Origin of the sequence: Mycobacterium paragordonae (assembly GCF_003614435.1) — a bacterium.
Classification (GTDB): domain Bacteria; phylum Actinomycetota; class Actinomycetes; order Mycobacteriales; family Mycobacteriaceae; genus Mycobacterium; species Mycobacterium paragordonae.
In genome coordinates this window covers 1028634-1939435 of the sequence record NZ_CP025546.1, presented here as the reverse complement: position 1 = coordinate 1939435, position 910802 = coordinate 1028634, and the positions used below count along the sequence as shown (strand labels likewise).

Genomic DNA, 910802 nt, shown 5'->3' with positions numbered 1-910802 from the left:
CGGACCGGCCATGCATTGAACGCCGGTCACCAAAGAACCTCTCCGCCAGACTATTCGACCGCAGCTACTCGAAAGAAGCACAGAACGGCAATGAGTGAGCCAACAAAGAAGATCACGGTCATCGGCGCCACCGGACTGATCGGGCGCCAACTCGTCCCCCTGCTCAGCAAGGCCGGCCACGAAGTCACCGAAGCGACCCGCGCCTCCGGCACCGACGTCCTCACCGGCGAAGGCCTCGACAATGCTCTCGTCGGCGCCGACGTCGTCATCGACGTGATCAACTCCGCCACCCCCGAAGACTCCTCCGAAGCGTTCTTCACGCAGACTTCGGCCAACCTGTCCGCCGCCGCCGCCAAGGCCGGCGTCGGACATTACGTCGTCCTGTCGATCGTCGGTGCGGACGTGTTGGCCGCCGACGCCGGGTACATGCGCGGCAAGATTGCCCAGGAGACGGCGGCCGCATCCTCGGGACTTCCCTGGACAGTCCTGCGGGCCACGCAGTTCCACGAACTAGCCGAACCCATCACCGACTCGCTCACGGTCGCCGACGAGGTTCGCGCCCCGGTGGCTCTGATACAGCCCATTGACTCCGCCGAGGTCACGGCGATCCTGGCACGCATCGCGACCGGCAAATCGCTCAACGCCATCCACAACATCGGCGGCCCGCAGAAGATGTCATTCGCCGACATGGTCCGCGCGGTCCTGTTCCATCAGAGCCGCACACTCGACGTCGTTGAAGACCCGTCGGCGACGTACTCCGGGCTGCACATAGACGAAACAACGCTCGTCACTGACGATGACGCCGAACTTGGCACTATGCGGCTGGCCGACTGGCTGGCGCGGCGCTGACCCGCTCGGCTTCTTCCGATGACTGTCAGCTGCGCAACAAACGGTCCATGTCCAAATGAGTGGAGCTAAGGGGACTCGAACCCCTGACCCCCACACTGCCAGTGTGGTGCGCTACCAGCTGCGCCATAGCCCCAAGATGTCGTGCTCATCGAAGCTACACCACCGGCCACACGCGTTCAAAGTCGCTGGTGAGCAAGGGGTGATATCACCCGCGATATCCAGTTCGCTGCGGACGCACCACTTCCCTGGAGGTACTGGTGTGACGCATGTGACGCTCGGCGCCTATCCGATGACGCCGTTGACCAGCTCCCGCGCCACCGCCTGCACCTTGGCCAGATGCTCCGCCCCCAGGAACGACTCGGCGTAGATCTTGTAGACGTCCTCGGTCCCCGACGGCCGGGCGGCGAACCAGGCGTTCGCTGTCACGACCTTCAGCCCGCCCAGCGGCGCGCCGTTGCCGGGCGCGGTCGTCAACTTCGCCACGATCGGCTCGCCCGCCAGTTCCGTGGCGGTCACCTCCGAGGCCGACAACCGCCCCAACCGGGTTTTCTGCTCCCGGTCGGCCGGCGCATCCACCCGGGCATACACCGGCGCTCCGTACTCGGAGGTCAACTGCGCATAGCGCTGCGACGGCGTCAGACCGGTCACCGCCAGGATCTCCGAGGCCAGCAGCGCCAGGATGATCCCGTCCTTATCCGTGGTCCACACCGAGCCGTCGCGCCGCAGGAACGACGCCCCCGCCGACTCCTCACCCCCGAACCCGATGGTCCCGCCGATCAGCCCGTCGACGAACCACTTGAATCCGACCGGCACCTCCACCAGCTCCCGGCCGATGCCGGCCACCACCCGGTCGATGATCGACGAACTGACCGCCGTCTTGCCGACGCCCACTCCGGCCGGCCACGACGGCCGGTGGGTGAACAGGTAGTCGATCGCCACGGCCAGGTAGTGGTTCGGGTTCAGCAGCCCTCCGTCGGGCGTGACGATGCCGTGGCGGTCGGAGTCGGCGTCGTTGCCCGTGGCGATCTGATAACGGTCCCGGTTCGCTATCAGCCCAGCCATCGCGTCCGGCGAGCTGCAATCCATCCGGATCTTGCCGTCGTGATCCAGCGTCATGAACCGCCACGTCGCATCGACCAGCGGGTTGACCACCGTCAGATTCAGGCGGTGCCGCGAGGCGATCTCAGCCCAGTAGTCGACGCTGGCCCCACCCAACGGATCGGCGCCGATGCTCACGCCGGCCGCGCGGATCGCGTCGATGTCCACCACATTGACCAGGTCGTCGACATAGGCACTCAGATAGTCATGGCGTTGCACCAGACTAAGAGCCCGCGCCAGCGGCACCCGGCGCACCGATGACAAGTCCCGCAGAATCTCGTTGGCGCGCTTGGCAATCAGGCCCGTCGCGGCGCTGTCGGCCGGACCACCGTTGGGCGGGTTGTACTTGAAGCCCCCGTCGGCCGGCGGGTTGTGCGACGGCGTCACCACAATCCCGTCGGCCAGCCCGTCGGTGCGACCCCGGTTATAGCTCAGGATGGCATGGCTCACAGCCGGTGTCGGTGTGTACCGGTCTCGCGAATCAACCACGGCGACAACATCATTGCCGGCCAGCACCTCCAGCGCCGACACCCAGGCCGGTTCCGAGAGGCCATGGGTGTCGCGGCCGATGAACAACGGCCCGGTGGTCCCCTGCGCCGCGCGGTACTCGACGATGGCCTGAGTGGTCGCGAGAATGTGCGCCTCGTTGAAGGCACCGTTCAAGGCCGAACCCCGATGGCCCGAGGTGCCGAACACCACCTGCTGTGCGACGTCGTCGGGATCGGGCGCAATCGTGTAGTACGCCGTCACCAGGTGCGGCAGGTCGACAAGGTCTGCGGGCTGGGCCGGCTGACCGGCTCGCGGGTTGGCCATGGTCAACAATTCTGCCCGCTAGCCGCTACACGCTTTAGGCTGCGTAGGCGCACAGTTGGCAGACCGGAAGGAAACAGCCCGTGGCACGGCCTGACTATCGCGAGTTGGCGGCCATCTTCGCCGGCGGTGCGCTCGGCTCGCTGGCCCGGGCCGCCCTGGCCACGCTCGCCGTCCCCGATCCGGGGCGATGGCCGTGGCCGACCTTCGTGGTCAATATCGTCGGCGCTTTCCTGGTCGGCTACTTGACCACCCGACTGCTGGAACGGCTGCCGTTGTCGAGCTACCGGCGCCCGCTGCTGGGAACCGGATTGTGCGGTGGCTTAACCACTTTCTCCACCATGCAGGTCGAAACCGTCAGGATGGTCGAACACGGTCACTGGGTGCTGGCCCTCACCTACACCGTCGTCAGCATCGCGCTGGGACTCGTGGCGGTATACCTGGCCACCGCCCTGGTACGCCGGGTGCGCATCCGATGACGACGGTCCTGGTCTGGCTCGGTGTCATGCTGATCGGCGGCATCGGATCGGTGACGCGGTTCCTGGTGGATCGCACGGTGGCCCGGCGGGTGGGCCGCCCGTTCCCGTACGGCACGCTGACCGTCAACATCACCGGCGCGGCCCTGCTGGGTTTCCTGACCAGCCTGGCCCTGCCTAAGGACGTGTCCCTGCTGATCGGCACCGCGTTCGTCGGCGCCTACACCACGTTCTCCACCTGGATGCTGGAAACTCAGCGCCTCAGCGAGGAGCGCCAGATGCTGGCCGCGTTCGCCAACATTGCCGTCAGCGTCCTGCTCGGACTGGGCGCGGTGCTGCTGGGACAACGGATCGCGGGGCTGGTATGAGCGAGAAGAGCCTGAAGCTGACCGCCTACTTCGGCGAGCGGCAGCGCGCCCTCGGCAACCCCCGACGATTCCTGGCCGACGAAATGCTGGACCTCTTCGGTGCCCGCAGCGTGGCGACCAGCGTGATGATGCGGGGAGTCGCGAGTTTCGGCCCCACCGGTGGTCTGCACAGCGACGTTTCGCTCAGCCTTTCCGAGGATCCGCCAGTGACGATCGTCGCCGTCGACGTCGAATCCAAGATTCGCGGTCTCGTGAACGACGTCACCGAAATCACCGGCCACGGGTTGGTGACGCTGGAACGTGCGCGCCTGATCACCCGCGACAGCGGCACCGATGCGCTCAGTGAAATCGACAGCCGCACCGGCGACGCCGCCAAGCTGACCATCTACGTGGGCCGGCAGGTGCGCGTCGCCGGCAAGGCGGCCCACCTGGCCGTCTGTGAGGTGCTGTACCGCCACGGATTCGCCGGAGCCACAGTACTTCTCGGCGTGGACGGCACCGCGTACGGTCAGCGCCAGCGGGCCAGGTTCTTCGGCCGCAACGTCAACGTGCCGCAGATGATCATCGGCATCGGCCTGCCCCCGCAGGTGTCGGCCGCGGCCGCCGAACTGGCCACCCTGTTGCCCAACCCACTGCTGACCATCGAGCGGGTCCGGCTGTGCAAACGCGACGGCGAATTGTTCGCCCGCCCGCAGGAGCTACCACCCACCGACAGCCAGGGACGCACACTGTGGCAGAAGCTGATGGTGCACACCGCCGACGGCGACCACGATGACGGCCAGCCGATCCACCGAGCGATCGTGCAACAACTGATGCGCGCCCGAACGGCAAGGGGTGCGACCGTGCTGCGTGGCACCTGGGGCTTTCACGGCGACCATAAACCACACGGGGACAGGCTGTTTCAGCTCGTTCGCAAGGTGCCGTTGATGACCATCGTGGTCGACACCCCCGACGCGATCGCCCGCAGCTTCACCATCATCGACGAGTTGACGGCCCGCCACGGGCTGGTCACCAGCGAGATGGTGCCGGCGGCCATGTCACTGGACGGCACGCCGCGAGTGCCCGAGACACCGCTGGCCGAATACGACTATTGAGACTCCCGCAGGCGCGGTATGTCATCCAGCGTGCGAGGCAGCACGTAGAGCGCACGGCGCTGATCCAGGCTGTCGTGTTCGCACAAAAAGACGCAACCGCCCTTCTCGCAGAACTCCCGCAGCGGCGCATTGCGATGTTCTGGGTCGAACATGATCCGGCGGCACTGCGGGTCGGCATTGAAGACACTGGCCACGAAGTGCGGCAGCAGCAACAGCACCACGCCCTGACTCAAGACTTTCAGATCGGCCATTGCCAGCCGAACTCCCAGATCCGAAGGGTCACACTCGTATTGGGTCGAGACCAGATCTTTTGCGGCCCGATATAACTCGACATAGCCGTGATCCACCCCGTCGATGCTGCCGATGAACGGCCGGCAATAGTCGCCGGCGAGTTGTGCGCGCAGACACTCGCGCCACTGGGACGCCGACCAGGGCTGGCCCCAGTTGCGCACCAATCGCGGATCGCTCATCCATTCGGCGATCAGTTCGGCATCGGTATCGGGATCAGCCAGCCGGCAGGCATAGGGTGACGGCACCTCGGGCGTCGGGGGCGCCGGCACGCGGCGAATCTCGTCCGGAAGATCGGCCAGTTCTCGCGGTAACAGCTTCATAGCGCGGATTTCCATTCGTCTGCCAAAGCCGAAATCCAGCCGGGCACAGCGTCGGCGCTGTCCGGCGGCGTCTCCACCAGTACCAGCTCGTCGACACCTAGCTCGGCCAAAGCACCGACATCATCTACCCGGGCTGCAGCCAAGGCTACCGCCAGCCGCAACCTCGCCCGGTCACGCCCCGCCTCTATACACAGCTTCTCGAGTCGCCCGACCCGGTCCCGAACCTCCTCGACACCGTCGAGGTTGAACCCGTACCACCCGTCGCCCCAGTCAGCGACCCGGCGCAGCGCAGCGTCGCTGTTGCCGCCGACCACGACGGGGATTCCCTGTCCAGCAACGGGTTTCGGGTTCACCCGAATCGAATCGAAGGCGACGAAGCGTCCGTCGAAAGACGCGACCTCCTCGCGCCACAGCGTGCGCATCGCGGCGACGTATTCCGCGGTGCGCGCGGCGCGTCCCTGGAACGGCACGCCGAGCGCCTCGAACTCCTCCCGGGACCACCCGACGCCGATGCCGAGTGTCAGCCGGCCACCGCTGAGGCGGTCCAGACTGGCCGCCTGCTTGGCCACGATCACCGGGTTGTGCTCGGGTAGCAGCAGCACACCGGTGGCCAGCCGGATCCGCGACGACGCGGCCGCGGCAAAGCTGAGCGCAATCACCGGGTCCAGCCAATCCGCCTCCGCGGGAACGGCAATCGCGCCGCTGTCGGAGTACGGGTAGCGGGACTCGGAGTCGTCCACCATCACGACGTGTTCGCCCGCCCACAACGTGGCGAACCCGTGGCCCTCCGCCGCCGCGGCGACGGCGTCGATCACCGATCGGTCAGCGCCGGACCCGATCCCCAGCGCATGCAATCCCAGCTGCATCCCACGATGGTCTCACGTGAGTCAGCGCCTCTCGAGGAGCTTCGCCAAGACGGCCACGTGACTGCCCTCCACCTCGCGGGTCGCGGTGACCAGTGTCACCACGCCCTGCCGGGCCAGCTCGCGAAGGTCCTCCAAGGCGGGACTGCCGGCCAGTTCGGCCTCGTAACGCGCCGCGAACTCGTCGAACCGCTCCGCCTGGTGGTGGTACCACTCCCGCAGTTCCCTGGACGGCGCAACATCTTTGCGCCAGATGCCCACTCGCGGGTCGTCCTTGCGGATGCCGCGCGGCCAGATGCCGTCGACCAGCACCCGCTGGCCATCGTCAGGATCGACGTCGTCATAGATCCGCGCCATCTTGATCTGACTCTTGGCCGGCATACGGTTAGCGTATCGGTCGCCGATCGTTTGTCACACAGCCGAATTCACTACGTATTGCTCAGCTGAGTGTAGTTGCGACAGTAGCTGTTGACCCCCGCCTGCCCAATCGTTCTCGCGTCGGTTTTGCTGAAGCTTCCTGGTCCGGCGGCGATCATGTCGACTGCAGCGTGCCACTGCTCAGTGGTAGGACTCTGGTCCAACATCGCACAGGCCGCGTGCGCCTCGCCGATCAGCACTTGCAGCGGAACATGGCTCTGATTGTTGATCCCGGCCTGTGCGAGATATTTCCCGAAGTTGGCGTCCTCGGGGCTCAGGTTCGGATCGGCTTGGGCCACCGGACAGATCAAGACCGCCAGCACGCTCACCGATGCTGCCAAGGTTGCTAGGTGCCTCATCGTCAACCTCCAAAAATGGCTAGAAGCAGACGTTACGCCGGTGCTGACGAGTTCGGAAGCGGTTAGCCGACCAGCTCGACCTGACGACCTCAGTAGTGGTAGGTGTCCGAGGGTGCCGGCGAGTGCACCTGTTCGTCCTCGAACTCCGATGCCACGATGCCGTACGAGCGGGCCAGGTCGAGGATCTTAGTGGCGCGGGCGATGCGGGGCAGGTCCGACCCGTTGCGGATCTCTCCCCCGTCACGTTCGAACTCGGCGAAAAACTCTTTCGCCCAGCCGATTTCGTCCTGGGACGGGGACAGGCCCTCATTGACGACGGCGCATTGGTCCGGTGACAGGCAGATTTTGCCGGTCATGCCGAACTCGACGGAAACGGCGGTCGCCTCGATCAGTTTCAGCGGGTTGGAGCCGATGGTGGGGCCGTCGATGGCGCTGGCCAGCCCCGCCGCCTTGGCGGCGATGGTGAACCGGGAGCGCGCGTAGGCCAGCGTCGCCGGTTCTTCACCGAAGCCGGTGTCGCGCCGGAAATCGCCGATGCCGAAGGCGAGCCGGAAGGTGCCCTTGGCTGCCGCGATCTCGGTGATGCGCTCCAGACCGCGGGCCGTTTCCACCAGCGCCACGATCGGCACGTTCGGCAGGCGCTTGGCGGTCTCGGTGACGTGGTCCACCGATTCGACCATCGCCAGCATCACCCCGCCGACCGGGGTGTCGGCCAATCGCGCGAGGTCGTCGGCCCACCAGGGAGTGCCGAAACCGTTCACCCGAACCCAGTCGTTGTTGTCGGCGCCCAGCCACCGCACCACATTGTCCCGGGCGCTGACCTTGTCCTTGGGTGCCACCGCGTCCTCGATGTCGAACACCACGATGTCCGCGCGAGAGTGCGACGCGGCCTGGAACCGATCGGCGTGCGTGCCGTTGACCAGCAGCCAACTCCGGGCCAGAACCGGATCGATACGTGAACCGACGTCGGCGGGATCCGTCGCGTCGTAATTGGCCTGGTCATACATTGCGTGCTGTGCCGCCTTCTCGTGCCGGTCGGTGTCGGACTAGTCGCCACATACCGTAGACCGCGCCGAAGCCCGGAGCTGCGGCACCTACGACGCAGCCTCCCCAAGCAGTGCCAGCCCGAGATCGAGCGGCTCGATCTCGACTCCGGCGAGGTCGGCGTTGAAGTCCGGTCCCATCAAGTCCCCATTCTCATGCATGTGCCGTAGTGGTCCGCTGAGAAATTCATCCAGGTCAAGGGCGGCGGGCGTCCTGTCCGCCCAGGGCCCGTTGGCGTGCAGCCGGGCATAGGCGGCGGCCGAGTAGACAAGATGGACGACGACGGGTTCGCCATCGGCGCCTTCGTAGTGGTTCGATTCGACCCACGCGCCCTGCATGTCCTGGTCTATGAGCAACCAGACCTTTCCTTCAGCGCGTACCCGCGCCAGGAACCGCTGGTAGCGAGCATCGAGTTCCGCATTCAGGTGCAAAGCCACGCCTTACCGTACTGATAAAACAATGTCCTATAGACATAGTGTGAGGTAGCTCGCATTGCTCGTCGCGCGGTTCCCGGTCAAGGTGTTCAGAACCACCGACAGGAGTAGCGGCATGGTGTTGGATGGCGGGGTGGGAGATATCAGCCGCAGTCGAACCATAGCGGCACAGCCTCAGGCGATTTGGGATGTCCTGGCCGACTTCGGCGCGCTGAGCTCCTGGGCCGACGGCATCGACCACTCCTGCATCCTCAACCACGGCCCCGACGGCGGGCCGTTGGGCACCACGCGCCGGGTACAGGTGGGGCCCAACACCCTGGTGGAGCGCATCACCGAGTTCGACCCGCCCGCGACGCTCGCCTACGACATCGAAGGACTGCCGGCCCGGCTACGGCGGGTGGCCAACCGCTGGACACTGCGCGCGGTGGGAGCCCAGACCGCAGTCGCACTGATCAGCACTGTCGAGGTCGGGACCGGGCGGCCCGCCCGGATGGCCGAATGGGTCGCGCTGCGGGTCCTGGCCAAGCAGTCCGATGCGCTACTAACCGGGCTGGCCCAACGAACGGAGAACGCGCATGTCTGACCGCCCCGACATCGTCATCGTGATGACCGACGAAGAGCGGGCGGTGCCGCCGTATGAGTCGGACGACATACTCGCCTGGCGGCAGCGGACGCTGGCCGGCCGCCGCTGGTTCGACGAGCACGGGGTGAACTTCACCCGGCACTACACCGGTTCGCTGGCCTGCGTGCCGAGCCGCCCGACCATCTTCACCGGCCAATACCCCGACCTGCACGGCGTCACCCAGACCGACGGCATCGGCAAGCGCTTCGACGACTCGCGGCTGCGCTGGCTGCGCGCGGGCGAGGTGCCCACCTTGGGCAACTGGTTCCGCGCGGCGGGCTACGACACCCACTACGACGGCAAGTGGCACATCTCGCACGCCGACCTCGAGGACCCGGAGACCGGCGGCTCCCTGGCCACCAACGACGACGACGGCGTCGTCGACCAGGCGGCCGTGCAGCGCTATCTCGACGCCGACCGGCTCGATGCGTACGGCTTCTCGGGCTGGGTGGGTCCCGAGCCGCACGGGGCGGGGAACGCCAACAGCGGCTACCGCCGCGACCCGCTGATCGCCGACCGGGTCGTCGCCTGGCTCGAGGACCGGTATGAGCGGCGCCGTGCCGGTGACCCGGAAGCGATGCGCCCGTTCCTGTTGGTGGCGAGCTTCGTCAACCCACACGACATCGTGCTCTTCCCGGCCTGGGTGCGGCGCAGCCCGATCCAGCCCTCCCCGCTGGACCCGCCGCCGGTGCCCGCGCCGCCCACCGCCGATGAAGATCTGTCCACCAAGCCGGCCGCGCAGATCGCGTTCCGCGAGGCCTACTACTCCGGGTACGGTCCGTCGCCCGCGATCAGCCGCTCCTACAAGCGCAACGCGCAGCGCTACCGCGACCTGTACTACCGGCTGCACGCAGAGGTCGACACGCCGATCGACCGGGTGCGCCGAGCGGTCACCGACGGCGGCTCGGAGAATGCGGTGCTGGTGCGCACCTCCGATCACGGTGATCTGCTCGGAGCGCACGGCGGGCTGCACCAGAAGTGGTTCAACCTCTACGACGAGGCCACCCGGGTGCCGTTCGTGATCGCCCGCATCGGCGCAAACGCGACCCAGGCGCGTAGCGTTGCCGCTCCGACGTCGCACGTCGACCTGGTGCCGACGCTGCTCGGCGCCGCCGGTGTCGACGTCGATGCGGTGGCTGCGCAGCTTGCCGAGTCGTTCTCCGAGGTGCACCCGCTGCCCGGCCGCGACCTGATGCCCGTGGTGGACGGTGCTGCGGTCGATGAGAGCCGCTCCGTCTATCTGATGACCCGCGACAATGTGCTCGAAGGCGACACCGGCGCTTCCGCGCTGTCCCGGCAATTAGGCCGCGACGTGAATCCGCCTGCGCCACTTCGCATCAAGCTGCCGGCGCACGTCGCCTCGAATTTCGAGGGCCTGGTCGTGCAAGTGGCGGCTGAGGATGGCGGCTCGGGACATTTGTGGAAACTGGTGCGCACCTTCGACGATCCGGCCACCTGGACCGAACCCGGCGTACGTCACTTGGCCGCCAACGGGATTGGCGGCGAGGCTTACCGCACCGACCCGATCGATGACCAGTGGGAGCTCTACGACCTGACCGCCGATCCCGTTGAGGCACAGAACCGTTGGGCCGACCCCGACCTGCACGACTTGCGCCAGCACCTACGGATGCAACTCAAGCAGGCCCGAGCGTCGTCGGTGCCGGAGCGCAACCAGCCGTGGCCTTACGTCACCCGGCAGCCTCCGACCGGCGAGTCGGAGGGTCTGGTGCGCCGGGTGTTGGGGCGGTTTCGCTAGTAGTCCGCCGCCGAGATTGCCCTCATGGTCGCGCTTTTGCGGCTGTGACGACCGTGGCGGCAATCTTGACGAAGCTGCGCCAGCCAGTGACCTCGAGATTGCGGTAGCGGTCGCGATTCAGCGTCGATCGCAACCACAGCGGCGATCTCGAGGCAGCACCGGCGGGCGCTGACGCAACGAGTTCGTTCGTGCGAAGGTTGCAAGATGCCGGACAGCGTGGCGGTGATCGGGGCCGGTCCCGGCGGACTGGTCGCGGCGCGCTGGCTGCTGGCGCAGGGCTCTGAAGTCGCGCTCTTCGAACAGGGGCCGACACTCGGTGGGCAGTGGGCAGGCCTGGACGGCAGCAGCGGCGTGTGGCCGCACATGCGCACCAACAGCAGCCGGATCCTGAACGCTTTCAGCGACCTCCCGCCCGGCGAAGGCGCCGCCTATCCTTCGAACCGCGACATCCTGGCCTACCTGCACCGCTACGCCGACATGTTCGGCATCACCTCGCGAATCCGATTGGGCACCCGCGTCGATCTGCTGCGGCGCACCGGCAACGCATGGTTGCTCGGCCACTCCGGCACCAGCGAACAGTTCGATCGCGTGGTTGTGGCCCCTGGCAGGTTTCATACCCCTGCTATCCCGAATGTCCCAGGGCTGGAACAGTTTTCCGGCCAGCTCGGTGCGACGTCGACGTATCACTATCGCGGGCCGGCGCGCTACCAGGGCAAGCGCGTACTGGTGGCCGGCAGCGCGATCAGCGCTCTCGACATCGCGACAGAGCTTGCTCACGGCGGCGCGGCGCGAGTGACGGTCACCCAGCGACGGCAACGCTACGTCCTGCCGAAGTTCGTGGCCGACGTCCCCTCGGATCACCGGATGTTCACCCGCTACCACGCACTGGCCGGTGAATTGCTACCGGCAGATCAATTCGACTGCCAGTTAAAGGAATTCGTGATCGAGGCCGGCGGAGACCCCGCCGACTACGGGGCGCCGGCACCTCATCCGTCGATGGCGATGGCGGGTGTCACGTTGAACGACGGATTTCTGCCAATGGTCGCCGCGGGCCGAATCACGGTGCGGCCGTGGATGGAATCGGTCACCGGATCACGCGTGACCTTCGCCGACGGACGTGCCGACGAATTCGACGCGGTGGTGCTGGGCACCGGGTACCGGCTGAGCCTGCCGTTCCTCGATGAGGGCATCCGGGCGGTGCTCAACGTCGGCAGCACCCACTTCGACGCGGACCGCTACACCTTCCACCCCGATCTGCCCGGGTTGGCATTCGTGGGTCTGTGGGATCAGTCGGGCGGATACTTCGTGCCGCTGGAGCTTCAGGCCCGATGGATCGCATACACCTGGAGCGGCGCTGTCCCTGCTCCCCACGTGCCCGACCCGCGAACATCAATAGAAGCCGGTGGCGGCAAGACCCGCATGGACCGCGTCGTGCTGACCTTCGCCCGCGCGGCCGGAGTGGAGCCGCGGCTGGACAACTGGCCGCAGCTGCGTCGCGCCCTGCTGTTCGGCCCCCTGGCACCGAGCTGCTTCCGCCTTGAAGGCCCGGATGCATGCCCGGACGCGCCACAACAGTTCGGCCGCGACGCCGGGGCGTTCGGGGCGATTACGTCGAACGAGCTGACCGACGACGAACGCAGCCGATGGTCGCTACTTGAGCCCGCGGTCCACCTGTAGTTCGGGGTGTGCGCGTTGCTGACGCGCCGCATAGAGGATCGAGCCCGCGGTCTGGAACGGCACCGTGTCGCGGTGGGCGGTGGCGATGGGCAGGTCGGCGGCCCGGCGCAGCATCATCAAGGCGAGCGTGCCGTTGGTGGAGTAGGGGACGATCAGCACGTTCGCCAGCGCGTCGGCACCCGTCACCGTCATCACGTGCTGCTGCTTGTGCTGCCAGCCCTGCCAGTTCAAGTCTGGCGGTCGTTGCAGCGGCGGCCAGTTGACCGCGATGCTGGTGATCTCGCCGAGTCGCGCGCGCAGCGCCAGGATGAGTTCGGGCAACTCAACGCCGATCCGGTCGGTGCGGGGCCACCACGCCCCGTCGATGTCTTTACCGAGCTCGGTCGCCAGAGTCAGGCGTATCGGGGTGGACTGGCGCCGCACCCCCAGCGCTTGGTTAACGGGGTTCACCGGGGCTGTTCCTTCGTGCTCGGCATCGTCGGCCCCGCGGGTGCGGGACGACGGAGGAATCGCATTGCCCTGAGGCACGGCCCGTAGCTGACTACTGGTCACCATCGCTGACAACGAAAAGGCTCGCGCTTGACGCTACGCCACCGCCAGAGCCCTCTCGCTGGGGGTCGCGAATGGGGATCGGCCACCATTACCTGCGGCATAAGGGAGGATGGAGGAATGGCCACAAACAATTGGTGCGACGCACCCGAGATTCATCCGTCGGAGATCCGGGTAGGTGACACCATCGGCACGGTGGCTCCCGACCACCTTCCGTACGAGGTCAGGATGATAAGCACCCCGCAAGCCGGATCGACCAGATGGACCTTTTTCGGCCGCGACAAGAACGGTCAGCAGCACTCGGACACGTTCCGCGACGGTCAACTGGTCCGCCGCTACGCCAAGGCGTCCTGACGAGCAAAAGGGGGCAACAGATGCCGAAGTTTTCGCTTCCCGAAGAAAAGCCCGACGGCCTGGCCTCACCCGCGACGGCCAAGATCATCAAGTACTCGTCGCGGGCGCACGTCGCGATCTTCAAGCTGACCAACGGCCGCATCGGAAACAAGTGGCGCATCGGTGCCGGCTTCGACAAACCGGTGCCGACACTGCTTCTCGAACACCGCGGTCGCAAATCGGGGAAACTGTTCACCACTCCCCTGCTCTACATGCGCGACGGAGAAGACTTCGTCATCGTCGCCTCGCAGGGCGGCCACCCGAAGAATCCGCAGTGGTACTTCAACCTCGTCGCCGACCCCGAAACCCGGATTCACGTGAAAGGCCAACGCAATCTTGCGGTTTCGGCGCGTGTCGCTTCGCCGCAGGAGCGCGCCGCGTTGTGGCCCCGATTGGTCGATCTCTACGCGGACTTCGAGAAGTATCAGCGGTGGACCGACCGGGAGATCCCGGTGATCATCCTTTCGCCGCGTTAGCGGTCAGCCGGAACAGCGCGCGGTCCAGCGTCGGCAGAATATCGGTGATCGGGATTTCCCCGGCAGCGAACCGTGCGACCAGACCGTAGGCGAGGTTGGACACGATCGGCGGCAACTCCTCGACCAGATCCGGTTGCGCGCCCGCGAGCACGGCCATCGCGGCGGGTATCACCGCGTCCAATCCGCGACTGACCAGCCGGTGCCCACCCGGCGCCGACCGCGCGCGGAAGTACGCGCGCAACATGTCCGGGTGACGTTCCCAGGGCTCGAAAATGGTTCGGAAAACCCGCATCAGCCCGTCGTAGACGGATTCGCCGGGTTCTGGCGTCTGCGATGCCAGACCGGCGTACCGGTTTTCGTCCATCCAGCGTTGCAGGGCGGCCATGATTAGGGTGTCCCTGGTCGGGAATCGCTTGTAGATGGTGGTCAGCGAGGTGCGCGCACGCTTGGCCACTTCGCGGAGTTGCACGGCGTCGTAACCCTCGGTTTCCAGGATCTCGACGACGACATCGAGGATGGGGTCGGACTCCTGGGCCATGACCTCAGCGCTAACCACATCCACCCTTGCCTTGAAGTCTTGCCTCAGCTCAGTAACACGGTTACTGTACCGGGTGTAACGAGGTTACTCAACGAGGAGGCTGCCGATGCCCGGCCGAGTAGCAGACAAGGTCGCATTCGTCACCGGAGCGGCCCGCGGCCAGGGCCGTAGCCATGCGGTGCGGCTGGCGCAGGAAGGTGCCGACATCATCGCCGTCGATATCTGCCGGCCGTTCGAGAACTCTCCGGCACCGGCGGCGACACCGGAAGATCTCGCTGAAACCGCCGATCTGATCAAGGGTCTTGACCGCCGGGTGGTCACCGCCGAGGTCGACGTCCGCGACTATGACGCGCTCAAGGCCGCCGTCGACAGCGGGGTCGAGCAACTCGGCCGCCTGGACATCGTCATCGCCAATGCCGGGATCGGCACCGGCGGTGTGCGGCTGGACCGGATGGGTGAAGACCTGTGGCAGGAGATGATCGACGTCAACCTCACGGGTGTCTGGAAGTCGGTGAAAGCCGCTGTGCCGCATCTGCTTTCCGGCGGTGGCGGTTCGATCGTGCTGACCAGCTCGGTGGCCGGCCTGAAATCCTATGCCCACACCGGTCACTACGTGGCGGCCAAGCACGGTGTGGTCGGGCTGATGCGGTCGTTCGCCGTCGAGCTCGGCCCGCGCAACATCCGGGTCAATTCGGTACACCCAACCCATGTGAATACGCCCCTGCTGATCAACGAGACCACATTCCGGCTGTTTCGGCCCGATCTGGAGAATCCGGGACCCGATGATCTGGCTCCGATCTGCCAGAGCTTCCACACCCTGCCGATCCCCTGGGTCAACGCCGAGGACATCAGCAACGCGGTGCTGTTTCTGGCCTCCGACGAGGCGCGCTACATCACCGGCGTCACTCTGCCCGTGGACGCGGGAAGTTGCCTGAAGTAGCGAAAGGACTTGGCATGACGATCACTTCGGACACCGACGTCTACTACGACCCGTATGACGTCAACATCACCGCCAACCCCTACCCCACCTTCGCCCGCCTGCGCGACGAGGCGCCGCTGTATTACAACGAGCGCTACAACTTCTGGGCGATCTCCCGGCACGCCGACGTCGAGAAGGCCCTGTCGGACTGGGAAACGTTCTCCAACAGCCGAAGTGACATCCTGGAGCTGATCCAGTCCAAGTTCCCGATGCCTCCCGGCGTGATGATGTTCGAAGACCCGCCGACACACACCATGTTGCGCGGGGTCATGTCCCGGGTGTTCACTCCGCGGCGGATGGCCGCGATCGAGGACCAGATCCGCGCCTACTGCGTCCGGTGCCTCGATCCCCTGGTCGGCTCCGACGGTTTCGACATCATCGCCGAACTCGCGTCCATGATGCCGATGCGCGTCATCGGCATGCTGCTCGGCATCCCCGAAGACGACCAGATCGGGGTGCGCGACGCCAACGATGCCAACCTGCGCACCAAACCCGGCACCCCGATGAAGGTGGCCGACCCGGACTCGATCGCCGACGGCCGGATCTACGCCGACTACGTCGACTGGCGCGCCAGGAACCCGTCCGACGACCTGATGACGGCGCTGCTCAACGTCGAGTTCGAGGACGAGAGCGGTGTGACGAGAAAGCTCACCCGAAAGGAAGTCCTGCACTACACGCAGGTGGTCGCCGGTGCCGGTAACGAGACGACGGGCCGGCTGATCGGGTGGCTGGCCAAGGTGCTCGCCGAACATCCCGACCAGCGTCGGGAAGTCGCCCAAGACCGCTCCCTGCTGACGCGCGCGGTCGACGAGACACTGCGCTTCGAGCCCACCGGCCCACACGTCGCGCGCTACACCATCCGCGACTTCGAGGCCTATGGCACGACGGTGCAGGCCGGTAGCGCGGTCCTGCTGCTCTTCGGATCCGCTAATCGGGATCCGTTGCGCTACAAAGACCCTGACACTTTCAACCTGCACCGGGACAACATCTCCCACCTCACCTTCGGCAAGGGCGTGCACTACTGCCTCGGCGCGAATCTGGCGCGTCTGGAAGGCAGGGTCGCGCTCGACGAACTGCTGAACCGATGGCCGGAATGGGACGTCGACTACGACAGCCTCAAGCTGGCGCCGACCTCTACGGTGCGCGGGTGGGAAAGGCTGCGCATCGTCTTTCCCTGAGCGTCACGTCAGTCGCGCGAGCTCGACCAACTCGTCCAATCGACGCAGCGACTCATCGCGTGGCGCCGTCTCCAGATCGAGCAAGACCCGCTCCACCCCCAGCGGCGCATAACCCTCGAGGGTCTGCGCCGTGGCTTCACCCCACTGGCATACGGTCACCGGGACATCGGGGCCGGCGAACGCACGCAACTCCTCCAGCGGACCCGCCAGCAGTTCCGGGGACGGGCTGAGCGCGATCCACCCGGCATTGAACCGGGCGATGCGCTTGAAGCTGGCCGGTCCCCCGCCACCCACATACAACGGCGGATGCGGTTTCGTCGCGGGCTTCGGCCAACAATAGATCGGGTCGAAATCAACGTATTTCCCGTGGAATTCGGCCTCCTCCTGCGTCCAGATCTCGATCATCGCGCTTAGCCGCTCATCGGACACCCGCCCACGCACCGCGGGATCGACGCCGTGATTGGCAACCTCTTGCCGCAACCATCCGACGCCGACCCCGAACATAAATCGGCCCTGCGAGACGAGATCCAGGGAAGCGACCTCCTTGGCCGTGACGATCGGATCCCGTTCCGGCAGCAGCGCAATTCCGGTGCCCAGCAACAGTGTTCGAGTGGTGGCGGCCACTGCGCTAAGTGCCACGAACGGGTCGAGAGGGCGGTAGTACTTCCGCGGAATCGGACCGCCGCTGGGATAGGGGCTGTCATGGGTGACCGGGATGTGCGTGTGCTCGGCGAGGAACAGCGAATCGAAGCCCCGCTGCTCGAGTGCCGGTCCCAATTCGATCGGGCCGATGCCCTCGTCGGTGATGAACGTCAGAATTCCGAAGCGCATGGTCGTCCCTTTCGTCGGGTCCACTCTGACAAGAAAAAGCTGACAAGAAAATGAACCGTTGGGAATTAATTGCTGACCGCAGCGGTAGAACAACGCATGAACCTCAACGACGCGGCACGTGAACTCATCGGCAAGGGCGCAGATGCCACGCTGATCACCCTCAATCCCGACGGCAGTCCTCAGGTGAGCCTGGTCTGGGTGGCGCTGCAGTCCACCCCGGACGGCGACGAAATCGTCACCGCACACCTAAGCGAACACAAGAAGGTGCGCAACGTCCGTAACGATCCCCGTGTCGCCCTCACCGTCGTCTCGACCGACGACCCGCACGGTGAGATGCGCCCGTACCTCGCCATCAACGGCACGGCACGCATCGTCGAAGGCGGTGCGCCGGAACTGTTGAAGGAACTCGCGCAGACGCTGTCGGACCCGGACGTGTTCCCGCCGGCCGATGCGCCACCGGGATTCCTGACCCGCATCCGCATCGACAAGGTCGGCGGCATCGGTCCCTGGAGCTAGTCGGCGGCGGGCACTTGCTCAACCCGCTTGGCCGGCCGGGCCGCACCCCAAAGCCCCACGCCCACACCGACAATCGCGCCGCCGAGGCCGATGATCTGTTGGGACCGCTTGAGCTGACCATGCACGGACAGCCCGCCCAACAGGTCAGCCGCGTCCGCGCCGCCGGAGGCCAGGAACCAGCCGCGAGTGTTCTTGCCGCGCAACGCCGATGTGGCGAGCAGCCCGCCGATCAACGCGTCGCGGTAGCCCATCGACCGCAACAGCAGTTGCGCCGTCGCGGTCTGATCGTCCGGGTCCCCCCACAGTTTGTTCGCCTTGATGGGGTCGACGAGGAACGAGATCCCCGAAGCGAGTCGGATACTGCCCGCGATGAGAGCGGCACGATCGATGGCCATGGCGGCAGCTTAGAGTCTTCCCACACCACAGGAGAAGGAGTCTGGGATGACGTGGCAGATCGTGATGTTCGTCTTGAGCCTGATCGCGGCCGGCGTTGCGGCCCTCGGCTGGCTGGTCAGCCGCGAAGACAAGGCCCGCAACCGGCGCCGGACGGCGGTCATCGGAGCGCTGGCGGCCGCGGTGCTGTTCTTCCTGCTGGGCTGTTTCACGATCGTCGGGACCCGCCAGATCGCGATCGTCACCACCTTCGGACGCCCCACCGGGGTGAGTCTGAACAACGGATTCCACGGCAAGTGGCCCTGGCAGATGACGCACCAGATGGACGGCGCGGTGCAGATCGACAAGTACGTCAAGGACGGCAACCACGATGAGCGCATCATGGTGCGACTGGGCAACCAGTCCACCGCCTGGGCCGACGTCAGCATCCGCTGGCAGCTCAAACAACCCGCGGCTCCCGAACTCTTCCAGCAGTACAAGACGTTCGACAACGTGCGCGTCAACCTGATCGAGCGCAATCTGTCGGTCGCTCTCAACGAGGTGTTCGCCGCATTCAACCCGCTGGACCCGCAAAACCTGGACGTCTCGCCGCTGCCCAACCTCGCCAAGCGCGCAGCGGACCTGATGCGCAAGGACGTGGGCGGGCAGGTCGACATCTTCGACATCAACGTGCCCACCATCCAGTACGACCAGGGCACCGAGGACAAGATCAACCAGCTCAACCAGCAGCGCGCCCAGACCTCGATCGCGGTGGAGTCGCAGCGCACGGCCGAGGCTCAGGCCAAGGCGAACGAGATCCTGTCGCGCTCCATCAGCAACGACCCCAACGTGGTTGTGCAGAACTGCATCACGGCGGCGATCAACAAGGGCATCAGCCCGCTGGGTTGCTGGCCGGGTACCACGGCGATGCCCACGGTGCCCGTCCCCGGACGGTAGTCACGACCGGGAGCCGCCCATGAGAGGGTGGTTCCTCATGGACATCCCGTTCGCCGACGTGCTGCTTGGCCGTTTCGGCCCTCGCAGGGGCCGCCACGTGCCCGAGTTCGATCTCACGCCGGCGCTGGAAGACCTCGAAGACCCTGAGACCAAAGCCACCGACGCCGCCCTGGACACCGTCGATCTGCCGTCGGCCGATCCGGCCCTGCTCCTGCAGAAAATGGAGAACCGGCTGGTTCGTAACCACCTGGCCAATCCCGATGTGCTCAGCGACGAGGAACTGCGCCGACTGCGTTACATCCTGAACTTCGCGCGGCTGGCCGACTTCGAACCAGGGGTCGCGGGGCCGGGCGGCAGTCGGGGCCGCGGGGACATCTCGGTGGGCGCCGAAATCGGGCCCTGGCGCTCCCGGGTCGTCGATGCGTTGTTCGCTCCGTTGCGCGAGGAACCCGACCAGATCAAGGCGCTGACGGCGGCACGCGAGCTGTTGGCGGGCCTGACCCAGGACCAGGACGACCAGCGACAGGTACTCATCGATCGCCACCGCAACGACTTCTCGGCCGCCGAACTCGACGCCGAAGTGGGCTACAAGAAGCTCGTCACCGTCCTCGGCGGCGGTGGCGGCGCGGGCTTCGTCTACATCGGCGGCATGGCGCGCCTGTTGGAGGCCGGCCAGTTACCCGACTACATGATCGGCTCGTCGTTCGGGTCGATCATCGGCAGCCTGGTGGCCCGCGAATTGCCGGTGCCGATCGAGGAGTACGTGGCCTGGGCCAAGACGGTTTCTTACCGCGCCATCCTGGGACCCGAGCGGGTCCGTCGCCGCCACGGCATGGCGGGCCTGTTCACGCTGCGCTTCGACCAGTTCGCGCACGCCCTGCTCAGCAGGGAAGACGGTGAGCGGCTGCGGATGTCGGACCTGGCGATTCCGTTCGACGTGGTGGTCGCCGGGGTTCGCCGGCAGCCCTACGCCGCACTGCCTTCGCGGTTTCGCCGCCCCGAGCTGGCGGCGCTGCAAGGGCGCTCGATTCCCTTCCGCCCCATCGGTATCGGCCCGGTGGTGGCGGCGCGCATGTGGCAGGTGTCGGCGTTCATCGACCTGCGGGTGGTCAAGCCGATCGTGATCTCCGGCGATGATCCGGCACTCGATTTCGACGTCCTCGACGCGGCTTCGTTCTCCTCGGCGATCCCCGGCGTGCTGCATCACGAGACGAGCGACGCCCGGATGCTGCCGCTGCTGGAGGACTTGTTCGCCGAGCGGGAGATCGCGGCACTCGTCGACGGCGGCGCGGCCAGCAACGTACCGGTCGAGCTGGCGTGGAAGCAGGTCCGCGACGGCAAGCTCGGGACCCGCAATGCCTGCTATCTCGCGTTCGATTGCTTTCACCCGCAATGGGATTCGCGACATCTGTGGCTGGCCCCGATCCTGCAGGCGATCCAGCTGCAGATGCTGCGCAACCTGCCCTATGCCGACCACCTGGTCCGCTACGAACCCACCCTGTCGCCGATCAACCTGGCCCCGTCGACCACCGCGATCGACCGCGCCTACCGATGGGGTCGAGCCAGCGTCGAGCGGGCGATCCCGGTGACGTCGGCGCTGTTGTCGCCAACCTGGTGGGTGGGTGACGCGCCGCCGGTTCCCGCGGCGCAACCGCAGGAACACGCCAAGTCGGTGGCATCGTCCATGAGCTCGGTGATGGCGGCGATTCAGTCGCCGAGCGGTCGGCTGTCCCGCTGGCGCAACCGCCACCTGACCTGAGACGGCCGCCGCGGACTACGATTACCCCCATGGTCGACCGGGTCGGAGGCGCCGACTACAACGCCGGCGAAACGGCAGCCTCGGAAAACCTGGCATGGTCGAGCGGGAACGAACTCGCGGACATTCAAGACAGCCCCGCCGCCCCTGGCAGCCGCGCCGTCCCCACCCCACCGCCCGACGACGTGGACCAGTCCTGGACCACCGCGTGGACCCGAGCCGCCGCCGTCCTGCTGATCTGTCTGGCGCTGGCCGTGGTGATCGTGGTCGCGGGCTGGTTGATGCACAAGAACAACTCCTCGGGCAATGCCGCAGAGCCGGCGCGCACCACGACCGCGCCCGTCACCACCACCGCGCCGGCCACCACCACCGTCTCCTCCACGGCGGACCAGGACAGCCGCTACATCGCCTCGCTCAACGACAAGGGCATCCAGTTCGCCAACCCGCAAGCCGCCGTCTTCAACGGCAAAACGGTGTGCCAGAACATCGGGCAGGGCATGACGGTGCAGGAGGTGGTCGCGCAGTTCCGCTCCAGCAGCCCGGACTTCGCGGCCCACGCCGAAGACTTCGTCGCCATCTCGGTCCGCGCCTACTGCCCGCAGTACAGCAAGCTGGTCGCCGCAATCTGATCAGTCGGTGATCTTCCGGAAGGCATCGACCAACTCCGCCAGCACGTCCTGTGCCTGGCCGGGGTCCGACGGCAGCGACCCCGAGAACCGGATGTCGGTGGCACCGTCTGCCACCATGCGCGGGACCCCCGCAACCGAGGCAGCAACATCGATCCGGCGATCGGCGCCCCGCAACAGACCAGCCGAACCCTGCACCTGGAGACCGTCCGGGTCCGCGCCGGTGTCCGCGATCGCGCGTTTCATCGCCGGGATCGCGCCGCCCAGGTCGGTGATCGCCGGGCCCCACGGGATCCAGCGCATGCCGAAACGACTCAAACGCCGCGCGACGGCCGGGTTCACGGTTCCACTGACCCAGATGGGAACGCCATTGGGCTGCAACGGCTTCGGCATCTGGTGGATGCCGTCGAAGGACAGCTCCGGTGAGCTGTAGCTGCCCCGCTGCTGCGTCCACAGCGTCTGGCAGACCTCCAATGTGTGGTCGAGCAGGCGGCCGCGGCGCTCAAAGGGCAACCCCGCGGCCTGGTACTCCTCGCGTTGCCAACCGATCCCCACGCCGAGGTCGATCCGTCCACCCGACAGCACATCCATGGTGGCCAACTGCTTGGCCAGCACGGCCGGCCGTCGCAGCGCCGCCAGCAGCACCGAGGTGCCCAGCCTGATCCGCGTGGTGGTTGCGGCGATTGCGGTCAGCAGGATGAGGGGTTCCAGCCACTGGCCGTCAGGGCCGGTCGGTTGTCTGCCACCGGTGGTTCCGCCCACCGCCGGATCGGCGTAGGCGTCCAGGTTCTCGCCGAACACCACATGGTCGGACACCACGACGCGATCGACTCCGACCGCATCCATGGCGCGGGCGGCGTCCAGCGTCCCCGACCAGTCCGCATCTGGGCCGTCGCTGAAGTTGCGTAGATAGAGCGTGAGTTTCGGATGATCCGTCATCCGCCGATTCCCGTCACCCACCGAGTATCTCGGACGCGCGCCGCACGGCACGCGCCGGTGGCGGCGCAACCGATATGGTGGCCCCGATGAGCGCCAAACCTTCCGTGTTGTTCGTCTGCATCCACAACGCCGGCCGCTCCCAGATGGCCGCGGGGTTCCTCGCGGCGGTGGCCGGTGACGCCATCGAGGTGCGTTCGGCGGGCAGTGCGCCGGCCGATGCGGTCAATCCCGCCGCGGTGCGGGCCATGGCTGAGGTCGGCATCGACATCTCCGCCGAAAACCCCAAGATCCTGACCGCCGACGCGGTGCAGGCCTCAGATGTGGTCATCACCATGGGGTGCGGTGACACCTGCCCGTTCTTTCCGGGAAAGAGCTACCGCGACTGGGTGCTCGAGGATCCGGCCGGCAAAGGCGTGGAAGCGGTACGGCCCATCCGCGATGAGATCCGGGCCCGCGTCAAAGATCTCATCGCCGAGCTGCTGCCCGCAGGAACCTGAAAGCTGTTCTAGGAACAGCAATTCGGGTCGAGCACACCGACCAGTGCGGCCACCGCGGCCCGATGCGGGCGGTGGTACACGCTCGTGCCGCGCCTGGTGGACTCGACCAGACCCGCATTGCGCAACTGGTTCAGATGATGGCTGACCGTGGACTCGCCCACCCCGATCGCAACCGCCAGCTCCCCGCTGTTGCATCCGTCCGCGGCGCCGCCGAACAGCAGCGACATGATCTTCACCCGCGCCGGGTCGGCCAGCGCCTTGAGTCGCAGCGCGATTTGCAGCGCGTCGTCGTCGCTCATCACTCCTGCCGCCACCGGTGCACAACACACCGGCGCGGAGATGTCGATCACCGGTAGCGCCTTGGGCATGACTCCATCATGCCAGAAGGTTTGACATATATCGAAAAAGTGGCATGCTGTGCTCTATCCGATTAGTTCGACATATGTCGCAAAGGTTGTCAGGAGGCATTCCATGTCCCGTGTTCAATTGGCCCTCAACGTCGATGACCTCGACGAGGCCATCGCGTTCTATTCCAAGCTGTTCAACACCTCCCCCGCCAAGGTCAAACCGGGCTACGCCAACTTCGCCATCGAAGAGCCGCCGCTGAAGCTCGTCCTGCTGGAGAACCCAGGCCAGGGCGGCACGCTCAACCACCTCGGGATGGAAGTGGATTCCAGTGACGAGGTGCACGCCGAGATCGCGCGCCTCAGCGCCGAGGGCTTGTTCACGCAGGAGGAGATGGGCACCACCTGTTGTTTCGCCACCCAGGACAAGGTGTGGGTGAACGGCCCCGGCGGACACCGCTGGGAGATCTACACCAAGCTGGCCGATTCAGAAACCTTCTTCGCACCCGAGCCGGTTGCCGAAGGAGCCCGTTGCTGTGGTGCCGAGGTGGGGGTGCAGTGAGGTCGGCGGTCGGCGTACACGCACCGTCGGTATGGACGCCCGGCGACTTCCCCGACGAGTCGCTCTGGTCGTTCGACCTCTCCCCGGCAGATCGGCGGGCATTGGCTAGCTACGGGCGCGGAGGTGAGTTCACAGATCTCACCCGCCATTTCGGCGAGGCCGCGCGGCGCTGGGAGGAACTGCTGACCCACGGTCCCGGTTTCGTGCGACTGCGCCAGTTTCCGATCGAGCTGCTCACCGAAGCCGAGACCGAGCTGGCCTACCTGGGTCTCGGCCGCTTGCTGGGTGAGCCGGTCGGCCAGGACCGCGACGCCAGCGTCCTCACCCATATCCGGGACGAACGCCAACCCGCCGCCCCGGGCGTGCGCAAGTACCGCACCAACCTGCGCCAGGACTTCCACAGCGACGGCTCCGACCTCGTCGGGCTGTTGTGCCTGCACCCGGCGCAGTCGGGTGGGGAGTCCAGGATCGTCAGCGCACACGCCGTGTACAACGAGATGTTGCGGCGCGCACCGCATCTGGTCGACGTGATGTACCAGTCGATGCCGTGGGACCGCAACGGGGAGCAGGGCGCCGGCGAACCGCCGTTCTTCGAGCTGCCACCCATCACGGACCTGAACGGGACGCCGCGACTGTTCTTCATCGCCTGGTACATCCGGGACTCGCAGCGTCATCCCGGCGCACCGAGACTCACCGAGAATCAATGCGCGGCTTTGGATCTCGTTGAGGCCATCGCCAACGATCCTGCCTTCCACATCGAGATGCGATTCGAGCCCGGCGATGTTCAGCTACTGAACAATGCCGTCGTGCTGCACTCGCGGGAGGCCTACACCGATGCCGAGGATCTCTCGCGCCGACGGCACCTGCTGCGGCTGTGGCTGAAGACCGCCACGGCCACCACCCATCAACTGTTGCGCGGCGGAATTCCGCGGCAGAACAACCGTTGAGCCAAGGCGGGGCTGGACTTGTCCTGAGATTCGATGCCTGTCAATATCGACCAGTGTCGAAATCACGTTCGCCGGCCACCGAAAGTCACTGCACGAACACGCCGCTGCTCGCTCAGCCGCTGTCGGCCGAGGCGGCGGCCGAAATCGCGGTGCAACTCAAGGCTCTCGCCGACCCGGTGCGGCTCCAGTTGTTCAGCGCCATCGCAAGCCGCGCCGGCGGCGAGTCCTGCGTCTGCGACATCTCCGCAGGTGTCACCGTCTCGCAGCCGACCATCTCGCACCACCTCAAGGTGCTGCGCGACGCCGGATTGCTGACATCGGAGCGCCGCGGATCCTGGGTGTATTACGCAGTGGTACCTGAGGCGGTTCGCGTCTTGTCGGCAGCCCTCGCTGTCCACGACAACACATATTCAGGAGCACCAGCGTGAGCGATGCGACCGCACCGTCCGAGTCCGACACGACAGTCGTCGCCAAACTATCCACCCTCGACCGATTCCTCCCGGTGTGGATCGGGATCGCCATGGCCGCCGGCCTATTGCTCGGCCGCTGGATTCCGCGGCTGAACACCACGCTGGAAAAGGTTCAGATCGACGGTATTTCGCTTCCGATAGCGCTTGGGCTGCTCGTCATGATGTACCCGGTGCTGGCCAAAGTGCGCTATGACCGCCTCGACACCGTCACCGCCGACCGCCGGATGCTGGTCAGCTCCCTGCTGCTCAACTGGGTCCTCGGTCCTGCGCTGATGTTCACCCTCGCCTGGTTGCTGCTGCCGGACCTGCCCGAATACCGCACCGGTCTGATCATCGTCGGACTGGCGCGCTGCATTGCCATGGTCATCATCTGGAATGATCTCGCCTGCGGCGACCGCGAGGCCGCCGCCGTGCTCGTCGCCCTGAACTCGATCTTTCAGGTTCTGATGTTCGCCGTCCTCGGCTGGTTCTACCTGTCGGTCCTGCCGGGCTGGCTGGGCCTGCCCCAGACATCGATCTCAACCTCACCGTGGCAGATCGCGAAGTCCGTAGTCATCTTTCTCGGCATTCCCTTGCTGGCCGGCTACCTCTCCCGCCGCTTCGGCGAACGCGCGAAGGGGCGCGACTGGTACGAGACCCGGTTCCTGCCGGCCATCGGCCCGTGGGCCCTGTACGGCCTGCTGTTCACCATCGTCATTCTCTTTGCGCTGCAAGGCGAACAGATAACCAACCGACCTCTGGACGTCGCACGCATCGCCCTGCCGCTGCTGGCCTACTTCGCCATCATGTGGGGCGGCGGCTACCTTCTCGGCGCGGCCCTGGCTTTGGGCTATGAACGCACCACCACACTCGCCTTCACCGCCGCCGGCAACAACTTCGAACTGGCCATCGCGGTCGCGATCGCCACCTACGGCGCCACCTCCGGGCAAGCCCTCGCCGGTGTCGTCGGACCTCTGATCGAAGTGCCCGTGCTGGTGGCCTTGGTCTTCGTGTCGCTGGCGCTGCGTCGGCGCTTCCCGCTGCGGGACCCCGACGCAGGTATCGTTGACTGACTGAAATCAGTGATAGTATCCCGCGACGGGAAGAGCGAACATGACAGCGGTCAAGGGCCTTTCAGCGCGCGAGTCCAAGCGCCTGCAGACCAGAGAGCGGCTGCTGGGTGCCGCCGTGGCCGAGTTCAAGCGGACGGGCATGGCCGACGCGGACGTCGGCGCCATCGTGGACGCCGCCGGCGTCGCACACGGCACGTTCTTCTTTCACTTCCCCACCAAAGAACATGTGCTGCTGGAACTCGAACAGCGTGAAGAGCAGCGCATCGCCGACAGGTTCGCCCGCTTCCTGGAATCGGAGCATGATCTTGCCGGCGCCCTACGCGAGTCCGTCCGCCTGATAGTCGGGCTCGAGCGTCGTCTGGGCGTCGCACTGTTCAAAAACTTTCTGGCACTGCATTTTTCACAGACCCGCCCGCCCGCCGAAGTCGGCCGGGACCACCCGATCATCGTTGCTGTCGCACACGAAATCGAAGCCGCTCAACAACGCGGCGAAGTCGATCCCGATGTCAACCCCATCAACAGTGCCGTGTTCTTCCTACTCGGACTGTATGCGTTACTGACCACCACGACCGGTTGGCCGGTGCGCGACGCCATGGTCGAGGACTACGTGAAAAGGACGATGTGGAGCTTGGTCGCTCCGGGACCCTCAGCCTGATTTCGACGTGGGGTCCGGCCACCGCGGCGTGCCCTCGGTTATTGACTCAAGTCAGTGAAGCGTGCCAAGCTCGACACGCCACGCGACCGTCGGAGCCGACGTTCCGGGCGCATCTCGGGAGGGACCTTTGAATCTGACCTCGAATCGGATTCCGAAGCTGCGCGCGCCTGGGCGCTCCGGCGCCGGCAGCGATCGCGCACTCAGCCTCGACGAGCATGCCGAGCGGTCCAGCGTCGCGCAGCGTCAGGCCGACCGGTGGCTCATTTGCGGCAGCCTGCTGATAGGCACTGCGGCACTGGGCGTTTTCGGCCTTCCGCTGTTCCTGCGCGGAGTCTGGTTGCAACGACGCGCCGCACGGCAGGGACTGTCGGTTAGACCCGTCATCATCACGTTGATCGGCTACCTCGTGATCATCGACGCTGCCATCAACACGGTGGGCTGGGCGCTGGATCTGGTCGGCAACCACACCCTGCTAGGTCGGGTACTGCTGGTCGGCTGGGGCAACATGTTCGACGCCGGCTACTTCTGGCACTACAACGAACTGTGGGTGGGCGGTGCAGCCGGCCCGGGCGAAAAGGGCTGGGAAGTCGGGCTGATCCTGACGGTGTTCACCATGCGTATCGCCGCCGGGATCGGGTTTCTCCAAATGAAGCGCTGGGGCCATCAGTGGCTGATCGTCACCTGCTGGATGGGTGTGGTGATCTGGATCGGCTACGTCTTCAACATGACCATGTACGCCGACGTGCGCTTCGCCGGTGTCGTACTCCCCGTCATCGGGTGGTGGCTCTACGACATCTTCTACATCACGCCGTTTCTGGCGATTCCTTATCTGCACACCGTGAATCGGGAGATTTTCTCCGACTAGGGAGGTCATTCATGTGGTGGGAACTTCTCCGGTATGTCGCCGCGTGGGGCGGCACCGGCCTGATCATCTGGTTCTGGTACTGGATGTTCTCCAACATCGGCACCTTCTGAAAAAGTGGAGACCACCGCAGGTTCGATCGAACGCAGCTGCGCACTGACCGCTGTCGCCTTGAGCGAACGGCGCCGAGCAGACGCGCGGTTGACCACCGGTGCCAAGCGCGGCTTCGGACTGGACGCCGGCCTGCGCGTTGTGCACGTGCCCTACCCCGCGGCCGACCCGCACTGGACCCGTCGAACGTTGACATGCGGAGTGGCACTGCAATGTTCGCCGTCGAAGGAACGCATCGCCGCGTACCGTCTGCATGAGTTGTCGCCGCGGGAACGACGCGCGCTGACCCTCGTCGAGGCGGGCGTCGCACTCGGATGGATCGCCTCTCGGTGGCCCGGACTGTTGTGTGACACAAGGCGTGCGATTCCCGATGTGGACATCATCGCGGCCGACACGGCCGCGGCCGTCATGCTCGACCGCGCCATCGAATTAGCGCGTGCCCGGACAGATCTGCCCGAGCACCCATTGCTCGGGAGTCTGCCGGCTGCCCGCCTCGAGCAGCGCGGGTGGACCTCCGCCATCCGCCGGCGTGGCCGAATGCCCTGGACCACAACGCAAAAGCGCCGTCCCCGTCCCTACTCGGTGCCGGTCGGTGGCGAGGGCGGCGTACGCAATCCCAATCTGCCGCCGCCCAGCAGACCCGACGACAACGATCTCGATGTCAGTCCCGAACGCAGACAGGGCATTCCCTACCCCGAGTGGAACTGTTGGACGAAGAGCTTTCTGTCCGACCATGTGGCGGTTGTCGAGCGCAGGCACGGGGTGCCCGTTCGCCGGCCCAACCCCGTCCCGGCCGACCTTCGCAAGTGGTTCGAGGAACAAACCCATCGCGCCATGGCCAACGGCCGTGAAGACGGATCCGACATCGACGTCGACGCGTACGTCCGCTATCACGTCGACACCAAGGCCGGAGAAGCATTCCCGCCCCGCATCTTTCGAGAGCTGGCACCCGCCGGTCGCGATGTTGCCACCGCGCTGCTCCTGGACGGGAGTATGTCCCTGGGCGTGCACGGCGGCCGCACATTCCGGCTGGAGCTGGACTGCGCCGACGCACTGTCGCGGGCGATGACCGACGCGCGCGAACGGCACGGGATCTTCGTGTTCACCGGAAACGGCCGTCATTACGTGGAAGTGCGCTGTCTGAAGGACTTTCCGGAGCGGCGGTTCATTGCACCGGGAGGCGCCGGCCTGACGACCGGCGGCTACACCAGGCTGGGCGCGCCCATACGTCACCTGACCAGTCGGCTGCTCGAGCAACCCGCTGAACGACGCCTGCTCATCGTGCTCGGTGACGGTCTGATGTCCGATGAGGGCTACGAGGGCAGCTACGCGTGGGCCGACGTCGCGCACGCGGTCGACGAGGCCGGCGACGCGGGCGTGTCCGTGTACTACGTGGGCGTCGGGCCGACCCGGGTCGACCCTCTGCCGGAGGTGTTCGGACCGCTTCGCTCGCAACGTATCCGGCGCGTCGAGGAACTTCCGCGCGTGCTGGCCCATGTTCATCGTGAGTTGGTTGCCGCATGACCGACGGCTACGTGCCCAGCGGCAACGAAGTGCGGCTGTTCGAGCAGGCGTACCGGCAGATGATCCCGCTCATGCTCACCGGACCTACCGGTTGCGGGAAAACGCGGTTGGTGGAGCACATGGCGGCACTCCTCGGCCGGCCGGTCGTCACCATCAGCTGCCACGACGATCTGACGAGTTCGGATCTGGTCGGCAGGTTCATGGTGACCGGAGGCGATGTGGTGTGGACGGACGGTCCACTGACCAGAGCCGTCAAAGACGGCGCCCTCTGCTATCTCGACGAGGTCGTGGAAGCCCGCCACGATTCACTGGCGATTCTGCACTCTCTGACCGATCACCGCCGCGCTCTCTATCTGGACCGCGCGGGTGAAGTCGTCCAAGCGCCGGATTCATTCATGCTCGTCTGCTCCTACAACCCCGCCTACCGCAGCTCGCTCAAAGATCTCAAACCGTCGTTTCGGCAACGCTTCGCCACGCTGCCCATGTCCTATCTGCCGGCCGACCGCGAAGCGGCCGTCATCGTCGCAGAATCGGGTGTCGACGCGGCTGTCGCACAACGACTTGTGCACTGTGCCATAGCTATCCGCCAAGCCGACGACATCTTCCATTTCGAGCCACCGTCCACCCGGGTTCTGGTCACCGCGGCGAAGTTGATCGCATCGGGAGCTTCCGAGACGGACGCGGCGCACGCCTGCATTCTCGCGCCGCTGAGCACCGACGGCGCCATCGCCGAGGGACTGCGTGAAATCGCGGCCGCCAGCCTGCACTGAGAGGAGCGAGACATGAACGAACAGGAGCGTAAACGCAAGAGGGCGCTGATCGTCTTTCAGCTGTTCATTTACGGCTACCTGCTGGTGATGTTCGCCATTCAGCTGTATATGTCCGTTGCGCGTGGCTGGTGGGAGTTGTGAATCAACCATCGCTGCAGAGCAATTCACCCGCCGCCGATCCCACCGACCACGAGGAGGCGTCCCGCGACGCGCAGCGGCGGGCTGACAAGTGGATGATTGCCGGAGCCGCGCTGATGGGAATGTGGGCGCCGGGCGTCATCGGCTTTCCTATCTTCATGCGTGGAGTCTGGTTGCAGCGCCAGGCATTACGCGCCGGCCTTGCGGTGCGGCCCATGATCGTCACCTTGATCGGTTACCTGGTCCTGATCGACGGCTGCCTCAACAGCCTCGGCTGGGCGCTGGACCTGGTCGCCAACCACACTCTGATCAACCGGGTGCTGATGGTCGGCTGGGGCAACATGTTCGACGCCGGCTACTTCTGGCACTACAACGAGCTGTGGGTCGGTGGTGCCGCCGGCCCTGGCGAAAAGGCTTATGTGGCAGGGCTTATCCTCACCGTCTTCTCGATGCGGGTGGCGGCGGCCATCGGCTTCCTGCAGATGAAGCGCTGGGGACACCAGTGGATGGTGGTCACCTGCTGGATGGGCGTGGTGATCTGGACGGCCTACGTCTTCAACATGACCATGTACGCCGATGTGCGGTACGCCGGTGTCGTGTTCCCGGTCATCGGCTGGTGGCTGTACGACATCTTCTACATCACACCCTTTCTGGCGATCCCCTACCTCCACACCGTCAACCGCGAAATCTTCACCGACTGACAGGACCGGACGATGACGACACCAGCTGAAGACCGAACCGAAGACCTGCCCCCGGGCACCACCGCCTATTACGCGCGCATGCACAAGTGGATCAAGCGTGCGGTGTTGGTGTGCCTGGTGGCGCTGGTCATCGAGGGCGCGTTCACATTGCCTTTCATGGCCGTCTACTACGGATACCCGACCCTGAGTCTCACCGAGATCTGCAGCGAACTGCTGAAAGTGCGCTACTCCGATGACACTTTGGAGTGCAAGTATCCCTACCCACCGCTCGGACCGCCGGAGGGCGTCGCCGGCAAGGACACCGCACGCGACGTGTGGGGAATCCAGCCGGTACCGAAATACCACCGGCTCGGGTTCCGGGAACTCGTCCGGATCCACGACGAACGGATTGCCCGGCAGGCTCAGCAGCACCGGTAGATTTCGAGCCGATGGTGAAGATCGGCGTTCAGATACATCCGCAGAACACGACCATGGCCGACCTGCGGGCGGCGTGGCAGGCGGTCGACGAACTCGGCGTGGACAGCCTGTGGACGTGGGATCACTTCTTCCCGCCGCTGTACGGAGCCGCGGACGAGGCGCATTTCGAGGGCTGGCAGATCCTGGCCGCGATGGCGGTCACCGCGTCGAACGTGTCCCAGATCGGGATGCTGGTCACCGGGTGCGGATACCGCAACCCCGACCTGCTGGCCGACATGGCCCGCACCCTCGACCACCTGTCCGGGGGCCGAGCGGTATTGGGCATCGGGTCGGGCTGGATGGACAAGGACGAAATCGAATACGGCTACCCGGTGCGCACGCCCGCGCAACGACTCGACCTGCTCGCCGAGGCGCTCCCTCGCATTCGCCGGCGCCTGGCCCTGTTGCAGCCGGGACCACTCGGCCCGTTGCCGATCCTGATCGGCGGCAACGGGGAACGGCGCACGCTGCGTCTGGTTGCGCAGCACGCCGACATGTGGAACGGCTACGGCGACGCCGCCACGATCCGGGCCAAGAACCTGGTCATCGACCGGTGGTGCGACGAGGTCGGGCGCGACCCGCGCGAGATCGAACGCACCGTGTGGATCGAGCGCCCCGACCCCGCCCTGATGGAGTCACTGGTCGGAGCCGGCGCCGAGCACCTGATCCTCGGCCTGCGCGCACCGTACGACCTGGACGACGTGAAACGCCTGGTTGAACTACGCCCGGTTGCACACCGCCCGGAGTTTTAGCACCCAGTTGCCCGGGTATGCGCCGAAAAGCGGTGCACAGCCCCCCGCCCGCCCTTTCCGAGCCCCCTCACCGGAGGTTTATTTGTTATGTCCGAAATGATTGTTGAAACGCCCGAAGAGGTCATCGCCTTCCTCAAAGCCCAGCACGACCTGATCGAGGACATGTTCGACCAGGTGCTGCTCGCGACGGATCCGCAAGCCCGCGAGAAGCCGTTCATCGAGTTGCGTCAACTGCTGGCAGTGCACGAGACCGCCGAGGAGATGTTTGTGCACCCGCGCGCGCGGCGCGAAGTCGACTCGGGCGACGCGATCGTCGACAGCCTGCTGGCCGAGGAGCACTCCGCTAAAGAGCAGCTGTCGAAGATCGAAGGGCTCGACATCACCTCGCAGGAGTTCATCGACGAGTTGACGAAGCTGCGGGAAGCCGTGCTGGCCCACGCTGAGCATGAGGAACTCGAAGAGTTCGAGCAGTTGCAGGCCGACATGGGCCCCGAAGAACTCAAGCGGATGGGAACCGCGGTGAAACTTGCCGAAGCCATCGCACCGACCCGGCCGCACGCCGGCGTGGAATCGGCCAAGTTGAACTTTGCCGTCGGCCCGTTCGCGTCGATGCTCGACCGCGCGCGTGACCTGATCAAGCAAGCCGTCAGCTAGGAGACCCATGAGCCACCCCGAGGAACCGAACGACCCGCAAACTCAGGACCAGGACAGCGAGAACGGCGACGACAGCATCGTGTCGCCGCCTGCCTACCCCGCGTACTCCACGCCTCCGCCGGAAGGTTTGGCCATCAACGAGGACGGGTGATTCTCCGTAGTGTGTGACAAGTGAGCGTTACCCCCGACATCACCATCACCCTGCAGAACCGCTTTGCCAGCGAACTACCCGAGATGGCGGTTCCGTGGCAGGCGGAAGTGCCGCCCGAGGCACGGCTGCTGGTGCTCAATGAGCCGTTGGCCGATGAGCTCGGTCTGGACTCGAGTTGGCTGGGCAGCCCTGACGGCCTGCGGTTCCTGGTGGGCAACCTGGTGCCGACCGGCGCCGCGCCGGTGGCCCAGGCCTACGCCGGGCATCAGTTCGGTGGCTACGTGCCGCGGTTGGGAGACGGGCGCGCCCTGCTGCTCGGCGAGCTCACCGATGCCGACGGGCGGTTGCGCGATCTGCACCTGAAGGGTTCCGGGCGCACACCGTTCGCCCGTGGCGGTGACGGCCTGGCGGCCATCGGGCCGATGTTGCGCGAGTACATCATCAGCGAGGCGATGCACGCGCTCGGGGTTCCGACGACCCGGTCGCTGGCCGTGGTGGCCACCGGGCGACCGGTGGCCCGCGAGACGATGCTGCCGGGCGCGTTGCTGGTCCGCGTCGCCAGCAGCCACCTTCGGGTGGGTAGCTTCCAATATGCCTCTGCCACAGGTGATCTCGACCTGCTGCGCCGACTGGCCGACCATGCCATCGCCCGCCACCATCCGGAGGCGGCGCACGCCGAGAACCCCTACCTCGCGCTGTTCGAAGCCGTCGTCGCGGCGCAGGCGTCGCTGGTGGCCCGCTGGATGCTGGTCGGGTTCATCCACGGGGTGATGAACACCGACAACATGACGATCTCCGGCGAGAGCATCGACTACGGGCCGTGCGCGTTCATGGAGGCCTACGACCCGGACACCGTCTTCAGCTCGATCGACGCCTGGGGCCGCTACGCCTACGGCAATCAGCCGACGATCGCCGCCTGGAATCTGGCCCGGTTCGCCGAGACGCTGCTGCCGTTGCTGGGCGACGACGTCAACGAGTCAATTGCGTTGATAGAGCACGCCTTCGACGGATTCCACGCTTACCACTCCGCGTGGCTTGCGGGTATGCACGCCAAGCTCGGCGTGGCCACCGACGTGGACGCCGTCCTGCCGTTGCTCGACGAATTGCTGCCCATGCTGCAGGAGAGCCACGTCGACTTCACCTCGTTCTTCCGGCATTTGGCCACGGCCGCCCGAGGCGACGACGAACCGGCCCGGGGACAGTTCGTCGATCCCGCCCGGTTCGACGACTGGGCGCGGCGCTGGCGGGCCCTGGGACCGGACGCCGACGCGATGGACCGCGTCAATCCGATCTACATCCCGCGTAACCATCTCGTCGAGGAGGCGCTGACCGCCGCGACCGATGGTGACCTCGGCCCGCTCGCTCAACTTCTGGAGGCGGTCAGCGCGCCGTACACCGAGCGGCCCGGGCTGCAGCGGTATGCATCGCCGGCGCCCACCGACTTCGGCGTCTACCGAACCTTCTGTGGCACCTGAGCGCGGGTGTTCTCCTCGGTGGATGCCGTGATCCCGATCGCGATCATGATGTCGATGTACGTGATGACAAGGCCCCACCAGTAGGCCCACTTCATCTGCGGATCCGTTGGGGCAGAGAAGAAGATGATCAGGAAGATCGGGCCGACGATGCCGCACACGAACACCATCGCCTGGATGACGAGGTAGCGCTTGAAGGTGGACACCGTCGGAAGCATATCGCGCACAATGGGCAGCATGGCCGACGTCTACCGCGCTCCGATGCGATCCCGCAGCGACGTCATCGACCCGGCAGCCACTCTTGAGCGCGCCCGCCGGATGGGCCTGTGCGGCTTCGGGGAGCCGACGGGCACCCCGGCCGAAGCGGAACGTCTGGCCCGCCGGGTCGACCGCTTCGCCGCCGCGGCCGACGGCTCCTTCGTCTGGACCCGCGACCAGGACGGATTGTTCTGGCTCGGCCGGCTCGACGGGCCGTACCTCCGGGACGATGACGACGAGGCGGTGGCCGCCGACCTGGTGCATGTGCGGCCCTGTACCTGGCTGGCCGAGCCGCTGCTGGAGCCGGAGGTGCCGGCCGCGGTGACAGCAACGTTCCGGCGCGGTGGCCGCAACTTCCAGCAGACTCATCACCCGTCGGTCAGCCAGGAGACACAACAGATCTGGGACGGGCGGCGGCCGGAGCGCTAAGCCTTGGAGCGTGCGCGCCGCACGCGTTGGAATACCGCCACGACAGCCAGGACGACCGCTCCGACCACGGATCCGACCACCGCGGACGCCGCCGTATTGACCAACCAACCCAGTACGCCGCCCAGCGCCGCCGCCGCATGGTGAGCCCATTGCTCGGCGTGGTGCACCAGCCCGTACGGCGTGTGCCAGCCCAGCTGATCTGCCCCCACCAACAGTATGTGACCGCCCACCCAGAGCATCGCCACCGTCCCGACCACCGACAGCACCGACAGCAGTTTCGGCATCCCGGCCACCAGGGCGCGGCCCACCGCCCTGCCGACCCGGGACGACGTCTGGGCGAGATGCAGGCCGACGTCGTCCATCTTCACGATGCCGCCGACCACGCCGTACACCGCGACGGTGATCACCAGCGCAACGATGAGCAGGATCACCAGCCGGGGCACGAACGCCAGATCGGCCACCTCGTTGAGCGCGATCACCATGATCTCGGCGGACAGGATGAAGTCGGTGCGGATCGCGCCGGCCACCACGTGGCGCTCGTTCTCCGGTTGCTCGTCGCCGTCGCCGTGACCGCGCAGACTGCTCCAAACCTTTTCGGCGCCTTCGTAACACAGGTAGGTGGCCCCCAGCATCAGGATCGGGCTGAGCAGCCACGGCGCGAACTGGCTGAGCAGCATCGCACCCGGCAGGATGAACAGGATCTTGTTGCGCAGCGATCCCAGCGCTATGCGCTTGATGATCGGCAACTCGCGCTCGGCCGAGATTCCGTCGACGAACTGCGGCGTCACCGCTGTGTCGTCGATGACGACGCCGGCGGCCTTCGCGGTTGCCCGGCCCGCGGCCGGCCCGACGCCGTTGAGCGAGCCGGCGGTCAGTCGCGCGAGCGTCGCCACATCGTCGAGAAGGCCGAACAGACCCGCGCTCATCGCGTCTGCCTCATGGCGTTGCAGCGTACCGGGCCGGCCGTGGTTCGGCTCATCACCGCGTCCATCAGGAAGGCCGGCTGCCGACCTCGAGGCCGGCCAATGTCGAAGTGCCCTCGAAGATCACGCGCCCCCATTCCCGCACCCGGCAGTGCAGCGTGCCGGCCAGATATTCGTAGTCGGTGTCGATGTTGCGGCGCTCGGCCGGCAGGGGTACGGGCAGCACGTGCGGTCCGTCCGGCGTGCCGCGCCCCTCGAGTTCGACGCGGTAACGCAGGGTGCGGGCGTCGATGTGCCACCGCTGCACGTCACAACTGGACGACACCAGCGCCGGTGGGGTGATGCGTATGACCCGATCACCCAGTCGCACAACGACTCCGGTGACATCGCGGTTGAGCGGTCCCAACTCGAGCAGGCCGCCGGAGAACGCCACCGACACGTCGGCGTCGCCGAAGTCGTGGGCCTGCCCCCACCACCATCGCAGCGGAAAGCCGGCTCCCCAGTTTCGTTCGCAGTACAACTTGGCGTCGGTGAATTCCCAGCGCTGGTCTTGATGGGTCACGGTGCCGGACGCCTTGCCGCCCAGCCGGTACGGGTGCCAGTACTGGTTGAGGAACGGCACCGAGGAGAAAACTCCGCCACCACCGAATGGCTTGGGCCACAGGAACGCATCGTGAAATTTCAGGTCGACCGCGGTGTCGCCGAGAACCATCCGGAGCCGCTCGCCGCCGGCGTCGATCAGATTCCCGCCCGATTCCGCTTGCACACTGAACCGCGCTTGACTGGCCGTGACGCCCTCGACCGCTGCCGAGCGCACCACCCCGCCGGGGTGCAGCGCGATCGCGGCCGTCGACCAGTCGCCGTCAGATTGCCGGTTGGCGCTGCACAGGGCGACCACGACCCGTCCCTCGTCCTGGTGGGAGAGCCGCCAGAACCAGCCTTCCATTTCGGTGCCGTGCGACGGGACCGGATCCCCGAACGGCACGTCGGCGCCCGTCCGCCGATAGAGCGACACGAGACCTGGGACCAGTCCGATCCCGGTGCGTGCTGCAGAACCCACGACATTCACACCAACTTTGGTACCCCACACCCTGCCTATTGAACCCGCGGAGGCCCCGGCCGGCTCCCCGAGTCACCGAGCGTGCTCCCACGGTCAAGAATCGGGTCCTAGGTTCAAGGGATCGATGCAACACATCTGATTAGGAGTGTTGCTGTGAACCTTCTGCCATTGCGGTCTTCTGTCCGCCAGTTCTGGGGTCATATCGGTGCTGGTTGTACGCCGGCGGAAGCTGGGGTGGCTGTTGGCATGTCGGAGCGCTGCGGGTTGACCTGGTTTGCTGATGCTGGTGGGGTGAAACCACGGCTGTGTGAACCGAAGACCTCTGGTCCGCGACCTCGAATGACGTTTGTGGAGCGGGTGGAGATCGAAATCGGTGTCAGAACGAACGAGTCGTTGCAGTCGATGGGCAAGCGGTTAGGGCGCCCAGCATCGACGATCAAGCGGGAGATCGATCTCAACGGCACGCGAAATCTCTATGACGGACGTAAATCGGGTTACCGGCGCAAAGAAGCCTTTGGAGCGCGGCAGAGCGGCAAGACCTCCCAGGTCCCGTATCGGGCGTTGGTGGCGCAGGCACGTGCCGATCAGCGTGTGCGTCGCCCCAAGCGCAGCAAGCTGGCCGCCAGTCAACGGTTACGCGATGAGGTGCAGACTCGGTTAGACGACTTTCATAGTCCTGGCCAGATCGCGACAATGCTGCGACGCGATTTTCCTGACGATCCGGAGATGCATGTGTCTCACGAAGCGATCTACCAGGCGATTTATATACAAGGACGCGGCCATCTGCGCCGCGACATCCACCGCTGCCTACGCACGGGACGCGCGGTGCGTAAACCCCGCAGCAGTCCCGGGCAGCGCCGTGGGCGCATCCCGAACATGATCAATATCAGCGAGCGCCCACCCGAGGTGGCTGACCGCGCAGTACCTGGCCACTGGGAAGGCGATTTGATCATCGGCAGCACCGAATCGGGCTCAGCGATCGGTACTTTGGTCGAACGCGCCACTCGCTACACCCTGCTGCTGCACCTTCCCGGCAACCACTCGGCGCTGGCCGTCCAAGAAGCCATCATCGCCAAGATGGCCCAACTGCCAGCCATCCTGCGCCGCACGCTGACTTGGGACCAGGGCAAGGAGATGGCCAACCATCTGGCGATCGCCGCGGCCACCGAGCTCGACATCTACTTCTGCGACCCCCATTCACCATGGCAGCGCGGAACCAACGAAAACACCAATGGACTGCTGCGCCAGTGGTTTGCCAAAGGCACCGACCTGTCTGTGTTTCCCGCCGACTACCTCGACTACGTCGCCGCCAAACTCAACAACCGACCACGACAAACCCTCGACTGGAAAACCCCCGCCGAAGCCCTCGACGAACTACTGTCCAACCCACCCACTGTTGCATCCACCGCTTGAGACCACCGCTGGATTCTCGCCCTGTCGACACGTTCGACGAACCGACCCGGCCGACTCGGCCAGGTAGGCGACGATGGCGTTGGTCAACCCCCGCCGCGCCTCGTCGAGATCGGCGTAACTGCCCAGCTGCCGCTCCGACACCAGGCCGCGCATCGCCCCGGGGATCAGCGTCGCGATCTCCCGGACCCGCTGCGGATCGACCTGCAGATCGGCGAACGCCTTCTGACACGTCGCATGCCAGCCCTGCCCCCACGACCGCAGCTCCGCGGCGGTGTGTGGGTAGAGCCGGTCCAGCTCGCTGGGCTCCCGCGGCAACGCGGCGCGCAGATTCTCGATCGCCCGCGAGTCCGGGGCGGTCAGCCCGTCGTACAGGGTGTCGATGATGTCGGCGACCCGCTCCTGCAATGACGCCCCGGTGTCGGGGTTGGCGAACACGTTGGCCCGCCGCTGCGCCGTATGGTGCAGCACCGCCGCCCAGAACCCGTCGGCGTCGCCGAACTGGTACTGCACGGTGCCCCAGGTAACGCCGATCTGCTTGGCGATCCGGTTCGCCGACACCGCTCCGGGATCACCGGACGCCAGGGCGGTCACCGCGGCCTGCAGCATCGCCTCCCGCGTAGCCAACCCACGCTTGTTGGCCCTGCGATTCGCGCTGTCCGCCACTGCCACATCCCGCATCGTAACGCGGCAAACACGGTTTCGTTGACTCATCTATGACTTTTTCATAGAGTGCTTGATGATCGGATCGAGAGGACCGTGTGTATGGCGAAGCCGCCGTTGTCGATGAAACCCACCGGCTGGTTCCAGGTGGCGTGGTCCGACGAGATCGGCATCGGCGACGTCCACACGATGAAGTACTTCGACCAGGAGATGGTCGCCTGGCGCGCCGACTCGGGACAGATCACCGTGATGAACGCGTACTGCGAGCATCTGGGCGCTCATCTGGGCTACGGCGGCAAGGTGGTCGGCGAGGTATTGCAGTGCCCGTTCCACGGCTGGCAGTGGAGCCGGGAGGGCCGCAACGTCTGCATCCCGTATCAGGACCGCCCCAACAAGGGCCGCCGCATTCGCACCTATCCGGTGGTTGAGCGCAATGAGTCGGTCTACATCTGGCACGACATCGAAGGCCGCGCACCGTTTTTCGACGCGCCCGACATCTTCGCCGACTTCACCGACGGTCGTGAGCCGGCCGACTACTACCCGCAGCAGCGGCTGTTCCGGCAGGGCCTGGAGTTGCACCCGCAGTACGTGCTGGAGAACGGAGTGGACTTCGCCCACTTCAAGTACGTCCACAACACGCCCATCGTGCCGATCTTCACCCGGCACGATTTCGACGACCCGGTGTCCTACGTCGACTTCACCATCACCTTCGAGGGCGACGACCAACAGAGCATCGAGGATGTCCGCAGCGGCGTCGAGGCGATCAACGGCGGACTCGGGGTGGCCGTCACCCGCAGTTGGGGCATGGTCGACAACCGCACCATCTCGGCGATCACGCCGGTCGACGAGCGCACGTCCGACGTCCGGTTCATGGTCTACATCGGCCGCGTCCCGGGCCGTGACGACGAAAGGGCTCAAGACAAGGCCCGCATGTTCGGTGAGGAAGTAATCCGGCAGTTCAGCCAGGACGTGCACATCTGGGCGCACCAGCGGTATTCCGACCCGCCGGCACTAGCGAACGCGGAGTACGCGGGCTTCACCGCCATCCGCAACTGGGCCAAGAAGTTCTACCCCGATGGAAAGGGCGGCACCGCCGCCGAACTCAGCCGCTCCGGAAAGGCACAGCCATGACGCCCCCGATCAAGGTCTTCCAGGTCGCCACCGGCAATGTCGGTTCCGAGATGATCAAGCGCATCGCCACCCACCCCGACCTGGAACTCGTTGGGGTGCACTGTTACTCACCGGAGAAGGTCGGCCGCGACGTCGGCGAGCTGGTCGGACTGGCGCCCAACGGCGTCACGGCGACCGGCAGCGTCGAGGAGATCATCGCCGCGAAGCCCGATGTGCTGACATTTCACGGCGTGTTCCCCGACGAGGACCTCTACGTCAAAGTGCTTGAGGCCGGGATCAATATCGTCACCACCGCGGACTGGATCACCGGCTGGCACCGCGACCGCAACCATCCGCACCACTCCGGCAAACCGGTCACCCAGCTACTGGCCGAGGCCTGCGCGAAGGGCGGCTCGACGTTCTACGGGACGGGCATGAACCCCGGCGTCAACCAGATCCTCGGCGTGGTGTGTTCGGCCGATGTGGCCGAGATCGAGAATGTCACCACCATCGAGTCGGTCGACGTGTCGTGCCATCACTCCAAGGACACCTGGATCGAGGTGGGTTACGGCTTGCCCGTGGATGATCCGTCCATTCCGGGCAAGCTGGAGAAGTACACGCGCGTGTTCGCCGACAGCGTGCTGATGATGGCCGACTGCTTCGACCTGCGCCTCGACGAGGTGAAGTTCGACTACGAACTCGGCGCCTGCACCAAGGATGTTGACCTGGGCTGGTACACGCTGCCGAAAGGTTCGCTCGGCGGTAACTACATCAAGTACCAGGGCATGGTGGACGGAGTGCCGCGGGTCGAGACGCATCTGGAGTGGCAGATGACCCCGCACACCGATCCCAACTGGGATATCAAGGGCTGCTACATCACTCAGATCAAGGGCGACCCGTGCATCTACAACAAACACATGATCTTTCCCAAGCCCGGCGTCGATCTGTCCAACCCTGACAACTTCGCGTCCATCGGTATGACGGTCACCGGGTTGCCGGCGCTGAATTCGATCAAGTCGGTGGTCGCCGCTCCCCCGGGACTGCTCACCAGCGCCGACCTGCCGCTGCGCGCATTCGCCGGCCGGTTCAACATCTAGATGCTCCGCGTCATCGCCTGGGGCACCGGCGCGGTGGGCCGCGAGATGCTCACCGCGATTCTCGACCACGGCCACGGCATGCGGATCGTCGGTGCCCGGGTCTACTCCGCGGACAAGAACGGCGTCGACGTCGGCACCCTGGCCGGACGCGATCCCATCGGTGTCCTGGCCACCACCGACGTCGACGAGGTGCTGGCTCTCGACGCCGACTGCGTGCTGTACACGCCGCGCATCGCCCGACTCGACGAGGTGTGTGCCCTACTGGCCGGCGGCAAAAACGTTGTCACGACCGCGTTTCTGTTTCATCCGCGGCGCATCCCGCCCGGCGACCGGGACCGGCTGGCAGCGGCCTGCCGGACCGGCAATGCCTCGATACACGGCAGCGGTCTCAATCCCGGCAACCTGTCGGGCGTCTTGCCCCTGGCCCTGTCGGGCATGAGCCGCACCATCGACAAGATCACCCTGCAGGAGCGCGCGGACTGGTCGGTGTACGAAAGCACGTCAATCACGTTCGACAACATGGCTTTTGGTCAGCCGGTCGATCAGATCAGTCCCACCGCAAGCGAATTCCTGGCCTTCAACAGCTCGATCTTTGAGGAGCAGGTCTGGTTTCTCGCCGATGAGTTGCGCGCCGGCATCGACGAAGTGGTCGCGGACGTGGAAGCTGTGCCGGCCCGGGAGGACCATCAGGTCTTCGAGCACCTACTGCGCGCCGGCACCACCGCCGGCCAGCGGTGGACATGGTCCGGCCGACGCGGCGGCAAGACCTTGATCGAGATTGAGACGTTGTGGACGGTCGGCGGCGAATATCCGCCGCACTGGCCCAAACCCGAGCACGGCTGGACGCTGACGATCGAAGGCGACCCGTCCATGCGCGCCCACTTCTTCGCGCTGGCCAGCTTCGCCCGCACCGCCTCGATGGCGGAGCACGTCCGCTCGGCCAGCGTCGCCACGGCCATGCAGGTGCTCAATGCGGTGCCGGCGGTCTGCGCCGCCCCGGCCGGGTTTGCGACTACGGCCCGGCTGCCACTTATCAGCTCTTACACCGGGTTTGGCTGTTCAGCTGTCGGTCTCGACAACTAGCACCTCGGTCTTCGCCTTGCGTTCGACTGCCTTCGAAACCGACCCGATGACCTTCCCGACGATCGAATTGGCGCCGACATTGCCCACCACCAACAGGTCGGCGTCGACATCTTCGGCCAGCTGCACCAGCGCGTCCACCGGCGCACCTGCCACCGCGCGCTCCTCGACGTCGGAGGCGCCGGCCTCCTTGGCGCGGTCGGCGGCGGCGCGCAGCATGTCGTAGACGGGCGCGTTGCCCTGGGTTCGGTATTCCACGGTGCGCAGTTGATCCGGATCGGTCCCGCCGCGGTCACCGTCCTCGTCGAGGAACGCCGAAGCCACGATCAGCTTCGCCCCTTCTTCCGCTGCGATCGCCGCGGCGCGATCGACAGCGCGAAACGACGTGTCCGACCCGTCAGTGCCGACTACCACGACCTGATATTTGCCCATACCAGGTATCTAGCCGTCATCGGCCCAAATCAAACCCCTCGGCTTCAGGAATCGAGCGCGAGAATCAGTTTGCCGGTGTTGTCGCCGCGGAACAGGGCGAGCAGCACCTCGGGAAAATCGCCGACGCTGCCTTCGATGACCTGCTCACGCGAACGCAGCTCACCGCTGCGCAGCCAATCCGCCAGTTGCACAACGCCTTCGCGGTACCGGTCGGCGTAGTCGAAGATGACGAAGCCGGTCATCGACGCGCGGGCGACCAACAGCTGCATGTAGTTCGCCGGTCCGCGCAGTTCGTCGTCGGCGTTGTACTGCGAGATGGCGCCGCAGATGACGACGCGGGCGCCGCGGGCCAGCCGGGACAGCGCGGCTTCCAGGGTCGCTCCCCCGACGTTGTCGAAGAAGACGTCGATGCCGTCCGGGGCGTGCGTTCTCAGCTGCTTGCGCAGGTCGCCCGCCTTGTAGTCGATCGCGGCGTCGAAGCCGAGTTCCTCGACCAGCCAGCGGCACTTGTCTGCGCCGCCCGCGATGCCGACCACGCGGCACCCCTTGATGCGGGCGATCTGGCCGGCGATGCTACCGACCGACCCGGCGGCACCCGAAACGACCACGGTCTGGCCGGGCTGCGGCCGGCCCACGTCGAGCAGCCCGAAATAGGCGGTCAACCCGCTGATACCCAGCGCGCCGAGATGCACCGGAGCGGGCGCCAGGGTGGTGTCGACCGGGGTCACGTCGCGCCCGTCGGAGACCGCGTAGCGCTGTACCCCGAAGGTGCCGAACACCTCGTCGCCGGTCGCGAAATCCGGGTGCCGCGACTCGACGACGCGCCCGATGCCGCCGGCCCGCATCACCTCGCCGATCTCCACCGCCGGCACGTAGGACCGTCCGGCGTTCATCCAGGTTCGCATCGCCGGATCGACGGACAGGTACTCGACCTGCACCAGAAATTCGCCATCCGCGGGCGCCGCGGCGGGTACCTCGTCGATCTGCCAATCGGAGAGTTTCGGCAGGCCGACCGGACGGGCGGCCAGCCGGCACACGGTGTTCGTCAGCGTCATGGCATCTCCTGACTCAATGCGGTGAGAACCCTACGGCCGCCGGGATCTTCGGCGGTGCCCGGCACCGCCGCGACACAGTCGGCCCCGGCCTCCCGGTACGCGCGCAGCCGCTGCGCGATCCGGCTCGCGGAACCCAGCGCGCACACCGTGTCGAGCAGCTCGACGGGAATGGCGGCGGCCAGTTCGCGGCGGGAGGCGCCGGCCCGGGCCCGTTGCACCAGATCGCCGAAACCCAACGCGCTGAACATCTCCCCGTATCCGGGCGGCGCCAGATAGACGCCGAGTTGACCGGCGAGTTGCGCGTGCGCGCCGGGGCCGGGGTCGAGCGCGACCGGCACCCACACCGTGAGGCGAGGGGCGGGCCGGCCGGCCGCGGCGTGGTCGATGGCTTGACGCACCTGGGCCACCCGCGCGGGCGAGGCCAGGTTGAGCACCACCTCATCGGCCTGCCGCGCCGCCAGCGCGATCATGCCGGGGCCGAACGCGCCCAACGCGATTCGCGCCTCCGGGACGGGATTGCGCAGCCGGAAACCGTGGCTGCTGACGTGCCGGCCGTCGTACTCGACGCGCTCGCCGGCAAGCATCGGCCGCAGGCATTCGATGGTTTCCCGCATCACCGGGACGTGGTCAGACCAGCTGCGGTTGTGCCAGCCGGTCACGATCGCCGGGCTGGAGGCTCCGAGGGCGAGGTCGACGCGGTTGCCGGTCAGCGAGGCGACGGTGCTCACGCCCAGCGCCAGGGTGACCGGGCCGCGGACGCCGACGGCCAGCGGTCCGATCTTCAGGGGCAGCTCCGATGCGCGCAGCCCGATCGCGGTCGCCAGCGCGAACGCGTCGTAGGTGGCCATCTCTCCGATCCAGAGGGCCTCGAAACCAGAGGAACCGGATTCCGCCACCGTCCGCGCGATCTCCAATGCTTCACGGTCCGGCCGGTCCAGCCAAAACGGCAGGACGACTTCGAGTTTCGTCACAGCATCGAGGTGTCGGCGTGCTGGTCGAGCAGCAGGCGGCCGGGCAGTTCGCGGGATGCTTCGTTGACCTGGAAGTGGGCGGTCGCGGTGAACGCGTCGCGGAACCGGCGTTGCAGGGGCGAAGTGTCGTAGATCGCGGTGCCGCCCGCCAGGTCGTACATGCTGCGCACCACGTCGGCGGAGGTGCGGGCGGCGTGGGTGGCCGCCAGCCGCAGGCGGTTGCGCAGGGCGACAGGTACGGGGTCGGGTTGCTGGCTGGCCTGCCAGGCGGTTTCGGTCGCCTCGTAGTACAGCGCGCGGGCCGCACCCAGTGCCGACTCTGCCGTCGCCACCGCGGCCTGGGTCGCCGATCGCTCCGCCAGGGTGCGCGTCGACCCCAGTCCCTTTTTGCCGCCGGCCAACTCGACGAGGTCGTCGATCGCGGCACGGGCATTGCCCAGCGCGGCCGCGGCGACCGACAACGCAAAGAACCCGAACACCGGGAAGCGATACAGGGGCCGGTCGACGGCCGGGCCGTCGAACACCGAGAACACTTTGTCGGCGGGCACGAAGACCTCCTCGGCGACGGTGTCGTGGCTGCCGGTGCCGCGCAGACCCAGGGTGTGCCAGTTGTCGAGGACCCGCAAGTCAGCTTTGGGCAGCGCGACGACCGACGGCACCCGGCTGTCGTCGACGAAACAGCCCGCAAAAAGCATGTCCGCGTGCGTGATTCCGCTACAGAACGGCCAGCGCCCCGACACGACCACGCCGCCGTCGACCGACTTCGCCTTGCCGCGCGGCGCCCACACCCCGGCGGCGACACCCCGTCCGCCGCCGAACATTTCGTCTCGGGCGCCGTCCGGAAGGTAGGCCACCAGCAACGCGCTGGTGATCGCGATCGACACACACCAACCCGTCGCCGCATCTCCGCGTGCGATCGCCTCGGCGCACCGCAGGGCCGTCGGCGGCGACAGTTCGAGCGCGTCGACCTCGCGCGGCATGGTGGCGCGCAGCATGCCGGCCTCGTTGAGACGGGCCACGAGTTCGGGCGGAAGCCTGCGCTCTCGGTCGATTTCGGGCGCCAAGTCGCGGGCCGACAGTGCGATCTTCTCCGCGAGGACCTCGGGGGTGTCTGCGTTCTTCATCGGCGGCTCCCGGGTGATGGTGACGGTGCAGTCAAGTTACCACGTGCGGTTCAGTTATTGAACCGGTACAGTGACTGAACTATGACGGCCGCCGATTTGTCCCACCGCTTCCAGGGCGAATCGGTCGGCCGCGCGCTGGAGTTGGTGGGCGAGCGCTGGACACTGCTGATCCTGCGTGAGGCGTTCTTCGGTGTGCAGCGCTTCGGTCAGCTCGCCCGCAACCTCAGCATTCCGCGGCCGACCTTGTCGTCGCGACTGCGGATGCTCGTCGATGCGGGACTGCTTGAGCGGGTGCGCTATTCGCAGGATCCGGAACGTTACGAGTATCGCCTCACCGAGGTGGGACACGATCTGTTCGGCGTGGTCGTCGTGTTGATGCGGTGGGGTGACGAGCACCTCCCGAATCCGGACGGACCGCCAATTGTGCTGCGGCACCATACTTGTGGCGAGGTGGCCGAACCGCGGCTGATCTGCGCGCACTGCGGCGAGGAGATCACCGCGCGCAACGTGACGCCCGAGGCGGGACCGGGATTCTCCGGTGATTCACATCCGTCACTTGAGCACCCGGAAGGCCGGGCATGATGCCGTCCAAAACGTGATAGCGCCTGCGATAGCAGAGTAGGGTCGGCGCCGAGGAGGCGACATGGTCCGCGTGGCAGCAATTCTGGGGGCCTTCACGTTGCTCGTCGGGATCGCGCCGTCGGCATCCGCCGATCCTGGTGCCGGCCGCCAGTACGTGCGAACGCAGTCCGGCGCGGTGCGCTGCATCGTCATCTCCGCCGAACTGAACGATGGCGACTCGATGGTCACCTGCGAACACGGACCGGGCTTCGCGCAGGCACCGGTCGGTCCGTACGGCGAGCACTTCGACGAGGCCGTAATCCGCGCGTCAGGCGCTTTCAGCTGGAACAACGCCAACCTCGGCGGTGGTGGGACGCCGCAGAACGACATGGTGCTGAACTATGGCCAGACCTACCACGTCCTGGGCTGGACGATCGTTCCCACCAGCGACGGCACCCGCTTCACCAATGACGGCACCGGCCACGGCATGTTCGTCAGCATCGACAACGTGAAATCGTTCTAGTGACACGCTTCGGCGAGTTCCAGCGACGCCGGCCATAGCAACGCCGTCGCTCCGAACGCCGCGAGGTCGGCGCCCACCGGCATCACCTTCGCGATACGCATCTCGATCTGCTCGACCTGCCCGGGATGCACAAACGCCCACCCGAAGCCGACGACCAGGTAAGGGATCGCCATCCAGATCGCGAGCTCGATGAGTGCCCCGACGCTGACCTGATGGCCGAGCACCCGCCGGAGTCGCTCCATGTCAGCCCCTCGCTCAGATCAGCGGACGTTGCCGCCGCACCCTGCGGCGCACGTCGGCGAGCAGCAGGTGGCTACCGCCTTGTCGGATGAACGGCGGCAGAAAACGGTTGACGAAGGACACCAGGAGAAAGAGCCGCTCGAACCGGCGCTGCTGGGCGTCTCTCCAGGAGACACCGAGCGCGTCGCGAAAGACCGGCGCGAGAAAGCCGGTGGTCAGAAACTTCAGCAGTCGGTGAAACGGCAACCGCAGCAACGGGTTGATCATCCGCAGGTCAATCAGGTCGTGCAGATAGTCGCCGACGACATCATCGATCCGGACGCGCCGGCATGCGTCAATCCAGTACGCGTCGAACGCTTTTCGGGTCGCCGGCCACTGATCGTCGCGAACCTGCAAGGTGGTGCCCAGCGTCGCGGCCGAGCGGTAGAACTGCTCGGCCTGTTCCTCGGTCATCGGTCCGCGCAGCAGTTGGTAGGTGTCTTCCAGCCCGACGAACAGGCAGGCCGCCACCCACATCTGCAGGTTGCGGTCAAAGGCGTTGTAGCGCACCGGACTTTCTGGCGCGGACCGGACGTGCCGATGCGCGCCGTCGACGGCCTCGCGAAACGCGTCGCGGTCGCGCTGTGACCCGAAGACCGCGACGGCCAGGTATTGAAACGTGGTGCGTGCCCGCTTCCACGGGTGCTTGAGCAGGTTGCCGGAGTCGACCTTCGATTCCACCACGCCGTGGCCCACCTCGGGCCAGGACAGTTGCATGATCACGTTCGCCGCCCCCGCGGCAAAGGCCCAGAAGTCCATCGCTTCGCCGATGTCCACCGAGCCGCCGCTCCACCGGGCGGCTTGCCGAGTCGCATGGATCCGCGTGTCGGCCAGCGAAAGCACGGGCGGTTCAGTCTCGTGATGCGAAGCACGCATTTCAGTCACCCCCGACCAGGAATCAGCATTAACATATCACCGAGCCGTAACCGTCAGGGCGCATTGCGCAGAGGGGGCACCGATGCTGACCAGACTTCGCAACCTGCTCGACTACAAGTTGACCGTCGCCGAACTGCTGGGGCTGGCGGTCATGCTCGGCGTGCCGTATCTGGTTGTGGGAGTGGTGTGGTCGTCGACGCACACGGCGCACCTGCAGCACATGCAGGGCGCCGACCTGGTCGTGTCCTACCTCGGATCGATCGTGTCCTGGCCGGTCCTGCTGTTCTCCAACGTGTGCATGACCTGAGCCGAGCGGCTCATCCGGTCAGTTGCGCGATCTGGATCAGGTTTCCGCAGGTGTCGTCGAGCACCGCGGTGATAACCGGGCCCATGGCAACGGGTTCCTGGGTGAAGCGCACGCCGAGACCGGTCAATCGCTCGTATTCGGCCTGGGTGTCGTCGACGGCGAAGGACGTGAAGGGGATGCCGTCGGCGACCAGCGCCTCCTTGAACGGTTTGACCGCCGGATGGCTGTCGGGCTCCAGGACGAGTTCGGTGCCGTCCGGGTCTTGCGGTGACACCACGGTGATCCAGCGGGCCCCGCCCATCGGGATGTCGGCCTTCGTCGTGAAACCGAGGATTTCGGTGTAGAACCGCAGCGCCTTGTCCTGGTCGTCGACGAGGATGCTGGTCAGATTGATCCTCACTGCGGGTGACCGGCCAGGTAGTCGCCGACGGGAATCCGCTCGGATGCCAGGTACCCGACGGGCAGCAGCACGTCACCGGAGGTGGTCAGGTAGTAGACGTCCCAGCGGTGGTAGCCGGGCAGGACCGCCGGGTCGGCGCCGATCGCGGCCGCGTAGTCCTTGACGGCACCGACGTAGTTGCTGGAGTGGTTGTAGCTGTAGACGGCGCCGTCGTGATTGCCGGCGAAGCCGTTGGCCGCGAGCATCCGGCCCGCCGCCATGATGCTGTCGCGCGGAGAGTGAATGTCGCCGCCCTCGGCGTACGCGGCAAAGGTCGACGGCAGGAACTGCATGGGGCCTTGGGCTCCGGCGGTGCTGACACCGTTGATGCGGCCGAAGTCGGTTTCGACCATGTTGATCGCGGCGAGGTAGGTCCAGTCGACTCCGGTGGCTGCCGCCGCGGCCTGGTAGTCGCCGACCAGTTCGCCCAGCGGTGCCGGGGCGTCAATGCGCCATGCGGGCAGGGTGGGTTTGGCTTCTCCGGCGTTCAGGGCCATCAGGTGATGCCGCGCGTCGACGTTGAGGTCGTAGATCCCGACCAGCGATGCGGGAATGACGGGCCGCACGATCGGCTCCCACTCGGGGTGGCGCCCGATGGCGCGGTAGGCGGCTTGCTGACGAAGCGCGGCCGCCTGCAACACGGCGTCCGACGACGACGGGTCGCGCAGGGCCTGCTCGTCTGCTACGAGGTCGCGGGCCAGCAGCGCCGGTTCGGCGGCCAGTGCCGGCTGCGTGGGCAGCGGGGCCGCCGCCGCGTGCCCGGGTGATACGAACACGGCCAGCGTAACCAAAAGGGCTGCGCTACAGCGCATTACATAACTGTGCGAGTACCGGCGGCGAACGTCCATGATGTCGACCTCAACGCAGATGTGCGGGTCGGCGTCAGCGGCCCGCGCGAGTGTTCCGCTCTACATCTTTACGTTCGAGAGTCCGCGCACCCGAACCGGGGTCACCACGCGGGCGCCGGGTCCAGCATCGCGACGTGATCGTTCTGCCACTGGTAGCGCACCGTGGTGGTCGGTCCCGGGCACGCCGTGCACACCTCCCTGCCGTCCTTGTAGTCCAGGGCAACGGTGTCATCCGTTGTCTTGGCCGCATTCAGAGAGGTGAACGCGTACGCCTTCAACGTGGCCACGCCGGCGTAGCTGCCTTTGTGGAACAACAACGCCAGGTCGGGCGAGCTGCCGGTGGCCCCGACGACGGTGATGATGACCGTCGACAGCGTCGCGCACGGGTTGTAGTTGCTGCTCGGATCGAAACTCTTCACGTTGTGATCCCAAGCCGAGCCTTGCGGCAGCGCCGGCAACGAGCCGAGCGCCGATTCGATCTGGGGCGCGTTCAGGTTCACCCCGCACGTCGTGGTCGGGTCGGCTCGGGCGGTCGATGCCAGCGGGTTCAACACGCAGAGCACGGCGATAAGCGCGCTCAGGACAACTGCTCGCATCGAAACACTGCCTCCTCGTCGGATGCATTCAATCGTCGCGCTGATTGCATCCCAGCTGGTAGGACCGCGATGAGATTGTGTCGAAGAAGTGACCAACGCGGCGGGTTAGGGCGCGGGCTGGTTGGGCACGCCCGGGTACAGCTGCCCGGTCGGGCCCGACGTCACCCACCCGCCCAGTTTGGTCGCGAGATGAGGTGCGAAGACGGCGCCGTACATCACGTTTCCGACGATCACGACCGCGGCGATGGACAGCAGCGCAGAGTGCAGCGAACCCCTCGTCTTTCTGTCGGCCCACGCCTCGATGACATTGCGGCCTTCCGAATCGGTGCGCCCGAGCAGGTAGGTGAAGACCATCATCTGCACGCCCATCGCCAGCGAGTCGTAGATCGGATACTGGTGCGTGGTCCCCTCGAAGACGGCGAGTCCGGGGATCACATAGCCGTAATGGAAGACTCCGAGCCGGGCGCCGATGAACGCGTTGAAGACGAACGCCCAGCAGAAGCCGACGACGAGGCCGACCGTGAGAAGGGTGGTCGGTCTGCGCGTTCCGAACCGCGCGCTCAACCGTTGCCCGAGCGCGGCCCCGATGGTGGCCGGCAATACGAAATAGCCGATGTAGCCGACCGGCACCGACGACGGCAGCCCACCCCAGGTCATGTTCAGCGGCCACCACGACGGCATCCGCGGCAGCGCGGGCGGGAACTGTGCGTACATAGCCCAGTCGTACGGCGCTTCGATCCAGGAGAACGAGATCGCCGAGATGCAGAGCAACAGCAGTGGATGCAGGCGGCGGCGACGGATGCTCAGATACACGCCGACCGCGGTGAAAACGATGCCGCTGCCCCAGCCGAAGATGACCGCGCCCGTCAGCAACGGGGACAGCCCGGCGCTCATCGCCGGGCTTCGGGATCGAGGTAGATGACCACGCCGTAGATCAGAAAGATCAGCCCGAACAGCGAGCCGAGCATGATGACTGCGCCCACAATTAATAGTGGACACTATCTTAAGAGCGTGGTCAAGCGCGACTATCGTCGATGATCGTGCCCCAGCGCCCCACCGAGCCGAAGCCGGCCGCGGTCCGCCGAGCCCGCGGCGAGCCGCGCCGGCTCCTGCTCGACGCCGCCCGGGAGCTGTTCGCGCGCAAGGACTATCGCAGCACCACCACGCGCGAGATCGCCGCGGCCGCCGGGGTCACCGAGTACCTGCTGTTCCGCAACTTCGGCTCCAAGGCCGGCCTTTTCCGCGAAGCCCTGGTCGCTCCCTTCACGAGTTTCGTCGACGAATTCGGCCGGACCTGGCAGCAGGTGGTGCCCGAGGAAACCGACGAAGACGAACTGGCGCGTCATTTCGTCGGACAGCTCTACGACGTGATCGTCGAACATCGGGGCTTGCTGCTGACCCTGGCCGCATCGGAGGCCTTCAGCGAGGAAGAGATCGCCGAAGCCGGCATCGGCGACATCCGGGCGGCCATCGCGGTGCTCGGTCGAATCAGCAGCGAAGGCATGCAGTTACGCGGTCTGCGTTCTGCCCGCCCGGAGCTGCCGGCGCACTCCACGGTGGCGATGATCGTCGGCATGGTGGCGCTGCGTTCGGCGTTCTTCGGCGACCAGCAACCCTCGCGCGACGCGATCGTCGACGAACTGGTGCAGGCGAGCCTGCACGGATTCCTGCACCGGCGCAATTGAACCGCGGCCTTACCGCGTGAGCAGCTGCTGCGTCTCCGCGGAGGCAGGCGCGGCAAGGAATCCGGAAAGGCCGTCCACTACCCCGGCGACGAAAAGCGCGAAGGGTACGACGGCGTCGTTGCGCCGAACGGCGCGTTCCCGTTCGGCGGCGAGGTGGACCGCGAGATCCTGGGCCTGCTGAATGCGCAGCGAGCGCGCCGGTTCCGGGATGTGCGGCAGCAGCCGCTGCATCCCGGAAACGAATTCGTCCTGGGACTTCATCGCGTCGGCCTGCCGGAGGAACACCTCGACCTGGCCGGTGCGCTGCAGTTGGTCGATGAACGACACGTAGGAACTGTCCGGCGATTCCGCCAATTCGATCAGCGGCACGACGTGCGCTTCCAACTGCGCCCGCAGATCATCGGGCCGCGCCCGGGCCCGCAGCAACGCGCGGCGTTGCATCAGATCCCCGAGGCGGTAGGTGAAGATCGCGCGCAGCAGGTCTTCTTTCGAGCCGAAGTGATAGCGGATGGCCGAGTTGTTCGACGATCCGGCTTCGACCGAGATCTGCCGCAACGAGACCCCGGCCAGGCCGTGTTCGGCGAACAGCCGCTCGGCCGCCAACAACAATTGCAGGGCGGTCGCCGGAAGCGGGCTGGGCATCACCGGGCGCCGAGATCCATGGCGTCGATGGTATTGGCCGCCACCCGGACCACCTCAGCGGAATCACGGCCGACCAGGTCGGCGAGCAGGTCGACGTCCTTGGCCAGCAGGGAGCCCGCCAGTTGCGCCATCACCGCAAGGCTGTGCCCGGAATTGCCGATCACTTCCGCTGCGTAGCTGCGGCCGCTGCCCTTCGACAGCACCGTGTTCAGGGCGTCTTTGTCCACCCCGAGTCGGTCGGCGACGGCGAAGACGCTGGCGGCCAGTCCCAGCTGGGCACTGAACAGAGCGTTGTTCAACAGCTTCGCCGCCTGCCCGGCGCCCAGACCACCAAGGTGGACAAGGGGATTCGCGAACGTCTCCAGCACGGGCCGGCAACGGTCGACCGCGCCGTCGTCGCCGCCGACCATCACCAGCAGAGCCTTCGCCGCGGCCAGATGCCCCCCGCCCGACACCGGGGCGTCGACGACGTGCAGGTGCGGGAAGTCGGCCTGCAGCCGCCGGCACGTGTCGGGATGGACGGTGCTGTGAATCACCACGATCCCCTCGGCCGCCATCCCGGCCAGCGCACCGTCGTCGCCGCGTAACACCTCGTCGACGTCCGAGTCACCAATTACGCAGAGGCACAAAACGTCCGATGCGGCTCCGAGCGCACGACGATCGGCGGCCACGGCGGCGCCGGTGTCGGCGAACGGTTCGAGGGACTCGGGGCGGCGCGCCCACAAAGTCGTTGGGAACCCGTCCTCGACGATCCGGCGCGCCATCGGACCGCCCTGTGACCCCAGACCGACGAATCCGACCCGCAGGCCGGTCATCCCTGTGCCTCGATGCTTGCCTGGATGTAGGCCTCGATGTCGGTGGCGCGACGCATGAGTGCATCGTGCACCTCCGGGGCCGTCACCACCAGGAAGCGCCCCGTCTCCACCGCGTCGGCGGTGAGGTTCCCGACATCCTCTGCGGCTACGATCTGGTGCGCCGGCGCCAGCGGGGTCGGAGCCGCGTCGCCGTACACCGTGATGCCTTCCAGGATGTTCGTGATCACTCCGGACGGGCAAAGGCAGGTCACCCCAACGCCTTTGGGGCCCAGGTAGGCGGCCAGCGCCTCGGACAGCCCGACGATCGCGTGCTTGGACGCCACGTAGGGCAGCCGGTCGAAACCGTACGCCAGCAACCCGGAGGCCGACGCGGTGTTGATCACATGGCCGCTGCCCTGCGCGATCAGACCGGGAAGGAACACCCGGTTGCTGCGCGCGATGCTGAACAGGTTGACGTCGATGGTGCGGGTCCACGCCTCGTCGGGCAACGTTTCTGGCGCGCCGACGGCCAGCACGCCGACATTGTTCATCACCACGTCGATCCGGCTGAACCTTTGCAGGGCGGCGTCACGCAAATTCTCGAGATCGCGTTCGACGGTCACGTCCACGGGCAGCCCGATCGCCGGCCTGCCCAAGGCGGTGATCTCCTCGACGACCTCGGTGACGCGGTCCGCTGACAGATCGCTCACCACCACCCGGGCGCCGCGCTGCGCGAATTCGACCGCAGTGGCCCGACCGATGCCGCTGCCCGCCCCGGTCAGCACCGCGACCGCTCCGTTCAACTTCAGGGGCTTGCTCATGCGATCCCCACCGCCTTGGTGCGCAGGAACTCGAACAATCCCTCCTCGCCACCTTCGCGGCCGTAGCCGGAGATGCCGACGCCGCCGAAGGCAAGCTCGCAACCGGTGACGGGGCTGGCTCCATTGACGTAAACACCGCCCGCGTCGAGCGCGGACACCAGCCGCTGCACCCGGTCGATGTCTTTGGTGTAAACGTAAGCGGCCAAGCCGTATTCGGTCGAGTTCGCGATCGCGATCGCCTGCTCCTCCGTCTCGAACCGCATCAGGGACAGCACCGGCCCGAACACCTCGATCTGGCCGAGTTCGGAATCGGGCTCCACGTCGCCGAAGACGGTCGGCTCCACGAAGAAGCCGTCGGAGCACTCCCGGGACAGGTAATCGGGGACTCGGCCACCGGCCAGCAGCTTCGCTCCGTCGGTCTGCGCCCGGTCGATCATGGCCAGGATCCGTTGCCGCGCTTCACGAGTCACCACCGGACTGATGAGTGTCGCGGGGTCGAACGGGTCACCGCATCGCATGCCGGACACGATCGCCAGCACGCGATCAGCGACGTCGTCGTAGATGTCGTTGTGCACGATCATGCGCGACGGGATTGCGCATCCCTGTCCGGCCAGGGTGCCCAATACGCTGAATGCGTTGACGGCGACCGCCGTATCCAGGTCGGCATCGGGGAAGAGCACGTTGGCGGACTTGCCGCCGAGTTCCAGCACGGCCGGTTTGAGGGACTCGGCGCAGCGCGTCAGGATCTTGCGCGCGGTGGCCGGACCGCCGGTGAAGCTGACCTTGTTGACCAGCGGGTGACGCACCAGGGCGTCCCCCGTCTCGGGTCCGCCCAGCACGAGATTCACGATCCCGTCCGGGATTCCGGCTTCTTTGACGAGACCCATCAGGTGTTCCGTCGCATACGGGGTCAGCTCGGAAGGTTTCATGACGACGGTGTTTCCGGCCGCCAGCGCCGGGATCAGTTTCATGCCGACGGAAACGACCGGCCCGTTCCAGGTGAGGATGATTCCCACGACGCCATAGGGTTCCGGCATCGAGTAGCCGAGCTCGCGCTGGTTCGCCGGGAACGACGTAACCCGTCCTTCCACCTTGTCGGCCCAACCGGCGTAGTACGACGTCCAATTGGCCATGATGGCGACCAAAGGCTGGCTCATGCCGGCCGACATTCCGTTGTCCAGCACCGAAAGCCGGGCGATCTCGGCGGCGTCGCGCTCCATCAGCTCTCCCAGCCGGCGCAGCACCCGGGCCCGCTCCGACGGCCGCCAGGCCCGCCACTGGGCATACGCTTGGTGCGCCGCTCCGACGGCGGCGTCCACGTCGTCCGGGCCGGCCAACGGCACCGGACCCTGCACCTCACCGGTCGCGGGATAGACGTGCTGGTGCACCCCGCCCGAGCCGCCGGTGCGCGCCTCTCCCCCGATGTGCAGATGCACGACGGGAACGCTCAGGTCGACGGTCATCGCAATCCTCCAGCTCCGCGATTAAGACGTATTACTTAGTTTTAAGGCACTTGACTTCATTAAGCAAGTGGTGCCTAATGCTCGAATGGACTTGAAGCAACTCTTCGACCTCACCGGCAAGGTCGCCGTGGTCACCGGTGGGGCCGGCGGCATCGGTGAGGTGTACGCCGAGGCACTGTGCGGCGTCGGCGCCGCGGTCGTCATCGCCGACATCAACCTCGATGCGGCGCGACTCACCGCCAAGGCGTTGACAGACAAGGGTTTTCAGGCTCTGGCGGTCCGTCTGGACGTCACCTCTGCGGAGTCGGCCGCCGAGATGGCGTCGGCGACGGTCGCCGCGTTCGGCGGCATCGACATCCTGATCAACAACGCGGCCGTAATGACCGACCTGCCGCCTTACGGGTTGTCGAATATGCCCGTGCCGGACTGGGATCGGGTGCTCAACGTGAACCTGCGCGGTCCGTTGTTGTGTACCCAGGCGGTGGTTGAGTCGATGTCGTCGCGCGGTGGCGGGCGTGTCGTCAACGGCCTGTCCGCCGGTGCGTTCATGGCCGGCGGGATCTACGGGGTCTCGAAATACGCTCTGCACGGACTGACCTGCAACCTGGCCAGCGAGCTCGGATCACGCGGCATCAACGTCAACGGGATCGCGCCCGGGCTGGTCGACAACGACAGCGCGTACGTGAGCCTGCCGAAAGATTCGCCGATCCGCGAGATCCTCGGCGCGCAGATTCCGGGCAAGACCTCGGGGCCGCCGGCCGATCTGGTCGGCACGATGCTGCTGCTGTGCTCACCCGCCGGGGAGTGGATCAACGGCCAGACCATCTCGGTCGACGGCGGCTGGATCATGCGATTCTGATGAGCGAGTGGACATCTCGCGAAGAGCGGCGGGCCGCTGCGCGCGCCGAGTACGAGCGCGTCATGACCACCGCAAGCCCGGACCCGGCCGGGGCCTACCTCGAGGCGGGCGTGATCGGCTATGTCTTCGGGGAGATGTGGCGCCGCGGCGTGCTCACCCCGCGCGACCGCCGCTGGATCACGCTGACGTGCGTGGGCGCGGCCGGCGCGATCACCCCGATCGAGACCCACGTCTACGCGGCCCTGAAAAGCGGGGACATCAGCTACCCGGAGTTCGACGAGTTCGTGCTGCACTTCGGCACGCAGGCCGGTTGGCCCAAGGCGTCGGTCATGCAGGTGTACGGCATGATGAGCGCCTACAAGATCGCGCAGGAGTCCGGCGCGCAACCCGAGGCGCCGGATTTCGAGTTGTGGTCGGAACCGGTGGACGACAGTGTCCGCCGCGAGCGCGGCCTGTCGGCATACCAGCAGATCCACGGTGTGGCGCCGCCGCCCGCCATGACCGCGTTTCAGGGGCGTGCCCGCCTGGACTACCTGTATGGCGAGATATGGAGTCGCACAAAGTATCTCACCCGTCGCGATCGGCGCATCATCAGCATTTGCGGCGCCGCGTCGACCGCGATCGACGAAGAGGTGGCCGAACACCTCCGTGCCGCCCTGACCCTGGGTGACATGACCCGGACCGAACTCGAAGAACTCGTCGTGCATTTCGCCGTGTACCTGGGCTGGAATCTGGCGCGGCGCCTCGACGATCTATTGGTGGCGGTTGCAGGCGGTGTCGACGACGCCTGAAACGCTTCGCACCGCCATGGGAAGATCTATCGCTATGGCAGAGAACAGGGTCGGCAGAGTCGCCGGCAAGGTCGCATTGATCACCGGCGCGGCACGCGGCCAAGGGCGCGAACACGCGATCCGATTGGCCGAAGAGGGCGCCGACATCGTCGCGGTCGACGTCTGTGCGGACATCGACGGCGTCGCTTACCCGGGAGCGACCGACAGCGACCTCGCCGACACCGCGGACCTGGTGGAGAAGTCGGGCCGCCGCATCGTCACCGCGAAAGCCGACGTGCGGGACGTGGAGGCGTTGCGGGCCGCGGTCGCGCAGGGAGTGGACGCGTTGGGTCCACTCGACATCGTGGTGGCGAACGCCGGCATCAGCGGGGTTCCCGCACCCGCGGCGATGATCGAAGAATCCGCGTGGCAGACGATGATGGACATCAACCTGACCGGCGTGTGGCACACCGTCAAAGTGGCGCTGCCGCATATGACCAACGGCGGCGGTTCGATCATCCTGGTCAGCTCGATGTTGGGCATTCGCGGCGGTGGTTACATGGCCCACTACGCCTCGGCCAAGCACGCCGTCGTCGGCCTGATGAACTCGCTGGCCAATGAGCTTGCGCCGCAATGGATCCGGGTGAACTCGATTCATCCGGGCAACATTTTGACGCCGATGCTGGACAACGACTGGTTCGTCCGGACGCTGCGGCCGGACCTGCCCAACCCCACCGTGCAGGATGCCGGCGAGATCATCGGACAGTTTCACCTGTTGCCCAAGCCGCTGATCGAGGCACGCGCCGTCAGCAACGCCGTGCTCTTCCTTGCCTCCGACGAGTCGCAGTACATCACCGGGGCGGCGCTGCCGGTCGATGCGGGCGCCGTCGCGAAGTTCTGACGAACCTATCCGCGTGGCAGCCGGCGCAGCCGGTCGGGATCTCCCTCCACACACAGGTAAGGGTGTCCGTCGGCTGCCGTGGCGACGCTGATGGGTAGTTCGTTGGCCCCGTCGGTGTCGGGCTCGACGAGGAGTTCCAGCTCCTCGGAAGCGACGTAGAGCAGGGCGTCGTCGTTGGACAGTCTCCACGGTCGGCCGTCGGTGGGCCACTCGCCGCCGACGGTCCGAATATCAAGGTGCTCAAGGTCTTCGGATTCCTCCGCCTGCAGGCAGCTGACCCACAACTTGCCGGGCAGCGGGCGGAAGTACACCGCAAGTCGCTGGCGGTTGAGGTTCACGTCGACCGGAATGCCGATGGGCGGCAGGGAGGTGCCCTCGGGTTGGTCGTTCAGCGACTTCTTGACCTGACGCGACCCGATCCCGGTGCCGAACCAGTCGATCGTCAGCACCGTGGTGAGGTACTGCGCGATCGCGAGTGTCAACAGGCCACCCGCCCCGGCCACGCCGACTCCCGCGGCCCCCGCCGCGGCGGTCACCGGGAGCGCGACCAGGCCGGCGACGGCCACGGCGCCGGCCGCCGTGGCCACCTTTCCGGCAGCGGTGAGGCTGAAGTCCGGGTTCACCTCGGGCTCCGGCGGATTCTGCGCCGGCCGGACCCCGACGGTGCGTGGCAGCTCGTCGAAGAGCTCACTGACCCGCTTGACTTCCGCCTCGTAGTCCTCGCCGCTGAGCTCGCCCGCGCGTTTCTTCTCGCCCGCTTCCTGCAGCGCCTGTTCCAGGCTTTCCACGGTCTTCAGATTGGCGCGCCGGGTCTCCTCCACCTTCGGGTCGCGCGGTATTTCGTCGAGGCCCATCTCGTAGGTGACTTTGAAGTTGGCCTTGAAGTCGTACAGCTTGGTTTCGGCGCTGACGGTCCCGTCGATCACCAACCGGCCGTCTCCGGTGCGCGGCAGGATGTCGGCGTCGAGCGCGTCGAGGCTGCGGTCGTCGCCACCGATGCTGACAGTCTTGGGCCCGCGCAACAGGCACGGCACGTCGGGGTCGAAGTCGGTCTCGTCCAGGTCGAAACTGTTCATCACGGTGTCGCGCACCTGGCGCAGAATGCCCCACCCGGTGGCAGCCAATCCAGTTTTCTCATGCGGGTTTTCGGCCAGAATCGATGGTGGCAGCTGCTCACCGGCGGGCAGTTCGCGCAGCGTCTGCAGTTGAACCACCATCGATTCCTGGGTGGTGTCGCCGACTTCGAAGCGGTGCACGATGGCATCGAGAGCCTTGACCGTGCTGTCGTCGGCCGCGTCCGGATCCACGTCCAGGGGCGTCGGCAACAGACTCTGAATCCCGTTGTCGCCCATGTCGGCCAGCTGAGGGCGGATCGCATCGGCGATCTGCGTGGCGAGCGAGTCGAGCACCCTGGTTGTGGCCTCGTCGTCCGAGAGGCCGGGATGCTGCAGCTTTTCCATGTTCACCAGCAGTTGGCCCGCGATGCTGTGGGTGATCCAGTGCGCTTCGGCGTAGTCGAGTTCCCAGCTGATCCGCGGGTCTTGTCCGGTGAGCGCGGTGGTGCCGTCGGCGCGGCGTTCGACGTTCGGCCCGAACAGTCGGGGCGCGTACCGGTCGGACAGCGCGCCGGCCAGCAGCACCGGAGCGTCCTGGGCGGTGAAGTTCAGCGCGATGGTCTGCTGACCGGGCTCGATCTCGTGCCGCTCGAGCTGGTCGTGAATGATCAGTCGCCCGAACAGTGGGATCTCGTTGTAGGGGATCTCCCGTGACTCCCCCGACCGCGGGCCGTCCGGGATGGTGATTGTCGCCGGGGGAAGCTCGACCAGGGGGATGCAGGTCACCGAATCGATGACGATCCTCGAATCGAAGACCACCAGGTCGATCGCGAAATGCCTTAGCGGATCGCGTGTTTCATCGCCGTGCTGTTCCTGCCACGCTCGTTGGTGCGAGTCGACGATGAACCAGACCCGGTCGAGCGTGAGGTCCAGGGTGGCAGTCGCCGAGTAGCCGGTGCCATCCACCGACTCGCTGCGCTTGTCGCCACTGAACATTTCGGCCGTCTGGTCCTGCACGCGTTCACGATGGATTTCGATGATCGTGTCAGGGCGGTCCATGCGGATGCTGTACCCACAAAGAGTCCGGAGTCAATCACGGGAGTGTGCTCAGTTCTGGCGCGGCAGCAGCTCTGCGACGAAGCGGTCGATGAAGCCGTCCACGGCCGCCGCGCCGACCGGCCTGATGACGAACTTCGTCAACCCCGCCTCCAGATAGCCGTCGAGTTGCCGATGCAGCTGGTCCCAGCCCGCGGCGACCAGCTCCTCGGGATCAAGATCGGCACGGCGCCGGCGCACGGCCGCGGCCAGTTCCGCAGGTAGTTCGCCGTCGGCGACCGCGAGCGAGATGCCGAAGTGGTCGGCTTCGATGCGCCGTCCTGCCTGCGCCGCCGCATGTTCGATGGCCTCGCGGCCCTGCCGCGCTTCGGCCGGGGTGAGAAAACTGCCGAGCCACCCGTCGGCCAACGCCCCGATGCGGCGGAACCCCGCTTGCGACGAGCCGCCCAGCCAGATGTCCAACGGCGGAGACGGCCGGGGCGCGACAGCCGCGTCGGTGAACGTGAAGAACCGGCCCCGGTAACTGGCGGCGTCCTCGACCAGCGCGGCGCGCAGGATCCGCAGCGACTCGTCGAACACCGCCGCCCGCTCCCCGTCGGGGACCACGAACACTTCGCGCTCGGCCGCGATCGCCGAGCGCAGACCGAACACTGGAAGGACCCGCTTGGGCGCCAGCGCCGCCAGCGAGGCCAGTTGCTTGGCCACCAGCACCGGGTGCCGCCCGGGCAGCACCGCCACCGACGTGCCTACCTTCAACCGCCGGGTGCGCGCCAACGCGTAGGCCATGCCGACCATGGGATCGACCGCCGGCGAGTACACCAGCTCGGAGAACCACAGCGAGTCCACCCCACTGGACTCCAGCCGATCGATAATCCCGGCAAGCTGATCAGGCGAGGTGTCCGAGCCCAGTCCAACCCCGAATCGAATCTTCACAAGATGAGCAACGCGGCGCGTCCGCTATTTGAATCCCGAATCCCGCAGCAGATCGGCGAACGCCTGCACGGCGGTGCTGACGCCCGCGTCGTCGTCGGTTGCCACCAGGTCCAGCAGCAGTCCGCGGGTGACGGCAAGGCCCAGCCGCACCAGGGCCGGGTCGTACGCGGAGCCGGCGACCTTCGCCGCCTCGGCCAGCCAGTCGTCGACAGCACCGGGCACCATCCGGGCGAACGGCTGCTCGCCCTGCGCGCCGCGGGCGTAGCACTCGAAGAACAGGCGCTCGAAGGGACGCAATTCAGGACTGCACAGGGTGGCCCACATCGCGGCGAAACTCTCGGCCGGGTCAGTGGGCAACTCGGCGAGCACCGTCATCTGCCGGCGCTCAACCTCCTCGACGATCGCCAGCAGCATCTCGTCGCGGGATACGAAGTGATGCAACAGCATTCGGTGACTGGTACCGACCGCTGCCGCCACGTCACGCAGTGACCGGTCCCCGATGCCGCCGGAAGCGAATTCGTCGATCAGGGCGTCGAGCAGTGCCCGACGCCGCGCGGCGTCAGGAGTGCGGGCCAAGTGAATGCCGCAGTTGCTCGCTGCGGGCCTTGAGGCCCTGAGCCTCCATCTCCAGATAACGGCGGGTAGTGCGGATCATGAACCTGGCAATGAGCGCGCCTACCGGCCCCCGTTGATCGAGTACCTGACGCACCAGCGTCCGGTCCCCGACGATCGGGGTCAGCGAATGCAGAGCGGACGTGGCGCCGCCCGGCGAGCGTTGCACCCAGGTCCACGACACGCCGGGTGCGACATCCGTCACTTCCCACACGAGCTTGGGCAACTTGGGTTGCTTGATCTGGAAGCGCTTTCCCACGGCAAGACCGGACCCGTCCAGGGCGACCAGTTCGGTGACCGATGCGGTCCATTCCGGCCAGCGCTCGACGTCGCTGAACACGTCCCACACCAGGGACGTGGGTGCGTCGATCTCGACGCCGCTCTCAGTAATCATGTACCAAATGGTACATGCATCTGTGCCGGCCGAACAGACCTCGCGGACAATCGTTAACCTTCGGTTTGACGAACCGTCATCGCCCGGGCAATCCTTTTCACCATGCCGCCGCGCGCAGGGATCAGTGAGCAGACCCGGATCGCTGAGATCGAGCGCCGCCTGATGGAGCAGTTCCCCGGAATCAGCATCGAGGTGCTCGACGCCGCCGTCCGCGAACACCATTCCCGATTCCAGGCCAGCCCCATTCGGGACTTCATCCCACTGCTGGTCGAGAAGCGCGTGCGGCAGGAACTCGCCGAGGCGTCCCTGAGCCACCCGGTGGCCTGACGCGGCACCGCGCGGTGCCGTGGCGTTGACGTCGGCCACCGCTTCTTGACGTCGGCGACCGTGTCTTGACGTCGGCCATAGTGTCTTGACGTCGGCCATAGTGTCTTGGCATGGACTTCGAAATTCTCCGCAAGGATCTGCATCAGACCCGGTTCGCATCCTCCGATGCTCCGACGCCGGCAGACGGTGAAGCCCTGTTGCGGGTCGAGTCCTTCGGGCTGACGTCGAACAACATCACCTACGCCGTCTTCGGCGAGGCGATGCGCTACTGGGATTTCTTCCCGGCCTCGGACCAGGACTGGGGGAAGCTCAATGTCTGGGGATACGCACACGTCGAGCAATCGCGGCACCCCGACCTGGCGCCGGGCATGCGCGTCTACGGATACCTGCCGTGCGCGAGCCACCTGCTGATCGTCCCGGACCGCATCAACGAGAAGGGGTTCATCGACGCCGCGCCGCATCGGCTGCCGCTGCCCTCGGCCTACCAGGGCTACCGCGACGTCACGACCGACCCCGTCTATGCGGCCGACCGGGAGGCCGAGCACATCCTGTTCTTTCCGCTGTTCTTCACGTCGTTCCTGATTGACGACTTCATAGCCGACGAAGGCTTTTTCGGCGCGGACACCATCGTGATCTCCAGCGCCTCGTCGAAGACCGCGATCATCGCCGCGTACCTGCTCGCCAAACGTGACGGCGCCCAGGTGATCGGCCTGACCTCGGCGGGCAACCAGGCGTTTGTCGAAGGACTCCGGGTCTACGATTCAGTTCACCTGTACGACAACATCTCTGAGTTGCCCGGCGATCGTGCCGTATACGTGGACATCTCCGGTGACGGCGCCGTCCGCGCCGACGTCCACGCCCGCTACGGCGATCGCCTCGCCCACAGTTCCGCTGTCGGCATGACCCACTGGACCCAGATGGCCCAGGGCAGCGGCGATCTCGCCGGCCCGAAACCCGTCTTTTTCTTCGCGCCGGACCGCATCAAGAAGCGCGGCGCTGACTGGGGCACCGCGAAACTCGACCAGCATGTCGCCGAGTCGTGGGCGCCGTTCGCCGACTGGGCTTCGAATTGGCTTCGCGTCGAACGAATCTCGAGCGAGGACGAGATTCAGCGGGCCTATCTCGAGCTGCTCGACGGCAAGGTCGACCCTGCGGCCGGCACCATCGTCGACCTGTGATCAGTCGACCTGTGATCGCCAGCCCGGGTGTCAGGAGATGCCAGTGACAGCGGCCATGATCGCGCTGGCCGCGGTGTTCTTCCTCGGTATGGGCGTCTACGCGCTGGCCGCTCCAGCCAAAATGATCCAGGTGTTCGGCATCCAGTTGCCAGAACGCGAATCCCGCTCGGAGGTGCGAGCCGTCTACGGCGGATTCGGTCTGGCGATCGCGGGCGCGCTGGCGTTTGCGGCGATCAGCACAGGCCCGATGCGAACCGGAATCGTGGTCACCGTCGGACTGGCGCTGGCCGGCATGGCCTTTGGTCGCCTCGTCTCGGCGGTCATCGAGGGCCGGACGCCGTTCTATCCCAACTGGTTCTACTTCGTCGTGGAGGCGGTCATCGCCGGGGCATTGCTGGTGACCGCCCAGGGCTAGCCGACCGCCGGCGGCGTTCCCCAGCATTCGACGACCTCGGCGATATTCCGCAGCAGCACATAGCGATAATCCTGCACGGCGGCTTTCGACGTCGACTCCGCATACGCGTCCCGGGCACCCGCCTCGTCGCCTTCGTACACGGTGGTCGGCACCGGCGGCACGCCGGGATTGTCCGGTGCTGCCGCTTCACCGACCTCCACGCTCCAGGACCGCTCAGTCATGGCCCTCATTCCTGGCGCATTCAGCCTTGGAGCGATTCCGGCCCGCGGCCCGCCGATGCTCGTTCGCGGCGTCGCTGTGCAGGTCACCGGTGCTGTTGGGCCTGGCTTTCGTGGCCCATTCGTGGCCCTCGGCTATCTGCTCATCCAGTTGCGCCGCGCGATCACCCTCGGCCGCGCGTTCTCGTGCTGTGTCCGGCATGCCGTCAGGGATAGCCAGGCAACCGCCACCCAAACAGATCCGCGCAACCCGGTCAGGCATGCTGGTTTCGTGTTCGACGCGCTCGACCACGTCATTGTCGCCGTCCGCGACCTCAGCGACGCCACGCGCCGCTACGCCACGCTGCTGTCGAGGAGCCCTTCGTGGCGCGGCGAACATCCCGGCTGGGGCACGGCCAACGCCCTGTTCAGACTCGACAACACCTACCTCGAACTGATCTCGCCGCACGGCGACGGGCCGCTCGGGCGCACTGTCGCGGCGCAATTGGACCAACGGGGCGACGGCCCGATCGGGCTCGCGTTCGCCAGCACTGATCTCGACACCGATCTCGACGACGTGCACGCCCGGCTCGTCGCCAACGGCCTTGAGCCGCCACCTGTCTCACCGGGCCGCGGGATCGACACCGGCACCGGAATGGTCCGAAACTGGCGCAGCACGCTCCTGCCGCTGACCCGCACGCGTGGCGTGCTGATCATCGCGATCGAGCACGAAGCACCGGATCGCCTGCCCGAGGCGGCACCAGTCGGCTCCGCGGACAGCGTCATCACCGGAATCGACCACGCGGTCGTGCAGACCTCGGACGCGGACGCCGCCATCGCGCTGTACCGCGACGGGCTGGGCCTGCGCCTCGCGCTGGACCGCAGTTTCCCGGACTGGGGCATGCGACTGGTCTTCCTACGGGTCGGCGGAGTCACCGTCGAGATCGCGCAGCCGCTGCGTGACGCGCCGCTGCCGCCGCACACCGATCAGCTCTGGGGTCTGTCCTGGCGCGTTCCGGACGCCGACGCGGCGCGGGCGCGGCTCGCGGCAGCGGGCGTCGATGTTTCCGAGGTTCGGCCCGGTCGCAAGCCCGGCACGCGTGTCGTCAGCGTGAAGGACGGCACCTGCGGGGTACCGACGCTGTTGATCGAGCCCGGTTGAGGCCCGTGCTGGCGGCGGCCACCCTGCTCACACTGCTTCCCGTACTGCTTCAGTGCTCCCGGCCGGCGCCGCCGCACCCGGTCCCACCGGCGACATCTCCCCCGGCGTCGTCGGCCAGTGCGCCACCTGTCACTGCGGCCACAGAGCCGGTCACCGAGCCGGTCACAGTCGCCGATCTCGGGGCGAGCTGGCGACCGGGCTGCCCCGTCGAGCCCGCGCAGCTACGACGAATCCGGCTCCGCTACATGGGTTTTGACGGCCAGACGCACCAGGGTGAGCTGATCGTGCACCAAGACCTGGTCGCGGACGTCACCGAAGTCTTCGAGCAGCTCTACCGACTGGGCTACCCCATCGAGCGGATGCAGACTGTCGACTATTACCCGAGTGCCGACGACGAACTGTCGATGGAGGACAACAACACTTCCGGATTCAACTGCCGGGCCATCCCCGGCACCGGCCGGTGGGCTCAACACGCCTACGGCCGGGCCATCGACCTCAACCCGCGCCTCAACCCGTGCCGCTATGCCGACGGCACCTTCGAACCACACAACGCGGCAACATATTTGGCTCGCGACCGCACCGACGCCGGGATCCTGCACCACGGCGACCCGACGGTCCGGACCTTTACCGACCGCGGCTGGCACTGGGGTGGCGACTGGAGCACACCGGTTGACTACCAGCACTTCGAGCGGCCCTGAATTCAGAGGCCCAGGTCCCGGGCCGCCGTCGTCGCCACCTCGCCCCGCAGATTCGACATCGGTGGACTGCCCCGGGTATGGATCGAGTTGGAGAGCAGCACGATGTACGTGTCGGAGCCCGGGTCCATCCACAGCGAGGTTCCGGTGAATCCGGTGTGGCCGAAGCTGCCGACCGGAAAGACCGCGCCCCGCGGCGCCGACTGGCCCGTGTCGATGTCCCAGCCGAAACCACGCAGGTTCTGGCCCGGAATCGCCGGATAGCGCGCGGCGAGCAGCGAACGGTTGCCATTCGGCCGCTGCGCGAGGGCCTTTCGGGCCGCCTGATTGGCCGCATCGACCTGCTGGGGCGTGTGGCCCGGCTGCTGCGGAGAGGTCATCATCGCCAAAGTTGCCTGCTGCAGCGGGAATTGGCTCGGACGGCCGGCGAGCCGGTCGAGCAGGGCCTGGGCGAAGATGCTGACGTCGTGTGCCGTGGAGAACACGCCGGCATGGCCGGCCACCCCGCCCATCCGCCGCGCCGTCGTGTCGTGCACCGTGCCCCGAAGCAGGTGATCGAGGTCGGGGTTCTTGCCCGGATCGGCTCGGCCCTCTTCGTCGCGTGCGGTCGGTGCGATGCGCGGTAGCAGGCCGGTGTTCCAGGTGCCGGCGGGGCAGGTGGTCGGCGGCTGGCCGGGCGCCCAGGCAATCGCCGACCCGTACGTCGCGTGCGGTCCACAGGCTTTGGCCAGGGGAAGGAAACGGGTGTCGTCCATTCCCAGTGGGTCGAAGATGTGTTGCTGCGCATACGCATCGAGAGCCTCGCCGGAGACCGATTCCAGCAGCGCGCCCAGCACGATGAAGTTGATGTCGGAGTAGCGGAAGCCTTCGCCGGGACCCGACTGCAGCGGCGTGCTCAGCGCACGATGAAGGCCTTCTGCTCGGTCGGGCCCGTTGAGTCCCCAGGGATCTTTGAGTTCGACGTCGCCCGGTTCGCCCGAGGTGTGCGTGAGCAACATCCGCAGCGTCACCTTGGCCCGGCGCGGATCGTTCGCCGGGTTGAAGTCCGGCAGATACTGCTGGGCGGGATCGTCGAACCGCACCTTGCCCTGTTCATACAGCTGCATGACGCCGGTGGCGGTGACCAGGTTCTTCGTCAGTGACGCCAGATCGAAGACGGTGTCCTCGGTCATCGGCTCGGCGGGCGCCGGCTGGCCGTCCAGGCCGGGTTCGCCGGCGTGCTTGCGCGAGCCATAGGCCCGGTGGAATGCGATCGCGCCCCCGTGCCCGATCTCGAGCACGGCGCCGGGCAACTTGTCAGCGGCGATCGCGTCGTTGATCAACGTCGAGACCGTGGCGAAGGCTGGTGCGCCGGCCATTTCGGGCAGTTGCGGCGGCGCTGCGTGGAAGCGGCCCGGGGCCTGGGTTTGCGGGCCGTTGCTCACCGCATTCTGCGCCGCCGGTCCGTGCGAGCACCCCGCGACAAACGCAACCAAAGACGCTGCGAGTGCGATGGCCTTTCGCTTCAAGTGATTCCCCGCGTTCACGGACATGGATCGAGCAGTTTCAGCTTAGTGTGGTCAGAAGCACTAGCCGAAGGACACGGACCAGATGAACACAGATGAAGAGTCCGTCACCACGCTGGAGGACCTCCGGGGTGATCTGGCGCAGCGATACAAGTGGACGCCCAGCGGCGGAAGCGTGGTGGACAGCGCGGTCGTCGACGCCGATATGACGGCCCTGGCCCGCGACGGCTATGTCGTCTGGGAGAACCTGCTCGACGCCGAGCAGTGCCGGGAGATCCGTGAGGTGGTGCGCCCGTGGCTGGGGCATACCGGCCGCAATTCCTTCGAGGGCCGGCGCACCCAGCGCGTCTACAGCGTGCTGAGCCGGACGCGGGTGTGCGACCGCCTCGTCGACAATCCGCGGGTGCTGGCGGTGCTGGACCGGTTGCTGATGCCCAACTATCTGCTTTCGGCGTTGCAGGCCATCAACATTCAGCCCGGCGAGTCCGCCCAGATGGCGCACCACGACGATGGTTTCTACCCGATTCCGCGCCCGCGCGAGCCTCTTGCGGCTGCGACGATCTGGGCGATCGACGACTTCACCGCCGACAATGGCGCGACCGTGGTGGTTCCGGGCAGCCACCGGTGGGGGAAGAGCCGTCCGGGCCCCGGCGATCGTGCACTGCCGGTCGTGATGCCCGCCGGCTCCTGCGTCTTCTTCGTCGGCACGCTGTGGCACGGCGGGGGCGCGAACACGTCCGCCCACGACCGGCTGGCCGTCACCGCCCAGTACTGCCAGCCGTGGCTGCGACCGATGGAGGCCTTCACCCTGTCGGTGTCGCGCGACATCGCCCGAAACGTCTCCGAAGACATCCAACGGATGCTCGGCTACAGCATTCACCCGCCGTTCGTCGGCGCGGTCGACGGACTGCACCCGTTGCGGCTGCTGGGAGCCGAACAGGACGCCGAACAGGACTAGCCGCGATGCCGAGTTCCCGTTCATCTGCTGCCAGTACCGCGGGCCGTCGAGGGTGAGGCACTTCGCCCGAATCTATTGTTTAGCGCATGGACGCTGAGGAGGATCGCGTCAGCCGCCGCCGGCTGCTGTCCCTGGCCGGTGGACTGGGCTTGACGGCCACGGTCGGCGCCTGCGCCGGCCGGACCGCTGCGGATCCTGGGCGGGTCACTTCGGTGCCCGTGATCTGCCGCGACGCCTGGGGCGCCCGTCCCGCCCGTCCCGGTGGCACGCCCCAGACGATCACCCGCATGACCCTGCACCACGCCGCGGTGCTCCTGGGCGACAACCGCAACGCTCCGGCGCGGTTCCGCGCGGATCAGCGTTACCACCAGGACACGCTGGGCTGGATCGACATCGCCTATCACTTCGGCGTCGACGGCAATGGCAACATCTACCAACTGCGCAAGCCCGAGATTGCGGGCGACACCGCTACCGACTACAACACCACCGGCCACTTCCTGGTCATCTGTGAAGGCGACTTCGATCGGGAAGCCGTGCCGGACGCCCAAGTCGACGGGGCTGCACGCATATTCGCCTGGGCCGCAAGCACTTACAAGCTCTCCACCGACACCCTGGCGGGCCACCGAGATTTCGCACAGACGTCGTGCCCGGGCAAGAACCTTTATGCCTATCTTTCTTCGGGTGAACTCAGGCGCCGCATCGACGGTTTCCGGGCTGTCGGCGGAGTCGAGCTCCAGCCGTTGTGCGGAGCCGACGGCGCCGCGAAGGTCGCGGCCATCGAAGCCGGCAACTGACGCCGGCGGGACTTGGTCACGCCGCCGTTCCCGGCCCCGCCGACAACCCTTCGGCCGGTCAAGTGGTACCGAGCCCCAGGGGGTCTCGCCTAGAGTGACCTGATGACTGCTGGAGCGAATCCCAGCGGGCAGGCGCTGCCCGACTGCGCCAGCGAGCAGCTGCACCTCTCCGGTCGTATCCAGGCCCACGGGGCGCTCATCGCCGCCGACCTACAAGACCGGCGCATCACCTATGCGAGCGCGAATACCGCTGACCGGATCGGCGCGGCGCCGGATCAGCTTTTCGATGCACCGGTGACGAGCATCTTCTCCCCCGATGAGCACCCACGGCTCGAGCAGGCGATCGAGCAGAGCGGCTACCAGCCGTCGTCCCCTGATCTGTACGGCGTTCGTCTGGCGGCCGACGTGCACGGCAAGGTCGATGTGATTCTGCATCAGGTGGCCGGCCAGATCGTCATCGAGATCGAGCGGTCGCACGGCGACGATCAAGCCAATCTTGTTCCGGTGCTTTATTCCTCGCAGGAGATCGGTGAAGCGACCAGCGTGCCCGAGATCGAGACGGCCGTCGCGCGCGCCGTACGGTCCCTGACCGGCTTCGACCGGGTGATGGTCTACCGGTTCCATGACGACGAGCACGGAGAGATCGTCGCCGAGGATCGTCTCCCCGGCCTGGTCCGCTATCTCGGACATCACTTCCCGGCGAGCGACATCCCGCTCCAAGCCCGCCACATCTATACCCGCAAAGCGTCGCGCTACATCCCCGACGTCGACGAGGGCGACGTCGCCGTGGTCGCGTCACCCCGGCTGGCCGGCACCGGTCTCGACCTGAGTCACGCTGCGCTGCGCAGTGTTTCGCCGTTCCACCTCGAATTCATGCGCAACATGGACACCGCGGCCAGCGTGTCGTTCTCGATGGCCGACGCAGGACGGCTGACCAGGCTGGTCTCGTGCACATCCGAGAAACCGCAATGGCTTTCGCGTTCCACGCGCCGTGCGTGCGAACTGTTGGTCCTGCAGGCAAAGCTTCAGGTCTCTGCGGCTGAACAGATCTCGAGGTTGAACGACGCGGCCCGGCGTGAATCAATCCGCAACCGCCTCCGCTCAGCGATGCAGACGGCCCCTGACATCGCCGAAGGCCTCACATCGGCGTCCGGAGACCTGCTGGAACTCTGCCAGGCGGAAAGCGCGGCCACATGTGTTGACGGGCAGTACCGTTCGATCGGCACAGCACCGTCAGAGGATGCCGTGCGACGAATCGCGAGCGAGATCCGCGCGTCCAGATCGCCCGGCTCGCCCTGGGCCACCGACCGCTTGGAAAAACAGACGGCGCACGATCTCGGTGCGGCCGGCTGTCTGTTCGTCGCGCTCAGCGCACCCGACGACTTCGTGATCTGGTTCCGGCGCGACCGTTTGCGGCAACTCCGCTGGCTCGGGGATCCGCGCGCGCACTCCGTTGGATTGCTGAATCCGCGAAAGTCATTCGACACCTGGCTGGAACAGGTCACCGGCTCCAGCGTGCCCTGGACCGACGCCGACCTGCGGGCGGCGCGACTGCTCGCATACGACGTCGAGTCGGCTCAGCTCAGCCGGGCCCAGGCCCAACTCGCACACCTCGGCATGCACGACCCGCTGACCGGGTTACCGAACCGCCACCACCTGAGCAGCGTGATGGCCGCCATGCTCGCGGGAGCGTCGTCCTCGGCTCCGGTGGCCGCCATCTTCATCGACCTCGACCGCTTCAAGGCGGTCAACGACAAGTACGGCCACGAGGCGGGCGACTGCGTGCTGCGCGAGGCGGCACGGCGCATCGCCGATGTCACCCGCGCCGGGGCCGACGTCGTGATTCGGGCCGGTGCGGACAGCCCGCCCGCGGTCAGGCTGGGTGGCGACGAGTTCCTCGTGCTGCTGCCCGGGGCCGACGCCGCGGGCGCCGCTCTGGTGGCTGAGCGCATCCGTCAGTCGCTGCGCGAGCCGATTGCGATAACCCCGGACCTCCGGCTGACCATCGGCGCTTCCATCGGGGTGGCGCTGGCCGCAGCGCCCGAAGAACTACATCATCTGTTGAGCCGGGCCGACGCCGCCATGTACCGGGACAAGCGACGTCCCAAGCCTGTGGAAGCGTCCTGATTCATCGTCCTGAATGGTCACTGAAAATCGATGAGGCCGCGGATGTTTCGCCCTTCCCGCATATCGTCGACCGCCTCGTTGATCTGCTCGAGCCGGTAGCGGCGGGTGACCAGTTCGTCGAGCTTCAACCTGCCCTCGCGATACATCGACAACAGCATCGGCAAGCACGCGCGCGGATTCATTCCGCCGCCCAGCACACCCTTGAGCTGCTTGGCCGACAACACCATGTCGTTGAGCACGAGCGGCACCGGCAACTCGTCGTAGCGGCTGAGACCGGTGAGCACGCAGGTGCCGCCCTTGCGCGTCAACATCATTGCCGGCGAAAGCAATTCGGTCGGCATCACGCCCGGAGTCAGCACCACCCGGTCGGCCATCACAGCGCGCGTCAGATGCCGGACCAGCGGCGCCGCCTCGTCCACGGACGCCGCGACATGGGTAGCCCCGAAGTCCAGCGCCGAATCACGTTTGAACGCAACGGGATCCACCGCCACCACATACTTGGCACCGACCGCTCGCGCGCCCTGCACCGCGTTCATGCCGACGCCGCCGACGCCGATCACCACGACGGTGTCGCCGGGCTCGGTGCCGGCGCCGACGGTCGCCGAACCCCAGCCGGTCATGACTCCGCAAGACACCAATGATCCTGCGTGGAAAGGGATGTCGTCGTCGATCTTGATCACCGACGACTCCGCGGCCACCACGTACTCGGCGAAGGTGCCCAACTGCGTCATCGCCGTCAGGGGCTCCCGGCCCAGGTGCCGGCGCGGGGTGCCGTCGGTCGTCATCTCCTTCGCCACCGTGCCCGCTCCGAGATCGCAGAGATAACTCAGCCCGGAGGAGCACCACCGGCATACCCCGCAGGCCGGGATGAACGACGTCGCCACCCGGTCATCGGGCCGGACTGATTGCACACCCGCGCCGACCTCGACCACGACGCCGGCACCCTCGTGCCCGCCCAGCATCGGGTACAAGTCGGGCAGTGGAATTCCGTGTGTCTGCATGATCGCCGCCAGGCGCTCGCCCGCCACACCGTCGCCGGTCGCGTAGTGGTCATCGGAGTGGCAGATACCGGCGACCGCGATTTCCACCAGCACCTCACCGGCCCGTGGCGGGTCCAGTTCGATCTCGCGGATCTCCCAACTGCGGCCCGCGCCCAGCAGCACCGCGCCCCGACACTTCATCCGACAACCGTGCCCATTGCTGCATCCCGTCCATGCCGACACCAATCGCTGCGGCCGAGCATCCCATTGCGGCCGATGAGCCCTACGGACAGGGACCATTGGCCCTACAGGAGGGTTCGGTCGGAAGCGCACTCTGGTGTCTGCACAAATTCGGGAGGAGCGCCACCATGGCTGACACAGACACCGACAAGAAGACCGTTGCGGAACTCGCCGCAGACCTGACCGACCGAGCGGCCGGCCTGTCTGACGAAGTCCTCAAATCGGTCGAATCCGGACAACGGGCGGCGATCGACGCCGTACGCAAGTTCGTCGGCACCGTCGAAGACTCGATACCCGGGCACGGCGATGACCACCCCTCACGTCGCAACACGATCGTGGACGCCGCCCTGGACATGGCGGACAAGCTGGTCAAGACCCAGTACGAGTTCATTCGCAGCGTCGTGAGCAGCGCAAACGAGACCCTGCACAAGCAGGCCGACGCCAAGCCGCCCACTGAGTGATCGCCGCTGATCGGCTCGGCCACCCAGGGGCGAAATTGGCTCCCCCGCCGTGCCGGTTTGTAGGCTTTCGGGCATGCCGTTCAAAAACGGCGAGGTCTTCGCTGGCTATGTGATCGAGCGTCTGCTCGGCACTGGCGGAATGGGCGAGGTCTACCTCGCACAGCACCCCCGTCTGCCCCGTCACGACGCGCTCAAGGTCTTGTCCCTGGCGGCGACCGCCGACCAGGAGTTCCAGGCCAGGTTCAAGCGTGAGGCCGAACTGGCGGCGACGCTGTGGCACCCGCACATCGTCGGTGTCCTGGACCGCGGTGAGTTCAACGGCCGGCTCTGGATCTCGATGGAGTACGTGGACGGCATGGATGCGGGCGAGTTGGTGCGCGACCGCTACCCGGACGGCATGCCCGAGGACGATGTCGCAGAAATCGTGACCGCGGTGGCCGAGGCGCTGGATTTCGGTCACGATCGCCGGCTGCTCCATCGTGACGTCAAGCCGGAGAACATCCTGGTGGCTGCTGCCGATGGTCACCGCCGCAGGGTGTTACTGACCGACTTCGGCATCGCACGGAAGATCGACGACGTCAGCAACCTCACCGAGGCCAATGTCGCCGTCGGGACCATCAGTTACGTCGCCCCCGAGCAACTCCTGGGCAAGGCGCTGGACGGCCGGGCGGACCAGTATGCGCTGGCTGCCACCACGTTCTTCCTGCTGACCGGCGCCCCGCCATTTCAGGACACCAATCGCGCTGTGGTGCTCAGTCACCACCTCAACTCGCCGCCGCCGCGGATATCGCAGCGTCGGCCCGAGCTCGCGCACCTGGACGCCGTGCTGGCCAAGGCGCTGGCCAAGGACCCGAACAAGCGATACCCGACGTGCGCGGACTTCGCCCGGGCCCTTGCGCAGGCCGGTCACACCGAGCGCCCGGGCTCGGCCGAACGTCCGACGACCCAGCGTCTCGAACGTCTCATCGTCAGCGGCACCGCCCGCGCCGTGCAATCAAGCCCGGCCGGGGTGGACGACATCGGAACCCTGTCGCTGCACGTGGTGCCACACGAGCCGCTCGAGGACCTGCCGGCGCTTCTTGCGGTCGAGATACAAACCGATCTCGTTCCGGGTCAGCTGTCCGATGGGGACGACGTCGAGGTCACCGGCATGTGGGACGGCGAGATCCTCGACGCCGACAAGATCGTCAACCTGTCCGCCGGCGCGCGCCCGAAGCGTGCCCGTCCGGAGGTCCCTGCGCCCACGCCGACAGCTCCTACCGCTCCTACCACGCCGACCGTGCCGAGCGACAAGTCGCCGAAGGGCAGGAAAGTCTGGGTCCTGGCCGCCCTTGCCGTCGTCGCCGTCCTCGTGCTGACCGCCGGCGGTGTGCTGTATTTCACCCACGCGTTCAGTCCGGAGACGCGCCCGGGACCCGTCGTCAAGCCGGTGAGCGCGACGGTGTTCTCGCCCGACGGCACTCCGGACAACCCGCAGGACGCCAAACTGGCGATCGACGGCAACCCCAACACGGGTTGGTCCACCGTGACTTACACCGACGCCGTGCCGTTCCCGAAGTTCATCCAGGGGATGGGTCTGATGCTGCACCTGTCCGAACCGACCGCGCTGAGCGTTGTGACGCTCGACGTGCCCAGTACCGGAACCCAGGTGCAGATCCGCTCGTCCCCCAGTGAGAAGCCCGCGAAGCTGGCCGACACCACCGAAATCGCGCCGACCACGTCGCTGGAACCGGGACGCAACCGCATCACGGTGACGAACAAGACCAAGACCTCGAATGTGCTGGTGTGGATCTCCAGGCTCGGCACCACCAACGGCCAGAGCCGGACGGAACTCTCCGACATCACCCTGCAGGCGGCCGGCTAAGGCGGCTGGTTAAGGCGGCTCACGAGGAGCTTTCGTCCGAAAGACCTGCCGGCCGGTGACCTTCTCCTCTGGCCGCGCGTGGCGCCGGTCACAGATTCTGAAACCATGACCGAGACCACGTCAGCCATCCCGTTCTCCGTCTGGCGCAAGATCGCCATGGCGACGTGGCGTCCGAGGACAGATCCCACGATTTCGGCCACGATCGACGTCGAGGCCGGGCAATTTCTCGATTACATCGAGCAGGTTCGGCAAGCGACTGGCCAGCACATCACGCCGGTCGATCTCGTCGGCCGGGCTGCGGGCAAGGTCGTCGAAGCCCTGCCGGGGCTCAATGGGCGGGTGGTGTTCGGGAGCTTCCTGCCGTCACCCACGGTCGACTGCTTCTTCGTCGTATCGCTTCGGACCGATCCGGTGTCCGGTGTTGAGGCCGCCAGGACAGATCTATCGGGGACCGTGGTGCGTCGCATCAATGAGAAGCCGCCCTGGGCGATCGCCCAGGAGCTGGCCGATCGTGCCGGTCGCATCCGCCACGACAACGATCCGCAGTTCAAGAAGATGAAGGCGATGGTCAAAGGGTTGCCGCCGCTGCTGCTCCGCCCTTTGATGGCCGGCGTCGGATTCGTCACCGAGAGCCTGCAGCTGCCCCTCCCCTTCACCGGCCTCGAGGCCCGCCCGTACGGGTCCATACTCGTCAGCAACGTGGGGACCTACGGCCTCGATTCGGCCGCCGCTCCGGTGCCGAACTTCTGCCACGTCCCCATCACGATCCTGCTGGGCGCCGTGACCGACAAGGTGCTGGCTCGCGATGGCCAACCCGTCGTTCGTCCGGTGTTGCCTCTGACGATCAATCTGGACCACCGGTTCGTCGACGGCTACCAGGCGGCGACGATGGCCCGCATCTTCCGGGAGTATCTCGCTGATCCCGCCGCGTTCGACCCGGTACCCGATCAAATCCCATCGGGCGAGCCGGAGTCGGCCCGGTCCGACGCGAAGAGCCCCGCGACCGCCTAGACAGCCGAGGGTCAGGCGACGATGCCGAGTTGCTGGTTGATTCCCGGCCAGTACGGCCAACCGCTCGGGGTGAGCAGGATGAAGTCGTGAATGCCGGTCTGATTCAGGATGAAGCTGATCGGCGCGTGTTGAGCGATGGCTGCTTGTTGCAGTACGGCCGCCTGTTGGGAAAGTCCATCCAACGCGCCGGAGTAAACATATGTCGGCGGCAGCCCGGCCAGCGATCCGTACAGCGGGCTCACCATCGGGTTGGTCGTGGAGAGGCCGCCTGCCCACACCGCGCCGAGGCCGCCGGCCCCCACGTCCAGCCACGGCGACAACAGCACCATGGAGGACGGAACGGGCTGACCCTGGCCGACCAGGTACTGAACGGACGACAGCGCGAGGTTGCCGCCCGCGGAGTCACCGACCACGCTGACGTTCTGCGCCCCGTGCTGGGTGATCATTGAAGAGATCAGGCCTGCCGTTCGGGGCACAACCCAGCCGGCGGTACCGCCCTCCTGCAACAGCGGGTAGATCGGCACCTCGAAGGTCGCGCCGGTCTGGTAGGCGGTCACCGAGTAGTTGATCCAGTGGAAGAACGATGCCGGGAAGATGAACGCACCGCCGTGCAGGGCGACGACGTATTCGCCGGTGGGGTGGGCCGGCGTGATCTGTACGACCTTCATCCCGTCATATGACGTGAACTGGACCGTCTGCCCCAGCAGGGCGTTCAGCAACGGTGGCGGAGAGTTGCCCAGGAACCACGACAGGGGCGGAGCGTCGCTGGCGAGCAGCGCCAGCAGCGGAGAACCCTGCACAGAGGTCAGCGATGCGAACCCGGCAGCCAGAGTGCTAGGGATCCGCTGAATGCCAAGCGCCACCTGCTCGAACGCCGCCAGCGGCGCGGCGCCAGCCGCCTCAGCGGAGGCATACGCTCCGGCCGCGCCGGCCAGGGCCTGCGTGAACCGCTGCTGAAACACGGCCACCTGGGCGCTCAGTACTTGATAGCCCTCGCCGTGGGCGGAAAATAGCGCGGCGACCGCCGCCGACACCTCGTCCTCGGCCGCGGCCAGTACCGCAGTGGTGGCGCCTGCGACGCTCTCGTTTGCGGTAGCGACCACCGAACCGATCGAAGACACGTCGGTGGCCGCGGCAGACATCAGTTCGGGAAACGCAACAACATACGACACAGCGCCGCTCCACCCTTCGATCGCCCGATTGCCGGGAGCTTATGCCGCCGTCGAGAGTTCAGGGAGCGGTTTGCCGGAAACCGATGTCGGCCTGCGGCGTCGTGGATATGCTGCCGAAGATGCAGGTTGCGCCGGAAAGTCTCATCGCCGCGTCACGCCATTTGGCAGCCATCGGATCGGAATTGGATTGCGCCCATCTGAGGGCTGCGGTGCCAACAACCAACATCGCCAGCGCCGCCGGCGATGAGGTGTCGACGGCGATCGCCGGCCTGTTCGGCTTGCACGCCGAGGATTTTCAGAAAGCCTCGGCGCAGGCGGCGAACTTCCATGACCAATTCACCCAGGCGCTGACCAACGGCGCGAATGTCTACGCGAGTGCGGAGGCTGCGAATGCCTCGGTGTTGTCGTCGGTCGCGCCCGCGGCGGACGACAATCCGTGGACTTTCCTCGTGCAGCTGGGAGCCCTGGTTTTGACGCCGCCCATTTTCGTTGCTTTGCTGGGCTTCGCGTCGACTCTGCTGGCCACCTATTGGGCGGCGATGCTGTTCAGCAAGATCGTCCTGGGCAACGCGTAGCGCCCGGGCCTGCACTATGGCCCATGATCCTTGTGCTGCAACGGAATTGGGTAGCTAGTCGAGCACTTTCCAGGCGGTGGGGCCGCCCTCCGCGGCCGAGCTGGTGCCGGACTCTTCCCCCGAACAACTACCGCTGCGAGTTGTCCGCCATTGCCCCGGACCGGAATGGTCGACGACGGTTCCGTCCAGGCTGAACTGAAAGGTCGTCGGCACCGACGTGTCCGTCTGCCACAGGCAGCGCGGGTCGTTCGCGTCATGACCGGTCTGATGAGTCGTCCACGTCCCCGTCATCGTGAACCCCGACAGGGTGCCGGTGAAGCTTCCGCTGTAGGTATCCGCTTGATATGGCCGGTCCCAACTCGCTGTGCAGGTGACCGCGGTGTCGGCGACGTGGCAGTCCTGCACCGGCCCGTAGCTGTCACCACCGATCCGGAAGTGCTTCATCGGCGGCAGGCCTGCGCCCGTCTGGTCCCGCGTGGTGGTGGTGGTGGTGGTGGTGCTTGATGGTCCAGTGATGATGGTGAACGGCGCGACCGTAGGCTTACTCGGCGTCGAGCCGCAGCCCGCGAGCGCGAGTGTCGCCAACGTGGCCCCAACGGCCCGGAAGAAGTTTGCCCACATCAGGTTCGCCAGTATCGGCGCCCGCGCACAATGCGATTAGAGACTAAGGACCCTGGTCTTCGGGTCCTAAGTCCGCCACACATCCCGGCCGGACCGAATAGGGTCAGCGGATGCAGCTATGGCGATTCTGGGTGCTGGCCACGCTGGGTGCGATGACGATCTCCGTCGCACCGGCAGTCGCCGCACCCGGTGATCCTCCGGTGGATGACCTCGACGGCTACCCGCTTGCCTCGGGCACCTACACGACCTCGTACCGGTCCTGGGTCTACTTCACCACGCCCGATGGGCGGTCATGCGGCCTCGCGCCCAACGGCGGTCCGGTCGGGTGTGACGCGGTGCCCGCGGACGCACCACCCGGCACCAACCAAACCTTCGCCGACGCCACGCATCCCGCTCAGTACCGCCATTCGGACGCGAAGATGTTCACCAACAACTTGGGCGTGCTGCCCGCCGGGTACCGGGTGCAGACCCTCGGCGGGGTATGCGCGGTCGACAACCAGGGGGCCGTGCACTGCCACACCGAGGGCAATCACGGGTTCATTCTGTCGACCGATCATGGGGTGCTTTGGTAGCGCACGACTTTCACGCCCGTCTTTTAATGCCCGCGTTTGCATGCCCGTCCGAACTGCGGGTCCTAATCGCCGGTGCGGGTGAACGTTATGTCGAAAGCCTGGCTAGGGCATTTCCCCTGTAGCACGTCGTTGTAACCGTGTCCGGTCAGCGAAGCCATGGGGTCCTGGGCCGGTTGGGGAAGAGGCAACGTCGCATTCCACTTGATGTGATCGGTGCCGCCCTTCGAGCAGGCTCCGTCATACTCCCTCTCCAAAACCCAAGTCTGGCTGGCGTAAACGTACGTTTGGCTGCCGTCCGACGCCAGGAACGGGCTGATACACCGGTCGCCCGCGCGCAGACAGTCGGTGTGCACGCCAAAATGCTGAAGCTTGGTTTTGTAGCCGTTGGCGTAGGTCGTGACGCTGTCGTACCGCCCCCAAAGGGCCTCGGCCGGCGACCCGACGCGCGCCGGCAACGCGCCCGGATCAGTAAGCACCGAAACATCGGTGTCCGCGGTTCGGTTGAGCGTCAGAGTCCGTTTGTTGAAACATCCGGTGACCCAGATGACGGTGGCTTCGCCCGACATCGATCCGTTGGCCTGCGGTTGCAGCGAAATGACATGCCACGCATCGGTTTCGACGCCGTGACACTTCAGCCGCACGATGCCTACGGCGACCCAGCGACCGCCGATGTTGTCGAACACGAGTTCCTTCGGGGCGGAATGACCGTTGGTCTTGGTGGTGGCGACACAGCCGTTGCTGCCACAAGCCGAACGCACTGGCCAGGTCACCGAGAAAGCCGGATCGGCGCTTTCACCCGTCGTGACGGTGCCGTCCCACATGAGTTTGGGGCCGAAGGCTGCGGTGAAAGTCCCGGTGAAGGGACCGGTGTTCGGCAGCGCCTTGTTGGTTGGTGCGGGCTTCGGCCGGTCGCTGCCCGTGTTCAGCAGTGCTATGCCCGCGACCACCGCGATGATCACGGCGACCGCACCGGCTCCGGCGAGAGCGATCCGCCGAGTCTTGTTCCGCGCGGCCGGAGGCTGCGGAGGCTGCGGAGGCGGCGAGAGCAGGGGAGCCGGTCCGTGAGCATCGGAAGCTAGCTGCTGCCGGGTCGGGTCTGTGGTGTAAAACCCCTGTGCAGCAGCCGGATTGGGGGGCTCGCCGGGCGGCGCCGATGGCGACCAGAGAGTCTGCGCGTCGTGCGGTGCCGCTGTCGGAGGTGGCGTCGACGCGGGGTAGGTCGTCGCGGCGGCACGCGCAGCAGTTGCGAGGTCCGTCACCGTCTGGAACCGGTCATCGGGGCTCTTCGCCATGCCTTTGGCAATCACGGCGTCCATCGACGAAGGCACCGTCGGCTGCAGCGTCGAGGGTCGTGGCGGTGGTTCGGCGATATGTGCAGCGATCTGTCGCTCGAGACTCGTTGCGGGAAATGGCTGACTGCCCGTCAAACACTCATGGAGCAAGCAGGCCAGGGCGTACACATCGGCTCGCGCGTCGGACTTGTCGGTGGACAGTCTCTCCGGGGCCATGTAGGCCCAGGTGCCGATCACGTTGCCTGTGGCGGTCATACTGGTCTGCCCGGCAGCGCGAGCAATGCCGAAATCAATGAGGTACGCAAAATCCTCTTCGTCGACAAGGACATTCGACGGTTTGACGTCGCGATGAACCAACCCGATACGGTGCGCGGCCTGCAGAGCCGAGGCGACCTGGGCAACAATGGAAACGGCGCGAGGCAATGGAAGCGGACCCTCAGTGATGATGTGGTGCAGATCGCGGCCCTCGATCAGCCGCATATCGACATACAGTCGCCCATTGATCTCGCCGAAATTGTGAATCGGCACCACGTGTGGATTGGTCAGCCCGGCAGCGGCAAACGCTTCTCGACGGAATCGCTGCTCGAACGTCGGGTCGTCGGCCAGGTGCGGCGGCAGCACTTTCACCGCAACGACACGTTGGGTTTCATTGTCGAACGCGCGCCAGACCTCGCCCATGCCGCCGCGGCCGAGCAATTCGATCAGGCGATAACGCCCGAATTCCAACCCGTCCATCGACGGACTCCCCCAATCCCCGACAAGCACAGGATGCGAGAATGCTACCCGGGTTCACAACCCGACGCTGACGATTCAGCAAACACTCCGCGCACAAGGTAAGCGCCTCTTCGCTGCCTAGAACGGCCGCAGAGAGCGCCGTTACGCACCCGAATCGCCGGGCATCAAACGGTGTCTTTGGTCCTTCGGCTTGCATCACTTCGGCCCTGATACTCGCGGGCCCCGCTGAGTGATGCTGCGGTGGGTATGTAGCCGATCAGAAAAGAACTGAAATGTGGCAACCACCACGCGGCGCAATCTTGGTATGCGTTGATGGCTCAGCCGCGGCACTGGGTGCCGTCAGGTGGGCGGCCCGTAATGCAGTGCTGCGGCGGGCACCCCTGACTCTGGTTCACATCTCCGACGCCCCCCTACCGGAGTGGTTGGAGATCGCCGCACCGCCCGGCTTCAGACAGTGGCAGGGGCAGCGCGCTCACTACTTCGTCGAGACGGCGACGAAGGTCGCCGAGGAGTGCACCGCAGATTCGGGTCCCGTACAGATAGACAGCAAGGTGTTCAATTCGGCCACCGTCCCGACGCTGGTGGACCTTTCCGCAGTGGTGGAGCTGGTCGTGGTCGGCCACCGCGGACATAGCGGCGTGTTGGCCGGCGGCGGCTTGGGCTCAGTGAGTGCGGCTCTGGTCTACCACGCGCATTGCCCGGTCGCCGTGACCCACGATGCCCAGACCACGAACGGCCATGTCGCACGGGCGCCGGTCCTGGTGGGCATCGACGGCTCGCCGGCATCGGAAGCGGCGACTGCCATTGCATTTGCGGAAGCCGCCCGTCGAGGCGTCGCCCTCGTGGCGTTGCACGTCTGGACTGAACCCTGGGTTTCCGGCAACCGGGGCTCGTTCCAAGACGCAACCTGGGACGCTCAGCTATCCGAGGAGGAGGAGAGCCTCGCTGAACGGCTGGCGGGTTGGCACGAACGCTATCCCGACGTGGTGATCCGCCGCACCATCGAAATCGGCGACCCGGCACGGTGCCTGATCGAGGCGTCCCAACAGGCGCAGCTGCTGGTGGTCGGCAGCCACGGCTGCAGTTCGTTCCGCGGCAAGTTGCTGGGATCGGTCGGGGCGGCGGCAGTCAACCGGGCCAAGGTCCCGGTGATAGTCGCGCGTCAGTCCTGAATGTCTCACTAGTAACTATTACTGTTGTATACTACAGTATTGGATAACGTCGGCTCGGGATGCGGTTGAACCGGCTTGCCATCGTTCGGCAGGACACGCAATCGATTGGGAGGCAACAGCTGTGACTCCACTTCGTGGCAGTGCGGCCACCAAGTGCCGCGTGGTTCATGTCGGCACCGGCCTGACCGGAAGGGTGGCCCTGCGGGCGATCATCGATGACCCCGCACTGGATTTGATCGGGGTCAATGTGTCCTCACCCACCAAGATCGGCGCGGACGCCGGTCGGTTGTGTGGACGCCCCGATGTCGGCATCGCCGCGACCGCCGACGTCGCCGCGGTCCTGAACACCCAGCCGGACTGCATCGCCTACTGCGCGACAGCCGTCGGACGCGAAGAGGAGGTAATCGCGGACATCGTCGGTTACCTGGAAGCCGGCATCAACGTCGTCACCATCTCCGCAATCCCGATGGTCTATCCGAAAGCGGCCCCGGCACATTGGCGTAAGCCGATCGAGCACGCCGCGCGCAAGGGTGGCGCGACCTTCTATGCGACCGGATGCGAACCCGGCTTCGTAAGCCTGAACCTGCCTACCGCCTTGCTGTCGGGTGCCGGCGTGGTCGATTCGTATCGGATGGACGAGTACGCACTCGACCTCGACTTGGCCTACCCGATATGGGAAGTCCTGCACGAGTCAATGGGTTTCGGAAAGCCGGACGGCCATGTTCCCATTCGCATCGCGGTGGGCAAGGTCAACAACGACTGGGAACCGGTGGTGCGCTACATCGCTGACACTCTCTGCGTAGAGGTCCACAGAGTCGCGCTGGCCTGGGAGACGATCCTCGCGCCGCACGACCTCGACACCGCACTCGGTGTGATTCCGAAGGACACGATCTGCGCTCACCGCTGGCAGCTCTCCGCGATCAGCGACGATCGACCCGTCGTGTCGGTTCAATACTTCGCGACGGTGACCTCCACACCGTGGCCCGAAACCTGGCCGCGTCCAGCGCAACCCGGCCGCGGCGGCATGGTGTTCCGCATCGAAGGCTCGCCCAACATGACCCTTGACCTCCACCTCGACCCGTCTGTGGGCGACACCACGAACCCTGGTGTCGCCGCGACGGCCATGGCAGCGGTCAATGCGATCCCCGCGGTGATCGACGCCCCACCTGGGCTGCTACCGGCGCCCCTGGCGGGACCGTCGATCGTGACGCGTCAAGTTCGTTGCTGAGATGACCAATCCGCACGAGGAGTCGCCGCCACTACAAACACGCCGACGTGCGCGTGGCTCACTGACCGCCGACGCGATCGTGGAGACCGCATTCGAGATAGCGGCCGGCTCGTCAGTCGACGAGCTGAGCATCCCCCTGGTCGCCAGATCGCTGGGCGTGGGAGTGACCAGCATCTACTGGCATGTCCGGAACAAGTCGGAGCTTCTCGACGCCATGACCGATCGCGCGTTGCGCCGCAGCGGGTTTCCGGCCTTCGTCGAGTCGGATGACTGGCGCGAGTCGTTGGTGAAGCATGTGAGAGGAGTACGACAGACGTTCCTCGACGATCCGGTGCTGACGGATCTGATCCTCATTCGCGGTGCGCTCAGCCCACTGGCCCGGCGGCTCGGCGCCCAGGAAACGCAGAAGGCGATAGCCAACATGATCGGAGCCGGTCTCGATGAGCAGACGGCTCAGGAGACTTACTCGGCGGTCTCGGAGCTAGTCCAGGGTTCGGTACTTCTCGGGCGGTTGGCGCAGAAGCACGACGATCGAGCGTTCGAGCTCCTGTTGGCATCGCTGGTCGACAACGTCGGGCGTCGCACCCACGATTAGAGCCTTGTGATCAACTGGGCTCGCTCACCTCGGCCTGCCATCGAGCGCGGCGTTGCTCCTCACTCACCTCCCACCACGGCGGTGAGCCACGTTCCCCGAGAGCGACTTTCGCGGCCTGCACCCCTGCGCGGGCGGTCGACTCCTCCGGCGTTCCCTTGGTGCGACGCACCTCTCGGCGCCACGCCATCAATATCCGGACCAGATCCAGCCGACGACCCTCGGGAATCAGCGGATCGGTGGCGCGCCACCTGCGACCGTCGACGACGATGTAGCGTCCGTCATCGCTGGGTTCGGCTACCCGACTGGACATGAGCACTCGCCCCTCGTCGGGACTGTCCTGCGGCAGTCCCCCACCACCACCGTCCGCTGCCGACTTGCGATCTCGATGCGCAAGTTAGGTGCGGAAGTCGATCCGATCAGGCCGCGATACCGAGTTCCTGGTTTATCTGGTGCCAATACGTCGGCCCGTCCAGGGTGAGAATGAGCCAGTCGTGAATCTGGCCGTTGGCCAGTACGAAGCCGAACGGCGCGTTGGCCAACGCGGCATTTGCCTTCAACACCAGTGCATCAGGGGACAGTATGTCCAGATTGCCGGTGTAGACCGTCGTCGGCGGGAGACCGAGCAGCGAACCGTTTATCGGGCTTACCCACGGATTATTGATCGGCAGGCCGCCGGCCCACTGTCTGCCGAATTGCTGGGCCAGGCCCACGGGCAGCAACGGATCCTGGACAAACGCAATATTCGGGTTGGTCATGGACAGGTCGAGCCATGGCGACAGCAGAACCATCGACGACGGCATCTGCGCGCCATCGACCACCATCTGCTGCACGGCTGCCAGCGCGAGATTGCCGCCGGCGGAGTCTCCGATAACGCTGACGTTCGGTGTGCCGAAGTGCGCGGTTTGCGAGGCGATGAAGTTCGACATCATCGGCACAACGAGTCCGGCCGTACCCCCCTGCTGAAGCAACGGATAAATCGGCACTTGAATCGTCGCGCCGGTTTGGTAGGCCATCACCGAGTAGTGGATCCAGTGCAAGAAGGACGGCGGGAAGATGAAGGCGCCACCGTGAATGGCAACAACCTGCTCACCGGTGGGATTGGTCGGCGTGATGTGCACAACGCTCATCGACCCGCCGGTCGGGCTGTCATATGTGCTGTAAGAAACCGTCTCCCCGAGAAGCAGATTCAGCAACGGCGGTGGGGAATTGCCGATGAACCAGGACAGCGGCGGAATGTCGCTGGCCAGCAGTTGCAATACCGGGTTGCCCGGTGTCGCGATGTAGGTGTCCAGTCCCGACAAACTCAACAACGGTTTAACCGGGTAGAGCAAAGCCTCTTCGAACCGGGTGATCAACGACGGCGAGCCGGTGTAGGTGCCCAGCGCGTTCGCGGGAATGGGCGGAGCGGCGGGCGCGCCGAAGATGGTCGTGACGATTTCGCCCGTTATCCGGTTGAAGCCGGCGGCGACGCCGGCGGGGAACTGGGCGATCTCCTGCTCGAGGGAAGTCACTGCCTGCTCGAACGTCTGGAGCGGCGCGGCACTGGCGGCCTCGGCGGCGGCATAGGCGCCGCTCGCGTTCGTCAGGGCTTGCACGAATCCGCTGTGGAACTGTGCGACCCGGGCGCTCAACGCCTGATAACCCTCGCCGTGCACGGAGAACAGTTCCGCGATTGCCGCTGATACCTCGTCTTCGGCGGCCGCAAGCAGGCCGGTCGTCGGCGCCAATGCGGCCGCATTGGCAGCACCAACTGCTGACGCGACATCCGCAGCATCGGCTGCCACCACCGTCACCCACTCCGGCACAACCATCAACGACATGACAACTCCCCCTCAATCCCATTCTGGCCCAAGCCTTTTAGGCACAAAACCAGAATGGATCCGCCTGCTGCGCCCATCGAACCGACTCGGACGAGTCGCGCACCCTAATAAAACCTATCGTCGGCGCGGCCGCACCGATAGCAAAATGCGGAGAAAACAGGTCATTAACAGGTCGTTGCAGGGATCCGAGACAGCCGCCGCACCTCTCGACGCACGCCTCAACCGGTCAGAGGCCCATCTTGCCGTTCGCGCCGGTAGCGCCGGTGGCCCCAACCTGTCCGTTGCCGACGCTTCCGGCGGCACCAATGCCACCGGCACCACCCGCGCCACCCGCGCCGCCGAAGCCACCGGCTCCGCCGGAACCGGTGATGACAGCTCCGGACTTGCCACCGTTGCCGCCGTCACCGCCAGTACCGCCGTCACCGCCAGTACCGCCGGCGCCGCCCATGCCGCCGGACCCAGTGCTACCGGCATCGCCCCACAACAATCCGCCCGCGCCGCCCGCGCCGCCGGCGGCGCCCGCCCCTCCGGCGCCACCGGGGGCACCCTTGCCGCCACTGCCCCCGTCACCACCGTCACCGCCCGGGTGCGGAGCGGCGGTACTACCGCCGTATCCGCCGACGCCGCCCGACGCACCGTCTGCGCCCGTCCCGCCGATGCCGCCGGCACCGCCGAGACCACCGGCGCCGCCATTACCGACCAGTGACCCGCCGTGGCCTCCAGCGCCCCCGATCCCGCCGGCTCCGCCGGTACCGGCACTGCCACCGGCGTTTCCGCCTTGACCGCCGTTGCCGCCACCACCGCCGGCGAACGCGGAGGAGTCGCCGCCGGCGCCGCCCGACCCGCCGACCGCACCCAAGCCACCCTTGCCGCCGTTACCGCCGTCACCTGCGGAACCGCTCATGCCGGTCGCGGATCCGCCGTTACCGCCCGCGCCACCCGCGCCACCCGCGCCGCCCGCGCCGCCGGCACCGCCGTCACCGCCGGTGGCCGGGCCGCCGAACGAAAAGACACCGCCGCCGGCGCCGCCGTTACCACCGGCCGCGCCGCTGCCGCCGCCGCCACCGGCGCCGCCGCCGCCCGCGACCCCGTTGGCATTCGGGCCACCGCCATCACCGCCGGCGCCGCCGGCCTGCCCAGTTGCGTTTCCCGGGCTGCCGGACCCCCCGGCCACGCCGGCGGTTCCGCTGTCCAAGCCGTTGGCCGCCGGGGTCACCTGCGGAGCCAAGCCGGGATTGACACCGTCAGCACCGGTGCCACCGACGCCGCCGAGTCCACCAGCCCCACCGTCGCCCCACAACCCCACCGCGTTCCCGCCGGCTCCGCCGCTGCCGCCCTTCCCACCGAAGGTCGCTCCGGTGCCACCAGGCCCGCCCGGACCACCGTCGCCACCCAACAACCCACCGTCACCGCCGTGCCCGCCGGCCGCGCCGGTTCCCCCGGCGCCGCCGGCACCGCCGGCACCGAGCAGCCCCGCGGTACCGCCTTGGCCGCCGACACCGCCGCTACCGCCCGCAGCAGCGACTCCGCCGGGCCCGCCGGCGCCGCCGAGACCGTAGAGCATTCCGCCGGCCCCACCTGAACCGCCCGCCAGCCCGGGGCCCCCCGCACCTCCGACTCCGCCGTTACCGAACAGCCCGGCGGCCCCTCCGGGCCCGCCCGCAACGCCGGTACGGCCGGACCCGCCTCTGCCGCCGTCGCCGAACAACAACCCCCCAGCGCCTCCCGCGGCACCGCTGCCCGGTGCTGCGTCTGCGCCGTTACCGATCAACGGGCGCCCCAACAGCGTCTGCGTCGGCGCATTGATCACGCTCAGCAAGCCCTGCTCGACGACCCCCAGGGGCGAAGCGCCGGCGCTCGCCGCAGATGCCGCATTGACGGCCTCAGCACCGGCATAAGAGGCCGCACCCGCGTTGAGGACGTGCACAAACTGGCTATGAATCGCCGCCGCCTCCGCACTGAGCGCTTGATAGACCCGGGCGCGTCCGCTGAACAAGGCCGCAACCGCCGTCGACACCTCATCGGCACCCGCCATGGCCACCTCGGTCGTCGTAGCCGCCGCCGCCCCATTGGCGGCGCCGATCGCCGACCCGATAGCGCTCAAGTCCCCCGCTGCTGCGGTCAAGAATTCCGGTGCTGCAATCAGATAACCCATTAGCTTCCCTCTGCCGCGGCTAAGCCACATCGAATGCTGTTGCGGGAGTTGCGAAACAGCACCGCGAAGTGTCGCGCTTAATAGTTATTCAAGCCCGGCTTGCGAACGAGGGGTACAAATACCCATTCGGCGATGGGAGGTTTGACTTACCGAGGCCATCCAATTGGGTCCTGCCCAAACGAGTCTCGTTCAACACTTAATTGGGGTCGGCGAAAACTGGCCGCTCCCCGGACATTCCGGCGACAACGGCAGCAATCTGGTTGGGCGAGCCGATCAGTCCGGTCTGCAGCTCTGATTCGAGCGCGAGAGCGGCCGCGGTGTCATTGCTGACCCAGGTCTCGTCATACAAGCGCTTCGCGGCACGGACGGCATGCGGCGACTTCAGCGCGATCTCGTCCGCGAGCGCCATTGCCGCCGACAACGGGTCCGCGGCCGTCCGGGTGACCAAGCCGAGCTCGGAAGCCTCGTCGCCGGAAACGATGCGGCCGGTGAACGTCAACTCTTTCGCGACGTCGATCGGCACGAGTCGCGGCAGGGTCTGCGTGATTCCCATGTCGGGAACGAGTCCCCACTTGATTTCCATGACGCTCAACTTCGCGTCCGGCGCGGCGATCCGGATATCTGCGCCGAGCGCGATCTGCAGGCCGCCACCGAAGCAGTTGCCATGGATCGCGGCGATGACTGGCGCCGGTACCAGCGACCAGTCGTAGCTCACGCGCTGGGCGAGGTTCGCCGGGCGGTCATCGTCCCGGGTCAGCAGGACGCCGGTGCCGCGTTCGCCGCCCATGAAACTTGCCACGTCCAAACCTGAGCAGAAGCTCTTGCCCTCACCGTGCAGGACAACCACGCGCACCGATGCATCAGTCCGCAGTTGCCCGGCCGCATCCACCAGGCTCTCGAACATGGCCTGATCGAGCGCATTGTGCTTGTCGGCGCGCACCATCGTCGCCCTTGCCACTCCGTTGTCGGCGATCTGCACCCGGACTCTGTCTTCGCTCACGAAGAGCAATCTATCGCGCCGTGGCCAGATCGGATGCTGCGACAGCGGTAGGTAGGTACCCGGCGGCCGACGCAAGAGTTCACCGAGTTCATGCGCACGCAGTGGTCGCCCGTTCTGCTGCAATCCTTTTCACCCGGCCCACACGTCCTCGACGTAGTGATCGGATTCGATGAGACCGTTCAGCCAGTCGAGGGCCTGACCATCATCAGCGCCCGTCCGTGCCCGATAGATGTCGAGGAAGGACCCGCGCACCGCCGGCGCCATCCGCGCGCCGTCACCGCACACATAGACGTGGGCGTCCTTGCCCGGGTCACCCAACAGGTTCCAGACGTCATCCGCGTCCGCGGCGATGCGGTCCTGCACGTAGCGAACCCCGTCCTGCGGAGCCCGGGAAAAGGCCGGGCGCATCTGGACGATTCCGATGCCCTCGGCCTCCTCGAACTTGTCCCGGAAGATGTAATCGACCTCCGGGTCACGCACACCGAAGAAGCACAACGCGGGCTCCACCGGCGCTCCGGCGTTCTTTGCGGCCAGCCGATCACCGAGGAAACCGCAGAATGGCGCGACGCCGGTACCGGCGCTGACCAGGATCACGTTCCTGGCCGGATCGGCACCGGCCCGGAATGCCTGCCGAGCCGGGTCCACGCGGGCCCGGATCAACTGTCCGGGCTGGACGGTCGCGAGGTAGTTGGACGCGACACCTTTGAACAGGCCGTGCCCGGAACGAGCCGGTGCGTCCAGGACGCTGACGATTAGTCCTACCGTGCGTGGTGACAACAGTGACGACGACGCGATCGAATAGTGCCTCGGCACCATGGGGTCGAGCAGTTCGAGAAGTTCGGCCCCGGTGAGAGCGCAGGCGGGGTATTCGTCGAGGCATTCCATCACGCTGAGCGGGCAGCCGGCTGGATCGTCGGCGAGTTCGCTGAGCCGCTGACTTTCGGCAGGACTGTTGTTGGCTGCCGCAAGTTTGCGTAATTGACTGCTGGTCACCGGTTTCTGCAATTCGACGAAGTGCGTGAGCAGTTCGCGGACGCTGACCTCTCGGTCCAGCGCGATGAGCCGTCGCGAGCTACGTCGAGGGTTGATCGCCAGCCGCAGTCCGGGGTCGAGGTCGAGTTGGGTCAGCACCCTGTCGACGACCTCGGGCGGATTGTCGGCCATCACCGTGAGATGGTCGCCCGTCTGGTAGTCGACGCCGTCCGGAAGTTCCACGCGGATATTGGTTTTGGCCTGTCCCAGCCCGGGGCTGACAAGTTCGGTTCTTTCAACGACGGTCATCGGAATCACCGCCGACCGTGCGTCCATCGCCGCCGTCACAGGGCCGATGATCTGGCGCAACTCGTACAGCGGTTCGGCCGCGTCCGTGAGCGGCGCGGCGTCGGGGTCACCGAAGCGTTCGGCCAACGACGACCACAGGGCGGCGGCGAACTCCTCGATCGTGCCGACAATGTCCCCCGAAGTGTCGGCCGCCGCCCGCGGAACCAATCGGTTGGCGTGCAGTTCGCCGAGGCGCTCGTCGATGCGTTGCGGGACTACCTGATAGGTGTCGGCCCAGTTATGGTCGCCCACACCGAGAACCGCGACGTTGGGTGTCGGATTCAACATGGTGGCCGGGTCGAGCAGCCAGGTCAGAAAGGCGCGTGCATCGTCCGTTGGTTGTCCGTTGTATGAGGAGGCGATGATCAGGACGGCCTCCACTTCGGGGAACCCGCCGACGGCGTCGTCGAGCGGCGCCACAGTCGCTACGCATCCCAAAGACGTTGCATCGTCTGCGAATTGACGGGCCAGGGCGCGGCACGTGCCGAGGTTGGAGCCGTGCAAGACGGCGAGCCTGGTGCCGGCCGTGATCACCGTCGGGTGCTGCGCCGCGCTCTGCGTGGTAGCGGCTTCGAGGCCAGGTACATCGGCCTTGCGGTCCTGCGGTGTGCGCCGCAGGACATCGAGCCGGAACCCCACCGGTCGGCGGCTGTTCGGCGTTTCCCACTGGGGCACATAGTGGTAGGCGTCGATGAGGCGGTAGCGATGGATAATCCGGGCCAGTGCCATGGCAGCCTCGTGCAGGGCGAACTGCCGGCCGATGCAGGACCGTGCCCCGGTTCCGAAGGGTTTGAACAGGGCGGTCGGCCTGGACGCCGAGCGTTCGGGAGCGAAGCGGTCGGGATCGAAGAGTTCGACGTTGTCGCCCCATCCCGGCTGACGGTGCAATGCGCCGGTGAGCACCGTCACCGCCTCACCGCGCTTGATCGGATACTTGCCGCCGATCACGGTGTCTTCCAGTGCCATTCGGTCGAAATGCAGCACCGGCGGGGATAACCGCAGGGTTTCCTCGATGACCTGGCGCAGATACGTGAGCTTGCCGATGTCGTCGTAGCGGGGCAGGTAGTCGTCGTCGGTTCCGAATGCGGTGTCCACTTCGGCCTGGACGCGGTGCAGCACCGCCGGATCGCTGACGATGTTGTACAGCGTGTTGGGCATCAACTCCGACGTGGTGAGCTGGCCGGCGATCAGGAATGTCATGATCTGATTGCGAATGTTCTCAGTGTCCAGCACCGGTTTGCCGGTCGAATCCTGTTGCAACATCAGCGCCAACAGATCCTCAAACTCACTGTCACCGGCTTGGTGCTCCGCTATCAGTCCATCCATGAACTTGTGCAAAGTGCCCAGTTCTTCATCGAAGACTGGTGTAGTCGCTCCAGATCCCAACTCCCCCAGGGCCTTCGTGAAGCTCTGCGGGATCGGAGCCAGCCCCGGACAGTCGAAAGAATCGAATCGCGAACCGAATCCGGCGAGCGCCACGGTGTCCATGGCCAGCTTCTGCAAGTCGTTCGACACGTCCACCGGCCCCACCCCGACACTGGCGTCCCACCGGTCGATGAGTTTGCAGTTGATGTCGAGCATCGCGTCGTGATAACTCCGCAAGCCCGCGTAACTGAAACCCGGTAGCAGGACATCATGGGCCCGCTGCCAGTTCGGTTCGCCGTGGTAGGCAGTGAACAGGCCGTCACCGGCCAACGGCCTGACTCGGGCGAGGGTGGCGGTGAGGTTCTTGGCAAAGCGGCTCTCGTCGCAAAGCTCGGTGACCAGCTCCAGGGAGCACGCGTAGAGCTTCCTGATGCCGCCGTTGAAGTCCGAGTAGAAGAGCGGACCGTGCAATTCACCGAGTAAATCCACCCCCAACGCGCGGGGGCGGCCGATCAGTTGATCGGGGCCGGGCAGGGGTCCTTCGACCGACGGGACGCCCGGTAGATCCGGCGGTGCCGACGCGCGAAACTCGTTCATTCGCGCAGCATAGGTTTCGGCGCGGAGGCTTGTCTGCAGTCCGCAAAAGTCTTCCCGGGATGACAGCCACGCGGCATGCGAAGGACCGCGTGCGAAGGTTCAGCTCCGGTCCGGCGCGATCATCCGGGTGTCTGCGGCGCGCGCGATCTGCAGCCGCCGGCCGGGGCCACGCTAGGTGGCGGGGCGGTAGCGCGCCTCGGCGAACGAGAACAAACCGTAGGCGAACAGGCCGACGGCGATCAGCCACAGGACCAACTGTCCCCAGCTCTGGCCGGCGAGTTCGGCCAGCAGCCCGGACAATCCCTTGGCGTTCGTCGGGTCGAAGGTCAGGCCGGCGATGACGAAGAAGAACCCGACTCCGATGGCCACCAGGCCGCTGCCCACGTAGCCCGCCCGGCCCAGCGCTTCGATGACCTTTCGCTTGTCCTGGCTCAGCGTTCCGGTGCGCTTCAGGAAGTCGCGGTTGATGGCGTGCTTGTAGATTTCGTAGCCACCGAAGCCGATGGCGGCGAGGCCGACGATCAGCACGATCCACCGTCCGCCGGGCAGGCCCATGACCACCCCGGCGGCGTGCTCCTGACCTTCACCACCGCCACCACTGGGGACTGCGCCGGCATCGCCGCCCCAATGCGCGATGAGAATCGAGAGCGACGCCAGCGCTGCGCCGCTGTAGAGAACGCCCTTGCCCGCGTACTTGGCCCGATGGCTGCCGTCCGATCCTTCGATCGGATCACCGGAGACGGCCTGGCTGAATTTCCACACCACCAGCGCAATCAGAGCCACCGTCAGGGCGATCAGCAGGAACTTCCCGAACGGCGCTTGCGCGACAGTCTGGATGGCCCCGGTCTTGCTGGCACTGGCAGCGGAGCTATCACCTATAGCGACTTTGATCGCCAGGAAACCCAAGAGCACATACAGCGCTCCCTTGCCGATCAGGCCGACCCGCGCGACCTTGGACCTGACGTCTCCCGCATGGCTTTGTGCACTGACAGTAGCTCTGCTCATCGCGTACTCGCCTTCGCCTAGTGGACCGCTGTGTAATAAGCAGTTACCCACCGCAGGGCCCGGCGATACGCATATGCGTCAATTCATGTTTTTCAGTGGTACGCGATGGGGCGCGACGAGCGCGGGCCGTCCATGCGATGTGGCACCGCCCCGGTGCCGCAGGGCGCCGCTATGACTCGGCGTGGTCTTCGGATAGGCCACCGTCACCTGGATCTCGCCCGGCAGCCCGCTTGTTCTGACGGTTCTCATTGAGTTGCTCAATGACGGTATCCGCGTCGCCGTCCTGCAGGCCGAAGTCCTTACAGGCCGAGCGGATCTCGGCCTCGGTGAACATCGCCACCGGCTCCTTCTCCCCCCAGCCCCAGTTGGGTCGGTCTCCGTTCAACGGAACTTCACAGCCACCGATGGCTCCTTCGGGTGTTGTCCGACGTTAAGACCACGATATGCGCCTGACTTATCCGAGCTGTTTTTGGGAGGCCAGGCCATCCGATCTCGGCCTAGCCGGGTCAATCGAGAACACAGTCCCTTACCCGTCCTGCCGATCGCGTACTGATAGAAGTTGTACTGCGGCAGGCGTTGTCGCTCAACAGGCTCGACGATGTCAGCTCTCGAAGGGAGCTTGATGAACTGGTACACCGGCAACACCACTTACGACACCGTGGTGACGATAGGTCTGGTCATCGCGGCATTGGTGATCATCGGCGGCTTGTTCCGGCAGAGTCCTTACGGCCGATTCGGCGCGACGGCGCGCGGGGTGAACCTCAATCCGAAGCTCGGCTGGTGGCTGATGGAGATCCCCGCGACCGTGTTTTTCGCAATTTTCTACCTCACCGGGCCGCGCCGATTCGACGCTGTGCCGCTCGTGCTCGCGGCCATCTGGCTGATGCATTACGGCAACCGGGGTTGGTTATTCCCGCTGTCGATCCGGCAGGTGCCCGGCAAGCGCGGCAGCTTCAATATCGTCGTGCTCGCCTTCGGCATGGTGATTACAACGATGCACGGCTACCTCAACGGCGCCTTCTTCAGCCACGACTACAAGCACCTGTACAGCGCCGATTGGTTGACCGATCCGCGGTTTTTCGTCGGGTTGGTCGTGTACCTCAGCGGATTCATCCTGCTGGTCCGGTCGGAGTCGATCGTTCGGAACCTCCGCGACAAGGCGAACCCGGGCGCAACCGAGTACAAGATCCCGTACGGCGGAGGCTTTCGGTTCGTCACCAGCCCGGCCTATCTGGGCGAGCTGATCGCGTGGGCCGGGTTCGCCCTGCTGACCTGGTCGCTGGCCGGGGTGATCATCTTTCTGATCACGGCAGGCAACCTGGTCCCGCGGGCGTTCGCCACGCACAAGTGGTACCAGGAGAAATTTCCTGATTACCCGCCTGAGCGAAAAGCGTTGATACCCGGACTGATCTGATCATTCTGATCAGGCCAACGCGTTTGTGGTGGAGCTGATGGAAATCGAACTCAATCTTGCGCATCCAATCCGAGGAACGGTCGGTCCCGGCGGCGCTCCGGGAAGCCTAGGCGCCGCGCCGAGGTGATGGACACCGGCGCCGGCATTGCTCCCTACAACCATGCCGAGGCGCCTTTGCCGTTGCGCGCTTAGCGCCTTTGGGGAACGCAGGTTGGTGAACTGAATATCAACCCCCGAGCCGACCCAAGACTGAGGCAAGGCGCCATCACCTGAAGTTCGCCGCAAGAGGCGAAGTCAACAACAGATCGGTCACGTGGTCGACGAAAGCGCAGCGATCATCGCCCAGATTCCCCTCTGTCCACTCAATGAACAGCGAGATGATGGCCCCGAACATGGTTGCGTACTGCATCTTCACCGCCGGCAGGTCGGCCGCCGCCGAATCGGTGAGACCCGAGAGAGCGGTCCGGACCAACCGACGAAGACGCAGATCCGCGATGGGCTCGATGAGCAATATTCGGCACAGGCGTGTGTCGTTGCGCGAGAGCTGGGCAACGGCGTCGACTCCTGCGCGCACCCGGAGTCGGCTATCCAACGTGTCTGGACTCGATGCCCGTATCTCCTCCTTCACGATGTCCAGGGCGTGCAGATAAACCGCCTGCAGTAGTTGCTCGGTGTCGTCGAAACTTTCGTAGAAGAATCGTTGACTCAGCGCGGCCTCACGGCAGACGGCTCGCATCGTCATTGCCGCCACACCGTGCCGGCCCGCCAACTCGGTGCCGGCACGCACCAGACGCTCGCGCCGCTCGGCGGTGCGCGCCTCCGCGACGCGTCCTCTGTATTGCCTGGGCATGGCCTGAACATATCTGCTGGCGGTTTCGAAGATCGGACTTGATTCCGGGCCGTTTGCGCAACCTTGACAGCCACCGCCGAATACGGAACCATCCGATTCCGGAAGCACCTGGTTCCGCAATTCCCCCTCGGCCGCCACGGGCGGCACAGTGAAGGCAAGGCAGGAGTGGCCACGGACCACAATGGCGTATCAGATCGGCCGGAAGTTGCGGCCTGGAACGGGTTCGTCGACTCACTGCACAAAGCCGGACAGCAGCTAGCCGCAAATACTGCGGAACTGTCCCGCACGGAGCAGGCTGATGCGTTCCGGGCCCTGCTGCGGTCGGTGAACAATCAACTCGGCCGACTCGAGGTCGACCGGGAGCGGCCTGAACTGCTGCCCTTCAACCGCTGGCGGCAGAAATTTCTCATGGACAACCCCGACTTCCTTTACTGGGTCGCAGACATCAACGCTGCCGTCCAGTACCGGATCCGGGGAAATCGGGGCGGCGCCGCTTACGTCTCGATCACGGTGTACACGGCAGCAGGCAACGGCCTGGAGTCAAGCGCCATCGCCCGGCTCGACAGCGACGAAATCGCTTTCAATGAACTCGGTGACTACGACGTGACACTCGGTGGAAATCGGCCGGCCGACGGCGACTGGATCGAGCTCCCGGACGGCGCAATCACGTTGTGGGTAAGGCACTTTCACAACGACATGCACCACGACCGCGCCGGGTGGTGCGACATCGAGCCCGTCCACGCACCGCAAATCCCCGCACCTATCGACCCGGAGCGGTTCTGCCGCCAGCTGACCAGAGCAGCCAAGGCCGCGGCTTTGATGCCTCATATCTGGAAAGCAGCGACAGCCGAGGATCTCGAACAGGTCAATCAGCTACGGCACTGGCACGAGATGAGCGGCGGTGCTACTTACACAGAGCCGGGAATCCACTACCTGCGTGGCGGCTGGCAACTCTCGCCTGGCGAAGCGCTACTCATCGAAGGCGAGTTAGTCGACTGCCGTTACTGGAACATTCTGGCTTACAGTCGGTTTCTGAATTCACTCGATCACCGCTACCGTCATGTGTCTTACACCGGGGCTACTGCCACCGTGACCGGCCAGCGCTACCGCTTCATCGTCGCCGGAACCGACCCGGGACTTGCCGACGCCGACTGGATCGACACCGAGCAACGCCCGTTCGGCATTCTGGTCATGCGCTTCCTCCAGCCCGTTCAAACCCCCCGCCTGCCCTCCGTTCGGCGAATCCTCTTGACCGATCTCGGACGCAACCCGTGACTGCGTGGAAGCCCCCGCAACGTACACGCGCGGCGGAAGAGCTGTATCGACTCGCCGAGACCGATCGGGCCGCACGTCCAGCCAGGTATCAGCTGGGCATTGGCGCAGTGGAGCTCGTGATTGGTCGAGCGTCGCGGCAGCACAGTCCGGATGAGTTTGGCGACCAGCAGGAGTGGCTGCCGGCACTGAACGAGTATCTGTGCTCCGCAGAGGAAGATGGCCAATTGAACGCGCTGGGAGCCAGATCAGTTCAGAACACGGCCGTGGGCAGGCTAAGGGCCCGAGCCGCCATCGCCCACTATGTCAACGAGCATTCGGCCGTCGCTGAAAGCACGCTGCAGCCGCCTATCTTCATAATCGGCGGCTGGCGCACCGGTACGACCTACCTCTTCCGCGCGCTCAGCCGCGATCCCCGCCTGCGGGCGCCGCTGCCAGCCGAACTGGGTATGCCATGGCAGTTCCCAGGCGATCTCTCACCGGAAGACCGCAACAAACTGCTACAGGCAAGTGCTGAAGGGCACCAGATCCTCCACATCCTCAATCCGATCATGGCCGCCGTACACGATTCCGGCCCGAGCCTGGCGGAGGAATGTGTATTGGGCATGGGCACCACGATGCGCAACTGGGGATTCCTGGCCACCACGCGACTCAACAATTACGCGAAATGGCTTCGCACACAATCATTCGCTGTGGAGTATGCGCAACACAGAAGAATGCTCCAGATACTGGATGGCAGAGACGGACGCCGATGGCTGCTCAAGGCGCCGGCCCACACTGCAGAACTGGATCATCTGATCGCGACATACCCCGGCGCTTGTGTGGTGCACCTTCACCGCGACATCGTTGAAACCGTCGCCTCAGGCGCCAGTCTGTTCGCCACCTACCGGTCCACCTACAGCGATCACGTCAATGGACTCGACATAGGTCAATTCCAAACCGAACAGACCGAACTGTGGTTCAGGCGGGCGCTCGCGGTGCGTAATTCAGCTGCAGCACAGTCAGTTACGTGGCTGGACCTCCAGTACACCGAGCTGCTTGCCGATCCGCACGGCGCGCTGGCTCAGGTCTACCGGGCCGCCGGTATGAACCTCCCCGATATCGCAAGGATGCTCAGGGAGCACCACCGACATCAACCGCGCGAGGGGAAGGGCAAGCACACCTACAACGCTGCGCAGTTCGGCATCGATGCCGGCGAGCTACGGGAACGAATGCGGTTCTATGTCGATGCCTTTTCCGTTTCCTCGTGATGAGCCGCCGTTCAATCGGGCCAGGGCATCTTTTTCCCGACGACCCCCGCCGGCAACTCCACCGGCGACCATCTGCCAGTGTGGTGAGCATGACTGCAAAGAAGCCCGAGATCGATTTCCCCGGCGGGGAGCCACCCACCGACCTGATCATCACCGACGTCGTCGAGGGCGACGGCGCGGAGGCTACCGCCGGTAACACGGTCGTCGTGCACTACGTCGGCGTGGCCCACTCCACCGGCGAGGAGTTCGACGCTTCTTACAACCGCGGTGACCCGTTGACGTTCCAGCTTGGCGTCGGCCAGGTCATCCAGGGCTGGGACCGGGGCGTGCAGGGCATGAAGGTCGGTGGTCGCCGACAGCTGCTTATCCCCGCCCACCTCGCCTACGGCGACCGTGGCGCCGGTGGCGTCATCAAGCCCGGCGAGGCGCTGATCTTCGTGGTCGACCTGCTCGATGTCAGGTAGCCGCGACCCGGGCTAGCCAGCGTCGAACCGCGCCGGGTCGCCTACCAACGAGAGGCGCTTGGCCGGACGACGCTGCCGACGCAGGCAGGACTCAATTCCCAATCTGGCGAATCTATCGCTCGATCGCCGGTTTCCGGTAAAGCTGCCGTCAATCGAACCCGCATCTAAGCCAGGGCTTTTGGGCTCTGAACTGCCGGTTCGTTCCAGTTTGGCCCGTTCAGTACGTCGCGTTACCTGCGGTTGTGTTTCCGGGTTTTGACGGCGTCAATGCTCACGATCTACCGCCCGGGCTCGTAGGACTCGTAGGACTGGTCGGGTTCGTCGGGCTGGTCGGACTTATCGGACTCGTAGGACTGGTCGTGCTCGTAGGAGCCTTCGGGCTCGTAGAACTGGTCGGACTCGTAGGACTGGTCGTGCTCGTAGGAGCCTTCGGGCTGGTAGGACTTACCGGACTCGTAGGACTCGTCGGGTTCGTAGGACTGGTGGGCGTGGGACTCGCAAGGCCCGGGCCTTCGCCACACCATTCCTGCACATCTTTCGGGTACTGCTCGAGCGGTAGAGGACAACGCTGCCCAGGCGGGAAATTCACGCCGGCGTTGAGTAGATCGCAGGGCACGTAGACCTGCTTGCCTTTGGGCGTGTTGCTCAGACATTTGGTCGGCGGATCCGCATGACCCTGGGCAGGGACAACGAGCACCACCGCCAAAGAGGCGAGTAACCCGATAGCAAGGCGACAATTCACGAGCACTACTTTATCCACAGCCGCGATCACGATGGACTGTGCTGGGAGTGGTCAGCCACAGCTGATGAAAAGAAATCTGGCCAGAGTCTCTGACTCTGACCAGCAATTTTCTCGGTGGAGCTGCCGGGAATCGAAGCCGCATATAACGCGGTTGAGCTGCGCAAACGCGCGATGGTTGCGCATGACTCGACATGGGAAAATACGGCCGAACAGGGACATGTGCTGACCGCCGTCAGCACGCCAGCCCAGTCCGGAGCGTCGTGCCCCGAAACCCGGTCTACGGGTGGAATGATCAAGCCGTGGGCTTTCACCCGAGTATGGGAATACGCACGTGTGGGCACTGCGGCCTACGGCGCGCCCAGATGGTTCAAGTGGTCACCGATAGAGTCTTTAAATCCATATCGGGAGGGCCGATCACTCAATCGGTGCTGCAATGCCCCGACTGCGGCCGCCTGACGATTGTCGAGCACACCATCCCCGGCACCACCCCGCGTGAGATCGGTGCGTATCCCGCCGACGCCGACCTCAAGCACCACATACGCCACTTACCGGAAGACGTCGACAGATATTTCAACGATGCACGTCGAGTGCTTGACGCCGGAGTGCCCGACGCCGCAGCCGTGCAGCTAAGGCGCACGCTCGAAGCTGCGGCCGCTCATTTTGAAGTGCAAGGCCGCAACCTAGTGGGCAGAATCCGCAGCCTCATTGAGCAAGGATTCGTTACAAGGCAGTTCGGCGAGGCCCTCCACGATATTCGCATGGTGGGCAACCTGGGCGCTCACGCCACAGATCAACGCGTCGATGAAGCTGCGGCGCAGCGCGTTATGAACTTCACAACTTTATTGCTGCGCAACCTGTTTGAAGTGCCGGGAGAATTGTTGGCCGCCGCCCCCGAGGCGGAAAATGACGACGAAGGCGAGGGTGAGGGCGCTGATTGAAGCCCATGTGGGCAGATCAGCCGTACACGGCGTGTACGACTTTGGTTGACTTGCAACACTTTTCGGCGCGAAAGGCTTACGATCCGTGCCAGTGCCCGCGAACCTCTCTAGTCGGGCCGACCCGACAGGAGACCACGTTGTTCCGAATCGACGTACCCGCCGACGGGCGCTCATGGGCAGGCGACATGCATGTCCGCCTTTACGAAGACGGCACCATCGCTGTGGGGCCGGTTCACCCCTGACGGGCCGCTGAGCATCGCAGAAGCGACCCGCCTCCGGGACGCCCTCGGCGCCGCGATAGCCGCAGCGACGGCGGCGACCAACTAAAGAGAACGGCCCCCTGCGTGTTCCTTGCACGCCGGGGGCCGTCTCCCAGAAAGGTAGAGAGCAAGCCGGGCTGCGCTGACGAAACGCGGGTAACTACTTCGACCTGAAAAAGGGTTGATGGCGACGGCTTCGTCGGTGGCAGTGACGGCGGGTGCTCGGTGCTGGCGGGAGTTTGTTGTCATGAGGCCAGGGCGCTGATCTTGACGAGGTTGTGGGCGAACACCCCGTGTCCGCACCAGGTCCTGGCTCCGGTGAGGGTGGTCAATTCCGTGCGGTTCCAGCTGTAGCTGCGTTTGAGGTGGTTGATGCGTCCTTCGCATCCGGTTCGCCATTTGATTTTGGCGCGGAACGCTTTTCGGTGTTCGAACTCGCGGCGAGCGGCACTCGGTTTACTGGCACGCGGAATCGCGACATGGCGGACTCCTTGCTCGTGCAGATCGTTTTCGACCGAGGCGTATCCGTAGCCGCGATCGGCGGTAACTGCCCTGGGGGCGTGGCCGGCGCGGCGAGTGATCCGGGCGATCGCTGGAGCCAACTGCGGGGCATCGGCGGGGTTTCCGATCTCGACGCTGTGGTCGAGGATGACTCCATCGGCGTTATCGACGACCTGGGCTTTGTAGCCGAACTCCACGGGCTTGCCCAGTCGTCCTTTGCGGATCGGGCGGGCATCGGGGTCGTGGAAACTGACCAGCCGGCTCGCCGAGTCCGGCATCACCCCGGTCAGGCGGCTACGGGCTTGGGTGACCACGCGTTGGGCCTTATCCATGATCGCGGCCAAGTCGTTGATCGCTCGAGATAGCCGAGCCCGGCGGACCCCGGTCGCGTTGCGCACAGCCCGGCGGGCATTGCGCCGCACCGCGGCCGCTTCCCGCATCGCCGATTCGGCGATGCCGGCCAACTCCCCGGTGATCCGCGCGACCACGGCTTGAGCTTCCTCACGGGCCACCGCACCGCGAAGCCGCAGTTTGGAGGCGATCGAGCGGGCCCGCTGGCCCGCTGAGCGGCTGCGGTCACGGGCATGGGTACGCACCGCCCCGCCAGCGTTGTGGATGCGGGTGATGGTGCGGGCGATCGTGGTCACCGCCTTGGCCAGGAGCCCCGAGTCGGTCGGATAGGCCACTGCGGCCTCAACCACGGTGGTGTCAGCACGCACCTTGTCAGTGCGCAACAGTTTGGCGTCGGCGGCCTTGGCCAACAAGGCCTCATTGAGGCCGGCCACTGCAGCGTCCCCACACCGAGTGGTCAGTTTCATCAGCGTGGTGGGGTGCGGCACACGCGTCCCGAACGGAATCCGGCAAAACCGTTGCCAGGAAATCGAATCGCCGACCTCACGGCACAACGCCTCAAAGCCCAGCCGGTAGCGGAACTTCAAGAACATCATCCGCAGATAGGTCTCCATCGGAATCGACGGACGACCGATACGGGTGTCGAAGTACGGCGTGAACGGCGCGAAGAACACCGGATCATCTAGCAGCGCGTCTACCCGCCCCAACTCCCTCGGTAACACCAACAGCTCCGGCGGCAGGATTGCATCCCACAACGACAACTGGTCATTTACAGTTCTAAGCACGATGGCCTCGATCCCTTCTAGCCCAAGGGTTCGAGGCCATCATCTCGTCAAACAAAGCCCAATTCAGCCACCGCCACGCCCTGACTTTTTCAGGTCGAAGTAACTAGTAAAACCCCGCACGCAAACCCGACCCGTTGTCTTGACACACTTTTGTGTCAGCCGCAAACGCTTCGTCGGTTCGCCAGTTGGCGACAGTGACGTTTTGTTTACGACCGCCGAGGCCGATTGCCCCGGCGGCTGCGATAGGTACACCCCGCCGCGGGGTGCCCTAATCGCCTTACCGCACTTCCTTCGCGCGGCAAGTCTCTTGCGCTCCTACAGAGCGCGTACGCGATACCTGTTGAGCACCGCCAGCTCTGCCACCGACCAGCCATCAAATCCGGCCCGGTACGACACGCTGAACGGGCCAACTGCTTCCTCAGAAACGATCTGAGACGTGTCCGCGAGCAACCGTGCCGACGCCGACAGGATGACCGCGCGCACGTCAGCGTTGGGTTCGCCATCGGAATAGCCTTGACCGCGCGTATAACTGGCCGCCATCGCGGAGACGATGCCGAGCACGGCCGTAGCTTGCCCGCCATCAAGCTCACGGCCGACAAACGCGCCAAGCTCAGATGCCGTCGGCGCCGCCACGACTAAGCCTCAGTCAGCAGCGTCACAGCCTTCGGCTGCAACAGGCCAACGTCATAGCGGGTCACTACCCGGATGCCAACGCTGTCGTAGTCGCCCCACGTTTGGTCCAAAATCTTGACCTCAGCGTCAACGTCACGCGCCACGGCGACCTTCGAAAAGTCGACCAGAGCAACCCGGTTCTTAGTCAACGCGGCCGGGATGTTGTCAGTGATGATGACCGGCAACCCGAACAGTTGAAAAGCGGTGCCGTTCTGAATCGTGGACGGATCAATGACGTAGCGGTTGTCATCCGTGCCGACCTTCAACTTGCGAATCTTCGCGAAGCTTGCGGCTGTCATGACCCAATGCGTGGGGCTGACCTTGTTGCCCTGCGCCGTCGCCAGGCCGTCAATCAGGCTGTCGGCGTCGGTCAAATCCAGCGTGCCGGTAGCAACGCCGGTGGCCCGCAGGATGCCCTTGATGGTGTTCGACGCACCGGCGCCGTCCCACAGCGCGGCGTCCAGCGCTTCGGCGACGTTGGTCACCAGCGTCTGCCTAAGCGTCGCATCCAAGGCCACCACCGACTGTCGCGCCATTTCATTCGAGAAACGGACCAACACCTTGAGTGACTTAAGCGTGGACGGAAGCAGCGTCACTTCGTCAAAGCTCACGTCTCCGTCGCTGATCTGTACGCCCTCGCCTACGAATCCCGCCGACACACCTGACGCCAGGCGCGGAATGCGGAGCTGGTCGTTGGTGTCGAAAATCTGCGGGCCAGCGGCCAGAAACGTTGATTCTTGCGCAAGCGGCTGAACCAAAAGGTCCGCAACCTGCGACTGTAGAAGCGTGCCATTATTGGCAGTAACTTCAATTGCCATTATTTACCCCTATTAAATTGTTATTCAGTTGTGTTTGTAAATTAAGTATTGACGGTGCCCTTGATGGCGCCAAGCAGGCTAAACGGTGCCTGCCCGCCGCCGCGCGGACCCTGGCCGGCATCTCCGGCTACCTTGCGCTTACGGAAATAAGGCCGGTCGCTTAGCAGCGCGTCGAGTGCTGACTTGAGCATTTCTGGGTCGTCCAGATGCTCAGCGTCATAAGGCAAATCGGCGGGATTCTCAAGCCTGTTGGTTGCCCGCACAAGCTCGCTGTGAAGCCGTCGAGCGAGCGCGTCGGCGCGTTCCTCGGCTTGCCTGGCCCGCTCGCGGTGCTTGGCTGATTCCTTGCGCAGTTCCTCCACGTATGTGCGCGGAAAGGTGTTGCCTGCGGAGTCATCCGCATTGCCGTCTGATTGCGCTTCTGGCGCATTTTCAACCGCATCAGCGGTATCTGTGTTCGCCGCGCCGATTTCGTCGGCCTCGGCGTTGATTTGGGTGTCGTCTGCGGCATCTGGCCGCGTGTCCTCACTCATTGAATGTTTCCCTCGGTTTTGTCTTTGGTGAGCAGCATTTGCGCATAGTTGCGGTAAGCAGCGGAAACCTCAGGATTCGCGCCCGCTTGCGCGTCCAGCTCCGTATCTTGGCGCTCTTGCTCAATGTCGCTTTCGGAATAGCCGAGCTTCCGTAGGGCGCCCGACTTCGACAGGATGCCCGCCTGGACAAGCTTTGTTACCGCGTCGGCGTCGGCGGCTGCTGAGCGTGACGACGGATCGCACCACTGCACCTTCACGTCAACCGAGTCCGCGTCACTGCCGTCACGAATGGCGGCCATGAGTCGCGCCACGCGCTCCCAGGACCGGCCGAAAACTGCTTGCCGCGCCTCGGCGCGGGCGGTTAGCGACGCTTCGCTGGCCCGTAGCGCGTCGGCGCTTGATGGGTTCTCGGTGGTGATCCCCACAAAGTGCGCCGGAAGCGCCGACACCGCCATGATTTGACCCAGCCAGATATTCACGGCGTTCTGGTAACCCGCCAGGTTCGCCCCTTCGAGCTGGCCGAACTTTGACTCCGGCCTCTCGGAGAACATGGTCCGCCAATCCTCGGGAATCGGATTAACAACCTTCATTACGGGTTCGCCGTCCTCAACCACCGGGTTACCGTCGTCGTCAAGCACCGGCTCCTCCATGAGGTCAATGCCCGTCGCCCACCGACGCGGACGCGCCGTGTACTCCTGCGCCACCGCCAAATCAGCAAGAGTCTTATTCAGCCCATCCACCAGCGGAATAAGGTCGTCAATCTCCGAATGCCCGCACCCAAGAATCCGATCCGCGTTACAAAAGCTCACGACAGGAACTGTTTCTAGCGGGTTGTCCAGCGTGTCAACCAACGAGAAGGCCGGAGCTGCGGCACCCGTCGTATTAGCGCGCCAATGTTCAATCCGGTCGGGCAGATATACCCGCGCCTCGGTCGTCGTCTTGGTTGTCCAACGCTTCACCGCCGATGTGATTTCGCGCGTAGCCGGGTCTTTGATCACCGCGACTTGGCGCGGGGACTCCACCGTGACCAGCGGCGAACCATCTGGCCGTGACCAACAGATCACGTAAGCGTCGCCGAACAGCAGCGCCTCCCGGTGCAGAATCGTCGCCGTCTGGTCAAGGTCGTTCGCCAACCAATCGGCCCAAACGTCAGCGCCCTTAAAGCCGGTAATCCGCAGCCGCTCGGCAAGGGAAGTGACCGCAAGTCGCGGGATGTTCGACACGATCCGGCTTAGCTTCGGCAAAGCTAGCTTGGCGCCGGGGCTTAAATACGCCAACGGTTGCTTACCGCTGGCGTAAGCGTCTAACTGCGTATAGCGATGCTGGGGCGCGTCGAGCGAGCGACATAGCTCCACTAGTAGGTCAGAACTCATATTCAGTTGTTTGTCTTTCTACGCGCCGCCGTAGCGATAGCGTTTCTTTTGGGAAGCGAGCCACGTCGCCCGGCTATGCGCCATCATCAGCGCAGTACATAAGTCGATTTTCGGGGCGTGCCTGCTTCGGCCGGCCTTAGCAATCCTTAAGCCTTTATCGGTTTCTAGCACGGTGGCGGCAAGTACGTGGCGCCGTAGATCATCTTCACCCGAATGCGTCAACTGCCCGTTGATAAGCGCATTGCGCAGGTCATTAGTTGCTGCCGTTTGCCTGGCCGGGGACTGGCGAAATTCCACCATTGGTAGACCCTCGGCCGCGAGTATTTGCGCGGATCGCGTGAACAAGTACGGGTCGTATGCGACTTCGCGCACTTTCCACCGCTTGCACGCCTGCCGAATCGCGTCCTCGACAGCGAGCACGTCAACTCGCCACGATTCATCACCGGGGTTGATGAACACGGCCGCCTTGTCGAAGTGCGGCACCTTCGCCACCGTTCCCACCGTGATAGCCGTGGTGTCGTCGCGGAGGCTCGCGTCAACCGCAAGCACCACGTCCGCGCCGTCCGGTATAGCCATGCCGGTGCCGAGGTTGTCCCACGCGTCAGCAGTGATCAGCGCGTTTTCCATCGGCCCGACGAACTGACACAACCGCGCCCGCCGAAAGTGCGCCTCGGTCGACTTCGGTGGCAACAATGCCCGCAGCGCGTCCCGGTGCAGGTAGTCGTCTAAAGCCGGATTAGCCAGCTCCCAGCAGTGTTCGCAATCGGCCGGGTGGTCCTCGAATCCTGCGGCGCTGTGCTCCCGGTAAACCTGAGATGCGTCCTCGGGATGCTCAAGCGAATAAGCCCGTAACCGGGCTAGAACGCTTTCGTCGGACGGGCCTGGCGTGCCTATCCCAATCAGGGTCGAACGTGCTCGCTTGCCCTGCGCGAGAGCAATTACCTCCCACGTTTCAAGCAACACGCGGCCGATTTCGTCAACGATTGCAAGGGTGTAGTCCAGACCCTCTAGCGCGGCCGGTGACGCCGGTAGACAGGTGAAGGACGCGCCGCGCGATGGCACCACAAGCCGGTCTTTGAAGACCTGCACGCGGCTCGCCAAATCCGGGTTCAGTTCGACCATTCGAGCCGCGACGCCGAACACGATGCCCGCCTGGCGCTCGTCTACTGCGGCCACGATCACTGTCGCGCCCTCGCCGCCAGTCATCAGCTCGTACAAGCCGAGCGCAGCGACAAGCGTGCTTTTGCCCTGGCCGCGGGGTAAGCACCAACCGGCGACGCGCGGTTGTACATCGGCGTCGAGAACCGACCCGACCAGCTCGCGCTGCCACGGTCGCAACCTCAGCGGGCCACCGCTGCCCGTGCCCTTTGGCACCGTCACGTACTTCGTACAGAACGCGGCGAACCGTGCCGAACCGCTCGACCGTGGCCGAAACGGTAGAACACTCTCATTGACCGCCCGTTTTGGGCCTGCTCTCACCTAGACTCCTAATTGTGACTGAAAAAGTACCGCCGGAGGCAATTGATGCGCGCCGACGAGCACTCGCAATGATTGGTGCAATCGACAGCGGCCAGCCGGTTTGGAAATACATGGTCGACGACCTTAAGGACTACAAAACCGGAGGTAACGCTTCGAGTGTGCCGATTACATTCGAGGCGTATCGCCAGGAGGGCCTCAAGGCGCAGTCGGCAGCGCTGATCGCTTATTGGGCGATGCAGAAGGTTGAACTAGCGACAGGTCAATCCATCGCAGCGCAAATCGCTGAGTACGGCGAATGGCTGAACGATCAGGACAAGCAATGAAGCAATCGGAAATCGAAGGAATGCGGCGAGCCTTAGCCATTGTCGACGCCATAAATCGTGGCGAAAGCCGGAGAAAATTCTTGCAACTAGATCTGGCCCAGGCCGCCGAAGGAGAAGAAAAATTAGTCTTTTCGCCTGGCGCGGCTAGAGCTTACGAGCAGCTACAGTTAACCGCCGAGGGTGGTGCCCTTCTCGTTCACTACGTGATTGAAATCGCGTTAGGTATGGCGAAATCGCAAAATCTTGTGCTCACGCAAGAATTTATGATGGACACGCTGGGCAAGCTGGTTGACACCATGTCCAAGGACGCCGATCCGGGAGAGTAACTGCCCCTGCGCTGGCTGTCCGAGTCTCAGTAGGGCGGGCGCGGGGTCCCGCCCCACAAGCAGCGCCTCGGTTGGCCGAGTTAACGCAGCAAATCGCAGTTTAATCGCCGGATTGCGCGTCGCCACGGTGCCCGCTTTGATCTTGATCCCGGTTGTCATGGCTGCGAATATTACCGACGGCCTCTTGACGTTTTTTGTGGCCGCCGAACTTGTCGGCGCTGATGGATGCTTCTAACTCTAGGATGGTTGTCTCAATCTGGTCCTGCAACCCATCGTATTGTTCTGTTTGACGCCACAATCTGCGAGCGGCCAAGCCAGCACGAACGGTAAAGACGAGGACGACAACGAAGAAAACATTGGTGCCGAAGTCGATGGCAGAACCCCACTTGGCATAGACTGCTGCTTGCTTCGCTTGCTGCAACATTTCGGCTGGCGATGTCAGTACCTTGGGCTCTTGGGTAAACGTTAGCCAACCCGATCTCCCGCTAAAGAATAGTCCAACCAGAGCATCGACCGCGACGCCGAACGCCCAGAGGGTGATGACGACAAGGACACGACTGAGCAAGTAGCTATTCAGAGCTGCGCGATCTTTGTGATACCTTTGAATAGTTTTTAATTCATCTAATCGACGTGTAGCTCGGCGAGCTTTGGTTAAGGCGGCACGATCTTTCAAGGGCGAAGCATCGTAGAAATAGGTAGCAATAGTCGTGAATATGACGCCAATAAGGGCGCCGAATACGGCCATTAACACTTGATTGCGCCTCCCCCAAGCCTGAGCTGTCCGGTCGACCTCAGTCTATCCGCTTTGAGTTTAATGCCTTCTACGGGCCCTCTCCTGTTCAAGCGCCGCTAATACTTGAGTGCGCTCCTGCTGCGTTGCTTTCCCGCCGCGCGCACGATTGCACCGCCGGCACAAAACCCGAGTATTTAACGGCTCTAGAGCCAGCGCAGGTGCTTCGTTGATCGGGATTATATGGTCGCACTCAAGTCGTTCGAGGCTTCCGCATCGTTCACAAAATGGAGAAGCCTTGCGTTGTTTCTCAGACAACCTTCGCCATCTTGACGTGTAGCCGCGTTGGTGTGCAGTGCGTTTCGGGCTAGGTTGGCATCCCGCACAGCGTGACCCGCTGGCGATCAGGCACCCGCAGCCTAAGCACGGGCGCTGCACGTCAGTTCCAAGTGCGCACAGGCCGCCGCTCTACGTAATCGCTGTGGGCGATAAGCATCGCACCCACCGACAGCGCGTCATCGCTCGTCAAGGGGATCACGACGGCGCCGTGCGGGGTGTTTACCCGAAGGCCGATAAGGGTCTTGCCGTTGTCGCCGTCGCAAAGCGCGAAGTCGTAGCTTTCGGGCTTGATTACGGTGGTATTCAATTTGTTGTTTCCTGTTCTTGTTCGAGGAGGTCAACCAGTGCGTTCGCGACGGTGATCACGTCGGCGCGTGTGAACGCGATGCTCGCTGCGCGTCCCTTGCTGCTGGTGCGGCTCAGCACAATGTGTTGGCCGTGTTGATCAATGACGTAGTGGTTCTCGCCGGGTATGGCCGGGTTGATTCTCAGGGCCGCCATTACCCGATCCGGTACCGGATTAAGCGGGCCTTAGCAGGGCTTACGGTCTCCGGTTTATTTGGTTCGGTTAGTTGTTGGATAAGCTTTGCGGTTTCGGCGTCGCTTAGCCGAATGCTGACCGTGGTCGTACCATCCGTGTTCTTCTGTATGTCTATGTCAATCATGTTCCACTCTTATGGCTCTTATTTATGCCATTCGGTAGCGCTTACGCGGTCTTGCCCGTTGTTCGGCGCCGCTTAGCTTGGCGATAAGTTCTGTTACCTCTGCGTGTGACAAGATCACATGCCCCGGTCCCTGATAGAGCGTCACCCCGTTCGGGCGGTAGATGATCCGTATTGCCGCACCCTCGCCGCTGTCGATGACATCAATTGAGTTCTGCATCCTGTGCTCTCCTACTTGCCTAGAACGGTGGGCATTCGCCACAGACATGGCGGCCGTCTGACCGCTCTAGAGGATCGCCTGTAATTGCCCGTGAGCAGTCGGCGCACTCATGCAGCGCCTTTGGTTCGAACGCGCCCTGTTCCCTGATCTGTTCTTTGATCTGGTAATGATCTGATAGGGGCTTGTTTCCGCTGGTCGCGTCGCGTGTCGGTTTGCTAAATTGAGCGGTACTTTGCTCAGAATTGAGCGGTACTTTGCTCAGAATTGAGCGGTACTCCGACTCGGATTGAGCGCCACCCTGCCCAGAGTTGCGCTCAGTTTTGAGCGGCACTTCCGGCAGTGTCAGCACATACTCCGACTTAGCCCCCTTCGCGCCACGGCCGCGCGCCTTCTCTCGCACATACCCCCGCGCCTGCAACGACTTCACATGCCGCCTAGCTGTGCTTTCGCCGATATCAGCCGCCGCCGCCAGCGCCGGCATACCTGGATAGCAGTTCTCGCCACGTTCATCCGCGAAGTCGAGCAACGTGATCAAGACCCTGTACTCGTCCCCGGCGAACTTCACGCCATGCAACGCCTTCTGATATGCGAACTTAAACCCTCTACTCACTTAATTTTCTCCCATGCCTTGCGGCATTCCCTATAGCGCCGTCTAGCGCTGCTTACGCATCCACGGCGGCGCCTTCATCAACCACCGATAGAACGCCTCGCTACCCTCACCGGGACAGCTCGACCACGCCAGATTCTCGCGCCGGTTGTTGAGCTTATTGCCGTCCTTATGCACCACTAGGGAGTGCATGAACTTGCGCAGCTCAAAGTCCGATAGGTGATCCGGCGCCGAGAGCCACGCTGCGGCGACAAGTAGATGCACCGGCATAAGGACATCGTTGGGTACCCGTTCGTCCGCCACGGGGACATACAGCCCGTAACGCGGGTGGTAACGGATGCCTGGCCCGAATGACGGATTAAGTATTCCGTCAGCGGATGCAACGATTGTGGGCGATAAGCCCGGAACGGGTTTCCAATTGTCACCCGGTATATTCAGCATACCAGATTGGCTGAGCTGCGGCTTTGTATATTCGATTGTCACGACAAGCCCGTCTAAGCGTTAAGCAATCGCTTGCCTAACGGGGAAAACCTGCGCTCGGCCACAGCCTCAGTGGGCCGCTCGAATTGATCATTTATCCAGTCGATTACATCCGACTTGCGGAATCGCACGCGGCCGGCAATAACTGCCGACTTCTGTCCAAGCCCTCGGCGTTTGCCGTGGTGGTCTTTCAGTGTATTTACCGGTATGCCGGTCAGTGCGGAAACTTCCGCGTATCCAATCAGGATTGATTCGGTCATGCTGTGATTTGCATTCTGACGCTACAGGTGACGCCTCATTTTCTCGCGCCTACCGGCCCGACCCCGCCGTGTCGTGCTAATTCATTATCGCTCGTTAAGGTGACAACAAGCAGAGATCGCATTCGGAAGGTGACGCAGATCACATAAGCATCTTGGCTATCGCGTCGGCCGCAGCGGCGTGGCTACTCCGATCTAAATGTCCGTATACGCCCATTGTGGTCTGGATAGACTCGTGACCTAGATGTTCCTGAACAACTCGCGGGTGAATGCCCTGTTGGATCAGCCACGATGCACACGTGTGGCGCAGGTCGTGGATTCGGGGTGACTTCTTGAGTCCGTTCTTTTGCGCTTTCGCTAGAGATTTGTACCAAACGTTGGCGCGCCACGAATACAACCGCACTGGTCGCCCGTTTGTGCCCTCAAACAACCACTCGCCGCCGTAGTCGAGCTGGTCAAGCACTGATTTGCTCACGTTAATCGTCCGAACCGACTTTTTCGTTTTCGGCGGCCCAAGCTCGTAGCCTGATCCGGCGCGCTTCCAGGCGCGAACGATCCGGACAGTCGACTTCTCGCGGTCAACATCGGACGGCTTCAACGCCAGCGCCTCACTGGCCCGGCAGCCGGACACCACCAGGAACTCCACCAACGGCTGATAGTGCCCACTAAACGCCGCCTTGAGGATCTGGAACTCTTCGCGCGTCAGGAACACCATTTCGCGCTCCTCGGTGCGTGGCAACCGGAGGCCCTGGCACGGGTTCGCGGCTAAGTGTCCCGCGGTGACGGCACGGTTGAGCGCCCCCGATAGAAACCCGTGCTTGTTCTCAATCGTGCCGCCAGCAGCGCCAGCGTCTCGCATCGCGTTGACCCATCCGGCAACGTCCTCGCGGGACAGCTTCGCTAGGGGGATCGCGCCAAGCGCCGGGCCAATGTCGCTGGCCGCGTACCGCTTGTATTCGGTGACTGTTTTCTTCTCCACGCCCGTCAAGCTGCCGATATGTAGGTCGAGCCATTCAGCAACAGTCAGCGACGAGACCGCGCGCTGTGTGTCTGCGATCCCAGCCAGCTCTAGGGCGCGTTCGGCGCCGAACTCGGCCACTAGCGCACAGAACCGCTTTGCTTCCTTCTCGTCGGGGAAAGTCACCGAAGACTGGCGACTACCACGGCCGCCGAGGCGGTAGGTAACGCCGTAAACCGTGGTGCCGTCCTTGCGCAGGCGGCTACGAATGAAAGCCATGCCGGGCATCCTAGCGCCATCTGTGCTGACGTGGTGCTGACTGACTTTGTATCTAGCATTGTTTATGCTGGTAAAACAGTGGAGCTGCCGGGAATCGAACCCGGGTCCTACGGCATTCCCTCAAGGCTTCTCCGTGCGCAGTCCGCTATGTCTCTGCTCGGATCTCCTGGTCACACGGACTAGCCAGGATGACGATCCCAGTCGCTGTTGGTGTCCCGATGAGTCCCGCGACCGAACTCATCGGTTGATCCCTCTAGCTGATGCCGGGGTCCGGGGCGAGGGCGTTCCCGGTCCGACAGACTAGCCGTCGCTTAGGCAGCGAGAGCGTAGTCGCGCTGATGTGAATCGGCGCTTATATGGTTGCAACGACGCTTACGGTGGTCTCTTGCCTGCACCGGCACGCTTCCCTTGATTCGATGCGCGAAGTCGAAACCGTTCAGCCCCTTGTCTTATTTCTTCGAGCATCCCTGCCGGTTTCCCGGCAGAACGTCCAATGGTACGCCAGTATCAACCGGCGGCAACGCAATTATCTTCCCGGCCACCGACAACCGAGTCCCCCCGGTTAGCGGCCCGGGGGGACTCGATCGAAACATCGTGCTAGCTGATGCCGACGGCCTCTTTGGCGATGGCGGCGACGCGGGTCTGCGCAGCGGAGACGATGCGCTGGCGGTCCTTGTGCGCCTCTTCGTAAGCGATCATCACGCGGACGTCCCGAGGAGTCGTGAGGTCCTTGATCGCGGCGACGGCGTCACTGATGTTCAGCTCGTCGTAGTTCTTGATCGGCAGTTCGCTGGCGTCCAGGACACCAACCGACTCGCGACCCTCGTGCAGAGCGTCGGCCGCGTTGTCCGCACCTTCGCTGCGGGTGACGCGCTCGGCAGCCCGCAGCGCGGCGTTCTGCGAGGCCGAGAGGGCCTTTGCCGCGATTTCGCTGGCGTTTCCGCCGCGCTCCACCAGTTCCCGGAACGCCGGACCGGCGGTGCGCAGGCTCTCGACCGCGCGGTCGATGCCGCGTGCCGACCAGGTGACCGGCAGGTTGACCAGCTTCACCGCGGTGCCGGCGGCCATCTGCACGGGCGTGCGACGCAGCGCCGCCGGCCCGCCGAGGGCGTCCTCGGCAAGCACCGTGGTCAGCCATTCCACCGTCGCGGTGTGGGCGGTGATCAGGCGGTCGGCCAGGTTCTCGACATCCTTGTTCTTGGCGGCGATCGCCAGCGCCTTGGTGTAGCGGGCGCGGTCCAGCAGCTGGTCCTCGAGCGCCAGGTCACCCAGCAGTGCTTCGTCGAACGGCTCAGCCTGCTCGGTCAGCGCCTTGACGGCCGCGGCAGCGCGACCCAGGAACGGGCCGATCACGTCCGGGTAGCCGCCCAGGTCCCGGATTGACGCCTGAATGGCTTCGGCTCGCTCGCGGCCATTGTCAGCGTTCTGGCTCAGCTCGCGGCGTACCGCCTCCGTGCGAGCCTGGATCACCCGGGTTTCGGCGATCTGAATCTCGGTATTGGTCAGATCGAGCAGAGTGCGAAGCTGCGCGAGCAGTCTGGTCGTATCTGGTGCAGTCATTATCTGTAGACCTCCCTGAGTCTTACGGATTTGGGTGGCGCGACAGCGCCCGTATCTTTCGGCTACCCATATCGGCCGATCAGTCAACATCCGTATTTCAGGTGTGATCCATGTCGCTCCACGCGACGAAAGACGCTGTCAGATAACGAAGTTAATGCACTCGACGATGCGACCTGCCACGTCGCGGTCACCGTCCAGTTCGACGTTCTGGCTGCGTGCGGGGCATAACGGGCGGCCGCCGGCCAGCCGGGTGAACTGCAGCGCGTCGACGCGGATCGTGGCCGTCGGCTCTGCGCCACCGAAGTCGGCGACCAACTGGGCCCGGCCGTCGACGCTGACCCGAATCTCCCGCGCCGCCGGGCCGGTCAGGTCGAACAGGACCCGCGAACCCTCGGGCGCTTTAGCTAGTTTCCCGACGACGAATCCCATCGAGGTCTCGACCTCGTCCAGCGACAATCGCAACGCCGGTCCGAGCAGTCCCTCGTCCGACGACGGTCGCTGCAGACCGATACGAATGTCCTGCTCGTGCATCCAGCAGTCGAACACCCGGATCCGCATGAACCGTCCGTAGCTGTCCGGCCCGGCCGGGGTGAACGAGACCGCGTTCCACTCGTCGTCGGACATGGCCTCCAAGACTTTGCGGCGCGTACCGGTGACCTCACGGAACTTCGCCAGCACCTGCGCACCCGGCTCACCGCTGAGGTGGCGGACCCAGCACTCGTTCATCACCCCGATGTCGTTGCGCACGTGGTCGAGCGCTTTGACGTCGATGTCGGGTTCGGGCGGGCTGACGCCTTGCAGGAACGACTCGGTGCCGATGATGTGCGACACCACCGCTTTGACGTCCCAGCCGGCCAGCGCGCTCGGCTTCTGCCAATCGGCCTCCGACAGCCCGTCCAGCAACGCATCGAGGTCGTCCCAGACGGCGAACAGACCCGTCAGCACGTCGGACTTGTCGAGGAGGGTGACTGGGCGGTCGGCCATGGATCGGATCCTAACCCCGCTTATTAGACGAGCAGGCCGAACCGCACGATGAACAGTCCGCTGATGGCCACGAACACTCCCGCCGGGATTGCCCACGGTCCGCCGAAGGCCACCGCGCACGCCCCCACGGCCGCCGCCAGCACCGCATGAATGATGCGAACCACGACGCCCACCCTCCCCCGCGCAGCCGAAACCAAAGTGCGGCGCGGCACCGCGCGCAACAGCCAGACGAAGTTGCCGATCAGCACCACGACGCCCATCACGATTAGCACCTGCATCATCACGGCGCGGAAATCCATTTCGCGCGACGAGCCGACGAACGCGGACAGTATTCCCACGACCACCGCCAGCACGGTGACGCGGCGCAGGATCGTCGCGAGGACCGCACCGATGTTGCGGCGGACCAGGTTTCCGAGCGTCGGGTCGCTGCCCGCGGCGCCGAGGAAACCGCGCAACGCGTGGCCGAACTTTCCGCCGCGAAGCCGGTTGACGGCCAAGTTGTTCTGCGCCTCGGCATTTGCGGGATCCAGCGCTAACACCCGCTCGTAGGTCGCCGAGGACTCTGCGATGTGCCCGAGATCGTGCAGGATGGTGCCGCGCAGCACCAGGGTGTCGACATCGGCGGGCGACAGCCGCAACGCCTCGTCGACCTCAATCAGCGCATCGTGGTACCGGTGCGCTTTCTGCAGTACCCGGGCGTAAAGCCGATGGGACAGCACCTCATTCGGGTGCGCCGTCACCGTCCGCCAGGCCATCCACAGTGCCTCGGGACCGCGGCCCTGCCCGTCCAGCGCCAGGGCATAGATGCGCATCGCGAGTTCGTCGTGCGGGGCGGCGGACAACGCTGCGTAGGCGCTCGACGCGGCTTGCGCATGATCGCCGAGCAGATATTCGGCGCGGGCATTGTGCGCCAACAGCCCTGGATCGTTGGGATGTTCGGCCAGCACCTGACGCAGCACATCCCGCGCGCGCTGGTAGTTCTTCGACTCGATGTACGCGTCGGCGACCACGATGGCCTCGGCCACCGGGTCGGGGCCGGGCTGGGTCATTACCGAATTTTCCTGCGCCGCAGATACTTTGCCAGCTCGTCGTAATTTCCGTCGTTGTTGGCGAATTCGACGACGTTGCGCGCGGTCTCGAACCACGGTCCGGTGCTGGGACGGATCTGCGCAAGCGAGGCGGTGACGTCGGCCATGGACACGGGTCGCACCTGCCCGCTGCGCATCGAGTCGGCCATCGCCAATTGTGTTGCGCTGTCGCAGACATGGGCCAAGTCGGCACCCGAGAATCCCTCGGTGCGTCCCGCGACCGCCTTGAGGTCGATTCCTGCCGCGGGCCGGTCCCGCAAGTGGTAGCGGACGATTCCGGCCCTGGCTTCGGCGTCGGGTAGCCCGACGAAAATGGTCCGGTCGAAACGTCCGGGACGTCGCAGGGCCGGGTCAACATCCCACGGCGCATTGGTGGCGCCGAGCACGTACACGCCGTCGTTCGCCGAACCGGCCGAGTCGAGTTCCTCCAGCAGCGCATTGACCACGGTGCGTATGCCGGAGTTGCCACCGAGCGCGGAACGCCGGTGCCCCAACGCGTCAACCTCGTCGAAGAACAGCACACACGGCACATTGCGGCGGGCGTTGTCGAAGACCGAGCGGATGCTGCGTTCGCTCTCCCCCAGCCACCGGTGCAGAACGTCGGCGATTCCCACGTGGTAGAAATTGGCGCCCAACTCACCCGAAATCGCTTTGGCGATATGGGTTTTGCCACACCCCGGCGGACCATACAGCAGCAGCCCACCTCGGGCGGTTATCTTGAACGCCTTCATCAGGTCTGGGTTTCGGATGGGGCCCAGCAGCGAGAGTTCAAGCTGCTGTTTGACTTCGGCCATGCCGGCGACGTCGGCCAGGCCCACGGTGCTGCGTTGCAGTACGTCGTAGTCGCCTTCGTGCACGACGTCGGCGCTGTCCTCGCCGCCCTCTTTGACGAACGCCGGTTCGATGATGTCGGCCACCTGTTCCTCGGCACTGGTCCAATCGAATTGGGGCTCCGCCGATCCCGCTCCCGGTCCCGATAAAGCCGCGCTACAGCGCTGCAGCAGGCCCAACGCGTCGGTGTTACCGGCGTCGTGGGTGAGCGCGGCGCTGCAGTGTCCGACGGCTTCGGCGTAGCGCCCCTTGTCTGCCAGCAACCGGGCCAGGTGCACCCGCAACTCGACCACGTCAGGGCTGCGCTCGACCGCCGCCGAGAGCTCCCGGATGACGGGGTCTTCCGTCATCCGCCCATGCCTTTGGCCCGGCGGCCGAGTTCTCTGACAACTTCGCGCTGGGCATCGCGCTTGGCCAGGTCTTGTCTCTTGTCGTGCGCGTGTTTGCCGCGTCCCAGCGCCAACTCGACCTTGACCTTGCCCTCGAAGAAGTACATCGACAACGGCACCAACGCGTAGTTGCCCTCGCGGATCTTGCCGATCAGCGTGTCGATCTGACGGCGGTGCAACAGCAGCTTGCGATTGCGCCGCGGCTCGTGGTTGGTCCAGCTACCGTGCCGGTACTCCGGGATGTGCACGTTGCGCAGCCAGATTTCGCCGTCGTCGACAGTGGCGAACGCGTCGACCAGCGACGCGTGACCCTCGCGCAGACTTTTCACCTCGGTGCCCTGCAACGCGATACCCGCCTCGAACACCTCGAGGATCGCGTAGTTGTGCCGGGCCTTGCGGTTGCTGGCGATGATTAGGCGGCCGTCGCTTCGGCGGGGTTTGGCGGCCACCGCTACCGCCGTATGTAGAGGCGCAGCGTCCCGTATGCCGTCAACCCCGACATCGCGACGCCGAGCAGCAGCAGGATCGGAGAGATGTAGACGATGTCGGCGTAGTCGACCTTGGCGATCAGGTGCGCTTGATAGAACTGGCTCAGCGCGCCCTCCAGGAACAACGCCCGCACCAGCACCAGGCCCAGGATCGCGATCGCCACACCGATGGTCGCGGCCAGCACCGCCTCCACCAGGAACGGCAGCTGGGTGTACCAGCGACTGGCCCCGACCAGGCGCATGATGCCGATCTCGGTGCGACGGGTATAGGCCGCCACCTGCACCATGTTGGCGATCAGCAGAATCGCGCCGATGGCCTGCACCAGCGCGACCGCGAACGCCGCGTTACTCAACCCGTCCAAGACCGCGAACAGCCGGTCGATCAGTTGTTTCTCGTTGAGGATGCCGCGCACCCCGGGCTGGCCCTCCATCGCCGCGGCGAACTCGGCGTGCTGGTCGGGATTGCTCAGCTTGACGATGAACGACGCCGGGAACGAGTCCTTGCCGGCGACATCCTTGAACTCCGGGAACTTCTTGATCGCGTCGGCATAGGCGTCCTGCTGGTTGATGAACCGCACGGACTTGACGTCCTGACGACCCTCGATCTTGTTGCGCAGCGCCTTGCACACGTCGCCGCCGCAGGTCGGGTCGTTGGCCGATACGTCTTCGGTGAGATACACCTGCGTCTCGACCCGGTCGAGGTAGATGGCCCGCGAGTTGTCCGCCAGACGCACCACCAGCAGACCGCCGCCGAACAGGCCGATGGAGATCGCGGTCGTCAGGATCATCGCGATCGTCATGGTGACGTTGCGACGCAGGCCGGTGACGACCTCGTTGAGTAGGAATCCGACGCGCACTTAGCGATCCATCCCGTAGACGCCGCGCTGTTCGTCGCGAACCAGCCTGCCCAGTGACAACTCGACCACCCGCTGGCGCATCGCGTCCACAATGTGGTGGTCGTGGGTGGCCATCAACACCGTCGTCCCACTGCGGTTGATCCGCTCCAACAAATCCATGATGTCCTTACTGGTGTCTGGGTCGAGGTTGCCGGTGGGCTCGTCGGCCAGCAGAACCAGCGGACGGTTGACGTACGCGCGGGCAATGGCGACCCGCTGCTGCTCGCCGCCGGAGAGCTCGTGCGGCAACCGGTTGGCCTTGCCCGACAGACCGACCGTCTCGAGCACCTCGGGCACCACCCGGTTGATCGCGTCGGCGCGCCGGCCGATCACCTCCAGCGCGAAGGCGACGTTGTCATAGACCGTCTTCTGCTGCAGCAAGCGGAAGTCCTGGAAGACGCAACCCATCACCTGCCGCAGCTTGGGCACGTTGCGCCCGCGCAGCTTGTTGACGTGGAACTTCGACACCCGGATGTCGCCGCTGGTGGGGTTCTCCGCAGCCAGCAGCAGCCGCATGAATGTCGACTTACCCGACCCCGACGGACCGATGAGGAAAACGAACTCACCCTTGTCGATTTTGACGTTGATGTCGTCCAAGGCCGGACGCGCCGACGATTTGTACTGCTTGGTGACATGTTCCAGGGTGATCATCACGGCACGCCAGTGTAGCTGGGTGGTTCGCCGGGGCGCGAAACTCAGCGCGCCGGAGGCGTTGAGCTGGGCGCCGGGCCGGGCCCCGGTTGCTGGTTGGCGGGTGGTGTGGTCGGGGTCGTCGATGCGGGACAGAAGGGCGGCGGCAGCAGGCACGGCAGCCCCGGTGTCGTCGTCGTGGTCGTGGTCGGCGGTGGCGGCGGGGGTGTCGTCGTCGGCGTGGGCGTGGGCGTGGTGGCGACGGGCTGCTGTTGCACCCGGGTGCGTGGCACCCACGTGTATCCGGGGTCGGGCACGAAGCCGGGCGGCACCACCTGGCCGGGCGGCGGGGTGTCGCTGCGCGCGGGCTCGGGGTGCGGACGGTAGGTGGCGTAGGTCCACCACAGCGCGAAGAACGCCACGATCAGCACGACGGTCGAGGTGCGGACCCGGCCGCCGAACAGGTGGCTGGGCGTGCGCTGCCGGTCGCGGACCTTTTGCAGCAGATCGGTTCCGAGTTTCCTCATCGTTGCGTCACCGAACCTTTGTCGGCGTCAGTCACCTCGTCGTCCGCGGGGATCCCCGCGTCGTCGACCACCCCGACCGTGGCGTCGGCCGCGGTCACGATGCCGGCGCGGGCCAGCGCACGGATGACCAGCACCCGCAGCAACCGGCCGGCCTCGAACTGCTTACCGGGCAGGGTGCGCGCCACCAGGCGCAGGGTGACCGTGTCGACCGCGATGCTCTCCACGCCCATCACCGTGGGCGAGTCCAGCAGCAGCTCTCCCAGCAGCGGGTTGTTCTGGGCGTTCTCGCATTCCTGGTGCAACACCTCGTTGACCCGGTTGAGGTCGGCGTTGGTCGACACCGGGATGTCGACGACGGCGCGCGCCCAGTCCTTGGAGAGGTTGACCGATTTGACGATCTGGCCGTTGGGGACGGTGAACACCTCGCCGTCCGCCGATCGGAGCCTGGTCACCCGCAACGTCACGTTCTCGACGGTGCCGACGGCGTCGGTGGTGGAACCCTGAATGGTCAGCTTCACCAGGTCACCGAAGCCGTACTGCCGCTCGACGATGATGAAGAACCCGGACAGCAGGTCTTTGACCAGCTGCTGGGCGCCGAAACCCAGGGCGGCCCCGACCACGGTGGCGGGGGCGACCAGGCCGCCCACCGAGAACTGCAGAACGTCTGCGATCTGCATCATCACCATGATCGCGATGAACACGATCGACACCCACCGGATCACCGAAGCCACAGCCTGACGGTGTTTGGTCGCCTCCGAGCGCACCAGCGCGTCGCTCTCGGCGAAACCCACGTCGAGCTGGCGGGTGATCCGCTGGGCTACCCAGCTGACGAAGCGGGCCGCCAGCACCGCGGCGATGACCAGCATGGCGACGCGCAGTCCCCTGGTGATGATCCATTCACCGAAAGGGCCGCGCCAAAAGTCGTGCCAACGCTGCGCCGCGGAGGCGATGTCTTTTACGTGGAAAGCGAGGTTATTAGTCGTCATCTTTTCTGTTGCGCCACCGGATTCCCGCTTCCAGGAACCCGTCGATGTCTCCGTCCAGGACGGCCGCGGGGTTGCCCACCTCAAACTCGGTACGCAGATCCTTGACCATCTGGTAGGGGTGCAGCACGTATGACCGCATCTGATTTCCCCAGGAGCTGCCGCCGTCGCCTTTCAAGGCGTCCAGCTCCGCGCGTTCTTCGGAACGCTTGCGCTCCAACAACTTTGCCTGAAGCACTCGTAACGCTGAAACTTTGTTCTGCAGTTGCGACTTCTCGTTCTGGCAAGTCACGACGATACCGGTTGGGATGTGTGTGAGTCGAACCGCCGAGTCGGTCGTGTTGACCGACTGGCCCCCGGGACCGCTGGACCGGTAGACGTCGACGCGGAGGTCGCCTTCCGGAATTTCGATGTGGTCGGTGGTCTCCACCACGGGCAGCACTTCGACCTCCGCGAAAGACGTCTGACGTCGACTTTGGTTGTCGAACGGGCTGATTCGCACCAGCCGGTGGGTGCCCTGTTCCACCGACAGGGTGCCGTAGGCGAACGGCGCGTGCACGGCGAACGTCGCGCTCTTGATGCCGGCCTCTTCGGCGTAGGACGTGTCGAACACCTCAACGGGGTACTTGTGCTGCTCTGCCCAGCGGATATACATCCGCATCAGCATCTCGGCCCAGTCCGCGGCGTCGACCCCGCCGGCGCCGGAGCGGATTGTGACCAACGCCTCACGTTCGTCGTACTCACCGGACAGCAAAGTGCGTACCTCGGTGGCCTCAATGTCGGCGCGCAGCGCCTTCAGCTCGGCGTCGGCTTCGACGAGTGCGGCGTCGGCGGCCGGGCCCTCTTCTTCGGCGGCCAGTTCGTACAGCACCGGCAGGTCGTCGAGGCGCTGACGCAGCTCCTCTACCCGGCGCAATTCGCCCTGGGTGTGCGACAGTTCGCTGGTCACCTTCTGAGCGCGGGCCTGGTCGTCCCAGAGGTTCGGGTCGGACGCTTCCTGCTCGAGTTTTTCGATGCGGCTTCTCAGACCCTCGACGTCAAGCACCCTCTCCACCGTGGTGAGGGTGGAGTCAAGTGCGGCGATGTCTGCTTGACGGTCAGGTTCCACAGGCGACAACGTTACCGGCACCACCGTCTAGCATCCTTCTACATGCGTCCCTATCACGTCGCCATCGTCGGCTCCGGGCCGTCGGGCTTCTTCGCCGCCGCGTCCCTACTGAAGGCGGCTGACTCGACCGACGAGATCGAGGTGGCCGTCGACATGCTCGAGATGCTGCCGACACCGTGGGGGCTGGTGCGCTCCGGCGTCGCCCCCGACCACCCCAAGATCAAGTCGATCAGCAAACAGTTCGAGAAGACCGCAACCGACCCCCGCTTCCGGTTCTTCGGCAACGTGGCCGTGGGCGAACACGTCCACGCGCAGGAACTCGCCGAGCACTATGACGCGGTGATCTATGCCGTGGGCGCCCAGTCGGACAAACCGTTGAACATCCCCGGCGAGAACCTGGCGGGGAGCATCTCCGCGGTGGACTTCGTCGGCTGGTACAACGCGCACCCGCACTTCGAGGAGAAGACACCGAACCTGTCGGGCGCCCGGGCCCTGGTGGTCGGCAACGGCAACGTCGCGATCGACGTCGCCCGCATTCTGGTCACCGACCCCGACGTGCTGGCGCTCACCGACATCGCCGACCATGCGCTGGAGTCGCTGCGGCCCCGCGGGGTCGAAGAGGTGGTGATCATCGGCCGGCGCGGTCCGCTGCAGACGGCATTCACCACCCTGGAGTTGCGCGAACTGGGCGAGCTCGAGGGGGTCGACGTGATCGTCGACCCGGCCCAGTTCGAGGGCATCACCGACGAGGACGCCGAGGCGGCGGGCAAGACCACCAAACAGAACATCAAGGTGCTGCGGGGCTACGCGGAGCGCGAGCCGCGCCCGGGCCATCGCCGGATCGTGTTCCGGTTCCTGACCTCTCCGATCGAGATCAAGGGCGAGGAGCGTGTCGAGCACATCGTGCTGGGCCGCAACGAGTTGGTCACCGACGAGAGCGGCTGGGTGTCGGCCAAGGACACCGGTGAGCGCGAAGAACTGCCGGTGCAGTTGGTCGTCCGTTCGGTCGGGTACCGCGGTGTCCCGACGCCGGGCCTGCCGTTCGACGAGAAGCGCGGCACGATCCCCAACACCGGCGGCCGCGTCGAAGGCAGTCGTAATGAGTATGTCGTCGGCTGGATCAAGCGCGGGCCCACCGGCGTGATCGGCACCAACAAGAGCGACTCTCAGGAGACCGTCGACACGTTGATCGCCGATCTGGCAGGTGCTGAAGTGGCCGACTTCCCCGACGACCACGCCGACCAGCTCTCCGCCTGGCTTAGTGAGCGGCAGCCCAAGGTGATCACCTCCGAGCACTGGGACGTCATCGACCAGTTCGAGCGGACGGCCGGTGAGCCGCACGGACGACCCCGGGTCAAGCTGCCGAACCTCGCGCGGCTGCTGCACATCGGGCACGGCTGATCACGGGCGGCTCTATCCGACGTGGCGCCACTATCCCAGTAGCACTCCGGGATTGAGGATTCCGGCCGGGTCCAGCGCGTTTTTGGTGGCGCGCAACGCCTTTGCGAACGGGTCGGGGCGCTGCCGGTCGTACCACGGGCGATGGTCGCGACCGACCGCGTGGTGATGGGTGATGGTGCCGCCGGTGGCGCTGATCGCTTCGGAGACAGCGGCTTTCATCTCGTCCCACTGCGCGTCCAGCGAGCCCCAGCGCCCGGCGGCGTAGATGCCGTAATAGGGCGCCGGGCCGTCGGGATAGACATGGGTGAACCGGCAGGTCACCACCCCCGTACCGCAGACCTTCTGGATCGCGTCCCGGGCGGCGGCGGTCACGGCGTTATGCAGGTCCTCGAATCCGGTCCAGGTGCAAGCGGTTTCGAATGTCTCGGCAATAACGCCGCGGCGCGCCAGGGCATCTCGTTGGTAAGGCATCCGCAGGAACGACGAGCGCCAGTTGGTCGACGCGTCATCTGGCCTGTCCTCAGTTGCGTCACTGCCGGATTCGCGGTTGCGTCGGGAGATGACCGTGCCGCCGTGTTCGGCGGTGATCTCCAGGGCCCGGTTCAGCCAGGGGTCGATCGGATGGTCAGCCGATTCGAAGGCCAGCACCAGCAGCCCACCGCTGACCGGCGCGCCGGCGTTGAGGAAAGCCTCGGCGGGGTCGAGCAGCCGGCAGTTCGCCGGAAAGAGACCCGCTTGAGCGACGGTGCGGGTGGCGGCGACCGCGGCCGGCCAGCTGTCGAACGCCACCGATGCGGTGACGTGCCAGCGCGGGCGGTACTGCAGCCGCATCCAGGCCTCGGTGATGACTCCGAGAGTGCCCTCGGAGCCGACGAATAGCCGGTCCGGGGATGGTCCCGCGCCCGAACCAGGCAGCCGGCGCGACTCGCTGACGCCCGCCGGGGTGACGACGCGCACCGATTCGGTCAGGTCGTCGATGTGGGTGTAGAGGGTGGCGAAATGTCCGCCGGCGCGGGTGGCCAACCAGCCGCCGAGACTGGAGAACGCGAAGGACTGCGGAAAGTGCCGCAACGTCAGGTTGTGCTTGCGCAACTGGTCCTCGATCCACGGACCGAGCGCGCCGGCCTGGATCCGGGCGGCGCGGCTGACCTGATCCACCTCGACCACCGCGCTCATTGCGCTGACATCCAACGTGACCGCGGGCCCCTCGAAGCGAGGCTCCACACCCCCGACGACGGAGCTGCCGCCGCCGTAGGGAATCGCCGGAATCCCTTCGCGCGTACACCAATCCAGCACATCGATGACGTCCTGTTCGCGCCGCGGCCGCACGATCAGGTCGGGTAGATGATCAAGCCGGCCCTGCAGGTTGCGCGCGACATCGCGGAACGCCTTTCCCCGCGCATGCCCGGCCCGGTCCACCACCTGGGCTGAACACAATGCCGCCAGGGACTGCGGCGGGGTGATCCGCGGGCTGGGCAACCCGAGCGCATTCGGGTCGGGCGGAGCGTGATCGGTGAGGTCGTGACCGGGCAGCATGGCGGCTACCCGGGCCACCAGATCCTTGGTCTCCTGCTCAGTGAGTGCCTGTTCGAGCGTGCCCCAGCCCCACCACGAACGCATGCCGGTGGTGTCAGCGCTTGCGGAGCACGAGGGCGCCGCCGGCGACCAGCAGCACCAGGGCCAGGACGATTCCCCATCCGGCGCCGGCGAAGTACCAGGTGACTGCCACCAGCGCGATCAGCGGCGATACCGCGAAGAGCACGATTCCGGGGTTCTGCTTGATCACTGCCAGAGCGCTTCTAGCCCGGATGGGGTCCAGCTCATTGCCTGCCATCCGTTCAGAATGCCAGGTGAATGCCGCATTGCAAGCGGGATCAAGCGGGTTCGTCATCCTCGGGGGCGAAGAGTTTTTCGGGGTGGTGGAATGTATTTATTCGTGGTTGGCCGTGGTCCAGGTGCGCCGGCGGTATCCATTCGGTGTCGCTTTTGGCGTTTTTGCGGGTGGTCCAGCCTTTTTCGGCGAGGCGATTATCCGGCCCGCAGGCGAGGGTGAGGTCGTGGATGTCGGTGACATGGGTGTTCATCCAGCCGGAGGTGTGATGTACCTGGGTGTGGTAGCCGGGGGTGTCGCAGCCCGGGCGGGTGCAGCCACCGTCTTTGGCCAGCAACATCATTCGCTGAGCCAGGTTCGCCAAGCGTTTGGTGTGGAACAAGGCCAGGGGCTTGGCCCGGTCGAAGACCGCGAGGTAGTGGTGGGAGTTGGCGGCCCAGCGAATCAGGACGGGCAGCGGGATGCGGGTGCCCCCGGCGGTGCGGGCTCGCCCGGCCCCGGATTCGAGGTCCTGCAGGGTGGTGGTGACGATGATGCTGACGGGTAGGCCGTTGTGGGTGCCCAACTCGCCAGAGGCGAACAACTCGCGGATGGCGGTGACCATGGCGTCGTGGTTGCGTTGGGGTTGGCTGCGGGTGTCGCGGCGGGCGGCGTCGTCATCGGGTGCGCCGTCGAGGACGGGCGTGTCGTCCTCGGGATTGGCGGCGCCGGGGGCGGCCAGTTTGGCCCACAGCGCTTCGATCAAGGCCCGTAGTTCGGGGGTGATCAGGCCGCTGATGCGCGACATCCCGTCGTATTGCTGGGGGCCTAGGATCAGGCCGCGGGCGCGGGCACGTTCCTCGTCGGTGTAGTCGCCGTCGGGGTGTAGCAGTGCCATGAGTTCGTGGGCGTATTTGGCGACCTGGTCGGGGCGGAAGTCGCACGCCTTGCCGGCCAGGTCTTGTTCGGCGGCTTCGCGGGTGTCCACGTCGATGGTGGTGGGCAGGTGGGCGATAAAGCTGCGGATGACCTTGACCGCGGCATCACCGACTAGACCGGCGCATTGGGCGGCCGCGGTCGCGGTCAACAGCGGTGCCAGTGCTTCGCCGGTCAGGGCGCGGCGCTGCCCGAGGTCTTCGGCTTCGGCGATGCGGCGGTGGGCGTCGGCTTTGGTGATGCGTAGCCGATCGGCCAGTGCTGCGGGGAGTTTGCCGCCGAGTTCTTCTTCGGTGGCTTGGGTTTTGAGTTGGTTGATCAGCGCGTGCCGTACTGAGCGTGAGCGGCGTTCCCGGCGTTCCTCGCGCTCGAGGGCCCGCAGCAGCTCCGGGGTGGTCAGCGCGTCAAAGCTCAACGCGCACAGCTGGTCCTGCACTTCGTCGGCCGCGTCGAAGACCTCGATGATCTCCTCACGCGTACTCGCTGACATACCCACGATTTTACGAAGGGGCACCGACAACTTCGGGCTGGTGTGGGGCGCCAAACCCGCTCAGCAGCTGAATATTTCGCTGACGGCAACAGCGCGACGGCGAGCGTGCACACAATGCCATCACGCCCGGCGTGTCGGCGGCATTCTCTGCACGCTCGCGCACCCGAAATCCGTTAACGACAGCAACGCGATGCCGAGCGTGCACACAATGCCATCAGGCCCGGCGTGTCGCTGGCATTCTCTGCACGCTCGCGCCCGAAATCCGTTGACATCGAGAGCGATATCCCCTCTACCCACAGCACAACTCGATGACACTGGGCATGCCCCCGAATGACCAAGGTCCCTACCCATCGGCAACGCACAACCGTAACGTCCCTGCCGTGGACATCGAGACCGTCAAGAGCGCAGTCTTGCTGGCCTGCCGGGCGCCGTCCATCCACAACAGTCAACCGTGGCGCTGGGTCGTCGACCACGACGCCGTCCACCTCTTCGCCGATCGCAACCGGACCGTCCGTGCCACAGACCATTCCGGGCGTGGCGCGCTGATCAGCTGCGGCGCGACCCTTCACCACCTCGAGGTCGCGATGGCGGCCGCCGGCTGGCGAGCCACCATCAACCGATTACCCGACCCGAACGACCCCGGTCATCTGGCCACCCTGCGATTCCGCCCGATCGATCTCGTCACCTCGGCGCATCGCAACCGGGCCGAAGCGATCCTGCAGCGCCACACCGACCGGCTGCCGTTCGACCGGCCCATGTACTGGGAACACTTCGAACCGGTGCTGCGCGAAGCGCTCGACGACGAGGTCGCCACCCTGCACGTGCTCGCCGACGAGCAGCGCCTCAGGCTCGTCGAGGCGTCGCAGCTGAGCGAGGAACTGCGTCGTGACGACGCGTCGTATCACGCCGAACTCGATTGGTGGACTTCGCCATTCGCTTTGTCTGAGGGTATGCCGCCGTCCGCGCTGGCGTCCGACACCGAGCGGCTGCGGGTGGACGTGGCCCGGGAGTTCCCGGTCCGCGGCCACCAGGAGCGCCGGCCCGGGATCGCGACTGACTGGTCGAAGATCCTGGTGTTGTCGACACCCACCGACACCAAAGCCGATGTTCTGCGGTGCGGCGAAGTACTCTCTACCGTGCTACTCGAATGCACCATGGCCGGAATGGCGACCTGCACCTTGACCCACCTGATCGAATCGAGCGAGAGCCGCGACATCGTGCGGGACCTGATCGGCCGGCACGGGGAACCCCAGGTCTTGATCCGTGTCGGGATCACCCCGGCGATGGAACCTCTTCCGGCACCGACACCCCGCCGGCCTCTGGACGCCGTCCTCGAAATCCGCCCCACATCAGACACTCCGCCCGACCAGACACTCCGCCCGAAGGGATGAGCCAATGAGCAATGAGCCGATCACCGTCCTGTCCGAAAGCGAGAGCTGGGATCTGCTGGGCACCGCCTCACTCGGCCGGTTGGTGACCAACTTCGGCGGAGAACCCGAGATATTCCCGGTCAATTTCGTTGTCCAGAACCGGACCGTGTTGTTCCGCACGGCCGAGGGCACCAAACTCTTCTCGGCCGTCGCCAATCGGACGGTGATCTTCGAGGCTGACGACCACAATGTCGCCGAAGGCTGGAGTGTGATCGTGCGCGGTCGTGCCCGGCTGTTGAAGGCCGACGCCGACATACAGCAGGCAGATAAGGCCGGGCTGTATCCGTGGGTGGCGACGGCCAAGCCCAACTTCGTACGCATCACCCCGAACGACATCACCGGCCGCCGCTTCGTGTTCGGCCCGGAGCCCGACCACACCGAGACCGTCGCGTAAGCCCTCAGCGGGCAAGCAGCGCGTCAAGCTCGCGCGCGTCGACCCCGTTCAACCGACGGTGCATCGACCAGGCGATCCTGGCCGCCTGCAGCTTGGCGTGCTCCGCCACCGGCCCGCAGTAGAGCTCGTCGACGGCCTCGTTCCACAGGCCGAGCCAGCGCACAAAGTGACTCGCGGCCAACGGAGTTCGGCTGTGCAGGTCCCGGTGCACCCGCAGTGCGCTGCCGCGGTAGCGTCCGGCACGAAACAGTGTGGTCTCCCAGAAGTCGCACATCGTCGGAATGTGCCCGTCCAATCCCGCGGCGCGCAACTCCGTGAACGCCTCGTAGAGCACCTCGTCGTGCAATGCCGTCCCATAGAAGCGGTGCAGCAGCGCCTCGACATCGGCGCGGTCGACCAGATCCGGCCTCGGCGCGCCCACCGTCAGACCACCAGGGACAGCGGCCCGCGGGTCGGAGGGTTCCTGCGCCGCTTGCTGATTGCCACCAACCGCCTGATCGCGGCCTCGATGCCCCGCGCCAGTTGATCGACGTCTCCGACCGCGTCGTAATCGGTGAGGATCCCGAAGAACAGGTCGCCGGCGTAACTGAGCATCGCGACACCGGTGCGCAGATCCATCGCCAACGGCGGAACCGGATACAACCCGGTGACCTGCCTGCCCATGACCCGCAGCGGACGGCGCGGTCCGGGCACATTGGTCGCCACCGTCACCACGCCGCGTTGCGGCAGCCGCATCAACAACCCGACGGTCCACGCGCTGACCGCGAACGGAATGCGATTCGTCAAGGACAAGAACGCATTTCCGGCCTGCCGCTGGCCGCTGGACTTGGCCCGGCCCAGCCGGTCGTGCACGGTGCGCAGCCTCTCCACCGGGTTCTCCTCGTCCACCGGCAGATTCGGCAGCATCAGCGACACCCGGTTGTCCGTCACACCGGCCGCGCCCGCGGACCGCACCGACACCGGGACCAGCGTCCGCAACGAGCCGCGCAGCGGCTTGAGCCCGCGCTCCATCATGACGTTGCGGTAGCTCTCGGTGATGGCTGTCAGCGCAACGTCATTGACCGTCACATCGAAGGTGGAGGCGATGAGTTCGATGTCGGCCATGGCCACCCGCGCCCCGCCGTACCGGCGCTGATCGCTGAGCGGACCGTTCAGTGACGACGCGGACGGGATCAACAGTCCGGCGGCGATCTCACCGGCACCCTGAAGGGCACGGGCGATACCGGCAGTCAGGGCGGCCGATGCTTGCGCCAGACCGCCCAGCAGCGGGGTCCGTTGCGCGGGAGGCTCTTTCACGAGCTTCCTGGGTGCGGGCACCCGGCGGTGGGACACGCTGTCCACGCCGTCGTCGCACAACCCGGCGAGGATGTGCGTGGCGGCGATACCGTCTGCCATGCAGTGGTGCAGTTTGGTCAGCATCGCCCAGCGATCGTCGGCAAGGCCCTCGATGACCCACACTTCCCACAGCGGCCGGTCGCGGTCCAAACGCCGCGCCATCACGTCGGCAATCAACCGGAACAGCTCGCGGTCGTCACCGGGATGCGGCAGCGCGGCCCGGCGCACGTGGCGCTGGATGTCGAAGTCGGGATCGGCTACCCACTCGGGTGCACCCAGGTCCAGGGTGTGCAGTCGCAACCGCTGCCCGAATCGCGGGCAACCGCGAATCCGTTGGGCGAAAACCGAGATCAACTGATCCTGCTCGGGCGCCGGCCCTTCGATCACCGCAAGGCCACCGATGGCCAGGCTGACCCGCGGATCGGCATCCTCGGCCTTGAGGAACCCGGCGTCCAGTGTCGTCAGGTGGTCCATGGAATCAGCACCCTTTCAGTTATCTGCAACTCTCAGTTTCACTATCCGCTCCGAACCAGGTCCGGAGCAGGGCCAAAGGTCCCACGCTGCCGGGGCTTCGTCCTCTGCCGCAGGTCGCGCACTAACGACAATCCTGGAGAGCGTGACGACCGTCATGGATAGGAAGGGCTCCGCCCCCATCATGAACGCCCAATTCCCCGATGCCGACACGTTGCGGACAGTCCTCACCCTGGCCACCCGTGCCCCGTCAATACACAACACCCAGCCCTGGCACTGGCGGGTGAGCGCGGCGAGCCTGGACTTGTTCTCCGAACCGGAAATGCAGTTGCAGAGCACGGATCCCGACGGCCGGGACCTGCTCATCAGCTGCGGTGTCGCGCTGCATCACTGTGTTGTCGCCCTGGCGTCAATGGGCTGGCACGCCAAGGTCAGTCGCTTCCCGGATCCGGAGGACCCCCGGCACCTGGCCACCATCGAGGTGGTTCCGCAGGTTCCCGATCAAGCGGACATCGCGCTGGCAGCGGCCATCCCCCGGCGTCGGACCGACCGGCGTGCCTACAGTTCCTGGCCGGTGCCGGGCGGCGACATCGCGCAAATGGCCGCGCGCGCAGCCCGCAGCGGCGTGATGCTTCGCCAGGTCGATTCGCTTTCCAAAATGCGGGACATCGTGGCGCGCGCGGTTTCCGACCATGCCAGCGACGACGCCTACATGCGCGAATTGACCACGTGGAGTGGACGATACGGCGCGGTAGCCGGAGTGCCGGCGCGCAACGCACCGCCGTCGGATCCGCAGTCCCCCATCCCGGCGCGGTTGTTCGCCGGACCCGGTCTGGCGCAGCCGTCGGGCATCTCGCCCGCCGACGACTGCGGCGTCATCCTGGCGCTGGGCACCGAGAAAGACGATCGGTTGTCGCAACTTCGGGCCGGCGAGACCACCAGCATCGTGCTGTTGACCGCCACGGCACTGGGTTTGGCATGCTGCCCGATCACCGAACCGCTGGAGATTGCCGAGACCCGCGCCGCGGTCCGCACCGATGTTTTCGGCGCCAGCGGATATCCCCAGATGTTGTTGCGGGTCGGCTGGGCCCCGATCAACGCCGATCCGTTACCGGCGACTCCGCGGCGCCGACTGGTCCGCGTCGTCGACTGGCCCGAGGATCTATTGGACGAGCGGCGCTGACCACCGCAGCAGTGTTCCACCCGAAGGCAGTGTCTCGACGGCGAATTGGCCGCCGGCGTCTTCCGCGCGCCGCTTGAGGTTGGTCAGTCCACTGCCGGTGACCTCCCCGGGCATACCGCAACCGTCGTCGCCGACCTCGATGCACAGGTCGTCGTCAACCCTGACCCGCACCGTCAGTGTGGTGGCCTGTGCATGCCGGACGGCATTGCTGACCGCTTCCCGTACCACCGCCTCGGCGTGATCGGCCAGTCCACTGTCGACGACCGACAAGGGTCCGATGTACTGGACGCTGGTGCGCAACCCGGAGTCGGCGAACTGGCCGGCTGCCGCGTCGATGCGCTGACGCAACCGGGTGATGCCCTGCGAGGCGCCGTGCAAGTCGAAAATCGTCGTCCGGATCTCCTGGATCACCGCTTGCAGATCGTCTATCGCCCCTGAAAGACGCTGCTGCACTTGCGGTTCAGTGGCCCTGGGCACCGCTGCCTGCAAAGACAGCCCCACCGCGAACAGACGTTGGATCACATGGTCGTGCAGATCGCGCGCGATCCGGTCGCGATCGGTCAGCACATCCAGTTCGCGCATCTGCCGCTGCGACGTCGCCAACTGCAGGGCCAACGCGGCCTGGTCGGCGAACGCGGCCATCATCTCGAGTTGATCGTTGGTGAAGAATCCCCCACCGTCCTGGCCCAGGACGACGACCACGCCCGCGACGGTGCCGGTGGCCCGCAGCGGTAGCAGCAGTGCGGGGCCGACATCGTCCACGCCGTCCAGGCCGTCGGTGTCCAACCGTTCGATCTGGCGTGGCATGCCGTTGACGAACACCTCGCCCACCGTGGTCCCGGCGACTGGAATTGTCTGTCCCGCAGCGTTCTCCACCCCAGGGCCGAGCGTCTCTATCACCATGAGCTCACCGACGTCAGCGGGCGAGGCGGTCTCATCGAGAGGGACGGCAACCAAGGCCGCCTCCGCGGCGGTCAGCTTGAGCGCCTCTTCGGCCAACAGGCGGTAGACCGTAGCGGGTTCGGTGCCGGACAGGAGTTCGGTGGCGATATCCCGGGTGGACTCGATCCACGCCTGGCGCTCTTTTGCCTGCTGATACAGAGCGGCGTTGGCGATGGCGATACCCGCCGCCGCCGCCAGAGCCTGCACCAGCACTTCGTCGTCATCGGTGAACGGTTGACCGTTGGTCTTGTCGGTCAGGTACAGCGTGCCGAAGGATTCCCCGCGCACCAGCACGGGCACCCCGAGAAACGTCCGCATCGGCGGATGGTGCGGCGGAAATCCGACCGACGCCGGGTGCTTCGAAAGATCGTCCAGGCGTAGCGCTTTCGGTTCATCGATGAAAAGGCCGATGATGCCCTTGCCCTGCGGAAGGTTGCCGATGCGGCGCACCGTCTCTTCGTCGATGCCCTCATGGACGAAGTTCATCACGCGCTGTTCACCGTCGTGCACTTCCAGAGCGCCGTAGCGCGCGTCGACCAGTTCCGTCGCCGAGTGCACGATGGCGCGCAGTGTGGCGTTGAGCTCCAGCCCCGAGGTGACCACCAACATGGCCTCGAGCAGACCGTCGAGGCGGTCGCGGCCCTCGACGATCTGCTCGACCCGGTCCTGCACCTCGACCAGTAATTCGCGCAGCCGCAACTGAGACAGGGTCTGGCGAAACGGTTGCAGACCGACCTCTTCGGGGCCGGTCTGGACCGGCTCGCCGACGGTCATCGGGTACTTCCCTGCGTCCGCTTCAATTCCGCCGCGAATACCGCGGCCTGGGTCCGGCGCTCCATGCCGAGTTTGGCCAGCAGTCGCGACACGTAATTCTTCACCGTCTTCTCGGCAAGAAACATGCGATCGGCGATCTGCTTGTTCGTCAGGCCTTCGCTGAGCAGGCCCAGCAGCGCACGCTCCTGCTCGGTCAGGCCCGACAACGGATCCTGCTTCTCGGTGGCGTTGCGCAACTTCGACATCAGCGCCGCGGCCGCCCGATTGTCCAGCAACGACCGGCCGGCACCCACATCCTTGACCGCGCGCGCCAATTCCATTCCTTTGATGTCCTTGACGACGTAGCCGCTGGCGCCGGCCAGGATGGCGTCGAGCATCGCTTCGTCGGAGGTGTAGGAGGTCAGGATCAGGCACCGCAGTTCGGGCGTGCGCGATAACAGGTCCCGGCACAGTTCGATGCCGTTGCCGTCGGGTAGCCGGACATCGAGGACCGCGACGTCGGGATCCGCCGCCGGAATCCGTGACATCGCTTCGGCGACGGTGCCGGCTTCGCCGACCACGTCGAGTTCGGGGTCGGCACCAAGGAGGTCGATGAGGCCGCGTCGCACCACTTCATGGTCGTCGACGAGGAAGACTTTTACCAAGGCATCACTCCCGATTCGCTGCTACAGGTTGCCGCTGCGCACGGTCAACACCGAAGACCCCGCGTTGTACACGCTGCGCACCTGGGCAGCGTGCGCGTCGGTGACAAAGAGCTGCCCCGGCGCTTCATTGTCAGCCATGTAGCGGCCGCCGTGCCCCCGGACAATGGCCGACTCCACCCGCACATCGGGGTAAAGCCGCGTCCAGCGGGTCAGCCTGCGGTGTAACTGCGCTTGCGCCAGGCGGTTTCCATCGCCGGCTGAGTCCGCGGTTTGAGTCCCCTGTACGGAGACCGCGCGCAACGGCACGCCGCGAAGGCGAGCCTCCTGGAACGCATGACGCAACACGGCTCCGTTGTCCGCCTCAGCGACGACCCGCCTGATCGCGGGCGCCGTGGTGCCGTCCGCTGACCGGTGGATCACCGCTACCGGACACAGCGAGGACCCGGCCAGCGCACCGGCCACCGATCCCTCCCCACTGTGCGCATGATTGCGCCCGATCGAGCCGACACAGATCATCGACGCCGACCGCGACTCCTGCATCAGTTTGGTCAGGGGCCTGCCCCACAGAATCTCGGTGTCGATCACCACCTCTTTGCCCGTCGCCCTGATCGCTTGCTGGGCGTCGAACAGCGCCGCGCGTGCCGCCGCCTGTTGGCCCGCGATGCCGCCCGGCACCGGAGGCGAGTCGATGACATAGACCAGGCGCAGGGGAACGTCCCGGGCGACCGCCTCGTCAATCGCCCACAGGGCAGCATGCAGAGCCGTTCTCGAACCGTCGACACCCACCACGACTGCCGGACCTGACTGGCGGCTGCTCATCGCGGCCTCTCCTTAACTCGATCACTTCGGCCACCCCGAACGTTATTGACGGTCGGGCGGGAAACCCAGGGGCATAGGTCCCCTGATCGGGGCCTTAGGTCCCTAGAGCGAAGCGATTTCAAATCGGCTCTTGCCAGCGCCACCCAACCCGATTTTGATAGGTGTGGGCGCCGACCCGCGTCTTGCAGCGCCCGGGCTGAAGTTTCGTCGCCTCTCGGGGGGTTTCGTGCCATGGCTGTTCAAGAGACATCGCCTCAGTCCACGCCGCCCCCGTCGCAACCTCTAGTGGGTAAAGGCTGGCTCCAGGGCGTCGCGCTGGTGCTGATCTTCGGCTTCCTGGTGATGGGCATCCTCGCGTACCGGACCTACACCGCGGCGATGCCGATGCCGGACAAGGTGGTCACCGAATCCGGTCAGACGCTGTTCACCGGTGCCGACATCACCAAAGGCCAGGAGCTCTACCAGGCTCGCGGCTTGATGGAATACGGGTCGGTGTTGGGCCACGGCGCCTACCTGGGACCCGACTACACCGCCGACTACCTGAGGATGGCCACCGACGAAGTCGCGAACCAGTTCCGTGCCGAGGGCGTGGCCGAGCCGCGCCAGCGGGTGGTCACCGAGTTCCGCACCAACCGCTACGACTCCGCCACCAAGACGCTGGTGTTCACCAACAAGCAGGCCGTGGCGTTCGACCGCATCCAGAGTCATTACGCGGAGATTCTCGGCGAGAACTCCACCAAGTACGGCCTGCTGCCCCGGCTGATCACCGACAAGACGCAGATCCGGCAGTTGACCGCCTTCTTCGCCTGGACCGCGTGGGCCGCCGCGGCCGAACGGCCCGGGCACAAGTACAGCTACACCAACAACTGGCCGGCCGAACAACGCGTGGACAACGGTCCGACCGCGGCGGTGATCGTGTGGTCGGCGTTGTCGCTGATCGCCCTGCTGGGCGGCATCGGAGTCATGTTCGCGATCTACGGGCGCTGGAGCCAGAAGGTGGGCTGGCACGGCGCCGAATCACCCACGCTGTCGTTCCGGCAACCCGGCGAGGTGAGCCTCACACCGGCGCAGCGGGCGTGCATCTGGTTCTTCGCCGTCGTCTCGGTGTTGTTCCTGGCGCAAACGCTGCTGGGCGCGGCCGCCGAACACTATCGTGCTGACCTGTCGACCTTCTTCGGAATCGACCTGGCCCGCGTGCTGCCGTACAACCTGGCCCGCACCTGGCATCTGCAACTCGCGTTGTTCTGGACCGCCGCGGCGTTCCTGGCCGGCGGAATCTTCCTGGTGCCTTTCATCGCCCGCCGCGAACCGAAACGGCAGGCGCTGCTTGCCTACGTGTTGCTGGGTGCGGTCGCGGTGGTGGTGTTCGGCTCGCTGATCAGCGAAGCGCTGTCCATCTACGGGGTCATTCCCGAAGGCGGGCTGCTGTCTCAGCAATGGGAGTATCTCGACCTGCCGAGGCTCTGGCAGGTGCTGCTGATCGTCGGAATGTTCATCTGGATCGCGATCATCTGGCGGGGCATGCGCGCCCGGCTCAAGGGCGAGTCGAAGATGAACATGCCCTGGCTGTTCTTCTTCTCCGGACTGGCGATTCCGGTCTTCTACACCGTGGGCCTGCTTGCCGGCAGCGACACCCACTACACCGTCGCCGACTTCTGGCGGTTCTGGGTGGTGCACCTGTGGGTCGAGGACTTCCTCGAACTGTTCACCACCGTGATGGTCGCGTACATGTTCGTCCTGTTGGGCGTGGTGCGGGAGCGAATTGCGCTGGGCGTCATATTCCTTGACGTCATCCTGTATTCCGCGGGTGGCGTCATCGGCACCATGCACCACCTGTACTTCTCCGGAACTCCGGTCGAGCACATGGCACTCGGCGCGTTCTTCTCAGCCGCAGAGGTGATCCCGCTGACCTTCCTCACCGTGGAAGCGTGGGCCTTCCTGCAGCTCGGCGCGCGCCAACAGTCCGGGGACGCCAATCCCTTCCCCCACCGCTGGGCAGTGATGTTCCTGGTGGCAGTGGGATTCTGGAACTTCCTGGGAGCGGGGATCTTCGGGTTCCTGATCAACCTTCCGGTGGTGTCCTACTATCAGATCGGCACCGCACTGACGGCCAATCACGGGCATGCGGCGATGATGGGCGTATACGGCATGCTCGCCGTGGGGCTGGCGATGTTCGCGTTCCGTTACGTGATCCCGGCCGACAAGTGGCCGGAGCGGTTGGCGCGAACCTCGTTCTGGTGCATGAACATCGGCTTGGCATGGATGGTGTTCGTGACCCTGCTGCCACTGGGTGTCATGCAGCTGTTCCATTCGGTCAACGACGGCTACTACGAGGCCCGGTCGCTCGGTTACATCACCAAGCCGGGCAACGCGGTGCTCGAATGGCTGCGGATGCCCGGCGATGTCATCCTGATCGTCGGCGGGGTATTGCCGTTCGTCTGGATAGCCATCACGGCGTTGCGGCACTTCCGCACCGGCAGCACGGTTGAGGAACTGCCGGAGAATCCGCTCTACACCGAGACACCGGCCGCGGCACAGACACCGGCGACGGACTGAGCTGTGTCCATGCCTGCCACCTCGGTGTGGCTGATCGCCGGATACTCGTTGATGCTGCTGGCCGTCGGATGGTGTTTCGACGCGATGGCACGACACGCCTCGGCCCGCGCCGCGGCTTGGCGCACCGGACAATTCAGTTACCGGCCCGACCATGACGCCTGGGTGTGCCCACAGGATCAATGGCTGTGGCCGACGTCATTCGATCCCAAACACCGGGTGATGCGGTACCGCGCGTTGCCGGTGGTGTGCAACAGTTGCCCGGCCAAAGCCGGCTGCACCACCTCGGATCACGGCCGGGAGATCAGCCGCGAAGTCGACCCGTGGCCGCATTCGGAAGCAGGCCGCTTTCATCGCGGAATCGCCTGCAGCGTAGCGGGATTCGGTATTGTGCTGCCACTTGCGACGATGATCGCCAACCACTCGCTGTCCGAGCTCCTGGTCTTGACCGGCACCATCACGGTCGTGCTGCTGCTCGGTCTGCCCCTGGCCCGGCACCTGTGGAACACCCCGGCCAACGCGCCTGACCACCTGCCGCACCGCACCGCGATCGAGGATCAGGTGGCCGCCGCGATCGATCGCTATTCCACCCGCTGGGGCGGCTGGGCAGGCAAGGAGGACCGGACATGACCGGGCTGGCATTGGGCGTGATTGGCGTCGTGATCGTGGTGCTGGCCGTGGTTGCCGTGCCGTCACTGGCGGTGCTGCGCGAGTACGAACGGGGGGTGGTGTTCCGGATGGGCCACGTGCGCCCCCTGTACGAACCCGGTTTGCGATTCCTCATTCCGCTGGTGGACAAGATGATTCGCGTCGATCAACGTCTGGTGACACTGACCATTCCGCCTCAGGAGGTGATCACCCGCGACAACGTGCCGGCCCGGGTGAACGCGGTGGTGATGTTCGCGGTCACCGAGCCGCTGAAAGCGATTCTGGCGGTGGAGAACTACGCGGTGGCCACCTCACAGATCGCCCAGACCACGCTGCGCTCGCTGCTGGGCCGCGCCGACCTGGACACCCTGCTCGCACACCGCGAGGACCTCAACAGCGACCTGCGCACCATCATCGAGCAGATGACCGAGCCGTGGGGGGTGCAGGTGCGGGTCGTCGAGATCAAGGATGTCGAGATCCCCGAGTCGATGCAGCGGGCGATGGCCCGCGAGGCCGAGGCCGAACGCGAGCGCCGCGCCAAGGTGATCAACGCGCGCGGGGAACTGCAGGCGTCCGAGGAGTTGCGCCAAGCCGCCGAGACCCTGTCCAAGAGTCCGGCATCTCTGCAATTGCGCTATCTACAAACTCTTTTGGAGCTCGGTGCGGACCAGAATTCAACCGTGGTCTTTCCGTTGCCGGTCGACATCATCACGCCGTTCCTGCGCAACCCGGAAACGTTGCGTGGCGTGCTGGACAACGTCAACAACCGCGGGTGACCACCCGGCACATCTGGTGCCGATTGAATCCATCTGACCGGAATTCACGCTGACGGCATCAGAAATTTGCCGAATTCGCCTTACTTTGGTCGCCGGTCTTGGCAGGTTTGGTTCACGCCGCCGGAAAACACCTGACTGAATCAAATGCTGTTCCGCCAGGGGGCTCGCCTGGTAGTTGATGCGTACACCACGAAGGAGAAGAGACACAATGGATTACGCCTTTCTTCCGCCGGAGGTCAACTCGGCGAGGATGTACACCGGCCCCGGCCCGACTTCGTTCCTGACCGCCGCCGGCAGCTGGGATGCGCTGGCCGCCGAACTCGCCACCACGGCAGCGGGGTACGGAGCGGTGCTCACCGCCCTTGCCACCTGGCAGTGGAGCGGACCCGCGTCGCAGGCTATGACGGCCGCCGCCGTCCACTATGCGGGTTGGCTGCAAGCCACCGCCGAACAGACCAAACAGACGGCCGCACAGGCCAGGGCCGCCGCCGCGACCTTCGAGCAGGCCTACGCGATGACGGTGCCGCCGCCGGCAGTGGCGGTCAACCGTACTCAGCTCACCTCCCTGATCGCGACGAACCTGTTGGGCCAGAACACCGCAGCCATCGCTGCCACCGAAGCGCAGTACGCCGACTACTGGGCCCAGGACGCCGCCGCCATGTACGGCTATGCCGCGTCGTCGCAGGCGCTGACCCAGCTGTTGCCGCAGTTCTCCTCCCCCGCGCAGACGGCCAACCAGACCGGGGTAGCCGCTCAACAGGCGGCGGTCAGCCAGGCCAACGCGAGCGCCGCCGCGTCAGACCCGGTGTCGCAGTTGATCGATGCGGCGACCCAGGGACTGCAGTCACTGACCGGATCGATCATCCCCGACGATCTGACCGCGCTGGATGTCATCGCGGCCGTCGGCACGTCGATCAACTCCACGTACTACCTGGAGGCGTTCGCGGCCGGGGTCATCGGCGTCGAGAACAACCTGGGCGTGCTCCCCAAGGCGGGCGCGGCGCTGGCGTCCGAGGTCGCCCCCGTAGCCGCCGCGGTGCCGCCGCCACCGGTCGTCGGCGCGGGTCTGGGTAATGTCACCGCGACCCTAAGCCGGGCCGGCACGATCGGGCAGATGTCGGTGCCGGCCAGCTGGGCCGCACCATCGACGAGCCGGTTCTCGGCGCTGGAACCGGCCGGGTTCACCGTGATTCCGGGGACCGAGGACGCGGTGGTGTCCGGGTACCCCGGCTATCCCGGATTGCCGGCCGGGACGTCGGCGCGAGGTGCCGGAGCCCCGCCGCGGTACGGTGCCCGGCTGACCGTGATGGCGCGCCCGCCGGCCGCTGGATGACCGATTTCGCTTTCCTGCCGCCGGAGGTGAACTCCGGGCGGATGTACAGCGGCCCCGGATCCGGGTCGTTGCTCGCGGCCGCCGCAAGCTGGGACTCGCTGGCCGCGGAGCTGGAAACCACGGCCCTGAGTTGTCAATCGGTGCTTTCGACTTTGACCGCGTTGCACTGGCAAGGGCCGGCGTCGGCGGCGATGGCGGCGGCCGCCGTCCCTTACCTGGCCTGGCTGCAGGCCACCGGCGGGCAGACGCGGCAGACCGCCATGCAGGTCCGGGCGGCGGCGGCCGCCTACGAGTTGGCGCACGCTATGACGGTGCCACCGCCGGTGGTCGCGACCAACCGTGTCCAGCTGGCGGCGCTGATCGCCACGAATTTCTTCGGCCAGAACACCGCGGCGATCGCCGCCACCGAGGCGCAATACGCCGAGTACTGGGCGCAGGACGCCGCCGCGATGTACGGGTACGCGGCCGGCTCCGCCGCGGCATCGGAGCTGACGCCGTTCACCTCACCACGTTCTGTTGGCACCGCCGCCGCGCAAGGCTCGTCCACCGCCGACCGGTCGCTGCAGGCGCTGTACACGGCGCTCGACCCGTCGTCGTTGTTCTATCTCGATGTCACCGTGTTCGACGAGATCCGCGTCGTGGGCACCGCGATCGGCTGCACCGCCAAACTCGATCTGACCGCATGCGGAGTCATCGGAGCCGAGGACAAGCTGGGCATGTTGCCCGCGCTGACCGCGGAGACAGCCGTCGTTGCCCCCGCGCCCCAGGCGAGCGCGTCCGTGGTCCGCGCCGGGACCGCCCTGGGTCAGGTGACCGCGACACTGTCGCGAGCCAGCACGGTCGGCTCGATGTCGGTACCGGCAAGCTGGGCCGGGCCGTCCAGCGCGCCGTTGCGGGGTGCGCTGCCGAGTTTCGCCGGGACCGCCGAGCCGGCCGGCTCCGGGCTGGGCGTGCCGGGAGTGCCTGGGCTGAGAGCATCCCGGGCGTCGATCGTGGTGCCCCGGTACGGACGCCGGCTGCGGGTGATGTGGCCGTCGCCCGCGGTCGGCTGACGCATCAGTCGTCCAGCGGCTCGGGCGGCGCGGGCCCGGGCGGCTCGGGGGGCGCGAAGTTCCAGTTGTCCGGGTTATTCGGCGAATACACGACGGGGAACTGCTGGCCGGTGACCGGCCACTGGTCTGCGGTGACGACCATGCGCCGATATACCGCATGCTCGTTGACGGTGGGTCCGTTGATGACGCCGGAGATGGTGACGAACTGCTCGCCCGCATCAGCGTCGGGGTCATCGGCGGCCCGCGAGCTGACTCCGGTGACCAGCAGCGTGCCGCTGGCCAGGGCACCGCGCGGGCCGGGACGGATGAACCGCGGCGCCAGAAACACCACCAGCACCGCCACCAGCAGGAGCAGCACCATGAATTCCCACATCTGGCCATGGTAGGACTGCTGGCGTGAACCAGACCGATCTGCAGTTCGCGCTGGAGCTGGCCGACCGGGCGGACGAGCTGACCCGCGCCCGCTTCGGCGCACTCGACCTGCGCGTCGACACCAAACCCGACCTGACCCCGGTGACCGACGCCGATGAAGCCGTGGAGACCGAACTGCGGGACGCGATCGCCGGCGGGCGGCCCGGCGACAGCGTCCTGGGCGAGGAGTTCGGCGGAACCACGACTTGGCACGGCCGGCAGTGGATCATCGATCCGATCGACGGCACCAAGAACTTCGTGCGCGGAGTTCCGGTGTGGGCCAGCCTCATCGCACTACTCGAGGACGGCATCCCGGTCGTCGGAGTGGTGAGCGCCCCCGCCCTGCAGCGACGGTGGTGGGCGGCGCGCGGGCAGGGCGCGTTCGCGTCGGTAGCCGGCGCTCAGTCCAGACGATTGTCGGTTTCGGCTGTGGCAGAACTGGATTCGGCGAGCCTGTCGTTCTCCAGCTTGACCGGCTGGGCCGCGCTCGGGCTGCGCGGGCAATTCATCGATCTCACCGATTCCGTCTGGCGGGTGCGGGCCTACGGCGACTTTCTGTCCTACTGCCTGCTTGCCGAAGGCGCGGTGGACATCGCCGCCGAACCCGAGGTGTCGGTCTGGGATCTGGCCGCCCTCGACGTTCTGGTGCACGAAGCGGGTGGGCGGTTCACCAGCCTCGACGGCACCGCGGGCCCGCACGGCGGCAGCGCGGTCGCGACCAACGGACTGCTGCACGAGCGCGTGCTGGATCGGCTGCGACCGGCTGTGAACTAGCTAACACGTGCCATCTATCTTACTCCGGAGTAAGATACGGTTATTCGCATCGCCCCAACGACAGAGGCTGCTGATATGACCGACACACTTCCTGCTTCCGGCAGCCGCTCCAAGAAGCGGCGTGACCCCCAGACGACCATCGGCATGAAACCGCACAAGCGCACCGGCGTCGACATCGCCATCGCGTTGCTGACGCCGCTGGTCGGCCAGGATTTCCTGGACAAGTACAACCTGCGCGAGCCGCTCAACCGGACGCTGCGCTATGGCACCAAACAGGTGTTCTCCACCACCGCCGCCGCCGGTCGGCAGTTCAAGCGGGTGCAGAGCCTGCGCGGCACGCCGACCCGGCTGAAGTCGAGCGGCAAGAACTACTTCGACCTCACCCCTGACGACGATCAGAGACTGATCGTGGAAACCGTCGAGGAATTCGCCGCGGAGATCCTGCGCCCGGCGGCCCACGACGCCGACGAGGCCGCGACCTACCCCGCCGGCCTGATCGCCAAGGCCGCCGAACTGGGCATTACCGCGATCAACATCCCCGAGGACTTCGACGGCATCGCCGAGCACCGCTCCGCGGTGACCAACGTGCTGGTGGCCGAGGCGCTGGCCTACGGCGACATGGGTCAGGCGCTGCCCATCCTGGCGCCCGGCGGCGTCGCGGCGGCGCTGACCCATTGGGGCAGCGCCGATCAGCAGGCGACGTACCTGCGGGAGTTCGCCGGCGAAAGCGTCCCGCAGGCCTGCGTGGCCATCGCCGAGCCGCACCCGCTCTTCGACCCGACGCGGCTGCGGACCACCGCGGTGCGCACCCCGTCCGGCTACCGCCTCGACGGCGTTAAGTCGCTGGTGCCGGCCGCGGCCGACGCCGAGTTGTTCATCGTCGCCGCCCAGCTCAACGGCAAGCCGGCGTTGTTCATCGTCGAATCCTCCGCCCAGGGCCTGTCCGTCAAGGCGGACCCGAGCATGGGAATCCGCGCCGCGGCGCTCGGACAGGTTGAGCTGAACGGCGTTTCGGTGCCGCTGCACGCCCGGCTGGGTGAAGACGCGGCCAGTGACGAGGACTACTCCGAGGCGATCGCACTGGCCCGGCTGGGCTGGGCGGCACTGGCTGTCGGCACCTCGCACGCGGTGCTCGACTACGTCGTCCCCTATGTGAAGGAACGCGAAGCCTTCGGCGAGCCGATCGCGCGTCGCCAGGCGGTGGCTTTCATGTGCGCCAACATCGCCATCGAGCTGGACGGACTGCGGCTGATCACCTGGCGCGGCGCGTCCCGGGCCGAGCAAGGCCTGGCGTTCGCCCGGGAAGCGGCGCTGGCCAAGCGATTTGCGTCCGACAAGGGCATGCAGATCGGCCTGGACGGCGTGCAGCTGCTCGGCGGCCACGGCTTCACCAAGGAACACCCGGTCGAGCGCTGGTACCGCGATCTGCGGGCCATCGGCGTGGCCGAGGGTGTAGTCGTCATCTAACTCGTATACGTCAACAGCGAAAGAGCAATCATGGCAATCAATCTCGAGCTGCCGGGCAAGCTGCAGGCGGTAGTCACCAAGACCCATCAGGGCGTCGCCGAGCTGGTACGGCCCATCGCCCGCAAGTACGACCTTCGGGAGCACGCCTACCCGGTCGAACTCGACACGCTGATCAACCTTTTCGAGGGCGCGTCCGAGTCGTTCAGCTTCGCCGGCGCCGGTGAGCTGCGCGGCAGCGACAAGAAGGACGACAACCACAACGGCGCGAACATGGCTGCTCTCGTGCAGACTCTCGAGGCCAGCTGGGGCGACGTGGCGATGATGCTGTCCATCCCCTATCAGGGGTTGGGCAACGCCGCGATCTCAGCGGTGGCCACCGAGGAGCAACTCGAGCGCCTGGGCAAGGTGTGGGCGGCCATGGCGATCACCGAACCGGGCTTCGGTTCCGACTCGGCCGCGGTGACCACCACCGCTAAGCTCGATGGCGACGAGTATGTGATCAACGGCGAAAAGATCTATGTCACAGCCGGTTCGCGTGCCACCCACATCGTGGTGTGGGCGACACTGGACAAGTCGAAGGGCCGCGCGGCGATCAAGTCCTTCATCGTGCCGCGCGAGCACCCCGGTGTCACCGTCGAACGGCTCGAACACAAGCTCGGCATCAAGGGGTCGGATACCGCTGCTATCCGGTTCGATAACGCGCGCATCCCCAAGGAGAATCTGCTCGGCAACCCGGAAATCGAAGTCGGCAAAGGCTTCTCGGGTGTGATGGAGACCTTCGACAACACCCGGCCGATCGTCGCCGCCATGGCCGTCGGTATCGGGCGCGCGGCGCTGGAGGAAATCCGTAAGATCCTCACCGACGCTGGAGTCGAGATCGACTACGACCGCCCCGCACACGTTCAGAGCGCCGCGGCCGCAGAGTTCCTCCGGATGGAATCGGACTGGGAGGCCGCCTATCTGCTGTCGCTGCGCGCGGCATGGCAGGCCGACAACAGCATTCCCAACTCCAAAGAAGCGTCCATGAGCAAGGCCAAGGCCGGCCGGATGGCCAGCGACGTCACCCTCAAGACGGTCGAATTGGCCGGAACCACCGGATATTCCGAGCAGATGCTGCTGGAGAAGTGGGGCCGCGACTCCAAGATCCTGGACATCTTCGAAGGGACGCAACAGATTCAGCAGCTGGTGGTGGCCCGCCGGCTCCTCGGCCTGTCGTCCGCCGAACTCAAGTGAGTTGCCGGGCGAGCTCGTAGATAGCCCGCCCGTGCAACTCGAACAACGCGATCAGGTCGACCGCGTCACCGCCGAGTTCTTTAGCGATGAACAGACCGTCGGCGCCGGCCAGCGCATAGGCGGCGAGTTGGTGCACGTGGGGCTCGGTCAACTGCGGCATAACCGCTCGGAACGTCTCCTTGAGTTGGTCGAACGCGCGCGCCCGAACCTGGGTGAACATGGTCTTCGCCCGCGGTTCGGTGGGGCGGCGCTCCAGGGCCAGCATCAGCCCCAGCCGCAGGAAGTCCGGTGCCTCGAGCAGCACCTTGGCGGTCCTGTCCGTCAGCCCCAGGATCTGCTCCTGCGGGTCGGTATCCGACGTCGGCGGCACGAGGTTCCACGCGGTCAGCCAGGTGCCGAAGCTGCGCTCGATGACCGCGGCGATCAGGTCGTCTTTGTCCTTGAAATGCCAATAGATCGAGCTGGCCGGCAACCCGCACTTCGCGCTGACCAGCCCGATGCTGGTGCCCTCATAGCCACGTTCGGCCGCGATCTCGGTGGCTGCGTCCAGGATCCGGGTGCGCGACAGTTCGCCGTCGGCCCTGCGCTTGCGCTCGGTCTTCTTGGCGGCCATGCAACTCCCCTTGACTCCGGAACTCACTCAAGATTACCGTAGCGATCACTACGGGACAAATATCCGGGGGAAAGTACATGGGCCGAATCGACACCCACCACCACATGATTCCCGACTTCTACCGTAAGGCGTTGCGGACGGCGGGAATCGACGGTGCCGGCGGGCGCGACGTGCCGGACTGGAGTCCGCAGGAATCGCTGCAGACGATGGCCGAACTCGGCGTTGACACCGCCATCCTCTCGGTGTCCGCTCCCGGCACCACCTTTCTTCCCGCCGCGGCATCGGCGGCGGCCCTGGCTCGTGACGTCAATGACTATGGCGCCGAACTGGTGTCGACTCATCCCGGCCAGTTCGGCTTGTTCGCCACGGTTCCGCTGCCCCACCTGGACGCGGCCGTGACAGAGGCGTCCCGCGCGCTGGATGACCTGCGGGCAGACGGGGTGGTGCTGCTGGCCAACAACAGCGGCGTGTACCTCGGTGAGGACGGGCAGGACCCGTTGTTCGCCGCCCTGAACGAGCGCGCGGCGGTGGTGTTCGTCCACCCGGCCGAGCTACCGGGTCCGACGGTTCCCGGTGTTACGCCATGGGCCACGGATTTCCTGCTGGACACCACGCGCGCGGCTTTTCTTCTGGTGCGCAACGGGATACGTCAGCGTTATCCCGACATCACGTTCATCCTCAGCCACGCGGGCGGGTTCGTCCCCTACGCCAGTTACCGGATGGCCATGGCGATTACCGCCGATACCGGCCGCGACCCGTTCGCTGTACTCGGGGAACTGTCGGACTTCTATTTCGACACCGCGCTGTCGTCGAGTCCGGCGGCGCTGCCGTCGCTGCTGGCGTTCGCCAAGCCCGGTCACATCGCGTTCGGCTCGGACTTCCCGTTCGCGCCGTCATTCGTGGGGAAGATGTTCAGCGACAACCTGGAGAGCTTTCCGGGCATCGACGTCGGCGCGCTGGCGACGGACTTTCTTCGCCGAACGTGAACTGACGGTGAGATTTTCGCGATTTTGCCGCCGTCAGTGCACGCTCGGCGAAAGGCCGCTAAGCCACCGCGTCCAGTTGCGCGCGTAACTCGTCGTCGAGTGCGATGTCCCTGACAGCCAGGTTCTCTTCCAGGTGCGCGACCGACGACGTGCCGGGAATCAGCAGCACATTGGGCGCCACACCCAACGTCCAGGCGAGCGCGACCTGAGCCGGTGTGTACCCCAGTCGCTCCGCGGCACTGCGCACCAGTTCGTGGCCCAGCACCGGGTTCGACGGCGAGAAGGCCGAGCCGAGCGGGAAGAACGGCACGAACGCGATGCCGCGGGCCGTGCATTCCTCCAGCACCGGAGCCGACGACCGGTCGACGAGGTTGAAAGCGTTTTGAACGCAAGCGATCTCGGTGCGATCCAGCGCGTGCAGCAGATGCCGGTGGGTGATCTCGCTGAGCCCGATACCACCGATCAGTCCCTCGTCGCGGGCCGTGATCATCACCGAGAGCTGTTCATCGAACAGCTCATCGGGCTCGTTGCTGTCCATCAGCCGCAGGTTCACCACCGCCAGCTGATCGACACCCAGCGTGCGCAGGTTGGCCTCCAGATCGGCGCGCAGGTCAGCGGGATCGGCGAGCGGCAACCAGGCACCGGCCTCGTCGCGCCGTCCGCCGACCTTGCTCACCAGGGCCAGGTTCTCCGGGTAGGGATGCAAAGCCTCCCGGATCAGTTCGTTGGCGACGTCCGGCCCGTAGAACTGGGCGGTGTCGATGTGGTCGACGCCGAGTTCGACGGCGCGGCGCAGCACGGCGAGCGCCGCGTCGCGGTCACGGGGCGGGCCGAACACGCCGGGTCCGGGCAGTTGCATCGCTCCGAAGCCGACCCGGGCAACCGAAAAGCGACCAAGTGGGAAGGAATCCATAACTGGGGCTAGCGTCGAATCCCATGGAGAAATTCCCCGCGCTGGTGGCGCATCAAGACGGCGAGCAGATTTCCGCGCGGGTGGAGACACTTTCCGAAGCCGACCTGCCACCGGGCGAAGTGACGATTCGGGTGCTCTATTCCAGTGTGAACTTCAAGGACGCGCTCGCGCTGACGCCCGGCGGCGGGGTGGTGCGCAAATATCCGGTCGTGCCCGGCATCGACCTGACCGGCGAGGTGGTCGACTCACAGTCACCGGACTTCGCCGTCGGTGACGCCGTGGTCGCGCACGGCTACCAGATCGGCACCGGTCATCACGGCGGTTACGCCGAGTACGCGCGCCTGCCCGCCGACCAGGTCGTGTCGCTCGGTGCGCTGAACCCGCGCGACGGCGCGGCGATCGGCACCGCGGGCTTCACGGCGGCGATGAGCGTGCAGGCCCTCACCGACTGGGGTGTCGCGCCCGGGGACGGGCCCGTCGTGGTCACCGGCGCATCGGGCGGAGTCGGCACCGTCAGCGTGGACCTGCTGGCCGCTGCCGGTTATCAGGTGGTGGCGTCCACCGGCAAGCCCCAAGCCGAGAGACTGCTCAAAGAGCTTGGCGCTGCCGAGGTTATCGGCCGGTTGCCGGCGGACCCGGACGCCAAGCCGCGGCCGCTGGCCAAGACGCGCTGGGCGGCCGGCGTGGATTGCGTCGGCGGGGCGACGCTGGCCGATGTGCTCAGCGCTGTGGACTACCGCGGCGCGGTGGCCGCCAGCGGACTCACCGGAGGCGTGGCGCTGCACACCACGGTGATGCCATTCATCCTGCGCGGCATCGCGCTGCTCGGCATCGACTCGGTGCAACTGCCGATCGGTCCGCGCCGCGAGCTGTGGGCGCGGCTTGGTGATTCGCTGCGGCCGCGTCACCTGGATGCCGTGACCACCGAGGTCGACGTCAAGGACGTGGTCGGTGTGCTCGACCAGTTGCGCGCCGGGGCGTTCACGGGGCGTGCCGTCGTACGGGTTGCGGGCGGGTTCTGATCCGGAAGTAGGGTGATCGGCATGCGCGCAGCACGGGTGACTCGGCTCGATGGTCCGGATGCGATTGAGGTGACAGAGATCGACGAACCCACCGGTGACGGTGTGGTGGTCGACGTGCACGCCGCCGGGGTGGCGTTCCCGGATGCGCTGCTCACCCGCGGCCTGTACCAGTACCGGCCGGATCCGCCGTTCACGCTGGGCGCGGAGATCGCCGGCGTGGTGCGCTCGGCACCGGAGGGCGCGCACGTCCAGGCCGGCGATCGGGTGCTCGGCCTGACGATGCTGACCGGCGGCATGGCCGAGGTCGCGCTGCTGGCGCCCGACCGGCTGTTCAAGCTGCCCGACAACCTCAGCTTCGAGGCCGGCGCCGGGGTGCTGTTCAACGACTTGACGGTGTACTTCTCGCTGGCCGTCCGCGGTCGGTTGCAAGCGGGCGAGACGGTGCTGGTGCACGGTGCCGCCGGCGGTATCGGCACGTCGGCACTGCGACTGGCCCCGGCACTGGGCGCATCGCGGGTGATCGCGGTGGTCAGCTCCGAGGAGAAGGGCCAGATCGCCACGGCCGCCGGCGCCACCGACGTGGTGCTGGCCGACGGCTTCAAGGACGCGGTCAAGGAATTGACCGGTGGCCGCGGCGTCGACATCGTGGTGGATCCCGTCGGCGGCGACCGCTTCACCGATTCGCTGCGCTCGCTGGCTCCGGCCGGACGGTTGCTGGTGATCGGCTTCACCGGTGGGGAGATTCCCACGGTGAAAGTAAACCGGTTGCTGCTGAACAACATTGACGTGGTTGGCGTCGGCTGGGGCGCCTGGGCCGGCCGGCACCCCGGGGCGCTTGAAGAGCAGTGGGCGGCCCTCGAGGACCTGTTCACCTCGGGCAAGCTCGCCGCGCCGGAGCCGGAGGTCTTCCCGTTGGAAGAGGCGGCGGCAGCGGTGGCATCGCTGGAAAACCGAAGCGCCAAGGGCAAAGTGGTGCTGCGCGTCCGGCCGTGACGCCCGGCCACCGTGCTCAGCGCCCGTACTGCCGCTCCAGCATGTCCGCCTGACGGTCGGCAAGAGCCATCGCCGTGAGCATCGGGTTGGCCGATGGGCTCGACGGGAAAAGCCCTGTGTCACAGACGTATACGTTCTCAAGGCCGTATACCGCCCCCCAGGAGTCCGTGACGTGACGCTGCGGGTCCGCTCCCATCGCCGTCGACCCGAAGACATGGTTCGCGACGACGCGAAAGTCCTGCGCCGCCAGGTGCGCTGCACGGATCGCATCCGCTGCCTCGGCAGCGTCGTAACGCGGGGCCAAGCCGTGCATCCCTGGCACAACACTGCGGGCACCTGCGGCCGCGAACATCTCAGCCAACCGTGCAGCGCCCTCCTGCATGCGGCGGACGTCACCGGCCCCGACGTCGTAACGCAGGCTCGCCGCTCCGCGCGGCCTCGCCCGCACGTGTCCGACCGAATCCTGCCCGTTCACCCACACGGTCCAAGTCGCCACATGTGCGTAATCGGCCAGCGATCGCACAAAGCCTTCGCCGATGCCCGGGTGCATCATGCCCAGAATCGACGGGGTCGCCCAGATCGACTCGAGCTTGATGCCTTCCTCGAGGAATCCGGTGACGTGAAAACCCTGCGTCGCGCCGTTCCATGGGGAGATGTCCTCGTCGAAGATCCCCATGACCATCAGGCCCGGATGCATCCGAACGTTGCGGCCCAGGGCATCCGCACTGTGTCCGCTGCGCTGCAAGATTTGCGGTGAGGCGAAAGCGCCGGCGGCCAGCACCGTGCATCTCGCGTTGACCCGCACCCGACGTGTGCGCCGCCCGGTGGTCGGATCGATCGCGGCGCCGCCCACCCCGCGCACCCGATTACCCTGTCGCAGTAGACGATCGACGTGTACTGAGGTGTATACGCGGCCACCGGCTTGCAGTAGTTCGGGAATTCCGCGACGGTCCATCGACTGCTTCGCCCCGGTCGGGCATCCCACGATGCACTGGCCCGAACCGCGGCAGTCATGCTCGTTTCGACGCAGCGGTTCCACCTGGTAGCCAAGCGCTTCGGCCCCGTCACGGAACAGCTCATTGCGTCGACCTTGCACGTCTGCCTGGACTGGGCGAACACCCAGGAACTTCTCGACCGCGTCGTAGTGGCGGGCCATATCTGCAGACGTGACCCCGTCGACGCCGTGCTCGGTTGCCCACTTCTGGAACACAAAATCGGGCGCCCGCATGCAGATGCCGGAATTCACGACCGAACCGCCGCCGAGACATCGCGCCTGCAGGGTGGGTATGACGACATTGCCACGCGTGGTGCGCATTCCGCCGTCCCAGAACCACCGGGTGAACATCTCGCCGGCCTCAGCGCCCCGGTCGCGCTGGCGCATCGCCGCTCCTGCTTCGAGTACCACGACGTCGAGTCCCGCGATCGCCAACCGACGCGCGAGCATCGTGCCGGCCGGTCCCGAGCCGACCACACAAACATCGCAGTCCAGGGCCAGCGCGCCCTGGTAGTCCGAATGCTCCTGTACGCGTGCGGTTTTCTTCTGGTCTTTCTTAAGATCGCCGTCGGGCGCGGGCCGACGCGCCTGCAGCTTGGTCCGCGCTTCGTTCAGTACGTGCCGTGTGACGCCGCCTGCCATGGCGACGACCGGACCAGAAGTGGGCCGCCGATACGCGGCGAGCACCTCTTCGAACTCGCGCAGAAACAACCGCACATCATCGTCTGTGAGGGTCACCGGCGGCAGCAGCTTGATCATGTTGAGGTTGAATCCCGGTATCTGCACCAGGATTCCGCGGCGATGCAGATCAATGTGCACCGCGGCCGCAAACGCCCCCGGATCCCCGATACCCATCAGCGTCTGCTGCACCCTCAGCGCCAGGTTCGCCGACTTCTTGAACACCACGCCGATGATCAGGCCCTGCCCCGTGATTCGGTCGATGACGTCATAGCGATCAGCCAAATCCTTTAAGCCACTGCGGAACTTGTCGGACAGATCGCGGGCACGATTGGGCGCGTCTAGATCTTCGAGCACATCGAGGGTCGCCAGCCCGGCGGCCATGGCTAGGTTGTTTTCGGCGAACGTCGAAATGTAGATGGGCCCGGACTTGAAAGCGGCGTACACGCGGTCGTAGATATCCTGGGTCAGCAACACCGCGCTCACCGGCGCCTGGCCACCGGACAGGGCCTTGCTGACGGTGAGCATGTCCGGCTGTACGCCGGCTCCGTGGCACCCGAACCAGTGACCGAGCCGTCCGAGACCCGTCTGCACCTCGTCCATGACCAGCGCCGTGCCGTACTGCGCGCAGAGCTGTTGCGCTTCGCGCAGGTATTCGGCCGACACGACTTCACAGGTCATGCCTTGCACCGCTTCGACGACGAAGGCGGCAACGTCGCCGTAGCTCAGCTCGCGGCGTAAGGCATCAATATCGTTGCGCGGCAGGGGCGTACATGTCGGCATCAGCGGATCCGCGGTGATCTTCATCTCGTCGAAGCCGCAGAGCGAAATCGCGGCATAGGTGCGCCCGTGAAATGCCCCGTCCAGATACAGGTAACGACGCCGACCGGTGGCCTGGCGGGTGAACCGGACGCAGATCTCCGTTGCCTCGGTGCCGGAGTTGGCGAACACCACCTTCTTGAATTGCGGCCCGGCCAGGGAGATCAATCGCTCGGCCAGCAGGCCGCCCAACACCGATGCGTTGGCGACGGACAGATTGGGCAGCTCCATATCGAGGACGTCGCGCAGGGCGGCGCGGACCTGCGGGTGATTGCGCCCGATGAAGTGCACTCCCCCGCCACTCAGCAGATCCAGGAATTTGCGCCCGTCCTCGGTCCACAGGTGCGCACCGCTGGCTCGGGTGAAAACGGCGTCCATGCCGGCGAGTTCGAACATGTACAGCAGCTTGGGATGCACATGACGCCTGGACAGGTGTGTGCTGGAGTGCAGGTGCTCCTCGACGAACTCGTGAAACGTCATGATCGGTGATCAATCGAGTAGCCGTACTCGTCGAACACGAATTTCCAGTGATCGCGCACCAAGTCGGCGAGTTCGTCGTCGATGCTCAACTTGTTGGTCCGGTATCCGCGCAGACCGTCCAGGTAACCATCGATGGTGGCGTCGTAGTGCTCACCGCGTGGAATGTCGAGGTGTCGATAGATGCCGTCGAGCACTTCGCGCGGACGCGCGCACAGGTCAGGGTAGGCAACCTCGATGTAGTTCTCCGGCGCAATGAGTGCGCGGTCCTCGAAGAAGCGCTCGAACAGCCGTTGCCCGACGACGGCCACCTGCGTCGGCAGATTCTCGACGAAGGCCACCTCGGGCACCTGCAGAAAGTTCTCCCAGTCGGTCTGCTCGCGCATGTGGATCGTGGACGCCGCGACCGTGAACGGATTGCGATGGATGTGAACGAATTTGGCGTCGGGGAAGACATCGAGCAGCATCCGGATCCTGGCCATGTGAGCGCAGCTTTTGATGACCGGACGTCGTCCCCCGGAATGCAGACGGACCTTGCCGACGAACCAGCGCAACGCCGCCTTCCACTCGTCGCGCTCGTCCTCACGTGCCTGCATGAAATCGAAGTACCGTTCGTAGCGGGGCAGCAGGTCGGGCAGCATGAACGCAAGATACGGCGACAGCCCAGTCAGCTTGGCCAGCGCGATTTCGTCTTCGGCCGCCTCGCCCCAACCCTGCGCGACGTTGTCGTAGCCACGGGTCTCGGGCAGCAATCCGGCGGTCAGACGGGGAATGGAACTGCCGGTGAGGATGAACGCGGTAGGGAAAACCACTTGGTAGACAGTGGGATACGTGTTGTCCGGGTCGCGGCCGAGCAGGTTGTGCAGGTGAGTTGTACCGCTGCGCCAGTGTCCGAGGATGAAGATCGGGGGCGGATCGATAGGGGTCGATGCGATGCGCCGGTCGTAGCGGCGACGCTCGATGGTGCCGACGGTGGTGGCGACGGTGCTCCAGCCGGTGATCCAGGCAATGCGGTGCAGATAGCGGGCGCTTACCCGGAAACGCGCGCCGTCGAGCAGACGGAGCCACTGGGGGATCTCGATCCCGGTGACGAGTTGATCGGTGTTGAAGCGTCGCTCAAGTCGCTTCACCCGTGGGCCGCGACGAAGACGCCGCGGCGCCCCGGGACGTCGCACCGGCGCCGGCGGATGCGCGTCGGACTCTGGCAGACCGATTCGTCGCTGGACCTCGGGGTCGGCCAGATAAGCGAGGGTGAAGATCCAGCGCAACGCCGAATACAGGGCGCGCTGGGTGTAGTGGTCGGCACGTTCCCACGCCTGCAGCCGCGCGACGCGTTCGTCTAGTGGAACCGCCGAGAACAGCGCTCCCCGACTGGTAAGGGCAGTGCCCACTTCGAAGGCGAGCAGCAGGCACCGTAGCTGGATGCTCAGTGGCAGTGCTAATCCAGACAGCATCGTGTCGACATAGCTGACCGCACCCGCAGCGTTGCCGTCGATCCCGATCGGCTCACGCGCGGGGAAGAACGCCTCGGCGATAGCAGCGACGACAGCGCGTTCCCTCGTTGTCAGCACGTGCAGAAAGTCCCCCTTCTACTGGCGCATAGGCAACAGTATCGCTGATCAGGCGGCATAGGGGCTCGAATACGACGGCTATCTTCTTGCGAGAAACGCCGCTCAGACAGTCGTGCCGGAGTCCGCCTTCGTTCGCCGGTGGACTACCGCTACAGCGCCGCGATCCGGCGCGAAGATCACACCGTGATCGCGCGGTTTCTCACCCGGGGCATTTGTGGGCACCAGCCGAAATTCTTGCAGTAGCGTGCGCAGCGTGGTGTCCATTGCCATGTGCGCGAACGCTGCCCCGATACAACGTTGGAATCCGCCGCCGTAGGGAATCCAACCGATGGGCTTCTGACCCGTGTCGATGAAGCGGTCCGGATTGAACGAGTCGGCGTCGGCGAAGCATTCTTCCGACGAGTGGGCCAGCGCGACATTGATCATCAGGGTGATCCCTTCTGGTATCACCCACTCCCCCAATCTGATTCGCGTTGCCGTGCGTCGTTGTGCGACGTCGGAGACCGGCCGGCTGCGTTGCACTTCCCAGATCGTGGCCTGGAGTAATTGCGATTCACCAGCGTCGACTTCAGCGGTGAGCCGGGCCAACAACTGCGGATGCCGCCTCAGTCTTTCGATCGCCCACGCCAGGGTCGCGGCGGTTGTCTCATAGCCGGCGGTCAGCAGGCTGAGCAATTCGTCGGCGATATGCCTATCCGACATCGGCTCGCCGTTGTCGTAGCGAGCCTGCAACAGGATCGCCAGCACGTCGCCGCGCTGTTCGAACCGGGGGTCCGCGCGCGTCTGCGCGATGATCGAGCAGACGGCGTCGTCGAACTTGCCGCGGTTGCGCAGCAGACGGGCGCCCGGGCTCCACGGGCCGTAGTCCTTGCGGACGATCGGTGGCAACAGTCCGATACGCGCGCCGAGCGCCACCGCGGGCGGCAGGAGCGCGCACAGTTGGTCGAGCGCGGCGCCTTCGGCCCCGACTACGACGCGCAAGAGCGAGCGAAGGACGATGCGCGTCATCGCCGGCAGCGTTTCGAACTCCTGCCCTTCCGGCCAGTTCGCGGATTCGCTACGGACCTCTTCGGTGATGATGTGCCGATATTCGGCGACATGCATGGAATGGAACGGCGGTGAGAGTAAGCGTCGCCGCTTGAGGTGTTCGTCGCCGGAGAGGTTGAACATCGATCCGGGGCCGAAGACCTTGCCGAGGTTGACCTCCGAGCGGCACAACAGTTCCCGGCTCGTGCCGAACAGATCCTTGATGTGATCCGGATCGCCGACCACGACTGTCTGGCCGAACAGGGGCAGATCGAGCGTGAACATGTTGCCGTGGCGACGGCCTAGCGCAGCGACCACCTTGCGCCGGGCCAATAGAAATGCGATGCCTTGCAGAGCTTTTGGCGCACGTAACAGCGGCGGTAGGCGTGTCGCCTCGGTTGACGCTGTCGCCATGGTTGCCCCACCTCGACATTGGCTCTCAGGGACAACCATAGCCTCGATCCGAGGGCATCAATCGGCTGAAGAGTTCGTGGGTGGCCCCTGAGTACTTCGGGTGCGCTGATAGCCAGAGGGTCCGGCGTTACTGGCCGTGCGCGGACCACCGCTGATAAAGCTCGTTGCGGCTAGCGCGGTCGCCAGCCTTGCCTCGCGCAGTAAAGAAAAGTAATGTCACTTTTACTTTCTGCCGCCGACAGCCCGGGAGTCGACCATGGAATCATTCGTCCACCTGCGTAAAGGCAGGACACCGCGGCGTGTGCACGCCGACCTCGACGGCCTCAAAGACGACGAGCTGGGTCGCGGCGGCTTCGCCGGACGCACCGCCAACATCTACCGCCGGAACGACCCCACGGCATACCGCGCGGTCGGTCCGCTGCGCCCCCTCGATGTGCTGGCCGACCAACTCAAGCCCAGCGATGCCACCGACGCCAACGGCGGACCGCTGTTGATGTTCAGCAACGCCGACTGCCGGGTGCTGCTGAGCCGGCGCCACGAGGCGATGCCGTTCTACACCCGGCACGTCGACGGCGACCTGCTGTGTTTCGTGCACAACGGCGCCGGTCTGCTGGAGACCGAGTTCGGGCCGCTGCGCTACCGGGAAGGTGACTGGGTCTACATCCCGAAAGCGACCACCTGGCGCCAGATCCCGGACACCGAGAGTACGGTGCTGATGATCGAAGCCACCGACGAGTTCCGGGTGCCGCCGCCCGGCCCGTTGGGACGGCACTTCCCCTTCGACCCGTCACAGGCCGTCATCCCCGATCCGGCACCGATCGACGATGACGACCGGGACGAGTACGAAGTCCGGCTCATTCATCGGGAATCGGGAGATGCTGGGTCGACCACTATTCTTTATTACCAACACAATCCGATCGATGTCGAAGGCTGGCGCGGCGACAACTTCGCGTTCACCTTCAATATCGCCGACTACAACGTCGTCACCTCCGACAGCATGCACCTGCCGCCGACCGTCCATCTCTTCATGCAGGCCACCGGTGTCTACGTGATGAACTTCCTGCCCAAACCGGCCGAAGGCGTGCCGGGTACCGAACGCACGCCCTGGTATCACCGCAACGTCGACTACGACGAGATCGCGTTCTTCCATGGCGGCTCGCTCTACGGCATCCCGATGCCGCCGGGCCTGATATCCCATGCGCCCCAGGGGGTTCACCACGGCGCACCGGAGAAGGCACGCGAACGCGCGCGGCGCAAGTTCGACGAGTACTCCCGCGTCGACTGGCAGGTGATCGCGATCGACACCCGCCGCCGGCTGACACCGTCCGCCGAAGTGCTGGCTCACGACCTGGGGCAGCACTCATGAAACACGACTACGAGCGCATTCCCTATCTCGTTGCCTTCCAGAACAATTCCGGGGTTCGCGACGTCTACGGCGGTCTCGCGGAGATCACCGTGCTGGAGAGTTATCTGCTCAGGCCGAAGGACAAGCCGTCGGACACCGTGTTGGTCTTCATGCATCCGATCGGTGGCGGCGCGTACCTGCCGATGATCAACGCGCTGGCCCGGGCCGGCCACCACGTCATCTACTGCAACAGCCGATTCCGCGGCACCGATTCGTCGTTGCTGATGGAGAAGGTTGTCGAGGATCTCGGCGAATGCCTCAAGGACGCCAAGAACAGGTTGGGTTATCGCAAGGTGGTACTGGCCGGCTGGAGCGGCGGGGGCTCGCTGTCGGTGTTTTATCAGCAGCAGGCCCAGCACGCGACCATCACCTCCAGTCCGTCCGGCGATGGCCCGGATCTGACCCGGCTCGAACTGCCACCCGCCGACGGGATCATGCTGCTGGCCGCGCACATCAGCCGGCACGGCACGCTGACCGAGTGGCTGGACGCGTCCATTCTCGACGAGGCCGACCCGACCAAGCGCGACCCCGAGCTGGATCTCTACAACCCGGACAACCCCAACCAGCCGCCCTACACCGAGGAGTTCCTGTCCCGCTACCGGCAGGCGCAGATCGACCGCAACCGCCGGATCACGGCGTGGGTCCGCGACAAGCTGGCCGAGTTGAAAGCGGCCGGTAGACCGGATGACGAGTTCTGCTTCGTCGTGCACGGCACCATGGCCGACCCCCGCTGGCTGGATCCCACCGTCGACCCGAACGAGCGCACCCCGGGTACCTGTTACCTGGGTGACCCGCAGGTGGTGAACATGAGCCCGGTCGGCCTGGCCCGGTTCTCGACGCTGCGGGGCTGGCTTTCGCAGTGGAGCTATGACGAGGCCCGGGGCGACGGCGTAGCGTGCGGGAAGGATCTCGCGATCCCGGCCCTGGTGATCGGTAACCTGGGCGACGATGCATGCACACCCAGCCACACCCGTCGGCTCTACGAGGCGATCGGGCACCCGGACAAGGAGATGCACGAAATCCCCGGCGCCACACACTATTACGCGGGACCCGACCAGCGCGACAAGCTGCGGCAGGCGGTCGAGATCGTCACCGACTGGCTGAGCCGGCACGACTTCGCGGGGGTTTGATGGCCGGCGCTCTGGAGGGCATCCGGGTGCTTGAACTCGGCACCCTGATCGCCGGGCCGTTCGTCGGCCGCCTACTCGGCGACATGGGCGCCGACGTCATCAAGGTGGAACCCCCCGGCGCTCCCGACCCGCTGCGGACCTGGGGCCAGGCCGAAGTGGATGGCCACCGCGTGTTCTGGACCGTACACGCCCGCAACAAACGGGCCATCACCCTCGACTTGCGCAAGCCGCACGGTCGCGCCCTGTTCCTGGAACTGGTCGAGAAGTCCGACATCGTGGTGGAGAACTTCCGGCCCGGAACACTAGAGAAGTGGAACCTGGGTTACGACGTGCTCAGCGAACGCAATCCGGGCATCATCCTGGTCCGGGTCTCCGGCTACGGACAGACCGGCCCCGACGCACGCAAGGCCGGTTATGCGTCGGTCGCCGAGGCGGCCAGCGGGCTGCGCCACCTCAACGGTTTCCCCGGTGGACCACCACCCCGGCTCGCGTTGTCGCTGGGCGACACGCTGGCCGGCATGTTCGGCGCCCAGGGCGCCCTCGCGGCTCTCTACCGCCGCAGCGTCACCGGCCACGGTCAGGTGGTCGATGTCGCCCTGACCGAATCCTGTTTAGCCGTGCAGGAATCCACCATCCCCGACTATGACGTCGGCGGCGTGGTGCGCGGGCCGTCGGGAACCCGGCTGGAAGGCATCGCGCCGTCGAACATCTATCAGAGCGCCGACGGCTCGTGGGTGGTGATCGCCGCCAACCAGGATACCGTGTTCGCCCGGTTGTGCAAGGCGATGGAGCGTCCGGAGCTGGTCACCGATGACCGGTTCGCCACGCACGGCGCGCGCGGGCGCAACCAGGACGAACTGGACGAGATCATCGGCGCCTGGGCCGCCCGGCGCCAGCCCGGCGAGATCATCGAAACTCTCTCTGCCGCAGGCGTGATCGCCGGGCCGATCAACACCGTGGCCGAGGTGGTCAACGACCCGCAGCTGCGTGCCCGCGACATGCTGGTGCCCCATCACGACGATCGTCTGGGCCGGGACGTTCTCGGTCCGGGCATCGTGCCGGTGCTTTCCGAATCTCCGGGCCGCGTGCGCAGTGCCGGTCCCGCCCGCCCGGGGCAGCACAACGAAGACGTGTACACGGGGCTGCTGGGCAAGACGGCTGACGAGATCGCCGAGCTGGTGGCCGAGGAGGTGGTATGAGCCACATTGAGATCCGTGAGGTGGCGCTGCGGGACGGGCTACAGATCGAGAAGCCAATCCCGTTGTCGGCCAAGCTGGAACTGTTGGCCGCGGTGGCGGCCACCGGCGTACGCGAGATAGAAGCCACCGCGTTCGTGTCGCCGTCGAAGGTGCCGTCGATGGCCGATGCCGCCGAGTTGGCCGCCGAATTGCACAACTTCCCCGACATCGACTTCTCCGCCCTGGTGGCCAGCCCGAACGGCGCCAGGCGCGCGGTCGCCGCGGGCTTGCGGTCCATCGAATACGTGGTCGCGGCGTCGGACGCCTTCAGCCAGGCCAATGTCGGGCGGTCCAGCACCCAGGCCACCGAGCAGATCAGCGAGATCGTCGCCATCGCCCACCACGCCCGCGCGTCCGTCGAGGTCATCGTCGCCACCGCGTGGGACTGCCCGTTCGACGGACCCACTCCCCCGCAACGGGTGCTGGAGATCGCCGCCGCGGCGCGCGAACGGGGTGCTGACCGGTTCTGCATCGCCGACACCATCGGCACCGCCACTCCGGGACGAGTGACTTCGCTTGTATCGCAACTACATCCGGTGATCGGCGAGCTGCCGCTGGGCGGCCACTTCCACAACACCCGGGGCGCCGGTCTGGCCAGCGCTTATGCGGCGGTCACCGCCGGTGTCACCCGACTGGACGCATCGGCGGGTGGGTTGGGCGGCTGTCCCTTCGCGCCGGGGGCGACCGGCAACATCGCCACCGAGGACCTGGTGTACCTACTCACCGACAGCGGGTTCGAGGTCGACGTGGATCTGCCGGCCGCGATCGCCGCCGCGCAGGTCGCGAAATCGGCCGTCGGCCATGACCTGCCGAGCGCCTTGCTGCGCGCGGGAGACCGGATACGCCCCTGATGCCGGCAGAAGTGCTCAGCGCCAAGGGCCAGCAGACGCGTCAGGCCATCGAACTGGCGGCCCGGAAGTTGTTCGCCGAGCGCGGATTTCACGGGACCACCCTGGCCGATATCACCTCAGCGGCGGGCAAGTCGTCGGCGGTGTTCTACCGCTACTTCACCGACAAGGAAGACCTGCTGGCCGCCCTGGCGGAGTCGTTCCTGCATGACGTGGTCGAGCCGTCCGGGCTGCGGGTTCAGCTGCCCGAATCGCCGGATGACGACGCTTTCTTCACCTCCGTGGTCACCGGTTACTGGGGCATGTTCAAGCAGAACATCGGCATCATGATCGCGGTGGCGCAGCTGGCCGCCACTCAGCAACGCTTCGCCGATGTGCAGAACGAGTTCCGGCGTTTCGGGATGGACATCGTGGCCGCCTCGGTGCGCCGGGCGCAAGAACAGGGCTACGGCACCGAGCTCAACCCGGAACACACGGCGGCGGCCATCGCGCTGCTGTTCGAGAACTTCACCACCGTGTTCGTCGGCAAGCCCGACCTGGGCGTGACGATCACCGACGAGGACGCCATCGCCCTGCTGTCGCGGATTTGGAAGAAGACCTTGTACGGCGCCTGACAAACAAAGGAGAGATCAGCGTGGATTTCAGCCTGCCCGAACACCTTCCGGGCCTGCTCGCGGAGATGGACGAGTTCATCGAGACCGAGATCAAGCCGCTGGAACGCGAGAACATCCAGTATTTCGACCACCGCCGCGAGAATGCCCGCACCGACTGGGACAACGGTGGCATCCCGCGCCGGGAATGGGAGGACCTGCTCGGTGAGATGCGCCGGCGCGCCGACCGGGCGGGCTGGCTGCGATACGGTCTGCCGTCGCAATTCGGCGGGCGCGACGGCACCAACATCGACATGGCCGTCATTCGGGAGCACCTGGCGCACAAGGGACTCGGCCTGCACAACGACCTGCAGGACGAGTCGTCGATCGTCGGCAATTTCCCGCAGGTGATCATGATGGACCGGTTCGGCACCGACGCGCAGAAGAAAGAATGGACCGAGGCGCTGATCACCGGCGAGCGGTCGATGGCGTTCGGGCTGACCGAGCCCAAGCACGGATCCGACGCCACCTGGCTGGAAACCACCGCCGTCCGTGACGGCGACAGCTGGGTCATCAACGGCGCCAAGCGATTCAACACCGGCGTACATCGCGCGACCCACGACCTGGTGTTCGCCCGCACCTCGGGTGAGCCCGGCCAGGCGCGCGGCATCACGGCGTTTCTGGTGCCGTGCGACTCCCCCGGCTTCACCATCCCGTACTACTGGTGGACGTTCAACATGCCCACCGACCACGCCGAGGTGGAACTCAAGGACGTCCGGGTGCCCGATGACGCAATCCTGGGCGAGGTGGACCGCGGGCTGGAGGTCGGCCAGACCTTCCTGCACGAGAACAGAATTCGTCAGGCCGCCAGCAGCCTGGGCGCCGCCCAGTACTGCATCGACCGCGCCGTGACCTACGCCGGGGAACGTCAGGTCTTCGGCAAACCGCTGGCGGTGAACCAGGCGGTGCAGTGGCCACTGGTGGAACTGCAGACCGAGGCGCAGATGGTGCGGCTGCTGGTGTATTACGCTGCAACACAATTGGATCGCAATCACCACATGGAGGTCTCTGACAAGGTGTCGATGGCCAACTACCGGGCCAACCGGCTGGTGTGCGATGCGGCCGACCGCGCCATGCAGGTGCTCGGTGGCATCGGCTACAGCCGGCACGAGCAACTCGAGCACATCTACCGCCACCACCGGCGCTACCGGATCACCGAGGGGGCGGAGGAGATTCAGATCCGCCGGGTTGCCCAGCGGCTGTTCAAGTTCGGCAAGAAGTGATCGAGAAGTGACCCTGTCCGACAGCTTGACCGCGCTGCTCGAGCCGGTACTGGGCGACGAGGTCGCGATCGACAACCTCCGGGTGCTCACCGGGGGTGCCAGCCGCACCACCTGGGCGTTCGACGCGGTCACCGGCACCGAGCGGCGCCCGCTGATTCTGCGTACCGGGCCTCCCGACGACATCCATGCCGGCATGGAACTGGAAGCACGGGTGCAGGCAGCCGCGGCGGCCGTCGGCGCACCGGTGCCGCACGTGCTGGTTGCCGACAATTCCGTTGCGGCGCTGGGCAATCCATTCCTGATCTGCGAGGAGATCAAGGGCGAGACCATCGTCCGGCGCATCTTCCGCCAGCTGGACGACCCGGAGCGGTTGCTGCGGCAGTGCGCGCACGCCCTGGCCGCGATTCATCGCGCCGACGCCGCCGACCCGGACCTGGCCCACGAGGACCCGATCCAGCATTCCCGCCAGCAGCTCGATGACATGGGCGACACCACAGCCACTTTCGAATGGGCGATTCGCTGGCTGAGCGCCCACCGGCCGGCGCCGTCGCCCGCGGTGCTGGTGCACGGTGATTTCCGGATGGGCAATCTGATCGTCGACGGCTCCGACCTGGCCGCCGTGCTGGACTGGGAGTTGGTGCACGTCGGCGAGCGCTACGAGGACCTCGCCTGGTTCTGCGTGCGCGCGTGGCGGTTCGGCGCCCCGGCGAGCCGCGCGGCCGGCGGGCTGGGCAGCATCGAGAGCTTTCTGCGGTATTACGAGGAGGCCGGCGCGACGGCGGTCGACCGGGCCGCGTTTCACTGGTGGCTGGTGCTGGCCACGTTGCGCTGGGGTGTCATCTGCCGGTATCAGGCGGAACGCCATCTGAGCGGGCAGACCCGCTCGGTGGAGCTGGCCACGATCGGTCGCCGGGTGTGTGAGAACGAGTGGGATCTGCTTGACCTGTTGGAGGATTCGTGAACCTACACGGCCGGCCGACCGCGGCCGAACTGGTGGCCGCCGTCGCTGAATTCCTGGAACACGACGTCCGGGAGGCCACCACCGGGCAGGTCAACTTTCACGCCCGGGTGGCCGCCAACGCCCTGCGCATGGTCGAGCGCGAACTGCGGAACACGGGTGAAGCCGAAGCCCGGGCCGCACTGACCGGCCTCGGCTTCACCGACGAGACCGCCCTGGCCGCCGCGATCCGCGCCGGCGACCTGGACGGCCGCGACCACGACGTCACGGCCTGCCTGCGCACGCTGGTCGGGCACCGGCTCGCGGCCGCCCACCCCGGATACGACGCCCAACCCGGATTCGACGCCCAACCCGGATACGACGTCCAACCCGGATTCAAAAAGGAGCCGCTGTCATGACCGTCAACCAACTGGCCGACCGGCTGTTCAGCGCAATCGCGAACGGCGATCGGGCCACCGTCGCCTCGATGTGGAGCGACGACATCGCCGTCTGGCGCACCGACGGCCGCCGCGACCCCACCACGTGTGATGACAAGACGCGGGCGTTGCGCGTCATCGATTGGTTCCTGTCGACCACCGCCACCCGCGGCTACCAGATCCTGGACCGACAGGTGTTCGAGAACGGATTCGTCCAGCAGCACGTGTTGCATGCCACCGGTCACGGCGGCCAGTCGATCGCGATGCGGGTTTGCATCGTGATCAAGGTGGACACAGAAGGTCTTATCAACCAGATAGACGAGTACTTCGACCCCGCCGAGCTCGCGCCCCTACTCCGTCAATGAGGCATGCACCATGACCACGCTGGAAACTCTGCTCAGCGACCCGGAATCCGTCGGGACTTGGGCGTTGGCGCCCGACCGCTCAGCCGTCACCTTCAAGATCCGCAACATGTGGGGCCTGATGCCCGTCAAGGGCTCGTTCACCGAGTTCAGCGGCGAGGGCCGGCTCGCCGGAAAAGGCGCGGTCTCGGGGCGGATCGACATCCAGGTCGCCTCGCTGGACACCGGGATCGCCCGCCGCGACAAGCACCTTCGCTCGCCCGACTTCTTCGATGTCGAACGCTTCAGCCAGATCACCGTCGTCGTCAACGCCCTGCATCCGGCCAACGGAAAGTCTGCCGACCTGCACACCAACTTCACCATCAAGGGCATCACCGAACCGGTGCCGCTACCGGTGACGATCACCGAACTCGACGACGGTTCGGTGCGAATTTCGGGTCAGACGCAGATCGACCGATCCCGGTTCGACCTGGGCTGGAACAAACTCGGCGTGATGTCCAACGCGGTCGTGGTGTCCGCTGATGCCGTCTTCGTGCACTCGGCTCAGACCGCGTGAATTAACATCTGCACCGTGCCCGACTCCAGCCCGCTGCGCATCCTCGTCTACAGCGACAACGTCCAAACCCGCGAACAGGTGAAGCAGGCCTTGGGTAAACGGCTGCACCCGGACCTGCCCGAGTTGAGCTATGTCGAGGTCGCTACCGGCCCGATGGTGATCCGCACGATGGACGAGGGCGGTATCGACCTGGCGATCCTCGACGGAGAGGCGGCGCCGACCGGAGGCATGGGGATCGCCAAGCAGCTCAAGGACGAGTTGTCGTCGTGCCCGCCGATTCTGGTGCTGACCGGACGTCCGGACGACGCCTGGCTGGCCAGCTGGTCACGCGCCGAGGCGGCGGTTCCGCATCCGCTTGATCCAATCCTGCTGGGCCGCACGGCCCTTAGCCTGCTGCGCGCCCCCGCCCACTAAGCGCAGTTCAGGCGCCGGGGATCTGGATCTTCGCTTCTTCTTCCGCTTCCTCGGCCCGGGGGTGGAACTCGCCCGGGGCGATCTTCGGACGTAGCGTGGCGACCGATTCTTCGGCTTCCTCTGCGGCGTCCGACGCGCGGAATCCCGACGCCGGAATCCTCGACGCACCGGCTGTCCGCGCGGCCTGCTTGGCTTCGCCCGGGGCGGCCGCCGCCGCGGCGTCGGGAACCGCGGTGGGCAGCACGGTCATGGCCGGCACTTCTGCCTCCGCCGTTTCGGCGGTGACTTCGGTTTCTTCGGCGGCGTCCTGGGCTGCTTCCTCGGCGGCTTCCTTGGCTGCGAGGGCTTCTTCTTCCTCCTCGGCCTTGGCCGGCACCGGCATCGACGGGCCGTCGCCGAGCAGACCGGCGCTCCGAGTCATTCCGCCCATGGGCATCGGCATCGGCATCATCCCGAAGCCGCCGACACCCGAGGTGGCCACACCGGGATTAGCGCTGGTGGCGGCCGCCGCGCCGCCGACGTCGGTCCCAGCGGCGGTGCCGCCGGCGTAGGCGCCCGCGTCACCGCCGGTATAGCTGGCCGGCGCAAGTCCGCCGTCGGCGCTGCCGACTCCGCCGCCGCCACCACCGGCGGCTGCAGCGCCCTCAGTGCCGGTGGTCCCAGGCGGGGCCCCTCCGCCGCCGCTGGCGCCGCCGCCCCCACCCGCGGCACCGGCGGTGCCGCCGCCGCCACCACCACCACCGGCCGCACCGCTCAAACCGCTGGCGATGCCACCGGCCAGGGCCGGGAAGCTCTGCAACACCGACTGCCACGGCACGACCTGCGCTGCCGCGGCTGCCGCCCCGGAGTAGTAGCTCGCCATCGCGCTGACGTCCTGGGCCCACATCTCCTCGTAGATGCTCTCGGCCAGGGCGATCGCGGGCGCGTTCTGTCCGAACAGATTCGTCATGATCAGGTTCACGAAGGCGTTGCGGTTGGCGTCCACCGCACCCGGATGAATGGTGGCCGCCTGGGCCGCCTCAAAAGCACTGACCACCGCCAGCGCCTGCCCGGCCGCACCCTGAGATTGTGTCGCGGCCGCGGCCAGCCAGCCTGCATAGGGCGCGGCCGCGGCAGCCATGGCCGCCGACGCCGCACCCTGCCACGCCTGTCCGGCCAAGTTGGAGATCACCGATCCGAAAGACTGGGCGGCGGTGCCCAATTCGGCCGCGAGCCCGTCCCAGGCCGCCGCCGCCTGCAACATCGGCGCACTTCCGGCCCCAAGGAACATCCGCAACGAGTTGATTTCCGGCGGCAGTGTAAAGAAACTCACAGACCCCGTCCTCCCAGATTGAGCCTCGGCATCATCGCGCTGACCTCGCAAAAGTGAGCAGCGCCCCAGTCCAACAGTAACAACAAGCGCTCCGCAAATCCGCCCGTCGCGTAGATCAATCGTATTTGCCCGGCTGGTTCCGCGGCCAGCACTCAACGGAGCGGGCTCAGGACCATTGGACGGACGCGGAGGGACTTTCGGCCCTAAAGATCCGTTAAGCGAAGCCGTTGTATCGGAGAACGTCGTTCTCCGCATACCCCATGGGGTGTGTCCAGAGTGACAAAAGGGCAGAAATGAAACTCGGGCGCAGGGAGTCTGGCGATGTCTTTTGTAGTTGTTTCGCCGGAGGTGGTCTCCCAGGCCGCGTCTGATGTGGCGCGGATCGGTTCCGATGTCAGTGCGGGGAGCGCGGCGGCGGTGATGCCGACGACGCAGGTGGCGGCGGCGGCCGGTGATGAGGTCTCGGCGGCGATTGCGGCGTTGTTCGGCACCCATGCTCGGGAGTATCAGGCGGTGGCCGCGCAGGCGGCGGGCTTCCAGGACCAGATCGTGGCGGCGTTGCGGTCGGCGGCCGCGGAGTATGCCGGCGCTGAGGTCAGTGCGGCGGCGTGGTTGCAGGGGTCGGCGACGGCGGCGGCGGCGGCGGCGTCGCCGGTGGCTGGGGTGTTTCAGCTGTTGGTGTACGGGCCCACCCACACGGTCAGTCAGTGGTGGATCAACAGTGTGTTCGGGCAGGTGTTGGACCCGATCTTGAACTTCCCCACCCAGTTGTTGTTGGGCCGGGATCTGATCGGCAACGGCGCCACCGGTACCGCGGTGAGCCCGACCGGGGGTGCGGGCGGGTTGTGGTTCGGCGACGGCGGGGCGGGTTACAGCCCGACCGGGAGCACTCCGTTGGCGGGTGGGGCCGGGGGTGCGGCGGGGTTGATCGGCACCGGGGGGGCCGGGGGTGCCGGGGTGGCGGGCGGGGCCGGCGGCACCGGCGGGGCCGGGGGCTGGTTGATGGGCAACGGCGGCACCGGCGGTGCCGGCGGTGCGGCGGTGACCCTGGGCGGGGTCGGGGGCATCGGCGGCGCCGGCGGGCAGGCGTTCGTGTTCGGCGACGGTGGCCTGGGCGGGGTCGGTGGGGCGGGCTGGCACGGCACCCCTGGTGGCAACGGGGTCAACCCGGGTGATTCCGGTACCGGCGGCGGCAACGCCGGCACTGGCGGGATGGGCGGGGCGGGTGGCCGCGGCGGGGTGATCGTCGGCGACGGCGGCTCCGGCGGACTCGGCGGGGCCGGCGGGGGCGGCGGGGCCGGGGGTAATGGGCTGACCGGCACCGCAGGTGTGGCCGGGGTCAATAACGGGGCCGGCGGTCTGGGCGGCTCGGGTGCCGACGGCGGGGCCGGCGGTGACGGCGGCGCTGGTGGGGCTGGCGGGGCCGGGGGGTTGTTGGGTCAGGTCGGCGCGGCCGGTAACGGCGGGGCCGGCGGGGCCGGTGGGGCGGCCGGGTTGCCCGGCGACGGTGGTGCTGGTGCGGCCGGTACCGGCACCTTCATCAACGGCGGGGCCGGCGGCACGGGCGGCAACCCCGGCGCCGCGGGTGGTGGCGGGCATGGTGGGGCGGCCGGCGGTGCGGGCGCGGTGGCCGGGGCTGAGGGCGGGCCGGGGCTGGCGGTGCTCAGCGGCGGTAATGGCGGTGCGGGTGGCGCCGGGTTCAGTCCGGTGACCGCGGGTGCTAATGGCGGTGCGGGTGGGGCCGGGGGTCACGGGGGTTCGGTCGGCAATGGCGGTGCTGGGGGTGTCGGCGGCAACGGCGCCGCCGGCACCTCCGGTCCCAGCGGGGTCAATCCGGGTGAGTCGGGCTCCCCCGGTATCGCCGGGGGCGCCGGCGGCCACGGCGGAGCCGGCGGGTCCGGCGGCACGGTGTCCGGTAACGGCGGGGCCGGCGGTAAAGGCGGGGCCGGAGCGACCGGCGGCAACGGCGGCGATGGCATCACGGGTCTGGCCGGGACGGCCGGGGTTAACGCCGGCGCCGGCCAAGCCGGCGGGTCCGGCGGTAATGGTGGCGCCGGCGGGGCCGGCGGCATCGGAGGCGACGGCGGCAGCGCCGCCCACGGCAACGCCGGGGTCAACGGTGACGGCGGCCAAGGCGGCCACGGCGGCAACGCCGGCACCCCCGGCGACGGCGGGGCCGGCGCGGCCGGTACTGATCTGTTCGTCAACGGCGGAGCCGGCGGCAACGGCGGCAATCCGGGAGCGGTGGGGGCCGGCGGTGCCGGCGGCGCGGCCGGTGTCGGCGGCACCGGCGGCGCCAAAGGCCTCGACGGCACCGGCGGGGCCGCGATCACCTCCGGCGGCAATGGCGGTAACGGGGGGGCCGGATTCAGCGCGGTCACCGCGGGCGCCAATGGCGGGGCCGGCGGAGCTGGCGGTAACGGCGGCTCGGTTGGTAACGGGGGGTCCGGCGGTGCCGGCGGCAACGGCGCCGCCGGCACCAATGGTCCCGACGGGGTGTTGTCCGGGGACTCGGGCAGCCCGGGCATCGCCGGTGGATCCGGCGGAAAAGGCGGCGCCGGCGGCTCCGGCGGCGCCGTGGCCGGTAACGGCGGGGCCGGTGGCAAAGGCGGCGCCGGCGCCGATGGCGGCAACGGCGGGGCCGGCATCACCGGCAAAGCCGGAACCGCCGGGGTCAACGCGGGCGCTGGCCAGGCCGGCGGCTCGGGGGGCAACGGCGGGGCCGGCGGTGCTGGCGGCACCGGCGGCGACGGCGGCGCTTCAGCCCACGGCACCCTCGGCGCCAACGGTGACGGCGGCCAAGGCGGCAAGGGCGGCAACGCCGGAGCCCCCGCTGACGGCGGAGCCGGCGCGGCCGGTGACGCCGCCTTCGTCAACGGCGGGGCCGGTGGCAACGGCGGCAACCCCGGCACCATCGGCGCGGCCGGCACCGGCGGGGCGGCCGGCATCGGCGGCAGCGGTGGCACCAAAGGCCTCGACGGCAGCCCGGGCGCGGCGGTCACCAGCGGGGGCAACGGCGGCGCGGGCGGGGCCGGGTTCACCGCCATCACCCCGGGCGCCAACGGGGGCAACGGCGGGGCAGGCGGTAATGGCGGCTCGGTCGGCAACGGCGCGGCCGGCGGGGCCGGCGGCAACGGCGCCGCCGGCACCAATGGTCCCGACGGGGTGTTGGCCGGGGACTCCGGCAGCCCGGGCATCGCGGGCGGATCCGGCGGAAAAGGCGGCGCCGGCGGCTCCGGCGGCGCCGTGGCCGGTAATGGCGGGGCCGGCGGTAAAGGCGGCGCCGGCGCCGATGGCGGCAACGGCGGGGCCGGCATCACCGGCAAAGCCGGAACCGCGGGGGTCAACGCGGGCGTCGGCCAGACCGGCGGCTCGGGGGGCAACGGCGGGGCCGGCGGTGCTGGCGGCACCGGCGGTGACGGCGGTGCTTCAGCGCACGGCACCCTCGGGGTCAACGGTGACGGCGGCCAAGGCGGCAAGGGCGGCAACGCCGGAGCCCCCGGTGATGGCGGAGCAGGCGCCGCCGGTACCGACGTGTTCATTAACGGTGGCGCCGGCGGCAACGGCGGCAACCCTGGCACCATCGGCGCCGCCGGCAGCGGCGGGGCGGCCGGCATCGGCGGCAGCGGCGGCACCAAAGGCCTCGACGGCAGCCCGGGCGCGGCGGTCACCAGCGGCGGCAACGGCGGAACCGGCGGAGCCGGCTTCAACGCGACCGCTCCCGGTGCTAAGGGCGGCAACGGCGGCGCCGGCGGCAACGGCGGCCAATACGGCAACGGCGGGGCGGGCGGTGCCGGCGGCAACGGCGCCACCGGCACCAACGGCCCCGACGGCCTGGCGGCCGGTGACCCGGGCAGCCCGGGCATCGCCGGCGGGGCCGGCGGCAACGGCGGAGCCGGCGGCTCCGGCGGTGCGGTGGCCGGAAACGGCGGAGCCGGTGGCAAAGGCGGCGCCGGCGCTGATGGCGGCAACGGCGGCGCCGGCATCACCGGCAAGGCCGGAACCGGCGGCCTCGACGCCGGCGCCGGACAAGCCGGCGGGTCGGGCGGCAACGGCGGAGCCGGTGGAGCCGGCGGGCGTGGTGGTGATGGCGGCTCCTCAGCGCACGGCACCGTGGGTGTCAATGGTGACGGCGGCCAAGGCGGCAAAGGCGGCAACGCCGGCGCCCCCGCCGACGGCGGAGCCGGCGCAGCCGGTGACGCCACCTTCTTCAACGGCGGGGCAGGCGGCAACGGCGGCAACCCCGGCACCATCGGCGCCGCCGGCAGCGGCGGCGCGGCCGGTATCGGCGGCAGCGGCGGCACCAAGGGCGCCGACGGCACCCCCGGAGCCGCAGTCACCACCGGCGGCAACGGCGGCGCTGGCGGGGCAGGATTCAACGCCACCATCCCCGGCGCCAATGGCGGCAACGGCGGGGCCGGCGGCAACGGCGGGTCGTTCGGCAACGGCGGTCAGGGTGGGGCCGGCGGCAACGGCGCCGCCGGCGGCCCAGGCATCAACGGCGGCAACGGCGGCGCCGGCGGCAAAGGCGGCAACGCGGGCGGTGGCGGCATCGCCGGTCATGGCGGCAACGGCGGCAACGGCGGAGGCGGCGGCCTTGACCTGGGGACCGGTGCGTCCGTCGCCCCTAGCGGCGGCAATGGAGGCGACGGCGGCGCCGCCGGTCTCATCGGCAGCGGCGGCATCGGCGGAAACGGCGGCAGCGGCGGCGTCGGCAGCAACGGCAACAACGGCAATGCCGGCCTCGCCGGTGACACCGGCGGCGCCGGTGGCCGAGGGGGCAGCGGCGGCAGTGCCACCGGCAACCTCGGGGTCGGCGGTAACGCCGGCAGTGGTGGCCGCGGCGGCGCGGGTGGCAATGGCGGTTCCGACATCGGGTCCGGCGCCCCCTCCGGTGGCAACGGCGGAAAAGGCGGCGACGCCGGCACGGCAGGCTTCGGTTTCACTTCCGGCAACGGCGGCACCGGCGGGGCCGGCGGTGACGGCGGTACCGGTGGCGCCGGCCTGACCGGCGGTTTCTCGGGCTCTAGCAACGGCACTGACGGGGGCACCGGCGGCACCGGTGGCAGTGGCGGTAACGCCACCGGCGCCGGCAGCGTCGGCGGAAAGGCGGGCAACGGCGGCGTTGGTGGCAACGGCGGCAACGGCGGTATCGACAAGTTGCCCGGCGGCGGCATGGCCCCGAGCGGCGGTAACGGCGGTAACGGCGGCGACGCTGGCGCGTTTGGCACCGGCGCCGTCGTGGGCGGCGGCGGCGTCGGCGGTAACGGTGGCACCGGCGGCACCGGCACCATCGGCAATAACGGCAACCCCGGGCTCGCCGGCGACGCTGGCGGGGCCGGCGGGGTCGGGGGCAACGGCGGCAACGCCACCGGCTTAGGCAGCGTCGGCGGCAACGCCGGCAACGGTGGCGCCGGCGGCAACGGCGGTGCCGGCGGTGCCGACACCGGAACCGGCGGAACCATCGCCCCGCCCGGCGGACAAGGCGGCAATGGCGGCAACGCCGGCTCGGTCGGCAACGGCGCCACCAAGGGCAGCGGCGGCACCGGTGGCGCCGGCGGCGAAGGCGGCGCCGGCAGCAATGGCAACAACGGCACGTTCGGCGCCGTCGGCACTGGTGACCATGGCGACAGCGGCGGCGCCGGCGGTGCGGGCGGCAGCGGCGGCAGCGGCGGTATTGCCGGCACCGGCGGCAACGCCGGCAGCGGTGGCCGGGGCGGCAACGGCGGCAACGGCGCTGCTGACGCTGGGAACAGCAGCCCGGACGGCGGTAACGGAGGCAACGGCGGCGACGCCGGCACCGTCGGCGCCGGTGTCACCGCAGGCGGCGGCGGCATCGGAGGCGCCGGCGGAAACGGCGGCACCGGCGGTGCCGGCAAGACTGGCGGCTTGTCCGGCACCACTAACGGCACCAACGGCGGCGCCGGCGGTGCGGGCGGCAACGGGGGCAACGCCACCGGCGCCGGCAGCATCGGCGGCAACGCCGGCGGCGGCGGCGCCGGCGGCAACGGCGGCAACGGTGGGGCTGACAAGTTGCTCGGCGGGGGCATGGCCCCAAGCGGCGGCAACGGCGGCAACGGCGGCAACGCCGGCTTACCCGGCAGCGGCTCCGCCGTGGGCAGCGGCGGCATCGGTGGTAATGGCGGCGCCGGCGGTAACGGCACGCCTGGCAACAACGGCAACCCCGGCCTGGCCGGCGATGCCGGCGGCGCCGGCGGCACCGGTGGCAACGGCGGCGACACCACTGGCAGCGGCGGTGTCAGCGGCAACGCCGGCAGTGGCGGGGCCGGCGGCAATGGCGGCAAAGGCGGCATCGACACGGGCACCGGAGGAACCGTTGCCCCGGCCGGCGGCGCCGGCGGCAAGGGCGGCGACGCCGGCTTGGTCGGCGGCGCCTTCGGTGGCGCGACCTCGCAAGGCAACGGCGGCACTGGTGGCGCCGGAGGCAACGGCGGCGCCGGCAGCAATGGCAACAATGGCAACGCCGGCCTGGCCGGCGACGCCGGCGGAGCCGGCGGTGGCGGCGGCAACGGGGGCAACGCCACCGGAACTGGCGGCGTCGCCGGCAACGCCGGCAGCGGCGGCAACGGCGGCAAGGGCGGTGCCGGCGGCACCGACACGGGGAGCGGCTTCGTGACCGCCCCGGCCGGCGGCAACGGCGGCAAGGGCGGCGACGCCGGCTCCGCTGGCGTCGGGTTCGGCGCCGCGGCCTCGGGCGGCGGTAGCAACGGCGGCAAGGGCGGCACTGGTGGCCCCGGCAGCACCGGCAACGACGGTGTTGGCCTCAGCTGGGGCGACAACGGCGGCGCCGGCGGTTTCGGCGGCAACGGTGGTAGCGCCACCGGCACCGGCAGTGTCGGCGGCGACGCCGGTAGCGGCGGCAACGGCGGCGCGGGCGGCGCAGGCACTCCCGGCACCATCAGCGGCACCCCACTCGGCGGCAACGGCGGCAACGGCGGAGACGCCGGCACGGCCGGCAGCGGCGCTACCGCGGGAAATGGCGGGACCGGCGGCAACGGCGGTAAAGGCGGTACCGGCGGCCTCGGCGCGGCGGGCCTCTCCGGATCCACCGCTAACCAGGGTGGTCCTGGCGGTACGGGCGGCAACGGTGGCAACGCCACCGGCGCCGGGAGTGTCGGCGGCAACGGCGGCATGGGCGGCACAGGCGGCATGGGCGGCACCGGTGGTGCTGACGTCGGGTCCGGCGCCGGCACCGGCGGCGTCGGCGGCCCCGGTGGCACTGGCGGCAACTTCGGCACCGGCGCCACCGTGGGCATCGGCGGCACCGGCGGTACCGGCGGCACCGGCGGCAACGGCAGCCCCGGCAACACCGGCCTCGCCGGCCAGGCCGGCCACACCGGCAGCAACGGCGGGGCCGGCGGCGATGGAGGCAACGCCGGCAGCGGGCCCGGCGGCATCGGCGGCAAAGCCGGTAACGGCGGCAATGGCGGCAACGGCGGCGACGGCGGTGGCGACACCGGATTCGGCGGAGCCGTCGCCCCGGCCGGCGGCCAAGGCGGCAACGGAGGCAACGCCGGTACGCCCGGTGTCGGCGTCATTGCGGGCAGCGGCGGCACGGGCGGCAACGGAGGCAAGGGCGGTGCCGGCAGCATCGGCTTCTCCGGGGGCCCAGGCCTCGTCGGCGACGTCGGCGGAGCCGGCGGCGCCGGCGGCAACGGCGGCAACGCCACCGGCACTGGCGGTGTCGGCGGCAACGCCGGCAACGGCGGCGCGGGCGGCAACGGCGGGCCCGGCGGCCTTGACAACGGAGTCGGCGGAACTACCGCCCCGGCCGGCGGCAAAGGGGGCAACGGCGGCAACGCCGGCTCGGTCGGAACCGGCGCCACAGCGGGCAGCGGCGGCATCGGCGGCAACGGCGGCAACGGCGGCAACGGCCACTTCGGCAACACCGGCAATAACGGCCTCATCGGTGACGCCGGGGGTGCCGGCGGTGCGGGCGGCAACGGCGGCACCGCTACCGGCGCCGGCAGCATCGGCGGCAATGCCGGCAGCGGCGGTGCCGGCGGCGTCGGCGGCCTCGGCGGCCCTGACACCGGAACCGGCGGAACCGCCGCCCCGGCCGGCGGTAAAGGTGGCGATGGCGGTAACGCCGGCACGCCCGGCAGCGGCGTGCTGTCCGCCGGCATCGGCGGCACCGGCGGCATCGGCGGCTTAGGCGGCACCGGCCGCACCGGCAACGCCGGCCTGTCCGGCCTCGCCGGCGACACCGGAGGCGCCGGCGGTGCCGGCGGTGCCGGGGGTACTGCTATCGGCGCCGGCAGCGTCGGTGGATCCGGCGGTGCCGGCGGCACCGGCGGCAGCGGCGGCAAGGGTGGGCCCGACGCCGGAACCGGCGGGAACTTCGGCGGCACCGGCGGCAAAGGCGGCAACGGCGGCGCCGGCGGCTCAGCCACCACCTGGGGCAACGGCGGCGCCGGCGGCACCGGCGGTACCGGCGGCGACGGCAGCAACGGCATCACCTTCGGCTTCACCGGCGACAACGGCGGCTTTGGCGGCACCGGTGGGGCCGGCGGCACCGGCGGCGCCTCCGGCACTGGCGGCACCAACGGCGCCAGCGGCGCCGGCGGCATGGGAGGCAACGGCGGAAACGGGGCCAACTCCTTGAGCACCACCGGCGGCACCGGCGGCCGCGGAGGCGGCGGCGGTAACGCCGGTACGGCCGGCACCGGCGGCAGCACAAGCCCCGTCGGCGGTGCCGGCGGCACCGGCGGTAACGGCGGCAACGGCGGCAACGCGGCTCCCAACTCGGCCGCCTTCGGCGGCACTGGCGGCGACGGCGGCGCCGGCGGCACCGCCGGCTTCGGCGACCTCGCCGAGACCGGGGGCACCGGCGGTAACGGCGGCTCCGGCGGCGTCGGCGGCACCCCCGCCGCAGGGACGGGCCTCCAAGGCGGCTTCGGCGGCCGCAGCGGTAACGGAGGCGACGGCGGCGTCGCCGTCGGCGGCCTCGCCAGCAACCTGGGCGGAACCGGCGGCGTCGGCGGCAACGGCGGGGTTGGCGGCAACGGCGCCGCCGGCAGTCTCACCGCCTCGCCCGGCGACGGTGGTCCCGGCTTTGGCGGCGGCAACGGTGGTCGGGGCGGTCTGGCCCAGGGCCCCGGGGCCGTCGGCGGCCACGGCGGCGTGGGCGGAACGGGCGGCATGGGAGGATCCGGCGGCAACGCCGTTCTCGGCTCGCCCTTCTCCGGCGGTCACGGCGGCTTCGCCGGCAGCGGCGGCAGTGGCGGTCGCGGCGGCGACGTCGCCGGCGGCGCGGGCACCGGCGGCATCGGCGGCGACGGCAGCACCGGCGGCACCGGCGGCACCGGAGGCACCGGAGGCACCGGCGCTACTGGCTCAACCGGCGTCACCGGCGGCACTGGCAAAGCTGGTAGCGGTCCCACCGGCACCACTGGCGGCAACGGCGGCGGCGGCGGCGCTCCCGGCGCGGGCGGCAACGGCGGCCCCGGCTCCATCTCGGTTGGCGGCCAGCAGTTCATGGTGGCGATCAGCCCCACCGGCCCCGAGGCCGGCTACGTCTACGTCACCGACGCGGTCCACAACACGGTGTCGGTGATCAACCCAGCGACCAACACCGTCGTCGCCAGCATCCCGGTGGCCAACCCGGTCGGGGTGGCGGTCAGCCCCACCGGCCCCGAGGCGGGCTATGTCTACGTCACCAGCCAGGGCCCCGGCCAGGTGTGGGTGATCAACCCCGCCACCCACGCCGTCACCGCCATCATCAACGTCGGTACCACGCCGAACGCGGTGGCGGTCAGCCCCACCGGCCCCGAGGCCGGCTACGTCTACGTCACCAACAATGGCAGCAACACGGTGTCGGTGATCAACCCCGCCACCAACTTGGTCACCGCCACCATCCCCGTCGGCTCCAGCCCTCGCGGGGTGGCGATCAGCCCCACCGGCCCCGAGGCCGGCTACGTCTACGTCACCAACAATGGCAGCAACACGGTGTCGGTGATCGACCCCGCTACCGACACCGTCATCAACACCATCCCCGTCGGCAACCAGCCGTGGGGGGTGGCGGTCAGCCCCACCGGCACTGCGGCCGGCGACATCTACATCACCAACTCGGGCGACAACACGGTGGCTGTGATCGACTCCGCCACCGATACCGTCATCGCCACCATCCCCGTCGGCAACCAGCCGCTCGGGGTGGCGGTCAGCCCCACCTTCCCCACGACTACCGGCGTCTACGTCACCAACGAGGGCAACAACACGGTGTCGGTAATCAACTCCGCCACCAACACCGTCACCGACACCATCCCCGTCGGCAACTTGCCGTATGCGGTGGCGGTCAGCCCCACCGGCGCCGCGTCCGGCGACGTCTACATAGCCAACGTGGGCGGCACCACGGCGTCGGTGATCAGCTGAGGTTTCGTTCTCCACCGGCGCAGTTGACGTGCGTTTCGACACATCAGCCAGGGTGCCCGCGACCACCAAGTCGTTCCTGGCTAGGCTGTGCTCAAGGTCATGTCGGGGTACCCCAGTCCGGTTTCGTCACACCTGGTCGCCGCTTGACCGCTGTCGACAGCCCAAACGACGGAAACGTGGAGCAAGTGAACGTCTACATACCCATATTGGTGATGGCGGGCATTGCCGCGGCCTTCGCCATCGGCTCGGTATTTCTGGCCAGCATCACCGGCCCCTCCCGGTACAACCGCTCGAAGCTCGAGGCCTACGAATGTGGGATCGAGCCCACCGAAACCGGGTTCAGCGGACCGCACGCCGCGAGCGGGCAGCGCTTCCCGATCAAGTATTACCTGACCGCAATGTTGTTCATCGTCTTCGATATTGAAATTGTGTTCCTCTATCCGTGGGCGGTTAGCTTCGATTCGCTGGGGACTTTCGCGCTCGTCGAGATGGTCATATTCATGCTCACGGTTTTCGTGGCCTACGCGTATGTGTGGCGCCGCGGCGGCCTGACGTGGGATTGAGGTAGGTAGGACGTGGGACTGGAAGAACAGTTACCCGGCGGGATCCTGCTGTCCACAGTCGAGAAGGTGGCGGGCTACGTCCGCAAGAACTCACTGTGGCCGGCGACGTTCGGGTTGGCCTGCTGTGCGATCGAGATGATGGCGACAGCCGGGCCTAGGTTCGACATCGCCCGGTTCGGCATGGAGCGGTTCTCCGCGACGCCGCGACAGGCGGATCTGATGATCGTCGCGGGCCGGGTCAGCCAGAAGATGGCGCCGGTGCTGCGGCAGATCTACGACCAGATGGCCGAGCCGAAATGGGTTCTGGCGATGGGCGTCTGCGCCTCATCCGGGGGCATGTTCAACAACTACGCGGTGGTCCAGGGCGTCGACCACGTGGTGCCGGTGGACATCTATCTGCCCGGCTGCCCACCCCGGCCCGAGATGCTGTTGTACGCAATCCTCAAGCTGCACGAGAAGATTCAGGAAATGCCGCTGGGCGTCAACCGGGAGAAGGCCATCGCCGAGGCCGAAGAGGCGGCCATGGCCGCCCGGCCGACGATCGAGATGCGCGGACTGCTGCGATGAGCTCACCCGACAAGGACCCCCAGGGCGCGACGGTGACTCCGGGGGCCGACATACCGCCGGAAGGCCAGGAGGTCATCAACGTCCGTCGCGGCATGTTCGGCGTGCGCGGCACCGGCGACACCTCCGGCTACGGACGGCTGGTGCGCGAGATCGCGCTGCCCGGCGAAAGTCCCCGGCCCTACGGCAGTTACTTCGACGACATCGCCGACCGGCTGGCCGAGGCGCTGGATCGCGAGGGCCTCGACTTCAACGAAGCGATCGAAAAGGTTGTGGTCTACCGCGACGAGCTGACGTTATACGTGCGCCGGGATCTGCTGCCGCAGGTCGCCCAACGCCTGCGTGACGAGCCGGAATTGCGCTTCGAGCTGTGCCTTGGCGTCAGCGGGGTGCACTACCCGGACGAGACCGGCCGCGAACTGCACGCGGTGTACCCACTGCAGTCGATCACGCACAATCGCCGGTTGCGGCTGGAAGCCGTTGCGCCCGATAGTGATCCGCACATTCCGTCGCTGTTCGGGGTGTATCCCACCAACGACTGGCACGAGCGCGAGACCTACGACTTCTTCGGGATCATCTTCGACGGCCACCCGTCGCTGACCCGGATCGAAATGCCCGACGACTGGCACGGACACCCGCAACGCAAGGACTACCCGCTGGGCGGCATCCCGGTGGAATACAAGGGCGCACAGATACCTCCGCCCGACGAACGCAGGGGCTATAACTGATGAGCACAACCGAAACCCTGGTGGTCGCCGGCGGCCAGGACTGGGACAAGGTCGTCGACGCCGCTCGCAAAGCCGATCCTGGCGAGCGCATCGTCGTCAACATGGGACCCCAGCACCCGTCCACCCACGGCGTGCTGCGGCTGATCCTCGAGATCGAGGGCGAGACGGTCACCGAGGCCCGATGCGGAATCGGCTACCTGCACACCGGAATCGAGAAGAACCTCGAATACCGGTACTGGACGCAGGGCGTCACCTTCGTCACCCGAATGGACTACCTGGCACCGTTTTTCAACGAGACCGCCTACTGCCTCGGGGTGGAGAAGCTGCTCGGCATCACCGACGAGATCCCCGAGCGGGTCAACGTCATCCGGGTGATGATGATGGAGCTCAACCGCATCTCGTCGCACCTGGTCGCATTGGCCACCGGCGGAATGGAATTGGGCGCGATGACGCCGATGTTCGTCGGCTTCCGGGGCCGCGAGATCGTGCTCACACTCTTCGAGAAGATCACCGGCCTGCGGATGAACAGCGCCTACATCCGCCCCGGTGGCCTGGCACAGGACCTGCCGCCCAACGGAGTCGACGACATCGCCGCCGCCATGAAGGAGCTACGGATTCCGTTGCGCCAGATGGGCGAACTGCTCAACGAGAACGCGATCTGGAAAGCCCGCACCGAGGACGTCGGGTACCTGGACCTGACCGGGTGCATGGCGCTGGGGATCACCGGTCCGATCCTGCGCGCCACCGGCTTGCCGCACGACCTGCGCAAGAGCGAACCGTACTGCGGCTACGAGAACTACGACTTCGACGTGATCACCGAGGACACATGTGACGCCTACGGGCGCTACATGATTCGCGTCAACGAGATGTGGGAGTCGATCAAGATCGTCGAGCAGTGCCTGGACAAGCTCAAGCCCGGCCCGACGATGGTCGAAGACCGCAAGATCGCCTGGCCCGCAGACCTTTCGGTCGGGCCCGACGGCATGGGCAACTCGCCGGAACACATTGCCAAGATCATGGGCAGCTCCATGGAAGCCCTGATCCACCACTTCAAGTTGGTCACCGAGGGCATCCGCGTTCCGGCCGGCCAGGTGTACGTGTCGGTGGAGTCACCCCGCGGCGAGCTGGGCGTGCACATGGTCAGCGACGGCGGTACCCGCCCCTACCGGGTGCACTACCGGGACCCCTCGTTCACCAACCTGCAGTCGGTGGCCGCAATGTGCGAAGGAGGCATGGTCGCCGACCTGATCACCGCGGTCGCCAGCATCGACCCGGTGATGGGCGGAGTGGACCGATGACAGCGCCCGAAGGTAAGCCAAAAGAGTCAGGCAGCGGCGAGCGGGTTTTCCTGCGGCTCGGTCCGCCGCCGGAGGAACCCAGCCAGTTCGTGGTCGAGGGTGCGCCAGAGTCGTATCCCACCGAGGTGCGGGCGCGGCTGGAGGTGGAAGCCAAGGAGATCATCGCCAAATACCCGAACAAGCGGTCGGCTCTGCTGCCGTTGCTGCACCTGGTACAAGGCGAGGACTCCTACATCACCCCGGCCGGCATGGAGTTCTGCGCCGATCAACTGGACCTCACCGGCGCCGAGGTGTCGGCGGTGGCCAGCTTCTACACCATGTACCGCCGCGGTCCCACCGGCGAGTATCTGGTCGGCGTCTGCACCAACACGCTGTGCGCGGTGATGGGCGGCGACGCGATATTCGAAGACCTCAAAGGACATCTCGGCGTCGGCAATGACGAGACCACCGACGACGGCTCCGTCACGCTGCAGCACATAGAGTGCAACGCGGCCTGCGACTACGCACCGGTGGTGATGGTCAACTGGGAGTTTTACGACAACCAGACCATCGAGTCCGCACGCGAACTCGTCGACTCGCTGCGCGCCGGGAAGCCCGCAAAGCCGACCCGCGGTGCGCCGCTGTGCAAGTTCCGCGAGACGTCACGCATCCTGGCCGGTCTGCGCGATGAGCGTCCCGACGAAGGGCAGGGCGGGGCCGGCGCGGCCACCCTGGCCGGGCTGCGGGTGGCCAAGGAGAACGACATGCAGGCTCCCCCCGGTCCGGAAGGTCAAGCATGACAACACCTTTGACCCCGGTCATCAGTCGTTACTGGGACGACCCCGAGTCGTGGTCGCTGGCGACTTACGAACGCTACGACGGTTACCAGGCCATGAAGAAGGCCCTGGCCATGAACCCCGACGACGTGATCGGGACCGTCAAGGACTCCGGGCTGCGCGGCCGTGGCGGCGCGGGCTTCTCCACCGGGACCAAGTGGTCGTTCATTCCGCAGGGCGACAAGGGACCCGCCGCCAAGCCGCACTACCTGGTGGTCAACGCCGACGAGTCCGAACCCGGTACCTGCAAAGACATTCCGTTGATGCTGGCCACCCCGCACGTGCTGGTCGAGGGCGTCATCATCGCCGCCTACGCGATCCGGGCCAGCCACGCCTTCATCTACGTGCGCGGCGAAGTGGTGCCCGTGCTGCGCCGGTTGCAGAACGCGGTGGCCGAGGCATATGCCGCAGGCTATTTGGGCCGCGACATTGGCGGCTCGGGATACGACCTGGAGCTGGTGGTGCATGCCGGCGCGGGCGCCTACATCTGCGGCGAGGAAACCGCGCTGCTCGACTCGCTGGAAGGCCGCCGCGGCCAACCCCGGTTGCGGCCGCCGTTCCCCGCCGTCGCCGGCCTGTACGGCTGCCCCACCGTCATCAACAACGTGGAGACGATCGCCAGCGTCCCGTCGATCATCCTCAACGGAGTCGACTGGTTCCGCTCCATGGGCAGCGAGAAATCGCCTGGCTTCACGCTGTATTCGTTGTCCGGGCACGTCACCCGCCCGGGTCAGTACGAGGCGCCGCTGGGCATCACGCTGCGCGAGTTGCTCGACTACGCCGGCGGCGTCCGGGCCGGGCACCGGCTCAAGTTCTGGACTCCCGGTGGTTCGTCCACTCCCCTGCTCACCGACGAACACCTCGACGTGCCGTTGGATTACGAGGGTGTTGGCGCGGTGGGATCCATGCTGGGCACCAAAGCGTTGGAGATCTTCGACGAAACCACCTGCGTGGTAAGGGCTGTTCGCCGCTGGACCGAGTTCTACAAGCACGAGTCCTGCGGCAAGTGCACCCCGTGCCGCGAGGGCACCTTCTGGCTGGACAAGATCTACGCCCGCCTGGAGAACGGCCAGGGCACCCGCGAAGACCTCGACAAACTGCTCGACATCTCCGATGCGATCCTCGGAAAGTCGTTCTGCGCGTTGGGAGATGGCGCCGCCAGCCCGGTGATGTCGTCGATCCAGCACTTCCGCGAGGAATACATCGCCCACGTCGAGACCGGCGGGTGCCCCTTCGATCCCAAAGACTCAATGCTGAAGACGTTGAACGGAAAGGCCTGACGCTGCAATGACAAGTGCGGCCAAGACGGATACCGGCGACGAGGTCAAGCCGCCGGACATGGTGACGCTGACCATCGACGGTGCCGAAATCAGCGTTCCGAAGGGAACTCTGGTCATTCGCGCGGCCGAGCTGATGGGCATCCAGATCCCACGGTTCTGTGACCACCCGCTGCTCGACCCGGTCGGCGCTTGCCGGCAGTGCATGGTCGAGGTTGAGGGCCAGCGCAAACCGATGGCGTCGTGCACCATCGTCTGCACCGACGACATGGTGGTGCGCACCCAACTCACGTCACCGGCGGCCGACAAGGCGCAGCACGGCGTGATGGAACTGCTGTTGATCAACCACCCGCTGGACTGCCCGATGTGCGACAAGGGCGGTGAGTGCCCGCTGCAGAACCAGGCAATGTCCAACGGCCGCGCGGAATCTCGCTTCACCGACGTCAAGCGCACCTTCGCGAAACCGATCAACATCTCCGCGCAGGTGCTGCTGGACCGCGAGCGCTGCATCCTGTGCGCCCGCTGCACCCGTTTCTCCAACCAGATCGCCGGCGACCCGTTCATCGACATGCAGGAGCGCGGGGCGCTGCAGCAGGTCGGCATCTACGCCAACGAGCCGTTCGATTCGTACTTCTCCGGCAACACTGTGCAGGTCTGCCCGGTCGGCGCGCTGACCGGCATGTCCTACCGGTTCCGGGCCCGTCCGTTCGACCTGGTGTCCAGCCCGAGTGTGTGCGAGCACTGCTCGTCCGGATGCGCGCAGCGCACCGACCACCGCCGGGGCAAGGTGACGCGCCGCCTGGCCGGCGACGACCCGGAAGTCAACGAGGAGTGGAACTGCGACAAGGGCCGGTGGGCGTTCACCTACGCCACCCAGCCCGACGTGCTCACCACCCCGCTGATCCGGGATTCCAACGGTGAACTCACACCGGCGTCCTGGGCACACGCGATCGTGGCGGCCACCCAGGGCCTCGAGGCGGCCCGCGGACGCACCGGCGTGCTGGTCGGCGGCCGGGCCACCTGGGAAGACGCCTACGCCTACGCCAAGTTCACGCGAATCGTGCTGAACACCAACGACATCGACTTCCGCGCCCGCCCGCAGTCGGCGGAGGAGGCCGAGTTCCTGGCCGCGCGCATCGCCGGCCGGCCGGTGAGCGTCAGCTACGCCGACCTGGAATCGGCGCCGGTGGTGCTGCTGGTCGGCTTCGAGCCGGAGGAAGAATCGCCGATCGTGTTCCTGCGGCTGCGCAAGGCGGCGCGCAAGAACAACGTGCCGGTGTATGCGATCGCCCCGTTCGCCACCCGCGCGCTGGACAAGATGTCGGGCCAATTGCTGCAGACCGCTCCCGGCGGTGAACCCGCCGCGCTGGACGGCCTGGCTACCGGCGAAGTGGGCGACCTGCTGAGCACGGCCGGCGCGGTGATCATGGTCGGCGAACGGCTGGCCACGGTGCCCGGCGGGTTGTCCGCGGTGGCCCGGTTGGCGGATTCGACCGGAGCCCGGGTCGCGTGGGTGCCGCGGCGGGCCGGAGAACGCGGCGCGCTGGAAGCGGGCGCCCTGCCCGGATTGTTGCCCGGTGGCCGTCCGGTCGCCGACGATGCCGCCCGGTCACAGGTCGCCGCGGCCTGGCACGTCGACGAATTGCCTTCTGGCGCAGGACGTGACGTCGACGGGATCCTGGCCGCCGCCACCGATGGAACGCTGGGTGCGCTGCTGGTCGGCGGCATCGAACCCGGCGACTTCGCCGACCCGGACGCGGTACTGGCCGCCCTGGACGCGGCCCCGTTCGTGGTCAGCCTGGAGTTGCGGCACAGCGCGGTAACCGAGCGCGCCGACGTCGTGTTCCCGGTCGCCCCGACCACCCAGAAGGCCGGCGCCTTCGTCAACTGGGAGGGCCGCTACCGCGCCTTCGAACCGGCGTTCAAGGGCAGCATGCTGCAGGCCAGCCAGTCCGATCACCGGGTGCTCGACACGCTGGCCGACGAGTTGGGCATCCAGCTCAACTGCGCGAGCGTCGAGTCGGCGCGCGAGGAGCTCGCCGGTCTGGGCACCTGGGACGGTAAGCACGCCGCCAGTCCGGCCATCGAGCCCGCCGAGGCCGCGCAGCCCGGGGAAGGCCAGGCCGTACTGACCGGCTGGCGGTTGCTGCTGGACGCCGGTCGCGGGCAGGACGGCGAACCGCATCTGGCGGGCACCGCACGCACACCCGTGGTGCGGTTGTCGGCCGGCACCGCCGCCGAGATCGGCGCCGCCGACGGCGAGTCGGTGACGGTCAGCACCGATCGCGGCTCAATCACTCTGCCGCTCAACGTAACTGACATGCCGGACCGGGTGGTGTGGCTGCCGCTGAACTCCCCGGGCTCGGCCGTGCACCAGGAACTCGGCGTCACGAGCGGCGCTTTAGTGAAGATCGGGGTCGGAAAATGACCGGCGGCGACGATGCAGAGCGAAGCGATGAGGAGGAGCGCCGCACATGAATAGTTTGGCCGCCTTCGGACACGACCCCTGGTGGCTGGTGCTGGGCAAGGCCCTGGCCATCTTCGTGTTCCTGATGCTCAACGTGCTGGTCGCGATCCTGCTGGAGCGCAAGATCCTCGGCTGGATGCAGCTGCGGCCCGGTCCCAACCGGGCCGGACCATGGGGCACCCTGCAGAGCCTCGCCGACGGCATCAAGCTGGCCCTCAAGGAGAGCATCACCCCCAAGGGCATCGACTGGTTCGTCTACTTCGCGGCGCCGGCCATCTCGGCGATCCCCGCGTTCACCGCCTTCTCCTTCATCCCGTTCGGCCCCGAGGTGTCGGTGTTCGGTCACTGGACGCCGCTGCAGCTGACCGATCTTCCGGTCGCCGTGCTGTTCATCCTCGGAATGTCAGCCATCGGCGTGTACGGCATCGTGCTGGGCGGCTGGGCGTCGGGTTCGACGTACCCGCTGCTGGGCGGGGTGCGTTCCACCGCGCAGGTGATCTCCTACGAAGTGGCCATGGGGTTGTCCTTCGCGGCGGTGTTCCTGTTCGCGGGTTCGATGTCGACGTCGCAGATCGTCGCCGCCCAGGACCGGGTCTGGTTCGTGTTCCTGCTGCTGCCCTCGTTCGTGATCTACCTGATCTCGATGGTCGGCGAAACCAACCGGGCGCCGTTCGACCTTCCGGAAGCCGAGGGCGAGTTGGTCGCCGGTTTCCACACCGAATACTCGTCGCTGAAGTTCGCGATCTTCATGCTGGCTGAGTACGTCAACATGTTCACGGTGTCCTCGCTGGCCGCGGCCTTGTTCTTCGGTGGCTGGCACGCGCCGTGGCCGCTGAACATGTGGGAGGGCGCCAATCACGGCTGGTGGCCGGTGCTCTGGTTCACCCTCAAGATGTGGACGTTCCTGTTCATCTACTTCTGGCTGCGCGCCAGCCTGCCCCGGTTCCGCTACGACCAGTTCATGTCGCTGGGCTGGAAGCTGCTGATCCCGGTGTCGCTGGTGTGGATCATGATCGCCGCGGTGATCCGCACGCTGCGCAACCAGGGCTACGCGCACTGGACCACCCTGCTGGTGGTGTGCAGCCTCGTCTTCGCCGTGGTACTGATCGGAACGCTGCGAAAACCGTTCAGCGCGCCCAGCGCGCGCAAGCGCCGCAGGCAGGCCGTGAGCCTCAACCCGAGCGGCTCGGCCGACGAACCGGCATTCCCGACACCACCGCTGCCGCTCAAGACCCTCGAACGGCCAGTAGGTGCAGGCAAGGAGAACGCACGTGGCTAACATCTTCAAACGCCTCTGGGATCCGGTCGCCGGATTCGGCGTCACCTTCGGGTCGATGTTCAAGAAGAACATCACCGAGGAGTATCCGGAGAAGCCCGGGCCGGTGGCACCGCGCTACCACGGCCGCCATCAGCTCAACAGGTACCCCGACGGCCTGGAGAAGTGCATCGGCTGCGAATTGTGTGCCTGGTCCTGCCCGGCCGACGCGATCTACGTCGAGGGCGCGGACAACACCGAAGAGGCGCGGTTCTCCCCCGGTGAGCGCTACGGCCGGGTGTACCAGATCAACTATCTGCGCTGCATCGGGTGCGGGTTGTGCATCGAGGCCTGCCCCACCCGCGCGCTGACCATGACCAACGACTACGAGTTGGCCGACGACAATCGCGCGGACCTGATCTACGAGAAGGACCGGTTGCTGGCCCCGTTGCTGCAGGACATGTTGGCGCCACCGCATCCGCGGGCCGAGGGCGCCACCGACAAGGACTACTACCTGGGCAATGTGACGGCGCAGGGGCTGCGGGAGAGTCAGGACGCCCGATGATCGTCACGTTCGCAGCGGAGACTCTGACCCACACCTCCACCGGTGAAGCCGTGATGTTCTGGGTGCTGGGCACGGCAGCGGTCATCGGCGCGCTGGGTGTGGTGCTGGCGGTCAACGCCGTCTACTCGGCCATGTACCTGGCGATGACGATGCTCATCCTGGCGGTCTTCTACATAGCCCAGGACGCCCTGTTCCTGGGCGTCGTGCAGGTGGTGGTCTACACCGGCGCGGTGATGATGCTGTTCCTGTTCGTGCTGATGCTCATCGGCGTGGACTCCGCGGAATCGCTGAAAGAGACCCTGCGCGGACAGCGGGTGGCCGCGGTGGTCACCGGTGTCGGGTTCGGCGTGCTGCTGATCGCCGGGATCGGCAACGTGGCGACCGGCGGCTTCTCCGGCCTGGCCGGCGCCAACGCCAACGGCAACGTGGAAGGGCTGGCGGCCCTTATCTTCTCGCGCTACCTGTGGGCCTTCGAGTTGACCAGCGCGCTGCTGATCACCGCCGCGGTCGGCGCGATGATCCTGGCGCACCGGGAGCGCTTCGAGCGCCGCAAGACCCAGCGCGAGCTCTCCGAGGAGCGCTTCCGCCCCGGCGGTCACGCCACCCCGATGCCCAACCCGGGCGTCTACGCCCGGCACAACGCCGTCGACGTGGCCGCGCTGCTGCCGGACGGCTCCTACTCGGACCTGTCGGTCTCCAAGATCCTGCGGACGCGCGGAGCCGACGGCCTCGAGACGCCCTCACCGGAGGCGGTTAAGGGCGGTGCTTCGTGAATCCGGCTAATTACCTTTACCTTTCGGCATTGCTGTTCACCATCGGGGCTTCCGGCGTGCTGCTGCGGCGCAACGCGATCGTCATGTTCATGTGCGTCGAGCTGATGCTCAACGCCGTCAACCTGGCGTTCGTCACGTTCGCGAGGATGCACGGCAAGCTCGACGGACAGATGATCGCGTTCTTCACCATGGTGGTCGCCGCGTGCGAGGTCGTCATCGGGCTGGCCATCATCATGACGATTTTTCGTGCCCGCAAATCGGCGTCGGTCGACGACGCGAATCTACTCAAAGGCTGAGAACGCCAAGATGATTCACTACACCTGGTTGCTGGTGGCGCTGCCGCTCGCTGGTGCCGCGATCCTGCTGTTCGGCGGTCGACGCACCGACGGGTGGGGCCACTGGCTGGGCACCCTGGCCGCCCTCTCCGCGTTCGGCGTGGGCGTCTCGCTGCTGACCGACCTGCTGAGCCGGTCCGCGGAGGACCGCACCATCCACCAGACGGTGTTCACCTGGATGCCGGTGGCCCAGCTGCAGGTCGACTTCGGTCTGCAGATCGACCAGCTGTCGATGTGCTTCATCCTGCTGATCTCCGGCGTCGGGTCGCTGATCCACATCTACTCGATCGCCTACATGGCCGAGGACGAAGACCGCAGAAGGTTTTTCGGCTACCTCAACCTGTTCCTGGCCTCGATGCTGCTGCTGGTGGTGGCCGACAATTACGTGCTGCTCTACGTCGGCTGGGAAGGCGTCGGTTTGGCGTCCTACCTGCTGATCGGTTTCTGGTACCACAAGCCGTCGGCGGCCACGGCGGCCAAGAAGGCGTTCGTGATGAACCGCGTCGGGGACGCCGGCCTAGCGTTGGCCATGTTCCTGATGTTCGCCACCTTCGGCACCGTGTCCTACGCCGGCGTGTTCGCCGGTGCGCCCGCCGCCAGCTCCGGCGTGCTGAACGCGATGGGGTTGTTGCTGCTGATGGGCGCCTGCGCCAAGTCAGCCCAGGTTCCACTGCAGGCCTGGTTGGGCGACGCGATGGAGGGTCCCACCCCGGTGTCGGCGCTGATCCACGCCGCCACCATGGTGACCGCCGGCGTCTACCTGATCGTGCGGTCCAACCCGGTGTTCAACCTCGCTCCCAACGCACGACTGGCCGTCGTCATCGTCGGGGCCGTCACCCTGATGCTGGGGGCGTTCATCGGCTGCGCCAAGGACGACATCAAGCGGGCCCTGGCCGCGTCCACGATGAGCCAGATCGGCTACATGGTGCTGGCCGCCGGCCTCGGCCCGGCCGGCTACGCGTTCGCGATCATGCACCTGCTCACTCACGGCTTCTTCAAGGCCGGCCTGTTCCTCGGATCCGGGTCGATCATTCACGCGATGCACGAAGAGCAGGACATGCGCCGCTACGGCGGTCTGCGCAAGGCCCTGCCGGTCACCTTCGTGACGTTCGGCCTGGGCTATCTGGCCATCATCGGCGTACCTCCGTTCGCCGGCTTCTTCTCCAAGGACGCGATCATCGAAGCCGCGCTGGGCGCCGGCGGCGCCCAGGGTTACGTGCTGGGCGGAGCCGCGCTGCTGGGCGCGGGCATCACCGCCTTCTACATGACCCGGGTGATGCTGATGACCTTCTTCGGCCAAAAGCGCTGGGCGCCAAGCTCGCATCCCCATGAGGCCCCTGCCCTGATGCTGTGGCCGATGATCATCCTGGCCTTCGGCTCGGTGTTCGCCGGCGGTCTCTTCGCGATGGGCGACTCCCTGCAGCACTGGCTCGAACCCGTCGTCGGTGTACACAAAGAGGCGACGCACGCGTTGCCCGAATGGGCCGTCAGCGTCGTCGCGGTGGCGGTGGTCGTGGTCGGCGCCCTGGTGGCCTACCGGATGTACGGCGGCAAGGCTGAGATTCCGCGGGTCGCCCCGGCTCAGGTTTCGGTACTGACGACGGCCGCACGCGCCGACGCTTACGGCGATGCCTTCAACGAGGAGGTCTTCATGCGCCCGGGTGCGCACCTGACGGACAGGCTGGTCGCCGTCGACAACGCCGGCGTGGACGGCTCGGTCAACGGGTTGGCCGCGCTGGTGGGACAGACATCGAACCGGTTGCGCGGCTTGCAGACCGGCTTCGCCCGCAACTACGCGCTGTCGATGCTGGCGGGGGCGGCCCTGGTGGCCGGTGCGCTGTTGGCGGTGAACCTGTGGTGAACGTGCCTTGGCTGAGTGTTCTCTGGCTGGTGCCACTGGCGGGTGCGGTGCTGGTGATCCTGTTGCCCCCGAGCCTGCGTCAGGTCGCCAAGTGGACCGGCCTGGTCGTCAGCATCGCCACGTTGGCGGTGTCTCTGGTGGTGGCCGTCGGGTTCAAGCCCGGCGGTGACACCTATCAGTTCGTCGAAAAACGCACCTGGATACCGGCTTTCGGAGCCGGCTACTCCCTGGGTGTGGACGGCATCGCGCTGATTCTGGTGGTGCTGACCACGGTGCTGATTCCGTTGCTGCTGGTCGCCGGCTGGAATGACTCGGGGGGTAACAAAAACCCCCGCGGCGTGCACGCCTACGTCGCGCTGACGCTGGCTATCGAGTCCATGGTGCTGATCTCGGTGGTCGCCCTGGACGTGCTGCTGTTCTACGTCTTCTTCGAAGCCATGCTGATCCCGATGTACTTCCTCATCGGCGGGTTCGGGCAGGGCAAGGACCGTTCGCGGGCCGCGGTGAAGTTCTTGCTGTACAACCTGTTCGGCGGGCTGATCATGCTGGCCGCGGTGATCGGGCTGTACGTGGTCACCAGCCAGCACGGCGGCGGCACCTTCGACTTCGTCCGGATCGTCGACGACGTCCGGGCCGGCCGTCTCGCAGGTGTCGACCCGGCTGCGTTCAAGGCGATATTCCTGGGCTTCATGTTCGCGTTCGCGATCAAGGCGCCGCTGTGGCCGCTGCACCGGTGGCTGCCCGACGCCGCGGTCGAGTCCACCCCCGCCACGGCGGTGCTGATCACCGCGGTGATGGACAAGGTCGGCACGTTCGGCATGCTGCGCTACTGCCTGCAGCTGTTCCCGGACGCCTCAACCTATTTCCGCCCCGCCATCGTCACGCTGGCCATCATCGGAGTGATCTACGGCGCCATCGTGGCGATCGGCCAGACCGACATGATGCGGCTGATCGCCTACACCTCGATCTCGCACTTCGGCTTCATCATCGCCGGCATCTTCGTGATGACCACCCAGGGTCAGAGCGGCTCGACGCTGTACATGCTCAACCACGGCATTTCCACGGCCGCGGTCTTCCTGATCGCCGGGTTCCTGGTCTCCCGCGGCGGCAGCCGCAAAATCGCCGACTACGGCGGCGTGCAGAAGGTGGCCCCGATTCTGGCCGGCACCTTCCTGGTGTCCTGCATGGCCACGCTGTCGCTACCCGGCCTGGCTCCGTTCATCAGCGAATTCCTAGTATTGCTGGGCACTTTCAACCGCTACTGGGTGGCTGCGGCCTTCGGCGTGACGGCCCTGGTGCTGGCCGCCATCTACATGCTGTGGCTCTACCAGCGCGTCATGACGGGCCCGGTCGCCAAGGGCAACGAGAAGATTCGTGACCTGGTGGGACGCGAGATGGTCGTCGTCGCACCGTTGCTCGCGCTGTTGTTCGTGCTGGGCGTTTACCCCAAGCCGGTGCTGGACATCATCAACCCGGCAGTCGAGAGCACCATGACCACCATCGGCCAGCATGATCCCGCTCCTACTGTTCCGATGAACGGCGTACCCCGGAAAGCCGAAGGACCGCACCAATGACGCTGCCCAGCCCCAGCATCGAGTACTTCCTGCTGTCCCCGATGTTCATCGTGTTCGGCATCGCGGTGCTCGGCGTGCTGGTCGAGGCATTCCTGCCGCGCCCGCTGCGATACGGCGCGCAACTGGTGCTGGCCCTCGGCGGGTTGGCCGCGGCGTTCGCCGCCGTTGTAGCGGTGGCGAAGTCGGTTCCGGCCGAGGGACGCCGGGCCGTGCTCGGCGCCGTGGCCGTGGACCGGCCGACCCTGTTCTTGCAGGGCACCATCGTTCTGGTGTCGGTGCTGGCGGTCATCTTCGTCGCCGAACGCAGCCAGCGCACCGTTCCGGACAAGGCGGCCGAAAAGCGCAAGGTGTTCGCGGGCCTGGATTCCTTCACCCCCCAGGCGTCCGCGGTGCCCGGTAGCGACACCGAGCACGAGGCCGAACGCGCCGGTGTGGCCCAGACCGAACTGTTCCCGCTGCTGACCCTGTCGGTCGGCGGCATGATGGTGTTCCCCGCGTCCAATGACCTGCTGACGATGTTCGTTGCGCTGGAAGTGCTTTCGCTCCCCCTGTACCTGATGTGCGGGCTGGCCCGGCACCGCCGGTTGGTGTCGCAGGAAGCGGCGCTGAAGTACTTCCTGCTGGGCGCGTTCTCGTCGGCCTTCTTTCTTTACGGTGTCGCCCTGCTCTACGGCGCGACCGGCACGCTCACCCTCGGCGGCATCCGCGATTCCCTTGCGGGCGAAAGCGATACGTCCATGGCGCTGGTCGGGGTCGCGCTGCTGTCGGTCGGTCTGCTGTTCAAAGTCGGCGCCGTCCCGTTCCATTCATGGATCCCCGACGTGTATCAGGGTGCGCCCACCCCGATCACCGGCTTCATGGCGGCGGCCACCAAGGTCGCGGCGTTCGGCGCCTTGCTGCGCGTGGTTTACGTCGCGCTGCCTCCGCTGCACCACGACTGGCGTCCGGTGCTGTGGGGGATCGCGATCCTGACGATGACCGTGGGCACCATCACCGCGGTCAACCAGACCAATGTCAAACGGATGCTGGCTTATTCGTCGGTCGCACACGTCGGCTTCATCCTCACCGGAGTGATCGCCGACAACTCGGCGGGGCTGTCGGGCACCTTGTTCTATCTGGTCGCGTACAGCTTCAGCACGGTGGGCGCCTTTGCGATCGTGGGCCTGGTCCGCAATTCGGATGACGTCGAGGACGCCGAACTGTCGCACTGGGCAGGCCTGGGCCAGCGCTCCCCCATTGTGGGCGTGATGCTTTCGATGTTCCTGCTGGCGTTTGCGGGCATCCCGCTGACCAGTGGCTTCATCAGCAAGTTCGCGGTGTTCAAGGCCGCCGCCCAGGGAGGCGCGGTGCCGCTGGTGGTGATCGGTGTGATCTCCAGCGGGGTGGCCGCCTACTTCTATGTGCGGGTGATCGTGTCGATGTTCTTCACCGAACCCACCGACGACACACCGCATGTCATGGCGCCCGGCGTGCTCAGCAAGGCAGCCATCGCGGTGTGCGCGTTGGTCACGGTGCTGCTGGGCATCTTCCCGCAGCCGGTGCTGGATCTGGCCGAGCGCGCGGCGACGTTCCTGAACTAGGGCGTCGCTCAGCCGGATTTTGACTGATTTGGTGGCGCGAGATTCGTTCGCCTAATTCAGAAACGGACGGGTGGCCAGGATATAGATCGCCAGCACCGCCAGCGGCGCTATCAGGGGTAACCAGGGCACCTGCACGGGGAACGACGTCGCGACCAGTCCGGCGAAGGTGAAACCGACCGCAGCGACGATCGTCGGCCAACTTCCCGTGACGACGTCACCGGACGCGTGCCGGCACACCAGGTACGCCGCCGCACAGAGTCCCGACAGGGCGGCCAGCACGTGCGAGCCGTCCGAGACCGCGATAACTATCACCGCCAACATCACGGCAATCGTTGCGGCAGAACGAAGTACCGTTCCGAACCCGACGGCGAGCACCGCTGCGGCCCCGATCGCAAGCGCAAATCCATGGGATCCCATGGCGGCCGCCGCCACCATCAGCAGACCGAATGCCACCGAGAAGACGCGGTTACCTGACTGTGTAACCATGTCAGCGTCTCGCTCCCCGCACTCGCATCCGGCGGTCTGGGAGTAGGCCCATCGACTGCTCGAGCGAGCGATCCGACGGCCAGGACAGCACGTCGACGCCGACGGTAGCCATGTCGCGGTACATCGCCGAACGCTGCAGCGCCCACATCTTGACCACCAGCGGGTCGTGCTCCCCTTCGAACGGGGAGCTGTCCAGCACGTCCACCGCCACCACCACGTGGCCGCGCTTGCGCAAATCGATGAGCGCTAAGGCGAATTCGGTGTCCAGCAGCGTCGAGAACGCGATGACGATGGCACCCGTGGGCACCGCCGCGCGGGGAGCCAACGTGCCGGTGGTGGTTTCGAACCGCTCGCCGGCATCCAGCACGGTGTCGAGCACCCGGTAGAACTGGCGCTGGCCGATTTCGGCACCGAGCCAACGCGGCCGGTTTCCACCGAGGGCGACAATGCCGGCCCGGTCGCCGTTGCGCAGCGCGGTCTGCACCACCTGGGCCGCGCCGCGCACGACGCGTTCGGTGGCCGCCGTCGCGGGCCCGGCCGGCTGGCGATAGGTGTCGATCAGCACCACCACGTCGGCGGCGCGGTCGGTCAAACGCTGCGTCACGTGCAGCCGCCCCCGCCGTGCGCTCACCGCCCAATTCACAGCGCGCAGTTGGTCACCCGGGACATAGAGACGGATGTCGGCGTATTCCACGCCGGGCCCGATGTGCCGGGTGAGGTGGGCGCCCAACCGGTCGAGTAACTCGATCTGCGGGATCGAAGTCGATTGCGGCGGCGTCAGCGGAAACACGATGATGTCGGCGACGTCGACCGTGCCGGTCCCCTTGAGCAGCCCGCCCCGCGCCACGACGTCGACCTGGGCCCGGAGGTGGTAGCGGCCCCACCTTTTTGCCACCGCGGCAACGGTTTTCGCTTGCCTCTCGGTTTCGGTGTCCTTTCCCAGGTCTTCCAGTTCCAGCCCGTCGACGGCCGACACCGTGAGGTCGACGTCGGCCGGGCCGGATTCCGTGGTGGCCCATACCCGCACGCGCGATTCTTCGTCTTCGAAACAGCGTTGCGAATCCGGTTCCGCATGCACCTGGACCGTAGGGACAGGAGACTGCCAACTGAGCGAGCACAGCACTCCGAGTAGTGGCGCCGCGAACGCGACGAGCTGCCAGCGTCCGCCCATGACCGCAGCCGCCAGTGCCACCCCGGCGCAGGTGGCGATCGCCAACGTCAGCGGGGATGCACGCCAGCGGATCTCGACGTCGCGATGCGCGATCACGTCGGCGGACGGTCCGCGCGGGGCACGGGCAGGCGCCGCAACAACTCCCCGACCACATCGGCGCCCTGGATCTTGCGCACCCACATCTCCGGACGCAGCGTGATCCGGTGTGCGACCGCAGGTACGGCGAGCGCCTTGACGTCTTCCGGGATCACGTAGTCGCGGCCCAACAGCAATGCCCGGGCGCGGGCGAGTTGAACAAGGTCGAGTTCGGCGCGCGGACTGGCACCCACGGCGACCTGAGGATGGTGCCGCGTCGCAGTGGCCAGCGACACCACATACTGCAGCACGTCCTCATGCACGGTGACCTGCTCGACCGCCTCGCGCATCGCCAGCAGATCGGTCGCGTCGACGACCTGGTTCACCACCGGTTCCGCCGAACCGCGGTCCAGGCGCCGGCGCAACATCGCCGCCTCGTCCTGTTCGGACAGGTAGCGCAGTTCCAGCCGGATGGCGAACCGGTCCAACTGGGCCTCCGGCAGCGGATATGTGCCTTCGTACTCGATCGGGTTGTCGGTGGCCAGCACGATGAAAGGCGTTGGCAGCTTGTGGGTTTGGCCGTCGATGCTGACCTGCCCCTCGGCCATCGCCTCGAGGAGTGCCGCCTGCGTCTTGGGAGGCGTGCGGTTGATTTCGTCACCGAGCAGCAGATTGGTGAAGATCGGGCCCCGGCGAAATTCGAAACGCCCCGACTGCATGTCGTAAATCGTGGAACCGAGCAGGTCGGCCGGCAGCAGGTCGGGCGTGAACTGCACCCGGGTGAACTCGAGACCCAGCGCAGACGCGAAGGATCGCGCGATCAACGTCTTGCCAAGTCCGGGCAGGTCTTCGATCAGAACGTGCCCGCGGGCCAGCAGTGCGGTCAGGATGAGCGTGAGGGCCGAGCGCTTACCAACGACGATGCGTTCGATCTCGTCGAGGACCGCCTCACACTGGGCAGTCGTCGTACCAACTGGCATAGCCGCCGGGGTCGTCATCTGTGCTCCATCGTCATACCTTCTCCAACTTTCGCAGAATCTCCTCGAGCGCCGCGCGACCCGGTCCCGGTTGGTCGCCATCGGAATGCCCGACGTTGTTCGGGTTAACCCATTCCCAGAGTTCTGGGCCGAAAAGCATCTCGCCGGTCGCCCGGAACGCCGCCGGGTCCTTGGCCTGTCGCTGGCCGGTGGTGATCTCGAAGCGGCGGGCCAACATTGGGCGCAGGTGACGATCCCAGTCCTTGCGGCTGGAATCCGACCACCGGATCATCGTCTCGGTATTCGACAACCACCGGCGCAGCGAATCACCCAGATCGTCGTGCTCCGCCTCGGCTTCCGGTTCACCGGGATGGCCCAGCACTCGGCGGACATTGAGCAACACCAGCGCCAGGGCCACGCCGGCGCCGACCAGCACGAACCGGCGGTCCTGCAGTATCAGGGCCAGCAACTCGATTCCGACAATGAGGCAAATGCCTAGTGCTATCAGTCTTTTCATACAGCTCTGCCGGAGCGCGGAGCGATTTCGTCCAGGACGAGTTCGAGCACGCGGACCGCTGTCTCGCGGTGCCCTTCGTCCATCACGTGCGGGCTGAACCGCGCCTCTTCGAACAGGTTCACCAATTGGACGGCATTTTCGGCTCGCAGAGCGCGCTGTTGCACCGCGCGGGCGAGCACCTCGGTCGGGGTATCGAATTCCTGCGGCACCGCGCCCGGGACGTTGGCCAGTTCACGCTCCATCGCCGCGTAGCAGGCGATGATCGCTTCACGGGGTTCGCGGCTGAGGTCTGCCATTTCGGCCAAACCCACTTCGGCGGCACGCACCAATGACTCCGCAGCGACCTCCGGCGGAGGCAATTCGGTGAGATCGTCAGTTTTGAATGCTGTTGTCGCCGTATGCCGGCGCCGTCGTGACACGATGAAGCCGCCGACGAACAGCATCAGCAGGACGGGCACGAATGCCAGCAGCGACCCCAGCATGTCCGGGCTGTCCTTTTGCCGCGCAGGCTGTCTGGGTTGCGGGGCGCCACCGGTGCCCGGCGGGGTCGCGGTCGAATCCGGTTGCGGCGCATCGACACTGATCTGGGGCGGGGTGAACAACTGCGATATCAGGATCGCGACCAGGAGCCAGGCGACGATCACTCCCAGCGCGATCAGCACCACCCGCCAGCTCGGCCGGGCGCTGCCGCCCCCCAGCATGTCGGGCAGCGCGCCGGCGCTGGGCGCTACGGCGCGCGGGTCGCGCAGCCGGGCGATGATCGAGAATGCCAGTAACCCCAGGGTGGCTGCGATGGCCGCCACCAGGAACATCAGCGCCGTCTTGCTGGGGCCCTCCTCGGCAAGGCGGCGACCGTGATGTTCGGGGAGATATCCCCGAAGTGCGGCGGCGACCAGCATCAGTAGAGCGACCAAAGCCACCACCCGGGTGGTGGGCTTGTCGAACATCAGCGGAGGTTTCCTGGTGGCTTGCGCCCCATAGCCGAAGGCTAGCGGCGCGGGGCTGCCCGGGTCCAGTCGCGGGCGCTTGTCATCAAGTTGCCTCATGTCAAGATGCGCGCGAAGGGTTGTTGGTTGCCTCACGTGAACGTGCGCGCTTGGTGAGTGGAGTCGGGACGCCGGCTGGGGCTTTGCTGGTGGTCAGGGTGAAGAGTTGGTTGGTCAACGCCTGGATCTGGCGTTGGGTGGCGGCTGGGTTGATCAGTGAGTAGGTCCGCTTGAGCGCCACGATGCGGTCCAGGGTCATACTCGGGTGGTCGGTCGCCCGGTGAAACGGGGTGGTGGCCGTGTCGTGTTTTCTGGATACCTTGGCGCCTTTGCGGACTTTGGATACCAATTTCTGCTGGGGGTGGAAGTAGTTGGTCAGCTGTGACTGCAGTCGCCAGATCTCGTTGAGTAGCAAGAGTTCTGACGCTGTGTCGTAGCGGTAGTAGCCGACCACGGTGCGGACCACCACCCAGTTCTTCTGCTCGACGTGGCAGCCGTCGTTCTTGTTGCCCGGCCGTGACCGGGTGAAGGTGATTCGCCGGTCTTGGCACCATGCCAAGAGGTCGTCGTTGATGAATTCCGATCCGTTATCGCAGTCCACGCCGAGGATCGGGAACGGCATCGCGGCGGCGATCTGATTGAGGGCGGCCAGGATGTGTTTGGCCGTCCTGTCCGGTAGCGAGCGGCTTTCGGTCCAGCCGGTGGCGATATCGGTGACCGTCAACGTGAACGCATGGCCTCCACCCCGATTGCCGCCGTCATGGAAGACCGTGTCGATCTCGACGAAGCCGGGCACAGCGTCATCCCATTGGGCCCAGGTGCGCACCGGGATCTGACTTCGGATCAGCGACCCCGGCTTGGTGCCCACGCGTCCTTTGATCTTGCATCTGGCCCGTTCATCGGCCAGGCGGCGATCGATGGTGGCCGCCGACATCGATACCAGCAGTGCCGCCGTCTCGTCACTGATGACCAGCTCCCGGAAGTGGCGCAGCACGGCTACCAGCTCGGTGAGCATGGGTGCGAGCCGTTTGCCGGCGGGCATGCCCAGCACCGTCCAGCAGATCGTCAGCGCAGCAATCACATCCTCGCCGTATTTCACGGGCCGCGGACTTCGTGCAGACATGATCCTGGGGGCCAGCGCGGCTTTCAGTGCCTTGCGGGCATGGCTGCGATGCCAGCCCGTGTTGGCGCACAACTCGTCAAGAATCCGGGTCTTACCGCGCTTACCGGCCTGCTGATAACGAGTCGCCGCTGATTGGGTCACCGCCCTGCGCTCTGCCAATGTCAACCCCATCAACCGGGCCTACCGAACTCATTGCTGACCCGACCAGGCAGGCGCGCCGTCCACGCGCGCATTCTCGATGAGGCAACGAATCACCCTTTCGCGCGCATTTCTGACGAGTCAACGCGGTCACCAAGTTGCCTCATGTCAAGATGCGCGCGAAGGGTTGTTGGTTGCCTCACGTGAACGTGCGCGCTTGGTGAGTGGAGTCGGGACGCCGGCTGGGGCTTTGCTGGTGGTCAGGGTGAAGAGTTGGTTGGTCAACGCCTGGATCTGGCGTTGGGTGGCGGCTGGGTTGATCAGTGAGTAGGTCCGCTTGAGCGCCACGATGCGGTCCAGGGTCATACTCGGGTGGTCGGTCGCCCGGTGAAACGGGGTGGTGGCCGTGTCGTGTTTTCTGGATACCTTGGCGCCTTTGCGGACTTTGGATACCAATTTCTGCTGGGGGTGGAAGTAGTTGGTCAGCTGTGACTGCAGTCGCCAGATCTCGTTGAGTAGCAAGAGTTCTGACGCTGTGTCGTAGCGGTAGTAGCCGACCACGGTGCGGACCACCACCCAGTTCTTCTGCTCGACGTGGCAGCCGTCGTTCTTGTTGCCCGGCCGTGACCGGGTGAAGGTGATTCGCCGGTCTTGGCACCATGCCAAGAGGTCGTCGTTGATGAATTCCGATCCGTTATCGCAGTCCACGCCGAGGATCGGGAACGGCATCGCGGCGGCGATCTGATTGAGGGCGGCCAGGATGTGTTTGGCCGTCCTGTCCGGTAGCGAGCGGCTTTCGGTCCAGCCGGTGGCGATATCGGTGACCGTCAACGTGAACGCATGGCCTCCACCCCGATTGCCGCCGTCATGGAAGACCGTGTCGATCTCGACGAAGCCGGGCACAGCGTCATCCCATTGGGCCCAGGTGCGCACCGGGATCTGACTTCGGATCAGCGACCCCGGCTTGGTGCCCACGCGTCCTTTGATCTTGTATCTGGCCCGTTCATCGGCCAGGCGGCGATCGATGGTGGCCGCCGACATCGATACCAGCAGTGCCGCCGTCTCGTCACTGATGACCAGCTCCCGGAAGTGGCGCAGCACGGCTACCAGCTCGGTGAGCATGGGTGCGAGCCGTTTGCCGGCGGGCATGCCCAGCACCGTCCAGCAGATCGTCAGCGCAGCAATGACATCCTCGCCGTATTTCACGGGCCGCGGACTTCGTGCAGACATGATCCTGGGGGCCAGCGCGGCTTTCAGTGCCTTGCGGGCATGGCTGCGATGCCAGCCCGTGTTGGCGCACAACTCGTCAAGAATCCGGGTCTTACCGCGCTTACCGGCCTGCTGATAACGAGTCGCCGCTGATTGGGTCACCGCCCTGCGCTCTGCCAATGTCAACCCCATCAACCGGGCCTACCGAACTCATTGCTGACCCGACCAGGCAGGCGCGCCGTCCACGCGCGCATTCTCGATGAGGCAACGAATCACCCTTTCGCGCGCATTTCTGACGAGTCAACGCGGTCACCGGGTGGGGGTATATTCGCACATATGTTCGATATGGCGATGTTCTCGCAGGTGGATCCGGGTGCCACCGAAGCCGAGCTGATCGCGCGCATCGAGGAGTTGGAGCGGCTCAAGTCGGCCGCAGCAGCCGGGCAGGCCCGCGCCGCCGCCGCATTGGACGCCGCCCGGCGCGCCGCGGAGTCAGCCGCCGCAGTGCCCGCGGCCAAGCGGGGCCGCGGGGTGGCCAGCGAGGTCGCGCTGGCGCGCCGCGATTCCCCGGCCCGCGGCGGCCGCCACCTCGGATTCGCCAAAGCCCTCGTGCACGAGATGCCCCACACCCTGGCCGCGTTGGAACACGGAGTCCTCTCGGAATGGCGCGCGACGTTGATCGTGCGCGAATCGGCCTGCCTGGACCTCGAAGACCGCCGCGCCCTGGACCGCGAACTGTGCGCTGACCTCAGCGGGCTGCAGGGACTCGGGGACAAGTGGATCATCGCCGCGGCCAAACAGATCGCCTACCGCCGCGACGCCCGCGCCGTGGTCGATCGCGCCGCCAAAGCAGCACAGGACCGCACCGTCACCATCCGCCCCGCCCCCGACACCATGACCTGGGTCAGCATCCTGCTGCCCGTCGCTCAAGGAGTCGGGGTCTACGCCGCACTGCGCCGCGCCGCCGACACCACCGTCGACGGCCGCTCCCGCGGCCAGGTCATGGCCGACACCGCCTTTGAACGCATCACCGCCACCCCCGCCACCACCCCCGCCCCGATCGCGCTGAACGTGGTGATCTCCGACCGGGCGCTACTCGGTGACACCGAGGACGCCGCCCTGCTGCAGGGCTACGGCCCCATCCCGGCCGAGGTCGCCCGCACCTGGCTCACCGCCGCAATCGCCGACCAGAAGTCGCTGGCCACCCTGCGCCGCCTCTACGCCAGCCCCACCACCGGCGCGCTGGTGGCCATGGAATCCCGGTCGCGGGCCTTCCCCCGCGGGCTGGCCGAGTTCATCAACCTGCGCGACCAAACCTGCCGCACCCCCTACTGCGACGCCCCCATCCGCCACCGCGACCACATCCAACCCGTCAAACACGGCGGACCCACCACCGCCCACAACGGCGAAGGCCTCTGCGAACGCTGCAACTACATCAAAGAAACACCCGGCTGGACCGTCACCGCCCACACCCACAACGGCACCCACACCACCGACTACGAAACACCCACCCACACCCGCTACCGATCAGCGGCACCACCGATCTACTCGATCATCAATATCAGCCACGTCGAAGACGCCATCGGCGTCGAACTCATCGACTTCCATGCCGCCTGACGGTTCACACCATGAACGGCGCGAAGCTGCCGTCGAGCACCTGCAGGTGCCCGATCGTGCGACCGGTCACCACGCTGGGGCCTACCCGCGCGAGTTGCACAGTGGCCTGCGCGAATTCCTCGGCGGTGCTCTCGTCGTCGAAGCCGTGGGCGTAGTAGGACAGGCCCGGCGTCATGATCGGCTTGGATGGAGCGAGTGCGTTGATCGCGATGTTGTGGTCGGCGAGATCCAGTGCCGCGCAGCCGGTGAGGTGTTCCAGCGCCGCCTTGGAGCCCCCGTATCCGGGCAATCCCCCGCCCAGCCGCGACGCGATGGAGGTGATGTTGACGATCGAACCGCCACCGGCGTTGATCATGTCCGGGCTGACCAGTTGCATCAGTTCGTAGGCGGCGAACACCGCGATCTCGAAATGCCGGCGGTACGCGGTCAGCGGGATGCTGACGAATCCTGGATACCGCGCCTTGTCCGTCACCGCTTTCTTGGCGCGCGGCGTGGCGCCGGGCCGCCCCGGCGCGGTGAACGCGGCGTTGTTGATCAGAATGTTGATGGGGCCCAACGCATCCCGGGCTTCGTCGACCAGCCGGACGATGTCGTCGTGCTCAGTCAGGTCTGCCCGGATCGCCACGGCCCGTCCGCCGGCGGCCTCGATGTCGGCGACCGTCTCGCCGATGGTTCCTGGCAGCCGTTCGTCCCAGACGGCTTCGGTGCGCCCGACGACGGCCACCGCCTCGCCGTCGGCTGCCAGGGCCAGCGCGATCGCCCGTCCCAGACCGCGACTGGCGCCGGTGACGATGGCGGTCATCGGGTCACCCCGTGCACGACGATGGCGGCGGTCTGCTCCACCCAGGCGTCGTCCAGCTTCTGGTCGGGGTACAGCATCATCCGCAACATGGTGGCGCCTCCGATCAGTTCGATCAGCCGGTCCGGGTCGACGTCGGGGTGCGCCTCGCCGCGGTCGATCGCCTCGCGCAGCCGAATCCGCACCGCCGCGAACAGACCGGCGAAGCGCGACATCACCCGCGCGTTCAACTCGGCATCGGCGGTCATGTCGGCCACCAGACCGGGCAGCGCGGCCCGCACCACCGGAGTGGTGAATACGTCACGGGTGGCCTCGATCATCATCCGGATGTCGGCGGCGAAATCACCCGCCGGCGCCACCAACGCCGTCGGCGCCACCGGGAACGCCGCCTCGTGCACCAATTCCGCCTTACTGGACCATCTGCGGTACAGCGCCGACTTGGTGGTGCCGGCCCGCTCGGCCACCGCGGCCAGACTGAGATTCGAATAGCCGATGTTGACAAGCAGTTCCGCGGTCGCTGCGAGAATGGCAGAGTCAATGCGCGGATCCCGCGGCCGCCCGGCGCCGGGGATCTTGTCAAGGGTGGACGGGTCTGCTTTCATAACGCTACCTACCGTATCGTAATTACCCCGCAAAGGAAGCACTGTGGCCAACGAACCGGCTCTCGAAGATGTGGGCCGCATGCAACGCTCGAGCCGGGATACCGCCACCGTCCCGGCCCTGATGTCTCAATGGTTGTCGACGAAGCTGCCGGTAGCGCCCGAAGTCACCGTGGAAAGCGGCGTGGACTCGACGGGCATGTCGTCGGAAACCATCATTCTGACCGCCCGGTGGGACGGGAACGAGCAGAAGCTGGTCGCCCGGGTCGCGCCTACCGCGCAGGACGTTCCGGTCTTCCCGACGTACCGCCTGGACCACCAGTTCGAGGTGATCCGGCAGGTCGGTGAGCTGACCGACGTACCGGTACCGCGGGTGCGCTGGATCGAGAACACCGGCGACGTCCTGGGTGCGCCGTTCTTCCTGATGGATTACGTCGAGGGCGTGGTGCCGCCCGACGTCATGCCGTACACCTTCGGCGGCAACTGGTTCGCCGACGCCCCGCTCGAACACCAACGCAAGCTCCAGGACGCCTCGGTCAGCGTGCTGGCGGCCCTGCATTCGATTCCCAACGCCGAGAACACGTTCGGATTCCTGACCCAGGACCTGACCGGTGACACCGCGCTGCGCAAGCACTTCAACTGGGTCAGATCATGGTATGACTTCGCGGTCCCCGACATCGGCCGATCACCGTTGGTCGAGCGCACCTTCCAATGGCTGCAGGACAATTGGCCGGCCGACGCCGATGCGCGCGAGCCGGTGCTCAACTGGGGCGACGCCCGGGTGGGCAACGTGCTGTACCAGGATTTCGAACCGGTGGCGGTGCTGGACTGGGAGATGGTGACACTCGGCCCGCGCGAACTCGATGTGGCCTGGATGATATTCGCGCACAAGGTCTTTCAGGAGCTGGCCGGGCTGGCGACGTTGCCGGGCCTGCCGGACGTGATGCGTGAGGAGGACGTGCGGGCCACCTACCGCAAACTCACCGGCGTGGAACTCAGCGACCTCAACTGGTTCTACGTGTACTCCGGGGTCATGTGGGCGTGCGTGTTCATGCGCACCGGCGCGCGGCGTGTGCATTTCGGAGAGGTCGAGAAACCCGAGGACGTGGAGACGCTGTTCTACCACGCCGGGTTGATGAAACGTCTTATCGGAGAGGAACAATAATGCTTGGCCCGCTCGACGAATACCCGGTACACCAGATTCCCCAACCGATCGCCTGGCCCGGCTCATCCGACCGCAACTTCTACGACCGCTCCTACTACAACGCCCACGACCGGACCGGAGACATCTTCGTCATCACCGGCATCGGCTACTACCCCAACCTCGGGGTCAAGGACGCCTTCCTGCTCGTCCGGCGCGGCGAAACGCAGACGGCCGTGCACCTTTCGGATGCCATCGATCAGGACCGGTTGAACCAGCACGTCAACGGCTACCGCGTCGAGGTCATCGAGCCGCTGCGCAAATTGCGCATCGTGCTGGACGAAACCGAAGGCATCGCAGCCGATCTCACCTGGGAGGGCCTATTCGACGTGGTCCAGGAGCAGCCGCACATCCTGCGGTCCGGCAACCGGGTCACGCTCAACGCCCAGCGGTTCGCCCAACTCGGCAGCTGGAGCGGCCGGCTGAGTGTCGACGGCGAAGAGATCACCCTCGACCCGTCCGTCTGGATCGGCAGCCGCGACCGATCCTGGGGCATCCGCCCGATCGGCGAGCCGGAACCCGCCGGCCGGCCCGCGGACCCGCCGTTCGAAGGGATGTGGTGGCTGTACGTGCCGATCGCATTCGACGACTTCGCGATCGTGCTGATCATCCAGGAGGAGCCCAACGGGTTCCGCTCGCTCAACGACTGCACGCGGGTATGGCGCGACGGCCGGGTCGAACAGCTGGGCTGGCCGCGGGTCAAGATCCACTACCGCTCCGGCACCCGGATCCCGACCGGCGCGACCATCGACGCGACCACGCCCGACGGCACCCCCGTGCACTTCGACGTAGAGTCCAAGCTGCCGGTGCCGATCCACGTCGGCGGCGGCTACGGCGGCGACTCGGACTGGACGCACGGCCTGTGGAAGGGCGAGAAGTTCGCCGAGCGGCTGACCTATGACATGACCGACCCCGGCATCGTCGCCCGCTCGGGCTTCGGCGTCATCGACCACGTCGGGCGCGCGGTCTGCCGGGACGGCGACGGCGAGCCGGTGGAGGGCTGGGGCCTCTACGAGCACGGCGCGCTGGGCCGGCACGACCCATCGGGATTCGCCGACTGGCTAACCGTCGCGCCCTAACTCGTCGATGATCTCGGCCAGCGTGGACAGGCCGATCGGCGCCGCCTGATACAGGAACACCGTGTCGGAGACGCCGTCGAGACGGTCGCGGATGTGCGCGGCGATCTGCGCCGGGGTGCCGCACGCCGCGATGGTGTGCATCATCTCGTCGGTGATCAGGGAGCCCATCTCCTGCCAACGGCCCTGCTTGGACATCGCGTTGAGTTCGGGCTGCAGATCCTCCCAGCCGTGCGCGGCCAGCACCGGCCGGTACGCCGGCGTCGACCCGTAGAACGACAGCAACCGCCTGGTGCCCGCCACCGCCTCTTCCGAGTCGCCCGAGACGATGACTTCCGGAATGATGCGGAAATCCTGCGTGCGCCGACCACTGGCCTCCAGGCCGGCCCGCACCGCCGGCATGGTGCTGCCGTGCAGGAAACGCTTTGAACCGAACGGCATCACCAGCAGACCGTCGGCGTGCTCGGCGGTCGCCCGGGTCAGCCGCGGCCCGAGCGCGCCCACGTAGATGGGCGGCGGGCCGTACGGGTTGGGGCCAGGATTGAACGTCGGCGTCATCAGCGTGTGCCGGTAGAACTCGCCGCGAAAGTCCAAGCGCGTACCGGAGTTCCAGGTCTCGAAGATCGCGCGCAGCGCCGCGATCAGCTCCGTCATCCGCTGCACCGGACGGTCGAACTGCGCGCCGAACCGCTTCTCGATCTGCGGACGAATCTGCGTGCCCAGGCCCAGGTGGAACCGCCCGCCACTGAGCAGCTGGTGGTCGTTGGCCTGGTGTGCCAGGTGAATCGGGTTGCGCGGAAACGCAATTGCGACGTTGGTCATCAGGTCCAGGCCACCCACCGTCGCGGCCAGGGTCAGCGGCGCGAACACGTCGTGGGGACCTTCGAAGGTCGCCACCCCGGCGGCCCCGGCGTCGCGCAACTCGCGCGCCCGGTCGGCCGCGTCCCCCAGACCGTATAAAGCGGTGAATACCTTCAAAGCACGCCCACCTGGAGATCCGGCACGCAAGTCACCCTACGGAACCGGCAGCCGATGCTGTTCACTGGAGCACGTGCCGAACCCCCCCTGGAATGTCGACGTCGTCGTGGTGGGCGCCGGTCTCGCCGGACTCGCCGCAGCTCGGGAGCTCACGCAACAGGGCCATGACGTGCTGGTACTGGAAGGCCGCGACCGGGTCGGCGGCCGCTCGTTCAGCGGCAGCGTCGCCGGCCTGCCGATCGACCGGGGCGGCTCCTTCGTCGGACCCACTCAGGACGCCGTGCTCAAGCTGATCAGCGAGCTCGGGTTGCCCACCGTTCCGACCTACCACGACGGCAAGAACGTGATCCACTGGCGCGGCACGGCCCGCGCCTACAGCGGCACCATCCCGCGGCTCTCGCTGGTCGGGCTGCTCGACATCGGCCGGCTGCAGTGGCAGTTCGAGCGGATCTCGCGCACCGTCCCGATCGCCGCGCCCTGGCACGCCAAGCGGGCCCGTCAACTCGACGGCGTCTCGCTCGGACAGTGGCTGGGCATGGTGCGCGCCACCGCGTCGTCGCGGGATCTGATGGCGATCATGACCCGGGTGACATGGGGCTGCGAACCCGACGACGTGTCGATGCTGCACGCCGCCCGCTACGTGCGCGCAGCCGGCGGACTCAACCGGCTCCTCGACACCGAGAACGGCGCCCAGCAGGACCTGATACCCGGCGGCACCCAGCAGATCGCCGACCGGGCGGCGGCCGAACTCGGCGACCGCGTGGTGCTGGACGCCCGCGTCCGGCGCATCGAACGGCACGGGTCGGGAGTCACGGTCACCTGCGACCAGGGCCAGGCCGAGGCCGGTTTCGTCATCGTCGCCATTCCACCCGCGCACCGGGCTGGCATCGAGTTCAATCCCCCGCTGCCGCCCGAGTACACCGAACTCGCCCGGCACTGGCCGCAGGGCCGGCTGACCAAGGCCTACGCGGCCTACGAGACGCCGTTCTGGCGGGCCCAGGGCTTCTCCGGCCAGGCCCTGCTGGACAACGGCCCGGTATTCATCACTTTCGACGTCAGCCCGCACGCGGACGGTCCCGGAGTCCTGCTGGGCTTCGTCGACCCGCGCGCCTTCGACTCGCTGCCCGCCGACCAGCGCCGCCGGGACGCGCTGCGCTGCTTCGCCTCGCTGTACGGCGAGGAGGCCCTCAACCCGCTCGACTACACCGACTTCCGTTGGGGGACAGAAGAATTTGCCCCCGGCGGACCAACCGCGGCGGTGCCGCCGGGGTCGTGGACCAAGTATGGCAAAGTGCTGCGCCAAGCGGTCGGGCCGATTCACTGGGCAGGCACCGAGACCGCCGACGAATGGACCGGATACTTCGACGGAGCGGTCAGATCCGGCCAGCGGGCCGCCGCTGAGGTCTCCGCCCTGTTATGAGCTGATCAGCGAGACCCGGGCCTGGCGCTCGATGGACGCCTCGGCCAGCGCACGCAGCTGCCGGTTGACCTCGTCGGGCTGTTCCAGCATGGAGCAGTGCCCGCCGGGCAGCTCGACCAGGTCGACGACGTTCGGCGCGGTGCGCGCGAGGTTACGTGCCTGGCTGATCGGAGTGAGCCGGTCGTGTTCGCTGCCGATCACCAGCGTCGGCACCGTCAGGCCTTCCAGGTTGAGGTGCCGCGAGCCGATCTCCTCGATGAGCATCCGCGCGCAGCCGCCGCGGCCCATCGGTGAGGTCTGCGCGAACAGCTCGTAGACGAGCTGGACGACCGCCGGGTCCGCGCCGGCGCCGACGGCCATCATCGCCACCAGATACCGGCTCGGAATCCGGACCGCCCCCGGCAGCGGCAGACCGCCGACCGCGCTGATCAGGGTCCGCCCGGCCACCACCCGGGCCGGCGAAAACCCGCGCGGCACGGACAACAGCTTGATCTTGTCCAGCAGGTCACCGCTGGCCGTGTTGATCAGCGCGACGGCGTCGGCGCGGCGACGGACCTTGTGGCGATAGCGTTCCGACCAGGCCTGAATGGTCATGCCGCCCATCGAATGCCCGGCGATCAGCGCGCGCTCGTGCGGCGCCAGCGTCGCATCAAGCACGCAGTCCAGGTCGGAGGCCAGGTGCTTGAGGCTGTAACCGCCGCGGCGGGGTACCGCGCTGCGGCCGTGGCCGCGGTGGTCGAAGGCGATCACGCGATAGTCGGTGGCCAGATCGGCGATCTGGTGCGACCACGCCCGGATGGCACAGACGAAACCGTGCGTCAGAACGATGGGGTAACCCTCGGGCGGGCCGAACACCTCTGCGTGCAGAACGGTGCCGTCAGCTGCGCGAACCTTGACGGTACGACTCTCCGGCAACTCGGCAGGCAGCTGCCGAACCGGTCTTTCACGGGTAGTAATCCGAGCACTCTTGTCAGCAATCATGCCGCTCCCGCCTTGGTCACGGCTCCGTTGCCGCCATCCAGTTGCCCGCGACTTTACCTGACCGTAATGTGCGGTCCGTCACAAACCAGAACACGATCAGATAACGGCGAAACCGTGCCGGAGTTATCCCGCCGAGGGTTTTTAGCGGCCACCACCCTGCTGGCCGGCGGCTGCGCGACACCCGACCAGCCGGCGCAGCGCCCCAAAGCGCCGGCCACCACCGCGCCCCCGGACACCAGATCGGTCCTGGTCATCGGCGCCGGAATGGCCGGTCTAGGCGCGGCGCGCAGCCTCGCCGACGCGGGCTGGCCGGTGCGGGTCCTCGAAGCCCGCGACCGGATCGGCGGGCGGGTGCACACCACCCGCGACTGGGGGGTGCCGCTGGAGATGGGCGCGTCCTGGATCCACGGGACCACCAACAACCCGCTGGTGGAGTTGGCGCGGCGGGTGCACGCCGACGTCGTGCCGACGGACTACGACGACTCGACCAAACTGGTGATCGATCCCCAGCTGAAGCCGATGACGTTCGACCCCAAAACCTGGCGCCGGCTGGTGTCCGACGCGCGCGACGAGGTGACCGGCGGATCGCTCGGCGCCGCCATCACCGCCCAGGCCGGCGACCTCACCGACCGCGAGCGCGCCGAACTGAATTTCTACGTCACCACCGAAATCGAGGACGAGTACGCCGCCGACGCCGGCCAGCTCTCGGCCACGACCTTCGATCTGGGCAAGTTCACCGACGGGCCGCAGTCGGTGATCACCAGCGGCTACGACGCCATCCCGCGGCTGCTGGCCGACGGCCTTCCGATCGTGCTCAACACCACCGTCACTTCCGTTTCCCGCCAACAGAATTCAGTACAAGTGCGGGCGGGCGAGCACACCTTCGAAGGGCCCGCGGCGATCGTCACGGTGCCGCTCGGTGTGCTGAAAGCCGCGAGCATCACCTTCGATCCGCCGCTGCCCGAAGGACACACGCATGCGGTGAACGCGCTGGGCTTCGGCGTGCTGTCCAAGAGCTACTTCCGTTTCCAGCAGCGGACCTGGGACACCGAGAACAGCTTCTACGAGTACCTGAGTTCCGGCCCCGACAAAGGCCCGGACAAAGGCTTGTGGGCACAGTGGTTCACCCTGCCCGCCGCGGCCGGGCCGATCGTCCTGGCGTTCAATCCCGGGTCCCGGGGCCGCAGCGTGGAATCCACTCCCCCAGCCGATCTGCTGACAGGGGCCCTGCCGGTCGCCCGGCAACTCTTCGGCACCGACGTCGTCGAGGTGCGGTCGTCGAGCTGGACCACCGACCCCTTCGCGTTGGGTTCGTATTCCTTCCACGCGCCAGGTTCGGGTCTCGACGACCGGCGCCGGTTGCAGGAGCCCATCGGCGACCGGCTCTACCTGGCCGGCGAGGCCGTGGGCGCGGACAACCCCGCAACGGTCCACGGCGCCCTGCTCAGCGGACGCCATGCCGCCGCGGAACTGATGCAGCGCCTACCCAAACCGTGAAACAGGCTGCGCCTCAATAATTTTCCAGCGCATCCACGTTGCGCCAGCTCGGCCAGGTGGTCTCCCAAACGCGGTGAATCCGCCCGTCGCGGTACGCGGCGATCAGCACCACCTCTATCCGGGTCGGCTCTTCGCCGGGACGTGACGTGGTGATCCACACCCGGCCGGCGACCCGGTCGGCCGCTTGCACCCAGGCCTCCTCGTCGTACTCGACCGAGTAGGCGATGGATGTGGCATAGAGCTTGCGGTGACTGTCACGGAAATCGGCTAAACCTTGCGTCAGGCCGTCGGAGCACATCACGAAATCCGGGTGGAAATAGTGCTCGATCAGGTCGCCGTTCTTGGCCACCACCATCCGATCGAACATCTCGCGAAGTAAGTCAATCGACATCTGCGTCAGGCCGGCATTTGCGCCGGGGCGCCGCGCCCGAGGTTGCGGAACCCGACCGCAGGCTTCTTCAGACCCACCAGGAACGGCAACGTCTTCATCTCCAGGTTGAACCGCGCCGACAGCTTGCCCAACCCAGCCCGCTGCGGCTCTGCGGCCGGCACCTCGGCGGTCGAGAGGTCGAGGTAGAACGTCGACGTCTCGCCGATGCCCTCGAAGTCGTGGGTCAGCGGCATCGACGCGCGGCGCATCGCTTCATCCAGGCACTCGGCCACGGCGTCGGTCATCAGCAGATACTCCGGTATCGGCACCGAGTTCTTCAGCATGCGGTGCACCAGGATGACGTCGACACCCGCCAACTCGACGTAGCGCTTCACCTTCTGTTCGGCGACCTCACCTACGTGGGCCACGAATTTCAGCGACAGGGTGCCCAGTTGCTCGCAGCTGCGGCAGTCGCACAGCGCCTCTTTCTTGAAGCGCTCACGACGGGCCAGGAACGACTGCCGCATCTTCGGCAGCCGTTCGCACACCACCCGCGCGTCGCCGTCGGGAACCCAGAAGAACGCGGCGTCGCCCTCCAGCTTGGCGAGCTTCAGACCCTTGCCACCGGCATCGATCACCGCCTCCAACAGCGCGCCCACTGCCTGCTGCGCGTGCGCCAGGTGCAGTCGGTTCCAACTCATGTAGTTGGTGTATCCGCCGATATCCGCAATGAGCAGAACAGCGCGCCGAATCGCCATGATGACGAAAGTTTAGTACCGGTCTCAGGATCGCGGAACGTACGGGAGCCTGACCCGGTTGATCGCGGCCCATAGCGCGCGCTCGCGCGCGTTGTCGGCGACGAAAAGCAGTTGGTCACTTGCTTCGAGCACATCTTCGGGCCCTGGAACTATCACGTTCTCACCGCGGACCACGGTGACCAGGGCGGTGTTCGTCGGCAATTTCAACTCGCCCACCGACTGCCCGACCAACGGATTGTCTTCGGGCAGCGTCAGTTTCGTCAGCGCGGTACGGCCTTCCTGCAGCCCCATCAGACGCACCAGGTGCCCGATGTCGATGGCGCCCTCGATCCCGGCGACCATCGCGCCCGGCGTCGAGACCGCGACGTCGATGCCCCACGACTGGCCGAACAACCACTCGTTGCGGACGTCGTTGATCCGGGCCACCACCCTGGGCACCCCGAACTCCGACTTGGCCAGCAGCCCCACCACCAGGTTGGCCTTGTCGTCTCCGGTCGCGGCGATCACCACGTCGCACGTCTGGGCGCCGGCTTCCTGAAGCGCCGACATTTCACAGGCGTCGGCGTTCAGCCAGTCCGCCTCCGGCACCTTGTGCGGCTCGAAGTTACGTCGCTGCCGCTCGATCAACAGGACCTTGTGCCCGGCGTCGAGCAATTCCTGGGCGACCGAGCGGCCGACATTGCCGGCGCCGGCAATCCCGATCCGCAACTTCCGCTTGGCCACAGGACCATCTTTGCGTATGCCATGACACCCGGCACTTCCCGCTGTGCAACGCGCGGCCGCCGGGCGCGGGCTGATTTACTGGCAGCACGCCGATATCGGCGGCGTCGTCCCGCACCAGATCGCCTCGTTTGGACTGGAACCACATGACCTTGGAACAGCTGTACCTGACCGTGTCGGTCGGCGGCCTCGTGCTGCTGGCCAGCATCGTCGGTACCCGCGTGGCCACGGTCGTGGGTTTCCCGAGCCTGTTGTTGTTCCTGCTCGTCGGCGTCGCGATCGGCGAGGACGGATTGGGTCTGCAATTCGACGACGTGATCCTGGCCCGAAATGTCGGCACCGCAGCCTTGGCCGTCATCCTCGTCGAAGGCGGTTTGACCACCCGCTTCAGCGACATCCGCAAGGTACTGGCCCCCGCCGTCACCCTGGGCACCGCCGGCGTGGTGATCAGTACGGTCATCACCGCGGTCGGCGCGCACCTGCTGCTGGGCTTCGAATGGCAGCTGGCATTACTGCTCGGGGCCATCATCGCCTCCACCGACGCCGCGGCGGTGTTCTCGGTGTTGCGGGTGCTGCCGTTGCCGCGCCGACTCGCCGGACTGCTGGAGGCCGAATCCGGCTTCAACGATGCGCCCGGCGTGATCCTCGTCCTGATGTTCAGCGTGGTGCCCTTCGTGTTCAAACCCGAGGGCGCCGTCACCGACCTGGTGTACGAACTTGTCGGCGGTTCCGCGATCGGGCTGGTGATCGGTTACCTCGGGGCGTTCGGGCTGCGGCGCATCGCCCTGCCGGCCTCCGGGCTGTACCCGATCGCCACGTTCGGGCTCGGCCTGGTCGCGTTCGCCGCCGCCGGGGATGCCCACACCAGCGGGTTCATCGCCGCATACCTGGCGGCCGTGGTGTTGGCGAACTCCGGTCTGCCACACCGATCGGCGACCCGTTCCTTCGCCGAGGGGGTGGGCTGGCTGGCCCAGATCGGCCTGTTCGTGTTGCTCGGACTCCTGGTCGACCCGAGCGAACTGGCGGTCGACGTGATCCCGGCGATCGTCATCGGCCTGGTGCTGCTGCTGGTCGCGCGACCACTTTCGGTGGTGGGAACGCTGATCTGGTTCCGGGTGCCCTGGCGCGATCAGGCCTTTCTGTCGTGGGCGGGGCTGCGCGGCGCGGTGCCCATCGTGTTGGCGACCTTTCCGATCGTGGAGGGCGTGCCGGACAGCTCCCGCCTCCTCAACATCGTGTTCGTGCTGGTCGTGGTCTTCACCCTCATCCAGGGCCCCAGCCTGCGGCCGATCGCGCGCATGCTGGGGCTGATCTCTCGCGAAGCGACTCGCGAGATTCAGGTGGAAGCGGCCCCGCTGGACATGCTCGACGCCGAATTGCTGACCATGACGGTGCAGCGGCCGTCGCGGCTGCACAACGTCACCATCCTGGAACTGCGGCTGCCCGACCCGGCCGTCATCACGCTGATCATCCGCGACGGCCACACCTTCGTCCCGGAGCCCGACACCCGCATCGAGAGCGGTGACGAGCTACTGATCATCACCACCAGCAAGACCCGTCCCGCGGCCGAGGCCAGGCTCCGCGCCGTCAGCCGCCGCGGCAAGCTCGCGCACTGGTTCGACGAGTACGGCGAGCTGGACTAGAACCCCTAAAACCGCGGCTCCCCCAGCGTGAACGTCGCCTCTTCGACGAACGCGCCCAGGTGCAGTCCGGGACGCAACCACGTCGGCAGCGGGCCGGACGATGACACGCCGACGGTCACCAGCGCGGGGCGGATCCGGCCGTTGAACGTCAGCAGCGAGTCGCCGATGCGCCCGTCCGAGAATTGCTGCCGCGCGCTGCCCTTGACCTTCAGCGGCAGCGCCGGCCCCTTGATCCGTGGCGTCGCGCTGACCGTCCACGACGGCTCGGCGGTGCTGCTGCCGGTGATGAGGTTGCCGTCGGCCAACTCCCCGTCGAAGCGGGCCAGTGTCTTGGGCATCGCCCAGTTGGTGCGGCCGCCGACCAGGCTGGACTCCGAATCCACCGACATGAAGGCCACGTTGCCCCACGGGCGCAGGCCGGTGCGCGAACCCACGATGCCCAGCACCTCGTCGTAGGCGCCGACGGGGGTGTCGGTGTAGCGGACGAAGGCGCCGAGGGTGACCAGCGCCGGGCTGCCGGCCAGCGCCGGCGGCAACACCGAGGCGGCGGCGCGACCGCCGCGTCCCAGCCACAGCAGCGCCGAGCAGCGGCACTCCCACGGTGCGGGCGCCTGGTTGCGCGGCAGCGTCGCGACCAAGGCCTGGCTCAGCGCGCTTTCCGGCACCCCCCGCAGCCCGGTCAGTTCGATGCGAGTGTCGTTGTCCCCCATGCCTACTCCTGATTCTCGATACGGGCCTGATAGGCGGCCCGCTGCTCGCGGTCCAGTTCCGCGGTGACCTTGTTGCCCCCCGACAACCGGAATGCCGCATCGACCAGCGCATCCGGCAGGGTGACCGTCCCGCGGGACACCAGACCCACCAACTTGGGCACGAACACGGTTCGGGAGGCACCCTTGACCAGTTCGGCGACCACGGCGGTGGCGACGTCCTCGGGGTCGACGACGAGGAATCGCTCCAGCAGTCCCGGCGCCGACATCCCGGCGATCAACTCGGTGCGGACGAAGCCGGGGCAGATCGCCGACACCTTGACGCTGTTGCCCCGCCACTCCTGACGCAACGCCTCGCTGAAGCCGACGACGGCGTACTTGGACGCGCAGTAGGTGGCCGCGTTCGGGGAGGCCAGGGTGCCCATCACCGATGCGATGTTGACGATGTGGCCCGATCCCTGCTCGGCGAAGCGGGCGCCGGCCAACCGGGTGCCGGTCAGCACGCCCAGCACGTCGATCTCGATGGTCCGCCGGGTGACGTTGGGGCTCTCCTGCAGAAACGGCCCGATCGGCATGATGCCCGCGTTGTTGACCAGAACGTCGAGCCCACCGAGATCCGCGGTTGCCTGGTCCAGGAAGGCCTCGAAGCTCGCCGGGTCGGTCACGTCGAGGTGATGGCCCTTGGACCCGATCTCGGTGCCGGTCTGCCGGACCGCGGCTTCCTGCACGTCACCGAGGGCCACTGCGGCGCCCGCCGCGATCAGCGCCTCACCGATCGCCCGGCCGATGCCTTGGGCCCCACCGGTGATGGCCACCCGTCGACCCCGCAGCTTCGTCATGCGGCCCAGAATCTCATACCGCCGGCGCCCGGCTGCGATCAACTCCCGGACCGCAGCGCCTCGTGCACGAGATCGACTGCGTACGAGGCACTTTGGGCGGCACCCTCCATGGTGGTGGGCCAGTCGTTGTGAGTCCAGTCACCGGCCAGCACCAGGTTCGGCAACGATGTGCGGTTGCCGGGGCGAATGGTGGACATGCCGACCCGGGACGAGAACGTGGCCTTCGGCCAGGGCACTACGGTGACGTCGAGGACCCGGGCCTCCCGGGCGGCCGGGTAGCTGGCGCGCAGCGCGCCCACCAGACGATCCGCCACCTCCGGGTTCTTCAAGGTCATCAGGTCATAGGCAGCGCAGGTGGTCAGCGCGTAGAGATGGTTGCCGTCTTGGCGCGGCCCATGCATCCGGTCCCGATCGAACACCCACCCGATATCGCTGTCCAGCAACGATTCCCACGGTGCCACGGTGCCCAGCGGCCGGTCGAGCAACACGTAGGCGTTCATGATCGGGATCGGCTCGAGTTGTTTGGCGGCCAACCGGACGTCCTCGGACCCGGGCACCTCATCCAGCAGCGACCGGACATTCCACGACGGCACGGCCAGCACCACCGCGTCGGCATCGATCACCGAACCGTCCGCCAGCCGCACTCCGCGCGCGCGACCGTCGTCCACCGCGACCGCCACCGCCCGGGTCCGCAACCGCACCTGCACCCCGCGTTCGGCCATCACGCGCCGAGCTCCGTTGAGGTACAAGGTTTCCAGGTCGACGGTGGGATAGCCGATGCGCATGGCCGCCCCGCCGCCGCGACGCACCCGATCGGCGCCGGTACGCAACAGCGCGGCGAACGCGTGGGCCGACGCGTACTGCGGAAGCTCATTCAATAGCCCAATCACCATGGAGTTGAGCATGATTCGGCGAACCGCCGCGGGAAAGCCGAGACGATCGAACCATTCGTCCACGGTGATGTCGTCCAGCGCGTCGTCGAAGCGCACCAAGTCCCGCATCAGCCGGGCCCACGCCGGCGCGGCCCGCAGCAACGCCGTCATCCCCAGGCCCCGTACCTGACCGAGGAATATGCGCCGGGCGTTGCGCGGCCGAAGGCCGAATGTCTCGATGTGCCCGCCGGGATAGCGCACGCCGAACTCGTCGGGAAACTTCAGAAGATGGCGCGTGCCAACCGAATCCAGGTAGCGGAAGATGCAGTCGTAGGAGCCGGCCAATACGTGCTGACCGTTCTCGATCGCATCGCCGTGCCCGGATGTCAGACCGATGGTGCGCCCGCCCAGTTTGCCGTTGCTCTCCAGCAGCGTGACCGCATAGCCGAGTTCGGCGAGCCACACCGTGGCGGCCAGCCCCGCCAGGCCGCCACCCACCACCACGACGCGCCGCATCAGGACCACTGCTCGTCGCCGGTCAGCCCCAGCGCCCGCATGGTGCCCGCCAGATGCGCCCGGACCGCCCGGCGCGCCGCCTCGCCGTCCCCGTCCCGGAGCGCCTCCGCGATGCGTTCGTGCTCGTCGATGATGGTGGCCAGCCGTTGGGCATTGCGCGCCGATTCGCCGATCATCCGCATCTGCCGGTCGCGCAGGGTGGAATAGAAGCCGGCCAGGATGGCGTTACCGGCCGCTTCCAGCGTGGCGTTGTGAAAGGCACGGTCGGACTCCAGGAACGCATGCAGGTCGGCGGCAGCGGCGGTCTCGCGCTGGCGCTGCACCTGGGCCGAAAGCCGTTCGTAGACAGCCGCACACGCGTCGGGACCGCGCTGGATCACCGCCCGCACGGCGAACTCCTCGAGCACCACCCTGGCCTCGAGGACCGCGCGCACCTCATCCGGAGAGACCGGCACCACCAGCGCTCCGCGCTTGGGATACAGCCGCAACAGTCCGGCCGCCTCCAATTGCAGGAACGCCTCGCGGACCGGGGTGCGCGACATCCCCAGTGCGGTGGCCACCTCACCCTCGCTGATCAATTCCCCGCCGGGAAACTCCCCGGTCAGCACCTTGGCCTTGACGTAGTCGAGTGCCCGGTCCTTGGCCGCGCCCGGACCGCTGGTGACCTCCAACGTCATGGCCCTCCTCTGCGGCTCAGTGGTACCGCAGACTCTATCGGCTTGCATGATAGATACAAGATAGATACGATATAGACATGACTACCGCACTGCACCGCCAAGCTCCGATCGTCGAGGACTGGGCTGACGAGGCCCGCTATTTCGAATACACGCAGGCCGCCGACCCGATCGGATCCGGCCACACGCCCCGGGTGCCGATCGCCCAGTTCGGCCCGGAGATCTATCTGGATCAGCCGACCGGTGTGGTGCCGTTGGACCTGTCGGCAGATCTCGGCCTGCACACCGGCGCGGCCACCAGTCCGGCGCTGTTGGCGAACTTCGTGCGGATTCGCGCGGGCGAGCAGATCGACACCTGCCCGAACGCCACGTCGCAGATGTACTACGTGCTGTCCGGGCGTGGCAGCGCAACGGTCGACGGCCGCCTAGTCCATTGGGAGAAGGGCGATTTCCTGACTTTGCCGGCCGGTGCGCGGGCGGTGTTCCACGCCGCCGACGGCGCGGCGATGTACTGGGTGCACGACGAGCCCCTGCTCCGTTACCTCGGCGTGCGGGCCGGCGAACCGCGGTTCCGCCCGACCAAGTTCCGCGGAGCGGACGTGCTCGCCGAACTCGAGCACATCGCGGCGCAACCGGGCGCCAACGAGAAGAACCGGGTCAGCGTGCTGCTGGCCAACGCCGAGCAGGAGCAGACCCTGACACTGACGCACGTGCTCTGGGCGATGTTCGGGGTGCTGCCGCCCGGTCAGGAGCAGCGCCCGCACCGCCACCAGTCGGTCGCGCTGGACCTGATCCTGGACGCCCAGCCGGGGTGCTACACGCTGCTGGGCACCCGGCTCGACGACCGCGGCCGCATCGCCGACCCGATTCGGGTGGACTGGCAGGCCGGCGGAGCGTTCACCACGCCACCCGGGATGTGGCACGCGCACTACAACGAGTCCGGCGCGCCGGCGCATCTGATTCCCGTCCAGGATGCGGGGTTGCAGACCTACCTGCGCAGCCTCGACATGCAGTTCAGTCGGCCGTAGCCGCGGCCTCAATGCTCGCGATCTTGCTGAACCCGCTCACCGTGAGCACCCGAACGAGCAACGGATGGACGATCACGTGCAATTCATCGACCGCGTCGGCCTGATCGAACAGGGCGTTGATTCCGGCGCTGTCGACATACTTGACCGCGCTGAGATCGATGGTGATGGGCTCGCGGGTGCCCGCGTTGGCCTCGGAAAGGGCCCGCTTGAACACCTCGATGTTGCTCAGGTCGATCTCGCCGACCGCGGTCAAGCGGTGCGCCCCGTCGGGGTCGCGCTCGGTGTTCAAGGTGAGCGGTGTAGCCATCACGAGATCCTTGCATGCATTAACACGGTCGTGCCGGCTTCGCTGGATTCAATGCTGCAGTCCTCCATCAGGACTCGCATCAGCGAAATACCGCGTCCGCGGCTGAAGTCGGCGGTGTGGGCCGGCGCCTTCCAGGCGCCGGTGTCGGTGACGGTCACCTGCAGCCGGTCTACGATCGCGGTCGCGCGCAGCGAAACGGTGCCCACCCGCCGGTCGCGGTGACCGTGCTCGATCGCGTTGGCGACTGCTTCACCCGTCGCGATGAGCACATCCTGAATCTGATTCGGCTCGACTCCCGCCCGGGTCAGCCAGCCGCGCAACGCATTCCGGCTGTCGGCAAGATTGCTGGCGTCGGCGACGAACTCCAGTGAGAACGGCGCGGGCTGCCGGTAGAGCAGCATGGCCACGTCGTCGGGATACCCGTCACCGGGCTCCAATTGGGACATGAGCCGATCGGCCACCTCTTCGAGCGCCTGCGATCGGCCAGTCTGCACCACGTCTGCCGCCCGCGTCATGCCGTCATCCAGCGAATGCCCGCGCCGCTCCACCAGACCGTCGGTGTAGAGCAGCAGGGTCGCTCGCGGCGGCATGGTGATGCGGCTCTCGGGTCGCTGCCAATTCGGGCGCAACGCCAAGGGAAGTCCGTGTTCTTCGCCCAGCAGCACCATGGTGCCGTCCGCGTAGACCATGATCGGCGGGGGGTGTCCGGCACTCGAGTACACCAGTTCGCCCGTCTCCTGGGTGAGCACCGCACAGAATGCGGTCGTGCAGCGGGCGCCGGGCAGCCGGGCGGCGAATCGGTCCAGGGCGGTGAGCACCGCACCGGGGCTGGGCTGCTCGAGCAGCAGCGCGCGGCAGGCGCTGCGTAGCTGGCCCATGACGGTGGCCGCCGCCAGACCGTGACCCACGCAGTCGCCGACCATCAACGCGACGCGATCCTCGTCGAGATCGACGACGTCGTACCAGTCGCCGCCCACCTGCAGCGGGTGACTGGCGGGCAGATACCGCACCGCGAAACCTTCGGGCAGCGACGCCGGCCCCAACATCGCATGCTGCAGCGCCACCGCGGTTTCGCGTTGCTCGTCGAGTCGATAGACGCGCTGCAATCCCTGCCCGAGCCGGCCGGCCAGCACCGCGAGCAGCGTCTGATCTTCCCGGGTGAAACGGCGATGCTCGGACAATTCGACCCAGATGACCAGGAGCCCGCGGGGATGCTGCGAGGCGATACCGGCCGCACCCGCATCGACGGTGACGGTGCTCAGCAGATCCGTTTCGCGCAGCGATCCGATCTGCTGCTGCAGTTGCGGCGTGAGGTCTTCCCACTCGGCCGGCTCACCGGCGCAGACCACGTGCGGCGCGCTTCCATTGGACGAGCCGCTGGTGAAGGTCACCGCCAACACGCGCCGCGCCTGCCACACCCGGCGCAGCACCTCGGCGGCGCCCTGCAACGCGTCGGTGAGCGTATCGGCTTGCACCAGTTGCTGATTCAGCTCCGCCAGCGCGCTCTGACTCTGCACGGCGTAGTGCTCCGCCGTGATGTCGCGGAAGGTGCCGACCATGACCCGGCGCCCGGAATCAGGATCGTGGGCGTGACTGAAGTTGACCGCGATCCACAGCCGGTGCCCGTCGCGGTGGGTGACCGGGATGGACAAGCTGCCCTCGGATTCGCCGAGCGACTTCGCGAACTCGTCCTCGACCAGCCGACGGGCGGTGATATCGGTCTCGGGGTCCGGCCACCAGGCGTGCGGAGGTTCGTACGGCAGTCCCTCTGTGCCGTAGCCGAGGATTTCGGCGAAAGCCGCGTTGATCTCGATCACGGTGCCGTGTTCGTCGATCACGAAGAAGGCTTCCTGCAGCGAATCCACCAGCGCGGTTCGCCACCGGACGTGATAGTTGCGGATTCGCGCCAACTCGACGTTGGCGCGCACCCTGGCCAGCAGTTCCGCGGCGGCGAACGGCTTGACCAGGTAGTCGTCCGCGCCGGCCAGCAGGCCTTCGATGGAGGCTTCCTGGCCTGCCCGCGCCGACAGCAGCAGCACCGGCAGCGCCGCCGTGCGCTGGTCGGCCCGCAGCGCGGCCAGCAATTGCAGCCCGTCCAGCTTGGGCATCATCACGTCGCTGATCACCAGGTCGGGCAGCTGGGCGCGGATGGCCTCCAGCGCCTGCTCACCGTCGCCCACGCCGCTGACCTGGTACCCGGACGCGCCCAGCAGGTTCGCCAGATATTCGCGCATGTCCACGTTGTCATCGGCGACCAACACCCGCGGCGCCGGGCCAGTGCCCCCGCCCTGGGCCGGCAGGGCCTCCAAAACCGGTGTCGCCGTCTCGGATTCACCGGGCAGCCAACGCAGCGCCTCTTGCACGTACGGCTCGGCAACCGTGCCCGGCGCCACCCGGGTGTCGCTTGGTTCGGCCAGTTCGTCGGGTGGCAGATGCGCGGTGCCGAACGGCAACCGGATGGTGAAGGTGGTCCCCTCGCCCTCCCGGCTGTCAGCAGTGATGGTCCCTCCGTGCAACCCGACCAGTTCCCGCACCAGGGCCAACCCGATGCCGCTGCCCTCGGTGGATCGGGCACGGGTGGTCTCGATGCGGTGGAAACGTTCGAACAGCCGCGGCATTTCGGCCGCCGACACACCCACCCCGGTGTCGGCGAAGGTGACTACCGCCTGCCGGTCGTCACGGGCGACCCGTACCGAGATTTCGCCGTCGAAGGTGAACTTCAACGCGTTCGAGAGCAGGTTGAGTACCACCTTCTCCCACATCTGGCGATCCACGAACACCGGCTCGTCCAGCGGCGGGCAGTCCACTGTGAGCGTGAGGCCGACCTGGTTGATCGCTGAACGGAACACGCTGGCCAGTTCGGCGGTGACCGACGCCAGGTCCACCGGCTCGAACCGGGCCTGCATCCGTCCCGCCTCGATGCGCGAGAAGTCCAGCAGCGTGTTGACCAATTTGGCGAGCCGTAATCCGTTGCGGTGCACCAGCTCCAGCTCCTGGCGTGCGGTCTCGTCTAAATCGCTTGCGCGACCGCGCAATTCGTCGACCGGACCCAGGATCAGGGTGAGCGGGGTGCGGAATTCGTGGCTGATGTTGGAGAAGAAGGTGGTCTTGGCGCGGTCCAGTTCGGCGAGCTCCTCGGCGCGCTGCTGCTGAGCCTGGTAGCTGCGGGCGCTGCTCACCCCCGTCGCGAGGTAGCCGGCCACCAGTTCGACGAACCCGCGGTAGCCGTCGTCGAGTTCGCGATACCGGTTCAGTCCCGCCACCAGGAATCCGACCGGCGGGCCACCCTGCTGCAGCAACGGCACCATGAAGGCCTGCTTCGGCGGCTCGGGCCACGCGCCGGTGGGCAGATTCGCTGCCAGACCGTCGAGTTCGATTACCTCGCAGTCGCCCTGCGCCGCCTTGCCGGCCGGCCACACCGAGTCGCCGCCGATCGCCAACGTTTCCGGGGCCGCCGGGTGCCCGAGCGCGATGCCACTGACTCCGGCAAGCCTTGCGTTGCCCCGGTCGTCGAAGAGGTAGGTCAGGGTGAACGGGAGATCGTAGGGGTTCTTGTCGAGTTGGCCGGCGGCGAAATCGAGCATCTGCCGCTCGGTGCGAATGACACTCGGGTCCGAGCCCAGGTCGCGCAGGGTGGCGATGCGGCGCTGCGCGATCACCCGCTCGGTGTCCTCGCTGACCACGCAGAGCAGTCCGACGACGCGCGCGTCGTCATCGCGCAACGGGCTGTAGGAGAAGGTGTGATAGGTCTCCTCCGGATAACCGGACCGCCCCAGGATGAGCATCAACGCCTCGTCCCAGGTCGCCTCACCCTCGGTCAGGACCCGATCGGCGCGCGGGGCGATATCGGCCCAGATTTCGGCCCAGACTTCACTGGCGGGCCGGCCCAGCGCCCAGGGATATTTGCGGCCCAGGGTGTCCCGACGGTAGGCGGCGTTGCAGAAGAAGGTGAGTTCCGGGCCCCACCCCATCCACATGGAGAACTGGGACGAAAGCAGGATGTCGACGGCGGTGCGCAGGCTCTGTGGCCACTCATCAACCGGCCCAAGCGGTGTGGACGCCCAGTCCACGGCAGCCAGATCGCGGCCTATCTCCTGGTCTGCGCGAAAGACCACCGACGTCCCTCTCCCGTCACCGGAACCGTTGTTGATCACTCAGTATGACTTCACCTTGCGGCCAGCGGTGTGGCGATGTCCTCCAGCGACTTTCCCTCGGCATCGACGGCGAGGAACCAGGCGGTTAGGCCGCCCACAATCATCACGGCAGCACCCAGCAGATAGCCCAGGAACAGCAGCAGCGGCTTGGAGCCGTCGCCGATCAGCGCCCCGTAGATCACCGGCCCCAGCGCACCGAAACACTGTGCGATGGCGAAGAACACCGCGATCGCCTTGGCGCGCACCTCAAGCGGGAAGATCTCGCTGACCGTGAGGTAGGCCGCGCTGGCACCGGCCGAGGCGATGTAGAAGATGACGCACCAGGCGATGGTCTGCGTGATCGCGTTGAGCACGCCGGCCTGGAACAGGGCCGCGCTGACCGCCAGCAGCAGCCCCGACAGCAGGTAGGTTCCGGCGATCATCTTGCGCCGGCCGATGGTGTCGAAGAAGTGCCCAATGGTCAGGGGTCCCAACAGATTTCCCACGGCAAACGCGATCAGGTACAACGGCGTGGAGGCCGAGGGAACGCCGTAGAACTTGCCCAGCACCAGGGTGTAGGTGAAGGAGATCGCGTTGTACAGGAACGACTGGCTGATCATCAGCACGGCCCCCAGCGCAGCCCGGCTCGGGTAGTCGCGGAACAGCACGCGCGTCAACGCGAGGTAGCCGATCTCCTGGGCGGGCCGCAATTCGATGGCCGCGGATTCATCGACCGGCGGCAGGGTCGCTCCGGTGGCCTGCACCTCCTCCTCGATGTGGGAGATGGTGCGCTCGGCGTCGTCGGTGCGTCCGTTCATGACCTGCCAGCGCGGGCTCTCCGGCAGGTTGCGCCGGACCAGCAGAATCACCAGCGCCAGGACCGGGCCGATCAGGAACGCCAGCCGCCAGCCCAGGCTCAGCTCGATCGCCCGCAGGAACACGAACGTGCCCAGGGTGCCCAGCACCGCCCCGGCCCAGTAGGTTCCGTTGACCGCGATGTCGACGCGGCCGCGGAAGCGGGCCGGGATCAGCTCATCGATCGCCGAGTTGATGGCCGCGTATTCCCCGCCGATGCCCATGCCGGCGATGAATCGCGTCAGGTAGAGGAAGGCGATCCAGCCCGGGCTGTTGCCCAGTGTCGCCGCGGTGAGTGCACTGCCGAGCAGGTACACACCGAGGGTGATCATGAACAGGTTGCGCCGGCCCAGCTTGTCGGAGAGCCTTCCGAAGAACAGCGCCCCGGCAACCTCACCGGCCAGGTAGACGGTGGCGACGAACCCGACGGCGGCCGAGGACAGGTGCAGTGTCTGCGGTTCGGTCAGCGTCTCGGCCACCGCGCTGGCCACGGTGATCTCCAGGCCGTCCAGGATCCAGGCCACGCCGAGCGCCACCACCATGCGGGTGTGGAACGGCGACCAGGGCAGCCGGTCGATGCGGGCCGGAATCAGGCTGCGGATCGGACCGCCGCGCTCGCCGGACGTCGACACGGTCTGTTCCTCGCTATTCGGCACACGTCCTCGTTCCCGTCAGATGGATTTCAGAAACATCATCCCGCGATCTGGTCGGCCGTCGGCGGCTGGACGAAGACGCGCTCACCGGTGATCAGATCGGACTCGTCGAAGCCGAAGACGGCCCACAGCCGAACCTCGAACGGCTCTGCCGCCGTAGTCGGGGTACCGCGCAGCCAGAACTCGATCTGGACCTGCCCGTCGTCGAGGTGGGTGAGCTCGATCAGCTCGTTGGTCTGGTCGGGCACCAGCGCACGGCCATCGATCCAGTACTGCATGACCTCGTCAGCGCCGTCGAACACCGTCCCGTCCGGCATTTCGTAGCGGGGGTGACTGAACGTCGCCATCGTGCGGTCCCATTCCTGCACGTTCTCACTCTGCATGTGCTCGATGACGCGAGCCTCTCGAGCCTGCTGACGCGCGGGCTGCCCGGTACCGGCCATGGCGCCGTCCTTTCATGAATTACTCAGTCCAACAACCAGATTGATGGTGACGGCCAGAATAACCGCCCCGAACAGGTAGGACAGCAGCGCCTGGCCCAGCGCGATGCGACGCAGCTGGCCGGTCTGCAACGTGGTGTCGGAGACCTGGTAGGTCATCCCGATGGTGAATCCGAGGTAGAAGAAATCCAGGAAACGGGGATCCTCTGCGCCGCTGAAGTCGATGCCGCTGGCCGAGTTCGAGTAGTAGACGTCGGCGTAGCGGATGCTGAAGACGGTGTGCACGACGCACCACGCGACGGCGATGCAGACCACCCCGATCCCGGCAGCGACGTTTTTCTCCACTCCCGACTTGGAGCCGGCGGCGAGCAGGTGCGCCACCCCGGCCAGACTCGCCACGCTGGCCGACAGGATCACCACGTCGATGATCCAGCCGGTCGGCGGGTCCTCAGGCACCACGTGTTCGCGCGTGCGCTCGGCGTCCATCGGCAACACGACGATCCACGTCCACACCAGATAGACCAGCGCCGAGGCGAGCCATCCCAGGCTCGGTGCGTACGCCCATCCCCGGGTGGTCACGATGAGCAGCACAGCGGCAGCGCCGACGAGTGCCGCAACCACCAGCCGGATCACGACGTGCCTGCGCCAGCCCTGCCCCTGCATGGCCGTCAACCCAGCGCCGCGGCCAGCGGCAAGGCGGCCTCGACCGGCGTGAGAGCGTCGGAAAGTCCGGCGGCGCTGCGCAGTTCACGGAAAGCGTCGATCAGCGCATCGGTGGCCTCGTGCGGATCGTCAAGGGTGAGATCGTCGGTCAGCACCGAGATGGCGAATTGGTCGACGTAGCTCCACACGGTGATGTTCATGCCGCTGCCCGCCACGATCGGTCCGACGGAATAGATCTCGGTGAGCGTCGCTCCTTCGATGCAGCCGCGTTCGCGCGGCCCGGGCACGTTCGACACCACCAGGTTCATCACGCTGCCCGACTCCATCCGCCGGGCCTGGGTGCGAAAGATGCGCGGTGCCAACGCCGTCGGCAGGTAGGACATCCAGGCGGGCAGCACGGTCGGGCCGAGCAGCTGGTGGTTCTCCTTCGCGATCTTGGTGGCCGTCGCCGTGAGCGTCACCCGTTGCATCGCGTCCTCGATATGCACCGGCAGCGAGGGCGTCATGTAAGTGAACTCGTTGCCGTCCAGGCGGTCTGGCGACGGGTTGTAACTCACCGGCACCCCGGCGATCAACGGGACGTCGGCATGGCCGTCGTAGCGCAGCATCAGCCGGCGCAACGCCCCGGCCACCGTGGCCAATACGACGTCGTTGAGCGTGACGCCGAGATGCTTGCTCGTCTCCTTGACGTCGGCCAACGCCAGCGGTGCGGTCGCGAACCGGCGCCCGGGAGTGACTCGGTGGTTGATGAAGCACGGCGGCGGGGCGAAATTGCGGGCGAGGTCGGGGTTCGCGCCGCGCTCCTTCGATCTGCGCCGCACCCGGGAGACTCCCGACGCCGTCTCGTTGACCAGACGGGGCAGCTTTCGGATGAGGCCCGCGTGATCCTTGGCGGCCTCCTTGAGCAGGTGCGAGCGGGTCGGTAGTTCAGGCGGCAACCGCCGCGGCTCGGGCTGGTGCGGCGACAGGGCCTGGGCCATCTGGTTCGCCGAGGCCTTTCCATCGGCCAACACGTGGTGGACCTTGTGGATGATGGCGATCCGGTTGCCGGCGAGCCCCTCGGCGACGTACATCTCCCACAGGGGGTGATCGCGGCGCAACGGGGTGCTTGCGATCTGGCCGATCAATTCATCGAGCTCGCGGCGTCCACCGGGGGCCGGCACCTGCGCGCGACGTACGTGATAGTCGAGGTCGATGTCCTCGTTCACCACCCACATGGGATGGTGCAACTTCAGCGGAATGTCCAGCAGCTGGTAGCGCAGTGGCTCCAGCGCCATGAGCCGCTGATAACCGACCTCGCGGAACAGCTCAAAGTTGAAGTCCTGCTCCATTTTTGACACGTCGAGGATGCCTATCTTCAGCGTGTGCATGTGAATCTCGGGTGTCTCGGTGTACAGCATCAGGGCGTCCACACCGTTGAGTCGCTTCACACGCCTATTCCACCCCGTCGCGGGGTTGGGCGCCAGACCCCGCTCACCGCCGTACACTTCGGTCGGTTGTCCGACTATCGATCCCGAAGGAGCCACCAATGGCATACGTGCGGGCGGAGCAACGTCACGAGGAGATCGTCACCGCCGCAGTCCGGGTACTGAGCGACGTCGGGGTTCCGGGCACGACGTTGCGCGCGGTGGCAGCCGAGGCCGGGATTCCACTCGGCACGCTGCACTACGTCTTTCCGACGAAGGACCGATTGCTGCGGGCGGTCATCTCGGCGGTCATCGACGAGGTGGTGGCGGCGGTGCGGCCCGGCCTGCAGCCCGACCGCGGTGTTGCGCACGCGCTGCGGCAGGGCATGACGGGGTTCTGGACCAAGTTGGTGGAGCGTGAGATCGGACTGCAGGTCATGCAGTATGAACTGGCCATGTATTCCGTGCGCACCGAAGGCGCGGGCGGACTGGCCCAGTTGCAGTACGACCGGTACACCGACCTGGTCAGCACGCTGTGCGAGCAGGCGGCGCGAGCCGCCGGCGAACGGTGCGCCGTGGACTTCCCGACGCTCGGCCGGTTGGCTCTGGCGGTGCTGGACGGCCTGATCGTGCAGTACGTCGCCAGCACCGACGCCGCTCGCGCACGCCACGATCTCGATCATGCCGTGGACATGCTGGTCATGTTCGCCGACCCGCAACCGGTCAAGAGGGCGCGTTGATACGTGTTGCGCGGTGTGCGGTGCCTGTGGCTTACTAATTCGGTCGGTTGACCGACTTATTAGGACGGGAGACACACAGTGCCTAACTCAACGGTTGCGGTAGTGGGCGCCGGCCTGTCGGGACTGACGGCAGCGCGCGAGCTACACCGCGCGGGCGTCGACGTGATCGTCCTCGAGGCGGCCGATCGGGTGGGTGGGCGCGTACTCGGCCAGACCAGCACGCTGGGGTCGTGCTTCGACCTCGGCGGGCAGTGGATCGGCCACGACCACGACCGTGTCAAGGATTTGGCTACCGAACTCGGCGTGACCATGTTCCCCATGCATACCGGCGCCCTGCCCACGGTGATCGACGGTCCACGCCGGGTCTCAGCGATGGGGCCGTCGATGCTGGTCGTCGCCTTGGCGATGGCAGGGTTCGGCGTACTGGCACGAGTCGGAACACCGGCCAAGTGGAATGCGTCGACGCTCGACCGGTGGCTGCGCAGAGTGCCGGGTCGCACCGCCCGGCGACTGCTGGAGGTGGTCGCTCTCATCTCGTGGACCGGCGATCTGGATCGGCTATCGGTGCATGCCGCCGCGGACATGATCCGCCACCAGGGTGGTCTGTCGACAATCCTCGGGACCAAAGGCGGCGCCCAGGAGTCATTACTGGTCGAGAGCGCCGGGGCGCTGGCGGAGCGGCTGGCCGCGGAGCTTGGCCCGCGGGTGCGTACGGGTCAGCGGGTCACCTCAATCACCCGTGCCGACCGGGTGGTGGTGAAAACGGCTTCGGACGACGTGCGGGCCGACAAGGTGATCGTCACGGCGCCCCCGCCGGTGGCTGCCCGGATCGCGTTCGACCCCGAGCTACCCGTCAATTATGTTGCACTGCAACGAAACACCTATATGGGATCGGTGTACAAGGCAGTCTTCGTGTATCGCCGGCCGTTCTGGCGGGACCGCGGCGGTGGGGAGTTCCTCGTACTGGGCAACCCTGGCAGCGCGGTTTTCGACACCACGGCGCCCAGAGGCCCCGGCCATCTGTGTGTCCTGGTGGGGGGTCCCGATGCAAGAGAGCTGTCCGCGCTGGACGCCGGAGCGCGGCGGGACGCCGTGCTGGCGCCGCTGGTGGCCCACATCGGCGCCGAAGTCCTGCAGCCGGTCGACTGGCAGGAGAAGTCCTGGCACTGCGATGAATACGTCGGGGGTGGCTATGTGGCACTGCCCGAACCGGGCACCACCGAGGGATTCGTGCCGATGCCGTGCGTGCCCGTCGGCGATATCCATTGGGGTGGATCGGAAACGGCCAGTGAGCATCCGGGGTATCTGGACGGGGCGATCGAAGCCGGCCGGCGGGCCGCCGCCGAAGTGATCGCTGCGCTAGAGCCGCCCCTCGATTCTCAATGAGGGGTGCACCCAGCTGGGCGATCGGCGTTCCTTGAAAGCCATGAAGCCTTCGATCGATTCTGGGGCGCCGAGACTGGACTGCATGCCGATCCGGTCGTACAGGCCGAGGTAGTTGTCCAGGCTGGACTTGATCACCGTGCGGGCGCCCGGAGCGGTCCGGCAGCACTGCGCAAGCACTTCCCTTGCCGCCCCGGCCAACTCGTCGTGCGGGACGACGCGCGCCACCATCCCCCAATCCAGCGCCTCCGGCGCCGAGAGGGTGCGTCCGGTGAACATCAGGTCGCGGGTGCGGACCGGGCCGATCAGCCGGGCCAGCATCTGGCTGTAGTAGGTGTCGCCGATGCCGCGGTAGAGCTCGGGCACCCGGAAGGTGGCGCGGTCGCTGACGACGGCCATGTCGGCGCACAGCGCGATTTGCAGTCCCCCGCCCTGGCAGAGCCCGTTGACCGCGGCGACCACCGGCTTGGCGGATTGGCGCAGGGTGTCGAAGGGCAGGGCGTCCATGCCGAGCGCCGCGCCGAAAGTCAGCCAGTTGTCGGCACCGCCCCCGCCCATGTCACCGCCGGGCGCGAAGACGTCTCCGGTGCCGGTGATGAGCAACCCCGCCAGATCGGGGTCGCTGCCGACATGATTCACCGCGTACTTGATGCCGAAGTACATCGCCGGCGTCATCGCGTTGCGCGCTTCCGGTCGGTCCAGGGTGCAGACTCCGAATGCGCCCTCGCGGGTGAACCGCAGGAACGGTGTTCCGAGCCAGTCGCCCTCGGGCGGTCGGGGTGCTGGTGGTGTTTGCGCCTGGCTCATGAATGTCCCTGTTGTCCAGGCGCATTGGCAAACCACACGTTCTCCTCGCGTAGCTTGCGGCTGCGCCAGCCGTCTTCGGTCCGGATCAGTTCGTGGTGGTAATAGCCCCCGCAGGAACTCATTTCGGCCATGCCGGGCAGGTGCATCGGGTTGTAGAACATCGCCCGGACCCGGGCGGTGTCGCCGTCGATGTCGGCTTCGATGTTGGTGATGTAGTGCATGGTCCACGGAATCGTCGCGAAACCCTTGCCGAGCCAGTCGATCACCTCGTCCCGCGGACCGGCGATCGCCCCGGCCGAGGTGTAGTCGATGACCGCGTCGTCGGTGAAAAGGGCCCGATACAGCTCCCAGTCATTGCTGTCGACCGCACGCGCGTAGCGGTGCAGCAGAGCGGAAATCTCGAGTTCGTCGCTGATTCGTGATAGATCGCTCATGATAGGGCAGAACTCTAAAGTCTTAGAGATAAAGGCGCAATAGCGGTATGATCCGGCCATCGTGACTCGACGCAAAGCCAATGCCGACGAACGCCGCAGGTTGTTGTGCGACACGGCGATCCAGCTGCTCGCCCTCGAGGGAGCCAAGGGCCTGAGTCACCCGAAGGTCGACCAACGGGCCGGCCTTCCCGCCGGCAGCACGTCGTTCTACTTCCGCACCCGCGCATCGCTGCTACTGGCGACGACGCGACGCGTGTGCGAGTTGGACCTCGCCGATCTGTCTGCGGTGCTGGAGCCTCGTGGGGACGACGAGGGCGGCATTTCGCCCCTGGCGGCGCTGATCATGCTCTCGGCGCAGGAGCCTCGCCTCAGCCGCACTAAGGCCCGCTTCGAGCTCATCCTCCAAGCCAACCGGGATCCCGACCTGGCGACGGTGTTCGACGAGAACATCGCGCTGTTCGCGCAGGTGCAGCGCGACATCGTGATCCGGTCCCAACCTGGGCGGGACCTCGACCCGGCGACCGTCGACGAACAGGTCTCTGCCACTTTGAATTTCGTCAGCGGCTTGTTCATGCGGCTGGTCGCCGGCCAGCGGGCGTTCGACGACGGCCCACACCTCGACCGGCTACTCGCCGGAATCATCAACGGCATCGCCGCGGTTCATCAGGACACGGCCGACGAACCCTGACCGACGAAGACGCCGGGTACCGGCAGGCTCCTGTCCTTCGCCGGTCGGGCCGGCCGGGCGAAGTACGTCGCATAAAACGCGGCGCTGAACGCCACCAGCGCCCCGATGATGAGTAGGCCGAACGGCACCGCGAAGCGTGCCATCTCCTCCGCGAAGTAGCGGCAACACACCAAGAGCGCGGCCAGGAATGCGGCGCCGAACGCCGTCATGCCGATTCGCCACCCGATCCGGTCGCGCACCGGTTCCCGCAGCGCCGATTCCACCGTCAGGCACAGCACGCCGCCCGCCAGCAGATCGACGCCATAGTGGTACCCGAAGCCAAGGGTGGCGGCGACGGTGCAGACCAGCCACAGCGCGCCGCCCATCCGCAGCCACCGTGGTCCCCCACGCGAGTGCAAAAACACCGCCAGCGCCCACGCGGTGTGCATTGACGGCATGCAGTTGCGCGGCGTCGACCCGTCAAACGCAATCGCCCTGGGCGACAGGTTGATCCGCGGCACGGCGTGCGGCCAGAAGTCACCGACTTCGAATCCCCGGCCCGCGCTTCCGAACGCGAAATCCGGTCCCACCAACGGGAAGAACACGTAGATCAGCGGCCCGATCAGGCCGAGCACCAGGAATGTCGGTATCAGGAAGTGCCGCGGCCAGCCGCCGATGCTGACGTTGCGCAGCTGATAGATCGCGACCACCATTGCCGCGACCGGCAATTCGATGTACACCCAGTGCAGCGCTGCGTTGAAAACCGGACCACCCAGATGCAGGAGCCGGCCCAGCAGCCACGACGGTTGCGCGAGGGCATGATCGGCCAACAGCGCGTACTCGTCCATCACCACCGGTCGCAGAATCGCGGTGATGCGCAACCAGCTGTCGCCGACTTTGGTGGCGATGATGAGCAGCAGACCGAACGCGACTCCCCGCAACGCCGTGGACTGTTCAGCTCTGGCCCAGCGCCGCCACACGACCAGCACCGCCAAACCGGTCAGCACGATCAGCGGACCGTTGCCGAGCGTCAACGCGCCCCCGCGCGCCACCCGCACCGCCGCGAAAACAATATCGAGCGCCGCCGCCACCGACAACGACCAGACCCGGTACCGGGCAGACAGCCCGACCATCGCCACACCAAGGCCCACCCACGGCACGGTGGCCGATGTAGGTGTGCCGAAGTAGTCTCCGGCCAGGCTGCGCAGCGGACCCACGAACCCGGCGCCGCTGGCCGTGACCTGCAGTCCGATCACCACGGCGGCGATGAGCGCGACGGCGGTCGGCGCCCACAGGCGGGTCGCCTGGGATCGCCACTGCGCTCCGCGCAGTTCGCCGGTGAACACCCGACGAATAATAGGTGTCAGGTTGGGGTCTAGGGCAAGACTTGGTGGATGCCCAACCCGGTGTGTCTATCCGTGCGGGCGCTGCAGGACGGCGAACGCAGGGACGCCGGCGGCGCTGACGACCGCGTCCAGCAGCACGACGCGGTCGTCAGGTTCGGGCAGATCGGTCAGGACGGGGCCGAAGAAAGCGCGGCCGTCGATCGCAATGATCGGGCTGCCGGCCTCGTCGCCCAGGGCGTCCTGGCTCGCCGCGTGCGCCCGCCGGACCGCCTCGTCGTATTTGGAGTCGTATTTGTTCTCATCCAAGGCATTCGACAGTGAGTCTTCGAGTCCCAGATCGCTCAGCACATCGGCGACGAAACCGGGCGTGACCTCTTCTTTCTCGACATGCAGACGGGTGCCGATCGGCTCGTAGAGGCGGGCGAAAGCCTCCGGGCCGTGCCGGTCGGTGACCGCGGCGAACAGGCGTCCCAAACGTCGTGACCGTTCGAACATGCGCTGATGCGCCTCGTCCGCGTCCTCGCCTTCGTTGAGAACCGCCAGGCTCATCTGCCGGAGCACGACCGGCCGTCCGGTCTTGTCCGCCGCGTCCAGCAGCCAGCGGGAGGTCACCCAGGAGAACGGGCATACCGGGTCGAGGTAGAGATCGATGGCAGTCACCCGAACCGCCTAACCACTACGTTCGCGTTCAAACACGCCGGCGATGTTTGAAGTGGCAAAAGCAGGAAATCCGCACCGCCATGTCGATCGCGGAGCCCCAGGCTGCCCAGCTCACCGCACGTCGTCCCTTCCCGGCCCGGCTCGGCCCCACCGGCAATCTGGTCTACAAGCTGATCACCACCACCGACCACAAGCTGATCGGCATCATGTACGTCGTCACCTGCTTCACGATGTTCTTCATCGGCGGACTGCTGGCGCTGCTGATGCGCACCGAGCTGGCCGCACCCGGCCTGCAGTTCCTGTCGAACGAGCAGTACAACCAGCTCTTCACCATGCACGGCACGATCATGCTGCTGCTGTATGCCACCCCGATCGTGTTCGGCTTCGCCAACCTGGTGTTGCCGCTGCAGATCGGCGCACCCGATGTGGCTTTCCCGCGGCTCAACGCCCTCTCGTTCTGGCTGTTCCTGTTCGGCGGGCTGATCGTGCTTGCGGGCTTCATCACTCCCGGCGGCGCGGCCGAGTTCGGCTGGACTGCCTACACCCCGCTCAGCGACGCCGTCCACTCTCCCGGTGCCGGTGGCGATCTGTGGATCACCGGCCTGATCATCGCCGGTCTGGGCACCATCCTCGGCGCGGTCAACATGATCACCACCGTGGTATGCATGCGCGCACCCGGCATGACGATGTTCCGAATGCCAATCTTCACCTGGAACATCCTGGTGACGTCGGTGCTGGTGCTGATCGCCTTCCCGCTGCTGACCGCCGCCCTTTTCGGGCTGGCCGCCGACCGCCACCTGGGCGCTCACATCTACGACCCGGCCAACGGCGGAGTGCTGTTGTGGCAGCACGTGTTCTGGTTCTTCGGCCACCCGGAGGTCTACATCGTGGCTCTGCCGTTCTTCGGCATCGTCACCGAGATCTTTCCGGTGTTCTCCCGCAAGCCGGTCTTCGGTTACACCACGCTGGTTTACGCGACGCTGTCGATCGGCGGCTTGTCGGTCGCGGTGTGGGCACACCACATGTTCGCCACGGGTGCCGTTCTGCTGCCGTTCTTCTCATTCATGACATACCTGATCGCGGTCCCGACCGGAATCAAGTTCTTCAACTGGATCGGCACGATGTGGAAGGGCCAGTTGACTTTCGAGACGCCAATGCTGTTCTCGATCGGCTTCTTGCTCACCTTTCTGCTGGGTGGTGTGACCGGTGTGATGCTGGCCAGCCCGCCACTGGACTTCCACGTGACGGACTCCTATTTCGTGGTCGCCCACTTTCACTACGTGCTGTTCGGCACCATCGTGTTCGCCACCTACGCCGGCGTCTACTTCTGGTTCCCGAAAATGACCGGGCGGCTGCTCGACGAGCGCCTGGGCAAGCTGCACTTCTGGTTGACGTTCATCGGCTTTCACACCACGTTCCTGGTGCAGCACTGGCTGGGCGACGCGGGCATGCCGCGCCGCTACGCCGACTATCTGCCGACCGACAACTTCCAGACATTGAACATCGTGTCGACCGTCGGGGCCCTGATCCTGGGCCTGTCGATGTTCCCGTTCGTGTGGAACGTCTTCAAGAGCTGGCGTTACGGCGAGGTGGTGACCGTCGACGACCCGTGGGGTTACGGGAACTCGCTGGAGTGGGCGACCAGCTGCCCGCCGCCGCGGCACAACTTCACCGAGTTGCCGCGGATCCGTTCGGAGCGGCCGGCTTTCGAGCTGCACTATCCGCACATGGTCAAGCGTATGCGTGACGAAGCGCACATCGGGCGGGCGCATGGCCCGGGCGATAAGGACGTCACCAGAGTTGACGACGTCGAGGTACGCAGCTGAGTCAGGCCGCGATCAGGCCGCGCCGAACACCACCGCGACGTTGTTGCCGCCCAGCCCGAACGATTCCGCCACGGCGTAGCGGTAGTTGCCGCGGCGGGCCTCACCGGCCACGACATCGAGGTCGACGTCGGGGTCGGCTTCGGTGAAATTCAGTGTGGGCGGCACGATCTGGTCGCGCAGCGCCTGGACGGTGAGCACCGCCTCGATCGCGCCGGCCGAGCCGAGGGAGTTGCCCAGCGCCGCCTTGGGCGCGTACACCGCGGGCGAATGATCACCGAGTGCCCGGCGGATGGCGCGCGCCTCGGCCGCATCTCCGAACGTTGTGCCGGCGGCATGCGCCTTGACGAGGTCGATGTCGGACGGCGTCAGCCCAGCCAGGTGGATCGCACGGGCGATAGCATCGCCGGCACGCTCGCCGGCCGGGTCCGGCAGCACGGCGTCGCATCCGTCCGACGTCACGGCGGCCCCCATCAATCGGGCCAGGATCGGCGCACCCCGCGCTTTGGCATGCTCCTCGGTTTCCACCAGCATCATCGCGCCGCCTTCGGCCAGCACCATGCCGTCGCGGTGCTTATCGAACGGGCGGCAGGCACCGGTCGGGTCGTCGTTGTTGATGGAAAGCATGCCGAGCTGCCAGAACGTGGCCATGGGAACCGCCTCGATCACGGTCTCCACACCGCCGCAGATCGCCACGTCGGCCTCTCCGAGGACGATGCTCTGCCACGCTTGGGCGATTGCCGCGGTGCCCGACGCGTCGGCCATCACCGACGTCTCGACGCCCGCTTTCGCTTCTCGGTCGAGCCCGATCGCGGCGGCGGGCGCGTTCGGCATGTATTTCTGCACCGAGATCGGCGAGATCGCCTTCAGGCCTTTGACCTTCCAGATGTTGTGCCAGAGCGGAATGTCCTCGGTACTGCCAAGGCCCAGGCCGACCGACACCATCAGCCGATTGGTGTCGACGTCGGGCGAGCCGGCCTGCTCCCACAAGCGCCGGCTGACGACGGCGGACAACTTCTGCATGAACGCGAACCGGCGCAGCTCGACGCGGCCGAATTGCTCGTCCAGGTCTTCGCGCAATGGACCGCCGATACGCACCGGCGACTCGAACTCGGTCACGAAATCCTTGTCCAATTTTCGAATTCCGCTGCTGCCCTGCAGTAGTTGCTGCCAGGTCTCCTCGGCATCGGGCGCGAGCGACGTCGTGGACGCCACGCCGGTGACCACGACGTCGGGCAACCCCTCACCGGTTCTCAACGCGGTCATGCCGGTCGTTTCCTTGTGTCGAACATCGACGTCACCTCCCCCTCTAGGAGCCGCGCCCGTACTGATATCAACTTCCCGCCTAGTGCCGACGAAAACCCGTTATCGGCAAATCGCATTATCTTAAACGGCGCCGCCGAAGCCAAGATGTCCTGCGTTCGGCGGCCCCTGGCGGCCCAGCCGATCCCCGGCCGATCCCCGGCCTAGAGTCGACGACGCCGTTACGTCGGCGGGTGTCCCGACAGGAGAAGCACACCCACAACGGCCAGCGCGATCGATTTGACCACTTCGAGGCCGACTTGGGCGTAGTGGCTACGAGGTCAAGGCGGCGGCGACCACTGGGCTCACCGAGAGTTCCCTTGCGGTCTCAAGTGAGCCAGACAGAGATCGGGTTGGACGAACGCATCCAGTCGGTCGACAGCAACTGATGCGTCGTGGCTTTCGAGAATTCCTTGCATGAGGCCCAGGTGGATCGAGCAGACTACCTTGCGTCGGGTCTCGGCGAGTTCGAGGAATGGGCAGTGGCGCAAGCCGATCTGGTGCTCTCCCCCGGATCTGCGGCGCTCGGGCGCAAACCCGAAATCGTCGAGGACCTCTACGAGGTGGTTGACAGAGCCGTTGATGCTTGATCTTTTCCCCCGCGGCGAGCTCGTTGTGAACTCCCGCCCCCACGTACGACCCGCGGCTTGTGCCTTGCCACTGGCATCGCGACCGGAGGCGAGAGTCAACGCGAGAATCTCGGCGAGCAACCGGTAATGACGTGGTCCGCTGCGATCCATCTGTGGAATCGCGCGAAACATCAGCGGTGGCCGCCCAGGCCGTTTGCGATCTGGCGCGACATGCTCAACCCGGCCCTCGCTGACCAACGTGTCCAGATGGAAACGGACTGTATTAGAGTGCACATCAAGCACTTTGGCTATCTCAGTAATGCTCATCGGGCCTGATCGCGCTTTCAATGCCCGCAGCACATCACCACGCCGACCCGAGGACTCCTCGCGTCGCACTTCGACTGGACTCATAATCGCTCAGGGTCACGCCGGGGCAGGCTGGCCACCAACGGTGCATCGACGCCGAGGGCACCCATCCTGGCGGCTCCGCCCGGCGACCCCAGGGGGTCGTCACGGCCAGGAAGCGTCGCGAAGAAGAACGCCGCATTGTCCGCTTGGTAGGGGCGCAACTCTTCGGGCAGATCGTCCTCGTAGTAAATCGCCTCGACGGGGCAAACAGGCTCGCACGCACCGCAATCCACGCACTCGTCAGGATGAATGTAGAGCGCGCGACCACCCTCGTAGATGCAATCGACCGGACATTCCTCGACGCAGGCCCGGTCCATCACATCAACGCACGGCTCCCCAATTACATATGTCATGGCGTAGAGTTTACACAAGCAGTCTTGTATAAACCACACTGAGCGTGAGCGCCCATGACCGACAACGTAACCCGCTTCCGACACTCCCTGGGTAGCCGCGGCCCCGGCACACCGCGTCATTCGTTGCGCACCCTGTGGCTGATTCCCATCGGGTTTGCGCTACTGGTTGCGGGCTGGTGCCTCCAGGTCTACGGCCTTGTCGAGCATCCGAGCGAGTTCTCCCTGGCGGACTTGCACGGCCTGCCCTACCACGAACAGATCACCCAGCACTTCTGCATCCGGGGCTGGTCGGGTGCGGCGAAATGGGGTGAGCCACCATCTGAGCATGCTGGCCTACGACATGAACGGAGCCGCTAACCTACGGCCACGGGGCGCCGCTGCGGCTTCGCAATGAGCTGCAGCATGGCTTTCGGCATGTGAAGTGGCTCAAGGGCATTGAGTTTGTCGCGAACTACTCCGACCTTGGCAGCGGGTACGGCGGTTACAACGAAGATCATGAATTCTTCGGGCGTCACCAAACCATCTGATGCCCGGAACCTGAACGTGGCATCGCGGGGCCAACCGGGGCGCACATGTCAGTCACACGCGATCACCCTGGCGAGACATAGTTCGGGCTCGACGAAGGGCTTGAGCTCGGCATGCATCCGCGGCTCCGAAACGGCCGAATTCCCCCCGCGCGCTGCCGACTTCGTGACAAGTCCCTGCAGCAACCCCCGGTGCAGGGCACACGCCACTTCCGGGTGATCACGGGCCAGATCGCGGACGGGGCAGCGGTACAGACGGATGGTCCGCTGGTTGCCGTCGGACGATTTTCTGGCCGCGGTCAGCTCGGGACCGAAACCCATCCGGTCGAACACCGTGGTGATCAATGCCGCTCGCGCTTCAACGAACTTCGCCGGCCCGACTTCGTCCGGAATACGTTGTCCCGCAGTGTCTTCGTACAAGACGCCATCGGGGATCCGCTCAGCCCAGCGCCGGCCGGCGGCTTCGACGCGACGGCGCCGCTTGTCGGCCGTGTCGCCCAGCTCCAGTGCCAGTATCTCGGCCACGATTCGATAGTCCAGCCGCTCACGCACCGCGAGGTAGCCGGTGCGCGGACGACCCACACCGGCTCGCGTGATCCGGCTGCGCTCCACGACTCCCTCGTCGCACAACCCGTCAAGGTGGAAACGGACCGTGGTCGTGTGCAGGCCCAGCCGCGCGGCCAGCTCGTCTGCGTCGACCGGCTCGTCGTGTTCGCGCACCAGTTGCAGAACTCGTTGGCGTTGCCGATTGCGACCCGCGTGATGCGTTTGTCCGGCCTCGCCCTTGTCGTGCTTGCCCACCCGCATGTCCTCTCGTCCCGTCCCGCCAGCCGATTTAGAGGATATTATTCATTAATAATAGCACCGGCTGCCACGGCTGTCTCCCGATAACGAACGGCGTTGCGGCACAGGAGAAGACCAGGTGCGCCGTGCCGGACACCATGGTGGAGTGACTGAGTTCGGCGGACAAGGTCGCGACAGAGTCACGGGGCGAGGAATCGCTGCCGTCGATTGCATGCTCGCTGCCTCGCGATAGACCTGGCCAATGCCCAAGGTGACAGTCTAGAGTTTACACAAGTACAACTTGTATAAATACTGCCCAGCTGCGAAAAGGGGTCGAGCAATATGAGCATCGCGGATCGGACCGCGCGGACCACATGGGTAGGGCCGTTGGCGTCTGGCGAAGGCAAGCTGTCGCAGGGCAGTAGAGGAGCCCTGGATGGGCTGCCGTTGACCTGGGCCTCCCGCACCGAGCAGCCGGGCGGCAAGACCAGCCCCGAAGAGCTGGCGGCAGCAGCGCACTCATCGTGCTTTTCAATGGCATTGGCCCTGAAACTAGGTGAAAACGACACGCCGCCAGAGCGACTCGATGTCACCGCCACCGTGACCCTGGATGCGGTCGACGGAGTCCCGACGATCACCGCGTCGCGGTTGCAGGTCAGGGCTCGTGTCGTGGGCCTGGACGAGGAGGCGTTCGCGGCCGTGGTGGGCGAGGCTGCCGGCCTGTGTCCGGTTTCGCGATTGTTCGCCGGTGCCACGATCAGTGTCGATGCCGAGCTCGACGAGAGCGAACCTGTCCGTCACGCGGGCTGACGCAGAGGTGCACAAGATGTCCAGTCCGAGTTTGTCGGCCGAGCTGACGCGGGAACACCGCGAAATCGACGCTGCGCTGCAGGCCTTCATCGAGAAGCTCGATTGCGGCAGCGTGCAAACCGAATCGCTCACCGGGACGTTGGAAGCGCTGCGCCGGCACATCTATCTCGAAGAAGTGTTCCTGTTTCCGCCGCTGCGCGACGCCGGGGTCGTGATGCCGATCTTTGTGATGATGCGCGAACACGGTCAGCTGTGGCAGACAATGGACGCACTGACGGATCTGCTCGCCGACGGACACGACTATTCACGGCTCAGGGATATGTCCATAAAGCTGCTGGATCAACTGCTGCAGCACAATTCCAAAGAGGAGCCGGTCATCTATCCGAACGCGGACACAGAACTGCCACCACATACGAGCGCGGAACTGACCCGGTTCATCGTGACCGGCCGCGCCCCCGAGGGGTGGGTGTGCCAGCAAGCCGGCGGGTGAGATCTGGCTGTTGCGATGCGCCGCCCCGTACGACGTCCCGGCTCGGGTGTAAGGAGGATTTTGATGCGAGTCGTGGTAAACCGCGATCGATGTGAGGGCAATGCGTTCTGTGTGAATATCGCCCCGGAGGTGTTCGCACTCGACGATGACGAATACGCCGTGGTCATCACCGACCCCGTCCCCGTCGAGCAGGAGACGCTTGTCGCACAGGCCATCGAAGCGTGCCCTCGTGCGGCCTTGTCTCGCGAACTTTAGAGGTGAAGCCGGCCGCCGTTCACCGCTTGATCAGTCGCAGCCGCCAGGCCTCCGGCCCGCGCTGCTCGTATTGGATCTCGAGCCGGCCCGCGGCACGGTGGTCGAGTTGACGCAGCAGCGGGATCGGATCATGGGGAGCTATCAGCACCAGTGCGCAGCCGGCCGGAACGGCATCGAACGCGCCGAACACGGTGGCATGCCGGATCGAGTGCGGCACCTCGCGAACGTCGAGCACCGGATCGTCAGCGTCGGATTCACAACAGCCGCAGCTGTGTAATGGCTCGGCATCGTTGGCGGAGTCCGCACGTCCGACGAGTTCGTGCATGCCATGGGTCACCTCGACGAGGGAAACGTCGGGATCGGCAGCCACGACAGGCAAGAGCCGCTCGTTCTCGTCAACAAGGTGTGCGTCGAACAGCACTCGCAGGGCGTGACCGCACGCGGCTGCCCGCACCGGCGGCTCTATGCGGATGCGCTCGACGAGGGAGCCGATGATGCGGTGCACCGCGATCATCGATTCGACCAGCGGCCGGACGCGCTCCGAATGAGTGGCGGCCGGGTAGAGGCGCTCCTCTTCGGCGGCGGCGTGCGGCAATAGCTCGCCGGTCAGGAAGACCAGGGCAGCGGCTCGTGGCGGCTCGAAGGCCGCACCGCGCTCGACCGCCCACAGCATCGCATCGGTGAGCACCGCAAGCTGCCCTGCGAGCTGCGCGTGATGCCCCTTGATGGCTTCGGCCGCATCGGCGTCAGCGGCCGTGGAAGCGACGATCACGTCGGTGCCTGACATGTTGGTTCCTTTCCGTTGAGTCCCAGAAGCTCGCTGAGCGAAGGTGACTCATTGCCCTATCTGCATCGCCCCTAATTTACTACAATAAATTCCGTGAAAAAAGACCTGGCGGTTTTGGGCCCCGCTCCGACACCGGTGCTCCGGGCCCCGGTGGCGCTGTCCGGGCAGCGGCTGCGGGTGCTCGAGTACGTGCGCGCACACTCCCCCGTCCGGGTCGCCGAAGCCGCCAGCGCTCTTGAACTGCATCCCAACACCGTTCGCGAACACCTCGACGCGGTCGCTGAACTCGGGCTCGTGGAGCGCTCCGCCGCAACGGCGCTCGGACGCGGACGTCCGGCCACGTTGTACCGCGTGTCGGCCGCCGACCCCACCGTCGCGGTCCGCGATTACGCCGGTCTGGCGACCGCACTGGCCGGTCATCTGGCGCGCACCAGCGTCCACCCCGAGCGCGATGCGCGGGCGGCCGGCATCGAGTGGGGACACGAACTCGTCGACGAGGGCAATCGGGCCGGCGGCGATCCGCGGCAGTCCGTGCTCGCGGCGCTGACCCGCCTGGGCTTCGCGCCCGACGACGAAGATGGCGGCACCCCGGGCGCCCACGAGGGTATCGGAGGCATCGCGCTACGCCGCTGCCCCTTGCTGGACGCCGCCCGCCGCTACCCCACCGTCGTCTGTCAGGTCCACCTCGGCATCGTCGAGGGAATGCTGGAGCGCCTCGGCGCCCCCAGCGGCCGGGGGCTCGACCTCATTCCATTCGCCGAACCCGGCGCCTGCCGGCTGTTCATGCCCGAACCCGTTGTGCGACATGGTGACTGACCGACACACCCCGGCCCGATCGCTACTCCTGGTTCCCGGCGGGTTCGCGCTCCTCGCCGGACTCGATGCGGCGCTGGTGCTCCTCGGCCTGCCCGCACCGATCACGACGATACGGTTGGCCGAAGTGCACGGCGTCCTGCTGGTACTCGGGTTCGCCGGAACGGTGATTGCGCTGGAGCGCGCAGTGGCCGCGCGTCGATGGTGGGCCTATCTGAGTCCGGCATTCCTCGGCGTCGGCGCGATACTGCTGGTCGGCCCGGCACCCCGAAACCTTGGCCCTGTGCTGCTGCTCACCGGGTCGGCGGTGCTGCTCGGGGTATACGTGTCACTGTGGCGGCGATCTGCCGACGTCGCGATCGTGTTGCAGATGGCCGGCGCGGTGTTGGCGACCGGAGCGGCGCTGTTGTGGCTGGGCGGTGTGCCGGTTCCCAACGTATTGCCCTGGCTGTCGGGCTTTCTCATCCTCACGATCGTCGGAGAGCGCCTCGAGCTGGCCCGCGTGACGATGCTCGGCACCCCCGCCGAGACGCTGCTGATCGTCGTCGTGGTGGCCATGGTCGCCGGTACCGTCGCCGCATTGTTGTGGCAGGGACCCGGTTACCCGATCCTCGGCGCGGCGCTGCTGGCGACGGTGGTGTGGCTGGGCCGGTTCGACGTCGCTCGCCACACCGTGCGCGCGACGGGCCTGACCCGATACATGGCGGTGTGCCTGCTTGCCGGTTACGTGTGGTTGCTGGTGCCGGCGTCTATCTGGCTATTGGTCGGCCAAATCCGTTCCGGCGCAGGCTATGACGCCGTGGTGCACGCGGTGATGCTGGGCTTTGTGCTGTCGATGATCATGGCGCACGCACCCGTGATTCTGCCCGCTGTGTTACGTCGCCCGCTGCCCTACACCCAATTGATGTACGGCCCGGCGGCGCTCTTGCACCTGTCGCTGCTGCTGCGACTGGCGGTCGGTGACGCGCGCGGCATCAACTGGGCGCTCCAGGCGGGTGGCGTGCTGAACATCGTGGCTGTCCTGGGGTTCATCGCCGTCGCCGGGTATTCGGCGACGCGTGCGGCCGGTCGGGTGCCGGCATGAATCGCTCGGGATGGCATCTGCGTGTCGGGGCGGTCGTGTTCGCCTGGCTCGTTGCGCTCGTCGCGGTGGCGGCCGCGCATCGGTTCCTTCCGCTGTCCGGCTGGCTGCTGATCCATCTGTTGGCGCTTGGAGCGGCCGGAAACGCCATCTTGATCTGGAGCCGGCATTTCGCCGATGCGTTGCTGCGTCGGCCGCCCGATCCGAAGCATACGGCGGAAGCGTTGCGCCTCAGTGCCTTTAACGCCGGCGCCGTCACTGTGGTCGTCGGAATGCTCGGCCGGTGGTGGCCGATGGTATTGGCGGGCGGTGTCGTGGTCGCCGTCGTCGCCCTCGCACACGGGGCAACACTTCTACGGCAGCTGCGCACCGCATTACCCGCCCGCTTCGGCGTCACCGTGCGTTACTACGTCGCCGCGACGGGGTGTCTGGCGATCGGCGCGGGACTTGGTGTGGCGATGGCGAATCCGGCGCTCCCCGGCAATATCCACGAGCGGTTCGTCATCGCACATGCGGCGCTGAACTTGTTCGGTTGGGTGGCGCTCACGGTGCTGGGCACGCTCGTCACACTGTGGCCGACGATGCTGCGCACCCGGATGGCCAACGGAGTCGAAGTGGCCGCTCGCCGCGGCCTGCCGATGCTGCTCACCGCGCTGGCCGTGGCCGCCGGCGGTGCGGTGATGGGCTCACCGCCGATCGCCGGCCTGGGTGTCGTCGGGTATCTGGGTGCCGCGGGGATGGTGCTGCGGCCGCACCTCGACGAGATCCGCCGCAAGCGGCCCAACGACTTTGCGACGCTGTCGGTCTTGGCCGGCGTCGCCTGGCTGTTCGGGTCGCTGGCTTTCGCCGCCGTCGCACTGGCGATCTCGCCGACCTGGCCGGCAGCCGTCGCGGCGGCGGGCGAACTCACCGCGCCGGTGCTGGCCGGCTTTCTGGTGCAGGTGCTACTCGGGTCACTGACCTACCTGGCGCCCGTGGTGATGGGTGGGCGTCAGGCAACGCTGGCGGCCGGAGCCGAACTCGAGCGGGGGGCTCCCTGGCGGCTCACCGTCGCCAACGCCGGGCTGCCGCTCTGCGTCCTTCCGACTCCCAGTCTGGTGCGGGTCGCGGCGTCAATGCTGGTGCTGGTGGCCTACGCGGCCTTCCTGCCGCTGCTGGTTCGGGCGGTGTGGCGGGTACACCGCGATCGCGAAAAGCCTTCCGCTCCAGGCCAACCCCAAATGGCACCACCGCGGCGCCGGCTCGGCGTCGCCGCCGCCGGACTCGGGGTCGTGGTGCTGACGACTGCGGCCGCCGTCGCCGCGGACCCGGCGTCGCTCGGATTCGGCACCCCGCCGCAGGTGGCGGTGGCCGCCACGGGCCACACCACCATGGTCTCGGTCCGCATCGAGGGCATGCGTTTCGTGCCGGACGCGGTCGAGATTCCGGCTGGAGATCGACTGCAGATCACCCTGGACAACACCGGCACCGACCAACACGACCTGGTGCTGTCCAACGGCACCCGCACCGGCCGGATCGCGCCGGGCGAGTCGGCCGTTCTCGACGCCGGGGTGATCGGCTCCAGCCTCGACGGCTGGTGCGCGGTGGCCGGACACCGGCAGATGGGCATGACCTTTTCGGTCCGGGTCACCGGTGCACCGATGCCCCCCGCCCACCCGGCCCACCACGACTCGCACGACTCGCCGCATCCCGCACCGATCTCCGCCGGCGATATCGCGCGCAGCCTCAGCGCAGACCCGGCGCCGGGCTTCACCGCACGCGACGCCGCGCTGCCGCCGGCAACGCCCGAGCACCGTGTGACGCTGCCCGTGAACGAGGTCCAACGGGAGGTCTCCCCCGGAATCAGCCAGCGGCTCTGGACGTTTGGCGGCACCGCACCCGGCCCCACATTGCACGGCAAGGTCGGCGACGTCTTCGAGGTCACCCTTGTCAACGACGGAACCACCGGGCATTCGATCGACTTCCACGCGGGTGCGCTCGCCCCCGACGAACCGATGCGGACCATCCAGCCCGGTCAGCGCCTGGTGTATCGGTTCACCGCGACGCGGGCGGGCATCTGGCTCTACCACTGCTCGACGATGCCGATGTCACTGCATATCGCCAACGGCATGTTCGGGGCGGTTGTCATCGACCCGCCGGACCTGCCGCGCGTCGATCGCGAGTATGTGATCGTCCAGTCCGAGATGTACCTCGGCGCGCCCGGCGAAGTTGCCGACGGCGACAAGGTCGTCGCGGACAAGCCCGACCTGGTGGTGTTCAACGGCTATGCCCGCCAATACGACCATGCACCATTGGTCGCGCGGGTGGGCGAGCGCGTTCGCATCTGGGTCCTCGCAGCCGGACCGAATCGTGGCACCTCGTTCCACGTCGTCGGGGGTCAGTTCGACACTGTATGGTCCGAGGGCGACTACCGGCTTGGCGGCAAGGGAAGCCCGAGCGCAGGCGGTGCCCAGGCCCTCGGGTTGTTCGCGGCCCAAGGCGGATTCGTCGAAATGAGTTTCGGCCAGCCCGGTCGCTACCCGTTCGTGTCACACGCGATGGTCGACGCCGAGCGCGGCGCCCATGGCATCATCGAGGTCGCAGGCCGGTGACGTGCAACTTGACATCGCGAGACGCCGTCAGCAGTACCACCCCACCCGTACGGTCGATTTCCTTGAGGTGTTCGCAAACCCTGCGGTACGCGATATGACCATTCATCCCCAAAGGCCATGGCCCGCATGCCTGCAGGCCGGTGCGGTATGCACCGCGGACGATCACCGCATCAGCTGCGCGTTCCCACGGTCGTGGTCCGGCTAGCCGTCAACGATCAGCGACAGTCCACGGCGACCACGTAATCGCCTGTGCTGCTTGCCGATTGTCATCAGTCGTGCCACCGCCAGCTCGATTCCGCGCGTCATGGCGTCGATATCAGTCAGGGCATCATAGTCGGCAAGGACACCGAAGAAGAAGTCGTCCGCATAACTGAACATCGCCACCCCAGTTCGCAACTGCATCGCGATCGGCGGCACCGGGAATGCACTGAGCACCCGCTGGCCCATGAGTTTCAGGGGCTGACGAGGGCCGGGAACATTCGTCGCCAATGTCGTGACACCACGCTGCGGTAACCGGGTCACCAGATGGACCGCCCATGCGGTCAGCGGAAACGGAATGCGATCGGCCATTGACACGAATGCGTGACCCGCCTGCCGCTGACCGTGCGACTTCGTGCGATGCAATCGTGAATGGACCATCCGCAGCCGCTGAACGGGGTGCCCCTCATCGACCGGTAAGTAAGGCAGCATCACCGAGACGCGGTTGCCGGCCATGGCGAACCCCTCCGCGGAGCGCATCGACACCGGCACCAATGCGCGCAGCGCATCGGGCGAGGGCGTTTCACCCTGTGCGATGAGGACGTTGCGAAAGCTTTCCGTAATCGCAGCCAGCGCAACGTCATTGATGGTGACATCGAATGCCTGACACACCTGCGCGATGTCGGCCAGCGGTACCCGCGCCACACTGTAGCGGCGCAATGTGGTGATTGGCCCATTCAGAGACGTCGTGGTCGGGCGCAGCAACCCAGCGGCAATCTCGGCAGCACCCATCGCCGTGCGGGCCGCGGTCGCCGCCATGGCAGCCGAGGCTCTCCACACCCCACCGAGGGCGCTCAGTGGACTTACACCCCGTATGCCGCCCGAAAGCCCTTGCTCCTGCGACTCTTTGGTGGCGCGGATGCGGCTGGCGAAACTCTCGTCGATGCCGTCATCGCATAGCCCGGCGAGCATGTGGGCGGCGGCGATTCCGTCGGCCATACAGTGGTGAATCTTGGTCAGCATTGCCCACCGGTTGTCACTGAGGCCTTCGATGATCCAGATTTCCCACAGCGGTCGATCCCGGTCCAGACGCCGGGAAATGACGTCGGCGACCAGTTGGAACAACTCTTGGTCGTCTCCGGGCGATGGTAGCGCGAGGCGCCGAACGTGGCGGCCCATATCAAAGTCGGGATCGTCCACCCATTGCGGTGCACCGAGATCCAGCGGACGCGTACGTAGCCGTTGCGCGAATCGAGGGCAGGCGCGGATCCGTTGCGCCAGTGTCGTCAGCAGCGCCGCACGGTCCGGGATCGGTCCCTCGATGACCGCCAGACCACCGATCGCCAAACTCACGTGCCGGTCGGCGTCTTCGGCTTTCAGGAATCCCGCATCCAGGGTCGTCAATTCGTCCACAACCAGCACCTCCCATCTGCATGCCACCAGTTGCTCACCCTTTATTTAAAGGATATTATTCATTAAAATTGCTCTTGGAGCAAGAGTCGTCGGATCACCAATGAGCCGGCAGCAGTCGAAAGCCTTGAGCCGAAGAGGAAGTCAGGAGGCGGTCGTGGTGAGCTCGAAGAACCAAGGTCATCGAGAATGCGGTGAGGCGTTGCGGTGTGATCTCGACAACGCGGTCGCGGGCGGCGTTGATACCGAAGCCGCAGCGGATCCCGCTGCCATGCCCACCCCACCGTTGGATGCTGAGGCGATCCGTGCACTCCTCGCACTGGCGACCCGGGCACCGTCTATTGATAACACGCAGCCGTGGCGCTGGCGGGTGGACCAGAGCGGTCTGCACCTGTATGCCGACCCAGGCCTGCAACTTGCCGCTACCGACCCCGATGGCCGGGATCTGATAGTGAGTTGCGGTGCAGCACTTAACCATTGCGTCATCGCGTTGGCAGCGATGGGGTGGCGGGCCGTCGTGCATCGCTACCCAGATCCGGCCGATCCTGACCACCTCGCCACCATCGAGGTGTACCCACAGGCCCCCGATCGTGCCGACATATCTCTGGCGGCGGCGATCACGCAGCGTCGAACCGATCGGCGAATCTACAGCCCACGCCCCGTTGCCGCGGCTGATATCGCCTCGATGGTTGCCCTGGCGGCTCGAATGGGTGTCATGCTGCACCCGGTCGACGCCAGGGACAAACTGCACGACATCGCCAAGCAAGCTGCACAGGCTCACGCAACCAACCGTGATTACCTCATCGAGCTCACCAGGTGGAGTGGGCGATACGGGTCGCGAGCTGGTGTTCCCGCCCGCAACGTCCCCGAACATGACTGCGGCGCAACGATACCTGGCCGTATCTTCGCGGCGCCTGGCTTGGCGCAGCCACCCGGTGCCTCACCCTCCGAGGACAACGCTGCCATCCTGGTGCTCAGCACCGCATCCGACGACCGTCTCGCCCAGCTGTGCGCTGGCGAGGCGACCAGTGCGCTCCTGCTCACCGCGACGGCGATGGGACTGGCTACCTGCCCGATCACCGAGCCGCTGGAAATCCCCGCGACCCGCGACGCCGTTCGCTACGAGGTGCTGGGCGGCCGAGGGCATCCCCAGATGCTGCTGCGAGTCGGTTGGGCACCAGACGGCGCGGACCCGTTGCCCTCAACGCCGCGACGCGAACTCTCCCGCGTCGTAGAAACCGCGCGCCCCGCGGCGAACCACGCGGCGTTCAAAGCGAAAACTCGCACGAAGCCGGATCACGCTTCGGGTGATTACGCCGTGTTGGGCTGATTTGGTGGTTTCGCGAAGTCTGTTTCCAAAATCGAGCTGGCTTGCCGAGGGCTGAACAGCAAGGTCATCCTGAACCTCGAACTCCCAGTGCCGCGCGCCACGTTTTCCGGCTCTAACTGCGGGTAACTCTCTCGGTCTGTCCGAATTGAAGGGTCGACGTGCCGCACCTCTCGCTGATGCACGGAATCATTCCCGCCATGGTGCAAATCGTCACCGTCGCGGCGCTGCTTTATGCCCTCGGGTGGCGAAAGCGCCTCGTCGCCGTGGGCGTGGCCGCCGGAGTGGTGACCGTTGCGGTGGCGCACTGGACTTACGACACGCTGGGAATCGCCAGCGAGCCCGCGCCTTGGCAACTCTGGCTGTGGGTCTTCCTTTTCGGGCTGGCCGCCACCACGGTCGTCGCCGGCTGGCGCGGTGCCGGCGGTTGGCGGCGCAATGCGTCGGTATTCGCGACATCGTTCTGCCTACTGTGCGTCGGTTTGACGATCAACGGCTGGCTGGGCTACTTCCCCACCGTCGATGCCGCGTGGAGCCAGCTCACCAACAGGCCACTTCATAATCAGGTCGACATCAAGGCCGCCTACGCGATGCAGCGCAAAAGCGTTGCGGTACAAGGCGGGAAGCTGGTGGCGGTGACCACCGGGAGTCGGATGTCGGGGTTTTCGCACCGCCGCGAATGGGTTTACCTGCCGCCCGCCTGGTTCAGCGGAAAGCCGCTTCCGGCGATCCTGATGATCGGGGGCGAATTCGGCACTCCGGCGGACTGGATTCGCGTGGGCAATGCCACCCACGCCCTTGATGCATACGCCGCGGCACACCGCGGTGAGGCCCCGATCGCCGTCTTCGCCGACGCCACCGGCGGATTCGCCGTCGACACCGAATGCGTCGACGGGCCCCGCGGAAACGCCGCGCAGCACCTTGTCGCGGAGGTGATCCCAGAGATCGGAGATATGTTCGGCCTTGGCGGACAACCGAAGTGGGGTGTCGTCGGCTTCTCTTCCGGCGGCACCTGCGCCGTCGACCTGGCGGTCATGCATCCCGAGATTTTCCGCGCCTTCGTCGACATCGGCGGTGACATCGGACCGAACGCGGGCACGCAGGAACAGACGATCGACCGGCTCTTCGGCGGTGACGCCGAGGCGTACCGGCGGTTCGACCCGAGGACCGCGATCCGCCGGCATGGTCCCTACACCGGCATGTCCGGCCTGTTCGCGGTCCCGGGGACTTCTGGGGATCAAGACGGTGTCGGACAGGATGCGGCGGAGGCGTTGTGCGAGGCCGCTCGGGACAGCCGCATTTCGTGTGAACTGACGGCGCTGCCGGGCAAGCACGACTGGCCGTCGGCGGCGGGAGCTTTCGCGGTGACGCTGCCGTGGCTGGGCGAGCGGCTGGGGATGACGGGCGATGCGAGTTCGGTGGCGGAGTGAGCCGGGCAGCCCGGCTCAGCGAATCGCTTCGATGGCGCGACCGCTGTCCAGGTCGCGATACGCGGTCAGCAGCCGAATGTGGTTTCCCACGTTGATCTCCCAGCCGTAGTTCGCCACCGGACAGGTGAGCCAGCCGATGTAGGTGTTCCACGCCTGGGCACGGCGGTACTCCTCGAACGCCTCGGCGGGCGTGGGCAGATCCTCGATGCCGTGACCGCGCAGCAGCCTCAGATGCAACTCGACGAGCCGTCTTTCGTGCGCGCGCCGTTGCGCGACATCCAGTCCCGTGACGATCAGATAGGACAGGTCGTGCATGTAAAAGCCGCGGACGCTCAGCTGCCAGTCCACGAATCCCATCGAGTCATCAGGCAGCACGAAGGTGTTGCCCACGTGGCAGTCGCCGTGCAACAGGGTCTGCTGCAACTGTGACTGGTGGCGCTGCACCAGCTGAACCTTGTCGTACAACGACTCCACGGTCTCGTCCACCGACTGGACCAATTCCCGCTTGTGCAGGTTGCCGGCCACCTCGTCGGCGATCATCGCCGGCACGAGATCGGGGTGGCTGAACAGATCGTGCAATTCACCCGCAACGTGCGTCTGCGCCCAATTGAGCTCCGGAGCCGACCAGTCGGCACGGGCTCCCCAGTGCCACGCGTGAAACCCCGCCAGCTGACCGATGGCATCTTCCAGGCTTGTCAACGACGGGGACGACGCCACGGACGGAAACCGTGCGCCCCGGGCGGTGAGGTCCTCCAGGGCCAGGCCGAAACTTCCGGTGGCCGCATCGAACCACGCCCCCAGGCACTGCGGCGTCCGAACCAAGCGCCACGGCCGAAGACGGCTGTACACCTGAACTTCGTTGCGGTACAGCGGATATGCCGGCAGGTCGGGGCGCGCGAGCTTCAGCACGACCTGCCTCGGCAGACCGGCACCCGCCTCGTCATATGTCAGCTCCAGATCGACGCGTCCCGATGTCGATACCGCGTCGCCTTCGCCCCATTGCCACACCCTGCGGATGCGGAGGTCGCGCACCCCGACGCCGGGATTCAGGGTGCCGATCAACCGCTCGATCAGGTCGCGCGTGATCGCCGCCGCATCGGTGGGGATGTGGCCCAGTTCAGGCATCGAAGAAACCTCACGACAGAGTCTCGGCGGCAACCGCCTTTACGCCGGCCGACGTTAATACATATGGGTTAACTCTGCAATACATTCGTGGTAGATTCTGCGACGTGGAGGAGGGCAGCAAGGAACCCGCCCGCGTGACGCTCATCGACACCGCCGAACGGCTCATCGCCGAACAGGGTCCCGCGGTGTCGCTGCGCCAGGTTGTGGCGGCAGCGGGACAGCGAAACAGCGCCGCGATCCGATACCACTTCGGCACCCGCGAACAACTCATCTCCGCCGTCATCGAGGCACGACAGAGCGTGTTCGAACCGGAACGTCTGCAACGGCTCGCCGCGCTGGAGGCCGAGCGCGACTTCACCGCCCGCGGGCTGCTGCAGGCGCTGCTGGGGCCTGTCTTCGACCATCAGCGCGCCTGCGCTCCCGGCTTCCACGCGCGGTTCATGGAGAAGATCCGCGACTACCCCGGCGTCGACCTCACGGGCCGGCGCGACTGGACCGCGACCACCCTCATCGTGCGACGCCTCGAAGCCCTGGCCCCACCCCGGCCAGACAGTCTGCGGGCGCTGCGCACTCGAGGATTGATCACCGTCGTCTTCGCTCTGCTCGCCGATCTTGAACGCGCGCAACATGAATCGAGTGAGCAGCGGGAGATGGCAGAACAGGCCACCCTCGACATGGTGCTGGGCGTGGTCAACTCGGTCACGTCGTCAGGAGCGCCCGCTGCGCGGCGGCACTAACGGCAGTGCAAGTCGTTTCGGGTGCCAGCCGCTTTCAACGGCATCCGGCGACAGCCGGCTGACCCTCGACGGACGCTTTGCCCGGCTCACACTTCACCCCTATTAAATTCGTGTCGAATATTTACATTCGCACGCACGATGATTGTGAGCTACCTGGACTGTGACTTGGTGTCGGCGGGAGTTAGCGGTCGGGTACCCGGCCCCATCGCCGCGATCTTGGGATCGGTAGCCCGGTAGGTCGTTGAAGCTTGACCAACCCGCACTGCGCATTCGGGCAGAAGTGCAACGAAGGGATTTGGCATGCACAAGACCATCGCGACTCTCGCCGTGCTGCTGAGCGTTAAGTCTGGCGGGTTCCGGTGACCCCGCTGATCGCGAGGGATGCAGACCTCGCGGCGCTGGAGGAAACACTCGACGATGCCCGGCGGGGAACGGGCCGGGTGCGTGTGGTGGCGGGCGATGCCGGAATGGGCAAGACGCGCCTGGCCCGTGAACTCAGCCGCCGGGCCGAGGAGCGCGGCTGTGCTGCGCTGTGGGGTGGGTGCCGCGAGCTGGAGCTCGCATTGCCCTTTCTGCCCTTTTGCGAAGCGATCGATACCTACCTGACGACAGCCGATGTGGCGGAATTTCGACGAAAGCTCGGGCCGGCGGCCGGCGCGGTGGGCGCGATCGTCCCGGAACTGTCCAACGGAGTGCCCCCGATCGACGATCTGTTCGGTGCCCCGATCCGGCTGCAGCTCTTCGAGGGCGTGGTCACGGTGCTGCGCACGGTGGCGGCCCAGTCGGGTGCGCTGTTGGTGGTCGAGGATGTGCATTGGGCTGACGCATCCACGCGCGCGCTGATCGACTTCGTCGCTCGGCGCACCCGCAAGCTTCCGTTGCTCTTGGTGGTGACGGACCGCTCGGACGAGGGCGGTGCGACCCACCCGGTGCGCGTCATGCTCGACGGGTGGCGACGCGCCGGGCTGGCCAGCATGGTGGACTTGTCGCCACTGGCCCGACGAGATGTCCAGCGCCTGGTGTGCGCTCGACTCGAGGTCGAGCGTGTCAGCAGCGAGTTGGTCGACATGCTGGTGCACCGCAGTGAAGGTGTACCGTATGCCGTCGAGGAGTTGCTGGAAGCGGCGATCAGATCAGGGCACGTCTTTCGGCGTGATGGAGCGTGGCAATGCTCGGAGCTTTCCGGGCTACATCTGCCGAACACGTTGGCGCTGGGCGTTTTACGACGACTCGATCACCTCGAGCCGGACTACCAGCGCGTCGTGATGGCTGCGGCGGTGCTCGGCAGCACCTTCGATCCCGGGTTGCTGTCGGAGCTGACCGGGCTGCGCGCCCCGGTGGTGTGGGCTGCGCTGACCGCCGCGACCCGCGCACGGCTGGTGGAAACCGACCCGGTCCACCGCGGCCGGCTGCGGTTCCGGCACGCTCTCACCTACGAGGCCGTGCGCAACGCGGTGCCGGTCTGGGAAGCCACGACGTTGCACAGCCGCGCCGCCGACGCGCTCGCGGCAACGGTGCCGCCCGCGCCGGTGATCGAGCGGGGTCGTCACCTGTTGGCCGCCGGTCGCGCGGCCGACGCCGCGCCGCTGTGCGCCGAGGCGGCTGAGATGACGTCGCGGGCGGGGGCGTTTGCCGAGGCGGCGACGCTGTATGACCACGCACTGGTCAACGTCGTCAATCCTGTTGAGCGCAGCAATTTGCTGTGCGAGCGGAGTCGGATGCTGCTGGCCAGTGGGGACCCGGCGGCCGCGATCGCCCCGCTGCAAGAGGGGGTGGAGCTGCTGGGAGAAGCCGGAAACGCCTTGACGGCAAAGCTTCTCATCGTCCTGGGTTCCGTGCAGTTGGCCCTTGGTGAGCATCAGGCTGCTCTCGATGCGTTCGAGCGGGCGCGTCTGATACTCGAAAACGCCTTGCCAGGACCGGATCTGGCCTTGCTGTACGCGCGGCTGGCGATGTGGCACGACTCCAACCTGGAAGGCGCGGCCGGTCTCGCGTGTGCCGATCGCGCGCTGGCGCTCGCCGAGGCGTCCGATGCCAAGCCTGCCCGCGCCGCGGCGTTGATTTACCGTGGTGCGGCGCTGTGTGAGCTGGGGCGCCGCGACGAGGGTATTGCGGTGATCGACCGCGGGGTCGCGGAGGCGATGCGCCTGAGGTTGCCCGAAGAATTCGGCGCCGGCATCATCATCAGCGTTTTTCAGAAGGCGTTGGCGATGCGGGCCGGCGAGCTGGCGTCGGTCGTCGACCTCATCCGCAGCGGCGCCCGCGCCCTCAACGTCGGCCCGGCGCCCGAGGTGCTGGCGTCGCTCATCGAGGCGGTGGCAAGCCGATTCCTGGGCGACATCGATCAAACCGAGGCGGCCGCCCTGGCTGTGCTCGACGCCTCCGAAGCCGTTCCCACCGGGATGTCGTCCTTCCTCGGGCGTGAACTCTTGGCCTGGGTGCGGCTGCAGCAGGGCAGGCTTTCCGAAGCCGAGGCGCTACTGGAAGATCTTGGGCCCCGCGACGGCTGGTGGCACCGCATCTGCGGCCCTACCCGCGTCGAACTGGCCGTCGCCCGGGGCGGGGACCCCCAGACGGCTGCTGATGCGGCGAGAACCCTGCTGACACGCGTGCCCGTGCTGGCCAAAGACCCCTTCGTCGTGAGCACCGTGGTGCCCGCGTTGCTGGCAGTCGGGTCCGAAGCCGAGGCCGACCACTGCGTGAGCGCCGCGCTGGGGCCGGACCGCCATCCCCTGGCCGTGGGGGCGGCGGCTGATCTCGCCGCCTACCGCGGCGATGCGATGGATGCCGTCACGCTGTACCGGGAGGCCGCCGATGCTGCCTCGGCGGCGGGCTACCGCGCGATCGCTGCGGGCTACCACGACGGGCTCGCGGCAGCCGGCTCGACGCCGGCGGTGGCGTCGACGAAGCGGGATCGGCCGGCGCACCGGCTCAGCCGACGGGAGTTGGAGCTTTTGGCTTTGCTCGCCCACGGCAAGACAGACCAGCAAATCGCCCAAGCCTTGGTCATATCGCTGCGGACCGTGCGATCGCACCTGGATCGGATCCGTGACAAGACCGGGCGCCGGCGTCGCCCACAGTTGACGCTCCTGGCAATCGAACTGGGCCTGTTGGAGCAGCAGGCCTGGCAGAACTACCCACGCAACGGGGCCGCGAGTCTGCATCTGGCTCAATAGTGTTTCACGTCAGATGATTTGAAGCGCGCTGGTCGCCCCGACTGGGCTCAGCGGGTGAGCCGGCCGGCCAGCACCGGTTGCCCTGGGCCGGCCAGCTCCCCGATGGCACTTCGCCGGCCGGTGATGGCCACCAGCACGGCTTCTGCCGGTCCGGTGACTTCCGGTCCCGAGCCGTGCGTCCAGTCCAGGTCGGTTGGGGTCAGGCGTAAACCGCGGGCGAGGCGCCACGCCGGCAGTTCGGGACTCCACAAGCAGGCCCCCAGGACCCACCGCAGCCGTTCGGCCGGGATCTGGCGGGGCATACCCAGCGGACGGCGGATGTCCTGATGATGGATGGTGACGTCGAGCAGGGCGAGCCGGCCCCCGAGAAGAGTGGCGAGCCCCTGTGGCCTCAGACGAGCCCGCAGCCTGTGCAGGAGCTGTTCGGTAGTGAGAGATGCGAGTTCGTCAACACCCACCTGGTTGATGTGGAGGATCCGGCCCCGGATGGCGCGGCGAAACATGCCACGAAGACTGACCTCGTCGAAGCTCATGACGTGAGCGACCACGTCCCGTACCCGCCAGCCCTGACAAAGGGACGGCGCCTCCCACTGCCCGGGCGTCAGAGTCTCCAGAAGATCAGCCAGGTCCGTGCGCTCGGCGGTGGCCATCTCAAGACCATCCAAGTCATCACTTCCTAAAGCCGGTCGATGGACAGAAGTCTGTCACTGGTGCGCGTCGTCATAAATACCCACACTGCCGGCCCAGCGCAGGCTGTTCCGCTGATTGGGTATTTCGACCCCTTTACCCCGCTCGCCGAGCGCGAAACCCTGTAGACGCTCGGTGCGGTCTCGCAGCGAGCCGCATGCCAAAGGTGCTGGGAGAAGGAAGGTTTGAGGCGATGAGTTTTCTAGTGTTGCCACCGGAGATCAACTCGGCCCAAATATTCGGGGGTGCGGGAGCCGAGCCCCTGTTCGGCGCGGCGCAGGCGTGGGACAGTTTGGCCGCGGAATTAGGTTCGGCTGCAGCGTCTTTCGACTCGGTGACCTCGACGTTGACTGAGGCGTCCTATCAAGGCGCGGCATCGCAGGCGATGATGAAGGCCGCCGCGCCTTACGTCGGCTGGCTCACAACGGTTTCCGCGCAAGCCGATCAGACGGCTTCGGCGGCACGCACCATGGTGGCCGCGTTCGAGAAGGCGCAGGCGGCGACGGTGCACCCCGACATGGTCACGCTGAACCGCCTGGTGGTGTCGTCGCTCGCGCGGACAAACCTGTTCGGCCTGAACTTCCCGGCCATCGCAGCCGTCGAGGCCGACTATGCGGAGATGTGGGCCCAGGACGTGGCCGCGATGGTGGCCTACTACGCCGACGCATCCAGCGCTGTTGCCGCCTTACTGCCGATCGCCGGGCCGCTGCAGAATCTGCCCGGCATGCTGGGTCAGCTGACCGGAGGGCAGGCGGGCGCATCCGCCGCCGCCGCGGCCCTACCCGCCGCGAGCACACGGTCACTTGACTTCGCCCTCGGCCTGGCCAACGCCGGCATGAACGACCTCGGCATGGGCAACTTCGGTTTCGGGAACATCGGCAACGCGAACCTCGGCAATTCCAACTTCGGATCCGGAAACATCGGCGACGGAAACATCGGCTCCGGAAACGTCGGCAGCCACAACCTCTTGTTCGGGAATCTGGGCAGCAACAACCAGGGCATTGCCAACCTGGGCAACTTCAACATCGGTATCGCCAACAGAGGTGACCACAACATCGGCATCGGACTGACCGGCAACAACCAGGTCGGCATTCAGCTGAACTCGGGCGCCAACAGTTTCGGTCTGTTCAATTCCGGTGACGGCAGTGTCGGGTTCTTCAATTCGGGCAAGGGCAGCTTCGGCTTCTTCAACTCGGGAGACTTCAGCACGGGCATCGCGAATTCGGGCCTAGCCAGCACCGGGTTCTTCAACGCCGGAAATCTCAACACGGGTTTCTTCAACTCGGGTGCCGTCAACACCGGCGCCTACAACGCGGGTAGCTACAACACGGGCTCCTTCAACCCCGGTTGGGTGAACACGGGCGACTTCAATCTCGGCAGCTTCAACACCGGTTCCTACAACACCGGCAACGTCAACACCGGCGCATTCAACACCGGCAGTTTCAACAACGGCATGTTCATCAGCGGCAACTTTGACAACGGCATGTTCATGACCGGCAATTTCCAGGGAAGTCTGCACGTTCAAATCGGGCTGCCCGCCCTCACCCTGCCCCCGATCCACATCCCGTCCGCCCACCTCAGCGGCTTCTTCGCACCGAAGATGGTCATACCGTCGATCATCAACAACTCGCAGTTCTCAATCCCCTCCTTCCACATCGGCGGGTTCTCGGCCCCGACGATAACGATTCCGGGAATCAACCTTCCGAGCGTGCATATTCCGCAGTTCACGACACCACCGATATCAGTAGGCGGTTTCACGGCGCCCACGATATCGATCGGACAGTTCAACCTTCCCTTCGTACAACTACCGTCCATGTATCTTCCGCTTGCCGCCAACTTCCAAGTTGGTGGCGACCCGGCCCAGACATTCGGGAAATTGGACGGGCTCGGCACCTATATCAATCTCACCAACGTTTTCATCCCGCCGATTCTCATCGGTGACCCAGGGGTTCCAATAAAGTACTTCTCAATGAATGACAGCGGTAACCAGATAACTCAATTCGGTTCTAATGGCTTCATCTCCGCTTTCAACCTGCCAACGATCGGTTTGACGTCATTCAACGCCCCGATCATCACCATCGGAGCGCCCGGGGGCTACAACACTCCGGTCATATCGACGAACAGCTTCTCCGTTCCCCCCATCAACCTGGGTGGATTCGACACGCCGACAATCACCATCCCCCCGGGCCCCTTGACGCCGACGGTGGTTATTCAGAGCGTCAACATCTTCCCCTTCGACGCGCCGGCCATCGACGTCCCCAGCATCACAACGGCCCCCGTCACGGTCACCCAATTCGACATCCCCTCGGCGCCAGGCTTTTTCAACACCACCACCGCCCCTTCATCGGGCTTCTTCAACACGGGCCTCGGTGCCAGCTCCGGCTTCTACAACACCGGCGACTTCGTCTCGGGCTTCCAGAACACGAACCCGTTCCCGTTCCTCAACTTTGGCACCTCGGGCTTCAACGTCACCGGCCAAATCTCCTCGGGCTTCTCGAATTTCGGCAACGCTGTTTCGGGCATGGCCAACGTCGGCGATCTGGGTGCCGGGCTTGCGTACAACTTCGTGTCGGGCATGGAGAACATCGGCCACAACCTCGCCGGCATCTTCCAGCAGGGCACCACGCCCTAGCGGTTGTCGATTCCTGTAGCGCTGAGATGAAGGTAGGACACCATGTCGTTTGTAAGCGTGGCACCGGAACTGGTGGATGCGGCTGCGGCAAATCTGGCCAGTGTCGGGTCGACGCTGCAAGCTGCCAGGGCGGCAGCGTCGGGCTCGACGACGGCGGTGCTGGCGGCGGGTGCGGATGAGGTTTCGGCGTTCGTCTCTGCGTTGTTCGGCGCCTACGGCCAGCAGTATCAGGCGCTCAGCGCGCAGGCGGCCCTGTTTCATGAGCAATTCGTTCAAACGTTGACGTCGGGAGCCGGGGCGTATGCGACGGCGGAGGCGGCCAATGCGGCGGCCGCTGCCGACCCGCTGACGTCACTGGTCGGTCAAATTCAGGCCACCGGGGTGTTCAACTACGACCCGGTCAAGATGCTGACGGGTCGCCCGCTGTTCGGCAACGGAGCCGATGGGGCGCCGCTCACCGGGCAGAAGGGCGGCGACGGCGGGTGGCTGATCGGCAACGGCGGCAACGGCGGGTCCGGCGGGATCGGGAAGGCCGGCGGGAACGGTGGATCGGCGGGCTTGTGGGGCCACGGCGGTGATGGCGGTGCCGGCGGAAAGGGGTTCCCGTTGTTCGGCGGCTCCGGCGGAAACGGCGGAGCCGGAGGGGCCAATGGGTTCCTTGGCGGGGGTTCGCCGGGAGCCGGCGGGGCCGGCGGAGGCGGCGGGGTGAACATCAACAACGGGCCTGGCGGCCACGGCGGAAATGGCGGGTCCGGCGGGGTTAACCAGCAATTGTTCTCCCTGTTCGGCGGTGCCGGCGGTGCCGGCGGAGCGGGTGGCTCAGGCGGCGGCGGCGATACCGGCTTCAACAACGCCGCGCCCGGCGGGGCCGGTGGGAGCGGCTTCCACGGCGGGGCCGGCGGTGACGGTGGTGCCGGCGGCGCGAACCACGCCCTGCTGGGCGGGACCGGCGGGGTGGGCGGTCTCGGCGGCAACGGCGGCACGGGCGGCCACGGCGGCAGCGGCGGAAACGGCGGACCGATTGCCGGAGCCGGGGGAATCGGCGGCGATGGCGGTGCCGCCGGTGCCGGTGGGGCCGGTGGCGCCGGGGTGTGGCCCGGCGGCGGGTATTACGGGCAAGCCGGCAACGGCGGCGCGGGCGGCACCGGTGGAGCCGGAGGTATCGGCGGTACCGGCGGCGCCAACGACGGCACCTTTGCCCAGGACTACGCCGGCCACGGCGGCCAAGGTGGCCACGGCGGTGCCGGTGGGGCCGGCGGCAACACCAGCGGCAGCGGAGTCAATGGCAGTGGAGGCGGCGGGGGCAAAGGCGGCGCCGGCGGCCTCGGCGGTACGGCTCAGACCGACGCAGCCAACCTCATTGCTGCCGTCGCCGGCGGCGGGGGTGGTGGCGGCGCCGGCGGGGATGGCGGCCATGCCGGGCTTGGCGGCGCCTTCGCCGGCGGCGGCGGCACCGGCGGCATCGGCGGTACCGGCGGCACCGGCGGCACCGCCACAACTGAGACCGGCGGCAACACCGTCGCCAAAGCGGTTGGCGGCACCGGCGGCGGCGGTGGTGCCGGCGCACCGGCGGGCGGGTCGGGTGGCACTGGCGGGGGCGGCGGCGCGGGCGGCACCGCCGTGTTGCAAGCAGCCGGCGCCGGAGGTGGCGGGGGAGGCGGAGGGGCCGCGTTCGCCGGCGGTGCCGCAGGAGCCGGAGGCGCCGGAGGTTCCGCGTCCTACGCCGCCATATTTGGCGCCGGGGGCGCGGCGGGGAACGGTGGAATCGGCACCGGCGGCGGCGGTGGGGGTGGTGGCCTGGAGACCCTCGGGTTCCCGTTCACCGGTGGCGGCGGCACTGACGGTGCTGGCGGCGGGGCAGGCGGCCCCGGCGCAAACAATGGCGGTTTCCCCAACGCCGGAGGTCATGGCGGCACTGTCGGTGTCGGCGGCTTCGGTGGCACAGGTTGGGGCAACTCTGCCACGAACGACGGCGGCGACGGGCAGTCCTGATAGCTGCCCGCGCACCCCGTTCAGCGCGGAGTGAGTCCGCTTGTCAGCGTGTCGATAAGCCCGTCGTACCGTTGCAGCGTTTCGTTCACGGGTGTTGTCGAGCTGAGTACTCGGTACAGGATCGCTCCGATCAGCGCGTCGGCGACAGCCTCGATGTCGGTGCCGGCCTGAATCTGACCGAGAGCTATCCCTTTTGCTAACCGGTCCTGCACCGCTTGGTGCACACGACCGGTGAGTTGCCGGTAGAGGCTGTCTCGATCGTCGAGGTCTTCGGCAGCCGCCGCGGCGAGTGCCCGGATCAGTGCGACATTTTCCGGCGCTGCCGTGCGTGCGGCGTATTCGCGCATCCAGGTTCGTAGGTCATCGACGCAATCGCCGGTGTCGGGAAGTGTGAAGTCGGCAGGGGGGTATTGCTGCATGACGGCTTCGGCCACCAGGGGCGCCTTCGACGGCCAGCGCCGATACACCGTCTGCGTGCCGACCCCGGCTACTGCGGCCACCTTGTCCATCGAAACCCCGGCGTAGCCGACATCAACAAGCAGCGAGCGAGTCGCCGCCAGAATCGCCTCGTGCGCAGCGGCACTTCGCGGTCGTCCCCGGCGGGGTTGGCTCACCACACGACCCTAAGCCCGCCGCCCTGTACACCGGCGCCCCACCGTGGCACTATTTACGAGAAAAACAATCTCGCAATTACGGTAGCTTCGACTGCCCAGATGGAGACGCTGATGCGTCAGGTATGTGTCGTCACCGGTAGCCGGCATGAGCGATATTGATAGCCGGCGCCGGCAGAGCCGCCCCGTGCGCACAGCCGCCGCGGTGAGCGTCGGCCTGGCGCATTTCCTGGCGCCACGAGTGTTCGAGCCATTCAACCGCCTCGGTTTCCCCCGGCACGCGCGCGCCTTCACCTACATCAACGGGGGCATCGAAACGACGCTCGGCATCCTGGCGGCTATTCCTCGGACCCGACGACACGCACACGCGCTCGGGCTGTGTTACGTCGGATACCTGATGACCTGCATCGTCGCCACTCAGCTCCGATCGCGGCGGGACGTCGGTCGCGACAGTGGACCGGTCAGATAGGTCGGCATGTCGGCGAGGCAGACCATGCAGGGAGCAGCAGAAGGCGCCAGGCTCTTTGGCCATGCCGTGAAGATGAATGTGGCCGCCGCCATCCGAACCCGCCGCCGCGGCTACGACGGGTGGACCGGCGCGGTCAACACCGACTACGACCCGCAAAACCCCATCACCGCTGCACACCCCTTCGACGCCTACCGGGCACTGCACAGCAGTGGACGCGTGCACTACAACCCCAAACGCGCCACCTTCATCATCAGCCGGCTCGACGACGTGCGCGCCGCGCTGCGCGACACTGATCGGGTCACGAGCACCCAAGGAGTCACCCGACTGCGAATGTCGGCACCGCTGGCGGTGCTCACCGACGGTGCGGAGCACACCCGCCTGCGCAAGCAAGTTCAGCCGGGATTCAGCAAGGGGGCCATGAACTCCTGGCAGGCGATCATCGAGAAGCTGGCCGAAGAACTCGTCGCGGATGTGCTGAGCAACCCCGGATGCGACGTTGTGCAGCGGTTGGCCATACCAATGCCGATACGCCTGATCGCACGGATCCTCGGCGTGCCCGACGACGATGTCGGCGACTTCCGTCGATGGTCGGAACGCGGCGTCGGAGTCATGGACGTGACTCCGACGCTGTCCGGACTGATCGGTGCCGCACGGTCAATGACGGCAATGGCCGCGTTGCAGCGCTACTTCGTCAAGCAATTCGCCGCAGGGAGCCTCAAAGGCTCGGATACTGTGCTGGGCCGGCTCGTGGCACACAACACCGATGGCAGCCTCACCGACCGCCAACTGCTGCTCATTGCGATCCATCTACTCATCGCCGGAAACGAAACGACCACCAACCTCCTCGGTGGCATGTTCGACACCCTGGCCCATCATCCCGATCAATACGAAATGATCCGTGCGCGGCCCGATCTCATCCCGGTGGCCATCGAAGAACAACTCCGCATCACCACCCCTATCCAGAACCTCTACCGCTATACCCGCGCCGACTATCAAATCGGTGACGTCACCATTCCCCACGGCTCACGCGTCCTGCTGTCGTTCGGAGCGGCCAACCGCGATCCAACGGTCTTCGACGAACCCGACCAGTACCGTGCCAACCGCAACCCACGCTCCCACATTGCCTTCGGCTACGGCGCCCACATGTGTCTGGGCGCACCACTGGCGCGCATGGAAGCGCACGCGGTGCTACGACAACTCGTCGAACACGTCAGCCAGATCAAACCCGTGGGCCCCACGACATGGTCTACCCATAGCTCGCTACGCGGCCCGATTCGACTCTCCATCCGGCTGACCACAGCATGACGTCGCCACTGCAGGATGGGCCCGATCAGCTGCTTGGACCTATGAATTCCACTCCGGCGCGAATAGCGGGGCGGTGGCGCAGGATTCGGTAATGCGCTAAGCGGCCGAGCCCTTGGGTGGTCAGAAATTGTGCACCTTGCCACGCCGCGGCCAGTCGCTCGGTGGCGGCATAGGGGCTGTCCGGGTCGTCGGGGTCGTGGATCAGGAGCAGTGGTGGGTAGTTGGCTCGCCGACCGATCCGCGTCATGTTCGTCTCTTCCAGCGGCATGGCGATTCGCTTTTCCAGCCGGCGGTGCAGACCCGCGCGGATCCGGCGACCGAAGCCATGGCGTGCGGCGAACCAGTCGAGATAGAGGGGAAAATCGCCCATTGGCGCAAATAGGACCAAGCGCCCTACGGGTGCGCCCTGCGCCGCCGCCAACGCAGTCGCGTTTGCTCCGAGTGAGTGAGCTACTACCGCGTGGGCGGGCCCGTGGGTCTCGATCATGGCCGCAATCGCGTCGGCGCACTCGGTGGCTGTGGTGCGTCCGGGCGCGAGCTCACCTGGATCAGATTCGTTGTGGCTGGGCAGGTCGAACGCGACAACTCGATACCCCGCCTCCACCAGCGGTTTGACGAAGATTGCCAGATGCGCGCGCTGGCCGCCCCACCCATGGACCAGATAAATCGGCGGTCCCTCGCCCCACTCCTCACCAGCGACCCGATGCCCATCCCAATACGCTTCTACCGGCCGGCCCGGGGACACACCCGGCGGCATGCGCAGACTCGACTCGAGAACCGGTGGCGTGCACCATAACTCGACTGCCCACCGTGATCCCAAAAATGGCGCGAAGCGCTCGAGCAGCCCAAAAAGTCGACGCACTCTGGCATCGACCGGGGGGAGGACTCCGGAGCCGTCGACGTCAAGCGGGGCAATCGCGCCGGCTTGCGCTTGTGGCGACACAGGTCCACGAACTCGTTCAGTCATCAATCGCGATCGTAATAGCAACTACAAGACGACATTGTTAGAGATGCGGCAAAGGCTGCCAAGACATGTCTCCTCTCCCCCAGGGTGTCCCCGGCCGCCACGAAAATGGCCCCCAGGCTTACGCCTGAGGGCCATCCCACTTTGTAGCGGGGACAGTGTGTGATTTCAGGACATAGTTGGCAGCTGTCTCGCGACATAGTTGACACCTCGGCAAGCCAGGAGGTCAGCCATGTCGAAGGCGCAGCTCGTGATCACCGCCGTGGTCCTGGAAGGTCGCAGCAAAAGCGATGTCGCCCGTGATTACGACGTCTCCCGGCAATGGGTGCAACAACTGTGCAAACGCTACGACACCGAAGGTGACGCCGCCTTCCTGCCCCACTCACGCCGGCCACACCACAGCCCGCACGCCGTCGCCCTCGATGTCGAGGATCGCATCGTGCGACTGCGCAAGACCCTGACCAAACGTGGCCTCGACGCCGGCGCCGACACCATCGCCTCTCACCTGGCCACCGACCCCACCATCACCAACGTGCCTGCCATCTCCACGATCTGGCGCATCCTGCAGCGCCGCGGCTTCATCACACCCCAACCCCACAAGCGCCCCCGCTCCTCCTGGAAACGCTTTGCCGCAGAACTACCCAACCAATGCTGGCAAGCTGACACCACCCACTGGCACCTCGCTCACGGCGGCGGTGCGGAAATCCTCAACATCATCGACGACCACTCCCGCCTAGACATCGCCAGCGTGGCCCGCCGCACCATCAGCGGCCCCGACGTCACCGCGACCTTCACCACCGCCTTCACCCGCTGGGGCACACCCGCCTCGGTGCTCACCGACAACGGCGCCATCTTCACCGGCGCGCCCCGCCGCGGCGGACGCACCTCCCTAGAAATCACCCTCGGCGAACTAGGCGTGCGCTACCTCAACTCCCGGCCCTACCATCCCCAGACCTGCGGCAAAGTCGAGCGCTTCCACCAAACCCAAAAGCGATGGCTCACAGCCCATCCCGCCACCACACTGGCCCAACTCCAACAACAACTCGACGAATTCACCAATTACTACAACACCGAGCGCCCCCACCGGGCGATCAACAGAACCACCCCCCAACAGGCGTTCAACGCCCGCCTCAAGGCCACACCGAGCGGCTACCTCATCCCGGCCCACTGCCGCATCCGAACCGACGTCATCGACGCCGCCGGCGTCATCACCCTGCGCCACAACAGCCGCCTACACCACATCGGCCTCGGCAAACGACGCACCGGCACCAAAGTCACCGTCCTCATCGACGACCTCGACATCCGCGTCCTGGACCGCAGCACCGGCCACCTCATCCGCAAACTCACCCTCGACCCCACCCGCGACTACCAACCACGCGGCGTGAAATGCGGAAACAGCCCAGAAAACCGGGACGAGGTGTAAACCATGTCTCGGGACACCTGTCAACGATGTCCCGAGACAGGACATTTGTAGCGGGGACAGGATTCGAACCTGCGACCTCTGGGTTATGAGCTACGGGCCAGGGATTTTCGGGTGTTCGGGCTGTCTCATTTGTGCTGGTCAGATGGGGTCTGACGTTCGGGTGGTTGCGCTGTGTTGCGCTGATTTGGGGTGGTTTCGCGGAGTTTGGTTCCCAAATTTGTTCCCATAATCAGTTACTAACTCCAGGCCGCGGCCGCTGCTTGTCGCCGAGGGATGCAAAAGTGGAGGTATGGGATTCGGCCTGAGCCTGCGTATCGCTCCGGGCGTGCGCCTACGGGCTTCCCCAACCGGCCTCAGAGCCAGTGTCGGTCCCCGTGCAGCTCGCGTTCATGTCGGCAGCAATGGAATGGGTCTCAGTTCGGGTGTTGGTCCGTTCAGCGCGTCAGCGACAAGCAGGCCAAGGCCCAGTCACCGCAACCAGGCCAAACCCGTCAACAAAGTGGCAGATCAGCGTCCCCCCGCAACGGTCGCCGATTCCTTCCGGCTCGGAGTTGAGCTAGCGAGCGGGGTCATGCTGATGGTGGACTATGCACTCGATCGACGCCGCGCCAAGCAGTTGGCTGCCGACAGTGCCCACGCAGCCGACTTGCTCACCAATCTGCACCGTGAAGAATTTCCTGACCTAACAGCCCCGGTTACCCCAGACACGCCGCGTCGATGGCGCCGGTTGTGGACGACCGACACCGCAGAACGAGCCGCAAACGACCTGGTCCACGAACAGAATCTCAAACGATGGAAGCTGTTGTGTGCGCACGATTCCGATGAAGTCATCGCCACCGTCGATGCGGCCTTGGCCGACAATGCTTCACAATCTACGTGCATCGACGCAGGGGTCGGCCCTGGTGGCAACTATGTGACCGTGGTGGTGCAATACCCCGGACCAGAGATCACGGAGGGGGTCGTGCACACGGCGGCGAGCACGCGGCCACGGAGCGAAATAGAAAAAGTCGATGAATCGCCCTGGTTCTGCCGGAGACTCGGGCTATTGGATTCCGATCAGTGGTTGGTCGGTCCGTTGTGCATCGTAGAACGCGGCTTCGAACTCGACCGGTGGAATGTCGTTGAGGTAGCCGTGGAGGCGGCTGGTGTTGTGCCAGTAGACCCAGCCCAGGGTGGCCAGCTCGACGTCCTCGACGGTCCTCCACGGCCCGCTGCGGGCGGGCCCGTAGATCAACTCGGCCTTGTAGTAACCGTTCACCGTCTCCGCCAGAGCGTTATCGAAGCTGTCCCCGACCGACCCGATCGAGGGGACCGCGCCAATCTCGGCGAGCCGCTCACCGTATCGGATGGAGGTAAACTGCGATCCCGCATCGGAGTGACATGTCAAGCCCGCCAACAGGTTTCCGCGTGACCAACGCGCCATCTCCAACGCATCGAGCACCATCGTGGTGCGCATGTGCGTGGCGACTCGCCAGCCGACGATTATCCTGCTGAAGGCATCGACGATAAAGCAGACGTAGGCCACCCCAGCCCAGGTCGGCACGAACGTCAGATCCGTCACCCAGAGCTGATTCGGCGCGTTCGCCGTGAACTTGCGCCCGACCAGATCGGGGTGTCGCGCCGCGGCGGGATCCGGCGTGGTGGTGCGCACGCGTTTGCCGCGCCGCGCCCCTGCGATGCCGGCGGCCCGCATCAGCCGTGCGACCTGGTCCCGGCCGACGTCGTGGCCGGCCCGACGTGCCGTTTTCCACAGCTTGCGGGCCCCGTATACCCGGTAGTTGTCCTCCCAGAGCCCTACCAGGACCGGCCCAAGCTCTGCGTCGCGCTGGGCGCGGGCTGACGGGGCGCGGGTCTTGGTGTCGTAGTAGGTGCTCGGGGCCATCGACACCCCTGCAGATCGCAGGACGGTGCAGATGGGCTCGACCCCGAACTCCTCGCGGTGGGCGTCGATGAAGTCCACTATTTCTTGTGTTGGCGGTCGAGCTCCGCCCCGAAAAAACTGGCCGCGCGTTTCAGTATTTCGTTGGCGCGCTTGAGTTCTCGGTTCTCTTGTTCCAGCTCCTTGATCCGGGCAGACTCCGCGCTGGACACCCCGGGAGCGTACCCGTCGTCGATGTCGGCTTGGCGCACCCAGGAACGCACCGACTCCACGCCGTACCCCAATTGGCGAGCCACCCGCGACACCGTGCCCTGCTCGGTGCCCAACTCGGCGCGCAGGGCTCGGACCATCCGCACCGCAGCGGCCTTTTCCTCCGGGCTGTAGCGACGCGCCGTGGGCTTCCCAGACGACTGTTCCTTCGGCATACCTGCATCCTCGTTTCCAAGGTCAGGAGCCTCCGGGATTTCCAGGGCGATTCACGACCTTTATCAACGCGCGGTTGCCTCCACCGTCATCGCCACCGCGAAAGAAGCATTGGCGTGCGCACCGGCGGCTGACGAAGCCATTGTCTTAGTTCTGCGGTATGACATGCGAGGGCGCTTCAAGAAACAGACTCAACATCTCGACGCCATCTACGCCGGAGCGCTCCATCGCAGTGTTTTGACGATCGACTGGTCAGTCGCGGAACCCTTCGCCGTCATGCTCGACGCCCGCGCAGCGCAGATTCACCGGGACCGGAAGGGCAGGCTCCAACCGCTAGGAGATTCCGCCGACGCCGACCTTCGAGAACTTGTAGCGACCATCGTGGCCGCTCGTGATGTGCCGCCGCGAGACCGGCCTCTGCAACGCCGCTATACAAAGGCGGAGTCGAAGCACCTCATGCAGATTCAGTTGGGCGACGAGAGCGATGCGTTCTCCGCCATATGCGCCTGTCCGGGCTGCGGCGAAATTGACACCCACAGTCTGCGCGAGCCGGAATCTGGAGATCCGACTTGGGCTGTGACGATTCGCAGCTGTGCAGTGTGCAAGCGTGATTGGGCTCAAAAGTAGCGACCGGCCGAAGTTGGTCCTCCACATTATTGTCGGGTCGGGCATTCCTACGTTTCGTGGTCGCGCTCGTCCGTGACAGCTAGGGCAGCTTCTCCATTCGCAGTGGCTTCGAGGGCCGCTGCAACCGCTTCAAACTCCGCGAGCGCAGCGGTGAGGTCTTCGACGATTTCTCTGGCGATGATCTCGGGCGCCGGCAGGTTGTCGGCATCGTCGAGCGACTCGTCACGCAACCAGGTGATGTCGAGGTGGACCTTGTCGCGCGCAATGAGGTCCTCGTAAGCGAACGATTTCCACCTCTCCGACTCGACACGTTCGTCACGGGGCTTTCCGCTGAGGTAACAGTCGACGAACTCGTCGAGGTGATGGCGACGCAAAGGGTTCTGCTTGAGCGTGAAGTGCTGGTTGGTGCGCAGGTCGTAGACCCAGAGCTTGGTGGTCCACGGCTGCTCGGAGGCCGGCTTCTTGTCAAAAAAGAGCACGTTGGCCTTCACACCTTGGGCGTAGAAGATGCCGGTGGGTAGGCGGAGCATTGTATGTAGGTCGAAGTCGGCCAACAGCTTTCGCCGCAACGTTTCGCCAGCACCGCCCTCAAAAAGAACGTTGTCAGGGAGGACGACGGCAGCCCGGCCGTTAATGTCGAGAATCGTCATAATGTGCTGCAGGAAATTGAGCTGCTTGTTGCTTGTCGTGACGACGAAGTCCTGCCGTTCAATCTCGATGTCCTCGCGCACTTCCCGACCATCCGCGCCGACCATCGTCAGCGACGATTTGCGGCCGAATGGCGGGTTAGTCAATACCACCGACCAGCGTCGGCCTGGGTCAGAAATGAGCGCGTCACGAACTTCGATCAGTGAGTCGCCGTCGGCCGTTCCGATGCCGTGCAGCAGTAGGTTCATCGCGGCCAGACGCGCTGTCCCATCGACGAGTTCGTAGCCGGTGACAAAACTGTCACGCAGGTGCTTGCGCTGCGTCGGGGTGAGGTTCTCAGCCCCTTGCACGGCGTGCTCATGGGCGACCAGAAGGAAACCGCCGGTGCCACACGCCGGGTCGACGACCACGTCGGCAGGTATGGGGTCGATGACGTCGACCATGGCCCGAATGAGGTCACGCGGGGTGAAGTACTGACCCGCTCCCGACCCCTTGTCGGATGCACCCTTGGAAAGAAGTGCCTCGTACGCATCGCCTTTGAGATCTGTGCCCGAAGCCGACCAGTTCTCTTTATCGATCAAATCCACGATGAGGCGTTTGAGTTTGGCGGGATCCTGAATCCTGTTCTGCGCCTTGCGGAAAATTGTGCCAAGCGTGCCCGGCTGTTGGGCTAACCCCACGAGAATCTTCGTGTATTCGACCTCGAGGTCCGTTCCCTCGGCATCCAGAAGCCTCTGCCACGAGTACTCGTCGGGAACGATCTGCTGCGGGTTGAGCTTTCTGGTTGCCCGCTCGTGTGCCATCTTCAGGAACAGCAGGTATGTGAGTTGCTCGGTGTACTCAATGACACCAACGCCGTCGTCGCGCAGCACATTGCAGTACGCCCAGAGTTTGTCGACCAGGCGCCGGGAATCAGACAACGGGTTTGCCCTTCTAATCAACTGTCCACGAAAAGATCTGGTGCGCCCTGGTAGATCCCGTCGCCGGCCAGTAGATCTAGCCGCTTGGCGACGGCACAGGCAGCGATCAATCGATCGCCGTTGTGCTCCCTGGCGCGCAGAGCGTGACCAAGCCTTCGCCATTCGCTGACAAGAAGGGCGTATGCATCTACGACTTCGTTGTCGCGGCGAATGGTGGGCGTCCGGTCGAGGGTCTCAATCGCCGTGGCCATGCGCCGCTGGCCCCAGCCGGCGCCTCGCGCACCGGCAAACACCTCAGCCCTGGTCTGGAACGAAATGAGTACACGCCGCCCAGTGAGGTATTCGCGCCAGCTAGCGACGCGCGCGTCACGGCTATCTTTACGAAGGTAAATCAGACTGAACACATCGGTGTCGACTAACGTCGCCGCGAATTCGCTCACGAACGCAGTGCCTCAAGGAATGCGGCGAATTCGTCGTTGGTGAGGTCGAGCCCACCATCCGGGTCCGGTCCGGGAGCGCTGGCCAAAATCTCCTCGAGAGTAACGACTTTGGGACCAACATAATCGGCTCTAGGGTCGTCCGCTGGAAGCACACGCACATTTTGGAGTGCGACAAGCCGGCCTGACGCGAGTTGTATCCCGGTTCCTTGCGCAACCACCCACTGGCCAACCAGCTGTGCTGCGACCGTATCGTTTTCGACGCTCTTGAGTTCGACCGAGTTATCAACATCCTCGCGGAGACGGAAATCGTGCGACCGTAGATCGACCTTCTCGAGTCGGCCAGCGGCGGTTATGACGGTATCTGTGCGGATACGCGTGGGTGTCCACGTTTCGACATGCATTGTCGACGGTGCAATCCGTACTTCCGGCCGCGAAGGCGCGCCGAGTATTACGGTCGGCGCCGCTGCTTGCATGGCGTTGACCAACTTGCCGACACTCTCTGCGATCAGGTCAGTCGCCCAATCGGGGCGACGATCCTCGCCTATAGCCCGCACAATTTCCCACAAGCGGTCATCCGCCGCGGCTTGTTCAGGCAAGTCAACGTCGAGTTTGTCAGTCGGGCCCTTGCTGAATCGGAGCACGGTGCTGCCGGGCTCAACCGCACGAAGCCGCAGTTGTGCGAGCTCCTCCATGAACTGCTTCGTGCGGCCGGGTCCAGGCGTATTGACTACTTCGCGGCAGATTCGAGTCGTCAACTCCTGCAAGGCAGTCGCGAGGGCGGCTAGGTCCTTTACCGGAACCTCGCCGTTGGGAGTGGAAGCGTCAACAAGATGGAGCTCGATCTCCGTGATCATCGCAACTACCTCCTTCGTTAATATTCCCGAACGTCGTCACCACGTACAGCGCAGATGCTCCAAGCAATTCTGCCCTTACCGACCGGAACCCTCCCCGATGATTCCAGTGGGTTCCGACACGTCATTGCACTTGCCGAGCGGAGTGACCATCACCCAGCGCCGCGGCTTCCCGACTCACCGATGGTCCCCGCCGCACGGGTCAGGCGTCCAGAAAACGCCGCACTAAGCAAACCCCGTTTGAGACGATCGACATGGCGAGTCGTCTTCGCAAGTTCAATTTGAAGAGCAGCAATGCCGTCGATATACGCGGCAGCTGACGCAAGTATGCGCGCCTGCTCTGTGCGTTCCGGCACACGGATCGTAGTAGCCCGGAGGTCTCGCAGGTAAAGGTGCGGCTGTGCGGTCGAGCCGGACGCCCGTGCCATCTCGAGTTGCGAGCGAGTGCCGCGGAGTGCGAGTGCGACGTATCCGGGTATTACCGCGCCCTCGTCCACGCGTATAGCTGCGAGGTTTCGGTCTGCGCTAAATCTCACGCCATCCGGAACGACCGCAATCCGCCCGATGGTGCCGACGCAGGTGACGAGGACATCACCGGCGACTGGCCGATAGCGCCGAGCGGTCTGCTCAAAACCTTCCTCCGAAACGTACGTTCCTGCAGTCAGATCAATGGTTCCGTCTGGGCGTACCCCCTTCGCCGTCACGTGAGGAACCCCGTCGAGAACACGTTTTGGTGGATTGTGATCGCCATCGGTGATGAATTGGGATATGTCGGCGAGTGTCTGCAAAGTCCCGTCGTTGGTAGTGCTGAGATGATGTGCGCACAGTGCTGACAGGCTTGACAATCGAATCCGCTGTCTACCAACAAGTTCCTGTGCCGCATCGAGGCGAGAGAGGTGGTCTTCGAGTAGATCAACAATGCGCCGCTGCTCCGTGATGGGCGGCACAGGCGTCGGCCATGTCGCCAACCGAGCCCGCCCAAGATGGTGGATGCCGACGCCTCGGGAATGCTCGACAAATCGGCCCACGAGGGCCTGATAGCGGAAGTAATGCAACAGAAACCTGGGCTCATGTTCACGCGGACGTACTCGAATTAAGGTGTTCTGAAAAGCGCAGTCCGGAATCTCACCGGACCAGATCGCTGGCTTACCGACTTCGCCAGGGCTACCCGACGCTTCACCTAGAACGATGTCTCCGGGCTTGAGGCGGTACGTGGCCAGCTCCTCATCGGTGAAGTTCATTGACTTGACGTCGTCAAGGCTGAGTCCAGACCACGTCACATTCGCCGCACGTAGGTATGGCCGCATCGAGTCGCCGTAGTGGTTCTTCGGCGAACGCTGGCGACCAAGCCGTACTTCCGCGACTTCGGAGAGCGGGCGGACCGGCCAGTTCACGCGGTCAGCTCCGCGTTCAACTCTTCAATCAGATCGCCAGCTCGGTCACCTAAATCACGCAGCGCCCCATCGGTTCCTCCGCGCTCGACAAAAGGCGCGTCGTCAAGGTCTTCCACGCGTATCCCGGCCGAGTTGGCGATCACCGACACCATGCGGTCCAACCACCATCGCTCGGTGTCGTTGAACGCCACACCAGCTTGTTCTTGATGCGCCAACCACGCCACGTACTTCTCCCGCACCCGCTCACCGTAGGGAACGAGTTCGTCGTCGACGCCGATGGTGTAGCGGATCAGTGGAACGAGATCGGTGAGGGTGTGCGTGGGGCACTTACGGACCCTGGGCGCGTCGATCGCGGCATAGGCATTCCAGATAATGTCGGGAGTCCAATTGTGCGGCGGCCGAGCGATGCGGACAGCGAGTCCCTGAATGTAGGAGAAGTCGATTCGCTGCTCGCCTGCCTCATAGCCCACTTGGATAGCGGTGATTTCGTCGCGGTGCTCATCGAGATAGGCCCGCCACGACTCCACGATCGATCGAGCGCGATCCGTGTCAACCACTCCCCTGGCATCAACGAGTTCGTCGCTGCTGACCTCATCGATGACCCGATCGTGGGCGGCGCGAAGTTCGAGTATGCGGTTGCGCAGTTCCGGGTTAGCGGCAATCGGTTCGATAGCCCGCTCGATCGCCTCGGCCGATCCAGTGGACGGCTCGACAGCGTCCACGAGCGCCTTGGCGATATCGCGGACAGGTTGGCCGGCGACCTCGTCGAGTTCCTGCCGTTCCTCGTCGGTCAGCGCAAGTTCGAGCTTCGCCAGTCGCGACGCCAGAGTTGCCGCTTCGTCCTCGGTAAGCGTGAGTGCGGCGGCCTTATCGAGGAGCTTCTTGAGGCTGACCGACTTCTGCCGATTCAGTGGCGGCTCGACGAAGGGATGCTCTGTCACCCCCACCGCATCGACGATTACGAACCGGGTCTTGTTTTCCGCGTCTGGGGTAACTGCGCGGAAGTCCGCGGACGTGATCGTGCGTGCGCCACGACCTTTCATTTGCTCGAAGTATTGGGCGGAGCGGACATCACGCATGAAGAACACGCATTCCAGCGGTTTGACGTCGGTTCCGGTCGCAATCATGTCGACGGTCACCGCGATACGCAGCGACGGACTCGTCCGCAGCGCCTGGAGTTGTTCTTTGGCGTTGCGGGCGTTGTAAGTGATCTTCGCTGCGAAGTCATTGCCTTTGCCGAACACCTCGCGGACTTCGGTGACGATCTCCTCAGCGTGGCTGTCGTCCTTCGCGAAGATCAATGTCTTTGGCACGGTGGAACGTCCCGGAAAGATCTCGGTGAAAAGCCGATCGCGGAAAGTTTCTAGAACGGTGCGGATCTGGTCGGTGGCGGTCACGTCGCGGTCCAGTTGCGCGGCGCGGTAATCCAAATCCTCGTCAAGGGTTTCGAGTTTCTGTTCTCGTGTTCGGCGGTCCACTTTCGGCACGAGCGTCCCGGCCTCGATCCGAGACCCTTCCTCGCTGATTCGGGTACGGATCCGGTAGATGTCAAAGTCCACGTTGACGCCGTCGGCGACGGACTCGGGGTAGGTGTATTCAGAGACGAGGTTCTGGCGGAAGAATCCGAATGTCTGCTTGCCTGGCGTGGCGGTTAGACCGATGAGGTGGGCGTCGAAGTACTCCAAGACACCGCGCCAGACTCCGTAGATGCTTCGATGCGCCTCATCGACGATGACCAGATCAAACGTTTCCGGCGGAAGTGCCTCGCTGTAGGAGACAGTGACAGGGGTTTCCGGGGTGAACTCATCGAGGTTGGGATCATCGGCGTCGCTGACCTCGCCGTCATTGAGAAACTTGTAGACCCTCTGGATGGTCGAGATGACGACCTTGCTCGAGCCGAGTAGTCCGGCACTGGACAGTTTGGTCACGTTGTACAGCTCGGTGAAGCGGCGGCCGTCACCGGGCGTGCGGTAGTTCTGAAACTCCGCCAGCGTCTGATCCGCGAGGTTGTTGCGGTCGACGAGAAAGAGAATTCGGTTGAATCCACCGAATTTCAGTAATCGGTACGACTCGGTAACCGCCGTGTAGGTCTTGCCGGCCCCGGTCGCCATCTGTACCAGCGATCGGTCGAACTGCTGATCGGCGAGGCTCTTCTCGATCCCGCTACTCGCATTGACCTGCGCTGGACGCAGCGGGTCGGTATCGAGGGCTGGGAGATCGCGAACCTTGGCGCGCCACGTCGGACGCTCGGGAGAGGCATCGGCGTCACGAAGGTTCCGTGCCAACGTTGCCGGCCTGGGAAAGTTGAAAAGAAGGCGCGCCCGCGGCTCGGGATCGAAGCCGTTGGTGAAGTGTGTCTCGACTCCCGATGCCTCGAACACGAACGGCAGCCGGCCGTTCCGGGTCTTGGCGGCGAGTCGCACATCAGCCGGGAGTCCGTCGGCGTACATGGCCGACTGCCACTCCACGCCTGAAAGCGGTGTTCCTATTGGCTTGGCCTCGATGACGCCGACGACGGCCTTGTCCACGTACAGCAGGTAGTCGACCCGTCCGTGCCCGGGCTTCATCACGACCTCTCGGACGGCGATGCCCTGTCCCGCGAACAGATTCAGGTCCTTTCTGTCCTGGACCTTCCAGCCTGCCTGGGTCAGTTGCTGATCGATGCGGACACGGGCACGCGTCTCCGCGGGAAGAAGGCCGGCACCGTCCTTATTACTCATGACCTGGCAAACGTTACCGACACCAGCCCGGTCTTGGCCGTAGATTTGTCGGCTGCGCGTCCGCGCGAGCACCGCGATCTGCCGGTCACAACAATACTTCGCCACCGGCACTTAGGCCCTCCTAACTTGACCGTTTCTCTGCACATCACACCTCTTGCACTCAGGTCACGAAACGATAACGCAATTGCGTCCGTATCTAACTACGTAGGGTGCACTTACCATTGTTCCCATGCCCGCGAAACGATGCCCGCGATGCGGCGCGGAGGTACCGAATAGCACTTGGCCGCCGAAGCCAGGACGTCCCTCCATCTGGTGTTCGCAGCAGTGCCGGCGAGCAGCCTATGAGGAGCGAAGAGCAGCAAAAAACGGCGCTGTCGCCGTGCGGGTCGAAGTGGTTGAGAAACCCGTCGAGCGGATCGTGGAGCGTGTTCGGATCGAGACAAAGCAGATTCCGCCCAGCCCCGCCGAGGCCGCCCAGATCGTGCTGAAGTCGCCGCGAGCATGCCGCACTGTTCTGGAGGCGCTGGCCGTCGCAGCGGACTCGGGACAACTGAACCCCGCGGCGCATGCACCGACGCTGCGCGCCGCTCAGCGCTTGCTGACTTCGTTGAGGAAAGCGCGCCTTCTCAATGGCTAGGGCGGGACTCCCCGAAGCTAACTCAGTGTCCGCTAAGGGCCGGGGGCCGCATTCGGCTAATCCCGGCCCACCCAGCAGCAGATCCGCCGTCTCGTCGGCGTCAGCACCGCGACACGCGGAATGCCGTTGCGAAGCGGCACGTTTCGCGATGTTTCACCCCGTCGCGGGAATTGGCGGTAATTCACCTGTGTAGCAGCAAAACTCGATGGAAAATATTTGCGCGACCGTCGCGCTAGGCACCTGAGCGGACTTACCGTCTAGACATGAATCGACGCGTCACGGATCGCCACTCGGCGCAGCCCGCCGAAACGGCTGACGGTGGGCATCCCGTTAGCAGTGCGTCAACATGAGCTGGGAAGCCCTCGCGTGGGCGAAAGACTCGGACATCGCCCAACCGGTGGCGAAGTTCATCCTCGTCCTACTGGCAAATAAGGCGGATGAGAATTTCTCGTGCTATCCGTCGATCCGCACGCTGATGGCTGAATCCGGCGCCGGTAGAAGCACGGTCTTGCGCGCGCTGAGCTTTCTAGAGACGCGAGGCTTCATGTCGCGGCGGCCACAATTCCACGATTCCGGTGCCCGCCGCTCCACCCGCTACTACCTGAATCACCCTCGAGCACCACATCTTCCACCCAGTCCCGATCCGGGACCCCCCAGTCCCGAGGTGATACCGCCTGGTCCCGCGTTGGTACGGGGGCCGTCCCGCAGTGGGACGGGGGCGGTGTCAGAGAAGCACCCTACGGGGGTCCCAAGTCGGGACCCCTTAAATCCATCAACCGAATCCCCATCCGAACCGGGTGACTCCGCAGCACAAATCGTGCACGCCGTGAGCGATTCGTGGCGGCTAGGTGAGTGCGACGCGCACAGTCTCCTGCCAGCCATCGAGTCCGCCCTGGCACGCGGCTGGCCGGCCGCGGATCTCGCCGCCCACTGTCAACGGCAACTGAAAACTGATCAGTTGTCGGCAATTGAAAATTGACCAGCTGGGGTCATTGGTCGTCGGCCGTGACGGTGGGGACGCGGCCGAGGTCTCGGTCTTTGATGCGGTAGCTGTCTCCTTTGAGTGCGATGACTTCGGCGTGGTGGACGAGGCGGTCGATCATGGCGGCTGCGACGACGTCGTCGCCGAATACTTCGCCCCACCGTCCGAACGGTTTGTTCGATGTGACTATGAGGCTGGCCCGCTCGTATCGGGAGGACACCAATTGGAAGAACAGGTTGGCGGCTTCGGGTTCGAACGGTATGTAGCCCACTTCGTCGACGACGAGCAGCGGATAGCGGGCGAGGCGGACGAGTTCGGCTTGCAGGGTTCCGCTGTGGTGGGCGGCGGCGAGCCGATCGACCCATTGCGACGCGGTGGCGAACATGACTCGGTGGCCGGCTTGGCAAGCGCGGATCGCGATGCCGGTCGCCAGGTGGGTTTTCCCGGTTCCTGGTGGTCCGAGGAACACCACGTTGTCTTTGGCGGTGACGAAGTCCAGCGTGCCCAGGTGGGCGATGACGTCGCGTTTGAGGCCGCGGGCGTGCTCGAAGTCGAACTCCTCCAACGATTTCCGTGATGGGAAGCGGGCGGCCCGGATGCGTCCTTCACCGCCGTGGGATTCTCGGGCGGACACCTCACGCTGCAGACATGCTGCCAGGAACTCTTCGTAGGTCCAGGTTTCGGTGCGGGCCCGTTCGGCGAGCCGCTCGACGGCCTCACGCAAGGTCGGGGCCTTCAAGGCCCGGGTCAGATACGCCAGTTCCGCGGTCACGTCGCGGCTGCCGGTGGTGGTCTTGGCTGCCATCACGCCACCGGTCCGTCAAGACCCAACAAGGTGTCGTAGTCGCTCAGGAGGCGTTGTTCTACCTCAACGTGCGATGGCGGCCCGATGACGTCAAAGTGCTTGCGCCGCAGCAGTTTGGCGGCCTGCACGTGGTCGGGATCGCTGACCGTCTGGTGTTTGGCCCAGATCCGGGCGTGGTCGGCGACCAGGGCGCCACCACACCACACTCGAACCCGGCCCAGGTCCGCGGTGATCTCGATGCGGCGACCGACCGCGACCGGGTGCACTGAGTAGTCGTTGCCGTCGCAGCGCACGTAATGATCCCGCGGCAACCGGGTCGAGGTCCGCCACCCAACCACTGGCCCGACTGGCGGCAGGGCCAGCATCGCCGCCTTGTCGGCCTCGATCCGGTCGGCGGGACGGCACCCCAGTACGCGGTGCTGGCGGTGATTGGCCCGCACCAGCCAGTCCTGCAGCTGGGTGTTGAAATCCGCCGGTGAGCCGAACGCCCGACCCGGCAAGAAGGCCCGCTCGAGGAAGTCGTGGAAGCGTTCGACCACACCCTTGGCTTCGGGGTCGCCAGGTTTGCAGATCAGCACCTTGGTGGCCAGGGTGCCGCGGAAAGCGTGGCACTGCCCGGTGAGTTCGGGTTGGCGGGCCCGCCAACGCCCGACCGCGCCTTCACCGTCCCATACCAACACCCGCGGGACGGCGCCCAACATCGAAAGATGCTGCCACCAGCCGGCATAGAGGTCTTCAGCGGTGCGGGTCGGGATTAACAACGCCGATGCCCAACGCGAATATCCGCACACCATCGTCAGCACCGGCAACTGTGTGGCGGTGCGGACCTGGCCGTATCCGACCGGCACCTCCACGTCGGGGAACCAGAAGTCGCACTGCGCAATTTCCCCAGCGACATAAGTCGTGCGTGACGCCGGATCCGGCGGCAGATAAAACGGTCGCAGCTCCCGCACTCGCTCACTAAGAGTGCGGATCGAATACGACCATCCGATCCGCTCGGCGATCACAGTGGCCGGCATCCGCGGATAAGCCGCCAACAACTCTCGAATCTTCGGCTCGGCCGCGTCCGCCACCGACCCCACCGGAGCACGCCGATACTTCGGCGGGCCATCGGAAACCAACGCCGACTTCACCGTGTTCCGCGAAATCCCCAACACCCGCGCAACCTCCGAAATCGGCAACTGCTCCGACCGGCACAACCGCCGGATCTCTGCCCAGTCCTCCACGCTCAACACTCGCTTCCTCCTTGGCCCATAGCCAAGGCTCTCCAGGAAGCTGGTCAATTTTCAGTTGCCGCGCAGTGGTCAGTATTCAGTTGCCGTCGACACCCACCTCATTCGAAACCCAAATGGGGCGCGTGATCCCATTCGCGTGCTTGCCCGGCGTCTCACGCATCCGTGGCAGCCACCAGGCTGGTCTCCACCATCAGTGCCTTGGTGTGGTGAATGCGAGGACGCACATTCTCGCACGATCACGGTCACTGCGGCCGACGGAACCGAAGCTGCGCGCTTTTGTCCACAGTGCAGCCCGCAAGTCCACAGGGGCCGTCCGCCCGTGCAAAATTCCGTCAAAATTGTGGAAAGGTGGTGAATTATCTTGGAAAGCAACGTGTTCAATGATCTCCCCCTGCTGCTCGCGGTCCCCCACGCAGCGCAGCTGCTGGGAATCAGCCGGGCTGCCGCCTACCGACTGGTGGCCTCCGACGAGCTGCCCGTTCGTCGTCTCGGCGGCCGGATTTACGTGGTAACCGCCGGGTTGCGCGAGCTGGTGGCCTCGTGAAAGGCACTGTCCATCAGCGCGGTTCGGTGTGGTACTACAAGTTCCGCCTCCCAGAGCGCGACCCCGCGACCGGCCGATATCCCTGGATCACCAAGGGCGGTTTCGAGACCGAGCGCGAGGCCTGGAAGGCCTGCCGAGAAGCCATGCGCGATGCTGACCGCGGCCGAGTCGTCAAGCCTTCGACCCGCACAGTCGCGCAGTTCCTCACCGAATGGCTCGCCGCTGTCGAACCAGCACTCGACGCCACAACCTGGCGCAGCTGGAGCGACTACGCACGCACGTACGTCATTCCCCATATCGGCGCGGAGCGCCTACAGCGACTCGACGAGCCTCAACTGCTGAAGCTCTACGCCAAGCTGCTCACCGAGGGCCGAGTCAAGCGCGACAACGACGTCGTGATGTATGCCTATTGGTCCGAGCGCAATGCTGCCGGCGCACCACCCACACCACGACAGCTGTCGCAGGCCTGCGGCACAACGATCCATGCGTCCCGCACCGCGGTGCGACGCTATCGGGTAGGCATCGTGCCCAAACCGGTTTCGCCGGGATTGGCACCCAAGACAGTCCGAAACGTCCACGCCTTCCTGCACCGGGCGCTCGTCGACGCGGTGGCCTGGAAATACCTCACCGACAATCCGGCGAGCAATGTGAAACCACCGCGTCGTCCGCGCACGCGCCGGACGGTGTGGAGCGCTGACGAAATTCGCACATTCTTGAAGTCGATCCGCGACGACCGGTTCGCAGCGCTGTTCCTGCTCGAACTCACAACCGGTATTCGCCGCGGCCAGGTGTGCGGCCTGAAGTGGTCGGACGTCGATGTGGATGCCGGTCTCATCACCGTCCATGACAATCGCGTGGTGGTCGGCGGCCGGGCAGTCGATAAGGCCGGCGGCAAGACCCGTAACGCGGATCAGACCATTGCGATCGACCGTGCCACCGTGTCGGCATTGCGCCGTTGGCGCGAACTCCAAGACAGTGAACGTGAATTCTTCGGCGACGCATACCATCCGGGCGGTTACCTGTTCACCTACCCGGACGGTCGACCGCCGCACCCCGACACCATCCGGCAGCGGTTCGACCGGCTGGCGGCCGCTGCAGGGTTGTCACGGATCACCTTCCACGATTTACGCCACTCTTATGCCACCGGTGCGCTGCGGGCCGGTGTCAGCCCAAAGGTGGTCAGCGAGCGCATCGGGCATGCCAATGTGGGATTTTTCCTGGAGACTTACGCCCACGTGCTGGGCAACGACGATCGCGAGGCAGCGGAGCAGGCCGCCGAGTTTCTCCTGGGCGACGCGTGGAACGACGGAAACGACCCAGCGTGAGCGGTCTGCGCCCGGAACTATTGTATATAACTCTGGAGTTATATTAGTGTCGACGTCCTGGGAGGTGATCTTGCTAGACGAGGTCGAGACCTGGTACTTCGCGCTTGACGATGAAGCGGTAGCCGCCGTTACCGGCGCTATCGACCTGCTCGAACTCGAAGGGCCCACCCTCGGCCGTCCAACGGTGGACAAGGTCAAGGGATCCAAGTTTCACAGCATGAAGGAGCTGCGGCCAGCCGGCACGAGCATCCGAATCCTGTTTATCTTTGATCCTGAGCGACAAGCGATCCTGCTGCTTGGTGGCGATAAGGCAGGCAACTGGAAAAGCTGGTACGACAAGAACATCCCGATAGCTGAGCAGCGCTACGAGAAGTGGCTCGCGACCGAGGAAGGTGATTGAAGGTGGCACGAAACTGGCGTGAGATTCGAGCGGATGCCATCGCGCAGGGGCGACTGGATCCGTCCCGCGCCGAGGCCGCCCGCAAGGAAATGCATGACGCCGTCCAGGCCCAACGTCTCACTGACATACGTAAGGCGCACGGCCTCGTCCGCCAGGCTGATGTCGCTGCCCTTATGGGCGTATCTCAGGCGCGGATATCGAAATTGGAGAGCGGGGACCTGTCGCACACCGAGCTGGGCACGCTGCAGTCCTATGTGGCGGCGCTGGGCGGGAGCCTGCGAATTGTGGCCGAGTTTGGCGAGAGCACGGTAGAGCTGACCGGATAGTCCCGCTAGGAGTCGTGCGTCGAAAACCAATACCGCATTGTCGGTTCAAGTCGTTACCGTTTTACCATGAGTCTCGCCATGCCTTGGCCCTCTGCCAAGCACACCCTCGATTGCCGTAGTCCTGACCGGAGGTCAGCTGCTTACTTTGACGCCGGCTGGGGCACCGCCTACGGGCGCATGGAAGGCTTTCGACGTTCAGCTCATGTGCTCTATAAGCAGATGATCAATGACCCATCGGACCGCGACTTGCTCGTCTATCCGTTCGCCTCCAACTGGCGCCACGGAATCGAGCTTCAGCTGAAGCACCTCTTGGAACTGCTAGGCCGGCTCCACCACGAGACCTTCGACGACCGCCTCAAACACACGCACAATCTCGTCAAGCTGTGGACCGCAGCTTTGCCATCGATCAAAGAGATCTTGTCGATTGAGGCAGCGGCTAGCGATCTATCAACAGTGACGAAGCTAGTTGGACAGTTAACTGCGCTGGACCCGGACGGACAAGAACTTCGCTATCACAAGCGCACCGACGGAAAGCCTTCGCTGGAAAACTACGCTTTCATCGACGTGCCGACATTCCACGAATCGTTGCGAGGCGTAGCCGCGTTCCTTGACGGACTCACAGAGTGTGTCAACCGAGAGCTTGAGTTCGAGCGCGAGATGGCCTACGAGTACCCGCGATGACGGCGACATCCAAAACGGTACGGATCCCTGTCTTCGACCCGCAAATGACTGAAGCCGTTGCCAATGTGCTCGCACAGACAGACCATCCCGGTCTGAGCAATGTCGAAATTGACAACCTCTTGCAGCTTGTACGCATCAGCAATCGAGATCGCTCGGTGAATAAACGCACAAGTCTGTACGTGGCGCTGCATAACGCCCAGGTCAAGCAGGCGTGCGGCAACGTTCTGGGCGCGTTTATCGCCCGCGCGATGCACCCCAGCCGCTACGTTGGCAACGAACGACGTTGGATGCAACTACGAGACCAGCTCGACGGAGTTCTGGTCATCTTCGGCTATCGGATAAGTAAGGAAGGCAAGCTCGCCACCGGGACCAAAGCCACTACTCTATCTGCTGCAGCGAAGCTCGCTGGCGAACTGCAAGTTGAGCTCCACCGCCGCGATACGCATGCGGAGCTGCTTAAGTATTGCGACGAGGAACTAATAACCCGGGATCTTTTCCATGCGATGTCGGAAGCGACCAAAGGTGTGGCGCAACGTATCCGGGAACAAACCGGACTCGTCTTTGACGGACAGGACTTGTTCGACGCCGCGTTCGGCACCGCGAAACACCGGCCAGTGCTGTTCATCAACAACTATCTGTCAGACAGTGACGTCAGCGAGCAAAAAGGCTTCAAAAACCTGCTTATCGGTATCTATGGACATTTCCGTAACCCGCGGGCCCATACCACTCGCTACGGAGCCACCGAGAAGCTGATCGACTTCTATGATCTCTTCGCGACATTGTCTTACGTACATCGACGTCTCGACGGCAGTCATATCTAGGACGTCGGGAGCAGGTAGGCGATCCGTGATTATTTCCCAGTTATGACCGCTGAGGGTTGCGGTGGTATACCAAGTGCCTTAATGCGCTCAGCGTGGCCGCCACGCCGCCGCGAGGCTCGCAATTCCGTCATTCACATCGGATCGAACCTCGATTAATTTGACCGATCAACTTCAACCGCGGGATTGACCGCTATCCCGTGACCCCTTATCAGCTTGACAACGAAGTGATCCGATTATCATCGGTTACGGCGATCGGGCCCGTTGCTTCAGCTACCGGGCTGGGACATGGCTACGGCGGAAGGGACCACGAGGGGCTTGTCACAAAAGCGGATCTCGGAGATCACGCGGCGCAAGATCTTCGATTCGATTGCCTTGGAATCGGTCTCGTGGTCAGGACGGCTTGAGGAGCCAGACTTCCTTGCGCGGATCTATGACCTCTCAAACATTGAAAGTTACGACACCCGATATAAGGATGCAGCCGGAGACATCTGGCAACATCGCGTCAACAACCCCATGGACTGGGAAGACGACTGGATCTTTACCGATAGCCGATTCGGTCTGCAGTCTGGCGAGGACGATCTGGTCCTTCGCTTCCTCGCGGAGATGCTGCATCCCGTCGTCCGCATGGATGAAGGAGAGGTTGGGAGGCTGCTCAAGACTTTTAACGCGGCACTTGAGCGAGACGGATACGAGCTGTACCCGGCAGAGTGGATCAGTGGCCACGCCGTCTATGGCTGGCGTCGGCGGGATTCATTTCACGGGACGAAGCCCGACCTCAATTTGAGCGGACGCGCCGTCTTAACGGATCCGGGTGTTCTTGAAGAACATCTGAGTCGTATCCGCGATACGCTCGCGTCCGACCCCCCTGCCGCGATCTCCTCGTCGAAGAACTTGATCGAGAGTCTCTTCAGACTCATCCTCGATAGCGCCCAAATTGATCATCAGCCGAAGGAAGACATTCCCCAGCTCTACCGAAAGGTCGCGGCGTTGCTTGAACTGAAAGCCGAATCGGTGCCCAGTAGCGCACGAGGCAGCGAGAGCTCACAGCAGATCCTCCGAACTCTCGTTACCACCGTGCAGTCGCTGGCCGAGTTGCGGAATGAGCTCGGCATCGGCCATGGCAAATCAACGCGCAGCGTGGCGCTTGCTAGACACGCACGGTTGGCTCTCAACGCGACAGTAACTATCACGGAGTTCGTGCTCACACATGGCAAGCCCGCGTGACGGCCGGCCGCCTCTAAACCAGCTCAAAACACAACCCACCGCTTCCAGCGGCGATCGTCAACTTCAGCGGGCCTGCAGGTCCAGACGGTTGAGCGACGAGGCTGTCCATGCTTCCAGGAGCCGTGTTCCACCGATGCTCGATCGATCGTTAACGCCGCTAATGTTCCCAAAAGTGTTCCCAATGGGCATGAAAATGGCCCCTAGGCTTGCGCCTGAGGGCCATTTCCGCTGGTAGCGGGGACAGGATTCGAACCTGCGACCTCTGGGTTATGAGCCCAGCGAGCTACCGAGCTGCTCCACCCCGCGTCGGTAAACGCAAGGTTACCCAACGCCCGGGGACCTCTCCAAATCGCGTCCTCACCAGCGCCGATAGTCCGACCCCGGCCAAAATTCCGTTGCAAACGCCACGTCAGGGGGAATACCGTTCACCAGCCGACCCACGTTTCTAGGAGACCGTCATGCCCGAACAGCTCGGGCCCAAGCTGCTCAACTTCGCCACCGACATCGCCGGCAACACCGTCGAGCAGGCCAAGGTCACCGCGTCGATGCCGTTCGTGCACCCGCACGTCTCACTGATGCCCGACGCGCACCTGGGCAAGGGCTCGGCCGTCGGGACCGTCATCCCCACCCGGGGCGCGGTGATCCCGGCGGCGGTCGGCGTCGACATCGGCTGCGGCATGGTTGCGGCCAAGACCCGCTTCACCGAGCACGATCTGTCGGCGACCTTCGGGGGCGACTACCGTCCCGAGCTGTCGGCACTCAGACAACTCGTCGAGGACGCGATCCCGCTCTCCCCCGGCAACTACAACAAGACCCTGCAACGGTTTTCGTTCACCGCGCAGAAGCACAACGAGCTCCTCAAGCTGCAACGAGAGCTCGACGTCGACCTGTCGCACAGCCCGAAGTGGATGCAGCAGTTGGGATCTCTGGGTGGCGGCAACCACTTCATCGAGCTATGCCTGGACGCTGACGACACCGTCTGGCTGTTCCTGCACAGCGGCTCCCGCGGCGTCGGCAACAAGATCGCGCAGCGGCACATCAAGATCGCCCTGGACCAGTGCGCGGCGGACCCGTCGATCAGGCTGCCGAACCGCGATCTGGCCTACCTGCAGGAGGGCACACCCGAATTCGACCGCTACATCAAGGATCTGAAGTGGGCGCAGCGCTTCGCTTACCTGAATCGAGCCGAGATGATGGACCGGTTCATCCACGTGTTCGCGGAGTGGATCGGGGCTCAGGCACAGCGCGTGGAGATCGAGCGCATCAACACCCACCACAACTACACGGTGCCGACCACCATCCAAGGCGAAACCGTCTGGCTGACCCGCAAGGGCGCGATCGATGCCACCGAAGGCAAGCTGGGCATCATTCCCGGCTCGATGGGCACCCGCTCATACATCGTGCGGGGCAAGGGAAACGCCGACGGTCTGTGGTCGGCTCCGCACGGGGCCGGCCGCCGGTTCAGCAGGACGAAGGCCAAGGAACTGTTCAACGAGCATGACCTGGCCGAGGCAATGCTGGGCATCGAATACCGGCACGGCAGGGAGTGGATCGACGAGATCCCGCAGGCCTACAAGGACATCGACCAGGTCATGGTCGACGCCGCACCCCTGGTCGAGGTGGTGACATCGTTGCGGCAGATCATGAACGTGAAGGGGACCTGAGCCGCTGCATCGTCAATAGTTCCCGGTGCCGATCATCCAGATAAGGAATGCCGATCCCGTATTCCTCCCATCGGGCCGCGACGATCGACTCGAGCTCGGGATCGATCGTGTTGAGCAACGGATAATGCCGTCCACCCCACTCCGGCCTCGGTTCGAAGTCCCAACTGCGGGTGGCATCGATGAGCACCCGGGTCCACTCCCCTCCGCCGGAGTTCGACTTCTGCGGCGGCGTGGACGGATCCAGCGGTGAGCCGAGAGTAGGCCCATAGCAGGCGATGTCCCCGAGGCCGGCGTTTACCCGGTACGCCACCGCCCAATCCAGCGCGGCGGGGTCGCGGATGTCGATGTCCTCCTCGACGACGATGACGTGCTTGTAGAACCACACCGATCCACCGCTCCCCCACAGCGCCGCGGCAACCTGCTGCGCGTGACCGCGGTAGGCCTTGCGGATCTGGACCGCGATGTGGGTGCCATTGGACACCGGCGACATCCACACGTCGGTGATACCGCCGATCCCATTGGCCTCCAACATGTTCCACACGATCGCCGAGCGCGCATAGTTGACCATCGCGTCCTCGTTGAGGAAACCGGGCCGGATGCCCTCGGGCGTACCGCGCAACACCGGGTCGTTGCGGTGGGTGATCCGGGTGACCCGCAGCACGGGAGCGGGCGCGGGATGCCCGTCCAGATAACCCGGATACTCCGCAAAGGGGCCTTCGTCCATGAAGGTCGCCGGATCGGGGTCGAGGAATCCTTCGACGACGATCTCGGCGCTGGCCGGTACCTGCAGCGGCACGGTTTCACACGCCACCAAGTCGACCGGCCGTCCCAGCAGGGAGCCCATCATGTCCCACTCGCACACGTCCTTCGGGAAGGGACTACCGGCGCAGAACGGCAACACGTCATGCCAGCCGTAGACGACGGCCACCGGCATCGGCTCCGGCTTGTACTGCTGCGCATGGCCGCCCCAGCCCTGACTGGGCACCATCAGCTTGGCGATCTTGTCCCGACCGACGATCATGCCGCGATATACGCCGATGTTGTCGCGCCCGGTCACCCTGTCTTCGGTGACCACGCCACAGAACGTGTCGATGTACCTACCCCCATCCGCCGCATGCCATTTCGGTGCGGGAAATTGCCAGAGGTCGATGTCGTCGCCTACGACGATGTTCTCCTTCACCGGCCCGCTATCCACTATCCGCGGCGGAATCGGTTGCCGGAAAGCATCTTTGAGATGCCGCACGATGGCAGCGTCGCCGGTGTCCTCCGGCAGTCCCAGCATCAGCTGGATCTGACGGCGGCTCCCGATCCCCGACGTGAGGAGTTTGGTGCATCGGGTGTTTTCATGCCCTGCGATGTTCTCGAACAGCAATGCCGGGCCGCCGAGCGAAAGGTTGGCCCGAGTGATCGCACCGATCTCCTCATTCCAGTCCACCCGCGCGACGATGCGGCGCAACTGGCCGGCGGCGTCCAGCGTAGCCAGCCAGCTACGCAGATCTTGGCTCACGTCGCTCATGATTCGTGTCGTCCTTCCAGCGCGTGATCAGGTCGTGTTCGATGCCGAGTTGGTCGATGACGCGGCCGACGACGTAGTCGGTCATCTCTTCAACCGACGCGGGCCGGGCGTAATAGGACACCGTCGGCGGAAAGATCACCGCGCCGGCGCGCGTCACGAAGAGCATGTTCTCCAGATGGATCTCGCTGAGTGGCGCCTCACGGGCCACCAGGACCAGCCTGCGGCGTTCCTTCAACGTGACGTCGGCGGCACGGGTGATCAGGTTGTCGCTGAAGCCGATTCGGATGGCGCTCAGCGTTTTCATGCTGCACGGGCAGATAACCATGCCATCCGTGCGGAACGACCCGCTGGAGATTCCGGCGGCGAGATCGTGGGCACTGTAACTGTGTGAGGCGAACCCGCGGACGTCGTTGACGCTGCGATCGGTTTCGAGCTTGATGGTTGCGCGGGCCCAGTCACTGAGGATCAGGTGCGTCTCAACCCCCAACTCCCTCAACACTTCCAGGAGACGAATTCCGATCGGGGCACCGGTCGCGCCGGTCATTGCGACTACGAGGCGCATGATCACACCTCCTCCCGGCGGCTCAGCCCGGCGAGGATGAGCACCACGGAAGTCAGGAAGGCATACCGCATGCCACGAAAGCCCAACAGGACGAACCGTTCCTGGCCGCGGCTGCCGGAATGCCCCTGTGACAGAGTCGGATTCGCGGCAGCGGTGCCCAGTGCAGCTCCGAGCGTGGTGAATAGCCAGTTGCCGTAGGTCCCGTAGAGCAGCGTCCACCGCGCCACCATCGCCCACCGCCCGGGTAGCCGGATACGTCCCCAGCCGGCACCGAGAGCGATCAGGAAGGTGCCGTTCATCACCCCTTCGAGGTGCGCGGACAGCGCCATGCGCATGTTCGTGAAGCGCCGCTCCTGAGTGCCCGTCAGCAGTCCGATCAGGAACAGGAAGATGCCGTGCCGAATCAGTGCGCGGTCGGTTATGCCGTCTCGGTCTCGGCCTTGAGTAGCCATGCTTCCTTCTCCAAGTTGTCGATAATGGCGTGCAGCAGATCCGCGGTGGTGGGGTCCGCGTCGTCGATGTCGTCGTGCACGGCGCGCAGGGTGCCGACGACGGCGTGAATGCGGGTGGTGATGATGTCGACGGTGTCGGCGACGTTGACCAGCCCCGGTGGTGCCGCGGGCACGGTGGTGGTGGCGACGACCGTGTCGGAACGCCCGTCAGGAACCGCGTTCAGGGCGCGCATCCTTTCGGCGATCGTGTCGCTGGCTTCCCGCGCGACGTCGACGAGGCTGTCGAGTTGCAGATGCAGGTCCCGGAAGTTCGTTCCGACGACGTTCCAATGCGCCTGCTTGCCCTGGAGATGCAACTCGATCAGGTCGACGAGCACTTTCTGCAGATTGTCGAACAAGCCGGACGGGGCCTGAAATATACTGACCTCGTTGGCATTACGGCGGTTAATCGAAACTGATGTGGTCACGAGTCGTCCTTTCGCTAGGTCAAGCCGCGGGCCACAACGGCTGCGGCACTTCGACACCGAATGGCGCATCCCAGTGGTTGCGCGACGAAACCTCCTGCACCGGGCGCCGATTGGCGGCGACACCCCACCTGCCCAGTGGGTAGCCGAGGGTGAGCATGGCCGACATCTTCCAGCCTTGCTCGACGGGCACGCCCAGCATCTCGTTCACCTTGTCGGCGAAGTTGCGCAGCACCATCGTCATGACTCCACCGACGCCCTCGGCGCGGGCGGCCAGCAGTGCACTCCAGATGGCGGGAAAGATGTTGGCGCCGCCGAGATCGTCGATGGCGAAAACGAAGAGCAACAGAGGCACTTCTTCGAAGTGGTCGGCCAGATAGTTTCCCGAGCCTTTGATGCGGCGCATCGTCTCGGCGTGGGCGGCCGGGTCCGCGCCGGGTGCCGGCGCCACCATCGGTCCGGTCCCGGTGCTGAACTTCTCGTATTCGATGGCGCGGGCCGCCCGGAACAGTTGGGCGAACTCAGCTATGAGGTTCGGGTCGTCCACGGCCACGAAGTGCCAGCGTTGGGTGTTGCCCCCGTTGGGGGCGCGCACGGCCGCGTCCAGGATGCGGGCCTGGATGTCGAGCGTAATGGGATCCGGCCGCAGTCGCCGCATCATTCTGGTGGTGTAGAGCGCTTCGTAGATGTCCATTACTCGGCCCACCCGTTGCCCAGGATGATGTCGACGAAGTTCTCCCGCTGGAACGTCGGGTCGAAGTGCGCCAGCACGTCGTCGTTCATGGTGCCGAAGGTGCTGTCCGGGCGGTGCTTCATGCCGTCGTTGAAGGCGGCGATGATGCGGTTCTTGAAGTCCGGCCGTGGGTGCGCCGCGGTCACCGCGTCCAGTGCCGCGGGAGCCAGGTCATCGCGACCCATGCCCAGCACGTCGGTCTCGACACCCGCTGTGACCAAGGCGATTTCGGGGTCCAGGAACTCCGGAACGCCCGGCGTGGTGTGTAACGCGATGCCCAGCCACACCTTTCGTGCGTCAGCGGGGTCGTAGCCGCGTTCCAGCAGGAAGTCGCGCGCCGCGTTGGCCCCGTCGACTTCGAAGCGCAGCATCGATGTGCGGTAGCGCTCGGTCAGGCCGATGTCGTGGAACATCGCCCCTACGTACAGCAACTCGAGGTCGGGTTGCAGGCCCAGCCGGCGTCCCTGCAGGGCACCGAAGAGGAACACCCGCCGGGAATGGTCGAAGAGCAGATCGTCTTCGGCGGCGCGGATGTAGTCGGTGACCTCGCGGACCAGTGGAGTGTCCGGGATGGCGATGCCGGCGATGGTTTCTATCGATTGAGTGTTCATGCGGTCAGTCTGCGGCGATCCACCCCGGTCTGCGGTAGGCGTTTGAGCCGTCTTTCCCACAGAAAGCGACATGGCCCCAGAATGGACGGGTGGGGTCTGCACGTGTGATCGTGCTCGTCGTCTTCGACGACGTGACGATGTTGGATGTCGCGGGAGCCGGCGAAGTGTTCGCGGAAGCCAACCGCGCCGGCGCCGATTATCAGCTCAGGATCGCGTCGGTGGACGGCCGCGACGTCACTACTTCGATCGGGACCCGGTTGGGCGTCACCGACGCCATCGCTTCCATCGAGTCCGCGGACACGGTGCTGGTCGCCGGCAGCGATGACCTGCCCCGGCGCCCGATCGACCCCGCGCTGGTCAAGGCCATCAGATCGATTGCCGGCCGGACCCGGCGGCTGGCCTCCATTTGCACGGGATCGTTCATTCTCGCGCAGGCCGGGCTGCTGCAGGGCCGGCGCGCCACCACGCATTGGCATGACGTCCGGCTGTTTGCCCGGGCGTATCCCGACATCACCGTCGAACCGGACGCCATCTTCGTCCGTGACGGCGACGTCTTCACCTCGGCCGGCATATCGTCGGGGATCGATTTGGCGTTGGCGCTGGTCGAAATGGATTACGGCACAGAGCTGGTCCGCGCCGTGGCCCGCTGGCTGGTCGTCTACCTCAAGCGTGCGGGCGGCCAGTCGCAGTTCTCGGTGCTGGTCGAGGCCGAACCGCCGCCGCAGTCTCCGCTGCGCAAGGTCACCGCTGCGATCTCGGCCAACCCGGCGGACAACCACAGCGTGAACACCCTCGCCGCGCGAGCCTCGTTGAGCACCCGGCAGCTGACCCGGCTGTTTCAGTCCGAACTCGGGACGACGCCGGCCCGCTACGTCGAGATGGTGCGCATTGACGCCGCCCGGGCCGCGCTCGACGCGGGGCGCAGCGTCGCGGAGACGGCGCGGTTGGCCGGGTTCGGCAGCGCCGAGAGTCTGCGCCGGGTTTTCGTCGACCACCTCGGCGTCACGCCCAAGGCCTACCGCGAGAGGTTCCGCACCGCGTCGCGCGGCTGACCGACGCCGCGAAAGTCCCCAAAATGCCGCCGGACCCGGCGTGTCAATGGCAAAACGCGGGCGCTCGCGGCCAAGAGTGTGCGAGCGGCCGCGGCGCGCGGCTGACCGCCGCGAAGCCGCGTCGCTACTTCGTGTTGTTGAACTTCGTGATCGCCTCGTCCAGGCGCTGCAACGCCGACCCGTAGCCGGCGAAGTCGCCCTTCTTCTGCGCATCTCTGGCCGCACCGATTGCCGCTTGGATCTCTTGCAGCACAGCGGCTTTGGCGGGCGACAGCGCGGTCGACGCGTCAGGCGGCGGCGGTATCGCCGCCGTCGGCGGCGGCGTTCCGGGCCCGTTGGCCGGCGGCGGAGGATTGGCCGGTGGGGTGGCCGGCAACCCGGCGTCGGTCGGCTGGATTCCGGTCGCGGCATCACCTGCGCCCGGCCCGAACAACCCGGTGAGTGCGTCACGCACGGTCGGGCCGTACCCGATCTTGTCGTTGTACATCATCGCCACCCGGATCAGGCGCGGGTAGGAGGAAGCGGCGTCGCTGGCACCCGGGGAGGCGTATACGGGCTCGACATAGAGCAAGCCGCCCTGACCCACCGGAAGCGTCAGGAGATTGCCCCAGCGGATGCGGTTCTGGTTGTCGCGCCCGATCACACCGAGGTCCTGGGACACCGCCGGGTCGGTGGTGATCGCGTTGTTGGCCAGCTTGGGACCGTTGACCTGACCCGGGATGGTCAGCACCGTGAGCTTGCCGTACGTCGCGGGATCGGAACTGGCGCTGATATAGGCAGCCAGATAGTCGCGTTTGAACCTGTTCATCGCGCTGATCAACTGATAGGAAGCCGAATTGTCGTTCTTGGCAATGTTTTTCGCGACGATGTAGTACGGCGGTTGGTAGCTGCTGGCCGTCGGGTTCGGGTCCAGCGGCACGTCCCAGAAGTCTGAGGTGGAGAAGAACGTCACCGGGTCGTTGACGTGGTACTTGGCCAGCAGCATGCGCTGCACCTTGAACAGATCTTCGGGGTAACGCAGATGCTCGGCGAGTTCGGGAGTGATGTCGCTCTTGGGCTTCACCGTTCCGGGGAAAACCTGCATCCAGGCCTTGAGCACCGGGTCGTTCTCGTCCTGCTGATACAGCGTCACGGTGCCGTCGTAGGCGTCCACGGTGGCCTTCACCGAATTACGGATGTACGAGACCTTCTTATCCGGGGCCAGCCGGTTGAACGCCACCTCGGTCGAGTCCGCCGTCGCCGAGGACAGCGACGTGAGCTCGGAGTACGGATAGTTGTCCAGCGTGGTGTAGCCGTCGATGATCCACACCATCCGCTTGTTCACGATCGCCGGGTACACCGCGCTGTCGGTGGTCAGCCAGGGCGCCACCGCCTCCACCCGCTGGGCCGGGTCGCGGTTGAACAGGATCCGGCTGTTGGAGCCGATCACGTTGGAGAACAAGAAGTTTCGCTCGGCGAACTTCGCGGCGAACACGCTGCGCGAGATCCAGCTGCCGATCGACACCCCACCGGCCCCGGTGTAGGTGTAGTTCTTGGTCTCGGTACTGGTCTCGTAGTCATACTCGCGGTCGGCGCCGGTCTTCCCGACGATCGCGTAGTCGGCCGCCGCGTTGGCGATCACCGGCCCGAAGTAGACGCGCGGCTGGTCCAGCGGCGCCGGGCCGTCGGACACGATGCTGCCGTTCGCTCCGACGACGCTGGCCAGAAATTCCGGATAACCGCCGTTCTGGTTCGGGTCGTTCGCGATGCCGCGCACCGTGTTTGCCGGCGACGCGATGAATCCGTTGCCGTGCGTGTAGACGGTGTGCCGGTTGATCCAGTCGCGCTGGTTGTCGATCAACCGGTCGGGGTTGAGTTCGCGGGCGGCGACCACGTAGTCGCGCAGGTTGCCGCCGCGGTCCTGATAGCGGTCGATGGACAGCTGGTCGGGGAAGTAGTAGAAGTTCTTGCCCTGCTGGAACTGGGTGAACGCCGGGCTGACGATAGTCGGGTCGAGCAGTCGGATGTTCGAGGTGGTCGCGCGGTCGGCGGCGACCTGCTGCGCGGTGGCCTGTCCGTCGCCGGTGTAGTTGCGGTAGGTCACCACGTCCGGCGTCAATCCGTAGGCCTGTCGGGTGGCCGCGATACTTCGGCTGATGTATTCGCTTTCCTTCTGCGCCGCATTGGGTTTGACGCTGATCTGCTCGACGATCAGCGGCCAGCCCGCACCCACGATCAACGATGACAGCAGCAGCAGCACCAGCCCGATCGCCGGAATCCGCAAGTCCCGCAACGTGATCGCGGAGAACACCGCGGCCGCGCAGATCAGCGCGATCGCCATCAGGATCAGTTTGGCCGGCAGCACCGCGTTGATGTCGGTGTAACCGGCCCCAGTGAACGGCTTTCCGCCGCGGGTGTGTGACAACAACTCGTAGCGGTCCAGCCAGTACGCAACTGCCTTGAGCACCACCAGAACACCGACCAGGCTGATCAACTGAATGCGCGCCGAGCGGCTCAACGCCCCGGCCCGCCCCGACAGCCTGATCCCGCCGAACAGGTAGTGCGACACCAGGTTGGCCACCAGGGCCAGGAACACCGCGACGAAGAGGTAGCTGAGCACCAGCCGGTAAAACGGCAACTCGAATGCGTAGAAGCCGAGGTCCTTGCCGAACTGCGGATCGGCGATGCCGAAGTCGCCGCCGTGCAGGAACAACTGAATGCGCACCCAGTAGCTCTGCGCCACCATGCCGGCCAACAGACCGATGGCCGCCGGGATTCCGATGCCCATCAATCGCAGGCGGCTCAGCACGATGGCGCGATAGCGCGCCACCGGGTCGTTGTCGTTGCTCGGGACGAACACCGGGCGGGTGCGGTAGGCCACCGCGAGCCCGCCGAAGACGATGCCGCCGACCAGCAGACCCGCCACCAGAAACACCACGATGCGGGTGACCAGCACGGTGGTGAACACCGAGCGATAGCCCAGCTCACCGAACCACAGCCAGTCGACGTAGGCGTCGATCAGCCGGGGTCCGGCCAACAACAACACGATCACACCCAGTGCGATCAGGATCAGAATCCGGCTACGCCGAGTCAACTTCGGCATCCTTGCGGCGGGCCGCATTCCCACTGGCTACGCTCCCTGCTTCGTTTACCCGATGGCCACAACTGTACGCAAACGGCCGGACTGGCAGCTCGGCTAGCAGCTGGGGGTGGCCGCTCCCGACGTCATGGCATGCAGTGCGTCCACTGCGGAACCGAGCGTTTCGACCTTCACCAGCTTGAGTCCCGACGGGATGTCGGACATCGCCTCATAACAGTTCTTGGCGGGTACCAGGAATACCGAGGCGCCGGCCGCGCGCGCCGCGGCCATCTTGTGGGTGATGCCCCCGATTGGACCGACCTTGCCGTCGACGGTGATCGTGCCGGTGCCGGCGACGAAGGTGGAACCGGCCAGGTCACCGGTGGTGAGCTTGTCCACGACGGCGAGGCTGAACATCAGCCCGGCCGAGGGTCCGCCGATATTGGCGAGGTTGAAATCGACGGTGAAGGGCGCCCAGGGTGCATCGAGCACCGCAACACCCAGGAACCCGTAGTCGCGGTCCTCATTGGTGCCCAGGGTGATCTCCGTGACGCCCGCCGGCTCGTTCTTGCGGCGGTAGTCGATGGACACCACCTGGCCGGGCTTGGTCTTCTTCAGCAGCGAGGTGAACTGCTCGACGTTGGCCACCGGCGTGCGGTCCACCGCGTCGATGGCGTCGCCGGCCTTGAGCTTGCCGGCCGACGGGCCGGGGTCGGTGACCGAGGCGATGGTGACCGCTTCCGGGTACTTCAGATAACCCAGGGCGGCGTATTGTGCGCTGTCTTCGGAGGTCTTGAAATCGGCGTTGTTGGCCTGGTCCACCTCGTCGCGCGATTTGCCGGGCGGGTAGATCAGGTCGCGCGGCACCAGCTGCTCCTGACCCGAGATCCACAGGCTCATCGCCTCGCCCAGGGTCAGGTCGTCACGCTGGGAGACCGTCGTCATATTGAGGTGACCAGTCGTCGGGTGCGTCTGGGTGCCCTCGATCTGCACGACCTGCTTGCCGTCGACCTCCCCGAGGGTGTCGAACGTCGGCCCCGGGCCCAAGGACACAAACGGCACGGTCACCACCGCAAGCAGCACCCCGAAGACCACGATGGGGACGAGCGCGACCACCAAGGTCAAAATCCGCCTGTTCACGCCGCTTACCCTAACCGGCACCGCCGCGGACGCGTTCAGCTGAGAGCGTGACCGTGCCCCGCGCTTTCCGTTGGTGCGGTGAGTACGGTTGACCTCATGGCTGACCTGCCTTTCGGCTTCTCCAGTGGAGACGACCCCGACCGCGAGAAGCGCGAGAAGAACGATCCCAACTCTGGTGCGGGCAACAACCCGTTCGGGTTCGGGGGCGACTTCGACATGGCCAATCTGGGCCAGCTGTTCACCCGGCTGGGCGAGATGTTCGGCGGTGTCGGCAGCGCCATGAGTTCGGGCAAGGACGCCGGCCCGGTGAACTACGACCTGGCCCGGCAGGTGGCAACGAGTTCGATCGGATTCATCGCACCGATCCCGGCCACCACCACCTCGGCGATCGCCGACGCGGTGCACCTGGCCGAGACCTGGCTCAACGGGGCGACGGCGCTGCCTGAAGGCACCAGCAGAGCGGTCGCCTGGAGCCCGTCGGACTGGGTCGACAACACGCTGGGCACCTGGAAGCGGCTGTGCGACCCGATGGCCGAGCAGATTTCGTCGGTGTGGGCGCAATCGCTGCCGGAGGAGGCCAAGGGCATGGCGGGCCCGTTGCTGCAGATGATGTCGCAGATGGGTGGCATCGCCTTCGGTTCCCAGCTCGGCCAGGCACTGGGCCGGCTGTCTAAAGAGGTGCTGACATCCACCGATATCGGCCTGCCGCTCGGCCCCAAGGGGATCGCCGCCATCCTGCCGGACGCGGTGGAATCCTTCGCCGAGGGCCTCGAGCAGCCGCGCAGCGAGATCATGACGTTCCTGGCGGCCCGGGAGGCCGCACACCACCGCCTGTTCAGCCACGTGCCGTGGCTTTCCAGCCAGTTGCTGGGCGCCGTTGAGGCCTACGCCGCGGGCATGAAGATCGACATGACCGGCATCGAGGAGCTGGCCCGCGATTTCAACCCGGCATCGCTGGCCGATCCGGCCGCCATGGAGAACTTGCTCAGCCAGGGCGTCTTCGAACCCAAGGCAACGCCCGCGCAGACCCAGGCACTCGAGCGGCTCGAGACGCTGCTCGCCCTGATCGAGGGCTGGGTGCAGACCGTGGTGACCGCCGCGCTGGGTGAGCGGCTGCCCGGCGAGGCGGCGCTCAGCGAGACGCTGCGCCGGCGCCGGGCCAGCGGCGGGCCCGCCGAGCAGACGTTCGCGACCCTGGTCGGGCTGGAGTTGCGACCGCGCAAACTGCGCGAGGCCGGTGCGTTGTGGCAGCGACTGACCGAGGCTGCCGGGATGGACGCACGTGACGCCGTCTGGCAACACCCCGACCTGCTGCCCGGCGCCGACGACCTCGACGACCCCGCCGGATTCATCGATCGGGTGATCGGCGGCGACACCAGCGGCATCGACGAGGCCATCTCAGGTCTCCAAGCCGGACTCGAGGATGACATCCGGGACGACCCCGGTCCTGGTCACGGCCCTGTGGATAACTGACCACAGCCGCGCGCCCGGCCTGGCACCGTGACACCTCATGGCCCCGGCCTCCGCAAGCTTGTACGCCCTGGACCCCGCGATGCCGGTGCTGTTGCGGCCCGACGGTGTGGTGCAGGTGGGCTGGCATCCCCGGCGCGCCGTCCTGGTCCGTCCCCCCGGTGACCTGACCGCGCCGAATCTGGCTGCGCTGCTGCGGTCCATGCGCTCGCCGGTGTCGCTCACCGAGTTGCAGCGCCAGGCGGGTGCTGACCTGACGGATCTGGTCGCCGGGCTGGTCGAGGCCGGCGTGGCCACCCGCGGGGACGGCAACTCATCCGGGCGGACCGCATCGATCCGGGTGCACGGGCGGGGGCCGCTGTCGGACCTGCTGGTAACGGCCCTGCGCTCCTCGGGCGTCCGGACCGGGCACAGCAGCCAGCCCCATGCGATGGTGACGACGGCAACCGCTGATCTGGTGGTGTTGACGGACTACCTGGTGGCCGATCCGCGCATGGTGCGCGACCTGCAAAGGGCAGGAGTCCCGCACCTTCCGGTCCGGGTCCGCGACGGCACCGGCCTGGTGGGGCCGCTGGTCCTGCCCGGGACGACCAGCTGCCTGGGGTGCGCCGACCTGCACCGGCGTGACCGCGACGCGGCCTGGCCGGCGATCGCGGCCCAGCTGCGCGACACCATCGGGGTCGCCGACCGGGCCACCCTGCTGGCGACCGCGGCTCTGGCGCTGAGCCAGGTCAATCAGGTCGTTGCGGCGGTTCGCGGGCAGCATCGCGATCCGCCGGCGGCGCTCAACGCCACCCTGGAATTGGACCTACAGGCCAGCACGATCCTGGCCCGGCCGTGGACCCGCCATCCGCTGTGTCCGTGTTAGCCGAGCCGGCCCTGCTCCGGAATGCAGGTCGAGATCGACGCATACGCCCGGCCGAGGGTGTCCAGCACGTCCTCGGTCAGGGTGCGCTCGTTCCGGTGCTTGTCCAACGTCTCGATGATCGCTCGGAACAAGGCGTCGGCGGCGTCGTGCTGCGTTTGTTTGGCTGCCATGGCTGTTGCGGTCCACCCTCCGGACGTGGAAATCGAAGCGTCACACGGATGCGCGACCCGACGAGAGTACAGATCGGAAAAGAACGCTGACTCAATTCGATGCAGACGATGCGGTGGGCGTCGTGGATGATGGGTATGTGTCAGACATCAAGCGCGGCCGCGCGGCCCGCAATGCAAAGCTCGCCAGCCTGCCGGTCGGCATGGCCGGCCGGGCGGCTCTGGGCTTCGGCAAGCGGCTGACCGGTAAGTCGAAGGACGAAGTCAACGCCGAGCTGATGGAGAAGGCGGCCAACCAGCTGTTCACCGTCTTGGGCGAGCTCAAGGGCGGCGCGATGAAGGTGGGCCAGGCGCTTTCAGTGATGGAAGCGGCCATTCCCGAGCAGTTCGGTGAGCCGTATCGCGAAGCTCTGACCAAGTTGCAGAAGGACGCTCCGCCGCTGCCCGCGGCCAAGGTGCACCGGGTGCTCGACGCCCAACTGGGCACCAAGTGGCGGGAGCGCTTCAGTTCGTTCAACGACACGCCCGTCGCCTCCGCCAGCATCGGCCAGGTGCACAAGGCCGTCTGGTCCGATGGCCGCGAGGTGGCCGTCAAGATCCAGTACCCGGGCGCCGACGAGGCACTGCGGGCCGACCTCAAGACGATGCAACGCATGGTCGGGGTGTTCAAGCAGCTCTCCCCCGGCGCCGATGTGCAGGGCGTCGTCGACGAGCTGATCGAACGCACCGAGATGGAGCTGGACTACCGGCTCGAGGCCGACAACCAGCGCAAGTTCGCCAAAGCGTATGAGGGCCACCCCCACTTCGCGGTACCGCACGTGGTGGCCAGCGCGCCGAAGGTGGTGATCCAGGAATGGATCGACGGCAAGCACATGGCCGAGATCATCCGGCACGGCACCCCCGAGGAACGCGACCTGATCGGCAATCGGCTGCTGGAGCTCACCTTCGACGCGCCGCGCCGGTTGGAGATGCTGCATGGCGACGCCCACCCAGGCAACTTCATGCTGCTGCCCGACGGGCGGATGGGCGTCATCGACTTCGGCGCGGTCGCGCCGCTGCCCGGCGGCTACCCCATCGAGCTCGGCATGACCATCCGGTTGGCCCGGGACAAGAACTACGACCTGTTGCTGCCGACCATGGAGAAGGTCGGATTCATCCAGAAGGGCCAGCAGGTATCGGTCCGCGAGATCGACGAGATGCTGCGCCAGTACGTCGAACCGATCGAGGTCGACGTGTTCCACTACACCCGTAAGTGGCTGCAGCGGATGACGGTCAGCCAGTTCGACCGCTCGGTGGCCCAGATCAAGACGGCGCGCCAGATGGACCTACCCCCCAAGTTGGCGATCCCGATGCGGGTGATCGCATCGGTGGCCGCCATCCTGTGCCAGCTGGACGCGCACGTCCCGATCAAGGCCCTCTCCGAGGAATTGATCCCCGGCTTCGCCGAGCCGGACGCCGTCGTCGTTTAAGCCGTCGTTTAAGCCGTCGTCGTAATCGCCTGTCAGGCAGCCTCTTTGCGGGGCCGCCCACGCGGACGCTTACGTCCGACAACCGAGCCGCGCTCGAAGATCTCGCCGCCCCACACACCCCACGGCTCGGCTCGTTCCAGAGCCGCGGCCAGGCACTGGCGCCGCACCGGGCAGTGCACGCACAGCGTCTTCGCGCGTTCGAGGTCGGCCGGAGTCTCGGCAAACCAAAGGTCGGGATCACCGGCATGACACGGCAGGGTCGGCTGCGTCCGTCTAGGGACTGTCAGTGCCGACATGTCCTTTCACCTGCTTCCTGGTCGGTTGGCTGTCTCTGTGATCCGGACCAGGTAGTTGTCTGCTGAGACAATGATGGCCACGGATCCTGGTGACTTCGGGTCCGTGGCCATTAGGCGAAACTCGGCTGGTTACGTCTTCACGTAGAGCCTCACGGACGCTTCAGTCGCGGCGGCGACGCGGTGCTTGCCCGCGGCCGCCGGGGTAGCGGCGGCATGGCGGGCGGCGGCGTGTACGCCGTACACGTTGACGTTGATCATCGGGAGCCACCCTCCTTCCGTGTTCGCTACTGACAGCCAGCAAAGTGCGGTTACGAGAGTAGATGCTACCAGCGGAGACGGCAACCGATTTTCTGACCTGCGGAAATGCCGTTTCAGCGGGCTTGGCGGATCAGTTCGAGCACCTCTGGCCCGTACTGCTCGAGCTTGCGGGCCCCGATGCCTGGAATCGCGATCAGCGACGCGTCGTCGGTGGGCCGCAACTCGGCGATCGCGATCAGGGTGTTGTCGCTGAACACGATGTACGCCGGCACGTTCTGTTCTTTAGCCGCCGCCAGGCGCCAGTCTTTGAGCTGCAGCAGCAGATCCTCGTCGACATCGCCCGCGCAGCTTTCGCAGCGCCGGAGCATGATGGCCGCCGGCGTCGAAAGATCCTTGTTGCAGACCCGGCAGCGCGCCGGACCCTTGTTGCGCCGCGACTTGCCGGGCGCGGCCTCTACGCGGGTCTGGGGGGCGATGCCGTTGAGAAACCGCGACGGCTTGCGGCTCTGCCGGCCGCCCTGGGACCGCGCCAATGCCCAACTGAGCGCCAAATGCATTCTCGCCCTGGTGATTCCGACATAGAGCAGCCGGCGTTCTTCCTCGACCGGCTCGCTGTCGGGGCCGTGCGCCAATGCGTGGGAAATGGGTAGCGTGCCGTCGGCCAGGCCGACGAGAAACACGGCGTCCCACTCGAGACCCTTGGCGGCGTGCAGCGACGCCAGGGTGACGCCCTGCACCACCGGTGGGTGCCGGGAATCGGCCCGCAACCGCAGCTCGGACACCAGGCCCGGCAGCTCCAGCCCGGGGCGCTGGGCCAGCTCGTCGTCGACCAGTTCGGCCAGTGCGGTCAGCGCTTCCCAACGGTCGCGGGCCTTGGTGCCGGCGGGTGGCTCGGTCGTCAGCCCGAGTGGCTCCAGCACACCGCGAACCACGTCTGCCACCGCGCCGTCGGCGCCGCGGTCGGCCGCACGCTGCAGCGCGAGCAGCGCCTGCTTGATCTCCTGGCGGTTGAAGAAACCCTCTCCGCCCCGGACCTGGTAGGCGATGCCGGCCTCGGTCAGCGCCTCTTCGTAGACCTCGGACTGCGCATTGACCCGATACAGGATCGCGATTTCCGAAGGCGCAGTACCGTTTTCGATCAGCTGGGCGATGGAGGCCGCGACCGCGGCGGCCTCGGTGTGCTCGTCGGGATGCTCCCGGAACGACGGCGCCGGGCCGGGCTCGCGCTGGCCGATCAGCTGCAGCTTGCTGCCCGCGACGCGGCCCCGGGCGGCGGCGATCACCTGGTTGGCCAGCGAGACGACCTGCGGGGTGGACCGGTAGTCGCGTTCCAGCCGCACCACCGTCGCGTCCGGGAAGCGCCGCGAGAAGTCCAGCAGGAAGCGCGGGGAGGCGCCGGTGAACGAGTAGATGGTCTGGTTGGCGTCGCCGACGACGGTCAGATCGTCACGGTCACCGAGCCAGGCCGACAGGACCCGCTGCTGCAGCGGGGTGACGTCCTGGTACTCGTCGACGACGAAGCAGCGGTACCGGTCCCGGAATTCGCCGGCCACCGCGGCGTCGTTCTCGATCGCCGCGGCGGTGTGCAGCAGCAGGTCGTCGAAGTCCAGCAGGGTGACGTCCTCGTCGCGGACCTTGAGCGCCTCATAAGCGGTGTAGACGGCCACCACCTTCTCGGCGTCCAGCGGGGTGTCCCGGCCGGCACCCGCCACCGCTGCCGCGTACTGCTCGGGCGTGATCAGCGACGCCTTGGCCCACTCGATCTCGCCGGCCAGGTCGCGCACGTCGTCGGTGCTGACGTTGAACCGGCACCGGCTGGCCGCGCGGGCGACGACGGCGAACTTGGTATCGAGCAGTTCCCAGCGGGTGTTGCCGACCACGCGGGGCCAGAAGTAACGCAGCTGACGGTGCGCGGCGGCATGGAAGGTGAGCGCCTGCACGGCGTCGACACGCGAGCCGTTCTGCGCCGCCGCGTCCAGCGCGCGGAGCCGCGACCGCATCTCACCCGCCGCGCGCTGGGTGAAGGTGACCGCCAGCACCTGACCGGCGGAGACGTGACCACTCGCCACGAGCTGGGCGATGCGATGCGTGATGGTGCGCGTCTTGCCGGTGCCGGCACCCGCCAGCACACAGACCGGGCCGCGCGGGGCCAGCACCGCTTCGCGCTGCTCGTCGTCCAGCCCTGCAATCAAGGGATCGGCCATCACCGGCATGCCGTCCATCTTGGCAGTGCCTGCCGACAAACCGGGCGTGTCGCGGTTGTCGGCGGGCCGAGACTGGAATGGTTCATCGGCGGGCTACGTTATCGAGTCATGACCAATGCTGCGCTGACCATGTACACCACCAGCTGGTGTGGCTACTGCTTCCGGCTCAAGACGGCGCTGAAGGCTCAGGGCATCGCCTATGACGAGGTCGACATCGAACAGGATTCCGCGGCCGCGGAATTCGTCAGCTCCGTCAACGGCGGCAACCGCACGGTGCCGACCGTGAAGTTCGCCGACGGGTCGACCATGACCAATCCGAGCGCCGGCGAGGTCAAGGCGAAGCTCGCGGGCTGACCCGGGATGACGCGGGGCGCCGACACGGGCGTCCGATTGGTGCGGACTCCCGTGTCCGGTCGCGCTTACGATAAGGACCATGGCAGGGGCGCTGGTCCGGCGGGCGGTTTTTGTCGTGCTCTGTGCGCTCGCCGCGGTGACCGCGTGCTCGCACCGCAGCACCCCGGCAGCTCCCAGCACGTCGGCAGCCACCGGAGTCGACGCGCTGATCGTCAGCGTCGAAGACGTGCGTCGCATCGCCAACTACGAAGAACTCACGACGCACGCGCATGCGAACCTGAACCATCCACCGGCCGGTGACGTCAACGCACCCGGACCCTGCCGGGCCGCCGGCACCAGCGATCTCACCTTCGCCAGCGGCTGGACCGAATTCCGCAGCGCCGGCTACAGCGGGGTGACCGATGACCTCGACCCGGGCGGCCGCACCATGAAGGACTCGGTCAGCCAGGCCGTCGCGATCTACCCGGATGCGCAGGCGGCCCGCTCGGCTCTCGACCAGTTGGAAGCCTCACTGAACGCGTGCGTCGCGCTGAACGACCCGAAGTACGCCTTCAAGCTGGACAAGCCGGACCCGATGAGTCTGCGGATCACCGACAACGGGTGGAGTCACCAGTACCGGGCCCGCAAGTCGGTGTTGATGTCGGTCGGCGTGCTGGGTATCGAGCCCGCGGAACGGATCGCCAGCACGATCCTGGACAACATCTGCGACCGGATCAAATAGGCGCTCGTCAGTCCGTTTCAGCCCAGGACTCGATGATCACCCGGGCGATCGAAATCGAGCCCGGCAGTAGCAGTTTCGACTCCGACCCGCTGGACCAGTCACCGGCCTCCAGAGCCGCGCGGATCTCGTCGCGGGTGAACCAGGCCGCCTCGGCGATCTCGCCGTCGTTGAACGAAAACGGTTCGTCCGGGTCGCCCACGGCATGGAATCCGACCATCAGCGAGCGCGGGAAGGGCCAGGGCTGGCTGCCGAGGTAGCGCACGTCCGTGACGGTCAGGCCGATCTCCTCACGGATCTCGCGGGCGACGCAGACTTCGAACGACTCACCGGCTTCGACGAATCCGGCCAGCAGTGAGAACATCCGCTGCGGCCAGACCGTCTGGCGGGCCAGTACCGCGCGGTCGCCGCCGTCGTGGACCAGGCAGATCACCGCCGGGTCGATGCGGGGAAACTCTTCGTGGCCGGTGAGCGGGTTGACGCGCGCCCAGCCGGCGCGGGCCGCTTTGGTGGGCGTGCCGTCGACGGGGCTGAATCGGGCGCTGTCGTGCCAATTGAGCAGTGCCAGCGCCGAGGACACGAGTTGGCTGCTGGTGTCGTCGATGATCCGTCCGAGCCTGCGCAGATCCAGCACCTCGACGTCGGAATCGTCAGGTGGATGCAGCGGGCCGCGGATCGCCCAGACATGGCGGTCGCCTTCGATACGCCCCAGGAACACCGCTTCCGGGGGCGGCTTGTCGCCCAGCGCGGCCGCCGCGCCGAGCACCACTTTGCCGTCGGCGGCCAGCACCTGGTTGCGGGAATCGACGCGCAGCAGGGCCGCGTGAGCCCACCCGGCCGCGGCGGCGTCGATGTCGGTACGCAGTTGGTCGGCGCGATCGGCACCGACGCGCGACAGCAGCGGAATATCACGCAGCCGGAAGTCCACGTGCGGTCCTATCGTTCTTCTGCGATGTGACGGACGTAGAGCAACCGGTCGCCCGCCTCGATGGCGTCCACCTCAGGGGCGCCGATGCGGAGCAACTGCCCGCCGCGGACCACACCCAGCACGATGTCGCGCAGATGCCGGGGCGACCCGCCTACCTCGGACTGCTCCACCTCGCGTTCGGCGATGGCCAGCCCCTGGTCCGGAGTCAGCAGGTCCTCGATCATCTGCACGACGCTCGGGGTGGTGGTGGCAAGACCGAGCAGCCGGCCGGCGGTCTCCGAAGACACCACCACCGAGTCGGCCCCGGACTGCTGCAGCAGATGCTGATTCTCAGCCTCACGGATGGAGGCGACGATCTTGGCCTTGGGTGAGATCTCCCGCGCGGTCAGCGTGACCAGCACCGCGGTGTCATCGCGGTTGGCAGCGACGACGATCGAGGCGGCGTGCTGCACGCCCGCCAACCGCAGCACGTCGGATTTGGTGGCGTCACCGTGCACGGTGACCAGGCCGGCGGACGCGGCTCGCTCCAGGGCCGTCCGGTCGGTGTCGACGACGACGATCTCCCCGGGTGGCACCTCGTCGCTGAGCATGGCGCTGATCGCCGTCTTGCCCTTGGTGCCGTAACCGATGACGACGGTGTGGTTGCGCACTCTGCTCCTCCAACGCTGGATCTTGAAAGCCTGCCGCGATGTTTCGGTGACGACCTCGAGCGTCGTGCCGACCAGCAAGATCAGGAAGGCGATGCGCAGCGGCGTGATGATCAAAACGTTCGTCGCACGCGCGAACTCGGAGACCGGGGTGATGTCGCCGTAGCCGGTCGTCGACAACGTCACCGCCGAGTAGTACAGGCAGTCCAGGAAGGTGATGCTCTCGCCGCGCGCGTCGTGGTAGCCGTCGCGGTCGAGGTACACGGTGACGGCGCCGACGAACAGCGCCACCAGGGCGATAGTTATCCGGCGGGAGATGATGCGGGCGGGACTGGCGTGGCCCTGCGGGATCCGCAGGACGCCGACAAGCGCGTAACTGGGCTGGACGGTCAGCCTCTCGTCGAGACGCCGCAGCCGCCGCCAACTCCCCTTCGCCACGGGAGTCATGTAACCACGATCAGGCGCGGCTGGGGCGACCGGAGTCGGCCAGCAGCAGGGTCAACTCGTCGGCATCAGGCAGCTGATCAGGCATGACGGTGGTCCCGCTGCGGACGTAGTAGAACGCGGTACGCACCGACGATTCGGGGCAACCCTGCAGGGCCGCCCACGCCAACCGGTACACCGCCAATTGGACCGCCGCGTGGCGCCTGGCCTCGAGGCCGCGCGGCGGCTCACCGGTCTTCCAGTCCACGACCGTGACGCCCCCGTCCGGGTCGGCGAACACCGCGTCGATGCGCCCGCGCACCACGGTGTCACCGATCGGCATCTCGAACGGCACCTCGACCGCGATCGGGGTACGGGCCGCCCAGGGCGAGGCGGCGAATGCCTGTTGCAAGGCGTCCAGCTCCTGCGGGTCGCCTACGTCGGAGTCGGCCGCGCCGGGCAGATCGCCCAGGTCGAACAGCAGCTCGGCCCCGTAGAACTGCTGCACCCAGGAGTGAAAGGCGTTGCCCAGCAACGCATGTGGATCCGGACGGGTGGGGAGCCGATAGATCAGCCGTTGCACCGCCGCGTCGGGGTCTCGCGCCAGCTCCACCAGGCCACTGACCGACAGCTGGCTCGGCAACTCACGCTCCGGCGGCCGGGCCACCCGCGCCCGCTCGGCCAGCAGCGCGTCGACGTCGGCGGCCCAGCCTTCGGCGTCGGCAGCCCAGCCTTCGGCGTCAGCGGGGGTGACGTCGGTGGGGGCTTCGGCCCCCGCAGCCTTGACCTCGTTGACCAGCGCGGCGCCGCGCTCGACGTCGGCCCGCCGCCGCGACAACGGGTCAACGGGCCAGACCGCTTCGATAACGTTGTCCTGCAATGGGTTTCGCTCACCATCGGCAGGCGGCGCGGCCCACTGCTCGACGATCCCGCAGGGTTGGCCGGATTGCTCGGATCCTTCGATGATGTCCTTGAGTTCACACAGGAATTCCGATGGCCCGCGCGGCTTGAGCCCGGTGGCGCCCCAGTGGTGCCCGGATACCAGCAGGGTGTCCTCAGCCCGGGTGACACCCACGTAGAGCAGCCGGCGTTCCTCGTCGACACGTCGCTGATCGAGCTGGGCGCGGTGCTCGGAGATCTTGTCCGACAACTGCTTTCGGTTGGTAACGGCCGAGGTGTCCAGGACCGGGATGCCGAGCGCGCCGGCGGCGGCGCGGTCACCGCACAGCAGCGGCGGCAGTTCGCCGGCGTCGGTGAGCCAACTGCTTCGCGATGCATTCGACGGGAATGTCCCACCGGACAGGTGCGCGACCGCCACCACCTGCCATTCCAGGCCCTTGGCGGCGTGCACCGTGAGCACCTGCACCCGGTCGCGGGCGGCGAGGGGCTGGGCGGGCGTCAAACCGTTCTCCACCTCCGCAGCGACGTCGAGATAGGCGAGCAGGCCGGCCACCGAGGCCTTGGCCGCCGCACCGCCTCGTTCGGCGTACCCGACGACCTCGTCGGCGAAGGCGTCGAGATGCTCGGCGCCGGACCATTGCCCGGTGGCGGTGGCCCGGACCTCGCAGTCCACCCCCACGACGCGGCGTACCTCGGCGACCAGGTCTGGCAGCGAGTAGCCCAGATGCCCGCGTAGCGCGGTGAGTTCGGCGGCCAGCGCGGCGATGCGCTGATAGCCGGCGGGCGAGTACCCGCCGGCCGGGCCGGGGTCGGAGATGGCATCGGCCAGGCAAGCGACGTCGGTGTCCGGGCCGGTTGCCTTGGCGATCGACTCGGCCGACAGCGGTTCGGATGCTCGAGCGGCGCCGCCCAACTCTTGAGCGCGCCGCCACAAGGCGGCGATATCCCGGCCGCCGAGGCGCCAGCGCGGGCCGCTGAGCACCCGCATCGCGGCCGCGCCGGCGGTCGGGTCGGCGACCAGGCGCAACATGGCCACCACGTCGGCGACCTCCGGAACCGCCAGCAGGCCCGCCAAACCGACGACTTCCACCGGGATTCCGCGGGCGCGCAGCGCGTCGGCGACGGGAGCGGCATCGGCGTTGCGGCGCACCAGGACCGCGGCCGTGGGCGGGGCGGCCCCCTCGTCGTCGGCCTGACGATAGTGCTCCCGCAGGTGGTCGGCGATCCAATCCCGTTCGGCCACCACGTCGGGCAGCAGCGCGCAGCGGACCGTGCCGGGCGGGGCGTCCGGGCGCGGGCGCAGCGGGCGGACGGCGACCGAGCGCCGCCGTGCCTCCGCGGAGATCGCGTTGGCCAGGTGCAACGTGCGGGGCGGATTGCGCCAGCTGGTCCGCAGCTCCAGCGTCGGCGCCGGCGACCCGTCGGACAGCGGGAAGTCGGTGGTGAACCGCGGCAGGTTGGTCGCCGAGGCGCCGCGCCAGCCGTAGATCGACTGAATCGGGTCGCCGACCGCCGTCAACGCCAGCTCATCGTCGACACCGCCGCCGAACAGCGACGACAAGGCGATGCGCTGCGAGTGCCCGGTGTCCTGGTACTCGTCGAGCAGCACCACCCGGTAGCGGCTGCGCAGGTCCTGACCCACTTGCGGAAAGGTCGCCGCCAGCCGCGCCGCAGAGGCCATCTGCATGCCGAAGTCCATCACCTTGTCCGCGTGCATGCGCTCGGCCAGCGCATCCAGCAGCGGCACCAATTCGGCGCGCTGAGTCTGGGTCGCCAGCATCCGCAGCAACGACTGGTTAGGACCGCTTGCGCGTTGGTGCGGTCCGGCAGGCAGGGTGTGCACCAGCCTCTCCAGCTCCACGTGGGTGTCGCGGAGCTGGTCGGTGCTCACCAGGTGTTCGGTGAGCTGCCCCCACAACCGCAGCACCAGCGCGGTGACGGCGGCCGGGGTTTTCTCGGTCTCCAGTCGGCCCGGATAGCCGTTGACGACATCGAATGCCAGCTGCCACAGCTCGGTCTCGGTGAGCAATCTGGTGTCGGGTTCCACGGGCAGCAGCAGGCCGAATTCCCGGAGCAGCGAACCCGCGAATGCGTGGTAGGTGCTGACCGCCGGCGTCCCGTCACCCGGCCCTACGCCCACGCCGGACAGGCGCGCCAGCCGTGACCGTACCCGGCGCAACAGCTGACCTGCGGCCTTGCGGGTGAAGGTCAGCCCGAGCACCTGTCCGGGTTCGGCGTAGCCGTTGGCGACCAGCCACACCACGCGCGCTGCCATGGTCTCGGTCTTGCCGGCCCCGGCGCCGGCGATCACGACCAGCGGGCCCGGCGGTGCCGCGATGACCGCCGCCTGTTCCTCGGTGGGTGGGAAAACGCCCAGCGCGCTGGCTAATTCAGCAGGGCTGTAGCGCGGGCTCACGAAGCGCACCCGTCGTGGGCGGGGCAGGACGGCCGCAGCGGACAGTGCGAACAGCCGTCGTTGCGGCGGGCGAGGAACTGCGGGCCGGCCGTCGCCTCGGCGGCCTGCCGGATCAGCTCGCGCCAATGCTCGCCGGCCTGCGGGGTGAGCGGATCCTGCTCGCGCTGGGTCGCACCCGTCGCGCCGGTCTTACCGGGATAGACCAGCCGGGCTCCGCCGGGTTCGTTACCGGCGGCGATCATGCCCTCGGCGATGGCCAGTTGATACATCGCCAACTGGGCGTGCTGCTGGGCTTCGTCCTTGCTGACCGGCGTCTTTCCCGTCTTGACGTCGACGATCACCAGGCGGCCAGCGGCGTCGCGTTCGAGACGGTCGACGCGGCCGCGCAACCGGACCTGCCCTCCGTCGCTGCGTGGTGTTTCCAGGACTCCGTCGACACCGATTTCGACGCCGACCTCGGTCAGGTCGGTACGCGTCTGCGTGCGCCACTCGACGAACGCCTGAATCATGGCGCGGTGCCGGCTCAGTTCGTTGGCCGAATGCCACTCAGCGTCGAACGGCAGGTGTCGCCACGCCCGGTCCAAGTCGGCCAACAGCTGCGATTCCGTCTTGCCGGGTTCGGCGATCAGTGCGTGCACCATCGAACCGATCGCCGAGCGCAACTCGCGCGGGTTGGTGCCACCATGCCGCTCGGCCAGCCAGCGCAGCGGGCAGTCGGTCAGGGTCTGCAGGGTGGACGGCGTCAGCGTGACGACATCGTCACTGCCGCACAGCGGAGCGTTGGTGCTGACCGGGACCAATCCGTGCCACGCGGCAGGATCGGCGCCGGGCACCCCGGCCTCGGCCAGGCGGGCCAATTGTGTTGCCGCACAGGAACGAACGTCCTCCTCAACAGCGCCGTCGGGGGCGCAAACCACCGACCGCAACCGGCCCACCACGGCCGCGGTCGACAGCAGGCGGGGCGCGCTGACAGGCTGCTGCAGCCCCTTTTCGTCGTCATCGAAGTGTGCGATCTCGGCGAAAAAGGGTGACGGCAACGCGGCCTCGCCTGCACTGCCGCCGGCGTCGCTGTCGATCGCCGTCACCAGCAACTTCCGCCTGGCCCGGCCCATCGCGGCGACCAGCAACCGGCGCTCCTCGGCCAGCAGCGGCGCCCGGACCGACGCGTCACCGGTGACGCCGTCGAGTTCGTCGAGCAACCGCTGGGTGGCCAGCACGCCGCCGCGCGGAACTGTGTTGGGCCACAATCCCTCCTGCAATCCGGCGATGACCACCACATCCCATTCCTGGCCCAGGGCCGCGTGCGCGCTTAGCACCTTGACCTGCTCGGTCTGGCAACCCGAATCACGGCTGGCGGGTGGCAGTCGCAGCGCCTCGACGTGCTCGAGGAGTCCGCGCAGCGACGCCCCCGAGGTGCGCGAGACATAGGCGTCGGTGACGTCGAACAGCGCGGTAACCACTTCCAGGTCCCGGGTGGCCTGGGCCGCGGCCGGGCCACCCCGCTCGATCGCGGCCAGCCATCGGCGCTGCAGGCCGCTGCGGTGCCACGCCGCCCACAGGGTGTACCGCGGGTCGTCCCCATTGCGGTGACACCGGGCGGCGGCGGCCAATACAGCACGCACCCGTCGCAGCGCGCTGGAATGCGGGCCGGACAACGGCTCGTCTCCCGTCAGCGTCTCCACCAGCAGGTCGGCAAAGGTATCCGGCCGACCACGCCGCAAGGCCCTCCGCAGCTGGCGCAGCGAAACCGGGTCCACCCGGCCGATCGGCCCAGACAGCAACGCCAGTGCCTGGTCGCCGTCCAGCCCGTCGGCAGTGGCGGCCAGGACGGTGAGCAGCGTGCGAACCGCCGGCTCTTCCGACAGCGACCCGCCGGTCGGGGGTATCGCCACCGGGACGCCGGCGGCGGCAAGCGCACGGGGCAGCCGGGCGCCCGCACGCGGCACCGACCGGACGATCACCGCCATCTGCGACCACGGCACGCCGTCGACAAGGTGTGCGCGGCGCAAGGTGTCGGCGATCAGCGCGGCCTCCGCATGCGCCGAGGCGGCCAGGCGCGCGGTGACCGCCCCCTCCACGTCACCGGTGCCCTCGATGCGTCTGCCGGCACTGGCGCCGGGCAACCGACCGGCGATGCCACTGACGGCGCGGGCGACGGCAGGGCCGCAGCGGTGGGACGTCGTCAATGTCACCGAGGGACCCTCGACACCGAGCAGCCCGGCCGGCTCGCCACCCCGGAAGCCGAAGACCGCCTGATTCGGATCGCCCGCGATCAGCGCGGTGTCGGCGCCGACCGCTAGCACCCGAACCAATTGCGCCGCTTGCGGATCGAGTTGCTGGGCGTCGTCCACCAGCAGCACCCGGACCCGGGCACGCTCGGCGGCCAGCAACTCCGGGTCGACCGCCAGGGCCTCCAGTGCGGCGCCGACCAACTCGGCGGCGGCCAGCGCCGGCGCCGTCGCCTGCGGTGCCGCCGTACCGACGGCCGCCCGCAACAACATCACCTGTTCGTACTGGCGGGCGAACTCACCGGCCGCGGCCCACTCCGGGCGTCCGCAGCGACGTCCCAGTCGCTCCAGTTGCTGAGGGTCGAGGCCGCGTTCCGCGCAGCGCGCCAACAGGTTTCGCAGTTCGTTGGCGAATCCGGCGGTGCGCAGGGCGGGTAGCAGGTGCTCGGGCCACCGGTTGCCGTCTTCAGCGTCGCCGGCCAACAGTTCCCGGATGATGGCGTCCTGTTCGGCGCTGGTGAGCAGTCGTGGCGGGGGTCCGCCGGCCCGTTCCGCGGCCCGCCGCAGCACGGCGTAGGCGTAGCTGTGCAGCGTGCGCACCAACGGTTCACGCACGGCCGCCGTCGTGCTCGATCCCAGCATCGCCCGGGTCAGCGCGCTGCGTTCGCGCATGCCGACCCGGCCCGAACCACTGAGCAGCAGAACAGATTCCGGCGCGACTCCGGCGGCAATGTAGGCGATCGCGGCCTCGATCAGCAGGGTGCTCTTACCGGTCCCGGGCCCACCGAGAATGCGCACCTGTCCGTGCGACCCGGGTTGCAGCACCTCGCACGCCTGCTGACCCCACTGCAATGCCATGGTCCGCATGCAACCACGACGGTCCGACAACTTGCCGCGAGCAGGCATGACGCGGACTGGCATCATCGAAGCGTGACCCTTCATGTGCACCGCTTCGGCCCGTCCGGCCACATCCAGATGCTGGCGTTGCACGGATTGACCGGTCATGGGCGGCGCTGGCAGCACTTCGCGGACTACGTGCCCGAAATTGCGGTGGCCGCACCCGATCTGATCGGGCATGGTCGTTCGTCGTGGGCCGCACCGTGGACGATCGAGGCCAACGTCGCCGCGCTGGCCGCGCTCCTCGAGGCGGAAGCCGATGCTCCGGTGCTAGTGGTGGGGCATTCATTCGGATCCGCAATCGCGATGCATCTGGCGGCGGCCCGGCCCGACCTGGTGGCGTCGTTGTTGCTGCTGGACCCCGCGATCGGTTTGGACGGGCAATGGATGTCCGAGATCGCCGAAGCGATGTTCGGCTCCCCCGACTATGCCGAGCGGTCCGAGGCACGCCAGGAGAAGGGCGGCGGGGTGTGGGCGGACGTGGATCCGGCGGTGCTTGATGCCGACGTCGATGAACACCTGGTGCAGTTGCCGAATGGGCGGTACGGCTGGCGGATCAGCCTGCCGGCGATGATGTCGTATTGGAGCGAGTTGGCGCGCGAGGTCGTGTTGCCGCCCGCCGGCGTGCCGACGACGCTGGTGCGGGCGAGGTGGACGTCGCCGCCCTATGTCAGCGACGCACTGATCGACGGGCTGCGCGAGCGGTTGGGTGAGGATTTCGAGTTGCTGGACTACGAATGTGACCACATGGTGCCGCACGCCAAGCCCGAGGACGTTGCGGCCCTGGTCCGCAAACGCCTGCAGCTGGTCTAGTCATGGCCCAGGTGACCGACGAGCAGATCGAGCGGGTACGTTCCCTGGTCGCGGCCATTCCGCCCGGCAGAGTGTCCACCTACGGTGACATCGCCTCTGCAGCAGAGCTTTCCAGCCCACGCATCGTCGGCTGGATCATGCGCACCGACTCCGCGGATCTGCCCTGGCACCGGGTGATCACCGCGTCCGGCCGGCCCGCCGCACACCTGACCACGCGGCAGCTGGAGCTACTGCGCGCGGAAGGGGTGTTGTCGGTGGACGGGCGGATTGCGCTGAGCGAGGTCCGCCACGAGTTCGAGGACTAGAGAATCATCCGGACCATGGCCGCGGTGCGGGCCAGACCCGGAAACGCCTCGGCGGTGGACCGTGGGTGCAGCGCGTGCACCGCCAGACGGAACATCAACGCGCGCAACAACATCTGCGACCACTCCGGCAACGCACTCCATCGTTCGATGAGGCCGTCGTCCGCTTCGCCCCAGGACAGGGCGTCGACGACGACCACACCGGCCGCCCACGACGCCGGCCGCCAGTACGGGGTGATGTCAGTGATTCCGGGGGGCGCGGTGCCGGCGAAAAGCACTGTGCCGTAAAGGTCTCCGTGCACCAGCTGATTGGGACTGCGGGTCGGCTTGCGCAGTGTCGCAAGCTGATTGATCAACTCGACAGATCGCTGCGCGTCTGCGGACGGGGGCGCGGTGCGGGCACCGGGGGGCACCGACTGCAGAGGCCGTTCCTCCCAGGCGGCGCGGTCGGCGGCGATGAAGACGTCGACGTCGGCCCACGGCGCGGTGGGTCCCTGGGTCAGGAATCGGGGGCGCTCCAGTTTGCCGGTGGCCTCGTGCAGCCGAACCGCGGCCGAGACGACTTCATCGTGCCGGGCTTCCGGGGCACCCGCGACGAACGTGTCCGCCCGCCAGCCGGACACCACGTAGCGGCCATCGGTGGAACGAACCGGCCGGGCCAGGCGCACACCGTCGACGAACAGCGTCTCTCGCACCCGGGCAGACCAGGTGGCGCGGGCGTTGTCGGCCACCATCGACAACACCACTTCGCCGCATCGCCAGCCACCTTCCCAGGCGGCCCCGAGGGCCGCGGGCTGGACTCCGGTCAAACCGAACGCCGCCAGCACATGCTCGGGCGGCGGCTCGTCAGTCACAGCGGTCAGCCTAGTAGAGGCGGGTTGTCCCCCGGGCTCAGTACACGACCATGTCGGGTTGCATCTGCTTTGCCCAGGCCAGGATCCCGCCCTGCAAGTGCACGGCGTCGGAGAAACCGGCCTGCTTCACCGCGGCCAGCGCCTCCGCCGAGCGCACCCCACTCTTGCAGTACAGGACGGCCACCCGGTCCTGCGGCAGCTGCGCCAGACCCTCACCGGAGATAATCAGTCCCTTGGGCACCAGTTGGGCGCCGTCGATGTGCACGATGTCCCACTCGACCTGCTCGCGGACGTCGATCAGTGCCAGCTTCTTGCCGGCGTCCATCATCGCGCGCAACTCCTGCGGCGTGATGGTGGAACCGCTCGCCGCCACGGCCGCATCCTCGGACACCACGCCGCAGAACTGCTCGTAGTCAATGAGTTCGGTGATTTTCGGCGTCGTGGGGTCCTTGCGGATCCTGATGGTTCGGTAGCTCATTTCCAGCGCGTCGTAGATCATCAACCGGCCCAGCAGGGTCTCGCCGATGCCGGTGATCAGCTTGATCGCCTCGGTACCCATGACCGACGCGATCGAGGCGCAGATGATGCCCAGCACCCCGCCCTCGGCGCACGACGGCACCATGCCGGGCGGCGGCGGCTCGGGGTACAGATCCCGGTAATTCAGGCCCAGCCCGTTCGGTGCGTCCTCCCAGAACACCGACGCCTGGCCCTCGAACCGGTATATCGATCCCCACACGTACGGCTTGCCCGCCAGCACCGCCGCATCGTTGACCAGGTACCGGGTGGCGAAGTTGTCGGTGCCGTCGAGGATCAGGTCGTACTGCTCGAACAGCTCGACAGCGTTGTCGGCCTCCAGCCTGAACTCGTGCAGCCGCACCTCGATCAGGGGATTGATCGCGACGATCGAGTCGCGCGCCGACTGCGCCTTGGACCGTCCGACGTCGGCCGCACCGTGAATGATCTGACGCTGCAGGTTCGACTCGTCGACGATGTCGAAGTCGACGATCCCGATGGTGCCGACACCGGCGGCCGCCAGGTACAACAACGTCGGCGACCCGAGGCCACCGGCCCCGATCACCAGCACGCGGGCGTTCTTCAGCCGCTTCTGCCCGTCGACACCGAGGTCGGGAATGATCAGGTGGCGGCTGTAGCGCGCCACCTCCTCGCGGCTGAGCGCGGCGGCGGGTTCTACCAGGGGCGGCAACGATGACGTCACGTATTCGAGGTTAGGCGATCAGCCCGCCGCCGAGCAGGCAGAAATCAGGCGATGGGGAACGGCCAGGGGTTGAACCGGCACGTCTTGCCGTCGGCCTTGACCTGATCGGGGTCGAACTTCGCCCCGTCGTCGTTGGACGTGGAGAACGTCTGCTGCATCATCACCGGTGCCAGGGCGCCCTGCTGATCGCACGGCTCGTGCTTCACATAGCCGATGGCGTGGCCCACTTCGTGGTTGGTCACGTACTGCCGGTAGGAGCCGATGTCACCCTCGAAGGGCACCGCTCCGCGAATCCAGCGCGCCTCGTTGATGAAGACGCGCGACTGCCGGTCGGACCCGAAAGACGGGTTGTAGCAAGATGTTTCGAGCCGGAACTCGTAGCCACAGCCCTCCCGCACCGAAACGGGTGACACCAGCGATATCCGGAAGTCCGGTTTGCCGTTATCGATTCGGATGAAGGCGAACTGCGGGTTGTGGGTCCAGCCCTTGGGGTTGGCCAGCGTCATGTCGACCATCTGCGCGAACGCGTTGTCGCCGCCGTACATGTTCGGGTCCAGCCCGTTCTCGATCTCGATGGTGTAGCGGAAGACCTTGCTGGTGCCCTGGCCGATCTGCGGCGTGGTGCCGGGGATGACCCGGTAGGTCTTGTCGCCAGCCTCGGTGTACGGCCCGCCGTCGGGCAGCGTTCCGGCCGGCAGGTTCGCGTCGAATGCGACCAGGCCGCGCGGCGGCGCGTCCAGGATCGACGTGCCCACGGCACCGATGGTGGGCGGCTCCTGGTGAAGCGCGTGAGCCGCCGGCTTGGGCGTGCTGGTACCGGTCACCGTCTGGTAGGCGACGACGACGGTGAGCACCGTCAGCAGGGGTAGCGCGTAGGCCCGCCAGCCGTAGGTGGACACGAACCGTCCCAGCCAGGTCTGCTTGCGCCACTGGCGCGGCCGGTCCCGGTCGGCACGGACTCGCCCGGCGCTCTGGCCGAGCGGATCACGCTGGGCGCGCAGCGGCTCACGGCGCTCGTCACGCAGCACAGGCGCGCGACCAGCACCGTGGGGCGGCCACTGGGACGTCATTTCCCCAGGATGGCACAGTAGCTCCGGGCAACCAGCCCTGGCGCGCCCGAAAAACCCGCCGGCCTGCTTCACATTGACCTAACACCCCAGGTAGTCCGTAGGTAGTAAGGTCATGGCCAGACACACTGCGGCCGTGGGGGATGGCAAAACGGTCGCCGACCGACTCGATCAGATTGAGGACCGATGAGCGAGCTAGCCAAGACGGCGCAGCGACGTGCCGTCAGATCGGCCGACGGTGTTCGGCCGATTGAGGGCGCTCCGGTCTCCAACCGCCGCGGTAACCGGTTGCCCCGTGACGAACGCCGCGGCCAACTGCTTATCGTCGCCAGCGACGTCTTCGTGGAAAGCGGCTACCACGCCGCCGGTATGGACGAGATCGCTGATCGCGCCGGAGTGAGCAAACCGGTTCTGTATCAACACTTTTCCAGCAAGCTGGAGCTGTATCTGGCGGTTCTCAACCGGCATGTGGAAAACCTGGTCTCCGGCGTTCAGCAGGCGCTGGGCCGCACCACCGACAACCGGCGCCGGTTGCACTCGGCGGTGCAGGCTTTCTTCGACTTCATCGAGCACGACAGCCAGGGCTACCGGCTGATCTTCGAGAACGATTACGTCACCGAGCCCGAGGTCGCCGCGCAGGTGCGGGCGGCCACCGAATCGTGCATCGACGCCGTGTTCGCGCTCATCGCCGAAGACTCGGGCCTGGATCCGCACCGCGCCCGGATGATCGCGGTGGGGCTGGTCGGCATGAGCGTCGACTGCGCCCGGTACTGGCTGGACTCAGATCGTCCGATCTCGAAGTCCGATGCGGTCGAGGGCACCGTGCAGTTCGCCTGGGGCGGCCTGTCGCACGTGCCGCTCGCCCGCTCCTAACCCTTGGCGGCTTTGGCGGCGACGGCTTCGGCGCCGACCCCGAATCCCACCCGGCGCGCGTCCGCGACACCGATCTCGACGTAAGCGATCTTGGCCGCGTTGACCAGGAAACGCCGGCCGCGCTCGTCATTCAGGCTCAGCAGACCCGAGTCGTCGCGCAGTGCGGCGCTGACGAGTTCTTCGACCTCAGCGGGCGTCTGCGTACTGGACAACACCAGCTCGCGCGGACTGTCCGTGATACCGATCTTGACCTCCACGGGGGCCCCTTCCGTTGGCGTTTTCATCGCAGGCGTCTGTGCTGCAGGCTAGTAGACGGCCCGGACGCGCACCGCGCCCCGCCCCCCGAATCGGCAGTTCGCGGTTAGTGAACAAACCCATCACGATTCGGTCTAGGCACCCGCTGCGCCCCCTGTCGAGTCACCCGCCGTCATTAACATCGGCACCATCAGTAACATCCGCGACACCCTCTACGACATCGTCCGAGACCTCGAGGAGTTCCCGGGCGATGACGCTCGCGCGGCCAGCTACACCGACGACTTCGACGACGAGCCCGAAACCGACAGCTGGGACGAGCCCGACTACGAAGCCGAGGAGGAATGGGCCTGGCCCGCCGACCGCCGCTGGCGTCCCATCGCCTTGCTCCTCGGCGCCGTCGTGGCCATCGGCGCCATCGCCACCGCGGTGATCATCAACAGCGGCGACAGCGCCACCACCAAGGCCACCGTCGGTGCGGCGCCCCCGAGGACGGCTGTCACATCGCCGCGATCCAGTGCGCCGCCGAGCGCGACCACGAGTGCCCCGCCGACCTCGAGCCGCGGCCTGCTGCCCCCGGAGACGGTCACCACGATCGCGCCCAGCGACGCGCCCACCAAGACGGCGACGCCGTCCACCCGGCTACCGAACGCCGCCCCGGCTCCGACGGCCGCTCCGCCCGGCGCGACGCTCAATCCGCGCACCGTCGTCTACAGCGTGACGGGCACCAAGCAGCTCTTCGACCTGGTGAACATCGCCTACACCGACGCGCGCGGTTTCCCGGTGACCGAGTTCAACGTCGCGTTGCCCTGGACGAAGGTTGTCGTGCTCAATCCGGGCGTGCAGACCGAATCGGTGATCGCGACCAGCATCTACGGCCAGCTGAACTGCTCGATCGTCAACGCCCAGGGCCAACTGGTGAAGGCATCGACCACCAACTCCGCCCTGGCGACCTGCACTCGCTAAGCAAGCCCCAGTTCGCGCATCCGGCTGTCGTGGGTGTGCTGGAGCCGTTCGAAGAACGCGCCCAGCTGCCCCAGACCGCCCGCCCCTGAGACCACCAGGTCCACCAGTTCGTCGTGATCGGCCAGCAGGAACTGAGCCTGGGTGATCGCTTCGCCGAGTAGCCGGCGCGACCACAGCGCCAGCCGGCTGCGCTGCTTGCCGCTGGACGTCACCGCCGCCCGGACCTCCGCGACGACGAACTGGGAGTGCCCGGTTTCGGACAGGGCCGCGCGCACCACGTCGACGACCTCGACGGGCAACCCATCGGCAATCTCCAGGTACAGATCGGCGGCCAGGGCGTCGCCGACATAGGTCTTCACCAGCGCTTCCAGCCAGGTGCTCGGGGTCGTCAGCCGGTGATAGTTCTCCAGCGCCGAGACGTACTTCGACATCGCCTGCACCACGTCGACACCGCGCTGTTCCAGGGCATCCCGCAGCAGCTCGTAGTGCCCCATCTCGGCGGCGGCGATGCTGGCCATCGAGATGCGGCCGCGCAGATTCGGGGCCATCCGCGCCTCTTCGGTCAACCGGTAGAACGCCGCCACCTCGCCATATGCGAGCAGGGCGAACAATTCATTGACGCCAGGATGATCCGCCGGCAGTTGTGGCCTGGGCGAATCGGCCGCCTCGTCGTGGGAGTCGGCGGTGGTTGGCGAAGGCATGGTGACACTTTAGTCGGCAGGATTAACAGACCATGGGTGCCTGGTGGGCGACCAGGTATCATGCTTGTAGGTAGTAGCTGAATCTGTGCTGCTGCTGCCCAAAGAAATGTGCGTGCACGCAACTGGCCCGCCCCGATCTTGCAGCGGGCCTCGGCGACGTAATCGGAGTCGGAAATCGTGCGCGCGAACCGCGACACAGACGAAGTACCGACTCAAACTCGATTACTGTCACCGAAAGGCTCTTACCCCGCGTATGACCGCACTTAAAAGCACGACCCCGTTGGCACCCAAAACCGGATTTGCCAGCCTTGGAGTCCGCGACGAAATCGTCAGCGCACTGGCCGAAAAGGGCATCGAGACCCCCTTTGCTATCCAAGAGCTCACCCTGCCGCTCGCGCTCGCCGGCGAAGACGTCATCGGCCAGGCCCGCACCGGTATGGGCAAGACCTTCGGCTTCGGCGTACCGCTGCTGCAGCGCATCACCTCCGAGACCGCGACCCGCCCGCTGACCGGCGCGCCGCGGGCCCTGGTGGTCGTCCCCACCCGTGAGCTGTGCCTGCAGGTCAACGAAGACCTGGCCACCGCCGCCAAATACCTCAAGGCGACCAACGAAGACGGCACCGAGCGTCCGTTGTCGGTCCTCGCCATCTACGGCGGCCGTGCCTACGAGCCGCAGATCGAAGCGCTGCACAAGGGCGTGGACGTCGTGGTGGGGACGCCGGGCCGGCTGCTCGACCTGTGCCAGCAGGGCCACCTGCAGCTGGGTGGCTTGTCGGTGCTGGTGCTCGACGAGGCCGACGAGATGCTCGACCTGGGCTTCCTTCCCGACATCGAGCGCATCCTGCGCCAGATCCCCGCCGACCGGCAGTCGATGCTGTTCTCGGCGACGATGCCGGACCCGATCATCACCCTGGCCCGCACGTTCATGGTCCAGCCCACCCACATCCGCGCCGAGGCGCCGCACTCGCTGGCGGTGCACGACACCACCGAGCAGTTCGTCTACCGCGCCCACGCACTGGACAAGGTGGAACTGGTCACCCGGATCCTGCAGGCCCGTGACCGCGGGGCGACGATGATCTTCACCCGCACCAAGCGCACCGCTCAGAAGGTGGCCGACGAGCTGCAGGAACGCGGATTCGCGGTCGGAGCCGTGCACGGCGACCTCGGGCAGATCGCGCGGGAGAAGGCGCTGAAGGCGTTCCGCTCCGGCGACATCAACGTGTTGGTCGCCACCGACGTGGCCGCCCGCGGCATCGACATCGACGACATCACGCACGTCATCAACTACCAGTGCCCCGAGGACGACAAGATGTACGTCCACCGCATCGGGCGCACCGGCCGCGCCGGCCGCACCGGCATCGCGGTCACGCTGGTGGACTGGGACGAGCTCGAGCGTTGGGCGACGATCGACAAGGCGCTGGGCCTGGGTTCCCCCGACCCGTCGGAGACCTACTCCAACTCCCCGCACCTGTACGACGAGATGGGCATTCCGACCGAGGCCGGGGGCACCATCGGAACGCCGCGCAAGGCTCCGGCCAAGCGCCGCGAGGCCAGCAGCGGCAGTTCCGAACGCCCGGCCCGGCGGCCGGACCGCCGCAAGCGCACCCGCGGCGGCAAGCCCGTCACCGGCCATCCCGAGGCGAACCCAGCTGCCGACGCGGACACGGGTGCCGAGAACGCGGCTGCCGGCAGCGGCGCTCCGACCAGCAGCACCCGCCGTCGTCGGCGTCGTCGCAAGCCGGCGGATGCCGCCGCGGTGACCAACTGACGGCATACTCACTTCCGTGGTCCGACCCGAGCGCCGCACCAAGACCGACATTGCGGCCGCCGCGGCTATCGCGGTCGTCGTCGCGGTAGCCGCGTCGCTCATCTGGTGGACCAGTGACGCCCGGGCCACCATCAGCCGGCCCGCGGCAACCCCCGCGCCGACGCCGACCCAGGCCCGCGACGTCCCCGCGGCACTGCGCCAGCTCTGGACCGCCCCCAGCCCGGGCACCCGGGTGCCGGTGGTGGTGGGCGGCACCGTCGCCACCGGCAACGGTCGGGAGATGCAGGGCCGCGACCCCGGCACGGGTCAGGTTCAGTGGAGTTACTCGCGGGACACCGACCTGTGCGGGGTGACGTGGGTGTACCACTACGCCGTCGCCGTCTACCGGGATGACCGGGGCTGCGGTCAAGTCAGCACCATCGAGGGATCGACCGGGCGCCGTGGGCCGGCCCGCAGCAGCTACGCCGATCCGACGGTGCGCCTTACCTCGGACGGCACCACCGTGTTGTCGGCGGGCGACACCCGCTTGGAGATGTGGCGCTCGGACATGGTCCGCATGATGGCCTACGGCGAAACCGACGCGCGGGTGAAGCCGGTGAACCGTGGTCTGCACTCCGGTTGCACCCTCGAATCGGCCGCGGCCAGCTCGTCGTCGGTGGCGGTGCTCGAGGCCTGCAAGGACCAAGCCGACCTCAAGCTGGTCTTGCTGCGCCCCGGCAAAGAGGACGACGAGCCGCAACAGCAGACGGTGCAGGAATCCGGGGTGCGGCCCGGCACCGGCGCCCGGGTGGTGGTGGTCTCGCAGAACCGCGCCGCGGTGTACCTGCCGACACCGCAACCCCACCTCGACGTGGTCGACGAAACGGGCACCACGGTGTCGAGCACGCTGCTGGCGGGACCGCCCTCGGCGTCGTCGGTGGTATCCAATACCGGCAACCTGATCACCTGGTGGACCGGTGACGCGCTGCTGGTGCTGGACGCGACCACCCTGACCGCGCGGTACACAATCGCCGCCGGAGAGACCGCCGCTCCGCTCGGCCCTGGGGTGATGATGGCCGGTCAGCTCCTGGTGCCCGTAACCGGCGCGCTCGGGGTGTACGACCCGGTGAACGGCGAGGCCAGCCGCTACATCCCGGTGGAACGGCAGCCGGTCAGTACGGCGGTGATCCCGGCCGTGTCGGGCTCGCGGGTAATCGAGCAGCGCGGCGACACCCTGGTCGCGCTCGGCTGAATTACCTGCGCGAGTTAGTACTCCACCGCGAAGGTGGGCAACGCCTTGCCGGTCTTCCAGTGCTTGAGCAGCGCCTTGGCCAGGTCCCGATAGGCCAGCGCCCCCTTGTTCTTGCGTCCCGCCAGCACCGACGAACCCGACGCGCTGGCCTCGGCGAAGCGCACCGTCCGCGGGATCGGCGGTGCGAGCACCGGCAGCTCGTAGCGGTCGGCGACGTCGAGCAGCACGTCGCGGGTGTGCGTGGTCCGCGAGTCGTACAGCGTCGGCAAAGCGCCCAGCAGCCGCAGCTCCGGATTGGTGATCTGCTGCACGTCCGCGACGGTGCGCAGGAATTGACCCACGCCGCGATGAGCCAGCGTCTCGCACTGCAGCGGCACGATGACCTCGTCCGCGGCGGTCAGCCCGTTGAGCGTGAGCACCCCCAGCGATGGCGGGCAGTCGATGATCACCACGTCGAAATCGTCGGCGAGCTTGGCCAGCGCCCGCTTGAGGGCATACTCGCGCCCCGCCCGCATCAGCAGCATCGCCTCCGCGCCCGCAAGGTCAATGTTGGCCGGCAGCAACGTCATTCCCTCATCCGTCGTCACCAGCGCGGCGCTCGGTTCGACGTCGCCGAGCAGCACCTCATGGACGGAGACGGGCAACTTGTCCGGATCCTGGCCCAGCGAGAAGGTCAAACAACCCTGGGGATCCAGGTCGACGAGCAGCACCCGTTTTCCTTCGTCCACCATCGCCGCACCGAGCGAAGCGACCGTCGTCGTCTTGGCCACACCGCCCTTCTGGTTGGCCACCGCCAGCACGCGCATGTCACTCACAGTGCCCATCCTGGCACGGAACCCATTGCCCCGTTCGGGTGGCGGGCCCGGCACGCCTCTCGGCGTGTCTCGGGCAGAATCGCGAGCATGGGCGTACATGATCACCGGCTGGTGCTGTTGCGCCACGGGGAGACCGAATGGTCGAAATCGGGCCAGCACACCGGCCGCACCGACATCGAGCTGACCGGCGCCGGCCGGGAACAGGCCGAGTTCGCCGGGGTGGTCCTGGGTGATCTGCACCTCGACAGGCCCTTCGTTTACTGCAGCCCGCGCCGCCGGACCCTGGTCACCGCCGACCTGGCCGGACTCATCGTCGATCAGGTCACGCCGCTGGTCGCGGAGTGGGACTACGGCGACTACGAGGGCCTGACCACCCCGCAGATCCATGAAACCGACCCCGATTGGCTGGTGTGGACGCACGGATGTCCCGGCGGGGAGAGCGTGGCGCAGGTCAGCGAACGCGCCGACCGGGCCATCGCTCTCGCGTTAGAGAACATGGAGTCACGCGACGTGCTCTTCGTGAGCCACGGCCATTTCTCCCGCGCCGTCATCACCCGGTGGTCGCAATTCGGGCTGACCGAGGGCAGCCGCTTCGGGATGCCCACCGCGACCATCGCGATCTGCGGGTTCGAGCACGGCATCCGGCAACTGGCCCAGCTCGGGCTGAGCTGCCATCCCAAACCGTCTGCGATCGCGTGAGCGCCGAACCGGCGTTTGTGCTGACCGGACCACGCGGAACCCTGCTCGTCGATCGGGCCCGCGACCACTTCCCCGACATCGCGTCGGCGCAAGCCGCGCTTCAGACGGGGCGGGCCCCAATAGTGTTGGGCGCCTTGCCTTTCGATGTGAACGGGCCGGCAGCGCTAATGGCCCCGGATACGCTGCGGCGCCTCGACACACTGCCCGACTGGCCGCGCGACCCGCTGCCTTCTGTGCGCGTCGACGCCGCCCTGCCACCCGGCGGCGAGCATGCCGACCGCATCAGGCGGGCCCGTGAACAGCTTGCGGCGCCGGGCAATTCGCTGCGTAAGGTGGTCCTGGCCCGCGCGTTACGGCTGGCCGCCGACGCTCCCCTGGACGGCCGGGTGGTGCTGCGGCGCCTGATTGACGCCGATCCGACGGCGTACGGTTTTTGTGCCGACCTGAGCGCGGCCGGTGCGGCCTACACCGGGGCGGCTCTGGTGGGCGCCAGCCCGGAGCTGCTGGTCGCGAAGTCCGGCGACCAGGTGGTGTGCCGGCCGTTCGCGGGCTCGGCGCCACGTTCCGCCGAACCCGACATCGATGCGGCCAACGGTGCGGCGCTGGCCGCATCCGAGAAGAACCGGCACGAGCATCAACTGGTCATCGACACCATGCGTGCCGCGCTCGAACCGTTGTGTGATGACCTGACCATCGCCGCCGAACCGCAACTGAGCCGCACCGCGGCCGTCTGGCACCTGTGCACCCCGATCGTCGGCCATTTACGCGATACCTCAACCAGCGCAATCGATCTGGCGCTGGCGCTGCACCCCACGCCGGCGGTCGGCGGGGTGCCGACCGAGCAGGCCACCGAGCTGATCGCCGAACTGGAGGGCGACCGCGGCTTCTACGCCGGAGCGGTGGGCTGGTGCGACGAGCATGGTGACGGCTACTGGGTGGTGTCGATCCGGTGTGCCGAATTGTCGGCCGACCGCCGTACGGCGTTGGCCCGGGCGGGCGGCGGCATCGTCGCCGAATCCGACCCGGACGACGAAGTAGCAGAAACCACAACGAAATTCGCGACGATTCTGAAAGCCCTTGGAGTACAGCAGTGACCGAGCAGATCCGCCGAGCGGCACCGGGCGACGTTGCGGACATCACCGCCATGATCCACGAGCTCGCCGAGTTCGAGCACGCGGCCGGCGACTGTACAGTGACCGAAAAGCAGATCGCCACAGCACTTTTCGGAGATTCGCCGACGGTTTACGGACACGTGACCGAGAGCGACGGCCAGATCGCCGCGATGGCCCTGTGGTTTCTGAGCTTCTCCACCTGGGACGGCGTGGCGGGCATCTACCTCGAGGACCTCTACGTGCGGCCGCGTTTTCGGCGGCTGGGCCTGGCCCGTGGGCTGCTCGGGGCGCTGGCCGCCGAATGCGTTCGCAACGGCTACAGCCGGTTGTCGTGGGCGGTGCTCAACTGGAACACCGACGCGATCGCGCTGTACGACGCCGTCGGCGGGCAGCCGCAGAACGAGTGGACCACCTACCGGGTCTCCGGCCCCGAACTGGCCGCGCTGGCCGGGCCCGGCTGATCACGCCCGGCCGCCCAGCGCACCGACGGGCCGCTGAACAGCAACGCCAGCGTGACGAGTGACACCAACGCCACGGGAGTGCCGAACACCGGCCGGTGTGAGCCGACCGCCAGATACCAGGCCACCGGCAGCAGCAGCAGCTGGGTGAACACGGCCAGTCCCCGGCCCCAGCGCTTGCCCTTGACCAGGGCGAGCCCGGCCGCCAACACCCCGCCCCCGATCACCGCGAACCAGGCCGCCGTGCCGAGTCCGTTGACGACGTGCTGATCGGCTCCGGCCAGGCCACGGATCACCAGAATCACGGCCACCACCAGCGCCGTGACTCCCTGGGCAGCGACGATGAAGCCGGCGCGACGGACGGTGGAGGGGACGGGAACGGTCACAGCGCCAGCGTAGTCAGGCGGTCGGCGGCCGCTGCCGGCGTCGCCGTCGGCCGCTGCCGTCGCCGTCGTCGTCGTCGTCGCGAGATTGCCGTGAGGGCTGTGGTCCGGCCGGAATCGCGACCATGGCCGCAATCTCGACGCCAAGGCCGGGCGCCCCATCACAATCGCGCTTCTCCTCCGCGGCCCGTCCCGGCCCGCATCGTCGTCGCGCCCCATCACAATCGCGCTTCTCCTCCGCGGCCCGTCCCGGCCCGCATCGTCGTCGCGCCCCATCACAATCGCGCTTCTCCTCCGCGGCCCGTCCCGGCCCGCATCGTCGTCGCGCATAAGCTCAAGCGTCATGCGTGCCATGTTGATCGTCAATCCGATTGCCACCACCATCACGCCGAGCGCCCGCCAACTGGTGGGACGCGCCCTGAGCAACCGCCTTGACCTCACCATCGAGCTCACCAACTACTCCGGTCACGCCGAAGAACTCGGCCACAAAGCCGTCACCGACGGGTTCGACCTGGTGGTCGTCCACGGCGGTGACGGAACGGTCAACCAGGTGGTCAACGGCATGCTCGGCCGGCCCGGCTCCGCCCCGGCGGGCCCCGTCCCGGCACTGGGCATCATCCCCGGCGGTTCGGCGAACGTGCTGGCCAGGGCGTTGGGGATACCGCGAGACGCCTCCGGCGCGACCGACCAGCTGATCGCGCTGCTGAACGCCTACGAGCGCCACCACGAATGGCGCCGCATCAGCCTGATCGACTGCGGCGAGATCTACGCGCTGGTCAACGCCGGCATGGGCGTAGACGCCGAGGTGGTCCAGGCGGTCGAAGCCGAGCGGAAGAAGGGCCACAAGATCACCCCGCTGCGCTATTGGCGGGTGGCGACCCCGGTCTCGGTCAGGTTCAGCCGCCGCGAACCCAACCTCATCCTGGAGCGGCCCGACCAGGAGCCCGTTTCCGGCGTGCACTTCGTCTGGGTGTCCAACACCAACCCGTGGACCTACAGCGACGACCGGCCGATGGTCACCAATCCCGGCTGCAGCTTCGAGTCGGGCCTGGGCCTGTTCGCGCTCACCAGCATGAAGCTGATACCCACCCTGCGGCTGCTGCGCCAGCTGCTCGCCAAGCGGCCGAAGCTGGAAGCGAAACAGCTCATCCGCGACGATGACATCAGCCACATCCGCGTCGGCACGATGGCCGGCCCGGCCGCCTGCCAGTATGACGGTGAATACCTCGGACTGCGCGAAACCATGACGTTCCGGTCGGTTCCAGCCGCCCTTGCAGTGGTCGCACCGCCACCAAATTAGCGCCGCTGACCTGCGGGAATCGAAGATGTGACAAGCCCGCGACAAAATCGTGGGGCGAAATTCGGCAGCTAGTGTAGTACAACTGAGTAAGGGCCTGGGTAAGAGATCGGCAAAGTGAGATACCCCACGGGCTCACGTAACACTATTGACATCTGTTGAGCCTGTGAAACGATCAAAAGGTTGCATGCAGAAATATGCAAAGGTACGGAAACCTTTCTTGCGCAAGCTCAACAGCCAAGAAGAAAAAATGCCCGTGCGCAGTGCTGCGCACTTAGTGAGGAGTAGCAACTAATGGATTGGCGCCACAGGGCGGTCTGCCGTGACGAGGATCCGGAGCTGTTCTTCCCGGTTGGGAACAGCGGCCCGGCACTCGCGCAGATCGCTGACGCGAAACTGGTCTGTAATCGGTGTCCGGTGACCACAGAGTGTCTCGGATGGGCTCTGAATACTGGTCAGGACTCGGGCGTCTGGGGTGGGATGAGCGAAGACGAGCGGCGTGCACTCAAGCGCCGCAACGCCCGGACGAAGGCCCGAAGCGGAGTCTGACAACTCAGCTAAGTAGCAATACGGCCCCGAGAAATCGGGGCCGTATTGCTGCGCGCTCACACCAGTAACCGCCCCATGCGGCCGATCGGAACCCGCAGCACCACATCGGTTCCGCGGTCCGGGCCTTCCCGCATTCCCAGGGAGCCGTCCAGTTCCGCGGACACCAATGTCCGCACGATCTGCAGCCCCAGGCTGTCCGACTTTTCCAGGCTGAATCCCTCGGGCAGACCACGCCCGTCGTCGTGCACCACGACGTCCAGCCAGCGTGCCGAACGCTCGGCGCGAATGGTCACCGATCCACCGGTGGCCGTCGGATCGAACGCATGCTCGATAGCGTTCTGCACCAGTTCGGTGATCACCATGATCAGCGCCGTCGCCCGGTCGGAGTCCAGCACCCCCAGGTCGCCCACCCGGTTGATCCGGATCGGCCGGTCCACCGAGGCCACGTCGTTCATGATCGGCAGGATCCGGTCGATGACCTCGTCCAGGTTCACCTGCTCGTCCACCGACATGGACAGTGCGTCGTGTACCAGCGCAATCGAGGACACCCGGCGCACCGATTCGATCAGGGCCTCCCGGCCCTCAGCGTTGACGGTGCGGCGGGCCTGCAGCCGCAGCAGCGCCGCGACGGTCTGCAGGTTGTTCTTCACCCGGTGGTGAATTTCGCGGATCGTGGCGTCCTTGGATATCAGCGCGCGGTCGCGCCGCTTCACCTCGGTGACGTCCCGGATCAGAATCGCCGCGCCCACGTTCTCACCGTGGACCACCAGCGGCAGCGTCCGCAGCAGCACGGTGGCACCGCCGGCGTCCACCTCCATACGCATGCTCGACCCGCCGGCCAGCAGGTTGAGCACGTGTTCGGCCACCTCCTGCGCCTCGAACGGGTCCGAGATGAGAGGCCGGGTGACCTTGATGAGGTTGTGCCCCTCCAGCTCACTCGTCAGGCCCATCCGGTGATAGGCCGACAGCGCGTTGGGGCTGGCGTAGGCGACGACGCCCTCCACGTCGAGCCGGATGAAGCCGTCACCCGCGCGCGGCGTCGAGCGGGACATGGCGACGTCGCCGACGTCGGGAAAGGTACCTTCGGCGATCATGTGCAGCAGGTCGACGGCGCATTCGCGATAGGCCGTTTCCAGGTGGCCGGGCATGCGCTGGGCGACCAGCTCGGTCTGGTGCTGGGTGAGCACCGCCACCACCTGGCCGCCGTAACGCACCGGGGAAGCCGCGATGTTGGGGCCGGGCAGCTGCCACGAACGGCTCTCTGCCGCTTCGCTTTCCAAGATCGTGACCCGTGAGCTGAAGGTTTCGGCGACCAGCGGCAACCGGTCGGCCGATACCACGCTGCCCACCGCGTCGGTCTGCAGGACCGTGGGCGCGGTGTTGGGCCGACACTGCGCCACGCACACCAGCACGCCGTCGTCCCGGCGCACCCACATCAGGTAGTCGGCGAAGGACAGGTCGGCCAGCAACTGCCACTCCCCCACCACGGCATGCAGGTGATCGACGGCATTGCCGGGCAGAACCGTGTGCTCGGCGAGCAGGTTACCGAGAGTGGACATGCAGGTAAGTGGCGCCCAACGGCTAGCTGATCACGGCAATGAGGTCGCCGGCCTGGATCACATCGCCGACGGCCACGCTCACCTGGCTGATGGTTCCGGCGACCTCGGCCAGGACCGGGATCTCCATCTTCATGGATTCCAGCAGCACCACGACGTCACCCTGGCCGATTTGGTCGCCTTCTGTGACCACGACTTCGAGCACGCTGGCCACGATCTCGGCGCGGACCTCCTCGGACATCATCACCCCACTCGTTTCGGCCGATTCTGCGTATATCGAACCATAAGGCCGTTAGGGGTAACGCCGCGCGGCCTAATGAGGGCGCGTCGCCGGTCGCATGAGACACTGGTGAGTAACTGCGCGGCCCCTGCGCCGCCTGCATTGACGATTCCCGGACGAAACGAGGTTCCATCATGGCCAAGCGTGGCCGCAAGAAGCGTGACCGTAAGCACAGCAAGGCCAACCACGGCAAGCGCCCCAACGCCTGACCCTGAAGCCTGACCGTCAGCCCTGAAACTCTCCCCGGACGATCGTGGTCTGGCGGATTTCCAGCCGCAGCCGCTCGCGCAGGCTGTCGGGCGCCTTTTCACCGCTGCATTTGGTCGCGATCAGCGCTTTGAGCCGCTCCTCGATGCCGTAGTGCTGGAAGCACCCGGGGCATGCCTCGAGGTGCCGGCGCAGGCTTTCCTTCTTCTCCGGGGTGCATTCGCCGTCGAGCAGCGTCCATACCTCGGCGATCACCTCGGCACAGCCGAAGGCACCGTGGTCGTCGTGCTCGCTGGGTCGGCCGCAGGACTCACTCATGACGACACCTCCTCGTGTGCCTGCTCACCGCGGGTGAAACCACGATCCTTGGCCACGTCAGCCAGCAATTCGCGCAACTGACGGCGGCCCCTGTGCAGCCGGGACATCACGGTACCGATCGGGGTGCCCATGATCTCGGCGATCTCTTTATACGGAAAACCTTCGACGTCCGCGTAGTAAACGGCCATCCGGAACTCTTCCGGCAGCGCTTGAAGTGCCTCTTTGATCTCGGTATCGGGCAGCGCCTCGAGCGCCTCCACCTCGGCCGACCGCAATCCGGTCGAGGTGTGCTCGGCGTTGGCCGCCAGCTGCCAGTCGGTGATCTCCTCGGTCGGATACTCCGACGGCTGCCGCTGCTTCTTGCGGTAGCTGTTGATGTAGGTGTTGGTCAGAATCCGGTAGAGCCACGCCTTGAGGTTGGTGCCTTCGCGGAAGGACCGGAATCCGGCGTACGCCTTCACCATCGTCTCCTGCAGCAGATCCTCGGCGTCGGCCGGATTGCGCGTCATGCGCAGCGCACCACCATAGAGCTGGTCGAGCAGCGGAATCGCGTCGCGCTCGAAGCGCGCCGTCAGCTCGGCGTCGGACTCGTCAGGCTTGAGCGGCCCCTTCGCGGCACCGTCGAGCCCGGTCTCGCCATCGATGTCGGCCATCTTGATTAACACGGTCCCTTCGGTTGCGGCGCCACCGGAGCGCGCAAACCACGCTTCCGGACTCGCAAGGAAGCGATCCAACCGCTCCGCACCCAAGAGGCTCGTCGCAGTTGACACCGAACTCCCTCCTTCAATCTAAAGGCCGCCACCAAACCGTGCAGTCACCGCCTCACATAACGGCAATTTCGGGCGCGCTATTTCCGGCCTGTGATCCCGCGGTCGGGCCCAATGGCACGTGGCGTTAATGTGACGGCCATGTCCCTTAACGGCAAAACCATGTTCATCTCCGGCGCCAGCCGCGGTATCGGCCTGGCGATCGCCAAACGCGCCGCTCAAGACGGCGCCAACATCGCCCTGATCGCCAAGACGGCCGAGCCGCACCCCAAGCTTCCCGGCACGGTGTACACCGCCGCCAAGGAGCTGGAGGAAGCGGGCGGACAGGCCCTGCCGATCGTCGGGGACGTTCGGGACCCGGATTCGGTGGAGTCCGCCGTCGCCAAGACCGTCGAGCAGTTCGGCGGCATCGACATCTGCGTCAACAACGCCTCGGCCATCAACCTGGGCTCGATTCTCGAGGTGCCGATGAAGCGCTTCGACCTGATGAACGGCATCCAGGTGCGCGGCACCTACGCCGTGTCGCAGGCCTGCCTCCCGCATCTGAAGGGCCGCGAGAACCCGCACATCCTGACGCTGTCGCCCCCGGTGCTGCTCGGCAAGGAGTGGCTGAAGCCGACGGCGTACATGATGGCCAAATTCGGTATGACGTTGTGCGCGTTGGGAATCGCCGAGGAGATGCGCGACGAGGGCATCGCGTCGAACACGCTGTGGCCGCGCACCCTGGTCGCCACCGCAGCGGTGCAGAACCTGCTCGGCGGCGACGAGGCGATGGCTCGTGCCCGCAAGCCCGAGGTGTACTCCGACGCCGCCTACGTCATCCTCAACAAGCCGTCCCGGGAGTACACCGGCAACATGGCGCTGTGCGAGGACGTGCTCCTCGAGTCCGGCGTCAGCGACCTGTCGGTCTACGACTGCGTTCCCGGCGGGAAACTCGGTGTCGACTTCTGGGTGGACGGCGTCAACCCGCCGGGGTACTCCCAGCCCTGACGTGGCTGCTGCCGCGACACCGGCTCTGGCGGCACTGGCCAAAGCCGGTGTGCCGCACGAGGTGGTGAAGTACGACCACGACTCCCGCGAACGCTCGTTCGGCGCCGAGGCGGTCAGCGCGCTGACCGAATCGGAAGGCATTGCGGCAGAACAGATTTACAAGACACTGATCATCGAGGTGCCGGGCGGTCTGGCGGTGGCGATCGTGCCGGCGTCCGCGAAGCTGTCGTTGAAGGCAGCGGCTGCGGCGCTGGGCGTCGGTAAAGCCGCCATGGCCGACCCCGCTGTCGCCGAACGAACGACCGGCTATGTGCTGGGCGCCGTCTCGCCCTTCGGGCAGCGCAAGCGGCTGCCCACCGTGCTCGATTCGGGCGCGCTGGCCTGGGAAACGATGTACTGCAGCGCGGGCCGGCGCGGCTGGGACGTCGGGGTGTCACCGCAGGACCTGATCCGGTTGACGAACGCGGTCACGGCGTCGATCCAGGCGTAGCGGTCAGGAACCGCTCGATGACCGGCGCCAGTTCGGGCGCGTTGTGCACCACGTCGATATGCCCGCCGGAGTGCAGGTGCAGACGCGAATGCGGCAGCAACCGGTGCATGATGTGCGCGTTGACCACCGGGATGATCGGGTCGTCGGTACCCGCCACGATCAATGTCTGCTGACGCACCGCACGCAGGGCGAACAGACTGGTCCACACCGATCCGGCGAGCAGCTGGTGCAGGTAGCCGATCTTCGAGCCGGCATGCAACTGCTTGACGAAAAGCTGCGCCACGTCCTCGCCGTGGGTGCGGACGGTGCCACCGTACAGCTCACCGGCAATGAGCCCGGCATAGCCGGGATCCGAGAAACGGCGCGGGGTAACCATTTTCGCCAGTACCCGCGGGTGGGCCGGCACCATCAGCGCGCCCGTCCCGGTCGCCACCAGTATCAGACGCCGGCACCGGCGTGGATTCTGGAACGCGAACTGCTGCGCCAGGGCACCGCCCCAGGACAACCCGAGCACGTCCACCACGCCGATGCCCAGCTTCGTCAGCACCCGGCCCAGCACCCAGGCCAGATAGGGGAAGCCGTAGGGCAGCGGCGACGTCGGCGAGCCGCCGGTGCCCGGGACATCGAATCTGACCACCGGACAACTCAATTGGTCCGCCAGCGGGTCCAGCACTTCGAGGCTGGCACCGATGCCGTTGCACAGCACCAGCGGCACCCCGATACCGGGCCGCACCTCGACCCGGATGCGCTGACCGCCGGCTGTGACGTAGTGACTCATTTCTCCATCACATAACTGCCGGGTGCCGGCCCCAGCGGCGGAAGATTCTCTCCACCAAGGGCTTTGGGTGCGTCCACCTCCGGACCGCTGCGCTGCGCCAGCCAAGCGACGTAATGCGGCCACCAGGAGTCGGCGAACTTCTCGGCGGCGCCCAGCCACTGCTGCGGGTCCTCGTCGCCGACCGGGCCGACGCGGTAGGAAGCCTTGGGGTTGCCGGGCGGGTTGACCAGGGCCGCGATGTGACCGCTGGTGGACAGCACGTAACTGTTGTCCTTGCTGCCCAGCAGACGCGCGCTGCGGTAGGTGGCCTGCCACGGGGAGATGTGGTCGGCGACGCCGCCGATCACGTAGGCGTCCGACGTGATCTTGCCGAGGTCGACCGGACTGCCCAGCATGCTGACCGCGCCGGGGGTGAGCAGCGCGTTGTGCAGACCCATCAGCACCATGTCGCGGTGCAGTGCGGCAGCCATCCGGGTGGTGTCGGCGTTCCAGAACAACACATCGAACGCGGCCGGTTTGCGGCCCTGCACATAGTTGTTCACCACATACCGCCACACCAGGTCGGTGGGACGCAGCCAGGCGAACATCTCGGCCATGTCGCGTCCGTCCAGGAAGCCCTTCTTGGCCGACACCCTGATCGCGGCCTGCGCCGCGCGGTCGCTCATCGCCGCCGCGGCGAATCCGGCCCGGGTCTCGTCCAGCACCGTGACCGCCAGAGTCAGGCCCGCAACCCGGTCGCCCTCCCCGATGTCGGCCAGATGGGCAGCCGTCATGGCCGCAAGGATGCCGCCCGAGCAGGTCGCCAGCAGATGGGTGCTGTCGGTGCCGGCAATCTTCTGCACCGCGTCCATCGCATCGATGATCGCCGCGCCGTAGGCGTCGAAACCCCAGTCCCGATGCCGCGCTTGCGGATTGCGCCACGACATGACGAACACCTGCTGACCCTGCGCGACGAAATATTCGATCATGCTGCGCCCCGGCGCGATGTCCATGACGTAGTACTTATTGATCACCGGCGGCACCAAGAGCAGCGGAGTCTCCCGCACCTTCGCGGTCTGCGGGGCGTACTGGATCAGCTCGAACATCGCCGTTTGCAGCACCACGGCGCCCTTTGTGACGGCCACGGTCTCGCCGACAACATAGGCGTCCGGCTCTACCATCGCCGGCACCCGCGGCTTCGAAAGCATGTCGCGGGCAAAGGCTTTCAGGCCCCGTACGGCGCTCAGGCCGCCGGTGTCGATCAGGGCTTTCCAGCCGAGTGGGCTGAGCAGCGGATTGTTGCTGGGCGCGAGGCCCTCGACCAGGTTGTCCAGGACGAACTGCATCTTCTCCTGGTCGCGCCAGTCGAGTGCGGCGTCGCCGAGCAGGCCCTCGGCGGTCTCCGCCCCGGCCAGGTAGGCCTGCATGATTCGGTGCAGCAACGGATTGTCCTGCCACGCAGGATCACTGAACCGTTTGTCGGCACGCGCCGGAGCGCGATGCGACTTGCCCGCGGTGATGTTGCCGAGCTCGCGGGTCAGCGTGCCGACCCGGTCCGCGACGGCGCCCGGCTGTTGCGCCAGGTTCGCGGCGACGCGCGCCCAGGTGGCGTCGGGCAGCATCCGGCTAAAGAAGGGCCGGGTGGCGCTGGTGAGCAACAGGTCCAGGGGTGCGGCCAGTTCGTCTGGTTTGGGTTGCGCGGCCATGGGTTATCGGGTCCTTTCGGTGGTCGGGATGGTGATGTCGCGCTTCTGGACCTTGCCGGTCGGTCCCTTGGGCAGCTCGTCGACGAGCCAGACCATGCGCGGGTATTTATAGGCGGCGACCCGGTCTTTGACGTGGTCGCGCAGTTGCTCGGCGGTCACCGTGGCGTCCTTCTTGAGGGCGACCGCGGCTCCGACTTCCTCGCCGAGCGAGTCGTGCGGAACGCCGACGACGGCGGCTTCGGCGACCGCCGGGTGCTCATAGAGCACTTCCTCGATCTCGCGGGGATAGACGTTGTAGCCGCCGCGGATGATCAGGTCTTTGGTCCGGTCGACGATGTAGAAGTAGCCGTCTTCGTCGACGCGTCCGACGTCGCCGGTGTTCAGCCAGCCGTCTCCGGTGATGGTGGCCCGGGTTGCGTCCGGCAGATTCCAGTAGCCCTTCATCACGTTGTGCCCACGGATCTGGATCTCACCGGTATCGCCACGGGCGACCTCGGCCCCGTTCAGGTCGACGACCCGCATCTGCACGCCGTCGATCGGCGTGCCGATCGATCCGGCCTTGCGCGGTCGGTCGGGATGGTTGAAGGCGGCCGCCGAGGAGCTTTCGGACAACCCGTAACCTTCGAGAACGGTGCAGCCGAATGCCTTCTCGAAGTCGGTGAGGACCTGAACGGGCAGCGCCGCGCCGCCGGAAACACAGGTGCGCAGGCTGCGCGTCGCTCCGGGCGCCAACTCGGCGGCGCCGAGCAGAGCCGAGTACATGGTGGGCACGCCCTCGAAGACCGTCACGGCGTCGCGCTCGATCACCTCGAGGGCCTTGCGTGGGTCGAAACGCGGGATGAGCGTCAGCGTCGCGCCCGCGAGCACCGCACTGTTGAGCGCGCCGGTCAGCCCGAAGACGTGAAACAGCGGCAGGCAACCCATCACCACGTCGTCCGGGGTGATCTTGGCCAGCGTGCGCACCGTGACCTCCGCGTTGCAGCCCAGGTTGCCGTGAGTGAGCATGGCGCCTTTGGGTTTTCCCGTGGTACCGGAGGTGTGCACAATGACCGCGACGTCGTCGGAACCGCGCTGGACCGGGTTCTGCCGGACGGGCAGTTCCGCGATCAGGCCGGCCAGTGCGGCGTCGTCGACGAGCCAGCATCGCGCTCCCACCTCGTCGGCGCCGGCAGTTGCCTCCGCGGCGAACGAGGGGGTGGCGAACAGCGCCGTGGCACCGCTGTTGGACAGGTAGTAGGTGACCTCGCGGGCCTTGAGCAACGGGTTCATCGGGACCGCGACGGCGCCCCGGTACATGATGCCGAAAAACGCGATGGCGTAAGCGGGGGTGTTGGGCAGCATCAGTCCCACCCGGTCGCCGGGCTCGATGCCGGCCCGCTCCAACAGTGTCGCCACCCGCGCGGCCGCGGTGTGGAACTCGGCGAACGTGAATGTCAGGTCGTCGCAGCGCAGGGCGATGCGGTCAGGGTAAAGATCCTTCGCCACAACAAGATTGGCGCTCAATGCGGTCATGGGTTGCCTCCGGGAAGTGCTGATCTGGGCCTGACTCCAGCGTGGCGGCGCCGGCTGCGGACAACAATGTCCGTGCAAACAACGTCAAGGCTTCTTCGGTGTGACCGCGCACATCGGGCCTACAGTTTGTGCATGGCCGTCGGCACTACGGTTGACCCGCACGTCATCGAACTCGGCAGACTCATGCTGGCCCGTGCCCCCAGTTTGGGCGAGGCGATGGCGGACCTGCTGTGCCGCGAGATAGACGTGTACGACGACGACTCGGTCGTGACGAAGGACGAGGTCCGCGAAAGTTGTGTGGCGAACCTGACATTCATCTTCGACGCGCTCGCGCGTGACGCGGACTCCGGAGCCGATGTTTCGCCCGCCCAGCGCACCGGCACCACGCGGGCGATCAGCGGTGTGCCGTTGCCGGCCGTGATGACCGCCTACCGCATCGGCTTCCGCTTCATGTGGGAACAGACGCTGGCGGTGGCGCGCGAAGCGGCGATACCCACGGACTCGATCCTGGCTGCCACCTCCCGCGTTTTCTTCGCCCAGGAGACGTTCACCCAGGCGATGAGCGACGCGTACCGCCAACAACTGACGGTGCAGATCCTGGAGCGGGAAGAAGAACGGTCGGCTCTGGTGGAGGCGTTGCTGACACGACGGATGACCGACCGGCAGAGCCTGTGGGAGGCCGCGGACCTGTTGCGGCTGCCGACATCGGGCCCTTACGTCGTGGTGGCCGCGGGTCTTCCCGCGATCGGCAAGCTGGGTCTGCCGGCCATCGAGAACAAGCTGTCCGCCCGTGACATCCGGTCCGCCTGGCGACTGCTGCCCGATCTTCAGGTCGGCATCGTCCACCTGCGGGAACCGGGCCGCACCCTGGACACGCTGATCGAGGTGCTCCGCCAGGCCGCCCACGCACGGGTCGGAATCAGTCCGCCGTTTCACGAGCTGCCCGACACCGCTGACGCGTTGCGATATGCCCGACTCGCGACGGCGGGCGACTCACCCGAACTGGTCACCGTTTTCGATGACACGCCGCTCGCCCTCGCAGCGGTCAGTGCGCCCGAGGTGATGACGCGGATCCGATCGACGGTGCTGGGACGGCTGGATGCCATGCCGGCCGAGGAACGGGCCGTGCTGATCGATACCTTCCGGGCGTGGCTGGATGTCGGCGGCTCAGCGAATGAAGCTGCGGCGCAGATCTATTGCCATCCGAACACGGTGCGGCACCGGTTGCGGCGGATCGAGGAGCTGACCGGCAGGTCCCTGGCACGTCCCAGAGACGTCGCCGAACTCTGTCTCGCGTTCGAAGTTTCGCAGCGGCTGCCATGACCGACGCGTATGTCAGCCCAAGACCAGCCAGACCAAGCTTGCGGCCCCTGCCAGGGCACAGTAGATCGCGAATGGAGTCAGGGTGCGGGTCTGGAAGTAGCGGGTCAGGAAGCGCACGGACAGGTACGCGGCGATAAACGAGGCAATACTGCCGGCGAGTACCTGGCCCCCGATGCCCGCGCCCATGGGTCCGAGCAGATCGGGAATCTTGTAGAACCCCGCCGGCAGGATGATCGCTGTCGCCAGCAGAAACGAGTAACGGGCGGCGTCTTCGTGGGAAAGTCCGCGCCAGAGGCCCGCGACCATGGTGATCCCCGAACGACTGATACCCGGAAGCAACGCCAGAATTTGCGCGGAGCCGATCAATATGCCTTGCGCCCTTGGCATCTGGGATAGCCGGTCGTCAATCGCGGCGTCGGTGTGCGAAGGTTCGGCGGGTTCATCGTCGGCACGGCGGCGCAGCACCTCGCCCACATACAGGGCGACCCCGTTGACCATCAGGAATATGGCTACCGGAATCGGCTTGCCGAGGGTGGTGCGGAAGAGATGCTCTAACGCCACTCCGGCGACGCCGACCGGAATGGTGGCGAGCAGAATCAGCCAAGCCAGTCGCTCGGTGGGCGTTTCTATCCTGCGGTAGCGCAGCGACGAGGCGAATCCCGACAGGATCCGTGCCCAGTCCCGCCAGAAGAACACCAGCAGGGCGGCGGCCGTTGCGACGTGTACTCCGACGATGAACGCCAGATAGGGCGACTCCGGCGCGGTCACGTTCAGGTCGTCGGCCCACCGGCCGCCGACCAGAGCGGGCACCAGCACCGCGTGCCCGAGGCTGGACACCGGAAACAATTCGGTGATGCCCTGGAATGCGCCGACCACGATCGCCTCGACAAAGCTCAAGTGCGCGCTCACTATCGACTTCCTTTACCTCGATCGCACGGGCGTCTGGGACACCACGGCACCTGGACCTGGGCCACGCCCGCTGCGGTTACCGATAGTGGTAGAACCCCTCGCCCGTCTTGACGCCGAGCTTGCCCGCGTCCACATAGGACCGCAGCAGGTCCCGCACGCTCTGGGGCAGGTATGGAAATTCCTGTGCGTAGTTGTTCTCGATGTCGAGCACCACGTCCAGTCCGACCAGGTCCATCATCTGGAACGGCCCCACCGGGAAGCCGAAGTTGACCTTCCAGATGCCGTCGACGTCTTCGGGGCGGGCCACCCCCTCTGCGACGACGGCGACGCACTCGCGCTTGATGGCCGCCCAGACCCGGTTGAAGATGAACCCGGTGCACTCCTTGCGGGCTTCGAAAGGATGCACCCCGAATTCGGGCAGCACCGCCAGTAGCGTGTCGAGCAGACCACGGTCGGTCTCGCCGTCCGACATCAGTTCCAGAGCGTTGAACTGAGGCGGCATATTGAAGTGCGTGTTGCACAGCCGTGTCTTGTCCCTGATGTTTTCGGCCATCAGCCGCGACGGGAACGACGACGAGTTGGTGCCGAAGATGGTGTCCGGCGGTGCGGCCCGGTCGATCTCGCCCCACAACGGGATCTTGATGTCCAGCTGCTCGGGGACGGACTCGACGGCGAGCCAGGCTCCGTCCAGCGCCTCCGGCAGCGTCGCAACCCCGAGGACAGCGCCCATCTCGCCAAAACCTCTGTCTTGCAATAGCTTCGGAAGATTATCGGTCACATACTGGCACGCTTCGGCCCGCTGTTCGGGGCGGCGCGCGTAGATCCGTACCGGTCCCCCCCGACTCGCTAGCATCAGCGCTATGCGGCGGCCCAGCGTGCCCGCCCCGATCACCGCCGCGGGACGGTCCTGGATTTCCTCAAACGTGTGGGTGTATTTGCCGGTCACAATTGCATGCTAGGCAGCGCGTTAACGCCTACGATGCCGACCATGCCCCCGCCGGAAGAACTCGACAGCGTCCTGGCGAACCTCAACGCGCGGATTGCCGCGGTGGAGAGATCGCAGGCCGACTATCGCTCAATGACCGAAGCGATCAAAGCGTTCGGCGAGACTCAGCAATTGCTGGCGGACGTGCTCCGGTCGAACATCACCGCCATGCGGACCACGGCCGACGACACGAACCAGCGGATCCGCACGGTGGAAGCGTCCATTGCCACGATCGTCGGGCTGCTCGGCCAGGCGCTGCAGCGGTAACCGGCTACAGCAGCGTCATCTGCCCGGGTTCCGGCTCGGCCGGCTCCAACAGTTCCGGTCCGTTGTTGCGGATGTTGTTGACCAGTTTCGAGACCTCGCGCAGCTCGATGTCGCGCACGTCCGGCGGTCGTGCCAGCAGCTCGGGATCCAGCGGCGCGTCCGGGTTCAGCCAGGCATCCCAATCGCCCTCACCGAGCATCAACGGCATGCGGTCGTGGATCTCAGCGAGTTCGCCCACCGCGTCGGTGGTGATGATGGTGCAGCTGAGCAACGGCTTCGCCTCTTTGTCGGACTTCCACACCGACCACAACCCGGCCGCGAACAGCGGCTCGCCGTCCCGCCGGTGCATGAAGAACGGTGTCTTGCCCACCTTCTTCGCGGTCCCACCGTCGGGGTTGGCGCGCCATTCGTAATAGCCGTCCATCGGCACCAGGCAGCGCTTGCTCTTGGCGGAGCCCCGGAACGCCGGCGACGTGGCGACCTTGTCGGCGCGCGCGTTGATCAACAACGGGCCCTTGGTCTCCGGCTTACCGTCCGCGTCGGCCTTGACCCAGGGCGGCAACAGGCCCCACCGCATCAGCCGAACCCGGCGGGTGGCCCGGTCGTCGGGCTCGGTGTGGCGGCTCACCACCGTGGCGATGGTGGTGGTGGGGGCCACGTTGTAGTTGGGCTCGGAGGCACGTTCATCGGTGCCCGTGGCCTCATCGATTGCCTTGATCTTCTCGGCGAGCAGGGCCGGATCGGTGGTGACTGCGAAACGTCCACACATATGTCCCATGGTGGCAGATTGCGGCTGTCGGGCCGCGACAAGGGAAGATGGACCGGTGAGCGCATGGCAGGCCCCGTCCGCACCGGCACCGGTGCACGCGACCGTGACCGTCCCCGGCTCGAAATCCCAGACCAACCGGACGCTGATCCTGGCCGCCCTGGCGGCCGCGCAAGGCCTGGGCGCCTCCACCATCACCGGCGCACTGCGCAGCCGGGACACCGACCTGATGATGGGTGCGTTGCGGACACTGGGCCTGCACGTCGAGGGCCCCGGCTCCGAACTGACGGTCAGCGGCAGCATCGCCCCCGACCCCGAGGCCCGGGTCGACTGCGGCCTGGCCGGCACCGTCCTGCGGTTCGTGCCGCCGCTGGCCGCGTTGAGCGCCGCCCCGGTCGTCTTCGACGGCGACGAGCAGGCCCGCGCCCGGCCCATCGCCCCGCTGCTCGATGCACTGCGCGGACTGGGCGTGCCGGTCGACGGATCTGGTCTGCCCTTCCGGGTGCAGGGCAACGGAGCGGTGGCCGGTGGCACGGTGGCCATCGACGCCTCGGCGTCCTCACAGTTCGTCTCGGGCCTGCTGCTGTCGGGGGCGTCGTTCACCGAGGGGCTGACCGTGCAACACACCGGCGCTTCGCTACCGTCGGCGCCGCACATCGCGATGACGGTGGCGATGCTGCGGCAGGCGGGAGTCGTCGTCGACGACTCGGTCGCCAACCGCTGGCAGGTACTTCCTGGCCCGGTCAAGGCCCGGCACTGGGAGGTCGAACCGGATCTGACCAATGCGGTCGCGTTCCTCGCGGCCGCGGTGGTGACCGGCGGCACGGTGCGCATCACCGGCTGGCCGCAGACCAGCGTGCAGCCCGCCGGGCACCTCCTGGATGTGCTGAAAAAGACGGGCGCCCTTGTCACACAGGCCGATTCGGCGCTGGAGGTACGGGGCGCGGCGGCGTATGACGGCTTCGACGTCGACCTGCGCGACGTGGGCGAGCTGACACCGACGGTGGCCGTCCTGGCCGCGCTGGCCGCGACGGGTGCGGTGTCCCGGCTGACCGGCATCGCGCACCTGCGCGGACACGAGACCGACCGGCTGGCCGCGCTGAGTACCGAGATAAATCGCCTGGGCGGCGACTGCCGGGAGACCGACGACGGTCTGGTGATCACCGCTACGCCGCTGCGGCCGGGCCTCTGGCACGCCTACGCCGACCACCGGATGGCAATGGCCGGAGCCATCGTCGGATTGCGGGTTCCCGGCGTGCAGGTCGACGACATCGCCGCCACCACCAAGACGCTGCCCGAGTTCCCGCAGCTGTGGCGTGAAATGGTGGGCGATTGAGGCCTGGCGACTACGACGAGTCCGACGTCAAGGTCCGGTCCGGCAAGGGATCGCGGCCCCGGACAAAGACTCGTCCGCAGCACGCCGACGCCGAGTCCGCCATGGTGGTCAGTGTCGACCGCGGCCGCTGGGGTTGCGTGCTGGGCGGGGACCCCGAACGCCGCGTCGTCGCCATGCGGGCCCGTGAGCTCGGCCGCACCCCGATCGTCGTCGGCGATGACGTCGACATCGTCGGTGACCTGTCCGGGCGAACCGACACTCTGGCCCGCATCGTCCGGCGCGGCCCCAGGCGAACGGTGTTGCGGCGCACCGCCGATGACACCGACCCGACCGAACGGGTGGTGGTCGCCAACGCCGACCAACTGCTGATGGTGGTTGCCCTGGCCGACCCGCCGCCCCGCAGCGGACTGGTGGACCGCGCGCTGATCGCCGCGTACGCCGGCGGCCTGCGGCCGATCCTGTGTCTGACCAAGACCGACCTGGCACCGCCCGAACCGTTCGCCGAGCAGTTCGTCGACCTGGACCTCACGGTGGTGGCCGCGGGCGTGGACGATCCGCTGCTGGCGGTGGCCGATCTGCTCGACGACAAGATCACGGTACTGCTGGGACACTCCGGGGTGGGCAAGTCGACCTTGGTGAATCGCCTTGTGCCCGATGCGGATCGAGCGGTCGGCGTGGTGACGGATATCGGTCGTGGCCGGCACACCTCGACGCAGTCGGTCGCCCTGCCGCTGGCACGTGGCGGCTGGGTGATCGACACGCCCGGCATCCGCTCGTTCGGGCTCGCCCACATTCAGCCCGACGACGTGATGAAGGCGTTCTCGGATCTTTCCGAGGCCATCGACGACTGCCCGCGCGGCTGCGGGCACATGGGTCCGCCGGCCGACCCCGAGTGTGCGCTGGACGCGCTTTCCGGGACGGCGCCGCGTCGCATCGCCGCGGCCCGACGGCTGCTGGCCACCCTCAGGGAGACTTGACCAGCCGCATGCCGAGTTCGTCCGGGGTCACCAGATGCCCTTCGGCGCAACGTATTTGAACTTCTGCGGCGGCGCCGCATCCGACGTGCTCCAGCTTCAGCCGGTGCCGGCCCGGCAGGTGGCGCTGGCCCCACTGAAACATCGACCACACCACCGGCATGAACTCGACGCCGGACTCAGTGAGCACGTACTCGTCGCGGCTGCGCTGGCCGGGTTCCCGGTAGGGCCGGCGCTCCAGGAGTCCGAGGTCGACGAGTTCGGTCAGCCGGGCCGAGGTCGCGGCCTTGGTGATGCCCACCCGGCGGGCGAAGTCGTCGAACCGGGTGGTGCCGTAGTAGGCCTCGCGCATGATCAGCATCGCTGACTTGGTGCCGACCACGGCCATGGTCTTCTCGATCGCGCACTCCCCGACCGCCGACCAGGAATCCCGATCGGCCAGCCGCCCTTGCAGCATTGTCATGCACGTCACCTCCGGACTGGGTTGATTTCAGTATACCCAGGTGTTATAGCTGGGTATAGACAGAAATACTCAGCTGTCAAGGACTCAAGGAGGAGCCATGACCCGTGACGCCGTGATCGTCGGCGCTGTTCGCACCCCCGTCGGTAAGGGCAAAGCCAACGGCGCGCTGCACGACGTGCTGCCGGCCGACCTGCTGGCGCACAGCCTGCGCGAGGTGGTGGCCCGCACCGGCGTCGACCCCGCACAGGTCGACGACGTCATCGTCGGCGCCGTCACGCAGGTGGGCGACCAGGCCGTCAACATCGCCCGTAATGCGTTGCTGGGGGCCGGCTTTCCGGAGTCAGTGCCCGGCACCACAGTCGACCGGCAGTGCGGCAGCAGCCAGCAGGCGATCAGCTTCGCTGCCCAGGGTGTCATCGCCGGCGCCTACGACATCGTCATCGCCAGTGGCGTGGAGTCGATGAGCCGGGTGCCGATGGGAACGTCGGTCTTACCGGGCAGCAACCCGTTCGGCGAGGACATGACGCGGCGCTACCCCGACGGCCTGGTGCCGCAGGGCATCAGCGCGGAGCTGATCGCCGCGAAGTGGGGCTTCTCCCGCGCCCAGCTCGACGAGTTCTCCGCGGCCAGCCACGAGAAGGCCGCCCGCGCCACCAAGGAGGGACTGTTCGACAACGAACTCATCCCGATCGCGGGGCTGTCCACCGACGAGATCATCCGGCCCGGCACCACGGTCGACACCCTGGCCGGGCTCAAGCCGGCGTTCTACAGTGAATCGATGGCTGCGCGGTTCCCGCAGATCAACTGGCAGATCACGCCGGGCAATTCGTCACCGCTCTCCGACGGCAGTGCGGCGGTGATGATCACCAGTAGCGAGGTGGCGGCGAAGCTGGGCCTGAAACCGCTGGCCCGCATCCACACGGCCACCGCGGTGGGATCCGACCCGCTGTACATGCTGACCGGAGTCATACCCGCCACCGAACGAGTGCTGCAGCGTGCTGGGCTGACGCTGGCCGACATCGACCTGTTCGAGGTGAACGAGGCCTTCGCGCCGGTCGTCCTGGCCTGGGCGAAAGACACCGGAGCGGACCTGGCCAAGACCAACGTCCACGGCGGCGCCATCGCGATCGGCCACCCGCTGGGTGCCAGCGGCGCCCGCATCATGACCACCATGGTGAACGCCCTGGAGCAGCGCGGCGGACGTTATGCGCTGCAGACGATGTGCGAGGGCGGCGGCATGGCCAACGCCACCATCATCGAGCGGCTTTAGTAGTGAACGTGCCCAACGAAACTCGGTTCGACGGCGTACGGGTGCGCTACGACAGCGCCAAGAGTTACGACGAGGTGGTTGCCGCGTTGCTGGCCGACATCGGCCGGCAAGCGGTGCCCATCGCCGACGTCACTCGACCGTGCGATGACTGGGACGCCTATCGCGCGACTGTCGAAAAGCATGTCGGCCCAAGCGGGTTCATGCTGTTTGCACTGATCGATCACGGCACCTGGCTGCCGAACGCCGGCATCAGCCGCCGGGCGCTGCGCGTCATCCTCGGCAATCCACTGATCGCGATCACCATGCTGCGCCACGACGTGACAGCCGGTCTGTTCGCCCCGGTGGAGCTACTCATCCTCGACGAACCGGACGGCAGCAGTCTGACCTACGTAAAGCCGTCATCGCTGATGGTCGTCCAGCCTAACCCCGAGTTACTCAGCGCCGCAGATCAACTCGACGCCAAGCTGGCAGCGCTGGCCGAGAAAGTAACCACTGGCTCATAGGCGACAGCTCTCGTCAACGCTGCCGACCGATCGCATCCCGCGCGGTCCCGAAGAACGCCGTCCAGCGATCCAAGCTATGCAAATGCCCGACGCCCGGTAGCACGTCGAGTTTGGCGCCGGGAAGTAAGCCGGCTACATGCTTCCCATGGTGGACCGGGACAGTGGCGTCAGCCTCGCCATGCCAGAGACGGATCGGGCACCGAACCGCGGCGTAGTCCAGTCCCGACGGCGTACCCATGAGCCGGAAGTCCTCAACCCATCCGTGGCTGCCGCCTCTGGTGGCCTCGGTAAACGCATCAACCACACTTTGGCGGACATCCGGATCTCGATAAAGCGCGCGGTCCACCGGGCAGAGATCCCTGTCGAACTGACGCGAAAAGCGTTCCACCGAAGTATGTTTCACCATCCATCGCGCAGCGGAGGGTAGCCTTTTCGAAAGCCCGATTGCGGTAACGATCGACCTCGCCATGCCTTCACTACGACGGGGGGTTTCCGCGGGGCCGATGCCGCTGACGATCCCCACGAAACTCAGTCGATCTGGAAACGCCAGGGCACAGGCGACTGCATACGGACCGCCAGTTGAGTATGCAAGGATGCCGAAACGATCGATTCCGAGTTCGTCGGCGACAGCGAGGACATCTGCAGGCCAGTCGCCGTATCGGCGACCGCCCCGGTGAGTGGACCCGCCGTAGCCCGGGCGATCTATGCCGACAAGTCGTACACAGGCTTCATCAAGCGCGGCGCGATAGAGCGGCTGACACAAGTCGAGCCTCGATCCCGGAACGCCGTGGAAATAGAACAGCGGTGCCCCATCCAGGCGCCCCGTTTGTGCATACGCCAGCCGGTCACCGGCCTTTGTGCGGACAGCTCCATCGACGACCGGCACCTTCAACCCCCTGATCGCTCGGGCCGATTCTCTTACCGAACTTCACCCGCTACTATCCGGCACCTCAACGCAAAGAGAAAGGGCGAGCGGCCCCCTCACCTAGCGCGGCGACGCCGTGGTGCGCGAAGGCAGCCCAGTAACCCCGCACCTTGCGCGCCAGCTCGGTGTCGATCGGGTCGGGTTCGGGACCGAGCATCGGCGCGTCGGCCCAGCACTGGGGTGTTCCGAACAGCAGCGGCAGTTCGATGCAGTGGCAGGCACGAAGCGGTGCGCCCGGCGGCGACCAGTCCACCCGAAAGGTCGCCGCGGCACCGCCGTTCGATGTCCAGAACTTGGCGAGCTCGAGTGCGGGCCCGCCGAATATCCGCCTCGTCAATACGCCGCCGAGTAATCGCGCGGCGGCCCGGCCGGGCAGGCCGAGCCGCGCGAGTCGCTGCCCTCGGGGGTCCATGGCGACGAACGCGTCGGCGTCGTTGCGGGTGTAGCCGACGAGTATCTCGACCCGGCCCGCGGCGTCGGCCAAGACGCGACTTTCATCCGCGGCGGGGGGCAGCGGATCCAGCCCTGCGATCGGCGCGAAGGGAAACCCGCCGAGCAGTCCGAAGCGCTGTGCCGTTGTGACAGCGGCGGTCTGGGCGTCGAGCAGCTGTTCCACGGTGGCCTCCCCGGGGGCGGCATCGGCGAGCGCGGCAGTCACCGCGTCCCGCATCGCGGCCGTCATCGCCTGCCTGCCGGTGCGCAGACCGAGCGGCGCGCTCTGCAGGATTGCACGGTTGAACAGGCCCGCGGTGTGGCTGCTGAGGATCAACGACAGCACCGAATCTCCGCCTGCGGATTGACCGAAGATCGTGACGCGCGAGGGGTCGCCACCGAAGGCCGCGATGTGCTGCCGGGTCCACCGCAACGCCAGAATCTGATCGCGCAGCCCCAAGTTGGCCTCTCCCCCAGCGAAATTGAGGTAGCCGAAGATGCCGAGCCGGTAGCTGACGGTGACGACCACGACGCGGCCTTCCGTGACCAGCGCGTCGGGGTCGTACTTGGGCGCCTCTCCGCTGCCCGACATATACGCCCCGCCGTGGAACCACACCATCACCGGCAATCCCTGGGCATCGTGCGGCGCCGTCACGCTGAGTACCTGACAGTTCTCGCTTTTGGCGAGGCTGTCGGCTATCGGACCGTTGACGAAGTCCAACCGCGAGGGCAACTGGGGACACGCCACACCGCGCCTGGTCGCATCCAGCACGTCGCTGTGCCTCGGCGCGGGAACCGGCGCGGCGAACCGTTGTGCGGTCGCGTACGCAATGGCGTGGGCCTTGACGACGATGCCGTCGTCGTCGACGAGCATCGGACCGCCACCCGCGTCGAGGAGTCTGGCCGCCACCGGCTCAGGTTCTCACGCGGGGTAATCCCAGATCGCCGTGCCCAGTCCGGTGGGGCTGTAGGAGAAGTAGATAGGCCCTTGCAGGAAGGGGTAGTACCCGGTGTTGGCCCCGTCCGACTCGGCGGAGATGTACGGCTGATTGCCCAGCGCTTTCATGGTGTCGGTCACTGTCTCGGTGTAGAGCAGCGTCTGGGTGTCGGTGGCGTACACCGAAATCGTCGTTCCCACAGGCAGATTGTCGCCGACGGTCAATTGGGACAGGGTCGAGGGCAGCGTGTAGTGCGGGTAGTTGCCGCCGAGCCCGCCGGAGTCGATGACCGCGTAACCCTCGCCTTGGTAGAGGATCGGCGTGATATTCGAGGTGACTCCGTTGTAGCTGATCTGCAGCCCCAGGGCGGTGGAATACCAGCCGCCGGAAACGGAGCTGACCGGAGTCAGCGGGTTCGGACCGAACTGGAGCTGTCCCGCCGGTTCATTCATCAGGAAGCCCTGGTTGAGAACACCCGGCAGGTCAAGCAGCGGGCTGCCGAGGCGCTGATCGACCGCCCCACCGACGCCGACGCCCATGTTGGCGCTGATCGCGTATTGCGGTTTGGACCAGTCGGATTGGGCCACCGGGACCCAGTGGCCGTTCGTGTACTCCTCCACCGCGGTAATGACACCCATGGTGGTCGGCTGGGTGAGCATCCCGTTGCCGAAGTCCACCGGGGTCTTGTACACGGTGTAGTGGTTGATCTGCGTGCCGCCGTAGTCGACGGAGCCGGTGCCGATGGAGGGACCGAGGTTCTGCAGGGTCTGCGCACTGAGTTCGGTGATCGGGATGATGAGACCGCCGGACCCGGTGTCCACCTCGGTGACGATTGCCGGTCCACCACCCACCGACAGATTGATGGTCGAGTAGTTGTTGGCGGAGGTGTAGGTCAGCGCGACGGTGGGCTGGCCGCCCGCGGCTCCCTGAGCGCCCGCAGTTCCAACCAGGCCCGCTTTCCCGCCGAGACCACCGGCGCCGAGGACGCCGCCGGCACCGCCGCTGCCGCCGGTGCCGATCAGGTAGCCGCCGTTGCCCCCGACTCCGCCGGCCGCGAGTTCTCCGCCGGCACCACCGCCGCCGCCGCTTCCCCACACGAAGGCGCTGCCGCCGGCACCACCGATGCCGACCGGTCCGCCGGCACCGCCCCATCCGCCGTTGCCGTACAGCAGACCGCCAGTGCCACCAGCCCCGCCGGGCGCGCCCCAGCCGCCCGTCCCGCCCGCGCCGCCGGTGCCGATCAGTCCGGCCGCTCCGCCGGCACCGCCGGATGCACCTGCAGCGGTGCTGTTCCCGCCGTTTCCGCCGCTGCCGATCAGGATGCCGCCCGCCCCGCCGGGCGTTCCGATCCCTTGCGCGTTGGTCGTGCCGTCGGCGCCGGGGCCGATCAGCGGCCGGCCGAGCAGGGCGTTGGTAGGCGCGTTGATGATGGTCAGCAGGTCCTGCTCGAGGGTCTGCAACGTCGCCGCGCTGCCCGCCTCGGCGGCGGCGTACCTACTGCTCGCTTCGGTCAGCGTCTGCACGAACCGGGAGTGCCAGGCGGCCGCCTGCGCATTGAACACCTGGAACTGCTGACCGTGCGACGAGAACAGCGCCGCGATGGCAGCCGACACCTCATCGAACGCGGCGACGGCTACGCGCGTAGTCGATGCTGCCGCAACGGCATTCGCGCCACCCAGCCCGGCACCAACACCGGCCAACCGCCACGCCGAGGCATCCACCACGTCCGGCACGACACTTACCCACGACATCCGATACCTCCCAGGCCCCCGAAAACCTGATGAGCACGACAGTCACTCAAACCACATATTGTTGCGCGCAAGCGACGCGTTAACTGAGACATTCGGCAACATTCTGATGAACGCAGCGGCGCAGCGCGCAAGATGCCGGCAGGCAGCCCTCAGCCGTGGGCCGGCACCGATGGGTCAGCAGGAGACGCGGCGAGCAGGAAGTCCGCACAGCGCCCGCCGATCATGATCGACGCAGCGTTGGTGTTAGCGCGGGGAATCCGAGGCAGCGCCGACGCGTCGGCGACGCGAAGATTGTCGACGCCGCGGACACGGAGATGCGCATCGAGGGGGCTGTCCGGTTGATTGCCCATCGCGACCGTGCACGACGGGTGGTAGGTCGTCATGGCGGTTTGCCGGATCCGCTCCTCTATATCCGACCCGGGTCCCGGAAGGATCTCGCGTCCGAGGGCGGAAACGATCGGCTCGGTGCTCATGATTTCGCGCGTCCGCAGCACAGCCCGGACGAGTGCATCGACATCCCCGCGCTCGGTGAGCAGGTTCATCCGGATGGCCGGCGGAGTCGCTGGATCCGATGAGCGGATCAAAACGGTGCCGCGACTCTTGGGCGTCCAGTAGGAGTGCCCAATTGCCAACGCAGGCTTGAGCTTTGCCTTTGGATCAGCCAGGGGATCGGCGAGGCAGGTCATCAGCTGGAAGTCGCACGCGGGTAGGTCAGCGGTCGACCGGATATGCGCGACCGCCTCTACGATGCTGTTGGCGAACTTGCCCCGTCGGCCAAATACCCACTGCAGCAACCATTTCGGATTCGATGCGTCCGACAGTCCGACACGACCGGGCGGGAGAGACCAGATCGCCCAGGCGTGCGGGTGGTCGGTCAGACCTTGGCCGACACCTGGACTGTCGACGACCGGAGTGATCCCGACGCCGCGCAAATGGTCAGCCGGCCCGATGCCCGACAACTGCAACAAGTGGGGCGTGCGGTAGGCGCCTGCGCTCACCACGACTTGCTGGTCGGCGAACGCCTGTCGGACCTTTCCTCCGCGGCGCCGGTATTCAACGCCGACGGCGCGTCCGTTGCGAATGACCACGCGGTGGACCTCGGCGCCGGTGAGAACCGTCAAATTGCTGCGGCGTTGGAGATAGCCACGTGGGGCGCTCCATCGTCGACCATTGTGGATGGTGACGGGCGCCATCGCTGCTCCGTCGAGGTCGGGTCCGCTGACGTCGTCGTCGGCGCAGACACCCGCCGCACGCGCTGCGGCGACGAAACGCTTGGACAGGTCGTCAGGATAGGGCGTTCGGCCAATTCGCATCGGCCCCTGCTCAATCCGAGCGAATACCGGCGCCACATCCTGCCATGACCAGCCGGGCAAATCCCAGCCGTCGTAATCCAAATCGCTGCCCTTGACCCACAGCATCATGTTCATCGCGCTGGTGCCACCGAGCACGCGACCGGCGTGCAGCGGGATCCGGCGATCGGCGCAACCGGGCTCCGGATCGGTTTCGTAGTTCCAGTCCAACGACGTCCCGAACTGCCGGATATTCGCCAGTGGCGCTCGCACAGCCAATCGACGATCCGATCCGCCGGCTTCGATCAACAACACCCGGGACGAAGATTCGGCAGCCAACCTTCCCGCTACCGCGCATCCAGCGGATCCAGCTCCCACCACGATGTAGTCATATGCCGCCACGGACCATCCTCTCGCCTGCACGGACCGCCACGGCCAGTAAACATCACGCCTGCCGGATTCAGGGCAATCCGAGCATGCGCGCGGCCTCCCCAGGCGTGGCCACCGCCCGGCCGAACTCTTCGCAGAGTCGGACCGCCTCGGTCACCAATTCGACGTTGGTCGGCGTGCGGTCGCCGCGGTAGAACTCGAGTCCCAGGTGCAGGTGTCCGCCGCGCTCGAGCGCGAACCGCGCCATCGGGCTGGCGCAGAGGTCACCGCCGACGACCGAGACCGCCCACGGAATGTCGCATCCGTCAAGAATTTCCAGGTACGCATCCAGTGCGCGCTCGGTCGGGGGCAGCCCGAACGGCGCGCCCAGGTAGCCGCTCTCGGTGGAGAAGTACAGCTTGATCATCGTGCCCGCCGGCAACCGGCCCGCACGCCACCAGGCCAGCGTGGTCCGCAGAAAACCGGGTTCATATATAGCCAGGCTGGGGCCCAGCCCGGTTTGGTGGCATATCTCGAAGGCCCGGCCGATGGTGTCAAAAGAGTTGCTGTAGACCAGGTTTCCGGTGGGGACGCCGTCGGGGCCCACGCCGCCGAGGTTGACCGATCCGGGGTCGGCGAGCCCGACGCGCATCCCCGCCGCGGCGAGTGGGATGAGGTGTTCGTAGGAAATGGCGAAGCCCTCGCCGAAGTGGATCGTCGGGTAGAGCAGGGCGTCGGGCCGCACCGCGAGCACGGGTCGCCACGCTTCGAGATAGCGCTCGGCGGCCTGCTCCACGCTGAGTCCGTAGCGGTCGATGTGGTTGTGGACTATCGCCGCCCCCGCTTCGATGCAGGCTAACGCGTCTGCGGTGATCTCCGAAGGTTCCACCGGCACATGAGGATTCGTCGCCTTCGGCGTGACGCCGTTGATGGCGCACTCGATGATGACGGGCCCCATGCGGACTCTAGAGCCAGCCGGTGCGGGCGGCGGCCACCGGCTCGGCGGGTGACGGCGCCAACTGGCCGTCGCGCACTCCGTCGAGCATCCGCTTGACGGAGGCAACGATCTCCGGCGCCGACGCCGCCAGGCCCGTCAGATCGGCCTCGGTCACCTCCGATACGTCGACACCAGCCCGCTCCAGCACCGCGGCCGGGTCGGCCAGCTGACCGGCCAGCCAGGACACCGGGTCGGCGGACAGCTCGGGGACGAAGTGCCGCCGTCCCGGTTCCCATCCGTCGAACCGGGGGTGGTGATGGGCGCGGTCCAGCGTTCCCGGCGGGCTCTCGGTCGAGCCGAAAAGGTCGACGCGCCATACCGGCCGGGTGAAGGTGATCGGGATGCCGGCGTAGATCGATCCCTGCGGATCGGCCCGGTCGACCAGACGGAGTTCCAGCCGGACGCCCCGTTCCGGGGTTTCCTGACCTGTCATTGGGGACGGGTCGACGAAATACATGTCGCCGACGACCACACCCAGGGTTTCGAATCCGAACGCTGCGAGCATCTACCGAGCGTAGTCCCGGCGGCCACGCAGTGCCCCCGGCGCACTCGCCGGAACGGCCGGATTGACCGGAGCCACCGGGTCGACGCGGACATAACCGGAGCCGGCCGGCGGCCGGGGGTCCGGCTCCCCCTTGTTCGGCCACAGCGACGTGGCACGCTCGGCCAGCGCGGTGATGGTGAGCGACGGGTTCACACCCAGATTGGCGGTGATCGTGGAGCCGTCGATGACGTGCAGCCCGGGGTGCCCGTGCATGCGGTGGTAGGGATCCACCACCCCGTCGGCCGCGGTCTCGCCGATCACACAGCCGCCGATGAAGTGTCCCGTCATCGGGATGTCAGCCAGGTCCGCCCAGGCGCCGCCGGCGATTCCGTCGGTGTGCTCGGCCGCCCGGCGGGCGACCTCGTGGCCGACCGGGATCCAGGTCGGGTTCGGCTCGCCCACCCCTTGCCGCGTCACCATCCGTCGCCCGAACGGCCCGCGCCGGGTGAACGTGGTGAGCGAGTTGTCGTGCGTCTGCATCACCAGCAGCGGGATGGTCTGCTGCGACCAGCGCCGCGGGTTGAGTAAGCGGCGCAGGTCCCGGCGTTGCCGCACAAGCTCTTTCATGCCGGTTCGCCACCGGCCCCGCCCCTTGCCGACACCGTCCAGGCCGTCGACCAGAACGGTTCCCATCAACCCCATCAGGTTGGAGTCGTGGCCGTACCGGCACGGCTCGACGTGGGTGTGGTCGTCCGGGTGGATGGACGACGTGATGGCCACGCCTTCGGAATAGTCCACGTCGTCGCGGCGCGCCCGTACGGCCAGGATTGCCTCGGAGTTGGTCCGCGACAGCTCCCCCAGCTTGGGCGAGACGTGCGGCAGACTGCCGCCGTCGCGCAGCCGGTGCAGCAGTCGCTGGGTGCCCAGCGCCGCCGCGGAGAACACCACCTGCTCGGCGGTGAATGTCCGGCGCCGCCGGCGCAGCTTGCTCCCGGTACGACGGGTGATCACGTCGTAGCCGCCGTCCCGGCGCGGCCGGACGTCGACGACGGTGGTCAGCGGATGGACTGTGGCGCCGAGCTTTTCGGCCAGGTACAGGTAGTTCTTGACGAGTGTGTTCTTGGCATTGTGCCGGCAGCCCGTCATGCACTCGCCACAGTGCCGGCAGGCGTTGCGGTCCGGACCGGCACCACCGAAATAGGGGTCGCCCACCGGTGCACCCGGTGCGGCCAGGCCGTCCGTGCCGCTGAAACACACCCCGACCCGGGTGGCGTGGAATGAGTCGGCGACGCCGAGGTCGGTGGCGATCTGCAGCATCACCTTGTCCGAAGGTGTTGTGCGCGGATAGGTTTCGACGCCCAGCATCCGGCTGGCCTGGTCATACCAGGGGGCGAGCTCGTCCTTCCAGTCGGTGATGCCGCTCCAGCGCGGGTCGGCGTAGAAGGGATCGCTGGGCTCATAGAGGGTGTTCGCATAGACCAGTGAGCCGCCGCCTACGCCGGCGCCGCTGAGCACCACCGCATCGGACAGCACGTCGATCCGCTGGATGCCGTAACAGCCGACCGCCGGTTTGAACAGGTAATCCCGCACGTGCCAGCTGTTCTTCGCGAAGTCCTCGTCGCGGAACCGTCGTCCCGCCTCGAGAACGCCTACCCGATAACCCTTTTCGCTCAGGCGTAGCGCGGTGACGCTGCCGCCGAAGCCGGAGCCGATGACGAGCACGTCATAGTCGAAGGGGGTCATGCGTTGACCTCCGCCGACACCGGAAGCACTTCGTGGTAGTCATCGAGAGCCGCGAATCGGGTGCGGCGCTGATACTCGTGGACCAGGCCCGGCCAGTTCGTGGTGACCCGGCCCGACTCGGTGCGGTACCAGGAGTCGCAGGTCGTCCACACCCCTTGCTCCAGCCGGGACTGAACGCCCGCGTCGTAGGACTGCTCGACATCGCGCCGGACCTCGAATGCCCGGGCCACTCCGCCGCGGGCCAGTTCTTCGACGATCTGGCGGATATAGCGGGACTGCTGCTCCATCATCAGGATGATCGAGCTGCTGCCGAGGTTGGTGTTGGGCCCGTAGATCAGGAACATGTTCGGAAAGCCCGGCACTGCCATGCCGAGGTGTGCGCGGGCGCCTTCGGCCCACTCGGTGTGCAGGTCGCGACCTTCGCGTCCGGTGATCGTCATCGGGGCCAGGAATTCGGTGGCCTTGAAGCCGGTGCCGTAGACGATCACGTCCACTTCGTGCAGCTGCCCGCCGGCGGTGCGCACGCCGGTCGGCGTCACCTCGGTGATGGCGCCGGTCTCTACGTCGACGTTGTCGCACGCGAGCGCCTGATACCACTCGCTGCTGAACAGCACGCGCTTGCAACCGATCGGGTAGTCGGGCGTGAGCTTCGCCCGCAACACCGGATCCTTGATGTGGCGCTTGAGGTTTGACAGCGCGAGGGTCTTCAGCACGCGCGCCAGCGGGGGCGACTTGGTGAGTGCGAAGCCCAGCAGTTCGGTGGTCTCCCAGATGGTGCCGCGCATGGCGGTGGCGAACCCCGGGACTTTCGCGAAGGCCGAGTGGTGCTTGTCGGTGTAGGCGCGGTCCAGCTTCGGCACCACATAGGGCGCCGAGCGCTGAAAGACGGTGACATGCGCCGCGTTCTGCCGGATCCGCGGGACGAACTGGATCGCCGATGCGCCGGTGCCCAGCACGGCCACCCGCTTGCCGGTCAGGTCGACGTCGTGGCGCCACTGCGCCGAGTGGAACGACGGGCCGCCGAACGTGTCCAGTCCCGGGATGTTCGGCAGCGCCGGCCGGGACAGCTGCCCGACCGCGGGCACCAGCACGTCGGCCTCGATGACGTCGCCGGCGGAGGTGGCCACCCGCCAGGTCGCGGTGCCCTCGTCGAATTCGGCGGAGGTGACCTCGACGCCGGTCCGCACCAGGCCGCGCAGGCCGAACCGGTCGGCGGTGTCGTGAATGTAACCGAGGATGTCGGGCTGCTCTGCGTACCGCCGCCCCCAGTCGGTCTTGCGGGCGAAGGAGTACGAGTACAGGTTCGACGGGACGTCGCACGCGGCGCCGGGGTACGTGTTCTCCCGCCAGACGCCGCCGATGCCATCGGCCTTCTCCAGCACCGTGACGTCGGCAAGCCCGTCCTTGGACAGTTCGTAGGCGGCGGCGAGACCACCGAAGCCGGCCCCGATCACCACAACGCGAGGTTTGGATGTCATGTATCCGACGTTAGGGGTGAACGGCACCTGGGTGTCAGCCGATTGCGGTCGGCAAATCCATGATTCCGGCCAAACGAGTGGCTACCGACCTCTGATACCGGGCCGGCGTCGTCCCCGTCCACCGCTTGAACGCGGCGATGAAACTGGTGGCCTCGGCGTAGCCCAGCCGCAACGCCACGTCCTCCACCGACAGCGCGCCGGTGGCCAGCAACTCCTCGGCCAGCACGCGGTGGACCTCCTCGACCAGTTCCCGGAAGGTCGTGTTCTCCTCGGCCAGCCGCCGCCGCAGGGTCCGCTCGCTCATCGCCAGGTGCCGGGCGACGGCCGTGATCGTGTGCGGTTCGCCGTCGATCGAGGCCAGCCGGTCGCGGACCCGGCGGGCGACGCCGGTGCGCTGCCGCCGGCGCTCCAGCAGCGCCTGGCACTGCTGCTCGCACATGGCCTTGCTCATCTCGCTGGCCTGCGGTAGCCGGTTGTCCAGCAGCCCCACCGGCCAGCGCGCCACGGTGGCCGGCGAGCCGTAACCGGGTGTCACGCCGAACGCGGCGGCGGCCGCGGCATCTCCCGACTCGGGTGCGGGCCCGGCGAAATCGATCGAGGTGAACGGGATCGGGCTGCCCAGCAACTCACCCATCACCCGGGCGATCGCCGCCAGGTCACGCCGCGTCAGGAACTCGGCGACCGGACCGGTCAGGTCGGGCAGGTCGAGCCGCAACGACACCTCCGGTCCCTCCACGGTGACGGTCGGCAGGCAGAAACCGTAACTGAGGTCGTAGTACCGGGCCGCGAACCGGACGGCGTCGCCCAGTGTCGAACTGGTCAGGCAGGCGAAACCAAAGATGCCGAAGGATCCGACGTAGTAGCTGCGGCCCACCCGCACGCCCAGGTCCGCCGGATCCCCCAGCAGATTCACCAGATTCGTCGCCACCGCGAGCTCCTGGCGCCCCAGGATCATCCGTTCGTGGTCACGCAGGTCGGCCTCCGACAGCCCAGAGCCGGCGAGCACGTCGGTGACCGAAAGTCCGTTCTGGCAACCGAATTCGGCCATCAGGGCGACGCTGGTCGTGGTCCGCGGAAAATCCCAGTGCGAGACCTGGGATCCGACGAACACCTGCACTAGACCAGATTAAGCCGCCAGGTCGTCGTCGGAGCCGGATGCGGTGGCCGCCGCCGCCGAGCGCCTCTTGCGGCGCCAGCCACGCACCGTGGCGATCGCCGTCTTGAGACCACGACGGCGTCCGGTCGTCGGGTCGGTGCCCGCGAAGTCCGGTCCCAGCTCCACGAACATCCGCTCGCTACGCGTCTCGGGCGCGTCGTCGGCGCCGTCCCGCAGGTACTTGTCCGGCAGCGACAGCTTGGCCAGTGTGCGCCACGTCTTGCCGTACTGCATCAGGAAAGAACCTGTGGTGTAAGGCAAGTCGTATTTGTCGCAGACTTCGCGGACGCGCACCGAGATCTCGTGCAACCGGTTGCTGGGCAGATCCGGGTAGAGGTGGTGCTCGATCTGGTGGCACAGATTGCCGCTCATGAACCGCAGCAGCCAGCCGCCCTCGAAGTTGGCACTGCCGAGCATCTGCCGCAGGTACCACTGGCCCTGGGATTCACCGATCATGTCCGTCTTGGTGAATTTCTCGGCGCCGTCCGGGAAGTGGCCGCAGAAAATGACGGCGTTGGCCCAGACGTTGCGGATCACGTTGGCCAGCGCATTGGCCTTCAGCGTCGACGAGTACGTCGCGCCGGGCGACAGCGAGGTGAGCGCCGGAAATGCGACGTAGTCCTTGACCACCTGGCGCCCGGCCTTGAGCAGGAACTCGTCGATCCGCTCGCGGGCCTCTTCGTGATCCATCCGCTTCTTGACGATCTTGCCGATCTCGACGTGCTGCATGCCGACGCCCCATTCGAACAGGAGCAACAGCAGGCTGTTCCACACCAGATTGAAGATGTTGAAGCGCTTCCAGGGCTGGTCGCGGGTGACGCGCAGCAGGCCGTAGCCCACGTCGTCGTCGATGCCCAGGATGTTGGTGTATTTGTGGTGCACGAAGTTGTGGGTGTACCGCCAGTGTTTGGACGAGCCGGCCATGTCCCACTCCCACGACGAGGAGTGAATCTCGGGGTCGTTCATCCAGTCCCACTGGCCGTGCATGACGTTGTGGCTGATCTCCATGTTCTCGATGATCTTGGCCACGGCCAGGGTCGCGGTGCCTGCCCACCACGCCGAGCGCCGCGAGCTGGCGGCCAGGATCACCCGGCCGGACAACTCCAGCGCGCGCTGTGCGGCGATGGTGCGATGGATGTAGCGGGCGTCCCGTTCACCGCGAGAGTCTTCGATATCGCGACGTATCGCGTCCAGTTCGATGCCCAGATTTTCGATGTCGGCGTCCGTGAGGTGCGCGAATACATCGACGTCTGTGATCGCCATGGTCTCCTCGTGGATCGTGAATAACCTACGTACCCGTAGGTTACCTGTGGGTAACTCTAGATGTCGACCGCACAGTCGCCCGATGCGGCCGACACACACGTCTGCACGCGGGTCCCGGGGTCGTGCTGCTCACCGGTTCGCAGGTCACGTACATGACCCTCCACCAGGTCGACGACACAGGACTGACAGATACCCATCCGGCAACCGAACGGCATCTGCACACCTGCCCCTTCGCCGGCATCCATCACCGACGTCGCCGCGTCGGCGGCGACACTCCTGCCGCTGCGGGCGAATGTCACCGTGCCGCCCGCTCCCGCCGGCGCCGCTTTGGCCATCGCGAACCGCTCGAGGTGCAACCGATCGCCGATGCCCGCGGCGTTCCACACCCTGGTGGCCTGGTCGAGCATGCCCTCCGGCCCGCACGCCCAGGTCTGGCGTTCCCGCCAGTCGGGCACCTGCTCATCGAGCCGGGACAGATCAAGGCGGCCCGCAGCCCGGGTCTCGCGCACCGAGAGGCGATAGCCGGGGTGCGCGTTGGCCAGTGCGGCCAACTCGGCGGCAAACATGACGTCCGCCTCGGTGGGCGCCGAATGCAGGTGGGCGATATCGCCAATCTGGTTGCGGCGCACCAATGTTCGCAACATTGACATCACGGGCGTGATCCCGGAGCCGGCCGTCAGGAACAGGATCGACGGCGGCGCCGGGTCCGGCAGCACGAAGTTCCCCTGGGGTGCGGCCAGCCGCACAATGGTGCCTGGTTCGACACCGGCAACCAGGTGGGTGGACAGAAAGCCTTCGGGCATCGCCTTGACGGTGATGGTGATCGTGCCCGCGCTCACGGGGCTCGAGGTGAGCGAATACGACCGCCAGCGCCAGCGCCCGTCGATGAACAACCCGATACCGACGTACTGGCCGGGCTGGTAGTCGAAACTGAATCCCCAGCCGGGCTTGATCACCAGCGTCGCCGAGTCCTCGGTTTCGCGCCGGACCTCCACGATGCGGCCCCGCAGTTCGCGTGCCGACCAGAGCGGATTCGCCAGCCGCAGGTAGTCGTCGGGCAGCAGCGGGGTGGTGATTCGCGCGGCGAGCTTGCGCAACGCGTGCCAACCGGGGTGGCGGTCGGCGCCGGCGACGGCCGGGCGCCGGGTGTTCACGACGTTGGCGGACAGTACCGCGTTCTTGATGCCCATATCGAAATCTACGGTACCGTAACTTACGGTTCCGTAGCTAGTTCAGAGCAGCTCCAGCAGGAACGGAAGTTCCTGCGTGGCGTACCAGGCCAGGTCGTGATCCTGGGCGTCGCCGACGATCAGGTCGGCGTCCTCGTCGCCCAGGTCCGCCTCGTCTATCACGTCGATGGCCGCCCGCACCGCCTGCTCGGCACCGGCGTTGTCCACGTAGGCGGCGATCACCCGGTCCATCGGCACCGGGCCGGACAACCTGACCACCGCGTCGTCCAGATCGGGGCGGAAGACGAGCCCGTCCTTCTCGGGGTCGACGTCGGCGGCCAGCACCGCCCGGCGCGGCGGCAGCCCGTCGTCGTGCTCCACCGCGAGCAACCGCAGCGACGCCAGCGCCGCCTCCCGCAACGCCACCTCGGCGAGTTCTTCGTCGTCGCCTTCGGCGTAGGACTCCCGCAGCGTCGGGGTCACCGCGAAGGCCGTGCCGCTGACCGGTTGCAGCGATCCGTCGGCGACGAGTTGCTGCAGCATCGCCAGCGTGGCGGGGATGTAGACCTGAGTCATGTGGTGCTGATCAACGTGGCGGCGTAGTCGTCGACGTAGGTCGACAACTCACGGGGCGGCCGCTTGTAATCACCACTCACCAGCGGCCGTTTCGGGATCTTGACCTTGGGCCGCTTCACTTCCTGATAATCGATCGAGGACAGCAGGTGGTGCATCATGTTCAGCCGGGCATGCTTCTTGATGTCCGATTCCACGACATACCAGGGGCTGACCGGGGTGTCGGTGTGCACCATCATCTCGTCCTTGGCGCGCGAATAGTCCTCCCACCGGTAGATCGACTCCATGTCCATCGGGCTGAGTTTCCACTGCCGGACGGGGTCGTTGCGTCGCGCTTTGAATCGCCGCAACTGTTCGTCCTCGGAGACCGAAAACCAGTACTTGCGCAACAGGATTCCGTCGTCGATCAGCATCTGCTCGAAGATCGGCGTCTGCCGCAGGAACAGCACGTACTCCTGCGCCGTGCAGAATCCCATGACTTTCTCCACGCCGGCGCGGTTGTACCACGACCGGTCGAACAGGACGATCTCCCCCTTCGCCGGCAGGTGGGCGATATAGCGCTGGTAATACCACTGCCCGCGTTCGCGATCGGTCGGCGCAGGCAACGCCGCGATGGTGGCGAGCCGCGGGTTGAGATACTCGGTTATCCGCTTGATGGCGCCGCCCTTGCCCGCCCCGTCACGTCCCTCGAAGATGACCACGACGCGTGACTGAGAATGCCGGACCCATTCCTGCAGTTTCACGAATTCTGTTTGCAGCCTGAACAATTCGGCATCGTAAGCGTCGTTGGAGATCTTGCGGACGGCCCGCGCACTGGCTTTGGACTTCGGCGCCTTCGCCGGCGCGTCGTTGTTCGGGGTGCTCACATCAATGGATGTTATCGGTACCCGCGCCGGTCTACCGGGAAGCTTCCAACAGCTCGTCCAGCGCCTGGCTCAGCAGCCCCGGCAACAGGTCGACGTCGCTCATGGCGTCGCGGTCGGCGTTGATCCCGAAATACAGCATTCCGTTGTAGGACGTGACGCTGATGGCCAGTGCCTGGTTGTGCAGCAACGGCGGCACCGCATAGGTTTCCAGCAACTTGGTGCCGGCGATGTACATCTGCGATTGCGCTCCCGGCGCGTTCGTGATCAGCAGGTTGTAGGAGCGGGCCGCGAAGCTGGTCGCCACCCGGATGCCCATCGCATGCAGGGTCGGGGGCGCGAACCCGGAGAGTGTCACGATCGTCCTGGCGTCCACCCGGCTGGACGCTCCGGGGTTGGACTCGGTGGCATGGGCGATCTGCGACAGCCGCACCACCGCGTTGCCCTCCCCCACCGGCAGGTCGACCAGAAACGGTGTCACCTCGCTCATGGCCTGGCCGGGGCCGGTCGAGTCGAGCTGTTCGTCGGCGTATACCGACAGCGGCGCGAGCGCGCGCACCGTCGCCGTCGACGAGACGGCCTCGCCGCGCGACATCAGCCAGTTGCCCAGCGCCCCGGTCACCACGGCAAGCACCACGTCGTTGATGTCGCAGTCGTAGCGCGCCCGCACGGCCCGGTAGTCATCGAGCTTTCCGCGGGCCACCGTGAATCGCCGATTGCGCGACACGGTGGCGTTGAGCGGGCTGCTGGGCGCGGTGCCGCGCGCCACGGTGCGCGCGATGTCCACCACCCTGCGCCCGGCCTCGACGAGCTGGGTGGAGCTGGTCACCAACCCGGTGAGGGAAGACCCGACGGCCCGCAATTGGGCACCCGGACCCGCGATCCAGTCGCCGATCGCGCCGATCATCAGCCGGGCGCTGCCGGGGTCGCGTTCGGGCACCCAGATGTCCTCGGGGAACGCCGGCGGGCGTCGCGTCCGGTCGGCGATCACGTGGTTGATCTCCAGCGCGCCCATTCCGTTGATCAGCGCCTGATGCGATTTGGTGTAGAGAGCTACGCGGTTCTTGGCCAACCCTTCGACCAGGTACAGCTCCCACAACGGTCGCGACTTGTCCAGTGGCCGTGCGGCCAGCCGCGCGATCAGCTCGTGCAGTTGCTCGTCGCTGCCCGGGGACGGCAGCGCCGACCGCCGCACGTGATAGGTGATGTCGAAGTCGCGGTCGTCGATCCACACCGGCCGGGCCATGCCGAACTTGACCTCGCGCACCTTCTGGCGGTACCGGGGTATCTGCGGTAACCGCTGTTCAACGGTGGCCAGCAGCGTCTCGTAGCTCAATCCGGATCGGGGGCGGCGCAGGATGGACAGCGAACCGACATACATCGGGGTGGCCGTGTTTTCCAGCCGGTAGAAGGACGCGTCCGCAGTGGACAAACGAGTCACCATTGCGGCTCGGTCCTCCTCAAGTCGTCCCTTTTCGTTTTCGGGATCATGCTGTCGCCCCACGGTAACCGCATTCGCGGGTCCGCGAAGGTCGGGGTTCGCGCCCACAGCGGCTGTGGATGAACGCCGGCGGGTGAATACCGCAGACCAGCGATCGTCTGCCACTCTCCACGGGTGCCCGTTTCCGACACCGCCGTAACGCCGGTGATCGACTACGAACCGCCGACGCACCCGCCGGGCCCCGACGCGCCGCGCTGCCGTCCGGTGCCGGCGGTGTCGCCGGCACCGGCCCCGCGCCCGCGTGCCTGCCCGGCACCGAGGACGCCGCTGTCGCCGCGGATGCGTCAGGCGGCCGCCTTCGCCGACGCCGCTTTGCGCCGGGTGCTGGAGGTGATCGACCGGCGCCGTCCGGCCGCGCAGCTGGGTACGGTGCTGGCGCCGTGCCTGATCGAGGCCGTGCTGGCGGTCAGCCGGGCCACCGCCGCAACGCCCGGGGCAGCGGTGTTGCGCCGGATGCGGGTCCAGCCTGCCCTCGGTGACGACGCGGCCGAGGTGTTCGGCTCCTACAGTCGCGGCCAGCGGGTCCATGCGATCGCCTGCCGGGTGGAACAGTTACCTCCCGGCCGCTGGCTGGTGGTAGCGCTGCACATTGGTTGATGGGCGGGTTGATGGGCGGGCTGATGGGCAGGCTGATCGCTAGCTTGCCTTCACCGGCAGGCGGCCACCGGTGTAGCGGCACAACACCGGGCCCGCGATCGCCATGATGAAGACGTAGGACGTCGCCAGCGCCGCCACCGCCGGGATCGATGTGCCGACCAGTCCGATGATGATCAGCGAGAATTCCCCGCGGGCTACCAGTGCGGTTCCCGCTCGCAGCTGCCCTCGTCGAGCCACTCCGTCACGGCGCGCGGCGAACATTCCGGTGAGGACCTTCGTCGCCGACGTGACCACCGCCAGGGCGATGGCGACCGGCAGCATGGGCAAAAGCTCTTTCGGGTCAACGGCCAGCCCGATAGCGAGAAAGAAGATCGCCCCGAACAGATCCCGCAGTGGCCCAAGGACTTTCCGGGCGCGATCGGCCGTTTCACCGGTCAGCGTCAGGCCGACCAGGAAGGCGCCTACCGCTGCCGAGGCTCGTAGGGTTTCGGCCAATGCGGCTACCATCAGGGTGATTCCGAGGACTCGCAGCAACATTTGCTCGGAATCAGGATGTGTCACCAGGCGGCCGACGTGATGGCCCCAGCGGTAGGAAGCCGCGAACGCAGCCAGCAGTGCGCCTATTGCCGCCAGCATGCCACCGAGGGCGTCGACCCAGCTTCCCCGCGTTGCCAGCACCGCAACGAGCGGCAGGTAACCCGCCATCGCGAAGTCCTCGAGTACCAGGACGGCCAGCACCGCCGGCGTTTCACGGTTCCCCAGTCTTCCCAGGTCCTCCAGCAGGCGAGCGATGATGCCCGATGAAGAGATGTAGGTGACACCCGCCAGTGCCAGCAATGCGATCCCGTCCATCCCCAACAACCAACCGGCCACCGCACCGGGGGCCGCGTTCAGGACGATGTCGACGCCGGCCGACGGCAGATGGTGGCGCATGCTGGACGCGAATTCCGTCGCGGAGAACTCCAGCCCCAACGTCAGGAGTAACAACACGACCCCGATGGGGGCCGCCGTAATCACGAAATCGTCGGCAGCGGGCACCGGCAGTATTCCGCCTTTGCCGAGCGACAGTCCCGCAATCAGATAAACCGGTATGGGGGACAGCGCGAACCGCCGCGCGACGGCACCCAGAAGCGCAAGGGTGGTCAGGAGTGCGCCGAGCTGAAACAGCAGCGCGCTCGAAACTTCCACCGGCTCAGCCTTTATCGATGATCTGTTCGACCGCGGCGATCCCCTGCTGGGTACCGATGACGATCAGCACGTCCCGTTCCCGCAGGGTTTGCGCCGGGCCGGGCGACGCCACCACCTCGTCATCACGCACGATGGCGACGATCGACGCGCCGCTGCGGGTTCGGGCGCGGGTGTCGCCGAGGGGACGGTCGACGAAGGGACTGTTCACCGTGATGTGAACCTGGCCCGCTTCCAGTCCGGGTACTTCGCGGGTCAGTTCGGCGAACCGCTCGGCAATCCTGGGCGCACCGAAGATCTGGGCAACGGCTTCGGCTTCGTCCTCTGCGAGGTGGAACACCGGGCGGGCCTGGTCCGGGTCCTCCGTGCCGTACACCACCACGTCGAAGTCACCGTTGCGCCGCGCAACGATGCCGATCCGCTCACCCCGGTGGCTGGTGAACTCGTACCGCAGACCGACACCTGGCAGCAGCACCTCCTTGACATCCATGCCCTTCATCCTCGACGAAACGGCTTCTCGGAAAAAGTGCCACCGGCCAATCTCATAGCGTGTCGCGAGCCGTTAAGGTTGCCGCATGGACGGGAACGCGCTCAGCGTGGAACGGATCATCAAGGCGCCTGCGGACAAGATCTTCGCGCTGCTGGCCGATGCGGGCAGACACGCCAGTTTCGACGGATCGGATTCACTGAATCATGCTGCGCGGCAATCGGTACCGCTGACCAAGGGCGCGAAGTTCTCGATGGCGATGCGGGGCCGCAAGGAAACCCTGTTCATCCCCTACCGCACCACCAACACGGTCATCGAATACGAACAGGACCGGCGCATCGCGTGGCAGACGGCCGCTTTCGGCGGCCTGATCGGTGGCCGCATCTGGCGCTACGAGCTGACGCCCGTCGAAGGTGGCACCCTGGTGCGCGAGTCCTGGGATGTGTCCCAGGACAAGCAGAAGCGGATGATCACCAGCGGTTCGATGCCGAAGCAGGCCGAGGACGGGATGCGCGCGACCCTGCAGCGCCTCGACGAACTACTCGAAAGTTAGGAATCAATTTCGGCACCCGGCGCTGGTAGTCGCGGTAACGCTCGCCCAGTTGCGCGGTCAGGTCGCGCTCTTCGAAGTGCAGGGCGATCAGGATGTAGGCCGTGGTGCCGACCGAGAACAGCAGGTGCCCCGCGGTCATCGTCGGCGCCGCCCAGAACGCCACCAGAAAGCCCAGCATCAGCGGATGGCGCACCAGCCGGTAGAGCAGATGAGTGCGAAAAACCAAGTCGCTGTACGGTTTCCCCCGCCAAGCGAGATACACCTGCCGCAGCCCGAACAGGTCGAAATGGTTGATCATGAAGGTGGCGGACAACACCATCGCCCATCCGGCCCAGAACAGCAGCCACAGTGTCGCGCGCCCGGCCGGTTGCCGCACCTCCCAGATGTGACCCGGCATGCTGCGCCACTGCCAGTACAGCACCAGCAGCACCGAACTGGCCAGCAGCACATAGGTACTGCGCTCGATCGTGGTCGGAACCCAGCGAGTCCACCAGCGTTTGAAGGCCGGACGGGCCATCACGCTGTGCTGCACACCGAACAGCCCGAGCAGCCCCACATCGATCGGCAGCGCCTGCCACAACGGTGCGCTGATCCCGTTGTTCACGTTGCGCGGCACCAGGATTGCGCCGACGAAGCCGACGGCGTAGAGAAAGGCGACCAGGAACAGCAGATAGCTCACGGCGCCGTAACCGATTGTCAAGAAGCGTTTCATGAGCTGATTGTTCGACGGAACCATGTGGGCGGGCATGGGGCGGATGCCTCAAGTTGGCGCCTGCGCTCAGGGTAGTTCTAGGGTGGTTGAATGGCACTCTTGCTCGGCCCGGCGTTGCGACATGTGTCGGATACGACCGCGTTGGTGTGGGTCCAAACCGACAGTCCGGCAACGGTGGAAGTGCTGAACGGGTCCGCCCGCACGTTCGCCGTTCAGGGTCATCACTACGCCCTGGTGACGGTGACCGGACTGACGCCCGACACCGTCACCGAGTACGACGTCAAGTGCGACGGTGAAGTGGTCTGGCCGCTGCCGGACTCGACCTTTCCGCCGAGCGTCATCCGCACCCGGGGTCGTCAATCCACCCATCGGCTACAGGCCATCTTCGGATCGTGCCGGTATCCCAAGACCGACGACCCGAGCCTCGAGTCGAGGCTCGGAATCGACGCGCTGGACGCCTACGCCACCCGGATGGCCACTCAGCCGGTCGATGACTGGCCCGAGGCACTCATCCTGCTCGGCGACCAGTTGTACGCCGATGAGCTGACCCCGGAGGCGCGACAGCGGCTGGCCGGCCGGCGCGGTCGCGCCAAGCGTGCCGCGCGCCCGCCGGACGAGGTGGTGAGTTTCGCCGAATACGAACGGCTGTACCGTTATTCGTGGAGCGACCCCGAGATCAGATGGCTGATGTCCACGGTTCCCACCGCGATGATCTTCGACGACCACGACATCCGGGACGACTGGAACACGTCGGCGTCCTGGCGGGCCGACATCAACGAGAAACCATGGTGGCGCGACCGGATCCGAGCCGGGCTGGCCTCGTACTGGGTGTATCAGCATCTCGGAAATCTGAGCCCGGCGGAATTGGCGGCGGACGAGGACTACGGGCGTCTGCTGGCGACCGATGGTGACTGCTGGCCGTATCTCGCCGAGCTCGCCGACCGCGCCGACGCGGAGGTTGACGGCAATAAGGGCGTCAGGTTCAGCTACCGCTGGGATTTCGGCCGCAGCCGGCTCATCATGATCGACTCGCGGAACGGCCGGATCCTGGACTCCGGCCAGCGCATGATGGTCGGGGAGAACGAGTTCGACTGGGTGCGGGCACAGGTCTGCGACGGCCTGGACGAGTTGGACCACCTGATGCTGGCCTCGTCGGTGCCGTGGCTGATGCCGCCCGCCCTCGGAGACCTGGAGGCGGCCAACGAGCGCAACGCCGACCGGCCGGGCCTGCGCGGCCGAATTGCCGAAAAGACACGTCAGGCTTTGGATCTCGAACACTGGCCGGCGTTCCACAAGTCGTTCGTGCGGCTCGCCGAGCTGATTCACGACGTGGCCGGCCACCCGCAAGGGCCCGCCACCGTCAACGTGTTGTCCGGCGACGTCCACCACAGCTATGCCGCGCGCGTCGAGTGGGCCGGTGAGTCCGGTCAGCCGGCTCCGGTGCACCAGCTCGTGTGCTCACCGGTGAACAACTACGTGCCGGCGTTCGTCAAGCCGGTGTTCACCCTGGCCTGGACGCGTCCCGCTGCCACGCTGGCCCGGTGGTGGGCGCGCCTGCGCCACGTCCCCGCACTTCCATTGTCCTGGGCGAACACCTGCGGTCCCCTGTTCGGGAACACCATCGCGACTCTGCTGGTGGACGGCCGCGGCGCCGAGGTGCTGTTCGAACAGCCCCGCGGCGCCGACGCGCTGGAACAGGTGGGCCGGGTGCGGCTCAGCCGGCCGACCTGACGGCCGATCGCCGGTCCAGCACCCACACCGTGGCCAGCGTGAGGGCGACCGCGAAGGAAGCCAGCGCAATCAGACTTCCGCCGGTACCGCCGCTGAATGTCTCCCGGTAGGCGGACATGGCCGGCAGGGTGGCGGTCAGCCGGTCCAGGTCCAGATCGCGCCCGAGCGCTTCGAACGCATGGCGGTTGGACAAGCCGAGGCTCATCAGCCGTCCCGGGAAAGCCATCTTGTCGACGGGGACGATGGCGCCACCGAACAACACCTGCGGGAAGCACAGCATGGGCAGCGCGAGCGCCGCCTGAGCGGCGTTGTGCACCGCGGCGGAGGCGAGCAGACCGAGGGCCAGCGCGGAGGTCGCCTCGATGACCATCGTCACCAGCAGCGACACGTACACGTCCCAGCCGACCGCGGGCAACCGGCCCAGCATCCGCAGCACGACCAGCAGCACCGCACTCACCGCGGCCAGCACCGGGAACAGGGCAGCGACCTTGGACGCCACGTAGGCGCCCACGCTGAGTCCGGCAAGGCGTTCGCGCCGGAACACCGCTATCTCCCCGACGATCTGCAGCAGGCCGTAGGTGAGGCCGAAGAAGAAGCCGTCGAACGCGATCCAGAACACGATCTGGGCCGGCCCGACGTCGGCGGCGCCACCGACATCGAACGCCCCGCGCCGGAACAGCGTCGCCATCATCGCCGTGACCAGCACGGGTGAACCCAGCAACACCGCCAGGGTCAGCCGGTTGCGCACCAGCACGTCGACGTTGCGGCAGGTCAATAGCCACCACTGCCGAAAGGCGTTCGGGCGCTTGATATCCGGACCAGCGGGCGATACAGCGCCCGCTCTGTTGGCGATCGGCTCGATCAGCGGGATGTACTCACCAACCAGCCGGTCGTACACGTCGGCCAGGTTCTTCACCCCGAAATGCCGTCGCGCATTCGCCGGGCTGCCGCTGAAAGCAAGATGGCCGTTGCGGGCCAGGAAGATCACCCGGTCGCACTGGTCGATGCTGGCGGGCTCATGCGTCGTCAGCACTACCGTCACGCCGCGCCGGCTCAGGCCGCGCAGCACCCGCATCACGTCGGCCGCGGTCGAGGGATCGAGGCCGGAGGTGGGTTCGTCGAGGAAGAACAGGCGCGGGCGGGTCAACAGTTCTACGGCGATGCTGGCGCGCTTGCGCTGGCCGCCGGACAGCGAACGGACCGGCACATCGGCCCGGTCGGTCAGGTCGAGATCCTTCAAGGTCTGCTCGACCGCACGGTCCGCCTCGGCGGCCGTGGTGCCCGCCGGCAGTCGGAGCCGCGCCGCGTAGCGCAGCGTGCGGCGCAGTGGCATCTCGAGGTGGATGATGTCGTCCTGGGGCACGTAACCGATACCGGTTGATCGTCCGACGCCCTCTCCGGACAGGTTGTGCGACACCGCCCCGCCGGACGGCGGTTGCAGTCCCGCAAGGATTTTCAGCAGGGTGGTCTTCCCGGCTCCGCTGCCGCCCGCGATGGCAACCAGTTCGCCCGGTTCAATCGAGAGGGCCAGTTTCTGCAGGATTTGCCGGGTGCCGACCCGGCGGCTCACGTCGATGGCATGGCTCACGTCAATGGCATGTACTAGTGCGGTCATGCAGGAGATCCTCTGCCGGAGGCGGGATCGGTTACATGGGGCGCTTGCCTCAAATCATTCCGCGATCGATGGCCGCCAGACTGGCCTGCGTGCGGTTGTTGACGCCCAACTTCACGTAAATGCGCTCTACGTGGTTGCGGGCGGTCTTCTCGGCGATGAACAACTGAGTGGCAATTTCGCGATTCGACCGGCCCTGCGCGACGAGTCGCAGGACTTCCACCTCGCGGGCGGTGAGCCCCGCCGACCACGAGGTGCGCCGGGTGGTCCGGTGACCGGCCGCGGCCAGGACGGCTTCGACCGAGTCGGCGTCCAGGCGTCCGTGTCGCGACTCCTGACGTAGTTGGTCGGCGGCGGCGCCCGGATCGAGGGCGGCCCGTTGCGGGCTTGGTTCCAGGAGTTGCTGGTAGGCCACCACGGCGGCGAGAAGCCGGTCGTGAACGGTCAATTCATTACCCGCGAGCCCCCGCGGAAAGCCGGACCCGTCGATACGTTCCTCGTGCTTGGTGGCGATGGACACCACCGACTCGAGGCCGTCGATCCGGCTCAGTATCCGTCCGGTCAGGTAGGGGTACATCCGCAACCGCTCCGATTCGGCCGTGCTCAGCGGCCCCTTCTTCTCCCAGATCTGGTTGGACACCCCCAGGCGGCCGAGACCCTGGACCAGGCCCGCGCGGTACAGACGGGTGATATCGGGCGACGGCATCCGGCAGTGCCGGGCCGCGGCGGCCGCGAGATCGGCGACACCGCGCGAGTAGCCCGGTGAACAGGGACACTTCAGGTCGACGAAATCCGCCATCGCCCTGAGCAATTCGTTGATCTCCTCGGCACCGATGATGCGGTCGCGATCGGGTGCCTGCGCCAGCGCCGCGGTCCACACGTCTATTTCGAGTAGACCCTCGGTGATCGCGGCGGCGTCGCGGATGAACACATCGGCCACCGCGGGGCTGAACTGTGTGCCGCGCCGGGACCGAGCGATCTCGAGCGCCTGATCCAGGCCTCCCGTGCGCAGGTGTACCTCGATGACGTCGGACAGATGGACGATGTGGATTTCCTGCGGAATGTCTTCTGCGCGAGCACCATTCGGCATACCCCGGCCGTCCCAGCGCTCGAAGATGTAGGACAGCGCTGCGCCGACCTCGCTGTCCAGCCCGAGCCGATCGGACAGCACCCCGGCGGAGGTGCAGTGCGAGCTGATGAGGGTAGCCACCTGGTTGCGTGCGGTCAGCAGAAAGGCCGCCGACCGCAGGCCGCGTTCCCAAGCCGGCAATCCGCGTCCTATGTGGCTGACCATCAGACGCAGGAACGGCAGCCCGGCCATGTCCACGCCGTAGGTGTCGGCCCGGAAGGCGATGTCGTCACCGAACAGCGCCGAAAGTTCGTGGGAATCGGCGTGACAACCGATCCAGCCCACCAGGTTGGCGTAGTACACCGTCGCGCGCTGCCCGGCGTCCAGACCCATCCGGTCGGCGACGCGGGTCGCGATCAGGGTGGACCGAAGCATGTGTTCCATCGGTTGCCCCAGACCGAGGTCGATCGCCAGCGATATGGCCGCCAGCAACTCGGCTTTGCGCACGCACTCATTCTGCACTTTCTGGGGCAGTTGCCCCATGTGACGCCCCGTTGCGCCGCCCTACCCTTTGCCCATGGTCACAGTGATCGATCACAACCCCTGGGACAGCGTGCTGACCGAAGGTCACGCGTCGTTGGTCAAGGCAAGACGCATGTTTCGCTATCTGCCCTCGGCGCCGCGGTGCAAGCTGTGCAACAACCCGTTCGGCGGCCCCGCCGGCCGGGTTCTCGCGGTCGCCGGGTTCAGTCCGTCGCGCAAGAACCCGAACCTGTGCAGTCGGTGTTGCGACGCGCTTCCCGCCGGCGGTGCCGAGGTGGACGTCGCGGTGCTGTTCGCCGATGTCCGGGGATCCACCGCGCTGGGTCAGCGCGGTGCGGCGACACACTTCGCCGCGCTGCTCAACCGCTTCTACCACGCTGCGACGCACACCCTGCTGCGTCATGACGCGGTGATCGACAAGCTGATCGGTGACGAGGTGATGGCCTTCTTCGTTCGCGGCATCAGCGGTCCGGGGTACCGCAGCCAGGCCGTCGCGGCCGGGGTAGAGCTGTTGGAAGCGGTCGGTTATGGCAGCGACCGGGGCCCTTGGCTGGAGTTGGGTGTGGCGGTCAACGCCGGCGTCGCGTACGTGGGCAACGTCGGTGGCGCGGTCGTCGACTTCACCGCACTGGGCGATCCGGTCAACGTCGCAGCGCGTATGCAGCAACATGCCGCCGGCGGGGAGTTACTGGTCGCTGCGGGAGTGGCCGACGAGCGCGTCGGGACGGCTCCGCGTCGCCCCCTGAACCTGCGGGGGCACGCTGCGCCGGTCGACGCGTTCGTGCTGGGGGCTGAGCCCGCGCCCGGTTGCTCGAATGTGCAGCCAGCCGCACGTTCGGCGTCGAGCGTGCGGCCAGCTTCACACTCGGCGCCGCGTCTGGCGCCGATCCCGGACGCTAGCGCTTCTTGACCGATTTCGGCGGCTTGGCACCGCGGCCCTGCTGGCGCGCCGCGGCCCGTCGTTCCCGGCGGCTGCCGCCGGCACCGGCTCCGGCCGAGGTTTTGGCCGCCCCGCCGCCGTTGCGCTGCAGTTGCGCCGAACCGTCCTCCGACGGGCCGGAGTAGGTGAGCGCGGGCGTGTCGCTGTCGTCGATTCCCTTGGCGCGCAACGTGCTTACCGGCTCTTTCGCGCGCACGGGCTCGTCTTCGCCGTCGGAATCGGCGGCGGCGGTGGCGAATTCGGCGAGGCCTTCCGGCTGTTCGACCGGCGCGACATCGACCTGAGGTGCCGGCACCGCCTCCACGCTGACGTTGAACAGGAAGCCGACCGACTCCTCCTTCATGCCGTCCAGCATGGCCATGAACATGTCGTAGCCCTCGCGCTGATACTCGACCAGCGGGTCGCGCTGCGCCATCGCGCGCAGCCCGATGCCCTCCTTGAGGTAGTCCATCTCGTAGAGGTGCTCGCGCCACTTGCGGTCGATCACGTTCAGCAGCACGTTGCGCTCCAGCTGGCGCATCGCGCCCTCGCCCGCGATCTCCTCGAGCTCGGATTCCCTTGCCGCATAAGCCTTGTCGGCGTCCTCGAGCAGTGCGTCGAGGAGTTCCTCGCGGGTCAGGTCGTCGCGCTCGGAGTCCGCGTCGCGGTGGGTGAGGTTCTCGTGGCCGATGCCGACCGGGTAGAGCGTCTTGAGCGCAGTCCACAACGCGTCCAGATCCCAGTCCTCGGCGTAGCCCTCGCTCGTCGCGCCGTTGACGTAAGCGGTGATGACGTCGCGGAGCATGTCCAGGGCCTGCTGCTTGAGGTTCTCGCCCTCGAGGATGCGGCGGCGCTCGGCGTAGATGACCTTGCGCTGCTGGTTCATCACCTCGTCGTACTTCAGCACGTTCTTGCGCATCTCGAAGTTCTGCTGCTCGACCTGAGTCTGAGCGCTCTTGATGGCGCGGGTGACCATCTTCGCTTCGATCGGCACGTCGTCGGGCAGGTTCAGCCGGGTCAGCAGGCTCTCCAGGGCGGCCCCGTTGAACCGGCGCATGAGCTCGTCACCCAGCGACAGGTAGAAGCGCGACTCCCCCGGGTCGCCCTGGCGGCCGGACCGGCCGCGCAGCTGGTTGTCGATACGGCGCGACTCGTGGCGTTCGGTGCCCAGCACGTACAGGCCGCCGGCCTCGATGACTTCCTTGGCCTCGGCGCTGGCCTCTTCCTTGACCTTGGGCAGCTCCTGGTGCCAGGCCTCTTCGTATTCCTCGGGCGTCTCCACCGGATCCAGGCCGCGCTCGCGCAGCCGCTTGTCGGTGAGGAAGTCGACGTTGCCGCCCAGCACGATGTCGGTACCACGGCCGGCCATGTTGGTGGCCACGGTGATGCCGCCACGCCGGCCGGCCTCGGCGATGATGCCGGCCTCCTGCTCGTGGTACTTCGCGTTGAGGACGTTGTGCGGAATACGCCGCTTGGTGAACTGGCGCGACAGGTATTCGGAGCGTTCAACGCTGGTGGTGCCGATCAGGACCGGCTGGCCCTTCTCGTAGCGCTCCGAGACGTCGTCGACCACGGCAATGTACTTGGCCTCTTCGGTCTTGTAGATGAGGTCGGACTGGTCTGTCCGGATCATCTCCTTGTTGGTCGGGATGGGGACGACACCCAGCTTGTAGATCTCATGCAGCTCGGCCGCCTCGGTCTGGGCGGTACCGGTCATGCCGGCCAGCTTGTCGTAGAGGCGGAAGTAGTTCTGCAGGGTGATGGTGGCCAGCGTCTGGTTCTCGGCCTTGATCTCGACGTGCTCTTTGGCCTCGATGGCCTGGTGCATGCCCTCGTTGTAGCGGCGTCCGATTAGCACGCGGCCGGTGAACTCGTCGACGATGAGCACCTCGCCGTCGCGGACGATGTAGTCCTTGTCGCGGTTGAATAGCTCTTTGGCCTTCAGCGCGTTGTTGAGGTAGCTGACCAGCGGCGAGTTGGCGGCCTCGTAGAGGTTGTCGATGCCGAGCTGGTCCTCGACGAACTCCACGCCCTTCTCGTGCACACCGACCGTGCGCTTGCGCAGGTCCACCTCGTAGTGGGTGTCCTTCTGCATCAGCGGCGCCAGCCGCGCGAACTCGGTGTACCAGTTGGACGCGCCGTCGGCGGGCCCGGAGATGATCAGCGGGGTGCGGGCCTCGTCGATCAGGATGGAGTCGACCTCGTCGACGATGGCGAAGTTGTGGCCGCGCTGCACCAGGTCGTCCAGCGTGTGGGCCATGTTGTCGCGCAGGTAGTCGAAGCCGAACTCGTTGTTGGTGCCGTAGGTGATGTCAGCGTTGTAGGCGACGCGCCGCTCCTCCGGCGTCATCTGAGCGAGGATGACGCCGACGTCCAGGCCGAGGAAACGGTGTACCCGGCCCATCCACTCGCTGTCGCGTTTGGCCAGGTAGTCGTTGACGGTGACGACGTGCACGCCCTTGCCGGCCAGCGCGTTGAGGTAGGCCGGCAACACACAGGTCAGGGTCTTGCCCTCACCGGTCTTCATCTCCGCGACGTTGCCCAGGTGCAGGGCGGCAGCGCCCATCACCTGCACGTCGAACGGGCGCTGGTCGAGCACCCGCCAGGCGGCCTCGCGGGCCACCGCGAACGCCTCCGGGAGCAGGTCTTCGAGGTCCTCTGGGTTCTTCTCGTCCGCGAGGCGCCGTTTGAACTCGTCGGTCTTGGCCCTCAGCTCCGCGTCGGTGAGTTTTTCGACGTCGTCGGACAACGTGTTCACATAGTCGGCCACCTTCTTGAGGCGTTTGACCATGCGACCTTCACCAAGGCGCAGCAATCTCGACAGCACAGCTTTGTTCCCCTGTTGGGTAGGAGTCTTTCAGGCGCCCCCCATCCTAGGTGACGGGGTGATCAGGCCAGTCTGAGTCAGGCCAGCCGAATCAAGCCGTAGTCGTAGGCGTGCCTGCGATAGACCACCGACGGCCGTTCGGTCTCCTTGTCGAAGAACAGGAAGAAATCATGCCCGACGAGCTCCATCTCATAGAGCGCGTCGTCGACCGACATCGGCTTGGCTGGGTGCTCCTTCGTGCGCACCACCTTGCCCGGCTCGTGGTCTTTGTGGTCCCCGTGGTCCAGATGGTCCTTGCGGTCCGGCTCGGCGCCCACGTGGTCATGCGCATCGGCCGGTTCGGCGTTGAACGCCTTTTCCGGCGGCGGCAGCACCGCGGTGGCCTCGGCCAGCGACACGGGCGTCTTGTCGCCGTAGTGCACCTTGCGGCGGTCCTTGCCGCGGCGCAGGCGGTTCTCCAGCTTGGCGACGGCGGATTCCAGAGCGGCGTAGAAGCTGTCGGCGCAGGCTTCGCCGCGGACGACCGGGCCGCGACCGCGGGCGGTGATCTCTATGCGCTGACAGGCCTTGCGCTGGCGGCGGTTGCGTTCATGATCGAGCTCGACGTCGAAAAGGTAGATGGTCTTGTCGAACCGCTCGCAGCGGGCGAGTTTCTGTGAAACGTAGATGCGGAAATGATCGGGTATCTCGACGTTGCGTCCCTTGAACACGATCTCGGCATTGGCCGTTGGTTCGGCCTGGTCTTCGGGTCCGGCTGCTTCTAGAACCTGCTCGGATTCCGCGGTAAGCCTTGGCATTCGTGACAACTCGTTTCTCTTTTCACGTCACACGCGACCTGCGTGCCCGGCACTGAATCAGATACGCGCCGACGGGGTTAGAGCGGTATGAAGGAGCCACCGCCGCAGGCTGCCCGCCGGAGCAAGAGATCGTATTTTCACCTCCTACCGCGGGTGCTGCTGGTGTTCTCGACGTTAGCCCTTGTTCGCCTTACCGTGCCACCCCATTCGCAGACCTGTTGCGAGTTCTTCACGCGGCGGCGATGGCCAGAATCGCGGCCACCTGCACGCCGGCGGCATGGAGCACCCGAACGGATTCGCGCGCCGTGGCCCCGGTGGTGACGACGTCGTCGACGAGCAACACCTCCGTGCCCGGCCGGGGACCGCGCAGCCGTACCCGACCGTTGATGTTGCGTTCGCGGGCCGAGATGTCCAGGCCCACGGAGTCGCGGGCCATGGCCCGCATGCGCAAGGCCGCGGTGACGGTGACGTCGGGATGGGCGGCCACGGCGGTGCGTGCGATCCGGGTGATCGGATCTCCGCCGCGCTGGCGGGCCGCGGAGCGCCGGGTGGGCGCGGGCACGATCGTCAACGGGGTGCTCACCATGCCCCAGCAGGACAACCGGTGGATGCCGACGGCCAGCGTGTGCGCCAGGGGTGCGACGAGGTCGCCGCGGCCGCGCTCCTTGAGCGCCAGGATGGCCTGGCGCCGGACGCCGGTGTAGCGGCCGAGCGCGAACACCGGAACACCCGGATCGATGCGGGGACTGATCACCAGCGGTTCGCCGGGTTCGACAGCGAGGGCGGACGCGCATGCCGGACACCATCGGGTGGCGGGAGCTCCGCAGCCGCCGCACTGCAGCGGCGCGACCAAATCGAGGATCTCGAGCATGTCGCCAGTGTCGCCGCAGGGGGTGACAAGGCCGGATGGAGACCGACTTGTGACCAAACACTGACCGACTTGCGTTCGCGCACTTTCAATTTGGAGCCGTCAGCGGACCTACCATTCCAGCAGCGACGTCTTATTACCCATCCGACTAATTAACCCTGGAGAGAAAGCCATGCGGGCGGCGATCCGGTCTCTGCTGGCGTTCCTGTGCATCACTTCGACGGTGATCGCGGGGCACGCCGGTGTAACGCTGATGGCGGCAAGCACATCGAACGGTTATTCCGGCCTCGTCTCGGTTTTGCCCGTGCGCGGCTCTGTCGTTGGTGTCGCGCACCCCGTGGTGGTGACCTTCGGCAATCCGGTCGCCGACCGCGCGGCGATGGAGCGCGCCATCGAAGTTACGTCGGAGCCCGCGATGACCGGCAGGTTCGAGTGGGTGGACAGCAATGTCGTGCAATGGGTGCCCGACCGGTTCTGGCCGGCACACAGCACGGTGGCGCTGTCGGTAGGCGGTCTGCGCACGGAGTTCAAGACGGGTCCGGCGGTGGTCGGCGTCGCGGATGTCACCAACCACACCTTCACCGTCAGCATCGACGGGGTGGAAGCGGATGCGCCCCCGCCCGCCCTGCCGGCGCCGCATCACCGGTCGCACTTCGGCGAGGCGGGCGTGCTGCCGGCCTCGATGGGCAGGCCGGAATACGCGACGCCGGTGGGTACGTACAGCGTTCTTGCCAAAGACCGCTCGGTGATGATGGATTCGAGCAGCGTCGGCATCCCCGTCGACAACCCCGACGGTTACCGGCTGCAGGTCGACTATGCCGTCCGCATCACCAATCACGGTCTGTACGTCCATTCGGCGCCGTGGGCGGTCAACGCGATGGGCGTCGACAACGTCAGCCACGGCTGCATCAGCCTCAGCCCGACCGACGCCGAGTGGTACTTCAACACGGTCCACGTCGGTGACCCGGTAATCGTCAAAGAAGGCGCACCGGCCGTGGACAGCGGCAAGGAAGCCGACCCGAAACCGCTGCAGCCGTCGACCCTGAACCCCGATCGGCCGCCCAGCTAGAACGGTGGGGGTTCGTCGTCGGGTGGGCCGGTGGCGTTGATGCGGGCTTGGTGGTTGGCGCGGCGTTCGGCGGTGACGCGGGCGGCGCGGGCTTGGGTGCGGGTGCGTCGGCGGGTGGGCATCATCGCGGTGCGCTCGGCGCAGTAATCCGCCGGTGGGGTTTGGGCTTCGGGGGCGGGCATCCCACCCACCGCATGGCACAGGCTGGGAAACAGCAGCGCGGAACCGGGGGTGGTGACGTGGGTGTCCCCACCCGGGGAGGTCAGGATCAGGGTGCCGTCGGCGAGTTGTTTCTCGGTCCAGCCCCAAAACGTTTTCATCAAATGATGCGTGCGGCAGTAGCACTTGAGGTTGCCGGCGTGAGTGGGCCCACCGGAGGCGTAGGGGGTGGTGTGGTCACAGTCGCAGGCGGTGGCCGGCACATCACAGCCGGGCCAGCGGCACGTCAGGTCCCGGGCCCGCACGAAATCGGCGAGCGCTTGGGAGGGGTGGTAGTGCGGTTCGGGGGCGGCGTAGCCGGGGTGGATCAACGGCACCTGGCGGGCGGTCAGCGCCAACTCGGCCAACAGTTCGGGGGTGATGAGGTCTTCGGCGCCCAGCACACACCCGGGGCTGTCGCTGTGGCCATTGAGGGTGGCCTGTTCGGCGACCACATGAATCACCACCGGCGAGGCGGGCTTACGCCCGGCGGCGGTGCAATCGGGACGCCCGCACTCGCAGGCCAGCCGGGTGGCATCGGCGGCCAGCGCCCCCATGGCATCAGCGCGGCGCTGAGCCACCGTGCGCGGATCGTGGGGGCAGACCGTGGCCGCCAACGCCGAGATCCGCGCATCGAGGGCTTTGGCATCGGTGCTGCGCAGGCGTCCCTCCACCTGGCACAACCCGTTGAGCTCCTGGCTGATCCACACCTCCCGATCAGCCTGGGCCTCTGTGCGCCGCCGGACGGCATCGGCGTCGGTGTTGGCGACGATCTGGTCGATCTTCTGCGACAGCCGCCCGCGGCTCAACGAGGGCCAGCGTGTCACCCGCGCGGCGATCTTGTCGTCCACCGCCGCCAGCACCTGGGGGTCCTCGATCAGGTCGGTGCGGAACACGATCGTGGCGAACGCTTCCAGGTCGATGTCCCCGGCACAGAACACCGCCGCGACCTGGGGTAGGCGCTCGCGCATCGCCCGGGCGTAATGCAGTTTGGTCTCTGCGCGGCCCTGGCTGATCTTCAGCCCCGCGGCCACCTCCCCGGCCACCGCTTTGAACGTGTCGATCGCCCACTGACCCGTCTCAGAGCCCGCCACCGAGCGGTGGGAGAACAACTGCCCGATCGCCACCAATTCCGCGGCCTGGGCCTGATTGACCACCCGCGCCGCCGCAGCGATCCGCGTCATCCAGCCCACCGATTCCTCGGTCTTTTCTAGAAGTGCCCTGCGGTGGGCCAACACCTCCAGGTAGCCGTCATACCCTTCCATCCCGGGTGCGAGGAACGGCAGCCTATCGAACATACATTCGATTGTACACGCTGCTATGACCGCGTTGTGTGATGTCTCAGGACATCGGTGACAGTTCTGTGTCAGGACATCGGTGCCAGTTGGTGTGTCAGGACTTCGGTGACGTTTTGTCGTTTTTGGGGTGTGGGCCGCGGGGTCGTCCGTTGCCGACGTAAGTCACCCCGGGTGCGGGTCTTGTGTGCTCGATGAGGACTTCGCCGTCCAGGTCGGCGACGATGATCTTGTCGCCGTTGGTGACGACCAGGACCTGGTCAAAGCCGCGTCGTCCATCGACCTTGTACTGGACCCCGGCGAGCATGAATGTTCCGGCGGTGGTCAGTGTCCTGACGCTGGTGCCGGCGGGCAGGTCTTTGGGTGCGGGTGCAGGCCGGTGCCGCTTAAGTGCAGCTTGGACGAAGAAGGGCTGGTCGGGTTTGGGGCGGGGAGCCTGCGCCTTCTCGGTGGCCTCCCAGGCCGCGCGGGGTGTGATGCGGCCAGGCAGCCCTTGGTGGGGGCGCTCGTTGTTGTAGATGTCGTCGAAGGCGTCGATTTGGGTCTGCAACTCGGCCAGCGTGCTCGCGAGAGGCTGCTTGTCCAAGTAGCGGAACAAGGTCTGATGGAAGCGTTCGTTCTTGCCCTGGGTGGTCGGTTTGTAGGGCTTGCCGGTCATCGCCGCCACGCCCAGGCTTGCGAGGTGTTCTACGAGCTGGCCCAGATATCCACGCCGCGAGGGGTTAAGCGCGAGCCCGTTGTCCGACAGCAGTCGTTGGGGCACTCCGTGGGCGGCGATGGCCTTGTCCACCACTGCGATCGCGTCCGTGGCGGTCTCGCTGAATGCGACGTGGGAAGCGACCGCGTAGCGGGAGTGGTCGTCGATGAGCTGGAAGATTACGCACTTTCGTCCGCCGCTCAGCACGTACTCGGTCGCGTCGAGTTGCCAGCACGCATTCGGCGCCGGATAGACGAACCGCCGCCATGCCGAGCGGGGCTTCTTCTTCGGCTCCAGACGAGCCACGCCAGCCTCACGGAAGATGCGCGCCAGCGATGCCGTGGAAGGTACCGGTTGTAGGCCCATCGCGCGCATCTTTTCGTGCACACTGATCGGCCCGTGATCCAGGCCGGAGGCCTCCAGTGCGGCACGCACTGCCACAGCCTGCTCCTTGATCGCATCGCTCAACTTCGATGGGCTCGACTTGGGTCGTCTCGTCCTGGGTTCAAGTACCGCGGCCGGCCCGTCGGCCTTGGCGCGTTTACGCAACTCGTAGAACGACTTGCGGGAGATGCCGTACTCGGCGCAGAACGTCGAAACCGCCCCGCGGGGCGCGTCATCGGGCCACTGCGAGATAGCAAGCCGGACCAGAGGATCGATCGGTTCATTAACAGCCACCACCCGAACCCTGAGGCAGAAATGTCACCACCAACACAGCCCGAACTGTCACCGATGTCCTGACACAGAACTGTCACCGATGTCCTGGGAGATGACACTATGACCGCGTTGACTCGTCAGAAATGCGCGCGAAAGGGTGATTCGTTGCCTCATCGAGAATGCGCGCGTGGACGGCGCGCCTGCCTGGTCGGGTCAGCAATGAGTTCGGTAGGCCCGGTTGATGGGGTTGACATTGGCAGAGCGCAGGGCGGTGACCCAATCAGCGGCGACTCGTTATCAGCAGGCCGGTAAGCGCGGTAAGACCCGGATTCTTGACGAGTTGTGCGCCAACACGGGCTGGCATCGCAGCCATGCCCGCAAGGCACTTAAAGCCGCGCTGGCCCCCAGGATCATGTCTGCACGAAGTCCGCGGCCCGTGAAATACGGCGAGGATGTGATTGCTGCGCTGACGATCTGCTGGACGGTGCTGGGCATGCCCGCCGGCAACGGCTCGCACCCATGCTCACCGAGCTGGTAGCCGTGCTGCGCCACTTCCGGGAGCTGGTCATCAGTGACGAGACGGCGGCACTGCTGGTATCGATGTCGGCGGCCACCATCGATCGCCGCCTGGCCGATGAACGGGCCAGATACAAGATCAAAGGACGCGTGGGCACCAAGCCGGGGTCGCTGATCCGAAGTCAGATCCCGGTGCGCACCTGGGCCCAATGGGATGACGCTGTGCCCGGCTTCGTCGAGATCGACACGGTCTTCCATGACGGCGGCAATCGGGGTGGAGGCCATGCGTTCACGTTGACGGTCACCGATATCGCCACCGGCTGGACCGAAAGCCGCTCGCTACCGGACAGGACGGCCAAACACATCCTGGCCGCCCTCAATCAGATCGCCGCCGCGATGCCGTTCCCGATCCTCGGCGTGGACTGCGATAACGGATCGGAATTCATCAACGACGACCTCTTGGCATGGTGCCAAGACCGGCGAATCACCTTCACCCGGTCACGGCCGGGCAACAAGAACGACGGCTGCCACGTCGAGCAGAAGAACTGGGTGGTGGTCCGCACCGTGGTCGGCTACTACCGCTACGACACAGCGTCAGAACTCTTGCTACTCAACGAGATCTGGCGAATGCAGTCACAGCTGACCAACTACTTCCACCCCCAGCAGAAATTGGTATCCAAAGTCCGCAAAGGCGCCAAGGTATCCAGAAAACACGACACGGCCACCACCCCGTTTCACCGGGCGACCGACCACCCGAGTATGACCGTGGACCGCATCGTGGCGCTCAAGCGGACCTACTCACTGATCAACCCAGCCGCCACCCAACGCCAGATTCAGGCGTTGACCAACCAACTCTTCACCCTGACCACCAGCAAAGCCCCAGCCGGCGTCCCGACTCCACTCACCAAGCGCGCACGTTCACGTGAGGCAACCAACAACCCTTCGCGCGCATCTTGACATGAGGCAACTTGTGACACGCGGGTGCCGCCGCAACTCAGGCGTCGAAGTCCGCGCGAGTGCGAACCACCGCCGCTTCGCCGACAATCAACCGATGTCCGCACAGAATCCGGCCTTCCGAACGGGAAGGGGTAGCGGCGGGGCGATCGGGCTTGTCGCGCTGCATGCCGTTCTGGTGCTCTTGACGGTGCTGCTGAATCTGGCTCTTCTCGTCACCGCCGATCCGCACGATGGGTGCCGCATTCACCACGTTGGTTGCGAGCGCGGAGCCCACCTCCGAGAGGCTGCCTTGATCAGTGCGGTGGGAACCGGCGTGCTGATCATTGTCGAGGTCGTCATGACGACCTACGCGCACTTGTGGAAACGTCAGCGACTTCCCTTTGCCGTCCCGCTGCTGTGCTCGATCGGCCAATTCATCGTTCTCGCAACCGCTTTCGCACTGGGTGGTGCGGGCACTCCGTAACTAGTGCGCCGTAACTACTGCGCCGGCACACCCACCGCACCGCACGCCGGAAGCGCCGTCGTCGTGCCGGCCAAGACGGCCGGGATCGGCGCCGAGGGCACCTCGGCGGCGACGGCCTGAGGCGCCGGCGCCTGCGGCCCGGGCAGCACGACCGGGTCGGCGGCCTTGCCGCTCGAGGGAGTCATGGGCGCCCCCTTGCCCGTCCCGGCCTGCGTCATGATCGGAGCAGCCGCCGGAGCACCCTCGGCCGCACCAGCCCCAGCCCCCGCGACGGGAACCACCGGCCCCAACGGAGGAACGACGGGCACCGGCGGCACGACCGGCACCGGCGGCACCACGGGCACGGCCGGCGCGATCGGCACCGGACCTGGCAGCACCACCGGTGCGGCGGCTACCGGCCCTGCAGCGAATCCCATCTGCTGCTCAATGCAGTTCCCTCCACCAGTGCGCAGCGGCGTGGCCACCGCGCCCGGACTCAACGCCAGCGCAGCCCCGCACAACCCCGCGCCGGCGGCAACCGCAACGCAGAATCGATCGATTATCCGCAACGCCAACTCCGTTCGTTCTCCCCAATTGCCCCCGCAATCAATAACAATGGGGAACCGTATCGGCGCGCCGAATTCCTGCCTAGAGCCCTAAGTTGATGGATGCCGAACCGATGCCAAGCACCAGCCGCGCCGTGACAGTGTCTTTCCCAAACAGTTACGCAGCGAAGGGTTTTGGCCGCCGAAGCTGTGCTACGCGACCAACTCGTGACCTGAACACCGCCAATCGGCATACCCGGGAAAACGCTCGATTAATGGTCGCTCAGCAAATCCAAACCATAAATTACAGGCATGTAATTTACATTCATGTAATTCACTCGCCGGAATCCGAACCCCACCACAACGAGGGCCAGCTGAAGCTCAGCGCGCCCTGGCTCAGCCGGGTGATCAGCTCTTCCAACGCCCGCAGCGGCAACTCCATCCGCCACTCGGGCAGCAGTCCGGACAGGTGCAGGGAGTCCGGCGTCAGCTCGACTCCGGTGATCATCAATCCGTGCGGCAGATCCGGCAGCACCACCTGATACGCCGGCGTGCGCAGCGGCAGTTTCCACCGTCGCTGGCCGGCCACCACCGCGCGCGGGCGCAGCCACAAAGTCGAGCCCACCACGTCGGCGTCCACCTCGAGACCGCCCAGGCCCGGCCGACGTGCCCAGCTCAGCCGCGCGGTCCCGTCCTCCCCCGACTCGCTGCGCAGATGCGGTGCCGCCTGCTCGAGCACGTGATCGAAGACGTCCTTCGGCAGTTCGGTGGTCAGCTCTGTCGGAGCGGCGATGACCAGCGGCGGCACCCCGGGGCGGATGTGCACGTTGCGCATCACCGCGACCGCACTCTGCAGCCGGTTGTCGGCCCAGCGGATGTCGCGGGCGGCCACCCGGACTTCGCCGAGCTGGCCCACCGGCAACCCCTGCGGATCGAGCTCCGATTCCAGCTCGACGACGGTTAGCGTCACGTCCTGATCGCCGATGCGCACGGTGACTTCCTTGCCGACCAGCAGCTGCTGCAACGTCGCGAACAAGGTGCGGTAGGGCATCGCCACCGCGTGCGCCCCGACCGACGGTATCCCGGTCGACGACCACAGCGACGTCAGCATCTCCAAGGCGCGGAACGGGTCGTCCCAACGCAGGAAGGGAACCTTGGGCGACATCGGCAAGCGCCTCCTCACCAGCAGATTAGCCGGTGTAGTCAGCGGTTAGACACGGTCATCCCGGCAGGACCGGCGCGGCCCCGCCGATCATCAGACCGGCCACCTCTGACCAGCCCTGTTGGCTTTCCGCGGCAGACGCGGAGTACATCAGAACGCCCTGCGGACCGGCCACGTACACGGTGGACGGACTAGCCGCGATCGCGAACAGCGGGATCTGCAGCCCGCGTGCGGGCGCATCCGAGTTGACGCCGTCGAGGTTCACATAGGACACCGGGTGGGTGGCGTCGTTGCGGGTCACCACGATGTCGTCACCGGTTCGCCAATACAGGGACACCACCGACGTGCCCAGGCCGAAGCCCAGCCGGCGCGGGTACGTCAGAGCGAACTGGCCGGCCTGAGTCTGCTCGACACCCGCGAGAATCACCTGGCCCCCGATCACCATTGCCGCGCGGGTGCCGTCCCGGGACAGCTGCAGGTCGGTGATGGGTCCGGGGTAGCGGCTCGACACCGCGGTGGAATCCACCGGAATGCGGGCCGGTTGCCCGGTGGCGGGTTCCTGGATCGCGCGCAGCACGTTATTGGAGTCGACCACCACCCACACCGCGTCATCCAGCGACCAGCTGGGCCGCGACAGGTTGTGCCCGTCGGCGGACTGGACCGCCTCGCCGCCGAGGTCCCCGATCCACAACGACGCCGCCATGTCCGGGGCTCCGCGGCGCAGCGTCACCACCGACGCCACCTGCCGCCCGCTGCGCGACAGGGCGGCGCCGGTCTGGTCCCCCATGCGGCCGAAGGCTCCCGGCACCGTGGTGACGTGTTGCCCGTCCAGTTCCACCAGCGATCCACCCACCAGCGCGTGCAAGCCGGCGCCGGCGCCGTCGGCCACGCCCGGGTCGGTGGCGGCGACGTCGGAGGTGTTCCAGCCCTGCGCGAACCGGTCATCCAGGGGGGCGCCGTCGGCGTTGATCACGTACGGCCCGCGGATGTCGGCGCGCGCCAGCGTCCAGATGATCTGCGCGGCAAGCAGCGCCCTGCTGTGCGGATCGGTGGTGGACAGCTTCTCCAGTTCGATGCGGGCGCCGCCGTAACCCTTGCCGACTCCACTCTTGCCGCCGTCGGCGCGGGTGACCGGGCCGCGCAGCCGCAGTGGTGGAGCCAGCAGATTACGGACCGTATGCGCCATCTCCGGGCGCGGGCCGGCCAGCAGCTTGGAGATCAGCTCCGTGGCCAGCTGGTCGTGGTCGGACACCGCGACGTAGCGCGGATCGGGCACGACGGTTTTGCCGGTGGGGTCGGCGAAGTACAGCGTGTTCCGCTTGTAGGTGGACTGGAATTGCTGCCAGTCCAGGAAGACGCCGTTGGGCAGCCGGTCGATGCGCCAGCCGCCGGAGGTCTTGACCAACTCGATCTGGCCCGGGTCGGGCAGCTGGCCCTCGGCGGTCTCGAAGACCCCGATATCGGACAGCGAGCCCAGGATGTCGGCCCGCATGGTTGCCGAAACCCGTTCGGCGCCACGGGTTTCGACGAACACGACGTGGTCGATCAGGAGGGCGCTACCGGCGTCGTCCCAGGAATTGGAGGCGGACTGAGTGAGGAACTGCCGGGCCGCCAGGTGCCGGTTGGCCGGATCGGCGGTGGCCTTGAGGAATTCGCGCAACAGCACGTCGGGATCCATGCCCGGGGTGGGTTTGGGCAGGTTCGAGGGTGCGGGCCGCTCGACGGTGCCGATGGCCTGCGGCGCCGACGAACTGGGCACGCTCGCGCAGCCGGCCACCACGCTGACCGCCATGAGCAGAACACCAAGAGCGCGCCTCATCCGGCGTGCTCCCGGGTCCGCTGGTCGACGGCCGAGGCCGGGTTGGCGGCCGGTGCCGGCGCCGGGATCGGCTTCATCGGCAACGGACTGGTGGTGACCTTGTGCCCGCGCACCAGCGGCAGCGTCAGCCGGAAGCATGCTCCCTGACCGGGCTCGCCCCAGGCTTCCAGGCGGCCCTGATGCAGCCGGGCATCCTCGATGCTGATCGCCAGACCTAGCCCGGTGCCGCCGGAGCGCCGCACCCGGGACGGGTCCGAGCGCCAGAACCGGCTGAACACCAGCTTCTCCTCGCCGGGTCGCAGCCCGACGCCGTAGTCGCGGACGGTGACAGCCACGGTGTCCTCGTCGGCGGCCATCCGGATCCGCACCGGCTTGTGCTCGGCGTGGTCGATGGCGTTGGCGATCAGGTTGCGCAGAATGCGTTCCACCCGGCGGGCGTCGACCTCGGCGATCACTTCTTCGGTCGGCATGTCCACCAGCAGCTCGATGCCGGCCTCCTCGGCCAGATGGCCGACGTTGACCAGCGCGTTGTTCACGGTGGAGCGCAGGTCGACCGCCTCGACGGACAGCTCGGCCACACCGGCGTCGTGCCGGGAGATCTCAAGGAGGTCGTTGAGCAGCGTCTCGAAGCGGTCCAGCTCGTTGACCATCAGCTCGGTGGAGCGGCGCAGCGCGGGATCAAGGTCGGCGCTGTGGTCATAGATCAGGTCGGCGGCCATCCGCACCGTGGTCAGCGGGGTCCGCAGTTCGTGGCTGACGTCGGAGGTGAACCGGCGTTGCAGGTTGCCGAACTCCTCGAGCTGGGTGATCTGGCGGGACAGGCTTTCGGCCATGTCGTTGAACGACACCGCCAGGCGCGCCATGTCGTCTTCACCGCGGACCGGCATGCGCTCGGATAGGTGCCCCTCGGCGAACCGCTCGGCGATCCGCGAGGCCGACCGCACCGGAACCACCACCTGCCGCGACACCAGCAGCGCGATGCCCGCCAGCAGGAGCAGCAATACCACCCCGCCGGTGGCCATCGTGCTGCGCACCAGCGTGATGGTGGCCTGCTCGTTGGCCAGCGGGAAGATCAGGTACAGCTCCAGGTTCGCCACCCGCGACGACGTCGGCGTCCCGACGATCAGCGCCGGGCCGGAGAAGCCGTCGGTGTGCACCGTCGCGTACTGGTAGGCGGCCTGGCCGGCTTTGACGAAGCCGCGCAACGCATTCGGCACCTGGTCGACGGGGCCAGCGGTCGAGGCCGCCCGCGGCCCGTCCCCCGGCACCATGAGCACCGCGTCGAAGGCCCCGGCCAGGCCGGCGCCGGAGGCAGTATCGGTTTTCGAGGTCAGCGTGTTGCGTGCCAGTTGCAGGCTGCTGTCCAGCGAGCGGGTTTCTTCACCGTTGACGATGCCGCTGACGGTGTTGCGCGCCCGCTCGATCTGGTCCGTCGCCGCTTTGACCTTGACGTCGAGCACGCGGTTGGTGACCTGGCTGGTCAGCACGAAACCCAGCGCCAGAATCACTGCCAGCGACAACCCCAGGGTCAGCGCAACGACACGTAGTTGCAGGGATCGGCGCCAAACCACGGCGACGGCTCGGCTCACAGCGCTCAAGCCGCGCGGCAGAGGACCGGAACGCCCCCAGCGACCTCGACTACGTCGTGGTGAGCGCCAGATCACCTACACCGCACTCTCCCGGCCGCCGGATCACGGAGGGCCGGCCTTGTAACCCACTCCTCGAACGGTCAGAACCACGGTCGGGTTCTCAGGATCCTTTTCGACCTTGGCGCGCAGGCGCTGGACGTGCACGTTCACCAGACGGGTGTCCGCCGGGTGCCGGTAGCCCCAGACCTGTTCGAGCAGCACATCACGAGTAAACACCTGGCGGGGTTTACGCGCCAACGCGACCAGCAGGTCGAATTCCAGCGGCGTCAGCGAGATCTGCTCACCGTTGCGGGTGACCTTGTGCGCCGGCACGTCGATGTCGACGTCGGCGATGGACAGCATCTCGGCCGGCTCGTCGTCGTTGCGGCGCAGGCGCGCCCGCACCCGCGCGACCAGCTCCTTGGGCTTGAACGGCTTCATGATGTAGTCGTCGGCGCCGGACTCCAGGCCGAGCACCACGTCCACGGTGTCGGTCTTGGCGGTCAGCATGACGATCGGGACGCCCGAATCGGCGCGCAGCACCCGGCAGACGTCGATGCCGTTCATACCGGGCAGCATCAAGTCCAACAGCACCAGATCCGGGCGCAACTCGCGCACGGCAGTCAGGGCCTGAGTGCCATCGCCGATGACCGCGGTGTCGAAACCCTCCCCACGCAACACGATGGTGAGCATCTCGGCCAGCGAAGCGTCGTCATCGACGACGAGAATCCTTTGCCTCATGGTCTCCATGGTGTCACCAGATCAAGACAAAACTCGGCTACCACACGCGTGTTTCTCGATTGATAAGGCCAAATGGCACCGAAATTGTGCTAAACGGCCGTCAATCGGGTTGCCCAGGCCCCCAAAGGGACGTGGCCAGCCCTGCCGGATCGACGTCCGCGTCCACCACGAGCCATCGCCCGGACCAGTCCGCGGCGGCCAGTTCGGCGTACACCGCGCCGGTCCGGCGCTGCAGTCCATCGTCACGTTCGTAGCTGTCGCGTGCCCGGCCCGGGTCGCTCTCGGCCCGGCTGCGGGCGCGCTGTCCCGCGAGTTCGGCCGGCACCGCGAGCAGGATCTGCCAGTCCGGCACCGGCAACGCCAGCCGCTCGTACTCGAGCGCGCGCACCCACGCCACCGCGTCCCCGGCCGCGTCCTGATGCAACCGGGCCGCGCTGTAGGCCGCGTTGGAGGCGACGTAGCGATCGAGGATCACCACGTCGTGCTCGTCGGTGAGTCGCTCGATCTCCGCGATGGCCCCGGCCCGGTCGAGCGCGAACAAGGTCGCCATCCCGTACACCGACTCGGCGAGATCACCGTGCTGACCGTGCAGCGCCTCGGCCGCGAGGTCGGCCGTGATCGACTGCCCGTACCGCGGGAACGCCAGCGTCGCCACCGACTTGCCGGCGCGGTGCAGGTGCGCGCGCAGGCCGTCGGTCAGCGTTCGCTTGCCGGAGCCGTCGACGCCTTCGATCGCGATCAGCACGGCGCGAGGCTACCTGCCCGGCGCCGAATGTGCGGCTGACCGCACGCTCGACGCTGGGTGTGCGGCTGGGCGCACACTCGCGACGGGACCCGACTCAGTAGCGGTAGTGGTCCGGCTTGTACGGGCCCTCGACGTCGACGCCGAGGTATTCGGCCTGGTCCTTGGTCAGCTTGGTGAGCGTGCCACCGAGCGCCTCGACGTGGATCCGGGCCACCTTCTCGTCGAGGTGCTTGGGCAGGCGGTACACCTCGTTGTCGTACTCGTCGTTCTTGGTCCACAGCTCGATCTGGGCGATCGTCTGGTTGGCGAAGCTGTTGCTCATCACGAACGACGGGTGGCCGGTGGCGTTGCCCAGGTTCAGCAGCCGACCCTCGGACAGCACGATGACCGAGCGGCCGGTCTCCTTGAAGGTCCACAGGTCGACCTGCGGCTTGATGTTGGTCTTCGTCGCGCCGGAGCGCTCCAGGCCGGCCATGTCGATCTCGTTGTCGAAGTGGCCGATGTTGCCCAGGATCGAGTGGTCCTTCATCGCCTTGATGTGGTCGAGCATGATGATGTCTTTGTTGCCGGTCGACGTCACCACGATGTCCGCGTCGGCGATGGCGTCCTCGACGGTCACGACGTCGAAGCCCTCCATCATCGCCTGCAGCGCGTTGATCGGGTCGATCTCGGTGACCTGGACCCGGGCGCCCTGGCCCTTCATGGCCTCGGCGCAGCCCTTGCCCACGTCGCCGTAACCACAGATCAGCACCTTCTTGCCGCCGATCAGGGCGTCGGTACCGCGGTTGATGCCGTCGATCAGGGAGTGGCGGGTCCCGTACTTGTTGTCGAACTTCGACTTGGTGACCGAGTCGTTGACGTTGATCGCCGGGAAGGCGAGGTCACCGGCCGCGGCGAACTGGTACAGACGCAGCACACCGGTGGTGGTCTCCTCGGTGACGCCCTTGACCGACTCCGCGATCTTGGTCCACTTGCCCTTGTCGGTCTCGAAGCGGTTGCGCAGCACGCCCAGGAAGATCTTCCATTCCGCCGAGTCGTCTTCCTCGGCGGGCGGCACGACGCCGGCCTTCTCGTACTGCATGCCGCGCAGCACCATCATGGTGGCGTCGCCACCGTCGTCAAGAATCATGTTGGCCGGCTTGTCCTCGTCCGGCCAGGTGAGCATCTGCTCGGCGGCCCACCAGTACTCCTCGAGCGTCTCGCCTTTCCAGGCGAACACCGGGACACCCTTGGGCTCTTCGGGTGTGCCATGCGGGCCGACAACGACGGCGGCCGCCGCATGGTCTTGGGTCGAGAAGATGTTGCACGACGCCCACCGAACTTCTGCACCCAGGGCGGTGAGGGTTTCGATCAGCACCGCGGTCTGGACGGTCATGTGGAGCGAACCCGAGATGCGGGCTCCCTTCAGCGGCTGCACCTCGGCGTACTCGCGGCGCAGTGACATCAGGCCGGGCATCTCGTGCTCGGCGATCCGGAGTTCCTTGCGGCCGAAATCCGCCAGCGACAGGTCGGCAACTTTGAAGTCGATGCCGTTCAGAACGTCGGGGGTAAGCGAATTTTCGAGCGTCGTCATAGGGGTTTACATCCTTCTTTGGGGGCTTCTTTGAGTCTGAGCAGGCGCGTCGGCCTAGATACTCTCTCGACTCACTCTAGCCTCCGGCCAATTGCCGTCCTGGTCAGGGCACGTTGATGACGCCGTGGCGCTCGGCGAACGGGGTCATCATCCTGGCCAGATCCGCCGCGACGTCGTGGTCGGCCTCGGGCGGCATGGACACGTAGCTCAAGCACAGCCGGACGATCGCCCGCGACAGCACACCCGCGTCGTCGTCGCTGGTGGCCAGCCACGTCTGGGTGAACGCGGTGGCCAGCCGAGCCGAGGCCCGACTGATGATCGGCGCGCTGTCGGTGGTGATCAGCTGCAGCAGGTCGGGCTTGGCGACACCGGTCAACAGCGAGATCACCAGCGGGTCGGCCGCCGACTCGGCGAAGAAGGCCCGGAAGCCCTGCAGGAACGACTCGTAGATGTTGCCGATGTTGGCGTCCAGCGCACCCTTGACCGTGTCGACCAGCCGGTCGGCCAGGCGCAGGGCGTAACCCTGCGCCAGGCCCTGCCGGGACCCGAACTCGTTGTAGATGGTCTGCCGGCTGATGCCGGCGGCCCGGGCCACGTCGGACAAGGTGATGGCGGACCAGTCGCGGGTGAGGAGCAGATCCCGCATCGCGTCGAGCACCGAGTCCCGCAATAAAGCGCGGGACGCTTCGGCGTAGGGAATCCGCTTCACAGGCGCGACCATATCTGTTTTCGCAGCGAAGTTGGTGCCGATCATGACCGGGCCACCTCCACCATGACGAAGTCCGACTTCGCGGCTCCGCAGTCCGGGCAGCTCCAGTCCTCGGGGATGTCGTCCCACCGGGTGCCGGGCGCGATGCCGTCTTCCGGCCAGCCCAGCTCCTCGTCGTACTCGAAACCGCACTGCACGCACTGGTAGAGCTTGTAGTCACTCATGTCATCTCATCCTTCCTGGACTAGTTCGAAATCGGGCTTCTCGCGGACGGCGCAGTCCGGACAAGTCCAGTCATCGGGGACCTGGTCCCAGCCGGTTCCGGCCGGAAAACCTTCGCGGGCATCGCCTTTGGCCTCGTCGTAGCGGTAGTCGCAACACGGGCACTTGTACGCGGCGCTCATGCTGCCACTCCGTACTTGGCGAGCAGCTTCTTACGCAGCCGCGGCTGCACGTTGACCTTGGTGATGTCGCCGTCGTAGTGGTCGAGCACCCGGTGGTCCATCACCTTGCGCCACAGCGGCGGGAAGTAGGTCAGCGAGATCATCGACGCGTACCCGCTGGGCAGGTTCGGCGCACCTTCCATGCTGCGCAGCGTCTGGTAGCGCCGCGTCGGGTTGGCGTGGTGGTCGCTGTGCCGCTGCAGGTGGTACAGGAACAGGTTGGTGACGATGTGGTCGGAGTTCCAGCTGTGCACCGGGGCGCACCGCTCGTAGCGGCCGTTCGCGTTCTTCTGTCGCAGCAGGCCGTAGTGCTCGAGGTAGTTGACTGCTTCCAGCAGGCTGAAGCCGAAGATCGCCTGGATGACCAGGAACGGGATCACGCTCACACCGAAGGCCGCGATTAGCGCGCCGAACAGCACGACGGTCATCGCCCAGGCGTTCAGCACGTCGTTGCCCAGGTAGGTCCGCGGGTCCCAGGGGCTCTTGCCGAGCCGGCGGATGCGCTGCGCCTCCAGGTGTACCGAGGAGCGGGCGCTGCCGATGACGCTGCGGGGCAGGAATTCCCAGAACGTCTCGCCGAAGCGGGCCGAGGCGGGGTCCTCCGGGGTGGAGACACGGACGTGGTGGCCGCGGTTGTGCTCGATGTAGAAGTGGCCGTATGCGGTCTGCGCCAGGGTGATCTTGGACAGCCAGCGCTCCAGCGAGTCCTTCTTGTGCCCCATCTCGTGCGCGGTGTTGATGCCGACGCCGCCGAGCACGCCCACCGAGAGCGCCACGCCGATCTTGCCCAGCCAGCCCAGTCCGCCCTCATACCCCAGCCAGTGCAAGTTCGACGCGGTGAACAGGTAGGCGCCCAGGACGACGCTCGCGTACTGGAACGGAATGTAGATGTAGGTGCAGTAGCGGTAGTACTTGTCGTTTTCCAGCCGCTCCATGACCTCGTCTGGCGGGTTCTGCCCGTCGGGACCGAAGCGCAGGTCCAGCAGCGGCAACAGGATGTAGACCAGGAACGGCCCGATCCACAGCGGCAGTTGCGCCGCCGTGTGCCAGCCGAGCTGGTTCATTCCCCAAATCACCGGCAGCATCACGAAGAGCGCCGTCGGGGCGATCAGTCCCATCAGCCACAGGTAGCGCTTCTTGTCGCGCCATTCGTATACCGGCACCTCCGGAGTGCCGTCGATCTGTGTGGTCATACGCCATACCTCCTTGTGTGAGTCTCACCACTTGAGGTTGGACATTACAACCGTTTACGTCTCGTGTCTAGACACGGAGCGTTGTTTTGTAAAGCAAGTATCCAAATGGGGCTTAAATGTCCAGGTCGGCGTCACCCTTCTCCCGCCGGGCCTGCACCGAGTGCCGGCGGCCGTAGCCGACGTAGATGGCGACGCCCACCAGCAGCCAGACGCCGAACCGGACCCAGGTCAGCGCCGTCAGGTTGAGCATCAGCCACAGGCACGCGCACACCGACGCGACCGGCAGCACCGGCACCCACGGCGCGCTGAAGCCCCGGGGCAGGTCCGGTCGGGTTTTGCGGAGCACGATGACGCCGGCCGACACCAGCACGAAGGCGAACAGCGTGCCGACGTTGACCATCTCTTCGAGCTTGTTAATCGGGAACACCGCGGCCGTCGCCGCGATCACCGCCGCGACCAGCATGGTGATCCGCACCGGGGTGCCACGAGCCGAGGTCTTGGCCAGCCCCCGGGGCAGCAGGCCGTCGCGCGCCATCGCGAACAGCACGCGGCACTGACCGAGCATCAGGACCATCACCACCGTGGTCAGGCCGGCCAGCGCTCCGACCGAGATGATTCCGCTGGCCCAGTAGATGCCGTTGGCCTGGAACGCGGTGGCCAGGTTCGCCTGCCCGTGCCCGGGGACACTGCGCAGCTGGGTGTAGGACACCATCCCGGACAGCACCACGGCCACCGCCACATAGAGCAGCGTCACCACCCCGAGGGAGGCCAGGATGCCGCGCGGGACGTCGCGCTGCGGGTTCTTGGTCTCTTCGGCCATGGTCGCGACGATGTCGAACCCGATGAAGGCGAAGAACACGATGGACGCGCCCGCCAGGACGCCGTACCAGCCGTAGTGGCTGCCGCCCGCACCGGTCAGCAGCGACAGCACGGATTGGTCCATGCCGCGGCCCTGGTGCTCGGCCTCGGGTTTGGGAATGAACGGGGTGTAGTTGGCGGCCTTGATATAGAAGGAGCCGACGATGACGACCAGGATGACGACCGAGACCTTGATGGCGGTGACCACCGCGGAGAACCGGGACGACAACTTGGTGCCCAACGCCAGCAGTATGGCCACCAGCACGACGATCAGTAGCGCGCCCCAGTCGAAGTCGATCGGCCCGAGCGCGACGGTGCCGCCGGCAAAACCGAAGACCGTACCCAGGTAGCTGGACCAGCCCTTGGCGACCACGGCCGCGCCGATCGCCAGCTCCAGCACCAGATTCCAGCCGATGATCCAGGCCAGAAACTCGCCGAAGGTGGCATAGGAGAACGTGTAGGCACTGCCCGCCACCGGAAGCGTCGACGCGAACTCGGCGTAGCACAGCGCCGCCAGCGCGCAGGTGCCGGCGGCGATCAGAAACGAGATCCAGATGGCCGGTCCGGTGATGTCGCCAGCGGTGGACGCGGTGACGGTGAAGATGCCGGCCCCGATCACCACCGAGACCCCGAAGACCACCAGGTCCAGCCAGGTCAGATCCTTGCGGAGCCGGGTGGTCGGCTCGTCGGTATCGGCAATCGATTGCTCGACCGATTTCGTGCGCCAGCGACCGGACATCTGCCCGCCCCTTCCGTCACCTGCAGTTGTGACCGCACAGTACTGGGTACTCTGCGGGAATGGTGGGGAGCGTAGAGAACAAAAATCATGCGGTGGTGATCGGTGCGAGCATCGCCGGGCTGTCCGCGGCCCGGGTGCTTTCCGACTTCTACGGGCGGGTGACCGTCTTCGAACGGGACGACCTGCCGAGCGCACCGGCCAACCGCGCGACCGTCCCCCAGGATCGTCATCTGCACATGCTGATGGCGCGCGGCGCCAACGAGTTCGAGAGCCTGTTCCCCGGCCTGCTGGACGACATGGTGGCGGCGGGTGTTCCGATGCTGGAGAACCGGCCGGACTGCATCCACCTGGGCGCCGCCGGTCACGTGCTGGGCACCGGGCACACGCTGCGCGACGAGTTCACCGCCTACGTGCCCAGCCGTCCGCACCTGGAGTGGCAGATCCGGCGCCGCGTTCTGGCGATCGACAACGTCGAGATCGTGCGGCGCCCGGTCGCCGAGCCGCGTTTCGAACCGGCGCTGCAGCGGGTGACCGGGGTGTTGCTGGACCCGGCCGTATCCGGCGAGGAACCCGAATTCGTCGCCGCGGATCTGGTGGTCGACGCCGCCGGCCGCGGCACCCGGCTGCCGGTATGGCTGGACCAGTGGGGCTATCAGCGTGCCCCGGAGGCGACGGTCGACATCGGAATCAACTACGCCACACACCAATTCCGCATGCCCGAGGGGCTGATCGCGGAGAAGGTAGTGGTCGCCGGCGCTTCGCACGACAAGTCGCTGGGGCTGGGCATGCTGTACTACGAGGACGGCACCTGGGTGCTGACCACGTTCGGCGTGGCGCACGAGAAACCGCCGCGGACCTTCCCCGAAATGCTCGCGCTGGCAGAGGATCTGCTGCCGGAGCACTTCAATAAAGCGCTGACGCAGGCCGAACCGCTCGGTGAGCCGGCGTATCACGCGTTCCCGGTGAGCAGATGGCGTCGTTACCACAAGCTGGAGCGCTTCCCGGCGGGCATCGTGCCGTTCGGCGATGCGGTGGCCAGCTTCAACCCGACGTTCGGGCAGGGCATGACGATGACGTCGATTCAGGCCGGCAACCTGCGCCGGGCGCTGCAGGCACCAGAGGGTGACCTGGCGGCCACACTCGCGCGGTTGACCGCCAAGACGACCTTCCCGGTGTGGATGATGAACGCGATCGGCGATGTGGCCCTGCACCACGCGTCCGGGGACCCGGAGCCACGGTGGTGGCGACCGGTCGGCGGGCTGTTCGATCAGTTTCTCGGCGCCGCCGAGACGGATCCCGTTCTGGCGGAATGGTTTTTGCGCCGGTTCTCGCTGCTGGACAGCCTCTACATGATTCCGCCGGCCCGGCTGATCGGGCGGACCATGGCGCACAACATGCGACTGTGGTTGAAGGAGCGCAAAGAACTTCGCGCTCAGAGCCGGCAGCGCGGGCTGGTCACAAGCCCACGGTAGCCCGGAACAGCTTGGCCGGACGCTCCGCGGAGAGCCGGATGGGGCCGTCGTCGGCACCGACCCACGCGGCGGCGCCGCGGTCAAGGGTCAGCGACCCGGTCTTGCCGTAGACGGTCAGAGATCCCTCCGCGCACAACAGGATCTGCGGCCCGTCGTGGCTCGATGCCGCGTCGACTTCGTGGCCGAGGTTGTCGCCGTCGAGCACCAGCAGTGCGAGCGCGAACTCGGCGGTCGGGGTGTCGTAGATCCGTTCCAGGCCGTCGCGGTGCATCGGCGCGCGCAGGTGCGCCTCGGCCGTCGGAGTGAAATCCAGCACCCGCAGCAACTCTGGAACGTCCATGTGCTTGGGCGTGAGGCCGCCGCGTAACACGTTGTCGGAGTTGGCCATCACCTCCACCGCGAAACCGCGCAGGTAGGTGTGCAGGTTGCCGGCCGGCAGGAAGATGGCCTCACACGGGGCCAGGGTGATGCGGTTGAGCAGCAGCGCCGCGAGCACCCCGGCGTCACCGGGGTAACGCTCCCCCAGTTCCAGCAGCGTCTTGACCTCGGCCGCGAACTCCGTTGCGCCGGAACTGATGTACACGATCGCGCCGTCGAGCACGGCGGGCACCAGTACGTCGAGGTCGGGCTGCGGTGCGGTGATCCAGGTGGTGAACAGCGCGCGCAGGCCGTCGGCGTCGGATTGGTCGTCGGACCCCGCGCTGAGCAAATCGATGAACGGGTCCAGGTCGGACACGTTCAGGGCCCGCAGCAACTCGATGGTCCGCGACGCCTGACGGAAACCGGCCAGCGCCTCGAAGGGCTGCAACGCCACCAACAACTCCGGCTTGTGACTGGTGTCGCGGTAGTTGCGCACCGGCGAGTTCACCGGAATACCGAGGCGCTCTTCACGAGCGAAACCCTCGAGCGCCTGGGCCGCGCTCGGGTGCGCCTGCAGCGACAGCGGCTCATCGGCGGCCAAAACCTTGACCAGGAACGGCAGCACGTCACCGAACCTGGCCCGCGACGCGGGCCCGAGTTGCCCCTCCGGGTCGGCGGTGAGTGCGGCCAGCAACGACGTCCCGCCGTCCGGTGTCTCCAGCCAGGCCGGGTCACCGGGGTGGGCGCCGAACCACAGTTCGGCCTCGGGATGCGCGGCCGGCACCGGCCGCCCGGTGAATTCGGCGATAGCGGTGCGTGATCCCCAGGCGTACGTTCGTAACGCTCCGCGTAGCAATTCCACCGTTTATCTATCCCCGTGCCAGTCGCAGGTAAACCGCGGCCATCTCCAGCCGAACGGCCAATACTGCCAGTTGCTGCTCGGCACGGGCCGCCGCGGTCGGCACGGGGGGCCGGTCAGGCGCGTCCTGCATATCTTCGGCACCGATGAGATAGACGTCGTCGAACCCGGCGACCCGGGCGGCGACCACGGTCCGCTCGGCGGCCAGCGTCAGTGCCAGCACGCGCAGCCGCTGGGGCAGCGGCCCGTCGATCTCCTCGTCGTGGAAGAGCGCGTCGGCGGGATCGGCGAACCCGCGCGGCCCGTTGCGCAGTGCGGCCACGGCATCGCCCAGACCGGCGGCCGCGGCGGCCTGCTGCGCGACCCGCAACAGGACCGAGCTGCCGTGCCGCGCCAGCGCCAGGGTCGCCGCGCTGTCGCCGGCCAGCGCGACCTGGCAGTCGGTCATGCGGGCGGCCAACGTCTTGGCCGGGTTGGTGAACAGATCCCGGCTTGCACTGTTGCGCAGCGCCTCGGCGTCCAGTTCGTCGGCCAGCGCGGCCAAATCGATGCTCAGCCGGGAGTCGATGGTCTGCAGCACCGCCAGCCCGGCGGCGAGATACCGACACAACCCGAACTCTTCGGGCGCCGGCAGGCGCGGCGACAACACCGCGACCCGGCCGGCCGTGGAGTCACGCAACGGGCCCTCGAACGGCGCCACCACGACCACCCGCGAACCTCGGCGCACCCCGGTCGCGGCCGCGCCCACCAGCGCGGGATCGCCGGGGTCGTCGCCGGCGACGATCAGCACGTCGAGCGGGCCGACCCACGGCGGCGCCTCGGTGACCAGTGCGATCGGCTCGGCGGCCGCGGTGGCCAGCGTCGCCGCCAGCAAGGCGCCGGCGGTCTCGGCGGCGCCGCGACCGGCCACCCAGATCACGCTGCGCACCCGGTCCTCACCGCGCAGCGAGTCCAATTCGCCTTCACTGAGGGCGGCCGCCACCGAACGCACCTGCGCGCCGGCCATCGACGCCGCGCGCAGCAGCCCGTCCCGGTCGGCGGCGATCAGGCCGTCAGCGTCCTCGAGATCGACGGCCCCGACCGCACTCACGGAGCGGCCTCGCTTGGCTGAGCCGCGATTTCGGAACTGACCTGCGCGACCACCGCATCCACATCCTCGATGCTGCGCCCCTCCACATTCAGCCGCAAGAGCGGCTCGGTGTTGGAGCTGCGCAGGTTGAACCAGCTGCCGTCGCCGAGGTCCACGGTGACGCCGTCCAGGTGGTCGATGGACTGGATCCGGCTTGCGAACGCCTTCAACACAGCCTCCACACACGCCGTCGCGTCGGCGACGGTGAAGTTGATCTCGCCGGAGGATTCGTAGCGCTGGTAGTCGGCGGTGAGGTCGGATAGCGGCCGGTCTTGTTCGCCGAGTGCGGCCAGCACGTACAGCGCGGCCAGCATGCCGGAGTCGGCGCCCCAGAAGTCGCGGAAGTAGTAGTGCGCCGAGTGTTCACCGCCGAAGATCGCACCGGTTTCGGCCATCAGCGCCTTGATATAAGAGTGGCCGACGCGCGAACGCAGCGGCGTACCGCCTCGCTCGACCACCAACTCGGGCACCGCGCGCGAGGTGATCACGTTGTGGATCACCGTGGCGCCGATCTCGCGGCCCAGTTCGCGGGCGGCCACCAGGCTGGTCACCGTGGACGGCGAGACGGGCCGGCCGCGCTCGTCGACGACGAAGCAGCGGTCGGCGTCGCCGTCGAACGCCAGGCCGATGTCGGCGCCGGTTTCGCGCACGAAGTTCTGCAGGTCCACCAGGTTCGCCGGGTCCAGCGGATTGGCCTCGTGATTGGGGAATGTCCCGTCCAGCTCGAAGTACAAGGGCAGCAACGTGATCGAGTCGATCGCGCCGAGTACCGCCGGTGCGGTGTGACCGGCCATGCCGTTGCCGGCGTCCACCGCGACCCGCAACGGGCGCAGTCCCTCGGTGTTGACCAGCGAGCGCAGGAACACACCGTAGTCGGCCAGCACATCCTTGTCGGTGCTATTACCGGAAGGGCCGTCGTGCCCGGGCACCCCGGCGATCAGGTCCTCGCTGATGGTCGTCAACCCGGTGTCGGCGCCGACCGGCTTGGCTCCCGCCCGGCACAGCTTGATGCCGTTGTACGCCGCCGGGTTGTGGCTCGCGGTGAACATGGCGCCGGGACAGTCCAGTAGGCCCGAGGCGAAATACAACTGGTCGGTGGAGGCCAGGCCGATGCGCACCACGTCCAGACCCTGGCCGGTGACGCCAGCGGCGAAGGCCGCCGACAGCGAGGGTGAACTGTCGCGCATGTCGTGGCCGATCACGACCTGACTCGCGCCTTCGCTGCGCATCAACCGGGCGAACGCCGCCCCGATGTCGGTGACCAGCGCCTCGTTGATCTGTTCGCCGACCAGGCCGCGGACGTCATAGGCCTTGATGACACGGTGGACAGCCTCGGCGGGCCACGACATTCTGCGGTGCTCCTGACGACCTGGGTGGGTAGGACTCTTCGGCCGCCAGCCTATCGGCCCGGCGGAGCCCCGGACCCATGTGGCGTGGCGATCGCAAGCGCGGCGTGAGCCGGGCGCCGGGGGTCGCCACCATCAGGCAGGGCTAACCGGGAGGATCCGGCAGTACCCGCAGGTGACCACGCCGGCGTCCGGAGCGGTGCTCGGGCGGTGCGAGCAGACCAGCGCTCGGGGCGGTGGCGTGGGCGCCCGCATGCTGCAGGTGGGCCTCGGCCACGGCGCCCGCGGAGCGCGGCACGTCGTCGAAGCCGTCGCTGGCCACGAAGCCGTTCACCAGTGCGGGGGTTCGGGTGATTGCCCCACCCTCGCGCACGGCGTCGGCCAGCGCAACCAGTTCGTCGTCCTCATCGGGATGCGTGGGCAGCGGCCCGGCATGGCGCATCAGTTCCCAGCCGCGCGGTGCCGTGATGCGGCCGGCGTGGTTGACACACAGATCCCACGAGTGCGGTTCCCGCGCGGTAGCGAGCGGGCCGACCACCGCCGTCGAGTCCGAGTAGACGAACGTCAACGTTGCCACTGCATAATGCGGACACCCGGGCCGGCAGCAGCGTCGGGGTACGTTCACGATCGAAAGGCTATCGCGGGAAAACGCCGCCGCAGCGGCGGACACGCGCATCGGCAGGGGCGATGTGGAACCGTTACCATCGGCGTCCAACCGTTACCATCGGCGCGTGAGCGGGGAAAGATCGGCTCTGCCGCCTGGCCGGCCGGGTCGCCGGCGGGGCCGGGATCTGCGGGGTCCATTGCTGCCGCCGACGGTGCCGGGCTGGCGCAGCCGGGCCGAGCGGTTCGACATGGCGGTCCTGGAGGCCTACGAACCGATCGAGCGGCGGTGGCAGGAACGGGTCGGCGAACTCGACGTCGCGGTCGACGAGATCCCGCGCATCTCCGCCAAGGATCCCTACAGTGTGCAGTGGCCGCCGGAAGTGATCGCCGACGGGCCGATCGCGCTGGCCCGGCTGATACCGGCCGGCGTCGATGTTCGCGGCAATGCGACAAGAGCGCGAATTGTGTTGTTCCGCAAGCCCATTGAGCGACGAGCGAAAGACACCGTCGAACTCGGCGACTTGCTGCATGAAATCCTGGTGGCCCAGGTGGCCATCTATCTGGACGTGGAACCTTCAGTCATCGACCCCTCGATCGACGACTGATCAGGTAACGACGGTCAGATGATGCCGCGCTTGAGGCGGCGACGTTCGCGCTCGGACAGACCGCCCCAGATGCCGAAGCGCTCGTCGTGCGCCAGGGCGTACTCGAGGCACTCGTGCCGGACCTCGCAACCCAGGCAGATCTTCTTGGCCTCGCGGGTGGAGCCGCCCTTCTCCGGGAAGAAGGCTTCGGGGTCGGTTTGAGCGCACAGCGCTTTGTCCTGCCACTGATCGGCAGGGATCTCCTCGATCGGCTCCGGCTCGAACACAGCGGGCGCATCGGGAACAACGCTCAGATGAGGACGGACTGGCGGCATGATGGTTTCAGCCGGCTCGGGAGTGGTGTGCGGTGTGCCTCCCATTACGCCCCGAAGGTACTCATAGGACATGCTCCGCCTCCTCACTAATAGAGAGTGAAATGGTTTCCCACTGTTCTGATGTTCAGATGCCCAATTCGAACAAGTGATCGAATCTCGGTCTGCGACACCGGAACCGGCCGGCCAACCGGGAAATGACACTGATGTGATTAGACACGGGCCGGGGACCCTGGTCAAGCACTTCGGCGTAATTCCATACCATCTCGTGATCGAATTTCGGCGATTCTGTTGTCCACGAAACACGGCGTGTCGAGTACGAATTGATCACAAGTCCCTTGCGCCACATTGGTTACCAAGATTCACCCCACCCTAACGTGTCCCGCCGGGCAGGTACTGTCCTGGTGTGAAAGTCACTGTTCTGGTCGGGGGCGTCGGGGGCGCCCGCTTCCTGCTCGGAGTGCAGCGGTTGCTCGGCCTGGGCCAGTTTGCTCAGGGCGAGGATGCCGGCCACGAACTGAACGCCGTCGTCAACATCGGCGACGATGCCTGGATCCACGGCGTGCGCATCTGCCCGGACCTCGACACCTGCATGTACACCCTCGGTGGCGGCGTGGACCCGGAGCGCGGTTGGGGCCATCGGAACGAAACCTGGCATGCCAAAGAGGAACTCGCCCGCTATGGTGTGCAGCCCGACTGGTTCATGCTCGGCGACCGCGATCTGGCCACCCATCTGGTCCGCACCCAGATGCTCAACGCCGGGTATTCGCTCTCGCAGATCACCACCGCACTGTGCGACCGGTGGCAACCGGGCGCACGGTTGCTGCCGGCCAGTGACGACCGTTGCGAGACGCACGTGGTGATCACCGATCCAACCACCGCAACCCGCCGGGCAATCCACTTCCAGGAGTGGTGGGTGCGCCACCGCGCCCAGGTGCCTACCCACAGCTTCGCGTTCGTCGGCGCCGAAAAAGCCTCCGCGACAACCGAAGCGGTGACAGCCATCGCTGAAGCCGATGTCATCCTGGTCGCGCCGTCGAACCCGGTGGTCAGCGTCGGCGCCATCCTGGCCGTTCCCGGGATCCGGGGCGCGCTGCGCTCGACCCCCGCCCCCGTCGTCGGCTACTCCCCCATCATCGGCGGAAAGCCGTTGCGCGGCATGGCCGATGCGTGCCTGTCCGTGATCGGGGTGGACTCCACCGCGCAGGCGGTAGGCCGGCACTACGGCGCCCGCAGCGGGACCGGGGTACTGGACTGCTGGCTGGTGCACGAGGGCGACGCGGCCGACATCGACGGCGTGGCGGTGCGCGCCGTGCCGCTGTTGATGACCAGCCCCGAGGCGACGGCCGAGATGGTGCGGGCCGGGCTGGACCTGGCGGGGGTGACGGTGTGACCGCACTGCCGCCGGCCGGCGAGCACGGCGCCGCCGCCACCATCGAAATCCTGCCCGTCACCGGGCTTCCCGAGTTCCGTCCCGGTGACGACCTGGGCGCCGCGCTCAGCGCGGCCGCGCCGTGGTTGCGCGACGGCGACGTGGTGGTGGTGACCAGCAAGGTGGTGTCCAAGTGCGAGGGCCGGCTGGTCCCGGCACCCGAAGACGACGAGGAACGAGACCGGTTGCGCCGCAAGCTGGTCGACGACGAAGCGGTGCGGGTGCTGGCTCGCAAGGAACGAACCCTGATCACCGAGAACCGGCTGGGCCTGATCCAGGCGGCGGCCGGTGTGGACGGATCCAACGTCGGGCGAACCGAATTGGCGTTGCTGCCGCTGGACCCGGATGCCAGCGCCGCCGCGCTGCGGGCCGGGTTGCGCGAGCGGCTCGGTGTCACCGTCGCGGTGGTGATCACCGACACCATGGGCCGCGCCTGGCGCAACGGCCAGATCGACGCGGCCGTCGGCACCGCGGGTCTGGCGGTGCTGCACAACTATTCGGGTGCCGTCGACCGGCACGGCAACGAACTGGTGGTCACCGAAGTGGCGGTCGCCGACGAGATCGCGGCCGCGGCCGACCTGGTCAAGGGCAAGCTCACCGCGATGCCGGTGGCGGTGGTGCGCGGGCTCAACCCGGTCGACGACGGTTCGACGGCCCGGCAACTGGTGCGCGCGGGCACCGAGGACCTGTTCTGGCTCGGCACCGCGGAGGCGATCGAGTTGGGCCGCGGGCAGGCCCAGCTGCTGCGGCGTTCGGTGCGCCGATTCAGCGACGAGCCGGTGCCGCCGGCGGTCGTCGAATCCGCTGTCGCCGAGGCACTCACAGCACCGGCCCCGCACCACACCCGCCCGGTGCGGTTCGTCTGGTTGCAGGACCCGGTCACCCGCACGCGGCTGCTGGACCGGATGAAAGAGAAGTGGCGTGCCGACCTCACCGGCGACGGCCGCCCGGCCGACTCCGTCGAACGCCGGGTCGCCCGCGGTCAGATCCTCTACGACGCACCCGAAGTCGTCATTCCCTTCCTGGTGCCCGACGGGGCGCACAGCTATCCGGACGCGGTTCGCACCGAGGCCGAGCACACCATGTTCACCGTCGCGGTGGGCGCGGCCGTGCAGGCACTACTGGTCGCGCTGGCGGTGCGCGGCGTGGGCAGTTGCTGGATCGGCTCGACGATCTTCGCCGCCGATCTCGTCCGCGAAGAGCTGGCGCTACCCGCCGAATGGGAGCCACTGGGTGCCGTCGCGATCGGCTACGCCGCCGAGCCGGCGGGCCCGCGTGAGCCGGTGCCGGCCGCGGAGCTGTTGATCCGCAAATGAAAACCTTCGCGGGCAAGGCGGCCGTGACGGCCGACAAGATTCGCGGCGGCTACTACACGCCGGCGCCGATCGCCCGCTTCCTGGCCGGCTGGGTCACCCAGGCCGGGCCGCGGGTGCTGGAGCCGTCCTGCGGTGACGGACAGATCCTGCGGGAGCTCGCCGCCCTCAGCGACCAGGCACGCGGCGTGGAACTGGTTGCCGCGGAAGCGGCGAAGGCACGCATGTTCGCGCCGGTCGACACCGCGGACCTGTTCTGCTGGTCGGGCGGGCGCGACTGGGACGGTGTCGCGGGCAACCCGCCCTACATCCGGTTCGGACACTGGACCGCGCAGCAGCGTGAGCCGGCATTGACCGCCCTGCACCGAGAGGGGTTGCGCCCCAACCGGTTGACCAATGCCTGGGTGCCGTTCGTCGTGGCGAGCACCACGCTGGTGCGCGAAGGCGGCCGGGTGGGTCTGGTGCTGCCCGCAGAGCTGCTTCAGGTCGGATATGCGGCACAGCTGCGCGACTTCCTGGTGAGCCGCTACCGCGAGATCACGCTGGTGAGCTTCGGGCGCCTGGTGTTCGACGGTGTGCTGCAGGAGGTCGTGTTGTTCTGCGGCGTCGTCGGTTCCGGACCGGCCCGCGTCCGCACCGTGCAACTCGACGACGCCGACGGGCTGGCTGCAATGGAAGAGGCCGATCTGGACGTCCCGTCGGCCCCGGCGCTACTGCACGAGCGGGAGAAGTGGACCACCTACTTCCTCGACCCGGCGCAGATAAGCACGCTGCGGGCCCTCAAGGAGTCCGGCGTCCTGACCCGGCTGGGCCGCGTCGCCGAGGTGGACGTCGGCATCGTGACGGGCCGCAACAGCTTCTTCACCTTCACCGACGCGCAGGCGCACGAACTGGGACTCGTGCCGCACTGCGTGCCGCTGGTCTCGCGCAGCGCTCAGCTGTCCGGCCTGGTTTACGACAACGATTGCCGCACAAGTGATCTGGCGGGCAGTCAGCGTACCTGGCTGTTGCATGCGCCGGCGCAGCCGCAGGACGGCGCGCTGCTCGCGCACATCGCGGCCGGCGAGGCGGCCGGCGTGCACCGGGGCTACAAGTGCTCGCTGCGCAAGCCGTGGTGGATCACGCCGTCGCTGTGGGTTCCAGATCTGTTCATGCTGCGCCAAATTCACCTGGCACCGCGGCTGACGGTCAACGCCGCGGGAGCCACCAGCACCGACACCGTGCACCGGGTGCGGGTCGCGGACGGCACCGAACCCCGCGCGCTGGCCGCGGTGTTCCACAACAGCGCGACGTTCGCGTTCGCCGAAATCATGGGCCGCAGTTACGGCGGCGGCATTCTGGAGCTCGAACCCGCCGAGGCCGAGTTGCTGCCCCTCCCGCCGCCGGCGTGCGCCGACGCCGACCTGGCCGGCGACGTCGATCTGCTGTTGCGGGCCAACGAAATCGAGAAGGCGCTGGACCTGGTGGACCGACGGGTGCTGATCGAGCAGCTCGGCGTCTCGCCGGAAGTGGTGGCGCGATGCCGCGCGGCATGGCTGGCGCTGCGCCATCGCCGGACGGGCAGGCGGACCAGGAGGGGGTCGCGATGAGCGTGCGGGAATCGGTCATCGCGCTGCTCAACGACTGGCAGGCGCCCAACCCGGCCCAGGATTCGTTGGCCGAGGCGGTGCTGGGATTCGTGCTGGCCCGCGACGACGCCTGCCTGCGCGAGTGCGAACCCGGTCACGTCACCGCGTCCACCCTGGTGCTCGACCACACCGGCACGCGCGTGCTGCTCACCCTGCACCCCCGGCTGGGCCGCTGGGTGCAATTGGGCGGGCACTGCGAGGACGACGAAGACATCCTGGCCGCCGCACTGCGGGAAGCGACCGAGGAGTCCGGCGTCGCGAGTCTGCGGCTGCGCCCGGAACTGGTTGCGGTGCATGTGCATCCGGTTACCTGCTCGCTGGGCGTCCCGACGCGGCACCTGGATCTGCAGTTCATGGCGCACGCACCGGCCGGGGCCCGAATCGTGCTCAGCGACGAGTCCGACGACTTGCGGTGGTGGCCGGCCGACGAGTTGCCGTCCGGCACCGACCACGCGCTGGAGTATCTGGTGCGACAGGCGTTGCGCCGGGCTCAGACGTCCGAGGAGTAGCGGATCCCGCCGTCGGGAATCGAGACGCCCGGCCACACCCGGGCGCCGCGCAGCAGCTCGCAGCGCGCGCCGATGTCCGCGCCGTCGCCGATCACCCCGTCGCGGATCAGCGCCCGCGGACCGATGCGGGCGCCGAAGCCGATGATCGAACGCTCGATCACGCTGCCGGCCTCCACCTTCACGCCGTCGAAGATGACCGCGCCGTCCAGCCGCACGCCGGGACCGATCTCGGCCCCGCGCCCCACCACCGTGCCGCCGATGAGTAGCGCACCGGGAGCCACGGCGGCGCCGTCGTGCACCAGGCTCTCGCCGCGCTGGCCGTGCAGCGCCGGCGACGGGGCGATGCCGCGCACCAGGTCCGCCGACCCGCGCACGAAGTCGTCGGGGGTGCCCATGTCGCGCCAGTAGGTGGCGTCGACGTAGCCGCACACCTTCACGTCCGGGTCCGACAGCAGCGCCGGGAACACCTCGCGCTCCACCGACACCTCCCGGCCGCGGGGAATCCGGTCGATGATGCGGCGCTGGAAGACGTAGCAGCCGGCGTTGATCTGGTCGGTCGGCGGATCCTGCGTCTTTTCCAGGAACGCGGTGACCCGTCCGTCGCTGTCGGTCGGCACGCACCCGAAGGCCCTGGGATCGCTCACCCGCACCAGATGCAGCGTCACGTCGGCGTGGTGGTCGGAGTGAAAGGCCAGCAACTCACCCAGATCGGTGCCGGAAAGCACGTCGCCGTTGAAAACCATCACGGTGTCGTGGCGCAGCTTCTCGGCGACATTGGCGATGCCGCCGCCGGTGCCCAGCGGCTTCTCCTCGGTCACGTAGTCGATCTGCAACCCGAGCTTGGACCCGTCGCCGAACTCCGCCTCGAACACCTCGGCCCGGTAGGAGGTGCCCAGCACCACGTGCTCGATGCCGGCCGCGGCGATCCGCGACAACAGGTGGGTCAGGAACGGCAGGCCGGCCGTCGGCAGCATCGGCTTTGGCGCCGACAGCGTCAGCGGCCGCAGCCGGGTGCCCTTGCCGCCGACCAGGATCACCGCGTCTACGTCATGGGTTGCCACTTCAGCGCCGCCCTTCTGCCAGTTCTTGCCGCGCCGACCGGCGGGACCGGCGCACCGCGTTGCGCACCATCACCCGCGACCGCACCGCCAGCGATCCGCGCAGCGTCCAGCGCAGCGGGGCCCGCCACCACCCGGTGTTCCGGTCGGCCAGAAAGAGATAGGTACTGCGATGGTGAGCGGCCAGGTGGCGGCCCGGGTCGCGTCCGGTCGAGTGACCCTTGTGGTGCAGCACTTCGGCCGACGGCACGTAGATGGAGAGCCAACCGGCCTTCCCGAGCCGGTCGCCGAGGTCGACGTCTTCCATGTACATGAAGTAGCGCTCGTCGAAGCCGCCGATCTGGTCGAACGCCGACCGCCGCACCAGCAGACATGACCCGGACAGCCAGCCCACCGGCCGCTCGCTGGGGTCGAGGTGTTCCTGGCGGTAGGCCCGCGTCCACCGGTTGCGCGGCCACACCGGCCCGAGCACGGCGTGCATGCCGCCGCGGATCAGGCTGGGCAGGTGGCGCGCCGAGGGGTACACCGACCCGTCCGGGTCCCGGATCAGCGGGCCGAGCGCGCCGGCGCGCGGCCAGCGGGCGGCCGCCTCCAGCAGCGCGTCGATGCTGCCCGGGCCCCACTGCACGTCCGGATTGGCGACGATCACCCACTCGTCATCCCATTCGCCGTCGGTCAGCTTGGCGACGGTGCGATTGACCGCGGTCCCGTATCCGAGATTGGCGCCGGTGGGCATCAGGCGCACGTTCGGGTAGCGCTCGACGGCGGCTTCCGGTGTTCCGTCGGTGGAGCCGTTGTCGGCCAGGAGCACGCCCACCGGCCGGTCGGTGGCCAGCGACAACGACGCCAGAAACCGCTCCAGGTGCGGGCCCGGCGAGTAGGTCACCGCGACGACCGGCAGAACGTCAGTCACGCGTAGAGGGTAACGGTCGGTCGGCGGCGGCCGTCAGCGCAGCTTTGAGGGCAGCGCGCCACGGCCGCAGCGGGGTCAGGCCCGCGGCAGCCCACGACCGGCCGGACAACGCGGAGTACGACGGGCGCGCCGCGGGCCGCGGAAACTCGTCGCTGGTGCACGGTGTCACCCGCTGCGGGTCCGCGCCGGATTCCTCGAACACCGCGCGGGCCTGCTCGAAACGCGACACCACACCCTCGTTGGCGGCGTGCAGCACGCGTCCCCGCACCGGGCTGTCGGCCAGCTCGAGCAGGGCGGCGGCCAGGTCGCCGGCGTAGGTGGGCGTGCCGGTCTGGTCGTCGACGACCTTGATTGATCCGTCTTTCGCCGCCAACCGCTGCATGACGGCGACGAAATCGCTTCTGTCGAGCCCGCCGGTGTACACCCATGCGGTGCGCACGACGACAGCCTCCGGCAGCGCGGCCAGCACGGCCTGCTCCCCGGCAAGCTTGCTCGCCGCGTAGACCCCCTGCGGGCCGGTGGGGTCGTCGGGTTCGTAGGGACGCGGGTCCGAGCCGCCGAAATCGCCGTTGAAGACGTAGTCAGTGGAAACGTGGATCAGCGAGGCTCCGACGCGGGCGCACGCACGGGCGAGGTTTTCCGGGCCGGTGGCGTTGACGGCGTAGGCGCGGGCCTCGTCGGTCTCGGCGCCGTCGACGTCGGTGTAGGCCGCGCAGTTGATGACGACATCGCCAGGCTGAATGATCTCGTCGGCCAGCGCCGGATCGGTGATGTCCCACTCCCCCGACGTCCTGGCCAGCACGTCTCGACCCTCGCGGGTGGCCTGAGCCGCCACCAGGGTGCCCAGCTGCCCCCCGGCACCGGTAATAACAAGCCTGTCCGACATGTGTTCGAGTCTGGCACGCCGAGCCCGGCTACCCGGAAAGCGGCTGTTGCACAAGTAGCCTACAGTGATGCCTGCGCAAAGTGTGGCTCGTGTGACTCGTGTGGTCTCTACCGCCCTGGCTCTGGTGGTCGTGATCGGCACCGGGGTGGCCTGGAGCAACGTCCGCTCCTTCGAGGACGGCATTTTCCACATGTCGTCGGCCGCTCTGGGCCACGGCGCCGACGACGGCGCGATCGACATTCTGCTGGTCGGCCTCGACAGCCGCACGGACGCGCACGGCAACCCGTTGACTGCCGAGGAACTGGCCACGCTGCGGGCCGGGGACGAGGAAGCCACCAACACCGACACGATCATCCTGGTCCGGATCCCCAATAACGGGAAGTCGGCGACCGCGATCTCGATCCCCCGCGACTCCTACGTTCAGGCGCCCGGACTTGGCAAGACCAAGATCAACGGCGTCTACGGCCAGACCCGCGAGATCAAGCGCACCAGCCTGGTGCAGGCCGGCGCCTCGCCCGCCGAAGCCGCCACCGCAGGCACCCAGGCCGGCCGCGAGGCGCTGATCAAAACCGTGGCCGACCTCACCGGCGTCACCGTCGACCACTACGCCGAAATCGGCCTGCTCGGCTTCGCCCTGATCGCCGACGCGCTCGGCGGCGTCGAGGTCTGCCTCAAAGACGCCGTCTACGAACCACTTTCGGGTGCCGACTTTCCGGCCGGCCAGCAGCGGCTGAACGGCCCGCAGGCCCTGAGCTTCGTCCGCCAGCGCCACGAGCTGCCGCGCGGCGACCTGGACCGGGTGGTACGCCAGCAGGTCGTCATGGCGTCGCTGGCTCACCGGGTGATCTCCGGCAAGACGCTGTCCTCCCCCGCCACCCTGAAGCGGCTGGAGGCGGCGGTACAGCGCTCGGTGGTGATCTCGGAGGGCTGGAACATCATGGACTTCGTCCAGCAGGTGTCGAAGCTGACCGGCGGCAACGTCGCGTTCGCCACCATCCCGGTGCTGGACGGCGCCGGCTGGAGCGACGACGGCATGCAGAGCGTGGTGCGGGTGGACGCGCACGCGGTGCAGGAATGGGTCGGCGGCCTGCTGCACGAACAGGACCAGGGCAAGACCGAGGAACTCGCCTACACACCCGGCAAGACCACCGCCAACGTGATGAACGACACCGACATCAACGGCCTGGCTTCCGCGGTGCTCGACGTGCTCAGCGCCAAGGGATTCGCCGCCGGTTCGGCCGGCAACAACGAGGGCGGCCACGTCAAGAACAGCCAGGTGCGGGCGGCCAAGACCGACGACCTGGGCGCCCAGGAGATCGCCCGGCAGCTCGGCGGACTCCCGATCGTCACCGACTCCTCGATCCCGGCCGGGCAGGTGCGGGTGGTGCTGGCCAATGACTACACGGGACCGGGCTCCGGCCTCGACGGTTCGACGCCGACGCCCGCGCGCGCATCGACCGTCGGGTCGGTCAACAGCAGCAACGTGCCGGCGCCGTCACCGATTCTCACCGCGGGGTCGGAGAAGCCGGAGTGCATCAACTGAACCCCACGCTGTCCGGGGCCATCCTGGACCCGTTACTGCGCGCCGACCCGGTCGGCCCGCGCATCACCTATTACGACGACTCCACGGGCGAGCGCATCGAGCTGTCGGCCGTGACACTGGCCAACTGGGCCGCCAAGACCGCCAACCTGTTGCGCGACGAGCTGGGCGCCGGGCCGGGCAGCAGGGTCGCGGTGTTGTTGCCGGCGCACTGGCAGACGGCGGCGGTGCTGTTCGGGGTGTGGTGGATCGGCGCCGAGGCGGTGCTGGACGGCGCCCCGGAAGGCTCCGCGGATGTCGCGTTGTGCACCCTCGATCGGCTCGACGAGGCGGATGGCCTTGTGGCGGGCGGTGAGGTTGCGGTGTTGTCGCTGGACCCGTTCGGCCGGCCCGTCCCCGACCTGCCGATCGGCGTCACCGACTACGCCACCGCGGTGCGGGTGCACGGCGACCAGATCGTTCCCGAACCCGAGCCGGGACCGGCGCTGGCCGGCCAATCGGTAGGTCAACTGGTGGCGGCGTGCGTGCAGTCGGCGGCGATGCAGGGCCTGACGCCGGGCGACCGGGTGCTGTCCACCGCTACGTGGGAGCGGCCGGAGCAGCTGGTGGACGGGCTGTTGGCGGTGTTGTCGGTCGGCGGATCGCTGGTGCAGGTGGCCAACCCGGATCCCGCGGCGCTGCAGCGACGGGTCGAGATGGAGAAAGTCACCCGGGTTCTTTAGCTCGGCCCCGCCCGGCCCGTTGAGACTGCGAGATTGGCGGGAGAGTGCGAGAAGGGCCCGCCATAGCCGCAGACTCAACGACGCAGGCCGCATCCCAGCCAAGCGCTCCCCGTTGAGACTGCGCATTGGGCGGGAAAGTGCGAGAAGAGCCCGCCATAGCCGCAGACTAAATGCCCCGAAGTGCACCCCAACCCGCAGCGATACATGTTGATATCGCTATATTTGGATGTTAACGTCGGTCTGAACACCACGCGGCGGGAAGGATTCAGAAAGATGGCGGTGCAGGTGCTTTTGGCTAAGGCGGCTTCGACGGTGATCACCGGCTTGGCCGGGGTTACCGCGTACGAGGTGCTGAAGAAGGCCGCCAAGAAGGCGCCCCTGCACGAAACCGCGGTCAAGGGTGCCGAACTGGGCCTGCGCAGCACCCGCAAAGCCGAGGAGGCCGCTGAGTCGGCCCGGCTCAAGATCGCCGACGTGATGGCCGAGGCGCGCGAACGCATCGGCGAGGAGGCGCCGACGCCGGCCGTCGGCGACGCCCACAACCACGACCACTGATCCGGTGGCCCTCGCGCTGGTTTCCGACATCGCGCCGGCGGAAGACCCTGCGCTGCAGGTGATCTCGGACGCAGCCGGACGCATGCGGGTGCGGGTCGACTGGGTTCGCGCCAATGTGCGACGCGCCGTCGCCGTCGAGGATGCCGTCGCCAAATGCGAAGGCGTGCGCGTCGCGCACGCCTATCCCCGCACCGGTTCGGTAGTCGTCTGGTACTCCCCCAGGCGCTGCGACCGCGCCGCCGTGCTGGAGGCGATCAGCGGCGCGGCACACGTCGCCGCCGACCTGATCCCCACACGCTCCCCCCATTCCGAAGAGATCCGCAACACCGACGTGCTGCGCATGGTCATCGGCGGCGCGGCGCTGGCCCTACTCGGGGTGCGCCGCTACGTCTTCGCGCGGCCGCCGCTGCTCGGGCCGAGTGGCCGGATGGTCGCCACCGGCGTCACCGTGTTCACCGGCTATCCCTTCCTGCGCGGCGCGCTGCGCTCGGTGGGTTCGGGCAAGCTCGGCACCGACGCCCTGGTCTCGGCGGCCACGCTGGCCAGCCTGATCCTGCGCGAGAACGTCGTCGCCCTGACCGTGCTGTGGCTGCTCAACATCGGCGAATACCTGCAGGACCTGACACTGCGCCGGACCCGGCGGGCCATCTCGGAGTTGTTGCGCGGCAACCAGGACACCGCCTGGGTGCGGCTGCCGGACGGCCCGGAGGTTCAGGTCCCGATCGACACCCTGCAAATCGGCGACGAGGTGGTGGTGCACGACCATGTCGCGATCCCGGTCGACGGCGAGGTGGTCGAGGGCGAGGCCGTGGTCAACCAGTCCGCGATCACCGGCGAGAACCTCCCGGTCAGCGTGACCGCCGGGGCACACGTACACGCCGGTTCGGTGGTGGTACGCGGGCGCCTGGTGGTGCGCGCCGAGGCCGTCGGCAACCAGACCACCATCGGTCGCATCATCACCAGAGTCGAAGAGGCGCAACATGATCGGGCTCCGATCCAGACCGTCGGGGAGAACTTCTCCCGCCGCTTCGTGCCCACGTCGTTCGTCGTCTCGGCGCTGACCCTGCTGGTCACCGGCGACGTCCGGCGCGCGATGACCATGCTGCTGATCGCCTGCCCGTGCGCGGTGGGCCTGTCCACCCCGACCGCGATCAGTGCTGCGATCGGCAACGGTGCGCGCCGCGGCATCCTGATCAAGGGCGGATCGCACCTCGAACAGGCCGGCCGGGTCGACGCGATCGTGTTCGACAAGACCGGAACGCTGACCGTGGGGCGCCCGGTGGTGACGAATATCGTTTCGCTGCACAAGGATTGGGAGCCCGAGCAGGTGCTGGCCTATGCCGCGAGTTCGGAGATCCACTCGCGGCACCCACTGGCCGAGGCCGTCATCCGTTCCACCGAGGAACGCCACATCAGCATCCCGCCGCACGAGGAGTGCGAGGTGCTGGTCGGCCTGGGCATGCGCACCTGGGCCGATGGGCGGACCCTGCTGCTGGGCAGTCCGGGCCTGCTGCGCGCCGAGAAGGTCAAGGTGTCCAAGAAGGCGCAGGAGTGGGTCGACCGGCTGCGCCGTCAGGCCGAGACGCCGCTACTGCTGGCCGTGGACGGCGCCCTGGTCGGCCTGATCAGCCTGCGCGACGAGGTGCGGCCGGATGCGGCCGAGGTGCTGAACCAATTGCGCGACAGCGGGGTTCGCCGGATCGTCATGCTCACCGGCGACCATCCCGACATCGCGGAGGTGGTCGCCGACGAACTGGGCATCGACGAGTGGCGCGCCGAGGTGATGCCCGAGGACAAGCTCGAGGTGGTGCGCCGGCTGCAGGACGAGGGATACGTGGTCGGGATGGTCGGCGACGGCGTCAACGACGCGCCGGCACTTGCGGCCGCCGACATCGGCATCGCGATGGGCCTGGCCGGAACCGACGTCGCCGTGGAGACCGCCGACGTCGCGCTGGCCAACGACAACCTCTACCGCCTGCTCGACGTGCGTGACCTGGGTGCCCGTGCGGTCGACGTGATCCGGGAGAACTACGGCATGTCGATCGCGGTCAACGCCGCCGGGCTGCTCATCGGCGCCGGCGGCGCACTGTCGCCGGTGCTGGCCGCGATCCTGCACAACGCCTCGTCGGTGGCGGTGGTGGCGAACAGCTCGCGGCTGATCCGGTACCGGCTGGACTGAGCCGCACTGCGCACGGCGTCCTGGACGGCAGCGCGCTGTCGATCGCCGACCGATCTACGGGCCAAAGGAGATTTCCAGCAGCATTTTCTTCTGCTCGGTGTATTCCTGATTGCTCAGCAGTCCAGCGGCGTGCTGCACGGCGATGTCGCGGATCGCGGCGGCGACGCCGGTCATGACGGTCCGCGGCGCTGGTATCACCTCGGCCTCCTCGCCCGGCGCATCCTCGTTGCGGCCGATGAGCTGCGCGGCCGCGGCGCGCTTCTGCCCGTCCGCGGAGGCCGACGGGCCTACAATCGGTTGCCCGGCCATCGCGCCAATGCCCATCTGGTTCAGCGTGCTTGCGGCGCCGAACTCTGCCGCCGGCCCCGCTCCCGTGTTCACACTCGCCAGCGGTGTGACCAGTGCAGCAGGGTGCACTTCGGTTGCGGCAGTAGCGGTTTGGGTCCAGCTCGCGGGCACCGTCAATTTCCCGACCATGTTCGCCTGGCCGAGAGCCGCTGACAGCGTCGGCGTGGGAATACGGCCAGGGGGCTGATTCGCTGGGGGCGCCACAAACGGCGCTTCCGGTGACCATCCGGTCCCCGGCCAGGGCTCTACCTCGTCCCATTCGCTGACGGTCTCATCGTCATCGACACCGGAAGCAGCGGTGAACGCGGCGAGAGGAAAATCCCCGAAAGTACCGATCACGTCTGCCGGGATGATCCCGAAAAGGGCCGCCGCGTCTATTGGCGCAATGAAAAAGAGATCGAGCAAGAGCGTCACGAGTTCGAACTCGGCCGGTACCGCCATCGCCGACAAGGCCTGCGGCACAACCGACATGGCATCTTGCGCGGTGCCGGCGAGGGAGCCGATCTGGCTGATCGCGGCGGCTTGGCCGGCCGTCCCGCCCGAGTCGGTGTTCTGGTGCGGAGGGGTGAAGGGAGTCAGCACCGACGCGGCTGCCGACGAAGCTGCGTAGTTGTACATCGCCAAGCTGTCCTGCGCCCACATCTCGGCGTAAAGCGCCTCGGTGGCCGCGATCGCCGGCGTGTTCTGTCCCAAAAAATTGGTCGCCACCAGCACCGCCAGCAGGCCGCGGTTGGCGGCGATCTCGGGTGGCGGCACCGTCGCTGCGAACACCGCCTCGTAAGCGGCGATCGCCGTCCATGCTTGGGCCGCGGTCTGCTCCGCCCGCGCAGCGGTGGCGCTCAGCCATTCCACGTAGGACCCGGCCGCTGCGCTCATCGCCACGGACGACGGACCCGACCAAGCCCCTTCGGCGAGTTCGGACACCGCCGACTGATATCCGCTGATCGTCGCGTACAGCTGGTCGGCCACGCTCTGCCAGGCCTGTGCAGCCGCCTGCATCGGCCCCGCGCCCGGACCGGCATAGATCCGGCCGGAGTTGATCTCCGGCGGATAGATCCCGAAATCCATTGCTGCGCTTACCTTGTCTCGATGACCACGGCAGTTGCCCGACGGCGGTTCAGCGACCGAGCAACCGGTTCTTCTGCTCGGTGTATTCGTCGTCGGTCAGAATCCCCTCGTCGCGGAGCTTGGTGAATTCACGAAGCTCCGCCGCGACTCCGGTGACCACAGCCCGAGGCTTGTCGCTGGGCGCCGCGCCGTTCTCGCCAGGTGCGGCCTTGTCGCCGGCGGTCGCCGCGGTTCTGGTGCGAGCGGACCCGGTTGCCTTCGTGGGCTCCTTGCCGGCGCTTCGGCTGATACCAACGGTTCCCATCGCTCGTCCGGCCATGCCCGCCATCGCCATCTGGGCGAGCATGGTCCCTGTGCCGGCTCCCGCCGCCGGCGCGGCGGCGGCCCCAGACGGGGTCCCGCCCAGGGCCGGCAGCGTGTACGCGACGGGGCGCACCGCCGGGGTGGCGGCGGTCCACGCCGGCGGCACGGATAACGCCCCGACGGTGTTCGCCTCACCCAGTCCGGCCGACAGCCTCGGCGCCACCGTGCCCGCCAGCAAGTTAGGCAGCGGCGCCGGCAACGGCTTGATTGGCGCCAGCTCCGAGCCCGGATAGGGCTCCACGTCATCCAAGTCGCTGAGGACCTCGTCGCTGTGTAGACCCACCAGGGTGCTGTAGACGGCCACCGGAAGATTCACTATCCCGAGCACAGCGGCAGGCACGCCGATTCCAATGGTGGCGATTCCCGCCGATACGCCGAAGGTGATGGCGGACAGATCGGCCAGCAGGGACAGCAGGAACAATGGGTCGTCCGCGGCCGCCGCCGGGGCCGCCGCGCTCTGCAGCGCGCTGGGCACCGCGGTGAAGGCTTGCTGGACCGTGTTCGGCACGATGCCGGTGGCCTCGGCGGCGGCTTGGCCGGCCAATCCGTCCGGATTAGTGGTCTGCGGGGGCGGGTTGAACGGCGTCAGCGCCGTCGCTGATGCCGACGCCGCTGCGTAGCCGTACATCGCTGCCGCGTCCTGGGCCCACATCTCCGCGTACTGTGCCTCGGTGGCCGCGATCGCCTGGGTGTTTATGCCGAACACGTCGGTCGCGATCAGGGCCATCAGCTGACTGCGGTTGGCCGCCACGATCGGCGGCGGAACCGTCGCCGAGAACGCGGTTTGGTAGGCAGTGGCCACAGCCTTGACCTGCGTGGAGGTTTCTTCGGCCTGTGCGGCGGTGACTCGCAGCCACGCCGCATACTGCGCGGCCGCAGCGCTCATCGATTCCGACGTCGGCCCCAACCAGGGACCAGCGGTCAATCCCGATACCACCACTTGGTAGGAATTCGCCGCCGAATTCAGCCCGGCGGCGAGCGCAGCCCACGCCTCGGCCGCCGCCAACAACGGTCCTGCCCCAGGACCGGTGAACATCCTGGTCGAGTTGACCTCGGGCGGATAGCTTCCGAAATCCATGGCTCGCTGCTCCTCGAGGCACCGTGGTCACGGTGAACCCATGGTGCCGCTCTTCGCGCTGACCCCCGGCCAGCGAAGTCACACCGAGGCACGCTACATCGGGCACGCAGATCGTGCCCGCCAACGCGTCCATACATAGGCAGCGCATATTTTCGGTCGTACCCGTCAGCCAAAGATCCTGCGCTGCAGGGTGATCTCGGAAGCAGCTGGGCGCATCCAGGCACGTGTACTTGCCCAGCCCCAACGCAGACATCAGCAACAGTCCTTGCCGCGCCAGGCCAGCACGCCCTGCCACATCGCCACGCACGCCACAGCCAAACCGATCGCCGGATCGATCCACCAACCGGCGGGCCAGGCCGCGGTGATGGCCAGCCCCGCCAGCACTCCCGCGGCCTGGGTGGCGCACAGGTAGTTCTGGGTGCCCTCCCCCTCGGTCGCGCCGGAGTGCAGACGCGCGCCCACCCGGTGGTTGGCCCAGCCGAGGATCGGCATCAGCACCAACGCCAGCGCGGTGAGCCCGATGCCGAGCACTGAGGTCTCGGCGTGCTCGCCGCCGACGAAATGGCGGACCGATTCGGCGGCGACGTAGGGCGCCACCAGCCAGAACGAGATGGCGACGCCGCGTTGTGCGCGTCGCTCGGCGGTCGCCGAGAGGGTGCGGTCGCCGGTGAAGCGCCAGATCACCATCGCGCTGGCCAGTCCCTCGGACGCGCCGCCCAGCGCCCACCCGGTCAGGGCGACCGATTTGACCGCTATCCCCTCCCACAACCCGACGCCGCCCTCGATGAGCAACACGGCCAGGCTGATCCAGGCCAGCCGGCGCGCCCAGGCGACATTGCGCTGCCAGTCAGCGTCGTGATGTGCCGACTCCGCGTGGCATGGGGCCTCGACAGCGCCGGCGGGTTCTCCAACGGCGCCGGGTCGAGTCATTTCCGCGATGGTAGTGCCACGGTCGCCAGCGCGCCGGAATCGACGCGCGCCCGGTTAGTTACAGTGGCTAACCACCAGGTCAGCTGCGGGAGGATCACAGATGGTGCGCACCGACGACGACACCTGGGACCTGGCGTTCAGTGTGGGCGCGACGGCCACCATGGTGGCGGCCGGTCGTGCCCGTGCCAATCGGGCGGCGCTGATCGATGACCCCTTCGCCGAGCCGCTGGTACGCGCGGTCGGCATCGACTTCTTCACCCGGTGGGCGTGTGGCGACCTGGACACCGCCGACGTCGACTTTCCCGACGCCCCGTGGGGCATGCAGCGGATGACCGATCAGCAGGCGGCCCGCACCCGTCATATCGACGAGTTCTTCGCCACCGCCCAGGAAGCCGGGATCCGCCAGGCGGTGATCCTGGCGTCCGGCCTCGACGCCCGCGGCTACCGGCTGCCGTGGGCCGCGGGAACGACCGTCTTCGAAATCGACGTCCCGCAGGTCATCGACTTCAAGGCCGCGACGCTGGCAGCTCTGGGCGCCGCGCCCACCGCCGACGTGCGGGGCGTGCCGATCGACCTGCGCCAGGACTGGCCGTCCGCGCTGCGCCAGGCCGGGTTCGACGCCGCCCGGCCGACCGCCTGGGCCGCCGAGGGCCTCTTCGGGTACCTCCCTCCCGCCGGCCAGGACCTGCTGCTGGACAACATCTCCGCGCTCAGCGCCGCCGGCAGCCGGCTGCTGGCCGAGGTGTTCTTCAGCGCTCCGGCGAGCCGGGAGCTGTACGACGCCATCTTCGCCAGGTGGTACGAGCACGGCCTCAGCGTCGAAATGGACCGGCTGGGTTACCCGGGCGACCGCAACGACGTCGCTGCCTACCTGCAACGGCACGGCTGGCACGTCACCCGCACCCTGCTCAATGAGCTGTTGGTCGCCAACGGGTTTCGGCCGCATGCCCCCGGCCGCTCCACCGACGAAACCATGTTCACCGAGAACTACTACTGCACCGCGGTGCTTCCAGGAAGGCCCAGCTGATGCCGAACTCCGCCAAGCCCCTCGACGGCTTCCGGGTACTCGACTTCACCCAGAACGTGGCCGGGCCACTGGCCGGCCAGATCCTGGCCGACCTGGGTGCCGAGGTCGTCAAGATAGAGGCGCCTGGCGGCGAGCAGTCCCGTCGACTCACCTCGGTACTGCCCGGCCGCCCGCCGCTGGCCACCTATTTCCTGCCCAACAACCGGGGCAAGAAATCGGTGGCGGTGGACCTGACCGAAGAAGAGGCCAGACAGCAGATTCTGCGACTGGTCGACACCGCCGACGTGGTCCTGGAGGGGTTCCGGCCCGGGGTGATGGAACGGCTGGGCCTGGGTCCCGACGAGTTGCGCGCCCGCAACCCCAGGCTGATCTACGCACGGCTGAGCGCGTTCGGCGGGAACGGCCCGAACGGCACCCGCCCGGGCGTCGACCTGATGGTGGCCGCCGAGGCCGGCATGTGCACGGGCATGGCCACCCCTACCGGCAAACCGCAGATCATCCCGTTCCAGCTGGTCGACAACGCCAGCGGGCACGTGCTCGCGCAGGCCGTGCTGGCCGCGTTGCTCAACCGCGAGCGGCACGGGGTGGGCGATCTGGTTCAGGTCGCGATGTACGACGTCGCGGTCAGCCTGCAGGCCAACCAGCTGACCATCCACTTGAACAAGCCCAGCGGGCAACCCGCCGCACCCGCGCCGGCCGCGCCGCCGGCGAAGAAGCGCAAAGGCGTCGGTTTCGCCACGCAGCCGTCGGACGCCTACAAGGCCTCCGACGGCTACCTCGTCATCAGCGCCTACGTGCCCAAGCACTGGGCGAAGCTGTGCCAGATCATCGGCCGGCCCGATCTGATCGACGACGAGCGGTTCGCCGATCAGCGCTCGAGGGCGATCAACTACCCCGAGTTGACCGACGAACTCGAATCGGCACTGGCCGCCAAGACCGCAGCGGAGTGGGTGGAGCTACTGCAGGAGGGGGGCCTGATGGCGTGTCTGGCCTACACCTGGAAGCAGGTGGTCGACACACCGCTGTTCGCCGAGAACGACCTCGCCCTCAAAGTGGGCGGCGGCGACGATGCCATTACCGTCATCCGCACGCCGGCGCGTTACTCGAGCTTCGACGCCCGGGTCACCGAGCCGCCGCCAGCCGCCGGCCAGCATAACGCTGAGTTTCTGAGCTGATCCGAGGGCTCTCACCCAACGCCAAGGTTGCGCAGACCGGGCCCGGCGCCGCGACAAGCTTTATTTGAATTGCGAATGAATCGGCGCGGGATTTGCCGAATTGCCGAGGGCCACATGGACGATTTGGACAGACGTCGGTAGCGGGATTCAAAGAATTTGCTGATCACAAATATATGGCGAATCCGGGTTGCCGACGCCCGGTGGACACCGGACGGACCCCATCCGTTCACGCCGGTCCGATTGCCTGAGCGGACCGGCCCCTAGGAGACTCATGCGGAAGATCTTGCCCAACCTGCGTTATGACCTCCCGGCGTCACTGGTCGTCTTCCTGGTAGCGCTGCCACTGTCGCTGGGAATCGCGATCGCTTCCGGGGCGCCACTGATGGCCGGGCTGATAGCCGCGGTGAGCGGGGGCATCATCGCCGGCTCGGTCGGCGGGTCGGTGCTCCAGGTCAGCGGACCGGCCGCGGGCCTGACCGTGGTGGTGGCCGGCCTGATCGACGACTTCGGCTGGGAAATGACGTGCGTGATCACCGTGTGCGCCGGCGCCGTGCAGATCCTGCTCGGCCTGGTGCGGGTGGCCCGTGCCGCGCTCGCCGTCGCCCCGGTGGTGGTGCACGCCATGCTGGCGGGCATCGGCGTCACCATCGTGCTGCAGCAGATCCACGTGCTGCTGGGCGGATCGTCGCGCAGTTCCGCGTGGGCGAACATTGAAGCGCTGCCCAGCGGCATCCTGAACCACGAGCTGCACGAAGTGATCGTCGGCAGCACCGTCATTGCCATCCTGCTGTTGTGGCCCAAGCTGCCGCCCAGGGTCAGGTTCATCCCGGGCGCCCTGGTGGCGATCGTGGCGGCCACCGCGCTGTCCTTGGTGGTCAACCTGGATGTCGAGCGAATCAACCTGTCGGGCAACTTCTTTGAGGCCATCGGCCTGCCGCATCTGCCTCCGCTGTCGCCGGGCGGGCAGCCCTGGACGCACGAGATCGGCGCCGTGGCGCTGGGGGTGCTGACGGTTGCGCTGATCGCCAGCGTCGAGTCGTTGCTGTCCGCGGTCGGCATCGACAAGCTGCACAGCGGACCACGCACCAACTTCAACCGGGAGATGCTGGGACAGGGCAGCGCCAACGTCGTCTCCGGGCTGCTCGGCGGATTACCGGTCACCGGCGTCATCGTGCGCAGCTCCACCAACGTGGCCGCGGGTGCCCGCACCCGCACATCGGCGGTGCTGCACGGCGTTTGGATCCTGCTGTTCGCGTCGCTGTTGACCAGTCTGGTGGAGCTGATCCCCAAGGCGGCGCTGGCCGGTCTGCTCATCGTGATCGGTATTCAGCTGATCAAACTCGCCCACATCAGGGTCGCGGTGCGCACCGGCAACTTCGTGATCTACGCCATCACCATCTTGTGCGTGGTGTTCCTCAACCTGCTGGAAGGGGTGGCGATCGGGCTCGCCGTGGCGATCCTCTTCCTGCTGGTGCGATTGGTCCGCGCGCCGATCGAGGCCCGGCCGATCGGTGATGAGGCCAAGCAGTGGCATGTGGACATCGACGGCACGCTCAGTTTCCTGCTGCTGCCCCGGCTGACCAACGTGCTGTCGACGCTGCCGCCCGGCAGCGAAGTCACCCTCAACCTCAATGCCGACTACATCGATCACTCGATCTCCGAAGCGATTTCGGACTGGAAGATCGCCCACGAGGCGACCGGCGGCACGGTCCACATCGTCGAGACATCACCCGCGAACCTGTCGAGCGCACACAGCAGCCCGCCGAAACGGCATTACACATCGCGCTCGCTGCGCGAAGCGCCGTGGCCGTCCCGGCGCGACGGCAACGGTGAAGGCGCCGACGTCTCCATCCTGGACGGCGTCAAGCAATACCACCGCATCGGCGTCGGGGCCCTGCACCGTCATGTGTCGGAGTTGGTGGATTCGCCGAACCCGGACACGCTGTTCCTCACCTGCGCCGACTCGCGGATCCTGCCAGACACGATTACCGCCAGCCGACCCGGCGACCTCTACATCGTCCGCAACGTCGGCAACCTGGTGCCCACCGATCCCGGCGAGCGTTCGGTGGACGCCGCGCTGGACTTCGCGGTCAACCAGCTGGGCGTGAGTTCCGTTGTCGTCTGCGGACATTCGTCGTGCCGCGCGATGCAGGTGGTGCTGGACGACGACACCGACGAGACGGACCGTCCGATCGGGCGGTGGCTGCAGCACGCCCAGGACAGTCTGGCGGCCTACCGGGACGACCACCCGGCACGGATGAGCAGCACATCCAACGGCTTCACCTTCAGCGAACTCGACCAGCTGTCCATCGTGAACGTCGCCGTGCAGGTCGACCGACTCAAGCGGCATCCGATGCTGGCCCCGTTGGTGGGATCGGGGCAACTGCGCGTCGTCGGCATCTTCTTTGATTTCGCTACCGTGCACGTGCACGAGGTGGACGAGCACGGCATCGTGCACGCCTCTGAATCGGCCCGAGAAGCGGCCCGGGAAGCGGTCGGGTCAGCCGTTCGGTAGCCGAACGACCTGGACGAAGAATTCGTCGATCTGCCGGACCGCATTCATGAACTGGTCCAGGTCCACCGGCTTGGTGACATAGGCGTTGGCGTGCAGTTTGTAGCTGCGCAAGATGTCTTCCTCCGCCGAGGACGTGGTGAGCACGACAACCGGGATGCGACTCAGCTCCGGGTCGGACTTGATCTTCTCCAGCAGGTGCCGGCCGTCGTACTTCGGCAGGTTCAGATCGAGCAGGATCAGATCCGGCCGCGGTGCGTGTTCGTAGGCGCCCCGGCGGTAGAGGTAGTTGAGGCCTTCCTCGCCGTCGTGCGCCACGTGCAGTCGGTTGTTGAGCTTGTTGTGCTCGAAGGCCTCCCGGGTGATCAGCTCGTCACCCGGGTCGTCTTCCACGAGCAGGATGTCGATGGCGCGGCCGGGTGGTGTCATGCGTCTGCTCCTTTTGAAATGGCTTGAGCTGGAATGGCTTCAGTGTCGGGTTCAGCAATGGGCAGCGTGAACTCGAACCGCGTTCCATCGGTGTAAGAGGTGTCGATCCAGACTGTCCCGCCGTGGTGTTCGACGATCTTCTTGCACATCGCCAGCCCCAGCCCGGTTCCACCATAGTTGTCTCGGCCGTGCAAGCGCTGGAAGATGATGAAGACCTTGCCGACGAATTCCTCCGGTATGCCGATGCCGTTGTCGGACACACTGAAAACCCAGTTGCCGCGGTGGTTGTCGACACCCTGGCGACAAGCGATGACGATGCGCGGCGCCCGGTCTTCCCGGCGGAATTTCACGGCGTTGCCGATGAGGTTCTGCCACAGCATGGTCAGCAGCGTCGGGTCGCCGAAGACCTGAGGGAGCGATTCCTTGGGGTAGACGACCTGGGCACCGGATTCCTCGATCGCCGCAGCGAGGTTCGCGACGGCCGTGTCCAGCGCCGTGCCGAGTTCCACCTTGGTGTATTTGGTGTTCAGGCGACCGACCCGGGAGAAGCTGAGCAGATCGTTGATCAGCACCTGCATGCGCTTGGCGCCGTCGACGGCGAAATCGATGTACTGGATGCCCCGTTCGTCGAGCTTGTCGCCGTAGCGCTTCTCCAGCAGCTGACAGAACGACGCCACCTTGCGCAACGGCTCCTGCAGATCGTGCGACGCGACGTAGGCGAACTGCTCGAGCTCGGCATTGGACCGGCGCAGTTCGGCCGCCTGCTCATCCAATTGCGCCTGAGCCGATTGCGACGCATCGAGTTCGGCCACGATCCGCTGCCGCATGTTCTCCACGTCGACGGCGATGCCCCGGACGTCCGCGGGTCGGCGCGGCGGTTCGATGCTGTCGCTGAAGTGGCCGTCGGTGATCTGCCGGCACGACGCGGCCAGCCTTGCCAGCGGACGGGTGATTGCGCGCTGCACCAGGATGCCCAGCAGGGCGGCCGTCGCGACGAAGATGAGCACCATGGCGCCCAGCACCCGGTCCCGCCAGTTGTTCATGCGCAGCAGCCGGGCCGCACTCTGTTCGCGGGCCGCGGTGAGATGGTCGTTCTGCTTAGTGAAAAGTTGCCGGATGTAGTCGAATTCGGCTTTACCAAGTGCAACCGTCGCGGCCGGCACGACGGCGGGGGCTTGCGGGGTCACACCTGCGATCAGCGGGTCGGCATAATCTTTGCGCCAGCTGGCCGCGGTGGCCTCGATGCCATTCAGGTCGGCGATCAGGTCGGGGCGCCCGGCAAGCCGGCCCCGAAGCTCTTGTGCGGACACCTGTTCGGCGGCCACTCCCTCGTAGTAGGGGACCAGAAACTGCCGGTCGGCCGAGATCAGATAACCCCGCAGTCCCGTTTCCTGATCACGCAGCGCGGACTGCAACTCGTAGGCGGCTACCCGCGACGGCTGGATATTGTCTCTGAGCTCGCGGGCCAGCTGGTCGGTGCGGTCCAGCAGGACGGCACCGATGACCGCACCCAGCAGTACCAACAGCCCCATCGTGGACAGCACGAGGGCGAGCCATCCCCGCACGGTGAGCTGCTTCTTCGGCAGCGAACCCGACGCGTCGTTCCTCACGAGGGGCCGGTCCGCTGCACCCGGACCACCGCGATGTCGTCGGTGAGCCCGCCCTGGTCCTGAGCCAGCGCCTGAGCTCCGTCGATGAGCGCGTCGACGAACTGCGCACCGCCCAGCTCCGCGTGCCCGCGCGCGAGGGCCAGCAAGCCGTCCTCGCCGAGCCGGCGCGAGCCGCGGCCCGCGTACCCCTCGAAGAGCCCGTCGGTGAGCAGCAGCAACCCGTGGCCGGCCGGGACGTCCAGCTCGTGCTGTGGCCAGTCGCTGCCGCGCAGGCCCAGTGCCGGGCCGTAGGGCGGCTCGATCCACTCCACCGAACCGCGGCCGTGCAGCAACATTCCCGGATGTCCCGCGCGGATCGCGGTGACCGCGCCCTGCGCCGGGATCGCCAGGCTGAGCACAGTGGCGAAGACGCCGTTCTCGGCACGTTCGGCGTGCAGCACGCGTTCCAGCTGACGCATCTGTTCCACCCCGTGGATGCCGGCGAAAGTCAGTGTGCGCCAAGCGATCCGCAACGCCGCTCCGAGCGCAGCCTCGTCCGGGCCGTGCCCGGCTACGTCACCGATGAGCACCTGGGTGACCCGGTCGGGGGTTTGCACGACGTCGTAGAAGTCGCCGCACAACAGGGCGTTCTCCCGGCTCGGCCGGTACCGGGCCACGATGTCAACGCCTGGGTCGTCCAGTAACAGCGGAGACGGCAGCAAACCCCGCTCGAGCAGCGCGTTCTCCCGGGCGCGAAGCTGACTGGCATGCAGGTCGGCGCTGATCAACTCGGCGCGCTTGCGTTCTATCGCATAGAACAGCGCGCGCCGCAGCATCTCGGGTTCGACGCGGCCCTTGACCAGATAGTCCTGGGCTCCCGCAGCTACCGCGGACGCGCCGAAGTACTCGTCGTTGAGTCCAGTCAAGACGACGATCGGCACGGTCGCATCGCTCTTGAGGATGCGGTCCAGCGCGTCGATTCCGTTGGCGTCGGGCAGGTTCAGGTCGAGCAGGACGCAGTCCGGCCGCGCGGAGGCGAGCTGGCGCTCGGCATGCTCCATCGACTGCGCCCACACCACCTCGATGTCGGCGACCGTGTCGGCGATCAATTCCTCGACGAGCACGGCGTCCGCGCGGTCGTCCTCCACCAACAGCAAAGACAGCGATTGCCAGCTCGCCGCCGGGTCGACCGGACTAGCCAACGTCATGAAGGACCCGTCACTTCTGGGTGCGCAGGCGCGATTGCGTCCGTCACCTCACACCCCCCTGAGCAGTGGACACGTTTAAGCGGCACGACAGCGCGATCGCGGCGACGAGTACGCCGACACCGGCCCTGCGCGTTCGTTGCCACCCCGACTGGCTGCTCAATCGCGGGGACTTGGTCGTCAGCTGGATACTAGGCGGTTGGACTGGGGTTTTCTCCCCAGTTGAGGAAACTGCATGCCATCTACCCGATGTGTGCTCAGCGCAGTAGCGCCCGCGACATCACCACGCGCTGAATCTGGTTGGTGCCCTCGTAGATCTGAGTGATCTTGGCGTCGCGCATCATGCGCTCGACCGGGAAGTCGACGGTATATCCGGCGCCGCCGAACAGCTGCACAGCGTCGGTGGTGACCTCCATCGCCACATCGGAAGCCAGGCACTTCGACGCCGCGGAAATGAAGCCGAGGTTGCCTTCACCGCGTTCGGCACGCGCCGCCGCGGAGTAGACCATCAACCGCGCGGACTCCACCTTCATGGCCATGTCCGCGATCATGAACTGCACCGCCTGGAAGTCGCTGATCGACTGACCGAACTGTTTGCGGTCCTTGGTGTAGGCGATCGCTGCGTCCAGCGCGCCCTGGGCGATGCCGACCGCCTGCGCACCGATCGTCGGGCGGGTGTGGTCCAAGGTGGCCAGCGCCGTCTTGAATCCGGTGCCGGGATCGCCGATCATCCGGTCGCCCGTGACACGGCAGTTCTCGAAGTACAGCTCCGTGGTGGGTGAGCCCTTGATGCCGAGCTTGCGCTCCTTGGGACCGACGGTGAAACCCTCGTCGTCGATGTGCACCATGAACGCCGAGATGCCGTTGGCGCCCTTGTCCGGGTCGGTCACCGCCATCACGGTGTACCAGGACGACTTGCCGCCGTTGGTGATCCACGCCTTTGCGCCGTTGAGGATCCAGTCGTCGCCGTCGGCCTTGGCCCGGGTGCGCATGGACGCCGCGTCCGAGCCCGCCTCGCGTTCGCTCAGCGCGTAGGAGGCCATCGCGGACCCGTCCGCGATCGAAGGCAGCACCTGCTTCTTCAGATCGTCGGAGCCGCGCAGGATCAGGCCCATGGTGCCCAGCTTGTTGACCGCGGGAATCAGCGAAGCCGACGCGTCGACGCGGGCCACCTCTTCGATGACGATGCAGGCCGCCACCGAATCCGCGCCCTGGCCGCCGAATTCCTCCGGGACGTGCACGGCGTTGAAACCGGAGGCATTGAGTGCGTCCAGCGCCTCTTGCGGGAACCGGGAGTTCTCATCCACGTCGGCGGCGTGCGGCGCGATCTCCTTTTCCGACAGCGCGCGGATCGCGGACCGCAACTCCTGGTGTTCCTCCGGCAACTGGAACAAATCGAACGACGCGTCTCCGGCCCAACCAGCCATCTTCGCCAGCCTCCTCTTTCCTATTCGCGGGCTAACTTACCCGCAAGTCTCTGCAGTTCCGCATCCTTGGCTCGCACGGTCTCGGCCAGCTGATCCTGAAACGCGACGATGCGCGTCCGTAGTTCCGGATCGGCGGATCCCAGCATCCGCACCGCCAGCAGACCGGCATTGCGGGCGCCGCCGATGGACACCGTCGCCACCGGAACACCGGCCGGCATCTGCACGATCGACAGCAGGGAATCCAGGCCGTCGAGCCTGGCCAAGGGTACCGGCACGCCGATGACCGGCAACGGCGTGGCGGAGGCCACCATGCCCGGCAGGTGCGCGGCGCCGCCCGCCCCGGCGATGATCACCTCGATGCCGCGGTCGGCCGCCTGACGGGCGTAGTCGAACATCACACCGGGGGTGCGGTGCGCCGACACCACCCGAACCTCGTGTGACACGTCGAACTCGGTCAGCGCCACCGCGGCGTCCTGCATCACCGTCCAGTCGCTGTCGCTGCCCATGATCACGCCGACACGGGGGTTAGTCCGGGGGTTAGTCATGTGGATCCCATCCATCCGTCCATTGCCCGTGCGACAGCCAATGTGCCGCCAACTCTGCACGTTCGCGCAGCTCGGCGAGGTCTTGCGGCCCAGCCGCATCCGTGCCGAGGAAGTTGATGTGCCCGACCTTGCGACCGGGGCGCTCGGTCTTGCCGTAGAGGTGAACGCGCGCGTCGGGCATCCGGGCGAACAGGTGGTGCAGCCGTTCGTCGATGCCCATCTCCGGGGTCTGCGCCGCGCCCAGCACGTTGGCCATCACCGTCACCGGCACGGTGGCGTCGGTGTCGCCCAGCGGGTAGTCCAGCACCGCCCGCAGGTGCTGCTCGAACTGGCTGGTGCGGGAACCGTCCATGGTCCAGTGCCCGGAATTGTGCGGCCGCATCGCGAGCTCATTGACTAGGAGGGGCCCAGCAGCGCTCCCCGTTGTCTCGAACAGTTCGACGGCCAGCACACCGACCACGCCCAGCTCCGCGGCCAGCCGCAGCGCGAGCCGCTGGGCGTCGGACGCCACGGCCGGGGCCAGATCCGGCGCCGGCGCGATCACCTGCACGCAGATGCCGTCGCGTTGCACCGTCTCCACCACGGGCCACGCCGCACCCTGACCGAACGGCGAGCGGGCGACCAGCGCGGAGAGTTCACGACGCAGCGACACCCGCTCCTCGACCAGCACCGACACCCCACCGGCCAGGTATTCGCCCGCAATGTCGCGGGCGTGGGCAAGATCACGCGGCATCTGCACGCCGCGGCCGTCGTAGCCGCCGCGCGCCGCCTTGACCACCAGCGGGCCGCCGACGTCTGCTGCGAACCTGTCCAGCTCGCCGAGAGCGTCCGGGTCCTCGATGCCGACATAGCGCGGCACCGGCGCACTCAGAGCCTCCAGGCGCCGCCGCATGACCAGCTTGTCCTGCGCGTGCACCAGCGCCTCCGGCGGCGGCAGCACGTTGACACCCTCGGCGACCAGCTTGACCAGCAGTTCGGTGGGCACATGCTCGTGGTCGAAGGTCAGCGCCGTGGCACCGGCGGCGACCCGGCGCAGGTCCTCCAGGTCGGTGTGCGAGCCGAGCACCACGTCGGGGGCGACCTGGGCGGCGGGCTCGTCGGCGGTGTTAGCCAGCACGCGTAGGCTCTGCCCGAGCGCGATGGCGGCCTGATGGGTCATCCGGGCCAGTTGGCCACCGCCGACCATGGCCACCAGCGGGGTACGGGGTCTCGGCACGGCCATCATGTTGTCACGGTGGCTGACCGGCGTGTTTTCCGGCTCTCGTACCAAATTGTTATGTACCATTTTGCGTCGAATTCGAGATCGTCCGTAGACTGGCGTGCTGTGTCCTTTGCCGATGCCACAATTGCGCGCCTCCCCGGGGTGGTTCAACCCTTTGCGATGCGCCACCACGAGCTGATCAAATTTGCCATCGTCGGCGGCACCACATTCATCATTGACTCAGCGATTTTCTACACGCTGAAGCTGACAATTCTGGAACCGAAGCCGGTCACCGCGAAGGTTATCGCCGGGATTGTCGCGGTCATCGCCTCCTACGTGCTGAACCGCGAGTGGAGCTTCCGGGACCGCGGCGGTCGTGAGCGCCATCACGAAGCGCTGCTGTTCTTCGCGTTCAGCGGCGTGGGTGTGCTGTTGAGCATGGCCCCGCTGTGGTTCTCCAGCTACGTGCTGCAACTGCGGGTGCCCAACGTGACCCTGACGATGGAGAACCTTGCCGACTTCCTGTCGGCCTACATCATCGGGAACCTGCTGCAGATGGCGTTCCGCTTCTGGGCGTTCCGGCGCTGGGTCTTCCCCGACCAGTTCGCACGCAACCCGGACAAGGCGCTGGAGTCGGCGTTGACGGCCGGTGGCATCGCCGAAGTCTTCGAGGACGAACTGGAAGGCGGGAACGTCACGCTGCTGAAGTCCTGGCGCAACCGCCGGGGCAAGGGCACCGGCCGGCTCGGGTCGGCTCAGCTGGGCGACTCCTCCGAGCCCAGGGTGTCGAAGACCTCGTGATACAGCAGCGCGTGCACCTCGCGTAGCCGCGGAATGTTGTAGAACTCCAACGGGTCCTGAGACGCCGACTCGATGATCAGCGTTCCGGTGCGGAACATCCGCTCGAAGATCTTGTCCCGGAATTCCACGCTGTTGATCCGCGCCAGCGGGATGTCGATACCACTGCGGGTCAGCACACCGTGGCGGTACATCACCCGCCGGTTGGTGACGACGAAGTGCGTGGTCAGCCAGGTCAACAACGGCCACACCGTCAGCCAGCCGATGATGATGAGCCAGATGCCCCAGATGACGCCCTGCAGGATGTTCTTGGTCAGCTGCGCCCACTGAGTCGAGTTGACGAAGCCCGACCCGAGCGCCGCCAGGCCCGTCACCAGCAACAACGTCAGCACCGGCAGAATCAGCCGCTTCCAGTGTGGGTGACGGTGAATCACGACCTGCTCGCCGGCGGCCAGCGCGTTGTCGGGGTAGCCCATGTCGCGCGAGATTACCGCAGGTGCACCACGTCGCCGGCGGAAACCACGACGGTCTCGCCGGACTTGGCGGCATCGCTGTCCCAGGTTTCCAGGCACAGCCGGCCCTGGTCGTCGACGTCGCGAGCGATCCCGACGATCTGCCGGCCACCGGGCAGTTCAGCGCGCACCCGCGAGCCCAGTGTCAGGCTGCGTGCGCGGTAGTCGCTGGCCAACTGTGGGTCGGCGCCGTCGGCGGCCCGCCAGCCGGTGATCCGCTCGCCCAGTTCGCGCAGGATGCGACAGACGAGCACGTCCCGGTCGGGGTGCGCGACGCCCTCGTCGCGCAGCGACGTCGCCCCGGCCACCCCGGGTGGGGCCGCGGTGACGTTCAGGCCGATCCCGATCACCGCATACGGCCGGGTGACCTCGGCCAGGACGCCGGCCAGTTTGCCGTGTCCGGCCAGCACGTCATTGGGCCACTTGAGACCCGCTTCGACGGTGGTGGCGGTGGCCACCGCGTCGGCTACCGCCAGCCCGGTGGCCAGCGACAACCAGCCCCAGCCGGCGGTGGGGACGTCGTCCACCCGCACGCCGACCGACATGGTGATCTGCTCGCCGGGGGATGCCCATTGGCGGTCGTGGCGCCCGCGTCCGGCGGTCTGGTGCTCGGCGATCAGCACCTGCCCGTCGATGTCGGTCCCGGACCCGGCGCGCGCCAGCAGATCGGCGTTCGTCGAACCGGTCTGCGCGACGACGTCCAGGCGCTGCCAGTAGGACTGGCCGCCGATCACCTGGGCCCGCAGTGCGGCCTCGTCGAGCGGGGTGAGCTGATCACTCATCGGGTCAGCCTATCCAGCATGTCCCGCACAGCCAGGTAACTGAACAACATGCTGGTGCCGATCGGGTTGCCACCGCCCGGATAGGCCGTCCCGCTGGGCGCGGCCATGGTGTTGCCGGCCGCGTACAGCCCCGCAATCGGCCGGCCCGCGGTGTCGAGCACGCGCGCGGCGGTATCGGTGCGCAAACCGCCCTTGGTGCCCAGATCCGAGATGCCGAACGCCGCGGCGTGAAACGGCGGCGTGTCGATCGGCACCAGCGGAGACGCGCCGCCGGAGAACGCCCGGTCGAAGGCCTCGTCGCCGCGGCCGAAATCTTCGTCGGCGCCGGCGGCGGCGAATTCGTTGAACCGGGCGACGGTCGCGGCCAGCCGGTCGCCCGGCACGCCGATTTTGGCGGCCAGCTCTTCGAGGGTGTCGGCGGTGTGCCACAGCCCGGCGTCGACGTACTTCTGCGTCTCGACGATGGAGACGTTGGCGGCCTTGACCGGCGGTCGCTCGCCTTCGCTGTCGTCGTAGATCATCCAGTACGGCAGGGTCAGGGAGCCGTCGCGCAACTGGGCGATGATCTCGCGGCCGGCCCGGTCGTAGGCCCTGGACTCGTTGACGAACCGGTTGCCGTCCTGGTTGACGAAGATGCCGCCGGTGAACCACAGCGCAAAGGCCGAGCGGCCGTCGGGATGGCTCATGCCCGGCGACCACCAGGCCTGGTCCAGCAGATCGGTGTCGGCACCGGCCGCGACGCCCGCCTGCAAGGCCCGGCCCAGACTGCCCGGGCCGCCCATGGTGTCGCGGGCGACGCCCGGCACACCGTAGCGGTGGCGCAGCTCGTCGTTGTTCTCGAAGCCCCCGGCGGCCAGCAGCACCCCGCGTCGGGCGCGGATCGCCGTGCGCTTGCCCTCGCTCTCGACGATGGCGCCCTGGACGGCGCCGTCAGCGACAACCAGCTCGACCAGCGTCGTGTTGCGGCGCGACGCGGCGTTGGGGTACTGGCCGATGGCTTTGAGGAACCGCGCGATCAGGGCCCGACCGCCGACGTAATAGTCGGGCGGGGTCGGTGCGCCGAGCCTGTCGGTGTCCAGCGGCCCGCGGATCGCGTCGCGCAGTTCCGGCGCGGCGGCCACCTTCAGGGGCTTCGCCGCGATGTGGCGCTGGCCGTCCAGGCGGGCCTTCGGCGCCTTGCCGTAGTAGTCGGGCCACGGCAGCGGCACGAACTTGAGGTCGGGATCCTGCTCGAGGTATTCGATCAGCGGCGCACCGCCGCGGACGAAGGTCTCCTGCAGGTCGCGGGGAGTCCGGTCCCCGACCACGGCGTGGTAGTAGGTGAGCGCGTCCTCGATCGTGTCGTCTGTGCCGGTGCGCAGCAGCACCGGGTTGCAGGGGAACCAGACGCCGCCGCCCCCGGAGTACGCGGTGGTGCCGCCGAACTTGTCGGTCGCCTCGATGAGCAGCACGTCCAGACCCTCGCGGGCGGCGGTATAGGCGCCGGTGACGCCCCCTCCGCCGGACCCGGCGACCAGGACGTCGTGTTCCTCCGACCAGTCCACCGCGTTGTGGGCGCCCATCCCCGGAGACTACTTAAGGGCTGCTTAAGGACGGGGCAGGGGGCTGCCGATAACATCGACTCCCATGACAAGCGTTGCCGACCACACGGCCGAACCCGCTGCCGAGCACACCATCGACATCCACACCACCGCGGGCAAGCTCGCCGAGCTGCACAAGCGCCGAGAAGAGTCGCTGCACCCGGTCGGTGAGGCCGCCGTCGACAAGGTGCACGCCAAGGGCAAGCTGACGGCGCGCGAGCGCATCACCGCGCTGCTCGACGAGGACTCGTTCGTCGAACTGGACGCGCTGGCCAAGCACCGCAGCACCAACTTCGGCCTGGAGAAGAACCGTCCCGTGGGCGACGGCGTCGTCACCGGCTACGGCACCATCGACGGGCGCGACGTGTGCATCTTCAGCCAGGACGCCACCGTATTCGGCGGCAGCCTCGGCGAGGTCTACGGCGAGAAGATCGTCAAGGTGCAGGAGCTGGCCATCAAGACGGGCCGGCCCCTGATCGGCATCAACGACGGCGCCGGCGCCCGCATCCAGGAGGGCGTCGTCTCCCTGGGTCTGTACAGCCGGATCTTCCGCAACAACATCCTGGCCTCCGGCGTCATCCCGCAGATCTCGCTGATCATGGGCGCCGCGGCCGGCGGGCACGTCTACTCCCCCGCGCTGACCGACTTCGTGATCATGGTCGACCAGACCAGCCAGATGTTCATCACCGGGCCAGACGTCATCAAGACCGTCACCGGTGAGGACGTCACCATGGAGGAACTCGGCGGCGCCCACACGCACATGGCCAAGTCGGGCACGCTGCACTACGTCGCGTCCGGCGAGCAGGATGCCTTCGACTGGGTCCGAGACCTGCTGAGCTACCTGCCGCCCAACAACGCCACCGACGCCCCCCGCGAATCCATCCCGGTGCCGGTCGGGGCGATCGAGGACAACCTCACCGACGAGGACATCGAGCTCGACACCCTGATCCCGGACTCGCCCAACCAGCCCTACGACATCCACGAGGTCATCACCCGCATCCTCGACGACGACGAGTTCCTGGAGATCCAGGCGGGATACGCCCAGAACATCGTGGTCGGGTTCGGCCGCGTCGACGGCCGGCCGGTCGGGCTGGTCGCCAACCAGCCCACCCAGTTCGCCGGCTGCCTGGACATCAACGCCTCGGAGAAGGCCGCCCGGTTCGTGCGAACCTGCGACTGCTTCAACATCCCGATCGTGATGCTGGTGGACGTGCCGGGCTTCCTGCCGGGCACCGGCCAGGAATACAACGGAATCATCCGCCGCGGCGCCAAGCTGCTGTACGCGTACGGCGAGGCGACCGTCCCGAAGATCACCGTGATCACCCGCAAGGCCTACGGCGGCGCCTACTGCGTCATGGGTTCCAAGGACATGGGTTGCGACGTGAACCTGGCGTGGCCGACGGCGCAGATCGCCGTGATGGGCGCCTCGGGTGCCGTCGGATTCGTCTACCGGCAGAAGCTGGCCGAAGCGGCGAAGAACGGCGAGGACGTCGACGCGCTGCGGCTGCAGTTGCAGCAGGAGTACGAGGACACGCTGGTCAACCCGTACATCGCCGCCGAGCGCGGCTACGTCGACGCGGTCATCCCGCCGTCGCACACCCGCGGTTACATCGGGACGGCGCTGCGGCTGCTGGAACGGAAGATCGCGGTGCTGCCGCCGAAGAAGCATGGGAACATTCCGCTGTGAGTCGAGCGAGCGGAGCGAGCGACGGGAGCGAGATGAACGATCAGGGCCCTGTGAGTCGAGCGAGCGGAGCGAGCGCAGCGAGCGACGGGAGCGAGATGAACGATCAGGGCCCTGTGAGCACTGACGTGACCGAAGAGGCCGAAGGCACCGAAAGCACCGAGGCGCCGCAGCCCCACGAACCGCACCTCCAGGTGCTGCGCGGGCACCCCACCGACCAGGAGCTGGCCGCGCTGGTCGCCGTCCTGGGCACCATCGGCCACGCGCCGGAGCCGGCCCCGCCCGAGCCGTCTCGCTGGGGCCTGCCGGTCGACAAGTTGCGCTACCCCGTCTACAGCTGGCAGCGCATCACCCTGCAGGAAATGACACACATGCGCCAATGACGCGGCTGGTGCTCGGGTCGGCCTCTGCCGGCCGGCTCAAAGTGCTGCGTCAGGCCGGCGCCGATCCGCTGGTGCGGGTCTCCGGCATCGACGAGGACGCGCTGATCGAGGCGCTGGGACCCGGCGCCCCTGCCGACGAGGTGGTCTGCGCGCTGGCCCGCGCCAAGGCCGAACATGTGGCGGCCACGCTCGACTCGCGGGACGTGACCGCGGATTGCGTTGTCCTGGGCTGTGATTCGATGCTCTATCTGGACGGTCAGCTGTGCGGCAAGCCGGCCTCCACCGACGACGCGCGCCGGCAGTGGCGGTCGATGGCCGGGCGTACCGGGCGGTTGCACACCGGGCACTGCCTGATCCAGCTCCGGGACCACACCGTCGTCCGCACGGAGGCCGAAACATCAATCACCACAGTGCATTTCGGGATTCCCACGGATTCCGACCTGGAGGCCTACCTGGCCAGCGGCGAGCCGTTGCGGGTCGCCGGGGCATTCACACTGGACGGCCTGGGCGGTTGGTTCATCGACGGCGTCGGCGGTGACCCGTCGACCGTGATCGGTGTGAGCCTGCCGCTGCTGCGCTCGCTGCTGGCACGCTGCGAGTTATCGGTCGCCGATGTGTGGGCGGGGAATGTCAGACCCTCGTCCTAACCTGGTCAACCATGGCCACCTGGACCGAGTTCGCCGAACAGGCCCCACAAATCGCCGCCACCTTCATCCGTCGTCATCGCGCCACGCGCAATCTGTGCATGCTGGCCACACTGCGCGCCGACGGCTTCCCGCGGATCAGCCCGATGGAGCCGCGGATATTCGAGGACACGTTGTGGATCACCGGCATGCCAGACACCACCAAATACCGGGATCTGCAACGTGATCCGCGGTTGTGCCTGCACACCGCGACCGTCGACACCGAGGTCACCGACGGCGACGCGAAACTGTGGGGACGGGCCTATGTCGCGCCGTATGTCGCCCCCTCCAGCGCGCTGCACCAGCGCTTCGCCGACGCGTTGTTCGACGACATCGGCCTCGACCTGCGCGGCCAGGAGTTCGACCTCATCGGCGTCGACCTCACCGGGGCGTCGGCGGTCCACCTCAGCGACGGCCACTTGGACGTCACCATCTGGAAGCCCGGCCAGGCCGAACGGGTGGTGCGCAAGCACTGAGTAGGCTTTAGGACGTGCCGCTTCCCCCGGATCCCAGCCCCACCCTGCAGGCCTACGCCCATCCAGAACGGCTCGTCACCGCCGATTGGCTGTCCGCTCACCTCGGCTCCCCCGGTCTGGCGATCGTCGAGTCCGACGAGGACGTGCTGCTCTACGACGTCGGCCACATTCCCGGCGCCGTCAAGATCGACTGGCACACCGATCTCAATGACCCGCGCGTACGCGACTACATCAACGGCGAACAGTTCGCCGCGCTGATGGACAGCAAAGGCATCGCCCGCGACGACACCGTGGTGATCTACGGGGACAAGAGCAACTGGTGGGCGGCTTACGCACTGTGGGTGTTCACCCTGTTCGGGCACCCCGATGTGCGGCTGCTCAACGGCGGACGCGACCTGTGGCTGTCCGAGCGGCGCGACACCACGCTGGACGTGCCGCGCCGGACCTCGTCCGGCTACCCCGTCGTGCAACGCAACGACGCACCGATCCGTGCCTACAAAGACGACGTACTGCAGGCCCTGGGCAGCCAGCCGCTGATCGACGTGCGCTCCCCCGACGAATACACCGGCAAGCGCACCCACATGCCCGACTACCCCGAAGAGGGGGCGTTGCGCGCCGGCCACATTCCCACCGCGCGTTCCATCCCGTGGGGCAAGGCGGCCGACGACAACGGGCGCTTCCGCAGCCGCGAAGAACTGGACGAGCTGTACGGGTACCTCGACCCCGACGACAAGACCATCGTCTACTGCCGCATCGGCGAGCGATCCAGCCACACCTGGTTCGTGCTGACCCATCTGCTGGGCAAGCCGGACGTGCGCAACTACGACGGTTCGTGGACCGAGTGGGGCAACACCGTGCGGGTGCCGATCGTCGCCGGCGTTGAGCCAGGTGACGTACCGGGGCGGTGAGCCGATGAGCATGCCGGCACCCCTGGCAGAAGTGGTGTCCGACTTCGCCGACGTTCAGGGCCAGGACAAGCTGCAGCTGCTGCTGGAGTTCGCCAACGACCTTCCGGAGCTTCCGCCCGATCTGGCGGAGGCGGCGATGGAACCGGTGCCCGAGTGCCAGTCGCCGCTGTTTCTTCACGTCGACGCCAGCGATCCGCAGCGGGTGCGGTTGCACTTCAGCGCTCCCGCCGAAGCACCCACCACCCGCGGATTCGCCGCCATCCTGGCGGCCGGCCTGGACGAGCAACCGGCCGACGCGATCCTGGCGGTGCCGGAGGATTTCTACACAGAACTGGGTCTGGCCGCTCTGATCAGCCCACTTCGGCTGCGCGGTATGTCGGCGATGCTGGCGCGAATCAAAAGGCGGCTGCGCGAAGGCGCCTGAATAGGGAACCGCGTGACCGGGTCCGCGGCGCGTTGCATAAACTTCCCCCGATAAGACTTGTAAGAAAATCTCTTAGAGAGAAATTTCTTCTAGAGAGACCAAGAAGACGTCGATACAGGAGGCGCTAGTGCCCAGTCACGCCAGCTCGAGGATCTCCAAAGTTCTGGTCGCAAACCGCGGTGAGATCGCGGTCCGGGTGATCCGGGCGGCCCGGGACGCCGGACTGGCCAGCGTGGCTGTTTACGCCGAACCCGACGCCGAGGCGCCGCACGTCAGCCTCGCCGACGAGGCGTTCGCACTCGGTGGGCAGACCTCGGCCGAGTCCTACCTAGACTTCGGCAAACTGCTGGACGCGGCCGCCAAGTCCGGCGCCAATTCCGTGCACCCCGGCTACGGCTTCCTGTCGGAGAACGCCGACTTCGCCCAGGCGGTGATCGACGCCGGGCTGATCTGGATCGGGCCCAGCCCGCAGTCCATCCGCGACCTCGGCGACAAGGTCACCGCCCGCCACATCGCCGCGCGCGCCCAGGCTCCGCTGGTGCCGGGCACGCCGGATCCGGTGAAGAACGCCGACGAGGTGGTCGCCTTCGCCGAGGAGTACGGCGTGCCGATCGCCATCAAGGCCGCGTTCGGCGGCGGTGGACGCGGCATGAAGGTGGCGCGCACCATCGAGGAGATCCCGCACCTGTACGAGTCGGCGGTGCGTGAAGCGGTCGCCGCCTTCGGTCGCGGCGAGTGCTTCGTGGAGCGCTACCTGGACAAGCCCCGCCACGTCGAGGCGCAGGTGATCGCCGATCAGCACGGCAACGTCGTCGTCGCCGGCACCCGCGACTGCTCCCTGCAACGCCGCTTCCAGAAGCTGGTCGAGGAGGCGCCGGCGCCGTTCCTGACCGACGCGCAGCGCAAGGAGATCCACGAGTCGGCCAAGCGGATCTGCAAAGAGGCGCACTACTACGGCGCCGGCACCGTCGAGTACCTGGTGGGCCAGGACGGCCTGATCTCGTTCCTCGAGGTCAACACCCGGCTGCAGGTCGAGCACCCGGTCACCGAGGAGACCGCGGGCCTCGACCTGGTGTTGCAGCAGTTCAAGATCGCCAACGGCGAGAAGCTGGACATCACCGAGGACCCGACGCCCCGTGGCCACGCCATCGAGTTCCGGATCAACGGTGAGGACGCCGGCCGCGGCTTCCTGCCCGCCCCCGGCCCGGTGACCAAGTTCCACCCGCCGAGCGGCCCCGGTGTCCGCCTGGACTCCGGCGTCGAGACCGGCTCGGTGATCGGCGGCCAGTTCGACTCGATGCTGGCCAAGCTGATCGTGTACGGCGCCGACCGCCACGAGGCCCTGGCCCGCGCCCGTCGCGCCCTGGACGAATTCCAGGTCGAGGGACTGGCCACGGTGATCCCGTTCCACCGTGCCGTGGTCTCCGACCCGGCGTTCATCGGGGACGACGACGGCTTCACCGTGCACACCCGCTGGATCGAGACCGAGTGGGACAACCAGATCGAGCCCTTCACCGGCGGGGAACCGATCGACGAGGAGGAGAGCCGCCCGCGACACAAGGTGGTTGTCGAGGTCGACGGCCGCCGGGTCGAGGTTTCGCTGCCCGGCGATCTGGCGCTGTCCAACGGCGCGCCCGACGCCGTCGGCGTGGTGCGCCGCAAGCCCAAGCCGCGTAAGCGGGGTGCCCACGGCGGCGCCACGGCTTCCGGTGACGCGGTGACCGCGCCCATGCAGGGCACCGTGGTCAAGGTAGCCGTCGAGGAAGGCCAGGAGGTCGCGACAGGTGACCTGGTGGTGGTCCTGGAGGCGATGAAGATGGAGAACCCGGTCACCGCGCACAAGGACGGTGTCATCACCGGCCTGGCCGTGGAGCCCGGCGCCGCCATCACCCAGGGCACGGTGCTCGCCGAGATCAAGTAGGCGCTGACCGGCTGCGTCGAGTGTGCGCTGGCTACGTCGAGTGTGCGCTGGCTACGTCCGACACGCCGTCGAGGCCGCGGCAGCCGCACACTCGACGCTTCCTGTGAATCCGGCTCTTTCGTTTGTTGACCCTCCCTGCCGCGGGTAGGGTCGTAAATAGGTTGAGTTCACAGCCGCCCGGATATTGCGTCCGGTAGGTGCGATTCTGACAGCGGCATTTCGCTTACTTGATGTGATCCACAGCAACGAATGATCGTCGACTGATGGAGTTCACAAATGTCTGTGACCCAAACTTGGCTGAAGTGCGAGAACGCCGAATTCAACGCCCAGTGGGAGCGTGGTTCGGGCACGGTCAGCGCGTACGGCGAGCTTGATGCCGCCAACGCCGACCTGCTCGCCGAATACGTGGCACGCTGCGTCAAGCACTGCCACTGGCTGACCCTAGACCTGACCGGCCTCAAATTCATTGGCACAGCTGGCTTTTCAGCGTTACACCGGATCAACGTGGTGTGCTCGGGGGCCGATGTGCGGTGGGCGATGGTACCCAGTCTGGCCGTGTCGCGGCTACTGCGGATCTGCGACCCGGACGGCGTGCTGCCGGTCAACGAGCCGAAGCGGTCCCCGCAGTCGCGGCTACTCCAGCTGATCCCGGAGTCGAGCTAGCGATTTGGCCAGCAGCCGGGATACGTGCATCTGCGAGATGCCGACCCGCTCGGCGATCTGCGTCTGCGTCATCGACTCAAAGAACCGCAGTACCAACACCATTCGTTCCCGCTCCGGCAGCGCCTCCAGCAACGGGCGCAGCGCCTCGCGGTTCTCGATGCGGTCCAGGCCCTGGTCGACGTCGCCCAGGGTGTCGGCGATCGCGCGCGCGTCGTCGTCTTCGTTGCCACCGCCGCTGTCGATGGACAGCGTGTTGTAGGAGCTGCCGGCCACCAGACCCTCGACCACCTCGGCGCGGTCCATACCCAGTTCGGCGGCGAGTTCGGTCGCGGTCGGCGCCCGGCCCAGCCGTTGCGACAACTCGGCGGTGGCGGTGCCCAGCCGCAGGTGCAGTTCTTTCAGCCGGCGCGGGACCTTGACCGACCAGCTGTTATCGCGGAAGTGCCGCCGGACCTCACCCATGATGGTGGGCACCGCGAAGGAGACGAAGTCCGAACCGGTTTCGACGTCGAAGCGAACCACGGCATTGACCAGACCGACGCGCGCGACCTGAATCAGGTCATCGCGTGGCTCACCACGGCCCTCGAACCGCCGTGCGATGTGATCGGCCAAGGGCAGGCAGCGCTCCACGATCTTGTCCTGGTGACGCTGGAATTCCGCCGAGCCGGCCGGAAAGCCGGCCAGCTCACGGAACATGTCCGGGACATCGGCGTATTCGTTAGGACGCGAATTGGAACCGCCGGCAGTTTGCTCTGTCAACTGGCAGTCACTTACTGGGGGCCGCCCGTCGCGCGGTCAACGAGATGCCGAACACACTGCCCGCGGCATCGGGCTCGCGACCGTCATGGAAAGTCTGGACGTCATCGGCCAGAGAGGTCAGGACATGCCAACTGAAGCTGCCCGGGGCCACCACATCGTGCGTGTCGCAGGCCGCGGAGGCCTCCACCACGAGTTCGTCGTCCCGCGGGTCGACCACCAGGGTCAGGACCGCGCCGGGTGTCGCCGAACGGATCAGACGCGTGCACGCCTCGTCGACCGCCAACCGCAGGTCCGCCACGGCGTCGAAATCCAGGTCTTCGAAGGTGCCGATGGCACCGACCAACGTGCGCAGCATGGCCAGGTTCTCCAGGCGTGCGGCAACGTTTAATTCGACGGCGCGGTATCCGCGTTGGCGCCCGTCAGCGCGCTGATCCGCATCGGTCATCTGGCCTCCCGGCAATATTCGGCCGACACTACTCCTGGCAGGGGTCCCGGCAGGGGCGCCGGATTGCGGCCCGCCGTGGACCAAGGGGTCGAGCCGGTTGGTCATGATCGCCACCGGGTATCTAACCAGTTGCGGGCGAAGTAGACATAACCGGCACAATCCCGCTTGCGACAAGGGTCTGTGCCGGCGTCGTCGTGATTCTGTGCCCCATGATGGGGTGACCACGCTAATGCAGGACTGCCGGTACTCATCATGGTCCAGACTTGATACCCCGTTGTCGGTACGGAAAAACTCCGCCGACCAGGTTTCCCGCTGTGACCTTCCCGACGCGATACGTCGCTACCGCGACCGGGGCCGAGCAAACAATCCGCTAGCCGGCCAGCCGCTGGCGCTGCACTTCCGGGTGCTCGGCATACCAGCGGTCGGCGATCCGGCGAATCCGCGCGTGCTCGACGGTCAGCCAGATGGCGCCGATCACCGCGACAACGGCCGCCGCGACGCCCGAGATCACGCCCTGCGAGTGGTGTCCGGTGCCGAAAGCCGCCAGCGATCCGACGCCGCCGATCACCCCGGCCACCACCAGGAAGTAGCCGGGCCAGTGCAACACGTCAATCAACGATTCGCCGGCAAGTGGCCGCGTCGTCCGCAAGTGGTCGACGGGGTCACGATAAGTGTCCCCCATGACTCTCTCCGTTCAATTCCGATTCCATTCCGAAGGGCCTGTTCAACAGGCGCTATAACCCACGGTAGAACTCCAGGAACACGATTGGGAGGGCGCAGACCTGACTATTTCCGGCTGATTTGCTGGTATCAGAGCGCCAGCGCGAGCGCCGGGCCGGCGATATGCGGCACGCTCATGGACAGAGTCACCAACATCAAGGTCAGCAGGAACCACCCGGCGCCGTGCCAGCCCCACCAGGTGCCCTGGTCTCGCCACACCCGGTAGGTGCGCACGAACGCCCACAGGCCGGCGATCAGCAGAATCACCGGACCGCCGAACGCGAGCATTGTCCGCTCGGGTGGACCGCAGGCAACGGTGTCGGTGCTCGCGCCTCCGCAGGTGCTGACCCATAGGGCCGCTATCACCACGAAGCCCACCCCGGCGGCAGTCGCCAGGGCGGCGAAGCGGATGGCGGCGTGGACTTCTCTGTCGTCCTGACTTGCGCGATCACCGCGCAGTCTCTCGTCTGCTGTTCGCATCGGAGCACCTCTGTATCTCGCCAATCGCTCGCGGCAGCTACCGGTTTCGTCAACCGCGACGCGTTTTCGTTCAGTACCCAACGCGCCCGCGCGGCAAACCGGCTGCGGCCCATTTCACAGCCCTGATCCGCTCCTCGAGGCAGCGAAAACCCGGCCGACCCATCCGCCGTGACCGCCTTCATATCCACCGTGAGTAATATCTGTCTTTATGGCGACAGCCAGGAGGCGGTTATCCCCTGAGGATCGACGCGCCGAACTGCTCGCTCTGGGGGCGGAAGTCTTCGGTAAGCGACCCTACGACGAGGTGCGGATCGACGAGATTGCCGAGCGCGCCGGAGTTTCGCGTGCGCTGATGTACCACTACTTCCCTGACAAGCGGGCGTTCTTCGCCGCGGTGGTCAAGGACGAAGCGGATCGGCTCTACGCGGCGACCAACACTCAACCCTCTCCGGGCATGACGATGTTCGAGGAGATCCGGATGGGCGTGCTGGCCTACATGGCCTACCACGAACAGAATCCGGAGGCCGCCTGGGCGGCATACGTCGGACTCGGCCGCTCCGATCCGGTTCTGCTCGGCATCGACGACGAGGCCAAGAACCGTCAGATGGAACACATCATGACCCGCATCGCCGAGGTGGTGGGCGGGATACCGGGACAGGCCGCCCTCGAGGCCGAGGTCGAACGAGACCTGCGGGTCATCCTGAACGGCTGGCTGGCCTTCACCTTCGAGACCTGCCGGCAGCGGATCATGGACCAGACGCTGGAAGCCGACCGGCTCGCCGACGCCTGCGCGCACACGCTGCTGGACGCGATCGCCCGGGTCAACAACATCCCCCCGCTGTTGGCCGAAGCCATGGCGACGGCACGGTTCAAGCCGCAGGTTTAGTCACTTGTCGGTGCCCCTTGGCACCATGGCAAGGTGAGCACTTCCACCCCGGCCGCACAGCCGGAAGCGGCGTTGGCACGGTTCAGCGCGATCACCCGCGACTGGTTCGCCAGCACCTTCGCCGCGCCCACCACCGCGCAGTCCGAGGCGTGGACGGCGATCGCCAACGGTGACAACACGCTCGTCATTGCGCCGACCGGCTCGGGTAAGACGCTGGCCGCTTTCCTGTGGGCGTTAGACGACCTCGCCGGCCTGGCCGCGCCGGACCGGCAGCGTGGCACCCGGGTGCTGTACGTGTCGCCGCTCAAAGCGCTCGCGGTCGACGTCGAACGCAACCTGCGCACTCCGCTGGCAGGCCTGACCCGGCTCGCGCAGGCCCGCGGCCTGCCGGCACCCGAGATCAGCGTGGGCGTCCGGTCCGGAGACACCCCGCCCGCGCAGCGCCGCCAGCTCGTCACCTCCCCGCCCGACGTACTGATCACCACCCCCGAGTCGCTGTTCCTGATGCTGACGTCAGCGGCCCGCGAGACCCTGGCCGGCGTACAGACGGTCATCGTCGACGAGATCCACGCCATCGCGGCCACCAAGCGAGGCGCGCATCTGGCGCTGTCGCTGGAACGGCTGGACGAACTGCGCGAGGGGCGCGCGGCTCAGCGCATCGGCCTGTCGGCGACCGTGCGCCCGCCGGAGGAACTGGCCCGGTTCCTCTCCGGGCAGTCCCCCACCACCATCGTGGCGCCGCCGTCGGCCAAGACGGTCGAGCTGTCGGTTCAGGTGCCGGTGCTCGACATGGCCAACCTGGCCAACAACTCGATCTGGCCCGATGTCGAGGCGCGTCTGGTCGACCTCATCGAATCGCACAACTCGACCATCGTGTTCGCCAACTCGCGGCGGCTGGCCGAGCGACTTACCGCACGCCTCAACGAGATTCACGCCGAGCGCACTGGCGTCGAGCTGCCGACGGGCGGCAACGCACAGGTCGCCGGGGGCGCCCCGGCCTACGTGATGGGCAGCGGCCAGAGCTTCGGCGCGCCGACTCTGTTGGCCCGCGCGCACCACGGGTCGGTCAGCAAGGAACAACGCGCCATCGTTGAAGAGGACCTCAAGAGCGGACAGCTCAAGGCGGTGGTGGCCACCTCCAGCCTGGAGCTGGGCATCGACATGGGCGCGGTGGACCTGGTGATCCAAGTGGAGGCGCCGCCATCGGTGGCCAGCGGCCTGCAACGAATCGGGCGGGCCGGCCACCAGGTGGGCGAGGTGTCCCGCGGCGTGTTGTTCCCCAAACACCGCACCGACCTGATCGGCTGTGCGGTAAGCGTGCAGCGCATGCTCACCGGGCAGATCGAGACCATGCGGGTGCCGGCCAACCCGCTCGACATCCTGGCCCAGCACACCGTGGCCGCGGCCGCGCTGGAGCCACTGGATGCCGACCGCTGGTTCGACACCGTGCGGCGCAGCGCGCCGTTCGCGACGCTGCCGCGCAGCGTGTTCGAGGCCACGCTGGATCTGCTGTCCGGCAAGTACCCGTCGACCGACTTCGCCGAGCTACGGCCGCGGCTGGTGTACGACCGCGATAACGGCACGCTCACCGCCCGGCCCGGCGCCCAACGGCTGGCCGTCACCTCCGGCGGCGCCATCCCGGACCGCGGGCTGTTCACCGTCTACCTCGCCACCGATTCCGAAAAGCCTTCGCGGGTAGGCGAACTCGATGAAGAGATGGTCTACGAGTCCCGCCCCGGCGACGTGATCTCGCTGGGCGCCACCAGCTGGCGCATCGTCGAGATCACCCACGACCGGGTGCTGGTGGTGCCCGCGCCCGGGCAGCCCGCCCGGCTGCCGTTCTGGCGCGGCGACGACGCCGGCCGCCCGGCCGAACTCGGCGCCGCCCTGGGCGCGCTCACCGGCGAACTGGCCGCCCTCACTCGAGACGAATTCGATAAGCGTTGTGCGGGTTGGGGTTTCGACGAGTACGCCAGGGACAACCTGTGGGGTCTGTTGGACGAGCAGCGGACCGCGACCCGGGTGGTCCCCACCGATATGACGTTGCTGGTCGAGCGGTTCCGGGACGAACTGGGCGACTGGCGGGTGGTTCTGCACTCGCCCTACGGCCTGCAGGTGCACGGGCCGCTGGCGCTGGCGGTGGGCCGGCGGCTGCGTGAACGTTACGGCCTGGACGAGAAGCCCACCGCGTCCGACAACGGCATCGTGGTGCGGCTGCCCGATACCGGCTTTGCCACCGACGGGGACACACCGCCGGGGGCCGAGCTGTTCGTGTTCGACCCCGACGAGATCGACCCGCTCGTCACCGCGGAAGTCGGCGAATCGGCGCTGTTCGCTTCGCGGTTCCGGGAGTCGGCCGCCCGGGCGCTGCTATTGCCGCGCCGCCATCCTGGTCGTCGTTCACCGTTGTGGCAGCAACGCCAGCGCGCCGCGCAGCTGTTGGCGGTCGCGCGGAAGTACCCCGATTTTCCGATCGTGCTGGAGACCATCCGCGAGTGTCTGCAGGATGTCTACGACGTGCCGACGCTGACCAACCTGATGGCGCAGATCGGCCAGCGCAAAGTCCGGGTGGTGGAGGTCGAGACCGCCCGCCCTTCCCCGTTCGCGGCGTCGCTGCTGTTCGGTTATGTCGGCGCATTCATGTACGAAGGCGACGTGCCGCTGGCCGAGCGGCGGGCGGCGGCTCTGTCGCTGGACAGCTCTCTGCTGGCCGAACTGCTCGGCCGCGTCGAACTGCGCGAGCTGCTCGACCCCGACGTCATCGCCGGCACCGGACGTCAGCTGCAGCACCTCTCGTCCGATCGGGCCGCCCGCGACGCCGAGGGCGTCGCCGACCTGCTGCGGCTGCTGGGCCCGCTGACCGAGGAGGAGGTGGCCGCGCGGGTCACCGCCTCGGACGGCACCGACATCGGGGGCTGGCTGGAAGGCCTGCGGGCCGCCCGGCGCGCGCTGACGGTGTCATTCGCCGGGCGCAGCTGGTGGGTGGCCGTCGAGGACATCGGGCGGCTGCGCGACGGCGTCGGGGCGGCGGTCCCGGTGGGCCTGCCGGCGGCATTCACCGAATCGGTGGCTGACCCGTTGGGAGAGCTGCTGGGCCGTTACGCACGCACCCACACCCCGTTCAGCACCGCCGAGGCGGCCGCCCGGTTCGGGCTGGGGTTGCGGGTGACCGCCGACGTGCTGGGCCGCCTGGCCGCCGACGGACGTCTGGTGCGCGGCGAGTTCGTCGCCGCGGGGTCGGTCTCGGGGTCCGGCGGTGCGGGATCCGAGCAGTGGTGCGACGCGGAGGTGCTGCGGATTCTGCGGCGCCGTTCGCTGGCCGCGCTGCGCGCCCAGGTCGAGCCGGTCAGCACCGCCGCCTATGGGCGCTTCCTGCCGGCCTGGCATCAAGTGGGCACCTCCGACACCGGGGTGGACCGGCTGGCGGCCGTCATCGATCAGCTGGCCGGGGTGCGGATACCCGCCTCAGCGCTGGAGCCGCTGGTGCTGGCACCGCGGGTGCGGGACTACTCCCCCGCCATGCTCGACGAGTTGCTCGCCACCGGCGAAGTGACCTGGTCGGGCGCGGGGTCGATCTCGGGCAGTGACGGCTGGATCGCGCTGCACCCCGCAGACTCCGCGCCGCTGACACTTTCCACAGCCACCGAGATCGAGTTCACCGACGTGCACCGCGGCATCCTGAACGCACTGTCGGGGGGCGGCGCCTACTTCTTCCGTCAGCTCGCCGGGGCCGGCGGCTCCGAGGCTGAGTTGAAGGCGGCGCTGTGGGAGCTCGTCTGGGCGGGCTGGGTCACCGGCGACACGTTCGCACCCGTGCGCGCGCTGCTGGGCGGCAGCACGGGCCCGCGTAAACGCTCGGCACCGGCGCACCGCAGCCATCGCGCACCACGGCTGAGCCGCTACAGCGTCGCGCATCCACAGCAACGCTCCGCCGACCCGACGGTGGCCGGGCGATGGTCGGCGCTGCCGCCGCCCGAGCCCGACTCCACGCTGCGGGCTCATTTCCAGGCGGAGCTGTTGCTGAACCGGCACGGGGTGCTGACCAAGGGCGCGGTGGCCGCCGAAGGCGTACCGGGCGGCTTCGCCACGCTGTACAAGGTGCTGAGCGGGTTCGAAGACGCCGGCCGCTGCCAGCGCGGCTACTTCGTCGAGTCGCTGGGAGGGGCGCAGTTCGCCGTCGCCTCGACGGTCGACCGGCTGCGCAGCTACCTCGACGGGGTCGATCCGCAACGCCCGGATTACCGCGCCGTCGTGCTGGCCGCCACTGACCCGGCCAACCCGTACGGTGCGGCGCTGCCGTGGCCCAGTTCCCAGGCGGAAGGTTCGGCGCGGCCGGGCCGCAAAGCCGGCGCACTGGTGGTGCTGGTGGACGGGGAGCTGTGCTGGTTCTCCGAACGCGGCGGACGGTCGCTGCTGACGTTCACCGACGACCCGGACGCCAACCACGCGGCAGCCGTCGCGCTGGCCGAACTCGTCTCGTCCCGGCGGGTGGCGTCCCTTCTGGTCGAGCGGGCGAACGGGGTGCCGGTGCTGACCCCCGACGGGCCGGCCGCGGCCGCGCTGGACGCACTGGTCGAGGCCGGGTTCTCCCGGACGCCACGCGGATTGCGGCTGCGGTAGCCCATGCCCGAAGGCGACACCGTCTGGCACACCGCCGCCAACCTGCGCGAGGACCTGGTCGGTCGCACCCTCACGCGCTGCGACGTCCGGGTGCCCAAGTTCGCCACCGTGGACCTCACCGGAGAGATGGTGGACGAGGTTCTCAGCCGGGGCAAACACCTATTCATCCGGGTCGGGCCGGCCAGCATCCACTCCCACCTGAAGATGGACGGCAGCTGGCGGGTCGGCCGGCATCGGGTGGATCACCGGGCACGAATTATCTTGGAAGCCGGTGATATTCGGGCTGTCGGCATCGATCTCGGGGTGCTGGAGATCCTGGAGCGCGACAACGACGAGTCCGCCGTCGCGCATCTGGGCCCGGATCTGCTCGGAGCGGACTGGGACCCGCAGCTCGCCGCCGCCAACCTGGTCGCCGACCCGGCCCGCCCCATCGCCGCCGCGCTGCTGGACCAGCGCGTCATGGCCGGGGTCGGCAACGTCTACAGCAACGAATTGTGTTTCATCTTCGGGCATCTGCCGACCGCCCCGGTGCGCGACATCGCCGATCCGCTACGGCTTGTCTCGCGCACGCGGGAGATGTTGTGGGCCAACCGCTCTCGCCGCAACCGCACCACCACCGGCGACACCCGGGCCGGCCGGCAGGTCTGGGTGTACGGGCGGGCCGGGCAGCCGTGCCGGCGTTGCGGCACACCCATCGCCTACGACGGTGAGGCCGAACGGGTGCAGTACTGGTGCCCGTCCTGCCAGCGCTGACCCTGCGCTCAGTCGCGGCCGTGCGTCAGGAAGAACTCGGCGATGACCTGGGAACCGTCGAAGACCCGGGTGGTGGCCCCGATGACCGTCTTCGGCAGGTACTGCTTGCCGCCCGGCCAGGTGTGCCCGCCCTTCTCTATCTGGTACAGGATCACGTCGGTGTTGTCGGCGCACCCTTCGGATTGGTAGCGGCGCACCAGAGTGCCGTCGTTGACCGGCGGCAGATCCTCGATCGTCGGCGGACCCTGGCAACGGTCAACGGCACGCCAGCGGTCGAGCAGGCTGGTGACGGAGATGGAGTGGCTCAGCCCGCCGCGGCCACGCACGTCGCCGCCGTTGTAGGGCACCACCGGGTCGCCGGTGCCGTGCGCGTCCAACACCGACACCGGCCGCGACGGGTTGCACGTCACGCCCACACCGAGCGTGCCGGAGATCGGCGCGATCGCCGCGAACACGTCGGCACGCTCACAGGCCAGCCGGTTGGACATGAACCCGCCGTTGGACATACCGGTGGCGAAGACGTGCCCCGGGGGAACCTTGAAATCGTCACGCAGCTTGGTCACCAGCGAGACCAGGAACCCGACGTCGTCCAGACGTTTGCGGTCGGCCGGCGCCGCACCCCGCCCGTCGCCCCAGCTCTTGTCGTAGCCGTCGGGGTAGACCACCAACAGGCCGTTCGCGTCGGCGACGGAGTCGAAGTCGGTCAGTCCGCGCTGACCCGCGCCGGTGCCGCCGCCGCCGTGCAGGTTCAGGACCAGCCCGACCGGCGGACCCGGCGGCACGTGCACCAGATAGGTCCGGTTCAGGCCGCCGTAGGGGAATATCCCCGCCTGGTCCCGCGCCCGGGCCGCCGCAACCTGCCGCTCGTTGCACCCGACCAGGCAGGCGAGCAGAACGGCCAGCAGGAGCAGTCGCGCCCAGGGCATGCCGTCAAACGTACCGACTTTGCTCACCCCGCTGAGGGGGGACGGGTCATGAACGTGCCCTTGAGTTCCAGGCCCATCGCCAGGTCCTCGTACTTCTGCTCCTTGCGCTTCTTCCAGCCGCTGCCGGCCGAAATGGGCGGCGCCATCAGCGGCGGCAGCATCGGGAACCCGGCGTCAGCACTGACATCCCCGGCGGGCAGCGGCGACGCCGCCGACGCGAGCTGCACCGGCATGTGGGCGCCGGTCAGCACCGCCGTGGCGGCCGGCGGCGCGGACAGACTTCCCATCGAAACCGCGACGCCCATCGCCGCCGCCGGTTCGGCCGAGCCCAGCGCCGTGGTCGCGCTCGACAGCGTTCCGAGAGCCGACTCGCCCTCCGAGAGGCCCTCGGCGATGTCGGGGGCCACCGACTGCAGCGCCTGAGCCGAGGTGTTCTGCGCCAGGTAGCTCAACATGTTGATCGGGAATCCCGACGAGATGAACTGATTGGCGTAGGTGTTGGCCAGTGCGAACCAGCCCTGGTTGGGGTCGAAGGTGACACCGATCGCCTGCAGCAGCGCATCGACCGGGGACACCGGCGGCGCAACGGCGTCCGCGGGCGCCACCGCCGCGGCCGCATTGGCCAGTGCCGTCGACACGTTGCTCGACGTCGCCTGGGCCGTCGCGGTCTGGACGGCCTCGGCCTGCGCCGCGGGCCCCTCGGGCGTGGTGATCGACGGCGGGGAGGTGAACATCTGCAGCTGCAGCGCCTGCGCCGAGGCGGCCTGGTAGCGGTACATGGCCGCGGCGTTGCTGACCCACATGCGTTCGTACTGCGCCTCGGTCTCGGCGATCGCCGCGACGTTCTTGCCCAGGCCGTTGGTGGCCAGCAACTGGGCGAGCTGGACCCGGTTGGCGGTCACCACCGAAGGGTGCACCACCGCGGCAGCAACGGCGCCGAACGCGCCGGCGGCGGCCTGCGCCGCCGACCCCAGGGCCAGACACTGCTGCGCGGTGCCCCCCAGCCACGTCAGGTAGGTTCCGACCGCCTGGATCATGGCCGTGGACGCCGGGCCGTTCCAGGCCTCGGCCACGGCGCCGAGCACCGGCGAATAGGCGCGAATCGACTCCTCGAGGTCGTAACCGAGCCGCTGCCACGCGTACGAGGCATCGAGCAGCGGTTCCCCTCCGGGCCCCGAGTGGATCAGCGCCGAGGTCACCTCGGGCGGCAGTCCGATGAAATCCATGCCATACACAATGTCAAGTCAGGTAAATTTTTGCGAAACATTGCGTTGTCTTCGAGAGGAAATACCCAGGAACATTGCGCGTCAGGCCCCGTCGTCGATCACGAGACGGCGTCGACGGCGGCCGCCAGGCGCGGCCGGAACTGCTCGGGGACGGGCGCGTACCCGTTGTCTGCCAGGCCGGTCTGACCAGCGCCGGTGGCACTTTGCAGGAACGCCTTCACCGCGGCACCCACCTGGGCATCGGGATATTTCGAGCAGACGATCTCGTAGGTGGCGAGCACGATCGGGTAGGCGCCGGCCTGATTCGGCCGGTAGAACGAGATCGTGTCGAAGGCGAGGTCATTGCCCTGCCTGATGAACCAGGCGGACGCAATCGTCCTGCCCACCGAGGCCGTGTCGATGGCGACCGGATCCGGCCCGGCCGAGGTGACGACCTTGGCCACGCTCAACTTCCGCGCCAGGGCGAACGACCATTCCACGTAGGTGACCGACCCTTCGGCGCTCGCGACGGCCGCCGCGACGCCGTCGCTGCCCGCGGCGCCCTCCCCCACCCCGCCGTTGAACACCTTTGCGGCGCCCTTGCCCCAGGCGTCGCCGCCGGCCGTGTCGAGATACCTCTGAAAGTTGTCCGACGTGCCGGACTGGTCGCTGCGGAAGACCACCCGGATCGGTTCGGCCGGCAGCGCGACACCCGCGTTGAGCGCCTGGATCGCGGGATCGTTCCAGCTGGTGACGGCGCCGTTGAAGACCCGGGCCGCGGTCGGCCCGTCCAAGTTCAGCGACGGTACGCCGCGCAGGTGGTAGGCAATGGCGATCGGGCCGAACACCACCGGCAGATTCCAGACCGGCGACCCGCACCGCTGCTGGGCCCTGGCGTACTCGTCCTTGCTCAGCGGTGCATCCGAGCCGGCGAAATCGGTTTGGCCGCCGAGGAATTCGCTGATCCCGGCGCCCGAACCGTTGGCGGTGTAGTTCAACGAGTGCCCGGGGCAGGCCTGCTCGAATGCCTTGCCGAAGCGGGTGATCGCGTTCTCCTGGGCGGTGGAACCACTGGCTTTGAGTGTCGACCGGCCGCCGCAACTGCCCGCGTGGGTCTCCCCGGCGCATGCCGACAACACCGCCGCGCCGACGGCCAATGCGGTCAACCCCGCGCCAAATCGGTTGAGGTTCAATTCATTTCCCTGACGGGTACCGGCCGGCGGTCATGCGGAATGCTAACAAGATCGGACGGCTCCGGCCTGCCCTCGAAGGCGGCCCACCCATCCGGATTCGATGATTTCAGCCACAGTTTGCGAGCGGTTCACGGACCGGACAGCTCGCTGTTCCACCGTCACGGGTGACGGGATTTTGCCCATCCCCGTTCGTTACGTGCGATGATCGACAATGTAAGCATCGTGTTACGTCAATTCGTCTGCGGGGAGGTTCCAGCGATGGCCGTCTGCCACTCACGCTTGCGTAGCCTCGTACCGGCCGCGCTGCTCGCCGTCGCGGTAGTGGCGGTGTTTTCCAAGGCGCCGGTCGCGCAGGCCGACGCCGTAGACAGCCAGTTTCTCAATGCGCTGAGTTCCCACGGCATCAATTTCGGGTCCCCGCAGGCCGCCATCCAGGCCGCACACCAGGTGTGCGACGAACTCGACTCCGGCCGGCTCAAGTCCGACGTCGCCAACGAGGTGACGGGCAGCAGCAACCTGGACGGCTACCACGCCGGCTATTTCGTCGGGGTGAGCGTCGCCGCGTACTGCCCCCGGCACCACTCGACGAATTAGCAAACCGTAACTGCGCCGTAACGCGCGAGCTCAATTGCAGCACTTACACTTCCGCTACGCATATCACCGGGAGTGATCAGTGATCAGGAAAGTGTTGTTCGGCGCCGCGATTGTGCTGTTGAGCGCAGTAGCGACCGCCACTCCGGCCGGCGCGGATCCGAGTCTCTACGGCGTCCTCAGTTGCAGCTGCGAGGGCACCACCACCGTCGTGGACTACGGTCCGTCGCTGCGGGAGCAAATCGACGCCGGAATCCAGTCCGGAATGGCCGACCTGTTGGGGGAGGCCGGCTAACCTGCCGCCCCGCGCCCGACGGCCTGCACCGACGCGTGTTCGTGCAGCGCCAGTTCCGTCTCCGGCGCCACCGGCATCAGGTCGAAGACGACCTCGTGCACCGTTCCGTTGAACGCATAGGGCGCCTTGTCCTCGTAGTCCCGGTCCACGACCAGCCCGTTGTCGCGGCCGACGTCCAGGCCGGCGTAGGACGTGAAAGACAGGCTGACCGTCTGGGGCAGCTCGCCTTCGCCGATCTGGCGGTCGCCGGCCCACAACGTGACGCGGCCACCCGAGCCGACGACGGGCTGGGCCGAGTCGAACTGCATCCGGACGGTGACCTCCCCCGTCGGGATCGGTTCGGTGGACACCTGCCGGTAGGTCTCGACGCCTAGGAACGAGTAGGTGTGGTGCAGCCGTCGCTCCTCGTCGACCCATAGCGCGAAACCGCCCATGAAGTCGGCGTTGGCAACGATCACGCCCTGCGCGTCCTCGGGCACCGTCAACCGCGCCTCGATCGCATACGACCGGCCGTAGATGCGTGGCACCATGCCGCGCTGGATGTTCTGGACGTCGCCTTTGAAGGCGAACCGAGTGGTGGTGGGCAGCGGCGGCAGGTCACCGAACATGACCGCCAGCCCGCCCAGGAGCGGCAATACCCGGTTGCGCTCGGCTTCCTCCCACCACAGCTCCTGCAGCTCGGCGAGCTTGTCCGGGTGGTCGGCGGCGAGGTTGTGCGCCTGGGAGAAATCGTCGGGCAGGTAGTAGAGCTCCCAGACGTCCTTGTCCGGGTCGTAGGTGCCGGGTGCGAAGCGCTGCATGGTTTCCGGCGACAGGTCCCACGGCGCGCGGTCCAGCCGGGCCGACGCCCACCACCCGTCCTTGTAGATGGCGCGGCTGCCGAACATCTCGAAGTACTGGACCGTGCGGTGCTCGGCGGCGGCCGCGTCGTTGAAGCTCGGCAGGAAACTTGTGCCGTCCATGGGTTCCTGCTCGACGCCGTCGACACTGGTCGGCACCGGTAAACCGATGGCCTCCAACACCGTTGGGGCGATGTCGATGCAGTGGGTGAACTGGCCGCGCAGTTTGTCGTCCGGCCGGATGCGGCTCGGCCAGGCGATCACCATCGGGTCGCGGGTGCCGCCGAGGTGGCTGGCCATCTGCTTGCCCCACTGGAACGGCGTGTTGTTGGCGTGCGCCCACCCCGAGGCGAAGTGCGGCGCCGTGAATTCGTCGCCGAGTGCTTCGATGCCTCCGTACTGCTCGATCAGCGCCAACTGCTGGTCGGCGTCGAGATCCAGGCCGTTCAGGAACGTCATCTCGTTGAAGGAGCCGGTGTTGGTGCCTTCCATGCTGGCGCCGTTGTCGCCCCAGATGTAGATCACCAGCGTGTTGTCGGACTCGCCGAGTTCGTCGACCGCGTCGAGCAACCGGCCGACATTCCAGTCCGCGTTCTCGGAGAACCCGGCGAACACCTCCATCTGGCGCGCGTACAGCTTGCGCTGGCTGTCGGTCAGACTGTCCCAGGCCGGGAAGAGGTCCGGCCGCTCGGTGAGCTCGGCGTCGGGCGGAATGATGCCCAGCTGCTTCTGACGCTCGAATGTCTTCTGCCGGTAGATATCCCAGCCCTCGTCGAACTGCCCTTGGTACTTGTCCGCCCACTCCTTGAACACGTGGTGCGGCGCGTGGGTGGCGCCGGTCGCGTAGTACATCATCCATGGCTTGGTGGCGTTCTGGGCGCGCACGGTGTGCAGCCATTCGACGGCCTTGTCGGTGAGGTCGTCGGGGAAGAAGTACGGCCGGTCGGCCGACGGCGCCTCCGGAATGCCGATGACCGTGTTGTCCTGCGTGATGATCGGGTCGTACTGGCCCGCGGCCCCGCTCGGGAACCCCCAGAAGTGGTCGAATCCCCAACCCAGCGGCCAGTTGTCGAATGGTCCGGCTGCGCCCTGCACGTTGTCGGGGGTCAGGTGCCACTTGCCGAAAGCCGCTGTGACATAACCGTTGTCGCGCAGAATCCGGGGCAGCGCGGCGCAACTGCGGGGCAGTACCGTGGCGTAGCCGGGGTAAGGGCCGGGAAATTCGCAGACCGATCCGAAGCCCACCCGGTGATGGTTGCGCCCGGTCAACAGCGCCGCACGGGTCGGCGAGCACACCGCGGTGACATGAAAGCGGTTGTACGCCAACCCGTTTTCGGCCACCCGGGACAGGGCGGGGGTGCTGATACCGCCGCCGAACGTGTCCGGACCGCCGAAACCGGCGTCGTCGATCAGCACGATCAGCACGTTGGGTGCGTTGTCGGGCGGCGCGGCGCCGGGGACGATGGTCCAGTCGCCGACCGATTCGGCGACGGTGCGGCCGATGGTGCCGCCGAACTTGCGTTGGGGTATGGGCAGCTTGGTGCGATCGGGGTTGAACTTGCCCATCGCCTCTTCCAGGGCCGAGCCCAGCGCGCGCAGCGTCGAACGACTGAGCTCGGCAACGGATTTCATCGGCGATCCGGCCATCGTCTGCTCCACCGGGAGCCGGCCCTGCGCCGGGGTCACGGCGATGATCAGGGCGCTGCCCGCCGACAGGGCCTCGCCGATCTTGTCGCCGAGTCCGGAGGTGATCCGGTGGTGGGCGAACGTCCCCGCCAGCGCGCCGGCCGCGGCACCGAACGCCGCGCTCGCCAGCAGCGCGGGCGAGAACAGGCCCACGGCCAGGCCTGCGCCCGCGCCCCAGGCGGCGCCGCGGCGGCCGAGCTTGTTGCCGGTGTCCAACAGCACGCCGTTGCCCTCGGCGTCCTTGCCGACCAGCACCGCGCCCTGCAACGGCAACGTCTTGGCGTTGGCCCGTCCGGTCAGGTTCTCGAAATCGCTTCGCGCGGTATCGATGTCCTGATACCCGGCGACGATGACGAGCGCGTTGTCCTCACTCATATCCAGACTTCCTCTCGGCGGCTGACGAACTCGCGGCGCGACCCGGTGACCGGGTCGTCGAACTCGATACGCTGGGCCAACAACTGCAGCGGCGTGCTGAAGTCGTGGACGGCAACGTCGATGATGTTGGGATACAACGGGTCTCCGTTTATCGGCACGCCCAGTTCGGACATGTGCACCCGGAGCTGGTGGGTACGGCCGGTGCGCGGCGTCAGCCGGTAGAGGCCGTCGGGAGACTGCAGTTCGACCAGCGTCTCGGCGTTGGGTTCGCCGGGCTCGGTCACCGCCTGCAGGTTGCCGCGGCGCTTGACGATGCGGCTCCGCACGACCCGCGGCAGCGACAGTGCGGGGTTGACGGCGGCCCGCGCCAGGTATGTTTTGCGGACCAGCCCCTGCGCGAAAAGTGTTTGATACCTGCCCCTGAGCTCCCGGCGCGTGGTGAACAGCAACACCCCCGCGGTCAGCCGGTCCAGACGGTGGGCCGGACTGAGCTCGGGCAGACCGAGGCTGCAGCGCAGCCGCACCAGCGCAGTCTGGGCGACGTGGCGGCCCCGCGGCATGGTCGACAGGAAGTGCGGTTTGTCGACCACCACGATGTCGTCGTCGCGATAAAGGACCGGAATGTCGAAGGGCACCGGCACCTCGTCGGGCAGATCCCGGTACAAGTACACGCTGGCACCGGCCGGCAGCACGGTGGCGTCATCGACCACGGCGCCGTGGGCGTCGACCACTTCACCGGCCAGCACTTGCGCACCTGCCCGGGCACCGAACCGGTCGGTCAGTTCGGACAGCACCGGTCCGCCCCGCAGGCGCACCCGCACCGGCCCCAGGGCGTCCCGAACGCCGATCAGTGCAGGCTCCATCGCGAGCAGACTATCCACCCGCACGGGCCCATGCGGTGAAATTCGCTAGACACGATGGTGGTGAAAGCGCGCGGCCCGCCGCCGGATGCGGTGGGCACGTCCCCGGGTGCGATGTGGTTGGCCCGCAAGGCGCATCGGTTCCGCGTAGAACATCGACTTCGCCAACTCGACGAGCACCAGGTACACCGCGACGAATCCGCCGAGGGCGGCGAAGAACTGCCACGGCAGCGTGGTGAAGCCCAGCGGTGCGGCCAGCGGCGAAACCGTCAGAACGACACCGAGGGCGACCACGGTCAGGGTGGTCGCCGTCAGCAGTCCACTCGGTCTACTGCGGAAGAACGGGACCTTGCGGGTGCGGATCGCGAAGATGATGAGTGTCTGTGTGGCAAGCGATTCCACGAACCAGCCGGTGCGAAACTCGACGGCGCCGGCATCCAGCACACCCAGCATCAGCCCGAAGGTCATGAAGTCGAAGAGCGAACTGATCGGGCCGAAGATCATCATGAACCGGCGGATGAACGCGACGTTCCAGTGTGAGGGCGCGTGCAGTTGTTCCTCGTCGACGCGGTCGGTGGCGATCGGCAACTGCGAGCTGTCGTAGAGCAGGTTGTTCAGCAGGATCTGGCTGGGCAGCATCGGCAGGAACGGCAGCAGCGCCGACGCGGCGGCGGCGCTGAACATGTTGCCGAAGTTGCTCGACGTGCCCATCAGCACGTACTTGATGGTGTTGGCAAAGATCCGCCGCCCCTCGGCCACCCCGGTGGCCAGCACGCCCAGGTCTTTTTCCAGCAGCAGCACATCGGCGGCATCCTTGGCGACGTCGGTGGCGCTGTCCACGGAGATGCCGACATCGGCGGCGTGCAGCGCCAGCGCGTCGTTGACGCCGTCGCCGAGGAAGCCAACCGAGCGTCCGCTGCGCCGCAGCGTGGCGATCAGTCGCGCCTTCTGCTCGGGAGAGATGCGGGCGAAGATGGTGTGCCGGCGCGCCGCGTCCGCGAACTCGTCATCGTTGGCCAGCACTTCCAGCTCGGCGCCGGTGACGGTGCCCTTGGACGCCAGACCGAGTTCCCTGCAGACCTTTTCGGCGACCCTCGGGTTGTCGCCGGTGGCGATCTTCAGCTCGATGCCGAGGCCGGCCAGCGCAGCCAGGGACTGGCGGGCGGCGGCCTTGGGTTCGTCGGCGAACACCAGGAAACCCGCGAGCGCCAGCGCGGATTCGTCATCGGCGGTGATGCCGGTCAGTTCGTCGGCCGCTCTGCTGGCCACGGCCACCACCCGGCGCCCGGCGGCGAACAGTGCTGTCAGCGTGTCTTGGGCGGCGGCCGGCGTGGCGCCGCACCGGGTCAGCACGTGCTCGGGTGCGCCCTTGACGATGAGCAGGCGGTTTCCGTCGTGGCCCTCGACCAGTGCGGAGGTCGCCCGGCGCTGATGGTCGAAGGGCGACATCGCGATGCGGCGCACGCCGCCGACCAGTTGCGCCGACTGCGGCGATTCCCAGAGCGCGGCATCGAGCGCATTGGCGCTGGCCCCACCGGATTCCGGGTCGACGTCGGTGGCCAGCAGCCCGAGGCGCAACACCGACTCGGTGGGCGTCCCGGCCGCGTCGATCGTCTCGACCAGCCGGATGCGCCCATCGGTCAGCGTGCCGGTCTTGTCGGTGATCAGGATGTCGATGTCACCCAGGTCCTCGATGCAGACCAGCCGCTTTACGAGCACCTTCGCCTTGGCCAGCTGCCGCGAGCCGGTAGCCAGGCTGGTGCTGACGACGGCGGGCAGCAGCTGCGGGGTGATACCGACGGCGATCGCCAGCGAGAAGAGCACCGAGTCGATCACCGGCTTATGCAGTAGGAGATTGCTGGCCAGGATGACCACCATCAGCGCTATCGCGACCTGCAGCAGCAGATAGGAGAACTGGCGCAAGCCGACCTGGAAGTCCGTCTCGGGCTGGCGGGTGTCCAAACCCGCTGCGATGCGGCCGAATTCGGCTTCGCGGCCGGTGGCGTACACCACCGCGGTGGCCTGGCCGGCGCTGACGATGGTGCCCATGAAGGCCAGGTCGGTCAGGTCGGCCAACGCGCTGGCCGCCGGAACCGGCTGCGGCGACTTCTCCTCGCCCGTCGATTCACCGGTCAGAATGCTCTCGTCGCATTCCAGGCCGCTGACGTCGATCAGCCGGACATCGGCCGGCACCGCCTCACCCAGCGAGAGCCGGATCACGTCACCTTGGACGAGTTGGGTGACGTCGACGGTGACGAATTCGCCGTCGCGGCGTACCACGGCGTTGTGATGAACCCCGGCGTGCAACCGCGCGGCGGCATTCTCGGCGCGGTATTCGTTGAAGAAACTCAGGCCGGTGCTGGCCAGCAAGATCACGCCGATGATCAGCGCCTGCATGCTGTCGCCGAGAAAGAACGACACCACCGCGGTGACCGCCAGCAGGATGAGCACCGCATTGCGCAACTGCCGAGCCAGGATTGCGAGCGCATGCACGCGATGGGTGCGCACTACGTTGGCGCCGTACCGCTGTAACCGGGCGGCCGCTTCGGTGCCGGACAGTCCGGCGGCCGAGCTGTCCAGCCGGTTCAGGACTTCGTCAATCGGGGCCGCGGCAACCTCATTCGCGGTCAATGCGGGCGGCACGGCAGGACTCTCGCGCATTTGGCCAGATTGCACAAGTGGCGAAAGGCATCTGAACGGCCACCAAATCACTCCTGCGGCACCGGCGCTGCGGGACTAGTCTGCTGCCTATGCGTCTGCCCGGATTGGGCCTGGTGGCGGGCACCGCGTTGCTGGGCGGCGGCGCGGCAACACGGGTGGGCAGATCGGTGACCCGTGCCATGCCGGACATTCCGGCGCTGGCCCGCACCGCCGCGGGCGTGGCAGTCGAGGCGATCGGCGGCCCATCGGTGCGCCGCACCAGCAGCAATGGCGACCGCCGCTGGATCGAGGTGCGGGGTCTGCACGACGAGCACGCCGCCAAGACCGTCGCCCATGTCCTGACGGCGGTCCGGGCGACCCCCGGCGTGCGGGCAGCGCACCTCAACCCCACCCTGGCCCGGCTGGTGGTCACGCTGGATCCCGGCGTGGCCGGACCGTCGACGGCCCAACTGTGCCGGATCGTCGGCGACGCCGAACAGCGCGGCCGCCAGCGCCTACCCCGAGAGAAGCCGGCAAGCCTGCCAGGCGACGACGCGGTGCTGCTGGGCCGAGTGGCTGCGGCCACGGCCGCCACTGTGGGCCTTGGCCTTTCGCTGACCGGCAGCCTGCTGCGGTTACCCCGGCTGCCAGACCTGCTGGCGGTGCCGCCGACGCTGGCCGACCACCTGCCGCGGTTACGCCGCGAGGTGGACCGCCGGCTCGGGCCGGACGGCGCCGACCTGCTGTTCGGTGTCGTCAACGCCGCGGCCGCCGCGCTGACGGTGTCGCCGACGGCGGCGGCCGCCGAGGCGGCGACGTGCGTTCTGCTGGCGGCCGAAGCGTGGAACGGCCGGATGGCCTGGTTCCGGCACGAACCCGAATTGGGCGAGCACCCCGGGACCGGTACGGCGAGGCTCCCCTCCCCTGCCCCGGACGGTCCCGCGGAACGCTACGCGAACCGGGCCGGCGCGGCCGGCATCGCCGCCGCCGCGACGGTAGGGCTGCTGTCCCGCAACCCCGATGCGGCCGGCGCCGCGGCACTGGCCGCCGTGCCGAAACCGCTGCGCGCCATCCGGGAGGGCTTCGGGTGCGCGATGAGCAGGGGCCTGACGGCGCGGCACGACGCTCTGGTGCTGCACCCGCGCGCGCTGCGCCTGCTCGACCGGGTCGACGCCGTCATGATCGACCCTCGGGCGCTGCACACCGACGAGCTGATGGTGAGTCGCGTTCTGGGAGTGCCGGATTCGCAGCGCACCACCGCCTGGGACGCGGTGCGCGCCGCGCTGGCAGATGACGGTCTGACACCGGGCTGGCACCGGCTGGCGGACATCCCCGGGGCGGGCGACGCGGGCCGGGCGCTGATCAGTCCGGTGCGAGATCCGTTCGCCGCGGCGGTCGTCACCGAGGCGCGCCGCTCCAAGCCGCAGGTACTGTGCCTCGAAGACGACGGATTGCGTTCGCTGGCACAGGGATTCGACCATCTCTATCCGTTGGAAGGGTCGGTCGACGACGCGCTGGCGGCCGCCGTGGCGGATCTGAAAGCCGGCGGCGCCACCGTGGCACTGCTCACCACGTCGGCGATGCGGGCCGCCCACGACTCCGACGTCACGATCGGCGTGCTGCGGCGAGGCCACCCGCCCCCCTGGGGTGCCGACGTCGTCGTCGCCGACCTCACCGGCGCGTGGCGGATGCTGCATGCGTTGCCCGCCGCCCGGGGCGCCACCGAAAACGCCATCCGGCTGTCGGCGTCGGCCTCGGCCGTCGGGGCACTGATGCTGATCCCGGGCGTGCCGGGGCGCAGTTCGGTATCGGTCAACCTCGGTATGGCGGCCAGCCTGTGGTTCGGGTTACGTTCCGGTGCAAAGGTTTTCGGTAGTTCAGTGCCCGAGCCGGAGTCCGGCCACGACTGGCACGGCCTACCGGCGCACGAGGTGCAGCGGCTGCTGCCACGCCCGCCCGACCAGGACGCCGAAGCGGCGCTCAGCGGGTGGCGACACGCGTTGCCGGTGCGGGTGCTGCACGGCGCGACGACGAGGTCGTGGCAACTCGTCCGCGATTTCACCGACGAGATGCGCAATGACCTGTCGGATCCCATCACCCCGCTGCTGGCCACCGGCGCGGCGGCCAGCGCACTGCTCGGCTCACCGCTGGACGCCTTCCTGGTGGGTAATGTGTTGCTGCTCAACGCGGCATTGTCGGCCGAGCAGCAGCTGCGCGCCCAACGCATCCTCAATCGCCTGCTGGCGGTGCAGGATCCAGCAGCGCGGCGGCGGGTGGGCCCGCTCGACGAACGGCGCCGCGAGAAGGTGCCCGCCAAGCGGTTGCGTCCGGGCGACATCATCGAAGTCCGTGCCGGGGAGGTCGTGCCCGCCGACGCGCGGCTGCTGCACGCCTTCAGCGTGGAAGTCGACGAATCGACGCTGACCGGCGAGTCGCTGCCAGTGCCCAAGGAGACCGCGGCGACACCGGGCGCGCCGCTGGCCGAACGGGCCTGCATGCTCTACGCCGGCACCACGATGGTCGCGGGCACCGCGGTGGCCGTGGTGACCACCGTCGGTTCGCGGACCGAGATGCGCCGGGCGCTGGCGATGACGCCGCGAAAGTCCCGGGAGATCGGGCTGCAGCGGCAGTTGAGCCGAATCACCCGGCGCGCGTTGCCGTTCAGTGTCGGAGGCGGGGCGCTGGTCGGACTGCTGAGCGTGGCCCGGGGAACCCCGTTGCGTGAGGCGGTGGCCGGTGCGGTCACGTTGATGGTGGCAGCCATTCCCGAGGGTTTGACCCTGGTGGTGACGCTGGCCCAGCTGGCCGCCGCGCGCCGGCTCACCGGCGAGTCGGTGCTGATCCGCAACGCTCATTCGGTCGAGGCGCTGGCCCGGTTGAACGTGGTCTGCTTCGACAAGACCGGCACGTTGAGCGAGAACCGGTTGACGGTGCAAGCGGTGCGCCCGTCGGAAGGCTTCGACGCCGAACAGGTTCTCGACGCCGCGCTGAGCACCACGTATTCCAGGCACGCGCACCGGGTCGAACACGCCACCGACGACGCGATCGTCCGCGCGGCCGACGGTTCGCAACCCCGCCCGCGCCCGACCCGGGACGCGTTCCTGCCGTTCCAATCCGGTCGCCCGTACGCGGCCGCGCTCGTCGGCACCCGGCTGACCATCAAAGGGTCACCGGAAGTGCTCGTGTCGGCGCTGACCCACCGCGATGGACTGTTGGCACGGGAGATCGACGAGATGGCCGGTGCCGGCTTCCGGGTACTGGCGGTGGCCGAGCGTCGCCTCACCCCCGACCAGGCCGCGGCCGCCGCGCAGGACCCGGATCTGCTGGAAAGCCTCTGCGGCGCCGAACTCACCGCGGTCGGGCTGCTCGGGCTCGCCGACACACCGCGGCCGCTGGCGCAGGCCGTGCTCACCGAGCTTGCCCGGCGCGACATCGGGGTCCGCTTGATCACCGGCGATCATCCCGCCACCGCGACCGCGATCGCCCGCGACCTGGGCATGAAAGTCACTGCGGGACAAGTCATCACCGGCAGCGACTGGGAGGCACTGCATTCCGACCAGCGCACGGCGGCGGTGCAGTCCAGGCTGGTGTTCGCCCGCATGTCGCCGGAGCACAAGGTGGAAGTGGTCCAGACGCTGGAGCGGGCCGGTCTGGTCACGGCGATGGTCGGGGACGGCGTCAACGATGCCGCCGCGATCCGGGCGGCCAGCGTCGGGATCGGGATGGCGGCACGCGGCAGCGACGCGGCCCGCACCGCCGCCGACATGGTGCTGCTCGACGGGCGGATCGAAGCGCTGCTCGACGCCCTCGATGAGGGCCAGCAGTTGTGGCGGCGGGTGCACTCGGCGGTGTCGGTGCTGCTCGGCGGCAACACCGGCGAGTTGTGCTTCGCGTTGATCACCACCCTGCTGACCGGCCGTTCGGTGCTCAATGCCCGCCAGATGCTCCTGGTCAACATGCTGACCGATGCGCTGCCAGCCGCGGCTCTCGCGGTCAGTCCGCAGAACCACAACGGGGAGGTCGATCGCGACGAGTCGACGATGTGGCGCGCCATCGGCATCCGCGGCGTCGCCACCACGATCGGCGCCCTGGTGGCGTGGGCGCTGGGCCGCGCCACCGGCACCCGCCGACGGGCGGCGACGGTGGCGTTGATCGGACTGGTGGCCACCCAGCTGTTGCAGACGCTGGTCGATTCACGCAGCGGGCTGGTGGTGGCCACCGCCGGTGGCTCCCTGGTGGTGCTGGCGGTGGTGGTGTCCACCCCGGGCCTGAGCCAGCTGTTCGGATGCACGCCGGTCGGTCCACTGGGGTGGGGTCAGGCGCTGCTGGCCGCCGCGGCGGCCTGCCTGGTGGCGGTGATCGCGCCCGATCTGTTGGCTCGTGCGTCGCACGGCGCTCACCAGATGATCAGCCGCGTCAACGATTTCGCGCCGGCTTAACCGAAAGTTCGCCCGCTGTTGGGCCGGTGAGCTCGCGAGCTGTTCGAGACGACCGTACCGTAGTGTGATGCAACGCCCAACCCGGTTGGAAATCAAGCCTTTTCGGCCAATCACTGAACACGTCGACGGGGCCTGGTGGCCGCGTTCCAGGCGACTGGTCGACGAACTGCCCGACCTTATTACGTCGTTGGCCGACGAACTGGGGCCGATCGCCATGGTGGGCTACCACCGCACCAGCTGGGACAGCGCTCCCCCGGTACTCGAGGTCGGTGGACGCACCATCGAACTGCTGGCCTTCAGCGGCGACGAGCCGGCCAGCATCATCCTGATCGGGCAGGACGGGCACCACCTGAGCCTGCAGGTCATCCCGCCCGACTCCACCGACCAGAGCGGTGCGCAGGCTTTGCAGGAAGCCCGCTCGGGCACCGACGAAGACGTCAACGCCGCGAGCCGGTCCCTGGTCGCGCGATCGGTGGACGACGTGGCCGAAAAGCTGGCCCAGCACGAAGGCCGCGGCGACCAGCAACGCACGGCGGCGCTGCGCCCGCGGATCAGGCAGTGGTGCGAAGACGCGGCTCAACAGTTCGTCGATGCGCCGGTGCAGACGTTCGTTCCGATTCTGGTCGAGCACATCGTGCGCGGCCGGTTGATGGAGTTGCGTGCAGCGTCGGCGTACTAGGGCGCCATCGCGGCTGTCAGCGCCTCGACGTCGCGCGGACCCGGCAGTCCCCAGTCCGGCTTGTAGTCGAACAACTCCTCGGCCCGCGTCGACTGCAGGTCGATGTCGAGCACCTCGATGGCGTTCAGCGGAACCAGGACGGGGTGCACGTGTCCGCAGGCCCGCGCCAGGCACAGCAGCTCGAAGCGCAGGGTGGCCAGATAGTTGGCGCAGCGCACCGACTTCAGCGCTGGGTCCAGCCCGTGCTGCAGCCAGGCCGACTGCGTCGCGACGCCGGTCGGGCAGCGGCCGGTGTGGCAGCGCTGGGCCTGAATACAGCCGATGGCGAACATCGCGGTGCGGCCGACGTTGATCATGTCGCAGCCCAGCGCCAGGGCCAGCAGCGCGTTCTCCGGGATACCGAGCTTGCCCGACCCGATGAACACCACGTCGTGCTGCAGACCCTGCTCGGCGAAGGCGCGGTACACGCGCGGGAACGCCCACTTGAACGGCAGCGCGACGTGGTCGCTGAACACCAGCGGCGCCGCTCCGGTGCCGCCCTCGCCCCCGTCGACGGTCACGAAGTCGACGCCCCGGCCGGTGCGGGCCATCCGCGCGGCCAGCTCCGGCCAAAACGCGTCTTCGCCGACCGCTGCCTTGATGCCGACCGGCAGCCCGGTCTCGTCGGCGATCGTCTCTACGAAGTCCAGCAGGCCGTCGACGTCGTGGAAGGCCGAATGCCCGGCCGGGCTCTTGCAGTCCACGCCCACCGGGATGCCCCGGATCTTGGCGATCTCCTCGGTGACCTTGGCGCCGGGCAGCATGCCGCCCAGGCCGGGTTTGGCGCCCTGGCTGAGCTTGATCTCGATGGCCCGGATCGACGGCGTGGCGACCACCTGGTCGACCAGGCGGGGCAGGCTGAAGGTGCCGTCGTCGTTGCGGCAGCCGAAATAGCCGGTGCCGATCTGCCAGACCAGGTCGCCGCCGCTGAGGTGGTACGGCGACACCCCGCCTTCACCGGTGCTCTGCATCGCGCCGGCCATCGCGACGCCCTGGTTCAGCGCGGTGATCGCGGCTCCGCCCAGCGCGCCGAAGCTCATCCCCGAGACGTTGACCAACGATGGTGGCCGAAATGCCTTGGCGCGCTTGCGCGCTCCGCCGAGCACCTTGCCGGCCGGCAGCGGTACCTTCGGGTCGGGGTGACCGGGGTCGCCGTCCGGGGCCGACACCGGAAACGCCGCATGCTTGATGATCGGGTAGTTGTGCGCGCGTTCCAGGTCGTTGTCGGTGCCGAAGCCGAAATAGCGGTCGCTCATCTTCGACGAGGTGTACACCCAACGCCGTTGGTCGCGGCTGAACGGCTTCTCCGCGTTGTTGTCCGTGACGATGTACTGGCGCAGCTCCGGCCCGACCGCCTCCAGGATGAAGCGCAGATGACCGACGATCGGATAGTTGCGCAGGATGGTGTGCCGGCGCTGCCAGAGGTCCCAGCCCGCCAGGCCGGCCACTCCCGTTCCCAACAGCGCACTCATGGAGCGTTTTTTCACGCCCTCATGCTCACCCGGGCCACCGACACCTGGCTAGGGACGTGAGTCCTCAGTTGAGCGGCACCGGCTCCAGGATCTCGGCGCGCGCCTCGGGGGCGCTGGCCCGGAGTTCGTCGGCGGAGACGTCGTCGGGCTGCGCCTGGGAGAGCACCTCGGCCTCGACCCGCGCCTTGTAGTTGGCGACCTCGCGGTTGACGTCGTCGGCACTCCAGCCCAGCACGGGGGCGACCAGGTCGGCCACCTCGCGCGCACAGTCCACGCCGCGGTGTGAGTACTCGATCGAGATGCGCATCCGCCGGGCCAGGATGTCCTCGAGGTGCAGCGCCCCCTCGGCCGCGGCGGCGTAGACCGCTTCCACCTTCAGGTAGCCGGGCGCGTCCTTGATCGGGCTCAGCAGTTCCGGGCGGTCGGCCGCCAGGGCCAGCACGTCGTCCATCATCGAGCCGTAGCGGTCCAGCAGATGCCGGACCCGGTAGGGGTGCAGTCCGACCCGCTCGCCGACGTGCTCGACCTGGTTGATCAGCGCGAAGTAGCCGTCGGCGCCCAGCAGGCTCACCTTCTCGGTGATCGACGGGGCCACCCTGGTCGGGATGAACTGCACCGCGGCGTCGATCGCGTCGGCCGCCATCACCCGGTAGGTGGTGTATTTGCCGCCCGCGATGGCCACCAGACCGGCCGCGGGGACCGCCACCGCGTGCTCGCGGGACAGCTTGGAGGTCTCGTCGCTCTCCCCGGCCAGCAGCGGACGCAGGCCGGCGTAGACGCCGTCGATGTCGGCGTGCGTCAGCGGGGTGGCCAGCACCTCGTTGACGGTGGTCAGGATGTAGTCGATGTCGGCCTTGGTGGCCGCGGGGTGAGCCAGGTCGAGGTTCCAGTCGGTGTCGGTGGTCCCGATGATCCAGTGGCTGCCCCACGGGATGATGAACAGCACCGACTTCTCGGTGCGCAGGATCATCGCCACGTCGCTGACGATGCGGTCCCGCGGCACCACCACATGCACGCCCTTGGAGGCGCGCACCTGGAAGCGTCCGCGCTGTTTGGACAGCGCCTGGATCTCGTCGGTCCACACCCCGGTCGCGTTGACGACGACGTGGCCGCGGACCTCGGTGATCGAGCCGTCCTCGGAGTCGCGCACCCGCACGCCGGTGACCCGGTCGCCCTCGCGCAGCAGCGCAACCACTTGCGTGGAGCACCGCACCACCGCGCCGTAGTGGGCGGCGGTGCGCGCCACGGTCATGGTGTGGCGGGCGTCGTCGACGACGGTGTCGTAGTAGCGGATGCCGCCGATCAGGGCGCTGCGCTTGAGGCCGGGGCTCAGCCGCAGCGCACCGGCACGAGTCAGATGCTTTTGCGCCGGAACGGATTTGGCGCCGCCGAGCTGGTCGTAGAGGAAGATGCCGGCGGCGATGTAGGGGCGCTCCCACCAGCGCTTGGTCAGCGGGAACAGGAACGGCAGCGGCTTGACCAGATGCGGCGCCAGCGTGGTCAGGGACAGCTCGCGTTCGTAGAGCGCCTCGCGCACCAGGCCGAACTCGAGCTGTTCGAGGTAGCGCAGGCCGCCGTGGAACATCTTCGACGACCGGCTGGACGTTCCGGAGGCCAGATCCCGGGCCTCGACCAGGGCGACCTTGAGCCCGCGGGTGGCGGCGTCCAGCGCGCAGCCGGAGCCCACCACGCCGCCGCCGATCACCACCACGTCGAACTGCTCGCTGCCGAGGCGCTCCCAGGCCTGCGCGCGCTGCTGCGGTCCCAGCGACCCCTCGGACCAGGTCGGCTCGCTGTCGTTGCTCGGGTTGCTCACGACCAAGGACTCCCGTCGGTTACTTGTCGGTAGGCGTGCTTACCAAGGCTAGTTCGTCCGGCGTTCGTTGAGTCGGACTTCAGTCCAGATCGTCGTGCGCCATCAGGCGCCGCGCCGCCTCGGTGATCGAGCCGGACAACGACGGGTAAACGGCGAGCGTCTGGGCCAGCTCGTTGACCGTGATGCGGTTGGTCACCGCGACCGCGATCGGCAGAATCAGCTCCGAGGCGATCGGGGCCACCACCACGCCGCCGATCACCACGCCGGTGGACTTGCGGCAGAAGATCTTCACGAAGCCCTGCCGCAGGCCCGACATCTTCGCCCGCGCATTGGTGTGCAGCGGCAACATGATGGTTCGCGCGCTGAACTCTCCGTCGTCGATGGCCGACTGCGGCACGCCGACGGCCGCGATCTCGGGCCGGGTGAAGACCGTCGCCGCCACCGTGCGCAGCCGGATCGGGTTCACTCCCTCGCCCAGCGCGTGATACATCGCGATGCGGCCCTGCATGGCCGCGACGGAGGCCAGCAGCAACAGCCCGGTGCAGTCACCGGCGGCGTAGATGCCCGGCACCGAGGTCCGCGAGACCCGGTCCACCTTGAGGTAGTCGCCGCGGCCCAATTCGATGCCGACGCGCTCCAGACCCAGTCCGCTGGTGTTGGGGATCGAGCCGATGGTCATCAGGGCGTGGCTGCCCTCGATGGTGCGGCCGTCGGTCATGGTGACCAGGACGCCGTCATCGGTGCGGGTGACAGACTCGGCGCGGGCGTTCTTGAACAGGTTGACGCCGCGTTCGGCGAAGGACTCTTCCAGCACGGCAGCGGCGTCGGCGTCCTCGTAAGGCAGCACCCGGTCCCGGCTGGCCGCCACCGAAACCTGGACTCCGAGCTCGGTGTAGGCGTGCACGAATTCGGCGCCGGTGACCCCGGAGCCGACCACGATCAGGTGTTCCGGCAGCTCGGTGAGCCCGTAGAGCTGGCGCCAGGTGAGGATGCGTTCGCCGTCGGGTTGGGCGGACGGCAGGATGCGCGGGCTGGCTCCGGTGGCGATCAGCACGAAGTCGGCGTCGTGCTCGGTGACGGTGCCGTCCGGGGCGGTGGCCCTGAGGCGGTGGCGGGCCAGGCCGGGGGTGGGGTCGACGAGTTCGCCGCGACCGTGCACCAGCTTGACGCCCACCGCACGCAGTTGTTCGGCGATGTCTGCCGACTGCTCGGCGGCGAGTTTCCTGACCCGGGCGTGAATCTGCGGCAGGTCGATCTTGGCGTCGTCGATGTCGATCTCGAAGCCGAGCCGCGGGGCGCGGCGCAGCTCGGTGCGCAGCCAGGTGGAGGCGATGAACGTCTTGGACGGCACGCAGTCGTCGAGGACGGCCGCGCCGCCGACCCCATCGGAATCGATGATGGTGACGTCGACGTCGTCGGGCTTTGCGTTGGCGGCCACCAGGGCGGCTTCGTAGCCGGCCGGGCCGCCGCCGAGGATCACGATGCGGGTCACCACAGCCCATAACCTAGTCGGGCTTCTGCTTGCTCCGCAGGGCGGAGTGAGGAGGAGCCGGACAATCCGATCCGTCCGGCGACGATGCACTCCGCAGGGCGGAGTGAGGAGGAGTCGGACAATCCGATCCGTCCGGCGACGATGCACTCCGCAGGGCGGAGTGAGGAGGAGCCGGACAATCCGATCCGGCGGCTGACGACCCGCTTCGCCGGGCGGAGTTTAAGCTTTCCCCGTGCCGCTCTACGCCGCCTATGGGTCGAACATGCATCCCGAGCAGATGCTCAAGCGTGCACCCCACTCGCCGATGGCGGGAACTGGCTGGTTACCGGGGTGGCGGCTGACGTTCGGCGGCGAGGACATCGGCTGGGAGGGTGCACTGGCCACCATCGTCGAGGATCCGGATTCACGGGTGTTCGTGGTGCTGTACGACATGACGCCGGCCGACGAGATGAACCTGGATCGGTGGGAGGGCTCTGAGTTCGGCGTGCACAAGAAGATCCGCTGCCGGGTGGAGCGGGAGTCGTCGGACACCGACATCGACCCGGTGCTGGCCTGGCTTTATGTGCTCGACGGCTGGGAAGGCGGCCTGCCGTCGGCGCAGTACATCGGCGTGATGGCCGACGCCGCCGAAATAGCCGGCGCCCCAGCGGATTACGTACACGACCTGCGCACCCGGCCGGCCCGCAACATCGGCCCGGGGCCCAGCAGTCCGGAGTAGCGGGCTTTGCTCGCGCCTCGCCCTTCAGTCTGGCCGAGCGCCCGCGTTTTGCCACAGACACGCCGCCGCGACTGACAATTTGCGGCCCCTCACGGCCCCCGGCCCACCGCTACCCCGCCGAGCGCCCGCGTTTTGCCACAGACACGCCACCGCCACTGACAATTTGCGGCCCCTCACGGCCCCCGGCCCACCGCTACCCCGCCGAGCGCCCGCGTTTTGCCACAGACACGCCACCGCCACTGACAATTTGCGGCCCCTCACGGCCCCCGGCCCACCGCTACCCCGCCGAGCGCCCGCGTTTTGCCACAGACACGCCACCGCCACTGACAATTTGCGGCCCCTCACCGCCCCCGGCCCACCGCTACCCCGCCGAGCGCCCGCGTTTTGCCACAGACACGCCACCGCCACTGACAATCTGCGGCCCCTCACCGCCCCCGGCCCACCGCTACCCCGCCGAGCGCCCGCGTTTTGCCACAGACACGCTACCGCCACTGACAATTTGCGGCCCCTCACGGCCGGGACTACGCGGCTCGGACACCCTCTAGCCGCGACTCGATCCGCCGAAGTAGTTGTTCGGGCCGAACTCTGACGTCCTCAGCGATGATCGGCACGACGACCCATCCGAGATCCTGCAGCGCCGCGGCGCGGGAGCGGTCCCGACGGAAAGCATCGGGGCCGCTGTGCCAGTCGACACCGTCGTATTCGGCGGCGACGCGGTACTCCGGCCACGCGAAATCGAGCCGCCAAAGACGGCCGCCGAGATCCACGATCTCGTACTGAAGCTCTGGCGGTGGCAGTCCCCCGTCAAGCATGACCAATCGCGCCTCGCTTTCCATCGGTGACTCGGCCAAAGGCGAAGCAATCGAGAGCATTTCACGCGCAGTCACGATGCCGCGGCGCCCGGACTGCGCGAGCAGGATCTGCGCTAGTTCGTCGCGACTGCATGTCCCGCTGCGCAGCGCCGCATCCAGCGTTGCCAATGCCCGAGGCCGCCGCAATCCGCGCGACACCTCAATCGCTGTCCAAGCCGGTGTGGTGGCCGGACGCCCTGCGAACACATTCAGCGGAGCACCCTCGCGCCGGTGGACCACCAAACCCTTGGTCGACCGCAGCCGCCGGCCCGCAGGACTGAGCACATGAAGTTCTGCGCGTTGCTCGGTGTCGAACCCGTACGCGCTCGCCGCGGTGCTAAGGCAGGCCGCGACGGTTGTCCCGGCGACAAGGTCAAGCCCGCGCAGCCGCAACGCGGTGGTTATCTCGCCGCGGCCATAGATCCCATGCCAGATTCGTTGCAACGCAGCGCAGTCGAGTTGCGCATCCAATGCGCGACGGCTGAAGAAGGGCAGCAGCTGGGCGCTGGTAACGACGCCCTCTTGCGCCTCGAGCAGCTGATTCAGCTCTTCGTGCACGCCGTCCATCGTCAACGGCCAACAACGCGCCGACAATTCACCTCGCGACCGTCCCCAAAATGTCAGCCAGCGCGGCGTGTCGATGTCAAAACGCGGGCGCTCGCGCGGAGGGCGGGAGGGGCGCTAGACGGCGGCCGGCAGGGCCCTAAAGGAGCCCCTAGAAAGCCGCGGACTGCTCGATGATGTTGACCATCACCCGCACCCCGATCGCCAGCGCCCGCTCGTCGAGGTCGAACGTCGGCTGGTGCAGATCCAGTTGCGGACCCTCGCCCGACCACACCCCCAGCCGCGCCATGGCGCCGGGGACTTCTTCGAGGTACCAGGAGAAGTCCTCGCCGCCGCCGGACTGCCGGGTATCGGCCAGCACATCGGGGCCGACGGCTTCAATGGCGTGAGTGAGGATGCGCGTCGAAACGTCCTCGTTGACCACCGGCGGCACCCCCCGCCGATACTGCAGGGTGTGCTCGATGACCAGCGGCGACAACAAGCCGGTGACAGCCTCGCGGATGATCGCCTCGAGGTCGATCCAGGTCTGGCGGCTGGCCGTACGCACGGTGCCCGCCAGCACGCCGGACTGCGGAATCGCATTGGGCGCCACGCCCGCATTGACCGCACCCCACACCAGCACGGTGCTGTTGCGGGGATCGATGCGGCGCGACAGGACACCGGGCAGCCCGGTGATCAAGGTGCCCAGCCCGTAGACCAGGTCGGCGGTCAGGTGCGGGCGCGAGGTGTGCCCGCCGGGTGAATACAGGGTGATCTCCAGCTGGTCGGCCGCCGAGGTGATGGGTCCCAGCCGGACGGCCACCTTGCCGACCTCGAGCCGGGGGTCGCAGTGCAGCGCGAAGATCCGCGACACCCCGGTCAGCGCGCCGGCCGCGATCGCGTCGATCGCACCCCCGGGCATCAGCTCTTCGGCGGCCTGAAAAATCAACCGCACCCCGACCGGAAGCTCGGGCACCGACGCCAGTGACAGCGCCGTACCCAGCAGGATCGCGGTGTGCGCATCGTGGCCGCAGGCGTGCGCGATGTTGGGCATCGTCGAGGCGTACGGCGCACCGGTCCGTTCGGCCATCGGCAGCGCGTCCATGTCGGCGCGCAGCGCAATCCGGGGTTGGTGCTCCGGCCCGAAATCGCAGGTCAGCCCCGTCCCACCGGGCAGCACTTTGGGATTGAGCCCGGCGTCGGCCAGACGCTCGGCGACGAACTGCGTGGTGGCGAACTCCTGACGTCCCAACTCCGGGTAGCGGTGGATGTGCCGACGCCAGTCGACCAGGTCGTCGTGGTGGGCGGCCAACCACGACTCGGCACTGTCGACCAGGCTCACGACGCGGCCGCCCTGTGCTGCTGAGCCGCCAGCACCCGGTCCCGCTGAGCGGGGTCCGCGGCCAGCGCGACGACCGTGCGAGCCAGCATGATCGCGCCCTCGACGACGGCCCGGTCGGCACTGGGCCCCGCCGCCGCGGCCGCAAAGGCACGCTGATGTACCGTCGCGCCTCCGGCGTCGACCCCGATCACCGGGTGAATACCGGGCAGCACGTGCGTCACGTTACCCATGTCGGTGCTGCCCAACGGCAGCGCCGCCTCGACGGCGGCCGGCACCGGTTCGCGCCCGAGCCGGCGCATCTCCTCGCGGCACACGTCAGCAAGCCACTGGTCGGGTCGCAGCTCGGCATACGCGGGCCCGGCCTCCTCGATCTCGTACTCGCAGCCCGCCGCCAGCGCACCGGCGGCGAAACAGGAGTACATCCTGCCTTCCAGCTCGCGCAGCGAGTCGTACTCGAGCGCCCGCATCGCATACTTCAGCGCCGCCTGCCCCGGGATGACGTTGACCGCCTGCCCACCGTCGGTGACGATCCCGTGCGTCATCTGCCCGGGCGCCAATTGTTGACGCAACAGTCCGATGGCCACCTGCGCGACGGTCACCGCGTCGGCGGCATTGAGACCGAGGTGCGGCGCCACCGCGGCGTGCGATTCTTTGCCCCGGTACTGCACCGTGACTTCGGACAACGCCAGCGACCTGGCGCCGGCGATGTCGGTGGGCCCTGGGTGCACCATCACAGCCACCGCGACGTCGTCGAATGCCCCGGCCCGCAGCATCAGCGCTTTGCCGCCGCCGGACTCCTCCGCGGGCGTGCCCAGCAGCGCCACCGTCAGCCCCAGTTCGTCGGCCACCTCGGCCAGCGCCAGCGCCGTTCCCACCCCCGAGGCGGCGATGATGTTGTGGCCGCAGGCGTGGCCGATCTCGGGTAGCGCGTCGTATTCGGCGCACACCCCGACGACCAGCGGACCGCTGCCGAAGTCCGCGCGGAAGGCGGTGTCCAGGCCGTTGACCGGGGCGATCTGGAAACCGCGTTGCGCGACAAGTTCTTTGGCCTTCGCACAGCTGCGGTATTCGTCGAACGCCAACTCGGGCTGCGCATGGATGGCATGGGACAGCTCGACCAGGTCATTGCCGCGGCGCCGCACCGTTGCCTCGACGGTGTCCAGTGGGCTAATGGCGGGCATCCACGCAGTATCTCACCGACGGTCAAACCCGCCCGGCGATGAACCCCGCTGCCTGGCCGGGATACGGCGGATCCGCGTACTCGCGGTGCGCCAGCCGGTCACGCCCGCCCACCGTGCACACCGGGTCGCCCGGACTGCACAGGTCGATCGCCCGGCCGGCGAACTGACCGGTGGACGCCAGCGGGACGTTGAAGCGGATGCCGGGATTCCCGAACACCGCGACGGCGGCGACCCGCTGGGCCAGCACCGGATCGAGCTCAGGAGCCGAGCCGAATTCGCCGACGGTGTCCCCCAGTGGCGGCACCCCCGCCAGCATCGAGACCGCGGCGGCGCCCTGGGAGAAGCCACCCAGCACGATCCGCGTTCGCGGACACTGATCAGCCATGAAGGCGATGTGGTCGCGGGCGTCGTTGGCGCCGTCGGCAGTGGTGAGGAAGTTGTAGCTGGCCGCGTAGTTCACCGGATACACGCCCAGGCTCCGCGCGCCCAGAGCGGGCCGCAGCGCGGCCTCCAGCGCGTCCCCGACCACCCCCATCCCGGGGGGCTCGGCGGTCCCCCGGGCGAACACGAGCTCAACGTTGGGACAGTCGTCGGCACCCGCCTTCGGCATCGGCCCACCGAGCAGCAGACCGGAGGCCAACGCGACGGCCGCGACGAAAATGAAAGACGATTTGTGATGCCGCACAAGGCAGATCATCACACACGCCGGGCCAAGGTGCCTGAGCAAGTAGTCTCGCCGAGTGTGACCAGCGAACTCGCAGTCCAGGCGGCCCACGTCATCGCCGAACGCACCGGCATTCCAGCCCACGATGTCGCCGTGGTGCTGGGCTCGGGATGGTCGCCGGCGATCACCGCGCTGGGCTCCCCGACCGCCGTCCTGCCGCAGGCCGAGATTCCCGGTTTCGCCCCACCCCGGGCCGAGGGGCATGCGGGCGAGATCCTGTCGGTGCCGGTCGGCGCGCGCCGGGTGCTGGTGCTGGCCGGGCGCATCCACGCCTACGAGGGGCACGACCTGCAACACGTGGTGCATCCGGTCCGGGCGGCCTGCGCGGCGGGAGCGCGGATCGTCGTGCTCACCAACGCGGCGGGTGGACTACGCACCGACATGGAGGTGGGACAACCGGTCCTGATCAGCGACCACCTGAACCTGACCGCACGGTCGCCGCTGGTGGGAGCGCAGTTCGTCGACCTGACCGACGCGTACGCCCCCCGGTTGCGGGCGCTGGCGCGCGAGTGCGACCCGCGGCTGGCCGAGGGCGTGTACGCCGGACTGCCCGGTCCGCACTATGAGACGCCCGCCGAGATCCGGATGCTGCGGTTGCTGGGCGCCGACCTGGTGGGGATGTCGACGGTGCACGAGACCATCGCGGCGCGGGCGGCCGGCGCCGAGGTGCTGGGTGTCTCGCTGGTGACGAACCTGGCCGCCGGCATCACCGGCGAACCGCTGAGTCACGCCGAGGTACTGGCCGCCGGCGCCGCCTCGGCCGCGCGAATGGGTTCGTTGCTGGCCGACGTGATAGCCCGGTTCTGAGCTGTGACGCCCGAGGAATGGATCGCCCACGACCCCGATCCGCGGACGGCCGCCGAGCTCGCCGCGCTGGATCCGGCTGAACTCGCCGCGCGGTTCGCGCGACCGCTGACGTTCGGCACCGCCGGCCTGCGGGGGCCGGTGCGCGGTGGCCCGGACGCGATGAACCTGGCCGTGGTGTTGCGGGCGACGTGGGCACTCGGGCAGGTGCTCGACCGATCCGGCACCGTGATTGTGGGCCGCGACGCCCGGCACGGATCCGCGGAGTTCGCCGTGGGTGCCGCTGAAGTTCTTGCTGCGCAAGGATTTTCGGTGCTGTTGTTCCCCGGTCCGGTACCTACGCCGGTGGTGGCCTTCGCGGTGCGCGCCACCGGCGCGGTGGCCGGCGTCCAGATCACCGCGTCACACAACCCCGCTACCGACAACGGCTACAAGGTGTATCTCGACGGCGGAATCCAGATCATCTCCCCTACCGACCGCCAGATCGAAGCCGCCATGGCGAGCGCGCCCCCGGCCGACCTGATCCTGCGCACCCCGGTGGAGCATGCCGACACCGACCTGATCGAGCGGTACATCCGCCGTGCGGCGGGAGTCCGGCGCGGAAGCGGTTCGCGAAGAGTGGCGCTGACCGCGATGCATGGGGTGGGTGGCGCGGTCGCCGTCGAGACCCTGCGCCGGGCCGGCTTCGACGACGTGCATGTGGTCGACGCGCAGTTCGCGCCCGACCCGGACTTTCCCACCGTCGCCTTTCCGAACCCCGAGGAATCCGGCGCCGCCGACGCGCTGCTCGCCCTGGCCGCCGAGATCGGCGCCGACGTCGCCATCGCGCTCGATCCCGACGCCGACCGGTGCGCGGTGGGCGTCCCCGGTCCCGAGGGTTGGCGCATGCTGTCCGGCGACGAAACCGGTTGGCTACTGGGCGATTACATCCTGTCCCAGCCCGCCCGAGGCCCCCGGACGGTGGCCAGCACGGTGGTGTCCTCCCGCATGCTGGCCGCGATCGCCGCCCACTACGGCGCGGTGCACGTTGAGACCCTCACCGGCTTCAAATGGCTGGCGCGCGCCGACGCCGAGCACCCCGGGACACTGGTCTACGCCTACGAGGAAGCAATCGGCCACTGCGTCGATCCGCGGGCGGTCCGGGACAAGGACGGCATCAGCGCCGCGGTATTGGTCTGCGATCTGGTGGCCTCGCTGGCCGGTGGCTCGGTGGCCGATCGGTTGGACGATCTCGCGCGCCGCTACGGCGTGCACGAGGTGGCCGCGGTACCGCGCCGCGTCGCCGACACCGCCGACGCCGCCGCCGTGCTGCGGCGGCTACGCGAGGATCCGCCCGGTCGGCTGGCCAGTTTCGCCGCGACCCACACCGACATCGCCGATGCCCTCATCCTCACCGGCGGCGACGAACAGACGTCGGTCCGGGTGGTTATGCGCCCGTCAGGCACGGAACCAAAACTGAAGTGCTACTTGGAAATTCGGTGCGCGGTCAGTGGTGATCTGGCGGTTGCCCGGCAGCGGGCGCGGGCGCTGCGCGACGAGTTAGCCGAACAGATCCGAAGCTGGTGAGGGCGGGCCGATGGCGGCGACCCGCCGCACCCGGCTCCGCCGCGCTTGCGATCGCCGCGGGGCCGATGGCAGCGACCCGCCGCGCCCGGCTCCGCCGCGCTTGCGATCGCCGCGGGGCCGATGGCGGCGACCCGCCGCGCCCGGCTCCGCCGCGCTTGCGATCGCCGCTGATATGTAGGGCCCTTTGTCAAGGGGGCAGGGTGAAGCGGCGGCCACAACCGTCGTCATGGCCGCCGCTTCGTTAGCCAGGTGAGCGCTGAGGTATCGAGCGTGTCGTATCGACGCGTGTCAGTCTGATATGCGCGGGTTGGTTACCGCAGGACGGAATTTTCGAGTCAGAGTTTGGCCAGCGTGTCTAACGTCGAGCGTGATCTGTGGTGTGACAACAAGACTGCTCATAGTGGCGGCGCGGGTAACTCCAAGACGCTTGCCGACATCGTCGTCGCTCATCTGGGCAATATGGGGGTGGTCAGTCCGGAAGGACCGCCATAGACCAGCACCAGCCGGCCAGTTCACGGGCGACAGCGACGTTGGCGATCACCGAGCGTTTCTTACGTTCGTCGAACCTCAGCCAGCGGTCGTGTAAGCGCCGATTAGCGGCTTGGCCACGAGCCACAGCCGCGGCTGGCGCCAACTCCCATCGACGACGCAGAGTTTCGCTGAGCCGATACGGGGTGCGGTGATGCCAGGCCGCCTCTACCAGCAGTCGCCGAGCATGGCCGTTGCCGGTCTTGGTTACCCCACCTTGGGCACGTGTTGCTCCCGAGGAATACTCCGAGGGCACCAGCCCCAGATACGCCCCGATGCTGCGGCCGGTCAGACGATTCCAGTCACCAATCTCGACAGCCAACCCGAATCCGGTCAACGTTGCGATCCCGCGGATACAACCCAGCCGACGTGCGACCGCGGTGAACTCACTGTCGCTCGCCATCGCCGCGATCGCCTCGTCAAGACGGTTACGACGGTCCACGCAGGACAGCATCGCCTCGAACGCGGTGTCATAGCTCAGCTGCAGCGCCGGGTTGTCGAACCGCTGGGCACGCAACCACCGCTCATGCTCGCGGATCCAGGTCTTTCCGCCGGAATAGACAATGCCCTGACGCAGCAAGAGTTTCGACAACCGGTGCCGTGCAGTCATCAGATCCCCGCGGCAGTCCTCGCGGGCCCGCACCAGATCACGCGCCGCTTCCTGCTCCACACTAGGAATCGTCACTTCGGTGATCTGACCCAGATGCAGCAACCGAGCCAGATGCGCCGCATCACGGGCATCGGTCTTGACCCGATCGCCAGCCGGGCGGATCAACTTCGATGGCGCGGCCACCACACAGGCGATGCCCGCCGCATCCACCGCCCGAGCCAACCCGAATCCCGTCGGGCCCGCCTCATACGTCACCGCAACAGGACCCGGCAGATCACCCAACCACGCGAGGATCTCACCGCGATCCGAGGTCAACCTGCGCTCGAAAACCTCACCGGTATCACCGTCCAAAGCACACGCCACCACCGATCGCGCGTGCACATCCAGACCAACACTCGTACGCTGAACCTTCACTGGGGCCTCCCACATCTGTGGCTCTACCGCCAGGACCCATTTCCTGTCGGCAACCCACGTTCACATGTGAGTGGGGCCCCAGCCCCCATACCGTCTAACGCGGCCCGAACTGACGGTCGCCGGCGTCACCCAACCCGGGCACGATGAACGCCGTCTCGTTGAGCCCTTCGTCGATCGCCGCGGTGTACAACCGCGCGTTCGGCGCCACCTTCTCGACCGCGGCGATCCCCTCCGGCGCCACGCACACACACAGCGCGGTGATGTCCGTCGCCCCGCGGGACAACAACAGACCCAGGGTGTAGACCATCGACCCTCCGGTGGCCAGCATCGGATCCAGGACGATCACCGGCAGTCCCGTCAGGTCGTCGGGCAGCGACTCGAGGTAGGGCACGGGCTGATGGGTTTTCTCATCGCGGGCCACCCCGACGAATCCGACGTGCGCCTCGTGCAACACCGCATGCGCCTCGTTGACCATGCCCAGCCCCGCTCGCAGCACCGGCACCAGCAGCGGCGGCTTGGCCAACCGGACCCCGACGGTGTCGCCGACCGGGGTACGGATCTGCACCGGCTCGGTGGGTGCGTCGCGGGTCGCCTCGTAGACCAGCATCAAGGTCAGCTCGCGCAACGCGGCCCGGAAGGCGGCGTTGTCGGTTTGCTCGTCGCGCAGCACGGTCAGCCGGGCTGCCGCCAACGGGTGGTCAATGACGTGGACGTCCACGGGTTGTGACCTTATATAACGATCGGGTTCAGGCCTGCTGACACGCGCATTCTCGTCCGCTCTCCGGGTTCCGAGCGCCCCTATACTCCCGGCATGCGTGCTCTGCGAAGGCATCTGACCAGGGGTTTCTGCGCCCTGGTGGCGTTGGGCGCGGTGGTGGTGCCGGTTCCCCGCGTGGCGCTGGCCGCGGCCACGCTGCCGTCGTACGCGCACGTGGTGATCGTCATCGAGGAGAACCGGTCGCAGGCCAACATCATCGGCAACAAGGCCGCGCCGTGGATCAACGCCCTGGCCGCCGGCGGGGCCATGATGGCGCAATCGTTCGCCGAGACCCATCCCAGCGAACCGAACTACCTGGCGCTGTTCGCCGGCAACACCTTCGGTTTGACCAAGGACAGTTGCCCGGTCGACGTCGGCGCCCAGCCGAACATCGCTTCGGAGTTGCTGACCACCGGCCGCACCTTCGGCGGCTACTCCGAGGATCTTCCGGCGGTCGGGTCGACGGCCTGCAGCGCCGGCAAGTACGCGCGCAAGCACGTCCCCTGGGTGAACTTCAGCAACGTCCCGGCCACCGTATCGGTGCCCTTCTCCGCGTTCCCCGCACCCGGCAATTACGCGAGCTTGCCGACCCTCTCGTTCGTCATCCCCAACAACGACAACAACATGCACGACGGCTCGATCGCCCAGGGCGACGCCTGGCTGAACAGCCGGATGTCGGCGTACGCGAACTGGGCCAAAACCAACAACAGCCTGCTGATCCTCACCTGGGACGAGGACGACGGAGGGCCCCGCAACCAGATCCCCACGGTGTTCTACGGGGCGCACGTGCAGCCCGGCAGCTACAACGAGACCATCAGCCACTACAACGTGCTGTCCACGCTGGAGGAGATGTACGGGCTGCCGAAAACGGGTTACGCGGCAACCGCTCCGGTGATCTCAACTATTTGGGGCGGGTAAGCGTCAACAGGGCGGGTCGCTATTGTGTGCCGCATGGCTGCTGACCTCGTGCCCATCCGCCTGAGCCTGTCCGACGGGGACCGCTACACGTTGTGGGCACCCCGCTGGCGCGACTCCGGGGACGAGTGGGAGGCGTTCCTGGGCAAGGACGACGACCTCTACGTTTTCGACAGCGTTGCCGATCTGACCGCCTTCGTCCGCAGCGACGACGACAACGATCTGGTCGACCATCCGGGATGGAAGGACATCACCGAAGCCCACGCGCACAAGCTGGACCCGGCCGACGACAAGCGCTTCGATCTGGTGGCCGTCGAGGAGCTCGTGGCCGAGAAGCCCACCGAGGAGTCGGTGGCCGCGCTGGCCGGAACCCTGGCGATCGTGTCGTCGATCGGGTCGGTGTGCGAGCTGCCGGCGATCTCGAAGTTCTTCAACGGCAACCCGACCCTGGGCACCGTCTCCGGCGGCATCGATTACTTCACCGGCAGGGCGGGCCAGAAGCGCTGGGACGCGATCGCCGAGATCATCGGGCGCAGCTGGGACGACGTGCTCAAGGCAATCGACGACCTGGTCAGCACGCCCGAGGTGGACGAGAAGCTGTCGGAGCAGGCCGAAGAGGAACTCGAGGAAGAACTCGAGGAAGAAGAGCCCGCCGAGACGGACGAGGACGAGGAGAGCGCTGAGGACTCGGCCGAGCAAAAGGACGACGACGCCGAAGGCGAGGAAGACGAGGACGAGGACGAGGACGAGGAAGAAGACGAGGACGACGAGGAGCGCGCCGAGGGCGACACCGTCGTGCTGGGCGGCGACGAGGACTTCTGGGCGCAGGTCGGCATCGACCCGATCCGCATCATGACCGGCGCCGGCACATTCTACACGCTGCGCTGCTACCTCGACGACCGCCCGATCTTCCTGGGCCGTAACGGCCGCATCAGCGTCTTCAGCTCGGAGCGGGCCCTGGCCCGTTACCTCGCTGACGAGCACGACCACGACCTGTCGGATCTGGCGACCTACGACGACATCCGGACCGCGGCCACCGACGGTTCGCTCAAGATCGACATCACGGACGAGAACGTCTACGTGCTCAGCGGGCTGGCCGACGACTTCGCCGACGGGCCGGAGGCGGTGGACCGCGAGCAGCTCGACCTGGCCGTCGAACTGCTACGCGACATCGGCGACTACTCCGAAGAGAGCACCGTCGACAAGGCCCTGGACAAGGGCAAACCGCTCGGCAAACTGATCGCCTACGTGCTCGAGCCCGATTCGGTGAGCAAGCCGGCCGGACCGTACGCCACGGCGGTACGCGCGTGGGAGAAGCTGGAAAGCTTCGTGGAGGGGCGGCTGCGGCGCGAGTAGCGCCGCGAATTAGGTAACCGATTACCTAAAGCGACCCCGCCAACCGGGCATACCGTGGCCCTATGCTCGCAAACCCCGAGCTGATCGCCCAGGCGGCGACGGACTTGACGGCCATCGATACGGAGCTCAACGCGGCGCAATCGCAGGCGGCGGGCCCCATCCAGGCGCTATTGCCGGCCGCTGCCGACGAGGTATCCGCCGGTATCACGCAGCTGTTCTCACAGCATGCCGCGGACTTCCAGAAGGTGGCCGCGCAAGCGTCGGCGTATCACGAGCAGTTCGTGCAGAAGATGGCCACGGCGGCCGGCTCTTACGCCGCCGCCGAAACGGTCAACACAAGCTGGTTGTTTTCGCAGGCGTGGGAAGCAATTATCAGCCCTCTCGCCCCGCAGATCATTTCATTGTTTTTCTCCACCATCTCGTGGATCGAGTCTTTGCCGCCTCCCTATCAAGGCATTCTCTTCGAACTGATTTTTGTGCCGCTAATCCTATTGGGGCTCTTTTGGTTCTTGATTTTTGGTCTTGCAGCCAGCTTCACAGTGTCTCTCGACTTCGCATAATGCGCACACGATGTGTGATCCCGGGGCGGTGACAATTCCGACACGACTGAGCGGCTAATCCGCGCTTTGCTTGCCGCAACGTCTCCGCATTGTTTCCATGATGGCCATGTCCGCCGTCATCGCTGTGCCGGACTTGCTCGCCCAGGCCGCAACACAGGTGACCGCGATCGGCCATGCCCTCGGCGCGGCAAACCAGACGGCAGCCTCGACCCAAGCCGTGCTGCCCGCGGCCGCCGACGAGGTCTCGGCGGCTGTCGCGCAACTGTTTTCCCGATTCGGGCAGGGTTACCACACAGCCGCCGGGCAGGCCGCTGCCTACCAACAACAGTTCATCGGGCACCTCCGCGCGGCGGCGACTTCCTACGCGACCGCGGAGACCGCCAACACGTCATTGCTGCAACCCGCGACCGCCGCTGCCGGCATTCCCTCCCTCGACCAGGTGTTCGCGTCACTGATCAGCACGGTGACGGGCTTGTTCTGGCAAACGCTGGCCTATCTCTACTATCTGGGTTTCCTGTTGCTGATCCCGATCTATGCCGCGCTGGCGTTGTGGCTGCCGGTGGCTTATATCGGATCAATTCTCGGACTGACCTAGATATCGGCCGCACAAGCCGCGAGAATGGCGTCCCAGTCCTCGATATTGAAGTGGTCTTCACCCTCAGACCAGTGCAAATCCACGTTCGGGATGGCGTGTTCGAGGTAATGGCCCATGGCGCGCGGGATGAACGAGTCGAGGTCGCCCTGCCAGATGTGAGTGGGCACGGCGATCTGTTCTGCGCGGAATGTCCACGGTCGGTAGTCCAGGAACGATTCGTAGGCGCCGCCGCGGCCGCCCTGCCGAAAGGCCTCGAGCTGAGAGGCGCGGAAGTGCCGCAGAAAGAGTTCGTCGCGCAGGTGCTGTCGCTCCGGCTGCGGCACCCATCCCGTCAACAGCCGGTTGAACAGGCCTGGCCAGTGGTTCGCGCACCAGCCCAGCGGCCGGAACGCGGCGTCGAAAGGCCAGGCTCCGAGCCGCGCGAGACCTCGGTAGACCCGGTCCTGCGAACTCAACGCCGCGACGATCTCCGGCGTCGCCAGCGGACCCCACGGCGCGAATGCGCCGATAAAGCGAAGCCGGGTTGGCGGTATCAGGGCACCGCACGCGAACAGGTGTGGTCCGGCCCCCGAATGCCCGACGACACCGAACTGGTCCAGTCCGAGTGCGTCGGCCAGGTCGCAGACGTCGGCCGGCCAATCGCCAAATCCGCGTCCCGGTTGGAAGGTCGAACGCCCGAATCCCGGGCGGTCGATCGCAATCAGCCGGAAGCCGTGGCGTCGTGCGGCACCGTCGACGAATACGCCCTCGAGCCGGGAGCTCGGCGTGCCGTGGAAGTAGAACGCGGGATAGCCGGTGGCGTCGCCCCACTCCAGGTAGGCCAGCTCGCGGCCGTCGGGCAGAAGATGAATATGCGCCTCGTCGGTGCGGATGCGCTCGGTCAGCACACCGACGATGTTATTCAGAGACGGTCCATCGCGCGGGACATGCTCGAGGACTCGAGGAACGCGTAGCGCCTCGGCAGGGCCTGACGCCTGGCAGCGTGCTTCTGGCTTAAGCCTTCGCCGTCCAGGCCGAGGATGGCGGTGGCGCGGGTGCGGATCTTGCTCATTGGAGTTCCCTTCGCTGGTGGGCTGGAAAAGTTCGATGAACCAACTGTCGCGTGCGAGGCCGTCCGCGGGCATCGGCCGTTATACGTAAAACCGGACAGGGGTGGGTCGTAGGTTTTGCGGACTCGCGAATCATCCATACGTATTTCCGCGTAGATCCCCTGCTCGGAGGCGATCCGGCGCGTCTGACGCCGTCATCTGGTGTCGCCGCCATGGTCACGAAATCTCAAGTCGCACTTAAAGACTGAACCCAGTGAATTCCGACGAAACTCAAACGCTGTACACGTTTGCGGCTATCATTCCGTTCTGCCGAATGCTCACTATCGGGGGTGAGAGGTGGCTATTGCCGTGTCGTTTCTTGTGGTGTCGTCCCAGGGTTTGACGACAGCGGTTTCCAACGTTGCCGATATCGGTTCGACGATCAACACGGCCAACGCCGCGATGGCAGCGCCGACAACAGACTTGGTCGCCGCCGCGGCTGACGAGGTGTCGACCCAGATCGCGGCGTTGTTCTCCGCGCACTCGCAGGCCTATCGATCCCTCAGCACCGAAGCCGCCGCTTTCCACGCGCAATTCGTGCGGTCGTTGGCCATGGGGGCGGGGGCGTACACCTCCGCAGAGGCCGCCAACGCCTCACCGCTGCAGCTCGTCGAAGACCAGGTCCTCGGTGCGATCAACACACCCACGCAAGCCCTGCTGGGGCGCCCGCTGATCGGCGACGGCGCCAACGGGCAGACGGTCAACGGAGTCGGAACAGCCGGCGGGGCCGGCGGCATTCTGTACGGCAACGGCGGCCGCGGGGGTGACTCGACGCTGGCCGGACGTGCCGGCGGTGCGGGCGGCGCAGCGGGATTATGGGGCAACGGCGGCGCCGGCGGCACCGGCGGCGGCGGCGCCGCGGGCGGCAGCGGCGGATCCAGCGGATTGCTCTATGGCAACGGCGGTATGGGCGGCACCGGCGGGGTGGGCGTCGCCGGAGTCAACGGTGGCCTCGCCGGCATGGGGGGTCACGGCGGCAACGCCGTCGGCCTCATCGGCGACGGCGGCGCCGGCGGGACAGGCGGGGCCGGACTGGCCGGTGCTGACGCGGTCAACCCGAGCCCGGGTATTCAGGCCAACACCGGTGCTGCCGGGCAAACCCAGACGGTCACTGTTAATGCCAACGCCGCTGGCGGTGACGGCGCAACCGGCGGGAATGGCAGGAGCAACGGCACCGGCGGCACCGGCGGTGCCGGCGGTGCGGGCTTGTCAAACGATCCCGGCGTCGGCAGTGCGACCGGCGGTGCCGGCGGTGACGGCGGTGCCGGCGGCTTCGGCGGCGCGGGCGGGGCCGGTGGGGCCGGAGGTAGCGACAACGGTAACGGCACTGGTGGTGCCGGCGGTCGCGGGGCAGACGCCGCAGCTCCGGGCGGCGCCGGCGGGCCCGGGGGTAACGGCGGGTTCGCCAACGGGACGAACGCAGTCGCGGGTGCAGGCGGTCACGGCGGTAATGGCGCCGACGGCGCATCCGGCGGCGCCGGCGGCAACGGGGGCACCGGCGGCGGCGGCGGGAAGGGGGGGATCCTGGCCGGCAATGGTGGAGCAGGAGGGGCCGGCGGCGCCGGCGGCTCGGGAGGCGACGGTGGGCTGGGCGGGATAGGCGGCAACGGCGGGACCAACCCTTCCAATTCATCGACCGCGGTCGGCGTGACAAGTTCTCACGGTTCGAACGCCGGTGACGGCGGCGACGGCGGCGACGGTGGATCGGGTGGCGCGGGCGGCAGCGGCGGCGCCGGTGGCGTCGGCGGCGCGGGATCACGCCTGTTCGGCAACGGCGGAGTCGGCGGCCTTGGCGGTGCCGGGGGCGCTGGGGGTGCGGGTGTTGCCGGCGGTATCGGCGGCAAAGGTGGGCTGGGCGGCGTAGGCAGCGGCTTCCAGGGGGCCACGGTCTACGGCGGTAACGGCGGACTGGGAGGTGACGGCGGCGCCGGGGGCAACGGTGGCGACGGCGGTCTAGGCGGCGTCGGCGGCGTCGGCGGAGCCGGTGGATTGCTCTTCGGCCAGGCAGGCAGCGGCGCGGACAACGGCGCAGGTGGCGGAGGCGGCCATGGCGGCCCGGTAAGTACCGGCGGCCTCGGCGGAGCAGGCGGCAAGGCCAGTGCGTTTAACGGAGTGCTTGTCGACGGCATTAAAGGCGCAGACGGCACAGGTGGCGTAGCCGGTATCGACGGCGCGCCCGGTTAGGCGCTGCCCAGGGCACTCCGCTCCGCGACACTCCGCGACACTGACACCACACACACGACGCGCCGAAAAACGTTTACCTGCAGTCAAAGTCGAAAGAGCGCGGCGCGAGCCGAGCCGAGCCGAGCCGAGCCGAGCCGAGCCGCCGACACCTACCCGATCAGCACCGCATACCGCGGCTTGATCACCTCGTCGATGATGGCCAGCCGCTCGTCGAAGTGGATGAACGCCGACTTCATCGCGTTGATCGTGAAGCGCTGCAGGTCGGCCCAGCCGTAGCCGAAGGCCTCCACCAGCCGGTGCATCTCCTGACTCATCGTGGTGTCGCTCATCAGCCGGTTGTCGGTGTTGACGGTCACCCGAAAACGGCTGCGCGCCAACAGATCGAACGGGTGCTCGGCAATGCTGGCCACCGCACCGGTCTGCACGTTGGAGCTCGGGCACATCTCCAGCGGAACCCGCTTGTCCCGAACGATCGCCGCCAGCCGGCCCAACGCCACGCCACCGTCCGGGTCGACCTGGATGTCGTCGACGATGCGCACCCCGTGGCCCAGCCGGTCGGCACCGCAGAACGCGATCGCCTCATGGATGGACGGCAGGCCGAACGCCTCACCCGCGTGAATTGTGAAGCGCGCGTTGTGGTCCCGCATGTATTCGAAGGCATCGAGATGCCGAGTGGGCGGGTACCCGGCCTCAGCGCCGGCGATGTCGAATCCGACCACGCCCTTGTCGCGGAACCGGATCGCCAACTCGGCGATCTCCCGCGACATCGCCGCATGCCGCATCGCGGTCACCAGGCAGCGCACCTTGATCGGGTTGCCCGCAGCGGCGCACGCCTTCTCCCCCGCCGCGAAACCGGCCAGCACCGCGTCGACGACCTCGTCGAAGGACAGCCCGCGGTTGATGTGCAACTCGGGGGCGAAACGAATTTCGGCGTACACCACCGAATCTGCGGCCAGATCCTCCACACACTCGTGGGCGACCCGGTACAGCGCGTCCGGCGTCTGCATCACCGCGACGGTGTGTGAGAACGGCTCGAGGTAGCGCTCCAGCGAACCGCTGTGCGAGCGGGTGCGGAACCACGTCGCCAGCTCCTCGGCGTCGGTGGCCGGCAACTCGTCGTAGCCCACCTCGCGGGCGATCTCCAGCACCGTCGCCGGGCGCAGCCCGCCGTCCAGGTGGTCGTGCAGCAACGCCTTGGGCGCCTGCTGAATCTGTTCGATGCTCAGGTTCATCGCGTGATCCGATCGATAATCAACGGTCTGGACGCGGGCGCTTCGTCACCCACGCTGAAGGCTCCGTCCAACTCCGCCAGCGCGGGACCGAAACGCTCCGGGGTCTCGGTGTAGAGCGTGAACAACGCATCACCCGCCGACACGGATTCGCCCGGCCGCCGGTGGATCCTGATGCCGGCGCCGTGCTGCACCCGCGCCCCCGGCCGGGATCTGCCCGCACCGAGCCGCCACGCCGCCAGCCCCACTGCCATCGCGTCAATGTCGCCCATTGTGCCGTCCCGCGCGGCCGTCACGGTTTCCGAACACCCACCAATCGGCAACGGTTTCGACAAATCGCCGCCTTGGGCGGCGACCAGTCGGGCAAAGCGGTCCATCGCGGTGCCATCGCGCAGGGTCTGCGCGGGGTCCACCCCGTCGACGCCGGCCAGTTCCAGCATCTCGGCGGCCAACCGCAGGGTCAGCTCCACCACGTCGGGCGGTCCGCCGCCGGCCAGCACCTCCAGCGACTCTTGGACTTCGACGGAATTGCCGACGGCCCGGCCCAGCGGGCACTGCATGTCGGTGAGCAGCGCACGGGTGGGCACCCCGTGCGCGATACCCAACTCGACCATGGTGTGGGCGAGTTCGCGGGAACGCGCTTCGGGCTTGAGGTACGCCCCCGAGCCGACTTTGACGTCGAGCACCAGCGCGCCCGCTCCCTCGGCCAGCTTCTTGCTCATGATCGAACTGGCGATCAACGGCAGCGACTCGACGGTGCCGGTGATGTCACGCAGCGCGTACAGCTTGGCGTCGGCCGGAGCGAGCTCGCCCGCGGCGAAGATGGCGGCACCCACGTCGCAAAGCTGTTCGCGCAGCCGCTGGTTCGACAAATTCGCGCTGAACCCCGGAATGGATTCCAGCTTGTCCAGAGTCCCGCCGGCATGGCCCAGTCCGCGCCCGGCCGCCTGCGGCACGGCGGCGCCGCAGGCCGCGACCACGGGCACCACCGGCAGCGTGATCTTGTCGCCCACTCCCCCGGTGGAGTGCTTGTCGACGGTCCGCAAACCCAGATCGGTGAAGTCCATCCGCGGACCCGAGGCCAGCATCGCCGCGGTCCAGCTGGCGATCTCATCGCGATCCATGCCGCGCAGGAAGATGGCCATCAACAGTGCCGACATCTGTTCGGGCGCAACCGTGCCGTCGGTGTAGGCGGCGACCACCCAGTCGATGGCGGCATCAGACAACCGGCCGCCGTCCCGCTTGGTCCGGATTACCGTCGGCGCGTCGAATGCGATGTCGGTCAACGGGATTCCCGGAACAAGTCGTCGGGACCGAAGGCGTCGGGCAACAGTTCCCCCAGCGTGCGGGCCCCGGCCGGATGGTCGATCAACATCTGCGGGCCGCCGTGTTCGAGCAGCACCTGACGGCATCTCCCGCACGGCATCAACGGCGCACCGCCGGAGTCCACACACGCCAGCGCCCGTAACCGGCCCCCACCGGTCGAGTGCAGCGCGCACACCACCCCGCACTCGGCACAGAGACCAAGACCATATGAGACATTCTCCACATTGCAGCCGGTCACGATCCGGCCGTCGTCGACCAGTCCCGCCGCACCGACCGGGAACCGCGAATAAGGCGCGTATGCGCCGGATAGAGCAGCGATTGCCTTGTCCCGCAAGGCATTCCAATCAACATCAGACATTCGCAACTCCGGCTCGCAGTTGGCTGACCCGACCAGCCCACCCTAGCCCGCCGATGACACAGGACGCGGATCACATCGTGGCGCTACCGCGGGCAACCTTTACCGAGCTAAGCTCGCGATTACCGGCTATAGCGGTTGATCAGCCGGTTTCCCAACGGCGTGAATGAGGTGAGTTTTCAGGTGGCCTTGAAGACGGCAACCACGGATCCGCCAACATCGGAATCGTCACGCAAACGCAAGCCGCCCAGAACGCTCTACCGCGGCGACCCCGGCATGTGGGCGTGGGTGCTGCACCGCATCAGCGGCGCCACCATCTTCTTCTTCCTCTTCGTCCACGTCCTGGACTCGGCGGTGCTGCGGGTCAGCCCGCAGGCCTACAACACCGTGCTCGCCGACTACAAGACCCCGATTGTCGGCCTGATGGAGTACGGGCTGGTGGCCGCCGTCGGATTCCACGCGCTCAACGGGATCCGCGTCATCCTGATCGACTTCTGGTCCGAAGGTCCGCGCTACCAGCGTCGGATGTTGTGGATCGTCGCCGTGACGTTCCTGGTGATGTTGGTGATGGCCGGCGTGGTCACCGGCATCCACATGTGGGAGCACTTCAAATGAGCAGCAGCCCTGACCTGCAACCCGGACTTCAAAAAGGACCCAGCCAGACGGCGCCGGTGAAGCAACGCGCCTACTACCGCCCGGCCAGCCTGGACAACCCGCGTTCGCCGCGCCGCCGCGTCGGTATCCCGAACTTCGAGAAGTTCGCCTGGCTGTTCATGCGCTTCTCCGGCATCGTGCTGGTGTTCCTGGCCATCGGCCACCTGTTCATCATGCTGATGTGGGACAACGGCGTGTACCGCATCGACTTCAACTACGTCGCACAGCGCTGGGCCTCGCCGTTCTGGCAGGTGTGGGACCTGCTGCTGCTGTGGCTGGCACAGTTGCACGGCGGCAACGGCATTCGCACGATCATCGACGACTACAGCCGCAAGAACATCACCCGCTTCTGGCTGAACGCGCTGCTGACGGTGTCGATGGTGTTCACCCTGATGCTCGGGACGTATGTGCTCATGACGTTCAACCCCAACATTTCGTGAAAGACCACATCTTCGTGAAAGGCGAGCGGTGATCGAGCAACACCGATATGACGTCGTGATCGTCGGCGCCGGCGGTGCCGGCATGCGTGCCGCGGTGGAGGCGGGCCCACAGGTTCGCACCGCCGTGCTCACCAAGCTCTACCCCACCCGCAGCCACACCGGCGCGGCACAGGGCGGCATGTGCGCCGCGCTGGCCAACGTCGAAGAGGACAACTGGGAGTGGCACACGTTCGACACCGTCAAGGGCGGCGACTACCTCGCCGACCAGGACGCGGTGGAGATCATGTGCAAAGAGGCGATCGACGCCGTCCTGGACCTGGAGAAGATGGGGATGCCGTTCAACCGCACCCCTGAGGGCCGCATCGACCAGCGCCGCTTCGGCGGCCACACCCGCGATCACGGCAAGGCCCCGGTGCGTCGCGCCTGTTACGCCGCCGACCGCACCGGCCACATGATCCTGCAGACGCTTTACCAGAACTGCGTCAAGCACGATGTTCAATTCTTCAACGAGTTCTACGCGCTGGACCTGGCGCTCACCCAGACCCCGACCGGCCCGGTGGCCACCGGAGTGGTGGCCTACGAACTGGCCACCGGCACCATCCACGTCTTCCACGCCAAGGCGATCGTGCTGGCGACCGGCGGATCGGGGCGGATGTACAAGACGACCTCCAACGCGCATACCCTGACCGGCGACGGCATCGGCATCGTGTTCCGCAAGGGACTTCCGTTGGAGGACATGGAGTTTCACCAGTTCCATCCGACCGGCCTGGCCGGGCTGGGCATCCTGATCTCCGAAGCCGTCCGCGGCGAGGGCGGTCGGTTGCTCAACGGCGAGGGCGAACGCTTCATGGAGCGCTACGCGCCGACGATCGTCGACCTGGCGCCGCGCGACATCGTCGCCCGTTCGATGGTGCTCGAAGTCCTGGAAGGCCGCGGAGCCGGCCCGCACAAGGACTACGTCTACATCGACGTCCGTCACCTCGGTGAAGATGTGCTGGAAGCGAAGCTGCCCGACATCACCGAGTTCGCCCGCACCTACCTCGGTGTGGACCCGGTGCACGAGTTGGTGCCGGTCTACCCGACCTGTCACTACGTGATGGGCGGCATCCCGACCACGGTCACCGGACAGGTGTTGCGCGACAACACCAATACGGTGCCCGGGCTGTTCGCGGCCGGCGAGTGCGCGTGCGTGTCGGTGCACGGCGCCAACCGGCTGGGCACCAACTCCCTGTTGGACATCAACGTGTTCGGCCGCCGCGCCGGCATCGCCGCGGCCCACTACGCCCAGAGCCACGACTTCGCCGACATGCCGCCGGATCCTGCGGCGATGGTGGTCGGGTGGGTGCGCGACATCCTGTCCGAGCACGGCAACGAACGCGTCGCCGACATCCGCACCGCCCTGCAGCAGTCGATGGACAACAACGCCGCGGTGTTCCGCACCGAGGAGACGTTGAAGCAGGCGCTCACCGACATTCACGCCCTCAAAGAGCGGTACTCGCGAATCACCGTGCACGACAAAGGAAAACGCTTCAACAGCGACCTGCTGGAGGCCATCGAGCTCGGCTTCCTGCTGGAGTTGGCCGAGGTGACGGTGGTGGGCGCACTGAACCGCAAGGAGTCCCGCGGCGGCCATGCCCGCGAGGACTACCCCAACCGCGACGACGTCAACTACATGCGGCACACCATGGCCTACAAGGACGGTACCGACCTGCTCAGCGACATCAGGCTGGACTTCAAACCCGTTGTGCAGACCCGCTACGAGCCGAAGGAGCGGAAGTACTGATGAGCGTGGACACGGAGGTCGAAACCACCGATCCGCTTGAACCTCCATTGCCGCCGGTTCCTGAAGGCGCGGTGATGGTGACTCTGAAGATCGCCCGGTTCAACCCCGACGACCCAGACAGGTTCGCGGCCACCGGTGGCTGGCAGAGCTTCCGGGTACCGTGCCTGCCCAGCGACCGGCTGCTGAACCTGCTGCTCTACGTCAAGGGCTACCTGGACGGCACGCTGACCTTCCGCCGGTCCTGCGCGCACGGTGTGTGCGGCTCGGACGCGATGCGCATCAACGGTCTGAACCGGTTGGCGTGCAAGGTGCTGATGCGTGATCTGCTGCCGAAGAAGCCCGGCAAGAAACTCACCATCACGGTCGAGCCGATCCGCGGGCTGCCGGTGGAAAAAGACCTCGTGGTCGACATGGAGCCGTTCTTCGACGCCTACCGGGCGATCAAGCCGTACCTGATCACCACCGGCAATCCGCCTACGCGGGAACGCATTCAGAGCCCCACCGACCGCGCCCGCTACGACGACACCACCAAGTGCATCCTGTGCGCCTGCTGTACCACCAGCTGCCCAGTGTTCTGGTACGAGGGCAGCTATTTCGGCCCGGCGGCGATCGTCAACGCGCACCGGTTCATCTTCGACAGCCGCGACGAGGCCGCCGCGCAGCGCCTCGACATCCTCAACGAGGTGGACGGAGTGTGGCGCTGCCGCACCACGTTCAACTGCACCGAGGGCTGCCCGCGCGGGATCCAGGTGACCAAGGCCATTCAGGAAGTCAAGCGCGCGGTGATGTTCTCCCGCTGAGCATTGAGGGTCTCCGGCGAGACCTAGCCCCGCGGTAGTTTCAGCACCCGATTGTTGCCGGAGTCGGCGACGTAGACGTTCCCGGCGGAGTCCACCGCGACACCCTGCGGACCCTTGAGTCCGTTGAAGGGCAACGTGATTGACGTGGTCGTGTCCTTCGTCAGCTTCATGACGCGATTGGCATGGCTGTCCGTCACGTAGAGGTCGCCGGTAGCGTCGACCGCGACGAAATCCGGATGGCCGACCGCGTACGGCAACACGGTCGCCACCGACGCCGTCCAGGGCAGCTTCAGCACCCGCTCGTTCGCGCGGTCTATGACGAACAGTCCACCGTCGCTGCCGACCGCCACACCCGAGGGTTCATCCAGGCCGGTGAAAGGCAGTTCCCGCTGACTGGAATGCACCCCGCTCAAGGCCAGCACTCTGTCGTGCCCGGAGTCGGCGACGACTATGCGGTCGGTGCCGGGGTTGCGTGTGTAGAGGGCCACGCCGGCGGGGCCCGCGAGGTCGGTCAGCGGCAGCACGGTCTGGCCGGTCGACCCCGCGGCCAGCTCCAGCACCCGGTTGTTCGCCGGCTCGGTGACCGCCAGATTGCCCTGCTCGTCGACGGCTATTCCGCCCGGATGGTTCAGGCCGGCGAACGGTGCGACGGTCTGGGTGGTCGAGCTTGCGGCGAGTTTCACCACCCGGTTGTTGCCGGAGTCGGTGACGTAGACGTTGCCGTTGACGTCGACCGCCACCCCCAGCGGCCCGTTGAGCCCGGTGAACGGCAGGACGATCTGGGCCTGCCCGCTCTCCGAGCGAAACGGAAATCCGTTGGTGAGAGCCACGATCGCGGCGATCAGCGCGACCACCACCGCGACCGCGCCGTAGGCGAGGGCGCGGCGGCGGACGCGCGGTAGGGGTGGGACAGTGCGGGCATCCTGCGTCGGATGCAGAGCGTCGGTGGCGACAGGCGTCTTCGCGGGCGGGGTGGTGAGCGCCGCGCGGGCAGCAACGGCCAGTTCGGGTGCGGACTGGTATCGGTCATCCGGGTCTTTCGCCATGCCGCGCGCGATCACCTCATCGAACCCGGCGGGCATGGCGGGGTCGGCGCCGCTGGGCCTGGGTGGCTCCTCGAACAGGTGGGCCGCGGTCAACCCCTCCACCCCGCCACCCCGGAACGGTGGCCGCCCGGTCAGGCATTCGTAGAGCACACACGCCAGCGAGTACACATCGGCGCGGGCGTCGGCGATGGTGCCGGCCCTAAACCGCTCCGGAGCCATGTACGCCGGACTCCCGGGCGCGATGTCGGTGCGCGTCAACCGGGCCGCGGTCGCTTCGTGAACGAGCCCGAAATCGATGAGGTACACGAATTCTTCGCCGACCATCAGCAGGTTCGACGGCTTCACATCGCGATGCACCAGCCCAGACTTGTGAGCCGAATCCAGCGCCACGGCAACCTGGTCGACCACGCTCACCGCCTGCTGCGGACTCATCGGCCCGGCATGGTCGAGCACGTGGTGCAGATCGACGCCGTCGATGATCGGCATCACCAGGTACAGGCGCCCATCGATCTCGCCCGCCTCGTAGATCGGGATGATGTGCGGGTCGGCCAACCGGCCGGCGGCATACGCCTCGCGCCGGAACCGCTCCTGGTAGCCGGGCTCGGAGGCCAGCTCCGGTCGCAGCACCTTGACGGCCACGTCGCGTCCCAGCAGGGTGTCGTGCGCCCGGTAGACCGAGCCCATCCCACCGGCGCCGAGCAATTCGAACAGCCGATACCGCCCGAAGTCCGTTTCATCGGTCGTCACCGTGACCGTGGTCGCCGCGGGAGCCAGTGCCGCTCTGGCGTCGTCGGCCAGCTCGCGGGCGGATTGATAGCAGTCGTCGGGATCGTCGGCCATGCCGCGCGCGATCACCGGGTCGAATCCGGCAGGAAGGGCGGTGTCGCGGCCGGCGCCGGGCGGCTGTCCGGTCAGGCACTCATAGAGCACGCGGGTCAGGGCGTGAATGTCGCTGCGTGGGTCGGCCGGGCTCGAACTGTCAACGGCGGCACCGAAATCGAGCAGATACACGAACTCGCCGCCGACCACGAAGATGTTCGGCGGGCTGACGTCCCCGTGTGTCAACCCGCAGCTGTGGCCGGCCTCCAACGCCGCGGCGGCCTGCTCGATCACCCGCACCGCCAGCTTCGGGCTCATCGGCCCGTCGCGGTGCAGCAATGTCTGCAGGTCGATACCGTCGACGACCGGCATCACCAGATAGAGGCGGCCATCGATCTCTCCGGCCTCGTAGATCGGGATGATGTTCGGGTTGTTCAGGCGCGCCGCGACAGCGACCTCCTGCCGGAATCGATTCTGATATGCCGGCTCGGCGGGAATCACCTTGATGGCCACGTCGCGGGTCATCATCGTGTCGCGGGCGCGATAGACCGTGCCTACGCCGCCCCAGCGGAGTACTTCGAGCAGCCGGTAGCGCCCGAAGACTTCCCCTTCGACTTCCGCGGTCATTCCCCCGTCACCAAGCCTCCTCCGGAGCGGTTTCTGGATGCTATCAACGCAGGTATGCAAAGAACCCCCGCTCTCGCCAGGCAGTTCTACGACCGCTTCGAGCCGATCCATGCCCTGACCTATTTCGCGCCCGAGGTACGAGCGGGGATGGACGGCCTGGGTTACCGCGGATTCTGGATGGGGTACTTCGCCGCGCGTTCGGCGCCGCTGGGCGCCGTGCCGCCGGAGGTCGTGACCGCGGTGTTCTACAACTTCGCGCGCGGGCGGGTGGCCAAGTCACTGCCGGCCGCCTGGGAGATCGCCGGGCCGGAGGAAGCGTTACGCGCCCGTCAGCACGCCACGGTCGCAGCCCTGCACCGATGCGGTGTCACCGAAGACGAAAACCTCTGTACGGCAGCCGAATTGGCCGTCCGTGCCGCACAGATGGCGCCCGTCGACGGCAGAGCGCTGTTCGCGGCCAACGTCGCCCTGCCGGTGCCGTCAGATCCGGTGGCCGCGCTGTGGCACGCAACCACCCTGCTGCGGGAGCACCGGGGCGACGGACATGTCGCGGCCCTGGTGGCCGCGGGGATCTCGGGGCGAGAGTCGAACGTCTTTCACACCGCGGCAAGCGCGGTATCCGAGGAATTCATGAAGCGATCCCGCCACTACGACGACAACGAGTGGGAGGCCTGCCGCCAGAGCCTCGCCGACCGCGGGCTGCTCGACTCCGGAGGCGCGTTGACACCCGACGGACGTGGGCTCAAGGACCAGCTGGAAACCACCACCGACGCGCTGTCCCTGCGGGCGTTCGACGGTCTGGACGACGACGAACTACGAGCGTTGTTCAGCGCGCTGACTCCGGTCGCGCGGACGGTGATCGCCGCCGGCGACGTGCCCGCCGCCACACCCATGAGTGCCCGCCTCGATTTTTGAACTCAGCGTCCGGTGCCAGTGCGGCGCCTTCTTTGGTTTGGGCGTATGCCGCCACCAGGTTCTCGACCACGCCGTTCCACGACTCTTCGTCGACGCACAACCGGCTGGCGGTGAGCACCAGTCGGTCGGGCGTCCCGGGCAGCAGCGACACGGCGAAGAGGCGGCCGGTGCGCATGTCGTAGCCGGCGCGCTGGCGGGCGATGACCTCGGGCACCGTGACCCCGGGCGGCTCTACCGCCCAGCTCCAGCTGCCGCCGGGGCGTGACAGCCACCGGTCGCGGCTGGGTTCGAACACCGCACCGAGAGCGGGGTTGGCTTCGAAGACCGCGTCCACCGCGGCGCGAATGCCGGGCTGGTCCAGACGGGGGTCGGCGATCAATACCTCCTCGTGCGCCCAGTCCTCAAGTTCTGTCAGTTGCGGATATTCGGTAAAAGCCCAGTACGACGACGTTGCGTGCTCCACCTGCCCAGAGTCCGCCGTCGCGCTTGGAGAATTCTTGGCGGATTCTTGGAGACCCTGTCACACCTGCCTGTCACATGTAGGCGGACCTCCTCGTCTGTAGAGGTATGACACAGAAAACACGCATCGAACCCCTGCCTCCCAAGCGCGCCGGACTGCTGGTGCGCGCCATGTACCGGGTGGCCAAGCGGCGCTTCGGCGAGGTGCCTGAGCCGTTCACCGTCGCCGCTCACCATCCGCGGCTGCTGGTCGCGAACGCCGTGCACGAGATGATGCTGCAGAACGCATCGCGCACCCTGCCGGCCAGCGTGCGTGAGTTGGCGGTGTTCTGGACCGCGCGGACCGTCGGCTGCTCTTGGTGCGTGGACTTCGGCGAGATGTTGCAGCGGCTGGACGGCCTGGACATCGACCGGCTCAAGGACATCAACGACTATGCGACGTCGCCGCGGTTCTCCGATGACGAGCGCGCCGCGATCGCCTACGCCGACGCGATGACCACCGACCCGCATTCGGTGACCGACGAGCAGGTCGAGGACCTGCGGGTCCGCTTCGGCGAAGCCGGGGTGATCGAGCTGACCTACCAGATCGGCATCGAGAACATGCGGGCGCGGATGTACTCAGCCCTGGGCATCACCGAGCAGGGCTTCAACTCGGGAGATGCGTGCCGGGTGCCCTGGGCTGACGCGGCGGGCGCGTGATCACGACCGATGGTGCGGCCCCATCATGCCGCCGGGGCCCATCATGCTGCCGCCCATCATGCCTTGCATCATCGCCGGCATTCCGTCGCGCACGAACCCGCTGACCTCGCGGGCGTGTGCCCGGATCGTCTCGACGAGGCCGGGGTCGTCAGCAGTCTCCTCGGCGATGACGCCGGTTGGCGTGAAAGTGAGCTGGCGCCGATAGCCACCGGCATTGCGAAACAGACTCGGCAGGGTCGGACTCATGCACATCACCTCCGCGCCCTGCCCCAGCCGGCCATACATCCCTGAGACGTGGGCCTGCAATTGCGCGGTGAGATCGGGTGAGGTCGACTCGGTCGTGGTGCGCACGCCGCCTGGCACTTCTTCCACCGTGCGGGTGATCTCGGTGTGCCGGGCGAACATTTCCCGGTACACCTGCATTTCCGCCGCACTGATACCCATTCCGCCGGGCCCGTTGGTGAGGCGCACTCGTGTCACCGGCGACCCCGCGATGCTGCGGATGACGAACCTGGCTCCGATCGCACCGCCAGTCGCCAGCGCCCCGAATACAGTCAGTGCCGCGCGGCGATTCATAGGGGCCATCGTGACCTCACTCGACAGCGGTCGGAGAACTGTGCACATCGTCTCGCTGCCAGGCGCAATCCGGTAGGGGCTTTCGGCCTCAGCACCGGGTCCCGGCAATTCGTTCAATTTGTGAACTAAATCGTTCCTGAACTCGTAGCATTTGGCACAGTCCTTGGGTTGTCGGGCCGCCGGGGAAGGGGAGCCGCCGATGTCGTCGTACGTGATCGCAGCACCGGAGGCGCTTGCCCTGGCTTCGGGGCAACTGACCAGCATCCGAGAGGCGATCGAGGGTGCGGCCGCGACGGCCGCACCCTCGACGACGGGTATCGCCGCGGCGGCTGCCGACGAGGTGTCGGCGGCGATTGCGACCCTATTCGGCAGCTACGCCGACGAGTTGCAGGCGCTGACCGCGCGAACGACGACACAGTTCCAATCCGCGTTCGAGCGTGCGGTGAGCGCCGCCGGTGTCGCGTACGCGGCCGCCGAGGCCGCCAACGCGGCGCCGCTGCAGGGGTTGTTGCAGCAGTTCGGCAGCGTGCTCTCGCCCCTGTCCACATGTCCTCTGTTCAATGGCACGGGCGCCGCGACGGTGGGGGCGCTGCTCAACTTCGCCACAAATTCCGTGGGCCTGGGCAAATACATCAACTTCCCCTCCACCTTGCCCGTCACAGGCACCGGCGGAGTGACCGGCGTCCGGGTCGGCTTCTCGTTCCTGCAGATCCCGATCGGGCCGACGTCGTTCCTGGGCTTACCGATTCCCCAGTTCAATTACCCCGCTCCGGCGTTCTGGTACTTCCCGACACAGGCAAACGGGTCGGTGGCCCCCAACGGCACTGTGTATTTCTCGCACGGCTTCGGTGCGTTCGGTTGGTTGTACCAGCCGCTTGCCATCGACTTGGCAGGGCAGACCAACAGCGTCGTCGTGACTCCGACCGTGCCGTCGATTCCGTTGCCGTTGGGCCTGTGGATCGGCAGCCCGGAGATGCAACAGGGCGTGGCGTCGTTGTTCCAGGGGCCCCAGACCGCGCTGAATATCAGCGCGCAGCGCGCGGGGTTCATCGGCACGCTGCCACAGGATTTCATCCTGTCCGGCCACTCCGCCGGAGGTGGCCTCACCTCGATCGCCGCCGGCAACTACCTGGCGAATCTCAACGGCGCCACGAACCATCTCAAGGGCGTGGTGATGTTCGACGGCGTCGCCAACAACAACGCGGTATTCGCCGGCGCGGTCAGCCAACTGCAGGCGGCGAATGTTCCGATCTACACCGTGGCGGCGCCGCCGCAGTCGTGGAATGCGTTCGGCGCCACCACGAATACGCTGGCAAGTCTGTATCCGAACCAGTTCGTCGGCGCCGAGATCGCGGGCGGCTCCCATGTCGACTCGATGCTGGGCCGTGGCCCGCTGATCGACTTGGCTCTGCAGGTGATCACCCAGTTCTCCCCGCCGGGCGCCACCGCGGCGGTGTACACACTGTCGACGGGCTGGATCAACGACATGTGGGCCGGCTTGGGTCCGACGAATCCCCTGGCGCAGGGCATCTACGGACCCGCGCCCAGTTACAACTACCAGGCGCCCGGTGGTCAGGCGATCGCCCTCCCGCCGGCCACGGCGATCATCCTGCCGGTGTAGTCCGCAGCGGCGACCCACTGAACGTCTCGGGATCGGTGACATCCCGACGCGCCTCAGTTGGTGATGGGTGGTGGTTGGGGTTGGAAGGGGGTGTACCACATCCATTGGGCGCGTTCGCCGGTGGGCCCGGGGTAGGGCCCGACATCGGGTGGGGCGGTGGTGGGTGGTCGGGCCAGGGATCCGGGCAGCAGGATGGCGCCGTCGCGGTCGGTGACGGTCAGGTGGTCGGCGTCGCCGGTGATGGTGATCTCCCCGCGGTGATGCTCGCGGTGGTGATACGGACACAACAGGATCAGATTCATCAGCTCGGTGGGGCCGCCATGTTCCCAGTGCCGGATGTGATGAGCATGCAGGCCGCGGGTGGCCCCGCAGCCAGGCACCGCGCAGCAGGGGTGGCGGTGCTCGAGGGCGCGGCGCAGCCGCCGGTTGATCGTGCGGGTGGTGCGCCCGGCGCCGATCGGGCGGCCCTCGCGCTCAAACCACACCTCACAGGTGGCATCACAGGTCAGGTACTGGCGGTCGCCCTCACTCAACAGCGGGCCCAGGTGCAGTGCGGCAGCGGGCTTGTCGACGTCGAGGTGCACCACCACGGTGGTGTGCGCGGCGTGTGGGCGAGCGGTGGCCTCAGCGTCCCAGCCGGCCTCGATCAGCCGCATCAACGCATCCATCGTGTCAGGCATCGGCGGCGCGGACTGCGACTCGCCGCTGTCGGCGCGGTCGTGCTTCCACTGCGTGATCAGCGCCTCCCGATGCGAGGCCAGCGCCGCCTCGAACGTCGCCGCCTGCGGGGGCGCCAGGGTGATCCGCCAACACGTCGACTCCTCGGTGCTGGTTTTGCTGATCGCCGGCGGCGGGCGCCGATCCGGTTTCGGGCGCGGTTCGCCCTTGATCGCGGTGCGCAACTGGCTGACCGAGGCATAGCGGGCCAACTGCTCATAATGAGCATCCGAGCCGTCCCCGGCCCGCGCCGCGATCACCCCGACCTGATCCAGCGACAACCACCCCTCGCGCAGGCCTGCCACACACCGCGGAAACTCCCGGGCCCGCCGCGCCACCGTCGCGATCGTCTCGGCATTGCCCCGGGTGGTGCCCAGCTTCCAGGCCACCACCGCGGCCACCGAGCGCGCCCCCGTCATCCCCCACAACCCGTCCCGATCCATCTCCGCGACGATCTCCACGATCCGCCCGTCAATCGCATTGCGCTGCCCCGCCAACTCCGACAACTCCTCGAACAACACATCCACACGCTTGACCGGAGGCCGCTGAAAAGAGCCCGCCAAGGCAGTCACCGACATAACCCCATCCTCCCAGCGGGGTGTGACAACTCAGCCCGCGGCGATCACCCAGACCGCAGCGGCGATCCGCTGAACTTGTCGGGATTGGCGACGTCCCACAGCGCGACCACCTTGCCGTCGCGCACCGTCATCGCGGTGATCCGCGGTGCCATCTCCCTCCGGCCCTCGGAAGCGGGGAATCCCGTTGTGTAGGAACCCAGTTCGCCGTTGACCAAGGCCAGATGGTTGGCGGTGTAGAACGCGTCGCCGTAGCGCTGGGCCAGACCCATCATGAACCGGACGACCTTGTCGGCGCCGTGGATGACCTGAACCGCCGTGGGCGCCTTGCCGTTGGAGTCGCCGGTGAATGTCACGTCGGGGTGCAGCAGCGAGACCACGGTCTCGATGTCACCGGCGGCCATGGCGGCCATCAGCTTCCCGACCACCTCGGCGTGGCTGGGGTCGGGTTCGGGCGGGGGCGCCGCGGCGACGGCCTTCCGGGCCCGGGACGCCAGTTGCCGCGCAGCAGCCTCGTTGATGCCCAGCACATCGGCCACCTCGGCGAACGGCACGGTGAACCCGTCGTGCAGCACGAAGGCCACCCGCTGATCGGGATTGAGCCGCTCCAGCACCACCATCGCCGCGAACCGGGCGTCCTCGGCGGACACCACGGCCGACAGCGGGTCAGCCGCCTGAGCGTCCGAGAAACCCGTGACGACCGGCTCGGGCAGCCAGTTGCCGGTGTAGCGTTCCCGCCGGTGCGCCGCCGAGCGCAGCTTGTCCAGACCGAGCCGGCTCACCACCGTGGTCAGCCAGGCGCGCAGGTCGTTGATCGCCCTGTCCTGCGCACTCCACCGCAGCCAGGCTTCCTGGACGATGTCCTCGGCGTCGGCCACGGTTCCGGTGAGGCGGTAGGCGACCGACATGAGATGCGGTCGCAGCGACTCGAATTCGTTGACCTGCGTGGTCGCGACCATAAGCCCCAGGGTAGCGCCGAGCTGCGGCGCCGATGATTCTCCCCAATGAATCCAACTCCTTAGATAGAGTCGATCCGTGGTCGATCACTGGCCCATGGTCGGCCGTGAACAGGACATCAGCGCGGTGCTGCGCTCAATCGCCGACGATGGGGCACGCGGAGTGGCGGTGGCGGGCAAGGCCGGGGTCGGCAAGTCGCGCCTGGCGCGCGAGGCCGTGCTGGCAGCGGCGACATCCGGGTGGACCGTTTGCACCGTGGCCGCCACCGCCACCAGCCGCGCGATCCCGCTGGGCGCCTTCTCGCAGTGGAGCGACGACGTGGAGAGCGCGCCACTTGCGGTGGCGCGCAGCGTCATCGAGGCCCTGACCGACGGCGTCCAACCGGACCGCCTGGTGGTTTTCGTCGACGACGCGCATCTGCTGGATGACCTGTCGGCGCTCGTCGTGCACCAATTGGTGCATTCGCAAGCCGCCGCCGTCATCCTCGCGATCCGCAGCGGGGAGGTGGCGCCGGCCGCGGTGACGGCGCTGTGGAAGGACGGCCTACTAAGGCGGCACGATCTGGAACCGCTGTCCCGCAACGAGATTGGTGAACTGTTGGCGGCTACACTCGGCGCGGTACCGGATGAGCCGTGTGCTGAGCGGCTGTGGCACCTCACGGGCGGCAACGTGCTATTCCTGCGCCAGCTCATCGAGCAGGAGCACCGTGCGGGACGGATGGCTGCCGAGGACGGGGCCGTGCAGTGGCGCGGGAACACCGAGATCTCAGGCTCCCTTGCCGAATTGGTGGATGCGCAGATCGGCGCCATCCCCGAAGAGGTGCGCGACGTCGTCGATCTGGTTGCCGTTTCCGAGCCCGTCGACTGGCACTGCCTGCGACTGATCGCCGACCAGGACGCCATCGAAAGTGCGGAACAGCGTGAACTGATCCGCATCTCCGGCGACGACGTGTATATCGGCCACCCTCTCTACGCCGAGGTTCGCCTGAACCGTTGCGGCTCTTCGCGACTGCGCCGCCTTCGCGGCCAGGTCGCGACCGCGATGAAGGATGGCGGAGGGTCGGCAAAAGTCGTCAAGCGCGGTCTACTGTGGCTGGACTCCGACCTGCCGCCCGAGCCGAAGGTGTTGCTATCGGCTGCCACCGCGGCGAGTTCGCTGCTGGATTTCGAGACGGCGCATCGCTTGTTCGGTGCCGCCGCCGCGACCGGGATGGGCGCGCAGGCACGCATACCGCTGGCCTATTCGCTGTTCATGATGGAGCAGGGCGAGCTTGCGCTGGAAGTCCTGGACGGGTTGGAAGTCGACGACGTCATGGAATCCGCATTCATCAATACCACCGTGATGCGTGCGTCGAACCTGTTGTGGGGCATGCGATCACCGGAGCGGTCCTGGCGGCTCATCGACGAAGCGCTCGCATCCGCGAACGGACCTAGACGGCATCAGCTGTTGATATTCCGCGCGAATCAGCTCTCACTGGCGGCCAGGCCGCGCGAGGTCGTGTCGACCTTGGCCGATGTGGACTACCAAAAACTCGACTGGTACGGCACGACAATGGGTTACGCCGCGGAGAGCTTGGCCTACGCCGAACTCGGCCAGCTCGATCACGCCTTGGCGAAGGCTGCGCAGGCCTCCCAGGCGCTGGTGTTGAGCGAGCAGGGCAAATTCCTTCAGCAGCCGGCGACGGAGTTTCACACGTTCGCCTTGTTGGCTGCCGGCCGAATTCCGGAGGCCATCGATGTCGCCGAACGCAACAGCCGTGCCCAGCACGGAGAACCCGCGGGAGTGCGTGCGGTGGCATCGGAAATCCTCGGCATGGCGTTGCTGGCCGCCGGAGATCTCGATGCGGCGCTACGGCTGCTGCCCCGGGAGATCAACGACGAGATGGTCAACAACTTCAACGTCGCGAACAGCTTCTACCGCTTCCACCTGATGCGCGGGCAGGCGCTGGCCCGCTCCGGTGACGCCGATGCGGCCGAGCGCGCTCTGCACACCGCCCGCGGATATCGGCACCCGGCATACGTCTATGTGGCGTCCATCGAAACGATCACCGCGGCGTGGCTGGCGGCGGTGCGCTCACGCACCACCGAAGCACGTCGCCTGGCACGCGAGGCGGCGGAGTTCGCGCGCGAGCACGATCAATTCGCCCGTGAGGTGTGGTATCTGCAAACCGCGGTGCAGTTCGACGACACCGATGCGGCCGGCCGGCTGGCGGAGCTGGCCACTCTTGTGCAAGGACCCCGTGCCGCGCTCGCCGCGCGTTACGCCGCGGCGTTGAGTTCCGACAATGCCGATGAACTTGATTGGGTGTCAACGGAATTCGAAGATATGTGCGACCTGCTGGCCGCCGCCGACGCGGCCGGGCAGGCGGCGACGTCACACCGGCGGGCGGGCCGCGGGGCACACGCGATGGCCGCAGCGGCCCGCGCGCAGGGACTGGCAGCCCGATGCGGCGGGGCGACCAGCCCGGCGATCGCGGCAGCCCACTTCGCGCCGCCGTTCAGCACCCGGGAACGCGAGATCGCGGTGCTGGTGGCTCGAGGGCTGTCGAATCGCGAGATCGCCCAGGCCGTGTCGCTGTCGGTACGGACGGTCGAAAGCCATATCTACCGCGCGAGCACCAAGGCCGGGGTCAGCGGACGCGCCGCGCTGGCACAGATGATGCGTAGTGCCGAGGAGTTGGGCTGACCGCATCCCTACCATCGGTGAGATGAGCAACCTCTGGCTGCACTTCACCCGACATGGCCCGGACTTCACCCCGCCAGTGATCACCCGCGGCGAAGGCGTCACCATCTTCGACGACCGCGGCAAGAGCTACCTCGACGCGCTGTCCGGTTTGTTCGTGGTGCAGGTCGGTCACGGCCGAGCGGAACTCGCCGAAGTGGCGGCCCGGCAGGCGCAGACCCTGGCGTTCTTCCCGCTGTGGGGATACGCCACCCCGACGGCGATCGAACTTGCCGAACGTGTCGCCGGCTACGCGCCCGGTGACCTGAACCGGGTTTTCTTCACCACCGGCGGCACCGAGGCCGTCGAAACAGCCTGGAAAGTCGCCAAGCAATATTTCAAGCTGACCGGAAAACCCGGTAAGCACAAGGTGATTTCGCGTTCGATCGCCTACCACGGCACCACTCAGGGGGCGCTGGCGATCACCGGCCTGCCGAAGTTCACCGCCCCCTTCGAGCCGGTGACGCCGGGTGGTTTCCGGGTTCCCCACACGAACTTCTACCGCGCGCAATCGCACACCGACATCAAGGAATTCGGCCGCTGGGCAGCGGACCGTATCGCCGAGGCGATCGAATTCGAAGGGCCCGACACCGTCGCGGCGGTGTTCCTGGAACCGGTGCAGAACGCCGGCGGCTCCATCCCACCCCCGCCGGGCTATTTCGAGCGGGTCCGGGAGATCTGTAACGCTTACGACGTGCTGCTCGTCTCCGACGAAGTGATCTGCGCGTTCGGCCGGATCGGATCGATGTTCGCCTGCAACGACTTCGGCTATGTGCCCGACATGATCACCTGCGCCAAGGGTCTGACCTCGGGCTACGCGCCGCTGGGCGCGATGATCGCCAGCGAGCGGCTGTTCGAGCCGTTCAACGACGGCAAGACGATGTTCCCGCACGGCTACACCTTCGGCGGGCATCCGGTGTCGACTGCCGTCGGGCTGGCGAACCTCGACATCTTCGAACGCGAAGGCCTCAACGACCGCGTCAAAGAACTGTCCCCCGCGCTGCGCGGCACGCTGGAGAAGCTGTACGACCTGCCGATCGTGGGCGATGTCCGGGGCGAGGGATTCTTCTTCGGCATCGAACTGGTCAAAGACCAGGCAACCAAGCAGGCCTTCGCCGACGACGAACGCTCCGCGCTGCTGGGCCGGGTGTCGGCGGCCATGTTCGAGGCGGGCCTGTACTGCCGCACCGATGACCGCGGTGACTCGGTGATCCAGCTGGCCCCGCCGCTGATCAGCGGTCAGGCCGAGTTCGATGCCATCGAATCGATCCTGCGAGGTGTGCTCACCGACGTCTGCTGAAAGTCGCGGCACGAGCGTGCACAGATGTACGGGGACACGCCGGTGGCGACGGCATTCCATGCACGCTCGCGCCCCGAGGGTCACCGCCAGAAGCGTCGTTTGGCCGGCCGCTCGGTCATCGCCCGCCTGACCGCGTCGAGCGCCACCAGCACCTGCCGGCTCTGCGGCGCCTTCGGGTCCTTCAGGAACCGCACCAGGGCCGTGCACAGCTGGTCGAGCGCCGCCCGCAACTCGGGGTCGGTGGCGGCATCGCGATGCTGCCTCAGCTCGTCGAGCACCGCGTCCAGGCCGGAGCGACGCACCTGGGTCGACTTCTCCACCTGCTTGAGCAGCTTGTCCAGCGGCCGCGGCGCGGCGGGCTTACCGGGTGCCAGCTGATCCGGCCCCCCGTCGGGGGGCGGAGCCGCGGCCGCAGGCGGCGGCATCGCACCCGCAGACTGCGGCATCGCGCCCGCCGGCGCCGGCATGACGAGTTCCGCGCCGGCCAGTGCGTAGGCCGCGCCCCCACGGGCGAAGCCCACGTTCGTCGCCCAACCGGAGGGCTGTTCGACGGGCTGGATCACCTCGGTCAGCGGACCGGCGTCGGTGTGCTCGGGGTCGATCGCGACGAAAGCGGTGAACCGCGACAGCACACCGAAGCGCACCGAGTGCGCGACCAACCGTGCGGCGAGCTCGTCATCAGCGTGGTACGACGCGTACTCGTCCTCCAGGTCACGCACCACCGAACGCGCCCAAATCGTCCGCACCGCAACAGCTTCCGGTGATACCCGGGCGCGCAGCGAGACCGTGGGCGACTCGTCGGCGCCGATGCGGAAGGTCGCATCGCCGGCACCGCGGTAGCGGCCCGAGATCACGCACGGTACACCCGCGAAAGCGTCGGGCGACCGGGCCGGCGTCGTGGTGTCGTCGATGATCGACACCCCCTCGGCACTCACTCGCAGCGAGGTCAGCGCTGGACGCCCGATGGTCCGGGCCAACCGGGCCATCACCTCGTCGAGACGCTCCTCGGATTCCACCAACTCCGAGCGGCCGTGCCCCAGCCCGGCGAGCCGGTCGAGGAAGCCGGCGTTGACAGCGCGGTCGATGCCCACGCAGTAGATACGGGTCCGCCCGACGGCGGGCGCCAGCATCCGCAGCAGGTGATCCTCCCCGGTGATCTGGCCGTCGGTCACCAGCACCACGCTGGCCTGCCGGTCTTCGCCGGTTCCGGCCAGGATGTCCACCGCCTTGTGCAGCGGCTCGGCCATCACCGTCCCGCCGCGGCTTTCCAGCGAGCCCAGCCACGACGCCGCGGCGAACCGGTTGCGGTCGGTCGCGTCCACCAATCCGTCCGCCAGGCCGGTCGGTGTGTCGATCCGATCGTCGAAGGCCAGCACGCAGAACCGGTCGGCGGCGTCGAGCATGTCCACGATCCGGCCGGCGGCCCGTCTGGCGGCGATCATCTTCCAGCCCTGCATTGATCCCGAGCGGTCCAGCAACACCACGACATCCCTTGGCGCAGTGGATGTCTGCACGGGCGGCACCACGGTCACCGACCAGGTGCCCTCGTCACCGTCGGCGTCCGGGACCAGCAAAGCCGACGTCGACAGCTCGCTGCGAGCGACCCGGAAGCGCAACACGAAGTCCCGGTCCGCGCGTGCTCCCGGCTCCAACCGAAGTCGCGTCACACCGTCGGCTTCGGTCACCGCCGTCGGCAGCGACGACCGCAGCTCGGACACCTCGAATCCGGCCCCGTCGAGGCTCAGCGAGATCTGCAGGTCCGGACGCTCGTCGGAGTCGACGAGCCGCGGCGGGGTCACCCGGGAGGCGTCGGGCACCGCATCGGTGTCCGGCGCCAGCCCTTGCCCGGTCTGGTCGCCCGGGAGTGGCGTCCCGGCGGTGTATCGCGGCGCGACGACCAGCGGGAACCGGAACGTGGCCTCGCCGTCCTCGAACGACAGCGGACCGGTCAGCCGCATCTCGATGGTGGCCTCCTCGCCGGGACCGAGATTGCCCACCCGCACCGAGAACACGTCGGAGCGGTCCTCCTCGACGATCGCGGCGCGCTGGCCGGACACCAGCGCCTGCTCGTAGTCCGCGCGCGCCTGCCCGCGTTCCTTGAGCACACCGACCACCCGGCGTCCGGCCAGCTCGGCGGCGAAGTCGGTGACACCGGCACGGGCCGGCAACGGGAAGACGTAGGTGGCCTCGATCGCGGTGTCACCGGTGTTGACGAACCGCTGCCGCACCGTGGAACTGGCCGTCATGCCGACCAGCGCCGTCTCGACGCTGAGCGCCTTCAACGGCAGACAGCGGCCGTCGCTGTCGGTCAATTGACCGCAGCCGGGCCGTCCGGTCCGGATCGGTTGCACTGGGTCGGCGGGGAGCAGTGGTAACAACTGAGTGCTCATCGGGAGTCCTACCTTTCGAAGCGTGGGTTTGATCGGGTCGTTCGTAGGATCGGAGAACCCCACGAACTGCGGGTATGGCTGTCATTGGGGTGCGGTGTGGACCGCTCAAAGGACTTGGCCGCCCGCAGTTTGGCAACGGCTCGACTGCTGATTGGGATACGCGATGTGATCGCTGCTGTAGGACTACGCCGGGACGTCGTTGCCAGGGACCGCAAAGAGTGACGGCTATGAGTGTGGAGGTGGCGTTGACCGAAAAGGTCTGGGCAGGAATCGATGTGGGAAAAGAACACCATCACTGCGTGGTGATCAACAGCGAAGGGCAACGGCTGCTGTCGCGGCGAGTGTTCAACAACGAGCCTGAACTGGCGAGTCTGCTCGACGAGGTGATCGAGCTGGCCGGCGGCCAAGTGTTGTGGGCGATCGACCTCAACCATGGAGCGGCGGCACTGCTGATCGGCTTGCTCGTTGCTCGCGAGCAGCCGCTGGCATATCTGACCGGGCTGGCAATTCACCGAGCGTCGGCCAGCTACCGCAGCGAGGGCAAAACCGATGCCCGTGACGCGTTCGTCATCGCTGATCAGGCCCGCCTTCGCCGGGATATCAGTTTGCTGCGGCCCGGCGATGAGATCGCCGTGGATTTGCGTATCCTGACCACCCGCCGCGTGGATGTGGTCTTTGATCGCACCCGCCAGATCAACCGCCTGCGCGCGCAACTGCTCGAGATATCCCCTGCATTGGAGCGGGCGTTGACCTTGACCAACAAAGGTCCGCTGGTGCTGTTGACCGCCTACCAAACCCCGGCGGCGATCCGCCGCGCGGGAGTTGCGCGCCTGGACGCGTGGCTGCGCAAACAGGGCGCGCGTAACGCCACCGCGCTGGCCCAGACCGCGGTGGAGGCCGCCCGCTCCCAGTCGGTGGTGTTGCCCGGAGAGCGTTTGGCAGCCCAGATGGTCGCCCGGCTGGCCAAGGGGGTGATCGCCCTCGGTGACGAAATCGCCGAACTCGACGAGCTCATCGAGGCCCGATTTCGCGACCATCGACACGCCGAAGTAATCATCAGCCTGCCAGGCATCGGACCCCGGCTGGGTGCGGAATTCCTCGCCGCCACCGGCGGAGACATGACCGCGTTCACCGGTGCTGATCAACTCGCCGGGTTCGCCGGGCTGGCACCACAACCCCGCGATTCCGGCCGCATCCATGGAAATCTGCGCCGCCCCAAGCGCTATCACCGCGGACTGCTGCGGTCGATGTACCTCTCGGCGCAAATCTCGATCACCACCAGCCCCGCCTCGCGCACCTTTTATCAGCGCAAAAGAGCCGAGGGCAAATCGCACAAGCAAGCCGTACTCGCATTGGCAAGGCGCCGTATCAGCGTCCTGTGGGCCATGCTCCGCGACCACACCACCTACCACGACTTACCCCCCATCCCCATCACGACGGCGGCTTGACAACACGATTGGGAAGTCCTTTCCGGGGTTGGCGAGCAGGTCCAGCAGCGGCGCGGCGGCGCGGCGCAGCGAGTCGAGTGGTGGCAGCGGCCCGTCGACGAGCAACGTGACAGTGTCGGAAAGCCGGACGGCCTGCAGGTTGGTGACGGCCGGTGCGGGGGCCGCGTCGGGGACGACGGCGGGTGCCGCATCGGGGACGATTTCGGGGGCCGCGTCGGGGACGGCCCGCCAGAATGCGCCGGCCGCGCGGGCGGGTTCGGGAGCCGGCTCGGGATCACCCAGGCCGGCCGGCACGGCGCTGTCCGGAATCGCGGCCAGCGCCTCGACCTGCGCCGCCGACATCCCGGCCAGCCGTTCGGCAATTTCGTCCAGGGACAGGCCCTCACCCTGCAGGCGTTTGATCGCCACCAACCGCATCAGGTGCGTGCGGCCGTAGATGAGGGCCCGGCCGCGGTTGCCGGGGCGGGGCAGCAGACCACGCGAGGTGTAGTAGCGGATCATGCGCTCGGCGGGGACGGCTTTTGCCTGCCGGTTGTCCGGCGCAGCGCCGGACGCCTGCACGGCGTCGGCGGCCGCGGCGGCGAACTGGGGCAGGGTGAGCAGTGTCATGGTGATTGACAGTGTCATCTATCTTTTCGACACTGTCAAACGGTGGGCGGTTCGCTTCTGCAACTTCCGTACCACCAGTCACAGCGCGGCTCCCGGCGATAGCCGCTCCCATCGCTTAATCTGCACATCGATGCCCCCCACACGGACCTCTTTACGCGCGGCGTCGTGCCTGGCCGCGGCGGTTTTCGCGATCAGCGGGTCAGGCGCGCTGGCCAACGCCGAACCCAGCGCCGAAGTGAATCCGCAGGCCGCCAACTGCCCGTACAAGATCAACACCCCGCCGGCCGTGGACTCCTCCGAAGTTCCTCGCGCCGGTGAACCGCCACTGCCGCTGGCCCTGCCGTCGACCCCGATCGGCGGTAACGCGCTGTCCGGCTGCGGCATCATCGCCGCCCCGGATACTCCCCCGGTGCCGAACGACGTCTCCGCCGAAGCGTGGCTGGTTGCCGACCTGGACAGCGGAGCCGTCATCGCGGCCCGTGACCCACACGCCCGGCACCGCCCCGCCAGCATCATCAAGGTGCTGGTCGCGATGGCGTCGATCAACGCGTTCAACCAGAACAAGGCCGTTCCCGGCACCGACGACGACGCGGCCGCCGAGGGCACGAAGGTCGGCGTCGACGCCGGCGGCACCTACACCATCAACCAGCTGTTGCACGGCCTGCTGATGCACTCCGGCAACGACGCCGCGCACGCGCTGGCCATGCAGCTCGGCGGCATGCAGCAAGCGCTGGAGAAGCTCAACGTGCTGGCCACCAAGCTGGGCGGCCGCGACACCCGGGTAGCCACCCCGTCCGGGCTGGACGGGCCCGGCATGAGCACCTCGGCCTACGACATCGGCCTGTTCTACCGGTATGCCTGGCGCAACCCCGTCTTCGCCGACATCGTCGCAACCCGCACCTTCGACTTCCCCGGCCACGGCGACCACCCCGGCTACGAGCTGGAAAACGACAACCAGCTGCTCTACCACTACCCCGGGGCGATGGGCGGCAAGACCGGTTACACCGACGACGCCGGCCAGACCTTCGTCGGCGCGGCCAACCGCAACGGCCGGCGGCTGATGGCGGTGCTGCTGCACGGCACCCGCCAGCCGATCGCGCCCTGGGAGCAGGCCGCGCACCTGCTGGATTACGGCTTCAGCACCGCGCAGGGCACCCAGGTGGGCTCGCTGATCGAACCCGACCCCTCGCTGGTCCCGACCAGGGATAGCCCGGCCGCCCGGGCACCCGACAACAGCCAGGCGTCGGGTCTGATGTCCTCGGCCGACTCACTGCCGATCCGGGTCGGGGTCGCCGTCGTCGGCACCGTCATCGTGTTCGGATTGATCCTGGTAGCGCGCTCGATGAACGGCCGGACACAGCACTGAAAAGCACTACAATCTGCCGGATGACCGCCCTGTACGAAGACGCCGGACTCACGCTGGACGAGGACGGGATCACCGTGAACCGCTACTACTTCCCCTTTGCCAACGCGAAGCGGATCGCCTACTCCGACATTCACGGCATCCGCCGCGAGAAGATGAGCTGGGCGACCGGCAAGGGCCGGATCTGGGGCGCCAGCGATCCGCGCTACTGGTTCCCGCTGGACGCGCGCCGCGGCCGCAAGTCGACACTGCTGGTGATCGACGTGGGCCGTCGGGTGCGGGTGTGCATCACCCCCGAGGACCCGGAAGCGGTCATCAAGATACTCAAAGCCAAGGTAAAAGTCTGACCGGGCGGGGTTTGCTGGTCGGTCTCACCGCGGCCAGCGTCGGGGTCATCTACGGCTACGACCTTTCTTCCATCGCGGGTGCGCGGTTGTTCATCGCCGAGGACTTCCACCTGACCACGCGGCAACAGGAGTTGGTCACCACGATGGTGGTGATCGGTCAGATCGTGGGCGCCCTGGCGGCCGGGGTGATCGCCAACGCGATCGGGCGCAAGCGGTCCACGGTGCTGCTCACGGCGGGCTACGCGGTGTGCGCGATCCTCGGCGCGTGCGCCGTGTCGCTGCCGATGCTGCTGGCCGCCCGCCTGTTGCTGGGCGTGGCGATCGGGGTCGCGGTGGTCGTGGTGCCCGTGTACGTGGCCGAATCGGCGCCGACGGCCGTGCGCGGTTCGCTGCTGACCGCCTATCAGGTCACGATTCTGGTCGGCATCATCCTGGGCTACCTGGTGGGTTACCTGCTGGCCGGTGCGCATGCCTGGCGCTGGATCCTGGGGATCGCCGCGATACCCGCCGTCGTGCTGCTCCCGCTGCTGATCCGGATGCCCGACACCGCACGCTGGTACCTGCTCAAGGGCCGGGTCGAGGACGCGCGGCGGGCGCTGTCGCGGGTGGAGCCCGACGCTGACGTCGAGAGCCAGTTGACCGAGATCGCCGTCGCGCTGAAAGACGAGGGCAGCGGCAAGGTTTCCGAGATGATCCGGCGGCCGTACCTGCGGGCCACCGTGTTCGTCGTCGTGCTCGGCTTTCTGGTCCAGATCACCGGCATCAACGCGATCATCTACTACAGCCCGACGATCTTCGCCGAGATGGGTTTCCACGGCGATTTCGCGCTGCTGGGGTTGCCTGCGCTGGTGCAACTCGCCGGATTGTCCGCGGTGTTCGTCTCGCTGTTCTCGGTGGACCGGCTGGGCCGGCGCCCAATCCTGTTGTCCGGCATCGTGATGATGATCGTCGCCGATGCCACGCTGATGGTCATCTTCGCCAACAGTTCCGGCAGCGGGCTGGTCCTCGGATTCGGCGGCATCCTGCTGTTCATCGTCGGCTTCAACTTCGGGTTCGGTTCGCTGGTGTGGGTGTACGCGGGTGAGAGCTTCCCGTCCCGGCTGCGCTCACTGGGGTCCAGTGTGATGCTCACCTCGACGCTGACCGGCAACGCGCTGATCGCCGGATTCTTCCTCACCATGCTGCAGTTGCTCGGCGGCGCCGGGGTTTTCGCGGTCTTCGGCGGGCTGACGGTGGTGGCCTTCTTCGTGGTGTACCGGTATGCGCCGGAGACCAAGGGCCGCGAACTCGAGGAGATCCGGCTCTTCTGGGAGAACGGTGGCCGCTGGCCCACCGATTCGTCATGACGCTGATCCGGGCCGGCACCGTCGTCGTCGAGGGCGAGGTGTGCCGTCCCGGCTGGGTGCAGGTCGACGCAGGCCGGATCGTCGCCGGCGGCGCGGGAGCACCGCCCGTACCGGCCGACGTCGATCTCCCCGATTCCGTTGTGATACCCGGATTTATCGACATGCACGTGCACGGCGGCGGCGGCGCGTCGTTCGGCGACGCACCGGCGGCGGCCGCGCAATTTCACCAGCGCCACGGCACCACCACGACGCTGGCCAGTCTGGTCACCACCGCCCCCGCCGAATTGCTCTCCGCCGTAAGGCTGTTGGCCGACGCGACTAAGCGGGGCACGGTGGCGGGCCTCCATCTGGAGGGACCGTGGCTCAGCACGGCGCGCTGCGGCGCCCATGACCACACCCAGATACGGCATCCGGATCCCGCCGAGATCGACGCGGTGCTCGCCGCGGCGGACGGCACCATCCGGATGGTCACCCTGGCCCCGGAGTTACCCGGCAGCGACGACGCGATCCGGCGATTTCTGGACGCGGGAGTGGTTGTCGCCGTGGGACATACCGACGCGACCTATGAACAGACCCAGCACGCAATCGGCCTGGGTGCCACCGTCGGCACTCATCTGTTCAACGCGATGCCGCCGATGGGTCACCGCGACCCCGGGCCGGTGCTGGCGCTGCTGCAGGACCCCGCGGTGACGGTCGAACTCATCGCCGACGGCGTGCACGTCCGCCCCGAGATGACGCAGGCGGTGCTGGGTTGGGCCGGCCCCGAACGGGTCGCCGTGATCACCGACGCGACCGCGGCGGCCGGCAGCGGAGACGGTGAGTACCGACTGGGAACGGTGCCAGTCGTCGTCGCCGGCGGCGTCGCCACGGTGCGCGGCACCTCCACCATCGCCGGCAGCCTGGCCACCATGGATCAGCTCTTCCGGGCCGTGGCCGACGGCGCGGGCCTGGCGGCCGCCGTGCAGACCACCTCTGCTACCCCGGCTCGTGCGCTCGGACTCGACCGGGTGGGCGCCATCCGTACCGGATACCAGGCGAATCTGGTTGTGCTCGACCAGGATCTGCGGGTGGCCGATGTCATGGTCGACGGTGCGTGGCGAGGCACCGACTAAGGGATCTTCGCGGTGTCACATTCGGCGCGGCTACCGCGTCATACCTGTGCACACCATCGATATGGAGGTCGATATGAATGCACTGCTGTGGACATTGCAGATCGCCCTGGCCACCGTGTTCGCCGGGTCGGGACTGGCGAAAATCAGCCAGCCGAAAGAACGGCTGATCGCGATCGGGCAGACCGGCGTGACGCCGTTTCCGCTACCGGTGATCCGGTTCACCGCGTTCTGTGAACTGCTGGGCGCCATCGGGATTCTGCTGCCGTGGCTGACGGGAGTCGGGAGATTCCTGACACCGTTGGCCGCGGGTGGGTTTGCGATTGTGATGGTCGGCGCCATCGGATCGCACGCGCACCTGCGCGAACCCCGCAACGTCGCGCTGACCGTCGCGATCCTGGTCGCGTCGGTCACTGTCGCGGTGGGACGGGCGGTGGGGCTGTGAGCAGCCGATCTTTCCGTGGCGCCGTCGAGGCCGGCCGATTCGACACCATCGAGCAGATCTTCGCCGAAGATGCGGTGTTGCACAGCCCCATCGCGCACCGGCCCTACCGCGGCCGTGAGGTGATCGCGACGGTGGTGGGCACGGTCGCCAAGGTGCTCGACGACTTCCGGTTCGAGCGGGAGCTGGACGGCGCGCTGATGTTCCGAGCGACCGTCGATGGACTGGACATCCAGGGCTGCGATTTCCTGCACACCGGCGACGACGGGCTGGTCGACGAGATCACCGTGATGATGCGGCCGCTGAAGGCCGTCGCTGCCTTCGCCGCCAGGATGCGCGCCGAACTCAGCGACGGCGCCTGAACAGCCGCGAAAGCGTCAGCGCCCCAACGGCTCCCGCCGCCATCGCGGCCACCGTCTGCCGCGGGCGCAAACCCTCCTCGACCAGGATCCGGGGGCTGATGACCGCGGGCGGGGGCGGGTCGACGTGCCTGTCCCGCGGGTCCTCGGGTGCCGACGTCGCCGCCCACGCGGTGCTGAACAACAGCAGCGACCACGTCACGAACGCGAACACCATCAACCCCAGCACCGGACCGAACGCGGCACCCGCCGGGCTGCGCACCACCGTCTGCAGATAGATCGACCCCACCTGCTTGAATATCTCGAATCCCAGCGCCGCCATCAGACCGGCCCGGACGGAAGTGGTGAAGTGCACCGACTCCCGGGGCAGCCTGGCGATCATCCAGGTGAACAGCAGCCACGTCACCAGCACCGAAACCAGTACGGACACACCCCGGAAGATCTCGTCGAATACCGAATAGTCGGGAATGTGAAGCCATCTCAGCACGGCGGCCATCGGTCTCCGCTGCCCCAGCGCGCTCAGCGCGACCGTGACCATGATCACCAGGAAGGTGCCCACCATGGCGGCCAGATCGGACAGTTTGGTGCGCACATAGCCGTCCGGTTCGATGTGCTGTTCCCACATCTCGCTCAGCGCTTCGCGCAGGTGCCACATCCAGCCCAGCCCCGCCCAGGCCGCCGTGGCCAGACCGATCAAGCCGACCGATGCGCGCGCGTCGATCGCCGAATTGATCAGATCGACCAACTGCTGCCCGAGTTCGCCGGCGACCGCGGACCGGATCCGGCCGTCGATCGTATTCAGCAGCTCCGGCCGGCCCGCCAGGATGTACCCCGCGGCCGCGAAACTGACCATCAGCAAAGGGAATAACGCGAAGATCGTGTAGTACGTCAGGCCGGCGGCGAAGAATGTGCCTTTCTGCTTGGCGAAGCGCTGATACGCCCGCAGCAGGTGGTCGAGCCGCGGGTGGCGGTCGCGCAGACGCTGCAAGATCCCGGGCTTGTCGGTCGGCTCGGTCATGCCGCTCCCGGCGCGGTCGCGGCCCATGCGGTGCAGTACAACACCAGGACCCAGGTGACGTAGGCGAACACCAGCAGACCCAGCAACGGCCCGAAGGTGGCGCCGGCCACGCTGCGCAGCACCACCCTGAGGTACAGCGAGCCCACCAGTTTGAACAACTCGAACCCGGCGGCAGCCATCAGACCGGCCCGCATCGACGTGGCCACACCAACCGACTCCCGCGGCAATCGAACGATGACCCAGCTGAACACCACCCAGGACACCAGGAAAGATATCACCACCGAGATGGTGCGGAACGCCCAGTGGAATGCCGAAAGCTCGGGTATTCCAAGCAGATTCAGCACCATCTTCAGCGGCTCGGCGTGGGCCAGCGCGGCGAGCGTCATGGTGGACACCACCACCGCGAAGGTGCCCAGTACGGCGGCCAGATCGGACGCGATGGTGCGCGCGAAGCCCAGCGAGTCCGCCTGATGGCCCCAGATCCGGCACAGCGCTTCCCGCAGCCGGTACATCCAGGTCTGGCCCATCCACGCCGCGAAGACCAGCCCGATCACACCGACCGAGGTGTGCGCCGAGATGGCCGAATTCATCAACGTGACCAGTTGCTGCCCAAGCTCCGGCGACACCCACGACCGGGTGCGGTCGTCGATCGCGTCGACCAGCTCGGGACGCCGCGATAAGGCGAAGCCCCCCACCGCGAAAGCGATCATCAGCAGAGGAAACAGCGCGATCAGCGTGTAGTAGGTGAGACCCGCCGCGAACAGGTTGCCGTTGCACGCCCTGAAGTGCAGAAAGGCGCGGATGAGATGGTCCAGCCAGCCATGCCGCGCCCGGAGCCGATCCAGGGAGCCCGGCTCGGTCTGTTCAACGGTCAAATTCATTCCCTTTGCGGCAGGAAACCTAACCGATCGTAGACCCGCTGCAAGGTTTTGCTGGCGACATCGTTGGCGCGCTGCGCACCGGCCGCGAGCACGGACTCCAACTCCGCGGGGTCGGCCGTCAGCTCGGCCACCCGGTCCCTGATCGGCCGGATGTATTCGACGACGGCCTCGGCCGTGTCCTTCTTCAGGTCGCCGTAACCACGGCCGGCGTAGCCGTCGACCAGTGTGTCGATCGCGACCCCGGTGACCGCCGACTGGATGCTCAGCAGGTTCGAGACGCCGGCCTTGGCCTCCGGGTCGTAGCGGATCTCGCGCTCGCTGTCGGTGACCGCCGAGCGAATCTTCTTGGCGGATCTGGCCGGATCGTCGAGCAGGCTGATCAACCCGGCGTCGGTGGACGCCGACTTGCTCATCTTCGACGTCGGGTCCTGCAGGTCGTAGATCTTGGCGGTGACCTTGGGGATCAGCACGTCGGGTACTACGAAGGTGTCCGGGAAGCGGCTGTTGAACCGTTGCGCGATGTCGCGTGCCAGCTCCAGGTGCTGGCGCTGGTCCTCCCCCACCGGCACGAGGTCGGTGTCGTAGGCCAGCACGTCGGCGGCCTGCAGCACCGGGTAGGTGAACAGGCCGACGGTGGTGGAGTCGGCGCCCTGCTTGCCCGACTTGTCCTTGAACTGGGTCATTCGCGAGGCCTGGCCGAAGCCGGTGAAGCAGCCCAGCACCCAGGCCAGTTGGCTGTGCGCGGGCACGTGGCTCTGCACGAAGACGGTGGCGCTGTTCGGGTCGATGCCCAGCGCCAGGTACTGCGCGGCGGTGATCAGTGTGCGTCTCCGCAGCGCCTCGGGATCCTGCGGAATGGTGATGGCGTGCAGGTCGACGACGCAGAAGAACGCCTCGTACCCGTCCTGCAGCCCCACCCACTGGGCCACCGCGCCCAGGGCGTTGCCGAGGTGAAGGGAGTCGGAAGTGGGCTGCACGCCGGAGAAGATCCGGCGGGTTCCGGTAGGGGTGCTCATGATGCCTCGATCTTTTCACGTGGCTTTCTCGGTGCTCGACCGCCGGCCGCACCGGCCGGTATCGATGTCGGTAACCCGGCCGCGGCTGCAGGTCCGGTTATTTGTATGGCGCAGGTCGAACTGTCGTAGCGTTCTTGATGCGACCAATACCCCCGAAGGGATACGCGCCATGGCGAAAATTACCGTCCGCTCCATCGTGGCGCTCACAGCAGCAGCTGTGCTCATTGCGGGTGCCGCGGTCGCCAACGCCGATCCAGCGGACATTCCGCCGATGCAGACGGCGAGCGGTGACTACGTCGGAGACTGGCAGCGGCACCTAAGCACGATGACGATCGCGCCCGACGGCACCGGGACGATTCTGCTCGGCTCCAGTGCCCGCGACGGCGAGAAGTGGACCATGCGCTGGACGCAGGGCGACGGCCCCGGTCTCGCGATCAATTTGGAGCAGCGCATCGGCGCCTGGGGTGACGGACTGGACGGCAACATCAATGAGCAGACCGCGTGGAAGGCCGAGCTCGTCGTGGCCCCAGACGGTGTCACGGTCCTCCACTTGGCCCACAATGACGCCGAACTCACCGATGCGCAGGCCGGTGATATCTGGTGCTCGCAGAAGTACGGCTACAGCCGCTTCTGCGGCGCCTGACAAGCTCGCCAGCCAGCTCGGATGAGGACGCCACGTGCGTGGCGCAACAATCCTTGCGCATGGCGCGCGCGGGCTCGGGGCTCTGACCGATTCGACATCTTTGGGCGGGGAAACCGCGGGGTTCTCAAGCCGCCTCGGCCTTACACTGGGTGGGAAATGAGCGCTTACCGGACAATCGTGGTCGGCACCGATGGCTCTTACACGTCGATGCGTGCGGTGGAACGCGCAGCCGCGATCGCTGCGGATCACGGCGCTCATTTGATCGTCGCGACGGCGCACGCCCCCGTCCGCGAGGAAAAGGGCCGCTACGCCATTCCGCCGGGAAGCGACCATGGCGCGGACTACCGGATGGTCGGCGAAACCCCCTTCCGCTCGATCCTGCGGGACGCCAGCGAGCGGGCGTACAAAGCCGGAGCCAACAAGGTGGTGGAGGAGTCGATCGTCGGCCATCCGGTCGACGCGCTGGTGCACCTAGCCGAGGAGGCCCATGCCGACCTGCTGGTCGTCGGCAACGTCGGGCTTAGCAAGGTCGCGGGGCGGCTGCTGGGAGCAGTCCCATCCGAGGTCTCCCGCAGGGCCAAGACCGACGTGCTGATCGTCCACACCACTGACTGAGGCATCGTAAAGGCTAAGGAATCGTTGGGCGTCGGACCACGTCCCGTATCTCAAACCAATTGCCGCGGGCACGAGTGCCACGCTCGCCGAGGCTTGCAGCTAGAAAGTCCTTTCTAAGTAGTCGATTACTTAAGCCCGCCCCGTTGTTTCGGGTGAGACTGAATTGCGCAATACTTGCTCGCTTCCACGGAGGGAGGTGGGACAGATGTCTGCTGTGATCGCGGTGCCGGAGCTGATGGCCCAGGCAGCAACGGACTTAACCGCTATTGGTGAGACGCTCAACGCGGCGCACATGACGGCGGCGGGCCCGACTGTCGCGCTGGTGCCCGCGGCCGCCGATGAGGTGTCGACCAGTATCGCGCACCTGTTGTCGGGTTACGGCCAGGAGTATCAGAAGCTGGCCGGGGAAACAACGGCGTGTTATGAGCAGTTTGCCCAGCACCTGACTGCGAGTGCGGGCGCGTATGCCAGCGCAGAGGCCGCCAATGTCGCGTCGTTGCAGCCCTTGACACCGAGTGCGGCCTCGACCCCGCTCGGTGCCCTCGTACTCCAGCTGGGGCTCAACGAGCCGTTATTCTATTTGGTAGGTGGCGCATTAGGATTGCAATTTGTTGGTATCCTTTTATTGGCGCCCTTTTTACTTCCGCTCGTTCCACTTTTATTTGGTGCATTGATACTAGAAGCTCTGTTGATTCTCAACATAGAATTCATATTATTTGGTTCTGTCTCTTAGCAACTTTCTTATTCTACGAAGCTAACCAAACAAAATTGGGACATCCCCCGAGGACACAGGGCGCTTGCTGACCATCGCATAACGCTGGCAGCGCCGTGCTGTTCCCAAGCCTGTGCACCATTGTCGGCGGCATGTCCGTCTCCGAAACCGCACCCCGCAAGACGATTGCCGCGACCGAACACCGCCGATGCCAACCGCTGCCGCAACGCAAGACCGCGACCGCATCGCCGGCGAAAGGCGCCAATCCGCACCGGCACCACGGTCTCCGCACCGCGGACGTCCGACCAATGCCCGACAACGAAACCCCAACCGTTCGGGGCTCGGCGTGCCCGACCTGGGCGGCTTGCGGTACCAGCGGTACCGCATTTACTGTCGGATTTATGCCGAGCTTCTCCAAAGGCGCCTCTGCTGCGACCCGCGAGCCCATCCACCTGGGTTCGGGTGAACCGGTCCTGCTGCTGCACCCGTTCCTGCTGTCCCAGTCGGTTTGGGAAGAAGTGGCCCAGCAATTGGCCGAGACCGGCCGCTACGAGGTGTTCGCCCCGACGATGGCCGGACACAACGGCGGACCGAAGGCCGCCACTTATTTCCTGTCCTCGAAGGTGCTGGCGGACCACGTCGAGCAGCAGATGGACGAACTTGGTTGGCAAACCGCCCACATCGTGGGCAACTCGTTAGGTGGTTGGGTGGCGTTCGAATTGGAGCGCCGCGGCCGGGCCCGTAGCGTCGTTGGGATCGCGCCGGCCGGTGGTTGGACCCGCTGGGCGCCGGCCAAGTTCGAGGTGATCGCCAAGTTCATAATCGCCCTTCCAGTCTTTGCGCTCGCCTGGCTGTTCGGCCCGCGTGTGCTGCATATTCCATTCAGTCGCCGCCTGGCGACCTACGCGATCAGCGCATCCCCCGATGTGGTTACCGAGCGTCAACTCTCCGTCATCATCGACGACGTCGCGCACTGCCCTGCCTACCTACAGCTGCTGGTCAAAGCCTTCCTGATGCCTGGCTTGCAGGAGTTGGCCGAGAACGAGGTCCCGGCACATCTAGTGGTCTGCCAGAAGGACCGGGTGGTTCCTGCGCCGCGGTTCAGCCGTCACTTCACCAGTAATCTGCCCGACGACCATCGGGTCACCGAGCTGGACAACGTCGGGCATGTGCCCATGTTCGAGGCGCCCGGACGCGTCACCGAGGTGATCGACGACTTCCTCACCGAGTGCATGCCCCACCTGCGGGCCGTGGAACCACCCGCGAGCTGACGTCGAACTCGATCGGCGGGGTGGCCCATTGGTTGAGTGGTCGCACGGCACGTGTACCGAACCGGCCAGCTGATTGCGGGTGGTATCGGGTGCCGCCGATCTCGGCAGACCGGCCGCCAACATGCGCACCTGCGTAATTGGCAGGCGGCAGCCGCCGTGCGCTACGCTTTGAGGCGGTCATGAGCGCCAGCATCAAGCCCCGGCTTGCTGGCCGGCAACCCTCCAACCGCGGTGGGGTGCCCCGGGTGATGACCAGGTTGAGTAGCCACAACCGGCTACACGGCAAGCGCGGGTCCGCCATGACGGACCCCTGAGCCAGACAGGGGAGCACCTTCGTGAGCACAGACAGCACCACCGAGACCGACCCGACCGCGCAGTGGTCCTTCGAAACGAAGCAGATCCACGCCGGCCAGCGGCCGGACCCGACGACGAATGCGCGCGCCCTGCCGATCTACCAGACCACGTCGTACACCTTCGACAACGTCGCGCACGCCGCCGCACTCTTCTCCCTGGCCGAGCCGGGCAACATCTACACCCGCATCGGCAACCCGACGACCGACGTGGTCGAGCAGCGCATCGCCGCCCTGGAAGGCGGGGTTGCCGCGCTGTTCCTGTCCTCCGGGCAGGCGGCGGAGACGTTCGCGATCTTGAATGTCGCCGGCGCCGGTGATCACATCGTGTCCAGTCCCAGGCTGTACGGCGGCACGTACAACCTGTTCCACTACTCGCTGGCCAAGCTCGGTATCGAGGTCAGCTTCGTCTCCGATCCCGACGACCTGGACGCCTGGCAGGCCGAAGTCCGGCCGAACACCAAGGCGTTCTTCGCCGAGACCATCTCCAACCCGCAGATCGACATCCTGGACACCCCGGCCGTCGCCGAGGTCGCGCACCGCAACGGGGTGCCGCTGATCGTCGACAACACCATCGCGACGCCGTACCTGATCCAGCCGCTGGCCCAGGGCGCCGACGTGGTGATTCACTCCGCCACCAAGTACCTGGGCGGACACGGCTCGGCGATCGCCGGGGTGATCGTCGACGGCGGCACCTTCGACTGGACCCAGGGCCGTTTCCCCGGCTTCACCACCCCCGACCCCAGCTACCACGGCGTCGTCTACGCCGAGCTCGGACCGCCCGCCTACGCACTCAAGGCCCGCGTGCAGCTGCTGCGCGACCTCGGCTCCGCCGCTTCGCCGTTCAACGCATTCCTGGTGGCCCAGGGCCTGGAAACGCTGAGCCTGCGGATCGAGCGGCATGTCGCCAACGCCCAACGGGTCGCCGAGTTTTTGGAAGCCCGCGACGACGTGGTGTCGGTCAACTACGCGGGTCTGCCGAGTTCGCCCTGGCACGAGCGGGCCAAGAAGCTGGCGCCCAAGGGCACCGGCGCCGTCCTGGCCTTCGAGCTGGCCGGCGGCGCGGAGGCCGGCAAGGCGTTCGTCGACGCGCTGCAGTTGCACAGCCACGTCGCCAACATCGGCGACGTTCGTTCGCTGGTGATCCACCCGGCGTCGACAACCCACGCTCAACTCAGCCCCGCCGAGCAACTGGCCACCGGCGTCACCCCCGGTCTGGTGCGTTTGGCGGTGGGCATCGAAGGGATCGACGACATCCTGGCCGACCTGGAGCGTGGTTTTGCTGCAGCCGGGGTATATAGCGCCTCTAGGACCAGCGACCCGCAGACTGTGGCGGCCTTCTGAGGAGACCTGACATGACGATCTCCGACGTGCCTACCCAGACGCTGCCCGCCGAAGGCGAGATCGGCGTCGTCGACATCGGCTCGCTGAGGCTGGAGAGCGGCGCGGTGATCGACGATGTCCACATCGCCGTGCAGCGCTGGGGTGAGCTGTCGCCGGCCCGGGACAACGTCGTGATGGTGTTGCACGCGCTCACCGGCGACTCGCACATCACCGGGCCCGCCGGACCGGGGCATCCGACCCCCGGCTGGTGGGACGGGGTGGCCGGGCCGGGGGCGCCGATCGACACCGACCGCTGGTGCGCGGTGTCCACCAACGTGCTCGGCGGCTGCCGCGGCTCGACGGGTCCGAGTTCGCTGGCCCGCGACGGAAAGCCTTACGGCTCAAGGTTTCCGCAGATCACCATCCGCGACCAGGTGGAGGCGGATCTGGCCGCGCTGGCGGCGCTGGGAATAACCGAGGTGGCCGCCGTCGTTGGCGGATCCATGGGCGGTGCCCGGGCTTTGGAATGGATGGTCGGTCACCCGGAACGGGTGCGGGCCGGGCTGCTGCTGGCGGTGGGGGCGCGCGCCACCGGTGACCAGCTCGGCACCCAGACCACCCAGATCGCGGCGATCAAGGCCGACCCGAACTGGCAGGGCGGCGACTACCACGAGACCGGTCGCGCCCCCGACGACGGACTGCGGATCGCGCGCCGCATCGCGCACCTGACCTACCGCGGCGAGGTCGAACTCGACCGGCGCTTCGGCAACGACGCGCAGGACGGCGAAGACCCGGCGGCCGGCGGCCGCTACGCCGTGCAGAGCTACCTGGAACACCAGGGCGACAAGCTGTTGGCCCGGTTCGACGCGGGCAGTTACGTGGCCCTGACCGAGGCGCTCAACAGCCACGACGTCGGGCGCGGGCGCGGCGGGCTGCACGCGGCGCTCACCAGGTGCCCGGTGCCGGCGGTGGTCGGCGGGGTCACCTCTGACCGGCTCTACCCGTTGCGGCTGCAGGACGAGCTCGCCGAGCTGCTGCCCGGTTGCGCCGGCGTGCGGGTGGTCAAGTCGGTCTGCGGGCACGACGGCTTCCTGGTGGAATCCGACGCCGTCGGCGTGTTGATCCGCGAGACGCTCGACCTGGCTTCGCAACCAGGCACCGCACCAGGCGCGTGTTCGCGGTGACCCGCTCCAGGCGTGACCGCTCCCTGTCGTTCGGCTCGGCGGCGGCCGCCTACGAGCGGGGCCGCCCGACCTATCCGCCCGACGCCATCGACTGGCTGCTGCCCGCGGGCGCCCGCCAGGTACTGGACCTGGGGGCGGGGACCGGCAAGCTGACCACCCGGCTCGTCGAGCGCGGGCTGGACGTGGTGGCGGTCGACCCGGTTCCGGAGATGCTGGAAGTGCTGACCGCTTCGCTGCCCAAGACACGTGCCCTGCTGGGCACCGCGGAAGAGATTCCGTTGGAGGACAACAGCGTTGACGCGGTGCTGGTGGCCCAGGCGTGGCACTGGGTGGACCCGGCCCGCGCAATCCCGGAGGTGGCCCGGGTCCTGCGGCCCGGCGGACGGCTGGGCCTGGTGTGGAACACCCGGGACGAACGGCTGGGCTGGGTAAGGGAACTGGGCGAGATCATCGGTCGCGACGACGACCCGTTGCGCGACCGCGCGACGCTGCCCGAACCGTTCACCGAGATGCAGCGGCACCAGGTGGAGTGGACGAATTACCTCACGCCGCAGGCGCTGATCGACCTGGTGGCGTCACGCACCTACTGCATCAACTCGCCGGCCGAGGTGCGCACCCAGACCCTGGACAAGGTCCGCGGACTGCTGGCCACCCATCCGGCGCTGGCGAACTCCGCCGGGCTTGCGCTGCCGTACGTCACAGTGTGCGTGCGGGCAACCCTTTCCTGACCGGCTATCCCGGATCTCAGCGGTAGCCGCGCTTGAGCAGGTGCCGGGCGCCGGCGTTCATCGCCTCCGGTCCCGCGACCTCGAAGTCGAACGCGTTGGCCAGCCGGTTGGTGATTCCGAAGACCAGGGCCACCGCGAGAGCATCGGTGATCTGTTGCGGGGTAACACCTTTGGACAACAGGGCGGCCATATCGTGCGGGCCGGGGGTGTCCGGCCCGGCCAGCATGCGCAAGGTGGCGCGCAGCGGCTCCCCGATGGGCGCGGTGTCCAGGTCGGCGAGGGTGGCTTGCACCGCGGCGGGGTCCCCGTACCACTGACCCGACGTGGCCGAGTGCGCGGCGACGCAGAACGGGCACTCGTTGGCTTTGGACACGACGGCCGCCATCAGTTCGCGGTCGCCGACGGACCATTCGGAGGGTCCGCGCATGGCCTCGTGCGTCAGTGGCCCGGCGCCGTAGAAGTCGGTTCGGTACAGGGCCAGTTTCACGGCGTCGACGACGGGCTGTCGGGTCATCAGCCGGATCAGGGTGAAAAGTGCCTTGGTGGGCAGGGAATGGCCGCGTTCCAGAACTGTCAGCCTCATCGGTCCCCACTTAGGCGGATCGCCTCTGCCAGGGCGGCAGTTGCGCCGTCGTACCGGCGGCCGGCCGCTCCTACCGCGGCGCAGACCGCGATCTCGAAGATCTGGTCCTCGCTGAATCCCGCGGCCCGGGCGGCGGCCACGTCGTCGTCGCTCACCTCATCCGAGCGGTGGGCGATCTTGTCGACCAGGGTGCGTAGCGGCTCGCTGCGGCCGGTGTTGCCGAATGCTTCACGGCGCAACTCGCTTGGCGCCTGTGCGTCGCTGTTGAGAATGCGGGCGATGAGCTCCCGGTGCAGTTCGCTGATGTCGGTCATATCGGTACTCCCCTCTCCATACTTCCGACGAACGGCGGGGCCCCGATGTGACAACACCGCCCTACGGCGGGACCGGCAAATCGGGGCACAGTGTGATGTACCCGACTTCGGGTGATATCCATTGCTGCCAGTCTTCGTGGCTGACGTTGGACGTGAGTTTCGAGCAGAGCAGCTCGACGGTGGCATCGAGCGGGGTTGGCGAAAGCCGCACAGTGGTGTCGTCGCTTCCGTAGGCCAGGCTCCGCCCGTCGGGGCTGAACGCGACGCTAAGGACGGCATCGGTGTCGCTCATCAGCGGCTGGCCCAGCGGGTGCGCGTGGGTCAGATCCGCCAGATCCCACAGCTGCACATCGTGATCGGCGCTGCCGGACGCCAGCGTGCGTCCGTCCGGACTGAACGCCACCTGATACACGTAACCCGTGTGGCCGTGCAGCGGACGGCCCAGCGAGCTCGGGTGTACCAGGTCCGTCACGTTCCACAGCAAGACGGTGTCATCGCCACTGCCGGAGGCGAGCGTGTGACCGTCCGGACTGAACGCCACGCTGAAAACGGCGGTCATGTAGGGACGAGACGGCTGGCTGAGCGGCGCCGCGTGATTTCGGTCAGCGAGGCTCCACAACCGGATGGTGGCATCGTCGCCGCCGGAGGCCAGGGTGCGCCCGTCGGGACTGAACGCGACACTGCGCACGGTTGCGCTGTGCCCGGTGAGGGCCCCGCCCAACGCAATTGGGCGCGCCACGTCCGTGAGATCCCACAACCGGACGGCGGCATCGTCACCCCCCGAGGCCAACGTATGCCCGTCGCGACTGAACGCGACACTGCGCACCGGCGCGCTGTGAACCGCGAGCGGCGGACCCAACGGAGCCGGGTGCGCCACGTCCGCCAGATTCCACAACCGGATGGTGGCATCGTCGCCGCCGGAGGCCAGGGTGCGCCCGTCGGGACTGAACGCTACGCTCTGGACGGCGCCGGTGTGACCACGCAGCGGCTCACCCAGCGCTCGCGGGTGCACCGGATCCGCGAGATCCCACAACCGGATGGTGGCGTCCTCGTTACCCGAGACCAGGGTGTGCCCGTCGGGACTGAACACCACGCTGTGCACCACGCCGGCATGCGCCTGGAGCGGCAGCGCCGCGTCGAGGTTCCACAACTGGATGTTGCCGTCCTGACTTCCGGAGGCCAACGTATGCCCGTCCGGGCTGAACGCGATGCTGGGCACGTTGCCGCTGTGCCCGGACAGTGGGCCGCCCAGCGGACCGGCGTGCGCCGGGTCGGCCACGTCCCACAACCGCACGGTGTCGTCGTCGCTACCGGAGGCCAGGATGCGCCCGTCGGGACTGAAGGCCAGACTCTGCACGACGTCGGTGTGTCCGCGAAGGGGTTCACCCAGCGGGCTCGGGTGGGCCGGTTCCGCGAGATTCCACAACTGGATGTCGCCGTCCTCGCTACCGGAGGCCAGGGTGCGCCCATCGGGGCTGAAGGCCAGATCCTGTACGAAATGCTTGTGCCCGGAATGGGATTCACCCAGCGGGGCCGGGTGTGCCGGGTCGGCGACCAGCCACATCCGCACGGCGCCGTTCCCGCCTCCGGAGGCCAGCAAGCGCCCGTCGGGACTGAACGCCACACTGGCCACACCGGCGCCCTGACCCTGCAACGGGGCGCCCAGCGGACGCGAATGACCCGGGTCGGCGACGTCCCACAACCGCACCGTCCCGTCTCCGCTACCGCAGGCCAGCACGCGCCCGTCGGGACTGAACGCCACACTGGCCACGCCACCGCCCTGACCTTGCAACGGCCCGCCCAGCGGACCGGCGTGCCCCGGGTCGGCGACGTCCCACAACCGCACCGTGCCGTCGCCGCCTCCAGAGGCCAGCACGCGGCCGCGGGGACTGAACGCGACACTTGCCACCGCGGCGACCTGACCTTTTACCGGCTGGCCCAGTGCGTGCGGGTGCGCCGGGTCAGCGACGTCCCACAACCGCACGGTGCCATCGCCGCCGCCGGAGGCCATGGTGTGCCCGTCGGGACTCATCGCGACAGTGCCGACGGGTGCCGGTGTGGAGATGACGATGCGGGTGGTGCTCAGCGCGGTGGCGGCGGTGTAGAGCGCGCCGCGGCCGGCGGCCGGGTCCGACCGCAACCGTTGCGCCGCCAGGGTGGCGGTCAGTGCGCGGATGTTGCTGTCGGTGATGGTTCCGGAAAACACCGCTGCCGCTTGGGCATCCAGTTCCGCGGCCAGCGCGTTGCGCGCTTCGCGGGCGGCTTGCCTGAACATGACCACGGCCACCGCGGCGCCGATGACCGCGATGACGGCGATGACGGACGTTCCGACGAGGACACGGCGCAAGATCCGGCTCCGCTGCCGGAGTGCCGCGGCGCTGTCCTGAGCCTGTTCGCGCGCTTGGGTTTCCGCAGCGGCGAGCTTCTTGGCGGCTTCGAGTTCGGCCTGCTGGCGCTGCTGTTCCAGCGCAGCCTGTTCATTCTCCCGCTGCCGGGAGGCCACCAGGTAGTCGCGGACATGGTCCAGACGGTTGCGGAATCCTGGCTTGGCAGTGAGGTTTTCGGCCGCCGTCAGCCGTGGGCCGTGCAGCAGCCAGGCGTCCTCACACTGCTTCTTGTGCCACTCGGCCGCGCCGCGTTCCAGAGCGTCGGCGGCCTTGAGGTCTTCACACTCCTCGACCAGCCAGCCCGCAAGCTCTTCCCATTGCCGCAGCAGGCCTTCCAAGGCGACCTCGACGACCACCACGCCGTCGCGCAGGTCCTTCATCAGCAGCCGCCGGGCGATGAATCGCTCCAGCAGCGGCCGGCTGTCCTCCGGCAGGTCGTCCCAGCGGGCCAGGCGTCGCATCGGCTGGTCGTTGTCGGGATTGATCGTCGCCAGCCAGGGGATGAACGCGGCCCGCAGCCGGTGCAGCTGCTCGGCGCGCTCACCGGGTTCCGGCGACAGCAGCTCGCGGATCTCGGCCTGGACCACCCCGTCGATACCGCCCCGCTCCACATAGGGCTTGGCGGTGAGCCGGCCGGTGGACCCGTAGTCGCGGTACAGCCAGGCCAGAGTCAGCGACAGCAGCGGCAGGGTGTCTGCCCCGGCGGTGGCGTCGGCCAGCAGCATCCGCACCAGGTCCTCGTCGAGGTACAGCGGGCGTCCACCGTCCGTCGATCGCTGCGCGGGGCCGGTGATCACGCTGTGGAACTGGGTCGCGTCCATCGGACGCAGGTCGAACTGGCGGGTCTGCAGCCCGGCGAGCTGCGGCGCGGTCTGCATCTGCCCGTAGCGGTCGGTGCGGATGGTCGCCGCCACGATCAACGGCAGCCGGTCCTGGTCGTCGGCGCCCTGGGCGAGGTCCCGGATCAGCGCCAGGAAGCCCGCCGCCTCGCCGCCGCTCTCGGCGGCGAACAACTCCTCGGCCTGATCCAGCGGTATGACGATGGTTGGCGGCTCGCGCTCGGCGGCCGCGTCGGGCAGACTTCCGGTGCCGGCGTCCCGGCATTCCACCAGCCAGGTCCGCAGCGCCGCGGCGTCGCCGCGCGAGCAGGCGTCCTTGATGTCACCCAGCGGCGGATCATTCAGCCCCAGCCGTTGCCTGGTCGCGCAAATCGCCTGTGCCAGGCCGCAAGCGCCGGTCAGCGCCCGCAGCTCGGGCCGGACGATGTCCAGCACGAGATAGCTGCGCACATCTCGCTGCAGCCGCGGCACGATGCCGGCGCGCAGGAAACACGACTTGCCTGCGCCCGAGGCGCCCAGCACGACGAACAGCGTCTCGTCGCTGTCCCGCATCCCGTGCAGGGCGTCCATCGCCCGCACCAACTCGGCGTCGCGGCCGAAGAACACTCCTGCGTCGACCGGCTGGAAGGTTTCCCAGCCTCGGTAGGGCGGCCGGTCCGGCTCCGACGGGGGTGGCCAGGGGAACGTCGCCGCACCGATACCCGACGCGTTCGCCGATCCGGGTGAACCGGCGCCGCCTGCCCGCAGTGCCTCCACGGGGGTCAGCGGTCCCGTCAGGCCGTGGTCCACGGTGTCGCCGGTGTGCCCGCGCACCGGCGTCGCCAGCGCCTCTGCGGCGGCCTCGGCCAGCTCCCCGGCGCTCGGGTAGCGGTCGGCCGGTTCCTTCGCCATGCCGCGGGCGACCACCTCGTCGAAGCCGACCGGGATGCCGGACCGTTGCTCGGTCGGCCGCGGCGGAGGCGCTGTGAGATGCGCCGTCATCTGTTGTGCCACAAGGTCACCGACGAACGGCCGGTCGCCGGTCAGGCATTCGTAGAGCATGCACGCCAGCGCGTAGACGTCGGTGCGCGCGTCGGCGACGTCAGTCATCAACCGTTCCGGGGCCATGTAAGCCCACGTGCCCGCGGTGCGGCCCGCGCCGGTCAATCTCGAGGCCGATCCGTCGTAGGCGACACCGAAGTCGATCAGATAGACGAAGTCGCGATCGGTCATCAGGGCGTTGGATGGTTTGACGTCCCGGTGCACCAGGCCGCCGGCATGAGCCGCGTCCAGGGCGGCCGCGATCTGTTCGACGACCCGCACCGCGCGAGCCGGGGCCATCGGGCCGTCACGGCGCAGCGAGGTGTCGACGTCGACCCCGTTGATGATCGGCATCACGAGATAGAGGCGGCCGTCGATTTCGCCGGTGTCGTGAATGGGGATGATGTGCGGTTCGGTCAGCCGCGCGCAGATCAGCGCCTCCCGGCTGAACCTTTCCCTAAAGCCCGCCTCGCGGCCGCGGTCGGCAGCCAGGATCTTGATCGCCACGTCGCGTCCCATGACGGTGTCGTGGGCCTTGTACACCTCGCCCATGCCGCCCTGGCCGATCAGCTCGAACAACCGGTAGCGACCGAATTCGCTGGCTTCCAACCGACGCGTGCCCCTTCCGTTCACCTACGACCGGTCAGGGACGTAGGCGTTAGGGACATTGAACCGGGCCGACGTGCGTCGACGGGGGGAAATCGCACGATGGACCAAACGGCTTCAGAACGAAAGCCCTGAGTACATCAACCCGTTGGGATCATATTGCTGGCGGACCGAGGTCAGCCTCGCCAGGTTGGACCCGAAATACCGCGACGCCGGCGTGTTGGGCTCCAGGTAGTTGACGTAGCCTCCGGCCGAAACCTGTTGCACCGTCGTGTGCGCGGTGGCCACCCAGGTGCTGGCCGTCGACGTCTGCCCGCTGCCGTTCTCGACGTACCACTGCGCGACGGCGGCATGCCGGCGCCACGGGAACGCCGAGCCGGCCGGTTCGACGTCGCCGACCGCGCCGCTCAGCGTGTCGACGATCACCGACGCGCGTCCGCCGGCCGGCGGCCACTTTCCGAGAGCCGCGACAATCGCTTGTGCCGCAGTCGAATTCATGGTGCCGATCACGTCGGAACCGGCGACGAAGCCACGCGGGGAACTCGTCGCGCTGCCGCCGGCGAGATACATCACCAGGTCCATGTGCGTCATCGTCTTGTGCTCGGTCGCGGTCGGCTGAGCGCCCACCGCGGCTGTGATCGCCTGCGCCACCGCTTGACCCGAGCCGGCGGGGCAGGTGGCCAGCACGTGACAGTTGCCCTCGGTACCGCTGACCGACAGATCCACCAGGCCCCAGGTGTTGCGGTCGGCTTTCTGGTCGAGGGAAGACAGCCAGGTCTGCCAGCCGGCCAGCACCTGCGCTCCGGCGGCCGGAATGAAATCGACCCGCACCACGTCCGAGTCGGCGACCGGGAAGGTCGAGAACGTGAGCGACGTCGTCACGCCGAAATTGCCGCCACCGCCGCCGCGCAACGCCCAGAACAGGTCTGGATGGTCCTCGGCCGACGCGGTGACCGTCTCCCCGCTGGGCAGCACCACCGAAGCCGATCGCAAAGCGTCGCAGGCCAGCCCGGCGTGCCGGGAGTCGGCGCCCATCCCACCGCCCAGCGTCAGCCCGGCCGCGCCGACGGTGGGGCAACTGCCGGTGGGAATCGACCGCCCCGCGGAGGCCAGTGCCTGCTGCACCGCATACAGGGTTGTCCCGGCGGGCACCGTGACGGTGCCGCTGCCGCTGTCGAAGTTCACCCCGCCGGTCAGTCCGCGCAGGTCCAGGACCATGGCGCCGTTGGCGCTCGACGCGCCGGTGTAGGAGTGCCCGCCGGCGCGGGGGGCGACCTTGAGCTTGTTGGCGGCCGCGAAGGCGAGCGCCTTGGCGACGTCAGCCGGTGAGGTGACCGTGACTACCGCCGCCGGCGTGGCGGCGTTGTAGTTCGAGTTGAAGACCTGCTTGGCGGTGGTGAAGGACGCGCCGTCCGCGGGCAGCAGCACCTTGCCACCGATCGAGGAGGCCAGGCTGCTCCACGCGCCGCTCGGCTCCGCCCAGGCCCGCGGCCCCCGAATCCCGGGGGGTATCCCGACCGGTATTCCGAACAGTGCCGAACCCGCCACGGCTCCGGCGGCCCCCCGAAGAAATGCCTGGCGAGAGATCATGAGCCGCATTGTTATTCGCCGGAGAACCGGATGCGACCTCCGTCACCGTGTTGCGGCACAGCGTGATGTGATTGTGTCCGTCGCGCCGGCAAAACGCCGGTCCTGCCAAACCTTTACGCCATCGTGTCCCGAATGAGACCGGCATGGACAAAGGTTCGAGGAGTCGCTTGAGTGCCGCATCAAAGGTGCTCTCCAACATCAGGGAGCTCGATATGCAGCCATGGCGCCACCAACCACTGAGCGTTCGGCTATTGGCCGGAACCGCCTGTCTTTTGACCGCGGGTGCCGCCTTCGCCGCCCCGGCCGAGGCCAGCCCCGTCGACGACGCGTTCATCACCGCGCTGAGCAACGCCGGCGTCAACTACGGCGACCCGATCAATGCCGAGAACCTGGGCAAGTCGGTCTGCCCGATCCTGGCCCAGCCCGGAGGGTCGTTCAACACGGCCGCTTCCCGCGTTTTCGCCAGCCAGAGCGGCATGTCGCCCGAGATGGCCGGCATGTTCACCACCATCGCGATCCAGATGTACTGCCCGTCGGTGATGGCCGACGTGGCCGCGGGCAAGGTGCCGGGCGCGCTGCAGCAGATCCCGGGCGTCGGCAGCATTCCGGGGCTGGCCGGGATTCCGGGGATGCCCGGCAGCTAGTCCCGATGGCGGCGACCCGCAGCGCCCGGCTCCGTTCGATGGCGGCGACCCGCAGCGCCCGGCTCCGCCGCGCTTGCGATCGCCGCGGCCGCGCTTGCGATCGCCGCGGCCGCGCTTGCGATCGCAGCTAGCCGGTCCCCAGCGGGTCGATGGTCCACGCGACGTAGACCATCGCGGCCCCTACCGACGCGGTGGTGAGGAAGTCGGTCCCCCGGCTCCGCACCACCAGCAATCCGGCCCGGTCGTCGGGCAGGGCCAGTCGCAGCACTGCGGCCACCCCGACCCCGATGCCGATCAGCAGCGAGCCGCGGCGCCAGAAGTTGGCGCCCGCCAGCACGAACGCCACCAGGAAGATGAGCCCGACGAGCAGGATCGGCCATTGGGCGCGCACCGCGCGCCCCAGAATGGCCCGGACCGTCATCGGATAGTCACTGCCGTTCGGCCAGCTCGACGACGTTGGTCAGCAGGAACGCACGGGTCAGCGGACCGACGCCGCCGGGGTTGGGTGAGATGTGACCGGCGACCTCCCACACGTCGGGATGCACGTCCCCGGTGAGCTTGCCGTCCACTCGGCTGACACCGACGTCGACGACGGCAGCGCCCGGGCGGACCATGTCCGCGGTCAGCATGTGCGGTACCCCGACCCCGGCAACGATGATGTCGGCCTGCCTGGTCAGCGCGGGAAGATCGCGAGTTCCGGTGTGGCACAACGTGACTGTGGCGTTCTCCGAACGCCGGGTGAGCAGCAGCCCCAACGGGCGGCCCACCGTCACACCGCGCCCGATGACCACCACGTGGGCCCCGGCGATCGGCACGTCGTAGCGGCGCAGCAGGTGGACGATGCCGCGCGGGGTACACGGCAGCGGCGCCGGCATGTTCAGCACCAGCCGGCCCAGGTTGGTCGGGTGCAGGCCGTCGGCGTCCTTGTCGGGGTCGACGCGTTCCAGCGCCGCGTTCTCATCGAGGTGCTTCGGCAGCGGTAGTTGGACGATGTACCCGGTGCACTCGGGGTTGGCGTTCAGTTCGTCGATGGTCTCGTTGAGCGTTTCAGTGGAGATGTCGGCGGGCAGGTCGCGCCGGAGCGAGGTGATGCCCACCTTGGCGCAGTCGGCGTGCTTGCCGCGGACGTAGGCCTGCGAGCCGGGGTCGTCACCGACCAGGATGGTGCCCAGCCCGGGTGTGCGGCCGGCGGCGGTCAGGGCCGCCACTCGCTTGGTCAGGTCGACGAAGATCTCGTCACGGGTGGCCTTGCCGTCCAGCGTGATTGCGCCCACGCCAGACAGTCTGGCATGACCGGGTGTGATCGCCACCCGGGCCCGAGCGGTTAGGCTGCCTATATGTCTGCAGCCCCAGACGTCCTGAGCCCCGCCACACTCGGTCCGCTGACCCTTCGAAACCGGACCATCAAGTCCGCGACGTTCGAAGCCCGCACCCCGAACGCGCTGGTGACCGATGACCTGATCGAGTACCACCGCAAGCCCGCCGCCGGCGGGGTCGGCATGACCACCGTCGCCTACTGCGCCGTCTCCCAGGGCGGGCGCACCGAGGGCAACGGCATCTGGATGCGCCCGGAGGCGGTGCCGGGCTTCCGGCGCCTCACCGACGCGATCCACGCCGAAGGCGCGGCCGTCAGCGCCCAGATCGGCCACGCCGGCCCGGTCGCCAACGCCCGCAGCAACGGGGCCACCGCGCTGGCGCCGGTGCGGTTCTTCAATCCCATCGGCATGCGGTTCGCCAAGAAGGCCAGCGCGGACGACATCGACGAGGTGCTCGCCGATCACGCCAAGGCGGCCCGGTTCGCGGTCGAGGCCGGCTTCGATGCCGTCGAAATCCATCTGGGCCACAACTATCTGGCGAGCGCGTTCCTGTCTCCGCTGATCAACCGCCGCACCGACGAGTTCGGCGGGTCGCTGGCCAACCGGGCCAAGGTGGCACGCGGGCTGGTGATGGCGGTGCGCCGGGCCGTCGACCAGGGTCCGCGGCAGATCGCCGTCACCGCCAAGCTCAACATGTCCGACGGGGTGCGCGGCGGCATCTCCAACGAGGAGTCGCTGATCACGGCCCAGTGGCTGGAGGAAGACGGCGGCCTGGACGCGATCGAGCTGACCGCGGGCAGCTCGCTGGTCAATCCGATGTACCTGTTCCGCGGCGACGCGCCGCTCAAGGAGTTCGCCGGCGCCTTCAAGCCGCCGCTGCGCTGGGGCATGCGGATGACGGGCACCAAGTTCCTGCGCGAATATCCCTACAAAGAGGCCTACCTGCTGAACGAGGCCAAGCTCTTCCGCGCCGAGCTGAAGCTGCCGCTGATTCTGCTGGGCGGCATCACCAACCGGGAGACGATGGACCTGGCGATGGCCGAGGGGTTCGACTTCGTCGCCATGGGCCGCGCGCTGCTGGCCGAGCCCGACCTGATCAACCGGATCGCCCGCGACGGCGCCGGCGTCCGATCGGCCTGCACGCACTGCAACAAGTGCATGCCCACGATCTACAGCCGCACCCGCTGCGTGGTCACCGGGGCGCCGGACTAGGGTCCGATCCCCGTGTAGATCAGGCCGGATAGCCGCTGGCCGACGTTCATCCAGCCGGAGTTGAAGGCCTGGGTGATCAGGTCCAGGGTGCTGGTGTTGAACACTCCCGACATGCCGGCGCCGCGGTTGAGCAGGCCGGAGAGCTGGGTGCCGAAGTTGAGCATCCCGGAGGTCGACCCGAGCAGCGGATCCGAGATCGCGTTGAGGAATCCGGACATCGCCGAGCCGGAGTTCCAGAAGCCGGACCCGCCGCCGCCACCGACATTGAAGAAGCCCGAGGACGGCAGCAACGTCGTATTCCAGAAGCCCGGCGTCCCGCCGAAGCCGATGATCGGAATCTCGATCGGACCGACGGTGGACGCGACGTGCAGGTCCAGCGGAATCCGGTCGATGACCGCGGTCGGCAGCCCGAAGGCCGGGGTGGCGAAGCTCAACCCGAAGTTCAGCGGCAGGCTGGGGATGCCGCCGCCCGGGATGCCGGAGCCGGGGATGGTCAGGGACAGCGGCAGTCCGATGTGGATCGGTTCCAGCGGAATGGTGAAGCCGGGGAACGTTGCCGTCCCGGCCAGAATCGAGATCGGGTTGACGTTGAATCCCGGCGTCGTGACGCTGACACCGCCGGGGCTGCCCGAGATCTTGATCGGGCCCGGGATCACCAGTCCGTAGCTGGCGACCACGTACAAGTCCGAGCTGCCGCCGGACACCGCGGTGCTGGGCGCGGTGTTGTAGTTGACGGTGAAGTTGGGCGTGCTGATGGTGAAGGGTCCGACGCTGACCGGGCCGACATCGACGGTCGGGTTGACGCCCAGGTGGATCGACGGCACCGGGATCGACGGGATGCTGATCGGGCCGATACCGCCGGCGGTGTTGATATACAACGGGATTGACGGGATTTGGATCGGCGGCAGCACGGTGATCGGGCCGACGCCGCCGAGCAGGTCGCCGCCGACCGCGGCGAACTGCGGCACGGTGTAGCCGAGAGCGACGCCGGCCAGGCCCTGGAAGTTGCCGCGCCACAGGATGCCGTTGCTGTAGTTGCCGGTCATGAAGGCGCCGGTGTCGGTGCTGCCGGAGTTGGCGACACCGGTGCTGGCATGGCCGGTGTTGAACCAGCCACTGTTGAGGCTGCCCGGGTTGAAATCACCGGTGTTGGTGTGGCCGACGTTGAAGCTGCCCGAGTTGTAATGCCCGGCATTGCCCAACCCGGTATTGAAATTCCCCGCATTGAACAAACCGGTACTGGCGATCCCGGAGTTGCCGATCCCGGTGTTGTAACTACCCGAGTTGAACAACCCGAAGTTGCCGGTGCCGGTGTTGAAGAACCCGACATTGCCCGTCCCGGAATTGAACAACCCCAGATTGCCGCTACCCGAATTCAGCGCCCCGATCCCGGTCAGATTGTTGCCGCTGAGCCCGATCCCGATGTTGTTGTCCCCGGTATTGGCCAACCCCAGATTGCCCACCCCCACATTGGCCAACCCGAGGTTGTGACTACCGGCGTTGCCGAACCCGAAGTTGCCCACCCCGGCCAGACCCGCCACCAACCCGCCGTTGCCGAACCCGACGTTGCCGTTGCCGATATTGGCCAACCCCACATTGAGGTCCCCGACATTGCCCAACCCCAGGTTCTGCAACCCGGCATTGCCCGCCCCGAGGTTGTAGTCGCCCACATTGCCCAACCCGACGTTGAAATTGCCCACATCGGCCAGACCCAGGTTGGCGATCAACGACCGGCTCACCCCGTCCCCGGCGGTGATCAACCCCGCCACGTGATGACCCACATTGCCCACCCCCGACACCAACGCCGGCACCCCCAACGCCGCGGTGTTGTACAACCCCGACACCCCCGAGCCGAAGTTGAGCAGTCCGGAGTTCAGCGTGCCGGCGTTGAAGTAGCCCGACCCCGTCCCCAGCAGCGCGTCGTGCGCCTGGTTCCACCAACCCGACATGCCCGCGCCGAAGTTGCCCCAGCCCGATCCGCCACCGGCACCGCTGTTGAAGAAGCCGGACGAGGGAAGGGTCGTGGTGTTCCCGAAGCCCGGCATTGCCGGGACATTGACGAACGGGATGTTGCTGGAGATGACGTACACGGTGCCGTCGACGTTTCCGACGATCTGCGGGAAGGTGATTGCCGGGATGTCGACGCCCAGGTTGCCGGCATTGACGGCGAGGTTGATCAGGTTGGCCGCCGGGAACGTCACGCCACCGGGGAAGACGGTGATCGGATCGACGAAGCCGGGCACGTGGAAACCCGCCGGGATGCGGCCGATGTTGAGTTCGGGGGTGTCGAAGCCTTCGGTGACGATCTTGATGAAGGTGTTCGCGGCCCCGGCCATGCCACCGGTGGCGGTGAGATTGCCGGTATTGAACGGATTGCCCCCCGATCCGCCGATCGAATAGTAGGTCGGGCCGAGGTAGATGACCGCGCCGGTGTCACCAGGCGTCCAGATGAGGAAGGGACTGGTCGCGGTGTTCGGCCCCCGCACCGGGTCGGTGTGCATGACCATGTTGATGGCGTCGATACCCGGGATGTGAACGGACGGAACCCTGATCGGCCCGAAGCCGATGCTGCCCAGGATGTCCGGGTTGAGCGCGGGAATGTCGATCTGCGGGATGGTGAACGACCCCATCGCGACGTTCCCGCCCAGTTGCAGGTGGGTGGCCGGGATCGGGATGGGCGGGATGACCACCGGGCCGAATTCGCCGGCGCCGTGAATGTCGAGCAGCGCGATCTTGGGCAGCGGGTAGTCGTAGTGGAACCCGAACAGCCCCTGGTATTCGCCGCGCCAGAGCAGGCCGTTGCTGTAGCTGCCGGACATGAGAGCGCCGGTGCCGACGTTGCCGGTGTTCAGGAAGCCGGTGTTGGAGTTGCCGCTGTTGAGCCAGCCGGTGTTGAGGTTGCCCGGGTTGAAGTCGCCGCTGTTGGTGTGGCCGGCGTTGAAGCTGCCGGTGTTGTAGTTTCCGGGGTTGGCCAGGCCGGTGTTGAAGTTGCCCGCATTGAAAAGACCCGTGGAGGCTATTCCGCTGTTGCCGATGCCGGTGTTGTAGCTGCCGGAGTTGAACAGGCCGAAGTTGCCGGTGCCGGTGTTGAAGAAACCGATGTTGTTGGTGCCGGAGTTGAACAGTCCGATGTTGCCGGACCCGGAGTTCAGGCCGCCGATGCCGGTGAGGTTGTCACCGACCAGTCCGATGCCGATGTTGTTGCTGCCGCTGTTGGCGAACCCGATGTTGCTCAGGCCGGCGTTGGCGAGGCCGAAGTTGCCGCTTCCGGCATTGGCGAATCCGACGTTGCCGATGCCGGCCAGGCCGGCCGACAGGCCTGCGTTGCCGAATCCGATGTTGCTGATTCCGACGTTGCCCAGGCCGATGTTGCCGTCGCCGAGGTTGCCGAAGCCCAGGTTCCGCAGGCCGGCATTCGCCGCGCCCAGGTTCAGCGCGCCGATGTTGCCCAACCCGATGTTGTGGCTGCCCAGGTCGGCCAGGCCGAGGTCGACGATGGGACTCTGGTCGCCCATGGTCCCCGCGGTGAACAGCCCGGCCAGGTGGTGGCCGACATTGCCGATGCCGGATAGCGTCGCCGGCGTCCCCAGGGGCAGCGAACTGGTGTTGAACAGACCCGACACGGCCGAGCCGAAGTTCAGCAGCCCCGAGTGCAGGGAACCGGCGTTGAGGTAGCCCGACGCCGACCCGGCCAGCGCGCTCGACGCCTGGTTCCACCAGCCCGACACGCCCGCGCCGAAGTTGCCGAAGCCCGACACTCCGCCGGCGCCGCTGTTGAAGAAGCCGGACGACGGTGTCGCGGAGGTGTTCCCGAAGCCGGCGGTCCGCGGGATGTCGATCAGCACCGTGCTGCTCTGCGGCATGGTGATGTTGAGCGCGGCGTGCAGCGGCAGCGAATTGATCTGGAGGCCGTTCGGGAAAATGGTGATCGGATCCAGAATTCCGGTGGCGTCGATGTTGAACGGGATGGCGTTCTGCGGAATGTTGAGCCCGCCCGGGAACAAGGTGAAGGCGGGCAGCCCGCCGCTGATGTCGATGTTCAGCGGAATCGCTTCGGTGCTGATCGTCGGGATGTTGATGACCGGGATGCTCAGCGAGTTGTAGCCGGAGGACGCGAAGCCGGAGCCGGTGAACAACGTGATGCCCTTGACGGGTTCCTGGGCCCAGTCGTTGTGGCCCATGAATCCCATCCCGTTGGGCTGGCCGATCGTCCAGACGAAGTTGCTGATCAGCGGGATCCGCACCTTGATGATCGGCAGCGTGAACTCGGAGGCGAGCGGGGCGGGGTTGTTGAACGACGTGGTGTAGGTCTGGCCGCCGAGCGTCATGCCTTGCAGGAAGACGATCGGCGGGATCTCGATCACCCGATGGATGTCGAGTTCGAATGCAGGAACATCGATTTGCGGGATGACGTAGGGCCCGACGTTGAATATCTGGTGGAAATCGAACAGCGACATTCCGGCGATGTGGATCGGGTCGGAGATCTTGATGGGCCCGAAGTCGAAGGTCCGGTCGAAGTCGAAAATGGTGCTGCCGGGGATGTCGAGTCTGTACTGGAAGCCGTAGGTGCCGTGCCAGTCACCCGTCCACAGCACCCCGTTGTTGAAGTTGCCGGAGTTGAAGGCGCCGGTATTGACATTGCCGGTGTTGAACAGGCCGGTGTTGGTGTTGCCGACGTTGAACCAGCCGGTGTTGACGTTGCCCGAGTTGAAGTCGCCGGTGTTGGCGTCGCCGACGTTGAAACTGCCGGTGTTGTAGTGGCCGGCATTGGCCAGTCCGGTGTTGAAATTGCCGGCGTTAAACAGGCCGGTGGAACCCGTCCCTGAGTTGCCGACGCCGGTGTTGTAGCTGCCGGAGTTGAACAACCCGAAGTTGCCGGTGCCGGTGTTGAAGAAGCCGACGTTGCCGGTGCCGGAGTTGAACAGGCCGATGTTGCCGGCCCCGGTGTTGAGGGCGCCGATGCCGGTCAGGTTGTCGCCGGTCAGGCCGATGCCGATGTTGTTGCTGCCGGTGTTGGCGATCCCGATGTTGCCGGTCCCGTGGTTCGCGAAGCCGGCGTTGAAGCTGCCGGCGTTACCGAATCCGTTGTTGCCCAGGCCCGCCAGTCCCGCCGCCAGGCCCGAGTTGCCGAACCCGAAGTTGCCGTCGCCGAGGTTGCCGAACCCGACGTTGCCGGCGCCGATGTTGCCGAAGCCGAAGTTCTGGGCGCCGGAGTTGCCGCCGCCGACGTTGCCGTCCCCGGAGTTGCCGCCGCCCAGGTTGAAGTCGCCGAGGTTGCCGAACCCGAGGTTGATGCCGCCGACGTTGCCCAGGTTGAGCGCGTTGCGGATGTCCAGGTGTTGCAGTTCGGCGGCGACGTTGTCGAAGAATTGGGAGATGGCGCTGGGTCCGCTGGGGTAGGTCAGCATCGCCAGCAGGCCCTTGTAGGACAGTCCGGATACGTGGTCGCCGAGGTTGCTGAAGCCCGAGACGAATGCCGGTGTGTTGAAGTCGATTCCGGTCACGTTGAAGAACCCGGAGATCGCGGTGCCGGAGTTCAGCAGCCCCGAGGACAGGCCGCCGGTGTTGCCCAGGCCGGACAGCGTGCCCAGCATGGATTCCTTGGCGGCCTGGTTGAGCAGTCCGGACAGGGCCGGGCCGGCGTTGAAGAAGCCCGATCCGCCGCCGGCGCCGGAGTTGAAGAATCCCGAGGACGGCGCGACGCTCGAGTTTCCGAAGCCGGGCACCGGTTTGATGTCGATGATCGAGAGGGTGAACGGTCCGGCGGTCAGCGGGATGTCGTAGTTGAGCGGGATCGCGGGGATCGTCATCCCGGTCAGGGAAACGGCCGGCGTGTCCAGGGTGTAGTTGAGCGGCAGCGTCTGGCTCATCGAGATGCCCTTGACCACCTGCGCCGCGATGTCGATGGGCGGGATGTCGATCGGTATCGATTGAGTGAACGAAATCGCTTGCAGCGTAATGGGATCGATGGCCTGCTGGATGGGCAGCGACAGGCCGGCCAGGGTGATGAAGTCGAGGATCAGCGGGGCCTCGAGTTCGATGCCGAGCGACGGCGGGAGGTTGAACGGATCCTTCTGCAAGATCTCGGGAATTGCCACGTTGATCTTGAACGGATTTACGGTGATGTCCGAGGCGGTCAGCGGGCCGCCGGTGAAGTTGCCGTTGATGTTGATGGCGGACAGCAGCGTGGTCGCCGGGGCGTTGAAGCTGACGTCGGCGCCGCCACCGAAGCCGATGTGGATCGCGGGGATCGGGATGTCCGGCAACGTGAAGCCGTAGTTCGCGCCGCCGGTCAGGGCGATGTGCAGCGGGGGCAGGATGTTGACGTCGGGGATGACGATCGGGCCGACGGCGCCCGTGGTGACGATGTCAATCGGGAATTCCGGGATGGTGATGCCGTAGTAGAGGCTGATCTGTCCGGCGTTGGTGCCACGCCAGAAGAGGCCGTTGTTGCCGTATCCGGTGTTGACGAGACCGGTGTTGAGGGTGCCGGAGTTCAGCAGCCCGGTGTTGGAGTGACCGGCGTTGAGCCAGCCGGTGTTGAGGTTGCCGGGGTTGAAGTCGCCGGTGTTGGTGTTGCCGGCGTTGAAGCTGCCCGAGTTGTAATGACCGCTGTTGGCCAGGCCGGTGTTGAAGTTGCCGGCATTAAAAAGGCCCGTGCTGGCGATCCCTGAGTTGCCGATCCCGGTGTTGTAGCTGCCGGAGTTGAACAGCCCGAAGTTCCCGGTGCCGGTGTTGAAGAATCCGACGTTGCCGGTGCCGGAGTTGAACAGCCCGATGTTGCCGGACCCGGAATTCAGGCCACCGATCCCGGTAAGGTTGTCACCGACCAGTCCGATGCCGATGTTGTTGTTGCCGGAGTTGGCGAAGCCGATGTTGCTCAGGCCCACGTTCGCCAGGCCGATGTTGTTGCTGCCGGCGTTGCCGAAGCCGACGTTGCCGATGCCGGGCAGACTCACCGACAGTCCGGAGTTGCCGAACCCGTAGTTGGCTGCGCCGATGTTGCCGAATCCGAAGTTGCCGTCGCCGATGTTGCCGAATCCCAGGTTGTGCGCGCCGATGTTGGCGGCGCCCAGATTCGCGTCGCCGACGTTGCCGAGCCCGAGGTTGCCGACACCCAGGTCGGCCCAGCCGATGTTGGCGATGCTGCTGCCGGAGTTGAGGGTGGTGCCCGCGGCGAACAGCCCGGACAGGTGATGCCCGACGTTGCCGAGACCGGAGACCAGCGCGGGCGCTGCGGTCGTGGCGGTGTTGTAGAAGCCGGACACGCCGGTTCCTACGTTCAGCAGTCCCGAACTCAGCCCGCCGTAGTTGGCCAGCCCGGAGGTCGTACCCGTCAGCGCGTTCGACGCCTGGTTCCACAGGCCGGACATGCCGGCACCGGAGTTGCCCCAACCGGATCCGCCACCCGCGCCGGAGTTGAAGAAGCCGGACGACGGCGTGCCGGTCGAGTTGCCGAAGCCGGGCACCGCGGGCACGTTGATGATCGGGATCGGGATGTCGCCGACGTAGCCCACGCCGTCGACCACTGCCGGGATGTTCAGCGAGAAGCCGTTGGGCAGCAGGGTGAAGGCGTCGATGCCGCCGATCAGATTCGCGACCCCGGCAGACGCCTTCGGAATGCTGAACCCGTTCGGGAAGAAGGTGATCGCGTCGTTGCCGCCGGACACCGCGGCGGTCACGACGGTCTGGCCCGGGATGGCGAAGCCGTTCGGGAACAGGGTCACCGCGTTGCTGGCGAAAGTGATGCTCGCCGGGATCGGACTGCCGGGGACGGGGCCGCTGATCTTCACGGCACCGAGCGAGAGGTCCGAGAAGAAGATGCCGTTCGGGTTGCCCAACTGGTCGAGCTTCACGACGGGGTTGTTGAAGTTGAATGCTCCGATGGCCGCCCGTACGGAGCCGCTGAGTTGATCGAGCACCCTGATCGGCGCGATGGTGTTGGCCGCCAGGTCCACCGAACCAAGGGCGTCGATCGGGATCGCGGGGATCGTGATGGGCGCGATGTCGATGGGACCCAGCCCGACCGCCGCGTTGGTGACTGCGAAGTGGACCGCCGGGACCGGGATGGGTGCGACGTGGATCGGCCCGACCAGGCCGGCGGCGTGCAGCGTGATCGGGAACCGGGAAATGGTGGGCGCGAAGTAGGCGCCGAACAGGCCTTCATAGTTGCCGCGCCACAGGATGCCGTTGCTGTAGTTGCCGGTCATGAAGGCGCCGGTGTCGGTGCTGCCGGAGTTGGCGACACCGGTGCTGGCATGCCCGGTGTTGAACCAGCCACTGTTGAGGCTGCCCGGGTTGAAATCACCGGTGTTGGTGTGGCCGACGTTGAAGCTGCCCGAGTTGTAATGCCCGGCATTGCCCAACCCGGTATTGAAATTCCCCGCATTGAACAAACCGGTACTGGCGATCCCGGAGTTGCCGATCCCGGTGTTGTAACTACCCGAGTTGAACAACCCGAAGTTGCCGGTGCCGGTGTTGAAGAACCCGACATTGCCCGTCCCGGAATTGAACAACCCCAGATTGCCGCTACCCGAATTCAGCGCCCCGATCCCGGTCAGATTGTTGCCGCTGAGCCCGATCCCGATGTTGTTGTCCCCGGTATTGGCCAACCCCAGGTTGCCCACCCCCACATTGGCCAACCCGATGTTGTGACTACCGGCGTTGCCGAACCCGACGTTGCCCACCCCGGCCAGACCCGCCACCAACCCGCCGTTGCCGAACCCGACGTTGCCGTTGCCGATATTGGCCAACCCCACATTGAGGTCCCCGACATTGCCCAACCCCAGGTTCTGCAACCCGGCATTGCCCGCCCCGAGGTTGTAGTCGCCCACATTGCCCAACCCGACGTTGAAATTGCCCACATCGGCCAGACCCAGGTTGGCGATCAACGACCGGCTCACCCCGTCCCCGGCGGTGATCAACCCCGCCACGTGATGACCCACATTGCCCACCCCCGACACCAACGCCGGCACCCCCAACGCCGCGGTGTTGTACAACCCCGACACCCCCGACCCGGCGTTCAACACACCCGAACCGAGCGTCGCGGCGTTCAGCAGACCCGAGCTTGTCCCGGTCAGGGCACTGGAGGCCTGGTTCCACCAACCCGATACGCCGGTCCCGAAGTTGCCGAAACCCGAAACTCCGCCCGCGCCGCTGTTGAAGAAGCCCGACGACGGCGCGGTCGTGGTGTTCCCGAAGCCCGGCATTGCCGGGATGTTGACGCCCTGAATCGGTATGGGACCGATCCTGATCCCGGCACCCACGTACAGCGGAATACGGTCGATCGAGATCGCCGGGGTGCTGAAACCGTCGATGTGCCCGTCGATGTCGATCGTGAATGGAATCGGGTGGGCGGGAATGCTGAAGCCCGGGATCGTGAAGCCCGGGGTACCCAGCGACAGATTGGCGAGCAGCGCCAGCGGGTTGTCCGGAATGCTGATGGCGTTCGGGAAAAGCCTGATTTCCGGCGTATTCCAGTTGACGTTGAAGTTCAGCGCGGGAATTCGGGTGTCGATGTGGATCGGTCCGGTGACCGAACCGTCCGTCGCGGTGGTCGCCGGGATCGTCACGATTCCCAGCGCGTTGAACGGGCCGGCGGTGAAGTCGATGGACGGAAATAGCTGTTTGGCCACCAGCGGGATCGAAGAAACGGTCAGCGGGCCGATGCTGATCGGTATGCCGGTGCCCAACGAGAATGCCGGAATCGTGATGTCGGGAACTGCCAGGGGCGGGATGTTGAAGGTGTAGTGGATGTTCAGTGGGATGGCGGGGATGATCGGGATCGGCAACAGCGTGATCGGGCCGACGCCGCCGTTGATGCCGATGCCGACCGGAATGGCCGGAAGCGACGATCCGGCGGCAAAGCCGAAGAGTCCCTGGAAGTCGCCCCGCCACAACATGCCATTGCTGAAGTTGCCGGTGATGAAGGCGCCGGTGTTGACGTTGCCGCCGTTCGCTATTCCCGTATTGATATTGCCGGTGTTGAACCACCCGGTGTTGAGGCTGCCGGGGTTGAAGTCTCCGGTGTTGGTGTCGCCGACATTGAAGCTGCCGGTGTTGTAGTGACCGACGTTGGCCAGACCCGTGTTGAAATTGCCGGTATTGAACAGGCCGGTACTGGCCGTGCCGCTGTTTCCGACACCGGCGTTGTGGCTGCCCGAGTTGAACAACCCGAAGTTTCCGGTCCCGCTGTTGAAGAACCCGACATTGTTGGTGCCGGAGTTGAACAACCCGATGTTGCCCTGGCCTGAATTTAAACCGGAGTTCAGCGCGCCGAATCCGGTGAGATTGTCGCCGGTCAGACCGATGCCGATATTATTGTTTCCGGTGTTGCCGAAGCCGATATTGCTCAAGCCCATATTCGCAAGACCGATATTGCTGCCGCCGGCATTGCCGAATCCGATATTGCCGAGGCCGGCCGTGCCCGTCGTCAATCCGGAATTACCGAATCCCCAATTCGCCGTTCCGATATTACCGAGACCGAAATTCCCGTCACCGACGTTCGCGAAACCGAGATTCTGCACACCGGCGTTGCCCGCGCCGAGATTGAACGCACCGACGTTGCCCAGTCCGATGTTGTAGTTGCCGACATGCGCCAGGCCGGCGTTGAGGCTGAGCACCTTCGACGGGTCGGTCAGTACGGCGTTGACGAATGCGTTGGCGCCGCCCACCAGATCGGCGAACGCGGGCAGACCTGAGGCCACTGCGGCGGCACCGGCGTGGTAGCCGACCATGGTCGCGACGTCTTGAGCCCACATCAGCTCGTAGGCGGCCTCGGCGGCCGCGATCGCCGGCGTGTTCTGCCCGAAAATGTTCGTCATGGCCAGCGACGTGCGCTGAATCCTGTTGACGGCGATGGTCAGCGGATCCACCAGCGCCGCCAGCGCCGACTCGTACACCGCCGCGGCCGCCCGTGCCTGACCGGCCACGACGGAAGCCTGCGCGGCCACCTCGGTCAGCCACCCGGCATACGGGGCGGCGGCGGCCGCCATCGCCGCCGACGCCGGACCCTGCCACGAGCCGCTGACCAACCCGGCGGTGACCGACCCGAAGGAAGTCGCCGCCGTACCCAACTCGGCCGCCAGACCGTCCCAGGCCGTGGCCGCCGCCAACAACGGCTCCGAGCCCGCGCCCGCCCGCATCAAAATCGAATTGATCTCCGGCGGCAATAACTGGAAATTCAATTGGTTGGCCTTCCTCACCTTTCGCTCACATGGTCTCACCACTTGTCCGTGGATGCGGACACTTTGGCAGAGCTGTCCACAATTCATTTTGGATACCGCCAATTTGCGCAGGACGGGCAACGGGTTGCGGCCCACACAAGGGCGGATTGCCCGATAAATGGACGACGAATTGTGCAAAGTGCACAGCGCCAACGGAACAGGGCGAGCCGGCCACGGCAGCGGGACCATCCCGCGACCCCGGCCGCACCGGTTGCCGCGGCATCTGCACCCGTTACTTAGGAGCTAAAGTTGGTGCGATGCCTCCACCCGCCCCGCCGGCGCTGACCGTTCGATACGACGGGTCGGAGCGCACGTTCGCGGCGGGCCACGACGTGGTCGTCGGTCGCGACCTGCGCGCCGACATGCGCATAACCCATCCGTTGATCTCGCGCGCCCATTTGTTGCTGCGCTTCGATCAGGGCCGCTGGCTGGCTATCGACAACAACTCGCTCAACGGCACCTACGCCAACGGTCGCCGGGTACCCGTCGTCGACATCAGCGACGGCCAGACGGTCAATATCGGCAACCCGGACGGGCCGCTGCTCATCTTCGAGGTCGGGCGGCACCGCGGCCCGGCCGGACGCCCGCCGCAAACCGAATCGCTGCCGGTCCTGCAGCCGTCGGGCCCGGCCGGCCCGTCCGGTCCCATGCCACCCGGGCCGGGCCATCCCCCGCCGCCGAGCGGTCGGCAGGCCACCTGGGTGGGACCGCTACCGGGACGGCAAGGTTCCGGAGGTCCGCCACCGCCGCCGCCGGGCCAGCCGCCAGGGCAACCGATGTATCCGAGCAGCGGGGCTCCGTGGTCCCCGCCCGGCTACCCGTCGAGTGGACCACCACCGCACCCGCAGTCGTCGTCACACATACCGCAGGCTCCGCCGACACCGCAGGCACCCATGCGCCAGCCGATGCGCGCCCCGGGCCCGCCCGTCGGCGCCAAGCCGCCGGAGCAGGGCAACATCGCCACCAAGATGTTCCAGGCCCTGCTGGGAACCGGCACCCATGAGAAGCCGGCCGGTTCGGTCACCATCGGCCGTTCGACTGACAACGACATCGTCATTCAGGACGTGCTCGCCTCCCGGCACCACGCGTTCCTCACGCTGACGCCGCTGGGCGCGGAGATTCGTGACAACAGCAGTGTCAACGGCACCTTCGTCAACGGGGTGCGGGTCGGGTCGGCGATCCTGACCGAAGGCGACCTGGTCACCATCGGCAACGTCGACCTGACGTTCACCGGCGGCACCCTGGTCCGCCGCACCGCGGTGGCGTCGCGAACCGGTGGCCTGGAAGTCAATTCGGTGACCTTCACCGTCGAGGGCGGCAAGCAGCTGCTCGACCACATCTCCCTGACCGCCCGGCCGGGCACGCTGACGGCGATCATCGGCGGGTCCGGCGCCGGCAAGTCCACGCTGTCGCGCCTCATCGCCGGCTACACCAGTCCCACCACCGGCAACGTGACCTTCGAAGGCCACGACATTCACTCCGAATACGCCTCCCTGCGCAGCCGGGTCGGCATGGTCCCGCAGGACGACGTGGTGCACCGGCAGCTGACCGTCAACCAGGCGCTCGGCTACGCCGCCGAGCTGCGTCTGCCCCCGGACACCAGCAAGGCTGACCGGGCCCAGGTCGTCGCGCAGGTCCTCGAGGAGCTCGAGCTGACCAAGCACGCCGAGACCAGGGTGGACAAGCTGTCCGGCGGCCAGCGCAAGCGTGCGTCGGTGGCTCTCGAACTGCTCACCGGACCGTCGCTGCTGATCCTCGACGAGCCGACCTCCGGGCTGGACCCGGCGCTGGACCGGCAGGTGATGATGATGCTGCGCCAGCTGGCCGATGCCGGCCGCGTGGTGCTGGTGGTCACCCACTCGGTGTCCTACCTGGACGTGTGCGACCAGATTCTGCTGCTGGCGCCCGGCGGGAAGACCGCGTTCCTGGGCACGCCGGACCAGATCGGTGAGGCGATGGGCACCACCAACTGGGCCGACATCTTCACCAAGGTGGGCGCCGACCCCGACGAGGCGAACCGCCGCTTCCGGGAAGGAAACCGGGAACCGGAGCGGCCGTCGCAAACCAGTCCGGCGGCCGACCTCGGTGAGCCGGTGCACAACAACGGATTCCGGCAGTTCTCCACCATCGCGCGCCGTCAGGTCCGGCTGGTGGTGTCCGACCGGGGCTACACGGTGTTCCTGGCGTTGCTGCCATTCCTGATCGGCGTGCTGACGCTGACCGTGCGCGGCAAGACGGGGTTCGGCATGGCCGACCCGCTCAGCAGCGCGCCCAACCAGCCGGGACAGATCCTGGTCATGCTCAACGTCGGCGCGGTGTTCATGGGTACCGCCCTGACCATTCGCGACCTCGTCGGCGAACGGCCCATCTTCAAGCGGGAGCAGGCCGTCGGCCTGTCCACCGGGGCTTATCTGGCCGCCAAGATCGTGGTGTTCTGCGCGTTCGCGATCATGCAGGCCTTCATCGCGACCACGATCGCGGTAATCGGCTGGGGCAAACCGCTTTCCGGTGCGGTGTTGCTGGGCGACGTGCGATTCGAGCTGTTCGTCACCGTCGCCGCCACCTGTGTGGCGTCGGCGATCCTCGGCATGGCGTTGTCGGCGATCGCCAAGTCGCAGGACCAGATCATGCCGCTGCTGGTCACCGCGATCATGTCTCAGCTGGTGTTCTCCGGCGGGATGATCTGGGTGACCAATCGCACCGGCCTGGACCAACTTTCGTGGGCCACCCCGGCCCGGTGGGGTTACGCGGCGGCGTCGTCAACCATCGACACCCACCGTCTCACTCCCGGTCCGACCGACCCGAAAGACCAGCACTGGAACCACACCGCGAGCGCCTGGTTGTTCGACATGGCCATGCTCGGGCTGTTGTGCATCATCTACAGCAGCATTGTCTGGTGGAAGATCCGGCTGAAGCGCCGTTAGTTCGGGCTTCCGCCGCTTAATCTGTCCGGATGAATACAACCTCACCGGTGCTGACAGTCCGATCCGACCGTTCGCACCGCGAGTTTGCGGCGGGCCCCGATGTTGTCGTCGGCAGCGACCTGCGCGCCGACCTGCGGGTCGCACACCCTCTGATCTCCCGTGCGCACCTGCTGCTGCGGTTCGATCAGGGACGCTGGCTGGCGATCGACAACAATTCGCAGAGCGGCATTTTCGTCAACGGCAAGCGGGTGCCGGGCGTGGACATCCGCGACGGCCAGGCCATCAACCTGGGTCAGCCCGACGGGCCGCGCATCACCTTCGAAGTCGGGCATTACCGCGGCGACGTGGGCGTGTTGCCGCCGACGGAACGGGTGCCGGTGATCACCCCACAGGACGTCACCCGCACCACGGTCATTCCCACGCTCCCGCCCGATGTGGACCGGAGCGCACGCCAGCCCGGCCCCCAGCCGCCGACCCAGGCCGCGCAGCCCAATCTGCAGCCGCCGACCCGGGCCGCGCAGCCCAACGTGCGGCCGCCCGCGCCGGCAGCCCAGGACGAAACGGTGTCCCAGGCCCACGCCGGCACCGTGCGGGTCCCGAGCACCGCAACGGCGGGGCCGGTCGCGTCCGCGCGTATCGGTCGGGCCGCGGACAACGACATCGTCGTCGCCGACGTGCTGGCGTCGCGTCACCACGCACAGTTGTCACCCGGGCCGGCCGGCGCCGAGATCCGCGATCTGAACAGCATCAACGGGACGTTCGTCAACGGCCTCCGGGTGGGATCGGCGATCCTGTCCGAGGGCGACGTGGTCACCATCGGCAATGTAGACCTGGCGTTTGTCGGGGGAATCCTGGTGCGCCGCACCGAAGCCGCGACCCGGACCGGCGGCCTCGAGGTTCGCGACATCATCTTCTCGATCAACAACAACCGGTTGCTGGACAACGTGTCGATGACGGCCCGGCCCGGAACGCTGACCGCGATCATCGGCGGCTCGGGCGCCGGCAAGAGCACCCTGTCGCGGCTGATTGCCGGCAACACCACGCCCAGTTCGGGCGCGGTGACCTTCGAAGGCCACGACATTCATCAGCAGTACGCCTCGCTGCGCAGCCGGATCGGCATGGTGCCGCAGGACGACGTCGTGCACCGGCAGCTGACGGTCAACCAGGCGCTCAGCTACGCGGCGGAGCTGCGCCTGCCACCCGACACCAGCAAAGAGGACCGCGACCAGGTGGTGGCGCAGGTGCTCGACGAGCTCGGCCTCACCAAACACGCCGACACCCGGGTCGACAACCTGTCCGGCGGCCAGCGCAAGCGCGCGTCGGTGGCCCTGGAACTGCTGACCGGCCCCTCGCTGCTGATCCTCGACGAACCCACCTCGGGACTGGACCCCGCACTCGACCTGCAGGTCATGACCATGCTGCGGCAACTCGCCGACGCCGGCCGGGTGGTGCTGGTGGTCACCCACTCCCTGACCTACCTCGACGTCTGCGATCAGGTGCTGCTGATGGCACCCGGCGGCAAGACGGCGTATCTGGGCCCGCCGGGCCAGATCGGCGACGTCATGGGTACCACCAACTGGGCGCACATCTTCGCCAAGGTGGGCGCGGACCCGGACGAGGCGAACCGGCGGTTTTTGGCCCAGAAGCAACCGCCGCCGACCCCCGCCGCCGCCGCGCCGGGCGACCTCGGCGCCCCCGCGCACACCAGCGTGCGTCGCCAGTTCTCCACGATCACCCGCCGCCAGGTCCGGCTGGTGGTCAACGACCGCGCCTACTTCATCTTTCTGGCGATCCTGCCGTTCATCCTCGGTGGCCTGGCCCTGACCGTGCCCGGCAACACCGGGTTCGGAATGGCCTCGCCGACCAGCAATACCCCCGACGAAGCCGCCCAGATCCTGACGCTGCTGTCGATTGCGGCGGTGTTCATGGGCACCGCCCTGACCATCCGCGATCTGATCGGGGAGCGCCCGATCTTCCAGCGCGAACAGGCGGTCGGCCTGTCCACGTGGGCCTACCTCGGCGCCAAGCTCACCGTGTTCATCGTGTTCGCGGTGCTGCAGGCGGCGATCGCCACCGCCATCGTCATCGTGGGCAAGGGTGCTCCAACGCAGAAGGCGCTGGTGCTGGGCAATCCCAGCTTCGAGCTGTTCACCACGGTCGCCGCCACGTGTGTGGCCTCGGCCGTCGTCGGGTTGGTGCTGTCGTCGGTCGCTCGGTCCAACGAGCAGATCATGCCGCTGCTGGTGGTGTCGCTGATGCTGCAACTGGTGCTCGCCGGCGGCATGATCCCGGTGACCGACCGGGTCGGTCTGGATCAGATGTCGTGGGCGATTCCCGCCCGGTGGGGTTACGCCGCATCGGCGGCCACGGTCAATCTGCGCGAGCTGGTACCCGGCTCACTGAGCCCCGAGGACAGCCACTGGACCCATTCACGCCAGGCGTGGCTGTTCGACATGGCGATGCTCGCCGTTCTCTCGGTGGTGTACAGCCTCGTCGTGTGGTGGAGGATCCGGCTCAAGCGGCGCTGACGCCTAGGGTGAAGGGATGACCCGAGCGCAGCAGCCCGTGCTGACCGTTCGGGCCGGTCAGATTCAGCGCACCTTCTCCCCCGGACGCGACGTGATCGTGGGCAGCGACATGGCCGCCGAGGTTCGGGTCGCCCATCCCGTGGTGGCCCGGGCGCATCTGCTGCTGCGCTTCGAACAGGGCAGCTGGATCGCGATCGACAACAATTCACCCAACGGGATCTTCGTGGACGGCAAGCGGGTGCCGCTGGTTGACATCCACGACGGCCTGACGGTCAACCTCGCCCGGCCCGACGGACCGCGCGTCAGCTTCGAGGTCGAGCACCACCAGCACATCGTGGGGCTGATACCGGAGACCGACCGGATTCCGGCCGCCGAACGCCCGCCGCCGCGGCCGAAACCGGCGAGCGGCGCACCGCCGCGGGTCTTCCGGCGGCCGCCGCCGCCCGGCCACCCGCCGAACCCGGTCGCGCTCACTCCGCAAGGACCACCGGCCGCGCATCCCGGGCTGGACGCGCCGACCAACCGGCTGAGCGAGGTGACCACGGTGTCGGAGGTCCCGACCCGCGGCATTAACGTGCTGGGCGCCCCGGACAACCTGGCCGCGCCGGTCGGCCGCACCGCCTGGATCGGGCGCGCGGAGGACTGCGACATCGTCGTCTCCGATGTGCTCGCGTCACGCCGGCACGCCTACCTGGCTCCGACCTCGCTGGGCACCGAGATCCGGGACAACCACAGCATCAACGGAACCTTCGTCAACGGCATCCGGGTGGGCTCGGCGGTACTCAGCGAGGGCGACGTCGTCACCATCGGCAACGTCGACCTGACCTTCAGCGCCGGCACCCTGGTCCGGCGTACCGAGGCCGCCACACAAGCCGGCGGCCTGGAGGTCAGCGAGGTCAGCTTCAGCGTCGACGGCAAGGCGCTGCTGCAGAAGGTGTCGATGACCGCACGGCCGGGCACGCTGACCGCCATCATCGGTGGTTCGGGCGCCGGCAAGACCACCCTGGCCCGCCTGATCGCCGGCTACTCGCGTCCTGATGCCGGGCCCGGGGCCGGCGCGGTGACCTTCGCGGGGCACAACATCCATACCGAGTACGCATCGCTGCGCAGCAGGATCGGCATGGTCCCGCAGGACGACGTCGTGCACCGCCAGCTGACCGTCAACCAGGCGCTGGGCTACGCCGCAGAGCTGCGGTTGCCGCCCGACACCACCAAGGCGGACCGGGCGCAGGTCATCGCCCAGGTGCTCAACGAACTGGGCCTCACCCAGCACGCCGACACCCGTGTCGACCGCCTCTCCGGTGGCCAGCGCAAACGCGCGTCGGTGGCCCTGGAGTTGTTGACCGGGCCGTCGCTGCTGATCCTCGACGAACCCACGTCCGGCCTGGACCCCGCGCTGGACCTGCAGGTCATGACCATGCTGCGGCAACTCGCCGACGCCGGCCGGGTGGTGCTGGTGGTCACCCACTCCCTGACCTACCTCGACGTCTGCGACCAGGTGCTGCTGATGGCCCCCGGCGGCAAGACCGCGTATCTCGGCGCGCCCGATCAGATCGGCGCGGCCATGGGCACCACCAACTGGGCGCACATCTTCGCCAAGGTGGGAGCCGACCCCGACGAGGCCAACCGGCGTTTTCTGGCCCACAGCCGGCCGGTCGTCCCGGCCGCGGCGCAGGCGCCGGGCGAGCTGGGCGCCCCCGCCCACACCAGTGCGGCACGCCAGTTCACGACGATCGCGCGCCGCCAGGTTCGGCTCGTCATCGCCGACCGCGCCTATTTCATCTTTCTGGCGGTACTGCCGTTCATCCTGGGCGCGCTGTCGCTGACGGTCCCCGGCGATCGCGGGTTCGGGTTTGCCGAAGCGACCAGCAACACCCCCGACGAAGCCGCCCAGATACTGAACCTGCTCAGCATCGCGGCGGTCTTCATGGGCACCGCGCTCACCATCCGCGACCTGATCGGCGAACGCCCGATCTTCCGGCGTGAGCAGGCCGTGGGACTGTCGACTTGGGCCTATCTCGGCGCCAAGGTCAGCGTCTTCTGCGCATTCGCGGTCCTGCAGGCCGCGGTCGCCACCGGGATCGTGCTGCTGGGCAAGGGCGCGCCCACCCAGAAGGCGGTGCTGCTGGGCAACCCCAGTTTCGAGTTGTTCGTCAGCATCGCGGCGACGTGTGTGGCCTCGGCGGTCCTCGGTTTGCTGCTGTCGTCCGTCGCCCGGTCCGGTGAGCAGATCATGCCGCTGCTGGTGCTGTCGCTGATGCTGCAGCTGGTGCTGGCCGGCGGCGTGGTGCCGGTGACCAACCGGCCGTTCCTGGACCAGCTGTCCTGGCTGGTGCCGGCCCGGTGGGGTTACGGCGCGTCGGCGGCGACGGTGAACCTACGCGAGCTGGTACCCGGATCGATCAGCCCCGAGGACAGCCACTGGACCCATTCGCGTCCCGCGTGGTTGTTCGACATGGCGATGCTGGCCGCGCTGTCCGTCTTCTACTCCGCGGTGGTGTGGTGGCGGATCCGGTTGCGGCGCTAAGCCTTTTCATATGTTTGTCCGGCCGGCCAGCGGCTATCTGTCACAGGGATGAATGCGGCGGCGCCGCCGGTGCTCACAGTGCGGGCACACGGGGCGGAACATATCTTCACCGCAGGTCACGATGTCATTGTCGGAAGTGATCTGCGGGCTGACGTGTGCGTCGCCCACCCGCTGATCTCCCGCAGGCACCTGCTGCTGCGCTTCGGCGACGGCCGGTGGCGGGCGATCGACTTGTCGCGGCAGGGCACGTTCGTCGCCCGGCGGCGGGCCCGGGTCATCGACATCTGCGACGGCCAGCGCATCAATGTCGGCAACCCGGCCGGACCGTGTCTGACCTTCGGCGTCGGTTGGTCGTCTGACGGCGCGGCGCCGGCGACCGCTACGCTGCCCGGCGTGCGGCAGGCGCGACAAGCCGTGATGGACCCGCCGACAGTGCCGCAGTCCCCGCTGCCCGCCCCATCGAGCCACCCGGCGCCGCGGCCGCAGCCCGTCCTGGCCGACGACCACTGCGCGACGATCGGGCGGGCCGGCGACAACGACATCGTCGTGCCCGACGTGCTGGCCTCGCGTCACCACGCCTTGCTGGTGCCGACGCACCTTGGCACCGAGATTCGGGACTCGCGCAGCGCCAACGGAACTTTCGTCAACGGCGTCCGGGTCGGATCCGCCACCCTGAGCCGGGGTGACGTCGTCACCGTCGGCAGCGTCGACCTGCACTTCACCGGCGACACCCTGGTCCCGCAGACCGCCGCCGGCACCGGCGGCCTTTGAGCTCAGGCGTCCAACCGCAGACCGTGGGCCAGTGCGAACGCCAGCGCCTGCGGGACGTCGATCCTGGCACCGGTCAGCGACGCGCTGGTCCACAGCGTCGGATCGGCATGGGCGCCGCGCAGGTCGGCGTCGTCGAGACGGGCACCCGTGGTGCGGGCGCCGCGCAGATCGGCGCCGCGCAGCACGCACTTGCGCAGGTCGGTCTCGACCAGGCTCGTTTCGCGCAGCCGGCACCCGCTCAGGTCGACACCGCGCAGGTCGTTTCCGCCCAGCACCGCCAGGGTGAAGTCCACCTCGTCGAACGTCGCCGGCCGCAGCCGGCACTGCGCGAACACCGACCCGAGCATGCTGCACTGCGCAAAAGTGCTGTGCCACAACGTTGTTCGGGTAAAAACACAATTACGGAAGGCCGATCCGCGGTGCCGCGACTCGGCCAGGTTCACCCCGCTGAAATCGCACTCGGTGAACACCACGCGTTCGGTGTGCAGCCGGCTGAGGTCCCCGTCCTGAAAATCCCGGAAATCCTCGCCGGTGAACTCGCGGTCAGTCCACTCCAAGTCAGCTGCTCGCCAGGCTGGCCAGCGCGTATTCGCTCACCGCGATCAGCGCGTCGCGGGCCGAGTGACGGTTGCGGGCGTCGACGCTGATCACCGGGATGTGATCCGGCAGGGTCAGCGCCTTGCGCACCTCCCCGACCGGATACCGCGGCGCCCCCTCGAACTCGTTGACCGCGACCACGAACGGCAGCCGGCGATGTTCGAAGAAGTCCACGGCCGCGAAGCTGTCCTGCAGCCGCCGCACGTCGACCAGCACGATCGCGCCGATCGCGCCCCGCACCAGGTCGTCCCACATGAACCAGAACCGGCGCTGGCCCGGCGTCCCGAACAGGTAGAGCACCAGGTCCTCGGCCAGGGTGATGCGGCCGAAATCCATTGCGACGGTGGTCGTGCGCTTGTCCGGGGTGGCCTCGAGCATGTCGACACCCGCCGACGCGTCGGTGACCATCGCCTCGGTCCGCAACGGCATGATCTCCGACACCGCGCCCACGAAGGTGGTCTTGCCCGCGCCGAAGCCGCCCGCGATCACGATCTTCGTCGACGCGGTGTCGTGCACGCCGGGGTCAAAGCGCGCCTCAGAGTGCCCTAAGACCACGCAGGGTCCTTCCTATGAGCTCGTGCCGCTCATCGCGGGTCGAACGGTCGGTCAAGGTCCTGTGCACCCGAAGGTAACCGGCCGTGACCAGATCGCCGACCAGGACGCGCGCAACACCCACCGGTAAATCCAGCCGGGCCGAGATTTCGGCGACCGACGGGCTCGCGGTACACAGTTGCAGGATCTTGCCGCGGGCGTCCCCGGCCGGCCACTCATGCACCAACCCCGCCTGCAGGGTCTGCACCGGCGCCTCCAGCGGCAGTTCGACGTCGGTGCCGGTCCGCCCGGCCGTCAAAGTGTACGGCCGGACCAGATTCGGCTGGCCGCCGGTTACCGCCGGCTCGCGTTCGTCCATTGCGGTCCGGATTCGGCCCGGCGGGCGGACTGCACCACGTTGCCCACCTGTTCGACAAGGATGGCCATCTCGTACCCGATCTGACCGATATCGCACGACGGCATCGCCAGCGTGGCCAGATGCGAGCCGTCACCGACGCGCATCAGCAGCAGGAACCCGTTCTGCATCTCGACCACCGACTGCAGCACCTGTCCGCCCTCGAACAACTGCGCGGCGCCGGTGGCCAGGCTGGCCAGCCCGGAAGCCACCGCGGCCAACTGGTCGGCGCGCTCACGCGGCAGGTGCTCGCTGGCCGCGACGGGCAGCCCGTCGACCGACACCAGCAGCGCGTGCGCCACGCCGGGTACCTCGCGCACGAATTTCGACACCAGCCAGTCCAGTGGGCTGTACGACGATTGGACGGTCATTGCTCGCCTTCCCCGGTGTCGCGGGCGTGTGAGCGGGCCGAGCGCACACCGCTGAAATGGCTGGCGATCGAGGTGCGGACCGCATTGGGGTCGCGGGCGTGGAATCCGCCGTTGGGGGCGGCCGGCTCGTCGGCCTCCGCGGCGCCGGGCACCAGACGAGCCCCCGGCGTGCGCATCGGCAGCCCGTGCTCGGTGCGGGACTCCACCGGCGTGTTCTCGGCTTCGGCGGCCGCTGACCAGCCGCGGTCCCACACCGTTTGCCAGTCCAGGTCAGGGCTGTCGACCAGCTGGTGGGGGTCTTGGTCACCCATGATCTCCGACAACATGCGCTGGTAGATGACGTCGTCGTCCTGCGGGCCCGACGGGGTGAGGTCAGGCGGCTCGGGTTTGGCGGCAGGCGGTTGCGCGGCGGCCGGACGCCGTGCGAAGAACGCCGACGTGTCCGACGCGCCGGACTGGGCGGGCTGCGCAGCGGGCGCCTGTGCCGGTGCGGAGCCCTTCTCCCACCACGGCGTGGGCAGCGGGCGCTTGGACTGCGCCTGCTCGGGGGCCTCGGCCGCCGGGGTCTCGGTGATACCGCTGGATCCGGGGCTGCGGCGCGGCAGGGAGGTGACCGACGTTCCGGTCTCGACGACCGGTAGGGCAGGCCCGCTGGGGTCCGGCTCGGGGGGCCGCACGGCGAAGAACTGCCGCTGCGGGGGTTGCTGCTGCTGTTGGCCCTCGACCAGCACGGCGAGCGGCAGGTAGACCTCCGCCGTCGTCCCGGAGCCGGCCTCGCCCGTCGCCGGTCCCCGCAACCCGACCCGCAGACCGTGGCGCGCCGCGAGCCGGCCCACCACGAACAGCCCCATGTGCCGGGCGTTCTCCGGGGTGACCTCTCCCCCGGCCTGCAACCGCATGTTGGCCATCCGCCGGTCGGACTCGGTCATGCCCAGCCCGGCGTCGGCGATGCGGAGCAGCACCCCGCCCTCGCTGCCCCGCACGGCGGACACCTTCACCGGGGTGGTCGGCGGCGAATAGCGCAGTGCGTTGTCGATCAGCTCCGCGAGCAGGTGGATGATGCCGCCGGCGGCTCCGCCGAGCACCGTGCAGTCGGCCACCGCGCTGATCTCGACCCGGCGGTAATCCTCGACCTCCGACACCGCGGCGTTGACCACCGTCGCCAGCGGAACCGGTTCGCGCTGGTCACGCCCGATCTGGGCGCCGGCGAGAACGAGCAGGTTGGCGCTGTTGCGGCGCAGCCGGGCCGCCAGGTGGTCCAGCCGGAACAGGTTGTCCAGCCGCTCGGGGTCCTCTTCGTTGCGCTCCAGCCGGTCGATCAGCGACAGCTGCTGGTCGACCAGGGACCGGCTGCGACGCGACATGGTCTCGAACATGTCGTTGACGAGCAGCCGCAGCCGCGCCTCGTCGCCCGCCAGCAGCAGCGCCTGGGTGTGCAGTTCGTCGACGGCGTGCGCGACCTGCCCGATCTCCTCGGTGGTGTACACCGCCAGCGGCTGCGGGACGGGCTCGGCGCCGCCCCGGACCCGGTCGATCTCGCCCTCGAGGTCGGTGTGCGCGACCTTCAGAGCCCCGTCCCGCAGCACCCGCAGCGGCTTGATCAGGGCGCGCGCCACCAGCAGCACGACCGCCAGGGCCAGCCCGATGGCGACCAGCACCAGCACGGCGTCGCGGACGGCCGCGTCGCGCCGCGCCGTCGCCTGGTTCTGCACCGAGTTGGTCACCGATGCGGTGGCGTCGTTGATGATCTGCTCGGCGATGCCCTGGGTGGTGTGGATCGAGCGCAGCAGGTCGGCGTTGTCCACCAGCGTGCTGTCCGGGTCGGACATGATCGCCATCCGGGCCACCATCTGCTGCTGCAGGTCTTTGGCGGCCGGTGAGCCGGTGCCCAGCACCTCGCTCATCCCGAACAGGGTCGATGGCTCGGTGCCGGCCAGGGTGATCATCGCGGTGCGCAGCTGGGGATCGGGCAGGTCGGCCCCGCGGGTCACCAGGATCTCCTGCATGGTCATCTGCCCGCGTGCCCCGACGGCCCGGCTCAGGCCCTCCGCCTGCGCGCGGATCTGCTCGCTGTCGACGTGCACCGACGCGTTGATCGCGTCCTCGGCGGTCAGCAGCAGCGGGGCGTAGGTGGTGATCCGGTCCCGCAGACCGATGCTGTTATCGAGCACCTTGTCCAGCAGCGACTGCCCACCGTTGAGCAGGGTGTTGACTCCGGAGCGGACGTCGGGGATCACGTCGGTGTCGGCCAGGCGGGTCTGCAACTCGTACTTGCGGGCGGAGAAGTTCTTCTTGGCCCCCTCCACGTCGCGGCCGGTGGAGCTGGCGAGCAGGGCGACGTCGAGCGCGGACATGTATTTGGTGATGGTCGGAATCAGGTTCGTGCGGGCCGCGGCCAGGCGCAGGTCGCCGGAGGTGGACATCTCCGACTGCACGCGCAGCGCGCCGAACGTCGTCGCGAGCAGCAGCGGCACCAGGGCGATCGCGAGCACCTTCCAGCGCACCGGCCAGTTGCTCAGCGACCAGCGCGGCGGGCGCTTGGCCGGCTTGGGCTGGCTGGCGGGCGGCGGGACGGGAGGAGCCGCCGCGACCTGATTGGTCGGGCGGGCGAACATGGTCACGTGCTGGCGGCCGGGCCGGCCGCACCCTTCGGTGGCGTCGCGCGAAACGAGAGACTCATGAGACTTCCTGCTGCTTTATTCGCCGGCAGATGGCCGCGGGCGTGAAATGCCTGGCAATTCGACGAGTATGACAGCCGCCAGCCGGGGTCTCCACAATTGTTACTGAGTAGATAAGGTTCGCCGCAACTGGACCGTGCAGCCAGGTCACGGTCCGGCAAACTCAGGCGGGGTAGTCGGCCACCGTCTTCTTGATCACGGCGCCGACCTCGGAGGCGAGCAGGAACCGCTGCGCGACCAGCGCCTGCGCGGCGGCGGCCACGGCGGCGGCGTAGTCGTCGCGGGTGGCGTAGCGCTCGGCCACCGACGGCCGCCCCGGCGGGAAGGCCAGCTTGCTGCCGATGCGCTCGTACATCACGTCGGGCAGGTCCGCGGCGAACCGGCGGGCATTCCAGCCGGTGTAGGTGGCCAGCGGCGCCGCGACGGCGGGCAGCCGGATCCCGGCCAATTCGTTGCCGTCCTCGTCGACCGCTGACACCAGGTCGACGTGTCCCGACGAGGGCAACCAGGCGGGTGCCGGCGTGTTCGCGTAGCCGAAGCCGGACAGCACCTCCTTGCGGGCCACCGCGGTGCCGTCGGCGGTCCGGGGCACCTGGCTGGCCGGCGGTTCGATCCCGTCGGCAACCCACTCCTCCAGGGCGATCAGCAGGGCCCGGGCGACCGGCGTGACGTCGAGGTGGTGCACCGGGTTGGCGGCGGGCAGCGCGTCCTTGATCTTGCTGCTGCCGAAGTGGTCGGTGCCGGCCAGCAGGTAGGTACGGACGTCGGCCTCCTCGGGCAGGTCGGCGCCGGTCTGCGGGTCGACGTGCACCAGCGCGCCGTCGCCCTGCCAGTACTCGGTGGCGCTGTTGATGAAGATCGTCTTGGGCACGCCGCCCAGTTCGCGCTGCGCGGCGAGCAGGTCAGCGCTGCCGAACGGGCCCTCGGCGCCGCTTCTGCCCGGGGTGGAGGGCTGCGCGTAGCGGTGGTTGAACTCGCCGCGGTTGGCGCTGGCGAAGTCGCTGAAGACGCCGTCGAAAACCTGCATCCCGGACTCGTCGATGTTCAGTCCGTCGGACAGGAACTGGCGCAGCAGCCGGCCGGCCTGGGAGACGCCGTAGGCGAAGGTGTGCTCGACGGCCAGGTCGGCGTCGGCGCGCAGGTGCGACACCACATCGCGGATCGCCAGCAAACCGCAACCTGCGACCGGGGCCAGCGCGCTGCGGTACACCAGCTCGTACCAGTGGAACGGCTGGAAGCCGCCGTCCAGGGCGACGTGGGTCTCGTCGGTGAAGCGCCACTTGTCGCGGGCGATGGTGGTGGGCTCGGCGTCGGGTGCGGTGCGGACGGTCAGCACGGCGGCCGGGTCCTCGACGTCGGCGGTCGGGTAGGCGGTGAAGGTGAACAGCGCCTCGGCGCCGGGGATCGACTCGATTTCGGGTGCCGTGAAGCTGAGCGGGTGGTCGTCGCGGACAGCGTCGGAGCGCCACTCCAGGCGCATGAAGCCGGGTTCCACGTCGGCCTGCGGCGCGCTCAGGCCGAGGATCGCCGGGCCGCGCTGCACGTCCCACTGCCAGCCGCAGGAGGCGATGGTCCAGCCGCGGTCCAGCAGGAATCCGTTCTTCAACCAGGGCGCGTTGGTTGGGACGCCGCGGTTGGGTACCACGAACAGCAGCTTGCCGTTGCCGCCGCCGACCGGGCGCAGCAGGCGCAGGTCGGCGTCGAAGCGGACCAGCCCGTCGGCGTCCCGGGGCGCCAGCCGCAGGTCGGCGATGCGCAGGTTCGCCTGGTACTCGGGGTCGACGGCGAAGGTGACCGTCGCCTCCACGTTCTCGTAGCGGTTGTCGGCGTGCGGGTAGACGTTGTGCACCTGAACTGACTCGACTGACATCTCGGCTCCTCCCCGGTGGGTCTGACCCAAGATTTCTGCAGAGCCCTTGGCGAGTTCTTGAAGACGGCTTGGCGCCGACGCCAAGAAAGGCGCAAGGATTTCGCAAGCCGCGCAGTCGACTTCGCGGGCGACAGGCGTTTTGCCATGATCGACGCATGTTCCGGCTGCTCTTCTATTCCCCGCGCATAGCGCCGAACACCGGCAACGCCATCCGCACCGCCGCGGCGACCGGCTGCGAGCTGCACCTGGTGGAACCCCTGGGCTTCGATCTGTCCGAACCCAAACTCCGACGGGCCGGACTGGACTATCACGACCTGGCGTCGGTCACCGTGCACGAATCTCTGCAGCGGGCGTGGCAGGCGCTGGCGCCGGCCCGGGTGTTCGCGTTCACCGCGCAGGCCACTTCGCGCTTCGCCGACATCGCCTACGCACCGGGTGACGTGCTGATGTTCGGACCCGAGCCCACCGGGCTGGACGCGAGCACGCTGGCCGACCCGCACATCACCGCGCAGGTGCGGATCCCGATGCTGGCCGGTCGCCGCTCACTGAATCTGTCGAACGCCGCGGCCGTCGCCGTCTACGAGGCTTGGCGCCAGCAGGGATACGACGGCGCGGTCTAGCCGGAGCTAAACGCTGACCGGTGTCGAAAGTCGCGGAGCGCCCCGCTCGCGGCTCCGTAGCGCCAGACAGCAAAGACCAGTAGCTAGTCGGCCTCCGGCGACACCGTTCACCTGTGAAACAGCTGGGGGCTGAATGGAAAACCGAACAGCTGCATTCGCCATGCGCTACGAATGTAACCGTTTCGCTTTGCAGACCCGGGAGGAAGACGATGTCATACGTGATGGTGCTCCCCGAGGGGGTGGGGGCGGCAGCGGCGAACGTGGCTGAGTTCGGCTGGGCACTGCGTACCGCGAATTCGTCCGCAGCCGCTGCGACGACGAATTTGCTGGCCGCCGGCGGCGACGAGGTGTCGGCGGCCGTGGCGTCGTTGTTTTCCGGTTATGCCCAGTCCTATCAGCAGATCGCCGGGCAAATGACAACGTTTCACGATCAGTTTGCGCAGACGCTGAGCACCAGCGCGGGCGCTTATCCCACCGTCGAGGCGGCCAACGCCTCCCCGTTGCAGGCGCTGGCGCAGAACGCACTGAACCTGGTCAATGCGCCCACCCAGACGCTGCTCGGGCGGCCGTTGATCGGGGACGGTGCAGCCGGCACCGCAATCAATCCCAACGGGCAAGCCGGCGGTTTGCTATACGGCAACGGTGGTGCCGGTTATAACAACAGTGCCGCCGCCGGAATTGCGGGCGGTAACGGCGGTGCGGCGGGGTTAATCGGTAACGGCGGCATGGGCGGAAACGGCGGTGCAGGTGCGGACGGCGGGACCGGCGGGGCCGGCGGCTGGTTATACGGCAGCGGCGGTAGCGGCGGCGCCGGTGGAAACGCTGTCGTCGCCGGCGGCGCGGGGGGTAGCGGAGGCGCCGGGGGCATCGCCGGACTATGGGGTTCCGGGGGTGCCGGCGGCCACGGCGGCAACGGCCTGACCGGCAGCAACGGCGTCAACCCCACCCCCGTCACAAACCCTGCCCTCAACGGCGCCGACGGCATCAGCAATAACGTCGACCCCGCCAGCGGCAATGTCTCCGGCACGAAGGGCGTCGACGGTACGCCCGGGAGCGTCGGCGTCAACGGCGGCGACGGCGGTGCCGGCGGCAACGCCTATATCAACGCCACAACAAGTAATTTCGCCCAGGGAGGCGGTGGCGGCAATGGCGCCACCGGTGGTTATGGCGGCGCAACCGGCGGCGCCGGAGGTGCTGGCGGCACCGCCGCGACCAATCTCTGGGCTATCGCAGGTAACGGCGGTAACGGGGGCGACGGCGGCGCCGGCACCAACGGCCAGTCCGGGGGCGCCGGCGGAGCCGGCGGTGCCGGGGGTCGCGGCGGCTTGCTAATCGGCGACGGCGGCATTGGCGGTGCGGGCGGTAACGGTGCGATCGGCGGCACCGGCGACATCGGCGGTACCGGCGGTATCGGCGGCTTCAACGGCACCGTGGGCGGTAACGGCGCCGCATCCGTCTACTACAACGCTGTCGGGGGTGACGGCGGTAACGGCGGCAGCGGAGGCACCGGCGGCACCGGCGGGCACGGGGGCGCCGGGGGGTCGGGCGGTGCGGGCGGCGCCGGCGGGTGGCTGGTGGGCAGCGGCGGCAGCGGCGGTAACGGCGGCATCGGAGGCACGGGCGGTGCCGGTGGTACCGGTGGCATTGGCGTTGCCGGCACCGCCGGCGCTAACGCCTTCAGCCAAAACTACCTTTCATACGGCGGTGACGGTGGCGACGGCGGAAACGCCGGGCATGGTGGAAATGGCGGGACAGGGGGTGACGGCGGTCACGGCGGCACCGGTGGGCGCGGCGGATTGCTGAGCGGCCAGCTGGGCGCCACAGGGATTGGCGGCGGCGCGGGCACCGGTGGTGGCGGCGGCACCCACGGAACTCCCGGCAACGGCGCCACCGGCGGCCACGGTAACGCCCGAATCGGCTTTCCCGGCATGGATGGCCTCGGCGGTGACGCCTTCAACGGCAGCAACGGGGATGACGGCATGCCGGGCTGATGTTTACCCGGCATCGACGGTGCGCTTCTGACGCAGTAACTGAGGTATGTACACGCCAAATGCAGAAGCAGGCTCGTGCATACGCACGAGCCTGCTTTCCACAGGGCACGTTGGGGGGCAGGGGGGAAACGTGCCACAGCTTGGGGGCGCCGGCAAGCCGGCGCGGATATCAGGCGCAGTCCTCCGCGTGGAACGCCGGGGCGGAGTAGACGGCTTCGGTCTCCTGGAAAAGGATCTCGTGAATCATTCGGTCATTTCCTTTCGAGCGAAGCTTTGGTCTCTGTTGACACTTAGATTGCCCGAAAGAAGACGTCGGCGGTGTCCCCCAATAGGCGACAGCGCAGGATGAATTCCGTGTCCCCCGATTGGGGGACAAAGGCGCGACGGCGGAGCGAGGGCGCCCGGGCTGATTACCAGCTGTTCCAGTGCGTCAGGCTCTCGGCCGGCAACCGTTTGGCCGGCCGGAAGTCGGTGCCCTTGGTGTAGGCGATGGGGAACAGCCCGCCCTGGCTGTACTCGTCGTACGGGATGCCGAGGATGTCGGCCACCTTGCGTTCACCGTCGGAGAGCAGGTGCAGCGTCGTCCAGCAGGAGCCAAGCCCACGGGAGCGCAGCGCCAGGCAGAAGCTCCACACCGCCGGGAACAGCGACGCCCAGAACGACACCCCACCGATCGGCGAGCTCTCTTCCCGGCCGCTGATGCACGGGATCAGCAGCACCGGCGCCTCGTGCATGTGCTCGGCGAGGTAGGTCGCCGAGTCGCGAACCTTCGCCATCCGCTCCCCGCGGCTGTCGGTGTATTCGGGTGCCGGTGAGCTGAGGTAGCCGCTGGCGTTGGAGAGGTAGACGTCGCCGATCGCCTTCTTGGTGTCCGGGTCCTCGACGAACATCCACTGCCAGCCTTGGGAGTTGGATCCAGTCGGCGCCTGCAAGGCCAACTCGAGGCATTCCATCAGCACCTCGCGCGGCACCGGCCTGTCGAAGTCGAGGCGTTTGCGGACCGAACGGGTGGTGCGCAGGACTTCATCGACGGTCAAGTTGAGGGTCATGTGTGGAGGCTACCGTTGTACGCATGAGTATTGAACTGTCGCAAGAGGTTTCCAGCAGGCTCGAATCCGACCAGTACGGCTGGCTGACCACGGTGGCCAAGTCGGGGCAGCCGGTGCCGCGGCTGATCTGGTTCTACTTTGACGGGGCCGACCTGATCGTCTACACCATGCCCAGCGCCGCCAAGGTCGCCCACATCAAGGCCCGGCCCCAGGTCAGCCTGAACCTGGATTCCGACGGCAACGGCGGGGGCATCATCGTGGTGGGCGGGACGGCGACCGTCGATGCCACCGGGGTCGACTGCCGCGACGATGAGCCGTACTGGGCCAAATACCGGGAGACCTCCGACCAGTTCGGCCTCACCGACTCGATGGGCTCCTACAGCACCCGGCTGCGGATCACGCCGACGAAAGTGTGGACCACGCCGACGGCCTGAGCCATGGGCGCGCCGAACGTGACATGAGGGCGTTAAATCAACGAAAATCCCTCCACCAGAACACATTCGGCGGCGAGGCCTCAGCGGAAGTCCCGGGATTTCGAGCCGACGGCCAGGCTGATGCGGCCCAATCGTTCGGCGACGACCGTGATCGCACCGCTGGCATTCTGCACCTGGCCGCGGATCAGCAACGCCGGCGCGGTGTGCGCGAGCTTGCGGTGCCGTGCCCACACCCCCGGCGTGCAGAGCACGTTGACCATCCCGGTCTCGTCTTCGAGGTTGACGAACGTCACGCCCTGGGCGGTCGCGGGCCGCTGCCGATGCGTCACCGCCCCGGCGACCAGCACCCGGTCCCCGTCGGGTACCGAACCCAGCTCGGCCGCCGGCACCACCCCCATCGCGTCCAGGTCCGCCCGCAGGAACTGGGTCGGATAACTGTCCGGGGAGACGCCGGTGGCCCACACGTCCGCGGCGGCCAGCTCCAGCTCACTCATCCCCGGCAACTCCGGGACGTGTGACGACGAGCCCACCCCAGGCAACCGGTCCGGCCGTTGGGTGGCCGCGGCCCCGGCCGCCCACAACCCCTCCCGTCGGGACATGCCGAAGCAGCCCAGCGCTCCGGCCGTCGCCAGCGCTTCGGTCTGCGGTACGGACAGTTGCAGCCGCGACGTCAGGTCCAGCAGAGAGGTGAACGGGCCGTGGGCTTTTCGGTCATCGGCCAGCTTCTCGGCCAGGTCGTCGCCGATATGACGGACCGCACCCAGCCCGAGGCGGACCTCCGTTCCCCGATTCTCGAGGGTCGCGTGCGCCAGGCTGGCGTTGACGTCCGGACCGTGCACCAGCACCCCGTGCCGGCGTGCGTCGGCCACCAACGACTGGGGCGAGTAGAACCCCATCGGCTGGGCACGCAGCAGCGCGGCACAGAACGCCGCCGGGTGGTGCAACTTGAACCACGACGAATAGAACACCAGCGACGCGAAGGACAGGGCGTGACTTTCCGGGAATCCGAAATTGGCGAACGCGTGCAGCTTCTCGTAGATCCGGTCGATCACGTCATCGGGGGCACCGTGCAGGGATCGCATGCCCTCGTAGAACCGGCCGCGTAGCCGCTGCATACGTTCGGTCGACCGCTTGGACCCCATGGCGCGCCGTAACTGGTCGGCTTCGGCGGCGGAGAAGCCGGCGCAGTCCACCGCCAGCTGCATCAACTGTTCCTGGAACAACGGCACACCCAGCGTTTTCCGCAGGGCCGGCTCCATGGAGGGATGGTCGTAGACCACCGGGTCCAGGCCGTTGCGCCGCCGGATGTAGGGGTGCACCGAACCGCCCTGGATGGGTCCGGGGCGGATCAGCGCGACCTCCACCACCAGGTCGTAGAAAATCCGGGGCCGCAGTCTCGGCAGGGTGGCCATCTGGGCGCGCGACTCCACCTGGAAAACGCCCACCGAATCGGCCCGGGACAGCATCTCGTACACCGCGGGTTCGGAGAGGTCGAGCCGGGCGAAATCCACCTCGATGCCCTTGTGCTCGGCAACCAGATCCCGGGCGTAGTGCAATGCCGAGAGCATACCCAGCCCCAGCAGGTCGAACTTCACCAAACCGATTGCCGCACAGTCGTCTTTGTCCCACTGCAGGACGCTGCGGTTCTCCATGCGGGCCCACTCCACCGGGCACACGTCGGCGATCGGACGGTCGCAGATCACCATGCCGCCGGAGTGAATGCCCATGTGCCGCGGCAGGTTCCGGATCTGCTCGGCCAGGTCGACAACCTGCTCCGGGATTCCTTCGATATCGGCGGGCTGCCCACTCCAGTGACTGATCTGTTTACTCCACGCGTCCTGCTGCCCCTGCGAGAAGCCCAGGGCTCGTGCCATGTCGCGCACCGCACTGCGGGCCCGGTAGGTGATGACGTTGGCGACCTGGGCGGCATAGTCGCGGCCGTATTTGTCGTAGACGTACTGGATCACCTTTTCCCGCTGATCCGACTCGATGTCGATGTCGATGTCGGGCGGCCCATCGCGGGCGGGCGACAGGAACCGCTCGAACAGCAGATCGTTGGCCACCGGGTCGACCGCCGTCACCCCCAGGGCGTAACAGACCGCGGAGTTGGCCGCCGATCCCCTGCCCTGGCACAGAATGTCGTTACGCCGGCAGAACTGGGTGATGTCGTGCACCACCAGGAAGTAACCCGGAAACTCCAGCTGGGCAATGACTTTCAGCTCGTGCTCGATCTGGGCATACGCCCGCAGCGCGACATCGGCCGGACCGTAGCGGTCGGCGGCGCCCGCCATGGTCAAGGTGCGCAGCCAGCTGTCCTCGGTGTGCCCGTCGGGGACGTCGAACGGCGGCAGCTGTGGCGCGATCAGCGCCAGGCCGAACGCGCACTGTTCGCCGAGCTCGGCGGCGGCGGCCACCACGTCAGGGCCCCCAAAGGGCATATGCGCGAACAACCGGGCCATCTCCTCGCCCGAGCGCAGGTGCGAGCCGCCCAGCGGGGCCAGCCAGCCGGCCGTGGCGTCCAGGGACTGCCGGGCCCGGATGGCGCCCATCGCCATGGCCAGCCGGCGCCGCGGCGGCCCCGCGAAATGAGCCCCGGTGGTGGCGACGACGCCGACCCCGAAATGCGGCGCCAGTTCAGCCAGCACCGCGTTGCGTTCGTCGTCGAGTGGTTGACCGTGATGGGTCAGTTCGATGCTGACCCGGCCGGCGGTGAACCGGTCCACCAGATCGGCCAGCGCCCGTTTCGCCGCTTCCGGGCCGCCCACGGAAAGCGCCTGCCGCACAGATCCTTTGCGACATCCGGTGAGTATGTGCCAGTGGCCGCCGGCCGCCTCGGTCAACGTGTCGACGTCATAGCGCAGCTTGCCCTTCTCACCACCGGCCAGATGCGCGGCGGCCAGCTGCCGGGACAGCCGCCGGTACCCTTCCGGACCGCGCGCCAGCACCAGCAGATGGGGACCGGGCGGATCCGGCTGCTCGGTGCGCGCCACCGACGACAGCGACAGTTCGGCACCGAACACCGTGCGCACGCCGAGTTCGGTGGCCGCTTCGGCGAACCGCACCGCCCCGTAGAGGCCGTCGTGGTCGGTCAGCGCGAGGGCACGCAAACCCAGGCGGGCGGCCTCCTCGACCATCTCCTCCGGCGTGCTGGCCCCGTCGAGGAAGCTGTACGCCGAATGCGCATGTAACTCGGCGTAGGCGACCGACGAACGCACCCGCCGCCCATCCGGTTTTGCCGTGTACGACCCCCGCTTGTGCGACAGCGGGGCGTCACCGGCCGGCACAACCGGGGCCGCTTCACCGGCATGGCGCGGCTTGCCGTCGAGCACCCGTTCCATCTCGGCCCAACTCGGCGGTCCGTGGTACCAACCCATGCGAAACAGCTTATCGAACAAGTGTTCGATTCGCCATGTTGCAAGGAGGCGAGCTTACGAACAACTTTGCAACGGCACTGAAACGATTTGCGAACAGCGTCGGACGACATCGCATCGCCGCTGTTAAACCCACCTTTATCGGAAAAACATGTTCTTAACCTGGCGGACCTCCCCCCGTGCACCCACCACCCCGATACTGGTACAGATTGAAAAAACGACGGCGGGGGCTGGGCATGGCACAACCGATGACACCGGGGACGGGACACTTCCGCGCTCCGGATCCGAACCGACACCTCGACATTTCGACGGGAAACACGGCGGCGGGAAACATGGCGACGGGAGCGGTGGCCGTCATCGCGGGTCCCGCCCCCGGACCCGGCGAGATCAAAGATCTACTGACCGAACGGTTTACGCCGGGAACTGACGCCGCCGCGTGCGTACAGCGGGTGGCGCTGCCCGCCCCCGGTGACGACAGCGAGCTGTTCCGCGCCATCGCCCACGCCCTGGAGCGGCCGCTGGAACCCGAATTCCCGCTCTGGGAATGCTGGATCATCGAAGGCCTGCAGGACGACCGATGGGCGATCCTGATAAAGGTCGGCCCGGGCTCGGCTCAACACCTCCGCCCGGCCCACCTGCTCGCCCGGCTCTGCGACCACGACCGCGATGCCTACGCGGATTCGACTGCCCCAGTGGCTATTTCACCCGCACACTCACCCGGGTGGGCCGACGCCACGAGGCAGGCCGCGGCCCGCGCCGTCAACGGCCTTTCCACCGCGGCCGGCATGCTGCGACCCTGGCCGGCCGCCGGCCCGCCGCCCACCGTGCTCCGCTACCAGACGGTCGTCGTCGCCCGCGCCGCGATCGACGACATCGCCCGCAAGTTCGGCGCGGCCGCCGACGATGTCGCTGTGGCGGCGATCACCGAGGGATTCCGCACCGTCCTCATCGAACGCGGCGAACAGCCGCGGGCCGGTTCGATTCGCACGCTTGGCACGCCGTTGACTGAGCTCCCCGTCGAGCACCGGGACCCGCTTGCACAGCTGTATGCGGTGCGCGACCAGGGCGGCCCGCGATCCTCTGGCAACTCGCCAATAGCTCTGTGCGGCAGAATGATTCAGGCACTGACCCGAACCTCGCGGCAGAGTGTGATGACGCTGGCCACCGCGCCGCCGGGACCGCGCTACCAATTGCGACTGATGGGCCGGCGGCTCGAGCGGCTCCTCCCGATCCCGCCGACTGCGCCGCGGCACGGCACCGGAGTCGCGGTGCTCAGCTACGGCGGTGAACTGGTCTTCGGCATCACCACCGACTACGACGCCGACCCGAACGTCGTTGCCGCCGGCATCGAATCGGGCATGGCGCGCCTGAGGGCGCTCAGCCGGGACTCCGTCGTGCCGTTCGACCGCCGGCGCAGGCGCCGCTCCCTGCCCAACAGCGCGGCACGCTGGCGGCCGTCGCAGCCGTCTGCGCGAGTGCGCCACTGACCGACACCCGCATCGACCACCGTGAGAAGGTGGGGCATGCCGGTGACCATCGACCCACGCCACCACGATGCGGTGTTGTTCGACGCGGCGCTGCCGCCCGCGCCACCGCTACTCGACCGCCTGCGCGCCGTGCACGTCGGCACCGCCGTCGCCGCGCCTGACGGCCTGATCGAGGCGGCCCAGCGGTTGTCCACCCGGCCGGGTCGGTGCGCCGTCGTGGCGTCGAACGAACCCGGTGCCACCGCGGCCCGCGACGCCGGTTTCGCGCTGGTGATCGCGGTGGGCCCCAATCCCGTCCACGGCGCCGACGCGGTGGTCGCCGATGTGGATGAGATCGACGTGCGCACCGGCGACAAGCGCATGTCCGAACTCCCCGACGCGGTGCACGCCGTCGATCTGGCCGGCGCCGCCCCTGCGGTGTTCTTCGACTTCGACGGCACGTTGTCGGACATCGTGAACAATCCCGACGCGGCCCGGCCCGTCGCAGGTGCCGCGGCGGCCCTGCAGGAACTGGCCGCGCAATGTCCGGTTGCCATCCTCAGCGGCCGTGACCTGGCCGACGTGTCCAAGCGCGTAGGCCTGCCCGGCATCTGGTACGCCGGCAGCCACGGATTCGAGCTCACCGCACCCGACGGCACCCACCACCAGAACGAAGAAGCCGCAACGGCCATACCAGTGCTGGAGCAGGCGGCCGCGCAACTTCGTGAGCAACTCGGGTCGATTCCCGGTGTTGTCGTGGAGCACAAGCGCTTTGGCGTGGCGGTGCACTACCGCAATGCCGCGCGCGACCGGGTCGGTGAGGTGGCGGCAGCAGTGCGCAACGCCGGGCAGCGCGATGCGTTACGAGTGACCACCGGTCGCGAAGTCATCGAACTGCGCCCAAATCTCGACTGGGACAAGGGCAAGACGTTGCGCTGGGTGATGGAGCATCTTGGTGCGCAGGCGGGCCCCCGGCTACCGGTGTATCTGGGCGATGACATCACCGACGAGGACGCATTCGACGCGGTGCGGGCCGACGGTATCCCAATTCTGGTGCGGCACAACGACGATGGCGACCGAGCCACTGCGGCGCTGTATGCGCTGGACAGTCCCGCCCAAGCCGCCGAATTCACCCGTCAACTCGCCAGACAACTATCTGACGCTGGCGTGAATTAACCGTCGCTCCTTCACAATCCGGACAATCGGCGAGCAACCTCGGCAAAATGCCCTGCGCTGTGCCCAATGGCGCTAGGCTGCGCGGCAGTCTATCGGGAGGACTGCCATGTCGTTCGTGTTCGCACATCCGGAGTTGATGACCGCAGCGGCCTCAGACCTCACCGGTATCCGCTCGGCGATCAACGCGGCCACCGCGGCAGCGTTGGTGCCGACAACACAACTGCAGGCTGCCGCCGCCGACGAAATCTCGCAGGCGATCACGGCGCTGTTCGGCCAGCACGCCCAGACCTTCCACGCCGTCAGCGCCCAAGCGACGGCGTTTCAAGAGCAGTTCATCCAGACCCTGACCGCCGGCGGCACGTCGTACGCACTGGCCGAGTCCATCAACGCCGGGCCGTTGCAACCTCTGCTGGACGCCATCAACGCACCCACCCAAGCGCTGCTGGGTAGGCCCCTGATCGGCGACGGCGCCGACGGGACGGCGGCCAGCCCCAATGGCGGGGCGGGTGGCCTGTTATTCGGCAACGGGGGCCGCGGCTTTTCCCAAGCTGCCAATTCCGGTCTCTCCGGTGGCAGCGGCGGGGCTGCCGGCTTCGTCGGCAACGGCGGCGCCGGTGGCAGCGGCGGCACCGGCGTGGTCGCCGGAGGTGCGGGCGGGAACGGCGGCGCCGGCGGAGCCGGCGGGTGGCTGTATGGCAACGGCGGCGCGGGCGGCAATGGCGCCGCGGCCACCGGGACCGGCGGGGCCGGCGGCGGCAACGGCGGGACGGGCGGCAACGCCTGGCTTTGGGGCGCCGGCGGGGCCGGCGGGGCGGGCGCCGATGGCGTGAAAAGCGATATCGCCTTGACCCCTGGCGGCAACGGCGGCGCCGGTGGCGCCGGCGGGAGCGGCGGGTTCCTTTACGGAAATGGCGCGGGCGGCGGCGCCGGGGGGAACGGTGGCAACGACGGCGCCCCGGGCGATTCGCCCGGCGGCAGCGGCGGCGCTGGTGGGGCCGGCGGGAACAGCTACCTGTACGGCGACGCCGGGTCCGGCGGCGCCGGCGGCAACGGCGGGTCGGGCAAGAACACTGTCACGTCCTCGATGGGCGGCGGGGGCGGTGCCGGCGGCCACGCCTGGTTCAACGGAAATGGAGGCATCGGCGGCAGCGGCGGCATCGGCGGCGAGGACAGCGACACCGGCCCCGCCAGCAGCCAGGGCGGCGCCGGCGGTACTGGTGGGGCTGCGGGGCTGTTTCAGGGCGACGGCGGCCACGGCGGGGTCGGCGGCGCGGGCGGTTTCAATAGCAGCAACGGGACCGCGGGCGCCGGTGGAACCGGCGGAAACGGCGGGGCGGCTGGGTGGCTCCACGGCGCCGGCGGCGCCGGCGGGGGCGGCGGGGCCGGCGGAGACATCAATGGCACCGGCACGGGCGGCGACGGAGGAAATGGAGGGGCCGGCGCGGCCGGGGCGTTGCTGTGGGGCGACGGCGGGGCCGCCGGAGCCGGCGGCGTGGGCGGCAACAACACGGGCGCTGGTAGCGCCGGCGCCGGCGGGAACGCCGGAGCCAGCGGAAATGCGAACCTGATCGGCAATGGCGGGGCGGGCGCGACAGGCGGAGCCGGTGGAACGGTCCATGGCAGCAAGAGTCCTGGCGGCGCCGGCGGCGACGGCAGTGCAGGCGCCGCAGGCGGACTGCTGTACGGCAACGGCGGTAGCGGCGGCGCCGGCGGGGCCGGCGGGGCCAACACCACCGGCGGCATCTTCAACAACGGCGTCGTGGGCGGGGCCGGCGGGGACGGCGGCGGCGGCGGCGCCGCACGCGGGATCGGCAACGGCGGAGCCGGCGGGGCCGGCGGGGACGGCGGCGTCATCGGCACCGGCTCCAACGCCAACAACAGCACCCCGGGCAGCGGCGGCAACGGCGGCGCCGGCGGCAGCGCCGCGCTGTGGGGCGACGGGGGCGTCGGCGGACATGGCGGCCTTGGCCAATCCGCTCAGACGGTCAGCAACGTCAGGGGAATCCAGGGCGGAAACGGCGGCAACGGCGGCAACGGCGGCACCGGCGGGAATGCCGGATTCCTGGGCGGCAACGGCGGCAACGGCGGAAGCGCCGGCGCCGGTGGCAATGCCGGCAACGGCGGCAACGGGCAGGCCGGCGGCAACGTCAGCGGCGGGACCGGCGGCAACGCCGGAAGCGCCGGCGACGGCGGCAGCGGCGGCACCGGTGGCACCGGCGGGGCCGGGGGCCACGGCGGCCAACTGACCGGCAACGGCGGCAGCGGCGGGGCCGCCGGCGTCGGTGGCAACGCCGGCAACGCGGGCAACGGCGCAAACGGCAATGGCTTCAACCCCAGCGCCGGCGGCAACGGCGGCCACGGCGGCGCCGCGGGTAACGGCGGGGCCGGCGCGGCTGGCGGCGCGCTGTTCAGCCAGGGCGGCAGCTCCGCCGGCGGCGGCACTGCCGGCAGCGGCGGCAACGGGGGCAACGGCGGGGTCGCCAACGGCGGCAACCTTGGTATCGCCGGCGGCGCGGGCGGCAACGGTGGCCAGGGCGGCGACGCCGGACTCGGCGGCACCGCCGGGAAGGGCGGGAACGGCGGCAACGGCGCGGCCGGGTCCCAGGGCGCCAACGCCACCAGCGGCGCAGCGCCGGGCCAGACCGGTGGGGCCGGCGGGGCCGGCGGCAAGGGCGGCCAGGGCGGCGCGGGCAACGGCGGCACCAACGGCAGCGGTGGCAACGGTGGCACCGGCGCAGCCGGCGCCCGCGGCGGCGACGGCTGGACCGACCATGGCTCCAACGACGCCACCGCCGGTGGTGTCGGCGGCAAGGGCGGCGACGCCGGCGCCGCTGGCGCGGCCGGCACTGGCGGCAGCGGCGGGGTCGCGGGTACCGCGGGTACCGGCGGCAACGGCGGCAACGGCGGCACCGGCGGCAACGGCTTACAAGGCGCCGACGGCACCGGCGACGGCGGCAACGCCGACAACGGCACCAACGCCGGTAACGGAGGCCAGGGCGGCGCAGGCGGGTCCGGCATCGGCGGCGTCGGCGGTGGCCAAGGCGGCCAGGGCGGCCAGGGCGGCGACGGTGGAAAAGGCGGCCAAGGCGCCGACGGCGCGAACGACGGCGGGAAAGGCGGTAACGGCGGTAACGCCGGCAGCGGCGGCCGGGGCGGCGACGGCACCGACGGCGGCGGCGGCGGACAAGGCGGCAACGGCGGGCTGGCTGGCAGTGGTGGCGACGGCGGGAAAGCGAACCCCCTCGCCAGCGCCCCGCAGCACGTCGGCGGTCAAGGCGGCAACGGTGGCCGAGGCGGCGCCGGCGGCGACGGCGGCAACGCCGGCGGTGCGGCTGCCGCCAATGGCAGCGGCGGACAGGGCGGCGGCGGCGGCCACGGCGGCACTGGCGGCAAAACCACGGCCATTATCGACAACCTCTACGGCGGCGGCGGCGGTGGCGGCGGCGCCGGTGGCAAGGGCGGCAATGTCGGCACCGGCGGCACCGGCGGCAACGGCGGCAGCGGTGGCGGCGGCGGCGCCGGTGGCGACGGCGGCATCGCCCAAGATGCCGACACAATCTCTGCCATCGGTCTAGGCGGCTTGGGTGGCGGCGGCGGCAGCGGCGTCGGCCCGTCCAACGGCACCGGCGGATCGGGCGGCGCCGGCGGCGGTGGTGGCGGCGGCGCCTTCGCCACGGGTGGTGCCACGGGCCAGGCCGCCGGCGGCGGCGGCGGTGGCGGCGGCGCGGCCGGCTCCGCCACCGGCACCGCCGGTGACGGCGGGCAGGGCGGCACCGCCATCGGCACTTTCCCCAGCAGCAGTGGTTCCGGCGGCAACTTTGCGGCAGGCAATAACGGCACCGGCGGTGGTGGCGGCGGCGGTGGCTACGCCAACGTCCCCGTTGACGGCAGCAACGCCGGTGGCGGCGCCGTCGGCCAGGCGGGCGGTTCCGGCGCCAACAGCCTCGGCAACAACGGAGGCACCGGCGGCGACGTGAACGTCGGCAACGGCGGCGGTGGCGGGAGCGGCACTAACGACATCAACGACGGCAGTTCCGGCCAGAACGCCTAACGCCCCCTCAATTGCCGGTCGGGAACCCTGTGGCACGCTCGACATTCCGGAGTTAAATCCCGACAGGAGCGTGTCCGATCAACAAGCTCGGTTTCTGGAGCATCGTCATGCTCGGGATCAACGCGGTGATCGGAGCGGGCATCTTCCTGACCCCCGGCGCGGTCATCAAGCTGGCAGGCCCGCTGGCACCGCTGGCCTACGTCCTGGCCGGCCTGTTCGCCGGCATCATGGCTGTCGTCTTCGCCACCGCCGCCCGCTACGTCCGGACCAACGGCGCTTCGTACGCCTACACCACGGCGGCGTTCGGCCAGCGCATCGGCATCTACGTCGGCGTCACGCACGCGATCGTGGCCTCCATCGCGTGGGGCGTGCTGGCCTCGTTGTTCGTTTCCACCTTGCTCAGAGTCGTTTTCCCGCAACAACATTGGGACCGCGATACAAATCTCTTCAGCGTCAAGACGTTGACTTTCCTGCTCTTCATCGGGGTGCTGCTGATCATCAACCTGTTCGGCAACCGGGTGATCAAGTGGGCCAACGGCATCTCCACCGTCGGAAAAGTGTTCGCGCTCAGCGTCTTCGTCGGCGGCGGACTCTGGGTCATCGTCACACAGCACGTCAACAACTACGCCACGGCGGACGACCCCGGTGTGTATCAACCGGCGCCGTACGCGTTGTTCGGCTTCATCCCCCTGGGACAGAGCACGCTGACGGGCGTGGTCCTGGCCACCGTGGCCGCGCTTTACGCCTTCACCGGCTTCGAGTCGATCGCCAACGCCGCCGAGGAGATGGACGAACCGGACCGCAACCTGCCCCGCGCGATCCCGCTGGCGATCCTGGCGGTCGGCACCGTCTACGTGCTGGCGGTGACGGTGGCAATGCTGTTGGGGTCCAACCAGATTGTGCAGTCGACCGCCACGGTCAAATTGGCCGCGGCGATCGGAAACGACACCTTCCGCAGCGTCGTCATCCTGGGCGCCCTGGTGTCGATGTTCGGCATCAACGTGGCCGCGTCCTTCGGCGCGCCCCGGCTGTGGACCGCGCTGTCGGACACCCACACCCTTCCGGCCCGGCTGTCCCGCAAGAACCGGTTCGGCGTCCCGATGCTGGCCTTCGCCATCACCGCGTCGCTGGCGCTCGCCTTCCCGCTGGCACTGCGCTTCGACAACGAGACCCTGACCGGCCTGGCCGTCATCGCGCGCTTCATCCAGTTCATCATCGTCCCGATCGCCCTGATCGCACTCGCCCGCGACCGCACCGGCCCGCATGCAGCGGTCAGGCGAAACCCGTTCACCGACAAGGTTTTACCGGTAGCGGCGGTGGCGATCTCGGTGGCCCTGGCGGTGTCCTTCGACTACCGGACACTGATCCTGCGACCGCAGGGCGGCGCCAACTACTACTCGATCGTGCTGATCGTGCTGACGTTCGTCGTCGTGCCGGCGGTCGCCTACGTGCACTATTACCGCACGTACCCAACAGCCGAAACCTAGGTTCGACGGCGGCGACCCGCAGCGCCCGGCTCCGCCGCGCCCGCGATCGCCGCTATGCCCGACGGCGGCGACCCGCAGCGCCCGGCATCGCCGCGCTTGCGCCCGGCTCCGCCGCGCTTGCGATCGCCGCTATGACGCGTATTCCACCTCACCGTCGTCGAGCACCAACCGCGGTCCCTGACCTTCGGCGCCGGAGGCCTCGGTCCGAAAGACCGCCTTGCCCGGTTCGGTCTTCCAGATCAGCGTCGAGAGCGTCTCGCCGGGAAACACCGGCTTGGTGAACCGCGCGGCGATCGAGGTGATGTTGGCCGCGACGCCCTGACCCAACTCGGCGACCAGCGCGCGACCGGTGACCCCGTAGGTGCACAGTCCGTGCAGGATCGGCTTGGGGAACCCGGCCAGGTTGGTGGCGAACCAGGGGTCGCTGTGCAACGGGTTGCGGTCGCCGGACAACCGGTAGATCAGTGCCTGGTCCTCGCGGGTGGGCAGCTCGATGCGGACGTCGGGCTCGCGGTCGGGGAACTCGGGGGCGACCGGCCGCTCCCCCTTCTCACCCCCGAAGCCGCCCTCGCCGCGGATCACCAGTGTGGTCAGCGTTTCGGCGATCAGCGTCCCGCTGTCGGGATCGGTGCCCTTGCCGCGCAGCATCAGGATGGCGTTCTTGCCTTCGCCCTTGTCCTGGATGTCGACCACCTCCGAGACCACGGACAGCTTGCCGGCCGGCGGTAGCGGAGCGTGCAGCCGCACGGTCTGTGATCCGTGTAAAAGCATGGCCCAGTTGAACGTTCCGACTTTACCGGCCGCCCCGAAAGCCGGGCAGCAGATCACCGCGTAAGTCGGCAGCACCTGTTGCGGAATGTCGTGGCTGTTCTCGGTGGTGAAGGACAGATCCTCGAGCCCGGCACCCACTCCCAGCGCGTACAACAGCGTGTCCCGGTCGGTCCACTCGAACAACTGCGGCTTGGTCACCGCGCCGACGGCACTCGGGTCAATCGCCATGCGAGTCTCCTCTTAGATTTCAATTCCGCAATTTCGGTGAAGTAACCATCGCAAACTCTTCCCACCGACGGTGTCGGCAGGGCAGGCTATCGCCATGGCGAAGCGCATATTGATCCGGAGGGCCTCCCAATTCGTAGCTGTGGCCGCCGTGGCGGTGATCGTGGGGGCCTGCAGCAGTAGCCCGCAGGCCCGCAGCATCACCCTGACCTTCATCCGCAATGCGCAGTCCCAGGCCAACGCCGACGGCGTCATCGACACCGCGGTGCCCGGTCCCAGCCTCACCGACGACGGCAAGGGCCAGGCCCAGCAGCTCGCCCATCAGGTCGGCCACACCGAGTTCGACGCGCTGTACTCCTCCCCCATGTCCGCCGACCAGCAAACCGCCGGGCCGCTGGCCACCGAGGTCGGCCGGCAGGTCGAGGTCCTGCAGGGTCTGCAGTCCATCGACGCCGGGTGGTACAACGGCAAGCCGGAGTCGATGGCGAACTCCACCTACATGCTGGCGCCGGTCCGCTGGGTGGACGGCGACGTGGACACCAGCATCCCTGGCTCGGTGAGCGGCAGCGATTTCAACTCCCGGTTCGGAGCCGCGATCCGCAAGATCTACGACAGCGGGCACAACAAGCCCGCGGTGTTCTCCCAGGGCACGGCGATCATGGTGTGGACCCTGATGAACGTCAAGAACCCCAAGCTGAGCCTGCTCAACAGCCACGTGCTGCCGAACGTGGGGCGGGTGGTGATCACCGGCAACCCGACCAACGGCTGGACGCTGGTCGACTGGGACGGCGTCCGCAGCTTCAACTGAGCTAACCGCGCGTCGAGGTTGACGTGGGCGGTCGCGTGCCGCCACGATGGGCTGCATGCGGTATGTCGTTACCGGCGGTACCGGGTTTATTGGCCGCCGAATCGTTTCCCGACTTCTAGAGCACCAACCCGATGCGCAGGTGTGGGTGTTGGTCCGCCGGCGGTCGCTGGGCCGCTTCGAGCGCCTCGCGCTCGAGTGGGGTGAGCGGGTAAAACCGCTGCTCGGCGAGCTGCCTGAGCTGGATCTGGCCGAGCAGGTCATTTCCGAACTGGGGCCCGTCGACCATCTGGTGCACTGCGCCGCGATCTACGACATCACCGTCGGCGAGGCCGAACAACGCGCAGCCAACGTTGACGGCACCCGCGCTGTCGTCGCCTTGGCGCAACGGCTCGGCGCCACGTTTCACCATGTCTCCTCGATCGCGGTGGCCGGCGACTTCCGCGGCGAGTACACCGAGGACGACTTCGACGTCGGCCAGGCCCTGCCCACGCCGTACCACCAGACCAAGTTCGAAGCCGAGGCGCTGGTACGCGACACACCCGGCCTGCGCTACCGCATCTACCGCCCGGCGGTGGTGGTGGGCGATTCCCGCACCGGTGAGATGGACAAGATCGACGGGCCTTACTACTTCTTCGGCGTGCTGGCCAAGCTCGCCGTCCTGCCGTCGTTGACGCCGATGATGCTGCCGGACACCGGGCGCACCAATATCGTCCCGGTCGACTACGTGGCCGACGCGCTGGTGTTCCTGATGCACGCCGACGGCTCGGCTTGTCGAGACGGGCAGACGTTCCACCTGACCGCACCCAGCACCGTCGGGCTGCGCGGCATCTACCGCGGCATCGCGCGCAGCGCCGGGCTTCCGCCGCTGCGCGGGACGCTGCCCCGCTCGATGGCGACCTCGGTGCTGAAGGTGAGCGGGCGCGCCAAGGTGCTGCGCAACATGGCGGCCACCCAGCTGGGCGTGCCAGCCGAGGTGCTCGACGTGATCGACCTGGCTCCCACCTTCGTCAGCGACAAGACGCGAAAGGCCCTGCACGGCAGCGGCATTGAGGTACCGGAATTCGCCTCCTACGCGCCGCAGTTGTGGCGGTACTGGGCCGCGCAGCTGGATCCCGACCGCGCCCGGCGCGACGACCCGGGCGGCCCGCTGGTGGGCCGGCACGTCATCATCACCGGCGCGTCCAGCGGTATCGGGCGTGCCTCGGCGATCGCCGTGGCGCGGCGCGGTGCCACCGTCTTCGCACTGGCCCGCAACGGTGAGGCGCTCGACGAACTGGTCGAGGAGATCCGGGCGGACGGCGGCCAGGCCTACGCATTCGCCTGCGACATCACCGATTCGGCGTCGGTGGAGCACACCGTGAAGGACATCCTGGGCCGCTTCGACCACGTCGACTATCTGGTGAACAACGCCGGCCGGTCAATCCGGCGCTCGGTGGTCAACTCCACCGACCGTCTGCACGACTACGAGCGGGTCATGGCAGTCAACTACTTCGGTGCGGTGCGGATGGTGTTGGCACTGCTACCGCACTGGCGTGAGCGCCGGTTCGGCCACGTCGTCAACGTCTCCAGTGCAGGCGTGCAGGCCCGCAACCCGAAGTACAGCTCGTATCTGCCGACCAAGGCCGCGCTGGACGCGTTCGCCGACGTGGTGTCGACCGAGACGCTGTCCGACCACATCACGTTCACCAATATCCATATGCCCCTGGTCGCGACCCCGATGATCGCGCCGTCCAAGCAACTCAACCCGGTGCCGGCCATCAGCGCCGAACGCGCGGCGGCGATGGTGGTGCGCGGCCTGGTGGAGAAGCCAGTCCGCATCGACACCCCGATGGGCACCCTTGCCGAGGCCGGTCACCAGTTCGCCCCCAGGCTGTCCCGCCGGATTCTGCATCAGCTGTACCTCGGCTATCCCGACTCGGCTGCCGCGCGCGGGGTCGCCGCACCTTCCGAAGCTGTTGCCCCGCAACCACGTCGGCCGAGGCGTCCCAGCCGGGCGGTCCGCGCCGTTCCGCGGGTGGGTGTACCCAAACCCGTCAAGCAGATGGCCCGGCTGGTGCCGGGCGTGCACTGGTGATCACTTCTCGCACGTGAACTGATCGACATCGATGTAGCCCATGCGGAACATCTCGGCACATCCGGTGAGGTACTTGATGTAGCGCTCGTAGACCTCCTCGGACTGCAGCGCGATGGCCTGGTCTTTGTGTGCCGCCAGTGCGGCCGACCAGATGTCGAGGGTCTTGGCGTAGTGCGGTTGCAGCGACTGCACCCGGGTCACGTTGAACCCGTTTGCGGTGGCCCGCTCCTGCACCATCGGGATCGACGGCAACCGCCCGCCCGGAAAGATCTCGGTGACAATGAATTTGACGAATCGGGCGAACTCGAAGGTCAGCGGCAGACCACGCTCCTTCATCTCCAGGGGGTGCAGCCCGGTGATGGTGTGCAACAGCATGATTCCGTCATCCGGCAGCAGGCGGTGCGCCAGCGTGAAGAACGCGTCATAGCGCTCGTGCCCGAAGTGCTCGAACGCGCCGATGCTGACGATCCGGTCGATCGGCTCGTCAAACTGTTCCCAACCTTGTAGCAGAACGCGCTTCGTGCGGGGGCTGTCGGATTTCGCGAACAGCTGCTCGACGTGGTTGGCCTGGTTCTTGCTCAGGGTGAGGCCGACGACGTTGACGTCATAACGCTCCACCGCACGCATCATGGTGGCGCCCCAGCCGCAGCCGACGTCGAGCAGCGTCATGCCCGGCTGCAGCCCGAGTTTGCCCAGCGCCAGATCGATTTTGGCGATCTGCGCCTCTTCGAGCGTCATGTCGTCGCGCTCGAAGTACGCGCAGCTGTAGGTCTGGGTGGGGTCCAGGAACAACCGGAAAAAGTCGTCGGACAGGTCGTAATGCGCCTGTATGTCGTCGAAATGCGGGGTCAGATCATCGGGCATCCGCACAGCGTATCGTGGCCCCGGTGAGCGCCGTGTTCGCCGACGTCGACACCGGCATCGACGACGCGCTCGCCCTGATCTATTTGCTGGCCGCCGACGCCGACCTGGTGGGCATCGCATCCACCGGCGGCAACATCGCGGTCGACCAGGTGTGCGCGAACAACCTCGGCCTGCTCGATCTGTGCCGGGCGGGTCCCGTCCCGGTATCCCGCGGAGCCGAGCGGCCGTTGAACGGTGAGCGTCCGCAGCGCGGCGATTTCCACGGCCCGAACGGTTTGGGATATGCGGAGTTGGCGCGCAGCGATCGGCGGCTCACCGAGCACGATGCCGCAACGGCCTGGGTGCGGGCGGCGCACGCCCACCCCGGTGAGCTGGTCGGGTTGGCGACCGCGCCGCTGACGAACCTGGCGCTGGCACTGCGCATCGAGCCGGCCCTGCCGACACTGCTGCGGCGACTGGTGATCATGGGCGGGGTGTTCGATGGCCAGGGGCCGCCGGAATGGAACGTCCGCGTGGACCCGGACGCCGCGGCCGAGGTGTTCGCGGCCTGGGCGGGCCAACCACGACTCCCGGTCGTGTGCGGGCTGGACCTGACCCGCAAGGTGGTCATGACCCCGGACATGCTTGACGGGCTGGGCGCACCCGCACCGGTGACCCGGTTCATCCGGGATGCGATGCGGTTCTACTTCGAGGTGTACCGCGACCGCGGGCTGGGATACCTGGCACACCTGCACGATCCGCTGGCCGCGGCCGTGGCGCTGGACCCGCAGTTGGTCGAGACCCGGCCTGCCACGGTGCACGTCGACGTGTCCGGCAACCCCGGGATGACCACCGCCGACTGGTCAGGTGCGCGACAGCCAAACGCGCAGATAGGCATCGAGGTCGACCCGGCGGCGTTTTTCGATCGATTCACGCAACGGGTGGCAGCCTTCGCACGCGGACAGCGGTGAGGGAAACACCGCACGTCGGAAGCCGCCCGGCCGCCCCGCATGCCCGCGTTCGGGACGAGCTCAGGGGTGCCCCGTACACACATAAGACCGAAAGTCAAGGTCAAACAGCTGAAACCATACCGACCGTATGGCACACGCGTCCCAAAAAATACCCGTTCAACTGTTGCGCAATTGGCACTTGACCCCCTAATTTATAAGCACGGTGAGATTCAGATCACGTGTGGCGCGACAAAGCAACGAAGCGTTGGTCACAACTTGGTCTGCACCGCGGGGAGGCGGACGCACATCGCGGCCGGATAGTTAAGGGGAGCACTTCGTGTCAGGAACACGCCCGGCCGCTCGGCGGCTGAACCTTGTCGCCGTCAGCAGCACCCAGCACGCCGAAGACGGCGGGGAACGAGCCTGGGTATCGCAGGGTCTGTGCAGGACAAAGGACCCAGACGAGCTGTTCGTGACCGGGGCGGCACAGCGTCAAGCGGCAGCCATCTGCCGGCACTGCCCGGTGCTGCGGGAGTGCGGCGCGGACGCTCTCGACAACAAGGTCGAGTTCGGCGTGTGGGGTGGCATGACCGAACGGCAGCGCAGGGCCCTGCTCAAGGAGAACCCCGACGTGGTGTCGTGGTCGACCTTCTTGAACAAGCGCAAGTCCCGCTCCGTCGTCTAGACCAGCGGCTCCGGACCTCATTACTTTTCTGTTACGACACCGGCCGGCATCGCGGCCCCGATCGCCGAAACCTGCACCACCGCAACGGATTCGCCGATTTAGTCGGCACAGCCGAACCGGCCGATTTTTTACCCGACGGTAAATCCTGAGCATTTCCGCTGGTCAGGGTGTGGAATCACTCGTAGATGCCTTCCAGGAACCACCTCCTCTGCCGGTAGCACAGCAAGAGCGCCCGTTCCCCCTCCAGCAGCACCTGGGCACGAGCGACCCGACCGGCCCGCTGACCGGCTTCAGACCGGTCATCCCACCACCGCTCGTCCACGGGCCACGGCCCGGCCCACCAGCGCAGCTGGTCGTCCCGGCCCCGGACGGCCAGCCGGGCAGGGTCGGCGGAGAACACCCCGCGGCTGGTCACCCGAATCGGATTACCTTGAGCATCAAGCAATTCCACCGGATCGTCGACCAGCACCGCCGGTGACGGGTCAGGCAGTTGACCGGGCCACGGTTGAGCGGGATCGGCCTGCGGCACCGGTTCGTCACCCAGCGGGGTCATGGTGATTCGCTCGGCCGGCCCCCGGCCGCCGGACAGCACCGGTACCTGCACCGCCTCCGGGCCCAGCAGTCCCTGAACACGCACCAGCGCCCGTCGGGCCCGGAGCCTGTCCTCCTCACCGAGACCACCCCAGAGCGGCAGCTGCAGTGCCCCGGCCGAGACCACCTCGACGGCCTGCAGTCGCAGCAGCGTCACCGGCGCATCCAAAGGGCGACCCCGCGCAATCCGGTGACTCAACCACCCGTCGAGTTGCCAGCGCACCCGGTCGGCGGTGGCGTCCTCGGTCAGCGGTTCGGCGCACCGCCATACCCGGCTCAGTTCTTCGCCGGTGGCGGTCACCGCGTGAATGGCCAGTCGGGTGCAGCCCACTCCGGCGGCCAGCAGCGCCTGGTGCAGCGTGGCTGCCAGCGAACGCCCGGCGAATGCCGCAGCGTCGACCCGGTCGATCGGCGGATCGCAGTCCAGCACAGCGCCGAGCTCCGGTGGCGGCTCACGCCCAGACGGACCTCGTTCCGATTCACCGCGGGCGAACCGGTGCGCGGTCACCGCATCTGCCCCGAACCGGGAAGCGACGTCGGTGCGGGACAATGCGGCGAACTGCCCGATGGTGCGAATTCCCATCCGCCACAACAGATCTGCCAGTTCGTCCCGACCAGGACCGGACAGGCTCGGCTCGGTGGCGAGCTGACGGATCGACAGCGCCGACAAGAACCGCGCATCCCCTCCCGGCTCCACCACGCGACCCACGCGCGCGGCGAAGACCGCGGTGGACAACCCGTCGGCAATGCCGACCTGACATTCTGCGCCGGCCGCGGCCACCGCGTCGATCAGCCGCTCAGCCGCCTGCAGTTCAGACCCGAAAAACCGGGCCGCACCACGCACCGGTAACACCAGAAGGCCGGGTCGCAACACCTCGGGACGGGGTACCAAATCCTCCACCGCGGCGATCACCCCTTCGAAGAAGCGGGCGTCACGGTCCACGTCGGCGGCCACGATGTGCAGTTCCGGGCACCGCGCCGCAGCCTCCCGTCGCCGCAGCCCGCGCCGCACCCCGGCCGCCCGGGCCGTCGCCGAACAGGCGATCACCCGATTCGCCAGGGTGACCGCGACCGGATCCGTAGCCGACCGGTCCGCTGCCGCCGCCGCCGCGACCGCGGGCCAGTCCATGCACCAGATCGCCAAAACGCGGGAAGCCATCACGATCAGCCGGTTCGCGCTCGATCGATCGACCGTCCGCACCGGCTGATCTGAAGCCGGACCCCGCTGATGCGCCCGACCCCCGGGGGCGTCCCGCCCCCGAAAGACGGAGTCAGTTCATAGCCGCAAACCCGGGCCTCCAGCCGTGTCGACGCTCCTTCCCAGTCGCCGTCGGTGACCAGCACCGTGCACCCTTTCTGACGGGCGCGGGCCACCACCGCCCGTGCCCGGGTCCGCGTCACCCGCCGGCCCCCCAGGCCGAGGACCACCAGATCCATACCGTCGATGAGCACCGCGGCAACCTCCACCGGATCGTTTCCCGGATCCGGTATCACCGCGATCCGGCTCAGGTCCGCCCCCATTTCCACGGCAGCCAGCAACCCGATATCCGGTTGTCCGACGATTACCGCATTGCCCCCTCCGGCCGTCACCGCGGCCACCATGCGCAGCACCAGCGACCGTGCCCCCGACAGCACCGCCACCGTCCCGGGCGGCAGCAGCGCCGGACCCGACGACACCAGGTCTTCAGCGGGGGCGGTATCCTTCCCCGATATCGCGGCGATCTTCTGACGCAGCTGTTTAAGCTGCTCAACCCGGTTTTCCTGGCGCAGATCGGAGGCAAAAGCCGCGGTCATGACCAGCCTCCCAAACAGATTTTTTCGAAAGTATGTTCGATTCGATTCGAGTAAACACCCACCCCCCGACAGCGTCAAGGCGCGGGTCGGGACGCCCGTTTCACGGCCGCCACAGGACCCTGGTACTGGTGTGGCTGCTGATAGCCGGTGGCACTGCTGTGGCGCCTGGGTCAGCAAACGCCGAACCAGCCTCCTGCCACCCGGCGGAACTGTTCGCCAGCGACAACCGCGACTCCCCGGAACCCGGCCAACTCCAACTGTTCGAGATTCAGGCCGACGCCACGCTCGCGCTCAACAGGGCACCCGCCACGGGTTCGGTTCTCCTGGACGGGGTGTTCTGGTCCGAGGAGCGGCAGCAGGTCAGCACCGAACGATCCCGCCAGTTTCACCTGTGCGTTGCCGACGAACCCACCCTGCACGCCGCCGCCGAGGCGCTGCGCCGTCAGTTCGACCAACAAGCGGTGCTGACCTTCGACTACCCGACCGAGACTGTGCGCGACCCGCAAGCGGCCCTCATCACGGTGCCCGGCATCGAATTCGCACGCTTCCGCGACGCGTTCACCGCTGACGAGGATGCACGCCACCGACTACTGGGCGGTTCGGTCAGCGCAGCAGAACCCACGCTGATCCTGGTAGCGGGCAACGGCGATATGGACATCGCCCGCCGTCTGGTCGAGGCATCCGGGGGTGACTGGGCCACCGCTGACGTCGCGTTCGGCGACCGCGAAATCGTCCGGTAGCGGCTAGTTGGCCGCGACCCCGGTCGGCACCGGAAACGGGGTCGGGATCGGAACTCCCGGCATGAACCGCTGGAAAAGCGAGGTGGCGATCGCGCCAACCTCATCGCTGAGCGGGTACATGTGGCGATATTGCAGCACCTGCTTGCCGATCAGCCCAAGCCGCTCCTGGAAGGTCGGCATCCGGGCGGGATCGAGCAGCGGATTGTTGAACGGCGGGCGGTCGCCGCGCTGGAACTCGAAGGCGGCGCTGATCCGGGGTGCTGACCCCAGCCGGCTGCCGCGCCCGCCCCAGTGCAGCACCGCCTGATTCCAGGCCAGCAACGAACCGGCCGTCGCCGGCAACGCCCGGATGTCCTGCGGGTTGTACACGACGGTGTTGTTCTCGCCGTCCCACCGGCGTTGCCGGAACCGGTCGTCGAGGTGCGCGGGCAGCATGTACATGCACCCGTTGAGCGGAGTGGCGTCAGTGAACGGCAGCCAGACCGTCAGCGTGTGGGGCGAGTTGTCGGCATCGAGGGTCGGGATCACCCGATCGCGGTGCGGACCCCAGCCCAGCGCGTTCTCGTTGGGGTTGACGTGCCAGACCCAGAAGTCGGGCAGCGCCTGATAACCGTCACCCAGCACGGATGTCAGGAAGCGCGAAAGACCTTGAAACGCAAGCCATAACTCGTCGTAGACGAACGCGAACGCCAGCGGGATGCCGCGCTGGAACAGCGTCGACACGGCGTAGCGGATCGGTGCGATGGCCGCTTCCGACAGGGCGTCGGATACCTGGACATAACCCTCGCGCTTCAAATTGGCCAGCAGCGGGTCGATCTCCCCGACCGCGGCCGGTCTGGGATAGCCGCCGGCTTCGATCGACATCCCCGGGCACAGCTCGCCCCAGAATTCGCGACGCTCCGCCTGAACAGCGGAAAGGCTCCCGATCATCGCGTTATCGTATCCCAGCGCAGGCGCTGTGGGGGTTGATCAGATCAGGCCGCGGCTATTCCCACTCGATGGTGCCGGGCGGTTTGCTGGTGACGTCCAGCACCACCCGGTTCACCTCGCGGACCTCGTTGGTGATGCGGGTCGAGATGCGCTCCAGCACCTCGTAGGGCACCCGGGTCCAGTCGGCGGTCATGGCGTCCTCGCTGGAGACCGGGCGCAACACGATCGGATGGCCGTAGGTACGCCCGTCGCCCTGCACACCCACCGAACGGACGTCGGCCAGCAGCACCACCGGGCACTGCCAGATCTGGTTGTCCAGACCTGCCGCAGTCAACTCTTCGCGCGCGATGAGGTCCGCGCGCCGCAAGGTGTCCAGGCGCGCGGCGGTGACCTCTCCGACGATTCTGATGCCCAGGCCGGGTCCCGGGAAAGGTTGGCGCGCAACGATTTCCTCCGGCAGGCCGAGCTCCCGGCCGACGGCACGCACCTCATCTTTGAACAGCAGCCGCAGCGGTTCGACGAGTTTGAACTTCAGGTCGTCGGGCAGGCCCCCGACGTTGTGGTGGCTCTTGATGTTGGCGGTGCCGCTGCCGCCACCGGACTCCACCACGTCCGGATACAGCGTCCCCTGTACCAGGAAGTCAATCTCGCTGCCGTGCAACACATCCCGCACCGCGCCCTCGAACGCCCGGATGAACTGCCGGCCGATGATCTTGCGCTTGCCTTCGGGGTTGCTGACACCCGAGAGCGCCTCGAGGAAGGTCTGCGCGGCGTCGACCGTGACCAGATTGGCTCCGGTGGCCGCGACGAAATCGCGCTCCACCTGCGCGCGTTCGCCGGCACGCAACAGCCCGTGGTCGACGAAGACACAGGTCAACCGGTCACCGATGGCGCGCTGCACCAACGCGGCGGCCACTGCCGAGTCGACTCCCCCGGACAGGCCGCAGATCGCCTGCCCAGCGCCGATCTGCTCACGCACCTGCTCGATCAGCGCGCTGGCGATGTTGGCCGGCGTCCACTCCGCGCCGATCCCGGCGAACTCGTGCAGAAACCGGCTGAGCACCTGTTGTCCGTGCGGGGTGTGCATCACCTCGGGGTGGTACTGGACACCGGCCAGGCCACGTTCCCGAGCTTCGAACGCGGCTACCGCCGCCCCCGCACTGCTGGCCACCACCTGGAATCCCTCCGGCGCCGCGGTCACCGCGTCGCCGTGGCTCATCCACACTGGCTGCACCCCCGGAAGGTCCGAATGCAGTTCACCGCCAAGGACTTTCAATTCAGTGCGGCCGTACTCACTGGTGCCGGTGTGTGCGACGGTGCCGCCGAGCGCCTGGGCCATGGCCTGGAACCCGTAGCAGATGCCGAACACCGGCAGGCCCAGGTCGAACAACGCCGGATCCAGCTGCGGCGCGCCATCGGTGTAGACGCTGGCCGGTCCTCCCGACAACACCAGCGCCAACGGGTTACGGGCCCGGATCTCCTCGACAGACGTGGTGTGCGGAATGACCTCCGAGAACACCCGCGCTTCGCGGATCCGGCGGGCGATCAACTGGGCGTACTGAGCACCGAAGTCGACCACCAACACGGGCCGCGGCGAGGCTGATTCCACGGGCACCGAGTTTAGCCATGTGACGGACCGCGCGGTTGTCAACCTAGGTTGACGGAATCGACGACCGCTCCTATAGTCGCTCCAATCGTCCACTTAAGTTGACATTTCGGAGGGCAGGTGGTTGCGGTGGATTTCCTGGTTTCGCCGCCGGAGGTCACTTCCGCACGGATCGCCGCCGGGCCGGGATCGAGCTCTCTCCTGGCCGCGGCATCGGCTTGGGAGGGTCTGGGCGAGGACTTAGCTGCCACCGCGCAGGCGTTCTCATCGGTGGTGTCGGACCTTTCTGGATCGGCCTGGCAGGGGTCCTCGGCGACCGCGATGGCCACGCTGGCGCTCTCGCATACCTGCTGGCTGAGGGCAGCGGCGTCGCACGCCGCCCGAGCCGCACGTCACGCAACGGCCGCGGCCGCCGCCTACGACGCGGCGCTTGCCGCCGCCGTCCCGCTCGGGGCGCTGGCGGGCAACCGGACGCAGTTGGCTTCGCTGGTGGCGTCGAACATATTGGGGTTCAACGCACCGGCGATCGCGGCCACCGAGGCCGAGTACGAGCGAATGTGGGCCCAGGATGTGGCCGCCATGTCCGACTACTACGCCGGCGCTGCGGCCGCGGTCACTGGGCTCACGCCCTGGCCCACGCTGCCCGCCCTTGCGACGGCGGCGCCGGCGGCTGCGTCCAACGTCACCCTGGTCATCGGCGGCAGTGGATACCCGTTGCCGTCGCAGAACTACGTGAACTCCGTGCTGGCCAATTACGTCACACCGAATTTCCCGGCCTTCACCGTGACCGGCGCCCAGGCGCTGCTGACACCCGCGCAGTCGTATTGGATCACCGGAATCAAGACCCTGACCGAGGACGCATCCTGGGCCCAGGGGCTCACGATTCTCGACAACGCGATCCATGCGCAGCTGACATCGGGGAATACCGTTGTCGTGCAGGGTTTCTCGCAGGGCGCTGGGATCGCGTCACTGGAGATGGCGAATCTCAAAGCCGCCGGAGTGCCAAGCGATGCGGTGAGCTTCTCGCTGGTCGGAAACCCGATGAACCCCAACGGGGGCTTGTATTCACGCTTCGACGGCCTGACCCTGCCGAGCCTGGGCAAGTCGTTCCCGGGGTCCACGCCGGCCAATGACTACCCGACCGTCATGTACACGATCGAATACGACGGCTTCGCCGACTTCCCGCGGTACCCCCTCAACCTGGTGGCCGACGCCAACGCCATGCTCGGCGCGCTGTACGTCCACCCGCTGTATCCCACCCTCACGGCGGATCAGGTCGCCACGGCCGTCCAACTGCCCACCGAGGGACCGACCATGACGACCTACTACATGATCCCCACGCATAATCTGCCGCTGCTCGAGCCGTTGCGAACGTCGTTGTTGGGCAATACGATCGCCGATCTCATTCAGCCCGACCTCAAGGTGATCGTGAACCTGGGCTACGGCGACCCCGACTACGGGTATTCCACGGCGCCCGCCAACGTCCCCACGCCGTTCGGGCTGTTCCCGGACGTCAGCCCGGTGACCGTCGTCAACCACCTGGTCAGCGGAACGCAGCAGGGCGTCAACGCCGCCGCCGCCGATCTCAGCTCATGGCACCCACCGTCACTGCCGAGTCTACAGTCCACAGGCGTCCCACATCTCACCCTGCCGGCGTTCGCACCGCCGTCGGTTGACGGATTCATCCAGAGCTTGCAGACGGCGAACACCACCATCACCACCGCCGCCACGCATGCCGCGGCATCGGCTTACTCCACCCTGCTGCCGACAATGGATACGTTGACAGCCATTGCTGTCTCGCTACCGTCCTACGACGTGAACCTGTTCCTGGACGGCATCAGGCAGGCCGTCGAGGGAGATCCGGCGGGCCTCATCAACGCGATCGGCTATCCCATCGCTGCCGACACCGGATTACTGACGTTCCTGAGCTTCTTCCTCGCCTACGCCTACTACGGCGCGGCCAAGTCGGTGGTCGGCGATGTCGCCGGCCTGCTGTAAACCGTTGGCGCGCAGGCAGAGCCACGCGGCCTCGGCGAGCACCGTCGCATCCTCGGCGTTCGGTGGATCGGCCAGCACACCCAGCAGCCAGGCACGTACCAACTCCTGAGCCGGACCCAGCCAGAGCGCCTGACTGTGCGCGGGTCCCAGCGGGCGCAACGTCCCGTAGTGGGCGTGCGGACGCCACCACGCCTGCAGTGCGCTCGCGAAGCACTCGTTGAGCTCCTTCAGCTCGATCGCCGCCGTCTCGAGGACCGCCGGCTCGGTCATCGTGATGAGGAATCGCGCCATCTCCGGGTGACCGGTACACCAACGCAGATGCATCGCCACCATGGCCCGCACGCCCGTCTCCGCGTCGGCGTGCCGGGCGAGCTCGGTCAGGAAATCCTGCTGGTAGGTCGTCACGCAGTCGACGTATACCGCGCCCGCAAGCGATTCCTTGCTGGGGAAGTGGTGGAAGAGACTGCCGTTGCTGGCGTGCGCGTCGCGCTGAATCTGCCGCAGTGACGTCGCGCTGATGCCCTGCGCGAGAAACCGATTCAGCGCCGCTTCGATGATCGCCGACCGGCGGTCGGCGCCGGTACGGAGGGCTGTACGAGTGGCGGCCACACTGCTAGCGTATCACTCTATACTATTGGAGCATTGCTCTAGGAGGTAATCATGGACCACCAACGCGCCGCCGCCCTGGCCGAACGGCTGCTCGGAGCCTGGAACACCCAGGAGGTCAAGCGCGTCGTCGACTGTTACACCGATGACGTCCGCTATCGCGATCCCAACACCCGCGGCTTCGTCGAGGGCGCCGACGCGATGTCGCGCTATCTGACGAAGCTGTTCGACCGCTGGCAGATGCACTGGACCTTGCGCGAGGCGTATCCGTTGCGTGAGGAAGATGGCGCCGCCGTCCTGTGGCGCGCCACGTTCCGCCGCACCGGCGCCGACGCCGGCCCTGACACCTGGGTCGAAATCGACGGCATGGACCTGGCACTGGCCCACGGTGACCGACTGGCGCGAAATGATGTGTACTTCGACCGGTCGCCATTGCAGTTGCTGACCGCCGCCGGAACCTGAATCGCTCCCGGATCATCGGACCGGTGCCCGGCGGTATGATTCCCGGAGTAGGCGACGGATCGATCAGGGGTTATAAGGGTGCGGGTCACGGGCAGAATTGTGCGGTTTGACGGGGTGCGCGGATATGGGTTCATAACCCCCGATATCGGTGGCGAAGACGTGTTCTTGCACGTAAATGACCTGGAAGTGGAGAAAAACCGGGCCGTGCGCGGCGCTCAGGTGTCTTTCGAGATTGACGAGGGAAATCGAGGGAAATTCGCACGGGAGGTGCGTTTGTCGAACAGTTCCGGGCCCGTTGACGACGATCCGTCGGTGGCCGGTGACGAATATTTCGACGTGCTTTCGCCCGAAGAATTCCGGCAGACAATTACCGAGAAGCTATTGCACATAACTCCAGCACTGAATGCTCAGCAGATCCTCGCGGTGCGGAGCAGCTTTGAAGAGGTGGCACGCAAACACGGCTTAATAGATTCATAGTTTGCCGCCGGCGCCTCACCGGGCATGTGGAGGGGTGTTGCCAACTACATCGCCAACTACATGGAAGCGGGGTTGTGCCAGTGGTATCTGCGCTCGGTCTGCCAGAGAAAGTGCGCGCCTGCCTGTTCGACCTCGACGGTGTGCTCACCGACACCGCGAGCGTGCACACCAAGGCTTGGAAGGAGATGTTCGACGCCTTTCTGAAGCAGCGCGCCGAGCAGTCGGGTGACGAGTTCGTCCCCTTCGACGCCGACTCCGACTACCGCCAGTACGTCGACGGCAAGAAACGCGAGGACGGCGTCCGGTCCTTCCTGGAGAGCCGGCACATCGAACTGCCCGACGGCGGCCCCGACGATCCCGCCGACGCCGAGACCGTCCACGGCCTGGGCACCCGGAAAAACGATGCGTTCCAAGCGGTTCTGCACAAAGACGGGGTCAAGGTGTTCGACGGGTCGCGCCGCTACCTGGAGGCCGTCAAGGAGGCCGGTCTCAAGATCGCGGTCGTCTCCTCGAGTGCCAACACCCGCGACGTCCTCGAAATCACCGGCTTGGACCGGTTCGTGCAGCAGCGGGTGGACGGTGTGACGCTGCGCGAAGAGGACATCGCCGGCAAGCCGGCGCCCGACTCGTACCTGCGCGGTGCGCAACTGCTCGATGTCGAGGCGGACGCCGCCGCGGTATTCGAGGACGCAATCTCCGGCGTGCAGGCCGGCCGGGCCGGTAACTTCGGACTCGTGGTGGGAGTAGACCGGGTGGGTCAAGCGGAGGAATTGCGCGACAATGGCGCCGACGTGGTGGTGAGCGATCTCGCCGAACTGCTCGATGACCGCGATGACGATGACGGGGACACAACATGATTTCTGAGGAAGCGTTTCCGGTTGAGCCGTGGCAGATCCGCGAGACCCGTCTCAATTTGAACCTGCTGGCCCAGTCGGAGTCATTGTTCGCATTGTCCAACGGGCACATAGGATTACGCGGCAACCTCGACGAGGGCGAACCCTACGGTCTACCGGGCACCTATCTGAACTCCTTCTACGAGATCCGGCCGCTGCCGTACGCCGAAGCCGGTTACGGATACCCCGAAGCCGGGCAGACCGTCGTCGACGTCACCAACGGAAAGATCATCCGGCTGATGGTCGACGACGAGCCGTTCGACGTCCGCTACGGCGAACTGCTGGACCACGAGCGAATTCTGGACCTGCGCGCCGGAACGCTGACTCGGTGCGCACATTGGCGCTCCCCCACCGGCAAACAGGTCAAGGTGACATCCACCCGGCTGGTGTCGCTGGTGCACCGCAGCGTCGCCGCCATCGAGTACGTGGTCGAAGCCATCGACGATTTCTCCCGGGTCACCGTGCAGTCCGAGCTGGTCACCAACGAGGACCAGCCGCAGACCTCCGACGACCCCCGGGTATCGGCCATCCTGGAGAACCCGCTGGAGGCCGTCGATCACGAAATCACCGAGGGCAGAGCGCTTCTCATGCACCGCACCCGCAGCAGCGCGCTGATGATGGCCGCTGCGATGGACCACGAGGTCGAGGTTCCGGGCCGGTGCGAGATCAGCACCGACGTCCGCGCCGACCTCGCGCGCACCACCGTGATCTGCGGTCTGCGGCCCGGGCAGAAATTGCGCATCGTCAAGTACCTCGCTTACGGCTGGTCCAGCCTGCGGTCCCGCCCGGGGCTGCGGGACCAGGCCGCCGCGGCGCTGTCCAGCGCCCGCTACAGCGGCTGGCAGGGTCTGCTCGACGGGCAGCGCGCCTACCTGGACCTGTTCTGGGACGCGGCCGACGTCGAAGTCGAGGGCGACCCGGAAAGCCAACAGGCGGTGCGGTTCGGGATGTTCCACCTGCTGCAGGCCAGCGCCCGCGCCGAGCGTCGCGCCATCCCCAGCAAGGGCCTCACCGGGACCGGCTACGACGGCCACGCCTTCTGGGACACCGAGGGATTCGTGCTGCCGGTGCTTACCTACACGGTGCCGCACGCGGTGGCCGACGCCCTGCGCTGGCGCGCCTCGACGCTGGACCTGGCCAAGGAGCGGGCGGCCGAATTGGGCCTGGACGGTGCGGCGTTCCCGTGGCGCACCATCCGTGGTCAGGAGTGCTCGGCATACTGGCCGGCCGGCACCGCGGGCTGGCACATCAACGCCGACATCGCGATGGCGTTCGAGCGCTACCGCCTCGTCACCGGCGACGAATCCCTGGAGGAGGAGTGCGGTCTGCCGGTGCTGATCGAGACCGCGCGGCTGTGGATGTCTCTGGGGCACCACGACCGGCACGGTGTGTGGCACCTGGACGGGGTGACCGGCCCGGACGAGTACACCGCGATCGTCCGCGACAACGTCTTCACCAACCTGATGGCGGCCAACAACCTGCGTATCGCCGCCGACGCGGCCAAGCGCCATCCCGACAAAGCCGGAGCGCTCGGCGTCACCACCGAAGAGATGGCCGCGTGGCGCGACGCGGCCGGCGCCGCCCACATCCCCTACGACGAGGAGTTGGGCGTCCACCAACAGTGCGAAGGATTCACCACTTTCGCCGAATGGGACTTCCAGACCAACGCCACCTACCCGCTGCTGATGCACGAGGCGTATGTGCGGCTCTACCCGGCGCAGGTGATCAAGCAGGCCGATCTGGTGCTGGCCATGCAGTGGCAGAGCCACGAATTCACGGCCGAACAGAAAGCGCGCAACGTCGACTACTACGAACGGCGCACGGTCCGCGATTCCTCGCTGTCGGCCTGCACCCAGGCGGTGATGTGCGCCGAGGTCGGCCACCTGGAGCTGGCTCACGACTACGCCTACGAAGCCGCGCTGATCGACCTGCGCGATCTGCACCGCAACACCCGCGACGGTCTGCATATGGCCTCGCTGGCCGGGGCGTGGACGGCGCTGGTCGGCGGCTTCGGCGGACTCCGCGACGACGAGGGTGTGCTGTCCATCGACCCACAGCTGCCCGACGGGATCTCCCGGTTGCGATTCCGGTTGCGCTGGCGCGGTTTTCGCGTGACGGTGGACGCCGACCACGAGAACGTCATGTACACCTTGCGCGACGGTCCCGGTGGCGAGCTGGTCATCCAGCACGCCGGCGAGGAACTCACGTTGAGCACCGAGGAGCCCACGACCATCGCGGTGCGTCCGCGGGAGGCACTGCTGCCGCCGCCGCCGCAGCCGCCGGGCCGCGAGCCGTTGCACCGCCGCAGCCTGGCCAGGATGGCGCCGGCGACGTAGCTCGGGGGCGGGCTTCGGGGTTACTTGGCTATGACGGCAAAGTGGCTGCTGGTGGCCCACGACGCTTCGAAGACGGCGAAAGGAACGACCTCGTCTCGGCCGTAATCCACGCCGCTGTCGTTGAGATGCACGACACCGGCCCCGGTGTCGATGCCGGTGACGACGACGAAGTGGTCTTCGTGGGCATGGTCGCCGGGCTGATTCCACAGCGTCTCGCCGTTGACCGCGGCGAGCACTTTGCGGCCGGCACCCAACTCCGGTGCCAGCGTCCCAATGGTGAACTGGCCCCGGACGCTCGGAATTCCATAGTGCCCCAACAGAACCGCTACGTCCCAAGGGTCGGTGCCGTTGCCGTTGAAGATCGGTCCGGTCCCAGCCGAGTTCGGGGTGTTCGCGGCCACCGCCTTGACCTCGTCCTCGGTTGGCTCGTTGCCGGTGATCTCACCGACCACATCGGCCACCGCGACCTCAGCGCAGGCCATGTTGTCGTGCTGGCGGCGCCAGAATGGTGCTGCCGCTGCGGGGTTGCCATACATCCGGGCGCCATCGCCGCCCGGATTGGCCTGCGCCACAGAGGGATAGGCGATCAGCGATGCGGTGGCCAGCGTTGCCAGCGCGCCCGCGAACCCGAAGTGCTTTGCTGCCTTAGTCATCATGAGCAAAGTTTCGGACGAATCGCTCACCAGATCTTTGGGAAATCCCTGCGGAATTCTTGCGCCGCAGGCGGCGCAGGGCTCAGCGGCGACTCAGTGCGGTTGGACCATGCGGGCCAACTCGGCCATCACGGACTGCCGCAGCTCGTCGTCCGTCAGGTCGTCCAGCCCGGTCGACGCCCGCAGGAACGGCTCGAAAAGCCGCCAACCGAATTGCAGGGCAGCCGCATTGGCCACCGCCAGCCGCGCACTGCGATCATCGGGAAATTGCGGGCGCACCGCCTCGAGCAGCTGCGCCATGCCGGGAAACTGCGTCTGCAGCTGCCCGACCGGATAGCCGTCCAGCAGCGTGCGGGCGATCACCCGCATGTGCCGTTCCACGGCTTGCTCCACCTCCGCCTCCGGGGCACCGCGCTGCCGCGCCCCGGTGGTGGCCGCACTCAGGTGGTCGAGCACCGCGCCGACCAGTTTCTCCTTCGTGCCGAAGTGCCGAAAAACCAAGCCGTGGTTCACCTTTGATCGAGCGGCGATGTCACGGATCGAGGTTGCGGCGGGTCCGCGCTCGGCGAACAGGTCGGCGGCCGCCTGCAGCACCGCGGCGGCCACCTCTTCCCGACCGGTGGGAATCGCGCCGCGCGAAACGCTTGCCGTCCGTGTAGTCACACGTCTACGTTAACGTGGTAGTCACCTGACTACACCAGATCGCCGGAAAAGGGACTGAAGATGACACAAGCGGTTACCGTCACCAAGCTGAGCAGCCGGATCGGCGCCCGCCTCGACGGGGTGCACCTGGGCGGCGACCTGGACCAGGGCGCCGTCGATGAAATCCACCAGGCGTTGCTGACCCACAAGGTCATCTTCTTCCGCGGCCAGCACCACCTCGACGACGACGGACAACTGGCGTTCGCCGAACTGTTGGGCACCCCGGTCGGCCACCCGGCCGCGGCAGCGTTCGGCGCCAAGGGCCCGATCATCACGCCGATCAACTCCGAGTGGGGTAAGGCCACGGCCTGGCACACCGACATGACGTTCGCCGCCAACCCGCCGGCGGCCTCGATCCTGCGCGCGGTCACCCTTCCCGCTTACGGCGGTACCACCCTGTGGGCGAACACCGCTGCCGCCTACGACGGCCTGCCCGGGCCGCTCAAGGATCTCGTCGAGAACCTGTGGGGGCTGCACACCAACAAGTTCGACTACGCGGTCAGCGAGGCCGACCTGGAATCGCTGACCGACGCCCAGCGGGCCATGGTTACCGGGTTTCAGCAGCCGGACTTCCGCACCGAACATCCGGTGCTGCGGGTGCACCCGGAGACCGGCGAAAACACCCTGCTGCTCGGCAACTTCGTGCGCAGCTTCGCCGGACTGGACCCGCATGACTCCGACGTCCTCTTCGAACTGTTGCAGCGTCGAATAACTCAGCCGGAGAACACAATTCGCTGGAGTTGGGAGCCGGGCGACGTGGCCATCTGGGACAACCGCGCCACCCAGCATCGCGCGGTCGACGACTACGACAACCAGCACCGGCTCATGCACCGCGTCACGCTGCTCGGCGACGTGCCGGTCAACGCCCGCGGTGAGCGCAGTCGGGTGATCAGCGGCGCCCCCCTTGCCGTGGCGTAGTCAACTGACTACACTCGCTGTTATGTAGTCAGCTGACTACACCCCTCTTCCGTAAAGGAACAGCGATGACAAACCTGATAGCAGTCCAGAAACTGGGCAGCCGCATCGGCGCGGAGATCAACGGCGTTCGCCTGGGCGGAGACCTCTCCCCCGCGGTCGTGGAGCAGATCCGCGCCGCGCTGTTGACCCACAAGGTGATCTTCTTCCGCGATCAGCATCACCTCGACGACCGGGAGCAGCTCGCGTTCGCCGGGCTGCTCGGCACTCCGATCGGCCACCCGGCCGCCGCCTCGCTGGCACCGGACGCCCCGGTCATCACCCCGATCAACTCCGAGTTCGGCAAGGCCAACCGCTGGCACACCGACGTCACGTTTGCCGCCAACTACCCGGCCGCCTCGATCCTGCGGGCGGTCACGCTGCCCAGTTACGGCGGTTCGACGCTGTGGGCCAACACCGCGACGGCCTACGCCGAGTTGCCCGAACCACTGAAGTGTCTGGCCGACAATCTGTGGGCGCTGCACACCAACCGCTACGACTACGTCCAGAGCGAGCTCCAGCAGATGACCGACCTGCAGCGCGCGTTCCGGCAGGCCTTCGAGAAGACCGACTTCCAGACCGAGCATCCGGTGGTGCGGGTCCACCCCGAGACAGGCGAACGAACCCTGGTCGCCGGTGACTTCGTGCGGGGCCTTATCGGCCTGGACAGCCGGGAATCCAGCGCGCTGTTCGAGTTGCTGCAGAACCGAATCACCCTGCCGGAGAACACCATCCGATGGAACTGGCAGCCCGGTGACGTGGCCATCTGGGACAACCGGGCCACCCAGCACCGAGCCGTCGACGACTACGACGACCAGTACCGGCTGATGAACCGGGTCACGCTGATGGGCGACGTGCCCGTGGACGTGCACGGACAACGCAGCCGGGTGGTCAGCGGGGCGCCGCTGGCTCTAGTCAGCTGACGGGTGAGCTGACGGCCGAGCCGATCAGCCGGTCTTGGTCTTGCTGACCGGGTCGATCGGTAGCCACCGCAGCGCGCCGGGCGCGTCGGCGGGCACCACCGGGCTCTCCGGTTCGATCGGGTCCAGCCTCCGGTAGGCGTCTCCCTGCAGCGGCCGCTCGTCGTTCTGGCCCTTGTTGGGCCAGAGCGACGCCGCGCGCTCGGCCTGCGCCGCGATGGACAGCGAGGGGTTGACGCCGAGGTTGGCAGAGATGGCCGCGCCGTCGACGACGAACAACGTCGGGTAGCCGTAGACGCGGTGGTAGGGGTCGATGACGCCGTTGGACGGGCTGTCGCCGATCGCCGCGCCACCGAGGAAGTGGGCGGTCAGCGGAATGTTGAACAGCTCGCCCCAGGTGCCGCCCGCCACGCCGTCGATCTTCTCCGCGATGCGGCGGGTGACCTCGTTGCCCACCGGGATCCAGCTCGGGTTCGGCTCGCCGTGGCCCTGCTTGCTGGAGAACCAGCGGATGCCGAGCTTGCCCCGCTTGGTGAACGTGGTGATCGAGTTGTCCAGGTGCTGCATCACCAGCGCGATCGTGGTGCGCTCGCTCCACTGCCTGGGGTAGAGCATCCGCAACATCAGCCGGGGATTCGCGCGGGCCTGATTCAGCAGTTGCCGCCAGCGCGGCACGTCGGTGCCCTGCGGTCCGGCGCCGTCGGTCATCAGCGTCTGCAGCAGCCCCATCGCGTTGGAGCCCTTGCCGTAGCGGACCGGCTCGACGTGGGTGTCGCTCGTCGGGTGGATCGACGACGTGATCGCGACCCCGTGGGTCAGGTCCAGCTTGGGATCCACCTTCAACGTCGCGGCGCCGACGATCGATTCGGAGTTGGTCCGGGTCAGCACGCCCAGCTTTTCGGACAGCTTGGGCAGCTTTCCGGCGTCCCGCATGTTGAACAGCAGGTGCTGGGTGCCCCAGGTGCCGGCGGCCAGGATGAGGTGCGAGGCGGTGTAGGTGTGCCGGTCGCGGCGCACCCAGCTGCCGGTGCGGACCGTCTTGACCTCCCACAGGCCGTCGGCGCGCTGCTCGAACCCCTTGACGGTTGTCATCGGAATCACTTGTGCACCAGCGGATTCCGCGAGAGCCAGATAATTCTTCAGTAGCGTGTTCTTGGCGCCGTGCCGGCAACCCGTCATGCAGCATCCGCATTCCATGCAGCCGGTGCGCGCCGGTCCGGCGCCACCGAAATAGGGGTCGGGCACCGTTTGGCCCGGTGTCTGTTTGCCGTCGGGGCCGAAGAACACCCCGACGGGGGTGGGCACCCAGGTGTCGCCGCAGCCCATCTCGTCGGCGACCTCCTTGAAGATGCGGTCGGCGTCGGTGAAGGTCGGGTTGTAGACCACACCCAGCATCCGCTGGGCCTGCTGGTAGTGCGGCATCAGCTCGTCACGCCAGTCGGTGATGTGCTTCCACTGCTGGTCGTTGAAGAACGGGTCCGGCGGGATGTACAGCGTGTTCGCGTAGTTCAGCGAGCCGCCGCCGACGCCCGCCCCGGCCAGGATCATGACGTTCTTGAGCGGGTGGATGCGCTGAATGCCGTAGCAACCCAATTTGGGGGCCCAGAGGAACTTGCGCAGGTCCCAGGAGGTTTTGGCGAAATCCTTGTCGGCGTACCGGCGGCCGGCTTCGAGCACTCCGACCCGGTATCCCTTTTCCGTGAGGCGCAGCGCGCTCACGCTGCCGCCGAAGCCTGAACCGATAATCAAGACGTCAAAGTCCGGTTTCATCGGAGCAGTATGACCCGCTTTACATCCGACTCGTCAAGCAGTCTGCCGAGCAGACGCAAAATCGCGTCTTTTGGCGCTACACCGTGCGATTTCATGTCTGCTCGCGACAAAACCGGGCCCTCAGCTGGCGACCGTCAGACCGACCTTCTGGAACTCTTTGAGGTCGCAGTATCCGGCCTTGGCCATCGCCCGGCGCAGGCCGCCGACCAGGTTCAAGGTGCCGAACGGGTCGTCGGACGGCCCGTTGAGAACGCGCTGCAGCGGCGGGCGCTCGCCGACCGCGATCTGCAGCAGTGCCCCGCGGGGCAATGACGGGTGCGCGGCGGCCGACGGCCAGAACCAGCCGTCGCCCAGCGCCTCGGCGGACTCGGCCAGCGGCGTGCCGAGCATCACCGCATCGGCGCCGCACGCGATGGCCTTGGCCAGCTCGCCGGAGGTGTGAATGTCGCCGTCGGCCAGCACGTGCACGTAGCGGCCGCCGGTTTCGTCGAGATACTCACGCCGTGCGGCCGCGGCGTCGGCGATCGCGGTGGCCATCGCCACGCTGATGCCCAGCACCTCGTCGGTGGTGGTCACGCCCCGGGTGGAGCCGTAGCCGACGATCACGCCGGCCGCGCCGGTCCGCATCAGGTGCAGCGCGGTGCGGTGGTCCTGCACGCCGCCCGCGACGACCGGGATGTCCAGCTCGGAGATGAAGGTCTTGAGGTTCAGCGGCTCGCCGTCGCTGGCGACCCGCTCGGCCGAGACGATGGTGCCCTGGATGACCAGCAGATCCACGCCGGCCTGCAGCAGCACCGGGGTGAGCGCCTGAGCGTTCTGCGGGCTGAGCCGTACCGCGGTCGTCACGCCGGCCTCGCGGATCCGGGCCACCGCCGCGCCGAGCAGCTCAGGGTTGAGCGGAGCCGCGTGCAACTCCTGCAGCAGCCGGATCGCGGCCGACGGCTCGGGCTCCTTGGTCGCAGCCTCGATGAGCTGGGCGATCTTGCCCTGCACATCGGCGTGCCGGCCGATCAGCCCTTCGCCGTTGAGCACCGCCAGCCCGCCGAGCCGGCCGAATTCGATGGCGAACTCCGGGGACACCAGGGCGTCGGTCGGGTGGGCCAACAGCGGGATCTCGAACCGGTAGGCGTCCAGCTGCCACGCCGTCGACACATCCTGCGACGAGCGGGTGCGCCGCGACGGCACGATGTTGATCTCGCTGAGTTCATAGGTACGACGGGCGCTGCGGCCCATGCCGATCTCAACCATGGTCACCGTCAGCGCGCGTAGTAGTTCGGTGCTTCGACGGTCATCGCGACGTCGTGGGGGTGGCTTTCCTTGAGACCGGCGGGTGTGATCCGGACGAACTGCGCCTGCTGCAGCACCTCGATCGTGGGCGAGCCGGTGTACCCCATCGCCGCGCGCAGACCACCGGTCAGTTGGTGGATCACCGAACCGAGCGGGCCGCGGAACGGCACGCGGCCTTCGATGCCTTCGGGTACCAGCTTGTCCTCGGAGAGCGCGTCGTCGGCGAAATAGCGGTCCTTGGAGTAAGACTTGGCACCGCCTCTGCCCTGCATGGCGCCCAGCGACCCCATGCCCCGGTAACTCTTGTACTGCTTGCCGTTGACGAAGATCAGCTCACCGGGCGCTTCGGCGGTACCGGCCAGCAGCGAACCGAGCATGGCCGCCGACGCACCCGCGGCCAGCGCCTTGGCGATGTCGCCGGAGTACTGCAAGCCACCGTCGGCGATCACCGGCACACCCGCGGGCCGGCACACCGCGACGGCCTCGAGAATCGCCGTGATCTGCGGTGCGCCGACACCGGCGACCACCCGGGTGGTGCAGATCGAACCGGGCCCGACGCCCACCTTCACTGCGTCGGCGCCGGCGTCGACCAAGGCTGCCGCGGCCGAGCGGGTCGCGACATTGCCGCCCACGACGTCGACCCGGTCGCCCACCTCGAGCTTGAGCTTGTTGACCATGTCGAGCACCAGACGGTTGTGCGCGTGGGCGGTGTCGACGATCAGCACGTCCACCCCGGCGTCGACCAGCATCATCGCGCGCACCCAGGCGTCACCGCCGACGCCGACGGCCGCTCCCACCAGCAACCGGCCGTCGCTGTCCTTAGTGGCCAGCGGGTGCTGTTCGGTCTTGACGAAGTCCTTGACGGTGATCAGGCCGGTCAGCCGGCCGTGCCCGTCCACGATGGGCAGCTTCTCGATCTTGTTGCGGCGCAACAGACCCAGCGCCGCCGACGCGCTGACACCCTCCTGCGCTGTGATCAGCGGCGACTTGGTCATCACCTCGGCGACCTGGCGGTTCTGGTCGACCTCGAACCGCATGTCGCGGTTGGTGATGATGCCGACCAGCGCGCCGTCGTCGTCGACGACGGGAAGACCGGAGATCCGGAACCGGGCGCACAGCGCGTCTACCTGGGCCAGCGTGTTGTCCGGACGGCAGGTGACCGGATCGGTGACCATGCCGGCCTCCGAGCGCTTCACCATCTCCACCTGGCCGGCCTGCTCGGCCACCGGCAGGTTGCGGTGCAGCACGCCCATGCCGCCAGCGCGCGCCATCGCGATGGCCATCCGGGACTCGGTGACGGTGTCCATCGCCGAACTCACCAGCGGCACCTTCAGGCGTACCCGCTTAGTGAGCTGACTGGAGGTGTCCGCGGTGGCCGGCACCACGTCGGAGGCCGCGGGCAGCAGCAGCACATCGTCGAAGGTCAGGCCCAGCATCGCGATCTTGTGCGGGTCGTCGCCTCCGGTCGGCACCGGGTCCTCGGAGAGGCCGCCCACGCGCACGTACGGGCTGCCGACCAGGTCGGAGCTGTCTTCGAGGCCGGACATGCCACGGGACATCGGCGGGGCCCTCCAAATGCAGGCTGCGGTAAGAAAGATCATCCTATCGGCTATCGGGGACAGCCTGACTCGCGACTTCGCCGTGTCATCCGGGTAGTGGCGCGGGCACGCGCCACGGCGTCATCCGGGTAGACGGTATGGGGGCTGGGGCCCCACTCACATGTGAACGTGGGTTGCCGACAGGAAATGGGTCCTGGCGGTAGAGCCACAGATGTGGGAGGCCCCAGTGAAGGTTCAGCGTACGAGTGTTGGTCTGGATGTGCACGCGCGATCGGTGGTGGCGTGTGCTTTGGACGGTGATACCGGTGAGGTTTTCGAGCGCAGGTTGACCCCGGATCGCGGTGAGATCCTCGCGTGGTTGGGTGATCTGCCGGGTCCTGTTGCGGTGACGTATGAGGCGGGCCCGACGGGATTCGGGTTGGCTCGGGCGGTGGATGCGGCGGGCATCGCCTGTGTGGTGGCCGCGCCATCGAAGTTGATCCGCCCGGCTGGCGATCGGGTCAAGACCGATGCCCGTGATGCGGCGCATCTGGCTCGGTTGCTGCATCTGGGTCAGATCACCGAAGTGACGATTCCTAGTGTGGAGCAGGAAGCGGCGCGTGATCTGGTGCGGGCCCGCGAGGACTGCCGCGGGGATCTGATGACTGCACGGCACCGGTTGTCGAAACTCTTGCTGCGCCAGGGCATTGTCTATTCCGGCGGAAAGACCTGGATCCGCGAGCATGAGCGGTGGTTGCGTGCCCAGCGGTTCGACAACCCGGCGCTGCAGCTGAGCTATGACACCGCGTTCGAGGCGATGCTGTCCTGCGTGGACCGTCGTAACCGTCTTGACGAGGCGATCGCGGCGATGGCGAGCGACAGTGAGTTCACCGCGGTCGCACGTCGGCTGGGTTGTATCCGCGGGATCGCAACGTTGACCGGATTCGGGTTGGCTGTCGAGATTGGTGACTGGAATCGTCTGACCGGCCGCAGCATCGGGGCGTATCTGGGGCTGGTGCCCTCGGAGTATTCCTCGGGAGCAACACGTGCCCAAGGTGGGGTAACCAAGACCGGCAACGGCCATGCTCGGCGACTGCTGGTAGAGGCGGCCTGGCATCACCGCACCCCGTATCGGCTCAGCGAAACTCTGCGTCGTCGATGGGAATTGGCGCCAGCCGCGGCTGTGGCTCGTGGCCAAGCCGCTAATCGGCGCTTACACGACCGCTGGCTGAGGTTCGACGAACGTAAGAAACGCTCGGTGATCGCCAACGTCGCTGTCGCCCGTGAACTGGCCGGCTGGTGCTGGTCTATGGCGGTCCTTCCGGACTGACCACCCCCATATTGCCCAGATGAGCAACGACGATGTCGGCAAGCGTCTTGGAGTTACCCGCGCCGCCACTATGAGCAGTCTTGTTGTCACACCACAGATCACGCTCGACGTTAGACACGCTGGCCAAACTCCGACTCGAAAATTCCGTCCTGCGGTAACCAACCCGCGCATATCAGACTGACACGCGTCGATACGACACGCTCGATACCTCAGCGCTCACCTGGCTAACGAAGCGGCGGCCATGACGACGGTTGTGGCCGCCGCTTCACCCTGCCCCCTTGACAAAGGGCCCTACATATCAGTGGCGCGGGCACGCGCCACGGCGTCATCCGGGTAGTGGCGCGGACACGCCACAGCTATTTCTGGCGTCATCCCGGTGGTGCGGGGCGCGCCCCGGCAATTTCTGGCGTTATCACTACCGGCCTGCGTAGGCTATGGGGGTGCGTGACCACCTCCCGCCGGGTTTGCCGCCCGATCCCTTCGCCGACGACCCAATGGACCCGTCGGCCGCTCTGGAGGCCGTCGAGCCGGGCCAGCCACTGGATCAGCAGGAACGGATGGCCGTCGAAGCGGACCTGGCGGACTTGGCGGTATACGAGGCGCTGTTGGCGCACCGCGGGATCCGCGGCCTGGTGGTCTGCTGCGACGAGTGTCAGCAGGACCACTACCACGACTGGGACATGCTGCGGGCGAACCTGCTGCAGCTGCTCATCGACGGCACCGTGCGTCCGCACGAGCCGGCCTATGACCCCGAGCCGGACGCCTACGTCACGTGGGACTACTGCCGCGGGTACGCCGACGCCTCGCTCAACGAAGCGACGTCAGACGCGGACGGGTTCCGCCGCCACCTCTGAGGTGCGCTCTCTGATTTAAAGGCGGCTCAACTAAGGCCGGGTGCTGGTCGGGAACGGTGTTCTCGGAGTAGCCGGTCCTGACGTCCTGTCCCACAACTCCCCCGACGGAGTCGACGGCGCAGGTGTAGTGGCTCCCGCCGCCGGCGAGTTGGGCGTGACCGAGGTGCTGGATTTGGGCTTGCCCGTGGTGGTCGGGGTGGTGGTCGCCGGTGCCGGCGTGGTGGTCGTCGCCTTGGGCTTGGTGGTCGACGGAGTCGCGGACAGGCTGGGCGGCGTGGTGGTGGCCGGCGAAGGCGTGGTGCTGGGAGTCGGCGTCGGCGACGCGGTGGTGGAATCCACCGGTTCCGTCACCTCCGGGGATGTCGACGCCTCGACCGGCGGTTCGGTGGCAGGGGCCAGCGGCTGCGGGGTCAGTGAGTTCGGGGCACTGGGGACTGCCAACTTGGTGGTGGGCGGCGAGGCGGACCGCGTCATGGGATTGGGATCGCGCTTTTCCACCTTGGTGTTGAGCTGGTTCACCTCGTCGAGCAAGCCCTGCCGGCGGCCGCCGTCGTTGACCGCCTGCAGCGTGCTGCTGACCTCCGCCAGCTGGGTCTGCGCCTGGTCCCATTGGCCTTGGGCGATCATCTGCTCCACCTTGGCCAGATCGGCCTTGGCAGACAACATGATCTGGTCGTCGCTGACCCTCGGTTCGTTGAACATCATGGCGTGCAGGCCGTACAACAGGTCACCTGGCCGGGCGTCGCCCACCACCGCACCGAACCCGCTGAGCAACAGCAGGGTCGCGGCCACCGAACCCACCGCGGCCAGGCCGCGGCGTCCGCGGTTGCCGTCCATCATCCCGGCGCGCAGCGCGTCCTCTGCTTCGTCCTGCGACACCAGCGCACTGGCCGGCGGCCAGCGCAGATCGTCGCGCCATTCGCCCAGCAGTGCCGTCAACGCCTCGTCTTCGAACCCGGCGGGATCGCCGAATGCGACCTCAGTGCGCGCCGCCAGCGCGTCGAGGAGCAGGTCAGTGCCGGCCACCTCGTCCAAGGCCGGCTGATCATTTCCGAAATCAGAACTACGCATATTCACCTGCCGCGACGATCTCGTCCCTCAACCGTTGAAGCGCGCGGTGCTGGGCCACCCGAACCGCACCCGTCGTGCTGCCGACAGCGGCAGCGGTCTCCTCTGCGCTCAAACCCACCACCACGCGCAGGATGAGGATCTCGCGTTGTTTGGCCGGCAAGATCTCCAGCAATTCGTTCATCCGGGTCACCGAGTCGGCCTCGATGGCCCGCTGCTCCGGACCGGCATCCGCTGACCGGCGCTCCGGCACCTCTTCGGCGGGGTAAGCCAGGTCGCGACCGGCGGCACGATGGGCATCGGCGACTTTGTGCGCCGCGATGCCGTACAGGAAGGCCAGGAAGGGGCGCCCCCGGTCCCGGTAGCGCGGCAACGCCGTTATTGTCGCCAAGCACACCTCCTGAGCCACGTCGTCTGCAGACAGTCCGCCCCGTTCGACGGTGCCGACCCGCGCTCGGCAGTACCGGACGACGATCGGACGGATGGTCTCCAGCACCTCCCGAAGCGCATTCCGGTCCCCCGCGGCGGCCTCCACGACCACTGCGTCGAGACGTTCTCCCTGCATTGTCATCGACGGCGGTTTCTCCAAGGTCACGGACGGGACACATCCCGGGCTAACTCGCTGAGCGACAATATCGGGCGGACAGGATGTCAAGCAGTACGCCAGGTCCCACCGGCGCGTTGTACTTCACCTGCGCAAATATCCCGAATTTCGGCGAGTTCCGGCAGTCCCTGTGGCGGAACCGTGACGCTTCCGGTATCGATCAGCAAGCAAGCCAACGCCCACCGCAGAGGTGTCAGTCCGAGCGGTTCGGCCGCCTGAAGTGCCGGTTCCGCGACGGCTCGGGCCCGCTCGACGGCCCCCGCGCTGCACAGGGCCGCGGCCAGCACCACATCGCTCTTGACGCGGTGCCGCGCCGACCCGCCGGCCATGGTCCGCGCCTTTTCGACCGCTTCCTCCGCGCGGCGCACAGCGGTCGGGCCGTCACCGGAGGCCATCGCCAGCTCGGCGCCGACCCAGCCCCGGCGCACCGCGAGCCGGTCTGCTGTCGGCGCCGTCAGTCCAGCCCCGTCCAGCGCGGCGTCCGCCCGTGTCAGCAGCGTCGCCGCGACAGCGAAGCGGCCGATACCCAGGGCGTCGGCGGCCAGCCCGACCAGTGCGTCGGCACGCGCCTCCGGGTCGTCGCCGGCCAGCGCGAACGCCCGCCCGTCCCAGCCGCGCGCCAGCGTGTGCCAACCCAGCTGGCGCAGAAACGATCCGTGCGTGCTGTGCGCCAGCGATGCCAGCGGGCCGGCAGCGACCTGGCGGCGCAGCGTGGCCAGGTCGGCGTAGGCGCTGCCGTAGCGGCCCTGCCCGCCCGCGGCGACGGCACGCAACCACAGCTGCCGCGGTGTGGTCGCCGCCGGCAACGGCCAGTCCCCCGAGCGGCTTCCGAACGCGGCATCCTCGAGTGCCTTCTCGACAGCAGCAACGCCCGCGGCCTCGCGCACAGTGATGATCTCGCCCCCGCCTGTTCCGACAAATCCCGCCGAAAGATTACTGGCATGGGGTCACGGCGACACCGAATGACGGCGCGACAAGGTGAGCAAGGCCCGTCCGAGCGCGGTGTTGGACGCGGTTGCAGCGACCGCCGGCCGGCCGGCCGGGTGGCCGCCGTCCGCCCGATCCATCATGCGCCGGCCCGGCTGCTCGCGCTGGTTGACACCGACCCGCAAGCGGTCGCGCAGGCCTGCGGGTATGGCGGGTTTGAATCACCGTGATATCTGCGGATCGTTGGTAAAAAGTTTGTGCGCTCTGTGTTACCGCAATATTACCTACAGTGGCTTTCCGGCCAATTACAGCTTGCTCACATCACCCGCCTGAACTGGCAGTTTGATGTAACAACGCGATCCGGTTAGCACACCTAGCCTTCGGCAATAGCGTCACAGATGAACGCGGAGTTAATTCTCAAACAACGGGCACGTATTTCGCCACACCTTGCGCCTATTGACGGCATTTCGATAGCCCACCTAGCGTCTACCGTGTTCGGTGTAGTCATCGGTGACGCCACTGCCATTCGGTTGCACAACTCGCCTCGTTCGCGAGCCTGCCATTCAGGTGTGCCGTGCAGAGAGGGAATCAGCAATGCCACAGCCGGAACAGCTTCCTGGGCCCAACGCCGACATCTGGAACTGGCAGTTGCAAGGGTTGTGCCGCGGTGTCGACTCGTCGATGTTCTTCCATCCCGACGGTGAGCGTGGTCGCGCGCGGATGCAGCGTGAGCAGCGGGCCAAGGAGATGTGCCGGCGTTGCCCGGTGATCGACGAATGCCGGACTCACGCGCTGGACGTCGGGGAGCCGTACGGGGTGTGGGGCGGCCTGTCAGAGTCCGAGCGCGACATGCTGCTCAAGGGTTCCATCGGGCGCAACCGCGGGATCCGCCGCTCGGCCTGATTAGTGCAAGACGACGCAGGCCCGGGTGGAGTACCCCGGGCCTGTGTTCTGTCGCGTGGCTAATCGTTCAGATGGCGGCCGATCGCGGCCGCCGCTACAGGTAAGTGCGTAGGTGGTCCTGGGCTCCGGAATGGAAACCCCTGAGCGACAATGATTTCGAAGCGAACGCATCAGCTCCGTGGTACATCCCCGGGATGGTGACCAGAGTGCACGGAACACCGCCGGCCCGCAGTCTTTCGGCGTAGTCGACGTCCTCGCGGTAGAACAAGTCGAGGTCACCGACTCCCACCCACGTGGGGGGCAACCCGGCCAGGTCTGTTCGCCGGGCCGGCGCCGCGTACTGCGGGGCATCCGACATTCGCGGCTCCCGGCCCAGGTAGCAGGTCCAACCGAACCGGTTCGACGCCGGCGTCCACAGGAACCTGCCCCGTCCCTCATGATCGGTGCGCAGGGCGGTGCGGTCGTCGAGCATCGGGTACACCAGCACCTGCGCGCGCAACCCGATGCCCTCGTCGTGGCTGCGCTGCGCGACGGCGGCCGCCAGCCCGCCGCCGGCGCTGGCTCCCATCACCGCGATGCGGGCCGGATCGATGCCGAGCTCATCGGCGTTGTCACGCATCCAGCGCAACACGGCCATGCAATCGTCGAGCGCGGCGGGGAAGGGATGCTCGGGGGCCAGGCGGTAGTCCGGTGAGACCGTGACGACGCCGAGATCCCTGGCGAGGCGGGCCGTTCCGAATGCCTCGAGCCGTGATGAGCCGACGATGTAACCGCCGCCGTGGATCCACAGCACGGCGGGCCGTGGGGGCTGTACCTCGGTCGGCGTGGTCACCATCACCGGAACGGCGAGCTCACCGACGCGACGCTCCGCCACCATCACCCCGGGACCCGAGGGCGTGCGAATCCGCGAACTCAGCCGGAACAGCGGGAGCAGCCCCGCGCGGCGGGTGGACGGCATGAACGGCAACAGCGGGCTGCGGAGATCGGGCGCCACATCCGCCATTGCGTCCCGCGCAGCCCTGTACCGCCGCACCGCCAACGCGGCCGGCACCACAGCGGCGACGGCGGCGAGGCGCTTCACGCGAGGAGCTTAACCGGCGCCCACGAGCGGCCTGAGTGCCTCGCCCACCGCCGTGACGACGCCGGGGGTGTAACCGTGGGTCGGGAGATTGACGATCACTCCGTCGACGCCGGCGTCGAGCACCCGGCGCTTGATCTCCTCGGCCACCTGCTCGACCGTGCCGGTGACGGCCCGCCCACCCTGGGCCTCGCCGATGTCGCTTGGTGCGCCGTACCCGTCGAGCACCACCGTCAACAGGCAGCTGGTCTCCAATGTGGCCGGGTCGCGGTCGATTTCGGCGCAGCGCTGGCGCAGCACGTCCAGCTTGGCCGGCAGGTCGTCGATGTCGGCGATGATGTTGAGGTGGTCTGCATACCGGGCGGCCAACCGGAAGGTCTTCTTCTCCCCGCTGCCGCCGAGCATGACCGGGATGTGATCGCGGTAGCGGGGCTCGTTGACCGCATTCTCGGTGCGGTACCACTTGCCGGAGAAGCTGGGCCGTTCGCCGTGGAACATGGGGAGGATGATCTGCAGCGCCTCTTCGAGCTTCTCGAACCGCTCCGTGAAGGTGTCGAAGTCGAAGCCCAGCTGCCGGTGCTCCAGCTCGAACCAGCCGGCCCCGATGCCCAGGATCGCGCGGCCCGCACTCACCACGTCCAGCGTCGTGACCTCCTTGGCGAGCAACGTGGGGTTGCGGTAGGTGTTGCCGGTCACCAGCGTCGACAGCTGGATGCGCTCGGTGGCGGTCGCCAGAGCTCCCAGCGCGGTGTAGGCCTCCAGCATGGGTTCGTCGGGTTCGCCCAGCCCGGGCAGCTGGTAGAAGTGGTCCATCAACAGCACGGTGTCGAATCCGGCGCTCTCGGCTTCCTGAGCCTGCGCCTTGACGGCGGGGAAGAGTTCGGCGACCGGGGTGCCGTAGGAGAAGTTGGGAATCTGCAGTCCGAGTCGAATGGTCATGTAGTGGTGTAACCACTCCCGGCCGCGATTAAGTCCCGGCCGACAAAATCCGTTGGAAGGCCCTGCCGCATTGTCGCCACGAACATTGCGGGCGAGTGACCGACGCAAGTCCATCTCGTTGCATGTTCACGATTGTGGTTGTGCGCCATAGGCATTCAGAGCTATAGGCGAACGCTTCCGGTGGCACTTATCGACCCTGTGACCGATAGTCATAGGGACTGCATAGGAATGGACATGGGTGAAGTTTTTCAGTTTCATCGGGAGATCATCGTCAGCGGCGACGACCCGCTGTCGAAGACCATCGCCGAGGAACTCAGGGGCGCCGGCGCGCGGATCATCAAGATCAACACCGCCGCCGATCTGCGTGCCGCCGGCGTGCACCGCGCCCGCGCCGTTGTCTGCGCCGGACCCAACGACGCGGTCAACCTCGAAATTGCCCTACTGGCAAGGGAATTCAGTCCGACCGTGCGCGTGGTGGCACGTCTGGCCAACGAGGTGCTGCGCCGGGGGGTGGCCGGGGTCAACGGTCCCGGCGCCATTCTGGACCTCGCAGACCTGGCGACACCCTCCATCGTCGAGGCGGTACTGTCCCGCAACACCCACCAATTCGACGCTGCCGGTATCGAATTCGTGGTTTGGGGATCCGAGGCACGGCATGACGGAACGCTGCGCGAACTCTACGCCGACCTCGCACCGGTAGCGGTGGTGCACGGCAAGCACTCCCCCGTTCCTGGCGAGGTGGTGCCATGCCCCGGGCGGGATCAACGGGTCTACGCCGGCGACTGGACCTCGATGATCGGTGTCAAGGACGAGTTGGAGGCGCGCGGCATCACGGTGCCGCCGCCGGGCGCGACACGCTCGCGTCACTCCCGGATGCGCCGCGCAGTGGATGCGGTCCGCGCCATGAGTGACGACCTGAACCCGATGGTGTACCCGTCGCTGGTGTTCACGTTGTTGTTGACGCTCGCCTCGACCGTTGTGGTGCGCCTCGGCCACCACAACCCGGAACTGTCGTGGCTGGACGCCCTGTACTTCGCCTCGGAGACCATCACGACCGTCGGCTACGGCGATTTCAATTTCGCCTACCAATCCCCCTTCCTGCGCTTGTTCGCCGTCGGACTGATGTTCGGCGGCGTGATCATCACCGCGGTGCTCACCGCCTTCCTCGCCGACCTGCTGCTGTCGCGGCGCTTCGTGAACACCACCGGGCGGCTGCGGGCCCGGCACATGCGCGGCCACATCGTCGTGGTCGGACTCGGTTCGATCGGAGTCCGGGTGGTGACCGACCTGACCGCGGCGGGCTACGACGTGCTGGTGGTCGAGCAGAACGAGAACAACCCGTTCCTGCAGACGGTGGCCGAATTGGACGTACCGGTCATCTTCGGCGATTCCACGATGCGCCAGACGCTGGAAGCGGCACGCGTCGATCAAGCCCGGGGAGTCGCGGTGGTGACCAGGGACGACATGGAGAACATCGAGACCGGCATCGTGCTGCTCGAGGTCCTGGGATCCGACACCAAGGTGCCGATCGTCATGCGCGTGCAGGGGCGCGCGCTGGGCACGGCGATCAACCGGCGGTTCGGCTTCGAGAATGTGCGGTCGATAGTCGACCTGGCGGCTCCCTGGTTCATCGGGGCGGCGATGGGTCTGCAGGTGCTGGGCACGTTCTGGGTCGGCCAGCGCTCGTTCATGGTCGGCGCGATGCTGGTGGCGGCGGGCAGCGAACTGGACGGACTCTTGATGCTCGAGCTGTCCACCCAGACCCGGGTCATCGCCATCATCCGCCCGGAGGGCCCGATCCGGCTGCGCCCCCGCCGTGACGCCCGGCTCAAGGCCGGCGACACCGTCTACCTCATCGGCCCCTACCGGGAACTGATCGCCACGCTGCGCAAGGGCCAACCGCCGCCGCTGACCGCGATCAACGGCGAGAGGTCGAGCACCCTGGCCGCCGCGCGCCGGCCGGACGTCCGCCCGCCGCGATGGGCGCAGGACGTTGAAGTCTAGACGTCGTAATAGAGGGCGAACTCAAAAGCCGTGGGCCGCAGGTTGAATGGTGCCAATTCGTAGTCACGCTTGTAGTTGATCCAGGTCTGGATCAGGTCAGGCGTGAAAACGCCTCCCTCGGTGAGGTATTCGCTGTCTTCCTCCAGACGGTCGATCACCGCGGACAGCGACGTGGGCGCCTGCGCGATGTCCGCGGCCTCCTCGGGCGGCAGGTCGTAGAGGTCCTTGTCGATCGGCGGGGGCGGCTCGATCTTGTTCCTGATGCCGTCCAGACCGGCCATCAACATGGCGGCGAACGACAGGTACGGGTTGCCCGAGGCATCCGGACAGCGAAACTCCAGGCGCTTGGCCTTCGGATTGTTGCCGGTGATCGGGATCCGCACGCACGCCGAACGGTTGCGCTGGCTGTAGACCAGGTTGATCGGCGCTTCGTAGCCGGGAACCAGGCGCTTGTAGGAGTTGATGGTGGGGTTGGTGAAGGCCAGCAGCGAGGGCGCGTGGTACAGCAACCCGCCGATGTAGTGGCGGGCGGTGTCCGACAACCCGGCGTACCCGTCCTCCTCGTACATCAGCGGAACGCCGTCCTTCCACAACGACTGGTGGCAGTGCATGCCCGAGCCGTTGTCGCCGAACAGCGGCTTGGGCATGAACGTCACCGATTTGCCTGCCTGCCAAGCGGTTTGCTTGACGATGTACTTGTACATCTGGTGGTCGTCGGCCGCGTGCAGCAGCGTGTTGAACCGGTAGTTGATCTCGGCCTGGCCGCCGCTACCCACCTCGTGGTGGCCCTTCTCCAGAGCGAAGCCGGCGTTCGTCAGGTGCGTGAGCATCTCGTCGCGAAGGTCGACGTAGTGGTCGGTCGGGGCGACCGGGAAATAGCCGCCCTTGGGACGGACCTTGTAGCCGAGGTTCGGGCTGCCGTCGGCCTCGGTTTCGGCCCCGGTGTTCCACCACCCCGAGGTCGCGTCCACCTTGTAGAACGCACCGTCGATGCGCGAGTCGAAGCTCACCGAGTCGAAGATGTAGAACTCGGCCTCGGGTCCGAAATAGGCGGTATCGGCGATGCCGGAACTGATCAGATAATTCTCGGCCTTGCGGGCGACGTTGCGCGGATCGCGCGAGTAGGGCTCCAGCGTGAAGGGGTCGTGTACGTGGAAATTGACGTTCAGCGTGGGGGCTTTGCGGAACGGGTCGATGGTGGCGGTTTCCGGATCCGGGAGCAACAACATGTCCGATTCATGGATCGACTGAAAGCCGCGAATCGAGGATCCGTCGAAGGCCAAGCCCTCCTCGAATACGTTCTCGTCGAAGGCGTAGATCGGAATTGTGAAGTGCTGCATGGTGCCCGGCAGGTCGCAGAAGCGGACATCGACATATTCGATGTTCTCGTCCTTGGCGAGTTTGAAGATGTCGTCGGGCGTCTTTTCGGACACGGGATGCTCCTTTTTCGGCTATCCGCTGTGGTGCGCCCTCCCATTGACACATGCCGCGCCGCACCCCGCATCCGGAGCGTTTTGACCTCGCTGAATCGGGGTAGGTACGCCTCATGAACAAGGGCGTAACATTCGCGGTCGCGGCGCTGGCCACGACCATTGCACCGTTGGCCGCCTGCTCGACGCAGCAGGGCGGACAGAACGGCGCGTCGTCTTCCGGGTCGTCCTCGGGCGCCCAGAGCGGCGCGGAGAAGTTGAGCACCCAGCTCAAGGGTGCCGACGGCGGCCAAATCGGTACGGCCACCTTCGATTTCGCGAACGGATATGCGACGGTGACGGTGGAGGCCGGCCCGAATTCCGTGCTGACGCCCGGCTTCCACGGGCTTGCGGTCCACGCGGTGGGCACCTGCGAGCCGAGCGCCTTCGAGTCTGCGGGCAGCGTGTATCAGGCGTCCGGCCACACGGGATTCCCCGCCAGCGGCCAGCTGACCGCCCTACAGGTGCGTCCCGACGGATCCGCGAAACTGGTCACCACGACCACCGGGTTCACCTCAGCGGACCTCAGGAACAGCTCCGGCACCTCGCTGGTCATCTCGGCGGATCCCGGGACGTTCGGTGAGACTTCCGGGGAGGAAGCGGGCAAGCGGGTGGCGTGCGGCGTCATTGCCGCGGCGTCCGCCACGTCAACCACGTCGTCGACCACCTCGTCCACCACGACGAGCGTCAGCACCGTCACCACGACGGTCGCCGTACCCCCTCCGGTGACCAGCACCAGCACGAGCACCGTCACGGTCAGCAGCAGCACCCCGACCACGACGTCCACGGCGCCCAAGACCGTCACGACGCCGCCGGGCGGCTGACCCTGCCCGGCGGCGTCGTGCAGACCTGGGCCTACCGGGCTAAGCGTCCCAACTTGTCAGGTCCCGCGCCGGAATACCCTGAGCGGCACAGTAATTCGTGTAGCGCTCGATGGACGTCTTGTGGTTCTCCTGCCACAGGATGGTGTTGTTCTCGTCGATGAACAGCAGCTCACCGACGATGAAGAAGAACACCTCGGTGTCCTCCACGCTCTCCGGGGTGTGCCGGGAGCCTGCAACCTCGTAGACGGTGTCGCCGGCGCGGGAGACCCAGTTGTTCTCCTGGTACCGCCACGCTCCTTTGACCGTGTGCCCCACCACGATGCCGGTGTGGTAGTGCGGGGCCAGCTCGAGTCCGGCCGGAAACTTCATCGAGACGACGATCTCACCGCGGACCGGGTCGACCTTCCAGTACTTCAAAAACACCTGGTCGCTGAGCGGGGTGAACGGAATCCAGGGGTTGTCGGCGCCGCTCATGTAGTTGACGTCGAGTTCTTGCATCGTCTGCATCGCAGTCTCCTTCGTTCGGATCGGTGGCCGGTCGGCCAACTGTCCAAAACGGTAGGGAGGAATGCCGCGCATTACTTGGCTCGCGGCGCCAAGGTTCGCGACTCCCTTTGTACTGACGTCACAGTTGCCGGGTGAGTCCCGGCAGCATGGGCAGCAGCGCCAGCGCCACCGCGAGGTCGAGGCTGTCGGTGTCGATGCCGCGGCCCAGGATCAGCTGCGCCTGATCGACGCGGTAGCTCACGGTGTTGGGGTGCACGGTGAGTCGCCGTGCGGCGCGGACCCGGCTCCGGTTCTCCTGCAGGTAGACCGATAACGTCGTGGCGACCCGGAAGGTCGCCTCGTCGTCGGCGGCCAGCGGGCCCAGCACCCGGTGTACGAACGCCTCCGCGTTTTCGGCGTGGCAACTGGCCAGCGCCGCGACCGCGACATCCCGGTAGCGGGTCAGCGTGCCGGCCCGGGTCCCCAGCAACGACGCGACCCGGCGTGCTTCGGCCGCTTCCGCATGACTGCGTCGGAAGCCCTTCAAGCCGTGCCCCGGCTCGCCCACTCCGACCCGGACACCCGCCGGGAGCTTCGGCCGACGGGCGGTGAAATCCACGGCGCTGATCTCACTTTGACGACTGACCCAGCCGAACGCCAGCAGTGAGCCGGCCGGGTGGACGAGAATCGTCTCACCGCCCAATTCGCCAGAGACGACGCCGAGCGCCTCACTGAGCACCGACTGGACGTCACCGTCCTCGGCCACCGTGTCCACCCAGGCGACGGCTGCGACGTGATGACGGTTGACGTCGTAGCGCAACCGTTTGGAGGCCCGCTGCTGGTCTCGTTCGTGTTGGGTCAGGATGTCCTCGATCGCGTCGGTGCGCGCGGCGGCCGTGTTGCGCAGCCACGCTTCACGTTCGGCTTCGTAGGCTTGCTCCGCGAGGTCGAGTGCGGCATCGACGTAACCGAACATCCAACTGGTGGCCAGTCGGAGCGCCGCGGCCTGCTGGGTCTGATCCGCCCCGGTCGCCGTGATGCGGTCCCATATCCATTGCCACACCAGCTCATGAGTCACCCGGTAGAAGCGCATCAAGCTGGCCAGCGGGATCTGGCGCTGCACCCCCGCGCGGGCGACCGCCCGGGTCGGGGCCGGTAATTCGGCGTCGCGCGGGTCGCCACCCAGGTCGATCATGTCCGCCAGTTGACGCAGGCTCGCCGCGGTGCTCACCACGTTCTCTTCGACCGACTGCTGATCCGGAAGCAGCACGGGCACCTCCGCCTGCACCCGGGCAACGGCCAGCTCGGCGAGTTCGGTTGCACACGAACGCATTTCGTCGGCGACCGGGCGCAGTAGTCTCTTCCAGACCCGCTCAGCGTCCGGCGCACGGAACGGCTCCCAGGATGGCTTCATGGCGGCTGAACCTACTCTGTCGCGGCGCCACAACCATCGACTTCGGTCATATTGGTGCCGCGGCTTTTGTGATCCGCTCACAAAAGCCGGGATCGATCTTGGCACGACGGGACGAGCGACCTCGGGCGCTGAAGCCCTAACTTCGGCAGCTACCAACCAAAAGCCAGAAACCCAAGGAACCCGAGGAACAACTCATGGACCTGATGTCACCCGTGGAATCGATGATGCTGCTCGCCGAGTCTCCCGGGCACCCTATGCATGTCGCCGGCCTGCAGCTGTTCCAGACTCCGGCGGGCGCCGGGCCCGAATTCGTCCGTGACTACTGCCAGGCACTGCGCACCAGCGACGAAGTTGCGCCGCTGTTCGCCAAGCGCCCCGCGGGTCTGAACCTCGCCTGGGCCGCCGCGACGGACGTCGACCTCGACTACCACGTGCGGCATTCGGCACTTCCCCGTCCGGGACGGGTGCGGGAACTGCTGGAGCTGACGTCGCGGCTGCACTCGGGCATGCTGGATCGGCACCGTCCGTTGTGGGAGACCCACGTGATCGAAGGGCTGGCCGACGGACGCTTCGCGGTCTACACGAAGATCCACCACGCTCTCGTCGACGGGATATCGGCGATCAATTTGCTACAGGGGTCGCTCAGTGCGGATCCGCTCGATGAGACGATCCGGGCGCCGTGGTCGGTGCCACTTCCCGCTGACGATCCCAGTCCGTCGTCGCGCCGGCAGACGCTGACCCGAGCGGTCAAATCCATTCCCGGCCTTGGCACCTCGACACTGGGCCTGGCACGTTCGGCCCTGCTGGAGCAGCAGCTGACCTTGCCGTTCCGGGCGCCGCGCACAATGCTCAACGTGCCGATCGGCGGTGCCCGGCGCTGCGCCGCCCAGTCGTGGTCGATGCAGCGCATCAAAGACGTCAAGAACGCCGCCGGTGTCACGGTGAATGACGTCGTCCTCGCGATGTGCGCCGGCGCGCTGCGCGAGTACCTCACCGATCAGAATGCGTTGCCGGACAAGCCTTTGGTGGCGATGGTTCCGGTCAGCCTGCGTACGGCCGGCGAAAGCGCCGGAGGCAACGCGGTCACGGCCGTGCTGGCCAACCTGGCCACCCACCTCGACGATCCCGCGGCTCGGCTGGTCACCATCAGCTCATCCATGCGAACCAACAAAGCCGTCCTGGCAGGACTGCCCAGACCGCAGGCCATCGCGCTGGGAATGATGTTGCTGTCGCCGGTCGTGCTGGGCGGAGTGATCGGCACCGCGGCCACTCCGCCACCGTTCAATCTGTGCATCTCCAATGTCCCGGGCGCCCGGAACCCGTTGTACGCCAACGGCGCCCGGCTGGAAGGCAGCTACCCGATGTCGATCGCGGCCAACGGGCAGGCACTCAACATCACGCTGGTGGGCAGCGGTGACCGCCTTGACTTCGGCCTGGTGGGGTGCCGCCGCGCGGTGCCGCACCTGCAGCGCCTGCTGGCGCACTTGGAGACCTCGCTCAAAGACCTGGAGCGCGCCGTCGGGCTGTGAGTCGCCGCCCTCGTCGGCCGGTCGAATTCGTCGAGACCAGGTCTTACGGTAGACCCGCCGCCCGCCGCGTGAGGTAGGCCCGCTCGGCCGGGTTGTCGACGAGTGCCAGGGCCGCCTCATACGCCGCGCGGGCCTCGGGGGATCGTCCGAGTCGGCGCAACAGCTCGGCCCGCGTGACATGAAACGGGTGGTAACGCTGCATGGTCGGCGGCAGCCGGTCGACCCGCGCCAGCGCCACCTCGGGGCCGTCGAGTTCGGCGATGGCGATCGCGTAGTTGAGTTCGACCACCGGGCCGGGATCGAACGCCAGCAGCTGCCGGTACAAGGCGGCGATCTGGGACCAGTCGGTGTCGGCCGCGGTGGGTGCATCGGTGTGCACGGCATTGATCGCCGCCAGCAATTGGTAGCGGCCGGGCCGGTTGATCTTCAGGCACGCCCGCACCAGGGCATGGCCCTCGGCGATCAACGTCTGGTCCCATCCGCCGCGGTCCTGTCCGGGCAGGGGCACCAGTTCGCCGTCGGCAATCCGGCTGGCGCGGCGGGCCTGGGTGAGCAACATGAGCGCGAGCAGGCCCGTCACCTCCGGAGTCTCCGGCAGCAACCCGCACAGGATCCGGGCGAGCCGGATCGCCTCGGCGGTCAGGTCGTCCCGCACCGGCGATCCCGAGCTCGCCAGGTAACCCTCGTTGAAGACGAGATAGATCACGGCCAGGACGGCGGCGACCCGATCGGCGAGCTCGTCGTCCGCGGGCACGCGATACGGGATGTGGGAGTCGGCGATCTTCTTCTTCGCCCGGCTGATCCGTTGGGCCATCGTTGTTTCCGGCACCAGGAAGGCCGCGGCGATCTCACCGACGCTGAGGCCGCCGAGGAGTCGCAGCGTGAGCGCGACCCGAGCCTCCGGCGCCAGTGCCGGATGGCAGCAGGTGAAGATCAACCGGAGCCGGTCATCGTCAACGGCGCCGGTGGATTCGTGTGGGGTGTCATCGTGAATCATGGCTGCTGCCAGGTGTTTCGACGTGCGGTGCGACTCGCGGCGGATCCGGTCGATCGCCTTGTTGGCCGCGGTACGGGTCAGCCAGCCGGCCGGATTGGGCGGGACCCCGTCCCGTCGCCAGTGCTCCAGGGCGACGAGCAGCGCCTCGCCGGCCGCCTCTTCGGCGACATCGATGTCACCGAAGCGGCGCACCAGCGAGGCGACCACCCGCCCGTACTCTTCGCGGTACACCCGCTCGATCGCGTCCACGCGCTCGTTCAGCCCTCCTGGAACGCCCGGACCTCGACGCGGCCCTGGCAGGCCTTGGACCCCTGTTTCGCCCAGTCCAGGGCGGCGTCGAGGTCGGCGGCCTCGATGATCCAGAATCCACCGAGGTACTCCTTCGACTCGGTGTACGGGCCGTCGGTGACGATCGGCCTGTCACCGGTGTTGTCGACGGTGGTGGCCGACTCGGGTGCCGTCAGGCCACCGGCGAACACCCAGGCGCCTTCGGCCTGCAACTTGCCGTTGAACGCATCGACGGCCTCGAAGATCGGCTGCATCTGCTCGACGGTCATCTCCGCCATCGCGTCGGTGTCGGCGGCGTCGTGGTTGACGGCGAGGAAATACTGCGGCATCACATTCTCCTTGGAACTATGTGGGCGGCCCGGGGTGGCTGCCCGTCATGATGTCTACGAAGACGGCACGCTGGATATGACATGTCCCGGCAGGAAAATTCATCGGGGTCATGATGCCGGGACGATGACAGTTTTACCCGGGAGTCGTCCGGCGTCGGCGTCGTCGTGCACCGCGGCGATGTCGCTGAGCGGGCGGCGGTCGGCGACGTCGATCTCCAGTTGGCCGGCGTCGATGCGCTCGACGAGGGCGCCCAGTTGCGCGGCGTCGCTGCGAACGAAGACCCGCTGGGTCCGCACTCCCCGCTCGGGGTCTTCCGGTCCGGAGGTCATGGTTCCGACCAGGAACCCGCCGTCCGCGACGACGCCGGCCAGGGCCGCGGTCTCCGCCGGGGTCGTGCTCACGAGATTGAGCACCACATCGAAGGGCTGCCCGTCGACGGCGAGCGGGGTTGCCGAGTAGTCGATGTAGCCGATGAGCCGGTCGGCCCCGTAGCGGCGCAGCCGGTCCGCGGCGGTCACTTTCGCTGTGGCGGTGACGACGGCTCCCGCGTGCTTGGCGAGTTGGACCGCGTAGCCCCCGACCGCTCCGCCGGCGCCGTTGACCAGCAGCCGCTGCCCGGCCTGCAGCCCGGCCACCTCGAACAGGGCTTGCCACGCCGTCAACCCGACAACGGGCAGCACGGCGGCGTCGGCCAGAGCCACCGACTGGGGTGCGGCGGCCAGCACCTCCACGGGGGCGATCACGTACTCGGCGGCAGCACCGGGGGCCTCCATGGGGAGCATGCCGATCACCGCGTCTCCGACCTTCCACTCCGCAACCCCGTCACCGATCTCGGCGACGGTGCCGGCGACGTCGATTCCGGGCACATGCGGGAAGGTGATCGCAAAGACCTCGGACAGGTATCCGCCGCGGATACCGGCATCGACCGGGTTGAACGAGGTGCCGGCCACCTTGACCAGAACCTCACCGGCGCCGGGCGTCGGCCGCTGAACGTCGTCGTACTGCAGAACCTCGCTGCCTCCGTAACGGTGGTAGATCGCTGTCTTCATGGTTCCCTCCTCATTGATTTACTTCGAGTTCGAAGCAGTTACAGTCTGTGTAACTTGCTTTGATGTCGAAGCAATTCCGCCGGACACTGTGATCCGCGTCTCATTAGTTCGAAGTCGAAGCACTATGCTCGGAGCGTGGTGGAAGCCCTGGAGCCTGCACAGCTACGGACGTATTTCGCGTTGACCGAGGCGGTCAGCCTGCTTCAGTACGCGGTGCGCGAGCAACTGCGAGCCGACGGCGACCTCAGCTACGTTCAGTTCGAGATCCTGGCCAAACTCGTCGACGCCGGACGTCCGCTCACGATGACCGACCTGGCCGATGGCGTGGTTTACAGCCGCAGCGGCCTCACGCATCAAGCCGGGCTACTGGAGAAAGCAGGCCTCATCACCCGCCAGGGCAGCGCCAGCGACCAGCGGGCCACCCTGGTTGACATCACCGATGCGGGGCGGGCGCGAGTGGAAATGGTGCTGCCGGGCCACATTCGGGTGGTGCGTGAGCTGCTCTTCGCGTCGCTGTCCGACCAGGACGTGCGCATCCTCGGGGACGTCATGGCCCGAGCCCTGGACAACATGCGGGCCCGACCGCCGCGCTCCGCTGGACGTCGCAACCGCCGGATTCCCGAAGGGTAGCAAGCTGATCTCTCGATGACGTTGGCCCTCAACCGATTTGCTTCATCAGCGCATCCATGTCGAGCAGGTCCCAGACCTCCGCGAACTTGCCCTGCTCGACGCGGTACAGCGTGAACTCCGAAATCTCAAAACGCCGGCCGGTCGCCTCGATTCCCTGAAACGTTCCCTGATGGGTGCCGGTGACCGCGAAGTGGACGACGATGTTCTCGTCGTCCGTGACGAGATGCCTGATCTCCCAGTGCCAGTCGGGGAAGGCCGCGATGATCGGCGCGAATTGCTCGGCCACCGAAGCCGGATCCATGGCGGTGCCGTTCACCCGGATGGCAGGCGAGTAGAACGAGGCCATTGAATCGAAATCGTGGTTATTGCAGTGTTCGAGGTAGGCCTGATAGAGGGATCGAAAGTCGTTGAGTTGAGCCACCGCACCAATGATCCATCGGTGACCGGACCACAACGGAGGCGGCCCTGTCAGGACCGGTTCTCGGCCGCTGTCAGGTGCCGCAGGATCGCGGGGTATACAACCTCGGCGTGGTCCAGATGCGGGGCATGCTTGGCGCCTTCGACAGCGAGCAACTCCGCGGCGGGATACAGGCGCAGCACCTGGGAATGGTTCCCGTACGGGGTGACCGTGTCGTCGGTGCCCCACACCACCAGGACCGGGCGCGGATGTTCTCCTACCGCGGCCCATTGGTCCCCGGCCTGCGCCGGGTAGTTAGCGACCGTCGACGCGAAGGACTCGCCCATTCCCGGAAAGCGAAGCTGCTCCCGAGTGCGTTCGCGGTAGTCCGGGAGCCGCTCTGGCCGGCTCAGGTGCTGCTGCGGCAATCGGTCGATGACGTCACCGATGCGCGAGGCGACTAGTTTGCGGGCGCCCGGCAGGCGGAGCAGCAGCTGGGCCGCGACTTTGGCTGATCCGCTCGCATAGAGGCCGGGCGCGATGAGCGTGATACTGGCGGCGCGGTCGGGACACTCCGCGGCAAGGCGCGTCACCATCAGGGCGCCCATCGACCAACCGACCAGATGCATGCTCTCGATGCCGAGTGTGTCGGCGAGTTCGCGCAGTTGATCCACATAAAGGTCGAGGTCGTAGGTGACGCGAGGCCGGTCGGAGAGCCCACGCCCGAATTGGTCGTAGCGCAAAACCCGAAAACCTTGCGCGGCAATGATTTCCGATAGCGGCTCCCACGCGTAGCTGGGCGTGACGAGGCCGTGCACCAGAACCACCCACGGACCCTCGTCACCGGCGACGTGGTAAGCGGTGACACCGTGCGACAGTGACGCCGATTGCGCGCGCGCCGCCTCCCGCGCTTGCGGCAATGACTGCATGCCCGCAGCCTATATACAGTGCAGGGATGTCGACCCGCAGTCGCGCAGTAGCCACCATTGCCACCGCAGTAGCTGTCCTGTCGTTTCCGGCCCTCCTCAATATCGCCCCAGCCCAGGGCGCACCACTACCCGACTTCTGCGCGCCGTCCGCCGTTGTCGACAACGTCTGCACGGTGCGGTTGGCATCGGTGACGGCCAACGTCACCGACGGGACGATCACCGGCAAGCCGGTGGGGGGTGGGACCGCGATCACCCTGACCGGACAAGCCGAGGCCTACCTGAAGTCCACCGGATTCGGCGCGACGCCACCCGCTCCGATTCAGCGCTGGGACACCGAGCTCGAAGGTGTCGGTCCCCCCGACCCGTCGAATCCCAATTGGTACGGCGAAGCCAAGGCCAGGGCGTTCCTGCCCCGGACCCTCAACGACCTGGCCAGCCAGTTCCCGCCTGACGTCCTGGTGGTTCGGTTCACTCCCGACGACACGAACGCCGGCTGGTTCCGCCTGGTCTCCATTCAGCCGACCGCGCATTGAGGTAAGAATCAGGCTGTCATCGCTGGGTCGAGCCCGAAGACCTCGACGGATGCGGACTTCCCTTTCAGCGCGTGCGCGCCGCGGTCCACGAGACCGGACGGCCGAGTGCCCAGAGCGTTGACAGTCTGCCCAGTGAGCAGGATCGCGTCCCCGGTGGTCTTGGTGAGCTGCTCGACGCGGGCCGCGACATTGACGGCGTCACCGATCAGGGTGAACTCGAGCTTGCCTCCCCCGCCGATCGTGCCGGCGATCACGACACCGGTATTGATACCGATGCCGATGCGCAAAGCCCCGCCGAACTGCTCGGCAACCATGCGATGAATGGTCACGGCTGCGGACAAAGCCGAATCAGGATGTGTATCAAGATCATTGGGTGCGCCGAAGACGGCGAGGGCACCGTCGCCGAGGAATTTATTGACATGCCCGCCCGCATCGACTACTGCAGGCACCACGATCTCGAACAAGACGTTGAGATGAGCGACCGTCTCCTCGGCTGTGTGTGTTTCGGCGAATGGCGTGAAATCGCGGATATCCACGAACATCACTGTCACCTCGCGCCGTTCACCGCTGAACACGTCATCGCCCTGCTCGAGCAGCCGCGCCGCCAGAGCCGGGTCGACATATGTTCCGAACGCAACCTGAAGTCGTTGCCGCTCAGCTAATCCCGCCTGCATCCGATTGAAAGACGCTGCGAGCGCACCCAAGTCGTCGTCCTGAACCACCGGCACGCGCTCGGAGTAATCGCCGGCCGCGACACGTTCGGTTCCGTCCGCAAGGTCACGGATCGGCAGCAGCGACGGCGAAAGCATGGCACCGACTCCGATTGGGACACCGAACACCAGGGTCACCGACAGGCTGATCACTAGGGCGAACAGGGGAACCGCTCTCGCCTGATCGACGACCGCGGCCAACATCGCGCCGGTGAGTCCCAACAAGAGGACGCTCGCCAACACCGATACATTCGTCCAGGCAGCAAAGCTGGGGCGAGACCGCGGAAGCTCGTCGCCGAATGCCGAGTCACCGATGAGGGCCGTCCTGACCGGTCGTAGCGCTGCTTCGGCGTAGCTGTGCACAGCGATCAACTGGACGCACATGCCGACAACAACGCCGAGGACGCCGTACTGCACCAGCCGCCAATGGTTTGCCCCGGCCATTGCACCGACAACGACCAGCAGCAGCGCTGCGCCGAGCGCGTTTACCGTGACCGCGCGGGCTGCCGCTGCGCGAGACCACGCATACGTGGCCTCGACTGCCGCTGACCGATCGACAGGGTGGCCGCCCGCCCACCGCTGCGCAAGCCGGCTCCAGCTGCGGCCAGGAAGAACGGTCAGGTATGACAGCACCAGCACCACGACGACGGTGACAACGGCGGTCTCGGCGTAATCACGCGACGCCTCGAGGCTGATGACCAGAAACGACCAGAGCAAATACATCGAGAGCAGCAAGACAAACGTGATCGCACAGAAGACCCACGAGTACCTCGTCCCAAACCGGTCCCACACCCACTGCCATATGCGGTCCATCACGCGATTTTATGGATCGGATGAGCAAAGCACCCCCGGTCTGGGGTGACCGGGGGTGGTCTGCGCTACGTGCTTCTAGTGCTGCTGGTTATGACCGTGGCTGTTGCCGTCTTTCCTTTCGGCCGGTTTGTCGATGACGCGGCCGTCGCACACCCGGGAATGCCAGCATTCGGAAAATCGTTCAGCCTCACGCACAGTCACCGAGCACAGTTACTGCCGTCAACGGTGAACGACGAAGGGGGATGCAGTATGCCTGCCCAATTGGACCTGCCCTATCGGCCCTTGTTCAGCGCTACAGCTATCGGCGACGTTGCTCTGAACAACCGAGTCGCCCTGTCACCGATGACCCGGGTCAGCGCCACGGCCGACGGACTGGCGACTGACCAGATGGCCCGCTACTACCGCAAGTTCGCAGAAGGCGGCTTCGCGCTGTTGATCACCGAGGGGCTGTACATCGACGAACAGGCCAGCCAGGGCTACCGATTCCAGCCCGGTATCACGACCGCGGCACAGGTCGCGGCCTGGCGAAAGGTCGTCGACGGAGTCCACGCCGCCGGATCCAAGTATTTCGCTCAACTCATGCATGCCGGTAGCCAGTCACAAGGCAACCCCCACACCGACACCACGTGGGGGCCCTCGGCTGTGCGACCGAAGGGCGAACAGCTGGCGATGTACCGGGGCGCCGGTCCTTTTGCGGTGCCCGAGGCAATGACGACCGACCAGATAAATCAGGTGCGCTCAGCGTTCGTGCACGCCGCCCGGTCGGCCCGCGATGCCGGGTTCGATGGTGTGGAGATCCACGGCGCCAACGGCTACCTCATCGATGCGTTTCTCACTGACTATTTGAATCGTCGCGCCGACGACTACGGCGGCAGCGTCGCCAACCGCGTCAGGTTAGCCGCCGAAATCTCCCGCGATGTCGTCGATGCCGTCGGCGCGGACATCGCCGTCGGAATCCGCATTTCACAGGGCAAGGTTTCCGACAATCGCCATCGCTGGGCGGGTGGCGAGGAGGACGCGGCGGTCATTTTCCAAGCATTGGGCGACACCGGGCTCGACTATATTCACACCACCGAATACCGGGCTCTGGCACCAGCTTTCGCCGACACCGATAAGACGCTGGCTGAACTGGCAAAGCACTACAGCGGTCTGACGATCATCGCCAACGGTCACCTCGATGACCCTCGTGACGCCACCGAGCTGATCAGTTCTGGCACCGCCGACGTCGTTGCCCTCGCGAAACCCGCTCTGGCCAACCGAGACTGGCCCCGTCGGGTGCTCGCCGGTGAACCGCTGTCACCTGACGTGCCGGCAGAGCTCTTCGGCCCCGTCGCAGACATCAAAGAGTGGGAAGTCACCGCGACGCACTAGCGAAAGACTGCGAAGCGTCTGAGTCTCCGCTGAGCCACGCCACAACGAAAACACCCCCGGCCCAACGGGATCCGGGGGTGCTTCGTCGAACTACTCAGTGATGGTGATGACCGTGGCCATGTCCGTGGCCGTGGTCGTCTTCCTCGTTGGCCGGCTTGTCGACGACGGCCGTCTCGGTGCTCAGCACCATCCGGGCCACCGATGAGGCGTTGAGCACGGCCGAACGGGTCACCTTGACCGGGTCGACGATGCCGTCGGCACCGAGGTCTCCGTAGGAGCGGGTCGCCGCGTTCAGGCCCTGCCCGGTGGGCAGCTCGCTGACCTTGTTGACCGCCACGGCGCCGTCGAGGCCGACGTTGGTCGCGATCCAGTACAGCGGCGCGGCCAGCGCCTCGGAGAACACGTCGACGCCGAGCTTTTCGTCGCCGCTGAGTTCGTTGCGCAGCGACTCCAGCACGTGGCGTGCCTGGATCAGCGCAGAGCCGCCGCCCGGGACGATGCCCTCCTCGACCGCGGCCTTGGCCGCCGCGACGGCGTCCTCGACGCTTTCCTTGCGCTCCTTGAGCGCGGTCTCGGTGGCGGCGCCGACCTTGATGACGGCCACGCCGCCGGCCAGCTTGGCAACCCGTTCCTGCAGCTTCTCGCGGTCCCAGTCGGAGTCGCTGGCTTCGATCTCGGCGCGTAGCTGCTTGACCCGGTTGCCAACCGCGTCCTTGGAGCCGGCACCGTCGACGATGATCGTGTCGTCCTTGCTGACCACCACACGCCGGGCCGAACCCAGCACCTCGAGGCCGACCTCGCGCAGCAGCAGGCCGGTGTCGGGGTTGACCACCTCGCCGCCGGTCACGATGGCCAGGTCCTGCAGGAAGGCCTTGCGGCGGTCGCCGAAGAACGGCGCCTTGACCGCGACAGCCTTCAACGTCTTGCGGATGGAGTTGACGACCAGCGTCGCCAGCGCCTCACCCTCGACGTCCTCGGCGATGATCAGCAGCGGCTTGCCCGATTCGGCAACCTTTTCCAGCAACGGCAGCAGGTCGGGCAGCGAGCTGATCTTGTCCTGGTGGAGCAGGATCAGCGGGTCGTCGAGCACCGCCTGCTGGGCGTCGAAGTCGGTGACGAAGTAGGCCGACAGGAAACCCTTGTCGAAGCCCACGCCCTCGGTGAACTCCAGCTCGGTGTCGAGCGTCGAGGACTCCTCCACGCTGACCACGCCGTCGTGACCGACCTTGCTCATCGCCTCACCGACCAGGTCGCCGAGGCGCTCGTCGCGCGAGGACACGGTCGCCACCTGGGCGATGGCCTCCTTGCCGGAGACCGGGGTGGCCGCGGCCAGCAACGCCTCGGATACCGCGTCGGCGGCCTTGCTGATGCCCGAGCCCAGCGCGATCGGGTTGACGCCCGCGGCGACCAGCCGCAAGCCGCCCTTCACCAGGGCCTGGGCCAACACGGTCGCGGTGGTGGTGCCGTCGCCCGCGACGTCGTTCGTCTTGGTGGCGACCGACTTCACCAACTGCGCACCGAGATTTTCGAAGGGGTCTTCCAGGTCGATCTCGCGTGCGACGGTGACACCGTCGTTGGTCACCTGCGGTCCGCCGAACGCCTTGGCCAGCACCACGTGGCGGCCGCCGGGGCCGAGCGTCACCTTGACCGCGTCCGCGAGCTTGTTCACGCCCGCTTCCATCGCACGACGCGCGGTCGCGTCGTACTCAATTATCTTGCTCATGAAGCTCCTTCACCTAAGCGCGTAACGCATGCCGCCCCGGAAATCACCCGCGCTTGCACGCGGGGATCGCCGGGGCGGGACACGTTGAGGTACTTAAAAACGACGTGTTACTTGGAAACGACAGCCAGCACGTCGCGTGCCGACAGGATCAGGTACTCCTCGCCGCCGTACTTGATTTCGGTGCCGCCGTACTTGCTGTAGATGACGGTGTCACCCTCAGCGACGTCGAGCGGGATCCGCTTTTCGCCGTCCTCGTCCCAACGGCCGGGGCCGACTGCGACGACGGTGCCCTCCTGGGGCTTCTCCTTGGCGGTGTCGGGAATGACCAGACCGGATGCGGTCGTGGTCTCGGCCTCGTTGGCCTGTACGAGAATCTTGTCCTCGAGTGGCTTGATGTTGACCTTCGCCACGATTGGAGCCCTCCACTAGTTGAATCGGGTCCGGAGCTTTTGCCCTGACCGGAGTTGGCGGTCGGCCCGGGGCTGCCCCGCACCGTCCGAATTACCAGGTGATACGGCATTCGTCCGAGTCCCTCGCGCCGTCGTCGCGGGTGCCGACACAGGGGTCGTCCGACTGCCACCTAGCACTCTATACATGAGAGTGCTAGCACTCAAGGGTGCCCCGGTGCTTCTACGCGCACAGCGAACATCAACCGACTTGGCCCCGCACCACGGGCAGTCCCGGGTCACTCCGCGCATCCAGCGGTGACGGCGCCGCGCCCGCGGCCATCAGGTGCGCGGCGAACGAGGCGATCATCGCCCCGTTGTCGGTGCACAGACGCGGCTTGGGGATCCGCAGCGTCAGGCCCGCGGCGCGGCAACGCTCGGTGGCCAGCTCGCGCAGCCGTGAGTTCGCGGCCACCCCACCGGCGATCAGCAGGGTCGAGACTCCCAGTTCGGTCGCCGCGCGCACCGCCTTGCGGGTCAGCACGTCGGCCACGGCTTCCTGGAAACCGGCCGCCACGTCGGCGGGCACGAAGTCGGGATTGCTCTCGACGTAGCGGGCCACAGCGGTTTTGAGGCCCGAGAAACTGAAGGCGTACGGGTCATCCCGCGGCCCGGTCATGCCGCGGGGAAACGTGACCGCGTCCGGGTCGCCGGTGCGGGCCAGCTCGTCGAGCACCCGGCCGCCCGGATAGCCCAGGCCCAGCAGCCGCGCCACTTTGTCGTAGGCCTCCCCCGCGGCGTCGTCGACGGTGCTGCCCAGTTCGGCGATCGGTTCGCCGAGCGAACGCACGTGCAGCAGGTGCGTGTGCCCGCCGGATACCAGCAGCGCAACCGACTCGGGCAACGGCCCGTGCTCGTAGACGTCGGCGGCCAGGTGCCCGCCCAGGTGATTCACCGCGTAGAACGGCACCCCCCAGGCGGCCGAATACGCCTTGGCCGCAGCGACTCCCACCAGCAGGGCCCCGGCCAGGCCGGGCCCGATGGTGGCCGCGACGATATCGGGCCGGTCGATACCGGCCCTCGCCAGCGCGCGGCGCATCGCGGGACCGAGGGCCTCCAGATGTGCCCGGGACGCGATCTCGGGCACCACTCCGCCGAACCGGACATGCTCGTCGACGCTGGACGCGACCTCGTCGGCCAGCAGTGCCACGGTCCCGTCGGGGCCAAGCCGGGCAATCCCGACACCCGTTTCATCGCAGGACGATTCGATAGCCAAAATCGTTGTCACTGAGCATCTCTCCGCATGGTGTAGGCGTCGGCCCCGCTCACTCGGTAGTACCGCTTGCGCAGGCCGATCTGCTCGAACCCCGCACTGCGGTAGAGACCGATGGCGGGTTCGTTGTCGGTGCGAACCTCGAGGAACACCACTGCCCCGTCCGCGAAGTCCAACAGCGCGTTGAGCAGGCGACGACCGATCCCCTGCCCCTGGTAATCGGGGTCCACCCCGATCGTGTGCACCTCGTACTCGAAGGGCGCGACCCGGCCGAGGCGCGAGATGCCGGCATACCCGACGAGCGTGCCGTCGCTGCGCGCCCCCACATAGTGGTTGGTCTTGCTGTGCAGCTCGCGCTGGAATGCGACGGCCGGCCACGGGTCGTCACCGTCGAACAGCAACGCCTCCAGTTCGGCGCACCGCTCGGCGTCCCCGTAGGTCAGCGGACCCAGGCTGACGGGCTCCAGGTGGGCGGTCACGCCCGCGCCGCCAGCGGCTTGGCATCGGGTCGTCGCAGGTACAGCGCCACCAGCGGGGCAGGTTCGGCGGTCCAGTCGGGCACCGCACGGACCAGGCCGGCCGGCGTCGGATATTCGGGCTCGGCATACGGCAGCTCGAACAGCGCCGCGTGCTGCGGGGACCCGGCAACCGCCCGCGCCGGACCGGCTTCGACGTCGGCCGGAGCATGCACGGCGGGGCCGTCGGTGCGGACGCCGTCGCGGTAGCGCGCCCAGTAGACCTCCCGGCGGCGGGCGTCGGTCACCACCAAGGTCTCACCGGCGGTGAGCACGCCGATGGCGTCCAGGCTGCACACGCCGTGCACCGGGATTCCCAAGGCGTGCCCGTAGGCGGCCCCGCTGGCCATCCCGGCCCGCAGCCCGGTGAACGGTCCGGGTCCACACCCCACCACCACGCCGTCCAGATCGGCCATCGTCAGGCCCGCATCGGCAAGTGCTGCAACAACATTGGGTGTCAGACGTTCGGCGTGGGCGCGGGAGTCGACGGTGACCCGCTGCGCGAGCGTGGCGAAGTCGTCGACCCTGACGATGCCCGCCGTGACGGCCGGGGTGGAGGTATCCAGTGCGAGCACGATCATCGGCCCACCCACTCCCAGGTCGCCATCCGGACGTCGGAATGGGCGAGCCGCTCGAGTCGGACGTCCAGGTGTCGCTCGGCGAGTCGCTCCACGAGGCCTTCGCCCCACTCGACCACCACGACGGCGTCTTCGAGATCGGTGTCGAGGTCGAGCGAGTCGAGCTCGCCGAGCAGGTCGGCGCCGTACTGGTCGAGCAGTCGATAGACGTCGACGTGGATCATGGACGGACTGCCCGAGCGACGCGCAGGATGCACCCGCGCCAGCACGAACGTCGGCGAGGTCACCGGGCCGTCGACATCCATCGCCGCGGCAATTCCCTTGGCCAGCACCGTTTTTCCGGCACCCAGTGGCCCGGAGAGCACCACGACGTCGCCGGCGCGCAGCTGTTCGCCCAGCTTCGACCCGAGCGCCACCGTGTCCTCGACGCGCTCGAGCGTGGCCTTGCCGCCGTCAAACCCAGAGTCAGCCACGGCGCCGGAACCGTCCGCGCAGCCGTTCCCCGAATCGCCGGTAGCGCAGGGTCAGCTTCCCCGGCTGCGCCCGCTCGATCAGCCGGATCAGCCCGTCGTTGATGGTGTCCGGCTTGTCCAGCAAGGCCAGGTGGCTGGCGCCGGGAACGATCACCAACTCCGACTGCGGCAGCGAGGCCGCCATCAGCCGGGAGTACTCGTCGGGGGTGAGCAGGTCGTGGTCGCCGCACGCGATCAGAGTTGGAATCTTCAGCAGCGTCCACAATCCCGCGGTTTCGTCGTGATTCTCCAGGGCGCGCAGGAACCCGACCAGGGTGGCGATCGGGGTGCCGTTCATCATCTTCTGCGAGAACGCGTCCAGGCTGCGGCTGACCTGCAGATCGCTGTAGGACGCGGCGCGCAGGATCGGGCCGATCAGGGAGCGGGACACGTTGCGGCCCCGGTGCATCAGCTTCGGCGCCGACTTGGCGGTGAACCGGACCGCGTCGAGCGCCGGGTTTTTCAAGAATGCCCCCAGCGGTGAGCGGGTGACACCTTCGGCTGCCGACGAAATCAGCGCCGCGCCCACGATGCGGCGGCCGTACTGGTCGGGGAATTGTCCCGCGTGCGAGAGCACCGTCATGCCGCCCATCGAATGCCCGACCAGAATGATCGGACCGCGCGGCGCGGTGACCTGCAGCACCGTTTCGAGATCCTGGCCGAGTTGGGTGAGCGTGTAGGAATCCTGTTCGCCCTCACCGGACTGGCCGTGGCCACGCTGGTCGTAGAACACCATGCGCACCTGTGCACCCAGCACCTCGCCGAGTCGCATCCGCTGAAAGTGGAAGGCGCCCATCCGGAGACAGAACCCGTGCGCGAAAATCACGGTCAGCGGTGCGTCGGGTGGCCCGGCCTCACGGACCGCCAGCGGCACGCCGTCAGGGGTCATCACCACTTGGCCGCGGTCGCTGTCGAGTCGCTCGAAATCCTCGCCCGCCCAGGGGTCTTCGTCGGATGAGGTGCGTTCGATGATCGTCTTGCGGGCCGACGCGCCGACCAGCGTGGCCACCGCGGTCAGCCCGGCGCTTCCCGCTAGCCAGGCCTTGCCCTTCGGGATGCGGTGGCTGTCGTCAGCGCTCAACGGCTTCGACCTCGCGGTAGGTCCTGCTGATCCGGCCGCGGATGCCGGTGACCACCTCGTAGTGGATGGTCCCGATCAGATCGGCCCAGTCCTGTGCGGTGGGCTCGCCACCGGTGCCGGGCCCGAACAGGACCGCCTCGTCGCCTTCGGCCACGTCCGGCCGGCCAGGCCCCAGGTCGACGACGAACTGGTCCATGCAGACCCGTCCCACCCCGGGCCGCCGCCGGCCGTTGATCAGCACATCCAGCCGCCCGCCCAACGACCGGACTACGCCGTCGGCGTAGCCGATCGGGATCAGGGCCACGTTCGTGTCGCGGGGCGCGATCCAGGTGTGCGCGTAGGACACTCCCTCGCCTGCTTTGATCGACTTGACCAGTGCGACAGGGGATTTGACGGTCATCGCCGGAATCAGGCCCATGTCGCCCAGTCTAGGCACCGGGCTCAGCCCGTACACCGCGATGCCCGGGCGCACCAGGTCGAACGTCAGGTCGGGGCGGGCCATGGTGGCCGACGAGTTCGACAGGTGTGCCACCTCGAACCGCACCCCCTGATCGGCCGCGTAAGCCAGCATCTCGCGGAACCGCTGGGCCTGGATGTCGTTGATGGGTTGTTCCGGCGAATCGGCGAAGACCATGTGCGACATCAGCCCCCGCAGCGTGACGGCCTCGTCCGCGACGGCCTGCTTGAGCGCGGTCACCATGGCGGGGAAATCCGCTGCGGCCACGCCGTTGCGGTTCAGGCCGGTGTCCACCTTGACCGTGACGGTGGCGGTCACACCGGTACGGCGTGCCGCGTCCAGCAACTCCTCGAGTTGGCGCACCGAGGAGACCGCGATCTGCACGTCGCCCTGCAGGGCGGGAGCGAAGTCACAACCCGGCGGATGCAGCCAGGCCAGAATCGGGTCGAGGATGCCGTCGGCCCGGAGTGCAAGAGCCTCGTCGATCGTGGCGACCCCGAGTTCGGTGGCACCGGCGGCCAGTGCGGTGAACGCGACGCGGGTAGCGCCGTGCCCGTAGCCGTCGGCCTTGACCACGGCCATGACCTGGGCGTTTCCGGCGTGTTCCTGCAGCACCCGCACGTTGTGCGCGATGGCGCCCAGGTCGATTACGGCCTCGGCGAGGACGCCCGGGGTCAGGGAGATCGGCGTGACGGACACGCCGACCATTGTCCCAGAACGTCGTGACTGGCGGTCTGGACCGGTCAGTGCGCGAAGTGCTCGGCCTCGTAGTGGCCGCCCGGCTTGAGCTTGTCCAGCGACGTCAGCGCCTTGATCGCGTCGTCGTGCAGCGCCCGGGCCAGGTCCGCGGAGAGGCCTTCGCGGACCACGATGCGCAGCACCGACACGTCGGTGGCGTTGTCCGGCATGGTGTACGCCGGCACCTGCCAGCCGTATCCGCGCAGCTCGTGGGAGACGTCGAACTCGGTGTAGCCGCGGTCTTTGGCCAGCCGGAAGCTGACCACCGGAATGGCCGAACCGTCGGAGATGATCTCCATGTGCTCGCCGGTGCGCAGCTGCTCACCCAGCCAGCGCGCGGTCGCGGACAGCGACTGCATCACCTGGGTGTAGCCCTCGCGGCCCAGCCGCAGGAAGTTGTAGTACTGGCCGACCACCTGGTTGCCCGGCCGGGAGAAGTTCAGCGTGAAGGTGGGCATGTCACCGCCCAGGTAGTTCACCCGGAAGACCAGATCCTCGGGCAGATATTCGGGACTGCGCCACACCACGAACCCGATGCCGGGATAGGTCAGGCCGTACTTGTGGCCGCTGACGTTGATCGAGACCACCCTCGGTAACCGGAAGTCCCACACCAGGTCCGGATGCAGGAATGGCACCACGAAACCCCCGCTGGCGGCGTCGACGTGCACCGGGACGTCCACACCCCCGCCTGCCGCCAGCTTGTCCAGGGCGGCGCAGATTTCGGCCACCGGTTCGAGTTCCCCGGTGTAGGTGGTGCCCAGGATCGCCACCACACCGATGGTGTTCTCGTCGACGGCGTCGAGCACCTGTTCGGGCGTGATGACGTAGCGGCCCTCCTCCATCGGCAGGTAGATCGGTTCGACGTCGAAGTAGCGACAGAACTTCTCCCACACCACCTGCACGTTGGAACCCATCACCAGGTTGGGGGTGCGGCCCTTCCAGTCCTTGGTCTTGGCGCGCCAGCGCCACTTCATCGCCAGCCCACCCAGCATCACCGCCTCGCTGGACCCGATGGTCGACACCCCGACGGCACTACTGGGATCGTCGTCGCGCAGGCCCTCGGCGTGAAACAGGTCGGCAACCATGCACACACAGCGCTGCTCGATGGCCGCGGTCGCCGGGTACTCGTCCTTATCGATCATGTTCTTGTCGAACGTCTCGGCCATGAGTTTCCCGGCTTCGGGGTCCATCCAGGTCGTGACGAAGGTGGCCAGGTTCAGCCGCGAGCTGCCGTCGAGCATCAGCTCGTCGTGGATGAAGCGGTAGGCGGCTTCGGGATCCATTGACTCGTCGGGCATCCGCAACGCCGGCACCGGCGCGGTGAACAGGCGACCGGTGTAGGCCGGAGTGATCGAGTGGGTGGCCATCGACGGGTGGCTTTTGGACACGGCGATCCTTTCGTTGCTGATTGCTGGAGAGCGGCTTGTTAGAGAGAGGCAAGGGCGGCCCGGATGTGGTGCAGAATCCGCGACGACGAGGTAGGCGCCTCGCCGGGTCCCGGGTCGGCGGCCGACAGCGCCGCGGCCCGGGCGTGGACGAATGCCGCGGCCGCGGCGGCCTCGCCGGCGGGGAGACCGGAGGCCAGCAGGGCGCCGATCATCCCGGACAGCACGTCGCCCGACCCGGCGGTGGCGGCCCAGGACTGCCCGGCGGGGTTCAGGTAAACGGGTCCCCCGGGATCGGCGATGACGGTGACGTTCCCCTTGAGCAGAACGGTGGCCCCCAAGGCGTCGGCGAGCCTGCGCGTAGCACCGACCCGGTCGTCCCCGGGCGGCGATCCGGCCAGCCGGGCGAATTCCCCGGCGTGCGGGGTCAGCACCGTCGGGGCGGTGCGGTCGGCGACCAGATCCGGATGGGCGGCCAGCATGGTCAACCCGTCGGCGTCCACCAGCACCGGCAGGTCGGTCTCCAGGGCGAACCACAGGGCGGCGGCGCCGTCCTCGTCGGTGCCCAGTCCCGGCCCGACCACCCAGGACTGCACCCGTCCGGCCGCAGCAGGGGTGGGTGAGGCGATCACCTCGGGCCAGCGGGCCAGCACTTCATGGTGAGCGCTGCCGGCGTAGCGGACCATGCCCGAGTGGGTCGCCACCGCCGCGCCCGTGCACAGCACCGCGGCACCCGGGTAGGTCGAGGAACCGGCCAGCACGCCGGTGACGCCTTGGGTGTACTTGTCGTCGCGGGCACCGGGCACCGGCCAGCGCGCCAGGACATCGGCGGCCTGGAAACTGCGCACGTCGGTGTCGGGCAGATCGAGTCCGATGTCGACGAGTTCGACGCGGCCGCAATCGGCCAGCGCATGCACGGGTTTGAGGCCACCGAAGGTGACGGTGAGGGCGGCGCGCACGGCGGGTCCGGTGATGGCGCCGGTGGCCACGTCGATTCCGCTGGGAATGTCGACGGCGACCACCGGGATGTCACGGGCCTGCTCGAAGATGTGCGCGGCGGCGGGCCGCAGCGGTCCCGAACCGGAGATACCCACCACCCCGTCGATCACGAGATCGGTTGAGGCATTGATGCTTTCGACGACCCGGCCGCCCGCCCCGCGGAATGCCGCCAGCCCTTTCCGGTGGGTCTTGTCGGGGTTGAGCAGCACCGCGTCGGCGGCCGCGCCGCGCCGACGCAAAAAGGTCGCCGCCCACAGCGCGTCGCCGCCGTTGTCGCCGGACCCTACGACCGCGCAGACCCGGCGCCCGGCGACTCCGCCGGTGCGGGCGGTCAGCTCACGAATGATCGCAGTGGCAAGACCGTAGGCCGCGCGTTTCATCAATGCGCCATCGGGCAGGCTGGCCAGCAGCGGCGCTTCCGCGTCGCGAATCGTGTCCGCAGAGTAGTAATGCCGCATCGTCAGCCCGGCGCTTCCTGTGTCTTGCGCCGTCCGAAGACGGCTTTGAACCGCTCGGCCGGATTCCAGGAGCCGGTCTTGCGCTCGCGGGCCATCGGGAAGAACGCCAGGCCGATCAGCAGCGCAGCGAAGTGTCCGATGGCGGTGAAGCTGAGCTCGATACGGTCCATCACCAGCACCGGAAAACCGAAGATGAGCAACAGAACCCCCAGATAGCCCCAGCGCCACGGCCGGGCGATGCGGTAGGTGAGTATCCCCATGACCCCGACCAGGAAGTAGCTGACCCCGATGTCGTGGGCACGCACCGATCTCGCCGAGGCGTCGTGCATCTGGATCGCCATGTACAGCAGGCCTTCGCTGATGTAGGTGGCGACGATGTGTGACGTCAATCCCACTGTGAGCCAACGCAATTGGCCGAGCCATCGCTCGGCCGGCGCCAGGAACAGGGTGAACAGCAGCAGGTAGGGCTCCAGGCTCCGGCCGTCGATCCACCACAGGCTGGAGAACAGCACGCCGAGCGGATCGGTCGCCAGCGCGTGGACGTTGGTGTAGCGGTGCAGCAGGATCGAGTGCAGCTGACGGCCGGTGAGCAGGTTCTGCAGGATCGTCGTGATGGCCAGCGCCAGCAGCCAGCCGTAGGTCAGCGGCGCGCTGGTGACGTAGTGCCACACGATGCGCACCAACGCCCGAGCTCGTACCGATACCGATACTCTCGCCACCGTGTAACCCTTTCACGCCCGGTGTCGCAGCGTACAGCGTGGGCGGCTTCGGTTCAGCTAGTTGCCGCTGGCTCAGCGGGTTTCGCGGGTTTGTCCGGCTTCGCCGGTTGCTCCGGCGCCAGGTGCCGCCACCAGCAGGTGATGTAGATCAGCATCGAGAGCACCAGGACGACGATCACCCAGAGCACGACCCTGACGTCGACCTCGGCGCCGAACGGGGGTGCGTTGGGCAGCGCGTTGCGCAGCGGCACCACCGCGAAGAGCATCGCCGCATACCAGGTGGTCATCGGGGGCTGAAACTTGCGTTTGTCCCGGGCGGTCTGGACGGCGACGAAGAGTCCCATGCCGGCCAGCGCCACCAGGACCGCGAGGATCACGACCGCGAACGTCTTGGTGCTCGGCGACCGCTCCAACTCGATTCGATACGGTGCCGTGGCGGCGGGATTGCCGGTCGTCGAAATGTCGATGCGCCAACCCGCGAGACGGTCGGCGAACGTCACCGCCGCCCGCTCCGGCGTCGGGTTGTCGCCCCGGAAGACCTCGACCGCGATCGGTCCGGAAACGTAGTGATCGAACGGCCAGTCGGTGACGGCTCCGGCGATACTCAGTGGCACCGGAAAGCTGCCGGGCACCATGCCTTTCGTCCACGATCGTTTGGTGGGCGACGCCGCGGAAGTGACGACGACGCTGAGGTCCTGAGTCAGATCGTGGGTGCGGGGGTCGAGCAAACCAGGTCCAGGCACGATGGTGAGGTTGGCCAGCAGGATCGTGTTGCTCTGCTGAACTTCCTGCAGGTCCATGGTGATGGTCGTTCCGTCGGGCATCGGCTGCCCTTGGGTCAGGTCGTGCGGGCCGTGACCGGCGCCGGCATACACGAAATTCGACGCGACGTAAGCCGCGATGAACAGCAGCACACCGACGATCCCGAGCTTCATGTCTATTCCCTATAACCGCAGCCGAAAAGCCGCAAGGCAACAAACGAATTCATCCCTCGGGTTTCAGATGCCGCCACCAGCAGGCGACGTACAGCGTCAGCGAAATCACCAACACCACGATGACCCACAGCACCACCGTGACGTCGATCCACGCGCCGACCGGCGGCGGGTCAGGGAGCGCGCCCCGTAGCGGCATGACCGCGAAGAGCATCGCCGCATACCAGGTGGTCATGGGCGGCTGAAACTTTCTTCGGTCGCGAAACGTCTGCACCGCGACGAACAGCGCCAGAACGGCGAGCGCGACCAGGACTCCGAGGATCACGACGGCGAAGGCAGCGGTGCTGGGTGACCGGTAGAGATCGAGTCGGTACGGCGCGCGTTCGTTGCCCGCGCCGAGACGATTGACCTCGACCTTCCAGCCGAGCAGCCGATCGACCAATGTGGACTTGGCGGGTACCGGCGTCTGTGCGGGACCGGAGAAGAGTTGCATGGCCAGCGGCCCGGATTCGTAGCTGTCGAACGGCCAGTCGGCGACGTCGCCGGTGAGGGTGACCGACACCGGCAGGATGTCCGGCAGTGTGCCGCTCGGCCAGGTCCGCTTGCTGGTCGACACCACCGAGGTGGCCACCACGCTGAGGTCTTCTTTGAGGGTGTGCGTATCCGGGTCAAGCAGGGCCGGTCCGGGCAGAACGGTGATATTGGCCCGCAGCACACTGTTGTCGGACTGGATGTCCTCGATGTCGAACGTCACCTTGGTGCCGTCGGCAGGGGCGGGACCGTCGGCGATTCGACGTGGATGGCCCATACCGCTGTCGACGTACAGCACGATGGATCCGACATAGGCCGCGACGAAAAGAAGCACACTCGCGACCGCGAGCTTCACGGGCCGGTCACCGCGGACTGGTCAGATTGGGCGGGTTTCTCGGGTTCGGCCGGTTTCTCGGGTTCGGCGGGTTTCTCCGGCGCCAGATGCCGCCACCAGCACGACACGTAGATCCCCATCGAGACGACCAGGGCGACGATCACCCACAGCACCACCGTGACGTCCACCCACGCCCCGAACGGCGGCGCATCGGGAAGCGCGTTGCGCAGCGGGATCACCGCGAAGAGCATGGCGGCGAACCACGTCGTCATCGGGGGCTGGAACTTGCGCCGGTCGCGAATCGTCTGGACGGCGACGAAGAGCCCGAAGCCGGCAATGGCGACGAGCACCGCGAGGAGCGCCATGGCAAGCGCCACGGTGCTCGGCGAGCGCTGCACCTGTGCGCGGTAGGGGGTCTTGGCATCGCCGGTGGCGCCGCCCTGCACCTCGACCTTCCAGCCGGGAAGGCGATCGACGAATGTCACCGATGCCCATTCCGGTGTCTGCGGGGCGCCGCGGAAGAGGTTGATCGACACCGGTTTGGAGACGTAGCTGTCGAACGGCCAATCGGACACGTCGCCGTTGATGTTGAGCGAAACCGGGACGACGCCGGGTTGCGTACCCTTCGGCCAGGTCCGGCTGGTCGGCGCGGTCGCGGAGGTGGCGGCGACGGTGAGGTCTTCCTTGAGGTTGCCGGTCAGCGGATCCAGCAGCGCGGGCCCGGGCGTGACGGTGAGGTCGCCGACCAGCGCGTTGCGGTAGGGCTGAATTCCCGTGATGTCCAGGGTCACGGTGGTCCCGTCGGCCGACGGCTGGCCTTCGGTCAGGGGATGGGCCGGACCCATGCCGGCGAGCGCGTACAGCGCGACCAGGCTGACATACGCCACGACGAAAACCGCAAAACTGACGAGCCCCCACCGCATGGCGTCTCCGTCTATTCGACTGTCACCGACTTCGCCAGATTACGCGGCTTGTCCACGTCATAGCCACGGGCCTGGGCCACCGACGCGGCGAACACCTGCAGCGGGATGGTCGACAACAGCGGCTGCAAAAGTGTTGACACCGAGGGTATTTCGATCAGGTGGTCGGCGTAGGGACGAACTGTCTCGTCTCCCTCTTCGGCGATCACGATGGTCACCGCGCCCCGGGTCTGGATTTCGCGGATATTGGACAGCAGCTTCGCGTGCAGTGTCGCCGACCCTTTCGGGGACGGCATGACGACGATGACCGGCAGGTCGTCCTCGATCAGCGCGATCGGTCCGTGCTTGAGTTCTCCGGCCGCGAACCCCTCGGCGTGCATGTATGCCAGTTCCTTGAGCTTGAGCGCGCCTTCCAGGGCCACGGGGTAACCGACGTGGCGGCCCAGGAACAGCACCGTCGACGACTGCGCGAACCGGTACGCCAGCTCGGCCACCGGATCGGTCGCCGCGATCACCCGGGCGACCAGGTCCGGCATCGCTTCAAGTTCGCGGTATTCGCGTTCGACCTCGTCGGGGTACTTGGTGCCGCGGGCCTGTGCCAACGCCAGACCCACCAGGTAGTTGGCGGTGATCTGCGCCAGGAACGTCTTGGTGGAGGCCACCCCGATCTCCGGCCCGGCTCGGGTGTAGAGCACCGCGTCGCACTCACGAGGGATCTGCGAGCCGTTGGTGTTGCAGATCGCCAGCACCTTGGCCTTCTGCTCCTTGGCATGCCGGACCGCTTCCAGGGTGTCGGCCGTCTCGCCGGACTGGGAGATGGCGACGACCAGCGTGCTGCGGTCGAGCACGGGGTCCCGGTACCGGAACTCGCTGGCCAGTTCCACTTCCACCGGCAGTCTCGTCCAGTGCTCGATCGCGTACTTAGCCAGCAGACCTGAGTGGTAGGCCGTGCCGCAGGCGACGACGAACACCTTGTCGACTTCGCGCAGTTCCTGGTCGGACAGCCGCTGCTCGTCGAGCACGATGCGGTTGTCCACGAAATGGCCGAGCAGCGTCTCGGCGACCGCTGTTGGTTGCTCGGCGATCTCTTTGAGCATGAAGTACTCGTAGCCGCCCTTCTCGGCGGCGGCCAGGTCCCAGTCGATATGAAATTCCCGGTACTCGCGCCCGGCCTGCAAGTCATCGTTGCCGTGGAAGTCGGTGATCCGGTAGCCGTCGGCGGTGATCACCACTGCCTGGTCCTGGCCGAGTTCGACCGCCTGGCGGGTGTGCTCGATGAATGCGGCGACGTCGGAGCCGACGAACATCTCCCCCTCCCCGATGCCGATGACCAGCGGAGTCGAGCGGCGGGCGGCGACGATGGTGCCGGGTTCGTCTGCGTTGGCGAAGACCAGGGTGAAGTGGCCCTCCAGCCGGGGCAGGACCGACAGCACCGATGCGGTGAAGTCACCGGCCGTCTCGCCGTGGTGATAGGCCCGGGCGACCAGGTGCACCGCGACCTCGGTGTCGGTGTCGCTGGCAAACTCCACGCCTACGGCCTCCAGCTCCTGACGGAGCGCGGCGAAGTTCTCGATGATGCCGTTGTGGACGACGGCGATCTTGCCGGCCGCGTCGCGGTGCGGGTGCGCGTTGCGGTCGGTGGGGCGGCCGTGGGTGGCCCAGCGGGTGTGGCCCAGGCCGGTGGTGCCGGACAGTTCGGCCGGAGCCATCTTGGCGAGCGCCGCCTCCAGATTGCCCAGCTGGCCGGCGCGGCGGCGCACCGTGAGATTGCCCTTGCCGTCGGCCAGCGCGATGCCCGAGGAGTCGTAGCCGCGGTACTCCATCCGGCGCAGGGCGTTCATCACGACATCGCAGGCAGGACGCTGCCCGACGTAGCCGACGATTCCGCACATTCTGACCAGGGTAGTGCAGGTGCTGAATTATCACCGGGACCGGCGATATCGTTTATCTCTCTACCTGCATGAAAGGTCTGCTGTGTCACAGCCGTACCACCCGCCCGCGCCGTATCCGCAGCCCGTCGCGGCCGGCTATTCGGGGCCGCTGTTTCAGATCGGCTTGCTCAAGCACACCGGTGCGGTGATCTTCTGGCACCAGCAGAGTTCGCGGTACACCGGCACGTTGCAGCAGTGTGAGCAGGCCTATAAGGATGCCCAGACCCACTGCCTGCTGGCCGGCTGGTGGAGCCTGGGGTCACTGGTGGTGCTCAACTGGATCGCGTTGTTCTCCAACATGCGTGCCATCCGTCAAGTGCGGACCCTGGCCCAGAACCCACACGCCATGGCCAGCCAGCAGCCGTTCGCCCAACAGCAGCCGTTCGCTCAACAGCAGCCGTTGGCTCAACAACAGCCGTTCGCTCAACAACCGCCGTTCGCTCAACAACCGCCGTTCGCTCAACAACCGCAAGCGTGGCCGCAACAAGCACCCGGCGCCATTCCGCCCGGCTGGTATCCCGACCCGTCCGGCCAATCCGGGCAGCGCTACTGGGACGGTGCGACGTGGACCGCCTTTACCCATCCACCGACACACCGCTAACGTCGACGGGTGGCCCGCATCCGCAAGCTCGTCGCCGCCCTCAACCGGCGTGGTCCACATCGCGTTCTACGCGGTGACCTGGCCTTTGCCGGCCTGCCCGGCGTGGTGTACACCCCGGAATCCGGCTTCAACCTGCCCGGCATCGCGTTCGGGCACGACTGGCTGACCGGCTCCGCCCAATACGCCGGCCTGCTGGAGCATCTGGCGTCCTGGGGCATCGTGGCCGGGGCGCCGGACACCCAGCGGGGCCTGGTCCCGTCGGTGATGAATCTGGCCTTCGACCTCGGTGTGGCCCTGGACATCGTCTCGGGGGTGCGGCTGGGCCCCGGCGAGATCAGCGTGCACCCCGCCAAACTCGGCCTGGCCGGCCACGGGTTCGGCGCTTCGGCCGCGGTGTTCGCCGCCGCCGGCATGTCCGGGCCGTCCGGCAGGCCGCTGGCCGCGGTGGCGGCGCTGTTCCCGACGGTGACCGCTCCCCCGGCCGAACTGCCGGCCGCGGACCTGGACGTGCCAGGCCTCATTCTGACCGCGCCGGATGATCCCAAGACGCTGAACTCCAACGCCCTGGCGTTGGACCGCGCGTGGGACAAGGCCACGCTGCGCATCGTCAGCAAGGCGGAAGCGGGCGGCCTGGTCGAGGGCCGGCGGTTGCCGAAAGCCGTGGGGCTGGGCGGTTCCGACCGCAAGACCCAACGGGCGGTCCGCGCGCTGTTGACCGGCTATCTGCTCTACACCCTGGCCGGCGACAAGACCTACCGCGACTTCGCCGATCCGGACGTGGCGCTGCCCCGAACCGACCCGGTGGATCCTGAAGCACCGCTGGTGACTCCCGAAGAGAAGATCGTCGCGCTGCTGAAGTAATCGGCACGCGTGTGTCCCGCCGCGCGCGAGCGGGTAGTAGCCACTTATGGCAGACGTGCAGACTCTGTACCGGCGTTGGATCAGCGAACTGTGGGCCGGGCGGCCGGTCGCGGCGGAGATCGTCACTGATGACTTCGTGGGGCACTGGCCCGATCGTGAAGTGCACGGCCCGGACGAACTGACGCAGATCATCGAGCAGACGCGAAACATGTTGCAGGATCTGAGTTTTAGTATCGAACTCGGCCCGCTGCGCGACGGCGACCTGGTCGCCGGCCGCTGGGTCGGCGCCGGCGACGGCCCGGATGGTCCGGTCCGGTTCACCGGCAACGACATTCTGCGACTCGCCGACGACGGGCAACGGTTCGCCGAATATTGGACGGGCACGGCGACAGGCTGACGCGAGTCCCGGAGCGAGCCGTGGTAAGTGTCGTTGATGCGAATCGGGATCGCGCTGGACTACTCGGGCGGCTTTCACGACGCGGTTGACCGCGTCGTCGAGTTGGAGAAGGTCGGGATCGACGTGGCGGTGGTCGCCGAGGCCTACGCCTTCGACGCCATCAGCCAACTCGGGTTTCTGGCGGCCAGGACGAGCACCGTCGAACTGGCCTCGGGTGTGCTGCCGCTCTACATCCGCACGCCCTCGTTGCTCGCCATGACGGCCGCCGGCCTGGACTACGTGTCCGGTGGCCGCTTCAACCTCGGGATCGGCACCTCCGGCCCGCAGGTGATCGAGGGGTTTCACGGCCTCGAGTTCGACGCCCCGCTGGGCCGCACCCGCGAAGCCGTTGAGATCTGCCGGCAGATCTGGCGCCGGGAAGAACCGCTGCAGTACGCCGGCAGGCACTATCAGATCCCGCTGCCCGCCGATCGCGGGACTGGTTTGGGCAAGGCCCTGAAGCTTATCAATCACCCTGTGCGCGAACGTATTCCGATATCGATCGCGGCACTGGGCCCGAAGAACGTGGAGCTTACCGCGGAGATCGCCGAGGGTTGGCAGCCGGCGTTCTACTATCCGGACAAGGCGCATTTGGTGTGGGGTGAGGCCCTGGCGGCCGGCACCGCCAAGCGCGATCCCGGGCTTGGTCCCCTGGATGTCATGGTGGGTACGGCGCTGGCGATCGGCGACGACGTCGAGGACCGATTCGCCTGGATCAAGCCGCAATTGGCGCTCTACATCGGCGGCATGGGCGCCCGGGGCCGCAACTTCTACCACGACCTGGCCACCCGGTACGGGTTCGGCGACGCCGCCGACCGAATCCAGGAGCTCTATCTGGCCGGCCGCAAACGTGAGGCCATCGACGCGTTGCCCGACGAACTGGTGCGCGGGGTCTCCCTGATCGGCCCGCGCGGCTTCATCGCCGAACGGTTGGCCGTCTTCGCCGAGTCGGGGGTGACCACGTTGCTGGTGCGGCCGGCGACGGCGGAGGCCGGTGAAGCAGTTCGCTACGTCGAGGAACTGCTGCAACTGCTTCCGTGACGTCACTGTCCCGCCTGCGGCAGCTCGTTCGCGGCGATCTCGCAGGGCGTCGATCCCACCGGGACCGGTCCAGGAGGGGGCGCCGGGACGGCCGGTGGGGCGGGGGGCGTCTCTGGGGCCGGTAGTGCGGTCGCAGGCCGCGCCTCACCGGTCGGCTGCGAAGCCGGCACGACGCCGTCTCCCGGCGGCACGGCGGCGTTCGGCGGCCGTTGTGCGGTCTGGGATTTCGGCTCTACCGGTTCTTCCAGTGGGTCCGTTTTGTGCCGGGTGTCCTCGCCGTCGTCGAACGGGTCGTCGTCGCCGAGCGGGTCGTCGTCGCCGAACGGCTCGCCGGTCGACGATCCCAACAGATCGCCCATACTCGCGACGATCCGGCTGGCGAGGCCACCGAGATTTCCGAGGCCGCCGAGACCGTCGACGCCGTCGAAACCTCCCGAGCCTCCCAGGCCACCCCCACTCCCCAGCGCTCCCGAGCCGCCCGGCAGGCCCGGATCGCCGGACCACCCGGCGATCGATTCCGGCGCCGGCATTTGCGCAATCGGCGGCTGCGGCGCGGTGGGCGTCGGCGCGAACGGCGAGGGTGCGCTACTGGGCAGTGGGGTGGCAACGGCCGCGGGTAGCGTCCCGGCGGCCAACCCTCGCGGCGGCGGGCCCAACGCACCGAAGTCGCCGGGAATTTCGAAGTAGGCGCCAGAGGCGGCAGCGAACCGGTCGGTGACCATGTCGTAGGCGGCCGTCACGGCCGCCCGGGTGGACAGCATCGCGGGGCGCCAGTCTTGACGAATGTCGTTGTCTACGTATGGTTTTACCTGTTGATCGACCGCCTCGCGGGCGGACGCCTCGGTGGTGACCGCGGCAGCTGCGGCCAACCATGCGGGCCGCTGCGCCAGGGTGCGGTCGTCGATCGCGGTGGTGGTCGCGACCCTCGCGTCGACCAACTGCCACAAGTTGTCCCGCAGCGACTCACAACGCTGGGCCGCCGCGCGAACTTCGGCGACCACCGCGCCGGCGATCTCGCAGTGGCGCCGCAGAAACGCCACCGCGGCGTCGGACCCCGGCCCCGTCCACACCGTCGCCAACATGTTGAGCTGGTCGCGCTGCAACCGCAGCGCTTCGGTCACCACCGATCCCGCGGCGCGCAACGCGGCACAGTCAGCGTCGAGGGCACGCAGGTCGAGCCCTTCTTCGCTGTCGTACCAGTCACGGATCTGCGCGGGATCGCCGGTCAGGTCCGGATGCCGGTAACCGATCTGCTCGCACGCTCGCAGATAGGTCTGCGTGTGCTCAACCGCGGGCAGGCCTTCAGCCAGGCGCCCCGCAACATCCAACCGCGCCACCACGATCAGGCGATCCGGGCCGCGGCATACGACTCCGCCTCGGCGTAACGATCAGCTCCGGCGCGTAACGCGGCGGCGATCTCGACTGCCGCCCGCGACCATTGGGACAGTTCGGCGGCCAGGCGGTCGAGCTCAGCACGTAATCTCTCGCCACATCCGGCATACGCCCGGCCGGCCCGCGCACCGTCAAAGGTCAACCGCGACAGATGATTTGAGGTAGCCTCGTCGATCAGTTCCGCCGCGTCGTCGATCCGGTCAGCGATTCCGCGCACGCCCGCGCTGTCAAGTCTCATACCCAGTTCGACGCCACGCGGGGCGCCGGGGTTCCACCCGGTTTCTAGCCGGCGGAGCCGACGGCGTCGGCCACCGTGCCGGCCAACCGCTGCGCGATGTCCTCGTCGGCAGCTTCCACCATCACCCGGATGAGTGGTTCAGTTCCCGAGGGACGCAACAGGATTCGTCCGGTGTCACCGAGTTCGGCCTCGGCCTGCGCCACCGCGGTCTGCACCGACGGCGCGACGGCGGCGGTGGCCTTGTCGGCGACCTCGACATTGATCAGCACCTGCGGCAGCGTCTGCATCGCCGCCGCCAGCGTGGCCAGCGACGAACCGGTCTGCACCATCCGGGTCATCAGGCGCAGGGCGGTGACGATGCCGTCACCGGTGGATCCCAGCGCCGGCATCACAATGTGGCCGGACTGCTCGCCGCCCAGGCTGTAGTCGCCGGCCCGCAGCTCTTCCAGGACGTAACGGTCCCCGACACCGGTGGTGCGCACCGTCACGCCGGCGGCCCGCATTGCCAGATGCAGTCCGAGGTTGCTCATCACGGTCGCTACCAGCGTGTCGGAAGCCAGTTCACCGGTCTCCTTCATGGCCAGCGCCAGCACCACCATGATGGTGTCGCCGTCGACGAGTTCACCGTTGGCGTCGACGGCCAGGCAGCGGTCGGCGTCGCCGTCATGCGCGATCCCCAGGTCGGCGCGGTGAGCGATGACCGCGGCGCTCAGCGCTTCCAGGTGGGTGGAGCCGCAGCGGTCGTTGATGTTGAGGCCGTTGGGCTCAGCGTTGATCGCGATGACGCGGGCACCAGCGGCGCGGTAGGCACTCGGCGCCGCCGTGGAGGCCGCGCCGTGGGCGCAGTCGACCACCACGGTCAGCCCGTCCAGGCGGCTGGTGCTGGCCTTGCCGACGTGGCGCAGATAGCGTTCGGCGGCGTCCTCGGCGTCCAGGACGCGGCCGATCCCCGCGCCGACCGGGCGCAGGCCTGGACCGGCGGCGACCAGGTTCTCGATCTGGTCTTCGGTGTCGTCGTCGAGTTTGTGGCCTCCGGGACCGAAGATCTTGATGCCGTTGTCGGGCATCGGGTTGTGCGAGGCCGAGATCATCACGCCGAAGTCGGCGTCGTAGGCGCCGGTGAGGTAGGCGACCGCGGGTGTCGGAAGCACCCCGACCCGCAGCGCGTCGACCCCTTCGCTGCTCAGGCCGGCGATCACGGCGGCCTCCAGCATTTCGCCGCTGGCCCGTGGATCGCGGCCGATCACGGCCATCCGGCGGCCCGGGCCGGTGGAACTCGCCAGGTGCCGCGCCGCGGCCGCACCCAGTGCGAGCGCCAATTCCGCGGTCAGCTCGCGATTGGCGACTCCGCGGACGCCGTCGGTGCCGAATAGTCGACCCATGCGGACAAACCTCTCACAAGATAGCGATAGTGCTCATACCCACTTTTGGCTGCGAGCGTGCCGTCGAGGCGTGCGACACGCCGACTGACACACGCTCGCAGCCAAAAAGTGGTGGCTGATCAGCGCTTGCTGTACTGAGGCGCCTTGCGAGCCTTCTTCAGGCCGTACTTCTTGCGTTCGGTGGCACGCGGGTCACGGGTAAGGAAGCCGGCCTTCTTGAGTGCCGGCCGGTCCTCGGGAGTGGCCACGATCAGTGCGCGGGCAATGCCCAGACGCAGCGCGCCGGCCTGGCCGGACGGACCGCCGCCGTGGAGCAGCGCGTAGATGTCGTAGCTGTCCACCCGCTCGACAGTCACCAGCGGCGCCTTGATCAGCTGCTGGTGCACCTTGTTCGGGAAGTAGTCCTCGAGGCTGCGTCCGTTGAGGTCGAACTTGCCGGTGCCGGGCACCAGGCGCACCCGGACCACGGCCTCCTTGCGGCGGCCGACGGTCTGAATCGGGCGCTCGAACACGAACGACTCGCTGACGGCCGGGGCCTCGGCCTCGGTCTCGGTGACCTCGGTGGTTTCCAGACTGGTCTCGGTCACTGCGCCACCTGCTTGATCTCGAACGGAACCGGCTGCTGAGCGGTGTGGGGGTGCTCCGGGCCCGCGTAGACGCGGAGCTTCTTCTGGATCTGACGGCTCAGCTTGTTCTTGGGCAGCATGCCGACGATCGCCTTCTCCACCACGCGGTCGGGGTGCTTTTGCAGCAGCTCACCGATGCTCCGCTGACGCAGACCGCCGGGATACCCCGAGTGGTTGTAGGCCATCTTGCTCTGCAGCTTGTCGCCGCTGATGGCGACCTTTTCGGCGTTGATGACGATGACGAAGTCACCACCATCGACGTTGGGCGCGAACGTCGGCTTGTGCTTGCCACGCAGCAGCGTCGCCGCTGCCACGGCAAGGCGGCCAAGCACAACGTCCGTGGCGTCGATGACGTACCACGACCGCGTGGTGTCACCCGCCTTGGGCGCGTATGTAGGCACAGCGCTTACTCCATATCTTTCTCGGGTGGATCCCGGTGCGAACCGGGGGCCGGTCAGGCGTTTGCGGCAGGGGGTGGTCTCGGCGACCGACAGTGACCCGAGACCCCTTTTACCCGTAGGTACCCGCAGGCACCCGTGGGTGACCGCACGCCAACGGAGCAGCTTACCGACGCGCATCCCCGCAGGTCAAAACGACTACCGCGACCAACTGCCCGCCGCCCGGCGATCGGCGCCGGCCATCTCGTCGGCACCGTCGCGGACTGCATGTCCCAACTCGATCAGAATCTCGTTGAGCGCGGTGGCCGCCTGATGCCATTTGAGCTGTTCGGCCTGGTAGGCGGCGGCCGCCTGCCGGGTCCAGAGCTGCTGCAGTGGGGCGATCTGCGACCGCAGCTCATCCAGTGCCGCGTTCAGGCGTGCGGCAGTGGTGTGGATCTCCTGGCGGACGGAGTGCTCGATGGCGTCGAAGTGATACGACAGCGTCTGATCCATGGCCGCTCTCCCCTCAGAGGTTTCCGGCGCTGGCGGCGATCCGGTCGGCGTGGCTCTGCCCGGCCTCGCGCAGCACGACCTCGTTGTGGCGGATGGTTTCCGCGATGTCGTGCAGGACGTGATGAAGCCGCGTTGACTCGGCGTTCCAGCGATCCACCACGTCCCTGAACCGCGCGGCGGCGAGCCCGCCCCACACCGATGGCGGTACGGCGCTCATCCGGCCGATGAAGGCCTGCAACATTGCCCGGATCTCGTCGTTGCGGACATCGGTGGTGGCCGCGACCGATCTCATCAGGTCGAAGTCGGTGTTCAGCGCGTTGGCGCTGGCCGGAGTGCTCATCTGGTTCTCCCGTCTCTCCGAATATTCGACCCCCGGCGCCGCGGTTTGGTTCCACCGATTTCGCGGGCTCAACCCACCGCATGAGCGGTCCGCACGGCCTGCTCACAGGCGTCGCGGACGGCGTCCCGGGCGGCGGGCCGGCTCTGGCATCCGATGCTGATCCGCAGCGACCCGTCGAGCAGCACCGTCCACCGCACGTCGTGGGTCGCCCGAACTTCGCGATAGGTCACTGCCGGACGGCCGGCGCCGGCTCCGGCCGGGTTGAAGTCGACGAAGACGCCGGCCGGTTCGGCGTCGATCGCCCGGCGCAACCGGTCGGCGGCACCGGCCAGCGTCTCGCCGGGTGTCGGCGTCTGCGTGACGTGCAAAGCCGCCTCGGGATCGGACGGCGAGGTGACCTGGACCCGCGCCGAGCCCGGGCCGGTGATGACCCGCCGGGTGAGCCAGCCGGCCGGGATCGTCAGCGCCACCTGGCCCTCGACCAGAACGGTCGTCGGCTCCGCCCGGGCCGCCGGGCGTGGCTGCTCGGCGGTCACCGCGGGCAGCGCCAGCCCCGCCGCGGTCATCGTGAGGCCCGCGACCGCCAGCCGCGCCAGAGTTCGACCGCCGCCGGACACGACCCGTGCACCGTCGGGAACCGACGCGGTTACGTGGGCCAGTCGCGTCAGCGCGGCGTCGTCGACGGTGGTGACGACGTGCCGGCTTCCGACGGCCTCGGCGATCAATCGCGCCAGCCGGGGTGCGCCCGGTACTGCGGTCGCGACGTCGATCACCAGGTTGCGCGGCGTCAGCTCTTTGAGGACGGCGGCAACCTCATCGACGAGGGCCTGCTCGTCGGTGCGGCGCGGCACGGCGACGACGTCGCTTCCCGAGATGGCCACCAGCCGTTCGGCGATCTCCACCAGCACCGCCGAATTCTGTTGTGCCAGAATCGAAGCCCGCGTGCACACGACAACCTCATCGGCGGCCACCGTGCGCGCGGCCGTGGTGACCAGTTCGACCCGGCTCGTCGACCACCACGTCGGACACACCACGAGCGCCCCGCGGTGCCCGTCGATCAGAACCCGCAACACGGTGCACCACAGCGCGGCGACGGCGACCGGCCGCTCGTCCACCAACGCCACCGGGTCGTCCACCGCGTCCAGCGCTGCCGTGAAGCTGCCGTCGGTTTCGGCTGTCGTGCAACATGTTCGGCTGATGCGACCGGGTCCTGCCGCGATCACGGCGCGGTGCACCCTCACTCCGGGCTCCACGCCACCTGCACCAGCTGCTCGACGCCGGGGCGGGTAATCAGGGTGCCGCGGCCGGGCGGTAGCGGTACGGGTGGCCTCGACCCGAGCAGGGCACCCTCCTCAGCGCGACCGCTCATCACCAGGGCCATGCAGCCCAGGTCGCGCAGCCCGGCGAGCACCGGCTCGAACAATGCTCGCGCGGCACCCCCGCTTCGGCGGGCGACAATCACGTGCACTCCCAAATCGGCCGCATACGGCAGATATTCCAGCAATGGCGCTAGCGGGTTGGCGGTCGACGTGGTGACCAGGTCGTAGTCGTCGACTACGAGGTAGATCTCAGGCCCGGTCCACCAAGTTCTCGCCCGCAGCTGCGCCTGGGTGACCTCGACGCCCGGCACCCGCGCCTGCAGCAGCTCAACCAGGCCCGATACCAGAACCCCCAGGGCCGCGGGCATCATGGCGTACCCACCCAGATGCTCGGACGTAACGACGCCGAGCAGCGTGCGCCGGAAGTCGACCAGGAAAACTCGGGCCTGCTCGGCGGGGTGGGTGCGGACGATCTCGCGGCACAGGGTCCGCAGCGCAGCGGTCTTGCCGCAGCCGTTGTCGCCAAGTATCAGCAGGTGTGATTGACATTCGAAATCAATTGTGGCCGGCCCCAATTGGATTTCCTCGAGGCCGAGCACGATCCGGGTCTCGTGATCACCAATGACGGTGTCGTAATCGACCTGGGTGGGCAATAGCCGTATCGGCGGTGCGGCGGGGCCGCCGCTCTGCAACACCAGCCCCTCCCGTCCCGGCAGGGCGACCATCATGTGCAGGCCCTCAAGACAGAGACCGCGACCGGGACGGTCGGGCGGCACTTGCCGGGCCTGACGGCGATCGACTTCGGAATCCGCGGGATCGCCGAGCCGTAACTCGATGCGGGTACCGAGTTGATCCTTCAGCGCCGGCCGCAGCTCCGCCCATCGTGTCGCCGACACCATCACGTGGACACCGTACGAAAGTCCCAAAGCCGCAAGCGCAATGATCGATTCTGCAACCGTCTCGAAGTCCTGGCGCAGGCCGGCCCAGCCGTCCACGACGAGAAACACGTCCGGAAGAGAGTCACCCGGACCGCTTTCGCGGCGGCGCAACTCTCGCGCGTGCACGGTGGACTCCACCTCGGCGGCCATCCGCCAGACGAGTTCGGGCTGTGTCCGGTCGGCGACCGCGCCGACATGCGGGATGTCGCGCAGGGTGGACAGGGCTCCGCCGCCGAAGTCGAGGCAGTAGAACTGCACCTGCCCGGGACCGTGGGTAGCGGCCAGTGCGGTGATAAGGGTGGCCAGCGCCGTCGACTTACCCGAGCGGGGCGCTCCGACGACGGCGACATTGCCGGCGGCGCCCGACAGGTCGACCAGCAGCGGCGCGCGGCACTGCTCGTAGGGCCGGTCGACGACGCCGACCGGAACGGTGAGAGGCCCGGGCGCTCGATCAGCCAACAGCTCGCGGAGGCAGGGCGCCGCATCCAGCGGAGGTAACCACACCTGGTGGGCAGGCGGCCCCTGGTGCTCCAGGCGGTCGAGGATGGCCTGCAGGAGGGACGGACCGCGTATCGGCTCCCGATCCCGCTCAGCCCCAACGGTTTCGGAGGTGAACCGCTGCACCTCCGGCACTGCCGGGTTTCCCGCACCGCCGGCTTGCGACGGCTCGGACACGAATGCGGCCTGAAAACGGACCAGTTCTCCATCGGCGGCCCGCAGCAGCCCCGCTCCCGGCGTGCTCGGCAGTTCGTATGCATCCGTCGTGCCCAGCACTGCACGCGACTCGCCGGCGGACAGGGTTTTCAGGCAGATCCGGTAGGACAGGTGGGCTTCCAGTCCACGCAGCCTCCCCTCGTCAAGCCGTTGGCTGGCCAGCAGTAGGTGCATGCCGAGGGACCGGCCGACCCGCCCGATCGCACCGAACGTATCGGTGAAATCGGGATGCTGACTGAGCAGTTCGGAGAACTCGTCGACGATGATGAACAAGGTCGGCAGCGGCGGCGATCCGGGTCCGCGCGCCTGGTCGTATGCCGCGACGCTGGGAAAGTTACCCGCCGCACGCAGCAGTTGCTGTCGGCGGTTCATCTCGCCCGCCAGCGCCTCCCGCATCCGGGCGACCAGCGGCGCCTCGTCGGCGAGGTTGGTGATGACCGATGCCACATGCGGCGCCCGGGCGAATTCGAGAAACGTTGCGCCCCCTTTGAAGTCGATCAGCAGCAGATTCAGCACCCACGGCGGGTTGCGCGCCATCATGCCCAGGGCGACGGTGCGCAACAGCTCGGACTTGCCCGACCCGGTGGCCCCGACACACAGCCCGTGCGGCCCGATCCCTTCCTCGGCCGCCTCTTTGATGTCCAGCAACACGGGTCGGCCGTCAAGGGTGGCACCGATCGGAACACGCAATCGGTCCCGCCGGTCCTGGTTGTGCCACAACGCAATCGGGTCGGCGCCGATGCCGAGCACACCGGCCGGGTCGGCAGCTTCCTTCGCGGTACCGGCATGCGCCGCTATTCGGCGTGCGCACACGACTGCGTCGTGCCGGCCGAGGTAGTCGGGAGTCTCCAGCGTCTGCCTTCGGTCGGATTGCCTGATCGTCAACGCTGGCGTCGGATCACCGAATCGGAGCACGGTCGCACCAGTGATCGCGATGTCGTGGCTCCCGGCGATGTCGACGATCACCACCGCATGCGCCGGCCCGCTGGTGGCCAGCCCCGCGCGCACCTCGGCCACCGTGGAATACACCATCCGCACCGGACCTGCGAGGTCTGTTGCGCTGGGATGTTGATTGTGCGGCAACCACTTCAGCCAGTCCCACTCGGCGCGGTCCGTCACGGCAGCCACGATCAGCAACTTCCCGGGTGGGTGTGAAACCGCCAGCTGGCACACCATTGCGCGGAGCAGCCCGCGCACCCGACCCGCGTCACCGTCGAAGGTCGCTGTGTTCGTCGCACGCAGCGAGATCGCGATCGGCGCATCGGGGAGCGTCGAATGGGTTCGCACGAAACGATTCAAGGCGCAGGCGGTGACCGGATCACACCGCTGCGCGGGAGGCGCCGTCGCGACCGCCAGCCGGGGTTCGAGCGGGGTACTCCCGACACCTACCCTGACCCGACAGAACTCCGGCTCGGCGGGCTGTCGCGTCCACATGCGGGGGCCACCGACGAATGTCCACAGCCTGTCCGGCTCCGGACGCCACGACATCAGCGAAGCGTGTTGTGCGCGAGCGGCTTCGATGACTCTCGGCCGCAAGTCGCGCAGGTACTCGAGATATTCGTCCCGGTCGCTGCCGATCGCCGTGCCACGGCGCCGACCGCGCCCGACCGTCAGTACCAGCGACGCCAGCATCATCGCGGGCGCGGCCAACAGCGCGGGGCTGCGCGCCGCGGGAGAACCGGTGAGGAACACCGTCCCCGTGACACCCACAGCCACAACGGCCATCACGACGGGCAGCATCGTGCTCGGGGACGCCGATCGCGGCACCTCGGGCGGGGCGGCGACTTCGATGACCGCAGCCATAGTTCGACGACACTAAACGGCACCGAGAGTCACGACAATTCAGCTGTGGATAAGTGCAAACGCAGCCCCTGCCAACCACTTAACGTGCCAGGGATGCCGACTACCGATCCGGAGTTGCGCCGTGTCGCCGTCCACGCCGGCAGCGCCTCCGTCGACCTGACATTGCCCGCTTCCGTGCCCGTCGCGGAGTTGATTCCATCGATTGCCGACGCAATAGGTGGTGTGACACCGGGGACGCGCTACCACCTGGCACGACTCGGCGCCTCGCCGCTACCGCACTCGACGACATTGCGGCAGAACGATATTCGTGACGGCACCGCGCTCGTACTGAGCCCGCAGCCGCCGGCGCCTCCGGCCGTGCGCTACGACGACGATGTCCAAGCGGTGTCCGCGGCGCTGGGCAGCCCGCCGCGATCCAGGCGGCGGCTCATCGCCGCACTGGCCGCTGCGTGCTTCACCGCCGCCGGTGCGTTGGCACTGATTCGCTCAGTCGGCGGGAACCCCGGCCGCGCCGACACCGCGGCCGCTGCGGCGGGTACCGCCGCGGTCACCGCGCTGATCGTCGCGGTCGTCATCCTGCGCATCCGCCGCGACCCGATCGCCGGCCTCACGCTCAGCCTCATTGCCGCGACGTCGGCGGCGCTGGCCGGTCTGCTTGCGGTGCGCGGCACTCTCGGTGCCCCGAATGTGTTGCTCGCCGCGATGGCGGCAGGTGCGACGGCGGTCCTGGCGATCCGCGTGATCCGTTGTGGCGTGGTCATACTGGCCGCCACGGCCTGCTCTGCCGCGATCGCGGCGGTGGCGGCGCTCGCGAGCATCGTCACCGGAGCGCCGTCACACGCCGTCGGATCAGTGACCGCCCTCGCCTGCCTCGGACTGATCGAGGCGGCACCGTGGTTGTCGATCCGATCGGCCGGCCTGGTGCCCAGCATCGACGGCGATGACCAAAGGCCCGAAAGCGAACTGGCGGCCAGGGCTGTGCGCGCCGACAGCCGGCTGACGAGTCTGCGGGCCGGCTTCGCGGCGGCCGCGGCCATCGCCGCCGTCACGGCCGCGCTCGCCGCGCAGCGGGCCATCGGGCTGGGGGCGGTCACCGGAGCCGTGTTGCTGTTGCACACCCGGACCGACCGGCCACGACAACTGCCGTTCGCGATCATCGGAATCAGCACGCTGGCAACGACATTGGTCATTGCCACCGCCCACCTGCCGCACCAGGCGCCGTGGATCGCCGCGCTGGCATCGACAGCGGCCGCCGCCGCGATATACCTGGGTTTCGTGGCTCCCGCCGTCACGCCGGTGGTGCGCCGCGGCGTCCACGCAGTGGGCTGCGTCGCGCTCGCGCTAGTGGCCCCGCTGACATGCTGGACGTGTGGCGCGTTCGGCGCCGTCCGGGGCCTGGGCCCGCTCCGCACATGAGCACGGTCCGGGTGGTGGGCCCATTGCTTGCCGCGGTGCTGGTGTCCCAATGTGCGATACCGCCGGCGCGGGCGGTCACGCCTCCCGCGGTCGACGAAAAGTGGCTGCCCCCGCCGGCGTTGCCGTCACCCGTGCAACGCACCGTACAGCGGGAGACGTGTGCGGTGGCGACGGCGGAACCGGACAACTCCGATGCCCCGGCTCAGCTTGCGGGCTTCGACCTGCCGCAGATCTGGCAACTCACCCGCGGCTCGGGGCAGCGGGTTGCCGTCATCGACACCGGCGTCCACCGGCACCCCCGACTGAAGGAGGTGGTCGCCGGCGGTGATTATGTCTCCACCGGCGACGGCACCCAGGACTGCGACGCCCACGGCACTCTGATTGCCGGGATCATCGGCGCTACAACAGATCCCACCTTCAGCGGAATCGCCCCCGACGTCACATTGATCAGCATCCGCCAGTCCAGCGTTAAGTTCGGACCGGCCGACAACCGCTCCGGTGAGGGCGTCGGTGACGTCGAGACGTTGGCCAGGGCCGTGCGCACCGCCGCCGATCTCGGCGCCACCGTCATCAACATTTCGTCGGTCGCCTGCACGCCGGTCGCCGAGGCACCCGACGACCGGTCACTGGGTGCCGCACTGGCATACGCGGTCGACGTCAAGAACGCCGTCGTGGTGGCGGCAGCCGGTAACAGTGGAGCGCATTGCCCGTCCCAGCCCGCGGGGGTCACTCGCGACACCGTCGCGGTGGTGGTCAGCCCGGCCTGGTACGACGACTACGTGCTGACGGTCGGTTCGGTTGATCCCCAGGGCATTCCGTCATCGTTCACGCTGGCCGGGCCGTGGGTGGACGTCGCCGCTACGGGTGAGGGTGTGACCTCGCTCAACCCGGCCGGTGACGGCCTGGTGAACCGGGTCGACGGACGATCGCCCATCTCGGGCACCAGCTACGCGGCGCCGGCGGTCAGCGGGCTGGCCGCGCTGATCCGGGCGCGGTTCCCGGAGTTGACCGCCCGCCAGGTGATGCAGCGCATCGAGGCCACCGCGCACCATCCCGCCGCCGGATGGGACCCGTTCGTCGGCAACGGCACCATCGACGCCCTCGCTGCCGTCTGCATCGAAAGCCCGCCCAACGCCGCACCCGCGCCCAAGCCACTCGATGTGCCCACGCCCGCAGCAGTTACTCCCCGGGAAAATCGGCCCCGCATGCTCGTGGGCGCCGCGATCTGCCTGATGCTCCTCGCGGGAGCGCTGGCGACGACTCGGCGGTCAGGGTCCCGGCGGGACCGTGTCGCGCGCGACTGACGCCTTGTCCCGGCTCAATTCCGGTCCGCACGGCAATGTCGCCAGCACCGGCCACGGCGCCGGCGCCGGCATCGCCGGCAGTCCGAGAAGACGGGCCGCTTCCTCGTCGTGGACCGCGAACCGAGCCCCGGTGTCGGTCACCAGATAGCGGGTGTCCACCCGCGTCCTGTCCCCGACCCGGCTCTGCGTTGCCACGTACGCGCTGCGGCCCGCAGCGATGGAGAAGGCGTCCACCGCGGGTCCGGGACCGTCGGCTTGCGCCAGTCGCACCAGTGCCACGGCCGGCGCAGCCGGGAAGGCCAGGAACGCGATATCGGGCTGACCCGCCGCAGCGGGAGTCCACTCCGCACACCACGTCGAACCCCCGGCGTCCGACGGCACCTGCTCGGGGATCCCGGCGACCGGCAATGCGTCGACATTGGGTGCGGTACGCAGCAGGCCCGGGGCGACGGTGGTGACGTCGCTCGAACCGGAGAACCGGAGCAGGTCCGCGACGACCTGGCTGATTCGCTGGACTCCGGCGCTGAGCACGACGTAGAACTCTTCGCCCGCAGCCCCTGTGATTCGCAGCACATCGCCAACCCGTAGTCCGGGCAGCCACGCTCCTGCCGGGGTACCCGCACCCCGGACGCGGGGCACCGCGATGGGCGGCGCCTCCGGAACCGCGTTCAGCAAAGTCTGCGAGACCACGTGCGGTGTCCGGCCCTGCAACCTCAGTGCTCGCACGACGGCGCGCTCGGCAAGGTCCACCATCGCGCGCCGGCCGCGGTACAACAGGTACGCTGGCGCCCCGGTGCCGGCGGCCACCAGCAGCGCCTGCCCCGCCCCGACGCGGCCGACCGGCAGATCCGCCCCCAGCAGGACCGTCGTACCCGCGCCGCCATCGGAGTCACACACCGTCCAGTACGATTCCCGCGCCGGCAGCGGCGGGGCGATCAATTCCGGAGCGCCCGGAATACCCACCAGCGGACCGTGTTTCGTTCGGGCCAGCACAGACTCTGGCACTTGCCGCGGATTGGCAGCGGTGGCCGCGATCAACCGCGCCGACGCCAGGTTGAGCACCGGATGCCAGGCATCACCGACCTTCACGTACAGCGCCCCGGATGTCTGCCCCATGGCGATCCGGGCATCGCCCAGACTTGGCTGGGGCCACAGCCGGCTCAGAAACAAGCAACCCGCCAAGGCGACGACCGTCACGACACAGCCCGCCGTCAGCGAACCCCGCCACAGCCTGCCGGGTGAGTCGGTCTGCGCGTCCAGCAACGCATTCTCCATGCGCCGGAGCTGGTAGCGGTAACCGCTCACATGCAGCCAGGTCGCCGCCCGCAGAGGCACATTTCTCCCATGTCTTCACCCGATCCACCCGTGACGATAGGCCGCTCAGCGGGTACTTCTCACCCGTTATCCACAACCGTGGAGGTTTTGCTCCGCCCCGCCGCGGGTAAAATTTCGGCGTGTTTCAGCACTTCATGCGCCTCGCCGGTCGGGCCGGTGTGGGCCTCGCAGCCCTGTCCGCCGCTGTCCTGCCGGTCAGCCCGCTCGCCACTGCCCCGTCCGCGTGGGCCGATGACTGCCCGGATGCCGAGGTGGTGTTCGCTCGCGGAACCAACGAGGCACCGGGCTTGGGCCGGGTAGGCGACGCGTTCGTCGACTCGCTGCGTCAGCAATCGGGTGGCCTCAACATCCGCGCCTACGGCGTGAACTACGCGGCGAGCAAGCTGCAGCTGCACGGCGGCGACGGAGCCAATGACGTGATTTCCCACGTGAAGTCGACGGTTTCCGCCTGCCCGAACACCAAGATCGTGCTGGGCGGTTACTCGCAGGGCGCGTCGGTGATGGATATCGTGGCCGGCGTCCCGATCGGCGGCATCAGTTGGGGCAGTTCCCTGCCGCCCGAATACGTCGGCAACGTCGCCGCTGTGGTCACCTTCGGTGACATCGCCGACCGGGCGGGCGGATCGCTGCCCACCAAGAGCACCCTGCTGGGCTCCAAAGCCGTCGACTACTGCAATCCGCAGGACCCGATCTGCCACGCCGGCTCCGGCAACGAGTGGAGCGGGCACACCGAAGGCTACGTGCCCTTCTACACCACTCAGGGCGCCGCTTTCGCCGCGCCGAAGATCATGAACGGCACTCCGCACATGCCCGGCCAGCTGCCCTCGCCTCTGGTTCCTCAGATACCGGGTGCCGTGCCGCAGAACCCCGCGCTGGCGCCGCAGAACCCCGTCCTGGCCCCGCAGGTGCCTGCCACTCCCAGCACTCCGGTGCAGCAGCCCGTCGTTCAGGTGCAATGACACACCGTCAATAACCCCTAACATTGGCGCCATGAGATGCGCCCCCCTGGCTCGGTTGGCGGCCGCCGCACTTGCGGCGGCCGCTTTGTTGGTCGCCCCTCCGTTGGCACCGCCGGCGAAAGCAGCCTGCCCGGATGTCGAGGTGATCTTCGCCCGGGGAACCGGTGAGCCGCCCGGCCTGGGCAGGGTGGGCAATGCTCTGGTCGGGTCACTGCGCCGGCAGACCGGCCGCAACATCGGTGCCTATGGTGTGAACTATCCGGCCAGCAAGGACTTCCTGGCCGCCACCGACGGCGCCAACGACGCCAGCGACCACGTGCAGCAGATGGCGAACGGCTGCCCCGACACCAGGCTGGTGCTGGGCGGCTATTCCCAGGGCGCCGCGGTCATCGACATCGTCACCGCCGCACCGCTGCCCGGCCTCGGTTTCACCCAGCCGTTGCCGCCGGAGGCGGCCGATCATGTCTCGGCGGTGACGCTGTTCGGCAATCCCTCCGGGCGGGCCGGCAACTTGTTGACCGCGCTGAGCCCGCAGTTCGGCGGCAAGATCCTCAACCTGTGCAATGAGGGCGACCCAATCTGCTCCGACGGCAACGTGTGGAAGGCGCACCTGGGCTACGTCCCCGGCCTGACCAATGAGGCCGCCAACTTCGCCGCCGGCAAACTCTAACGGGGCGAGCGGATGTCGCGGGTGATCAGATTCCGCGCGGCCAGTTGGTCATCCGGCGGATAGTCCACGCCGACCAGGGTCAGGCCCTGCGGCGGGGCGGCCGCGAAATCGCTGGATCGGCTTGTCGCACTGAGCAGTTCACGACACCACCGCGGGTCTCGGCGATGCTCGCCGACGGCCAGCAGGGCACCTACCAACGAGCGCACCATGGACCAGCAGAAGGCATCGGCGCTCACGTGCGCGGTGATGAGATCCCCGTCGCGCGTCCAGTCCAGCCTTTGCAGCTCCCGAATCGTGGTGGCACCTTCGCGATGACGGCAGAACGCGGCAAAGTCGTGCAGGCCCAACAATTCTCGCGACGCGCTGGTCATGGCATCGAGGTCCAGCGCGCGCGGCCAGGCGGTGACGAACCGCGCCTGCTGCGGCACCACACCGTAGGGGGCCGTCGACAGCCGATAAACGTAGTGCCGTCGCAATGCCGAGAACCGCGCATCGAAACCTGCTGGCGCTCTGGTGATCTCGGTGACCCGGACGTCGGCCGGCAGGAACCTGCCGAGGCGCCGCACCAGCGAACCGAACCCGGGATCGCCGGGGCGGTCCGATCGCGAGTAGGCGTTCGGCAGGGCCTCGGCGGGGATATCGGTATGGGCGACCTGCGCGGTGGCGTGCACCCCGGCGTCGGTGCGTCCGGCAGCGCGCAGCCGAACCGGCGCGCGGAACACGGTCGTCAGCGCCTCATCGAGGACGCCGGCGACCGTGCGCTGTTCGGATTGCGCCGCCCAGCCCGCGAAATCGGTTCCGTCGTAGGCGATATCGAGCCGCAGACGGACGACCTCATTAATTCTCGGGAGCCTCGTCAGCCTCGGTCTCAGTGGCCTCGGCAGCCGACTCGGCCTCAGCGGCGGACTCGGTCTCGGCAGCCTCGGTCTCGGCAACCTCGGTGGACTCCTCGGTAGCCTCGGCGGCCTCCTCGGCAGTCGGACCGACGGCCTCTTCCGGCTCCACCGCGGCCTGCGGCGCCGCCGCAGCAGCCACCGGCGCGGCCTTCTTGGAGGCGCCGACCCGCCGCGCCCGGTCGGCCTCAGACGTCACCGTCTTCTCCCGCACCAGCTCGATCACGGCCATGGGGGCGTTGTCGCCCTTGCGGTTCTCGACCTTGATGATGCGGGTGTAGCCGCCGTCGCGGTCGGAGAAGAACGGGCCGATCTCCGCGAACAGGGTGTGCACCACGTCCTTGTCGCGGATCTTCTTGAGCACCTCACGCCGGTTGTGCAGCGTGCCCTTCTTGGCGTGGGTGATCAGCTTCTCCGCGTACGGCCGCAATGCCCGCGCCTTGGGCTCGGTGGTCTTGATCCGGCCGTGCTCGAACAGCGACGTGGCCAGGTTGGCCAGGATCGCCTTCTGGTGCGAGGACGACCCGCCGAGGCGAGGACCCTTGGTGGGCTTGGGCATTGCGACTGTCTCCTATGTGGGGCCGACCCCCGTATCAGGTAGGGCCGGGACGGACTCTTGTCAGATTTGTCAGAGCTGTTAGAGCTGTTCGGTTTCCGCGTAGTCCTGGTCGTCGTAGGCGCCCTCGGTGGACCAGGTGCCGGTGGCGACGTCGTAGCCGGCGACTTCGGACGGGTCGAAGCTCGGCGGGCTGTCCTTGAGCGACAGACCCAGCTGGTGCAGCTTGACCTTCACCTCGTCGATCGACTTCTGCCCGAAGTTGCGGATGTCCAGCAGGTCGGACTCGGTGCGCGAGACCAGCTCGCCGACCGTGTGCACGCCCTCGCGCTTGAGGCAGTTGTACGACCGCACCGTCAGGTCCAGGTCGTCGATGGGGAGCGCGAACGAGGCGATGTGGTCCGCCTCGGCCGGTGACGGCCCGATCTCGATGCCCTCGGCTTCGACGTTGAGTTCGCGTGCCAGACCGAACAATTCGACCAGCGTCTTGCCGGCAGAAGCCAGCGCGTCGCGCGGGGTGATCGAGCTCTTGGTCTCCACGTCCAGGATCAGCTTGTCGAAGTCGGTGCGCTGCTCGACACGGGTCGCGTCGACCTTGTAGGTCACCTTGAGAACCGGCGAGTAGATGGAATCGACCGGGATGCGACCGATTTCGGCACCCGAGGCCCGGTTCTGCACCGCCGGAACGTAGCCACGGCCGCGCTCGACGACAAGCTCGACCTCGAGCTTGCCCTTGTCGTTCAGGGTCGCGATGTGCATCGACGGGTTGTGCACGGTGACACCGGCCGGCGGCACGATGTCACCCGCGGTGACCTCACCCGGGCCCTGCTTACGCAGGTACATGGTGACCGGCTCATCCTCCTCGGAGGACACCACCAGGCTCTTGAGGTTCAGGATGATGTCAGTGACATCTTCCTTGACGCCGGGCACGGTGGTGAACTCGTGCAGGACGCCGTCGATGCGGATGCTGGTGACGGCCGCGCCGGGGATCGACGACAGCAGCGTGCGACGCAGCGAATTGCCAAGGGTGTAACCGAATCCCGGCTCCAGCGGTTCGATGACGAACTGGGACCGGCTGTCGGTGAGGATGTCCTCGGACAGGGTGGGCCGCTGAGAAATCAGCATGGTGTTTCTTCTTCTCCTTCTCGGCACCCGCTATTTGATGCCGCTCAGGTGTCATCCCGCGCCGGTCGGCGCAGGACATCTTTACTTCGAGTAGAACTCGACGATCAGCTGCTCGGTGAGCGGGACGTCGATCTGGGTGCGCTCGGGCAGCTGGTGGATCAGGATGCGCTGCCGCTCCCCCACCACCTGCAGCCAGCTCGGGATCGGGCGGTCGCCCGCGGTCTCCCGTGCGATCTGGAACGGCACCGTGTTCAGCGACGTGTCCCGGACGTCAATGATGTCGTACTGCGACACCCGGTAGCTGGGCACGTTGACGTGCACGCCGTTGACCGAGAAGTGACCATGGCTGACCAGCTGGCGGGCCATCCGGCGGGTACGCGCCAGGCCGGCGCGGTACACGACGTTGTCCAGCCGGCTTTCCAGGATGCGCAGCAATTCCTCACCGGTCTTGCCGGAGTGGCGGACGGCCTCTTCGTAGTAGCGACGGAACTGCTTCTCCATCACCCCGTAGGTGAAGCGTGCCTTCTGCTTCTCCTGCAGCTGCTGGCGGTATTCGCTTTCCTTGACCCGCGCACGGCCGTGCTGGCCGGGCGGGTAGGGACGCTTCTCGTAGGACTGGTCGCCACCGACGAGGTCGGTGCCCAGCCGGCGGGACTTGCGAGTGACGGGTCCGGTGTAACGAGCCATTTCTATTCTCCTCCTAGACCCTTCTAGACCCTGCGTCGCTTCGGCGGACGAACGCCGTTGTGCGGCTGCGGAGTGACGTCGGAGATCGCGCCGACCTCGAGGCCGGCGGCCTGCAGCGACCGGATCGCGGTCTCGCGGCCCGAGCCCGGGCCCTTCACGAAGACGTCGACCTTCTTCACGCCGTGCTCCTGCGCCTTGCGCGCGGCGTTCTCCGCGGCCAGCTGAGCAGCGAACGGGGTGGACTTGCGGGAGCCCTTGAACCCGACGTGACCCGAGGACGCCCAGGCGATGACATTGCCCTGGGGGTCGGTGATCGTCACGATCGTGTTGTTGAACGTGCTCTTGATGTGGGCGGCGCCGTGCGGAACGTTCTTCTTTTCCCTGCGGCGGGTCTTCTGGCCCTTCTTGGGCCCCCCACTTGCCTTCTTCGGTGGCATCGGTTACCTGGCCTTCTTCTTGCCTGCGATGGTGCGCTTGGGGCCTTTACGGGTCCGCGCATTGGTCTTGGTCCGCTGGCCGCGCACGGGCAGGCCGCGACGGTGTCGCAGGCCCTGGTAGCAGCCGATCTCGATCTTGCGACGAATGTCGGCCTGCACCTCACGGCGCAGGTCACCCTCGACCTTCAGGTTCGCTTCGATGTAGTCGCGCAGATGGGTCAGCTGGTCGTCGGTCAGGTCCTTGGTGCGCAGGTCCTTGTCGATGCCAGTGGCCGCCAGAATCTCGTTCGAGCGGGTGCGGCCGATGCCGAAGATGTACGTCAGCGCGATCTCCATGCGCTTATCGCGCGGCAGATCGACGCCTACTAGTCGAGCCATAGGTGGCGTTTCCTCTTTCTCAGCGGAGGTCTTTTCCCAGTCCGTTCCCGCCTCCCGAAGGATTTGAGCGGGGCCCGGCCTCCGTCCGGACGTGTCTGAGCGGCGTATCCGCTCAGTGGTGCTGGGAGGTCAGCATTCAGTTGTTTGTGCAGGTTTGGGTCATTGTCCGGCTCCTCCTCAGGCTGCTACGCGGCCTGCATCGTCGCCGGACGTGTCAGCCTTGCCGCTGCTTGTGGCGCGGGTCGGAGCAGATCACCATGACCCGTCCATGCCGACGGATCACCCTGCACTTGTCACAGATCGGCTTGACGCTCGGGTTCACCTTCACGGCAGTCTCGGTCCTGTTCTTCTCTGGTCTTCGGGTGTTTCGTTACTTGTAGCGGTACACAATGCGGCCCCGGGAAAGGTCGTATGGAGACAACTCCACCACCACCCGGTCCTCGGGCAGGATGCGGATGTAGTGCTGCCGCATCTTGCCGCTGATGTGGGCGAGCACCTTGTGGCCGTTCTCCAGCTCAATGCGAAACATGGCATTGGGCAGGGGTTCGACCACGCGACCCTCGACCTCGATGGCACCGTCCTTCTTGGCCATTACTTTTCGTAGATCCTCTGCTTTTCGTCCGTACCTGGTTTGCGCAGCATTCGTCCGAACTACAAAACGTGAGCCGATAATGGAAATTCCCGAGGGAAATTCAGACAGGGCACGCCAAGAGTCGGCACGGACGCCGCACCGTTGGTCCACGATACCCGCAGCCCCACGCTCCACGCAAAAACGCCCGGATCGGCCGCGAACAGGAATAGCCTGCGGTTCCCCACCGGTTGGTAGCGATCATGACCGCTTCTGCTGACAGCAAGCCCGACAACAAGCCTGACCTGGGCCGGTTCGGATCGTTCGGACGCGGCGTCACGCCCCAACAAGCGAAGGAAATCGAAGCCCTGGGTTACGGCGCAGTCTGGGTGGGTGGCTCGCCGCCCGCCGAACTGGATTGGGTGGAACCGATCCTGGAGGCGACGACGACGCTGCAGGTGGCGACCGGAATCGTCAACATCTGGACCGCGTCGGCCAAGCCGGTCGCCGAGTCGTTTCACCGGATCGACAAGGCCTATCCCGGCCGTTTCCTGCTTGGTATCGGCGTCGGGCATCGCGAGGTGGTCACCGAATACCGCAAGCCTATAGACGCCCTCACCGAGTATCTCGACCAACTCGACGACTACGGCGTGCCGGCGAACCGCCGGGTGGTGGCGGCGCTGGGCCCCCGGGTGCTCAAGCTGTCCGCAGAGCGCGGCGCGGGAGCGCACCCCTACCTGACCACCCCGCAACACACCGCGCACGCACGCGAACTGATCGGGCCGTCGGCCTTTCTGGCGCCTGAACACAAGGTAGTGCTCACCACCGACGCCGAGCAGGCCCGCGCGGTAGGCCGGAAAGCCCTCGGCATGTACCTCAACCTGGCCAACTACCTGAACAACTGGAAGCGGATGGGCTTCAGCGACGACGATTTGGCCAAACCCGGCAGCGATCGTCTGGTCGACTCCGTGGTCGCCTACGGAACCACCGACGCCATCGCCGCACGGCTGCGTGAGCACCTCGACGCCGGTGCCGACCACGTGCCGGTGCAGGTCCTCGCCCGCGGCGAAGACCTGGTCCCGGCGCTAACCGAATTAGCCGGGGCGCTCGGGCTCTAAACGGGTATAGGGACCGGCGATGACTGAATCGGTTTCACTCAAGCCCGCCCTGGGGGAGTTCGGTGTCTGGCTGGGCAGCCGGGGCATCGCCCCCGAACTGGCCGTCGAGATTGAATCGCTGGGGTACGGCGCCGCCTGGATCGGCTCGTCGCCGGACGCCGACCTGGCCTGGGTCGAGCCCGCGCTCGAACAGACCTCGACGCTGCAGTTGGCCACCGGCATCGTGAACATCTGGACCGCGCCGGCCGCGGCCGTCGCGAAGTCCTACCACCGCATCGAAGAGGCGCATCCGGGCCGATTCCTGCTGGGGGTCGGGGTGGGCCACCCCGAAGCGACGCAGCAATACCAGAAGCCCTACGACGCCTTGGTGTCCTACCTCGACGAGCTGGACAGCGGCTTTCAGGGCGCCCCGGTGCCCAACAGCCGCCGGGTCCTGGCCGCGCTCGGGCCGCGGGTGCTGCGCCTGGCAGCCGAACGCAGCGCGGGTGCGCACCCGTACCTGACCACGCCCGAACACACCGGCACGGCCCGACACCTGCTGGGGAACACGGTGTTCTTGGCGCCCGAACACAAGGTCGTGCTCACTACCGACGCCGACGAAGCGCGTGCCGTCGGCCGCAAGTTCATCGGCTTCTACCTGGGTCTGCGCAACTACGTGAACAACTGGCTGCGTCTGGGATTCACCGATGAGGACGTGCGCAAGCCGGGCAGTGACCGGTTGATCGACGCCCTGGTCGCCTACGGCACCCCGGACGCGATCGCACGCCGACTTAACGAACACCTGGACGCCGGTGCCGACCATGTCGCCGTCCAAGTGCTGGGTTCTTCCCGGCCGGAGAAGCTGGTACCCGCGCTCACCGAACTGGCAGGAGCGTTGGGCCTCACCGGTTAAGGTTTGTAGCCATGCGCTTGCTAGTCACCGGGGGGGCGGGCTTCATCGGGGCCAATTTCGTGCACAGTACGGTGCGCGAACACACCGAAGACTCCGTGACGGTCCTGGACGCCTTCACCTACGCCGGACGCCGGGAATCACTGGCCGACGTTGCGGACTCCATCAGGATTGTCGAAGGCGACATCTGTGACGCCGGACTGGTGTCGGCGCTGGTCGCCGAGTCCGACGCGGTCGTCCATTTCGCGGCCGAATCTCACGTCGACAACGCGCTCGACGACCCGGAGCCGTTCCTGCACACCAACGTGGTGGGCACCTTCACCATTCTGGAAGCGGTGCGACGCAACGGGGTGCGGCTGCACCACATTTCGACCGACGAGGTGTACGGCGACCTGGAGCTCGGCGACCCGCAGCGGTTCACCGAATCCACGCCCTACAACCCCTCGAGCCCGTACTCGGCAACCAAGGCCGGCAGCGACATGCTGGTACGCGCCTGGGTGCGTTCCTACGGCGTCCGCGCAACGCTGTCGAACTGCTCGAACAACTACGGCCCGTTCCAGCACATCGAGAAATTCATTCCGCGCCAGATCACCAACGTCCTCACCGGACGGCGTTGCAAGCTGTATGGGAGCGGCCACAACGTGCGTGACTGGATCCACGTCGAGGACCACAACAGCGCGGTGCGGCGAATCCTGGAGAAGGGTGAGTCCGGGCGCACCTACCTGATCAGCTCGGAGGGCGAGCGGGACAACCTGACCGTGCTGCGCACGCTGCTGCGGCTGATGGGGCGGGATCCCGACGACTTCGATCACGTCACCGACCGCGTCGGCCACGACCTTCGCTACGCCATCGATCCGACCCTGCTCTACAACGAATTGGGTTGGGCGCCAAAGCACACCGACTTCGAAGAAGGACTGCAGGCCACCATCGACTGGTATCGCGACAACGAATCATGGTGGCGGCCGGTCAAAGACGCCGCCGAGGCCCGCTACGAGAAACGCGGTCAGTGACATGAAGGTTCGCGAACTCGACATCCCGGGCGCCTGGGAGATCACTCCCACCATTCACGGCGACTCCCGCGGCATGTTCTTCGAATGGCTCACCGACAAAGGTTTCAGTGCGTTCGCCGGCCACCGGTTGGATGTCCGCCAGGCCAATTGTTCGTCGTCGGCCGCCGGCGTATTGCGCGGTCTGCATTTCGCCCAGCTGCCGCCGAGCCAGGCCAAGTACGTGACCTGCGTGCGCGGTGCGGTGTTCGACGTGGTCGTCGACATCCGGGAAGGCTCACCGACGTTCGGCAAGTGGGACTCGGTGCTGCTGGACGACCAGGACCGCAGGAGCGTCTACATCTCCGAGGGCCTGGCACACGGTTTCCTTGCGCTGCAAGATAATTCAACGGTGATGTACTTGTGCTCGGCGGAGTACAACCCCGAGCGCGAGCACACCATCTGCGCCACCGATCCCGCGATCGGGGTGGACTGGCCACTGGTCGACGGTGCCCCGCCGAGCCTGTCCGATCGCGACGCCGCGGCGCCCAGCTTCGCCGAGGTGCGGGCCTCGGGGTTGCTTCCCACCTGGCAACAGGCCCAGGAATTCGTCGCCGGCCTGCGCGCCGACTGACAGGCACCTAGCGGGCTGGCAAGCGGCCGTACATACTGCTTGTCAACATCTGCTGTGTGCCGGTCAATCGAAGGAGACATTGGTGAAGCGTGAGTTGTTGGTCGCCCTGGGTGCGACGACCCTCGTGGTGGGTATGGCCGGATGTTCCAAGGACGAGAAGTCGTCCGGCACCACTTCCAGCTCGCCGGCTTCGTCAAGTACGGCCGCGCCGGCCGGCCCGGCCACCAGCTCCGCCGCACCCGCGTCTCCCGCCGCCGCCGGAGAAACGAAGGTCATCATCGGCGGCCAGCCGCAGCCGGTCAGCGGAGCGGTCGTGTGCGAGACCAACCAGGGCAAGTTCTCCATCGCCATCGGCGACATGATGACCGGCGTGATCGTCGGTCTGGAGCAGGACGCGTCCGCGGTCCGCAGCGCGGGCCTGGGCACCGTCGACGGCGTGGTCCTGAGCTTCACCGAAGGCGCTCCGGGCAACAGCGCCAAGGCAACCAAGACGGGCAACAGCTACCAGATCACCGGGACCGCGACCGGGGTCGACAACGCGGGGCAGCAGGTCAGCAAGACCTTCGAGGTCGACGCCACCTGCCCCTAGCGACGCGCGCCGGCCCGTTCCGCTCCCGGGAGTGCGCGCCGGTCCAGATACCTCGGCGCTGCCTGCAGCACAGCCCAGAGCGCGACCGTCAAAATCTCGGCGCTCACGCTGATCGCAGCGTGAGGCGCCGGGTTCCACCCCTGCTCCGAAAACCCGGCCAGGCCGGCTGTCCTCGAGAGCACGAAGGCGACGAGAGATCCCCCGGCCAGGGCGGCGCCACACCAGCAGAACCAGTCCGGACCGCGCGCAACGATGAGGACAGCCACCGCGAAGCTGATACTGGCCTGCACCAAAAAGGCTGTACCGATCATCGGAATGTGTTGGTAGCCATGGATATAGAGGTATGTATGGCTGACGGCGCTGACCACAAGGGACGCCGCGAGTCCGAGACGCAGCACGATCGTCGTGACAGTCATTGCAGTGCAGACTCTTTCAGGGCTAGCGCACTGGTTCCACGCTGGTAACTGACCTCCCGAATGCCCAGCGCGTCGCGCAGTTTGCCGGCCGGCAGCGTGACCGGCTTCGGCGTGGGACCGTCGCCCGGATGCGGTAGCGGATAAGCGGTGGTGTTGCCGCTGTAGAACGTCACGTTGCCGTCGGTCTTGGAGAAGACCTGGTGGACATGACCGTTCAGACAGGTCACCGATGAGAACCGGCGCAGATAGTTCAGGACTTGGCCGGCATCGTCGGTGCCCCACCCCCAGTCGGGGTACATGGCGAACAGCGGGATATGGCTGAACACGACGATGGGCGTATCACTGGACAACCGCGCGACATCCTTCTCCACGAATTCCAGCTGATCGACGCCCAAATGCCCCAGCTTTTTCAGGTTCAGCGTGTTGACCAGCGCGATGACGTGCACGCCGGCGATGTCGAAGCTGTACCACCCGTCGCCGCGGGTGCCCGCCCCAAAGGCGTTGCGGTACTTCTGCCCGGCGTCGTCGACCGAGTCGTGTTCACCGGGCACCGTGAAGACGTGCGGGGTGCGCAATCCGCCCATCATCTGCTTGACCTGATCGAATTGTTCCGCGGTCGACAGATGGGTCAGGTCACCGGTGTGAATGACGAAATCCGGTGTGTAGCCGAGGTTGTTGACCTGATCGATGGCCTGGGCGAAGGTCTTCGTGACATCGGAATTCGCCGGCCCGGTGAAACCGAGATGACTATCGCTGATCTGGGCGAATCGCAGGGCGGGGCGAGCGACGGCACGTTCGGCCGCCGTTGCGCTCGCGACGTGGGAGATGACTTCGCCGCCGGCCACCGCGAGGCCCACCGCAGCGCCGAACCACGCCGAATGCCGGATGAGCTGGCGACGGCTCATGGTGCGCGGGTCCCGGGTCATGGCGTCACCACCACGGTGCCGCGCATCATCGGGTGAATCGAACACACGTATTCGAAGGTGCCCGGCGTGGCAAACGTCCGCGAGAAGGTAGCCCCCGTCCCCATGCCGGGTGAATGAAACGATCCATCGCTCGCGGCGACGGTGTGCGGTTCCTCATCGCGGTTCGTCCACGTGACGGTGCCGCCCGCGCGGACGGTCAAGGTTGCCGGAGCGAACGCGAAGTTGTCGATGCTGACCTGGTCGCCGCCGACCGGCGCCGTCACGCTTTGTGACGCGGTGCCACCCGGGGAGGCGGGCATCGAGGACATCCCCGTCATCCCCGGCATGGCGCCGGACCCGAAGCTCACCGAGGGCTGACTTTCGGGTCTGGCCGCCGAACACCCCGCAAGCACCAGCATGACCGAGGCCGCTACGCCGGCCTGAACTCGATAGGCGTTCAATACGTTGACAATTGACATGGCACCCCTCCCAGGCTGTGGAACAGTCACCTGTTCATAGGGGGGAGGGTTACAGATCTAGGTCGATTCGCCGGAACGCGCCGGGGCGAATACCTCAATGACGCCATCGGACTCACGAATCATCAACGTGGGCAACGGCTTTGGAGCGATCGGCAATTGATGCGTGAGCACCTGCCCACCGGGCGCGAAGGATGTCGAATGGCACGGGCAGCGCAGGCGGTCGTCAGGGGCGTCGAACCACAGTCGGCATCCCTGATGGGTGCATACCCCCGACACGGCCTCCGGTTTGCCTTGCACGCGCCGGACGAATCCATTGATCGAGCCCAGATCGAAGGGATGCATCACCCCTTCGGGCACATCGGAACTCGCGGCGACCCGCATCCAGCGGCCATCGCTGGGGGTGAGTTGGCCTGCGACGGCCGGAGCCTCGGCGGTCGGGCCGCCGATGACGAGTCGATCAACGGCTACCGCGCCGACGGCCGCGGCCGCGGCTGCCGACGTACCGACGATGACCTGCCGGCGGGTCGTGTTGTCCTTCGGCATCGGTTGCGTGCCGGCCATCTGCTCAGCGAGGCGGGCCTGCAGATTGTCGAGAAATTCCGGCGCCGGTTTGCCAGCACCACCGTCAGCGGCACCGTCGACGCCCGCCGCCCGCAACTCAATAGCGGTCCGAATCTGCGCGGCCTCGAAGTCGTCAGGCTGGAATGGGCGAGGCCTGCGACCCCGGAGCAGGTCATCGACGTACCTGCGCAGCCCTCGCGCGTTCATCGCTCGCTCCCCTCGTTCAATTGCGCGGCGAGTCGCAGCGCGCGATGTTGGAGCACCTTGGCGTTGGCGACGCTCACCCCGAGCTGGGCCGCGGATTCCTTGATCGAATTACCTCCCAGAAATCTCAGCTGCAGGATCCGACGATAGTTCTCCGGCAGTTGGTCCAGAACCCGGGCGACGCGCTGCGGGGCGTCGCTCACCGCTTCCTCACTCTGCGGTGGTTGCTCGATGTCGTCGATCGAGGTGATTTCGCGCCCCATGGTTTCGCGCCAGTGCGCGGCCAGCACGGTTCGCGCAGTAGCCCGCAGATAGCCCCGCACTTCGGCCACGCTGGCGGTCAACCGCAGGGGTCGCAAGGCAGCCATGAAGACCTCGGTCGTCAGGTCTTCGGCATCCGCACGGTTGCCCACGCGGGCGAACAGCGTGCGATACACCCAGGTGACGTTGTCCTGATAGACCGCCTCCCAATTCGCGTAACCGTCATCGGGCACCGCGCGCAACGGCCGCGGGTCGACGGGTTGATCGCCTGGCGTCACGCACCTCCTAGGCTGCGGGGATCCCCTCATAAACAGTCAATAGCGCACGGGGTTACACCCGGGACGTGCCGTGACCTAACCCGCCGGCGAGGCTGGGGTGCAGATCAGCAGGTGGGCCGGGAGGGTACTCCTGTCGATTCGACGGTGTTCGACAGAAAGTCCGGCGCGACGCAGTGCCTCCACCACCTCGGCCACCGGGCGGAGATGGAACCCGTGCCTACTGGTAGGCATCTTCGCCATTGCGTCGGGGTCCGCCAGTCCGATGACGATCCGGCCCGAACCATTCACCACGCGGGCGAGTTCGGCGAACACACGATCCAACTCGGTGACGAAGTAGATGGTGTTGACGGTGATAAGACCGCTCAGCTGTCCATCGTCGAAAGGCAGCTCCGCGAGGGACCCTTGCCGCAAGGTCAGGCGCCCGGCCGCGATTTCACGGCGGTACCGATGCCGAGCACGGACCAGCATCGTCTCCGAGATCTCGACACCGTGTACCAGGCCCGCCTTACCGACACTGTCGAGCAGAAACCTCAGCCCGACCCCACCGCCGAAACCGATATCCGCCACTTCAGCCGACGGCTGTGGTTGCAGCGCCTGCACCGCCGCACTCACAAATGCCCGGTTGCCACGATTGAGCAACATGCCGACGAACCGCCCGCGCAACCCGCTGGGGTGGCCGAGTTGCTTCGCGATGCCTGCCATGACGGCGTCCCGGACAGCCATCTAACGAAGGTACCGCCTCGCGCACGGACAGGGGTCACGACTATTCGAGCCACACCACGGCTGTCCCGCAGCTTGCCAATGCCAGAAGCAATTACTAGGATATGCAAGTATCCTCCTGATTCCTGACTTTCTGACCTTGGGACAACCATGACCACGCAGATTCCGCACTTCATCGACGGGCAGCGCACCGCCGGCTCCTCCACCCGCACCGCCGACGTCCTCAACCCGAGCACCGGGGAGGTGCAGGCCACCGTCCCCATGGCGTCGACGGCTGACGTCGACGCCGCGGTGGCATCCGCGGTCGAGGCCCAAAAGGGCTGGGCCGCATGGAATCCGCAGCGCCGCGCCCGGGTCCTGATGAAGTTCGTCGACCTGGTCAACAAGAATATCGACGAGCTGGCCGAGCTGCTGTCCCTCGAACACGGCAAGACCGTGCCGGACGCCAGGGGTGACGTGCAGCGCGGCATCGAGGTGATCGAGTTCTGCATCGGGATCCCGCACCTGCTGAAGGGCGACTACACAGAGGGCGCGGGGCCCGGCATCGACGTCTACTCGCTGCGCCAGCCGCTGGGCGTGGTGGCGGGCATCACCCCGTTCAACTTCCCGGCCATGATCCCGCTGTGGAAGGCCGGTCCGGCGCTGGCGTGCGGAAATGCGTTCGTGCTCAAGCCGAGCGAACGCGACCCCTCGGTTCCGGTGCGACTGGCCGAGCTGTTCCTGGAAGCGGGTCTGCCGCCCGGGGTGTTCCAGGTGGTGCACGGCGACAAGGAAGCCGTCGACGCGATCCTGCAGCACCCCGATATCCAGGCGGTGGGTTTCGTCGGCAGCTCCGACATCGCCCAGTACATCTACAGCCACGCGGCGGCCACCGGCAAGCGTTCCCAGTGCTTCGGCGGCGCCAAGAACCACATGATCGTCATGCCCGACGCTGACCTCGACCAGGCCGTCGACGCGCTGATCGGCGCCGGTTACGGCAGCGCCGGCGAACGCTGCATGGCGATCAGCGTCGCCGTGCCGGTCGGCGAGCAGACCGCAGACCGACTGCGCGCCAGGCTGATTGAGCGCATCAACGGGCTGCGTGTCGGCCACAGCCTGGACCCCAAGGCCGACTACGGCCCATTGGTCACCGAAGCCGCACTGACCCGGGTGCGGGACTACATCGGCCAGGGCGTGGAGGCCGGCGCCGAACTGGTTATCGATGGACGCGAACGCGCCAGCGACGACCTGACTTTCGGTGACGCCAATCTCGAGGGCGGCTACTTCATCGGCCCCACCTTGTTCGACCACGTCACCCCGGAGATGTCGATCTACACCGATGAGATCTTCGGACCGGTGCTGTGCATCGTGCGTGCCCACGATTACGAAGAGGCGCTCCGGTTGCCGTCCGAGCACGAATACGGCAACGGGGTGGCGGTCTTCACCCGCGACGGCGACACCGCGCGCGACTTCGTCTCCCGGGTGCAGGTGGGCATGGTCGGGGTCAACGTCCCGATCCCGGTTCCGGTGGCCTACCACACCTTCGGCGGTTGGAAGCGGTCCGGCTTCGGCGACCTCAACCAGCACGGCCCGGCGTCGATCCAGTTCTACACCAAGACCAAGACCGTCACCTCCCGCTGGCCCTCCGGCATCAAAGACGGTGCCGAATTCGTCATCCCCACAATGAATTAGCGCGGCGGACTATGTTTACCCTCAACGACGAAGAACGGGTCATCACCGAGACGGCGGCAGCCTTCGCCGACAAGCGGATGGCGCCCTACGCCCTGGAATGGGACGCCACCAAGCACTTCCCCACCGACGTGCTGCGCGAGGCCGCCGAACTCGGGATGGCGGCCATCTACTGCCGTGACGACGTCGGCGGCAGCGGTCTGCGCCGCCTGGACGGGGTGCGGATCTTCGAGCAGCTGGCCATCGCGGACCCGGTGACCGCGGCGTTCTTGTCCATCCACAACATGTGCGCCTGGATGATCGACAGCTTCGGCACCGACGAACAACGCAAGGCGTGGGTGCCGCGGTTGGCGAGCATGGACGTCATCGCCAGCTACTGCCTGACGGAGCCCGGCGCGGGCTCGGACGCGAGCGCGTTGAGCACCCGAGCGGTCAAGAACGGCTCGGATTATGTGCTCGACGGCGTCAAGCAGTTCATCTCCGGCGCCGGTGCTTCGGACGTCTATGTGGTGATGGCGCGGACGGGCAGCGAGGGCCCGCGCGGCATCTCCGCCTTCGTCATCGAAAAGGACGCTGCCGGGCTGAGTTTCGGTGCGCTCGAGGAGAAGATGGGTTGGCATGCCCAACCCACCGCACAGGTGATCCTGGACGGCGTGCGGGTGCCGGCCGACGCCATGCTCGGCGGCGCCGACGGTGAGGGCACCGGTTTCGGAATCGCAATGAACGGCCTCAACGGCGGACGGCTCAACATCGCCGCCTGCTCGTTGGGCGGCGCCCAGTCCGCCTTCGACAAGTCGGGCGCCTACGTCCGCGACCGTCAGGCGTTCGGTTCCGCCCTACTCGACGAACCCACCATCCGGTTCACCCTGGCCGACATGGCCACCGGGCTGGAGACATCGCGAATGATGCTGTGGCGGGCGGCAAGTGCGCTGGACGAGAACGCCGCGGACAAGGTCGAGCTGTGCGCGATGGCCAAGCGCTACGTCACCGACACCTGCTATGAAGTAGCCGACAAGGCCCTTCAACTGCACGGCGGCTACGGCTACCTGCGCGAGTATGGTCTGGAAAAGATCGTCCGCGACCTGCGGGTGCATCGGATCCTGGAAGGGACCAACGAAATCATGCGGGTGGTCGTCGGGCGAGCCGAGGCCGCGCGCTTCCGGGCCAGCGCCTAGAAGGGCACCATGACAACACGTCTCGCCATCGCGTTCCTGGGACTCGGCAACATGGGCGGGCCCATGGCGGCCAACCTCCTTGGCGCAAACCATCTCGTCCGCGGCTACGATCCGGTACCCACGGCCGCCGGCGCCGCCGCCGACAAGGGCGTGACGCTGTTCGACACCGCGCCCGAAGCCGTAGCCGACGCGGACGTCGTCATCACCATGCTGCCTAGCGGCGAGGTGGTCAAACGCTGCTACGCAGAGATACTGCCGGCCGCACGCCCCGGCGCGTTGTTCATCGACAGCTCCACCATCTCGGTCAGCGATGCTCGCGAGGCCCACGAACTGGCCGGGTCGCACGGCATGCAGCAACTCGATGCCCCCGTGTCCGGCGGAGTCAAGGGGGCGACGGCCGGCACGTTGGCGTTCATGGTCGGCGGCGAGTCCGACGCCCTGGAACGCGCTCGCCCGGTGCTGGAACCGATGGCGGGCAAGGTGATTCACTGCGGCGCCGCCGGGGCCGGTCAGGCCGCCAAGGTCTGCAACAACATGGTGCTGGCGGTGCAGCAGATCGCGATCGGCGAGGCGTTCGTGCTGGCCGAGAAGCTCGGCCTGTCGGCGCAGTCGCTGTTCGACGTGATCACCGGAGCGACCGGCAACTGCTGGGCAGTGCACACTAATTGCCCTGTGCCGGGACCGGTTCCGACATCGCCGGCCAACAACGACTTCAAGCCGGGGTTCGCGACGGCGTTGATGAACAAGGACCTGGGCCTGGCCATGGACGCGGTGACCTCTACCGGTTCGGCCGCCCCCCTGGGCACCCACGCCGCCCAGATCTACGCTGAATTCGCCGCTGACCATCCGGACAAGGACTTCAGCGCGGTCATCGAGATGCTGCGCGGCTGAGTCAGAAGTCCCCGGCGCTGCGCCGCAACGTCTCAATGGACGACACCAACGCCTGAGACTCGGCGGCATCGATCCCGATGTCGGCGAACACCTGCTCGTTGAGCGTCACCGTGGCATCCTCGACCGTCGACCGGCCCAGTTCGGTGATGTGCACCAGCGTGGTGCGCCCGTCAGTGGGATGGGGTACCCGCCGCACCAGCCCGTCGGATTCCAGCCGCCGGATCGCATGCGTGACGCTGGTGACGTGCACCTGAAGTCGGTCCGACGCCTTGGTGATCGGCAGCGCTCCGGTGCGGCTGAACGCCAGCAGTCGCAGCAACTCGTACCGGGAGAAGCTCAGATCGTAAGGGCGCAACGCCGTCTCGACGCGGGCCAACAGGATCTGATGCGCGCGCATCACCGACGTCACCGCCACCATGCCCTGGGAGACATCGCCCCATCCGGCGCGTTCCCAGTTGGTCCGCGCCGCCGCAATCGGATCGCGCTTACGAGAGTCGGCCACGCCCCTTCTTACCGCACTTGCAGCACCTATGTGGCTTTTGCCACGGCCGACAGCACCGCCAGCGTCGATGCGCGGTTGCCGACGGTGACCCGTGCCCCACCATCGGCGTAGTACCGCAGACGGGGGCCGCAGTCGGCAAGCGCCTCATCCCACGGGCGATCGCGTGGCATCAGGTAAACGAAGTTGGCCTGCGCATCGGCGGTGTGCACGCCCATAGCGCTCAGCCGCATGCGAAGATACCGGCGCTCGGTGGTTATCAACCGGACCCGCTGCCAGAGTTCGTCTTCGGCCTCGTAGGAGGCGGCCACGGCGAGTAACCCGGTGATCGGGACGCCGAACGGCAGCTGCTGAGACCACAGGGCGTCGGCCAGTTCGCGGCACGCCACACCGTAGCCGATCCGCAATCCCGCCAGACCGTAAGCCTTTGAAAAAGTACGCACCACAACCACATTGCGAAATAGTGCGACGATCACAGAGACCGCGAACCGGTGCTCGGGGGCGGTGAACTCGATGTAGGCCTCGTCGAGCAGCACCACCGTGTCACGTGGCACCCGGGAAAGAAACCGCAGCAGCGCGTCCGCCGACTCCACCGTTCCGGTCGGGTTGTGCGGTCGGCATACCACCACCATGCGGGCATCTGCGGCAGCATCGGCCAAAGCGTCGAGATCGTGATAGCCGTGCTGATTCAACGGCACCAGCACCGGTCGCAGCCGCGCCATCCGCGCGACGATGGGATAACCGTCAAACGTCGGCGATCCCATCGCTATGGCGTCGCCGGGTGTCGTGAGCGCATGCATGGCCTGCAACATCACTCCCGTCGCTCCGGCGCCCAGCACCACTTGATCAGCGGCGACACCGATATGGCCGGCGATCAACCCGCGCAGTCGTTGCGGCAGAAACTCCGGGTAACGGTTGGCCGCACTGACCGAGCGGATCAACGCCGACCGTACCGAGGGCAGCGGTGGGAATGGATTCTCGTTGAGCGACAACGCAAGCGGGTCGATTGCCTCGGGAATCGTGTGGGCGATCCCGCCGCCGTCCAATTTGGCTACGGGATACATCAACGTCCACCCCATCGCACCGCCGCTGCCCCGGCGAAGTCGCCGGCGTGCGCGAATGCCGCCATCATCACCACATCACCGGCTTTGACCTGACCGTCGGAGATGGCGTGATCGAGGTTGACCGGGATGCCTGCGCCGAACAGGTTGCCGCACTCATCAAAGGTGTCGCGGTGTCGGCCGGCGGGCAGCTCCAGCGCTTCACGCCAGTTCCGCAGAAACACCCGGTTCGGCTGATTGGTGACGAGCAGGTCGATGTCATTGGTGTGCAGGCCGATTCGGTCACAAACCGTCATCGCGACCTCGGGTACCTGCCGGTTGCCGCGAGCCAGCACCTTGGCGATCTTGGTCTCGGTGAAACCGATGCACCCTTCGCCCACACCCGGTTGCCACCACTTGCGAGGCGGATCCACCGCGAGTGTCATGTCACCGGCGTATTCGCCGTAGGTGCGGCATTCAATGCCCAAGATCGGTGACTCGTCGGATAGCGTCACCAGACCTACCGCGGCACCGTCACCGGGAATGGCTGCCTGTGCCTTCAGGCGGACGCCGGGCTGATCGAAGACCTGTCCGGCCGCATTCTGTGCGATCGCGACCAGCGCGCAGCGCCCCTCGCCAGACGCGAGCAGTTTGCGGGCCACGTTGAGACCGAGAACGAAGGCGGCACAACCGCCGTTGTGCAGATCCAGCACCCACGACGGCCGCATGCCCAACCGGTGCGCGATACCGCCGCCGGCGCCGTAGAAGGGCATGTCCGGCACCTGGGTGTGCGTGATCAGGATGTCGACGCCTTCGATGGTGTCCCGACCGTGCCGGTCGATGAGTCCCTGCGCGGCGCGCTCGATCATGTCGACCGCTGTCTCGTCCGCTCCGACATGGTGACGGAATTTCGGCGTACGGAACATGACTCGGGACAGCTCACCGTCGCCCGCTGGGCTGGATTCAACCGAAGGCGCGTAGTAGTCGGCCGCGATGGGCTCGCCCGGCAGATAGGTGGAGACGTCGGTCAGGCTGACGGTGTTCATCACGGCCTCATCCAAACCGGCCTTACCGGAAGGCCCTGCCGGTGACGGTATTCGGCGATGGTCTTCAGGTTGTTCAGCTCGAGCGAATGACCGGCGCCGAACAGATCCCAGAAGTCACCCACCCATCCGCTGCGCTCTGATGGCGCAGTGTGTGGATAGGGGTTGCGGTCGTAGAACCGGTGCCGGCAATTGGTCCACAGCACAACCGAACCCGGTTTCCCCAACACGACCTGCGCATCCAGGACCCGCATCAGGTAGATCATCCAGAGGTGGGCGCCCTGATCCCAGGCGCAGTGGTAGTCGACGGTCCGCGCCTCGCTGCTGGCCACCGTGCGGGTGTAGATCCTGGTGTCGGGAAGCAACCGGTCATACGCCAGCCAGAGCCCGGGCTCTTCGGTAGGCGTGAAGTCGCGCAGCGTGTAGGTCCACTCCTGCAGGCTTCGCGTGTCGGCAAGATATGCGAACAACTCGTCGGGCGGGCAGTCCACGTAGTCGTTGACCGTGCAGTACCGGCCGAAGACTTCATCGTGGGGATACACCGACCGCATCTTGGCCATCAGTGTCGGCGCCGTCTCCTCCAACGGCGCCGATTCGATTCGCACCACTCCATCTATATTCTCAAGCGTTGGCAGCGACATCTTCTCGATCCTTCCTGTTGGTACAGCTCAAAAACGGTGCGAACGGCGGAAATTCATCGGCTGCGCAGTCGACGCTGAGCACGAAGGGCCCGTCGGCGTGCAGTGACGTGCGCAAAGCCGCGGCCAGTCCGTCGGCGTCGTGTACTTCGACGGCGTCAAGCCCCGGAAACATCGCACGCAGGCCGTCGCCGAGCCGGCTGGGTGCGAATCGGTTGTAGCTGTAGGCGCCTTTGAAATACAACTGCTCGCGGGTGACACACATGGCGTGCGCGTTGTTGTTGAACAAGACAAACGTGACGGGCAGCCGGTAGTGCACCGCGGTGTGAATCTCCATGCCGTGCATGAAGAACGCTCCGTCGCCGGCGATCACCACCACGCGTGGAGTAGGTCCGCGAGTGTTCCTACGGCCGAACGCCATTCCGATCCCGGCGCCGAAGCTGTATCCCATGCCCCCCATGCCCAGTGCGACCAGGAAGCGACCACCGCGGCGCACCGGCAGGTGATGTATCGCCGCCGCCCCGGTGTTGCCCGCATCGACCACAACATCGGTGCCCTCGGTCAGCACTTCGTCGAGCGCGGACATGGCATCGCGATAGCGCACGCCCGGTCCGCTGTACTGCGGCGGCGCCAGGTGGGTACGCGCCACCGAGTCGGGCACCCGAATCCCGTTCGGCCGCATGCTGCCTTCGAGTGCGTGCGTCAACGTCCGCAGTGAGGCGCGAAGATCATCGGTGTGCACATGGGTACACGCCACGTACGGTGGTGCGGACCCGATCGAGATCGTCCGCACCGCCGCCAGCGCCTCGTCCAGACCGGCGCGTGCGGTCACCGTCAGCCGGCTACCCACCACCAGGCACAAGGCACTCTCCGACACCGCCTGCGCCACTCCGGGATGACCCATGACACCGGTGACGCCGAGCGCCGAGGACGCGCCGTAGCCCGGCGTGCCGGCTACGTCTTTGGCGTCGGGAACACACGCCACCCGGGCACGCAGCACCGATCGCAACGACGCCAACTCGGCGCGTGCATCGTCGCGGGCTACCTGCTCACCGGCGATGATCGTCACCGGGCCGACAGTCTGTCGCAGCGCTCGCACGATCGGCTGCGGATCACCGACCATTCGCGGGCGCTCGATATACCCGGGGTCGCCGCGGGCCGGCAGCTGTGCCTGCTGAATGTCCTTGGGCAACAACAACACCGCTGGCCCGCCGGTGCGCGCGGCTGCCACCGCAGCCGAAAGCGCCCAGACGATGTCCGCGGGGTCGAGCACGCGCCGGCAGAACACGGAGACCGTCGAGAACAAGGCATGCGCATCCAGCGCACCGTTGCGGCCGCTGGTGTCCTGAAAACTGCCGCGTCCATCCATGGTGGTCGCCGGCTGACCCACCAGCGCCAAGACCGGGACTCGGCTGCTGAATGATTCTCCCAGGCCGGGAACAAGATTGAGAGCACCACCGCCCGAGGTTGCCGCGACCACGCCCAGTCCGGCGCCGGCGCGGCTGTAGCCGTCAGCCATCGTGGCGGCCGAGAACTCGTGCTTGGCCAGCACCGCCGTGATGTCTGGCCGGAAATGCGCCGCGTCGTAGAGGTCTTCGATGTTGGCGCCGTCGACACCGAAGATGTGGCTTACCCCCGCTGCCGCAAGGTGTCCGACGATGTGGTCGACCACCCGCTGATTTCTGAGCATCTGCTCGCCTAACATTTTCGCCCCCGCCCCCAGTTGCTATCTGGTACACGGCTGGCCATCGGTTCCGGTTCATCGAGCCCCAATTCCTGTTGTCCGGCACGATCGCGAAAGCCATTTGGCGAAAAGGTTTTTGACGCCGGCGAAAATCGCGGTGGCGACGAGCGGTGTCATCGGGGCCGTGAACCCACGGCTGCCGCGGATCGTGTCATGTTCAAGGACGTGGACAGGAGGCACGATTCCTTTGGTCGGCTTTGCCATTCACCAGCCCACGCAGGTTGAGCTCGCCGCACCCGATGTGGTCATCATCGGCGCGGGCCCCGCGGGGCTGGCTGTGGCGCGTCAGCTCGAGCACCGGCACGCGGTCAGGTCACTGGTCGTCGACAGCGCGGCCGCGCCAGCGGATTCGTGGCGAAGCCGCTACGACGGTTTTCGGCTCAACACCAGTGGCTTCCTTTCTCACCTTCCCGGACAACGCATTTCGTTGTCCGCCGGCCGGTGGCCAAGCAAGGAGGACATGGTCCGCTATTTCGACAGCTATGTCCGGCGGCAGAACATCACGCTCGCGCTCAATTGCGAGGTCAAGCGCGCTGAACGCAAAGCCGAAGTGTGGGAACTGGATACATCGTCGGGACGAATCCGGGCGCCGTCCGTCGTCCTCGCCACAGGTAGGTATCGCACTCCGGCCATCCCGGCCTGGCCGGGTCTGGCTCATTTCACCGGCGAGATCCTGCATTCCGGCGACTTCGGCAACGCCTGGCGTTTCGGTGGCCAGGACGTCCTGGTGGTAGGCGCGGGTAACTCCGCCGCCGATATCGCCGTGCAACTCGCCGCCGACGGCGCGAAGACCATCTGGCTCGCGGTACGTACCCCGCCGCATCTGGTGCGACGCGCGATCGGGCCGTTTCCGTCAGACCTCTTCCTAGAGCTGTTCGCGAGGGTTCCCGCGAGCGTCACCGATCCGGTGATCGCACGGTTGAACCAATTGATGTGGGGTGATCTCTCGCGCTACGGGTTCGGCCGGCCCCCGATGGGACTCAAGGCGACTGTGGAACAGCGCGGCCGTATCCCCACACTTGCCGATGAACTGATCGACAGGGTGCGGGCCGGACGGGTCCAGGTGGTCGCCGCGGTGGACACGATCGACCGGCACCGCGTGATCCTGGCGGACGGATCGGCGGTGACCCCGGATGTGATCATCGCTGCCACCGGCTTCAGCACGGATCTCGACGGGCTGGTGGGGCGCCTGGACGTTTTGGACCGGGCCGGCAACCCCCGCGGCGGCTTCGCCTCGCACCTCGGCCACGGAATGTTCGCAATCGGATACGGGATTCCGCCCAGCGGCCCGCTGCGAGCGATCCGTCGCCACGCCACACCTCTGGCTCGCGAGATCGCCGCGTATCTGCTCGATGTCAGGAGAATCCCATGCAGTCTGTGCTGAGAACCTTCCATCGCGGCGATCAGGACTACGAATTGGCCCGGTGCCGAACCGTGTGGAACGGCCTTGTCCCACAGCGTTTTCCCGAGGTCATCTGCCGGGTCGACGATGCCGCCCAGGTTCCGGCGGCGCTACGGTATGCACGGGCGAATGACCTCACGGTGGGAATCTGTTCGGGTGGGCGCAGCTGGACGGCGAGCCACCTGCGTGACGGTGGCCTACTGCTCGATCTGGCCCACCTGGACCATTGCTGCGTCGACGCCGAATCGATGACCGCGCGCGTCGGTCCGGGCAAGGACGCCAGCGAGTTTGCGCTCGAACTCGATTCGCAAGGCCTGTTCTTCCCCGCCGGTCATTGCACAGGTATCCGCCTCGGCGGCTACCTACTGCAGGGTGGATACGGCTGGAACAGCAGGATGCTCGGACCCGCATGCGAGAGCGTGATCGGAATGGACGTCGTCACAGCTGACGGCGAACAAGTCTTCTGCGACCCGGAACATCACCCCGACCTGTTCTGGGCCGCTCTCGGCTCGGGCCCGGGATTCTTCGCCGTGGTCACCTCGTTCACCGTGCGGGTTCATCCTCGCCCGCAGGCTTTGGGCACGTGTCTGTACATGTACCCCGTCGAGGTCGCAGACGAAATCTTCAGCTGGGGACGCGCCATCAGCCCCGACGTCGACGACCGGGTCGAGCTGCAGATGGTCACCACACGTGGGCTGCCGGGCGCTGGGATAGACGAGCCGATCATCACCATCGCCGCGCCCGTCTTCGCCGACAGCGACGAGCAGGCCACCGAAGCCCTGGCAATCCTGGGCAGTTGCCCGGTGGCCGACCGGGCCATCACTCGACTTCCCTACGCGCCAACGACTTTGGCCAACTGGTATGCCGCGGTGATGAGTAATTACCCTGCGGGTCATCGCTATATCGCGGATAACATGTTCACGTCGGCCTCCGCGGAAGAACTCCTACCGGGAATCCGCGACATCATTGCGACGATGCCACCGCATCCGTCGCAGTTGGTTGTCACCGGCTGGAACCCGTCGGCGCAACGCGCAGACATGGTCTACGGCCTGGAGGACGAGTTCTACCTGGCGCTGTTCACCGCATGGCGCAACCCCGCCGACGACGAAAAGTACTGCGAGTGGGCGCAATCCAACATGGCGGCGATGTCACACCTGGCGACCGGCATCTCGCTGGCCGACGAGAACCTCTGCCGGCGCGGCGCGAAGTTCATCACCGACGCCAACATGACACGACTTGAAAAGATCCGCGCCAGCTATGATCCGGAGCGTCGATTCCACAGCTGGCTGGTTGACGGCTGAGCGCTGAGCGGATTTACAGCGAGCGCTCGAGGAGGACCTGGCCACTGTCGGCGGCAACCACCTGCACCGAGGCGATCTGCTCCATCGGCGTCGAGATACTGCCGGCCGGGGTCGCGGAGTGGCCGGGTTCGGCCACCCACGTCGCCAACCGGGTCTGGCTGCCGTCGCGACCCACCACCACCATCGCCAACGTGTCATGGTGAGCGTCCGGGGGTGCCAGGCAGTAGCACTTGAGGTTGATGAACGTCCCCCACCGTTCGCTGGACAGCGAAATGGTCGACGTCAGCAGCTTGGTGCCGACCTGGGCCATCTGCTGCGCCGACGTGGTCGGCTGAGAAGGCGTCCCGACGAATCCGTTGACCCCCACCAGCACTCCGATGCCCAGCACCACGGCCGCTGCAGCGGAGGCCAGCCAGGTCAGCCGGGTACGACGACGTCGCCAGCGGACCGTTTCCAGCAACGACGGCAGCAATTCCGGTGGCTTGGGCGCCGGTCCCGCCTCGTTGATCGCGACCACGTCGTCGCGGCTCAACTGCGAGAGCAGCGCCGGGATGCCGCTGAGCACGGCGACGGCTTCCCGGCAGGACGCGCAATCCGCCAGATGGGTTTCGAATTCGCGCCGCTCGGCGCCCGACAACGACCCCAGCACATATGCGGCATCCCACGTCGCGTAGGGGTGCGCGTCCCCGGGCTGATCTGGTTTCACCGGCCAAGTCATGTCATCCACCTCCTGTCACGCTCAAGTTCTCCGAGTCCCGTCATCGGGTGACTCCCAGTTCCTGCAGAGTGAGCCGCAGCGCGCGCACGGCGTAATGCAGGCGCGACTTCACGGTTCCCTCTGCGATATTCAGATCGTTGGCAATCTGAGCGGTCGTCCAGCCACGGTAGTACGACCGCTCGATCACCGCCCGGTGCTCGACGGACAGTTGGGCCATCGCCTCGGCGATCAGCAGCCGATCCAGCGCCGCGTTCACTTCGTCCGGCGTCGACTGCTCCGGCGCGCCCTCCTCGTCGGTCGAGCCGACGACGTTGCGGAACCGGGCGCTGCGTCGATCGTCGATGATCATGTTGCGGGCGACGGTGAACAACCAGGCCCGCGCCGAACGCTCGGTGTCGCCGATGACCTCCGGATGTTGCCAGGCCCGCAACAAGGTTTCCTGGACGACGTCCTCGGACTGGCTGGCGTCGCCGGTCAACCGCAACGCATACCGCCACAACACGGCGGCATGCTCGTCGTAAAGCGCTTTCATCAGAGCGGCCTCAGCAGCCCCGGTGCCGGCCACACGAGCCACCTGATCACCTCCCGTTACTCATACGAGTCATCAGGGAGTTTGGTTCAAACCGTGAGGATGCGCGGACCGTCTTCAGTGACGGCCACGGTGTGTTCCCAGTGCGCGGCGCGTGAGCCGTCGACGGTGGTCACCGTCCACTGATCGTCGAGGACGACGGTCTTTCCGGTTCCCAGTGTCAGCATCGGCTCAATGGCCAGCACCGAACCCACGGCGAGGGTCGGGCCCCGCCCCGGCGAGCCTTCGTTGGGGAGGAACGGGTCCATGTGCATCTGCCGGCCGATGCCGTGGCCGCCGTAACCCTCGACAATGCCGAATGCGCGGTCGTAGCGGGAGGCGGCGGCGTGCGTACCGGTTTCGATGGCATGCGCGACGTCGGTCAGCCGGTTGCCGGCGACCATCGCCGCGATCCCGGCTTCCAGGGAGTCCCTGGTCGCTTGGGACAACGCCGCGTCAGCGGGGATCAGGTTGCCCACCCCGAAGGTGACGGCCGCGTCGCCGTGCCAACCGTCCAGCACCGCGCCGCAGTCGATGGACACCAGGTCGCCGGGCACCAAAACCTCTGCGGCGGAAGGGATTCCGTGCACGACGCGGTCGTTGACCGACGAGCAGATCGACGCCGGGTAGCCGTGGTAGCCGAGGAAGGACGGGATGGCGCCGGCCTCGCGTATCACCGACTCGGCGATCTCGTCGAGACTCAGAGTGGACACGCCGGCCACCGCCGCCGATTGGACCGCTTTCAGGGCGGCGGCAACGACGGCACCGGCCGCCGCCATCGCATCAAGCTCACCGGCAGTGCGCTGCGGTACCACTTTGCGGCCCCGCAGCCGTGCCAGGGCGCCCATGATTACTGACCCAGGACCTGCAACGCGCGAGCGAACACCTCATCCAAGGTACCGACGGCGTCGACGGTCTTCAGCTCGTCGCTGTAGTAGTCCAGAAGCGGCGCGGTTTCTTCGCGGTAGACCTTCATCCGGTTGCGGATGACCTCTTCGGTGTCGTCGGCGCGACCACGGCCGGTGAGGCGGGTCAGCAGTTCGTCCTCGGAGACCCGGAATTCGACCACCGCGTCGATGTCGGTGCCGCGTCGTTCCAGCATCTCGTGCAGCGCCTTGGCCTGTTCCACCGACCGCGGATAGCCATCGAGAATGAAGCCGTTGGCGGCGTCCGGGTCATTGAGCCGGTCGTCCACGAGTTCATTGGTCAGTGAGGACGGCACCAGGTCGCCGGCGTCCAGGTAGCGCTTGGCCTCCACGCCCAGCTTGGTGCCTTCTTGGATATTGCTGCGGAACAGTTCGCCGGTGGAGATGTGTGGGATCCCCAGCTTTTCGGCCAGCTTCTCGGCTTGCGTCCCCTTGCCCGCCCCAGGCGGTCCCAGCAATACCACTCTCACTTGAGGAACCCTTCATAGTTGCGCTGCATGAGCTGACTCTCGATCTGTTTGACCGTATCCAACCCGACGCCAATCATGATCAGAACCGCGGTCCCCCCGAAGGGTAGATTCTGTATCCCGCCGCTGTTGCCGATCTGCAGGAACAAGTTGGGCAGCACGGAGATCACACCGAGGTAGATCGAGCCGGGAAGAGTAATCCGGCTCAGCACAAAGCGCAGATAATCGGCGGTCGGACGTCCGGGCCGAATGCCGGGAATGAAGCCGCCGAATTTCTTCATTTCGTCGGCACGCTCATCCGGATTGAACGTGATCGACACGTAGAAGTACGTGAAGAAGATGATCAACCCGAAATAGATGCTGATATAGACCGGGCTACTGGGATCCGAAAGGTAACTTCCGACGAATTTGTCCCACCAACTGTGGCCGCCACCGCCGCTCCCGCTACGAACCAGCTGAGTGATCAGATTCGGAATGTAAATCAGCGACGACGCGAAAATGACCGGGATAACGCCGGCCTGGTTGACCTTCAGCGGGAGGTACGTCGACGTGCCGCCGTACATCCGTCGGCCCACCATGCGCTTCGCGTACTGGACCGGAATCCGGCGCTGGCCCTGCTCGACGAACACCACGCCGACGATGATGACCAGTGCGGCCGCACACACGGCCGCAAAGATCATCCCGCCCCGGCTCTGCAGGATCTGATTGCCTTCGGCGGGGATGCGGGCGGCGATGCCGACGAAGATCAACAGCGACATGCCGTTGCCGATACCGCGCTCGGTGATCAGCTCGCCCATCCACATCACCAGTGCGGCACCGGCCGTCATCACCATCACGATGACGATCTCGGAGAAGATGGTCTGGTTGGCCAGGATGTCCAGCGAGCAGCCCTGTAGCAAACCGCCGTTGGCGGCCAGCGCCACGATGCTGGTGGCCTGCAGGACGGCCAGCGCGATCGCCAGATAACGCGTGTACTGCGTCATCTTGGCCTGACCGGCCTGACCCTCCTTCCGCAGCTCTTCGAAGCGGGGGATCACCACGGTGAGCAGCTGCACGATGATGCTCGCGGTGATGTACGGCATCACCCCCACCGCGAAGACGGTGAGCTTCAGCAAGGCACCACCGGAGAACAGGTTGATCAGGGAGTAGATCTGACCGGCTTGGCCGCCGCTGGCTTCTTTGATGCACTGCTGCACGTTGGGGAAGTTGACGCCGGGTGAGGGCAGTGCGGCGCCGACGCGGTACAGGACGACGATGCTCAGCGTGAAGAGGATCTTCCGTCTCAGGTCGGCTGTCCGCAGCGATGAGATGAAAGCCGAAAGCACTCTTCCTCCTGCGCAGCCGAACTCTGGTCGCGGCATGCCAACCGGGACTGGCCGGCTGGTTCCAATGTCTGGTCGTTCCTGGGTTCATCTCGCGTCACGCGTCCAAAACCAGCACGCCAAGACGTACGGCCGGCCACGATGCAAGCGCGTCAAACCGTGTACGAGACTAACAGCTGGTGCGTGCTGGTCCGCCCAGGGTGGCCTCCGCTGACAGGAGACGGTCAACTTTTCCGCGTGACGACGATGCACGGCGCAGCCGTGAGGAGGAGTCGCGCAATCCGGCAGGAGCGTACAGTCTGGATGACTCGTTATATTTGCTAAGTATTAGATCGCACTTTTTCGGGAGCAGCTAGATGACTCAAACGGGCAGCGCACGGTATGAAGGCGACACCTGGGACCTGGCGTCCAGCGTGGGCCTGACGGCCACCATGGTCGCGGCGGCACGGGCCGTGGCAGCGCGCGACACCCACGGCGCCGGCGCGGTGGCCTCAGACTCCTACGCCGAGCCGCTGGTCCGCGCGGTGGGCGTCGACTTCTTTACCCGGCTGGCCAGCGGTGAGCTTGCGCTGGCCGAACTCGACGAGGAAACGGCGACCGGCACCGTGCACTTCGCCAATGCGATGGCCATCCGGACCCGGTTCTTCGACGACTTCTTCCGCTCCGCGACGGACGCCGGCATCCGGCAGGCCGTCATCCTGGCCGCGGGCCTGGACTCCCGCGCATTCCGGCTGCCCTGGCCGCCGGGAACCACTGTGTTCGAGGTCGACCAGCCACAGGTGATCGAGTTCAAGACCGCGACGCTGTCCGGTTTGGGCGCCCAGCCCACCGCGGACCGCCGCACCGTGGCGGTCGACCTGCGCGAGGACTGGCCCGCGGCGTTGCGTAAGGCCGGCTTCGACCCCACCCAGCGCACCGCATGGATTGCCGAGGGATTGCTGGGTTACCTGCCCGCCGACGCCCAGGATCGGCTGCTGGATCAGATCGGTGCGCTCAGTGTCCCGGGAAGCCGCTTCGCGACCGAGGGGCTGCTGGACATCAACGAGCTCAACCAGGAGGACCTGCGCACCCGGATGAAGCGGCAGAACGAGCGGTGGAGCCGGCACGGCCTGGACTTCGACATGGCCGCGCTGGTGTATTTCGACGATCGCACCGACGCGGGAACCTACCTGGCCGCTCACGGCTGGGAGACGACCAGCCTGCGCAACTCCGAGTTGTTCGCCCAGCACGGCTTGGAGCCGGCATCCGGTGACGACGCCCCGTTCGGCGAGGTGGTCTACCTGAGCGCGGAGCGGCAGTAACCATGGCGACCACCGAACGCTCCGCCGGAGACAGCTGGGATTTGGCCTCGAGCGTGGGCGCGACCGCGACCATGGTCGCCGCCGCGCGTGCGGTGGCCTCCGCGCAGGACAACCCGATCATCAGCGACCCGTTCGCGGCGCCGTTGGTGCGGGCGGTCGGGCTGGACTTCTTCACCCGACTGGTCGACGGCGACCAGCCGATAGAGCAGGCGCTGCCCGACGCGGCCGACGGACGTGACCTGCAATTCGAGACGGACTCGATCGCGGTGCGCACCCGCTTCTTTGACGACTTCTTCCTCGACGCGGCCCGCAACGGAGTGCGCCAAGCCGTGATCCTGGCCGCCGGACTGGATGCCCGCGGCTACCGGCTGCCCTGGCCCCGCGGCACCGTGGTGTACGAGGTCGACCAGCCCCAGGTCATCGAGTTCAAGAACTCAGCGATGACGGCGCTGGGCGCCACGCCGTCGGCCCACCGCAAGGCAGTCAGCATCGACCTGCGAGATGACTGGCCGGAAGCGTTGCGCCACAGTGGATTCGACCCTTGTCAGGCAACCGCCTGGAGCGCCGAGGGCCTGCTGATGTACCTCCCGCCGGAGGCGCAGGATCTGCTGTTCGACAACATCACCGCGCTCAGCGGACCCGGTAGCAGAGTCGCCACCGAATACCATCCCGATTCGGGCGTACCCATGAGTCAGCGCGCCCAGCAGTTCAACCAGCGCTGGGCGAACCTGGGTTGCGACATCAACCTGTCGAACCTCTTCTACGACGGCGAGCGCAACAACGTCGTCGATTACCTGAACGCGGCGGGATGGACGGTGACCACCCGGCCACGACGGGAATTCTACGCGGACTACGGTCGCGTCTTCCCCGACGACCCCGACTCGGCCACCCTGCGCAACATCGTCACCGTCATCGCGACACGCTGAAGCCGTAGAGGTCGAAGTTGTGCGGCAGCGGCTTGGCCGGGTTGAGCCGATCGCCGGACAGGCTGGTGGCACCGGCGTCGATCAGGTGAGCCAGCACCGCTTGACCCAGAAATATCGACAGGTCCGCTCCGGGGCACACCTGGGGCCCGTGGCTGAAGAAGTTGTATGACCAGTCGTCACCGGCGCCTCCGCTGACCCACTCCCCCGGCGAGAACCGGTCGGCGTACGGGATACGTTGCCGATTGCGGTGATTGAAGACGTTGTAGATCAGCACCTGGCGTCCCTCGGGCAGCACGGCGCCACTGGGGAATTCGACGTCCCGGGTGGTGACCCGGCCGAACAACTGAGTGGTGGGCCACAGCCGCATCGCTTCGAACAGGCAGCCGGCCAGGTACTCCAGCTTGGCGATGCCCGCGGCGGAGCCGATATCCGCGTCGGCCATCTCCGCCTTGACTTCGTTGAGCTGCTCGTCGTGGCTTGATAACACCCCGAGCGTGCGAAATGTGTTGGCGGCCAGCGTGTCTCCCATCGCGAACATCCAGTGCACCAACTGGCCGGCAGGTACGGAGCCGGGGTCGGGCGCCAGCGGGATGAGGGCAGCCAGACTGCCTTCCGGCGGATCGGCGAGATAACCCTCGATCCGCGCGATGAATTCGCCGTACTGCGGCGCGGGTTCGTCGGGCATCTTGTTGCCGGCCGACATCATCTCGCCGAGCATCTCGGTGAGGCCCTCGTCGTCGGCGGCGGGATCACCGAACAGCACCCGACGCGTCAGACGCTGGAACGCCTTGTTGGCCGCCGGCCAGTCGATTTTGTCGCCGGCCAACTCTTGAGCGGTCTGGACGGCGACATCGGCGAACGGTTGCGCAAGCCGGTGTACCGGTTTGCCGGTGTCCAGCACGGCCTCGGCGAACTTGCGCCGCTCCTGCCACTGGCGACCGCCGGACAGTGTCAGCGCGTCAGGCTGAAATGCCCTCATGCCCTTGCGTTTCGCCTCCGGGTCGGAGGCGAACGGGTCGGGAGAGCCGCCCAGCACGAACTTCAGGTCGTCGGGATGGTGCACCAGCAGGGCCTCGTCCTTGGCGACCCGCACATAGAACGGTGCCGGACCGTAGCTGCGCACCATCCCGTCGACCAACCGGTAGCCCAGGTAGTCGGCACCCACGGTGGAAGCGACCCGGCTGGGCAACTCCCGCTTGTTGAACAGCCCCAGAATCACGTTGGGGACGGCGACCTGCGCGGTGAACCTGATGCCTTCCAGGGTGGACGCGTGCTTGAAATCCTCAGCCACGGGTTAGGACCCCCAGGGGATGTAGGCACGAACGGTGTCGGCGAGTTGCACCACCCGGCGCTTCTTTCCCTCCGCCGGCGCACCCAGCTTCGGCCATGGCGCGAACACCCGCTCCACATCGCCGATCACCGTCTCGAGCTCCGGATAGTGGCGCAGCAGCACGTCTTTCATCGTCGTGTGGTTCACCCAGTCGTAGCCGATCTGGGTGTAGACCTCGGGCCGGAAGTCCTTGGTGAAGAATCGGTCACTCTTCAGCCGGCGTGAGGCCATCAGAATGAAGATGCGAAACGCGGTGTCGGAGAAGCCGAAGCCCTTGGGCGGCTGCTCGGCCTGCATCCCGATCTGCAGATCGACCGCATCCACGTCGCCGTTGTAGACCTCGTTGATCTCCTTGGCCCACTGCTTATTGGGCGTGATGTCGTCGATGCTCTTGCGGCGCGGCATCCGCAGGGCTTCGCGGAAGTCGTTGTAGCGGGGCACCCCGCGTTCCCGGTCCCGCACGATGTCCAGCGTGGCCAGGTCGGTGACCTGCCCGTCCACCCGGGTGAGCTGGCGCAGCGCGTTCGGGTAGTTGTGCAGGCACACCGCTCCCGCGCTGGCCAGACCGAACGAGTACCACATGTCGCCGAATTCCATGCGGTCCATGAAGTCGCGGGTGAAACGCCCTTGTAGCTCGGTGAATTCGCGCTTCTCCAGGTGCTCTCCGGATGCCAGCGAGAAGAAGTTCCAGTCGTCGGGAATCAGCGGGTGCATGCGGTAGACCGAGACGAATTCCTCGGTGAGGGAGAACGGGGCGGAATGGTGATCGGTCGGCGAGCCGATGATGCCTGACAGCGCTTCGCTGTCACCGACGCGACCGATGCGGTCGCGGAACGTCTCACCCAGGGCGCCATACCAGTTGGCGTTCATGCCGATCTGCAGTGCGGGGTGGCGCAGGACGCAGGTCGTCCATTCGACGGTGTGGATCTTGGCGATCAGCGCCGAGACCACCAGGACGCCGAGTTCGAAGAGACGCTGGTCGTCGAAGCTGGGGTAGGCCTTCTTCAGGGCATCGCACACGGCGTTGTGTTCACGGGCGAAAAGCGTGTGCAGGATGCCCACTCCGACCCACCAGTTCTCCCGCATGCCGGTGAGGTCGATACCGGGGATGTCGCTCTTGGGCAGTCGGCCGTCGTCGCCGACCTTGATCTTGCCATCGACGAAGGTCCTCACCTCGGCCTGCCGCTCCCGGCCGCTGCCGTAGATCTGCGAGCCGTCCCACCAATGGGTTTCGACGTTGCTGAATACCGGCGCCGGACACCCGTCCACGATCTCGCCGCGCGGCGGGATGGTGCAGCGAATCCGCATCGGATCCTCGGGGAACTCGTCACCCTTGCGCAGCGGGATGTCGATTGTCTTGTCCGCCAGGCCATCGCCATGGAAGAACCAGTTGTGGTTCTCGAACTGCAGCCACGCCGCGGCCAGCGCATTGATGATTCCCGCGGGCTTGAATTCGTCGCGGGCCATCAACCGCCGGCTGATCAACCGTGGGTCCGGGTCGAGCAGTCGCTTGGTATCGGTGACTGTTTTCGCCTGCGGAACGTTGCGCCCGAAGCCGGTTCCTTTTGCGCCCATCCATGGTTCGGAGAGGTCGTTCCACGTGCCGTCCGGGGTGCGGGCCCGCTTGACTTCCTCGGTGGCCTCGCCGAGATCGTCCTTGGGACGGATTCCGTCGCCTTCAAAAAGGTTGTGGTCGCGTAGATCATTGCGCAGGCCGGCCAGCGCCTTGAGCTGCAGAACCAGCGAGGGATGCTCATACCATTGACGACTCACCTGGACCACCGTTCTGTAGAAGTTGCCAAGGCCCATTGGGAGTGCGAGGAAAACGCAAGAGGCATAACGGATTTAGCGCCGATCGGGCATGTTGGCTCAACCGATGGCACATAAACCCCCGCCAGTGGGCTGTGACGGTAATACGGACGGCTCGATCTTAAGCGCGTGTGACGAGCGTGTAAATGAACTGACGAAGACCCCGCGCGGCGTCAGCCGCAGCGGGGTCGCGTCCCGGCGGTGTTACCCGGCGTTGGCCGCAGGCGCCCGAACGACCATCGGCACGGCCGGGAAGGCCCAGGCCATCTCTGAGCGCGACTTGCGCAGCGCCGCCGTGCCGTAGCCCTTCTTCCGGTGCTCGGGATGGATCCAGATCCTGACGTTCACTTCACCGTTGAGGAGTTCACCGAACACCATGCCGACCTTCTCGCCGGCGTCGACGGCCACGAACCAGACGGCCTCTTCGTCGTGCAGACGCTTGAGCGCCTTGCTGATCTCGTCGTCGATGCTGCCGGCGGGTGCACCGGAGCCGTCGCCGGCGGCCTTGATCTCGTCGGTGCGGGTCGTGAAGATGTCACGGTCCTGCGCGGCGGAGAAGGGACGCAGCTCGAGGGTCTCCCCCGAACTTGCCGGCCGGTCGCTGAGGGCGAAGCTGAGTTGCTTGTTCAGGTCGTCGAGCTCCGCGAGGATCTTCGCGCGCGCGTCCTGGGTCAGTTGGTCGAACGACATGCTCATCACGGCTTCGGCAGCAAGGTGCGAGGTACCCAGCAGCTCGACGATGGCCTCGACCGCCGCCGACTTGTTCTTCGCCTCGACGATGGCATCGGCGACCTCGTGCCGGCGCTCCAACGCGGCAAGCAAAGCGTCTGCGATCTCTCGACGGGCTGCGGTCTGGTCGTGATCAGTCATTGCACTAGCGTAGAACGACGGAGCGCGGACCGCGCTACGGGTTAGGCCAGCCGTGATCCGCTCAGCTCCAGGAAGCGGCGGTACCGATCTTTCGTCGGCCCCACCCACTCGGACCGGGGCTCGACCACCCGCTCGACCGCGGCCCACCGGGCCGCGTCGGTGATCACCGATTCCAGGCCCACCGCCATCCGCGCGAGGAACGCAGCGCCCAGCGCGGCCCCTTCGGCCACCGCGGACACCTCGACGGGTCGACCGGTCGCATCGGCGATGGCCTGCATCCACGGTTGCACGCGGGTGCCGCCGCCGGAGGCGATGATGCGGCGCACCGGCGCACCACTCAACTCGAGGATCTGCCGGACCACGAAGCCCGACGCTTCGTAGGCTGCCCGGCGCACGGACGCGGCGTCCTGGGTGAGGTCCACGCCGTGCAGTGCCGCGCGGCGATCGGGATCGTGGAACGGCGTGCGTTCACCACGGATGTAGGGCATCCACACCGGCACCCGCCTCGGATCAGCGCTAAGCGGATCAGCTTGCGCAACAACCCGATCCACCCAGCCGAGGAACAATCCTCCGGCATTGCTCGCCCCGCCGATCTGGCTCTTACCGACCGCGGTGTGCGGAATGGTCCACAGGCCGGGCACCTGCCGGGCCTCGGCAACGGTGATCCACACGATGAGGGTGGTGCCGCACAAGACCAGTACGTCGCCGTCGTGATCGGCACCGGCGACGATCTGCTCGCACAGGGCGTCGATAGCCCCGGTGGCCAGCACCGCCGACGTGCCGCGGACCTGCCCGACCGGTTTGCCGAAGGTCTCGACCCGCGGCATCTGATCGACCGTGGCGCCGCGGTCGGCGAGGGCCGAGGCATTCCAGCCCGTCCCGTCGAACAGTGGCAGCGACGTGATCGCGGTGGCGAAGTCGATCACCGCCTCCCCCGCCAGCGCGTGGTTGGCGACCGCAGGCGCCGGCCAGTACCCGGCCGCACCGGGCGCCTCGGCGGCCGTCCACCGCAGGAACTCGGCGGCCTCGCCGACCGCGGGCACCGGCTGCTCGGCGGCGTCGGGCACCCGGCCGCGGCTGTCGCCGTACAACAGCCCCGGCGTGATGGGTCGGCCTTCGGTGTCGACGGCAGTCAACGACGGGACCATCGACGACACGGCCACCGCTTTGGCATCCGGCCGATTCAGCCGGCCCAGGGCCGTGACAGGTCCTTCGCGCCACGCTTCTTCCGCGTTGTGCTCCAGCCGATCAGGGGCCGGGACCAGCAGCTGATGCGGAATGCGCGCCCGCGCGTGCACCCGGCCGCTCTCGTCGACCGCGACCGCCTTCGCCGCCGTCGTGCCGACGTCGATGCCGATTGTGACGTCTTCGCGTGACACGGGCGCCACGGTACGCCAGCATTGAGTTTCGTGACATCTCGACCACGTGCCCTGGTGACCGCCCCGCTGCGCGGCCCTGGGTTCGTCAAGCTCGCCGAACTGGCCGACGTGGTGTACGACCCCTGGATAGAGCAGACACCGCTGCGCATCTACAACGCTGACCAGCTGGCCGAACGGATCACCGCTGAATCCGCCGATATTGTTGTGGTGGAAAGCGATTCGGTCAAGGGACCGGTGTTCGAACTGGGACTGCGCGCTGTCGCGGCGACCCGCGGCGACCCCAACAACGTCGACATCGCCGGTGCCACGGCGGCCGGCATTCCGGTGCTCAACACCCCGGCGCGCAACGCCGACGCGGTCGCCGAGATGACGGTCGCGCTGCTCCTGGCGGCCACCCGCCGCCTGGTCGCTGCCGACGCGGATGTGCGCAGCGGCAACATCTTTCGTGACGGCAGCATTCCATATCAGCGATTCCGCGGCTGGGAGATCGCCGGGCTCACCGCCGGGCTGGTAGGCCTGGGCGCCGTCGGCCGGGCCACCGCATGGCGGCTGTCGGGACTGGGTCTGCGGGTCATCGCGCACGACCCCTACTGCGACGACGCTCACCACACGCTGGAGCAGTTGCTCGCCGAGTCCGACGTCGTCTCCCTGCACGCGCCGGTCACCGACGACACCGTCGGGATGATCGGAACCGAACAGTTCGCCGCCATGCGTGACGGTGTCGTCTTCCTCAATTCCGCTCGGGCTCAACTGCACGACATCGACGCGCTCGTCGACGCGCTGCAGACCGGCAAGGTGGCGGCCGCGGGTCTGGACCATTTCGCCGGCGAATGGCTGCCCACCGATCACCCGCTCACCGCGATGCCCAACGTCGTCCTGACCCCCCACATCGGCGGCGCGACGTGGAACACTGAGGCACGGCAGGCACAGCTGGTCGCCGACGATCTGGAGGCGCTGCTGTCCGGCGGGAGGCCCGCCCATATCGTCAACCCGGAGGTGCTGGGCAGATGAAATTCGTTGATAACGCGGAAGACGCCGTGCTGGCGGCAGCCAAGGACATGCTGCGCCGAGGGCTGGTCGAGGGCACCGCCGGGAACATCTCGGCCCGGCGCTCCGACGGCAACGTGGTGATCACGCCGTCGTCTGTCGACTACGCGGACATGGTCCTCGACGATCTGGTCCTGGTGGACCCCGACGGCGCCGTGCTGCAAGCCAAGGACGGCCGCATGCCCTCGACCGAGATGCAGCTCCACCTGGCGTGCTATCAGGCGTTCGACGACATCGGCAGCGTCATCCACAGCCACCCGGTGTGGGCCACCATGTTCGCCGTCGCGCACCAGCCGATCCCGGCCTGCATCGACGAGTTCGCGGTGTACTGCGGCGGGGACGTGCGCTGCGCCGAGTACGCCGCGTCCGGCACTCCCGACGTCGGCGCCAACGCGGTCAAGGCATTGGAAGGACGGGGCGCCGCTCTCATCGCCAATCACGGCCTGGTGGCCGTGGGACCGCGACCCGACAAGGTAATGCACATCACCGCACTGGTCGAGCGCACCGCGCAAATCGCCTGGGGCGCAAGGGCACTGGGTGGATTCGTGCCGGTACCTGAGGAAGTGAACCGGAACTTCGCCGGTGTGTACACCTACCTGCGCAGTCTCTGATCCATCCGCCGACTGTGCATTCTGCGACGCGACACGCGCAGAATGCGTCGTGTAGTTCCCACTCGCCGAGGAGGACGTGATGGGTTCGGTTGAGCTGGGACGCGCCGTCGTGACGCGGGTGCTGGAGCTGCGGTTCGACCTGCCGACCCGGGCCTTTCCGCACACGCCGCCCGGCCGGTGGCGCGACAACGCCGACCTGCTGGCGCCGGACTTCTTCGACCCCGATACCGATCAATGGCACATCGCGATCCAGAGCTGGGTGATCGAAGTCGACGGACTGACGGTTGTCGTGGACACCGGCGTCGGCAACGACCGGACTCGCCCGCAGATGCCGCCGCTGGACCACTTGAACACCGGCTACCTCACGGCGCTGCAATCGGCCGGCGTCGACCGCAATGCCGTCGACGTGGTGGTCAACACCCACGTCCATTCCGATCACGTCGGGTGGAACACCATGCTGCACGACGATGCGTGGTTGCCGACATTCCCGAACGCCCGGTACCTGGTGCCGCAGGCCGACTACCGGCACTTCCACCCCGACGGGGCAGCGGCACAACAGGATCCGCGCACCGAGGAGGAAGCGCTGCAACAGCTCGGTAACCGGCTGGTGTTCGAGGACAGCGTCCTGCCGGTGGATGCGCAAATCGTCCAATGGTCAGACGACTACGAGATCAGCCCTGCCCTGCGATTACGCCCCGCGCCGGGGCACACCCCCGGATCCTCGGTGCTGTGGCTCGACGCGGGCCGGCCGGCGGTCTTCGTCGGCGATCTGACCCACAACCCGATACAGGTGCGCCGCCCCGACGACCCCTGCGCCTTCGACATCGACCAAGGCGCCGCCGCCGTTACCCGCCGCCGGATCTTCTCCGAAGCCGCCGCGGCCGGGGCGGCCGTCGTACCCGCGCACTACCCAGGACACGGAGGCGCAACGCTGCGCACCGTCGCCGACCGCTTCGAGGTCGACCAGTGGCTGGACATCGAGTCGCTCTAGCTCAATGTCACCGGCACGGACTCGTACACGGTCATATTGTTGGCCAGGTGCGGTAGCCGGAGCCTGGGTTCGCCGAGTTCAATGTTGTTGGTAGGCAGCAGAATCTCGTCGAGGGCGGCCCTGACCTCGGCCCGGGCCAGCATCGCCCCCAGGCAATGATGGGCACCTCCGCCACCGAAAGACTGGTGCGGGTTGGGATCACGGCGGATGTCGAAGCGATAGGGATCAGCGAAGACGTCCTCGTCTCGGTTGGCCGAACGCAGCATGGTGACCACCCGTGCGCCCTGCGGAATCATGGTGTCGCCCAGCACCACGTCCCTGGTCGCCCCACGCACCCAGAAGATGATCGGCGTGGAGTAGCGGATCACCTCCTCGACCGCGGTGGCCCGTGCCTGCGGATCATCGCGGTAGACCGCCGTTTGGTCGGGGTTCGCGACAAAGGCGCGAATGCCGTCACACAACGCATTTCGGGTGGTGTCCGCCCCGGCCAGACCGAGGATGAAGAAAAAGATCTCCAGCTCGTTGGCGGGCAGCAGGAAGGTCTCCCCCGATTCCGCGGTGATCTCCGTGGTGCACAGCGCGCTCCAGATGTCGTCCACGGGATGTTCACGTTTATGGGCGGTCAACTCGCTGGGGTACTGGAACAATTCGAGGAAGGGCATCAAGTCGTCACCATCGGGAACCGACAGTTGCCCGCCCGCGGTCTTCAACACTTTGTCGATCAGTTCGAACACGCGCGGCCGGTCGGCTTCGGGAATCCCGACGATATCACCGATCACCGAAATCGGAAGTCCCGCAGCAAGATCGACGAATTCGCCACCACCGTCGCGCAGCAGCGCGCCGGCCATTTCCTTGGCCCGGGCGCGAATGCCGTCCTCCAATCTCGCCACGGCTCGCGGCGTGAAGGCACGGGTGATCACCCGGCGGCGGACGGTGTGATCCGGCGGATCCAGACTCACGATGGCCGGGTACGCGTCGAACAGGGGTACATCCTGGATCAGGGGGCCGCGGGTGGCGGTGAACGACTCGTAGTCGCGGTGCACCCGCGCAACGTCGGCGTGCCGAGTGCAGACCCAGAATTCGCGGCCGACAGCCGATCTGACGTCGTCGGTGAGTTTTTGGTGAAACACCGGGATGCGGGCGCGCAACTGCGCGAACAGCTCATCAGGGAACTCCGACGCCCACAGTTCAGGGTCGGCAAGATCGATCGCGGTATCCGTCATGAAGCCTCCGTTATCTCGTTGCGCAGACCGCTGAGGATCAGGCGTAAGCCGTAGGAGAACGCGCCGTCGCTGGGCCCGTCGGCCGTGCGGTGCAGATGTTCGAGTTGCACCGAGCCCAGTAGGTGGACGTACAGCGCCGCGTGTGCCGCCTCGAAATACTCTGCCTGCAGACCCGATTCGTGCAGGATGCGGCGGGTGGCGCGGTCCATCTCAGTCGCCGCCGCGGTGTGCGGATGCCCCTGCAACAGGCCGGCGATGCCCGGAACTTCGACGAGCACCTGCCACGCGTTCATGTAGAGCGCGACCAGCCGGGATTCCCAGTCGCCCTGCTGTGGAACCTGGATCTGCGCCAAAACCGATTCGATCAGCAGATCGAGCAGTTCGGACTTGTCGCGTACGTGGTAGTACACCGAGGACGGCCTGGTCCCCGCTTCTGCCGCCAGCTCGCGCATCGTCACCTTGTGCACGCCGACGCGTTTGGCCAGTTGCCACAGGTGCTTGATCAGATGCTCGCGATCCAGAGCGCCGTAGCGCAATACCGGCGCTTCCATGCCGCCCCCATTTCGAACAGTGTTCTGATTAGAACAGTGTTCGAGTCGGGCTGTCAACGGTTACCGTTGGGCATGCGGCGAGTCGTGCAATGGTCCACCGGCAATATCGGCAAGCGGGCGCTGGGCATCCTGCTCGACCGTGACGACGTCGAAGTGGTGGGCGTGCACGCGTTCGGTACGGACAAAGTGGGTCGCGACGCCGGTGTGCTGGCCGGCCGAGAACCCGCCGGGCTGAACGCGACCGACGACGTCGATGCGCTGCTGGACCTGGCGCCGGATTGCGTGAACTACATGCCACGCCTCATCGACTACGAGCTGGTGGCCAGGATGCTGGGCCGGGGCATCAACGTCGTCACGACGGGCGACTTCCTGACCGGCAGCCACCACCCGGCCGAGTGCGCGGCGCTCGAGACGGCGGCCCGGGCGGGCTGCGCGACCTTTCTGGGCACCGGGTTCGAGCCGGGATTCATCAACGTGGTCGCCGGCTTCCTCACCGGCGCCTGCCCTCGCGTGCGCAACGTCCGGTTGGCGGAAACGTTGGACTGCACCACTTATCCGGTCCGCGACGCCTGGCGGGTGCTGGGGTTCGGCAAGCCACCGCGGCAACGGATCACGCCGATCGACCCGGCCACCCAGCGCTTCGGCCTCGGTTACTTCGAGACGCTGGACATGGTTGCCGCCATGCTGGGCGCCGAACTCGACGGTAAGGAGGCTTTCGTCGAAAACGCGGTGGTGAAGCAGGATTTGGATCTCGGCTGGACGACCTACGAGGCCGGTACCGTCGGTGGCCAGCGCCGGACCTACCGCGGATTGCGCAACGGGAGGCCGGTGATAGAGCTGGCCATCTGCTGGACCATGAGCAGCGACGGGCTCGACCCGCAATGGGAGGATCCGGAAGGCTTCAGCATCGTGATCGACGGGCAGCCGTACGTCGACGCGACGATCCGCTTCGGGCGTCCCGGCGAGGACGCGATGACCGTGTTGATGGACAGCACCGCCGTCGCGGCCGTCAACGCCATCCCGTTCGTGTGTGACGCGGCGCCGGGCGTGATCAACCCGATAGACCTGCCTGTCACCGGATCCTATGGGGCCCTGGGCTAGCTAGCGCGCCTTGCGCTGCCCCTGTAGTTCACAACCGGCGCGCATGGCCGGCACGCCACTGACGCGGCGAGCCGCCGTGCGCCCGGCTGAAGAGCCGGCTGAAGTATCCGGCGTCCGCTATGCCGACGCGCCTGGCGACTTCGCCGACGGGTAGATCGGTCTCGGCCAACAGCTCCCGCGCTTCGGCCATGCGCCGTTCGATGATCCATTCCTGCACCGTCCGCCCGGTGCGTCGGCGGACCACCGTGGTCAGGTGTCCGGGCGTCATGCCGACCTCCCCGGCCACATCGCGCAGCGACAACGACTCACCGAGGCGCCGGTCGATCACCGCGAACACGTCGGCCAGCAGCGGTTCGCCACTGCGGCGCAGATCGTCAACGATGTCACCGGCCAGGCGGGCCAGTTCGATCAGCAGCAGGGTCAAGTGCGCGAGAGCGGCCTGTCGATAGCTCTCCTGCCGCGTGGTCAGTTCGCTTTCGATGGACCCGATTGTGCTGTCCCACAGGGTCTTACGATCGGCAGGCACCTGCAGGCGCAGCACTCCGCCGCTTTCTCCGTGCAGGAACGGAAACAGCAGCGGATGCGTCCGCCAGGCCGGCCAGGGCGATCGTCCGTCCTCACCCAGGGCGACCGGATCGAAGAACACCGCGATCCCGTCCCCGACGGGAAACACCTGCTTGGGGTCCAGCACCTTTCCCGGGGCGGCCACATAGACCACTGCCGCTGCGGGCACATACCAGAGCGCGGGAAAATCGTGGATGTGTGGTCGACCTTCGGCGAACTCGTGATAGCGCACCACTGAGACCGGGGGTGTCTCGGGATCGGTCCGGTAACGGTAAACAGGCACCCCATCGCGGTGCCGGCTGAGCCGCGTGGCTTGCGTAATATTGCCAAAGATAGTCCAAGTCGAGGCAATGATCACCCAATCATGCTGTTGCCGAGACGGTGATCATGGACGGTATGACCAAGCATCATCCAAATGACTATCTGCCTGCGACCGGTCACCAGGCGCTGCTGCCCGCCTACGACCTGATGTCCCGCCTCATGGGATTCAACAGCGTTTATCAGAAGCTGATTGAGCAGGCCGAACTCGCGGACGGGCAGCGCGTCCTGGAAATCGGCTGCGGCACCGGGAATGTCATCATCAGGGCCAAGCGATCGCGACCTGGGATCGAGGCGGTGGGATCCGACCCCGACCCCCGGATACTCGACCGGGCGCGGCGAAAGGCGGCCGGATTGAACGGCATTCGGTTCGACGACGCCTATGCGCAGCGATTGCCTTACGCCGACGGCGAGTTCGACCGGGTGCTGTCGTCGATGATGCTGCACCACGTCGGTGCGGACGCGAAAGCCGTTGTGGCCGCGGAGGTATTCCGGGTGCTGCGCCCCGGCGGCCGGCTGCACCTCGTCGACATAGCCAGTGGCGTGCACGCCCACCACGGCCTGCTGGCACGGCTGGTGAAGCGGAATCCGCATTTCAGCGACAACGTCGGGGACGCGATTCCTCGGCTGCTGAGTGAGGCCGGGTTCGAGTGCAGCGAGGTTGCCACCCAGTCACAGCACGTAGTCGGGCAGCTCGCGTATTACCAGGCCGTCCGCCCGGCGTAGGTGGCTCTGCCGCCGTCGGGACAGGCGGGCTTTTCCCAAGCGCGGCTTTCGGTATTCGGCGCTCAGGCAACCGCGGTCAAGGCAACGAGAGTGGGGTTGATGGCATCACCGAAGAAATAGAAGAGCGGCGGCACTACCTGTACTGCAATCGCGAGAAATACCAATACGGCAATAACAACGCCTACCAACGCAGTTCCCAGCACTAAACCACCCAGAGGGTTGTTGACGATTGTCTTGAATACCTGAGAGGCGATGCTTTCCCACAAACTACGCAGCGGCCCCTGCAACACGCTGGCCTCGATAAACGAGTTCACGGCCGAGATCAAGGGCTGCAGCGGCAACAACGCGGTGTTGACGGCCTCCGCTTCGGCGTACATGCCCGCACTCATGTTCAAATTTTGCACAAACCGCTCGTGAAATACGCCCGCCTGCCCAGCCAGATGTTGATATTCGCGGCCGTAATCAGAAAACAGTTGTGCGATGTTCGCCGATACCTCGTCGGCGGCCGCGGGCAGCACCGCGAGCGTTGCGCCCGCTGCCAGCGTGTGCGCCTTCTGCAGGGCCGAATCAATGGTCTTTAGGTCCGTAGCTGCCTCCACCATGAATTCCGGCACCGCCATTACCTGCGACATGTCTGTCCTCCCCGCAGCTCGTCGGAACGCGCCCAGGTCAATGGGTCCGGCAGTGCTGATCGCGCTCTGCACGGCGGTCGAGAACTGCCACACCGAGTGTCGCCCGAATCGACCAGACGGGATTACGTAGTCGACTACCTAAAACGGGCCGGGGCGTCGGCAGCGTCACAAGTTTAATGGTCGGCGCGGCTGCGTCCGATTTGCGGCCTAGCGCTGATCGATCGCTACCTTGACCGCGCCACTGCGGCCCTGATCGGCGATCGCAAGAAAGGCGTCGCGCCACTGCGCCAACCGAAACGTGTGAGTCAGCATGGGCCGCAGATCTATTCGTCCGTCTGTCACCAGGTCGAGATAATGCGCGATGGCGTGCTTGCGCACCCCGTCCACCTCCTCGATCCCGAACGCATTGGATCCGACCCAGCTGATCTCCTTGAAGTACAAGGGGCTCCATTCCCAGCGGCCCGGCGCATGCACCCCGGCTTTCACCAGCGTCCCGCGCGCCCTCAACACCCGCACTCCGACCTCGAAAGTCTCCGGCTTGCCCACCGTGTCGTACACGACGTCGACCGCGCCCGGGTACGCCATCGGCAGTCCCATCAACGGCTGTCGCAGCCGACCCCCACCCCAGGCGATCAGCTCCTCGATCAGTGCCAGACGTGGTTCGTGCGCAAGGACTTTGGCGGCCCCAAAGTTCTTCGCCAGTTCTGCCTGAGCAGCAAACCGCGCGACGACGGCCACCGCGACATCCGGGTACAGCGCCCGCAGTATCGCCACCGCGCACAACCCCAGCGAGCCGGCCCCGTACACCAGAACCCGGCCCAAACGCGCCGGCGGGTGACGGGTGATCGCGTGCAGGGACACCGAGAACGGATCGGCGAACACCGCCATCTCGTCGGGCACCGAGTCAGGAACCGGGAACAACATGCTGTCGTGGGCGGGCATCAACTCCGCGTATCCCCCGGTGACATCGGCCGATACTCCGGTGTGGATTCCGGGCTTGATGTCGCCGTCGGTGAAGCTCCAGCACAGGCTGTAGTCACCGTTGTCGCAGGCCGGACACTGCGGGTGGATGCCCCGCGGGCCGCAGGAGAGCCACGGGTTGAGCACCACTCGCTGACCAACCTCAATCCCCGTGGCTTCAGGCCCTACCTCGACCACATCGGCCACCACCTCGTGGCCCATCACTTGCGGAAACGAGCAGAAAGCGGCGAGGGCGTTGTCGGCGTCGTCCGCACCGAAGTCCAGCAGAATCTGCTTGGAGTCCGACCCACAGATACCGGTCAACCGGGGCCGGGTGACCACCCAATCATCGCGCAGCAGAACGGGTTCGGGTACCTCACGCAACGCTGTCGGAGTCCGGGCCAGATTCTGGACGAGTTCACCCGCATCCGCCGCAACATCGTGTGACTCGGGCGGCACACCATAGACCAGTGCCCTCACGGTTGCGCCATGCCCGCAATGAAGGCGTCGAGGTCGGCGTTCTTGGCGTCGACCACCGCCTTTAGGTCGGGCAGGTAATGCTCGAAACGGTCACTGTCCATTGCCGCGATGATGCCCTCGGCAATCTCTTGCGGTGTCACCTTGGGTCCGCTGTAGACGGGCGGCTCGTTATCGGGCTGGTCCCAGATCTCCGTATCAACCGGTCCCGGCTGAATCAACTTCACCGACACACCGGTGTCCGCCAGGTCGATGGCCATCGCCTCGGTCCAGCCGCAGAGTGCGAATTTGCTTGCGCAGTATGCTGATTCGGCAGCGATGCCCAGTCGTCCCGCGACACTCGACACATTGATCACGGTGCCCGCGCGGCGGGCCAGCATGCGTGGCAACAGTGCCAGCGTCAGCCGCATCGGAGCGATGAAGTTGACTTGCATGACATTCTCCACCTCGATCGGCTTGAGCGCAGAAACGCTGCGCCGCTTGGGAATCGCGGCATTGTTGACCAACACGTCGATGCCGCCCATCGCGTGCCAGGCCTGCAGCGCCAGCCTGCTCGCCGTGATGCCGTCGGCGAGATCGGCGACCCACATCATCGAGTCCGGAGAAGTGCGACGGCAATCGGCCAGGACGTCCGCCAGCCGGTCCTCGCGGCGCGCCACCACCCCCACTACGGCGCCCCGGGCAGCCATCGCCCTGGCGAGGGCCGCGCCGATCCCCGATGAAGCCCCCGTGATGAGCACGCGCTTGCCTGCCACCCTGTCAGTAAACAAAGTCGGGTTACCCATCGTTTCAGCGTGCCTAATTAGACCGTCAAACGGAACCGATTCGGCTCATTTTTCCGGGGGTTGGCGGGGGCGGAAATGCACTGGACCAATCCGACGTTGTATACACGGCACTAACCGCGACAGATAGGACAGGCATGCCACGCGCTCACGACGACAACTGGGATCTCGCATCGAGCGTCGGTGCCACCGCGACCATGGTCGCCGCGGGGCGCGCGATGGTGACGATGGCTCCCGACGGACTGATCGACGACCCGTTCGCCGAACCGCTGGTGCGTGCGGTCGGTGTGGACTTCTTCGTCAAGATGATGGACGGCGAACTCAGCCCGGAGGCATTCGAGAACATCACCCCCGAGCGCGTCCAGGCGATGATCGACGGAATGGGGGTGCGCACCAAGTATTTCGATGAGTACTTCGCTGACGCGACCGCCTCCGGGATCCGGCAGGCGGTGATCCTGGCGTCCGGGCTGGACGCTCGGGCCTATCGACTGCCCTGGCCGGACGGCACGGTGGTCTACGAGATCGACCAGCCCCAGGTCATCGAGTTCAAAACGACGGCGCTCGCCGACGTCGGGGCCGAACCCACTGCGACGCGACGCACGGTGGCCATCGATTTGCGCGGTGACTGGCCCACCGCCCTCACGCAGGCCGGCCTGGACACCACCCAACCGACGGCGTGGCTGGCTGAAGGGCTGCTCATCTACCTGCCGCCGGAAGCCCAGGACCGGCTGTTCGACAACATCACCGCCCTCAGCGCCCCGGGCAGCACCGTGGCGACCGAATTCGTGCCCGGCATAATCGATTTCGACGTCGAGAAGGTCTCGGAGATGTCGGGCCGCTTCCGCGACCACGGCGTGGACATCGACATGGGCGCGCTGGTGTACTCCGGTGCCCGCAACCATGTCGTCGACTATCTGCGCGAGAAGGGCTGGCAGGCCGAAGGGGTGACCCGGACCGAACTGTTCGAGCAGCACGGTTTGCGAGTTCCGTCCCCTGACGACGATGACCCGCTCGGCGAGATCATCTACATCAGCGGCCGACTGAACTGACTCAGAAGCGCGACTGACCTGACCACAGCACGCGGGCGCCGCTCATCGTCTGCTCGACGTGGTCGACGATGCCGGCCACCGAGCGGGTGAGCAGCGCTCCCACGGCTTCGGGCAACGAAGCCGCTCCCGGCTGTGACGACGCTCGCGGCCGCAGCATGTCCAGCAGCGACGAGCCCGGATAACTGAGCACGCGAACCTCGCTGTCCGGGTCCAGCCCGGCCAATACCTTCGCGCGGCGCACCGCGGTCCGGAAGCCACCGAGCTCGTCGACCAGACCACGCTCCAGCGCGTCGGCACCCGTCCAAACCCGGCCGCGCGCAACGTTATCCACATCTTTGGTGGTCAGGTTGCGACCATCGGCGACGCGCTGCACGAAATCCGTGTAGAACAGGTCGGCGTCGGCCTCCTGTCGAGCCTGCTGCTCAGGTGTGAACGGGGTGTCGATGGACCAGGCGTCGGCATTCGCGTTGGTACGCACCGTGTCCGAGCCCACCCCCAACCGGTCCTTGAGGTCGCGCACCACCAGCTTCCCGGTGATGACACCGATGGAACCGGTGATCGTGCCCGGATTGGCCACGATCGCGTCGGCGGCCATCGAGACGTAGTAGCCGCCGGACGCGGCGACCGAGCCCATCGACGCCACCACCGGCTTGCCCCGCTCGCGGGCCCGTTTCACCTCCCGCCAGATGGTCTCGGATGCCGTGACCGAGCCACCGGGACTGTCCACCCGGATCACGATCGCCGACACCGAATCGTCTGCCGCCACCTCCCGCAGTGCCGCCGCGATGGTGTCGCCGCCGGCGTTCGACGGACCGAAGGGCAAACCCTGCGGGCCGCCGCGACCGTTGACGATCGCGCCTTCGACGGTGACCACGGCGATGGCGGGCTTGGCGCGGCGCCCCGGGACGGCGGGCACCGGCGGCGCCAGCCGCGAGCGGGCCGAGCCGGCGTAGCGCGCCAGATACATCCGCGGCGGCTTCTCCTCGGCGTCGACGTAGTCGTCCGTCGAACCCTCGGTGACCCCGACCAATTCCGCCATGCGGGCGTAGGCCTCATCCCGGAATCCGATCCGGTCGACCAGCCCGGAAGCCAGCGCGTCGTCCCGCATCAACGGAGCGCGGTCGGCCATGGCGTCGAGCGCGTCGACGGCGAGCTTGCGCGAGTCGGCCACCGCCTGCCACACCTGACTCTGCAGGCTCTCCAACATGCGGGTCACCGCCTCGCGGTGCGCATCGGTGAAGCCGTCTTCGGTGAAAAGGTTTGCCGCAGATTTGTATTCGCCGCGGGCTACGAACTGAGCCTCGATGCCCGCCTTGTCCAGCGCATCGCGCAGAAACATCGCGTTGGCCGCGAAACCGATCAGCCCGACTCCCCCGGACGGCTGCATCCAGATCTCCCGGAAGGCGGAAGCCAGGTAGTACGACAACGTGCCCGGGTAGGTTTCCGCCCAGGCCACGGACGGCTTGACGGCGCTGAACGCGGCGATGGCGTCGCGCAATTCCTGAATCGCGCCGATCGGCGACGGCGGCAGCTGCACACGGGCAATCAGCCCCGCGACCCGCGGGTCCTCCGCGGCGCGATGAATGGCGGCGACCGTCTCGCGCAGTGACATCTGGCGGCCACCGCCGGTGATGATGGTGAACGGGTCGAAGCCGGTGGTCTCCGGTGGCGCGCTGCTCAGGTTCAGTTCCAGCACACAACCGTTGGGCACGCCGTGGTGGCGCGCGGTGTCGACCCGGTCGAAAAGAGCGCGTATGTCGTTGACGCCGGGCAGCGAAGGCAAAAACGCGAACATCTTTGAAGCCTACCGACCGGCGCTGACCCGGCCCGTACGGTGGAGCCCGTGAGGTACTCCATCGGTATCCCTCAACTGGTCCCGGGTGACTTCGACGCCGAAGGGTTGCGTTCTTATCTGGACCGCGCCGAGCAACTGGGGTTCGAGGGCGGCTGGGTGCTCGAACAGATCATCGGCGCCACTCCCCTGCTTGCTCCGCTGGAACTGCTTGCGTATGCGGCGGCCTGCACGACGCGACTGCGCCTGGGTGTCGCAGTCCTGGTGACATCGCTGCACGATCCGTTACAGCTCGCCTCGTCGATCACGGCAGTCGATCGCCTCAGCCACGGCCGGCTCGACATCGGGGTCGCACCCGGTGGCGGCCGCCGCAAGTTCGCCGCCTTCGGCCTCGAAAAGGATTCGTACATCAGCTATTTCACCGAAGGCCTGGAGCTCATGAAAGCGGCGTGGTCCGACGAGCCGCGGGTGACGTTCCACGGCAGGTTCCGTGATGTCGACGACCTGCCCATCCAGCCCAAGCCGGCGCAACGCCCACACCCGCCGCTCTGGTTCGGCGGCAACGCACCCAAGGCGCTGGCCCGGGCGGTGCGGCACGGTGACGCCTTCCTCGGTGCCGGTTCGTCATCCACCGCGGACTTCGCGAAGGCAGTGGAAGTCGTGCGCCGCGAGCTTGCCGAACAGCAGAAAGACCCGTCCGGTTTCACCATCGGCAAACGCGTGTACCTGATGATCGACGACGACGCCGACCGGGCCCGTGAACGTGTGCTTGCCGGACTGCGCCGCATCTACGGGGGTATGGAAGGCATCGACGCGGTCGCGGTGTCCGGCACACCGAAAGACGTCATCCGGGGTCTGCGCGAGGTGATGTACGCGGGCGCGCAGATGCTGCTGTTGAATCCGGTCGGCGAGAACGTCGCCGAGGACCGCGAGCAGATGGAACGCCTTGCCGCAGAGGTGGTTCCGCGGTTGAGTTAACTGGCGCGAGCAGTCGCAAAATCGCACTCCGCGAAGCGGATTCGTGCGATTTTGCGACTGCTCGCGGTAGAACTTTAGAGCTCGGTGGCGCTGCCGCCCGCTGCGGTGATCTTGTCCCGCGCGCTGCCGCTGAACTTGTGCGCGGTCACGTCGACATTGACGGTCAGCTTGCCGTCGCCGAGCACCTTGACCAACACGTTCTTGCGAACGGCGCCCTTGGCCACCAACTCGTCGATGCCGACCGCACCGCCCTCGGGGAACAGCCGGTTGATATCGCCGACGTTGACCACCTGGTACTCGGTGCGGAACCGGTTACGGAAGCCCTTCAGCTTGGGCAGGCGCATGTGGATGGGCATCTGCCCACCCTCGAAGGTCGACGGAACATTCTTGCGGGCCTTCGTACCCTTGGTACCGCGGCCCGCGGTCTTGCCCTTGGAGCCCTCACCGCGACCGACTCGGGTGCGCGCGGTCTTCGACCCCGGCGCAGGCCGCAGGTCGTGCAGCTTGATGGTCACTGTGTCTTCCTTTCGGGCGCCGACTCCACCTCAACCAGGTGGTTCACCACGGCGATCAGCCCACGCGTCTGCGGGTTGTCTTCGCGGATCACCGAGTGGCGAATCTTGCGCAGACCCAGGGTGCGCAGGCTCTCGCGCTGCTTCCAGCGCGCACCGATGGTGCTGCGCACCTGGGTGATCTTCAACTGGCTCATTGTGCTGTTCCCTCTCGCGCTGCCCCCGCATTCAAGCTAGCGGCCAGCGCTTCACTCTCGCGGCGGGCCTTGAGCATGCCGGCCGGAGCGACGTCCTCGATGGGCAGACCGCGCCGAGCGGCCACCTCCTCGGGACGCTGCAGCATCTTCAGCGCGGCGACGGTCGCGTGCACCACGTTGATCGCGTTGTCGCTACCCAGCGACTTGGCCAGGATGTCGTGCACGCCAGCGCATTCCAGCACCGCACGCGCCGCACCACCGGCGATCACACCGGTACCCGGGCTGGCCGGGCGCAACAGCACGACGCCGGCTGCGGCCTCGCCCTGCACCGGGTGCGTGATGGTTCCGCGGATCAGCGGCACCCGGAAGAAACCCTTGCGGGCCTCCTCGACGCCCTTGGCGATCGCGGCGGGAACCTCTTTGGCCTTGCCGTAGCCGACGCCGACCATCCCATTGCCGTCGCCGACGATGACCAGGGCGGTGAAGCTGAATCGCCGACCACCCTTGACCACCTTGGAGACACGGTTGATCGCGACGACCCGCTCCAGGTAATTGCTCTTGTCGCCGTCCCGGTCGCGGTCGCGGCCGCCACGGCCACCGCCATCACGGCGGCCCCGTCCGTCGCGTCCATCGCGGCCGTCACGGCTGTCCGGGCCCTGCCCGCCAGCCGGCTGTTCCGCCATTATGCGGTCCTTCCGTTCATCAGGCTGAAGCTGCTCATCAGAATTGCAATCCGTTCTCGCGGGCAGCATCGGCCAATGCCGCAATTCGTCCACCGTAGGTGTAGCCGCCGCGGTCGAAGACCACGGAGTCGACGCCGGCAGCCTTGGCCCGCTCGGCGATCAACTGTCCGACCCGCACGCTACGGGCTTTCTTGTCCCCATCCAGACCGCGCACGTCGGCTTCGATCGACGAAGCCGCGGCCACGGTGGTGCCATTCAGGTCATTCACCAACTGCACGTGAATGTGCCGCGAAGACCGGTTGACTACCAGCCGGGGACGCTCCGCGGTGCCGGAGATCTTCTTGCGCAGCCGTGCGTGCCGGCGCAGCCGCGAGACCCGGCGGGTCGCGGATACGCTCTGACCCACGGGCTTCTGGGCTTCAGCCTGTGATTGCGCCATGACTACTTACCTGTCTTTCCGACCTTGCGGCGGATCTGCTCACCCTCGTAGCGCACGCCCTTGCCCTTGTAGGGGTCGGGGCGGCGCAGGCGGCGGATGTTCGCCGAGATCTGGCCGACCTTCTGCTTGTCGATACCGGTGACCGTGAACTTCGTCGGAGCCTGCACGGCGAACGTGATGCCCTCGGGCGCCTCGATCACCACCGGGTGGCTGTAGCCGAGCGCGAACTCCAGGTTGCTGCCCTTGAGCTGCACGCGGTAACCCACGCCGTAGATCTCCATCTTGGTGGTGTAGCCCTCGGTCACGCCCGTGACCAGGTTGGCCACCAGGGTGCGAGACAGCCCGTGCAGCGAACGGTTGCGCCGCTCGTCGTCCGGACGGGAAACCACGATCGCGCCATCGTCGTTGCGCGCCACCGTGATCGGCTCGGCGACCGTCAGTGCCAGGGTCCCCTTGGGTCCCTTCACCGAGACGCTCTGGCCCTCGATCGTTACGTCGACTCCGGACGGGACCGGAACCGGTTGCTTACCAATGCGCGACATCTATCTCTCCCCTACTACCAGACATACGCGAGGACTTCGCCGCCCACGCCTTGTCTGGCTGCCTGACGGTCGGTGAGCAGACCCGAGGACGTCGAAATGATCGCGACGCCAAGGCCTCCCAACACCCGCGGCAGGTTGGTGGACTTCGCGTACACCCGCAGGCCGGGCTTGGACACCCGCTTCAGACCGGCGATGCTGCGCTCGCGGCTGGGGCCGTACTTGAGTTGGACGATCAGCGACTTGCCGACCCGAGCATCCTCGGTGCGGAAGTCGGTGATGTAACCCTCGCTCTTGAGGATCTGGGCGATGTTGGCCTTGATCTTGGAGTGCGGCAAGGTCACTTCGTCGTGGTACGCCGAGTTGGCGTTGCGCAGACGCGTCAAGAAGTCTGCGATCGGATCAGTCATGGTCATGGTTTAGTCCCTGTGTCCCGTCACCAACTGCTCTTCTGCACGCCGGGCAACTCGCCCGCATGCGCCATCTCGCGCAAGCAGATCCTGCACAGCCCGAACTTGCGAAACACCGCACGCGGACGGCCGCACTTGCTGCAGCGTGTGTAGCCGCGCACCGCGAACTTGGGCTTGCGGTTGGCTTTGTTGACCAGTGCCTTCTTCGCCATCTGCTCAGTTCTCCTTGAAGGGAAAGCCGAGGGCCCGCAACAGCGCTCGTCCTTCGTCGTCGTTTGTCGCCGAGGTGACGACGCTGATGTCCATACCGCGGACCCGGTCGATCTTGTCCACATCGATCTCGTGGAACACCGACTGCTCGGCGAGGCCGAAGGTGTAGTTACCGACACCGTCGAACTGCTTGGGCGACAAGCCGCGGAAGTCACGGATACGGGGCAGCGCGATCGAGGTGAGCCGGTCGAGGAACTCCCACATCCGGTCGCCGCGCAGGGTGACCCGAGCGCCGATCGGCATGCCTTCGCGCAACTTGAACTGCGCAATGGACTTGCGCGCCTTGCGAATCTCCGGCTTCTGACCGGTGATCAGCGACAGGTCGTTGACGGCGCCGTTGATCAGTTTGGCGTCCCGGGCGGCCTCGCCGACGCCCATGTTGACCACGACCTTGGTCACCGTGGGGATCTGCATGACGTTGCCGTAGCCGAACTGCTTGTGCAGCGCGTCCCGAATCTCGCTGCGGTACCGCTCTTTTAGACGCGGCTGCGTTTTCTCTGCAGTAGTCATCGTCAGATGTCCTTGCCGTTGCGCTTGGAGATGCGGACCCGCTTGCCGGTCTCCTCGTCCACGCGGTAACCGATGCGGGTGGGCTTGCCGTCGGAGTCGACCACCATCACGTTGGACACGTGGATCGGGGCTTCCTGGGTGACGATGCCGCCCGAGCGGGCGCCGCGCTGGTTGGTCGAGACCGCGGTGTGCTTCTTGATCCGGTTGACGCCTTCGACCAGCACCCGGTTGCGGTCCGGGTAGGCCTGAATGACCTTGCCCTTGGCCCCTTTATCTTTGCCGGCGATGACCAGCACGGTGTCGCCTTTATGGACCTTCACCTACAACACCTCCGGGGCGAGCGAGATGATCTTCATGAACTTCTTCTCCCGCAGTTCGCGACCCACCGGCCCGAAGATGCGGGTGCCGCGCGGGTCGTTGTCGGGCTTGATGATCACCGCGGCGTTCTCATCGAACTTGATGTAGCTGCCGTCGGGACGCCTGCGCTCCTTGACGGTGCGCACCACGACGGCCTTGACGACGTCACCCCGTTTGACGTTGCCGCCCGGGATCGCGTCTTTCACCGTGGCGACGATGATGTCGCCGATGCCGGCATAGCGTCGCGACGAGCCGCCGAGCACCCGGATGCACAAGATCTCCTTGGCACCGGTGTTGTCGGCGACCTTCAGCCGCGATTCCTGCTGAATCACTCGATCTCCTGACCTGGTGGACGTGCGCGCGGCAGGCTAAGACATGCTCATTGAGCACCTGACGTGCGCGGTCTTGAAAACAGTTGTCACCGAAAGGCACGCGGGGCCGGCTCCAAACTTCAAGCCGGCCGAGGTCTGCCCAAGGCAACCCCTAGAGTCTAGGGGACGCCCAGCCCAGCACCAAATTGTCCCGGACCGCCCGGCCCGTCCGGCGAGTAGTTTCGTGGTATGCGGCTGCGCGGGACCTATACGGGTTACAGCGTCGGTTGCGCACTGACCTGGGCAGTGGTCCTCGTTGTCGTAGCGCTGACGTACCCCGACCGCCTGCACACTTTCCTGATCCTCGCCGGCGGCTGGCTGATCGGATGGATCTCGGCGACGATCGCCAGGTCGGTTTATCCGCCACCGAACACCGGGCGCCGACCTCCGGAGTCCTAGTCCCCCTGCCGATGCCAGGCCAGGATGTAGAGGATCAAGGCGGTAGCGAGCCCGATCAGCACCCAGATCACCACGGCCTGGTCCACCCAGGAGCCGGCCGGCGGGGAACCGGGCAGGATATTGCGCAGCGGCACCACCGCGAACAGCATCGCGGCATACCAGGTGGAGAACGGCGGCAGGAACTTGCGCCGGCCGGTCAGCATCTGGATCGCCACGAACAGCGCCAACGTCGGCAGCGCCACCAGTACCAGGCAGATCCCCAGGTCGAAGACCAGCGGTCCCTTGGCCCGCTTGATGGTGATGATCACGTTGTCGGGGCGGTTGGGGTCGTGGCTGTCCCGCCCGACCCGGGTGGCCGAGACGTCCCAGCCCTCCAGCACGCCGGTCACTTCGACCCGGGCCGGTTTGTATTGACGGCCGTCGCCGGCCCCGACCAGCACGTCGGCCTGGATGGTGTCGGTCGTATAGGTGTCGAACGGCCAGTCGCCGGGTTCACCGTGCGCCGGGATGGTGGTGGCCACCTGCGCCGGCGACTTGCCCATCGGATATTGCAGATCGCCCAGGTCGTTCTGCGGGAAGAAGCGCACCGAGGTATCGGTGTTCAGCACGTTCAGGCGTGGATCGATCATCGAATCATCGGGCTTGACAAGTACTTTCACGTCCAGGCGATGCTCGACGGCGTGCAGTTGCTCGATGCGCACCAGGACCACGCTGTTGTCCGTGGTCGTCATGTCCGGTTCGGGCAGCGGTCCGGGCGAGGTGGCCAGCAGGTGGTAGCCGAACAGCGACAGCAGGTAGACGACGACAACGCTGAGGACGACCGAGACGTCCAGGATGAGGTGGCGGCGGCGGCGCTGGCGATCGGCATCCGTGGGGCTGTGCGCGGGCAGCGCGAACGTCTCGTCCAGGTCGAACTCGGGTCGAGCGCCCACCGGTGCGACCAGCTCTCTGTGCACTGTCACTGCGGCAGATTAGCAATTGATTTGTTTGCTAGCAGCTTTTGGTACGACGTGCTACGCGCCCGTAACATTGCGCGTCACCTGCGTTAACACAGCGGCGACGACCCGGGCGGGGATGCGTCGATCCCCTTGCCCAGCGGACCCTCAGGCCCGGTCTCGGTACCACGCCACGATGTAGATCACCATGGCGGCGGCCAGTCCCAGCAGCACCCAGATCACCAGGCCCTGGTCGATCCAGGCCCCCGTCGGCGGCGAGCCGGGAAGGAAGTTGCGCAACGGCACCACGGCGAACAGCATCGCCGCGTACCAGGTGCCGAACGGCGGCAGGAAAGGCCGTCGGCGCGTCACCATCTGGATGGCGACGAACAACGCCACCGCCGGCAGCGTGATGAGCACCAGACAGATGCCGATGTCGAAGATCCGCTGTGCCCTGGTCCGCTTCAGGGTGATGACGACGTCGTTGGGACTGTCTTCAACCCTCGCGACGTCGATGTCGAAACCGTCCGCCGATCCGTCCACCTCGATCTTGGCGGCTTCGTAGTGCCGGTCCTCGCCGGCACCGACCAGCCACTCCGCCCGGATCGGGTCGGTGGTGTAGGTATCCAGTGGCCAGTTGCGCGGCTCGCCCCGCGCCTCGATGGTGGTGTCTTTCGGCTCCGGCGCCTTGTCGAGGTCGTACGACAGCTCCCCCATGTCGTCCTGCATGGGGAAGCGCACCGCCGTGTCCACGTTCAGCCGGCCGGTCTTCTTGTTGACGATCGCCTCGTCCGGCTTGAGCACCAGCGTCACGTCGAGCATGTTCTCTTTGTTGCGCAGGCCGTCGATGTGCACCTTCACCACGGTGTCCTTGGGTGATCGCAGATCCACCTTGGGCAGCGGGTGCGGGGCCAGCCACTGATAGTTCAGCAGGGTGAAGATGTAGACGGCGGCGAAGCCGATGAGGATCGACGAGTCGAGCAGCAGGTGCTTTCGCACCGACATGTGTTTGTGCTCGGGAATCCCCGGCTCAGCCGGGGGAGCGTCGGGCGACACGAAGTCAGATGGTAGATCAGTCCCCCTGCCGGACCCAAGCGACGATGTACAGGCTCATCGCCGTCACGAGCGCGATCAGCACCCACTGCACGATCGCCTGGTCGATCCACGAACCGGGCGGTGGGGCGCCCGGCAGGATGTTGCGCAGCGGGACGATGGCGAAAAGGTTTGCGGCGTACCAGGTCGCGAACGGTGGCAGGAACTTCCGCCGGCCCAAGGCCATCGGGACGGCCACCAGCAGAGCCAGGGTGGGCAGGGCGATGAGCACCAGACAGATGCCGAGGTCGAAGATCAGCGGGCCCTTCGCCCTCTTGAAGGTGATGACCACGTTTCCGTTGTCCATGGCGCGTGAGGTCGGCAGCGCGGCGGGGTCGTGCACCCGGTTGACGCTGATCTCCCAACCGTCGAGCGCCCCGGTCACCTCCACGCGAGCGGGCACCTTCTTGAGGTTGTCCCCGGGCCCGACGAACGCGTCGGCGGCAATCGGCTCGGTGCGATAGGAGTCGAACGGCCAATTGCCGGGGTCGCCGTGTGCTTCCACGGTGGTGCTGAGTTGCGCCGGCGCCTTGCCCTTCGGGTAGTGCAGATCGCCCAGATCGCTGGTGGGATACAGGCGTACGGCCACGTCGGTGCCCAGCACGTCGAACCGGTTGTCGTACGACGAAATGCTGGGATAGACAAGCACATCCACCGTCAAGCGGTTGGCGACCGGCTTCAGCTCCTCCAGCCGCAGCTGGACGATCGTGGCATCGCCGCCGCCCTGGCTCAGGTCCAGCGGGGGAAGTGGACCTTCTGACCGCTGCAGGAAGTGAACGCCGACCAGGGAGAGGACATAGAAGATGACGATCACCGTCAGGATGATGATGCCGACCAGAAGGCGCGGTTTTTCCTGCTTCTTGGCGCCCGGCTTTTTCTTCTTCTTGTGCGGCTTCTCTGCCGCGGGCCGGGGTTTGTCCGTCGACGGGATGGGTGGAGCCTCAGTGGTCATCACACACCTCCGCTCGCCACACGCGCCCCCGCCAGGACGGCACGAGGTCAGATGCTAGCGAACTCGACGACCCTCCGCGTCTCGACTGAATTCGGTTCACCCGCAATACATCTGGACGTAATCTGGCAGCGGGCGGGCTTCGCGCCAGCTGACACCGGACGTTCATTCAGAAAGGCCCACGGGTTCACCCGATGTTCGCCGATTCCGACAGCTGCCGATGTCAGCATGAGCGTCTGCCGCTTGGAAGGGGGCGACCGCATGACGCGCAAACGACCGGCCGTTGGGGTCGGCGTGCTGGCCACGGGTGCCCTGGTCCTCTCAGCCTGCTCCACCGCGCAGGCCACCCTCCCCTACGTCAGCGGGGCCAAGGTGGACTGCGGCGGCAAACAGACGCTCGTTGCCAGCGGCTCGACCGCGCAGGCGCATGCGATGACGCGGTTCATCGACGCCTACCACAAAGCCTGCAATCAACAGACGCTCAACTACAACGCCATCGGCTCCGGCGCCGGGATCAACGAATTCCTTTCCGGCAAAACCGATCTGGCCGGATCGGACACGCCCCTGTCCGGTGACCAGTACGCCGCCGCCAAGGAGCGGTGCGGCGGGGCGGACGCCTGGAACCTGCCTGTCGTGTTCGGCCCGATGGCGATCACGTACAACCTCGCCAACGTGGACACCCTGGTTCTCGACGGGCCCACCCTCGCGAAGATCTTCAACGGAACCATCACGCGCTGGGACGACCCCGCGCTCACCGCGCTCAATGCGTCGATGCCGGCCGAAGACATCCGAGTGATCTACCGCAGCGACGCGTCCGGCACCACTGACAACTTCCAGTCCTATCTCAACGCCGCGTCCGCGGGGGCGTGGAAGCAAGGCACCGGCAAGGCGTTCAACGGCGGTGTCGGCGTCGGCGCCGTCGGCAATAAGGGCACCGCGGAATTGGTCAAGTCCACCGAGGGCGCGATCAGCTACAACGAGTTGTCCTTCGCCCTCGAACAAGGGCTCTATGCCGCGGAGATCAAGACGCCCGCGAGCCGCCGCTCACTGCGGCCCGTGCGGATCGGCACCGACACGGTCGGCAAGACCATCAGCGGGGCCAAGATCGTCGGCGACGGCAACAACCTCGTGCTCGACATCTCGTCGTTCTACAACCCGGCCCAACCGGACGTCTACCCGATCGTGCTGGCCACCTACGAGATCGTCTGCTCCAAGTACCCCACACCGGATGTCGCACTCGCGGTCAAGGCGTTCCTGCAGGCCGCGATCGGGCCGGGCCAGGTCGATCTGAACAGAGTCGGCTATATCCCGCTTCCGCCGGGATTTCAGGCCCGGGTGTCCCAGGCCGTCGACGCGATCAGCGCGGTGGGCGGCTCGCTGCAGGCGGAGTGATTCGCCCGCCAGGGACTCAGTCCGACTGTCTTCGATAGGCCAGGATGAACAGGCTCATCGCGACGATCAGTGCGAGCAACACCCACAGCGTGATGGCCTGGTCAATCCACGATCCCGGTGGTGGCTGTCCCGGCAGGATGTTGCGCAACGGCACCACCGCGAACAGCATGGCGGCGAACCAGGAAACGAATGGCGGTAGAAACTTCTTCTTACCCAACGCCATTGGAATAGACACCCACAACGCCAGGGCGGGCAGTGCGATGAGAACCAGGATGATGCCGACATCGAAGATCAGCGTGCCCTTGGCTCGGTGCAGCGTGATGATGACGTCGTCTGGGCGGTCACCGGTTTGAGTGACGTCGCCGACGCGCTCGACACTGACGTCCCAGCCGTCGATCGTCCCGAACACCTCAACACGGGCCGGTTCTTTCGTCCGATCGCTGCCCTTACCGACCAGCACCGTGGCCTTGATCGTGTCGGTGGTGTACGAGTCGAACGGCCATAGGGCGGGATCGCCTTCCGCCTCGATCACGGTGCTTTGCTGCGCGGGCTTTTTGCCCGCCGGGAACGACAGATCACCCAGGTCGTTCTCGGGGTCCATTCGCACCGCGAGGTCCTGAGTCAGCACGTCGAAGTTCTTGTCGTACTTGTCATCTTCGGGCAGAACAAGCACATTCACCGTCAGGCGGTTGGCGACCGGGTCCAATTTCTCCAGCCGCACCTGCACCACCGTGTCAGCGGTGGTGCCCAAATCTGCCTGCGGCGGCTTAGACCCGGACGTGGCCAGTAAATGCACGGCAAACAGCGACAGCGCATACACCACGATGAGGGCGATGATTACGCCGACATCGACGAGGAGGCGCCTTCCTCGAGACTTGGGCTTCGGGCCGGACGGCTCGGTCGGCGGCGGACCGGGTGGCTGAGTCGGCGGCGGACTTGGTGGCTGAGTCGGCGGTGCGGGCGGCGGGGCCTGGTGGCTCATCGGTCGCGGCCTTTCGGTGACAGCACGGGCGAGATGGAGCAAACTCGTCACACATTAACCGGCAGTCAGGCGCAGAGCGACAGATACACGAATTTCTTTAGCGGGACTTCGGATCCACCACGCACCGGAACCCGATATGAGTGGTCGCGGTGTCCTGGGATTGCGGTGAGCGGGCGGCGGGCCGGTAGCGGTGGCAGTATTCCGGCGCGCACAGGTGTGATCCGCCCTTGAGAGTCTGACTGACCGTCGGATCGGCGGGGCCGGTCGGCATGCAACAGGCCTTGGGCTGCTGCGTGATTCGGTGGTGTGCAGTGAACTCGGTCGTGGTCCACTCCCAGACGTTGCCGATCATGTCGACCAGGCCGAAGCCGTTGGGCGGAAACGCCCCCACCGGCGAGGTGCCAATCCAGCCCAGCGCACCGTCGTTGCGATACGGGAACCGGCCCTGCCACGTGTTGGCCATCAACTGCCCGCCCGGCTTTTCCTCGTCCCCCCACGAGTACGTGCCGGTCGCTCCGGCACGGGCGGCGTACTCCCATTCGGCCTCGGTGGGCAGGCGCCGGCCGGCCCACCGGGCGTAGGCCGCGGCGTCGGGATACGCCACTTGCACAACGGGATGCTCGGCGCGGTCGGCCGGGTCGGCTAGGAGGTCACTGTCGACTCCGAACGGCCGGCGCCAGCAGGCCTGCGGCGCCCAGTCCCACCACTGTCGCCAGTCGCGCAGATCGACCGGACCCGCCGTCGGGCGGAACACCATCGCGCCGGGAACCAGGTCCTCGGGGTTGGCACCGGGATACATCTCGGGATCGAGCGGCTGCTCGGCCACCGTCACATAGCCTGTGGCGCGGACGAATTCGGCGAACTGGGCGTTGGTGACCGGGTGCCGCTCCACCGCGAAGGCGCCCACTGTCGCGGTATGGATCGGCGCCTCTTCCGGATAGAAGCTCGTCGACCCCATCCGAAAGGAACCGCCGGGAAGTTCAACCAGCTCCGTCAACACGACATCAGGGTATGACGACTGAGAAATCCTGTGTCAACTGCGATCGTGCTTCCTTGAAGCCGGACGTGCCGGCGTTCGCCTGCACGTGGATGGTCACCAGGTACTGCTTGGTGTTGGTCCAGATGTGGGTGATCCGATCGGCGAAGTCGATGCCGCCGGACGGGCCCTGCAGGGTGCCGGTGAGTTGCTGACTGCTGTACCCGCAGAACGGTGAGCCGGTGACCGAGAACTTCAGCCGCGGCAGGGACCCGCCGACGGCGGAGGTGTGGCGCAGGAACGCGCTTTCGGGGGTCAGGTCGGTCGCCGCGATGGTCACCGTAGCGGACAGGGTGTCCGGGCCACTGGCGTTCAGTGCGGTGTCGCCGGCGCCCGGTGTCGATGTCCAACCCTGGGGCACCGTGATCGTGATTCGCGGGGCAGCGGGGTCGGACACGACGGCCGGGGTCGGATCGCCGTCGCCGACCGGTGCGACGACACACGACAGTGCGTTCGGCGGAATGTGGTCGGGACGGGTGGGCGCGATGCCGGGCACCGGTTCAGCGGGATCCGGATGCGGCGCGGGCGCGCCCGATCCCCCGGTGTGCGAGTCGCAACCGGCCAGGACGCCCAGCAGGCAGACCAGGCTCCACACCCGTTTCACCGACACTTCAGTCACGCGAAAAGGCCAGCGCGAGTTCCTTTTCCACGTCCTCATAGGGCCGGCCGGAGAGGTCGATGGTGACCTGGGCGACGGTACCGCCGGTCAGCACGAACGGCGCCTTGTACTTGCTGGACACAGCCGAGCCGCCGTTGCGTCCCACGGTGATGCCGGCCCCGGCCAGCCCGAATGTCCCGGGGTGGGTGATGACGTCGGGGAGCGTTCCGACGGGGTGTTCGTCGAAGTACAGCGTCACGCTGCCGATCGGCGTATGGCTGTTCGGGACTGTCCCGGTGCGGTCGTAACGGACGCCGAACAGGTGCCGGCCCAACGGGATCGGCCCGTTCGACTGGATCTGCTGCTGGCGTTCACCGAGGAAGTTGTAGACGTACTGCAGGCGGCCGTCCTGGATGAACAGCACGTGTCCCCCGTGCGCTCCGCCCTGCTTGTAGATCACCCCTTCGGCGCCGGTGGTCTCCACCGTCACGTCGGCCAGCACGGCGAAGGAACGGCCACGGATCTCCGCGGCGGCGCCGATGCCGACGTCGGCGCAGTCGGGGTAGTAGACATAACTGTCGCGCTCGCCCACCAGGTAGGGCCGCGAGCGCATCATCGTTTCCATGATGTTCAGGTCCGACAGCGGCAGCCCGTTGTACTTCTCGGCCTCGGAGTACCACAGGGCCTTGAGCTCCTCGAGCTTGTCCGGATGCTCGCCGGCCAGGTCGTGGCACTGGCTGCGGTCGGCTTCGATATGGAACAGTTCCCAGCGGTCGGCGTCGAAGTGCGACCATCCGGCGGGGGTGGCGGCGTGGACGGTGTTGGCGAACCATCCGTCGTGCCAGATGCCGCGGGTGCCCAGCATCGTGTAGAACTGGGTCGTCTTGCCGGTGTCGGCACCCGAATCATCAAGGGCGGCTTTGAAACTCACACCGTCCAGCGGCTTCTGCGCGATGCCCTTGACGGTGTCCGGCGGCGTCATGCCCAGCAGGTCGTAGACGGTGGGCGTGATGTCGCTGACGTTGACGTAGTTGTCCCGGATCTCACCGTGTGCGGCAATACCGTTGGGCCACGAGATGATTGCCGTGTCGGCGATGCCACCTTCGTGCGAGGCGTAGCGCTTGAACAGCTTGTAGGGCGTGTTGAACGCCATCGCCCACCCGATCGGGTAGTGGTTGTAGGTCTGCGGGCCGCCGAGCTGATCGAAGAGCTTCATGCTCTCCTCGACGGTGTCGATGTAGCCGTTGAAGAACTTGCCTTCGTTGACCGAGCCGTTCGGTCCGCCTTCGCCGCTGGCCCCGTTGTCGGAGATCACCACGATGATGGTGTTGTCCAGCTGACCGGACTCTTCCAGGTAGTCCAGGATCCGGCCGATCTGGGCATCGGTGTAACTCAGGAAGCCGGCGAACACCTCGGCCATCCGGCTGAACAGCTTCTTCTCTTCGTCGTTGAGCGAATCCCAGGGCCGCACGGTGTCCTGTAGCGGCCACGGCTCGCCGTTGGGTCCTTTGACGTCCAGGTAGGGGTTGATCGGCGACAACTCGGTGTCCGCCGGCACGATGCCCATCGCCTTCTGCTTTTCCAGCGCGATCTCGCGGTACTTCTCGTAGCCCATGTCGAATACGCCGTCGTACTTGTCGGCCCATTCGGTGAACACGTGATGGGGCGCGTGGCCGGCGCCGGGGCAGACGTAGCTGAACCACGGCTTGTCGGGCGCGATCACCTTGGCGTCGCGGATGAACTGAATTGTCCGGTCCGCGAGGTCTTTCGACAGGTGGTAGCCGTCCTCGGGGGTGGCGGGCGGGTTCACCGGGTGGTTGTCGTACATCAGGTCGGGGTACCACTGGTCGGTCTCCCCGCCCATGAATCCGTAGAACCGCTCGAAGCCGCGCGAGGTCGGCCAATGGCGTTTGGTGGCGGCCATGCTGGACTCCTCCAGCGGCGTCAGGTGCCACTTGCCCACGCAGTAGGTGTTGTAGCCGCGCTCGTTGAGCACCTCGGACAGCAACGCGGTATCGGCCGGGATGCGCCCGTTGCAGTTCGGGAAGCCGTCGGTGAACTCTTCGATGGTGGCCATGCCGACGGTGGTGGCATTGCGGCCGGTGAGCAGCGATGCGCGCGTCGGGGAGCACAGGGCGGTGGTGTGGAACTGCGACAGGCGCACGCCGCGCTCGGCGATGCGCGTCATGGCGGGCATCTCGACCAGCCCGCCGAAGCAGTCCCAGGTCGCGATGCCGGTGTCGTCCCAGACCAGGTACAGGATGTTGGGTGAGTTCTCCGGGGCCGTCGGCGCCGCGTACGGGCCCCAGTCCGGTTCCGAATCGCGAATGTCCAGTTCGATCTTGCCCTGGAATTGTCCCGACTGCGTCGAACCCGTCATATGCCGTCAGCCTCACCGTTGAATTGACCACCCGAACGTCCGAGGACATTACACGCGCCAGGTAGAAAACAGCTGAGATTTCGGGGGCGCCCCGGGGCGGTCAGTGCATCCGGACTTTCAAGCTCCGCAGGCCGTTGCGCCGGTTGCTGCCGACCCATTCCGGCGGTGCCAACACCTCGACGCGCTCGAACCGCGGCAACAGTTCTTCGAAGAACACGCGCAGCTCCAGGCGGGCCAGGGTGGCACCCAGGCAGTAGTGCACGCCTTGCCCGAAACCCAGGTGCGGGTTGGGCTTTCGGGTGATGTCGAACTCGTCGGCACGGTCGAACACGCTCGGGTCGCGGTTGGCCGAGGCGTCCCAGACGAGCACCTTCTGCCCTTCCTCGATGTGGTGCCCGGCCAGCGTGACATCGCGGGTGGCCGTACGCCGCTTGGACGGTGACGGCGTCGTCCATCGCACGAACTCTTCGATCGCCGTCGGGAGCATGCCGGGGTCGCGGCGCAGCTGGTGCCATTGATCGGGCCGCTGCGCCAGAGCGAGCAGGCTGACGGAGGTGACGCTGCGGGTGGTGTCACTGCCGGCGCTGAACAGCTGATGGAAGAACAGATAGACCTCTTCGTCCGACATGAACGGCTGGCCGTCGACGGTCGCGTTGGCCACGATCGACAGCATGTCGTCGCCGGGTTCGGCGCGCTTGCGGGCGATCAGCTCACGGCCGTAATCGTCGCGCCGGGATTGCGCATCGGTGCCATAGATCCATGACACGAACTGTTTGCTGGACCCGCGGAAGTTCAACCCCGCCTCGATCTCCTCGAACAACCAGTGCCGGTCCACCTCGGGCACTCCCAGCAGGATGCAGATCATCTGGGTGGGCAGTTCGGCGGCCACGTCGGCCGCGAAGTCGAACGGCTCGCCCGGTTTGATCTGGTCGAACAACCGGCGCGCCCGGCGACGCAGGTCGTCCTCGATGCGGCCGATCATTCGCGGTCCCAGACCCGAGCTGACCAATCGTCGGATTGCGGCGTGCCGCGGGTCATCCATCATGTTGATGAGCCGGCCGGACACCGGGAAGTCTTGCAGCAGAGTACCGCCGAATGGTCGCTTACCGCCGGTCTCGGACGAGAAGGTCACCGAATCCCGCAGCACCGCAATCGTGTCGGCGTAGGTGGCGACCGACCAGAACCCCTCGCCGTCGGGCGTGTGCGCGGTGGGCTCGTGCCAGAACACCGGCGCCTCGCGCCGGTGGGCGTCGAAGAGGTGGTACGGGAAGCCGTGGTCGAAGTTGGCCGGGTCGGTGAGGTCGACATCGAGCCGGGCCGGCACAAAGCAGGTTGTCATGAAATCCGTTCGGGAACAGGGCGACTGACCCCGACGTCACCCGCTGTCGTAAACGCGGTGTGGCGCCGGGGTCCGTAGCGCTCGCTTATTCGCAGGCGTCGCTGACGCTGTAGATCGGCGCCGAGTAGGCGATCTCGCTCTCGTTGAACAGCATTTCGTGGGACACGGTTACTCCTTGACTCGCTGATTGAATCGTGCAATTCGAAACTAACGATTCAACCCGGCCGGCGATGTCCCCTGATGAGCCGGAATGCGGTGGTATTCGCTGTCCCCCGATCGGTGGACGGACTCGCGGACACCCCCATTTTTCTTGCGCGAGAAGACGCAAAAGCCCCCGTTCCAGGTAGGAAACGGGGGCTTTTGCGTCTGTTCGCGGGCTACTTGGCCTTCTCGAGGATCTCCACGAGGCGCCAGCGCTTGGTGGCCGAGAGCGGCCGCGTCTCCATCAGCGAGACGCGGTCGCCGATGCCGGCGATGCTGTTCTCGTCGTGGGCCTTGACCTTCTTCGTGGTCCGGATGATCTTGCCGTACAACGGGTGCCGGACGCGGTCTTCGAGCTCGACGACGATGGTCTTCTGCATCTTGTCGCTGACCACGTAGCCGATGCGGGTCTTGCGGCGACCGCGCGGCTTGGGGGTGGCCGGAGTGTGCTTGGGGCCCTTATCTTTTGCGGGGGCATCCTTGGTCGCGGCTGCCTTGGGAGCCGCCTTCTTAGCCTCTGCCATCACGACTCCTTACCGTCGGACCCATCGGGTCCGCTAGCCAGACCCAGTTCTCGTTCGCGCAGCACCGTGTAGACGCGCGCGATCTCCTGACGCACGACGCGGAGCCGGCGGTTGTTGCTGAGCTGACCGGTGGCCATCTGGAAGCGCAGATTGAACAGCTCTTCCTTGGACTCGCGAACCCGCTCCTGCAGCTCCTCGTCGGTGAGCTCGCGCAGTTCGCCAGGGGAGATTCCCACTGCCATCAGAACTGCTCCTCTCGGGTAACGATGCGTGCCTTGATCGGCAGCTTGTGGATCGCTCGCGTGAGCGCCGCGCGAGCGATCTGCTCGTTCGGGTAGCTCAGCTCGAACAGCACCCGTCCGGGCTTGACGTTGACCACCCACCACTCCGGCGAGCCCTTACCCGAACCCATCCGGGTCTCAGCGGGCTTCTTGGTCAGCGGGCGGTCCGGGAAGATGTTGATCCACACCTTGCCGCCACGCTTGATGTGCCGGTTGATGGCGATACGAGCGGACTCGATCTGCCGGTTGGTGACGTAGGCGTGTTCGAGCGCCTGGATACCGTAGTCACCGAAGTTCACCGCGGTGCCGCCACTGGCGATGCCGCGTTGGCGGGGGTGGTGCTGCTTGCGGTGTTTGACCTTGCGGGGAATCAGCATGATTCAGCTCTCCGTGCTCTGCGCTTCTACTGCGGGTGCCGCAGCTTCGGGAGCCGCGGCAGCGCCTTCGTCGCCACCGGCTGCCCGGCCCGCGTCGGTACCGGTCGCCGTGGTGCCCGAGGCACCGCTGCGCCGCGGGCGGGTGCCCGACGGACGCTCGCGGCGGGGGCGGTCAGCGCCGGCTGGTGCGGCAGCGGCCAATTCGCGCTTGCCGCCGACAATGTCGCCCTTGTAAATCCAGACCTTCACGCCGATCCGGCCGAAGGTGGTCTTGGCCTCGTAGAGGCCGTAGTCGATGTCCGCCCGCAGGGTGTGCAGCGGAACCCGGCCCTCGCGGTAGAACTCCGAGCGGCTCATCTCGGCGCCGCCGAGACGGCCCGAGCACTGCACCCGGATGCCCTTGACGTTGGGCTGACGCATGGCCGACTGGATGGCCTTGCGCATCGCGCGGCGGAACGCCACCCGGTTGCTCAACTGCTCCGCGACTCCCTGGGCCACCAATTGTGCTTGGGACTCCGGGTTTTTCACCTCGAGGATGTTGAGCTGGACCTGCTTCTTGGTCAGCTTCTCCAGGTCGGCGCGGATGCGGTCGGCCTCGGTGCCGCGGCGGCCGATGACGATGCCCGGCCGGGCGGTGTGAATGTCGACCCGGACCCGGTCACGGGTCCGCTCGATCTCCACGTCAGCGATACCTGCGCGCTCCAGGCCGGACGACAGCAGCCGGCGGATCGCGACGTCCTCCTTGACGTACTCGGAGTACTGCTTGTCGGCGTACCAGCGTGACTTCCAGTCGGTGGTGATACCGAGCCGGAAGCCGTGCGGATTGATCTTCTGGCCCACTAGTCTGAGCCTCCCTTCGCTTCAGAAGCCTCAGAAGTCTTTGCGGGTGCCTTCTTGGCGGGAGCTTTGGTTGCCGCCTTCTTTGCGGGCGCCTTCGACGCAGCTTTCTTCGCAGGCGCCTTGGCGGCGGCCTTGCTGCCCTCGGCCCGACGGGTACGCGACGACTTCGAGGAGCGCTCGTCCTTGCTGGGCCGGCTCTCCACGATCACCGTGATGTGGCTGGTGCGCCGGCGGATCCGGAACGCGCGGCCCTGCGCGCGCGGCCGGATGCGCTTGGCGGTGGGACCCTCGTCGGCGTACACGGTGGCCACCACCAGAGTGGTGGGGTCCAGGCCGTCGTTGTTCTGCGCGTTGGCCGCGGCACTGGCGATCACCTTGGCCACCGGCTCGCTGGCCGCTTGCGGCGCCCAGCGCAGGATGTCGAGAGCGTCGGCCACCGACCGGCCACGCACCAGGTCGATGACCCGGCGCGCTTTCGTCGGCGACACCCGGACGAACCGCGCTTTGGCGGTCGCAGACGGATATTCAGTGGTAGTACTCATCGCCGCTTACTCTTCCGGTCGTCCTTGATGTGTCCCTTGAAGGTGCGGGTGGGCGCGAACTCCCCCAGCTTGTGCCCCACCATCGACTCGGTGACGAACACCGGCACGTGCTTGCGGCCGTCGTGCACCGCGAACGTGTGGCCGATGAAGTCCGGGATGATGGTGGACCGTCGCGACCAGGTCTTGATGACCTGCTTGGTGTTCTTCTCGTTCTGCACATCGACCTTCTTGAGCAGATGGTCGTCGACGAACGGACCCTTCTTCAGGCTGCGTGGCATGGTTGGTTACTCCTACCGGCCGTGCTTCTTGCCGGTGCGCCGGCGTCGGACAATGAGCTTGTTACTGGCTTTGTTCGGATTGCGGGTACGGCCCTCGGGCTTGCCCCACGGGCTGACGGGGTGACGACCACCGGAGGTCTTACCCTCACCACCGCCGTGCGGGTGGTCGACCGGGTTCATCACCACACCACGGACGGAGGGGCGCTTGCCCTTCCACCGCATACGACCGGCCTTGCCCCAGTTGATGTTTGCCTGCTCGGCGTTGCCCACCTCACCGACCGTCGCCCGGCAGCGGACGTCGACCCGGCGGATCTCGCCGCTGGGCATGCGCAACGAGGCGTAAGTGGCTTCCTTGCCGAGCAACTGGATGCTGGAGCCGGCCGAGCGCGCCAGCTTGGCACCACCACCCGGCCGCAACTCCACCGCGTGCACCAGGGTGCCGGCCGGGATGTTGCGCAACGGCAGGTTGTTGCCGGGCTTGATGTCGGCGTTGGCGCCCGATTCGACGATGTCACCCTGCGAAAGTCCGTTCGGCGCAATGATGTAGCGCTTCTCGCCGTCCAGAAAATGCAGGAGCGCGATCCGCGCCGTGCGGTTCGGGTCGTACTCGATGTGCGCGACCTTGGCGTTGACGCCGTCCTTGTCGTTGCGACGGAAGTCGATCACCCGGTAGGCGCGCTTGTGGCCGCCGCCCTGGTGACGGGTGGTGATGCGGCCGTGCGCGTTACGTCCACCCTTGCTGTGCAGCGGGCGCACCAGAGACTTCTCCGGCGTCGTCCGGGTGATCTCGGAGAAATCCGAGACACTCGCGCCACGACGGCCCGGGGTCGTCGGCTTGTACTTGCGAATTGCCATGTCTGATCAGATCTTTCTCTCGCGCTCGCCGGCTAGGCCGGGGCTCCGAACAGGTCAATCTGCTTGCTACCCGGCGCCAGGGTGACGATGGCGCGCTTGGTGCTCTTGCGCGTCCCGTAACCGGACCGGGTGCGCTTGCGCTTGCCCTGCCGATTCGCGGTGTTCACCGAAGCGACCTTGACGGCGAAGATCTTCTCGATGGCGATCTTGATCTGCGTCTTGTTCGAGTCGGGGTGCACCACGAAGGTGTACACGTTGTTGTCAAGCAGCCCGTAGGACTTCTCGGAGATGACCGGCGCCAGGATGATGTCGCGGGGGTCAGCGATGGTTGCCATCAGGCCGAAACCTCCTCGGAAGATGCCGCATTGGCGGTATTGGCTGCGATGTAGGCGTTCAAGGCCTCGACGCTGAACACCACGTCGTCGGCGTGCAGCACGTCGTAGGTGTTGAGCTGGTCCGGCGGCAGGATGTGCACACCGGGCAGGTTGCGCACGCTCTTCACACCGGCCTCGTCGCTACGGCCGACGACCACCAGGACCTGCTTGCGTTCGGTCAGCGTGGCCAGGAAAGCCTTGGCGCTCTTGGTCGACGGGGTCTGCCCCTCCACCAGCTCGGTGACCGCGTGGATGCGTCCGTTGCGGGCCCGGTCGGACAGCGCCCCGCGCAACGCGGCGGCGATCATCTTCTTGGGCGTGCGCTGGCTGTAGTCGCGCGGCTTGGGACCGTGCACCACACCACCGCCGGTGAACTGCGGAGCCCGGGTCGAACCCTGGCGGGCGCGGCCGGTTCCCTTCTGCCGGTACGGCTTGCGGCCACCGCCACTGACGTCACCGCGGGTCTTGGTGGAGTGCGTGCCCTGGCGGGCCGCGGCGCGCTGCGCCGTGACCACCTGGTGCATCAGTGCGATGTTGGCCGGCGCGTCGAACAGCTCGGCGGGCAGCTCGATGGAGCCGTCAACCTTGCCCGCCGGCGTCTTCACGTCAATTTTCAAGCTGTTGGAATCTTGTGCGGCCATTACTTCTCACCTCGTTTGATCGCGCTGCGGACCACGACGAGTCCGCCGGTGCGGCCGGGGACCGCACCCTTGATCAACAGCACGCCGTTGGCGGCGTCGACCTTGTGCACCACCAGGTTCTGCACGGTCACCCGGTCGTTACCCATCCGGCCGGCCATCCGCGTGCCCTTGAAAACCCTTGCCGGAGTGGCGCATCCGCCAATGGAACCCGGGCGGCGGTGTACCGCCTGGGCGCCGTGGCTGGCGCCCTGCCCACGGAAGCCGTGCCGCTTCATGGTGCCGGCGAAGCCTTTGCCCTTGGAGGTGCCGGTGACATCGACGTAAGCGCCGTCGGCGAAGATCTCCGCCGTCAGCTCCTGGCCGACCTCGTACTCGGCCGCCGCTTCCGCGTCGTCCAGCCGCAACTCGGCCAGGTGCCGGCGCGGGTTGACCCCCGCGGCGGCGTACTGGCCGGTGACCGGCTTGTTGACCTTGCGTGGGCTGATTTCGCCGTAAGCCAGTTGCACGGCGCTGTATCCGTCACGCTCCGGGGTACGGACGCGGGTCACCACGTTCGGCCCGGCCTTGACGACAGTCACCGGCACGACTCTGTTGTTCTCGTCGAATACCTGCGTCATGCCCAGCTTGGTACCCAGAATGCCTTTTCTTGCCATTGCTGCCCAAGCTCCTACTGGATGTTGACGTCGACGCTGGCCGGAAGATCGATGCGCATCAACGCGTCAACGGTCTTCGGCGTCGGGTCGAGGATGTCGATCAGACGCTTGTGTGTACGCATCTCGAAGTGCTCCCGCGAGTCCTTGTACTTATGCGGAGAGCGGATGACGCAGTACACGTTCTTTTCCGTCGGCAGCGGCACCGGTCCCACGACGCTGGCTCCGGTACGCACGACGGTCTCGACGATCTTGCGCGCCGACGCGTCAATAGCCTCATGGTCGTAGGCCTTGAGCCTGATGCGGATCTTTTGTCCCGCCACGCTTCTCCTACCTCTTCTCCCACACTGTGAGCCCGTGTCCGGACTTCAGTCGTTATTCGACTCCAGTGCCCCCCGGCGCGCGGATCGACCGCCCTGAGGAGGGCCGATCTAGCGTTGCGCCGGATACTGCGCCGCTGTTTACCTGTCGTGGTTCAACCGCTCCCCGCGCTCGGGTGTGTCACCCGCACGCAGCCTCGTAGGCGGCCGAATTAGTCGCGCTCCAAGGTGGGGACCGGACGCGCCCATGTGAGCGCTGGTCGTATGCCCGGCCAGGGATGAACCTGGCGCAGGGCAACCTGAACAGTATGCCCCAGATCAACGCCTGGGCCAAATCCCGGGCCCTGAACACCGGCGGCCCGCCCCGAACGGTCCCCGATCGTCGTCGGCAGCGACGCTACCAGGGCTTTTATGGCGCGTCCTCGACCGGCGCCGACCGGCGCGCGTAGGCTCCCAGGCCGTGATTGGTCCCAATCCGGGAGAACCTGACGCGGCACAACCCATGGTCGACTGGATCAACGGCGCGCCGCCGGGCGAGCTGGCCGCAGAGCTGATGGCCGCCTTCGGCCCCGACGCACCCAGGCGCGTACCGGTGCTGGCGCTGTCCGACTTCAGCGACTGGATGTTCCGCGGCTTCCCGCAGCGCCGGGGCCTGATCCTGCCGGCGCGTCCGGTGCAGGAGTCGTTACTGGAAGCCGTTCAGCTGCTGGAGCACTCGGAACTGGCGTACGTGCGGTGGATCGTCGACAACGAGTTCCGTTGGAGCGCTACCCGGCTGGGTCTGGCAACACTCGCTGAGGGCAAGCCCGCGGTCCGGCAGCGGATCAAGGACCGGACCGGTCTTTGACCGTCCCGCCGCGACGGCACTGGACCTCCAGGAAGCCGTCGACGGCGGCGCGCGCGGTCTCTCGATAGTCGAAGGCCGGCAGCGTGCTCAGCCGGCCGAGCACCAGGGGGCCGATCAGCAGCGCGATTGCGCTCGAGCGGTCGACTTTCCCCAACTCGGTGCCCAACTCGGCGGCCTGTGGGCTGTCGAACAGCGCGTCGAAGGGCGCCGCGTACTGCTGGGCGATGCGCTCGCGCAGGCCGGTGATCGCGCTCTGCGCCGCGGGCGAGTCGCTCGGCCCGGGTAGTTCCTGCAGGTCCGGGCCCAGCGCCAGCCAAGCCATCGCGGTCAGCACAGCGGGCGCTTCGGCGATGGCTTCGGCCTGGGCCAGGACCAGGGCCAGTAACCGTTCGCGCAGCGAGCCTTCGGCCGGCGGCATCGGCGCGGGCGGGATGAGACTGCTGAATGTTGCTGCCAGCAAATCGTTTCCGCTAGGGAAATGGCGATAGAGAGTAGCCCTGGCGACGTTGGCGGCCCGCGTGACCGCGTCGACGGTCACCGCGCTGGGTCCTCCGCTGCGCAGCAGCCCGGCAGCCGCCTCCAGCAAACGAGCCCGCGAGCGTGCCGGACGGGGATCCCGGTAACTCCCCTCGCTGATTGTGATGCACCTCCTGGTTTGAACTTGTTTGGAAACGAGATCAATGGTCTACCTACGAGACTATTAGTCTCGGTCACTACCTCGCCACCGAAAGGGGGCGCCACACATGGTCCAGACCATAGTCCGGCCCGGAGAGCGCGGGCACGAAGCAGGCCACAGCACCCGGGCACAGCGCTGGACGCTGGCGGTGGCGTGCCTCGGGGTGTCGCTGGTGGTTGCGTCGATGACGGCGCTGAATACCGCACTGGGAGACATCGCGGTCGCCACCTCCGCCACGCAGACGCAACTGACGTGGATCGTCGACGGGTACACCGTGGCGCTGGCCTGCCTGCTGCTGCCCGCGGGCGCGGTCGGTGACCGGTACGGCCGCCGGGGCGCGTTGCTCGCCGGCCTCGTCATCTTCTCGCTGGCCTCGGTCGCGCCGGCGCTGCTGCACTCACCGACCCAGATCATCGCGGGACGCGCCGTGGCCGGTGTCGGTGCTGCGTTCGTCATGCCCGCGACACTGTCGCTGCTGACCGTGGCGTATCCAAAAGAGCAGCGGCTGCGGGCCGTTGGCATCTGGGCCGGCACGGCCGGGTCCGGCGGGGTGATCGGCATGCTCGGTTCCGGCCTGCTGCTTCGGTTTTGGGACTGGCACGCCATCTTCTGGTCGTTGGGCGCGGGCGGTCTGCTGATTTTCGTTATGGCGTGCACCATTTCGCCGTCCCGGGACAACGACGCACCCCGCGTCGACTGGTGGGGCGCGGTACTGATCGGCGCGGCGGTCGCGATCGGCGTGTTCGCAATCCTGCAGGCGCCCACGCGGGGCTGGGACGATGCCCAGGTCTGGGGCGGACTCGCGCTGGGCACGGTCATCGCCGGGGTCTTCGCGGCGGTCGAATTCCGGCGGAAACACCCGCTGCTGGACGTACGCCTGTTCGCCGATCCCAGCTTTGCGACGGGCGTGGCGACCATCGTGGTGCTGTTCGGCGGCACGTTCGGCTTCTTCTTTCTCGCCATGCAGTACGTCCAGCAGATCATGAGTTACTCACCCCTGATGACGGCGGTGGCCCTCGGTCCGTTCATGGTGCCGCTGGGCATCTGCTCGGCGCTGTCATGGTGGTACGTGCCGAAGCTGGGACTTCGCCTGGTGCTGTTCCTGGGCACGCTGATGATGGCGGTGGGCTTCTTGTGCATGCTCACGCTCGACCTGCACCCGTCCTACCTCGATTTCGCCTGGCCGACCCTGATCCTGAGCACCGGCATCGGGCTCTGCACGGCGCCCACGACGTCGGCGATCATGGGGGCCGTACCGGACGAGAAGCAGGGGGTGGCCTCTGCGGTCAACGACACCGCACGTGAGCTGGGCGGCGCACTGGGGATTGCGGTGGCGGGCTCCATCCTTGCCGGCAGCTACAGCGACGAGCTCCGGCCGCGGCTGACGGGGTTCCCCGAGCCGGTGCGCGGGCCCGCGTCCGACTCCCTGGCCAAGGCCGTCGAAATATCGGAAAAGCTTGGCCCCCAGGGTGATCGACTGACCACCCTGAGCCAGACGGCATTTCTGCACGCCATGCATGCGTCGACCATCGCCATGGCGGTGATCGTCGCCGTGTCCGCGGTGCTGATCGGGCTGTGGGCTCCCGGCCGCGATGGGCGCCAACTGCGCCTGGCCCGCCGCATCAGGAATGTCCGCGGACAGGCCCGATCGCATTGAGCGAAAACGCCGCGGGCGTCGCCTAGTGCGGCTACCATCCGATAAGGGGGAAGGTTCGTAACGGGCGTCGGACACGATCCATGTTTGGCTGGGGGGCCGCATGTCGTACGTAATCGCTGCGCCGGAGTATGTCGCTGCGGCGGCAACGGATCTGGCGAACATCGGTTCGGCGATCGCCGATGCCAACGCCGCGGCTGCACTCCCGACGACCGGGGCATTCATCCCGGCCGGCGCCGACGCGGTGTCAGCGGAGATCGCTTCTCTGTTCGGCGCGCACGCCGAGGTCTTCCAGGCGCTCAGCGCACAGGCGGCGGCCTTTCACGACCAGTTCGTCCAGTTGATGAACCTGGGCTCCCAGTCCTACGCCGTCACCGAGGCGGCGAACGTTTCCAGCGTCCAGTCCGGTGTCGTGAACATGCCGCAGCAGACGCTGGGGCCCGGGGTCTTGAACGAAACCGTCCACGCGGCGCCGGCGGCCGCGGTCGCGGCGCAGACGATGGCCGTCAGTGCGGCATCGGTAGCCGGACCGGTGGGCTCGGCGATCGCACCCGCCGCGACGCCGGTGGGATCGGTGGCCTCGGCAGTAACGGCGGGGGCGGTGGGGCCGGCAGGGTCGGCGACCCGTCAACCCGCGCTGGCGGCGCGCTCCGCGGAACCCGTCGAAATCGAGGAGACGGCAGCGGTGTCGGCATTGCCGGCTCCGCTGGCGGCGCGGGCGGTGCCGGCAGCGGCGATCGCCGGTGCTCCGACGGCGCGGATGGAATCCGCCGGCGAAGCGGCGCCGGCGTCGAGCTGACAGTTCACTGAACGAATTCAGCCGCGCGGTGCCCCACCATGACGATGGTCGCGTGCGGTCCGCGACTGGGGACCACCGGGAGGATGGATCCGTCTATCACCCAGAGGTTTTCGATGCCGAGAACCCGACACCTGCTGTCCACCACAGCATCACAATTACCATCAATCCCCATCGGGGCGCTGCCACACAGATGTTGTGATGTCGACCAGGCCGCCGGACCTGTTGTGGTGTAGCAGAATTCGCGGGCCAATTCAGATCCCGTCCGCAAATCTGCAACGTCGGCCGGCTCACTGTCGTAACGATGCTCGATTCGCGGCGGCGTGTCAGGGTCTGCGGACACCAGGGTGATGCGTCCGCGCGAGCGCGGCCGCATCAGCGCCACGCCGAGGTGCGGCCAGTCGCTGTGCCCGGCAGCGCCATCGCCGGTCATGGCAATGAAACCACCGGTGTAGGGCCGGATTTCGATACCTTCGGCGGTGCTGAGCACGACTTCCAACACCGGATGGTCCGCCGCCACCTCCCAGTCGGTCGGCAGCACCCATTCCGGATGATCGCTGCATCGCAGCCCAACCGGCAGCGCCGCAACAACTTTCACGCCGGCGGAACGCAGCATCGCCGGTTCGCCTATGCCAGAGAGCATCAGCAGATGTGCCGATCGAATTGTGCCGGACGACAAGACGATTCGATCCGCCGTGAGGTCCATCGGGCCGTCGGGCCCCACTGCGTCCACACCCACTACCGTGGCACCGGCAAAGCGCAGGCGCACCGCCCGGGTTCGATCCAGCAGCTGCAGGTTCGGCCGCTGTAGCGCGGGTAACAGGAAGGCGGCTCCGGACCCGGTGCGGACGCCATCGACGATATTGAGCGGCACCGCGCCCACGCCCGCCGGCAGCTCGGGTCCGACATCGTTGAGATCGGTGACCCACTCGAATCCCGCCCGCCGGCTGGCGGCGACGAAGGTCTCGGTGACGCCGGTCAGATCGCGCGTGCGGCGAACCGGGATCCGGCCGCCGTCGCCGTGCGCGGGCGTGGCGAAGTCCAGATCCGTCTCGATGGCCCGGAAGTGGTCCAGCACGTCGGTCCATGCCCAGCCGGGTATCGCCATGCGGTCGAAGTCGCCGGGCAGTCCCCGGCAGAAGTAGCCTCCGTTGACGGCGCCGGATCCGCCGACCGTCGTTCCCCGCACCAGCGACGCCTGCCGCGCCGGGTGGTCGGTGAGTGTGGTCAGGTAGCGCTCGGCCAGGGGGCTGCCCGCACCGATGGGTAGCTGCAGCCCGTTGCGGGTGCGCGTCAGCAGCTGGGCATCGGTGAGTCCGGGACCTGCCTCCAGCACCGTCACGCTGCGGCTCGGATCGGCGGAAAGACGTTCGGCTACAACCGAACCGGCGCTTCCGGCGCCGACGATCAGCACATCGCTGTGCCGGGCGGCTGCAGACAAGGCGGCCGTTACGTCCGGATCTGTGGCTTGAGTGCGCCGATGTTGCGTTCGCGTACCACGCCGTACCAGAGGCCGATTCCGTAGGCCAGGTCGTCGATGCGCTTGAGCAACAGGAAGGTCAGCAGGCCGATCGGTTCGGCGTCCTCACCGACGGCGTCTCGGCGGCGCAGCCAGTCCGCCACCCCGTCGACGATCGCCGCGACCACCACGACATGCCGGAAGTGCCGCGACAGCATCGCCGCCAGCAGGGCCACCGGCCAGTAGTGCCGGCAGATGGCCGATGCCAATTGCAGCGCCGCCGACCACAGTCCCCGGGTGGCGATGACGACCACGTCCCACAGCGAGGTCTCCACCGATGTGTCGGCGCCGCGCAGGGCCTTGGCGATCCGGCGGCCGGTGAGCACGGCGATGACGATCGACGCCAATTGGGCAAGGCCGGTTCCGAGCGACATGAGGATCCAGGCCGTCAGCGCCCAACCGGAAATCACCACCGGCGCGGTCTTGTCGGGGTGCCGCACCGACAACGGCGCCGCCGAGCCTCCGTAGAACGCCTTGCGAGCGATCCAGTCCCGCAACTCGGTCCGGTGGTCATGGGCGACCAACGCGATCGGCTCGTACCGTAACCGGGCGCCGGTTTCAACCAGTCGCCAGCACAGGTCGACGTCTTCGCCGGAGTGCATCGTCTCGTCGAATCCGCCGACACCCCGGATCGCCGACGTGCGGCACACGATTGCCGCACTCGGCACGTAGGACACGGCGCTGTGCGGCAGTACCGGCGCCTCCCGCAGGCCCAGGTCCAGCGACGAGTGCACCGCTTCGTAGCGGGCGATCACGTTCTCGTCCTGCCCCAGACCCACGATGCGGGGCGCCACCAGTGCGACTGTCGGGTCGCAGAAGTGGCCCAGCAAAGCTTCGAGCCAGCCGCGACGCGGTGCCACATCGGAATCCAGGAATGCCACGAAGTCGGTGGTGCAGGCCGCCAGTCCAGTGTTCCGAGCTGCCGCCGGGCCTTTGCTGCGTACGTGGTGCAACACTTCGATGTCGCAGTGCGATCCCGCGAAATCTTCCAGTTCGATCGGGACGGCGGACCCGTCGTCGACGACGATGACCCGCAGCCCGCGCAGCGACGTGACCAGTCGTCGTACACCAGATATGTTGTCCCGCACCGGAATAACGACCGTGACATCGCGATGGGAGGGGCCCGTCGCGGGGCGCGGGTGGGCTACGGTGGCGTCCAGCAAGGTGCGGGCCAGCTGGGCGCTGACCTCGTCGCGAACCTTGAGCCGGCCGTCGCAGAGCATGCCCTGGGCGGCTGGCGCCAACCGCAGCAGCCGGGTCGGCGAGCCACCCAGCAGGGCCTTGCCGTCGCCGAGCACCCGGACCCGGCGATCGACCTGAACAGCAAATCCATTCGGCAGCCGGGTCACCGGCGCGGTCACGTCAGCATCCCGTCGGCACCGGGCGTCCAACGGCCGATGCGCCGGGCACAGTCGTCGACCATCTCGCTGAAGATCCGGCTCCCCTCGGCCGCGGAGGCCGTGGTCGGATCTCCCAGCACCCCGATGCGACTGACTGCCGCGACCCCGCCCCGTCGCATGGACGGCAACAACTCGCGCAGCGGCGCTTCGTTGCCGGCGAGCATGCGGTCGGTGTGCACGGAGTCCGGCGAGATGTGGAGCAGCACGGATGTTTCGGTGTGGCCGGCGTGCGCATCGCCGCCGGCGCAGGCGCAGGCGCACCACCCGGCGTCGCGGCCCTCGGCGCGGAGCCGGCCGATCGCATTCTGCAGCGCGCTGATATTGCCGCCGTGGCCGTTGACGAACACCAGCCGCTGCGCCCAGCAGGTCGCCGAGCGCCCGTATTCCACCAACAACGTGGTCAAGGCATCCGTGCCGATCGAGATCGTTCCGTCGAAACTCTGGTGCTCGCCACTGGCGCCGTATGCGATCGCGGGCGCCACCATCCAGTAGAGCCGCTCACCCACGGCGCGGGCGACCGCCGTGGCGATCCGGGTGTCGGTGTCCAATGGCAGGTGCGGACCATGTTGTTCGGTAGCCCCTAGCGGAATCAATATTGACGGCGATGCGGATATGGAGAGTTGGCTCGACGTCGAATCCCCCAGTTCGCCGTGTACAGGCACCCGGTGATGGTAAGACGAATTCACCTGGCGTGCACCGATTGTTGCCCTATCTATCGAATTTTTTTTCCGTGCTGTTGATCGATTGGCGAAATCTCTGCTCGTTTGCCACGACTGCCCCGCCAGTACCAGTTTCGGGCAAATGGTCATTCCCGAGTCGCCGACTCTGTGGTAGGGCCCGGCGCAGTAAAACCGTGACTTCGTAATATGGCCAGGCTGTGCGTGATACGGCCAGCCGCGACCAGTTCAGCGAATGCCCAACTCCCGGGTGAATCCGGACGGAATCAAGATGTCGTCGGCGGTGAGGTCGTGAATGGAGGAATGCCCGAGGCCCATCAGCGCCGAGTCGATGCCGCCGTGCAGGATGTCGAGCACGTTCTCGACGCCGGCTTGGCCGGCCGCCGCCAGACCCCACAGATAGGCCCGACCGATCATCACCGCGCGCGCGCCGAGTGCGACGGCCTTGACGACGTCACTTCCCCGGCGGATGCCACCGTCGAGCAGGACCTCGACCTGGTCGCCGACGGCCTCGGCCACCGCCGGCAGCGCGCGGATCGACGCGGGCGTGCCGTCCAGGTTGTTGCCGCCGTGATTGGACACCGAGATCGCCGAAACACCAGCGTCCACTGCCCTTTTGGCGTCGTCGACGCGCATGACGCCCTTGAGCATGAACGGTCCGCCCCATAGTTCCCGCAGCCAGGCGATGTCCTCCCAGGTAGGCGGGGGTGTGCCCATCCACTCGCCGTACGCGGCGAAGAAGGGCGGGCCGGGCTCACCGCGGCGGCCCTGGTTGGGTACCCGCAGGTCCGGCGGCCGCATCGTCTTGCCGAACTTCCACAGCCAACGCGGCTTGGTGATCGCCTCCGGCGACAGCTTCAGGATGTTCTTCAGGTTCATCTCTTCGGGGATCTTGGGGCTGCCCCAGTCGCGCCCGTGCGAGAACGTCCAGTCGGTGGTGACGATCAATCCGGCCGCACCGGCCGCACGAGCCCGCTCGGCCCGTTCGGCGATCGCGTCCCGCCCGCCGAGCCAGTAGATCTGGAAGAAGATCTTGGGGTTGGCGGCGATGACCTCCTCGATCGGCTTACTGGCGAACGAGGACAGACCCATGGCCGTGCCGCGGGCCGCGGCGGCCCGTGCGACGGCGACCTCACCGTCCGGATCGACCGCCTGGACGCCGGTCGGCGAAATGAGGACCGGCATCGAAATATCCTGGCCCATAACGGTGGTCGAGAGGTCGCGTTTCGCGCTGGCACCGATGACGTGCGGAGCGAATCCGAGTTCGCTGAATGCCGCCACATTGTCGGCTACCGTTACGCCTTTTTCGCTGGCCGAGATAAGCGACGAATAGACGGATTTCGGCAGCCGCCGCTTAGCGCGTTGCTGGGCAATCGCGACGGTTTCAAACCATTGGTCTGCCATGGTTATACGGGGCTTTCGTTGCACAGCCGCGACGGCGGCCTCATGGACAGGGTCAACGGCACCGGAGTGCTGAGCCGCTTACCACGGGAGTGGTCGACGCGCGGCCGTGGTGTCTCACGTTCGGCCTCCAGCGCCGGCGCACCGTGACCCTGTACGCACTCGGGATCGGGACCGTCCATCGGCAGGCCGGTGAAAAACTTCGCCGCCATGCAGCCGCCCCGGCAGCTGTCGTAGTGCCCGCAACTGCCACAGGCTCCGGCGGACTGCGGCTCGCGCAGTTCGCGGAACAGCGGGGCGTTCTTCCAGACACTGGCAAAACCGAGGCCGAAACCGCTGTCCGTCAACACGTTTCCGGCCAGGAAGCGGTCGTGGATGGCGAACGGGCAGGCGTACACGTCGCCCACCGGGTCGATCAGGCACACCACCCGGCCGGCGCCGCACATGTTCAGCCCGGCCAGCGCGCCCGGCGAACCCAGCGGCGCCAGGTGGAAGAACGAGTCACCGGTCAGCACCCCTTCGCCCTTGGCCACCAGCCAGTCGTACAGCTGCACCTGCTGCTCGGACGTGGGGTGCAATTCCTCCCAGACGTCGGCCCCGCGTCCCGACGGCCGCAACCGGGTGATGCGCAGCGTGGCACCATAACGGCTTGCCAGCGCGGCGAATTCGTCGAGCTGGTCCACATTGTGCCGGGTCACCACGACCGAAATCTTGGCGTCGCGGAACCCGGCTGCAGCCAGGTTCTCCAGCGCCCGCACCGCCATGGCGAACGACCCGGGACCGCGCACGGCGTCGTTGACCTCGGCAGTGGCGCCGTCCAGGGAAATCTGGACATCAACGTAGTCGCTGGCCGCCAGTCGCGCCGCCACCTCGGGCGTGATGCGCACGCCGTTGGTGGAGAACTTCACCCCGACGTGGTGCTCGGTCGCATAGTCCACCAACTCCCAGAAGTCCGGTCGCACAGTGGGTTCGCCGCCGCCGATGTTCACGTAGAACACCTGCATGCGTTCGAGTTCGTCGATGATGTCCTTGCACTGACGGGTGGACAACTCACCCGGGTCGCGTTTGCCCGACGACGACAGGCAGTGCACACACGCCAGGTTGCAGGCGTAGGTCAGCTCCCAGGTCAGGCAGATCGGCGCGTCGAGCCCGTGCTCGAACTGCTCGATCAGCGCGGGGACTCTTGCTGCGGTGGTCATGGTGCCTCCCGGGGTACCAGCATGGTGGAGCGGGCCAGCACATCCAGCGCGTGCAGGTACGGGCCCTGGTCGGGGTCGTCGACGCCGGCGGCCCGGCATGCGGACCGCACGTCGGGGTGCTCGGCCAGCGACTGCACCACGGTCAGGATGGTGCGATTCTTCAGGAACGATAGTTTGCGGGTGCCGAAGTGATACAACAGCGCCCCAAAGGGTTCCGGCCGGATCGCCACCTGCGGATGCAGGCGCCAGCCGCTGTCCGGGTCGAACTTCGCGCTCTCCCGGGCCGGCGCGGGGGCGGCCACCGTCAGTAGACCCCGCACATGCCGTCGATGGAGACCTCTTCCACCAGCGTCTCGGTGACGAGTTCGGCCTCAGTCTGGTTCTCGTTGTCCATGGCGGTTGCCTTTCATCGAAGGAATTCGGCAATGATGGGTGGTGCTGGTCACAATCTCACGACCGTGGCCAGAATATGGCATCGAGTGCCGAAATGGAAGGGCGGGGTCTGATGCTGCCGGAGTCGCGGGTGGGCAGGCGCCGCTCGACGACGCCTTTGCACATCACTGACGTCGCGATCGACCTGTTCGCGGCACGCGGGTTCGCTGAGGTCAGCGTCGACGACGTCGCACATGCCGCCGGGATAGCGCGCCGAACCCTGTTCCGCTACTACGCCTCCAAGAACGCGATTCCGTGGGGCGACTTCGACGCCCACCTCGAACAACTGCAGGAACTGCTGGACCGCGTCGATCCACGGGTACCGCTGCGCGAGGCGCTGCGCGGGGCACTGCTGGCGTTCAACACCTTCGACGAATGCGAGTCGGTCCGGCATCGCCAGCGCATGCGGGTGATCCTGGAAACGGCTGAGCTGCAGGCGTATTCGTTGACGATGTACGCAGGCTGGCGGGAGGTGATCGCCGGCTTCGTCGCCCGCAGGTCGGGCGGCAAGACGACCGACCTGGTCCCGCAGACCGTCGCGTGGACGATGCTCGGGGTCGCGCTGAGCGCTTACGAGCACTGGCTCGGCGATGAGTCGGTTTCGCTGCCCGAGGCGCTCGGTAATGCGTTCGACGTCATCGGGGCGGGCCTGGACTCACTCGAGTGAGCGCCATAGAGCATCTGCTGCACACCCTCCGGTCGCAGGGCCGCTTCTGCGCCCGATCCGGGTCGGCGATGTACGGCGAACTCTTCGACCTGGTGGCCGGCGACGTGGAGACCGGCGGCGTGTTCGCGAGCATCCTCACCGGTCACGAGGAGGCGCCATCGGGCCAGGCGCTGCCGCTGCGGTTGCTCGGCGGGCTGCACCGCATGGTGCTCGACGGACGGGCGGCACATCTGCGCCGCTGGTATCCCAGCGCGGGCGGCAGCTGGGACGCGCAGCGCGCCTGGCCCGAGATTCTGCACGTCGCGGCCGAGCGGCCCGACGCGTTGCGGGCGGCGCTGCGCCGTCCTCCGCAGACCAACGAGGTGGGCCGGTCGGCGGCACTGATCGGTGGCCTGCTGCACCTTCACAGCGAATTCCGATTGCCGATAAGGCTTTTCGAGATCGGCAGCAGCGCCGGGCTGAATCTGCGCGCCGACCGGTACCACTACCGATACGCCGGCAATCAGTGGGGACCGCCCGACTCGCCGGTAGTGATCGATGACGCATGGCACGGCCAGCTACCCCCGGGCGGCGGACTGCAGATCGCCGAACGGCACGGTTACGACATCGCGCCAATCGACGTGACTGAACCCGACGGGGAGTTGACCGTGCTCAGTTACGTGTGGCCCGACCAGCACGCCAGACTGACCCGGGTGCGCGGCGCCATCGCGGTGGCCCGCGAGGTGCCGGCGCACTTGGAGCGCTGCACGGCGGCGGATGCCGTCGCCGGGCTGACCCTGGCCGAAGGTGCGCTGACCGTGCTGTGGCATTCGATCACCTGGCAGTACCTTTCCACGGACGAACGCGCCGCGGTGCGGGCCGGGATCGACAGGCTGGCCGCGCAGGCGGACGCGCTGAAACCGTTGGCGCACCTGACTCTCGAGCCGGCGCGAGAGGGGCCGGAGGGCACGCTGAAATTCCTGGTGCGGGCGACCGCATGGCCCGGCGGCGAGGAGCGGGTGCTGGCCGAATGCCACGCCCACGGCGCCCCGGTGCACTGGCAGTGACGCCGGGGAAAAGTTTTTTCGCTGACCCCGTCGGAGTTCGGGCCGCCACAACGATATTAAGAATGTGAGCGCCCAACCGCACCGCGAGCGCGACGTCGCGAGCGCGCTGCTGGAGCTGTACGACGAAGCGCTGCCGGTCGTCTACGGCTACTTCGTGCGCCGCTGCGGCGACCGCGGGACGGCGGAGGATCTGACGTCGGAGACGTTCCTGGCCGGACTGCAAACCGCGCGAGCCGCCGCACGTGCAGGTGATCCGCCGCCGATCGCCATGCCCTGGCTGATGGGAGTGGCGCGGCACAAACTGGCCGACCACTACCGGCGCCGGCGGGATCCGGTGCCGGTGGCCGATCCACCGGAGCCGGGAGACCCGCCCGACGACTGGGATGCCGAGCTGGACCGGCTGGTCGCCGAGAGCGTGCTGGAGAGACTGAGCGACTCACACCGCGCGGTGCTGGTGCTGCGTTATATGGATGACTGCAGCGTCGGCGAGTGCGCCGCCTTGCTCGGGCGCACCGTGCACGCCACCGAGGCGCTGCTGGTTCGCGCCAAGAGAGCGTTCCGAAAAGAGTATCCGGAAGGGGGCACGTCATGAGTCAGCGCGATCCGCTCGACGTGCTGCGCACCGAAGACCTTCCGGTGCAACCCGATCCGGGCTTCACCGCGCGGTTGCGTGCGCGGCTGGAGTCCGCTCTGTCACTACCCCCCGGAGGAGTTGTCATGACCGCCACATCCGCCTTCTCGAGCGCAACCATTTCCGAACTGCCCGCACAGCCCGCCCCCGCACCCCGCCCGGCCGCACTCCCCTACCTGTCCGTACGGGACGCGCGGGCCGCGATCGACTGGTACGCCGCGGCGTTCGGCGCAGTGGTGGTCGGTGAACCAATGGCGATGGACGACGGCCGGATCGGGCATGCCGAGCTCGAGATCGGCGACGGGGTGCTGTATCTGGCCGACGAGTACCCCGAGTTGGGATTGCGGGGTCCGCAGCCGGGCGCGGTATCGGTCAGCCTGATGCTGCATGTCGCCGACACCGATGCCGCATTGCAGCGGGTCCGCGAGCACGGCGCGACGGTGCAGCGTGAAATCTACGAAGGCCACGGCTCGCGCAACGCGACCATCGTCGACCCGTTCGGTCACCGCTGGATGCTGAGCGGTCCGGTGGCCACCCCGGTCGCCGGCATCCGGCGGGGCGACCTCGGTTACATCTCGCTGCGGGTCCCCGACGCCGAGCGCGCCGCGGCCTTCTACACACACGTGCTGGGGTGGAACGTCGACGCGGCGTCGCATCGGGTGACCAACACCGATCTGCCCACCGACATCCACGGCGGCGCCGCGGAGCCGAACATGTTCTGCTGCTACGCCGTCACCGACCTGGCCGACGCGCGAGCGGCGATCACCGCGGCCGGCGGGTCGGTCGGCGAGACCCGGCGCTCCGAGCACGGCGTCACCCTGGATGCCACCGACCCGCAGGGGTCGGCGTTCGCGGTGCTCGAACCGGCACCGGGCCGGGAACGCCCGGCGCTCAACGGATCTGGACCCGGCGAGCTGGCCTACGTGACCTACGACGTACCGGAGTCCGCCGGCTTCCGTGACTTCTACGGGCGGGTACTGGGCTGGACGTTCGAACCCGGTCGCGTCAGCGACGGGTGGCAGGTGCGCGAGGCCCACCCGATGTCGGGTGCCGCGGGCGGGAGCCCCCGTCGCACCACGGTGCCGATGTGGACCGTCGACGACATCGACGCCGCGGTGGCCCGGGTACGCGAGGCCGGCGGCACCGTGCTGGACGAGCCGTCCCGGCAGCCGTACGGCCTGTCCGCCGAATGCACCGACGACCAGGGCTCGCGCTTCTACCTGGGGCAGTTCTAGCCGCCGGCGTTCAGCATCTCCGAAATCGGCACGGCGGCAGCGACTTTGGCGCGCACCTTCATCACTTTTCCGGGCAACCCGCCGCCCACCACACCGACCAGGGCGCCGTCGCGTTCGTAGTACGCCAGGAACTTGCGCCCGTCGTCCTCGACGATGTGCACGGTGTCGGTGGCCTCGGGTTCGCCCAGGCACTGGATCTTGACGTCGTACTGATCGCTCCAGAAGTACGGGACGACGACGGAGGACGGCACGTCGCGGCCCAGCATGGCGGGCACCACGACCCTGGTCTGGTCGGCCACGTTGCTCCAATGTTCCACGCGCACTTGGTGTCCCGTGGCATCGCGCCAGGAAGCGACGTCACCGAGCGCCCAGACGTTGGGGGCGCTGGTGCGGCCGGCCTCGTCGCAGACGACCCCGTTATCGACCTCGATGCCGCTGCCGTCGAGCCAGCCGGTGGCCGGGCGCGAGCCGATACCGACCACCACCAGGTCGGCGGGAACTTCCGCGCCGTCGGTGAGCACCACCGTGTCGACGTGACCGTCACCACGGACCTCGGCCACCCCGATGCCGGTGCGCACGTCGACACCCTCGTCGCGGTGCAGTCGCGTCACCAGCCCGCCGATCTGCTCGCCGAGCACCGATGCCAGCGGCGTCGGCTGCGGTTCCACCAGGACCACGTCGACGCCGAGACCGCGCAGGCTGGCCGCGACCTCACAGCCGATGAATCCCGCACCGATCACCACCGCCTTGCTGGCCGAGGACGCGTGGGTGCGCAGCGCCATGCATTCGTCGAAGGACCGCAACACCCGAATGCCGTCCAGGTCGGGCAGGCTCGGGATGCGCCGCGGCACCAGGCCGGTGGCAATGACGAGTTCGTCGTAGCCCAGCGAGGTTCCGTCGGCCAGCGTCACGGTCTGTGCCGCGGTGTCGATTCCGGTGGCCGCCTGGCCCAGCCGCAGGGTGATGTCCTTCTCGTCGTACCACTCCCGCGGTTTGAGGGCCGTGTCGTCGATCTCGCTGCGCAGCACCTCTTTGGACAGCGGTGGCCGGTCGTAGGGCAGGTGCACCTCGTCGCTGACGATGGTGATGGGGCCGGCGTACTCCGCACGACGCAGTTGCTCGGCGGTCCGGGCGGCAGCCAGCCCGCCGCCGACGATCACGATTCCGTGTGTGCTCACGTGGAGTTCATAGCACGGTCGACAATCAGTACTTCAACGCGCCCTTGTCGACCGGGATCTGGGTGCCCGACTGGGTGCCGGAACCGTCACCGGCCAGCCAGACGACGACGTCGGATACCTCGTCGGGTGACATAAAACCCTTGTACTGCATGGGCATTGGCGGGAAGGCGTGCACGAACCGGGGATGTTTGGCGAACACCTGCATCATGGCCTCCGGCTCGATCATCGGAGTGTCGACGGAGTAGGGGTGGATTGAGTTGACCCTGATGCCGTATTCGCCCAGTTCGAGCGCCAGGGTGTTGGTCAGCGCGGTCAGGCCGAACTTGCTGGCCGCGTAGTGGCCGTTGCCCGGCGTCGCCTTCAATCCGGCCGCGGAGCTGACCACGACGATGGAGCCGCCGTTGCCGGCCTCGATCATCGCCGGGATGGTGGCCCGCAACGTGCGCCAGGTGCCGGTGAGGTTCACCCCGATGACGGTGTCCCACTGTTCGTCGGTCAGTTCCCACACCCGGCCCCAACCCAGTACGCCGGCGTTGGCGACGACGATGTCGAGCCGGCCGAACTGCTCGACCCCGTCGGACACCAGTTGCCGCACCGCGGCGTCGTCGCGGATGTCGACCTCGCGGGCCAGGATCTTGCGACCCTCGGCCTCCACCGCGCGGACGGTCTCGGCCAGATCCTCCGGTGTGGCCGGCGGGTAGGTCAGGGTGTCCGAGACCGGCCCGCAGATGTCGGAGGCGATGATGTCGGCGCCTTCGCGGGCGAGCCGGATCGCATGAGAACGTCCCTGGGCACGCGCGGCTCCGGTGATGAAAGCCACCCGCCCTTGAAGTGAATCAGCCACTGGTCCCCTTTCGCCGCTTGCCAGGCTAGCAGCGAAACTGAAACGTGTTCTAGTTAGGTCGCCCGATGGGCGCCCGACGGGCGCTAGGGTGCCGCGAATGGAACCGCACCGCGAGAATTCGCGCCAGAATTCGCAGCCAGGTTCCGTTGGTGGACAACCCAGGCGGGCTCAGATCTCGGAGATGATCTGGGCACGCTTGCTGGCGTACTCCTGGTCGTTCACCACCCCGCTGGCCCGCAGCGAGTCCAGCTCTTGCAGCCGGTCGGCGACCGAGGCCTGCGGCGCTTGCGGTGCAGCGGCCTGACCCGCCTGCTGCTGGCCGGCACGACGTACCACCGCGTGCAGCTGCTGACGGAGAGCCGGATTGGAACGCACATCGACGATGCGGTTGAGCGGAATGCCGTTGGACTTGAGCAGTTGGAGGATCTCCATCAGCGGTCCGGCCTGGCCACTGAGGTCGTAGGTCCGGTTGTCCTCCTCGACGGTGAACTGGGCGGGCACCAGCCCGTTGACCAAAGCGCTTCGCTCCCAGTCGATCCGGTATTCATTCGTGGCCGGGTCGACCAGGACTACGAGCTTGCGCGCCGTCAGGTTGCCCAGCCGCGTCACGCTCGCGATTACCCGGTCCTCGCTGTCGAAGGGCGCGATCCCGGGTCCGGATACGTGCAGGTGCACCTTGACCACCGGCTGCTCGTTGATCCGGGTGCCGGTCTCGGTCAGGCCGGTGATCTGGGCCAGCGCCAGCACCCCGCTCTGCTCCAGCATTTCGTTCTTGGCGGCGTTGTTGACGCTCCAGTACGTCAGCGCGATCGCGATCAGAACGTCGGCCACGGTGATGAGCAGACCGACGTAGAACATCCACGACAGCAGCTGACCGAAGCCGAGGGTGAAGTAGACGACGAGGAAGATCGGTCCGACCAGGCCGCCGCACAACAGCACCAGCAGCTGCATCTTGATGTACCGGGCGAGCATGCTTTCTCCTCAACTCTGCTCGGGTCGGGCACCCGAAAGGTGATGACAGAGTAGCGCCAGCATGGTGATTACCGATCACAAGTTCCTTCGTTGAAAACGCGAAAGCCCCCGAAAACCGAAGTTTTCGGGGGTCTTTGCGTCAGGTCGCGCGGTGAGCGCTACTTGATGATCTTGGTGACCCGGCCGGCGCCGACGGTGCGGCCACCTTCACGGATCGCGAACCGCAGACCGTCGTCCATGGCGACGGGCTGGATCAGCTTCACCGAGATGTTGGTGTTGTCACCGGGCATCACCATTTCGGTGCCCTCCGGCAGCGTCACCACACCGGTCACGTCGGTGGTGCGGAAGTAGAACTGCGGACGGTAGTTGTTGAAGAACGGCGTGTGCCGACCGCCCTCGTCCTTGGACAGGATGTAGACCTGGCCCTCGAACTCGGTGTGCGGGGTGGTGGTGCCGGGCTTGATGACGACCTGGCCGCGCTCGACGTCCTCACGCTTGACACCACGCAGCAGCAGACCGACGTTGTCACCGGCCTGGCCCTGGTCGAGCAGCTTGCGGAACATCTCCACACCGGTGACCGTGGTCTTGGTGCTGGTGGGCTTGATGCCGACGATCTCGACTTCCTCGTTCACGTTGACCACGCCACGCTCCACACGACCGGTGACGACGGTGCCACGGCCGGTGATGGTGAAGACGTCCTCAACGGGCATCAGGAACGGCTTGTCGGTGTCGCGCACCGGGTCCGGGATCGACTCGTCGACCGCGTCCATCAGGTCCTCGACCGACTTCACCCAGGTCGCGTCGCCCTCGAGCGCCTTCAGCGCGGAGACCCGGACAACCGGGGCTTCCTCGTCGAAGTCCTGGGCGGCCAGCAACTCGCGGACCTCCAGCTCGACGAGCTCGAGCAGCTCCTCGTCGTCGACCGCGTCGGACTTGTTCAGCGCCACGAGGATGTAGGGCACGCCCACCTGACGGGCGAGCAGCACGTGCTCACGCGTCTGCGGCATCGGGCCGTCCGTCGCGGCGACCACCAGGATCGCGCCGTCCATCTGGGCGGCACCGGTGATCATGTTCTTGATGTAGTCGGCGTGGCCGGGGGCGTCGACGTGCGCGTAGTGACGCTTCTCGGTCTGGTACTCGACGTGCGCGATGTTGATCGTGATACCGCGCTGACGCTCCTCAGGCGCGTTGTCGATCTGGTCGAACGCCTTGGACTCGTTCAGGTCCGGGTACTTGTCGTGCAGGACCTTGGTGATAGCCGCGGTCAGGGTGGTCTTGCCGTGGTCAACGTGACCGATGGTCCCGATGTTGACGTGGGGCTTGGTCCGCTGGAACTTCGCCTTCGCCACTTTGGTGTCCTCCTGGACTGTTGGTGCTTAAAAAAGCAGTGTTGATTTTTCTGGGTTTTGCCGCGGTGCTAACCGCGTCAGCTTACTCGTTGGGGTTTCCGCTTATTCGCCGGTCGCCTTGGCGATGGTCATTGCTCGGCTCCGCGCTCGTGAGTTGACACTCACTCGCCCGTCGCCTTCGCGATGATCTCCTTCGACACGTTCGCCGGAACTTCGGCGTAGGAGTCGAACACCATGGAGTAGTTCGCCCGGCCTTGCGTCTTGGACCGCAGGTCGCCGACATAGCCGAACATCTCCGACAACGGCACGTGCGCCTTGACGACACGCGCCCCTGCCCGCTCCTCCATGGCCTGGATCTGGCCACGGCGGGAGTTCAGGTCGCCGATCACATCACCCATGTAGTCCTCGGGGGTGGTGACCTCGACGGCCATGATCGGTTCCAGGATCACTGGCTGTGCTTGCGCCGCAGCCTTTTTCAGCACCTGGGAACCGGCGATCTTGAACGCCATCTCCGACGAGTCCACCTCGTGGAAGGCGCCGTCGAGCAGCGTGACTTTCAGGTTCACCAGCGGGTAGCCGGCCAGCACGCCGTACTGCATGGCGTCCTGGGCGCCGGCGTCGACCGACGGGATGTACTCCCGCGGGATGCGCCCACCGGTGACCTTGCTCTCGAACTCGTAGGTCGCACCGTCTTCGCTGGTGAACGGCTCGATGCTGATCAGCACCTTCGCGAACTGGCCCGATCCACCGGTCTGCTTCTTGTGGGTGAACTCGACCTTTTCCACCGTCCGCTTGATGGTCTCCTTGTAGGCGACCTGCGGCTTGCCGACGTTGGCTTCCACCTTGAACTCGCGGCGCATGCGGTCCACCAGGATGTCCAGGTGCAACTCGCCCATGCCACCGATCACGGTCTGGCCGGTCTCGGCGTCTTGGTGGACCTTGAACGTCGGGTCCTCCTCGGCGAGCTTCTGGATCGACAGGCTCAGCTTCTCCTGGTCGCTCTTGGTCTTGGGCTCGATGGCCACCTCGATGACCGGGTCCGGGAACGTCATGGACTCGAGCACGATCTGGTTGTTCGGGTCCGACAGCGTGTCACCGGTGGTGGTGTCTTTCAGGCCGATCACCGCGTAGATGTGACCCGCCGACGCGGTCTCCACCGGGTTCTCCTTGTTGGAGTGCATCTGGAACAGCTTGCCCAGACGCTCCTTCTTGCCCTTGGTGGCGTTGATGACCTGGCTGCCCGAGTCGACCTTGCCCGAGTACACGCGGACGTAGGTGAGCTTGCCGAAGAACGGGTGCGTCGCCACCTTGAACGCCAGCGCGGAGAACGGCTCGTCGGTCGACGGCTTGCGGACGATCTCCTCGTCCTCTTTGCCTGGCGGGTGGCCGATAGCCGGCGGCACGTCCAGTGGCGAGGGGAGGTAGTCGATGACGGCATCCAGCATCGGCTGCACGCCCTTGTTCTTGAACGCGCTGCCGCACAGCACCGGGTACGCCTCGGAGGTGGTGGTGAGCTTGCGGATCGCGCCCTTGATCTCGGCGACGGTGAGCTCTTCTCCACCGAGGTACTTTTCCAGCAGCTCCTCGTCGGTCTCGGCGACGGCCTCAAGCAGCTTGGTGCGGTACTCCTGGGCCTTCTCGGCCAGCTCTGCCGGGATCTCGATGGTGTCGTAGGTCTCGCCCAGCTTGGTCTCGCCCCGCCACACCTTGGCGTTCATCTCGACCAGGTCCACGACGCCCTCGAAGTCGCCTTCGGAGCCGACCGGCAGCTGGATCGGAATGACATTGGCGCCCAACCGCTCCTCCATGGTCCGCACGGAGAAGTAGAAGTCGGCGCCGATCTTGTCCATCTTGTTGACGAAGCAGATGCGCGGTACGTCGTACTTGTCCGCCTGGCGCCAGACCTGCTCGGACTGGGGCTCGACGCCCTCCTTGCCGTCGAATACCGCGACGGCGCCGTCCAGCACGCGCAGCGAGCGCTCCACCTCGACGGTGAAGTCGACGTGGCCGGGGGTGTCGATGATGTTGATCTGGTTGTCGTTCCAGAAGCAGGTGGTAGCCGCGGAGGTGATGGTGATCCCCCGCTCCTGCTCCTGCTCCATCCAGTCCATCGTGGCGGCGCCGTCGTGCACCTCACCGATCTTGTAGCTGATGCCGGTGTAGTAGAGGATGCGCTCGGTCGTCGTGGTCTTGCCGGCGTCGATGTGCGCCATAATGCCGATGTTGCGGACCTTCGTCAGGTCGGTCAGCACGTCCTTCTGTGCCACAGAAGTCTTCCCACTCTTTCGTTACTCAGTTAGCTATCGGATGCGCCAGCGCTCGCATGATGTCGCCGCCCTGGCGGCTCCGGCGCTGGCGCACTGCTCTACCAGCGATAGTGCGCGAAGGCGCGGTTGGCCTCGGCCATCTTGTGGGTGTCCTCACGCCGCTTCACGGCAGCCCCGAGGCCATTGCTGGCATCCATGATCTCGTTGGCCAGGCGCTCGACCATCGTCTTCTCCCGGCGCTGCCGCGAGAAGCTGACCAGCCAGCGCAGCGCGAGCGTGGTCGACCGGTCCGGCCGCACCTCGACGGGCACCTGGTAGGTGGCACCACCGACGCGGCGGCTGCGAACCTCCAGCGCGGGCTTGACGTTGTCCAGCGCACGCTTGAGCGTGATGACGGGGTCGGTGCCGGTCTTGTCCCGCGCCTGTTCGAGCGCACCATAAACAATGCGCTCAGCCAGGGATTTCTTCCCCTGCAGCAGAACTTTGTTCACCAGCTGGGTGACCAGCTGCGACCCGTAGACCGGGTCGTTGACCAGTGGACGCTTGGGCGCGGGTCCCTTGCGCGGCATCAGCTCTTCTCCTTCTTGGCGCCGTAGCGACTGCGAGCCTGCTTGCGGTTCTTGACGCCCTGGGTGTCGAGCGAACCGCGGATGATCTTGTAGCGCACACCGGGCAGGTCCTTCACCCGGCCGCCACGCACCAGCACCATCGAGTGCTCCTGCAGATTGTGGCCCTCACCCGGGATGTACGCGGTCACCTCAACCTGGCTGGTCAGCTTCACACGGGCGACCTTCCGAAGCGCCGAGTTCGGCTTCTTCGGAGTGGTGGTGTACACGCGGGTGCACACGCCACGGCGCTGCGGGCTGCCCTTAAGAGCCGCGGTCTTGACCTTGGCGACCTTGTCTCGGCGACCCTTGCGGACCAGCTGATTAATGGTTGGCATCTACCGGCTTTCTGTGTTGCTGTTCTTGCGGTGCTTATCAAGTGCGGCGTTCAAAAGTCTCTGTACTGCAGTTATGCCCCGCCGCGGAATAACCTCATCACCCCGCAGCCGGGCGTGTCGCATGCGCTTGCCCGGAATACCTCATCCGTTGCATCGTGGACACGCAAATTGGCCCGGCATTTACGCCCCCTACTTCAGGCGCCGTTAGCCGCCAGGCACGAGGTCCCACAATACCCGTCCGGAGTCTGGCAGGTCAAAAGCGGTGGAATGACCGGCACGGGAGCCCGGTAGGTCCCCGGGCCGCTGCCCGCGTGAAGCTGGCTTCACGGTCGCCTACTCATTGTCAAGTGGTCAGTGCAACATGGCCTAGGCGGCTTGGTGGAGTAGGACGTAAAGGCGCTGGGCGGGGGTGTCGAGGTTGAGGGTGGGGCGGGGTCGGCGATTGAGGGTGTCTTGGATGTGTTTGAGGTCAGCTTTGGTGTAGCCGCTGAGGTCGCTGCCTTTTTGGAACCAAAACCGTAGGAGGCGGTTGGTGTTTTCGTTGCTGCCGCGCTGCCAGGGTGAGTGGGGGTTACAGAAATAGACCGGGGTCCCCAGCTGTAGCTGAATGTCGCGCCAGTTGGCCATTTCGCTGCCTCGGTCCCAGGTGATCGAGCGCCGCAGATGCTCGGGCAATTCTTTCATCGCCTCGATCATTGCGGTGGCGACGGTTTCGGCGCTGCGATCGCCAAGCAGGTGCAGCAAGATAGTGAATCGGGTGCTGCGCTCGACGAGGGTTCCGATAGCGCTGTTGTTAGGCCCCACGATCAGGTCGCCTTCCCAATGACCAGGCACCGCACGGTCGGCGACCTCGGCAGGGCGGTCGCTGATGGTGAATTCCTCACCGCTGCTGTAGACCCCACGGCTGGTGTTGCGACCGCGCGGTTTGCGGCTGGCTCGTTTGGTGGACAGGCATTTGTTGAGGTCAGCGCGCAAACTGCCACGGGTCTGCACATACAAGCATTGGTAGATGGTCTCGTGACTCACCCTGGCCAGCTTGTCACCAGGATGATCACGAGCCAACACCTCAGCGATGAGCTTGGGGCTCCAACCTTGCTCCATCCAAGCCTCGATGGCCGCGCACAGTGGATGATCAACCAGTTTGAATCCCTTGGGCCGGCGCGCTCGTTCAGCAGCTCGAGCATGCGCCATCAACGCGTGATAATCCCCATCAGGCAAGCTGTTCCGCTCGAACTCACGACCGATCGTAGAGCGATGGCGCCCCAGACGCTGTCCGATCTGAGCAGCGCAGAGCCCTGCATCACGCAACCGCATGATCTCGATGCGTTCCTCGCCGCAGATCCTGCGACCCGGACCTCCCGGCCGCCTTGACCAATCACCTGGGTTTGCTAAACCGCAAGCATTCCTACCGCCATTGACGAGCTGCATCGCCCCAGCATCACGCCACCAAATCCACGCACGCGTTGTCGACACGCCCATCGCCTTGGCGGCACGGTGCACCGGCACACCACCGCACACCCGATCAAAGAACTCCCGACGCACCCACTTCGAATGCGGATATCCACTCGGCATCGCAACCCCTAAATCCACGGATGTTGCACTGACCGTATGAATCCACCCTACGAGTGTGAAACCAGCTTCACGCTCGCGCCGCACGCTAGGGCGTTTCCGCTGCCTGCACGGTGCGCCGATCCATGCCGGCGGCCAGCCGCAGCACCATGTCGGTGAAGACGGCGTCGGTGTCGATTTCATCCATGACGCCGGTCATCTCGAGTAGTACGAACCCGTGCATCGCCGACCAGAACTCGAGCGCCGCATAGAACGCCTCCTCGCCCTGCAGGCCGTACGACGACAGCACCGCGATGACGGGCGCGGCGGCTCCGCGGGTCACGGCCGTGTATTCGGGGTCGTCGCCGCCCAGCGGCATCCGGGTGAACGCGGAGTACCGCCCGGGGTGATGGTGCGCGTAGCTGCGGTAGGCGCCGGCCATCACCAGGACGGCGTCGTCGCGGGAACGCCCCTCGCCCACCCGGTTGAGCATCGTGATGATGTCGTCGATGACGCGGATGCGCACCGCGCGGCGCAGATCCTCGAGGCTGTCCACGTGGTTGTACAGCGACGGCCCCTTGGTTCCCAACTGAGTCGCCAGGGCGTTGATGGTCAGCGAGTCCCAGCCCTCCCGGTCCAGAAAGGTCAGGGCGCCGTCGACGATGCCTTCGCGGCTCAGCTTCGCCTGCCGGGCTCCCGACTTGCCGCCACGCGCACGGCCGCCACCCGTCGGTGGCTCCGGCTGAGCTGCCATGGCGATTCACCCTTCGCGTGACGTGAGAGCTAACTAATGACTCTAGTTGACCGCACCCCGAGCGCCGGGTGCGGCGCTCCGTGGTGCCGGCGGCCACCGCGGCTTTGACGAATAAATGCACCCAGGGCTGTCGTCACGCAGTTAAATGCACGTAATCTCAATCGAGGTCTCACCGAGCAGACCACCCACCCAACGAAGGGGGGCCCGCAGTGAAATGGACCACCGTGGGAACGCTGGCTGTCTGTGCCGCGTTCGCGGCCGCCATACCGGCCGCGCCGGCTCCGGTCGCGCACGCCAAGAACGGCGACACCCATATCACCGGGCAAGGCGTCGAGACGACGATCGACTGCGGCGACGCCACTCTGATCGTCAACGGAACCAACAACATCGTCACCGCCAAGGGCAGCTGCTGGGCGGTCACCATGATGGGGACGGGCAACACGGTCATCGCCGACACGGTCGTCAACGACATCACGGTCTACGGCTACGACGGGACGGTGTTTTACAAGAACGGCGATCCCGTCATCTGGGACCGCGGCCGCGAGCTGGGGATGGTCAACCGGATCCAGCGAGTCGGGCCCTGAACCGGCAAGTGTGACAGTTCTGATCACCGGGAGGAATCGAGAAACCATGCGCGCCAACGGAACTGCCGAAACTTTCAGAATGGCCGGAGTGGGCCTGGCAGCCGCGGCCATCGCCGCCGCCGTCGGGCTGGTGGGCTGCAGCTCGACGGCCGGGCCGCCGGCGGGCAGCAGCTCGTCCTCGACGAAGTCGTCGACCACGACCACTGGCAGCGGGTCCGCTGAGACGACCAGCAGCACCGGTGCCCTCCCGACCGGAAGCACTTCGGTTCAGGTGGGCGACACCGTGGTCTACGCGTCCATGGGGCAGACGGCCACCATCGCCTGCGAAGAGGGCAAGTCCCTGAACGTGACCGGCTCCGACAACACGCTGACCGTCAACGGCAACTGCGAGACGGTGAGCGTCGGGGGAACCAAGAACAAGATCACCCTGGACAAGGTCAACAAACGCATCACCGTGCTGGGCATGGACAACACCATCACCTACAAAGACGGTGACCCGGAGATCAACAAGATCGGCCCCAACAACACGGTGACCAAGGGCTAACCCGCCGGGGCGCCGTGCCGGCCGGCGCCGCCGGCAAAGCGCCCCGCCCCCTCCAGCGCCTCGGCGGCCACCCGGGAGATGCTGGCGAACTCGAGGTCCATCGCCGCGGACTCGGGCAGGCCCCACTGGTGCAGCGCCGACAGCCGGTCCGACCGCAGGCATTGCTGTGGCAGCGCGGCAAGCTCGGCCGCCAACTCCTGGGCGGCCTGGCGCGCTTGCCCTTTGGGCACCACCCGGTTGGCCAGCCCGATCGCCAGCGCCTCGTCGGCCTTGACGCCACGACCGGTGAGAATCATGTCCATCGCCCGGCTGTGCCCGATCAGGCGCGGCAACCGCACCGTTCCACCGTCGATGAGCGGCACTCCCCAGCGCCGGCAGAACACCCCGAATACGGCGTCTTCCTCGGCGACCCGCAGATCGCACCACAACGCGAGCTCGAGGCCGCCGGCGACCGCATAACCGTCGACCGCCGCGATCACCGGTTTGGAGAGCATCATCCGCGACGGCCCCATCGGGCCCGGGCCGGTGCGGTGCACGGAGTTCGCCTGCGGTGTGCCGAAGGCCTTCAAATCGGCTCCCGCGCAAAAGGTTCCGCCCTCACCGCATAACACCGCCACCGACGCGGTGTCGTCGCGGTCGAAGGTTTCGAAGGCGGTGTACAGCGCGGCCGCCGTCGGGCCGTTGACGGCGTTGCGCGCCCCGGGCCGGTTGATGCAGACCGTGGTCACCGGGCCGTCGCGCTCCACCCGCACCAAATCGCTCATGTCGCCTCCTGAAGTTGGGTCGTGTCACGAAGTTCCGCCAGTTCGGTGGCGAAGTCGTTGTAGGCCGTCCGCAGTTCGGCACCCGGCCAGTCCGCGGGCAGCAGTTCGGCGGGCAGGATCGGATCGGTGTTGAGGTGACGCACAATGGCGGCGGCCACCACGAAACGGCCCGGCACGTCGGTCGCCCGGCCGATCTGCCGCAGCAACTCGCGGCCCGCCTCGGCCCACTCCGTCAGGTTCCACAGTTGCCCGGCCAGCGCCGCCGGCGCGTCGTCGCGCGCCCGCAGCACCCGCACCCGCGACGCGACGTCGGGCGCCAGGTCGAGGTCGAGGTTGTCCGGACGCATCCAGACCCCTTCCCGCAACTCGCCGAACCGCTTGTCGTACATGGTGTTCCGTAACGCCGCGCGGGTTCGGGGGTCGGTGCCGACACTGGTGACGACCACGACGTGCCACTGCCCCCGCCAGGCCCGGGTGCGCGGCCGCATCGCCTCGTCCTGACGGCGCTGCCGGGCCAGCAGGCGGTCGGAGAGCCGATAGCCGTCGGCGGACCGGATCAGATCACCGGCACTGACCATGCGGGTCAGCGCCACCCGTATCGTCGCTTCCCTGATACCGAAATCTGTTGTCAGACGAACTAATTCGCTGGCGGTGGCGCACGCGGGGTGCGCACCCAGCAGCACGCTGAGCACCACGGACCGGGCGGTCATGCGGGCCAGCGATTTGGGCATGCCTACACCTGGGAAGCTCGGCGGCCGTAATCGCCGAAAGGCTCGTCGCGGTGCTTGACCGCATCCCGGAAGCCGTGCTCGACCGCGTCGGCGACGAACGCGTGTCCCTCCGGCGTGTGCCGCGCCACCCCATCGAACACCGTGCTGACCATCCGACTGGACGCGACGCCCTGCTGCAGCAGCGGGGCATTGAGCGCGAGCTTGATCATGATCAGCTGGTTCACCGGCAGCGCGGCGATCCTGGCCACCAGCCGCTCGGTGCGGTCGTCGAGATCGGCGGGATCGGGTGCCTCCACTGCCAGGCCCCACTCGGCCGCCTGCGCGCCGGTGATGCAGTCACCGGTGAACAGCAGGCGCTTGGCACGCTGGTCGCCCAGTCGGTGCGCCCACAAGCCCGCTGCCGGCACACCCCAGACCCGGGTCGGCGGATAGCCGATCTTCGCGTCGGCGGCCGCGATCACCTGATCGGCGTGCAGTGCGATGTCGGTGCCGCCGGCCACGCAGTAGCCGTGGATCTTCACCACCGTCGGCTTGTCGGCGTGCATCAGGGAGGAGAAGCCGCGGACGAACCGGCTCATCATCTGATAGTCGATCATCGGGTCCCACGGCTGGTTCGGCAGGTGGTTGACCGCCTGCGTCTTCCCGTCCAGCACCGTGCCGTGGTAGCCGCCTTCCTGGCCCGCGGAGCCGGTCCGGTCGGCGTAGGCGGACAGATCGAAACCGGCGCAGAAGCCTTCACCGCGGCCGGAGACCAGAATGACGTGGACGTCAGGATCCAGGTCGGCGCGTTCCACCAGCGCTGAAAGCTCCAGCGGGGTGTCGGCGACGATGGCGTTGCCTTTCTCCGGCCGGTTGAAGGTGATGCGCGCAACCCGGTCGGTGACCTCGTAGGTCATCGTTTTCAGGTTGTTGAAGTCGACCGGCCTGATCGAGTGGGTCACTGGCGCTCAGCCTTTGACCAGAGCGCGCTCGACGATCGGCGCCAGGTCCAGACCGCTCGGCATGGTGCCGAACGCGCCGCCCCACTGCCCGCCCAGCCGGGTGGCCAGGAATGCTTCGGCGACCGCCGGGTGGCCGTGCCGCACCAGCAGCGATCCCTGCAACGCCAGGCAGATGTCCTCGGCCACCTTGCGGGCCCGGTACTGGATGGTGTCCAGATCGGCCAGCTCCGCACGCAACCGCTGGACGTGGGAGTCCTGCCGGGTGTCCTGCCCCGCGGTCTGGTCCAGCTCGTCGAACAACACCTCGACGGACTCGGGCCGAGTTGCCATGGCGCGCAACGTGTCCAGTGCGCTGACGTTGCCGGAGCCCTCCCAGATTCCCATCAGCGGCGCCTCCCGGTAGAGCCGCGGCATACCGGAGTCCTCGACGTAGCCGTTGCCACCCAGGCACTCCAGCGCTTCGGCCGCGTGCGGCGTGGAGCGCTTGCACACCCAGTACTTGCTGGCCGCCAGCCCGATGCGGCGCAACAGTCCTTCCCGCTCGTCACCCCGGATCGCCTTGTCGGTGGCTCCGGCCATCCGCATGGCCACCATGGTGGCGGCCTCGGCCTCCACCGCCAGGTCGGCCAGCACGTTACGCATCAGGGGTTGGTCAATCAGGTAGGCGCCGAACGCCTTTCGGTGCTGCGCGTGGTAGGTGGCGCGAGTCAGGCCGGTGCGCATGCTGGTGGCGCTGCCCAGCGTGCAGTCCAGTCGCGTGAGGTTGACCATTTCGATGATGGTCGGGACGCCACGTCCCTCCTCACCGACCAGCCACGCGGTGGCGTCGTCGTATTCGACTTCGCTAGAGGCGTTGGCGTGGTTGCCGAGTTTGTCTTTGAGCCGTTGCAGGAACATCCGGTTGCGGGTTCCGTCCGGCAGGATGCGCGGCAGCATGAAGCACGACAACCCGCCTGGGGCCTGGGCGAGCACCAGGAAGATGTCGCACATCGGCGCCGAGGTGAACCACTTGTGGCCCCGCAGGCTGTAGGTGCCGTCCCCATGGGGCGACGCCTGGGTGGTGCCGGCGCGCACGTCGGAGCCGCCCTGCTTCTCGGTCATCGACATGCCGGCGGTGATGCCGGCCTTGGTGACGGCGAGCTTGAGCTCCGGGTCGTATTCGCGGCTGGTGAGCAGCGGCTCGTACACCGCGGCCAGTTCGGGGTTGAAGCGCAGCGCCGGCACCACGGCGTAGGTCATCGATATCGGGCAGATGTGGCCGGCTTCGACCGTCCACACCGACGTCTTGGCGGCGCGCACCACATGGGCACCCGGCCGCTCGTCCGCCCACGGGGCACCGTGCAGGCCGTGCCCGATCGCGACGCGCATCAGTTCGTGATAGGCCGGGTCGTACTCCACCTCGTCGACGCGGTGCCCCACCCGGTCATGGGTCTGCAGCACCGGCCGGTGGCGGTCGGCCAGCTCACCCCAGCGCTGCGCCTCACGACTGCCGGAGATGGCCCCCAGCTCATTCACCTCGTCCAGACCCCACTGCCCACCCTCGCGGATCAGTGCCTCGATGAGGACCGGAGAGGACGCCGGGTTGTGATTCTCGAGTGGCGGAACCTGGTTGGTGACGACGTGCGTATCTGGCATGCCGCCAATGTTACATTTCTCCTACAACTGCACAAGAGGTGTAACGGGCGGGTCGACAGCGGCGGACGGCGCCCGGCCGGTCGTCCGGCTGGTCCCCTGGCCGGTCACCCGGTCGCAGAATCCAGCCACCACGTCGACCGTCTCCCGCGGCGCTTCGAACGGCCAGAAGTGCCCGGTATCGAACAGATGCAGGCCGCTGCCCGCCGGCAGCATCCCCAAAACCTCTGCGTCGTCGTAGAATTCGCGGGGCTGCAGCGGGTCGTGGGCACCCTGGAGCAGCAGCACCGGAGCCGTCCAGGACCGAATCAGCCGGGTGCGCCGGTCCACCCATTCCTGACGAAACGACGAGGAGTGGAAGTAGCGTGGCACCGCGGTCGCGATACCGGGGTGGCTGAACTCGGCGCAGGTGCGCAGCAGATCGTCCCGGGCGACCTCACGTTCGGTGAGCCACGTGTACGCGGTGGTGGCGAAGCGACGGGCCTCGCCGAGCATGGCCGGGGCCTCGGGCGACTGCATCATCGCCTGTTGCGGATGCAGGCTCGGGTGTAGATGCCACAGGTGTTGCTGTCCGCGGCCATATCCGCGGACTCGATCGCCCATCGCCGCGACGAGATGGTCCCCGATGGGGGTGCCGCGGTCATGCGTGATGAGGGTGAATTCGCCGATTCGCAGCGTGTCGAGGAGGGCACCGAGTTGCTCCGCGACGCCGGCTTGCCGATAGTCGCCGCTGCGCTTGTCGGACTGGCCGTAGCCTTTCAGATCGATGGCCAGGCAGTGGTAGCGCGGACTGAGGGCCTCCAGGGCGTAGTGCCACTGCCACCAGGAGTCGGGCAGGCCGTGCAAGAAAACGACCGTATGTGCCGACGGCGCAACGGATTCCACGAAATGCCAGCGCACCGTTTCACTGTCGCCAGGCGCATCGACGAATCTGTGCACTACGGTCACGTCGCCGAGTCGCTCCGTCTCGCCGTCGGCGTTGGGTCGCGCCGACGCCATGTCGCCGAAAGCTGTGACGAGTTGTTCGGCCGTCTGCAACGCGGCGGTCAAGCCGTCCTGCAGCCCTTCGGTAATCCGTTGCGGCGGTTCGGTATAGCTGAGTCCAGTCGTCATGATGCCGCCGATACGGTCGGCTGTGACACGGCGCGGACCACGGTGCCCATGCGCCGGAAAACATTGCCTCCCTGACTCTTTCGCACGCCGCCTTCGCTGCGCACCGCGCTGTGTTCAGCATTGTCGATCGTCACCGCACCGCCTCCTGCTCGCGCGAGTTGTGAATATATCTTCACTTACGAACGAGTTATCAGTCAAGGCTTAACTGAATTAATCTTCAGCAATGAGGTACGCTCTGATTGCAACCCTCCCTGGATCGGAGCAAACGCCTTGCAGTCCGTCGACAAGCCGCCCAATCGCACCGAGCGGCGCAAGCAGCGCACCCGCGCGGCGCTCATCACGGCCGCGCAGGGACTGATCGCCGACGGCACTCTGCACGTGCCGATCCAGGACATCTGCGAGGCCGCCGACGTCGGGGTGGGCTCCTTCTACAACCACTTCGAGAGCAAAGAGCAGTTGTTCGACGCCGCGATCGACGCCGCCCTCGACGCGCACGGTGCCCTGCTCGATGCGTTGACGGCGTCGATCGACGATCCCGCCGCGGTGTTCGCCTTCAGTTTCCGGCTGACCGGGCGCATGTTTTGCCGGCCGGAGAGCCGGATGGTCCTCAACCACGGACTGGAACTGATCACCGCCGAACGGGGGCTGGCTCCGCGCGCCAGGCGCGACATCGCCGCGGCGGCGGCGTCGGGACGATTTCAGGTGGCCGACCCCAAGCTGGCGATGGCGGTCGCCGCCGGGGCACTCCTGGGGCTGGGACAGCTGATCCAGGCCGAACCCGAGCGCGACGCCGCGCAGACCGCCGATCAGGTGACGCGGGACCTGCTGCGAATGTTCGGGCTCTCCGCCGACGAAGCGCACGAGTTATGCAGCGAGCCAATGGAACTCGACGGACTCGAGTCGGCCGGCGAGTTAGATCAGCGGGTCACCGGCTAGCGGGCTTCAAGCCCTCAATCGCTGATGTTGTCGCGCAGGAATGCGATGTCGTCCTTGCGGCCCTCTTCGGCGGTCTCGCAGATGACCGGGGCGTCCGCGGCCCTGACGACGGCGACGAGCAAATCCGGGTCGATCTGGCCGGTACCGAAATTGGCGTGCCGGTCTGCGCCGGAGCCGGCGGCATCCCTGGAGTCGTTGCAGTGCACCAGGTCGATGCGGCCGGTCAGCGCCTTGATCCGATCGACGGCGTCGACCAGCGCCTCTCCGGCCGCCCAGGCGTGGCAGGTATCCAGACAGAAGCCGATTCCCTTGTCGCCGATGCGATCCCACAGCCGGCCGATGGTGTCGAAGTACCGGGCCATCGCATGGTCGCCGCCCGCGGTGTTCTCCAGGTAGATCTGCATGTCGGTTTCCAGATAATCCAGCGCCTTGACCCAGCGTTCGAAGCCGGCCTCCATGTCGTTGTCGTCGGCGTGACCGCCGTGCACGATCACCGCGGTCGCGTTGATCGCCGAGGCCGCATCGCAGGTGTCCTGCAGAATTTTGCGCGACGGAATCCGGATCCGGTTGTTGGCCGACGCGACGTTGATCAGATACGGCGCGTGCACATACAGCGGCACGCTGGACGTCTTCAGCGTCTCGGCGTCATCGCGCGGCTTCGGTTTCTTCCAACTCTGGGGATTGCCGAGGAAGAACTGAACCACGTCGGCACCGTCTGCCTGGGCTGCGGCAAGGGGGTCGTCTTGGTGGACATGTGAACCGATGAGCACTCGTCCAGTCTAGTGAGGCCTTCGGACGCGAGTCGGAGCATAAGGTGTTGAGCGTGACGGACGAGGCAAACCTTGCGGTGGCGCTTTCGGTGGGGCTCTCGGTGGGGAGGGGCATCTCGGATATCACGGGTGAGGCCGCCGAATGCGGCATGCTCGGCTACGGCAAGACCGGGCAGCGCACCGCGGGTATCCACCTTCGGCTGCGGTCGCGGGCGTTCGTCTTCGCCGACCCGGCTCGAGACGGCGCGCGGGTTCTGCTGGTGGTCGCCGAACTGCCGCTGCCGATGCAGAACGTGACCGACGAGGTGCTGCGCCGGTTGGCGACGTCGTACGGCAACACCTACACCGCGCAGAACACCTTGATCACCACGACGCACACCCATTCCGGCCCCGGCGGCTATTGCGGACACCTGCTGTACAACCTGTCCACGAGCGGGTTCCGGCCGGCAACCTTCGCGGCGATCGTGGACGGCATCGTCGAATCGGTGCGCTTCGCCCACGACGACCTGGCGCCCGCGGAGGTGGCCCTGTCACACGGTGAGTTGCGCGGGGCGAGCATCAACCGCTCCCCCGCCGCGTTCGACCGCAACCCGGTGTCGGACCGCGAGTGTTTTCCCGGCCGCATCGACCCGCACACCACGCTGGTGCAGATCGATCGCGGCGAAAAGACCGTCGGCACAATTCATTTCTTCGCCACCCACGGCACCAGCATGACCAACCGCAACCTCTTCATCTCGGGTGACAACAAGGGCTTCGCCGCCTATCACTGGGAGCGCACCCGTTGCGGCGCTGACTACCTTGCCGGCCAGCCCGACCTCGTCGCCGCCTTCGCCCAGACCAACCCGGGCGACATGAGTCCGCACGTGGACGGGCCCATCGAATACGGCCCGTCCAGGGAAGAAGACGAATTGGCGAATACCCGCCAGATCGGGTTGTCCCAATTCGAGGATGCGCTCGGGCAACTAAACCAGGGCACCCCGATCGGCACCGGCGTCGATTCCCGACTCACCTACGTCGACCTCAGCGCGGTCGAGGTGCGCGGGCAGTTCACGCCCGACGGTCAACCGCGCCGCACCGGGCGGCCGATGATCGCCGCCGCGATGTTCGCCGGGACCGACGAGGGCGAGGGCTTTCCCGGCTTTCAGCAGGGACAGGGCCGAAATCCGTTCTGGGACAATCTTTCCCGCGGAATTTATCGACTGGCCAAGAAGGTGCGGGCGACGCAGCAGCCCAAAGGGATGGTGCTACCGGCCCACCTGCTGAACCGGCTGCAGCCTTTCATCCAGGAGGTCGTACCCGTACAGCTGCTGCGAATCGGGCGACTTTATCTGATCGGCATTCCCGGCGAGCCGACCATCGTCTCGGGTCTCCGGTTGCGCCGCACGGTGGCATCGATCGTCGGCGCCGACCTCGATGACGTGCTCTGCGTGGGGTACAGCAACGCCTACATCCATTACGTGACCACGCCCGAGGAGTATCTGGAGCAGCGCTATGAGGGCGGCAGCACCCTTTTCGGGCGGTGGGAGTTGCCGGCACTCATGCAGACCGTCGCCGGACTGGCCGAAGCCATGCGTGACGGCCGGGCGGTGACGCCAGGCGCCCGGCCGCGGCCCCGCAAGCCGAGAAGCTGGCTGCGCTCCGCCCCTGCCGACACCGGTTCCTTCGGCGCCATTGTCGCCGAACCGGACGCGACGTACCGTCCGGGCGACTCAGCGGAAGCCGTGTTCGTCAGCGCGTTCCCCAACAACGACGTCCACCGCAACCGGACCTTTCTCGAAGTGGTCCACCTCATCGGAGACGACTGGGTGCGCGTTGCCGACGACGGCGACTGGTCGACGACGTTCCAGTGGCAGCGCGAGGGGCGCAGTGGCTCACATGTGCGCATCCGCTGGGACATCCCGGCCGATGCGGCGCCCGGGCACTACCGCATCGTCCATCACGGAATGGCCCGGGACAGCTACGGCCGGCTCGAGCCGTTCCAGGCCACCACCCATGAGTTCACGGTGCGCTGAGTTCGGCGCAAGCAAAAGCCCCCGACACGCCATGCGTGCGGGGGCTTTTGCTTGTGCTTGCCGGACTACCGGTAGTCGCTGTACCCGTAGTCGTCCAACGGAACCGCGGCACCGGTCGCCTGGCCGAAGTCCGGGCTGTAGTACTGGTCCTCGTAGGACGGGATCGTGTACGCAGCGGCCCGGGCCTCCTCGGTGGGCTGCACCTGGATGTTGCGGTAGCGGTTGATACCGGTACCGGCCGGGATCAGCTTTCCGATGATCACGTTCTCCTTCAGACCGTTGAGCTTGTCGCTGCGGCAGTTGATCGCCGCATCGGTCAGCACTCGCGTGGTCTCCTGGAACGACGCCGCACTCAGCCACGAGTCGGTGGCCAGCGACGCCTTCGTGATACCCATCAGCACCGGACGGCCGGCGGCGGGCTCGCCGCCCTCGGCCACCACCCGGCGGTTCTCCGCCTCGAACTCCGCACGGTCGATCAGCGAGCCGGGCAGGAACTCCGTCGAGCCCGAGTCGATGATGGTGACGCGGCGCAGCATCTGGCGGACGATCACCTCGATGTGCTTGTCGTGGATCGACACACCCTGGGCCCGGTAGACCTCCTGGACCTCGCGGACCAGGTGGATCTGCACCTCACGCGGGCCCTGCACACGCAGCACCTCGTGCGGGTCGGCCGAGCCTTCCATCAGCTGCTGGCCCACCTCGACGTGGTCGCCGTCAGCGAGCACCCGCTCGGAGCCGTCCTCGTGCTTGAACACCCGCAGACGCTGACGCTTGGACAGCTTGTCGTAGACCACTTCCTCGCCACCGTCGTCGGGGACGATGGTGATCTTGTAAAAGCGCTCGCCGTCCTCGAGACGCACCCGACCGGTGACATCGGCGATGGGCGCCTTGCCACGCGGCACGCGGGCCTCGAACAGCTCCTGGACACGCGGCAGACCGCCGGTGATGTCCTCACCCACACCACCCTGGTGGAAGGTACGCATGGTCAGCTGCGTGCCGGGCTCACCGATGGACTGGGCGGCCACGATGCCCACGGCCTCGCCGATGTCGACCAGCTTGCCGGTGGCCATCGAGCGTCCGTAGCAGGTGGCGCAGACGCCGGTGCCGGTGGTGCAGGTCAGCACCGAGCGCACCTTGATCTGCGTGATCCCCGCCGCCAGCAGGGCCTCGATCGACGGGTCGCCGAGGTCCTCGCCGCGCGCGACGACGACGTTGCCGGCCTCGTCCACCGCGTCGGCGCCCAAAGTCCGTGCGTACGCCGAGGTTTCGATGTACGGGTCACGGATCAGGGTGCCGTCGGGCTGACGCTCGGCCAGTTCGACGACGATGCCGCGCTCGGTCTGGCAGTCGTGCTCGCGCACGATCACGTCCTGGCTGACGTCGACCAGACGACGGGTCAGGTAACCGGAGTCGGCGGTACGAAGTGCCGTGTCCGCCAGACCCTTTCGAGCACCGTGCGTGTTGATGAAGTACTCCAGCACGGTCAGGCCCTCGCGGAACGACGACTTGATCGGGCGCGGAATGAACTCACCCTTGGGGTTGGTCACCAGGCCCTTCATGCCGGCCAGCGTCCGGGTCTGAGTGAAGTTACCCGTGGCGCCCGACTCCACGATCGTGATGATCGGGTTGTCGCTCGGGTAGTGCTCCCGGAGTGCCTGACCGACCTCGTCGGTGGCTTCCTTCCAGATCTCGACCAGGGCCTCGTTGCGTTCGTCGTGGTTCAAAGCACCACGCTGGAACTGCTTTTCGACCTTTTCCGCACGCTCTTCGTAGGCGTCCAGGATCTCCTTCTTGCGCGGCGGCACCAGCACGTCGGCCATCGAGACCGTCACGCCGCTCCGGGTCGCCCAGTAGAAGCCGGCATCCTTGAGCTTGTCGACGGTCTGCGCGACCACGATCATCGGGTAACGCTCGGCGAGATCGTTGATGATCGCGGCCTGCACCTTCTTGTGCATCTGCTTGTTCACGAACGCGTAGCCCAGCGGCAGCAGTTCGTTGAAAAGCACGCGGCCCAGGGTGGTTTCAGCCACCCAGGCGTCGCCCGGCCGCCAGCCGTTGGCGCCGAACAGTTCGGCCTCCAGCTCGGCAGGCGGACGCAGCTGGGTCAGCCGCACCTTGATCTTCGCCCGTACCGACAGCACACCGCGGTCGGCGGCCATGATGGCCTCCGCCGGCGAAGAGTAGACACCCACCTCCGCCGTGTCCTTCGCGGCCGCAACGTATTCGCCCTTGTCACCATCGACCTCGGTGGTCAGGTAGAACAGCCCGGTCACCATGTCCAGACGCGGCATGGCCAGCGGACGGCCCGACGCGGGCGACAGGATGTTGTTCGACGACAGCATCAGGATGCGCGCCTCGGCCTGGGCCTCCGCGCTCAGCGGCAGGTGCACGGCCATCTGGTCACCGTCGAAGTCGGCGTTGAACGCCTCACAGACCAACGGGTGCAGCTGAATGGCCTTGCCTTCCACCAGCATCGGCTCGAAGGCCTGGATGCCCAGCCGGTGCAGAGTCGGTGCACGGTTCAGCAGCACCGGGTGCTCGGCGATGACCTCTTCAAGCACGTCCCACACCTGCGGACGCTGGCGCTCCACCATCCGCTTGGCGCTCTTGATGTTCTGCGCGTGGTTCAGGTCGACCAGACGCTTCATCACGAACGGCTTGAACAGCTCGAGTGCCATCAGCTTGGGCAGACCGCACTGGTGCAACTTGAGCTGCGGGCCGACCACGATGACCGAACGGCCCGAGTAGTCGACGCGCTTGCCGAGCAGGTTCTGGCGGAACCGGCCCTGCTTGCCCTTGAGCAGGTCGGACAGCGACTTCAGCGGACGGTTGCCGGGCCCGGTGACGGGCCGGCCACGACGGCCGTTGTCGAACAGCGCGTCCACCGACTCCTGCAGCATCCGCTTCTCGTTGTTGACGATGATCTCGGGCGCGCCGAGGTCGATCAGCCTCTTGAGGCGGTTGTTGCGGTTGATCACGCGGCGGTACAGGTCGTTGAGGTCGGACGTGGCGAACCGGCCACCGTCGAGCTGCACCATCGGACGCAGCTCCGGCGGGATCACCGGGACCGCGTCCAGCACCATGCCCATCGGCGAGTTCCCCGACTGCTGGAACGCGGCGACCACCTTCAGGCGCTTCAGAGCACGAAGCTTCTTCTGCCCCTTGCCACTTCGGATGACCTCACGCAGGTTCTCGGCCTCGGCGTCGATATCAAAAGTCTCGATCAACTTCTGGATCGACTCCGCGCCCATGGCACCGGTGAAGTACTCGCCATAGCGGTCCTGCAGCTCGCGGTAGAGGTTCTCGTCCACGATCAGCTGCTTGGGGGCCAGCTTGGTGAAGGTGCTCCAGATGTCCTCCAGCCGGTCCAGCTCACGCTGGGCACGGTCGCGCAACTGACGCATCTCGCGCTCGCCGCCGTCGCGCACCTTGCGCTTGGCGTCGGCCTTGGCGCCCTCGGCCTCCAGCTCGGCCAGGTCCGCCTCGAGCTTCTGGGCGCGGGCCTCCAGGTCGGCGTCGCGCTGATCCTCAACGGCCTTGCGCTCCACCACCATTTCGGCCTCGAGCGTCGAGAGCTCGTTGTGCCGCATCTCGTCGTCGACCGCGGTGATCACGTAGGCGGCGAAGTAGATGATCTTTTCCAGGTCCTTCGGGGCCAGGTCCAGCAGGTATCCCAGGCGCGACGGCACACCCTTGAAGTACCAGATGTGCGTGACCGGGGCGGCCAGCTCGATGTGCCCCATCCGCTCACGGCGCACCTTCGCGCGGGTCACCTCGACGCCGCAGCGCTCACAGATGATGCCCTTGAAGCGCACCCGCTTGTACTTGCCGCAGTAGCACTCCCAGTCGCGAGTCGGTCCGAAGATCTTCTCGCAGAACAGGCCGTCCTTCTCGGGCTTGAGCGTGCGGTAGTTGATGGTCTCCGGCTTCTTGACCTCGCCGTAGGACCACTGACGGATGTCCTCCGCGGTCGCCAGGCCGATTCGGAGTTCATCGAAGAAGTTGACGTCTAACACGTAACTCCCTTTCCCCTTGCGGGTTTAGTTACTACTAGCTGTATTTACGCAAGATCCTCGACGGACGCGGATTCGTTGCGCGACAAGTTGATTCCCAGGTTGGCCGCCGCCCGCTCGAGGTCTTCGTCCTCGCCTTCGCGCAGCTCGATAGCCGCACCATCGGACGAGAGCACCTCGACGTTGAGGCACAGCGACTGCAGCTCCTTGAGCAGCACCTTGAACGACTCGGGGATGCCCGGCTCGGGGATGTTCTCGCCCTTGACGATCGCCTCGTAGACCTTGACCCGGCCGACGGTGTCGTCGGACTTGATGGTCAACAGCTCCTGCAGCGTGTACGCCGCGCCGTAGGCCTGCATGGCCCAGCACTCCATCTCACCGAACCGCTGGCCACCGAACTGCGCCTTACCGCCCAGCGGCTGCTGGGTGATCATCGAGTACGGGCCGGTGGAGCGGGCGTGGATCTTGTCGTCCACCAGGTGGTGCAGCTTCATGATGTACATGTAGCCAACCGTCACCGGGTACGGGAACGGTTCACCGCTGCGTCCGTCGAACAGCACGGACTTGCCGTCGCCGTTGACCATCACGTCGCCGTCGCGGTTGGGCAGCGTGCAGGACAGCAGGCCCTGCAGCTCCTCTTCCTTGGCGCCGTCGAACACCGGGGTCGACACGATCTGGTTCGGCTGAGCATGCCGCAGGTCCTCCGGCAGGTTCGCCGCCCAGTCCGGGGCGCCTTCGATGTTCCAGCCGGCCTTGGCCACCCACCCGAGGTGGGTCTCCAGGATCTGGCCGATGTTCATCCGTCGCGGCACACCGTGGGTGTTCAGGATGATGTCCACCGGGGTGCCGTCCGGCATGAACGGCATGTCCTCGACTGGCAGGATCTTGCCGATGACGCCCTTGTTGCCGTGCCGTCCGGCCAGCTTGTCGCCGTCGGAGATCTTGCGCTTCTGGGCGACGTAGACCCGGACCAGCTCGTTGACGCCGGCGGGCAGTTCGTCGTCGTCCTCGCGGGAGAACACCCGGATGCCGATGACCTTGCCGGACTCACCGTGCGGCACCTTCAGTGAGGTGTCGCGGACCTCGCGGGCCTTCTCGCCGAAGATGGCGCGCAGCAGCCGCTCCTCCGGGGTCAGCTCGGTTTCACCCTTCGGGGTGACCTTGCCGACCAGGATGTCGCCGTCGCGAACCTCGGCACCGATGCGCACGATGCCGCGCTCGTCCAGGTCCGCCAGCACCTCGTCGGAGACGTTCGGGATGTCCCGGGTGATCTCCTCGGCGCCCAGCTTGGTGTCGCGGGCGTCGATTTCGTGCTCTTCGATGTGAATCGAGGTCAGCACGTCCTCTTCGACGAGGCGGTTGGACAGGATGATGGCGTCCTCGTAGTTGTGACCCTCCCACGGCATGACAGCCACCAGCAGGTTCTTGCCGAGGGCCATCTCACCGTTCTCGGTGCAGGGGCCGTCGGCGATCACCTGACCGGCTTCCACCCGGTCGCCGGCATCCACGATCGGCGACTGGTTGGCGCAGGTGCCGTGGTTGGAGCGGGCGAACTTGCGCATCCGGTAGGTGCGCCGGGTGCCGGCGTCGTGCATGACGGTGATGTAGTCCGCCGACACCTCTTCGATGACGCCGGCCTCTTCGGCCACGACGACGTCGCCGGCGTCGATCGCCGCACGCAACTCCATGCCGGTACCCACCAGCGGCGCCTCGCTGCGGACCAGCGGAACCGCCTGGCGCTGCATGTTGGCACCCATCAGGGCACGGTTGGCGTCGTCGTGCTCGAGGAACGGAATCATCGCGGTGGCCACCGACACCATCTGGCGCGGCGAGACGTCCATGTAGTCCACCTCGGACGAGGGCACGTACTCCACCTCGCCCGCCTTGCGGCGGACCAGAACGCGCGGCTCGACGAAGCGGCCGTTCTCGTCGATCGGCGAGTTGGCCTGCGCCACGACGTGGCGGTCCTCCTCGTCGGCGGTGAGGTAGTGGATCTCGTCCGTCACCACACCGTCGACCACCTCGCGGTACGGCGTCTCGATGAAGCCGAACGGGTTCACCCGCGCGTACACCGACAGCGAGCCGATCAGGCCGATGTTTGGGCCTTCCGGAGTCTCGATCGGGCACATGCGGCCGTAGTGCGACGGGTGGACGTCACGGACCTCCAGGCCGGCCCGCTCACGGGACAGACCGCCGGGCCCCAGCGCCGACAGACGACGCTTGTGGGTGAGGCCCGAAAGCGGGTTGTTCTGGTCCATGAACTGCGAGAGCTGGCTGGTGCCGAAGAACTCCTTGATCGCGGCGACGACCGGCCGGATGTTGATCAGGGTCTGCGGCGTGATCGCCTCGACGTCCTGAGTGGTCATCCGCTCGCGGACGACGCGCTCCATGCGGGACATGCCGACCCGGATCTGGTTCTGGATCAGCTCGCCCACGGTACGCAACCGGCGGTTGCCGAAGTGGTCGATGTCGTCGGTCTCAACCGGCACCTCGGTGCCGCCCGGGACGGTCATCGTGTGCTGGCCCTCGTGCAGGCGGACCAGGTACTCGATGGTGGCGACGACGTCTTCCTCGGTCAGCGTGGAGCTGGTGATCGGATCGCCGACGTGCAGGCCGAGCTTCTTGTTGACCTTGTAGCGGCCCACCCGGGCCAGGTCGTAGCGCTTCTCCTTGAAGAAGAGGTTCTCCAGCAGGGTCTGCGCGGACTCCTTGGTGGGGGGTTCGCCCGGACGCAGCTTGCGGTAGATGTCCAGCAGCGCCTCGTCGGTGCCTGCGGTGTTGTCCTTCTCCAGCGTCCCCATCATGATCTCGGAGAAACCGAACCGCTCGTGGATCTGCTCGTTGGTCCAGCCGAGGGCCTTGAGCAGCACGGTGACGGGCTGGCGGCGCTTGCGGTCGATACGCACACCGACGGTGTCGCGCTTGTCGACGTCGAACTCCAGCCATGCGCCGCGGCTGGGGATCACCTTGACGCTGTGCAGCATCTTCTCGGTGGACTTGTCGATCGTCTCGTCGAAGTACACACCCGGCGAGCGGACCAGCTGGCTGACGACGACACGCTCGGTGCCGTTGATGATGAACGTGCCCTTCTCCGTCATCATCGGGAAGTCACCCATGAACACCGTCTGGCTCTTGATCTCGCCGGTGTTGTTGTTGATGAACTCGGCCGTGACGAACAGCGGAGCCGCGTACGTCATGTCCTTGTCTTTGCACTCGTCGACTGGTGCCTTGACCTCGTCGAAGCGCGGGTCGGAGAACGACAGCGACATCGAGCCGGAGAAGTCCTCGATCGGTGAGAGCTCGTCGAGCACCTCTTCGAGGCCGCCCTTGGGGCTGACCTCGCCGCGCTCCAGCGCGCGCTCTCGCCAGCCCTGCGAGCCGATCAGCCACTCGAAAGAGTCGGTCTGAACGTCAAGCAGCCCCGGAACCTCAAGCGGTTCACGGAGCTTGGCGAAAGAAACGCGGTTCGGCGCCCCAGGTACGGAGTTGTTTGAGCTCTGGCGGAAATCAGCCAAGATGCATCCTTCCAGCACCTCGTGCGACTAACGAGAACTCGAAGTAGAAGCCGGTGCGACCCGGTGCCCACCAAAGCCTGTTCGCCGCAGATAATTGTGTCGGTTCGGCTGGCGGACGAACTGTCCGGATCTCACGCACGCAACTGAAGCTGAGCCACGGAGTGGGGCTCAGGCTAAGACCACAGTGTCGTTAGCGGCCAAGAGGCGATTGTGAGGTGGGCAGGAAGTAGCCAGCGCAACGTCCAACAATAGCGCAGACGCGCGCATTCCTCAAATACCCACGACAATTAGCAGTCATACGCCGTCCTTGGACTTACGACGAACGATGGCGCTGGCTGGCGACCTCGAGTTGTCCGTGGACAGATACGACACATGCTGCCCAACAGATTGACCCGTTTAGGCCTCGTCGTCAAGGGGTGCGCGCGGCAAGTTGTGGGAAGTTGTGGTTAATTCCGCGACGGCCGCTCACCAGGTGAACAGCACGAGACGACAGCGTGCGGCAGCTTACCAACACTCGGGCTGCGTCAAAATCGCGTCGAGGGCAATTAGGCGGAGACGCTTGGTCCCCCCGCGCGTCGCGCCGCGGGATCAGTACTCGTGCGACTGGAACTTGTGGGTGCCCTCGAGGTCGTCCAGGATGGCCGCCTGGGCGTCCTTGGGCAGCGTGTGCAGCATTGCGCGCACCCGGGCCTGGCGACGGGCGACCGCCTTGCGTTCCGGCATGCCGGGCGACGCCTGGATCTGCGGCGGCACACCCTCGATGTCCTCGACACCACCGGCGTGCTGACCGGCATCCAGCGCGGCCTGCTCTTCGGCCATGGTGGCCTCGTCCTTTTCCTCGGACATACCGATGGGACCGATGCGGCGGCCGTTGAGGAATTGGCGCACCACCGGCTCGTCGCTGGTCAGCAGCACCTCGCGGGGCCCGAACATGACCAGGTGCTTGCGGAAGAGCATGCCCATGTTGTCCGGCACCGTGCGGGCGATGTTGATGTTGTGCGTCACGATGAGGATGGTGGCGTCGATCTGGGCGTTGATGTCCATGATCAGCTGGCTCAGGTACGCGGTACGGACCGGGTCCAGACCGGAGTCGGGCTCGTCGCAGAGGATGATCTGCGGGTCCAGCACCAGCGCGCGGGCCAGGCCGGCACGCTTACGCATACCACCGGAGATCTCACCGGGGAACTTCTTCTCGTCGCCACCGAGACCGACCATCGTCAGTTTCTCCATGACGATGTCGCGGATCTCTTTTTCCTTCTTCTTCGTGTGCTCACGCAACGGGAACGCGGTGTTGTCGTAGAGGTTCATCGAACCGAACAGCGCGCCGTCCTGGAACAGCACACCGAACAGGGTGCGGATCTCGTACAGCTCTTTGGCCGAGCACTCGATGATGTCGGTGCCGTCGATGAGGATCGAGCCGCGTTCCGGCCGCAACAGACCGATCAGGGACTTCAGGAACACGGACTTGCCGGTACCCGACGGGCCCAGGAGGACGCTGACCTCCCCCGAGGGGATCTCGAGCGTGACGTCTTCCCAGATCCTCGAGGATCCGAAGGACTTCGTGAGTCCGTTGACCTCGATGCTGACGCCCATGGGAAATCCTTCCGTCAACGCGCAAATTCGCCACCAGGCCCCGTGTGGCTTGAGTCACTGTAGCGCACGCCCGGTACGCCACATCAGGGTTGCAAAGATAACAATCTGCGGGACGGCCCGAGCAGCCTGTCAGCCCGCCGGAGCCCAATTGCCGTGGAATCCCATCGGTACCCGCTGGGGCAGGTGGACGGTGGCGACCGATTCCAGCGTCTGGGCGTCCAGCAGCAGCAACTGACCCTCGTCGCGGCCGCGGTGGTACCCGTACCCCATCAGGACGCCGTCATCTTCTGCCGGGTCTTCTGCCGCGCCTTCGGCGCCGGCCGCGGGGTTGGGGACGAATGACATCTCGCCGATGACAAGTTCGGGGTCAAGCGGAGCAATCTCACTGGAACCGGTCACATAGTCGTGCTTGTACAGGGCGGTCACCATCGGCGTCCCCTCCTGCTGGGCGAGATAGCCGTCGTCGACTCCGACGGCGTAGCCGAACCGGTGCCGGGCGCCGGTCAGCGTCTCGTTGATCCGGGGGAACTCCTGTGGCCGGTCGTCGCGGCGTTCGGTCGACACCGCTCCGGTGGCGAGGTTGATGGTCCAGCGTTCCAGCATCGGCTGGGTGTCTCCGGGGCCGCGCCGGTCGCGATCGAACATCCGGGCGTAACTCACCACATCCAGTACCAGGACTTCGGAGCCGTTGCGGGTTTCGGAGTAGGCGTTGAGCGGGTGGTAGACGTAGCAGGGTTCGATGTCGAACCACCGCACGTCGCGGTTGGAGCCCTCACGCGGCATCACCCCGATGCGCGCGGGATACGACGGGTTCCACGCGTAGGGCATGCGGTCGGTCGGCTTCGGGTTGCTGTTCAGCCGGGCGGCGATCGGACTCGGCACCCGCACGCGCCCCACCAGCGACTGCATCACCAGCTGAGCCGGGACGCTCATCCACCGCGGAATCTTGACCGGCAGTACCTGCCCCGGGTCGAAGGTGACCGGCAGGTCGTAGATGACGACATATTTATCCGTGAGGGAGAAGTCGTGCATCATCGGCGATCCGCTCACCTTGATGTCGACGGTGCGACGGGCCCGTCCCTGGGTGTCGATCACCGAATACTGGACCGTTCGCCCGCGGGCGAAGGAGTAGGAGACGGCGTGCAGTTCGCCGGTGTGCGGGTCCCGGTGCGGGTGGGCGGTGTAGCCGCCGTACAGCGTCCCGTCGAAGTCGCAGGTGCCGATGGTGTCGAGTTCTTCGGTGAGTTCGTAGTTGGCGACGCCGCCCTCCACCAGCGCCAGAGTGCGCCCCGCGTGGGCCAGCACGCTGGTGTTGGCGCCCAGAGCCAGCATGCCGGCCCGGGGGTCCAACCGGGCGGGCGCCGGTTCGCCGAGTTTGGCCGCCACCGTCGCGCTACGTACCCAGCGGTTGCGGTACCAGCGGGCCTGCCCGTCCTGCAGCGACACCCCGTGCACCATCCCGTCACCGCTGAACCAGTGATAGGTGGCCGGGTTCACCTCCGCGGCCGGGTTGGGCCCGTTGCGCAGGTAGCGCCCGTCCAGATGCTCGGGAATCCGCCCGGTGACCTGCAGGTCAGTGGCGGTGACTTCGGCGGCCACCGGTGCCAGAAAGTCCTCGAGGTAGGGGTTCCGGATTTCGGCCGTCTGCGTCACCGTCATGTCTGAGCTCCTATAACATTGTTATTTCAGCGTTATTCGAACGGTACGCTGGAGATCGAAAGATGGCAATATTGTTTGGCGAGATGACTCCCGACCCGACCCCGCGCAGTGTCCGCGACGACTTGCTGCACGCCGCCGTGGGACTGCTCAACGACCACGGACCCGACGCGCTGCAGACCCGCAAGGTGGCCAGTGCCGCGGGAACGTCGACGATGGCCGTCTACACCCACTTCGGCGGCATGCGTGAACTCATCGCCGCGGTCGCGGAAGAGGGTCTGCGGCAATTCGGCGCGGCGCTGACGGTGCCGGAGACCGACGATCCGGTGGCCGACCTGATGGCCGTGGGCGCCGCCTACCGGCGCTACGCGATCGAACGACCGCACATGTACCGGTTGATGTTCGGCAGCACCAGCGCGCACGGCATCAATGCCCCGGCCGGCAACGTCCTGACGCTGACCCTGGACGAGATCGAGCAGCAAGACACCAGCTTCGCCCGCGTCGTGCACGCCGTACACCGCTCGATGCTCGCCGGCCGGATCACGGCTTCGGCCGGCGATGACGACGCCGCCGTGGTGGCGACAGCCGCCCAGTTCTGGGCGCTGATCCATGGCTTCGTGATGCTGGAGCTGGCCGGGTTCTACGGCGAAGACGGGTCCGCCCTGTTACCTGTGCTCGCCGGGATGACCACCAATCTTCTTGTCGCGCTGGGTGATTCACCGGAACGCGTGCACCAGTCGCGGCAGGCGCTGATCGCGGCGCGCTGAGTGCGACCGGGCACGCAAAAGCCCCCGGTGCCCGTGGGCTCCGGGGGCTTTTGCGCCATTGCTGGCGCAATGACTACTTGACGGTGACGCTGGCGCCGGCGGCCTCGAGCTTGCCCTTGGCCTCGTCGGCGGCCTCCTTGGAGACCTTCTCGAGCAGCGGCTTGGGGGCGCTGTCGACCAGGTCCTTGGCCTCCTTGAGGCCCAGGCCGGAGACGATCTCACGCACCACCTTGATGACGCCGATCTTCTTCTCGCCGGCGCCCTCGAGGATCACGTCAAACTCCGACTGCTCCTCGGCGGCCTCGGCGGGAGCACCGCCACCGCCACCGCCGGCGGCGGCGACGGCGACCGGAGCGGCCGCGGTGACCTCAAAGGTCTCCTCGAACTTCTTGACGAAGTCCGACAGCTCCAACAGGGTCATTTCCTTGAAAGCGTCGAGCAGGTCGTCGCTGGAGATCTTTGCCATGGTGTTTTCCTCCTGAGTTTCTTCAGTTTCTCGGGTTTGTGGGGGGTTATTCGGCGGCTTCGGGGGTTGCCTCAGCGGCCTCGGCGGCAGGAGCCGCGGTGGTCGCGGGGGCTTCCGTGCCCTTCTTCTCCTGGAGGGCAGCCAGCAGGCGGGCCATCTGCGACGCGGGTGCGTTGAACAGCCCGGCAGCCTTGGCGAGGTTGCCCTTCATTGCGCCGGCCAGCTTGGCCAGCAGCACCTCGCGGGTTTCCAGGTCCGCGATGCGCTCGACTTCGGCGACGGTCAGCGGGTGGCCGTCCATGTAGCCGCCCTTGATGACCAGCGCCTTGTGCTCCTTGGCGAAAGTCTTCAGGGCCTTGGCCGCGTCGACCGGCTCGCCGGTGACGAACGCGATCGCCGTCGGGCCGGCGAACAACTCGTCGAGGCCTTCGATGCCGGCCTCGGACGCCGCCCGCTTGATGAGGGTGTTCTTGGCCACCGCGTAGGTGGTCGACTCCCCCAGCGACCGGCGCAGCTCGGCCAGGTTCGCCACGGACAGGCCGCGGTACTCGGTGATGACCGTCGCCGTCGAGGCCTTGAAGTGCTCTGTGATGTCTGCGACGGCGGTGGCCTTGTCAGCCCTGGCCATGCATACCTCCTGCAAATGTGGTGGCCACCGGAGGAACGACGAACGCCCCGGCGCAGGATGCGGCCGGGGCGTGAAATGCACCGGCGCGCGCGCCGGCGATGATGCCTCGTCCTCCTGCGTGGGCCGCCGGGGATGTTCCCGGACCTTCAACCGATTGCTCGGTGACCGACGGTCTTTGGTGGATCGGGCACCACAATAGCGTGGGCCCGCGCGATCAGCCAAAACGAGGCCTGGCGTGAGTGCGAGCTGCTATCCCCGAGCGTGAATGTCACGACGCACCAACGGCGTGTCTCGTCGTGGAATTCACGCTCGGCTCTGGCTTAGGCCGCCGGACAGCCGGCCTACAGTCCGGCCAGGCGCGCCGCGCCGATCAGTCCGGCGTCGCCGCCGAGTTCGGCCGGCACCACCCGCAGGCCGGACAAGAAATTCAGCCGCGCGTATTCGGTCAGCGCCGCCCGCAACGGGTCGAACAGCAGGCCGCCGGATTTGGCCACCCCGCCGCCGATGACGACGAGGTCCAGGTCGCATACCGCGCCCACCGAGGCGATCATCGCGGCCAGCGCGCGGGTGCCCCGCGCGAACGCGTGCAGTGCCACCGCATCTCCGCCCGCCGCCGCCTGGGACAGTTCCCGTGCCCCGGCGCCTGGCGGCGCAGACCACCCGTTGGCCCGAGCCCAGCGCGTCATCGAAGGGCCCGACGCGATCGTCTCCACGCAGCCGCGGCCACCGCACGCGCACGGTGATCCGTCCGGGTCGACCACCACGTGGCCCACGTGGCCGGCGTTGCCGGTGCGGCCCGTGTAGGGCACACCGTCGAGCACCAGGCCGCCACCGACGCCGGTGGAGACGACCATGCCCAGCAGAAATCCGGCGCCGCGGCCGGCTCCCATCCAGTGCTCCCCCAGTGCCATGCACACGCCGTCGCCGCCCAGCCGGACCGGTACGCCCGGCACCGCGGCCGCCACTCGGTCGCGCAGCGGAAACCCGCGCCAGGCCGCGATATTGACCGGGCTCACGCTGCCGGTGGCCAGGTCGACGGGCCCGGCCGAGGCGATGCCCACCGCCGCTACCGTCCCCCCGGCCGCACGCACCGCGTCGGCGACCATGGCGGCGACCGCGTCCCAAACCTGTTCGGCCCCAGCGCCGGCGGGAGTGGGACAGGTGGCGTTGTAGACCAGCGTGCGGGTCGGGTCGGCGAGGGCGGCGGGGTCGGCGAGGCCGGCGGCGATCTTGGTGCCGCCGATGTCGAGGCAGAGGGTGAGCATCAGTGTCGGTGGGTGTTGTCGGGTTGGCGTGGGTCGCCGGGATGTTCGTAGCCGGGTGCCAGCTGTACCAGGGCGGCCCGGCGGGCGTCCAGCCAGACGCGGAAGGCTCGCCGGCGCGCCGCTGCCAGCAGATGTGCATTTATGGCGGATCGCACTTCCTCCAGCGGCGGCGCGGCGTCCGGGGGGACACGCCAGCCATGGCTCGTGACATCGGCGCGAGCGAACCGCAGCGGGTTGCGGGCGTGATACGCCGCGACGTCGTGGGCGCCGATCCGGACCCCGGCGGTGACGTCGGCGAACAGGGCCCGTGCCCGCGGGTCGGCCAGTGCCGCCGCCGCGATGCTGCCGATCTCGAGCCGGGCCGTCACGTCGGGCAGCAGGTCGTCCTCGGCCGGGGCGCCGGCGCCGTCGAGGCCGCGGGTGGCCGCCTCGGCGGCGATCACCCGCTCGGTCACGAGCAGCTGCGTCAGCCACCGCCGCAGCTGGCGGCCCTCGCTGGTGCCGGGGCCGGGCAGCGCGTTGGCGTGCGGACCGCCGCGCAACCCCGCCTCGCGGACGTCGACTTCGGCGACGGCGACCGGCGCACCGGCTACTGTCGCCACCCACTCAGAACTCATGTCACCGTCACTTTCACCGCGGGCGAGTAGATCAGTCGGCCGGCGCAGCCGACCCGGACCAGCGCCCACCACTGACCCGGGTCCAGCCAGAGCGGCGGCCTGACGTCGAAGGCGAGTTCCACGCTGCCCTGAGCAGGCAGGTCGGCGCCCAGCACGGCCGGTCCCATCCACTCCCAGGTTCCCCAGGGGCTGATCAGGTGAGCTTCGACCGCGAGGTCGGCACGGGCACGGCTGCCGATCATCACGGATAGCCGCGTCGCGGCGCCCGCAGCCAGCGTGATGTCGGCGGGACCGTCGACGAGATACACGACGTCATCGGCGCACTCCCCGACGTCCACGAACGTGACGTCTTCGATTACCTGCCGCCATGCATCCGGGACGTCGGACCCGGTGACCCGCAACTGGGCTCGCACCGGGTATCGCCCCGCCGGTGCGTGGCCCGGAATACCCAGGACGACGTCGGTTTCCAGATGCTCGCCGGCCTGCAGCGTGAACGGCGACCCCACCGGAGCGACCGACCAGCCGTCCGGGCACACCACTTCCACAGTGCCGTCGAGTGCGGTGTCGGTGCAGTCGCTGGCCACCGTCAGGCGCAACGTCACCTCGCGCAGGTCCACGCCGGTGTCGACACTGACCTGCGGGGGATGCAGGTGGGCGACCGCGGGCAACCCACCCAGGGGGGCGGGACCGCGATTGTGCAGCCAATAGCGGGCATAGAGCGGCTGGGCCGGTTCGGCGTCGGGTGCCAGCTGGACCGGGTCGTCGCGAAGTCCGGCGACATCGAGGACCGCCAGCACGGTCGCCACCTGGTAGCCGTGCAGCTCGATGAGGCGTTTGCGGCGTTCGGCTTTCTCCAGCAGGTTCGCCTGCGCGAGCCCGCGTAGCGTGCCCAGGTCCGAGCCAAGGACGACACGGGTGGCGGCGCCGGTCGTTTCCACCAGTCGCAGCGCGACGTCACCCGGTGCGACGGCTTGCGCGCTGCCGGCCGCCATCGGGTTACCGGCGGCCTTCAGCGCACCCAATTGCACGGTGTCGGCCGGCTCGACATGCAATAGGGATCCGAGGGCCGGCAGCGCACCATGTTGCTCTCGCGGGGTAATCGCGAGCAGCGGATTGGAGAACTGCGCGCTGCGGGCCGGAAGTCTGATTCGACGCCAGTCGCCGTCACCGCAGATCAGCGCGTAGTCAAAGTCGTGGGTCCAGTGCTGGAGCTGGAAATTGGAGCCGTCGGGCGCCGTGCGGCGCGGTTCGTCGATCCAGGTTCCGGATGGCCAACCGGTGCACGACCGCATCAGCGCGGTGTGCAGGGTGCCGTCGGTCTCGACCGCGAAGCTCGGCACGCCGCGGTTGAGCAGGGCGACGGTGTAATCCTCGAAGGGATCGGATCCAGACGAAACCTGCTGTGCAACAACGATTTCCGCGTCTTCGAGGTCCTTGGCGACGGCCGCGATGGCGGCGGCCAGTTTCCGTGCGCCCGCGCCGTCGATGATCAGCACCGGCAGCGCGTTCGGGGCTCGCAGGTCGGCATCGGGAACCCAGACGGCGGGCAGTTGCGTCGCTGCCGGCACCCAGACCCGGGCCTGGCCGGTCTCGGTCAGCTGGCGCTGCAGTTCGTCGGCGTAGGCCGGGTCGGCGCCGTCAAGCACCGCCTTGGTGAACGCATTGCGGTCGGGTCCGCCCAGCGCCATGCGGGCGTCCGGCAGGTTGGAGTCGACGTCGAGGTGGCCGTAGCGCGGCTTTTCGGCGCCACTGCAGGTGGCCGTCACCCCGGCGCGGACCAGCGCGCCCATGAGGTCGCGGACCATCGGCCCCGTCGCCGACTCCGACGGCGCCACTACCTCGGCTACCGATATCGCCCGGGTATTAATGCCGAGGCGGACCCGGACGGCCGAGGACAACCCGAACCAGCCGTAGGCCGGGTTGTCCAGCGTCCACAGGTGCTCGCCGGTGTCCACGGACTGATCACCGTCATGGAGCAACGCGAAACCGCGCCCGACGACCGCGTCCCCGACCTCGCTGACCGGCATGGCCCCGGGCACCGGGCATGGCCAGCGCAGCCGCACCAACCGGTCTTCCCCGACGAAATCGTCGATGGTGGTGCGGCAGTCGACGCGGTCGGTATCGCGCCACAACGTCAGGGTCTGGGTGTAGCGCAGCAGATCGCCGATGCGGCCGCGAACCACCAGCCGCTCACCGAGTGGTCCGCGAAACGCCTGGACGGTGGCCGAAGACTCCGAGCTGCACACCACCGGCCCGCGCGGAAGCAGATGCCAGGGGCCCTCTCCCTGGGTCGGGTGCGACGGGTACTCCTCATAGACCGCGAGCTCGTTGCCCACCCGGCCGGCGGCGATCAGCTCTCGGCCGGCCCGGGTGAGCGAGTCCACCGCTCCGCCGCGGCGCGGGTCGACGGTGAGCCGGTAGTACTCATTGCCGATCTGAGTCCCGGCGATCGGCTGCCATCCCGCGGCGCGGTCGGCCGGGAGCAGCCGGTAGGCCCGCCAGCCCAGCGACGGCACGTCTTCGGCCTGCCACGTCACCGACCGCCCGTCGTGCTCGACGTGTGCGGGCACCTCGGCGCCGTCCGAGTCAAGCACCCGCACGCCGGCGCCAAGCGGCGGCTCCAACCGGACCGTGACCACATCGCTGCGCAACTGGGTCACGGGGTTCCACACCACCACCGAGTGGTCCGCGGCCGCCACCAGACCGGACAGCACCCGCAGCGCGTTGTCGCGGCAGGTGCCGCCCAGCTCCCACGCATCGCGCCAGCCGGTCAGCAGATCGAGATACACCTGGTCGGATTCCGAGCCGGTGATGGCGTCGTGGTGAGCGCCATATGCCAGCTGCACCCATGCCTTGGCGAACGCGGCCTGCGGGTATCGCGCCCCGGTCAGCACGCCGGCGAACACCGCGAAGCGCTCGGCGTCCAGCACCGCGTTCTCGGTGGCGCGGTTGGCCTGCTTGGTGTCGATGTAGGACACGTCCTTGCCGGTGTAGATCGGGTTCATGTCGCGGGTCTGCGGGGACGCGATGGCGGAACGTTCGGCGAGTTCGTCGCGTACCGCTGCGAAGAACTCCCGCGGCAGCCCGCACACGAATCGCGGCCACGTGTAGCGCGCTGCCCAGTCGCGGTGGATCTCGGTGACCCATTTGTTCGGCGGCGTGTAGTCGGTGCCCACCGGCAGCAGTACGTTGCGGGTCAGCGCAACCTTTTTCAGTTGGTCGAACAGCGCGTAGGTGGCTTCCTCGGCCTCGGCGAGCGTGGTCGACGAATCCATCCACCAGCCCGCCGAGTAGTGCGCGGGCATGTAGTGGGTGAGCAAGCCCCGGCCGGACGGCGAGATCCACTCGAACTCGCTGCGGAACTGCATTCGGTCGACACCACCACCCTCGGAGCCGCCCGACGCGGGACCCCACTGGTGGTGCGGCCCGCGGGCCCACGAACTCGACGTCAACCCGGCGTCGGCGGCCATCCCCGGGAACTGCGGGTCGTGCCCGAAGACGTCGAGCTGCCATGCGGTGGCCGGGTCGGCGCCGAGTACGTCACGCTGAAATCCGATGCCGTGCACCAGGTTTCGGATCGTCGTCTCGGGGCTAGTGAGGTTGGTGTTGGGCTCGTTGTAGGTGCCGCCCATCACCTCGAGCCGGCCCTGCGCCAGGAACCGGCGCAGGTCGGCGCGGTCCTCGGGGTGGGTGTCCCAGTACGGCTTGAGGTAGTCGACCTCGGCGAGCACGAATTTGTACTCCGGTTCGCGGCGCGCCATCTCCAGGTGGGCATGCACCAACTCGAAGCCGTTGGTCTGACGGGCGCGCCCGGGCGGGTCTTCGCGCCACTCGCTGGTGTACGCCGCCTGGGTGTTCCACCAGACCGGGTCGTAGTGGAAGTGGCTGACCATGAACATCGTCCAGCCAGGTTCGGCGACCACGAACTCGAAATCCAGGCGGCCCTCGCCGGCGTGCACTCGGGCGGCGCGACGATCGCCAACCCCGGGCCGGTGCACCGTCACCGGCACCTCGACTGTCTCCTGGCCGGCGGTGACGATCCCCTCCCCGAGCAGACCGTCGCCGTCCACCCGCAGCGTCGTCGGCTCGGTGCACCCGGCCAGGGCGACCCGGACCAGTTGCAGCGGCTGGTCCGGCGGGCCTACGAACAGCTCGGTCGATGCGGCCGAAACCAGTTGCATGACCGCACCTTACGGTGCCCCGGCCGCGCGACGAAGACGTTTGCCCACCGCACGCGCCGCCGCCTGCACCTCGGCGGGCTCCAGCACCTCGAACTCCGCTCCCACCATCGCGAAGTGCAACACCATCCGCTGCGGGTCGTCCCCGCCCGCCGTCACGATGCACGCCCCGCCCCCGTCGGGTTCGACGGTCATCGACTGTGGCGAGAAGTGACGCGCGACGACGGACGCCGGCACCTCATAGCGCACCCTGGCCACGTACCGGTAGGGCGCGGCGCTGATCGCGTGACGGAGGAATTCGCGTGCATCGGGCGCCGGCCGTGGCACGAAGGTGCTGCCCGCTGCCCGCGTCGCGCTCATCCGGTCCAGTCGCAGGGTGCGCCAGTCGGTCCGGTCGCGGTCGTAGGCCAGCAGGTACCAGCGCCGGCCGGTAGTCACCAGCTGATAAGGCTCCAGCCGACGCCGGCTGGGGGCACCGTCACGGGCGGTGTAGTCGGTGACGACGTGCTCATGATCCCGGCACGCCCTGGCCAGTGTAATCAGCGTGTCCGGGTCCACCGGGGTGTCCACCGATTCCGGTGCGAGCGTGACAGTCGCCTCGTGCAGCGCGGCGACCTGCGAGCGCAGCCGGGCCGGTAGCACCTGATCCAGCTTGCTGAGCGCCCGCAAGGCGGATTCGCCGACCCCGGCCACACTGCCTCCGGCGGCGAGCCGCAGGCACACCGCCACGGCCACCGCCTCCTCGGGATCGAGCAGCAGCGGCGGCAGCGCCGCGCCGGCGCCGAGCCGGTAGCCCCCACCGGAGCCCTTGCTGGCTTCCACCGGATAACCCAATTCGCGCAGGCGCTCAATGTCGCGCCGCACACTGCGGCCGGTCACCGACAGCTGCCGGGCCAGTTCCTGCCCGGTCCACACCCGGCGCGACTGCAGCAAACCCAGCAGCTGCAGCACCCGGCTCGTGGTCGCCGACATGCCCACAAGTCTGCCGCACCTTTAGGACTGAAACTGTCCGCTATTGCTGGAAGGGTCGCAGTCATGGCAGACCTGACGACTCAACTGGCCGACCAGCTCGACTGGCACTGGAACACGCAGCTGCGCCCCCGCCTGGACGGCCTGACCGACGACGAATACTTCTGGCAACCGGTGCCCGACTGCTGGACCGTGCACCCGAACGGGTCGGTGGACTTCGCATATCCCAGCCCCAGCCCGACACCCTTCACCACCATCGCCTGGCGACTGGCCCATGTGATCGTCGGCGTGTTCGCGATGCGCAACCATCACCACTTCGGCGGCCCACCCGCCGACTACCAAAATTGGCACTACGCCACCGACGCCGCGACCGCCCTGCGGCAACTCGACGAGGAGTATGCGGCATGGATCACGGGTGTTCGGGGGCTGTCCGCCGCGGACCTCAACCGGCCGTGCGGCCCGGCCGAGGGGCCATACGCCGAGTACGCACTGAGCGAATTGGTCCTGCACATCAACCGGGAAGCGATCCATCACGGCGCTGAGATCGCTTGTCTGCGCGACCTTTACCTGCACCATCAACTGCACACCCGAAAGGACTGACCATGCCTGCCCTCGCCCCTCCGGTCACCGGCGAACGCAACGCGCTGCGCGAGTTCCTCGCCTACCACCAGAGCGCCTACTTCGCGGTGTCCTACGGCCTCACCGACGAACAGGCCCGATCGGCTCCGTCGGCCAGCGCCCTGTCGATCGGCGGCCTGATCAAGCACGTCACCGGTATGCAGCGGACGTGGATGACCAGGGTGGCCGCCGCGCCGGACGCGCCGCCGACGGACCCGCGCTCGTTCGAGGAACGCTCCGCGCAGTACGCGAACGAGTTCACGATGCTGCCCGGTGAAACCTTGGGCGGGTTGCTGGAGGCGTTCACCGCGCAGAACGCGCAGACGCTGCGGCTGGCCGACACCGCTGACCTCGCCGCCGCGGTGCCGGTTCCGCGAGACGCCCCTTGGTTTCCCAGCGACGTCGAAGCCTGGTCGGTGCGCTGGGTCTTCCTGCACGTCATCAACGAACTGGCCCGCCATGCCGGGCATGCCGACATCGTCCGGGAAAGCATCGACGGGGCCACCATGTATGAGCTGATCGCCGGCCAGGAGAAGTGGGAGCCGGAGCCCTGGCTGACGCCCTGGCAACCCGAATAGGCAGGCGCACATCCACCCTTGGCCGCGCTTTTGCGTCGGGTGAGGCGGCTCACGCAAATTGTGAATCGGCTCCCCCGATTTGGCAGACTGCAGAAATGAGTTCCACTAAACACCGCGATGTGGCCAAGCTCGACCGGGTGCCGCTACCGGTCGAAGCGGCCCGGGTAGCTGTCACCGGTTGGCAGGTCACCCGCACCGCCGCTCGTGTGCTCAGCAACCTTCCGGGCAAGGGTCCCTGGCAACAGAAGGTCATCAAAGAAATTCCGCAGACCTTCGCGGACCTGGGCCCGACGTATGTGAAATTCGGACAGATCATCGCGTCCAGCCCCGGCGCGTTCGGCGAGTCGTTGTCCCGCGAATTCCGCGGTCTGCTCGACAGGGTGCCGCCGGCCGATACCGACGCGGTGCACAAGCTGCTCATCGAGGAACTCGGCGACGACCCGGCCAACCTGTTCGCGACCTTCGAAGAGACCCCTTTCGCCTCGGCGTCGATCGCCCAGGTGCATTACGCGACGCTCAAGACCGGCGAGGACGTCGTCGTCAAAATCCAGCGACCGGGTATCCGGCGACGGGTGGCCGCCGACCTGCAAATCCTGCAGCGCTTCGCCCAGGCCGTCGAGCTGGCCAAGCTCGGTCGCCGGCTGTCCGCACAGGATGTGGTCGCCGACTTCTCCGACAACCTTGCCGAGGAACTGGACTTCCGGCTGGAAGCACAGTCGATGGACGCCTGGGTCTCGCACCTGCACGCGTCTCCGCTGGGCAAGAACATCCGGGTGCCGCAGGTGCACTGGAACTTCACCAGTGAGCGGGTCCTGACGATGGAACGGGTGCAAGGCATCCGGATCGACAACGTCGCGGCCATTCGCAAAGCCGGCTTCGACGGCACCGAGCTCGTCAAGGCGCTGCTGTTCAGCGTTTTCGAGGGTGGGCTGCGGCACGGGCTGTTCCATGGCGACCTGCACGCCGGCAACCTCTATGTCGACGACGAGGGCCGCATCGTGTTCTTCGACTTCGGGATCATGGGCCGCATCGACCCGCGCACCCGCTGGCTGCTGCGCGAACTGGTGTACGCCCTGCTGGTCAAGAAGGACCACGCTGCCGCGGGCAAGATCGTGGTGCTGATGGGCGCCGTCGGGACCATGAAGCCGGAAGCCGAAGCAGCCAAGGACCTGGAGAAGTTCGCGACTCCGCTGACCATGCAGTCGCTGGGCGACATGTCCTACGCCGACATCGGCCGCCAGCTGTCGGCACTGGCCGACGCCTACGACGTCAAGCTGCCCCGGGAGCTGGTGCTGATCGGCAAACAGTTCCTCTACGTCGAGCGGTACATGAAGCTGCTGGCGCCCAAGTGGCAGATGATGTCGGACCCGCAGCTCACCGGCTACTTCGCCAACTTCATGGTCGAGGTCAGCCGCGAGCATCAATCCGACGCGCAAACCAACGAGGTGTAGGTAAGTGGAAGTTCGCAGTGGCACCGCGGTATCGGGTGATCTGAAGCTGTTTTACGAGGACATGGGCGATCCCGACCATCCGCCCGTGCTGCTCATCATGGGCCTGGGCGCCCAGATGCTGCTGTGGCGCACCGAGTTCTGCGAGCAACTCGTCCGTCGCGGCCTACGGGTGATCCGCTACGACAACCGCGACGTCGGGCTGTCCAGCAAGACCGAGCGCCACCGTGACCCCCAGCCCCTGCCCACGCGGATGGCGCGCTCGTTCCTCGGTTTGCCCAGCCGTTCGGCCTACAAGCTGGAAGACATGGCCGACGACGCCGCGGCCCTGCTCGATCACCTCGGCATCGAAGGGGCCCACATCGTCGGGGCATCGATGGGCGGCATGATCGCGCAGGTCTTTGCCGCGCAGTACGCGGAACGAACCCAGACGCTGGCGGTGATCTTCTCCAGCAATAACCACCGGTTCCTGCCGCCGCCGGCGCCGCGCGCGCTGCTGTCGCTGATCAAGGGCCCGCCACCCAGTTCGCCGCGCGAGGTGATCATCGACAACTCCGTCCGGGTCAACAAAATCATCGGCAGCCCGCAGTACCCGACGCCCGAGGAACAGATGCGCGCCGACGCCGCCGAAGCCTACGACCGCAACTACCACCCGTGGGGCATCTCCCAGCAGTTCAGCGCCATCATGGGCAGCGGCAGCCTGCTGCATTACGACCGGCGCATCACCGCCCCGACTGTCGTCATCCACGGCAAAGCGGATAAACTTATGCGCCCCTTCGGCGGCCGGGCGGTCGCCAAGGCGATCAACGGTGCCCGATTGGTATTGGTCGACGGTATGGGACATGATCTGCCCAAGCAGTTGTGGAGTCGCGTCATTGGTGAGCTGACTAGCAACTTCGCTGCCGCCGGTTAAACCGATAGCCGACGGCCCGTGATGCCCGTCGGGGGGTATTACGCAAATACGAGAGACGCAACGGTGTGCGCTGGAGGTGGTCCGATATGGCCGAACTGAGACCGTATTACGAAGAGTCGCAAGCGACGTACGACATTTCTGATGACTTCTTCGCGCTGTTCCTCGACCCCAACATGGTGTACACGTGCGCTTACTTCGAGCGCGACGACATGACCCTCGAAGAAGCCCAGCTCGCGAAATTGGACCTGGCCCTGGGCAAGCTGAACCTGGAACCGGGCATGACGGTGCTCGACGTCGGCTGCGGATGGGGCGGCGCGGTTGTCCGCGCGGTTGAGAAGTACGACGTCAACGTCATCGGCATCACGCTCAGCCGCAACCACTACCTGCGCAGCAAGGCCCGGCTGGCGGCGATCCCCACCACGCGGCGCGCCGAGGCGCGGCTGCAAGGCTGGGAAGAGTTCAACGAAAAGGTCGACCGGATCGTCAGCTTCGAGGCCTTCGACGCCTTCAAGAAGGAGCGCTGGCCCGCGTTCTTCGACCGCTCCTACGAAATCCTGCCCAATGACGGCTCGATGCTGCTGCACAGCATCTTCACCCACGAGCAGACATACTGGCGCGACCACGGCATCACGGTGACCATGAGCGACCTGCGCTTCTTCCGCTTCCTGGCGACCGAAATCTTCCCCGGCGGCGGCATGTGCGGTGAGGTCGACATCATCGACAACGCCAAGAACAGCGGATTCTCGGTCGGCGAAATTCAATATCTGCAGCCCCATTACGCACGCACTCTGGACATGTGGGCGGCGAATCTGGAAGCCAATCGCGAGCAGGCGATCGCTATTCAGTCGGAAGAGATCTACGACCGTTTCATGCGGTATCTGACGGGCTGCGCGAACCTGTTCCGAAAGGGCCTGTCCAACGTCGCGCAATACACGCTGACTAAGTGACAAATAGCCGCTGAACAGCGAAGACGCTGTCGCGGTTTAGTAATGGCGCGCCGCGTCCGATAACATGCTTTCGGCATGCACGGGGGGATGCGACGACGCATGTGATCGTGGGTCCCGGGTGACCCGGAAAGGCAATACCTATGGCTGCGAAGCTGAAGCCGCACTTTGATGATGTGCAGGCACATTACGACCTGTCCGACGATTTCTTCCGGCTGTTTCTGGATCCGACCCAGACGTACAGCTGCGCGTACTTCGAACGCGAGGACATGACGCTGGAAGAGGCGCAGATCGCCAAGATCGACCTGGCGCTGGGCAAGCTGGGCCTGCAGGCCGGCATGACGCTGCTGGACGTCGGCTGCGGGTGGGGCGCGACGATGCGCCGGGCCATCGAGAAGTACGACGTCAACGTCGTCGGACTGACCCTGTCCAAGAACCAGGCTGCGCACGTGCAGCAGACCTTCGACCAGATGGACACCGAGCGCACCCGGCGCGTGCTGCTGGAAGGCTGGGAACAGTTCGACGAGCCCGTCGACCGTATCGTGTCGATCGGTGCGTTCGAGCACTTCGGGCACGACCGCTACGACGACTTCTTCGCGTTGGCGCACAAGCTGCTGCCGGCCGACGGCGTGATGCTGCTGCACACCATCACGGCTCTGACCGGTACGCAGATGGCCGAGCGCGGCATGCCGTTGACGTTCGAGGGCGCCCGCTTCGCCAAGTTCATCATGACCGAGATCTTCCCGGGCGGTCGGTTGCCGTCGATCGAGAAGGTGGAGGAGCACTCCGCGAAGGGCGGCTTCACTCTGACCCGTCGCCAGTCGCTGCAGCCGCACTATGCCCGGACGCTCGACCTGTGGGCCGCGGCGCTGGAGTCGCGGAAGGACGAAGCGATCGAGATCCAGTCCGAAGAGGTCTACGAGCGCTACATGAAGTACCTGACCGGGTGCGCGGATTCGTTCCGTACCGGCTACATCGACGTCAACCAATTCACGCTGGCGAAGTAGAGGAAAGGCGACCAGAGTGACGTATGAGGTCGCCTTCCAAATAATCCCGGTATCGGTGAGTTCAAATGCGAGCGACGCGTCCACGCACGTGTAGGGTGCCGGTGATGATCACCTCGCGGGGGGTGGGCCTGTCCCATCGGGAGGACACATGTCTAACAACTTAACTCGAGCCAGGAGCCGGCGAGAGAACAACGACGACGTCCAGGCGCACTACGACATCTCCAACGAATTTTTCGAGCTGTTCACGGATCCCACCCGGACCTACAGTTGCGCCTACTTCGAACGCGACGACATGACGCTCGAGGAAGCCCAGATCGCCAAGCTGGACCTGGCGCTGGGCAAATTGGGGCTCGAGCCGGGGATGACCCTGCTCGATGTGGGCTGCGGCTGGGGCTCGACGATGAAACGCGCGCTCGAGAAATATGACGTGAACGTCGTCGGCGTGACCTTGTCCAAGAACCAACACGCCTACTGCGAGCGGCTGCTCGACCAGGTCGACACGAACCGGTCGCATCAGGTGTTGCTGAGCGACTGGAGTGACTTCGACGGACAAGTGGACCGGATCATCACCATTGAGGCCTTGGAGCACTTCGGCTTTCAGCGCTACGACCACTTCTTCAAGTTCGTCTTCGAGGCCCTGCCCGACGACGGGAAGATGCTGCTGCACTCGATCACCGGTTTGACCGGAGGCCAGATCGTCGAGCGCGGCATGCCGGTCACGTTCGAAATGGCCCGGTTCATCAAGTTCATCGTCACTGAGATCTTCCCGGGCGGCCGGCTCCCCTCGATCGAGAAGGTGCACGATCACGCGACCAAGGCCGGTTTCACCGTGACCCAGGTCGAGTCGCTGCAACTGCACTTCGCCAGAACCCTCGACTTCTGGGCTGAGGCGCTGCTGGCGCACAAGGACGAGGCCATCGAGATTCAGTCCGCAGAGGTCTATGAGCGCTACATGAAGTATCTGACCGGCACCGCCGAGTGCTTTCGGATCGGCTACATCGACTGCCATCACTTCACCTTGCAGAAATAGACCTGCGCGGGCGCGGCGGTGCAATCCTGAGCCGGTCAGCCGGTACTACCGGATCGGGTAGGGTTGCACGTCAGAGGTCTGGGCCCGCGCGCACGACCAGCTAGTGCCACTTATTCAGGAGAACACCACAGCAATGGCCGAGAAACCGACCGGTGCCATGACGAAGTCGACCCAGTTCGAGGACATCCAGGCGCACTACGACGTCTCCGATGACTTCTTCGCGTTGTTCCAGGATCCGACCCGGACCTACAGCTGCGCCTATTTCGACCCGTGGGACATCTCGCTCGAGGAAGCCCAGATCGCAAAGATCGACCTGAACCTCGACCAGCTGGACCTCAAGCCGGGAATGACGTTGCTGGACGTCGGCTGCGGCTGGGGCACCACCATGAAGCGCGCCGTGGAGAAGTACGACGTCAACGTCATCGGCCTCACCCTGTCCAAGAACCAGCACGCCCGCTCCCAGCAGGTGCTGAACGCGATCGACACCGACCGCTCCCGACGGGTGCTGCTGCACGGCTGGGAGGACTTCAACGAGCCGGTCGACCGGATCGTCTCCATCGAGGCCTTCGAGCACTTCGGGCACGAGAACTACGACGACTTCTTCAAGCGGTGTTTCGACGTCATGCCCGACGACGGCCGGATGACCATTCAGAGCAGCGTCAGCTACCACCCGTACGACATGGCGGCGCGCGGCAAGCGGATCACCTTCGAGACGGTGCGCTTCATCAAGTTCATCGTGACCGAGATCTTCCCGGGTGGCCGGCTGCCGTCCACGGAAATGATGATCGAGCACGGCGAAAAGGCCGGTTTTGTTGTCCCCGAACCACTTTCACTGCGCCCGCACTACATCAAGACGCTGCACATCTGGGGCGACACCCTGGAGTCCAACAAGGAGAAGGCCATCGAGGTGACCTCGCTGGAGGTCTACGAGCGGTACATGAAATATCTGCGTGGCTGCGAGCACTACTTCGACGACGAGATGCTCGACGTGAGCCTGGTGACCTACCTCAAGCAGGGGGCGGCCGCCTGATCGGTCTGATCGAGGCTGCGCCGTTCGTCGATTCGGTAGAGAGTGGAGCATAGGGCTTCGCTCGCTACGGGAGGAGACGACGAATGCAGTATTTCGCCTTGCTGATCAGTCATGAGCGCGAGCTGGCTGCCGAGGAACGCGCCGCCGAGATGGGCGCCTACCAACGCTTTCACCACGATGCGGCGGCAGCCATTCGCGCCGGTGATGCCCTGCTTCCCGCTGCCGTCGGGGTACGGATCGACGGCGGCCCGGACGCACCGGTCATCACCGACGGCCCGTTCGCCGAAGGCGCCGAAGTAGCCTGCGGCTACTACCTGTTCGAAGCCGAAGACCTCGACGAGGCCCTCTCGTTCGCCCGAAACATTCCGGTCGCCAAGCACGGCGCGGTGGAGGTGTGGCCCACCGTCCACTCGATCGAACCGTCCCCCAAGCTCAGTGGCACCGACTGGCTTGCGCTGCTGTTGGAGCCGCCCGGGACCACACACACCCCGCACACACCGGAATGGGATGCGGTGGCGGCACGCCACGTCGAGTTCGCAGCGGCCGCGGGCGATCACATCGTCGGCGGCGCCGCGTTGCACGACCGTTCTACCGCGACCACCGTGCGGGTACGCGACGGGGAGGTCCTGGTCACCGACGGTCCCTACGCGGAAGGCGCCGAACTCGCAAACGGCTTCTATGTGCTCAGCGCCGGTGACCGTGACGAAGCCGTCAAGCTGGCGTCGATGATTCCCGCCACCGCGGTGCAGCTTCGGCAACTGGCCGGCATCTCGGGACTGTAGCAACGCCGGATGACCAATCTGGACGGCGTCTTTCGGCGTGAATGGGGACCCGCCGTCGCCGCCATCGCACGATGGTCGGGCGACCTCACCATTGCCGAGGACGCCGTCCAGGAGGCCTGCGCCGAGGCGCTGCGCACCTGGCCGCGTGATGGCGTCCCTGATCGTCCCGGCGGCTGGCTGGTCACGGTCGCACGCAATCGTGCCCGTGACCGTATGCGCCGCGAATCCATCCGTCCCGGAAAGGAATTGGCGGCATTCGTGGACGATTCGCACACCGGCGTTTACGATCCACCCCCGGTTCGCGACGACGAACTGCGGATGATGTTCACCTGCGCGCACCCGGCACTGGACCGCCGGTCGCAACTCGCGCTCACGCTACGGCTGGTCTCCGGCCTGACGGTCGCCGAGATCGCCCGCGCGCTGTTGCAAACCGAGGCGGCCATCGGACAGCGAATCACCCGGGCCAAGTACAAGATCCGGCACGCGAACATCCCGCTGCGGGTGCCGCCCGCCGAGCTGCTGCCAGAACGCACACCGCACGTGCTCAGCTGCATCTACTCGGTGTTCACCGAGGGCTACTGGTCCACCGCCGGTCCGTCGGCCATCCGCGACGAGCTGTGTGACGAAGGGGTCCGGCTGGCCGGCGAGCTGTGCGCCCTCATGCCGCATCCCGAGGCGAACGCCCTGGCGGCGCTGGTATTGCTGCACGATTCGCGACGGGCAACCCGGCTGGACGACGCCGGAGCGTTGGTACCGCTGGACGAACAGGACCGGCACCGCTGGGATCGCGACCGGATCAGCCGCGGCCTGGATCGTCTGCGGCAGGCGCAGGGCTCAACCGGCCCGTACCTGCCGCAAGCGGTGATCGCCGCCATCCACGCGACGGCGCCGACCTGGGAACAGACCGACTGGACCGCGATCTGCGCGGCATACGACCGCTTGCTGCAGTTGACCGATTCGCCCGTAGTGCTGGCCAACCGCGCGCTGGCGGTCGGCTTCCGCGACGGCCCGGAGGTGGGGCTGGCGGCACTGGACAAGGTGGCCCATGACCCGAGGCTGGCGCGGTCGAATCTGGTCGCGTCGGTGCGCGCCGACCTGCTACGGCGGGCGGGACGCCCGGCCGATGCTGTTGTCTGGTATCGAAAGGCGTTGGAAAGCAACGCTTCTGAGCCGGGCCGCGCATTCCTGCGGCGGCGCATCACCGAGTGCGGCGGCTAGATCGGCCAGGTGCTAGCGCTGCGCCGAGAGTGAACCTGACGACGCGACACGCCGGTGGCGCGTCGCAGCATTCACACTCGGCGACTTAGGCGCCGCAGGCGCCGCTTACTCCGCCTCGGAGTCGGATGCTCGGCTACGCGCGCGGCGCCGCAGGCGCCGCTTACTCCGCCTCGGAGTCGGATGCTCGGCTACGCGCGCGGCGCCGCAGGCGCCGCTTACTCCGCCTCGGCGGCGAAGTTGCGCGTGACCGACGGGTCAACCGGGATACCCGGGCCCGTCGTCGTCGATACCGTGACCTTCTTCAGGTAGCGCCCCTTGGACGACGACGGCTTGTGCCGCAGCACCTCGTCGAGCGCGGCACCGTAGTTCTCCGCGAGCTTCTTCTCGTCGAACGACGCCTTGCCGATCACGAAGTGCAGGTTGGCCTGCTTGTCGACACGGAAGTTGATCTTGCCGCCTTTGATGTCGGCGACGGCCTTCGCCACGTCGGGGGTCACGGTGCCGGTCTTGGGGTTCGGCATCAGGCCGCGCGGGCCCAGCACGCGGGCGATCCGGCCGACCTTGGCCATCTGGTCGGGAGTCGCGATCGCGGCGTCGAAGTCCAGGAAACCGCCCTGGATCTTCTCGATCAGGTCGTCGCTGCCCACAACATCGGCGCCGGCGGCAACGGCGGCGTCGGCCTTCTCACCGACGGCGAAGACTGCCACCCGGGCGGTCTTACCCGTGCCGTGCGGCAGGTTGACCGTGCCGCGGACCATCTGGTCAGCCTTGCGCGGGTCGACCCCGAGCCGGATCGCCACCTCGACGGTCGCATCCTGCTTGGTCGACGACGTCTCCTTCGCGAGCCGGGCGGCCTGCAACGGGGTGTAGAGGTTGTTGCGGTCCACCTTCTCGGCGGCGGCGCGGTATGCCTTACTCGTCTTGCTCATTTCGTGTCCAATCTGGTGTTGGGTTCGTGGTTGATCGGGCCGAAGCTGGCCCTCCCACGCGTTCTCGGTCTATTTTGTCGGACTCCTCCTCGGGCCGGTAGCGGCCCGCATCGTCGTCCGACGGGATTGACCTACTCGACCGTGATGCCCATCGACCGGGCGGTGCCGGCGATGATCTTGGCTGCCGCGTCGATGTCGTTGGCGTTGAGGTCGGTCTTCTTGGTCTCGGCGATCTCGCGCACCTGGTCCCAGGTCACCTTCGCAACCTTCGTCTTGTGCGGTTCCGCCGAGCCCTTGGGCACACCGGCGGCCTTGAGCAACAGCTTGGCGGCCGGCGGCGTCTTCAGCGCGAAGGTGAAGCTGCGGTCCTCGTAGACCGTGATCTCCACCGGGATGACCTGCCCGCGCTGGCTTTCCGTCGCGGCGTTGTAAGCCTTGCAGAACTCCATGATGTTCACGCCGTGCTGGCCGAGCGCCGGGCCGACCGGCGGGGCAGGGTTGGCCTGCCCAGCCACGATCTGCAGCTTGATCAGCCCGGTGACTTTCTTCTTCTTCGGGGCCATGAGTTTGTCCTACATTCCTTCCTGGTTTTGCAAAGTGCTGGGGTGCAAAGTTCGGGGATGCCCTGGGGGCTAAATCTTGGAGACCTGGCTGAAGGTCAGCTCCACCGGTGTTTCGCGGCCGAAGATCGAGACCAGCACCTTGAGCTTCTGCTGTTCGGCGTTGACCTCGTTGATCGTGGCCGGCAAGGTCGCGAATGGTCCGTCCATGACCGTCACCGATTCGCCGACCTCGTAGTCGACCTCCAGCACCGGACGCTCCAGGCCCCCGGTGTCCGCCGCGGCGGCCGTGCTCGCCGCACCCTTGGTGGCCTTCTTCGCCGCACCGGGCGGTAGCAGGAACTTCACCACGTCGTCGAGCGAGAGCGACGACGGGCGCGAGGTCGCGCCGACGAATCCGGTGACTCCGGGCGTATTGCGCACCGCGGCCCACGAGTCGTCGGTCAAGTCCATGCGCACCAGGATGTATCCGGGCAGCACCTTGCGATTGACCTGCTTGCGCTGGCCGTTCTTGATCTCGGTGACCTCTTCGGTGGGGACTTCCACCTGGAAGATGTAGTCGCCGACGTCAAGGTTCTGCACGCGGGTCTCGAGGTTGGCTTTCACCTTGTTCTCGTAGCCCGCGTAGGAGTGAATGACGTACCAGTCGCCCGGCTTGCTGCGCAGCTCCGCCTTGAGCGCAGCGGCGGGGTCGACATCTTCAGCCGGAGCCGCCACCGCGTCCTGCGGGGTGTCGGTTTCCTGCACGTCGACCGCCTCACCCGCGGACGTATCACCGTCGAACGTCGTCACGGTTCTCAGTCCTCTCTATTGCTCTCAAGTCTCAGCCGAACACCAACAGCACGAGCTTGCTCAGACCCAGGTCGGCGCCACCTACCACCGCCACCATGAAGGCCAGGAAGACCAGCACCACCGAGGTGTAGGTGAGCATCTGCTTGCGGTTGGGCCAGATCACCTTCCGCATCTCGGCTACAACCTGCTTGAGGTAGTTGTAGACGAACACGAAGGGATTCAGCGAGCTGGGCGAACCGGCTTTCTTCGGCTTCTTCGCCTTGTCTTTCTGCGTCGATTTCGCCTTCGACGTCTTCGCAGACTTCGACGCGTCCTTCTTGCCCGAGTCCTTCTCAGCGACCTCGACGTCGGTCGACTCGTCGCCGTCCTCAGCCTCCACCGCGCGGACCCGGGAGCGCTTTCCCGTGGGCCGCTGCGGCCGCGCCGACGCTTTGGTCACCACGGCGCCGCCGTCGCCTGCGGCGTCGTCGGCAACGTCGCCTTCGTCGCTCACCGCGTGCTCCTTCGTTTGCTAGCTGTTTCGCGTGCCGTACCGCTCAAGGTGGCCACTCTTTCCAGTGTCCACCATGGCACGCGAGTCAGATGGCCCGCCTCCTCGTGCGGCCCGCCGTCAGCAGGGGCGACAGGACTTGAACCTGCAACCTGCGGTTTTGGAGACCGCTGCTCTGCCAGTTGAGCTACGCCCCTATTTTCCGGGGCTTACATGACTCGCGCGCCCCCCGTTCGGCAATCGCGAACCGACGGACAGCGCGCTTGTAATGGGAAAACCCCGAGGTCCGAGTGTACATCGACGCAGGAGCCAGATACTAATTACCCGGTTCGGACGACCTGGCCCGATTCTTTGTCCCATTTGAGCTGGATGGAGTTGTCCCCTTCGTGGCCCATCAGGGTGGTGAAGGCCTCCAAGACCAGTACGCCATCCTGGTTGTGACAGAAGTTCTTCGTCATGACGATGTCAGCACCGAAACGCTCGTTGACTGATTCGATGCGCAGACTGCCGTAGAGCTTGTCGCCGACGTGGATCGGCGCGTGGTAGACGAACTTCTGGTCGACCTGCACGATCTGCATGGTCTCGAAGCCGACGTCGACATTGCGGAAGAAGTCGTCCTGGATGAGTTTCGCCAGAATCGACACGAAGGTCAGCGGCGCGATGACGGTGCGGTAACCGAGTTCGCCGGCAGCCTCCTCGTCGAAGTTGGCCGCGTCACTGGACTTCACCGATCGCGCGAACGCGCGAACCTGCTCCCGGCCAACCTCGAAGTAATCGGGATACTCCCACGTCATACCGCGGATATCTGTCTTGAGGGCCATCCGCTAAGCCAGCTTCGCCGAGGCGACGGCCCGGCCGAAGATCTTCTTGCCACCGGTGGTCGCCGTCAGCGCAATGGTCACCGACTTGGTCTCCGGGTCCACGGACTTCACCCGTCCGCTGAACACCAGCTCGGCGCCTTTGCCGTCGTTGGGGACCGGGACCACCGCGGTGAACCGCACGTTGTACTCGGTGACGGCACCCGGGTCGCCGACCCACGACGTGACATAGCCGCCCCCGATGCCCATCGTCAGCATGCCGTGGGCTATCGCGGTGTCCAGGCCGACCATCTTGGCAATCTCGTCGTCCCAATGGATCGGGTTCAGGTCGCCCGATACTCCCGCGTAGTTGACCAGGTCCTGCCGGGTCAGGGGGTACACCCGTTCCGGCAGCTGATCACCCACCTGCACCGAACTGAACTCACGCAGAGGCATCCGCAAATCCTACTTCCCCGTCTTCACCGGCACGGCCCGCCAGGGTCGTGTAGGTCTCTTGGACAATCTCACCGGCATCGTTGGTGATGATGTTCTTGGTCACGATGATCTGGGTGCCGTGCGCCTCACGCACCGCATCCACGTGGACGTCACAGTAGAGCTTGTCGCCCGCCACGATCGGCTTGAGGAACTTCAGAACCTGGTCGACCTGGACGATCTGCTGGTCGGTGACTGCGATGTTGGCGTCCCTGAAGAAGGCCGACTGCGCCTTGTAGCCAAATACCGAAATGAAGCACAGCGGCGCCGCCAGGCCGTCGTAGCCCAGTTCTGCTGCCGCGTCTTCGCCGTAGAAAACCGCCTCGTCATTCTGGACGGCCGTGGCGTACTCGCGGATCTTTTCCCGTTCCACTACGTAATGGTCGGGGTAGCGGTAATGCATCCCGAGGATCTTTTCGGACAGGGCCACAGTTCTCGAACCTACCTAGTCGACTCTCTGTAATTGGGGTGTGCGCGCTCAGCGCGTTTCGCGGTGCCCCTGGTGCTTGCCGCAGTTCGGGCAGAACTTCTTCAGCTCAAGGCGGTCCGGGTCGTTGCGACGGTTCTTCTTGGTGATGTAGTTGCGGTGCTTGCACACCTCGCACGCCAAGGTGATCTTCGGCCGCACGTCGGTACTGGAAGCCATGACGGTTCTCTCTCAAATCTCTCGAGGTCTCGGTATTCGTTTGTCGTGCTTGTGGTGTCTCTTGTCGTGCTTGTGGTGTCTTGTAGCGATGGCCGGACTCGAACCGGCGACCTAACGATTATGAGTCGTTCGCTCTAACCAACTGAGCTACACCGCCTCTGGGGCCGCGCACCTGCTCGGCGTCCGCCGAGCCCCCTAACGGAATCGAACCGTTGACCTTTTCCTTACCATGGAAACGCTCTACCGACTGAGCTAAGGGGGCCTTTCACCCGCAGCGAGCAGACCTGCGCGGGCCTAAAAGAGGGTACAGCCTGGCGCGCAACGTCTCCAAACCACGTGTGCGCAAGCAGGACTAACAGGTCAACCCGTGTTGCTGTCGCGGTGCAGTGACCAGGCACTGAGATCACTGAACTCGTCGTAGTCCTCAGCGTGCGAGTTGGGGTCGGCGTTATCGGCCTCATCGAGCATTGTCCGCATCGCCAGATTGACGGCTTCGCGGGCGCCGGCCACGTGATAGCGGCGAATGATCTCGTCGACCAAGTCCATGTCAAGTAGGACTTCGATCCTCTTCAACATGAACTGATATTAGCGACTCGGTGCAGGTAGGAATAGGTGTCAGTAATAAGCAGAAGGCCAGGTTAAGTGCGTTTTCGCGCGACCCATAGGCTGGTGGCGTGTCGAATTCGGACCGGTTGTACTTCCGGCAGTTACTTTCCGGCCGCGACTTCGCGGCCAACGATGTGATCGCGGCGCAGATGCGCAACTTCGCCTACCTGATCGGCGACCGTGAAACCGGGGACTGCGTGGTGGTCGATCCGGCTTATGCCGCCGGGGACCTGGTCGACGCGCTCGAGGCCGACGACATGCATCTCTCGGGTGTGCTCGTCACCCATCACCACCCGGACCATGTCGGCGGCTCGATGATGGGATTCGAGCTGAAAGGCCTCGCCGAACTGATGGAACGGGTGAGCGTGCCGATCCACGTCAACACGCACGAGGCGCTGTGGGTGTCCCGGATCACCGGAATCCCAATGAGCGACCTGACCGCTCATGAGCACCGCGACCGCCTCAGCATCGGCGACATCGAGATCGAACTGCTGCACACTCCCGGCCATACGCCGGGCAGCCAGTGCTTCCTACTTGACGGCCGGCTGGTCGCCGGCGACACCCTGTTCCTGGACGGTTGCGGACGCACCGACTTCCCGGGGGGTGACTCCGACGAGATGTATCGCAGCCTTCAGCAACTCGCCGCCCTCCCGGGTGACCCGACGGTGTTCCCCGGGCACTGGTATTCGGCTGACCCGAGCGCCGCGCTGTCGGAAGTCAAACGATCCAACTACGTTTACCGGCCGGCCAGTCTCGACCAGTGGCGAATGATGATGGGCGGCTGACGCTCGCTCGATGACCCGCTCAGCAATACACAGGAAGCCCCTTTACGATCAGTGCAGCTAAGTTCCAGGTCCGAGGAATAAGCGGAGGGTGGAATCTATGGGGTGGGTCCGGGGAAGCTGGCCGCAGAGTTGGCCCGAAAGCTGGAGAGGCATAGACACCATCGAGTCCGGCACCTGGTTGGCGTGGGCAGCATGGGCGGCGATCGCACTCGGGGTCGTCGCACTGATCTTCACCCATCGCCAGCTGAAGCGGAATCGTGCGCTGGCCGCCGAGAAGACGCGCCCACACGTCGCCATGCTGATGGAGCCCCACGTCGCGGACTGGCATGTCATCGAGTTGGTGGTGCGCAACTTCGGACGCACCGCGGCCTACGACATCCGATTCAACTTTCCCAACCCTCCGACCGTCGCCGAATACGAGAACGCCTCGGACGGCTACGCCGACGTCGTCGAACTGCAGCTGCCCCGGGAATTGCCGACACTGGCGCCGGGTCAGGAGTGGCGGATGGTCTGGGACTCCGCACTCGACCGCGCCGAGATCGGGCACGGCGTGGAATCGCGGTTCGAGGGCACCGTGACCTATTACGACCGGCCCGAGCAGCCCCGCGGGTGGAAGTTCTGGCAACGCGCCCGGCGCCCGCTGGAGACCAAGGTGGTGCTGGACTGGGACGCGTTGCCGCCCGTGCAGCGCATCGAGCTGATGACCACGCACGACCTGGCGAAGCGGGAGAAGCAGAAGCTGGAGCTGCTGCGCAACCTGCTGACCTACTTCCACTACGCCAGCAAGGAAACTCGACCCGAGGTGTTCCGCAGCGAGATCGACCGCATCAACCGCGCGGTGCAGGAAACCCAGGACAGGTGGCGCACCCGCCAACTCGACGAGCCGACCGACGTGAGTCTGCGGTGGGGCGACGCCGAGAACGAACTGGGGAAGCATCGCAGCCAGCGGGTGTGAGCCGGGAGTCGTGATCTGATTCAATCGACTCGCCGAGCGAAGGAGTAGCCCATGAGCGGTCCGGTCGTCTACACCCACGACGAAACCATCGGGGTCATTCGGATGGACGACGGCAAAGTCAACGCGTTGGGGCCGACCATGCAGCAGGCCCTCAACGACGCGCTCGACCAGGCCGACGCCGACAATGTCGGGGCGCTGGTGATCACCGGGAACCAGCGGGTGTTCAGCGGTGGATTCGACCTGAAGATTCTGACCTCGGGCGAGGTGCAGCCCGCGATCGACATGCTGCGCGGCGGGTTCGAGCTGTCCTACCGGCTGCTGTCCTACCCGAAGCCGGTGGTGATCGCGTGCACCGGTCCCGCGATCGCGATGGGTTCGTTCCTGCTGTGCTCGGGGGATCACCGAATTGCCGCCCACGCGTACAACATTCAGGCCAACGAGGTCGCGATCGGGATGGTGATTCCCTGGGCGGCGCTGGAGGTCCTGAAACTCCGGCTGACGCAATCGGCCTACCAACAGGCCACCGGCCTGGCCAAGACGTTCTTCGGTGAGACGGCGCTTGCCGCCGGCTTCATCGACGAAATGGCACTGCCGGACCGAGTGATCGCCCGCGCTGAAGAGGCGGCGCACGAATTCGCCGGCCTCAATCAGTCGGCGCATGCGGCGACCAAACTGCGCGCCCGCGCCGATGCGCTCAAGGCGATCCGCGCCGGGATCGACAACATCGAGAAGGAATTCGGCGTCTAAAAAGCTGTCGCCTCAGGTCCTGATGAACTGATGAGCCAGGTAGTGCGGCTGCCCGAACAACCGCTGCACACCGGCGCCTCCTCCACCGTCAAGTCTGACACCACTGCACCGTCACGTCATTGGAACTGGCGGAACCGCTCAAGATAGTCGACCCAGTTCCAAGTGGACAGAAACGCCTGGGCCGATTCGAAGCCCTTGTTGTAGAGCGCTTCGGCGTCCTTGCGCGAGATGCTGAAATCCAGAAAATTGACCGCTGTCGAATCGACCCGGATCGCTCGGGCGCTCACCCAGGGCTGATTGAGGTACGTCTGGTCATGCCCGACGAACATGGTGGTGATGAGCTGCTCGAGCAGCACGGACGGCGGGCCGAGGAGTCGCAGCGCGCCCACCCCCGGGATCAGCTGTTCGTTGCTTTCGGGCAACTCCGGAACCACCGTGATGCCGAAGGTGGGCCAGCGCGGCGACTTGCAGTCCGGCCGGTCGAAGGAGTCGATCGGGAAGTTCGACAGGACGCCACCGTCGACCAGGGTGGATGTGCGCCCGGCCGCGCTGGTCAAGGTCACCGGCCGGAAGAAGAACGGAATCGACATCGAGGCGCGCACCGCATCGGCCACCGATTGTTCGTCGGGATCGAGTCCGTACAGCCGCCGGTAGTCCCACGGCAACCGCACCAGCTGACCGGTCGTGAGGTCGGCGACGGTGACCACCAGCCGGTAGCGCCGCTCGGCGGGCATCTGCCTGTCACTGAGCGCCAGATCACCGAAGGTCTGCACGCCCAGGTTCTTCAGCTCGCTGCGGATCCACTCGTGGGCGAAATCGCCTTTATACATGCCGTTTTCGCGTAGCAGGCCCCACGCCGGGCCGACGACCGGCAGATGCCCGACCGGGCCGGTATCGCGGAACTTCTCGTACGGCAGGGTCAATGCGAGTTCTTTGATCTGCCGGGTGGTCAGTTGATCGCCGTTGGACGCGGCGGCCAGAATCGATCCGACCAGCGAGCCCGCGGAGACGCCGGAGACCCGTTTGAGCGAGTAGCCGGCTTCCATGACGGCGACCACGGCGCCGACCAGTCCGACACCCTTGACGCCACCACCCGACAGCACCATGTCGACGGGTTTGCGCCGCGTGCTCCCGGTCCGCTGCTGCACCATCAGCGTCCCCTCAGTCCTGAGCCGAAGTCCATTGGTAGGGAAGGAATTTCCCGTCGAACGTGACCACCACCCGGTCACCGGACTCGTGCTGCTTCTTCTGCAGATCCACGCTGAAGTTAATCGCGCTCATGATGCCGTCACCGAACTGTTCGTGAATCACTTCCTTGAGCGCGCCGCCATAGACCTGGAGCGCTTCGTAAAACCGGTAGATGGTGGGGTCGGTGGGCACGGCGCTGGGCAGGCCGCCCCGCATCGGCGGTGCCGCCAGGACCGGAACGGCGGACTCGTCCAACCCGAGCATCTCGACCAGGACTTTGCCCTGATCCGCGGGAATCGGGTGCTGGCCCAGCAGCGCCGACGTCGTCCACAGCAGCGGCCTGCCGATGGCGTCGGCCAGTTGCTGCCAACTGAGCCCCTTAGATAGGCGGGCAACGACGATCTGCTCGGTGATCTCGTTTCTGTTCATGAACCCAGCATGCACGTTTGTGCCGACAACGCACGACCTGGCTCACGTGCCGCGTCACTCGACAAGTCGCCGAAGGTTTTTCAGGCTTTCCGCCAGTGAACGCCCCACCCAGCGCGATGCCACACGGTCGGCGATCAGGCCGAGCAGACCACCTTCGGAGTTGTACGCCAACCGGAACGTGACCGTGGTTCGACCCGACCCTGCATCACGCAACCGGAAGCGGCCGCGCTGGGTCACACCGGTGATGTTGATCCAGGCCAGATCCCGCGCTGTATCGAGCTCCACCACTTCGGCGATACCTCCCACCGGGATCGAGCCGATCTTCCACAACACCGTGTATCGGGCGCCGACCCGGACGGGACCGTCGGTCAGCGTCTCCCAGCGCTCCAGATGAGCCAGGAAGGACGGGTAGCGATCCGGGTCGCTGAGCACCTCCCACACGGTGTCTCGATCGGCCTTGACGACGATCCGGCGTTCGACGCGCATCAGCCGATCACCGGGAATCGCCGCTCGGCAGCCAGCCGGTCGACGCCGGCCTGCAGGCTGGCGATCACTTCGTCGTACACGGCTTGGTCGTCATCATGGACTGCGATCGGCGGTTGCACCTCGATGACGATCTTGGCGGGTAGCGGAATGTGTCCCAGTAGGTCACTGACGTTCAGCCCCCACGGAATCGCCAACGAGACGGGCACACTCTTGAGCCGGATCAACTTGTCCAGCATCAGCAGTTTGGCCAGCCACTGCGCCCGCCCGAGGAACAACGCCGTCTCCTGGCCACCCACGCTGGCCACCGGCACGATGGGCACGCCGGTTTCGCGGGCCAGCCGCACGAACCCCTTGCGGCCGCCGAAGTCGACGACGTGGCGCTGCCACGACGGGCGGAAGACCTCGTAATCGCCACCCGGGTACACCAGCACTGCCGCGCCGGATTCCAGTGCAAGCCGGGCATTTTCGGGGCTGGCTGCTACAGTGCCGAACTTGCGGAGCCAGCGCAGCGGCGGGTAGAGCGTGACCAGGTTGTGCGCGAGTTGGTAGAAGGGGCGCTCCACCCCGAAATACGAGCAGAACGCCAGCGTGAAGACGAAGGTGTCGGGCGGTACGTTGCCGCCGCTGTGATTGCCGACCAACAGCACCGGTCCGGTCGGCGGTATGCGGTCGAGTCCGCGCACATCCGCCCGGAAGTACAACGAGGCCAGCAACCAGGTTCCGGGCAGTTGGTCTCGGATGAAGTCCGGGTCGCGCTGGTCCAGGTCCGCTTTGGGGACCCGGCCCACGATCTGCTTGCCAGCCCATTCAAGGGCATCAGCGACGCCGCCCATCGCTCAAGAGTGGCACACGGTTGACCGAGCGGAGTCACCACCGGCCACGATGAACCACTTCGTCGAACGGCCGCCGGTTCGGTTTGCGGATCGGCGTCAGCGGTCGATCGGCCGGGTGGCCCACGCCGAGCAGGTACGCCACCAGGTGGTCGTCGGGGACTCCGAGGATGGCGCGCGCCTTCTCCTGATCGCCCACCGACGAATGGCCGGTGCCGATCCCCAGGTCGGTGGCCGCCAGCATCATCGCCATCGTCGCCTGCCCGATGTCATATTGGTCGATCAGCTTTCTGCGCTCGTCCGGCGGAACCGGGATCACCAGAACGATCGCGGCGGCAGCGCCGGCGAGGTGGCCGGCACCCATCCACACCGTCGAGAGTTCTTGCAGCTGAGCGGAATCCGTGACGATGATGAAGTCCCACGGCTGGCGGTTCTTCGCCGACGGTGCCCGCCAGCCGGCCTCGGCGATGCGCTCCAGGTCGGCGTCAGCCACCGGCTCAGGCGTGTACTGGCGCACGTTGCGTCGTGCGCGGATCGCATCCCAGGTCTCCATGCGTCCTCCGTGTCAGACGATCGGGTCCCGCCCCCCGCGCCCCTTTGTACACCCGTAGCAGCGTTCGTGTCGGACGGGCGGTCTATGGTGGCCCGCAATGGCGCTTCATCTCCACCGTGCCGAACGGACCGATCTGCTTGCCGACGGTCTCGGCGCTCTACTGACCCGGCCGCTGCCCGACCCGTTCGCGCAGGAACTTGTGCTGGTGCCGGCGCGTGGCGTGGAGCGGTGGCTCAGTCAGCGGCTCTCCCACCGGTTGGGCGCCGCGCCGGATCGCGGCGATGGCGTCTGCGCGGGCGTGTCGTTTCGCAATCCGGCGTCGCTGATCGCCGAAATAGTCGGCACCGTCGACAACGACCCGTGGTCTCCGGACGCCATGACTTGGCCGCTGTTGCAGGTGATCGACGCTTCATTGACCGAGCCGTGGTGTCGCACGCTGGCAAAGCACCTGGGACACTTCGACATTGGTGATGAGGCCGAGTTGCGCCGGGGAAGACGGTATGCAGTCGCGCGGCGCCTGGCCGGGCTGTTCGCCTCGTATGCCCGGCAGCGTCCGGGACTGCTCGTCGATTGGCTGGCCGGAGATCTGGGCGATCTCGATACCGACCTGCACTGGCAACCCGAACTGTGGCGCGCGCTGGTCGCGACGATTCCCGCCGATCCCCCGCATGTCCGGCACCGCACGACGCTGGCCCGGTTGCGCGAAGGTCCGGCGGCGCTGCCGCCGCGACTGTCCCTGTTCGGCCACACGCGACTGGCGCGCAGTGAGATCGAGTTGCTCGAGGCGGTGGCGGTCCACCACGACCTGCATCTGTGGCTGCCGCACCCCAGCGACACACTGTGGCGGGCGCTGGGCGGCGTGCGGGGCACCGTACTGCGGCGTGCGGACACCAGCCATCGGGAAGTCGGGCATCCGCTGCTGGCGACCCTCGGACGGGACCTGCGCGAGCTGCAACGAAGCCTGCCCGGCGATCCCGCGACCGACGAGGCTCTCGGCGAACCTGATCGCCGGGACACCCTGCTCGGATGGCTACAGGCCGACCTCGCCGCCAATGCTGTCAGGTCGCAGGGCCGCACCCTGGCCCACGACGACCGGTCCGTACAGGTGCACAGCTGCCACGGCCCGGCCCGGCAGATCGACGTGCTGCGGGAGGTACTGCTCGGCTTGCTGGCCGACGACCCGACCCTTGAGCCACGCGACATCCTGGTGATGTGCCCGGACATCGAGACCTATGCCCCGTTGATCGTCGCGGATTTCGGCCTCGGCGACGTGGTGAACGGCGCGCACCCGGCCCATCGCCTTCGGGTTCGGCTCGCGGATCGCTCACTGCTGCAAACGAATCCGTTGCTAGGCGTGGCGTCGCAGTTACTGTCGCTGGCCGGCGGCCGGGTCACCTCTAGTGAAGTGCTCAACCTCGCCCAAGCCGCCCCGGTGCGCGCCCGGTTCGGCTTCAGCGACGACGACCTGGAGGGCATCACCCGCTGGGTGCGGCAGTCGAACATCCGGTGGGGTTTCGACCAGGAACACCGCAAGCCGTTCGGGGTCGACTTCGTGCACAACACTTGGCGATTCGGGCTGGACCGGGTGCTGGCCGGGGTCGCGATGTCCGAAACCGCACACGCCTGGATCGATTCGACGCTCCCCCTAGACGACGTCGGCAGCAACCGGATCGAATTGGTCGGCCAATTCGCGGAATACATCGATCGGCTGCAGCGCGTGGTCGACTCACTCACCGCAGCGCAGCCGCTTCGCCAATGGCTGACGGCCCTGGCCGACGGGATCGGCCTGCTGACTCACACCGCCGAGGACGACGCCTGGCAGACCAACCAGATGCAACGCGAATTTGCGGACGTGCTGCGCACCGCGGGTTCCCGCGACCAGACGCTGATGCGCCTGCCCGACATCCGTGCTCTGTTGCAGAGACACCTCGCCGGACGTCCCACTCGCGCCAACTTCCGCACCGGCACCCTGACCGTCTGCACGATGGTGCCGATGCGCTCGGTGCCGCACCGGGTGGTCTGCCTGGTCGGTCTCGACGACGGCGTCTTCCCACGGCTCGGCGTCGTCGACGGCGACGACGTGCTGGCCCGCCAACCACTGACCGGCGAGCGCGATATCCGGTCCGAGGACCGCCAGCTGCTGCTCGACGCCATCGGGGCAGCCACCAGCAATCTGGTCATCACCTATACCGGCGCCAATGAATACTCCGGCCAGCGCCGCCCGCCGGCCGTCCCGCTGGCGGAGCTGCTGGACGCCCTGGACATGACCACCGGGGAGCCGGTCCGTTCGCGCATTATGGTCGAACATCCCTTGCAGCCCTTCGATGTTCGCAATGTGGAACGCGGCGCGCTGGTGCCGGACGCGCCGTTCAGCTTCGATCCGACCGTGTTACGCGCGGCGCGCTCCGCAACCGGCGAACGCTCCAAACAACCGGGGCTGATCTGCGGGCTGCTGGCGGCACCGCCGCCGGACGACGTGGTTCTCGCCGATCTGGTCGCCTTCTTCAAGGACCCGGTGAAGGGCTTCTTCCGGGCCCTGGAATACACGCTGCCGTGGGATGTCGACGGTGTCGAGGATGCCATGCCGGTCGACATCAACGCCCTCGAAGAATGGACGGTCGGCGATCGGATGCTGAGCGACATCCTGGGTGGACTGGCTCCCGATGACGCGCGGCAGGCGGAGTGGCGGCGCGGCACCCTGCCCCCGGGTCAACTGGGCTGGCGCAAGGTCACCGATATCCGTGATCAGGCGGCGCTGCTGGCGTCGGCGGCGCTGGCACACCGTCGGGGACACCTCCCCACCGACAGCGCGACCTACGACGTCGACATCGACCTCGGCGGACGGCGCGTGACCGGCACCGTGTCCCAGGTATTCGGCGATCGCCTGGTGTCGGTGACGTATTCCAAGCTGGACGGCAAACACTTACTCCAATCGTGGATTCCGTTGCTGGCGTTGCATGCTCACCAACCCGACCGCGACTGGTCGGCTGTCTGCATCGGCCGGCCCAAGCGCGGCACCACCCCGCGCGAGGAACATCTGGGACGCCCCGGGCAGCCTGCCCTGGATGTGCTGCGGGACCTGGTGGCCATCTACGATGCCGGTCGCCGCGAGCCGATTCCGTTGCCCATCAAGACGTCCTACGCCTGGGCGGTGGCGCGGCACTGCGGGGACGACCCGGTCAAGCAGGCGGAATACCGGTGGCGGAGTGGTCTGTATCCCGGAGAGGATCAAGACCAGGCGCAGGTGAGAGCCTGGGGCCGGCACGCGCGGCTGACCGACCTGATGCAACCGTTGCGGCCGGGTGAGCAATACCCGGCCTTTGCCAAAGGCGAGGAACATCGCCTGGGCGCCTTCGCCGCTCGCCTGTGGCTGCCTCTGCTGCAGGCCGAGTTGCGCGCCGAGCGGAGGTCCCGATGATTCCGCCCTTCGATCTGCTGGGTCCACTGCCCGCCGAGCGGTCCACCACGGTGCTGGAGGCCAGTGCGGGAACCGGTAAGACATTTGCGTTGGCCGGCCTGGTGACCCGCTACCTCGCCGAAGGCCACGCGACGCTGGACGAGATGCTGCTGATCACCTTCGGCCGCGCGGCCAGCCAGGAGCTTCGCGAGCGGGTACGCTGCCAAATCGTCGACGCGGTAGCCGCTTTCAGTGACCGTTCGATCGCCGATGGCAACGATCTGGTGCGGCACCTGATCGACGGCACGCAGGCGCAACGCGACGCGCGGAAGCAGCGACTGCGCGACGCCCTGGCCGGCTTTGACGCGGCCACCATCGCCACCACCCACCAGTTCTGTCAATTGGTGCTCAAATCCCTTGGTGCAGCTGGTGATACGGATACCGGCGTCACCCTGCTCGAGGACCTCAACGATCTGGTGACCGAGATCGTCGACGACCTCTACCTCGCGCATTTCGGGCGGGAGCGCGACGATCCCGCTTTGACGTACCGGGAGGCACTGCGCATCGCCCGCACGGTGGTCGCCAACCCGTCCACCCACTTGCGGCCGCGCGACCCGGAGCCGGGATCGCGCGCCGCGGTCTGCGTCGCCTTCGCCAAAGACGTTCTCGCCGAACTGGAAAGACGCAAGCGACGCCGGGGGGTGCTGGGATACGACGACCTGCTCATCCGGTTGGCCGCGGCGCTGGACACCGACGACTCCCCTGCCCGGCTGCGGATGCACCAACGCTGGCCCATCGTGATGGTCGACGAGTTTCAAGACACCGATCCGGTTCAGTGGCAGGTCATTGACCGGGCCTTCAGCGGCCGGTCGACCCTTATCCTCATCGGGGATCCGAAGCAAGCGATCTACGCGTTCCGTGGCGGCGACATCGTCACCTACCTCGACGCGGCAAAGACCGCCGGCGAAAAGCGCACACTGGGTACGAACTGGCGCAGCGACAGTGCTCTCGTCGACCGGTTGCAGGCTGTGCTGCGGGGAGCCGAACTCGGTGACCCCGCGATCGTGGTGCATGACATCGCGGCCTCGCACCGCGGTCATCGCCTCGCCGGTGCCCCGCACAACGATCCGTTCCGGTTGCGAGTGGTGCGCCGGGCAGCACTGGGCCGCAAAGGGACTCAGAACCTGCCGATCGACGAACTGCGCGAGCACATCGGTCGCGATCTCGCCGCCGACATCGGCGGACTGTTGACGAGCGCGGCGACGTTCGACGGTGAGCCGCTGGAAGCCCGCGATGTCGCCGTCATCGTCGAGAGCCACAAAGACGCCCGCGCCTGCCACCGCGCGCTTACCGAGGCCGGTATCCCCGCCGTCTACACCGGCGACTCCGACGTGTTCAGCTCCGAGGCCGCCGACGACTGGCTGTCGCTGCTGGAAGCATTCGATCAGCCGCATCGCCCCGGCGTGGTGCGGGCGGCCGCGACCACGATGTTCTTCGGAAGAACAGCGCAGGACCTGGCGGCCGGCGGCGACGCGCTCACCGACGACGTCGCCGACACCCTGCGGGAGTGGGCGGACCACGCCCGCGAACGGGGCGTCGCCGCCATTTTCGAAGCCGCGCAGATGAGCGGCATGGCTGACCGGGTGCTGTCGTGGCACGGCGGCGAGCGGCACATGACCGACCTCGCACACGTGACGCAACTCCTGCAGGAGGTGGCGCACCGCGAGCGTTATTCCCTACCCGCGCTTCGCGACTGGCTGCGCGCTCAGCGGGAGGAACGGGCCGGCGCCGCCGAACGCAACCGCCGGATCGACAGCGACGCCGCCGCGGTCCAGATCATGACCGTCTGGGTGAGCAAGGGTCTGCAGTACCCCGTGGTGTACCTGCCGTTCGCATTCAACCGCAATGTGGGCGAACGGGACCTGGTGCTGTTCCACGACGACGGCAAGCGGTGTCTGCACATCGGGGGCAAGGAAAGTTCCGACTTCGCCGCCGTGGAGAGACTGGGCCGCAAGGAAATGGCCAGCGACGACAGCCGATTGACGTACGTCGCGTTGACCCGGGCTCAGTCGCAGGTGGTGGCGTGGTGGTCTCCGGCGTACGGCGAGCCCAACGGCGGGCTGTCCCGATTGTTGCGCGGCCGGCGTCCCGGGGACTCCGCGGTCCCGGATCGCTGCGAACCGATGAAGGTCACCGACGACGAGGCGTGGGAGCGGCTGACGCAGTGGCAGGACGCCGGCGGCCCGGTCGTGGAGGAGTCGGTGATCGCGGCGGCACCGACCATGTCCAGCCACACCGCGCCCGCCGATCTCGGCACCCGGCACTTCCACCGCGCCATCGACACCGCCTGGCGGCGCACCTCCTACTCGGGTCTGATCCGCGTCGCGGAGCGTGCCGTCGGGGTGAGCAGCGAGCCCGAACTCACCGAACTCGACGATGAGGTGCACGACATTCCGCTGACCGGGGCGGCGGTCGCGCCGAATGTGCTCTCGCCGATGGCGGAGCTGCCGACCGGCGCGCAGTTCGGCACGCTGGTGCACGCGGTGCTGGAAACCACCGATCCGTTCGCAGCCGACCTCGCCGCCGAACTCGAGGCGCAGATCGATATTCACTCGACGTGGTGGCCGGTCGACGTGCCCGCGACGCAACTGGCCGCGGCGATGGTCCCGATGCACGACACGCCCCTGGGGCCGCTGGTGGCCGGGTTGACGCTGCGACAGATCGGCCTGCCGGATCGGTTGCGTGAGTTGGACTTCGAGTTTCCGCTGGCCGGCGGCGACGTCCGGGGCGCCGAGGTGGAACTGCGGCTTTCCGACGTCGGTCGGTTGCTGCGCGCCCATCTCCGGGCGGACGACCCGCTGGCTTCCTACGCGGACCGGTTGATCGGAGACACGCTCGGCAGCCAGTCGCTGCGCGGCTATCTCAGCGGCTCGGTCGACGCGGTGCTGCGGATTCCTGATCAGTCGGGGCACCGTTATCTCGTCGTCGACTACAAAACCAACTGGCTCGGCGAGCCCGACCATCCGTTGACCGCCGCCGACTACACGCAGCCGCGGATGGCCGAGGCGATGCTGCACTCGGACTACCCGCTGCAGGCGTTGCTGTATAGCGTTGTCCTGCATCGTTTTCTGCGCTGGCGGCAGCCGGATTACGATCCGGCCCGACATCTCGGCGGGGTGCTGTATCTGTTCCTGCGCGGAATGTGCGGGCCCGACACTCCGGTGCTCGACGGTCACCCCGCCGGGGTTTTCAGCTGGGCGCCGCCGCCGGATTTGGTGACCGAGTTGTCCGATCTGCTCGACGCGCGCAGGGCGGCCGCATGACCACCGAGACAATCGATCCTGCCGACCGCCGACTGGCCGCCAGCGCCGGCGACCTGTTACGCACGTTCAACGACGCCGGGGTTCTGGAGGCGGCCGATGTTCATGTCGCGCAGCGCCTTACGGCGATGGCACGCGAGTCCGACCCGACGGTGGCGCTGGCGCTGGCGCTGACGGTGCGTGCGCTGCGCGGCGGCTCGGTGTGTGTGGATCTGAGGTCGGTCCAGGCGCAGGTCGGGATCGACGGCCTACCGTGGCCGTCGGCGCCGGAATGGCTTCAGGCGGTGCAGGCCAGTCCGCTGGTCGGCGCACCGCCGGTGCTGCGCGTGTACGACGGCAATCTCCTCTATCTGGACCGGTATTGGCTCGAGGAGCAGCAGGTTGCGGATGATTTCTCGGCGCTGCTGTCGACTCCCGGGCAGGCCGCGGTTCCCGACATCGACCGGTTGTTCCCGCCGGGCTATGAGGAACAGCGGGAGGCGGCCGCCATCGCCGTGCAGCAGGGACTGACCGTGTTGACCGGCGGCCCGGGAACGGGCAAGACGACCACGGTGGCGCGGCTGCTGGCGGTGTTCGCCGAGCAGGCGGAGCTGGACGGAAGGCCACCGCTGCGCATCGCACTGGCGGCACCGACGGGCAAGGCGGCCGCACGGCTGCACGAGGCGGTGCAGCTCCAGGTGAATGAATTGGATCCGGTTGACCGTCAACGAGTCTCGGGCCTGCGCGCGACGACGCTGCACCGGCTGTTGGGCAGTCGGCCGGATACGTCGTCGCGGTTCCGTCATCACCGGGGCAACAGGTTGCCGCACGATGTGATCGTGGTCGACGAGACCTCGATGGTGTCTCTGACGATGATGGCGCGACTGCTGGAGTCGGTGCGCCCGCACACCCGGCTGCTGCTCGTCGGCGATCCCGACCAGTTGGCGTCGGTGGAGGCGGGTGCGGTGCTCGCCGACCTGGTCGACGGACTGGGGCTGCGCGGCGACGCACGGGTCGCGGCGTTGCTGACGTCGCATCGGTTCGGCGAGTCGATCGGCCAGTTGGCTTCCTCGATTCGCGACGGCGATGCCGATCTTGCCATCGACCTGCTGCGCTCCGGCGGCGAGCACATCGAATGGATCGACACCGAGGACCCAACCGAGCAACTTCGCAAAGTGCTTGTGCCGCATGCCCTTGCACTGCGACAAGCCGCGGTGCTCGGTGACGCCGCGGCTGCACTCGCCGTCCTCGACGAGCACCGGCTGTTGTGTGCGCACCGCCGGGGGCGTTATGGGATCGCGCATTGGAACCGGCAGGTGGAGCGGTGGCTGGTGGAGACAACCGGCGACCCGATCTGGTCTTCCTGGTACGCCGGAAGACCGGTGCTCGTGACGAACAATGACTACGGACTAGGTGTCTACAACGGCGACACCGGAGTGACGGTGGTTTCCGGCGCGGCCCAGCAGGGCGCGCTTCGAGCGGTCATCGCCGGTGCCGACGATCTCCTCGAGTTCGCGACGAGCAGGCTGTCCGATGTCGAGACGATGCACGCCATGACGATTCACAAGAGCCAGGGCAGTCAAACCGACGCGGTGACTGTGCTGATGCCGCCTGAAGATTCGCGGCTGCTGACGCGGGAGTTGTTCTACACGGCCGTCACCCGGGCGAAACGGAAGGTGCGGGTGATCGGTCCGGAAGGGTCGCTGCGCGCGGCGATCTCGCGACGGGCGGTGCGGGCCAGTGGACTGGCGCGGCGACTGGCCAGCCACCATGGATGACAGCGACAGCACCACCGGCACATCCCGGCGACCCCACATCCTGCGACTCGCCATGTTCGTCGCGTTCCTTCTCACCATGTTCTATCTGGTGGCTGTCGCGCGAGTGATCGACATCGACGCGGTGCGACGCACGGTCACGTCGACGGGACCGATGGCGCCGCTGGTCTACGTCATCGTGTCGGGATTCCTCGGCGCCATGTTCCTGCCGGGTTCGATTCTGGCTGCGGGCAGTGGGCTGTTGTTCGGTCCCGTGCTGGGTCTTTTCGTGACGCTCGGTGCGGCGATGGGCACGGCCATCGTCGCAAGCACGGTCGGCCGACGGGCCGGCCGGGACAGCGCACGGGTACTGGTAGGTCCCAAGCGGGCCGAGCGGATCGACTTCGTGATCGAACGGGGCGGGTTGTGGGCGGTGGTGGGCCAGCGCTTCGTACCCGGTATCTCCGACGCATTTGCTTCGTACACATTCGGGGCTTTCGGAATTCCGTTGTGGCAGATCGCGATCGGGTCATTCATCGGCTCGGCGCCGCGAGCGTTCGTCTACACCGCGTTGGGTGCTTCGATCCGAGATCGCTCATCGCCGTTGGCTTACGCGGCTATCGCGGTGTGGTGCGTCACCGCGGTTCTGGGGGTGTTCGCGGCGCGGCACTTGTACCGGCACTGGCGCAGTCACCCCGGCCGGGGCGAGGAAGACCACACGTCTGACGATGCAGAAGACGCGTAGCGCTCCTAGTCAGGTGAGGCAGTCGGAAGGAGTACTGCCACGTCTTTGTGCAGTTGCGCCAATCCGCTGTCGAGTGTTGCGAGTTGCCCGCTGTGGGTTCGCGCGAGTTGAGCAAGGTAAGCGTCGGTCACCTGCCGATGCCCGACCACGCCACCGAACTCCACATCGGCGAATGAGATTTGGTCGGGCCAGAATTCGTGGCGGTCCAGCGCCTCAATAGTGGCGACCACATCACGCGCTGCGGACGCGGACTGTCCCGATCGAAGGAGAAATCGAATGAGGCCGCCCTGCGTCACCGGGCACGTGGCGAAGGCAGCCTTCGATGCAGCCAGCCAATCGGCAGCGGGATCATGATGCACGTGCTCCGCGACGGCGAGCGCGATGAGTACGTTTGCATCGAGCAACGTCGTCACTCCTCGTCCTCCAGGGACCGCACATCCTCTGACGTGACTATCCGACCAACGCTGACCACCGGAAACCCCGTCCTCGGATCCACCGACCTCCCTGATGAACTTCCAGACGCCAAACCGCGTCGAATTAGGTCCGCGACTGTTTCGCTCAGCGTGCGGTGAGTGTCGCGGGCTATGGACTGCGCCAATTTATGCAGTTCGTCGGGCAGATCGATGGTGGTGCGCACGCCCAATTCTATCATCATTGCATCATGATGCACAGATGCGCAGTGCCTCGCACTTCACTGTGTGGATGCTGCTGGAAATACCCACATCTATGCTTGCGGCTGAAGGGGGACCCCGGTAATGGCTGAGGGCGGCATCGATCCATTGCTGTTGGGGCAGCGTGTCGTCGCGATTCTGGAGACCGGGCTGCGCACGGCGACGTACAAGCTGGCCACCGTGATGTCGCTGATCGACTTCTGCATCGAGAACCTGCCCACGCACCCCGACGACTCGCTCGCTGTTCCCATTCCAGACTTGGCCCGCCGGGTGTTGGAGATCTACTGGCGTCAGGTCCGCCCGTTCGACGGACGCGAATTGCAACAATCCACCCAGCCGCGAGCTCGAATCCTCTTTGCCGCCAACCGGTTACGCCTGGCCGCGGGTGCGAATCACAGCAGTTTGTCGCTCGAAGTGGCATCCGTCCGAGCGACCGATGTGTACCGGCAGGCGATCGACGAGATCACGCTCTGCCTGGCCCAGCAGCCGCTGCATCGCCTGCAGCGGCTACCGGGCGCGGCGACGAGTGACCCATTCCTGTACGACGATTCGTTCCTGCACGATCACGTGTCACGGTCGGCGCTGCGGGCGCACGGAGACGCCGTCGTACTGCGCTCCGGCGTCGCACATGGACTGGCCCGGCTCGCCGGTTTGCTGAAGCCGGCGTTGGAGATCATGTGGGTCGAGGACGTGCGGCGAATGAACAGATTTCTGGATGCGGACGTTCCGGACGTTGCAGGGCACCTCTTCGGTCGCGAACGCACTGCGTTGGCGCTCGTTCGTGAACCGCTCAAGGACGCTTTCGGCGCCCACTGCTTCTATTGCCGCACGCATCTGCCATCCGACAACCCTGTCGACCACGTTCTCCCCTGGTCGTTGGCCGGGATCGACGGCCTGGCCAATCTCGTCCTGTCCTGTGCGCGCTGCAACGGCGATAAGAGCGGGTCACTACCTGCGGTACACATCGTCGATCGCGTGTTGGAACGGGACCGAAAAACATTGGAGCAGATAGCAATAGACCTTCAATGGCCGACGCAACACGAACGCGTGGTGGCTGCGGCCCGCGGCATCTACCGGGGTCAGCCGGATGGCGTGCCGACCTGGTCGGGGTACCGACACACCACAAGACTCGATATCAGTATGCCGCCGTGGTGGATCACGGCCCCCAGCTGAGCACCCGCGCAATCAGCCGACCATCCTTGAGCGACACTTGGTGAGATGACTACCGACGCGCTCCGCATCTCGAACGTCAACATCTTCGACAGCGTCGAGGGCCGGGTCACCGGGCCACACGATGTCACGCTCCGCGGCAACCTCATCGCGTCGATCACAGCCCCGGCCGCCGAATCCCCCGCCGGTGACCATCAACCTGAGCAAGGCCCGAAGATCGACGGCACCGGCAAGACCTTGATGCCGGGCCTGATCGACGCGCACTGGCACGCGATGTTCACCACCATCCCGGCGCTGGTGGCTCAGGTCAGCGAACTCGGCTACGTCTTCGCCCGGGCGGTCGTCAGCGCCGAGGAGACGTTGTTGCGCGGCTTCACCACCGTCCGCGATCTCGGTGGTCCGGTGTTCGGCATCAAGCAGGCGATCGACGACGGCACGATTCCCGGCCCCCGTATCTACCCGGCGGGTGGCTTCATCTCGCAGACCGGCGGGCACGGCGACTTCCGGATGCCGCATGAGGTACCCCGCGGCATCTGCGGCCACCTCAGCTACATAGAGATCATCGGGGCGGCCGTGATCGCCGACGGCGAAGCCGAAGTGCTGCGCGGCGCGCGCGAGATGCTCCGCCGCGGCGCCTCCCAGCTCAAACTCATGGCAGGCGGAGGCGTCGCATCGGCATACGACCCCCTCGATGTCTCCCAGTTCACCGAGGCCGAGATGCGCGCCGCGGTGGAGGCCGCCGAAAACTGGGGCACCTACGTCACCGTGCACGCCTACACGCCCCGGGCGATCCGCACCGCCGTCGCCGCCGGCGTCCGTTGCGTCGAACACGGGCATCTCATCGACGACCAGACGGCCGCGCTCCTGGCCGAGAAGGACGTGTGGTGGTGCCTGCAGCCCTTCCTCGACGACGAAGACGCCGTGACGGTGCCGCCCGCCAATGTGCCCAAGTTCCAGCAGATGGTCACCGGTACCGACACCGCCTACGAGCTGGCAATCAAGCACAACGTCAAGATCGCTTTCGGAACCGACACGTTGTTCGACGCCGCGCTCGCCAGACGGCAGGGCGCCCAACTGGCCAAGCTCACCCGTTGGTTCACCCCCGCCGAAACGCTGCAGCAGGCCACCATTCGCAACGCCGAACTGCTCGCCATGTCCGGGCCGCGCAACCCCTATCCGGGACGACTGGGCGTGGTGGCCGAAGGCGCTCTGGCCGACCTGATCCTCGTCGACGGCGACCCGGTCGCAGACATCTCGCTGATCACCCGGCCGGACGAAGCATTCACGGCGATCATCAAGAACGGCCGCCTTATCAAGGGGACAGTCAGTTAGCCGAACGCACCGCCGAGACGAACTGGGTGCGTGGCGACGTGTCCTCCACCCCGTCGGGGATGCCCCGTCCGTAGCCCGCCATCAGCTGCGGGGACGGTGTCACCGTCGCGTCCCACCCGTGCCGGCGCAGCCATTCGCCAACGTCCTCGCGTTCTTCGAAGTACCACAGCTCGTCGGTGCGCGGCATGTCGCGTTCGGGTTCCACCTTGGCCATCACCGCGCGGATCCGGTCCATCCGCTCACGGCGCTGCGCCCGCACACCTTCGTCCATCCAGTCCGGCCCGGGCGCCTCGACCGCGATCCGGCTACCGGGCGCGGCGAGGCCCTGAATCCGCTCGAACAGCAACTCGTGCGCGGCGGCCGGCAGATACGGCAGCAGCCCTTCGACCGACCAGGCGCTCGGGGCGGACGGATCGAACCCGGCCTGCTGCAATGCCGCCGGCCAGTCGTGACGCAGGTCAACCGCGACGGGAACGCGCCGGCAGGTCGGTTCAGCGCCGTGGTCGGCCAGCGTTGACGCTTTGAACTCCAGCACCTTGGTCTGGTCGAGTTCATAGACCGTCGTCCCGTCCGGCCACGGCAACCGCCACGCCCGCGCGTCCAGGCCGGCCGCCAGAATCACCACCTGGCTCACCCCGGCCCGCGCCGCATCCAGGAAGAAGGTGTCGAAGAAAGCCGTGCGAGAGGCCATGTAGTTGACCATCGACTGCATCTGGTCGGGCAGCTGCGGCTCCGCTTCAAGCAGCTCGTCCGGCAGGTCCGGCGCGGCGAACCAGTTCCAGATCCCGTCGCCCACCACGTCGAGGAAAACCCGCGCGAAAGGATCACTGATCAGTGGGTTTTCGCTCTCGGTCTCCGCCGCGCGAGCCGCCGCCACGCCCAGCGCCGTCGCCCCCACACTCTCGGTGATCTCCCAGGTGTCGTTCTCGGTCCGCACCACGCCCAGTCCTCCTACTCCCCAACACACGACAGTGCCGACACTACGTGAGCGGGATGTGAACCAATTGGCACGTTAAGTTGTCGTAGAACAGACGACAGCGGCAACCCGGAAGACGGATTACAAGGACCTCAAAGGACCCCTGCACATGCGAGTGGACGGCCGCGACATCACCGTGTCCGGCAGCTTGCTGCAACCGCTGACCCGCCGCACCAACGACATCATCCGGCTCGCCCTGGCCGCCGTCGCCCTCGTGGCGGTGGTGACCAGCTCCCTGATCACCCGCCCTCGCTGGGTGGCACTGGAGAAGTCGATCTCCGAGATAGTCGGGGTCCTCACGCCGACTCAGTCCGATCTGGTGTACCTGGTGTACGGCATCGCGATCCTGGCGCTGCCGTTCGTGATCCTGATCGGCTTGATCCTGTCCCGGCAGTGGAAGCTCCTGGGCGCATACGGGGCGGCCGCTCTGATGGCCGTGCTCCCGTTGTCGATCAGCAGCAACCGCATCGCCGCGCCACGGTGGCACTTCGACCTGAACGACAAACTCACCACCGTGCCGGCCCAATTCCTCGACGACCCGCGCTGGATCGCGATGCTCGCGGCGGTGCTCACCGTGTCCGGACCGTGGCTCCCGGCCCGGTGGCGGCACTGGTGGTGGGCGCTGCTCCTGGCTTTCGTGCCCATCCACCTGGTGGTGAGCGCGATCGTGCCGGCCCGCGCGGTGGTGGGACTCTCGGTGGGCTGGTTCGTCGGGGCTTTCGTGGTGCTGGTGGTCGGTACCCCCGCGTTGGAAGTGCCGCTGGACGGCGCGGTCCGCGCGATGGCCAGACGCGGATTCCTGGTATCACGTCTCGTGGTGGTCCGCCCGGGCGGACCGGGGCCGCTGGTGTTGTCGGCCGAGTCGACCGAACCGTCCGCCCGCGCGGCAGTCGAGTTGTACGGCCCGCATCAGCGCAGCGGGGGCGCGCTGCGCCAAGTGTGGTGGAAACTGCGGCTGCGCGGGTCCGAGACCGCACCCCTGCAAACCTCCCTGCGCCGCGCCGTCGAGCATCGCGCGCTGATGGCCATCGCCGTCGCGGACACCGGCGTCGCGAATACCTCCACCATCGCGCTGGCCGCTCTGGACCGCGGCTGGACGATGTATGCGCACCAACCCGTGCAGGGCCTTCCGCTCGACGAATGCGCCGCCGACACACCCGTCGCCAGCGTCTGGGAATCGCTACACGTCCTGTACGACCACCAGATCTCGCACGGCGACCTGCGCTGCAACGAGATCACGGTCGCCGACGGCAAGGTGCTCTTCGGCGGGTTCGGCGCCGCCGAATACGGCGCCACCGACGCGCAACTCCAATCCGACATCGCCCAACTCCTGGTGACGACGTCGGCACTCTACGACGCGGAGTCCGCGGTCACCGCGGCGATCGCGGCCTTCGGCAAGGACAGCATCCTGACGGCCTCCCGCCGGCTCACCAAAGCTGCTGTGCCCAAACGTATCCGGCAATCGGTGGCCAACCCGAAGGCGGTGATGGCCGGCGCGCGGGCGGAGGTGAAGCGCCAGACCGGTGCCGACGAAATCGAAACCGAGACCATCACCCGGTTCAGCCGCAGCCAGTTCATCCAACTGGTGCTGATCGGCGCTCTGGTCTATGTCGCCTACCCCTTCATCAGCACCGTGCCGACGTTCTTCCACGAACTCCGGACGGCGAACTGGTGGTGGGCGCTGCTGGGCCTGGCGGTATCGGCACTGACTTACGTCGGTGCGGCCGGGGCGCTGTGGGCCTGCGCCGACGGTGCGGTGAGCTTCTGGAAGCTGTCAATCATGCAGGTGGCCAACACTTTTGCGGCGACAACGACACCGGCCGGCGTCGGCGGCCTGGCGCTGAGCACCCGGTTCCTGCAGAAGGGTGGCCTGACCGCCTTGCGTGCCACCGCGGCGGTGGCGCTGCAGCAGTCGGTTCAGGTGATCGTGCACCTGGCGTTGCTGATACTGTTCAGCGCCGTAGCCGGGACATCGACCGACCTTTCCCACTTCGTCCCCAACGCCACCGTGCTGTATCTGATCGCCGGTGTGGCGCTGGGCATCATCGGCACCTTCCTGTTGGTGCCGAACCTGAGGCGTTGGCTGGCAACCGAACTGCGCCCCAAGATCGGCGAGGTGACCCGCGACCTCACCGAGCTGGCCCGGGAGCCCAAGCGTCTCGGGCTGATCGTATTGGGCGCTGCCGGAACAACTTTGGGCGCGGCGTTGGCGTTGTGGGCCAGTGTCGAAGCCTTCGGCGGCGGGACCACGTTCGTCACCGTCACGGTCGTGACAATGGTCGGCGGAACACTGGCGTCCGCGGCGCCGACCCCGGGCGGAGTCGGCGCGGTGGAAGCCGCACTGATCGGTGGGCTTGCCGCCTTCGGAGTGCCGGCCGCCATCGGCGTGCCCTCGGTGCTGCTGTACCGGGTGCTGACCTGCTGGCTGCCGGTGTTCGTGGGCTGGCCGGTGATGCGGTGGCTCACCAAGAACGAGATGGTCTGAGGGTCCAAGAATCCTTTGAGAGGCCGTGCAGGCCCGTTTGCGAATCTGGCCCTGACCTGTGGAAATACCACAAGGACCTGATTACCGGACGGCCCACCATGCGTTATGCCACACTGACTCCAGCAGCCGCGATCTGCGCTCCCCGGCGAGAGGGCTGACATGATGCGAGCACCCGTCTTCGACGACGTCGTCGTATCGCAACCGTCTGTCGATCCCGGCTTCGGCTACGTCGCCGTCGCCGGCGGCGCTCTTCCCCTCGAGGAGATCTGGTTGCGGGCCGATATCGCGGGGTTGGCGTGCCTGGTCGAACTCCGTGCCACCTTCTACAACAGCGCCCCCGGCCCGCTCGAAGCCACCTACGTTTTTCCGTTGCCCGAACTGGCGGCCGTGAGCTCGCTGCAGATCCGAACCGGGACAACGGTTATCGACGGCTGGTTGATGGAGCGCGCCGAGGCCCGTGACCGGTATGCGGCCAGTCGGCTGCACCGGGACAAAGCCGTAATCCTCGAGCAGGAACGTGAGGACCTCGTCACCATCCGGGTGGGCACGCTGGCGCCCGGGGAGCGAGTCACTGTCCGACTGTTGCTGAGCATGCGGTTGTCCTACTGCGACGGTGAGTTCTTCTTCCGCTTCCCCTTGGTCGCCGCTCCCCGTTACATTCCCGGCGCTCCATTGGCCGGCGGTCAGGTCGGCGCCGGCACCAGCGCCGACACCCACCTGGTGCCCGATGCGTCCCGGGTATCTCCGCCCATCCAGCCGGGAAGCAGTGCGCGGCTCTCGGTTCTGGTCAGCATCGCGCCCGGCGCTTACCGCGTCGATGAAGTCGGGTGCACGCTGCGAACCCGGATCCTCACTACCGAAGCGGACCGGATGATGCGGATCGAAGTCCTTCCCGGCCAGCCTCTGGACCGCGACCTGGTGCTGCGGATCCGCGCCGCCGCCCATACGCTGCCGTCGTTGTCGTTGCTGACCAGCGCCGACGGCGGCGGGTCCGAGGGCACGTTCGCGCTCACCGTCCTACCCCCCGCTGTCGACCAAATGCCAAGCGGTGCACGCGATGTCGTCGTCGTCGTCGACGCGTCGGCGGTGATGTCCGGCTGGCGCCGCAGCGCCGCCCGCCGCGCTGCGGCCCACCTGGTCAACTGCTTGGGGCCGTCCGACCGATTCAGCGTGCTGGTGTTCGCCGACGCTGTCAGCAATCCGGGATGGGCCGGGCTGGTGCCGGCTACCGAGCGCAATCGATTCCGTGCGATCGAGCATGTCATCGCCGGCAAGGCGCTCGGGAACCCCGACCTGCTGCCCGCGCTGCATACCGCTTCCGGCCTGCTCGACGATCCGGGACGTCCGTCGTTTCTGGTCGTGATCACCGGTGGACAGGTCGGCAACGAGGACCAGATCACCTCGTCGTTCACGCTGAAGAACGGTGTGGTGCGGGTACACACGATCGGGATCGGCGGCGCGGTTAACACCGGTCTGCTGCGCCGGCTCGCCGGCGCCGGCCGCGGTGAAATGTTGATCGCCGAAACCGAAGACTCGCTCGATACCGTGCTGCCGACCTTGCCCCGATTGTTGGGGCCGGCCTTCCTGACCAATCTCAGCCTTGCGGGCGAGGGACTGCAGTTACTCACCAACACCGTTTCGCCGAGCCGCCCGCCCGACGTCTACCCGGGTATCGCGACGGTGATCACCGGACGGTTCCGTGGCTCCGCGGCGGGCAGTGTCGCGGTCTCGGGAACTGGGATCGAAGGGCAGCCCTGGGCGTCGCGGGTGGCTGCGGCGCCGGTCGAGGGGGGCGCGGTCACGCAGGGGTGGGCACGGGCATTCCTCGCCGACCTGCAGCACCGTTACTTGAGGTGCCGGATCGAGGACGCCGCGGGCCTCGAACAACTCATCGTCTCGACGTCTTTGCGGTTCGGTGTGCTGACACGATTCACCGCCTTCGTTGCCGTCAGCAATGCGCCTGCCCGCGCGGCGAATGCTCCGCGGGAGGTGATCCAGTCCGTCGAGCTACCCGCCGACTGGGCCGACGCCGGACCGGACCTGTCGCCTTACGCGATCGAGTACGCCCGCATCGTGGCTTCCACTCGCGACCCGGCGAGCGGCCCGGCGGTGCCCAGGCCGCACGTTGCCTCACGCGCCGCACCCCCCACCGCCCCGGGCACCTCGGCACCGCCACCCATGCCGGCATCCCCACCCCCGATGGCCGCACCGCCGATGGCGGCACCCCCGATGGCGCCACCGCCGATGGCGGCACCCCCGATGGCGGCACCCCCGATGTCGGCACCCCCGCCACCGCCGGCCGCACCACGGTCCGGATCCCGCGCTGGGCGGTACATCGGCGCGGGCGTGGGCGCTGCCGTCATCGCGGCCGGCGTCTCGGTGGTCGGCGTCGTAGCGACCCAGACGACGACGTCGACAGCGCCGGCGCCGAATCATTCCGTCACCGCCACCCCGACCCCGCCGCCGACGACGACGGCAAGCGGTGTCGACCCGGGTAGTGGTGCGCGACTCGACGTCACAATCAGCCCGCAGGGATCAGGCTGCCTGATCGGTGCACACGTGGCGGGCATCCCGGCCGGCCGAACCGTGCGATTGGTGGTCGTCGGCAAGGACGGCACCCCACACCAGATCGCCGAATGGATCACCGACGGCAGCGACACCAACCGAACCGCGGCAACCAGCCTGCGGATCAACGAAATCGGTTCTGTCGCAGTGCAAGATCCATCGGGCCGCAGCTACGTCACCGTCGCCATCAGGTAGGTACGCGCAGTGGACTCCTTGTCAGTACACGATCCCCGCCAGATCGGGCCCTTCACGCTGCTCGGCCGGCTGGGCCGCGGTGGCATGGGCACGGTGTTCCTCGGCAGGCTGCCCAGCGGCAGGCTCGCCGCCATCAAGTTGGTCAATCCAGGACTCGCCGAGGACAGCCAATTCCGGGAACGCTTCGCGCGTGAGGTCGATGCCGCGCGAGCGGTCGGCGGTTTCTTCAACGCCCCGATCATCGATGCTGATCCCCGAGCCGAAACCCCTTGGCTGGCAACCGCCTACGTCGAGGGGCCAACGCTGCACGAGGCGGTGAGACAACACGGCGCGCTCTCCACCGAAGCCGCTACCACCGTGCTGCTCGGCCTGTGCGAAGCGCTGATCGCCATCCATCACGCCCGCCTCGTGCACCGCGACCTCAAGCCGTCCAACATCATCCTTGCGCCGGACGGTCCGCGGGTGATCGACTTCGGCATCGCCCACGCGGTCGACAACCTCCGAATCACCGACTACGGCACCGTAATCGGCACCCCCGAGTACATGTCGCCGGAACAGACACGCGGCGAGGTCAATCTCAGCTGGGCCTCCGACGTGTTCGCTCTGGGCTCGGTCATGGTCTTCGCGTCCGCCGGGCACGCTCCGTTCTACGGCGGACACTATTTCGCCATGCTCGAGAACATCAGGACGGCCAACCCCGATCTGGACGGGGTACCGCACACGCTGGCTCCGATCGTCGCCGCCTGCCTGGACAAGGAACCGGGCCGTCGACCGCGTCCGACGCAGGTGCTCGGGGCCGCCACGCACCATCCCCGACCGTCGTCACCCGGCCACGTCGACCGCGACCGATGGTGGGTGCGCCGACTCTGATTCGACGGTGCACCAACTCTATTCGACCGAATCCGCCCCCGCGACGTCGACCATGACGGTCAGATATCTGCTGCTCCCTGCGACGGTCGTGGTCAGATACACCTGGTAGTAACCCACGGGTACCGACTGCGCCACCGTGATTGCGACGTCCACTTGCGCGGCGCCATCGTCCCCGAAAGGGCCGGAGGCCGGTGCGACCGTGATTCCCGGCGCATACGACGTACCGGTGACCGTGTAATCGCGGGGCCCGTCGATCATCCGTTGCGCGTCCAGCCGTATCGAGCCGGTCGTCCCGGGCGCGATCGTCACGAGCGGACGCTCGACGTTGACCGTCACCGCCGAACCACCCGCGCCGAACGACGGAGGCGCCGAGGATGCGGCGGTGCCCCAGCTGTCGGGCCGCGCCCCGAGCGAGAACGCAATCTCGCCGCCGGTGCGGATAAACGACTCGGGCAGATACGTCCGGTCACTCGGTTCGCCGTTGACGCGCAGACCTCTGATGTACTTCAGGCGGTTGAGACCCGAGGCGCCCGGCGCGGTGATCCGAATGAATTGTCCTGTCGGCAAAGCGATGACCGCGCGATCGAACAGCGGTGTGTTGATGGCGAGCAGCGCAGTACCCGGGGTGACCGGGTACATCCCGAGAGCGGCCCAGACGTACCAGCTGGACATCGCGCCGAGGTCGTCATTGCCCGGGGCGCCATCAGGAGTCGGGCTGAACAGCCCGCGGACCCGGTCGACGGTGCGTTGCGTCTGCCACGGCCGGCCGATGTAGTTGTACAGCCACGGAACCCCGAAGCCCGGCTCATTGCCGGCCCACAGATACGGGTCGTTGGGTCCCTCGTTGAGACGCTTGGTGAATCGGTCTAGGCGCTCCGCTGCCGCCTTGCGCCCCCCGAGCGCGGTGACCAGGCCGCCAACGTTCTGTGGCACCAGCCAGAGGTACTGCTCGGCGTTGCCTTCGTCGTAACCCGGCTGACCGAAGGCCGACCTCGACTCCCGGAACCCCGGGCCGTCGCGGAACAGACCGCTCGGGCTGCGCGGTGAGATATAACCGGTCGTGGGATTGAACAGGTTCTGCCAGTACTGCGCCCGGCTCTGAAACTCAGCGGCAATCCCGTTCTCCCCCAACGCGGCCGCGAACCGGGAGATGGCGAAATCATCGATGGACCACTCCAGCGTGATCGAGGCGCCCGGCCCGAATTCGGTGAGCTGTGGGACATAACCCAGCTGCAGATAGGCACCGATCCCCGGCCGTTCGACGTAGCCGTCGACACCGGCACCGCCCCGGGTCGCTCCGCTGACCATGAAGCGCAGAGCCGACGCGGTGTCAAAGTCTTTGGCCCCGAACGTATATAGGTTCACGATCAGCGGGACCACGCTGTCGCCGGTCATCTGGCTCGTCGCGGCATTCGCCAGCGCCCAACGGGGCAGTGAGCCGCTCTGCTCGGCGTCGGTGACCAGGGATTGGGCCATGTCGCTGGCCTGCTTGGGGAACAACAGCCCTTGCAGCGCGGCCAGGCTGCGGTAGGTGTCCCAGTCGGAGAAGTTGGCATACTGCGTACGCCCCTGTGCCACTGTGTGAATCGCGTTGTCGAAACCGATGAAGCGGCCGTCTGTGTCGTTGAAGGTGTTGGGATGCAGCAACGACCGGTACAGGCAGGTGTAGAACGTCGTGACGTCGCCGGGGCTGCGGCTCGACACGGCGATCCGCGACAGCGCATCGTTCCACGCACTCGCCGCGGCGGCGCGAACACCGTCGAACGTTCCGCGCTCGGCGGCCAGATTCGCGCGGGCGCCGTCGATGCTCACGTAGGAGATGGCGGTTCGCACCTCGAGCACCGCGCCCGCCGGGAACAGCACGTAACCACCGCTGTACGGCGAATTCGCCTGCCGGGCGCCGTCATACACCGAATAGCCGTCCCAGGTCCCGTAGGAGATGAAGGGCTGGTTGAACTCCATCGCGAAATACACCGTGTAGGTGTTCTGCTTGTCGCAGAACGAGCCGCTGGTCGCCCATCCGGTGATCGTGGTGTTGTCTTCGCCGAGCTGAATGGCCGCGCGTGAGTTGCCCGCCAGTGACGCACCCGAGCGCACGTGCAGCAGCGCCGGCTGATTGTCGCGTGGGTAGCTGAACCGGCCCACCCCGGTTCGGGTGGTCGCCGTGAGTTCGGCTTTGACACCGGTATCGGGAAACTGCACCGTGTAGTAGCCCGGGACGCCGGACTCGGTGTTGTCGTGGGCGATTCGGTCCCAGGCCCGCCACGGTCGCGAGTCGACGGGACTAGTGGTCGGCAGCATCGAGATGTCGCCGAAGGCAGGGCAGCCGACCGAGGCGTGGGTCATGCTGAACCCGCTGGCACGCTCGTTGGCGTGGTCATAACCGGCGTAATTGCCGACGGTGTCCGGCGAGTACTGCACCATGCCGAACGGCACGGTGGCGCCCGGGAAATTGTTGATCTCCCCGACGATGTCGCCGCCGGTACCGGTGCCCACGAGGGTGTCGACATGTTCCGCCGGGTTCGTCACCGCCGCGGGTTCGCCGTCGTAGGCAGTGGGAGACAGCAGGAAAAAGGGCACGAAGAGAGCCAGCGCCGCGACAATGGCAACGGTAATCCTCAGCGTCCTTCGGGACCGCATAGATGTCTCTTACTGCACGCCGGCTATTCCAGGGGCCTTTTCGGCAAACGGCGCACCGAACGTATCTGACGCACACTGACGCCGAATTGCGCAATTCGGCTAGTGTCTTCTGCGACGTCACCGACACAGATACCGGTGCCACAACTTCTGGAGATGCAATAGATGAAGGACCTGACGGCAGTAGTCGCAACGGTGGCACTGAGCCTGACGCTGGTTGGCTGCCACTCCGAAACCAAGACCGAAGTCAAGACATCGACTTCGACGAGCACGTCCACCTCGACGTCGACGTCGACCTCCACGACGACGACCAGCGCAACGCCGGGCGCGCAGGCCAATAAGACCATTGCCGACTACATCCGGGAAGCCAACCTCAAAGAGGTGCCGGTACACCACGGCGACCCCGGCTCCCCGACCATCAACCTGCCGGTACCCAACGGATGGCACTCCGTTCCCGAGGGACAGGGCGCGCCTTACGGCGGCATCGTCTTCGACGCGCCGGCCGACCCCAACGATGCACCCACGATCGTGGCGATCGTCTCCAAGCTCGAAGGCAACGCCGACCCGAAGAAGATCATCGAATATGCGCCCGGTGAATTGAAGAACCTGCCCGAATTCGAGGGTGGCAGCCCGAACGGTAAGGAATCCACCCTCGGCGGCTTCCCGGCGTGGCAGTTCGGCGGCTCCTACACCAAGAACGGCAAGAAGCGCACGGTTGCGCAGAAGACCGTGGTGATCACCGGCCCGAACGGTCTGTTCGTGCTCCAGCTCGACGCCGACGCGCTCGACGCCGAAGCCGGCCCGCTGATGGACGCCACCTCCGTCATCGACGACCAGACCACGATCACCCCCTGAGTCAGTCAAGAACGCAGAGCGCCGCGGAGCCGATTCACTCCGCGGCGCTTTGCTGTGCGGGGCCCTGCCGCCGGGTCGCCCCACCGAGCGTGAACAGTGGGCGAGATTCGGGCCCGATCCCCACCCTGTCTTCACGCTCGGCGACGTCAAGGCGTCTCCCGCAGCACCGCGCGATTGTCTACGGTGAAACGCATGACAGAACAGTCGTATGCGGTTGACGTCGGCCACCCACCCTCAGCGTTGCTCAAAGCCGTCAACCCGGCGCTGGGCTTTCTGTTGGGGACCCCGCTCGGCGGGTCGCTGCGCAAGCAGTTCATGGTGCTGAATTTCTCCGGTCGCAAGTCGGGCAAGCAGTTCAAGCTCCCGGTGAGCGCGCACGTCATTGACAGTGACCTCTACGCCCTGGCCAGCGCCGCCTGGAAGTTCAACTTCCGCGGCGGTGGCCCCGCCCAGGTGGTCTACAACGGCAAGACCACCGCGATGCGCGGCGAACTCATCGAGGACCGCACCGTCACCCGTGACCTGTACCTGCAGTCCGCGCAGTCCTATGGCGTCAAGCGTGCGCAGCGGCAGATGGGGCTGAAGTTCCGCGACAACCGGATTCCGACCGCGGAGGAGTTCGCCGAGGCGATTCAACGGCTCAAGTTGGCCGCCATCAAATTCACCCCGGCCGGCTGAGCGTCCCCCTTTGCCCTTGCCACTATTCGCCGGGTGCCGGGCGCTGGCCTACCTGGTGTCGCTGGTCCTGGTCGCGGGCGCCGTCGCCTGTTCCCACGGTCCGACCGGCCGAGTCTCGTATGCGGGCGCGCCGTGCCCGCAACCCAACTTCCCCGGAGTGCCGCAGGCCGATCTGGGCTCGAACTACAGCTGCGGGTACCTCAGCGTGCCGGAGAACCGTGACGACCCCAAGAGCCGGACGATCCGGATTCTCGTCGCACGGGTGAAGGCGGTTAACAACGCACCCAAGCCGGACCCCATCGTGTTCCTGGCCGGCGGCCCCGGCGGCGCCGGGACACTGAACGCACCGGCCGTGGTAGCTGCCGGGATGAACGCCGACCGCGACGTCATCTTCGTCAACCAGCGCGGCACGGTGCACAGCGACCCACACCTGAGCTGTCCGGAGATGGACGACTTCGAAACCCGCGCAGTGCAATTGGCGTTTCAGGCGCCCGCGACCGCGGATCTCGACGCCGCTGCCGTCGCCGCCTGCCGCAACCGGCTGTCGTCCTCGGGTGCCGATTTCGCGGCCTACGACACCCGGGAGAACGCCGCAGATATGGCCGACCTTCGCGAGCAACTGCGCATCAACGAGTGGAACGTCTACGGCGTCTCGTACGGCACCGACCTGGCTCAGCAACTACTGCGCAACCACCCCAAGGGCATCCGGTCAATGGTCCTGGATTCGGTGGTGGCGCCGCACGTGAACATCGTCGATCACTGGTGGGACGCCCCCGCCAGCGGTCTGGCCGCGATCTTCGTGGCGTGTGCCAACCAGCCGGCCTGCGCCGCCGCCTACCCGAACCTGCCGACGGTGTTCGTCGACACCGTGAACACGTTGAGCCGCAACCCAATCGAAGTGACGACGCCGGCCCCGGGGGGTGAGCCCACGCACGTCACCATCGACGGGTTCAAAGTGGTTCCCTTGGTGCTCGATTGGAGCGCCGATCCGGCGAAAGTCGTCGACATCCCGCGGATGATCTATCAACTGTCTCGCGGGGATGGCGCCCTGGCCGCCGCCGGGATCGCCGCGGCCGCCCCATCGAAATCCGAGCGCGGCCTGTTGGGTGCCGGGCTTGCGCTGGGCACGTACTGCCAGGAGATGGCCGCCTGGACCGACCCGGATCAGGCGTTGTCCCAGGCGCGACAGGCGATGCCCGGTTTGCCTGACTCGGTGCTGCGGATCACGCCCACCGGCAGTTGGATATTCCGCGAGTGCCAGGCATGGGGTTTGGGCCGGTCGGACACGGCTGACACACTTCCTGCGTTGAGCAAGGTTCCGACCCTGATCCTGTCGGGTTCATTCGACTCCAGCACCGCGCCGCAATGGGTGAGAGAGGTGACGACGGGGCTGCCCAACTCGGTCGCCTTGCGTTTCCCAGGGGTCGGCCACGGCGTGATTCCGGCATCGGCGTGCGCCCAGCAGATCATGACCACTTTCCTCGACAATCCGCGAACCGATGTCGATCAGTCCTGCATCGGACACGTCGCCATCCCGACATTCAGCCTGCCGTCGGGATGAAGACCGCCAATCTCCCGACGTCGATGACCGGGCGCTACCAGCGCGCGCGCACCTGGACCATCGGCTCCGACCCGGGCCTGTTACGGCTGCGGCTGGCTACCCGCACGACGATTGCGTTGGCCTGCTCCCTGCTGGTGATGTATGTCCTGACCAGTGCCGCCCACCAGCCGCTGACCGTCGCCCTGCTGGGTGCCGTGATCACGATGATCGCGGCCCGATCGGTCAACGAGCCCGACCCACGCCAACAACGGATCACGATGGCGTTGTTGCCTTTGCCGGCGGCGTTGTCCATCGCCGCCGCCGCGCTGCTCACGCCGTACCAATTGGCCAGCGACATCGTGTTCGTCGTCGTCGTCTTCGTCGCGGTCTATGTCCGGCGATTCGGTGCCCGCGGCCGGGCGCTCGGCATGGTCGCGTTCATGGCCTACTTCTTCAACCTCTTCCTGCGAGCCGGCGTGCACGAGCTGCCGTGGATGATCCTCGCCGTGTTGGTGGGCACCTTGTGTACCTTCCTGATGACCACCTACCTGCTGCCCGATCGCCCGGAACGCGTGCTGCAGGCCACCATTCGGTCGTTACGCGCGCGGATGGCGATCGTCGTCGACACCACCGCCGATGTGGTGCGAAACGGACGCCTCGAGGAACGGCGCCACCGGCGCCTGCGCGTGCGCATCGCCCGACTCAACGAGACGGCGCTGATGGTGCAGGACCAGATCGAAGACAAAGCCAACCCCGCGGCACTGTGGCTCGGGCAGGGCGGTGATCAGTTGGCGCCGTGGCTCTATGACGCCGAACTCGCTGTGGAATGGGTGGCGATTGCCGGGATTCGCGCGGCATCGGAGGAGTTGGAGATCCCGCCGGCAACGCGCGGCGATCTCGCCGCCGCGCTCACCGAACTCGCCTGGGCCATCGGCCTTCCCAATTCGGCAGGGCTGACCCGCGCGGCGAATCAGGCGCAGGACATCCTGGACCGGCAGCCCGAGCCGCCCTGCGAGCCCCACCATGCCGCGGTGCGCCGCCTTGCCCTGGCGATCATCTCCGCGGCGACAGCGACATCGGAGGTGCGGGAACAGATCGAGCACGCCGTGACCGACGGCGCGACGACGCGGGACCCTGACGAGGCGGTCGCCGGTGCCGACAGTGCACCGGACTCCGGCTCAGACCCGGACTCCGACCCGGAATCCAACGAAGCCGCGCACGGGCTGCTCCCGACCACCCGGCAAGCCATCCAGGCCTCCGTCGCGGCGTCGCTGGCGATCGTGTTCGGGGACCTGGTGTCGCCGGCCCGCTGGTACTGGGCGGTGATCGCCGCGTTCGTGGTGTTCGCCGGAACCAACACCTGGGGCGACATTCTCACCAAGGGCTGGCAGCGGCTGCTGGGCACCGTTCTGGGCGTGCCGTGCGGCATCCTGGTCGCGACGCTCGTCGCCGGCGACCGCACCGCTTCGCTGGTGATGATCTTCGTCTGTCTCTTCTGTGCCTTCTATTTCATGCAGCTGACGCAGAGCCTGATGGCCTTCTGGATCACCACGATGCTCGCCCTGCTGTACGGGCTGCTCGGACAATTCAGTTTCGACGTGCTGCTGGTGCGGATCGAGGAGACCGCAATCGGTGCCGTGGTGGGTTGCGCGGTCGCAATTCTGGTGCTGCCCACCAACATCGGCACCGTGCTGCGCCAGGATACCCGCGATTTTCTGGCCGAATTGTCCGCTCTGATCGCGACGTCCATCGCGACCATGTTCAACCACGACCTACCGGAAAGCCCGACCGAGCAGGCACGCCAGCTCGATCGCAAGCTGCAACAGGTCCGGGCCACCGCGAAGCCGTTGTTGGCCGGCGTCGCCGGATTCGCCGGACGGCGCAGCATCCAGCGCCGGCTGAGACTGTTCCGCGCCTGCGACCGCTACGCCCGCATCCTGGCCCGGCGCAGCGAGCAGTACCGGAATCCGGACTGCCCCCAGGACCTTGCCGCCGCGGTGACGGCTGCCGCCAACCAGATTCAGCGCAACATCGACTCACTGGTGGCTACCCTCGACGGCGCGCACGCCCCCTCCGTCGTCTCTGCCGCCGATGCCCTGGACGCCGCCGAGGCGCTGGCCCGGCAGCACGACAGCACCTTCACCCCGACGGCGTCCGGGCCCGATACGCAACGGCACCCCTCAGTGCTTCATCCGTTGCGTCAGATAGACCGTGCGATCGTCGCCTCGGCAACCCACCTCGACAGCGAAGCGGGCTTGAAAGTTTCTGTACCACAACGCAACTGATGTCATCAATAGGGCCAGACCTTGCGCAGGATGTCGGCCAGCTCGAAGGTCACCTGCGTCAGCCTGGCCTGGATCTCGGGCCGTTGCTCCGGAGGCAGGTTATCCACTTCGCCCTGAACGATGGTCGCCTGCCGCTGTAGCGCAGTCAGCTGCTGATTTCGCTGCGCCTGGGAGAGGTTGTCCCAGTTCGCATGCAATTCAGACGTCTGCCGCTGCAGCTCCTGCACATCGGACTGCGCGTCGGCGTGCGCGGGGCTTGCCGTCAGCAGCAGGACGGCCGCCAGTCCTGCAATGAGTTTCGCCGCGATTTTCATGGTTCCCAGGGTGCCGCCGTGTGCTTGCCCGATGTTCGCGGATTTCTTGCGAAACTCTTGCGCTCATGCACGGGGCCGCCGATAGCATCGCCATAACCCTCCCCGAGGAGCCTTGAAGGAGCCACGCGATGGCCGCCCCGAACCTGCCGCCAGGATTCGATTTCACCGACCCCGACATTTATGCGCACCGGTTGCCGGTTCAAGAGCTCGCGGAGCTGCGCGCCACTGCGCCGATCTGGTGGAACGACCAGCCGCTCGATCAGGGCGGCTTCGGCGACGGCGGCTACTGGGTGGTGAGCAAGCACTGTGACGTTCGCGAGGTCTCGCTGCGCAGCGACGTCTTCTCGTCGGCCGAGAAATCCGTGGTGCCGCGTTACCCGCAGGAGGCGGCGCAGGCCCAAATCGAGCTCGGGCGGGCATCGATGATCATGATGGACGACCCCGAGCACAGCCGCCTACGCAAAATCATCGCGCGCGGGTTCACCCCCCGCGCCGTAGAACGCTTGCGCGCCGATCTTGCCGAGCGTGCCCGCCAGATCGCCGCCCAGGCTGCGGCACAGGGTTCGGGTGACTTCGTCAGGCAGGTGGCGTGCGAGCTGCCGTTGCAGGCGATCGCCGGGTTGCTCGGCGTTCCGGCCGAGGATCGCGACAAGCTGTTCGACTGGTCCAATCAGATGATCGGCGCCGACGACCCGGAATTCGCCGACCACGACTCGCTGACCTCGGCGGCCGAAATGATGTGGTACGCCATGCAATTGGCCGAACGCAGGGCGACGGAGCCCGGTGATGACATCGTGACCACGCTGATCCGGGCCGACGCCGACGGCCAGCGGCTCACCGAGGCCGAATTCGGCATGTTCGTGGTCACGCTGGCCATCGCCGGCAACGAGACGACCCGAAACTCGATCACGCAAGGCATGATGGCCTTCACCGACTTTCCGGAGCAGTGGGAGCTGTTCAAAGCTCATCGCCCCGCCACCACCGCCGACGAGATCATCCGCTGGGCCACGCCGATCACCGCGTTCCAGCGAACTGCGTTGGCGGACACCGCACTTGGTGGGGTGGCCATCAAGAAGGGCCAGCGGTTGGTGATGTTCTACCGGTCGGCCAACTTCGACGAGGACGTTTTCGCGGACCCTTACCGGTTCGACATCCTGCGCAGCCCGAACCCACACGTCGGTTTCGGCGGTACCGGAGCGCACTACTGCATCGGCGCCAACCTGGCGCGCATGACCATCGACCTGATGTTCAATGCGATCGCCGACACCATGCCCGATCTGGCGTCGGCCGGGGATCCGGAGCGACTGCGGTCACCGTTCATCACCGGCATCAAGCATTGGCCGGTCGAGTATCAGGGCGGTTGCGGCGGGCAGCCAAAATACGAAAACTGAGCCAGCGGCGGAAATCCTTTCCGCGAAAATCGCGCGACGGCCTTCTGACGGCTACTGGCTGCGAAAGGACCGGTGCCACAACTTTTCGTGCTGATCCGGGGCTGCGCGCGGCGTCATTTCGGCGGCCGGCGGAGGTTGTCGGCGCCATCGGTTGCCTGGATAATCCGGTGTGGATGCAGCCACCGAGTGCTGGAGGGAAATCGTGAGGGGCCACGACGTCGGCTCGCGGTTATCGGAAGTAGCTGAACAGAGTCTGTCGACCGAACATCAAAGCATTTACGCGGTGCTCAGGCTGGTCGACGAGTTGCAGCGGAGCCGCGGGGCGGACTTCGGGACGGTGTTGCGCGACATCATCGCGATCACGGTGGCGGCGGTACCGGGCACCCAGTACCTCGGTGTCACCGTCTTCGACGACTGCGGGACGGTCCGCACGTTGGCCGCCAGCCATCGCGACCCCGCCCTGTCGGACGCCGCGCAGCACGACGTCGGTCAGGGCCCTTGCCTGGCCGCGGCCTGGGAGCGGCGCACCATCCGCGTCGACAACCTGGCCGCCGATCAGCGCTGGCCACGCTATCGAGACGCGGCACTGGGCCGAACCGGAATTCGCTCGATGGTGTCGTTTCCGCTGTTCGCGGACGAAACGGCGCCCGCCGCGATCAGCTTCTACGCGGACTCCCCGTGGGCTTTCAACGACGAAGCCGTCGAGCTCGGCCTGATCTACGCGGCGCATACCAGCCTGGCGTGGAACGCAATCCGCAACAACCAGCACTTCCGCGCCGCGCTGGCCAGCCGAGACGTCATCGGCCAGGCCAAGGGCATCCTGATGGAGCGCTTCGACATCAGCGCCATCGCCGCCTTCACCATGCTGCGCAGGTTGTCTCAGGAATCCAATACCAAGCTCGTGCACATCGCGGAGAAGATCATCGGACTCGAGCACCCCGACGAAGGGGCCGGTGAGCCACCGTCTCAGTTGCGCAATGTGTCGTGCGGTGAGCGTCCGTAGATCTGCCGGTAATAGGCGGCGAACCTGCCCACGTGGGCGAAACCCCATCGATTGGCGATCTGCGTGACGGTGGCGGACTCACGTGTCCCAATGAGCAACTCGTGGTGGGCGCGATGCAGCCGGACCCGACGCAGGTAGTCCATGGGCGTGCAGTCCAGGTGGTGACGGAACATGTACTGCAGGGTCCGCGGCGTTACGTAGACGTGGTCGGCGATATCGCCCAGCATGATGTCCCGGTGCGCGTTCTCCTCGATGAACGCAATCACCCGCCGCAGCAGCACCGGTTTGGCGGCGTCCCGGCGGTCGGTGGGAGTGGGATCGAGCAAGGCGTTGCTCGGGAGGGCAGCCAGCACCGCGGCCGCGAGATGGGCCGCAAAGGTGCCGCTGACCAGCGGCGACGCACAGGCAACCGGGTCGGACAGAACATGGTCACGCAGGTAGTCGATGACGGCGCTCAGTCGTCGGCCGGCCGCGGCCGTGACGGGCCGATGACCGGTCAATCGCACCGGCTCGTTCCGGGCGCCGGGGGCACTGTTGGCGGTGCGGTCCAGCAACGTCGGATGCAACCCTGTGAGGTCGTAGGCGGCCCGGCAGACCTGCCCGGAATAAGGCAGTTCGGGCGGCGAGAACAAGGTCACGTCGCCGGGAGCGAACACATCTTGGGGTTCTCCGATGAAATTCTCCAGGATCCGCCCGCTGTGTACCCGGCACAACAGGATCTTGCCCAACGGGTCGGCGTTGTAGCTCATGTCGTAACTGAACGACAGCTCGTCGAAGGTGACGGGACCCGCCCACCGCCGCTGAATGCGGGCGCGGCGATTTTCACCGTTGGCCCCGATACGCATCGCGGTGTAGTTGCGCACCAGGAATTCTTCGGTCTCGCCCAGGTCGCAACTGTCAAAGTCGAGAGAGTTCACAGCCTCCGCCCCCCTCTACGGGTCACACTCATCTTGCCCTAACCCGCACGGTAGCGAAGACCCCTCGCCTCTCGCTGCCACAGCACTCCGTCCCCCGCAGTCGGGCCCTCGGCGATGAGTTCGCGTTTGAGAATCTTGTTGGTGGCGGTGCGCGGGAGCGCCGCGGAGATCCGCACGTACCGGGGCCAGGCCTTCGGCGAGAGGTCGGATTGCGCAGCGAGGAAGTCGCCGAACTGCCGGGGGGTCAGCGTCGCTCCGTTGTTCAACACGATCGCCGCCATCACCTGGTCGCCGACACTGTCGTCGGGCACCGCGTACACAGCGACGTGGTTGATCTCCGGCAACCGCTGCAACACCCGCTCGATGGGACCAGCCGCCAGATTCTCCCCGTCGACCCGCATCCAGTCCGCGGTGCGCCCGGCGAGGTAGATCCAGCCATCGGCGTCCCGGTAGGCGAGGTCGCCCGACCAGTACATGCCGTGGCGCATCCGCTCATCGGTGGCATCGGCGTCGTTGTAGTAGCCGGTGAATCCGCCGGCACCGAAGGTGTTGACCAGTTCGCCGACGGCCTCGTCGAAGTTGACCAGGGCCCCGTGCTCGTCGAAAACCGCTGGCGCGCATTCCGTTACGGTCTCCGAGTGGTACACGCTGACGCCGGGATACCCCTTGCCGATCGATCCCGGTGGGGTGCCGTCCTCACGCATCACGACGACGGCGAACTCGCTGGAGCCGAAGCTGTCCACCACCCGGCAACCGAAACGTCGCGCGAACCGGTCGAGATCGTGTTCGGTGGCCTCGTTGCCGAACGCCGCGCGAAGTGGGTTGTCGGCGTCATCGGGCTGCTCGGGGGTGGCAAGAACCAGAGCCAACGGCTTGCCGACGTAGTTCATGTAGGTCACCCCGTAGCGGCGGATCTCCGCCAGGAACCGCGACGGCGAGAACTTGGCCGGCACCATGGTCGCGCCACAGGAGATCGCCACTGTCCAGCCCGCCGCCACCCCGTTGGAGTGAAACAACGGCATGGACAGGTAACACACGTCGTCGGAGGCCAATCCGAAGCGCTCGACCAGGCTGGCACCGCACATGACCCCCATCGCGTGCGCGAACCGGACCGCCTTCGGGTCACCACTGGTGCCGGACGTGAAGATGATCACCACCGGATCGGCGCCGCTCACCTCAACGGGCACAAGCGGTTTCGCGGCCGCCACCGAGTTCCGATAACTCGTAGCGTCGACGTCAATGACGTTCACGCCGGTCACTCCGGTCAGGTCCACACCGTCCAGCAGGCCTCGGTGCCCGGTGTCGACCAGCAAGATCTGACAGTCAGCCCGGCGGACGTCGGCGGCCAACCCCTCCCCGCGCCGGGTGGTGTTGATGCCGCACAACACATATCCGCCCAGCGCCGCCGCCGCCATCGACCGCAACATCGCCGGAGAATTTCCCAGCAGCGCCCCGACATGCAGCGGACGGTCATCTGCCATCAGCCCGAGCAGTAAGGACGCCTCCGCCGATGCCTCAGCGAGGTGCTCGCGCCACGTCCACGTTTGATCACCGTGCGCGACCGCGACGCCGTCGTCTTCCATGCGAGAACGTAACAGCTGCTGGATAGTCTCGAAAGGCATTACTTACCAGTCTCTTTGGTGTAGTACAACAACGTCATCGGCTGGCCGGGAACGTCGTGGAAAACCGGCGACACCCGCATCCCGATGCGAATCTCTTCGGGCTCCATATCGACCAGTTCGGTGCTGATCCGCGGCCCGGCATCCCACTGCACGACCGCGAGCAGCTGCGGCAGGTGTTCGGCCCAGGGCGGCCCGGTCGGGCGGCGGGCGACGGTGTAGGTGTACAGCGTTCCGGCACCGTCGATGTCCCGCCATTCCAGATCGTCGGCGAGAGTCCCGGGTGCCAGGGTGCGCGGGTAGAAGACGTAACTGTCCGACGACGGCGAGTACTGGATCCGAATACGGTGCTCGCGCAACGCGTCCCAGAACGGCTGCGAGACCGGTGTCGGCTCGGGCAGCGGGCGCGGCTCGGTCATCTCAGTCACCCCCCAGCACCAGCGCCACCTGTTCACTCATGATCCCGCCGTTGCCGGTCACGAACGCCGTGTCACAGTCGCGCACCTGCGCGGCCTCGGCCCGGCCCATGATCTGACGGGCCCCGTCCACCACGTGGTGCATACCGCCGGCCATGCCGGCCTGCCCGTAGGACAGTTGACCGCCGGCGGTGTTGAGCGGGAAGTCGCCGCCGAAGGTGAGATCGTGCCGGCCCAACCACGCCATGCCCTCGCCCTTGCGGCAGAATCCGGCGTCTTCCAACGTCATCAGCACCGTGATGGTGTAACAGTCGTAGATCGAGGCGACATCGACGTCCTCGCGGCCCAAACCTGCCATCGCAAAAGCCTTCTCGGCCGCCCGGGCCATCGGCGTGTGCAGCAGGTCGTCGGCGTAGGTGGGCGTCTTGAATCGGATGTGCTCGCCGAAACCCTTGATCCAGACGGGGCGGTGGCGGGAACTTCGCGCGACGTCGGCGTTGGCGATGAGCACCCCGGCCCCGCCCTGCACCCGCATCACCGTTTCGAGCATGTGGATGGGGTCGGCGATCACCGGACTGTTGAGCACGTCATCGACGGTGATCGGCTTGCCGTGGAACACCGCCGCCGGGTGGGCGCAGGCATTGGTCCGCTGGTCTACCGCGATCTTCGCCAATGCGGCCGCGTCATAACCGTATTCGGCCGCGTAGCGCTGCGCGATCTGCGCATACGGGGCGTTCTGGCCGACGTTGCCGTACGGGATCTCGAACTCGGCCTGCGGCGAACCGTAGTTGTTGCTCGACGCCCCGTACCAACTCAGGGTGCGGGCGGGACGCGTTGCGGAGCGCGGAATCTCCTGCGATCCGGGGACGACCGCCAGCACCGCGTCGCAGACGCCCAATTCGGCCGCGGCGGCGGCCCGCCACACCATGCCGGCGGCGGTGGCCCCGCCCAGGTCGACGCGGTCACCGAAGTCCAGTGGGATGCCCAGATATTCCGACAGGGTGGCCGGGGCGAACATGTCCGACTCCGTGATGCCGTGGCACGACAAACCATTCACCACATCGGCCTTCACTCCGGCGTCCTCGATTACCAGCCTGGCCAGCCGCGCATATTGATCGAGGGTGAACGACGGCGGGGCGCTCTGGCGCTTTTCGGCCGGTAGTTCGGCGATTCCGATGATGGCGGCCTCGCCGCGCAGTCCGGTCACGAGGCGTTCCTTCGTGGCAATCCGACGGTCGCGGTCCCCGGCATCAGCACGTCGTCCCCACGCCGGCAGAAGATGTCGAGGTCTACCAGCAGATCCCGCTTACCGGTGACCACGCCGCCGAAACGCAATTCCTGGCCGGGGTAGGCGATGGCCCGGTTCTGCACCGAGAACGACACCAGGCGACCGGCACCGCCGACCCAGTCGGTGAGTGCGCGCGACAACAGGGCTGCCTGCAGGGGGCCCTGCACCAGCACGTTGTCGTAGCCTTCGGCGTCGCGCGCAAAGTCCTTGTTGTAGTGGATGCGATGACCGTTGTATGTCGCGGCGCTGAAGAAGAACATCTGTGTCTCGGTCACGGTGACGGCCAACACCGGTATGGCGTAACCGGGTTCGACGTCCTCGAGGTACACCTGGCCGGTCATGCGGGCCTGGCGATCATCGACATGGTGGCCTCGGCGATCATTTCGCGGCGCTGATTGCGGTATTCGCCGCGCCAGGTCACCAACACGAATCTGCCTGACCTGCCCTCCTTTTCCACGATCGACTCGATGGTGCGCACCATCTCGATCTCGTCGCGGTGGTAGGCCGGCCCGTGGAAGGTGGTGCTTTCGCCGCCGGCCATACGCCGCGGGGCACGTGGGAAGGCCAGGCTGCCGGTCACTGCGCCGGACGATCCGTCGGGCCGCAGGTCGCCCAGCTTGGTCACGCCGAGGATGGCGTACTGCAGAAACAGTGGCGGGCAGATGATGTCGCGATACCCGTGCGAGCGGGCATAGTCGGTGTCGAACCACAGCGGGTTGTGATCGTCGACGGCGGCGGCCCAGCGTTGCCAGTCCCGCTTGTTCACCTCCCCGGTCGCGGTCGCCACCACGGTGCCGACCCGTGCGGCGGACTCCGGGTCAATCAGGCTGTCCATCTCTGCCTTCCCAATTCATCTCTTCCTCAAGCCATTTCGCGGCCTCATCGGCACCACCACCCCAGGTCGCCAGCACCCGGGCGCGTTCGGAGAACAGGTGCAGATCGGTGTCGACGACATACCCCATCCCGCCGTGCAGTTGATGCCCGTCCAGGGTGATCTGCTTGACGGTGGCGGCGTGCATCCTGGCGATGGCGGTCTCGCGGGTCGCGGTGCGACCGCGCCCGATCCAGAACACCGCCGATTGCGCCGCCAGGCGCGCGGCCGAGAGCGCGATGCGCATGTTGGCCACCAGATGCTGAGCCGCCTGAAACGATGCGATCGGCCGGCCGAATTGCTCACGCATCGTGGTGTGGTCCACGGTGCGCTGCAGCACCGCCTCACCCACCCCGACCAGATCCAGACACAGCAACGCCACCGCGGCATTGGCCACCCGACGCAACGTACTGCGGCAGACATCGGCACTCAGGACCCGCTCGTCGTCCTCCACCAGCACGTCGTCGAAGGTGACCGTGCAGACGCGGTGTCCACCCATCATCGGCAGCGGTTCGACTATGATCCCGCCGGCCGACATGTCGATGACGAAAACGCCAGTGGCAGAATCGGTTTGCGCGGCGACCACGATCAGGTCGGCGAGGTCGGCGTCGGCGACGAAGTCGGCCACCCCGGACAACCGCCACCGGCCGTCCGCAGCGGCGAATCCGCGCACGCCGGAATCCGGCACGGACGCGTCGCGCGGACTCCACAGTGCCGTTGCGGCGCGCGACGTTCCGGAGGTCAGCTGCGGCAACCAGGTGGCGCGCGCGGCAGGGCCGCCCAGCCAGTCAATTGCCAACGAGGCGTGCAGGGTGCTGTGAACGGCGTTAGGGCACAACGCGCGCCCCGTCTCGAGGCAGAAGATACCGAGATCGCTCAACGTGCCGCCCGCGCCGCCGAACTCCTCGCCGATCGCCAGGCCGAGCAGGCCGGAGTCAGCAAGCGCCTTGAAAAGCGTGGGCGGGACGTGCGTGCCGTCGAGACTCTGCGCGGCCAACAGGCTGCGGCACAGGGCGGCCAGATCGCGCTCATCCTGATCGGGAAGTAAGCGCATCCGATCACCGACCGTAGGACGGCATGCCGTAGCCACGCTGGGCGATCACATCCCGCAGCACCTCGTTGGCGCCGCCACCGAAGCGCATCAGCGGCGACACCCGGTAGAGGCGCTCAAAGAACCCGGCCAGCGGGGCCGCGGCGCTGCGGTGGGCCAGCAGCCCGTCCGGGCCCAGCAGATCGAGCGCCAGATCCGCTATGCGCTGGCGCAATTCGCTGGTGAAGATCTTCTCTACGCTCACCTCGACCGAAGGTATCCGTCCGCTGTCGAGCAGGGATGCCGCCTCGTATCCCATCAGCCTGGCCGCTTCGACGTCGGCCTCGGCCTGTGCCAGGCGGCGCCGGAAGGCGGGTTGGTGGGCCGGCACCGAGCCGTCGCGAAGCGGCCGGCCCGCCAGCGCCACCAGGTCATCCAGGGCGCGGCGCAGATCGCCGGCGTTAGTCAGCGCGCCGCGCTCCAGATCCAGCGCCCCGGTGATGTAGGTCCAGCCCTTGTTCACCTCACCGATCAGGTTGCCGAGTGGTACCCGCACATCGCGGAAGAACGTCTCGTTGGTGCGGTAGCCCGACCATGCATACAGCGGCCGGACTTCGATACCCGGGCTGTCGATGGGCACCATGATCACCGAGATGCCGCGGTGCCGTTTCGCGTCGGGATCGGTTCGTACGCACAACCATTCGTGTGTGCAACGCTGGGCTCCGCTGTTCCAGATCTTGGAGCCGGTGATCACCCATTCGTCGCCCTCGCGCACGGCCCTGGTGCGCAGGCTGGCCAGGTCGGTGCCGGCGTTCGGTTCTGAATAGCCGACGGCGCAGACCAATTCACCCCTGGCGATGGGCGGTAGGAATTCCTGCTTGTTCTGTTCGGTGCCGTGCCGCATGATCATCGGCGCCACCGAGGTGACCGTGAGGTCCGGCCCGGGCACGCCCCAGTACTCGAATTCGCTCATCAGCAGGTGTTGGTGGACGGCGGTCAGTCCCAGTCCGCCGTATTCGCGTGGCCAGTTCAGTCCGAACCAGCCGCGTTCGCCGATCTTGCGGCGGAATGCCGTCAGCTCACCACCTTGGAATTCGAGGTCATGCTCGGCCATCTCGGCACGCAGCGCAGGGTTGACGTTGTCCCGGAGGAACTGCCGCACCTCGGCCAGCCACGCCCGCTGCTCGTCGTCGAGCTCGAACTCCACCACCGCGACATTAGTCGGCCTGCGCTATTTCGCTACCTCGGGTTGCGGAAAGCGTCCTGGGGGCACACCGGTCCGGCCCCGTCTCGACTGGCACCCGTCCGACCCGGCTAACCACGCGGCCCGTTGGTGTGGAGATAGAGCGCCGGCCCGTCGGGTAGCCGTCCGCTGGAGTGCAGTTCCAGGAGTGCGGCCATCGCTTTGGCGGTGTAGACGGGCTCGAGGTCAAGGTGCTCCGCGTCGTGCGCGAGCCGCAGCGCCCGGGTGCCCTCGGCCGTCGGGTGGCCGTAGCCCTGCCCGAGCCAGTCGCGCACCAGCAGCAGGCGATCCGCCGGCAGCGGGGTGGCGGGCACGCGCGCGCCGCGGCTTTGCAGCAGGCGCGCGGCGCGCTCAGCGAGCGACGTGATCGATCGGTGGTCCAGACGCAGCGTGTCGTTGACGACCACGCCGATCACCCGGGTGCTGGTGAGACCGGCCAGCGCGAGACCCAAGTGCAGACCGGCGACCGTGCCGCCCGAGCCCACGGCGACCACGACGGACGCCGGCGCCGGCAGCGCGCCGGTCTCGACCTGGGCAGCGATTTCCAGTGCGGCCTCGACATACCCCACGACGCCCAGCGGTGCAGATCCCCCGGCGGGCAGCAGATAGGGCCGGCGGTGGCGCAGATACAGGTAGGGCACCGCGGCCACCGTACGAAACTTGTTGTGCGTGAAGTAGATGTCGGCGCCGCAGGCCCGCAAGCGCTCCAGCTGAGCAGCGACGTGTTCGTCGACCGGTTGGTCGATCAGTGCCAGCGCGGTGCGCAGGCCGAGATCGCGGCCGTAGCGTGCGGTCGCCAGGCCCCAGTTCGTGCCAAGTCCGCCGAAGGTCAGGATTGTCTGTCGCCCAGACCTTTTCACGTCAGGTAAGAGCCATTCCAGCTTGCGGACCTTGTTGCCGCCCCAGCCGCCGTTGCCGTAGACGCCGTCGTCCTTGAGCCAGAGCGACGGGCCGGAGGCGCTCAGGCCGGGCAGTGGGCGCACGAGCGTGGGGCCGTCGCCGAGCTGGGCGCGGTGCAGTGTGTCGCGCAGCTCGGGGAAGCGCTCGTGGAGGTAGGTGGTCACCGGTGGATTGCGCCGGCGTCGGGAGCTGCCGAGCCGACCGGCCTGACTGCGCGAACGCTGACCCGTGCACCGCGGTGCGGAATGACGATGACGTGTTTGAGCTTCTGGCGTTCGCCGCCGGCGGTCGTGGTGTCCAATTCCACCCGGCACAGTATTTCGCGCAGCACCACCCGCAACTCGACCATGGCGAAGGTGGCTCCGATACAACGACGGTTGCCGCCACCGAACGGAAGCCACGTGCTGGGACTGAGGGCGGCGCCGAGCATCCGGTCGGGGTCGAACCGGTTCGGATCCGGATATATCGCCGGGCTGGCGTGGACCAGGCCCATTCCCGGGACCACCATGGCTCCGGCGGGCAACCGGTAGCCGGCCAGGTCGACTGGTTCGGTCAGCACCCGGCCGACGTCGAACACCACGGGGCGGACCCGCAGCGTCTCCTTGGCCACCGCATCGAGGTACTCGTCGCCGGACGGATCACCCGCCGCGCTGGCCTCGGCCGCCCGGACCGCTCTGGCCAGGACGGCGGGGTGACGGGTCAGGCGCTCCAAGGCCCACGACAGGGCGGTCGCGGTAGTGTCATGGCCGGCCACCAACAGGGTCATCAACTGGTCGCGGAGTTCCCGGTCGGTCAGCCCACAGTCGGCCCGCACCAACATCGCCAGGGTGTCGGTCCGCTGTGCCAGGTCCGGATCCGCGCGTCGATCCGCGATTTCGGCGTAGAGCAGGCGGTCAGCCTCAGCGATGTGCCTGCGCAGGTTTCGCCACGGCCGGCGGCGAAGCAACTTCGGGTTGGCGATGGCGATGCTCTGCCAGGGTCCGAGGTTGAGCAGCCGCGGCATGATCGTGCGCAGCGCGGCGAGCCGGCTCGGGTCGGAGGCACCGATCACCGTGCGCAGAATGACCTCGAGGGTGATCTCAGACATCTTGGGCGCCACTGCAAATGACTGACCCACCGGCCATCGGGCGATGTTGTCCGCGGCGATCTCGGCCATCAGGTCCGCCTGCCGGGCCACGGCGTCGCGGTGGAAAGGGGGCAGCATCAGGCGGCGCCGCTCCCGGTGCACCTCGTCGTCGATAACCAGCAGTGAGCTGTCGCCCAGCAGCCCGCGCAGGATTTTGTTGGCTTCACCGGCGTGAAAGATGCGCGGATCGCCGGCGAATACGGTCTTGATATCCGCGGGGTCGCCCAGGTACACCATGGTGCCCAACAGCGCCACCCGCAGGGTGAACACGCTGCCGAAACGACGCTGGCAGGCAGCGACCGCCGCCGGTCCGCGGCCCATCATCAGCGCGGCCAGTACCCAGCTGGGTAACCGGGGTCCCGGCGGGAGCTTCGCAGAGTTCGTCGGCAGCATCATTCGATCGTCGACGCCCGCGGCTGACGGGTCAACTGCCTGGGCGCTGCCGGTGATTTGGTTGGCGTTCTGAAAGCATCCCGATCGGTTCGGCACGGATTATTGCTGCGGCACTGGATAATTCGCCGATAATCAACTGCCGGGATACGGGACCTTCATATTGGCGCCACCCCGGCAGAGAGCTACGAAAATAGTCAAATACGGTCCACGGCAATAAGTTTCGTTGATCAGACGAGTGCCGCAGCATCGCAATGTCTGAACCTGTGATGAAACCTCATGCACGAAGGCGAATGCGACTCGGCCGCCCGTGCTAGTGTGATGCGGGATGTTTTTCGGCATCCGTTCAGAATGAGAGAGTAGATAAGTATGGCACAGGGGACTGTGAAGTGGTTCAACAGTGATAAGGGCTTCGGATTCATCGCTCCCGACGGTGACACGGGAGATGTGTTCGTTCACTACTCCGAGATCAACGGGAGTGGTTACCGTTCGCTCGAGGAGAACCAGCGAGTCCAATTCGACATCGGCCAAGGCGCCAAGGGACCGCAGGCCACGGGAGTGACCGTCTTGTAGTCCGACAGTTCTTCACACATGGGCCGGCAGGCGGTGTCCTGCCGGCCCATGTTGTTTTCGGCGCCGCCCAACTCCCTAACCAAAGGCAGGCAGCGCACAGACCGACCATACGTTTCGAAGTAATCGTATGGCGATACGCGAGCAGGCTCACGCAACTTTCTGACCTGGGTTCAGCTTTCGTTGACAAGCACCAAGCCGCGGCCATACATTGTGTGACAGTTGTCCCGGCGGTCTGCGGGCCCCAGGGCCGCACTTCGTCAGTGGACAGGTGGCTAGCGATGAACGATCCCGCACTTGTTTCAGGGCAGACCAGCCTGCCGGGCACGTTGGCAAGGCCGTCATGAGCGTCGGCACTGCTTCCCGAAGCGTTTTCGACGCGGACTTACCGACGCTGTCCTATGAACCCACCGAAACCCCGGCGGAGGTGTATCCACGCATCCAGGCCGCCCAACGGCAGGCGCCTGTCGCACTGGGACCGTTCGGGCCCGAAGTGCTGTCGTATCACCTGGTTCGCTCGGTACTTCGCGACAGTCGGTTCACCATCCCCCCTGGCTTGAATCTTGTTGTGCAGGGTATCAATTCGGGTCCGTTGTGGGACAAGGTGATGAATAGTCTGCTGTGTCTGGAAGGCGCCGCGCATCATCGTCTGCGCAGCCTGACGTCCAAGGCGTTCACTCCCCGCGCGACACTGCGCCTGCACGACACCATGGTTGCGATGATGAACGACCTCGTCGACCAGGTCGCCAGTGCCCGACACTGCGAGGTGGTCGACGACCTCGCCCGCCCCTACCCCGTCCCGATCATCTGCGCGCTGCTCGGCGCACCGCGCGAGGACTGGCAACAGTTCTCGCTGTGGGCCGACGAGATCTTCAAGGCCTTCAGCTTCATCGCCGGTGTCAGTGAGATCGAGCCCGACGTCATGCGCGCCTGGGGAGAACTCGACGACTACGTCGACGAGATGGTCGCCCGGCGCCGGCACAGCCTAACCGAGGACCTGCTGTCGGACCTGATCCGCGCCGAGGACGACGGCGACCGGCTCAACCCCGCTGAATTGCGCATGCTCGCGGGCGGATTGTTGCTGGCGGGTACCGACACCACACGGAATCAGCTGGCGGCATCGGTGCACGTGCTCTGTGAGCACCCGGATCAGTGGGAGCTCCTGGCGGAGCGCCCAGCGCTGGCAATGCACGCGGTCGAGGAGACGATGCGCCACTCCCCCATCGCGTGTGGCACCCTTCGACTGGTGACCGAGGATGCCGAACTCGACGGCTACCTCTTCCCGGCGGGCACCATGATTCTGGTCAATACCGCTGCGGCCAACCGGGATCCGTCGGTGTACGACGACCCCGACCGGGTCGACATCACCCGCGAGGGGGCTCCGGCGATACTGACCTTCGGTGGCGGCATCCACTACTGCCTGGGCGCCAACCTGGCCAGACGGGAACTCGCCGAGGCGCTGACGGTGCTCACCGGCCGGATTCGGAATCCGAGCATCACCGGACCCGCTCCCTGGAAGCCGATGGTGAGCTTGAGCGGGCCGCTTAGTCTGCCTATCGCGTTCGACCTCTAGCCGCAGTCTCCAGCATTTCCTCGAGCTCAGCCAACGGCCGCGGGTCGACACCGTCAACCGAGGCGGTGAACTGCCCGCAGTCGACGCGCACTTCATAGCTCGGCAGGCCATCGGGAAAGTGCCGCAACCGCATGACCACCACCGACTCACCGCACCAGTCCGCAGAGTCCAGGTGCCAACAGGCGTCCGCCAGCTGTACCAGCACCAGACCCGTTGCGGTATCGACTAATTGAGGCGTATCCACCCACTGGAACGCGCGCGCCTCCAGCGGTTCGACGCGGACGATGAAGCGGCCGTCGGGCGAGGCGCCCCGCTCCTCGAGGGTCACGGAATCGAGGGCCGGTGAGACGCCCAGGGATGGGCCGATTCCAGTTGTGCGGCAACACGGATCAGGACATCCTCGCGTCCGTACGCGGCTGCCAGCTGAACACCGACGGGCAGACCGTCCGCGTTGCGGTGCAGCGGCAGGCTGATGGCCGGCTGGCCGCTCATGTTGAAAGGCGGTGTGAATGCCGCGAACTCGCCGCCGCGGCGCATCGGCGCAGTCGGGTGTCCGGGATTGTTGTCGAATTCGGCCAGTGGCGGCGGGGGTTCGGCGACCGTCGGGGTGAGCAGCAGGTCCCAACCGTCGGCCCACCACTGCTGCAACGAACGGCGGAACGCGTACACCGCGTTCTCTGCCGCGGCGTAGTCCACCGCCGTCACGTGCCGGGCACGCTCGATCAGCGCCCAATTGACCGGCTCGATGTCCTGAGCCGTCACCTCGCGGCCGAGCGTTTCGCTGAAGCCGCGCGCGGCCATCGCCATCTGGGTGACCCACAGCGCCATGAATTTCTGCTGCAAGCTCGGATCCGCCAGACAGGACGGCCAGGCGGGCTCGACGACGTGCCCGAGGCCCTCCAGCATCGACCCGGCGGCGCGTACCGCGGACACGCAGTCCTCGTGCACGAATCCGCCGCGCGGATGGATATCGAGTAGCCCGATCCGCAACCTGCCGGGATCGGCACCCAACTCCTGCAGATACGGGCGTTCCGGTGCGGGCGCAATCACGGTGTCGCCGACGCCCGGCCCATGCACCGCATCGAGCAGGGCGGCGGTATCGCGGACCGTGCGGCTGACGCACAACTCGACACCGAGCCCCGCTTCGGCGCGTTTCGGCCCCACGGTGATGCGGCCCTGGCTGGGCTTGAGGCCCACCAACCCGCAACAGGACGCCGGAATGCGGATGCTGCCGCCACCGTCCGAAGCGTTGGCGAACGGCACCATCCCCACCGCCACGGCGGCGGCCGCCCCGCCACTGGATCCGCCCGGGGTCCGGTCCAGCGCCCAGGGATTGCGGGTGGGCCCCCAGGCCAGCGGCTGGGTGGTGGGGAGGCTGCCCATCTCGGGGCTGTTGGTGCGGCCGGCGATGACCAATCCCGCCGCCTTGAACCGCGACACCAGGGTGGTGTCGGCGGTGTCGATCTTGCCCGCCTCCTTCAGCGCCACATTCCCGTTGGACAGGGTCTGCCCGGCAAAGCTGGTGTAGAGGTCCTTGAGCAGGAACGGCACTCCGCGGAACGGGCCGCCAGGCAGACCCGGGTCCGCAGCGATCGACCGGGCGTGCTCGAACCATTCGATGACGACGGCGTTCAGCGCCGCGTCGGACTGCTCGATGCGTGCGATCGCCGCTTCCAGCAGCTCGACCGGGGTGACCTCTCCCCGGGCAACCAGAGCCGCCTGGTCCGTGGCGTCCATCCACCGTGTTTCTTCGGCAAGCCCAGTCATGACCCTTGGTCTACCACGCCGGGCAAACGCTGCGGCAAAAGCGCTCGATTCGCCCCGAGCAGCAATCGCCTTTAGGCTCAGAGAACACATGACTTAGCGGGGGGAACGCTGATGAGGGTGCCGAACAGGCTGTTCGCGTCCGTTTGCATGCCTGCGCTGGTCGCCCTACCGGCCGGCCTGGGGATTGCCGCCTGCTCCACGTCAGCGACCGTCACCCCGCCCGCCGCCCAGACCACGCACACCACCGTCAAGCCGCCGCCCAATACTGTGGCGCCGCAGCCACCTCATGTCAGCCCGCTGGCAAAGGATTGGAAAACATACGGCGATACCGTCTACTTCGGCTGTCCCACTGAATTCTCGGACAGCAAATCCGCTTTGGAAGATATCCGGCCCAAAGTCCTGGATCCGAAAACTGCCGATTTGATAATGCCGGCGGTGCCGATGGCGGCCGCCGGCGAGACCGTCACCGGCGCGGTGTGCGCGCTGTCCAACAACGTCGGCGACATGAAAGTCGTCTACGTGGTAGCGAGCACCGCAGTCGTAGCGAGCACCACACCCGGCCGGCCACCGGCTGCCGTCAAGGCGACCGCCTACCTGTTCGATCTCAAATCGAGTCAGCCGCTGGCAACCCGGGAGGTGCTTCCGCCCACACCGGAGCTGAAAGTAGCCCCGCCCAAGGACTGGCGACTGGCGCCGACCACCACCGGCGTGGCCCTCGTCAACGCCTTCACCGACACCCGCGGGGCGCCGGCAGCCCCGAAGACGACCATTCTGTCCAATACCGACCTGGCCACCCGCTGGGAGGACCCGGAGCAGGCCCGGGTCTGGCAGGACGTGCTGTCCTTCCAGCGCAGCGCGACTCCCGGCGGCCCGTTGGGGGCCGAATTGCGGCTGCCCACCGGCGAACCCGTCTACCAGGACCCCGACGTCGCGACCGTCGACGCCGAATTATCCGATGGCCCAGACAGACTCGTACAGATCACGCACTGGGACTCGCACAACCCGCCGGTCATGTCGACCACGTTCTACGACCTGACGTCGCGGGCTCTCGTCAAATTCGGTGACACGGATCGGATTTCGGGCGGCGGCCTGACCGCGACCCTGTCGGACGGCAAGCTCTTCATCGACGGGCGCGGCTCGGCCGGCTCCCAGTTCGGTTATGGCGTATGGAATCTGCGCACCCAGCACTGGGATCTGCTCACCCCACGGGATGAGGCCAAGAAGCAACCGATTTCGAAGCTCGCGTTCTTCGGTGACCACCTGTACATCACCAATTCCGCGGGCACGCATTCCGTGCTCGCGCTTCCGGAGACCAACCCGGTCGCCACGAACTGGACCGACCGGCCGTTCGGGCGCATATCCGGCTGGACCCTGGTGTGCAGCGGCGAAACCGCTCCCCAGCAGAAAGGGGACTGCCGGGAGATCCTGTTGGTGCGCGACACCGACGGCCGCTACCCGGGCCCCTGGTTCTGAGCCATGAAGGCGTCCACCGCCGCCAGGTCGTAGGTACCTGCGTCGGTGCCTACTCCGCCGGCAACCTGCGCCGCGGTGGCGCATCCCAGCCGAGCCGACTCAGCCAGGTCGCGCCCCAAAGCGCGACCGAGAATGAACCCGGCCGAGAACGCGTCGCCGCACCCCGTGGTGTCGACGACGTCGACCTGGTGCGCGGGCACCGCAATCGTTTCCCCGGGAACGACGACGAGCGCGCCCGCACCGCCACGGGTCACCGCGACGCAGCCGGCCCCGGCCTCCAGCAGGGCCCTGGACCCGGCCTGCAGATCGGCGGCGCCGGTGAAGCCGAGCACCTGCTCGTCGTTGGGCAACAGGTAGTCGGTGTATGGCAACGCCTCGGCGATCCATGCCAGCAGACCGGGGTTGCCACCGGCAAGGATGTCCACGGAGGTCGACAGCCCGTTGTCCTTGGCGCGCTTCAGCAGGGTCGCGGCGGCCGCCCCGCCGAGGAATTCGGGTCCCCCAAGATGCAGGTGCGCGCCGCGGGCGATGGCGTCGAGATCGAGCGCGTCCAGGGTCAGGGTGGCGTTGGCACCCGGGCAGTGCCAGGCCGGCCGGTCACCGTTCGGCCGTACCGGGATGACCGACGCCGAAGTCTGACTGGCGGTGGTGCGCACGATGCCGGCGACATCGACCCCGTTGGCCGAGAGCAACCCGAGCAGTGTGTCACCGAGCGCATCGGTTCCCACTGCTCCGTAGGAGCGGACCCGGGCCCCCAGGCGGCTGAGCACCACCGCGGTTCCGCCCGCGGTGCCGGCCGGGGAGATCCTGATGGCCTCGACCAGCTGGCCCTCGGAGCCGTCGGGAATAGAGGCGACCCCCAGGACGTGAGTGTCGAGAACGTGCACGCCGACGACTGCGATGTCGACCTGGCTCAGCATCGGCTCACCTCCACTGCTGCGGACGGAATGCTCCGGAGCCTAATGGTTGTTGACGACGACACCGAGTACGAGACACCGAGTAAAGAAGGGACCGGACCGGCTCATGGATGAACGTGTCGCCATCATCACGGGCGCCTCGCAAGGGATCGGCGACGCGCTCGTCGCCGGGTATCGCCGACGCGGTTACGCCGTAGTCGCCAACTCGCGCCGCATCGCCGACAGCACAGATCCGCTGGTGCTCGCCGTAGCCGGCGACGTGGCGCAGCCCGGAGTGGGCGCCCGCATCGTGGACGCGGCGCTAAAGCGGTTCGGGCGCGTCGACACCGTCGTGAACAACGCCGGGATCTTCGTTCCCAAGCCGTTCACGGAATACACCGACGAGGACTACGACGCCGTCACCGGAGTGAATCTTCGTGGCTTCTTTGAAGTTTCGCGGGCCGCGATCGCGGCGATGCTGAGCCGGGAAGGTGGCGGCCATGTGGTGAACATCTCCACCAGCCTGGTCGATCATCCAAATTCCGCCGTGCCTTCGGTGCTGGCGTCGCTCACCAAGGGCGGGCTCAACGCGGCGACCAAGGCGCTGGCCGTCGAGTATGCCGACAGGGGAATCCGGGTCAATGCCGTTGCGCTGGGCAACATCCGCACACCGATGCACGACCCGTCGACCCATGAGGTGCTGGCGAAGATGCATCCCCTCGGCCGGCTGGGTGAGATCGGCGAGGTGGTGGACGCGGTCTTGTACCTGGAAGGCAACTCGTTCGTCACCGGCGAGATCCTGCATGTGGATGGAGGTCAAAGTGCCGGGCACTGAACTCGACCAGGCCGTCCGTGAGGTGATGGACCGCTGGAAGGCGGGCATCGACAGCCACCAACCCGACCGGGTCGCCGACCAGTTCACCGAGGACGCCATCTTCCAGGGCCTGCGCCCGTACAGCGTTGGGCAGCAAGGTGTTTACGCCTACTACGATTCACAGCCGCACGGCATGACGGTGTCCTACCGCATCCTGGAAACCCGGCCGGTGGCCGCTGGCGCTGTGCTGGGCTATCTGCACGCCGACTTCGCGTTCCCGGATCGGAGCATCGTCAGCGTGCGGATCGGGGTGCTGGTAACCCAGGGCTCCGGCGGCTGGCGCATCGCGTACTACCAGGCTTCGAAAATCGACTGATTCTCATTCCTGCTCGGCGCGGCGCGCTCGCGCGCGCCGCTTTCCTTCGTGCATCGCGGCGACTCGGGCGACTGGGATGGTGCGGCCCTGTTCAATGAGATCGCTCGGCAGCCGTTGCGCCGCAGGCATGGACTCGGCCCAGGGGTCGTGTCCGGCAAGGGAGTTGATGGCCGTGTGCACCGTGAAGTCACCGGGGTGCACCCGATCGAGGTCCGCCCAGTCCAACGGAAACGACACCGGCGTGCCCGCACGCAGCCGCGGACTGTAGGCAGCCGCGACGGTGGCGCCCCCGGCCCGGGTCGCGTCGACGAAAACCTTGCCGCCGCGGTCCTCGACGATGAAAGCCGTTGTCGCCGAATCAGGGTCGAGCGCCTCGGCGCGAGCGGCCAGCGCGCGGGTGGCCGCCGCGACATCGTCGACGGCTGCGTGGTCGTCGATGGGAACAAACACGTGCAGGCCCTTGGCACCGCTGGTCTTGACCGCCCCGGCCAGACCGCAGTCCCGCAGCGCCTGCCGCACCTGGTAGGCCACTTTCACGACAGCGGCGAAGTCACCCTCGGCAGGCGGGTCCAGATCGAGCACCAGGTGTGTCGGCCGGTAGATGTTGTCGGCCAAACCCAACGCGGGGTGGTATTCGACGGCGCGCTGATTGGCGAGCCAGAGCAGCGTTCGCCGGTCGTCACACACGGGGTAATGCACCTCGCGGTGGGATGCCTCCGCCCAGATGGCCACCGTCCGCACCCAGTCCGGCGTGTATTTGGGGACGTTCTTCTGCATGAAGGGCGCCCGGCCGCGCAATACCCGCAGCACGGTCAGCGGCCGCCCGGCCAATCCGGGCACCATCCGGTCCGCCACCGCATCCAGGTAGTCGACCAGGTCGCGTTTGCTGGCGCCGGCATCGGGACTCAGCGGCTGATCCAGGTTGGTCAGATCGATTCCCCCGCGCTGCTCCCCGGCGCTCATATGCAAAGCCTATGCGCTTATTCGCGGGCATCTCCGAACCGCGCACCGCGCGTTATCGTTGACCTTGCATGCAGTTCGTTCGAGGGCAGAGTCAGATGATCGCAGTCAAGGTGTTCGTCGCAGCAGCGCTGACCGCGGGGTCTTTGTTGGCCGTGCCGCCGGCCCACGCGGACTACGGCCCCGGCGACCCGCCCTGTCCGGCCACCGGATGTCAGCCGCCGCCCAAAGCGACTCCGCCACCTGTGCGGGGCGTCCTGGGATGCGTGCGGGGCGTGTGCATCCCCAATCCGCGCCCGCCGTGGCAGCGCCACTGACCTGAAGAAGCTCCCGCCGCAACCGGTTTCGCGGCCGGGGGCTAACGTCTGCGCTATGGGTGCTTTGGACGGCCGGGTTGCGCTGATCACCGGAGGGGCCCGGGGGCAGGGCCGCGCGCATGCGGTGGCAATGGCAGGCGAAGGGGCGGACATCGTCGTCGCCGATGCGCCCGGCGCCATGGCGGATCTCACCTACCCACTCGGCACCGAGGATGATCTGCGGGAGACGGCCAGGCTCGTCGAGGCCCTGGGACGGCGCTGCCTGCCGATTGCCGTCGACGTGCGCGACGCTGCGCAGGTCGCCGCCGCGGTCGAGCAGACGGTCGCCGACCTGGGCAGCCTCGACATCGTTGTGGCCAACGCCGGCATCGTCAGCACCGGTCCGCTGGACCAGGTCAGCGACCAGGTGTGGCAACAACTCATCGACACCAACCTGACCGGTGTGTTCCACACGCTGCGGGCCGCCATCCCGGTGATGCGCCGGCAGCGCTTCGGCAGAATCGTGGTGACTTCCTCGATGGGTGGCCGGATGGGGATCCCGGATCTCGCTGCGTACAACGCCACCAAATGGGGCATCATCGGGCTCGCCAAGTCCGTCGCGCTGGAGGTCGCCAAGGAGGGGATCACCGTCAACGTGATCTGCCCGACCACCACCCAGACCCCGATGGTGCAGCCCGCCGGCGGCGACGATGTTCCCGATGACCTGGTGCGGCGCATGATGAGGGCCAACCCGATACCCCAACCATGGCTCCAGCCCGAAGACGTCAGCCGCGGCGTCCTGTACCTGGTCACCGACCCCGGTGTCATCACGGGCAGCGTGCTGGAGGTCGGGCTGGGCGGCAGCGCCCGCATCCATTGATGCGCTCCAACACTGTGTGCTTCCGAGTAAGCACCCGACATGGAAGGCTCTTCACATGCCTGACCTAGCAGACCCCCGTTTCCTGGACGACCGTCTCGCCCACTGGGCCGCGACCAAGCCGGACGAGGAGGCGATCGACTATCTGGACCGGAAGTGGACCTGGGCACAGTGGAACGACCGGGTGCGCCGCCTGGCGGGGGCGCTGCGCGCATTCGGTGTCAAGCGCGGTGACGTGGTGGCATTCCTGGACAAGAACCACCCGGCGTGTGTCGAGCTGACCATTGCCGCCGCATCGCTCGGCGCGGCCAACGCGATCATCAACTTCCGGCTCGCCGCCGACGAACTCGACTACGTCCTCAACGATTCGGGCGCCAAGGTCCTGATCGTGGGCGCCGAGCTGAAACCGAGCATCGACAAGATTCGCGGCGACCTCACCCACGTCGAGCACGTCATCACCGTAACGCCCGAAGGCGGCGACGGCGACGAATACGAAGCGCTGCTGGCCGGGGCGACCCCGGTGGGGCGGGCCGACGACGTCGAACCCGACGACGTGTGCATCATCATGTACTCCTCGGGCACCACCGGGCGCCCGAAGGGCGTGCAGTTGACGCAGGCGAACATGATCGCGCACACGGTCAACGCACACGAAGGCTTCGAGTTCGACCCGGGCGACAAGAGCATGGTGTCGATGCCGCTGTTCCACGTCGGCGGTTCGTCCTACGTACAGTTCGGGATTCACGACGGGGTGCCGAGCGTGATGACGCGCGACGTCGACGGCATGACGCTGGCCGGGGCAATCCTCAAGGGTGCCAACCGAACATTCCTGGTTCCGGCGGTGTTGGCCAAGGTGCTGGAGTCCGGCGAGGACGCGGTGAAACTGTTCGGCGCACTGAAGACCTATTCGTACGGCGCCTCGCCGATGCCGCTGCCGCTGCTGCGCGCGGCCCTGGAGGCGTGGCCGAACACCGACTTCATCCAGGCCTACGGACTGACCGAATTGTGTGGCGTGATCAGTCATCTGCTGCCCGATGCCCACCGCGCCACCGACCGGCCCGAGCGGCTCAGCAGCGCCGGAACGTTGGTGCCGGGCGCCGAGGTGCGTGTCGTCGACCCGTACACGCTCGAAGATGTCCCCACCGGTGAGCAGGGCGAATTGTGGTTCCGCTCAGCGCAATTGATGAAGGGGTATCACAACAGGCCGGAGGCGACCGCCGAGGCGATCACCGACGACGGCTGGTTCCGCACCGGCGACATCGGCCGCGTGGACGAAGGCGGGTACATCTTCGTCGAGGACCGGTTGAAGGACATGATCATCTCCGGTGGCGAGAACATCTACTCGATCGAGGTGGAGCAGGTATTGGCCGAACACCCGGCGGTGGTCGAGGTGGCGGTCATCGGCGTGCCCGACGACAAGTGGGGCGAAGTGGTGAAAGCCGTTGTCGCACTTGAGGGTGAAGCTACCGCGGAGGAGATCATCGCCTTCGCCCGCGAGCGACTGGCCGCCTACAAGTGCCCGAAGTCCATCGACTTCGCCGACGAGCTGCCGCGCAACCCGACCGGCAAGATCCTCAAGAAAGAGCTGCGCAAGCCCTATTGGGAGGGCCGCGACCGCGCGACCGTGTGAGATCAGCGCGCCGGCGCGACCTCGGACGCCATCACGTCGACGGCCCGCTCCCACACCCGGTGCAGGCCGACGGCTTTGGCGAGCGCGGCGGTGAACTTGCGGTCCATCTTGTCGGCGACCAGCACGCCCGGCGCGTCCAACGGGATGCCCGCGGCTGTCAGCGCAGCCGTCCCGTCACCCCACGCGGCGATCGGCTTGCAGTGCCGAAAGGCCTCCTGCAGCAACAGAACCAGCTTGAGATCGTTGGTGGGCTTCGTTCCGGCGGCAACCACCACCGCGTCGAACTCGATGGACCGCGTGGTCAGCAGCGTCCGTTCGACGATCACGCTGCGCCGGCCGGACTTCAGGACGCCACCGACGGGTGCGGTCACCAACGGCGTCGCGTTAAGCCCGAGGACGGCGTCGACGAGCTTGGACACGCCACCCAGATCGGAGTCCGCTCCCGCGATGATGCCGATCTTGCGGCCGTCGATCGGGCCGGGGGTCTCGACCACCTGAGACAGAACCGGGGACAGCAGAACGTCTTTGGGCGGGTTGCCCTTGGGAGCCGGTAGTCCGAGACCGATGGCCACCTGCTTGCACAGATCGGCGTCGACGTTGGCCAGGACCTCGAGTTGGCGTTCCTTGATGGACTGCTCGTAGCACTTGCCGAGTTCGAACGTGAAAGCCTCGATGATGTGCGCCTGCTCAACGGCGGACAGACTCCGGTAGAACATGGCCGGCTGGGTGAAGTGGTCTTCGAACGAGGACGGGTTTTCCCGCACCGTCGGACCCTGCACCTGCCGCGGTGTCTGCACGTACCCGCCTTCGTCGGCATTGGCGACCAACGGTTCCCCGTCGTCAATGCTGTTGGGGCGGTACGGCGCCTGGCCGGTGTGAATCGCGGTCTGGTGCATGCCGTCGCGCAGCATGTCGTTCACCGGGCAATGCGGCCGGTTGATCGGCAGCTGCGTGAAGTTGGGACCACCGAGCCGGGTGAGCTGGGTGTCCAGATAGGAGAACAATCGGGCCTGCAGCAGCGGGTCGTTGGTCGGTTCGATGCCCGGCACCAGGTTGCCGAGATGGAACGCGACCTGCTCGGTTTCGGCGAAGAAATTGGTCGGGTTGCCGTTGAGGGTCAGTTTGCCGATCAGCTGCACCGGCACCATCTCCTCGGGCACCAGCTTGGTCGGGTCGAGCAGATCGATGCCCTGGAAGCTGTCGGTGCCGTCGTCCGGCATGACCTGGATGCCGAGCTCGTATTCGAGTGGGGCGCCCGCTTCGATGCCATCGGCCATGTCCCGGCGGTGGAAGTCGGGATCGACACCGGCGGTGATCTGGGCTTCTTCCCAGACCTGGGAATGCACGCCGGCGACCGGCTTCCAGTGGAACTTGACCAGGCTCGTCTTGCCCTTCTTGTTCACCAGCCGGAAGGTGTGGACGCCGAATCCCTCCATCGTGCGGAAGGAACGCGGAATGCCGCGATCGCTCATGTTCCACAGCACGTGATGCGTGGCTTCGGTGTGCAGCGAGACGAAGTCCCAGAAGGTGTCGTGCGCGGATTGGGCCTGCGGGATCTCGCGGTCGGGATGGGGCTTCGCCGCATGGACGACGTCGGGGAACTTGATGCCGTCCTGGATGAAGAACACCGGAATGTTGTTGCCCACCAAGTCGAAATTGCCCTCGTCGGTGTAGAACTTGACCGCGAATCCTCTGGTGTCGCGGACGGTGTCGGCAGATCCCCGGGAGCCCAGCACCGTCGAGAATCGGCAGAACACCTCGGTTTTCTTACCCTTGCGGGCGAGGAACCCGGCCCTGGTGACCGACGCCGCGGTGCCGTAGGACTCGAAGATCCCGTGCGCGGCCGCACCGCGGGCATGCACGACCCGCTCGGGGATGCGCTCATGGTCGAAGTGGGTGATCTTCTCGCGCAGGTGGAAATCCTCGAGCAGGCTGGGTCCGCGATTGCCGGCTTTCAGCGAGTGGTCGGTGTCGGGAAGGCGCAGGCCCTGAGCGGTGGTCAGATACTTGCCGCCCTGGGCGCGGACGTCGAAATCTCCGGCCTCACCGTTGGTGTTGCCGGTCGGGCTCGTTCGCTTGGGGGCGGTCTGGTCGGGCTGGCGGCGCGGTGGCATGGCTGCTCCAAAAGCTGGGTCGTGGATTCAGGGCGCTCGGGTACCCGCTAGATCTCGGCTTAAGCAAAGAGATTGACCCGGCACGGTTTCGGGTATTTCCAGCGACAATCTCCAATCCGGGGTGTGGCAGAGTTTGAAGTGAGCGGCGATGGTCGGCTGGCTGGACAGATTGCAGCAACGCAATCGGACGGTGGGCGTCGCCATCGCGGTCATCTACAAGTACCTCGACGATCAGGGCGGCTATCTGGCCGCGCTGATCACGTACTACGCCTTCGTTTCGCTGTTCCCCCTGTTGCTGCTGTTGACCACCGGTCTCGGGGTGCTGCTGGCCGGCAGACCCGACCTACAGGCGCAGGTGCTGCAGAGCACGTTGAGCCAATTCCCGGTCATCGGCAGCCAGTTGCATCAGCCGGAAGGACTCAGCGGCGGTGCGGGCGCGGTCGCGGTCGGAGTATTCGGCGCACTGTACGGCGGTCTGGGCGTGGGGCAGGCGCTGCAGAATGCGATGGATTCGGTCTGGGCGGTGCCGCGGCACGAGCGTCCGGATCCGATCCGGTCCCGGGTGCGCAGTTTCCTGCTGTTACTGGTGCTCGGCTCGGCGGCCGTCGCCACCACCCTGCTGTCGGCGATCGCGCACGCGACAAGCACATTGGGCCCGTTCGGCCGAATCGGCGTCGCTCTTGTCGCGGTCGCCATCAACGCGGGCATCTGCCTAGTGGCCTTCCGGGTGACCACCGCCCGCGAACTCACCTACCGGCAGGTGTTGCCGGGAGCGATTGCGGCGGCCATCGTCTGGCAGATTCTGCAGTGGTTCGGCGCCGGATACATCGGCCATGTGGTGAAGTCCTCCAGCGCAACCAACAGCGTGTTCGCACTGGTGCTGGGAATGCTGGCGTTTCTGTTCCTGGTGTCGTCGACGCTGGTGTTGTGCGCCGAGATCAACGTCGTGTTGGTCGAAGGGCTGCACCCGCGGTCGTTGCTCACCCCGTTCACCGACGACGCGGATCTGACGCCGGCCGACCGCAAGACCTACACCAGAAAAGCCAAAGCCGAACGCGTCAAACGCTTTCAGCGCGTCAGCGTGCGGTTCAACGATTCCGACCGCAAGCCCACTGGCGTATCCTGAGTCGACCGTGCCGCTATCACGTTGCGGTGCAACCCAATCACGAGGGAACCCATGGACTTCCGTGCTTTTGTCGAGCCGCAGCAAGGTGCCACTTACGCCGACCAGTTGGCCGTCGCGCGAGCCGCCGAGGATCTCGGCTTCGACGCGTTCTTCCGCTCGGATCATTATCTGGCCATGAGCGGTGACGGCGGGCCGGGGCCGACCGACTCGTGGGTGACTTTGGGCGCCATCGCCCGCGAGACGTCGCGCATCCGGTTGGGCACCCTGGTGACGTCGGCGACGTTCCGTTACCCGGGGCCGCTGGCGATCGCGGTGGCACAGGTGGACGAAATGAGCGGCGGCCGTGTCGAATTCGGCCTGGGCAGCGGCTGGTTCGAAGCAGAGCATCAGGCGTACGGGATACCGTTTCCGTCGGTGCGCGAACGCTTCGACCGGCTCTCCGAGCAACTCGCCGTCATTACCGGGCTGTGGACCACGCCAGCGGGTGAGACGTTCGACTTCGCCGGTGAGCATTACCCGATCGCCGGCTCGCCGGGCCTGCCCAAGCCGGTGCAGAACCCGCACCCGCCGATCGTCATCGGCGGCACCGGGGCGAAAAGGACGCCGGCGCTGGCGGCAAAGTATGCGGCCGAATTCAATGTGCCCTTCGCGACGATCGACGTGGTGCGTCAACAGTTCCAGCGGGTGGGCGACGCCGTTGCGGCGGCCGGCCGTGCCACCGATTCGATCGTGTACTCGAGCGCTTTCGTGTTGTGCGCCGGCCGCGACGAGGCGGAGGTGTCCCGTCGCGCATCGGTGATCGGCCGGGAGGTCGACGAGATGCGCTCCAACAGTCCACTGGTCGGCACGCCGGGTGAGATCGTCGACAAGCTGGGTCCGTGGGGCGAGTTGGGGGTGCGGCGGGTGTACGCGCAGCTGCTCGACATGTCCGACCTGGCGCATCTGGAGCTGTTGGCCAATGACGTGATGCCGCAGCTGCGGTAGCCGTCAGACGTAGAACTCGTCGATGACCTTCTTGTTGTTCTGCTCGACCACCGCCCGCTTCAACTTCAGCGACGGAGTGAGTTCCCCTGTGTCGACGGATAATTCGTGGTCGATCAGCTCCCACTTCTTGATGGTCTCCCAGCGGTTGAGTTCGCTGTTCAACTGGCTGACGTAGCCGTCGACCATCTCGCGGACCTGGGCGTTGCGGGTGAGTTCGGCGAAGGACGTCTCCGAAATCCCTTGTTCTTGAGCCCATTTCGTCAGTGCTTCGCCGTCGAGTGCGATCAGCGCGACACAGTAGTTGCGCGCCTCCCCGAAGACGATGAATTGGCTGGCGTACGGGCAGAGCGCCATGAACTTGGCTTCGATGGCCGGCGGCGCGACGTACTTGCCGCCGGACGTCTTGAACAGCTCCTTGATGCGGCCGGTGATGGTGAGGAATCCGTCGGAATCGAGGCTGCCGCGATCGCCGGTGCGCAGCCAGCCGTCCTTGGTCATCGCCTCCTCGGTCTTGTCGGGCAGATGGTGATATCCGGTCATCACCAAGGGACCGTGCAGCTGGATCTCCCCGTTGTCGCCGATCCGCACGTCCGTGCCGTCGAAGGGCAGGCCGACCGTGCCGAGCTTGTAGTTGTCGGGCCGGTTGATGAATCCGGCGCCGGCGGATTCGGTGAGTCCATAGCCTTCCAGCACCAGCACTCCGGCGGCGAGGAACCATTCGGCGATTTCGCGGTTGAGCGGCGCCGAGCCGGAGACGAAGAAACGCAGCCGCCCGCCGAAGACCTCGCGCACCTTGCTGAACACCAGGCGGTCGAACAGCTGCTGCTGCAACCTGAGCGGCAGCGGGACCGGCTTGCCGTCGCGGCGGCGCCGAGATACGTCAAGCCCGACCCGGAACGCCTGATCGAACAGCCGGGCTTTGATGCCACCGGCACCTTGGCTAGTCATCACGATCCGGGCGTGCGCCTTCTCGAAGATGCGGGGCACCGCGGCCATGAACGTCGGTTTCACGACGCCCATGTTCTCGACGATCTTGTCGACACGTCCGTCGACCGCGCTGACGAATCCGCACGCGAGCTGGCTGGCGAGCAGCACCTTGCCGAAAGAGTGGGCCAGGGGCAGCCACAGCACGTGCAGGTCGTCCTCGCCGAGGAGTCCCTCGTTGCGGATGAACCCCGCCGCCGACGTCCACGACCGGTGCGCCAGGCGCACTCCCTTCGGCCGCCCGGTGGTTCCCGACGTGTAGATCAGGGTGGCGAGCGATTCGCTGGTCACCGTGGCTGCGGCTTCCTCTACGCACTTCGGCTGTTCCTGCAAGTGAGCGGCGCCGCGGCGGGTGAATTCGTCGAAAGTGATGACCCACTCGCCGTCACCGTCCCCGTCGATGACCACCACCAGCTGTACGTCCGGCAGCTCGCCGCGGTTGTCGGCGAGTTTGGCGACCTGCGCGGCGTCCTCGGCGAAGACGATCCGCGACTCCGAGTCGGCCACGATGTAGGTGGCGTCGGAGGCGTGCGTGCTGGGGTAGACGGTCGTCGTCGCCGCACCGGCGCACATCACGGCGAGGTCGGCCAGGATCCACTCGTACCGGGTGCCCGACATGATGGCGACGCGCTGTTCGGGTTCGATGCCCGACGCGAGCAACGCCGCCGCCAGTTCCCGCACGCGGTCGGCGGTCTCCTGCCAGGTGACCGACACCCAACGGTCGCCGCTCAGGCGCCGGAACGCCTCTTTACGGGCAGAAGCGCCGACCCTTTCGAAGAACATCGACGCCAGATTCGACGTGGTTACTGACGACACTGTCATCCCTCCTTGATACCGCTGTCCGTAGGAAGTATGGGAGGTGCTCGCAACTGCGCGACTGCGGCATCGACCACAGCGATGATCACGGGTCCATTCGACCCTCCGCCGAGCGGCACCAAGGAATTCTGGAGAATCCGTTCAGCCGCCAATCCCATGCTTGGCCCATCGATCAACATCGCTACGCAGCAAGGAAATTCGAATGAACGGTAACCGTTTCTTCTCGGTGGCCGCGGTCGGTACGGCGATAGCGGCTCTCTTCGGCGGCGCTGTCGCGGGTTCACCCGACGCACACGCAGGGGTGGCCGCAGGTGTTCTGTACACCGTGATCGCCTACTCCCCGATCACCGGGTACACCGGGTGGGCCAATAACGCCTCCACGATGGAGGAGGCCACCCATATCGCGCTCGGCAATTGCCAGCCGCACGGCAGCGGCTGTCAGGTGACGTCGTGGGCGCACAATGGCTGCGCTGCGCTGGCCCTGGGGTCCGGCCGCTGGGGCGGCGCCTGGGGGGCGAACGCCGGCGCTGCTCAAGCCAACGCGCTGGCCATAGTCAGAGCGGGCCGCATCGTCGAGCTGCACTGCACGGGCTGACTCAGCTTTCGCTTCGCGGAGTCGACCGGGGCCGAAAGGCCCTTGTAGGGCGGCACGTTGAGGGAGCACAGTCGGGGCGGTGGACATCATGACCGAATACGCGGATAGGCCTGAGAACCCCTGCAGCACAACGGGCTACCCGCCGCTGCAGTGCTCGGACCGCACCGCGCCGGTCACCACCCCGAAGAACGGCACCGGGACAGCTTCGTTCGTTGTCGCGGTTATGGCCCTGCTGGCAGACGCGGTGGCGTTGGCGCTGGGAACGGGCTGGCCGATATTCGGTGGGGCGATTCTCGGCGTCGTCGCGGTAGCGACCGGGTTCGTTGCCCTCAAGCGCGTCCGACGCGGCGAAGCCGACAAGAAATCATTCGCGATCACGGGCGTCGTGCTGGGAAGCCTCGCAATCGCCGCGGGCTTCGCATTGGCATACCTCACGTTTCTCGTTCTGATGCTGATGAAGTGGGTGGAGACGGTTGTCTAGCGACGTACTTCCGTCGTCTTTGACAGTGGACGCCTTCGATGCGGCGCCTTATCTACTGCGGAGTCGCTGCGGACTGAGCCGCTGGTCACGCCCCTCGCGGGGCGAGAAATAGCTCGCCGACCTTGTGGTGGCAGGTACAGGATTCGAACCTGTGAAGCTTTCGCGACGGATTTACAGTCCGCTCCCATTGGCCGCTCGGGCAACCTGCCGCCTAGCAGGGTACAACGACGGGGTAGACAGTTCACAAACGGGCAGCACTGCGAAAGGACGCAACGCATGGCGGACTCATCGTTCGACATCGTCAGCAAGATCGACCGGCAGGAAGTCGACAACGCGCTCAACCAGGCCGCCAAGGAACTGTCCACGCGCTTCGACTTCCGCGGCACCGACACCAAGATCGCGTGGAAAGGCGAGGAAGGCATCGAGCTGACCTCGTCGACCGAAGAGCGGGTCAAGGCCGCGCTCGACGTCTTCAAGGAGAAACTGATCCGGCGCGACATCTCGCTGAAGTCTTTCGAGGCCGGCGAACCGCAGGCCTCCGGCAAGACCTACAAGCTGAGCGGCACCCTCAAGCAGGGCATCAGCAGCGAGAACGCCAAGAAGATCACCAAGCTGATCCGCGACGACGGGCCCAAGACCGTCAAGACGCAGATCCAGGGCGACGAGGTCCGCGTGACCAGCAAGAAGCGTGACGACCTGCAGGCCGTCATCTCGATGCTCAAGCAGGCCGACCTCGACGTGGCGCTGCAGTTCGTGAACTACCGGTGATCTTGTCCGCGAACGGAACCCCACTGCGAAAATCGGGTCACGAAATCGCAGCCAGGTTCCTTTCGCGACCACACGGTCACGGGCCAAAGGCCGAAGGTCCCTGGCTCAATGGACTGATCGCTCCCTAGGCTGAATCACGTGATTCGCGAAGAGACGGACTATGTCGACGTCCTCATCGTCGGCGCCGGCATCTCCGGCCTGGGGGCCGCCTACCGCATCCTGCAGCGCAACCCGGGGCTCAGCTACACCATCCTGGAGCGCCGCGAGCGCATCGGCGGCACCTGGGACCTGTTCCGGTACCCGGGCGTGCGCTCGGACAGCAGCATCTTCACGCTCAGCTTCCCGTTCGAGCCGTGGACCCGCGAGGAAGGCGTCGCCGACGGCGAACACATCCGCGAGTACCTGACCGCCATGGCCCGCAAGTACGGCATCGACAAGCACATCCAGTTCCGCAGCCACGTCCGCGGCGCCGACTGGGATTCGGCCACCGACACCTGGACGGTCAGCTTCGAGCGGGACGGCGTCACCCAGCAGTGCCGCAGCAGGTTCGTGTTCTTCGGCAGCGGCTACTACGACTACGACGCGGGCTACACCCCCGACTTCCCCGGCATCGAGCAATTCGGCGGCACCGTCGTGCACCCGCAGCACTGGCCGGAGGACCTGGACTACACCGGCAAGAACGTGGTGGTGATCGGCAGCGGCGCCACCGCGGTGACGCTGATTCCCGCGATGGCCGAAAAGGCCGGCAAGGTGGTCATGCTGCAGCGTTCGCCCACGTACCTGATCTCGTCGTCCAAGTACAGCAAGGTCGCCTGGCTGAGCCGAAAGCTGCTGCCCCGCAGGCTTGCTCACCTGACCATCCGGTTCTACAACGCGCTGATGGAGGGCGTGCTGTGGTTCCTGTCGCGCAAGACGCCGCCGCTGATCAAGTGGCTGCTGCGGCGCAAGGCGGTGCAGAACCTGCCGGCCGGATATGACGTCGACACCCACTTCAAGCCCCGCTACAACCCGTGGGACCAGCGGCTGTGTTTGATCCCGGACGCCGACCTGTACCAGGTCGTGGCCGACGGTCGCGCCGAGGTGGTCACCGATCACATCGACCATTTCGACGCGACCGGCATCGCCCTGAAATCCGGGCGGCATCTGGACGCCGACGTCATCGTCACCGCCACCGGCCTGCAATTGCAGGCCCTCGGCGGCGCCGCGATCAGCATCGACGGCGTCGATATCAACCCCCGGGACCGCTTCGTCTATAAGGCGCACATGCTCGAGGACGTGCCCAACCTGTTCTGGTGCGTCGGCTATACGAACGCCTCGTGGACCTTGCGGGCGGACATGACCGCGCGGGCGACCGCCAAGCTGCTGGCCTACATGGCCGAGCACGGCTACACCCACGCCAGCCCGCACCTGGGCGACCAGGCGATGACGGAGAAACCGGCGTGGGACATCCAGGCGGGTTACGTCAAGCGGGCGCTGCACGCGCTGCCCAAGTCGGGCACCAAACGCCCCTGGAACGTGCGGCAGAACTATTTCGCCGACGCGATCGACTACCGGTTCGACCGGATCGACGAGGCCATGGAGTTCGGCCGGGCCGCCGACCGCGCCGCGCTGGCCGGCTGAACCGACCGGCTAAGCGGAGGCCCCGAGCGAGATCTTCTTGCCGCAGTTCGGGCAGAACTTCTCGGTGTGGTGATGTTGCGCGCCGCAGTTGGCGCAGAAGTGCGGTTCGTCGGGTCCGGCGGGCGGCACGAGTCCCAGAGATCGCACGGTGCCGGCCGAATCATCGTCGTCCGGCACCGGCTCGGCTGCTTCGGCGGCTTCGGTTTCGGTTTCGGTTTCGGTTTCCGCACGACGCTGCCGGCGGTTCCGGACCACCAGGAGAGTCACCCAGCCGCCGACAAGCAGCACCAGCAAGGCACCAGCGGCGATGTACCACAACAGGTTTGACCGCTCGAACACCGAGACGTCACCGTACTGCTGGCGAAGATTGGCCGCGCTGGTCTTGAGGTCGGCGGCGCCGGGGTAATCGGGCGACAGCGTCAAGGCCAGGTCGAAGTCGGTGATCGCATCGCTGTAGCGGCCCTCGTGGTAGTGGCTGAGTCCGCGGCGGTAGGCCTGGTCGGCGGGCCCGAGCGTGCCCTTGACGGCCTTGGCCGCCATCATCGTCGCGAGTGTGTCCGAGGGCGCGATGAAGTTGAACGGCTGCGGTTCGCCGGCGGGGCCGAAGCTGTTGACGCCGATCACCTTTCCGCTGAGATCCACGGTCGGGCCGCCGCTCATTCCTTCGGCGACGGCGGCGTCGATCTCGTAGACCGGGCTCGATTTCACGTTCGACTTCTTGCTCACCTTGCCGCTCTTGTTGGTCGGGTCGAGCGAGCGGCCGGTCAGCCGTGCGGTGGGTTCGGCGTAACCGACCGTCAGCACGGGTGTGCCGATGCTGACCGCGGAGTCGGTGGTGAGTTCGGACGACGGCAGATTGTGTTTGTCGACCTTCAGCAGAGCCACGTCACCTTTGCCGAGTGGCTTGAAGTCCACGACGGAGGCGGGCATCTTCTCCGCGATCTTCGTCCCGGTGCCGTAGATCAGCGTCAGGTTCAACTGCGGCCCGGTGCCCGGCACGGTTCCCTCCACCCGCGCGTTCTTCGCCAGCCACTCCAGCGTCGCCAGCGGGTCCTGACTGACCGGAGCGTCCGGATATTGGGCCTGGTACTCGCTGACGGCCCGTTTGAGTATCTGCTCCTTCGCCGTGTCCGGGTCGGCGCAGTGCCCGGCGGTGGCGACCCAGCCGTCGGGGTTGACGACGAATCCGGTGCAGTTCCAGGTGGTGACGAATGGGGCGTTGGACCCTTCGCCGAAGAACGACAGCGTCTTCCCGTCGGGCAACTTGACCATGCCGTATGCCTCGACACCGAGGAACATGACGGCCGGCCGTATCCGCGCCGCCGCAATCTGTTCAGCGTTGGCCTGCGGTCGGCCACCGTCGGCCACCGCAGTGGCGGGCCACGACACCGAAACGACGAGCGCGGCTGCGGCGAGCATTGCTCGGCATAGGGTCACTACTTCACCTTCCCGGCGTCGGCGCCCCGGCCGGAAGGGCCCGAAGTCCTCTGCCCGTGGGTCGTTGGTATTCGGTCGTTGGTGTTCGGTCGTTGGTATTCGAAGGCCGCGGCAATAGGCTGGCGTTCATGGCAGGTGAGAAGCGCGAACCCAATGTCGTTGTCCTCGGTGGCGGTTCCTGGGGCACCACTGTGGCCTCAATCTGCGCGCGCCGCGGACCGACGCTGCAGTGGGTGCGGTCGGAGGACACGGCCAAGGACATCAACGAGAATCACCGCAACAGCCGGTACCTGGGCAACGAGGTAGCGCTGAGCAGCTCGCTGCGCGCCACTACCGACTTCGCCGAAGCCGCGAATTGCGCCGACGTACTGGTCATGGGTGTGCCGTCGCACGGCTTCCGCGGAGTGCTGAACGAACTGGCCAAAGAACTGCGGCCGTGGGTGCCGGTGGTCTCACTGGTGAAGGGTCTCGAACAGGGCACCAACATGCGGATGTCCCAGATCATCGAGGAGATCCTGCCCGGGCATCCGGCCGGAATTCTGGCCGGACCCAACATCGCCCGTGAGGTCGCCGAGGGTTACGCCGCCGCCGCGGTGCTGGCCATGCCGGACCAACACCTGGCCACGCGGCTGTCAACGCTGTTCCGCACCCGGCGTTTCCGCGTCTACACCACCGACGACGTGGTCGGCGTCGAGATGGCGGGGGCGCTGAAGAACGTCTTCGCCATCGCAGTCGGGATGGGTTATTCGCTGGGGATCGGCGAGAACACCCGGGCACTGGTGATCGCCCGGGCGCTGCGGGAGATGACCAAGCTCGGTGTGGCGATGGGCGGCAACGCCGAGACATTCCCCGGCCTGGCCGGTCTGGGCGACCTGATCGTCACGTGTACCAGCCAGCGCAGCCGCAACCGCCACGTCGGCGAACAGTTGGGCGCCGGCAAGCCCATCGACGAGATCATCGCGTCGATGAACCAGGTGGCCGAGGGTGTCAAGGCCGCCAGCGTGATCATGGAGTTCGCTGAGGAATTCGGGTTGAATATGCCGATCGCGCGCGAGGTTGACGCCGTGATCAATCACGGCTCCACCGTCGAGCAGGCCTACAGCGGCCTGGCCGCCGAGGAACCCGGACACGAGGTGCACGGCTCCGGGTTCTGACCCCAAGCTCCTGCAGGCGCTGATCAGGTGCGGCGCATAGAAAATTTGCGTTCGCTATGCAGCCAGCGCGTCCGGTTGCCGCTGCCGGTTGCCCCCCATACCGTCGTTCAAAGGTCGTCATGCGGGCCGCCCGAAACAACGGCGTTTCGGGTCAGTTCGTATTCGCTTGTGCGTCAGAGCGTTACGGCTGACACGGGGCGGATGTCGCATTGTCCCCCGCTACATCTGACGAGGGAGCATCCGTTGACCGACGAAATCGGGGGCGCCTCGCGAACAGATCGGCTGCGGGCCGTCATGCAACACGACCTGCCGGCGTCGCTGGTGGTTTTCCTGGTGGCACTGCCCTTGTCGCTGGGCATCGCGATCGCTTCCGACGCGCCGGTGCTCGCCGGTCTGATCGCCGCGATCGTCGGCGGCATCGTCGGCGGGGCACTGGGCGGGTCGCCACTGCAGGTGAGTGGTCCGGCCGCCGGACTGACGGTGATCGTTGCCGATCTGATAGCCGAATTCGGCTGGGGTATAACGTGCTTCATCACCGCTGTCGCGGGCCTCATGCAGGTTCTGTTGGGGCTCAGCCGCGTTGCCCGTGCGGCGCTTGCGATTTCGCCGGTGGTGGTGCATGCGATGCTGGCCGGCATCGGGATCACCATCGCGCTGCAGCAGACGCATGTGCTGTTGGGCGGGGAGTCGCACAGCTCGGCCTGGGTCAACGTGGTGGAACTGCCTGCCCAGATCCTCGGCGCGCACCGGCCCGGACTCTTCCTCGGCCTGCTGGTGATAGCGATCATGGTCGCGTGGCGGTGGGCTCCGGCCAAGTTGGCCGCCGTTCCGGGCCCACTGGTCGCCATCGTGGTCGTGACGGTGATCTCGGTGGTGTTTCCGTTCACCGTTTCACGTATCACGTTGGAAGGCTCCGTGATCGACGCGTTGCAGTTGCCGTCGATACCGCACGGCAACTGGGGGGCCGTGGTGGTCGGCATCATCACTGTCACGCTGATCACGAGCGTGCAGAGCCTGTTGACGGCGGTCGCCACCGACCGGATGCACACCGGGCCGCGCACCAACCTCGACCGAGAGCTGATCGGACAGGGTGCCTCCAACATCGTCTCGGGCGCCGTCGGCGGCCTGCCGATCGCCGGGGTCATCGTGCGCAGCTCGGCAAATATCAAGGCCGGGGCCAAAACCAGCGCCTCGACGATTCTGCACGGGTTCTGGATCCTGCTGTTCGCGCTGCCCTTCGCGGGCCTGATCGAACAGATCCCCAGCGCCGCGCTGGCCGGGCTGCTGATCGTGATCGGAATTCAGCTGTTACAACCGGCGCACATCGAAACCGCAGTCAAGACCGGCGATTTCGCGATCTATCTGGTGACCATCGTCGCCGTCGTCTTCCTCAACCTCCTGCACGGCGTCCTGATCGGGTTGGCTCTGGCCATCGCGATGACCGGATGGCGGGTGATCCGGGCCAAGGTGGAGGCCGTTCCCGACGGCGATCAGTGGCGCGTCACCATCGAGGGCGCCTGCACCTTCCTCAGCCTGCCGCGGCTGACCCGGGTACTGGCCGCGGTGCCCCCCGGCAGCACCGTCACCCTGCACATCGCGGTCACTTACCTCGATCACGCTGCGCACCAATCGATTACCGACTGGCAGCAGCAACACGAGTCAACCGGTGGAACGTTGCACATCGACGGACTGCTCGAGCGCGGGCATCCGCCACGCACGCCTTCGGTGTCGCTGGTGGGAAGGAGCGCATCCGAAGAAGCCGCGTAGGCGCTTAACTGTTTTGCGTCCACCAGTCGTACAACGCGTAGTCGACTTCCGAAGTCGGCTTCCGAAGGTTCTAGGCCCCGGAGCACGGGTCCGGCGTATTGGCCGTCTTATGAATGTTGACACCGCCGTTCTTCTGGAGCGGGCTGAAAAGCCGGAACACGTCGACCACGATCACTCTCTGCGTCGCTGCGTCACCCCACTTCCAATGGACATAACCGACGTTGTTGTTCACCTCCTCCAGACACCACTTGAGGCCTTGAAGTTCGCCACCCACCGGCAACTGACGGCGGATCGATGCCACCTCCTGGTCGAATGGCAGCGCCATTTCCCAGAACTCGCTTGCGTCCCATTCACCCGTATGCGTCGAACCGATCAGCTTCGAGCCTGCCGGCAAGGTGAGATCGATGAGCTGGGACCTGCCCGCTACACCCTGCGGACTCGGCGTCGGCCGACCGCGGTTCCCCGCCAGGAGGCCGGCAGCCGAGGCCGCGACGACAAGAAGGATCACAACAACGACCGACCGAACCCAGACCGGGAACCACCTCGGGGTCGGACCGGGCGAAGGCATCGTCATGCAACTCTTCTTACGCGCAGCCGGAATCGGCCACAGGACTTTCGGCCCTAGCCCTCAAGCGGCTAGTCACGTGAGGATTACCCACGTCGTGGACGAAGGGAGCGCCGTGATGAGCGCAGGTTCCTCAGTTCGTCATCTCGCCGCTACAGCGGGGACTGCCGCACTGATCACGATGGGCGCCGTAGGTGGGGCTGCGGCCTGCGGCAGCAGCAGTGCAAACGCTCCCGCACCACCCGCCGTCTCCCCCACAAGTGTGTCGAGCATCATCAGCTCGATCACGTCGTGGCTCACCTCCATCAGCAGCCGCTTCGAGGTACCTAATAGAACGCCCTCGGTGACCTCCGTGCGTGGTTAACGCCACTTAGCCCGACAGACGCACCGACCGCGTCAAACCAGCATCATGACAACAGTTTTCGAATCCGCACACTTGCTCGGAGGACACGTTGAATCGAGTGAGTCACCTTGACACCAACGGAAGAACCTATGCCTCAAACAGCGGCCATGCTTTGGCGGAGAATGATTTCCGATGACATCGTCGCTGAACCCGCCGGGTTGGTACCCGGATCCTGCCGGGGCGGCAGGCTCCCGATACTGGGACGGCCACAACTGGGGGGCCTTCGTCCCACCTGGCGGGGTGTACGAGCCCAGCGCTGGAACGCATGACCCTGCAACCGAAAGCGGTGGGAAGGCCTCAGTTCTTACCGTCGCCCAAGGGATTTCGCTGCTCTTACTCGGGCTCGTCTTCGGGTATTTCCACGCCGGCCTGCTACCGAACGTGCCTACCCGCCGGGCGAATGCCCCCGAGTTGGTCGACACCATCTGGCGCACTTACTTTCTGGTGACGCCGACACTCTGCGTGGTGTCGTTGATCTTGGGAATCCTCTGCCTGGCCAGACCTGAAGCCCACCCCAAGTACAGCGTCATCGCGGGAACGGCCTGGATCCTGACGGGTTTGGCGGGCTGCTATCTCGGGTTCTTGTCCGTTGGCAACGGAGACGATATGGGTACCCCGACCACCTATTTGTTCTCCGGCTTTGCCTCCGCGTGCGCCGGTGCTGTGATCACCGCGCTCTCGGTAGGGGTGCTCGTCAGAAAACGCAGCTCACAGCTCTCAACGATCGTCGATTACTGAGCAATCCGCGGTGGACACATCTCCACGACCAAGCCGAAGTAGCGGAGCGCGATGCGTCCCGCTTCACGCGGTAGGTCCAATCATGTTGCGCCCGAGCAGGATCAGCTTCCCGCGGCCGTTGAGCGCCACCGGTTCAGCGCTCACGAAGCAGGCAAACCGTCCCGACGACAGAGGACTTTCGGTCCTGTTGCCGCGCAGCGAAGACAGTGACGATGATGTGATGAGCACCGACCGGCCGAGCCGCACTCGTAAGCGCGGACTTTTGCTGCTGCTGGCCGTCGCGGGCGTGCTGGTGATCATCGGCGCTATCGCGTTAGTGAAGTCACTGCATCGACATGACAGCCCCTACCGGGTCACCGCGACCGTGCCGGTCGGCCGTGGGACCTCGCGGGTGGCGGTCGACCCCGTCATACACGCGGTGTACGTCGCCAACTTCGGCGACCACACGGTGTCGGTGATCGACGCGAAGACGCACACGGTCACCGCCACCGTGCAGGTCGGCCGGTGGCCGAATGATGTGGCGGTGGATTCAGGCACCCACACGGTCTACGTCTCGACTTCAACCGAACCGATGTCGGTGATAGACGGTTCGACCCATACCGTCACCGCCACCGTGGGCGGGGCACTCAACGGCGTGGCAGTGGATCCCGGCACCCACACCGTCTACGCAGCCACGGGCCATGACACTGTGTCCGTGCTGGACGGGTCGTCGCACTCGGTCACCGCCACCGTGCCACTCGAGTATCCGGTACACCTGGCGGTGGATTCAGGCACCCACAACGTGTACGTCGTCAACGGTTTCGACGACACCTTGTCGGTGCTCGACGGGTCGACCCACACCGTCACCGCCACCGTGCACGTCGGCAGCCGCGTAACAGGCCGGAACGACGTCAATCGCGGTGTTGCGGTGGATTCGGACACGCACACGGTCTACGTCGCAAAGTTCGCCGACGACGCGGTGTCGGTGATCGACGGAAACACCCACGCGGTCACCGCCACCGTGCACGTGGGCCGCAGCCCGGAAGGGGTTGCGGTGGATCCGCTCACCCACACCGTCTACGTCACCAACGGCGGCGACGGCACGGTGTCGGTGATCGACGGAAAGACGCACGCGGTTACCGCCACCGTGCACGTGGGCCGCAGCCCGGAAGGGGTTGCGGTGGATCCGCAGACCCACACCGTCTACGTCGCCAACCACAGCGACGAAACCCTGTCGGTGATCGAAGCTCGCTGAGGGGCCAGAGAAGTGGACGGAATCATTCCTGGTAATACCGGGTCCAGAGAGGGAGGCACCCAGATGAAGGCAGCGGACCAACGCAAGCCAAGCCCGAATCGGCAGCACCGGCGGACCGTACCCGTCGCGGTGCAAACTGGCATGCTCGCGGTCGTCGGGGCCGTCGTGTTGACCGCATCCCTGTCTGGATGCGGGGGCCCGTCCGGCGGTCAGGGGTCGAAAGCGACTTCTCCCTCGACGACACCGTCCAGCGGGCAAGCCCAATACAAGGTTGCCGCAACCATTCCCGTCGGCAAGGGCCCGGGCGGGGTAGCGGTGGACCCGGCAACCCACACCATCTATGTCGGCAACCTGGACTCCGACAGCGGCGACGGCACCCTCATCGTGATCGACGGGTCGAAGCGCTCGGTGACCGCCACGGTGCCGGTGGGCAAGCACGCGGGCGCGGTGGCGGTGGATCCGGGCAGCCACACCGTCTACGTCGTCAACTCCACCGACAACACCGTGTCGGTGGTCGACGGCGGTCGCAATACGGTGATCGCCACCGTGCCCGTCGCACCTGGCCCGTCCTCAGTTGCCGTCGATCCGGGCACCCACACCGCCTACGTTGGCAGTTCGGACCCCAACGGCGGCGCCGGCGCGGTGTCTGTCATCGACGGGTCGACACACGCTGTCACGGCGACCGTGCCGGTCGGCAAATTCGCGGGCGAGGTGGCGGTGGATCCGGGCAGCCACGTCGTCTACGCCACCAACTCCGGCGACGACACCATGTCGCTGATCGATGGGTCGACGCACACCGTCACCGCGACGATGCCCGTTGCTCGGTGGCCCAAAGCCGTTGCGGTCGACCCCGGCACGCACATCGTCTACGTCGCTACCGTCGACCCCGAGACCGCGCCGAACGATACGCAGCCGCCGTCGCGCAGTGGCAGAGTTTCGGTGATCGACCCGTCGACCCGCACGGTGGTCGCAACCGTGTCTATCGGCAAGGACCCAGACGGGTTGGCTGTGGACCCGGGAACCCACACCGTCTACGTTCCCAAGTACGCCAACGACACGCTGGCGGTGATCGACGGGTCAACCCGCGCGGTCACGGTCACCGGCCCTCTTACCGGGGCATCGCTGGGGCACGGCGTCGCGGTGGATCCAGGGACACACACCGTCTATGTCACCAACTTCAACGACGGCACTTTGTCGGTGATCGAGCCTGCCGGCCAGCGTTAGCAGTTCTTGATGCAATGGGTCAGGCAGGACAGCTGGGAACTGTTGCGGCAGTAGTCCCTTGGGTTGAATCAGCGGTCATAGCAGGCTTCGCTGCAACCGCCCGCACTGCGGCTCGGCTCACATGTTCACCGGCACGTCGTAGACATTGACCCGCGATCCGTCCTTCATGCTCGTCTCCCAGACGACGACGTGGCCGGGACCATGTTGCTGCGACGGGTAGCTGGTGGTGAAGCTGAAGGCGTACCAGTTGCTCCACTGCTGTTGCGTCGCAGTCGTGAAACCGTGGTCCAACTCTGCGCCGTCGGGAGCCTGCAGCGAGTAGGAGACCGTTCCTTCGAAGACGTTGGCGGCTCCGGAGACGGTCAACGGCGAGGTTACGGGTGCGGCGGGAACTGGAGACTCGACGAGGATCTTCGGTGTCACGGCCTCCAGGTCGCCGCGCTCGAGTCCGGCCGCGCCTTCCAAGGGTTTGCCGTTGAGGGTGATGGTCACCTGGCGCACGTCCTGAAATTGGGTAAGAGTGAACACGATTTCGGCGACGCGGGGTTGCGTGGGCTGCAAGGCTGCGCCGCCCGGCTGAAAGTTGTCGGACAGGTTGGCGGTCGCGGTGCCGTCCTTGACGTCAAGACCGAGCAGCTTGGTACCGGCTGGAATGTCGGTCGACATGCCGATGCTTCGTTCGAAGTCGTTGGGCCCCAGAAGAAGTGCTTGCACTGTTTGATCCTTACTGGAGCCGGCCAGCTGGCGCCCGGCGGTCGCGATCTTTTCCGACCGCATGAAGTAGACCCGCACAGTGCCGGCGCCGGCGGCGGGTGTCGTCGACTTCGGCGTCGTAGCCGCCGGATGCCCTGGATTGCTGCACGCGGTTCCCACAAGCAGCAGGCCAACGGCCGAAAGAACCCACATCGTCCGCCTCATGGGCTGACAGTGCCATCGATCAACGGGGTTGAAGAAGGGGCGAATGGCCCTACTTCCGCACGCCGAAACCAATGGTTGCAGAAGGAACAGCACGCGAACCATCGGCGGCGAGGCCATAAGTCTCTCCCGCTTCGGTCCAAATGGCCCTTCTCGGACTCGGTCCCAATGCGGAACCGTTACCACCAGGAAGCCGGCCCGCATTCAGCAGATTGAGAGGCGTTACATGGTTCGCGCGATTGTGATCGCGGCGGTGATAACGGCGGTGGTGACCGCATTCAACTGCGCTCCCGCGGAAGCCACCGCCTTATCGGCATATTCGTCCACCGTGCCGCAATATGTTCGGCCGCTTGATATGTCGGCCCACGCTGAGGCCTGGACCAGGCTGCCCGAGGAGCCCGTCACGTCTCCGATCGCCGGCAGCTCGTGGCGCTTCGTCGAGATCATGGGCGCGCCAACGCCGGAGACGGTCCAACCGACGCTGCAACTTTCAGTCGATGGCACAGCAACCGGCGATACGGGCTGCAATCAGTTCACTGGACGCTACGTCTCGGCGGGAGCGGATCTCAGTTTCTCCGATCTGGGTTATACCAAGATGATGTGTCGCCCTGAGGTGATGGCGGTGGAAAGGGCCGTGCAGTCAGCCCTTATGCGCACCAGCCGCATGGCGACATCCCCGGGTGAGCTGGACCTCGTCGCCTCCGACGGGACTGTGCTCGCGCGACTGACAGCGGTGACGTAGCCAAGCCAACCGATCGATTCATCGTCCGAATCCGGTTGCCGCACAGAGTTATTCCCGGCGGCTATCCTCGCGCCATCTGCTCCAGCCGGCGGATGCGGTCCTCGATCGGCGGGTGCGTCGAGAACATCGACCCGATGCGCTCGCCGGCCCGGAACGGGTTGGCGATCATCAGGTGAGCCTGGTTGGCCAGTTGCGGCTCGGGCGGCAGGGGTGCCATCTGCACGCCGCCGGAGATCTTGCGCAACGCGGACGCCAGGGCGAGCGGGTCGCCGGTCAGCATCGCGCCCGACTCGTCGGCCTGATACTCCCGCGAGCGCGACACCGCCAGCCGCACGACCGTCGCGGCGATCGGTCCGAGCAGTGAAACCAGCAGCATCGCAAAGGGATTGACCCCACCTTCGCGGTTGCCGCCGAATGCGCCGAACCACATGGCCATGTTGGCCAGGGCGGTGACCACCGACGCGAGAGCACCGGCCACACAGGAGATCAGGATGTCGCGGTTGTAGACGTGCGACAGCTCGTGGCCCAGGACGGCGCGCAGCTCGCGCTCATCGAGGATCCGCAGAATGCCGGTGGTGCAACACACGGCGGCATTGCGCGGATTGCGGCCGGTCGCGAATGCGTTGGGCGCGTTGGTGTCGCTGATGTACAGCCGCGGCATGGGCTGGTGCGCGGCGGTGGCCAGCTCGCGCACGATCCGATACATGGCGGGGTACTGCAACTCCGACACCGGTACCGCGTGCATGGCCCGCAGCGCCAGCTTGTCGCTGTTGTAGTAGGTGTAGACGTTGATCCCGACGGCGAACAGGGTCGCGAGAATCAGGGCCGTTCTGCCGAACAGCGCGCCGACGAACACGATCATCGCCGACATACCGACCAACAGCAGGAACGTCTTCAGCCTGTTGGCATGCGGATGCCAGGTCATGGGTGTGTCCTCCTACGACTTGATTACAGCCGGATAACGCCTGGGAGGACGGTTCAGGTTCCGATTTTTGCAGACCGGTTCAGCCGTGCCGGCTGACGGTGTAGTCGACGAGCGCCTGCAACGCGTCGCGGCCCGGAGATTGGGGCAGCAGACTGAGCTCGTGATGCGCCCGGTCCGCATAGCCCGCCAGCGTCTGCTTGGCCTGGGCCATGCCCGGCGACGTGCGCAGCAGGGCGAGCGCCTCTGACACCTCGCCGTCGTCGTGGATGGGTCCGGCCAGCAGCTCGCGCAGCCGCGCGCCGTCGGGCTCGGTGCCTTGCAGGGCGTACAGCATCGGCAGCGTGCGCACCCCTTCGCGCAGGTCGGTGCCGGGCACCTTGCCCGACTCGTCGGACTCGCTGTCGATGTCGATGATGTCGTCGGCGATCTGAAAGGCGGTGCCGACGATGCCGCCCAGCCGGCTCAGCCGCTCGATCTGGTCATCGTCGGCGCCGGAGAACATCCCCCCGAACCGGCCGGCGGCGCCGATCAGGCTGCCCGTCTTCTCGTGGACCACCCTCAGGTACTGCTCGATGCGGTCCACCCCGTCCGGGGTCCCGCGGGTCTCCCGCATCTGGCCCGTGACCAGCTCAGCGAAGGTATCGGCGACGATCCGCACGGCGTCGGGTCCCAGGCGGGAGACCAGGCGCGATGCCGTCGCCAACAGGTAGTCACCGGCCAGGATGGCGACGTTGTTGCCCCAGCGGGCGTTGGCACTGGGCGCTCCACGGCGGACTTCCGCCTCGTCCATCACGTCGTCGTGATACAGCGTCGCGAGATGGATGAGTTCCACCACGGCTCCGGCCAGGGTCACGTCCGGGTTGTCCGGGTCCGGGCCGGTTTGCGCGGACAGCACCGTGAACAGGGGGCGGAACCGCTTGCCGCCGGCCTGGAACAGATGCAGCAGGGATTCGGTCATCACCTCGTCGGAACCGCGCAGCTCAGCGTCCATGAGCTGCTCGACCCGGGCGACACCGTCACGGACAGTCGCGGCGAATCCGGCGTCACCGAAGTCCACGCCCGCCACCACCGTCGCCGGAGTTCTCATTCGACCAACATACTGGTGGCGTGGAAAACGCAGACCCCAGAGCCCTGCGCGCCCAGGTGGTGGTGGTGGGTGCCGGACCGGCCGGGTCGGCGGCGGCCGCCTGGGCCGCCAGGGCGGGCCGGGACGTCCTCGTCATCGATTCGGCCAGCTTCCCCCGGGACAAGGCGTGCGGCGACGGGCTCACCCCCCGGGCCATCCTCGAGTTGGAGCGGCTGGGGCTGGGCGACTGGCTGTCCAGCCGCATCCGGCACCACGGCCTGCGGATGAGCGGCTTCGGCGGCGAGGTGGAGGTGCAGTGGCCGGGCGCATCATTCCCGGCGCACAGCAGCGCGGTGGCGCGCCTGGAGCTCGACGACCGGATCCGCAAGGTTGCCGAAGAGTCCGGGGCGCGCATGCTGCTGGGCACCAAAGCTGTTGGAGTGCATCACGATTCGTCTCGGCGGGTGACGTCGGTGACGTTGGCCGACCGTACCGAGGTGTGGTGTGACCAACTTATCGTCGCCGACGGCGCACGCTCGTCGCTGGGCCGCAAGCTGGGCCGCCGCTGGCATCAGGAGACGGTGTACGGGGTGGCCGCCCGCGGTTACCTGGCCACGCCGCGCAGCGACGACCCCTGGCTGACGTCGCACCTGGAACTGCGCTCCCCCGACGGCGCCGTGCTGCCGGGCTACGGCTGGATCTTCCCGTTGGGCAACGGCGAAGTGAACATCGGCGTTGGAGCGCTGTCGACCACCAAGCGGCCGGCCGATCTGGCACTGCGGCCGCTGATCTCCTATTACACCGATCTGCGGCGCGACGAGTGGGGATTCGAGGGGCCGCCGCGGGCGGTGGCTTCGGCGTTGCTGCCGATGGGTGGCGCGGTGTCGGGTGTCGCCGGGCCGAATTGGATGCTGATCGGCGATGCCGCGGCCTGCGTGAACCCGCTGAACGGCGAGGGCATCGACTATGGGCTGGAGACGGGCCGACTGGCCGCCGAGGTGCTGGAAGCCCCGGATTTCTCCCAGCTGTGGCCCGCGCTGCTCACCGACCACTACGCGCGCGGATTCTCCGTCGCGCGCCGACTGGCGCTGCTGCTGACCTTCCAGCGGTTCCTGCCGGCAACCGGGCCGATCGCGATGCGCTCGACCACGCTGATGCGCATCGCGGTGCGGGTGATGGCGAATCTGGTCACCGACGAGGACGCCGACTGGGTGGCGCGGGTGTGGCGCGGCGGCGGCCGGGCGTCGCGGCTGATCGACCGCCGCCCGCCGTTTAGTTAGCGGCCGCAGGAGCCGGTAATCCAACATATCAACTTAGTTGACATATATCAGGCAGGTTGATACCTTCGATGGCATGACTTCACCAGTGGATTTCCAGTTCGAACAGGCCTACCGGGGCGAATCCAGCCAGCTCGGCGAGGGCGCCCGCCCGCCGTGGAGCATCGGTGAACCGCAGCCGGAATTGGCCGCCCTCATCGACCAGGGCAGGTTTCGCGGTGACGTCCTGGACGCCGGCTGCGGAGAAGGCGCCATCTCCTTGGCGCTGGCCGAGCTAGGGCACACCACGGTCGGGCTGGACGCCTCCCCCACCGCCATCAAGCTGGCCCAGGCGGAAGCGCAGCGACGCGGCCTGACCAACGCAAGCTTCGCGGTCGCCGACATCAGCGACTTCGACAGCTACCCCGCTGGATCGGCCGGCCGGTTCGAGACCATCGTCGACAGCACCTTGTTCCACTCGATGCCCGTCGAGTTGCGCGAGGGCTACCAGCGGTCCATCGTGCGCGCGGCGGCGCCGGGTGCGTCGTACTTCGTGCTGGTCTTCGACAAGGCGGCGATTTCCGAGGGGCCGATCAACGCCGTCACCGAGGACGAGTTGCGTGACGTCGTCGCCAAGTACTGGGTGATCGACGACCTGCGTCCCGCGCGCATCCATGCCCAGCTGCCCGCGGACGTGCCCGAGATGCCCGGCTTCGATGCCCGCGAGGAATCCGACGGCCGCAAGTCGGTCGGCGCGTGGCTGCTCTCGGCTCATCTGGGCTGATAGCGGGCGTGATCGCAGACCCGGGTCCAGGTGTATAGTCCGTCTAATGAAGGCATTTAAGCTGGGTGCTTTCGCGGCCATGGCGGTCGCCGCTATCGGAGTGGCGGCACCCGCCCAGGCCGACGACTACGACGCCCCGTTCAACGCTCAACTGCACACCTATGGCATCTACGGCCCCCAGGACTACAACGCCTGGTTGGGCAAGATCAGCTGCCAGCGCATCGAGCGCGGCGTGGACGGGGATCCCTACAAGTCGGCCACTTTCCTGCAGCGCAATCTGCCGCGGGGCACCACCCAGGGGCAGGCGTTCCAGTTCCTGGGCGCGGCGCTCGACCACTACTGCCCCGAGCAGGTGGGCTTCTTGCAGCGGGCGGGCACGTAACAGCTCGCGGCTTACCGAGGCCGCAAATCTGTAGAGGACTCGCGAGTAGAGCCCTGCGAAAAACGCAGGCTCAGTGCGCGCTCAGAGCGGCTTGTACGCCGCGTGCAACGCCACGATCCCGCCGGACAGATTCCGCCACCGCACCGCTGACCATCCCGCGCGGGTGATCTCCTGCGCGAGCGCCTCCTGATCGGGCCAGGCTCTGATCGACTCCGCCAGATAGACATAGGCATCGGGGTTGCTGGACACCGCGCGGGCCACCCGCGGCAGCGCCTGCATCAGGTACTCCTTGTACGCGGTGGCGAACAAAGGGCTTGTGGGAGTGGAGAATTCACACACCACCAGCCGGCCGCCCGGCCGCGTGACCCGCGCCATCTCGCGCAGGCCCGCAGCAAAGTCGGCCACGTTGCGCAACCCGAAGCTGATGGTGACCGCGTCGAACACCTCGTCGGCGAACGGCAGCCGGGTCGCGTCGCCGGCGACTTTCGGCACATCGCGAGCGCTGCCCGCGGACAACATGCCGACCGAGAAATCCGCGGCCACACACCAGGCCCCGGACTTCGCCAACTCGACCGTCGACACCGCCGTTCCCGCCGCCAGATCCAGCACCTTCTGCCCCGGCCCGATCTTGAGGGCCGAGCGGGTAGCGCGCCGCCAGAACCGGTCCTGGCCCAGCGACAGCACGGTATTGGTGATGTCGTATCGGCGGGCGACCCCGTCGAACATCGACGCGACGTCCCGGGGATCCTTGTCGAGGTCGGCGCGGCTCACCTCTGAGACGCTACCCGGCCGCCGGCAGGGGGAATTCGTCGCCGGTCAATGCGTTGCAAGACTGCGTGAGCGAAAAAGTTTGGTTTATCACCGGTACATCGCGGGGCTTCGGACGTCAGTGGGCCACGGCCGCACTGGAACGTGGCGACAAAGTGGCCGCCACGGCACGCAACACCGCCTCGCTGGACGACCTGGCAAGTCAGTACGGCGACGCGTTGCTGCCGATCCGGCTGGACGTCACCGACAGGGCTGCGGACTTCGCCGCCGTCAAGCACGCCCACGAGCACTTCGGGCGCCTGGACATCGTGGTCAACAACGCCGGCTACGGGCAGTTCGGTTTCGTCGAGGAGGTGTCCGAGCAGGATGCGCGCGACCAGATCGAAACCAACGTGTTCGGCGCGCTGTGGATCACCCAGGCCGCATTGCCCTACCTCCGGGCGCAGCGCAGCGGGCACATCATCCAGGTCTCGTCGATCGGCGGCATCACCGCGTTTCCCGACGTCGGCATCTACCACGCCTCGAAGTGGGCGCTGGAGGGTTTCTCGCAGGCGCTGGCCCAGGAGGTCGCATCGTTCGGCATCCACGTCACGTTGATCGAGCCCGGCGGGTTCGACACCGACTGGGCCGGATCGTCGTCCCGGCGCGCCGAACGCCTGCCGGAATATGCCGAAGTGCACGCCAAGCAGGACGAGTGGCGCAAACAGCGGTGGGCGGCCCCGGGTGACCCGTCCGCGTCAGCGGCGGCGGTGCTGAAGGTGGTGGATGCGGAAGAGCCGCCGTTGCGGGTCTTCTTCGGCGCCTCGCCGCTGGAGACGGCCCGGGCCGACTACGAGAATCGGCTGCGCACCTGGGAAGAGTGGCAACCGGTGGCTGAGCTGGCTCAGGGCTAGGTTTTCACGCGTACCGGCGGGCGGGCCGTTCGGGACGCGCCAGCACGGCCTCGTAGTGGCCGAGCAGTTCGTCACAGATCACCGACCAGCTGCGGCCGAGCACGCTGCGCCGAGCGGCCTGCGAATAGCGCTGGCGCTCGGCCAGCAGGTGCTCGACGGCCCCGGGCAGCCGCGTCTCGAACTCGGCCACCGGCAGCAACAGGCCGGTGCGACATGGCGCGACCAGGTCGCGCGGGCCGCCGGCGTCGGGGGCGATGACCGGCAACCCCGACGCCAGCGCTTCCTGCACGACCTGACAGAACGTCTCGTGTTCGCCGGGATGCACGAAGACGTCCATGCTGGCGTACGCCGCCGCGAGCTCGGCACCGTACAGCGCACCGGTGAAAATCGCTGTGGGCATTGACTTCTCAAGTTTGGCGCGATCGACGCCGTCGCCGACGATCACCAGCCGCACGGTGCCGGCGCCGGCGAGCACCGCGAGCCGTTCGACGTGCTTCTCCGGGGCGAGCCGACCGACGAACCCGACGACCGGCCGGCCGTCCGGAGACCACTGCCGGCGCAGCGCCTCGTCCCGCGCGGACGGCGCGAACCGAATCAGGTCGACGCCGCGCGCCCATCGGTGGACTCGTGGGAAACTTTGTGCGGCAAGAACTTCCATTGTCGGGGTGGACGGCGCCAGGGTACGGTCGGCGCGACTGTGCAGGTGCCGGAACCATGCCCACGCGGCCCGCGTGGTGATCGGGATGCCGTAGCTGGCCGCGAAACCCGGAACGTCGGTCTGGTACACGGCCACCGTCGGGACGCCGAGCCGGCGCGCGGCCAGCATCCCGCCGTATCCGAGTAGCGCCGGCGAGGCGAGATGTACCACGTCGGGATCGAATCCGCGCAGCACGCGCAGCAGACGCGGGGTGGGCACGCCCAGCGGCAGCGTGGTCACCTTGGGAAACATCCGCGCTGGCGTCCGGTGGATCCGCACACCGTCGTGCACGCGATCGGCACGGGTCTCACCGGGCGGGTTGTCCGGGGCGATGACGAGGGCTTCGTGACCGGTGCGGCGCAGATGCTCGAGAACCCGGACCACCGAGTTACTCACACCGTTGACCTGCGGCAGGAATGATTCGGCGACGATTGCAACGCGCACGCCACCACAGTGGCAGTAGCGCCTGTCGGCCAGGTTGCCGCCTGGAATACGCGACGCGAAATCTGTCCGCGCTAGGAGTCGGCCCGGTTCAGCCGCTTGTCCAGCACCGCCAACAGGATCAAGGCCCCCGCACCGATCAGCCAGGCCACCACCGCGATAGAGCCCGCCGGGATGATCGCCAGGCCGGCGTTGCGGTGCTGTACCCGCACCAGGTTCGGGTCCTTCTTGTTGTATTCGACGTAGATCCGCATGCCGGTGGCCAATTCGGACGGGTAGAGCACGCCGAGTTCCGGCCGATACGTGACGCGGTCCGGGGTGACGAACTCGATGGTCGAGCGCCGCGGGCTGGCGCTGAGCACCTCGGCCTGCGCGACTCCCATGTTGCGTTTGATCGCCAGGTCATTACGCCACGCCCCGGCCACCAACAGCACCGACTGCAGGGTGACCAGAAGTATGACGATCAACACGGTGATGCGCGCCCAGCGCACCACCATCCTGGGCCGGGTATCCGGCAGCTCTTCGCTGGTTCCGTGAATCAGGATGCGCAGCAAGTCTTTCGGCGATCTGGCGAGTCGTGTCACAACGCGGCCTTGATGGCCGCGTGCAGTCGCCGCAGCGACGACCGGTCCGCCTTGACCTCCAATACCCGCATGCCGGTGCCGGGCTCGTCGAGGGCGGCGGCCAACTGGTCCACCTCGATCTGGCGACTCTCCACGTGGTACGCGCGGCACAGCGCGCCCACGTCGACGTCGTGCGGGGTACCGAAGACCCGTGCGGATACGTCGGAGAACCTCGGGTCGCCCTGCTCGAGCAGTTCGAAGATGCCGCCGCCGTTGTCGTTGGACACCACGATGGTCAGTTGCCGTGGGGTCGGTTCGGTGGGCCCGATCAGCAGCCCCGAACTGTCGTGCACGAAGGTGAGGTCCCCGATCAGTGCGACCGTGCGCGGCGGCGCATCGGGATTGCCGACGCGCTCGAACGCGAGCGCGGCCCCGATGATGGTGGACACGGTGCCGTCGATTCCGGCGACGCCGCGGTTGGACCGCACCTGAATGCCGCGGGCGTCCAGCCCGACCAGCGCGGCGTCGCGCACCGGGTTGGATGCGCCCAACACCAACTGGTCACCGGGTCGCAGCGCGTCGGCGACCGCGGCGGCGACGTGCAGACCGGTGGTGAGCGGGTGCTCGGCCAGTTGCCCGCGCACCGCGGCGACGGCGTGCTCGTTGAGTTCGGCGCAGCGGCGCAGCCAGGCCGGGTCCGGCGTTCCGGTGGTGACGGCGCGGGTGCCGGTGGCCTGCGAATTGCCCGAGACGTCGGGCCAGCGGGGCCCCGTGGTCAGCGCGAACACGGGCACCGCCGCATCGGCCAGCAGCGCCGACACCGGCCGGTGCAGCGTGGGGCGACCCAGCATGATCACCTGCTGGGGACGCAACAGCGGCAGCGCCAGCGGATGCAGCGGGTTGGCCGCCGGCGGCGCCGTCGGCTCGGCGACGGTCGGCAGGTCGGCCAGGTTGGGGTGCGTGCCGGCGCCGTGGCCGGCGATGACGACCGTATCGGGCGTGAGGTCGATGTCCAGCGGTTGATCGAAGGTGACCGGCGGGGTGTAGGTCCACGGTTTCCCGTCGGGGCGCCCCGCCGGAGTCGGCGCATTCAGGTGCTCGACATCGGGCACCAGAGGTTCGCGCAGCGGGATGTCGAAGTGCACGGGACCGGCGTTCGCTGTGCGAGAACCCATGGCGGCCACCAATACTCGGCAGGTTGCCGAACGCCAGGTGGCATTGAGGGCGGGCAACCGCTCGGCCACATCTTCGGCCAGGCCCAGGCTGATGGTGGCCCGCACCTGGGAGCCGAAATAGCCGAGTTGCTCCATGGTCTGGTTGGCGCCCGTGCCCAGCAGTTCGTAGGGCCGGTTGGCGGACAGCACGATCAGCGGGACCCGGGCATAGTTCGCCTCGACCACCGCCGGCCCGAGGTTGGCTACCGCAGTGCCCGACGTCATGGCGATGCACACCGGCGCGTTCGCGCCGATGGCCAGGCCGATGGCCAGATAGCCGGCGGTCCGTTCGTCGATGCGCACGTGCAGCCGCAGCCGGCCCGCCCGGTCGGCGTCCTGCAGTGCGAATGCCAGCGGCGCGTTGCGTGAGCCGGGACACAACACCACGTCGCGGACGCCGCCGCGAATCAATTCGTCGACGACGACGCGCGCCTGGGTCGTCGAGGGGTTCACCTCTACAGGGTGTCACAACCGGCCTTGTCACAACCGGCCACCGCTCGTCGATCGAGCCGATCAGTAGGATTTGCTGTTATGCCGCTGGCCGATGGCGACGTCTTTGCCGGTTTCACCATCGCGCGACTGCTCGGCTCCGGGGGGATGGGCGAGGTTTACCTGGCTCAACATCCCAGGCTGCCGCGCTGGGACGCGCTGAAAATCCTGCCCGCCGCGCTCACCGACGATGCCGACTTCCGGCAGCGCTTCAACCGGGAGGCCGACCTGGCGGCCGGCATGTGGCACCCCAACATCGTCGGCCTGCACGACCGCGGCGAGTTCGACGGTCAGCTGTGGATCACCATGGACTTCGTCGACGGCACCGACGCGGCTCGGGCGCTGCGGGAGGACTTCCCGTCCGGCATGCCCGAGCATCTTGTGCTGGACATCGTCACGGCCGTCGCCGACGCGCTGGACTACGCCCACCAGCGCAACCTGCTGCACCGCGACGTCAAGCCCGCCAACATCCTGCTCACCCACCCCGGGCCGGACCGGCAGCGAATTCTGTTGGCAGACTTCGGTATTGCCCGTAGGACGGATGACATCGGCGGGCTGACGACGACGAATGCGACGGTCGGTTCGATCGCCTACGCGGCGCCCGAGCAGCTGATGGCCGAGCCGTTGGACGGACGTGCCGATCAATATGCGTTGGCCGCCACGGCTTTTCACCTGTTGACCGGCGTGCCGCCATTCGAGCACTCCAATGCGGCGGCGGTGATCGGCAAGCATCTCACCGCGCCGCCACCACTGGTATCGCAGCGCCGACCCGAGCTGGCGCGGTTGGATCCCGTTCTGGCCAAAGCGATGTCGAAAGATCCCGGGCAGCGCTTCGCGCGCTGTTCGGATTTCGCGCAGGCACTTCGCGCGGCGGTCATCGGGCCGGCTGTCTATCAGTACCCGACCCAGCCCGCGATGCCCTGGCCCCCCGCGCAACCCATGCCCGCGCGGCCGCGCTGGCCGGCGATCGTGGTCCCGTTGGTCCTGGTGGTGCTGCTGCTCGGCGCCGCCGGCTTCGCCGCGACGCAGCTGCTGCGGCCGGAACCCAGATCCACCGCGGCGCCGCAGTGGCAACCGTATGTCGACTACGGCAAGCAGTTCGCGCTGTGGCTGACCACTGTCAGCGCGAAGTCGGCGAAGAGCGACGTGCAACGGCTGCTGGACGGGTCGACCGGTGAATTCCACGATGATTTCGCGAAGAACAGCGCCAATTTCACCGAAGTGCTGGTGCAGGCGAACACCGTCACCACCGGGTCGGTGAAATCCGCCGGCCTGCAGTCACTTACCGGCACGACAGCCACTGTGCTGGTCGCCGCGAGCTCGACGAGTTCGACGAACAGCCAGCCCAGCCAGGAACCGCGGAGCTGGCGTTTGCTACTGCGGGTCGAGAAGTCGGGCAGCGATTACCGGGTGTCCAACGATTACAAGGTGTCCAAGGTGGAGTTCGTCCCATGACCGCCCGACGCGTCACCTGGTGGCTGCTCATCGTCGCGTTGAGCGCCGCAACCATCGCCGCGGCGTCGGTGGGGGCTTGGCAGCTGGTGGCCAAGAGCCGGCCGACGGTGCCGGTGGCCGACAAGGCTTCCGCTCGCCAGGCGGCGATGGTGGCCGCGACCACCGGGGCGGTCAGGGTGCTGAGCTACACGCCCGACACCGTCGAGGACGACGTCAATGCCGCCAAGGCCCTGCTGACCGGCGATTTCCTGAAAAGTTATGACCAGTTGACCAGCCAGACCGTCATCCCCGGCGCGCGTGCGCAGCGGATCACCAGCAACGCCACCGTCGCGCAGGCCGGGGTGGAAAGCCTGGACGACGACTCCGCGACGATCCTGGTGTTCGTCGACCAGAAGACGACCGGCAACGACCGGACGGAGCCGACCCTGACCGCCAGTTCGGTGCGCGTCGGATTGACCAAGGTGCGGGGCAGCTGGCTGATCGACCGTTTCGACCCGGTCTGATCAGGCTTTGTCTTTCTATGCCTTCGTGCCGGCGAAGAATTTCAGCATCGCGGCATTGACCGCCTCCGGCCGCTCCAGGAACCCTAGGTGCCCGGTGTCCGGGACCTGCAGGTAGCGGCCGTTGGGCAGCGCGTCGGCGACCTCGCGGCCCAGGTAGGGCGGCGTAATCACGTCGTCGGAGAACCCGATCACCAGCACCGGCGCGGCGATGTTGCGGTAGGCGGGCAACCGGTTGGTCTGCGGGGCGATGTCCAGCTGGCAGCGGTAGCCGGGAGTGAGCTTGGTCGGCCACATGCTGAACATGGCGATCCAGTCGGCGATGGCCGCGTCGTCGTTCAGGGTCTTGCGGGAGAAGTTCTCCACCAAGCGGGTTTTCGCGTCGTATGTGGCGGGCAGTCCGTGACCGGCGGCATCGAGGTCGGCCTCGGCCTGGTGAAAGAACTGGCGGGTGCGGTCCAGCCGGCCGCGGGTGGCCATCAGCACGGCCGAGCTGACCAGTTCGGAGCGGACCACCATGAGTTCCTGTGCGATGTAGGAGCCCATCGACACCGCGACGATTCGCACCGGACCGACGCCGAGGGATTCGATCACGGCCGCGGTGTCGTTCACCACGGTCTGGGTGGTGAAGCCTTCGGCGTTCTCGGTGGCGCCGATCCCGCGATTGTCGAAGGTGACACAGCGATACCCGGCCGCCAGGAACGCCGGGACCTGGTGCAGGTGCCAGGTGCGTCCGGCACCGCCGCGGCCGGAAATGAAGACAACCGGCTCACCGGTCCCCTTGTCGTCGAAAGCCAGGTTGATCACCCGATCGACGGTACAAGCAACGGGTAGCAGGTCTTGACCCGGTCGATCCACCACTGTCGCCGATCCGCCGGCGCCCGCAACGCTTCGAGCCGGGCGGGATCGGGTGTCACCGGACCCACCGGAAGAAACCCGTCGACGGGCGCGACCGGATCGGCGACGTCGTCGACGAAGAGCCGGCCGGTACCCAGTCCGCAGGCGTGCCGCAGCTCCGGCAGGGCAGCCGCGGCCGCCAGACCATGGCCGATCCCGACGGCGGAGTCCAGCGCGCTGGACACCACGATCGGGATGTCGATCTGCGCGGCGACCCGCAGCATGGCCGAAATACCGCCCAGCGGAGCAACTTTGAGCACCGCGACGTCGGCGGCGCCGGCCCGGACCACCGCCAGCGGGTCCTCGGCCTTGCGGATGCTTTCGTCGGCGGCGATGAGCACGTCGACTCGGCGGCGCAGCTCGGCGAGTTCGGCGACCGTGGCGCAGGGCTGTTCGACGTATTCCAGCGGGCCGTCAGCGGTCAGCGCCGAGGTGGCCTTAACCGCTTCCTCGACGCTCCAGCCGCCGTTGGCGTCCACCCGGACCGTCGGGACCAACTCCCGGACCGCATTGACCCGGTCGACGTCGTCGGCCAGGCGCTGTCCCGGCTCGGCGACCTTCACCTTGGCGGTGCGGGCCCCGGGAAATCGGGCCAGCACGGCGGGCACCTCGGCGGCCTCGACGGCCGGCACCGTCGCGTTGATCGGGATGCGGTCGCGTCGCGCCGGCGGCGACTCGGCGTAGGCGGCCTCGATCCCGGATGCCAGCCAGTGCGCGGCCTCGGGCGGTTCGTATTCGACGAACGCGCCGAACTCACCCCAGCCGGCCGGGCCCTCGATCAACGCCAGTTCCCGGGTGGTGATGCCGCGGAACCGCACCCGCATGGGCAGCGCCACCACGTGCAGGCGGTCCAACAGGTCCTGCAACGGCGGCATCACTGCCCGTAGACCTGCCTACCGGCCAGGAACGTCGCCCGCACCTCGAGGTCGGCGATCTGCTCGGGCGGCACCGCCCGCGGGTCGGCAGACAACACCACCAGGTCCGCGTACTTGCCGACCTCCAGCGAGCCGGTGACGTCGTCGGCGAACAACTGCCAGGCGGCGTCGATGGTCTGCGCCCGGATCGCCTGCTCGACGGTCAGCCGCTCCTCGGGCGCCAGCACCCGTCCGCTGGGGGCCACCCTGGTCGCGGCCACGCTGATGTTGCGCAGCGGCTCCTCGGGCGTCACGGGCGGGTCGTTGTGCAGCGAGATGCGCATGCCGGTGGCCACGGCGGAGCCGGCCGGCATCCAGCGGGAGCCGCGTTCGGGCCCGAACAGCCCGTCGACGATGACGTCACCCCAGTAGTGGATCTGGTCGACGAAGATGCTGCAGGTGACCCCGAGCGCGGCGGCGCGCTGCAGCTGCTCGGGCCGGATGGCGCCGACGTGCTCGAGCCGCAGCCGGTGGTCTTCGCGCGGGTGCTGGCGCAGGGCTTCTTCGTAGACGTCGAGGATGGTGTCGACGCCCGCGTCGCCTTGGACGTGGCAGGCCATCTGCCAGCCCATCGGCAGGTATGCGCCCACGATCTCGGTCAGCTGCTCCTTGGTGTAGTTGGCGCAGCCGCAGGAACCGGGTGTGATGCCGGCCGACCGGGTGGCGGCGGTGTCCAGGTAGGGGAACGACAGCGCGATGTTGCCGATCCACGGCGAGCCGTCCACCCAGATCTTGATGCCGACCTGGCGCAGCATGTCGTCGCCCTCGCCCGGGGTGGCGTCGGTGGCCATCCGCGCGTTGGAGACCTCGTAGGTGCGCAGCCGCACGGTGAGGTCGTTGCGCAGCTGCTCCACCATGGGCTTGAACGTCGGGTCGAAGGCCATCTCCGAGCACGTCGTCAGGCCTGCGCGGTTCAGGCGCCCACACTCCGCACGCAACATGTCCGGGTAGTTGCCCGCCTGGATCGCGCCGCCCAGCAATGGGAAGACCGCGCCGATCTCCTCGGCGGTGCCGTCGAGTTCGCCGTCGGCCGTGCGGCCGTACTTGGCGCCCTTGGGGTCTTCGGTATCGCGCGTCAGGCCGTTGAGTTCCGCGGCGCGCGAGTTGAAGAACGCCTTGTGGCCGGAGTTGTGGATGATGACCAGCGGCCCGTCCGGTGCGATGTCGTCCAGCCAGCTCAGCGTCGGGTCGGGCAACCCGGGTTGCAGCAGCGCGTCCCAGCCGTTGAGGTAAGCGCCTTCGGCACCACGACGCGCGGCCTCGCGCCGGATCGTCTCGACCACATCGTCCGGGTCGCGGACGGTGACCGGCCGGATGTCGACGATCCGGTCCGACAGCGCGATCGCCTCCATCAGGGGGTGACCGTGCGCCTCGATGAAACCGGGCATCACGCAGCCGTCGCCGAGGTCGATGGTCTGCGTGTCCGGTCCCAGGTACTGCTCGATGTCGGCGCGGTCGCCGACGGCGATGATCCGGCCGTCCGCGATGGCGAGCGCCTCTGCCGTCGGGCGGCTTTCGTCAACGGTCAGTACGGTTCCGGTGAAGACGGTGTCAGCGGCGCTCATGTGGGCAAATCCTACTGACCGAGGGCGCGAAAAAGCCGAATTGCAACACGTTCTAGTCTTGGATCATGAGTCGCGCCAGCGACGATGCAGAGCGAAGCGATGAGGAGGAGCGGCGCCATGAGTGTCGATTTGTTGCGCAACCCGACCCACAACGGCCACCTGCTGGCGGGCGCACTCAAGCGCCACAAGAACCGCCCGGTGCTCTTCCTCGGCGACACCACCCTGACCGGTGGTCAGCTCGCCGAGCGGATCAGCCAGTACGTCCAGGCATTCGAGGCCCTCGGCGCCGGTTCCGGCGTCATGGTCGGCCTGCTGTCGCTGAACCGGCCCGAGGTCCTGATGATCCTCGGAGCAAGTCAGACGCAGGGTTACCGGCGCACCGCCCTGCACCCGCTCGGCTCACTGGATGACCACGCCTACGTGCTCAACGATTCCGGCGCCAGCGCGCTGATCATCGACCCCAACCCGATGTTCGTCGAGCGCGCGCTGGGACTGCTGGAGAAGGTGGACTCGCTCAAGCAGATCCTGACCATCGGCCCGGTGCCGGAAGCGTTGCGCGGCGTGGCGGTCGACCTGTCCGCCGAGGCGGCCAAGTTCGAGCCCAAGCCGTTGGTGGTCGCCGACCTGCCGCCGGACAACATCGGCGGCATGGCCTACACCGGCGGCACCACCGGCAAGCCCAAGGGTGTCATCGGCACCACGGGCAATATCGCCGCCATGACCCAGATCCAGCTGGCGGAATGGGAATGGCCGGAACACCCGCGGTTCCTGATGTGCACGCCGCTGTCGCATGCGGGTGCGGCGTTCTTCACTCCCACCGTCGTCAAGGGTGGCGAGATGGTGGTACTGGCCAAGTTCGATCCGGCCGAGGTACTGAGAGTCATTGAGGAACAACGCATTACGGCCACCATGCTGGTGCCGTCGATGCTGTACGCGCTGATGGACCACCCGGATTCGCACACCCGGGACCTGTCCTCGCTGGAGACGGTCTACTACGGTGCCTCGGCGATCAACCCGGTGCGCCTGGCCGAGGCGATCCGCCGCTTCGGCCCGATCTTCGCCCAGTACTACGGCCAGTCCGAGGCGCCGATGGTGATCACCTACCTGGCCAAGGCCGATCACGACGAGAAGCGGCTGACCTCGTGTGGACGCCCGACGCTGTTCGCGCGGGTGGCACTGTTGGGCGAGGACGGCCAGCCGGTGCCGCAGGGTGAGCCGGGCGAAATCTGCGTCAGCGGGCCACTTTTGGCGGCCGGCTACTGGAACAAGCCCGAGGCAACAGCCGAAGCGTTCAAGGACGGCTGGCTACACACCGGCGACATGGCCCGCGAGGACGAGGACGGCTTCTACTTCATCGTCGACCGGGTCAAGGACATGATCGTGACCGGTGGCTTCAACGTGTTCCCCCGCGAAGTGGAGGACGTGATCGCCGAGCACCCGGCCGTCGCGCAGACCTGCGTGGTCGGGACACCCGACGAGAAGTGGGGCGAGGCCGTCACCGCGGTGGTGGTGTTGCGCTCCGACGCGGCCCGCGACGAGGCGGCGATCGAGGTGATGATCACCGAGATCCAGGCCGCGGTCAAAGAGCGCAAAGGCTCGGTGCAGTCACCCAAGCGGGTGGTGGTTGTCGACGCGCTGCCGTTGACCGGGCTGGGCAAGCCCGACAAGAAGGCGGTGCGCGCGCAGTTCTGGGAGGGCGCCGGCCGCGCGGTGGGCTGATCGGTGCGCCGAGCGTGAAGCTGGCCGCACATTCGCTGCCGAGTGTGAAGCTGGCCGCACATTCGGCGACGCCACGGTGGCTACGCTGGCGGGCATGAGTGAGCGCAGTCAGCCGCCGGTAAGACCGCCCTGGTGGCTCAAGCCCATGAACAAGGTCTTCATCCAGATGTCGAAGCTGGGCATGAACTTCGGCGGCGAGAGCCCGGTGGTGTTGACGGTGCCGGGCCGCAAATCCGGCAAGCCTCGGTCTACGCCGGTGACACCGATGACGTTGGACGGTAAGCAGTACGTCGTGGCCGGCTTCCCGGGTGCCGACTGGGTCAAAAACGTCAGGGCCGCAGGCGAAGTCACGCTGACTCGCGGGCGCAAGAGCGAACGCGTCCGGTTGGTGGAACTCTCGGCGGCCGACGCCAGACCGGTGCTGCGGGCGTTTCCCACCGAGGTGCCGACCGGTGTGGGTTTCATGAAGCGTTCCGGCCTCGTCGAGGACGGGCGTCCCGAAGAATTCGAAGCGCTCGCCGGGCGCTGTGCGGTTTTTCGTTTCGACACATGATGCTGCGGTTGCTGATCGCCGTCGCGGTTGCGGCTTGTCTGGTGGGGGTGCCGCGCGCGACCGCGGCCGCGCCCGGGTGCCCGCCCGGCGGCACCCCGGTACCACCCGGCTCCGCGACCCGGCAGATCGGCGACGTCGACGGGGACCGCCGGCCCGACACCTTATGGGTCGGCAAGTGGCAAAGTCCGGACGGTGCCATGACACGCGCCGTCGGCATCGCCACCGCCAGCGGGGCGGACAGCGACGTTCCGGTTGTGTCGGCCAGCCCAATACCACTGCGCGCCTTGGCAATCGAGGTCCAGGACGGCCATCAGGTGATTGCCAGCGTGGGCCGCAGCGCGCCGCTGTACGCCTTCGCCGACTGCCGGTTGCAAACCGTCGTAGACAGTCACTACGGCAGGCCGTTCGTATTCGATCTGGAGAACTTGGCGGGCAGCGGCACCGGCGTGGGGTGCAGCGAGATCGGCGGCGGACGCAACCTGGTCGCACTGCAGGCGCTGGGCAGCGGCGATCAGTGGACCGTGCGGCGCACCGAGATCGACCTGAACGGGCTCCGGGCCACTACCGGAACCTCCGATACCCTGACGGCCACGTCCGCGCAGGACCCCGCGGTGACGACCGCCCAGACGATCAGTTGCGGCGAGCGCACCATCGACCAGGATGGAGTCCAAGAGCCTTGAGTGACAATCCTTTTGACAGTACGCAGTGGCGACTCGTCGACGGCTTCGACGATCTGACCGACATCACCTACCACCGGCATGTGCGCGACGCGACGGTGCGGGTGGCGTTCGACCGTCCCGAGGTGCGTAACGCGTTTCGGCCGCATACGGTCGACGAGTTGTACCGGGTGCTCGACCACGCACGGATGTCGCCGGACGTCGGGGTGGTGTTGTTGACCGGCAACGGGCCCTCACCCAAGGACGGCGGCTGGGCGTTCTGCTCCGGCGGAGACCAGCGCATCCGCGGGCGCAGCGGCTATCAGTACGCCAGCGGCGAGACCGCCGACACGGTGGACGCGGCCCGGGCCGGCAGGTTGCACATCCTCGAGGTGCAGCGGCTCATCCGGTTCATGCCGAAGGTGGTCATCTGCGTGGTCAACGGGTGGGCGGCCGGCGGCGGGCACAGCCTGCACGTTGTCTGTGACCTCACCCTGGCCAGTCGCGAACACGCGCGTTTCAAGCAGACCGACGCCGACGTCGGCAGCTTCGACGGTGGTTATGGCAGTGCGTATCTGGCGCGTCAGGTGGGACAGAAGTTCGCCCGCGAGATCTTCTTTCTCGGCCGCCCGTACACCGCGGAGCAGATGCACCATATGGGTGCCGTCAACGAGGTCGTCGACCACGCCGAGCTGGAAACGGTTGCCATCCAGTGGGCCGCTGAGATCAACGCGAAATCGCCTCAGGCACAACGGATGCTGAAGTTTGCGTTCAACCTGCTCGACGACGGCCTGGTGGGTCAGCAGCTGTTCGCCGGCGAGGCCACCCGGTTGGCGTACATGACCGACGAGGCCGTCGAGGGTCGCGACGCGTTCCTGGAGAAGCGGCCGCCGGACTGGAGCCCCTTCCCCCGATATTTCTGAGCAAGGGTGCGCTACGGCGCCTCGTCATCCTCATCAGATGCCAGCGGTCGTTCGGGGTGGTGCATGCAGTTGGTGCGGGGTCGTCCGACGTCCAAGTGTTTGGGTGGGCGCCATTCGACGATGCCGTTGATGTTGCGGCGGGTGGTGTATTTGTGGAGTTCGACGAGTCGGTTGTCGGGTGGGCAGGCCAGGCCGAGTTCGTCGATGTGGGTGCGGCGGGTGTTCATCCAGCCTTCGAGGTGGTGGGCCTGGGTCCAGTAGCCGGGCACGGTGCAGCCGGGGCGGGTGCAGCCGCGGTCTCGGCCGAGCAGGGCCAGGCGTTGTTCGGGGTTGGCCAGGCGTTTGCCGTGGTAGAGGGCCAGGGTTTTGTCTTTGTGGAAGATCGTCAAGTAGTGGTGGGCTGGGGAGGCCAGCCGGAGGACGTCGGACATGGGCAGCAGGGTGCCGCCGGCGGTCAGGGCGCGTCCGGCGCCGGCTTCGAGTTCGGCCAGGGTGGTGGTGATGATGATGGTGGTGGGCAGGCCGTGGTGTTGGCCGAGTTTGCCGGATTTCAGCAGGGTGCGCAGCGCGGTTTGCAGGGCGTCGTGGGTGCGTTGGGCGGGGGTGCGGGTGTCGCGGTCGACGGCTTCGGCGGGGGCGCGTCCGTCGATGACGGGGGTGGGGTCGTCGGGGTTGCACATGCCGGGGGCGGCGAGTTTGGCGATCACGGGTTCGAGGGTGGCGCGGAGTTCTGGGGTGATCAGTCCGCGGATCTGGGACATGCCGTCGGGTTGTTGGCGGCCCAGGGTGATGCCGCGGGTGCGGGTGGGTTCGGGTTCGTCGGGTGAGAAGTCGCCGTCGGGTTTGAGGCAGTCTTTGAGCACCTGGGCGTATTCGCTGAGTTCGTCGGGGCGGAATCCGGTGGCGGCCAGGGCGAGTTTGTCTTCGGCGTAGGCGCGGGTGGCGGCATCGACGGTGTCGGGCAGCTTGGCGAAGAATTTGCGGATGACCGTGAGGTTGGCGTCGCTGAGGTGTCCGCGGCGTTGGGCGGCGGCGGTGGCGGGTAGCACCGGGGTCAGGGGTTGGCCGGTCAGGGCGCGGCGCGGGCCCAGGTCGGCGGCCTCGGCGATGAGCCGGTGGGCGTCGGTTTTGGTGATCCGCAGCCGGTCGGCCAATGCCTGGCCCAGGGAGCCGCCCAACTCCGCGTTGGTGGCCCGGGTGTCCAGTTGGTTGATGACCGCATGCCCGGGTACGCGCAACGTGCGCACCACCCGGGACATGGCGTCGATGATCCCCAACAGTCCCGCGGTGTCCGGTGCCTCGAACGTCAACTCGCACAAGCGTTCCGCGCATGCCTCGAGCCCGCCGAGAACCTCGGCGATCTCCTCGCACATGCTCGATGACATGCCCCCAATTCTACGAAGAGGCACTGACAAGTCGGCGTCCGGAAACTTCTGAACCAACAGCAGCACAGGCTATTTCGCGTTGATGCGTTCCTGTCGGGCGAGCCTCACCGGCGGACAAGGCCACCCGGCCCCCGACTCGGCGGCGCACAGCCAGAGATGCCCCGCCTAGACTCCCACCGTGAGCAAGAGTCCGCTGCGCCGGTTGACCGATCAGATCGTGCTGGCCAGCATGCGCCCGCCGGTGACGCCCCAAGTGCTGCTCAACCGGCCGGCGATCAAACCCGTCGACCTGCGCGGCAAGCGCGTCCTGCTCACCGGCGCCTCGTCGGGCATCGGGGAGGCAGCGGCCGAGCAGTTCGCCGAGCGCGGTGCCACCGTCGTCGTCGTCGCCCGGCGTCGGGACCTGCTGGACGAACTCGCCCACCGAATCACCACCGCGGGCGGCACCGCGATGTCCATCCCCTGCGACTGCTCCGACATGGAGGCCATCGACAGCCTGGTCGCCGAGGTCGAGCAGCGCATCGGCGGCATCGACATCCTGATCAACAACGCCGGCCGGTCCATCCGCCGGCCGCTGGCCGAATCGCTGGAACGCTGGCACGACGTCGAACGCACCATGGTGCTCAACTACTATGCCCCGCTGCGCCTGATGCGCGGGCTGGCGCCCGGCATGATCGAGCGCGGCGACGGCCACATCATCAACGTCTCCACCTGGGGTGTGCTCAACGAGGCCGCTCCGCTGTTCGCGGTCTACAACGCGTCCAAGGCGGCGTTGACCTCGGTCACCCGGATCGCCGAAACGGAGTGGGGCCCAAAGGGTGTGCACTCCACGGCTCTCTACTACCCGCTGGTGGCCACCCCGATGATCGCGCCGACCAAAGCCTACGAGGGAATGCCCGCATTGACGTCCGAAGAGGCCGGCGAGTGGATGATCACCGCGGCCCGCACCCGCCCGGTACAGATCGCGCCCCGGATGGCGATCGCGGCGAAGGCGCTGAACACCGTCGGCCCCCGCTGGGTCAACACCTTGATGCAGGCCCGCAACAACCAACACGGCTGAGCCGAGGAGGGTGCCGTGACAGACATCTGGACCACCATCGCCGCCGAGCGGGGCGCCCTCGCCGATGACCTGACCGCGCTTACCCCGGCGCAGTGGGACACACCCTCCCTGTGCGCCAAGTGGACGGTCCGCGATGTCGTCGCCCACCTGTCCGCCACCGCGTCGATGACCCCGGTGAAGTTCTTCGCCGGCATGGCCAGGGCGGGTTTCAGCTTCTCAAAGTTCTCCAGGGGGCAGCTCGACAAGCACCGCGGCCCCGACCCGGCCGCCACGCTGGCCGACTTCCGCGGCCTGGTGCGCTCCACCTCAGCGCCGCCGGGCCCCAAGGTCTCCTGGCTGGGCGAGATCGTCATCCACGGCGCCGACATCCGGCGTCCACTGGGCATCCCGCACACCTACCCGCCGGAAGCGGTCCGCCAGGTGATCGACTTCTACAAGGGCTCCAACATGCTCAGCGGCGCCAAGACACGGATCGCCGGTCTGTCGCTGCGCGCCACCGACGACGACTGGCAGCACGGACAGGGCGAGCCGGTCGAGGGGCCGCTGCTGTCGCTGCTGCTTGCCATGACCGGCCGGGCCGCGGCCTGCGACGATCTGACCGGCCCGGGCGTGGCGACGTTGCGCAACCGGTGCTAGACACGAACACATGGAGATCCTGGCGAGCCGCATGCTGCTCCGACCGGCGGACTATCAACGCTCGCTGGCCTTCTACCGCGACGAGATCGGCTTGGCGATCGCCCGCGAGTACGGCGCGGGCACAGTGTTTTTCGCCGGCCAGTCGTTGCTGGAACTGACCGGCTACGACGAGCCGGACCATTCCCGGGGACCCTTTCCCGGCGCGCTGTGGCTACAGGTGCGCGACCTGGCGGCAACCCAGGACGAGCTGCGGGGCCGGGGCGTGCCGATCGCCCGCGAGGCCCGGCAGGAACCGTGGGGTCTGCACGAGATGCACGTGACCGATCCCGACGGCGTCACGCTGATTTTCATCCAGGTTCCGCGAGGTCATCCGTTGCGTACCGACACCCGGCAGTGAGTGGGGACGAACCGAAGATGAACTGCTAGGTAACATCTGGCGACGACTCGCGATATTCCTGCATTTCCCCTCGTCATCCGTTCGACAAGGGTTACTCCGACCACCAGAATCAGGGCCTGTGAACATTCAGCTGTTCCTCTTGATCATCGTCGTGATCACCGCACTCGCATTCGACTTCACCAACGGCTTCCACGACACCGGAAACGCCATGGCGACCTCCATCGCCAGCGGCGCTCTGGCGCCGAAAGTCGCGGTCGCGCTGTCGGCGGTGCTGAACCTGATCGGCGCCTTCCTGTCCACGGCGGTGGCGGCAACCATCGCCAAGGGGTTGATCGACGCCAACCTGGTGACCCTGGAGCTGGTGTTCGCCGGCCTGGTGGGTGGCATCGTCTGGAATTTGCTCACCTGGCTGCTCGGCATACCCTCGAGCTCCTCGCACGCACTGATCGGCGGCATCGTCGGTGCGACCATCGCTGCCGTCGGCGGACACGGGGTGATCTGGAAGGGCGTGATCTCCAAGGTCCTCATCCCCGCCGTCATCGCGGCGCTGCTGGCGATCGTCGTCGGCGCGGCAGCCACCTGGCTGGTCTACCGGATCACCCGCGGCACCTCGGACGAACGCACCGAGGCCGGGTTCCGGCGCGGGCAGATCGGGTCGGCGTCACTGGTCTCGCTGGCACACGGCACCAACGACGCCCAGAAGACCATGGGCGTGATCTTCCTGGCTCTGATGTCCTACGGGTCGGTCAGCAAGACGTCGTCGATGCCGCCGCTGTGGGTCATCGTGTGCTGCGCCCTGGCCATGGCGGGCGGCACCTACCTGGGTGGCTGGCGAATCATCCGCACCCTGGGCAAGGGGCTGGTGGAGATCAAGTCGCCGCAAGGCATGGCCGCCGAATCCTCTTCGGCCGCAGTCATTCTGCTGTCGGCCCACTTCGGCTACGCACTGTCCACCACGCAGGTCTGCACCGGCTCGGTGCTGGGCAGCGGGGTCGGCAAGCCCGGCGCCGAGGTCCGCTGGGGAGTGGCGGGCCGGATGGCGACCGCGTGGCTGGTGACGCTGCCGCTCTCCGGCCTCGTCGGCGCGGTCACCTACTGGATCGTGCACCTCATCGGTGGCTATCCCGGCGCCATTGTCGGGTTCTCGCTGTTGATCGCGGTGGCGGCCACCATCTACCTGCGCTCGCGGCGGGTGAAGGTCGACCACAAGAACGTCAACGCCGACTGGGAGGGCCACCTGACGGCCGGTCTGGACGCCGCCGAGGAACACGAACTGCCGTCGCCGCCACCCCCACCGAGCCCCGCGCCGCCGAGTCCGCCGAGTCCGCCGGCACGTCAGTACGGGTCCGACGGCCAGATCCCCGCACGGAACGCGTCATGAACGGCTGGTTCAACTACGAAGCCACGCTGAAGATCCTGCTCTTCAGCCTGCTGGCCGGCGCGGCGCTACCGGGCTTGTTCGCCCTGGGCGTGCGGCTTCAGGCCGCCGGCGGCGGCACTCTCAACTCGAGCGGTATCGCCGGGAGACCTCGCCCGCTGCTGACCGGCATCGCCTGGCTCATCTATGCCGTGGTTCTCGTGGTGGTCGTCCTGGGCGTGCTCTACATCGCCAGAGACTTCATCGCCCACCACACCCACTACCCGTTCCTGGGCGCGAAACCGTAACGCGGAGTTCCTCGTCAACCGCGTTTCGGCGCTGGCCCGGGGGGTAAGTTGATCGCACAATGAACCGTTTTCTCAGTTCGATCGTCTCGTGGCTGCGCGCGGGATATCCGGACGGCATTCCGCCGACGGATTCCTTTGCCGTGCTGGCGTTGCTGGCCCGCCGCCTGACCAACGACGAGATCGTCACGGTGGCCAACGAATTGATGCAGCGCGGCGAACTCAACATCGACAAGATCGACATCGGCGTCGCGATAACGCAACTCACCGACGAACTGCCGTCGCCCGATGACGTCGAGCGCGTCCGCAAGCGACTCGCCGCCCAGGGCTGGCCCCTCGATGACGCGCGCGACAACGGAGACCACGCATAGCCGTCCTGCGGGCACTGGGTGTCGCACCGGGCTCGGCGACCCGGCAGTTGCTACCCGCCCTGGGCCGGGTGCTCGACGGCGCGGACTCAGCGCTGGTGGCCGCGCCGGCACACGACATCGACGCCACGGTGCGCGGCCTGCGCGTCGGTGAAGAGATCGACGACGACGTCGCCCTGGTGGTGACGACGTCGGGAACCACCGGCGCTCCCAAGGGCGCGTTGCTGACCGCCGCCGCGCTGCGGGCGAGCGCGACGGCCACCCACCAGCATCTCGGCGGACCGGGGCGCTGGCTGCTGGCCATACCGCCCTACCACATCGCCGGGCTGCAGGTGCTGATCCGCAGTCTGCTGGCGGGGTCGGAACCGGTCGAGCTGGATGTCTCGGCCGGCTTCGATATCGGTGAATTGCCCAGCGCGATAGACCGTTTGGGCTCCGGGCGGCGGTACACGTCACTGGTCGCCGCCCAGCTGGCCAAGGCGCTGACCGATCCCGCTGCCACGGCCGCACTCGCCGAGCTGGACGCCGTCCTGCTGGGCGGCGGGCCCGCGCCACGACCGGTGCTCGAGGCCGCGGCCGCCGCCGGTGTCACGGTGGTACGCACCTACGGAATGAGCGAGACCGCGGGGGGCTGCGTCTACGACGGCGTTCCGCTGGACGGAGTTCAACTGCGGATCCGCGACGGCGGCCGCATCGCGCTCGGTGGCGCAACCCTGGCCAAGGGCTATCGCAACCCGGTCGATCCGGATCCGTTCGAAGATGGCTGGTTTCTCACCGATGATCTTGGCGCCGTTGATGATTCGGGCGTCCTGACGGTGCTGGGCCGCGTCGACGACGCGATCAGCACCGGCGGCCTGACGGTGTTCCCGGGTCCCGTCGAGGCGGCGCTGTTCACCCATCCCGCCGTGGCGGACTGTGCGGTTTTCGGGGTTTCCGACGTACGGCTGGGCCAGCGGGTGGTTGCCGCGGTGGTGCTGCATGCCGGATCCGCGGCGCCGACCCTGCAGGAGCTGCGGTCCCATATCGCGCGCACCCTGGACGCCACCGCCGCGCCCCGGGAGTTGCATGTGGTCTCCGAGCTGCCGCGCCGCGGCATCGGCAAGGTCGACCGCCGGGCGTTGGCACAGCAGTTCGGTCAATAGGCTGCTTCCTTTCAATAGGCTGCTGATGTGAAGATCGCGCGCCGGGAAACCTTGGCGGTGGCGACCGCGGCCGTGCTGGTGGCTGCGGCGTTCGTGCTGCCGCGGATGAACGTCGGCGTCAAGCCGCGGTCGGACATCGGGCTGGAGCGGTTCGCCATGCGCGCCGGCGCCGCTCCGATCTTCGGCTACTGGGACATCCACTTCAGCTGGGGCACCGCGGCGGCGATCGTCATCGCGGCGGCCGCGGTGTTGTGGGGTCCCGCTGTGGCGCAACGACTTTCCTGGCGGACGCTGCTGCTGGGCAGCTGGGCCACGTCGGCCGCGTGGGCGTTGTCGCTGGCGCTGATCGACGGTTGGCAGCGCGGCTTCGCGGGCCGGCTGACTACCCGCGACGAATACCTGTATGAGGTGCCCGGCATCACCGACATCCCGGCGACGCTGCGCACCTTCGCGAGCCGGATCGTCGACTTCCAGCCGCACTCATGGACTACCCACGTGTCCGGCCATCCACCGGGCGCACTGCTGACGTTCGTGTGGCTGGACCGGATCGGCCTGCACGGCGGCGCCTGGGCCGGACTGTGGTGCCTGCTGATGGGTTCCAGCGCGGCCGCGGCCGTGCTGGTCGCCGTCCGCGCGCTGGCCGGCGAGGAGATGGCGCGCCGGGCGGCCCCGTTCGTCGCGGTGGCACCCACGGCGATCTGGGTCGCGGTGTCGGCCGACGGTTATTTCGCCGGCGTGGCGGCCTGGGGCATCGCGCTGCTGGCGGTGGCGGTACACGGCGGTGTCCGGTTCCCGGCGCTGGCCGGTGCGGGCGCGGGGCTGGTGCTGGGCTGGGGCGTCTTTCTGAGTTACGGCCTGGTGCTGATCGGGCTGCCGGCGTTGGCCGTCCTCATCTCGGCCGCCGACTGGCGGGCGGTGTTGCGAGCACTCGGTCCGGCCGTGCTGGCAGCGGTGGCGGTGGCGGCGACGTTCGCGGTCGCGGGGTTCTACTGGTTCGACGGCTATGACCTGGTGCAGCAACGCTATTGGCAGGGCATCGCCAAGGACCGGCCCTTCCAGTACTGGAGCTGGGCCAACCTGGCGTGTGTGGTGTGCTCGATCGGGTTCGGTTCGGTAGCGGGCATCAGCCGGGTCTTCGACCGCGCCGCCATCCGCCGGCGCAGCGGCCTGCACCTGTTGCTGCTGGCCGCCCTGGCCGCGATCGTCTGCGCCGACCTGAGCATGCTGAGCAAGGCCGAGACCGAGCGGATCTGGCTGCCGTTCACCGTGTGGCTCACGGCGGCGCCGGCGTTGCTTCCGGTGCGCTCGCACCGGGTGTGGCTGGCGGTCAACGCCGCCGGGGCGCTGCTGCTGAACAGCGTGATCTTTACGAACTGGTAGCGACGCCTGCGGTGGCCCGGGCGAAGCGACTGGTGTGCCCGCATGCCTGACGCACCCCCGCGACATCGGCGATGACGTCGATGTCGGCCAGCTCTTGCACCAGAGCAACATCAAGACCATTGTCCTGCAACGCTTTACGCGTCAGATCGCCGGTGTCGGACTGCGACATCGGGACGCCGCGCAGGCACTGAGCGTCGGCCGGATCACGTACTCCCAGAATCCACCAGCCACCGTCCTGCGCCATTCCGAGCACGGCCGGGGTCTCCAGCAACCGGCGCGCGCAGACGGACAGCAGTTCGACGGTGACTTGCGGCGTGTCCATCCCGATCTGCAGCACCGGGTAGCCCGCGCTCGCCGCGTCGGCGTGCGCGTTGGCCAGGCGGTCGGCGAAGTCGTCGCCGCGCTGTTCGACGACGGTGAACGCGCCGAGCAGTTCCCGGATCTCAGCCGCGCCGGCGGCGTTGTCCAGGTTTCCGGTCAGGGCGATCACGCGTGCGGCAACCGGGGCCGCGGCCACCGCATCCAGCGTGTCGAGCAGCGCGGCGGCGGCGATCTCGGCGGCAACGCGGTTTCCGACCGTCGCGGCCAGCCGGGTCTTGGCCAGCCCGGGCTCGGGCGCTTTGGCCACCACCAGCAGCGTGACCGGCAACGTCACGAGATCACCTTCCAGAAGTCCAGAATGGCGGTGACGCTGCCCCGCAGCGATCCGCTGACCTTGGATTTGCCGCCGGTCCGTGGGCCGTAGCTGATATCGAGTTCGACTACCCGCCAGCCCGCTGCGGCGGCGCGAACCAGCAGTTCCAGCGGATAGCCCGATCGTCGGTCCGCGACGCCCAGATCGAGCAGCGCCTCGCGCCGGGCCACCCGCATGGGCGCGATGTCGTGGACCGGTAACCGGTGCCGGGTACGAAGCCGCCAGCTCATCACGACGGTGCCCACCCGGGCCACCCACGGCCAGTGCAGGCCGGCGACCGGGCGTCGCCGTCCGGTCACCATGTCGGCGCCGCGCTCCAGCTCGGCGACCAGTCTGGGCAGGTCGCCGGGGTCCATCGAGCCGTCGGCATCGATCACCGCCACGATCGGCGTGGTCGCGGCGACCACACCCGCGTGCACCGCCGCGCCGTATCCCGGCCTGGACTCGGCCACCACCCGGGCACCGTGGCGGGCCGCCACCGCGGCGGTGCCGTCGGTGCTGTTGTTGTCGACCACGAGCGCCTGGTAACCGGGCGGGATGGCGGCGAGCACGCCCGGCAACGACTCTTCCTCGTTGAGACAGGGCAGCACGACGGTCACCTCGGACATGGAGAACCCTGACGCCGCGAGGTCAGCTCACCGGGGACCGCTGCCGCCGCTGCCCCCGCTGCCGCCGCTTCCGCCGGACGGCGGCTTGGGCGCCTGCTGGGTCGGCGGCTTCGGGGCGACGGTCTGCGGCGCCTGGGTTTGCGGTGCCTGAGTCCTGGGCTGCGGCGCCTGCGTCGGCTGTGGCGCCTGCGTCGGCTGCGGCGCATACGTCGGCTGCGGTGCCTGCGTCGGCTGCGGGGCCGCAGTGGTGGGTTGCGGCGCGTAGGTGGTGGGCGCGGGAGCCGCGGTAGTCGGCTGCGGCGCGTACGTCGTAGGCGGAGTGGTCACCGCCGCGGTCGTCGGCGGCGTCGTCGCAGCAGTCGTCGGCGGCGTGGTCGGTGGTGTCGTCGGCGGAGTGGTGGGCGGCGTCGTCGGCGGTGTGGTCGGCGGCGTGGTGGGTGGTGTCGTCGGCGGTGTGGTGGGTGGTGTGGTCGGCGGGGTCGTGTACTCCGTCGTCGGCGGGGTGGTCGGCGGCGTCACGATCGGCCAGGTCGGCATGCCCGGCTGCCAGCCCGGGTACGGCGGAATGAAGATCGGCACGGGCGCCGGCACCGGAACCGGAACCGGGGCGACCGGCTCGGGAGCGGGGACGGGAGCGGCCGGCACCTGACGGGGAATGTTCTGCACGGCGGGGATGCTGCCGCCCTGGAAGCCCGCGGTGGGCAGGTCGGGCGGCGGCGGCGGAACGGGTGCTTGCTGCTCGGTCGGCAACAGCGGCATGAACTTGCCCGGCTGCGCGTTCTGGTGGCCTTCGACGGGCAGCGTGGACGCGGTCGGGCGGACGGTGACCGCCACCGCGACGGCCAGCGACGCGAACCCGAGGACAGCAAACCCCATCACCGCGTTGCTGATCAGCAACCGCTTGAGATTGTGCGGCTTTCCGCCGCCCGCTTCGGGGTCGTCCTCGTCGAATCCGTCATCGAATTCGTCGTATTCGTCGTATTCATCGCCGTAATCACTGAGGCCGTCGGTGTCGACCGGAAGAATGTCGTATTCACTGGCCTGCGAATACGCCAGCTGTTCGTCCCCGCCGCCGGGTTGTCCCGCGTCCGGCGACGAGACATGGGCGGTCGCGTCGCCCGGTATCTGCGCCGCCATGGTGGCGTCCGGGGAAGCGGTCGGGGCGGCCATCGTCGCGTCGCCGGCAAACCCCTGGTGACCATGTGCCTGATTGGCCAGGCCCGGGTGCGCCATCGTCGCACCCAGCCCCGATGCGTCCGGAGACGAGGTAGGGCCACCACCGGGACCGCCGGCCGACAGACCCGGCGCGTCCGGGGACGACGAGGGACCGCCGCCCGGTCCACTGCCGGATAAAGAGGGTTGCGCCATCGTCGCGGCCCACCCCGAGGCGTCCGGGGACGACGTGGGACCACCACCGGGACCACCGGCCGACAGACCCGACGCATCCGGGGACGACGTGGGTGTGCCACCCGGCCCACCGGCCGACAACCCCGACGCATCCGGGGACGACGTGGGGGCGCCACCGGGCCCTCCGCCGGCGAATCCCTGGTGCCCCATCGGAGCATCGAGCGACGAACCGGCAACGCCCGCCGCCCCGTCGGCAGGGATCACCGGGGCCGCCATCGTCGCGTCGGCCGCAGCGCCCTGCGCCAGCGCGAAGTTGGCGTCCGGCGGGATCTGCACGCCCATGGTCGAGGCGGACTGCAGGTGGTCGGCGAACATCGCGGTCTGCTCGGCCGAGCTGCCTACCACGAGGACGTCGTTGGGGCTGCCGGCCTGACCGGGAATCTGGGACATCAAGGTGTCGAACGTTGCCCCCGGATCGTTCTCCACCGGGGTCGACGCCAGGATCGTCGGCGGCGCGTCCGGATCCCCCGACACCGCCAGGCTCGCCGTTTCGTTGCCGATCAGCAGCACCGCCGCAGCGCCCCGCCCGGGCCCCAGCAGCGCGCCGGCCGCTTTCGACTCCGAAACCACCTGCACGTTGGGAACGCGGGCATAGTCCAGCGCCTGGCGCAGTTGGTCGGCACGGTAAGGGTCCGACCAGACCAGGCGGGTGGCCACCAGCCGGTGGCCTTCGTCGGCCAGCAGACGATTGGTGCCGACCACGGTTTCGGTCAGGTCCGCGACCGGGTCCCCCGACAGCTCGACCGTGGACTGGTCAAGTGTCTGGTTACCGCGAGCGGACGCCTCAACCAGAGCCAGGCGTGCGACCTGGCCGGTGACGGCCACCCCCAACACGACATCCATTTAAGGCTCCCCTTCGGCCGGCTACCCCAGAACCAGCTATGTCCCGGCGTCACTACACTTTGTACCGTCGGCAATATTCGTTATTCGGGCTTGGAGAAATCTTGGAGGCAAGCCCCATGAGCGCAGCGTAATCGGATTCCCACCCCCTAGGGATGCTCACCAACGATCCCGTCCACCTTCATAACCTGTTCACAGCCACTGCCCCACATCCGAATGGAGAATATGTTCGCAAGGGAACAACGCAGTGGGCCTGGCAGGGGGTTCCCTTGCGACACTACCGAACCTGCCCCGGCAGTACCCGACCTCGATCCCTGGGGGGCATCGTGAGCCTGAACACCGACGACACGCCGACGGGCCCGATCGTGGGCGCCCGGCAAGCTCCGCCGAGCGCCAATCGTCCCGGCCCCGGCCCCCGACCTCCCGGTTCCCTCACCCAGCGACGCAACCTCTTCCGCGACATCGCCGCCTTGCTCCTGCTGTTGCTGGCCCTGGCGTTCCCGTGGAATCTGTACTTCGGCCTGGGAATCCCCGACAGCAGCTTGGTGTGGTGGGGACTGCTCGCGCTGGTGACGGTGCTGTCCCTGCTGTCGCTGGTGGTGGCACGCCGCGCATCTGACGCGGGTTCGGGCGCGCGGCTCCGGCTCATCCTCAACATTCCCTACCTGGTGCTGATCGCCGGTTTCGTCGGCTACGACGTCTTCGAATCGATCCTCTCGGGTGGCACCGTGCACGTGCCGGGTGGCGTCGGACCGGGCGGATGGCTGGGTGCCGCCGGAGCGCTGCTGGCGGCGCAGCCCACGCTCACCAGCCCCACCACCGAAGAGCAACGCTACGAACGGTGGTTGCGCGGCGCCCGGCTGCTCGGCTACGTCTCGATGTTCGGCGCTTCCCTGAGCGCCGGATTCAACCTGTGCTGGCGGGTGCGTTATGCGCTGCAGAACGCCGGCGGCTCGGAGGCGTTCGGCACCCGCAACACCACGGTCATTCTCAGCGCGGTGGTGTACGGCGTGGTCGCGCTGACGGCGGTGCTGGTGGCCTCGCGCTGGATCCTGCGCAACACCCCGGCGTCCCGATTCGCCATCTTCGCCCTGGGCGTCTCGTCGCTGCTGGCCGGGATGCTGGTGTGGGCTCTTCCGGCCGGCCGCGAGATCGACGCTTTCCACGGCATCGAGCAGAACACCTCGACGGCGGGCGTCGGCTACGAGGGCTACCTCGCCTGGGCGGCGGCCGCGGCTCTGTTCGTGCCGCTGACTCTGTTCAGCGGCCCGGAGGTGTACCGGGACCGGGAGGTGTGGCGCAACGCGATCCGCAAGGGCCTGACGCTGATCGTCGTCTGGTGCTTCGGTTCGGCGCTGATGCGGATCACCGATCTGCTGGTCGCGGTGATGCTGAACTACCCCTCGTTCCCGTACAACTCCCTCACGCTGGCCGCCTTCGACGTATTGACCGCGGTGCTGGCGCTGTGGCTACGCGTCAAACTGGCGTCCGGGGCATTGCGGTCGCGGCTGATCACGTGGCTCGCCGGGCTGGTGTTCACTCTCGCGGTGTCCCGGATCATCCTGGGCGTCGTGCTGGCGCCGCGCTTCGAGCAGGCGGCGTCGGTCAGCCCGGTCTACGGCAACGACCTCGCCCAGCAGATCACCAGCACCTTCGACGTGACGCTGTCCGGTCTGGCGCTGTTCATCCTCGCGGCCGTCATCGTCGCGGGCCAGATCCGTAAGCCGCGGCGCCGGCGTCGGCCGGTTCAGCAGCGTCCAGTCGCCAGGACGCGGCCCCCGGCCCCGATCCCGACCCGTCCCGGCGCTCCCCCGCGGCCGTCGGAAGCCAGTACGACGCGGTTCGGCGCCCCCCGGACCGAGCACGACGCCCCGACGTCGGTGCTGTCCGCGCCGGGTCCCGCGCCGCGGATCTTCCGGTCCAGCGAAACCACCGGGCCAGTGCGCCCGAAGATCTTCCGGCCCCCGAACAACCCTCGGTAGGCCGGCTACCGCAGCGGAGCGAACGCGAACTCGCGCAACCCCGCCATCGGTTCCACTGCCGCCCGGAAACCCAGGACCTCTGCCGCGCGGGCGGGATCGGCGACGATGTGTCGCACGTCCCCGCTGCGGTACTGCCCGGTGACGACCGGTGACAAGTCGCCGCCCCGCGCGCGGCACAATGCGTCGGCCACCTCCCGGATCGCGATCGGGCGCCCGGAGCAGACATTGGCCGCGGTGAACCCGGCCGGATCCGTGTTCATCGCGGCGAGGTTGGCCGCGGCGATGTCGTCGACGTGCACGAAGTCCCGCATCTGACCACCGTCCTCGAAAACCCGCGGCGGCTCGCCCTTTTCCAGTGACGACCGGAAGATGGCCGCCACCCCGGAATAGGGCGTGTCGCGCGGCATGCCCGGCCCGTACACGTTGTGGTAGCGCAGCGCGACCACCGAACCGCCGGTGGCCTCCGTCCACGCCAGCGCGTAGTGCTCCTGGGCGGTCTTGCTGGCTGCGTAGAGGCTGCGGGGCCGCAGCGCCGCGTCCTCGTCCACCAACTGCCAGCCGACCGGTTCACCGCAGTGCGGGCAGCGGTGCTCGAAGTTTCCGGCGTCCAAGTCGCTGCGCCGCCGTGGCTGCGGGTCCACCAGTCCGTGCTCACCGCACCGATAGCGGCCCTGCCCGTAGACCACCATCGACGACGCCAGCACCAGCCGCGAGACGCCGGCGGCGAACATCTGCGCCAGCAGCACCGTCGTGCCGAAATCGTTGTGGCCGCCGTACTCGGGGGCGTCGGCGGCGTTCACCCCGGCGCCCACCATCGCGGCCTGATGACACACCAGGTCCACTCCGGCCAGCAGGGGGGCGAGGGCCTCGGCGTCGCGGACGTCGACCCGGTGACACCCCTCCGGGAGGACGGCGTCCGGACCGTGCGCAGCGGGCAGCAGGACATCGACGCCGACCACTTCATGACCGGCGGCCGTTAGCGCCGCCTCGACCCGGGAGCCGATGAATCCGGCCGCTCCGGTCAGCAGCACCCTCATGGCAGCTCGAAAGGCAACGGAACCCCGGCGTGCTGGAGGCAGTGCGTGCAGGTGCGCTCGGCCGCGACGCCACCGATCGCGGAGCGCACCAGCTGCTTGAACATCTCGATGTTCTGCCCGAACTCGGCGAACACGTCGACACCCTTCACGCCTTCGCCGACGGCCACCCCGGCATCCACGTCAGTGATCAAAGCTATTGCCGCATAACATAATTCAAGCTCACGAGCGAGGATGGCCTCCGGATATCCGGTCATGTTGACCAGGCTGAACCCGGCCGCGGCGAACCACTGACTCTCGGCCCGGGTGGAAAAGCGGGGGCCCTGGATCACCACCATGGTGCCGCCGTCCACCACGTCGGGCAGGACGGTGGCCGCGGTGCGCAACGTCGGGCAGTACGGGTCGGCGAAGCTGGTGTGCACCCCGCCGGTATCGAAGTAGGTGTCCGCCCGGCCGCTGGTGCGGTCGACGAGTTGGTCGGGCACCACCACCGCGCCCCGCTCGATCGCGGGATTCAGACTGCCCACCGCACAGGGCGCGAACACCCGCCGGACACCCAGCGCGCGCAGCGCCCACATGTTCGCCCGGTACGGGACGGTGTGCGCCGAATACTCGTGTTTGGCGCCGTGGCGGGGCAGAAAGGCGACCTCATGGTCGCCGACCGCGCCGATCGTGATCGGGGCACTGGGTTCACCCCACGGGGTGTCCGGGTGGACGGTTCGGGTGTCTGAATCGAAGAACGTATAGAAGCCGGTACCGCCAATCACTCCGAGCACCCGCGCAATCTTATGCATAGGGCAGGATGCGGTGGTGGCCAGTTTTGCCCAGTGGATCTCCGGAGCGCGCCCGCGCACGCTGCCGAACGCGGTAGCCCCCGTGATCGCGGGCACCGGCGCAGCGGCCTGGCTGCACGGTGCGGTGTGGTGGAAGGCGCTGTTGGCGCTCGCTGTGGCGCTGTCGTTCATCGTCGGCGTCAACTACGCCAACGACTACTCCGACGGAATCCGCGGCACCGACGACGAACGCGCCGGCCCGGTGCGGTTGGTGGGTTCGCGGCTGGCGGCCCCGCGAGCGGTCCTGACGGCGGCGCTGGTGAGCCTGTTCGTCGGTTGCGTGGCGGGGCTGGCGCTGGCGCTGGTCAGCGCGCCGTGGTTGATCGCGGTGGGCGCGGTGTCGGTGCTGGGGGCCTGGCTGTACACCGGCGGGTCGCGGCCGTACGGCTACTCGGGACTGGGCGAGGTCGCGGTGTTCGTGTTCTTCGGCCTGATCGCGGTGCTGGGCACGCAGTACACACAGGCCCTGCGGATCGACTGGGTGGGCCTGGTGCTGGCGGTGGGCATCGGGGCGCTGTCGTCCTCGGTGCTGGTCGCCAACAACCTGCGCGACATCCCGACCGACGCGCAGTCCGGAAAGATCACCCTGGCGGTGCGACTGGGCGACGGCCGCACCCGGGTGCTCTATCACACGCTGCTGGTCGTCCCGGGTCTGCTGACACCGGTGCTGATGCTGGCGACGCCGTGGTGCGCCGCGGGTCTGGTGGCGGCGCCGCTGGCCCTGCGCGCCGACCGGCCGGTCCGGTCCGGCCGCGGCGGCCCGGAGCTGATCCCGGTGCTGCGTGACACCGGCCTCACCATGGTGGTGTGGTCGATTGCGGTGGCTGCCGCGCTGGCGTACAGCGGGCACGCCTAGAGTCGATCACGCCCCGGCGGCATCAGGGAAGATGCTGCGGCGGCGGGAAGGACGCGGGTAATGACGGAGATCGCCACGGTCAGTGGCCCCACGAATATCGGACTGCTCAGCGTCGGGGCATACCGTCCCGAGCGCGTCGTCACCAACGAAGAGATATGCCAGAACATCGACTCGTCGGACGAATGGATCTACTCACGCACCGGAATCAAGACCCGCCGGTTCGCCGCCGACGACGAGTCCGCCGCCTCGATGGCGGCCGAGGCCTGCCGGCGCGCCCTGAAGAACGCCTCGCTGTCGGCCTCCGACGTCGACGGCGTGATCGTCACCACCAACACCCACTTCTTGCAGACCCCGCCGGCCGCCCCGATGGTCGCGGCCGCCCTGGGCGCCAAAGATGTTCTCGGCTTTGACATCTCGGCCGGGTGTGCCGGGTTCGGCTACGCGTTGAGCACGGCGACCAACCTGATCCGCGGCGGCGGCGCCCGCAAGATGCTGGTGGTCGGCACTGAGAAACTGTCGCCGACGATCGACATGTACGACCGCGGCAACTGCTTCATCTTCGCTGACGGCGCCGCCGCGGTGGTGGTAGGCGAGACACCGTTCCAAGGCGTCGGACCGACCATCGCGGGCAGCGACGGCGAGCAGTCCAGCGCGATCCGGCAGGACATCGACTGGATCACGTTCGCGCAGAACCCCAGTGGCCCGCGACCGTTCGTGCGGCTGGAAGGTCCGGCGGTGTTCCGCTGGGCGGCCTTCAAGATGGGCGACGTCGGGCGCCGTGCGCTGGAGGCCGCCGGGGTCGGACCCGACCAGATCGACGTGTTCGTGCCGCACCAGGCCAATACCCGGATCAACGACCTGCTCGTGAAGAACCTGCAGCTACGTCCGGACACCGTCGTCGCCAACGACATCGAGCATGCCGGGAACACCTCGGCCGCCTCCATACCGCTGGCGATCGCCGAACTCATGGACACCGGGGCGGCCAAACCGGGCGACCTGGCCCTGCTGATCGGCTACGGCGCTGGCCTCACCTACGCCGCACAGGTCGTGCGGATGCCGCTGCACAGCGACTGATCCGCTCTATTCCTCGGGTCTGTCGGGGGTGTGGGCCTCACCGCGCAACCGGGCCTGCAACTGCTCACGTTCCCGGCGCCGGCGCTCTCCGGACACCGCGAGCGTGGCGGTCGCGCGGCGCCGCAAGGGACTGAACACCCACATGCCCAGCGGCATCGAAATGATCAGACCGCCGAGGGCGGCCACGAACAGCGGAAAGTCAGCCACGCCGAGCAGGCGCGCGAACCCGTAGATTCCGGCGGTGACGACGACGAACAGCAGCAACCTGGCCGCCACGTACAGCAGGACTGCGACGACGCCCCGGGCAGCGGCACTACCGTCACCGGTCTTGTCGTTAAGCGCTTCTGGCACAACCTGAGCCTACGGCGCAGGTATATTTGCCCAAAGGAGGTGTCGAGTGCTTTACCTGCTCGTCGTCCTTGTTCTGGGGACGTTGATCTATCTCGGCTGGCGCGCGGCGCGGTCGCAGACCAGCCCGCCGAAGACCCGCGTCATCGGGCCCGACGACGATCCGGAGTTCTTGCGCCGATTGGGCGACAACAAGCCGCGCTAGACGAAGTTCGGGTTGGCCCGCCGCTGGTCGGCCGGGAACCCGTCGGCGACCACCGCAGCCAACTCGGCGACGGCCTCGCGAGTGTCC

Annotated in this window: 861 protein-coding genes, 6 tRNA genes, 1 other RNA gene, 7 pseudogenes, 1 riboswitch and 1 other annotated feature (1 of these 877 only partly in view); of the genes and pseudogenes, 385 read left to right on the top strand and 490 right to left on the bottom strand. The window is 67.1% G+C overall.

What is annotated here, in order from left to right:
- The first annotated feature begins 90 nt into the window (after positions 1-90).
- Positions 91-849, top strand: a complete 759-nt coding sequence (locus C0J29_RS09115; protein WP_120792110.1) for an SDR family oxidoreductase — start codon at positions 91-93, stop codon at positions 847-849.
- Between the two features lie 60 nt (positions 850-909).
- Here the strand turns inward: C0J29_RS09115 and C0J29_RS09110 are convergent.
- Together C0J29_RS09110 and pgm are read right to left on the bottom strand one after the other, a co-directional pair.
- Positions 910-982, bottom strand: a tRNA-Ala gene (locus tag C0J29_RS09110).
- Positions 983-1131: 149 nt separating this feature from the next.
- Complete coding sequence (pgm, locus tag C0J29_RS09105; protein ID WP_120792109.1) at positions 1132-2760, bottom strand: phosphoglucomutase (alpha-D-glucose-1,6-bisphosphate-dependent); 1629 nt, start codon at positions 2758-2760, stop codon at positions 1132-1134.
- 80 nt (positions 2761-2840) lie between these two features.
- Here pgm and crcB (C0J29_RS09100) point away from each other — a divergent pair, with 80 nt between their 5' ends.
- From crcB (C0J29_RS09100) to C0J29_RS09090, 3 genes are read left to right on the top strand one after another with little or no spacing between them, the layout of a single operon-like run.
- A complete protein-coding gene (gene crcB / locus C0J29_RS09100; RefSeq protein WP_120792108.1) occupies positions 2841-3236 on the top strand; it encodes a fluoride efflux transporter CrcB in 396 nt (131 codons plus the stop codon).
- Positions 3233-3601, top strand: a complete 369-nt coding sequence (gene crcB / locus C0J29_RS09095) for a fluoride efflux transporter CrcB (RefSeq protein ID WP_120792107.1) — start codon at positions 3233-3235, stop codon at positions 3599-3601. The genes crcB (C0J29_RS09100) and crcB (C0J29_RS09095) overlap by 4 nt, the downstream gene beginning before the upstream one ends.
- A complete protein-coding gene (locus tag C0J29_RS09090) occupies positions 3598-4695 on the top strand; it encodes a DUF190 domain-containing protein (protein WP_120792106.1) in 1098 nt (365 codons plus the stop codon). Before crcB (C0J29_RS09095) ends, C0J29_RS09090 begins: the two co-directional genes overlap by 4 nt.
- Here C0J29_RS09090 and C0J29_RS09085 read toward each other — a convergent pair.
- The 6 genes from C0J29_RS09085 to C0J29_RS09060 all read right to left on the bottom strand — a co-directional run bounded on the left by C0J29_RS09085 (position 4689) and on the right by C0J29_RS09060 (position 8426).
- The gene (locus C0J29_RS09085; RefSeq protein ID WP_277950712.1) at positions 4689-5306 is read right to left on the bottom strand and encodes a GNAT family N-acetyltransferase; all 618 of its coding nucleotides are present in this window, start codon (positions 5304-5306) and stop codon (positions 4689-4691) included. The genes C0J29_RS09090 and C0J29_RS09085 overlap by 7 nt on opposite strands.
- Positions 5303-6172, bottom strand: coding sequence for an LLM class F420-dependent oxidoreductase (locus C0J29_RS09080; protein WP_120792104.1), 870 nt, complete (start codon positions 6170-6172; stop codon positions 5303-5305). The genes C0J29_RS09085 and C0J29_RS09080 overlap by 4 nt, the downstream gene beginning before the upstream one ends.
- A 21-nt stretch (positions 6173-6193) precedes the next feature.
- The gene (locus C0J29_RS09075; protein WP_120792103.1) at positions 6194-6550 is read right to left on the bottom strand and encodes a DUF488 domain-containing protein; all 357 of its coding nucleotides are present in this window, start codon (positions 6548-6550) and stop codon (positions 6194-6196) included.
- Between the two features lie 47 nt (positions 6551-6597).
- Positions 6598-6915 carry a DUF732 domain-containing protein gene (locus C0J29_RS09070; RefSeq protein WP_065043058.1) on the bottom strand — a complete coding sequence of 106 codons (318 nt, stop codon included), beginning with the start codon at positions 6913-6915 and terminating at the stop codon, positions 6598-6600.
- A gap of 119 nt (positions 6916-7034) precedes the next feature.
- Entirely contained in the window at positions 7035-7952 is a 918-nt protein-coding gene (locus tag C0J29_RS09065; protein ID WP_120792102.1) for an HpcH/HpaI aldolase/citrate lyase family protein, read from the bottom strand.
- Between the two features lie 87 nt (positions 7953-8039).
- Positions 8040-8426: a DUF2750 domain-containing protein gene (locus tag C0J29_RS09060; RefSeq protein WP_065162200.1), complete on the bottom strand. Its 387-nt coding sequence runs from the start codon at positions 8424-8426 to the stop codon at positions 8040-8042.
- Positions 8427-8538: 112 nt separating this feature from the next.
- Between C0J29_RS09060 and C0J29_RS09055 the strand changes: the two genes are divergently transcribed.
- The 3 genes from C0J29_RS09055 to C0J29_RS09045 all read left to right on the top strand — a co-directional run bounded on the left by C0J29_RS09055 (position 8539) and on the right by C0J29_RS09045 (position 12478).
- Positions 8539-9006 carry an SRPBCC family protein gene (locus tag C0J29_RS09055; RefSeq protein ID WP_120792101.1) on the top strand — a complete coding sequence of 156 codons (468 nt, stop codon included), beginning with the start codon at positions 8539-8541 and terminating at the stop codon, positions 9004-9006.
- Positions 8999-10801 carry a sulfatase-like hydrolase/transferase gene (locus tag C0J29_RS09050; RefSeq protein ID WP_120792100.1) on the top strand — a complete coding sequence of 601 codons (1803 nt, stop codon included), beginning with the start codon at positions 8999-9001 and terminating at the stop codon, positions 10799-10801. Before C0J29_RS09055 ends, C0J29_RS09050 begins: the two co-directional genes overlap by 8 nt.
- A gap of 204 nt (positions 10802-11005) precedes the next feature.
- Complete coding sequence (locus tag C0J29_RS09045; protein ID WP_120792099.1) at positions 11006-12478, top strand: flavin-containing monooxygenase; 1473 nt, start codon at positions 11006-11008, stop codon at positions 12476-12478.
- Here C0J29_RS09045 and C0J29_RS09040 read toward each other — a convergent pair.
- Positions 12452-12928, bottom strand: coding sequence for a DUF5994 family protein (locus C0J29_RS09040; protein ID WP_232004076.1), 477 nt, complete (start codon positions 12926-12928; stop codon positions 12452-12454). The two genes, C0J29_RS09045 and C0J29_RS09040, sit on opposite strands and share 27 nt — an antisense overlap.
- A gap of 219 nt (positions 12929-13147) precedes the next feature.
- Here C0J29_RS09040 and C0J29_RS09035 point away from each other — a divergent pair, with 219 nt between their 5' ends.
- Positions 13148-13381, top strand: a complete 234-nt coding sequence (locus C0J29_RS09035) for a hypothetical protein (protein ID WP_065043063.1) — start codon at positions 13148-13150, stop codon at positions 13379-13381.
- Between the two features lie 20 nt (positions 13382-13401).
- A complete protein-coding gene (locus tag C0J29_RS09030) occupies positions 13402-13896 on the top strand; it encodes a nitroreductase family deazaflavin-dependent oxidoreductase (protein WP_120792098.1) in 495 nt (164 codons plus the stop codon).
- On the opposite strand, the gene C0J29_RS09025 is transcribed toward C0J29_RS09030, so the two are convergent.
- Positions 13877-14434 carry a TetR/AcrR family transcriptional regulator gene (locus tag C0J29_RS09025; protein ID WP_120792097.1) on the bottom strand — a complete coding sequence of 186 codons (558 nt, stop codon included), beginning with the start codon at positions 14432-14434 and terminating at the stop codon, positions 13877-13879. The two genes, C0J29_RS09030 and C0J29_RS09025, sit on opposite strands and share 20 nt — an antisense overlap.
- A 106-nt stretch (positions 14435-14540) precedes the next feature.
- Here C0J29_RS09025 and C0J29_RS09020 point away from each other — a divergent pair, with 106 nt between their 5' ends.
- Complete coding sequence (locus C0J29_RS09020; RefSeq protein ID WP_120792096.1) at positions 14541-15374, top strand: mycofactocin-coupled SDR family oxidoreductase; 834 nt, start codon at positions 14541-14543, stop codon at positions 15372-15374.
- Between the two features lie 14 nt (positions 15375-15388).
- Complete coding sequence (locus C0J29_RS09015; protein ID WP_120792095.1) at positions 15389-16591, top strand: cytochrome P450; 1203 nt, start codon at positions 15389-15391, stop codon at positions 16589-16591.
- A gap of 3 nt (positions 16592-16594) precedes the next feature.
- Here C0J29_RS09015 and C0J29_RS09010 read toward each other — a convergent pair whose 3' ends face one another.
- Positions 16595-17422, bottom strand: coding sequence for an LLM class F420-dependent oxidoreductase (locus C0J29_RS09010; protein ID WP_120794639.1), 828 nt, complete (start codon positions 17420-17422; stop codon positions 16595-16597).
- Between the two features lie 96 nt (positions 17423-17518).
- Here C0J29_RS09010 and C0J29_RS09005 point away from each other — a divergent pair, with 96 nt between their 5' ends.
- Positions 17519-17938, top strand: coding sequence for a PPOX class F420-dependent oxidoreductase (locus C0J29_RS09005; RefSeq protein ID WP_120792094.1), 420 nt, complete (start codon positions 17519-17521; stop codon positions 17936-17938).
- On the opposite strand, the gene C0J29_RS09000 is transcribed toward C0J29_RS09005, so the two are convergent.
- Positions 17935-18333, bottom strand: coding sequence for a DUF4267 domain-containing protein (locus C0J29_RS09000; protein ID WP_065162192.1), 399 nt, complete (start codon positions 18331-18333; stop codon positions 17935-17937). The genes C0J29_RS09005 and C0J29_RS09000 overlap by 4 nt on opposite strands.
- A gap of 46 nt (positions 18334-18379) precedes the next feature.
- Here C0J29_RS09000 and C0J29_RS08995 point away from each other — a divergent pair, with 46 nt between their 5' ends.
- From C0J29_RS08995 to C0J29_RS08985, 3 genes are read left to right on the top strand one after another with little or no spacing between them, the layout of a single operon-like run.
- Complete coding sequence (locus C0J29_RS08995; RefSeq protein WP_065162191.1) at positions 18380-19267, top strand: Rv3090 family protease; 888 nt, start codon at positions 18380-18382, stop codon at positions 19265-19267.
- A gap of 37 nt (positions 19268-19304) precedes the next feature.
- Complete coding sequence (locus C0J29_RS08990; protein WP_120792093.1) at positions 19305-21026, top strand: patatin-like phospholipase family protein; 1722 nt, start codon at positions 19305-19307, stop codon at positions 21024-21026.
- Positions 21027-21055: 29 nt separating this feature from the next.
- Positions 21056-21652 carry a DUF732 domain-containing protein gene (locus C0J29_RS08985; protein ID WP_120792092.1) on the top strand — a complete coding sequence of 199 codons (597 nt, stop codon included), beginning with the start codon at positions 21056-21058 and terminating at the stop codon, positions 21650-21652.
- On the opposite strand, the gene C0J29_RS08980 is transcribed toward C0J29_RS08985, so the two are convergent.
- On the bottom strand, positions 21653-22588 hold the full coding sequence (locus tag C0J29_RS08980) for a TIGR03619 family F420-dependent LLM class oxidoreductase (RefSeq protein WP_120792091.1): 936 nt from the start codon (positions 22586-22588) through the stop codon (positions 21653-21655).
- 86 nt (positions 22589-22674) lie between these two features.
- Between C0J29_RS08980 and C0J29_RS08975 the strand changes: the two genes are divergently transcribed.
- Positions 22675-23085: an arsenate reductase ArsC gene (locus C0J29_RS08975; protein ID WP_120794638.1), complete on the top strand. Its 411-nt coding sequence runs from the start codon at positions 22675-22677 to the stop codon at positions 23083-23085.
- 8 nt (positions 23086-23093) lie between these two features.
- Here C0J29_RS08975 and C0J29_RS08970 read toward each other — a convergent pair whose 3' ends face one another.
- Positions 23094-23453 (bottom strand): Rv2640c family ArsR-like transcriptional regulator, encoded by a 360-nt coding sequence (locus C0J29_RS08970; protein WP_120792090.1) that lies wholly within the window; start codon positions 23451-23453, stop codon positions 23094-23096.
- 103 nt (positions 23454-23556) lie between these two features.
- Between C0J29_RS08970 and C0J29_RS08965 the strand changes: the two genes are divergently transcribed.
- The 15 genes and pseudogenes from C0J29_RS08965 (at position 23557) to C0J29_RS08905 (ending at position 34709) form a co-directional block, all read left to right on the top strand.
- On the top strand, positions 23557-23991 hold the full coding sequence (locus C0J29_RS08965; protein WP_120792089.1) for an ArsI/CadI family heavy metal resistance metalloenzyme: 435 nt from the start codon (positions 23557-23559) through the stop codon (positions 23989-23991).
- On the top strand, positions 23988-24938 hold the full coding sequence (locus tag C0J29_RS08960; RefSeq protein WP_120792088.1) for a TauD/TfdA family dioxygenase: 951 nt from the start codon (positions 23988-23990) through the stop codon (positions 24936-24938). The genes C0J29_RS08965 and C0J29_RS08960 overlap by 4 nt, the downstream gene beginning before the upstream one ends.
- A 53-nt stretch (positions 24939-24991) precedes the next feature.
- A complete protein-coding gene (locus tag C0J29_RS08955; RefSeq protein WP_120792087.1) occupies positions 24992-25366 on the top strand; it encodes an ArsR/SmtB family transcription factor in 375 nt (124 codons plus the stop codon).
- Positions 25363-26445 (top strand): annotated as a pseudogene (gene arsB, locus C0J29_RS08950) (ACR3 family arsenite efflux transporter); the annotation flags it as partial. The gene C0J29_RS08955 and the pseudogene arsB, both read left to right, overlap by 4 nt.
- A gap of 55 nt (positions 26446-26500) precedes the next feature.
- On the top strand, positions 26501-27115 hold the full coding sequence (locus C0J29_RS08945) for a TetR/AcrR family transcriptional regulator (RefSeq protein ID WP_120792085.1): 615 nt from the start codon (positions 26501-26503) through the stop codon (positions 27113-27115).
- 157 nt (positions 27116-27272) lie between these two features.
- A complete protein-coding gene (locus tag C0J29_RS08940) occupies positions 27273-27980 on the top strand; it encodes a hypothetical protein (RefSeq protein WP_120794637.1) in 708 nt (235 codons plus the stop codon).
- 114 nt (positions 27981-28094) lie between these two features.
- Positions 28095-29612, top strand: a complete 1518-nt coding sequence (locus C0J29_RS08935) for a nitric oxide reductase activation protein NorD (RefSeq protein WP_120792084.1) — start codon at positions 28095-28097, stop codon at positions 29610-29612.
- A complete protein-coding gene (locus C0J29_RS08930) occupies positions 29609-30382 on the top strand; it encodes a CbbQ/NirQ/NorQ/GpvN family protein (RefSeq protein ID WP_120792083.1) in 774 nt (257 codons plus the stop codon). The genes C0J29_RS08935 and C0J29_RS08930 overlap by 4 nt, the downstream gene beginning before the upstream one ends.
- A gap of 12 nt (positions 30383-30394) precedes the next feature.
- The gene (locus C0J29_RS34365; protein ID WP_277950711.1) at positions 30395-30523 is read left to right on the top strand and encodes a hypothetical protein; all 129 of its coding nucleotides are present in this window, start codon (positions 30395-30397) and stop codon (positions 30521-30523) included.
- Between the two features lie 92 nt (positions 30524-30615).
- On the top strand, positions 30616-31221 hold the full coding sequence (locus C0J29_RS08925) for a hypothetical protein (RefSeq protein WP_371872482.1): 606 nt from the start codon (positions 30616-30618) through the stop codon (positions 31219-31221).
- A gap of 12 nt (positions 31222-31233) precedes the next feature.
- Positions 31234-31638, top strand: a complete 405-nt coding sequence (locus tag C0J29_RS08920; RefSeq protein WP_065164526.1) for a hypothetical protein — start codon at positions 31234-31236, stop codon at positions 31636-31638.
- 11 nt (positions 31639-31649) lie between these two features.
- Entirely contained in the window at positions 31650-32429 is a 780-nt protein-coding gene (locus C0J29_RS08915; RefSeq protein WP_065043084.1) for an LLM class F420-dependent oxidoreductase, read from the top strand.
- A gap of 87 nt (positions 32430-32516) precedes the next feature.
- Complete coding sequence (locus C0J29_RS08910) at positions 32517-33083, top strand: hemerythrin domain-containing protein (protein ID WP_065164528.1); 567 nt, start codon at positions 32517-32519, stop codon at positions 33081-33083.
- 7 nt (positions 33084-33090) lie between these two features.
- The gene (locus tag C0J29_RS32765) at positions 33091-33234 is read left to right on the top strand and encodes a hypothetical protein (protein WP_156298402.1); all 144 of its coding nucleotides are present in this window, start codon (positions 33091-33093) and stop codon (positions 33232-33234) included.
- A 20-nt stretch (positions 33235-33254) separates the two neighbouring features.
- Positions 33255-34709, top strand: coding sequence for a protein adenylyltransferase SelO (locus C0J29_RS08905; protein WP_120792081.1), 1455 nt, complete (start codon positions 33255-33257; stop codon positions 34707-34709).
- Here C0J29_RS08905 and C0J29_RS08900 read toward each other — a convergent pair.
- Complete coding sequence (locus C0J29_RS08900; protein WP_065045635.1) at positions 34685-34912, bottom strand: hypothetical protein; 228 nt, start codon at positions 34910-34912, stop codon at positions 34685-34687. The genes C0J29_RS08905 and C0J29_RS08900 overlap by 25 nt on opposite strands.
- A gap of 31 nt (positions 34913-34943) precedes the next feature.
- Between C0J29_RS08900 and C0J29_RS08895 the strand changes: the two genes are divergently transcribed.
- Positions 34944-35393: a GAF domain-containing protein gene (locus tag C0J29_RS08895; RefSeq protein ID WP_174814831.1), complete on the top strand. Its 450-nt coding sequence runs from the start codon at positions 34944-34946 to the stop codon at positions 35391-35393.
- On the opposite strand, the gene C0J29_RS08890 is transcribed toward C0J29_RS08895, so the two are convergent.
- Together C0J29_RS08890 and C0J29_RS08885 are read right to left on the bottom strand one after the other, a co-directional pair.
- A complete protein-coding gene (locus C0J29_RS08890) occupies positions 35390-36319 on the bottom strand; it encodes a DUF808 domain-containing protein (RefSeq protein WP_120792079.1) in 930 nt (309 codons plus the stop codon). The two genes, C0J29_RS08895 and C0J29_RS08890, sit on opposite strands and share 4 nt — an antisense overlap.
- Before the next feature lie 64 nt (positions 36320-36383).
- Positions 36384-37385: a tocopherol cyclase family protein gene (locus C0J29_RS08885; RefSeq protein WP_242460394.1), complete on the bottom strand. Its 1002-nt coding sequence runs from the start codon at positions 37383-37385 to the stop codon at positions 36384-36386.
- Positions 37386-37529: 144 nt separating this feature from the next.
- Here C0J29_RS08885 and C0J29_RS08880 point away from each other — a divergent pair, with 144 nt between their 5' ends.
- Positions 37530-38789 (top strand): IS30 family transposase, encoded by a 1260-nt coding sequence (locus C0J29_RS08880; RefSeq protein WP_242460393.1) that lies wholly within the window; start codon positions 37530-37532, stop codon positions 38787-38789.
- On the opposite strand, the gene C0J29_RS08875 is transcribed toward C0J29_RS08880, so the two are convergent.
- Positions 38751-39467 carry a TetR/AcrR family transcriptional regulator gene (locus C0J29_RS08875; protein WP_242460392.1) on the bottom strand — a complete coding sequence of 239 codons (717 nt, stop codon included), beginning with the start codon at positions 39465-39467 and terminating at the stop codon, positions 38751-38753. The two genes, C0J29_RS08880 and C0J29_RS08875, sit on opposite strands and share 39 nt — an antisense overlap.
- An 84-nt stretch (positions 39468-39551) precedes the next feature.
- Between C0J29_RS08875 and C0J29_RS08870 the strand changes: the two genes are divergently transcribed.
- Genes C0J29_RS08870 through C0J29_RS08860 form a run of 3 tightly spaced genes read left to right on the top strand, consistent with a single transcriptional unit; the run spans position 39552 to position 42739 of the window.
- Positions 39552-40580: a Rieske 2Fe-2S domain-containing protein gene (locus C0J29_RS08870; RefSeq protein ID WP_065045629.1), complete on the top strand. Its 1029-nt coding sequence runs from the start codon at positions 39552-39554 to the stop codon at positions 40578-40580.
- A complete protein-coding gene (locus C0J29_RS08865; protein WP_065045628.1) occupies positions 40577-41656 on the top strand; it encodes an NAD(P)H-dependent amine dehydrogenase family protein in 1080 nt (359 codons plus the stop codon). The genes C0J29_RS08870 and C0J29_RS08865 overlap by 4 nt, the downstream gene beginning before the upstream one ends.
- Positions 41657-42739: an NAD(P)H-dependent amine dehydrogenase family protein gene (locus C0J29_RS08860; protein WP_120792077.1), complete on the top strand. Its 1083-nt coding sequence runs from the start codon at positions 41657-41659 to the stop codon at positions 42737-42739.
- On the opposite strand, the gene C0J29_RS08855 is transcribed toward C0J29_RS08860, so the two are convergent.
- From C0J29_RS08855 to C0J29_RS08840, 4 genes are read right to left on the bottom strand one after another with little or no spacing between them, the layout of a single operon-like run.
- Complete coding sequence (locus C0J29_RS08855; protein WP_065045626.1) at positions 42716-43168, bottom strand: universal stress protein; 453 nt, start codon at positions 43166-43168, stop codon at positions 42716-42718. The two genes, C0J29_RS08860 and C0J29_RS08855, sit on opposite strands and share 24 nt — an antisense overlap.
- A 44-nt stretch (positions 43169-43212) precedes the next feature.
- The gene (locus C0J29_RS08850) at positions 43213-44223 is read right to left on the bottom strand and encodes an NADP-dependent oxidoreductase (RefSeq protein WP_120792076.1); all 1011 of its coding nucleotides are present in this window, start codon (positions 44221-44223) and stop codon (positions 43213-43215) included.
- A complete protein-coding gene (locus C0J29_RS08845) occupies positions 44220-45194 on the bottom strand; it encodes an LLM class F420-dependent oxidoreductase (RefSeq protein WP_120792075.1) in 975 nt (324 codons plus the stop codon). The genes C0J29_RS08850 and C0J29_RS08845 overlap by 4 nt, the downstream gene beginning before the upstream one ends.
- The gene (locus C0J29_RS08840) at positions 45191-46318 is read right to left on the bottom strand and encodes an acyl-CoA dehydrogenase family protein (RefSeq protein ID WP_065045623.1); all 1128 of its coding nucleotides are present in this window, start codon (positions 46316-46318) and stop codon (positions 45191-45193) included. Before C0J29_RS08840 ends, C0J29_RS08845 begins: the two co-directional genes overlap by 4 nt.
- 81 nt (positions 46319-46399) lie before the next feature.
- Between C0J29_RS08840 and C0J29_RS08835 the strand changes: the two genes are divergently transcribed.
- The gene (locus C0J29_RS08835) at positions 46400-46900 is read left to right on the top strand and encodes a winged helix-turn-helix transcriptional regulator (RefSeq protein WP_120792074.1); all 501 of its coding nucleotides are present in this window, start codon (positions 46400-46402) and stop codon (positions 46898-46900) included.
- Between the two features lie 61 nt (positions 46901-46961).
- Positions 46962-47402, top strand: coding sequence for a hypothetical protein (locus C0J29_RS08830; RefSeq protein WP_120792073.1), 441 nt, complete (start codon positions 46962-46964; stop codon positions 47400-47402).
- Here C0J29_RS08830 and C0J29_RS08825 read toward each other — a convergent pair.
- Both C0J29_RS08825 and C0J29_RS08820 read right to left on the bottom strand, forming a co-directional pair.
- Positions 47399-47644 carry a hypothetical protein gene (locus tag C0J29_RS08825; RefSeq protein ID WP_065045618.1) on the bottom strand — a complete coding sequence of 82 codons (246 nt, stop codon included), beginning with the start codon at positions 47642-47644 and terminating at the stop codon, positions 47399-47401. The genes C0J29_RS08830 and C0J29_RS08825 overlap by 4 nt on opposite strands.
- A 13-nt stretch (positions 47645-47657) precedes the next feature.
- Positions 47658-48557 carry an oxygenase MpaB family protein gene (locus tag C0J29_RS08820; protein ID WP_174814830.1) on the bottom strand — a complete coding sequence of 300 codons (900 nt, stop codon included), beginning with the start codon at positions 48555-48557 and terminating at the stop codon, positions 47658-47660.
- 82 nt (positions 48558-48639) lie between these two features.
- On the opposite strand from C0J29_RS08820, the gene C0J29_RS08815 reads away from it, so the two are divergent.
- Positions 48640-48864: a hypothetical protein gene (locus C0J29_RS08815; RefSeq protein WP_065045616.1), complete on the top strand. Its 225-nt coding sequence runs from the start codon at positions 48640-48642 to the stop codon at positions 48862-48864.
- 10 nt (positions 48865-48874) lie between these two features.
- Here the strand turns inward: C0J29_RS08815 and C0J29_RS08810 are convergent, their stop codons facing one another.
- The 4 genes from C0J29_RS08810 to C0J29_RS08795 form a co-directional block, all read right to left on the bottom strand.
- The gene (locus C0J29_RS08810) at positions 48875-49264 is read right to left on the bottom strand and encodes a VOC family protein (protein WP_065045615.1); all 390 of its coding nucleotides are present in this window, start codon (positions 49262-49264) and stop codon (positions 48875-48877) included.
- Positions 49261-50115, bottom strand: a complete 855-nt coding sequence (locus C0J29_RS08805; protein WP_242460391.1) for a lytic transglycosylase domain-containing protein — start codon at positions 50113-50115, stop codon at positions 49261-49263. Before C0J29_RS08805 ends, C0J29_RS08810 begins: the two co-directional genes overlap by 4 nt.
- A 137-nt stretch (positions 50116-50252) precedes the next feature.
- Complete coding sequence (locus tag C0J29_RS08800) at positions 50253-50747, bottom strand: LppP/LprE family lipoprotein (protein ID WP_065045613.1); 495 nt, start codon at positions 50745-50747, stop codon at positions 50253-50255.
- Positions 50748-50852: 105 nt separating this feature from the next.
- Positions 50853-51641, bottom strand: a complete 789-nt coding sequence (locus C0J29_RS08795; protein ID WP_120792071.1) for a spirocyclase AveC family protein — start codon at positions 51639-51641, stop codon at positions 50853-50855.
- Between the two features lie 140 nt (positions 51642-51781).
- Here C0J29_RS08795 and C0J29_RS08790 point away from each other — a divergent pair, with 140 nt between their 5' ends.
- On the top strand, positions 51782-52432 hold the full coding sequence (locus tag C0J29_RS08790) for a TetR/AcrR family transcriptional regulator (RefSeq protein ID WP_120792070.1): 651 nt from the start codon (positions 51782-51784) through the stop codon (positions 52430-52432).
- 9 nt (positions 52433-52441) lie between these two features.
- Here C0J29_RS08790 and C0J29_RS08785 read toward each other — a convergent pair whose 3' ends face one another.
- The 4 genes from C0J29_RS08785 to C0J29_RS08770 are packed head-to-tail and all read right to left on the bottom strand — an operon-like array spanning position 52442 to position 56152.
- On the bottom strand, positions 52442-53074 hold the full coding sequence (locus C0J29_RS08785; protein WP_065047101.1) for a TetR/AcrR family transcriptional regulator: 633 nt from the start codon (positions 53072-53074) through the stop codon (positions 52442-52444).
- Entirely contained in the window at positions 53074-53880 is an 807-nt protein-coding gene (locus tag C0J29_RS08780; RefSeq protein WP_197748248.1) for an NAD(P)-dependent oxidoreductase, read from the bottom strand. Before C0J29_RS08780 ends, C0J29_RS08785 begins: the two co-directional genes overlap by 1 nt.
- Before the next feature lie 5 nt (positions 53881-53885).
- Positions 53886-54689 (bottom strand): SDR family oxidoreductase, encoded by an 804-nt coding sequence (locus C0J29_RS08775; protein ID WP_120792068.1) that lies wholly within the window; start codon positions 54687-54689, stop codon positions 53886-53888.
- The gene (locus C0J29_RS08770; protein WP_120792067.1) at positions 54686-56152 is read right to left on the bottom strand and encodes an aldehyde dehydrogenase family protein; all 1467 of its coding nucleotides are present in this window, start codon (positions 56150-56152) and stop codon (positions 54686-54688) included. Before C0J29_RS08770 ends, C0J29_RS08775 begins: the two co-directional genes overlap by 4 nt.
- A gap of 85 nt (positions 56153-56237) precedes the next feature.
- On the opposite strand from C0J29_RS08770, the gene C0J29_RS08765 reads away from it, so the two are divergent.
- From C0J29_RS08765 to C0J29_RS08755, 3 genes are read left to right on the top strand one after another with little or no spacing between them, the layout of a single operon-like run.
- A complete protein-coding gene (locus C0J29_RS08765) occupies positions 56238-57011 on the top strand; it encodes an SDR family oxidoreductase (protein WP_120792066.1) in 774 nt (257 codons plus the stop codon).
- Positions 57011-57802, top strand: a complete 792-nt coding sequence (locus C0J29_RS08760; RefSeq protein ID WP_120792065.1) for a carboxymuconolactone decarboxylase family protein — start codon at positions 57011-57013, stop codon at positions 57800-57802. Before C0J29_RS08765 ends, C0J29_RS08760 begins: the two co-directional genes overlap by 1 nt.
- A gap of 34 nt (positions 57803-57836) precedes the next feature.
- A complete protein-coding gene (locus tag C0J29_RS08755) occupies positions 57837-58682 on the top strand; it encodes a mycofactocin-coupled SDR family oxidoreductase (protein WP_065047091.1) in 846 nt (281 codons plus the stop codon).
- A 5-nt stretch (positions 58683-58687) separates the two neighbouring features.
- Here the strand turns inward: C0J29_RS08755 and C0J29_RS32760 are convergent, their stop codons facing one another.
- From C0J29_RS32760 to C0J29_RS08735, 4 genes are read right to left on the bottom strand one after another with little or no spacing between them, the layout of a single operon-like run.
- Complete coding sequence (locus C0J29_RS32760) at positions 58688-60796, bottom strand: hypothetical protein (protein WP_162951422.1); 2109 nt, start codon at positions 60794-60796, stop codon at positions 58688-58690.
- A gap of 48 nt (positions 60797-60844) precedes the next feature.
- Positions 60845-61726, bottom strand: coding sequence for a TIGR03854 family LLM class F420-dependent oxidoreductase (locus C0J29_RS08745; protein ID WP_120792064.1), 882 nt, complete (start codon positions 61724-61726; stop codon positions 60845-60847).
- Between the two features lie 24 nt (positions 61727-61750).
- On the bottom strand, positions 61751-62302 hold the full coding sequence (locus C0J29_RS08740) for a TetR/AcrR family transcriptional regulator (protein WP_120792063.1): 552 nt from the start codon (positions 62300-62302) through the stop codon (positions 61751-61753).
- Positions 62286-62732 carry an SRPBCC family protein gene (locus tag C0J29_RS08735; protein ID WP_120792062.1) on the bottom strand — a complete coding sequence of 149 codons (447 nt, stop codon included), beginning with the start codon at positions 62730-62732 and terminating at the stop codon, positions 62286-62288. Before C0J29_RS08735 ends, C0J29_RS08740 begins: the two co-directional genes overlap by 17 nt.
- A gap of 102 nt (positions 62733-62834) precedes the next feature.
- Here C0J29_RS08735 and C0J29_RS08730 point away from each other — a divergent pair, with 102 nt between their 5' ends.
- The 3 genes from C0J29_RS08730 to C0J29_RS08720 all read left to right on the top strand — a co-directional run bounded on the left by C0J29_RS08730 (position 62835) and on the right by C0J29_RS08720 (position 64652).
- Positions 62835-63059: a three-helix bundle dimerization domain-containing protein gene (locus C0J29_RS08730; RefSeq protein ID WP_065047081.1), complete on the top strand. Its 225-nt coding sequence runs from the start codon at positions 62835-62837 to the stop codon at positions 63057-63059.
- A 110-nt stretch (positions 63060-63169) separates the two neighbouring features.
- Positions 63170-64237, top strand: coding sequence for a DUF2855 family protein (locus tag C0J29_RS08725; protein WP_120792061.1), 1068 nt, complete (start codon positions 63170-63172; stop codon positions 64235-64237).
- A 43-nt stretch (positions 64238-64280) separates the two neighbouring features.
- Entirely contained in the window at positions 64281-64652 is a 372-nt protein-coding gene (locus tag C0J29_RS08720; protein ID WP_371872372.1) for a DUF4345 domain-containing protein, read from the top strand.
- Here C0J29_RS08720 and C0J29_RS08715 read toward each other — a convergent pair.
- Positions 64649-64873, bottom strand: coding sequence for a hypothetical protein (locus tag C0J29_RS08715; protein ID WP_120792060.1), 225 nt, complete (start codon positions 64871-64873; stop codon positions 64649-64651). The two genes, C0J29_RS08720 and C0J29_RS08715, sit on opposite strands and share 4 nt — an antisense overlap.
- Here C0J29_RS08715 and C0J29_RS08710 point away from each other — a divergent pair.
- On the top strand, positions 64872-66011 hold the full coding sequence (locus C0J29_RS08710) for a VOC family protein (protein ID WP_242460390.1): 1140 nt from the start codon (positions 64872-64874) through the stop codon (positions 66009-66011). The genes C0J29_RS08715 and C0J29_RS08710 overlap by 2 nt on opposite strands.
- A gap of 245 nt (positions 66012-66256) precedes the next feature.
- Positions 66257-66709, top strand: a complete 453-nt coding sequence (locus tag C0J29_RS08705) for a M15 family metallopeptidase (RefSeq protein WP_371872371.1) — start codon at positions 66257-66259, stop codon at positions 66707-66709.
- 2 nt (positions 66710-66711) lie between these two features.
- Here the strand turns inward: C0J29_RS08705 and C0J29_RS08700 are convergent, their stop codons facing one another.
- Positions 66712-68238 carry a serine hydrolase domain-containing protein gene (locus tag C0J29_RS08700; RefSeq protein ID WP_120792058.1) on the bottom strand — a complete coding sequence of 509 codons (1527 nt, stop codon included), beginning with the start codon at positions 68236-68238 and terminating at the stop codon, positions 66712-66714.
- A 58-nt stretch (positions 68239-68296) separates the two neighbouring features.
- Between C0J29_RS08700 and C0J29_RS08695 the strand changes: the two genes are divergently transcribed.
- The 3 genes from C0J29_RS08695 to C0J29_RS08685 all read left to right on the top strand — a co-directional run bounded on the left by C0J29_RS08695 (position 68297) and on the right by C0J29_RS08685 (position 72090).
- Positions 68297-69169 carry a phytanoyl-CoA dioxygenase family protein gene (locus C0J29_RS08695; protein WP_120792057.1) on the top strand — a complete coding sequence of 291 codons (873 nt, stop codon included), beginning with the start codon at positions 68297-68299 and terminating at the stop codon, positions 69167-69169.
- An 86-nt stretch (positions 69170-69255) separates the two neighbouring features.
- Complete coding sequence (locus C0J29_RS08690) at positions 69256-69963, top strand: peptidoglycan recognition protein family protein (RefSeq protein ID WP_120792056.1); 708 nt, start codon at positions 69256-69258, stop codon at positions 69961-69963.
- Between the two features lie 102 nt (positions 69964-70065).
- Positions 70066-72090, top strand: a complete 2025-nt coding sequence (locus tag C0J29_RS08685) for a sensor domain-containing diguanylate cyclase (RefSeq protein WP_120792055.1) — start codon at positions 70066-70068, stop codon at positions 72088-72090.
- Positions 72091-72107: 17 nt separating this feature from the next.
- Here C0J29_RS08685 and C0J29_RS08680 read toward each other — a convergent pair whose 3' ends face one another.
- Positions 72108-73271: an NDMA-dependent alcohol dehydrogenase gene (locus C0J29_RS08680; protein ID WP_120792054.1), complete on the bottom strand. Its 1164-nt coding sequence runs from the start codon at positions 73269-73271 to the stop codon at positions 72108-72110.
- A gap of 167 nt (positions 73272-73438) precedes the next feature.
- On the opposite strand from C0J29_RS08680, the gene C0J29_RS08675 reads away from it, so the two are divergent.
- The 3 genes from C0J29_RS08675 (at position 73439) to C0J29_RS08665 (ending at position 76646) form a co-directional block, all read left to right on the top strand.
- Positions 73439-73771, top strand: coding sequence for a hypothetical protein (locus C0J29_RS08675; protein ID WP_120794632.1), 333 nt, complete (start codon positions 73439-73441; stop codon positions 73769-73771).
- A 73-nt stretch (positions 73772-73844) separates the two neighbouring features.
- Positions 73845-75635, top strand: a complete 1791-nt coding sequence (locus C0J29_RS08670) for a serine/threonine-protein kinase (RefSeq protein WP_120792053.1) — start codon at positions 73845-73847, stop codon at positions 75633-75635.
- Positions 75636-75740: 105 nt separating this feature from the next.
- Positions 75741-76646, top strand: a complete 906-nt coding sequence (locus tag C0J29_RS08665) for a 2-oxo acid dehydrogenase subunit E2 (protein ID WP_065047066.1) — start codon at positions 75741-75743, stop codon at positions 76644-76646.
- An 11-nt stretch (positions 76647-76657) separates the two neighbouring features.
- On the opposite strand, the gene lipY (C0J29_RS08660) is transcribed toward C0J29_RS08665, so the two are convergent.
- The gene (lipY, locus tag C0J29_RS08660) at positions 76658-77818 is read right to left on the bottom strand and encodes a triacylglycerol lipase LipY (RefSeq protein ID WP_120792052.1); all 1161 of its coding nucleotides are present in this window, start codon (positions 77816-77818) and stop codon (positions 76658-76660) included.
- Between the two features lie 83 nt (positions 77819-77901).
- On the opposite strand from lipY (C0J29_RS08660), the gene C0J29_RS08655 reads away from it, so the two are divergent.
- Positions 77902-78393 (top strand): PE family protein, encoded by a 492-nt coding sequence (locus C0J29_RS08655; protein ID WP_162951421.1) that lies wholly within the window; start codon positions 77902-77904, stop codon positions 78391-78393.
- Between the two features lie 54 nt (positions 78394-78447).
- Here C0J29_RS08655 and C0J29_RS08650 read toward each other — a convergent pair whose 3' ends face one another.
- On the bottom strand, positions 78448-79014 hold the full coding sequence (locus tag C0J29_RS08650; protein WP_120792050.1) for a hypothetical protein: 567 nt from the start codon (positions 79012-79014) through the stop codon (positions 78448-78450).
- 110 nt (positions 79015-79124) lie between these two features.
- On the opposite strand from C0J29_RS08650, the gene C0J29_RS08645 reads away from it, so the two are divergent.
- Positions 79125-79586 (top strand): hypothetical protein, encoded by a 462-nt coding sequence (locus C0J29_RS08645; protein WP_120792049.1) that lies wholly within the window; start codon positions 79125-79127, stop codon positions 79584-79586.
- Between the two features lie 62 nt (positions 79587-79648).
- On the opposite strand, the gene C0J29_RS08640 is transcribed toward C0J29_RS08645, so the two are convergent.
- Positions 79649-81613: a serine/threonine-protein kinase gene (locus tag C0J29_RS08640; RefSeq protein ID WP_120792048.1), complete on the bottom strand. Its 1965-nt coding sequence runs from the start codon at positions 81611-81613 to the stop codon at positions 79649-79651.
- Positions 81614-81885: 272 nt separating this feature from the next.
- On the opposite strand from C0J29_RS08640, the gene C0J29_RS08635 reads away from it, so the two are divergent.
- The 3 genes from C0J29_RS08635 to C0J29_RS08625 all read left to right on the top strand — a co-directional run bounded on the left by C0J29_RS08635 (position 81886) and on the right by C0J29_RS08625 (position 84608).
- Positions 81886-82785, top strand: coding sequence for a universal stress protein (locus tag C0J29_RS08635; protein ID WP_120792047.1), 900 nt, complete (start codon positions 81886-81888; stop codon positions 82783-82785).
- Positions 82786-82906: 121 nt separating this feature from the next.
- A complete protein-coding gene (locus C0J29_RS08630; protein ID WP_242460388.1) occupies positions 82907-84013 on the top strand; it encodes a dihydrodipicolinate reductase in 1107 nt (368 codons plus the stop codon).
- Between the two features lies 1 nt (position 84014).
- Complete coding sequence (locus C0J29_RS08625) at positions 84015-84608, top strand: TetR/AcrR family transcriptional regulator (RefSeq protein WP_120792046.1); 594 nt, start codon at positions 84015-84017, stop codon at positions 84606-84608.
- A 10-nt stretch (positions 84609-84618) separates the two neighbouring features.
- Here C0J29_RS08625 and C0J29_RS08620 read toward each other — a convergent pair whose 3' ends face one another.
- The 7 genes from C0J29_RS08620 to C0J29_RS08590 form a co-directional block, all read right to left on the bottom strand.
- Complete coding sequence (locus C0J29_RS08620; protein WP_120792045.1) at positions 84619-84918, bottom strand: hypothetical protein; 300 nt, start codon at positions 84916-84918, stop codon at positions 84619-84621.
- A gap of 106 nt (positions 84919-85024) precedes the next feature.
- Complete coding sequence (gene lipY / locus C0J29_RS08615) at positions 85025-86428, bottom strand: triacylglycerol lipase LipY (protein WP_120792044.1); 1404 nt, start codon at positions 86426-86428, stop codon at positions 85025-85027.
- Positions 86429-86654: 226 nt separating this feature from the next.
- A complete protein-coding gene (locus C0J29_RS08610; protein WP_120792043.1) occupies positions 86655-88583 on the bottom strand; it encodes a PE family protein in 1929 nt (642 codons plus the stop codon).
- A gap of 196 nt (positions 88584-88779) precedes the next feature.
- Positions 88780-89583 carry a crotonase/enoyl-CoA hydratase family protein gene (locus C0J29_RS08605; RefSeq protein ID WP_120794630.1) on the bottom strand — a complete coding sequence of 268 codons (804 nt, stop codon included), beginning with the start codon at positions 89581-89583 and terminating at the stop codon, positions 88780-88782.
- Positions 89584-89712: 129 nt separating this feature from the next.
- On the bottom strand, positions 89713-92865 hold the full coding sequence (locus C0J29_RS08600; RefSeq protein ID WP_120792042.1) for a bifunctional cytochrome P450/NADPH--P450 reductase: 3153 nt from the start codon (positions 92863-92865) through the stop codon (positions 89713-89715).
- A 171-nt stretch (positions 92866-93036) separates the two neighbouring features.
- The gene (locus tag C0J29_RS08595; protein WP_120792041.1) at positions 93037-93870 is read right to left on the bottom strand and encodes a DUF1206 domain-containing protein; all 834 of its coding nucleotides are present in this window, start codon (positions 93868-93870) and stop codon (positions 93037-93039) included.
- 169 nt (positions 93871-94039) lie between these two features.
- Entirely contained in the window at positions 94040-94255 is a 216-nt protein-coding gene (locus C0J29_RS08590; RefSeq protein WP_065047038.1) for a hypothetical protein, read from the bottom strand.
- 237 nt (positions 94256-94492) lie between these two features.
- Here C0J29_RS08590 and C0J29_RS08585 point away from each other — a divergent pair, with 237 nt between their 5' ends.
- Positions 94493-95284 (top strand): phosphatidylethanolamine N-methyltransferase family domain-containing protein, encoded by a 792-nt coding sequence (locus C0J29_RS08585; RefSeq protein ID WP_065047036.1) that lies wholly within the window; start codon positions 94493-94495, stop codon positions 95282-95284.
- A 265-nt stretch (positions 95285-95549) separates the two neighbouring features.
- Here the strand turns inward: C0J29_RS08585 and C0J29_RS08580 are convergent, their stop codons facing one another.
- Positions 95550-96134: a TetR/AcrR family transcriptional regulator gene (locus C0J29_RS08580; RefSeq protein ID WP_065047034.1), complete on the bottom strand. Its 585-nt coding sequence runs from the start codon at positions 96132-96134 to the stop codon at positions 95550-95552.
- Between the two features lie 165 nt (positions 96135-96299).
- Here C0J29_RS08580 and C0J29_RS08575 point away from each other — a divergent pair, with 165 nt between their 5' ends.
- The 3 genes from C0J29_RS08575 to C0J29_RS08565 all read left to right on the top strand — a co-directional run bounded on the left by C0J29_RS08575 (position 96300) and on the right by C0J29_RS08565 (position 99120).
- Positions 96300-97409 carry a DUF1214 domain-containing protein gene (locus tag C0J29_RS08575; RefSeq protein ID WP_065163728.1) on the top strand — a complete coding sequence of 370 codons (1110 nt, stop codon included), beginning with the start codon at positions 96300-96302 and terminating at the stop codon, positions 97407-97409.
- A gap of 107 nt (positions 97410-97516) precedes the next feature.
- Positions 97517-98656 carry a sulfotransferase family protein gene (locus tag C0J29_RS08570; protein WP_308494732.1) on the top strand — a complete coding sequence of 380 codons (1140 nt, stop codon included), beginning with the start codon at positions 97517-97519 and terminating at the stop codon, positions 98654-98656.
- Between the two features lie 89 nt (positions 98657-98745).
- The gene (locus tag C0J29_RS08565; RefSeq protein WP_065043474.1) at positions 98746-99120 is read left to right on the top strand and encodes an FKBP-type peptidyl-prolyl cis-trans isomerase; all 375 of its coding nucleotides are present in this window, start codon (positions 98746-98748) and stop codon (positions 99118-99120) included.
- A gap of 278 nt (positions 99121-99398) precedes the next feature.
- On the opposite strand, the gene C0J29_RS08560 is transcribed toward C0J29_RS08565, so the two are convergent.
- Positions 99399-99644 carry a hypothetical protein gene (locus C0J29_RS08560; protein WP_065043475.1) on the bottom strand — a complete coding sequence of 82 codons (246 nt, stop codon included), beginning with the start codon at positions 99642-99644 and terminating at the stop codon, positions 99399-99401.
- Between the two features lie 580 nt (positions 99645-100224).
- Between C0J29_RS08560 and C0J29_RS08555 the strand changes: the two genes are divergently transcribed.
- Both C0J29_RS08555 and C0J29_RS32755 read left to right on the top strand, forming a co-directional pair.
- Positions 100225-100800, top strand: coding sequence for a DUF4145 domain-containing protein (locus C0J29_RS08555; RefSeq protein WP_162951420.1), 576 nt, complete (start codon positions 100225-100227; stop codon positions 100798-100800).
- Between the two features lie 189 nt (positions 100801-100989).
- The gene (locus tag C0J29_RS32755; RefSeq protein WP_162951419.1) at positions 100990-101127 is read left to right on the top strand and encodes a hypothetical protein; all 138 of its coding nucleotides are present in this window, start codon (positions 100990-100992) and stop codon (positions 101125-101127) included.
- A 178-nt stretch (positions 101128-101305) separates the two neighbouring features.
- Here C0J29_RS32755 and C0J29_RS08550 read toward each other — a convergent pair whose 3' ends face one another.
- The 6 genes from C0J29_RS08550 to C0J29_RS08525 all read right to left on the bottom strand — a co-directional run bounded on the left by C0J29_RS08550 (position 101306) and on the right by C0J29_RS08525 (position 107572).
- Positions 101306-102697, bottom strand: coding sequence for an ISNCY family transposase (locus C0J29_RS08550; protein WP_425272101.1), 1392 nt, complete (start codon positions 102695-102697; stop codon positions 101306-101308).
- Positions 102698-103012: 315 nt separating this feature from the next.
- On the bottom strand, positions 103013-103258 hold the full coding sequence (locus C0J29_RS08545) for a hypothetical protein (RefSeq protein ID WP_242460387.1): 246 nt from the start codon (positions 103256-103258) through the stop codon (positions 103013-103015).
- A 74-nt stretch (positions 103259-103332) separates the two neighbouring features.
- Entirely contained in the window at positions 103333-104187 is an 855-nt protein-coding gene (locus tag C0J29_RS08540) for a phage major capsid protein (RefSeq protein ID WP_120792038.1), read from the bottom strand.
- Between the two features lie 41 nt (positions 104188-104228).
- Positions 104229-104720, bottom strand: a complete 492-nt coding sequence (locus tag C0J29_RS08535; protein WP_242460386.1) for a hypothetical protein — start codon at positions 104718-104720, stop codon at positions 104229-104231.
- Entirely contained in the window at positions 104717-106093 is a 1377-nt protein-coding gene (locus C0J29_RS08530) for a phage portal protein (protein WP_120792037.1), read from the bottom strand. The genes C0J29_RS08535 and C0J29_RS08530 overlap by 4 nt, the downstream gene beginning before the upstream one ends.
- 18 nt (positions 106094-106111) lie before the next feature.
- Positions 106112-107572 (bottom strand): terminase TerL endonuclease subunit, encoded by a 1461-nt coding sequence (locus C0J29_RS08525; protein ID WP_120792036.1) that lies wholly within the window; start codon positions 107570-107572, stop codon positions 106112-106114.
- A 14-nt stretch (positions 107573-107586) separates the two neighbouring features.
- Here C0J29_RS08525 and C0J29_RS08520 point away from each other — a divergent pair, with 14 nt between their 5' ends.
- Positions 107587-107895: a hypothetical protein gene (locus tag C0J29_RS08520; protein ID WP_162951418.1), complete on the top strand. Its 309-nt coding sequence runs from the start codon at positions 107587-107589 to the stop codon at positions 107893-107895.
- Positions 107892-108221 carry a hypothetical protein gene (locus tag C0J29_RS08515; protein ID WP_162951417.1) on the top strand — a complete coding sequence of 110 codons (330 nt, stop codon included), beginning with the start codon at positions 107892-107894 and terminating at the stop codon, positions 108219-108221. The genes C0J29_RS08520 and C0J29_RS08515 overlap by 4 nt, the downstream gene beginning before the upstream one ends.
- A gap of 100 nt (positions 108222-108321) precedes the next feature.
- On the opposite strand, the gene C0J29_RS32750 is transcribed toward C0J29_RS08515, so the two are convergent.
- The 20 genes from C0J29_RS32750 to prfB all read right to left on the bottom strand — a co-directional run bounded on the left by C0J29_RS32750 (position 108322) and on the right by prfB (position 122237).
- Positions 108322-108966, bottom strand: a complete 645-nt coding sequence (locus tag C0J29_RS32750; RefSeq protein WP_162951416.1) for a hypothetical protein — start codon at positions 108964-108966, stop codon at positions 108322-108324.
- A gap of 66 nt (positions 108967-109032) precedes the next feature.
- Complete coding sequence (locus C0J29_RS34360) at positions 109033-109389, bottom strand: HNH endonuclease (protein WP_277950710.1); 357 nt, start codon at positions 109387-109389, stop codon at positions 109033-109035.
- Position 109390: 1 nt separating this feature from the next.
- On the bottom strand, positions 109391-109597 hold the full coding sequence (locus C0J29_RS08500) for a hypothetical protein (protein WP_120792032.1): 207 nt from the start codon (positions 109595-109597) through the stop codon (positions 109391-109393).
- Complete coding sequence (locus tag C0J29_RS08495; RefSeq protein ID WP_120792031.1) at positions 109594-109791, bottom strand: hypothetical protein; 198 nt, start codon at positions 109789-109791, stop codon at positions 109594-109596. Before C0J29_RS08495 ends, C0J29_RS08500 begins: the two co-directional genes overlap by 4 nt.
- A 186-nt stretch (positions 109792-109977) precedes the next feature.
- Positions 109978-110172 carry a hypothetical protein gene (locus tag C0J29_RS32740; RefSeq protein ID WP_162951414.1) on the bottom strand — a complete coding sequence of 65 codons (195 nt, stop codon included), beginning with the start codon at positions 110170-110172 and terminating at the stop codon, positions 109978-109980.
- Between the two features lie 19 nt (positions 110173-110191).
- A complete protein-coding gene (locus tag C0J29_RS08490; RefSeq protein WP_162951413.1) occupies positions 110192-110737 on the bottom strand; it encodes a helix-turn-helix domain-containing protein in 546 nt (181 codons plus the stop codon).
- Between the two features lie 87 nt (positions 110738-110824).
- On the bottom strand, positions 110825-111049 hold the full coding sequence (locus tag C0J29_RS32735) for an HNH endonuclease (RefSeq protein WP_162951412.1): 225 nt from the start codon (positions 111047-111049) through the stop codon (positions 110825-110827).
- A gap of 224 nt (positions 111050-111273) precedes the next feature.
- Positions 111274-111519, bottom strand: a complete 246-nt coding sequence (locus C0J29_RS32730; protein WP_162951411.1) for a hypothetical protein — start codon at positions 111517-111519, stop codon at positions 111274-111276.
- Between the two features lie 139 nt (positions 111520-111658).
- Complete coding sequence (locus C0J29_RS08480; protein WP_120794628.1) at positions 111659-112753, bottom strand: tyrosine-type recombinase/integrase; 1095 nt, start codon at positions 112751-112753, stop codon at positions 111659-111661.
- 76 nt (positions 112754-112829) lie between these two features.
- Positions 112830-113197, bottom strand: a transfer-messenger RNA (tmRNA) gene (gene ssrA / locus C0J29_RS08475).
- A 153-nt stretch (positions 113198-113350) separates the two neighbouring features.
- On the bottom strand, positions 113351-114313 hold the full coding sequence (locus C0J29_RS08470) for a hypothetical protein (RefSeq protein ID WP_065043476.1): 963 nt from the start codon (positions 114311-114313) through the stop codon (positions 113351-113353).
- Positions 114314-114451: 138 nt separating this feature from the next.
- Positions 114452-115297 (bottom strand): maleylpyruvate isomerase family mycothiol-dependent enzyme, encoded by an 846-nt coding sequence (locus C0J29_RS08465; protein WP_120792028.1) that lies wholly within the window; start codon positions 115295-115297, stop codon positions 114452-114454.
- A gap of 23 nt (positions 115298-115320) precedes the next feature.
- A complete protein-coding gene (locus C0J29_RS08460) occupies positions 115321-116346 on the bottom strand; it encodes a tetratricopeptide repeat protein (RefSeq protein ID WP_120792027.1) in 1026 nt (341 codons plus the stop codon).
- The gene (locus C0J29_RS08455; protein ID WP_120792026.1) at positions 116346-117566 is read right to left on the bottom strand and encodes an ATP-binding protein; all 1221 of its coding nucleotides are present in this window, start codon (positions 117564-117566) and stop codon (positions 116346-116348) included. Before C0J29_RS08455 ends, C0J29_RS08460 begins: the two co-directional genes overlap by 1 nt.
- A complete protein-coding gene (gene smpB / locus C0J29_RS08450; RefSeq protein WP_120792025.1) occupies positions 117563-118054 on the bottom strand; it encodes an SsrA-binding protein SmpB in 492 nt (163 codons plus the stop codon). The genes C0J29_RS08455 and smpB overlap by 4 nt, the downstream gene beginning before the upstream one ends.
- 2 nt (positions 118055-118056) lie before the next feature.
- Positions 118057-118950 (bottom strand): permease-like cell division protein FtsX, encoded by an 894-nt coding sequence (gene ftsX / locus C0J29_RS08445; RefSeq protein WP_065043481.1) that lies wholly within the window; start codon positions 118948-118950, stop codon positions 118057-118059.
- Positions 118951-119640 (bottom strand): cell division ATP-binding protein FtsE, encoded by a 690-nt coding sequence (ftsE, locus tag C0J29_RS08440; RefSeq protein WP_065043520.1) that lies wholly within the window; start codon positions 119638-119640, stop codon positions 118951-118953.
- 44 nt (positions 119641-119684) lie between these two features.
- Positions 119685-120146, bottom strand: a complete 462-nt coding sequence (locus C0J29_RS32725; protein ID WP_162951410.1) for an Rv3103c family proline-rich protein — start codon at positions 120144-120146, stop codon at positions 119685-119687.
- A complete protein-coding gene (locus tag C0J29_RS08430; protein ID WP_120792023.1) occupies positions 120143-121132 on the bottom strand; it encodes a mechanosensitive ion channel family protein in 990 nt (329 codons plus the stop codon). Before C0J29_RS08430 ends, C0J29_RS32725 begins: the two co-directional genes overlap by 4 nt.
- Positions 121122-122237, bottom strand: a complete 1116-nt coding sequence (prfB, locus tag C0J29_RS08425) for a peptide chain release factor 2 (protein ID WP_065163682.1) — start codon at positions 122235-122237, stop codon at positions 121122-121124. The genes C0J29_RS08430 and prfB overlap by 11 nt, the downstream gene beginning before the upstream one ends.
- A gap of 42 nt (positions 122238-122279) precedes the next feature.
- On the opposite strand from prfB, the gene C0J29_RS08420 reads away from it, so the two are divergent.
- A complete protein-coding gene (locus C0J29_RS08420) occupies positions 122280-123638 on the top strand; it encodes an FAD-dependent oxidoreductase (protein ID WP_065043484.1) in 1359 nt (452 codons plus the stop codon).
- Between the two features lie 30 nt (positions 123639-123668).
- On the opposite strand, the gene C0J29_RS08415 is transcribed toward C0J29_RS08420, so the two are convergent.
- Genes C0J29_RS08415 through C0J29_RS08405 form a run of 3 tightly spaced genes read right to left on the bottom strand, consistent with a single transcriptional unit; the run spans position 123669 to position 126874 of the window.
- Positions 123669-125258, bottom strand: coding sequence for an FAD-binding oxidoreductase (locus C0J29_RS08415; RefSeq protein WP_120792022.1), 1590 nt, complete (start codon positions 125256-125258; stop codon positions 123669-123671).
- A gap of 10 nt (positions 125259-125268) precedes the next feature.
- The gene (locus C0J29_RS33325; RefSeq protein WP_065043486.1) at positions 125269-125472 is read right to left on the bottom strand and encodes a hypothetical protein; all 204 of its coding nucleotides are present in this window, start codon (positions 125470-125472) and stop codon (positions 125269-125271) included.
- Positions 125473-125512: 40 nt separating this feature from the next.
- Entirely contained in the window at positions 125513-126874 is a 1362-nt protein-coding gene (locus C0J29_RS08405) for an HNH endonuclease signature motif containing protein (protein ID WP_120792021.1), read from the bottom strand.
- 386 nt (positions 126875-127260) lie between these two features.
- Between C0J29_RS08405 and C0J29_RS08400 the strand changes: the two genes are divergently transcribed.
- Together C0J29_RS08400 and C0J29_RS08395 are read left to right on the top strand one after the other, a co-directional pair.
- Positions 127261-128265: an Acg family FMN-binding oxidoreductase gene (locus C0J29_RS08400; protein ID WP_242460623.1), complete on the top strand. Its 1005-nt coding sequence runs from the start codon at positions 127261-127263 to the stop codon at positions 128263-128265.
- A gap of 4 nt (positions 128266-128269) precedes the next feature.
- Positions 128270-128698 (top strand): pyridoxamine 5'-phosphate oxidase family protein, encoded by a 429-nt coding sequence (locus C0J29_RS08395; RefSeq protein WP_065043489.1) that lies wholly within the window; start codon positions 128270-128272, stop codon positions 128696-128698.
- A gap of 4 nt (positions 128699-128702) precedes the next feature.
- Here the strand turns inward: C0J29_RS08395 and C0J29_RS08390 are convergent, their stop codons facing one another.
- Both C0J29_RS08390 and C0J29_RS08385 read right to left on the bottom strand, forming a co-directional pair.
- Entirely contained in the window at positions 128703-129119 is a 417-nt protein-coding gene (locus C0J29_RS08390; RefSeq protein ID WP_120792019.1) for a group III truncated hemoglobin, read from the bottom strand.
- Between the two features lie 2 nt (positions 129120-129121).
- Entirely contained in the window at positions 129122-130507 is a 1386-nt protein-coding gene (locus C0J29_RS08385; RefSeq protein WP_065163689.1) for a WS/DGAT/MGAT family O-acyltransferase, read from the bottom strand.
- A 181-nt stretch (positions 130508-130688) separates the two neighbouring features.
- On the opposite strand from C0J29_RS08385, the gene C0J29_RS08380 reads away from it, so the two are divergent.
- Positions 130689-131687, top strand: a complete 999-nt coding sequence (locus C0J29_RS08380) for an Acg family FMN-binding oxidoreductase (RefSeq protein WP_065043522.1) — start codon at positions 130689-130691, stop codon at positions 131685-131687.
- On the opposite strand, the gene C0J29_RS08375 is transcribed toward C0J29_RS08380, so the two are convergent.
- From C0J29_RS08375 to C0J29_RS08365, 3 genes are read right to left on the bottom strand one after another with little or no spacing between them, the layout of a single operon-like run.
- A complete protein-coding gene (locus C0J29_RS08375) occupies positions 131667-133403 on the bottom strand; it encodes a GAF domain-containing sensor histidine kinase (RefSeq protein ID WP_120792018.1) in 1737 nt (578 codons plus the stop codon). The genes C0J29_RS08380 and C0J29_RS08375 overlap by 21 nt on opposite strands.
- The gene (gene dosR, locus C0J29_RS08370; RefSeq protein ID WP_065163691.1) at positions 133400-134047 is read right to left on the bottom strand and encodes a hypoxia response regulator transcription factor DosR/DevR; all 648 of its coding nucleotides are present in this window, start codon (positions 134045-134047) and stop codon (positions 133400-133402) included. The genes C0J29_RS08375 and dosR overlap by 4 nt, the downstream gene beginning before the upstream one ends.
- A gap of 21 nt (positions 134048-134068) precedes the next feature.
- Complete coding sequence (locus tag C0J29_RS08365) at positions 134069-134866, bottom strand: universal stress protein (RefSeq protein ID WP_065163692.1); 798 nt, start codon at positions 134864-134866, stop codon at positions 134069-134071.
- A gap of 231 nt (positions 134867-135097) precedes the next feature.
- On the opposite strand from C0J29_RS08365, the gene C0J29_RS08360 reads away from it, so the two are divergent.
- From C0J29_RS08360 to C0J29_RS08340, 5 genes are all read left to right on the top strand, one after another.
- A complete protein-coding gene (locus tag C0J29_RS08360) occupies positions 135098-137422 on the top strand; it encodes a nitric-oxide reductase large subunit (RefSeq protein ID WP_065163693.1) in 2325 nt (774 codons plus the stop codon).
- Positions 137423-137425: 3 nt separating this feature from the next.
- The gene (locus tag C0J29_RS08355; protein ID WP_065043496.1) at positions 137426-138049 is read left to right on the top strand and encodes a hypothetical protein; all 624 of its coding nucleotides are present in this window, start codon (positions 137426-137428) and stop codon (positions 138047-138049) included.
- Positions 138046-138843 carry a slipin family protein gene (locus C0J29_RS08350; RefSeq protein WP_065163694.1) on the top strand — a complete coding sequence of 266 codons (798 nt, stop codon included), beginning with the start codon at positions 138046-138048 and terminating at the stop codon, positions 138841-138843. Before C0J29_RS08355 ends, C0J29_RS08350 begins: the two co-directional genes overlap by 4 nt.
- 208 nt (positions 138844-139051) lie before the next feature.
- The gene (locus C0J29_RS08345; protein ID WP_120792017.1) at positions 139052-140176 is read left to right on the top strand and encodes a PPE family protein; all 1125 of its coding nucleotides are present in this window, start codon (positions 139052-139054) and stop codon (positions 140174-140176) included.
- On the top strand, positions 140173-141228 hold the full coding sequence (locus C0J29_RS08340) for a PPE family protein (protein WP_120792016.1): 1056 nt from the start codon (positions 140173-140175) through the stop codon (positions 141226-141228). The genes C0J29_RS08345 and C0J29_RS08340 overlap by 4 nt, the downstream gene beginning before the upstream one ends.
- Positions 141229-141232: 4 nt before the next feature.
- Here C0J29_RS08340 and C0J29_RS08335 read toward each other — a convergent pair whose 3' ends face one another.
- On the bottom strand, positions 141233-141601 hold the full coding sequence (locus C0J29_RS08335; protein WP_120792015.1) for a hypothetical protein: 369 nt from the start codon (positions 141599-141601) through the stop codon (positions 141233-141235).
- Between the two features lie 23 nt (positions 141602-141624).
- Here C0J29_RS08335 and hisN point away from each other — a divergent pair, with 23 nt between their 5' ends.
- The 3 genes from hisN to C0J29_RS08320 all read left to right on the top strand — a co-directional run bounded on the left by hisN (position 141625) and on the right by C0J29_RS08320 (position 145113).
- Positions 141625-142413, top strand: a complete 789-nt coding sequence (gene hisN / locus C0J29_RS08330; protein ID WP_120792014.1) for a histidinol-phosphatase — start codon at positions 141625-141627, stop codon at positions 142411-142413.
- Between the two features lie 75 nt (positions 142414-142488).
- Positions 142489-143880: an acyl-CoA dehydrogenase family protein gene (locus C0J29_RS08325; protein WP_120792013.1), complete on the top strand. Its 1392-nt coding sequence runs from the start codon at positions 142489-142491 to the stop codon at positions 143878-143880.
- A gap of 30 nt (positions 143881-143910) precedes the next feature.
- A complete protein-coding gene (locus C0J29_RS08320) occupies positions 143911-145113 on the top strand; it encodes an acyl-CoA dehydrogenase family protein (protein ID WP_120792012.1) in 1203 nt (400 codons plus the stop codon).
- Here the strand turns inward: C0J29_RS08320 and C0J29_RS08315 are convergent.
- Complete coding sequence (locus tag C0J29_RS08315) at positions 145106-145726, bottom strand: TetR/AcrR family transcriptional regulator (RefSeq protein WP_120792011.1); 621 nt, start codon at positions 145724-145726, stop codon at positions 145106-145108. The genes C0J29_RS08320 and C0J29_RS08315 overlap by 8 nt on opposite strands.
- A 77-nt stretch (positions 145727-145803) precedes the next feature.
- Here C0J29_RS08315 and C0J29_RS08310 point away from each other — a divergent pair, with 77 nt between their 5' ends.
- Positions 145804-146712: an amidohydrolase family protein gene (locus C0J29_RS08310; protein ID WP_120792010.1), complete on the top strand. Its 909-nt coding sequence runs from the start codon at positions 145804-145806 to the stop codon at positions 146710-146712.
- Positions 146713-146770: 58 nt separating this feature from the next.
- On the opposite strand, the gene C0J29_RS08305 is transcribed toward C0J29_RS08310, so the two are convergent.
- Complete coding sequence (locus C0J29_RS08305; protein WP_065043504.1) at positions 146771-147625, bottom strand: oxidoreductase; 855 nt, start codon at positions 147623-147625, stop codon at positions 146771-146773.
- A 23-nt stretch (positions 147626-147648) separates the two neighbouring features.
- Here C0J29_RS08305 and C0J29_RS08300 point away from each other — a divergent pair, with 23 nt between their 5' ends.
- Positions 147649-148647, top strand: coding sequence for an acrylyl-CoA reductase family protein (locus C0J29_RS08300; protein WP_120792009.1), 999 nt, complete (start codon positions 147649-147651; stop codon positions 148645-148647).
- 21 nt (positions 148648-148668) lie between these two features.
- On the top strand, positions 148669-149640 hold the full coding sequence (locus tag C0J29_RS08295; protein ID WP_120794627.1) for an NADPH:quinone oxidoreductase family protein: 972 nt from the start codon (positions 148669-148671) through the stop codon (positions 149638-149640).
- Positions 149641-149656: 16 nt separating this feature from the next.
- Here C0J29_RS08295 and C0J29_RS08290 read toward each other — a convergent pair whose 3' ends face one another.
- The 3 genes from C0J29_RS08290 to C0J29_RS08280 form a co-directional block, all read right to left on the bottom strand.
- Entirely contained in the window at positions 149657-152611 is a 2955-nt protein-coding gene (locus tag C0J29_RS08290) for an aminotransferase class III-fold pyridoxal phosphate-dependent enzyme (protein WP_120792008.1), read from the bottom strand.
- A complete protein-coding gene (locus tag C0J29_RS08285) occupies positions 152608-154179 on the bottom strand; it encodes a sulfotransferase (RefSeq protein WP_120792007.1) in 1572 nt (523 codons plus the stop codon). The genes C0J29_RS08290 and C0J29_RS08285 overlap by 4 nt, the downstream gene beginning before the upstream one ends.
- Before the next feature lie 102 nt (positions 154180-154281).
- Complete coding sequence (locus C0J29_RS08280; RefSeq protein WP_120792006.1) at positions 154282-155619, bottom strand: cytochrome P450; 1338 nt, start codon at positions 155617-155619, stop codon at positions 154282-154284.
- A gap of 256 nt (positions 155620-155875) precedes the next feature.
- Between C0J29_RS08280 and C0J29_RS08275 the strand changes: the two genes are divergently transcribed.
- Genes C0J29_RS08275 through C0J29_RS08225 form a run of 11 tightly spaced genes read left to right on the top strand, consistent with a single transcriptional unit; the run spans position 155876 to position 164819 of the window.
- Positions 155876-156985: a homogentisate 1,2-dioxygenase gene (locus tag C0J29_RS08275; RefSeq protein WP_120792005.1), complete on the top strand. Its 1110-nt coding sequence runs from the start codon at positions 155876-155878 to the stop codon at positions 156983-156985.
- The gene (locus C0J29_RS08270; RefSeq protein ID WP_120792004.1) at positions 156982-158154 is read left to right on the top strand and encodes an alpha/beta hydrolase; all 1173 of its coding nucleotides are present in this window, start codon (positions 156982-156984) and stop codon (positions 158152-158154) included. Before C0J29_RS08275 ends, C0J29_RS08270 begins: the two co-directional genes overlap by 4 nt.
- The gene (locus C0J29_RS08265) at positions 158154-159353 is read left to right on the top strand and encodes a CaiB/BaiF CoA transferase family protein (protein WP_120792003.1); all 1200 of its coding nucleotides are present in this window, start codon (positions 158154-158156) and stop codon (positions 159351-159353) included. Before C0J29_RS08270 ends, C0J29_RS08265 begins: the two co-directional genes overlap by 1 nt.
- The gene (locus tag C0J29_RS08260) at positions 159350-160243 is read left to right on the top strand and encodes a hydroxymethylglutaryl-CoA lyase (protein WP_120792002.1); all 894 of its coding nucleotides are present in this window, start codon (positions 159350-159352) and stop codon (positions 160241-160243) included. Before C0J29_RS08265 ends, C0J29_RS08260 begins: the two co-directional genes overlap by 4 nt.
- Complete coding sequence (locus tag C0J29_RS08255) at positions 160243-160854, top strand: TetR/AcrR family transcriptional regulator (protein WP_065163709.1); 612 nt, start codon at positions 160243-160245, stop codon at positions 160852-160854. Before C0J29_RS08260 ends, C0J29_RS08255 begins: the two co-directional genes overlap by 1 nt.
- A 20-nt stretch (positions 160855-160874) precedes the next feature.
- Complete coding sequence (locus C0J29_RS08250; protein WP_065043513.1) at positions 160875-162113, top strand: acyl-CoA dehydrogenase family protein; 1239 nt, start codon at positions 160875-160877, stop codon at positions 162111-162113.
- A gap of 7 nt (positions 162114-162120) precedes the next feature.
- On the top strand, positions 162121-163074 hold the full coding sequence (locus C0J29_RS08245; protein ID WP_082994238.1) for a phosphotransferase family protein: 954 nt from the start codon (positions 162121-162123) through the stop codon (positions 163072-163074).
- Complete coding sequence (locus tag C0J29_RS08240; protein WP_120792001.1) at positions 163071-163469, top strand: DUF6285 domain-containing protein; 399 nt, start codon at positions 163071-163073, stop codon at positions 163467-163469. Before C0J29_RS08245 ends, C0J29_RS08240 begins: the two co-directional genes overlap by 4 nt.
- A complete protein-coding gene (locus C0J29_RS08235) occupies positions 163466-163852 on the top strand; it encodes a nuclear transport factor 2 family protein (protein ID WP_120792000.1) in 387 nt (128 codons plus the stop codon). Before C0J29_RS08240 ends, C0J29_RS08235 begins: the two co-directional genes overlap by 4 nt.
- Before the next feature lie 10 nt (positions 163853-163862).
- Positions 163863-164405: a YceI family protein gene (locus C0J29_RS08230; protein WP_120791999.1), complete on the top strand. Its 543-nt coding sequence runs from the start codon at positions 163863-163865 to the stop codon at positions 164403-164405.
- A gap of 15 nt (positions 164406-164420) precedes the next feature.
- On the top strand, positions 164421-164819 hold the full coding sequence (locus tag C0J29_RS08225) for an Rv3143 family two-component system response regulator (RefSeq protein WP_065043518.1): 399 nt from the start codon (positions 164421-164423) through the stop codon (positions 164817-164819).
- Between the two features lie 7 nt (positions 164820-164826).
- On the opposite strand, the gene C0J29_RS08220 is transcribed toward C0J29_RS08225, so the two are convergent.
- Positions 164827-166131: a PPE family protein gene (locus C0J29_RS08220; protein WP_120791998.1), complete on the bottom strand. Its 1305-nt coding sequence runs from the start codon at positions 166129-166131 to the stop codon at positions 164827-164829.
- A 321-nt stretch (positions 166132-166452) separates the two neighbouring features.
- Here C0J29_RS08220 and C0J29_RS08215 point away from each other — a divergent pair, with 321 nt between their 5' ends.
- From C0J29_RS08215 to nuoN, 15 genes are all read left to right on the top strand, one after another.
- A complete protein-coding gene (locus C0J29_RS08215) occupies positions 166453-176523 on the top strand; it encodes a PE-PGRS family protein (protein ID WP_120791997.1) in 10071 nt (3356 codons plus the stop codon).
- A gap of 185 nt (positions 176524-176708) precedes the next feature.
- Entirely contained in the window at positions 176709-177086 is a 378-nt protein-coding gene (locus tag C0J29_RS08210) for an NADH-quinone oxidoreductase subunit A (RefSeq protein WP_065043471.1), read from the top strand.
- 12 nt (positions 177087-177098) lie between these two features.
- The gene (locus tag C0J29_RS08205) at positions 177099-177653 is read left to right on the top strand and encodes a NuoB/complex I 20 kDa subunit family protein (RefSeq protein WP_055580867.1); all 555 of its coding nucleotides are present in this window, start codon (positions 177099-177101) and stop codon (positions 177651-177653) included.
- Positions 177650-178378, top strand: coding sequence for an NADH-quinone oxidoreductase subunit C (locus tag C0J29_RS08200; RefSeq protein WP_120791996.1), 729 nt, complete (start codon positions 177650-177652; stop codon positions 178376-178378). Before C0J29_RS08205 ends, C0J29_RS08200 begins: the two co-directional genes overlap by 4 nt.
- A complete protein-coding gene (gene nuoD / locus C0J29_RS08195; RefSeq protein WP_120791995.1) occupies positions 178378-179676 on the top strand; it encodes an NADH dehydrogenase (quinone) subunit D in 1299 nt (432 codons plus the stop codon). Before C0J29_RS08200 ends, nuoD begins: the two co-directional genes overlap by 1 nt.
- Entirely contained in the window at positions 179673-180455 is a 783-nt protein-coding gene (gene nuoE / locus C0J29_RS08190; RefSeq protein WP_065043455.1) for an NADH-quinone oxidoreductase subunit NuoE, read from the top strand. Before nuoD ends, nuoE begins: the two co-directional genes overlap by 4 nt.
- Positions 180452-181771 carry an NADH-quinone oxidoreductase subunit NuoF gene (gene nuoF, locus C0J29_RS08185; RefSeq protein ID WP_065163717.1) on the top strand — a complete coding sequence of 440 codons (1320 nt, stop codon included), beginning with the start codon at positions 180452-180454 and terminating at the stop codon, positions 181769-181771. Before nuoE ends, nuoF begins: the two co-directional genes overlap by 4 nt.
- Before the next feature lie 7 nt (positions 181772-181778).
- Entirely contained in the window at positions 181779-184196 is a 2418-nt protein-coding gene (locus tag C0J29_RS08180) for an NADH-quinone oxidoreductase subunit G (RefSeq protein WP_120791994.1), read from the top strand.
- 55 nt (positions 184197-184251) lie between these two features.
- Positions 184252-185514 (top strand): NADH-quinone oxidoreductase subunit NuoH, encoded by a 1263-nt coding sequence (nuoH, locus tag C0J29_RS08175; RefSeq protein WP_162951608.1) that lies wholly within the window; start codon positions 184252-184254, stop codon positions 185512-185514.
- Complete coding sequence (gene nuoI, locus C0J29_RS08170) at positions 185507-186055, top strand: NADH-quinone oxidoreductase subunit NuoI (protein ID WP_269323519.1); 549 nt, start codon at positions 185507-185509, stop codon at positions 186053-186055. Before nuoH ends, nuoI begins: the two co-directional genes overlap by 8 nt.
- Positions 186052-186828: an NADH-quinone oxidoreductase subunit J gene (locus tag C0J29_RS08165; protein WP_065043451.1), complete on the top strand. Its 777-nt coding sequence runs from the start codon at positions 186052-186054 to the stop codon at positions 186826-186828. The genes nuoI and C0J29_RS08165 overlap by 4 nt, the downstream gene beginning before the upstream one ends.
- Complete coding sequence (gene nuoK, locus C0J29_RS08160) at positions 186825-187124, top strand: NADH-quinone oxidoreductase subunit NuoK (RefSeq protein ID WP_055580875.1); 300 nt, start codon at positions 186825-186827, stop codon at positions 187122-187124. Before C0J29_RS08165 ends, nuoK begins: the two co-directional genes overlap by 4 nt.
- A 10-nt stretch (positions 187125-187134) precedes the next feature.
- Positions 187135-189024 carry an NADH-quinone oxidoreductase subunit L gene (gene nuoL, locus C0J29_RS08155; RefSeq protein WP_120791993.1) on the top strand — a complete coding sequence of 630 codons (1890 nt, stop codon included), beginning with the start codon at positions 187135-187137 and terminating at the stop codon, positions 189022-189024.
- Positions 189018-190598, top strand: coding sequence for an NADH-quinone oxidoreductase subunit M (locus C0J29_RS08150; protein ID WP_120791992.1), 1581 nt, complete (start codon positions 189018-189020; stop codon positions 190596-190598). Before nuoL ends, C0J29_RS08150 begins: the two co-directional genes overlap by 7 nt.
- The gene (nuoN, locus tag C0J29_RS08145; protein WP_065163721.1) at positions 190595-192178 is read left to right on the top strand and encodes an NADH-quinone oxidoreductase subunit NuoN; all 1584 of its coding nucleotides are present in this window, start codon (positions 190595-190597) and stop codon (positions 192176-192178) included. The genes C0J29_RS08150 and nuoN overlap by 4 nt, the downstream gene beginning before the upstream one ends.
- 51 nt (positions 192179-192229) lie before the next feature.
- Here nuoN and C0J29_RS08140 read toward each other — a convergent pair whose 3' ends face one another.
- The 7 genes from C0J29_RS08140 to C0J29_RS08105 form a co-directional block, all read right to left on the bottom strand.
- A complete protein-coding gene (locus C0J29_RS08140; RefSeq protein ID WP_120791991.1) occupies positions 192230-192664 on the bottom strand; it encodes a hypothetical protein in 435 nt (144 codons plus the stop codon).
- Between the two features lies 1 nt (position 192665).
- Positions 192666-193931, bottom strand: coding sequence for a DUF58 domain-containing protein (locus C0J29_RS08135; RefSeq protein ID WP_065163723.1), 1266 nt, complete (start codon positions 193929-193931; stop codon positions 192666-192668).
- Positions 193928-194890: an AAA family ATPase gene (locus C0J29_RS08130; RefSeq protein ID WP_370530929.1), complete on the bottom strand. Its 963-nt coding sequence runs from the start codon at positions 194888-194890 to the stop codon at positions 193928-193930. Before C0J29_RS08130 ends, C0J29_RS08135 begins: the two co-directional genes overlap by 4 nt.
- Before the next feature lie 31 nt (positions 194891-194921).
- Positions 194922-195404, bottom strand: a complete 483-nt coding sequence (locus C0J29_RS08125) for a hypothetical protein (protein ID WP_065043444.1) — start codon at positions 195402-195404, stop codon at positions 194922-194924.
- Positions 195401-196351, bottom strand: coding sequence for a DUF4129 domain-containing protein (locus C0J29_RS08120; protein WP_120791990.1), 951 nt, complete (start codon positions 196349-196351; stop codon positions 195401-195403). Before C0J29_RS08120 ends, C0J29_RS08125 begins: the two co-directional genes overlap by 4 nt.
- Positions 196352-196451: 100 nt before the next feature.
- Complete coding sequence (locus tag C0J29_RS08115) at positions 196452-197684, bottom strand: integrase catalytic domain-containing protein (RefSeq protein WP_120791989.1); 1233 nt, start codon at positions 197682-197684, stop codon at positions 196452-196454.
- A gap of 135 nt (positions 197685-197819) precedes the next feature.
- On the bottom strand, positions 197820-199052 hold the full coding sequence (locus C0J29_RS08105) for a DDE-type integrase/transposase/recombinase (RefSeq protein WP_120791988.1): 1233 nt from the start codon (positions 199050-199052) through the stop codon (positions 197820-197822).
- A gap of 144 nt (positions 199053-199196) precedes the next feature.
- On the opposite strand from C0J29_RS08105, the gene C0J29_RS08095 reads away from it, so the two are divergent.
- Positions 199197-200477, top strand: a complete 1281-nt coding sequence (locus C0J29_RS08095) for an HNH endonuclease (RefSeq protein WP_120791987.1) — start codon at positions 199197-199199, stop codon at positions 200475-200477.
- A 4-nt stretch (positions 200478-200481) separates the two neighbouring features.
- Here the strand turns inward: C0J29_RS08095 and C0J29_RS08090 are convergent, their stop codons facing one another.
- Complete coding sequence (locus C0J29_RS08090) at positions 200482-201279, bottom strand: SDR family NAD(P)-dependent oxidoreductase (protein ID WP_120791986.1); 798 nt, start codon at positions 201277-201279, stop codon at positions 200482-200484.
- Entirely contained in the window at positions 201276-201878 is a 603-nt protein-coding gene (locus tag C0J29_RS08085; protein ID WP_065043440.1) for a TetR/AcrR family transcriptional regulator, read from the bottom strand. The genes C0J29_RS08090 and C0J29_RS08085 overlap by 4 nt, the downstream gene beginning before the upstream one ends.
- 43 nt (positions 201879-201921) lie before the next feature.
- Here C0J29_RS08085 and C0J29_RS08080 point away from each other — a divergent pair, with 43 nt between their 5' ends.
- Both C0J29_RS08080 and C0J29_RS08075 read left to right on the top strand, forming a co-directional pair.
- Positions 201922-203040: a phosphotransferase family protein gene (locus tag C0J29_RS08080; RefSeq protein WP_120791985.1), complete on the top strand. Its 1119-nt coding sequence runs from the start codon at positions 201922-201924 to the stop codon at positions 203038-203040.
- The gene (locus C0J29_RS08075; RefSeq protein ID WP_120791984.1) at positions 203040-204155 is read left to right on the top strand and encodes an Rv3169 family protein; all 1116 of its coding nucleotides are present in this window, start codon (positions 203040-203042) and stop codon (positions 204153-204155) included. The genes C0J29_RS08080 and C0J29_RS08075 overlap by 1 nt, the downstream gene beginning before the upstream one ends.
- On the opposite strand, the gene C0J29_RS08070 is transcribed toward C0J29_RS08075, so the two are convergent.
- The gene (locus C0J29_RS08070) at positions 204138-205130 is read right to left on the bottom strand and encodes a TIGR03617 family F420-dependent LLM class oxidoreductase (RefSeq protein WP_120791983.1); all 993 of its coding nucleotides are present in this window, start codon (positions 205128-205130) and stop codon (positions 204138-204140) included. The genes C0J29_RS08075 and C0J29_RS08070 overlap by 18 nt on opposite strands.
- Positions 205131-205203: 73 nt before the next feature.
- Between C0J29_RS08070 and C0J29_RS08065 the strand changes: the two genes are divergently transcribed.
- A complete protein-coding gene (locus C0J29_RS08065; RefSeq protein WP_120791982.1) occupies positions 205204-206550 on the top strand; it encodes a flavin monoamine oxidase family protein in 1347 nt (448 codons plus the stop codon).
- Here the strand turns inward: C0J29_RS08065 and C0J29_RS08060 are convergent.
- Positions 206545-207531 (bottom strand): alpha/beta fold hydrolase, encoded by a 987-nt coding sequence (locus C0J29_RS08060; RefSeq protein WP_120791981.1) that lies wholly within the window; start codon positions 207529-207531, stop codon positions 206545-206547. The genes C0J29_RS08065 and C0J29_RS08060 overlap by 6 nt on opposite strands.
- A 114-nt stretch (positions 207532-207645) precedes the next feature.
- Between C0J29_RS08060 and C0J29_RS08055 the strand changes: the two genes are divergently transcribed.
- Positions 207646-209028 (top strand): flavin monoamine oxidase family protein, encoded by a 1383-nt coding sequence (locus C0J29_RS08055; RefSeq protein WP_242460383.1) that lies wholly within the window; start codon positions 207646-207648, stop codon positions 209026-209028.
- A 13-nt stretch (positions 209029-209041) separates the two neighbouring features.
- On the opposite strand, the gene C0J29_RS08050 is transcribed toward C0J29_RS08055, so the two are convergent.
- From C0J29_RS08050 to C0J29_RS08040, 3 genes are read right to left on the bottom strand one after another with little or no spacing between them, the layout of a single operon-like run.
- On the bottom strand, positions 209042-209419 hold the full coding sequence (locus C0J29_RS08050) for a nuclear transport factor 2 family protein (RefSeq protein ID WP_120791979.1): 378 nt from the start codon (positions 209417-209419) through the stop codon (positions 209042-209044).
- A 5-nt stretch (positions 209420-209424) separates the two neighbouring features.
- Positions 209425-210156 carry a DUF2652 domain-containing protein gene (locus tag C0J29_RS08045; RefSeq protein WP_120791978.1) on the bottom strand — a complete coding sequence of 244 codons (732 nt, stop codon included), beginning with the start codon at positions 210154-210156 and terminating at the stop codon, positions 209425-209427.
- 24 nt (positions 210157-210180) lie between these two features.
- The gene (locus tag C0J29_RS08040; protein ID WP_120794626.1) at positions 210181-210864 is read right to left on the bottom strand and encodes a potassium channel family protein; all 684 of its coding nucleotides are present in this window, start codon (positions 210862-210864) and stop codon (positions 210181-210183) included.
- 158 nt (positions 210865-211022) lie between these two features.
- Here C0J29_RS08040 and C0J29_RS08035 point away from each other — a divergent pair, with 158 nt between their 5' ends.
- Positions 211023-212519, top strand: coding sequence for a potassium/proton antiporter (locus C0J29_RS08035; RefSeq protein ID WP_120791977.1), 1497 nt, complete (start codon positions 211023-211025; stop codon positions 212517-212519).
- Between the two features lie 5 nt (positions 212520-212524).
- On the opposite strand, the gene C0J29_RS08030 is transcribed toward C0J29_RS08035, so the two are convergent.
- From C0J29_RS08030 to C0J29_RS08015, 4 genes are read right to left on the bottom strand one after another with little or no spacing between them, the layout of a single operon-like run.
- Positions 212525-213229 (bottom strand): acetoacetate decarboxylase family protein, encoded by a 705-nt coding sequence (locus C0J29_RS08030; protein ID WP_120791976.1) that lies wholly within the window; start codon positions 213227-213229, stop codon positions 212525-212527.
- A 2-nt stretch (positions 213230-213231) separates the two neighbouring features.
- Entirely contained in the window at positions 213232-214065 is an 834-nt protein-coding gene (locus C0J29_RS08025; protein WP_162951409.1) for an SDR family oxidoreductase, read from the bottom strand.
- Between the two features lie 38 nt (positions 214066-214103).
- Complete coding sequence (gene hpnE / locus C0J29_RS08020; protein WP_120794625.1) at positions 214104-215453, bottom strand: hydroxysqualene dehydroxylase HpnE; 1350 nt, start codon at positions 215451-215453, stop codon at positions 214104-214106.
- Positions 215453-216130 (bottom strand): GntR family transcriptional regulator, encoded by a 678-nt coding sequence (locus C0J29_RS08015; protein ID WP_065043431.1) that lies wholly within the window; start codon positions 216128-216130, stop codon positions 215453-215455. Before C0J29_RS08015 ends, hpnE begins: the two co-directional genes overlap by 1 nt.
- Positions 216131-216207: 77 nt before the next feature.
- Here C0J29_RS08015 and C0J29_RS08010 point away from each other — a divergent pair, with 77 nt between their 5' ends.
- Positions 216208-217155 (top strand): cupin domain-containing protein, encoded by a 948-nt coding sequence (locus C0J29_RS08010; RefSeq protein WP_120791974.1) that lies wholly within the window; start codon positions 216208-216210, stop codon positions 217153-217155.
- Here C0J29_RS08010 and C0J29_RS08005 read toward each other — a convergent pair.
- The 6 genes from C0J29_RS08005 to C0J29_RS07980 are packed head-to-tail and all read right to left on the bottom strand — an operon-like array spanning position 217142 to position 225636.
- Entirely contained in the window at positions 217142-217462 is a 321-nt protein-coding gene (locus C0J29_RS08005) for an STAS domain-containing protein (protein WP_120791973.1), read from the bottom strand. The genes C0J29_RS08010 and C0J29_RS08005 overlap by 14 nt on opposite strands.
- Complete coding sequence (locus C0J29_RS08000) at positions 217462-221577, bottom strand: SpoIIE family protein phosphatase (protein WP_242460382.1); 4116 nt, start codon at positions 221575-221577, stop codon at positions 217462-217464. Before C0J29_RS08000 ends, C0J29_RS08005 begins: the two co-directional genes overlap by 1 nt.
- A gap of 50 nt (positions 221578-221627) precedes the next feature.
- Positions 221628-223082, bottom strand: coding sequence for an MFS transporter (locus C0J29_RS07995; protein ID WP_242460381.1), 1455 nt, complete (start codon positions 223080-223082; stop codon positions 221628-221630).
- A 59-nt stretch (positions 223083-223141) separates the two neighbouring features.
- Positions 223142-223546 carry a hypothetical protein gene (locus C0J29_RS07990; protein WP_133448684.1) on the bottom strand — a complete coding sequence of 135 codons (405 nt, stop codon included), beginning with the start codon at positions 223544-223546 and terminating at the stop codon, positions 223142-223144.
- A gap of 12 nt (positions 223547-223558) precedes the next feature.
- Entirely contained in the window at positions 223559-224206 is a 648-nt protein-coding gene (locus C0J29_RS07985) for a DUF1345 domain-containing protein (RefSeq protein WP_120791970.1), read from the bottom strand.
- Positions 224207-224211: 5 nt separating this feature from the next.
- Positions 224212-225636: a WS/DGAT/MGAT family O-acyltransferase gene (locus C0J29_RS07980; protein WP_174814829.1), complete on the bottom strand. Its 1425-nt coding sequence runs from the start codon at positions 225634-225636 to the stop codon at positions 224212-224214.
- A 98-nt stretch (positions 225637-225734) separates the two neighbouring features.
- Between C0J29_RS07980 and C0J29_RS07975 the strand changes: the two genes are divergently transcribed.
- Together C0J29_RS07975 and C0J29_RS07970 are read left to right on the top strand one after the other, a co-directional pair.
- Positions 225735-226352 (top strand): TetR/AcrR family transcriptional regulator, encoded by a 618-nt coding sequence (locus C0J29_RS07975; protein WP_120791968.1) that lies wholly within the window; start codon positions 225735-225737, stop codon positions 226350-226352.
- 78 nt (positions 226353-226430) lie between these two features.
- Positions 226431-227738, top strand: a complete 1308-nt coding sequence (locus C0J29_RS07970) for a flavin monoamine oxidase family protein (RefSeq protein WP_120791967.1) — start codon at positions 226431-226433, stop codon at positions 227736-227738.
- Here the strand turns inward: C0J29_RS07970 and C0J29_RS07965 are convergent.
- Both C0J29_RS07965 and C0J29_RS07960 read right to left on the bottom strand, forming a co-directional pair.
- Complete coding sequence (locus tag C0J29_RS07965) at positions 227712-228542, bottom strand: enoyl-CoA hydratase/isomerase family protein (protein WP_120791966.1); 831 nt, start codon at positions 228540-228542, stop codon at positions 227712-227714. The genes C0J29_RS07970 and C0J29_RS07965 overlap by 27 nt on opposite strands.
- Positions 228539-228976 carry a nuclear transport factor 2 family protein gene (locus C0J29_RS07960; RefSeq protein WP_065043423.1) on the bottom strand — a complete coding sequence of 146 codons (438 nt, stop codon included), beginning with the start codon at positions 228974-228976 and terminating at the stop codon, positions 228539-228541. The genes C0J29_RS07965 and C0J29_RS07960 overlap by 4 nt, the downstream gene beginning before the upstream one ends.
- A gap of 61 nt (positions 228977-229037) precedes the next feature.
- Here C0J29_RS07960 and C0J29_RS07955 point away from each other — a divergent pair, with 61 nt between their 5' ends.
- Positions 229038-229664 (top strand): TetR/AcrR family transcriptional regulator, encoded by a 627-nt coding sequence (locus C0J29_RS07955; protein ID WP_162951408.1) that lies wholly within the window; start codon positions 229038-229040, stop codon positions 229662-229664.
- On the opposite strand, the gene C0J29_RS07950 is transcribed toward C0J29_RS07955, so the two are convergent.
- Positions 229640-230989, bottom strand: coding sequence for a DUF5933 domain-containing protein (locus tag C0J29_RS07950; protein WP_120791964.1), 1350 nt, complete (start codon positions 230987-230989; stop codon positions 229640-229642). The two genes, C0J29_RS07955 and C0J29_RS07950, sit on opposite strands and share 25 nt — an antisense overlap.
- 66 nt (positions 230990-231055) lie before the next feature.
- The gene (locus C0J29_RS07945) at positions 231056-231649 is read right to left on the bottom strand and encodes a mycothiol-dependent nitroreductase Rv2466c family protein (RefSeq protein ID WP_120791963.1); all 594 of its coding nucleotides are present in this window, start codon (positions 231647-231649) and stop codon (positions 231056-231058) included.
- Positions 231650-231729: 80 nt separating this feature from the next.
- Between C0J29_RS07945 and ctaD the strand changes: the two genes are divergently transcribed.
- Positions 231730-233475 carry an aa3-type cytochrome oxidase subunit I gene (ctaD, locus tag C0J29_RS07940; protein ID WP_065163887.1) on the top strand — a complete coding sequence of 582 codons (1746 nt, stop codon included), beginning with the start codon at positions 231730-231732 and terminating at the stop codon, positions 233473-233475.
- 12 nt (positions 233476-233487) lie between these two features.
- On the opposite strand, the gene C0J29_RS07935 is transcribed toward ctaD, so the two are convergent.
- The 3 genes from C0J29_RS07935 to fdxA form a co-directional block, all read right to left on the bottom strand.
- The gene (locus tag C0J29_RS07935; protein WP_120791962.1) at positions 233488-234738 is read right to left on the bottom strand and encodes a KasA/KasB family beta-ketoacyl-ACP synthase; all 1251 of its coding nucleotides are present in this window, start codon (positions 234736-234738) and stop codon (positions 233488-233490) included.
- Positions 234739-235079: 341 nt separating this feature from the next.
- The gene (locus C0J29_RS07930; protein WP_082994264.1) at positions 235080-235754 is read right to left on the bottom strand and encodes a helix-turn-helix transcriptional regulator; all 675 of its coding nucleotides are present in this window, start codon (positions 235752-235754) and stop codon (positions 235080-235082) included.
- Positions 235751-236104: a ferredoxin gene (gene fdxA, locus C0J29_RS07925; protein ID WP_120794623.1), complete on the bottom strand. Its 354-nt coding sequence runs from the start codon at positions 236102-236104 to the stop codon at positions 235751-235753. Before fdxA ends, C0J29_RS07930 begins: the two co-directional genes overlap by 4 nt.
- 174 nt (positions 236105-236278) lie before the next feature.
- Here fdxA and C0J29_RS07920 point away from each other — a divergent pair.
- A pseudogene (locus C0J29_RS07920) lies at positions 236279-236631 on the top strand (molybdopterin-dependent oxidoreductase); the annotation flags it as partial.
- Positions 236632-236679: 48 nt separating this feature from the next.
- On the opposite strand, the gene C0J29_RS07915 reads toward C0J29_RS07920, so the two are convergent.
- Positions 236680-237435: a helix-turn-helix transcriptional regulator gene (locus C0J29_RS07915; protein WP_120791961.1), complete on the bottom strand. Its 756-nt coding sequence runs from the start codon at positions 237433-237435 to the stop codon at positions 236680-236682.
- Positions 237436-237753: 318 nt separating this feature from the next.
- Between C0J29_RS07915 and C0J29_RS07910 the strand changes: the two genes are divergently transcribed.
- The 3 genes from C0J29_RS07910 (at position 237754) to C0J29_RS07900 (ending at position 238966) form a co-directional block, all read left to right on the top strand.
- Positions 237754-238221, top strand: a complete 468-nt coding sequence (locus C0J29_RS07910) for an OsmC family peroxiredoxin (RefSeq protein ID WP_065163890.1) — start codon at positions 237754-237756, stop codon at positions 238219-238221.
- Between the two features lie 16 nt (positions 238222-238237).
- Entirely contained in the window at positions 238238-238711 is a 474-nt protein-coding gene (locus C0J29_RS07905) for a hemerythrin domain-containing protein (protein WP_065163904.1), read from the top strand.
- A 63-nt stretch (positions 238712-238774) separates the two neighbouring features.
- Entirely contained in the window at positions 238775-238966 is a 192-nt protein-coding gene (locus C0J29_RS07900) for a ferredoxin (protein ID WP_065163891.1), read from the top strand.
- Between the two features lie 19 nt (positions 238967-238985).
- Here the strand turns inward: C0J29_RS07900 and C0J29_RS07895 are convergent, their stop codons facing one another.
- On the bottom strand, positions 238986-239753 hold the full coding sequence (locus tag C0J29_RS07895) for a DUF2249 domain-containing protein (protein ID WP_120791960.1): 768 nt from the start codon (positions 239751-239753) through the stop codon (positions 238986-238988).
- A 93-nt stretch (positions 239754-239846) separates the two neighbouring features.
- Here C0J29_RS07895 and C0J29_RS07890 point away from each other — a divergent pair, with 93 nt between their 5' ends.
- Genes C0J29_RS07890 through C0J29_RS07880 form a run of 3 tightly spaced genes read left to right on the top strand, consistent with a single transcriptional unit; the run spans position 239847 to position 244238 of the window.
- Complete coding sequence (locus C0J29_RS07890; protein WP_065163893.1) at positions 239847-240569, top strand: helix-turn-helix transcriptional regulator; 723 nt, start codon at positions 239847-239849, stop codon at positions 240567-240569.
- The gene (locus tag C0J29_RS07885) at positions 240559-241650 is read left to right on the top strand and encodes a hypothetical protein (RefSeq protein WP_120791959.1); all 1092 of its coding nucleotides are present in this window, start codon (positions 240559-240561) and stop codon (positions 241648-241650) included. The genes C0J29_RS07890 and C0J29_RS07885 overlap by 11 nt, the downstream gene beginning before the upstream one ends.
- Complete coding sequence (locus tag C0J29_RS07880; RefSeq protein WP_120791958.1) at positions 241647-244238, top strand: multicopper oxidase domain-containing protein; 2592 nt, start codon at positions 241647-241649, stop codon at positions 244236-244238. Before C0J29_RS07885 ends, C0J29_RS07880 begins: the two co-directional genes overlap by 4 nt.
- Before the next feature lie 201 nt (positions 244239-244439).
- Here C0J29_RS07880 and C0J29_RS07875 read toward each other — a convergent pair whose 3' ends face one another.
- Positions 244440-245849 (bottom strand): WS/DGAT/MGAT family O-acyltransferase, encoded by a 1410-nt coding sequence (locus C0J29_RS07875; RefSeq protein ID WP_065163905.1) that lies wholly within the window; start codon positions 245847-245849, stop codon positions 244440-244442.
- Positions 245850-246117: 268 nt separating this feature from the next.
- Here C0J29_RS07875 and C0J29_RS07870 point away from each other — a divergent pair, with 268 nt between their 5' ends.
- Together C0J29_RS07870 and C0J29_RS07865 are read left to right on the top strand one after the other, a co-directional pair.
- Positions 246118-247176 carry an Acg family FMN-binding oxidoreductase gene (locus C0J29_RS07870; RefSeq protein WP_242460620.1) on the top strand — a complete coding sequence of 353 codons (1059 nt, stop codon included), beginning with the start codon at positions 246118-246120 and terminating at the stop codon, positions 247174-247176.
- A 197-nt stretch (positions 247177-247373) separates the two neighbouring features.
- Positions 247374-248603, top strand: a complete 1230-nt coding sequence (locus tag C0J29_RS07865; protein WP_242460379.1) for an alpha/beta hydrolase — start codon at positions 247374-247376, stop codon at positions 248601-248603.
- 15 nt (positions 248604-248618) lie between these two features.
- Here C0J29_RS07865 and C0J29_RS07860 read toward each other — a convergent pair whose 3' ends face one another.
- Positions 248619-249728: a phosphotransferase gene (locus C0J29_RS07860; protein ID WP_065163863.1), complete on the bottom strand. Its 1110-nt coding sequence runs from the start codon at positions 249726-249728 to the stop codon at positions 248619-248621.
- 104 nt (positions 249729-249832) lie between these two features.
- Here C0J29_RS07860 and C0J29_RS07855 point away from each other — a divergent pair, with 104 nt between their 5' ends.
- A complete protein-coding gene (locus tag C0J29_RS07855) occupies positions 249833-250465 on the top strand; it encodes a TetR/AcrR family transcriptional regulator (RefSeq protein ID WP_065163864.1) in 633 nt (210 codons plus the stop codon).
- A 359-nt stretch (positions 250466-250824) separates the two neighbouring features.
- Entirely contained in the window at positions 250825-253641 is a 2817-nt protein-coding gene (locus C0J29_RS07850) for an ATP-binding protein (protein ID WP_120791956.1), read from the top strand.
- Positions 253642-253688: 47 nt separating this feature from the next.
- On the opposite strand, the gene C0J29_RS07845 is transcribed toward C0J29_RS07850, so the two are convergent.
- Entirely contained in the window at positions 253689-254291 is a 603-nt protein-coding gene (locus C0J29_RS07845) for a maleylpyruvate isomerase family mycothiol-dependent enzyme (RefSeq protein ID WP_197748246.1), read from the bottom strand.
- Positions 254292-254521: 230 nt separating this feature from the next.
- On the opposite strand from C0J29_RS07845, the gene C0J29_RS07835 reads away from it, so the two are divergent.
- Positions 254522-256960 (top strand): PPE family protein, encoded by a 2439-nt coding sequence (locus C0J29_RS07835; protein WP_120791953.1) that lies wholly within the window; start codon positions 254522-254524, stop codon positions 256958-256960.
- Between the two features lie 42 nt (positions 256961-257002).
- Positions 257003-258952: a PE family protein gene (locus C0J29_RS07830; protein ID WP_120791952.1), complete on the top strand. Its 1950-nt coding sequence runs from the start codon at positions 257003-257005 to the stop codon at positions 258950-258952.
- Between the two features lie 20 nt (positions 258953-258972).
- Here C0J29_RS07830 and C0J29_RS07825 read toward each other — a convergent pair whose 3' ends face one another.
- Complete coding sequence (locus tag C0J29_RS07825) at positions 258973-259566, bottom strand: TetR/AcrR family transcriptional regulator (RefSeq protein ID WP_174814828.1); 594 nt, start codon at positions 259564-259566, stop codon at positions 258973-258975.
- Between the two features lie 145 nt (positions 259567-259711).
- On the opposite strand from C0J29_RS07825, the gene C0J29_RS33320 reads away from it, so the two are divergent.
- Both C0J29_RS33320 and C0J29_RS07815 read left to right on the top strand, forming a co-directional pair.
- Positions 259712-260032 carry a hypothetical protein gene (locus tag C0J29_RS33320; protein WP_065164332.1) on the top strand — a complete coding sequence of 107 codons (321 nt, stop codon included), beginning with the start codon at positions 259712-259714 and terminating at the stop codon, positions 260030-260032.
- Between the two features lie 6 nt (positions 260033-260038).
- Positions 260039-261337, top strand: coding sequence for a cytochrome P450 (locus C0J29_RS07815; protein ID WP_120791950.1), 1299 nt, complete (start codon positions 260039-260041; stop codon positions 261335-261337).
- Between the two features lie 25 nt (positions 261338-261362).
- Here C0J29_RS07815 and C0J29_RS07810 read toward each other — a convergent pair whose 3' ends face one another.
- Positions 261363-262304, bottom strand: coding sequence for an alpha/beta fold hydrolase (locus tag C0J29_RS07810; protein WP_120791949.1), 942 nt, complete (start codon positions 262302-262304; stop codon positions 261363-261365).
- Between the two features lie 229 nt (positions 262305-262533).
- Here C0J29_RS07810 and C0J29_RS07805 point away from each other — a divergent pair, with 229 nt between their 5' ends.
- Entirely contained in the window at positions 262534-263724 is a 1191-nt protein-coding gene (locus C0J29_RS07805) for an IS481 family transposase (protein WP_065049281.1), read from the top strand.
- 1042 nt (positions 263725-264766) lie between these two features.
- Here C0J29_RS07805 and C0J29_RS07800 read toward each other — a convergent pair.
- A protein-coding gene (locus tag C0J29_RS07800; RefSeq protein ID WP_120791948.1) for an IS3 family transposase occupies positions 264767-266028 on the bottom strand; the annotation gives its coding sequence in 2 pieces (ribosomal slippage) (positions 264767-265719 and positions 265719-266028; 1263 coding nt in all).
- Positions 265598-265729 (bottom strand) — a sequence feature (AL1L pseudoknot). Its footprint overlaps the gene before it by 132 nt.
- On the opposite strand from C0J29_RS07800, the gene C0J29_RS07795 reads away from it, so the two are divergent.
- A complete protein-coding gene (locus tag C0J29_RS07795; protein WP_162951407.1) occupies positions 265997-266653 on the top strand; it encodes a hypothetical protein in 657 nt (218 codons plus the stop codon). The genes C0J29_RS07800 and C0J29_RS07795 overlap by 32 nt on opposite strands.
- 47 nt (positions 266654-266700) lie before the next feature.
- On the opposite strand, the gene C0J29_RS07790 is transcribed toward C0J29_RS07795, so the two are convergent.
- The 6 genes and pseudogenes from C0J29_RS07790 to C0J29_RS07765 form a co-directional block, all read right to left on the bottom strand.
- Positions 266701-268221 (bottom strand): class I SAM-dependent DNA methyltransferase, encoded by a 1521-nt coding sequence (locus tag C0J29_RS07790; RefSeq protein ID WP_120791946.1) that lies wholly within the window; start codon positions 268219-268221, stop codon positions 266701-266703.
- Between the two features lie 17 nt (positions 268222-268238).
- The gene (locus C0J29_RS07785; protein WP_120791945.1) at positions 268239-268661 is read right to left on the bottom strand and encodes a PIN domain-containing protein; all 423 of its coding nucleotides are present in this window, start codon (positions 268659-268661) and stop codon (positions 268239-268241) included.
- A pseudogene (locus tag C0J29_RS33630) lies at positions 268658-268759 on the bottom strand (hypothetical protein); the annotation flags it as partial. The gene C0J29_RS07785 and the pseudogene C0J29_RS33630, both read right to left, overlap by 4 nt.
- A 540-nt stretch (positions 268760-269299) precedes the next feature.
- A pseudogene (locus tag C0J29_RS33625) lies at positions 269300-269515 on the bottom strand (hypothetical protein); the annotation flags it as partial.
- Positions 269516-269664: 149 nt separating this feature from the next.
- On the bottom strand, positions 269665-270906 hold the full coding sequence (locus tag C0J29_RS07775) for a restriction endonuclease subunit S (RefSeq protein WP_120791943.1): 1242 nt from the start codon (positions 270904-270906) through the stop codon (positions 269665-269667).
- Positions 270903-273626, bottom strand: a complete 2724-nt coding sequence (locus C0J29_RS07765; protein ID WP_174814827.1) for a type I restriction endonuclease subunit R — start codon at positions 273624-273626, stop codon at positions 270903-270905. The genes C0J29_RS07775 and C0J29_RS07765 overlap by 4 nt, the downstream gene beginning before the upstream one ends.
- A gap of 379 nt (positions 273627-274005) precedes the next feature.
- Between C0J29_RS07765 and C0J29_RS07760 the strand changes: the two genes are divergently transcribed.
- Both C0J29_RS07760 and C0J29_RS34740 read left to right on the top strand, forming a co-directional pair.
- Entirely contained in the window at positions 274006-274263 is a 258-nt protein-coding gene (locus tag C0J29_RS07760; RefSeq protein ID WP_120791941.1) for a hypothetical protein, read from the top strand.
- A 346-nt stretch (positions 274264-274609) separates the two neighbouring features.
- On the top strand, positions 274610-275242 hold the full coding sequence (locus tag C0J29_RS34740; protein ID WP_120791940.1) for a helix-turn-helix domain-containing protein: 633 nt from the start codon (positions 274610-274612) through the stop codon (positions 275240-275242).
- Between the two features lie 10 nt (positions 275243-275252).
- Here C0J29_RS34740 and istB read toward each other — a convergent pair whose 3' ends face one another.
- Positions 275253-276050, bottom strand: a complete 798-nt coding sequence (istB, locus tag C0J29_RS07750) for an IS21-like element helper ATPase IstB (protein WP_084023409.1) — start codon at positions 276048-276050, stop codon at positions 275253-275255.
- Positions 276050-277285, bottom strand: coding sequence for an IS21 family transposase (gene istA / locus C0J29_RS07745; RefSeq protein WP_120791939.1), 1236 nt, complete (start codon positions 277283-277285; stop codon positions 276050-276052). Before istA ends, istB begins: the two co-directional genes overlap by 1 nt.
- Before the next feature lie 361 nt (positions 277286-277646).
- On the opposite strand from istA, the gene C0J29_RS07740 reads away from it, so the two are divergent.
- The 7 genes from C0J29_RS07740 to C0J29_RS07710 all read left to right on the top strand — a co-directional run bounded on the left by C0J29_RS07740 (position 277647) and on the right by C0J29_RS07710 (position 282606).
- Complete coding sequence (locus tag C0J29_RS07740; protein WP_232065698.1) at positions 277647-277829, top strand: helix-turn-helix domain-containing protein; 183 nt, start codon at positions 277647-277649, stop codon at positions 277827-277829.
- Positions 277826-279154 (top strand): tyrosine-type recombinase/integrase, encoded by a 1329-nt coding sequence (locus C0J29_RS07735; RefSeq protein ID WP_120791937.1) that lies wholly within the window; start codon positions 277826-277828, stop codon positions 279152-279154. The genes C0J29_RS07740 and C0J29_RS07735 overlap by 4 nt, the downstream gene beginning before the upstream one ends.
- 64 nt (positions 279155-279218) lie before the next feature.
- The gene (locus C0J29_RS07730; RefSeq protein ID WP_120794621.1) at positions 279219-279554 is read left to right on the top strand and encodes a type II toxin-antitoxin system RelE/ParE family toxin; all 336 of its coding nucleotides are present in this window, start codon (positions 279219-279221) and stop codon (positions 279552-279554) included.
- A complete protein-coding gene (locus tag C0J29_RS07725) occupies positions 279551-279880 on the top strand; it encodes a helix-turn-helix domain-containing protein (protein ID WP_120791936.1) in 330 nt (109 codons plus the stop codon). The genes C0J29_RS07730 and C0J29_RS07725 overlap by 4 nt, the downstream gene beginning before the upstream one ends.
- A 66-nt stretch (positions 279881-279946) precedes the next feature.
- Positions 279947-280561 (top strand): hypothetical protein, encoded by a 615-nt coding sequence (locus tag C0J29_RS07720; RefSeq protein ID WP_162951406.1) that lies wholly within the window; start codon positions 279947-279949, stop codon positions 280559-280561.
- Positions 280558-281382 (top strand): TIGR02391 family protein, encoded by an 825-nt coding sequence (locus C0J29_RS07715; protein WP_174814826.1) that lies wholly within the window; start codon positions 280558-280560, stop codon positions 281380-281382. The genes C0J29_RS07720 and C0J29_RS07715 overlap by 4 nt, the downstream gene beginning before the upstream one ends.
- Before the next feature lie 285 nt (positions 281383-281667).
- The gene (locus tag C0J29_RS07710; RefSeq protein WP_120791933.1) at positions 281668-282606 is read left to right on the top strand and encodes an abortive infection family protein; all 939 of its coding nucleotides are present in this window, start codon (positions 281668-281670) and stop codon (positions 282604-282606) included.
- A 229-nt stretch (positions 282607-282835) separates the two neighbouring features.
- On the opposite strand, the gene C0J29_RS07705 is transcribed toward C0J29_RS07710, so the two are convergent.
- Positions 282836-282912: transfer RNA gene (locus C0J29_RS07705), tRNA-Met, on the bottom strand.
- Positions 282913-283064: 152 nt separating this feature from the next.
- Here C0J29_RS07705 and C0J29_RS07700 point away from each other — a divergent pair.
- Positions 283065-284270, top strand: coding sequence for an RtcB family protein (locus tag C0J29_RS07700; protein WP_120791932.1), 1206 nt, complete (start codon positions 283065-283067; stop codon positions 284268-284270).
- Here C0J29_RS07700 and C0J29_RS07695 read toward each other — a convergent pair.
- From C0J29_RS07695 to C0J29_RS07670, 6 genes are read right to left on the bottom strand one after another with little or no spacing between them, the layout of a single operon-like run.
- Positions 284248-285786: a UbiD family decarboxylase gene (locus C0J29_RS07695; protein WP_120791931.1), complete on the bottom strand. Its 1539-nt coding sequence runs from the start codon at positions 285784-285786 to the stop codon at positions 284248-284250. The genes C0J29_RS07700 and C0J29_RS07695 overlap by 23 nt on opposite strands.
- Entirely contained in the window at positions 285758-286348 is a 591-nt protein-coding gene (locus C0J29_RS07690) for a UbiX family flavin prenyltransferase (protein ID WP_120794620.1), read from the bottom strand. Before C0J29_RS07690 ends, C0J29_RS07695 begins: the two co-directional genes overlap by 29 nt.
- A 2-nt stretch (positions 286349-286350) precedes the next feature.
- A complete protein-coding gene (locus C0J29_RS07685; RefSeq protein WP_120791930.1) occupies positions 286351-286800 on the bottom strand; it encodes a styrene oxide isomerase in 450 nt (149 codons plus the stop codon).
- Positions 286767-287267 (bottom strand): Dps family protein, encoded by a 501-nt coding sequence (locus tag C0J29_RS07680; protein ID WP_242460377.1) that lies wholly within the window; start codon positions 287265-287267, stop codon positions 286767-286769. The genes C0J29_RS07685 and C0J29_RS07680 overlap by 34 nt, the downstream gene beginning before the upstream one ends.
- A 19-nt stretch (positions 287268-287286) precedes the next feature.
- Complete coding sequence (locus tag C0J29_RS07675; protein WP_120791928.1) at positions 287287-287958, bottom strand: nitroreductase family protein; 672 nt, start codon at positions 287956-287958, stop codon at positions 287287-287289.
- Positions 287958-288608 carry an HD domain-containing protein gene (locus C0J29_RS07670; protein WP_120791927.1) on the bottom strand — a complete coding sequence of 217 codons (651 nt, stop codon included), beginning with the start codon at positions 288606-288608 and terminating at the stop codon, positions 287958-287960. The genes C0J29_RS07675 and C0J29_RS07670 overlap by 1 nt, the downstream gene beginning before the upstream one ends.
- A gap of 137 nt (positions 288609-288745) precedes the next feature.
- Here C0J29_RS07670 and C0J29_RS07665 point away from each other — a divergent pair, with 137 nt between their 5' ends.
- The gene (locus C0J29_RS07665; protein ID WP_242460619.1) at positions 288746-289660 is read left to right on the top strand and encodes a GlxA family transcriptional regulator; all 915 of its coding nucleotides are present in this window, start codon (positions 288746-288748) and stop codon (positions 289658-289660) included.
- A gap of 124 nt (positions 289661-289784) precedes the next feature.
- Here C0J29_RS07665 and C0J29_RS07660 read toward each other — a convergent pair whose 3' ends face one another.
- Both C0J29_RS07660 and C0J29_RS07655 read right to left on the bottom strand, forming a co-directional pair.
- The gene (locus tag C0J29_RS07660; RefSeq protein ID WP_065047223.1) at positions 289785-292766 is read right to left on the bottom strand and encodes a UPF0182 family protein; all 2982 of its coding nucleotides are present in this window, start codon (positions 292764-292766) and stop codon (positions 289785-289787) included.
- Between the two features lie 69 nt (positions 292767-292835).
- Entirely contained in the window at positions 292836-293858 is a 1023-nt protein-coding gene (locus C0J29_RS07655) for a YlbL family protein (RefSeq protein WP_120791925.1), read from the bottom strand.
- A gap of 78 nt (positions 293859-293936) precedes the next feature.
- On the opposite strand from C0J29_RS07655, the gene C0J29_RS07650 reads away from it, so the two are divergent.
- Positions 293937-295331: a zinc-dependent metalloprotease gene (locus C0J29_RS07650; protein ID WP_120791924.1), complete on the top strand. Its 1395-nt coding sequence runs from the start codon at positions 293937-293939 to the stop codon at positions 295329-295331.
- A 37-nt stretch (positions 295332-295368) separates the two neighbouring features.
- Positions 295369-296196 (top strand): TOMM precursor leader peptide-binding protein, encoded by an 828-nt coding sequence (locus C0J29_RS07645; protein ID WP_197748196.1) that lies wholly within the window; start codon positions 295369-295371, stop codon positions 296194-296196.
- Here the strand turns inward: C0J29_RS07645 and C0J29_RS07640 are convergent.
- Positions 296193-296366, bottom strand: a complete 174-nt coding sequence (locus tag C0J29_RS07640; protein ID WP_120791923.1) for a hypothetical protein — start codon at positions 296364-296366, stop codon at positions 296193-296195. The two genes, C0J29_RS07645 and C0J29_RS07640, sit on opposite strands and share 4 nt — an antisense overlap.
- Positions 296367-296488: 122 nt before the next feature.
- Here C0J29_RS07640 and C0J29_RS07635 point away from each other — a divergent pair, with 122 nt between their 5' ends.
- Complete coding sequence (locus C0J29_RS07635; RefSeq protein WP_055577380.1) at positions 296489-297832, top strand: macrolide-binding ATPase MABP-1; 1344 nt, start codon at positions 296489-296491, stop codon at positions 297830-297832.
- Between the two features lie 32 nt (positions 297833-297864).
- On the opposite strand, the gene C0J29_RS07630 is transcribed toward C0J29_RS07635, so the two are convergent.
- From C0J29_RS07630 to C0J29_RS07625, 3 genes are all read right to left on the bottom strand, one after another.
- A complete protein-coding gene (locus C0J29_RS07630; RefSeq protein ID WP_082658488.1) occupies positions 297865-298128 on the bottom strand; it encodes a WhiB family transcriptional regulator in 264 nt (87 codons plus the stop codon).
- A gap of 129 nt (positions 298129-298257) precedes the next feature.
- On the bottom strand, positions 298258-298386 hold the full coding sequence (locus C0J29_RS34355; protein WP_269323468.1) for a hypothetical protein: 129 nt from the start codon (positions 298384-298386) through the stop codon (positions 298258-298260).
- Positions 298387-298499: 113 nt separating this feature from the next.
- Complete coding sequence (locus C0J29_RS07625) at positions 298500-300599, bottom strand: ATP-dependent DNA helicase UvrD2 (RefSeq protein ID WP_162951405.1); 2100 nt, start codon at positions 300597-300599, stop codon at positions 298500-298502.
- A 99-nt stretch (positions 300600-300698) separates the two neighbouring features.
- Between C0J29_RS07625 and mrx1 the strand changes: the two genes are divergently transcribed.
- Positions 300699-300944: a mycoredoxin Mrx1 gene (gene mrx1, locus C0J29_RS07620; RefSeq protein ID WP_055577379.1), complete on the top strand. Its 246-nt coding sequence runs from the start codon at positions 300699-300701 to the stop codon at positions 300942-300944.
- A gap of 79 nt (positions 300945-301023) precedes the next feature.
- Positions 301024-301665, top strand: coding sequence for a sensor domain-containing protein (locus C0J29_RS07615; RefSeq protein ID WP_120791921.1), 642 nt, complete (start codon positions 301024-301026; stop codon positions 301663-301665).
- Between the two features lie 7 nt (positions 301666-301672).
- Here C0J29_RS07615 and nudC read toward each other — a convergent pair whose 3' ends face one another.
- Genes nudC through C0J29_RS07595 form a run of 4 tightly spaced genes read right to left on the bottom strand, consistent with a single transcriptional unit; the run spans position 301673 to position 310062 of the window.
- The gene (gene nudC / locus C0J29_RS07610) at positions 301673-302602 is read right to left on the bottom strand and encodes an NAD(+) diphosphatase (RefSeq protein ID WP_120791920.1); all 930 of its coding nucleotides are present in this window, start codon (positions 302600-302602) and stop codon (positions 301673-301675) included.
- A complete protein-coding gene (locus C0J29_RS07605) occupies positions 302599-303684 on the bottom strand; it encodes a potassium channel family protein (RefSeq protein ID WP_120791919.1) in 1086 nt (361 codons plus the stop codon). The genes nudC and C0J29_RS07605 overlap by 4 nt, the downstream gene beginning before the upstream one ends.
- 10 nt (positions 303685-303694) lie before the next feature.
- On the bottom strand, positions 303695-306976 hold the full coding sequence (locus tag C0J29_RS07600; RefSeq protein WP_120794618.1) for an ATP-dependent helicase: 3282 nt from the start codon (positions 306974-306976) through the stop codon (positions 303695-303697).
- Positions 306973-310062, bottom strand: a complete 3090-nt coding sequence (locus C0J29_RS07595) for an ATP-dependent helicase (protein WP_120794617.1) — start codon at positions 310060-310062, stop codon at positions 306973-306975. Before C0J29_RS07595 ends, C0J29_RS07600 begins: the two co-directional genes overlap by 4 nt.
- 117 nt (positions 310063-310179) lie before the next feature.
- On the opposite strand from C0J29_RS07595, the gene C0J29_RS07590 reads away from it, so the two are divergent.
- Entirely contained in the window at positions 310180-310914 is a 735-nt protein-coding gene (locus tag C0J29_RS07590; protein WP_120794616.1) for an alpha/beta fold hydrolase, read from the top strand.
- A gap of 2 nt (positions 310915-310916) precedes the next feature.
- Positions 310917-311219: an MGMT family protein gene (locus C0J29_RS07585; protein ID WP_065047241.1), complete on the top strand. Its 303-nt coding sequence runs from the start codon at positions 310917-310919 to the stop codon at positions 311217-311219.
- On the opposite strand, the gene C0J29_RS07580 is transcribed toward C0J29_RS07585, so the two are convergent.
- The 3 genes from C0J29_RS07580 to C0J29_RS07570 are packed head-to-tail and all read right to left on the bottom strand — an operon-like array spanning position 311216 to position 314356.
- A complete protein-coding gene (locus tag C0J29_RS07580; protein WP_065047243.1) occupies positions 311216-312070 on the bottom strand; it encodes a TIGR02569 family protein in 855 nt (284 codons plus the stop codon). The genes C0J29_RS07585 and C0J29_RS07580 overlap by 4 nt on opposite strands.
- A 37-nt stretch (positions 312071-312107) precedes the next feature.
- Positions 312108-313286: an adenylyltransferase/sulfurtransferase MoeZ gene (moeZ, locus tag C0J29_RS07575; protein ID WP_120791918.1), complete on the bottom strand. Its 1179-nt coding sequence runs from the start codon at positions 313284-313286 to the stop codon at positions 312108-312110.
- 44 nt (positions 313287-313330) lie between these two features.
- On the bottom strand, positions 313331-314356 hold the full coding sequence (locus tag C0J29_RS07570; protein WP_120791917.1) for a DUF3152 domain-containing protein: 1026 nt from the start codon (positions 314354-314356) through the stop codon (positions 313331-313333).
- 183 nt (positions 314357-314539) lie between these two features.
- Between C0J29_RS07570 and fasR the strand changes: the two genes are divergently transcribed.
- Positions 314540-315226 carry an HTH-type transcriptional activator FasR gene (fasR, locus tag C0J29_RS07565; protein WP_065047249.1) on the top strand — a complete coding sequence of 229 codons (687 nt, stop codon included), beginning with the start codon at positions 314540-314542 and terminating at the stop codon, positions 315224-315226.
- Here the strand turns inward: fasR and C0J29_RS07560 are convergent.
- A complete protein-coding gene (locus C0J29_RS07560) occupies positions 315223-315483 on the bottom strand; it encodes a DUF3107 domain-containing protein (protein WP_065047251.1) in 261 nt (86 codons plus the stop codon). The two genes, fasR and C0J29_RS07560, sit on opposite strands and share 4 nt — an antisense overlap.
- 217 nt (positions 315484-315700) lie before the next feature.
- Here C0J29_RS07560 and C0J29_RS07555 point away from each other — a divergent pair, with 217 nt between their 5' ends.
- Positions 315701-316444, top strand: a complete 744-nt coding sequence (locus C0J29_RS07555) for an MmpS family transport accessory protein (RefSeq protein WP_231513479.1) — start codon at positions 315701-315703, stop codon at positions 316442-316444.
- Here C0J29_RS07555 and C0J29_RS07550 read toward each other — a convergent pair.
- On the bottom strand, positions 316441-317145 hold the full coding sequence (locus C0J29_RS07550; RefSeq protein ID WP_120791915.1) for a ferritin-like fold-containing protein: 705 nt from the start codon (positions 317143-317145) through the stop codon (positions 316441-316443). The genes C0J29_RS07555 and C0J29_RS07550 overlap by 4 nt on opposite strands.
- A gap of 253 nt (positions 317146-317398) precedes the next feature.
- On the opposite strand from C0J29_RS07550, the gene C0J29_RS07545 reads away from it, so the two are divergent.
- Both C0J29_RS07545 and C0J29_RS07540 read left to right on the top strand, forming a co-directional pair.
- Positions 317399-318913 (top strand): DEAD/DEAH box helicase, encoded by a 1515-nt coding sequence (locus tag C0J29_RS07545; protein ID WP_120791914.1) that lies wholly within the window; start codon positions 317399-317401, stop codon positions 318911-318913.
- Between the two features lie 16 nt (positions 318914-318929).
- Positions 318930-320144 carry an Rv3212 family protein gene (locus C0J29_RS07540; RefSeq protein WP_065047258.1) on the top strand — a complete coding sequence of 405 codons (1215 nt, stop codon included), beginning with the start codon at positions 318930-318932 and terminating at the stop codon, positions 320142-320144.
- A gap of 14 nt (positions 320145-320158) precedes the next feature.
- Here C0J29_RS07540 and C0J29_RS07535 read toward each other — a convergent pair whose 3' ends face one another.
- Positions 320159-320959, bottom strand: a complete 801-nt coding sequence (locus C0J29_RS07535) for a ParA family protein (protein WP_120794615.1) — start codon at positions 320957-320959, stop codon at positions 320159-320161.
- A gap of 87 nt (positions 320960-321046) precedes the next feature.
- Here C0J29_RS07535 and C0J29_RS07530 point away from each other — a divergent pair, with 87 nt between their 5' ends.
- The 3 genes from C0J29_RS07530 to C0J29_RS07520 are packed head-to-tail and all read left to right on the top strand — an operon-like array spanning position 321047 to position 323231.
- Entirely contained in the window at positions 321047-321658 is a 612-nt protein-coding gene (locus C0J29_RS07530) for an acid phosphatase (protein WP_065047262.1), read from the top strand.
- Positions 321655-322752, top strand: coding sequence for an isochorismate synthase (locus C0J29_RS07525; protein ID WP_120791913.1), 1098 nt, complete (start codon positions 321655-321657; stop codon positions 322750-322752). Before C0J29_RS07530 ends, C0J29_RS07525 begins: the two co-directional genes overlap by 4 nt.
- Positions 322749-323231: a GNAT family N-acetyltransferase gene (locus C0J29_RS07520; RefSeq protein WP_065162665.1), complete on the top strand. Its 483-nt coding sequence runs from the start codon at positions 322749-322751 to the stop codon at positions 323229-323231. Before C0J29_RS07525 ends, C0J29_RS07520 begins: the two co-directional genes overlap by 4 nt.
- Here C0J29_RS07520 and C0J29_RS07515 read toward each other — a convergent pair.
- Positions 323183-323614 (bottom strand): hypothetical protein, encoded by a 432-nt coding sequence (locus C0J29_RS07515; protein ID WP_065162690.1) that lies wholly within the window; start codon positions 323612-323614, stop codon positions 323183-323185. The two genes, C0J29_RS07520 and C0J29_RS07515, sit on opposite strands and share 49 nt — an antisense overlap.
- 340 nt (positions 323615-323954) lie before the next feature.
- On the opposite strand from C0J29_RS07515, the gene C0J29_RS07510 reads away from it, so the two are divergent.
- Together C0J29_RS07510 and whiB1 are read left to right on the top strand one after the other, a co-directional pair.
- On the top strand, positions 323955-324911 hold the full coding sequence (locus tag C0J29_RS07510) for a diacylglycerol/lipid kinase family protein (protein ID WP_065162666.1): 957 nt from the start codon (positions 323955-323957) through the stop codon (positions 324909-324911).
- Between the two features lie 291 nt (positions 324912-325202).
- Positions 325203-325457, top strand: coding sequence for a transcriptional regulator WhiB1 (whiB1, locus tag C0J29_RS07505; RefSeq protein WP_036353357.1), 255 nt, complete (start codon positions 325203-325205; stop codon positions 325455-325457).
- A 56-nt stretch (positions 325458-325513) separates the two neighbouring features.
- Here the strand turns inward: whiB1 and C0J29_RS07500 are convergent, their stop codons facing one another.
- Both C0J29_RS07500 and C0J29_RS07495 read right to left on the bottom strand, forming a co-directional pair.
- Complete coding sequence (locus C0J29_RS07500; RefSeq protein WP_065162667.1) at positions 325514-327016, bottom strand: sensor histidine kinase; 1503 nt, start codon at positions 327014-327016, stop codon at positions 325514-325516.
- A gap of 22 nt (positions 327017-327038) precedes the next feature.
- Complete coding sequence (locus C0J29_RS07495; RefSeq protein WP_065047355.1) at positions 327039-327254, bottom strand: biotin/lipoyl-binding carrier protein; 216 nt, start codon at positions 327252-327254, stop codon at positions 327039-327041.
- Between the two features lie 173 nt (positions 327255-327427).
- Between C0J29_RS07495 and C0J29_RS34735 the strand changes: the two genes are divergently transcribed.
- Positions 327428-327502, top strand: a complete 75-nt coding sequence (locus C0J29_RS34735) for a 50S ribosomal protein bL37 (protein ID WP_011728008.1) — start codon at positions 327428-327430, stop codon at positions 327500-327502.
- 16 nt (positions 327503-327518) lie between these two features.
- Here the strand turns inward: C0J29_RS34735 and rsrA are convergent, their stop codons facing one another.
- Positions 327519-327818 (bottom strand): mycothiol system anti-sigma-R factor, encoded by a 300-nt coding sequence (gene rsrA, locus C0J29_RS07485; RefSeq protein WP_065162668.1) that lies wholly within the window; start codon positions 327816-327818, stop codon positions 327519-327521.
- Complete coding sequence (locus tag C0J29_RS07480) at positions 327815-328471, bottom strand: sigma-70 family RNA polymerase sigma factor (protein ID WP_162951606.1); 657 nt, start codon at positions 328469-328471, stop codon at positions 327815-327817. The genes rsrA and C0J29_RS07480 overlap by 4 nt, the downstream gene beginning before the upstream one ends.
- A gap of 255 nt (positions 328472-328726) precedes the next feature.
- Between C0J29_RS07480 and C0J29_RS07475 the strand changes: the two genes are divergently transcribed.
- Together C0J29_RS07475 and C0J29_RS07470 are read left to right on the top strand one after the other, a co-directional pair.
- A complete protein-coding gene (locus C0J29_RS07475) occupies positions 328727-329575 on the top strand; it encodes an SDR family oxidoreductase (protein ID WP_065162670.1) in 849 nt (282 codons plus the stop codon).
- Position 329576: 1 nt separating this feature from the next.
- A complete protein-coding gene (locus C0J29_RS07470) occupies positions 329577-330065 on the top strand; it encodes a YbaK/EbsC family protein (RefSeq protein WP_065047279.1) in 489 nt (162 codons plus the stop codon).
- Here C0J29_RS07470 and C0J29_RS07465 read toward each other — a convergent pair.
- From C0J29_RS07465 to C0J29_RS07455, 3 genes are read right to left on the bottom strand one after another with little or no spacing between them, the layout of a single operon-like run.
- The gene (locus tag C0J29_RS07465) at positions 330043-330843 is read right to left on the bottom strand and encodes an alpha/beta fold hydrolase (protein ID WP_065162672.1); all 801 of its coding nucleotides are present in this window, start codon (positions 330841-330843) and stop codon (positions 330043-330045) included. The genes C0J29_RS07470 and C0J29_RS07465 overlap by 23 nt on opposite strands.
- Positions 330840-332528, bottom strand: coding sequence for a PHA/PHB synthase family protein (locus C0J29_RS07460; protein ID WP_065162673.1), 1689 nt, complete (start codon positions 332526-332528; stop codon positions 330840-330842). Before C0J29_RS07460 ends, C0J29_RS07465 begins: the two co-directional genes overlap by 4 nt.
- Positions 332529-332531: 3 nt before the next feature.
- Positions 332532-334040: a long-chain-fatty-acid--CoA ligase gene (locus C0J29_RS07455; protein ID WP_065162674.1), complete on the bottom strand. Its 1509-nt coding sequence runs from the start codon at positions 334038-334040 to the stop codon at positions 332532-332534.
- 132 nt (positions 334041-334172) lie between these two features.
- Here C0J29_RS07455 and C0J29_RS07450 point away from each other — a divergent pair, with 132 nt between their 5' ends.
- Entirely contained in the window at positions 334173-335363 is a 1191-nt protein-coding gene (locus C0J29_RS07450) for a PucR family transcriptional regulator (RefSeq protein WP_065047286.1), read from the top strand.
- Positions 335364-335375: 12 nt separating this feature from the next.
- Here C0J29_RS07450 and C0J29_RS07445 read toward each other — a convergent pair whose 3' ends face one another.
- A complete protein-coding gene (locus C0J29_RS07445; RefSeq protein WP_065162675.1) occupies positions 335376-336272 on the bottom strand; it encodes an undecaprenyl-diphosphate phosphatase in 897 nt (298 codons plus the stop codon).
- 76 nt (positions 336273-336348) lie between these two features.
- Positions 336349-337218, bottom strand: coding sequence for a 3-hydroxyacyl-CoA dehydrogenase family protein (locus C0J29_RS07440; RefSeq protein WP_174814825.1), 870 nt, complete (start codon positions 337216-337218; stop codon positions 336349-336351).
- Positions 337219-337260: 42 nt separating this feature from the next.
- Between C0J29_RS07440 and C0J29_RS07435 the strand changes: the two genes are divergently transcribed.
- Positions 337261-337524: a hypothetical protein gene (locus C0J29_RS07435; protein WP_231513476.1), complete on the top strand. Its 264-nt coding sequence runs from the start codon at positions 337261-337263 to the stop codon at positions 337522-337524.
- Between the two features lie 4 nt (positions 337525-337528).
- Here the strand turns inward: C0J29_RS07435 and C0J29_RS07430 are convergent, their stop codons facing one another.
- Positions 337529-338293, bottom strand: coding sequence for an SOS response-associated peptidase (locus C0J29_RS07430; RefSeq protein WP_065162677.1), 765 nt, complete (start codon positions 338291-338293; stop codon positions 337529-337531).
- A gap of 55 nt (positions 338294-338348) precedes the next feature.
- Between C0J29_RS07430 and aroA the strand changes: the two genes are divergently transcribed.
- Positions 338349-339626: a 3-phosphoshikimate 1-carboxyvinyltransferase gene (gene aroA / locus C0J29_RS07425; protein ID WP_120791911.1), complete on the top strand. Its 1278-nt coding sequence runs from the start codon at positions 338349-338351 to the stop codon at positions 339624-339626.
- Positions 339623-340603 carry a ribosome small subunit-dependent GTPase A gene (rsgA, locus tag C0J29_RS07420; protein ID WP_065047299.1) on the top strand — a complete coding sequence of 327 codons (981 nt, stop codon included), beginning with the start codon at positions 339623-339625 and terminating at the stop codon, positions 340601-340603. Before aroA ends, rsgA begins: the two co-directional genes overlap by 4 nt.
- Here the strand turns inward: rsgA and C0J29_RS07415 are convergent.
- Positions 340590-341063, bottom strand: coding sequence for a winged helix-turn-helix transcriptional regulator (locus C0J29_RS07415; RefSeq protein WP_065162679.1), 474 nt, complete (start codon positions 341061-341063; stop codon positions 340590-340592). The two genes, rsgA and C0J29_RS07415, sit on opposite strands and share 14 nt — an antisense overlap.
- 97 nt (positions 341064-341160) lie before the next feature.
- Here C0J29_RS07415 and C0J29_RS07410 point away from each other — a divergent pair, with 97 nt between their 5' ends.
- Positions 341161-342333 carry a thiolase family protein gene (locus C0J29_RS07410; protein ID WP_120791910.1) on the top strand — a complete coding sequence of 391 codons (1173 nt, stop codon included), beginning with the start codon at positions 341161-341163 and terminating at the stop codon, positions 342331-342333.
- A gap of 8 nt (positions 342334-342341) precedes the next feature.
- Positions 342342-342836, top strand: coding sequence for a DUF302 domain-containing protein (locus tag C0J29_RS07405; RefSeq protein WP_065162691.1), 495 nt, complete (start codon positions 342342-342344; stop codon positions 342834-342836).
- A 13-nt stretch (positions 342837-342849) separates the two neighbouring features.
- Here C0J29_RS07405 and C0J29_RS07400 read toward each other — a convergent pair whose 3' ends face one another.
- The 14 genes from C0J29_RS07400 to C0J29_RS07335 all read right to left on the bottom strand — a co-directional run bounded on the left by C0J29_RS07400 (position 342850) and on the right by C0J29_RS07335 (position 359710).
- Complete coding sequence (locus C0J29_RS07400; RefSeq protein WP_162951404.1) at positions 342850-343722, bottom strand: alpha/beta fold hydrolase; 873 nt, start codon at positions 343720-343722, stop codon at positions 342850-342852.
- A gap of 64 nt (positions 343723-343786) precedes the next feature.
- Entirely contained in the window at positions 343787-345103 is a 1317-nt protein-coding gene (locus tag C0J29_RS07395; RefSeq protein ID WP_120791909.1) for a carboxylesterase family protein, read from the bottom strand.
- Positions 345104-345115: 12 nt separating this feature from the next.
- Positions 345116-346882 (bottom strand): PecA family PE domain-processing aspartic protease, encoded by a 1767-nt coding sequence (locus tag C0J29_RS07390; protein WP_120791908.1) that lies wholly within the window; start codon positions 346880-346882, stop codon positions 345116-345118.
- 149 nt (positions 346883-347031) lie between these two features.
- Positions 347032-348573, bottom strand: coding sequence for a GMC family oxidoreductase (locus C0J29_RS07385; protein WP_120791907.1), 1542 nt, complete (start codon positions 348571-348573; stop codon positions 347032-347034).
- 58 nt (positions 348574-348631) lie between these two features.
- Complete coding sequence (locus C0J29_RS07380; RefSeq protein ID WP_120791906.1) at positions 348632-349498, bottom strand: beta-keto acid cleavage family enzyme; 867 nt, start codon at positions 349496-349498, stop codon at positions 348632-348634.
- A 7-nt stretch (positions 349499-349505) separates the two neighbouring features.
- Entirely contained in the window at positions 349506-350042 is a 537-nt protein-coding gene (locus C0J29_RS07375) for a hypothetical protein (RefSeq protein ID WP_065047312.1), read from the bottom strand.
- Positions 350043-351764, bottom strand: a complete 1722-nt coding sequence (locus C0J29_RS07370) for a GMC oxidoreductase (protein ID WP_120791905.1) — start codon at positions 351762-351764, stop codon at positions 350043-350045.
- Positions 351761-353242 carry a flavin-containing monooxygenase gene (locus tag C0J29_RS07365; RefSeq protein WP_120794613.1) on the bottom strand — a complete coding sequence of 494 codons (1482 nt, stop codon included), beginning with the start codon at positions 353240-353242 and terminating at the stop codon, positions 351761-351763. Before C0J29_RS07365 ends, C0J29_RS07370 begins: the two co-directional genes overlap by 4 nt.
- A gap of 34 nt (positions 353243-353276) precedes the next feature.
- Positions 353277-354359 carry an AraC family transcriptional regulator gene (locus tag C0J29_RS07360; protein WP_120791904.1) on the bottom strand — a complete coding sequence of 361 codons (1083 nt, stop codon included), beginning with the start codon at positions 354357-354359 and terminating at the stop codon, positions 353277-353279.
- A gap of 9 nt (positions 354360-354368) precedes the next feature.
- On the bottom strand, positions 354369-355661 hold the full coding sequence (locus tag C0J29_RS07355) for a fatty acid desaturase family protein (RefSeq protein WP_065047318.1): 1293 nt from the start codon (positions 355659-355661) through the stop codon (positions 354369-354371).
- 56 nt (positions 355662-355717) lie between these two features.
- Entirely contained in the window at positions 355718-356851 is a 1134-nt protein-coding gene (locus tag C0J29_RS07350; protein WP_120791903.1) for a ferredoxin reductase, read from the bottom strand.
- 42 nt (positions 356852-356893) lie between these two features.
- Positions 356894-357406, bottom strand: a complete 513-nt coding sequence (locus C0J29_RS07345) for a DUF6912 family protein (protein WP_120791902.1) — start codon at positions 357404-357406, stop codon at positions 356894-356896.
- Entirely contained in the window at positions 357403-358269 is an 867-nt protein-coding gene (ppk2, locus tag C0J29_RS07340; protein ID WP_120791901.1) for a polyphosphate kinase 2, read from the bottom strand. Before ppk2 ends, C0J29_RS07345 begins: the two co-directional genes overlap by 4 nt.
- 31 nt (positions 358270-358300) lie before the next feature.
- Positions 358301-359710, bottom strand: a complete 1410-nt coding sequence (locus C0J29_RS07335) for a WS/DGAT/MGAT family O-acyltransferase (RefSeq protein ID WP_065047326.1) — start codon at positions 359708-359710, stop codon at positions 358301-358303.
- A gap of 171 nt (positions 359711-359881) precedes the next feature.
- Here C0J29_RS07335 and C0J29_RS07330 point away from each other — a divergent pair, with 171 nt between their 5' ends.
- Positions 359882-360364 carry an Rv3235 family protein gene (locus C0J29_RS07330; RefSeq protein ID WP_065047328.1) on the top strand — a complete coding sequence of 161 codons (483 nt, stop codon included), beginning with the start codon at positions 359882-359884 and terminating at the stop codon, positions 360362-360364.
- Between the two features lie 39 nt (positions 360365-360403).
- On the opposite strand, the gene C0J29_RS07325 is transcribed toward C0J29_RS07330, so the two are convergent.
- Positions 360404-361552, bottom strand: coding sequence for a cation:proton antiporter (locus tag C0J29_RS07325; RefSeq protein ID WP_120791900.1), 1149 nt, complete (start codon positions 361550-361552; stop codon positions 360404-360406).
- 4 nt (positions 361553-361556) lie between these two features.
- Positions 361557-362039, bottom strand: coding sequence for a cation:proton antiporter regulatory subunit (locus C0J29_RS07320; protein WP_065047361.1), 483 nt, complete (start codon positions 362037-362039; stop codon positions 361557-361559).
- Between the two features lie 85 nt (positions 362040-362124).
- Between C0J29_RS07320 and C0J29_RS07315 the strand changes: the two genes are divergently transcribed.
- Positions 362125-362589 carry an SRPBCC family protein gene (locus C0J29_RS07315; protein WP_120791899.1) on the top strand — a complete coding sequence of 155 codons (465 nt, stop codon included), beginning with the start codon at positions 362125-362127 and terminating at the stop codon, positions 362587-362589.
- Here C0J29_RS07315 and mddA read toward each other — a convergent pair.
- Entirely contained in the window at positions 362507-363301 is a 795-nt protein-coding gene (gene mddA / locus C0J29_RS07310; RefSeq protein ID WP_120794612.1) for a methanethiol S-methyltransferase, read from the bottom strand. The genes C0J29_RS07315 and mddA overlap by 83 nt on opposite strands.
- Positions 363302-363391: 90 nt before the next feature.
- Here mddA and C0J29_RS07305 point away from each other — a divergent pair, with 90 nt between their 5' ends.
- On the top strand, positions 363392-365032 hold the full coding sequence (locus tag C0J29_RS07305) for an alkaline phosphatase D family protein (RefSeq protein ID WP_120791898.1): 1641 nt from the start codon (positions 363392-363394) through the stop codon (positions 365030-365032).
- Here the strand turns inward: C0J29_RS07305 and C0J29_RS07300 are convergent.
- Both C0J29_RS07300 and C0J29_RS07295 read right to left on the bottom strand, forming a co-directional pair.
- Positions 365016-366647, bottom strand: coding sequence for an ABC transporter ATP-binding protein/permease (locus C0J29_RS07300; protein ID WP_120791897.1), 1632 nt, complete (start codon positions 366645-366647; stop codon positions 365016-365018). The two genes, C0J29_RS07305 and C0J29_RS07300, sit on opposite strands and share 17 nt — an antisense overlap.
- Positions 366648-366696: 49 nt before the next feature.
- Complete coding sequence (locus C0J29_RS07295; RefSeq protein ID WP_242460376.1) at positions 366697-368256, bottom strand: HD domain-containing phosphohydrolase; 1560 nt, start codon at positions 368254-368256, stop codon at positions 366697-366699.
- Between the two features lie 34 nt (positions 368257-368290).
- Between C0J29_RS07295 and C0J29_RS07290 the strand changes: the two genes are divergently transcribed.
- On the top strand, positions 368291-369166 hold the full coding sequence (locus tag C0J29_RS07290; protein ID WP_120791896.1) for an adenylate/guanylate cyclase domain-containing protein: 876 nt from the start codon (positions 368291-368293) through the stop codon (positions 369164-369166).
- Here C0J29_RS07290 and secA read toward each other — a convergent pair.
- From secA to C0J29_RS07275, 3 genes are all read right to left on the bottom strand, one after another.
- Positions 369153-372002, bottom strand: coding sequence for a preprotein translocase subunit SecA (secA, locus tag C0J29_RS07285; RefSeq protein WP_120791895.1), 2850 nt, complete (start codon positions 372000-372002; stop codon positions 369153-369155). The two genes, C0J29_RS07290 and secA, sit on opposite strands and share 14 nt — an antisense overlap.
- A 77-nt stretch (positions 372003-372079) precedes the next feature.
- A complete protein-coding gene (gene hpf / locus C0J29_RS07280) occupies positions 372080-372799 on the bottom strand; it encodes a ribosome hibernation-promoting factor, HPF/YfiA family (RefSeq protein WP_120791894.1) in 720 nt (239 codons plus the stop codon).
- A gap of 229 nt (positions 372800-373028) precedes the next feature.
- A complete protein-coding gene (locus C0J29_RS07275; protein WP_120794610.1) occupies positions 373029-373661 on the bottom strand; it encodes a ComF family protein in 633 nt (210 codons plus the stop codon).
- 178 nt (positions 373662-373839) lie between these two features.
- On the opposite strand from C0J29_RS07275, the gene C0J29_RS07270 reads away from it, so the two are divergent.
- Positions 373840-374736 (top strand): L,D-transpeptidase, encoded by an 897-nt coding sequence (locus tag C0J29_RS07270; RefSeq protein WP_082993913.1) that lies wholly within the window; start codon positions 373840-373842, stop codon positions 374734-374736.
- On the opposite strand, the gene C0J29_RS07265 is transcribed toward C0J29_RS07270, so the two are convergent.
- Positions 374733-376232, bottom strand: coding sequence for an HNH endonuclease signature motif containing protein (locus C0J29_RS07265; protein ID WP_242460375.1), 1500 nt, complete (start codon positions 376230-376232; stop codon positions 374733-374735). The two genes, C0J29_RS07270 and C0J29_RS07265, sit on opposite strands and share 4 nt — an antisense overlap.
- A 94-nt stretch (positions 376233-376326) precedes the next feature.
- Positions 376327-377607, bottom strand: coding sequence for a DDE-type integrase/transposase/recombinase (locus C0J29_RS07260; protein WP_120791892.1), 1281 nt, complete (start codon positions 377605-377607; stop codon positions 376327-376329).
- A gap of 217 nt (positions 377608-377824) precedes the next feature.
- On the opposite strand from C0J29_RS07260, the pseudogene C0J29_RS07250 reads away from it, so the two are divergent.
- Positions 377825-379056: pseudogene (locus C0J29_RS07250) on the top strand (DDE-type integrase/transposase/recombinase).
- A gap of 37 nt (positions 379057-379093) precedes the next feature.
- Here the strand turns inward: C0J29_RS07250 and C0J29_RS32720 are convergent.
- From C0J29_RS32720 to C0J29_RS07185, 13 genes are all read right to left on the bottom strand, one after another.
- On the bottom strand, positions 379094-379468 hold the full coding sequence (locus C0J29_RS32720; RefSeq protein WP_162951403.1) for a hypothetical protein: 375 nt from the start codon (positions 379466-379468) through the stop codon (positions 379094-379096).
- Positions 379469-379533: 65 nt separating this feature from the next.
- Positions 379534-380067: a hypothetical protein gene (locus C0J29_RS07240; protein WP_174814824.1), complete on the bottom strand. Its 534-nt coding sequence runs from the start codon at positions 380065-380067 to the stop codon at positions 379534-379536.
- Between the two features lie 310 nt (positions 380068-380377).
- Entirely contained in the window at positions 380378-381208 is an 831-nt protein-coding gene (locus tag C0J29_RS07235; protein ID WP_065048900.1) for an LmeA family phospholipid-binding protein, read from the bottom strand.
- Between the two features lie 55 nt (positions 381209-381263).
- Positions 381264-383024, bottom strand: coding sequence for an MtrAB system accessory lipoprotein LpqB (lpqB, locus tag C0J29_RS07230; RefSeq protein ID WP_065048901.1), 1761 nt, complete (start codon positions 383022-383024; stop codon positions 381264-381266).
- Positions 383021-384688: an MtrAB system histidine kinase MtrB gene (mtrB, locus tag C0J29_RS07225; RefSeq protein WP_065048903.1), complete on the bottom strand. Its 1668-nt coding sequence runs from the start codon at positions 384686-384688 to the stop codon at positions 383021-383023. Before mtrB ends, lpqB begins: the two co-directional genes overlap by 4 nt.
- A gap of 27 nt (positions 384689-384715) precedes the next feature.
- The gene (mtrA, locus tag C0J29_RS07220) at positions 384716-385402 is read right to left on the bottom strand and encodes a two-component system response regulator MtrA (RefSeq protein WP_065048905.1); all 687 of its coding nucleotides are present in this window, start codon (positions 385400-385402) and stop codon (positions 384716-384718) included.
- 91 nt (positions 385403-385493) lie between these two features.
- On the bottom strand, positions 385494-386138 hold the full coding sequence (locus C0J29_RS07215; RefSeq protein ID WP_120791890.1) for a dTMP kinase: 645 nt from the start codon (positions 386136-386138) through the stop codon (positions 385494-385496).
- A 94-nt stretch (positions 386139-386232) separates the two neighbouring features.
- On the bottom strand, positions 386233-387711 hold the full coding sequence (ahcY, locus tag C0J29_RS07210) for an adenosylhomocysteinase (RefSeq protein WP_065048909.1): 1479 nt from the start codon (positions 387709-387711) through the stop codon (positions 386233-386235).
- A gap of 103 nt (positions 387712-387814) precedes the next feature.
- Positions 387815-388432 carry a TetR family transcriptional regulator AlkX gene (gene alkX / locus C0J29_RS07205; RefSeq protein ID WP_172834810.1) on the bottom strand — a complete coding sequence of 206 codons (618 nt, stop codon included), beginning with the start codon at positions 388430-388432 and terminating at the stop codon, positions 387815-387817.
- 29 nt (positions 388433-388461) lie between these two features.
- Positions 388462-388644, bottom strand: a complete 183-nt coding sequence (locus tag C0J29_RS07200; RefSeq protein WP_055576520.1) for a rubredoxin — start codon at positions 388642-388644, stop codon at positions 388462-388464.
- 6 nt (positions 388645-388650) lie between these two features.
- Positions 388651-388824: a rubredoxin gene (locus tag C0J29_RS07195; protein WP_065048918.1), complete on the bottom strand. Its 174-nt coding sequence runs from the start codon at positions 388822-388824 to the stop codon at positions 388651-388653.
- Positions 388821-390056, bottom strand: a complete 1236-nt coding sequence (locus C0J29_RS07190) for an alkane 1-monooxygenase (protein ID WP_065048920.1) — start codon at positions 390054-390056, stop codon at positions 388821-388823. The genes C0J29_RS07195 and C0J29_RS07190 overlap by 4 nt, the downstream gene beginning before the upstream one ends.
- 112 nt (positions 390057-390168) lie before the next feature.
- Positions 390169-391653: an amino acid permease gene (locus tag C0J29_RS07185; protein ID WP_120791889.1), complete on the bottom strand. Its 1485-nt coding sequence runs from the start codon at positions 391651-391653 to the stop codon at positions 390169-390171.
- A gap of 92 nt (positions 391654-391745) precedes the next feature.
- On the opposite strand from C0J29_RS07185, the gene C0J29_RS07180 reads away from it, so the two are divergent.
- Positions 391746-393125, top strand: coding sequence for an FAD-dependent oxidoreductase (locus C0J29_RS07180; protein WP_120794609.1), 1380 nt, complete (start codon positions 391746-391748; stop codon positions 393123-393125).
- Here the strand turns inward: C0J29_RS07180 and manA are convergent.
- The 4 genes from manA to C0J29_RS07160 all read right to left on the bottom strand — a co-directional run bounded on the left by manA (position 393109) and on the right by C0J29_RS07160 (position 397444).
- Positions 393109-394347: a mannose-6-phosphate isomerase, class I gene (gene manA / locus C0J29_RS07175; RefSeq protein ID WP_065048926.1), complete on the bottom strand. Its 1239-nt coding sequence runs from the start codon at positions 394345-394347 to the stop codon at positions 393109-393111. The two genes, C0J29_RS07180 and manA, sit on opposite strands and share 17 nt — an antisense overlap.
- 7 nt (positions 394348-394354) lie before the next feature.
- Positions 394355-395434 carry a TobH protein gene (locus tag C0J29_RS07170; protein ID WP_120791888.1) on the bottom strand — a complete coding sequence of 360 codons (1080 nt, stop codon included), beginning with the start codon at positions 395432-395434 and terminating at the stop codon, positions 394355-394357.
- On the bottom strand, positions 395431-396822 hold the full coding sequence (locus C0J29_RS07165; protein WP_065048929.1) for a phosphomannomutase/phosphoglucomutase: 1392 nt from the start codon (positions 396820-396822) through the stop codon (positions 395431-395433). The genes C0J29_RS07170 and C0J29_RS07165 overlap by 4 nt, the downstream gene beginning before the upstream one ends.
- 142 nt (positions 396823-396964) lie before the next feature.
- Positions 396965-397444, bottom strand: a complete 480-nt coding sequence (locus C0J29_RS07160) for a DUF3499 domain-containing protein (protein ID WP_197048102.1) — start codon at positions 397442-397444, stop codon at positions 396965-396967.
- A 166-nt stretch (positions 397445-397610) separates the two neighbouring features.
- On the opposite strand from C0J29_RS07160, the gene C0J29_RS07155 reads away from it, so the two are divergent.
- Complete coding sequence (locus C0J29_RS07155) at positions 397611-398030, top strand: metallopeptidase family protein (protein ID WP_055582032.1); 420 nt, start codon at positions 397611-397613, stop codon at positions 398028-398030.
- Between the two features lie 14 nt (positions 398031-398044).
- On the opposite strand, the gene C0J29_RS07150 is transcribed toward C0J29_RS07155, so the two are convergent.
- Positions 398045-398389 (bottom strand): WhiB family transcriptional regulator, encoded by a 345-nt coding sequence (locus tag C0J29_RS07150; protein WP_055582021.1) that lies wholly within the window; start codon positions 398387-398389, stop codon positions 398045-398047.
- 358 nt (positions 398390-398747) lie between these two features.
- Between C0J29_RS07150 and cofD the strand changes: the two genes are divergently transcribed.
- The 4 genes from cofD to C0J29_RS07125 are packed head-to-tail and all read left to right on the top strand — an operon-like array spanning position 398748 to position 403223.
- A complete protein-coding gene (cofD, locus tag C0J29_RS07140) occupies positions 398748-399734 on the top strand; it encodes a 2-phospho-L-lactate transferase (RefSeq protein WP_120791886.1) in 987 nt (328 codons plus the stop codon).
- A gap of 5 nt (positions 399735-399739) precedes the next feature.
- Positions 399740-401089 carry a coenzyme F420-0:L-glutamate ligase gene (locus C0J29_RS07135; protein WP_065164292.1) on the top strand — a complete coding sequence of 450 codons (1350 nt, stop codon included), beginning with the start codon at positions 399740-399742 and terminating at the stop codon, positions 401087-401089.
- Positions 401086-402675: an Eco57I restriction-modification methylase domain-containing protein gene (locus C0J29_RS07130; protein ID WP_120791885.1), complete on the top strand. Its 1590-nt coding sequence runs from the start codon at positions 401086-401088 to the stop codon at positions 402673-402675. The genes C0J29_RS07135 and C0J29_RS07130 overlap by 4 nt, the downstream gene beginning before the upstream one ends.
- Positions 402672-403223, top strand: coding sequence for an NUDIX hydrolase (locus tag C0J29_RS07125; protein ID WP_065048963.1), 552 nt, complete (start codon positions 402672-402674; stop codon positions 403221-403223). The genes C0J29_RS07130 and C0J29_RS07125 overlap by 4 nt, the downstream gene beginning before the upstream one ends.
- On the opposite strand, the gene manB is transcribed toward C0J29_RS07125, so the two are convergent.
- From manB to rfbD, 3 genes are read right to left on the bottom strand one after another with little or no spacing between them, the layout of a single operon-like run.
- Positions 403205-404284, bottom strand: a complete 1080-nt coding sequence (gene manB / locus C0J29_RS07120; RefSeq protein WP_065048942.1) for a mannose-1-phosphate guanylyltransferase — start codon at positions 404282-404284, stop codon at positions 403205-403207. The genes C0J29_RS07125 and manB overlap by 19 nt on opposite strands.
- Position 404285: 1 nt before the next feature.
- A complete protein-coding gene (locus tag C0J29_RS07115; RefSeq protein ID WP_120791884.1) occupies positions 404286-405194 on the bottom strand; it encodes a glycosyltransferase family 2 protein in 909 nt (302 codons plus the stop codon).
- The gene (gene rfbD, locus C0J29_RS07110) at positions 405187-406080 is read right to left on the bottom strand and encodes a dTDP-4-dehydrorhamnose reductase (RefSeq protein WP_120791883.1); all 894 of its coding nucleotides are present in this window, start codon (positions 406078-406080) and stop codon (positions 405187-405189) included. Before rfbD ends, C0J29_RS07115 begins: the two co-directional genes overlap by 8 nt.
- A 64-nt stretch (positions 406081-406144) precedes the next feature.
- On the opposite strand from rfbD, the gene C0J29_RS07105 reads away from it, so the two are divergent.
- From C0J29_RS07105 to ctpC, 4 genes are all read left to right on the top strand, one after another.
- Positions 406145-407623: an LCP family protein gene (locus C0J29_RS07105; protein ID WP_370530867.1), complete on the top strand. Its 1479-nt coding sequence runs from the start codon at positions 406145-406147 to the stop codon at positions 407621-407623.
- On the top strand, positions 407611-408342 hold the full coding sequence (locus tag C0J29_RS07100) for a TIGR03089 family protein (protein ID WP_120791882.1): 732 nt from the start codon (positions 407611-407613) through the stop codon (positions 408340-408342). The genes C0J29_RS07105 and C0J29_RS07100 overlap by 13 nt, the downstream gene beginning before the upstream one ends.
- A 273-nt stretch (positions 408343-408615) precedes the next feature.
- Positions 408616-408897 carry a DUF1490 family protein gene (locus tag C0J29_RS07095; RefSeq protein ID WP_055582037.1) on the top strand — a complete coding sequence of 94 codons (282 nt, stop codon included), beginning with the start codon at positions 408616-408618 and terminating at the stop codon, positions 408895-408897.
- 82 nt (positions 408898-408979) lie between these two features.
- On the top strand, positions 408980-411076 hold the full coding sequence (gene ctpC / locus C0J29_RS07090) for a manganese-exporting P-type ATPase CtpC (protein WP_120794608.1): 2097 nt from the start codon (positions 408980-408982) through the stop codon (positions 411074-411076).
- Positions 411077-411130: 54 nt separating this feature from the next.
- On the opposite strand, the gene C0J29_RS34350 is transcribed toward ctpC, so the two are convergent.
- From C0J29_RS34350 to C0J29_RS07075, 3 genes are all read right to left on the bottom strand, one after another.
- Positions 411131-412492, bottom strand: a complete 1362-nt coding sequence (locus C0J29_RS34350; RefSeq protein WP_120791881.1) for a PPE family protein — start codon at positions 412490-412492, stop codon at positions 411131-411133.
- Positions 412493-412541: 49 nt separating this feature from the next.
- Positions 412542-413933: a PPE family protein, SVP subgroup gene (locus tag C0J29_RS07080; protein ID WP_120791880.1), complete on the bottom strand. Its 1392-nt coding sequence runs from the start codon at positions 413931-413933 to the stop codon at positions 412542-412544.
- A 252-nt stretch (positions 413934-414185) separates the two neighbouring features.
- Complete coding sequence (locus tag C0J29_RS07075; protein ID WP_120791879.1) at positions 414186-414863, bottom strand: cation efflux transmembrane domain-containing protein; 678 nt, start codon at positions 414861-414863, stop codon at positions 414186-414188.
- Between the two features lie 100 nt (positions 414864-414963).
- On the opposite strand from C0J29_RS07075, the gene C0J29_RS07070 reads away from it, so the two are divergent.
- From C0J29_RS07070 to C0J29_RS07060, 3 genes are all read left to right on the top strand, one after another.
- On the top strand, positions 414964-415890 hold the full coding sequence (locus C0J29_RS07070) for an SAM-dependent methyltransferase (protein ID WP_120791878.1): 927 nt from the start codon (positions 414964-414966) through the stop codon (positions 415888-415890).
- Positions 415890-417065, top strand: a complete 1176-nt coding sequence (locus C0J29_RS07065; protein ID WP_120791877.1) for a CoA transferase — start codon at positions 415890-415892, stop codon at positions 417063-417065. The genes C0J29_RS07070 and C0J29_RS07065 overlap by 1 nt, the downstream gene beginning before the upstream one ends.
- Positions 417066-417336: 271 nt before the next feature.
- Positions 417337-419580, top strand: a complete 2244-nt coding sequence (locus C0J29_RS07060; RefSeq protein ID WP_120791876.1) for a SulP family inorganic anion transporter — start codon at positions 417337-417339, stop codon at positions 419578-419580.
- Here the strand turns inward: C0J29_RS07060 and C0J29_RS07055 are convergent.
- From C0J29_RS07055 to C0J29_RS07030, 6 genes are all read right to left on the bottom strand, one after another.
- Positions 419566-420006, bottom strand: coding sequence for a response regulator (locus tag C0J29_RS07055; protein ID WP_065046388.1), 441 nt, complete (start codon positions 420004-420006; stop codon positions 419566-419568). The genes C0J29_RS07060 and C0J29_RS07055 overlap by 15 nt on opposite strands.
- Positions 420003-421538, bottom strand: a complete 1536-nt coding sequence (locus tag C0J29_RS07050; protein WP_120794607.1) for a sensor histidine kinase — start codon at positions 421536-421538, stop codon at positions 420003-420005. Before C0J29_RS07050 ends, C0J29_RS07055 begins: the two co-directional genes overlap by 4 nt.
- A gap of 74 nt (positions 421539-421612) precedes the next feature.
- Positions 421613-422803 carry a PP2C family protein-serine/threonine phosphatase gene (locus C0J29_RS07045; RefSeq protein ID WP_120791875.1) on the bottom strand — a complete coding sequence of 397 codons (1191 nt, stop codon included), beginning with the start codon at positions 422801-422803 and terminating at the stop codon, positions 421613-421615.
- A 254-nt stretch (positions 422804-423057) separates the two neighbouring features.
- Positions 423058-424227, bottom strand: a complete 1170-nt coding sequence (locus tag C0J29_RS07040) for an acyl-CoA dehydrogenase (RefSeq protein ID WP_120791874.1) — start codon at positions 424225-424227, stop codon at positions 423058-423060.
- 20 nt (positions 424228-424247) lie between these two features.
- Positions 424248-424772 (bottom strand): 5-(carboxyamino)imidazole ribonucleotide mutase, encoded by a 525-nt coding sequence (purE, locus tag C0J29_RS07035; RefSeq protein ID WP_120791873.1) that lies wholly within the window; start codon positions 424770-424772, stop codon positions 424248-424250.
- Entirely contained in the window at positions 424765-425997 is a 1233-nt protein-coding gene (locus tag C0J29_RS07030) for a 5-(carboxyamino)imidazole ribonucleotide synthase (RefSeq protein WP_065162090.1), read from the bottom strand. Before C0J29_RS07030 ends, purE begins: the two co-directional genes overlap by 8 nt.
- A gap of 99 nt (positions 425998-426096) precedes the next feature.
- Between C0J29_RS07030 and C0J29_RS07025 the strand changes: the two genes are divergently transcribed.
- Positions 426097-426774, top strand: a complete 678-nt coding sequence (locus tag C0J29_RS07025) for a GtrA family protein (RefSeq protein WP_065046380.1) — start codon at positions 426097-426099, stop codon at positions 426772-426774.
- Here C0J29_RS07025 and C0J29_RS07020 read toward each other — a convergent pair.
- From C0J29_RS07020 to C0J29_RS07010, 3 genes are read right to left on the bottom strand one after another with little or no spacing between them, the layout of a single operon-like run.
- Positions 426729-427247, bottom strand: coding sequence for a PH domain-containing protein (locus C0J29_RS07020; protein ID WP_065162083.1), 519 nt, complete (start codon positions 427245-427247; stop codon positions 426729-426731). The two genes, C0J29_RS07025 and C0J29_RS07020, sit on opposite strands and share 46 nt — an antisense overlap.
- Before the next feature lie 11 nt (positions 427248-427258).
- Positions 427259-428065, bottom strand: coding sequence for a biotin--[acetyl-CoA-carboxylase] ligase (locus tag C0J29_RS07015; RefSeq protein ID WP_120791872.1), 807 nt, complete (start codon positions 428063-428065; stop codon positions 427259-427261).
- Positions 428062-429627: an FAD-binding protein gene (locus C0J29_RS07010; protein ID WP_120791871.1), complete on the bottom strand. Its 1566-nt coding sequence runs from the start codon at positions 429625-429627 to the stop codon at positions 428062-428064. The genes C0J29_RS07015 and C0J29_RS07010 overlap by 4 nt, the downstream gene beginning before the upstream one ends.
- A 64-nt stretch (positions 429628-429691) precedes the next feature.
- Between C0J29_RS07010 and C0J29_RS07005 the strand changes: the two genes are divergently transcribed.
- From C0J29_RS07005 to C0J29_RS06970, 8 genes are all read left to right on the top strand, one after another.
- A complete protein-coding gene (locus C0J29_RS07005; RefSeq protein ID WP_120791870.1) occupies positions 429692-431332 on the top strand; it encodes an acyl-CoA carboxylase subunit beta in 1641 nt (546 codons plus the stop codon).
- The gene (locus tag C0J29_RS07000; RefSeq protein ID WP_371872364.1) at positions 431329-431712 is read left to right on the top strand and encodes an acyl-CoA carboxylase subunit epsilon; all 384 of its coding nucleotides are present in this window, start codon (positions 431329-431331) and stop codon (positions 431710-431712) included. Before C0J29_RS07005 ends, C0J29_RS07000 begins: the two co-directional genes overlap by 4 nt.
- On the top strand, positions 431709-432359 hold the full coding sequence (locus tag C0J29_RS06995; RefSeq protein WP_120791868.1) for a Maf family protein: 651 nt from the start codon (positions 431709-431711) through the stop codon (positions 432357-432359). The genes C0J29_RS07000 and C0J29_RS06995 overlap by 4 nt, the downstream gene beginning before the upstream one ends.
- 11 nt (positions 432360-432370) lie before the next feature.
- Positions 432371-432871, top strand: a complete 501-nt coding sequence (locus C0J29_RS06990) for a pyridoxamine 5'-phosphate oxidase family protein (protein WP_120791867.1) — start codon at positions 432371-432373, stop codon at positions 432869-432871.
- Positions 432872-432885: 14 nt separating this feature from the next.
- The gene (locus C0J29_RS06985; protein ID WP_120791866.1) at positions 432886-433779 is read left to right on the top strand and encodes a sulfurtransferase; all 894 of its coding nucleotides are present in this window, start codon (positions 432886-432888) and stop codon (positions 433777-433779) included.
- 4 nt (positions 433780-433783) lie between these two features.
- Positions 433784-434203 carry a SufE family protein gene (locus tag C0J29_RS06980; RefSeq protein ID WP_065046444.1) on the top strand — a complete coding sequence of 140 codons (420 nt, stop codon included), beginning with the start codon at positions 433784-433786 and terminating at the stop codon, positions 434201-434203.
- A 127-nt stretch (positions 434204-434330) separates the two neighbouring features.
- Positions 434331-436124, top strand: a complete 1794-nt coding sequence (locus C0J29_RS06975; protein WP_120791865.1) for an acetyl/propionyl/methylcrotonyl-CoA carboxylase subunit alpha — start codon at positions 434331-434333, stop codon at positions 436122-436124.
- A 276-nt stretch (positions 436125-436400) separates the two neighbouring features.
- A complete protein-coding gene (locus C0J29_RS06970) occupies positions 436401-436787 on the top strand; it encodes an STAS domain-containing protein (RefSeq protein WP_174814823.1) in 387 nt (128 codons plus the stop codon).
- Here C0J29_RS06970 and C0J29_RS06965 read toward each other — a convergent pair.
- The 4 genes from C0J29_RS06965 to C0J29_RS06950 all read right to left on the bottom strand — a co-directional run bounded on the left by C0J29_RS06965 (position 436758) and on the right by C0J29_RS06950 (position 439191).
- Entirely contained in the window at positions 436758-437546 is a 789-nt protein-coding gene (locus C0J29_RS06965) for an RNA polymerase sigma factor SigF (protein ID WP_120791863.1), read from the bottom strand. The genes C0J29_RS06970 and C0J29_RS06965 overlap by 30 nt on opposite strands.
- 7 nt (positions 437547-437553) lie before the next feature.
- A complete protein-coding gene (locus C0J29_RS06960; RefSeq protein WP_065046357.1) occupies positions 437554-437991 on the bottom strand; it encodes an ATP-binding protein in 438 nt (145 codons plus the stop codon).
- A 370-nt stretch (positions 437992-438361) separates the two neighbouring features.
- On the bottom strand, positions 438362-438673 hold the full coding sequence (usfY, locus tag C0J29_RS06955; RefSeq protein ID WP_065046355.1) for a protein UsfY: 312 nt from the start codon (positions 438671-438673) through the stop codon (positions 438362-438364).
- A gap of 128 nt (positions 438674-438801) precedes the next feature.
- The gene (locus C0J29_RS06950; RefSeq protein WP_120791862.1) at positions 438802-439191 is read right to left on the bottom strand and encodes a hypothetical protein; all 390 of its coding nucleotides are present in this window, start codon (positions 439189-439191) and stop codon (positions 438802-438804) included.
- Between the two features lie 208 nt (positions 439192-439399).
- Between C0J29_RS06950 and C0J29_RS06945 the strand changes: the two genes are divergently transcribed.
- From C0J29_RS06945 to nei2, 3 genes are read left to right on the top strand one after another with little or no spacing between them, the layout of a single operon-like run.
- On the top strand, positions 439400-440077 hold the full coding sequence (locus C0J29_RS06945) for a TetR/AcrR family transcriptional regulator (protein WP_065162075.1): 678 nt from the start codon (positions 439400-439402) through the stop codon (positions 440075-440077).
- 33 nt (positions 440078-440110) lie between these two features.
- On the top strand, positions 440111-444697 hold the full coding sequence (locus C0J29_RS06940; protein WP_120791861.1) for an ATP-dependent helicase: 4587 nt from the start codon (positions 440111-440113) through the stop codon (positions 444695-444697).
- Between the two features lie 3 nt (positions 444698-444700).
- Entirely contained in the window at positions 444701-445450 is a 750-nt protein-coding gene (gene nei2, locus C0J29_RS06935; protein WP_120791860.1) for an endonuclease VIII Nei2, read from the top strand.
- An 8-nt stretch (positions 445451-445458) separates the two neighbouring features.
- Here the strand turns inward: nei2 and C0J29_RS06930 are convergent, their stop codons facing one another.
- The 3 genes from C0J29_RS06930 to pstS (C0J29_RS06920) form a co-directional block, all read right to left on the bottom strand.
- Positions 445459-446376, bottom strand: coding sequence for a CE1 family esterase (locus tag C0J29_RS06930; RefSeq protein ID WP_120791859.1), 918 nt, complete (start codon positions 446374-446376; stop codon positions 445459-445461).
- Between the two features lie 23 nt (positions 446377-446399).
- Positions 446400-447602 (bottom strand): PPE family protein, encoded by a 1203-nt coding sequence (locus C0J29_RS06925; protein ID WP_120791858.1) that lies wholly within the window; start codon positions 447600-447602, stop codon positions 446400-446402.
- Between the two features lie 98 nt (positions 447603-447700).
- Positions 447701-448774 (bottom strand): phosphate ABC transporter substrate-binding protein PstS, encoded by a 1074-nt coding sequence (gene pstS, locus C0J29_RS06920; RefSeq protein WP_120791857.1) that lies wholly within the window; start codon positions 448772-448774, stop codon positions 447701-447703.
- Between the two features lie 201 nt (positions 448775-448975).
- On the opposite strand from pstS (C0J29_RS06920), the gene C0J29_RS06915 reads away from it, so the two are divergent.
- Together C0J29_RS06915 and C0J29_RS06910 are read left to right on the top strand one after the other, a co-directional pair.
- Entirely contained in the window at positions 448976-449368 is a 393-nt protein-coding gene (locus C0J29_RS06915) for a DUF732 domain-containing protein (RefSeq protein WP_232004306.1), read from the top strand.
- A gap of 79 nt (positions 449369-449447) precedes the next feature.
- Positions 449448-449660 carry a hypothetical protein gene (locus tag C0J29_RS06910; protein WP_162951402.1) on the top strand — a complete coding sequence of 71 codons (213 nt, stop codon included), beginning with the start codon at positions 449448-449450 and terminating at the stop codon, positions 449658-449660.
- Here C0J29_RS06910 and C0J29_RS06905 read toward each other — a convergent pair.
- The 3 genes from C0J29_RS06905 to mgtA are packed head-to-tail and all read right to left on the bottom strand — an operon-like array spanning position 449657 to position 456081.
- The gene (locus C0J29_RS06905; protein WP_120791855.1) at positions 449657-452560 is read right to left on the bottom strand and encodes an arylsulfatase; all 2904 of its coding nucleotides are present in this window, start codon (positions 452558-452560) and stop codon (positions 449657-449659) included. The two genes, C0J29_RS06910 and C0J29_RS06905, sit on opposite strands and share 4 nt — an antisense overlap.
- A complete protein-coding gene (locus C0J29_RS06900) occupies positions 452557-453423 on the bottom strand; it encodes a pseudouridine synthase (RefSeq protein WP_120794606.1) in 867 nt (288 codons plus the stop codon). The genes C0J29_RS06905 and C0J29_RS06900 overlap by 4 nt, the downstream gene beginning before the upstream one ends.
- A 45-nt stretch (positions 453424-453468) precedes the next feature.
- Positions 453469-456081 carry a magnesium-translocating P-type ATPase gene (gene mgtA / locus C0J29_RS06895; protein WP_120791854.1) on the bottom strand — a complete coding sequence of 871 codons (2613 nt, stop codon included), beginning with the start codon at positions 456079-456081 and terminating at the stop codon, positions 453469-453471.
- 89 nt (positions 456082-456170) lie between these two features.
- Between mgtA and C0J29_RS06890 the strand changes: the two genes are divergently transcribed.
- Together C0J29_RS06890 and C0J29_RS06885 are read left to right on the top strand one after the other, a co-directional pair.
- Complete coding sequence (locus C0J29_RS06890) at positions 456171-460499, top strand: cation-translocating P-type ATPase (RefSeq protein ID WP_120791853.1); 4329 nt, start codon at positions 456171-456173, stop codon at positions 460497-460499.
- Positions 460500-460566: 67 nt separating this feature from the next.
- Complete coding sequence (locus C0J29_RS06885; RefSeq protein WP_065164568.1) at positions 460567-461178, top strand: DUF5994 family protein; 612 nt, start codon at positions 460567-460569, stop codon at positions 461176-461178.
- On the opposite strand, the gene C0J29_RS06880 is transcribed toward C0J29_RS06885, so the two are convergent.
- The 3 genes and pseudogenes from C0J29_RS06880 to C0J29_RS06870 all read right to left on the bottom strand — a co-directional run.
- Positions 461175-462689: an FMN-binding glutamate synthase family protein gene (locus C0J29_RS06880; RefSeq protein ID WP_371872363.1), complete on the bottom strand. Its 1515-nt coding sequence runs from the start codon at positions 462687-462689 to the stop codon at positions 461175-461177. The two genes, C0J29_RS06885 and C0J29_RS06880, sit on opposite strands and share 4 nt — an antisense overlap.
- 64 nt (positions 462690-462753) lie before the next feature.
- Positions 462754-464505, bottom strand: coding sequence for a glycerol-3-phosphate dehydrogenase/oxidase (locus tag C0J29_RS06875; RefSeq protein ID WP_065046326.1), 1752 nt, complete (start codon positions 464503-464505; stop codon positions 462754-462756).
- Positions 464506-464523: 18 nt separating this feature from the next.
- Positions 464524-466000, bottom strand: a pseudogene (locus C0J29_RS06870) (NAD(P)H-quinone dehydrogenase); the annotation flags it as partial.
- A 229-nt stretch (positions 466001-466229) separates the two neighbouring features.
- Between C0J29_RS06870 and C0J29_RS06865 the strand changes: the two are divergent.
- Positions 466230-466715 (top strand): gamma-glutamylcyclotransferase family protein, encoded by a 486-nt coding sequence (locus tag C0J29_RS06865; RefSeq protein ID WP_065046322.1) that lies wholly within the window; start codon positions 466230-466232, stop codon positions 466713-466715.
- 521 nt (positions 466716-467236) lie between these two features.
- Here C0J29_RS06865 and C0J29_RS06860 read toward each other — a convergent pair.
- From C0J29_RS06860 to C0J29_RS06845, 4 genes are all read right to left on the bottom strand, one after another.
- Positions 467237-468124, bottom strand: coding sequence for a hypothetical protein (locus C0J29_RS06860; RefSeq protein ID WP_120794605.1), 888 nt, complete (start codon positions 468122-468124; stop codon positions 467237-467239).
- Between the two features lie 157 nt (positions 468125-468281).
- Entirely contained in the window at positions 468282-469451 is a 1170-nt protein-coding gene (locus tag C0J29_RS06855; protein ID WP_065046318.1) for a M20 family metallopeptidase, read from the bottom strand.
- Complete coding sequence (locus C0J29_RS06850) at positions 469448-470632, bottom strand: M20 family metallopeptidase (RefSeq protein ID WP_120791850.1); 1185 nt, start codon at positions 470630-470632, stop codon at positions 469448-469450. The genes C0J29_RS06855 and C0J29_RS06850 overlap by 4 nt, the downstream gene beginning before the upstream one ends.
- Positions 470633-470654: 22 nt before the next feature.
- The gene (locus C0J29_RS06845) at positions 470655-471242 is read right to left on the bottom strand and encodes a cutinase family protein (RefSeq protein ID WP_065164252.1); all 588 of its coding nucleotides are present in this window, start codon (positions 471240-471242) and stop codon (positions 470655-470657) included.
- Positions 471243-471308: 66 nt separating this feature from the next.
- Here C0J29_RS06845 and C0J29_RS06840 point away from each other — a divergent pair, with 66 nt between their 5' ends.
- From C0J29_RS06840 to C0J29_RS32715, 3 genes are all read left to right on the top strand, one after another.
- The gene (locus C0J29_RS06840) at positions 471309-472163 is read left to right on the top strand and encodes a purine-nucleoside phosphorylase (protein WP_082994304.1); all 855 of its coding nucleotides are present in this window, start codon (positions 471309-471311) and stop codon (positions 472161-472163) included.
- A gap of 3 nt (positions 472164-472166) precedes the next feature.
- The gene (locus C0J29_RS06835) at positions 472167-473726 is read left to right on the top strand and encodes a phospho-sugar mutase (RefSeq protein ID WP_120791849.1); all 1560 of its coding nucleotides are present in this window, start codon (positions 472167-472169) and stop codon (positions 473724-473726) included.
- Between the two features lie 351 nt (positions 473727-474077).
- Positions 474078-474218: a hypothetical protein gene (locus tag C0J29_RS32715; RefSeq protein ID WP_162951401.1), complete on the top strand. Its 141-nt coding sequence runs from the start codon at positions 474078-474080 to the stop codon at positions 474216-474218.
- On the opposite strand, the gene C0J29_RS06830 is transcribed toward C0J29_RS32715, so the two are convergent.
- The gene (locus C0J29_RS06830; RefSeq protein ID WP_425272108.1) at positions 474196-475278 is read right to left on the bottom strand and encodes an IS110 family RNA-guided transposase; all 1083 of its coding nucleotides are present in this window, start codon (positions 475276-475278) and stop codon (positions 474196-474198) included. The genes C0J29_RS32715 and C0J29_RS06830 overlap by 23 nt on opposite strands.
- Positions 475279-475372: 94 nt before the next feature.
- Positions 475373-475996, bottom strand: coding sequence for a uracil phosphoribosyltransferase (upp, locus tag C0J29_RS06825; RefSeq protein ID WP_120791847.1), 624 nt, complete (start codon positions 475994-475996; stop codon positions 475373-475375).
- Positions 475997-476089: 93 nt separating this feature from the next.
- Between upp and C0J29_RS06820 the strand changes: the two genes are divergently transcribed.
- The 4 genes from C0J29_RS06820 to C0J29_RS06805 all read left to right on the top strand — a co-directional run bounded on the left by C0J29_RS06820 (position 476090) and on the right by C0J29_RS06805 (position 479461).
- On the top strand, positions 476090-476953 hold the full coding sequence (locus tag C0J29_RS06820; protein WP_065164248.1) for an alkaline phosphatase family protein: 864 nt from the start codon (positions 476090-476092) through the stop codon (positions 476951-476953).
- A gap of 33 nt (positions 476954-476986) precedes the next feature.
- A complete protein-coding gene (gene satS, locus C0J29_RS06815; protein ID WP_120791846.1) occupies positions 476987-478306 on the top strand; it encodes a protein export chaperone SatS in 1320 nt (439 codons plus the stop codon).
- Positions 478307-478368: 62 nt separating this feature from the next.
- Positions 478369-478866, top strand: a complete 498-nt coding sequence (locus C0J29_RS06810) for a PE family protein (protein WP_065164250.1) — start codon at positions 478369-478371, stop codon at positions 478864-478866.
- A 106-nt stretch (positions 478867-478972) separates the two neighbouring features.
- Entirely contained in the window at positions 478973-479461 is a 489-nt protein-coding gene (locus C0J29_RS06805; protein ID WP_162951400.1) for a PE family protein, read from the top strand.
- Here the strand turns inward: C0J29_RS06805 and C0J29_RS06800 are convergent.
- Together C0J29_RS06800 and C0J29_RS33605 are read right to left on the bottom strand one after the other, a co-directional pair.
- Positions 479458-480345, bottom strand: a complete 888-nt coding sequence (locus C0J29_RS06800) for an alpha/beta fold hydrolase (protein WP_065046436.1) — start codon at positions 480343-480345, stop codon at positions 479458-479460. The two genes, C0J29_RS06805 and C0J29_RS06800, sit on opposite strands and share 4 nt — an antisense overlap.
- Positions 480346-480362: 17 nt before the next feature.
- A complete protein-coding gene (locus C0J29_RS33605) occupies positions 480363-480512 on the bottom strand; it encodes a hypothetical protein (protein WP_240748906.1) in 150 nt (49 codons plus the stop codon).
- A 346-nt stretch (positions 480513-480858) separates the two neighbouring features.
- Here C0J29_RS33605 and C0J29_RS34345 point away from each other — a divergent pair, with 346 nt between their 5' ends.
- Positions 480859-482733, top strand: a complete 1875-nt coding sequence (locus tag C0J29_RS34345; RefSeq protein ID WP_120791843.1) for a PE family protein — start codon at positions 480859-480861, stop codon at positions 482731-482733.
- Between the two features lie 149 nt (positions 482734-482882).
- Here the strand turns inward: C0J29_RS34345 and C0J29_RS06790 are convergent, their stop codons facing one another.
- The 3 genes from C0J29_RS06790 to C0J29_RS06780 are packed head-to-tail and all read right to left on the bottom strand — an operon-like array spanning position 482883 to position 485646.
- Positions 482883-483965 (bottom strand): adenosine deaminase, encoded by a 1083-nt coding sequence (locus C0J29_RS06790; protein ID WP_065046298.1) that lies wholly within the window; start codon positions 483963-483965, stop codon positions 482883-482885.
- Complete coding sequence (locus tag C0J29_RS06785; RefSeq protein WP_120791842.1) at positions 483962-485248, bottom strand: thymidine phosphorylase; 1287 nt, start codon at positions 485246-485248, stop codon at positions 483962-483964. Before C0J29_RS06785 ends, C0J29_RS06790 begins: the two co-directional genes overlap by 4 nt.
- Positions 485245-485646 (bottom strand): cytidine deaminase, encoded by a 402-nt coding sequence (locus C0J29_RS06780; protein ID WP_120791841.1) that lies wholly within the window; start codon positions 485644-485646, stop codon positions 485245-485247. The genes C0J29_RS06785 and C0J29_RS06780 overlap by 4 nt, the downstream gene beginning before the upstream one ends.
- A gap of 273 nt (positions 485647-485919) precedes the next feature.
- Between C0J29_RS06780 and sdhC the strand changes: the two genes are divergently transcribed.
- The 4 genes from sdhC to C0J29_RS06760 are packed head-to-tail and all read left to right on the top strand — an operon-like array spanning position 485920 to position 489320.
- Positions 485920-486258, top strand: coding sequence for a succinate dehydrogenase, cytochrome b556 subunit (sdhC, locus tag C0J29_RS06775; protein ID WP_055576390.1), 339 nt, complete (start codon positions 485920-485922; stop codon positions 486256-486258).
- Positions 486255-486737 carry a succinate dehydrogenase hydrophobic membrane anchor subunit gene (locus tag C0J29_RS06770; RefSeq protein ID WP_065046293.1) on the top strand — a complete coding sequence of 161 codons (483 nt, stop codon included), beginning with the start codon at positions 486255-486257 and terminating at the stop codon, positions 486735-486737. The genes sdhC and C0J29_RS06770 overlap by 4 nt, the downstream gene beginning before the upstream one ends.
- Before the next feature lie 28 nt (positions 486738-486765).
- Positions 486766-488520, top strand: coding sequence for a succinate dehydrogenase flavoprotein subunit (gene sdhA / locus C0J29_RS06765; protein WP_065046291.1), 1755 nt, complete (start codon positions 486766-486768; stop codon positions 488518-488520).
- Positions 488520-489320, top strand: a complete 801-nt coding sequence (locus C0J29_RS06760) for a succinate dehydrogenase iron-sulfur subunit (protein ID WP_065046289.1) — start codon at positions 488520-488522, stop codon at positions 489318-489320. The genes sdhA and C0J29_RS06760 overlap by 1 nt, the downstream gene beginning before the upstream one ends.
- Positions 489321-489343: 23 nt before the next feature.
- Here the strand turns inward: C0J29_RS06760 and C0J29_RS06755 are convergent, their stop codons facing one another.
- Positions 489344-491812 (bottom strand): serine/threonine-protein kinase PknD, encoded by a 2469-nt coding sequence (locus C0J29_RS06755; protein ID WP_162951399.1) that lies wholly within the window; start codon positions 491810-491812, stop codon positions 489344-489346.
- A 54-nt stretch (positions 491813-491866) separates the two neighbouring features.
- On the opposite strand from C0J29_RS06755, the gene C0J29_RS06750 reads away from it, so the two are divergent.
- Entirely contained in the window at positions 491867-492727 is an 861-nt protein-coding gene (locus C0J29_RS06750; protein ID WP_120794604.1) for an SCO6745 family protein, read from the top strand.
- Here C0J29_RS06750 and C0J29_RS06745 read toward each other — a convergent pair.
- Positions 492639-493190, bottom strand: coding sequence for a condensation domain-containing protein (locus C0J29_RS06745; protein ID WP_065163343.1), 552 nt, complete (start codon positions 493188-493190; stop codon positions 492639-492641). The two genes, C0J29_RS06750 and C0J29_RS06745, sit on opposite strands and share 89 nt — an antisense overlap.
- Positions 493191-493245: 55 nt before the next feature.
- Here C0J29_RS06745 and C0J29_RS06740 point away from each other — a divergent pair.
- Positions 493246-493885 (top strand): annotated as a pseudogene (locus tag C0J29_RS06740) (carboxymuconolactone decarboxylase family protein); the annotation flags it as partial.
- On the opposite strand, the gene C0J29_RS06735 reads toward C0J29_RS06740, so the two are convergent.
- Positions 493886-494470, bottom strand: coding sequence for a hypothetical protein (locus C0J29_RS06735; RefSeq protein WP_120791839.1), 585 nt, complete (start codon positions 494468-494470; stop codon positions 493886-493888).
- Positions 494471-494660: 190 nt separating this feature from the next.
- Here C0J29_RS06735 and C0J29_RS06730 point away from each other — a divergent pair, with 190 nt between their 5' ends.
- Positions 494661-496082, top strand: coding sequence for a PE domain-containing protein (locus tag C0J29_RS06730; RefSeq protein ID WP_120791838.1), 1422 nt, complete (start codon positions 494661-494663; stop codon positions 496080-496082).
- A 53-nt stretch (positions 496083-496135) separates the two neighbouring features.
- On the opposite strand, the gene C0J29_RS06725 is transcribed toward C0J29_RS06730, so the two are convergent.
- Both C0J29_RS06725 and C0J29_RS06720 read right to left on the bottom strand, forming a co-directional pair.
- Positions 496136-497377, bottom strand: coding sequence for an HNH endonuclease signature motif containing protein (locus C0J29_RS06725; RefSeq protein WP_120791837.1), 1242 nt, complete (start codon positions 497375-497377; stop codon positions 496136-496138).
- A 44-nt stretch (positions 497378-497421) separates the two neighbouring features.
- Positions 497422-498333 carry a sigma-70 family RNA polymerase sigma factor gene (locus C0J29_RS06720; protein WP_120791836.1) on the bottom strand — a complete coding sequence of 304 codons (912 nt, stop codon included), beginning with the start codon at positions 498331-498333 and terminating at the stop codon, positions 497422-497424.
- A 76-nt stretch (positions 498334-498409) separates the two neighbouring features.
- Between C0J29_RS06720 and C0J29_RS34340 the strand changes: the two genes are divergently transcribed.
- Together C0J29_RS34340 and C0J29_RS06710 are read left to right on the top strand one after the other, a co-directional pair.
- Positions 498410-501016, top strand: a complete 2607-nt coding sequence (locus C0J29_RS34340; RefSeq protein ID WP_277950708.1) for a LuxR C-terminal-related transcriptional regulator — start codon at positions 498410-498412, stop codon at positions 501014-501016.
- A 22-nt stretch (positions 501017-501038) separates the two neighbouring features.
- Complete coding sequence (locus tag C0J29_RS06710) at positions 501039-502352, top strand: aspartate aminotransferase family protein (RefSeq protein WP_197748193.1); 1314 nt, start codon at positions 501039-501041, stop codon at positions 502350-502352.
- A gap of 80 nt (positions 502353-502432) precedes the next feature.
- Here the strand turns inward: C0J29_RS06710 and C0J29_RS06705 are convergent, their stop codons facing one another.
- On the bottom strand, positions 502433-504742 hold the full coding sequence (locus C0J29_RS06705) for a VIT domain-containing protein (protein ID WP_120791835.1): 2310 nt from the start codon (positions 504740-504742) through the stop codon (positions 502433-502435).
- 227 nt (positions 504743-504969) lie between these two features.
- Here C0J29_RS06705 and C0J29_RS06700 point away from each other — a divergent pair, with 227 nt between their 5' ends.
- Complete coding sequence (locus C0J29_RS06700) at positions 504970-506190, top strand: IS110 family RNA-guided transposase (protein ID WP_120791834.1); 1221 nt, start codon at positions 504970-504972, stop codon at positions 506188-506190.
- On the opposite strand, the gene C0J29_RS06695 is transcribed toward C0J29_RS06700, so the two are convergent.
- Positions 506158-506817: a helix-turn-helix domain-containing protein gene (locus C0J29_RS06695; RefSeq protein WP_242460370.1), complete on the bottom strand. Its 660-nt coding sequence runs from the start codon at positions 506815-506817 to the stop codon at positions 506158-506160. The two genes, C0J29_RS06700 and C0J29_RS06695, sit on opposite strands and share 33 nt — an antisense overlap.
- A 112-nt stretch (positions 506818-506929) precedes the next feature.
- Between C0J29_RS06695 and dacB1 the strand changes: the two genes are divergently transcribed.
- From dacB1 to C0J29_RS06665, 6 genes are all read left to right on the top strand, one after another.
- Positions 506930-508165 (top strand): D-alanyl-D-alanine carboxypeptidase DacB1, encoded by a 1236-nt coding sequence (gene dacB1, locus C0J29_RS06690; protein ID WP_120791833.1) that lies wholly within the window; start codon positions 506930-506932, stop codon positions 508163-508165.
- 20 nt (positions 508166-508185) lie between these two features.
- Positions 508186-508509 (top strand): PH domain-containing protein, encoded by a 324-nt coding sequence (locus tag C0J29_RS06685; RefSeq protein ID WP_065044012.1) that lies wholly within the window; start codon positions 508186-508188, stop codon positions 508507-508509.
- The gene (locus C0J29_RS06680; protein WP_242460617.1) at positions 508506-509855 is read left to right on the top strand and encodes a sugar porter family MFS transporter; all 1350 of its coding nucleotides are present in this window, start codon (positions 508506-508508) and stop codon (positions 509853-509855) included. Before C0J29_RS06685 ends, C0J29_RS06680 begins: the two co-directional genes overlap by 4 nt.
- Complete coding sequence (nagA, locus tag C0J29_RS06675; protein WP_120791831.1) at positions 509852-510967, top strand: N-acetylglucosamine-6-phosphate deacetylase; 1116 nt, start codon at positions 509852-509854, stop codon at positions 510965-510967. Before C0J29_RS06680 ends, nagA begins: the two co-directional genes overlap by 4 nt.
- A gap of 73 nt (positions 510968-511040) precedes the next feature.
- Positions 511041-511409: a DoxX family protein gene (locus C0J29_RS06670; RefSeq protein WP_065044015.1), complete on the top strand. Its 369-nt coding sequence runs from the start codon at positions 511041-511043 to the stop codon at positions 511407-511409.
- Complete coding sequence (locus tag C0J29_RS06665; protein ID WP_120791830.1) at positions 511406-511768, top strand: nuclear transport factor 2 family protein; 363 nt, start codon at positions 511406-511408, stop codon at positions 511766-511768. Before C0J29_RS06670 ends, C0J29_RS06665 begins: the two co-directional genes overlap by 4 nt.
- On the opposite strand, the gene yhjD (C0J29_RS06660) is transcribed toward C0J29_RS06665, so the two are convergent.
- The 3 genes from yhjD (C0J29_RS06660) to trpS are packed head-to-tail and all read right to left on the bottom strand — an operon-like array spanning position 511752 to position 514680.
- The gene (gene yhjD / locus C0J29_RS06660; RefSeq protein WP_120794600.1) at positions 511752-512783 is read right to left on the bottom strand and encodes an inner membrane protein YhjD; all 1032 of its coding nucleotides are present in this window, start codon (positions 512781-512783) and stop codon (positions 511752-511754) included. The two genes, C0J29_RS06665 and yhjD (C0J29_RS06660), sit on opposite strands and share 17 nt — an antisense overlap.
- Positions 512780-513658, bottom strand: a complete 879-nt coding sequence (gene yhjD / locus C0J29_RS06655) for an inner membrane protein YhjD (protein ID WP_242460369.1) — start codon at positions 513656-513658, stop codon at positions 512780-512782. The genes yhjD (C0J29_RS06660) and yhjD (C0J29_RS06655) overlap by 4 nt, the downstream gene beginning before the upstream one ends.
- A gap of 2 nt (positions 513659-513660) precedes the next feature.
- Positions 513661-514680, bottom strand: a complete 1020-nt coding sequence (trpS, locus tag C0J29_RS06650) for a tryptophan--tRNA ligase (protein ID WP_065165950.1) — start codon at positions 514678-514680, stop codon at positions 513661-513663.
- Positions 514681-514849: 169 nt separating this feature from the next.
- Here trpS and C0J29_RS06645 point away from each other — a divergent pair, with 169 nt between their 5' ends.
- The 7 genes from C0J29_RS06645 (at position 514850) to C0J29_RS06615 (ending at position 521506) form a co-directional block, all read left to right on the top strand.
- The gene (locus C0J29_RS06645) at positions 514850-515323 is read left to right on the top strand and encodes a hypothetical protein (RefSeq protein ID WP_162951398.1); all 474 of its coding nucleotides are present in this window, start codon (positions 514850-514852) and stop codon (positions 515321-515323) included.
- Positions 515324-515479: 156 nt separating this feature from the next.
- The gene (locus C0J29_RS06640) at positions 515480-515938 is read left to right on the top strand and encodes a universal stress protein (RefSeq protein WP_120791827.1); all 459 of its coding nucleotides are present in this window, start codon (positions 515480-515482) and stop codon (positions 515936-515938) included.
- 205 nt (positions 515939-516143) lie between these two features.
- Entirely contained in the window at positions 516144-516671 is a 528-nt protein-coding gene (locus tag C0J29_RS06635; protein ID WP_162951397.1) for a PE family protein, read from the top strand.
- A 452-nt stretch (positions 516672-517123) separates the two neighbouring features.
- Entirely contained in the window at positions 517124-517921 is a 798-nt protein-coding gene (locus tag C0J29_RS06630; protein WP_242460616.1) for an alpha/beta fold hydrolase, read from the top strand.
- Between the two features lie 175 nt (positions 517922-518096).
- Positions 518097-518216, top strand: a riboswitch (SAM riboswitch).
- Positions 518217-518256: 40 nt separating this feature from the next.
- A complete protein-coding gene (locus tag C0J29_RS06625; RefSeq protein ID WP_120791825.1) occupies positions 518257-519615 on the top strand; it encodes a bifunctional o-acetylhomoserine/o-acetylserine sulfhydrylase in 1359 nt (452 codons plus the stop codon).
- An 11-nt stretch (positions 519616-519626) separates the two neighbouring features.
- Positions 519627-520778 (top strand): homoserine O-acetyltransferase MetX, encoded by a 1152-nt coding sequence (gene metX, locus C0J29_RS06620; RefSeq protein WP_065045676.1) that lies wholly within the window; start codon positions 519627-519629, stop codon positions 520776-520778.
- Positions 520775-521506, top strand: coding sequence for a class I SAM-dependent methyltransferase (locus C0J29_RS06615; RefSeq protein ID WP_065045680.1), 732 nt, complete (start codon positions 520775-520777; stop codon positions 521504-521506). Before metX ends, C0J29_RS06615 begins: the two co-directional genes overlap by 4 nt.
- Positions 521507-521522: 16 nt before the next feature.
- On the opposite strand, the gene C0J29_RS06610 is transcribed toward C0J29_RS06615, so the two are convergent.
- The 4 genes from C0J29_RS06610 to C0J29_RS06595 all read right to left on the bottom strand — a co-directional run bounded on the left by C0J29_RS06610 (position 521523) and on the right by C0J29_RS06595 (position 528854).
- Positions 521523-522089, bottom strand: coding sequence for a carboxymuconolactone decarboxylase family protein (locus C0J29_RS06610; protein ID WP_120791824.1), 567 nt, complete (start codon positions 522087-522089; stop codon positions 521523-521525).
- Positions 522086-522403 carry a hypothetical protein gene (locus C0J29_RS06605; protein WP_120791823.1) on the bottom strand — a complete coding sequence of 106 codons (318 nt, stop codon included), beginning with the start codon at positions 522401-522403 and terminating at the stop codon, positions 522086-522088. Before C0J29_RS06605 ends, C0J29_RS06610 begins: the two co-directional genes overlap by 4 nt.
- Positions 522404-522464: 61 nt before the next feature.
- Positions 522465-527258, bottom strand: coding sequence for an nSTAND1 domain-containing NTPase (locus C0J29_RS06600; RefSeq protein ID WP_120791822.1), 4794 nt, complete (start codon positions 527256-527258; stop codon positions 522465-522467).
- A gap of 114 nt (positions 527259-527372) precedes the next feature.
- Positions 527373-528854 carry an FAD-dependent oxidoreductase gene (locus tag C0J29_RS06595; protein ID WP_120791821.1) on the bottom strand — a complete coding sequence of 494 codons (1482 nt, stop codon included), beginning with the start codon at positions 528852-528854 and terminating at the stop codon, positions 527373-527375.
- 203 nt (positions 528855-529057) lie between these two features.
- Between C0J29_RS06595 and C0J29_RS06590 the strand changes: the two genes are divergently transcribed.
- Positions 529058-529489 carry a DUF732 domain-containing protein gene (locus C0J29_RS06590; protein ID WP_065042853.1) on the top strand — a complete coding sequence of 144 codons (432 nt, stop codon included), beginning with the start codon at positions 529058-529060 and terminating at the stop codon, positions 529487-529489.
- A gap of 127 nt (positions 529490-529616) precedes the next feature.
- On the opposite strand, the gene C0J29_RS06585 is transcribed toward C0J29_RS06590, so the two are convergent.
- Positions 529617-529910 (bottom strand): DUF3017 domain-containing protein, encoded by a 294-nt coding sequence (locus C0J29_RS06585; RefSeq protein WP_065165960.1) that lies wholly within the window; start codon positions 529908-529910, stop codon positions 529617-529619.
- A 7-nt stretch (positions 529911-529917) separates the two neighbouring features.
- The gene (locus C0J29_RS06580; protein WP_065165961.1) at positions 529918-530763 is read right to left on the bottom strand and encodes a bifunctional methylenetetrahydrofolate dehydrogenase/methenyltetrahydrofolate cyclohydrolase; all 846 of its coding nucleotides are present in this window, start codon (positions 530761-530763) and stop codon (positions 529918-529920) included.
- 63 nt (positions 530764-530826) lie between these two features.
- Here C0J29_RS06580 and C0J29_RS06575 point away from each other — a divergent pair, with 63 nt between their 5' ends.
- On the top strand, positions 530827-532017 hold the full coding sequence (locus C0J29_RS06575; RefSeq protein ID WP_065165962.1) for an NADH:flavin oxidoreductase: 1191 nt from the start codon (positions 530827-530829) through the stop codon (positions 532015-532017).
- Here C0J29_RS06575 and C0J29_RS06570 read toward each other — a convergent pair.
- Positions 532014-543203, bottom strand: coding sequence for a PPE family protein (locus C0J29_RS06570; protein WP_162951605.1), 11190 nt, complete (start codon positions 543201-543203; stop codon positions 532014-532016). The genes C0J29_RS06575 and C0J29_RS06570 overlap by 4 nt on opposite strands.
- A 296-nt stretch (positions 543204-543499) precedes the next feature.
- Between C0J29_RS06570 and C0J29_RS06565 the strand changes: the two genes are divergently transcribed.
- From C0J29_RS06565 to C0J29_RS06550, 4 genes are read left to right on the top strand one after another with little or no spacing between them, the layout of a single operon-like run.
- Positions 543500-546166, top strand: a complete 2667-nt coding sequence (locus C0J29_RS06565; RefSeq protein WP_120791820.1) for an ATP-binding cassette domain-containing protein — start codon at positions 543500-543502, stop codon at positions 546164-546166.
- A gap of 29 nt (positions 546167-546195) precedes the next feature.
- Positions 546196-548694, top strand: coding sequence for an ATP-binding cassette domain-containing protein (locus C0J29_RS06560; protein WP_120791819.1), 2499 nt, complete (start codon positions 546196-546198; stop codon positions 548692-548694).
- Positions 548695-548710: 16 nt separating this feature from the next.
- Entirely contained in the window at positions 548711-551221 is a 2511-nt protein-coding gene (locus tag C0J29_RS06555; RefSeq protein ID WP_120791818.1) for an ATP-binding cassette domain-containing protein, read from the top strand.
- A gap of 48 nt (positions 551222-551269) precedes the next feature.
- Positions 551270-551992: an FHA domain-containing protein gene (locus C0J29_RS06550; protein ID WP_120791817.1), complete on the top strand. Its 723-nt coding sequence runs from the start codon at positions 551270-551272 to the stop codon at positions 551990-551992.
- 2 nt (positions 551993-551994) lie between these two features.
- Here C0J29_RS06550 and C0J29_RS06545 read toward each other — a convergent pair whose 3' ends face one another.
- The 6 genes from C0J29_RS06545 to C0J29_RS06520 all read right to left on the bottom strand — a co-directional run bounded on the left by C0J29_RS06545 (position 551995) and on the right by C0J29_RS06520 (position 558454).
- A complete protein-coding gene (locus tag C0J29_RS06545) occupies positions 551995-552549 on the bottom strand; it encodes a pentapeptide repeat-containing protein (RefSeq protein ID WP_120791816.1) in 555 nt (184 codons plus the stop codon).
- Position 552550: 1 nt separating this feature from the next.
- On the bottom strand, positions 552551-553144 hold the full coding sequence (locus C0J29_RS06540; protein WP_065162453.1) for a GTP-binding protein: 594 nt from the start codon (positions 553142-553144) through the stop codon (positions 552551-552553).
- On the bottom strand, positions 553125-553499 hold the full coding sequence (locus C0J29_RS06535; RefSeq protein WP_065162452.1) for a DUF742 domain-containing protein: 375 nt from the start codon (positions 553497-553499) through the stop codon (positions 553125-553127). The genes C0J29_RS06540 and C0J29_RS06535 overlap by 20 nt, the downstream gene beginning before the upstream one ends.
- The gene (locus C0J29_RS06530) at positions 553475-553906 is read right to left on the bottom strand and encodes a roadblock/LC7 domain-containing protein (protein WP_065132317.1); all 432 of its coding nucleotides are present in this window, start codon (positions 553904-553906) and stop codon (positions 553475-553477) included. Before C0J29_RS06530 ends, C0J29_RS06535 begins: the two co-directional genes overlap by 25 nt.
- Complete coding sequence (locus C0J29_RS06525) at positions 553903-556527, bottom strand: sensor histidine kinase (RefSeq protein ID WP_242460368.1); 2625 nt, start codon at positions 556525-556527, stop codon at positions 553903-553905. Before C0J29_RS06525 ends, C0J29_RS06530 begins: the two co-directional genes overlap by 4 nt.
- A 220-nt stretch (positions 556528-556747) precedes the next feature.
- Positions 556748-558454 carry an alpha/beta hydrolase domain-containing protein gene (locus tag C0J29_RS06520; RefSeq protein WP_120791815.1) on the bottom strand — a complete coding sequence of 569 codons (1707 nt, stop codon included), beginning with the start codon at positions 558452-558454 and terminating at the stop codon, positions 556748-556750.
- Positions 558455-558609: 155 nt separating this feature from the next.
- On the opposite strand from C0J29_RS06520, the gene C0J29_RS06515 reads away from it, so the two are divergent.
- Positions 558610-559074 (top strand): tRNA (cytidine(34)-2'-O)-methyltransferase, encoded by a 465-nt coding sequence (locus C0J29_RS06515; RefSeq protein WP_120791814.1) that lies wholly within the window; start codon positions 558610-558612, stop codon positions 559072-559074.
- A gap of 209 nt (positions 559075-559283) precedes the next feature.
- Complete coding sequence (locus C0J29_RS06510) at positions 559284-561065, top strand: PE family protein (RefSeq protein ID WP_120791813.1); 1782 nt, start codon at positions 559284-559286, stop codon at positions 561063-561065.
- Between the two features lie 410 nt (positions 561066-561475).
- On the opposite strand, the gene C0J29_RS06505 is transcribed toward C0J29_RS06510, so the two are convergent.
- Positions 561476-562114, bottom strand: a complete 639-nt coding sequence (locus C0J29_RS06505) for a nitroreductase family protein (RefSeq protein WP_065162025.1) — start codon at positions 562112-562114, stop codon at positions 561476-561478.
- 23 nt (positions 562115-562137) lie between these two features.
- On the opposite strand from C0J29_RS06505, the gene C0J29_RS06500 reads away from it, so the two are divergent.
- Positions 562138-562548: a TIGR03667 family PPOX class F420-dependent oxidoreductase gene (locus C0J29_RS06500; RefSeq protein ID WP_120791812.1), complete on the top strand. Its 411-nt coding sequence runs from the start codon at positions 562138-562140 to the stop codon at positions 562546-562548.
- Between the two features lie 80 nt (positions 562549-562628).
- Here C0J29_RS06500 and C0J29_RS06495 read toward each other — a convergent pair whose 3' ends face one another.
- Positions 562629-565922 (bottom strand): error-prone DNA polymerase, encoded by a 3294-nt coding sequence (locus C0J29_RS06495; protein WP_120791811.1) that lies wholly within the window; start codon positions 565920-565922, stop codon positions 562629-562631.
- Between the two features lie 233 nt (positions 565923-566155).
- Here C0J29_RS06495 and C0J29_RS06490 point away from each other — a divergent pair, with 233 nt between their 5' ends.
- The 4 genes from C0J29_RS06490 (at position 566156) to C0J29_RS06465 (ending at position 574099) form a co-directional block, all read left to right on the top strand.
- The gene (locus C0J29_RS06490) at positions 566156-567406 is read left to right on the top strand and encodes a wax ester/triacylglycerol synthase domain-containing protein (protein WP_197748190.1); all 1251 of its coding nucleotides are present in this window, start codon (positions 566156-566158) and stop codon (positions 567404-567406) included.
- Between the two features lie 36 nt (positions 567407-567442).
- Positions 567443-568561: a trehalose-phosphatase gene (gene otsB / locus C0J29_RS06485; RefSeq protein ID WP_120791809.1), complete on the top strand. Its 1119-nt coding sequence runs from the start codon at positions 567443-567445 to the stop codon at positions 568559-568561.
- Between the two features lie 106 nt (positions 568562-568667).
- Positions 568668-572612, top strand: coding sequence for a PE family protein (locus C0J29_RS33315; protein WP_208659344.1), 3945 nt, complete (start codon positions 568668-568670; stop codon positions 572610-572612).
- A 107-nt stretch (positions 572613-572719) separates the two neighbouring features.
- Positions 572720-574099: an APC family permease gene (locus tag C0J29_RS06465; protein ID WP_065043260.1), complete on the top strand. Its 1380-nt coding sequence runs from the start codon at positions 572720-572722 to the stop codon at positions 574097-574099.
- Between the two features lie 129 nt (positions 574100-574228).
- Here the strand turns inward: C0J29_RS06465 and C0J29_RS06455 are convergent, their stop codons facing one another.
- Entirely contained in the window at positions 574229-575098 is an 870-nt protein-coding gene (locus C0J29_RS06455) for a MaoC family dehydratase (RefSeq protein ID WP_065043259.1), read from the bottom strand.
- Between the two features lie 94 nt (positions 575099-575192).
- Between C0J29_RS06455 and C0J29_RS06450 the strand changes: the two genes are divergently transcribed.
- Positions 575193-575903, top strand: coding sequence for a histidine phosphatase family protein (locus tag C0J29_RS06450; protein ID WP_065162031.1), 711 nt, complete (start codon positions 575193-575195; stop codon positions 575901-575903).
- Between the two features lie 55 nt (positions 575904-575958).
- Positions 575959-577977 carry an SDR family oxidoreductase gene (locus C0J29_RS06445; protein WP_120794596.1) on the top strand — a complete coding sequence of 673 codons (2019 nt, stop codon included), beginning with the start codon at positions 575959-575961 and terminating at the stop codon, positions 577975-577977.
- On the opposite strand, the gene cmaA1 is transcribed toward C0J29_RS06445, so the two are convergent.
- Positions 577978-578841 (bottom strand): cyclopropane mycolic acid synthase CmaA1, encoded by an 864-nt coding sequence (gene cmaA1, locus C0J29_RS06440; protein WP_065162042.1) that lies wholly within the window; start codon positions 578839-578841, stop codon positions 577978-577980.
- A 14-nt stretch (positions 578842-578855) separates the two neighbouring features.
- Here cmaA1 and C0J29_RS06435 point away from each other — a divergent pair, with 14 nt between their 5' ends.
- Both C0J29_RS06435 and C0J29_RS06430 read left to right on the top strand, forming a co-directional pair.
- Positions 578856-579791, top strand: a complete 936-nt coding sequence (locus tag C0J29_RS06435; protein WP_120791808.1) for a nucleoside hydrolase — start codon at positions 578856-578858, stop codon at positions 579789-579791.
- A 316-nt stretch (positions 579792-580107) separates the two neighbouring features.
- A complete protein-coding gene (locus tag C0J29_RS06430; protein ID WP_065043257.1) occupies positions 580108-580455 on the top strand; it encodes a WhiB family transcriptional regulator in 348 nt (115 codons plus the stop codon).
- A 175-nt stretch (positions 580456-580630) separates the two neighbouring features.
- Here C0J29_RS06430 and C0J29_RS06425 read toward each other — a convergent pair whose 3' ends face one another.
- Positions 580631-582205 (bottom strand): DNA polymerase Y family protein, encoded by a 1575-nt coding sequence (locus C0J29_RS06425; protein ID WP_370530871.1) that lies wholly within the window; start codon positions 582203-582205, stop codon positions 580631-580633.
- 5 nt (positions 582206-582210) lie between these two features.
- Positions 582211-582840, bottom strand: coding sequence for a hypothetical protein (locus C0J29_RS06420; protein ID WP_120791807.1), 630 nt, complete (start codon positions 582838-582840; stop codon positions 582211-582213).
- Positions 582841-582968: 128 nt separating this feature from the next.
- On the opposite strand from C0J29_RS06420, the gene C0J29_RS06415 reads away from it, so the two are divergent.
- The gene (locus tag C0J29_RS06415; protein ID WP_242460366.1) at positions 582969-583580 is read left to right on the top strand and encodes a hypothetical protein; all 612 of its coding nucleotides are present in this window, start codon (positions 582969-582971) and stop codon (positions 583578-583580) included.
- 3 nt (positions 583581-583583) lie between these two features.
- Here C0J29_RS06415 and C0J29_RS06410 read toward each other — a convergent pair whose 3' ends face one another.
- On the bottom strand, positions 583584-584510 hold the full coding sequence (locus C0J29_RS06410; RefSeq protein WP_120791806.1) for a phytanoyl-CoA dioxygenase family protein: 927 nt from the start codon (positions 584508-584510) through the stop codon (positions 583584-583586).
- A gap of 55 nt (positions 584511-584565) precedes the next feature.
- A complete protein-coding gene (gene guaA / locus C0J29_RS06405; protein ID WP_082977808.1) occupies positions 584566-586119 on the bottom strand; it encodes a glutamine-hydrolyzing GMP synthase in 1554 nt (517 codons plus the stop codon).
- A gap of 126 nt (positions 586120-586245) precedes the next feature.
- On the opposite strand from guaA, the gene C0J29_RS06400 reads away from it, so the two are divergent.
- Complete coding sequence (locus C0J29_RS06400) at positions 586246-588114, top strand: PPE family protein (protein ID WP_120794593.1); 1869 nt, start codon at positions 586246-586248, stop codon at positions 588112-588114.
- On the opposite strand, the gene C0J29_RS06395 is transcribed toward C0J29_RS06400, so the two are convergent.
- A complete protein-coding gene (locus tag C0J29_RS06395; protein WP_120791805.1) occupies positions 588028-588723 on the bottom strand; it encodes a TetR/AcrR family transcriptional regulator in 696 nt (231 codons plus the stop codon). The genes C0J29_RS06400 and C0J29_RS06395 overlap by 87 nt on opposite strands.
- Positions 588724-588774: 51 nt before the next feature.
- On the opposite strand from C0J29_RS06395, the gene C0J29_RS06390 reads away from it, so the two are divergent.
- From C0J29_RS06390 to C0J29_RS06375, 4 genes are all read left to right on the top strand, one after another.
- On the top strand, positions 588775-589182 hold the full coding sequence (locus C0J29_RS06390) for a nuclear transport factor 2 family protein (RefSeq protein WP_120791804.1): 408 nt from the start codon (positions 588775-588777) through the stop codon (positions 589180-589182).
- A gap of 78 nt (positions 589183-589260) precedes the next feature.
- On the top strand, positions 589261-589659 hold the full coding sequence (locus C0J29_RS06385) for a cold shock domain-containing protein (RefSeq protein WP_065043252.1): 399 nt from the start codon (positions 589261-589263) through the stop codon (positions 589657-589659).
- Positions 589660-589739: 80 nt separating this feature from the next.
- Positions 589740-590516: a beta-phosphoglucomutase family hydrolase gene (locus C0J29_RS06380; protein WP_120791803.1), complete on the top strand. Its 777-nt coding sequence runs from the start codon at positions 589740-589742 to the stop codon at positions 590514-590516.
- On the top strand, positions 590513-592888 hold the full coding sequence (locus C0J29_RS06375; RefSeq protein WP_120791802.1) for a glycoside hydrolase family 65 protein: 2376 nt from the start codon (positions 590513-590515) through the stop codon (positions 592886-592888). The genes C0J29_RS06380 and C0J29_RS06375 overlap by 4 nt, the downstream gene beginning before the upstream one ends.
- Positions 592889-592908: 20 nt before the next feature.
- Here the strand turns inward: C0J29_RS06375 and C0J29_RS06370 are convergent, their stop codons facing one another.
- Together C0J29_RS06370 and C0J29_RS06365 are read right to left on the bottom strand one after the other, a co-directional pair.
- A complete protein-coding gene (locus C0J29_RS06370) occupies positions 592909-593541 on the bottom strand; it encodes a C39 family peptidase (protein WP_133447892.1) in 633 nt (210 codons plus the stop codon).
- Between the two features lie 93 nt (positions 593542-593634).
- Positions 593635-594204 carry a TetR/AcrR family transcriptional regulator gene (locus tag C0J29_RS06365; RefSeq protein ID WP_082977799.1) on the bottom strand — a complete coding sequence of 190 codons (570 nt, stop codon included), beginning with the start codon at positions 594202-594204 and terminating at the stop codon, positions 593635-593637.
- A 60-nt stretch (positions 594205-594264) separates the two neighbouring features.
- Between C0J29_RS06365 and C0J29_RS06360 the strand changes: the two genes are divergently transcribed.
- Both C0J29_RS06360 and C0J29_RS06355 read left to right on the top strand, forming a co-directional pair.
- Positions 594265-595161, top strand: coding sequence for a TauD/TfdA dioxygenase family protein (locus C0J29_RS06360; protein WP_120791800.1), 897 nt, complete (start codon positions 594265-594267; stop codon positions 595159-595161).
- 65 nt (positions 595162-595226) lie between these two features.
- A complete protein-coding gene (locus C0J29_RS06355; protein ID WP_120791799.1) occupies positions 595227-596120 on the top strand; it encodes a TauD/TfdA dioxygenase family protein in 894 nt (297 codons plus the stop codon).
- A gap of 24 nt (positions 596121-596144) precedes the next feature.
- On the opposite strand, the gene C0J29_RS06350 is transcribed toward C0J29_RS06355, so the two are convergent.
- From C0J29_RS06350 to guaB, 3 genes are all read right to left on the bottom strand, one after another.
- Entirely contained in the window at positions 596145-597887 is a 1743-nt protein-coding gene (locus C0J29_RS06350; protein WP_065043242.1) for a GMC oxidoreductase, read from the bottom strand.
- A 120-nt stretch (positions 597888-598007) separates the two neighbouring features.
- Positions 598008-599135 (bottom strand): GuaB3 family IMP dehydrogenase-related protein, encoded by a 1128-nt coding sequence (locus C0J29_RS06345; protein WP_065043269.1) that lies wholly within the window; start codon positions 599133-599135, stop codon positions 598008-598010.
- Between the two features lie 8 nt (positions 599136-599143).
- Positions 599144-600733, bottom strand: a complete 1590-nt coding sequence (guaB, locus tag C0J29_RS06340; RefSeq protein WP_065043241.1) for an IMP dehydrogenase — start codon at positions 600731-600733, stop codon at positions 599144-599146.
- A gap of 226 nt (positions 600734-600959) precedes the next feature.
- On the opposite strand from guaB, the gene C0J29_RS06335 reads away from it, so the two are divergent.
- Entirely contained in the window at positions 600960-602042 is a 1083-nt protein-coding gene (locus C0J29_RS06335) for an IS110 family RNA-guided transposase (RefSeq protein ID WP_425272107.1), read from the top strand.
- Here C0J29_RS06335 and C0J29_RS33310 read toward each other — a convergent pair.
- Positions 602020-602160, bottom strand: coding sequence for a hypothetical protein (locus C0J29_RS33310; RefSeq protein ID WP_162951401.1), 141 nt, complete (start codon positions 602158-602160; stop codon positions 602020-602022). The two genes, C0J29_RS06335 and C0J29_RS33310, sit on opposite strands and share 23 nt — an antisense overlap.
- A 322-nt stretch (positions 602161-602482) precedes the next feature.
- On the opposite strand from C0J29_RS33310, the gene C0J29_RS06330 reads away from it, so the two are divergent.
- Positions 602483-602896, top strand: coding sequence for a DUF5319 domain-containing protein (locus tag C0J29_RS06330; RefSeq protein ID WP_055579226.1), 414 nt, complete (start codon positions 602483-602485; stop codon positions 602894-602896).
- Between the two features lie 30 nt (positions 602897-602926).
- Here the strand turns inward: C0J29_RS06330 and C0J29_RS06325 are convergent, their stop codons facing one another.
- The 3 genes from C0J29_RS06325 to C0J29_RS06315 all read right to left on the bottom strand — a co-directional run bounded on the left by C0J29_RS06325 (position 602927) and on the right by C0J29_RS06315 (position 605455).
- A complete protein-coding gene (locus tag C0J29_RS06325) occupies positions 602927-603967 on the bottom strand; it encodes an anti-sigma-D factor RsdA (protein WP_162951396.1) in 1041 nt (346 codons plus the stop codon).
- Entirely contained in the window at positions 603960-604535 is a 576-nt protein-coding gene (gene sigD / locus C0J29_RS06320; protein WP_065043268.1) for an ECF RNA polymerase sigma factor SigD, read from the bottom strand. The genes C0J29_RS06325 and sigD overlap by 8 nt, the downstream gene beginning before the upstream one ends.
- A gap of 80 nt (positions 604536-604615) precedes the next feature.
- On the bottom strand, positions 604616-605455 hold the full coding sequence (locus C0J29_RS06315) for a hypothetical protein (RefSeq protein ID WP_120791798.1): 840 nt from the start codon (positions 605453-605455) through the stop codon (positions 604616-604618).
- Positions 605456-606089: 634 nt separating this feature from the next.
- Between C0J29_RS06315 and C0J29_RS06310 the strand changes: the two genes are divergently transcribed.
- Complete coding sequence (locus tag C0J29_RS06310; RefSeq protein WP_065043238.1) at positions 606090-606398, top strand: WhiB family transcriptional regulator; 309 nt, start codon at positions 606090-606092, stop codon at positions 606396-606398.
- 94 nt (positions 606399-606492) lie between these two features.
- On the opposite strand, the gene C0J29_RS06305 is transcribed toward C0J29_RS06310, so the two are convergent.
- Together C0J29_RS06305 and C0J29_RS06300 are read right to left on the bottom strand one after the other, a co-directional pair.
- A complete protein-coding gene (locus C0J29_RS06305) occupies positions 606493-607479 on the bottom strand; it encodes an alpha/beta hydrolase (RefSeq protein ID WP_242460365.1) in 987 nt (328 codons plus the stop codon).
- A 9-nt stretch (positions 607480-607488) separates the two neighbouring features.
- Positions 607489-608415 (bottom strand): LLM class F420-dependent oxidoreductase, encoded by a 927-nt coding sequence (locus C0J29_RS06300; RefSeq protein ID WP_120791797.1) that lies wholly within the window; start codon positions 608413-608415, stop codon positions 607489-607491.
- A 234-nt stretch (positions 608416-608649) separates the two neighbouring features.
- Here C0J29_RS06300 and C0J29_RS06295 point away from each other — a divergent pair, with 234 nt between their 5' ends.
- The gene (locus tag C0J29_RS06295; RefSeq protein WP_120794589.1) at positions 608650-610419 is read left to right on the top strand and encodes an NAD-binding protein; all 1770 of its coding nucleotides are present in this window, start codon (positions 608650-608652) and stop codon (positions 610417-610419) included.
- Here the strand turns inward: C0J29_RS06295 and glnA are convergent.
- The gene (glnA, locus tag C0J29_RS06290) at positions 610416-611852 is read right to left on the bottom strand and encodes a type I glutamate--ammonia ligase (RefSeq protein ID WP_120791796.1); all 1437 of its coding nucleotides are present in this window, start codon (positions 611850-611852) and stop codon (positions 610416-610418) included. The two genes, C0J29_RS06295 and glnA, sit on opposite strands and share 4 nt — an antisense overlap.
- 113 nt (positions 611853-611965) lie before the next feature.
- On the opposite strand from glnA, the gene C0J29_RS06285 reads away from it, so the two are divergent.
- On the top strand, positions 611966-612712 hold the full coding sequence (locus tag C0J29_RS06285; RefSeq protein ID WP_120791795.1) for a superoxide dismutase family protein: 747 nt from the start codon (positions 611966-611968) through the stop codon (positions 612710-612712).
- Between the two features lie 39 nt (positions 612713-612751).
- Here C0J29_RS06285 and C0J29_RS06280 read toward each other — a convergent pair whose 3' ends face one another.
- Together C0J29_RS06280 and C0J29_RS06275 are read right to left on the bottom strand one after the other, a co-directional pair.
- A complete protein-coding gene (locus C0J29_RS06280) occupies positions 612752-613219 on the bottom strand; it encodes a 2,4'-dihydroxyacetophenone dioxygenase family protein (protein WP_065043266.1) in 468 nt (155 codons plus the stop codon).
- A 118-nt stretch (positions 613220-613337) separates the two neighbouring features.
- On the bottom strand, positions 613338-614612 hold the full coding sequence (locus tag C0J29_RS06275) for a PucR family transcriptional regulator (protein WP_174814820.1): 1275 nt from the start codon (positions 614610-614612) through the stop codon (positions 613338-613340).
- A 194-nt stretch (positions 614613-614806) separates the two neighbouring features.
- On the opposite strand from C0J29_RS06275, the gene C0J29_RS06270 reads away from it, so the two are divergent.
- Positions 614807-616141, top strand: coding sequence for a WS/DGAT/MGAT family O-acyltransferase (locus tag C0J29_RS06270; protein ID WP_162951395.1), 1335 nt, complete (start codon positions 614807-614809; stop codon positions 616139-616141).
- A gap of 43 nt (positions 616142-616184) precedes the next feature.
- Here the strand turns inward: C0J29_RS06270 and C0J29_RS06265 are convergent, their stop codons facing one another.
- From C0J29_RS06265 to C0J29_RS06255, 3 genes are all read right to left on the bottom strand, one after another.
- Entirely contained in the window at positions 616185-617387 is a 1203-nt protein-coding gene (locus C0J29_RS06265; RefSeq protein WP_231513591.1) for an RNA polymerase sigma factor, read from the bottom strand.
- A gap of 8 nt (positions 617388-617395) precedes the next feature.
- Positions 617396-617755 carry a YciI family protein gene (locus tag C0J29_RS06260; RefSeq protein WP_065043229.1) on the bottom strand — a complete coding sequence of 120 codons (360 nt, stop codon included), beginning with the start codon at positions 617753-617755 and terminating at the stop codon, positions 617396-617398.
- Between the two features lie 108 nt (positions 617756-617863).
- Positions 617864-618805: an NADP-dependent oxidoreductase gene (locus C0J29_RS06255; RefSeq protein WP_120791793.1), complete on the bottom strand. Its 942-nt coding sequence runs from the start codon at positions 618803-618805 to the stop codon at positions 617864-617866.
- Positions 618806-618940: 135 nt separating this feature from the next.
- Here C0J29_RS06255 and C0J29_RS06250 point away from each other — a divergent pair, with 135 nt between their 5' ends.
- Positions 618941-619435, top strand: coding sequence for a MarR family winged helix-turn-helix transcriptional regulator (locus C0J29_RS06250; protein WP_065043227.1), 495 nt, complete (start codon positions 618941-618943; stop codon positions 619433-619435).
- 28 nt (positions 619436-619463) lie between these two features.
- Here the strand turns inward: C0J29_RS06250 and C0J29_RS32705 are convergent, their stop codons facing one another.
- Both C0J29_RS32705 and C0J29_RS06240 read right to left on the bottom strand, forming a co-directional pair.
- Positions 619464-619856, bottom strand: a complete 393-nt coding sequence (locus C0J29_RS32705) for an ester cyclase (protein ID WP_065043226.1) — start codon at positions 619854-619856, stop codon at positions 619464-619466.
- Between the two features lie 47 nt (positions 619857-619903).
- Complete coding sequence (locus C0J29_RS06240) at positions 619904-620761, bottom strand: alpha/beta fold hydrolase (RefSeq protein WP_120791791.1); 858 nt, start codon at positions 620759-620761, stop codon at positions 619904-619906.
- Positions 620762-620787: 26 nt separating this feature from the next.
- Here C0J29_RS06240 and C0J29_RS06235 point away from each other — a divergent pair, with 26 nt between their 5' ends.
- The gene (locus C0J29_RS06235; RefSeq protein WP_242460364.1) at positions 620788-621294 is read left to right on the top strand and encodes a hypothetical protein; all 507 of its coding nucleotides are present in this window, start codon (positions 620788-620790) and stop codon (positions 621292-621294) included.
- Between the two features lie 8 nt (positions 621295-621302).
- Here the strand turns inward: C0J29_RS06235 and C0J29_RS06230 are convergent, their stop codons facing one another.
- Positions 621303-622817, bottom strand: a complete 1515-nt coding sequence (locus tag C0J29_RS06230) for an adenylate/guanylate cyclase domain-containing protein (RefSeq protein WP_120791790.1) — start codon at positions 622815-622817, stop codon at positions 621303-621305.
- Between the two features lie 249 nt (positions 622818-623066).
- Here C0J29_RS06230 and C0J29_RS06225 point away from each other — a divergent pair, with 249 nt between their 5' ends.
- Positions 623067-624188: an oxidoreductase gene (locus C0J29_RS06225; RefSeq protein ID WP_065043222.1), complete on the top strand. Its 1122-nt coding sequence runs from the start codon at positions 623067-623069 to the stop codon at positions 624186-624188.
- Between the two features lie 94 nt (positions 624189-624282).
- On the opposite strand, the gene groL is transcribed toward C0J29_RS06225, so the two are convergent.
- The 15 genes from groL to glmS all read right to left on the bottom strand — a co-directional run bounded on the left by groL (position 624283) and on the right by glmS (position 639621).
- Positions 624283-625911: a chaperonin GroEL gene (gene groL, locus C0J29_RS06220; RefSeq protein WP_120791789.1), complete on the bottom strand. Its 1629-nt coding sequence runs from the start codon at positions 625909-625911 to the stop codon at positions 624283-624285.
- A 107-nt stretch (positions 625912-626018) separates the two neighbouring features.
- Complete coding sequence (gene groES, locus C0J29_RS06215; RefSeq protein ID WP_011739140.1) at positions 626019-626321, bottom strand: co-chaperone GroES; 303 nt, start codon at positions 626319-626321, stop codon at positions 626019-626021.
- Between the two features lie 238 nt (positions 626322-626559).
- Positions 626560-627585 (bottom strand): tRNA (adenosine(37)-N6)-threonylcarbamoyltransferase complex transferase subunit TsaD, encoded by a 1026-nt coding sequence (gene tsaD, locus C0J29_RS06210; protein WP_120791788.1) that lies wholly within the window; start codon positions 627583-627585, stop codon positions 626560-626562.
- The gene (gene rimI, locus C0J29_RS06205) at positions 627582-628049 is read right to left on the bottom strand and encodes a ribosomal protein S18-alanine N-acetyltransferase (RefSeq protein ID WP_120791787.1); all 468 of its coding nucleotides are present in this window, start codon (positions 628047-628049) and stop codon (positions 627582-627584) included. The genes tsaD and rimI overlap by 4 nt, the downstream gene beginning before the upstream one ends.
- Entirely contained in the window at positions 628046-628666 is a 621-nt protein-coding gene (gene tsaB / locus C0J29_RS06200) for a tRNA (adenosine(37)-N6)-threonylcarbamoyltransferase complex dimerization subunit type 1 TsaB (RefSeq protein WP_120794585.1), read from the bottom strand. The genes rimI and tsaB overlap by 4 nt, the downstream gene beginning before the upstream one ends.
- Complete coding sequence (gene tsaE / locus C0J29_RS06195) at positions 628663-629136, bottom strand: tRNA (adenosine(37)-N6)-threonylcarbamoyltransferase complex ATPase subunit type 1 TsaE (RefSeq protein WP_120791786.1); 474 nt, start codon at positions 629134-629136, stop codon at positions 628663-628665. The genes tsaB and tsaE overlap by 4 nt, the downstream gene beginning before the upstream one ends.
- A complete protein-coding gene (locus C0J29_RS06190) occupies positions 629129-630193 on the bottom strand; it encodes an alpha/beta fold hydrolase (RefSeq protein ID WP_240743589.1) in 1065 nt (354 codons plus the stop codon). Before C0J29_RS06190 ends, tsaE begins: the two co-directional genes overlap by 8 nt.
- Before the next feature lie 52 nt (positions 630194-630245).
- A complete protein-coding gene (gene alr, locus C0J29_RS06185) occupies positions 630246-631412 on the bottom strand; it encodes an alanine racemase (protein WP_065046547.1) in 1167 nt (388 codons plus the stop codon).
- Positions 631413-631456: 44 nt separating this feature from the next.
- Positions 631457-632839, bottom strand: coding sequence for a glutamate decarboxylase (gad, locus tag C0J29_RS06180; protein WP_120791784.1), 1383 nt, complete (start codon positions 632837-632839; stop codon positions 631457-631459).
- A 38-nt stretch (positions 632840-632877) separates the two neighbouring features.
- On the bottom strand, positions 632878-634293 hold the full coding sequence (locus C0J29_RS06175) for a bifunctional ADP-dependent NAD(P)H-hydrate dehydratase/NAD(P)H-hydrate epimerase (protein WP_065046531.1): 1416 nt from the start codon (positions 634291-634293) through the stop codon (positions 632878-632880).
- 2 nt (positions 634294-634295) lie between these two features.
- Positions 634296-635012, bottom strand: a complete 717-nt coding sequence (locus C0J29_RS06170; RefSeq protein WP_065046533.1) for a rhomboid-like protein — start codon at positions 635010-635012, stop codon at positions 634296-634298.
- Positions 635013-635065: 53 nt separating this feature from the next.
- On the bottom strand, positions 635066-635947 hold the full coding sequence (locus tag C0J29_RS06165; RefSeq protein ID WP_065046535.1) for a DUF4436 domain-containing protein: 882 nt from the start codon (positions 635945-635947) through the stop codon (positions 635066-635068).
- 49 nt (positions 635948-635996) lie between these two features.
- Positions 635997-636830, bottom strand: a complete 834-nt coding sequence (locus tag C0J29_RS06160; protein ID WP_065046537.1) for a DUF4436 domain-containing protein — start codon at positions 636828-636830, stop codon at positions 635997-635999.
- The gene (locus C0J29_RS06155) at positions 636827-637732 is read right to left on the bottom strand and encodes a DUF4436 domain-containing protein (RefSeq protein ID WP_065046539.1); all 906 of its coding nucleotides are present in this window, start codon (positions 637730-637732) and stop codon (positions 636827-636829) included. Before C0J29_RS06155 ends, C0J29_RS06160 begins: the two co-directional genes overlap by 4 nt.
- Positions 637733-637743: 11 nt before the next feature.
- Positions 637744-639621, bottom strand: a complete 1878-nt coding sequence (gene glmS / locus C0J29_RS06150; protein ID WP_065046541.1) for a glutamine--fructose-6-phosphate transaminase (isomerizing) — start codon at positions 639619-639621, stop codon at positions 637744-637746.
- Positions 639622-639703: 82 nt separating this feature from the next.
- On the opposite strand from glmS, the gene C0J29_RS34730 reads away from it, so the two are divergent.
- The 4 genes from C0J29_RS34730 to C0J29_RS06130 are packed head-to-tail and all read left to right on the top strand — an operon-like array spanning position 639704 to position 642599.
- The gene (locus C0J29_RS34730) at positions 639704-640261 is read left to right on the top strand and encodes a DUF2510 domain-containing protein (protein WP_370530872.1); all 558 of its coding nucleotides are present in this window, start codon (positions 639704-639706) and stop codon (positions 640259-640261) included.
- A 9-nt stretch (positions 640262-640270) separates the two neighbouring features.
- Positions 640271-641122 (top strand): dienelactone hydrolase family protein, encoded by an 852-nt coding sequence (locus tag C0J29_RS06140; protein WP_065046543.1) that lies wholly within the window; start codon positions 640271-640273, stop codon positions 641120-641122.
- Positions 641123-641168: 46 nt separating this feature from the next.
- Positions 641169-641519: a nuclear transport factor 2 family protein gene (locus C0J29_RS06135; RefSeq protein ID WP_065046545.1), complete on the top strand. Its 351-nt coding sequence runs from the start codon at positions 641169-641171 to the stop codon at positions 641517-641519.
- 36 nt (positions 641520-641555) lie between these two features.
- Entirely contained in the window at positions 641556-642599 is a 1044-nt protein-coding gene (locus tag C0J29_RS06130; protein ID WP_120791782.1) for an LLM class F420-dependent oxidoreductase, read from the top strand.
- A gap of 2 nt (positions 642600-642601) precedes the next feature.
- On the opposite strand, the gene C0J29_RS06125 is transcribed toward C0J29_RS06130, so the two are convergent.
- From C0J29_RS06125 to eccCa, 9 genes are all read right to left on the bottom strand, one after another.
- On the bottom strand, positions 642602-643939 hold the full coding sequence (locus C0J29_RS06125) for a hypothetical protein (RefSeq protein ID WP_120791781.1): 1338 nt from the start codon (positions 643937-643939) through the stop codon (positions 642602-642604).
- 2 nt (positions 643940-643941) lie between these two features.
- Positions 643942-644229 (bottom strand): DUF7162 family protein, encoded by a 288-nt coding sequence (locus C0J29_RS06120; protein ID WP_120791780.1) that lies wholly within the window; start codon positions 644227-644229, stop codon positions 643942-643944.
- Between the two features lie 44 nt (positions 644230-644273).
- A complete protein-coding gene (gene glmM, locus C0J29_RS06115; RefSeq protein ID WP_065043528.1) occupies positions 644274-645611 on the bottom strand; it encodes a phosphoglucosamine mutase in 1338 nt (445 codons plus the stop codon).
- 119 nt (positions 645612-645730) lie between these two features.
- Entirely contained in the window at positions 645731-646198 is a 468-nt protein-coding gene (gene rpsI, locus C0J29_RS06110; RefSeq protein ID WP_370530873.1) for a 30S ribosomal protein S9, read from the bottom strand.
- Positions 646195-646638: a 50S ribosomal protein L13 gene (rplM, locus tag C0J29_RS06105; RefSeq protein WP_055579855.1), complete on the bottom strand. Its 444-nt coding sequence runs from the start codon at positions 646636-646638 to the stop codon at positions 646195-646197. The genes rpsI and rplM overlap by 4 nt, the downstream gene beginning before the upstream one ends.
- Before the next feature lie 195 nt (positions 646639-646833).
- On the bottom strand, positions 646834-647130 hold the full coding sequence (locus C0J29_RS06100) for a WXG100 family type VII secretion target (protein ID WP_065043529.1): 297 nt from the start codon (positions 647128-647130) through the stop codon (positions 646834-646836).
- A 13-nt stretch (positions 647131-647143) separates the two neighbouring features.
- Positions 647144-647470 (bottom strand): WXG100 family type VII secretion target, encoded by a 327-nt coding sequence (locus tag C0J29_RS06095; RefSeq protein WP_120791779.1) that lies wholly within the window; start codon positions 647468-647470, stop codon positions 647144-647146.
- 68 nt (positions 647471-647538) lie between these two features.
- Positions 647539-648711, bottom strand: coding sequence for a type VII secretion-associated protein (locus C0J29_RS06090; protein WP_120794582.1), 1173 nt, complete (start codon positions 648709-648711; stop codon positions 647539-647541).
- The gene (gene eccCa / locus C0J29_RS06085) at positions 648708-652244 is read right to left on the bottom strand and encodes a type VII secretion protein EccCa (RefSeq protein ID WP_120791778.1); all 3537 of its coding nucleotides are present in this window, start codon (positions 652242-652244) and stop codon (positions 648708-648710) included. The genes C0J29_RS06090 and eccCa overlap by 4 nt, the downstream gene beginning before the upstream one ends.
- A 93-nt stretch (positions 652245-652337) precedes the next feature.
- On the opposite strand from eccCa, the gene eccD reads away from it, so the two are divergent.
- Both eccD and mycP read left to right on the top strand, forming a co-directional pair.
- Positions 652338-653660, top strand: coding sequence for a type VII secretion integral membrane protein EccD (eccD, locus tag C0J29_RS06080; protein ID WP_120791777.1), 1323 nt, complete (start codon positions 652338-652340; stop codon positions 653658-653660).
- Complete coding sequence (mycP, locus tag C0J29_RS06075; protein ID WP_120791776.1) at positions 653657-654964, top strand: type VII secretion-associated serine protease mycosin; 1308 nt, start codon at positions 653657-653659, stop codon at positions 654962-654964. The genes eccD and mycP overlap by 4 nt, the downstream gene beginning before the upstream one ends.
- On the opposite strand, the gene eccB is transcribed toward mycP, so the two are convergent.
- Positions 654929-656299: a type VII secretion protein EccB gene (gene eccB, locus C0J29_RS06070; protein WP_120791775.1), complete on the bottom strand. Its 1371-nt coding sequence runs from the start codon at positions 656297-656299 to the stop codon at positions 654929-654931. The genes mycP and eccB overlap by 36 nt on opposite strands.
- 134 nt (positions 656300-656433) lie before the next feature.
- Here eccB and C0J29_RS06065 point away from each other — a divergent pair, with 134 nt between their 5' ends.
- Together C0J29_RS06065 and C0J29_RS06060 are read left to right on the top strand one after the other, a co-directional pair.
- Positions 656434-657258 (top strand): cutinase family protein, encoded by an 825-nt coding sequence (locus C0J29_RS06065; RefSeq protein ID WP_082977837.1) that lies wholly within the window; start codon positions 656434-656436, stop codon positions 657256-657258.
- Positions 657259-657289: 31 nt separating this feature from the next.
- Positions 657290-657928: a cutinase family protein gene (locus C0J29_RS06060; protein WP_120791774.1), complete on the top strand. Its 639-nt coding sequence runs from the start codon at positions 657290-657292 to the stop codon at positions 657926-657928.
- Here C0J29_RS06060 and truA read toward each other — a convergent pair.
- From truA to infA, 8 genes are all read right to left on the bottom strand, one after another.
- Positions 657925-658812 (bottom strand): tRNA pseudouridine(38-40) synthase TruA, encoded by an 888-nt coding sequence (gene truA / locus C0J29_RS06055; protein ID WP_120794581.1) that lies wholly within the window; start codon positions 658810-658812, stop codon positions 657925-657927. The two genes, C0J29_RS06060 and truA, sit on opposite strands and share 4 nt — an antisense overlap.
- Positions 658766-659380 (bottom strand): 50S ribosomal protein L17, encoded by a 615-nt coding sequence (gene rplQ / locus C0J29_RS06050; RefSeq protein WP_120791773.1) that lies wholly within the window; start codon positions 659378-659380, stop codon positions 658766-658768. The genes truA and rplQ overlap by 47 nt, the downstream gene beginning before the upstream one ends.
- A 78-nt stretch (positions 659381-659458) precedes the next feature.
- Positions 659459-660502 (bottom strand): DNA-directed RNA polymerase subunit alpha, encoded by a 1044-nt coding sequence (locus tag C0J29_RS06045; protein WP_055579866.1) that lies wholly within the window; start codon positions 660500-660502, stop codon positions 659459-659461.
- Between the two features lie 81 nt (positions 660503-660583).
- Entirely contained in the window at positions 660584-661189 is a 606-nt protein-coding gene (gene rpsD / locus C0J29_RS06040; protein ID WP_065043538.1) for a 30S ribosomal protein S4, read from the bottom strand.
- Between the two features lie 23 nt (positions 661190-661212).
- A complete protein-coding gene (rpsK, locus tag C0J29_RS06035; protein ID WP_065043539.1) occupies positions 661213-661626 on the bottom strand; it encodes a 30S ribosomal protein S11 in 414 nt (137 codons plus the stop codon).
- A gap of 3 nt (positions 661627-661629) precedes the next feature.
- Positions 661630-662004, bottom strand: a complete 375-nt coding sequence (gene rpsM, locus C0J29_RS06030) for a 30S ribosomal protein S13 (protein ID WP_036352829.1) — start codon at positions 662002-662004, stop codon at positions 661630-661632.
- 214 nt (positions 662005-662218) lie between these two features.
- Complete coding sequence (gene rpmJ / locus C0J29_RS06025; protein ID WP_003879483.1) at positions 662219-662332, bottom strand: 50S ribosomal protein L36; 114 nt, start codon at positions 662330-662332, stop codon at positions 662219-662221.
- Positions 662333-662374: 42 nt separating this feature from the next.
- The gene (gene infA, locus C0J29_RS06020) at positions 662375-662596 is read right to left on the bottom strand and encodes a translation initiation factor IF-1 (RefSeq protein WP_003418601.1); all 222 of its coding nucleotides are present in this window, start codon (positions 662594-662596) and stop codon (positions 662375-662377) included.
- Between the two features lie 239 nt (positions 662597-662835).
- Between infA and C0J29_RS06015 the strand changes: the two genes are divergently transcribed.
- The 5 genes from C0J29_RS06015 to C0J29_RS05995 all read left to right on the top strand — a co-directional run bounded on the left by C0J29_RS06015 (position 662836) and on the right by C0J29_RS05995 (position 666788).
- Complete coding sequence (locus tag C0J29_RS06015; protein ID WP_120794580.1) at positions 662836-663690, top strand: LLM class F420-dependent oxidoreductase; 855 nt, start codon at positions 662836-662838, stop codon at positions 663688-663690.
- Between the two features lie 19 nt (positions 663691-663709).
- Positions 663710-664582, top strand: a complete 873-nt coding sequence (locus tag C0J29_RS06010) for an LLM class F420-dependent oxidoreductase (RefSeq protein ID WP_120791772.1) — start codon at positions 663710-663712, stop codon at positions 664580-664582.
- Between the two features lie 11 nt (positions 664583-664593).
- On the top strand, positions 664594-665589 hold the full coding sequence (rfbB, locus tag C0J29_RS06005) for a dTDP-glucose 4,6-dehydratase (protein WP_120791771.1): 996 nt from the start codon (positions 664594-664596) through the stop codon (positions 665587-665589).
- A gap of 1 nt (position 665590) precedes the next feature.
- Positions 665591-666199, top strand: a complete 609-nt coding sequence (gene rfbC, locus C0J29_RS06000) for a dTDP-4-dehydrorhamnose 3,5-epimerase (RefSeq protein ID WP_065043543.1) — start codon at positions 665591-665593, stop codon at positions 666197-666199.
- An 82-nt stretch (positions 666200-666281) separates the two neighbouring features.
- Complete coding sequence (locus C0J29_RS05995) at positions 666282-666788, top strand: lipoprotein LpqH (protein ID WP_065043544.1); 507 nt, start codon at positions 666282-666284, stop codon at positions 666786-666788.
- Here C0J29_RS05995 and C0J29_RS05990 read toward each other — a convergent pair.
- The 6 genes from C0J29_RS05990 to C0J29_RS05965 all read right to left on the bottom strand — a co-directional run bounded on the left by C0J29_RS05990 (position 666785) and on the right by C0J29_RS05965 (position 670615).
- Complete coding sequence (locus tag C0J29_RS05990; protein WP_120791770.1) at positions 666785-667204, bottom strand: hypothetical protein; 420 nt, start codon at positions 667202-667204, stop codon at positions 666785-666787. The two genes, C0J29_RS05995 and C0J29_RS05990, sit on opposite strands and share 4 nt — an antisense overlap.
- On the bottom strand, positions 667201-668130 hold the full coding sequence (locus tag C0J29_RS05985; protein ID WP_120791769.1) for a metallophosphoesterase family protein: 930 nt from the start codon (positions 668128-668130) through the stop codon (positions 667201-667203). Before C0J29_RS05985 ends, C0J29_RS05990 begins: the two co-directional genes overlap by 4 nt.
- The gene (locus tag C0J29_RS05980; protein ID WP_371872480.1) at positions 668127-668438 is read right to left on the bottom strand and encodes a cupredoxin domain-containing protein; all 312 of its coding nucleotides are present in this window, start codon (positions 668436-668438) and stop codon (positions 668127-668129) included. Before C0J29_RS05980 ends, C0J29_RS05985 begins: the two co-directional genes overlap by 4 nt.
- A 207-nt stretch (positions 668439-668645) precedes the next feature.
- On the bottom strand, positions 668646-669356 hold the full coding sequence (locus C0J29_RS05975; RefSeq protein WP_120791768.1) for a QcrA and Rieske domain-containing protein: 711 nt from the start codon (positions 669354-669356) through the stop codon (positions 668646-668648).
- Positions 669353-669892, bottom strand: coding sequence for an RNA polymerase sigma factor (locus C0J29_RS05970; RefSeq protein WP_240743569.1), 540 nt, complete (start codon positions 669890-669892; stop codon positions 669353-669355). The genes C0J29_RS05975 and C0J29_RS05970 overlap by 4 nt, the downstream gene beginning before the upstream one ends.
- Positions 669893-669967: 75 nt before the next feature.
- Positions 669968-670615: a class I SAM-dependent methyltransferase gene (locus C0J29_RS05965; RefSeq protein WP_120791766.1), complete on the bottom strand. Its 648-nt coding sequence runs from the start codon at positions 670613-670615 to the stop codon at positions 669968-669970.
- 147 nt (positions 670616-670762) lie between these two features.
- Here C0J29_RS05965 and C0J29_RS05960 point away from each other — a divergent pair, with 147 nt between their 5' ends.
- The 3 genes from C0J29_RS05960 to mmsB are packed head-to-tail and all read left to right on the top strand — an operon-like array spanning position 670763 to position 674346.
- Entirely contained in the window at positions 670763-672283 is a 1521-nt protein-coding gene (locus C0J29_RS05960) for a CoA-acylating methylmalonate-semialdehyde dehydrogenase (protein WP_065043551.1), read from the top strand.
- An 11-nt stretch (positions 672284-672294) separates the two neighbouring features.
- On the top strand, positions 672295-673455 hold the full coding sequence (locus C0J29_RS05955; RefSeq protein ID WP_065162052.1) for an acyl-CoA dehydrogenase family protein: 1161 nt from the start codon (positions 672295-672297) through the stop codon (positions 673453-673455).
- Positions 673456-673464: 9 nt separating this feature from the next.
- On the top strand, positions 673465-674346 hold the full coding sequence (gene mmsB / locus C0J29_RS05950) for a 3-hydroxyisobutyrate dehydrogenase (RefSeq protein WP_065162051.1): 882 nt from the start codon (positions 673465-673467) through the stop codon (positions 674344-674346).
- Between the two features lies 1 nt (position 674347).
- On the opposite strand, the gene C0J29_RS05945 is transcribed toward mmsB, so the two are convergent.
- Genes C0J29_RS05945 through C0J29_RS05925 form a run of 5 tightly spaced genes read right to left on the bottom strand, consistent with a single transcriptional unit; the run spans position 674348 to position 679256 of the window.
- Entirely contained in the window at positions 674348-674848 is a 501-nt protein-coding gene (locus C0J29_RS05945) for a MarR family transcriptional regulator (protein ID WP_065043554.1), read from the bottom strand.
- Between the two features lie 26 nt (positions 674849-674874).
- Entirely contained in the window at positions 674875-675909 is a 1035-nt protein-coding gene (locus tag C0J29_RS05940) for a pyridoxal phosphate-dependent aminotransferase (RefSeq protein ID WP_240743570.1), read from the bottom strand.
- Entirely contained in the window at positions 675909-676931 is a 1023-nt protein-coding gene (locus tag C0J29_RS05935; protein ID WP_120791764.1) for a 3-oxoacyl-ACP synthase III family protein, read from the bottom strand. Before C0J29_RS05935 ends, C0J29_RS05940 begins: the two co-directional genes overlap by 1 nt.
- The gene (locus C0J29_RS05930) at positions 676931-677569 is read right to left on the bottom strand and encodes an SRPBCC family protein (RefSeq protein ID WP_120791763.1); all 639 of its coding nucleotides are present in this window, start codon (positions 677567-677569) and stop codon (positions 676931-676933) included. The genes C0J29_RS05935 and C0J29_RS05930 overlap by 1 nt, the downstream gene beginning before the upstream one ends.
- A complete protein-coding gene (locus C0J29_RS05925) occupies positions 677550-679256 on the bottom strand; it encodes a thiamine pyrophosphate-binding protein (protein WP_120791762.1) in 1707 nt (568 codons plus the stop codon). The genes C0J29_RS05930 and C0J29_RS05925 overlap by 20 nt, the downstream gene beginning before the upstream one ends.
- 241 nt (positions 679257-679497) lie before the next feature.
- On the opposite strand from C0J29_RS05925, the gene C0J29_RS05920 reads away from it, so the two are divergent.
- The gene (locus tag C0J29_RS05920) at positions 679498-680694 is read left to right on the top strand and encodes a flavin-containing monooxygenase (protein WP_242460362.1); all 1197 of its coding nucleotides are present in this window, start codon (positions 679498-679500) and stop codon (positions 680692-680694) included.
- Complete coding sequence (locus C0J29_RS05915; RefSeq protein WP_120791761.1) at positions 680679-682013, top strand: FAD-binding oxidoreductase; 1335 nt, start codon at positions 680679-680681, stop codon at positions 682011-682013. Before C0J29_RS05920 ends, C0J29_RS05915 begins: the two co-directional genes overlap by 16 nt.
- Before the next feature lie 13 nt (positions 682014-682026).
- On the opposite strand, the gene C0J29_RS05910 is transcribed toward C0J29_RS05915, so the two are convergent.
- From C0J29_RS05910 to secY, 5 genes are read right to left on the bottom strand one after another with little or no spacing between them, the layout of a single operon-like run.
- Positions 682027-682731 carry an anti-sigma factor family protein gene (locus C0J29_RS05910; protein WP_065043593.1) on the bottom strand — a complete coding sequence of 235 codons (705 nt, stop codon included), beginning with the start codon at positions 682729-682731 and terminating at the stop codon, positions 682027-682029.
- A gap of 40 nt (positions 682732-682771) precedes the next feature.
- Positions 682772-683305, bottom strand: coding sequence for a sigma-70 family RNA polymerase sigma factor (locus tag C0J29_RS05905; RefSeq protein WP_082977834.1), 534 nt, complete (start codon positions 683303-683305; stop codon positions 682772-682774).
- Positions 683306-683349: 44 nt separating this feature from the next.
- Complete coding sequence (gene map / locus C0J29_RS05900; protein WP_120791760.1) at positions 683350-684147, bottom strand: type I methionyl aminopeptidase; 798 nt, start codon at positions 684145-684147, stop codon at positions 683350-683352.
- A gap of 2 nt (positions 684148-684149) precedes the next feature.
- Positions 684150-684695 carry an adenylate kinase gene (locus C0J29_RS05895; RefSeq protein ID WP_055580309.1) on the bottom strand — a complete coding sequence of 182 codons (546 nt, stop codon included), beginning with the start codon at positions 684693-684695 and terminating at the stop codon, positions 684150-684152.
- Positions 684692-686017: a preprotein translocase subunit SecY gene (secY, locus tag C0J29_RS05890; RefSeq protein ID WP_055580310.1), complete on the bottom strand. Its 1326-nt coding sequence runs from the start codon at positions 686015-686017 to the stop codon at positions 684692-684694. The genes C0J29_RS05895 and secY overlap by 4 nt, the downstream gene beginning before the upstream one ends.
- A 353-nt stretch (positions 686018-686370) precedes the next feature.
- Between secY and C0J29_RS05885 the strand changes: the two genes are divergently transcribed.
- Positions 686371-687315 carry a class I SAM-dependent methyltransferase gene (locus C0J29_RS05885; RefSeq protein WP_120791759.1) on the top strand — a complete coding sequence of 315 codons (945 nt, stop codon included), beginning with the start codon at positions 686371-686373 and terminating at the stop codon, positions 687313-687315.
- 2 nt (positions 687316-687317) lie between these two features.
- A complete protein-coding gene (locus tag C0J29_RS05880; RefSeq protein ID WP_120791758.1) occupies positions 687318-688241 on the top strand; it encodes an SAM-dependent methyltransferase in 924 nt (307 codons plus the stop codon).
- On the opposite strand, the gene C0J29_RS05875 is transcribed toward C0J29_RS05880, so the two are convergent.
- The 4 genes from C0J29_RS05875 to C0J29_RS05860 form a co-directional block, all read right to left on the bottom strand.
- Complete coding sequence (locus tag C0J29_RS05875; protein ID WP_120791757.1) at positions 688225-689532, bottom strand: cytochrome P450; 1308 nt, start codon at positions 689530-689532, stop codon at positions 688225-688227. The two genes, C0J29_RS05880 and C0J29_RS05875, sit on opposite strands and share 17 nt — an antisense overlap.
- 3 nt (positions 689533-689535) lie before the next feature.
- Positions 689536-691344, bottom strand: a complete 1809-nt coding sequence (locus C0J29_RS05870; protein WP_231513598.1) for a peroxidase family protein — start codon at positions 691342-691344, stop codon at positions 689536-689538.
- Positions 691345-691584: 240 nt separating this feature from the next.
- Positions 691585-692250, bottom strand: a complete 666-nt coding sequence (locus tag C0J29_RS05865; RefSeq protein ID WP_065043564.1) for a GNAT family N-acetyltransferase — start codon at positions 692248-692250, stop codon at positions 691585-691587.
- Between the two features lie 41 nt (positions 692251-692291).
- Positions 692292-693629, bottom strand: coding sequence for a xylulokinase (locus C0J29_RS05860; RefSeq protein WP_065164097.1), 1338 nt, complete (start codon positions 693627-693629; stop codon positions 692292-692294).
- Between the two features lie 30 nt (positions 693630-693659).
- Between C0J29_RS05860 and C0J29_RS05855 the strand changes: the two genes are divergently transcribed.
- From C0J29_RS05855 to C0J29_RS05845, 3 genes are all read left to right on the top strand, one after another.
- A complete protein-coding gene (locus tag C0J29_RS05855) occupies positions 693660-694640 on the top strand; it encodes an NAD(P)-dependent oxidoreductase (protein WP_120791756.1) in 981 nt (326 codons plus the stop codon).
- Positions 694637-695287 (top strand): L-fuculose-phosphate aldolase, encoded by a 651-nt coding sequence (locus C0J29_RS05850; RefSeq protein ID WP_065043566.1) that lies wholly within the window; start codon positions 694637-694639, stop codon positions 695285-695287. Before C0J29_RS05855 ends, C0J29_RS05850 begins: the two co-directional genes overlap by 4 nt.
- Before the next feature lie 79 nt (positions 695288-695366).
- A complete protein-coding gene (locus C0J29_RS05845) occupies positions 695367-696278 on the top strand; it encodes an MBL fold metallo-hydrolase (RefSeq protein WP_120791755.1) in 912 nt (303 codons plus the stop codon).
- On the opposite strand, the gene C0J29_RS05840 is transcribed toward C0J29_RS05845, so the two are convergent.
- Both C0J29_RS05840 and C0J29_RS05835 read right to left on the bottom strand, forming a co-directional pair.
- Positions 696275-697501: a cytochrome P450 gene (locus C0J29_RS05840; RefSeq protein WP_120791754.1), complete on the bottom strand. Its 1227-nt coding sequence runs from the start codon at positions 697499-697501 to the stop codon at positions 696275-696277. The two genes, C0J29_RS05845 and C0J29_RS05840, sit on opposite strands and share 4 nt — an antisense overlap.
- Positions 697498-698052 (bottom strand): TetR/AcrR family transcriptional regulator, encoded by a 555-nt coding sequence (locus tag C0J29_RS05835; protein ID WP_120791753.1) that lies wholly within the window; start codon positions 698050-698052, stop codon positions 697498-697500. The genes C0J29_RS05840 and C0J29_RS05835 overlap by 4 nt, the downstream gene beginning before the upstream one ends.
- A 72-nt stretch (positions 698053-698124) precedes the next feature.
- On the opposite strand from C0J29_RS05835, the gene C0J29_RS05830 reads away from it, so the two are divergent.
- Entirely contained in the window at positions 698125-699153 is a 1029-nt protein-coding gene (locus tag C0J29_RS05830) for an NAD(P)H-dependent amine dehydrogenase family protein (protein WP_120791752.1), read from the top strand.
- A gap of 28 nt (positions 699154-699181) precedes the next feature.
- On the opposite strand, the gene C0J29_RS05825 is transcribed toward C0J29_RS05830, so the two are convergent.
- The gene (locus C0J29_RS05825) at positions 699182-700039 is read right to left on the bottom strand and encodes a helix-turn-helix transcriptional regulator (protein ID WP_065164090.1); all 858 of its coding nucleotides are present in this window, start codon (positions 700037-700039) and stop codon (positions 699182-699184) included.
- Positions 700040-700113: 74 nt separating this feature from the next.
- On the opposite strand from C0J29_RS05825, the gene C0J29_RS05820 reads away from it, so the two are divergent.
- The gene (locus C0J29_RS05820; protein ID WP_371872359.1) at positions 700114-700761 is read left to right on the top strand and encodes a class I SAM-dependent methyltransferase; all 648 of its coding nucleotides are present in this window, start codon (positions 700114-700116) and stop codon (positions 700759-700761) included.
- Between the two features lie 62 nt (positions 700762-700823).
- Here the strand turns inward: C0J29_RS05820 and C0J29_RS05815 are convergent, their stop codons facing one another.
- The 3 genes from C0J29_RS05815 to C0J29_RS05805 form a co-directional block, all read right to left on the bottom strand.
- Positions 700824-701393 carry a PE family protein gene (locus C0J29_RS05815; protein ID WP_162951394.1) on the bottom strand — a complete coding sequence of 190 codons (570 nt, stop codon included), beginning with the start codon at positions 701391-701393 and terminating at the stop codon, positions 700824-700826.
- 207 nt (positions 701394-701600) lie between these two features.
- A complete protein-coding gene (locus tag C0J29_RS05810) occupies positions 701601-702833 on the bottom strand; it encodes a zinc-dependent alcohol dehydrogenase (protein ID WP_120791750.1) in 1233 nt (410 codons plus the stop codon).
- Positions 702830-703585: an SDR family NAD(P)-dependent oxidoreductase gene (locus C0J29_RS05805; RefSeq protein ID WP_120791749.1), complete on the bottom strand. Its 756-nt coding sequence runs from the start codon at positions 703583-703585 to the stop codon at positions 702830-702832. The genes C0J29_RS05810 and C0J29_RS05805 overlap by 4 nt, the downstream gene beginning before the upstream one ends.
- Positions 703586-703749: 164 nt before the next feature.
- On the opposite strand from C0J29_RS05805, the gene C0J29_RS05800 reads away from it, so the two are divergent.
- Positions 703750-704661: a class I SAM-dependent methyltransferase gene (locus C0J29_RS05800; RefSeq protein WP_120791748.1), complete on the top strand. Its 912-nt coding sequence runs from the start codon at positions 703750-703752 to the stop codon at positions 704659-704661.
- Position 704662: 1 nt separating this feature from the next.
- Here C0J29_RS05800 and sppA read toward each other — a convergent pair whose 3' ends face one another.
- Complete coding sequence (sppA, locus tag C0J29_RS05795; protein ID WP_120791747.1) at positions 704663-706456, bottom strand: signal peptide peptidase SppA; 1794 nt, start codon at positions 706454-706456, stop codon at positions 704663-704665.
- A 48-nt stretch (positions 706457-706504) separates the two neighbouring features.
- Between sppA and C0J29_RS05790 the strand changes: the two genes are divergently transcribed.
- Entirely contained in the window at positions 706505-707431 is a 927-nt protein-coding gene (locus tag C0J29_RS05790) for an LLM class flavin-dependent oxidoreductase (RefSeq protein WP_120794576.1), read from the top strand.
- A gap of 74 nt (positions 707432-707505) precedes the next feature.
- Here C0J29_RS05790 and rplO read toward each other — a convergent pair whose 3' ends face one another.
- Genes rplO through rplN form a run of 10 tightly spaced genes read right to left on the bottom strand, consistent with a single transcriptional unit; the run spans position 707506 to position 711680 of the window.
- Positions 707506-707946, bottom strand: coding sequence for a 50S ribosomal protein L15 (gene rplO, locus C0J29_RS05785; protein ID WP_065043577.1), 441 nt, complete (start codon positions 707944-707946; stop codon positions 707506-707508).
- Positions 707943-708140, bottom strand: a complete 198-nt coding sequence (rpmD, locus tag C0J29_RS05780; RefSeq protein WP_065043578.1) for a 50S ribosomal protein L30 — start codon at positions 708138-708140, stop codon at positions 707943-707945. Before rpmD ends, rplO begins: the two co-directional genes overlap by 4 nt.
- On the bottom strand, positions 708137-708823 hold the full coding sequence (gene rpsE, locus C0J29_RS05775) for a 30S ribosomal protein S5 (RefSeq protein WP_065043579.1): 687 nt from the start codon (positions 708821-708823) through the stop codon (positions 708137-708139). The genes rpmD and rpsE overlap by 4 nt, the downstream gene beginning before the upstream one ends.
- 37 nt (positions 708824-708860) lie before the next feature.
- Positions 708861-709229 carry a 50S ribosomal protein L18 gene (gene rplR, locus C0J29_RS05770; RefSeq protein WP_120794575.1) on the bottom strand — a complete coding sequence of 123 codons (369 nt, stop codon included), beginning with the start codon at positions 709227-709229 and terminating at the stop codon, positions 708861-708863.
- A gap of 35 nt (positions 709230-709264) precedes the next feature.
- On the bottom strand, positions 709265-709804 hold the full coding sequence (rplF, locus tag C0J29_RS05765; protein ID WP_065043581.1) for a 50S ribosomal protein L6: 540 nt from the start codon (positions 709802-709804) through the stop codon (positions 709265-709267).
- 14 nt (positions 709805-709818) lie between these two features.
- Complete coding sequence (gene rpsH, locus C0J29_RS05760) at positions 709819-710217, bottom strand: 30S ribosomal protein S8 (RefSeq protein WP_055580332.1); 399 nt, start codon at positions 710215-710217, stop codon at positions 709819-709821.
- 20 nt (positions 710218-710237) lie between these two features.
- Positions 710238-710423, bottom strand: coding sequence for a type Z 30S ribosomal protein S14 (locus C0J29_RS05755; protein ID WP_055580333.1), 186 nt, complete (start codon positions 710421-710423; stop codon positions 710238-710240).
- A 4-nt stretch (positions 710424-710427) separates the two neighbouring features.
- Positions 710428-710991: a 50S ribosomal protein L5 gene (rplE, locus tag C0J29_RS05750; protein ID WP_065043582.1), complete on the bottom strand. Its 564-nt coding sequence runs from the start codon at positions 710989-710991 to the stop codon at positions 710428-710430.
- A gap of 2 nt (positions 710992-710993) precedes the next feature.
- Positions 710994-711311: a 50S ribosomal protein L24 gene (rplX, locus tag C0J29_RS05745; protein WP_065043583.1), complete on the bottom strand. Its 318-nt coding sequence runs from the start codon at positions 711309-711311 to the stop codon at positions 710994-710996.
- The gene (gene rplN, locus C0J29_RS05740; RefSeq protein WP_055580336.1) at positions 711312-711680 is read right to left on the bottom strand and encodes a 50S ribosomal protein L14; all 369 of its coding nucleotides are present in this window, start codon (positions 711678-711680) and stop codon (positions 711312-711314) included. It lies immediately after the preceding gene.
- A gap of 228 nt (positions 711681-711908) precedes the next feature.
- On the opposite strand from rplN, the gene C0J29_RS05735 reads away from it, so the two are divergent.
- On the top strand, positions 711909-712118 hold the full coding sequence (locus C0J29_RS05735; RefSeq protein WP_120791746.1) for a hypothetical protein: 210 nt from the start codon (positions 711909-711911) through the stop codon (positions 712116-712118).
- Here the strand turns inward: C0J29_RS05735 and C0J29_RS05730 are convergent.
- The 3 genes from C0J29_RS05730 to C0J29_RS05720 form a co-directional block, all read right to left on the bottom strand.
- Positions 712115-713026, bottom strand: coding sequence for a DUF4436 domain-containing protein (locus C0J29_RS05730; RefSeq protein ID WP_065043598.1), 912 nt, complete (start codon positions 713024-713026; stop codon positions 712115-712117). The two genes, C0J29_RS05735 and C0J29_RS05730, sit on opposite strands and share 4 nt — an antisense overlap.
- A 195-nt stretch (positions 713027-713221) precedes the next feature.
- Positions 713222-714109: a DUF4436 domain-containing protein gene (locus C0J29_RS05725; protein ID WP_231513441.1), complete on the bottom strand. Its 888-nt coding sequence runs from the start codon at positions 714107-714109 to the stop codon at positions 713222-713224.
- Positions 714110-714125: 16 nt separating this feature from the next.
- Entirely contained in the window at positions 714126-715097 is a 972-nt protein-coding gene (locus C0J29_RS05720; protein WP_120794574.1) for a DUF4436 domain-containing protein, read from the bottom strand.
- A 258-nt stretch (positions 715098-715355) separates the two neighbouring features.
- Between C0J29_RS05720 and pstS (C0J29_RS05715) the strand changes: the two genes are divergently transcribed.
- Positions 715356-716486 carry a phosphate ABC transporter substrate-binding protein PstS gene (pstS, locus tag C0J29_RS05715; protein ID WP_120794573.1) on the top strand — a complete coding sequence of 377 codons (1131 nt, stop codon included), beginning with the start codon at positions 715356-715358 and terminating at the stop codon, positions 716484-716486.
- A gap of 16 nt (positions 716487-716502) precedes the next feature.
- Here pstS (C0J29_RS05715) and C0J29_RS05710 read toward each other — a convergent pair whose 3' ends face one another.
- From C0J29_RS05710 to rpsJ, 16 genes are all read right to left on the bottom strand, one after another.
- The gene (locus tag C0J29_RS05710) at positions 716503-717468 is read right to left on the bottom strand and encodes a DUF4436 domain-containing protein (protein ID WP_120791745.1); all 966 of its coding nucleotides are present in this window, start codon (positions 717466-717468) and stop codon (positions 716503-716505) included.
- 97 nt (positions 717469-717565) lie between these two features.
- The gene (locus C0J29_RS05705) at positions 717566-718468 is read right to left on the bottom strand and encodes a formylglycine-generating enzyme family protein (protein WP_120791744.1); all 903 of its coding nucleotides are present in this window, start codon (positions 718466-718468) and stop codon (positions 717566-717568) included.
- 4 nt (positions 718469-718472) lie between these two features.
- The gene (locus C0J29_RS33580; RefSeq protein WP_242460361.1) at positions 718473-719123 is read right to left on the bottom strand and encodes a hypothetical protein; all 651 of its coding nucleotides are present in this window, start codon (positions 719121-719123) and stop codon (positions 718473-718475) included.
- Complete coding sequence (locus C0J29_RS05695) at positions 719116-721482, bottom strand: arylsulfatase (protein ID WP_120791743.1); 2367 nt, start codon at positions 721480-721482, stop codon at positions 719116-719118. Before C0J29_RS05695 ends, C0J29_RS33580 begins: the two co-directional genes overlap by 8 nt.
- Positions 721483-721582: 100 nt before the next feature.
- On the bottom strand, positions 721583-722821 hold the full coding sequence (locus C0J29_RS05690) for a cytochrome P450 (RefSeq protein ID WP_120791742.1): 1239 nt from the start codon (positions 722819-722821) through the stop codon (positions 721583-721585).
- A gap of 377 nt (positions 722822-723198) precedes the next feature.
- The gene (gene rpsQ, locus C0J29_RS05685) at positions 723199-723546 is read right to left on the bottom strand and encodes a 30S ribosomal protein S17 (RefSeq protein ID WP_065046111.1); all 348 of its coding nucleotides are present in this window, start codon (positions 723544-723546) and stop codon (positions 723199-723201) included.
- Positions 723546-723788: a 50S ribosomal protein L29 gene (gene rpmC, locus C0J29_RS05680; protein WP_065046110.1), complete on the bottom strand. Its 243-nt coding sequence runs from the start codon at positions 723786-723788 to the stop codon at positions 723546-723548. Before rpmC ends, rpsQ begins: the two co-directional genes overlap by 1 nt.
- Positions 723788-724204, bottom strand: coding sequence for a 50S ribosomal protein L16 (gene rplP, locus C0J29_RS05675; protein WP_055576361.1), 417 nt, complete (start codon positions 724202-724204; stop codon positions 723788-723790). The genes rpmC and rplP overlap by 1 nt, the downstream gene beginning before the upstream one ends.
- Before the next feature lie 3 nt (positions 724205-724207).
- Positions 724208-725044 (bottom strand): 30S ribosomal protein S3, encoded by an 837-nt coding sequence (rpsC, locus tag C0J29_RS05670; protein WP_055576362.1) that lies wholly within the window; start codon positions 725042-725044, stop codon positions 724208-724210.
- Positions 725044-725586, bottom strand: a complete 543-nt coding sequence (gene rplV / locus C0J29_RS05665) for a 50S ribosomal protein L22 (protein ID WP_065161793.1) — start codon at positions 725584-725586, stop codon at positions 725044-725046. Before rplV ends, rpsC begins: the two co-directional genes overlap by 1 nt.
- Positions 725583-725864 carry a 30S ribosomal protein S19 gene (rpsS, locus tag C0J29_RS05660; RefSeq protein ID WP_011739061.1) on the bottom strand — a complete coding sequence of 94 codons (282 nt, stop codon included), beginning with the start codon at positions 725862-725864 and terminating at the stop codon, positions 725583-725585. The genes rplV and rpsS overlap by 4 nt, the downstream gene beginning before the upstream one ends.
- Positions 725865-725876: 12 nt before the next feature.
- Entirely contained in the window at positions 725877-726719 is an 843-nt protein-coding gene (gene rplB / locus C0J29_RS05655) for a 50S ribosomal protein L2 (RefSeq protein ID WP_055576364.1), read from the bottom strand.
- A gap of 32 nt (positions 726720-726751) precedes the next feature.
- Positions 726752-727054, bottom strand: a complete 303-nt coding sequence (gene rplW, locus C0J29_RS05650) for a 50S ribosomal protein L23 (RefSeq protein ID WP_055576365.1) — start codon at positions 727052-727054, stop codon at positions 726752-726754.
- On the bottom strand, positions 727054-727734 hold the full coding sequence (rplD, locus tag C0J29_RS05645) for a 50S ribosomal protein L4 (protein ID WP_065046108.1): 681 nt from the start codon (positions 727732-727734) through the stop codon (positions 727054-727056). The genes rplW and rplD overlap by 1 nt, the downstream gene beginning before the upstream one ends.
- Positions 727734-728387: a 50S ribosomal protein L3 gene (gene rplC / locus C0J29_RS05640; RefSeq protein WP_065046107.1), complete on the bottom strand. Its 654-nt coding sequence runs from the start codon at positions 728385-728387 to the stop codon at positions 727734-727736. The genes rplD and rplC overlap by 1 nt, the downstream gene beginning before the upstream one ends.
- Positions 728388-728401: 14 nt before the next feature.
- On the bottom strand, positions 728402-728707 hold the full coding sequence (gene rpsJ / locus C0J29_RS05635; protein WP_003873519.1) for a 30S ribosomal protein S10: 306 nt from the start codon (positions 728705-728707) through the stop codon (positions 728402-728404).
- Between the two features lie 305 nt (positions 728708-729012).
- Here rpsJ and C0J29_RS32695 point away from each other — a divergent pair, with 305 nt between their 5' ends.
- Together C0J29_RS32695 and C0J29_RS05630 are read left to right on the top strand one after the other, a co-directional pair.
- Positions 729013-729153: a hypothetical protein gene (locus C0J29_RS32695; protein WP_162951348.1), complete on the top strand. Its 141-nt coding sequence runs from the start codon at positions 729013-729015 to the stop codon at positions 729151-729153.
- Positions 729154-729164: 11 nt separating this feature from the next.
- Positions 729165-729551: a hypothetical protein gene (locus tag C0J29_RS05630; protein ID WP_133435539.1), complete on the top strand. Its 387-nt coding sequence runs from the start codon at positions 729165-729167 to the stop codon at positions 729549-729551.
- On the opposite strand, the gene C0J29_RS05625 is transcribed toward C0J29_RS05630, so the two are convergent.
- A complete protein-coding gene (locus C0J29_RS05625) occupies positions 729529-730194 on the bottom strand; it encodes a TetR/AcrR family transcriptional regulator (protein WP_120791741.1) in 666 nt (221 codons plus the stop codon). The genes C0J29_RS05630 and C0J29_RS05625 overlap by 23 nt on opposite strands.
- 100 nt (positions 730195-730294) lie before the next feature.
- On the opposite strand from C0J29_RS05625, the gene C0J29_RS05620 reads away from it, so the two are divergent.
- Together C0J29_RS05620 and C0J29_RS34335 are read left to right on the top strand one after the other, a co-directional pair.
- Entirely contained in the window at positions 730295-731884 is a 1590-nt protein-coding gene (locus C0J29_RS05620; protein WP_120791740.1) for an MFS transporter, read from the top strand.
- 100 nt (positions 731885-731984) lie between these two features.
- Positions 731985-732680, top strand: a complete 696-nt coding sequence (locus C0J29_RS34335; protein WP_197748189.1) for a PE family protein — start codon at positions 731985-731987, stop codon at positions 732678-732680.
- Positions 732681-732684: 4 nt separating this feature from the next.
- Here the strand turns inward: C0J29_RS34335 and mftG are convergent, their stop codons facing one another.
- The 7 genes from mftG to mftA all read right to left on the bottom strand — a co-directional run bounded on the left by mftG (position 732685) and on the right by mftA (position 739267).
- Positions 732685-734118: a mycofactocin dehydrogenase MftG gene (mftG, locus tag C0J29_RS05605; RefSeq protein WP_120791738.1), complete on the bottom strand. Its 1434-nt coding sequence runs from the start codon at positions 734116-734118 to the stop codon at positions 732685-732687.
- Positions 734119-734126: 8 nt separating this feature from the next.
- Entirely contained in the window at positions 734127-735557 is a 1431-nt protein-coding gene (gene mftF, locus C0J29_RS05600; RefSeq protein ID WP_065046101.1) for a mycofactocin biosynthesis glycosyltransferase MftF, read from the bottom strand.
- Positions 735554-736282 carry a mycofactocin biosynthesis peptidyl-dipeptidase MftE gene (gene mftE / locus C0J29_RS05595; protein ID WP_120791737.1) on the bottom strand — a complete coding sequence of 243 codons (729 nt, stop codon included), beginning with the start codon at positions 736280-736282 and terminating at the stop codon, positions 735554-735556. The genes mftF and mftE overlap by 4 nt, the downstream gene beginning before the upstream one ends.
- 219 nt (positions 736283-736501) lie before the next feature.
- Positions 736502-737677 (bottom strand): pre-mycofactocin synthase MftD, encoded by a 1176-nt coding sequence (gene mftD, locus C0J29_RS05590; RefSeq protein WP_065046099.1) that lies wholly within the window; start codon positions 737675-737677, stop codon positions 736502-736504.
- A 2-nt stretch (positions 737678-737679) separates the two neighbouring features.
- On the bottom strand, positions 737680-738873 hold the full coding sequence (gene mftC, locus C0J29_RS05585; protein WP_065161800.1) for a mycofactocin radical SAM maturase: 1194 nt from the start codon (positions 738871-738873) through the stop codon (positions 737680-737682).
- On the bottom strand, positions 738870-739193 hold the full coding sequence (mftB, locus tag C0J29_RS05580; protein WP_197048155.1) for a mycofactocin biosynthesis chaperone MftB: 324 nt from the start codon (positions 739191-739193) through the stop codon (positions 738870-738872). The genes mftC and mftB overlap by 4 nt, the downstream gene beginning before the upstream one ends.
- Positions 739178-739267: a mycofactocin precursor MftA gene (mftA, locus tag C0J29_RS05575; RefSeq protein ID WP_065046096.1), complete on the bottom strand. Its 90-nt coding sequence runs from the start codon at positions 739265-739267 to the stop codon at positions 739178-739180. The genes mftB and mftA overlap by 16 nt, the downstream gene beginning before the upstream one ends.
- Before the next feature lie 111 nt (positions 739268-739378).
- On the opposite strand from mftA, the gene mftR reads away from it, so the two are divergent.
- The 4 genes from mftR (at position 739379) to C0J29_RS05555 (ending at position 742884) form a co-directional block, all read left to right on the top strand.
- Positions 739379-739972 carry a mycofactocin system transcriptional regulator gene (mftR, locus tag C0J29_RS05570; RefSeq protein ID WP_120794571.1) on the top strand — a complete coding sequence of 198 codons (594 nt, stop codon included), beginning with the start codon at positions 739379-739381 and terminating at the stop codon, positions 739970-739972.
- Positions 739969-741018 carry a DUF2332 domain-containing protein gene (locus C0J29_RS05565; RefSeq protein WP_120791735.1) on the top strand — a complete coding sequence of 350 codons (1050 nt, stop codon included), beginning with the start codon at positions 739969-739971 and terminating at the stop codon, positions 741016-741018. Before mftR ends, C0J29_RS05565 begins: the two co-directional genes overlap by 4 nt.
- 64 nt (positions 741019-741082) lie before the next feature.
- Positions 741083-741610 (top strand): RNA polymerase sigma factor, encoded by a 528-nt coding sequence (locus C0J29_RS05560; RefSeq protein ID WP_120791734.1) that lies wholly within the window; start codon positions 741083-741085, stop codon positions 741608-741610.
- On the top strand, positions 741607-742884 hold the full coding sequence (locus C0J29_RS05555) for a VOC family protein (protein WP_120791733.1): 1278 nt from the start codon (positions 741607-741609) through the stop codon (positions 742882-742884). Before C0J29_RS05560 ends, C0J29_RS05555 begins: the two co-directional genes overlap by 4 nt.
- On the opposite strand, the gene C0J29_RS05550 is transcribed toward C0J29_RS05555, so the two are convergent.
- The 9 genes from C0J29_RS05550 to C0J29_RS05505 form a co-directional block, all read right to left on the bottom strand.
- The gene (locus C0J29_RS05550) at positions 742881-744062 is read right to left on the bottom strand and encodes an NAD(P)/FAD-dependent oxidoreductase (RefSeq protein WP_065046092.1); all 1182 of its coding nucleotides are present in this window, start codon (positions 744060-744062) and stop codon (positions 742881-742883) included. The two genes, C0J29_RS05555 and C0J29_RS05550, sit on opposite strands and share 4 nt — an antisense overlap.
- Positions 744063-744087: 25 nt before the next feature.
- Positions 744088-744906, bottom strand: coding sequence for a mycofactocin-coupled SDR family oxidoreductase (locus C0J29_RS05545; protein WP_120791732.1), 819 nt, complete (start codon positions 744904-744906; stop codon positions 744088-744090).
- A gap of 168 nt (positions 744907-745074) precedes the next feature.
- Positions 745075-745878 (bottom strand): SHOCT domain-containing protein, encoded by an 804-nt coding sequence (locus C0J29_RS05540; RefSeq protein WP_065161807.1) that lies wholly within the window; start codon positions 745876-745878, stop codon positions 745075-745077.
- 158 nt (positions 745879-746036) lie between these two features.
- On the bottom strand, positions 746037-747227 hold the full coding sequence (gene tuf, locus C0J29_RS05535; RefSeq protein ID WP_055578873.1) for an elongation factor Tu: 1191 nt from the start codon (positions 747225-747227) through the stop codon (positions 746037-746039).
- A gap of 161 nt (positions 747228-747388) precedes the next feature.
- Positions 747389-749494, bottom strand: a complete 2106-nt coding sequence (gene fusA, locus C0J29_RS05530; protein WP_065046089.1) for an elongation factor G — start codon at positions 749492-749494, stop codon at positions 747389-747391.
- Between the two features lie 98 nt (positions 749495-749592).
- Positions 749593-750063: a 30S ribosomal protein S7 gene (gene rpsG, locus C0J29_RS05525; RefSeq protein ID WP_065046088.1), complete on the bottom strand. Its 471-nt coding sequence runs from the start codon at positions 750061-750063 to the stop codon at positions 749593-749595.
- Positions 750063-750437, bottom strand: coding sequence for a 30S ribosomal protein S12 (gene rpsL / locus C0J29_RS05520; RefSeq protein WP_055578870.1), 375 nt, complete (start codon positions 750435-750437; stop codon positions 750063-750065). Before rpsL ends, rpsG begins: the two co-directional genes overlap by 1 nt.
- A 366-nt stretch (positions 750438-750803) precedes the next feature.
- On the bottom strand, positions 750804-752009 hold the full coding sequence (locus tag C0J29_RS05510) for an IS30 family transposase (RefSeq protein WP_065048717.1): 1206 nt from the start codon (positions 752007-752009) through the stop codon (positions 750804-750806).
- An 85-nt stretch (positions 752010-752094) separates the two neighbouring features.
- A complete protein-coding gene (locus C0J29_RS05505) occupies positions 752095-752739 on the bottom strand; it encodes a TetR/AcrR family transcriptional regulator (RefSeq protein ID WP_065046087.1) in 645 nt (214 codons plus the stop codon).
- A 209-nt stretch (positions 752740-752948) separates the two neighbouring features.
- Between C0J29_RS05505 and C0J29_RS05500 the strand changes: the two genes are divergently transcribed.
- Positions 752949-753323: a DUF3060 domain-containing protein gene (locus C0J29_RS05500; RefSeq protein WP_120791730.1), complete on the top strand. Its 375-nt coding sequence runs from the start codon at positions 752949-752951 to the stop codon at positions 753321-753323.
- Between the two features lie 79 nt (positions 753324-753402).
- The gene (locus C0J29_RS05495) at positions 753403-753867 is read left to right on the top strand and encodes a DUF3060 domain-containing protein (RefSeq protein ID WP_065046085.1); all 465 of its coding nucleotides are present in this window, start codon (positions 753403-753405) and stop codon (positions 753865-753867) included.
- Here the strand turns inward: C0J29_RS05495 and C0J29_RS05490 are convergent.
- From C0J29_RS05490 to C0J29_RS32690, 6 genes are read right to left on the bottom strand one after another with little or no spacing between them, the layout of a single operon-like run.
- A complete protein-coding gene (locus C0J29_RS05490) occupies positions 753864-754631 on the bottom strand; it encodes a crotonase/enoyl-CoA hydratase family protein (protein WP_065046084.1) in 768 nt (255 codons plus the stop codon). The two genes, C0J29_RS05495 and C0J29_RS05490, sit on opposite strands and share 4 nt — an antisense overlap.
- Positions 754628-755350, bottom strand: coding sequence for a PaaX family transcriptional regulator C-terminal domain-containing protein (locus tag C0J29_RS05485; RefSeq protein WP_120794570.1), 723 nt, complete (start codon positions 755348-755350; stop codon positions 754628-754630). Before C0J29_RS05485 ends, C0J29_RS05490 begins: the two co-directional genes overlap by 4 nt.
- Before the next feature lie 14 nt (positions 755351-755364).
- Positions 755365-756303, bottom strand: coding sequence for a crotonase/enoyl-CoA hydratase family protein (locus C0J29_RS05480; protein ID WP_120791728.1), 939 nt, complete (start codon positions 756301-756303; stop codon positions 755365-755367).
- 6 nt (positions 756304-756309) lie between these two features.
- A complete protein-coding gene (locus C0J29_RS05475; protein ID WP_120791727.1) occupies positions 756310-757938 on the bottom strand; it encodes an acyl-CoA dehydrogenase family protein in 1629 nt (542 codons plus the stop codon).
- 21 nt (positions 757939-757959) lie between these two features.
- Complete coding sequence (locus C0J29_RS05470) at positions 757960-759048, bottom strand: alpha/beta fold hydrolase (protein ID WP_120791726.1); 1089 nt, start codon at positions 759046-759048, stop codon at positions 757960-757962.
- On the bottom strand, positions 759045-759182 hold the full coding sequence (locus C0J29_RS32690; protein WP_162951392.1) for a hypothetical protein: 138 nt from the start codon (positions 759180-759182) through the stop codon (positions 759045-759047). The genes C0J29_RS05470 and C0J29_RS32690 overlap by 4 nt, the downstream gene beginning before the upstream one ends.
- Before the next feature lie 136 nt (positions 759183-759318).
- On the opposite strand from C0J29_RS32690, the gene C0J29_RS05465 reads away from it, so the two are divergent.
- Positions 759319-759984 (top strand): TetR/AcrR family transcriptional regulator, encoded by a 666-nt coding sequence (locus C0J29_RS05465; RefSeq protein WP_120791725.1) that lies wholly within the window; start codon positions 759319-759321, stop codon positions 759982-759984.
- A gap of 14 nt (positions 759985-759998) precedes the next feature.
- Here C0J29_RS05465 and C0J29_RS05460 read toward each other — a convergent pair whose 3' ends face one another.
- Positions 759999-760754, bottom strand: a complete 756-nt coding sequence (locus tag C0J29_RS05460) for a deoxyribonuclease IV (protein WP_065046078.1) — start codon at positions 760752-760754, stop codon at positions 759999-760001.
- Between the two features lie 89 nt (positions 760755-760843).
- On the opposite strand from C0J29_RS05460, the gene C0J29_RS05455 reads away from it, so the two are divergent.
- Positions 760844-762766, top strand: coding sequence for a neutral ceramidase (locus C0J29_RS05455; RefSeq protein WP_277950736.1), 1923 nt, complete (start codon positions 760844-760846; stop codon positions 762764-762766).
- 65 nt (positions 762767-762831) lie between these two features.
- On the opposite strand, the gene C0J29_RS05450 is transcribed toward C0J29_RS05455, so the two are convergent.
- The 4 genes from C0J29_RS05450 to C0J29_RS05430 form a co-directional block, all read right to left on the bottom strand.
- Positions 762832-766782, bottom strand: coding sequence for a DNA-directed RNA polymerase subunit beta' (locus tag C0J29_RS05450; protein WP_065046077.1), 3951 nt, complete (start codon positions 766780-766782; stop codon positions 762832-762834).
- Positions 766783-766826: 44 nt separating this feature from the next.
- On the bottom strand, positions 766827-770312 hold the full coding sequence (gene rpoB, locus C0J29_RS05445) for a DNA-directed RNA polymerase subunit beta (RefSeq protein ID WP_065165191.1): 3486 nt from the start codon (positions 770310-770312) through the stop codon (positions 766827-766829).
- 570 nt (positions 770313-770882) lie between these two features.
- On the bottom strand, positions 770883-771887 hold the full coding sequence (locus C0J29_RS05435) for an ABC transporter ATP-binding protein (protein ID WP_065044465.1): 1005 nt from the start codon (positions 771885-771887) through the stop codon (positions 770883-770885).
- A 129-nt stretch (positions 771888-772016) separates the two neighbouring features.
- Positions 772017-773546 (bottom strand): carotenoid oxygenase family protein, encoded by a 1530-nt coding sequence (locus tag C0J29_RS05430; protein WP_120791724.1) that lies wholly within the window; start codon positions 773544-773546, stop codon positions 772017-772019.
- 83 nt (positions 773547-773629) lie between these two features.
- Here C0J29_RS05430 and C0J29_RS05425 point away from each other — a divergent pair, with 83 nt between their 5' ends.
- Positions 773630-774310: a TetR/AcrR family transcriptional regulator gene (locus tag C0J29_RS05425; RefSeq protein WP_120794569.1), complete on the top strand. Its 681-nt coding sequence runs from the start codon at positions 773630-773632 to the stop codon at positions 774308-774310.
- 73 nt (positions 774311-774383) lie between these two features.
- Here C0J29_RS05425 and rplL read toward each other — a convergent pair whose 3' ends face one another.
- The 6 genes from rplL to C0J29_RS05395 form a co-directional block, all read right to left on the bottom strand.
- Positions 774384-774776: a 50S ribosomal protein L7/L12 gene (gene rplL / locus C0J29_RS05420; protein WP_055578857.1), complete on the bottom strand. Its 393-nt coding sequence runs from the start codon at positions 774774-774776 to the stop codon at positions 774384-774386.
- Between the two features lie 46 nt (positions 774777-774822).
- Entirely contained in the window at positions 774823-775404 is a 582-nt protein-coding gene (gene rplJ / locus C0J29_RS05415; protein ID WP_065165189.1) for a 50S ribosomal protein L10, read from the bottom strand.
- Positions 775405-775745: 341 nt separating this feature from the next.
- The gene (locus C0J29_RS05410) at positions 775746-776669 is read right to left on the bottom strand and encodes an ROK family protein (RefSeq protein ID WP_120791723.1); all 924 of its coding nucleotides are present in this window, start codon (positions 776667-776669) and stop codon (positions 775746-775748) included.
- Complete coding sequence (locus C0J29_RS05405; RefSeq protein ID WP_120791722.1) at positions 776669-777286, bottom strand: DUF7158 domain-containing protein; 618 nt, start codon at positions 777284-777286, stop codon at positions 776669-776671. Before C0J29_RS05405 ends, C0J29_RS05410 begins: the two co-directional genes overlap by 1 nt.
- Positions 777283-781467 (bottom strand): glycoside hydrolase family 38 N-terminal domain-containing protein, encoded by a 4185-nt coding sequence (locus C0J29_RS05400; protein WP_120791721.1) that lies wholly within the window; start codon positions 781465-781467, stop codon positions 777283-777285. The genes C0J29_RS05405 and C0J29_RS05400 overlap by 4 nt, the downstream gene beginning before the upstream one ends.
- 9 nt (positions 781468-781476) lie before the next feature.
- Positions 781477-782436, bottom strand: coding sequence for a helix-turn-helix transcriptional regulator (locus tag C0J29_RS05395; protein ID WP_120791720.1), 960 nt, complete (start codon positions 782434-782436; stop codon positions 781477-781479).
- Positions 782437-782499: 63 nt separating this feature from the next.
- Between C0J29_RS05395 and C0J29_RS05390 the strand changes: the two genes are divergently transcribed.
- The 10 genes from C0J29_RS05390 (at position 782500) to C0J29_RS05345 (ending at position 792001) form a co-directional block, all read left to right on the top strand.
- Positions 782500-783033, top strand: coding sequence for a DinB family protein (locus C0J29_RS05390; protein WP_120791719.1), 534 nt, complete (start codon positions 782500-782502; stop codon positions 783031-783033).
- Between the two features lie 2 nt (positions 783034-783035).
- Entirely contained in the window at positions 783036-783629 is a 594-nt protein-coding gene (locus C0J29_RS05385) for a DinB family protein (protein ID WP_065165008.1), read from the top strand.
- A gap of 95 nt (positions 783630-783724) precedes the next feature.
- Complete coding sequence (locus tag C0J29_RS05380; RefSeq protein ID WP_065044473.1) at positions 783725-785080, top strand: ABC1 kinase family protein; 1356 nt, start codon at positions 783725-783727, stop codon at positions 785078-785080.
- A 4-nt stretch (positions 785081-785084) separates the two neighbouring features.
- The gene (locus C0J29_RS05375) at positions 785085-785990 is read left to right on the top strand and encodes an alpha/beta fold hydrolase (protein WP_065044474.1); all 906 of its coding nucleotides are present in this window, start codon (positions 785085-785087) and stop codon (positions 785988-785990) included.
- Between the two features lie 86 nt (positions 785991-786076).
- Positions 786077-786937, top strand: coding sequence for a cyclopropane mycolic acid synthase family methyltransferase (locus tag C0J29_RS05370; RefSeq protein WP_120791718.1), 861 nt, complete (start codon positions 786077-786079; stop codon positions 786935-786937).
- 140 nt (positions 786938-787077) lie between these two features.
- Positions 787078-787941, top strand: coding sequence for a cyclopropane mycolic acid synthase MmaA2 (mmaA2, locus tag C0J29_RS05365; protein WP_065044476.1), 864 nt, complete (start codon positions 787078-787080; stop codon positions 787939-787941).
- A gap of 148 nt (positions 787942-788089) precedes the next feature.
- Positions 788090-788971 carry a cyclopropane mycolic acid synthase family methyltransferase gene (locus C0J29_RS05360; RefSeq protein WP_120791717.1) on the top strand — a complete coding sequence of 294 codons (882 nt, stop codon included), beginning with the start codon at positions 788090-788092 and terminating at the stop codon, positions 788969-788971.
- Positions 788972-789104: 133 nt separating this feature from the next.
- Positions 789105-790001 carry a hydroxymycolate synthase MmaA4 gene (mmaA4, locus tag C0J29_RS05355; protein ID WP_065044478.1) on the top strand — a complete coding sequence of 299 codons (897 nt, stop codon included), beginning with the start codon at positions 789105-789107 and terminating at the stop codon, positions 789999-790001.
- Between the two features lie 83 nt (positions 790002-790084).
- Positions 790085-790783, top strand: coding sequence for a YciI family protein (locus tag C0J29_RS05350; protein WP_120791716.1), 699 nt, complete (start codon positions 790085-790087; stop codon positions 790781-790783).
- Between the two features lie 9 nt (positions 790784-790792).
- Complete coding sequence (locus tag C0J29_RS05345) at positions 790793-792001, top strand: RNA polymerase sigma factor (RefSeq protein ID WP_120791715.1); 1209 nt, start codon at positions 790793-790795, stop codon at positions 791999-792001.
- Between the two features lie 215 nt (positions 792002-792216).
- Here the strand turns inward: C0J29_RS05345 and rplA are convergent, their stop codons facing one another.
- The 12 genes from rplA to C0J29_RS05285 all read right to left on the bottom strand — a co-directional run bounded on the left by rplA (position 792217) and on the right by C0J29_RS05285 (position 797283).
- Entirely contained in the window at positions 792217-792930 is a 714-nt protein-coding gene (rplA, locus tag C0J29_RS05340) for a 50S ribosomal protein L1 (RefSeq protein ID WP_065044481.1), read from the bottom strand.
- Positions 792931-793061: 131 nt separating this feature from the next.
- Entirely contained in the window at positions 793062-793493 is a 432-nt protein-coding gene (gene rplK / locus C0J29_RS05335) for a 50S ribosomal protein L11 (RefSeq protein WP_055578840.1), read from the bottom strand.
- Positions 793494-793562: 69 nt separating this feature from the next.
- Entirely contained in the window at positions 793563-794282 is a 720-nt protein-coding gene (nusG, locus tag C0J29_RS05330; protein ID WP_162951391.1) for a transcription termination/antitermination protein NusG, read from the bottom strand.
- 31 nt (positions 794283-794313) lie between these two features.
- On the bottom strand, positions 794314-794775 hold the full coding sequence (secE, locus tag C0J29_RS05325) for a preprotein translocase subunit SecE (protein ID WP_065044483.1): 462 nt from the start codon (positions 794773-794775) through the stop codon (positions 794314-794316).
- Positions 794776-794896: 121 nt separating this feature from the next.
- Positions 794897-794969, bottom strand: a tRNA-Trp gene (locus tag C0J29_RS05320).
- A 123-nt stretch (positions 794970-795092) separates the two neighbouring features.
- The gene (hadC, locus tag C0J29_RS05315) at positions 795093-795593 is read right to left on the bottom strand and encodes a (3R)-hydroxyacyl-ACP dehydratase subunit HadC (protein WP_065044484.1); all 501 of its coding nucleotides are present in this window, start codon (positions 795591-795593) and stop codon (positions 795093-795095) included.
- A 3-nt stretch (positions 795594-795596) separates the two neighbouring features.
- Positions 795597-796025, bottom strand: a complete 429-nt coding sequence (gene hadB / locus C0J29_RS05310; protein WP_065044485.1) for a (3R)-hydroxyacyl-ACP dehydratase subunit HadB — start codon at positions 796023-796025, stop codon at positions 795597-795599.
- Entirely contained in the window at positions 796012-796491 is a 480-nt protein-coding gene (gene hadA / locus C0J29_RS05305) for a (3R)-hydroxyacyl-ACP dehydratase subunit HadA (protein WP_065044486.1), read from the bottom strand. The genes hadB and hadA overlap by 14 nt, the downstream gene beginning before the upstream one ends.
- A gap of 48 nt (positions 796492-796539) precedes the next feature.
- A complete protein-coding gene (gene rpmG / locus C0J29_RS05300; protein ID WP_036352522.1) occupies positions 796540-796707 on the bottom strand; it encodes a 50S ribosomal protein L33 in 168 nt (55 codons plus the stop codon).
- Between the two features lie 83 nt (positions 796708-796790).
- Positions 796791-796864 (bottom strand) — tRNA-Met (locus C0J29_RS05295).
- Positions 796865-796896: 32 nt separating this feature from the next.
- Positions 796897-796969 (bottom strand) — tRNA-Thr (locus tag C0J29_RS05290).
- Positions 796970-797067: 98 nt separating this feature from the next.
- Complete coding sequence (locus C0J29_RS05285; RefSeq protein ID WP_065044487.1) at positions 797068-797283, bottom strand: type II toxin-antitoxin system VapB family antitoxin; 216 nt, start codon at positions 797281-797283, stop codon at positions 797068-797070.
- A 98-nt stretch (positions 797284-797381) separates the two neighbouring features.
- Between C0J29_RS05285 and C0J29_RS05280 the strand changes: the two genes are divergently transcribed.
- The 3 genes from C0J29_RS05280 (at position 797382) to C0J29_RS05270 (ending at position 799800) form a co-directional block, all read left to right on the top strand.
- A complete protein-coding gene (locus C0J29_RS05280) occupies positions 797382-798098 on the top strand; it encodes an MBL fold metallo-hydrolase (protein ID WP_065164995.1) in 717 nt (238 codons plus the stop codon).
- Positions 798099-798195: 97 nt separating this feature from the next.
- On the top strand, positions 798196-799053 hold the full coding sequence (locus C0J29_RS05275) for a hypothetical protein (RefSeq protein ID WP_065164993.1): 858 nt from the start codon (positions 798196-798198) through the stop codon (positions 799051-799053).
- Positions 799054-799104: 51 nt separating this feature from the next.
- Positions 799105-799800, top strand: a complete 696-nt coding sequence (locus tag C0J29_RS05270) for a crotonase/enoyl-CoA hydratase family protein (protein ID WP_120791714.1) — start codon at positions 799105-799107, stop codon at positions 799798-799800.
- A gap of 116 nt (positions 799801-799916) precedes the next feature.
- On the opposite strand, the gene C0J29_RS05265 is transcribed toward C0J29_RS05270, so the two are convergent.
- From C0J29_RS05265 to C0J29_RS05245, 5 genes are read right to left on the bottom strand one after another with little or no spacing between them, the layout of a single operon-like run.
- A complete protein-coding gene (locus tag C0J29_RS05265) occupies positions 799917-800951 on the bottom strand; it encodes a patatin-like phospholipase family protein (protein ID WP_120791713.1) in 1035 nt (344 codons plus the stop codon).
- A gap of 10 nt (positions 800952-800961) precedes the next feature.
- Positions 800962-801417 carry a cyanase gene (gene cynS, locus C0J29_RS05260; RefSeq protein ID WP_120791712.1) on the bottom strand — a complete coding sequence of 152 codons (456 nt, stop codon included), beginning with the start codon at positions 801415-801417 and terminating at the stop codon, positions 800962-800964.
- Positions 801418-801471: 54 nt separating this feature from the next.
- Positions 801472-801903: an SRPBCC family protein gene (locus tag C0J29_RS05255; protein WP_120791711.1), complete on the bottom strand. Its 432-nt coding sequence runs from the start codon at positions 801901-801903 to the stop codon at positions 801472-801474.
- Positions 801903-802736, bottom strand: coding sequence for a lysophospholipid acyltransferase family protein (locus tag C0J29_RS05250; RefSeq protein ID WP_065164985.1), 834 nt, complete (start codon positions 802734-802736; stop codon positions 801903-801905). The genes C0J29_RS05255 and C0J29_RS05250 overlap by 1 nt, the downstream gene beginning before the upstream one ends.
- A 34-nt stretch (positions 802737-802770) precedes the next feature.
- Entirely contained in the window at positions 802771-803286 is a 516-nt protein-coding gene (locus C0J29_RS05245) for a nitroreductase family protein (protein ID WP_120791710.1), read from the bottom strand.
- A gap of 97 nt (positions 803287-803383) precedes the next feature.
- On the opposite strand from C0J29_RS05245, the gene recC reads away from it, so the two are divergent.
- The 4 genes from recC to C0J29_RS05225 are packed head-to-tail and all read left to right on the top strand — an operon-like array spanning position 803384 to position 812481.
- Complete coding sequence (gene recC, locus C0J29_RS05240) at positions 803384-806704, top strand: exodeoxyribonuclease V subunit gamma (RefSeq protein WP_120791709.1); 3321 nt, start codon at positions 803384-803386, stop codon at positions 806702-806704.
- Positions 806704-810006: an exodeoxyribonuclease V subunit beta gene (recB, locus tag C0J29_RS05235; RefSeq protein ID WP_120794565.1), complete on the top strand. Its 3303-nt coding sequence runs from the start codon at positions 806704-806706 to the stop codon at positions 810004-810006. Before recC ends, recB begins: the two co-directional genes overlap by 1 nt.
- The gene (recD, locus tag C0J29_RS05230; RefSeq protein WP_120791708.1) at positions 810003-811760 is read left to right on the top strand and encodes an exodeoxyribonuclease V subunit alpha; all 1758 of its coding nucleotides are present in this window, start codon (positions 810003-810005) and stop codon (positions 811758-811760) included. Before recB ends, recD begins: the two co-directional genes overlap by 4 nt.
- Positions 811753-812481: a TVP38/TMEM64 family protein gene (locus C0J29_RS05225; RefSeq protein WP_120794564.1), complete on the top strand. Its 729-nt coding sequence runs from the start codon at positions 811753-811755 to the stop codon at positions 812479-812481. The genes recD and C0J29_RS05225 overlap by 8 nt, the downstream gene beginning before the upstream one ends.
- A gap of 5 nt (positions 812482-812486) precedes the next feature.
- Here C0J29_RS05225 and C0J29_RS05220 read toward each other — a convergent pair whose 3' ends face one another.
- A complete protein-coding gene (locus tag C0J29_RS05220) occupies positions 812487-812894 on the bottom strand; it encodes a TA system VapC family ribonuclease toxin (protein ID WP_120791707.1) in 408 nt (135 codons plus the stop codon).
- Positions 812891-813118 carry an antitoxin gene (locus C0J29_RS33575; protein ID WP_120794563.1) on the bottom strand — a complete coding sequence of 76 codons (228 nt, stop codon included), beginning with the start codon at positions 813116-813118 and terminating at the stop codon, positions 812891-812893. The genes C0J29_RS05220 and C0J29_RS33575 overlap by 4 nt, the downstream gene beginning before the upstream one ends.
- A gap of 118 nt (positions 813119-813236) precedes the next feature.
- Between C0J29_RS33575 and C0J29_RS05210 the strand changes: the two genes are divergently transcribed.
- Complete coding sequence (locus C0J29_RS05210; protein WP_120791706.1) at positions 813237-814325, top strand: HNH endonuclease; 1089 nt, start codon at positions 813237-813239, stop codon at positions 814323-814325.
- Positions 814326-814370: 45 nt separating this feature from the next.
- The gene (locus tag C0J29_RS05205) at positions 814371-815654 is read left to right on the top strand and encodes a metal-dependent hydrolase family protein (protein ID WP_120791705.1); all 1284 of its coding nucleotides are present in this window, start codon (positions 814371-814373) and stop codon (positions 815652-815654) included.
- On the opposite strand, the gene C0J29_RS05200 is transcribed toward C0J29_RS05205, so the two are convergent.
- On the bottom strand, positions 815647-816594 hold the full coding sequence (locus C0J29_RS05200; RefSeq protein WP_120791704.1) for a class I SAM-dependent methyltransferase: 948 nt from the start codon (positions 816592-816594) through the stop codon (positions 815647-815649). The two genes, C0J29_RS05205 and C0J29_RS05200, sit on opposite strands and share 8 nt — an antisense overlap.
- Before the next feature lie 145 nt (positions 816595-816739).
- Here C0J29_RS05200 and C0J29_RS05195 point away from each other — a divergent pair, with 145 nt between their 5' ends.
- The 3 genes from C0J29_RS05195 (at position 816740) to C0J29_RS05185 (ending at position 822745) form a co-directional block, all read left to right on the top strand.
- Complete coding sequence (locus C0J29_RS05195; RefSeq protein ID WP_120791703.1) at positions 816740-819115, top strand: lysylphosphatidylglycerol synthase transmembrane domain-containing protein; 2376 nt, start codon at positions 816740-816742, stop codon at positions 819113-819115.
- Between the two features lie 159 nt (positions 819116-819274).
- Entirely contained in the window at positions 819275-821875 is a 2601-nt protein-coding gene (locus C0J29_RS05190) for a VIT domain-containing protein (protein ID WP_120791702.1), read from the top strand.
- A 9-nt stretch (positions 821876-821884) separates the two neighbouring features.
- Positions 821885-822745 carry a serine/threonine-protein kinase gene (locus tag C0J29_RS05185; RefSeq protein ID WP_120791701.1) on the top strand — a complete coding sequence of 287 codons (861 nt, stop codon included), beginning with the start codon at positions 821885-821887 and terminating at the stop codon, positions 822743-822745.
- An 18-nt stretch (positions 822746-822763) separates the two neighbouring features.
- On the opposite strand, the gene C0J29_RS05180 is transcribed toward C0J29_RS05185, so the two are convergent.
- A complete protein-coding gene (locus C0J29_RS05180; protein ID WP_120791700.1) occupies positions 822764-825385 on the bottom strand; it encodes a GH92 family glycosyl hydrolase in 2622 nt (873 codons plus the stop codon).
- A 162-nt stretch (positions 825386-825547) separates the two neighbouring features.
- Here C0J29_RS05180 and lpqN point away from each other — a divergent pair, with 162 nt between their 5' ends.
- The 4 genes from lpqN (at position 825548) to C0J29_RS05160 (ending at position 830740) form a co-directional block, all read left to right on the top strand.
- Positions 825548-826237 carry an envelope biogenesis lipoprotein LpqN gene (gene lpqN, locus C0J29_RS05175; protein WP_120791699.1) on the top strand — a complete coding sequence of 230 codons (690 nt, stop codon included), beginning with the start codon at positions 825548-825550 and terminating at the stop codon, positions 826235-826237.
- Positions 826238-826429: 192 nt separating this feature from the next.
- Positions 826430-826915 carry a hypothetical protein gene (locus C0J29_RS05170; RefSeq protein ID WP_120791698.1) on the top strand — a complete coding sequence of 162 codons (486 nt, stop codon included), beginning with the start codon at positions 826430-826432 and terminating at the stop codon, positions 826913-826915.
- A gap of 10 nt (positions 826916-826925) precedes the next feature.
- The gene (locus tag C0J29_RS05165) at positions 826926-828476 is read left to right on the top strand and encodes an alpha/beta fold hydrolase (protein WP_242460359.1); all 1551 of its coding nucleotides are present in this window, start codon (positions 826926-826928) and stop codon (positions 828474-828476) included.
- A gap of 23 nt (positions 828477-828499) precedes the next feature.
- Complete coding sequence (locus C0J29_RS05160; RefSeq protein WP_120794561.1) at positions 828500-830740, top strand: FUSC family protein; 2241 nt, start codon at positions 828500-828502, stop codon at positions 830738-830740.
- 5 nt (positions 830741-830745) lie between these two features.
- Here C0J29_RS05160 and C0J29_RS05155 read toward each other — a convergent pair whose 3' ends face one another.
- Positions 830746-831054, bottom strand: coding sequence for a hypothetical protein (locus tag C0J29_RS05155; protein WP_120791697.1), 309 nt, complete (start codon positions 831052-831054; stop codon positions 830746-830748).
- A gap of 128 nt (positions 831055-831182) precedes the next feature.
- Between C0J29_RS05155 and C0J29_RS05150 the strand changes: the two genes are divergently transcribed.
- Positions 831183-832445, top strand: a complete 1263-nt coding sequence (locus C0J29_RS05150; RefSeq protein ID WP_065044661.1) for a cytochrome P450 — start codon at positions 831183-831185, stop codon at positions 832443-832445.
- Positions 832446-832728: 283 nt separating this feature from the next.
- Complete coding sequence (locus C0J29_RS05145; protein ID WP_065162111.1) at positions 832729-833448, top strand: GAF and ANTAR domain-containing protein; 720 nt, start codon at positions 832729-832731, stop codon at positions 833446-833448.
- Here the strand turns inward: C0J29_RS05145 and C0J29_RS05140 are convergent.
- The 10 genes from C0J29_RS05140 to C0J29_RS05095 form a co-directional block, all read right to left on the bottom strand.
- Positions 833412-834365, bottom strand: coding sequence for an AraC family transcriptional regulator (locus tag C0J29_RS05140; RefSeq protein WP_242460358.1), 954 nt, complete (start codon positions 834363-834365; stop codon positions 833412-833414). The two genes, C0J29_RS05145 and C0J29_RS05140, sit on opposite strands and share 37 nt — an antisense overlap.
- Positions 834366-834403: 38 nt before the next feature.
- Positions 834404-835987, bottom strand: a complete 1584-nt coding sequence (gene fadD1 / locus C0J29_RS05135) for a fatty-acid--CoA ligase FadD1 (protein ID WP_120791696.1) — start codon at positions 835985-835987, stop codon at positions 834404-834406.
- On the bottom strand, positions 835987-836403 hold the full coding sequence (locus C0J29_RS05130) for a Zn-ribbon domain-containing OB-fold protein (RefSeq protein ID WP_120791695.1): 417 nt from the start codon (positions 836401-836403) through the stop codon (positions 835987-835989). Before C0J29_RS05130 ends, fadD1 begins: the two co-directional genes overlap by 1 nt.
- Position 836404: 1 nt before the next feature.
- Complete coding sequence (locus tag C0J29_RS05125; RefSeq protein WP_120791694.1) at positions 836405-837607, bottom strand: thiolase family protein; 1203 nt, start codon at positions 837605-837607, stop codon at positions 836405-836407.
- The gene (locus tag C0J29_RS05120) at positions 837604-838029 is read right to left on the bottom strand and encodes a MaoC/PaaZ C-terminal domain-containing protein (RefSeq protein WP_120791693.1); all 426 of its coding nucleotides are present in this window, start codon (positions 838027-838029) and stop codon (positions 837604-837606) included. Before C0J29_RS05120 ends, C0J29_RS05125 begins: the two co-directional genes overlap by 4 nt.
- Positions 838026-838523: a MaoC family dehydratase gene (locus C0J29_RS05115; RefSeq protein ID WP_120791692.1), complete on the bottom strand. Its 498-nt coding sequence runs from the start codon at positions 838521-838523 to the stop codon at positions 838026-838028. Before C0J29_RS05115 ends, C0J29_RS05120 begins: the two co-directional genes overlap by 4 nt.
- The gene (locus C0J29_RS05110; protein WP_120791691.1) at positions 838507-839613 is read right to left on the bottom strand and encodes an acyl-CoA dehydrogenase family protein; all 1107 of its coding nucleotides are present in this window, start codon (positions 839611-839613) and stop codon (positions 838507-838509) included. Before C0J29_RS05110 ends, C0J29_RS05115 begins: the two co-directional genes overlap by 17 nt.
- Positions 839614-839617: 4 nt before the next feature.
- Positions 839618-840796, bottom strand: coding sequence for an acyl-CoA dehydrogenase family protein (locus tag C0J29_RS05105; protein WP_120794558.1), 1179 nt, complete (start codon positions 840794-840796; stop codon positions 839618-839620).
- Between the two features lie 107 nt (positions 840797-840903).
- Positions 840904-841896 (bottom strand): 1-aminocyclopropane-1-carboxylate deaminase/D-cysteine desulfhydrase, encoded by a 993-nt coding sequence (locus C0J29_RS05100; protein ID WP_120791690.1) that lies wholly within the window; start codon positions 841894-841896, stop codon positions 840904-840906.
- Positions 841893-843251, bottom strand: a complete 1359-nt coding sequence (locus tag C0J29_RS05095) for a cytochrome P450 (protein WP_120794557.1) — start codon at positions 843249-843251, stop codon at positions 841893-841895. Before C0J29_RS05095 ends, C0J29_RS05100 begins: the two co-directional genes overlap by 4 nt.
- 366 nt (positions 843252-843617) lie before the next feature.
- Between C0J29_RS05095 and C0J29_RS05090 the strand changes: the two genes are divergently transcribed.
- Entirely contained in the window at positions 843618-843821 is a 204-nt protein-coding gene (locus C0J29_RS05090; protein ID WP_065044650.1) for a cold-shock protein, read from the top strand.
- Between the two features lie 340 nt (positions 843822-844161).
- Positions 844162-845391 carry a cytochrome P450 gene (locus C0J29_RS05085; RefSeq protein ID WP_065162239.1) on the top strand — a complete coding sequence of 410 codons (1230 nt, stop codon included), beginning with the start codon at positions 844162-844164 and terminating at the stop codon, positions 845389-845391.
- Here C0J29_RS05085 and C0J29_RS05080 read toward each other — a convergent pair.
- Both C0J29_RS05080 and C0J29_RS05075 read right to left on the bottom strand, forming a co-directional pair.
- A complete protein-coding gene (locus C0J29_RS05080; RefSeq protein ID WP_065162240.1) occupies positions 845372-845719 on the bottom strand; it encodes a hypothetical protein in 348 nt (115 codons plus the stop codon). The two genes, C0J29_RS05085 and C0J29_RS05080, sit on opposite strands and share 20 nt — an antisense overlap.
- The gene (locus C0J29_RS05075; protein WP_242460357.1) at positions 845716-847128 is read right to left on the bottom strand and encodes an amidase; all 1413 of its coding nucleotides are present in this window, start codon (positions 847126-847128) and stop codon (positions 845716-845718) included. Before C0J29_RS05075 ends, C0J29_RS05080 begins: the two co-directional genes overlap by 4 nt.
- 177 nt (positions 847129-847305) lie before the next feature.
- Here C0J29_RS05075 and C0J29_RS05070 point away from each other — a divergent pair, with 177 nt between their 5' ends.
- Positions 847306-848631: a hypothetical protein gene (locus C0J29_RS05070; RefSeq protein ID WP_120791689.1), complete on the top strand. Its 1326-nt coding sequence runs from the start codon at positions 847306-847308 to the stop codon at positions 848629-848631.
- Here the strand turns inward: C0J29_RS05070 and C0J29_RS05065 are convergent.
- A complete protein-coding gene (locus C0J29_RS05065; RefSeq protein ID WP_120791688.1) occupies positions 848610-849551 on the bottom strand; it encodes a carbohydrate kinase family protein in 942 nt (313 codons plus the stop codon). The two genes, C0J29_RS05070 and C0J29_RS05065, sit on opposite strands and share 22 nt — an antisense overlap.
- A 103-nt stretch (positions 849552-849654) precedes the next feature.
- On the opposite strand from C0J29_RS05065, the gene C0J29_RS05060 reads away from it, so the two are divergent.
- Together C0J29_RS05060 and C0J29_RS05055 are read left to right on the top strand one after the other, a co-directional pair.
- A complete protein-coding gene (locus C0J29_RS05060) occupies positions 849655-850362 on the top strand; it encodes an SDR family NAD(P)-dependent oxidoreductase (RefSeq protein ID WP_065162244.1) in 708 nt (235 codons plus the stop codon).
- Complete coding sequence (locus C0J29_RS05055) at positions 850337-850717, top strand: YybH family protein (RefSeq protein WP_120791687.1); 381 nt, start codon at positions 850337-850339, stop codon at positions 850715-850717. The genes C0J29_RS05060 and C0J29_RS05055 overlap by 26 nt, the downstream gene beginning before the upstream one ends.
- A gap of 3 nt (positions 850718-850720) precedes the next feature.
- Here the strand turns inward: C0J29_RS05055 and C0J29_RS05050 are convergent, their stop codons facing one another.
- Positions 850721-851680: a DNA polymerase domain-containing protein gene (locus tag C0J29_RS05050; RefSeq protein ID WP_120791686.1), complete on the bottom strand. Its 960-nt coding sequence runs from the start codon at positions 851678-851680 to the stop codon at positions 850721-850723.
- 68 nt (positions 851681-851748) lie between these two features.
- Between C0J29_RS05050 and C0J29_RS32685 the strand changes: the two genes are divergently transcribed.
- Genes C0J29_RS32685 through C0J29_RS05040 form a run of 3 tightly spaced genes read left to right on the top strand, consistent with a single transcriptional unit; the run spans position 851749 to position 854477 of the window.
- Positions 851749-851994: a hypothetical protein gene (locus C0J29_RS32685; RefSeq protein ID WP_156772738.1), complete on the top strand. Its 246-nt coding sequence runs from the start codon at positions 851749-851751 to the stop codon at positions 851992-851994.
- A gap of 55 nt (positions 851995-852049) precedes the next feature.
- Entirely contained in the window at positions 852050-852853 is an 804-nt protein-coding gene (locus C0J29_RS05045) for a mycofactocin-coupled SDR family oxidoreductase (RefSeq protein WP_065162246.1), read from the top strand.
- A gap of 55 nt (positions 852854-852908) precedes the next feature.
- Complete coding sequence (locus tag C0J29_RS05040; RefSeq protein WP_120791685.1) at positions 852909-854477, top strand: long-chain-fatty-acid--CoA ligase; 1569 nt, start codon at positions 852909-852911, stop codon at positions 854475-854477.
- Positions 854478-854479: 2 nt separating this feature from the next.
- Here C0J29_RS05040 and C0J29_RS05035 read toward each other — a convergent pair whose 3' ends face one another.
- Complete coding sequence (locus C0J29_RS05035; protein ID WP_120791684.1) at positions 854480-856591, bottom strand: catalase; 2112 nt, start codon at positions 856589-856591, stop codon at positions 854480-854482.
- Positions 856592-856739: 148 nt separating this feature from the next.
- Between C0J29_RS05035 and C0J29_RS05030 the strand changes: the two genes are divergently transcribed.
- Positions 856740-857717, top strand: coding sequence for a YihY/virulence factor BrkB family protein (locus C0J29_RS05030; RefSeq protein WP_065044638.1), 978 nt, complete (start codon positions 856740-856742; stop codon positions 857715-857717).
- 51 nt (positions 857718-857768) lie between these two features.
- Positions 857769-858701 (top strand): LLM class F420-dependent oxidoreductase, encoded by a 933-nt coding sequence (locus C0J29_RS05025; RefSeq protein WP_065162249.1) that lies wholly within the window; start codon positions 857769-857771, stop codon positions 858699-858701.
- A gap of 3 nt (positions 858702-858704) precedes the next feature.
- On the opposite strand, the gene C0J29_RS05020 is transcribed toward C0J29_RS05025, so the two are convergent.
- Positions 858705-860507, bottom strand: coding sequence for an AMP-dependent synthetase/ligase (locus tag C0J29_RS05020; RefSeq protein ID WP_120791683.1), 1803 nt, complete (start codon positions 860505-860507; stop codon positions 858705-858707).
- Positions 860508-860703: 196 nt separating this feature from the next.
- Between C0J29_RS05020 and C0J29_RS05015 the strand changes: the two genes are divergently transcribed.
- Positions 860704-861096 carry a DUF4189 domain-containing protein gene (locus C0J29_RS05015; RefSeq protein ID WP_120791682.1) on the top strand — a complete coding sequence of 131 codons (393 nt, stop codon included), beginning with the start codon at positions 860704-860706 and terminating at the stop codon, positions 861094-861096.
- Positions 861097-861175: 79 nt separating this feature from the next.
- A complete protein-coding gene (locus C0J29_RS05010; protein WP_120791681.1) occupies positions 861176-861577 on the top strand; it encodes a DUF4190 domain-containing protein in 402 nt (133 codons plus the stop codon).
- A gap of 125 nt (positions 861578-861702) precedes the next feature.
- Here the strand turns inward: C0J29_RS05010 and C0J29_RS05005 are convergent.
- Positions 861703-861786: transfer RNA gene (locus C0J29_RS05005), tRNA-Tyr, on the bottom strand.
- A 67-nt stretch (positions 861787-861853) separates the two neighbouring features.
- Between C0J29_RS05005 and C0J29_RS05000 the strand changes: the two genes are divergently transcribed.
- Both C0J29_RS05000 and C0J29_RS04995 read left to right on the top strand, forming a co-directional pair.
- On the top strand, positions 861854-862345 hold the full coding sequence (locus C0J29_RS05000; RefSeq protein WP_065044690.1) for a YajQ family cyclic di-GMP-binding protein: 492 nt from the start codon (positions 861854-861856) through the stop codon (positions 862343-862345).
- Positions 862346-862483: 138 nt separating this feature from the next.
- Entirely contained in the window at positions 862484-863965 is a 1482-nt protein-coding gene (locus C0J29_RS04995) for a flavin-containing monooxygenase (protein ID WP_120791680.1), read from the top strand.
- Between the two features lie 9 nt (positions 863966-863974).
- Here C0J29_RS04995 and C0J29_RS04990 read toward each other — a convergent pair whose 3' ends face one another.
- Positions 863975-865402: a trypsin-like peptidase domain-containing protein gene (locus tag C0J29_RS04990; protein WP_242460355.1), complete on the bottom strand. Its 1428-nt coding sequence runs from the start codon at positions 865400-865402 to the stop codon at positions 863975-863977.
- A 128-nt stretch (positions 865403-865530) separates the two neighbouring features.
- Between C0J29_RS04990 and C0J29_RS04985 the strand changes: the two genes are divergently transcribed.
- Both C0J29_RS04985 and C0J29_RS04980 read left to right on the top strand, forming a co-directional pair.
- The gene (locus tag C0J29_RS04985) at positions 865531-866556 is read left to right on the top strand and encodes an NAD(P)H-dependent glycerol-3-phosphate dehydrogenase (RefSeq protein WP_065044632.1); all 1026 of its coding nucleotides are present in this window, start codon (positions 865531-865533) and stop codon (positions 866554-866556) included.
- Between the two features lie 294 nt (positions 866557-866850).
- A complete protein-coding gene (locus C0J29_RS04980) occupies positions 866851-868323 on the top strand; it encodes a SulP family inorganic anion transporter (RefSeq protein ID WP_232004209.1) in 1473 nt (490 codons plus the stop codon).
- 70 nt (positions 868324-868393) lie between these two features.
- Here C0J29_RS04980 and C0J29_RS04975 read toward each other — a convergent pair whose 3' ends face one another.
- Together C0J29_RS04975 and C0J29_RS32680 are read right to left on the bottom strand one after the other, a co-directional pair.
- Entirely contained in the window at positions 868394-868897 is a 504-nt protein-coding gene (locus C0J29_RS04975; protein ID WP_156770691.1) for a hypothetical protein, read from the bottom strand.
- A gap of 132 nt (positions 868898-869029) precedes the next feature.
- Positions 869030-869194 carry a hypothetical protein gene (locus tag C0J29_RS32680; RefSeq protein ID WP_156770690.1) on the bottom strand — a complete coding sequence of 55 codons (165 nt, stop codon included), beginning with the start codon at positions 869192-869194 and terminating at the stop codon, positions 869030-869032.
- 229 nt (positions 869195-869423) lie between these two features.
- Between C0J29_RS32680 and C0J29_RS04970 the strand changes: the two genes are divergently transcribed.
- From C0J29_RS04970 to C0J29_RS04960, 3 genes are all read left to right on the top strand, one after another.
- A complete protein-coding gene (locus tag C0J29_RS04970) occupies positions 869424-870029 on the top strand; it encodes a DUF2510 domain-containing protein (RefSeq protein ID WP_082977959.1) in 606 nt (201 codons plus the stop codon).
- Positions 870030-870249: 220 nt separating this feature from the next.
- Complete coding sequence (locus C0J29_RS04965; RefSeq protein ID WP_065044688.1) at positions 870250-871263, top strand: YncE family protein; 1014 nt, start codon at positions 870250-870252, stop codon at positions 871261-871263.
- Between the two features lie 63 nt (positions 871264-871326).
- Entirely contained in the window at positions 871327-872487 is a 1161-nt protein-coding gene (locus tag C0J29_RS04960) for a YncE family protein (RefSeq protein WP_082994063.1), read from the top strand.
- Positions 872488-872604: 117 nt separating this feature from the next.
- Here the strand turns inward: C0J29_RS04960 and C0J29_RS04955 are convergent, their stop codons facing one another.
- The gene (locus tag C0J29_RS04955; protein WP_162951390.1) at positions 872605-873522 is read right to left on the bottom strand and encodes a Gmad2 immunoglobulin-like domain-containing protein; all 918 of its coding nucleotides are present in this window, start codon (positions 873520-873522) and stop codon (positions 872605-872607) included.
- A 106-nt stretch (positions 873523-873628) separates the two neighbouring features.
- On the opposite strand from C0J29_RS04955, the gene C0J29_RS04950 reads away from it, so the two are divergent.
- Positions 873629-874144: an META domain-containing protein gene (locus C0J29_RS04950; protein ID WP_162951389.1), complete on the top strand. Its 516-nt coding sequence runs from the start codon at positions 873629-873631 to the stop codon at positions 874142-874144.
- 61 nt (positions 874145-874205) lie between these two features.
- On the opposite strand, the gene htpX is transcribed toward C0J29_RS04950, so the two are convergent.
- Positions 874206-875069, bottom strand: coding sequence for a zinc metalloprotease HtpX (gene htpX, locus C0J29_RS04945; protein WP_065162259.1), 864 nt, complete (start codon positions 875067-875069; stop codon positions 874206-874208).
- 79 nt (positions 875070-875148) lie between these two features.
- A complete protein-coding gene (gene grcC1 / locus C0J29_RS04940; protein WP_065162260.1) occupies positions 875149-876156 on the bottom strand; it encodes a nonaprenyl/(2E,6E)-farnesyl/geranylgeranyl diphosphat synthase in 1008 nt (335 codons plus the stop codon).
- A 44-nt stretch (positions 876157-876200) separates the two neighbouring features.
- Between grcC1 and menJ the strand changes: the two genes are divergently transcribed.
- The 3 genes from menJ (at position 876201) to C0J29_RS04925 (ending at position 878557) form a co-directional block, all read left to right on the top strand.
- Positions 876201-877415 carry a menaquinone reductase gene (gene menJ, locus C0J29_RS04935; RefSeq protein WP_240743592.1) on the top strand — a complete coding sequence of 405 codons (1215 nt, stop codon included), beginning with the start codon at positions 876201-876203 and terminating at the stop codon, positions 877413-877415.
- A 73-nt stretch (positions 877416-877488) separates the two neighbouring features.
- Positions 877489-878175, top strand: coding sequence for a class I SAM-dependent methyltransferase (locus tag C0J29_RS04930; protein ID WP_065162262.1), 687 nt, complete (start codon positions 877489-877491; stop codon positions 878173-878175).
- 46 nt (positions 878176-878221) lie between these two features.
- Complete coding sequence (locus tag C0J29_RS04925) at positions 878222-878557, top strand: DUF732 domain-containing protein (RefSeq protein WP_065044621.1); 336 nt, start codon at positions 878222-878224, stop codon at positions 878555-878557.
- Between the two features lie 81 nt (positions 878558-878638).
- On the opposite strand, the gene C0J29_RS04920 is transcribed toward C0J29_RS04925, so the two are convergent.
- On the bottom strand, positions 878639-879328 hold the full coding sequence (locus C0J29_RS04920; protein WP_065044620.1) for a demethylmenaquinone methyltransferase: 690 nt from the start codon (positions 879326-879328) through the stop codon (positions 878639-878641).
- A gap of 65 nt (positions 879329-879393) precedes the next feature.
- On the opposite strand from C0J29_RS04920, the gene C0J29_RS04915 reads away from it, so the two are divergent.
- Positions 879394-880218 (top strand): SDR family oxidoreductase, encoded by an 825-nt coding sequence (locus C0J29_RS04915; RefSeq protein WP_065162263.1) that lies wholly within the window; start codon positions 879394-879396, stop codon positions 880216-880218.
- Between the two features lie 4 nt (positions 880219-880222).
- Here C0J29_RS04915 and C0J29_RS04910 read toward each other — a convergent pair whose 3' ends face one another.
- The 3 genes from C0J29_RS04910 to menD all read right to left on the bottom strand — a co-directional run bounded on the left by C0J29_RS04910 (position 880223) and on the right by menD (position 883586).
- Positions 880223-881359 (bottom strand): glycosyltransferase family 4 protein, encoded by a 1137-nt coding sequence (locus tag C0J29_RS04910; protein WP_065162264.1) that lies wholly within the window; start codon positions 881357-881359, stop codon positions 880223-880225.
- A 71-nt stretch (positions 881360-881430) separates the two neighbouring features.
- A complete protein-coding gene (locus C0J29_RS04905) occupies positions 881431-881910 on the bottom strand; it encodes a DUF3592 domain-containing protein (protein ID WP_065162265.1) in 480 nt (159 codons plus the stop codon).
- Between the two features lie 26 nt (positions 881911-881936).
- Entirely contained in the window at positions 881937-883586 is a 1650-nt protein-coding gene (menD, locus tag C0J29_RS04900) for a 2-succinyl-5-enolpyruvyl-6-hydroxy-3-cyclohexene-1-carboxylic-acid synthase (protein WP_065162266.1), read from the bottom strand.
- 78 nt (positions 883587-883664) lie between these two features.
- Here menD and C0J29_RS04895 point away from each other — a divergent pair, with 78 nt between their 5' ends.
- Both C0J29_RS04895 and C0J29_RS04890 read left to right on the top strand, forming a co-directional pair.
- The gene (locus C0J29_RS04895) at positions 883665-885077 is read left to right on the top strand and encodes a serine/threonine-protein kinase (RefSeq protein WP_120791677.1); all 1413 of its coding nucleotides are present in this window, start codon (positions 883665-883667) and stop codon (positions 885075-885077) included.
- Positions 885074-885580: a hypothetical protein gene (locus C0J29_RS04890; protein ID WP_065044614.1), complete on the top strand. Its 507-nt coding sequence runs from the start codon at positions 885074-885076 to the stop codon at positions 885578-885580. Before C0J29_RS04895 ends, C0J29_RS04890 begins: the two co-directional genes overlap by 4 nt.
- A gap of 15 nt (positions 885581-885595) precedes the next feature.
- Here C0J29_RS04890 and C0J29_RS04885 read toward each other — a convergent pair whose 3' ends face one another.
- Genes C0J29_RS04885 through C0J29_RS04875 form a run of 3 tightly spaced genes read right to left on the bottom strand, consistent with a single transcriptional unit; the run spans position 885596 to position 888953 of the window.
- Positions 885596-886384 (bottom strand): alpha/beta fold hydrolase, encoded by a 789-nt coding sequence (locus C0J29_RS04885; RefSeq protein WP_065044613.1) that lies wholly within the window; start codon positions 886382-886384, stop codon positions 885596-885598.
- Positions 886381-887349, bottom strand: a complete 969-nt coding sequence (locus C0J29_RS04880; RefSeq protein ID WP_120791676.1) for an o-succinylbenzoate synthase — start codon at positions 887347-887349, stop codon at positions 886381-886383. Before C0J29_RS04880 ends, C0J29_RS04885 begins: the two co-directional genes overlap by 4 nt.
- Positions 887349-888953 (bottom strand): amidohydrolase, encoded by a 1605-nt coding sequence (locus C0J29_RS04875; RefSeq protein WP_065162268.1) that lies wholly within the window; start codon positions 888951-888953, stop codon positions 887349-887351. Before C0J29_RS04875 ends, C0J29_RS04880 begins: the two co-directional genes overlap by 1 nt.
- An 84-nt stretch (positions 888954-889037) precedes the next feature.
- On the opposite strand from C0J29_RS04875, the gene fadD8 reads away from it, so the two are divergent.
- From fadD8 to C0J29_RS04855, 4 genes are all read left to right on the top strand, one after another.
- Complete coding sequence (fadD8, locus tag C0J29_RS04870; RefSeq protein WP_370530875.1) at positions 889038-890672, top strand: fatty-acid--CoA ligase FadD8; 1635 nt, start codon at positions 889038-889040, stop codon at positions 890670-890672.
- Positions 890673-890766: 94 nt separating this feature from the next.
- Positions 890767-891225: a nitroreductase family deazaflavin-dependent oxidoreductase gene (locus C0J29_RS04865; RefSeq protein WP_120791675.1), complete on the top strand. Its 459-nt coding sequence runs from the start codon at positions 890767-890769 to the stop codon at positions 891223-891225.
- On the top strand, positions 891222-891905 hold the full coding sequence (locus tag C0J29_RS04860) for a hypothetical protein (RefSeq protein ID WP_242460354.1): 684 nt from the start codon (positions 891222-891224) through the stop codon (positions 891903-891905). The genes C0J29_RS04865 and C0J29_RS04860 overlap by 4 nt, the downstream gene beginning before the upstream one ends.
- Positions 891902-892804, top strand: a complete 903-nt coding sequence (locus C0J29_RS04855; protein ID WP_120791674.1) for a 1,4-dihydroxy-2-naphthoyl-CoA synthase — start codon at positions 891902-891904, stop codon at positions 892802-892804. The genes C0J29_RS04860 and C0J29_RS04855 overlap by 4 nt, the downstream gene beginning before the upstream one ends.
- An 11-nt stretch (positions 892805-892815) precedes the next feature.
- Here the strand turns inward: C0J29_RS04855 and C0J29_RS04850 are convergent, their stop codons facing one another.
- A complete protein-coding gene (locus C0J29_RS04850; RefSeq protein ID WP_120791673.1) occupies positions 892816-894189 on the bottom strand; it encodes an HNH endonuclease signature motif containing protein in 1374 nt (457 codons plus the stop codon).
- Between the two features lie 178 nt (positions 894190-894367).
- Between C0J29_RS04850 and C0J29_RS04845 the strand changes: the two genes are divergently transcribed.
- The 8 genes from C0J29_RS04845 (at position 894368) to C0J29_RS04810 (ending at position 900834) form a co-directional block, all read left to right on the top strand.
- A complete protein-coding gene (locus tag C0J29_RS04845) occupies positions 894368-895249 on the top strand; it encodes an SDR family oxidoreductase (RefSeq protein ID WP_065162622.1) in 882 nt (293 codons plus the stop codon).
- A 15-nt stretch (positions 895250-895264) separates the two neighbouring features.
- Positions 895265-895885 (top strand): maleylpyruvate isomerase family mycothiol-dependent enzyme, encoded by a 621-nt coding sequence (locus C0J29_RS04840; RefSeq protein WP_065162623.1) that lies wholly within the window; start codon positions 895265-895267, stop codon positions 895883-895885.
- Between the two features lie 10 nt (positions 895886-895895).
- A complete protein-coding gene (locus C0J29_RS04835) occupies positions 895896-896282 on the top strand; it encodes a VOC family protein (RefSeq protein ID WP_065044604.1) in 387 nt (128 codons plus the stop codon).
- A gap of 118 nt (positions 896283-896400) precedes the next feature.
- Positions 896401-897663, top strand: a complete 1263-nt coding sequence (locus tag C0J29_RS04830) for an inorganic phosphate transporter (RefSeq protein WP_065044603.1) — start codon at positions 896401-896403, stop codon at positions 897661-897663.
- Positions 897660-897947 carry a hypothetical protein gene (locus C0J29_RS04825; protein ID WP_065162624.1) on the top strand — a complete coding sequence of 96 codons (288 nt, stop codon included), beginning with the start codon at positions 897660-897662 and terminating at the stop codon, positions 897945-897947. Before C0J29_RS04830 ends, C0J29_RS04825 begins: the two co-directional genes overlap by 4 nt.
- 59 nt (positions 897948-898006) lie before the next feature.
- Entirely contained in the window at positions 898007-898315 is a 309-nt protein-coding gene (locus C0J29_RS04820; RefSeq protein ID WP_065044601.1) for a DUF3349 domain-containing protein, read from the top strand.
- Between the two features lie 68 nt (positions 898316-898383).
- Positions 898384-899454, top strand: a complete 1071-nt coding sequence (gene menE, locus C0J29_RS04815; protein WP_065162625.1) for an o-succinylbenzoate--CoA ligase — start codon at positions 898384-898386, stop codon at positions 899452-899454.
- Between the two features lie 27 nt (positions 899455-899481).
- A complete protein-coding gene (locus tag C0J29_RS04810) occupies positions 899482-900834 on the top strand; it encodes a hypothetical protein (RefSeq protein WP_065162626.1) in 1353 nt (450 codons plus the stop codon).
- Here C0J29_RS04810 and C0J29_RS04805 read toward each other — a convergent pair.
- From C0J29_RS04805 to C0J29_RS33570, 3 genes are read right to left on the bottom strand one after another with little or no spacing between them, the layout of a single operon-like run.
- On the bottom strand, positions 900821-901489 hold the full coding sequence (locus tag C0J29_RS04805) for a TIGR04282 family arsenosugar biosynthesis glycosyltransferase (protein WP_120791672.1): 669 nt from the start codon (positions 901487-901489) through the stop codon (positions 900821-900823). The genes C0J29_RS04810 and C0J29_RS04805 overlap by 14 nt on opposite strands.
- Complete coding sequence (locus tag C0J29_RS04800; RefSeq protein WP_197748188.1) at positions 901486-902136, bottom strand: glycosyltransferase; 651 nt, start codon at positions 902134-902136, stop codon at positions 901486-901488. The genes C0J29_RS04805 and C0J29_RS04800 overlap by 4 nt, the downstream gene beginning before the upstream one ends.
- Positions 902137-902163: 27 nt before the next feature.
- Positions 902164-904386: a DUF7159 family protein gene (locus tag C0J29_RS33570; RefSeq protein ID WP_163761718.1), complete on the bottom strand. Its 2223-nt coding sequence runs from the start codon at positions 904384-904386 to the stop codon at positions 902164-902166.
- A gap of 458 nt (positions 904387-904844) precedes the next feature.
- Here C0J29_RS33570 and C0J29_RS04790 point away from each other — a divergent pair, with 458 nt between their 5' ends.
- On the top strand, positions 904845-906365 hold the full coding sequence (locus tag C0J29_RS04790) for a DUF7937 domain-containing protein (protein ID WP_240748795.1): 1521 nt from the start codon (positions 904845-904847) through the stop codon (positions 906363-906365).
- A 5-nt stretch (positions 906366-906370) separates the two neighbouring features.
- On the opposite strand, the gene C0J29_RS04785 is transcribed toward C0J29_RS04790, so the two are convergent.
- Both C0J29_RS04785 and C0J29_RS04780 read right to left on the bottom strand, forming a co-directional pair.
- Complete coding sequence (locus C0J29_RS04785) at positions 906371-907402, bottom strand: NAD-dependent epimerase/dehydratase family protein (protein WP_120791671.1); 1032 nt, start codon at positions 907400-907402, stop codon at positions 906371-906373.
- Positions 907399-908193 carry an S-methyl-5'-thioadenosine phosphorylase gene (locus tag C0J29_RS04780; RefSeq protein WP_065162631.1) on the bottom strand — a complete coding sequence of 265 codons (795 nt, stop codon included), beginning with the start codon at positions 908191-908193 and terminating at the stop codon, positions 907399-907401. The genes C0J29_RS04785 and C0J29_RS04780 overlap by 4 nt, the downstream gene beginning before the upstream one ends.
- Before the next feature lie 16 nt (positions 908194-908209).
- On the opposite strand from C0J29_RS04780, the gene C0J29_RS04775 reads away from it, so the two are divergent.
- Both C0J29_RS04775 and fabH read left to right on the top strand, forming a co-directional pair.
- Entirely contained in the window at positions 908210-909088 is an 879-nt protein-coding gene (locus C0J29_RS04775) for a 1,4-dihydroxy-2-naphthoate polyprenyltransferase (protein WP_120794553.1), read from the top strand.
- Positions 909089-909148: 60 nt separating this feature from the next.
- Positions 909149-910162, top strand: coding sequence for a beta-ketoacyl-ACP synthase III (gene fabH / locus C0J29_RS04770; RefSeq protein WP_065162632.1), 1014 nt, complete (start codon positions 909149-909151; stop codon positions 910160-910162).
- 6 nt (positions 910163-910168) lie between these two features.
- On the opposite strand, the gene C0J29_RS04765 is transcribed toward fabH, so the two are convergent.
- Complete coding sequence (locus C0J29_RS04765) at positions 910169-910513, bottom strand: DUF4229 domain-containing protein (protein ID WP_065044591.1); 345 nt, start codon at positions 910511-910513, stop codon at positions 910169-910171.
- Between the two features lie 46 nt (positions 910514-910559).
- Here C0J29_RS04765 and C0J29_RS04760 point away from each other — a divergent pair, with 46 nt between their 5' ends.
- Positions 910560-910715, top strand: coding sequence for a hypothetical protein (locus tag C0J29_RS04760; protein ID WP_120791670.1), 156 nt, complete (start codon positions 910560-910562; stop codon positions 910713-910715).
- On the opposite strand, the gene C0J29_RS04755 is transcribed toward C0J29_RS04760, so the two are convergent.
- Positions 910712-910802, bottom strand: the 3' portion of a protein-coding gene (locus C0J29_RS04755) for a MinD/ParA family ATP-binding protein (RefSeq protein ID WP_065162634.1). 1235 nt of this gene lie beyond the right edge of the window; the window shows 91 of its 1326 coding nt (coding positions 1236-1326); its start codon lies beyond the right edge, outside the window; the stop codon is at positions 910712-910714. The genes C0J29_RS04760 and C0J29_RS04755 overlap by 4 nt on opposite strands.

What these genes read in the sequence shown, in the direction of transcription:
- C0J29_RS09115 (WP_120792110.1), top strand. Translation starts at nt 91, where the DNA reads ATGAGTGAGCCAACAAAGAAGATCACGGTCATCGGCGCCACCGGACTG.
- pgm (WP_120792109.1), bottom strand. Translation starts at nt 2,760, where the DNA reads ATGGCCAACCCGCGAGCCGGTCAGCCGGCCCAGCCCGCAGACCTTGTC.
- crcB (WP_120792107.1), top strand. Translation starts at nt 3,233, where the DNA reads ATGACGACGGTCCTGGTCTGGCTCGGTGTCATGCTGATCGGCGGCATC.
- C0J29_RS09090 (WP_120792106.1), top strand. Translation starts at nt 3,598, where the DNA reads ATGAGCGAGAAGAGCCTGAAGCTGACCGCCTACTTCGGCGAGCGGCAG.
- C0J29_RS09085 (WP_277950712.1), bottom strand. Translation starts at nt 5,306, where the DNA reads ATGAAGCTGTTACCGCGAGAACTGGCCGATCTTCCGGACGAGATTCGC.
- C0J29_RS09080 (WP_120792104.1), bottom strand. Translation starts at nt 6,172, where the DNA reads ATGCAGCTGGGATTGCATGCGCTGGGGATCGGGTCCGGCGCTGACCGA.
- C0J29_RS09075 (WP_120792103.1), bottom strand. Translation starts at nt 6,550, where the DNA reads ATGCCGGCCAAGAGTCAGATCAAGATGGCGCGGATCTATGACGACGTC.
- C0J29_RS09065 (WP_120792102.1), bottom strand. Translation starts at nt 7,952, where the DNA reads ATGTATGACCAGGCCAATTACGACGCGACGGATCCCGCCGACGTCGGT.
- C0J29_RS09055 (WP_120792101.1), top strand. Translation starts at nt 8,539, where the DNA reads ATGGTGTTGGATGGCGGGGTGGGAGATATCAGCCGCAGTCGAACCATA.
- C0J29_RS09050 (WP_120792100.1), top strand. Translation starts at nt 8,999, where the DNA reads ATGTCTGACCGCCCCGACATCGTCATCGTGATGACCGACGAAGAGCGG.
- C0J29_RS09045 (WP_120792099.1), top strand. Translation starts at nt 11,006, where the DNA reads ATGCCGGACAGCGTGGCGGTGATCGGGGCCGGTCCCGGCGGACTGGTC.
- C0J29_RS09035 (WP_065043063.1), top strand. Translation starts at nt 13,148, where the DNA reads ATGGCCACAAACAATTGGTGCGACGCACCCGAGATTCATCCGTCGGAG.
- C0J29_RS09030 (WP_120792098.1), top strand. Translation starts at nt 13,402, where the DNA reads ATGCCGAAGTTTTCGCTTCCCGAAGAAAAGCCCGACGGCCTGGCCTCA.
- C0J29_RS09025 (WP_120792097.1), bottom strand. Translation starts at nt 14,434, where the DNA reads ATGGCCCAGGAGTCCGACCCCATCCTCGATGTCGTCGTCGAGATCCTG.
- C0J29_RS09020 (WP_120792096.1), top strand. Translation starts at nt 14,541, where the DNA reads ATGCCCGGCCGAGTAGCAGACAAGGTCGCATTCGTCACCGGAGCGGCC.
- C0J29_RS09015 (WP_120792095.1), top strand. Translation starts at nt 15,389, where the DNA reads ATGACGATCACTTCGGACACCGACGTCTACTACGACCCGTATGACGTC.
- C0J29_RS09010 (WP_120794639.1), bottom strand. Translation starts at nt 17,422, where the DNA reads ATGCGCTTCGGAATTCTGACGTTCATCACCGACGAGGGCATCGGCCCG.
- C0J29_RS09005 (WP_120792094.1), top strand. Translation starts at nt 17,519, where the DNA reads ATGAACCTCAACGACGCGGCACGTGAACTCATCGGCAAGGGCGCAGAT.
- C0J29_RS09000 (WP_065162192.1), bottom strand. Translation starts at nt 18,333, where the DNA reads ATGGCCATCGATCGTGCCGCTCTCATCGCGGGCAGTATCCGACTCGCT.
- C0J29_RS08995 (WP_065162191.1), top strand. Translation starts at nt 18,380, where the DNA reads ATGACGTGGCAGATCGTGATGTTCGTCTTGAGCCTGATCGCGGCCGGC.
- C0J29_RS08990 (WP_120792093.1), top strand. Translation starts at nt 19,305, where the DNA reads ATGGACATCCCGTTCGCCGACGTGCTGCTTGGCCGTTTCGGCCCTCGC.
- C0J29_RS08985 (WP_120792092.1), top strand. Translation starts at nt 21,056, where the DNA reads ATGGTCGACCGGGTCGGAGGCGCCGACTACAACGCCGGCGAAACGGCA.
- C0J29_RS08980 (WP_120792091.1), bottom strand. Translation starts at nt 22,588, where the DNA reads ATGACGGATCATCCGAAACTCACGCTCTATCTACGCAACTTCAGCGAC.
- C0J29_RS08975 (WP_120794638.1), top strand. Translation starts at nt 22,675, where the DNA reads ATGAGCGCCAAACCTTCCGTGTTGTTCGTCTGCATCCACAACGCCGGC.
- C0J29_RS08970 (WP_120792090.1), bottom strand. Translation starts at nt 23,453, where the DNA reads ATGCCCAAGGCGCTACCGGTGATCGACATCTCCGCGCCGGTGTGTTGT.
- C0J29_RS08965 (WP_120792089.1), top strand. Translation starts at nt 23,557, where the DNA reads ATGTCCCGTGTTCAATTGGCCCTCAACGTCGATGACCTCGACGAGGCC.
- C0J29_RS08945 (WP_120792085.1), top strand. Translation starts at nt 26,501, where the DNA reads ATGACAGCGGTCAAGGGCCTTTCAGCGCGCGAGTCCAAGCGCCTGCAG.
- C0J29_RS08930 (WP_120792083.1), top strand. Translation starts at nt 29,609, where the DNA reads ATGACCGACGGCTACGTGCCCAGCGGCAACGAAGTGCGGCTGTTCGAG.
- C0J29_RS34365 (WP_277950711.1), top strand. Translation starts at nt 30,395, where the DNA reads ATGAACGAACAGGAGCGTAAACGCAAGAGGGCGCTGATCGTCTTTCAG.
- C0J29_RS08925 (WP_371872482.1), top strand. Translation starts at nt 30,616, where the DNA reads ATGATTGCCGGAGCCGCGCTGATGGGAATGTGGGCGCCGGGCGTCATC.
- C0J29_RS08920 (WP_065164526.1), top strand. Translation starts at nt 31,234, where the DNA reads ATGACGACACCAGCTGAAGACCGAACCGAAGACCTGCCCCCGGGCACC.
- C0J29_RS08915 (WP_065043084.1), top strand. Translation starts at nt 31,650, where the DNA reads ATGGTGAAGATCGGCGTTCAGATACATCCGCAGAACACGACCATGGCC.
- C0J29_RS08910 (WP_065164528.1), top strand. Translation starts at nt 32,517, where the DNA reads ATGTCCGAAATGATTGTTGAAACGCCCGAAGAGGTCATCGCCTTCCTC.
- C0J29_RS32765 (WP_156298402.1), top strand. Translation starts at nt 33,091, where the DNA reads ATGAGCCACCCCGAGGAACCGAACGACCCGCAAACTCAGGACCAGGAC.
- C0J29_RS08895 (WP_174814831.1), top strand. Translation starts at nt 34,944, where the DNA reads ATGGCCGACGTCTACCGCGCTCCGATGCGATCCCGCAGCGACGTCATC.
- C0J29_RS08890 (WP_120792079.1), bottom strand. Translation starts at nt 36,319, where the DNA reads ATGAGCGCGGGTCTGTTCGGCCTTCTCGACGATGTGGCGACGCTCGCG.
- C0J29_RS08875 (WP_242460392.1), bottom strand. Translation starts at nt 39,467, where the DNA reads ATGCGGGATGTGGCAGTGGCGGACAGCGCGAATCGCAGGGCCAACAAG.
- C0J29_RS08870 (WP_065045629.1), top strand. Translation starts at nt 39,552, where the DNA reads ATGGCGAAGCCGCCGTTGTCGATGAAACCCACCGGCTGGTTCCAGGTG.
- C0J29_RS08865 (WP_065045628.1), top strand. Translation starts at nt 40,577, where the DNA reads ATGACGCCCCCGATCAAGGTCTTCCAGGTCGCCACCGGCAATGTCGGT.
- C0J29_RS08860 (WP_120792077.1), top strand. Translation starts at nt 41,657, where the DNA reads ATGCTCCGCGTCATCGCCTGGGGCACCGGCGCGGTGGGCCGCGAGATG.
- C0J29_RS08855 (WP_065045626.1), bottom strand. Translation starts at nt 43,168, where the DNA reads ATGGGCAAATATCAGGTCGTGGTAGTCGGCACTGACGGGTCGGACACG.
- C0J29_RS08850 (WP_120792076.1), bottom strand. Translation starts at nt 44,223, where the DNA reads ATGACGCTGACGAACACCGTGTGCCGGCTGGCCGCCCGTCCGGTCGGC.
- C0J29_RS08840 (WP_065045623.1), bottom strand. Translation starts at nt 46,318, where the DNA reads ATGAAGAACGCAGACACCCCCGAGGTCCTCGCGGAGAAGATCGCACTG.
- C0J29_RS08835 (WP_120792074.1), top strand. Translation starts at nt 46,400, where the DNA reads ATGACGGCCGCCGATTTGTCCCACCGCTTCCAGGGCGAATCGGTCGGC.
- C0J29_RS08830 (WP_120792073.1), top strand. Translation starts at nt 46,962, where the DNA reads ATGGTCCGCGTGGCAGCAATTCTGGGGGCCTTCACGTTGCTCGTCGGG.
- C0J29_RS08825 (WP_065045618.1), bottom strand. Translation starts at nt 47,644, where the DNA reads ATGGAGCGACTCCGGCGGGTGCTCGGCCATCAGGTCAGCGTCGGGGCA.
- C0J29_RS08820 (WP_174814830.1), bottom strand. Translation starts at nt 48,557, where the DNA reads ATGCGTGCTTCGCATCACGAGACTGAACCGCCCGTGCTTTCGCTGGCC.
- C0J29_RS08815 (WP_065045616.1), top strand. Translation starts at nt 48,640, where the DNA reads ATGCTGACCAGACTTCGCAACCTGCTCGACTACAAGTTGACCGTCGCC.
- C0J29_RS08805 (WP_242460391.1), bottom strand. Translation starts at nt 50,115, where the DNA reads ATGCGCTGTAGCGCAGCCCTTTTGGTTACGCTGGCCGTGTTCGTATCA.
- C0J29_RS08800 (WP_065045613.1), bottom strand. Translation starts at nt 50,747, where the DNA reads ATGCGAGCAGTTGTCCTGAGCGCGCTTATCGCCGTGCTCTGCGTGTTG.
- C0J29_RS08795 (WP_120792071.1), bottom strand. Translation starts at nt 51,641, where the DNA reads ATGAGCGCCGGGCTGTCCCCGTTGCTGACGGGCGCGGTCATCTTCGGC.
- C0J29_RS08790 (WP_120792070.1), top strand. Translation starts at nt 51,782, where the DNA reads ATGATCGTGCCCCAGCGCCCCACCGAGCCGAAGCCGGCCGCGGTCCGC.
- C0J29_RS08785 (WP_065047101.1), bottom strand. Translation starts at nt 53,074, where the DNA reads ATGCCCAGCCCGCTTCCGGCGACCGCCCTGCAATTGTTGTTGGCGGCC.
- C0J29_RS08775 (WP_120792068.1), bottom strand. Translation starts at nt 54,689, where the DNA reads ATGAGCAAGCCCCTGAAGTTGAACGGAGCGGTCGCGGTGCTGACCGGG.
- C0J29_RS08770 (WP_120792067.1), bottom strand. Translation starts at nt 56,152, where the DNA reads ATGACCGTCGACCTGAGCGTTCCCGTCGTGCATCTGCACATCGGGGGA.
- C0J29_RS08765 (WP_120792066.1), top strand. Translation starts at nt 56,238, where the DNA reads ATGGACTTGAAGCAACTCTTCGACCTCACCGGCAAGGTCGCCGTGGTC.
- C0J29_RS08760 (WP_120792065.1), top strand. Translation starts at nt 57,011, where the DNA reads ATGAGCGAGTGGACATCTCGCGAAGAGCGGCGGGCCGCTGCGCGCGCC.
- C0J29_RS08755 (WP_065047091.1), top strand. Translation starts at nt 57,837, where the DNA reads ATGGCAGAGAACAGGGTCGGCAGAGTCGCCGGCAAGGTCGCATTGATC.
- C0J29_RS32760 (WP_162951422.1), bottom strand. Translation starts at nt 60,796, where the DNA reads ATGGACCGCCCTGACACGATCATCGAAATCCATCGTGAACGCGTGCAG.
- C0J29_RS08735 (WP_120792062.1), bottom strand. Translation starts at nt 62,732, where the DNA reads ATGATTACTGAGAGCGGCGTCGAGATCGACGCACCCACGTCCCTGGTG.
- C0J29_RS08730 (WP_065047081.1), top strand. Translation starts at nt 62,835, where the DNA reads ATGCCGCCGCGCGCAGGGATCAGTGAGCAGACCCGGATCGCTGAGATC.
- C0J29_RS08725 (WP_120792061.1), top strand. Translation starts at nt 63,170, where the DNA reads ATGGACTTCGAAATTCTCCGCAAGGATCTGCATCAGACCCGGTTCGCA.
- C0J29_RS08710 (WP_242460390.1), top strand. Translation starts at nt 64,872, where the DNA reads ATGGCCCTCATTCCTGGCGCATTCAGCCTTGGAGCGATTCCGGCCCGC.
- C0J29_RS08715 (WP_120792060.1), bottom strand. Translation starts at nt 64,873, where the DNA reads ATGACTGAGCGGTCCTGGAGCGTGGAGGTCGGTGAAGCGGCAGCACCG.
- C0J29_RS08705 (WP_371872371.1), top strand. Translation starts at nt 66,257, where the DNA reads ATGGGTTTTGACGGCCAGACGCACCAGGGTGAGCTGATCGTGCACCAA.
- C0J29_RS08700 (WP_120792058.1), bottom strand. Translation starts at nt 68,238, where the DNA reads ATGTCCGTGAACGCGGGGAATCACTTGAAGCGAAAGGCCATCGCACTC.
- C0J29_RS08695 (WP_120792057.1), top strand. Translation starts at nt 68,297, where the DNA reads ATGAACACAGATGAAGAGTCCGTCACCACGCTGGAGGACCTCCGGGGT.
- C0J29_RS08690 (WP_120792056.1), top strand. Translation starts at nt 69,256, where the DNA reads ATGGACGCTGAGGAGGATCGCGTCAGCCGCCGCCGGCTGCTGTCCCTG.
- C0J29_RS08685 (WP_120792055.1), top strand. Translation starts at nt 70,066, where the DNA reads ATGACTGCTGGAGCGAATCCCAGCGGGCAGGCGCTGCCCGACTGCGCC.
- C0J29_RS08680 (WP_120792054.1), bottom strand. Translation starts at nt 73,271, where the DNA reads ATGAAGTGTCGGGGCGCGGTGCTGCTGGGCGCGGGCCGCAGTTGGGAG.
- C0J29_RS08675 (WP_120794632.1), top strand. Translation starts at nt 73,439, where the DNA reads ATGGCTGACACAGACACCGACAAGAAGACCGTTGCGGAACTCGCCGCA.
- C0J29_RS08670 (WP_120792053.1), top strand. Translation starts at nt 73,845, where the DNA reads ATGCCGTTCAAAAACGGCGAGGTCTTCGCTGGCTATGTGATCGAGCGT.
- C0J29_RS08665 (WP_065047066.1), top strand. Translation starts at nt 75,741, where the DNA reads ATGACCGAGACCACGTCAGCCATCCCGTTCTCCGTCTGGCGCAAGATC.
- C0J29_RS08655 (WP_162951421.1), top strand. Translation starts at nt 77,902, where the DNA reads ATGTCGGCCTGCGGCGTCGTGGATATGCTGCCGAAGATGCAGGTTGCG.
- C0J29_RS08650 (WP_120792050.1), bottom strand. Translation starts at nt 79,014, where the DNA reads ATGTGGGCAAACTTCTTCCGGGCCGTTGGGGCCACGTTGGCGACACTC.
- C0J29_RS08645 (WP_120792049.1), top strand. Translation starts at nt 79,125, where the DNA reads ATGCAGCTATGGCGATTCTGGGTGCTGGCCACGCTGGGTGCGATGACG.
- C0J29_RS08640 (WP_120792048.1), bottom strand. Translation starts at nt 81,613, where the DNA reads ATGGACGGGTTGGAATTCGGGCGTTATCGCCTGATCGAATTGCTCGGC.
- C0J29_RS08635 (WP_120792047.1), top strand. Translation starts at nt 81,886, where the DNA reads ATGTGGCAACCACCACGCGGCGCAATCTTGGTATGCGTTGATGGCTCA.
- C0J29_RS08625 (WP_120792046.1), top strand. Translation starts at nt 84,015, where the DNA reads ATGACCAATCCGCACGAGGAGTCGCCGCCACTACAAACACGCCGACGT.
- C0J29_RS08620 (WP_120792045.1), bottom strand. Translation starts at nt 84,918, where the DNA reads ATGTCCAGTCGGGTAGCCGAACCCAGCGATGACGGACGCTACATCGTC.
- lipY (WP_120792044.1), bottom strand. Translation starts at nt 86,428, where the DNA reads ATGTCGTTGATGGTTGTGCCGGAGTGGGTGACGGTGGTGGCAGCCGAT.
- C0J29_RS08610 (WP_120792043.1), bottom strand. Translation starts at nt 88,583, where the DNA reads ATGGGTTATCTGATTGCAGCACCGGAATTCTTGACCGCAGCAGCGGGG.
- C0J29_RS08600 (WP_120792042.1), bottom strand. Translation starts at nt 92,865, where the DNA reads ATGAACGAGTTTCGCGCGTCGGCACCGCCGGATCTACCGGGCGTCCCG.
- C0J29_RS08595 (WP_120792041.1), bottom strand. Translation starts at nt 93,870, where the DNA reads ATGAGCAGAGCTACTGTCAGTGCACAAAGCCATGCGGGAGACGTCAGG.
- C0J29_RS08585 (WP_065047036.1), top strand. Translation starts at nt 94,493, where the DNA reads ATGAACTGGTACACCGGCAACACCACTTACGACACCGTGGTGACGATA.
- C0J29_RS08580 (WP_065047034.1), bottom strand. Translation starts at nt 96,134, where the DNA reads ATGCCCAGGCAATACAGAGGACGCGTCGCGGAGGCGCGCACCGCCGAG.
- C0J29_RS08565 (WP_065043474.1), top strand. Translation starts at nt 98,746, where the DNA reads ATGACTGCAAAGAAGCCCGAGATCGATTTCCCCGGCGGGGAGCCACCC.
- C0J29_RS08560 (WP_065043475.1), bottom strand. Translation starts at nt 99,644, where the DNA reads ATGGTGTGGCGAAGGCCCGGGCCTTGCGAGTCCCACGCCCACCAGTCC.
- C0J29_RS08555 (WP_162951420.1), top strand. Translation starts at nt 100,225, where the DNA reads ATGGTTCAAGTGGTCACCGATAGAGTCTTTAAATCCATATCGGGAGGG.
- C0J29_RS32755 (WP_162951419.1), top strand. Translation starts at nt 100,990, where the DNA reads ATGTCCGCCTTTACGAAGACGGCACCATCGCTGTGGGGCCGGTTCACC.
- C0J29_RS08540 (WP_120792038.1), bottom strand. Translation starts at nt 104,187, where the DNA reads ATGGCAATTGAAGTTACTGCCAATAATGGCACGCTTCTACAGTCGCAG.
- C0J29_RS08535 (WP_242460386.1), bottom strand. Translation starts at nt 104,720, where the DNA reads ATGAGTGAGGACACGCGGCCAGATGCCGCAGACGACACCCAAATCAAC.
- C0J29_RS08530 (WP_120792037.1), bottom strand. Translation starts at nt 106,093, where the DNA reads ATGAGTTCTGACCTACTAGTGGAGCTATGTCGCTCGCTCGACGCGCCC.
- C0J29_RS08515 (WP_162951417.1), top strand. Translation starts at nt 107,892, where the DNA reads ATGAAGCAATCGGAAATCGAAGGAATGCGGCGAGCCTTAGCCATTGTC.
- C0J29_RS32750 (WP_162951416.1), bottom strand. Translation starts at nt 108,966, where the DNA reads ATGGCCGTATTCGGCGCCCTTATTGGCGTCATATTCACGACTATTGCT.
- C0J29_RS08495 (WP_120792031.1), bottom strand. Translation starts at nt 109,791, where the DNA reads ATGGCGGCCCTGAGAATCAACCCGGCCATACCCGGCGAGAACCACTAC.
- C0J29_RS32740 (WP_162951414.1), bottom strand. Translation starts at nt 110,172, where the DNA reads ATGCAGAACTCAATTGATGTCATCGACAGCGGCGAGGGTGCGGCAATA.
- C0J29_RS32735 (WP_162951412.1), bottom strand. Translation starts at nt 111,049, where the DNA reads ATGCCGGTGCATCTACTTGTCGCCGCAGCGTGGCTCTCGGCGCCGGAT.
- C0J29_RS32730 (WP_162951411.1), bottom strand. Translation starts at nt 111,519, where the DNA reads ATGACCGAATCAATCCTGATTGGATACGCGGAAGTTTCCGCACTGACC.
- C0J29_RS08480 (WP_120794628.1), bottom strand. Translation starts at nt 112,753, where the DNA reads ATGGCTTTCATTCGTAGCCGCCTGCGCAAGGACGGCACCACGGTTTAC.
- C0J29_RS08470 (WP_065043476.1), bottom strand. Translation starts at nt 114,313, where the DNA reads ATGACTGCACCAGATACGACCAGACTGCTCGCGCAGCTTCGCACTCTG.
- C0J29_RS08465 (WP_120792028.1), bottom strand. Translation starts at nt 115,297, where the DNA reads ATGGCCGACCGCCCAGTCACCCTCCTCGACAAGTCCGACGTGCTGACG.
- C0J29_RS08460 (WP_120792027.1), bottom strand. Translation starts at nt 116,346, where the DNA reads ATGACCCAGCCCGGCCCCGACCCGGTGGCCGAGGCCATCGTGGTCGCC.
- C0J29_RS08455 (WP_120792026.1), bottom strand. Translation starts at nt 117,566, where the DNA reads ATGACGGAAGACCCCGTCATCCGGGAGCTCTCGGCGGCGGTCGAGCGC.
- ftsE (WP_065043520.1), bottom strand. Translation starts at nt 119,640, where the DNA reads ATGATCACCCTGGAACATGTCACCAAGCAGTACAAATCGTCGGCGCGT.
- C0J29_RS32725 (WP_162951410.1), bottom strand. Translation starts at nt 120,146, where the DNA reads ATGAGGAAACTCGGAACCGATCTGCTGCAAAAGGTCCGCGACCGGCAG.
- C0J29_RS08430 (WP_120792023.1), bottom strand. Translation starts at nt 121,132, where the DNA reads ATGACGACTAATAACCTCGCTTTCCACGTAAAAGACATCGCCTCCGCG.
- C0J29_RS08420 (WP_065043484.1), top strand. Translation starts at nt 122,280, where the DNA reads ATGCGTCCCTATCACGTCGCCATCGTCGGCTCCGGGCCGTCGGGCTTC.
- C0J29_RS08415 (WP_120792022.1), bottom strand. Translation starts at nt 125,258, where the DNA reads ATGCGTTCGTGGTGGGGCTGGGGCACGCTCGAACAGGCACTCACTGAG.
- C0J29_RS33325 (WP_065043486.1), bottom strand. Translation starts at nt 125,472, where the DNA reads ATGGCAGGCAATGAGCTGGACCCCATCCGGGCTAGAAGCGCTCTGGCA.
- C0J29_RS08405 (WP_120792021.1), bottom strand. Translation starts at nt 126,874, where the DNA reads ATGTCAGCGAGTACGCGTGAGGAGATCATCGAGGTCTTCGACGCGGCC.
- C0J29_RS08395 (WP_065043489.1), top strand. Translation starts at nt 128,270, where the DNA reads ATGAGCAATGAGCCGATCACCGTCCTGTCCGAAAGCGAGAGCTGGGAT.
- C0J29_RS08385 (WP_065163689.1), bottom strand. Translation starts at nt 130,507, where the DNA reads ATGGACCACCTGACGACACTGGACGCCGGGTTCCTCAAGGCCGAGGAT.
- C0J29_RS08380 (WP_065043522.1), top strand. Translation starts at nt 130,689, where the DNA reads ATGAACGCCCAATTCCCCGATGCCGACACGTTGCGGACAGTCCTCACC.
- C0J29_RS08375 (WP_120792018.1), bottom strand. Translation starts at nt 133,403, where the DNA reads ATGACCGTCGGCGAGCCGGTCCAGACCGGCCCCGAAGAGGTCGGTCTG.
- C0J29_RS08365 (WP_065163692.1), bottom strand. Translation starts at nt 134,866, where the DNA reads ATGAGCAGCCGCCAGTCAGGTCCGGCAGTCGTGGTGGGTGTCGACGGT.
- C0J29_RS08360 (WP_065163693.1), top strand. Translation starts at nt 135,098, where the DNA reads ATGGCTGTTCAAGAGACATCGCCTCAGTCCACGCCGCCCCCGTCGCAA.
- C0J29_RS08350 (WP_065163694.1), top strand. Translation starts at nt 138,046, where the DNA reads ATGACCGGGCTGGCATTGGGCGTGATTGGCGTCGTGATCGTGGTGCTG.
- C0J29_RS08345 (WP_120792017.1), top strand. Translation starts at nt 139,052, where the DNA reads ATGGATTACGCCTTTCTTCCGCCGGAGGTCAACTCGGCGAGGATGTAC.
- C0J29_RS08340 (WP_120792016.1), top strand. Translation starts at nt 140,173, where the DNA reads ATGACCGATTTCGCTTTCCTGCCGCCGGAGGTGAACTCCGGGCGGATG.
- C0J29_RS08335 (WP_120792015.1), bottom strand. Translation starts at nt 141,601, where the DNA reads ATGTGGGAATTCATGGTGCTGCTCCTGCTGGTGGCGGTGCTGGTGGTG.
- C0J29_RS08325 (WP_120792013.1), top strand. Translation starts at nt 142,489, where the DNA reads ATGACCGACACACTTCCTGCTTCCGGCAGCCGCTCCAAGAAGCGGCGT.
- C0J29_RS08320 (WP_120792012.1), top strand. Translation starts at nt 143,911, where the DNA reads ATGGCAATCAATCTCGAGCTGCCGGGCAAGCTGCAGGCGGTAGTCACC.
- C0J29_RS08315 (WP_120792011.1), bottom strand. Translation starts at nt 145,726, where the DNA reads ATGGCCGCCAAGAAGACCGAGCGCAAGCGCAGGGCCGACGGCGAACTG.
- C0J29_RS08310 (WP_120792010.1), top strand. Translation starts at nt 145,804, where the DNA reads ATGGGCCGAATCGACACCCACCACCACATGATTCCCGACTTCTACCGT.
- C0J29_RS08305 (WP_065043504.1), bottom strand. Translation starts at nt 147,625, where the DNA reads ATGGATTCCTTCCCACTTGGTCGCTTTTCGGTTGCCCGGGTCGGCTTC.
- C0J29_RS08300 (WP_120792009.1), top strand. Translation starts at nt 147,649, where the DNA reads ATGGAGAAATTCCCCGCGCTGGTGGCGCATCAAGACGGCGAGCAGATT.
- C0J29_RS08295 (WP_120794627.1), top strand. Translation starts at nt 148,669, where the DNA reads ATGCGCGCAGCACGGGTGACTCGGCTCGATGGTCCGGATGCGATTGAG.
- C0J29_RS08290 (WP_120792008.1), bottom strand. Translation starts at nt 152,611, where the DNA reads ATGACGTTTCACGAGTTCGTCGAGGAGCACCTGCACTCCAGCACACAC.
- C0J29_RS08280 (WP_120792006.1), bottom strand. Translation starts at nt 155,619, where the DNA reads ATGGCGACAGCGTCAACCGAGGCGACACGCCTACCGCCGCTGTTACGT.
- C0J29_RS08275 (WP_120792005.1), top strand. Translation starts at nt 155,876, where the DNA reads ATGGAATCATTCGTCCACCTGCGTAAAGGCAGGACACCGCGGCGTGTG.
- C0J29_RS08270 (WP_120792004.1), top strand. Translation starts at nt 156,982, where the DNA reads ATGAAACACGACTACGAGCGCATTCCCTATCTCGTTGCCTTCCAGAAC.
- C0J29_RS08265 (WP_120792003.1), top strand. Translation starts at nt 158,154, where the DNA reads ATGGCCGGCGCTCTGGAGGGCATCCGGGTGCTTGAACTCGGCACCCTG.
- C0J29_RS08260 (WP_120792002.1), top strand. Translation starts at nt 159,350, where the DNA reads ATGAGCCACATTGAGATCCGTGAGGTGGCGCTGCGGGACGGGCTACAG.
- C0J29_RS08255 (WP_065163709.1), top strand. Translation starts at nt 160,243, where the DNA reads ATGCCGGCAGAAGTGCTCAGCGCCAAGGGCCAGCAGACGCGTCAGGCC.
- C0J29_RS08235 (WP_120792000.1), top strand. Translation starts at nt 163,466, where the DNA reads ATGACCGTCAACCAACTGGCCGACCGGCTGTTCAGCGCAATCGCGAAC.
- C0J29_RS08230 (WP_120791999.1), top strand. Translation starts at nt 163,863, where the DNA reads ATGACCACGCTGGAAACTCTGCTCAGCGACCCGGAATCCGTCGGGACT.
- C0J29_RS08215 (WP_120791997.1), top strand. Translation starts at nt 166,453, where the DNA reads ATGTCTTTTGTAGTTGTTTCGCCGGAGGTGGTCTCCCAGGCCGCGTCT.
- C0J29_RS08200 (WP_120791996.1), top strand. Translation starts at nt 177,650, where the DNA reads ATGAGCTCACCCGACAAGGACCCCCAGGGCGCGACGGTGACTCCGGGG.
- nuoD (WP_120791995.1), top strand. Translation starts at nt 178,378, where the DNA reads ATGAGCACAACCGAAACCCTGGTGGTCGCCGGCGGCCAGGACTGGGAC.
- nuoE (WP_065043455.1), top strand. Translation starts at nt 179,673, where the DNA reads ATGACAGCGCCCGAAGGTAAGCCAAAAGAGTCAGGCAGCGGCGAGCGG.
- nuoF (WP_065163717.1), top strand. Translation starts at nt 180,452, where the DNA reads ATGACAACACCTTTGACCCCGGTCATCAGTCGTTACTGGGACGACCCC.
- C0J29_RS08180 (WP_120791994.1), top strand. Translation starts at nt 181,779, where the DNA reads ATGACAAGTGCGGCCAAGACGGATACCGGCGACGAGGTCAAGCCGCCG.
- C0J29_RS08165 (WP_065043451.1), top strand. Translation starts at nt 186,052, where the DNA reads ATGATCGTCACGTTCGCAGCGGAGACTCTGACCCACACCTCCACCGGT.
- nuoL (WP_120791993.1), top strand. Translation starts at nt 187,135, where the DNA reads ATGATTCACTACACCTGGTTGCTGGTGGCGCTGCCGCTCGCTGGTGCC.
- nuoN (WP_065163721.1), top strand. Translation starts at nt 190,595, where the DNA reads ATGACGCTGCCCAGCCCCAGCATCGAGTACTTCCTGCTGTCCCCGATG.
- C0J29_RS08140 (WP_120791991.1), bottom strand. Translation starts at nt 192,664, where the DNA reads ATGGTTACACAGTCAGGTAACCGCGTCTTCTCGGTGGCATTCGGTCTG.
- C0J29_RS08130 (WP_370530929.1), bottom strand. Translation starts at nt 194,890, where the DNA reads ATGCCAGTTGGTACGACGACTGCCCAGTGTGAGGCGGTCCTCGACGAG.
- C0J29_RS08125 (WP_065043444.1), bottom strand. Translation starts at nt 195,404, where the DNA reads ATGAAAAGACTGATAGCACTAGGCATTTGCCTCATTGTCGGAATCGAG.
- C0J29_RS08120 (WP_120791990.1), bottom strand. Translation starts at nt 196,351, where the DNA reads ATGTTCGACAAGCCCACCACCCGGGTGGTGGCTTTGGTCGCTCTACTG.
- C0J29_RS08115 (WP_120791989.1), bottom strand. Translation starts at nt 197,684, where the DNA reads ATGGGGTTGACATTGGCAGAGCGCAGGGCGGTGACCCAATCAGCGGCG.
- C0J29_RS08105 (WP_120791988.1), bottom strand. Translation starts at nt 199,052, where the DNA reads ATGGGGTTGACATTGGCAGAGCGCAGGGCGGTGACCCAATCAGCGGCG.
- C0J29_RS08095 (WP_120791987.1), top strand. Translation starts at nt 199,197, where the DNA reads ATGTTCGATATGGCGATGTTCTCGCAGGTGGATCCGGGTGCCACCGAA.
- C0J29_RS08090 (WP_120791986.1), bottom strand. Translation starts at nt 201,279, where the DNA reads ATGACCGCCATCGTCACCGGCGCCAGTCGCGGTCTGGGACGGGCGATC.
- C0J29_RS08085 (WP_065043440.1), bottom strand. Translation starts at nt 201,878, where the DNA reads ATGAAAGCAGACCCGTCCACCCTTGACAAGATCCCCGGCGCCGGGCGG.
- C0J29_RS08075 (WP_120791984.1), top strand. Translation starts at nt 203,040, where the DNA reads ATGCTTGGCCCGCTCGACGAATACCCGGTACACCAGATTCCCCAACCG.
- C0J29_RS08060 (WP_120791981.1), bottom strand. Translation starts at nt 207,531, where the DNA reads ATGATTGCTGACAAGAGTGCTCGGATTACTACCCGTGAAAGACCGGTT.
- C0J29_RS08050 (WP_120791979.1), bottom strand. Translation starts at nt 209,419, where the DNA reads ATGTCGATTGACTTACTTCGCGAGATGTTCGATCGGATGGTGGTGGCC.
- C0J29_RS08045 (WP_120791978.1), bottom strand. Translation starts at nt 210,156, where the DNA reads ATGGCGATTCGGCGCGCTGTTCTGCTCATTGCGGATATCGGCGGATAC.
- C0J29_RS08035 (WP_120791977.1), top strand. Translation starts at nt 211,023, where the DNA reads ATGACCTTGGAACAGCTGTACCTGACCGTGTCGGTCGGCGGCCTCGTG.
- C0J29_RS08030 (WP_120791976.1), bottom strand. Translation starts at nt 213,229, where the DNA reads ATGGGGGACAACGACACTCGCATCGAACTGACCGGGCTGCGGGGGGTG.
- C0J29_RS08025 (WP_162951409.1), bottom strand. Translation starts at nt 214,065, where the DNA reads ATGACGAAGCTGCGGGGTCGACGGGTGGCCATCACCGGTGGGGCCCAA.
- hpnE (WP_120794625.1), bottom strand. Translation starts at nt 215,453, where the DNA reads ATGCGGCGCGTCGTGGTGGTGGGTGGCGGCCTGGCGGGGCTGGCCGCC.
- C0J29_RS08015 (WP_065043431.1), bottom strand. Translation starts at nt 216,130, where the DNA reads ATGACGTTGGAGGTCACCAGCGGTCCGGGCGCGGCCAAGGACCGGGCA.
- C0J29_RS08010 (WP_120791974.1), top strand. Translation starts at nt 216,208, where the DNA reads ATGACTACCGCACTGCACCGCCAAGCTCCGATCGTCGAGGACTGGGCT.
- C0J29_RS08005 (WP_120791973.1), bottom strand. Translation starts at nt 217,462, where the DNA reads ATGGCTACACCGCTCACCTTGAACACCGAGCGCGACCCCGACGGGGCG.
- C0J29_RS07990 (WP_133448684.1), bottom strand. Translation starts at nt 223,546, where the DNA reads ATGGCCGGTACCGGGCAGCCCGCGCGTCAGCAGGCTCGAGAGGCTCGC.
- C0J29_RS07985 (WP_120791970.1), bottom strand. Translation starts at nt 224,206, where the DNA reads ATGCAGGGGCAGGGCTGGCGCAGGCACGTCGTGATCCGGCTGGTGGTT.
- C0J29_RS07975 (WP_120791968.1), top strand. Translation starts at nt 225,735, where the DNA reads ATGGCATACGTGCGGGCGGAGCAACGTCACGAGGAGATCGTCACCGCC.
- C0J29_RS07965 (WP_120791966.1), bottom strand. Translation starts at nt 228,542, where the DNA reads ATGAGCCAGGCGCAAACACCACCAGCACCCCGACCGCCCGAGGGCGAC.
- C0J29_RS07960 (WP_065043423.1), bottom strand. Translation starts at nt 228,976, where the DNA reads ATGAGCGATCTATCACGAATCAGCGACGAACTCGAGATTTCCGCTCTG.
- ctaD (WP_065163887.1), top strand. Translation starts at nt 231,730, where the DNA reads ATGTCGATCGCGGAGCCCCAGGCTGCCCAGCTCACCGCACGTCGTCCC.
- C0J29_RS07935 (WP_120791962.1), bottom strand. Translation starts at nt 234,738, where the DNA reads ATGACCGCGTTGAGAACCGGTGAGGGGTTGCCCGACGTCGTGGTCACC.
- C0J29_RS07930 (WP_082994264.1), bottom strand. Translation starts at nt 235,754, where the DNA reads ATGAGTCCAGTCGAAGTGCGACGCGAGGAGTCCTCGGGTCGGCGTGGT.
- fdxA (WP_120794623.1), bottom strand. Translation starts at nt 236,104, where the DNA reads ATGACATATGTAATTGGGGAGCCGTGCGTTGATGTGATGGACCGGGCC.
- C0J29_RS07915 (WP_120791961.1), bottom strand. Translation starts at nt 237,435, where the DNA reads ATGCGGGTGGGCAAGCACGACAAGGGCGAGGCCGGACAAACGCATCAC.
- C0J29_RS07910 (WP_065163890.1), top strand. Translation starts at nt 237,754, where the DNA reads ATGAGCATCGCGGATCGGACCGCGCGGACCACATGGGTAGGGCCGTTG.
- C0J29_RS07905 (WP_065163904.1), top strand. Translation starts at nt 238,238, where the DNA reads ATGTCCAGTCCGAGTTTGTCGGCCGAGCTGACGCGGGAACACCGCGAA.
- C0J29_RS07900 (WP_065163891.1), top strand. Translation starts at nt 238,775, where the DNA reads ATGCGAGTCGTGGTAAACCGCGATCGATGTGAGGGCAATGCGTTCTGT.
- C0J29_RS07895 (WP_120791960.1), bottom strand. Translation starts at nt 239,753, where the DNA reads ATGTCAGGCACCGACGTGATCGTCGCTTCCACGGCCGCTGACGCCGAT.
- C0J29_RS07885 (WP_120791959.1), top strand. Translation starts at nt 240,559, where the DNA reads ATGGTGACTGACCGACACACCCCGGCCCGATCGCTACTCCTGGTTCCC.
- C0J29_RS07880 (WP_120791958.1), top strand. Translation starts at nt 241,647, where the DNA reads ATGAATCGCTCGGGATGGCATCTGCGTGTCGGGGCGGTCGTGTTCGCC.
- C0J29_RS07870 (WP_242460620.1), top strand. Translation starts at nt 246,118, where the DNA reads ATGCCCACCCCACCGTTGGATGCTGAGGCGATCCGTGCACTCCTCGCA.
- C0J29_RS07865 (WP_242460379.1), top strand. Translation starts at nt 247,374, where the DNA reads ATGGTGCAAATCGTCACCGTCGCGGCGCTGCTTTATGCCCTCGGGTGG.
- C0J29_RS07860 (WP_065163863.1), bottom strand. Translation starts at nt 249,728, where the DNA reads ATGCCTGAACTGGGCCACATCCCCACCGATGCGGCGGCGATCACGCGC.
- C0J29_RS07845 (WP_197748246.1), bottom strand. Translation starts at nt 254,291, where the DNA reads ATGGCCACCGCCGAGCGCACGGACCTGGCTGATCTTCTGGAGACTCTG.
- C0J29_RS07835 (WP_120791953.1), top strand. Translation starts at nt 254,522, where the DNA reads ATGAGTTTTCTAGTGTTGCCACCGGAGATCAACTCGGCCCAAATATTC.
- C0J29_RS07830 (WP_120791952.1), top strand. Translation starts at nt 257,003, where the DNA reads ATGTCGTTTGTAAGCGTGGCACCGGAACTGGTGGATGCGGCTGCGGCA.
- C0J29_RS33320 (WP_065164332.1), top strand. Translation starts at nt 259,712, where the DNA reads ATGAGCGATATTGATAGCCGGCGCCGGCAGAGCCGCCCCGTGCGCACA.
- C0J29_RS07815 (WP_120791950.1), top strand. Translation starts at nt 260,039, where the DNA reads ATGTCGGCGAGGCAGACCATGCAGGGAGCAGCAGAAGGCGCCAGGCTC.
- C0J29_RS07810 (WP_120791949.1), bottom strand. Translation starts at nt 262,304, where the DNA reads ATGACTGAACGAGTTCGTGGACCTGTGTCGCCACAAGCGCAAGCCGGC.
- C0J29_RS07805 (WP_065049281.1), top strand. Translation starts at nt 262,534, where the DNA reads ATGTCGAAGGCGCAGCTCGTGATCACCGCCGTGGTCCTGGAAGGTCGC.
- C0J29_RS07765 (WP_174814827.1), bottom strand. Translation starts at nt 273,626, where the DNA reads ATGAGTAATAAGGACGGTGCCGGCCTTCTTCCCGCGGAGACGCGTGCC.
- C0J29_RS34740 (WP_120791940.1), top strand. Translation starts at nt 274,610, where the DNA reads ATGAGCTGGGAAGCCCTCGCGTGGGCGAAAGACTCGGACATCGCCCAA.
- istB (WP_084023409.1), bottom strand. Translation starts at nt 276,050, where the DNA reads ATGGCAGCCAAGACCACCACCGGCAGCCGCGACGTGACCGCGGAACTG.
- C0J29_RS07720 (WP_162951406.1), top strand. Translation starts at nt 279,947, where the DNA reads ATGAGTCTCGCCATGCCTTGGCCCTCTGCCAAGCACACCCTCGATTGC.
- C0J29_RS07715 (WP_174814826.1), top strand. Translation starts at nt 280,558, where the DNA reads ATGACGGCGACATCCAAAACGGTACGGATCCCTGTCTTCGACCCGCAA.
- C0J29_RS07710 (WP_120791933.1), top strand. Translation starts at nt 281,668, where the DNA reads ATGGCTACGGCGGAAGGGACCACGAGGGGCTTGTCACAAAAGCGGATC.
- C0J29_RS07700 (WP_120791932.1), top strand. Translation starts at nt 283,065, where the DNA reads ATGCCCGAACAGCTCGGGCCCAAGCTGCTCAACTTCGCCACCGACATC.
- C0J29_RS07695 (WP_120791931.1), bottom strand. Translation starts at nt 285,786, where the DNA reads ATGAGCGACGTGAGCCAAGATCTGCGTAGCTGGCTGGCTACGCTGGAC.
- C0J29_RS07690 (WP_120794620.1), bottom strand. Translation starts at nt 286,348, where the DNA reads ATGCGCCTCGTAGTCGCAATGACCGGCGCGACCGGTGCCCCGATCGGA.
- C0J29_RS07685 (WP_120791930.1), bottom strand. Translation starts at nt 286,800, where the DNA reads ATGGCTACTCAAGGCCGAGACCGAGACGGCATAACCGACCGCGCACTG.
- C0J29_RS07675 (WP_120791928.1), bottom strand. Translation starts at nt 287,958, where the DNA reads ATGGACATCTACGAAGCGCTCTACACCACCAGAATGATGCGGCGACTG.
- C0J29_RS07670 (WP_120791927.1), bottom strand. Translation starts at nt 288,608, where the DNA reads ATGAACACTCAATCGATAGAAACCATCGCCGGCATCGCCATCCCGGAC.
- C0J29_RS07665 (WP_242460619.1), top strand. Translation starts at nt 288,746, where the DNA reads ATGTTGGATGTCGCGGGAGCCGGCGAAGTGTTCGCGGAAGCCAACCGC.
- C0J29_RS07645 (WP_197748196.1), top strand. Translation starts at nt 295,369, where the DNA reads ATGGCCCCGGCCTCCGCAAGCTTGTACGCCCTGGACCCCGCGATGCCG.
- C0J29_RS07640 (WP_120791923.1), bottom strand. Translation starts at nt 296,366, where the DNA reads ATGGCAGCCAAACAAACGCAGCACGACGCCGCCGACGCCTTGTTCCGA.
- C0J29_RS07630 (WP_082658488.1), bottom strand. Translation starts at nt 298,128, where the DNA reads ATGTCGGCACTGACAGTCCCTAGACGGACGCAGCCGACCCTGCCGTGT.
- C0J29_RS34355 (WP_269323468.1), bottom strand. Translation starts at nt 298,386, where the DNA reads ATGATCAACGTCAACGTGTACGGCGTACACGCCGCCGCCCGCCATGCC.
- C0J29_RS07625 (WP_162951405.1), bottom strand. Translation starts at nt 300,599, where the DNA reads ATGCCGGTGATGGCCGATCCCTTGATTGCAGGGCTGGACGACGAGCAG.
- mrx1 (WP_055577379.1), top strand. Translation starts at nt 300,699, where the DNA reads ATGACCAATGCTGCGCTGACCATGTACACCACCAGCTGGTGTGGCTAC.
- C0J29_RS07615 (WP_120791921.1), top strand. Translation starts at nt 301,024, where the DNA reads ATGGCAGGGGCGCTGGTCCGGCGGGCGGTTTTTGTCGTGCTCTGTGCG.
- C0J29_RS07605 (WP_120791919.1), bottom strand. Translation starts at nt 303,684, where the DNA reads ATGACTCCCGTGGCGAAGGGGAGTTGGCGGCGGCTGCGGCGTCTCGAC.
- C0J29_RS07595 (WP_120794617.1), bottom strand. Translation starts at nt 310,062, where the DNA reads ATGGCATTGCAGTGGGGTCAGCAGGCGTGCGAGGTGCTGCAACCCGGG.
- C0J29_RS07590 (WP_120794616.1), top strand. Translation starts at nt 310,180, where the DNA reads ATGCTGGCGTTGCACGGATTGACCGGTCATGGGCGGCGCTGGCAGCAC.
- C0J29_RS07585 (WP_065047241.1), top strand. Translation starts at nt 310,917, where the DNA reads ATGGCCCAGGTGACCGACGAGCAGATCGAGCGGGTACGTTCCCTGGTC.
- C0J29_RS07570 (WP_120791917.1), bottom strand. Translation starts at nt 314,356, where the DNA reads ATGACGTCCCAGTGGCCGCCCCACGGTGCTGGTCGCGCGCCTGTGCTG.
- fasR (WP_065047249.1), top strand. Translation starts at nt 314,540, where the DNA reads ATGAGCGAGCTAGCCAAGACGGCGCAGCGACGTGCCGTCAGATCGGCC.
- C0J29_RS07550 (WP_120791915.1), bottom strand. Translation starts at nt 317,145, where the DNA reads ATGCCTTCGCCAACCACCGCCGACTCCCACGACGAGGCGGCCGATTCG.
- C0J29_RS07545 (WP_120791914.1), top strand. Translation starts at nt 317,399, where the DNA reads ATGACCGCACTTAAAAGCACGACCCCGTTGGCACCCAAAACCGGATTT.
- C0J29_RS07530 (WP_065047262.1), top strand. Translation starts at nt 321,047, where the DNA reads ATGGGCGTACATGATCACCGGCTGGTGCTGTTGCGCCACGGGGAGACC.
- C0J29_RS07510 (WP_065162666.1), top strand. Translation starts at nt 323,955, where the DNA reads ATGCGTGCCATGTTGATCGTCAATCCGATTGCCACCACCATCACGCCG.
- whiB1 (WP_036353357.1), top strand. Translation starts at nt 325,203, where the DNA reads ATGGATTGGCGCCACAGGGCGGTCTGCCGTGACGAGGATCCGGAGCTG.
- C0J29_RS07500 (WP_065162667.1), bottom strand. Translation starts at nt 327,016, where the DNA reads ATGTCCACTCTCGGTAACCTGCTCGCCGAGCACACGGTTCTGCCCGGC.
- C0J29_RS07495 (WP_065047355.1), bottom strand. Translation starts at nt 327,254, where the DNA reads ATGTCCGAGGAGGTCCGCGCCGAGATCGTGGCCAGCGTGCTCGAAGTC.
- rsrA (WP_065162668.1), bottom strand. Translation starts at nt 327,818, where the DNA reads ATGAGTGAGTCCTGCGGCCGACCCAGCGAGCACGACGACCACGGTGCC.
- C0J29_RS07480 (WP_162951606.1), bottom strand. Translation starts at nt 328,471, where the DNA reads ATGGCCGACATCGATGGCGAGACCGGGCTCGACGGTGCCGCGAAGGGG.
- C0J29_RS07475 (WP_065162670.1), top strand. Translation starts at nt 328,727, where the DNA reads ATGTCCCTTAACGGCAAAACCATGTTCATCTCCGGCGCCAGCCGCGGT.
- C0J29_RS07465 (WP_065162672.1), bottom strand. Translation starts at nt 330,843, where the DNA reads ATGAGTCACTACGTCACAGCCGGCGGTCAGCGCATCCGGGTCGAGGTG.
- C0J29_RS07460 (WP_065162673.1), bottom strand. Translation starts at nt 332,528, where the DNA reads ATGGCCGCGCAACCCAAACCAGACGAACTGGCCGCACCCCTGGACCTG.
- C0J29_RS07455 (WP_065162674.1), bottom strand. Translation starts at nt 334,040, where the DNA reads ATGACCGCATTGAGCGCCAATCTTGTTGTGGCGAAGGATCTTTACCCT.
- C0J29_RS07450 (WP_065047286.1), top strand. Translation starts at nt 334,173, where the DNA reads ATGGCCGTCGGCACTACGGTTGACCCGCACGTCATCGAACTCGGCAGA.
- C0J29_RS07435 (WP_231513476.1), top strand. Translation starts at nt 337,261, where the DNA reads ATGCCCCCGCCGGAAGAACTCGACAGCGTCCTGGCGAACCTCAACGCG.
- C0J29_RS07430 (WP_065162677.1), bottom strand. Translation starts at nt 338,293, where the DNA reads ATGTGTGGACGTTTCGCAGTCACCACCGATCCGGCCCTGCTCGCCGAG.
- C0J29_RS07415 (WP_065162679.1), bottom strand. Translation starts at nt 341,063, where the DNA reads ATGACAATGCTGCAAGGGCGGCTGGCCGATCGGGATTCCTGGTCGGCG.
- C0J29_RS07410 (WP_120791910.1), top strand. Translation starts at nt 341,161, where the DNA reads ATGACCCGTGACGCCGTGATCGTCGGCGCTGTTCGCACCCCCGTCGGT.
- C0J29_RS07390 (WP_120791908.1), bottom strand. Translation starts at nt 346,882, where the DNA reads ATGTCGTGGGTAAGTGTCGTGCCGGACGTGGTGGATGCCTCGGCGTGG.
- C0J29_RS07380 (WP_120791906.1), bottom strand. Translation starts at nt 349,498, where the DNA reads ATGGGGCCCGTCATCATCGAGTGCGCCATCAACGGCGTCACGCCGAAG.
- C0J29_RS07375 (WP_065047312.1), bottom strand. Translation starts at nt 350,042, where the DNA reads ATGCTCGCAGCGTTCGGATTCGAAACCCTGGGTGTGGTCGTCGGCGAC.
- C0J29_RS07370 (WP_120791905.1), bottom strand. Translation starts at nt 351,764, where the DNA reads ATGACCCCCTTCGACTATGACGTGCTCGTCATCGGCTCCGGCTTCGGC.
- C0J29_RS07365 (WP_120794613.1), bottom strand. Translation starts at nt 353,242, where the DNA reads ATGACATCCAAACCTCGCGTTGTGGTGATCGGGGCCGGCTTCGGTGGT.
- C0J29_RS07355 (WP_065047318.1), bottom strand. Translation starts at nt 355,661, where the DNA reads ATGGCGATCACAGACGTCGATGTATTCGCGCACCTCACGGACGCCGAC.
- C0J29_RS07350 (WP_120791903.1), bottom strand. Translation starts at nt 356,851, where the DNA reads ATGGGCATCAAGAACGCGGTACTGTCCGCCAACGTCGTGAACACCCGG.
- C0J29_RS07345 (WP_120791902.1), bottom strand. Translation starts at nt 357,406, where the DNA reads ATGACTCAGGTCTACATCCCCGCCACGCTGGCGATGCTGCAGCAACTC.
- C0J29_RS07335 (WP_065047326.1), bottom strand. Translation starts at nt 359,710, where the DNA reads ATGGTGACTCGTTTGTCCACTGCGGACGCGTCCTTCTACCGGCTGGAA.
- C0J29_RS07320 (WP_065047361.1), bottom strand. Translation starts at nt 362,039, where the DNA reads ATGGATGTCAAGGAGGTGCTGCTGCCAGGTGTCGGTCTGCGGTACGAG.
- C0J29_RS07315 (WP_120791899.1), top strand. Translation starts at nt 362,125, where the DNA reads ATGGACGGGAACGCGCTCAGCGTGGAACGGATCATCAAGGCGCCTGCG.
- mddA (WP_120794612.1), bottom strand. Translation starts at nt 363,301, where the DNA reads ATGAAACGCTTCTTGACAATCGGTTACGGCGCCGTGAGCTATCTGCTG.
- C0J29_RS07305 (WP_120791898.1), top strand. Translation starts at nt 363,392, where the DNA reads ATGGCACTCTTGCTCGGCCCGGCGTTGCGACATGTGTCGGATACGACC.
- C0J29_RS07300 (WP_120791897.1), bottom strand. Translation starts at nt 366,647, where the DNA reads ATGACCGCACTAGTACATGCCATTGACGTGAGCCATGCCATCGACGTG.
- C0J29_RS07295 (WP_242460376.1), bottom strand. Translation starts at nt 368,256, where the DNA reads ATGGGGCAACTGCCCCAGAAAGTGCAGAATGAGTGCGTGCGCAAAGCC.
- C0J29_RS07290 (WP_120791896.1), top strand. Translation starts at nt 368,291, where the DNA reads ATGGTCACAGTGATCGATCACAACCCCTGGGACAGCGTGCTGACCGAA.
- hpf (WP_120791894.1), bottom strand. Translation starts at nt 372,799, where the DNA reads ATGCCAAGGCTTACCGCGGAATCCGAGCAGGTTCTAGAAGCAGCCGGA.
- C0J29_RS07270 (WP_082993913.1), top strand. Translation starts at nt 373,840, where the DNA reads ATGCGGGCGGCGATCCGGTCTCTGCTGGCGTTCCTGTGCATCACTTCG.
- C0J29_RS07265 (WP_242460375.1), bottom strand. Translation starts at nt 376,232, where the DNA reads ATGTTCGATAGGCTGCCGTTCCTCGCACCCGGGATGGAAGGGTATGAC.
- C0J29_RS07235 (WP_065048900.1), bottom strand. Translation starts at nt 381,208, where the DNA reads ATGTCGCCCAAGGTTCCCTTCCTGCGTTGGGACGACCCGTTCCGCGCC.
- lpqB (WP_065048901.1), bottom strand. Translation starts at nt 383,024, where the DNA reads ATGAGGCGCGCTCTTGGTGTTCTGCTCATGGCGGTCAGCGTGGTGGCC.
- mtrA (WP_065048905.1), bottom strand. Translation starts at nt 385,402, where the DNA reads ATGGAGACCATGAGGCAAAGGATTCTCGTCGTCGATGACGACGCTTCG.
- ahcY (WP_065048909.1), bottom strand. Translation starts at nt 387,711, where the DNA reads ATGACGACGCTCGAAAATTCGCTTACCCCCGACGTTCTGAACGGCATC.
- alkX (WP_172834810.1), bottom strand. Translation starts at nt 388,432, where the DNA reads ATGGTCGCGCCTGTGAAGCGGATTCCCTACGCCGAAGCGTCCCGCGCT.
- C0J29_RS07200 (WP_055576520.1), bottom strand. Translation starts at nt 388,644, where the DNA reads ATGAGTGACTACAAGCTCTACCAGTGCGTGCAGTGCGGTTTCGAGTAC.
- C0J29_RS07195 (WP_065048918.1), bottom strand. Translation starts at nt 388,824, where the DNA reads ATGAGCGCCGCGTACAAGTGCCCGTGTTGCGACTACCGCTACGACGAG.
- C0J29_RS07190 (WP_065048920.1), bottom strand. Translation starts at nt 390,056, where the DNA reads ATGACCACACAGATCGACGGCACTCCGGAGGTGCCGGTATACGAATGG.
- C0J29_RS07185 (WP_120791889.1), bottom strand. Translation starts at nt 391,653, where the DNA reads ATGTCCGGTCGCTGGCGCACGAAATCGGTCGAGCAATCGATTGCCGAT.
- C0J29_RS07165 (WP_065048929.1), bottom strand. Translation starts at nt 396,822, where the DNA reads ATGTCGTGGCCCGCCGAGGCTGTCCACCGTGTCATCAAGGCCTATGAC.
- C0J29_RS07150 (WP_055582021.1), bottom strand. Translation starts at nt 398,389, where the DNA reads ATGGGAGGCACACCGCACACCACTCCCGAGCCGGCTGAAACCATCATG.
- C0J29_RS07130 (WP_120791885.1), top strand. Translation starts at nt 401,086, where the DNA reads ATGAAAACCTTCGCGGGCAAGGCGGCCGTGACGGCCGACAAGATTCGC.
- C0J29_RS07125 (WP_065048963.1), top strand. Translation starts at nt 402,672, where the DNA reads ATGAGCGTGCGGGAATCGGTCATCGCGCTGCTCAACGACTGGCAGGCG.
- rfbD (WP_120791883.1), bottom strand. Translation starts at nt 406,080, where the DNA reads ATGTCGGACAGGCTTGTTATTACCGGTGCCGGGGGGCAGCTGGGCACC.
- C0J29_RS07095 (WP_055582037.1), top strand. Translation starts at nt 408,616, where the DNA reads ATGGCGGTGCAGGTGCTTTTGGCTAAGGCGGCTTCGACGGTGATCACC.
- ctpC (WP_120794608.1), top strand. Translation starts at nt 408,980, where the DNA reads ATGCGGGTGCGGGTCGACTGGGTTCGCGCCAATGTGCGACGCGCCGTC.
- C0J29_RS34350 (WP_120791881.1), bottom strand. Translation starts at nt 412,492, where the DNA reads ATGGATTTCGGGATCTATCCGCCGGAGATCAACTCCGGCCGGATCTAT.
- C0J29_RS07080 (WP_120791880.1), bottom strand. Translation starts at nt 413,933, where the DNA reads ATGGATTTCGGAAGCTATCCGCCCGAGGTCAACTCGACCAGGATGTTC.
- C0J29_RS07075 (WP_120791879.1), bottom strand. Translation starts at nt 414,863, where the DNA reads ATGACTCGACCCGGCGCCGTTGGAGAACCCGCCGGCGCTGTCGAGGCC.
- C0J29_RS07070 (WP_120791878.1), top strand. Translation starts at nt 414,964, where the DNA reads ATGGTGCGCACCGACGACGACACCTGGGACCTGGCGTTCAGTGTGGGC.
- C0J29_RS07065 (WP_120791877.1), top strand. Translation starts at nt 415,890, where the DNA reads ATGCCGAACTCCGCCAAGCCCCTCGACGGCTTCCGGGTACTCGACTTC.
- C0J29_RS07060 (WP_120791876.1), top strand. Translation starts at nt 417,337, where the DNA reads ATGCGGAAGATCTTGCCCAACCTGCGTTATGACCTCCCGGCGTCACTG.
- C0J29_RS07055 (WP_065046388.1), bottom strand. Translation starts at nt 420,006, where the DNA reads ATGACACCACCCGGCCGCGCCATCGACATCCTGCTCGTGGAAGACGAC.
- C0J29_RS07050 (WP_120794607.1), bottom strand. Translation starts at nt 421,538, where the DNA reads ATGGGGCTGTTGGTACTGCTGGGTGCGGTCATCGGTGCCGTCCTGCTG.
- C0J29_RS07045 (WP_120791875.1), bottom strand. Translation starts at nt 422,803, where the DNA reads ATGACGTTGGCTAGTCCGGTCGACCCGGCGGCGAGCTGGCAATCGCTG.
- C0J29_RS07040 (WP_120791874.1), bottom strand. Translation starts at nt 424,227, where the DNA reads ATGGCTGGTTGGGCCGGAGACGCGTCGTTCGATTTGTTCCAGTTGCCG.
- purE (WP_120791873.1), bottom strand. Translation starts at nt 424,772, where the DNA reads ATGACTAACCCCCGGACTAACCCCCGTGTCGGCGTGATCATGGGCAGC.
- C0J29_RS07030 (WP_065162090.1), bottom strand. Translation starts at nt 425,997, where the DNA reads ATGATGGCCGTGCCGAGACCCCGTACCCCGCTGGTGGCCATGGTCGGC.
- C0J29_RS07020 (WP_065162083.1), bottom strand. Translation starts at nt 427,247, where the DNA reads ATGGGCTACCCCGACAACGCGCTGGCCGCCGGCGAGCAGGTCGTGATT.
- C0J29_RS07015 (WP_120791872.1), bottom strand. Translation starts at nt 428,065, where the DNA reads ATGAGTGATCAGCTCACCCCGCTCGACGAGGCCGCACTGCGGGCCCAG.
- C0J29_RS07010 (WP_120791871.1), bottom strand. Translation starts at nt 429,627, where the DNA reads ATGGGCGCCCACAACGCGGTGGACTGGTCGGAGGAACACGACGTCCTG.
- C0J29_RS07005 (WP_120791870.1), top strand. Translation starts at nt 429,692, where the DNA reads ATGACAAGCGTTGCCGACCACACGGCCGAACCCGCTGCCGAGCACACC.
- C0J29_RS06995 (WP_120791868.1), top strand. Translation starts at nt 431,709, where the DNA reads ATGACGCGGCTGGTGCTCGGGTCGGCCTCTGCCGGCCGGCTCAAAGTG.
- C0J29_RS06990 (WP_120791867.1), top strand. Translation starts at nt 432,371, where the DNA reads ATGGCCACCTGGACCGAGTTCGCCGAACAGGCCCCACAAATCGCCGCC.
- C0J29_RS06980 (WP_065046444.1), top strand. Translation starts at nt 433,784, where the DNA reads ATGAGCATGCCGGCACCCCTGGCAGAAGTGGTGTCCGACTTCGCCGAC.
- C0J29_RS06970 (WP_174814823.1), top strand. Translation starts at nt 436,401, where the DNA reads ATGTCTGTGACCCAAACTTGGCTGAAGTGCGAGAACGCCGAATTCAAC.
- C0J29_RS06960 (WP_065046357.1), bottom strand. Translation starts at nt 437,991, where the DNA reads ATGACCGATGCGGATCAGCGCGCTGACGGGCGCCAACGCGGATACCGC.
- usfY (WP_065046355.1), bottom strand. Translation starts at nt 438,673, where the DNA reads ATGGGGGACACTTATCGTGACCCCGTCGACCACTTGCGGACGACGCGG.
- C0J29_RS06950 (WP_120791862.1), bottom strand. Translation starts at nt 439,191, where the DNA reads ATGCGAACAGCAGACGAGAGACTGCGCGGTGATCGCGCAAGTCAGGAC.
- C0J29_RS06945 (WP_065162075.1), top strand. Translation starts at nt 439,400, where the DNA reads ATGGCGACAGCCAGGAGGCGGTTATCCCCTGAGGATCGACGCGCCGAA.
- nei2 (WP_120791860.1), top strand. Translation starts at nt 444,701, where the DNA reads ATGCCCGAAGGCGACACCGTCTGGCACACCGCCGCCAACCTGCGCGAG.
- C0J29_RS06930 (WP_120791859.1), bottom strand. Translation starts at nt 446,376, where the DNA reads ATGCCCTGGGCGCGACTGCTCCTGCTGGCCGTTCTGCTCGCCTGCCTG.
- C0J29_RS06925 (WP_120791858.1), bottom strand. Translation starts at nt 447,602, where the DNA reads ATGGATTTCATCGGACTGCCGCCCGAGGTGACCTCGGCGCTGATCCAC.
- C0J29_RS06915 (WP_232004306.1), top strand. Translation starts at nt 448,976, where the DNA reads ATGATCGACAATGTAAGCATCGTGTTACGTCAATTCGTCTGCGGGGAG.
- C0J29_RS06905 (WP_120791855.1), bottom strand. Translation starts at nt 452,560, where the DNA reads ATGAGTGAGGACAACGCGCTCGTCATCGTCGCCGGGTATCAGGACATC.
- C0J29_RS06900 (WP_120794606.1), bottom strand. Translation starts at nt 453,423, where the DNA reads ATGGAGCCTGCACTGATCGGCGTTCGGGACGCCCTGGGGCCGGTGCGG.
- mgtA (WP_120791854.1), bottom strand. Translation starts at nt 456,081, where the DNA reads ATGCGCGAGAGTCCTGCCGTGCCGCCCGCATTGACCGCGAATGAGGTT.
- C0J29_RS06890 (WP_120791853.1), top strand. Translation starts at nt 456,171, where the DNA reads ATGCGTCTGCCCGGATTGGGCCTGGTGGCGGGCACCGCGTTGCTGGGC.
- C0J29_RS06885 (WP_065164568.1), top strand. Translation starts at nt 460,567, where the DNA reads ATGCAACGCCCAACCCGGTTGGAAATCAAGCCTTTTCGGCCAATCACT.
- C0J29_RS06880 (WP_371872363.1), bottom strand. Translation starts at nt 462,689, where the DNA reads ATGAGTGCGCTGTTGGGAACGGGAGTGGCCGGCCTGGCGGGCTGGGAC.
- C0J29_RS06850 (WP_120791850.1), bottom strand. Translation starts at nt 470,632, where the DNA reads ATGCCCGCCATTAGCCCACTGGACACCGTCGAGGCAACGGTGCGGCGC.
- C0J29_RS06845 (WP_065164252.1), bottom strand. Translation starts at nt 471,242, where the DNA reads ATGCCGAAGGCGGGTGCCGACGACTGTCCCAACGTTGAGCTCGTGTTC.
- C0J29_RS06840 (WP_082994304.1), top strand. Translation starts at nt 471,309, where the DNA reads ATGCCGCACAAGGCAGATCATCACACACGCCGGGCCAAGGTGCCTGAG.
- C0J29_RS06820 (WP_065164248.1), top strand. Translation starts at nt 476,090, where the DNA reads ATGCGTGCTCTGCGAAGGCATCTGACCAGGGGTTTCTGCGCCCTGGTG.
- satS (WP_120791846.1), top strand. Translation starts at nt 476,987, where the DNA reads ATGGCTGCTGACCTCGTGCCCATCCGCCTGAGCCTGTCCGACGGGGAC.
- C0J29_RS06810 (WP_065164250.1), top strand. Translation starts at nt 478,369, where the DNA reads ATGCTCGCAAACCCCGAGCTGATCGCCCAGGCGGCGACGGACTTGACG.
- C0J29_RS06805 (WP_162951400.1), top strand. Translation starts at nt 478,973, where the DNA reads ATGTCCGCCGTCATCGCTGTGCCGGACTTGCTCGCCCAGGCCGCAACA.
- C0J29_RS33605 (WP_240748906.1), bottom strand. Translation starts at nt 480,512, where the DNA reads ATGAGCAAGATCCGCACCCGCGCCACCGCCATCCTCGGCCTGGACGGC.
- C0J29_RS06790 (WP_065046298.1), bottom strand. Translation starts at nt 483,965, where the DNA reads ATGAACCTGAGCATCGAACAGATTCAGCAGGCGCCCAAGGCGTTGCTG.
- C0J29_RS06780 (WP_120791841.1), bottom strand. Translation starts at nt 485,646, where the DNA reads ATGTCTGATGTTGATTGGAATGCCTTGCGGGACAAGGCAATCGCTGCT.
- sdhC (WP_055576390.1), top strand. Translation starts at nt 485,920, where the DNA reads ATGTGGGCGTGGGTGCTGCACCGCATCAGCGGCGCCACCATCTTCTTC.
- C0J29_RS06770 (WP_065046293.1), top strand. Translation starts at nt 486,255, where the DNA reads ATGAGCAGCAGCCCTGACCTGCAACCCGGACTTCAAAAAGGACCCAGC.
- C0J29_RS06760 (WP_065046289.1), top strand. Translation starts at nt 488,520, where the DNA reads ATGAGCGTGGACACGGAGGTCGAAACCACCGATCCGCTTGAACCTCCA.
- C0J29_RS06755 (WP_162951399.1), bottom strand. Translation starts at nt 491,812, where the DNA reads ATGACCGCGGAAGTCGAAGGGGAAGTCTTCGGGCGCTACCGGCTGCTC.
- C0J29_RS06750 (WP_120794604.1), top strand. Translation starts at nt 491,867, where the DNA reads ATGCAAAGAACCCCCGCTCTCGCCAGGCAGTTCTACGACCGCTTCGAG.
- C0J29_RS06735 (WP_120791839.1), bottom strand. Translation starts at nt 494,470, where the DNA reads ATGGCCCCTATGAATCGCCGCGCGGCACTGACTGTATTCGGGGCGCTG.
- C0J29_RS06730 (WP_120791838.1), top strand. Translation starts at nt 494,661, where the DNA reads ATGTCGTCGTACGTGATCGCAGCACCGGAGGCGCTTGCCCTGGCTTCG.
- C0J29_RS06725 (WP_120791837.1), bottom strand. Translation starts at nt 497,377, where the DNA reads ATGTCGGTGACTGCCTTGGCGGGCTCTTTTCAGCGGCCTCCGGTCAAG.
- C0J29_RS06720 (WP_120791836.1), bottom strand. Translation starts at nt 498,333, where the DNA reads ATGGTCGCGACCACGCAGGTCAACGAATTCGAGTCGCTGCGACCGCAT.
- C0J29_RS06710 (WP_197748193.1), top strand. Translation starts at nt 501,039, where the DNA reads ATGAGCAACCTCTGGCTGCACTTCACCCGACATGGCCCGGACTTCACC.
- C0J29_RS06705 (WP_120791835.1), bottom strand. Translation starts at nt 504,742, where the DNA reads ATGAGCACTCAGTTGTTACCACTGCTCCCCGCCGACCCAGTGCAACCG.
- C0J29_RS06700 (WP_120791834.1), top strand. Translation starts at nt 504,970, where the DNA reads ATGAGTGTGGAGGTGGCGTTGACCGAAAAGGTCTGGGCAGGAATCGAT.
- C0J29_RS06695 (WP_242460370.1), bottom strand. Translation starts at nt 506,817, where the DNA reads ATGACACTGTCAATCACCATGACACTGCTCACCCTGCCCCAGTTCGCC.
- dacB1 (WP_120791833.1), top strand. Translation starts at nt 506,930, where the DNA reads ATGCCCCCCACACGGACCTCTTTACGCGCGGCGTCGTGCCTGGCCGCG.
- C0J29_RS06685 (WP_065044012.1), top strand. Translation starts at nt 508,186, where the DNA reads ATGACCGCCCTGTACGAAGACGCCGGACTCACGCTGGACGAGGACGGG.
- nagA (WP_120791831.1), top strand. Translation starts at nt 509,852, where the DNA reads ATGACGCTGATCCGGGCCGGCACCGTCGTCGTCGAGGGCGAGGTGTGC.
- C0J29_RS06670 (WP_065044015.1), top strand. Translation starts at nt 511,041, where the DNA reads ATGAATGCACTGCTGTGGACATTGCAGATCGCCCTGGCCACCGTGTTC.
- yhjD (WP_120794600.1), bottom strand. Translation starts at nt 512,783, where the DNA reads ATGACCGAGCCGACCGACAAGCCCGGGATCTTGCAGCGTCTGCGCGAC.
- trpS (WP_065165950.1), bottom strand. Translation starts at nt 514,680, where the DNA reads ATGAGCACCCCTACCGGAACCCGCCGGATCTTCTCCGGCGTGCAGCCC.
- C0J29_RS06645 (WP_162951398.1), top strand. Translation starts at nt 514,850, where the DNA reads ATGGCGAAAATTACCGTCCGCTCCATCGTGGCGCTCACAGCAGCAGCT.
- C0J29_RS06640 (WP_120791827.1), top strand. Translation starts at nt 515,480, where the DNA reads ATGAGCGCTTACCGGACAATCGTGGTCGGCACCGATGGCTCTTACACG.
- C0J29_RS06635 (WP_162951397.1), top strand. Translation starts at nt 516,144, where the DNA reads ATGTCTGCTGTGATCGCGGTGCCGGAGCTGATGGCCCAGGCAGCAACG.
- metX (WP_065045676.1), top strand. Translation starts at nt 519,627, where the DNA reads ATGACGATCTCCGACGTGCCTACCCAGACGCTGCCCGCCGAAGGCGAG.
- C0J29_RS06610 (WP_120791824.1), bottom strand. Translation starts at nt 522,089, where the DNA reads ATGAGGCTGACAGTTCTGGAACGCGGCCATTCCCTGCCCACCAAGGCA.
- C0J29_RS06605 (WP_120791823.1), bottom strand. Translation starts at nt 522,403, where the DNA reads ATGACCGACATCAGCGAACTGCACCGGGAGCTCATCGCCCGCATTCTC.
- C0J29_RS06595 (WP_120791821.1), bottom strand. Translation starts at nt 528,854, where the DNA reads ATGCGGCTCATGATCTCTCGCCAGGCATTTCTTCGGGGGGCCGCCGGA.
- C0J29_RS06590 (WP_065042853.1), top strand. Translation starts at nt 529,058, where the DNA reads ATGCAGCCATGGCGCCACCAACCACTGAGCGTTCGGCTATTGGCCGGA.
- C0J29_RS06585 (WP_065165960.1), bottom strand. Translation starts at nt 529,910, where the DNA reads ATGACGGTCCGGGCCATTCTGGGGCGCGCGGTGCGCGCCCAATGGCCG.
- C0J29_RS06575 (WP_065165962.1), top strand. Translation starts at nt 530,827, where the DNA reads ATGTCTGCAGCCCCAGACGTCCTGAGCCCCGCCACACTCGGTCCGCTG.
- C0J29_RS06565 (WP_120791820.1), top strand. Translation starts at nt 543,500, where the DNA reads ATGCCTCCACCCGCCCCGCCGGCGCTGACCGTTCGATACGACGGGTCG.
- C0J29_RS06560 (WP_120791819.1), top strand. Translation starts at nt 546,196, where the DNA reads ATGAATACAACCTCACCGGTGCTGACAGTCCGATCCGACCGTTCGCAC.
- C0J29_RS06555 (WP_120791818.1), top strand. Translation starts at nt 548,711, where the DNA reads ATGACCCGAGCGCAGCAGCCCGTGCTGACCGTTCGGGCCGGTCAGATT.
- C0J29_RS06550 (WP_120791817.1), top strand. Translation starts at nt 551,270, where the DNA reads ATGAATGCGGCGGCGCCGCCGGTGCTCACAGTGCGGGCACACGGGGCG.
- C0J29_RS06535 (WP_065162452.1), bottom strand. Translation starts at nt 553,499, where the DNA reads ATGGACGAACGCGAGCCGGCGGTAACCGGCGGCCAGCCGAATCTGGTC.
- C0J29_RS06530 (WP_065132317.1), bottom strand. Translation starts at nt 553,906, where the DNA reads ATGACCGTCCAATCGTCGTACAGCCCACTGGACTGGCTGGTGTCGAAA.
- C0J29_RS06520 (WP_120791815.1), bottom strand. Translation starts at nt 558,454, where the DNA reads ATGTCAGTCGAGTCAGTTCAGGTGCACAACGTCTACCCGCACGCCGAC.
- C0J29_RS06515 (WP_120791814.1), top strand. Translation starts at nt 558,610, where the DNA reads ATGTTCCGGCTGCTCTTCTATTCCCCGCGCATAGCGCCGAACACCGGC.
- C0J29_RS06510 (WP_120791813.1), top strand. Translation starts at nt 559,284, where the DNA reads ATGTCATACGTGATGGTGCTCCCCGAGGGGGTGGGGGCGGCAGCGGCG.
- C0J29_RS06505 (WP_065162025.1), bottom strand. Translation starts at nt 562,114, where the DNA reads ATGACCCTCAACTTGACCGTCGATGAAGTCCTGCGCACCACCCGTTCG.
- C0J29_RS06500 (WP_120791812.1), top strand. Translation starts at nt 562,138, where the DNA reads ATGAGTATTGAACTGTCGCAAGAGGTTTCCAGCAGGCTCGAATCCGAC.
- C0J29_RS06495 (WP_120791811.1), bottom strand. Translation starts at nt 565,922, where the DNA reads ATGGGTTGGTACCACGGACCGCCGAGTTGGGCCGAGATGGAACGGGTG.
- C0J29_RS06490 (WP_197748190.1), top strand. Translation starts at nt 566,156, where the DNA reads ATGGCACAACCGATGACACCGGGGACGGGACACTTCCGCGCTCCGGAT.
- otsB (WP_120791809.1), top strand. Translation starts at nt 567,443, where the DNA reads ATGCCGGTGACCATCGACCCACGCCACCACGATGCGGTGTTGTTCGAC.
- C0J29_RS33315 (WP_208659344.1), top strand. Translation starts at nt 568,668, where the DNA reads ATGTCGTTCGTGTTCGCACATCCGGAGTTGATGACCGCAGCGGCCTCA.
- C0J29_RS06465 (WP_065043260.1), top strand. Translation starts at nt 572,720, where the DNA reads ATGCTCGGGATCAACGCGGTGATCGGAGCGGGCATCTTCCTGACCCCC.
- C0J29_RS06455 (WP_065043259.1), bottom strand. Translation starts at nt 575,098, where the DNA reads ATGGCGATTGACCCGAGTGCCGTCGGCGCGGTGACCAAGCCGCAGTTG.
- C0J29_RS06450 (WP_065162031.1), top strand. Translation starts at nt 575,193, where the DNA reads ATGGCGAAGCGCATATTGATCCGGAGGGCCTCCCAATTCGTAGCTGTG.
- C0J29_RS06445 (WP_120794596.1), top strand. Translation starts at nt 575,959, where the DNA reads ATGCGGTATGTCGTTACCGGCGGTACCGGGTTTATTGGCCGCCGAATC.
- cmaA1 (WP_065162042.1), bottom strand. Translation starts at nt 578,841, where the DNA reads ATGCCCGATGATCTGACCCCGCATTTCGACGACATACAGGCGCATTAC.
- C0J29_RS06425 (WP_370530871.1), bottom strand. Translation starts at nt 582,205, where the DNA reads ATGGCTTCCCGCGTTTTGGCGATCTGGTGCATGGACTGGCCCGCGGTC.
- C0J29_RS06420 (WP_120791807.1), bottom strand. Translation starts at nt 582,840, where the DNA reads ATGACCGCGGCTTTTGCCTCCGATCTGCGCCAGGAAAACCGGGTTGAG.
- C0J29_RS06410 (WP_120791806.1), bottom strand. Translation starts at nt 584,510, where the DNA reads ATGATCGGGAGCCTTTCCGCTGTTCAGGCGGAGCGTCGCGAATTCTGG.
- C0J29_RS06390 (WP_120791804.1), top strand. Translation starts at nt 588,775, where the DNA reads ATGGACCACCAACGCGCCGCCGCCCTGGCCGAACGGCTGCTCGGAGCC.
- C0J29_RS06375 (WP_120791802.1), top strand. Translation starts at nt 590,513, where the DNA reads ATGATTTCTGAGGAAGCGTTTCCGGTTGAGCCGTGGCAGATCCGCGAG.
- C0J29_RS06370 (WP_133447892.1), bottom strand. Translation starts at nt 593,541, where the DNA reads ATGACTAAGGCAGCAAAGCACTTCGGGTTCGCGGGCGCGCTGGCAACG.
- C0J29_RS06360 (WP_120791800.1), top strand. Translation starts at nt 594,265, where the DNA reads ATGACACAAGCGGTTACCGTCACCAAGCTGAGCAGCCGGATCGGCGCC.
- C0J29_RS06355 (WP_120791799.1), top strand. Translation starts at nt 595,227, where the DNA reads ATGACAAACCTGATAGCAGTCCAGAAACTGGGCAGCCGCATCGGCGCG.
- C0J29_RS06350 (WP_065043242.1), bottom strand. Translation starts at nt 597,887, where the DNA reads ATGAAACCGGACTTTGACGTCTTGATTATCGGTTCAGGCTTCGGCGGC.
- C0J29_RS06345 (WP_065043269.1), bottom strand. Translation starts at nt 599,135, where the DNA reads ATGGTTGAGATCGGCATGGGCCGCAGCGCCCGTCGTACCTATGAACTC.
- guaB (WP_065043241.1), bottom strand. Translation starts at nt 600,733, where the DNA reads ATGTCCCGTGGCATGTCCGGCCTCGAAGACAGCTCCGACCTGGTCGGC.
- C0J29_RS06325 (WP_162951396.1), bottom strand. Translation starts at nt 603,967, where the DNA reads ATGCGTAGTTCTGATTTCGGAAATGATCAGCCGGCCTTGGACGAGGTG.
- sigD (WP_065043268.1), bottom strand. Translation starts at nt 604,535, where the DNA reads ATGACAATGCAGGGAGAACGTCTCGACGCAGTGGTCGTGGAGGCCGCC.
- C0J29_RS06310 (WP_065043238.1), top strand. Translation starts at nt 606,090, where the DNA reads ATGCCACAGCCGGAACAGCTTCCTGGGCCCAACGCCGACATCTGGAAC.
- C0J29_RS06300 (WP_120791797.1), bottom strand. Translation starts at nt 608,415, where the DNA reads ATGACCATTCGACTCGGACTGCAGATTCCCAACTTCTCCTACGGCACC.
- C0J29_RS06295 (WP_120794589.1), top strand. Translation starts at nt 608,650, where the DNA reads ATGGGTGAAGTTTTTCAGTTTCATCGGGAGATCATCGTCAGCGGCGAC.
- C0J29_RS06285 (WP_120791795.1), top strand. Translation starts at nt 611,966, where the DNA reads ATGAACAAGGGCGTAACATTCGCGGTCGCGGCGCTGGCCACGACCATT.
- C0J29_RS06280 (WP_065043266.1), bottom strand. Translation starts at nt 613,219, where the DNA reads ATGCAGACGATGCAAGAACTCGACGTCAACTACATGAGCGGCGCCGAC.
- C0J29_RS06275 (WP_174814820.1), bottom strand. Translation starts at nt 614,612, where the DNA reads ATGAAGCCATCCTGGGAGCCGTTCCGTGCGCCGGACGCTGAGCGGGTC.
- C0J29_RS06270 (WP_162951395.1), top strand. Translation starts at nt 614,807, where the DNA reads ATGGACCTGATGTCACCCGTGGAATCGATGATGCTGCTCGCCGAGTCT.
- C0J29_RS06260 (WP_065043229.1), bottom strand. Translation starts at nt 617,755, where the DNA reads ATGCCGCAGTATTTCCTCGCCGTCAACCACGACGCCGCCGACACCGAC.
- C0J29_RS06255 (WP_120791793.1), bottom strand. Translation starts at nt 618,805, where the DNA reads ATGAAGACAGCGATCTACCACCGTTACGGAGGCAGCGAGGTTCTGCAG.
- C0J29_RS06240 (WP_120791791.1), bottom strand. Translation starts at nt 620,761, where the DNA reads ATGCAGTCATTGCCGCAAGCGCGGGAGGCGGCGCGCGCGCAATCGGCG.
- C0J29_RS06235 (WP_242460364.1), top strand. Translation starts at nt 620,788, where the DNA reads ATGTCGACCCGCAGTCGCGCAGTAGCCACCATTGCCACCGCAGTAGCT.
- C0J29_RS06230 (WP_120791790.1), bottom strand. Translation starts at nt 622,817, where the DNA reads ATGGACCGCATATGGCAGTGGGTGTGGGACCGGTTTGGGACGAGGTAC.
- C0J29_RS06225 (WP_065043222.1), top strand. Translation starts at nt 623,067, where the DNA reads ATGCCTGCCCAATTGGACCTGCCCTATCGGCCCTTGTTCAGCGCTACA.
- groL (WP_120791789.1), bottom strand. Translation starts at nt 625,911, where the DNA reads ATGAGCAAGATAATTGAGTACGACGCGACCGCGCGTCGTGCGATGGAA.
- tsaB (WP_120794585.1), bottom strand. Translation starts at nt 628,666, where the DNA reads ATGATCGTGCTCGCACTGGATACCTCCACCCCGGCCGTCACGGCGGGC.
- C0J29_RS06175 (WP_065046531.1), bottom strand. Translation starts at nt 634,293, where the DNA reads ATGCGGCATTACTACTCTGCGGACACGATTCGCGACGCGGAAGCGCCG.
- C0J29_RS06165 (WP_065046535.1), bottom strand. Translation starts at nt 635,947, where the DNA reads ATGAAGCTCGGGATCGTCGGTGTGCTGCTGTTCATCGCGGCTTACGTC.
- C0J29_RS06155 (WP_065046539.1), bottom strand. Translation starts at nt 637,732, where the DNA reads ATGCGGTGGGGGCTCGTCAGTTTTGCGGTTTTCGTCGTGGCGTATGTC.
- glmS (WP_065046541.1), bottom strand. Translation starts at nt 639,621, where the DNA reads ATGTGCGGAATCGTCGGCTACGTCGGGCAGCGTCCTGCCTGCGATGTC.
- C0J29_RS06135 (WP_065046545.1), top strand. Translation starts at nt 641,169, where the DNA reads ATGGCAGACGTGCAGACTCTGTACCGGCGTTGGATCAGCGAACTGTGG.
- C0J29_RS06130 (WP_120791782.1), top strand. Translation starts at nt 641,556, where the DNA reads ATGCGAATCGGGATCGCGCTGGACTACTCGGGCGGCTTTCACGACGCG.
- C0J29_RS06120 (WP_120791780.1), bottom strand. Translation starts at nt 644,229, where the DNA reads ATGAGACTTGACAGCGCGGGCGTGCGCGGAATCGCTGACCGGATCGAC.
- glmM (WP_065043528.1), bottom strand. Translation starts at nt 645,611, where the DNA reads ATGGGTCGACTATTCGGCACCGACGGCGTCCGCGGAGTCGCCAATCGC.
- C0J29_RS06100 (WP_065043529.1), bottom strand. Translation starts at nt 647,130, where the DNA reads ATGGATCAGACGCTGTCGTATCACTTCGACGCCATCGAGCACTCCGTC.
- C0J29_RS06095 (WP_120791779.1), bottom strand. Translation starts at nt 647,470, where the DNA reads ATGAGCACTCCGGCCAGCGCCAACGCGCTGAACACCGACTTCGACCTG.
- eccCa (WP_120791778.1), bottom strand. Translation starts at nt 652,244, where the DNA reads ATGGCTGCGGTCATCGAAGTCGCCGCCCCGCCCGAGGTGCCGCGATCG.
- eccD (WP_120791777.1), top strand. Translation starts at nt 652,338, where the DNA reads ATGCCGACTACCGATCCGGAGTTGCGCCGTGTCGCCGTCCACGCCGGC.
- mycP (WP_120791776.1), top strand. Translation starts at nt 653,657, where the DNA reads ATGAGCACGGTCCGGGTGGTGGGCCCATTGCTTGCCGCGGTGCTGGTG.
- C0J29_RS06065 (WP_082977837.1), top strand. Translation starts at nt 656,434, where the DNA reads ATGCGCCTCGCCGGTCGGGCCGGTGTGGGCCTCGCAGCCCTGTCCGCC.
- C0J29_RS06060 (WP_120791774.1), top strand. Translation starts at nt 657,290, where the DNA reads ATGAGATGCGCCCCCCTGGCTCGGTTGGCGGCCGCCGCACTTGCGGCG.
- rplQ (WP_120791773.1), bottom strand. Translation starts at nt 659,380, where the DNA reads ATGCCCAAGCCCACCAAGGGTCCTCGCCTCGGCGGGTCGTCCTCGCAC.
- C0J29_RS06045 (WP_055579866.1), bottom strand. Translation starts at nt 660,502, where the DNA reads ATGCTGATTTCTCAGCGGCCCACCCTGTCCGAGGACATCCTCACCGAC.
- rpsD (WP_065043538.1), bottom strand. Translation starts at nt 661,189, where the DNA reads ATGGCTCGTTACACCGGACCCGTCACTCGCAAGTCCCGCCGGCTGGGC.
- rpsK (WP_065043539.1), bottom strand. Translation starts at nt 661,626, where the DNA reads ATGCCACCGAAGAAGGCAAGTGGGGGGCCCAAGAAGGGCCAGAAGACC.
- rpsM (WP_036352829.1), bottom strand. Translation starts at nt 662,004, where the DNA reads ATGGCTCGACTAGTAGGCGTCGATCTGCCGCGCGATAAGCGCATGGAG.
- infA (WP_003418601.1), bottom strand. Translation starts at nt 662,596, where the DNA reads ATGGCCAAGAAGGACGGTGCCATCGAGGTCGAGGGTCGCGTGGTCGAA.
- C0J29_RS06015 (WP_120794580.1), top strand. Translation starts at nt 662,836, where the DNA reads ATGACCGCTTCTGCTGACAGCAAGCCCGACAACAAGCCTGACCTGGGC.
- C0J29_RS06010 (WP_120791772.1), top strand. Translation starts at nt 663,710, where the DNA reads ATGACTGAATCGGTTTCACTCAAGCCCGCCCTGGGGGAGTTCGGTGTC.
- rfbB (WP_120791771.1), top strand. Translation starts at nt 664,594, where the DNA reads ATGCGCTTGCTAGTCACCGGGGGGGCGGGCTTCATCGGGGCCAATTTC.
- rfbC (WP_065043543.1), top strand. Translation starts at nt 665,591, where the DNA reads ATGAAGGTTCGCGAACTCGACATCCCGGGCGCCTGGGAGATCACTCCC.
- C0J29_RS05990 (WP_120791770.1), bottom strand. Translation starts at nt 667,204, where the DNA reads ATGACTGTCACGACGATCGTGCTGCGTCTCGGACTCGCGGCGTCCCTT.
- C0J29_RS05985 (WP_120791769.1), bottom strand. Translation starts at nt 668,130, where the DNA reads ATGACCCGGGACCCGCGCACCATGAGCCGTCGCCAGCTCATCCGGCAT.
- C0J29_RS05980 (WP_371872480.1), bottom strand. Translation starts at nt 668,438, where the DNA reads ATGTCCTCGATGCCCGCCTCCCCGGGTGGCACCGCGTCACAAAGCGTG.
- C0J29_RS05975 (WP_120791768.1), bottom strand. Translation starts at nt 669,356, where the DNA reads ATGAACGCGCGAGGGCTGCGCAGGTACGTCGATGACCTGCTCCGGGGT.
- C0J29_RS05965 (WP_120791766.1), bottom strand. Translation starts at nt 670,615, where the DNA reads ATGGCTGTCCGGGACGCCGTCATGGCAGGCATCGCGAAGCAACTCGGC.
- C0J29_RS05960 (WP_065043551.1), top strand. Translation starts at nt 670,763, where the DNA reads ATGACCACGCAGATTCCGCACTTCATCGACGGGCAGCGCACCGCCGGC.
- C0J29_RS05955 (WP_065162052.1), top strand. Translation starts at nt 672,295, where the DNA reads ATGTTTACCCTCAACGACGAAGAACGGGTCATCACCGAGACGGCGGCA.
- mmsB (WP_065162051.1), top strand. Translation starts at nt 673,465, where the DNA reads ATGACAACACGTCTCGCCATCGCGTTCCTGGGACTCGGCAACATGGGC.
- C0J29_RS05940 (WP_240743570.1), bottom strand. Translation starts at nt 675,909, where the DNA reads ATGTATCCCGTAGCCAAATTGGACGGCGGCGGGATCGCCCACACGATT.
- C0J29_RS05935 (WP_120791764.1), bottom strand. Translation starts at nt 676,931, where the DNA reads ATGAACACCGTCAGCCTGACCGACGTCTCCACCTATCTGCCGGGCGAG.
- C0J29_RS05930 (WP_120791763.1), bottom strand. Translation starts at nt 677,569, where the DNA reads ATGTCGCTGCCAACGCTTGAGAATATAGATGGAGTGGTGCGAATCGAA.
- C0J29_RS05925 (WP_120791762.1), bottom strand. Translation starts at nt 679,256, where the DNA reads ATGCTCAGAAATCAGCGGGTGGTCGACCACATCGTCGGACACCTTGCG.
- C0J29_RS05915 (WP_120791761.1), top strand. Translation starts at nt 680,679, where the DNA reads ATGCAGTCTGTGCTGAGAACCTTCCATCGCGGCGATCAGGACTACGAA.
- C0J29_RS05910 (WP_065043593.1), bottom strand. Translation starts at nt 682,731, where the DNA reads ATGACTTGGCCGGTGAAACCAGATCAGCCCGGGGACGCGCACCCCTAC.
- map (WP_120791760.1), bottom strand. Translation starts at nt 684,147, where the DNA reads ATGGGCGCCCTGGCACGGCTGCGGGGCCGCAAAGTGGTACCGCAGCGC.
- C0J29_RS05885 (WP_120791759.1), top strand. Translation starts at nt 686,371, where the DNA reads ATGACTCAAACGGGCAGCGCACGGTATGAAGGCGACACCTGGGACCTG.
- C0J29_RS05880 (WP_120791758.1), top strand. Translation starts at nt 687,318, where the DNA reads ATGGCGACCACCGAACGCTCCGCCGGAGACAGCTGGGATTTGGCCTCG.
- C0J29_RS05865 (WP_065043564.1), bottom strand. Translation starts at nt 692,250, where the DNA reads ATGACTGATCACGACCAGACCGCAGCCCGTCGAGAGATCGCAGACGCT.
- C0J29_RS05850 (WP_065043566.1), top strand. Translation starts at nt 694,637, where the DNA reads ATGAAATTCGTTGATAACGCGGAAGACGCCGTGCTGGCGGCAGCCAAG.
- C0J29_RS05845 (WP_120791755.1), top strand. Translation starts at nt 695,367, where the DNA reads ATGGGTTCGGTTGAGCTGGGACGCGCCGTCGTGACGCGGGTGCTGGAG.
- C0J29_RS05840 (WP_120791754.1), bottom strand. Translation starts at nt 697,501, where the DNA reads ATGACGGATACCGCGATCGATCTTGCCGACCCTGAACTGTGGGCGTCG.
- C0J29_RS05835 (WP_120791753.1), bottom strand. Translation starts at nt 698,052, where the DNA reads ATGGAAGCGCCGGTATTGCGCTACGGCGCTCTGGATCGCGAGCATCTG.
- C0J29_RS05830 (WP_120791752.1), top strand. Translation starts at nt 698,125, where the DNA reads ATGCGGCGAGTCGTGCAATGGTCCACCGGCAATATCGGCAAGCGGGCG.
- C0J29_RS05820 (WP_371872359.1), top strand. Translation starts at nt 700,114, where the DNA reads ATGACCAAGCATCATCCAAATGACTATCTGCCTGCGACCGGTCACCAG.
- C0J29_RS05815 (WP_162951394.1), bottom strand. Translation starts at nt 701,393, where the DNA reads ATGTCGCAGGTAATGGCGGTGCCGGAATTCATGGTGGAGGCAGCTACG.
- C0J29_RS05800 (WP_120791748.1), top strand. Translation starts at nt 703,750, where the DNA reads ATGCCACGCGCTCACGACGACAACTGGGATCTCGCATCGAGCGTCGGT.
- sppA (WP_120791747.1), bottom strand. Translation starts at nt 706,456, where the DNA reads ATGTTCGCGTTTTTGCCTTCGCTGCCCGGCGTCAACGACATACGCGCT.
- rpmD (WP_065043578.1), bottom strand. Translation starts at nt 708,140, where the DNA reads ATGAGCCAGTTGAAGATCACCCAGGTGCGCAGCACCATCGGTGCGCGC.
- rpsE (WP_065043579.1), bottom strand. Translation starts at nt 708,823, where the DNA reads ATGGCGGAACAGCCGGCTGGCGGGCAGGGCCCGGACAGCCGTGACGGC.
- rplF (WP_065043581.1), bottom strand. Translation starts at nt 709,804, where the DNA reads ATGTCGCGCATTGGTAAGCAACCGGTTCCGGTCCCGTCCGGAGTCGAC.
- rpsH (WP_055580332.1), bottom strand. Translation starts at nt 710,217, where the DNA reads ATGACCATGACTGATCCGATCGCAGACTTCTTGACGCGTCTGCGCAAC.
- C0J29_RS05755 (WP_055580333.1), bottom strand. Translation starts at nt 710,423, where the DNA reads ATGGCGAAGAAGGCACTGGTCAACAAAGCCAACCGCAAGCCCAAGTTC.
- rplE (WP_065043582.1), bottom strand. Translation starts at nt 710,991, where the DNA reads ATGACTACTGCAGAGAAAACGCAGCCGCGTCTAAAAGAGCGGTACCGC.
- C0J29_RS05735 (WP_120791746.1), top strand. Translation starts at nt 711,909, where the DNA reads ATGCGGCTGCGCGGGACCTATACGGGTTACAGCGTCGGTTGCGCACTG.
- C0J29_RS05720 (WP_120794574.1), bottom strand. Translation starts at nt 715,097, where the DNA reads ATGACCACTGAGGCTCCACCCATCCCGTCGACGGACAAACCCCGGCCC.
- pstS (WP_120794573.1), top strand. Translation starts at nt 715,356, where the DNA reads ATGACGCGCAAACGACCGGCCGTTGGGGTCGGCGTGCTGGCCACGGGT.
- C0J29_RS05710 (WP_120791745.1), bottom strand. Translation starts at nt 717,468, where the DNA reads ATGAGCCACCAGGCCCCGCCGCCCGCACCGCCGACTCAGCCACCAAGT.
- C0J29_RS05695 (WP_120791743.1), bottom strand. Translation starts at nt 721,482, where the DNA reads ATGACGGGTTCGACGCAGTCGGGACAATTCCAGGGCAAGATCGAACTG.
- C0J29_RS05690 (WP_120791742.1), bottom strand. Translation starts at nt 722,821, where the DNA reads ATGACAACCTGCTTTGTGCCGGCCCGGCTCGATGTCGACCTCACCGAC.
- rpsQ (WP_065046111.1), bottom strand. Translation starts at nt 723,546, where the DNA reads ATGGCAGAGGCTAAGAAGGCGGCTCCCAAGGCAGCCGCGACCAAGGAT.
- rpmC (WP_065046110.1), bottom strand. Translation starts at nt 723,788, where the DNA reads ATGGCAGTGGGAATCTCCCCTGGCGAACTGCGCGAGCTCACCGACGAG.
- rplP (WP_055576361.1), bottom strand. Translation starts at nt 724,204, where the DNA reads ATGCTGATTCCCCGCAAGGTCAAACACCGCAAGCAGCACCACCCCCGC.
- rplV (WP_065161793.1), bottom strand. Translation starts at nt 725,586, where the DNA reads ATGAGTACTACCACTGAATATCCGTCTGCGACCGCCAAAGCGCGGTTC.
- rpsS (WP_011739061.1), bottom strand. Translation starts at nt 725,864, where the DNA reads ATGCCACGCAGCCTGAAGAAGGGTCCGTTCGTCGACGACCATCTGCTC.
- rplB (WP_055576364.1), bottom strand. Translation starts at nt 726,719, where the DNA reads ATGGCAATTCGCAAGTACAAGCCGACGACCCCGGGCCGTCGTGGCGCG.
- rplW (WP_055576365.1), bottom strand. Translation starts at nt 727,054, where the DNA reads ATGGCAACCATCGCTGACCCCCGCGACATCATCCTGGCGCCGGTCATC.
- rplD (WP_065046108.1), bottom strand. Translation starts at nt 727,734, where the DNA reads ATGGCCGCACAAGATTCCAACAGCTTGAAAATTGACGTGAAGACGCCG.
- rplC (WP_065046107.1), bottom strand. Translation starts at nt 728,387, where the DNA reads ATGGCAAGAAAAGGCATTCTGGGTACCAAGCTGGGCATGACGCAGGTA.
- C0J29_RS32695 (WP_162951348.1), top strand. Translation starts at nt 729,013, where the DNA reads ATGCCCCAGATCAACGCCTGGGCCAAATCCCGGGCCCTGAACACCGGC.
- C0J29_RS05620 (WP_120791740.1), top strand. Translation starts at nt 730,295, where the DNA reads ATGGTCCAGACCATAGTCCGGCCCGGAGAGCGCGGGCACGAAGCAGGC.
- C0J29_RS34335 (WP_197748189.1), top strand. Translation starts at nt 731,985, where the DNA reads ATGTCGTACGTAATCGCTGCGCCGGAGTATGTCGCTGCGGCGGCAACG.
- mftD (WP_065046099.1), bottom strand. Translation starts at nt 737,677, where the DNA reads ATGGCAGACCAATGGTTTGAAACCGTCGCGATTGCCCAGCAACGCGCT.
- mftC (WP_065161800.1), bottom strand. Translation starts at nt 738,873, where the DNA reads ATGACCACCGCAGCAAGAGTCCCCGCGCTGATCGAGCAGTTCGAGCAC.
- mftA (WP_065046096.1), bottom strand. Translation starts at nt 739,267, where the DNA reads ATGGACAACGAGAACCAGACTGAGGCCGAACTCGTCACCGAGACGCTG.
- mftR (WP_120794571.1), top strand. Translation starts at nt 739,379, where the DNA reads ATGCTGCCGGAGTCGCGGGTGGGCAGGCGCCGCTCGACGACGCCTTTG.
- C0J29_RS05555 (WP_120791733.1), top strand. Translation starts at nt 741,607, where the DNA reads ATGAGTCAGCGCGATCCGCTCGACGTGCTGCGCACCGAAGACCTTCCG.
- C0J29_RS05540 (WP_065161807.1), bottom strand. Translation starts at nt 745,878, where the DNA reads ATGCTCGCCCGGTACATCAAGATGCAGCTGCTGGTGCTGTTGTGCGGC.
- rpsG (WP_065046088.1), bottom strand. Translation starts at nt 750,063, where the DNA reads ATGCCGCGCAAGGGACCCGCGCCCAAGCGTCCACTGGTCAACGACCCG.
- rpsL (WP_055578870.1), bottom strand. Translation starts at nt 750,437, where the DNA reads ATGCCAACCATTAATCAGCTGGTCCGCAAGGGTCGCCGAGACAAGGTC.
- C0J29_RS05510 (WP_065048717.1), bottom strand. Translation starts at nt 752,009, where the DNA reads ATGCCGAGTGGATATCCGCATTCGAAGTGGGTGCGTCGGGAGTTCTTT.
- C0J29_RS05505 (WP_065046087.1), bottom strand. Translation starts at nt 752,739, where the DNA reads ATGGCAGCTCAGCCGGAGCCACCGACGGGTGGCGGCCGTGCGCGTGGC.
- C0J29_RS05495 (WP_065046085.1), top strand. Translation starts at nt 753,403, where the DNA reads ATGGCCGGAGTGGGCCTGGCAGCCGCGGCCATCGCCGCCGCCGTCGGG.
- C0J29_RS05490 (WP_065046084.1), bottom strand. Translation starts at nt 754,631, where the DNA reads ATGAGCGATTTGGTGCGGGTGGAGCGCGACGGCCCGGTGACCACGGTC.
- C0J29_RS05475 (WP_120791727.1), bottom strand. Translation starts at nt 757,938, where the DNA reads ATGCCAGATACGCACGTCGTCACCAACCAGGTTCCGCCACTCGAGAAT.
- C0J29_RS05470 (WP_120791726.1), bottom strand. Translation starts at nt 759,048, where the DNA reads ATGACGACTGGACTCAGCTATACCGAACCGCCGCAACGGATTACCGAA.
- C0J29_RS05435 (WP_065044465.1), bottom strand. Translation starts at nt 771,887, where the DNA reads ATGGGCGTCAGCATCGAGGTCAACGGACTCACGAAGTCCTTCGGATCC.
- C0J29_RS05430 (WP_120791724.1), bottom strand. Translation starts at nt 773,546, where the DNA reads ATGACGGTGACGCAGACGGCCGAAATCCGGAACCCCTACCTCGAGGAC.
- C0J29_RS05425 (WP_120794569.1), top strand. Translation starts at nt 773,630, where the DNA reads ATGACTCCCGACCCGACCCCGCGCAGTGTCCGCGACGACTTGCTGCAC.
- rplL (WP_055578857.1), bottom strand. Translation starts at nt 774,776, where the DNA reads ATGGCAAAGATCTCCAGCGACGACCTGCTCGACGCTTTCAAGGAAATG.
- rplJ (WP_065165189.1), bottom strand. Translation starts at nt 775,404, where the DNA reads ATGGCCAGGGCTGACAAGGCCACCGCCGTCGCAGACATCACAGAGCAC.
- C0J29_RS05410 (WP_120791723.1), bottom strand. Translation starts at nt 776,669, where the DNA reads ATGCTCACCCTCTGCCTCGACATCGGCGGCACCAAGATCGCCGCCGGC.
- C0J29_RS05405 (WP_120791722.1), bottom strand. Translation starts at nt 777,286, where the DNA reads ATGAGTTCTGAGTGGGTGGCGACAGTAGCCGGTGCGCCGGTCGCCGTC.
- C0J29_RS05400 (WP_120791721.1), bottom strand. Translation starts at nt 781,467, where the DNA reads ATGCAACTGGTTTCGGCCGCATCGACCGAGCTGTTCGTAGGCCCGCCG.
- C0J29_RS05395 (WP_120791720.1), bottom strand. Translation starts at nt 782,436, where the DNA reads ATGTCGGCGACCACGAGCCGGGTGCTGCAGCTGCTGGGTTTGCTGCAG.
- C0J29_RS05390 (WP_120791719.1), top strand. Translation starts at nt 782,500, where the DNA reads ATGGCAGACCTGACGACTCAACTGGCCGACCAGCTCGACTGGCACTGG.
- C0J29_RS05385 (WP_065165008.1), top strand. Translation starts at nt 783,036, where the DNA reads ATGCCTGCCCTCGCCCCTCCGGTCACCGGCGAACGCAACGCGCTGCGC.
- C0J29_RS05380 (WP_065044473.1), top strand. Translation starts at nt 783,725, where the DNA reads ATGAGTTCCACTAAACACCGCGATGTGGCCAAGCTCGACCGGGTGCCG.
- C0J29_RS05370 (WP_120791718.1), top strand. Translation starts at nt 786,077, where the DNA reads ATGGCCGAACTGAGACCGTATTACGAAGAGTCGCAAGCGACGTACGAC.
- mmaA2 (WP_065044476.1), top strand. Translation starts at nt 787,078, where the DNA reads ATGGCTGCGAAGCTGAAGCCGCACTTTGATGATGTGCAGGCACATTAC.
- C0J29_RS05360 (WP_120791717.1), top strand. Translation starts at nt 788,090, where the DNA reads ATGTCTAACAACTTAACTCGAGCCAGGAGCCGGCGAGAGAACAACGAC.
- mmaA4 (WP_065044478.1), top strand. Translation starts at nt 789,105, where the DNA reads ATGGCCGAGAAACCGACCGGTGCCATGACGAAGTCGACCCAGTTCGAG.
- C0J29_RS05350 (WP_120791716.1), top strand. Translation starts at nt 790,085, where the DNA reads ATGCAGTATTTCGCCTTGCTGATCAGTCATGAGCGCGAGCTGGCTGCC.
- C0J29_RS05345 (WP_120791715.1), top strand. Translation starts at nt 790,793, where the DNA reads ATGACCAATCTGGACGGCGTCTTTCGGCGTGAATGGGGACCCGCCGTC.
- rplA (WP_065044481.1), bottom strand. Translation starts at nt 792,930, where the DNA reads ATGAGCAAGACGAGTAAGGCATACCGCGCCGCCGCCGAGAAGGTGGAC.
- rplK (WP_055578840.1), bottom strand. Translation starts at nt 793,493, where the DNA reads ATGGCCCCGAAGAAGAAGAAAGTCACCGGGCTGATCAAGCTGCAGATC.
- hadC (WP_065044484.1), bottom strand. Translation starts at nt 795,593, where the DNA reads ATGGCCCTCAAGACAGATATCCGCGGTATGACGTGGGAGTATCCCGAT.
- hadB (WP_065044485.1), bottom strand. Translation starts at nt 796,025, where the DNA reads ATGCCTCTGCGTGAGTTCAGTTCGGTGCAGGTGGGTGATCAGCTGCCG.
- rpmG (WP_036352522.1), bottom strand. Translation starts at nt 796,707, where the DNA reads ATGGCTTCCAGTACCGACGTGCGGCCGAAGATCACCTTGGCGTGCGAG.
- C0J29_RS05285 (WP_065044487.1), bottom strand. Translation starts at nt 797,283, where the DNA reads ATGTTGAAGAGGATCGAAGTCCTACTTGACATGGACTTGGTCGACGAG.
- C0J29_RS05275 (WP_065164993.1), top strand. Translation starts at nt 798,196, where the DNA reads ATGGGGTGGGTCCGGGGAAGCTGGCCGCAGAGTTGGCCCGAAAGCTGG.
- C0J29_RS05270 (WP_120791714.1), top strand. Translation starts at nt 799,105, where the DNA reads ATGAGCGGTCCGGTCGTCTACACCCACGACGAAACCATCGGGGTCATT.
- C0J29_RS05265 (WP_120791713.1), bottom strand. Translation starts at nt 800,951, where the DNA reads ATGGTGCAGCAGCGGACCGGGAGCACGCGGCGCAAACCCGTCGACATG.
- cynS (WP_120791712.1), bottom strand. Translation starts at nt 801,417, where the DNA reads ATGAACAGAAACGAGATCACCGAGCAGATCGTCGTTGCCCGCCTATCT.
- C0J29_RS05255 (WP_120791711.1), bottom strand. Translation starts at nt 801,903, where the DNA reads ATGCGCGTCGAACGCCGGATCGTCGTCAAGGCCGATCGAGACACCGTG.
- C0J29_RS05250 (WP_065164985.1), bottom strand. Translation starts at nt 802,736, where the DNA reads ATGGGCGGCGTCGCTGATGCCCTTGAATGGGCTGGCAAGCAGATCGTG.
- C0J29_RS05245 (WP_120791710.1), bottom strand. Translation starts at nt 803,286, where the DNA reads ATGGAGACCTGGGATGCGATCCGCGCACGACGCAACGTGCGCCAGTAC.
- recC (WP_120791709.1), top strand. Translation starts at nt 803,384, where the DNA reads ATGGCGCTTCATCTCCACCGTGCCGAACGGACCGATCTGCTTGCCGAC.
- recD (WP_120791708.1), top strand. Translation starts at nt 810,003, where the DNA reads ATGACCACCGAGACAATCGATCCTGCCGACCGCCGACTGGCCGCCAGC.
- C0J29_RS05225 (WP_120794564.1), top strand. Translation starts at nt 811,753, where the DNA reads ATGGATGACAGCGACAGCACCACCGGCACATCCCGGCGACCCCACATC.
- C0J29_RS05210 (WP_120791706.1), top strand. Translation starts at nt 813,237, where the DNA reads ATGGCTGAGGGCGGCATCGATCCATTGCTGTTGGGGCAGCGTGTCGTC.
- C0J29_RS05205 (WP_120791705.1), top strand. Translation starts at nt 814,371, where the DNA reads ATGACTACCGACGCGCTCCGCATCTCGAACGTCAACATCTTCGACAGC.
- C0J29_RS05195 (WP_120791703.1), top strand. Translation starts at nt 816,740, where the DNA reads ATGCGAGTGGACGGCCGCGACATCACCGTGTCCGGCAGCTTGCTGCAA.
- C0J29_RS05190 (WP_120791702.1), top strand. Translation starts at nt 819,275, where the DNA reads ATGATGCGAGCACCCGTCTTCGACGACGTCGTCGTATCGCAACCGTCT.
- C0J29_RS05180 (WP_120791700.1), bottom strand. Translation starts at nt 825,385, where the DNA reads ATGCGGTCCCGAAGGACGCTGAGGATTACCGTTGCCATTGTCGCGGCG.
- lpqN (WP_120791699.1), top strand. Translation starts at nt 825,548, where the DNA reads ATGAAGGACCTGACGGCAGTAGTCGCAACGGTGGCACTGAGCCTGACG.
- C0J29_RS05170 (WP_120791698.1), top strand. Translation starts at nt 826,430, where the DNA reads ATGACAGAACAGTCGTATGCGGTTGACGTCGGCCACCCACCCTCAGCG.
- C0J29_RS05160 (WP_120794561.1), top strand. Translation starts at nt 828,500, where the DNA reads ATGACCGGGCGCTACCAGCGCGCGCGCACCTGGACCATCGGCTCCGAC.
- C0J29_RS05155 (WP_120791697.1), bottom strand. Translation starts at nt 831,054, where the DNA reads ATGAAAATCGCGGCGAAACTCATTGCAGGACTGGCGGCCGTCCTGCTG.
- C0J29_RS05150 (WP_065044661.1), top strand. Translation starts at nt 831,183, where the DNA reads ATGGCCGCCCCGAACCTGCCGCCAGGATTCGATTTCACCGACCCCGAC.
- fadD1 (WP_120791696.1), bottom strand. Translation starts at nt 835,987, where the DNA reads ATGCCTTTCGAGACTATCCAGCAGCTGTTACGTTCTCGCATGGAAGAC.
- C0J29_RS05130 (WP_120791695.1), bottom strand. Translation starts at nt 836,403, where the DNA reads ATGACCGAGCCGCGCCCGCTGCCCGAGCCGACACCGGTCTCGCAGCCG.
- C0J29_RS05120 (WP_120791693.1), bottom strand. Translation starts at nt 838,029, where the DNA reads ATGACCGGCCAGGTGTACCTCGAGGACGTCGAACCCGGTTACGCCATA.
- C0J29_RS05115 (WP_120791692.1), bottom strand. Translation starts at nt 838,523, where the DNA reads ATGGACAGCCTGATTGACCCGGAGTCCGCCGCACGGGTCGGCACCGTG.
- C0J29_RS05110 (WP_120791691.1), bottom strand. Translation starts at nt 839,613, where the DNA reads ATGCGCTTACTTCCCGATCAGGATGAGCGCGATCTGGCCGCCCTGTGC.
- C0J29_RS05095 (WP_120794557.1), bottom strand. Translation starts at nt 843,251, where the DNA reads ATGCTGCCGACGAACTCTGCGAAGCTCCCGCCGGGACCCCGGTTACCC.
- C0J29_RS05090 (WP_065044650.1), top strand. Translation starts at nt 843,618, where the DNA reads ATGGCACAGGGGACTGTGAAGTGGTTCAACAGTGATAAGGGCTTCGGA.
- C0J29_RS05085 (WP_065162239.1), top strand. Translation starts at nt 844,162, where the DNA reads ATGAGCGTCGGCACTGCTTCCCGAAGCGTTTTCGACGCGGACTTACCG.
- C0J29_RS05075 (WP_242460357.1), bottom strand. Translation starts at nt 847,128, where the DNA reads ATGGACGCCACGGACCAGGCGGCTCTGGTTGCCCGGGGAGAGGTCACC.
- C0J29_RS05070 (WP_120791689.1), top strand. Translation starts at nt 847,306, where the DNA reads ATGCCTGCGCTGGTCGCCCTACCGGCCGGCCTGGGGATTGCCGCCTGC.
- C0J29_RS05065 (WP_120791688.1), bottom strand. Translation starts at nt 849,551, where the DNA reads ATGCTGAGCCAGGTCGACATCGCAGTCGTCGGCGTGCACGTTCTCGAC.
- C0J29_RS05060 (WP_065162244.1), top strand. Translation starts at nt 849,655, where the DNA reads ATGGATGAACGTGTCGCCATCATCACGGGCGCCTCGCAAGGGATCGGC.
- C0J29_RS05055 (WP_120791687.1), top strand. Translation starts at nt 850,337, where the DNA reads ATGGAGGTCAAAGTGCCGGGCACTGAACTCGACCAGGCCGTCCGTGAG.
- C0J29_RS05050 (WP_120791686.1), bottom strand. Translation starts at nt 851,680, where the DNA reads ATGAGCGCCGGGGAGCAGCGCGGGGGAATCGATCTGACCAACCTGGAT.
- C0J29_RS32685 (WP_156772738.1), top strand. Translation starts at nt 851,749, where the DNA reads ATGCAGTTCGTTCGAGGGCAGAGTCAGATGATCGCAGTCAAGGTGTTC.
- C0J29_RS05045 (WP_065162246.1), top strand. Translation starts at nt 852,050, where the DNA reads ATGGGTGCTTTGGACGGCCGGGTTGCGCTGATCACCGGAGGGGCCCGG.
- C0J29_RS05040 (WP_120791685.1), top strand. Translation starts at nt 852,909, where the DNA reads ATGCCTGACCTAGCAGACCCCCGTTTCCTGGACGACCGTCTCGCCCAC.
- C0J29_RS05035 (WP_120791684.1), bottom strand. Translation starts at nt 856,591, where the DNA reads ATGCCACCGCGCCGCCAGCCCGACCAGACCGCCCCCAAGCGAACGAGC.
- C0J29_RS05030 (WP_065044638.1), top strand. Translation starts at nt 856,740, where the DNA reads ATGGTCGGCTGGCTGGACAGATTGCAGCAACGCAATCGGACGGTGGGC.
- C0J29_RS05025 (WP_065162249.1), top strand. Translation starts at nt 857,769, where the DNA reads ATGGACTTCCGTGCTTTTGTCGAGCCGCAGCAAGGTGCCACTTACGCC.
- C0J29_RS05020 (WP_120791683.1), bottom strand. Translation starts at nt 860,507, where the DNA reads ATGACAGTGTCGTCAGTAACCACGTCGAATCTGGCGTCGATGTTCTTC.
- C0J29_RS05015 (WP_120791682.1), top strand. Translation starts at nt 860,704, where the DNA reads ATGAACGGTAACCGTTTCTTCTCGGTGGCCGCGGTCGGTACGGCGATA.
- C0J29_RS05000 (WP_065044690.1), top strand. Translation starts at nt 861,854, where the DNA reads ATGGCGGACTCATCGTTCGACATCGTCAGCAAGATCGACCGGCAGGAA.
- C0J29_RS04985 (WP_065044632.1), top strand. Translation starts at nt 865,531, where the DNA reads ATGGCAGGTGAGAAGCGCGAACCCAATGTCGTTGTCCTCGGTGGCGGT.
- C0J29_RS04980 (WP_232004209.1), top strand. Translation starts at nt 866,851, where the DNA reads ATGCAACACGACCTGCCGGCGTCGCTGGTGGTTTTCCTGGTGGCACTG.
- C0J29_RS04975 (WP_156770691.1), bottom strand. Translation starts at nt 868,897, where the DNA reads ATGACGATGCCTTCGCCCGGTCCGACCCCGAGGTGGTTCCCGGTCTGG.
- C0J29_RS32680 (WP_156770690.1), bottom strand. Translation starts at nt 869,194, where the DNA reads ATGGAGGTGAGCCACGACGTGATCGAGCTGATGATGCTCGACACACTT.
- C0J29_RS04970 (WP_082977959.1), top strand. Translation starts at nt 869,424, where the DNA reads ATGACATCGTCGCTGAACCCGCCGGGTTGGTACCCGGATCCTGCCGGG.
- C0J29_RS04965 (WP_065044688.1), top strand. Translation starts at nt 870,250, where the DNA reads ATGAGCACCGACCGGCCGAGCCGCACTCGTAAGCGCGGACTTTTGCTG.
- C0J29_RS04960 (WP_082994063.1), top strand. Translation starts at nt 871,327, where the DNA reads ATGAAGGCAGCGGACCAACGCAAGCCAAGCCCGAATCGGCAGCACCGG.
- C0J29_RS04955 (WP_162951390.1), bottom strand. Translation starts at nt 873,522, where the DNA reads ATGGCCTCGCCGCCGATGGTTCGCGTGCTGTTCCTTCTGCAACCATTG.
- C0J29_RS04950 (WP_162951389.1), top strand. Translation starts at nt 873,629, where the DNA reads ATGGTTCGCGCGATTGTGATCGCGGCGGTGATAACGGCGGTGGTGACC.
- htpX (WP_065162259.1), bottom strand. Translation starts at nt 875,069, where the DNA reads ATGACCTGGCATCCGCATGCCAACAGGCTGAAGACGTTCCTGCTGTTG.
- grcC1 (WP_065162260.1), bottom strand. Translation starts at nt 876,156, where the DNA reads ATGAGAACTCCGGCGACGGTGGTGGCGGGCGTGGACTTCGGTGACGCC.
- C0J29_RS04930 (WP_065162262.1), top strand. Translation starts at nt 877,489, where the DNA reads ATGACTTCACCAGTGGATTTCCAGTTCGAACAGGCCTACCGGGGCGAA.
- C0J29_RS04925 (WP_065044621.1), top strand. Translation starts at nt 878,222, where the DNA reads ATGAAGGCATTTAAGCTGGGTGCTTTCGCGGCCATGGCGGTCGCCGCT.
- C0J29_RS04895 (WP_120791677.1), top strand. Translation starts at nt 883,665, where the DNA reads ATGCCGCTGGCCGATGGCGACGTCTTTGCCGGTTTCACCATCGCGCGA.
- C0J29_RS04890 (WP_065044614.1), top strand. Translation starts at nt 885,074, where the DNA reads ATGACCGCCCGACGCGTCACCTGGTGGCTGCTCATCGTCGCGTTGAGC.
- C0J29_RS04880 (WP_120791676.1), bottom strand. Translation starts at nt 887,349, where the DNA reads ATGCCGCCGTTGCAGGACCTGTTGGACCGCCTGCACGTGGTGGCGCTG.
- C0J29_RS04875 (WP_065162268.1), bottom strand. Translation starts at nt 888,953, where the DNA reads ATGAGCGCCGCTGACACCGTCTTCACCGGAACCGTACTGACCGTTGAC.
- fadD8 (WP_370530875.1), top strand. Translation starts at nt 889,038, where the DNA reads ATGCAGAGCGAAGCGATGAGGAGGAGCGGCGCCATGAGTGTCGATTTG.
- C0J29_RS04865 (WP_120791675.1), top strand. Translation starts at nt 890,767, where the DNA reads ATGAGTGAGCGCAGTCAGCCGCCGGTAAGACCGCCCTGGTGGCTCAAG.
- C0J29_RS04860 (WP_242460354.1), top strand. Translation starts at nt 891,222, where the DNA reads ATGATGCTGCGGTTGCTGATCGCCGTCGCGGTTGCGGCTTGTCTGGTG.
- C0J29_RS04850 (WP_120791673.1), bottom strand. Translation starts at nt 894,189, where the DNA reads ATGTCATCGAGCATGTGCGAGGAGATCGCCGAGGTTCTCGGCGGGCTC.
- C0J29_RS04835 (WP_065044604.1), top strand. Translation starts at nt 895,896, where the DNA reads ATGGAGATCCTGGCGAGCCGCATGCTGCTCCGACCGGCGGACTATCAA.
- C0J29_RS04825 (WP_065162624.1), top strand. Translation starts at nt 897,660, where the DNA reads ATGAACGGCTGGTTCAACTACGAAGCCACGCTGAAGATCCTGCTCTTC.
- C0J29_RS04820 (WP_065044601.1), top strand. Translation starts at nt 898,007, where the DNA reads ATGAACCGTTTTCTCAGTTCGATCGTCTCGTGGCTGCGCGCGGGATAT.
- C0J29_RS04800 (WP_197748188.1), bottom strand. Translation starts at nt 902,136, where the DNA reads ATGTCCGAGGTGACCGTCGTGCTGCCCTGTCTCAACGAGGAAGAGTCG.
- C0J29_RS33570 (WP_163761718.1), bottom strand. Translation starts at nt 904,386, where the DNA reads ATGGATGTCGTGTTGGGGGTGGCCGTCACCGGCCAGGTCGCACGCCTG.
- C0J29_RS04785 (WP_120791671.1), bottom strand. Translation starts at nt 907,402, where the DNA reads ATGAGGGTGCTGCTGACCGGAGCGGCCGGATTCATCGGCTCCCGGGTC.
- C0J29_RS04780 (WP_065162631.1), bottom strand. Translation starts at nt 908,193, where the DNA reads ATGCATAAGATTGCGCGGGTGCTCGGAGTGATTGGCGGTACCGGCTTC.
- fabH (WP_065162632.1), top strand. Translation starts at nt 909,149, where the DNA reads ATGACGGAGATCGCCACGGTCAGTGGCCCCACGAATATCGGACTGCTC.